Source organism: Actinoallomurus purpureus, from assembly GCF_024055795.1.
In the GTDB taxonomy this organism is placed as follows: Bacteria; Actinomycetota; Actinomycetes; order Streptosporangiales; family Streptosporangiaceae; genus Actinoallomurus; species Actinoallomurus purpureus.
In genome coordinates, this window is record NZ_JAMXMY010000001.1 from 1 (window position 1) to 919,106 (window position 919,106).

The window sequence follows — 919,106 nt, forward strand, 5'->3', positions numbered from 1 at the left end:
CAGGTCATGGTGCAGGCCTGCCTGGCGGCCGAACCGGTCCGAGAGCATTCCCAGCAGCGGCATCCCGGCGACGTAGCCGAGGAGGAAGGCCGTGACGACCAGGCTGGCGTGCTCGATGTGGTTGACCGGTACGCCGAGGTCGCCGACCATCGTCACCAGGACGGTGACGACGACGTACGCGTCGACGGCGGCGAGCAGGACGACCAGCCCGCCGGCGCCGAGGGCGATCCGCCGGGAGCCGCCCGGCCGGGGTTCCGTGGAGGTCACTGCGCCGGCGCGGTGATCGAGAACGGTTTGTTGAAGTCCGCGAAGGTGACCGTCGCCGTGCCGGGCTTGCCGCCGTTCTTCGACGGCACCTTCACGTCGGCCTTCAGCACGCGGTGGTCCGCCTTGGCGATCCACAGCTCCGCGGGCGTATCGGCCGAGACGCCCGGGACGAGCCGGGACAACGGCGCCTGGGCGAGCGTCGCGTCGACCCGGTAGCAGTCCTGCCCGGCGACCTTCTGCCGGCCCTTCGTGCTCGGGTTCTTCGCCGTCGTCAGCAGCTGCACGAGCCCTCGGTCCGGATCCAGGACGGCGGAGGGGTCGTAGATCCCCGCCACCCGGGACAGCGGCTGCTGCTGCCACCCCCCGGTCAGCCCCTTCAGGTGCACCGTCTTGCCGAGGACGACGAAGTCCAGCTGGATCGGCAGGCCGAGCTCGGTGATCTGGACCGAGCCCTGGGCGTTGCCGCCCCGCAGCAGCTTCGCGTCCGCGCTCTTGGCCTTGACCTGCGGATCACCGGAGGTGCGGAGCGAGAAGGCGAGGCTGGTCACGGCCCGTGTCGCGGTGGCCGCCTGCTGGAGCAGCGTCCCGCCGGGCGGGTACTTCTCCGATCCGCCTCCGCCGCAGCCGGTGGCCAGGGCGAACGTGAGCGCGACGAGGCAGGCGAGCTGCGCCCGGAATGATGACATAAGGGAAAACATAGCGATCCCGGGGGTGGGGGAGTAGGCGCCTGGTCGCTTCCCGGCGCGGACGATGTCCCGTACGGCGACGCCTCCGTGCCGCAGGCGGTGATGACGGCGGTCCATGACCGAGTCGGGCGAAACGCCCGCCTCTCGGGTGGTTCGTCCTTACACTCCCGACCGTGGAGAACCACGCCGAGGTGCTGGTCGTCGACGACGACCCGATGGTGGCCGAAGTGGTCACCGCATACCTGACCCGCGCCGGCCTGCGGGTCCGCCGCGCGGCCGACGGTCCGTCGGCGGTGGCGTCGGCCGAGGCGCACCTCCCGGACCTCGTGGTGCTCGACCTGATGCTGCCTGGTCTGGACGGTTTCGAGGTGTACCGGCGGATCCGCGAACTCGGGCCGGTCCCGGTCATCATGCTCACCGCGCGCGGCACGGAGGGCGACCGGGTACGCGGGCTGGAGCTCGGGGCGGACGACTACGTGACCAAGCCGTTCAGCCCCCGAGAGCTCGTGCTTCGGGCCCGGTCGGTGCTGCGCCGCGCGTATCCCGCCCCGGCGGAGGCGCCCGAGGCGCCGCCGGCCCCCGAGAGCCGGACCATCGGGGACCTCACCCTCGACGCCGCCGGACGCCGCGCCGTCAAGGCCGGGGAGCCGCTGACGCTGACGGGCCGGGAGTTCGACCTGCTGGGCTTCTTCGCCGACCACCCCGGGCAGGTCTTCACCCGGACCGAGCTGCTCCAGCACGGCTGGGGCTGGGAGTTCGGCGACGAGTCGACCGTCACGGTGCACGTCCGGCGGCTCCGCGAGAAGATCGAGGACGACCCCCACCAGCCCCGGCTCATCGTCACGGTCTGGGGGGTCGGTTACCGCTTCGACCCGGGACCGGGTGCCGCCGGGACGGGGACGTCCGATGAGTGACGACGTCTGCGTCGTCGTCATCGGCGGGGGCTCCGCCGCCGCGGTCGGGATCGTCGGTCTGGCCATCATGCGAGCGCTGCGCGGCCGGTCCCTGCGGCTCGCGCTCTTCGTCCTGGCGGTCGCCAGCGTGCTGGCGATGGTGGCCGGCACGGTGGTCGCCGCCGAGGAGATGTTCATCTCCCCGGAGGACTTCGGCGTCGTCCTCACCGTCTGTGCCGCCTCCGGGGTGGTCGCCTCGGCCATGGCCCTGCTGCTGTCGCGCGCCATGGTCGCCGACAGCCGCACGCTGCGCCGCGCCGTACGGGCCCTGGGGCACGGGGCCGCACCGGGCGGCGGAACGATGCTGTCGACGGCGGAGATGGGCGAGCTCAGCAGGGAGCTCAGCCTCACCAGTGCGCGGCTCGCCCGGTCCCGCGAGCGCGAGCGTAGCCTCGAACGCTCCCGCCGGGAGCTCGTCGCGTGGGTCTCCCACGATCTGCGGACGCCGCTCGCCGGGCTCCGGGCGATGGTGGAGGCGCTGGAGGACGGCGTGGCCCCCCAGCCCGCCCGCTATCACACGCAGATGCGCCTCGCGGTCGACCGCCTGTCCGGCATGGTCGACGACCTGTTCATGCTGTCGCGCATCCACGCGGGGGCGCTGGCCCTCTCCCCGGAATGGGTAACCCTCGCCGACCTGGTCGATCAGGCGGTGGCCGGCACCAACCCGCTGGCCCGCGCGCAGGGCGTCCTGCTCGGTGCCGAGATCAGCGACCCGGTCGTCGTACGGGCCGACGTCCGAGAGCTCTCCCGGGTCCTGACCAACCTGGTGGTCAACGCGATCCGGCACACGCCGTCCGCCGGTTCCGTGCTCGTCGAGGCGGGCCGACGCGACCAGCACGCCGTACTCGCGGTGTCCGACGCGTGCGGCGGCATCCCGCCCGACGACCTGGGTCGTGTCTTCGACGTCGCGTGGCGCGGCACGGCGGCGCGCACGCCCGAACCCGCCACCGGGGCGGGCCTGGGCCTGGCGATCGTACGCGGTATCGTCGAGGCGCACTCCGGCGCGGTCGAGGTACGCAACACCGACCACGGCTGCCGGTTCGAGGTCCGGCTCCCCCTGTCCACGGCCGCGTACGGCGCGTGACGACTGGCCCTCGTTTCCGCACGTCACAGCCGGAGGCGACGCCGTGGTCCACACCGCGGCGAAATATTACGAGATTCGAACACGGCCCCCGATGAGCCCTGCGGGCCACGGCCGCTCCCTACATTCCTCAGCGGCACCACCGGTGCGCGATCGCGAAGTTCACGGGGGGCGACGCGCACGGCGGTCCATCGGGCGGCCCCACAGCGGGGCCGCGTACGACGGACGAAGGAGCGACCCCGTGAAGACATCGACGAAGCTCAGCGGCGTCACCCTGGCGGGGCTCACCACCGCCGGCGTGGCGATCGCCGCGATCGGATCCGGCCCGTCCACCACGGTGGCCCGGAACGTCGGCCAGAGCCGTCACTTCACCGCGGCCGGCGACGCCGGTCAGGTTGCCGTCCGGCCCTCGGATACCGCCCCGCACCGGTCGAGACCCGCGCGCGTGGCGCTGACCTCACGCTACGCCGTCACGAACGTGCGGGCGGGACACTCCGTCGCGGTCCTGCGCAAGATCGGTCGCCGGTGGCGCGCCGTGGGCACGCTGCGCTCGACCGACCGGCGGGTGTGGGGCGCCACCGTCCCCGTCCGCCGCCCGACCACGGTGGTCGCCGTGGCGGGGCACCGCGCCGTGACCCTCATCGTGCCGCCGCGAGCCGTCGTGGTCGTCGCCGACAACGGCCGGATCGGCGTGGTCGGGTGGCGCTTCCTCAAGAGGGTCGTGGCCGTCACCCCGACCGCGCCGCCTACCACGGCCCCGACACCGACTCCGAGCGGTTCGCAGTCTCCCGTCGTCGGCGGTCTGCAGAACCGGGTCTCCACGAAATGGTGACGCGCCGCACCGCGTGACCTGAGCCAGGTCACCCAGCGACTCCCGCGGAAACGCCGCGCGCCCCCTCCACCGGTCACTCGAGAGGACACCGAATGTCGTTCATGGAAAGGTCGAACTGGCAGGACCCGAACCACCCGCGGCGGTTCCGGTTGTTCATCCCGCTCGCGGTGGCACTGGTCCTCGCCGTCGGCGCGGTCGTGGCCCTCACCACGAAGGTGGGGCTCACCGCGTTCGGCGGCGCACCCAACTGCGCGAGCGCGAGCGCCACACCGACCGCCCGAACACCCCGGACCGGCGCCGGCCGGCGCCGGATCCCGCAGAAGGGCGCCGAGGAGGTGAAGGTCGGTGCCACGCCGGCCGCCTCCCCGACCGACTCCCCCTCCGGCGGGGCGTCGGCGGCCCCCTCCACCGGGACCGGTACGGCGGACCCCGGCGGCGCACCGCCCAGCGGTGCGGCGAGCGCGGACCCGGGGACCGCCGCTCCCTCCCCGGCCGGCCGGGGAGCCAGGCCCCTCGCGGCCGCCCCGGCGGCGGCGCCGTCCACCGGCAGCGCCATGCCGGACGCGAGTGCCGCACCGTCGGCGGGGACCGCCATGCCGGACGCGGGGGCCGCCCCGTCCACCGGAACCGCCATGCCGGACACCGGAGCGATGCCGAGCGCGAGCGGCTCGGCGGGTACGGCCATGCCCGCTCCGAGCACGAGCGCGGGCTCCGGCAGTGCCGCTCCGGCCACCCGTAATCGGGGGAGCGCCACGCCGAGCTCGTGCCCGACCCCGACGGGCGGCGCCGCGGCGGCCGACCCCAACGCGAACTGCACGCTGATCGTTCCTGCCAACCCGCTGAGCGCCCGCGGCCTGGCCACGCCGTACCGGCTGACCGCCACCGACGCGGCGATGGGCCCCTGCAACGAGGCGAACGTCAACCAGTCGGCGTTCGTGCAGGCGACGATCATCGATCGGGCGACCGGCAAGTTGTCGGTCTACGACCCGCTCGTGATCGACCAGGGGACGCAACCCGCCGCCGCACCGGTGACGCCGGCCCTTCCGGCGGGCGCCGTCGTCGGCATCTGGTTCGGCTACAACGGCGACAACCTCACCCTGCGCGGCGCCGGAGGCGCACTGCAGCAGGGAAGGTGCGTGGGCGGCCTGAACGGCTCGGTCTTCGGGCAGTTCGCCTACTGCAACGCCTCGGCGTTCTTCACCGCCGCCAACGCCGCGATCAGGGCCGGAAGACTGACCGTGCCGGCGCTGGGAACGGCGAAGGACGGCATGCCCTGCATGTCGACGCGGGACTTCGCGCTCATCGACCAGGACCAGAGCGACAACGTCACGACGACGTACCTGGCGACCGGGAACGGAAGGACCGCGCAGAATACGGCGGCGAACAAGGGCCGGCTCGCAGGCGCCCAGACGCTCGCCAACCCGAGTGACAACGCGCTGCTCGACGTCTTCGTCGACCCGGCCCTCGGCTGCACACCGTGGACGGCTCCCGACCTCGCCAACCCCGGCACCGTGGCGACGTCGCTGGCGCTGGACGAGCTCCAGGCCGCCGCCCACCAGAAGGCACCGAGCGCGCTCGTGCCCCTGAACAACCCGATGACCATGGTGAACGACCAGATGAGCACGGCGAAGACGAACCTCTACCGCGCCGGGGTCGACCAGGCCGCCCTGCCCGCCGGGCAGACGCCGGCGGTCTACTGCCGCACCATGGACACCGTCCAGGCCGCCCGGCTGCAGAAGAACATGCAACTGCTGGCGGGGCAGGCCAGCCCGATGCCGGCGGCGGCCAACAGCCTGTTCACCTTCCTGGGGATGCGGCTCCAGCAGTCGTTCGGCAACCTCAACTGCCAGAACTTCGGCCTGACCAACCCCGTCGCGAAGCTCACGATGAACGGCGACGTCGTCACCGCCGTCACCTTCGCCGGCAACGGCAACCAGGGCGGCAACGGCGGCAACGGCAACGGCGGAGGCAAGGGCGGGAAGGGAGGCGGACGCCATCACGGGCCCGGACCGCAGAACTGACCGGCCGCCCACCGGTCCACCGCCCGGGCGCCGACAAGACGCCTGAGCAGTAATCGTCCGTCGTCCCGGCCGGCCCGCCCCGGCCGGGACGACGGCATGCAGGGGCCCGACACGTGAGCACCTCTCTGCCCGGCGCGTTCCCCCTGTGTATGAAGATCGAACAGGGCGTCTGCGGGCTCCTCCTCATCGGCGTCGCCGGGATCCTCAACGGCTGGCTGTAGTCACCGCACGGGGAGTTCCGCGATTCGGCCGGCGACGGACGCAGAGGGTCCCCTTATGGTGGTGTCCGGAGGCGGCGAGAGCCGTCCGTGAAGTGGGCCCTCGCACTTCCGCGGACGCGTCGTCGCGATTGAGGATCGGGGGATTCTCGTGAATGCGGTGGACCGTGCCGGGCCGTACGTCCTGTCGCTCTTCCGAATGATCGTTGCCTTCCTGTTCGCGTGTCATGGCGCCGCGTCGCTGTTCGGGGTGCTCGGCGGGGCGCCCGGCCGAGGCGGCGCGTTGCCGGCCGGCAGCTGGCCCGGGTGGTGGGCGGCCCTCATCGAGCTCGTCGGGGGAGTCCTCGTGCTGGTGGGTCTCGGCACCCGCGTCGCCGCCCTGATCTGCTCGGGGACGATGGCCTACGCCTACTTCACCGTCCACCAGTCACGGGCGCTCTTCCCGATCCAGAACGTCGGAGAGCTCGCCGTGCTCTTCTGCTGGGCGTTCCTCCTGCTCGCGGTCTACGGCCCCGGGCCCTGGGCCCTGGAACGGCTCGCCGCACCGGCCGTGCGCCGTCGCGTCTCCGGGTGACCGCCCTCACCGGCCGAGCCGGTGGCCGGTCGTGACGTCCACGTGGTCGGGCAGCGGGTCGTGCCGATCGCCGACCGAGAGCGTGGACGCCGGTTCGAACGTCCGCCCGAGCGGCGGACTCGTAGAGCATCTTCCAGAACGTCTTCTCCCGCAGGGAGACGTCCAGCCGACACAGGGCGCCGATCTGGCTCTCGGAGAGGGCCTTGGTGCGGTCCGGCGGGCTCGGCCCGCATCTCCGGCAGGACCGGGTCGTCGATTGCGGCGATGGGGAAGACGGGCGGCTTTGCGCCCCGCCGGGCCGATCCGGTTGGCGCGGTTTCGCCGGCGAACATCCATCCCCACGTCGTCAGCGAAATCCGGTAGATCCGTGCGGAGGACTTCGCGATCCCGGCACCGGTGAGGTACCGCTCGACCGCTGCGGTGTACGTGGCCGGAGGGGCAGACAGGGGCACCACCCGGGCGCGCGGCACACGTAGCGCGCCCCCGGCCCCAGGTTCGGTCATTCGTTCGATCGTCACGCTCGTCCCGCCTCCCAGTGCCGCCGCAGTAGATGCGTACACCTCGCCCTGGCGGCCGGGACGCCCTGCCGCAGGTCGTGAAGATCACCGTAGAGGCTCCGTCGCAGTAAATCCGATATTTACTGCGGTAGTTCTTCCGAGCCCTGTTGGGCGGCCGCGGTGAGCCGGTCGGCGAGGTTCTTAAGGGCCCCTCGTAGTTCGTCGGGGTGGTGGATGGTGAAGGGCCATTCCAGGGAGGCGAGCATGTGTGCCATGCCGTCCAGGCGTTCTGCCCGTGCGTGCACGAGGACACCGGTGGGCTCGGCGGTGAGGGTCACAGCTGAGCGAGGCAGCCGACGGGCGATCGCATCGAGGGGGCCGTGGATCGTCACCTCGACCTGCCAGCGGTAGGACCCCTGGGCCAGGTTCGAGGTCAGGTGGGCGACGGGGTCGAAGCCGTCGGGGGCGGTGAAGCGGCCGGTCCGGGGGGTGACGGAAGTGATGCGGTCGATGCGGAAGGTCCGCAGGCTGTCGCGGAGGTGGTCGTGGCCGACGACGTACCAGCGCCCGGTGTGGAAGATCACGCCGTAGGGGTCGATGTCGCGTTCGGTGTGTTCCTGGCGCCAGGACTGGTGGCTAATGCCGACGGTCGTGCGGGCGCGGGAGGCCTGGGCCAGGGCCAGCAGGACGCCGGGTTCGGGTGCCTGCCCGATCACGGCGTTGGCGGTGAACGAGAGGGTCTCTCGCATCGCGGCGAGCGGTTCGCGCAGGGCGTGCGGGAGCATCCGCTCGATCTTGACCAGGGCACCGGCACTGGCCGGCGCGGCCGTGCCCATGCCCAGACGTTCTGCTGCGAGCAGGCCAAGGACGACGGCGAGAGCCTCGTCGTTGGTGAGGACCAGTGGTGGCATCCGGTAACCGCGGGCCAGGCGGTAGCCGCCGTAGCGGCCGCGTTCCGCCTCCACAGGGATGCCCAGTTCCCGCAGATGGGCGGCGTACCGGCGCACCGTGCGGACGTCGGTGTCCAGGCGGCCTGCCAGCTCCGCCCCGGTGAGCTGGGCATTCGACTGGAGGAGTTCCAGCAGGGTCAGCACACGGGTGAGGGGATGTGTCATGGATCACTCGACATTTCAGGGCGGGATCTGTCCTGTATTTACTTTACGCTCCCCGCAGCACACCTCACTTCTGGGAGATCACATGGCCACCTTCGTACTCGTTCCCGGTGCCTGCCTCGGGGCGTGGGCCTGGGAAGACACCGTCCGCGCTCTGCGGAAGCAGGGCCACACTGCGCTGTCACTGACGCTGACGGGCCTGGCCGAGCACGCCGACCAGGGCGGACCGCAGACGGACCTGGATACGCACATCGCGGATATCACCGGATTCGTTGAGCGCAACGATCTACGCGACGTCACGCTGGTCGCCCACAGCTATGCGGCTGCCCCGGTGACCGGCGCAGCCGGACGTCTCGGTAACCGGCTGGAGCGCGTGGTCTACGTGGACAGCGCTCCGTTCGCCGCGGGCATGTGCATGCTGGACCTCATGCCACCGCAGGCAGCAGACCAGCTGCGCCAGCAGGTCGCCGCTTCCGGTGATGGGTGGCGGCTGTCCTTTGAGGCGATCCTGGGCTTGTCCAGCAGCCTTGACGGGCTCAACGAGGACCAGCTGGACGTTCTGCGCGCACGTGCCACCCCTCAGCCGTTCGGCACCTACACCCGGCACCTAGCCGGCCCGGCCGAGCCTGGTGCCGATGTGGACCGTGTCCTGATCGCTTGCCATGACTTCACGGGCCTGCTGGATGCCGGAATGCCGATGCTGGCCTTCCTGAACCAGCCGCCGTGGCGACGCTTCGACCTGCCCACGGGACACTGGCCGATGCTGTCGGCGCCCACTGAACTTGCCGACATCCTCGACACGGCCGTCTCCTGACCGCGCCGGACCACGAGATACACAGCCCGATGCTTGACTGTGAGAGCGTCCGCCGGCTGCGGGCCCGTGCGCAGGCCCTGGCCGGCGGTACACGGGAGGCCTCGGCCGAGGCCGTCGTCCGACGGGTCTTCGCCATCCAGGCCCAGGACGCCGCGGCCGCCGACCTGGGCATTCGGGTACGCGGGCGGGACATCACTCCCCGAGCCGTCCGCGCAGCGTACGAGGAAGAGCAGAGCATTGTCCGCGGCTGGTACATGCGCGGCACCCTGCATACCATCCCCAGCGACGACGCCCGCTGGGTCCTGCGGCTGCTCGCCCCCAGAATCCTCGCCGCAACCAGCCGCCGCTACCAGCAGCTGGGCCTGAACGACGATCTGCGCCAGCGCGCCGACCATCTCCTTCGGCGCGTCCTCACCACGCACGGCCCACTTACCCGGGCCGAGCTGACCGAGCACCTCTCCACCCTCGGTATCCCGCCGGACGGGCAGGCGCCTTTCCACCTGATCCGCCACGCCGCGCTCACCGGCATCCTCTGTCACGGCCCGCAACGTGCCGGTGAGGCCACGTATGTGCTGCTCGACGACTGGCTGCCCATCACCAGGGGCGCCCAGTGGGAAGGAGACGCTGCTCTTGCCGAGCTGGCCCGCCGCTACTTGGCCGCGCACGCCCCCGCCGCCTTGGAAGATTTCGCCGTCTGGTCCGGGCTGCCGGTCACCTGGGCCCGCAGGGCATGGAAAATGCTGGCGGAATCCGGCGTGATTACCGAGTACGGCGCGTTGACCATGCGCGCCGGGCGTGTGGAGGAACCCACGGGCCCGTCTGACACCCCAGACGTTCGCATGCTGCCCGCCTACGACAACTACCTGGTCGGCTACCGCACCCGCGACGTATCCGTCCCCGCTCTCCACCAGGCCGGAGTGTGGCCGGGAGGCGGCATCATCCGGCCCACCGTCATTGCCGACGGGCTGGCCATCGCCACCTGGACCCGTGGTTCCGGCGCGCGCTGCATCCAGGTGGATGCGTTCGGGTCTGTCCCGCCTCAGATCGAGCTGGGAATCGACATGGAGAAGGCGTCCGTCGTTCGCTTCCTGAAGCCCACCGCATAACCGAACCGCAGCCCAATCCAAAGGAACGGGGCCTACGCCAGACTCATGCGCGCTCGTGCCGAGGACCGGGCACGAGGCACGGTCACGGGCCGTGTGAGGTCGAGCCGCTTGTCCATGTCGAGTCGGAAAGTTCCGTAGGGGTTGATGTTCGACCAGAACAGTGCCGTCAGCCCCCGCCGGTCCTCCTCCGACAACTTCTCCGCCCAGGCTGGCTCGGCGAGAACCTGCTGGAGGAGCAGGGTGTTGACATGCACGAGCGCGGACTGGAGCAGGTGCAGGGCGAGCATGGTGGCGGCCGGAGCGCTCGACGGCCGCCGCGCCACGACGCACTGGCAGTGGGCCGACCTGTTCACCGCCCGTCACCCGGACGTCCGGCTCATCCCGGACGTCCTCTTCGTCGACGACGGTGACGTTCTCACCGCCGCCGGGAGCGCGGCGGCCCTGGACCTCGGCCTGTACCTGGTCCGCCGTGACAACGGAGCCGAGATCGCCAACGCGGTGAGCCGCCGCCTGGTGTTCGCGGCGCATCGCGACGGCGGCCAGCGGCAGTTCATCGAGCAGCCCGTCCCGCACGTGCCGGACGCGTCCCTGGCGCCGGTACTGGCCTGGGCGCGAGAGAACCTGGACCGGCCGCTCACGGTGGCGGACCTCGCGACGCGGGCGGCGGTCAGCCCCGCCACCCTGCACCGGCGCTTCCAACGCGAGCTCGGCACCACGCCGTTGGCGTGGCTCACCGCCGAGCGGGTGGCGCTGGCCTGCCGGCTGATCGAACGCGGCGAACCACGGCTGGAGGCCGTCGCCCGCGCCACCGGGCTGGGGACCGGGGCGAACCTGCGGATCCAGCTGCGCCGGCACACGGGCCTGAGCCCGTCGGCCTACCGTCGCCGGTTCGGGTCGGACGAGGGTACGGTCCCGGCGGCCGGCCGCCTCGTCAGCGCCCCGTCCAGTCGAGGCAGACGATGACGGCGTCGTCGGTCGGTTGCGTGCCCCGGTGGCGCTCGACGAACCATCGACGGGCTCGCCAGACTGAACACCTGAGCGCGGGGCGTGCTCGGGTGGGTGGCACCCGAGCACGCGCCCGGCGATCACCAGGTGAGCGGCAGGCGGTGCACTCCGTAGATGACCATGTCGTGCCGCAACGGGACCTCCTCGGGCGGCACGGCCAGGCGCAGTTCGGGGAAGCGCGCGAAGAGGGCCGGGTAGGCGACCTTCATCTCCGCGCGGGCCAGTTGCTGGCCCAGACACTGGTGGAAGCCGTGTCCGAACGCGACGTGCTGCGCCGGCGGCCGGGTGATGTCGAGCCGGTCGGGGTCGGGATAGTGTTCCGGATCCCGGTTCGCGGCGGCGAGCGACGCCACCACTGTCTCGCCCGCGTTGATCAGCCGCCCGCCGATCACCACGTCCTCCCGGGCGACGCGCACGATCCCGAACTGCACGATGCTGAGATAGCGCAGCAGTTCCTCCACCGCGCCGTCGATCAGTTCCGGCCGCTCGCGCAGCGCCCGCAGCTGGTCCGGCCGCGTCAGCAGGGTGAGCGTCCCCAGGGCCAGCATGTTGGCCGTCGTCTCGTGCCCGGCCACGAGCAGCAGCAGCCCGACGCCGGTCAGCTCGTCGGTGGTGAAAGAGCTGTCCGGGTCGTGGACGAGACTGCCGAGCAGCGCGTCGTCGGGCTCCTGGCGCTTGCGCTCGACGAGGCCGCGGATGTAGGCCCAGAGCGCGTCCCGGGCCGCGAACACCGACTCCTCGTCCCCGCCGATCCGCAGCAGCGTGGCGGTCCAGTCCTGGAAGGCGGCGCGATCCTCGTACGGGACGCCGAGCAGCTCACAGATGACGAGAGAGGGGATCGGCAGCGCGAACGCCGGGACGAGGTCGACCGGCGGCCCGGTGCGCTCCATCGCGTCGAGGTGCTCGGCGACGATCCGCTCGATCCGCGGGGTCAGCTCGCGCATCCGCCGTGTCGTGAACCAGTGGGTGAGGATCCGGCGATAGCGGGTGTGCTCGGGAGCGTCCATGCCGATGAAGGACCCGGCGCGGAAGACGGGCTCGCCGGGGCGGACGGGGAACGACCGGACGGGCGACGAGGCCCGCAGCCGGTTCGAGCTGAACCGCTGGTCCGAGAGCAGCGCCCGGACGTCCTCGTGCCGGGTCAGCAGCCAGCCGACCTTCCCGTCCGGGAAGGCGAGCCGGCTGACGGGATCCTCCTCCCGTAGCAGGCGGTACTCGTCGGGCGGGTCGAACGGGCGTTCACGGCGGGTCGGCAGCGATGGCGGCGTTGTCACGGACATGCGGGCACCTCCTGCGCTCGAAGCCCGGCCCGCGGATGCGGCACCGGAGGTGCGCCGGTCGGTGGTACGGCCGGTGTCCCCAGCGCCGGCCGCCCGCAGCCATGTGGGCCCGGACGGCAGGCCGAGCGACCATTTCCCAGCTTATGTCGATATGTGTGCTTTACATAGACCGGACCGGACCACGGGGCGCATCGGCTCCGGCGCCACCCTGCCAGGCGTCCCGGATCCGCTCGGCGGCGTCGGCGGCCTGGCGGGTTCCAGCCTCGTACGACGCCTGCCAGGCCGCACGGTCGTGCAGGTCGGGACCGAATACCTCGATCGTCGCGCGGTCGGGGACGATCCGCAGGACGTCACGGGAGACCTCGGCCGCGACATCCGCCGGGAACAGGTGCGCCAGCGGCTCGACGAGGACCAGGACGCCTGCGCCGTCGGCGAGGTCGGTGTTGCTCCCACCGGCGAGCGCGCCGTCCATGTAACGCCGGCCGTTGACGGTGATCGGCGGGTAGACGCCCGGCATGGCGCAGCTCGCCGCCACGGCGGCCACCAGCGGGGCGCCGTCGGCGCGGGCCCAGACCCGGCGCTCACCGGTCTCCACGTCCACCGTCGTGATCAGCAGCTCCCGCTCCGGCCAGTCACCAACGCCGGTGAGCGCGGCCATCCGGGACCGGTGTGCCTCCTCGTCGCCGACCTCGGAGGCGAGGGCGATCCGGCCGACCCGCCGCCGGGCGTCCGCGGGGTCCAGGCTTCGATCACCGAGCACCGCGAACACCTCGTTGAGCCGTGCGGGGTCCACTGCCGGGGCGGAGGCCTGCGAATCGGCCGGGCTCGGGAGGGAACCGAGCCGTTCCAGGTCCCGTCCGGTCGCGAGCATCGCGCCGACGATCGCGCCGGCCGAGGTGCCGACGATCAGGTCGGCCTCGGTCAGGTCCACGCCCGCACGCCGCAGGCCGACGGACAGGCCGGCCGTCCAGGCCGTGCCGACGACGCCTCCAGGGCCGAGGACCAGTGCCTTCGTCTTCGTCATGATCATCATCCTTTCAGGGCTTCGAGTGGTGACGCGGCAGGAAGAAGGCCGGTAGCAGGGCCAGCACCATCAGGACCACGGCCCAGACGTAGGTGTGCTGGAAGGCGTCGGCCAGACGGGGGGCGATGGCGTGTCTCGCCGGTGTCGCGAGAGCGCGGACAGCCCCGGTGCCCCGGTCGGCGGCGTCCGGCAGCCGGTCGCGCATCGCGGCGGCGAGGAGGACCGAGATGAGGGCGGTCCCGAGCGCGGCGGAGACCTGCTGGGTGATGTTCAGCGCCGTGCTGGCGCCGGGGACCTGCTCGCTCGGGACGTTACGGGTCGCCGCCGTCATCGCCGGCATGATCGTCATCCCCACCCCGACACCGGTCACGACGAGCGGGGCGATGAGGTGCCAGTACGGCGTGTCGGCGTGGACCTGGGTGGTGAAGACGAGGAACCCGCTGCTCGCCAGCGCGATTCCTACGGGCACCAGCCGTCCGGGGGAGACCCGGTCGCTCAACCGGCCGGTGATCTGCATGGTGATGCCGGTGGCCAGGACCTGCGGGATGCCGAGCAGCCCGGAGGCGGTCGCGCTCTGCCCGCGCACCACCTGGTAGTACAGCGGCAGCAGCAGCATCGACCCGAAGTACGCGCAGGTGAAGAACACCAGTGTTCCGGCGGCCGTCGCGAACGACCGCCGGCTGAACAGCCGCAGGTCGATCAGCGGGTGCCGGGCCGTCAGGCCGCGGACCACGAAGCCGGCGACCAGCGCCGCGCCGACCACGGTGGGAACGAGGACCTGGGCGGAGCCGAAGTCGCCGTGCCGGCCTCCGGTGGCCAGCCCGTAAATCGTGGCGGCCAGCCCGGGGGAGAGCATGAGCAGGCCGGGGACGTCGAGGCGGTGCCCGGGCTGAGGGGTGTCGGCCGGGAAGATCCGGCCGGCCAGCAGGAGCACCAGCGCCCCGATCGGGATGTTGATGAAGAAGATCCAGCGCCAGGACGCGCTGTCGACCAGCCAGCCGCCGAGGATCGGTCCGGCCAGCGGCCCGATGAGCACCGGGATGCCCATCACGCTCATCATCCGGCCCATGCGCGCGGGGTCGGCGGCCCGGATGATGATCGTCATTGCCAGTGGCGTGATCATCCCGCCGCCGAGGCCCTGCAGCGCACGGAAGCCGATGAGCGAGCCGGTATCCCAGGCGAGCCCCGCCAACGCCGAACCGAGGGTGAAGAGCGCGATCGATGCCAAGTACGCGCGTTTGGCGCCGAACCTGCCGACCGTCCAGGCGGTGGCGGGGATCACCGTGGCCAGGGCGAGGGTGTATCCGGTGGCCACCCACTGGATGGTCGCGACCGGAGCGTGGAAGTCCTGGGAGAGCCGGCCGAGGGCGACGTTGACGATCGTCATGTCGATGACCGTCATGATCGATCCCAGCACGATGACCACGGCGATCGCCATGGGGCGGGGGCCGCCGTGCGGTGGCCGGGTTCCGGGGCGGGTGCGCGGGTGCGGTGCGGGTGCGGTCGCCATTATGAAGTCCTGTTCCTCATGGGGCGCGGCGTCAGGCGGCGTACGGGCGGGCGGCGCGCGCCTCGCGCAGCGCGTGGGCCCACCACAGGAGCTGGTCGAGCAGGGTCTTGGCGGCCGCGTTGCACCCGGCCGGATCGACGGGCCGTCCCTCCGCGTCGAATCGCTCCCAGGCGCCGTGGAAGCTCACCGTCTCGCGGACGGTGACCGCGTGCAGCTCGGCGAAGACCGGGCGCAGGTGCTCGACCGCCCGAAGGCCGCCGGACAGCCCGCCGTACGACACGAAGCCGACGGGCTTGGCGTGCCATTCGGCGTTGTGCCAGTCGATGACGTTCTTGAGCGAGGCGGGGAAGCTGTGGTTGTACTCCGGTGTCACGACGACGAACGCGTCGGCCGCGGCGAGGCGGGGCGTCACCTTCTCCAGTGCTCGTGCCGTCTCGGGCGCCGGCGCCGACCCGAACGCCGGGAACGTCAGCGGCAGCCCGACCTCGGCGAGGTCGATGACGTCGACGTCGACGTCCGCGCGCTGCCGGGTCTGGCCGGCGAACCAGTCGGCGACGGTCGTGCCGAACCGTCCCTCGCGGACGCTCCCGACGATGACGGCGACTCTGAACCGCTCGGCGATCTCTGACATGGCGAAACCTCTGTTCGTCCGACGGTGATGTCACGGCCGCCGACGGAGCGGCCGCAGGGACAACCATCGGACTTAAACAGAGGTTTAAGTCAAGTTGCGCTGTCCGGCATGCCGGAACGTACGGAGCCCAAGCGTCCGAAGATCACCAAGGAACTCACGATCGGCGAGGTGTCGGAACGCAGCGGCGTCTGCCATTCACCCCGAAGTACGCCGTTATCAAACGCGCAGACAATATTGTGGTCAGTTCTGACCGTGCGGGCTTTGATGGGCGAAATGGTGGGAGCGCCGATGGACGCGCAAGACGTCTCCGCGAGGATCGGCGAGGCCGTCCGGGGGGAGCGCCTCGGTGGTCACCGGGCGACCTATCCGGCGGTACTGGTGTCCACGACCGGGTTGCGGGTGGGCGGCGTGGTGGCGGCGGTGGCGGCAGTGCTGGCGTTGATCGGCCTGGCCACCGGTGTCATCGTCCTCGTGGTCTTGGGGGCGATCTTCGCGGTGGTCCTCGGCTACAGGATCGTGCGGCTGGCACTACTGAACCGGCAGAAAGAGGGCCAGCAACTTCACTTCTTCGAGCACGGGCTGGTCTGCGTCGGCGTCGGCGGGCGGATCACGGTCCGGCGGTGGGATTCCACTACAGTCTTTCAGAACACGGTTCGGCACTATCGCAACGGCGCTTATACCGGCACCACGTACTCCTACCGGCTGATCGGCCCCGCCGGCGACACTCTCGGGCTCGCCGGCGGATTCGAGAGACCCGCCGAATGGGGCCAGGCCATCCAGCAGGCCGTGACGGACGCTCAGCTCCCCGGCGCGGCCGCCACGATCCAGGCCGGAGGGACACTGACGTTCGGCGACATCTCCATCAACCGGGAGACGGTGGGGGCTTCGGGGAAGTCCGTCCCGTGGTCGCAGATCCAGGAGATCAGGGTCAAGGACGGTCTTGTTTCCCTGCGAGTCCAAGGCAGGTGGCTGTCGCTGACCACCACCATGGTGCGATCGATCCCCAACTTCTTCGTCTTCTACGCTCTGGCCGAGCGGCTGCGTCTGTCCGCCGCCGGTCCGTACTAATGCCGCGCCCCGTCACGGACCCCGGCCGCCTACTCGGACTTAAACAAAGGTTTAAGTCAAGCTAGGGTGATCGGCATGCCGGAACAGGAACGCCCGAGGATCGCCAAGGAACTCACCATCGGCGAGCTGTCGGAGCGCAGCGGCGTGTCCGCCTCGGCGCTGCGCTTCTACGAGCGGCAGGGCCTCATCCACAGCCGCCGCACCAGCGGCAACCAGCGGCGCTATCACCGCACGACACTGCGGCGGGTCGCCTTCATCCGCGCCACGCAGAGCGTGGGCATGCCGCTGGAGTGCGTCGGCCACGTCCTGAACATGCTTCCGCCGGACACCGAGCTGACCCGGGAGTTCTGGGTCGGGGCCTCCGAACACTGGAGACAGCAGGTCAACGACCGCATCGCGAAGATGGAGCGGATGCGCGACCGGTTCACCGAGTGCATCGGCTGCGGCTGCCTGTCCTTCGAGCAGTGCACGCTCGTCAACCCCGGCGACGTGCTCGGGCAGCAGGGGCCCGGCCCGCGCCGTTTGCTCGCCCCGTGACCCGCCCCGCCGCACCCGGTCTCCGGCTGCGGCGGGCACCTGCGTACGGCCCGCACTGCGGCGGGCTCCCCGGTCACGGCCACGGGTGGCGTCGTCGGCGTACGGCCGGTCCGGCAGCCGGTTCATCGGTCACGTCACGCCACCCACCGGAGGCGCTATCGGTCCGACGCGAGCCGGCGCAGCGCCAGCAGCCCGCCGACACCGGGAACGAACGCGAGGAACCGCGTCCCTGCGGAGGCGCGACGCTCAGACCCGCGAGGTCGCCGACGCCACCGCCCCGCCGCGCATCCCCACGCCGACCCGCTGACCACACACCACCGCCCGCTCGGCCTCGGACCGCACCATCACCGCCCGCCCGGCCGCACCACCACCGTCCGCCCGGCCGCGGACCGCGCCCGCCGGTGCTCTCTTCACCGCTGGGCCCGGCGCGGGAAAGCCGCGTGCGCCGGGCCGACCGGCACGCCTACGCTCGTCGCCATGCGGGCACACGATGACGACGCCTTCGTCTCCCACGTCACGAGTCGGCTCGCGAGCTTGCCGGGCGTACGCGCCGTCGCGCTGGGCGGCTCGCGTGCCACCGGCGCCCACCGGCCGGACAGCGACTGGGACTTCGCGATCTACTACCGAGACGCGTTCGCGCCCGACGACCTGCGTGCCCTCGGCTGGTCCGGGCAGGTCTCCGAGATCGGCGAATGGGGCGGCGGCGTGTTCAACGGCGGTGCCTGGTTGACCGTCGACGACCGGAAGGTCGACGTCCACTACCGGGACCTCGACGACGTGGAGCACCGCCTCGCCGAGGCACGCGAGGGCCGTTTCGCGATCGAGCGGCTGATGTTCCACCTCGCGGGCATCCCGACCTACCTCGTCGTGGCCGAGCTTGCCGTCAACCGGGTCCTGCACGGCACCCTGCCACGACCGCGCTATCCCGAGGCGCTCCGGCGGCGAGCCGCCGACCGGTGGTGGGGCGACGCCCGGCTCACCCTCGGCTACGCCCGCGCCGCCCACGCCCCGCACGGACACGTCGCCGGCTGCGCGGGGGCGATCGCGACCGCCGCCTGTCAGGCGGCGCACGCGGTGCTGGCCGCGCGAGGCCAGTGGGTGACCAACGAGAAGACCCTGCTCGACCGCGCCGGCCTGCGCGGCGTCGACCGCCTCCTCGGCGCGCTCACTCCGGATCCCGCCGCCCTGACCACCACGGTCGATGAGACATCCGCCCTACTGGAGACCGCGGTCACGACCGCCTGAGAACGGTTCATGCCGTCCCGACGTCGTGAGCGGTGCCCTCGGCGATGAGCTGACGGAAGAATCCGCCGGCACGGGCGCGGCGTGAAGGCCCGTCCGGGGCCGGCGGGGTGAGGTGTTGAAACGATCGACTTTCGACGCGGGCCGCCAAGAATTCCGTTGCTCCGGGTGCTGCTCACGCTGGGAGGATCGCCGGGGTGAGCACACGTCGATCGTTCCTGTTGCCGCCGCGCGCGACCACGACGGGTCGGCTTCTGGCTGAGGCGGCCGCGTGGCGGGGCATGGACGTGCGCACAGTGCCCGCAGAACCGATTCCGGCCGACCTGAGGGGACGCGCCCATCTTTACGGCGGCGAACGCTTCGCCGACGCGATGGCGTCCGCGCTGGACGTGGCGCTGCTGGAGCCGCCCCTCGATCTGCTGCCGGCCCTGCCCGCGTACTTCACCGGTCGGCATGTCGAGCTGATCACCCTGGGGCAGGCTCGGCGGCACCGGGTCCCCCGCTTCGTCAAGCCGGCCGCCGGAAAGCTTTTTTCGGCCGGAGTTCGTCCAGACGGCACCGGCCTGCCGACGCACCTTCCCGCCGAACTCCCCGTGCTGTCCGCCGAGCCGGTCGCGTTCGCCGAGGAGTACCGCCTCCACGTCCTGGACGGCGAGGTGCGCGCCGCGAGCCGCTACGCGCTTTCCGGGGTTCTCGACAGCGCGCCGCTGCCGCCGAGGCATCCCGCGCTCGGCTTCGGCGCCGAGCTGATGGATCACCTGGTCGGCGGGCTGCCGGGCGCTGTCGTCGTCGACATCGGAATCCTTTCCGACAGCGGCCGGTTCGCCGTCGTCGAGGCCAATGAGGCATGGTTCAGCAACTCCTACGCCGCGGACGCCGACCGAGTCCTGGACGTCGTCCTGCGGGCCGCGGGACCCGGGCACGACGTACGGGACACCGATCGGCGCTTCGTACGGAGGACGGCGGGCTGCGTCACGACGGCATGACCCCATTCGGCCTCCCGCCGAGCGGCTCCGAGCATGAAGCGTGAGGTTAGCCGGCTTCTGGGCATTGGGACTGAAATGGGAAGGCGCGGTCCGTGCCGTCGGACGCCGTGAGCGTCGATCACACGAACCGCGCCGGGTTGGTCAGCGGCCGGTGTCGTCAGTCGTGACTTGTGCCATCAAGCCGGCGACCTCCTGCCAGATAACCGGCGTGACCTCGACGCAGGCCTCATCGTTGACAGCTCCGCTGCGGGAGTTCTTGCGCCAATGCATCGCCACTCCATCGCCTCCAATCGCCGTTCGATTAGCACGCGCGAGGCGTCGTCGGACGCTGCTTTCTGTCCGATCAGGTCGAAGTCCAATCGAAACTCTCCGACCTCGCCGCACATCTCGATCAGCCGGCCACCTCGCGCTGCTCCAGCGTAGGCGATATCGCGCGAATCGAGGCTGATGATGCGGAACGGACCGTCCTTGCCGATATGGGCACCTGTCGAGCGTGGGATGACGCGGATGGAGATGTGTGGCCGCTGCATCAGTTCGAGCAGGTGGCGGAGCTGTGTCTGCATGCCTCGACGCCGCCGATGCGGTCGTCGAGCACGTTCTCGTCCAGCAATGCCCAGACGTAGGGCGGATCCGGCCTCTCCAAGATCGCGGCCTGCCGCTCCATCCTGGCTTTGAGAATCTTTTTCAGGTCCTTGGCGTTGCTACTGGCCAGCAGCAAGGCGCGTGCGTAGTCCTCTGTTTGGAACGGGGGCGGGATGTACTGCCCTTGATAGATCCTGATCAGCCGGGCGATGGCTTCGTACGCGGTGACCGACTGGGCCCAGTCGGGGTTGTGGTCCTTTGTGCCGCCGAGGTCGCCGCCGGCCTCTACGACAAGAAGACTAAGAAGGCCGCCCGCTCACCGAGAAGTCGTCCCACATGGGATGAGCAAGACACCATCTTCTGAGCGGCTGGGCGAGCGCCCTCTTGATGAGGGAACGATCTGTGGTACATGGTGACAGTAAAGAAAGGTAGCCGCGAGGGCGTGTGCCATCGAGAGGACCGCCGTAACGATCGAAGTGAGCGAGCCGCAGACACCGTTGGACGAGTGCGCTCCCGTGGCGGCCTGCCGCTATTGCCCGACCGGCTGACAGAGTAATCGTGGGTATCGATAGGTCCGCCAGCACCGACGCGGGCGTCGAGCAGATCGAAGAGAAGAAGCCAGCCGGCCGCCCCGCTTCCCCACCCGATCGCCCTGGCCAGGAACCCGAAGGCGTCCCGTCTCGGCGAGAGTCCCGCAGGACAGTGGCTGCCCTGAACGAGCAGGCTGCCAAGAAACCCGCCGAAGTCGCCGACAAGGGCACACCCAAGGCGACGAGCGAGCAGGGCTCCGTGGTCGCAGAGAAGGAACCAGGGTCGTCCGCCACATCACAGGCGGCCGAGACGAGCGGGACCGCCGGCAAGGACCGTCTGTCCTTTGGACCATACGACGACGACCGCGACCAAAGTGACGATGCTTCCGGCGGGAAGCTGAGGAGTCCGGAGTCCGTATCCCCGGCACAGGAAGATCCCGGCGAGGTTGCGAACGGTCGCCGCGACGATCCCGCCGACGCGGGCGGTGATGGCGAGGCGCAAGAGGACCACCAGCAAGCAGCCAGTACGCCGGAGGCCGCGACCGAACAGCCGCCCTTGGAGCGCACTGACAAGGCGCACGAGGTCAAGCCTCCGCAGATCGTCGGCGACTATTACCCGAGCATCCCGCCGACCGCGCAAGATCGATATCTCGTCCGCGACAAGTCCAACCCGGTGCCCATCTTCGACGGCCCACCGACCCGCGACCAGGTCGCCCAGAACGACGTTGGTGACTGCGGCATCGTCGCTACCCTCGGCTCGGTGGCTGAGCATCGCCCAGAAGCGATCAAGAACGCCATCAAGCAGGTCGGCGACGGTGAGTATGAGATCACTCTGCATGAGGTCACCGAAGCCACCCCAGCCGACCCTGTCGCCCGGCCCACGGGAGATGTGAAGACCTATCGCGTGAATGACGAACTCCCTGTCCGGACTGACGACCCCACGCGGCCGCTCGTCGGTATTGGTGCGGAATCCTGTGGGTGGGCCGCGATCATGGAGAAGGCGATCGCCGCCGAAGATCAGACCTGGGATACGAGCAAGAATGCCAACTGGGACCAGGAGTGGACGACCTGGCATAAGCCGGCGGTCGACCGGGACCGTGCGAGCGCCGGACTCGGGGCGTCTCCCAACGACGCGCCGAGGGGGTATAACCGGCTCGACATCGGCTCCACCGCGTACCAGCGGGCTGACCTACTCGCCAAGCTGACCGGAGAGGACGCCGAAGTGCGCCGCATCCCCGACGAGCAACAGGGCGAGCAAGCGCTACTCGACACCTTCCGAGACCAACTCAACGCAGGAAAACCTGTGCTCGTCGGCACCCGCGGTACCCGCGTGGCCGGTGAGCAATTCCCCAATAGGCTTGTGGCTGGGCATGCGTACGAAGTGACGAAGATAGAGAACGATGAACTTTATCTCCGTAACCCGTGGGGAAGGCGCCACCCAGATCCAATGGACGCAAAAACATTCTGGGAGTATTATCGCCGCTACAATTATGACGGCACCCGTGGCGGCCACTTCACTACGCTAAAATGAGGTTACGATGACCGATTATCTTCCAGGAACGATCGATCTTTACGGCGGCATACCTCGTCGGCTCGGAGGTGGAGAATTCATTGCAGGTGACAGCTATCTGGATGATCAGGATCGTTTGGAGGTCAGTCTGACCGTCGATGATGATGCTGGAGAGCGTGACATCAAGTGTCACGAAGGGGATGTCTTTGACTTCGCTGGTGCTACCTGGCGGGTTACGACGATCTTCGAGGTATCTATGAGCGCGCGACGGCGTATTGCAACTCTCTCGAAGGATCAATAGCCGGGTTGGGTCTTTCTGCGGCAACCGACCCACAGCCGCACTTCCAACGCGGTCCTATGCGCAAGCGCTGGTCACAAAGCTGGTGACGTCGACGCATCCCTGGTCGTAGACACCTCCACTGCGGGAGCTCTTGCGCCACTGCATCGCGACGGTGGCCTCTAATCGCGTTAGTTGAGAACGCGCGGGGCATCCTCGGACGCCCCTCGCGTCGCCTGTGTGAACCGTGAGTGATGGTCAGCAGCCAGTGCCGTCGGTCATGAGTTGCGTCAGCACACTGGCGGCTTCGTGTGAGGTCAGTGGCGCCACCTCGACGCACGCCTCGTCGTTGACCCCACCGCTAACTGAGCTTTCTTCCTTCGTTCGATGAACGCGACGAACTCCTGTGGTCCCGCCATGTCGAACCACTCCAGCGCGACGTCGAGGAAGACCAGCTGATCTCTGTCGGTGGCCGCGACCCAGACCGGCTCCGACGTACGCCGCCACAACGGCACGCCGTCGATCGTGCCTGCACTGATCCAACCGGGAGGTGCCGGATCTGTCATCGTTTCTCTCCTTCGTCTACGGTCCGACCCTCGCCCAGACCACCTTTCCGCAGGCCGTCGTCGACCGGTACCAGCCAAGCCGCTGGTCGGACAGCTCGTAGGCCAGCGCGAGTCCGCGGCCGGACTCGCCGTACTCGGTCGGCGGAAGGATCTTGGGAAGGTTGTCGGGGTCGGGATCCCAGACGGCCAGCTCCAGAAGGTTCCGGCCGGCTTGGCTGGAGACCCACACGTGTATTTCCTTGCCCTCGTAGAGCCGTACCGCGTTGGTGGCCAGCTCTGTGAGGATGAGCTGTCCGGTGAATCTGGCGTTCTCGGACAGGCCCCAGGTGTCAACGGCTTGATCAACCAGATTACGGACGAGATAGACGTTCTCCGCGTAAGCGAACATCTTAAGATCGAATCTGTGGGGAATCTCGTACAGTCGCGTGATGTCCATGCACGTCACGTCCTTCGGATCGGCCTGCCGAAAGACTGATCCGGCGCGCCGATGCCTGCCACAATTCCGGAGCCTCTGAAAAGCCGGGCATCGCTGTGGCAGCGTCAAACAAGACCGGTTCGGGCGCTGCGCCGTGGAATCGGCCAGCCGGTGACCTGCGGCGCTGATGCGCTCATCACGGTATGTCCCAACAGCGGATCGGCTGGTCGAACGATGATCCTTGGTGAAGGTTTCCAACAGACGCTTGAGGCACTCGCGACATCTGGTCTGACTACACGGAGTCGTGAGCGGGCACGCAATACGACCAGGTCGACGCGTTTTAACCCACTTACGCGACAAAGCGCACATATAGTGCGATAGGTGGGTCGATGAAGGTCAGATTCGTGTCATATGTTGTCCATACCCGGAGGAGAGTCGATTTCGATCATGTTAGACGAAGCAATCAATCCGAGACTCGATCGGGAACCATGTGACGGATCGCGTTGTCTGAGAGGAATGCAGGTGCGAACCCATCTTTTCGGCGCTCTGACCGTGCTCCTCTGTTCGGCCTCCGCTCTCGCGGCCTGCGGTGACCAACCCAGTCCTTGTCCGAGTCCGGCGGGGTCTACTCAGGACGCCGATCGCGCGCCACGCATGCGGCCGCCCCGTGAGGGCGCCTCTTACTCTCGCCGGTTCGGCCCAAAGGGCCTCGGGCGCCCCGGAGCGCCTGTTGTCGGGACCCCGCAATGCTTGCACCAACTGGACATAGCCGTCACGCGCGGGACGGTGGCAGCTCCCTTCCCAACTGATCCGTAGCAAGATCGACGGTGTCCACAGCCGTCCAGAATTGTCCCCTGACCTGTCTTGCGCCGATACGTCGTCCAGATCGGTCCACGGCTACCGAGGCCGTTGTTAGGAGAAGCGTTAGCAAGCTCGCCTACGTTGCCGCCGCGGTTCGTGGGCAACCCGACCCGTACCGCGGTCCGCAGGTCACTGTTGCCTGGAATCAATAAGAATTTCAGTGATCTCGGCAGTTGTTTTCGGGACTATTGGCCTTGCCTGTACATTCCACACTGCGGCGCCGTTTATACCTGATGTATGCGCACTATTAGAGTAGCTAATCTTTCGATACAGGGTCGTATCGCGCGAGAGTTCTGCTACGCCTCCAGCATCTGGAGTGTCGACCAGTTGTTTATATTCTGCCGCAAGGCGGGCGCTAGGCATCTCGACCCAGGAGATGGCAACCACCATTTCCGAATAGCCTACCTGCACGTATGCGCGGGCTAGCCACTTGCATGGATTCGACTTGAAAAATTTGTGAACCTGCCCGTATGAATGAGCTGCACAATCAGTGTCGAACCTCATTGCGAGGCTGGCCTTATGCCCGCTGGCCACTAGCGTAGCCTCGGCCCGTTTGAAGCCTGCTTGAGCCACAGCAGGTATTGCATTATTAGATAGTCGAGCACGGCTTGCCGGTCGCGGCTTCAGGGCGCCGGAACCTCCTCCCGATCCTGTCATCGTAATGGTAAAAGCTCCAACGGTGACAGTGGCAGCAATACCTACTCCCGCAGCAGGATGCCTCCAATGCGCCCTAACCCGCGTACCGTCCTTCCTGTAATACTCCGGTATATGAGGCATATTCCCGCCTATGGTATCGACGTCGGGAGGTGATAATATCTGACAGCTTCATCAGTGTCGGTGCGGTTTGACACACTTCCGCATGATCGTCGAATAGATCTTCACAACCCAATGACTTCTTCGCCGCAGCAAGATCGAGAACAAGGTGAACCGGGCCGCAGTGCCGACTGCGGCCCGAGGACCGGAGGCGCCGCGTTTGCCGATCGGCCCAACCCCGTGGTGTGTGCAACCACCCACAGCGATCGTCACGGCCTCACTCGGGTTTACGTGGCCTTGGATCGACGAAAAAGGAGCCAGCAAGGTCGATTGACGTCAATCCAAGTTCCTCGCGCGCCCTACTTAGAAACATCCCATGTGCATCGTAAATGAGCGTGAGATGCTTCTGTATCCGGAAAACTGCGCCGGGATTTCCGACACCAAATGCATATAGCGCCTCGAGCCCCCGATAAAGCTGTTCATGGACCGTAGATGCCGCAGAGAGCGTAGCGGGTTCTTCGCAGACGAGACAGACCTCGTGGTAGAGGTGATGGAGTTCGTTGGCCGCCTTCTCCCAGTCGTCCATTGCGATGCTTTCGCGCTCCTTGTTTCCTGCACCCTCCCAGACCTCATGAAGCGCAAGGCGGAAGTCTTCCGAAGCGCGAAGGTAACGTGCGTATAGGCCGCGCTTATCTGCCGTGCGCTCGCTACGCTTTTTTCGTTCGTACTCTTGCCCATCGCGCACGAGCTGCCACCGATGGCTTGCGTAGGCGATTCCCCCCTGTGCGACGGAAGTGAGACCGACGCCGGCAAGAGCCGCTATCGCTGCGTTCACGGCTCAAATTTTAATAGCGACACGTTCACCTCGTCTTCTCATGGCCAATATTGTCCTACTCCACGATTGCTTAGACGCTGCAGCAGGCAGCAGGCAGCAGGCAGCAGGCAGCAGGCAGCAGGCGACCAATGTCGACCTGGATCACGACCAGCGCGGCAACACTGGCGACCTGTCGTACGACCACGTCACAGGCGACCTCCAGCCCGCCAACGGCGCCCGCATCTCCCGGCTGGCGCGGTATCGGGAGAAAGACGACTGGAGCGGCACGGGGATCAAGCTGGGTGACAAGGTTCCCGGGGAGTACGAGTGCCTTCAGACGCCGGCCAAGGAGTGGCGGCAGCGATTCACCAGAGATGATCTGGCGGCAGACACGATCGTCGCGTGCGTCAAGACCGCCGAGGGGGAGCTTGGCTACCTGGTGATCGGCCGTAACCCTCACCACAAGCCGGTGGCGTACCACGTATATTCCTACGTCTGGGTTCGCTGACGTCCGCCCTTCGCTCGCCGGGGAACGCGGTGAGCGGCGTTCTGGCGTCGATGGCTTCCGCGCGGTCGGGCGGGGAGCCTCGGAAGCCCGTTGTGCGGGACTGTCAGAAGCCCGGCAACGAATCCACGAAGCCGTACATCTCCTCATGCAGGTGACGCTTGCGTTCGTCCGGGAAGCGGATGTTGTGCCGGTGATACCGGTGGAAGGCGATGATCAGGGCGGCGTGTTCGACCTCGGTCGGGAGCGTTGCGACCTCTTCGTCTGACAGCGGCCGTACCTTGGTGTAACCGGTGACGATCTGGTGCGCTCGGTCGTGGTCCAGACGGCCGGCGACGTTGGCCAGGCCGAGGAGCGTCATGCCGAGGTCGAGCAGGGCACTGTCCAGAGACACCGTCTCCCAGTCGATGACGGCGAGCTTGTCGTCGGGCCGCAGGATGAGGTTGTCGGCGAACAGGTCGCCGTGGCTGACGACGTCCGGGACGGAAGGCAGGGCTCCCTCCTCCCGCCGAACGGCGTCCAGCCGTTCCGACAGCCATTCTGCGAAGCGCCGGTCCGGGAATTCCTCGATCAGCTTCAGATGTTCAGGTGACAGGCGCCGGGTTCTCGCGGGAAGGTCTGGGACATCCTGCGGAAGATCGTGCAGGTGGGCGAGGAGTTCGCCGGCCGCCGGGAGCAGGCGACTCGGAAGCGGATCGACGACCTGACCCTCGATCCAGCGCTTGACCATGACGGGCCGCCCGCTGATCACGGAGATACTGCGTCCGCCCACGTCATGGATGACTTCGGTGGTTGGTACGCCGAGGCGGAACAGTGCCTCGGTCCGGGCGGTGAGGGCCTCGGCACCGGCCAGGTCGTGGTTGTCCAGGATCGTCAGGACGAAATCGCCCTGCTCGGCGGTGGCCTTGAAACTCGAATTCGCGGCGCCGCCGTGCAGCGCCTCAAGGTGCAGATCGTCCCAGCCGTACCGGGCGGCGATCTGGCTGAGATCGAGGTCGTCTATTGAGGTGTAGGTGGCCACCGGGTCATTCTCCAGTCAAGGACGTGAGCTCGCGCTGCCGATCGGCGACCAATCGCGCCCAGCGGTCGGCGGTGGCGGCGACTCCGTCGATCCAGCGGGCGCGGGGGAGATCGGCCGGCGGCTCATCGTCCAGCATCAGATACGTCAGTTCCAGCAGGTATCCGAACTCCTCGCCGTGGACGCTCTCACGCAGCCTGTCGCGGCTCGCCGCGATCAGTTCCGGGTCCTCCCGGATGGCCGCGTGGTAGCAGGCGGCGAAACGTGCGTACGCCACCGAGGACGACAATCCGTTCTCTGCGGCGAGCGCGGCCACCGCCTCGGCCTGCTCCGGAAGGCTGTCCGCCCGGCCGCAGGCCTGGAGGAGCCGCGCGTTGCGGACCTGAAGTTCGGCAAAGCGTGCATTCGTTCCGGCCAGCATCCGCTCCGCTCGGTCGATCTGCTCACGGGCACGGGCCGGGTCCTGGAACGCGGCGGCGAAGGCCAGGCACGCCTGGCTGAGGGCGGCCTCTCCGTGGTGCGCCTGGTCGAGCGCGTCGTCGCGACCACGCGCGTACTCCGAGCAGGCCAGGCCGATGGCGCCCTGGGTCCACCACAGGTCGCCCAGAGTGCGGTGCTCCCTGCCCTGCGGACCGACCTCGTCGATCGCTGCGAGGACGTCGGGGAAGCGCCCCAGCCGTCGAGCCAGATGGAGCAGGCCCCGGGATGCGTCGGCGGCCAGCCGACCACCGCCGTCCGCGACCCGACGCATCCCTTCGAGCGAGGCGGTCAGGTTTCCGAGGTCACGGTCGCATTCGGCGAGGAAGTAGCGAGGGAGTTCGTCCAGCCCCAACGGCAAGGACCCCGTGGCGAGGATCGTACGGAGCCGGTCCGCGGTGATGGCACGATGCTCACGCTGCCGGCGGGCGATCGTCGTCAAGGTCTCCGCCAGCGCGACGGCCGGACCGTCGGCCGCGGGAAAGGCGGGTTCCCGCGGGGTTCCCCCTGCCGAGGACGCCGCCGCCCGGACGTCGATGTGCTCCCAGACGAAGTCCCCGACGTAGGTGAAGGCCGCGTCCACGAGCCAGCCGAGTTCGAGGTCGAAGTCGCGCGCCAGGGTCAGTCCCTGGCGCAGGCACCCGATGAGGCGCCGGCGGTCCGATCCGGCGCCGTGATCCGCGAACTCGCGGCCGAGGGCATCGAACGCCCGTTGCGCGGCGCGCCGCCAGTCGGCGTCGCTCCACCGATCCTCGCTCGATGAGTCGGCGTCCCGTACGGCCGCGCGCACCACGTCGTGGAGGTGGTACGGCCACGGAGCGCCGGGATCGGCGTCGACGAAGGGACGTTCCGTCAGCTGAAGGGCCGGTGCGTCCCGGTCCATCCCAGCCGCTGCCGTGGCCAATTCCACCGAGAATGCATCGAGTAGGCTCGCCGCCCGCAGCACCTGACGTTCTTCGTCGGTGAGGTCACGGAATGTACGGGCCACAAGGGCGGGAAAGTCATGGCTGAACTCGCTCACATCCGGAGCATGCCCGAGCCGTTCGTGCAGATCCAGGAAGCGCATCACCGCGAGATCCAGATACAACGGCAGACCCTGCGAATGAGCGATGATGACGCGTCGCGTCCGGTCGTCCATCAGCGGCCGGTCGCCGATCGTGAGGCGGCGTTGAAGGTAGTCCTGGGCGTCATCTTCGGCCAGGTAGCCGACGCGGTACTGCTGCGGATCCTCGGCGCCGCCAGGTACTAACTGAGGCCAGCAATGCTCACCGACCCAGTCGAGTTGCCCTTCCAGCCGCGTGTCGTCCCATTGCAGCCGATTACGACCGGTGATGACGAACAGTGCGTTCGGCATCAGCCAGGCCATCCGCTGGATCAGCCGTTCGAAATCCCGGTGTGTACGGTCCCCGACGTCCTCGAACGTGTCCAGGAGGATCACCGGCGTCGCCGTCCGCTCCTCCGGGAGTTGTGCCAGGTCCCAGGCGAGGAGGTGCGGGTAGTAGCTCAGCGCGTCGGTGTCCGGGTCGGCTTCAAGGATGTCCGGCAGACGCCGGCAGCCGGCGAGAGCCCTGGCCTTCTGCCTGCGGTCGCGCAGCGCCCGTACGACGAGGCGAAGCCCTTGGCCCGCCAGCGAGCCGATCGTGCCGGGCAGGGTCAGCGCCTGAGCGATGTCCGCCAGCCCCGCCTCCATCTGGCCGCGCAGCGAATCGCGGGAGGAGAAGCGGCGGAAGAAGGTGTGACGCCGGAGATAATCCTCCAGCGCCTCGCCAGGATGGTTGTGTTCCCAGTACCGGTAGAACGCCAGGTCGAAGGCGCGCATCGGACGTCCGAGGTTCGCCACCGCCAGCCGTACGGCCAGCACCACGGTTTCGAGGTTCGCGCCGAATTGGCGGGACAGATCAATCCGGATGGGGATGACACGTCCTAATTGCGAATCCGGTGCGAGCCAATGGGCCGGCCCGTCCTCCGGGGCGCTCAGACGCTCTGAGATCCGCTGCGACAGCGTCGTCTTCCCGATGCCGCCGACTCCGTAGAAGACCAGGACGTTGCGGCGAGGCGTCTGTACGTCCTCCACGTCGAACGTCGGATTTTGCCGCGCGGCGACGACACGCGCCAGGCCGCGCGAGACGGCCGACCATTCCTCTTCCCGATTGGCGAACACGTCGACCGAGGCCAGGGAACGATTGTTCGTGCGGAAGACCCCACGCAGATCAGGGCGCGACAAGGACGGCCACCTCCCAGCTCCATCACTCGCCCCCCGACGAAGAGACAAGGGCCCCGACCGATGAACGACGGCGACCAAGGAAGCGGACGCCTGGTGGCGGGAACCCCATCCCGACAGCGACTCGATCGTACCTTGGTGGCTGAGCGCATCCCATGAGTGGTGTTCGCCATGCCGACCATCTTGCCCTGCTCGGCGGCTCTTGGTACTGACCTCAAGGATCAGAAGAGGAATGGGTGAAGGGGGGCGGGTGAAGCGCTGGGGAACGACTGTTCGAGTGGATGTGCGATTGGCTTCGCCGTCATCAGGCATACAGGTGATATCAGGGACAAACCGGTATTCGAGCCATGGTCGCCCAGTGGATGCCACAAATGCCTCGGTGTGTGTCGCGAGGTCGTTGACGGCAGCAGGCGCACCATTGATACTGGTGGCGAGTGACAGTCAGCCCGAAAGCTAGGTTCCGGCTAGCCTTAATCAGTAGATTCTGCTCGACTACTCGCACTCTTCAATGCGTGTGAGACAATCCCGCAGGGTTGATGTCCACCTTTGTGTTTTCGGTCTCGCGTTTTGTTGACTAATGCTTCCTGTCTCGCTTCGGAGTGCACGGTGACCCGCATACAGTTCGCACAGAAAGCTGTAATAACGGACGGGAGAAAATTCCTCCTCGTGCGGAAATCGTGCGAAGATCCCTACAATCCCGGGAAGTGGGAGTTTCCTGGTGGGCGGATGGAGAGCGCGGAAGGCCTCGACCAGCATGTCCGCCGTGAGGTGTTGGAGGAGACCGGGCTGCAGGTAGAGCCGGGCCGCATCATCGACATGTGGTCGTGGGAGATGTTCTGGGACGGGGAGCAGGTCAGAGTGATCGCCGTCTCCAGATACTGCCACTTGGTCCATGCGAACGCGTCGGCGCCCCGGCGTCTAAGTGATGACTACATTGACGCTCAGGCCTGGTATTCACGGGGTGAACTCCTCGATCTTGACGTGATCGACTCGCAGCGGACGACGTTGAAGCTGGTAGCCGAGGATTAACACTGAGGTCATATGGCCCCTCCCCGGATCGTCATAGTCTCTGGATTCACGGCAGCGGGAAAGACCACGCACTGTCGTCTGCTGGCAGCGGCGCTCGGCTGGCGCTACATCGGAATGTCCTCGATCCGAAAGTCGTGTGTCGTCGGGTCCTCATCGCAGCGGCAAGAGTGGCTGCCTGGAGGCGACCGGTTGCGATCGGCGGATACCGGGCTGGACCTGGAGATGGACCGTCTGCTCACGCAATCGATCGAGAGCTTGGATGAGCCTGTCGTGGTCGACGCCTGGCTGCAGCCGTGGCTATGCCCGCTGAGCGGGGCGGTACGCGTCTGGTTGCACTCCGACTTCGACTCCAGGGCGGCCAAGGCGCAGGTCAGCAGGCTTCGCTCTGGGCTTGCCCCGTCGTCCACCCTGGAGGCGACGATCGCGGAGAAGGACAGGTTCTCCGTAGATCATTTTCGTCGGTTGTACGGGATCGAATTCGGCGCCGACCCGGATGTCTTCGACCTCCGATTGGACAACTCGCATCTGATCGATGAGCCGACGATCCAGGCGAGCGATAAGGGGATAGCCCGATTCGCGCCGATCTTCAACGCGAGTGTCGGCGCGCTGTTGCAGGAAGGAAGAAATGGTGTCTGATCTGGAACCCGCATGCTTCCTTTGCCGGGCCGCGGCCGGTGCCACCGACATTCCCTGGACAGACCGGCCTCTGTGGCTCGATCCCCGCTACGGGGTGCTCGTCCCAGGGCTGGGCGGGTTATCGGCGGGCTATGTGCTGTTGGCACCCGTCGACCACCACCACAATCTGGCGTCGGCCTCGCTGGATACCGGCGGCGGAGCCGACGGTTTCACAGACTTCGTTCATGCGCTCCTCACCTACCTGCGGGCGAAGATGGGGAGCCTCACCTACTGGGAGCACGGCGGTGGCTACCGTCCGGGCGTGCGCAGCTCCGCCTGCGTAGAGCATGCGCACCTGCACATCGTGCCGGGTACGCTGGACCTCCCGCTACCCCCCGGCCACAGGAGCTACCCGAGCATCGGGAGGGCCCTGGCTGCGCTGGTCGGTCGCTCCGAGGTGAAGGACGGTTACCTGTTGATGGGACACTCGCCTGGCCACTGCTTCGTCGGTCGTGATGTCGGAATCTCGCAGTACTACCGGCGCGAGTGGGCTCGTCTCCTTGGCAGAGCCGATGAGTGGGATTACCTCCTCAGTGAAGACCCGGAGCTCACGAGGAAGACCATCGCGGCCTTCTTCGACCGCCAGATCTGAGCAGGTCGATGCCGGCCGTCCGCCTCCCTGCGGAGACCTACTTCGTCTCCGTCGATACCCCTGTCCTGCGCGGTGCCATGGAGAGGATCGAAGAGCACTTCCGCGATCTCCTGGAGAACGGTGCGCAGGCGGCGGGGTTGCCCGAGGGTTGCTATGCCGCTGGGCAGTACCTCATCCCGCACAGCATCAATCAGCGGGGGCTGTACGGCACGTCTGCGGCTGTCCTGGCGCTTGCGAGAAGCGCGCGCAGCCCGGACCGGATAAGACTGATCGAGGGAATTCTCCGTTACATCGCCGATCGTCGTAGCATCGAGATCTCTCTGGCCCAGTCCGGAGAGGAGATGTCGGCGCTGACCACCCGCCTGGCCCAGGAATGGCGTACGGCGTTCAAGTGCGCCGACCTGCTCTACGCACTCTCGGCGGCGCCCGCCGTGGTGAACGGCCGGGAACATCTGCTGAACAAGGTCCTGGCAAGGATCCAGCAGGCCAGGTCGGCGACCGGCGGATGGGCCGCTGATCTGGATTCATGCGGAGAGGTCGATCCGCTCGCCACGGCGAGTATCGTCCGGGGGCTCAGCGCGGCAGGGGCTCCCGTTGACGACACCGACCTCGAACTTGTCCGAAGGTACGCTCATGACGAGCGTAATGGCTCTATCTACGTGCGCGTCTTCTGCCTTTTTGCCCTGCTCGAGACCGGAGACAGAGGCGAGGAACTGTACGCACTCTGGAAAGAATTGCTGGAGAAGCTGACCCCGAGACTTCGCGACCGCGCCGAGGCGAATTATGAGTTCACCCTAGGCAACCACTATCATTACGTTCGCGTGCCCTGGCAGTTGTATCTACTGTCGTGCACTTCGCTCCTCAGCCCGTTGCGGATCGTCTTCAACCGGCACATTCGTACGGTGCTTCTGGACAGCATCGCCGCAGTCAACTCGGCCGAAGGCTACGTCTACGCGTCTTCGGGTCATATGCGATCAACGCGTACCTACAGCATTTTGATGGACACACTGTGGGGGCTCGAGCACACGCTGGCAGCATCCCGATATCTTGCGTCCGTCTCCGCACTAGCGAACCTGAGCGTCCGCATCGTCTACTCCCGCACCACGACATGGCTCGTCCTGCTCGTCGCGGCGGCTGTCGGCGGACTCTCCCTCTGGTCATGGATCTTCGCGCAGAAATTCGCGCTCAGCGCTGTCGGTCCCGAACTCTTCTCCACCGGAATGCTGGCCGCCGTGGGATTGATGCTGCGGCGGCTGCGGCGCCGGTGAGCGGGTACATCAGTAGGACATCGCGCCGGGGATGACACCCCGCACCCCGCCGCGCGGGTCAGGCGTATCACCGAATCGGCGCGGGATGACGTGAATGTGGGCATGGAAGATGGTCTGGCCGGCGGCCTGGCCGCAGTTCATCCCTATGTTGAAGCCCGCGATGGTCGGATCGTCGTTCTGCAGGCCTTCGCATAGCTCCCGAAGCGCGAGATGCGACTGCCAGACTTCCGATTGGTTCATCTCGAAGTAGTCCGTGACGTGCCTGACCGGTACGACAAGGTGATGACCCTGGGTGACCGGGCTCGTGTCCGCGATCACGATGATCAGCCGGTCGGCGGATGTTCCAACCGCGTTGTGGGCCACGATCTCGCAGAACGAGCACTGATCTCTCACCGCCTCTGGCGACATTCCGCACCCCCATCCCATGCTGCTCCGCCTGGGCGCTGCCGCCGGCGATCAGCGTTCGCCCATCCCGGCCGTAGGGGAGCATCGCCCGGTGATATCAGATCGGGTCGCTGTGTGAGGGCGGAAACGCTCTGCCACTCCGTACGGAGACCAGGGCAGACCGACTCGACTCGCGGCTCGCCGGCTACGAGACGTGGCGGGCGGACACATCGGTCGGGTACGACACCGCTCTGCATGACATCCCTCCCTTAGCTTGATCTTTAACCCGTCCGGCGTGGGCGTGGGGTCGTGGATTTTCTCCTTCGTCGTCTCTGGGTGTCCGTTTTGCCGATGATGTGCACGTCGTGGCGGGGGGTCGGGTGGGTGTTGGCGCGGCCTGCGGGCCGTCCTGGGCCGGGCCGGGCTCGCCTATATGGCTCCAGAGCAGTTCCACAACGAGGTCGAGGCTCGGAGCGACCTCTATTCGCTCGGATGCGTGCTGTACCGGATGTTGACCGGAGAACTACCGTTCGACGGCCCGACCGATGCGTCCGTGATGCACGGTCAGCTTTATGAGAGGCCGGTCCCGGTCCGTAGCCTGCGTCCGGATGTGCCCGCGGAGCTGGAAACGGTCGTATTAAGCCTGCTGGCCAAGCGGTCCGAGGAACGAACCGGATCGGCGGAGGAGGTGTACCGACTTCTCGAACCGCGCCGATCCGGTCGCGTTCGCTGAGGAGTATCGCCTCCACGTCCTGGACGGTGAGGTGCGCACCGCGAGCCGCTACGCGCTTTTCGGGGTTCTCGACAGCGCACCGCTGCCGCCGACGCATCCCGCGCTCGGCTTCGGCGCCGAGCTGGTGGACAACCTGGCCGGTGGGCTGCCGGGCGCTGTCGTCGTCGACATCGGAGTCCTCTCTGACAGCGGCCGGTTCGCTGTCGTCGAGGCAAATGAAGCCTGGTTCAGTAACTCGTACGCCGCGGACGCCGACCGTGTCCTGGACGTCGTCCTGCGGGCAGCGGGACCCGGGCGTGAAGTACGGGACACCGATCGGCGCTTCGTACGAAGGACGGGGGGGACGCGTGACGACGACATGACCGATGGCGTGGGATGAGCCGGGTGTTGATGATCGTGTCGTCGGCGCCGGCGGGTCCCGCTCAGGGTCTCCGCGTCCTGACTTCGTGAGCGGTGCCCTCGGCGATGGCCTGGAGCTTGTCCGGGTTGGCCACGTTGTGGATGGCGGTGATGCGGCCGTCCGCGTCGAAGTCGAAGGTGACCGTGGCGATCACGCGGCTCGATCCGCTGAACACGATGCCCGGCCCGCCGTTGATCTCGACGAGTTCGGTGTTCATGTCGGCGGGCTCGACGCCCTGGTAGGTGACGGTGCCGATGGCCGCGAACCAGGCGGCCACCGTCTGCGCGCCCACGACCGGACGAAGGGCCTGGCGGACCTTGCCGCCGCCGTCGGTCCACAGGGTGACGTCCGGGGACAGCAGTTCCATCAGGGTGTTGATGTCGCCGCCGGTCGCGGCGGCGAAGAAGCGCTCGGTGGCCTCGCGCTGCCGCGACCGGTCCGCGGTGAAGCGTGGCCGCCGGGCCTGCACGTGCTCACGAGCACGGTGCGCGGCCTGGCGCACCGCGGCCTCGGAACGCTCCACCGCCTCCGCGATCTCGGCGTGGCTGAAGTCGAAGACCTCCTTCAGTACGAACACCGCGCGCTCGAGCGGGCTCAGCGTCTCCAGCACCACCAGCATCGCCATCGACACCGACTCGGCGTCCGTGACGGACTCGGCGGCGTCGCCGCCGGTGAGAATGGGCTCCGGAAGCCACGGCCCCACATAGGTCTCCCGCTTGTGCCGGGTCGAGCGCAGCCGTTCCAGCGCCAGGTTCGACACGATCCGCGTCAGGTACGCCTTGGGGTCGGCCACCTGGGAGCGGTCGGCGGCCGACCACTTGATCCAAGCGTCCTGGACCGCGTCCTCGGCGTCGGCCGCGGTGCCGAGGAGGCGATAAGCCACCGAGAACAGCAGGTTGCGGTGCTGGTGGAACACCTGCTGATCGGGGTCCGGGGAGGGGTGGGTCACCGGGTCCCCCGGATGCGGGTGAAGCGGCCACCGCGGGGCCAGAACGCGCCCGAGGCGGGCATCTTCTTCATACGGCCGTAGGTCGGCCAGGGGGAAGCGGTCACCGTCTCCTTGTACCAGGCCGCCGTGCGGCCGGTGAGATGAATGCGCCGCGGGCTGTCGTCGGGGTGGGTGAACTGCACGACCGCGTCGCGGCGGCCCAGGCTCACCGGCGTGTGGTAGTAGCCGAAGCGGAACGGCTTGGGCCGCCTGCCGTTCAGCGCACGGACGATCGACACCGCCGCGTGCACACCGGTCGGCATGCCGCCCTGGCAGGTGCCGTGCATGACGCCGTAGCCCTGGCGGATCGCGGCCGCGTCGCCCACGGCGTACACCTCCGGGTGCGAGACCGACCGCAGCGCGGCGTCGGTGACGATGCGGCCACGCTCGTCGACGCTCAGCCCGGCGGCGGCCGCCAGCGGTGACACCCGTGTACCGCTGGTCCACAGGACCGCATCGGCGGCGATGCTCTCCCCGCCTGCCAACGCGACCGCATCGGGCAGCACCTTCACGACCTCGACCCCGCTGCGCACCTGGACGCCCAGACGGTCGAGAGCGGACCGCAGATACGCCCTGGCCTTCGGGTTCATGGCCGCACCGGGTTCCTGCCGGCCCAGCAGCACGACATGCAGTTCCGGGTGCCGTTCGGCGATCTCCGCGGCCGACTCGACGCCGGTCAGCCCGTTGCCGCCGACGACCACCGTTCCGCTGCCGAGCCGCGCCAGGCGGTCGGCCAGCAACGCGGCGTCCTGGGCGCTGTTCAGGGTGTAGGCGTGGTCCTCGACACCCGGAACCGCCGCCGTGTCGGCCACGCCGCCCAGCCCGTACACCAGCGTGTCGTAGTGCAGGACCCGATCGTCGTCGATCCGCACGGTCTTCGCGTCAGCGTCCACCGCCGTCACCCAGCCGCGCACGAACCGCGTGCCCGTGCCCTCCAGGAGCTCCGGGATGTTCATCTCCGCGAGCTGCTGCCCGGTCGCCGTCATGTGCAGCCGCAGCCGCTCCGTGAACCGCTCCTGCGCGTTCACCAGCGTCACCCGCACGTCCTCGCGCCGCCTGACCCGACTCGCGAGCTGGATGGCCGCGGCCATGCCCGCGTAACCCGCTCCCAGGATCAGAACGTGGTGGGTGGTCGCCGTGCCGGCCTGTGCGCTCATCGTTCGGCCTTTCTTCGCTTGCCGCTGACGACCACCAGATGCAAGCTGTCCGCCCGTACGTGACATGCGGCCGATGTGATGCACGCCACAGCCAAGGCCGGTCGACCTACATCGGAACCGGCGGGGGGTCGGTCGCGACGCGGGCCCACACCCACTTGCCGGGGGAGCGGCCGGTCCTCGGGTCGACGGGGTCGGGCCGGTACCCCCACTCCTGGGCGAGGGCGTCGATGATGTGCAGCCCCCGGCCGCCGTTCTCATCGAACCCGTCCTCGGACAGGTCGAGGTCGTCCAGGGTCGACTCGACGTCGCGCGTCGGTGCGGGCCGCCCGGGGCTCGAGTCCCAGACCGCGACGTAGACCGCGCCGTCCTCCCAGCGGCAGAGAAAACGGATGACCCGGCCGGGGGTGGCCTTCATTGCGTTCGTCACCATTTCAGTGGCCACCAGAGTGGCGTCATATGAAATGTGTGAGTATCCCCATTTTTTGAGGCGTCGCTCCATCAGCGTACGCGTGAAGCCGGGGGCTGCCGCAGATGCGGGCATGCATATCCGGATATCTTCGGTCATGGCCGCCGCCGTTTCCTTGATCTTGCTGTGATTCTAAATTCTTCTGCTAAGAATGGCTCTTTCGGCCTACAGTCGGGCGTGTCCGGAACGATCGAAAACAAGGGGGCGTCATGCCGATCGTGCGAGCACCACTGGACCCGAAACTCTCCCTCTGGCATTTCCTCGCGTACGAGCTGCGCTATGAACGCGAACGGCACGGGCTCTCGTTGACCCAGATGGGGAAGGTCATCAGCGCGGCGCGGTCGACTGTTTCCAACATCGAGGCGGGCCGCCGCAAGATCGACGACGACCAGGCGAAGAGCATCGACACCGCGTGGGGGACCGGCCGCCTGTTCGAGCTGCTCCTCTGGTACGCCCAGACCTCCCACGGCCCCGACTGGGGGCGCACGTACGTTCGGTACGAGGCGACGGCGGGGACGATCAAGATCTACCACGGCCAGGCGATCCCCGGAGTCCTGCAGACCGACGACTACACGCGCGCTCTCCTGCAGGTGGGAAGCGCCACGGACATCGATGCGGAGCTCGCCGAACGAGTGTCCAGGAGACGCGCGATTCTGGACCGTCCGGATCCGCCGTTCATCTGGGTCCTGATGGACGAGAGCGTCCTCGCGTGCCCCGTCGGGGGCGTCGAAGTCATGCGGGAGCAGCTTCGTCACCTACGAGAACTGGCCGACCGCCCTCACCTGATCATTCGCATCATCCCCACGTCGGCGGGGGCTCACCTCGGCTTGGACGGATCATTCCAGGTGCTCAGTCTCGATGTGCGGGACGTCGCCTATTCGGGGGCCCAGAACGGTGGCCGTCTGATCGAAGACACGGGCGAGGTCAAGCGGTTGGGCGTAAAATTCGATCGAATCGGCGCAAAAGCCGCATCCGAGGACGCCTCGCGTCTCCTCATCGAGCAACACCTGGAGAGATACACATGATCGCCGATTGGCGGAAGAGCTCCCGTAGCGGTGGCGTGGACGACAAGTACTGCGTCGAAGTCGCCCAGGTGACGTCGTCGGACGACGTCGCCGGTCGGGGAGAGAAGACGTGAGGGCCCGCCGGCGGTAGCCGATGAGCCCTCGTGGCAAGGAAGGCGAGGGAACTAGTTTCATCCGAGGTGAGAAGGAAGCTCCCTCATGGCCTCGCCGTACCGGGACGGTAGTCGACCGCTACTCGGGGATCAACTCGTTAAGCCGGTCGAGGGCGTACACCTCGGACCCGGCAGGCAGGCCCTCCGGCCGTTCGAGTCCGATGAACGCCACCGGGCCGTCCAACTCCATGCCCGCCTCGTACGGCGTCGTCGCGCCGGCCTTTGCCGCGAGCAGGTCCACGAGGTACGACATCGGCAGGTAGCGGCGCTCCAGGACGCCGCGGGCCAGGAGCGTGGTCGAGACCCGGTTGGTCTCCACCCGGTTCGCCCAGTCCGTGCCGCGCAGGTACAGATGCATCCAGTGCGCCGACCAGCGGCCGTCGTCGTCCCGCGCGAAGACCGCCGGCAGCGCGACCCGGCCGGAGCCGCGCAGGTCGGACTTCATGCGCACCGTACGCGGCTCGAATGGCCGGCCCGCCTGGTCGGGGCCGCGCAGCATGAACCCGAAGAACGACTCGGCGACCTTCCCGAAGCCCTCGCCCGAGTAGACGTGCACCTGCGGTAGCACGTACCTGGCCCGAACCCGGCCGAGGTCGAGGTCGATGAACTCCGACGCGCCAGTCTCGGCATCGGTGATGTCGCCCGAGTGCACCCCGCCGTACGCCTGCAGGTTCGTCCACGACACGTGACCGGTGGGGACGAACTCGTCGTCGAGCAGCAGGACGGACAGGTCGAAGTCGGTCGACTCGTGGGCCTGCCGCCAGTACACGAAGAATCGCAGCGCCTCGCCGTCGACCGGCACGACCGACCCGCGCGGCACCACGCCGAAGCCGTTCGGCGCGGTCCTGCCGGTCAAGGGCACGGTCAGGTCCAGCACGGCGGGGTCGACCACGACCCGGTCCCATGACGGCAGGCGGCGGGCCAGTTCCGCGTCGAGGATCTCGGTGAGGCGACGTACGACAGGCTCGGCCAGCGGCGGCCGGTCGTCCACGCGCGCCCACGCCCGGGCCTCGCGGTTGACGAAGATCCGCCAGGCGTCCGGCGTGGTCCGGTCGGCCAGGTGCTCGCGTACTCCCAGGATCACCCGTCCCGACACCCGGCCGATCACCTCACGCGCGGCGCCGAGCGTCCGGTCGACCTCGTCCGGCGTCGCGGCCCGCAGGACCCGGTCCAGCGACCGGAAGAGCATGCCCGGCGCCGTGGCCAGCAGGGAGACCGCGTCGCTCACCTGCCCGCCGGAGAACGCCAGCTCAACGCGGGCGGCGAGCGACCGTACGGTCTTGTCGCCATGGGCGACGGCGAAGACGTCGAGTGCGTGCGGCAGGTGCGGGTACTCGTGCGGATGCAGCCGTTCGCCCAGGCGCTTCCACATCTCCCGATGCCGGGCGGCGTCGGCCGCCTTGGCCGGGGCGTCACATACGACCGCGTCCAGTGCGGTCAGGAGCGTGCGGCGCCGCGCACGCGGGAACGACCGGAACCGGGTGGGCGTGGTCAGCGAGACGTCGCCGTCGGACAGCGCGCACGCCAGCCGCAGCACATCGGTGACCGTGTCGACCAGCAGCAGCCTGTCCGCGAGCAACCGCGCCCGGTTGATCACCGCGCGGTTCTCCCTGCTCGGGATCGTCGCCGGCTGCTCGCCGTCCACGCACTCGGTGGCCAGCTCGCCGAGCAGGGCCAGGTCGGCGTCGCCCAGGGGAGCCGGGCTGCCCGCCAGCGAGAGATAAAGGTGCCGGATCTCCTCGGAGAGCGGTCGGCCCAGATGGATGACGGTGAGCCGGTCCTTCACCGAGGGGATCAGCTCGTCGTGCGCGGCGAGCAGTTCGGCGTACGTGTGCTGGTACCGGCCGTACGACGGCAGGGCCAGCAGGTTCACCTGACCGGTGCTCAGTACGGCTCGGAGCACGGCGTCGCCGTGCGCTTCGTCGCCGGGGCCGCCGCTGCGGACGATCGCCTCGCGCAGGCACCGGACCCAGAACTCGACCGTGTCCGGCACGTTGGCCGGGAAGTCGCGGAAGTAGACGTTGTGCTGGAGATGGTCCCCGACGATCTCCCGTACCGCGGCCAGGACCCGCACACCCGTGTCCATGACGACGCCGGCGTCCAGGCGCGACAGGTGGTCCAGCAGTTCCCCTGACGCCTTGAACCCGGCATTGAGCAGCGCCGCGTCAAGCTGGCGGGCCACCGCGCGGCCGTCGCCTTCAGGCGCGGCCGTCTCCGGCACCCGCAGCGTCTTTTGGATGATCCGTATATCGAGCATGATTCTTCCGCGGTCGGGAGTATGCGGCGGTGCACAGCATGACAGCTCCGACATACGGGGGCGTAAGGGTTAATCTCGCCCGCCTCGCGGAGGACGTCGGACCCGGTCCGTCTGGGCAGCCGGCTCGGTGAATACCGGGGTCGGATGGCAGTCTGCGGCGTTGGACCTTTTTGTGCCTCCGGTCGCCGAGCCTTCTGCGGACGCCTGCCGGTCTATGTGGGAGAGAGGGAATAGCGGCGTAGCATAGATGTTACGCTACTGTGTGGAGGTGACGGCGATGGCTGGGCTGTTCTGGGAAGATCTCGCGGCCGACCTGGAGGATCCAGCGTTCCTGCGGGAGTATGTCCGTGAGTCGATCCGCATCGCCACGGTGGACGCTCTCATGAACGCGCTGGACGACGCGCGTCTGGCCGAAGGGTTGTCGAAGGTCGAGTTGGCCAGAGCGATCGGTGCGGACCCCGCAGCGGTTCGCCGTCTGTTCGCGGCCGGCAACGCGAACCCCAATCCGACCCTGGGCACGCTCGTCGATGTGGCGGCCGCCCTCGGCATGCGCATCACGCTCGAACCTCTACCGGCCGGTGAGAGGGAAATGGTCACCGAGCCGCTGAGGACCGGCAGAGTCGCCAGGAGCGTGATCGATAAGCTGTCTGCACTACGTCGGTCCACCCGGCGGCAATCGGCGCAGCCCGCCTAACTGGTGGAGTCGCCAAGGGAGCGCGGATTGCGCTTCAACCGGCTTCTAGCGAGGAATCCTGGTCCTTCAGGACTCCGTTGGGAAATGTGTATAGGGGGCATGTTGGTCGAATCATGCGGCCGGGTCGAGGTTGGCCAGGTGGGAGGTTCTGGTCTTGCCGAGCGGGGTTTCGGTGAGCCATGCGTCGAATCTGATGATGTTGATCGCGGTGGCGGCCAGAACGTGGCCGAGGTGGGTCTTGGGCAGTCCGATGTAGCGGGTGTGGCGGATTGCGGTGCGGCGAACCGCCTGGGAGATGGTGCCTTCCACCCCCGCCCGGATGTGATAGCGCTGCTGCCACTCATCGGTCAGCTGCTCCTGCCGTCGGGTGTCGAGGGCTTGTTGCTGGTCGCGTGGCAGCAAGGTCAGGCTACGGCCCCATTTGCCGTTGTCGGCGTTGGTGCAGTGGGATCGCAGGGGACACTGCCGACAGTCCTGCGCGGCGAAATGCACCCGGCCGATCGGGGTTCCGCTGCTTTTGTGCTGGTCGGACCAGCTGACGCTGGCCACGCCCTGGGGGCAGGTGACCGTGCGGGTCTGCCAGTCGATGGCGAAGGCGCTTTGGGCGAAGTGATCCTCGCCGTGCTGTTGGTGGCAGGTATCAAGCCCCGCCGGGCCCAGCAACTCGATGCCGTGTTCGGTGCGGGCGGTGACGATGTGCGCGGCGGTGACGTAGCCGGCGTCCACGGCGTGTTCACCAGGGGTCAGCTCTCGTTCGGCCAGGGCCTGATGGATCTCCTGGGTCATCTCGGTGTCGGTGACCGTGGCGTCGGTGGTCGCGACGTGGGTGATCACATGAGGCGAGCCCGCCTCACAGGTCTCGCTCAGGTGGATCTTGTAGCCTGTCCAGCCGGCCCCGCGTTTGACTCCGTAACGTGCATCAGGATCATAGGGCGAGGCTAGGCGGTCTCTACCTGGCGGGAGGTCTTTGCCCTCCCGCCAGCGCACCCCCTGTCTGTCGCGGTGGTACTGCTGGCCCCAGGCCTCGTGCAGGACGTTTCTGCTGGTCGATGTACTCCTTGATGATCGATAGTGGGGCGCCGCCGCAGGAGGCGGCGAAATAGGACGGGGACCAGAAGTGATCGCCCCACAGGTACTTGCGGATGTGGGCGGGGAACTCCTGGCGGAGGCGGCGGGCGGAGACGCCCTTCAGCGAGTTGACCAGGTTGGACAGGGCGACCTTGGGCGGGTAGTGCACGAGCAGGTGGACATGGTCGGTCTCGCCGTTGAATCCGGGAGTTCGACGCCGATGTCGGTACGCAGTTATAGAGTCGCTGACTGTGAAGCTGGTGGTGCAGGTGAAGCTGCTGCCGACGCCTGAGCAGGCGACGGCGCTGGCGGCGACGCTGCACGCCTGCAACGCGGCCGCGAATCGGGTGTCGGCCGAGGCGTACGAGCAGAGGGTGTTCTCCCGGGCCCGGCTGCAAAAACTCCTCTACGCCGAGCTGAAGGCCTCGGGGTTGTCTGCGCAGCCGGCGTTGCATGTGATCCGTAAGACCGCCGACGCCTACACCACGCTGCACGCCCTGATCGAGGCCGGGCTGCTCGGCCCGGAAGGGTCCAAGCGGCGACGCAAGGCCACCTCCAAGCCGATCGCGTTCCGCCCGGACGCCGCCCACCCATTCGACGACCGCTGCGTCAGTTGGCAATACGACGCCCGGACGGTGTCGATCTGGACCACGGCGGGCCGGTTACAGGGCATCTGCTTCACCGGCAAGCCGTCCCACCTGAAGACCCTGGCCGCCCGCCGCAAAGGCGAAACCGACCTGGTGCTGCGGGACGGTACGTGGTTCCTGTACGCCACCTGCGAGATCGCAGAGGCCGAGCGGTACGAACCGGCCGATTGGATCGGCGTGGACCGGGGGATCGAGAACCTGGCCACCACCAGTGATGGGGACAACCATCAGGGCCAGGCGCTGAAGCGGTACCGGCGGGCGCAGGCGCGTCGGCGGGCCGAGTTGCAGGCCAAGAAGGCGGCCGGATCGAGGTCGGCCGCGCGGCGGCTGGCCAAACGCAAACAGCGGGAGACCCGGCACGCCACCAACGAGAACCACAAGATCAGCAAGCAGATCGTGGCCGATGCCCAACGCACCGGACGCGGCATCGCCGTCGAGCAACTCGACGGGATCCGCGACCGGGTCCGGCTCAAGCGGCACCAGCGGGCCACGCTCTCGTCTTGGCCGTTCCACCAGCTCGGCACCTTCCTGCACTACAAGGCCCGCCGGGCCGGGGTGCCGTTCCTGGAGGTGGACGCGCACTACACCTCGCAGATGTGCCCTAACCCGTGGTGCGGGCACGTCTCCCGCAAAAACCGCCCCACCCGGGGCCGGTTCCTGTGCGTCGCGTGCGGGCTCGCTGGCCTGGCCGACGACATCGCCGCCGTGAACGTCCGCCAGCGGGCGCGCACGGCGTGGGCATTTGTCACCATGCCCGACCCCGATCCCGAGCCTTCCAGCAGGGACCGGGGTGATGCGCCCCCGGCACGACAGCCAGCCGCGACGGGGAGCGCGACGAGGCGTGATCACCGGGCCTCCAAGCTCGGTCGTTTACGGCCGAGACGGTGACATATTCCTCGCCGACCCACCTGGGTCCGGAATGCCTTGTCGAGCCCTGCCACGATGACGAGCAGGGGCTTGTCGACGTCCTTGGCGTCGTAATCCAGTAAGCAGTAGAGCCGGTAGTGGTGTCGGCCTTTGCCGCCGGCCGGCTTCGGTCCATCGACTCGGACCTCGAACCAGCCCGCCATGTCGCCGTGCATCGCCTCTCAGTACCCGCCTCCAGCGAACCGATAAGGCGGGGCGGCGGCGACGGCCGATACGACGGCGGCTAATTTCGCCCGTACCGTCGGTGGGCAGGAGCGGAGGAACTCCCTACCGGGAATCGCTTCGCCAGGGTCGTCATCGGGTGGCGTTTGAAGTACACGACCTCGTGAGGATCCTCACGGCGAGGGCGGATGCGAACGACCGAAGTGACCACGAACGGTGATCATATCGACACATTCAGTGATCGGCGTGCCGTTCGCGAAGTCTGTGATGTTCGGTGTTCCCGACGAGTGCTGTTCGACTTCTGGCTGTCCAAGCGGCACCGCTACCTGCTCATCGCGGGTCGGTTCGCTGAGGGTCAGAGGGTTGACATGCGCTGGGTCAGGCGGTGGACGCAGGGGGCGACGTTGAGCAGCCGGGGGCGGGCCGGGACCCTGGGGCCGGGGCCGACGAGGACGCGCCAGCCGGAGACGTCGATGAAGCGGAGCCCGGTGGTGTCGACCATCACCTGGCCCCATCGCGCCGTGACCTGGGCGAGCGCGTCGGCGAGGGCCGGGCTGTTGGTGATGTCGATGTCGCCCTTGAGCAGCACCGTGTCCGGTGGGGTCGCCTGGACGATGCTGAGCTGAGCGTCCTCATAGAGCACGAGGGTCGCCTGTGGCGAGACGGCTTCCTCCGCCGGGCCGTTACGTTCTGTCATGACGGCCACTAGCATCACGTGGGTGCACTCGGGCGGGCCGCCGCTCAATCCACATGGTTCGAGAATGCCTGGGGGGCCGAAATACGTCAACCAATACCAGAAACGAACTTCATAATAAGCTCACGGGAGCACCATTATGACCGGTCTACACGCAGATCGGATGAGCGCAACGATGGGCACGCCCGAGCATGGAGGGGGAGGCCACGCGGCACTGGACGTTCCTGACGAACCACGCCCGTGTCCTCCTGGGGATCGCCCGGAATCCCCAGGCGAGGCTGCGTGATATGGCGGCCACCGCCGGCATCACCGAGCACGCCGCCCAGACGATCGTGACCGATCTCGAGGCCGCGGGTTACCTCACCCGGACCCGCGTCGGCCGCCGGAACCACTACACCGTCGACCCCAGCCGGCGTTTCCGCCATCCCGCCGAGGCGGATCACCGGATCGAGGGCCTGTTCTCCCTGTTCACGCACCGGGAGGAGAGCCGGGACCCGGAGTAGACGTCGCCTCGGGGCATGCGCGAGCCGGCGACCGGGCACCAGAACCGAGCGGGCCGGACGTCCCGGAGCGGGCCGGACCGCCGCGAACCGGGCGTTGCCGACGTGGCCCGGAGTCCGAGTGGCCTCCGCTTTACCGAAGCCGGGCCGACCTGGGCATTGACGGAACGGTTTTCTGAGCGCACCGTCGAAAGTGGAGTTGCGCCTTCACTTTCTGAGGTGATTCCGCACGATGCGTGGTCCGGTCCCGCCGCCTGGCGAGTCCATGAGGCCGAGAGGGAGAGTCCGCGGCGACGCCGTCGCGGTTCTGGCCGGCCGGGTGTTCGCCCACACGCGCCCGTCCGACGCCTCCGACCTCGTCGCGCTGATCGGTGCGGATGACGGCGGGCTCGTGCTGACGGGCGCCAACCCGGTGCGGGCGGCCCGGCGATGCCGGGATGAGCAGGCGTTCGGCGGCCCCATCCTGTTCGACCTCGCGGCGGCGGAGGGGAAGATCGCCACCCGGGAACGGCCCTTCGACGAGAACGGCGACCGGCTGGTGGAGACGACCCTGGAAGAGCGCGTCCAGGGACAGATCGACGCGGGTGCCGACGCGGCGCTCACTCCCACCCTGTACCTGCGGGCGGGGGAGTTCGGCGCCGTGGAGGCGGCGGTCGAGGGCGCCGTCGGGCTGGGCCGCGACGACGTGATCCTGTCGCTTCCGATGGACGCCGGATGGCTGGCGCGGGGCCTGATCGACAAGGTGATCGGCCTCCTCGCCGGGGTGCCGATCCCGAAAGCGATCATGCTGGGCGGCCAGTTCAATCCGCCGCAGCGGGTGATGGACGGCGTGCTGGGCCTGCGCCGCCTCGTCACCGAGGTGCCGAACGTCGCGCTCTTCCGTACGGACCTGGCGGGGCTGGACGCGATGGCGCAGGGCTCCCTGGCCGCCTCGATCGGGACGAGCAGCGCCCTGCGGCACGTCGTTCCGCCGGGCGAGGCCGCGGTGTACGGGCGGGCGAACGGCGGGCGGGACGACCGGTCGCCGAGCGTTCTGGTCCCGGACCTGCTGTCGTACGTGCGGGGCAGCGTGCTCGCCGACCGGTTCGGCGACCGGCCCGCACCGCTGTGCCGCTGCGCCCGGTGCGGGGGCCGGAGCATCGTGAGCTTCCTCCGGCAGGAGGACTGGAGGGACGCCCGCCTGCACGGCGTGGCGGTGTGGACCCAGTGGGCGCGCAACCTCCTCTATCCGGACTCCCTGGCCGGTCGCCGCCGCTACTGGCGGCAGTTGTGCCGGGAGGCGATCGCCGCGCACGCCCGTTACAACACGCTCGTACGGGCCCGCGAGCCGGTGTTCACGCCGCCGGAGTCCCTGTGGATCTGGGCCGGCGAGGACACCGCCCCTACGACCGCCGGGGCGGCTGTTCCGGTACGGCCGCGGTGAGCGTCCGCAGGTGGAGCTCCTCGCCGAACGCCCATCCGGCGGGCGTGTGCGCCCGGCCCCGGAACGGCTCGGGCGGCACGATGACCTCGGTGCCGGCGACGAGCCCGACCCCCCAGTAGTCGGCCTCCGCCCGCGCCTCGCCGAGGTCCGCGGGCACGCCCGGCAGGGCGACCAGCCGTGCGCAGTAGGCGCCGAACCGACCGGCGTGGTCGAGGCCGGTCCGCCAGGACGCCGCCCGTACGATGGCGAGCTCGGCACGCAGGGGCCGTCGCAACAGCCGGACGACCCCCGCCGGTGAGAGGTCGGCGCATCCGGGCGGCAGTTCGCGGACGGCGTGCAGTTCCCTGGCCGACAGCGCCCTCCAGGGGACCGTCGCGTCGGCCGGCAGCCCGAGCAGGACGTCCAGCAGATCGACGCGGGTGACGCCGGTCAGGCCGGCGGCCGCCCGGCGCCGCTGCTCGGCCTCGTCGGGAACGTAGGCCATCGTGACCTCGACGCCGCGCATCCGTACGCGTGCCAGCCGCCGCTCGGGCTCCGAGAGAATGGGGGCTGCGGGGATGGCCGCGCGGGACCCGGTCGCCGTCATAGCGGACCAGCCTCCCACGAGTGCTCCCGCGTCCGCGCGCCGGCTCACCTGCGCCGGATCAGGAGCATGGCCGCGTCGTCGGCGATGGGGCCGCCGACATGGCGGAGCACGTCGGCGCGCAGGTCGGCGAGCGCGCGTTCGGGATCGTTGGCCGTGAGCAGGTGCGCGCGCCCGGTCAGCGGGTAGAAGGCGCCCTCACCGTCGCGGGCCTCGATGACCCCGTCGGTGTACAGCAGCATCTGGTCCGAGGGCGCGAACTTGATGGTGTACGGGCGGGGCGCGACGTCGACGATGTCGGACAGCCCGAACGGCGGTGCGACGTCGTCGGGCTCGGCGAAGGCGCCGTCGCCACCACCGCGTAGGACGAACGGAGACGGGTGGCCGTAGTTGAGCAGCGTGACGTTCTCGCCTTCACCGAACTCGGCCAGGACGGCGGTGACGAACTTCTCGCCGGAGTCCTCGTCGGACGGTCCCTCGGATCGCTGCGCGCCCGGACGTCGCCGCAACGCGGCCTCGATGCGCGCGGCGACGCCGGTGAGATCGGATTCGTCGTAGGCGGCCTCCCGGAAGGCGCCGAGAACGTCGGCGGCCGTCTCCACCGCCTCGAGCCCCTTGCCCTGGACGTCCCCGACGATGACGCGGACGCCGGAGGGGGTCAGGGTGACCTCGTAGAGGTCACCTCCGATGCGGGCCTCGGCCGTCGCGGAGGTGTAGCCGACGGCGACGTGCATGGGTCCGACGCGCCGGGGGACGGGGCGGAGCAGCACCCGTTGTGCCACCTCGGCGATGGACTGGACGTCGGCGAGAAGGCGTTCGCGTCTCTGCCGGTCGGCGCCGGCGAACACGCTCGCCGCCGCCACGCCCGCCAGGGTCACGAGGGTGAGGGTGTTCTGTTTCCGGCCCAGCATGTGGTGGTGATAGCTGAGGGCGATGCACAGGGTCAAGGCGGCGAGTCCCACCACCGTGGTGCGCCGGATGCCACACCACAGACTCGCGAACGCGGGGCCGAGTACGAACATGGGCCGGATTATGATGTCCGGGCTCGCCCAGAGGTCGACCAGGGCCACGATTCCGAGCATGCCGAACGGCAGGCTCCGCAGCAGCGGGCCAGGCCTCGGGCCCAGTGTCTCGCTTATGGCGCACCCCCAGCCGATGAGTCCGTTCGTGGGGAGAATAGCGCCGTCGCGCGGTCGGCTCCGCACTTTCTGGTAGTCGTCCCTGGCGGAGGATATGCCGTCCGTCGCCCAGGGTCACTTCGCGCGGCGGATACTGACTACGATATTATTGAATAACGGCTCAAAGAGGAAGAATAATCAAAAATGGCCAGGTGAATGCCGGACGCCCCAGGCGGATTCCGGGCGCGTCCGCGGAGCCGCGTCGGAGAGTGGGGTTCACCAGGCATGATGCCGTGCGGGCCTGGTGGCGCTCCGGTGCGCGTCACCGACTGTCGTACGCTCGTATTATCCTATCCCCGACAAAGCAAGCTGAGAAAGGAACACCTCGTGGCGACGAAAGTCGTAATGGTGGATGATTTGGATGGGCATGACGGTGAAGACGTCGCCAAGCGGGATTTCGAGGTTTCTGGCGTAACGTACACCATCGATCTCGGCGATGAGAACTTCAAGCGCCTCGAAGAGCTCCTCGAGACGCTGGCGCCGTATATCGAGAGGGCGGTCAAGGTCCGCCCGGCGGGCCGGGCGCGTAAGAGCGCCGGTGACACGGCGCCGCGCCTGCGCGGCCACTCCAACAGCGACGTTCGCGAGTGGGCCGTCGCCGAGGGCATCGAGGTCAGCGAGCGCGGGAAGATCGCCGACGAGGTCTACGAGAAGTTCATCGCCGTACACCCGGACGCCAAGCCGGAGGAGTGACGCCCCGCCGGCGGCCCGCGAGGGTCGCTCGTAGCGGGCCGCATCCCGAGGGCCGCTCTCACGGCGTCCCTCTCAGAGAGTCGCCGGCAGACCGAGGTTGCCGGCGTCGTCGACGGCCTGGATGACGATCTTCTGTGCGCCGGCCGGGACGGTGAGACTCTGCCGGCCGCCCGCGTCGACCGTCGCCGCGACGGTCGACACCTGACCGTCGGCGTCGACGCGGTAGGTCGCCGCGCGGCCGGCGTACCAGTCGTCGCCCGGCGCGACGAAGCTCACGGTCGTGCCGTCGCGCCGGATGTCGCGTGGAGCGCCGGGCGGGCGGGTATCCGTCCCGTACCGCCCGGTGCGCCACTCGTCGTGGTGATAGGCCCACGACTCGGCGTCCGGCCGTCCGTCGGTCCGCCAGGCGAACAGATACCCCTCGCGGGTGGTCGTCACCAGGTCCGTGCGCCCGTCACCGTCCAGGTCGCCGGCGGACGGGGAGAACAACGTCCAGCCGCCGGTGAACTTCGGGAAGCCGGCGGCCTGGCCGGACCCGGTGAACGCGTGCACCGTCGAGGTGTCGCCGCCGTCGACGACCTCGGCCCGGCCGTCCCCGGTGACGTCCGCGACCAGCGGAGCGCCGAGGAAGTCCAGGCCGGCCCGCGCGCGTGGGTACCCCGTCACGGGCAGGGTCGTGGCGGCGTCGTAGCCGCGCTCGTAGTTGCCGATGGCGGTGCCGCTGCCGGGGTACAGCAGCGCGGCGACCAGCGACACAGCGCCCGACCCGGACTCGGCGTAGCCGAGCCGCCCGTCGCCGCCGAACCGCCCGAACGCCCCGCTGGTGGTGAAGGAGGCCGGCAGGTCGAGCGCCGCCGAGGGCGATGACCCGGTCAGCAGCGTGCGTACGGCGGTCGCGTCGCGGCTCAGCAGAGCGGACGCCGGATTGTTCAACGGCCCGTACGCGCCCCGGATCGTGCCGTCGCCCCCGACCAGGAACGTCGCTGAGAACGACGGGCCGGTGGCGACCTCGTCCTTGCCGTCCCCGTCGACGTCGGCGACCGCCGGACTGTTGGCGGCCTCGGTGATGAACTCCTGCGCGCTGCCGTAGTAGGTGACGATCGACGGCAGGCGTACCGGCCATCCCTTCACCGGCGAGCCGTCGGCGTGGTACGCGTACACGTAGTTCGCGCCGAGCGCCTGGATGCCCGCGCCGTGGCTCTCGGAGTGCTGGGAGCGCACGACGATCTCCGGCCGGTGGTCCCCGTCGAGATCGGCGACGGCGGGGGTGGCGTCGAGCTTCGCGTCGTCGATCGCGGTCAGCCCGGACGCCGGCTTGGGCGGGTCCGCCACGGTCACCGGCCAGCCGGGCACGTCGGAGCCGTCCGCGTGCCAGGCGTGCAGCCGCCCGTCCCATCCGGCCTGCACGATCTCCAGGCCGGGCCGTCCGTCCAGGTCGGTGAGGACCGGAGACGCCGTCGCGCCCTGGTGGGGGAGCCGCGTGTAGGCCAGCGCGGGCCGGGGGATCGCGGGCCTGGTCACGCCGGTGTCGAGGGTCTTCGGCCAGCCGGGCAGGAGCCGGCCCTGGGCGTCGAACACGTACGTCCGTCCGGTCGTGCTGGTCGCCACCACCTCCTGATGGCCGTCGTGGAACAGGTCGCCGACGGCGACCGGGGCGATGACCGGCTCATGGCCCGCGTCGAAGCCCGGGATCCGGGTCCGGCTCGCGCTCGTGGTCGCCGGCCAGCCGGAGAGCTCCTGGCCGCTCACCCCGTCGACGGCGTGCACCCGGCCGTCGGCGTCGCCGAACACGATCACCTCGTGGCCGGTGCCCCGCAGGTCGGCGAGCGCGGGCTGGCTCTCCCCGCCGATCCCGAAGCGCAGCGGGAAACCGGTCCGCAGCGTGGCGTCGTGGTGCACCGCGATCGCGCGGCGCTCCTCGCCCATCCGGCCCGCGTCGTCCCAGACGCGCAGGCGCAGGGTGACGGTGTACTGCTCGCTCGCCGACAGCTCCTTGTCGTCGGGCGTCGTGTACGCCTTGTCCCAGAACGACGTCGGCAGTCGTGTCAGATCCAGCGTGCCCACCTTGCCGGCGTACGTCCCGGTGCCCTGCCCGTCGCCGGCCTTGATGAACGCCGAGTCGGCCGGTTCGATCCCCGGCGCGAAGCCCAGCTCGTAGCGGAAGCTCTTGGCGCGGCGGGCCTCGACGTGCCCGGTGACCGGCACGGAGGACGTCGTCGCCGGGTCGTACAGGGTGTACCAGTCCGGGCCGTCGATCCAGGTCGCGGGCGGAATGTCGCCCTTGGCGACTGCGGCCAGGGCCTTCGCCGCGTTCGGCCGGCCGTAGCCGTACTGCCGGTCCCACCCCGGCCGGCCCGGCCAGCCCAGGCTCGCGTCGTCGACGTCGCTCGAGGTCGCGCGCAGCACCTGCACGGCCTCGGCGTTGGTCAGCGGCCCGTCGATCTTCTTTTCCTCGGCGGCCTGCGCACCGTAGGACAGCAGCAGGCCGAACAGCCCGCCGGTGGTCGGCGTCGACTCCGAGGTCGAGCCGCCCGTGGTGGCCACCGAGAACATCGCCTTCGCGCCGAACGACGTGAGGTTCGAGCGCTCGCGGTAGGTCGAGGTCAGCGCGTTGGCCAGCGCCCCAGGCGCGCCCGCCGTGTTGGCGACCAGGCCGTTGCCGGGGATGACATGCGGCCAGAACATCCCGCCCTGATGATCGGTGGAATCGAAGTCGTTGCTGGACTCCACCATGAGCACGCCGTCGTTCCAGAGCTTGTCGACGGCGCGGCGCATCGCGGAGGAGTACCCGAGGTCGGCCGTCGTGCTGACGATCACCTTGGCTCCGGCCCGGCCCGCGTACAGCCACGCCGCCGCGAGGTCGTCCGTACGGTCCAGCGCCTCGTCACCGGCGCGGATCGGCAGCAGCCGGCACTTGGGGCAGATCCCGGCGCCGAACCTGCCATTGTCGGTCCGCGCGGCCGCCACTCGCTGCTGGTTGTTGGCGTGGTCGTACGTGGAGTCGGGCGTGGCGGGGTCGTTCTGGTCGTCGTAGAAGTCCCAGCCGGAGATGTCGTCGGTGAAGCCGTTTCCGTCGTCGTCCCTGCCGTCGGAGAACGCGGCGATGAGGTCCTCCGGGTCGATGACGCCGTTGCCGTTCGCGTCGTGCACGCGGGGGTCCTCGGCGTAGTCGGCCGCGGTGACCGTGCCGTCCCCGTCCCGGTCGTACGCCGCCGATCCGGCGGGTTTCGGCAGCTCGCCGGTGTTGAGGAAGACCTTGTCGGCGAGGTCGGCGACGTCCCCGGCGTGCCAGTTGATGCCTGCCTCGACGTAGGCGATCACCGTGTCCGGCGATCCGGTGGTGTAGTCCCGCCAGGCCGTGTCCACAGACATCCCGGCGGCGCCCTCCGGGTCCTTCGCGCCGGGCGTGCAGCGGGGAATGAAGGAGTAGAGGTTGTGCTGCTCCCCGCCCGGCGCGGACGTGGTCAGGCAACTCACCGGCGCGCCGTTCTCCACGGGGGCGTAACCCGGGTCGTCGGGCGGTCCCGCCGGGAAGCCGCCCGCCGCGGCACCCGGCCGGGCGAGCAGGATGAGCAGGGCGGGGACGACGGCGAACACGACGGCCGGGAGACGCCTCATGGAACCACCTCGATCAGTTGACCGCGTGGCTCACTGTCCGCCAACCCCCGGATGATGAGTAGTCCTCTGGCCGGATGAGGACATGAGTCTTTCTCGCGTTCGGCCGTCAGCCGGTACGGGAGAAGCGGCGGGCGGCGACGCCCAGCGAGACCAGGGTGAAGGCGCCGACGACCGCGAGCTCCAGGAGCGGTGGTGGACGCAGGCCGCCCCAGGCCACCGGCGCGAACAGCGTCGAGGACGGATGCGCGGCGGTCCGCGCGACGACCGTCTGCCGCATCGCGTCGACCGCGTACGTCAGCGGGTCGGCCAGCGCCGCCCACGCCATCCAGCCCGGCATCGCGCTGATCGGGAACATCAGCCCGGACAGGAAGATCAACGGGGTCATCAGCACGCCGAGGACCGTGCTGAAGGTCCGGGGCCGGGTGATGGTCACCGCCACCACCGCGCCCAGCACGGTCATCGCGAGCGCGGTCAGCGCCAGCTCCGCGAGCAACGGCACGAACAGGCCGAGCCGATAGGGCACGTGGACCAGGCCCGCGCCGAGCAGCACGACCGTGCTCTGACACGTCGCCACCGTCGCACCGCCGAGGCACTTGCCGGCCAGGAGAGTGCCGCGCCGCACCGGGCTGACCAGCATCTCGCGCAGGAAACCGCTCTGCCGGTCCCAGATGATCGACGCCCCGGCGGAGATGGCGGCGGGCTGCGCGGCCATCACCAGGACGCCCGGGAACAGGAACATGAGGTAGTCGGAGGCCGGGCCGCCACCGGAGCCGGCGAACAGCCGGGCCAGCCCGACGCCGAGGACGAACAGGAACAGCAGCGGCTGCAACAGCGCGACGAGGCTCGCCGTGCCGTCGCGGAGGAAGTGCAGCATCTCGCGGCGCCACACCATGCGCGCGGCACGGAGCTCGGCGGCGAACCGCGGCGGGAGGGCGAGCGTCATCCGGCGTCCCCGTTCCGGTCGACGCGGATGCGGTGCCCCGTGTGGTGGAGGAAGACGTCGTCGAGGCTCGGCCGGGTGACCGTCACCTCGTACACCGGGACGCCGAGGCCCGCGCACAGCCGGGGGACGAGAGCGGCTCCATTCTCCGCGTGCACGCGCAGGCCGTGCGGTCCGGCGACGGCCTCGATGCCGAAGCGTTCGAGCAGGGTCACGGCCGCCTCGCGGTCATCGCCGGTGCGCAGGTCGATCCGGTCGGCGCCGAGAACGGACTTGAGCTCGGCGGGCGAGCCCTGTGCCACGATCCGGCCGTCGTCGATGATGGCGACGCGGTCGCAGCGCTCGGCCTCCTCCAGGTAGTGCGTGGTCAGGAACAGGGTCGTGCCCTCGCGTTCGCGGACCTCCCCGAGCTGGTCCCACAGCTGCGTGCGCGCCTGCGGGTCCAGGCCGACCGTCGGTTCGTCCAGGAACAGGACGCGTGGGCCGTGCAGCAGTCCGCGGGCGATCTCCAGGCGTCGCCGCATGCCGCCGGAGAAGGTGCGCACGAGACGGTCGCGCCACGCGGTCAGCCCCGCCAGCTCCAGCATGGCCTCCACCCGCGCGGGCAGCGTCGCGCGCGGCATGGCGTACAGGTCGGCGTGGAACCGGAGGTTCTCGGCGGCCGTCAGGTCCCCGTCGAGTGTCGTCTCCTGGAAGACGAGTCCGAGGTTGCGGCGCACGAGCCCCGGCGCGGTCCGCGTGTCATGGCCCGCCACCTCGATGCGCCCGGCCGTCGGGGCGACCAGCGTGCAGAGCATGGCGATGGTGGTCGTCTTCCCGGCGCCGTTCGGACCGAGGAACCCGAACGTCTCGCCCTGGGCGACGGTGAGGTCGATACCGCGCACGGCGTCCACGCCCGGGTACGACTTGCGCACCCCGGTCGCGCGGATCGCCGGGACGCCCTCGGTCGGGGCCGCGGCCGCCGAGTCCAGCGCCCGCGGCCGTGGCGATCGCAGCACGGGACCCCCTCAGACCCACCGGGCCAGCCGGGCCGGCCAGTCGTCGGGGACGACGAAGCCGAAACTCCACCGGTGCCGCGCCGTGGGGTTGACGATGCAGTGCCAGAACAACCGGGCCGGGTCCTGCTCGGCCTTGAAGAACCGGACCATCCCCGGTCGCTCGCGCAGGGTGACGATCTCTTCCGTGCGCGGATTCATGTACCGGAAGAACGAGGTACGGGACGGGTCCGTGAACGGCCCGTCGAGGTCGACGATGTACATCCGCCAGCCCGGCTGCGTCTCGTTGGTGTGCCACAGCCGGTAACTCGACGGCGGGTACCAGAGGCTGCCCGAGAACCGCACCTCCGTGTCGAAGACCGCCTCGAGCGCGTCGATCGTCCGCCGCTTGGCCGCGAAATAGGCCTCGTAGCCCGGATGGTCGACGTGCTCGTCCAGGTTGACCAGATGGAAGTCGCGCCGGGGGCCGTCCGGTCCCGTGGCCGGATCACGCCATCCGGTCCGGGCGAGGGCATCGTGCCAGGCGCGGTACTCCGGGTCCGCCGGGGAGCGGTCCGTGGACCTGAGGTCCTCCTCCCGGAATGTCCGCTGGAACCAGCCGATGTCGACCGACTGCGGCCTGACCTTCAGGTGCGGCAACTGCTCGATGACGTCTTCGAAACCCGGCAGGTCGGTCAGCCGGTACTCGTGGTGGAGGAGACCGGCCGGCGTGTCCCGCGCACGGGAGCCGGCGCGCGTGCCCGACGCGGTGTCGTCCGGGCGCGTGCGGGCAAGCCCGTCCGGCGTGGCGCCGGCAGGTCCGTCCGGCGTGGTGACGACCGGTCCGTCCGGCGCGGCGCCGGCGGGTCCGTCCGGCGTGGTGACGATCGGTCCGTCCGGCGCGGCGCCGGCGGGTCCGTCTTGTGTGCTGCCGCCCGGCGCGGTCGGCGCGCCCGGCCGCGCCCCCGAGGACGACGCCTCCATGAGCTCGGGAACGGTGAAGGTGTACCCGTGACGGGTTCCGAGCCGGACGATCTCCCGGACTCCGGTCACCGCCCTGAGCTCCCGCGCGATTTCGGGAGAGTCATAGGCGACCCGCAGGAACGCCTGGCTGGATTCGACGGACATCGTCGGCCTACCTTCCGAGTTCGATCTGTGGCGTCATGACCGGCCGGGGGCCGGCGGTGGGTCGAGGAGCAGCACCGAGGGGACGCGGCCGGGAGCGGCGAGGCGGAGGAAGTGCATCCCGAATCCGGACATCCCGACCATCAGCCCGGGAAAGAATCCGGCGGTGTTCTCGACGAGCCCGGTGTCGGCGTCGTCGACGTTGCGCCACTGGCCGCGTACCTGGACGTTGGCCTCGAGCTGGAACGCGGGTTCGTCCCGCAGCCGGGCGAACCGCAGGAACAGCTCGGCGTTCCCGGAGCGCCCGTGGCACAGCGTGTCGTTCATCAGCCGGGGGAAGTTGCGCATCGTGGCGGCGAGCGCCTGATGCGCCTCACGCAGCAGGGCCTCGTCGGTTCCGCCGAGCGTCGCCCAGCTCGCGATGCGGCTCAGGCCGATGCCGGCGGCTCCGTTGCACCACGCGTTGGCGTAGTGCCGGCCCTGCCGTACGGGGCCGCCGGCGTTCGTGCGCAGGTCGTACCAGTCGTGCTCGGTGTCGTCGTAGTGCCGGGCCTCGTAGGCGAACGCTCGGCGGCCCGCGTCGACGTAGGACGGCCGGCCGGCCAGCGCGCCCAGCTGGATCAGCGCCCATCCGATGCCGCCCGCCCCGTGGGCGAAGCCGGTGAGGTTCGCCGACGCCTCGCCGGGATCCGTCAGCGGCCAGCTCAGGACGTCACCGTCCGCGACGGCGTGACGGAGGAGCCGGTCGGCGCAGCGGCGGGCGTCGTCCAGGCCCTGGCCGTCGGTCATGCGCGTGAGCCCGAGCACGACCGGGATCACCCCGGCGCCGCCGCCGAGCACGTCGAACCGCGTGTCTGCGTCGATCCGGCCGGACAGGTCACGGCTGAGCCGTACGGCGAGTTCGAGCAGGCCGCGGTCGTCCCACAGATGATGCAGGTGCGTGAGCACGTAGACGAGCCCGCCGAGTCCGTCGAACGCGCCGATACGCGTGCGGTCGGTGGCCGACACCGCGTGCGACACGGCCCGCTCGGCGGCCCGGCGGAACTCCGGGCGGGGGACGAGCGCGTCCAGGTAGGCCAGGAACAGCGCGATCCCGCCCGAGCCGTGGTACAGGTCGCCGTCGACGTCGACCTCGGTCAGCGTGCCGCCGGCCAGGTCGTAGGAGGTCCACGGTGCGGGCGCCGAGGGCTCGCGCAGCATCGCGCACAGGCGTTCGCCGATGCGGGTCGCGTAGTCGAGGGAGGTGGTGACGAAGGCCGGGCTGCTGACCTCGCCGACGGCCAGCCCGGCGGCGATGTACTGGCCTTGCTGGACGCGGTTCCGCGCCGACAGCCGCCGGATGCGCCGGGCGGCGTAGTCGACGGGGGACAGGTCGAGCGAGGCCGGCAGCTCGGTGGTGTGGTCGTGCACGAGGTGGTCACCGTGGACGTCCGTGGTGAAGATCGGGACGTCGAGTCGCCACATGGAGGCGATCTCGCGGTCGGCGAGCACCCCTTCGTCGTCCCACGTGCGCGGGAACGTGCGCACGGTGTTGACGAGCAGGTCGACCTCCAGCGGGTCGACCAGGCACCTCGGATGCCGCGCGGAGACGAGCAGCTGGGAGTAGATCTGGGTGCCCCAGTTGATGAACCGCGCCGACGCTCCGCCGAAGGCGTCCGACAGTAGCCGGATCGCCGCGTCCGGCCGCTGCTCGAACCATGCGTAGACGCGGTCGAAGCCGGCCATGATGGCGTCGGCGAAGTCCTCCGGCCGGGTCAGCCGGTCGCCGAGGAAGACGCGGTTGGCCGCCTCCGGCTCGACGTGGACGCCCGCCCGGTGGGTCACCGACGCCGCGAAGCTCAGGCGGTGCTCGTTGACGCTCGGCACCGGAACGGGCATGTCGTACGCCTCGCCGCCGGAGTAACCGCTGACGCGCATCTCGGCGGCGGACGTCCTGGCCCGCGGCCATTCGAGCAACCCGGTCTTGAAGACCGAGTCGAGCAGCGTGCCCAGCGGGCGGGCCTGGCCGCGCGGCAGAACGCCCAGGGCGGTCTCGCAGTCACAGACGTGGGCGTGGCCGTCGGCGACGATGATGTTCTCGAAATGCAGGTCGCCGCCGCCGAGCACGTAGAAGATCGCCAGATGGCCGCCGAGCTCCCGGTAGACCTGCTCGGCCTCCTCCGGTGAGTCCACGCGGTTGCGCCCCGCCGGGATCAGTGCCTCGTAGCCGTAGCCCTGCCGGGGCAGCACCGGGCGGGACGCGAAGCCGAGCACCCCGTCGCTGCGCAGGCGTTCCAGCAGGCCCTGCACCGCCGCCTCGGCCCTGATGCAGCGCGGCTTGTACACGAACGAGGCCGTACGGCCGGAGGCCAGCTCGACCTCCACGAACGCGACGGTCCGCGCGCCGGCGTGGGGGTCGGACCGGCCCTGGCGCACGGAGCGGAAGGCCGCGATCTCCTCGTCGAAGAACGCCGCCGCGATGGCGGACGTGTCGGCCGCGAGACGGTGCACCAGCCGCTCGCCGAAGTCGGCCAGCAGCGCCGTGACGTGGGCGAGCCACCGGCCGAGGACGGGGAAGCGGAGATAGAAGCGGTGGTACGCGGCGGCGTCGGCGAACGTGGCGTCGACGTAGGCGAGGTAGTCCTCGCGCGTGGCGCCGGCCCTGTCGACGTGGTGTTCGGCGCAGTGGACGTTCGCGTGTGCCTCGACCGCCCAGGCGAGGGACAGCTCGAAGCGGTCGAGGAGATGGGCCTGGAAGTCGTCGATCAGCCGCGGGTCGAACCGGCCCGGGTGACGCGCGCAGGCGTCCTCCAGCCGCCGCCCGAGCTCGATCAGGAACGGCTCGCAGGCCTTCGCGAGCCGGCCGTAGTACACGTCGAAGGCGCGCCAGCTCGGCCCCGCCGCGCCCGACGCGGTCCCGGTGTCGGTCTGGGAACCCGCCCGGTCACCCCGCACGCGATCGTCCGCCGCACCGGATTCGGACGGGCGGTCGTCCGTGGCCTCGAGGTCGCCCGGGCGCTCGTCCGTGATCCAGGCGTGCGCTGCGCGATCGGCCGTGCCGGGCCGCGTGGGCGCCTGAGCCGCGCCGCGTGACGCGGCCGTGGGGCCGCCGAAGCGGTCCAGGGCCGCCTGGTAGGTGGGCAGCCAGCACTCGTGCGTCGCGGCCAGAATCGCCCTGGTCTCCGGGCCGGCGTCGTCCAGGCCCAGCTCGTGGAGGCGATAGGCGGTCAGGGCCGCGGCGAGCCCGTCCTTGTCGTGGCGGGCGGACGCCGAGCGGTTCAGCGCCTCCTTGGCGAACTTCGCGGCGAGGCGACCGGCCAGCCGGTCGATCTTCCAGGCGTCGAACGGGGCGAGCGGGCCGGCCGGCGGTCGTCGGCCGGCCGCCTCCAGCGCGGCGACGATGCGCGTCCGCTCGTCCAGGTTGCCGGCGAGTGCCGCGAGATCGAGATAGGGGTGGTCACGCATGAGGGCTGGCTCCCGAGGGCGTGGGCGAGGTGAGGTGCCGGGCGCCGCGGCGAGGCGCGCAGAGGCGGGTGGGAAGGTCCGGGATGTAACGGGTGGGGTGGGAAGAGGGCGGGCTGGGAAAAGCGGGGGGCCGTGGCGGGGCGTGGCGCGAAAGGCGAAGCGCGGACGGCGGAGCGGCGACCGGCCGGCCCGCCGTCCGGCGGACGGTCGGCGGAAGGCGTCATCCGGCGAACCGGACGACGCTCCCGCCTCCCGCCTTGGGCGAACGGAGTGCGGGATCCGAACGCCTACTTGGTCATGCCGTCGCAGATCGCCGTGATCGGACCCCAGCTGCAGCTGGTCTGGCAGGCGTAGATCTCCATGGCCGCGACGCCCTCGGTCCAGAAGTCCAGCGACTCCTGGTCCGGCTGCTCGACCGGGGCGGGAAGCGAGGAGGAGGACATGCCGAACGCGCCGGGGTCGGCCAGCACCTCGGTGCGGAACTCGCTGTCGACGACGGCCTGAAGGGCCATTGCTGAGGACATGGAATACCTCCTGAAAGTGTGGTGATGAGCCATTGAGGCGGTGTTACGCGGTTTTCTCGGCGGTCAGCCTGATGCCGATCTGCTGTTCGACGTTCATCAGCTCGTGAATGGCGGCCGCCATGTTGTCGCTGTTGTTCTGCCAGTCGACCAGCTCCTTCTCCTCCGGGGTCAGGCCGTCGTGCAGCCAGATGGCCTCGAGCCACGCCTTCATGGCGTGGGGATGGAGATCCGCGACGGGATTGATCCGGGACAGAACAGGCTCTTCGTGGACGGCGAGGGCGAGCTGGAGGGCCTCGCGAAGCCTTCCGTCCGGGGGCAGCAGCGAACACACGATCATGAGCTCCTGGATTCGCCGGATGACATCCACGCCCGGGTAGATGGTGGGGCCCTTTGCGCTCATCTTCGACCTTCCTCGCTCGGTGAGAACCACGGTAGAAAGGGCCTCTTTCAGTTCGCTTACACTCTGCTTTCGCCCTGTCTGACCGCGGCCGGCTCACCGCGGAGAATGGCGGCGTGGAGGTCGCGCATCTCGCGGCCGGGAGGCACGCCCAGCCGGTCGCGGAGACAGGCGCTCGCCCGGCCGTACGCCTCAAGGGCCTCGGCCGGCCGGCCGCAGCGGTAGAGCGCGAGCATCAGGTGCCGCCAGAACCCCTCGTGCAGGGGATGCCGGGCCGTCAGCGCGCGCAGCTCGCCGACCAGCCGGTCATGCCTGCCCAGCGCGAGGTCGACCTCGTGCCGGCGGTCGAGGGCCCGCAGCCGCTCCTCGGTGAGGCTCGGAACGACGTCGCGGTGCAGCGAGTCCGAGCGCACGTCGGGCAGGACGGGGCCGCGCCACAGGGACAGCGCCTCGGCGAGGCCGGCCGACTCGGCGGCGAGGTCGCCGCGCCGGCCCGCCGCCTTGGCCTCGGCGACCAGCGCCCGGAAGCGGACGAGGTCGAGGTCGGTCCGCCCGATCTCGATGAGGTACCCGGCGGCCGACGTGCGGATGAGGCCGCCGGCCTGACGTCCGTGCCGCTCCAGGGTCTGCCGGAGCCGCGTCACGTAGGTGTGCAGGGCCGCGCGCGGGCGGCGGGGCGGGGCGTCGTCCCAGAGGCGCTCGGTGAGCTCGTCGAGGGACACGACCTCGTTCGCGCCGAGCAACAGGGTGGCGAGCAGGATGCGCTGCTTTCCCGCCGGGACGGCGACCCGGCACCCGTTGACGCTGGCCTGGAGAGGGCCGAGAACTCCGAAGACGGGACCGTGCACGCTGAACTCCCGCTGGGGTGTCGCAGGCGATTCGGCTGGATGGTGCGTCGGCGCAGGGGTGGGGGACGATTCGCGGAGGAGGCCCCTCCACTCACGCTAACGTAGCGTAGCAGATGCTTTACGAAGAGTAGCATTATTGGCTCGGTGGATCACCCGGAGATCATGCATAGGTGACCGACATGAAGACTCACGCCTACTGGAACCACAACACCCATTACCACCCGCTGGTACTCGACGCGATGCCCGATCCCTGCGGCGAGGCACTGGACGTCGGGTGCGGTGAGGGCCTGCTCGTCCGCAGGCTCGCCGGCCGGGCGCGCCGCGTCACCGGTGTGGATCGGTCCGCGGAGATGATCGAACGGGCGCGCGAGCTCGCCGCCGGCGCAGGCGCCCCGGGCGCCATGGAGTTCGTCCAGGCCGACTTCCTCCGGCATCCATTGCCCGAGGGCGCGTACGACCTCATCTGCTCGGTCGCGGTCATCCACCACATGGACTTCACGAGCGCGCTCACCAGGATGGCGGAGCTGCTGCGCCCGGGCGGACGACTGGTGATCGTCGGCCTCGCCCGCGAGCGCACGCCCTGGGATCGGGCGTGCAGCGGTGCCGCGCTGCCCGCCGTCATGGTCCTCGACCGCCTGTACGGCAAGACGGACCCGCCGGGCATGCCGATGGTGGAGCCGGAGATGAGCTGGGGGCAGGTCCGCCGGGACGCGCTGCGGCTGCTGCCCGGCGCGCGGTTCCGGCGGCACCTGCTGTGGCGCTATTCGGTGTGCTGGCGCAAACCCTGACCGACGTGGCGTCGTGGTCTCCGTGCGCGAGGTGTCGGCCGACCGGACTAGGGTCGTGCCTCGGACGACAGGGGGTGACGATGACCGGGCAGATGCGCTTCGAGCACGACGACGTCATCGCCGTGCGCGAGGCGTTCCACCGCCGGCTCAAGGCGTTCGCCGCGCCGGTCGCCGGCGACCGCGCGGCGGTCACCGAGGACCTCGACCAGCTCGAGGTGGCGCGCGCGATCCACGCCGCGTTCGGCGACCACGAGGCGTACGGCGGCCTCACCCGCGCCGAGCTGGCCCAGTCATGCGCCCACATCTGCGGCCGGTCGCAGTTCGACCGCTACTTCGAGCTGTTCCTGAAGATGGAGCTGGTCGAGCCGTTCACCCAGCGCGATTACGAATGGCGGTACGTCCTCAACCCGGCGTCGTCGGCGGCGCTGCTGGTGTTCGGCCGGCTCGAGGCCAGCGGCGGGCTGCAGGAGCTGGTCACGCTGCTCGACGCCACCTATCGCGAGCTGGAGCGTGGCGGGGCGACGAGCCGTTCGGTGGCCGAGGCGCTCGTGCAGGCGCGGCGGGAGTTCACGATCCGGTCCGGGCACCTGCGCCGGCTCGTGCGCCACCGGCCGCTGGAGGAGCTGATCGCCGAGCAGCGTCACCACGGCGACGCCAAGCGGCTGTTCACCCAGGCGGACCGCATCGTCGAGCGGGTCAACCGCGACTTCGGCGAGCATCGCCGGGCCGCTGAACGCATGGCCGAGGCCGCCCTCCAGTACGTCAACGCCGTGCAGGAGTACATGGCGCGCCTCCTCGACCAGGCCGCGCAGCGCCGCGACTTCACCCTCCTGGACGCCGAGGCCTACCGCACGGCCGCGATCACCGGCAGCCCCGAGGCCCTCGCCGCCGTCTTCGACGGCATCGTCTTCGACCCGCCCCGGCTGCACCTGTCACCGCACGAGGTCCTGCGAACGATCGAGACGCACCAGCCGCGGCCGCGTCCCCGGCAGCGCCGGCCGCGGCGTGAGGACCCGCTGCCCGAGGGCGACCCGGTCGAGGAGGCAGCCGAGCGCCTTCGCGAATACCAGGCGTCCCGGCGGGCGGCCATCGAGGCGCACCTCGGCTCGGAGGACGACGTCGACCTCACCGAGCGGCTGCGCGGCACGCCGTGGCGGCGGTCGGTGCGCATCATCGCCGACGTCCTCGTCTCCGCGACCGACCCCGACCTGCCCTTCGAGCCGGTGCTGGGCGACCGGCTGCACGTCACGGCCGACCAGCCGACGACGTACGTCAGTGAGCTCGGCGTGCGGGCGGTCAAGGCGGAGCGTGCCACGACCCGGGGCGACCGCGATGACTGAGCCGGAGCCGTCCGCCCTGACGCTGGCCCGGCTGCGCGCCCTCGGCGGTGCACCGGCACGGACGTCGGCGGCCGCGTCGGCCGCGGCCCGCGCGGCCGGGCGGGAGATCGCCCTGGCCTCCGTCGCCGGGGACCAGGTCGCGCTGCTGACCTGGCCGGCCGACCTCGACCTGGCCGAGCAGTCCGAGCACGCGCTGTGGACGCCGCCGCCCACCGCCCTTCAACTGACCTTCGCCGCCTGCGTACGGCTGTGCTGGGAGGACCCCCACCTGCACCCCCACCCGGGCCGGGCGGTCGCACCGGAACGCGTCTTCGCGCTGCTCGCCCGCGTGAACGCCCGCCCGGCGGCGGACGAGGCGATCCCCATCTTCGACAACGCGCCCAAGCGCTCCCTGTCCTGGCTGCGGCGCACGGCATGGGTCGACCAGGACGACGCGGGCGTCCGGTTCGGCACGCGGCTGGCGACGCTGCCCGACGACGAGGTGGCCGCGCTGCGCCGCGTGTACGAGGCGATGCCGGATCCTGAGGAGACGGAGGCGGCGGATGACTGACGGCGTCCCGGCGCTGGAGACGCTGCCGCACGACCTGCGCCTCGCCGTACGCCGGGCGGTGGCGGTGGTCGAGGAGGCGGACCAGCCGGTGCCCATGCCCCTGTACCGAGGGCTCGCGCCCGATCTGCGGCCGTACGTCGAGGCGATGCTGGGCGCGGCCGGCCGGGTCCTCATCGAGCTGCGCGAGGGCTTCATCTCCGGGTACGACGACGCGGTCGCGCGCGAGCTGACCCGGGAGGGCATCGGCGCCCTCGAGCCCATCGACGCGGCCGTCCTCGCGCTGGTCCTGCTGCACGGGTTCGTCATCCCGAAGGCCCAGGGGGAGCTGCCGCGCACGGCACGGGCGTACCAGGCCCGCCGGGTGAGCTTCGAGACGCTCGTCAACTCGCGCATCCGCTCCCGCGAGCAGATCCGGCAGTCGCTGCAGCGGCTGCGCGACCGGGGGCTCCTCCAGCCCGGCGACAGCGCGCCGATCCGTCCGGGCCCGCAGTTCCTGCGCCTGACCCCGCAGGCCTCGAACCTCATCGAGGAGAACCTCATCCTGCTGGCGGACCCCGACGGCGCGCTCGCCGACGCCATCCGCCGCCGGCGGGCCCAGGCGCGATCCCAGGCCATCGAGGGAGAGAAACGGTGACGAGCGAGATCGACATCGAGGCGGCGGGCCTCGGCGGCGTGGTCGGCCGGCGTGACCTGATCGCGCTGCAGACCCTGGAGATCGGCACGCTCACGTCGCATCCGATCCCGATCATCCCCGGACAGTTCATCACCGTCGCCGGGCGCGGACCGGTGGACAGCAACGGCTCGGGCAAGACGACCTTCCTGTCCGCCATCACGCTGATCCTCGCCGACCCGCAGTGGCGGCTGCACGAGAGCGGGAAGTACGCCGCGCGGCTGCTGTTCCGCCCCGAGCCGGTGGGCCTGTCCGCCAAGGAACACGGGCCGGCGACCGCCGGCTACATCGTCGGGGTGTTCGGCGAGCGCGGCGCGGACGAGCGGTCGGCCCTGTCGGTGTGGATCCGCCTGCAGTCCGGCGGCAGCCCGTACGCCGAGGTCCGCTGGAGCGACGGCCTGGTCCTCGCGCGCGGCGCGGACGACGCCGAGCGGCTCGAGACCGCGCACCGCACCTGGGCCACGCTGCGCAACCGGGTGCCGGTGACGCGGATCGGCGACGTCCTGTACGGCTCGTCGCCGCGCTGCATGTCCTACCTCCACACCGACGGCACCCGCCCGGAGGCGCCGTCGCTGGTGTCGGAGGAGCTGTCCCACCTCAAACCCGAGGAGATCGGCGACTCCCTCATCGCCCTCGCCGGGCTCACCGATCTCGTCGACAAGGAGAGCGACGCGCGCGCCGGGCGCGTCGAGATCGAGTCCCGGTACGCCGAGGAGCGCAGCCGCGACGAGCAGCGCCGCCTCGAGGAGGAGAGCGACCTTGCGGCCGTGGCCGACCGCGACCGCGCGCGGGAGCACGTCGCGCGGGTCGCCGTGCTGCGGCGGCTGCACGCCGCCCGGCGCTACCTCGACGTCCACGCCGACGACGCCGCCCTGGCCGAGCAGATCGACGAGCTCGGCGCGCGGGTCGACGAACGCCGCGAGGCCCTCCGCATGGCCCAGGCGGAACTGGACGAGCTCGCCGTTCCCGAGGAGCTGCAACAGCGCGTCGCCGAGCTCGACGGCGTCCACCAGTCACTCCAGGAGGACCTGAGCGGCCTGATCGGCGAGGAGGGACGGCACGAGGGCGAGCTCGAACGCCTGGGCGGGTCACGGCCGGCGCTCACCCGGCTCGCCGAGCTGTGGGACGGCACCCCGGCCGAGACGCTGCGCACCGACCTCGAGGCGTCGGCCCCCGAGCTGATGGAGGCCGAGTGGGCCCTGAGGCAGGCCACCGGGCAGGTCGACGAGGCGCGTACGGCACTGGAGCGGATCCAGGCCGGCCACGACCCCGACACCGCCGCGATCCTCGCGCGGCTCGACGCGGCGGGCCTGCCCGCCGCCGGTCTCCTCGACGCCGTGACGCTCGACGACGGTGTCCGCGCCGCGTGGGAACCGCGCCTGTGGCCCTACCGGCACGCCGTGGTGGTGGCCCCCGGCGACCATGACGCCGCCGTGGACGCGCTGCGATCTCTGCCCGGTTCCGTTCTCGTGGCCGCCGACGGCCCGCTCGACGCCGCGCCCGACGCCCCGCCGCCCGCCGGGGTGACCGGCCGGATCCCGCTCCGGCGGTTCCTCGCCTCCCTGGAACGGCGGGTCGCGGCGGTGGCCGGCCCGGCGAGCGCCCACGACGCCGATCCGGGCGTCACCGTGATCGGCGGCTTCGCCGAGCCGATCGCCGGCCGCGACGCCCGCATCCGGCAGGCGCAGACCCGGCTGGCGGAGGCGGAGGAGCGCGCCGAGGCCGCCCGGGACTCCCGCGCGGCCGTCGCGAGCCGCCGGGCCCACCTGGAGAACGCCCTGAGGCATGCCACGGCGGCCGGTCAGCTCGCCGAGCTGGACGAGAGGCTCGCCGAGCTGAAGGATCGCCTCGCCGACGTGCGCCACCGCCGTACGAACCTGAAAGCACGGGTCGCCGAGGCGAGCACCGCCTGGATGCGCGCCCGGAGCAAGGTCGACACTCTGGAGCAGCAGCGGCGGTTCCTCGGCCAGAAGGTGACCCAGGCGCGGCAGCACCTCACCGACGCCGAACGCGAGGTCGCCAAGCTCACCTCCCGGCGCGCGGACCTGCCCCTGCGGTACTGGACCGGTCAGTGGGGCGGCGACGCCGCCGCGGCGGAAGAGCTCCTCGGCGCGCAGGAGCCGAAGCTGCGGGCCGCCGGGCCGGACGCCCTGCTGAACCACGCCCGCGACGCGCTGAACGAGGCGGTGCACGCCCTGTACGCCCGGACGCCGGCACCCTCCGACCTCCAGGACCTCATCGACCGGTTCCGTGACTCACTGTCCACCGAGTCGCTCGCCGACCGGCTCCGACGGCTCCAGACGCTGACCGAGGCCCTCGACGACGTGCTCACCGGCCTCGCCGAACACGACCGGCGCACCCGCGCGCAGATCGAGGAGGAACGCCGGCGACGGCAGCTGGCGCTCGGCGAGCTCGACACCGTACGCGAGGAGCGCGAGGAGGAGCTGCAGACGGTGCAGAAGCTGGTGAAGGAGGTCGTCAAGGGCCGTCTCGACGCGGTCAGCGCGACCTACGACCGGCTCGACCGCGCCCGCGGCGGGTTCGGCGCCCGGCTCATCATCCAGGCCCGCGAGCCCGCCAAACCCGAGCAGCCCCGCCGGTGGGCCGTCACCCCGGCCTGGGTCCGCGACCTGGGCGGGGAGGCCATCCCGTACAAGGAGACCGGGAACAGCGCGCAGAAGAAGATCCAGGCGATCCAGCTGGTGCTCGCGGCACTGCTCAGCGACGAGAACGCCGAGGGACGCGTCCTCGTCCTCGACGAGCTCGGCAACAGCCTCGGCGACCAGAACCGCTCTGACATCCTCGCCGCGCTGCAACGCGCCGCCAACTCCCAGCGCGTCACGGTGTTCGGCACGTGCCAGGACGCCGTCTTCCCGCACGCGGCGAGCTACACGGGCGAGATCCTGTGGTTCAGCAGGCACGCCGTCACCTCGCCGTTCAACGACCCGACCCGGGTCTGGGGGTTCGACGACAACGGCGACCGCGTCGAGCTGACCCAGGACTGGATCACCCGCGGCGCCCCCGGCTGACCGGACACGGAGTGTCGACTCAAGGCGGACGCCGCGTCCACGGACGACGTTGCCCTGGATCAAGGCGGCACCCGGCCCCGGAGCATGATCTCTGACGGACGCCGCGCGCCGGGCGCGGCGTCCGCTGGGCGGCACTCAGCGGTGCCCGCCACGGATCACTCGGTGTGGTCTGCCGTGCAGGGCTTGGCGGGGACGCGGGCGGCGCGGAGGGCGGAACGCCGGATCTTGCCGGCGTCGTCGCGCAGCGGCTCGGTGACGAACTCGAACGTCTTCGGGATCTTGTAGGCCGCCAGCCGCTCGCGCAGGTGGGCCAGCACGGCCGCCTCGTCGACGTCGGCGTCGCCGTCGGCCTGGACGATCGCGTGCGGTGCCGAGCCGAGGTCGTCGTCGGGCAGCCCGATGACGGCGGACGAGCGCACGGCCGGGTGCTCTTCCAGAGCACTCTCGATCTCGGCCGGGTACACGTTCGAGCCGCCCACGAGGATCATGTCGGTGTCGCGGTCGGTCAGGTAGAGGTAGCCGTCGGCGTCGGTGTAGCCGAGGTCGCCCAGCCAGTCCCAGCGGCCGTCGCTGCGCGCCTCGGCGCCGATGTAGGTGTAGGTCGGCCCGGCGTCCGGGCGCATCCACACCTGGCCCACCTGGCCCGGCCCGAGCGGCCGGCCGGACTCATCGCGCACCTGGATGTCACCGGCCAACGGGCGGCCGACCGAGCCGCGGTGGGCGAGCCATTCGGTGCCGCTGATGCGAGTGGCGGCCTGAGCCTCCGTCCCGGCGTACAGCTCCCAGATCCGCTCCGGGCCGAGCCAGTCGATCCACGCCTGTTTGAGCCACGGCGCGATCGGCGCGCCGAGGTGGAACACCACGCGTAGCGACGACAGGTCCGTGGCCGTGCGGTCGGCCTCCGGCAGCCGCCAGATCCGATGCATCATCGTCGGCACGGCGTACATCCAGTCCACATGGTGCCGCTCGGCCAGCCGGAGCGTCTCCGCCGCGTCGAAGCGCTCCATCAGGACCACGTGCTTGCCGAACAGCAGCGCCGCGGTGAGGGACACGAAGGGGCCGTTGTGCGTCAGCGGCGCCGTGACCAGCGCCGCCCCTCTCTCTGACATCTGCGCGGCGAGACCGAACAGGCCCGCGCGCTCGGCGACGCCGGGCTCGACCGTGGCGATCAGCTTCGGGCGTCCGGTGCTGCCGCCGGACGTGAGGATCTTCCACGGCTGCGGGACGATGCCCGGCGGAGCGGACTCCGGCTGGTTCGCTCCCGCGGAGGGCGGGAGAGTGCCGGGGCCGGTGGCGGCGACCACGACCCTGGGCCGGGCCAGTTCGAGGACCGGCTCGCGCTCGGCGGCGGGCATCCGGTCGGAGACCGGGACCGGCGTGCCGCCGGCCTTCCAGGCGGCCAGCAGCGCGACGACGAAGTCGACGCCGTTCGGCAGGACGATCGCGACGCGGTCGCCGACGCGGACGCCGCGGTCCCGCAGTTCCCAGGCGAGGCGGTTGGCGCGCTCGTCCAGCTCTCGCCGGGACAGGGTGACCGTGCCGCAGGTCAATGCCGGCGTCTCGGGATCCGCCGCCACGAGCCGCGTCAGGGCGACGCCGAGCGGGGTTCCGGTGACTGCGGACATGAGGCTTCTCTTCCTTGCGGCTCTGGGCGGGGCCCACGTGCGGTGGGCTCACCGAGTGATGATCGCCGGGGGCGGGATGAATGGTGGCCCGTATGTTACTTCACGTAACATACGGTTCTCTTGTACGACGCTGTCAAGCGGTTCCGTGCACTTCCGTCGGGAATCGAGGCCGGTCAGCCCGTTGTCCAGTCGGCGTCCCGGAAGCCGTTCCACAGCAGGTCCGTCAGCTGATCGACGAGCTTATCCCGGCTGACGTGGCGCCGGTCGAGCCACAGGTCCGCGCTGCTGCGCACGAGCCCGACCATGGCGTGGCCCCAGGTCAGCAGGAGGACCTGCCGCTCGGGGCTCTTGTCCTTGTTCACCGATGACATGAAGCCCGCCAGGTCGTCGCCGATCAGGCGCATGAATGCGTCCAGGGCGTCACCGAGGGCCGGCGCGCCCTCGGCGCTGCCCCGGGTGAGGAAACGGTAGGTCTGCGGAGCATGGTCGATCCGCCGCAGGAACACCTCGATGGTGGCTCGGGTGCGTTCGCGCGGGTCCGCGTGGGCGCCCAGCGTCGCGTGCAACTCGGTGAGCAACGCGACGGCGAAGCGCTCGCCGACCGCGTGAGCCAGGCCGTTCTTGTCGCCGAAGTGACGGTAGACGATCGGTTTCGACACGCCGGCCTCGGCGGCGACGGCGTCCATCGAGACCTGGGGACCGTCGCGGGCGATGACCCGCTCGGCCGCGGCGAGCAGCTGGTCGCGCCGCTGGGCCCAGGGCAGGCGCTTGGTGGCAGGGGGGCCGTCGCCGACCGTCGCCGGTTCCACCGCGTCACCCCCTTCGGGTCGGTGCCCAAGAGTACGCAGGGGAGGGGGACGCGCGCGTACGGCCGCCAGGGCGGAAGGCCATCGCCGTTGTCGAGTCGGGCACCCTGACGCGGTTCGATGACGACTGCCGGCCGCACGTGTACCCGGCCGGCAATGCCCTGGTGGAGCCGAGCGGCCCTTGGGAGGTGCATCTCGGGCGCAACCTCGGCCGGACGCCGGTCGTGCTCTACGCCACCTACCTGAATCCGGTCGGCGAGCCGCTCGCGGTCCCCGCCGCGAACCCCGCATGCCCCGTGTCGTGACCGTGGCGGCCGGAGCCGCGCTCCGGCCGCCCTCCTCGTCCCACCGCCCGTCTCGTCGGGGACGCCGGCTCCGTCCGGCCCGCTCCCCTCGTCAAGGACCTCGGCTCCGTCGGGCCGCTCGTCTCGTCGGGGACGCGGGCTTCGTCAGGGCCGGGCGATCGGCTCCCAGACCGCGGCCAGCTGCCACGAGCCGTGGTCGCGGCGCAACTCGTACGTTGCCGGCGTCTGGCTGCCGGCGGCGCGGGCGCGCACCTGCCACAGCTGGGTGTCGACGTCATCTCGGGGGCGCTGGAGCCCGAGCATCTTGACAAACGTGATCACTTCGTAGCCGCGGCCGTCCCAGGTGAAGTGGGCCGGGCGATCGGCGAGGACCTCTACCTGAACCGGTTCGTCGTACACGCGCCGTCTCATGACCCCATTCTATTCGAACTGGTGTTCGAATAGCGAGTCCTGTGGTCACCTCCTCCGGCCGGCGCCCGGCGGGCGGAGGAGGTGACCCGGATTCAGGCGCTGATCACCGCACGGGCCTTCGCCGCCCGCACCGCCGCCGTGAGCGTCTCGATGTCGTACGCGCCGTGGTGCCGGCGGCCGTTGATGAAGAAGGTGGGAGTGCCGGAGACGCCGCTGAGATCGGCCGACTCCAGGTCGTCGGCGACACGGCCGGCGCCGGCGTGTTCGCGCAGATCCCGGCGGAAGCGCTCCACGTCCAGCTTGAGCTCCTCGGCGTACCGGATCAGGTCACGGACGCGCAGGTCGCCCTGGTGGTCCATCAGGATGTCGTGCATCTCCCAGAACGCGTCCTGCACGGCGGCGGCCTCGCTCGCCTCGGCGGCGAACTGCGCGTTGGGATGCACGTCGTGCAGCGGGAGATGCCGCCAGACGTAGCGCACGTCGCCGTACCCCGCCAGCAACTGGCGGACGACCGGCTCGGCCTGGCCGCAGTACGGGCACTCGAAGTCGCCGTATTCGACCACGGTCACGAGGGCGTCCTCCACGGGTCCCCGGATGTGGTCGCGTTCGGGGTCGACCGGCACCGCGAGGTCGACGATGCTCTCGGCGGTGCCGAACAGGGCCCGCAGGCGGATTCGCGACGGGAGCAGTCCGGCGATGCGGAACAGCAGCCAGGTCAGGATCGACGCGGCGAGCGCGGACGCGAGGATGCCGAGTTTCGCCTCCTCCAGTTCGGTGCCGGTGAAGGCCAGTGTCGCGATCAGCAGGGACACCGTGAAGCCGATGCCCGCGATCGTCCCGCCGCCCAGCACCGCGACCCAGCCGACCGGAGGCCGGACACGGCCGCGGCTCAGCCGGGTGACCAGCCACGTCGAGCCGGTGATGCCGAGCGGCTTGCCGACCACATACGCGAACAGGATTCCGAGGGTGATGGGGGAGGTGAACGCGCGGGTCAGCAGGTCGCCGCTGATGGTGATGCCCGCGTTGGCGAGCGCGAACAAGGGAACGATCAGATAGCTCGTCCAGGGGTGGTAGAGCAGCTGCAGGCGTTCGTTGGGGGAGATCGCCGAGGCCAGGCCGGTCCTCGCGGTCCGTGCCAGCTCGGCCGTCGGCTGCTCCCGGAACAACCGGAACAGGTCGCTGGCCCGCTCCAGATCCGTCCGCGCGGCCGGCGACGCGTAGGTGATCAGGCCCAACGCCAGGCCGATGACGACGGGCTCCACACCGGACTCGAGCATCGCCACCCACGCCGCCACGCCCAGCAGCGCGTACACGAGGCCGTATCGCACCCCCAGCGCGCGGGCGATCAGGATCACGGCGAAGATGGCGATCGCGACCAGCAGCGGCATGAACGCGACGTTCTTGCTGTAGAACACGCCGATGACCGCCAGGGCGACGAAGTCGTCGACGACCGTGACCGTGAGGAGGTAGGCGTGCATGCGCACGGGGAGCTTGGCGGCGGCCAGGCTGAGCATCCCCAGGGCGAACGCCGTGTCGGTCGACATCGCGATGCCCCAGCCGTGCGCGGCCGGGCCGCCGCCGTTCGCCACCAGGTAGATGGCGATCGGGACGATCATGCCGCCGACGCCCGCGATCACCGGCAGCACCAGCCGCCGGCGGTCGCGCAGCTCGCCCAGGTCGAACTCCCGGCGCGCCTCCAGGCCGACGACGAAGAAGAAGAACGTCATCAGACCGCTGTTCACCCACGTCCGCAGGTCCAGCGACACACCAGAACCGCCGACGTGGACGGACAGCACCGTGCGCCAGGCGCGGTCGTACGAGGAAGCGTCGACGTTCGCCCACACCAGCGCGGCGATCGTGGCGGACAGCAGCACGAACGCGCTGCCGGTCTCGGTCCGCAGGAATTCGCGCAGCGGAGTGTTGTTCCACGTCCAGACGGTCCGTCCCGAGAACGGGGCGGCCTCCCGAGATTCGGTCATACACGAATTCTCACGCAGGGCCGGAGCGGCCGGGCACGGCGGTGGGGTGGCGGGGCCGCGCCGACGGGCTCATTTCTGCAGCGGCGGCTGCGACAGGTCCTGCCAGCAGGTGGGCTCGACGGGCCACCGGTCGCCGCCCTGCGGGGTGGGCACGTGGGGGAGCGCGGCCCGAGCACGGCCGTCGTTCGCCTCCGTCGCGGCGGCGTGAAGCTTGTCCACCACCAGGCTCCGGTCGAAGACGTCCAGGTCGGGGTAGGGCCAGGCGTCCGCGCCCTTCTCAGCGGCCGGGATGAGGAAGTCGATCGCCTTCGGGATGCTGCCGCCGTTCGGAGCGGTGTAGGACCACAGGTCGACACCGACGCGCCGGGCCGTGTCGGCCAGGCGGCAGAAGGCCTGCGCGTTGAAGTTGGCGTAGTGCCAGGGCCGGGTGCGGCTCAGCTCACCCGGCTGGCTCCCGTCCGCGGCGATCTGCGGGTCGATCCGCTTGGCCTCCGCGCCGACGATCAGCTGCTTGGCGAGGTCGGTCCGCCCGATGTAGAGCGCGATCGCGGCGTCCTGCAGGTCCTTGAAGGTGCCGTGGTTGTTCTTGGTGGCGCTCTCGGCCTGACCGAACGGACTGGTCTGCATCCAGTCGAGGAAGCGGCCGAGCCAGTCGCGGATGCCCGCACGGTCGCGGGCCTTCCAGCCGGGCGCCCCGGAGTCGAGGATCGCCAGCGCGTCGATCACCTGCGTGATCGCCTGCGCGGACTCGATGATGCCGTAGTTGCGCCCCTGTGGGTTCGCGCCGCACGGGATCGCCTGGGCGTAGTCCATGTTCGGATTCATCCGCGTCGCTGGATCGAGGAACCACGTGCGGATGTCGAGCGCGGCGCGGCGGGCGTACGCGGGCCGGCGGGTGTAGAACCAGGCGAGGGACAGGTCGGAGATGGCGGTCCACGACTTGTGCAGGGTCGGCAGGTCGCCCGTGGTGGCCACGTCCGGCGCCCAGTGTCCGTCATGCTGCACGAACGGGCAGCCGTACGGGTTGTCGGGTGTCTTCGGCTCGCTGGGCCACCAGTAGGTGGCCAGACTGTAGTAGTCGTGCTCGTCGGCGCTGACGGTGGTGGCCTTGTCCATCACCGACCAGGGGCCGGCCCTCAGCTCGGCGTCGGCGGCGCGCGTCAGCGCCCCGAGCGCCGTCCGGAGCCGCCGGTCGGGCCGGGTGGCGAGCCGCTGCCGGATCCGCATGAGCCGCGCGCCGTCCAGCACGACGGTGCCCGGCGCACGGCCGTGGCCCGTGCGCGCGGCGACGGCGCCGTCCGACCGGGACGCCGAGGCGACGGTCGGCGTGGCGGCGAGCGCCGATGCCGCGATGGCGCTGAGAGCGACCAGCCGGCGCGTCCAGAGGCGTCGCATCGGACCTCCCGGGGTGAGGGGTGAACGTCCGCACACGAGGTTGACTCACCGCAGGGTCGATGGTCAAGCCATACATCGGATGTATCTTCGCCAAGTCGGGGCGCTGATGACCTCGGATCGCCCTTGGTTCGCTATAAAGAGAGGATGTCTGGATCGTCGGCCGACGGTCTCTCGTCCTCCTCGCGGAGGATGCGGCGGGCCGTTTCGGGGTGGCGGCGGATCAGCTCGGTGAGCTGATCGACCTCGGACCAGTGCGCGACGCCGACGACCGGGACGCTCGCCAGCGTCGCCCGGAAGTCGTCCAGTGCCGCCTGGATCCGATGGAGCCGGTCGGTGTCCTCGTCGCCCATAAACCCCGCCTGTCATCCCCCCTGAGGCGGTGGCGCGGTTCCCCGCCGCGCCACCGCCCCCCGAGCGCTCGCTCCGTACCCCGCGAACCCGCCGAACACGTGGCCGCCGGAGGGCGCCCGGCATCTGCGTGAGTAGCGTATCAGCTTCATAGAGCGGTGTAGCGCGGCAGACCGCTACCTGTGGGTTTGTGCTGCTGAAGGCTGCTCTAATGTGATTCTCGTGAGCGACGAGAAGCCGGTTTTCGACGGATCTGACCCGGAATACCGCTACAAGCAGGTCGCGGACCACATCGCGAAGCGCATCGACGAAGGCGAGCTGCGGGCCGCCACACGGCTGCCCGGGGAGCGCGACCTCGCGGTGGAGTACGGCGTGGCGCTCGGCACCGCGCGGCGCGCCATCCGGGACCTGCGGGAGCGCAAGCTGGTCATCACCCTTCCGGCGAAGGGCACCTACATCCGCGCGCCGAAGAAGGAGGAGGACGGCGACGCCGGGTGAGGACTACCCGGCGGGGACCGCGATCTGGATCTCGGTGGCGGACGCGTACCCGCCACCGGCCCGTTACGCCGAGCAGCTGCGCGGGCGAGTAGAGCGCACAAAGACCGCGTCCTGCAACGGCGCTGCCGGCCAGCAGTTCACGTTCCACGGCGCGTTCCTGGTGATCAACGACCTGTGTGCGGCCAACTCCGGCGGCAAGATCGCGCTCAAGGCACGCACCGGCGGACCGTCGCAACAATGGTCGATCAATCCGAACGGCACGATCTCGGATATCCAGACAGGACAGAAGTGCTTCCGTGCGTCGGGCGGCAACGTGGTCGCGGGCGGCTGCTCGGGTTCGGTGAGCCAGTGGACGTTCACCCCGTCGGCGACGACCGGAGAGGGAACGACCCCGGCGACGCGGCCCACACCGGTTCCGACGACGCGACGGTGAGCTGATCGACCGGCTCGGTCGGGGCGGAAGGGAGACAGCCGCCCCGGGACTCCGGGCACGTCTGGACCAGGAGGTCTCTTCGCGCTCTCGCCGCAGCGACGAGGGCCGTGGCCGTTGCGCGACAGAGGCCGTCGGGGTCACCCGCCGGCGGAGTAGACGACGTTCTCGGCCGGTATGCGCACCGTGATGCGCCGTTCGGTGGGCGTGCGGTACGGGTAGGTGTCGACGCCGAGGTACTTCTTGGCGAGGCCGTCGATGACCCCGTCGGCGCCCTCCTCCTCCAGCCGGGCCTTACCGGAGACGCTGACGGCGTGGAAGCCGTCGTTCGGGTCGAGCACGCTGATCGAGACGCGGGGGTCCCGGCGCAGGTGCCGCTCCTTCGCCCGCCCGATCGCGGTGTTGAAGATGACGTCGTCCCCGTCGACGTCGACCCAGACGACGGTGCTGTGCAGGGACCCGTCGGGGCGGACGGTCGTCGCCCACGCGTAGTAGGGCTTACGGAGCAGTTCCTTGGCGTCGTCGCTCAGTCCGGACATGTCCGTCTCCAGTCTGTCGTCGATGGCATGACGGAGGCCGCGGTCCGGAGGGCTTTCCGGCCACCCGGATCACTCCCACCAGAACGACCATATCGGGCTGCCGCAGATCTGCTCCGCGTGCCCCTCCAGGGTTCCCGGCCCCTGCAAAATGATCTCCGGACAGAACGTCCAGTGCTCGGCCGCCACGTGCAGGGCGTGCCGGAAGGTGGTCGGCGGCGCGGAGACGCTCAGTTCCAGCGTGTTGAAGCCGACGCCGATGAGCCGTGCTCCGAACCGGTCCTCCCAACTGCGCACCACCGCCGACAGCGGTGCGGTCCAGGGATTGTGGTGACGGGCACCCTGCCAGCCCATGACGGTGAGCGCGTCGGCACCGCGGGCGACGGGCACCAGCCCCAGGGGACGTCCGCCGAGGAGTTCCACGCACTGGTCGGCGAGGGCGTCCGGATCATCCCGCCGTTCAACCGATGGGGCAGGGCCGGGGGAGTAGCGGCCGAAGGGGGCGATGTCCGCGGCGGGGTCCTCCCACTCGGCCCAGATCTCGGCCATGAACGCGGCCGCGTCATAGTTGTCGATCTCATCGACGGGTTCCGGCGCGATCTGTCCGGTCGACCACGGCTGTGTGGCGTCCTCCAGCATCACCGGCCACAGGCCCGAGGTGTGGTGTTCGGCGCGCAGCCGCGACCACAGGGCGCACGGCACCGGTTCGTCGCTGACCCAGAAGGCGGGCCCCTTGGCCGGCTGGTGCTGGGGGTATCCCGGATCCGGCCACACCACGTATCCGGACGGGAGTGTTACGGACAGTGTCCGGCTGGTACCGCCATCAGGGAAGAGTTCAGCCACTTCTGGCGGCAGCCGTTCGTGATAATCCATCGCAGTCGCTCCGGCACCGAGCGGATCCCGGCGCTGCGGAGATCGTAGTGCGGCCGGGCGCCCGGCGTGCGGGCGGCCCGGCCGCTCAGTGCCCGTGGACGGATCCGGCCGGACGGGACGCCGACCGGCCGGATCCGTCCGGCGAGGTCAAGCGAGGCGTTCCCCGGCCGGCCGCGTTGGACCACGGCCGTTCTCGGCCGAGGATGAGCCGGCTCGGCGTCTCAGCCGGCCTTGGCCGCGGCGGCCGCCGTGCTGGCGCTGAACACCGGCAGGTATCCACTCGAGTGGCCGGTCGCCGTCGGGTGGTACGAGTCGCCGATCGGGATGGTGACCGAGTGGAGCCAGCCGTCGCCCGAGCACAGCTCGTGTCCCGAGAACTGACCGCGCACGTCGGCGAAGCCGAACCCGGCGTCGGCCGCGGCCTTGCCGATCACGGTGTCGAGCTCGGTGGCGGCGGCGTTGAGGGCGACGTGCTTGGTGTGGCTCATCCCGACGCAGTACGTGTCGTTGGTGATGTACAGGCGCGGGTAGTCGAGTACGACGAAGTGGGAGTTCGGCGCCTTGGACCGCATCGTGGAGTACAGGGTGCTCAGGCGGCCCGGGAGTTGGGTGTCGACGAAGTTCTTCGCGTTGTTGACCGCGGTCGTGCAGCTGGAGTCGGAGCCCAGGACGCAGGTCTGCATGACGCTGCTGAAGCCGGCGTCGTTACCGCCGATGGTGATGCTCACCAGCGAGGTGCTCGAGCTGAGCGATCCGAGCTGCTTGTTGAGCACGTCGGTGGTCGTGGCGCCGGAGCAGGCGGCGAATTTGAACGAGGCGGGCGAGTGCGCGGCGGCCCACTTGGCGGGGTAGGCCTTGCTGCTGCGCTGACAGGCGCTGTCCAGGTCGTAGGAACCGGTGCCGGTGCCCGACGAGTAGGAATCGCCGAGCGCGACGTAGTTGACGGTGGCGGCCGAGGCGGAGGCGGCGGCAGCGCCGATCACGGCGGCCGAGAGGGTCACAGCGCATCCTGCGGAGACGACAAGGCGGGGGAGTTTCATCGACTCTCCTGATTGGGGGACGGAGGCTCGACCTACTCAAGCACCGAAATCCCCGTTTGAGGAGGAGCCGAAATCGGCCATTTTCATGACCGATTCAGTCGTTGACATCTAACGAAACGACTGTCAGATTTGTTGCCTATTGTCCCAGGGGCGTGGCTCAGGCGAGGGCGACCTGAGAGCCGCGGCCGAGTGCTATCAGCGCGAGATTCCGCAGCGACACGGAGCCGGGCCGCAGGTAGTCGCTGTGCTCGGCGGCCCCCGCCGCGAAGACCCGCGCGCCGAACTGCGGCGACACCGGGTCGGTGCCGAATCCCAGGCCGAACATCCGCACGTGCGGGACGAGTCGCATCCAGTCGTTCGCGCCGCGCGCCGCCCACACGCGCGCCCGCGTGCCCAGCCCGGCGGCACTGGACGTCGACATCCCCGGGCTGCCGAAGGCCACCACGTCGCTCACCGGCAGGCCCCTGACGGCCTCCCCGCACACGACGGATCCGTAGCTGTGGCAGACCAGGGTCGTACGGGCCGAAGGGTTCAGACGGTGGACGTCGGCGACGAAGCGGCGCAGCCGCGCCGCCCCGGTGTCGGCGCGGAAGTCGGTGATGACCCCGGCGCTTGTGACCTTGGGCGGGCTGTAGCCCAGCCAGGCGATCACGGCCAGGTCCGTGCCCGGCTCGATCCGCCGCGCCTGGTCCAGCAGCGCCCGCGCACCGCCGCCGGGCGTGGCATAGGGACGGTGCCCGCGGACGTCGAACGTCGTCAGGGTCGTGTCGGCGCCCGGCACCAGGATGGCCACCCGGCGAGCGTGGGCCAGGTCGCCGAGGACCTCGACGCCGCGGCCGGTGCCGCGCGCGTCGAAGGACAGGAACTGCCGTCCGGGCGCCAGCAGGTGGCTCAGCGACCCGGCCATGGCGAAGTCCTGGATCCGGCGGGCCGTCTTCAGCGCCTGCCCGATCGCCCGGCGGTTCACCTTGTAGCGGGCGGCGAGGGTCGACACCGACAGGGCCGGCAACGCGCCCGGCCTGGCGTACATGTTGACGCGTCCCGCGCCCAGCGTCGTCACCCAGACCGCGATGACCACCGCGACGGCCGCCAGGCACCTGCTCAGTCCGCGGGTACGAGGCAGACGAGGCGTGATCATACGGGGGACCCTCCAGGGAGAAGCATGAACGGCGGAGCGGGGAACCGGATCCTGGCGGAGCCGGGTTCACACCCCGCCGGCCGGTCTCTGGGAGAGAGCCCCCACGCGGCACCGGGCCACAGCATAGGTCACGTGAAAAAGTGACGAATACCGTGGTCGGAGCCACCGGAAGGTGAGACGGGCGGCGGGGGTGCGTTGTTCGCCCGGCCGCCCGACCGATCTTATTGGACCAGCGTCCAGGAGGTGGGGGACGTGTCCGGGGCGGCCGACGAGCTGCCGCGCGTCGCCCGGTAGATCTCACCCTGGTGGTCCACCAGGGCGCCCGCCGGGTACGCCGTGCCCGCCTGCCACACCGGCAGGCCGACCGTCGAGATCCGGCTGGTCCGCCCGTCGGCGGCGCGGGTGCGCAGCAGCACGGTCGGTCCGGCCTTCACCGGGCCGCCGTACCGCTTCCAGGAGACGCCGTCGGCGGAGTACTCGATCGCCAGGCCCGGGTTCCGGACGTTCGCGGTGAGCGTCCCGCCCTGCACCTGCCCGCCCGGCAGCGGGATCCGGTAGTTCACGCCGACACCCGGCAGCCCGACCGGCTTGTAGAACGACAGCAGCGGGAACGTCACCTGCCCGAGCGTGTTGTCGAACACGTTCCACGCCGCCGGCATCTGGGCGGTGTTCGGCGTGTCGCGGTTCCAGGCGCGCTCGGCGACACCGAGGAGCTTAGGGAACGCCTGGTACTCCCGTATCTCCTGCGACTTGCCGTTCTCGGCCCACAGCTGGGCCTCCATCCCGAGGATGTTCTTGCGGCCCTCGGGCGTGAGCTTCTCCCAGCTCGGATCCGGCGTGAACGGGTTGCCCCACCGGTCCTGGGTGGCGCTCGCGTACACGTCGTACGGCTGGTACGTGAAGGTGTTCTTCTCGTCGACGTAGTTGGCCCAGTAGTAGCCGGGCTCGTCCGGGTCCTTGTTGTAGGGCATGTCCATGTACAGGTTGGTCGCGTGCGCGAGGATCACCGGCTGCCCGTTGTTGGCGAAGTGGTACGCCCAGGCCTCCCGGCCCCAGCCCCAGACGTTCTGCCAGGGCAGCGCGATGAAGTGGTCGAGCTTCAGCGTCCGTGGGTCGTCACGGACGACGTCCTCCCACCCGGCGGTCGTCGGCGCGGCCGTCAGCGCGATCTGGTTCCACTTCGTGAAGAAGTAGTTCATCAGCGCGGCGTCGTCCTTGCCGGCGGTCTGCGGGTTGCTCTTGCACGCGGGCGAGCCCTGCCAGCGGTTGGGCCCTGGCGGCTCGTCGCCGCCCAGGTTGAACGTGCCCAGCGGCGCGCCCGCCTTGGCGTACAGGCCCTTCACCTCGGTCACGACCTTGGAGAGGAACGCGTACGTGCTCGGCAGGCACGGGTTGGCCAGGTTGTCGGTGTAGCCCTGGACGCTGGTGTGCTGGGAGGTGTCCTTCGGGTCCAGCAGGCGGTACGTCGCGTCCCCGGTCGACTGGTACCGGTGCTCCATCGACTGCACCGCCGCCCGCGCGTGCGCCGGGAAGTCGAACTCCGGGACGACCTCGATGTGCCGCCGGGTCGCGTACTTCAGGAGCTCGCCGAAGTCCGCGGTCGTGTAGTAGCCGCTGCCCTTCCCGACGAAGTTCAGCGTGTCCTGCTCGAAGCCCTGGTACGCGGGCTTGCGTCCCAGGTTGGCCTCCGTCTCGCTGCGGGCCTTGCCGGTCACGCCGTCGCCGGCCCCCAGGTCGTTGCCCGATCCCATGCCCTGGTGCAGCTGCTTCGTCTGGCCGGTGTCCAGCCCGCGGTGCGCGCCGAAGCCGGTCAGCTCCGGCAGGCCCGGGATCTGCAGCCGCCAGCCCTCGTCGTCGCTGAGGTGGAAGTGCAGCCGGTTCAACTTCAGGTACGACATCAGATCGAGGAACTTCTCGATCGTCTGCTTGGTCTCGAAGTGGCGCGCCACGTCGATGCCCAGTCCGCGGTAGCCGAACAGCGGGGCGTCGGCGATCGTCGCCGACGGAAGGGCGATCTTCGACGGCCTGGCCCCGCGGGCCGCCGCCTCGTACGCCGACACGGGGATGAGCTGTCGCAGCGTCTGCACGCCGTACAGCACGCCGGCCGCGTCCGTGCCGACGATGTCCACCCCGGTGGCGGCCGAGCGCAGGGTGTAGCCCTCGGCGTCCGCCTTGCCGTCATGGTCGACGTCCAGCTTCGGGTCGACCGACAGCCGGATGACGGCCCCGCCCTTGCCTCCGCGGCCCTTGATCACGTCGCCGAGCGCCGAGCGCAGGTAGCCGGCCTCTCCGGACAGCGCGGCCGGGTTGCGGATCGTCGTCCGCCCGTCGATCGTCACCGTGCCCTGGCCGGCGGTCGCCGACAGCGGCTGCGGCAGCAGCCGCTGCTTGAGGGCCAGGTTCGCCCGCTGCGCGGTGTTGTCGGCGAACCGGATCGCCGCGGTCTGTACGGGGCGGTTGTCGCCGGAGAACGCCTTGGTCTGCTTCGGGTCGGCCGGATCGAGCAGCGTCTTGGCGGGCACCCACTCGGCGGGCCCGCCGTCGAAGGAGATGCTCCATCCCGCGGGCGCGTCGGTCTTCTGGACCGCCCACAGCTCGATGTTGATGTCGATCTGGCGGCGCTCGCCCGGCCCGAGGGGCTTGAATCCGCTGGTGGGCTTCAGGACGTACAGGTCACCGCTCTGCGCGTTGTCGGCGTGGGCCACGGACAGGCCCTGGCCGGCCAGCTGCGCACGCGCCGTGTCGCCCGCCGTGCCCGGCAGGACGGCGGCGGGCCTGCGTACGGAGTTGAAGTACAACGCCCAGTTCCCGCCGAGGGAGCACCGGCCGCCCCGGTTGGCCAGTGTGAGACGGGCGAGGAAGTACTGCGCGTCGGTGACGGTGTGGTCGATCGGCTGGAAGGTGACGGACAGGTCCCGCCCGCGGGGGTGACAGGCACTGGTCACCGCGTGCGCGGGAGCCGTGGTCAGGACGAAGGATGAGGCCAGCGCCGTCGCCGCAAGCAGGCGGAGCGCTGCCGATCTGATCGGGGTGCTCATAGGGAAAAGGTCGCTCTCCTGGGAGTTCGGTGGGAGCCATCGTCGCCGGATGGCAGGACGTGCGGAAGGACTTAGCGGGGCGGGGAGACGGGGTCAGGGACCGTCGCGAGGCCAGGGTTCAGACACAAATAGGAAACTAACCTGTTTATTTCTCTGGGCGCAATGAGTCCGCTGACCTCGTTCGGCCATGAAGGTTGAGGTCAGGACCTCTGACCGGTGGGGTCAGCCGTGCCCCCACACTAGGCTCGGAGGCGTGATCAACGGCGCACGAGACGAGGGGACCGCTCCGCGCGGTGACGACCACCCGCCTGCGGCGCGGGAGAGCGCCGGCCGTAGTGCGACGGCGGGGAACCACGCCTCCCCGCGACGGCCGGACGCGGCGTCGAGTGTCCGGGCGGGCCGTGATCCGCGCCGCCGCAGGGCCCTGCTGGAGGCCGCCGACCGGATCATCCTCCGCGAGGGACCGGAGGCGTCGATGGCCGCGATCGCCTCCGAGGCCGGCATCAGCAAGCCAATCCTCTACCGGCACTTCGGCGACAAGTCCGGTCTCTACCAGGCCCTCGCCGAGCGGCACACGCGGGCGCTGATGGACGCCGTCCGCACCGCCTTCCTACGGCCCGGCGACATTCGCACACGCTCCCGTGCGGCGATCGACACCTACCTCGCCGCCATCGCCGCCAACCGGCACCTCTACCGATTCCTCGTGCACCGGGCCAGCGCCGAGGACACCGCCACGCACAGCGCGATGGGCACGGTCATCCGCGGCCTCGGCGGCGAGATCGCCGAGATCCTCCTTCGGGAGGGCCTGCTGCCCGACCCGGTCCGCGTGCACATCTGGAGCCACGCCACGGTCGGCATGGTCCAGGCGGCGGGGGAGTGGTGGCTGGACCACCCCGAGGTCCCCCGCGAGACCGTCACCGACGGCATCGTCGACCTCCTCCTCGACGGCCTCCCCGAGGCCACCCGCCGCTGAGAGACCCCGACCGCCTCACGGCTCGTCGGTGGACGCGGCAGGCAGGTCGAGCCCGGCGAACGCCCACTCGGCGTACGTCACCAACTGCGGATCCGATCTGATGTAGTCCGGGTGGAAAGTCCGGATCGTCGGATTGAACCCGTCAACAGCGGCGGCAACGTCCGTACATCCCGGCGGTGGCGTGCAGAAGGCTCGGTCAGCGGGACGCAGTCCATGCCGCGAATGGGATGAAGTATGGCAACCACGGCCTCTATGGGGCCGGTTGTCGAGACTTCTGCACGCGTCAGCGGCGGCCGTTCCCGGGATCCTCGATCTGAATGGCGACGGCCGCCCCGTGAGGGACGGCCGCCGCGGTGTCGGGGGCGACAGGGTTAGGCGAGCTCCGCCTCGATCTCACGGGTGCCCGTCGTGACCTTCGGATCGCCCTCGTCGGCGTAGTAGTCGTCCGGGCGGGTGGCGTCGACGCCGTCGGCGGCCTTGACCGCCTTGAGGACGAGCGTCGCGATGACGCCGACGACCAGGTTCACGAGCAGCGCGAGAATGCCCGTGTACACCGTCACCTTCGTGTCGAACCCGAGGTCGCTCAGCGGGTATGCCGAGCCGCCGAAGTGCGCCTTGTGCGTTGTCGGGTTCGGGATGCGGTACAGCATCCACAGGCCCGCCGCCAGGCCCGCGGCCCAGCCGGCCATCAGCCCGCCCCGGTGGAACCACCGGGTGACCAGGCCGAGCCCGACCGACGGTAGCGTCTGCAGGATGATGACGCCGCCGATCAGCTGCAGGTCGATGGAGAACTGCGGGTCGAGCAGCAGGATGCACGCGACCGCGCCGACCTTGACGACCAGCGAGACCAGCTTGCTGACCTTCGCCTCCTCGGCCTCGCTCGCGTCCCGGCGGAAGTACTCCCGGTAGATGTTGCGGGTGAAGAGGTTGGCCGCGGCGATGGACATGATCGCCGCCGGGACGAGCGCGCCGATGCCGATGGCCGCGTACGCCACGCCGGTGAACCAGCTCGGGAACATGTGGTCGAACAGCAGCGGGACGATCGTGTTGCCGTCGGCCTTGCCCTTGGCGGTGATCGGCTTGATGCCCGCCGCGATGGCCATGAAGCCGAGCAGCGCGATGAGCCCGAGCACGAAGCTGTACGCCGGCAGCGCGGCCATGTTCCGCTTGATGACGTTGCGGTTCTTGCTGGCCAGCACGCCGGTGACGCTGTGCGGGTACAGGAACAGTGCCAGCGCCGAGCCCAGCGCGAGCATCGCGTAGTTGAGCTGGTTGTTCGCGTTGAGCAGGGTGCCGTCCGCCGGGGCGGGCGTCTTGTCGAACTTCGCCTGCGCCGCGCCGAAGACGTGTCCCCAGCCGCCCAGCTTGTGTGGGATGTACAGCACGGCCACGATGATCACGAGGTAGATCAGCGCGTCCTTGATGAACGCGATCAGCGCCGGCGCCCGCAGCCCCGACTGGTAGGTGTAGGCCGCCAGGATCGCGAACGCGATGATGATCGGCAGGTGGCCGGTCACGCCCATGGCCTTCAGCGTCGCCTCGATGCCGACGAGCTGCAGGGCGATGTACGGCATGGTCGCGACGATGCCGGTGATGGCGATCAACAGGGCGAGCAGCGGCGAGCCGAACCGCGCGCGGACGAAGTCGGCGGGCGTGACGAAGCCGTGCACGTGCGACACCGACCACAGGCGGATCAGCACGAGGAAGACCAGCGGGTAGACGACGACCGTGTACGGCACGGCGTAGAAACCCGCCGCGCCCGCGCCGAAGACCAGCGCGGGAACCGCGACGAACGTGTATGCGGTGTAGAGGTCGCCGCCGATGAGGAACCAGGTGATCCACGAGCCGAAGCTGCGGCCGCCCAGGCCCCACTCGTCGAGGCTGTGCATGGTGTCCGGGCGGCGCCAGCGGGCGGCGACGAAGCCCAGCGCGCTGACGAGGACGAAGAGGACACCGAAGACGATGATCTCGGTGAGGTGTCGGCCGGTCATCGTGTCAGCCCTCCTTCTTGCCGGAGCCGCGCCGCGTCATCAGGTACACCACGGTCGTGCAGCTGACGCCGAGGATGATGAACGCGAACTGGGCCCAGTAGAAGAACGGGAATCCGGCCAGCCGTGGCTTGTCCTTGTTGAATAGGAATGTCAGGAGCGGCACGACGACCGGAAGGACGAGCAGCCAGTTCCAGGGGCTGCGGTCGCCGCGGCGCGGCCTGGTGTTGGTCTCGGCCAACGGTCCTCCTCATTGGGGCGAAAGCACGCGACAAGGCCGTCCTTGGGGCATTCTGGACGGCCTTAATGGGATTTCTTAACACAAATTTCACCAGAGCCGGGTCTCGGTTCGGTCTCGGCACCGTACGGCTTCGGACTCCGCGCGCCGCCGAGCCGTACACTCCGCGCCGCCCCGGGCTACGGTGGTGCGACGCTCCATCCGTGCGTCGGGCGGCGACGAGGCGCGTACGCGGCGCCGTGCCCGTCGAGGCGGGTGCTCGCCGCCCAGCCGCGTCGGTGGCGTGGCCCGTCACGACCGGGTAGCCTTCGACCTATGCGAACCCAGCCGATCCAGTGGTGGTGGCGCCGCTAGGCGGCGCGGGTTACGCATTCTCTGACACCGCAACGACCGCCTTCGTCCGGCGGTCGTGTCACATATCCGCCGGAGAAGGCCCGATATCGAGGGGCCGATCGTGCAGACGACGACCGAGTATGTGACGGCCGGCGGCGTACATGTCACACGTACCGCCACGCCGGTGGACTCCGCGCGCAAGACCGACGCGCTCGACGCGCTCGTCCAGGCAGTGGGGGAGCGCCGAGGCGGCGTGCTCAGTTCGGGCATGGAGTATCCCGGCCGGTACAGCCGGTGGCACATGGCCTACGTCGACCCGTGCCTGGAGATCGTCGCGCGGGGCCGCCGGCTCGCGGTCCGCGCGCTGAACGACCGGGGTCGCGTGCTCCTGCCCGCCGTGTCCGAGGCGGTCGCCGCCACCGGCGAGCCCGCGGACATCCCGGACGGCATCGAGGTCTTCGTGCCCTCCACCGACGAGGTGTTCACCGAGGAGGAGCGCAGCCGCCGGCCCACCGTCTTCACCGCGCTGCGGGCCGTCACCGACCTGTTCCGCGGCGAGGACCCGCACCTCGGCCTGTACGGTGCCTTCGGCTACGACCTGGCGTTCCAGTTCGAGCCCATCCGGTTGAACATCGACCGTCCGTCCGACCAGCGTGACCTCGTCCTCCACCTCGCCGACGAGATGATCGTGGTGGACCGCAAGCGCGAGACCTCGGCCCGCATGGTGTACGACTTCGAGATCGGCGGCGTCAGCACGCGCGGCATGCCGAGGCTGACGAAGCCGACCCCCGTCCCGCGGGCCGGCGAGCTGCCCCCGCAGCCGACGCCGGGTGCCTACGCCGAGGTCGTCCGCGAGGCGAAGGAGAAATTCGTCCGCGGCGACCTGTTCGAGGTCGTCCCTGGCCACGTCATGTACGGGCCGTGCGACTCCCCGGCGGCGTTCTTCGAGCGGCTCCGGGTCACGAACCCGGCCCCGTACGAGTTCTTCTTCAACCTCGGAGAGGGGGAGTACCTCGTCGGCGCGTCCCCGGAGATGTTCGTGCGCGTCACCGGCGACCGCGTCGAGACCTGCCCGATCTCCGGGACGATCCGGCGCGGCGGCGACCCCCTCGAGGACGCCGACAACATCCGCGAGCTGCTGAACTCGGCCAAGGACGAGTCCGAGCTGACCATGTGCACCGACGTCGACCGCAACGACAAGTCGCGCGTCTGCGTCCCCGGCAGCGTCAAGGTGATCGGCCGGCGGCAGATCGAGATGTACTCCCGGCTGATCCACACCGTCGACCACATCGAGGGCCGGCTGCGCCCGGGCTACGACGCGCTCGACGCGTTCCTCACCCACATGTGGGCGGTCACCGTGACCGGCGCGCCGAAGACCTGGGCGATGCAGTTCATCGAGGACCACGAGGAGACGCCGCGCCGCTGGTACGGCGGCGCCGTCGGCTGCATCGCCTTCGACGGCTCGATGAACACCGGCCTGACGCTGCGCACCGCGCAGATCCGCGACGGGGTCGCCGCCGTACGGGCCGGGGCGACCCTGCTGTACGACTCCGACCCCGACGCCGAGGAGCGCGAGACCTATCTCAAGGCCCGCGCGCTGCTCGAGGCCCTGTCCCCGTCCGGCGCGGATCAGGCCGCCGCCGGCGCAGCGGCGCGAGAGCACGCCGGCGAGGGGCTGACCGTCCTGCTCGTCGACCACCAGGACTCCTTCGTCAACACCCTCGCCGACTACTTCCGGCAGCAGGGCGCGGACGTGACCACGCTGCGGTTCGGCTTCCCCGACAAGATGCTGGACGAGATCCGGCCCGACCTGGTGGTGCTGTCGCCCGGCCCCGGCCGGCCGTCGGACTTCGACACCGCGGCCCTGCTCGACGCCGTCTACGCCCGCGACATCCCGGCGTTCGGCGTCTGCCTCGGCCTGCAGGCCATGGTCGAGCACGCCGGCGGCGAGCTCGCCCTGCTCCCCGAACCGGCGCACGGCAAACCGGGCCGCGTGGCGGTCGGCGGTGGCGACCTGTTCACAGGGTTGCCCGCCGAGTTCACGGCGGCCCGCTACCACTCGCTGCACGCCAAGGCGGATCAGGTCCGCGGCGAATTCGTGGCCACCGCGATGCTCGACGACGTCGTCATGGCCATCGAGGACCCGGTCAAGCGGCGGTGGGCGGTGCAGTTCCACCCGGAGTCCATCCTCACCGCGACCGGGGAGACCGGGCACCGGATCGTCAGCAACGTGCTGCGCCTGTGCCGCAAGGCCCCACGCTGACGACCGCGACGTGAGGAGGGCGGTCGGCAGCCGAGCAACGCCCTCTGGCGTGCCTCTGGCACGACGAAGGCCGCCTGCGGAGGGAGCGAGGACGGGCGAGCGGCTCAGGGGCGGCTCCCGCCTGGCGGTGCCCGGGGCCGGCCGTGCGGCATGGGCGGCCCCGGGCCCGGGAATTGATCAGGCGTGAAGGCCGGTGACGCGTTCGACGAGGCCCTGGCGATGCCGCTCGTCGACCAGCACTGCCACGGCGTACGCCGCGACGAGCTCACCCGCGCCGCCTTCGAGGGACTCATCACCGAAGGCGGTCCGTCGCCGGCTGGGACCACGCACTTCGACAGCCCGGTCGGCCTGGCGGTCCGCCGCTGGTGCGCGCCCGTCCTCGGCCTCGAACCGTACGCCGCTCCCGACATCTACCTCGACCGGCGGGCGGAGCTGGGGGCCGAGGAGGCGAACCGGCGGCTGCTCCGCGTCGCCGGCATCGCCGACTTCTGCGTCGACACCGGCCTGGCCGGCGAGGATTTGCTGACTCCCGCGGAGATGGGACGCCTCGGCGAAGCCAGGGCGCACGAGATCGTGCGGATCGAGGCGGTGGCCGAGGAGGTGGCCGTCCGCAGCCCTCCGGCGACGGCGTACGCCGCCGAGCTCACCGACGCGCTCGCGCGCCGTGCGGACCGGGCCGTCGGGTTCAAGACGGTCATCGCCTACCGGATCGGCCTGGACTTCGACCCGCGCCCGCCCGGGCCACGGGAGGTCACGGCGGCCGCGGCGCGGTGGCTCGGCGGGTCCGGACGGCTCACCGACCCGGTGCTGCTGCGGCACGCCCTGTGGGCCGGAGCCGAGATCGCCGGCGACCGCGGGCTGCCGCTGCAGGTCCACACCGGGCTCGGCGACACGGACCTGTCACTGGCCCGGGCGAACCCCGCGCTGCTGACCGACTTCATCCGGGCGGTGCCCGCGTCGATCGTGCTCCTGCACTGCTACCCGTACGTCCGGGAGGCCGCCTATCTGGCCGCGGTGTTCCCGCACGTGCACGCCGACATCGGGCTGACCGTCACCTACACCGCCGCGTCGTCGGCGCGGGTGATCGCCGAGGTCCTGGAGCTGGCGCCCTTCCACAAGATCCTCTTTAGCACCGACTGCTACGGCCTGGCGGAGCTGTGCCACCTCGGCGCCCACTACCACCGGCAGGGCCTGGCCACGGTCCTCACCGAGCGCTCGGGGGAGTGGTCGCCGGCCGACGCCGTCCGCATCACACGCCTGATCGGTGCCGACAACGCACGCCGCCTGTATCCGCTGAACGGATAGCGCGAAGTGATCGGGGTGTTCGTCCTGCAGGTTTGTGGGCTCAGTCGAACATCGCATCGATCGAGTTGATCGTGGCGGCGCGCTCCACCCAGGTTTCGAGCACGGCGAGATCGGTGCACCCGGTGATGCGCTCACGTACCTCGTCGGAGACCGGAATGCCCCGCGCCCCGAGCACCTTGAGGATCGCCGTCGACTCCCCCTCGGCCTTGCCCTCGGCCTTGCCCTCCGCCTTGCCCTCCGCCTTGCCTTGGGCGACGTACCTGCGTGCGAAGTCGCTTTTGTACTCGTATGTTTCGCTCAACATCATTTTCTCCAGCTCCTTCTTCGCGATCTGCGGAAGGACCGCGCACACGATGTCAATGTACAGTTTGGCGCGCTCGTCATCGATGGAGGCCGCTCCCGCGAGCAGCGCGTCGAACACCTCGTGCCGCTGTGGCCCCATGCCGTGTGTCATGGCCGACAGCGTCGCGAGCTCGGGGGAGCGCACGGCATCCTGCCGGTCGGTCACGACAGGGATGGCGCTTGGCCCGAGCACCAGCGGCGTCAGCGTCCAGCCGGGATGCCCGAGGTCGATGGGTTGCGCGCACCAGTCGCCCACCCTCGAACTGAGGCATATGACCAGCAGGATCACCGGGCAGCGCTTCCGCGCGCGCAGACCGGCAAGGTAGACCGGCCAGCTCCAACGTTTGTCCGGGTCGCGCTTGCGCTGTACCTCGACCACCACGGTCAGCACCGGATCGCCGGACTCGTAGGTGACGACCTTGTCGGCGCGGAATTCGGCCGGATGCCACTCGGTGAGGTCTCCCGACTCGATGCGCGCCTTGTCGTAGGCGGGAACCGGGACATTTAATGCGTTTTGGAGGACTTCTGCTGCGAGGTCGGGGCGATTTTCGAAAAGCATCGTGAGCGCTTCGTGTTCCAGGGATGGCATGGCCGGAACTTTAAACATGTATTGCCATCTCCGCGAATTGATCAGTTGCCAATCACCATAATTTCCGGTTCGGTATTTTATGTGGCGTTATAGCGGGCTTATTTCGACGCGGTTGTCGTGGAAGACGGCGCCGCCGCCCATGTCGGAGTCGCGCTCGTCGACGGTGGCGTTCACGGTCGCGCCGCCGTTGAACTTCGCCCAGTGCCCCTTCGACGTCGCCGCCACGCCCGGCCGTACGCGGTCGGACACCTGCGCGACGGCCTCGAACGATCCTCGGTCGTTCGACACCCGGATGGGCGCCCCGTCGGTGATGCCGCGCGTGGCGGCGTCGTCCGGGTGCACGGTGACCGTCGGCGCTCCCGAGCGCCGGCGCAGCTCCGGGTTGTTGCCGAACGTCGTGTTGAGGAAGTGGTGCGACGCCGCCGAGATGAGAACGAGCCCGTCACCGGGGTCGGCCGGCGGCGTGTAGCCGGGCAGCGGGTCGTGTCCGGCCCGCGTCGCCCGCTTCGAGAAGAACTCCAGCCGGCCCGACGTCGTGGGGAACCCGTCGGCGAAGGGCAGGAACGGCCGGGCGACGTTCAACCGGGCGAACCCCTCCTTCCGCAGCGCCTCCACGGTGATCCCGGCGAGCGACGGGTGCGGGAAGTCGATCAGCTGCCGGGCCAGGTCCTCGTCGGAGTCGTACAGGCTCGGCTCGGTCAGGCCCATCCGGCGCGCCAGGCGGCGGAACGTCTCCGACGTGGACAGGCACTCGCCCGGCGGCGCGACCGCCGGTTCGTTCCACACGAGGTACAGGTGTCCGTACCCGGCGATGACGTCCAGGTGCTCGGTCTGCATCGTCGCGGGCAGCACGATGTCGGCGTAGTCGGTCGTGTCGGTCGGGAAGTGTTCGAGGACCACGGTGAACAGGTCTTCGCGCGTCAGGCCCCGGCGCACCTTCGTCTGGTGCGGGTTGCTGCCCACCGGATTCGCGGCGATGACGAACAGCGCCTTGACCGGCGGGCCGTCCACGTCGAGCAGACCCTCGCCGAGCCGCGTCATCGACAGTGTGCGCACCGGGTGCGGTAGCAGGTCGATCCGCACCAGACCCGGCAGGTTCAGCTTGAAGTGCCCGCTCGTCGAGTAGCACAGCCCGCCGCCGGGCAGTGCCCAGTCGCCGGTCACACCCGGCAGGCAGGCGAGCGTGCGCAGCGCCATGCCGCCGCCCGCGTGGCGCTGCATGCCCTGCGTGGCGCGGATCGCGGTCGGCCGGGTCCGGGCGATCCGCTCGCCGAGCGCGACGATGTGCTCCTCCGGCAGACCGGTGATCTCCGCGACGCGGGCGGGCGGGAACTCCTCGATCCGGGCCCGGAACTCCTCCCAGCCCAGGGTGTGCCGGTCGATGAACTCCTGGTCGTGCGCGCCCAGCCGCACGATCACGTGCATCAGCCCGAGGGCCAGCGCCGCGTCCGTGCCGGGCAGCGGGGCCAGGTGCTCGTCGGCCTGCGCCGCCGTGCGGGTGCGTACCGGATCGATCGCGACGACGTACGCGCCGTCGCGCCGGGCGTCCTGGATGAACTTCCACACGTGGTGACCGCTGGTCAGCGGGTTCGTGCCCCACAGCACGATCAGCTTCGAGCGGGCGAAGTCCTCCGGGTCCATGCCGCCGGCCGTGCCGAGGGTGTACTTCAGCCCCCTGCTGCCGGCGATGGAGCAGATCGTCGGATCGTGGATCGACGCGCCGAGCACGTTGAAGAAGCGGCGGCCGGCGAAGCCCTCCAGGCCCTGGATGTAGCCGAGGGACCCGGTGCCGTGGAACGGCCAGATCGCCGGCCCGCCGTACGTCTGCCGGATCTCACCGAGCCGGGAGGCGATCTCGTCGAGGGCCTCGTCCCAGCTGATCCGCTCGAACCGGCCCTCGCCCTTGCGGCCGACGCGACGCATCGGATGCAGGATCCGGTCGGTGGCCCTGGTCTGCTCGAGGTACCGGTTGACCTTGACGCACAGCGCCCCGCGGGTCACCGGGTGGGCCGGGTTGCCCCGCATGCCCACCGCCTCGCCGTCCTCGACGCTCACCACCCAGGAGCACGCGTCCGGGCAGTCCAGCGGGCACGCGCCCCAGACCTTGTTCAAACCTCTCCCTCGAAGTGTTCGGCCAGATAGGCCTCGATGTCGGCGCCGTCGGGAGCGGCGAGCACATGCCGCACCCAGGCACGCCGCTCGAAGTCGGTGACGGCGAGCTCCCGCGCGGACCCGATGGCGGGGGTCGGGTGCGGCCGCATGGCGCCGAGCCGGTTCGGCAGCGCGGAGAAGATGCGCTGATGGATCTCGTTCTCCCCGGCCCACCAGTCGTACAGCACGAAGGCGTAGCCGGCGGCCTCGTGGACGACGACGAAGCCGACGCCGTACCGGTCGATGTCGTACGGATCGTCGCCGCCAGTGTGCGCCGCCGGGTGCGGCAGCGCCGTGGGGACCAGCAGCTCGGCGGTCCTCACCAGCTCGGGCCGGGGACCCTCGCCGTCCGCGGCGATGCCGTAGAACTTCAGCCGCCAGCCGGCCGACTCGTGCAGCTTGAGGAAGCTGATCGGCCGGGGCCGATAGGCGCCGGTCCTGGTGATCGTGGTCTCGGTCACGGCTCCTCCTGGGACAGGGGCTCCCCATAGTTATACCCGTCATCACCGTCGCGATAAGACGGCCCTTACAGGCCGATCGCCGGCGGTCGGCGGGTGGTACCCGCCGTGGAGGCGGCGCATCCCCTCTAGGCTTAGATCCCATGAAGAGCGTTGAACCCGAGGTCTACCTGGTCGCACGTCCCGAGCTCGACTACGACGAGGTGGCGCGCTACCTCGCCGAGGTGGGGGGCGAGGGCTGGCTGGAGCGACTCGACCGCGGCGATCTCGACGCGGAGCTGAACGACCCGGAGAACCTCGCGGAGTTCGCCGGACGGCTGTGCTACCGCTCCTGGGAACCGGGCCTGAACCCGAACGTGACGAGGGTCCGCACCGACCATGCGGCCTACCTGGAGAACATCCTCCGTAGTCTGCACGGCTCGGTGCTCGAACACGTCAGCTTCTCCTTCGTCCTGCACAACACCAGTCGTGTCCTGACTCACGAACTGGCTCGGCACCGGCCCGGCGTTGCGATCTCGCAGGAGTCGCTGCGCTTCGTAAGGCTCCAGGAGATCCCGTTCTGGTTCCCCGAGTGGGCGCAGGCGGACGCCGAACTGATGAAGCGGGCCACGGCCGTCCTCAGCCAGCTGGAGGAGTTCCAGGGGTGGATGGCCGAGCACTTCGGCCTCGACGACGAGGGCGTGCCGTTCGCCGAGAAGAAGCACAAGACCAGCTTCATGCGCCGGTTCGCGCCGGAGGGCGTCGCCACCGGCCTGGTCTGGACGGCGAACGTCCGCACGCTCCGGCACGTCATCGAAGCCCGTACGGCGGCGGGCGCCGAAGAGGAGATCCGCCTGCTCTTCGGCAAGGTGGCCGAGCTCATGCGCAAGGAGGCCCCGTCCCTGTTCGGCGACTACGCCGTCGAGGACGGCGCCTGGACCCCGAAGTGGCGCAAGGTCTGACACCGGTGTGCTCGCGTGATCATTGATCTTCTCGCGCGAAGGCAGGGCCCGTGAGTCGTCTCCCCCGCCGCCTTGCGGTGGTCTCCGCGTCGGTGCAGGCCCCCTGGACCATCACCGCGTGAGCACCGCCTGGGTCTGGGTGGTCTGGGCGACCCGGCGACCGTCGGCGTCGTAGAGGTCGGTCTGCACGACGATGGTCGTCCGGCCCGTGTGCAGGGGACGGGCCACCGCCCGCACCTCTCCGTCCCGTACGCCGCGGAAGAATCGCGTGCTCGTCTCGACCGTGGTGGTGTTCGCGCCCGGCGGCAGGTTCAGGAAGGCACAGGCCGCGCCGACGCTGTCGGCGAGCGTGATGAGGGCACCGCCGTGCATGACGCCGCCGGCGGTGCAGCGCTCCGGCGTCCAGGGAAGCCGGCCGGTGACCTCCTCGGCGGACGCCGAGTCGATCACCACGCCGGTGGCCTGCGCGAAGGGCATGGCGGACAGGAGGTCGTCGGGAGAGATCATGACGACAGTCTGCCGACGACGGGCGCGATGTCCATTACCTGCCAGGTCATCGCCCTTAGCGGCAGGCGAGGTCGAGGGCGACCGCGGCGCTCCAGGACTGGGGCCTGCTGCCGAGCGGATGCGCGGTGAACGGCTGGTAGTACTCGGCGAACACCCCGTCGGTGAGCTGGTAGAGGGCGGCCTCGCGCAGCCGTTCGGCGGCGTCGTGTTCCCCGGACCGCTCCAGGCCCCAGATGATCAGCAGGTTCATCGGCGGCCACTGCGGGCCGCGCCAGTACCTCGCGACGTCGAACTCCGGTGCCTCCGGGCTGGTGCTGGGCGGCAGCGGATAGGCGAACTCCGGATTCCCGCACCAGGCGGGGGAGTGCAGCAGGCCGACCAGGCGGCGCTGGCGCTCCGCGTCCAGCCCGCCGGACAGGAGAGGCGCGAACCCGGCGATGGTCTTCGTGCGCAGGGTCGTGTCCGTGCGCAGGTCCACGTCGGCGGCGAACCCGTCGTCGTCGGCTGTGCCGAGCACGCCGTGGCGGAAGCGCCCGGCGTATCCGAGCAGTTCGTCGACGGCGCCCAGGCCGAGCTCGTCGCCGACGCGGGCCAGATCCTCGTTCGCGGCCGCGAAGACGGCGCTGGCGAAGACGTCGGCGACGCGGAAGCTGAGCGACTTGCGGGCGAGTTCGTCGTCGTACCGCGCCTGCCGGAGCTCCTCGATCAGCCACTGGTACTTCACGTAGTCCGCGTCGGTCGGGCGCTGCGACTGCTCGCCCAGGGCCTCCAGGTCGGACCGGCGGAACGGCCGGAAGTCGGCATCGGGGACGACGTCGGCGTAGGGGGCGTCCCAGCGGGGGGAGTTGTCCATCCCGCTCTCCCAGCCGTGATAGATCATCAGCAGGCCCCGGCCGTCGGCGTCACGGTGGTCCGCCAGGTAGCGGTGCCAGGTGAGCAGCTTGGGCCACAGCGCGCGGATCCGCGCGACGACGTCGCGCCGCTCGGCGGCGTCCGCGCCGCGCGTCGCGTCGAGGATCCGCAGCAGGGCGAGCCCGTGCACGGGCGGCTGGATCAGTCCGCTGGTCGCGGCGTGGTCCGGTGCGTGGGGCGAGGTCTCCTTCGACGCCCACCGGTCCGGCCCCGGCTCGTACAGCGGAGCGTTCGCGGAGAAGACGATGTGCGGGACCATGCCGTTGCCCCACTGCGCCGCGAACAGCGTCTCCAGCTCGGTCAGCGCCCGGCTCGCCGACATGCGCGCCAGCCCGATCGCGATGAACGCCGCGTCCCAGCTCCACATGTGCGGGTAGAGGCGGGGAGCCGCCACCGTGAGGGAGCCCCGATCGTTGCCGCGCAGGACCTCCGCGGCCCGCTCGGCGACCTCCGCCCGGCTCAGTCGGTTCACCACCCAAAGCCGATGGCGATCGGGTCTCGGTCTGTCGCTGTCCGTCATCTCGATTTCTCCGCACCAGTGGACTTTGTCCGGCATGGTGGCAACTTCGTCCATGATCATAGACATAGTCGCCCACACCGATCCTGCGCCGTCGCTCCGGGCGTGACAAGTGACGTGCCTGTAACCGCTGTGTAACTTTCGTAACCCATGTGAAACGGCGGCGGGAATCCGGTTCGCAGCGCCCTCGCGCGGGACGACCGACGCATGCGCGCGGCCCGCGGGCACCGATCCGGCGGCGCTTCGCGACGGCCTCGGAACCCAGTGCTCGGCGGCTCTCCGGTACGGGCCCAGAACCCGGTCCGCAGCGGTTCGGAGGGTCCTCCGGCACGGGCTCAGGGTCCGGTGCGCAGCGGCTCGGCGGCGGCGATCCGGGCGTCGACGACCTCGGGGGAGAAGACCCGGTCGATGACCATGGACGCGGCGCCGACCACGCCGGCGCGCGGGCCCAGGCGCCCCTCGCCGATCTGCAGCCCGCGGGTGGAACGGTACTGCACGCCCCGGAAGACGACCTCGCGGATCTCCCCGACCAGGTGCTCGCCCGCACCCGCCAGCGACCCGGAGATGATGAGGGAGCCGGGGTTGACCACGCTCACGACCACCGCCAGGACCTCGCCGAGCGTGCGCCCGGCCTCCCGGGTCAGGCGGACCGCCTCGGGATGGCCGGCCAGCGCGAGACGGGCGACGTCGGACGCGTCGCGGATCGACGGGTCGACCGCCGCGAGCTCGCGTGCCAGCGCGGCGCCGCCCGCCACCGCGGCGAGACAGCCGCGCGACCCGCACGAGCACACCGCGTCGTCGCGGCCCGGAACCCGCACGTGGCCGATCTCGCCCGCCGCTCCGCCGACCCCGCGCAGCACCTGCCCGCCCTCCACGATGCCGGCGCCGATGCCGGTCGCCACCTTGACGAGCAGGACCGGCGGCCCCTCGGGGCCGGCGGCGGTGTACTCGCCGAGCGCCATGACGTTCGCGTCGTTGTCGAGCATGATCGGGCCGGGGAACTCCGCGGCGAGCGCGGCGGGGATGTCGTACCGCTCCCATCCCGGGGCGATCGGGGTCTGGACCGTACGGCCCGTGCGCACGTCCACCGGGCACGGCAGGCCGATGCCCACACCGCACACCTCGGCGACCGACCGGCCGCAGTCGGCGAGGAGATCACGGAACCGGGCCGTCACCCAGGCGATGGCCTTCTCCGGTCCCTCGGAGCTGAGCGTCCGGCCGGTCGTCTCGCCGAGCGCCCGGCCCGCGAGATCCGTCACCGCGACCCGGCCGTGCGTCGCCCCCAGGTCGGCGGCGAGCACCACGGCGGACCCTTCGTCGATCTCCAGGAGGCTGGGGCGGCGGCCTCCGGTCGAGGCGTCGACGCCTCCCTCGCGTACGTAACCGGCGCCGACCAGCTGATCCACGCGCTGCGCGACCGTCGACCGGGCCAGCCCGGTGAGCTCCATCAGATCGCGGCGGGTGCGCGCCGCCCCGGCCCGGATGAACTGCAGGAGGTGCCCGGCCGAGGGCGCGCTGACGTTCGGCATGCCGTCGACCCCCTCTCCTCGGCGGCGCGCGGCGGGGCCCGGGCGAGCGCGTCACCGCGGGCGGAATGCGCCGTCAGGAGGAATTTTCCCATGAGACGCCAGTGCGCCGCGCCGACCGGGTTCCCGGCCCGCCCCGGCGGGCGAACGGCGTCATCGCGTCGACTACCTCACAGGTAATCGCCGCGGACCACGGTGCCCGATAACGTCTGGTCGTCATGGTCACCACAACGACTTCCACGCGCCCCGTCGGCGACCTGCTGCGCGACTGGCGTCACCGCCGGCGGCTCAGCCAGCTGGAGCTGGCACTCGACGCCGACGTCTCCACCCGTCACCTCAGTTTCGTCGAGACGGGCCGTTCCCACCCGAGCCGCGAGATGGTCCTCCGGCTGGCCGAGCGGCTCGACGTGCCCCTGCGCGAGCGCAACGATCTCCTGATCGCGGCGGGGTACGCGCCGGTGTACTCGCAGCGCTCGATCGACGCGCCGGAGATGGGCCCGGCGCGCCAGGCACTCGTCCGGGTCCTGGACGGGCACGAGCCGTATCCCGCGCTCGTCGTCGACCGGTTCTGGAACCTCGTCATGGCCAACAACGCCGCCATGCTCTTCCTGGAGGACGTGCCCGACGAACTGGTCCGTCCTCCGGTGAACGTCCACCGGCTCGCCCTGCACCCGAAGGGACTGGCGTCCCGCGTCGTCAACCTCCCGGAGGTGCGGGCGCATCTCGTCGCCCGGATGGCGCGCCAGGTGTCGCTCACCGGAGATCCGGAGCTCGCCGCGCTGCACGAGGAGACGAAGGCGTACGGTCCCGACGTCAACGAGGACCCGGCCCATGGGTCGACCTACGACATCGCGCTGCCCACCAGCCTGCGGTACGGCGACCGGGTGCTGAGCTTCTTCAGCACGGTGACGACGTTCGGCGCGGCCGCGGACATCACGCTCGCCGAGCTCGCCATCGAGGCATTCTTCCCGGCGGACGACGAGACGGCGGCGGTGCTCCGCGAGCGCGCGGAGTCAGGACACTAGGGCGGGTAGGTCGCCGGAGCGCCCGGCCGTGCGGGCGTCAGCGGTCGGGTGCGTCGTAGTGGATCCGTGCGGCCGGAACGCCCAGCTCCTGGAGGTTCGTGACGGTTCGCGAGACCATCCCGGGCGGCCCGGCGACGTACACGTCGTGACCGGACCAGTCCTGGAAGCGGTCGAGGACGTCGGGCACGAGCCCCCGTACGCCGTCGAAGGCCGGATCCTCCGAGACGACGGGCACCGCGTGGAACCGCGGCCGGCCGGACGCGAGCGCCTGGAGGGCCGGCAGGTCGTACAGGTCCGCGGTGGTGCGCGCGCCGAACAGTAGATGGACGTCGCGGTCCTCCCAGGTCCGGAGGGCCTCCTCCGCCAGCGCCTTCACGGGGCCGAGCCCGGTGCCGCCCGCCACGCACAGGACGTCGCGGTCGGATTCGGCGTCGAGGACCATGCCGCCCGACGCGCGCCCGAGCAGGAGCGCGTCGCCGACCGCGGTATGGCGGACGAGCGCCCCGCTCACCCACCCCGCCGGCACCGCTCGTACGTGGAAGCGCAGTAGCCCGTCGTCGCCCGGCGCGTTCGCGATCGAGTACGGCCGCCACACTCGGGGCCAGCGGGAGGTCTGGACGGTGACGTACTGCCCGGCCTGGTATGACAGGGCCTCGCTCGGCCGTACGGTCAGCACCGCGATGTCCGGAGTGCGGCGGTCGTGCTCGACGACCTCCCCGATCCACCAGGGAGGTGCCTGCGCGGCGTCCTCTTCGGCGGCCTGGACCATGATCGCGGTCGCCGTGGCGTACATCGTGGTCCAGGCCGACTCCATCTCGGCGGTCCAGGCCTCGCCGGCGTACGCGCGGAGCGTCGCCAGCATCGCCCGGCCCATCGCGTCGTAGTGGTCCGGAGCGATCCCGAACTTGCGGTGGTCCCGCCCGAGCCGGGCGAGGAGGCCGGTGAAGGTCTCTGGATTGTCCAGGCTTCCGGTCATCTGGGAGAGGGCGTGGAACATCCGATCGCGCGGCGCGGTCATGCTCGAGGGGAAAAGTGCGCGAAGGCGTGGGTTCTCCGCGAAGAGGCGCCCGTAGAAATAGGCGATGCACTTTTCCGCGTGTGGCTCGATGAGTGCGTAGATTTCCTTGATCACCCGAGGTTTCAGTGATTCCACTGATTCCACTGCCCGTTCCCGTCGCTCGTTCCCGCCTGCCCCCGTGGAGCGAGTTTCGCATCTCACCAGGCAGAACATCAACCTCTTGGAGAGCGCTAATCCCGAGATGTACGAAGCGTAATCAAATGCGGATTATATGTGATCAGAGAGTAATTGCGGCTGATTGTCGGATACCGATCGGTATGAAATTGCTGAGGGCGTGCGCCTGGCTGCATACTGAGAACGATAGAAGAAATATCTACGAGTTTGAAGAAATCTCTACTTGGGATCTCCCTCGCGTACGGAAGGATGTTCCCGCGAAACTCGGGTCCTCGGGTCGTACGTGAGGGGGGCCTCAGGTGCAGGGCGGCCCGGACGTGCGACGCGTCACGGACGAGCGTCCACCGGCTCCGTCATGCGCCATGATGGCCCAGACCAACGAGACACCGCCGCAGGCGTTCGGGAGGAGGCTCTGGATGACAGGGTCGACGTACGGCACCGGGCCCGCACTCATCGGAATCACCACCGACCTGGAGCCCGCGCGCTGGAGCGACTGGGTACGCGAGGCGGCCCTGCTGCCCGCGTCGTACCTCCGTGCCCTCGAGCGCGCGCGAGCCGTGCCCGTGCTCGTCCCGCCGTCGCTCCGCGCAGCCGTCCCGGCACACGTCGAACGCCTCGACGGACTCGTCTTCGCGGGCGGCGCCGACCTGGACCCCAATCTCTACGGCGAGTCCCCGCACGAACGGACCGGTCCGCCGCAGCCGCACCGTGACCGCTTCGAGCTGACCCTGCTGCGCGCCGCGATCGAGACCGACCTGCCCTTCCTGGCGATCGGACGCGGCATGCAGGCGCTCAACGTCGTCCGGGAAGGCAGCCTGATCCAGCACCTGCCCGACGTCGTCGGCGGGGACGTCCACGCGCCGGCCTCCGGCCGGACGGGCACCCACCGGGTGCAGATCAGCGGCTCCAGCGCCCTGGGCCGGATCCTCGGCGAGCAGGCGGAGGTGGCCACCCGTCACCACCAGGCCGTCAAGCGCCTGGGCAAGGGGCTCGTCGCGGTCGCCTGGGCCGAAGACCAGGTCGTCGAGGCGGTCGAGCTGCAGGGCCACCGGTTCGGCATCGGCGTGCAGTGGCACCCCGAGGAGAGCGACGACCCGCGCCTGTTCGAGGCGTTCGTGCGAGCGGCGTCCGAAGGCCGTTTCTGAGCGGCCGGCCCGGCCGCGGTCGGAACGGGACGGCTTCGCGATCTTCGGGATAGGCTCAGGCCAGCCCAGCGCGGAGGTCGGACCGGTGAGCTATGAATCGTACGAGCGGCTGCGGATCGACTGGGCTCGCGAGGGCGTCCTCCGCGTGACGATCAGCGCCCCCGAACGCCTCAACGCCGTCGACGCGACCGGCCACCGGGAGCTCGCGCAGATCTGGCGGGACGCCGACGCGGACGAGGACGTACGCGCCGTGGTCGTGCGCGGAGCGGGCACCGCGTTCTCCGCCGGCGGCGACCTGGCCATGATCGAGGAGATGATGGCGGACTACGAGGTCCGCTCCCGGGTCCTGCGCGAGGCCCGCGACATCGTCTACAACGTTCTCAACTGCGGCAAGCCGGTCGTGAGTGCGATCCAGGGACCGGCCGTCGGCGCGGGCCTGGCCGTGGCTCTGCTCGCCGACATCTCGGTCGCGGGCCGCACCGCGAGGATCATCGACGGCCACACACGGCTCGGCGTCGCCGCCGGCGACCACGCCGCCGTCATCTGGCCACTGCTGTGCGGCATGGCCAAGGCGAAGTACCACCTCTTGCTCTGCGAACCGCTCACCGGTGAGGAGGCCGAGCGGATCGGTCTCGTCAGCGTCTGCGTCGACGACGACGCCGTGCACGACAAGGCCCTGGAGATCGCCGGCCGCCTGGCCGACGGCGCCGCCCAGGCGATCACGTTCACGAAGTACGCCCTCAACAACTGGCTGCGGATGGCCGGACCCGCCTTCGACGCGTCGCTGGCCCTGGAGTTCTACGGCTTCGGCGGCCCGGACCTGCGCGAGGGCGTCCAGGCGCTCCGCGAGAAGCGCCCACCGCGCTTCTGACCTAAAGCGAACCAGGGGACGCGGACCCGCCCGCCTCGCTCCGTATCGGCGCCCGCAGGTAGCGCGCGACCAGCCGGGCCAGGCGTTCGGCCACGACCTCGACCGGGTCCGTCGGCAGCATCACGTGACTCATCGTCAGGCGGATGACCACGTCGGCGATCTCGGCGACCTCCGCCGCGTCGAGCTCCGGCCACTGGCGCACGGCATGGCTGACGATGCGCTCCCGCGCGGCGAACAACACCGGCTCGGCGCGCGTCGTCATCAGGGGGAGCAGATCCCCGCTGCCCTCCCCGGTCAGCGTCGCCTTCTTCAACGGGTCGTCCGCGGCGGTCCGCAGGGTGTACGACACGGCGGCCGCGACCGCGGAGTACAGGTCGGCGTGGTCGGACAGCGCGGCGTCCACGCCATCGAGATACCGCTCGTTCTCCCGGAGGTTCAGCGCCTGCGCCAGGCCCCACTTGTCCCCGAACTCGTTGTACACCGTCTGCCGGCTGACCCCGACCGCATCGGCGACGTCCTGCATCCGGACCCCCCGGAACCCGCGCTCGATGATCAGGCCGGCGGCGGCGTCGAGCAGGTCTTCGTGGAGCCGACGACGTTGGTGCATGCTCTCAGACTCCCAGAGAGACGGCGGTGCGGGAACATCCCTGTCATCCGCGCGGCGGCGTGACGCGTCCTTACTCATGTGAGCAGGACGAGGAGAGATGTCATGAAGGTGTGGCCTCCGGGCAAGCGCCACCGCTCGGCTCCCGGCGCGCTCACCCGGCCCGCGTCGCGTCGAAACGGATCCGACCTCGCGGGCTGGGCGATCCGCGACGAGAAATTGCTGGTGGCGACCAGATTCGGTGGCGACGTAGAGCTCTATCACGCCTGGCGTGACCGTCTGTGGAGGGAGATGCACGATGCCGTGCACGATTCCCGCCCGGTGCGGAAGACCGCCGATGATGAGGAATATGTCGTAATGAAAGCCTTCGGCGGCGACTGGGCACAGTACCGTGTCTGTCGTGACCGGCTCCGCGAGGAGCTGTGGCAGATAATGAAGGTCACCGACGGGCGCTGAGCGCCCCATTTGACCGCCGCGTGGCCGGGGTCATCCCCCCGATCCCCGGCCGCGCGGCCCTGACTAGCAAAAACACCGGAACAGGACAAAACCCAGATCCCCGGTGACACGGTCTCCCTCTTGTTAAGAAGCGATCAGCGCAGGTCAGAGCCACTAGGTACGTCTGCAGAAGCTCGACTTCTGGGTGCGCAATCCGGACTACCTCGCCTTCGAGCTGATGAATGAGTACGAGGCAACGCCCGACGTACGTCGCCTGCTGGATTTGGCGTCCGAAATTCTGGAGTCCGAGGAGCCAGACCTGTGGCGCTTTGCGATGCTGCGCTACAAGTACGGGGCCTTCGAGGAACTCGATGACGCCCTAGCCCCGCTGGTCGAGCGCGAGCCGCTGCGTAAGACGCAGATCCTGGGTCAAGATCGGGTCGTGGAGCACATCTACTTCCTGCTCGAAGAGGGTCGGCGGGCGGCCCGGTCGATCGTGGCCGAGCCCTCCGTGTCAGGCTCAAGCGAGACAAGTGGGGATGGAGTTCCCAGAGTGGCATGAGCAGGGCGAGATTTGGTGTTGCAGACTGTGACGATGACGAAGCGCGACCTGGAGGCCGAGGGGCCTCGGGGTGATCGGCCGAAGCGCCGGCATTTCTCGGCTGAGTACAAGCTCCGCCCTCCATGGTTCGCCCGTTTGTTGGCGAGGTTGGATGCGGGGGACCAGCCGCTTTCCGGGTCGACGATCGGTCTGTATCGGAGGATCAGCGTGAGCGGATCTTCGAGAGGTTCGTACGCCTCGATGCCACGCGGGCCGCGGACGACGGCGGCGCCGGGCTCGGTCTCGCCATCGCGCGCGATGTGGTGGCGCGACACGGCGGATCGCTCGTCGTACGCGCCCGGCCGGGCGGCGGTGCCCTGTTCGAAGCCGCATTGCCGTTGAACCGACCCACGTACGTGGACACACCGTATCCGCTGCGCGTCCGGGGACGCCCGGAAGCACCGATAGCCCCGGGACAGCGCCGCCGGGGCCCAAGGGAGTGGGAGCAGGGTCAGATCGTCGCGGTATCGATCACGAATCGGTAACGGACATCACTGTTGATCACCCGCTCGTACGCCTCGTTGATCTGGTCGGCGTGGATCAGCTCGATTTCGGCACCGAGGCCGTGCTCGGCGCAGAAGTCGAGCATCTCCTGGGTCTCGGGAATGCCGCCGATGCTCGAGCTGGTCAGGCTGCGCCGGTTGCCGAACACCGAGGAGAGCTGGATCTGGACCGGCTCCTCGGGAAGGCCGACGTTCACCATCGCGCCGTCCGTGCGCAGCAGTGACAGGAAGGCGCCGAAGTCGAGCGGTGCCGAGACCGTGTTGAGGATCACGTCGAAGGTGCCCTGAAGCTTGTCGAAGGTCGCCGGGTCGCCGGTGGCGTAGTAGTGGTCGGCGCCAAGCCGCACGCCGTCGTCCTTCTTGCGCAGGGACTGCGACAGGACGCTCACCTCGGCACCCAGCGCGTGCGCGATCTTGACGCCCATGTGGCCGAGCCCGCCGAAGCCCACCACGGCGACCTTCTTGCCGGGGCCGACGTTCCAGTGTTTGAGCGGAGAGTACGTGGTGATGCCAGCGCACAGCAGCGGGGCAGCCACGTCCAGGGACAGGCCGTCGGGGATGCGCAGGACGTAGTTCTCGTCGACCACGATCTTCTGCGAGTAGCCGCCGTAGGTCGGCTCGCCGTCCTTGCCGACGGCGTTGTAGGTCCAGGTCGGACGCCGGATGCAGTACTGCTCCAGGCCCGCCGTGCAGTTCTCGCACTCGCGGCAGGAGTCGACCATGCAGCCGACGCCCACACGGTCGCCGACCTTGAACCGGGTCGCGCCGGGGCCGACCTCCGAGACGACACCGGCGATCTCGTGGCCGGGGACCATCGGGAAGATCGCCTCGCCCCAGCCCTCCCGGGCCTGGTGGATGTCGGAGTGGCAGATACCGGCGAACTTGATGTCGATCAGCACATCGAGCTCGCCGGCCCCGCGCCGCTCGATCGTGGTGCGCTCCAGCGGAGCCTTGGCGGCGGGTGCGGCGTATGCGGTAACAGTCGTCATGCCGGGGTTCTCCCTCGATCCTCTATCAGGCCCACAAATGGTCTTGCTCAACGGAAAGCGAAGACGGTGAAAGCCGCGAGCTCGGCGTTGGAAGGCGCGCTCGCCTCGAAGCCGTAGTACTGGCCGTACTTCGGTCGTAGCAGGTCCACCGCATCCTTGGCAACGGCTGCGAGCTGCGACGGGAACCAGGCGGAATGGGCTCCCTGTGAGGGGTCGATGAAGTCGGTGATGGGATGAGCCTTGAAGGCTTGCGTCACTGCATCCCGGATGTCCGTGTAATATCCGAGTTCGAACTGAACGTCGGCGCGAGAACCGACGTTTCCGTGGCCCGCTGAGAGGAAATCCCACTCCATCTCTTGGACTTCGTTCAGGTTGCGTTCCGCGAACAGGAATCTCTCGTTGGCGGTGAAGCGCCAGAAGGGCGGTTGGTCCGGACCCATCAGGTCGGGGCAGTGCACGATGTTCTCGGTGGCCAGCAGCCATGCCGAGTGGTCGTCCGTGTGCGCTGCCCACTCGAAACCATGCATCTGGACCCTGAGATCTTCGAAGGTGAAACTCCCCTTTGGCCAGGCGACCGTCTCGGTCGGGCGCGGCAACACACTGTTAACGGCCTCAAGCTTCCTGGCCGTCATCTCGCTGGCGACGATGCGAAGCGCGCGGCGGTCCTGACGTGCTAGCTCGACGTACCTATCCGCATCGCCGATGTGATCCGCATGGAAATGCGTGTAGACGATGGTCGAGATGGGTTTGGGCGTCACCGATTCGATCGCCGCGACTACGCCGTCGTAACAGTGCTCGATGGGATCCATGAGGAGGACGGAATCTTCTCCCACGTAGAAGAGAGTGGCGAAGACTCCGACCTCGACCCAATATGAGCGATCCGACAGTCTCTGCAGAACGAAAGGCTCAGTCATTGTGCGCCGGAAGAGTTGATCGATATGGGCTCCTACTGGAAGAATAAGGTCCTTCGAAGGGGCAACGAACTCACCGCCGATGGTCGATGGAAAAGTGGGAGTCTCGGTCATAATCTTGCCCTTTGGTGTTGACTTTGGACACTCGCATCATCGTCAGGCGACGGAAACCTCGGTGAGGTCGATGGCGATAAGGATCGGTTCCGGCAAAACGTGGCCATCTTGCTGAACGGGCACGATGTACCGGTGGGTGGGGAAGACCAATCCCGACGCTGTTACGTGGTTGTCGGTGAAGTGCGCAGCCGGGATGCCGCCGAGAACGTCGGGAGCGTAGTCATGGCGTCGCAGTAGGCCAGCGCTGTTGTAGTAGAAGACCTGTTCCGTGGCGTGCGTGGCCATGTCCTTGGGGAATCTGGCCCGCAGCCGTCGCCGGTCTTCACCGGCCTCCCGCCACGGTTCCAGCTCCTCCACCACGACGCCGGGGCGCGTCAGCAGGTAGGGGGCGGTGAGGTAATTCCACATTGCGTAGCCCGCGAAGTACAGCACGTGGAGCTGGTCCCACGGGGTGTCGGGGCCGTGGCCGGCGAAGGCTTCGCGTGGAGCGGTCCGCTCGGCGACGACTTCGCCGTCCTGCTGCTCTATCGCGACGCGGTCAGGCGTGAACAGACCGCGCAGTTCCGGGCTGGTGAAGCCCTCGTAAACCAGCCGCTGCCGCTGCACGTCGACGGTCATGTCGGCAGTGGCGAGGATTCCCTCCTGACCGCGAAGGGTCCACAGGTGCCCGCCCAGGGACCCCTTGGCGTGGATGGTTCTTGCTTCTTGCCACCGCTGGAGGCCACCATGGGCCTCGAGAACGAGATCCAGTAGGTCACTCATGCGGCGTTCTCCATTCCTGGTACGAGGATCCGAGCTGCTCGAGCGAAGTAGCAGCCAGGCGGCGATGACGTTCTGTCACGGGTCGCCGCCCTCGCACGCGAGGTAGCGGGCTCGTGTGCCGGCCCGCAGAGTCGTCGTACCCGATGGCGGTGTCGGTGGACATGGTTTCTCCATCGGAGTGTGCCCGCTAGCGCGACCGGTCGAGGAATCGTGCGACGTCACTCGCGAACTGTTCGTGGTGCTGGAAAAGGAAGCCGTGTGCCGCATCCGGGTAGATCTTGATCTCCGCGCTGGGGATGAGGCCGGCCAGCAGGTGGGAGTAACGCGGGAGGATCATCGGGTCACTGTCGCCGTTGGCGACGAACACCGGTGCCTGGATCGCGGCCGCGCGCTCCAGAAGTGAGAAGTTGGGGATCCCCCAGGTGCAGACTGCGTCGTATTGTGCCTGGCGGGTCTGCCATGTCGTCGCCGTGTCCAGCTCACTCCTGGAGAACATGCGGCCGAGCGCCTTTTCGCCCGCTGTCCGGCTCTCGGGAGACTGGGTGTAGAAGACGTCGAGGAGCTTGGCCGGGATGATCCCCGGCTCGCCTACCGAATCGATGACCCACTTCGCCCACCCGTGCATGCCGGGCGCGCCCTGGGGTGCTGACGAGGCGAGCACGACACGCCGGACGAGCGCGGGCCGGATCAGCGCGATGTCCTGGGCGACGAAGGACCCCAGCGAGAACCCTAGGATGTCGACCTGCTCCAGGTCGATTGCCTCGATGAAGGCGATGGCGTCCAGCGCCATCTGCGCGACCGCGCTGGGTGTGGTGCCGCTGGATCCGCCGACGCCGGTGTTGTCGAAAGCGATGACGCGCCGGCTGCCGGCCAGGGCGTCCACCAGCGCCGGGTCCCAGTTGTCGAGGTTGCCCCTGAAGTGGATCAAGAGCACCAGCGGCACCCCACCCTCACCGACCTCGCGATACGCGTACTCGATTCCGGTGGCGGCGGTCACCTTCCTGATCGGCGCCTGGGAGTAGTTCAGCACCATCGGCGTTGTCCCTTCCATCGAATCCACCTCTCACTGGAGCGTGCTCCGGTCCCCGGCGCGGGGTACCGGAGGCGCGCGGTCAATCCCCCATAAGCCATGAGGCTCGGGACCGCTGCAACTGGATCCCGGACGGTGTCCGCGGAGTTCCCTGGTCACACAGTGCACTCTCTCCGTGCCCACACCCGTCGGCTGGTCGAGGGGACGTGCTCCTCGTTCGATCTGGAACCAGGCTCGATGAACAGTCGGCGGCTTGTCTCTCACATGAATAGGTGGGGAAGCGCGGTCCGGCGGCATGATCCAGGGCATGTCCCATCGAGTGAACATCACCTGTTTGCCGGCTCATCGCGCAGTTCGCGATGAGCTGAGAAGCCACGGAGGTCGCAAGACCCCCGTGTCGGTGCGAAACCGGCGTATCATCGGTGAGCCGTTTCCGCTGCTCACAGGCCCTGAGAGGCATCGGAGCGCCGGTCGGGTCGGTCGCTCAGAAATTTCGGAACCAGAGGTGGTCAGGTGGGTTCGGGACCCCTGCGAGGTCGTAGCGAGCCGAAACAGCGCGCACTGTCAGCGCTGCGCGGTGCGCGTCGACACGGATCGAGTGGCGTGGTGCTGATCTCCGGGCCATCGGGCATCGGAAAGACGGCTCTACTGTCGGAGATCTGTCAACAGGCCGCCACAATGAAAATCCGGGTCGCCACTAGCAAATGCGACCAGATCGAACAGGTCTGGCCGGGTGCTCCGGTGATCGCGATGCTGCGAGCGGGGCGCGACCCGTTGACCACCGCTTCGGAGTACGAGCAGATCACGCGCATGGTCAACGAACCAATGGTGCTTGTTGATAAGATCGCATCTTATTTGGAGAGCGTCGCGATGGCAGGGCCGTTGCTCATCGCGATCGACGACGTCCAATGGGCTGATCGGACCAGTCGGTTCCTGGTGCGCACATTGGTTTCTCGCCTGATCGGTCTGCCTGTGGTGTGGCTGTTGGCGAGCCGCGAGGACAACCTCGGTCTCGAGTTGATCGGCCACGACCCGATCCGCGTCGAACACATCCAACTCGCGCCACTGAGCGCATCGGAACTTGCGGCCATCGCGCAGGATCGCCTCGGGCGAGTACCGGACGAGCGGACGCGGCGGTTCCTTGAAGCCGCCGACGGAAACCCGTTTCTCGCGACCCAGATCATCGACAGCCTTGCCCGCTCAGCTGTTCGGGGAGAGCCCGATACAGTCCCCGCCGAGTTCACTGCCGCGGTCGCGCACCGGCTCGCCGAACTGACTGACGCGCCACGTGATCTGGTGCAACTGATGGCTGTAGCGGGTCGCCCATTGCCGATGCGCGACGTAACGGCGCTGATGCCCAGCATGCGCGATGTGGGCAGTGAGCGAGCCGTGGCCGACGCGATCGAGTCCGGGTTGATCACCGCAGCCGACGGCGCCTTGACATTCCGTCACGACCTGGTCCGCGAGGCGGTTTACGCGGCTGTCCCCGGCAACCTCGCACGCCGACTCCACCAGATGTTCGCCGACTACTACCTCACGGTGGCCGAGGCACCACTTGTCGCCGCATCGCACGCGCGAGCCGCAGCCACTCCTGGTGACCTCGCCAGCGCGCTGACCCTCATCTCGGCGGCAGAGGCGCTGGCCGAGATCAGCGCCGACGACGCGGGCGAACTGGCGGCGCTCGCCTTTCATACAGTGCGTCCGGCTCAGGCGGAATGGCTCGAGTTGAGCCTACGCTGCCTGTCGGTTCTGCGCCGGACACAGCGCCCGGCCGAGGCCATCGCGGTCGCCGACCTGATCCTTGCCCGCGTCGACGACGGTAACCTGACCGCACAGGTCGAGGTCGACGCCGCTCGCGCGCTGTGGCTGGGCGGGCGAATCAACGAGTTGCTGTCGCGTACCGAGCGGACCCTTCAATTCACCACACTGGACCCCGCGGTCAACGCACGGTTGCGCGCGGTACACGCGCTGGCCAACACCAGGGTGGCCACCGGCGACGCAGCCGCACGCGAGGCCACGGCGGCGGTCGAGCACGCGCGGGCGGCCGACGATCGAGAGGCGCTCACGCTTGCCTTGCAGGCGGCCGGCGAGGCCGCCAGGAACGAAGGGCGCCACCCAACGTCCTTGCGGCACTTTCGTGAACTGCGCTCCCTCTTCGAGACGTCCTACCTCGCCGAAGAGATTACGGCGCTGCAATTCCTGGATCGGTACGACCACGCCCAAACTCTGCTGAATCAAGCCAGGGCGGACAGTCGTAATGTCACCGAAACGATTCTGCCGTCCGTGCACTGCGCCCAGGTGTGGCAGGACTTCTACCTCGGCCGCCTCGACGATGCCGAGGCCGGTGGCCGGACGCTGACCGAACTCGGACAACAGCTCGGCAACGGCGTCTACACCCTGGACGCGATCATCGTCCGCATCGCCGTCTCGCTCCTGCGCGGCGACATCGAGGCCGCTGCGGCTCAGCTGCGGCGCGCCGATGACCTCACCGACATTGACGACGCCGTACGCCGGCCCGGGCTCACGGTCGTACGCGGTTGGCTCGCCGGAGCCCGCGGCGACCTCCAGTCGGCACTCGATTCGCTTCGGGCGGTGCTGGCAGGAGCGGACAAGTCATGCAGCTACTGGCCATTGTGGCCCTGTTGGGTGGGACTGTTTTTTGATCTCGGCACCATGGCCGTGGATGACGACTTCGCCGCCGCAGTCGTCGACGTCGCCGAGGTCGCGGCGGCCCGCAATCCGGGCGTCGCCAGCTCCGAAGGGGTCGCCCTCAACCTACGCGGGCGGAGCAGCGACGATCTGAAGCTGATCGCCCAGTCTGCGGATATCCTTGCCCGCAGCCCACGCCCGATATTGCGAGGTTACGGGGCCGAATCCTATGGACGTGCACTTCTCGCCGCTGGAAGCCGATCCACCGGTTTGGCCCAGCTCGATCGAGCCTGGAACGAATACCACCAGATGGACGCTCGAGTCTACCGCGCTGAGGTGGAACGCACGATGCGCGAAGCCGGAGCTCGCCGCGCCAAATGGTCCGCGGTCGCCTCGAGACCGACGACCGGCTGGTCGTCACTGACCGACGCCGAGCGACGCGTCGCCAGGCTCATCGCGGCCGGTCACACCAACAAATCCGCCGCCTCCGCCCTGGACGTGTCGATCAACACCGTCGGCACCCACCTTCGCTCCGTCTTCGCGAAACTCAACATCCAATCGCGAGTGCAACTGGCCAACGCGCTGCACGAGGAGATGGCGCGCTGAGCATCGACCTGCCCGCCGAACGGCTGTTCAGGGGCTGGCTCTTCGAAGCGTTCGCACCGCCCCGGCGCCGGTCGGGGCCGGCAGCCTCAGGTTCGTACGTGTTCGCGTAGCCAGGACGCGGCCAGCGTCGTCCAGACCGCCGTGTCTCCGGCGCCTTCCGCCAGGCCGAGGCTGTGCGGCCCGTGGGCGAACACATGGAGCGCATGCGGGACGCCGTTGGCGGCGAGCGCTGCCGCGAAGCGGTAGCTGTGCTCTGGAGGGACGTAGATGTCCTCAGCGGTGTGCCAAACGAAGAACGGCGGTGACTGAGGCGTCACCAGCTTGTCCAGCGACGTCGACCGGCGCGCCTCCGAGCTCGCGTCCTCGCCGAGCAGGATCAGTCGGGAGGGACGGTAGGTCTCCGTCTCCATCGATGTGATCGCGTAGCCGAGAACCGCGAACTGTACGGCGTCGGCCGGCTCGGCGCCGGGCGCGAGAGCCGCGAGGCCGGCCAGGTGACCGCCGGCCGAGAAGCCGATCAGGCCGATGTTGTCGGCTCCGCTCGCGCGACGGCGCCGGATCTCGGCGCGGAGCGCGACGAGGGGCGCCGGGTGACGGACGTTGAGTGGGTAACGGAAAACGCTGGCCTGAATCCCAAGCCCGCTGAGCCAATCGGCGATCGGCTCAGCCTCGTGCTGGGCATGCGCTGCGTACCCTCCGCCCGGCAGGACGATCATGTGCGTACGTGTCACTTACGGTTCCTCGTTCTAGCGGATTGTGTCTGCCGCTCCTGGGCGCCCACCTGCGCGGCATGTGCTCGGGGCGGTTCCTGCCGTCCGGGTAGGGCGCGCCCGCACGGTGTCCGTGGTGATTCTCGGCTTTGCTGGACCGGTCGAGTCCGCGCGGACGTGTGATCCGTTCGGTTCAGGAGATCACGCCACCTGAAATGGGCTGTATCACCCAAACAGGTGACGCCGGATCGGCGCCTGTGCGCTGGGGCCTTGGGGCTTGAGTCGCTAAAGGCCGGCCGCCGCACCCATCGAAGAATCGATCCGACGTCCTGCCTGGCGAAGCGAGCGGCCTCACATTGACCTGACGCAGCCACCTGCATGGGGCGCCGCCAGGTCAACGGCCCCCACCTACTACGTTCGTGTGATTTCTCTGCACTGGTCGGCTCGGCATTGTTACGTAAGCAGGGCGTCGCGGTCTCGGGCTTTCCTGGGGCGCGACGGCGCCCTATTGGACGGTCCTGTGGTCGATGGCTCGGGCTGTGTTCGGCATTCGCGAGCACCCTGGAGAGGACCCTGTCCAGTTCATCGCCGGGGGCTGGCTTTAGCGTCATCCCGGCCGTGCGCGGCAGCGGCGACCACCGTTGCCGCCACCTCCGCGTAATGCGAGCCGCGGCCCACGGGAAGGTCGGCGGCGAAGCCATCGCCGGCTCGATCGCGGGCGGCTACGGACGTGGGCGGTCCGGCTGGTCCTGAGCGCAGGACGACCGCTGGTGCGCGAACGAGGTCGTCCTGGGGCCGCCCGTAGGTCGCGAGTTCGGTCGGCCTGGACACGCAAAGAGGTGTCCTGCTCGTGCATGATCTTGCTGAGCTGAACGCGGGAGCGTACGCCGAGCCAGCGAACACCGATCGCACGTGCGTACCGACCGCGCAGCCCGCGAATACCAACGGTGACAGCAGCGAAACCGCCTCGTCGACGTTGCCTTCGGCCGCGGTGACCCAGCCTCGGACACGTAGCAGCGACGGCACGCGGCGCTCGTTCCTCCGTACCGGCTGGGCCGAATCAGCTCGTCAGTCTCCGGCGCGCCTCGGCGACGTCGCCGCGCTGAAGCGCCACCAGGCTCAGCAGCGATGCTGCTTCGATCCCGCAGCTGTAGCCGCCCGTTCGAGGGCGATCGCCGGCAGGGTCTGAGCGCCGGCCTTCGCGCCGTGATCAGACGCCGGAACGCAGCTACGGCGACCACGACGATCCGCGGGCCGTCGGCTCGCGAGAGCGGCTGTGCTTCCTGGGAGTCCGCTGTGTTCCCTGGGCTGGGCGGTCGAAGATCAGCCGGAGATGGGCATCCGGCGCGGTGCGTGGTGCGGAGCCGGCCCGACGGTTGAAGCGCTCGGGCGTCGTCGCCAGGAGATCTGAGGCTCGGCAGTGTCGGACGCAGACTGAATCGATGAGCGTTCGGATAGCCGTCGGCGCCCCCACCACCAGCCGATAAAGGGGGGATCCGGTCAGTTCGGGTGCCGGCGGGTCACCTCAGCCCGTGGTGTGGGCGGTCAGCCGCAGGATTTCCCGGCCGTCGGTGAGCGAAGCGACGCGGTTCCGCGAGCGGCATGGGCCCGGACTTTGGATGTACAGCTACGTTGTGACACACTTTGATGTTAACTGATGTCTATTGAAAATATGGGGCGTGGTATGAATCGTGGCGGGCGCGAGGGCTTCAGCGCGTTGATCGACCCGTCCGCACCCGCGGACAAGCCGGAGACCGCGCAGATGAAGGTCATCCACAAGGCCCTGCGCCGGGAGTTTCGGCTGCTGCCCGATCTCGTGGCCGGGGTGGCGGCCGGCGACACCGGGCGGGCCGGTCGGATCGCCGGCCACGCGTCACTGATCCTCGGGATGCTCCACGAGCACCACGAGAGCGAAGACGAACTGCTGTGGCCGCTCCTGCGCGCCCGGGTCCCGCTCGAGGAGTCGCTGCTTCAGGCCATGGAGGTCCAGCACCAGACCGTCGCGGCCCTCGTCGGGATGATCCAGCCGGATCTCCCTGCCTGGTCGCGGACCGCCGACCTGTCGACCCGCGACCGGCTGACCGGCCACCTGCGGCAACTCCATACGGCTCTGGAGGAACACCTCGCGCTTGAGGAGACCGCCGTCCTGCCGCTCATCCACGAGCACCTGACGGTGCCCGAATGGCTCGCACCCCAGCACGCCGCCATGAAGAAAGGACCGTCCGGACTGGCCGCCAAGCTGATCCTCGCGGGTGCCGTCTTGGAAGACGCCACCCCAGGCGAGCAGGCATGGTTTTTGTCCACGATGCCGCCACCGGCGCGCGTGTTGTGGCGAGTGTTCGGCACCCGGCTCTACAGCCGCATCAACAGCGTCCGCGGGGCCGCCGACGCAGGCGTCTAGATTCAGGCGGTTCCGCAGAAGCCGCGACGAGTGGTCGCCGGTGGGCCGGGCAGTCTGGGCGCGGACGCGCGCCGTCAGGCCGTCGGAGGCCGTGGTCCTGATCCAGGGCCCGGTGGGCGCACTGGCGACATGGCATGAGGCCGTCACCCATCCGGTCAGGCAGATCCCGGCATGAAGATGGACTTGCACATCGTGAACGACCCGGATCTGCGCCATGGCGCGCAAGGCGTCAAGCGTGTACGTCGCCGGACGATCGACCAGGCCGCCGACGGTCAGCCGGTAATTCGAGGCATCCTTATGGGGTACCGACCCGACGACGCTGTAGTAGCGGAGCCCGCCGGGGCCGGGCACCAGACCGGACAGTCCAGTGGGAACACGGGAGGAAGGCGGTCGTAGCGGCGACATCGGACGTGGGCACAAGATGGGGTCCGTGAACGTTCGACCGCGCACCGTGGCGAACGCCATGCCGTGTCCCGTCGCGTGGTCATGATTCGACCGGTCGGGGGTTGGCCGCTGTACCTGCTCGGTATCGGCGGTCCGCGCCGGCCGGCCGATCCGGCGCTCGACGCTGCTGTTGAACGCGGCCGCTCCCATGAGGGCCGGCTTGAGAGGGAAAGGCGTAACGCGTATTGCTCTGGACCCGTGCCGATCTCCCAGCGCGATGCACACGTGCGACGGCAGGGGAGAACGCCGTGAAGGCTGGGCCGTCAGGAAGCGTGATCGTCGGCCTCACCCAGACCGCGAGATCAATACCTGAGTCAGTGTCGAGATGCCGCAGACAGTGCACCCATGCAGACCATGACTCCCCGTTGTCCGCGCACCCCGGTGATCGAGGGTGGCCGATCGGTCACGTCGTCGGCGAGGTGAGCACGGCGAGCGCGTTGGCGTACAGCCGGTCCTCGGTTTCGTCCCAGCTCCAGCCGCAGTCCTCGACCAGCACTCGCCAGGACTCCGGCCCGAACCACAGCCACAGCAGGTCGGCCACCCGGTCGGTGCTTTCGGGGAGCGAGGTGAGGGACGACATGTGTTCGGCTACGGCGTGCAGCTGGGAGCGATAGGCGGCGAAGGCTCGGTCCGACAGCGCGGCGGCGCCCTCGTGCACGCCGAGAGCGTTGCGCACGATGGTGAGCACCTCGCGGCCGTTCTCGTTGCCGGTGCGGGTTCCGTGCGCCAGTTCCCTGGTGACCGCGGCCATGGTCCGCTTCGTGCGTACGCGGGCAATGGTGGCCTCATGTTCCGAGGCGGCCACGGCCGCGTCGACGATCGCGTCGAGAAGGTCGCTTTTGGAGCCGGCGCTGGCATAGACGGTCTTGACCGCGACGCCGGCGTCGGCGGCGATGTCGGCGACCGTCACGCGGGCATAGCCGTCGCGCAGGAACAGGCGGTGCGCGGACCCCAGGATCGCCGCGCGGGTCTGGGCGGCGGCGCGGGCGCGGTGGGGCGAGTGGTACGGGCGCGAGGACGTCACTTGATCGACTTTATCCAAGACATTGGGCCAGGCCGACGGGTACGGCGCGGTGACCACCGGTTCGCCGGCCTCGGTCTGTCGCCGCCGATCGATGCCGCTCGCACGCTTCGACGCGCGATCCGCAAGCCAGGCCGTCTGACAGGCCGGCGACACCAGGATCCGGCCCTGAGGGCAAGCGGCGGCGGAGATCGATTGATGGGCGGGATTTCCCATCGACGGCGAGTGGGCGCTCGTCGGGTCGTCCGGCCCACGGTGACGGACGCGGCAGCGAGGAGAGGAGGGCGGAGGCCTGCGGACCGGCCGTCCTTGTCGAACGTGTCGAAGCTCGCCGTACCGCGACTGGGGAGGGCCGTAGCGGAAGCCGCGCCGCGGCTTCCGCTACGGCCTCCTCGATGTCGCGCTCGGCAGTAACCGGTGCGCGGCAGAGGCGGTGTGGCAGGAATCCGAGGCGTCATTGCCACATCGATCTCGGCACTGTCGGCGGTTGAGCGTCCGGGTCGCTCGTTACCGGCCGTCGAGTTGGGCGCTCAGCAGCGCGGCTCGGGCGATGCGCTGGGCCGCGAGGGCGTCCTGCCGGGCTTGGGCGTCGGCGAGGGCGTCGGTGTCGAGGATCTGCAGGGCGTGCCAGATGGTGCGTATGACCTCGATGCCGGCGCGGGCGGCCTCCACGGCGTTCTCCCGGAAGGGGAACTGGTCGAGCTGCCAGACGCCCTGCCAGTTCGCCTGGGCGAGCGTATGGAAGAACTCGAAGGTTTCCACGAGGTGGATCGAGCCGACGACCATGTCATCGTCCCAGCCCCGGAAGTTGTCATTGACGTCGATCGCGTACAGTTTGTCCCTGGCCATGATCATCTGAGCCGCGTCGGCGGGTGATTCCAGGCCGTACAGCGAGTGCCCGAAGTCCAGCAGGATGCCGACGTTGGGGACGTCCATCTCCTCGATGGCCAGCAGCGTGCGGGCGGCGGAGGAGAAGGTCATGCGGTTGCGGGGTTCGCGGGGTTTGTACTCGATGGCGAAGCGCAGGTCGGGGTGGCGCTGGGCGAGCTCGCGGACCGCCTCGATCGACATCGTCCACAGGGCTTTGTAGTCGGCCTGGAAGGGATAGTCCCAGCCGTCCTGGCCCGGCCACAGTTTGACGTAATCGCCGCCGAGCCGGCGGGTGAGGTCGGCGGCCTGGCTGACCAGTTCGATGGCCTCGCGTCGGATGGGTGTGTCCAGTTAACGGGTCTGCTTGAGCCGGATGAATAGAAATGTTCAAGTCCGGTTCTGAGGGGAGGGCGGCGCGGCAACGCGCCGTCCTTACCCGACTCTTGTCTCCGCTGCTGGCCAATATCGCCCTGTCGGTGCTCGATGAGCACCTGCACGGGCCATGGAAACCCGGCGGGGCGATGTCGACCGAAAGCCGACGCGCCACCCGCCGCCGCAAGTACCTGCCGAACTGGCGGATTGTTCGCTATGCGGACGACTTCGTCGTCATGGTGCACGGCACCCGGCAGGACACCGAGGCGGTGCGCGAAGAGGGTGAGCGCCGGTGCGGCGGTCGGTGGCCGAGCCTTCCGGCGGCCTCTAGCACCACCTCACGGGTGCGCGGGGCGACATTGTTCTGGCCGTTGAGCACGCGGGAGACGGTGGCGATCGACAGCCCGGTCTCCTCGGCGACCTGCCGGACGGTTGCTCGCTGTCGCACAGGCTGATGCTCTTTCATCGCCGTTACATACGGCCTCCTTTCACGAGGGTGGTCGACGAACCCATGCCACCTCGAACCCATCATCCGGGGACGCAAGAGCTCTGTCCAGAAGGAGAGCACTACTTTCTTCACGCCGAGAAAAAAGATGCGTCATCTGATTGACACCTTGATACGTTCGGTGTTTCCTTCCAGTTGCCACCGCTGCGACGTCCGGGTCGGTAGTCGGCGTTGGCACCGCACGCATCGGACCTTCGAGGACCGTCATGCTCTCCGGAGTAACGGGGTCTGGCCCCGACCGTCCCCGCCGACGCCGGCGTCCGCCGGGCGCGACGGGCTCGTCTCGAACAGGGAGCTCCGGCATGCCTTGACCAGATCACCCGTTGCCGCCCCGCAGGCGGAGCCTCCCCGCCTGACCCACCCCTGAGCCCCGCCGCGCCTCGACGGCGGCAACGGGCGGACCGAACCGGAACCGGACCGTCCCGACCGGGACCCGCACGTGCCCGCCAGCGCGCGCCGGGCCCCACGAAATGCGCCATGCCTCCGCTGCGATCCACAGCGATCCTGCCCCGAAGCGAAGGAACCCCCATGCGACATCTGTCCGGTAGGCGCGCGCTCGCACTGAGTTCGGCGACCGCGCTGGCGGCCGCCGCGCTCTGCGCCCTTACCGCAGCGCCCGCGTCCGCAGCCCTCGCGGTCAACACGCCTTACACCTTCGTCAGCGCCAACAGCGGCAAGTGCGTCGACGCCGCCGCGGCCGGAACCGCCAACGGCACCGCCGTGCAGCAGTACACCTGCAACGCCACCACCGCCCAGCAGTGGCAGCTGAAGACCGCCGCCGACGCCGGCTATTACGTGATCGTCAACTCCAACGGATCGCAGCCCGCGATCGACGTCGACGGCCCCTCGACCGCCGACGGCGCCAAGATCCACCTGTGGTCGAACGGCGGCTGGACCAGTCAGGAGTGGCAGCCGGTGCAGGAGTCCGGCGGCAACTACCACTTCGTCAATCGCTACAGCGGGAAATGCCTGGACGTCCCTGGGGCGTCGACCGCCGACGGCGTCCAGCTCCAGCAGTACACCTGCAACGGCTCGGGCGCCCAGTCGTTCACCCTCACTCCCGTAGGCGGGAGCACGCCGCCGACCAACCCGAACAACCCCGATCTCGGACCGAACGTCAAGATCTTCGACCCGTCGATGTCGGCGTCGAGCATCCAGTCCACGATCAACTCGGTCTACAGCTCCCAGCAGACCAACCAGTTTGGGACGAACCGGTACGCGCTGCTGTTCATGCCCGGCAGCTACAACGTCGACGTCCCCGTCGGCTTCTACACCCAGGTGGCCGGGCTCGGCGCCCAGCCCACCGACGTCTCGCTGACCGGCGGCGGCGTGCACGTGGACGCGGCCTGGTCCGGCGGCAACGCCACGCAGAACTTCTGGCGCGGAGTCGAGAATCTCTCTGACACGCCCAGCTCCGGCACCCTGGAATGGGCGGTCTCGCAGGCCGACCCGTTCCGGCGCGTCGACGTCCACGGCAACATGACGCTGGACGACTACACCTCGGGCAACAACTCCAGCAACTGGTCGTCCGGCGGATACATCGGCGACAGCCGTGTCTCGGGCCAGATCAACTCCGGTACCCAGCAGCAGTTCCTCACCCGCAACACCGCGATGGGCAGCTGGACCGGCTCGAACTGGAACATGGTGTTCGTCGGCGACACCGGCGCCCCCGGGCAGTCGTTCCCGACGTACACCAACGTGTCCGCCACACCGACCTTGCGTGAGAAGCCGTACCTCTACGTCGACTCCACCGGCCTCTACAACGTGCGTGTCCCCGCCCAGCGCACCAACTCCGTCGGGCCCGACTGGACCTCCGGTGGCACGGCCGGCACCACCATTCCCATCACCCAGTTCTACGTCGTCAAGTCCGGCGACACCGCGGCGACCATCAACGCCGCCCTCGCGTCCGGCAAGAACCTGCTGGTGACCCCGGGGGTCTACCACCTGAACGCGCCGCTGAACATCACGCGGCCCGACACCGTCGTCCTCGGGCTCGGCCTGGCCACGTTCGTACCGGACAACGGCGTCACCGCCATCACCACCGCCGACGTCGACGGCATCGACGTCTCCGGGCTGATGATCAGCGCCGGCACCACCAACAGCGAGACGCTCATGCAGGTCGGTCCCGCGGGCTCCTCCGCGAGCCACTCCGCCGACCCCATCACCCTGCACGACGTGTTCTTCCGCGTCGGCGGCGACGTCGCCGGCAAGGCCACCCAGTCGCTGGTGATCAATAGCAACGACACGATCATCGACCATTCGTGGCTCTGGCGCGCCGACCACGGCAGCGGCGTCGGCTGGAACACCAACACCGCCGCCAACGGCTTGGTCGTCAACGGCGCCAACGTCACGGCGTACGGGCTCTTCGCCGAGCACTATCAGCAGTATCAGGTGCTGTGGAACGGCAACGGCGGCCGCACGTACTTCTACCAATCTGAGATGCCGTACGACGTCCCCAACAACGCGAGCTGGACGCCGGGCGGCGGCACCAACGGCTACGCCTCCTACAAGGTCGCCGCAGGCGTCACCTCCCACCAGGCCTGGGGGCTCGGCGTCTACTGCTACTTCAGTACGAACTCGGGCGTGGTCGCCGACCGGGCCATCGAGGTCCCCTCCACCGGCTCGGCCTTCCACGACATGGTCACCGTCTCCCTCGGCGGCACCGGCACCATCAGCCACATCATCAACAACTCCGGCAGCGCCGTCCGCTCAGGTAGCACCGTCGCCTACCTGACCAGCGGCCCCTGATTCGAGAGCCGCGGGAGTGAGGGCTCCGCCCCAGCCCTCACTCCTCCTGGTGGGAGTTCGGCGATGTCCGGGTGCTGCTCCATGTCGAGCATCGAGCGGGCTGCCAAGGGTGCCGGGCCAGGTCGGGCAGCGCGGTATCGGGTGTCGCCGTCGACAACAAGCCGCCGGGCGGCGGCACCGGAACCCAGCACGGCACTTCCTATGGCTATTCGCTCTGGGAGCTCCAGGTGTACGGGTCCTGAGCGGCGGCGGGCGGCGGCCACGGCCTCGCGCGCCTGCCGCCGCCCCACGGCTACGCCGACTCGCGGACGACCAGCTCGGTGGGCAGCGTGACGACCGGCTCGATCTCCTCGCCGGCCACCAGCCTCAGCACCTGACGGGCCATCCGGCGGCCGATCCCGTCGATCGGCTGCCGGACGGTCGTGAGCGGTGGTTCGGTGTCCCGGGCGAGGTCGATGTCGTCGAAACCGACGACCGCGACGTCGTCTGGTACCCGCCGCCCGGCGCGGCGCAACGTCTGGAGTGCGCCGCTCGCCATCAGGTCCGACGCGGCGAACACCGCGTCGAGGTCCGGTTCGTCCGCCAGGAGCCGCCGCATCGCCTCGGCACCGGAACTGGTCGTGAAGTCGCCGACCTCGACGATGGGCCGCCGCCGCTTCTCCCGCAGGGCCGCTCGGTAGCCGCCCAGCCGGTCGATGCCGGCGACCATGTCCGGCGGGCCGGCGATCGTGGCGATCCGGCGGCGCCCCGTACGGAGGAGGTGGCGGATCGCAGCGACCGCGCCGCCGTGGTTGTCGACCCCGACGTACGGGACGGAGACGGGCCCCAGCGGCCGCTCGTTGCACACCACGGGGATCCCGATCCGGGTCAGCGCCGCGGGCAGCGGATCGGCGTCGTGCAGGGAGGCGAGCAGCACGCCGTCGACGTGGTGCGCGGCCGCCGACCGTTCAATGCGAGCGCGGCTCGCGGCCGACCCGGCCAGCATGAGCACGAGTTGCTTGTCGGCGGCCTCCAGCTCCTGACCGACTCCGTGGACGAGACCGGCGAAGAAGCGGTCGGCGGAGAACACCCGGGTCGTCGGCTCGGGCACCACCAACGCGATCAGGTCGGTGCGCCGGGTCACCAGGGTCCGCGCCGCCGGATTCGGCACGTAGCCCAGCTCCTCGATGGCCCGCCGTACCGACTCCTCACTCGCGGTCCGCACCGGCAGGCCGTTGACGACCCGGGACACCGTCGCCCGCGACACACCGGCCCGTGCCGCGACGCTCTCCAGCGTCGGCCGTTCGCCCTCTGGCCGCCCCATCCGGGATCCCTTCTCTCCGTCGCCGGGCGCACACCGGCGCGCGAACCTCCGGTCATCGTCGTGACCGCCACCGACGACCGTCAACCCGCGTCATGGAGCAGGCGTGCCGCGGCCACCCCGAGGTGCGCGGAGTGGCCGAGAGCGATTGGCAGTCGTTGTTTTTCTGGTATCTGGGAAAAAAATTCAGTAATTTGTTTGGTTATTGTGCTGAAGTGTCAAGAGGGTTACCGTCCTTATAACACGCTGCACTCCGCCCCCTGACCCCGCCCCTTCACGGCCCTCCATCCGGACCACCTCGCGTGCCGGGCGACCGCGCCGGCCCGTGCGGCGAGGTCCGATGCCGGGTCCCGCTCCGGCGTGCCGTCTCGCCGCCTACGCCCCGTCACGTCGGCGAGACGAGCGGACCCCTCCAGGTCCGTGACCTCATGGGGCCTCACGGGAGTGAGCAGCCATGTCCCACAAACCCGCCAGAAGACGCAGGGCCCGTCTCGGTGCCCTCCTCAGCAGCGCGCTCGTCGCCATCGGCCTCGTCATGCTGTCGGCGAGTCCGGCCGGCGCGGCCGCCAAGGGCGGTGTCGGTGCGACACTGCCGTACGTCGAGGCGCAGGCGGAGAACTCCGCCACCAACGGCACGATCATCGGCCCGAGCGCCGCCTACAACACGCTTCCCGCCGAGGCCTCCTACCGCAAGGCCGTGACCCTGCAAGGAAGCGGCAAGTACGTCGAGTTCACCACCCCGGTCGCCACCAACTCGATCGTCTTCCGCTACAGCATCCCGGACAGCTCGAACGGCTCGGTCTACACCGCGCCGCTGTCCTTCTACGTCAACGGGACGAAGCAGACCGACTTCACGCTGACCAACGCGTACAGCTGGTACTACGGCGGCTACCCGTTCACCAACACGCCGGGGAGCAACCCCCACCACTTCTACGACGAGGTGCACCGGCTGTTCTCGACGACGTACCCGGCGGGCACGAAGTTCCGGCTGCAGGTCGACGCGGGGAACACCGCCTCCTCGTACACGATCGACTTCGCCGACTTCGAGAACGTCGCGGGCGCCCTGTCCCAGCCGTCCGGCTCGGTCTCAGTGACCGGCAAGGGCGCCGACCCGACCGGTAACGCGGACTCCACCGCCGCGTTCAATGCGGCGATCTCCGAGGCCGGGTCCGGCGGCACGGTCTGGATCCCCGAGGGAACCTTCAAGATCCCGGGCCACCTGGTCCTCAACAACGTCACGATCAAGGGCGCGGGCATGTGGCGCTCGACGATCGTCGGCGCGGCGCCCGGCTTCTACGGCAATTACTCGCCGAACGGCAGCAGCGGCGTCCATCTCGCGGACTTCGCCATCTTCGGCGACGTCCAGGAGCGCAACGACGGTGCCCAGGTGAACGGCATCGGCGGCGCGCTGAGCAACTCCACCGTCGACCGCGTCTGGATCGAGCACGAGAAGGTCGGCGCCTGGATGGACGGGCCGCTGTCCAACCTCACCTTCAGCGGCATGCGGATCCGCAACGTGACGGCAGACGGCATCAACTTCCACAACGGCGTTACCGGATCGAAGGTGACCAACAGCGACCTGCGCAACCTCGGTGACGACGGTCTGGCGACCTGGTCCGACACAAACGCCGACGCGAACGACTCCTTCGACCACGACACGGTGCAGTATCCGATCCTCGCCAACGGCATCGCCATCTACGGCGGCCACGACAACACCGTCGCCGACAACCGGGTCATCGACGCCGGCCTCACCCAGGGCGGCGGCATCCACGTCGCCCAGCGCTTCGCCTCGACGACACTCGGCCGCACCGACGTCCTGCGCAACACGGTCATCCGATCGGGCAGCCTCGACCCGAACTGGAACTTCGGCGTCGGCGCGCTGTGGTTCGACGCACGGGACGCGGCGATGAGCGGCCAGGTCAACGTCGACGACATCCTCATTCAGCAGAGCCCGTTCGAGGCGATCCAGTTCGTCTCGGGATCCAGCATCACGAACGTGTCCATCAACAACGCGGCGATCCAGAACACCGGAACCTGGGCCGTCCAGGAGCAGGTCGGCGGCTCGGCCAAGATCACGAACAGCACCGCCACCGGGACGCAGGCGCCCGCGCCGATCTACAACTGCGGCGTCGGGTTCACGCTGACCGACGGCGGCGGCAACTCCGGCGTCTTCGGCTCGACGGCGTGCCAGAACATCACCGACCCGACCTTCCCGCCGTACCTGCCGGACAACGGCTCCCAGATCTCGATCAGCCCGACCTCGGTCGGCTTCGGTTCGGTGGCCACCGGCTCGTCCAGCGCCGCGCAGAAGGTGACCGTCACCAACAGCGGCACCGCCGCGGCCCCGGTCGGCTCGATCAGTACGAGCGGTGACTTCAGCCAGACCAATGACTGCGGCGGTTCGATCGCCGCCGGCGCGTCCTGCACGGTCAGCGTCACGTTCACTCCGACGGCCACGGGGTCGCGCACGGGCAATCTCACCATCACGGCGTCCGGCGTCACCAACACCGTCCCGCTGTCCGGCACGGGCGTGGCACCCGGGCCGATCCTCAGCCCCGCCCCGGCCGCCCTCTCCTTCGCTGGAACGCTCGTCGGCAGTTCCGCGCCGACGCAGGCCGTGACGGTCACCAACTCGGGCACCACCTCGGCCACGATCTCCGGCGTCGCCGCGAGCGGTGACTTCAGCCAGACCAACAACTGTTCGACGCTCGCGGTCGGCGCCTCCTGCACCGTGACCGTCAAATTCACCCCAAGCGCGTCCGGCACCCGTACCGGCAACGTCACGATCACGAGCAACGCCAACAACAGCCCGACGACGGTCGCCCTCACCGGCAGCGGCATCGGGACCGACACCAACATCGCCCGCGGCAAGTCGGCCTCGGCGAGCAGCGAGGCGAACAGCAGCTTCACGGCGGCGAACGCCACCGACGGCGACGCCAACACCTACTGGGAAAGCGCGAACGGCTCCTTCCCGCAATGGCTGCAGGTCGACCTGGGCGCCCAATACACCATCGGCAAGGTGACCCTGAAGCTCCCGCCGTCCAGTGCCTGGGGCACGCGTACACAGACCCTCTCGGTGCTCACCAGCACGAACGGCTCCAGTTTCAGCACCGCCGTGGGTTCCGCGACGTACACCTTCACCTCGCCGGCCAACGTGGTGAACATTCCGACGCCGGCCACCAACGCCCGCTACGTCCGCGTCAACCTCACCGCCAACTCGGGCTGGCCCGCGGGACAGGCATCCGAACTCGAGGTCTACCCCAGCGGCGGCTCGTCCGGCCCGGCGACGCTGAGCGCGAGCCCCACCTCGCTGAGCTTCGGGAGCCAGGCCGTCAACACGACCAGCGCGGCGAAGGCCGTGACGATCACCAACTCCGGCACGGCGGCGGCGTCGCTGTCCTCCATCGTGGCCTCCGGTGACTACTCCATGACCACCGACTGCGGCAGCTCGCTGTCCGCCGGCGCGTCCTGCACCGCCAACGTGAGCTTCGGGCCCACGGCGACCGGTACGCGGACCGGCACGCTCACCGTCCACAGCGACGCGACCAACAGCCCGACCACCGTCGCGCTCACCGGGACCGGTACGGGCTCCTCCTCCACCGACCTCGCGGCCGGCAAGCCGACCAGCGAGTCCAGCCACACCGACGTCTACCCGTCGAGCAACGTCACCGACAACGACCAGAACACCTACTGGGAGAGCTCCAACAACGCCTTCCCGCAATGGGTCCAGGTCGACCTCGGCTCCGCGCAGAGCGCGAGCCGGATCGTCCTGCAACTGCCGGCGTCCTGGGGCGCGCGCACCCAGACGCTGTCCATCCTCGGCAGCACCGACGGCACGAACTTCACCACGGTCAAGTCGTCGGCGAACTACACCTTCGACCCGTTGAACAACAACACGGTCACCGTCCCCATCACCGCGACGACCCAGCGCTACTGGCGGCTGAACATCACGGCGAACACCGGATGGCCCGCCGGCCAGATCTCCGGCTTCCAGGTCTGGAACGGCTGACCCGAGGAGGAGGCGCGGTTTCGGGGTGGCCCCTGGAGGGGGCACCCCGAAACCCGCCGCGCGTACGCCCCCTCCCCGGGCGGCGACCAGTTCCAGGTGCTGAGGTACGCTCGCCGGCGATGGAGAGCGCACCTCGGAGACGTCCTCGGCCCCCGCTGGTTCGAGGACGTCTATCGCGAGGGCGCCGATCTCCCGGCAACGCCATCCTGCCGACGATGTCGAACACCGATGGCGGCCCCCTCCCCGGAACCGCCATGGCGGATCAGTCCAGCCACACGGCGGTGTCCGGAGGGAGCGCGCCCTGCTCCAGCGGTCCGCTGGCCAGCAGCGGTGACCGGCCCTCCGGAAGCCGTACGGGCCGGGCGCCGAGGTTGACGGCGCAGGTGACACCCGAGTCCCGGTCGAAGGCCAGGACGTCCTCGCCCATCGACCGCCAGGCGAGGACGCCGTCGCCGAGCCGCTCCCGTCGCAGCCGCAGCGCCCTCCGGTAGAGGGTGAGCGTCGAGGACGGGTCCGCGGTCTGGGCCTCGACGGTGAGGTCACGCCAGGACGGAGGCTGCGGCAGCCACGGCTCACCGCCGCCGAAGCCGAAGGGCGGCGCGTCGCCGGACCACGGGAGCGGGACCCGGCAGCCGTCCCGGCCACGGTCGCGGCGGCCCGAACGGAACCAGATGGGGTCCTCGAGCCGGTCCTCCGGCAGGTCCTCGACCTCCGGAAGGCCGAGCTCCTCTCCCTGGTACACGTAGACGCAGCCGGGCAGCGCCATGGCGAGCAGGGCGGCCGCCCGGGCCCGGCGCAGGCCCAGCCGCAGGTCTGCGGGCGCCCCGTGCCGGCGGTCGCCCAGGTCGAAGGAGGTGTCCTCCCGGCCGAACCTCGTGACCGGGCGGGTCACGTCGTGGTTGGACAGCACCCAGGTCGGCGGCGCGCCCAGCGGAGTGTGCGTGGCCAGTGTCATGTCGATCACCCGGCGTAGCGCCCGGGCCTCCCACGGGCAGCTCAGGAAGTCGAAGTTGAAGGCCGTGTGCAGCTCGTCCGGGGCCAGGTAGGCGGCGAACCGGTCCTGGTCGGGCAGCCAGACCTCACCGATCAGCGCACGGTCGCCATAGTCGTCGGCGGTCCGCCGCCAGGCGCGGTAGATCTCGTGCACGCCGTCCCGGTCGGTGTAGGGGTCCAGACCGTCCGGCTCGGCGTCGGGGTCCTTGACCAGGACCGCGGCGGAGTCGATGCGGATGCCGTCCGCGCCGCGGTCGAACCAGAACCGCAGGACGTCGAGGAACTCCTCCCGTACCTCGGGGTTGCTCCAGTTGAAGTCGGGCTGCTCCGGCGCGAACAGGTGGAGGTACCACTCGCCGTCCGGAACGCGGGTCCACGCCGGACCGCCGAAGATGGACCGCCAGTCGTTCGGCGGCCCGTCGCCGAGCCCGGGCCGGAACCAGAACCGCGCCCGGGCCGCCGAGCCCGGCCCGGACCGCAGCGCCTCCTGGAACCAGGCGTGCCGGTCGGAACAGTGGTTGGGGACGATGTCGACGATCGCTTTGATCCTGAGCCCGCGCGCCTCCTCGATGAGCTTCTCGGCCTCGGCGAGCGAGCCGAAGACCGGGTCGATGCCGCGGAAGTCGGCCACGTCGTAGCCGCCGTCGACCATCGGCGAGGGGTACCAGGGGGTCACCCAGATCGCATCGACGCCCAGGTCGGCGAGGTGGCGGAGGCGCCCGCGCAGGCCGGCCAGGTCACCGACGCCGTCGCCGTTGCCGTCCGCGAAGCTGCGCAGGTAGACCTGGTAGATCGCGGCACTCCGCCACCAGCCCTCCGGCTCCGGTGACCTGCTGGGGGGAACGAGTTCGGCCATGCCGGATCATCTCCTCGAACGGTTCGGTCGAGGCGGTGCCGCGGCTTCCGGGTCCGCACGCCCTCACCCCTTCAATCCTCCGGCGGTCAGGCCCGCCATGATGTGGCGCTGGAAGAGCAGGAAGACGGCGACGGCCGGGACGCTCGCGATCACGAGCGCGGCGATGAGGATGTTCTCCGGTGTCTGGTTCGACAGGGAGGAGATGGCCACGCTCACCGTCATCCGGTCGCCGTCGGGCAGCACCAGCAGCGGCCAGACGAAGTCCTTCCACACGTTGACCACCGCGAAGATGGACACGACGGCGAGGATCGGCCGGGAGATCGGCAGGACGATCGACCGCAGGATGCGCCAGGACGAGGCGCCGTCGATCGCCGCCGCCTCGAGCAGTTCCCCGGGGATGGAGTCGAAGAACCGCTTGAGCAGGAACACGCAGAAGGCGTTCGCCGCCGCCGGGAACCAGATCGCGAACGGCGTGTTCAACAGGTTGACGTGCAGGAACGGTACGTCGCGCACGGTCAGGTACAGCGGGATCAGCAGGACGGTCGGCGGGATCATCAGGGTGGCCAGCATCATGCCGAGGATCGCCCGGCCGAGCACGGGCCGCAGCTTCGACAGGGCGTACGCCGCCGGTACGCACACGGCGAGCTGTAGCAGCCAGGCCCCGGCGGCGTACACGATCGTGTTCAGGAGGTACCGTCCCAGGCTCAGCCGCTGCCACGCCTCGCGGTAGACGCCGGGGTGCGGGTGCCGGGGGAAGAGCGTCGGGGGTGTCTGGGCGAGCTCGCCGGACGACTTGAGCGCGCCGGTCGCCATCCAGTAGAGCGGGAACACGAATACCGCGGTGAACAGCACGATCACCGCGACGAGGACGGACCAGTAGATCACCCGGCCGCGCGGCGTGGTCAGCGCGCGGGCGGAGATGAGCGTTCGCGGGGCGGGCGCCTGCATCGTCGGGTTCCTCACCTCATCTCCCCTCGTCCCGGGTGAGCCGCAGGTACGCCGCGGAGAACACCATCAGGACGAGCATCAGCATCAGCCCGAGGGCGCTGCCGCCGCCGTAGCTGTTGAAGTTGAAGGCGTACTGGTACATCAGGTAGACGACGCTGACCGTGGCGTCCTGCGGTCCGCCGCCGGTGAGCAGGTACGGCTCGATGAACACCTGCATCGTGGCGATGACCTGGAGCAGGAGCATCACCAGCAGGATCAGCCTGGTCTGGGGGATGGTGACGTGCCAGACGCGCCGCAGCAGTCCCGCGCCGTCCAGCTCCGCCGCCTCGTACAGCTCGCCCTCGACGCTCTGCAGGGCGGCCAGGTAGATGAGCGTGCCGCTGCCCATGTTCATCCAGGTGGATACGATCACCAGGGACAGCAGCGCGGTGCTCGTGGAGTCCAGCCAGCTCAGCCCCGGGAGGTGGGCCAGGCGCAGCAACTGGTTGAACAGACCGGGGCCAGGGTCGTAGAACCACTTGAACAGCAGCACCGCGACCGCCGGCGGGAGCAGGACCGGCAGGTACACGACGAACCTGAGGTAGGCGCGCGCGTGGCGCAGCTCATTGAGCACCAGCGCGGTCACGAACGGCAGGACGTAACCGCACAGCAGCGCCAGCCCGGTGAACTCCAGGGTGTTCAGCCAGGCCTTGCCGAAGGCCGGGTCGGCGCCGACGCGGTGGAAATTGTCGAGACCGACCCACTCGGACCGGCCGACGAAGTTCGTCCGCTGGAAGCCGAGCAGGGCCTCCCGAACGATCGGATACCAGGAGAACAGGGCGAAGCAGATCAGCGCCCCGCAGAGGAACCCGTACGCGGACACGGTGCGCCGGACGCCGTACCGCGACGCCGCCCGGCGCGGCCCGGCCGGGCGCGACGGCGAACGCCGGGACGCCGCCTTGCGCAGGGCCGTCGTGGTCACCGGTCCCTCCTTCGCGTGTCGTGGCCCGAGAGGCCGTCGGCCGTGCTCAGCTGGACCGTGCTCAGTTGGACCGGGCGAGGATGCCGTCGACCTTCCGCTGGGCGGTCGCGAGGAGCCGGCCGGGGTCGGCGTTCCGGTCGGTGAGGACCGCCGACATCACGGAGTCGAGGACGGCGTAGACCTGCTGGGCGTTCGGCGGCTCGAGCTTGCCCGGGATGCGTCCGGAGGCGTCCTCGTACGGCTTGTAGTTCGCGACCGGCACGTTGGCCGACGCCCCGCGCAGCGCGTGGTCGCTGCTCGCCGTCGACCCGGTGTAGAAGTCCGGTTGGGGGAGGCCGACCGCGCGCCCGTACCGCGCTTCGCGCTGGTAGTTCAGCTGGCCCTGTCCGGGCGTGAGGACGTAGTACTCCAGCCAGAGCATTCCGGCCTTGATCTTGGCGGGCGACGCCTTGACGTTCACCATGTAGCCGTCCCCGCCGATGAGCGTGGCCTTCGCCTCAGGGATCGGCGCCAGGCCGTAGTCCTTGTACGAACCTTGGAACTGGTCGACCAGCGCGGTCACGTTGTCCGGCGCGGACAGGTACATCCCGAGCCGGCCGGCGGCCATCATCTGCTGCACGTCGGCGAGCTGGAGCAGCTGCTTGGAACCCATCGAGTCGTCGACCCAGCGCATCTGCCGGAGGTTCTCCAGCACGGCCTGGCCCTGCGGGCTGTTGAACGCGGCCTTCTTCCCATCGGGAGTGACGACGTCGCCGCCCTGGCCGTACAGCTCGGTGGTGAAGTGCCAGCCGCCCTGGTTGCCGGCGCTGTAGTCGGCGTATCCGACGATGCCCTTGCCCAGTGCGGCGATCTTCTTAGCGTCGGCGCGCAGCTCCGCCCAGGTCGCGGGCGGCGTGTCGGGGTCGAGCCCGGCCTGCTTGAACAGCTTGCGGCTGTAGAGCAGGCCCATCGAGTAGTTCTGCCGGGGCAGGCCGTAGATCCTGCCGTCGGGGCCGGTGAAGACGCGCTTGACGGAGGGCTGGAGGTCGGGGACCTGCTTGACGCTTCCGAGGTACTTGGTGAGGTCGGCGGCCTGACCGGACTTGATCACGTTCTGGACGTCGGTGAAGTAGGTGTAGAAGACGTCCTCCATCTGGCCGCCCGCGAGCTTGGCCGTGAACGTCTTGGGGTCCGCGCAGGGGAAGGCGTCCTTGCCGACGACGGTGATGTCCGGGTGCAGCCGGTGAAAGGCGGCGACGTCCTCGTTCCACTCGCGGCGCTGGGTCGGCTGGCTTTTCGCGGGCATGCAGCCGACCGTGATGGAGACCTTCTTGCCCGAGGCGTCCTGGGATCCGTCACCGCCTCCGCACGCCGTACTGGTCAGGGCGAGCCCTGTCGCCAATAGGACCATGAGCCGTTGGGGTCTCATCATCAGTTCCCTCCTGGACTGGCCTCCGGCGCCCAGAGGCCACGGGCCGAGGACCGGGATGCAGGATCCGGTGCGAGAACGATATAGAGACCAACATCACACTGCAATAGTCGAACTGAAGATAGAAAAAAATCGACAGTCCCTCGGGCCGTGTCGTCAGGCGGGGCCCGTGGAGCCGCGGACGACGAGCTCCGGCTCGAACAGCAGCTCTTCGGGGGCAGCCTGCGAGCCGTCGATCTGGGCGCTGAGAAGGGTCACCACCGCGCGCCCCATCGCGTCGATGGGCTGACGCACCGTGGTCAGCGGCGGGTCGACGCAGCTCATGAACGCCGAGTCGTCGAAGCCGACCACCGAGACGTCCTCGGGCACCCGCCGCCCCTGCCGGCGGGCCGCCTTGATCGCGCCCAGCGCCAGCGGGTCACTGCCGCAGATCACCCCCGTGACCCCCCGCCGCAGCAGGCGGGTCGTCGCCGCCTGGCCCCCTTCCAGGGAGAACAGGGTCTGCTCGACGAACTCCTCTCCACCGAGGCAGGCCGCCTGGGCGAGCCGCTCGAAGGTCTCCACCTTCCGGCGGGACGGCATGTGGTCCGCCGGGCCGACGACCAGGCCGATCCGCTCGTGCCCCAGCGCGCGCAGATGCCCGTACGCCTGCTCGACGGCGACGACGTCGTCGGTCGCCACCGCCGGGAAGCCGAGGTCGGCGACGGACGCGTTCACGAGCACCACCGGCATGCCGCGCCTGCGAAGCAGGTGGTAGTGCTCATGTGCGGCGTCCGCCTCCGCGAACATCCCGCCAGCGAAGATCACTCCGGAGGCCTGCTGGTCGAGCAGCAGGTTCACGTACTCCGGCTCTGAGAGGCCGCCCGCCGTGCGCGTGCACAGGACGGGCGTGAAACCGAGTTGCACCAGGGCGCCGCTGACCACCTCGGCCAGGGCGGGGAAGATCGGATTCTGCAACTCCGGCAGTACCAGGCCGACCAGCCGGGCCCGGTCGCCCCGCAGCTGCGTCGGCCGCTCGTAGCCCAGCACGTCCAGCGCGGTCAGCACGTTGTCGCGGGTCGCCGCCGAGACCCCCGGTTTGCCGTTGAGCACCCGGCTGACGGTGGCCTCGCTGACCCCGGCCTTCTTGGCGACATCAGCAAGTCGTCGTGACATGCCGCAAGAATATCGCAAATACTGCAAGTCGCTTACATGAGTTGCGGGAAGCGCTGCCGGGTCGCGGGAGTCCGTCGGCGACGACACGCGCACGGCGGCGGGCGGTCGCCGCCGCGTGCTGGTGCCGGGGCCCGGTTCAGTGGGCGAGGTCGGCGGCGAGAATGCGGGGGGCGTCGGTGAGTACCATGCCGGCGGCACCGCGGACCTCGGCATGGTCACCGAGCTCTCCGCCGACGACCCGGACGGATTCGGCGGCGGGTGCGAGCGCGTAGCGGCGGATGGCCCGGCTGATCGGTTCGAAGAGGCGGTCGCCGGCGGACGCGAGGTCGCCGCCGACGACGATGAGCTCCGGGTTGAGCATGGTGACGAGGTTGGCGAGGACGCGGCCGACATCCTCGGCCGCGTCCTCCAGCGCGCGAATGGTGCCCCGGTCGCCGACCTTGACGAGGGACAGCAGGTCGGAGATGGGGACGGGGCATCCCCAACTGGTCTCCAGGAGCCGGGCGATGGCGACCGGGCTGGCGACGGTCTCCAGGCAGCCGCGGTTACCGCAGCGGCAGACACGCCCGTCCGGGACCGATCGGATGTGGCCGATCTCGCCGGCGAGGCCGCCGGAACCGTACAGGTGCCGGCCACCGGAGATGATGCCGGCGCCGATCCCGGCCGAGAGCCGCACGTAGATCATGTCGTCGACGTTGCGACCGGCGCCGTACTTGCGCTCGGCGAGGGCTCCCGCGTTGGCGTCGTTGGCCAGTCGGGTGGGCAGGCCGGTGCGCCGCTCGAGTTCGGCACCGGGCTGGACTCCGACCCAGCCGGGCATGATCCCGTGTGCTTCCAGGATGCCGCCGGGTGTGCGCACCGGGGCGGCGATGTCCACGCCGAGGCCGAGCACGTGCCGTTGCCCGACGTTCCTTTCCCGCAGTGCACGCCGGATCAGGTCGGCGGCCAGGTCGAGGGTCTCGTCGGGGGCCCGGTCGACGTCCGTGGCCACGGCGTCGTTCCAGATGGGTGTGCCGCTCAGGTCGCACAGTGCCACCCGGATGTGCTGATGGCCGATATCGGTGCCGATGGCGTATGCCGCCGAAGCGCGCATGGTCAGGGACTGCGCCGGGCGGCCGGTGGACCGTGCCTGGTTGTCCGGCTCGCTCTCCTCGACCAGATCGGCTGCCAGTAGATCCGCGACGAGCGAGGAGACGGTGGCCCGGGACAGACCGGTGATCTGGACGAGCTCGGAGCGGCTCGTGCTGTCGGCGTCGAACAACGCCTGCAGGACCCGGAGCCGCCCCACCTCGCGCAGGTTCAGTGGTGTGTCGATCGCTGACTCCTCGTACTTCGTTCGGATTCAGCCTAACTAGGCTGTCCTTAGCCGGACATGGCGTTGACTTTCGCTTAATATCATCGTAACTATGTCCCCTGTCAGGTAACCACCCCGCAATGTACGCCTAAACCTGGCATGGAGGATTACCCCTGCGCGTACGTGGGAGCGAACCGGTCCGATCGGGGGCTTGTCCGCGAAGGGAGGACGGTGGCGCCGTCGGCAACGGCGCAGATTTCACCTCCGTCAACTCCATGACCAGGAGTCACCTGATGGCACAACGCAAGTCATCGTGGCGGCGCGCCCTGCTGGCCGCCACATGTTCGTTCGCCTGCGCGATCGGTCTGGCCGGTGTCTCGGCGCCGGCGGCGCGTGCGGACACCAAACCGATCTACCTGGACCCCCGCTACTCCTTCGAGGAGCGCGCCGCGGACCTGGTGTCGCGGATGACGCTGGACGAGAAGGCCGCCCAGCTGCACACCAACGATGCGCCGGCCATCCCGCGGCTGGGGGTGCAGCGGTACACCTACTGGAACGAGGGCCAGCATGGGGTGAACACGCTGGGTGCCAACACCGACCACGGCTCGGCCTCGGGTGGGGTGCACGCCACGAGTTTCCCGACCAACTTCGCCTCGTCGATGTCGTGGGACCCGCAGTTGATCTACGCTGAGACGACGGCGATCTCCGATGAGGCGCGTGGCTTCTTGGACAAGTCGCTGTGGGGCGTCGGGCAGAACAACCTCGGGCCGGACAAGAACGACTACGGTTCGCTGACCTACTGGGCGCCGACGGTGAACCTGGATCGGGACCCGCGGTGGGGCCGGACCGATGAGGCGTTCGGGGAGGACCCCTACTTCGCCGGGCAGTTGGCCGGCGCGTTCGTCAACGGTTACCAGGGTCAGAGCCAGAGCGGGAAGTCCACGACCGGCTATTTGAAGGTCGCCGCGACGGCCAAGCACTACGCGCTGAACAACACCGAGGACAATCGCACGGGGATCAGTTCGGACACCGACGACCGGACGCTGCGGGAGTACTACACCGCCCAGTTCCGTGATCTGATTGAGAAGGATCACGTTTCGGGGCTGATGACCTCCTACAACGCCATCAACGGCACTCCGGCGGTCGCGAACACCTACACTGTCAGCCAGCTCGCCCAGCGGACGTACGGGTTCAACGGCTACATCACCTCCGACTGCGGCGCGGTGGGCACGACCTGGCGGCTGCCGTACGGCGGCCACGACTGGGCGCCGCCGGGCTGGACCACGGACCACAAGGACAGCCCGACCTGGACTAACACCGCGACCGGGACCACGCTGTCCGGTCAGGCGGGCGGGCAGGCGTACGCGCTGCGTGCCGGCACCGACGTCAACTGCACCGGTGACGAGGCCACCGCGCAGAACATCCGCGACGCGATCGACGCCGGCGCGCTGAGCGAGGGTGTCGTGGACACCGCGCTGGTGCACCTGTTCACCGTCCGGATGCGGACCGGTGAGTTCGACTCGCCGGACCGGGTCAAGTACACCAAGATCACCAAAGATGTCATCCAGAGCCCCGAGCACCAGGCCCTGGCCACCAAGGTCGCCGCCAACTCGCTCGTCCTGCTCAAGAACGATGACGTGCCGGGCACGAAGAACCCCCTCCTGCCGCTGCACGCCTCGAAGCTGAACAAGGTCGTGATCCTCGGCGACCAGGCGAACACGGTGAACCTGGGCAACTACTCGGGCGAGCCGACGCTGCAGGTCAGCGCGGTCAAGGGCATCACCGAAGCGGTCAAGGCCGCGAGCCCCGGCGCCTCGATCGTCTTCGACGACGCCAAGACCTCGACCACGGGGACCACCCCGGCGGTGCTCAGCGACCAGACCAAGGCCGACATCAAGAGCGCCGACCTGGTCATCGTGTTCGTGGGCACCGACCACGGCGTGGCCGATGAGGGCAAGGACCGGACCACGCTCGCGATCCCGGGCAACTACCGCTCACTGATCGATCAGGCCACCGCGCTGGGCAACGACAAGATGGCGCTGGTGATGCAGGCGGGCGGCCCGGTCAAGATCGACGATGTCGCCGCGAAGTTCCCCGCAATCGTCTTCAGCGGGTTCAACGGCGAGAGCCAGGGCACCGCGCTGGCCGACGTGCTGACGGGCAGGCAGAACCCGAGCGGGCACCTGAACTTCACCTGGTACAAGGACGACTCCCAGCTGCCGGCCATGTCCAACTACAACATCACGCCGGCGGGCACCGGCGGGATCGGCCGTACCTACCGGTACTTCACCGGCACACCCACCTACCCCTTCGGCTACGGCAAGAGCTACACCGGCTTCGCCAACTCCCGCATCCGGGCGAACACCGGCTCGGTGAGCGCGAACGGCAAGGTCACCGTGCGGTTCGACGTCAAGAACACCGGCCACGTCGCCGGCGCCACGGTCGCTCAGCTGTACGCCGCGACCCCCTTCAGCGTCTCGGGCATCGAGATGCCCAAGAAGCGGCTGGTGGGCTTCAAGAAGACCGCGGTGCTGCGGCCCGGTGCCACCGAGCACGTCTCCCTCACCGTCAACGTCGCCGACCTGGCGGTGTGGGACGCCAAGGCGATGCGTTCGTTCGTGCCGAATGGCACCTACCAGTTCCAGGTCGGGGCCGACTCGGCCGACACCGCCGCCTCTCCGTCGGTGAAGGTCACCGGGCAGATCACTCCGAAGATCCAGTACGTCACCGTCCAGCCCGAGGCGGTCCAGTACAAGGTCGGCGACACCCTCGACCTGGCCGGCAAGAACCAGTGGATCAAGGACGACACCGACCACTCGAAGGAGCAGCGCAACCTGGCCGTGACCGCCGACAACATCGTCGAGGCCGTCAACAACGACCAGTCCTTCGTCGACCTCACTCACGCGAAGGTCCACTACGGCAGCAGCGACCCGCACGTGGCCACGGTCGACTCCAACGGACACGTCAAGGTGGTCGGCTCCGGCGTCACGACGCTCACCGCGAAGGTGGGCGGGGTCACCGGCTCGGCCGTCATCACCGCCAAGTACCCCTACTCGGTCACCGCACCCTCGACCGTCGAACCCGGCGACACCCTCACCGCCACGACGACGTTCACCAACTCCGGCCCGAACACGCTGAGCGACGTGACGATGTCGCTCACCACGCCGAACGGCTGGACCGCGGAGGCCACCTCCCCGGCCACGTTCGCCCAGGTCGCCGCCGGTCAGACGGCGAAGACCACGTGGGCGGTCAAGGTCCCGGCCGACGCCGCCCGCAACGGCTACGACCTGCAGGCCAAGGTCACCTACACCGACAAGGGCGGCGAGCGGAGCGGCGACGCGGCCACCAACGTCGGAATCCCCTACGCGTCCCTGGCCGCCGCCTACAACAACACCGCCATCAGCGATGACGCCCGGCCGTCGGAGGGCAATCTCGACGGTGGCGGCCTCAGCCTGTCGGCCCAGGCACTCGCCGCGGCGGGCATCACACCGGGCGGCAAGGTCACCCATGGCGGGTTCACCTTCACCTGGCCGGACGTCCCGGCGGGCAAGCCGGGCAACGTCCTCGGAAGCGGGCAGGCGTTCGACTTCTCGGGGTCGGGGTCCCAGCTCGCGTTCCTGGGGCTGGCGAACAACGGCACCGCCTCGGGCAGCGGGCTGATCACCTACACCGACGGCACCACCCAGCCGTATTCGATCAGCTTCCCCGACTGGTGGGCGAGCGGCGGAGACACCGTCGCCACCTTCCCCTACATCAATAACCAGTCGGGGAAGCAGAACCAGACCGTCCACCTCTACATGTCCACCATCAAGCTGCAGGCGGGCAAGAAGGTGCAGTTCATCACCCTGCCCAACGTCAGCACGGGCGGAAGCGGCGCCAACGCGATGCACGTCTTCGACGTCGCTACTGACGGATAGCGGCCATGCGGTCCGGGCGGTCGGCGACGCCACCGCCGACCGCCCGGCCCGTACCGTTCCCGTCGCGGTCACCGCGGTCTCAGCGAACCCGCGGATGACAACGCTGTCATCTCACCCCGCCCGCGCACTCCGCCCGGCGAGTGACGCGGCCGAAGACCAGGAGGCTCGTGGTGCGTCCACGAAGCAGCAGATGGAAAGGCCTCGGAATCGCAGCGATGGGACTGGCGGCGTGCGTTCTGACCGCCCCGTCCGCAGTCGCCGCCATACCCGCGCGACCGGCACCGGCAACGCTGGTGTCCGATCCGACCGACTACGTCGATCCGTTCATCGGCACCAAGAAGGGCGTCGACTGGGAGAACACCTTCCCCGGCGCGACCGCGCCGTTCGGGATGGTGCAGTTCAGCCCGGACACGCCCTCGGGACCGACCGGCTACTCGTACACCGACGACGCCATCAAGGGATTCAGCCTCACGCACTTCTCAGGTGGCTGCTCGTCGTTCGGCGACATCCCGATCCTGCCGGTGACCGGCACGATCGGGACCGACCCGGCCCGGCACACCGAGCACTTCTCGCACGACGATGAGCACGCCGCGCCCGGGTCGTACTCCGTGCGGCTCACGGACTCGAACGTCCAGGTCGATCTGGGAGCCACCGAGCGGACGGGGATCGCGTCTTTCCGCTATCCGGCCGGCAGCCAGGCCCAGGTGCTGGTCAAGTCGGGCACCAGCCTCGGCGGTGACCTGGCCGCCGACGTCAAGGTGGTGAACGACCACGAACTGGCCGGCACCGCCACGGCGCACGGCCTGTGCAACAACCACCAGTACACGGTGTACTTCCACATCGCGTTCGACCGGCCGTTCACCGCGCACGGCACCTGGCAGGGCGGCACGGTCACGCCCGGCTCGTCGAGCGCCACCGGCCCGGGGTCGGGCACGTACCTGACCTTCGACACCTCCGCAGACAGCGCCGTGACCGCCAAGATCGGCCTGTCGTACGTGAGCACCGACGGCGCGGCGAAGAACGCGGCGGCCGAGATACCCGGCTGGAACGCCGGGCAGGTGCAGGCCGCCACGCGCAAGGCATGGCGCACTCTGCTGCGCAAGGCCGCCGTCGGCGGCGCGTCCGCCGACGACCTCACACTCTTCTACACCTCGCTGTACCGGTGCTTCCAGGCGCCGAGCGTGTTCAACGACGTGGACGGCCGCTACATCGGCTTCGACGGCGTCGTCCACCGGGTGCCCGCCGGGCACGCGCAGTACGAGATGTTCTCCGACTGGGACATCTACCGGTCGCTGGCGCCGCTGCAGGCGATGCTGTACCCCGACCGCGCCGGAGACATGGCGAACTCCCTGCTGCGCGACGCACAGCAACAGGGCGGCTGGTGGCCGAAGTGGCCGGCGCAGAACATGACCGGCAACGTGATGAACGGCGACAACGGCGTGCCGCTGTTCGCCCAGTACGTCGCGTTCGGCGCCCGCGGCGTGGACATCGCCGGCGCGCTCCCCATCATGAAGAAGGGCGCGACCCGGTCGCAGAAGGTCGGCTGGGGCTGGGTGGAACGGCCGGGAATTGAGGACTACGTCCGGCTCGGGTACGCGCCCAACAACGCCACCTCGCAGGGCGACCACGGGTTGCAGGGCGCTTCGGAGACCCTCGAGTGGGCGATCGACGACTTCGCCATCTCCCGGCTCGCCGAGGCGGTCGGCGACCGTACGACCGCGGCCGAATACGCCAAGCGCGGCCAGAACTGGCAGAACATCTTCGACCCGAGCACCGGCTACCTGCGGCCGCGTGACGACTACGGCTCCTTCCCTGCCGGCCCGGGCTTCCAGAAACCGCCGGCGGGGGTCTTCGGTCAGGACGGCTACGACGAAGGCAACGCGGCGCAGTACAACTGGCTCGTCCCGCAGGACCTCGCCGGCCTCGTCACCGCGATGGGCGGCAAGGACAAGGTGATCCCGCGGCTGGACGACTTCTTCAGCAAGCTGAACGTCGGCGGCAACGACCCGTACGACTGGGCGGGCAACGAGATCGACACCGCCGCGCCGTGGGTGTACGACTACGTCGGGCAACCGTGGAAGACCCAGGAGGTCACCCGGCGCTTCGAGACCGAGCTCTTCACGACCGCGCCGGACGGACTCCCCGGCAACGACGACCTCGGCGCGCTGTCCTCCGAATACGTGTGGGCGGCGCTCGGCATGATGCCGGCCACCCCCGGCACCCCGGCCCTGGCGCTGAACAGCCCGCTGGTGAAACGCGCCGTGATCAGCCTGGGCACCGGCCGGAAGATCACCATCAACGCGCCGCGGGCCGCCGACGACGCGCCGTACGTCACCGGCATGCGGCTGAACGGCCGGCCGCACGAGTCCACCGGCCTGCCCGCGTCGTTCGCCACGAGTGGCGGCGCGCTGGACATCGACCTGTCCACCCGGCCCGACACCCACTGGGCCACCGGCGACAAGGCCGCGCCCCCGTCCTACCGGGCCCATGAGGTACCGGCGGTCGGCTACATCACCCCGACAGGAACCCAGGTGACCCGCGGCGGCACGAACCTGCCGGCCACGGTCGGCGTCTCCACGCTCGCCGGGCACGCCGGCAAGGTCACTTGGACGGCCGCCTCCGACGTCGCTGGGGTGAGCGTGACCCCGTCGTCGGGCACCTTGGACCTCACCCACGCCGGCACCGCCCACGTGCCCGTCACGATCGCCGTCGCCCAGGGCACGGCGTCCGGCTACCACCCGGTCAAGGTCACCTTCCACACCGCCGACGGGACGACGCTGCCCGGCGGCGCGGTCGTGCTGACCGTACCGGCGGCCGACGGCGCCGCGACCGCCTGCGACACGCTCGGCACCACCGACACCGAGTGCGGGCTGCGGCTGCGCGACAACGGCGACGGTCACACCACGCCCGTCACCGTCGGCGGCCGCTCCGGACGCTCCACGACCGACGGTTCCCCGTACGAGTACTTCGACGTCGACAACACCATCGTCCCCGGCGGCCGCTACACGGCGACGGTGACGATCGACTACTACGACCACGGCACCGGCAACTGGAGCCTGCAGTACGACTCCACCGACGGCGCCTACAAGCAGAGTGCCCCCGTCGCCAAGACCGGCACCGACACGTGGAAGACCGCGACGTTCACCGTCGACGACGCGGCCTTCGGCAACCGGGAGAACGCCGGGAGTGACTTCCGCCTGGCCAACGGCGGCGACACCGGCACCATCGGGCGGGTCCACGTCACCGCCACCGGAGACAACGTCCTCGCCCTCCACCTCTGCCCCGACGACAAGTGACCTGAACGGAGCCACCATGGAACTGTCACGCCGCACCTTCATCCGCGGCTTCGCCGCCGGCGGGTCGGCCGCTCTCGGCCTGGCCGCGCTCGGCCTCGAGGCGAGACCTGCCTCCGCCGCCAGCGCGCCCGGCGACGTGGTCGGCAAGATCACCGTCGGCTATCAGGGATGGTTCGCCTGCGCGGGCGACGGGGCCCCGATCAACGGCTGGTGGCACTGGAGCCAGAACTGGGGTCAGGCGCCCTCACCGACCAACAACGCCATCAAGGCGTGGCCCGACATGCGGGAGTACGCCAAGGCGTACCCGACCGCGTACGCCGACATGAACGGCGGCGGGGCCGCCACCCTCTTCTCCTCCTACGACCAGCAGACCGTCGACACGCACTTCGCGTGGATGAAGCAGTACGGCTGCGACACCGCCGCCCTGCAGCGGTTCAACCCCAACGGCGGCGAGGGCGCCACGCGCGACGCGATGGCGCAGAAGGTGCGCAGCGCCGCCGAGTCGCAGGGCGTGAAGTTCTACATCATGTACGACGTCACCGGCTGGACGAACATGCAGTCGGAGATCAAGACCGACTGGACCAACAAGATGTCCGCCTACACGGCCTCGTCCGCGTACGCGCGCCAGAACGGCAAGCCGGTCGTGTGCATCTGGGGCTTCGGCCTGAACGATGGCAACCATCCCTGGAGCGCGTCGGCCTGCCTCGACGTCGTCAACTGGTTCAAGGGCCAAGGCTGTTACGTCATCGGCGGGGTGGCGCGCGAATGGCACGTCGGCGGGATCGGTGCCCGCTCGGGGTACGACAGCGTCTACCTGGCGATGAACATGGTCAGCCCGTGGATGGTCGGCGCGATCGGCAGCGCAGCCGAATCCGACAACGCCTACACCACCTACACCGTGCCCGACCAGGCGTACTGCAACGCTCACGGCATCGACTACCAGCCGTGCGTGCTGCCCGGGGACGTGTCGGCGCCGCAGCAGCGCGCGCACGGCGACTTCATGTGGCGGCAGTTCTACAACATGGTCCGGGCCGGGGTGCAGGGCATCTACATCTCCATGTTCGACGAGTACGGCGAGGGCAACCAGATCGCCAAGACCGGCGAGAACGCCGCCATGGTCCCGTCCGGATCCGGCCTGTACGCACTGGACGAGGACGGCACGGCCTGCTCGTCGGACTACTACCTGCGGCTCACCGGCGACGGCGGCCGGATGCTCAAGGGCCAGATCGCCCTGACCGCCACCCGGCCCACCCAGCCCGTCGTCACCGGCGGCACCCTCAAGGTGGTCAGCCTGCGCGCTCGCGCCAACAGTGACTACGTCACCGCCGACAACGCGGGTGCCTCCGCGCTGATCGCCAACCGCACGTCGATCGGCCAGTGGGAGCAGTTCGACATGGTCGACGCGGGCGGCGGCAACATCGCGCTGCGCGCCCACGCCAACAGCCAGTACGTCTGCGCCGACAACGCGGGTGCCTCCGCGCTGATCGCCAACCGCACGTCGATCGGCCAGTGGGAGACGTTCCGCCTGATCCGCAACGCGGGCGGCACCGTCAGCCTGCTCGCACTGGCCAACAACATGTACGTCACGGCGGAGAACGCAGGGACCTCCGCACTGATCGCGAACCGTACGGCGATCGGCCCGTGGGAGCAGTTCGACCTCGTCGTGTCATAACGGCCGACGCGGCACGGTCGCGGCCCACCGGCCGGCCGACATCCCCGTACCCCGCCGGGATACGGGAACCGACCTACCGGGTCGCCGGGCACGCCGCACGGGCGGCCGGCGACCCGCGTAGGTCAGGGGATGGTGACGAGAACCGTGCCGGTCTTTCCCGGCCGCACCGCGTGCTCAACGGCCTGCGCGATCTCATCGATGCCGTACTGGGCCGCCACGTCGAATGCCTCGGCTGCCCCATGGGCGATGAGCTGGGCGGCGGTGGCCATGTCGTGGGCGCGCTGCTCGGCGGCGACGGTCTCCGCCCAGCGGGTGACGGTCAGGCCCCGCAGGCCGAGGCTCGTGCCAAGGAGGTCCCGGGCGTGGAGAGGGATGTTCTCCTTGGCGAGGACGCCGTAGGTGATCAGGGTTCCGCCGGGCGAGAGCAACCGCAGGAGGTCTGTGGCCAGCGTGCCGCCCACGGGGTCGACCGCGGCAGGGACAGGCCGTGCTCCGATGTGCTCGCGGATTTCTTCCTTCCAGGTGGGCTGGGCGGTGGAGACTACGGGAACGCGCGGGTAGCGCTCTCGCAGCGTCTCGGCGCCTGCGTCACTGCGGACGATATTGATGTGCTGGATCGCGTGGTACTGGGCGACAGCGGACAGCAGACGGCCGACGTTGGAGCCGGCGGCGCTCTGCAGGAAGACGCCGTTGTAGCCGACCGCGGCGTGCTTTTCGAGTTCACGCCGCAACATGATCACGGTGATGGGATTGATCAGCATTTGAGCGGCGATGCTGTCGGGAACGTCGTCGCTTACAGGGACGACGAACTCCGCCGGGACGAGGACGTATTCGCTCCAGGCACCAGGGTGGGGGAAGAAGGACACGCGCACTCCAGGGGTGACCCCGGGAGCCACGGGAGTGTCGGATCCCAGCGCTTCGACGATGCCGGTGGCCTCGGCGCCGGGAGTGAGGTACGCGGTCTGGGAGGGATAGGGGCCCTGGATGGCGAGTAGGTCGCCGATGTGGATCGGGAAGGTGTGCACCCGCACCAGTACCTGGCCTGCTCCAGGCGGTCCGGGGGCGTCGACCTCCGCGACGGTGAGAACATCGGCGGGGTTTCCGGACTGCCTGTAGATCACCTTGCGCGCCATGCCCATCACTCCTCGTTGTACGTGACGGCCGAGCCGTGCCTCAGCGGTCCGATCGCCGCTCGTGGGCCTGGTGGGTGGGAAGCAGAATCCGGCTGGTCCCGGCGTCCACCTGGGCCGGATGATTTCAGCCTGCCCCCGGTGGAACGAGCTACGCAGCCCCGCGACCGCCGACACGAACGCGCCCCCGGCCGGGTCTCGGCCGGAGGCGCGATTCCGCTTCTGCTACGGCTGGACGTCGATGGTGAAGGTGGACGTCGTGTTCCTGATGTCGACGGCGTTGTCGTTCATCTTGAGGTTGTGGAAGGTCACCGAGCCGACCGCCGGGCCCTGGCCGGCCTCGGGCAACTCATTCGCCCAGAGACCGAACCCCGACTTGGCGTCGTAGGCGTCGCCGCTCTTGTGCGCACCCGTGATGGTGATGTTGGTGAGCACGGTGTCGGCGACCGGGTTCAGCGGCGCACCGTTGACGTAGTCGGTCTGGAACATGATGCCTGAGTACGTCGGGTCGATGATGTCGACGTCACTGACCCGGATCGCCCGGAACTGCTTCGAGGCCGAGAACATCCAGATCCCGGGGAAGGTCTGCGCGCCCCAGAAGTGGCCGCCGGCCCGCACGATCGAGATGTTGCTGAAGGTCGTCTGGTCCGGTCCGAAGTCCTCCATCGGGTAGCCGAAGTCCAGCGAGCTGATCGTGATGCCGGAGTAGGTCAACGTGTCGGCGATGTAGACGTTCTTGACGGTGTTGTCCTGCCCGCCGTACACCGCGACGCCCGCCGCACGCCACGGCAGGATCGCCGTGAGGTTCTGGAAGACGTTGTTCTTCTCGCCGGTGGCGCCGGAGTCGGTCGCGGCGAACAGCGCGAAGCTGTCGTCGCCAGTCGCGCGGGCCTCGTCGTTGGACACCAGGTTGTCCGAGCTGCCGTTGGTCATGTTGATGCCGTCGGCGAACGTGTCCCGGATCCGCGAGTTGGTGATCGTCATGTGGTCGGTGTTGTTGCCCCAGTACATGCAGACCATGTGCTCGACCCAGGTGTTGTCGATCGTGTCGTTCGCGACGTTCTGGAGGTCGAACACCTTGCCCGGCCCGTCGATCCGCGAGGTGTAGTTGCCGAAGTAGGCGAAGCCGGAGAAGGTCGAGCCGTTCGCCGTCGCGTCCGCCCGGATCCCGATGTCGGTGTTCTCCTGCCCCGTAGGCGCCTGGAACTGGGTGTACCAGGGGCCGGCGCCGATCAACTTGATCGCCTTGCCGTACACCTGGAGCTTGCCGGATGTCTCGTACGTGCCCGCGGGCAGGTACACGCCGACCAGGGTGGAGTCCTGCCGCACCTTGTCCAGCGCGTTCTGCACGTCCTGCTGGGTGAAGCCGGCCGGCACCGCGTACTTGGCCGGGTCGGGGTTGGCGATGGGGGAGACCTGCTCGGTGTTGATGAAGTCGATCGAGTAGTAGGCCGCCGTGTTGGCCGTGTCCTTCTGCAGCCTGATCTTGTGCCCGGCCGGTACGGTCGTGCCGAGCATGGCGTGCGCCTCGTCGTAGATGTGCCGAGGCGAGGAGTCCGGCGAGTTGCCCGGGCTCGTCTCGCTGCCGTAGAGCCACGCGAAGTGCGAGGTCAGGTCGATGGCCTTGAGGAACGTCCCGTCGACGTAGACGTCGAGCGTCGCGTTGATCCCGCCGCCGCCCGGCGCGTCCGGGATGGCGAACCGGGTCACGAGCGTGTTGGTGCTCGCCTTCGTCGTCCACTCCACGCTGCTGCCGGTGGCGGTGAGCTTCACCGCGCGGCGGCCGGACGCCTCACCGGCCAGGTCGCCGATCGTACGGTTCGGTCCGACGGTCGTCGCTCCGCCGGCCAGGACGCCGTCCTCGGCCTCGTACACGTCGTACGGCATGTTCGCGCCGCGTCCGACGAAGAACGGCGTGCTGCTGGTGTTGTTGGCCTGTTTGACAGGCAGCTCGTTCGTGTCATTGGCCAGCACGACCTTGACGGTGTACTTGCCGTTCACCGCCGTCCACGATCCGAGGTTCACGGGGGCCGCGGTGGCGCCCGCGGCGATGGTCCCGCTGACCGAGCCGGTGAACGTCTTCACGGTCGCGTTGTTCGCGTCGAGGAGCGTGAGCGTGATGCCGTGCGACCCGGACCCGGAGGCCACGGTGCCCTGGTTCTTCACCGCGACGCTGAACGTCACATTGTTGCCGCTCGCGGGGTTGCCGGGTGTCCAGGTCACCGACGATGCGATCAGGTCGGAGCTGGCGACCGGCGCCACCGTCAGTGACGTCGGGTTGGTGTAGGAGTTGTTGTCCTCGTTCAGCTCCAGGATGTCGTCGGCCTCGTCGACCTTGGCGCTGAGCTGGTAGGTCCCCGCGTCACGGGTCCCGGCGGACGCGGTCACCGTGGTGGAGGCTCCGGCCGCGAGGGCGCCCACGGCCGCGGTGCCGACCTTCTGTCCGGCCAGGTAGAAGTTGACGTTGGTCGGGTCGGAGGCCGCCGTCCCGGTGTTCTTCACCGTCGCCGTGAGCGAGACGGCGTCGGTCTCGGTCGGCGACGCCGGGCTCCAGGACATGCCGCCGATCGTCAGGTCGGGCGCGGGGGCCGGGGTGCCGATGACCTGGAGTTCGGCGACCTGACCACCGGTGGCGCCGGAGTTGGCGGTGAACTTCAGCTGCACCTCGGCGGCCGTGGTGGTCACCGGGATCGTCACCGTGTTGCCGGACGCCGGATCGAAGGTGTACGTCGTGGCCGCGATGACGCTGGTGAAGTCGCCGGAGTGCTTCGGCCGGGCGAGTACCTCGATGGTCTGGGTGCGCCGGCCCCAAGAGGCGTCCGGGTTGAGCTTGACGACGACCGAGCTGATGTCGGCCTTCACCCGAAGGTTCACCGTGAGGGTGTCCGGGTAGCTGTTCGTGGCCGCCTCCCAGTACGTGCCCACGTTGTCGTCGTTCGCGTTCGTCTCCACGAAGTCGTAGATGTGCGACGAGGCCGTGATCGGCTTACCGGCCGCGAGGTTGGTGCCGGTGCCGCCGCTGCCCGTACGGGTGACCGAGCCGCTGTCGGGTGACTGGTTGCCGGCGGCGTCCTTCGCCCGGACGAAGTAGGTGACGGTCACGGTGGCCGGCTGGGTGTCGGTGTAGGTCAGCACGTTCCCCGCGACGCTGCCGCGCAGTGCGCCGTTGGCGTACACGTCATAACCGGTCACGCCCACGTTGTCCGTGGCGGCGTTCCAGGTCAGCTTGATCTGACCCGTGCTGGGCTCGGTGTAGGCCAGGTTCGTCGGCGCGGTCGGCGGCTGCTGGTCGCCGGTGCTCGGCCCGTACACCTCGAACTCCGACACCTGCCCGGCCGGCCAGCCGGTGTTGGCGGTGATGTTCAGGCGCAGGTACCGCGTGACGACGGTGTTGAACCCGATGGTCACCGTGTTGTTGCTCGCGGGGTCGAACGTGTGCCCCGCCGAGCCGACGATGTCGGTGTAGTTCGCGCCGTTGGTGCTGCCCTGGACCGCGAAGGTCTCGGTCCGGGCGCCCCAGTTGGCGGTCGGCAGCTTCAGCACGACCTTGTCGGTGCTGACCGCCGCGCCGAGGTCCACCTGGATCCACTGCGGGAAGGCGTTGTTGGCGCTCTCCCAGTACGTCGACTGGTTTCCGTCGTTGGCGTTGGCAGGGGTGTACACGTCGGTGTAGCTGCTGGCGGAGACGGTCTTTCCCGCCGCCAGGTTGGGGCCGTCCGCGGCGGACGCGGGCGATACCAACCCGAGGACGGCGGCCGTGGAGGTGAGGAGGCTGATGACAGCGCTTCCAGCGAGGAACCGCAGCCATGCGTGCTTCGGTCTCATTGCGCCTCTCGTTTCGAACAGCGCCGACCCGAATCGCGGGCGGGCGCTTGGGCGGGGCCACACGCCAGGCGAGGCCTGTGGGGGACACAACACCGAGGCTAAATTTCTTGACAATTCATTGCAAGAACAGAACAGAAAGATGGCATCGTGCTCAGGCGGAGGCGTCGAGGCCCGGGCCACCGCTCAGCCGGCAGGCGTCACCAGGCAGAGCGCGGTATTGATCGATATCGGACGAAGTGCGGGGACGGTGGGGGTGGAAGAGGGGCCCGTGGCACGAATTTCTCCGATTTTGCGCCTTAAATCAAGTCAAAGCACAGAATCGGTAGGCAATTTCGCCGATGATGCTTGCTAGCCTGACAGGAACGCATCGAAGCCGAGGAGCCTGTGATCGATACCCCACTGAATCTTCGCGAGGTGGGGCGGCTCCGGGTCCTCGAGGCGCTGCACCACGTGGGCCGGTCGAGTCGTTCGCAGCTCACGAGGCTCACCGGCCTGTCCCGCGCGACCGTCTCCTCGATCGTCGCCGACCTGCTGTCCGCCGGTCTGATCGAAGAGGCTCCGGACACCTCGGAGCCGGAGGGCAGGCCGACCGGCCGGCCGGCGCAGCCCCTGACGCTGATTCCCTCCGCCGCCTACGCGGTCGGGGCGGACATCGGCCATCAGCAGGTCCGTGTCGCCGTATGTGATCTCAACGGAGACCCGATCTGGGACACCGTTGTGGCAGGCGACACCGACCGGGCACCGCGCGAGACCCTCGACCTCACCGCGGACCTGATCCAGCAGGCGATCCGCGAGAAGGACATCGCCCTCGGCGACGTCCTGGGGCTGGGCGTCGACATCGCCACTCCGGTCCGCACCGCCGACGGCGCCCTGGAGGCGCACGGCATCATGCCCGGCTGGGTCGGGGTGCGGCCGGGCCGTGAACTGGAGGAGAGGACCGGGTTGACGGCCCAGGTCGCCAACGACGCCGATGCCGGCGCCCTCGCCGAGCGTCTGTACGGCGCCGGGCGCGGCACGTCCGACATGATCTACATCAGGCTCTCCACCGGCATCGGCGCGGGAATCGTGAGCGGCGGCCGGCCGCTGACCGGCGTGGGCGGTCTCGCCGGCGAAATCGGTCACGTCGTGTCCGACCCCCGTGGCGGCATCTGCCGATGTGGAAACCGCGGTTGCTTGGGGACCGTGGCCGGCCCGGCCGCCATCGCCCGGCTCCTGGAGCAGAGCTGGGGCCGCCGCGTCACCGTCCCCGATCTCCTGCGGTTGATCGATGAGGGCGACAGGGGTGCCGTCCGCGCCCTGGAGGACGCCGCCGAGCACATCGGCATCGTCCTGGCCGACCTCGTCACCCTGCTGAATCCGGAATTGATCGTCGTCGGCGGTGATCTCGCGGCCGCCGGACCGCTGCTCTTCGCGCCGCTGGAACGCGCGATCCGGCGCTACGCCCTGGCTCCCGCCGCGGAGGCCGTCACCGTCGTGCCGGGTGAACTCCGCGACCAGGCCGAGGTGCGCGGTGCCGCCGGCATGGTCCTCGCGCACGCGCCCCGGATACTGGCCGACCGACTCGCCGCCGCCGAACGCGGCGGAGACCATCACCCGGTCACCACCGAATAGCGGCGCCCGCGTCCGGCCGAGGCCGCGGAGGCTCGAGGCCGCCGTCGCCGCGCCGGACCCGCGCCGCCCATCTCTCGCGCAGAAACCTCTGGTCGGCGGCTATTGTGCGAGCGAAATCGTGGTGTTACATTCTCGCGTAGTCGAATCAATTCGACAGCGAGGAGCTTGCACGATGGCGGTGACGATCGCGGACGTGGCCCGCCGCGCGGGCGTGGCCCGCAGCACGGTGTCATATGTCCTTAGTGGCGCGCGATCGATCTCCCCGGAGACCAAGCGGCGTGTCGAGCAGGCCATCGAGGAGCTGCAGTTCCGGCCGCATGTCGGCGCGCGGTCGATTCGTACCCGCCGCAACGGGGTCATCGCGATGGCCCTGCCGATGGTGCACGGACCCGACGCCCAGGTGCAGATGCCCTATGTGTGGGCGGCCCTGACGGCGGCACAGGATGCGGGGCTGAAGCTCCTGATGCTCACGGATGACGACGGCGAAGCGGCGATCCGTGACGCGGTGTTGGGGTCGCTCGTCGACGGTGTGATGCTGATGGAGGTTCAGCGGCACGACCCCCGGGTCGGGCTGCTCGGCTCGCTCAAATGCCCAGCCGTGATCGTCGGCACGCCCGAGGAGAAGGCTCACCTGCCGTGTGTGGACTTCGACCTCGGGCTCGCAGGACGGTTGTGCGCGGAGCACCTGCTGGAGCTGGGACACACCCGCGTCGGTTATCTCGGGGGGGCTGAGGAGACGTTCCGCAGGGGCGTCGCGTACGCGATCCACGCTCGTGACAGTGCGCTGTACTCGTTGCGTGCCGGCCGGGCCGAGGCATCGTGGACGCCGTGCGACGGCTCACCCGCCGATGTCGACGTGGCCGTTGACACGCTGCTCTCGCAGACTCCCGGCCTGTCCGCGCTGATCGTGTACAACGAGCGCGCGCTGCCACTGGTCATCGACTGCCTGTCCGCACGCGGGCTCCATGCCCCCGAGGACATCTCGGTCATGGCCATATGCCCGGAGGCGCAACGCTCCCAGCTCCGGTTCACCGCCGTGTCGCTACCGGTCGAGGAACTCGCCCGTACGGCGGTCCGCCTGCTGGCCGGCGTCCTCAATGGCGATCCCCAACCGCCCGCCACGATCCTCGCCCCAGCGCTGAAGATCGGTGACACCACCGCCCCCAGGAGATAGACGTACGCCGCGACCATGCGCCGTCGCGCAGGTTGTCGAATCAATTCGAAAGGCACGGACATGAACCTTCTCCCCCCGCGGCTTCGCGGCATGACCGCCGGCCGGTGCGCGCTCGCGCTCGCCGTCGCATCGTCGTTGGCGCTGTCGGCATGTGGCTCCGGCGATGGCGGCGGGAGCGGATCAGAGGCGGGGTCGCTGACCGAGACCGACTACTACGACTCCGCGCCGCAGAACACGCAGTTGCCCAAGGTGCTCGACGAGTGCGGCGACCAGGTCGGCGTGAAAATCGTCCACCAGGAGGTTCCGCGCGCGCAGTTCATGCCCAAGCTGTTGCAGCAGGCGTCGTCCCGTTCTCTTCCGGACCTCGCACTGGTCGACAATCCGGACCTGCAGCAGCTCGCAGCCACCGGCGGCCTCGTACCGCTGTCCCAGGCGGGCCTGTCCACGGGCGTCCTCTATCCGTCGATCGTCGCCGCCGGCCGATACCAGGGTGAGACGTACGGGATCGCGCCGGGGGTCAACGGCCTGGCGCTGTTCTACAACAAGGACATGTTCGCTTCGGCCGGTCTTACGCCGCCGACCACGTGGGACCAGTTGACCGCCGACGCGAAGAAGCTGACCCAGGGCAAGCGGTACGGCATGGCGTTCTCCGCCGTCGGCACGGAGGAGGGCAGCTTCCAGTTCGAGCCCTTCTTCTGGACCGCCGGGGCGAGCCTGAAGAACCTGAACTCACCGCAGGCGGTCCAGGCCCTCACGCTGTGGAAGACCTTGGTCGACCAGGGCTCTGCGTCGAAGTCGGTGGTGACGTGGACACAGACGGACATCAACGACCAGTTCGCCGCCGGCAACGTCGCGATGATGATCAACGGTCCCTGGCAGTTGCCCAAACTGAACGCGAAGAAGGATCTGCACTTCGGCATCGCGCCGATCCCGGTGCCCTCGTCCTCGGCCAAGCCGGTCACCCCGCTCGGCGGTGAGGTGTGGACGGTCGGGCACAGTGACCGGGCCCGCGAACGCAAGGCCGTCGCGGTCGTGAAGTGCCTGCTCGATCCGGAGCACAGCCTGGAATGGTCGAAGGCCGCCGGCTACATCCCGAGCGACCGAGCCGCCGCGGCACGGCTCGCGGCGAGCGACCCCCAGCTGGCGGCGTTCGTCACCGAGGTGGGTACGGCGCAGGCGCGTACCGCCGAGCTGGGCACGGGCTACCCCAAGGTCAGCGAGGCGCTGTGGACGGCGCTGCAGGCCTGCCTGGTCGGCGGTAAGACACCGCAGGCGGCGCTTGCCGAGGCCCAGTCGAAGACGACGAAGTCCTGATCGGCGGATGCGGATGTCCACGAGTGTCTCGCCGAGGGCGCGCTTCGCGGTGAGGTCGGCCGGCCGCCGTGCCGAACGCGGACGGCCACGGTCGTCGCGGTCACGCTGGAGCGCGGTCGGGTTCATCGTGCCCGCTTGGGCGTACGTCGCCTGCTTCTACCTCTATCCGCTGGTCAGCAACGTGCGGATGGGATTTCAGAACTACACGGTGGCGTCGTTCTACACCGGGAGGGCGCCGTACGTCGGCCTGGCGAACTACCGTGCGGTCCTGCATGGTTCGGAGTTCTGGCCGACCGTGGCGAACACCGTCGTCTTCACCGTCGCGTCGCTGGTGGTCCAGTTCTCGATCGGTCTCGCGCTGGCGATGTTCTTCCGCCGGGCGTTCCCGCTGAACGGCACGTTGCGCTCGCTGCTGTTGGTGCCGTGGCTGCTTCCGCTGGTCGTGTCCGGCACGGTCTGGCGGTGGATGCTCGACAACGACTCGGGCGTCCTCAATCAGGCGCTACTGCAGCTGCACGTGGTCGGCCATCCGGTGCCGTGGCTGGTCAGCACGAAGATGTCGCTGATCGCGGTCACGCTCGTCAACATCTGGGTCGGCATTCCGTTCAACATGGTGATCTTGTACGGCGGGCTGCAGGCCATCCCCGAACAGGTCCACGAGGCCGCGGCGATCGACGGCGCCGGAGCGTGGCAGCGGTTCCGGCACGTCACCCTGCCGCTGCTGCGCCCGGTGGCGCTCGTCGTGCTGACGTTGGGTCTCATCTACACCATCAAGGTCTTCGACATCATCATGATCGTCACGCAGGGCGGCCCGGTGCACTCCTCGCAGACCCTCACCACGTACGCCTACGACCTGTCGTTCCAGGAGCTCACCTTCGGTCGTGGCGCCGCCGTCGGCAACGTTCTGATCCTCGTCGCGATCGTGTTCGCCGCGGTCTACCTGCGCTCCACCCGCGAGACGGAAGGAGGGACCCGATGACGCCCCGCACCGTCGCGCCGGTCCGGCGACACCGGGGAAGAGGGGGACGCCGAGCCGCCGCCACGGCCGTCGGCGTACTCATCCTCGCCGTGATGCTGTTCCCGCTGTACTGGATGCTGAACGCCTCATTGCTGCGGCCTGAGGACCTGGTCAGCGGCTCGCCGACGTGGCTTCCGCTGCACGGCACGCTCTCCGGCTACCGTGCCGCTCTGTCCAGCCAGGGCGGGCATCTGCTCGTCAGCCTGGGGATCTCACTCGGCACGGTCGCGGTCACGTTGCTGGTCGCGGCGCCGGCGGCGTACGGCATGGCGAAGCTGCGCGCGCCGAGCCGGCGTGCGCTGCTGTTCGCCCTGCTCATCGCGCAGATGGTGCCGGGGATCGTGATGGCGAACGCCCTCTATACGGCCGCCGACCGGCTCGGACTGATCAATTCGCCGTTCGCCCTGATCCTCGCTGACTCGACGCTGTCCGTCCCGTTCGCGACGCTGATCCTGCAGTCGTTCCTGCGCGGCGTGCCCGACGAGCTCAGCGAGGCGGCCCAGATCGACGGCGCGTCCCGGCTGCGGACCTTCGTCTCGGTGATCCTGCCCGTCAGCCGCAACGCCCTGATCACCGCCGGGCTGTTCTCGTTCCTGTTCGCGTGGGGCGACTTCCTGTTCGGCGTCACCTTGACCTCACGAGACGAGCACGCCCCGGTCACCGTCGGCATCTACCGCTTCATCGGCGCCCACCTGACCGACTGGAACAGCGTCATGGCCACCGGCGTCATCGCGTCGATCCCGGCCGCGATTCTTCTCGTGGTCGCGCAACGGTACGTCGCCGCGGGCATCGGCAGTGGCGCGGTCAAGGACTGAACGCCGGGTCGTTCCCCTTCCCACTTTCCCTGAAGGAGACAGATTGTTCAGCCCGTTCACTGTGACCGACCGGAACCTGACCTGGAGGGGTGGCCATCACGTCCTCACCGTCGAGCCGTGGGGGCAAGACGGGGTCCGGGTACGGGCCGGCGCGCACCGGATCCACCCTGGTCTGCCGGGTGCCCTGGACGCCGACGCCCCCACCGTGCCCGGTGCCGTGATGGAGGTCGACGCCGACGACGGCCGTGCCACGGTGACGAACGGCCGGATCCGGGTCACCGTCGATGCCGGCGGGTTGCTGTCCGCGCACCACGCGGTGACCGGCGCGGAGATCCTGCGTGAGGAGCCTGCGCACTTCTGGTGGCCGGGCTCCCGGCATTTCGAGGCCCTCGGCGGCGGCTTCCACCGCATCGAGCAGCGGTTCGCGGCCTACCCCGGCGAGCGGATCTACGGTCTCGGGCAACACGGCCACGGTCGGCTCGACCAGAAGGGGATGGTGCTCGAGCTGGCGCAGCGCAACGGCGAGGTGTCGATCCCCTTCGCCGTGTCCAGTCGCGGTTATGGGCTGCTGTGGAACACCCCCGCGGTCGGACGCGTCGAGTTCGCCGAGAACGGTACGCGGTGGGTGGCCGACCGCGCGCGGCAGCTCGACTACTGGCTGACCGTCGGGGACACGCCCGCCGACATCCTGGGACGCTACGCGCAGGCGACCGGGCACCCGCCGGCCCTGCCGTCATGGGCGTCCGGGTTCTGGCAGAGCAAACTCCGCTACCGCGACCAGGACGAGCTGATGGGCGTCGCACGAGAGTACGCGCGCCGGGGGCTGCCATTGTCGGTCATCGTCGTCGACTACCTGCACTGGCGTCGCCTCGGTGATTGGGACTTCGACCGCGAGGCATGGCCGGACCCACGCGCCATGCTCGACGAGCTCCGCGACCTCGGCGTCGAGCCGGCGGTGTCGGTCTGGCCGTCGGTGAGCCCGTTGTCGGAGAACTACGCGCCGATGCGCGCGGCCGGCATGCTCGTGTCCGCCGAGAACGGGACCGACCTCCACGCCGAGTGGCCGGACTCAGGCTCCGCGGCCCCGATCGGTGTCGCCTTCTACGACGCGACCGACGAACGGGCCCGTGAATACCTCTGGGAGAAGATCCAGGCCAACTACTACAAGCTCGGGATCCGCGTGTTCTGGCTGGACGCGTGCGAGCCGGAGATGCGACTGCCACACAACCTGAGCTACGCCGCCGGTCCGGGGTGCGAGGTCGCCAACATGTACCCGCGGGAACACGCGCGCGGTGTCTTCGAGCACCTGAGCGCCGCGGGGGAGCCGGAGGTGCTCTCTCTCACGCGGTCGGCGTGGGCCGGTTCGCAGCGCTACGGCGTTGCGCTGTGGTCGGGGGACATCCCGGCCACTTTCCCGGCCCTGGCCATGTCCGTACGCGCGGGCCTCAACGTCGCGATGAGCGGTATCCCGTGGTGGACGACGGACATCGGCGGATTTCACGGCGGTGACCCGGACGATGAGGACTATCGGGAGCTGATCGTGCGCTGGTTCCAGTTCGGCGCGTTCTGCCCGATCTTCCGCCTCCACGGTCACCGTGAACCGCGCACGTCCCATGGCGCGATCGGCGACGGGGGCGGCCCGAACGAGGTGTGGTCCTACGGCGCGTCCGCCTACGAGGCGATCACCTCGGTGATGCGGATGCGCGAGCGGATGCGGCCGTACATCCACGCCCATCTCCGTGACGGGCAGCGCACCGGAATGCCGCTGATGCGACCACTCTTCGTGGAGTTCCCCGGCGACGCCGCCGCCTGGGACGTCGACGACGCGTTCATGTTCGGACCGGACCTGCTCGTCGCACCGGTCACCGAGCTCGGTGCCCGGCAGCGCCGCGTCCACCTGCCGGCCGGGGCGACGTGGACGCACGTCGACACCGGACGCCGATACACCGGAGGTGCCCCGATCACCGTGGCGGCCCCGCTGGACCGCATCCCCCTCTTCACGCGTGACGACGCCGACCTGCCCCTGCGTTCGGAGGAGTAATGACCCGTTCCAAGCCCCGCTCTTCGCTCCCACGGAGCCCGTCCCGCCCCCTTACCGCGGCCGCCGCCGTGGCGGTCCTCGCCACGGCGGGAGCGCTGCTTCCCGCAGTACGGGCCGTGGCGAACGTCCCCGACACGACGGTCACCATCGACGTGTCCAAGCAGGGCAAGACGCCCACACACGCCGGAGCCGGTTTCCTCTACGGCCTGACCCAGGACGGCTCCGGCCCGTCCGGCGACCTGCTCCAGCCCCTGGCCCCGACGCTGTTCCGCGGCGGGGGCGCCCGTATCGCCGGTGGTGGCTGGATCGGCGACGGCTACACGGCCGGCTCCGGCTACCGCGTCCGCATCGACTCCGCGCTGTCGCAGGCCCGGCGCGTGACCGCCGCCCCGTACCACGCGAGCTACCACCTGCTGGTCTCGGACCTGTACGGCGCGGACACGACGCAGCCGGCAGGCACCGTCTACCCGTGTGACAACGGCGACTGCGGCAACTGGAAGACGTTCATCGACCGGGTCGTCGCCGACGTCTCGGCGTCCGGCGTGCCCGTCGACTACGACATCTGGAACGAGCCGGACGGCACCGGGTTCTGGCAGCGCGGCGTCAACAGCGCCCAGTACTACCGGATGTGGGACACCGCGGTCAGCGAGATCCGGCGGCTCAGCCCGTCGGCGACGATCGTCGGGCCGTCCTACAGCGGCTACAACCATTCGTGGCTCGACGGTTTCCTCGGACAGACCAAGGCCGACGGCACGGTTCCGAACGTGCTGAACTGGCACTTCGGTAACGATCCCGCGAGCGACTCCGCGGACGCCGCGAGCCTGGTCAGCGCGCACGGCCTCGCGCCGATCCGGCAGTCGATCAACGAGTATCTCTTCTCCGGCCAGCAGACGTCGGCCTACACCGCGTGGTTCCTCGACCGGCTCGCCGTCTCCGGTGTCACCGACGCGGCGCATGCGATCTGGAGCGACTGCTGCGGAGCCGGCACGCTCGACTCCGTACTCGCCGGCACCGGCGCCCTCCAAGCGCCGACCGGGCAGTGGTGGGTCTACCGCGCCTACGCGAGTCTGAGCGGCTCCATGGTCGATGCGACCAGCGGCAACTCCGGTATCGTCGTGGCCGCCGCCGCCGACCGGACTCGCGGACAGGCAGGCGCGCTCATCGGCAACAACAGCGGCCAGACGGGGACCACGACGATCACCGTCAAGGGACTGTCGTCCACGCCGTGGCTCACCGCCGGCGGCGCCGGGCATCGGCTGCACGCGACGCTGCGCCGCATCCCGGACCAGATCCCGCTGGGAACCCCGCTCACCGCCTACGACGGTGACGTGTCCATCAGCAATGGCGGTATCAGCCTTCCGGCGACGTTCCAGTCCGGCACCGACGCGTTCTGGCTCACGCTCTCCCCCCAGGGCACGGGCCTCGGCACCACCGCCATCGTGGACGGGAACGAGACCGGTACCGGCACGAACCAGTTCCAGTACGGGGCCAACTGGGGCCTGACCACCGGCGTGCCGGACATGTACGCGGGAACCGCGAACTGGAGTTACGTGGGCGGCGCCACGGCGACGTTCCGCTTCACCGGTAGCCGGGTGGCGCTGCACGCGGTTCGCGACGTCGACCAGGGCATCATGTCGGTCGCGATCGACGGCGGGACGGCGCAGAGCGTCGACGACTACGCGCCTGCCCGAAACGCTTCGGGAGTCGTGTGGACCAGCCCAGCACTCACCTCGGGCACGCACACATTGACGATCACGAACACCGGAGGGCGAAACGGGTCGAGCAGCGGTGACAACATCGCGATCGACCGGGCGGACGTCGAGCCCTGACCGCCCTCGCGTGCGGGCAGAGGCCTCTGCCCGCACGCCTTCGTCATCGGCGATGGAGGGGATGGGCACCCCGGCAGGGGCTGTAGAACGTTCGGTGTTCGCCTGGGTGCGACGGACGCCGGTCCGCAGCGACGCCGGCACCGGCAGGGCGGCCGTTTCATCGACCGCCTCACTGTTGGAGCGGCTGCGGCTGCGGCTGCGGCTGCGGCCACGGTCACGCGGCCACGGTCACGCGGCGACGATCACGCGACCACGGTCACGCGGCGACGATCATGCGGCCTAGGTTGCCGCCCGCCTGCAGGGCGCTGAACGCCTCCGGGACGCGGTCGAAGCCGTTCAGGACGGTGTGGATGCTGTGCAGGCGGCCGTCGCGGACGAGCTGGGTCGCCTCGCGTTCGAAGGCCGGGCGCAGATCCTCATGCTCGGTGACGATGAACCCGTACAGGGTGAGTTCCTGGTAAATCATGCGGAGGTAGTTCCTCGGGCCTGTGCCTTCGCGCCCGTACTGGGAGACCGCTCCGCACAGGACCGCGCGGCCCCGGAAGCGGAGCGTGTCGAGGGCTGCTTCGAGATGGTCGCCACCCACGTTGTCGAAGAACAGGTCGATGCCGTCCGGCGCCGCGGCGCGGAGCAGCTCGACGGCCGGCCCATCGTGGTAGTCGACGGCCGCGTCTGCGCCCAGCTCCTTGAGCAGGGCGACCTTCTGCGGGGAGCCCGCGCTGCCGATTACCCGGGCTCCGTGCGCCGCGGCGAACTGCACGGCGCAGCTGCCCACGCCGCCGGCGGCGCCGGATACGTAGACCGTGTCCGTCTCGCGGACCCGTCCCACGCTCACCATACCGACCCATGCGGTGAAGCCGACGTGGCCGAGCACCGTCAGGTGGTCCTCCAGCGGCAAGTCGGCGCGCTCGGCCGGGATGCGGCGCAGCTCGCCCGCGTCGACGATGTCCGCTTCCCGCCACGGAGACCAGGAGCGGACGGCCAGATCACCGGGGGCGAATTCGTCGCTGCGGGATTCCACGACCTCCAGTACGGCGTCGCTGCGGGGCACCTGGCCCAGCGCCATGCCGGGACGGCCGGAGTTGGTGTGTTCGCGCATTCCGTCGGCCATGCCGGCGTTCATTCCCAGGAGCCGCAGCGCAACCCGCACCTGGCCGTCGCTGAGCTGCGGCAGCGGGGCGGCCTCCGCAAGGTCGAAGTCCTCGGGCCGCACAACGCCTTGCGGGCGGCGCGCGACACGGACCTCTCGGATGACTGTTTGATCGTTCACTCCGGCAATCGTACTCGCCGCTCCCGCCGCAGCCGGGTCTGCCGGGGCCGCTCATCAGGCGAAACAGCACCATCCGCGGGCTAGCGGAGCGGTACCCATGGCGGCCGGGAGCGTCCTGTCGATGGTGTCCAGCGCCCCGGCACGGTGCGGCCTTAGAGCCCGCGCTCTTACACTCGCGTTGACGGCCGGGAGCGGACGCCCTACTTGGCCGGTGGTGGACGCAGCGTCGTGAGTCCTCCGTCGATGGTGATGGCGGAACCGGTGAGGGACGCGGCGCCGGGGAGGGCGAGGAAGGCGATCGTCGCCGCCACCTCCTCGGGTCGTACGAGACGTCCGTGCGGCTGGCGGGCGTTGAGGGCGGCGCGCTCGGCTCCGGGGTCGTCGGCGGCGTCGAGCAGGCGCCCGACCCAGGGCGTGTCGGTGGTGCCGGGCAGGACCGCGTTGACTCGGATGTCCTCGGCGAGGAGGTCGGCGGACATGGCGAGCGTCAGGGACAGCACCGCGCCTTTGGTCGCGCTGTAGAGGGCCCTGTTGGGCAGGCCGGTCGTCGCGACGACGGAGGAGGTGTTGACGATCGCCGCCGACGGGGAGCGGCGCAACGCCGGCAGGGCGGCGCGGGTGACGCGGACGAGCCCGACGACGTTGACGTCGAACACGCGGTGCCATTCGTCGTCGGGATTGGTCTCGATGGTGCCGGTGGCACCGATGCCGGCGTTGTTGACGAGGATGTCGAGCCCGTCGAGCTCACTGATCAAGGTCGCGGTCGCGCGGCGAACGGCGGCGTCGTCGGTGAGGTCGGCGAGGGCGAACGGCGTGCCGCCGCCCGGCGGTGCGTTGACGTCCAATACGGCGACCCGCACGCCGTGCTCGGTGAGCTCGGCGACGGTGGCCGCGCCGATGCCGGACGCGCCGCCGGTCACGATCGCCTTGAGTGGTGCAGCCACGTGCCCTCCTGGATTGTCAGACGTGTAATCATGTCGTCATGTCTCGATCGGGTCTTTCGACGGTCACGGTGGTCGACGCGCTGGTCGAGGCACTGCGGGGGCAGATCCTCGACGGGCAGTGGCCTCCGGCGGCGCCGGTCGCCGAGGTGGAGGTGGCGCGGCGTTTCCAGGTGTCGCGGCCGACGGCGAAAGCAGCGGTGCGCACGCTGGTGTTCGAGGGCCTGCTTCGGCAGGACTCGCACCATGCGGCCGTTGTTCCATCCCTCTCCGCGCAGGACATCGAGGATCTGTACTTCGTCCGCATTCCGCTGGAGCTGGCGATGGTCGAGCGCCTCAGCCAGGCGACCGGTGTCCGACTGGACGACGCCGAGAACGCGATCGGTGCATTGGAGAGGTTGCCCGATGACGCGGTGACCAGCTCGTTCGTGGCCGCGGACCTGGGGTTCCACCGTGCGTTGGCCGCGGCGACCGGCAGCTGGCGCCTCGAACGCTCCTACAACGCGCTGGCGGGGGAGGTTCACCTGTGCATGATGCAGACGCGGCAGGCCCTCGGTCGTACGCGGATCGCCAGCGAGCATCGCCAGATCCTCCAGGCGATCCGTCGTGGGGACGGGCCCGGCGCGGTGGAGGCCGCCCGGCGGCACCTGGCCGGAGCACGGGATGCGCTGCTGACGATGGCGGACCGGACGGCCTGAGGAAGCACTCGACTCCGGCGGCGCGGCGGGGTGCACGTGTCCGGTCAGCGTCGCATGCTGCGTTCGGAGCATCAGGCCTGCCGAAAGTGCTGGCGCTGCCGGCCGAGACCGTCGATCTCCAGTTCGACGACGTCGTCCGCCTTCAGGTAGTCGGCGGTGGCCGATCCCATCGCGACGCCGGCCGGCGTTCCGGTGTTGATGAGGTCGCCCGGCCGCAGGACCATGAACTGGCTGAGGTACCAGACGAGATGGTCGACCCCGAAGATCATGTCGGCGGTGGTGCCGTCCTGGCGCAGTTCGCCGTTCACCCACAGCCTGAGACCGAGATCCTGCGGATCGGCGACCTCGTCCGCGCTGAGTATCCATGGGCCCAGCGGATTGAAGGTCTCGCAGTTCTTACCCTTGTCCCACTGGCCACCGCGTTCGAGCTGGAATTCCCGCTCCGACACGTCGTTGCTGATCGCGTACCCGGCGATGCAGGCGCGGGCCTGCTCGACCGAGTCGAGGTAGCGCGCGGTGGTGCCGATGACGACCGCGAGCTCCACCTCCCAGTCGGTCTTCTTCGAACCGCGAGGAATCAGCACTTCATCGTCGGGACCGACGACGGTGTCCGCCGTCTTGAGGAAGACGATCGGCTCCTCGGGTGGGGTGGCGCCGGTCTCGCGCGCGTGGTCGGCGTAGTTGAGCCCGATGCAGATGATCTTCCCGATCCGACCGAGCGGAGGGCCGAACCGCCCCGGCTCGACGACCGGCAGTGCGTCGACGTCGAGCCGTTCCGCGGAGCTGATGAGCTCGAGGTCGATGGTGTCGGTGAGCGGCGTCAGATCGCGCCAGCGGCCGTCGGATCCGGACACGATGGGCCGCTCGGCTCCCGGCGCACCGGTACGCGCGAATCTCATGATGAGTGTGGTCCTTTCGTCGAGAGGGCGAGGAACTCGGTCAGGTGCACCGCGCGGACACGCGAACGGTGCCGGCGCAGCGCCTGGCGAAGCTGGCGCAGGCAACCGGGGTTGACCGCGACCACCATGTCGACGCCGGCGGCCTCGATCTCGGCCACCTTGGCCTTCGCCAGGGTCCGCGATTCGCGTGGGCGGACCAGTGAGTACGTGCCGGCGGCGCCGCAGCAGGTGGCCGCCGAGGGCAGCTCGACATAGTCGGCGACGCTCTGCAGCAGTCGTCGCGGTTCGCGCCACACGCCGAGGCCGTTGCGAAGGTGACAGGAGTCCTGCAACGTCACCCGGGCGGGCCGGCCGTCGATCAGGACCGGCTGGAACCGCTGGTCCTGGACGTATTCGGAGAACTCCCGTACCCGCTCCCGCCCGATCACCGAGGCGAGATGGGCGGCGCATCCGCCCGAGGTGGTGACGATGGTGCCGGGCAGGTCGTCGCCGAGGCGGCGGGCCATCGCCGCGCCCCGTTCGGGTTCTCCGTTGTGCGCGTGCAGCGCGCCGCAGCAGCCCTGGTCCGGATCGGCCGCGAGGCCCGGTGCCAAGGTCAGCGCGGCACGGCTGACCCGCGGGAACATCGTCCGCTCCACGCAGCCGAGCATCAGCTGATCGGCATCGTCGGCCTTCCGGCGGCCGGCGCGCCGGAGGATCCCGGCGAGCCGGTGGGCCGGGCGCAGCGTCACCAGCAGGACGAGGGCGCGCACGATCAGCGGACGGCGGCGTCCCTGCCATTGCGCGCCGCGCCACTCTTCGAGCAGTTGGCCGTACTCGACACCGGCGGGACAGACCGGCTCACAGGCGCGGCAGCCGAGGCAGAGGGACGCCTGCTCGGCCAGGGTGGGATCGTCGAGCTCGAGCCGCCCGGCGTCGAGCGCTCGCATGAGGGTGATCCGGCCGCGGGGTGAGGAGGCCTCGTCACCGGTCATGGCGTAGGTGGGGCACGCCGGGAGGCAGAACCCGCAGGAGATGCAGCGGCTGAGCCGGTCGGGGTCGAAGAGATCGGCCACTTATGATCCCAGCTTTCCGGGGTTGAGGATGCCCGCCGGATCGAAGGCGGACTTGATCCGGCGCAGCAGGGCCGTCTGCGCCGGTCCGAGCCGTTCGGCCAGATAGGGCAGCTTTGCCGCGCCGACGCCGTGCTCGCCGGTGATCGTCCCGCCCAGGGCGATCGCGGTTCGGAAGATCTCTCCGAAGGCGCGTTCGGCGCGGGCGATGGCCTCGGTGTCCTCGGCGGAGGGCAGTACGCACGTCGGGTGCAGGTTGCCGTCACCAGCATGCCCGAACGTCGCGATCACGACGTCGTGCCGGCGCGCGATGTCGTCGATGCGGGCGACCATCTCGGCGAGATGGGGCCGGGGCACGCTCGCGTCCTCGAGGATCGTCAGGGAGCCGAGCCGGGACAGCGCCGGAAGGGTGCAGCGGCGGGCGGCCAGCAGCGACTCGGCCTCGGAGACGCCACCGATCTCGACGGACAGGGCACCGCTGTCGAGACACGCCTGTCGCATCCGCGCGAGGCTCGCGGCCACCTGATCGTCCTCGCCGTCGTCGCCGAAGAGCAGCATCGCGCCGGCCGTCGCGTGCAGCCCGAGGTGGGCGTAGGCGTCGACGGCGTCCATGCACCGTCGGTCGAGGAACTCCAGCGTGGCGGGCACGACGCCGCGCGCGATGATCTCGGCGACGGCACGCCCCGCCGCCTCGAGGTCGGCGAAGTAGGCCAGTCCGGTTCCCGTCGTCGCGGGCGCGGGCAGCAGGGCGACGGTGGCCTCGGTGATGATGCCGAGGGTTCCCTCCGAGCCCGTGAGCAGCCGGGTCAGGTCGTATCCCGCGACGTCCTTCCACAACCGGCCACCGGTGGCGACGATCTCACCGGTTCCGAGCACCGCGGTCAGACCGAGGACGTAATTCCGGGTGACGCCGTACTTCAGCCCGCGCAGTCCGCCGGCGCAGGTGGCGATGTTGCCGCCGATCGTCGAGACGGTGTGGCTGCCCGGATCGGGTGGATAGAACAGCCCGTGCTCGCCTGCCGCCTTCGCCAGCGCGGCGGTCGTCACGCCGGGCTGGACCCGGGCCAGTAGCTCCGCCGGGGCGATCTCGTCGATGCGCCGCATCCGGGCCGTGGTCAGGACGATGCCGCCCTGCTGGGCCGAGGTGGCGGCGCACAGGTTCGACCCGGAGCCTCGCGGAATGATCGGGAGGCGATGCTCGACGGCGATGCGAACGATCTCGGCGATCTGCTGCGCGTCGTCGGGCTCGACGATCGCCTGTGGGTAGGCGTGGAACAGCGGCGTCGCATCCCGCGCGTACGCCTCGAGCACCCCGGGGTCGGTGCGCACATTTTCGTTGCCGACGACCGAGCGGAGCTTCCGCAGGACATTGGTGGAGAGAGACCGATCGCTGAACATTGTCTGACATGTAACCATGGCAGCAGGGCGTCGTCCAGGCCAGGATCGATCGACGCGGACGCGGACCCCGTCGTCCTCCCACCCGCGATTAGGGTGAACAGCAGTGGAGGTGCCCATGACCGACCTGGAGCTCGCCTGGCTGCGCTCCTGGCTGGAGGTCGTCGACTCCGGCGGCTTCGCCCGAGCGGCTGTGCGCGTCCACCTGTCGCAACCCCGCATCTCGGCGCATGTCGCGAGCCTGGAGAAGGCACTGGGATGCCCGCTGATCGATCGGCGTACCCGTCCGCTGACCTTGACCGACGAGGGCAAGCGGCTGCTTCCCCGGGCGCGGTCGATCATCGCTGCCGTCGATGACACGGTGTCGGACATGCGGTCGACGACGACGGTCGCGGGCCGGCTGACGATCGCGAGTTTCGCGAGCGCGAGCTCGGAGTTCCTGGCGCCGGTACTGAAGCGGTTGCGTGAGGAGAACCCGCTGATCGAGGTGGGAGTTCTCGACGGCGACGTGCAGCTGATCGAGTCGACGCTGTCGGTACGGCAGGCCGCGGTCGCGATCCGGCCGTACCGGCCGGAACCCGCGGATCACGCTCTGGTCCGGCGGCCGCTGTGGCGGGAGCCGTTCGTGGTCCTGGCTCCCCTCGGCCATCCCGTCCTGGCGCAGGAGTCCGTCGGCCTCGAAGAGATCGCCCAGTACCCCGTCATCACGATCGGTGATCCGCTGGACACGCCCATCCTGGGGTACGAGGCGTCGCTGGCCATGCACTCCAGCCGGCTGGAGCCCAAGGTCGGGATCGTCTCGCACCAGCCGACCACGCTGACCGCGATGGTGCGCGCAGGGCTCGGCCTCGGGCTGGTCAACCTGCTCGCGGCGACCATGGCTCGCCGTGACGGGCTCGAGACACGCCTGGTCGGCGACCCCCACCTGTACCGCGACGTGGGCCTGTGGTGGCACTCCGAACGGCCGGTGAGCCGGGTCGCGCAGGCGTTCATCGATCTCGCCCTGGCCGGCGAGCTCCCTCCCGGCACGCTTCCCATCCCCGACTGAGCGTGCCGAGTTCTGCCCCTGCCTGAGGCGGCGTCGGCCACCGCCGCCCGGCGTTATTCGTGTTCCGAATTCCCTGTATCCACAAGTCGTCGTTGTTACGGGCGCGTTTCCGGTGGCTGAATGTGTGCCGAACTCGAACTCTCAGGTCGGCGTTCGCCGCAGTTCAGGAAGGATACGGAATGGGACTAGACGACTCTGCCGACGCGTTCGGGGTGCTCTCGCCGCCGTTGGTGGACCTGCCGCGCGGTGACGCCGGCGCGGTCATCACGTCCGTGGAGACCTATGCGCTGGCCGTGCCCCTCAAACAGCCGATCGCCGATTCCACGGCGTCGCTACGGTCCTGGATCGTCCCCGTGGTCGAGATCCGCACGGCCGACGGACGTGTCGGAACGGGCATCTCCGGGGTGCACTGCGCTCCAGAGTTGCTGTGCGATGTCATCAGCCGCTACTACGCGCCCTCGTTGCTGGGAGCCGCCTCCGAGGACATTCTCGGGACCTGGAAGCGGTTGTACTGGCTGCCCACCCACTGGCTCGGCCGGGCCGGCGCGGTGCACATGGCACTGGCGATGGTCGACATCGCGCTGTGGGATCTCGCGGCGCAACGGGCCGGGGTACCGCTGTGGCGGCTGCTGGGTGGCAGCGCCGAGGCGATCGAGACCTACAACACCGACGGAGGCTGGCTGAACTACCCGGTCGACACACTGGTGCGGGATCTGACCTCGCTGATCGACCGCGGCTGGCGTCGGGTGAAGATCAAGGTCGGCAAGCCCGACTGGCGGGAGGACGCCCATCGGGTACGGGCGGTCCGCCGGGCGATCGGCGACGGCATCACCCTGATGTGCGACGCCAACCAGCGCTGGGATCTGTCGACGGCCGGCCGGCTCCTGCCGGCCCTGGAAGAGGTCGGCATGGACTGGATCGAAGAACCCCTGCACGCCGACGCGCTGGACGGGCACGCCCGGCTGCAACGGGCCACGCGTGTCGACATCGCCGCCGGGGAGAGCCTGTACTCCTATCACCACTTCGCCAGTTTCATCGCGGCCGACGCGATTCGCGTGGTGCAGGTGGATGTGACCCGCGTCGGCGGTGTCACCGAATGGCTTCAGGTCGCCCACCACGCGGCCGCGCACGGGCTGCGGATCGCCCCGCATGCCGGCGACATGATGCAGGTGCACCAGCATCTCGTCGGTACGGCGCTGAGCGACGTGCCGCCGCTGGTCGAGTTCATCCCGTGGACCCAGGACGCGTTCGAGCAACGCAGCGTGGTCAACGAGGGCTACCTGGAACGTCCGCAACTTCCCGGCGCGTCGACGGCCGTCCATCGTGACGCCCGCCGCGACTGGCAGATCCGCGGTGTCGGCCACGTCACCGATCAGGGCGGGACCGTTGCCAAGCCGCGTCGGTCACGGACCACCGAAACCCGTAACGAAGGAGAAGACCAGTGAAGCGCAGGACCGGTATCGCTTTTCTGGCCGCGGCACTGGCCACCTCCCTGCTCGCCGGCGCGTGCGGCGGCAGCGGGGGCTCCACGGGCGGCGGGTCCGGTGGTGGCAAGAAGCTGGTGATCGGCGACATCCTCTTCAACACCGACGCCTACCAGATCGCCCAGCAGAAGCAGATGCAGAAGTACGCCGACGGTCTGGGCGTCAAGATCATCTTCGAGAATCAGCAGGGGCAGGGCACCAAGGGGCCGGATCTGATGCAGAACCTGCTCACCCGCGGCGTCGACGGCATCATCATGCAGCCGGCCGACGCGAACGTCGCCGTTCCGCTCGTCAGGCAGGCGCAGGCCCAGAAGGTTCCGGTACTCGGCTGGGCGATCCCGTTCGGGGCCGGAGTGACCGCCCCGTACGTCGGGCTGGCGGAGAAGGCGGAGACCGAGGCCGCGGGCAAGGCCGCTGCCCAATACGTCAAGCGGAACTTCCCGGGACGGCCCGTCAAGGTGTTGATCGTCACGATCACCGGCGTCTCCGTTTGCTCGAACGACCGCATGGGGCCCTTCGAGAAGGGGGTCAAGTCCGTCGCGCCGGACGCCCAGATCACGACCGTCAACGGCGCGGGCAACCGGAACACGGCGGTGACCGTCACCGAGGACGCCCTGCAGCGCGACAAGGGCTACACCATCGCCACCGGCTGCAACTCCGACATGGCGATGGGGGCCCTGCAAGCCTTCAAATCCGCGGGGCTGGGCGGCGCGACCGGCAAGAAGCCCGACCACACGTACTTCTACAGCATCAACGGAACCGACGAGGAACTGCGCGCACTCACCGATCCGACGTCACCGCTGATGGCCGACCTCGGGCTGACTCCCAAAGAGGTGGCCCAGACCTTGATCGACACCCTGCGCCAGATGATCAGCGGCAAGATCCCGCCGCGCGGCGGCTACACCGCGAACGTGCCCGACAAGCCGCTCGGACCCGACTGCACCGCCGCGAACGACTTCAACAGGTCCGAGTACTTCGCGACGGCGAACCTGCCTTGCGCGGGCAAATGAGCCGGCACGGAGCACCCCGGGCGACGACGCGCCCACAGGCGCATGAGCAACAGGGAGGAGCCACGATGGACACGGCGAGCGGCACCGACCTGCTCGTGATCGACGAGCTGACCAAGAGCTACGACGGCGTGCAGGCACTGCGAGGTGCGAACCTCGTGGTCGGCCGCGGCGAGATCCACGCGCTCCTGGGCGAGAACGGAGCCGGTAAGTCCACCCTGATCAAGACCCTCGCCGGCGCCGTCAGGCCGGACTCGGGAACGATCACGTTCGACGGAGCGGCCGTCGAGTTCGGCTCGCGCGCCGACTCGATGAACCGCGGCATCAGCGTCATCTTCCAGCACGCCAACCTGGTCCCGCAGCTGACCGTCGCGGAGAACGTCGTACTCGGCAACGAGCAACGGCTGTTCGGCTATCTGCGCGACGGCCGGCAGCGAGAGGCGACCCACGAGGTCCTGGCTCGTCTGGGCATGCGCATCGACCTGAACCGGACCGCCGCGAGCCTGCGCGCCGGCGAACGGCAGCTCGTCGAGATCGCCCGAGCGCTGCTGCAGGAGACGAAGCTGCTGATCCTCGACGAGCCCACCGCCTCGCTGGGAACCGAAGAGGTGGAGCACCTGCATCAGGTACTGCTCGAGCTACGCGACAGCGGCATCGGCATCATCTACGTCTCGCACCGGCTGGAAGAGGTGCTCTCCGTCAGCGACCGGCTGACCGTCCTGCGCGACGGCCGAACCGTCGGCACCAGAATCGCCGCCGAGACCAGCACCGCCGACGTCATCCAGCTGATGATCGGCCGCGACGCCTCTCACGTCTTCCGCAAGACCTCCGACGCACGCGAGGAGGTCGTGCTCAGGGTACGGGACCTGACCACCCCGACCGGGCTCCAGGGAGTCGGCTTCGACCTGCACGCCGGCGAGATCCTCGGCGTCTACGGACTGCTCGGCTCCGGCCGTACCGAACTCGCCCGCGCCGTCTACGGGGCCGACCCGATCGGCAGCGGCCTGATCGAGACACCCACCGCGCCCACCGGCCGCAAGCGGAATCCCTATCGAGCCGCCCGCGCGGGCATCGGCCTCGTGCCGGAGGAACGCACCACCCAGGCGATGTTCCCGCTGCTGTCGATCACGGACAACATGAGCTCGGGGCGGCCGTGGCTCTACACCAGGTGGGGGGTCATCCGTAACCGGCGGCGCCGGCACCTCGTCGAGGAGATGGCCCGGCGGGTTCGGCTCAAGGCGGCATCGGCGGGCCAGAGCATCGCGGCGCTCTCCGGCGGAAACCAGCAGAAGGTCGTTCTCGGCCGATGGATGCTCGGCAACTCCAGGCTGCTGATCCTCGACGATCCCACCGTCGGAGTCGACATCGGCGCCAAGGAGGAGATCTACCGTCTCATCTCGGAGCTCACCGCCGATGGCACGGCGGTCCTGCTGCTGTCCTCCGAAGTGCCCGAGGTACTCGGCCTGTCCGATCGCGTCATCGTCCTCTTCCACGGTGCGGTCGCGGCCACCTACACCAGCGATGACGTGTCCGAACAAGCGTTGCTACGCGCCGCGCACGGGGAGGCGGCATGACCGGTCTGGAACGCACCGCCGCCGACGTCGTCCCGGCGCGAAGGTCCTCGATCGGGTCCGGGCTGGGGATCTGGTTCGCCCGGCCGACGAGCAAGACGCTGGTCATGAACCTCGGTATCCTCATCGCCCTGAGCGTGTGGCTGTCGTTCGCGACCAGCCAGTTCACGACGTCCCAGAACATCACCAACGTCCTCGGCCAGGTCTCCTTCATCGGCATATCCGCGTGCCTGGTCACTCCCGTCATGGTCGCCGGCGGCCTGGACCTGTCCGTCGGCTCCATCATCGCCGTCGCCGGCGTCACCGCCGCCAAGTTCGTCGCCGATGCCCACTGGCCCCTCGGATGGGCGTTCCTCATGGGTGCCCTGGCCGGCGGCGTCATCGGAGCCCTCAACGCCTTCCTCATCGTCGGGATGAAGATCAACCCAGTGATCACGACTCTCGGCACCATGTACATCGGCCGCGGCTTGGCGAACGTCGTCGCCGGCGGGTCCCCGGTCACCGGCGTGCCGTTCTCCTTCAACGACCTGGCGACCTCGGACGTGGGACCGATCCCGGTCCCCGTCGTGATCTTCGCTGTGATCGCCCTCGTCATGATCTTCGTCGAGCGCAAGACCATCCTCGGCCGGTGGACCGTCGCCAGCGGCGGCAATCAGGAGGCCGCACGCCTCTCGGGCATCCCGATCAACCGCACCCGAGTCACCCTCTACATCCTTTCCGGCCTCGCCGCAGGTGTCGCGGGCATCCTCTTGAACTCCCGCATCGCCACCGGCGACCCCAACTCCGGCACCGGCTTCGAGTTCGACGTCATCGTCGCCGTGGTCCTCGGCGGTACCGCCATCACCGGAGGACAGGGAAAGATCATCGGTTCGATCGTCGGCGTCCTGATCGTGGGCGTCCTGAACAACGGCCTCAACCTGCTGGGCGTGTCGACGTTCTATCAGTACATCGTCCAAGGCGGCGTGCTCATCTTCGCCGTCGGCGTCGACGAGGTGTTCCGGCATACCTGGGGCAACATCCTGAGACGGCAGCGTTTCGAAAGGCGCTCCCAGCGCCAAGCCCACGGCAGCAACTAGCGAAGGAGGAACTCGCCCATGCCCGCCACCCCACGACAAGTGTCCGAGTCCTACTGGCGCGCCGAAGAAAGCCGGGACATCGCGCGTATCCTGTCCCACTTCCATGAGGACGCCGTCTTCCATCCCGTATCCGGTCCGCTCAACGGCCACACCGAGATCCGCACCTTCTACGACGCGATGGGCGACACCTTCCCCGGCCTGGAAGTCACCATCACCCACGAGATCGGCTCCGGCGACGAGGCGTGCCTCGAATGGGAAGCGGTCCTCATCGACCACGACGGCGCGCGGATCCCGATCCGAGGCGTCAATGTCGTGCGCGTACGCGACGGCAGATTCGACTCGGTCCGCGCCTACTTCGACCCCACGCAGTTCCCGACGCCAGGAGGCCGCCGATGATCGACCCGCACACGACCGTACAGATCGGCGATACCGGGCTGCGCATTCCACGGATCGGCCTCGGAACCGCCGCACTCGGCAACTTCCTGCGCCCCATCAGCGACGAAGACGCCACGGCGGTCATCGCACAGGCGCTGGAACGCGGCATCCGTTACCTCGACACCGCCCCGCTGTACGGACACGGCCTCGCCGAACAGCGCGTCCGAGCGGCGATCGCCGACAATCCTCGAGACGAGCTCGTGATCTCCACCAAGGTCGGCAGGCTCCTGCGCGAAGGCGCTCCCCGTGATGAGAGCCAATACTTCGACGGGGAGCCCTTCTACAAGGACGTCCCGTCCGCCGCCCCCGTATGGGACTTCAGCGAGAACGGCATCCGCCAGTCCGTAGAAGAGAGCATGCGGCGGGTCGGGGTGGATCGGTTCGACATCCTCCACCTGCACGACCCCGACGAGCACTTCGAGCAGGCGAGCACCACCGCGTACAAGGCGCTGAGCGAGCTCCGGGCCGACGGCAGGGTTCAGGCGATCGGCGCGGGCATGAACCGCACCCCGGTCCTGACGGAACTCGTCCGCGAGTGCGACCTCGACGTCATCCTCCTCGCCGGCCGATACACGTTGCTCGACCAGAGCGGGATGGACGAGCTTCTTCCCATGTGCGCCCGGCGCACCACCTCGGTCGTCGTCGGGGGAGTCTTCAACAGCGGCATACTCATCGACCCGGAGCCGGGCACGACCTTCGACTACGTCCCCGCATCCCCGGAGGTCATCGACCGCGCGCGCCGCATCCGCGGCATCTGCGACCGTCACGACGTCCCGATGGCCGCCGCCGCCGTGCAGTTCCCGCTTGCCCACCCGCAGGTGTGCAGCGTGCTCCTCGGGCCCAGATCACTCGACGAACTCGACATGGATCTCGGGCTGCTGTCCGTCGACATCCCCTCGGCCCTCTGGGCCGACCTTCGCGCGGCGGACCTGATCCGACCCGACGCACCCTGCCCAGAGTAGAGAGGCTCACCCGATGGACGATCGCACCGAGCGTATCGACGCCCACCACCACTTCTGGGATCCGCGCCGCTACACCTACCCGTGGATGGCCGGCCCGGAGCTGGACCCCGTACGGAGAGCGTTCGGGCCGAGTGACATGCAGCCCCTGGTCGATGCCGCCGACATCACCGGCACCATTCTCGTCCAGACCGTGTCGGACGAGAACGAGACCCGGGAGTTCCTCCAGATCGCGGCCTCGACGCCGTTCGTCCGCGGAGTCGTCGGCTGGGTCGACCTCACCTCGCCGGCCGTGGGAGACGCCCTGGACGCCCTCCTCACCGGCGATGACGGCCGGTTCCTCGTCGGGATCCGCCATCAAGTACATGACGAGCCCGATCCGAACTGGTTGTGCCGTGACGACGTGCGCCGGGGCCTGCGAGCCGTGGCCGATCGTGGTCTCGGCTACGACCTTCTGGTACGTGCGCGGGAACTACCGGCGGCGGTCGAGACGGTCAGGGCGTTGCCGGAGCTGAACGTCGTCGTCGACCACATCGCCAAACCGACGATCGCCGCGGGCACTGACGAGCTGTGGGCCGAGTCGATGCCAGTTCTCGCGCAATGCCCCAACGTGATGGTGAAGCTCTCCGGCATGATCACTGAGGCGGATTGGAGCGCCTGGACCCCTGACGATCTCCGGCCGTTCGTCACTCGTATTCACCAGTGGTTCGGCGCGGACCGCCTCATGTTCGGATCCGACTGGCCCGTCTGCCTGCTCGCCGGTACGTACCAGTCCGTCATCGAGGGGCTGACCGCCGCCATCGGCACGTTGAGCGCGGCCGAGACCGCGGCGCTCTTCGGCGGCACGGCTCACGCCTTCTACCGTCTGGGGGACCGCCCCAAGGGCTGAAGGTCCGCTCACCGGTCCGGAATGTCAGCGACCTCGTGGTCGGGGATGCTGCGAGGCTGTGGCGCTTCGGCGCCTCTGCGTCCGGGCCGGTCACCTGCAAGGACGTCTGCGCGGAGGTCGGGTTGGGCAGCGAGGCGAAACATGTGGAGGGGTGTGGGTAAAGCTCAAGCGGCTGGTGCGCGCGACCGGCTGATCGAGCCATCGCCTGGGCATCACCCGCCGCCGCACCTATGGCGATCGAATCAGGGCCGTGACGTAGCGTCCTCGGCGGCCGTCGAGCTTGAGAGCATCCTCAGGGCACCGGTAGTCGCCCGCGCCGAATCCGCTTCCGGCCGAACCATAAACAGTCCTGTCCGTCATCCAACGGAGAGTTCCTGCGTAACTGTCAGGGACGGAGAGAAAGCACAAGGACATCCAGCGCCGCGACGTCGGGAGCCGGTTGTAGGCGCTGCACTGCCCGCCAACCCCAACGATCGTAGATTGATCGGGCATGTCCGCTCTGGTCGGCAAGCAGCATGGCATATGGCTCTGAGCGCCCTTCGAATACACAACGCATAAGTTGTGTCGCCAAACCCCGCCCCCGAAAGGCGGGAGCCACTACTAGCTCAATCACCGCCAATTTCTCGGCAGCCAGGATGTCAGCCGGGGGCAACGTATGCGATTCGCCGCGCCACCAACGCCCGGGGGAGAAGGGCAACCCAAAGCTAAACCCTGCAATCTCATCGTTGGCATATGCCGCAACAAGTTTGAACCCTGGCGACCCGGCTTGCCGGTGAGTCCGCTCGATAAAGGAGTCTCGGGCATAGATCGAATGACCGATTTCCGGATCGTCGGCATAGGCAACGAGATAGACGTCTGCCAGTTCACCGAGGAGAGGGACGGTTTGTTCACCGTTCATTTGGCGCACTGAGACGTTAGTCATGGTCGTCACCTAGCCTTAAGCCAACAGGTCATCAAAAATAGCGTCACATTCGGCGACCTCTTGATTGCTCGTTATAAACGGTCGCCAGCCGCTCCGGACTTTATTCAAGTTGTCGAACGTACGCGCCGACGTTACCTCGGTAAAGGTTGGGAGTGATTCTCGCAGCGTCAAAGCTGCCCCTTCGGGCTCGCCGGCACCAATGAGGGCATCTGCCAGCATGACCGCGTAGTACGCCTTATTGCGGAGATAGGTTCTCTGCTGGGCGACGACTGCGCCAAGGATATCTACAGCCTCCGTGTAACGCCCGAATTGCATCAGCCCCAAAGCCTCTAGACCCATCAACTCCCGTTCATCGAAGAAATTAAACCACGCCGGTTGATCCTCCTTGCGAGACTTCTCAAGTAGACGCCAGGCGTTCGCTCGTGCATCTTTGAATTCCGCGTGATTGCCGAGCGATGCCGCAGCGAGCGCCTTCCGCAGATGGCCGCAAATCTAACCAACCGTCGCGCCACCGTAACGACGGCTATCGGATACGCGGACGATACAGGTGTTCAGGTCTTCACCGGCATCCTGAATGGAACACTGACCTCCGAGCTACGCGGCAATGGCGGGTTCGGCTACGACCCCATATTCATCCCTGACGGCCACAATCGAACCTTCGCCGAGATGTCGAGCGAGGAGAAGAACGCGGTATCGCATCGGCGACTAGCTGTTGATGCGCTACGAAAGGCCCTGAACTTCTTTAACTGATCGGTCTATCCTCGCGTCGCGGTAGCTCGGACGGCGGGTGACAGGCCCCACCTGGTCACTGCCTCCGCCGTGTGGCCGCTGTGCGGGGCATGCTCCCGACGCAGTGTCAGCCCGAGAATCCCCAGGTTATCCCTGAAGGAACAGGGCCGGTCAAGTGGCCAAGAGCGGGCGTTTTTGTTCGTTGTGACGGTTTCTCGAGCGACCTCCTCGGACCGCGACGCCACGGCGCCCTCCTCACGTCGAGGCGTGTACCTCGATCAGCATGGCCTGTTCGGGGTTGAGCGTGGGCAGGGGAACGCCGGTCCGGGCGAGGACCGCGCCGGGAAGGGCGACCCACTCGCCGATCGCCTGGGCGACCCACGCGGGCGGCGCCGCCTGGTGTGCGTCGGGGTGCCCGACGTCGGTCCGGATCCGTACGCGGTAGTCGGCGGCCTCGTCCAGCCCTGGCAGCCGCACCCGGCCCGACTGCCCCTCGGGGGACGTGGCCAGGCGGGCCCAGCAGTACAGCGCGCTCGTCCGGTCGCGCGCGACCACGCCGTGCAGGATCGTCGCGTCGTCACCGGTGTCCGCGCGGACCACCCGGCCATGGTGCAGCAGCGGACGGAACTCCCGGTACAGCGCCGCCCACGACGCCAGCCGCTCCAGCTCCTCCGGGGAGCACCGCGTGAGGTCCGCCTCGATGCCGGCGTGCCCGAACAGCGCGGTGATCAGGCGGAACGAGTCCGAGGTCACCCGCCGTGTGGTGTGCGCCTCCGCAGCGCCGACATGCGCGCCGACGAGCTCGGGAGGCAGCAACTGACCGGTCCAGCGCTGGATCGCCTGGCGTTCGACCGGGTCATTGCAGTCGGAGGCCCAGACGCGGTCGGTACGCGCGAGGATCCCCAGGTCGACGCGCCCGCCACCGCCCGCACACGACTCGACCTCCAGTGCCGGATGCCTCTCCTTCAGGGCGTCGAGCAGGCGGTACAGCGCCACGGTCTGCGCGTGCACCGCAGGCCGGTCGGCGCCGGTGGCGTCACGGAACACCGCCTCGTGCAGGTCGCGGTTGTGGTCCCACTTCAGGTAGTCGATCGCGTACCGGCCGACGAGCGCGTCGACGCGTTCCAGGATGTAGGACCACGCCCGCTCGTCGGCGAGGTTCAGCACGTACTGGTGCCGGGCCGACGGGCCGAGACCGGCGGACGGGCCGAGGACCCAGTCGGGGTGCTCGCGGGCCAGCCGGGACTCGAGGTTGATCATCTCGGGTTCGAACCAGAGGCCGAACTGCATGCCGAGCCCGTGGACGTGGTCGACCAGCGGCGCCAGCCCGTGCGGCCAGACCTTCTCGTCCACGAACCAGTCCCCGAGACCGGCGGTGTCGTCGCGCCGGCCGCGGAACCAGCCGTCGTCGAGCACGAGCCGCTCGACCCCGATCTCGGCGGCACGGTCCGCCAGTGCGGTCAGCCGATTCAGGTCGTGGTCGAAGTAGACCGCCTCCCAGGTGTTCAACGTCAGGGGCCGGGGGTCGGTCGGATGGGCCGGCCGGGCCCGGAGCATGTCGTGGAAGCGGTCGGCGAGCCCGTCCAGGCCGGCGTCGGACCAGGCGAAGTAGCAGACGGGCGTCCGGTAGGTCTCCCCGGGGCCCAGCGCGATCTCGCCCGGTTTGAGCAGCTCACCGCCGCCGAGAACGGCCGCGTGCACGCCCGCGCCCTCCGGCAGCTGCTCGACCAGATACCGCTGGTTCCCGCTCCACCCCACGTGCACGCCCCAGACCTCGCCGTACCGGAAGCCGAAGCCGGGCACGCCGGCGACCATCAGGTACGGGGAGTCGTGGCCCGGCTTCCCCCGCCGGACCTCCCGGACGTGGCCGCCGAAGGAGAGCGGCCGGCGCTGCGGCGCCCGCTCCCGGCACCACTTGCCGGTGAAGTCGAGGATCTCGCCGGCCCGCCGGGGCAATGGCAGGAGAGTGGACACGCCTCCGAGCTGGTAGCGCCCCTCGCTCCGCGCCGTGGCACGGCGGGTCACGGCCGCGTCGACGGCCAGGACGCCTGAGGCACCGAGCCGGTAGCCGACCACGATGTCGACATCGGAGATGTCGTCGGCGAGCGTCATGACGAGCTCGGCGCTGCCGTCCGGAAGCGGCCGGTGCCGCGCCTCGGTGAGGCGCGGGCGCGGGGCGGTCGCCGTTCCGTCGAGATGTCCCTCGTGCGCCGGCGTGCCCGACCATCCCTCGGCCTCCGTCGGCCAGATGGACAGGTGTCTCGGCACGTCGGGAGAGTTGTTCAGGACCGCGGGCTCGGCCGTCAGCCGCAGCGCGGCACGCGCGTCGTCGGACAGCTCGCCGAGGTCCTCACCCCAGTGGAGCACCCTGGGAACCGGTTCGGCCAGCTCCACGACGACGCTGGTGCCGCCCGCGCGCAGCTGGACGATGTTCGGGACATGCATGGTCACGCCTCTCCCCGATGTGAAGCCGGATGTGGACTCATGCGGCGGACGGCCGCAGGGCGGCGCCCGGCGCGGTACGGCGCCTGTGGGGACGATGGCACCGTGCCGGGCGCCGTTGCGCTACTTCTTTGCCAGGAGCTGCTGGCTCTTCTGCGCCAACCCCGGGAAGACGTCGTCATTGCGCTGGTGGGAGAAGTACGCCTCGAGCTGCGGTTTGATCGCGGCCTCGATCGCGGCGCCGTTCGTGTGCACGACGTTCGGGTACAGCTCACCGCGCTTCATCATCTGGATGAACACCGACAGGTCCACGCCCTGGCCGGCGAGCGCCTGGGCCGAGGCGTCCATCGAGGCGGGGATCGACGGGAAGAACGTGCCGCTCTTGCCCGCCATCGTCTGGCAGGCATCCGAACCCATGTAGGAGACCCACTTCCACGTCAGGTCGGGGTTCTTGGTGCCGGCCCAGATGTTGTTGCCGTTGGAGTTGCTCAGCACCTTCCGGGTCTTGCCATCGGGGCCGAGCACGGTCGGCGCGATGCCCACCTTGACCTTGGGCAGTTTGGCGAAGCTCGCCACGTTCCACGAGCCGGACGTCTCCATCGCGACCTTGCCGGAGCCGAGCAGGTCGATGTCGCTGATGATGGCCTGGCCGTTCCCCGAGGTGAACTGGCCGAACTTCGGCTCGAAGCCGCGGTCCGCGAGGCTGCGGAAGTAGCCCATGCTCTTGACGAACCGGGGGTCGTCATAGTTGAACCGCGTGGGCCAGTTGTCCTTGTCACTCATCTTCCAGCCGAGTGTGGAGACGAAGGAGCTCCAGGTCGTCTGCCCGATGTAGTCGCCGGTGTTCAGCAGGCCCGTCCCGTACGTGGCGATGCGCGACTTGTCGAAGCCGGGCTGGTCGCCGCGCCTGCCCTTCGTGTCGACCGTCAGGTGCGCGGCCATCTTGTCGAACGCCCCGCCGTTGTCGGGGTTCCAGGTCAGCGATTCGACGTCTTTGGCGGTGTAGCCGGCCTTGGCCAGCATGTCCTTGTTGTAGTAGATGGCGGTCGCGGCCCAGTCCAGCGGGAGACCGTACTGTTTGCCGTCCGTGTACTTCCACGAGTTGACGCCGACCGAGAACCGGGACAGGTCGAAACGGTTCTTGGCGATGAAGTCGTCGAGCGGTTTCAGCTGTCCCTGGCTCGCGTACGTCGGGAAGTACTGCACGCTGTTCTGGAAGGCGTCGGGGGCGTTCCCGGAGACGAATCCAGAGGTCAGTTTCGTGAAGTAGTCCTGGACGTCATATTGGGAGATCTTCACCGTGACGCCGGGATTCGCCTTTTCGAACGTCGTGGCGCACGTCTGATACGCCTGGGCCTGCTTGTCGTCCCATGTCCACCAGTTGATGGTCTTCGCCCCGGAGGCGCCGCCACCACCGCTGCCGCAGCCGGCCGTCGCCAGCGCCACCGCCGCGGCGATCGCGAACAGATTCCGTATCCTCATTGTTCCTCGCTTCCCGCACGACCTGCGTGCGCGGTCATCTCCCCCGACGTATCTGGGTCCCCGAGATCGGCGATCACCGATATGCCGCCCTGTCGGCCTCCTCCAGCGCTGGTCCGAGCCGGACCTCCTCGTGTCCCGCCAGCGTGAGCTCGGCCGCCGCCCGGCCGTGGCGAATCCGTACGGTGCGCGCGCCGCCGGGCACCGTGTTGCGGACGGCGCAGGAGACCAGCGCGCCGCGACGCCAGGTGAGGTCGACCGCCCATCCGCCGCGGCAGCGCAGGCCCCGCGCCGATCCGTCGGGCCACTCGCCGGGGACGGCCGGAAGCAGCTGGATGGCGCCGCCGTGGCTCTGCACGACCATTTCCGCGAGCGCCGCCATGAGGCCGTAGTTGCCGTCGATCTGGAACGGCGGATGGGTGCTGAAGAGATTCGGCAGCAGGCCGCCCCACTCCGAGCCTTCGGGCGGCGCGAGTACCGCCGGGTCACCGGGGAACGGGCGGGTCGCCTCCAGGAACAGGCTCCGGGCCGTCGCGGCGTCGCCGAGCCGGGCGCGCAGCGCGATCTTCCATGACCAGGACCAGCCCATCGCGCCGGGCCCGCGCACGTCCAGCACGCGTGCCGCCGCCGCGAGGTCGGGCGTCGTCTCCAAGTCGATCTGCCCGAGCGGATGGACACCGACCAGGTGCGATACGTGCCGGTGGGCCGGATCCTCGTCGGGGTGGTCCGCACCCCATTCCCGCAGCCGTCCGTCCGGCGTGAGCCGCGGCGGGCGCAGCCGTGGCAGCGCGGCCCTGATCTCCGCGCAGACCGGGTCGTCGTCCAGGCCCGCGATCCGGGCGGCCTCCAGGCACCGCGTGAACAGCGCGCGGATGAGCGCCATGTCCATCGTCGTCGAGACCGACAGCGCCTCCGGAGTGCCGTGGCGGGAGATGAAGTGGTTCTCCGGTGACGTGGAGGGCACGGTGTCCAGGCCGCCGTCCTCGGCCTCGACCAGCCAGTCGAGGCAGAACTCCGCGCAGGCGCGCAGTGTCGGCCAGGCCCGTTCGCGGAGGAAGGCGGTGTCGCGGGTGAAGTCGAAGCGGTCCCACAGGTGCTGGGCCAGCCAGACGCCGCCCATCATCCAGATCGCCCAGGACGGGTCGCTGTGTCCCATGCCCACGGGCAGCGCCCAGCCCCACATGTCGGTGTTGTGGTGCGCCACCCAGCCGCGGCAGTCGTACAGCTCGCGGGCGACGCGGCTCCCGTTCGCGCGGAGCCGCTCGATGAGGGCGAAGAGCGGCTCGTGGCACTCGCTGAGACCGGCGGTCTCGGCGCCCCAGTAGTTCATCTCCGTGTTGATGTTGATCGTGTAGTTCGACGACCAGGGCGGGCGCAGCTCGGCGTTCCACATGCCCTGAAGGTTGGCCGGCGGCCCGCCGCCCGGCCGGGACGCCGACGCGAGCAGGTACCGGCCCAGCTGGAAGATCACCGTCGCGACGAGCCCCTCGTCGTGACCGGAGAGCACGTCGGACCGTACGTCGAACGTTCCGGCGCGGCGGGCGCCGACCGTGAGGCTCGTCGTGCCCAGCAGCTCGCGCAGGTCCGCACTGTGGGCGCGGAGCAACGCGTCGGCGCCCGTCGCGCGGGCCGACCTCGCGGTGCGCGCGGCACGCTCGTGGTGCCGCTCCCGCGTGACCGCCGGATTCCCCGTCCAGACGTCGGCCGGGCTCGTCGAACTGGCCAGGGTGATGAGGGCACGCGACATCCCACGTACCGACCAGACGTCTCTCTCGACGGCCACCGTGCCGTCCGTGTCGATCCGGACGGCGACCGCGCCGAACGGGTCGTACCCGTCGGGCGGCGTGTCGGCGTAGCGCAATGGCTCGGCGACGCTCGGCTCGTGGAGCGGCGCGCCGTCGACGGGGATCTCGACGCCCAGGTCGAACCCGGAGGCGTCCGCCGTCCGGCGCACCACCCGGAGCAGAGACGACAGCTCCAGACTCATGTCGACCACGCCGCCCTCGACGGCGACGGCCACGCAGATCGCCTGGGCCGGCCGGCTCGCCCAGGTGGACCGCCGGACCGTACGGGCGCCGAAGCGCATGGTCTCGCCGACGACGCCGTCGTCCAGGTTCAGCGTCCGGCCCAGGTACTCGGCGTCACCGTCCGCGGCCAGCGACATGCACAGGTCGACGTACGGCAGGTACTCCTGGGTGTAGCGGCCCTCGAATGACATCAGCAGGGCCTCGGCCCGCCGGTAGTCCTCCGCGCGGACGGCCTGGCGGACCTCGTCCAGCCGTTTTGGACCGGCGCCGGCGGCGAGGACCTCGGCGAGCCCCGCGTCGGGGCCGTCCGGTGTCCCCGACCAGACCGTCGAGTCGTTGACCTGGAACCTGGCACGATGGAGGCCGCCGAACACCATGGCGCCGAGCCGTCCGTTGCCGACCGGTGCCGCCTCGAAGAAGCCGGCGGCCGGCCGCGGCCACGACAGGAGCAGGTCGCCGGAGTGACGGTCATCCCGTGGTTCGTTGCTCATTTGATTCCCGTGAAGCTGATGGAGTTGACAAGGCGCCGGCCGAAGACGATGAACAGCAGGAGCATCGGCAGCGCGGCGATCAGGGTGGCCGCCATCAGTCCCGCCCAGTCCGGTGCGGTCTGCGGCGAGGACTGCCTGAAGACGGCGAGCGCGAGGGTCAGCGGCCGCACGCTGTCGTCGTTGGTGACGAGCAGCGGCCAGAGGTAGTCGTTCCAGGTGGTGATGAAGGTCAGGAGCGACAGGGTCGCGATCGGCGCGGCGGTCATCGGCAGGATGATCCTGAAGAAGACGCGGACCGGACCGGCGCCGTCGATGAGCGCCGCCTCCTCGACCTCGGTGCTGAGGCCCAGCATGAACTGCCGCAGGAAGAAGATGTTGAACGCGGAGAAGAACGCGCCCGGCAGGATCATCCCGGCGAACGTGTTGGTCAGCCCGAGATTCTTGACGAGCACGAAGTTCGGCAGCAGCAGGAAGATGCCCGGGACCATCAGCGCGGACAGCAGCACTGCGAAGACGACGTTGCGTCCCTTCCAGCGCAGCCGCGCGAACGCGTACGCCGCGAGCGCCGAGCAGAAGACGACGCAGACGGTCAGCAGCGAGGCGTAGATCACCGAGTTGCGCAGGTAGAGCGCCGTGTCGAGGGAGGCGCCGGAACCGCCTTGCGTGACCGCCTCGGCAGGGCTTGCGATCCCGAGCGCCCGTTTGAACGCGCCGAGCGTGAACCCCACCGGCAGCGGCGACGACGGGTCGGTCGGCAGCGCGTGGTTGTTCGACAGCGCCGTCCGCAGGATCCAGTAGAACGGAAATATCGTGAGGACGATGATGGCGGCGATGTAGACCCACGCCGCCAGGCGGCCGACGGACCACCGTGTGCGCCGCACCGTACGGGCTGTTGTCACGGGCATACCGGCCTCCTCAGCTCAGATCCGACTCATTGGCGCGGGCGATGCGCAGCTGCAGGAATGTGATCGCCATGAGCATCACGAACAGGGCCAGCGACATCGTCGCCGCGTACCCGAAGTCGAGCTCCCCGAAGGCCTTCCGGTAGATGTACATCTGCAGCACGTTGGAGGCGTTGGCCGGGCCGCCCTGGGTCGTCACCTGGACGAGGTCGAAGACCTGGAAAGAACTGATCATCTGCAGGACCACGACCATGACGAGGATCGGGCGCAGCAGCGGTACCGTGAGGCGCCGGAACATCTGCGTCTCGCTGGCGCCGTCCAGCCGGCCGGCCTCGTAAACCTGTTCGGGAATGGTCTGCAGACCGGCGAAGATGAGCACCGCGTTGTACCCCATCGACTTCCAGATGCTGATCATCGCGATCGAGGGGATGGCCCAGCCGCCCGCGCCGAGGAACAGGATCCGGTGGCCGGTCAGCTGGTAGATGACGATGTTGACGATGCCGAGCTGCGGGTCGAGCATCCACGCCCACACGAGCGCCGCCACGACACCGGAGATGAGGAACGGCAGCAGGATCAGGCCCCTGATCACCGTCGATCTGGTGAGGCGGTGGAGGATCACCGCGGTGACCAGCGAGACGAGGATCCCGAAGACCACCGACAGCAGCACGAAATAGGCGGTCACGCCGAGCGAGTGCCAGAAGGTTCCGTCGGAGACCAGCTCCCGGAAGTTGGCCAGGCCCACCCACTTCGGCGGCGTGAGGACGTGGAAGTCGGTGAAGCTGAGGTAGACCCCGCGCAGCGTCGGATAGGCGACGAAGACCAGGAAGCCGACCAGGGCAGGGAGGATGAACAGCCAGGCCACCGGGGCGTCCCGGCGGCGAGCGGCGGCCGGTCCCGCCCGTCGGCCGGCCCCGCGCCCGCCTGGTCGGCGTCGCGGGGCGCCGAGGCCACCGGCGGTGCCGGTACCCGTGGCGAGCAGCTTCGCCGGCGCGTGCGCGTCCTGCTCTGGAATCGCCGCCATCGCGCTCTCCTTTCGCGTGAACGTGTCGATGAATGAGGGGGCCGAACGGCCCGGCGCAGCCGGAGAAGGGGCGCACCCGACCTTTGGGCATGCGCGAGCTGAGGCTCAGGACGGAAATTCGTAAAACGGCGGATTTGCTCGAAGACGGCGACGACGTGGGCCTGGGTCGCTCACGCCACGGCCATCGGGGATGCCCCCGGTCGGGGTGCTGGGTAGGAGCAGATTAGAAGTCGTTTGCTTCCAGTGTCAACATATTGTTTCCAGCAGATGGCGCTACTGGGGCGATCGCATTACAAGATGAACCCACCCGTTAGCTTCCGCTGGAAGGCTATGATCGACGGGTGGAGCTTCCGAACCAGGCCCCGGCCGCCACGCTGGTCTTCCGGACCCTGCTCGCCCACGGTCCCCTTACGCGGGCCGAGATCGGTCGCCGTACGGGCCTGTCCTCCGGTGCTGTCACCAAGGCCGCGACGCCGTCGCCGCCGGTGGACGATCTGATCCGCTATGGAATCGTGTTGTTCGAGGCATTGGTGGACATGGCATCGGGTACGCCGAGCAAGTCCGAGGCGCTCGGATTCGGCACCGAGGAGATCGTGCCGTGGCGGATGGGAGCCGTAGTTTGACATCAGTGTTCTGGAATGGCCGGGCGACGCTGGGTGAGGGCCCGCTGTGGGACTCGCGGATCGACACCCTGTACTGGGTGGACATCGTCGCCGGAATCGTTTTCGCCCAGGCCTCCGGCGCCGACCGGCCGACGCGGATCGAGGTCGAGGCACAGGTCGGCTGCCTCGGTCTCACCGACGATCCACAGGTTCTCGTCGCCGGTATGCGCACCGGCTGGCACCTGCTCGACGTCCGCACGGGCGACCGGACCTTCCTTGCCGACCCTGAGGCGGATCGCCCGGCCTGCCGTTTCAACGACGGATCGGTCGACCCGGCGGGACGGTTCTGGACCGGTTCGCTGGAGGACGGTGAGACCCGCGCTGTGGGCCGGCTCTACCGGCTGGACGGCAGCGGCGCGTACACCGTGGTCGACCAGGGCTTCTACTGCTCCAACGGCATCGACTGGTCGCCGGACGGGCGCTGGATGTACTTCGTGGACTCCCGCGCCGACGTGATCTACCGGTACGCCTTCGACGTCGAGTCCGGGGCGGCCGCGGGCCGTCAGGCCTTCGCCGATACGTCGTCGATCTCGGGCATTCCCGATGGGCTGCGGGTGGATGCGAAGGGTGACGTGTGGTGCGCCTTCTGGGACGGCGCCCACGTGACCCGCTTCACCCCTGACGGCACCGTGGCCGAGCAGGTGCCAGTGCCGGTCCTGCGCCCGACGAGCGTCGTCTTCGGCGGGCCCGACCTTCGCACGATGTACATCACCTCGGCGTCGATCGGGCTCAGCGAGGTCCAGTTGGCCGAGTGGCCGCTGTCGGGGTCGGTGCTGCAGCGCGTCGCCGACACCCCGGGACGGCCGTCGGCCCTTTTTCGCTCAGCACGAGAGGTCACAGCATGAGATTCAGCGGGAAGGTCGCCGTGGTCACCGGCGCCGACTCCGGCATCGGCCGGGCGACGGCGATCCGGCTGCTGGAGGAAGGGGCCGCGGTCGTCGCCGTCGACCTGAAGCACGTCCAGCCGTGGCCGGACCAGCCCGAGGGGCGTTTGCACCTGGTCGACCTGGATGTCGCCGACCCGGATGCGGGACAGCGGCTGGAGGCATACCTGCGGGAGGAGTTCCAACGGGTCGACGTGCTGGCCAACGTCGCCGGAATTCTGCACATCGCGCCGTTTCTCAAGGTCACCCGGGCTGACTGGGATCGCGTCGTCGCGGTGAACCTGACCGGCGCGTTCTTCCTGAGTCAGGCCGCCGCCCGCATCATGGTGGACAACGGTACGCCGGGCCGCATCGTCAACGTCTCGTCGGTCCACGCCGTGGTATCCGAGCCGAATGCGGCGCCCTACACGGCGACCAAGGGCGGGCTCGAGGCGATGACCCGCACGATGGCCTCAGAACTGGCCCCCTACGGCGTCACCGTGAACTGCGTACGCCCAGGTGCCACTCGGACCAAGATGAGCGAACCCATCTACACGCCGGAGATCGTCCGCTCGTTGCTGGCGAAGATCCCGCTGCGGGAGATCGCGCCGCCGGAGTGGGTGGCGTCGGCCATCTGCTACCTCGCGTCCGAGGAGGCACGCTACACCACCGGTGCCTGCCTCGACGTCGACGGCGGATACGCCATGGACGGCTCGCTGCCCGGCACGGCGTACTCATGAACCACCGTCGCCGTGGTGACCGGCGCCGCCTTCGGCATCGGCGTCATCAACCGCCTCGCACCGCGGACCACCAGCACGGAAGGGCCGGCCATCCGCACCATTGACTCTCCCGCCCCCCGCCGGGAAGTCACGGCGTCGATGAGGGAGTTAGACAAGCAACTTGGCAAAGTTGCTTGTCTATCTGTAACGTGAGGCCCATGGAGGGAAATTTCGGGTCAAAGCGGTCAGTGGCGACGGCGCAGCGTCTCGACTTCGCGATCAGGCGCCTGCGGGGACGCCTGCGTACCGAGTCGGGGATGTACTCCATCGGGCTGACCATCACCCAGCTCTCGGTGCTGCGCAGCGTGGTGGACAAGGGCCCGATCACCGCGGCCCGTCTCGCCACGCTGGAACACGTCAGCCCGCAGTCCATCGCGCAGAGCCTGGCGGTCCTCAAGGCTGCCAGGCTGGTCCGCGGCGAGCCGGACCCGCAGGACCGCCGCAAGACTCTGATCAGCGCCGATTCATCCGCTGCCGAGCTCATCACCTCGCTGCTGGCCGGCCGCGAGTCCTTCCTGGCGCGAGCCATCGACCACGTCGTCGCCCCCGAGGAGCGCAAGGACTTGGAGAAGGCCATCGAACTGCTGGAACGTCTCGCCGCGGTGGATCTGAGCGGCGGAGTATGAACACCGACCTCGCTCAGGCGGACTCGCCGGCGCGCGACAGCAAACGCAATCCCTTCGCCTGGACGTTCACCGCGCCGCTGTACGTGGGCTCCAGCCTCAACCCGATCAACAGCTCCATCATCGCGACCGCGCTGGTGCCCATCGCCACCGGCCTGCACGTCTCGGTGGGGAGCACCTCCGTGCTGGTCACCTCGCTGTACCTGACCAGCGCCATCGCGCAGCCCACGGCGGGCAAGCTGGCGGAGGTGCTGGGCCCGCGCCGGGTCTTCCTCGGCGGCATCCTCCTGGTGCTGCTCGGCGGCCTGGTCGGCGGCTTCGGGCAGAACCTGGCGATGCTGACCGTTGCCCGCGTGCTCGTCGGCGTCGGCACCTCGGCCGGGTTCCCGTCGGCGATGGTGCTGATCCGGCGCCGCGCGGTGGACGCCGGGCTGAAGTCGCCGCCGGGCGGCGTGCTCGGTGGCATCGCGGTCACCGGCATGGCCACAGTGGCCATCGGCCCGCCGATCGGTGGCCTGCTGGTTGGCACCGCGGGCTGGCGCTGGGCCTTCCTCATCAACATTCCGGTCACCGCGCTCGCGATGGCGATGGCCGTGCGTTGGGTGCCGAGGGACCCGGTGCGCGAGGGCGGACCGCGTGGCTTCCGCGAGGTCGCCGACCGGATCGACCTGCCCGGGATCCTCGGCTTCGCCGCGGCGATGACCTCGCTGATCATCTTCCTGATGAGCCTGCCGCACGCCGACTGGTACGCGCTCGCCGCCTTCGTGGTGGTCGCCGTGCCGACGGTGTGGTGGGAACTGCGTACGACCGGGCCGTTCTTCGACCTCCGCGGGCTCGCCGCCAACGGCGCCCTCGGCCGGACCTACCTGCGGCAGGCGTTCACCCTGCTCGGCATCTACACCGTGATGTACGGGATGACCCAGTGGATGGAGGCGGCACGCGGGATCTCCGCCCAGGATGCCGGACTGCTGCTGCTGCCGATGGGCGCGGTCTCCGCGCTGCTGTCACGCCCGCTCGCCAGCCGCAACCTGGTGCGCGGCCCGCTGATCGCCTCGGCGGCGACCATGCTGGCCGGGTCCATCGGCATCGTGCTGCTCACCTCGCACAGCCCGGTGGTCGCGATCGTACTGGTGTCACTGATCTTCGGCGTCACCTCCGCCGTCACCACGGTCGGCAATCAGACCGCCCTCTACCTCTCGGCGTCGCCGGAGCAGATCGGCACCGCCTCCGGATTGTTCCGGACCTTCGGGTACCTCGGAACCATCGTCTCGGCCGTCGCCACCAGCATCGTCTTCCGCGACGGGGTCAAAGACCACGGCCTGCACACCCTCGGCGTCGTGCTGGTCGCTGCGGGGGTCGTGGTCCTGCTGCTGACGGTCCTGGACCGCCGGCTGATGGGCCGCCCCGACAGGAACCAGCACACCGTCACCGAGAAGAACGCAACCAGGAACACCAGCAAAGGAGAACAGCGCGTGAGCACCACTGCGGCCCCGACGATCGATCCCAAGCGGACCGCCCTGCTGGCGATGGACTTCCAGAACGGGATCGTCGCCCACGTCCCCGACCCCGAGGCGCTGATCGAGCGGGTCAACGGCGCCATCACCAAGGTCCGCGCCGCCGGCTGCACCATCGGGTATGTCCGCGTCGCCTTCACCGAGGACGACTGGGCAGCCGTCCCGGAGACCAACAAGACCTTCGCGGCGGCCGCCGCGGCCAAGATGCTGCACCACGAGGACACCACCACCCAGATCAACGAGCGGATCACCCCCCAGGAGGGCGACATCGTGGTGCGCAAGGTCCGCTTCGGCGGGATCTCCACCACCGATCTCGACCAGCAACTACGCGACCGCGGCATCGACACCCTGGTGCTCTCCGGCATCAGCACCAGCGGCGTCGTCCTCTCCACCCTCATCGACGCCGCCGACCGCGACTATCGCGTCTACGTCCTGTCAGACGGCGTCGCCGACCCCGACACCGAAGCCCACGAGGTGCTGATGAACAACGTGTTTCCGTCCCGGGCCCACGTCATCGACACCACCCAGCTTCACGAACTGCTGCGGTCCGCCTGACGCAGCCTCTGCCTGACGCAGCGCCTGCGTGACGGTGCTGCTGCGCCAGGAGGACTGGATCGGGTCTTCTCACGCGGCCGTGGGCCCGCAGCGCGCGTCCGCTCGGCGGAGCGGCGGCTCCCGGAGCACCCGAACCCTGTGCCGGGCCGGGATACGACCCCGACGACGTATCCCGGCCCGGCGCTCTCCCACGCGTCGCGTCGCACACATCGAACCGATCATCGGGCCAGGCGACCTGATCAGGATCGGGAGTCCTCAATGCGCGGCGATCCAGTCGTTGATCTTGTTGAACGACACGTTCGCCGACGGGTGCAGGGGAAGGTCGTGGGCGGTGCCGGGAACGGTCGCGACGCTGAGGCTGGCGGCGTGGTCGTAGTAGGGCGCCTCGTTGTTCTGGATGCTGCCGGCGGAGTGGCAGTCGACCGTGAGGTTGCAGAAGATGTCGTCTTCCTCACCCATCACCACCAGTACCGGTGCGGTGATCTGCCGGGTGGTGTTGAGCAGGGCCGGTGTCTGCAGTTCCGTGATGGACCCACTGACCTCACCCACGGTGGCGACGTCTTTGTGGGTCTCGTCGTACGCGATCACATTCGGGTCGGCGGTGCTGGGGTCGTAGAAATCGGGGCCGCGTCGACCTGGCAGGGTCGTGAGGTAGTTGATGTCGTAGCCGCCTGATGCGAACGCCGGGTCGAGTGCCGCAGGGTAGACGCTGGTGGCGAAACCGGTCGAGTTCAGGCCGATGCCCGGTATATGCAGGATGCCGGTCGCGACGACCCGCTGTACGTCCTGGTACAGCGCGGCCTCCTTCGTCTGGGTGATGGACCCCATCGAGTGCCCGATCCCGTTCACCTGCGCGTACCCTCGGGCGTGCGCCCAGCCGATCACCTGGTGCAGGACGTACGCATCGTTCGTGATGTTGAGCTGGGAGCCGTCCGGGCGGCTGCTGCTGCCGGTGCCCAGCCGGTCGTAGTTCAACGTGGCGCGGTGTTCCTGCAGGGTTTTGTCGACGTAGGAGTACGTGTCCGGACTCTGCGGCCAGTCCCAATACGTGTGGTTGTAGGTGGCTCCTGCCACCAGCACGTCGATTTCGTGTGGTCCGCTCGTCCAGGTCGCGGGGGTGCAGTACGTCGCCGCCACCGTCTGGTCGGCCGGCTGCCCAGCAGTGAGTGCGACCGGTATCGAGACGTCCTGACACGAGCCGTATGGATTCGCGGCGTTCGCGGGCTCGGCCGCGAGGATCGCACATGGACCCGATACCAGCGCACTCGTCAGAGCGATTCTCGTCATCAGTCTGGTGAGCGTCACGTCACACCCCTCTGATCGACCGCAACGTCGAGCTCACACGATGCGGGATTGTCAAGCGTCAAGCCCACCCCCGCACCCCGCTCGGCATAGAGTCCGTCGCCCGTAAGGCGTCGGTGGCTGGTCAGCGGCGCACGTGGATCTTGGAATGGCCAACTTAAAGTGAACACCTTGGCTCGGTCAATAAAAACGCCAGGCCGAGTCGCCGCCCGGCAGCGGTCGCCTCTCTCCGCAGTGGCCGTTCCCGCTCTTTCGGCGAACCTGGTGGGTCCCCGGTGCCAAGGGCCCGCCTGCTCAGAGTGCGAGGAGTTCGAAGGGCATCGCGTGGCGGACCCCCGCCGTCGTACCGGTGGCCTCGGCGATTCCGGTCAGGAACGCGGCCGGATCGAAGTCACTGCCGAGATTGTCCAGGTAGACCTTGTGCGCCCGAAGCGAGGCGATCCCGGCGTCGAGGTGACCGGTGACGTCCACGTAGTGCGCGGCGTTCGGAGAGTTGCTGAACAGCGCGAACCGCACGCCCTTCCACGGCTCCTCGGCCAGTTCGGTGAAGACCCACGGATTGGCCGCGTCTCGTACGGCGTCGGCCAGGGCCAGGCCGAACACCCGATGATCCGCCATGTTGAAGCCGTGCCCGCCGGACCACGTCTCGCGGAAGTTCAGCGACACGACGACCTCGGGCCGGTGACGGCGGATCGCGCGGGCGAGGTCACGGCGAAGAGGCAACCCGTACTCCAGTATCCCGTCGGGATGACCGAGGAACTCGACGACCTCGACCCCGACCTCGCGCGCGGCCGCCACCTGCTCCTCCGAACGGAGTCGCCCCGTCGTGGCCGGGTCCATCGACTCGATGCCGGCCTCACCCCGGGTGCCGAGCACCTCGATCACGGTCTTGCCCTGCGCCGTCCACCGGGCGATCGCCGAGGCCGCACCGTACTCCAGGTCATCGGGGTGGGCCACGACGGCGAGCGCCCGCCGCCAGTCCTCCGGTACCGCTTCCATGACGCGCACCTTAGCGCGGTGTCACTCTCCGCCGCTCATGGGCTGACCCGCGGGTTCACTCCCTACTCTCCGGGATCTTGATCCATGGTCTTGACTATTGCTCACCGGCGTCGTTGTAGCTCAGCCGAGGTGGAAGGCGAGCAGCGTGTTCTTGCTCGTGGCGGCGAGGATGGGGCCGCGGGTGCGGAGTCCCCATTGGTCGGTGGGGTCGGCGGCTGTGGGGTAGTTCCAGACGAGTCTTCCTGTCTCGGCGTTCCAACCGTAGAGTCCCGTGCCCACGCCGGTGCAGATCAGCCCGCCGGCGGCGACCAGTCCGGCGGTGCGGGCCGCGGGGGTGTTGACGGACCAGAGGCGTCGGCCGGTGCGAGCGTCGAGGGCGACGAGTTGTGGATTGTCCAGGATGTAGGCGTATCTCCCGTTGATTAGGAAAGTTCGCTCCTGTTCGCCGGGTGAGGTTGGCGTGTAGGTCCACCGGATCCGGCCGGTGGCCGCGTCCAGGGCGTAGATGGTCGGCCCGCCCGTGTAGACCAGCCCGTTGGCCACGGTGATCTGGAGCGAGAGCTCGCCGTCGTCGCCGGGGTTCGCCACGGCGTTGGGGAGGTCGGCGCTCCAGATCTTCTGGCCGGTGTCGATCGACAGCGCGTCGAGCGTGGTGTGTGAGGGGTTGCTGAAGCACAGGTTCCCGCTGCCCGCCAGCACGGTCCGTGTCGAGTGCGGACTGGACCACCGGACCGCACCCGTCGTGGTGTCGAGCGCGAGGACTTGGGTGCCGCCCCCATCCTGGACTCTTGCCGCGGCGAGGACGGTGCGGCCCTGGATACCGGAGAGGCCGACATAGGACGTCTCCGCCGGCCCCCGGTAAATCCAGAGTTGGCTGCCGGTGGCGGGGTTCAGGCCAACGATCGTTTTCGTTTGGTCGGTGAGGGCCAGCACGCCGTCGGTCGGACCCACCAGGTAGGGGTATTCCACCCTTTCCGGCAGGTTGTAGGTCCACTTGACCGTGCGGGATTCGTCCATGGCGGTGAGCGTGCCGCCGGAGCGTGCCAGGGCGTAGATCAGCGTTGGTCCGGTGGTCGCGTAGCCGAACTCGCTGGACCAGAGCTGCTGCCCGGTGGCCAGCGAGTAACAGCGGAAGACGGTGTCTCGGTCGGCGGAGCAGATGATCGCCCGGGAGAGGACATGAAAATTGGAGACCTCCTCGCCTTTGATCGCGGTTCGCCACAGGAGCTTCGGAAGGACGAGTTGGTGCCCCTTTCCGCCTCGGGTCGTGGCCAGTGCCGCTGCGGTTCCGCCGCCGATGACGGCGAGTCCTGTGGCGGCGGCTCCGCCGGTCAGCAGCCGCCGCCGGGTGCGGGCTCTGGCGAGGGCTCGCAGGTCCAAGACGAGGGTGTCCTCCCGCTGCTGCAACTCGTGGCCAATGGCGTCGGGGAGCCAGCCGGGGGCGACCGGTGGGGCGGCCAGCAGCTTTGGCAGTAGCCCTGCGAGTGGGCGCCGGTCGGGATCCCGGCTGAGGCAGGCGGTCACCATCTGCGCCAGGGACGCCGGTACGCCGTGAAGGTCGGGCGCCTCGTGCAGGGTCCGATGGATGATCGTGGGGACCGTGCCCTTGCCGTACGGGGGGCGGCCGGTGGCGGCGAAGGCCAGCACGGCACCGAAGGCGAACACGTCGGCGGCCGTGGTGAGCTGCCCGCCGCGGATCTGTTCGGGGGACATGTAGCCCGGCGAGCCGATGATCTGGCCTTCGGAGGTGAGACTGGCGCCGTCGGTGGCTTTGCTGATGCCGAAGTCGATGACCCGGGGGCCGTCTTTGGCCAGCAGGATGTTGGCCGGTTTGAGGTCGCGGTGCAGGAGACCTGCCTCGTGGATCGCGACCAGGGCCTCGCCCAGTCCTGCGCCGAGCGTGCGCAGCAGCGGCTCGGGCATGGGCCCGTGGCGTTCGATCGTCTCCTTCAGGTTGAGGCCGTTGACGTAGGCGGTAGCCAGCCATGGGACCGGCCCGTCGGGGTCGGCGTCGACCACCGGGCTGGTGAACGCGCCGCTGACCTTCTGGGCGGCCTCGACCTCGGCCCGGAACCTGGCACGAAACTCCCGGTCTCCGGCGAGTTCGGGCCGTACGACCTTGATGGCCACCGCCCGGCCCGCCGGGGACGCGCCCAGGTAGACCCGTCCCATGCCGCCCTCACCCAGGCGCCGAAGCAGGCCGTACCGGCCGATGTGGTGGGGATCGTCGGGCTCCAGCGCGGCCATCACGAACCTGCCCGGAAGCAGTAGAGCCGTTGATGGTCGGTCGCGAACACCGACGAGCCGGACATGGTTACGTCCCAATCCTCGTTGCCGGAGGCTGGGCCCCAGTGCGCCCACAGCGCCCTGCCGTCGGTCTTGGCGACGAAGATGCCTTGGGTCGATCCTGAGGAGCCGTTGAACGCGGCCGTGAGGAGACCGCCGGACACGGCGCTGTGCCCCGACGAGCTGCTGAGGGTTTCCGGGCCCGCCAGCGTCCACCTGGCGGCCCCGGTTGCCTGGTCATAGGCGTGAAGAACATCATTCCTGAAGATCACGTTTGCGCCTGAGGGGAGGACGGTGTTGAAAACCTTGTCGGTGTGCTGCGACCACACGGGCTTCCCGTCGGCGGTGTCGACCGCCTGGAGGGTGTCGGCGAAGTTGGCGAACACCCTGCCGCTGGCGACCGCGATGTCCAGCGTTTCCCAGTCCCGGGTGCCACCACCCTTGAGCCAGGTGTAGACCCAGCGCTTGCGGCCCGTGGCGGCGTCGAGGGCGGTGAGGGTGGGTTTGGTGTTGAGGTACAGGCTGGTCCGGTCGACGGCTCCGGAGACGTCCGAGCCGGTGATGGGGAGCCGCCACCGGATCTTGCCGCTGGCCAGGTCCACGGCCCAGACGGTTGGGTCGGCGCTGCCATCCGAGATCCTCTTCGATTCCAGGAGGATCGTGTCGCCGACCACGCCGTAGACGGACATGGGAAGGACGTCGTGGGGCATCGGAAAGTTCGTGGTCCTGCCGGTCGGAATGTCGATCAGGGTGAGCGACCGGTCCTCATCGTCGTTGCCCTTGCCGTCGGTGATGAGCGTCGATCCATGGACGGCATCGCCCGAAGACAGGGCGATGTTCGGCGCCCACAGCCGCCGCCCCGAGCGGGCATCCAGCCCGTACGTCCCCTCCTCACCGCCCCACAGAACGACACCGCCCGCCACCAGCAGGCGCGACTCGCTGGTCGTGACGGGCGCGGGCGGGGTGAAGGTCCACGTGGGCGGGGGTGCCGCGGCGAGGGCGGTCCCACGGGGGGCGGGCTTGGCGGGCTTGGCGGCCTTGGAGTTCCCGCGGGTGAGCGCCCTGGCCGTCGCACCCGCGCCGATACCGGCCACAGCGACCGCGACGGCCAGGCCCAGGACCCGGCGCCGCCCGGGATTGCCCGCGTCCGTGTCGTCGATCCGCGGCAGCGGTGGGGGTGTCATGGCCGGCTCGGACGACACCCTGTTCGCCTCGGCCTCCCTGGCCGCCACCTCCCGGCGCAGCGCGGGAGAGATCAGCGCCTGCGGATCGGCGGGGGTCAGGGCCGCTAGTACGGCCTGCAGCGGGGGGCGCCCGGCCGGTTCCTTGTCCAGGCAGGCGGCCAGCAACTCGCGCAGCGACGCAGGCACCCCGTCGAGCCATGGCTCGCCGTACATGACCTCATAGAGCAGTGCGGCCGAGTCCCGCTCGCCGAACGGTTTCGCACCCGTGGCCGCATAGATCAGCACACCCGCCAGCGAGAACACATCCGCCGCCGGCCCGGCGTCCTTGCTTCCCGCGATCTGCTCGGGTGCCATGAACGCCAGCGTGCCGACCATGCCGCCGGTGCCGGTGAGCTGCGTGGCGTCGGTGACCTTGGCGACTCCGAAGTCGATGATCTTGGGGCCGTCCTCGGCCAGCAGGATGTTGCCGGGCTTGAGGTCGCGGTGTACCAGCCCGGCCCCATGGATGGCCTGCAGCGCCTCGGTCAGTCCCGCGCCCAGGGCACGGACGGCGGGCTCGGGCATCGCCCCGATTGTCGTGAGGGCCTCGTCCAGCGCGGGCGCGGGGACGTAGCCGGCGGCGAACCAAGGATGTGGCGCGTCGGCGTCGGCGTCCAGCACCGGAGCCGTATAAAGACCGCTGACCTTGCCCGCAGCGGCGATCTCGCGGCGGAACCGCTCCCGGAAACCCGGGTCAGCGGCGAACTCCCCCCGGATGAGCTTGAGAGCCGCCAACCGGGCGCCTGGTGACCGGGCGAGATAGACGATCCCCATCCCGCCCGCGCCGAGGCGGGCGAGGAGTTGGTACTGGCCGACGCACGCAGGGTCCCCCGGTTGGAGCGACTGCACACCGACCTCCGATCAAAAGAACACGCGTGTATGCAGAGTTTAGTGAAAACCTGATTGCCTCGGTGACCTGTGGGTGCCCGTAATTCGGCCGCCTCCATGCGACCTGGGCGTATTCGTGGAGGAGGCCACCGAGTCTGTCTCGTCGGGTGATCTTCATATCGGCGTGCCAGCGCAGCAGCGTGCCAGGCGTGACCAGCAACCCGACCCGGCGCGGTTTCGGGAGCAGCCGGGCCAGCGCCGTGATCAGAGCCCGGTCGGCCCAGGTCGGCTTGGGCCGGGCGACCTGACGGCGTAACGCCGACAGCTGGTGGCGAAGCACCAGGATCTCGGCTTCCTTGGAGACGTCCGAGCGGAGGAGCAGAGCAAGGGCGCCGAGGAGCCGGATGAAGATCGGATAGACCAGTCGCAAAGCCACGAATCCGTATCCTGCCGCGCCCCGCCCGTGTCTGTGCGCCGATCGAGAAACCCCAGGTCATACCCGGTGGCCCAATGCTGGGCACCCGCACGGCTCGGCGGCCTCCTCCACGAATACGCCCAGGTCGCATGAGGTGACACAGGATTCGGGACCTACAGGCGGTGGCGGGGGCGACCAGCAGGTAGGTCGAGGGTGCGACGCCGATTTCACCGATGGTGGTCCAGGCGGTGACGCGGCTTTGTAGCGGTTTGGGGACGTGCTGCTGGATGAGGCTGCGCCAAGTTGGCCAGGTCGGCTGCGGCTAGGGCCACGCCGACACCACCGTCCGGGCCGCGTAAAAGCGCGTCCCCGCGCCCGTCAATCCAGTTCACTCAACCGCCGCCGGAGCTCATGCGCCTGGCGATCCTTGAGAACCTCGAACAGCGCCAGAGCCTCGCTCCACAGACTTCGGCAGATCTACCACGTTGACGCTGCGAGCATCATCGGAGTAGCCATCGAAGGCCGCATAATAGCTCCAGTCGCCCGGCTCGATCGCACGTAGTCTCACGAGCCTGCCAGACCAGACCGATGAACTCTTCATTGAATTCTACCCAAGCCGTTCACGTCGATACGACGGCTCTGGTTCCTCATCCGGCCCGCAGTCGAGACATCGCCCGACATGCCGAGGGTTAAATACCCTCGGTCAGGTGCGAGTGCAGGGAATCGGCCCGCTATCTGCCATTCATTCGCGGATACCATGCTCTGTACAGATCGAATTTCATGGCGTGGCGCCAAGCGATGTCCCACGAATTCAGATGCCGGGCAACCTCTTCAGGAACTTCGGTCCGCTCGAAACCCAAGAAACGGTTGGACTTGTCGAAACGCAGGAACACCAGCAGCCGGTCGTCGAATATCCAGTAATCATATGGCGGCAAGTCCAACCGCTGGGAGGCGTCGCGTAACAGGTAGCGGATATCCTCGCCAGCGGCCAGATTGAGAGGCGTATGGGCAATCTCGAACCGGAGGTAGTCGCTTGGCGGGTCGTCGACGACACGCACTCTCTCAACCCTTTTTCCGGAACCCGTCTGCCTGGACATGAGATCGAGCCATGGGCGAAACCATGCGGTATCCGGATCCGCACCGGCGAGAAATATCTGGAACGGCTCGTCCTCTTCGGCGACACCATACGAACGTCTTACCTCCAGGCGGCGAGCCGCGCTCGTGAAGGACGAGAAGAGATCGAGAAAGGCGTCACCGTCGGCGATCAGGGTCCCCATATCACGCCTGGGGGTCGAAGTCGGCGAGGAGGCGCCTGGGGACTATCACGAAGTTTTCGCCAGGAAGTACATCGCGCAGCTGCGCCAAGGCCTCTTCGTCGGTGAGCTGATAGCCCTGTACGACTATGTCCCCGGTGTCTGTTTCATAGAGAGACGGGCATGACCCGGCGTTGCTCGTGCTGCTGAGGAAGCGGAGTTTCACGATGTCCTCCCGTCGATTGGGTGGCATGCTGAGGTTAGTCTCTCGCACTGACCTTCGCCAGCCATACTTAGCTGACGATGCTGCTACAGTTGCCGCCCCATACGCCAATACAACGTCGACCAAAACTGCGAGCGACGCCATATCGGACACCAGAGCGCGGTAGGACCATCGTTTTTTCGGGTTGGAAGCGAATCAGGCGCTTTTTCCCAATCGGCACCCGATAGCGCACTTCAAGCGCGCCCGAGCATCGGCGCCGGGCCGAGTGACCGGCCTCCTCCGGCATTGCCGCCGGTATGTTGCCGTGCTGGTCAGAATGCGTCCGGCTGGCAGCCGACCCGGCACGCGGCCCGTCGATCCGTCTGCATCGCCAAGCGGGGACGGCTGCCCGCCGACGACACTGCGGGGATCGCCGCCGCGCTGCTGGACGCCTTGGCCGCCGCCCACGACGCCGGGATCACCCACCGCGACGCGATGGCCGTCTCAGTTCACGACGCCACGCCTGTCACCAGCGGAAACTCGTACACCACCTCCGTGGACGCAACCCCTTTACCCGCCTCGTCCCTTCGGGCACCACATCCGTGGACGTAACCGCCGCGAGAGGTTCAGTTGGGACGGATCGATAGCGCGTGGTGGAACACGTTGCGCGGATCCCAGCGGCGTTTGACCTGCTGAAGCCGTGCGTAGTTGTCCTTGTAGTAGAGGGTGTGCCATGGAGTGCCCGACGTGTTGTACCGAGGATCGGCCAGGTCCGCGTCGGGATAGTTGATGAATGCGCCGTCGTCGTCCTCGCCGGCCGGAACGCCGCCGCCACCGGCGTAGAAGTCGCGGTAGAACTCCCGGATCCATGTCAGGTGCCGGGAGTCCTCGGCCGGATCCTGCCAGCCGGCGAGGAAGCCGATCAGGAAGATCGAGTCACGGTGCGGCATCGCGGTCGTGCCGGGGGAGACGGCGTTGACGCGCCCGCCGTAGGTGTTGATGAACAGGCCACCGGACGGATCGTTGTCGCCGGCCCGGGTGAGGTGCCGGTAGGCGGTGGCGATCTGCTGGTCGGTGCAGCGGCGGCGTCGATACCCCGACTTCAGCTTGAGGCGGCGGTCGAAGGTTGTGGGGTCGTTGATCGCCTGCGTCGCCGAGGCGAGCCAGGGCATGGTGGACGACTGCCGCAACGGCCGTACGCCGACGCCGCGGCCGAGCGTGGTCACCAGGTCATCGAGTAGCCGGTCCGCACCGCTGCCGGCGGTTACTTGACCGGAGATGCCAATGGTCTCGCTGGGCTTGCTGGCGAGGACGAACTCGCCGTAGAAGGCGGCCGCGGGGGAGCCGGGTGCCGAGTTTCGCTCGCCCCATTCCCCATAGTTGCGCATCAGCCTGACGAACGAGTCCCGGTCGAGTTCCGACCATGGCCAATCCAAGGAGTAGCTCAGGACTGTGGAAGGCGGCCTGGGCAGAAGCCGGCCGGGGTCGGTGCCCTGGGCGTCTGGGGAGCGGAACCAGTAGCGGGTGACGATCCCGAAGTTGCCGCCCCCGCCTCCGGTGTGCGCCCACCACAAGTCCCGGTTGGGATCTGACGGTTCCCGGGTGGCCACCACGCTTCTGGCCTTGCCCGACCGGTCGACCACGACCACTTCGACCGCGAACAGGTGGTCGACGGTCAGGCCGTACATACGGCACAGCGCCCCGTATCCGCCGCCGCAGACGTGTCCACCTGCCCCGACGCCCGGACAGGTTCCGCCGGGGATGGTCACGCCCCAGCCGAGGAACAGCTTCCGGTACACCTCGCCCAGCGTCGCTCCCGCCTCGACCATGAAGGCGTTGCGGCGCCTGTCGTAGTCGACCTGCGTCATCGCGACCATGTCGATGAGAATGCGTACGTCCGGGTCGTCCACGAAGTTCTCAAAGCAGTGGCCGCCGCTGCGCACGGCGATCCGCCGCTTCGTTCGCACCGCTTCGTCGACCGCGCGTACGACGTCCTCTGTCGAGCCGACCACTCGGATCTGCTCGGGCTTGCCCTGAAAGCGATGGTTGTAACCCCTGAGCGCCAGCGAGCGGTAACGCGGGTCATCCGGGCCCACCGTGACCGAACCGAACGCAGAGACGCCTCCGAGCTGCGGAGCGGCCTGTACTGTCGCATGCCAGGAAGCCACGAGCGCGGCTGCAGGACCCGACACGGCAGCTGCCGCGCCTGCACGCAGAAGGGTGCGTCGGGTGGACTCGACCATGGTCGTCCTCCTTGAGGCGATCACGTGCGATCGAGCAACTGCCTCGCCTTCCACCGCCGCATCGCCCGACCGCGATCTATGTACGGATCTTTGAAGGCTAAGAACCTGCCGTCCGGCCGGAAAGGGAGCCATCACCCCTTCCTGCAGGTGGAGCCACCCCCAAAGGATCCGGGGGCTGGCCCGCTTCTCTCCACCGCGGCGATTTGGTAATGGGCCCCTCGCCGCGCATTAGGGCTCGTGACGTCCACACGTTCGCCGCCCTGGCCGGCGGCGAACGGGTCCTGGAAGGACGGAACCGATAGGGGATGGCGGGATGCTGTCGGCATCCTGTCCGAAGGCGTGCCCTACGCCTCGTACGCTGCCGCGCAGAACAACACCGGCATCAATGACGACTCGGCACCGAGCGCCGCGAGCTTTGATGGCGGCTCGCTGAGTTTCTCGGCGCAGGCGCTGGCCGATAATGGCCTGGTCTCCGGCGAGCAGAAGACGATCAACGGTGTCACCTTCACCTGGCCGGCTACCGCGGTTCCGGACAACATCGTCGCCAGCGGCCAGGCCGTCCCGGTCAGCGGATCGGGCAGCACGCTGGGCTTCCTCGGGGCGTCGAACAACGGAACCGGCTCCGGGTCGGGCACGGTCGTCTACTCCGACGGCACGACCCAGAGCTTCGCGCTCGGGTTCGCCGACTGGTGGTCCGGCAGTGCCATCCCGGGGACGTCGATCGCGGCCACGATCCCGTACCTCAACAACGGAAGCGGAAAGCAGAACCAGACCGTCCATGTCTACTACGCGAGCGTGCCGTTGAACCCGGCGAAGACCGTGCAGTACGTCGTGCTCCCGCACGTGACCGACGACGGGAAGGTCGCGCAGATCACCGCGTTGCACGTGTTCGCCATAGGAATCGGAGGCTGACAGGCTGACCATCCCGCGGTCGCGCCGCGCCGGGACCGGTGCGGCGCGACCGCGGGAGCCATGGTCGCCGCCTGTGCTGCTCGAAAACTCAGCTGAGGCCTTGACCTGGAGATTTGGCTGCGGGTGGTTGCTCCTGCTGGGATCCTCGCGAGATGTCTCTCGCTCTTGCTTACATGATCGTCAGGTTGATGGAGCCGCTGCGGTTCTTGGTCCGCGACCGGGACACCAAGTTCATCGCCGCCTTCGATGAGGTCTTCCGCGCCGCCGGCACCCGGATCATCAAGACTCCACCGCAAGCCCCGCGGGCGAATGCGATCTGCGAGCGGATCGTCGGAACGCTCCGCCGGGAGGTACTCGACCAGATGCTGATCTTCAACCACAGGCATCTGTCCAAGATCCTCACCGAATACGCCGAGCACTACCACGAGCATCGTCCGCACCAGTCCCGACGCCGGCGACCGCCCATCAGCAGCCTGGCTGACCTCCGCTCCATCCAGCGACGACCGATCCTCGACGGCCTGATCAACCAGTACCACCGCGCTGCGTGAAACCTGCAGGTCAACGACCGAACCCAATTTTCGAGCGGCACAGGCTACGAGCGGGCTGCCTCATCTGGCGAGACGGGCTTCCGTCCGGTCCGAGGCTGGGAAGAAGTGAGTGACCGGCCGCTCGAGCAGCCGGCCGTCGAGATGGATATCGACCTTCTCGTTGTAGAAGCTGACCAGCCCGGCGATCGGCAGCAGGCTACGGGTCGGGAAATCATAGGACCAGGCCAGATCCGGATGGGTGGTCCCGCCCACCTCGACCGACCAGTAGCCGGTTGTCCTGCCCTTGTACGGGCAGGCGGTCACCGTGTTCGTCGGCCGCAGGTACCCGAAGTCGATCTCGGTGCGGTTGAGGTAGTAGCGGGTCGGCAGGCCCGTCTCGAACACCATCACCGGTGCAGTGGACTCCGCCAGGACCGTCCCGTCGAGTTCGACCCGTACAGGCCGGGTCGAGCGCAGTGCGTCCACCCGGACGTAGGGGTTACGCGGGTGGACGAAGACCTCCTCGTCCTCCTCGAACCAGGCATCCAGCTTGTCCCATTCGAAGCGGACCATCCCCGACAGGCCCTCCAAGGAGTCGTCGGTGTAGACCCGACCGGCGGCCGGGCGGCTGATGTCGTCGACCTTCAGGCCCAGACTGCGGGCGGTGCCGCGGCTCAGCTTGTGCGGACGCTGCTCGTCGACGAGCGCGGACGGGTCGACGTCGCCGATCGGGATGTAGTACTGGGGGTAATAGGGCCACTCCCACAGGTACACCGCGCGGGTCGTGTCCAGCACGACACGGCCGCCCAGCATGGCACGGATCCGGCGTGGCACCGGCTCGATGTGATCGACCGGCGCGATCATTCTCGGAACGTTGGACACGGGCACCCCCTTCGCATTCGCCGGCCCGCTCGTCCCAAGCCGGCACGTCCGCGCACGAACCCGGCCCACGTCGGCCGCATGCGCCCCATATCGTCGGGCGATCTCACCTGGTTGGAAGCCGCTGACGCTCTGTAGCCGAGCATACGTCGCCGTCTGCGCTGGGGCGCTGGATCGAACCCGGCCTTCTTCAAGATCGCCCACGCCCGTTCGGGACGGTTCAGGAATGCTGCGTGTTCCCAGCGCTACGTGCTCCCGGAGAGAGCATGGGAGCACGAAATCGGGGGAGCAGCCGGGAAGACCTGCCGCGAGCGTCTGTGGCAGCGCGGGGACAGGAGCATGCCCAAGAGTGCACAGGAGCCGGGCATTGTCGGGATCCAGAGTCAGCCCGTGTTCTACGTCTCGGCGGGCCTCGCCGAAGTCACCGCGGTCGTAGCGGATGCCGGCGCGGTTGACCAGCGTGTCCACATGGTCCGGGTCGAGGTCCAAGACGGTGTCGTAGTCGGCCAGCGCCGCCTCATCCCGGCCGAGTTCGGAGAGTAGCCCGGCCCGGTTGTAGTACGCCTCGGGCGGGGGATTGCGGGCGATCGAGCGGTCGTAGTCCGCGAGGGCCTCCTCGGTGCGGCCGGCGCGGCGGTGCGCGTTGCCTCGCTCCAGGTATCCGTCGCTCTCCTCGGGAACAGGTCGATGGCTGAGGTCAGGTCCGCGACGGCCTGCGACCTCACGCTCAGTGTCAACAGGCCCGAAAACACCACATCGACAAGCTGGTTGATCTCGAACGCGCCTCAGGGTGGCAGGACGACACCCTCCGTTATCATCGCAAGAGCGACAGAGCCGGAAACCGTACAGTCCCGAGCTCCGCGCCTCTTGAGCTACTGTTGTTCGTAGGCGCCAGGACGCCTCGTGTTTCTACCGAGGTCTGATCGAAAAACGTGGCGCGGCGAGCGCCGGTGAACCGAAGACGTGCCACCACAGGCCTACTCCAGGACGTATCGCGGTTTCCCTGAGTGAACAGGCTTCCGCGGCGTCTCGAAACGGAGGCCTCCATGAAAGTCGTCGTGGACCTCACCCGATGTCAGGGATACGCGCAGTGTGTGTTCGCCGCCCCGGATGTGTTCACCATCCGGGGAGACGAGGCGCTGCTGTACGACTCGGATCCGGACGAGCGGCAGAGGGAGAGGGTCGAGCGGGCCGCGGCGGCCTGCCCGGTGCAGGCCATCGTCCTTGAACGGCAGGACGGCCGGCGCGGACAGCGGCACTCGCCGCAGCCGGCCATCGGAGACTTCGAGGAGGCGTTCATGCGCAACGGGCATGTCGTCATCGTCGGGGCCTCGCTGGCCGGGGTGCGGGCTGCTCTCGTGATGCGCAGGCAGGGCTTCACGGGCCCACTGACCGTCATCGGGGACGAACCCCATCTGCCGTACGACCGGCCGCCGCTGTCCAAACAGGTCCTCATCGGCCAGGCCCGGGCGCTGGGGACCGAGCTGCCGCGCCGCGACGAGTTCGACGTGACGTGGCGGTTGGGTGTCCCGGCCGCAGGTCTGGACCTGATCGGCAAGCAGGTCGAGCTGGCCGACGGCCAGAAGGTGGGATTCGACCGGTTGCTCATTGCGACGGGGTTGCGGGCCCGCCCGTGGCCGAACGAGGCCGAGGCCGCGCTCGACGGGGTGTGCACGGTCCGTACTCCGGAGGACGCGGCGGCGCTACGGCGCCTGCTGACCGCGAAACCGGACCGGGTGCTGGTCATCGGTGCGGGGTTCACCGGCTCCGAGGTCGCCTCCGCCTGCCGTGATCTGGACGTGCCGGTGACCGTCGTCGACCGGGGACCGGTCCCGCTGGCGGGGGCCCTGGGCGCGCTGATCGGCCGTGTCGCGGCGCGGATGCAGCGTGAGCACGGTGTCGATCTGCGGTGCGGCGTTCAGGTCGAGGCGCTGGAGGGCGACGGGAGCGGGCGGCTGCGGCGGGCCCGGTTGTCCGACGGCAGCGTGCTGGACGTCGACGTGGCGGTGGCCGCGCTGGGCAGCATTCGCAACGTGGAATGGCTGGAAGGCTCGGGGCTGGCGGCGGGGGCCTGGGGGGTGACCTGCGATGCCGGCTGCCGCGCCATGGACGTCAACGGCGTCGTCGCCGACGATGTGTTCGTCGCCGGCGACATCGCGCGCTTCCCTCACCCCGTCTACAACTACCAGTACCTGGCTCTCGAACATTGGGGCAACGCCATCGCCCAGGCGGAGGTCGCCGCTCACAACATGATCAGCGCTGGGAGCCGGCGCTGGCCGCACCTGAGGCTGCCGGAGTTCTGGTCCACCCAGTTCGACACCGAGATCAAGTCTGTGGGCGTCCCTACCTATGCCGACCAGGTGGTCATCGCCCAGGGGTCGGTGGCCGGGCGCCGCTTCGTCGCCGCCTACGGCTACCAGGGGCGCATCACCGCTGCGGTCGCCTTCAACCAGTCCAGATGGCTGGAGTTCTATGCGGAACTGATCGACCGGGCGGCTCCGTTCCCGCCCTCGTTCCCTACCGTCGACCCGCCCAGCGATGGCCACCCGGTCGCGGCCGAGGTCCCTGACCGGCCGACTCCGACCGGTCAGGCCACCGTCGTGGTCACCGGGCACAAGCCCAGCGAACGGCGGGCCAGGTTGGTGAGCAGACCGTACCTGTGACCCGGCGCTCCAGCCGTCTCACGACAGGAGGTGCTGACCATGGCCGGAAACGGCGTCTGGCGGCAGATCCTCGACTACTCCCACCGCGCTGACCCCTATCCGCTCTTCGCCCAGTTGCGCGAAACGCCGGTGCTGCGGCTCGAGGATGGCAGCTACGTGGTGAGCACCTACCGGGAGATCGTCGCCCTGCTGCACGACCCACGGCTGAGCTCCGATGTGCGCAACCTCCCCGACGTGGCCGCGACCGTCGGCTCCACCTCGGACGACGCCCCTCCCGGACTGCCACCGAACTTCATCCGAACCGATCCGCCGGAACACGACCGGATGCGGCGTCTGCTGACGTGGAATTTCGGGCCGCCCCACCGTCCCGGTCGCATCGACGGCATGTTGCCGGAGCTGTTGGAGATCGTCACCGGCCTGATCGACGACTTCGCGGGCATGGGTACGACCCGGGTGGACCTCGTCGATCGGTTCGCCTATCCGTTCCCCGTCACGGTGATCTGCCGCCTGCTGGACGTCCCACGCGAGGACGAGCCGCGGTTCCACGCATTGTCCGGGGCCGTCATCGAGGCCAACAATCCTGCCACCGCAGGGATCGCGGAGCGGCAGCGCCGACGGGAGAAGGCCATGGCCGACCTCGGGCAGTACTTCGCGACGTTGCTCGACGCCCGGCGCGACCGGCCCGCCGGCGACGACCTGCTCTCCGGGCTGCTGCGCGGCGACGGCGCTGAAGAGCCGATGACGCGTGAGCAGGTGCTGAGCAACGCGGCGCTGTTGCTCGTCGCCGGGCACGAGACCACTGTCAATCTCATCGCCAACGGCATTCTCACGCTCCTGCGGCACCCCGAGGTCCTCGACCGGCTGCGCCGCGGGAACGAACCAGACCTGGCCGCCCGGGTGGTCGAGGAACTCCTGCGCTACGAACCACCGGTACAGATACTGTCCACCCCGCGCAACGCCGTCGCCGACATCGAGATCGCGGGCACCATCATCCCCAAGGGCTCACCGGTCATCCTCGCGCTCGCCGCCGGTAGCCGCGATCCGGCCGTCGTCCCCGACCCGGATCGGTTCGATCCCGACCGCGAGCACAACGAACACCTCGGCTTCGGCGGCGGCATCCACTACTGCTTCGGCGCCCCGCTCGCCCGGCCCGAGGCCCGGATCGCCCTCACCGAACTCGCGTATCGGCTGGAGAACCCCCGGCTCGTCGACGACCCGCCACCGTACCGGGCGAGTCCGAGCCTGCGCGGTCCCCGCCACCTCCTCGTCGACATCGACGGCGTCGAACCGGCGCGACCGCCGTCAGAGCATCCCATCGCCCACTTGCGACGGCTACCGTGAGTCAGCCGAAGCAGCCTAGTGGCCTCAGGTTGGACGAATTCCTGGAGGGCAAGAACTCGCATTACGTCAAGACCGGACAGATCTGCCCCGATGAAATAGCTGATCTGGTGGATATTTCGTGGAGTATCCAGGTCCATGCGGCCCTAGGGTTGGCCGTCACCGAAGTGGCGGAACAAGACGGACTGACGCCATTCGGCGTTTCCAAAGGATTGTCATGATCAAACCCTATGGCCCCTACGATTTCATGCCGCCGATCAGGACCTTCTCGTTGACCTCGGAGTCCGTGGCCAACGGCGAGCAACTGGCCCGCGAGCAGGTGAGTGGCATCCTGGGGGCGGGCGGATTGGACATCTCACCGCAGCTGAGCTGGTCCGGCTTTCCCGAGAAGACGCGAAGTTTCACGGTGGTGATGTTTGACCCCGATGTGCCTACTGCCTCGGGCTTCTGGCATTGGGCTGTGGCGAATCTGCCCGCCTCCGTGACCGAGCTTCCGGCCGGGGCGGGCGACGGCAGGGATCTGCCTGGCGGTGCGGTGACGCTGGCCAACGACGCCGGCTACAGAAGGTATCTCGGTCCGGCGACGCCTCCAGGCAACGGCCCGGACCGCTACTTCCTCGTGGTGCATGCCGTCGACGTGGAAGAACTGGAAGTGTCCGAGACATCGACCCCTGCCTATCTGGACTTCCTTCTGTTCAGCCACGCGATCGCGAGGGCAACGATGTACGGCACCTTTGAGCGGGCCTAGACGGCGGGACAAGCCGACAGCACATACCCTCCCATGTGCGTGTGTGGACATGCGAGGCGTGCGGGACCGTCCTCGATCGAGACATCAACGCGGCCGGGCCGGACTGGCGGTGCCAGCCTGTGGAGCGCAGGTAGGGCTCAACCACCCGATACGAACGGAATCCCCGCAACGCAAGCCTTCCTCGGCCATAGCAGCCCTGTGCTAAATGATGTCGAGGCAGTCGAGGAATGGTGTCGCGGCGGATGCGTCCCCCGTGATGCGGCAGTGGTCGCGCCAGGGTTTGCGGGTGGTGGCCCACGCGATGAAGTCGAGTGCCGTGCTGTGGACCCGGGTGGTGGCATCCGCACCGGGTGCCACGGTCAGCTGCCCGTCCGGCCCGGTCGTGGGGAGGATGGTGACGGTGGTGGCGCCCGGCCCGGTCAGGTCGAGGACGAGGGGCCGGCGGACGGTGGCGGTGAGTTCGGGCCCCTGCATCTGGGGGAGGCCGGCGAGCATGAATTCGACGGCGGGGGCGACCAGGCCGTCGGTCGGTTCCGGCAGGGTGAACGGGAGCGGGCCGTCCGGGGAGAGCATGTCGTTGCGCAGGTGGCAGAAGACGTTGAACGCCATGGTGTTCGCCAGGAGGTGGCGCGGATACGTCCCGAGCCCGGGCACCTCGACGGGCTCGTCGGCCCCGGACGGTTCCTGGGCCGCTTCCAGGAGGTCCAGCTGCCGGGGGGTGCTGCGCCGCCACTCGTCGAGGACTTCGGCGTGGCTCCAGCCACGGCGTTCGTCGACGCGCAGGTCGTGGTAGCGCTCGCGGTTCTTCGGCAGTGAGGGGTCGGGCGGTGGCGGGTCCACCGCCTCGGAGGCGAGGGCCGCGAGGTGGGCCACCACGTCGATGACGCGCCAGCCGTCGCACGCAGACGGCAGGTCCCATTGCTCGTCGTCCACCTGGGGGATGATCTCCGCCAGTTGCGTCGTGCTCGAACGCGCGGCGGCGATGCCGGCACGGGTCATCGTTCCTCCCTTGCCTCGAAAGGACGGCCCGGTCAGGATGCGGCCTGGCGGGACATGCGGTAGGTCGCGGCGACGTCCGCGCGGCCGAGTCCGTCGTCGGCCGCGAGGTGGAGGCGTTCGCGTACGACTTCCGCGATGCCCAGGTGCAGGCCGGCGGCACGGGCGGTGTCGGTGATCAGGTCGGCGTCCTTGGCCGCCGCTTCGAGGGGGAAGGAGGGGGTGTCGAGGTCGTCGTCGATCATCTTCGGCCCCTTGCTCTGGACGTACTGGCCACGGGCCTTCCCTGCCCGGACGACGGGGTCCGGTTCGCTCCGCTCATCGTCGTGCCTCCATACGATCGACGGGCCGCGCGCCGTGACGGCCGGCGCGCATGGCCGGTGGTGTCGGCTGCCGCCCGGTACCGGGGGTTCAGGCGTCCTGGCCGATCCAGACGGTCTTGGCGTTCATGAACTCCCGCATGCCGAGGTCGGACAGCTCGCGTCCGTAGCCACTGCGTTTGACGCCGCCGAAGGGGATCTCGGGGTAGCTGGTCGTGTTGCCGTTGATGAAGGCCATGCCCGACTGCACGTCGCGGACGAAGAGTTCGCGTTCGGCCTCGTCCTCGCTCCACAGGTTCGACCCGAGACCGTAGGGGTGGCCGTTGGCTTCCCGCAGGGCCCCCTCCAGGGAGGGCACCGTCCACACCTGCGCCACAGGGCCGAAGACCTCTTCGTGGTACATCCGCATCTCCGGCGTGATGCCGGTCAGCACGGTGGGCGGGTAGAACCAGCCGGGCCCGTCCGGGCGTTCGCCGCCCAGCAGCACCGTTGCGCCCTTGCCGACGGCGTCGTCGACGTAGGACTCCACATCCCGCCGGCCGGACTCGGTGGCCAGCGGACCGATGTCGGTGCCCTCGTCCATCGGGTCGCCCACCACCAGCGCGCCCATCTTCGCCACGAACATCTCTATGAACGCGTCGCCGATGTCCTGGTGGACGAAGAACCGCTTGCCGTTGATGCAGGACTGCCCGTTGTTCAGGCACCGCGCCTTGACCGCGACATCGGTGGCCCGCTCCAGGTTCGTGGAGGGCATGACGATGAACGGGTCGGAGCCGCCGAGTTCGAGGACCACCTTCTTGATCTCGTTGCCGGCGATGGTGGCCACCGACCGCCCCGCCGGCTCACTGCCCGTCAGCGTCGCGGCCGCCACCCGCGGGTCGCGCAGCACCTGCTCCACCCTCCCCGCGGAGATCAGCAGGGTCTGGAACACGTCGTCCGGGAAGCCCGCGTCGCGGAAGAGCTGTTCCAGGTACAAGGCGCACTGCGGCACGTTCGAGGCGTGCTTGAGCAGGCCCACGTTCCCTGCCATCAAGGCAGGCGCGGCGAACCGCATGGCCTGCCACAACGGCAGGTTCCACGGCATCACCGCGAGCACCACACCGATCGGCTGGTACGTCACGAACGTCTGCTTCGCGCCCACGCGCCCGCCGTCACCGCCCAGGTCCCGCAGGAACGCGGGGCCCTCGGCGGCGTAGAAACGCAGCCCGCGCACGCACTTGACCACTTCCTCCTCCGCCGCGCGGAAGGTCTTGCCCATCTCCGTGGTGATCATCCCGCTGACGCTCTGGACCTCCTTCTCCAGACGGTCGGCCGCATGCTGCAGCCACCTCGCCCGCTCCTCGACGCTCGTCAGCCGGTACGAGGCGGCCGCTGCCGCCGCCCGGGCGAGCTTGTCCTCGAGGTCCTCAGGAGTCAGTTCGTCGAACCTCCTGAGGACCTCACCTGTCACCGGACTCGTTGTTGCGATGGCCATGAATTCATGGTAAGACTCCGTGATTTGCGCCCCGTGTTCGACCCGCGAAGCGGCGCGCTCGTCGTCGGGAGCCGTTCCTTCCACGTCGGCCAGAACCCCTCTGTCCAACAGCGAGCGACCCGCCATGCGGCCACCACACCCGCTGCCGATCGCCCAGCACCGGATGCGCAAGCGCAGGCCCGCTAACATGGTGATATCCGAAGCGGCGGCCGGGGGCCGACGCCAGAATCCGATTCTTGCCCACGCTGCACGGCCCGAGCCGCTCTCCGTCTTCCGCTTGTCAGCGAAAGCGAGGCTCACGTGATGCAGATGCGAGCAGCCCGGATGTACGGATACCAGGAGCCCCTTCGAATCGAAGAGGTACCCGTCCCCGAGCCCGCGCCGGACGAGATTCTCCTGAAGGTCGCCGCGACGGGCATGTGCCGAAGCGACTACCAGCTCCTCGACGGCTACTTCAAGGGCCCGTTCCCAGTGGACCTCCCCTACATCCCCGGTCATGAGGTCACAGGCCGAGTGGCGGGACTGGGCGGCGGCGTACCGAAGACGGTGGGCTACTCAGAGGGCGACATGGTCGTGGTCAATCCCAGCTGGGGAGACGGCACGTGCCGGCAGTGCCGCGAAGGCAACGAGCAGCTGTGCAGCGGAAACGGCCGGTGGGTGGGCTTCGGCCCTCCCGGAGGCTTCGCCGAGTACATGGCAGTGGAGTACCGCCATGCGATCCCGGTCTCAAAGGACGCCGCGAGAGCACCTGAGCTCCTCGCCCCCATGACCGACGCGGGCATGACCCCGTACCGAGGGATGAGGAAGCTCCGGGACGCAGGCAAGCTCGGCCCCGGCCGCACCGTCGCAGTCACGGGCATCGGCGGGCTGGGAAGCTACGCGGTCCAATACGCAAAGCTGCTCGGAGGCGGCGCGACCGTGGTGGCGCTCGCGCGTACGGACAGCAAACTGACCGTAGCGGAGGAGAACGGCGCGGACCACGGGATCAACGTCAGGGACAAGTCCACCGATGCCATCCAGGACGAACTGGAGCGGCTGACCGGCCGGAGAACAATCGATGCCATCCTGGACTGCGTCGGCAGCCAGGCATCTGTCTCAATGGGGTTCGACCTGCTGGGCCCCGAAGGCGCACTGGCAGCCGTCGGCCTCATGAGCAACCGCGTCGAGCACCGTCAGTTCCCCTTCGTGGGCACGGAGCTGTCCTACCTCGGTTCCTTCTGGGGCAACCACTTGGACCTCGTCGAGGTGCTCTCCCTCGCCGAAGCCGGCCTCATCAAACACAACGTCACCAAAGTCAAGCTCGAGGACATCAACGAGAACCTGGAAGCCCTGGGCCGCGGCGACATCGTCGGACGCCAGGTCATCGTCTTCGCGTGAAGCCCGCGGCGGGCAAAGCACTCCCTGCCAGACTGGTGTGACACACGGGACAAACAAGTCCTAAGTGGTCCCGTTCGTAAGTCCTTCGGGGGTTCTCAGGCTGCGACTGGTGGTTCGCCTACATCGAAGGCGAACTGGCCACCGGAGACCGGCTTCCCCTCATCCGGCTCCGCTACGGCGGATCAGCCTCCATCTGGGGATTCGGCCTCTACCTCGCCAGCAGCGGCAAATACGAGAACCAGATCCTGCCCACCGGCATGACCGCCGGCACCCCCCCAGAAGCACTCGACTGCGCGTGCGGCCTCTACCTCGGCCACTGACCACTCAACCCCCGAAGAACTTACGGCTCAGACCACTTAGCGATAACCGACCCCGTGTCCCCTTTGGCGTGACACGTACCGTTTCTCCGGCGATGGCGCCCCCGAGACTGCATCACCGTGACGCATCCACCGGCCTGCTGCTCAACGGGACTATTGCCGGATTAGCGGTCCAGAGGTTATGGTCCAGAAATTCGCCGCTTTCAGCGTCGACCGAAACGGAGGGTCCCCACCATGGACGACAAGCTGAAGGGCCTGGTCCTGGATGAGGCAGCCGCGGAGAAATTCGCCGCCCGGCTGCCGGACGAGGGCATCATGCGGGCAGGTTCCGTTGCTCAGCTGGATACCAGCAGCCCGGCGGACAGCGAGGTCAACCAGACGCATTAGCCGTCACTCGGTGGCGGTCTCCCAGTGACGACACGTCGGCGAGGATCGGCGGGCTGTACGAATACGCCGCGGTCCTCGCCGGTGATCCTGGTTCTTGGGTGAGTTCCATGCAGCGCATGAATTCCAGCGTCCGGACGGTCCCGCTCGAAGAGACGCTCAGGAAGGCCAAGGTCATGGCGGTCGCTCTCGGTATCACCAGAGTGACGGATACGACCTGGCTTGATTGCGTCGGGATACCGGTCTTCGCGGGCATTCGCCCTAATGCCATGCCCGGATCCCTCTGTGTCAACGCGGGAAAGGGCGTGCTGGCCGACGAGGCCCGCGTCGGTGCCTACATGGAGGCCATCGAGTTCACCTTCGCCGAGTACCGGAACCGCACCGTCGATGTCATCACGTCGACGCCCAGACATGTGTCCACCCAGGAAGACGCCGACTTCGAGTTCGTCGACCTGTGCCCGATCATCGGACGGAAGGTCGCCGCCGACGGCCCCTTGGCTTGTGTCGAGGCCGAAGACATAGTGACGGGCGGGCGACTCCTGGTACCCGCCGAACTCGTCTTCTCCCCTTATCCGGAAAACCCCGGACAACAGGTCTTCGGAACGAGCACGAACGGTCTCGCCTCCGGCAACACCGTCGAGGAGGCGACGGTCCACGGCCTCGCCGAACTGATCGAGCGCGATGTCCAAGCCCATAACTTCATCCACGACAGGTCGCGGTATGTGGAGTTCGACACGCTCCCACCCGAGGTCGACCTGTTGCTGCGACGGATCGACGACGCGGGCTTGACCCGGGTGGTCCGATACACGCCGAATGCCTTCGGGCTTCCCTTCTTCCAGGGGTTCATGCTCGAGCCCACCGACGAAGCCCCAATCGCGATAGCGGTCGGATCGGGCCTGCACCCGTTCAAGGACATCGCGGCGGTCCGAGCACTGGCCGAGGCCGCACAATCACGGCTGACGTACATCCACGGCGGTCGCGACGACATCATCGATCGGCATCGGTATTTCGCCCGCTTCGACGGAGAATTCGAACGGCGGACCATTGGGCGGGCGAGGCAGCGGATCCAGGCCGACGGTGACACCGTCCGCTATTCCAGCGTCCCGGACGGGGCGGGGGGCGTGGCGAGCATTGAAGACGCGCTGACATGCCTCATCGACATCCTCAACAAGAACCGGATCCGCCAGATACTGCGTGTCGTCCTCACCGGCAAGGATTCGCCGCTGTCAGTCGTGAGAGTCATCGCCCCGAAACTGGAGTCGTTCCAGCCGGAACTGAAGCGGGTCGGTCCCAGGCTTCTCAACGTCATGGATCTCGTCGAGGACACGCGTGACGCCCCCTGAACTCATCCTGTTCGCCGGGCCCACGGCCTATGGCGTCGACCGGCGACTTATCTTCCGTATGGACGTGTCGGTACGCCCACCCGTGCGACGTGGAGACGTCGAAGCCCTGGTGCGGGACGCAGGCGGCGTGCACACGATCGCCATCGTCGATGGGACCTTCCACAGCTATCCGTCCGTGGGTCACGCAGAGATCCGCGAGGCAGTCGAGGCAGGTTGGACGGTATGGGGGCTCTCCTCCATGGGAGCACTGCGCGCCGCGGAAATGCGTCACCTAGGTGTCCGTGGGTTCGGCGACGTATATGCCAGATATGCCGCCGACCCAGAGTTCGACGATGATGAGGTCGCCGTACTCCATGCTTCGGAGGCTCCCTACCGGCCATTGTCAGAGCCGATGATCCACATACGCGGCTTCCTGGAGGACCTCGCCGAACGAGGCATCATCTCCCAGGAAGCATGCCGATCGGTCGCCTTGGACCTCAAGCAGAGGTGGTATGCCGAACGAACTCTGCGTACCGTCCACGACAGTCTCAAGAGAGTCGACGTACGGGAGTGGGACGTTGTCCGATCAGGACTCGCCGACTTCGGCTCCTTCCGCAGTAAGACTTCGGACCTCGTGCGCTTCATGACGGAGCAGCCGTGGAAGACGGGATCGCGATGCGAACGGAATTGACCGCGCGGGACCTGCTGGATGAGATCGGCGGGCTGCCCTTCGTGGACTCGGCATTCCGGCCGCCGACGCTTCTGGCGCTGGCGGCCGCGAGACGACGTGCGGCCGAACCCGAGGCGTTTTCCCGGCTCGTCGACTACCTCGATCCGGCTAACGCGGCGGGGATCTTCGCACGCAACGCACGCAGCACGCTTGAAGATTTCGCCTGGACGCCGCTCCCGGAGGATCGGGTGTCCGTGGTTTTCGAAGCGACCGCCGCGATCACCACCTTCCTGCCCGAATGGAAGCCGCTGTTCGACATACCGGTCCGCTACCGGAAGGTCGAGGGAGACTACGCAAGCGGCTCCTACGCGTTGATCCCGCAGACGATCTACTTGGGGGAAGCCGCCTTCTCGTCGCCTCGATCGCTCAAGGAAGCCCTGATCCACGAGCACGCACACGTCTGGCTGACCTTCATCGCGGAGATATCGGATCTACAGCGTGATGGCGCGCCGTCACGGTTCGTACTTCCATCTGGAACTTCAGGCCGATCCCTGCGAGCCGTTCTGCTGGCCGGGCATTTCGCGGCGGCGGTGGCCCGCTTCTACCTGGACTCAGGCGCGGAGGACCCTGTTTCCCTGAGCCGTGCCGCCTACATGATGGAATACCTCGATGGCTGTGTCAGGACGGCGATGGGCGATCCGTTCTTGACTCCGCTCGGCGAAGCGGTGCGTGGGAGATTGGCGTCGTTCTCCGCGTCGCTGCGGACGGCCCGCCGCGCGCGGTGAAGACCGCGCGAACAGTCCTGATTATCACGTGCACACTTACCCGCGGTGGCCGCGCCCGCCCGGAGCCGGTTTCAGGCACCGTTGCCAGGGCGCTCCACGGCGAAAAGCGGCGAGCCCGAACAGGGCAGCGGTCCGCGTCACCGTCGTCGCGACGCTTCTGAATTCCCCGCTCCGGCACGGCGCACCTACGCGCGACCCGCGCTGGAACGACGCGCACGCGGCGGTGACCCGCCTTCCGTTCCCCACCGACCACCTGCACGTGACGATCCTCTACGCGAACCCCGATCGCCGACGAACCGCCCAGGGTGCCCATCGTTGACGCTCACGACGGTTGGGAAGTGAGATCGAAGAGGCTCTCCTGGCCGACGATGTCGTGCTCATAAGCCTTGGGCGCGCCTCCCAGCGCGTCTTGGTGTGTTTCAGGTCAGGGCTGGACCTGCCGCTGCGTCACCCGTGTGGCGAGGCGCGTGACGGCCACGGTCGCGATCCAGCAGAGGTACGCCCAGTCGCCGGCGAACGCGACGGGGATCGACACGGCGAAGCAGGCGGCGATGGCGCCGCTGCGCAGCATCGCGTCGGTGAAGCGTTCCGGCGGAGTGCCTTGGGCGGCCAGTCCGGCCCGTCGTACGTGCCAAGCCATCAGGAGAAACAGCAGGCTGGTCACCGTCTCGATCAGCGCGTAGAAACCGAAGCGCAGCTGGAACGCCCCGTCGCCGGCGAGTATCTTCGTGGCGAACGGGATGAGCACGACCATCAACAGCCACAACCCGTTGAGCGCGCTGAGGATCCGGTCGAGGCAGCGCAGGCCACGGAACACCTTGCGGTGCGCGGACCAGTGGGCCCAGATGACCACGAAGCTGATCAGGAACGCCTTGTACTCGGGTCGCGCCTCGAGCGCCGCGTGCCACAGTTCGGCGTTGGTCCCCCCCTTGGGAACGGGCAACTCCAGAGCTAGCAGGGTGATCGCGATGGCCACGACGGCGTCGGTGAACAGCATCATGCGTTCGACGACGGGACCCTCGTGCTCACTCTCGGGCTTCTCCACGGATGACTCGATCGCCGTCACAGCGGTCACCGTAGCAGCGCGACGCCACCGGCAGTGCCCTGTGGGGTGCCAGAACCCGTGCAGGGCATCTGAACACGGCTTCTATCCTCAGCGCTCGTGTTCTTTCGCCTCCTGTGCCTGCTCGTGGTCCGGTTGTTCGGCTGGCTGGCGCTCCTTGTACGAAGTGATGCTTCGAAAGAGGCGGAGAGGGAGCAAGCCGCAGAGCCGCAGGCGGTGGTCCGGTACGCGGGACCATCCCCGCGTGCGCGGGGAGCACGCGAGGAAGCAGGCGCGCGGGAACGGCGGCCGCGGGCGCCGTACCCCGGCACGGCGACCCCAGCATCACGACGGCATCGTCACGCCGCCCGGTGCGGAACGCCTCGGACACCGGGGACGGCATGCCGTGCCTCGGCCTGTCGGGCGCGACGCTCGGCCGCCGTGCTGCGGGCTGCGGCCAAGCTTGCGCGAACCTGGGCGGCACCGCTGCGGGCGGTCGCCGGATCGATGGCCCGGCCCGCGTACTCGGCCAGCACCTCATGCACCGGCGGCGGGTACGGCGGATCCCGGAGAGCCAGACCCGGCGGGGGGCCGCCGCCGGTGGCGGCGAGCACGAGGGACGCGTGACAGCTCGGGCACCTCAACGCGGACCGGTCGTCCTTGCACATGCCGCCGATGATTCCCCGTACCGCCGACAAAACCAGCACCATGCGGTCGGGACCTTCTCTGCTCGGAGATGTGCCAAGCGTTACGAAACTCGCAGAGTCGCAGCTAATGCGGCATCCAGGATGCGAACGGGCAATACGTGTTTGATTACGGATCGTGGGGTGGCGGGGTTGGGGAGTTCTCCGCGTTCGTAGGCGATGTCTCCGTTGCGCTCGGCCCTCCGCGCCGTCAGGCCGGCGATCACCGGGGCCATCGCCGACCGCCTGCCCAGCAAACCGGTGTTGATGACCTCCCAGACCATCCAGGCATCATTCCAACCCACCGAGGCCATCTTGATCCTGTCCGGCTGGGCGACGGTGTGGTCGCTGTCTGGGGCAGTACTCAGCCGCGCGAATGCGCTCACCCAGGCGACCATTACCGGCACGGTATTTTCGCGGGAACGAACGATGTGGTCCAGGCGGTGGGCAAGCAGACTCCGATGACGGTCGAAGAATTCGTCTCTCGCAACAAGGCGCTTTTCGAGCGAGAAGCAGAGTGAGTGGCAGCTTCTGCACCTGCGCCGCTGTCGGCGCCGACGTCAGCCGAGCGTGCGGTCGAGGTTGAACGCGGCGCTGATCAGAGCCAGGTGGGTGAAGGCCTGCGGGAAGTTGCCCTGCTGTTCTCCCGTGTGGCCGATCTCTTCGGCGTACAGGCCGAGGTGGTTGGCGTAGGTGAGCATCTTCTCGAAGGCCAGCCGGGCCTCCTCCAGTCGCCCGGCGCGGGTGAGCGCCTCGACGTACCAGAAGGAGCAGATGGAGAAGGTGCCCTCCTCGCCTTCCACACCGTCGGGGCTGGCCTGCGGGTCGTAGCGGTAGACCAGCGAGTCGGACACCAGGTCTTCGCTGAGCGCCTCCAGGGTCGACAGCCACTTGGGATCGGTGGGGGAGACGAACTTGGCCAGCGGCATCATCAGGACGGCGGCGTCCAGGACCTCGCAGCCCTCGTACTGGACGAACGCCCGCCGCGTGGTGGACCAGCCGCGGTGCATGATCTGCCGGTAGATCGCGTCGCGGCACTGCCGCCAGCGCGGCAGGTCGGCGGGCAGGCCGCGGTGGTTGGCGATCCGGATGGCCCGCTCGATCGCCACCCAGCACATCAGCCGGGAGTACAGGAAGTTCTTGCGCCCGCCGCGCGTCTCCCACACGCCTTCGTCGGGCTGGTTCCAGTGGCCGCAGACCCAGTCCACCAGGGTGCACACCGCGTCCCAGTGGTCGCTGGAGATGGGTTTTCCCCATTTGTCGTAGAGGTAGATGGAGTCGATCAGGGCGCCGTAGATGTCGAGCTGGAGCTGGGTGGCGGCGGCGTTGCCGACGCGTACGGGCGCCGAACCCTGGTGACCCTCCAGGTGGGGCAGTTCGCGTTCGGGCAGGTCGGTGCGCCCGTCGATGCCGTACATGATCTGCAGCGGCCCGGTCGGCCCGTCGGGGCGCAGGTCGATGCGCCGGGTCAGGAAGGTCATGAACGCCTCGGCCTCCTGGGTGAAGCCGAGCCTCAGCAGGGCGTAGACGGCGAACGCGGCGTCGCGGACCCACAGGTACCGGTAATCCCAGTTGCGCGTACCGCCGATACGCTCGGGCAGGCTGGTCGTCGGCGCGGCGACGATCGCGCCCGTGGGCGCGTAGGTGAGCAGCTTGAGAGTCAGGGCGGAGCGGTGGACCATCTCCCGCCACCGGCCGCGGTAGCGCGACGCGGACAGCCATCGCCGCCAGAACGCCACCGTCGCGGTGAACTCCCGCTCGGCCTCGGCGTGCGGGCAGCCGCGCGGTGCGACCGTGTCGCCGACCCGGTCGAGAGCGAAAACCGCGGATTCGCCCTGTGAAAGCTTGAAGTCCGCCCGCGCGTCCAGTCCGTCGCACTCCAGCGGCACCGTGGAGGTCAGCGCGAGTGACAGCACGTCGGACTCGAAGAGCGCCACGCCGTCGGCCATCCGGGTGGTGTGCGGCCGAGCGCCGTAGTCGAACCGGGGAGCCACCCGGGTCCGGAACGGGATCGATCCGCGCACGCACATCACCCGCCGGATCAGCCGGTGCCGGTCGACTTCGCAGGCGTCGTGAGCCTCGCTGACGGGCATGAAGTCCTGGATCTCGCCCACACCGTCCTCGGTGAAGAACCGGGTGATCAGCACGTTGGTGTCAGGGAAGTAGAACTGCTTGGTCTTGGCCGGCGCGATCGCGGCGAGCTCGAACGATCCGCCCCGGTCGGCGTCGAGGATCGCGGCGAAGACGCTGGGCGCGTCGAACCTCGGACAGCAGTACCAGTCGATGGTGCCGCAGGTGCCCACCAAGGCCACCGTACGGAGGTCACCGATCAGTCCGTGCTCGGCGATCGGCACGTAGCGAGAGGACCCGCCCGGGCCATGGTGCGTCGACGCTTCGGCCATCGCAGCAGCCCCTTTCCCCGAGGACCACGCCGTGGTTCAGGTCGCTGACCTGCTATTTCTCAGACTAGACGGCTACCTGTCGCTCCATCCGGCGGGCACCGCCAAGGCTGGCCCCGGGCCGTCAGGCGTCGGCGCGAAGTCCACGACATCCTGACTTCTGCGGGTTCCGTCTCGATGGCCCGCTCCCCTCACGACCGCCTCGGTTCCGCCCCGCCGGCGGGAGTGCCCGGCCGTCACCGCCGGGCCATGCGGGCGATCCGGGGAGGAACGCCCGCATCGCGGCGGGTGCGGAGATCTCGCTCGTGGACGCGGTCATCGCGTCGTCCGGCGGCTCGGCGGGGCTGAGCGTACCGGCCGCTACGTGTGGGCGAGCAGGATCGCGGGGTTCTCCACGCAGTCGGCCACGTGGCGCAGGAAGCCGCCGGCGGTGCCGCCGTCGCAGACCCGGTGGTCGAAGGTGAGGGACAGCTGAGCGACCTTGCGCGCCATGACCGTGCCGTCGACCACCCAGGACCGGTCGATGATGCGGCCGACGCCCAGGAGCGCCGCCTCGGGATGATTGATGATCGGGGTGGATCCGTCCACGCCGAAGACCCCGTAGTTGTTGAGCGTGAACGTCCCTCCGGTCAGTGCTCGGGGAGGCAGCTTGCCCGAGCGGGCCAGGCCGGTGAGCCGGGTCAGCTCCGCGGCGATCTGCGCGGTCGTCATCAGGTGCGCGTCCCGGACCACCGGCACGACGAGACCGCGGTCGGTCTGCGCGGCGAAGCCGAGGTTGACGTGTCCGTACCGGACGATCTCAGAGCGGTCGGTGTCGACCGAGGAGTTCAGTTCGGGGAATCGCCGCAGGCCGTCCACACAGATGCGGGCGAGCATGGCGAGGAGTCCGATGCCGAGATCGGGACGAACGCGTTGGAGCGCGTTCTTCGCGTCGAGTAGACCGGTGGCGTCGACGTCCACCCAGGTCGTGGCGTCGGGAATCTCGCTGCGGCTGCGGGTCAGCTTGTCGGCCACCGCCCGGCGCAGCCCGCGCAGGGGGATGCGCTCGGTCGCGAGTGCCTTCGTGGTTCCGGCGACGAAGAGCGGTGCCGCGGACTCTTCGGGTGCTCTGCGGGCGTCGGCGATGGCCTGCTCGACGTCGCGGCGGAGGATCACTCCGCGAGGCCCGGTCGGGCCGACGGCGGCGAGATCCACTCCGTGCTCGCGGGCGAACCTGCGGACGAGCGGAGAGATCACGCGAGGTGCGCGCCGCGGCTCAGGGCCGGGTGCCTGCGACGCGGCGCCGACGGATGCCTGTGATGCCGCCTCGGCAGGCGCCTGTGGTGCCGTTTCGGCGGGTGCCGGCGGCGCGGCTTCGGCGGGTGCCTGTGGCGTGGCTTCGGCGGCCTTCCCGACGGCGAGCCGGGAGCCGCCACGGCGCCGCCTGCGCGTGCCGGACGCATGGCCGGTGCCGTAGCCGATCAGGACATTGCCGGAGCCGGCCTGTTCCTCCTCCCGGTGGCGTGCCGCTGCGGGGTGCACGTCCGGACCCGTGTCCTGGCCTGCGGCGGGCGCCGTCGCGTGCACGGCGTCCGCCGGGCCGACTTCGATGAGAGGTTCGCCGACGGCCAGGACCGTGCCCGTCTCCGCGTGCAGTTCCAGCACGGTTCCGGCGTAGGGGACCGGTACCTCCACGGCCGCCTTGGCGGTCTCGACCTCGACCACGATCTGGTCGATCGCGACAGTGTCGCCGACGGCGACCTTCCACTCGATGATCTCGGCCTCGGTCAGGCCCTCGCCGAGGTCGGGCAGGCTGAACACCTGCCGCGCGCGAGTGGTCGTCATGATGCCTCCCGGGCCAGGTGGAGGACGTCGGGCGCGTCGTCGAACTGCAGCCGGTCGACCGCGTCGAGGATCCGGTCGGCGTCCGGCAGATGCGAGCGCTCGAGCTTCGGGGGCGGGTAGGGGATGTCGAAACCCGTGACGCGCAGCACGGGGGCGGCCAGCGAATGGAAGCAGCGTTCCTGGACGCGTGCCGCGATCTCCGCGCCCACCCCGGCGAACCCCTGGGCCTCCTGGACGACCACGCAGCGGCCCGTCTTGCGCACCGAGGACACGACGGTCTCATCGTCGAACGGGACGAGCGTGCGCAGGTCCACCACCTCGAGGTCGATGCCGTCCCCGGCTGCCGCCTCGGCCGCCTGGAGCGCCACCGGGACGCCGGGTCCGTAGGTGACCAGCGTCGCGTCGAGTCCCTCGCGCCGTACCGCCGCCCGCCCGAACCCTGCGGCACGCCGATCGCCGGGAGCGGTCTCGTCCTTTGACCAGTACAGTCGCTTGGGCTCCATGAAGATCACCGGATCGGGATCGGTGATGGCGTCGCGCAGCAGCCAGTACGCGTCGTCCGGGGTCGCCGGCGTGACCACCTTCAGGCCCGGCGTGTGGACGTAGTAGGCCTCGCTGGAGTCGCAGTGGTGCTCGACGCCGCCGATGCCACCCGCGTACGGGATGCGGATCACCATCGGCAGCGACAGCCGGCCGCGGGTGCGGTTGCGCATCTTGGCCACGTGCGAGGCGATCTGCTCGAAGGCCGGGTAGGCGAACGCGTCGAACTGCATCTCCACCACGGGGCGGAAGCCGCCCATCGCCATGCCCACGGCGAGGCCCACGATCCCCGCCTCGGCCAGCGGGGTGTCGAAGCACCGATTCTCGCCGAACTCCGTGGTCAGCCCGTCGGTGATGCGGAAGACGCCGCCCAGCGGGCCCACGTCCTCGCCGAAGACGAGAACCCGCTCGTCCTCGCGCAGCGCGTCCCGGAGCGCGGTGTTCAGCGCCTGCGCCATCGTCATCGCGGTCATGTCAGTCCTCCGGGGCGGTCAGCTCGGACGCGAGCAGGGCCCGCTGCTCGCGCAACTGGGGCGTGGGGTCGGCGAAGACGTGGTCGAACAGCTCGTACGGGTCCGTTTCCGGCTCGGCGTTCATCGCGTCACGGAGACGGGAGGCGAACTCCTCGGCGGCCTCGTGCGCCGAGGCGATGCCCTCCGCGTCGAGCAATCCCCGGTCGCGCAGATGGGTCTCCAGACGGGCGAGGGGATCGGCCGACTCCCACCGCTCGACCTCTTCCGGCTCCCGGTAGCGCGTGGCGTCGTCGGCGTTGGTGTGCGCGTCCATGCGGTACGTGTGCGCCTCCACCAGGAACGGGCCCTCGCCCGCCCGTGCGTGCTCCACGGCCGTGGTCAGGACGGACAGCGTCGCGACGAGGTCGTTGCCGTCCACCTGCTCGGACCGGATGCCGTAGCCGATCCCCTTGTACGCGAGCGCGGGAGCCGCGGTCTGCCTGGCCAGCGGTACCGAGATCGCGTACTTGTTGTTCTGCACGAAGAACACGACGGGGGCGTGGAGGACAGCGGCGTAGTTGAGCGCCTCGTGGAAGTCGCCCTCGCTCGTGCCGCCGTCACCGATGAAGGCCATCACGACGCCGTCCTCCCCCTTGCGGCGGAGAGCCTCGGCCAAGCCCACGGCGTGGATGGTCTGGGTGGCCAGCGGCGTGCACTGAGGCGCGACACGCGTGGCCGCGGGGTCGTACCCGCAGTGCCAGTCGCCCCGCAGCAGGGTGAGCACCTCGACGGGGTCGATGCCACGGGAGACCAGGGCCACCGAGTCGCGGTAGGTCGGGAACAGCCAGTCGTCCTCGCGGAGGGCGAGCACGCCGGCGATCTGGCAGGCCTCCTGACCGCGGCTCGACGGGTAGACGGCGAGCCTGCCCTGCTTGGTCAGCGCGGTCGCCTGACGGTCGAAGCGGCGGCCCAGGACCATTCGGCGGTACGCCTCCAACAACTGTCCGTCCCCTGGCGCCGGGTAACCGGTGGGCGGTTCGACGGCGGTGCCGTCCTCGGCGACGAAGCGCACCGGAACGGGGGAGGGAAGAAGGCCGTCGACCACCTGGCGATCTGTCCGCACGGACATGGCGACGCTCACTTTCGCTGGACGTTTGACAAGAGAAGGGTCGGCCTCCGGCGTCATGTGTTCAAGACATCGAGCGCAATGAGCGACAAATGAGTCTTTATCGGGCTCGCCGTGGGCCAAACGTCGACCGAAGAACGCATGGACGGGGGCCGGCGGGACGTTCTGCCGATCGGCTGGACGCGGTGGATGGCGCGATCACAAGACGGGACAGGGCTTCTACCCATGGTGAAGCAGGCGCCGGGGACGAGATCGCTCGGCCTGGAGACGATGCCCGGCCAGGCCGCCGCGGCCCGGTCGTGTGGGTTCAGAGTTCGTGCCGGGCCAAGCCGTCGAAGGCGATGGCGGTGATCGCGTCGGCGACCGTCACCGGATCGTACGCCCCGCCCGGGCGATACCACTCGACCAGCGAGTTCACCATGCCGAACAGCAGCCGGCTCACCAGCATCGGCGGCACATCGTCGCGCAGAGCGCCCTCCGCGACCGCGTCCGCGACGAGCGCGGCGAGGCGGTCATCGAGCCAGCGGCGGCGTTCCAGGGCGGCCAGCTCGACCTCGCTGTTGCCCCGCACACGCAGGAGGAGCGTGACGGAGGGCTGGTGCGCCACGAGGACCTCGACGCTGCGCCGCACCACGTCGCGCAGGCGCCCATAGGCGGTCGCCCCGGCGCTCTCGCGGGAGGCCTCCGTCACGACGGCGGTGAGCTCGTCGAGAGCGTCGTCCAGGGCCTGGCCGAGCAACTGCTCCTTGCTCGTGACGTGGTGGTAGATGGCCGGCTTGGTCAGCCCCAGTTCCTTGGCCAGGTCGCCCACGCTCGTGGCGTCATAGCCCTTGCGATTGAACAGCCCCACCGCGGCGCGCAGGATCGCCGACTGGTCGTATCCGGGACGGCCACGCCGGCGGCGCGGCGTCGGTTCGGCAGGCCCGGTCGTCGTCACGAGTGCAGCATCTCACGCGAGCCCAGGTGGCCTTTATGCCGAAGCCACGACCTTTCCGGCCATGACCTGAGGAGGGTTGGGGAGCAGGGGCGCGAGGCTCTCCCGCACGAAGTCCGCCGCCCTCGAGACCGATTCCTCGGCACCGGCCTGGTCCTGGAAGACGCTGGTCGAGACCATGACTCCATTGCCGGCATCGACCCAGTAGTAGGCCACGAAGCCGGGGACCTGGCGCATGAGCGGCACGAACCCTTCGTTCACCAGGCGTCCCGCCTCGGTCGGATCGGTCACTCCTTCATACCGCCGGACTGCTGCGTACATGGCTGATCTCCTCGCGGGTTCCGGGTTCGTCCTCTGCTGAGACGCCGTACCCCGTACGACGCTCTACAGTCGCGTAGTGAAGCCGACGACAGTGAAGGGTGTGACATGGGGGGACTGCAGTCCGGGGGTGGAACGAGTGCGGTCGCCGCGTCGGCGCACGCCGGGTGCGAGCGATTCCGGCTGACCGATCCATTCATCACCCTCAGAACACGCAAGGCTCTGGCCGCCCGCATCGGCCACCCTGACACCAGCGCCGGGATTCCCGAGGCTCGGTGGACGCGGGCGATGACCTTCGAGAGCCTCGTGCACTCCGAACGTTTCGTCTCCGAGCTGCTCACCAAGACGGTCGGACAGCTCGACCTCGCTCGCCCGAAGGCCGTCCGCCGGCGCGACTGCCACGGCAGCGTCGCCGGCACGGTCACCGAACTCACTCTGGCCCACCTCGAGGCGGAGTCCTCCGGTGAGGCGACCATGGTGACCGCGCTCGCCGTCCCGTACCTCGACCTCGAGAACGTCCCCGATGTGACCCCCGTCCAGCCTGACTTCGCGATCGTCTGTCCCCGGGAGGAGGACGGCCGGACCGTCGGCTCCTGGCTGATCATGGGCGACGCCAAGGACTACGAACGGATCCGCTCGCGCATCGACGACGGCCGGATGCTCAAGGGCTTTCTGCAGGTCGCGCTGGGCGCCGAGTCCGTCGCCGCCTGGAGCAGACTGCCGATCGGCATGCGCGTGCACCGCTATGGAGCGCTGGCCGTACCGCGCAATGCCTTCTTGCAGCCCGAGGCCGTCGTGGAGTTGCTGGACGACCACCGGATCGAAGTCCACGCGAAGGCCGATGAACGGTTGAAGGCCAAGGCCGAACTCGGCGAGGGTTTCCCGGCGGAAGAGGAACTCGTCCCGTACGTCGCCCATCTGACCGCGAACTTCGACCCGCGCAGCTGCGTGACCTGCAACCTCTTCTCGTATTGCCGGGCGGAGCTGCGGAACTGCGACGACCCGCTCGCCGTCCTCACCGAGATCGGGATCGACCGTCTCAGACGTCCTGCCGTGGCGCGGCTCGTGTCCGGTGAGAGCGCCGACGGGCCTGCGCCGCGAAGCATCGTGAATCAGGTGCGCGCCACCGTCAGGGGCCTGCCGTCGTGGACCGGGCGCCTGCGCATCGACCCGTGCGGATTGCCGGGCACCGTCGATCTCGTCCTCGTGAAGTCGGACGCATCGGCTCTCGGAGTGCACGGCGTGGCCGTGCGGAAGGTAGGGACGGACGGGCGGACCGCCTGGGTTCGGCGGGTGTTCTCCGACCCGCAGTCCCCGCTCGCCCGCCGGGCGGTGATGCGGATCCTCGGCGCGGCCATCCGCGAGATCCGGGAGGCGGGCCTCGGACCGGTTCACCTGGTCATTCCGGACCGGCCGACCGCCGACCTGCTGGCCACCGCCGCGGACTCCCTGGCCGGGGTCGAACTCAGCCGTCTGCGCTGGCAGCATGACCTGGACAGCGGCCGCCCGGCCCTGACCTTCGACGGGGAGCCGGCCACGCTGTCGGAGCCGCTGCACGACGACGAGCGGCTCGCGGTCAGCTTCCTCCTGGAGGAGGACAGGGCCCGGGCCATGAGCCTGCGCACGCCCATCGTCGACGTGCGGGCCGTGCTCGCCACCCATGTGACGCCCGGCGGCCCGGCCGCCGACGCCGGCCGCCTGGACTACCTCCTCACCTGGGCCGAGGCCACCGACCCGCTGGACCATCGCAAGGTCTCCGACGTCATCGCCCGGCAATCGGAGACCCCCGGCTCCCGGCTGTCCAACGTCGCCTCCGACGCGATCGACAAGGCGCGCCGCGAGGAGGACACGGCGGCGTACGAGGCGCTCGTCGACGCGGCCCTGGACTACCGCATCGAGGTGCTCGAAAGGGCGCAGCGGGTCCTCGACGGACTGGGGATCTCCCGGCTGCGCGACGTGCACCGTGTCCTGGAAGCCGACGCGCAGGAGATCTGGGGCCGCCGTGTCGCACTGCAGGCCTCCGACCTCGTCCGCTTCTCTCGGATGTACTCGCACTGGCGCAACGCCCATGTCGACCTGCTGGACGCCGACCGCAAGTGCTTCGACCAGCTCACCTGCCTGGCCGACACCTCGGTCGCACGCGACAGGGCGACCGACGCCGGGATCCGCGAACTGGCCCTCGCGACCGTGATCGACCTTGACCCCATCCGGCTCGACGTGAAGTCACGGCGCCTGGTCGACGCGTCGGAGGTCGTCGCGCTGCACGTGGGCGACCGGGCTCTCGTCGAGCAGCCGAACACGACCTTCAAGATCCAGAAAGGCTCCTTCAAACTCGGGCAGATGCCGATCGGGACGCTCAGGCGTCACGACGGCGTCGAGGGACTCGGCTGGGACCCCGCGGTCGTCCCCGACCTGGCGGTCGGCGACACTCTGATCCTGGCCGACGCCACCTGGTTCACGCAGTTCAAGACAGGTCATGAGATCGCTGTGAAGCGGCCGTCCCCGGACGACCGGTCCGCCCCGAAGGCCACCTGCACCCCGGACACCTACTCCGAGAACCCAGAAGAACACCAATGGTGCTGCCGGCCGCACACGGTCGTCGAGGCCGAATGGGCGGACACGCTCGCGGAGCGCCGATCCCGCGGTGAGCTCAACCCGGAGGTCTGGCCGCCGCTGGTCGACGAAGAGCGGTTCGACGTCAGACCGCATGAGATGGAACCGCTGCTCGCGCCCACGCCCACCCCCGGCGATCTGACCATCGACGACCTGGACTGAACGGCAATGACGATCACCTTCTCGGCCCCCGCCGCACCGCCTGAGGACGCGCTCCACCACGAGTCCGCGGCCGAAGGGAACATCGAGGCCGCGCAGCGAGCCATCTCCGCACTCTTGTCGGCCCTCGAGGGCGCCGCCGGCTACGACAGGATCCTGCTGCGCGCCGCCGCCGGCGCCGGAAAGTCCTACGCGCTCGTGCGCATGGTCCGAGAAGCCCTGGCCCATGAGAACTGCACCCGGGTGGGCGTCACCGCCTTCGCGAACAAGCAGGTGTTCCCGCTCGCCGGCGAGCTGGGAAAAGAGCTGGGCGCCTCCCAAGTCTGCCTGTTCGTGGCCAAGGACCGGCTGCCCGAGGTGCCGCAGGACGTGCTCGACCACGTCTCCGTCGCGGCCTCCGCCGGTGGCATCCCCGACACGTGCGCCGTCGTCCTGGGAACCTCGCACAAGATGGGCGCGTGGGGGGAGCCACAGCGGTTGCTCGACCGCCTCGGTCCTGCGGCCAACGCCACGCTGCCGTTCGACGTCCTGTTCGTCGACGAGGCGTGGCAGCTCCCCCTCCACCGCTATGCGACGGTCCAAGGGCTGGCTCCGCTGTCCGTCGGCGTCGGCGACGTCGGCCAGCTGCCCCCGATCGATCCCGGCCAGAACCCCTGGCGCGGCGACCCCGGCTACAACCCCTACCGCGCCTGGCCGACCGCCTACGAGAACGACGAGAGGACCTTCGCCGTCGACCTCCCCGCGGTATGGCGCCCGACGGCCGCTCAGCTTCCCCTCTGGCGGGCCTTCTACGGCGACTGGGACCGGCTGGACTGCGTGGCAGCCCCGGGCGACCGGGCCATCGAGCTGCCGGCCCTGACCGGATCCGCCGCCGAGGTCTGGACGTCCGTCGCCACTGGTACTCCGACCCTGCTCGAGGTCGACGGCCTCCCCGACCCCGAGGCGCCGGACATCGACCCGGACCTGCTCGGCGTGGTCGAGGATCTGCTCGTACCCCTCCTCGAGAGCGAGTTCGCGATCACCCGCCGACGGTACGACGGCGTCGGCAGGCCCCTGAATGAGGAACGGATCACCTCCAACGCACCGTCCGGGGACCCCCTGATCGTCGTCCTCGCCACGCGCAACCAAGCCGTGGACGACGCGACCGCGATGGTCGAACGCCTTACGGACAAGTACGACCTACCGGCGGGCGTGATCCTCGCGTCGACCGTCGACTCCTGGCAGGGCCAGACCAACGCCATCACGGTCGCCGTCCACCCGCTCTCCGGAGCCGACCAGCTCGACGAGTTCAACTCGGCTTTCGGTCGACTCGCCGTCACCTGCACCCGTGCCACCCATGGACTGCTGATGGTGGCCCGAGCCGGCCTCGACGACCTGCTGGGCGAGGCTCCGGCAAGAGCTGGAACGCCTCTCGGCGAGCCCGGAAGCCGATCGCTTCCCCGCCAGACCCACCAACGGATCCTCACGACATTCAGCCGCGCGACGTTGAAGCTCGGCCCTGCGTCACCCTGAATACGGAACGGTCACATCATCGCCGACGACGGGTTCCATCGGCCGGAGGGCCCACGCGCTGACGAGCAGCGGATGGGAGCGTATGGCATGCCAGGTCCCTGGTAGGGAGCGTTCCGGTCTCCAGATAGGCGTTCACCCTCGCGTCGACGCAGGCGTTGCCGTACTCGCCGTAAATTCCGTGGGCGATGACTTCGCGCAGGGTGAGCAGGCGGGTGCCGGTCATCAGGCGGTGCAGTGCCTGGGCACCTCGGTAGGTGGTGGCGGTGTCGCCAGTGGCGGAGACGATCAGCGCCGTGGCCCGATTGGCGATCCTGGTCGGTTGCTCGCGTGGCGGTTCGGGCCAGAAGGCACAAGGGCCGATGTTGTTGGTGATCGGCCCGAAGAGGGGGTGGCGCCGCCGGCTGCGCTGGATGTCGTCCCAGTAGACCTCGGCGTCGTGTGGGGCGGCACGGTCGCCACAGATGATCGCGGCCGCCGGGCTGACGAGGTGCGAGTTCGCGCCGCTCAGGATGAACTGCAGAGACGCCTCCAGCTCCGGGGTCGGGGCGACAGTGGCCCCGCTCATCGCCTTGTCCAGCACTTTCACGGTCGACGCGAACGCGGCGCGCGCCTGGTCATGGTCGTTGCCGACGCCGCCGTAGACCAGGTAGGGGACCACGTGCTCGTCGAGCGTGTACGAGCCGACGCGCAGCGGACGCGCCGATGACGCCTGAACGATCCGCCATACGGTGGCGAGCACCGCGCGCCGGGTACGACCCAGGCCGTAGTCGTGGTGCCGTGCCGCGGTCCAGGAGGCCCAGGCGCGCAGGGCTCGTTCCAAGGCGGGTTCGCTGCCGATCAGCCGGGGGCCCAATCGGCGTGGATCACCGGCGCTGTCGAGCACCATCCGATCCGTCCGCCCAGGGAACATCTGCGCATAAACGGCACCGAGGTAGGCGCCGTAGGAATAGCCGAGATAGGAGATTCGGCGCTCGCCCAGCACGGCGCGGACGATGTCCATGTCCCGGGCGGTGTTACGGGTGGTGGCGTACGGCAGCACATCGCCGTTCCGATGCCTGGTCAGCCGATCCAGATCCGGTAAGCCCCGGGCGCCTCGGCGGCCGCTCCGAGGACGATCGCGGCGGCGAGTACGGTCAAGACGGCAGCAGTGATCGTACGGCTCAGCCTGCCCTGGGCGGCGGGGTGGGGTTCGGTGTCCTCTGGCGTGCGGCGGCGCCGGAGTAGCGCACCGGCGCAAGCGCCGACGAGTGCGGCTGCCATCGCGGCCACCGTGCCCTTGACGAGGATGATGTGCAGGGTGTCGGCGGCGAATCCGGGTTCGGGCCACCGGAGGCACGCCCGTGCCGGGGTGCCGTACAGGCCGGTGCACCGGGCGAGCGGATACAGGCCCAGCTCGATGACGGTCTCCGCGAGCAGACCGGTGATGAGGACCGAGAGCGGTATCAGCACCGGCCGGTGCCGGCGGGCGCGCCCGGCGACGGCTGCGGCGACCGCGGCCTGGGCCAGGACGGCCACGGCGATGAAGCTGTTGTAGAGGGAGTACTTGAAGCCGGAGGTGCCGCGCACCTCGACGGGAACCTGTGCCTTCAGTGCGTGCACGAGGAGGGCGCCGGCCGGCGCGACCCCGACGGCGCCGAGGAGCCCGGCCAGGACCGTGTACCGGATGCGGTAGGGGTGTGCGCCGGCCGGTGGGGGAGACGTTCGCCGGCGTGCCGCGACGAGCGGCACGAGCCACAGCACGGCCAGGGCGGGCAGCGTCAACGCGTTGTAGATCAGATAGACGAAGGGCACGTACTGCAGTTCGGCCCAGTGGAGCAGGCTCGCATACCACGCCGGCGAGCTCGGCTGTCCCGGTTGGAGTTCGTCGCCGAAGAGCCACTGCAGCAGCCCGCCGTTGTCGTGGAAGGCGTTCCATACTCCGAACCACGGTGTGCTCGCGGCGGTGGCGGCGGTGACCACGGCGGGCAGCGTCCATCGGCCGGTGTGCCCGGCCGAGTCCAGCACCGAACGAGCCACCGACGCCGCCCAGGCGGCGATCACGAGGGTGCCGATGAGCAGGAGCAGCGCCTCGACGAGCGGCTGCCACACGCCGGCCGAGGCCAGTTGTGTCCACTGGGTGTAGACCGACAGCCAGGCCAGTTGCTCACCGAGCAGGAACCCCCCGACCAGCACGACCGGCATGGGCACCAGCGCGCGCAGGGCCAGACGAGAGTCCAGGCGGGCGGTGGTCCGCCATATCGCCACCACCAGCGGCCCGGTCAGACCGGGCACGCACACCATCCCGGTCGCCACGAAACCCGTGACGGCCGGCGTGGGTACCGCCAGGCTGACGACATAGCGCAGGTTCACGGCGATCATCGCGGTGGCCATGCCGGCGACGAACAACGGCCACGACTTCGGCGTGAGCGTGTCCCCGGGGTCCGTCAACGCCCGGAGGCGCCGTTCACGGGTCGGGTGGGTCCCGGTCAGCGCCGACCACCGCGCCGTCGGTCGCAGCGCCTGCACGACGTCGCGCAGCGCACCGCCGTGGCGCGCGCCGGCGTCCGCCGCGACGCGGGCATCCGCGTGGATCTCCCTGACCCGCAGGATCGCGTTGCGGGTCAGGTAGCCCAGGCCGGTGAGCAGCAGCAGCGCCACCGCGAGGGTGATCGGCGAGGCGATGCCGGGGTCGCGCCATCGAAGCGGTGAGCGCAGCAGCCAGGGGTCGAGTGTGACCGCGACCATCGGCACCAGCGCGACGGCGACGAACGACCACCAGATCGACATCGTCAGGTACGTGATGTCCACGTCACGGTTGCGCAGATGGGCCAGCTCGTGCATCACCACGGCCCCGAACTTCGCCCGGTCTCGGCCGAACGTGGTGACCAGACCGGCGTTCAACTGCACGTGGCGCCGCCCGTACCGGCCGAAGGCCAGCCCGCTGGACGTCCGTGCGTACGGTGCGATCAGGAACGACGGCCTGAAGTCCAGCTCCGCCTGCCGGGTCAGGTCCTCCAGGTAGGCCGCCAGTTCGGGCGCGTCATCAGCGCTGATCGGGCTCAGTCTGCGCCGGCGGATGAACCAGTGCGGATAGACCCAGTAGATCAGCGCGGCGAGACCGAACACCAGCACGGTGCCATAGACGGCCCACGACACCTGCTCACGGTAGACGGGCTGAAGGCACCGCCCGAGCCGAACCGATGCGTCACCGAGCCGGCCGAGGTCGGCGGCCGTGACGGGACGGCGCCCCAGCAGCGACTCCCTGGCCAGGCAGGTCCTCATGGCCTTCGCCATCCGGTCGCCGTGCGGGGGCACGACGGACCACAGGGACATGAAGATGATTGATCCGGTGACCAGGACGGTCACCACCAGGAGCGCGAACAGGACCGTCGTGCCGGCGGGCCTGCGACGCGAGTCCCTTGCTAATCCGGCGTGCGACCCGGATCCGGCGACCGTGGCGGTCACCGCGGTTCCGGGGTCTTCGGCCGTTGCCCGGCACCGACGACCGCGTCCGCCATGATCTGCGCCGTGTCCGCATCCCCACCGCAGCGCGACACCACGTCGACGACGATCTCGCGAACCCGCGCCCACTGCTCGGCGGTCAGCTCCACCGGCCGCTCCTCCGGATGGTCGGCCGCGCCACGTGCACCGAACAGCCGCCGGACCGCCGAACCGCTCTTCACCACCGCGGGCCGGATCGCCTCTTCGAACAGATACCGCGTCACCTCGGTCGCCACCGCGAGGGCCACAGGGGTGACCAGTACGACGACCTCGGCCTCGCCGATCTGCAGCGGCCCCCGGTCACGGTCACCGGCCAGGGAACGGGCGGGATCAGCGAAGTACGCCTCGCTCACCGCCCGGAATGTCGGCAGCTCCGCCGGCGCCACCTCCGCGACGACGACCCTGGCGATATCGGTGACCAGCGTCCGATCAATGCCAGCACTCAACCCCGGCCTCCCCGTATTCACGGCACTCTTCCCCCGATGCCATGCCCATAGTGGTCAGATCGTCGCGGTCCCGCCAGCGATACCGCAGAAAAGCATGACCGCACCGCGCCCGAAGCCGATGAGCACCGCGTCGCCGTCACCGCCGGCCGCCAGGTGCACTGAGTACGGGCGACACGGGCCGGACGGGGTCGGGCTGCGGCAGGCGGCCCGGAAGCTGCCAGTCGAAAAGGCGGCGACAGTGGCATGGATGCGTCCGAAGCGGCCGCTCGAGATCCCTTGTAAACCCGAAACACGGACTTTTGACGTCAGAAGACGGCCGTTTCACCATCGTCGAATGACGTCCACCGCCGGCCTGATTGCGGTCGTAGAGGTTAACGAGGAATGCGCTAAAAGTCCAGAATATACAGGCGTGGGACTCGCGTGCTATTTCTGTACCAACGGCGGGGAATCTTTGGAGATGCGATGGCGGATCTTCTCGTGGTCCCGGTAAGGCTGGATGCGCTCTGTATCGACATCGACACGGATGTCGCGGGTCCGATGGCCGACTTCAGTCAATTGCCATATGTCGACCCCAAATCGCGGCGTGACGACAATCCAGATACTCCCTATCTCAGCGAAGCGCTGCTTCCGCTCCCATTCCAAGATCAGAATTTCCGGCTCAAGGCCGGTGTGCATCTGCATTGGGCGCTTCCCGACGCGTTGACCCGGATGGGGCAGGACGGCGGTGACACGGCGGTTCCCGCGGTGCCGGACCGCTGGCTCGTCACGCGCTCCCGGGACGGTGTGATCGAGGGCCAGTGGGTCATCGAGAGCGACTTCCTGGCCGGCCCGGACGATGTCGGCGGCGGGGTCACCTTTCCCGTACCGGACGCCGTGCCGTACCGCCGCCTCGGCCGCACGTTGCCGCTGGCCGCCTGGAGCCCGGACGGCGCCGGCGAGCGGCTTGCGAAGGTCACCGCCGTCGGCTACGGCGAACCGTCCTTCGCGGCCTTCTATCCGAACTGTCACAGCGTGTTCGGCTTCCACGACGGGGCCTTCACGGGCGCGCCGCCGGCCGGTGTGGCGTACGACCTGGTCGGCTGGCACTCCGATCCCGCCCAGGACGTCCTCGCCCAGATCACCGGCGACGACTGGCGGCAGCGGATCGGCGACCTCGGCTGGTCGGTGCCGGACGGGGCACCCCGGCCGACCCGGATCGTCTGCTACGCCCGGCTGGCCTTCGCCCCCGGCGCGCGGATCGCCAACCCGCTGCTGCTCGCCTCCCGGACGAGCGACGTCGGCGTGTACGTCGGCAGCACCGCCACCGAGGCGCTGGCCGCGCACCTGGGCGCCGTGCTGCAGGGCATGGATCCCGACACGGCGGAGAACCTCCTGGAGGCGATCTCCTTCGCCGATGAACTGGAGGCCAGCCCGCTGGACGTCGGCGCCAAGCTGGCCGAGGCCCGGCACGCCTCCACCTTCCGGCCGCTCCCTTCGGGCCTGCTGTGGACCGTACGGCGCCAGGACGCCGCGGACGCCACCGCCGAGCAGCGGCAGGCCCGTGCCGCGCTCGCGCTGACGCACGAGATGGGCGACCTGCTGAACCTGCTCAACACCGCGCAGGAGCGGTACGACCAGGCGGAGCGGGAGCTGCTCAACCTGCGCGAGCAGTTGTTCGCCGACTGGTACAAGTACCTGCTCTGCGCGTATCCGTACGAGACCCGCCGGGACACCTATCCCGACCCCGACGAGGTCCGGCACTACCTCGAACGGCAGATGGCCCGGCTCGCGGACCTGACCACCCGTACGGAGGACCCCGGCACCGGCATCGCCGCCGAGCTGGCCGCGGCCAAGGCGGCGCTCGAGTCCGCGCTCGCGGCGTTCAACGCCGCCACCGCGCGGCCCGCCGGCGCCGAATACGTCCTCGACCGGGTCGCCGCCCCGCAGTTCTACCTGCCGTCCGAACCCGTCGTCCTGCTCACCGGCGGCATCGCCACCCCGTCGGATCGCTACGGGCACGATGGAGCGGACGAACCCGGCGGCCGCCTGGCCTGCCAGGTCGTCTCGGTCGGCGACCCGGCCAACCCGGCCGAACTCCTCGGCCGCGTCCAGCCGCTCGGCCTGGGCGTGGCCGGGTGGAACCACAACCCCTGGCATCCCGTGCTGATGCAGTGGGAGGTGGAGTTCTTCCCGGCCGCGCAGGGCAACAACCTCGATCCCGAGGTCCACGGCTACACGAGCACCTACATCACCGCCAACTACGACCTGACGCCCGAGGACGTGGAACTGCGGGCCAGACCGGGACGCGACATCCCGGACAAGGGCGCGAACGTCTACACCGGGACCGTCGTGCTCTCGTCCAGCGCCCGGCCGGTCCTGTCGGCCCGCATCCTGCGTTATCTCGCGAGCTGGATCGTCGCGCCGTACAACACCGCCAACACCACCGAGGTGAGCCCGGAGGAGTTCCAGAAGGCGCCCGACGCGGTGCTGGACTGGTACGCCGCGAACGGGACCGACGACCGCATACAGATGCTCGTCACCCTCTACCAGCACCTGGCGGCCGACGAGGGCGACGGCCTCTCGCAGGTGCTGGGCGGCCTCAACGACGCGCTGCTCATGCGCCGGCTCACCCGGCAGCTGCCCGTCGCCGACCCGCTCGGCTTCCCCGACTACCGGCGGTTCGCCGACCAGGTCGCGGCCGCCGTCGGCCAGGAGACCAGGCACGCGCCGCATCCGCTCAGCGACTTCAACCCGATCCGGGCGGGCGCGATGCGGCTCCGGCGGCTCCGCGTCATCGACAACTTCGGCATCGCCTTCCCGATCGACGTCAGCGACCCGATGACCACCACGCAGCTGTCGGTCCCGGGTCGTTCCGACTGGGTGGCGATGCTGCCCCGGCTCACGCAGCCCGCGCAGCTCGCCGCCCGGTGGCTGGACTCCGATCACGAGATCCGGCAGATGAACGACGTGCCGACCACCTCGCCGGTCTGCGGCTGGATCGCTCCCGACGACCTCGACGGCGGGCTCGCCTTCTACGACGCGGGCGGCGCGTCGCTGGGGCAGCTCCTCGCCCTGCCGGATCCGCTGGAGGCCGGCAAGGCCCGCTGGCGGGCCGCGCCCGGCACCGGTGCGGAGGCCGTGACGGGCATCCCCAACCCCTACCTCCGGGAGCTGGCCGGCCGGCTGCGGGACCTCGGCCCGGACGCGCTCGGCGAGTTCGTCACGCGGCTCGACACCGACCTGGCCGGGATCGAGCCGGCGGACTACGCGGATGGCGCGCTGACCCTGCGCCCGCTCGCCGTCGTGCGCGCGGAGGTCGACCTGCGCCTGATGGGGCTGCCAGCGGTCCACCAGGACTGGAACGTCTTCCGCCAGGACATGCGACGCTCCAGCAGGGACACCGACGACGCACCGCTGGTGCGCTTTCCGGTGCGGGTCGGCGCGGCCGCCCAGCTCGACGACGGCCTGGTCGCCTACTGGGACGAGGGCTGGACGCCGCACTGGTCGACCGACCATCCGCTGCTCGAGGTGGCCGTCGGCCTGCCGGCCCGGCGCCTGACCATGCTGGTCGACCCGCGTGCCCCGGTCCACCTCACCTCCGGGATCCTGCCGGCCAAGGCGATCGGGATCCCGCCCGAGCAGTATCGCGACGCCATGGCGGCCCTGCGGCCCGCCTACTTCGTCGCGCCGATCCTGACCGACGGCGACCACCTGGCCGTGCCCGTACCGGACGAGCCGGGCCATGAGTGGATCTGGCGGGCGCGCGAGCCGGACCCGGCCGGCTGGATCGAGACCCCGATCGACGACCCCCGCCCCGACGCCGGGTTCCCGGTCGCGCCCGCCCTCCGGGAGGGCTACCTGATCCCGCGCCCCATCCCCGAGAGAGGCACGCCGTGACACCGCCCAAGATAAGGCTCGAGCTGACGATCCCCGAGGTCAACCAGATCCTGGAAGCCCTCGGACGGTTGCCCTACGCCGAGGTGTACGAGCTGATCGGCGGCCTTCAGCAGCAGGCGCAGCCGCAGATCGGCCTGGGCCCGGTGCCGGCACAGGCCGAGGCGTCGGCATGAGCGCCGCGCTCGTCCTGCACTGGCCGCTCGACGCGCTCACCCCCGAGAGCCGGGCGCTGGACACCTCGGCGAACCGCCTCAACGGAGACGTGGAGGGCGACCCGACGAACGTACCGGACCCGAAGTTCGGCAGCTGCCTGCGGTTCGCCACGGCGAATGACCGGGTCGACCTCGCGGACGCCCCGCAGCTGCGCGTCACCGCGTACACCGTGGAGCTCTGGGTGAACCCGGCGTCCACGCCGCGGCCCGTCGGGCTGCTCGGCAAGGGCGCCGATCTCGGCCTGGTCCTCGCCGCGGATGGCTCGCTCACCCACCGGTTCGCCACCTCGGCCGATCCGTCCGACGCCCACGGGACCGGCCCGAACGCGCTCCCCGCCGGGACGTGGCGGCACGTCGCGATCACCAACGACGGGCAGACCGCCCGGATCTACCTGGACGGTGTCCAGGCCGCCGAGTACGCCTTCAGCGGCGGCCGCACGCCCGACCAGTCCGCCCTGGTGGTGGCCGCGTCCGCACCCGGCGTCTTCGCCGGCCGCATGGCGCACCTGCGGATCTACGACGACGCGCTGTCCCCTGTCGAGATCGCGCGGGACATGGCCGACGACCAGGCCGCCCTGGACTCCTTCGTCCGAACGCATCCGCTCGACTTCGAGTTCGTCAACGTCGACGACCAGCCGGTGCTGTTCATCGACGACGGCCCCGGTGGCCAGCCGATGACGCTGCGGTTCACCAACACGTCGCGGACCGCGATCACGGTGCTGCCGCTGGCCGGCCTGTCGGCGAGCACGTACCACTTCGCGCTGCGGTTCCGCACCGGGACCCTCCCCATCGGGCTCGTCCTCCAGACGGCGGAGGCGGGCTGGGAACTGCTCCCCGCGGCCGACGGCACCGCGCTGTACCTGCTGTGGAAGACCCCGGCCCCCATCGCGCCGGGCGCGTCGGTGAGCCTGCGGATCGACGGCTTCAACGCCGACGGCGCGACGGGCACCCACGGCACCCGGGTCGAGCTGGACTACCAGAAGCTCCAGTACGCCGATGAGAACGCCGAGCTCACCGGCGCCCGGATGCAGTTCCTCGACGTCGTCAACCACCGCGGCCGCCGGGACATCCCGCTGGACCTGCGGCTGGTCGGCGGCGACCGGGTGCTCAGCGACGGGCATACCGCGTCCTCGTTGCGGATGCACCTCACCAACGTGCTCCGGGACGGCCCCGGCATCACGCTGCGCGCCGCGACCCCGGCCTCCTCGTTCGTCGTGTCGTTCGACGTGCAGGAGGAGAACGAGGACCGCCCGTGGGCGCTGACCGACGCGGGCGAGGCGTCGGCCGTGGTGCTCAAGGTCACCCAGCCCGGCTGGAACGTCGTCTCGCAGTCGCTCGGACAGCGGGTGCAGTGGACGCTCACCCCGACCGCCGACACGGTCCTGGGGCCGGACAGATTCCTCGAAGTGACGCTGGATGAGGTGTTCGGGCTGCCGACGCCCGGCCAGGCGCCCATCGCGGTGGACTACCAGAACATCCCCGGCTACTCCGACGGCACCCTGACCGTCTCGGCGGAGCGCACGCCGCTGCTCTATACGGACGCCTACGTCGGGGTGAACACCACCACGCCCGAAGCCCGGCTCCAGGTGGTCGACGTCAACCAGGACGCCAACGGGGGAGCGCTCGTCCTCGGTCCCAAGGCGCAGTCGAACCTGCGGCTGGGCTACCACCAGGACTACTCGTGGATCCAGTCGCACGGCGGCAAACCGCTCCTGATCAACTCCATCGGCAACAACGTCGGCATCAATTCCACGGCGACCGGCTACGGCACGCTCACCGTCGGCGGGACCGGTGCGCCGGTCAACGCCGGTGCGTCGCACGTGCAGCTGCGGCGCGAGACCGCGGCCGGCGCCGTCGGGAAGGTGATGTACCTGGAGCTGTACCAGGACGCCACGTCGGGCCCCGCCTACACCTTCCCGAGCATCCGGTTCCACCACAGCCAGAAGTACTGGCACCGCATCGAGGCCCGGCCCGAGGGGTTCCTGTTCAAGACCGGCGACCTGGGCAGTGACGTGGTCGTCGACGTGTACGCCGGCACCGCGGTGGTGACGGCGCTGAAGATCGGCAATACCGTCATCGGCGAGGGCGAGCTGAAGATCCTGCGGAAACTGGTCCTCGGGCAGCTTCAGTTCGACCTCTACAACGTCGCGCACGACGAGTACGCCTACGGCGCGGACATCTCGTATGACGGGAGCCGCGGCTATGTCTTCACCAACCGGAACAAGGGCCGGGTCCCTTACGGCCGCTGGCGGATCGACTTCCCGTCATGAACCGGACGAAATCGAAAGTACGGGGTGAGTGATGCCCGCCAGGAAGCGCACCCGCTTGCAGCGAGAGATCGACGACCTCAGCTCGATGAGCGGTGGACTGCCCAAGGAATACGCCAAGATGTCCCGGAGGCAGACCCTTCAGGCGGAGCGGGCGCGCAAGCAGAAGGCCGCGGCGGACGCGGCGGCCAAGGCCGAGGCGATCCGCGCGACGTTCATGGCTCAGCGCAAACCCACGGGAGCGGCCCTCGGCGAGCGCGGTGACGGCTCCTTCCACATCTCATTCGTCCAGATGGGCCAGGGCGACTGCACGATCATGAGTACCCCGGACGGGAAGGTGATCCTCGTCGACTGCGGCACCAACAGCCAGGACGAGGAGAAGACCGAGGACTACAACCCCCGCGTGCGCGACGAGCTGACGGCGCTTCCCTTTCTGCGCAACACGATGAGCATCGACATAGTGATCCTCAGCCATCCGGACAAGGATCACTACAACCGGCTCGACACCATGCTGCCGAAGGGCTACACGGCGCATACCGTCTACCACAGCGGGACCATCGGCCATTATCACGCCGGTTCGAAATGGGCACGCAACCGGATAACGGACGAGACGCTGATCAAGAAGGTCGTCCTTACCCAGGACGGGAACAAGGGCGAGAGCACCCTCGCGGGCAAGCCAATCGAACCGGCCTTCGGCGCCGAGCAGTTGGAGAGGCTCGACGGGACGAACGGGCTCCGCATCGTGATCGAGGACAACTGCCTCATAACGCTGCTGGCCGCGAGCGTGGCCACGGACTACGTAGGCGATGACGACACCGCCGACCACCGGAACCGGGGCAGCATCGTCACGCTGATCGAGCTCTTCGACCGGACGGTGACGCCGACGAAGACGAGAAAGATCCTGCTCTGCGCGGACGCCACCCGCAGCACCGAGGCATTCGTCCTCGGCGACGCCGGCCGCGCGGCCCGGCTCGCGGGCGTCGAGATCGTCCAGGCCGGTCACCACGGCAGTAACGTGACCTCCTCCGGCCGGCTCTGGGTGGATCAGCTCAAGCCCACCGGCTGCGTGATCGTCAGCGCCGGGAAGGTCGGGATGCCCAACCATCACCTTCCGGGCTGGGCGGTGATCAATCGCTGGGTGCAGCGATTCGAGGACAGCAAACGGGTCAAAGACGCCACCGCCCACCTCGTGTCCGGCTGGGACGACAACACGATTCCGCCCTCCCTGGAGGCGAGGGACGTCTACCAGCCCGTCTACGCCACCGGCTCCAACGGCACCAGGACCTTCACGATCAAGGTGGCGCCATGACGCTCACCCTCGACCAGCTGAGGATTGCCGTCCAGGTCGTCGACGGGCGGCTCGACCTGCCGCTGGCGGCGCTGGACTCCGCCGCGATCACCGCGGCCTTCGGTCCCTTCCTGCCCTCGGGCACGCTCACGCTCAGCGACGTCACCGACCGTCACGAGACACCGGCCGGGGTCCAGGTGACCGGCACGGGGGACACCGCCCCGTTCACCGGCATGACCGTCGTCGCCGACTTCGCCGTGACCGCCGACGCCGCGACCCTCACGGTCACCGCCACCGGCGACTCCACCTGGACGTTCGTCACCGCCTTCCCCCTGCTGAGCCCCACGCTCTGGAAGGACCTGACGTACGACACTCCACGCCTGCGCCTGGACTCCACCACCGCCCCCGACCTGGACGACCCGCTAGGCCAGGTCCCGATGACCTTCACCGGAACCCTGATCGTCGGCACCCGCCTGGCCCCGCTCGACCTGTTGTTCGCCGGCGTCGAGCACACGCTGACCGGTGAGGTCACGATGCTCCCGCCGCCGGCCGGGCCGGCCATCCCGTTCGCGCAGGTGCCCTCGATCGTGCTGCACGGCCCGGACGCGCCCGCGCTGGACCTCGGTCCGCTCAGCATCACCGCGCGGCGATACGAGCTGTACGCGATCCCGCGCTTCGACTACTCCAGCGGCGACTACGGGGTGGCCGGGCGGCTGCTGCTGCTGGCCGGGGTCCCGATCACGATCGGCGGCTCCCAGACCGTGGTCGGCCTGCTGGCGGAACTGGCGAGCTGGAACGACGACATCACCCTGGAGGCCGACCTCGGCGGGCTCGGCGACCTGGCCTTCGCCGAGGTCGCCGCGTTCGCCGGGCAGCAGGGCGGCACGCTGGGCAACCCGTTCGGCATCAACGTCACCAGTCCGGTCCGGCTGAGCAAGGTGAGCGTGCTGGTGACCCGGGGACCCAAGGTCGGCCACATCGTGCTGACGCTGGAGACCCAGGAGGAATGGGACCTCGGCGCCGGAATCGTCCTGCAGGAGATCGACCTGCTGCTCCGGCTCGACGACCCGTTCGGCGCGGGCCGCAGGCTCACCGGCGTCGTCAGCGGTCTGCTCGGCCTCGGCCAGTACGGAACCCTCGAGGTGTCCGCGGATTTCGGGGAGCGCTCGCTCGGCGGAATGCTGCGCACCGGGGACGGGCCGCTGAGCATGCGCGAGGTGTTCGCCGACCTCACGGGCCAGGACGCCGGGCACTTCCCGGACCTGGCGGTGAAGAACTTCGAGATCTTCGGTTCGGTTCCCAGCGGCGGCCCGCCCACCTTCCAGGCGGCACTCGGCCTGGAGGGCGTCTGGGCCGTCTCGAACCAGGTGTCGCTCAGCCGGGTCGGGTTCGACCTGCAGTACGGCGCCGAGGCGGTCTTCAACGCGTGGGCCGACCTGCTCGTCGGCGGCGTGCTGGTCGCGATCGCGGCGGGCTACGACGCCACGCGGGGCTGGAGCTTCACCGGCGAGACCGGGCCGGGCCAGCAGATCCCGATCGGCGCGTTCGTCGACGAACTCGCGCGCACGTACGACGGGCTCGCGCTGCCCGCCCCGCTCGCCCGGCTGACCATCGAGAACCTGGCGATCGCCCTCGAGACCACCGGCCCGCGGCTCGCGCTGTCCGCCGAGACGCGGTTCCCGATCGACACCACCGAGGTCGACCTGACGGTGGCCATCGACACGGCCGCCAAGTCCTTCGGCGGCCGGATCGCGGTCACGACCGCCGGCGGCGTCGAGCTGGACTTCGACGTGCACCTGTCGAAGGCGGCGGAGGCCACCCGCTACGCCGTGACCTACAGCCACGGCACGGCCGACCCGATCCCGCCGCTCAAGGACCTGGTCGCGGCGCTGTCCCCGACGGCGGCCGCCGCCATTCCAGACGGCATCGCGATCAGTGTCAAGGACGCCGTGCTCGCGGCCGACGGCGGCACGTACGTGTTCGGGGTGGACCTGACCGCCACGATCGACCTGTCCAGGCTGCCGGTGATCGGGCCGCGGCTGGTCGGCGACCAGGCGGTCGGCTTCGACCCGCTGCGGGTCGTCGCCGCGTCCGCCGCGCTCCCCGCCGCCGAGGTCAAGGCCGTGAACGGGCTGCTGCCCTCGAACGTCGCAGCGCTGCCCGAGGAGGACGTCGCGGCGGGCTTCACGGTCGGCGGCCGGCTGCGACTCGGTCCGCTGGAGGCGCCGGTCTCGCTGCCGGTCACCCCCGGGCAGACCACGCCCACCACGCCGCAGAAGGCGCAGACCGACGACAACGTGCTCTGGTACAAAGTGCAGACGGCGTACGGCCCGGTGCAGGTGAACCGGGTCGGGGTCGCCTACCGGCACGAGCCGGGAAAGCCGGCGCGGCTGGCGGTTCTGCTGGACGCCGCGATCTCCATCGGCGGGCTCACGCTGTCGTGCGACGGGCTGTCGGCGGGGATCTCGCTGTCCGATCTCGCCGCCGGGCCGACGTTCGACCTGGCCGGGCTCGGGCTGTCCTACTCCGAGGGACCCGTGGAGATCAGCGGGGCCTTCCTGAAGAGCACGCTGAAGTTCAAGGGACGCGACGTCACGGCCTACGGCGGCAAGGCCGTCATCCGGACCAAGGCGTTCTCCGTCGGCGCGATCGGCTCGTACGCCCAGCTCGACGAGGGCCCGTCGATGTTCGTCTACGCCTTCCTCGACTACCCCATCGGCGGGCCGGCGTTCTTCTTCGTCCGCGGCCTGGCGGCCGGGTTCGGCTACAACCGGCGGCTGATCGCGCCGGACGTCGGCGCGATCGTCGACTTCCCGCTGGTCGCCGAGGCCGTCGGCGCGGTCCAGCCGAGCGGGCTGGCCGGGGAACTGTCGCGGCTGGAGACCGCCATCCCCCCGTCGCCGGGCGACTACTTCCTGGCGATCGGGGTGCACTTCACCTCGTTCGAGATGATCGACTCGTTCCTGCTGGTCACCCTCGGGTTCGGGCATCGGGTCGAGTTGAACGTGCTGGGGCTGTCCACCGTGATCCTGCCCGCGGCGGACGCGCAGAACGTCGGCGTGACCCCGATCGCGGAGATCCAGCTCGCGCTCAAGGCCACGTTCGCGCCCGACGACGGCTACTTCTCCCTGCTCGCACAGCTCACCGCCAACTCGTTCCTCCTCGACCGGGCCTGCAGGCTGACCGGCGGGTTCGCCTTCGTGATCTGGTTCGGCCCCGACCACCCGGGCGACTTCGTGCTCACCGCCGGCGGCTACCACCCGCAGTTCGTCGTGCCGAAGCACTACCCCGCCGTGCCCCGGCTCGGCTTCAACTGGAAGGTCTCCGACCAGCTCGCACTGAAGGGAACGGGGTACTTCGCGCTCACGCCCGGCGCCCTGATGGCGGGCGGCTCGCTCAGCGCGACCTTTGAGGACGGGTCGCTCCGCGCCTGGTTCGACACCACGCTGGACTTCCTGGTCGCCTGGCAGCCGTTCCACTACCAGGCCGCGTTCCACCTGAACGTCGGCGCGTCGTACACCTTCTCGTTCTTCGGCACGCACACGATCACCGTGCAGGTCGGCACCGACGTACGGTTCTGGGGGCCGGAGTTCGGCGGCACGGCCTTCATCGACCTCGACGTCATCTCCTTCACGATCGGCTTCGGCGCGGCCGAGGGCGGCACGGCGAAGCCGGTCGAGTGGAGCCGGTTCCGCGCCGCCCAGCTTCCTCCGGCCGACAAGGTCGTCACGGTCGCGCTGCGGGGTGGCGGCCAGCACTCCGGTGACGGCACCGACCTCGGCCAGGTGGACCCGCTCCGTCTCGAGCTGGTCACCGATTCCGCCATCCCCAGCACGCACGGCGCCGCGGGGACCACGGACATCGGAACGGGCGCGGCGTTCGGCATCGCACCGGTCGGGCTGCACGGCGGGTTCACGTCCCGGCACGAGCTGACCATCACCCGCGACGGGGTGGCCGCCGAGTCGTACTTCAGGTTCGAGCCGGTCACCAAGAGCCTGCCCGCGTCGCTGTGGGGTGACGAGCTCGTGCCCACGCTGAAGAAACCGGCCCTCGTCGACGGCCTGCTCAGCGGGTACGCGATCCGGCCGGTGCCGCCGGGGGAGCCCGCCGACCCGCCGTCGGTGCCCCTGGCGGACCTGCGGGCCGGCACGCCGCTGTTCACCGAGCAGGACGCCTTCGACTGGCAGCCGCTCGCGCCGTACCTGCACACCGACCAGCCGCTCGACCTGGGCGCGGGCGCCGACGCCCGCGCCGCGATCACCGGGAAGCTGCTGCCCGGCATCGTGGTCGACCTGAACGGCCTGACCCCCGCCGACTTCCTTCTGACGCCGCAGGTGGCCGCCCATGTCTGAGACGACCGTGCCCGACCGGTTGACGTTCGTCGCCTACCAGAGGCCGAGCCTGCCGAACGGCGACTACTCGATCACCGCGACGCAGCGGGTGTCGCTCGAGCCGTCTCCGTCTCCGTCTCCGTCGCCGTACACCGTGAACCGCACGTTCACCATCGGTGGAGAGCGGTTCGCGCTGCCGCCGATGGAGATCCGCGCGGTGTTCCCGCCCGAGGGCAGCCTCGGCGACCACACCGACGTGCTGTCGCACATCGTCCTGGAGCGGTCCTCCCTGCCCTGGGAGCGGCGGCCCGGCGGCCCCGACGACGTCGCCCGGCCCTGGCTGGTACTGCTCCTGTTCAGCGACGCGGAGCCCGTGAAGGCCGGCACCGTGACGCTCGACGAGCTCGCCGCCGGCCCGGCGTACATCCCGGCGCCGCACCTGGAGAAACACGACGCGACCACCGACGAGGTCAACGTCATCGACGTGCCGCGCGCACTGCTCGCCGACCTGATGCCGAGCCTCGCCGACCTCCGCTACCTGGCCCACGTACGGCGGGCCGACGCCGACACCGCCGTCATCGTCGGCACCCGGCTGCCGCCGGCCGGCACCTCCAGCACCGTCCACCTCGTCTCCGTCGAGGGCCGGTACGGTCCCGGCGGATTCGACCTCGGCCCCGACACCCCCGACGCGCAGGTCCGCCTGGTCACCCTCGCCAACTGGCGGTTCGCCTGCGTGACGGAGGACCAGACCTTCGCCCACCTGGCGCGGGCGCTCGCCGACCAGGGACATCCGTACCGGCTCCCCGACAGCGGCGAGCCGCGCGCGGACGCGTTCCTGCGCCAGGGCTACGTGCCGGTCCGGCACGACCTGCGGCAGGGCGGCCGTACGGTCTCCTGGTACCGGGGCCCGTTCGTGACCGGCTCGGCTCCGGCACCCGCGCCGAGGGTGCTGCGCACCTCCGACCAGCTCCTGCGCTTCTACACCGACGCCGGGATGTTCGACACGGGGTACGCGGCGGCCTGGCAGCTCGGGCGGCTCATCGCGCTGCAGCACACCGCCGCCGCCACCGCCCTGTACGGCTGGAAGCGGCGCCGCGCCCAGGAGATCAAGCGGGCCGACCCGTCGCAGGTCCCGCTGGTCGTGCCGCACATCGACACCGACATCCCGCCGAGCGTCCAGGCACTCTTCGACGACCTGGCCCGCCTGCGCGGCGTCCCCCTCCGCTACCTGGTCCCCGACGACCGTCTCCTGCCGGTCGAGACGGTCCGGTTCCTGCAACTCGATCCCGCCTGGGTCGCGGCCCTGGTGGACGGCGCGTACAGCATCGGCCGGATCACTCGGCTCGACGCCGAAGAGGACCTCCGGCACCCGCCGGCGGTCGATCTTCCGCAGATCGGCGGTGCGCTCATTCGCTCGGACCTGGTCTCCGGCTATCCCGACCTGCTCGCCGACGCCTACGCCGACACGGCCGGGACCATCCGGCTCACATCGATTCCTACCGAGCGTCTGTCCGAGACCGTTCTCCTCTGTCTCTTCGAGGGGGAGCCGGCCCGCCTGGACCTGCACCAGCGCCCGGAGGCACTCCACTTCGCCGTCGAACCGGTCGCCGGGGGCATCACCAAGACCCTGCGTACCGGAACGACCGTCGGCACGCTTCCGCTGAACCCTCACGGCACTGTGCCGGTCTCCGCGCTGGCGGGCGAGATGGCCGGTGCCCTGAGAACCGCCGTCGACTCCGGCGCCTTCGCCGCTCAGATGATCGAGACGGCCGAACGCGTCAGCTTTCTCCGCACCCGACCGTGACCACCGCGATGCGGCGCAGCACGCCCGCCGGCTCCTCGACGGGCCTTCCGCGGAGTTCGTGGAAGCAGCGTTCGGCGGTGTCGCGGTAGCCGACCCGTGAAATGCTCCGGCGGAGCATCGGCTCCGCCGGAGCACGTCCCCGCACCGGAATGGTGCGGTTCAGGGCCGGGACGGCCGTACGGATGTGCGGGTGGCGCGTGCCTACGGGTCGCCGATGGTGCGGCGCGTGGGCGGGCGGCTGGTGGATCGAGCGTGGTCGGCCAGGACCTCATCGATGACGCGGCGGTCGTTGGCGGTCCGCTCGTCGTGGGTGTCGATGGTGCCGGCGAGGCCGAGGAGTGCTTTCCACAGGGCCCAGCCGCGGGCGCGCGCCCAGGTGGCGGGGTCCTGGCCGACGGTGTCGCGGAAGGCTTCCCGGCTGCCGCCGGTGAGCAGGGTCCATGCGATGACCAGGTCGCAGGCGGGGTCGCCGACGCCTGACGTGCCGAAGTCGATGACGGCGGCCAGCCGTCCGTCGTCGACCAGGAGGTTCCCACCGGCGATGTCGCCGTGGAACCACACCGGCGGCCCTGTCCAGGCCGCATCGAGCGCGGCGTCCCATACGGCCGAGGCTCGGTCGGTGTCGATGCGGCCGTCGAGTGCGGTGAGGCAGCGGCGGGTCTCGTCGTCGTAGTGGGCCAGGGCCGCGCCCCGGTAGAAGCTGTGCGCGCCGGCCGGCGGTCCGCCGCTGGCGTCGATGCGCTGGAGGGCGCGGATGAACTCGGCGAGAGCGATCGCGAATGCGGATGGGTCGTCGATGCGGTCGAGGGTCGCGGTCCGGCCGTCCAGCCAGCGGCGGATGGACCAGTTGAACGGGTACCCCTCGCCTGGAGCGCCCTTGGCCAGGGGTGTCGGGATCGCGAGGGGGAGTGATGGCGCGAGGACCGGCAGCCATCGGTGTTCCTTGTCGACCGCCGGCGCGTAGCCAGCGGCGGTCGGCAGGCGCACGGTCATCTCCTCGCCGAGCCGGTAGGTGCGGTTGTCCCACCCATCGATCTCCACCGGTGCGACGGGGAGATCGCTCCATTGCGGGAACTGGGCCGCGATCAGTCGTCGTACCAGCCCCGCGTCGATCCCCGCGCGACCGTCGATGTTCCGGCTGCCGACCACCGGAAGATCATGACGGTCCTTCCTCCCACCGCGCAAAGGGTTTTGGTGCCGCCGAGTGTGGGCGCCATCGCGCGAGCCGTTCGGGCGCTCGGGGCGATCGGGAACCTGGCCGGCCTCCATCCGGAGGCCGGCCAGGATCGGGCCCTGGTTCGAGGGAGAGACGTCACTTGCTGGGTTCGGGCGCCTTGCAGGAGATCTTGGGGTTCACGCCCGTGTAGTTGAGGGGGCCCGCGATGATCGTGACGACGAGGGTGCCTGCCTGGGAGCAGTTCTTCGGGCCGCTGCTGTAGTAGTGACGTTGCCCGGCGGCGATGGCTCCGATGATGAGCCACAAGAGGATCACGGCTGTGGTGATTCTCATCGTTTCTCCAATGACTACGTCGACCGGCGATCGGCACCGATGGAACGTCGGGGCCGGCCGCGGATCGACGTGTGGGGGCATGGACGCCGGGCTTGTACCCAAATATTGGTCAAATAGGGCTCGTCGCGGAGGCCGAGTCGTTTCGATCGATCCTCGATCACGACCGGTGTGCGGCACGGCGTACGCTCGTGCGGGGGCATCGCCGACCTCCGGGCCTCGTGGCGGTGCCGCCGTCAGGCCGTTCGACGCGGACGTGCGCTGGGCTGTTCCGGGCTCACCCGGGCCGGTGCCGCACCCGTCGAGAACGGTTCGGGCCATGTCCTATATTGGAATGAACATTCCATGCGGGATCCTGGACCCGGCACGGTGCCCCCGCCGACCTTGGCAACCCCCCGAGAGTCCGGTGCCCCTGCGGGGCCCGGCAGCAAGGAGTACGAGGTAATGGAACTCGACGACAAGTCCGCCGCGACCACGGGAAACGCCGGAGCCGAGAGTGCGCCCTCGTGTGACATCATCTACACGTACACGGATGAGGCTCCGGCCCTGGCGACGTTCTCGTTCCTGCCCGTGATCCAGGCGTACGCGTCGACGGCCGGGGTGAGCGTTGAGACGCGTGACATCTCGCTGGCCGGGCGGATCCTCTCGGGTTTCCCGGAGTACCTCACGGAGGACCAGCGCGTGCCGGACGCGCTCGCGGAGTTGGGTGAGCTGGTCGAAGCCCCAGGTGCGAACATCATCAAGCTGCCGAACATCTCGGCCTCGGTCCCGCAGTTGAAGGCCGCGATCGCCGAGCTGCGGGAGAAGGGGTACGCGCTGCCGGACTACCCCGACGACCCGAAGACCGCCGAGGAGCGTGAGATCCGCGGCCGGTACGACAAGGTCAAGGGCAGTGCGGTGAACCCGGTGCTGCGTGAGGGCAACTCCGATCGCCGTGCCCACGCCGCTGTGAAGAACCACGCGAGGAAGTACCCGCACCGTCTGGGCGCCTGGACGTCGGAGTCGAAGACGAACGTCGCCCACATGACGGCCGACGACTTCCGGTCCACGGAGAGGTCGGCGGTGATCTCCGAGGACGGCGCCCTGCGCATCGAGCTGGCGGGAGACGACGGCTCGACCACGGTCCTCCACGAGTCGGTGCCGGTCCTGGCGGCCGAGGTGGTCGACACGGCGGTCATGCGGGTGGCGGCGTTGCGCGAGTTCTTCACCGCGCAGATCACGCGGGCCAAGGCCGAGGACGTGCTGTTCTCGGTGCATCTGAAGGCCACGATGATGAAGGTGTCGGACCCGATCGTCTTCGGGCACGTCGTACGCGCCTTCTTCCCCACGACGTTCGCCACCTACGGCGAGGCGCTGGCGGCGGCCGGCCTGAGCCCCAACGACGGGCTCGGCGGCATCCTCAAGGGACTGGGGTCACTGCCGGAGGGTGAGGAGATCAAGGCGTCGTTCGAGGCCGAGCTGGCCAAGGGCCCGGCGCTGGCGATGGTCGACTCGGACCGCGGGATCACCAACCTGCACGTCCCCAGCGACGTCATCGTCGACGCCTCCATGCCGGCCATGATCCGTACCTCCGGCCACATGTGGGGTCCGGACGGCCAGGAGCACGACACCCTCGCCGTCATCCCGGACAGCAGCTACGCGGGCGTCTATCAGGCCGTCATCGACGACTGCCGCGCCAACGGCGCCTACGACCCGGCCACGATGGGCTCGGTCCCGAACGTCGGCCTGATGGCGCAGAAGGCCGAGGAGTACGGCAGCCACGACAAGACCTTCGAGATCCCGGCTCCCGGCACCGTACGCGTCGTCGACGAGGCCGGCGACGTCGTCATGGAGCAGCCCGTGGCCGCGGGCGACATCTTCCGGATGTGCCAGACCAAGGACGCCGCGATCAAGGACTGGGTCAAGCTCGCGGTCACCCGCGCCCGAGCCACCGGCGACCCGGCCGTGTTCTGGCTCGACCAGGACCGCGCGCACGACGCCAATCTGATCGCCAAGGTCAAGCAGTACCTGCCCGAACATGACACCGAGGGACTGCAGATCGAGATCATGTCTCCGGTTGAGGCGACCGTCTTCTCCCTGGAGAGGATCCGCCGGGGCCAGAACACCATCTCGGTCACCGGCAACGTCCTGCGTGACTACCTGACCGATCTGTTCCCGATCCTCGAGCTGGGCACCAGCGCGAAGATGCTCTCGATCGTGCCGCTCATGAACGGCGGCGGCCTGTTCGAGACCGGCGCCGGCGGGTCCGCGCCCAAGCACGTTCAGCAGCTCGTGAAGGAGAACTACCTGCGCTGGGACAGCCTTGGCGAGTTCCTTGCGCTCGCGGTCAGCTTCGAACACCTCGCGCAGACCACGGGCAACGCCCGCGCCCGGATCCTCGCCGACACGCTCGACCGTGCCATCGAGACCTTCCTCGACCGGGACAAGTCACCCACCCGCCGCCTCGGCGGCATCGACAACCGCGGCAGCCACTTCTACCTGGCCCTGTACTGGGCGCAGGAGCTGGCCGGGCAGACCGACGACGCGATGCTCGCCAAGGCATTCGCCTCGCTCGCCGAGACGCTGGCCTCCCATGAGCAGACGATCGTCGACGAGCTGATCGCGGTCCAGGGCTCCCCGGCCGACATCGGCGGCTACTACCAGCCCGACCCGGCCGCGGCCTCGGCCGTCATGCGCCCGTCGGCGACGCTGAACGAGGCCCTCACCGCTCTGACCGCGTAGGTCGCCGGCGCCCCAGAGCAGTGTTCGTCAGCCACCCCAGGTCCCGGCCGTCGCCGTGGACCTGGGGGTTCGCGGTCTCGGGCCGGCTGGCCGGTGGCGGCGACACGATCATTGGAATGTCAATTCCAGTCGAACTAAAGTGGGGACATGACCAAGAGCGGCTCACCGGCCTCCGCGAGTGCCGAGCACAAGCTCACCGCGCCCGGTCGCCGCACGCGTGAGCGCATCGTCCAGGCCGCCGCCGACCTGATGTTCCGCCAAGGCGTGGCCGGTACGAGCATCCCCGAGATCCAGCAGGCCGCCGGGGTCAGCGCCTCGCAGATCTACCACTACTTCGGCGACAAGCGAGGGCTCGTCCGGGCGGTCATCGACCATCAGACCGAGGCGTCCCTCGACGGCCAGCGGCCGATCCTGGACCACCTCGACAGCTTCGAGGCCCTGCGCGCGTGGTGCGACGCGGCCGTCGCGAACCAGGAACGCCGTCAGTGCGAGGGAGGCTGCGAGATCGGGTCGCTCGCCAGCGAACTGGTCGAAACCGACGACGCCACCCGCGCCGACCTCGTCGAGGCGTTCGAGCGCTGGGAGAGGCCGATCCGTGAGGGCCTGGCCCGGATGCAGAAGCGGGGGGAACTGTCGGCGGACGCCGACGTCCACGACCTGGCCACCATGATGCTCGCCGCCATCCAGGGCGGCCTTCTGCTCACCCAGATTCGCCGCAGCACCCACCCCTTCAAGACTGCGACGGACGCCGCGCTCGCCCACATCGAGACCTTCGCCGGCAGGTAGCGGCCGGCCTGGAACCGCGCCGCACGGGAAACGGTCCGTCGGCGTCCGTGCACGAGTGGGCAGCGGCAAGCCCGCCCGCGCTTCCAGGGGAAACGCGGGCGGTGAGCTCGGCCGGGGTGGCGAACCGCGTCAGTGTGAACGCCATCGCCGGGGGCACGGTGAGTGATGAGGAGGCCACGGGTCTCTTGGGCCCAGGCCGCTCTGTTCCTTGCCGGGGTGACCGGTCCGGCTTCATCGTCGGCGCCACCATCGGCGCCGACGGAGGCCGCATGGTGGTGTTGCCGCCAGGAGCACATCAAAGAGAGAGGGCAGGCACATGGGCAGGCTCACGGGCCGAGTAGCGGTGGTCACCGGTGCCTCCAAGGGCATCGGAGCGGCCATCGCCAAGTCGCTCGCAGCGGAAGGCGCCTCAGTGGTCGTCAACTACGCTTCCAGTAAGGCGGGCGGCGACGCCACCGTCTCCGCTATCACCGCCGCCGGCGGCAAGGCGGTCGCCGTGGGCGGCGACGTCTCCAAGGCCGCCGACGCGCAGCGCATCGTCGACGCGGCGATCGAGCACTACGGCCGCCTGGACATCCTCGTCAACAACTCCGGCGTGTGGGAATACGCCCCGATCGGGGCGATCACCGAAGACCAGTTCCACAGGATGTTCGACGTCAACGTGCTCGGCACCCTGCTGGTCACGCGGGCGGCCGTCAAGCACCTCGGCGAGGGCGGCAGCATCATCAACGTCGGCTCCGGCGCCAGCCGCACCACGCCCCCGAAGACGGTGATCTACACCGCCACCAAGGGCGCCGTGGACGCGATCACCGGTGTGCTCTCCAGGGAACTCGGCCCAAGGAAGATCCGCGTCAACTCCCTCAATCCCGGCCTCGTCGACACCGAAGGCGCGCACAACACCGGCACCATGGGCTCCGACCTGGAGGCGTTCCTCGTCGGCCAGACGCCGTTCGGTCGGGCGGGCCGGCCCGACGACATCACCGGCATCGCCGTCTTCCTCGCCTCGGACGACTCGGCCTGGCTGACCGGCGAGCATCTCATCGCATCGGGCGGCCTTCGCTGACCCGAGCCCACCCCCGCCGACCGCAGCGGCGGGGGTCCGCTGCCGCGCGCCAGTCGAGGCCATGGTTTTCCGATCAGCCGCTCTGCTCGTTCCGCTCCAGACGCGGCCGGACCTCTCGCGCGATGACCTCGTACGTTTCCACCATCGCCGCGGTCGACGAGCCGTGCGGGCACTTGACCAGGAAATGCTCGACGCCGGCCTGCTGATAACGACGGAGCTTCTCAGCGCAGGCGTCCGCGTCGCCGACGAGATCCCAATCGGCGGCATGCCCGCCGGGGTCGCTCCCGGACGGGTGGGCCACCACGTTCACGGCGACGGTGACATCTTCCCGGCGGCGGCCGTACAGCGCGAGCTGTTCCCGCAGATAGGCGAGATGTTTCGTCAACTCGTCGACCGGCAGGCGAAACGGCAGCCAGCCATCCCCGAGTTCGGCGGCACGTCGGATGGAGCGTTTCCCGTGCCCGCCGATCCAGATCGGCAGGCCACCCGGCCGCGCGGGCTTCGGCTCCATCAGCATCGGCTCGAATCGGTATACGTCACCCTCGAACCCGACGGCGGTGCTCGTGGTCCAGACGGACCGGAGAATTCTGATCGCCTCATCCGTCGCAAGGCCGCGCCTGTCGAACAGGGCGTCGTACCCGAGGGCGTCGAACTCCTCGCGCAGCCAGCCCGAAAGGGTACGCCGACGCCGGTCGCCAGGTGGGAAGGGCCCCGCGCGGAGGACGCGCGGGGCCCCGATGGATCACGGTCAGGATGCGTTGATGGCGACGTCGTCGATCACGAAGCTGGTCTGCAGGCCCGAGTCCTCGGTGCCGCTGAACGATAGCGTCACCGTCTGTCCTGCGTAGGACGACACGTCGAAGGTCTTCTGGACGTATCCGGTGGCGGCGTTGACGTTGCTGTAGGTGGCGAGGGTGGTGGTGCCGGTCTTGACCGTGAGCTTGTCGTAGACGGTGCTGCCGGTCTCGCTGGTGTCGATGTGGAGCCAGAAGCTGAGTGAGGCCTTGCATCCGGCGGGGATGGTCACCGACTGGGTGGCGCTGTCGGTGTGGGTGGAGCCGTATCCGTCGAGCCAGGCGAGGTAGCTGCCGGTGTGGGCGGTCTCACCGCTGCCGCTGGCCGACACGACGCCGGAGGTCGTCGTCCAGGGCGTGGTGCCGCTCTCGAAGCCGCCGTTGGTGACCTTGTTGCCGGGCGAGGAGCACCCGCCGCCGACCGCGTTCACCGTCCACGTGAAGGACGCCGACCCGGACGCACCGGTGGAGTCCTTGACGGTGACGGTGACACTCGAGGTGCCCGCGGCGGTGGGCGTACCGGAGATCAGGCCGGTGGAGGCGTTGATCGACAGGCCGGCGGGCAGTCCCGTCGCGCTGTAGGTCAGCGTCTGACCAGAGGCGGAATCCGTCGCGTGGATCTGCAGGCTGACGGCCGTGCCGACGGTGCTGGTCTGGCTGCCGGGGTTGGTCACCGTGACGGTGTTACCGCCGCTGGAACCGCTTCCGAAGGCCGTCACACCGTTCGGGGTACCGAGGCCGGTCGGGCCGTCGTACCCGGAACCGGCAGTGCACAGGTAGGACGGGCTGCACGACCCGTTGCTGCCGGAGGTGACGTCGTTGAGCGCGCTGCTGTGAGCGTACGGGTAGGACGACGGGTAGGCCCCGGACGCGGGCGGGCCCGCCAGGGCGTACACACCGGCGATGATCGGCGCCGATGCGCTGGTGCCACCGACGACCAGCCATCCGCCCGTCTGGTAGGTGTCGTAGACGGCGAGCCCGGTGTTCGGGTCGGCGACGGCGGAGACATCGGCCACGGACCGTCTGGAGCAGCCCGAGTCCGTCTGCCACGACGGCTTCGGGTCATACGAGGAGCAGCCGGATCCCGCACCGGACCAGGCGGACTCACTCCAGCCGCGCGAGTTCGATGCCTGGGACAGCGAGGTCCCGCCGACCGCGGTGACGTACTGCGACGCCGCCGGGTACTCGACCCCGTACCCGTCGTCGCCCGAGGACACGGTGATGGCCACGCCCGGGTGGTTGAAGTAGGAGGAGTCGGTGCTCGTGTCGCTGGAGTCCTCCGACCCGCCGTAGCTGTTCGACACGTACTTGGCGCCGAGGCTGACCGCGGTGTTGACCGCCGTGCCGAGGTCGTCCGTGGACGGCTGCGTGGCCTCGACGAGCAGGATGTGGCAGTTCGGGCAGACCGCCGACACCATGTCGAGGTCGAGCGACTCCTCCTCGGCCCAGCCGGAGTCGGCGGAGGGCAGGCTGCTGCCGCCGTTCTCGTTGACCTTCTTGAAGCAGCCGCTCGCGCTCGTGCAGGCGGCCAGGCCGTACTGGGAGCGGTAGGTGGCCAGGTCGGATTCGGCATTGGGATCGTCGTAGGCGTCGACGACGGCGACCGTCTGGCTCGATCCGGCGGATGAGGACGGCAGGGCGTACGCGCTCTGCAGCTGGGTTGGGCCGAACCCGGAGGGCGCGAGGTTCGGCTGGATTCCCCGGCGTGCGGTCACGTCGGTACGTACGAGCGAGAGACAGGCCATCTGGCCGGGGCGGGTCGGGGTCGCACACGCCCGCTTGATGGGCGCGGACAGGTGGGGTGCGGCGGCACTGAGCCGGGCGGCCGTGGAAGCGTGGGCCGGTGCAGTGGTGGTCAATGCGGCAGCGGGCAGGGCGAGCGCGGCCATGAGGGTGAGGCCGATGCGACGCAGGCGACGAGCGCGGGTGGATGGGGGTGACATCCTTGCTCCCTTTTTGGCGGGAGGCCGGATGTAGCGGGGTCGACCGCTCTCCGGCCTTGACACCACGGCTAGTGGTGTTGCGCGCAACGTAGGCATTCGCCCTAAGGCGGTCAATGAGCCTTTACTCTCTCTTGACCAAAGGTGTCCGGTTCCGGACTCGGTCGAACTGAACGGGATGGGCCGGGCACGGCCGGTAGCGTGGAGGCGTGGCGGATCTGGAGAATCTGCCCCAGCAGTTCGTCGACCTGGGGCTGACGGGATACGAGGCGCGCGCCTACCTCGCCCTTCTCGCCCGGGACCGCTACACGGCGGCGCAGCTCGCGCGCGAATCGGGAGTGCCGCGTCAGCGCATCTACGACGTCTTGGCGGCACTGACCGAGCGCGGCCTGGTCCGGCTGCTGCCGGGAGGCACCACCCGATACACCGCGGTCGATCCGGCCGCGGCGGTCGAACGTCTCATGGCCGCCCGCCGGGCGGAGCTCGACCGGCTGGAGGAGGCCACGGCACGGCTCGTCGAGTCGCTGGCGCCCGTCTGGTCCTGCGGCAGGCAGGAGAGCGATCCCCTGGACTACGTCGAGGTGCTTCGAGGCCACGAGGTGCTGGCCGAACGGATCGAGGAGATCCAGGCCGGCGCGCGACGGGAGATCCTCGCGGTCGCCAAGCTCCCGTATCTGATCGACGACGACACCACCGGTACGACCACGATCCGGCGACTGACGAGATCAGGCGGGCGCGTGCGGTGTGTTTACGAACGAGCTGCCCTCGACGATCCGGGCCTGGTCGCCGACATCCGGCGGTACACCGCCGCGGGGGAGGAGGCGCGGGTGGCCGCCGGCGTGCCCATGCGAATGTGGATCGTGGACGGCGTCCGAGTGGTGATGTCGCTGCGTGACCCGGTGGCGGGGTCCGATTCCACGACCAACGTTCTGATCGAACATCCCTCCCTGGCGCAGTGCCTCGGTTACGCCTTCGAGACCATCTGGGCCGGTGCCGACCCGGTCGAGTGAGCACCGTTCGGAAAAACCTGTTGAGTCTGAGGGGCGAATCCTTAAGATGGATATCACAGGGCAAACAGAAATGACTTCAACAGTGACATGCGCGCTTTTCCCGCGTCTCGCAGTGTCATAGCTTGGAAGGTTGGCAGAGTCGGTATTGCGCCCGTTTCGAAAACGGCGGCCAGGGTCACACCTGCGGGGGTTCGAATCCCTCACCTTCCGCTAAAAGGCTTGAACTTCGCACGCGGTACTCCTTCCGGCGGCACCCCCGACCTGGGTGACGCCGCCAGGAAGGCCGAGGCCCCTTCGACCATGGGTAGGTCGCGACACCTTCAACGTCGCAGAGCGGGTTCGAGTCCCGCAGGGGCTACGACGGCTCGCCGGCGAGGCGAGCCGGCCCGGCTGCACCTTCGGTGGTGCGCCGAACGAAGCGCGGTAGAGGAGTTCGGTCGTCCTCGTCGGCCTCATAAGCCGAAGACCGCCGGTTCGAATCCGGCCCGCGCCACGACGCTCGACCACCCGGTCGTGCACCTCACGCGCCGAGCGTGAGGCCCTGCTTGTGTAGCTCAGCGGCCAGAGCACTCCGTTGTCAGCGGAGGAGGCGCCGGTTCGAGTCCGGTCACAAGCGCCATTCGCGATATCACCTCGCGTGCACCGCAAGGTGCACGCGAACGGCCTGTAGCTCAATTGGTAGAGCAGCGGTTTCACACACCGTGTGTAACAGGTTCAAAACCTGTCAGGCCGACCATGGCGTTCGTGGTGTAGTGGTCTGCACACCTGGTTGTGAGCCAGATGGTCCCGGTTCGATTCCGGGCGATCGCCCCAAGCGCGAGCTGGGCACGTGGGGAGCCCGCCCGGCTGTAAACCGGACGCTTCGGCTGTGCAGGTTCAAATCCTGCCTCGCGCACCATGGTGCGGCCCGGCCGCTCCGTCGGCTGCTCCGTGGCCGGCGGGTCAGTGTGCGTAACCCCGAGAAGCTTCGGCCTCGGACGATGGGCCGACGCGCTGACACCTTCGCCCGGTGGGAGCGGCCTCGGCCTGGTCGGAGTCCGGCCGGGGCCGACGGGTGTCTTCCACTGTGGAGCGATGGCGTGAATCCATGGTTCAGGCCGGCGGCGTGAGGTGCCCGGCGATCGTGGACAGGCGGTCCAGCGCGGTATCGACCTGGTCGAGTGGACTGCCGGGCGTCGGTCGAGCCCACGTCCACGTCAGGATGGACGTACCCGCGATACGCCACGCTCGGGCGGGTCCGTCCAGCAGAATCGGGGACAGGTCGCGCCGCGCCCTGGCCGCCCACGCGGGATCGTCGGTCTGGACGTGGAACCGCTAGTCCACGCGCGGCTCGCCGATCGTGACACCCGGCTGCGCGGGGGCCACCCGTGTTCGAGGCGTCACCTGCAGACGCGGCACCGGAGCAGGCAGGTCCAGCAGGGCGGCGATCCAGTGGCACGAGTTCTCCCGGCCACGGCGGCCGAAGCCGTCATCGAGGATCTCCTGCTCGCGCGTGTACGCGAAGACGACCGCGGACCGGTCGCGGTACGCGCCGCGCATCACGTCCGACAGTCGGTGCCGGTGGCGGCCGAGCACCGGGTACGGGAAGGCGTCCGGGGCCCGCTCGGGCGGGTGGAACGGCTCGCCACGCAGTTGCTCGAGGAGCGCACCTTGCCCCTTGCCCGCGACGGCGAAGGTCCAGCCGCGCTCGGTGGCGAACGCCCGTGTCGCGCGGAGTCTCCTGCCGAACCCGTTCATGAATCCCCTCCGTCGCCGCCGAAGGCCGCCCTCACGGCGGGCCGGCCACTCCAGGCCGGGTCCTGTGCACCGATCGCAGGACGCCGAGCACGCTGGCCGTGCCGAGTATCCCGGCTCCGCAGATCACCACAGAGGGCATCAAGAGCAAGCGATGGCCGAACATGACGACTGGTAGTAGTGGAGAGGAGAAGCTGGGGGGTCATGAACACTTCTGCCGATGACGTTTCACCGGGACGAGCGGGCTATCGGCGGTCGGTGGGGTCGCCGCGCGGCGAGGCCAGGCGCCGGGAACTGCTCGAGCGCGTCACCGACGACCTCGCCGTCAACGGCCTCGTCGACTTCTCTCTCCGGCGTGCCGCGCGGGCGGCCGGTACAACGCACAAAGTGCTGCTGTACCACTTCGACGGCGTCGAAGACCTGCTCGGGCAGGCGGTCCGCGCGCTGCGTGAAAGGCGGATCGGTAGTGCACTGGCCGCCACCGGAGACCCTGCCGGCCGGACGCTGGCGGATCGGGTGCGCGCCATCTGGCCCACGCTCAGGGAAGAGGAGCTGGGTCTGCGGCGGGTGCTCGATCAGGCCATCGGACTGGCGATGTACGACCCCGGCCGTTATGCCGATCTCGCCCGGGAGGCCTCGCGGCAGTATCTGCCGGTGCTTCGGTCTCTGTGTCCGGCGGACTGGTCGGAACAGCGCAAGCTCGAGGTGTCGGAGATGATCCTTGCGACGCTCCGGGGCTTCCTGCTGGAGCGGCTGACCACCGGGGACACCGCGGGGGTCGCCGCGGGGTTCGATGCCTTGATTCGTGCGCTGGAGCGGGAGGAGGCCGCCGACGGATAGCCGCGTCCCCCGAGAGTCGCGGGCGATGGTGCTGCAAGCCGCGCGCCAGGGACCGCAGGGCAGCTCCGGATGGCATATTATACGATTTCCATATAATATGTCAGTGAACTCCGGCGCTCGGGCGGTGGAGAAACACAGGAGGCCATGACCGATGAAGCTCACGATCTTCGCGGCGACGGGCGGTATCGGCCGCCACGTCTTCGACCAGGCCGTCGCCGCAGGACACGACGTCACCGCGGTCGTACGCAACCCCGCGAGCTTGGCCGGGGAGGCACGGATCGTCACCGCCGACCTCGCGACGGCGGAGCCGGCCGTGCTCGCCTCCGCGGTCACCGGAAGCGACGCCGTCCTGTCCGGACTCGGGCCGCGCAATCCGAGATCCGAGGCGGGCATCACCTCCCAGGGCACGAGGGCGATCGTGGCCGCGATGCAGGATGCCGGCGTGCGGCGACTCGTCGTCGTCAGCGCCGCGCCGATCGGCACCGTTCCGTCGCCCGGCCGCCCGAATCCACCGGCCCACGATCCCGGCGACGGGTTCTTCATGCGGCATCTGGGCAGTCGGTTCGCGGGAGCCATGTTCCGCGCGCACTACGCCGACCTTGCGCTAATGGAGGACATCGTTCGCGAGAGCGGCCTGGACTGGACCATCAGCCGACCGCCGCGACTCACCGACAAGCCGCTGACCGGTGCGTACCGGACCGCGCGCGGACAGAACGTGCGAGGCGGGGTGACCGTCTCACGTGCCAACGTCGCCCATCACATGCTCGCCATGCTCGAGCAGCCGGGGACGATCCACCAGGTCTTCGGCATCGCCGACTAAGTGATCGTCGACGCGACCGGCAGCTCAGAGGTCGCGGAGTGCCCGGAGTGACACGCGCACCCCGGTGGGTGCCACCCGGTCAGCGTAGATCGCGGAAGAACGCCCGTACGTCGCCGGCGAAGAGATCGGGCGACTCCAGGGCGGCGAAGTGGCCGCCGCGGTCGAACTCCGTCCAGCGGGTGATCGCGTACGCGCGGTCGACGAGGGCGCGCACCCGCAGGACGACGTCGTGCGGGAAGACGGCCACCCCCAGGGGCGGCGAACAGGGTGGGGGAGGGCCGGCGTTTTCGCGGTGGAGACGTGCCGAGAAGCCCGCGGTGCCGGTGAGCCAGTGGATCGCGACGTTGGTGAGCAGGCGGTCGATGCCGATCTCGGATCGCGGTCGGGGGCGGCACGATCGGAAGTGAGCCGGGCGGAGCCGACTGTCGTGGTCATCACACACCTCAAGGAATTCATTGATGGCGCGTGGCGCGTGGCGCGTGGCGCGTGGCGCGTGGCGCGTGGCGCGTGGCGCGTGGCGCCGGAAAACTAGAACATCCCGTTCTCGTTTTCGGCTTCTTCCGGGATGTCCTGCATGACGTCCCAGTGCTCGACCAGCTTGCCGTCCTCGTCGAGCCGGAAGATATCGACGATGGCCGTGCCGCGTTGCCCCGGCACGCGTACCCCATGCACGTGCCCGATGACGAAATCGCCCTCTGCGAAGATGTTCTTGACCTCTGCGCGCAGATCCGGGAACGTCCGTTTGATGAATTCGACGCGGCGTTCGAAGCCTTCGGCGCCGTCGGCGATCAGAGGATTGTGCTGCACATAACGATCGCCAATGAGCTTCGACGCAGTTTCGAAGTCCTTGTTGTTGATGCCGGCCTCGTAGAAGGCCAGGACGTTGCGCTTGTTCCTTTCAAGCTTCGGATCCGTCGAACCGTCGGTGCTCGCCTCGGTCTGAGAACGGGAGACCACGATGCTCCTCCATGAGTGAACGACTGTTGCGCTATGACCGTAGCGCAACAGCCGTTCACATACAACGGACACCCGTGACCTCGGCCTCTGGGGGTGTGGCGTGTGGGCGACGCGCCTTACGGGCCTGGGGAGCTTCCGCGTCCATGTGGCGCGGGCCTTCGGTGCCGGCGCCACGCTCGACGAGGTGCACGCCGTCGTACGGTTCTCGGCGCAGTTCGGCATGGCGGAGGCATGGCGCGCCCTCCGGGTGCTCAGCGCACTCCTCACCGAGACCGGTACCGTCTTCGCCTGGCCCCGGGGGTGTGCGCGACCACGAGGAGCCGACGCCTGTGCGCTATTATGGTTCGCAAACCATAGAATACGACTACCGTATTACGCGTGATAGGAGGATGCTGACCCATGGCGTCCACAACGGGCGAGGACGCCGAGGCGGCGCGGCGTCGACGGCGAGCGACCGCCACGATCAAGGATTCACTGCGTGAGTTGAGCATTCAGCTTTCACTGCTCAACCATCAGATCTGCGCCCATATCGACCTCAAAGACGTCGACCTCCACTGCCTTGATCTGATCAATCGCCACGGGCCCATGAGCCCGAGTGCGCTGGCCCGACGCGCGGGTCTGCACCCGGCCACGATGACCGGCATCCTCGACCGCCTGCAACGGGGCGGCTGGGTCGTCCGTCAACGTGACCCGGACGCCGCCGACCGCCGCGCCGTCGCCGTACACCCCCTGCGTGATCGCATCCCCGAGCTCTTCGAGCTTTATTCCGGGATGAGCACCTCGATGGACCGCATCTGCGCGGACTACACCGACGGCGAGCTGGATACACTCGCCGACTTCCTGCGGCGGGCCACGGACGCCGGCCAGGACGCGACCGAGCAGCTGACGAACGACTGAAGCGGCGCCCCGCCTCAGTGTCCGGACGAGGGGGAGCCGGCGGACGTCCTGCTCATCGCCGCCGCTCCGAGGAGTCCGAAGGCGAGCACGGCCGCGCCGGTCCGTACCGCGTGCCAGAGCTGCCAGCGATCACGGATGCTCGCCCAGTCCGCGGGAGGTGCCGTGACGTCCCAACCGGCCTGGTCGCCGTTGATGGGGAGATTGAAGATCAGCGTGGTGACGAAGACGGTCACCAGAAGGACCAGCGCCGCCAGGGTGAGCCGGAACACCCGATCTCTCGCCCTGACCGCGGAGATCACCAGGAGTGCGGTGGTGATCAGTGCGGGGATGAGGGTGGCGGAGGCGAGGGTGTCCAGTCGGTCGAGTTCCACCTTCCGGACCTGCGCGTATACGAAGCGGTCATAGTGCCGCAGAGACGACTCCAGGACGAGGACGCCGACGAGGAATCCCGCGAACAGCCCGACGAAGGTCAGGCTCAAGAAGCGTGCGGCTCTGAGAAGCGGTTCTTTGCTCATGGCTGGTTCCTTGATGTGAGCGAATGCGATCGTCTTCGGCTTCGGACGGGCGGACGTTCTCCCCGGCTCTCGGGTCGCCCGTGCCTCGTCAGACCTGGAAGGCGGCGGCATGGTCGGCGACCCATCGGTCGTAGCTCCGCGCGGGACGGCCGAGGATCCTCTCCACCTCGTCGGTGACGGCCTCCGCCGGGCCGGTACCCCGGGCGTACCTGGCCATCAGGGCCGCGACGAACGGCTTCGGGAGGCCGCGCTGGATCAGCCCCTGCGCGAACGCCTCGGGAGGGATCTCCTCATAGCGCAGCGGCCTGCCGATCACGTCACCGATGACGGCCACGAGCTCCGCGTGGGACGGCGACCGCGGGCCGGTGAGCCTTAGCCGGCGACCGGACAGGCCATCGTCCAGCAGCGCGCGGGCACCGACCTCCGCAACGTCCCCCTCATGGATCAGCGGTTCGGCGAAGCTCGCGTACGGACCGCGCACGACGTCGCCGACGCGGATTTGGGGAGCCCACGTGCGGAGGGTGTTGACGGCGAGGGAGGCGGGCCGCAGGCTCACCCACTCCAGACCGCTCGCGACGGCGGCGTCCTCGGCCTCCTTGTTCCTGTCCCCCTGGAACCGGGACGGCTGCTCGGCGGGGTCGTCGTCGATGTTGATGGCCGAGAGGGCCACGACTCGCTGGACGCCTCGCTCACGGGCGAGCGCCAGCAGGGCACCTGCGGCCTCCCCGGCGGCCCGCGGGTGCAGGAAGACGGCGGTGACGCCCTCCAGGTACGAGGCGATCGTGTCGGGCCGCGACGGGTCGCCCGCCACGGTCTCGACGGCTTCGGGGAGGCCGGAGGTCCCTGGATCGCGGGTGACGGCGCGCACCTTGGCGCCCTCCTCGGCGAGCAGATCGATCAGGGGACGTCCGATGGTGCCGGTCGCTCCGGTCACAAGAATCACGACGAACCTTCCTGGTGAAGACGACTCCGGTGGAGGCGTGGCGGGGGAGTGGGTGTCAGGTCGTCGCGGTGTACCACCGCGGCCCGTGGAGAGCCCGACCTGCCCGCACGTATTTCATATCATATGAATCCCGTACTATACTGAAAGAGTGACACCGACGGTCGATGGCGGCATGTGAACCATTTGGTTCACTTACGGGAGTGATTCATCCATCCGGAGGTCGGAGTGCAACAGTCCGTGGAGCGGGAGAAGGTTCATTTCACGAGCGGCGGCATCACGTGCGCCGCCTGGCACTATCGGGGGACCAACGGCGCCTTGGTGATCATGGCGGGCGGCTTCGCGGTGACCAAGGAGCCGGGCACGGACCTGTTCGCGCGCCGATTCCACGAGGCCGGGTTCGGAGTGCTGGCCTTCGACTATCGCCGGCTCGGGGAGAGCGGAGGACGGCCGCGTCTGGTCCTGCCCGTCAAGGACCAGCTCGCCGACTGGCAGGCCGCGATCGACTTCGCCGCGACCCTGCCCGGAGTCGACCCGACCCGGATCGCCGCCTGGGGTTTCTCCGCGACCGGCGGCCATCTCTTCCGTGTAGGGGCGCGCAATCCCGGGCTCGCCGCGGTGATCGCGCACACGCCGAACGCCGACGGTCTGGCCGTCACGCGCAACGCATCACGCCACCAGAAGCCGCTTGCCATGCTGCGTTTCACCGCCAAGGCCGTTCTCGACCTTCTAGGCGGTGTCGTCGGCCGTGATCCGCTGCTGGTGCCGCTCACCGGCGAGCCGGGCACCGTAGCGGCCCTCACCACTCCGGACAGCCTCGACACCGGCCGGGCGCTCAACCCCGGAAGCCGGTACCCGGACTGGCAACAGGCGGTCGCCGCCCGGTCGGCCTTGCGCCTCGCCTTCTACCGGCCAGGCCGTTACGCGTCTCGGGTGCGAAGCCCGTTGCTCGTCCTGGTGTGCGACCAGGACCGGACGGCGCTCGCCGAGCCGGCCGTCGTCGCGGCGCGGCGAGCGCCCCGCGCCGAGCTGGTCCGCCTGCCCGGCGGGCACTATGCGCCGTTCCTGGAGGCGCACGAGCAGGCCGCCGAGGTCGAGCTGTCCTTCCTGCGCCGGCACATGCTGGATCACCCGACGGGCGAGCGCGTCACCGCGGTCACCCCGGATCCCGCGCGGCGCTGAGGCGGAACGCGATGAAGACCATCGAGCTGTCCGCCGGGACGATCGAGTACGAGGACACCGGCGGAGACGGTCCCACGGTCGTGCCGGTGCACGGCCTGTTGATGGACGCCTCCCTGTGGGACGGGGTGATCGCCGAGCTGTCCGCCGACCACCGTTGCCTGGTGCCGACGTTGCCGCTCGGGGCGCACCGCCACGCGATGCGTGACGACGCCGACCTGTCACCGCAAGGGCTCGCCGGGCTGATCGCGGAGTTCCTCGACCGCCTCGACCTGCGTGACGTCACCCTCGTCGGCAACGACACCGGTGGCGCGCTCGTCCAGCTGCTCATGGCCCGGGGCGTCGAACGCGTGGCACGAGCCGTCCTGGTCTCGTGTGACGCGTTCGACAACTTCCCGCCGGGGCTGACGGGCAGGACGCTCGTCCTCAGCGGCAGACTTCCGCCCGCGTTGTTCGGCCTGTTCATGCAGCAGATGCGGCTCCGGCCGGTCCGGCGGCTCCCGATCGCGTTCGGGTGGCTGACCAAACGGGGAGACGCCGCGACCGCCCGATGGATGGAGCCGGTGCTGACGCGGCCCGAGATCCGCCGCGACACCGTACGGGTCCTGCGGGCGGCGGCCGAGGACACCGGCTTCCTGCTCACCGCGGCCGACCGCCTGTCGGGCTTCGACCGCCCCGCCCTCGTGGTCTGGGCGGACGAGGACCGCGTGATGCCACCCGAACACGGCCGGCGCCTCGCCGAACTCCTTCCGCAGGGCCGGCTGGTGGGGGTCGAGGACAGCTACACCCTCGTCCCTCTCGACCAGCCCGCCAGGCTCGCCGGAATAATCCGGGAGTTCACCCGCGCCTCTCTCATCCCTTGACCGGGCGTTCAGGGACGGAAGCGGTCGGTGGCGTCGACCAGGTGATGACGGGTCCCGGGTTCGGCGCCGCCGTGGCCCGCGTCCTCGACGATGTGGAACTCGGCCTCGGGCCATGCCCGATGGAGATCCCATGCCTGAGCGGGCGGGGTCTTGATGTCGTAGCGGCCGTTGACGATCACGGCGGGAATGTGCCGGATGCGATCGATGCGCGCCAGGAGGCCCTCCTCGGGGAGGAAACCGCCGTTGCTGATGTAGTGATGGGTGATCCGGGCGAAGGTGAGGATGGTGGCGTCGTCGACTTCCGGCGGCTCGACAGGGAGCAGGGTGTTGGCCGAGAATTCCCAGGCCATCCAGGCACGGGCCGCGGGGATGTGGACCCTGGGATCCGGGTCGCCGATGCGGCGGCCGTAGGCGGCCATCAGGTCGTGCCGCTCGGTGCTGGGGATCGCGTCGCTGAAGGCGGCCCACTCGGCCGGGAAGAGGTGGGCGGCGCCGGTGGGGGTGAACGACCAGGGCTCGTCGGCCGGGCGGACGAGGTAGACACCGCGCAACACCAGTTCGGTGACGCGGTCGGGGTGGGCCTGGGCGTACGCGAGAGCAAGAGTGCTGCCCCAGCTTCCGCCGAAGACCAGCCAGCGGTCGACGGACAGACGCTCGCGGAGCCGCTCAATGTCGGCGATCAGGTGTGCGGTGGTGTTGTGCTCCAGCGAGACTCGCGGGTCCCCGGCGCTCGGCCTGCTGGCGCCGCAGTTGCGCTGGTCGAACAGCACGATCCGGTACGCGGCCGGATCGAAGAAGCGGCGAAAGCCGGGCAGCAGACCGCCGCCAGGGCCGCCGTGCAGGAAGACCGCGGGCTTGCCGGTGGGATTCCCGCAGATCTCCCAGTAGATCTCGTTACCGTCGCCGACATCGAGCAGACCAGACTCATGCGGCTCTATCGGCGGATAGAACTCCTTCAGCGCCATACGACCCAGTAATACCCGATCGACGATCATGAACCGACCGTGCTCCGCCACCCCACCTTCGCTCGGGCGCTCGGTGATCGCCTATCGCACTGAGCCGAAGTCCTGCGTCCAGTACGGTGTGCCGCCGCGGAACGCGACGCCGATGCCGATCGCGCGGTAGGCGCAGTTGAGGATGTTGGCCCGGTGCCCCGGGCTGTTCATCCAGGAGTTCATCACCGCGGCCGGGGTCTGCTGGCCGGAGGCGATGTTCTCCCCCCAGGCCGCTTGGGGGTATCCGACGGCGGCGAGCCGTTCCCCTGGGCCCTTGCCGTCGGGGTTGGTGTGGTCGAAGAAGTGGCGGGCGACCATGTCGGCGGAGTGTCCCTGCGCGGCTCTGGCCAGTTTCGCGTTGATCGTAAGGGCGCTGCAGCCGTGCTGGGCGCGTTCGGAGTTGGTGAGGCTCAGGACCTGGGCGGCGTACTGGGCGGCCTTCCCAGTCGGGCCACCGGCCACGGGCGCTGCGGGAGACGTGTGGTGAGAAGGTTCGCTGCTCTTGGACGGAGTGGGCTTGTGGGCCGTCGGGCGTGACTTGTGCGGAGTCGGCTTGAGAGTCTTCTTGGGGGACTTGCGCGCGGGCTTGGGCGTGGACCGCGCAGGGACGTCAGCGGCGGGCATGGACTCCGGCGAGGTCGTCACGCCGGCGGCGCGCGGCCGGGTTCCGCCCGAGGCTCCCGAACCACCGGTCGCCGCGTAGGCGACGCCGGCGACGGCGCCGAGCCCGACGGTGCCCGCGATTGCGATCGTCGCCCATCGGCGGGCGCGAGAACGCTCCCGGCCACCATGACGGCCCTTGTTCGCGCCGGGTCCCGGCGTACCCCAGAAGGCTTCCGTCTCGGAGTTGTTGTTCACGTTGGTCCCCCCTTTGCGGGTGCGGTGTCTGGTCCGACACCTGGCAGACCCGCCGGGTTGTATCCGTACATAACGGGAAATATCGGTCTCTTGTGGTGGCCGAGTCTAGGGGGAGTGGAGGGGTGACGTATACCGGACGTCACCAACGTGGAGCCGGCGCCCCTAGGGACGAGCGGCCGGGTGAGGCCTCAACACCGGGTTCCGGGAATCCGCTCGGTACGGCGGGTGCGTGTTCTCCCTGCCGCGGTGAGCAGGAGAATCCCGATGGCGTAGACGGCGAGAACGGTGAGGGGGAGCCGGCCGCTCGGGGCGAATCCCTGTCCCGCGATCCTGGCCAAGGCGAAGCAGGCCATACCGACTCCGGCTGCGAGCAGGGGCCACGCAGCCTGGGGAAGTAGGCGGACGCCGCTGCGACCGGGCGCCAGGCGCTCCACGGACCGCAGCGCCATGGCCATCGGCAGGAAGAGGATCGTGAGTGTGGCCACCCAGACCAGACGCTGAACCAGCCAGGCCGATGATCCGATGGGCGCCGACGGGAGGATGCCGGTGGGGTACAGGACGAGCGCTGCGAGGATCACCGGGGCCATGTGCCACAGGTACAGCGTCATGACCATACGGTTCGCCCGCGCTATCGCCCGCCCCAGACGCGGCCCGCGCAGGAGGCGCGTCATGGTGGGTTCGGCGGCGAGCAGCAGCCCCACCTGGGCGATGGCGAACGCGAGAAGGGCGACCGATGGCGGTGCGGAGTTCTTGATCCGCGCACCGGGAACTCCGACCATGCTGACCGGGAATGGCCCCGGCCACAGCAGGCCCACGAGGACGGTGATCCCTACGGCGGCCAGTGCCAGTGGCCGCCGCCTGGTGCGCGTGAGCGCACCGTCGTGCCAGGCGAAGCCCAACTGGTGGATCGACCCCCACGCCAGCAGGTAGTCCATCCAGTCCAGCAGCGGCGGACGGAAGCACAGGACCGCCGTGTTCACCCCGGCGGCACAGGCGGCGAGCAGGACCGGTACCCGAGGGCCCCAGCGCCGGTGGGCGGCGTGCAGCGCGGGTGTCACGGCCAGCAGGCAGAGGTAGACCGGCAGGAACCACAGGTGGAGGGCCACCGCCCATGCCGCCCGTTCGAGCAGGGCCCGGTCGACGCCGGCGGCGCGGCAGACGGCCACGACGGCGACGGACACGAGAACGTACACCGTGGTGGGTGCGAGGAGCCGTACGGACCGGCCGTACAGCCAGCGCCCCCAGCCCCCGCCGCGCGCACGATGAGATGTCCACGACGCGGCATTGGCGAAACCGCCCACCAGGAAGAAGACCGGCATCACCTGGAAGCCCAGGCTGAGCCATCGGGTCCAGGGCAGCGCTCCCAGCACTTCCTGACCTCCGAGGTGGCCGCCGTGGTAGGTGATCGAGATCGCCAGCCAGTGACCGAGCACCACCAGACCCACCGCGATGACCCGCAGGAGGTCGACGTACCGGTTGCGGGGCCTCACCGAGCCACGGTCCCCCTGCGCGCGTCCACCTCGGTGAACACTTCGGGGCACGAACACCACGTTCGACGCTGGAGGCGCGGTGGGGAAGGGCCGAAGGTCCGCTCGTCGAGACCGGCATCGGGCCGGCCGGCCTCGACCTGGATCCGCCGACGCCGAGCGTCCCGCGGATGTACGACTGGCTAACCCTCAAAACCCAGCTCAACCAGTCCCCGAGAACGAACCGCACCCATACCAAAATGTGGCCCATTTGGTAGTCATGCAACTACTGGGAGTATTCCATGCTTGGTGGCGACGGGCAGACGCCATGAACATGCCACGGACACGCCAGGGAGACGTCATGCACACCACCCCCCGGACCGGCGCCTTGTGGAGCCGGTCTTGTTGCCGATCAGCCCTCGTTTTTATGGCTTCTGCCCCGACAGGATCGTGATCGACATGGTCAAGCAGGTGCATCCCGAGGGTCGGCATGTGGACCTGGCTGTGAATCCGCTGTACAGCGGGCTGGTGCCGGCCGGCGGGGTTCCGCGCTACCGGCTGGCGCCCGGTCCGATGGCACCGGACTCGGCCGCCGCGCTGGTCCGGGACGAGATCATGCTGGACTCCAACGCCCGCCTCAACCTCGCCACCTTCTGCACCACCTGGATGGAACCCCAGGCCAAGGAGCTGATCGCCGATTCTCTGGACCGCAACCTGGTGGACCACGACCAGTACGCGCAGACGGCGGAGCTGGAGACACGGTGCGTGAACATGCTGGCCAACCTCTGGAACGATCAGGGCACCAACGGTGTCGGGTGCTCGACCGGCGGCTCCAGCGAGGCCACGATGCTGGCCGGGCTGGCGATGAAGTTCAACTGGCGTGCGCGGCGACGAGCCCAGGGCCTGCCGGCGGACAGGCCCAACCTGGTGATGCCCAGCGCGGTGCACACCTGTTGGCCGAAATTCTGTCGCTACTGGGATGTCGAGCCGCGCTACGTGCCGATCCGGGAACCCGGCTTCACCGTCGACCCGTCCGAGGTGGCGAGCCTCTGCGACGAGAACACCATCGGTGCGGTGGCCATTCTCGGGTCCAGCGCGCTGGGAATCTACGACCCGGTGGCCGAGATGGCGTCCGCATTGGATCGGCTCCAGGCCGAACGGGGAGTGGACGTGCCGCTGCACGTCGACGCCGCGGTGGGCGGCTTCATCGCTCCGTTCCTCGAGCCCGACCTGGTGTGGGACTTCCGGGTGCCTCGGGTGCTTTCCATCAACACCTCGGGCCACAAATTCGGGCTGGTCTACCCAGGCATCGGGTGGATCGTCTGGCGCGACAAGAAGGCGCTGCCAAAGGAGCTGATCTTCGATTGCGAGCTGCTCGGCGGCAGCGTGCCCACCTTCACGCTCAACTTCTCCCGATCGGGCGCCCCGGTGGTGGCGCAGTACTACGCCTTCCTGCGCCTCGGGTTCGAGGGCTACCGCGCGGTGCAACAAGCCTGCCGTGACGTGGCGTCCTATCTGGCCGAACAGATCGCGCAGATGCCCGCGCTGGAGGTCATCTCCAATGGAGCCCATCTGCCGGTCGTGGCGTTGCGGATGCGGCCCGACACAACCGTGACCGTGTTCGACATACACGACCGGATGCGCAAACACGGGTGGCAGATACCCGTCTACCACCTGCCCGACGCCCTCGACGACGTAGTCGTGATGCGCATGGTGATCCGCAACGGCTTCAGCCGCGACACCGCGGACATACTGCTGAACGCGCTGCGCGCCGAGCTGGCCGAGCTGTTTCCCGCGCCCATGGCGAAGGCCGACAAGCCCGCCATGCCGACGCCGCGACGTCGTGGCCCGGTCTACCACTGAAAGGAAACGCCACGTCGAATGGTCAATGCACCTTTATAGAAAGGCGTTCTTCTGGGGAAGGTGTTCGGAGATGGGCGAGTTCGCGGAGAGCATCACGATCGATCAGTTGAATAACGACCCGTATCTGATTTATGCGCGGTTGCGGGAGGTGGAGCCCGTTGCCTATGTTCCGGCGCTTGATCAGTGGATGGTCACGCGGAATCAGGATGTCCGGACGGTGATCAGCCTTTCGGAGACGTTCATTTCCTATTTCTCGAAGTCTTTGATTCTCAAGGTCTGCGGCGAGGGGAACATGCTTGCGACCGATGGGGACCCGCACAGCGACCTCCGTGGGTGTACCGATGATGACTACGCACGGGAGACGCTGTCGGCGGGCCTTCGGGATCATGTGCGGATGTTGGCGAACAAGTATGCCGATGAGTTGGAGCGCTCTGGGTCACCGGCTGATCTGAGGGAGCAGTACTTCGCGCCGGTCGCCGTTTTGTCGGAGGCGCACATCCTGGGTCTCGATCATATCGATCCGGAAGTCTTCATCAGGTGGGCCGACGGCATGAACAGCGCCATCACCAACTTCGAGAAGGATCCGGCCAGGACCTGGCTCGGCGAAGAGACCCGGGCCGATATCGACCGGGTCCTCATTCCTTACCTTGAGGAACTCAAAAAGAACCCGATCCACTCGACGCTGTCCAATCTTCTGCACTCCGGACGTCATGCAGGCCGGCCTCGTCCCATCCAGGAGATCCTGCCCACGGTCCGGTTGATCTTGACCGCGACCGAGGAACCCGGCAACGGCGCCAGTTCGACGATGCTTGGTCTTCTCGACAACCCCGACCAGCTCGAAGCCGTGAAGGCCGATCCGTCCCTGCTGGAACATGCGGCACATGAGGGCCTGCGCTGGCGACCCCCCGTGGGTGCCCTCATGCGGTCCGCCGCCCGCGATTTCGAGCTGGGCGGCGCCACCATCCCGGCGGGCGCCGGTGTGGCGGCCATTGCCGCCTCGGCCAACCGCGACGAGAGGGTTTACGAAAACCCCGACGCCTTCGACATCCACCGACCGATGCAACCGCACGCCTCGCTTGGCTACGGCAGTCACCGCTGCCTGGCCTGGGAACAAGTCCCGGAGATCATCCGCATCAGTATCGAAGTGCTGCTGGAGCGTTTTCCAACGATCCGGCTGGATACCGACAAGCCGCCGGTGCGCTACTACGGCTGGCGTTACCGCGGGCCGAGCGGTCTCCCTGTTCGCTGGTGACCAGAGGTCCACATCTCGGGCGGCGGGGTCGGGTGCCTCTCCGATCGGGGTCGTGACGGTGCCGCGGTGGGGTTGCCGGCGGGGGCGGCGAAGGTCGAGGGGCTGCGGTCGAAGTTGAAGCGGCTGGTGGAGCGGGGCTGGCTGAGTGAGGACTCCCCGGGGTTGTTCGCGGTGAGTGAGCGGGTGGCCGGGCAGATCGCCCGGTAGGCGGGGTGTCGCCGCCTCGTCACCGCCATGCTCGCCCACGCCTTCCTGACCGCGGTGGCGGCTGTCCGCACAGGCCCGCCGGCATGCCGGGCCGGACCTGATCCCGCTCACCCTCGCCGAGGTCCAGCGCCTGATGGCCCGGCTGACCAGCCGCCCGCCGGTAGCCACCGAGCACTACCGCCGCTGGCGCCATCAAGCCCGCGCCCGCACCTGCCATTACCAGTGGCAACACACCCGAGAACCTTAAAGATCACTACTTACCACTGGAGTACTAATAGCGCAATAGGGCCACAGACCCCTGCCGCCGCCCTCGAAGATAGCCCTCCGGGCCCTTCCTTCAGCCCTGAGCGAGCGCGGATAGTAGCGCCTTGACGCGCCTCATCCGCCTTCAGCAGACCGGAGAAAGGGACGGGAATTTGAAGTACCTCAAACCCGCCTTCGTGGTCGCCACCGGCGGCGTCCTCGTGGACCGCACTGACAGCGGTGCCCGCATCGGCCGCCGCCGTTCCGGCCGAGCCGCGGCTCCAAGCCGCAGCCGTGCGGAACTTGAACTGGGGCAAGCTCCACCCGGCTCCGTTCGCCAAGAGCGAGGCGGACAACGTCTACCAGGCCACCAAGACCGGGAAGGTCCAGCTCGTGCTGCTGGCCAGGCACGGCACGGGCAGCCTCGGCCTGCGCCTGGTCACCTGCAAGAGCAAGAAGGATCTGACCGGCTGGAAGCAGATGAAAAAGACGAAGATGCGCTACACCCTCGACAAGAAGGTCAAGAAGCGCACCTGCTTCAGGGTTCAGTCCGGCCGTTCCTGGGTCAACAGCGCCCCCGGCCATGTCCGCGGCAACGTGAAGTGGCTGAAAATCCCCTGACCGGCGAATGGCCCCATGGCGTCGGTTCGGCCAATTCGAATTGGCACCCAGGAGCCACCGACGACAAAAATATACAGGTCCTCATATCGGGAGACAAAATGCGCCTGCGTTCTGGTGTCGCCGCTCTGGCCGTCCTCGTGCTCACCGCCGGTGGCATACTCGCCACGGCAACGGCCGCCTCGGCGGCACCCGCGCCCACCACCGCCCTAGCGACCGCACCCGCCGCGCAGTCGGGTGGGTATCAGGCGCAAGGGCGATACCAGAAGTGCAGCAATAAGTACACGGACAAGTACACGAAATTTACCATCAAGGTCTGCATCACGAATATCGACAACAAGTACGCCGATCCGAGCTACCACGTCTACACCAAGAAGAAGTACAAGAAGCCGTGCATGACGGTAAGACTCAAGAGGAATGGAAAGGTAATCCGCAGCGTGCCCTACGCCTGCGCACCTGGTGAATACGCCTTCGGCGGCGCCTACACGAAGGGGACGTACCAGCTCATCATTTCCTCGGAGCGTTTCATAGTAGCGAAGAACAGCGTGAGCAGTCCCAAAGTCAAGGTTAATTGATAGCCGCGCGGTAGTCTGCCACCCCACGCCGCACGGGCCGCGCTGGAGGCCCCCGTTTGTCAGATTCTGTCGGTAGCTTCGGAGTGTGAGCGACCGATGGGTGCGGGAGCGGGTGCTCGGGCCGGCGCCCGATGCCGCTTCCGCCAAGGCGGCGGGGGGCGGGGCGAGGCCCGCGAAGTGGGGCGGCACGGGGGTGCGACGCGCAGCTTGTCTGGGGTGAATGCCAGGGCAGCGGCAAGAGCGCCTATCAGGCCTGCGTCGAGCTGACCGAGCCCGCCTTCCGCTGCTCCTGCCCCAGCCGCGAGATCCCCTGTAAGCACACGCTGGGCCTGCTCCTGCTGTGGAGCGAGAACGTGGTCAAGCCAGGGGATCGTCCCGGCTGGGTGTGGGAGTGGCTGGCGCAGCGGCAGGAGCAGGCCGAGGCCGCCGAGCGGCGCAAGGCCGCCGCCGGTCCCAAGGTCAAGGACCCGAAGACCGCCGAGCGCCGCGAGCAGCGCGTCGAGGACGGCGTGGCCGACCTGGACCAATGGCTCCGCGACCAGGTCACGCACCGGCTCGCGCAGGCGGAGAAGGCACCGTACCGCCTCTGGGACGACGTGGGCCGCCGCCTGGTGGACGCCCAGGCGCCCGGGCAGGTCAAGGGGACCCGCAGGAGGTCGACGTACCGGTTGCGGGGCCTCACCGCGCCACGGTCCCCCTGCGCGCGTCCACTTCGGTGAACACTTCGTGGCACGAACACCACGTTCGACGCTGGAGGCGCGGTGGGGAAGGGCCGAAGGTCCGCTCGTCGAGACCGGCACCGGGCCCGCCGAATGGGGATTTCGACCCGCCGAGGCATTACGATCTTCACCCATGATCCGCTGTGATCGGTCCGGTGGCCGCGGCCGGTGAGCGACTGGATGAGCAACCGCGCCGAGGCCGGGCCGGCCGGCCTCGACCTGGATCCCATGACGCCGAGCGTCGCGCGGATGTACGACCATTTCCTCGGCGGCAAGGACAACTTCGCCGCCGACCGTGAGGCCGCCGCGAAGGTCACCGAGGCCCTGCCGAATGTCGCCGCGGTCGCCCGGACGAACCGGGAGTTCCTCCAGCGGGCCGTACGGCACGTCGCGGAGTGCGGCGTCGACCAGTTCGTGGATCTCGGTTCGGGCCTGCCGACGCAGGGCAACGTGCACGAGATCGCCCAGTCCGTCCAGCCGAACGCCCGCGTCGTCTACGTGGATCACGACCCGGTGGTCATCTCCCACGCGCGGGCGCTGCTGTCCTCGAACGAGCGCGCCGCCGTCGTCCGCGCCGACATGCGCGATCCGGACGCGGTCCTGGACGACCCGGACACCCGGCGGCTCATCGACTTCAGCCGTCCGGTCGGGCTGCTGTTCGTGGCCGTGCTCCACTTCGTCGCCGACAAGGAGGACCCGGCCGACCTCGTACGGCGATACCGGGACGTGCTGGCGCCCGGCAGCCACGTCATCCTCTCCCATGCCGCGGTGGAGGAACGGCGCAACCTCGGCGTGGCGAACGCCTACCGGGGCGCGAACGCCCCCTTCATCGCGCGGACCCGCGACGAGGTCACCGCCTACCTCGACGGCCTGGACATCCTCGAGCCCGGCGTGGTCCACCTGTGCGAGTGGCGGCCCACCCGCTTGGAGAAGCCGCTGGCCGCCGGCTGGACGGCGGTCGCACGTAAGCGCTGACCGGCGCCGGCCCGGTCCTCTCGGGCCGGTGATCGAGATGTCGTGGCCGGCCGACTCTCGCGCCGGGTGCACCGTCGGCCCGCGTCGTGGCTACGATCAGGGAAACGGATGTCTTCGCCTTCAGGGGGGACCGTGAGCGACGTCCCAGGGCCGTCGGACGGTCGCAGGCCGGTTTTCGCCGCGGAGCGGCGTAAGCGCATCCTCGAACTGCTCCGGGCGAACGGCACGCTGTCGCTGCGCCAGCTGGCAGAGGCGGTCCAGTCGTCGGAGGTGACGGTGCGCCGTGACGTTCGCGCGCTGGAGGCCGACGGCCTGCTGGACCGCCACCACGGTGGCGCGTCCCTGCCCGGTGAGCTGTCCAGTGAACCGACGTACCTGCCGAAGGCGCAGGTCGCCGGCGACGAGAAGGCCGCGATCGCCGATCTGGCGGCGGCGCTGGTCGAGGACGGTGACGCGATCGCCATCGGCCCCGGCACCACGACGTACGCCCTGGCGCAACGCCTGACCGGTCATACCGACCTCACGGTGGTCACCAACTCGCTTCTGGTCGCGCAGACGCTGACGGCCTCGCCGCGCATCGAGGTGGTGGTGACCGGTGGCACGCTGCGCGGTCCGGTGCAGGCCCTGATCGGCAGTGCGGCGGAGCGGTCGCTGGCCGGGCTGCGGATGAGGCGGGTGTTCATCTCCGGCGACGGGCTGACCGCCGAGCGGGGGCTGTCGACGCCGAACATGCAGGTCGCCGGGACCGACCGGGCGCTGGCCGAGGCGGCCGAGGAGGTCGTGGTGCTCGCCGACCACACCAAGATCGGGGTCGACGCGATGGTGCAGACCGTGCCGCCCGAGCGCATCGACCATCTCGTCACCGGCGAGGAGGCGTCGCCGGAGGAGCTGCACGAGCTGAGCGCGCGGGGCGTGCGGATCCACGTCGCCCGTCTGTAGCACCGCTGGTGGGGGGCGGCCGTCACGTGGTATCACGGGCGGTGAACCGGCGCGTTACCGGGAGGTGCGTCGTGACGGACAGAGCCCTTGAGGCGGCCGGGATCCTCAAGACGTTTCCGGGCACGGTCGCCCTCGACCATGTCTCGCTCACGCTGGCGCGCGGTGAGGTGCACGCGCTGACCGGGGAGAACGGCGTGGGCAAGTCCACGCTCGTCAAGGTCCTGTCGGGTGTCCACCGGCCGGACGCCGGACGGCTACGGCGGGACGGCGAACGGGTTCGGTTCGGCGGCCCGTTGGACGCCCGACGCGCGGGCATCATGGCGGTCCATCAGGACGACGCGCTCATCCCTTCGATGAGCATCGCGCGCAACCTGTTCGCCGGCGCGGAGCCGAGGGGCCGGTTCGGCCTCATCGACCTCGTGCGGATGAACGAACAGGCCGCCGGCCTCCTGGCGGGCTACGGCCTGCGGGTGGACGTACGCCGGCCGCTGGCCGCACTGGACCCGGGCGCGCGCACGCTCGTCGCGCTGGCCCGCGTGGTCATGGCGGGCGCCGAGGTGATCATTCTCGACGAGCCGACCGCCGAGATGGAGCCGCCGCAGGTCGAGACGCTTTTCCGGGTCGTTTCCGAGCAGCGCGAGCAGGGCCGGGCGGTGCTGTACGTCAGCCATCGGCTGGACGAGCTGTACCGGCTCGGCGACCGGCTGACCGTGCTGCGCGCCGGCCGCGTCGTCCACAGTGGGCCGTTCGGGGCCCTCGACCGGCGCACGCTGGTCTCGATCATGCTCGGTCGGCCGCTCCGGCGGGTGCCGACCACCGCGCCCGGGGCGGCCGTCGAGGTCCCGGCCGATCCGCCGTACCTCCGGGCCACCGGGTTGACGCGCCGCCACGCGCTGGCCGACGTCTCGCTGGAGCTTCGGGAGGGTGAGGTGCTCGGGCTGGGCGGCCTGCTGGGGGCGGGACGTTCGGAGACCGCCAAGGCGATCGCGGGAGCGCTGACGCTGGACGCCGGCCAGGTCACGGTGGCAGGCGCGCCGTTGCGGCGGCGCTCGATCGTCGGCGCGATCCGCGCGGGCGTCGGTCTCCTGCCGGAGAACCGCGCCACCGAGGGGATCATCCCGTCGCTGTCGGTCCGCGACAACATCGCGCTGGCCGCGCTGCCACGCCTCTCGCGTTTCGGCATCGTCTCGGGTGCGCGCATCGACCGGGTGGTGGCGACCTTCATGCGCCGTCTGAACATCAAGGCGACGTCACCGCTGCAGAAGGTCGCCGAGCTGTCCAGCGGCAACCAGCAGAAGGTGCTGCTGGCCCGCTGGCTCGCGATGCAGCCCAAGGTGCTCCTGCTGGACGAGCCGACCCGCGGCATCGACGTCGGCGCCAAGGCCCAGCTACGCGACCTACTGGACGAGCTCGCCGTGGCCGGCCTGGCCATCCTGTTGATCTCCTCCGACCTCGAAGAGCTGGTGTCCGGCTGCGATCGCGTGGTCGTGCTGCGCGACGGCATGGTCGCCGCCGAGCTGACTGGCCTGGAAGTGACCGAGGACCGCATCATCGCCGCCATGGCCACCGGTGCCGAGCCACCGGCTCGCTGACCAGGCCCGCACTCGCCGGAGTGCTCCGTACCGAATACTCGGTGAAAGCGCTGCCGGTCGGGGATGAACGCCGTGAATCCGCGTCGCCGGCGCGCGCTCACCGAGCATTCCGTACCGGATGGACGAGGGCCGCCGCCGTCAGCCCCCACGTCCAAGCCACCGGACCACTGAGGTGGATACCGGTCGCCGGTCCTCAGGAATGATCCAGGGTCCACTCGAGGATGCCGCCCGACACGCCGTCGGCCAGGTGTGCCTCCAGCCGGAACGCGGCGGCCCGTACGGGAGTGAACGTCGTGCGGTTGTAGGTGTCGCGCGCGGTGCCGTACGCGGAGGGGTTCTCGACCGGCCGCCAGGTGTCACCGTCGCGGTACATCAGCCGCCATGACGCCGGGACGCGGCACTGCCCGTGTCCGGTGATGGTGAGGCCACGAGTGAGGAACGTCCGTCGTTCCATCGGCTCTCTCCTCTCCAAGGGAGGCGGGAGGGGCCCTGGCGGCCCCTCCCGCACCGTGTCACTTGCCGGACTGGTACAGCTTGGCGACGTCGTCGGCGGACAGGGCCCGGTCGAATACGTGCACCTGGTCGAGGACGCCCGGCCAGAAGTCGACCTGGTTCCCGCCGTACCTGCCGCGGCCGATGACCGTGTGGCCGGTCGAGGAGTCGCCGAGGCACGCCGACGCGGTCCCGGCCCTCTGCCCGTCGACGTACAGGGTCAGCGATCCGGTCGCGGCGTCGCGGACGCCGGTGAGGTGGTACCACCGCCCGGTCTCCGGGGCGCCCGGCGCGAGCGCCCGCACTCCGGCGAAGCTGAACGCGAACCGGTCGTCCGCGCCGGAGTACTGCAGGTAGAAGGCGCTGTTGGTGTCGCCGTCCTGGCTGACCGCCGTGGCGAACGAACCCCGCCGGTCGAGTTTCACCCAGGCGGACACGCTGTAGTTCCCGGTCGTGTCCAGGATGGCCGCGCCGGTGTCGGCGAACTGGTTCGAGCCGTTGAACTGCAGCGCGGACCCGGAGTGACCGCCGGCCCACGTCGGCCCGTTCACGAGCGTCGCGTCGTGCGTGCCGGCCGCGTCCTTGGCGACCGTGCCGGATCCCTCGTCGAGCGGGTAGAAGCTCACGCCGTCGAGCCCGGGTGTGCCGGGCGGGAAGGTCTCGCCGCCGCCCTTGCCGACCGAGCCGGACGCCTTGATGAGGGCCTGGTTGGCCGCGCGGACCTCGTTCGCGCCGGGCTTGAGCACCTGCCGGTCGTAGGTGTAGATGCCGTTGAGCTCGTTCTCGACGTCGGTGATCTGGGTGTAGACCGACGCCGAGACCCCGCACCGCTTCTCGACCTGCAGCAGGCGGTTCTGCAGCTCGGTGTAGCGCCGGGTCAGCGTGGCCTGGTCGGGCTCCATCTCGTACGCGAAGCCGTGCGCGGGGTCGTACATGTGGCCGTCGACCTTGAGGCCGAGACCGCCGTACTCCCCGTCCACCGCGGCCCGCGCGCCCTGCTGGACCGGTGTGCCGGGGCCGACGTAGTCGTGGTTGTCGTAGATGTCGCCCGCGCCGGTGTCGGGTAGGGAGTCGCAGCAGTTGATGCCACTGTCGGGGTTCACGAGCCGGCTCGGGTCCCAGCTCTTGACCTGGGCGGCGATGCGCTCCGGCTCGTACTCGCCCCAGCCCTCGTTGAAGGGCACCCACACGACGATGGACGGGTGGCTGCGGTGCTGGTCGACGAGCGCGCGCAGCTCGGTCTCGAACTGCGTCTTGACCGCCGCGGACGGCGAGTGCCCGGCGTACATCGCGGGCATGTCCTGCCAGACGAGCAGGCCGAGCCGGTCGGCCCAGTAGTACCAGCGGTCGGGTTCGACCTTGACGTGCTTGCGGACCATGTTGAAGCCGAGGCGCTTGTGCGCCTGCAGGTCGAACCGCAGGGCGGCGTCGGTCGGGGCGGTGTAGATGCCGTCCGGCCAGAATCCCTGGTCCAGGGTGCCGACCTGCATGACGAACTTTCCGTTGAGCAGCATCCGCACCTTGCCGTCGGGACCCTTGCCGAGCCCGATCGAGCGCATCCCGAAGTACGAGCCGACCTCGTCGACGACCTTCCGGCCGTCCCGGATCCGTACCTTCAGCGTGTAGAGGTACGGGTGGTCCGGCGTCCACAGGCGCGGCCTGCGGACGGGAACGCGCAGCTCGGCGCCTGCCGCACCGACGGCCCGGCCCACCTCATGGTGCCCGGCGTACGCGACGGCCTCGACCGTCCGCGCCGAGGTCCCGGCGACGTGGGTCGTCAGCCGGAGCGCCTTGGCGGACAGGTCCGGGGTGGCGTCGAGACGCGAGACGTACGCCTCGGACACCGGCTCCATCCACACGGTCTGCCAGATCCCGGAGGACGGGGTGTAAAAGATGCCGTCACCCGGCTTGCGCTGCTTGCCGAGCGCCTGACCGCCGATGTCGGTGGGGTCGTCCACGCCGACCAGCAGCTCCTGCGGTCCGGTGCCCCGGACGGCGCCGGTCACGTCGGCGGAGAAGCCGTCGTAGCCACCGGTGTGGGCGGCGACCTGTGTGCCGTTCACATAGACGGTGGCGTGGTAGTCGACGGCCTGGAAGTGCAGGAGGAGCCGCTGACCGTGCCAGGAGCGCGGGACGGTGAACGTCCGGCGGTACCACATGTGGTCGACGTGCCGCTTGATCCCGGACAGTGCCGACTCGACCGGGTACGGGACGAGGATCCGTTCGCCCAGCGTCTTGCCGGTCGGCGGTGCCTCGCCGGCGGACGCCTCGGCGAACTGCCATTCGCCGTTGAGGTTCTGCCACCGGGACCTGGTCAGCTGGGGCCGCGGGTAATCCGGCAGCGCGTTGCGCGGCGACACCTGGGCAGTCCACGGGGTGGTCAGCGGAGGGGTCTGGGCCTTCCATGACGTGGACGCGCGCGCCGACGCCGGCGCCGGGGCGACGAGCGCGGCCAGCAGCGCGACCGCGAGGCCGATGACGACGGCCGGACCACGGGGTCGGGCGAGGCTGGATGATCGGAGGGCGGGCACGGCAGACTCCCATCTGCTCGACAGGGCGATGAGCGGAGGGGGCGGGGCGATGGGGGACGCGCCCCGCCGGGACATACGGAGGCCGAGAGGAGGCGGACGCTGGAACAGCCGGTACCGGGTGCCCACAGCATGAACGGCCCTGATCGATAGTGCAAGATTTGGATCGAAACATCCGATCTGGCTGATCGCTATTGACAGAACCCGATCGCGGTAGGTCCAATTACCGGCATCTCGCCTTCGCCTGGGAAGGACCTGCCATGACCGTCCCCCCGTACCGCCGCCCGCGCCCGGCCCTGCTCAGCACCACGATCATCGCGATCACCGCCGCCCTCGTCGCCGGCTGCGCCAAGTCCGAGAAGGACCAGCCGACGGGAGGCGGGGGCGCCCAGGCCGGACAGGTGGTGCAGAGTCCGTCCGGCTCCGCGCCGTCCTGCACGCTGAGCAAGTTCGGCGGAACGAAGTTCGATCCGAAGACCGCGGTCGTGGGGTTCTCGCAGTCCGAGAAGGAGGCCAACCCCTTCCGCATCGCGGAGACGCAGTCGATCAAGGCGGAGGCGAAGCAGGAGGGCATCGCCGGCCTGCGCGTCACCAACGGCCAGTCCCAGTTCAGCAAGCAGATCAGCGACGTGCAGCAGCTCATCGCACAGGGGGCGAAGGCCCTGGTCATCGCGCCGCTCAACTCGGACGGGTGGGAACCGGTCCTGCAGCAGGCGACCGCGAAGCACATCCCGATCATCACGGTCGACCGGAAGATCAACGCCACCGCCTGCAAGGACTACGTGACCTTCATCGGGTCCGACTTCTACCAGCAGGGCAAGCGGGCCGCCGACCAGATGATCAAAGCGCTGAACGGCAAGGGCAAGGTCGCGATCCTCCTCGGCTCGTCCGGCAACAACGTGACGACCGAGCGCACCAACGGCTTCAAGGAAGAGATCGCCAAGCAGGCGCCCGGCATCCAGATCACCTTCGAGCAGACGGGCGACTTCGCCCGCGAGAAGGGCCAGCAGGTCACCGAGCAGATGATCCAGAGTCATCCGGACGTGGGCGCCATCTACGCCGAGAACGACGAGATGGCGCTGGGCGCGGTGACCGCACTGAAGGGCGCCGGCAAGAAGGCCGGCGATGTCAAGATCGTCTCCGTGGACGGCACCCGGAACGCCGTGACGCAGATCGTCAGCGGCTGGATCTACGCGGTCGTGGAGTCGAACCCGCGCTTCGGCCCCCTGGCGTTCCAGACCCTCACCAAGTTCGTGAACGGCGAGCCGATCCCAGACAAGGTCATCATCTCCGACCGGGAGTACGACTCCTCCAACGCCGAGCAGTCCGTCGCGTCCGCCTACTGATCGATGCTCCGACACGACCGGGGGTGCCCGTGACCACGTCCGAGGACCGGCCGCGACAGGACGCGCGACAGGACCCGCCGCGAGAGGACGCGCCGGTGCTGGACGCCCGCGACATCGTCAAGCGCTTCACCGGGGTGCTGGCCCTGGACCGGGTGTCCCTGAGCCTGCGTCCCGGTGAGGTCCACGCGCTGGTCGGTGAGAACGGCGCGGGAAAGTCGACCCTCATCAAGGTGATCACCGGCGTGTACCGGCCCGACGACGGCGAGGTGCGCCTGGCCGGTCGGCCCGCCCGCTTCACCGGACCGCTCGACGCGGGGCGCGCCGGTGTCCAGGCCGTGCACCAGGAGATCGGGCTGGTGCCGGACCTCAGCGTCGCCCGCAACCTGCTGCTCGGTCGAGAGCCGCGCCGCGCGTTCGGGCTGCTCGACGCGCGCCGCATGCACGAGACGGCAGCCCGGACGCTCGCGGCGTACGGCGTGCGGGTGGACGTCCGGCTGCCGCTCCGCTCGCTCGGCGTCGGCGCGCAGCAGATGGTCGCGCTGGCGCGGGCCGTCTCGGTCGACGCCCGCGTCGTCATCATGGACGAACCGACGTCCTCGCTCGAACCGCGTGAAGTCGATACGTTGTTCGGCGTCATCGACCGGCTCCGCGACCAGGGGATCGCCGTCGTCTACGTCAGCCACCGCCTGGACGAGCTGTACCGGATCTGCGACGGCGTGACGGTCCTGCGCGACGGCAGGGTCGTCCACCAGGGGACGCTCGCGGACCTCAACCGGATTCACCTCGTCTCGCTCATGCTGGGCCGCGACGTCGCGCAGGTCCGCGCCGAAGGCGTCACCCGGTTCTCGGGGGCGCACGAGGCATCCGCGGGGCCGCCGGTCCTGGAGGCGTACGGACTGTCGAGCCGGCACCTGCTCGACGGCGTGTCGCTGACCGTCCGGCCCCGCGAGGTCGTCGGGCTGGGCGGCCTGCTGGGCGCGGGCCGTACGGAGACGGCGAAGGCGATCGCCGGCGTCCTGCCGCTCGACGCGGGCCGCGTCACCGTGGCAGGTCTGCGCGTACGTCGCGGGTCGGCCACGGCCGCCGTACGGGCGGGCATCGCGCTGCTGCCCGAGGACCGCAAGGCGGAGGGCATCGTGCCGACCCTGTCGGTCCGCGACAACATCGCGCTGGCCGCCCTCCCGCGTCTGGCCCGCGGCGGTCTCGTCTCCGACGCGCGCATCGACCGGATCGTGGACACCTTCATGAAGCGCCTGCGGATCAAGGCGACCGGACCGCACCAGCCGGTGGCCGAGCTGTCGGGCGGCAACCAGCAGAAGGTGCTGCTGGCCCGCTGGATGGCCACCGAACCGAAGGTGCTCCTGCTGGACGAGCCGACGCGCGGCATCGACGTCGGCGCCAAGGCGGAGGTCCAGGCGCTGGTCGACGAACTCGCCGAGGCGGGCCTCGCCGTCCTGCTGATCTCCTCGGACCTCGAAGAGCTGGTCGAGGGATCGGATCGCGTCGTGGTCTTGAAGAACGGCGCCGTCGTCGGTGAGCTGATCGGAGACGAACTCACCGAGGAGGGCGTGATGACCACGATCGCCGCGGAGGTCCAATGAACGAGACGGCCGTCGCACTGCCCCGGCCGACCGGCGGGCGGATACTGGCCTGGCTGCAGAACTACGGCGTGTACGCGGCGATCGCCGCGCTCGTCGTCGTGAACATCGCGATCACCCCGCACTTCCTCACCGTGGAGAACCTGCGGACCCAGCTCGTCCAGGTCGCACCGGTCGTCATCGTCTCCCTCGGCATGGCCCTGGTGATCGGTACGGAGGGCGTCGACCTGTCCGTCGGATCGGTGATGGCCCTCGCGACCGCGCTGCTCCCGCTCTACCTCGGGTACGGCGCCGGCCCGGCGATCCTCGTGGCGCTGCTGGGCGGTGTCGCCGTCGGCCTGGTCAACGGCTCGCTCGTGGCGTTCGTGAACGTCCAGCCGATCGTCGCCACGCTCTGCCTGTTCGTCGGCGGCCGTGGGCTGGCATTGGTGCTGGCCGGCGGCCGGCTCAAGGACGTGCACGACGTCACCCTGCTGAACCTCGGCTCGTCGAGCGTCGCCGGAGTACCCCTCCCGGTGGTGGTCGCGGGCGCGCTGACCCTGGTGGTGACGGGCGTCGTCCGGCGTACGACCTTCGGCAGGCAACTCGTCGCGATCGGCGGCAACCGTACGGCCAGCGTCCTGTCCGGGCTGCCGGTCCGGCGGGTCCTCCTGCTGGTGTACGTCCTGTCCGGCGTGCTCGCCGCCGTCGCGGGCGTGCTCGCCACCGCGCGGTTGCAGGCCAGCGACCCGTCCTCGCTCGGCCTGCTCATGGAGTTGTCGGCGATCACCGCGGTCGTGGTCGGCGGCACCCCGCTCACCGGTGGCCGCGTACGAGTGCTGGGCACCGTGGCCGGCGCGCTGCTGATCCAGCTCGTACGGGCGACGCTGATCAAACACAATCTGCCCGACTCGGTCGCCCAGATGGTACAGGCAGTGATCATCCTTGCCGCCGTGTACGCGGCGAGGGGAGGGTCGGGACGATGACGACCGAACAGGCGGCGACCGACGCGCCCGTCACCCACGACACCTATGCCCTCGGCCGGCGCGACCGCGTCTTCGGCCTGATCCAGCGCCACGGCGCGACCGCGGTGCTCGTCCTCCTGCTCGCCGTCGGCTCGCTCTCCTTCAGCCGCTTCCCGACCACCGAGAACCTCGGCGACATCGCGATCACGTCATCGTTTCCCGCGATGGTGGCGCTGGGCATGACCTTCGTCATCATCACCGGCGGCATCGACCTGTCGGTCGGCTCGGTGTTCGCGCTCGGCGGGGTCCTCGCCGCGTACGCGGTGCGGTGGGGGACCGCGGCCGGACTCCTGGTGCCGCTCGCGGTGTGCGGCGCGATCGGCCTGGTGCAGGGCCTCCTGATCGCCCGCGTGCGGCTCGCGCCCTTCATCGTCACGCTGGCCGGCCTGCTCGGCGCACGGGGCCTCCTGCTGTCGATCTCGCACGAGGGCGCGACGACGTACCTGATCCCGCACGGCTCGTTGCTCGCCCGGCTCGGCCAGGGACGCCTGTTCGGTCTGGGCCAGCCCGTCTACCTGACCCTCGCCCTCTTCGTCATCGGGGCCGTGCTGTTGCAGCGGACCGGATTCGGCCAGGCGGTGTACGCCATCGGCGGCGCCGAGGACGCCGCCGCCCTCATGGGCGTACGGGTCGCCCGCACGAAGATCATCGTGTACGTGCTGTCCGGCACTCTGGCCGGGCTCTCCGGGGCGTTGAACGCCGCCCGCCTGTCATCGGGCGTCACCATCCTCGGCACCGGCATGGAACTCGACGTGATCGCCGCGGTCGTCATCGGCGGCACGCTGCTGACCGGCGGCGCGGGCTCGGTCAGCGGCACGATCGCGGGAGTGCTGCTCCTCGGCGTGATCCAGAACCTGATCAACCAGATCGGCGACCTGTCCTCCTCCTACCAGCAGGTCGTCAGCGGCGCGTTCCTGGCCGTCGTCGTGGTGGTGCAGACCTACCTCAGCCGAGCGCGCCGACTCTGACCGACCGGCCGGCGCGCGGCAACCCCGATGGCCGTAACCGGAACAAAATGATCGCTGATGCGAGGAGACCCAGTTTGTCTGACGTATCAAGCCGGATCAGCGCTTACGGGGCGATTCTGCGCACGCCCGGAGTTCTGGTTCCGGCGGCCGGCACCGTGCTGTCATCTCTGCCGATAGGAATGCTGGGGCTGGCGCTGCTGCTCCACGTGCGGGCCGGCAGTGGCGGCTTCGCGACGGCGGGCATGGTGGTGGCGGTCTTCGGAGTCGGGACCGGGCTTGGGATCGCTTCTCAGGGGCGGCTCATTGATCGGTCCGGTCCGAAGAGGGTGCTGCTGGTCGCCGCAGTGTGTCAGTCGACGGCGCTCGCCCTGATCGTGGTGCTTCCCGGGGTGGCAAGCGCCCCCTGGCAGATCGGTGCGTTGGCGTTCGTCGCGGGCCTGGCCGAGCCGCAGACAGGCGGCGCGCTCCGGTCAATGTGGCCCGCTCTGGTCGGCCCGGAACATCGAGCCGCGGCCTCCGCTCTGTCATCGATACTCTTCGAACTGGCGGTGGTGACCGGGCCGTTGCTCCTCACCGCGTTGCTCCAGGTCGCGACCGCTCGAGTATGTCTCCTCGTTGCGGCAGGTCTGTCGGCGGTCGGCACCACGATGGTCGCGCGCAGCCGTGCGGCTCTGGCCTGGCACGCCGTTGGCGATTGCGGGCGCAGTGTCCTGGGCCCTCTCGCCGTCCCGAGAATGCGCGTGATCGCGGGAGTCGTGGCGGCGCAGGGGATGGCGGTAGGCCTGCTGCAGGTGTCCTGTGCGGCCGTCCTCACGAAGCATTCCTGGCCGGGTGGTACGGGTCTTCTGTATTCGTTTCTGTCACTGGGCAGTCTGGCCGGCACCACCGTGTATGGAGTCTGGTCCCGGCCTACCGCCCATTGGTGGCAGCTTCCACTGCTGCTGCTCGCGCTGTCCGGCGCACTGACCGGTGCGGCCTTCGCGCCTGGGATCGTGCTCCTCTGCGGGTGGGTTCTCGTCGCGGGGCTACTCGTCGGCCCCGTGTCCGTCCGCTGCTTCATCGACGCCGAGCGGGAAACCCCGCCTGGCTCGCTGGCGGCCGCCGCCACGACGCTGACCGCCACGGGGCTGGCCGCGACATCATCCGGGACGGCCATGGCTGGAAAGCTCACGGATGTCGCCGGAACAACCGCTGCCTTGATGACTGCGGCGGCGTGCACGTTCGTGGCGGCGTTCGCCATGACGATCGGCGTTCGAGTGCGGAAGTTCCGGACACGAACTGCAATTCAATCGGATTCTGGTTGAGCTCCTTAACCATTTCGCCCAAGACTCTCCACGGTCGCAACCGCCGCTCGATGCGGCGACCACGAAGGGTGCTCCGCCGGCTCGGTCAGCGGCACGATGGCGAGCGTGCGCGACCTGTCCTCGAACAGGTCGTCAGCGGCGCGTTCCTGGCCGTCGTCGTGGTGTGCAGACCTACCTCAGCCGAGCCCGCAGACTCTGACCGACCGGTCGGCACGCGGCAACCCCGATGGCCGTAACCGGCCGGTGTAATTGTGGTCAGGGCGACCTGTTGATGCGCGTAGTCATGACTGTAAGACTCGCGATCATCGGATATCGGCGATCGGTCCTTGCGCGCTCCGCCGAGTCCGGTGTGATCGGCTCTCATCTCCCGGAATAGAGGCAATGATGAAACTGCAGGCTGCCCTTCTCACCGCACTCCTCACGTCCGCCGCACTGGCCCCACAGGCGATGTCCGCCCAGGTCCCCGCCGCGTCGCAGACCGTCTGCATGACCTCACCGACGCCGACGGGCTGGGTGGTGACCGGATACAGCGACTGGTACGCCTGTGGCACACCGTCCAATCCGTATTACAACTCCAAGGCCATCATGGACGCGACGGGAACGCCGTCCGGCGGTTCGGTGACCGCCTGCATGGCCCCCGGGCCGGCCGGGTTCTACGCGACCGCCTATTCGTACTCGTTCTCGTGCGAGATAACGAAGACGCCGAGCGGGACGTTCAACAACCAGGAGCAGCTGACGAACCTCAACGGGCGGCCGTCCGGCACCACCGTGACGATCTGCGGCATCCAGTCCGCACCCTCCGGATGGGTACAGGTCGCCATCGCCCAGAGCTACCTCTGCGTCTACGCGCGTTCGGGCGGCGTCGGCAACAACGCCGTGACCATCCGCAAATCCTGACTCCACATGGTCCAGCCGACCCGCTGACGCGCCCGGTGCAGCGTCGGCGGGTCAGCTGACGCTCACGCACGCCCACCGGTGTCAGTGCCGCGGCCTGATCACGGGGCCCGCGAGGGTGGCGGGCGGGACCGCCGTGGGCCGGCCGTCAGGCCGATGAGACGTATACCTGGACGACGCCGCCCGCCTCCCGTACGGCCAGCCGGGGCAGGGCCGGAATCGGCGCCGGAAGCCGGTGGTGGACAACGGCGCCGTCGAGCGCGAAGAGCGCCTGATGGCAGGGGCAGCGCAGCCGTGCGCCGCCCTCCACATGCAGGCGGCATCCCTGGTGCGTGCACACGCCCGAGACCGCGCGCAGCCGGCCGCTGTCGCGGGTCACGAAACCGGTGACACTGCCGGCGTCGAAGCTGCGCACCGCGCCGTCCGGCAGGTCGGCGGCATCTGCCACCGGATGCCACCTGCCCCTGTTGGGGCTCAGCGTGCCGTCACCCGGCGGCGTCGCGCCACGGGTGAGCGCATGATCGATCGACGCTCCCGCCACGGCACCGGTGGCGGCGAACGCGCCCCCGAGGACCAGTCGGCGTCCGACCGGCATCGGTGCTCGCGCGATGTCCGGCTCCGCCAGGCGACGGTGCAGGTCGGCGACGAACTCCTCGCGCGGCGCGTCCGATCCCGGCCGCGCGGCACGCAGCTCGATGGCGAGACGGAGCGCGTCGGCGTCCGCCTCCTCGACAGGGAAGGAGCGCGGGCGGCGGCCCTTCAGCAGATCCTCGACGTAACGCCGCAGACCCTTCATGGTCACCTCCCCATCCTGTCGTCCGGGCCATCGTCCCGGACGACCTCGGCCGCGAGTCTGAGCGCCCGGTGCTGCAGCACCTTCGCGTTGCCGATGCTGATTCCCAGTTCGCCGGCCGCCTCACGGATCGAGTACGACCGGAGGAACCGCAGCTCCAGGATGCGCCGGTACCGGTCGGGCAACGCCGCGAGGATCCTGGCCACGCGTTCGGGCGAACGACCGGTCTCGGGCGGCCGGCCGAAGTCGGCCGCCACACGTTCGATGTCGATGGCGGTGATCTCGTGCCCGAGCGTCCGGCGCCAGTGCGAGGCCAGCACGGAACGGGCGGTCGCCAGCAGGTAGGCGCGGACCTCGCCCACACTGGCAGAGGTCCGCAGCGGGCGCAGCGCGGCGAGGAAGACCTCGGCGGTGAGGTCCTCCGCGTCCGGCCGGTTGCCGACCTTGGAGAACATCAACCGGTAGATGCGGTTGACGTTGTCCAGGTAGATGGCCTCCCAGCCGGTGTAGGCCTCACCATCCACCAGGCGGAGCGGCGTCCGGGGCTCAGAAGAAGTCTCGGCATCCGGCCCCGGGCGCTCGCGCCTGCCCGGGATCCAGCGGTTCATGACCAGTCCCCCTCACCATCTTCACATGGCGGTCCGACCGGGGACTTATCCGAGCCTCTCGTCGCGGATCGCCAGGGCGTGGCCGCCTCGTACGTAGCCGACCTCCCGGATGCCGAGGGCGTGCCGCAGCCTGCCGGCCGGCAGGGTGACGGGGACGGGCCCCGGCCCGTCCCCGGGACGCGGCAGCGGGTAGGCGGTGGTCGTGGCGCTGTGAAAGGTGACGTTGCCCTCCGTCTTCGTGAACAGTTGGTGGATGTGGCCGTTGAGGCACGTCACCGACGCGAAGCGGCGCAGGAGGCTCAGCGCCTGCACGGAGTCGTCGGTCGCCCAGCCCCAGCTCGGGTAGAGCGCGAACATCGGGATGTGGCTGAACACGACGATCGGCGTGTCGCTGGACAGCCCGGCCACGTCCTTGCGGATGAAGTCGAGCTGCTCGGTTCCGAGATGCCCGAGCTTGCTCATGTGCAGCGTGTTCACCAGCGCGATGAAGTGCACGCCCCGAATGTCGAAGCTGTACCAGCCGTCGCCGCGGGTGCCGGTGCCGAAGGCCCGGCGGTACTTCTGGCCCGCGTCGTCGATGGAGTCGTGCTCGCCCGGCACCGTGAAGACGTGACCCGTCCTCATGCCGGTCATCATCTGCTTGACCTGGTCGAACTGGCCCGGCGTGGCCAGGTGGGTCAGGTCCCCGGTGTGGATGACGAAGTCCGGCCGGTGCTCCAGCGCGTCGATCCGGTGGAGCGCGTCGGAGAACGAGTCGGTGACGTCGGTGTTGGCCGTCCCGTGAAAGCCGATGTGGCTGTCGCTGATCTGGGCGAACCGCAGCGTGGCGTTCGAGGGCAGGGTGTCGCTCGATCCGGCGACACGGCTGACCACCTCACCGGCGGCGACCGCCAGGACGACCGCGCCGCCGAACCACGCGCTGTGCCTGAGCAGCTGGCGTCGCGTCATGCCCGCCGGGTCGTCGTTGGTGTCGGGAGGAGGGATGTCCGGCGCGTTCATGGCGTCACCACCACCGATCCGCGCATGAACGGGTGGATCGTGCAGGAGTACGGATAGCGACCGGGCTTCGTGAAGGTGTACCGGTATGTTTTTCCGGGCGTCAGCGGCGAGGAGCGGAACGAGCCGCCGTCGGCCGCCACCGTGTGCGGCTCCTCATCCTTGTTCGTCCAGGTCACCGTCGTACCGACCTTGACGGAGACCGACGCGGGTGCGAACGCGAAGCTCTTGATGGACACCGCGTTGGCGGCGACGGGCGCCCCTCGCGGTGCGGTTCCGGAGCCACCGGCCATCTTCATCCCGGGCATTTTCATCCCGGGCATCGCCTGGGCGGGCGCGCTCGCCCGCGGGGCGGATCGAGATGCCCCGGCCGAGGCGCCCTGCCCCCAGCCGCAGCCGGCCTGCAGGGCCAGCCCGCCGATCGCCAGGAGCGCCACGGGTCGGCGCCCGTGTGCGAGGTATGCGTAGAGGTTCATCTGTCGTCCCATCCGTTCCGCCTGGGCGGACGTTGTCGCGTATCCGCTGCTCGCGGACCTTCGATTACAGATAGGACCGGGGGTTACACCGCGTCCTCCGCCCGTAACCTCCGCGCCTATCTCTTGTCGAAGGCGGTCGGTACCGGTCGCCGCCTCGCGCCACCGACCAGTCCGCCGCTGCCGCTTCGGCCAGGGCCCTGACGGCGGCACGTACTCGACAGATCACCTTCACGCCGCGGATCGCCTCCGTGGCCCCGTTGACGATCTTTGGAGGTATGCCATGTGCTCCCACCGACCGCACTGCCCACCGGCCGACGCCGTCGACCGGGATGCCGCGCACACCGTCGCCTCCCATCCCGAACAGGGATGGAGCCTGCTCTGCAACGGCGTCGTCCTCTTCGACGACACGGGAGAGCTCCTGCCGGACGGCGGTGTCGTCCCGCCGCACCGCCCGACCGACGTCCATCGCGGACCCGTACCCGGGCCGCGGGTTTCGCGCCCTCGTCCGAGGCCGAACCCGGCAGGATACGTCTGCGTGTGCGGAGACGCAGCGTGAGCATCCGCTCGATCGGCGACCACGGGAGAAGACCGAACGCTACCCGAGTAACAGAGTGGCGCCAGCTCATCCGACTCGCCGTCGAGCCAGGGTTGAGTGATGCGCGGCCGGCAGCAGTGTGGCGCGGCGGCCAAAGGCCGTCGCGCCACAGGTGCGGTGTTTCGGGTGTTCGGGGCCACGGCGCGGCCGGTTTGCGGGGAGATCATGCCGGCGCACAGGCCGCGGCCGGCCAGTCCCTGTGCGATGCGTGGGATCGCGGCGAGGGTGTTGGCGGGCCACTCATGCATGAGGATGACCTGGCCGTTGACTTTGGGACTATCGCCCTTCCGAACCGCCGGGAAGAGGCGATAACCCCAAAGTCAACGGCATCTCATCCGGCTCGGTCTCAAGCCGGGGTTGACTGATGCGCGGCCAGCCGTGTCGCTGCGGAAGGGCTGAGCCGCCGGAAGATATGGGTGGAGACCGGCCGAATCGTCGCGCTGGGTCGTCGTTGATTTCGTATATGACGACCATCGAACAGCGTGCCCAACCCCGTCCGGCGTCGCGACTTTGTCAACCAATGGGGTGGTGGAGACGTCTGATTCCTGACGGCCGGCTGGGTGCTGGGCCGTGTGCAGGAGGGGTCACAAGCTATGGGTGCCATAATCAGCCTGACGGTGACGCTCGTCTCGGCGATGATCGCTATCACCATGATGGTGATCAAGTTCGGCATTAGGCTTACACTCATGCTCTTCAATGTCACGGCAAACGTGATCAAGGCTTCCGCGCGGCAATAATGCTCCGTGCTGGCGGCAGCCTTAAGATCGGTTGCCGTCGCTGTCGTCACCGCTGTAGTCGGAACTACATGTGCGGGCGCAGGTTTGACCCGGGGTGACGAGGCTGCGCGAGGGCTACTCGGGTGTACTGGGCTGGATGGATCGCACGGGTCGGCCGGTGGCCGAGGTGAGCTTGAGACGGCAGATCTGGATCTCCTGCTCGGCTCGCGTGATCTCTTTGCCTATGTCCCGCTGTTGTGGATAGGCGAGTCTCAGGACACCGTCAGATTGTGTTTATTCACCTCTGCAAGGGCACTTTTCTGTACGTCGGCCACCGTCGAGACCCAGATACTCCAGTCCGGCACCTGCTTGTATCCGAGTGTGGCCCAGAATTTATCGGCATTTGCCACCTCGGCCAACATTAACTGAACACCCGCCTTGAGGGCCATTCCCGTCGCGAGATACGCGGCCCCCGAACCATATCCTCTCAGTCGCTTGTCCTTATCAACCCTAGGATTCGCAAACCTGGCGACCGGTGTGTTCGCGGTCACCTGCAGGCCGGTTATCCTATCCACTTCACCGTAAGAGCTATCGGCAAGCGGCAATTCTCCCAACGGAAGAACATAAAAGGAGAAGTAGCCCACCTTCTCGCCATCGACGTACAGGGTGTACTCGTGCTCGTCCTTGGAGTTATGCGCCAGAGCGCATGTGACTGTCGCCACCATTCTCCGATCTTCTGCCATCGTTCTTGATCGCGGTGAGGCTCCCGTTATCCGGCGCAGGTCCTAGAGGGTACGGTAACGTGGAGAGTCCCGCCCCCAGTCCTCGGCACACTCATTTCCCGTGCCCGGTCAGGACGCCACGTAGAACCTCTCCGCTTCGCAGGCTCGGGGGCGTGGCGTCACCGTGATGACCGACCCCTGCTGGATGCTCGCGTTATACGCATAACATCCTGGCTGGCAACCGCAGTCAAGGGTCTGCGGCATTGAATTGTCCCCCGCAAATGAAGCGCGAGCGCAGGACACTAGGTACAGGAGTGCGCCGATCACGAAGTTCTGTTCATAGAGCGGCTCCGGCGTGGGGAGTCTGTGTACAAGAGCCCTGGCCAGAAGCGCCGCGTCGCGATGCTGTCCGAAGTGAGCGAGGGCGAAAGCCCGCGGCGAGCCTCGGCGGCCGGGCCAGGCCGTCGAGTTCCTGGCCGCAGGCTGATCTCCTCGACGCGCGGGGCAACCGGCCGGCAGCAGTGGTGGCGCGGCGGCCATGGGCCCCGCGCCGCGACTGCTGCGGTGTCTCTGGAGGTTCGGGGGTCAGCTCGGGGCCACGGCGCGGCCGGTCTGCGGGGAGATCATGCCGGCGCACAGGCCGCGGCCGGCCAGTCCCTGTGCGATGCGTGGGATCGCGGCGAGGGTGTTGGCGGGCCACTCATGCATGAGGATGATCTGGCCGTTGGTGAGCCGGGCGTTGGCCTGCACGATCGCGTCGGTGCTCGCGCCGTTCCAGTCCTGCGAGTCGACGTCCCAGATGATCTGGGTCAGGCCGTACTTGGCCTCGACCGACCGTAGCGTCGCATTGGTCTCACCGTACGGCGGGCGGAACAGCTTCGGCGTGCCGCCGCCCGCGTTGGCGATGGCCTGCTGGGTCCGGGAGATCTCCGAGTCGATTTGCGACTGGCTCTCCTGGATCAAGTGCGGGTGGGTGTAGCTGTGGTTGCCGATCCACATGCCGGCGCTGACCTCGGCCCGGACCTGGGACGAGTAGGCGGCGGCGTACTGGCCCTCGTTGAACATCGTGGCCCGCAGCCCGTTCTGCTTGAGTGCGTTGAGCAGGCTCGGGGTGTGAGCGTTCGACGGGCCGTCGTCGAAGGTGAGCCCGACGTATCCGTTGCAGGTGGCGGCGTGTGACGGGGTGGCGTTGACGGTGAAGGGGACGTTGCTCGCCACGGCCATCGCGGCGACGGCCAGTCCCGTGGCCAAGGAGCGGTTCGGCAGATGTGGTCTGATTCGCATGGCGGGGGTCCTCCTCTTGCTGGCGGCGCGACCGCAGTCGGTCTCGGGGGACGGGACGTTTATCAGCTCACCGTTATGTTGGAGTTGCCGCTGCTTTGATATCCTTCTGTCGCGAGGATCATGTAGTATTTAAAACTGCCCAGATTCATGCCATAGCGGGCCCACGCGTCGAAGTGGTTGCCGGTGGTTATGGTTCCGCCCGTCCTCTTCGACTGTCGGACGCTCCAGTACTGATTGAACGTTCGAGTGCCTTCAACGGAGGGGGCGTTGTATCGCGTGGTCTCGTAGATGTCGTACGTACCGCCGTCGCTGGTCGCGGTGCCCTTATACGTTCCCGTGGGCCGATAGGTGCCCCAGTTGTCGACGATGTAATACTCGACGAGTGGGTTCGACGTCCACCCATAGAGGGACAGATAGCCGTTGCCGGACGGATTGAAGCTGCCTGAGTAGTTCACGCTCCTGCGCCCGCCGTTAGCCCAGCCCTTGCCGGCGACGAAATTCCCGCTGTTGGTCCACGAGGTGCGGTAATTCCCTCCGGACCCTAGAGTCATGGAGACCGAGCCGCCGCCATCGGTCCAGAATGAATAGAAGTAGCCGTTATTGGTGCCGGTCTGATTTGTGGTTATGGTCGTGTCGGCGTTGGCGGTGCCGGGCAGCATCATCGCGGACGCGACCAGCGCTACGGCGCCGGCATGGCCGAGGAGGTTTCGGCGGCCGATCGGGTGGGCGGGGGTGTCGTTCATGTACATGCTTCCTCCTCGTGAACGCTGGCGGGGCCAGGCCGTGAACCCGCCACGAGAACCGTCGGCGGGCGACGACTCTGGCAGCGATCGATGGAGCGAGCATGCGTCTGATTCGAGATCGCGTCAACGATAGACTCCGAAATGTTTCGAACGTCTCATCGGTCGTGCGTTGTTATATCTGGCCACTGACGTGCACGTTCGGTGGCTTTGTTGGCGAAGTGCTCACTTGAAAACTGGTGAAAGAACGATCAATCATGCAGAGGATGCGAAAGATTTCGAAAGTGGATCGCCGCGACGCGGGACCGCGCGAACAGGGGGAACCCCCTGGTGCTCGGGTCATTGGTGGGTGCTTGGCTCTGTGGGGATGAGGATGGGGCTGAGCAGGTAGGGCTTGCGGTCGAGGTTGGCCTGATTGCCTCGCACTGCGGTGATCGCGGCGATCAGGTGGTCGATCAGGTCGGCGCGTTCCTGGTCGGTGAGCCAGAGTGCGAACTGCGTGTAGCCGAGTGAGTCGTTGACCGGGTCGGCGTCGGGTCGGTCGAGGTAGGCGTTGGCCTCGGAGAGCAGGACACTCATGGCGAGCGTGAAGGTGCGCCGGTGGTCTTGGAGGGTCATGGCCGCGGCTGCCCTGCGGTCGATGACGGGCCGGTCCCCGCGCAGGAGGTAGCCGCGTTCGATGATGCCGTTGACCCTCCGCTCGTCGGCCACCTCCAGGACGCCCGCCTCGGCCAGCAGCCCGACATGCCGGTAGACGGTGGTACGCGGCACATCCGCCAGATCCGCGCACAACTCGTTGGTGGTGCGCAGGCGTCCGCCCGACATCGCGTGCACGATACGCAGCCGGATCGGGTGCAGTAGAAGGTCGAGAGCATCCACAAGAGCGATGATCCCACATATGGTACTGTTCCCAAAAATGGGATCGTTGAGGAGGGCGCGATGCCGGCTGTAAAACCGCCACAGGGACGCCTCTACCGGGTCGAGGGCCACGACCTGCTGCTGCACACCGCCGGAGCGGGCACTCCAACGGCGGTGTTCCTGGCCGGAGCCGGAGCGGTCGGCCTGGACTACTGGCCCTGCCAGCAGCAGATCGCCGAGTTCACCACGAGCGTGGTCTACGACCGGGCGGGTACCGGCTGGAGCGACCGAAGCGCGAGCCCGGCGCGCACCGCCGCGGCGGTGGCCGACGAACTCGCCGCCCTGCTCACCGCGGCCGCCGTGCCCGGGCCGTACATCCTGGTGGGCCACTCCCTCGGAGCCGACTACGCACGCGTCTTCACCTCGCGCTTCCCCGCCCAGGTCACCGGCCTGGTCCTGGTCGAGCCCCACCACGAGGACTACAACACCTTCCTGCCGCCCGAACTCGCCGCCATCCACCAGTCCTTCGACCCCGGCCAGGCGCTCGCCGGCGAGATCCCCGCCGAGGTCATCGAGCTCTACCGGTCCCTGTTCAACCAAGAGATGGCCGCATGGCCGGACGAGATCCGCAAGCCCCTGGTCGAATGCCACCTCAGCCGCGAATGGCTGCAGACTGGGCTGGTCGAGGCCATGGCCGCCCGCACGCTGTATGAGGAACTCCGTGCGGCCGGGCCGCTGCCGGAGCTGCCGCTGATCGTCTTGACCGCCACCGGCATCGACCCATTCAAGACAGCGGTCTCCGGCGCGATTCCCCAAGCCCTGCTCCTGGGCGAGATCGAGGGCAAAACGCGGCTGTACGACCAGATCGCCGCCTCGGTCCCACGCGGGGAGAACCGCCTCATCGACGGCGTCGGCCACACCACCCTTTCCATGCGCCGCCCCGACGCCATCACCCAAGCAGTACACGACGTCATCGACCGTCGATGACGGCCGGCAGCGGCGGCCTTCGCAGGGGCTGGAGCTTCCTCAACCGACGCCAGCAGATGATGGCGCAGGCGAGGGTGAGGAAGGCTTGGTGGATGTCGTCGCGGATCTCCCAGCGGATGCGCAGGCGGCGGAACCAGTGCAGGAGCGCGAAAGTCTGTTCCACCACCCACCGGTGAACGCCGAGGCCGGAGCCGTGCTCGGCGCCGCGCCGGGCGATGTGCGGGGTGATCCCGACCGAGCGGACCTGGCGGCGGTAGGAGGAGTTCTAAGGATCGCTTAGCTAATCAGAGACGCTATGAGGCTTGCTGGGTGACGCGAGCGCGAACTGCCTCGCGCAGGGCTGTGGCCTCGGCTCCCAGCGCGGTCAGGACTTGGGTCGCGATGCCTTCGCCGTCTGCGAGCAAGCCGAGCAGCAGGTGCTCGGTGTCGATGCGCTGGTGCCCGAGGGCCTGTGCCTCGCGCAACGTCAGTTCGACGAGTACCTTCTTGGCGCGCGGGGTGAAGGGCGGCCGAGGGAAGCGGAAGGCACCAGGGCCGAAGGTGTCGTCGGCGTGGCGCTGGATCTCGACAACGTCGATGCCGATCGAGGACAGGGCGTCCTTGGCCTCCTGGCCTCCGGTCGCGGCGACCCCGGCCTCCGCTAGCAGCCGGACCGTCTCCTCGCGTGCCCGCTGCAGCTCAATGCCGTGCCCTCGAAGCACCTCGCTGGCCGTGCCTGCAGTACTGGCCAGCCCGAGCAGCAGGTGCTCGGTGCCGATGAAGTCGTGGCCCAGCGCAACGGCCGCGTCCTGGGATGCCGTCACGGCCCGCTTGGCGAGCTCGGTGAATCGTTCGAACACCACTTCAGTCCTCCTTGCCGGTGAGTTTGCGTCGGGTCGCATGCTTCTCGTGCACCGACTGCCTGCTGACCTGCAGTGCTGCCGCAATGCTCTGCCATGTCCAGCCCTGCTCACGGGCACTGTCTACGTGCAGACGCTCCAGTTCCTCCAGCAGACGCCGCAGCGCGACGACGGCTTGCAGTCCGATGGCGGGGTCCTTGTTGGTCACCTGTCTGGCCAGCGCGGCGGCCGGCGAGTCGTCAGCACCCATGCTGTCAGGGTGTCCTGACAGTCGCTTCGTGTCAAGACACCCTGACAAGGGGCTTCGGTCAAGCCGCCCGAACGACCGCCACGTGGGCGAACATTGCCTGACACGGCACTTCGGGCTGCTCAGCGCGGGGATTCGTAATCCCTGCTCCCATCGCTGTTGCCGCTGCTGTACGGGCGCCAGGCGTCGGCGGCCTTAGGAGACCTTGACGGAGTGGGGACCCACGCTCACGGTGATGTCCACGTGTCCACCCAGAGCTGTCGCGTAGGCACGGAGTGTTTCAAGCTCCATGACTTCGATCTTCCCGTTCTCGATCTGCGAGATCCGGGACTGCGATACGCCGAGGGCCCGAGCCAACTCGACCTGAGTCTTCCCGACGGCCTTGCGTAGTTCCTTGAGGTGATGTCCGGCCACATAGGCGTCGAGTTCAGCCCGCGCCTTGGCCTGGCGTTCGGGGTCGGCCAGTTCAGGATGCCGCCGATGGGCCTAGGCCTTGACGTCCTGCCAGTTGCGTCCGACGCTCATCGGCCGCCCTCCTTGTCCTTCTGTGCCCGATAGTCGCCACCCCGGGCCCCGTCCGCGGTCACGATGATCTTCGGATGGGTAGTTGTAGCCTGCATCCGGAAAGCGACTCCTCGATCAAGCAGACATCGCCGACCCATTCAAACGGAACGACAGACAAGCAGGGAAGGCGGAGCAGCATGCCCTCGCACGTTGACATCGATCTCGTCGTGTTCGACATCCTGGGGACCCTCGTCAACGAGCCCGGCGGACTCCACAACAGCATCCGCGAGCTGGCTCCGACCGGCAGCTCGATCCCTGGCCCGACACCATCGAATCCCTCGAACGACTCGCGCAACATTTCCCTCTCGTAGGCCTTTCCAACGCGAGCCGAGCAACGCTGACCCGCCTCAATGCCCAGGCCGGACTGCGATGGCACTGCCTGCTCTCGGCGGAGGACGCTCAAAGCTACAAACCTGCCCCTGACGTCTACCGGCTCGCTGTCGAAATCGCCGGCGGTGGTGCACCCGAACGCATTCTCATGGTCGCCGCCCACGCATGGGACCTCCGGGGCGCACAAGCACTGGGACTGCGCACGGCCTATGTCCAACGGCCGGTCGGAGACCCACCTCTCGCCACCGACTCATTCGACTACCACACCGCCGGCCTCGCTGATCTTGTGGCTGTGATTCTCGACCGTTAGCCCCGGTGATTCACGAATGCCGGAGTGGGCTGGCGATGCGCCACCTGTCGCTTATTCGGCCCACCCAATGACCTGGTCGACCTGGACATTGCGAAGGAGCGCGTTAGTGAAGTCGGCACCGGTGACATCGGTCCGGCCATGGGGGTGGATACCGGTGTTGACGTATCCGAGGCGGCTTCCGGTGAGGTCGGCGTCACGCAGATCAGCGTCACGCAGATCGCAGCCGGAGAATGCCGCGCCTCTCAACGATGCCCCCCGCAGGTCGGCGCCTTGCAGGTCACACATCTTGAACGAGCATCTGTCGAGGGTCGCGTGGCGAAGGTCGGCTCCGACAAATGAGCAGCGATCGAACCACAGCTGCTGCGTCCGCACCGACGTAAGATCCTGGCCGTCGAAGTTCTGCCGGTTGACGGCCGCCCTATAAAGAAGGGATCCCAGCGCCTGCCTCGGTGCCTCCGCGCGAGTCATGACCGCCATCATGTCCGCTCATCTGGGGCAATTTCTCGTACCGCTGAGCCGGTGACACGTCGAACGCCGCTGCGGGCGGGTCAGGATTTGTCGCGGTTCCGGTGAAGCCGGATGATGTCGGCGCCGAATGACCAGATGAGCGACGCCAGGGCGAGTCCGGTCGCGGTCGTCTCGACCGCTCGGGGGAGCAGGTCGGCGGCGACGATCGTCAGGATGATTCCCTGCAGTCCGGCGACGACACTGCGGGACCGGCGGGGCGTCAGTCGGGCGAGCAGCCAGTGTAGCCGCAGGCCCGCCGCCACGAACGCGTACCGCATGGCGCCGATCGCCAGCACCCAGACGCCGAGTGAGCCGGCGACGAAGACGCTGAGCACGAGGATCAGGAACGCGTCGACCTCCATGTCGAACCGGGCGCCCAGCGGGGAGGCCGTCCCGGTACGCCGGGCCACTTTCCCGTCGACGACGTCCAGTGTGAGTGCGACGGCGCTGATGCAGACCAGCAGCCCGGCCGGCGCCGGGTTGCGTACGGTGTCCGCGACGAGCGCGGTGACGCATCCGACGAGCGCCGTCCGCACCAGCGTCACGTGGTCGGCCGGGGCGAGCGAGCGTCGGCCGCGGCGGTGGAGGGCGAGGCCGAGAAGGGTGGCCGCCGTCGCGGCGTACACGACGCCGGCCAGCCAGCCGACGGCGCCGAGGCCGGTGGTCGCGGTCAGCAGGGCGAGCAGTGCCACCTGCGCGATCGCCCCGATGATGGGCGCCGGCGGGAACCGCCACCGGGAAGCAGGCCGGGTCTCGCTATAGGCTGGATCGTGATGTTCGGGGGACATCCGGTCGGTCGCGACAAGCGTGTCTATACGTCGCATCTTCGACCTCTCCGCAGGAAAACGCCTCAATCGTGGCGTGGGTGCGGGGGAGCCTACCCCTGACGCGGGCCGCCCGTCAGCGCCGAGCCGAGTGAACGACGAGCGCTCGGGTCGGTGTCGGAAGGACGATTGAGACGGCATTGAACCGATCACTCCGAATGCTCGTGTAGGAGGGCATGGCTCTCGAATCGGGAAGGTGCGCCGCGTGAGCGGGGCCGCGGTCAGCGGGTACGCCGTCGAATGGCTGGAGCTGCGTGAGGGCGCGGACGCGGCCGCCCGCGCGACCGAGTTGGTCCCTCTGCTCCGCCCGTTTCTGAGCGACGCGCCGCTGGTCATCCGGGACCTCGGGTGCGGCATCGGCTCCATGGGCCGCTGGCTCGCCGGTCGGCTGCCCGGTCGCCAGCACTGGATCCTGTGCGACCGCGATTCGGCACTGCTCGCCCAGGCCGTGACCCGGCCACCGCAGGCGGCCGCCGACGGCGGCCCGGTCACGGTCGAGGTCGAAGCGGGGGACGTCACCGAGCTGCGCGCTGCGGATCTCGCCGGTACGTCGCTGGTGACCGCCTCCGCGCTGCTGGACCTGCTCACCGCCGATGAGGTGGCCGGGCTGGCCGCTGCCTGCGCCGCGGCCGATTGTCCCGCGCTGCTGGCGCTCACCGTGGTCGGGAGGGTCGCGTTCGCTCCGGTCGACCCCCTGGATGAGGAACTCGGCGCTGCCTTCAATGACCACCAGCGCCGTACCGTCGACGGCGGCCCCCCGCATGATTCCGCCCCTGACGGCGCGTCCCGGCCGGCCTCCCGGCGGCTCCTCGGCCCGGACGCGGCCGACGTCGCCGCCGCTGCCTTCGAACGGGCGGGCATGACGGTCCACCGCCGCCCCAGCCCCTGGCAGCTCGGCCCGGCGCAGGGGAAGCTGACCGCGCAGTGGCTGGAGGGCTGGGTCGAGGCCGCCGTCGAGCAGCGGCCGGACCTAGCCCCCTCGGCGGAGTCCTACCTGCACCGGCGGCTCGCCGCCGGTGCGGCCGGCGCGCTGTCGGTCGTGATCGGCCACGAGGACCTCCTCGCGCTGCCTGCGGGGGACCGGTCGTGAAGCGGACGGTCTGGGTCTGGGTCCGTACGCTCATCGCCCTCGGCGTGATGGGTGTGCTCGTGCGGCGGCTCGGCACGCGGGCGGTCCTGGACGGGCTGCGGGTGATCGATCTGCGGGCGGTGTCCGCCGCGCTCGTGATCGGCCTGATGACGACGGTGCTCAGCGCCTGGCGCTGGTGCCTCGTCGCGTGGCGACTCGGTCTCCGGCTGCCCCTGCGGAACGCCGTCGCGGACTACTACCGCGCCCAGTTCCTCAACGCGGTCCTGCCCGCGGGCGTCCTCGGCGACGTCCACCGGGCCGTACGGCACGGGCGGCAGGAAGGCGACGTGGGCCGCGGCGTCCGGGCGGTCGTGCTGGAGCGGGTCGCCGGTCAGGTGGTGGTGGTCGCGGTCGTCGCCGTCGCACTGGCCGCGTGGCCCACGGCGCTTCCGCCGCGGTTCCACGACCTCGTCACGATCTCCGGGATGGCCGTCGGGGGGCTCGTGGTCGTCGTGTCGACCCTCGCCATCGTCGCCGGGGAGCGCTGGCGGGGGAGCGGCTCGCGATGGCGGCGCGCGTCGGCCGTCTCCCTCGGCGATCTGCGGCGCGGCCTGCTCGCCCGGGACGCCTGGCCGGGCATCGTCCTGCTGTCGGTGCTGTCGTTCGCCGGGTACCTCGCCCTTTTCCTCGTCGCCGCCCGAGCGGCGGGATCGACCGCCCCGCCGACCCGGCTGCTGCCGCTGATGATGCTGACCCTCCTCGCGATGGGCCTGCCGGTGAATGTCGCCGGCTGGGGGCCGCGCGAGGGAATGGCGGCGCTGGCGTTCGGTGCGGCCGGGCTGGGTGCGGCGCAGGGCCTCACCGTCGCGGTGGTGTACGGGGTGCTCGCCCTGGTCGCGAGCCTGCCCGGTGCCGGCGTGCTGCTGTGGCCGGCCCTGGTCAGGGCGTGGCCGACGCCCGTACGCGCACCGGTCGCCCGCCCGCTGCCGCGCCGCATCGGCGATGCCGGGATCGACGCATGAACCTTCGCGGGACGCCGCCCGTGTCTATAGTCGGCGCCGCCGCTCGTCCGGTAGGGACGGGGATGGGCGGCGGCATCCGACATCGCAGGGATCCGTACGGAGGGGTTAAGTGTCGTTCTTCGCGCGCTTTGACCGGTTGAGGGCTCGAGGCCGGGTGGTCGCGGACGAGCACCCGGAGGTCACGGAACCCGGCGACGGTCCCGAGGTTCCGGCGGACGCCCGCCGGGACGCTGACGGCGCGGACGGTGGTGGGGCCGACGAGAGCTCGGGGGATCCGGCAGACGGTCGTGGGGACGGCGACAGCGCGGACGGCCGTCGCGTGAGGCACCCGGTCGCCGCGCGGGTGACCACCGCGCTCGCCGCCGCGTTCGTGGTGGCGGCTCTCATCGCTCCGGACGACGCCACCCGGCTCACGCTCCTGGCGTTCGTTCGCATCCCGGTCGAGGGACTGATCGGCGTCGTACTCGTCCTCTTCCTGCCGGGGCGGGCCCGGCGGGTGGTGGCGGCGCTCATCGGGGCGGCCCTCGGCGTGCTCGCCATCGTCAAGCTGCTGGACCTGGGTTTCTCCGTCGTGCTCGCCCGGCCGTTCAACCCGGACTACGACTGGCCGCTGTTCTCGGCCGGCCTGGAGTTCCTCAGGACGTCGGCCGGTGAGGCCGGGGCGATCGGCGCCGTGGTGGTGGTCGCGCTCCTCGCCGTCGGGCTGCTGGTGCTCGCGGCGCGGTCGGTTCTGCGGCTCACCCGTGTCCTGGCCCGGCACAAGATCGCGACGACCCGAACCGTCGCGGCCCTCGCGGTCGCCTGGGTGGCGTTCGCCGTGTTCGGCGTGCAGATCACGCCCGGCGTGCCGGTCGCCGGGCACACGTACGACCACTCCCATCAGGTGCTGGTCGGCCTGCGGGACCGGAAGGAGTTCGCGAAGGAGGCCGCGGCCGTCGACGCGTTCCGTGGGACTCCGGCGCAGAACCTGCTGACCGGGTTGCACGGCAAGGACGTCATGCTGGTGTTCGTCGAGAGCTACGGGCGCGACGCCATCGAGGATCCGAAGTTCGGGCCCCAGGCCGACGCGGTGCTCGACGCCGGGACCCGCCGGCTGGCCGCGGCCGGATTCGGTGCCCGGAGCGCGTTCCTCACCTCGCCGACGGCGGGCGGCGGCAGCTGGCTGGCCCACTCCACGCTGCTGTCCGGGCTGTGGATCGACAACCAGCAGCGCCACGACACGCTGATGAAAAGCGACCGTTTCACCCTGAGCCAGGCGTTCCGGCGCGGGGGCTGGCGGACCGTCGCGGTGGAGCCGGGTAACACCCGGCCCTGGCCGGAGGGATCGTCGTTCTACGGGTACGAACGGATCTACGACCGCTGGAACAACGGGTACCACGGGCCGCTGGTCGACTGGGGCACTGCGCCGGACCAGTACACCCTGTCGGCCTTCCACCGCGCCGAGCTCACGGCGCCCCACCGCCCGCCCGTGATGGCGGAGATCCCGCTCACCTCCAGCCACGCGCCCTGGGTGCCCACACCCCGGCTCATCGACTGGAAGGCCGTCGGTGACGGATCGTCCTTCGGCCCCCTGGCCGCCGCCGGTGACCAGCGTGAGGCCGTCTGGCGGAGCCTGACCCGGATCCGCGCGGCGTACTGGGGGACGATCGAGTACTCGCTGAACACCCTCATCTCGTACGTGGAGACCTACGGCGACAAGAATCTCGTCATGGTGTTCCTCGGTGACCACCAGCCCACCCCGCTCGTCACCGGGCCGGGCGCCGACCGCGACGTGCCGATCACGATCGTCGCCCGCGACAAGGCCGTGCTGGACCGGATCTCCGGGTGGGGCTGGCAGGACGGCCTGCGGCCCGACCCGCATGCCCCGGTCTGGCGGATGAACGCCTTCCGCGACCGGTTCCTCACCGCCTTCGGCCCGCAGCCACAGCCGACCCGGACGTCCGCCCTACCGGCGCATTGACGCCCGTTCCGCAGGTCGCCAGGCCTCCGTGGCGCCCGTCGGAGCGACCGCGGGCCGCCGGTGGTCCGGAGCACCTCGCAGCGGCCGGCCGTCAGCCGGCGGACCGCCGCCGGTCCGCGGAGGAGAGCGAAGCGCCGTTCAGGAACCGCTCGATGGGGAGGGTCGCCGCGCCGAGCGCCACGGCCTCGGGTCCGAGCCTGCCCAGCTCGATGGACGTCTCGGAGAACGCGTGCGCCAGCGAGTGCCGGCGGGCCGCGTCGCGGATGGCCGGCAGCAACCGCTCGCCGAGCAGTAGGCCGGCCCAACCGCCCAGGATGATCCGCTCCGGGTTGAAGAGGTTGATCAGATCGGCGAGGCCGGCTCCCAGGTAGAGCGCGGTCTCCTCCAGGACCCGCCCCGCCTCCTCCTCGCCGGCCGTGGCCGCGTCGAGCAGGGCGGCCAGCGCGGACTCTTCGTCCTGGCCGGGCAGGGCCCGCCCGTAACGGTCGAGGACGGCCTCGGCCCCGACATAGGCCTCGAGGCACCCCTTGGCCCCGCACCGGCACTCGCGGCCACCGACCATGATCGTCGTGTGGCCCCACTCTCCGGCGCTGGACGTCGAGCCCCGGTGCGTCCTGCCGTGCGCGATGATGGTCGCGCCGACACCGGAGCCGATCAGGCACACCACCGCGTGCTGGGCGCCGCGCCCCGCGCCGAACCACATCTCGGCGCGGCCCATCGTCTTGGCGCCGTTGTCGATGTGCAGCGGGAGGTCGGTGCCGGCGCGGAGCAGGCGCTCGAGGGGAACCGCCTCCCAGCCGTACGTCTGGCCGTGCACGAGCACCTCGTCACCCTGCTCGACCACTCCGGGAACCCCGACGCCAACCCCGAGGACGGCCGAGGAGTCCACGCCGGCGTCCGCCAGCACCGCGGACAGCCCGGCCAGGATCCGGTCGACGATCACCGTGACGCCGTGCTCGCGGGGATCGAGCGGGTAGTCGGCCCGGGCCCGTTCCTCCATCGCCAGGTCGAACAGCTCGACGCGGACACGGGTTTCGCCGACGTCCACGCCGATGACGTATCCGTGGTCGCGGTTCATCCGCAGCAGGACGCGGGGACGGCCTCCGTCGGAGTCGATCGCCCCGGCCTCGGCCACGAGGCCCTCCTCGATCAACTCGCGGATCACGTTGCTGACCGAGGCGGGGGACAGGCCCGTCGCCTGGCTCAGCTCCTGGCGCGTGCAGGGCTGGTCGAAGTAGAGCGACCAGAGCAGCACCGACCGGTTGTCACGCCGGAGATCCCGGACCGTGCCTCGCCGCCGCTCTGGTGTGACGTGCTCCCGCATACCGACCTCCCCGATTAGTTCAGATCTTATAACAAGGAGTCGAAAAGCTGCGCTGCCGGGCGTTACGACCTCTTGACGGCCGATGACCGCCGGGGTTAAATCACGTCATTAATTAAGTCCTGTGTAAAGACGGCTGCCTCGCGCGTCGACGTCGCCGCGCTCCCATCCCGCCTCCGCTCCCCGCCACCCACCGGGAGACGTCATGAAACCCGTCCTCACCCCAGGCCTTCGTACCGGGCCGCGGTCCCATCGCCCCTTCCCGTCGGTCGTCGCGGTCATCGCACTCCTCGCCGGTCTCCTCGTCGGCCTCGCACCGGCCGCGAAGGCCGCGTCCTGCGGCACCTCCGACGCGGCGCAGGGGCGGCCCGCCACCGCGTCCTCCACCGAGAACGCCGGACTCCCAGCCGCGAACGCCGTCGACGGCGACGGCGGCACCCGCTGGTCCAGCGCCTTCAGCGACCCCCAGTGGATCCAGGTGGACCTCGGATCGTCCCAGGACATCTGCCAGGTGGTGCTCCAGTGGGAGACCGCCGCCGGCAAGGCCTACCAGATCCAGACCTCGCCCGACGGATCCACCTGGACCACCGTCTACTCCACGACGACCGGCCAGGGCGGCACCGAGACCCTGAACGTCACGGGCACCGGTCGCTACGTCCGCATGTACGGCACCGCCCGCACCACCGGCTACGGCTACTCCCTCTGGGAATTCGCCGTCCACACCACCTCCGGTGGCGGCGGCACGCTGCCCGGAGGCGGCGACCTCGGGTCGAACGTCATCGTGTTCGACCCGTCGATGTCGTCCGCGACCATCCAGAGCCGGCTCGACACCGTCTTCAAGCAGCAGGAGAGCAACCAGTTCGGCAGCGAGCGGTACGCGCTGCTCTTCAAGCCCGGCAGCTACAACGTCAACGCGAACATCGGCTTCTACACCTCGATCGCCGGGCTGGGCGCCTCGCCCGACGACGTCACCATCAACGGCGGCGTCACCGTCGACGCCGGGTGGTTCAACGGGAACGCCACCCAGAACTTCTGGCGGTCCGCGGAGAACATGGCCGTGCAGCCGACCGGCGGATTCGACCGATGGGCGGTGTCCCAGGCCGCGCCGTTCCGCCGCATGCACATCAAGGGCGACCTGAACCTCGCGCCGACCGGCTACGGCTGGGCCAGCGGCGGCTACATCGCCGACACCAAGGTCGACGGCCAGGTGCAGCCGTACTCGCAGCAGCAGTGGTTCACCCGCGACAGCCAGATCGGCGGCTGGCTGAACGGCGTGTGGAACATGGTGTTCACCGGCGTGGCGGGCGCGCCCGCGCAGAGCTTCCCGAACCCGCCCTACACCACCGTGGCCAACTCGCCGGTGACGCGGGAGAAGCCGTTCCTGTACGTCGACTCCTCCGGCGCGTACCGGGTGTTCGTACCCGCGCTGCGGAAGAACTCCCAGGGCACCACGTGGAGCGGTGGCAGCGCCGCCGGCTCGTCGCTCCCGCTGAGCCAGTTCTACGTCGCCAAGCCCTCCGACAGCGCGGCGACCCTCAACCAGGCGCTGGCCCAGGGCCTGAACCTGCTGTTCACCCCGGGCGTCTACAAGATCGACCAGACCCTCAACGTGACCCGTGCGGACACGGTCGTCCTCGGCCTCGGGTACGCCACGCTGGTGCCCCAGAACGGCGTCACGCCGATGTCCGTCGCCGACGTGAACGGCATCAAGATCGCCGGGCTGCTCTTCGACGCCGGCTCGGTGAACTCGCCGAACCTGCTCCAGATCGGCCCGAGCGGATCCACCGCCGACCACTCCGCCGACCCGACCTCGATCCAGGACGTGTTCTTCCGGATCGGCGGCGCCGGCGTCGGTAAGGCCACCAACAGCCTGGCCGTCAACAGCAACAACGCGATCATCGACCACATCTGGGCGTGGCGGGCCGACCACGGCTCCGGCGTCGGCTGGACGAGCAACACCGCCGACACCGGTCTCATCGTCAACGGCAACGACGTCACGGCGTACGGCCTGTTCGTCGAGCACTACCAGAAGTACGAGGTCGTCTGGAACGGCGAGCGCGGCCGGACCTACTTCTTCCAGAATGAGATGCCGTACGACCCGCCGAACCAGGCCGCCTGGATGAACGGCTCGACCAACGGCTACGCGGCCTACAAGGTGGGCGCGAACGTCACGACGCACGAAGGGTGGGGCCTCGGCAGCTACTGTTACTTCAACGTCGATCCTTCGATCCACGCGGCGCACGCCTTCGAGGTGCCGAACGCCTCCGGCGTGAAGTTCCACGACCTGCTGACGGTGTCCCTCGGCGGCAACGGCACGATCGACCACGTCATCAACGACACCGGCGGTGCCGCCCAGGGCACCGCGACCACCCCGGTCAACGTCGTCAGCTACCCGTGACCCGCTGATCAGCACCTCATGTGATCTCTCCCGGCCCGCGCGGCACGCGGCCGCGCGGGCCGTTTCACCCAGCCGAAGGGACCCGCCCCCTCACCGAGGAGAGCCATGCACTCCGCCCTCTCCGGCCGGAGGCACGCGCCGGCGCGCCGTTCCTCCGTACTCGCCCTCGCGCTGTTCCTGCTGATCGCCGTGTCACCCGCCGCACGCGCCGCGACCTCGCCGTCCACCCACGCGCGTACCGCGGCGCCCGCGCCGCCGCCTCCTGCGGCACCGATGACGCCGCCAAGGGCCGACCCGCCACCGCGTCCTCAGCCGAGGGCGCCGGGTTCGCCGCGGCCGACGCCGTCGACGGCGACACTTCGACCCGCTGGGCCACCGAGATCGCGGCGACGATCGACGCGGACAGCATGCGGATGCTGCGTAAAGAACGCCGGGCGGCACTGCTCGTCGACGTTGCGCGAGCGTATGGCCAGGTCGGCGACCGAGATCGGGCAGTACGGGCGCTGCTCGAAGCCGAGACCACGGCGTCCCGGGAGGTACGCTGCCGACCTGTGGCACAAGCGACGATTGCCGATCTGCTCCGCCGTTCGCGGAACGCGCCGCCGTTCGAACTCGCCCGGCTCGCCGAGCGGGCCAGGGTTCGGGTATGACCGCCCGGGTGCTGTACGTCATCGTGTGCGCGGCGCCGCCGGCGCGTGAGGTCGCCACGTTGGTGCGCCCGGCGCAGGAACGGGGCTGGAACGTGTGCGTGCTCACGACGCCGTCAGCCCGGCGCTTTGTGGACGTGGCCGCGCTCCAGGGGCTCACCGGGTATCCGGTGCGCAGCGAGTACAGGGAGCCGGGGACTCCGGATGTCCTGCCACCGCCGGACGCCGTCATTGTGGCACCTGCCACGGTCAACACCATCAATAAGTGGGGTGCGGGCATCTGCGACACCCTGGCCCTGGGCATCCTGGTGGAGGGCATCGGCAAGCGATTGCCGATCGTGGCGCTGCCGTTCACGAACCGCGCGCACGCCGCCCACCCGGCCTTCGCCGAGAACGTCGGGCGGCTGCGGTCGTGGGGAGTGACCGTCCTGTTCGGCCCGGACGTCTACCCGCTGCACGCCCCTGGCATGGGCAGCGACCACCTCGATCAGTACCCTTGGACGATGGCACTCGACGCGATGGAGGACAGACCCGCCGGATGGGATTGACCCGGCTCACGGCAGGGGCCCGCGAGACGGGCCCGTCATCGCGGCCGGACAGCGCGGAATCCCTTGCACTATTCCGGACAAGGCCGGCCAGGCCCGCAACCGCAAGAAACTCGGCTCCAGCGGCGGCCGTCCACCAAAGTTCGACAAGACCGACTACGAGGAGCGCCACGCGGTTGAGCGCGGGATCAACCGCCTCAAGCGCCACCGCGCGGTCGCCACCCGCTATGAGAAACCCGCCGTCCGCTACGAAGCGACCGCAGCCGTCAATGAGTGGTTGTGACCCCTTCATCTCGCCTGCACGGGGCGTTGGTGGCGAGCAGTTGCTGCAGGAGTTCAACGATGAGATCGGGCTGTCCTACGAACGGGGAGTGGCCCGTCTGCCACTCGCGCACGTTGGTGCAGCGCGAGGCCATCGTCCGCTGCAGGCCTGGGTCGATGGCCCGGTCCTGCGCGCAGACGACGTAGGTGGAGGGAGTGTGCTTCCAGCTGTGGCGCTCTGGGGCTCCTCGCCCACAGCCGGGGGCTTGCGCACGCAGTAGGCCAACCGCCCAGGCGGCGAGGGGTTTGGGACAGTCGCCATAGAGGGTGGCAGCAGCCCGGTCGGGGTGCAGGCTGGTCGAGCCGTCGGGCTCAGGGTTGATCGCGTCCTGGAGCTGCGGGGACGCCCCACCCAGACCGGCCGCGCTCTCGCCGACGTCCAGCACGAAGGCCGCCAGATAGACCAAGTGTCCCGCTCCACGCACCCCGGTGATCACCGACCCACCGTAGGAGTGACCGAGCACAATCGGAGGCTCCTGTAGCGCGTCGATGGCAGCCTGGACCACAGCTGTATCAGCGAGCAACGAGCCCCGGTGGAGCTCGGGAACGACAACCTCGGTTCCTGCGGTCCGCAAACGCTCTGCCACCACGGCGAAGTGCTCGGGACGGTGATACAGGCCGTGAACGAGTACCACGGCGGCCAATTCGCCCGCCTCCTCATGTCGGCGTCCGGCCAGTGATCTTAGCTCCGGACCATGGCTGGCCATGACTCACCACCTTGATCTACTTCCGATACACGCCGTAACAGAGTCTGCCGTCGGCTGGTCAGCTGCATGATCCGATGACGGAGCGTGGTTCGGCAGTTGTGAGCAACTCGGCCTGGGCGCCTCCGGGGCGGGATAACGCCACAGTCGGGTATCGGAACTGTCGGAATGCCTGTCCTTCACGGCTTCTTGCGGGCGATCAGTACTTCCAGGGCGACCGGTTCGATGAACCGGCCTCCTTGATCGAGTCCGTGCAGCGCCTCGGTGACTGCTCCTTCGAAGGCGGTCTGCCGGTCTCCGAGGAGGCGCCGGATCGGCAGTGATGTCGAGGAGAGGTAACCGATGACCTGTTCAGGTGTCCACGCCCGTTCGAAGGCGTGAACGATGCGGTCGAGGTGGCGGAACGACGAGCGGGCCAGGATCATCTCGTGTGGCTCGTGAGCACCGGCGACGTTCTCACGACGAATATCGGGGACTGGCCCTAGGAAGCGGTGCTGCACTTCTTCGACGGCTTGCTGCCATGCGGTCGTCGGCCGCACCAGGCAACTGTCGTTAGCTATCACGAGGCCGCCGCCGTCATCGACCATCTCGGCCAGAACGGACAGGACCTGCCGGCGGTCCATCCAGTGAAACGATCGGCCCATGGTCACTAGCCGGAACCGTCCGAGCCGGCTCGAAAGGTCCGTCGAGGCGCCGAGGGACCAGGTCACATTGGTGGCCCGGGCTATCTGTGCTTGCCTGGCGGCTTCAGCGAGCATCTCGGGTTCGGGATCCATACCCACTGCCTCGGCGACGTGCCAGGACAGGGGGATGGTCAACTGGCCGGTTCCGCAGCCGAGATCGAGGAGCCGTCCGGTTCCATCAAGGTGGAACCGTTCGATTACATCGTCGAAGAAGATTCTCGGGTAGCCCGGGCGGTAGCGCGCGTAATACGCAGCGGTGCCCGCGAATAGGCTCCGATTGGGCGAGTCATCTGAGTTCGTCACCATTCACCGTTGTATCTCATACGGTTTCCGGCGGCTGACATTGGCGGCGTAGGTCATCCAGTCGCCGGAGGAGGTGCGTTGCCGCTGGATGGCGAGTCCCCTTCGACATGTTCGTCGCTCACGGAGATGGTCAGAATGCCAGCGTGGACCAATCGATGGTGATGGGGATGGGGTTGTCGACCGACGGCGTGTCGCCGGCCTCGTCCCGCATGAACGTCCCTACGTGCTTGTAGAGCATCGTCGCGCGGTCCAGCCGGTAGCGCTCGATGACGGACACGCCGGTGTTGTCGAGACGGACGATCCAGTAATGCGGGACACCGGCTTTGGCGTACTCTCCTGGCTTGTCGGTGGTGTCCTGGGTCTCCGAGCCAGGGGAGACGATCTCGACCACGAGCAGGGCGTGCTCTGCGCGGAGGCGCTCGCCGCGCTCGCGGTCCAGACAGCGGTACAGCACCACGTCGGGCCGCCGGTTCAGCAATGGTACGTCCCGCAGCCGCAGGTCGACGTCGTTATTGACGGTGACGCAGCCGTGACCCCGGTCCATCGCGGTGCGCGCGTGCGCTTCGATGACGTTCGCCAGGCGCCTTCCGGCGGTCTGATGGTCGGGGGTCGGCGCTTCGCAGTAGACGATGTAGCCGTCCACGATCTCGATCGCCTTGGCGATCTCTTCGGGCAGTGCCTCGTACTCCTCCGCGGTCACGCGGGAGGGCTGCGGGCGGATGCCGCGGAGCCAGCTGTCGTCCGGCAGGACGTGCATCCGGCCTCCCACGGTCTCGTACTCAACGCGCTCAGCTTACCGAGCGATCGAGTGCGGCGGGCCGTGGCGGGCCCGAGGGGCTGGGCTGGCGCGGCCTGTGGCACAGCGCGGCCCTCGCCGGGAGGCGACACCGGCGAGGGCCGCGGTCTATGGCCGGGCACGGGAGCAGCCCGGCAGGTCTTCGTCAGACGTCCGCCCGCTCCCGGTGGGAACGGATTAGATCGGCGTAGCGGAGCCCGCTGTCCTTGACCGTCCGCTCCTGTGTCGCGAAGTCGACGTGGACCAGGCCGAAGCGGGGGGCGTAGCCGGCCGCCCATTCGAAGTTGTCCAGCAGCGACCAGGCGAAGTATCCGGCCAGCGGTGCGCCGCGCCGTACCGCCGACGCGCACGCCGCGAGATGCTCTTCCAGGTAATCGGCGCGCTCGGGGTCGTGCACCCGCCCGCCGCCGACGGTGTCGGTCCACGCCGAGCCGTTCTCGGTGACGTACATCCGGGGCGGCCGGTACTCCTCGGCGACCCGGGTCAGGATGCTCTCCAGCCCGTCCGGTTCGATCACCCAGTCCAGCCCGGTGAGCCGGCGGCCGGCCGGGGTGGTCTCCCGGACGTACGGCGGCGCCCCCTCGGGGTCGTCCGCGACGACGGCCGGCCGGTAGTAGTTCACCCCGAGCCAGTCCAGCGGTGCCCCGATGACCTCCAGGTCGCCGGGCTGTTCGGGAAGGTCGACTCCGTACACCTCGAGCATGTCGGCGGGGAAGCCCCGCCCGAAGACCGGGTCGAGCCACCAGCGGTTGGTGTGCCCGTCGAAGCGGGCGGCCGCTGCCGCGTCGGTGGCCGAGTCACCGGCGGGCTCCACCGGGTTCAGCAGGTGCACGATGCCGACCTGCGCGCCGGGCACGGTGGCCCGCAGGGCCTGCGCCGCCAGCCCGTGGCCGAGGAGCAGGTGGTACGACGCGGGTACGGCCGCCTTGACGTCCGTGAGGCCCGGCGCGTGGCGGCCTTCGAGGTGGCCGATCCAGGCGGCGCACATCGGCTCGTTCAGAGTGGCCCAGGCGGTGACGCGGTCGCCGAGCCGTTCGGCGACGCACGCGGTGTAGTCGGCGAAGCGCCGGGCGGTGTCGCGGTCGGTCCAGCCCCCGGCGTCCTGCAACACCTGCGGCAGGTCCCAGTGGTAGAGCGTGGGGAACGGCGTGATGCCCGCGTCGAGCAGGGTGTCGACGAGACGGTCGTAGAAGGCCAGCCCGGGAGGGTTCACGGGACCGGCCCCGCCGGGCATGACGCGCGGCCAGGCGATGGAGAATCGGTAGGCGGTCACGCCCAGCCGCTTCATGATCTCGATGTCCTCCGGCCAGCGGTGATAGTGGTCGCACGCCACATCGCCGTGGTCGCCGCCGTCCACCTTCCCCGGGGTGTGGCTGAAGGTGTCCCAGATCGACGGGGACCGGCCGTCCTCGTCGACCGCGCCTTCGATCTGGTAGGAGGAGGTCGCCACGCCCCATGCGAAGTCCACGGGGAGCGGGCTGAGGTGATCCACGGAGTGCCTTTCTGCGGTGGTGGGAGGGCGTTCACTTGACGGCGCCGGCGGTGAGACCGGCGACCAGGTAGCGCTGCAGGAGAAGGAATCCGGCGACCACTGGCACGCTGACGACCAGCGAGGCGGCCATCACCTGGTTCCAGTACACGTCGGTCTCGGTCGCGTAGGCGCGCAGGCCGATGGCGAGGGTGCGGGTCGTGTCGTTGGTCATGACGGACGCGAACAGCACCTCACTCCACGCGGTCATGAAGGCGTAGATCGCCACGGCGACGATGCCGGGGAGCGACGCCGGGACGATGACGCGGAACAGCGCGCGGAGCGGGCCGCACCCGTCCACGAGCGCGGCCTCGTCGAGTCCCCGGGGGATCGAGTCGAAGTAGCCGACGAGCATCCAGATGGAGAAGGGGAGCGAGAAGGTGAGGTAGGTGAGGATCAGCCCGCCGCGCGATCCGTACAGGGCGATCCCGGTCGCGTTCCCGATGCCGACGTAGAGCAGGAAGAGCGGTAGCAGGAACAGGATTCCCGGGAACATCTGGGTGGACAGGACGGTGATCGTGAACACGCGCTTGCCGCGGAAGCGGTACCGGCTCACGGCGTACGCCGCGAAGATCGCCACCACAACGGACAGCCCGGTCGCCGCGCTCGCCACGACGATCGAGTTGACGAAGTAACGGCCGAGCGGGATGGTCCGCCAGATGTCGACGTACGGGCGGACGGTGAGGTGCTCCGGGATCCAGCGGAACGCACCGGTGACGTCCCGCAGCGGCTTGAGCGAACTGCTCAGCATCACGTAGACCGGGAGCAGCGAGAAGACGGTCAGCAGCGTGAGGACGATCCGCCGGGTCCAGACGAAGGACGGCGGCGGCGCCGTCGGCGAGCGCTCAGGCACGGTTCCTCCTCGTTCGGTTCGTGACCAGCAGGTACCCGGCCGTCACCAGGGACAGGAACAGGAGCATGAGCACGGACATCGCCGAGCCCGCGCCGAAGTTCCAGGTGACGAACGAGGCCGAGTAGATGTGCACGGAGATCAGGTCCCCGGCGGCCGGCGCCGACCGGCCGAACAGCACGTACGGCGTCGCGAAGTCGTTGAACGTCCACAGGAACAGCACCAGCACGAGCACCTGGTTGATGGACCGCAGCGACGGCATCGTGATCAGCCGGATCTGCTGCCAGATCCCGGCACCGTCGATCGCCGAGGCCTCGTACAGCTCACGCGGGACGTTCTGCAGGCCGGCCATCACGCACAGGAACGCGAAGGGCCAGTTACGCCAGACGGAGACCACCAGCAGGGAGAAGAAGCTGTTGTCGCCGATCAGCCAGAACGACGGCTTGCCGGTGACGCCCAACTGGTCGTGCAGGACGTGGTTCACCAGCCCGTTGTCGTGCTGGAACATGAACGCCCAGACGATCACCGAGGCGTACAACGGCAGCGCGTACGGCGTGAGGAACACCGCGCGCAGCACGCCGCGGCCGCGGAAGCGGTCCTGCATCAGGATGGCCGCCGTCGTTCCGAGCAGCCAGCACAGGCCCACGGCCAGCACGGTGAAGGCGCAGGTGACCAGGAAGGAGTCGAGCAACGCCCGGCCGATCGGCGCGTCGAACCTCACGGCCACCCGGTAGTTGCCCGCGCCCGTCCAGGGCGCCCCCCACCAGTGGCGGATGTAGAGCTGCGTGAGCTCCTTGAAGCTCATCACCACGCCGAGGACCATCGGGATGACGTGGACGATGAGCTCGAAGAACAGCGCGGGCAGCAGGAGGAGGTAGGGCAGGCCGCCTCGGCGGACCCGCTCGGGAATGTGGAACAGGCCTCTCCGGCCGCGCCCGGGACCAGAGTCCCGGCCGGCCGGAGGCGCCTGACGGTCTACGGTCGTCGTCATCGGTGGTGGCACGCCTACATCTGCTGCTGGGCCTTGGCCAGCCTGGCCTGGACGGACTGCGTCGTCACCGGGCGGCCGGCCGCGGCGTCGGCGAGCAGGTCCTTCACCGCGCCGCCGACGAGCTCTTCGAACTGCGACTCCTTGGGCACCTGCGGGAGCGGAGCGGCGCTGGTCGCGATGACGTTGCGCAGGACGGTCAGCTCGGGCGTGGAGAAGGCCGGGTCCTGCGACGCGGTCTTGACCGGCGGGATCGATCCGTACTCGCCGTTGAGCTTCTTCTGCTCGGCGTCGCTCGTCATGAACTTCACGAACTTGAGCGCGCCGTCGAGGTTGCCGGAGTTCTTGAAGACGGCCATGTTGATGCCCGCGACCATCGAGTCGATGTTCTGGCCCGGTCCGGGCGTGCCGGACTGGACGGGCACCGGCGCCACGGCGTACTGGTCGGGCTTCATGCCGTGTTTTTGGAGGTTGGGCCCGGCGGCCTGCCACAGCAGCATGGCGGCCTTGCCACTCGCGAAGTCCCCGATCGACTCGTTCTGGGCGTACTCGGCGTTGCCCGGCGCGGCGATCTTGTCGCGTGCGATGAAGTCGACGTACTGCTTGACGCCTTCGACGGCACCCGGCGAGGTGAACGTCGGCTGGCCCGACGCGTCGAAGAAGTCGGCGCCGTGCTGCTTGGCGAAGACGAACGCGTGGTGGATGTTCTCCGAGACGTTGCCGCCCTCGACGGCCAGTCCGTACTTGCCGCCGCCGGTCAGCCGCCTGCCGTCCTGGACCAGCTCGTCCCAGGTCGCCGGTGGCTTGGAGATGCCCGCGTCCGCGAACAGCTTCTTGTTGTAGTACAGGCCGTACGCCAGTGAGTACAGCGGGACCGCGGTCGGCGCCTTCCCCGGCGCTCCGGTCGAGGCGAGGGCCGACTCCTGGAAGCGGTCCTTACCGCCGATCTTCGCGAACGTGGCGTCGTCGAAGGGCAGCAGCGCCCCTGTCGTCTGAAGCGAGGCCGACCACGTGTTGCCGATGTTCAGGACGTCGGGGCCCTGGCCGGAGGAGGTGGCCCCGAGGATGCGGTTGAGTAGATCGCTCCAGGGGACGACCTCGAGCTTCACCTTGATCCCGGACTGCCGTTCGAACTCCTGCAGCTCGGGGGTGAGCTTGGCCTTGTCGTCCTCCAGGCTGGCGCCCTGGTTGCTCGCCCAGTAGGTGAGGGTCTTGGGATGGCTGTTGCCACCGGAATCGCCGGTCGACGTCCCGCCCCCGCAGCCGGGAAGCACGGCGAGGAGGGTCGCGCCGACGACGGCGCCGAAGGCGGTACGGGCACGCACGCTCATAGTGCCACTTCCTCACATGAGGCTAATTTTAAGTCATGATTTAAGAGCTGAGAGAAGCATGTCAAGGCCGCGGCGATCGAGCTCTGATCACGAATACGCATACGGGCGGCCATCCGGTCACCTGGCCGGACGGCCGCCCTGGCTGAGCAGGGGAATCCGCGATACCTACGGCATTTCGACCGGAGGGGTGCCGTGGGTGTGGAAGGACTCGATGGTCTTCAGCCCCCAGGCCTGGCCCTTGGCGCGTTCGGCCTCGGTCCAGGTGATGGTCCGCCAGTCGGGGGCCAGCACGAGGCGGGCGCAGGGGTTGCACAGCTCGATGCGGTTGCCCCCCGGCTCGTAGACGTAGAGGAAGAACGTCTGCTGGATGGCGTGCTTGTGCGGCCCCGTCTCGATGAACACCCCCTTGTCCAGGAAGATGTCGGCGGAGCGGAGGATGTCCTCGCGGGTGTCGGTGGCGAACGCGATGTGGTGCAGCCGCCCGTGGCTGCCCGTCCGGTCGCGGGTGTACACCAGGTCGTAGGACTTGTTGGTGAAGGTCAGCCAGCGGCCGGCGATCGTCCCGGTGTCCAGCAGGATCTGCTCGGTGGGATGCCCGCCCAGCACGTCCTTGACGAAGTCGGTGCTGCCCTCCACCTCGGCGGCCAGGAAGTTGACGTGGTCCAGGCGGCGGACGCAGACGCCGCGCGCCGGGTACGCCTGGGCCTGGTTCTTCAGCGACGGCGCGAGCTCTGGGGGAGCGTCGTACCACTCGCTCTCCCAGTAGATCTCCATCTCGTGCCCGTCGGGGTCGCGGAACACGTACGTGGGGCCGAGACCGGGGTCGCCGTCCCGCCAGCCGATGCCGTACCCGGCCTCCTCGATCGCCTTCACCCGCCGGTCGAGGGCCTCCTGGCCGGAGGCGCGCAGCCCGGTACGGCGGATGCCGGACGTGGTGTGCGCGGTGAGCTTGAGGGTGTGGTGCTCGTAGTCGTCCCACGTGCGCAGGTAGACGGAGTCGCCTTCGGCGCCGTTCTCGGTGAGGCCCATGACCTCGGTGAAGAACCACAGGCTCTTCTCGGGTTCGGGCGTCAGGAGCTCGACGTGGGCGACGTGGGCGATCTCATGCAGGGGTGCCATGGGTGCCTCCAGGGCGGGGGAAGACGGTGCCGTCGAAGAGCTTGCGGGCCGTACGCACGATGCTCGACCTGCGGACCGTGGGATGGGCGGCCGTGTCGTCGAGTTCGACCATGACGTCGAGGCGGCCGGTGGGGTGCTCGATGCTCATGGGGGAGCCGGGCGCCGGGAGTTCGGCGAGGTCGTGCCCCACGGCCCCGTCCATGAGCAGCGCGGTCGCCACGGTCACGGCTCCGAGGACGCCGATCGAGGCGTGGACGCGCAGGGGGATGAAGGTGCGCGTCGCGATCATTCCGCCCTCGCGCGGCGGAGCGACGAGCGTGGTCTTGGGAACGGAGGCGCCGGTGACGTCTCCGAGGCCCATGAGCGTGCCGGCCTGGAGCCGGAGCGACTGGATCCGGTCGCGAATCCGGTCGTCGGCGGCGAGCTCGGCCGGCGTCTCGTGGCCGGTGATGCCGAGTGCGGTCGCGGCGGCGACCACGACCGGCATCCCGTTGTCGACGCACGTGACCTCGACACCGTCGATCACATCGCGGACCCGGCCGGTGGGCAGCAGCGCCCCGCAGGACGATCCCTCGGTGCCGGCGAAGTCCAGCACGACCGGGGCGGCGGTGCCGGGCACGCCGGAGATCGCGGTGTCTCCGGCGTACTCCACGTTCCCGGACGGGGTGGGGAACGTGGCCGTCGCGATGCTGCCGGAGTTCACCATCCTGACGCGGACGCCGGTTTCGGGGTCGCCGGCCGTGACCAGGCCGCGCTCGACCGCGAAGGGCCCGACGCCCGCGAGGAGGTTGCCGCAGTTCTGCCGGTCGGAGACGGTGGGCTCGTCCACGCCGAGCTGGAGGAACAGGTAGTCGACGTCGGCCCCGGAGCCGCTCGAACGAGAGACGACGGCGACCTTGCTGGTGAGGGGGTGGGCGCCGCCGAGCCCGTCGATCTGGCGCGGGTCGGGGGTGCCCATGACGCGCAGGAGCAGGTCGTCGCGTTCGGCCGGATCGGACGGCAGGTCCTCAGCGAGGAAGTAGGCGCCCTTGGACGTGCCGCCGCGCATCAGCATGCAGCGCAACCCGGTCATGACCACGTTACGTACTCGATGCCCATCGCGGGGAGCCGGTCGCGCAGCCCGTAGCGGTCGAGCCCCAGCTCGCCCCGGCGGAAGGCGGCGCGGGTCGCCGCCTCCTTGGCGGCGCGCGCCTCGGCGGCCTCCAGGACCGCGGGCACGTCCTCGCGCGGGACGCACACGACACCGTCGTCGTCGGCCAGGATCGCGTCGCCCGGGTGGATCGGCTGCCCGGCGATGCTCACCGGGACGTTCACCGCACCCGGGGTCGCCTTCACCGTTCCCTGGGCGCTGACGGCCGCCGACCACACCGGGAAGCCCATCGCGTGGAGTTCGGCGACGTCGCGTACGCCGGCGTTGATGACGAGACCGCGCACGCCGCGGTGTTGCAGCGCGGTCGCGAACAGCTCGCCGAACATCCCGTCCGTGGACGGCGACGTCGTCGTGACGACCAGGACGTCGCCCGGACGGCACTGCTCGACCGCGATGTGGATCATCAGGTTGTCGCCGGGCCACGACAGCACCGTCACGGCGGTGCCGCCGATGCGGGAGCCGAGGTGGACCGGGCGGATGCCCGGACCGAGGTACCCCGTCCGGCCCATCGCCTCGTGGACGGTCGCGACCCCGTGGGCCGCCAGGGCGTCGACCGTCTCGGCGTCGGCGCGCGGCGGGTCGGTGACGACCACCGTCCTCATACGAGAATCCCCGTCGTCTGCGGGTACAGCCGGACGTACGCCTCGGCCATCGTGTCGTGCGCCAGGCCCAGGTTCGGGCCGGCGTTGCGCTTGAGCTGCACGCCCCGGCGCTTGGCCAGATCGAGGTAGTAATCCCACATGTGCTGCTGCGCGGGCAGGCACTCCATCGCCGTGCGCTTGCGTTCGAACACCGGCGTGATGTCCAGGAGTACGTCCGGCTTGAAATCGCACTGTTCGGGCTGGTGCGGTTCGAAGAAGAACACCGGCGGGGCCGCGAGCGGCTCACCCGGCGCGTCGTAGCCGATCGCCTGCGCCAGGACGCGCGCCTGCAGGGCCATCCGGGCGGCGGCGGGGTGGTCGCCGTTGTACGGGTCGGTGAGGGTGTGCGTCAGGACGACGGCGGGCTTGAACGCGCGGTGGACGCGGACGAGCCGGTCCACCAGCTCGGGGGTCTCCTGCAGCGGATAGTCGCCGGCGTCCAGGAACTCGATCTCGGCGCCCAGCACGGCGGCGGCAGCCTCGGCCTCCGCCCGGCGGATCTCCTTGATCTCCTTGAGGTTCCTGCCCTCGCGCCAGGCGCGGGCGGACTCGCCGCGTTCGCCGAAGCTCAGGCACACCACCTTGGCGCGATCCCCGCGCTCGGCGGCCAGCGCGATCGCACCGCCGGCGCGCCAGACGAAGTCGCCGGCGTGCGCGCTCACCACCAGCAGGGGGCTGGCCGCGCTGGACCTGGTCTCAGTACCCATCGGAACCTTTCTCGGCGTTGATGCTGCGTAACGGTGCGGCGGCGCGACCGCTCGCCGCACCCATGCTGAGCCTCGCGCAGATGGATTGTCAACAATCTTGGTGTAGGTCTTGTAGTAGAGAAGTGCCGCAATTACTCTCAGCGCACCAGGCGTGCGGACCTGCTCCTGGGCGGGACGACATCGACGCCGCGCCGCACCGGACCCGCCTCCGGCCGAAAGCGAGAGACGACATGCCCACGAAACGACCAGACCCCTCAACCGCCACCCGGTCCGGCAACCCGGCCGTCGTCGTCGTGCTCCTGTGCTGGGTGTTCGTCCTGCTCGACGGCACCGACCTCTTCGTCTACGGTGCGGTCCTGCCGCGGATCCTGAAGAGTCACGCCCTCGGCATCACGGCCGGCCAAGCGGGCGACATCGGCAGCTACACCACGTTCGGCATGCTCGTCGGCGCCCTGTGCGCGGGAACGGTCAGTGACTGGATCGGCCGCAAGAAGTCGGTCATCGCGAACGTGACGTTGTTCTCGCTGGCCTCCGTGGCGACCGCGGCCGCCCCGTCCGCCGCCGTCTTCGGAGGCGCGCGGCTGATCGCGGGCCTGGGGCTCGGCGGCCTGCTGCCCACCGCCATCGCGTACGTCATGGACTACGCCACGCCCAGCAGGCGGAACCTGATGGTGGGCGTGCTGATGACCGCCCACCAGACGGGCGGCATCGTCGCCGCCACACTCGGCCTGTGGGTCGTCCCGTCGCTGGGGTGGCGATCGGTGTTCTGGCTGGGTGCCGTGCCGGCGATCGTCGTCGTACCACTGGCGGTCAGACTCCTGCCGGAGTCGGTGAGCTTCCTGGTCGCCAAGGGCCGCCGGGGAGAGGCCGAGGCGCTGGCCGGGCGGTACGGTCTCGCCCTCGACGCACCGGCCGCCGGCACGACGGCGACCAGGCCCGACACCTGGCAGAACCTCCGGGCCCTGTTCGTCCGATCGCAGTGGCCGACCACGCTCAGCTTCTGGGCCGCCTCGTTCGCCGGCCTCCTGCTGGTCTACGGGGTGAGCACCTGGCTTCCCACGATGATGCGCGCCAGCGGGTACGAGCTGGGCTCGGCCGTCAGCTTCCTTCTCGTCATCAACCTCGGCGGAATCGTGGGCCTGCTGACCGCCGGCCGCCTGTCGGACCGGGTCGGCCCCCTGCGCGTGACCATCGTCTGGTTCGCTCTCACCGCCGTCGGCACCGGCCTGTTCGCCGTGCACATGCCGCTCGCCCTCACCTACCTCGTCGTGTTCCTCACGGGCGCGCTGCTGTTCAGCGCCCAGACGATGGTGTACGCGAGCGTCGGCAGCCACCACGCGCCCGACAGCCGCGCCACCGCCGTCGGGTGGGTCGCCGGTATGGGCCGGTTCGGCGCGGTCTTCGGGCCCTGGCTCGGTGGCAGGCTCGTCGCGGCCGACGCCTCGACGTGGGGCTTCGTCGCCTTCTCGATCGCCGGTGTGGTCGGCGCGGTCATGATGGCGGCCGCGTACGTGAGCATCCGGCACCGGCCCGCGCCGATGCCGAGCGCCGCCGTCGACGGAGCGGTGCGGGGCCAGGCCTGACGGCTCTCTCCGGCTCACGTCCTGACGATCCGCGACCGTCGGCCGCGTGCGGGATCCGCACGCGGCCGACGTCGTCCAGGCCGGGATCGCCGGACTCCGCAGGCCCCGTCCGCTCGCGGTCCGTACGATCGGCCGGCCATGACGAGGCGCCACAGGACCCGGCCCCGGCGTCCTCGGCCAGGCACGGCGGCATAGAATCGATCAGCGGATCGTCAACGATCCTTACGACAAGGTGACGGGGCGCGTCGCGTGTACGAGCCCGCGAGCGAGGGATCATGCCAGCGCAGGAACAGACCGCGACCGGCCCGGAGGCCGCCGCACAACAGGACGTCGCCGCCGCGATCCGCGAGGCGATCGTCCGGGGCGACTTCGCGCCCAACCAGCGTCTCGTCGAAGCGGACCTGTCCCGGCAGTTCGGGGCCAGCCGCAGCGGCGTGCGCACGGCACTGTTCGAGCTGGCCAACGAGGGGCTCGTCGAGCGCGTCCAGCACCGCGGGGCCCGCGTCCGCGCGGTGACGCTCGAGGAGGCGATCGAGATCTCCGAGGTCCGTATGGTGGTCGAGGGGCTCTGTGCGGCCAAGGCCGCCGAGCGGGCCACCGATGAGGAGCTCTCCGAGCTGCGGTCCATCGGCGACGCCATGCGCACCGCGGTCGCCGACGGGCACGTTATGAAGTACTCCGAGCTGAACCAGCTGCTGCACCGGCGGATCATCGAGATCAGCGGCCAGGCGACGGCCGCCGGCGTCGTGGAGCGGCTGCGGGCGCAGAACGTCCGGCACCAGTTCCGGCTCGCTCTGCTCCCCGGCCGGCCGAACGTCTCGCTGGCCGAGCACCTGGCGATCATCGACGAGATCGGCGCGCACGCCCCCGACGCCGCCGAGCGCGCCGCGCGCCGGCATCTGGCCAGCGTCATCGAGGCGCTCAAGACGGCCTGAACCCGCGAACGCCCCGGCCGGCGGTTTCCGGCCGGTGACCTGCGGGAACCGCTGCCGGGAGCAGCGGGCTATCCTCTGCAGGATGGGTGCCCTGCCGGTCGCGGGAACACGTTTCGTCGGGCGCGGGGATGAGCTGTCCGCCGTCAGAGCCGCCCTGCGCCGAGGGAGACTGCTCACCTTGACCGGCGGTCCCGGGGTGGGCAAGACCCGCCTGGCGCTGCGGATGGCGGCAGGGGCAGGGCGCTCGTTCCCGGACGGCATGTGGTTCATCGAACTGGCCCCGCTTCGGGACGGGGAACTGGTCCCCGGCGCGGTCGCCGAGGCCCTGGGCGTGGGCGAGACGACCCTCGGGACGCAGGCCTCCCCGTCGCGCAGCCTGGTCGACGCCCTGGTCGATCATCTGTCCGACGGCAGGACTCTTCTGGTCCTCGACAACTGTGAGCACGTGCTGGACGCCACGGCGCGGCTCGTTCACACGCTGTTGGGCCGGTGCGGGCGGCTGCGGATCCTGGCCACCAGCCGGCAGACCCTGCGTGTCGGCGGAGAGCAGGTGCTGACCGTGGCACCGCTGCCCGTTCCGGACCCGGACGACATCCCATCGGCGGGTTCCGTGGTCCGGTTCGACGCGGTCCGTCTCTTCGCCGATCGCGCCGCGTGTGCCTCTCGACGGTTCCACGTGACCGACGACAACCACCTCGCGGTCGCCCGGCTGTGCCATCGCCTGGAGGGCAACCCGTTGGCGATCGAGCTGGCCGCCGTGCACGTACGCGCGATGCCGGTGGAACTGATCCTCGAGCGGCTGGACGGTTACCTCGCCCTGCTCACCGAAGGCAGTCGCGCCGGCGCCCCCTCCCTGCCGAGTCCGCGCCCGGCCATCGACTGGAGCCACCGGCTGTGCACCCCGCCGCAGCAGACGCTGTGGCGACGGTTGGCCGTCTTCCAGTGCGGGTTCGACCTCGAGGACGCCGAGGCGGTCTGCTCGGGTCGCGGAATCGACCGGCACGAGGTCGGCCCGCTTCTCGCCGATCTCGTGGGGATGTCGATCGTCGTCAGGGAGCCGCAGCCGCATGCCTTCCTGCGCTACCGGCTACCGGAGATGATCCGTGAGTTCGGCATCGAGGCGCTGTCGCGGTCGTCCGACGAAGGCTGGTTGCGCGGCCGCCACGGTGAGCACTATCGGCGGTTGATCGAACTCGTCGACGCGGACTCCATGAACCGGCATCAGGCCGTGTGGCTCGCGTGGCTGCGCCTGGAGCGCGCCAACCTGCGAGCCGCCGCCGACCACTACCTGACCGATACCGGCGAGGCCACGCAGGGGCTGCAGATCGTCACCGTCCTGGCCCGCTACCACCTCGCCATCGGATTGATCAGCAAGGGGCGTTACCAGCTGAGCCGGGCCCTTGACCAGAGTCCCGAGCCCGGCCCGACGCGGGCGAAGGCCCTGTGGATCGCCGGATGGCTGAACCTCCTGCAGGGGCGCACCACCGAGGGCCTCGACCTCCTGCGGCAGTGCCGCGTCCTCGCCCAGGCGATCGGCGACGCGTCGGCGCTCCGGCGCGTGGTGCAGTTCACCGGTCTGGCGGAGATCTTCCAGGGCCGGTACGACCGCGCGGGCACGCTCCTCCGTCAGGCGCTGGCGGAGCATCACGCCGCGGGCGATGACGACGGCGAGTGGCTCGCCCTGTTCCAGCTGGCGCTCGTCAGCAGCAACCTTGGAGATCACGAACAGGCCATCGCCTACGGCGAACGATCACTGGCGATCTGCCGGGCGCGAGACGCAGCCTGGGCGGAGGCTCACGCGCTGTTGGTGACCGGGCTCGCCACCCTGTGGTGCGGCGAGACCGAACGAGCGGGCCCGCTCCTTCGCGAAGCGCTCCGCGGCATGCACGCCCTGGGTGACCGCTGGGGCATGACCCGGTGCCTGGAGGCGCTCGCCTGGGCCCTCGCGCCCCGTCGGCCCGCGGACGCCACCCGGCTTCTCGGGGCAGCCTACCGGCTGTGGCGATCGATCGGGTCACCGCCAGAGCAGTGGCGGATGCTGGCGGACTCCTGTGAGCACTGGCGGACGTACCTCGAACACGTCCTCGGGCCCGACCGTTTCGCCGAGGATTTCCGCGGCGGCCACGATCTCCTGCTCGATGAGGTGGTCGGCCAGGCCCTCGGCGAGCCCGCCCACGCGCGGTGATCGCGGGGGGAAGCATTACGGGCGGGGTGCCGGGAGCACCCCGCCCGTAAAAAGGGGGAAGGGGCAAGCTTGTTTGCGAGACGCTAGGGGGCCCATCGGGCCGCGTCAACGAGTTGCTGCCGACATTGTCGAACACGAAGAGCCCGTCATCGCTCCCCGGGAATCCTCCGGAGCGCCGGTCGACCAGGCGGTCGAACGCCGGGCCCATCGCCCCTCCTCGTCCGGACCGCACGGGGAGACACCGACCGGGGTGGCTCCTACGGGGATTCACGAACCGTTTGCCCGCAGCCACCTCTCGCGATGACGCGCCGCCTGCCGGCGAGCCCGTGCCAGAGCCGGCCGGGGGACCTTCTCCTCCCGCCACCGGTCGAGGGTGGCGCGCATCTCGGAGACGAACAGCCGCCCCGCCTCGGTCAGGCGGCCGCTGCGCAGCAGCGCCTCCGCGGCCTCGTAGGCGGCCTGACGCCATCGCGCGAACTCCGTGTGCGCGTGGAACGCCAGGACGGGGTCGGTCTCGCGCGACCGCTGGCGCCGCCAGTATCCGGCGACGCCCAGGTGGGCGTACGCACCGTGGAGCAGCCCGACGAGGGGGCGGGGATCGTCCCGCCACGGCGCGTAGAACCGGTCCCGCCCGGGGCCGTCCACCAGCGGGAACAGGTCCATGAGCGCGTTGAGCTTGGCGTGCTGCACCTCATGGGCGAAGGTGACCGGGATCAGGCGGTCGTCCGGGGGGAGGGACATTGCCACACAGCCGAACGCCTCGCGGGACGTGGCGCTCGCCAGCGATCCGGCCGGAGAGTCCAGGGGGACCAGGGCGACGATCGTCTCCCTCACCTCCGCGACGACGCCGGGATGGTCGCGGTCGAGACTCCGCCAGCCCCGTCCTATCCGCGCTCGCCACTCCTCCACCGCCGCCTCCGTCAGACGCCTGTGCCGGGTCGTACGGGACGAGAAGTGGTAGCCGTCCATGTCGTCCAGAACGAATCTGACACCGCGCCCCGAGATGACGCTGAGCCCGCGCCAGCCGGGCGCCGCGCGGTGCGGGTCGGCGGGCACCTCGACGGCGTCGCGGCCGTGAACGATCTCCGCGCCGTCCGGATGCACGCGGACGGAGGCGGGCCCCGGAAGCGATGCCGCGCCCAGCGACGGCAGCTCGACGCCCGTACCGGGGATCTCGATGCGGGCCGGTACGCGGCCACGGATCGCGGCTGCGGCGGCGATCGTGGCGAGACGCTCGGGATGGACCACGTCGGCCGGGCGGCGCCGGAGACCCAGCACCGTGCGCAACGCCCAGGCGCCCACGGCGGGATAGGCGAGTACGTCCGACACCGCTTCCGGCGCGGCGTGCTGGATGGCTCCGAGAGCCTCGTAGGCCGCGCAGACGGCACGGGCCTGCGGATGGCCGGTGGTCTCGGACAGGCCGACGAGCGTCCTGATCAGGGCGACGTGCTTGCTCCGTTCGGCACGGGCGAGTCGTCGTACCGCGGTGAGGTCGGCGTTCCCGCCGGCGAGGTTCCGGAAGGACACCTCCGGCATGTCGTGCGGGTCGGTCACGCCGGCTCGCCGGATGAGGTGAGATGGGTGACGAGCCGGGCACGGACATGGGAGATGAGCCGGTACAGGTCGGGGCAGTAGACGGAGGGGTTGGCGAAACCCTCACCGGCGCGGTAGCGGTGCGGGTAGAGCCCGCCCCCGCACTGGTCCCGCAGGTCGCAGGAGCGGCAGGTCGGCGACAGGGCGTCGACGCCGATCTGCCGGGCGGCGATCCCGGGTGTGAGCAGCGCCGAGTCGAAGGGATCACGCGCGACGCATAAGCCGGTGGCCGCCGCTCCTTCGTACGCGGAGGCGAGCATGTCGGACTGTTCGATGGCCCCGTCCGTCTCCACCACGACGAAGCCGACCGCGCCGGTGCCGAGACCCTCGACGCGCGATCGGCCGTCGACCAGCGTTCTGAGGATCTCCTCGAACAGGCGGATCCTGGTCCGGTGACCGAGTCCTTCGCTCCACCGGTCGAAGATCGCGATGAGCCAGTCGGCGTAGGGCGTCTCGGCGGAGTCGGCGTCCCGTCGTGGTGGCGGAGCCGACCAGTTCCCGTGGGGGAGCAGGAAGTCGATGACCGGTGGATCGAACTCCAGCAGCGCCTCGTAGGTGCGCTCTGGTGGATTGCGGAGGTCAACGGTGCACAGGAGACCGCCGAACAACCGCCGGTAGGGCTCACGGGACAGGAGGCGCACCCCCCGGACGACGTCGGCGTGGCTGCCCCGTCCGCCGGGGCGGCGCCGGTTCCGGTCGTGCGCGGTGCGGTCGCCGTCGACGCTGACGCTGACCTCGACGTCCAGTGCGTCGAAGAGACGCAGGAAGTCCCGGTCGAGCCGGAGCCCGTTGGTCTGAACGGCGAAGTGCGAACGGACCGCCGTCCCGAGGGCGGCGCGGATCCGCCCGACGACGTACTGGATGAGTTCGCCGCCGGCGAGCAACGGCTCACCGCCGTGGAGAACGATGTCGACGGCGGTCAGCCCGTGTGACGCCACGTGCTCGGCGATCCGGTCGGTGACGTGGTCGACGGTCTCACGCGACATGACCCGGGGCCGCGAACGCCACCGCCCGTCGGCCATCGTGTAGACGTAGCAGTAGCGACACGCGAGATCACACCGACTATGCAGCTTTATCACGAACTGCCGGAAAGGGGACGGTTTCCAGCCGTTCTTGATCAGTGTGTCGATGTTCAATGAGGCGGGCCATTCCGAGTCCCGCGCGGGGTATCGACTCATGGACTCGTCGTTCTTCCGACGCTATGGCTGTGACGACTGTATATAGCAGATCATGGCGCTTGCGAACTTTCAAGTCTCCTGCTCGCTCCTGTCCGCTGTCGTGCAGGCCGAGGCATTATCATGGGTTAGGAGGGGATGAGGGAACGGATGGTGATGAACCATGGATGACTCCGATCCGGTCTTTCGGTCAGGCCTCATCGATATTTCCGGAATAGACCTCGACCGGCTGCGCGATCTTCCCGATTCGATGTTCAGTGCCACGTTGCGCCGGATCCTTGAGGAAAGCGAGGACGGAGACGGGCTCTTTGTGGGTTTTCAAAACATCCACGGCGGCCGTTTGTGGCACATGCCGTCGGATACGGGTGACGTGTGATACAAGAGGGGGCATGGCCGTCGGTCGCGCCTCGGTGGAGTGCTCATGAACACTGTCGAACGCGAGATGACGCCCGGCGTAATCGTCAGCTTCCTCGCCTCGGCCAGCGGGGTCGGGCGGACCGGCGCGATCGCCAACGTCGCCTGGATTCTGGCCGCCGCCGGGAAACGCGTGCTCATCGTTGACTGGGGCACGGAAGAGGCGGATACGGATCAGTACCTCGCCCCGTTCCACAGTGACTGGATCGCTCTCTCGCGAGAGGTCACCACCGGGCTTTCCCGTCTAATGGTCAACGAGGCCAGGCCGGAGCGGCGACGGCAGTTGGCTCAGTTGATACCCGCCCAGGTTCGCCGTTACCTTCTGCCCGGCGCCGACGGCCGGATCGAGTCGATCTCCGGTGCCCCGGGAAAGGGCTCCACGCTACCGCCGGATGACGACCTCATCGCCAAACTTCGAAACCTCCTTCGCGCCAGTGGCTACGATTATGTGCTCATTGACGCTCCAACCGATATGTCGGAGTCCGTCGTCCGTGGAGCGGCGCGTTTCTCCGATGTGGTGGTGATGTGCTTCACGATTCGCCGGCAGGCGGTGGAGACGGCCGCCAGGCACACACGGCGGCTGCGGGAGCAGTCCATCCTCCCGCTTCGCGTCATGGCGATGCCCACCCAGGTCGACGACAGCGACCCCGAACGCATCGCCGAGAGCAGAGGCCTGCTGCGCGACGAGTTCGAGCAGGTCCTCGCCGACTTCGACGCGGACGTGGTCGAGATCCCCTACTTCCCGCTCGACGCCTACGATCGCCGGCTCGCGGCGCTGATGGACGTGCCGGAGACACCGGGCTCGCCCTGCGCGGCCTATCACCACCTGGCCAGGGCGGTGACGGGCGGTGAGGTCGGCGCGCCGCCCGCGGTGACCGCGGAGGTGCGCACCCGCTATCGCCGCGCGCTCGGCCTGCCGGTCGGCGGCGACAAGGACACGATCTCCATCGCGTACGCTCCGCCCGACCGGCCGTGGGCCGACTGGATCGCCGCGCAGTTCCGGCTCGCCGGCATGAACGTCGAGCGTTTCACCGGAGCGGACCCGGCACGCGGTCCACTGATCGTGGTGCTGTCGTCCCGGTCCGCCGAACCGGCCGGCCCGGTCGGCGGCGAGGTCGTGAACGTCCGCGTCGGCGGCCCGCGCGCCACCACCGACGCGGTCGACCTGCGAGACCAGACGGACGAGTCGACGGCCCGCGCGTTACTTCTCAGCCACTTTCACCTGATCCCCGATCCCCGGCGGTCCGCACCGGCCACGCCCGCGTACCCGGGAGGCCGTGAGCCGGCCCGGCTCGCCTACCGCCTTCCGGCGCGCAGTCTCGCCTTCGTCGGCCGCGATGACGAACTCGAAGCACTGCGCGACCGCCTGCGCCGCGGCGACGGAACTCCGTGGGTGCTCAGCGGGGCGGCCGGCGTCGGCAAGAGTGAGATCGTCCGCGAATACGCGCACCGCTTCTCCCACGACTACAGCGTGATCTGGTGGATCTCGGCACAGGGCCGCGAGCGCGTGCGGCACGGGCTGCGCGCCTTGGCGGAGCGTCTGCCCGTGCAGGAGAGCGGAGACCCGATCCAGGCCGCGCTCACGGCGCTTCGCACGGTCCCGGAGCTCGGACGATGGCTGTTGGTCTATGACAACGCCGACGATCCGGAGGACCTCGACGGCCTGCTTCCCCGGGGCGGCACCGGCGACGTGCTGATCACCACTCGCCGCGACGTACGCAACTCCACTCCGGTCTCGGCGCTCGCGGCGGACGAGGGCGTCGCGCTGCTCGGGGCGCAGGTGCGCGGCATCCTCCCGGAGGAGGCGCGGAGCGTCGCCGCCGCCGTGGAGCATCTTCCCCTCTCACTACGGCTGGCGGCCGCATGGCTGCGCGAGACCGTGGGCCGGCTGAGGGCCTGTGGCTTCTCCGCCGGGGAGGCGACCGCGTGGGCGGTCGCGGAGTTCCACGCCCAGCTGGACCGGCCGGCCGTGCCGGCCGGCGACGACCACCCGCCGTCCGCCAGGGTCTGCCTGGAGCTGTCGCTGCGTGCGTTAGGCGAGGAAGAGCTCGGCGCCCTGACCGTACGACTGATCCAGCTGTGCGCGTTCCTCTCGCCGGAGGAGGTCGGGCTGACCCTCCTCTGCTCTTCGGCGATGCTCGACGAGCTGTCGGCCGCGGAGGGGGGAGAGGCGCTCCGCGAGGACCGGAAGGTCGCGCACCAGGTGATCTGGCTGGCCGTGCGGTACGGCCTCGCCGAGGTCGACTGGGCGCGTCGGCCCGCCCTGCGCACGCATCGACTGCTGCACTCCCTGGTCCGTGCCGGGCTCGATGCCCGGGAGGTCGCCGAACGCCGGGAACAGGTGCTCCGGGCGCTGGCCGCGTACGCGCCCAACGACGCGGACGGCGGGATCGACGATCACATCGACGCCTATCGCGAACTGCAGCAACACGTCGTGGCCTCCGGTGCGCTGCGGAGCGATGATCGAGGCGTCCGGCGCTGGATCATCGCCCAGCTCGGCTACCTGGCGGTGACCGGCGATGCCGAGACCATCTCCGCCGCACTGGAGATGGCCGAGACGGCACGCGCCCGCTGGGAGCGGACGTGCGATCCGGACGACCCGCTGCTGGCGCGGCTCCTGTCCCGCATCGCCGACCTGCGCCGGGATCTCGGCGACAACGCCGGAGCGCTCGTCCTCGACGACGCCGCGCTGGAGCACCAGCGTACGAACCTCGGCGTGACCCATCCGCGCACCCTGATCAGTGGCCGTGGCCGCGGCGGCACGCTGCGGGGGATGGGACGGTTCGCCGAGGCGCTGGCCGAAGACCAGACGACGTGGACGGGCTTCCGGAAGACGTTCGGCGACGAACACCCCGAGACGCTGATGGCGGCGCACGACCTCGCCGTCTCCACCTACCTCATGGGCGACCATCGCAAGGCCTTGTTGCTCGGGCAGGACACGTACCGGCGCCGAGCGCGCCTCCTGGGCCCGGGTGATCACCGCACGTTGGGCGAGGCGCCCAACCTCGGCGCCTACCTGCGCGCCATGGGGCGTCTCGACGATTCCGACGGGCTCCTGAGGGAGGCCCTGACACGCGCCAAGGAGCTCAGCCCGCATCGGCCCCGGCTGGAGCTCCGCATCGCCAAGGAGCTGGCGATCACCATGCGGTGCAACGACGAGGTGGAGAGCGCGTACGAGCGCAGCCACGAGGCGTACCTCCGTTACGACGAGCTCTTCGGCGACGGCCACCCTCAGACGCTGGCCTGCGGGCTCAGCCTGGCGATCGCTTACCACGCGATCGGGGAGACGTCCGCGGCGGTCGAGCTGGGCACCCGGTGCGCGGAGGCCTACGACCGTGTCATGGGCGAAGACCATCCGTTCCGCCACGTGTGCCGGCTGGACCTCGGCCTCTTCCTCCTGGGCGCCGGCGACCTCGACGGATCGCTGGAGTACACCGCCTCGGCCCACACCGGCCTGACGGCCGAGCTCGGTGAGCAGCACCCGTGGGCGGTGGCCGCCGCCATCGGGCATGCCTGCAGCCTGGCCCCCACCGACCCCGAGCGTGCCATGGAGCTCGAGGAGACCGTGCTGGCCGACACGGGCGACTTCCTGGGCCCGGACCATCCGTACGCCCAGATCCTCGTACGGAATCTGCGGATCGGCCGTACCGGTGCGCGCGGCGACCGCGGATACGCCGCCATCGATGTGCCGTCGACGTGACAAGGAGTGCTCAGGATGCGACCCGAAGGCGCCGATCCGTCGGACCCGGCCGGGAGCGGCCTGGTCCGCACCGTCGCGCCCTACGCCGGCCCGGCGTTCGAGGAGAGGATGGCCCTGTGCGAGGACGTCATGGTCACGAGCCCGGACCTGTGCCACCTCTCCTACTACAGCGCGGGCGTGTTCCACTACGGCTTCGACCGGCCTCCGGGAGTGGCGGTGGCGCGCGACGTGCGGATGAGCGATTACCTCAACGCCGGGCGCCGGCTGACCTTCGCGGTGGACGGGCTCGACGAGCGGCTGGAGGCGGTCGCCACCGGCCGCCTCATCCGTACGGTGCTGCATGCGGAGGAGGCGGTGATCTACTGTCACTCGGTCGTCCCGCACGAGCACCTGGTCGCGGTGGCCCGTGAGCGGAGCGGGCCCGAGTCGGTGTTGCCCGAGCTGCCACGAGTGCGTGCCGCCGACCGCACGGTCTCCGAGCTGGCCACCGCCCTGCGGGCGCATGTCAGTCTCTCCACCCAGAATCCCGGCGGCTGGCTCACCGAGGGGCCTCCCGACAGGCCGCGCGTGGCGGCGCCCTCCCGGCGCGGGGACCGGACGCTGCGGGGAGAGACCGACGACGCCCAGGTCGAATTGCTCTCGCGGGTCGTCGATCCCTCGATCCTTCACTATCTCGCCTACCACCACGGCGCGAAGGAGTTCGCCGTCGACTACTTCGACCACGCGACGACGGCCCGTTTCTTCGGCCACATCACCTCTCAGGAGCGCCGCCGGTTCTATCTGAAGTGGGGGAGGCGGTTCCCGCAGCTGGCGGCCGAGCTCGCGCAGGTGATGCGGACGGTCGCGGGCGGTCGGTTGCTCCGCGTGGTGCTGGACGTGGAGCAGGGGGCGATCTACTACGTCCGACTGAGCGCTGGGCGGCACCTCATCGGCGTGACTCTCGATCAGTCCAAGGTCGTCGCGGCCGATGACCGGGTGGGCCGCCTCGCGGTGGACCTGGCCTAATTTAGTTGTTAAGTGTCATTTGACGGATAGCGACAACCTTCCGCGGAGTAGCTTTCTCTTCCGTCTTCTGCCGGGCGCACCGCTGTGAAAGAATGCGCTTCGGTTGCCCGCATACGGGGAGCGGGTGAACGAGAGGCGACTCATGCGCTCTTTCGCGGGTACGGTCGCGAAGCGGCTCGGTGTCATCGTGGCCGTGGCCCTGCTGGGTTGGCTGTTCGCCCACTCCGTGTCTTTAGGTGACCTCGTGCACTCGCGTGGTTATCTGTATGTGGCGACCACATTACTCGCAATCGGATTGTACAGCAGCACCTATGGCATCGACCGTGACGAGATCAAGGCGGACGCGCGTACCGTTCTGCTCGCCGTCACGTTCGGTGTATTGGTCAAGGCGACCCTGATCGCGGTGGTCATGTACGCCGTATTCCGGCGACCGGAATACCTGGTGCTCGGCGTGGCGGTCGCCCAGATCGACCCGCTTTCCGTCGCGGCGATGCAGAAGCGGTCCCGAATGTCGCCACGGGCCAAGGCCGTGCTGCTCGCCTGGGCCTCCTTCGACGATCCCGTGACCATGCTCCTCACCATCTACATATCCGCGTTCACCCTGTCGATCCTCGGCGCTCACGGCCGGAGCGGCCCGATCGCCGACGGCACGCTCTCGGCGTTCGTCACCGACCTCGCCGCGAATCTGCTGTTCGCCGGAGTCGCGTCGGTCATCTGGTGGCTCGCCGGCCGTTGGATGAACGGCCGGGTGAAGCAGGGGGTCCAGATGGCCGTGCTGCTGATGCTGGCGGCGTTCGCGGTGTGGCAGTTCCTCATGTTGGGGCTGGCCATCGTGGGCCTGTTCTTCCGGCCGAGGATGGGCCGGCATCTGGGCATCGTCACGCAGGCGGCGTTCGTGTGCGCGGTCTTCGCGTTGGGGATGCTCCTGCCCGGAATCGATATCGTCCCCGGGCTGGTCCTCGCGGCGGGGGCATTCGGCGCCCAGGCGCTCGTCGCCCTGCTGCTCGCGCGCCGGCACACGGCGAACGATCGTGGCTATCTGGCCTTCGGTCAGCAGAACGGCATCACGGCCATCATCCTGGCGCTGCTGCTCCAGCCCGCGTTCCCGCGCACGATCGGCATCGTGGCTCCCGCCATCATCCTGGTCAACATGCTGCACATCGCCTGCAACGCCTATTGGGACGCGCGAGTGACCGCCGCGTCGCATCGCGAGACGGAGTCGGCGGACCGGCTTTCTACGCCGTCTCGAAAGACTCAAGCATCGCCTTCTTGACGCGGATGCCCAGCCGTTCGAAGGCCTTTCTCACCTCGCGGTTTCCGGAGCGGCCAGGGCCGAGACCCGGGGCCGGTGCCGCAGGGCGCGCCGTGTCGTCGAGCTGAAACGTCGGCACTTGCTCATAGAGCGCATCGTAGGTGTCACAAAGCGCCGCCAGCCGGTTCAATTCCGCCCTGTCCGGGTGTACGGATCGAAGTGCCTGATACCAGCCCGCCACCTGCCCCTGGAACACGGTCACCAGATGCCGCATCAGCGTCGCCACGCCGATCGGCTGGTAGCCCCTTCGGAGGCGTTGCAGCAGCACGCGTCGCGCGACACGGCCATCGTCCCGGTCCGCGGTGAACGCTCTCGCGATGAGACCTTCGATGTCATCGAACTCCTCCAGGCCGGCCTGCGCCTCGTCGAAGAGTCTGCGCACCTGCGGTGGCATCTCCAGCCCCGCCACGGGGACCGTCTGGGCGATCCCCTCGATCTCCTGACGGAGCACGCGCAACTGCTGTTCGTACGACGAGCGCATCGCGTCCAGCGAATCGGCGAACTGCTCGAGATGGTCCTGGGTGTGGGACTGCATCTGGTACATCCGGTCCATCCGCTCACGGACCAGCGCGAACGCGTCTCCGCCGAGACGCGACTCGAGCCGCCCGACGGCGCCGATCAGGGCGGCGTCGAAGTCCTCGGCGAACCGATTCGGCTGGTACACCAGGGGTTCTTCCTCCATCGGCACCGCGAGGTCGGGAGCGAGGCCGTTGACGATCAGCAGGATCCGGCTTCCGGGGCAGGCTTCCTGGACGGCGCGGAGCCGGTGCTCGAGCCGGTCGCGTCCGGCCGGTTCCAGCACCGAGTCGGTCAGTAACAGGGCGATGCCGGTGTCGTCCCCCCCGACGGGCACCCAGTAGTCGACACGCGGCATCGACGGGTCTCCGTACACGTGATCACGCATGAAGGGCCACCCCCGCGTGTTCAGCAGCCGCCGGACCTCCGCCCTCATGTCATCGACCGTCAACGACTCGAAATTCTCCCGGACGGCCTCACGCACCATCGGCTCGGTCACCGCGCTCACCCCGGCCGCCCGCTCGTACAGCGTGCCGCACAGCTGCACCACCTGACGCGGGTTGCCGCCGGTCAGATGGGTCAGGTAGGAGATCGTCTCCGGGGTGAACGGCGCGATCGTGCGTTCGCCCAGGACCTCACGCAACGACTCCTCGATGAACCGGCGGACGTCCGTCGAGCTGAGTGCGGACATGCGCACCGGCGGGCCGATCCGATCGAGCGTGTCACCGCCGAGCGGCTTGAGGAAGTCGCGAACCCCGGACAGCACAAGGAACGCTCCGGCATCGCGGGACACCTCGAGCAGTTTCTTGAACGCCTGAGCCGTCGACGTCTCGGGGCGGCTGTCCGCCGAAAGGATCTTCTCTAACTCGTCGAACATCAGGATGAAGCGGTGGTCCTGCCCGCCGTACAGCAGAGCGAAGACCCCGATCGACTCCAGCGCGGCGGCGTCCGTGGCGATGGCGGTCGTGACGCCTCGCTCGACGAGGAGCTGGTGGGGTGGACTGCCGCCCAGCCATTCCCAGGCCGCGCTCTCGAATCCCGGCCGTAGGAGGAGCGACAGGGCGGTGCCGTAGGCGTCGTTCTTGGTGACGGCGCGCAGCCTCGCCTGGAGGTTGCGCAGGAGGAGGTCGGAGCTCAGCCCGAGGCGGGCCGCGATGGTCTGGGGATCCAGCGAACCGTCGCGGAACCCTTCCTGGACGTCGACCCTCAGGTCCAGCCCGTCCAGTGAGCGCGCGACGATCTCGGCGTAGTAGTCACGGACCCGGGCGCTGACGTCCTCGCTCTTCATTCTGCCGATGAAACGCTCGAGGTAGAGCGCCAGAAAAGTGTCCGCGGGAGAGTCGACGTACCGCCAGTTGATGTCGCGGAGCCCGCTGAGGTCGGCCCGGCGCAGCAGGTGGTGGAGCAGGTGGGTCTTGCCCGTGCCGAACTCGCCGACGACCGCCAGCACGTTGCCGTTGGACGTGGTCCGGTGCGCGAGGTAGTCGTCCAGGCGCCGGTCGGCCTCACGGATCGCCGGCGTCTCGACCGTGACGAGCGCCGAATCGGGGTCGCGGATACTCGCGACCGCGCTGCTCGGAAAGGGATTGCGCTGGGCCCATGGTGACGGATGGTCGTTGCTGGCGCTCATGATTGCACCTGGCTGGCGATGTAGTCGGCGATCTTATTGTAATTCACGGCCCCTATCGACGAGGCGGGCTTCTCGCCGATCTCCTTATAGACACCGTACAGATATCGCTGCAGCTGTCCGATGGTTAGTGAGTTGTTCTTTTCGCGCCGCCGCCTCAGCAGTCGTTCGGCGGCCTCGAGCCGCAGGGGCGGCACGCATGCGGCACCGTCGTCGCCCGCCCGTTTCATGCTGAAGCGTCGGCCGTCTCCCGGCTGGAGCGAGCCGACGGACAGGTGGGCCACGCGTGTCTCCGGCGGTGGTTGGAGCGAGCCCGCCGCGGCGGCGACCACGGGGTCGGAGCTCTCGACGAAGAAGACGAGACGTTGGTGGACCACTTCGGCGTAGCGCCTCACCTCCTGGAGGAGCTCGGAGACGGGAAGCAGGATCAGCAGCAGGCGCTGTGGCCCCAGGGCATCGCCGACCCCGAGGTAGCCGCGCCACAGGTCGTCGTAACATTCTTCAAGGCTTTTAAGCACCTCCTGGGAGAACGTCCTGTTCTGGTCTCGCAGCAGCATTTCGTACACCGCACGCATGCGCTTTTCGATCACGAAGTTCCTGGGGACCCTCCGGCTCAGATCGACGATATGCGGTGACATCTCCGCGGCCGTGGACTCGGTGTGCAGCCAGTGCGCGCATCGGTTGATCAGGGAGGTCTTCCCGCAGCCGGGGGGCCCGGTGACGAGCACCAGGCCACCGGCGTTCCGCAGGGCGGCCGTATCGTGGAAGACGCGCTGGAACTCCTTGAACGCGGTTTCGCAGCTGTCGACGTCGACGTAGTAGTCGATGTGGGCCGGGTTCTTCCAGGGGGTCAGTGGCGCGTTGTGGGAGTCGGCCGCACCGGGGATCTCGAACGGGTTCACGACGTGCCTCCCGGCCTGCGCATGGTGCGGTGCCGCTGCAGCGGGTGCTCCAGCGCCTCGGCGACCCGCTCGACGTTGTTCTCCAGATCACTCACCCGTTGCCGCATCCGTGTGACATGCCGGTCCAGGTCGGGGCCCGGCTCGCCCAAGAGGTCCCCGGTCACCTTCCGGAGTTCGTCGCGCAGGTGCCGGACCAGGGTCCAGCCGGGCCGTACGGACTGACACTTCCGCAGCTCGGCGTCGAGGTCGTCACGGCGTTCGGTCACGTCGCGCCCGGCGGGCCGGCCACGGCCGCCCGGCTCGACCCACGCGTCGAGGTACGCCCGGCCGGCGCGACCGTACTCGTGAGCGGCCGACCGCAGATTCTCCGCGCGTTGCCGGGACTCCGTGCGCCTGGACTGGACGATCCCGCCCGCCAGCGTCAGCAGGCCCCCGACGACCAGGGAAACGATGTTGGCCGCGATCGAGATCAGAGGATTCGCGGAGTCCGTGGCGTGCCCGCCCGCGGGAGACCGCACGAGAGCCGTGCAGGCCTGGTCGAAGTCCTCGCGGTGACCTTCGCGCCAGCGTTCGGGGGTCACCTCCTGACCCTTCACGCGTAACAGGCCGGGGGCGCTCGCCGGAGCGGCTAAGCCGAGAGTGACGGCGGCATTGGCCAACTCCGGACGCTCGGCGGGCGACAGGCAGAAGACGCGCCAGGCGTCCTGCTCGGCCGGGCTCGCGGAGGAGCAGCCGGACAGTCCCGCCACTGAGCCGCCCAGCAGCAGGAAGAACACCGTCCAGGTCGACTGCCGCATGGTTCAGGCCTCCCGCTTCTCAGCCGGGAATCGCCAGGACCGGACGCTCAGTTACACGCGCGACACGCGGGACCGCGCCGGCGTGGCGTGCGGAGGGATCGCGTCACCGCACATGATGCCGCCGCCGTAGTGACAACGATTACACCCGGATCGGGCCGGAATCCGTCCCGGACTACTTCGAGAAGGCCGCCGACCTGGAATTCACTCATTCGGCGAGTGGCGGAAAGGCCCATGTGCTGAACCGGAACATCCTCGTCAACGGGCATCGGGCGTACGCGCTCTACCGGTCGACTCCCGCGTCCCAGTGGTCCGGCGGCCGCCGGTACTTCGAGGTGTTCGCCATGAGCTTCGGTCCGGCGTCCTGAGGGAGGCGGGGCCGCCGGACGTGGTGGTCGGCCCGCTCGTCGGAGAGATGCGAACGTCCGCGAGCGTGCCCCTTCCCCCAAAGGTGCGTGCTCGCGGACGTTCGCCATCATCGGCCCGGATGCGACTCCGGGCGTCTGGATTATCGGCCCTCGTACCGTCCCCGATGAATCCCCCAATCCAGTGGAGACTTCGAGGGCCGTTCTGGTGGTCCGTGTTCCTTGTCGAAGTAAAAACTACGTTCTCTGGACCCCTGATTTCATCCACCTGCCGGTGACATTCGCCGTACAACTCAGGTTGACTCGCATATTCGTGTCGCCGGGAATTCATCCTCCGTTAACCGAATGTCGAGGACTCCGGCGCGGAGCGGGCGCCGTCTGGCGAGCAGGCGGTAGTCGCCCGGCGACCAGGCCGGGAGGGCATCGATCTGCACCATCGCCGACTGCTCCGGCAGCGTGACCTGGTTCCCCCGGTGGAACTGAACGGGCCTGGCGCGACGTGACCCGCGCCGACCGCCGAGCGGTCTTGACAGAGGGTCGTCTCCGAGTAAGAATCCGGGCAAATAGTAAACTTTACTATTAATTGACCTCGGTCACGCCCCGGAGACCGTCATGGCGGCTCGCGCCCCGCCCGGCTCGTTCCGAGCCCACGAACGTCCCCGCAGTGGCCCCTCGGGGCCATCGACCCACGAGATCTGGAGCTCTCACATGAACAAAAGGCTGCTCGCCGCCGTCTCGGGTGCGGCCCTGACCCCCGCCCTCATCGTGGCCCTGGCCGGCACGGCCAGCGCGCACGGCTACATCAACTCTCCGCCGAGCCGTCAGGCCCAGTGCGCCCAGGGCACCGTCCAGTGCGGCGACATCAAGTACGAACCGCAGAGCGTCGAGGGCCCCAAGGGCCTGCGTAGCTGCAGCGGCGGAGTCGCCCGGTTCGCCGAACTCGACGACGACAGCAAGGGCTGGCACGCCACGCAGGTCGGCAGAACGGTGACCTTCACCTGGACCTTCACCGCGCGCCACCGCACCACCAACTGGGAGTACTACATCGGCGGTACCCGCGTCGGAGTGGTCAGCGGCAACGACACCCAGCCGCCGAGCACCGTCTCCCACACCATCAACCTCGGCAACGTGTCCGGACGCCAGAAGCTGCTGGCGATCTGGAACATCGCCGACACCGCCAACGCCTTCTACTCCTGCGTGGACCTGCAGGTCGGCTGACCGTCGGTCGCCGTCGACCGGCGCGGGAGCGGGACCGGCCATGACCTCCGCGTCGCCCGCCCGCTCCCGGTGCGCCGTAGGCGACAGGGACATTGACGACGTTAGCCTCTTTTTCCTACCGTTTTAGTAGATAATGGGTGCACCTCGCGGCGCACTTCCCCGGCGTCAACAACACCACCGTCTGGTCCGACCCTCGGCCGAAGAGCCAGATCGACTTCGGCTCCTTCGTCCACCTCGCCCGTACGGCGGAGCGCGGAAAGTTCGACTTCTTCTTCTTCTTCCTCGCCGAAGGGCTCGGGCTCACGGGTTTGCTTAGTGATCTCCAGCGTTACCCCACGTTACGCAGGTACGCCATGGGACCTTGAGTTACCGCTTTTCGGAGGCGGCGAAGTGTTTGGGGTGCATCCGATGATGCTCCGCCGGTGGGCGGTCGACGCCCTGACGGGCTGATCTCGCTCGGATTTTCGAATCATCGAGCGGAACGCCGACACGGATCGTTACTGTGCGTATATGTTTCGTCGCGTACCGGCTCGCGGGGTGGGCGGCTCTCTTCCGGAGGGCTACCTGGGCCTGCTCAACGACATCGAGCGCGAGATCACTGCGGTGCTGCCCACGGAGGATCGGTCGGCGCAGGGGCTGAGGCGGCTGTCGGCCGAGAGTGGGCGGTTTCGCTCTGGTCGTGTCGCATGAGCCGGAAACGTCCGTTGGCCGCTGGTCAGGTGGCTCGGACCGCGTCCGCTCGGGTGCTGCTGCGTGGTGGGGTGGATGAGAAGACCGGTGAGGCTCTGACGGCGCGGGTGGTGGCCGGGCGGGTGGGCTGGGCCGCTGATTTGGTCGCTGGGATGGTCGCCGGTCTGCTGGCCGGGCGTTGGAACGCCGGTGACGTGGCCAGGCTGGCCGCCGGGGTGGACGAGGCGGGCCGCGTTTTGCCGTCGAACGCGTGGATGGCGTTGCGGAGGCTGGGCTGGGACGTGAGGGTCCCTGAGGGGTTCAAGGTCAATGACCGGATCGTGCGGATGGCGCAGGAGCAGGCCGGGCGGACCCTGCGGTCGGCTCAGCACCGGGCGGAAGTGACCGGCGGGGTCCTCAAAACCTGGCCTACCGACCCGGACAAGCGCACGCCGGCCGAGTGGGACGCCGTCCGGGAGGCGATCCCCGACGGCGGGTCCCTGCCCGGCAGCGTGATCAAGGCGCGCACACGGCAGATCACCGCCTTCCTCGACCGTCATGGGCGGTTTCCGGTCGATGTGTTCGACCTGGAAGAGCCGCCGCGCGTGGCGCGGATGCTGGTGCTGGCCGCGGTGGACCGCCAGCAGGCCACCCTGGAACGCGCCGACGACGACCCAGCGAGGGTGTTGCTGCGGCTGCAGCTGCCGACCCGCCCGGATCCGCGCTCCTACGCCGACTGGTCCTGGGTGGCCTGCCCGCTCACGCTGCCGCCCACCGTCCCGCCCGGCGCGGTGCTGCACCTGCCCACGCTGCGCCCGCACGGCCAGAGAGCACGCGCGGACCTGGCGTTCTCCCACCCCGTCCCCAGGACCGAACGCAACGGTCACGCGAGGGCGCTGGGGGTCGATTGGGGTCTGAACACCCTGCTCAGTGCGGGGGCCTGCCGTTTGTATCCCGACGGCCGCATCACTGCGCTGGGGGCTGGGGCGATGTTCCGGGCCGCCGGGGTGATGGCCCGTCAGCACCGGCTGCGCCGTCACGGCGAACGCCTGCACGCCAAAACCGACGGCTACGAACGTCTGATCGGTGGCCAGGAAGATCACCACCTGGCCGCCAAACACACCGTCCTGACGGCCGAACGGCAATATGTGGCCGATCGCCGGTCGGGACTGAACGACGCACTGGCATGGTCAGCCGCGCGGTGGGCGGTGGACCAGGCGATCGCCGCGGGCGCGACGGTGATCTATGTGGAGGACCTGCGGTCGATGGAGGCCAAGGGCATGGGCCGCACCCTCAACACCCGCCTGTCCCAGACCGTACGCGGGCGGATCATCGGCAACATGCGGCACCTGGCCGCCGAGGTCGGTATCGCCGTGGTCACCGTCCCGGCCCGCAACACCTCCAAGCACTGCCCACAGTGTCTGGTCCCTTTGCGGCACTGCAAGGCCCCCGACCGCCGCACCACACCCGGATGGAAATGGGCGTACTGCCCGCACCCTGACTGTGGCTGGCAAGGCGACCGTGACCACGGCGCGTGGCGGCGTATCGCCGCCCGCGGCCTGACCCACCAAAACAACACCACCGTCGACCGCGCCACCGGCCAGATGACCATCGGCCGCATCATCGATAAGGTCGAGACCGGCGCGGTCATCACCCCGACTCCAGCACCTCCAGCCAGCGGGGGTGACCGGTCCAAGACCGGACCCACCCCGCGCCGAACCCCACGCCCCGCGCCCAGGCGACGCAGGGCACCCTCCACCCCCGGCCCCTGCGGGCCGGCGGGTCAGCGTCCGGAGGGACACGCTCACACGGACCACAGACCGCCTCGGGCGGCCTGCCGGTACCAGGGCGTGCGCACACCCGTGCATACGATCAGCTCAAACACCCCCACCACCCGGGACCGGCCACCACACCGGCCCAAAGGAGCGGCACTGGGCGCAGGCTTCCACCAGCACGCCCACGCCACCCCACCCCGGTGGGCAGATCCACCAGTCACAAATACCCAATACGACTACGGATCCCTAAGCTGATCAGAGACGCTGCGCGAGCTCAAGGGCCGCTTCCACGACCTGGACGTCGTCGGGCGTCCCGAATCGCTCACCGTCCTGTCCGCCTTCGCTCCTCGCACCTGGGCCTGGCCGCCACGGTCAACTCCACGTTCAACGAGCCGTACGAGATGGCCAGACGGCTCGCGACGCTCGACCATCTGAGCGGGGGACGGGCGGCCTGGAACGTCGTCAGCAGCTTCGACGACTTCACCGGGGAGAACCTCCGGCGCGGCGGCTACCTCGAGGAGGCCGACCGGTACACGCGCGCCGCCGAGTTCCTCCAGACGGCCCGTGAGCTGTGGCACTCCTGGCGGCCCGACGCGTCGTGGCCGACCCCGTACGGGGCGAGTTCGTCCGGCCCGACGGCATCGGCGCGTTCCAGCACCAAGGACGGCACATCGCCATCTCAGGGCACTTCAACGTGCCGCGCGGGCCGCAGGGCCAACCGGTGATAATCCAGGTGGAGGACTCGGAGGAGGGCCGGGAGTTCGCCGCCTCCGACGCCGACGTCATCTTCAGTCGGCACAGCCGACTGGAGGAGGGGTCCGACGGCGATCGCACGGGCGCGGCGTCGGGGATCGGCCGGGCGGTCGCCGAGCCGCCATCGGGCCCTCCGCGCGGTCTTCTACTGCGGACGCAGTAGGGCCGGGCTACTCCCTGGGGACAACGGAGGCACGTCCGGCTGCGGCTACCGTGGGCGGGTGAGTCCGTTGACCGAGGTCAGACGCGTCGCCGGCTGCCATCCGTTCCTGTGGGACGGGCTCCTGGCGGCGACGGTGTACGCGCTGGCCCTGTGGGTGCCGCCGGAGCCGCATGACGTCGGGCCAGGCCCGTCGACCTGGCAGGTGGTGGTCTTCGGCGCGCTGGCCGCGGGCCCGCTGACGGTGCGGCGACGGTGGCCGACCGCCGCGCTGGCGTGCACGCTCGCCGGGATGGCGTGCTACCTGGTCCTGGGAGGCAGACAGGGGCCGCTCATGCTGGCGCCCATGGTCGCCGTCTACACCGTGGCCCTGAAGAGCTCACGCCGGACGACGGTGGCCGCCGCGGTGGTGGCCGAGCTGGCGCTGGTCCTCGGCAAGCTGGTCGCTTTCGTGCGCGACGTCAGGGCGCACGAGCTCGTCATGTTCGATCCCCGTCTGGTGAGCATCGTCGCCGAGATCGCCCTCGCCGCCGCGGTGGGCGACGCGGTGCGCAATCGCCGCGCCTACGTGGCGGCGGTCGAGGAACGCGCGCGCCGCGCGGAGCGGACCCGGGAGGAGGAGGCCGAGCGGCGGGTCATCGAGGAGCGGCTGCGGATCGCCCGCGAGCTCCATGACGTGCTCGCCCACCACGTCGCGTTGATCAACGTTCAGGCCGAGGTCGCGGTGTACGTCATGGACACCGACCCGGGCCAGGCGCGCGAGGCCCTGTCCCACGTCCGCCGTGCGGGCCAGGCGGTACTGGAGGAGCTCGGCGCGACGGTCAGTCTGCTGCGGCGGCCGAACGCGCAGCTCGAGTCGGCCCCGGAACCCGCTCCGGGGCTGGACCGGCTGCCGGGCCTGCTCGAGGCGTTCGCGGCCGGCGGGCTGACCGTCGACCAGCGGGTGGTGGGGGAGCGGCGCGAGCTGCCCGCCACCGTCGACCTGGCCGCCTATCGCATCGTCCAGGAGGCGCTGACCAACGTGCACAAGCACGGAGGCGGTGCTCCGGCCACGCTGCGCATCGCCTACGCGCCTGGTGAGCTCCGGGTGGAGATCACCGACTCCGGGCCCGGCGGATCGCCTCCGGGGGAGGGGACCGGCCATGGCCTGCTCGGCATGCGGGAGCGCGCGCACTCGGTCGGCGGCACGTTCGAGGCGGGCCCCCGGCCGGAGGGCGGCTTCCGCGTCCGCGCGGTGCTGCTCTCGGCCGACCATTCGCCCGGGCCGGTGCCGCTCGTCGCCCGAGCGTGCGGGATGGGATTCTCTTGACGATTCGTGTGGTGCTGGCCGACGACCAGTTGCTGGTGCGGGCGGGCTTCAAGGTGCTGGTGCAGGCCGCGCCCGACCTCGAGGTGGTGGGCGAGGCCGCGAATGGCGACGAGGCGGTGGCCCTGGCCAGGGCGACGCGGCCGGACGTCGTGCTCATGGACATCCGGATGCCCGAGACCGACGGGCTGGTCGCGACCCGGCGGATCACCGCCGACGAGACCCTGGCCGCCGTACGCGTGCTGGTGCTCACGACCTTCGAGATCGACGCGTACGTGTTCGCGGCTCTGCGCGCCGGCGCCAGCGGGTTCGTCGGCAAGGGCGTTCACGCCGGGGACCTGCACGAGGCCATCCGCACCGTCGCCCGGGGAGACGCGCTGCTTTCCCCGGCGGCCACGCAGGCGCTGATCGCGCGTTTCCTCAGCGGCCCGGGGGACGTTGCCGACGGCGCGGCGGAACGCCTCTCCGACCTGACCGAACGCGAACGCGAGGTGGTCGTCATGGTGGCGCGCGGGCTGTCGAACGGCCAGATCGCCGAGCGGTTGCACATCCGGCCGCTGACGGCGAAGACCCACGCGAACCGGGCGATGATGAAGCTCGGGGCGCACGACCGCGCGCAGCTGGTGATGATCGCCTACGAGACGGGCCTCGTACGCCCGGCCGCTCCGTCGCAGTAGCCGCCCCGGTCACCCTCCACCGCGACGTACTCCGTGGCCGTCCGGCCCGCTACTCGGCCTCGTAACCGCACGGCCACCTCGCCGCAGTAGCCGCACCCACCGGCTACTGCGGACGCGGTATGCCGAAGACCGTTCCCCAGGTGGACGGGAACGGTCGTTCACCGGCACCAGGATTGGTCCTGGCATTCGATGACAACCCGGGGGTTTTCTTTTATGTCCGCTCTCGCGCGATGGTGCCACCGCCATCGCCTCGCCGTGGTCCTGCTGTGGCTGGCCGCGCTCGCCGGTCTGGGTGTGCTGTCGCAGACGGTCGGCTCCGCCTACAAGGACAGCTTCTCCCTGCCCGGCACCGAGTCCACCAAGGCCCTGCAGCTGCTGCAGAAATCCGCGCCGGCGCAGTCGGGGGACTCGGCGACCGTCGTCTGGCGCGCGCCCGCGGGCGGCACCGTCCGTGACGACGCCGTACGGCGGAAGATGACCGCCACCCTCGCAACGATCTCCAAGCTGCCCTCCGTGACCTCGGTGACCGGCCCGTACGACGGCCCGCGGGGCGCCCGCCAGATCAGCCGGGACGGTACGACGGCCTACGCCCAGGTCGGCTTCGGCAAGCAGGCGAACGAGCTGGCGAAGCCGGACGTGCAGCGCGTGATCGATGCCGCCGAGGCCGCCCGGGGCGACGGCCTGCGCGTCGAACTCGGCGGCAACCCGATCAGCCAGGTCGAGCGGACCCCACCCGGCAACGCCGAGCTGATCGGGGTGGCGGCCGCCGCGCTCGTCCTGCTCATCGCCTTCGGGTCGCTGTTCGCGATGCTGCTGCCGATCCTCACCGCCATCGCCGGGGTCGGGAGCGGCCTGATGGCCGTCACTCTGCTCACCCACGTCGTGACCGTCGGCCAGATCGGGCCCACACTGGGCGCGCTGATCGGGCTCGGCGTCGGCATCGACTACGCGCTGTTCATCGTCACCCGGCACCGTGCCGGCCTGAAGAACGGATTGAGCGTCGAGGAGTCGGTGGTCAAGGCCATCGACACGTCCGGCCGCGCCGTGCTGTTCGCCGGGGGCACCGTGGTGATCGCCCTGCTCGGTCTGTTCGTCCTGGGCATGAGCTTCCTCAACGGCATGGCCATCGCCTCGGCGGTCACCGTGGTGTGCACCGTGTTCGCCGCGATCACGCTGCTGCCGGCGCTGCTCGGCCTGCTCAAGACGCGGGTGCTCAGCCGCCGCGAACGCCGCCGCCTCGGCGCGGAGGGCTCGGGCGGCGCGGCCCGGCAGGACGTCTGGACCCGCTGGGCGGGCGTGGTCGAGCGCCGGCCTCGCACGCTGTCCGCGGTGGCCCTCGTGGCCATCGCGGTCCTGTGCGTGCCGGTGTTCTCCCTGCGCCTGGGCTCCTCCGACGCGGGGAACAACCCGACCTCCACGACCACGCGCCAGGCGTACGACCTGCTGGCCGAGGGCTTCGGCCCCGGATTCAACGGCCCGCTGCAGCTGATCGCCGAGACGCACGGCGCGGCCGACCGGCAGGCCTTCACCCGCCTGGTCGGCGAGGTGTCCCGTACACGCGGGGTGGCGGCGGCCGTCGCGCTGCCCGCACGGCCGGGTGCGACGATCGCCATGGCGCAGGTGGTCCCGACGACCTCGCCCCAGTCCGAACAGACCTCCGACCTGATCGACCGGCTCCGCCATGACGTCGTCCCGGCCGCCGAGCGCGGCACGTCGCTGCGGGTCTACGTCGGCGGTCAGACGGCGATCTTCGACGACTTCGCGGGCGTGCTGACGGGCAAGCTCCCGCTGTTCCTCGGTGTGATCATCACACTCGGGTTCCTGCTGCTCCTGATCGCCTTCCGCAGCCTGCTCGTGCCGGCCGTCGCCGCCGTGATGAACGTGCTGTCCGCCGGCGCGTCCTTCGGCGTGGTCGTCGCCTTCTTCCAGTGGGGATGGGGCTCGGAGCCGCTCGGCGTGGGCGCCGCGGGGCCGATCGAGGCGTTCCTCCCCGTGATCATGCTGTCGATCCTGTTCGGCCTGTCAATGGACTACCAGGTGTTCCTGGTCAGCCGGATGCACGAGGAGTGGGTGCACAGCGGCGACAACCGCCGCGCGGTCACCGTCGGCCAGGCCCACACGGGCCGGGTCATCACCGCCGCCGCGACCATCATGATCGCGGTGTTCGTCGCCTTCGTCTTCGGGGGCCAGCGGGTCATCGCCGAGTTCGGCATCGGCCTGAGCGCCGCCGTCGCCCTGGACGCCTTCATCCTGCGGACGATCCTCGTCCCGGCGGCGATGCACCTGTTCGGCCGGGCGAACTGGTGGCTGCCGTCCTGGCTGGACCGCCGCCTGCCACACCTGTCGGTCGAGCCGCCGGAGGAACGGCCGATCGAGGGCGCGGTCGGCACTCCGCTGGAGCCCGCCTCCCGCTGAGGTCCATGGCGGGGCGGTCGGTGGCGACCGCCCCGCTTCTCCTCTTCGTCCGCCGGGCCCCAAAGATTCCCTACGCAGCGGTTTCCCATCCCTTGCCGTTGATGCGGGCAGGTTCAGGAACAGGTCTGGCCGTGCCGACGACGATCGGGGGATCTCGTGGTGGATGAGGACGCTGTTTTCGATGTGATCGTGATCGGGGCCGGGCCAGTCGGTGAGAACGCCGCCGCGCGTGTCGTACGGGGCGGGCTCACGGCCGCCGTCGTCGAGAAGCGCCTGGTGGGCGGTGAGTGCAACTACTACGCGTGCGTCCCGAGCAAGGCGCTGCTCTGGCCGATGGAGCTGGCGGACGCGGTGAGCCGGATGCCGGGCCTTGAGCTGCGCGGCCCGATCGACACGCCCGCGGTGCTGGCCCGGCGCGACGAGGTCGTGTCCCACTTCGATGACACCGGTTATGTGGACTGGGTGGAGGAGCTGCCGGCGACGTTCTTCCGCGGACATGGGCGCCTGGCCGGACCACGGCGAGTGGAGGTGACGACGCCGGGCGGTCAGGTCCGGGGGCTACGGGCCCGGCACGCCGTCGTCGTCGCCACCGGCAGCAACCCGGACATCCCCGACGTACCCGGGCTGCGCGAGGCGCGCCCGTGGACGAACCAGGAGGCGACCAGCGTCCAGCAGGTGCCCAAGCGGCTCGTCGTGATCGGCGGCGGGCCCGTCGCGTGTGAGATGTCGCAGGCCCTGCACGCGCTCGGTGCCCTGGGGACCACCGTCGTCGTCCGTGACGACCGCCTGCTCACCAGGACCGAGCCGTTCGCCGGGGAGCTGCTGGCCCGGTCGTTCGCCGACGCCGGCATCGACGTGCGCCTCGGCCGCCATCCGGTCCGCGTCGAGCGCCTCGAGCCGGGCGGCCCGGTGACCGTCCACACCGACGACGGCGTGCGGATCGAGGCCGACGAGATCCTGGTCGGCACCGGCCGCCGTCTCGCCGTGACCGACATCGGCCTGGAGACGATCGATCTGGCGGCGAACGGCCCGATCGAGGTCGACGCGAGCATGCGGGCGACGGGGGTGCCCGACGGCTGGTTGTACGCCGCCGGGGACGTCAACGGGCGCAACCTGCTCACCCACATGGGCAAGTACCAGGCACGCATCTGCGGCGACGTGATCGTCGCCCGCGCCGGCGGCCGGCCCGACGACCTGCCATCGCTGCGCGACACCGCCGACGACCGGGGCGCGCCACAGGTCATCTTCACCGACCCCCAGGTGTGCGCCGTCGGGCGCACCGAGTCCGAGGCGCGCGCCGCCGGTCTTCCGGTTCGCGCCGTGGAGGTCGACATGGGCGCGGTGATCGGCGCCGAGCTACAGACGCCGGGCTACACCGGCCGGGCGAAGCTGGTCGTCGACGAGGATCGCCGCGTGCTCCTCGGCGCCACGTTCGTCGGCCCGGCGGCGGTCGATCTCCTCCACGGAGCCACCATCGCGGTGACCGCCGAGGTCGCCCTCGATCGGCTCTGGCACGCCGTTCCATCCTTCCCGACCACGAGCGAGATCTGGCTGAACCTCCTGCTCGAGTACGGCATGTGAGGTCGGATCAGCGGTAACCACCGAGCTTCCTCAACACTCGGCCAAAAGACGGCAATAGGGCCAAGAATGGGCGAATAACGGGGAATGGCTGTGCCATGGAGGCCGGTCCGCGGAGGTGGTCATGGCGACCTATGAGTACGCGTGTCCGGGCTGCGGCTCCTTCGACGCACGGCTGCCGCTGGGCACTGCGCCCGCGACGCGGGAGTGTCCCGTCTGCGGGCGCGAGTGTCGGCGCGTGTACTCCGCACCGGCGCTGACGCGCACGTCCGCGACCGTACGGGCGAGCCGGGAACGTGAAGAACAGAGCCGGGAGGCGCCGGCGATCGTGTCGGAGGTGCCGCCGTCGCGGCGGCCCTCCCGGCGCCCGCACCCGGCGCTCGCGCACCTGCCACGGCCGTGAGCGCGGCCTGTGGTGCGGGTCCGTGATGCGGGCCCGTGGCGCGAGGTCGCGGGCGGGAACGACATGACGGCGCCCTGGGCCCGGCGGCCGAGGGGTGAGGCTTGATGGCGAACGTAGGGCTTCTCTATGTGGGAGCGGTGCTGTTCCTCAACGGGATGATGCTGCTCGGCAAGGTCGATCCCAAGGCCACGGCGCTGCTGAACCTGTTCGTCGGCGCCATGCAGGTGGTCTTCCCGACCGTGTTGATCGCGACGGCCGGACGCGACACCCACCTGATCCTGGCGGCATCCGGGCTGTACCTGTTCGGGTTCACCTACCTGTATGTCGGGATCGGGTTGCTGACCGGGCTCGACACCAGCGGCGTCGGATACTTCTCGCTGTTCGTGGCCGTGATGGCGCTCGGCTACGCCGTCGTCAACTTCCGCATCCTGCGCGACCCGCCGTTCGGCGTCATCTGGCTGTACTGGGCGTTCCTGTGGTTCCTGTTCTTCGTCCTGCTCGGACTGAAGGTCGAGGGGATCACCGTCTACACGGGCTGGGTGACGGCGATCGAAGGCTGGGTCACCGGGGCTATCCCGGCGATCCTTCTGCTGTGCGGCTACTGGGGCAGGCACGGGCAGGTCGCGGTCCTGCTGGCGGTGTTCGCCGTAGTGGTCTTCGGCGCCCTGTGGCTCCTGGTCGGCCCGGGACACCGTCTCGGCCACCGGCCCGGCGGCGTGGCGGCGGCGGGACGTCCCTGAGGACCGGCCTCCCGATTCGAGTTCGTGAATTCGGCAGGGGAGTGAGTGATCATGCCAGACGTCGTATTCCACGTTGACCAGTCACGGTCAATGCGTGATCAGAAGGTACCCGGCCACAACAGGTGGCATCCGGCCGTGCCGGCCGCCGATTCCGTCCGGCCGGGCGATGAGTTCCGGATGGAATGCCGGGAGTGGACCGACTGTCAGATCGGCAACAACGACTCCGCCAACGACGTACGCGACGTCGATCTGACGTTGTGCCACATGCTGAGCGGCCCGATCCGGATCGAAGGGGCCGAGCCCGGCGATCTGCTGATCGTCGACATCCTCGACCTCGGGCCCGTACCCCAGCACGTCGGAGACGCGGCGGGCGAGGGTTGGGGCTACACCGGGGTGTTCGCCAAGTCCAACGGCGGATCGTTCCTGACGGACTACTACCCGGACGCCGTCAAGGCGATCTGGGACTTCCACGGCCAGCAGGCCTCTTCTCGGCACCTGCCCGGCGTGCGGTACACCGGCATCACCCACCCGGGGCTGTTCGGCACCGCGCCGTCGCAGGAGCTGCTGGAGCGGTGGAACCGCCGGGAGCAGGCCCTGATCGACACCAACCCCGATCGGGTGCCACCCCTGGCGCTGCCGCCGGAGCCCACCGGCGCGCTGGTCGGCCACGCCCACGGCGGTGACGCCGACCGGGTCGCCCGGGAGGGCGCCCGCACGGTGCCGGCCCGTGAGCACGGCGGTAATCAGGACATCAAGAACTTCAGCCGCGGATCCCGCGTGTTCGTGCCCGTCTTCGTCGACGGCGCGAACCTCTCCGTGGGCGACCTGCACTTCAGCCAGGGCGACGGAGAGATCACCTTCTGCGGCGCGATCGAGATGGGAGGTTTCATCGACTTCCACGTCGACCTGATCAAGGGCGGCATGGAGAAGTACGGCATCACCACCAACCCGGTCTTCATGCCGGGCAACGTCGAGCCGAGGTACTCGGAGTTCATGAGCTTCGTCGGCATCTCCGTCGATCCCGACGACGACACGAACCTCTACATGGACGCGACGCTGGCCTACAAGTGCGCCTGCCTCAACGCCATCGAGTACCTCAAGAGGTGGGGCTACAGCGGCGAACAGGCGTACCTGATCCTCGGGTCCGCGCCGGTCGAGGGGCGGATCAGCGGGATCGTCGACATCCCGAACGCCTGCTGCACGCTGTACCTGCCCACGGCGATCTTCGATTTCGACATCCGTCCCACCATGGACGGTCCCCGGAGCGCCGATCGCGGGAAGTGCGCCGTCACCTCATGACACCATCGTGGCGCCGGAGCCGGAGGTCTCCGGCGCCACGCCGTACCCCGCCGGGAGCGTCACCGGCTGGCGCCGAGCGCGTCGGGGGAGAGGTGGCGTCTCTCGACGTCGTCCAGGGCGCTCCGGGTCGCGCCGAGGGCCACCGCGGTGTCGCCGAGCGAGGACAGCGCGAGCCGCGGGCGCACCAGGGTGCGGCGGCGGAGGTGCCGCTCGACGACCGTCAGCAGCCGCGCTCCGGCGCGGGACACGCCCCCGCCGATCACGATCAGCTCCGGGTCGAGGAGCAGACAGGCGGCGGCGAGGCCGCGGGCGAAACGGGCGGCGATCTGGTCGACGATCGATTCGGCGAGTGCGCTCCCGGCCGACGCGGCGTCGAAGAGCGCGGCCACGTCGTCGTGCGGCCGTGCCCGCAGCATCAGCTCACGCAGCCGCGCGTCGCCCTGACGCTCCGCCTCCGCGAGGGCGAGCTCGATGATCGCGGAGGCGCCGACCTGGCGTTCGAAGGGGCCCATCGTGTCGCGGGTGACGATGTGGGGGCCGTCGGGACCGCGGTGTTCGGCGAGGTCGAGGAAGCCGATCTCCCCGGCCGCGGCGTTCGTCCCCCGGAGCAGCCGGCCGTCGATCATGATGCCGGCGCCGACGCGGGCGCCCCACTGCACGAAGACCAGGTCGTCCGCCTCGGTCGCGGTGCCGCGCCAGCGTTCGGCGAGGACGGCGAGGTTGACGTCGTTGTGGACGCTGAGCGGGCACGCGAGCAGCGAGCGGAGCTCGGCGGCGACGGGGATGGAGGCCCAGCCGGGGATGCTCGGCGCCAGCGTCACCGTTCCCGTCTTGGTGTCGACGAGTCCGGGGCTGCCGATCGCGGCGGACAGCACATCCCCGGCCGGGACGCCGGCCTCGGCCAGGACGTCCGTGGTGATCCGCAGCAGCGCCCGGAGGACCTCCTCGCCGCCGCGCAGCCGGTGGGTGTCCTCGCGCCGCTCGGCGATCACGTTGCCGGCCAGGTCGGAGACCATGGCGAGGATCTTGTGGGGTCCGACGTCGGCGCCGAGGACGTGGCCCGCCTCGGACCGGAACCGGATCACCGCCGCGGGGCGGCCGACCCTGATCTCCCCGCCGGCTCCGGACCGCTGATCCGCGTCCTCGGCCCAGCCTTCCGCCCGCAGCGTATCGATGGCCCGGCTCACGGCGGGCCGGGACAGGCCCGTGGCCGTGACCAGGTCGGCGACCCGCTGCGGGCCGCCCTCCCGCAGCGCGGTCAGCACCGTCACGACGTTGATCCGGCGCAGCACGTGCGGCCCCGTACCGGCCGGCATCGGCTCCCTCGTCACGGAATCCCCTCTTGACCCGCACAGTGACAGAAGTTATTAGTTACGAACGATACGTTACTAAATATCCGCCGAGTGGCCACGGTGTCTGGAGAACACCGGCCGTTTCCGCCTCCGCCGTTCCGCGTCTTCCGCCCCAGAAGGCAGGTTCGCCATGCGATCGTTCCTCCGCCACGCCCTCGCACTCGCCACCCCCCTGATCCTCACGCTCGGCCTCGCCCCGCCCGGCCGGGCGGCCACCCCGCGCCCCGCCGCTCCCTCCCGGCCCGCGATCGTCCACGCGACGACCGGAGCCTCCGGCTACGGCAACGCCTACAACGACTACCGGCGCGCCCCGTACGGGGTGCTGGAGACACCGGCGCAGCAGCAGACCCTGCCGCCGGTCAGGGACGACCCGAACGAGGCGTTCGACTGGTACCGGTACCCCCGTGCCGCCATCGGTGTGTACGGCGGCCCGGAACGATCGATCATCACGCCCGAGGGCTACCTGCAGACCGGGTACGCCGCGCTGACGTTCGCCACCGGCTCGTCGCGGACCCCCGTGAACCAGCGGGTCAAGACCTGGGTGGACGGGTACCTGCCGATCCTGTCGGAACAGTTCGACTCCGGCGGTGTCCAGCACGCGATCCGGTTCTTCGCCGCCAAGGTGCCCGGCGTCGCCAAGGTCCCCTTCACCCAGTCGTACGGTCTGCCGGCCAAGAAGGTGACGGCCGACGTCGACAACATGGTGAACTTCGTCAAGGTCAGCCTCACCAACCCGGGCTCCTCGCCGGTCACGCACCGGTTCTCGGCCACCCTCGACCTCACCAAGGGCATCGGCGCGCTGAACGGCAACTCCGGCCCGAGCAAACCCGCGAATCCGGGCTGGGACGACGACCAGCGCGTCTACGGCGGCGACGGGAAGCTCCTCCTGGTCTCCGGGCAGACGCCGAGCGGCGTCGACGGCGGCACCCAGGACTACGACGTCACGCTGGAACCCCACCAGACCCGGACGCTCACCTTCGCGATGCCCTACTTCGTCGGGCAGGACTCCGACACCGCGCCGATCAAGGGCACGGACTACGACCGGTACGAGCAGCAGACCGCGCAGTTCTGGCACCGTACGCTCGACCAGGCCGGGACGGTCCTCCAGGTCCCCGGCAGCGGCGCCGAGACGAAGGTGCTGGACGCCTACAAGGCCAACCTGGCGTTCTCCCTCATCCTGATGAACGTCGTCGACGGCCGGTACTACTGGAACGCCAACCCGACCGTCTACGCCCACTACTGGCTGCGCGACACGGCCTTCGACATCGACGGCATCCTGAACGCCGGCTTCACCGCCGTCGCCAAGCAGGTCACGCTCGAGATGCTCGACTGGCAGTCCGACACCGGGCAGTTCATCTCCCAGTCGGGGCAGTACGACGGCAACGGGGAGGCCCTGTGGGCGTTCGCCAACTACTACCAACGCACCCATGACACCGAATTCGCCCGCCAGGTCTGGCCCGCCGTCCAGCGGGCGATGGACTGGGAGTGGCAGATCCGCCGGCAGTACTGGCAGTCCGACGACGGCCTGTTCCCCGCCTCCACGATGAAGGACGACGAAGGCGTCCGCGGGCACGTGCTCACCTACGACCTGTGGAACATCGCCGGCGAGGAGGGGGCCGCGAAGATCGCCGAGGCGGTCGGCGACGGCGCGACCGCCGCGACGTGGAAACAGCGCCGCACCCAGTACATCGGCATCCTGCGGTCCAAGCTCGCCCCGCAGGTGAAGAAGCTGGGCGTCATCCCGCCCACGACCGAGGGCATGGCTGCGCCGGGCGTCCGCGACGGCTGGTACGGCGGCGTGTACGGGATCGACTGGGGCAACCTCGAGGCCGTCTGGCCCGCGAACGCCTTCCGCCCGGACGACCCGTGGATCACCAAGAGCCTGGCCGTCTGGCGGCGCAAGATGTTCGAGGGCATCTTCGGCTACCCGTCCGGCGGCGTGGAGAGCACCCTGCACTCCTACACGCCGATGTCGCTGTCGATCACCGACATCCTTCGCGGGGACCAGGACGCGGCACTGTCGTCGCTGTACTCCCTGCTGACGCACACCTCCGCCACGCACATGGCCTCGGAGGGCATGGCCTCGGCCCAGCGCTGGGGGTGGTCGTCGACCGACCAGACCCAGCCGCACGCCGAGTTCGCCGGCAAGTACCTGACCTTCCTGCGCGACATGCTCGCCAATGAGGCGTCGGACGGGTCCCTGCACCTGGCGAACGTCTGGTCGCCGCAGTGGAGCAGGCCCGGCCAGACCCTGGGCTTCACCGGGGACACCGACTTCGGGCCGATGTCCTACACCGCGACCGTCGACGGGAAGGGCGCCACGATGCGCCTCACGCCGCCGACCCGCGGCACCCCGGACAACGTCGTGATCTCGGCGCCGGACGGGACCGCCCTCACCTCGGTGACCGTGGACGGCCACCGCGCCGGCCGGATTTCCGGGCACCAGGTCACCCTGACGTCGCCCCGGCAGGCGAGCGTGATCCGGCTCAACTGGACGAGGACACGATCCGTGCCGCAGCTCGGCGTCGCCCACGCGGCCGCGGACTACGAGGCGAACTACCAGCGGATGACGTCGCCGATCGACGCCACGGTCACCGCCGTCAAGGCCGATCACCGCGCCATCGAGGCGGGTGCGCCGCTGTCGGTCACCGGGACGGTGGTCAACGACGGGGGAGCCGGCTACCTCGCCGACCCCCGTGTCGTGCTCTACGTGAACGGCCAGGCGACCCAGACCGACACGACGACGTTCGCCCGGGGGATCGGGTTCACCACCCCCGCGCGGATCGTCTCCTTCGGCCACCACGACGAGGGCACCGTGCCCGTGGCGTTCTCCCCTCAGCTGTGCGCCCCAGGGCACTACACGATCGGCATCGGGCTCGGGTCGGCGGCGCCCACGCACACGGTCGAGGTCGACGTCCGCGCCCCGTCGAAGGCCACGCCGCCGACCGCGACACTCGAGCTGTCACCCGGTTCGCCGTACGTCGACGGCGGCGGTAAGGCCGCCGTCACCGGCAAGGTGACCAACACCGGCTGTCTCGCGGTGACGGGAACGAAGGTGACCCTCGCCGCGCCGGACGGCTGGACGGCGACGCCGCAGGACCCGGCCGTTCTCGGCACCATCGAGCCGGGCGCCTCGGCGACCGCCTCCTGGACGCTCACCCCGCCCGCGACGCTTCCCGACCCCGACCCGACCGTGAGCGTCGGCGCCTCAGCGACCTTCGCGGACGGCGCGGGCGGCACCGGGAAGGCGAGCGGCTCGGCGACCCTCACCGCCTTCGCGGCGCCGTCGGCCGAATACCGGTCCGTCGCGAGCACCGCCGCCCACGTCGGGCAGCTCGGCGACCGGTACGCCGTCTTCGCCGACGGCAAGGATCAGTGGGGACGCACGGATCAGTTCGGCGCCCTCTACCGCAAGGGCGCGGGCAAGGAGGCCATGACGGTGACGACCAAGGTCACACGGCAGGACCCGACGGGTGTCTGGGCCAAGGCCGGCATCGTCGTCCGCAACGACCTGTCCGCCAAGAGCCCCGGGTACGTGATCCTGGCCGCCACACCCGCCAACGGCGTCGTCATGCAGTGGGACGCCAACGGCGACGGCTACCTGGACACCACGCTGAACACCGGTTTCTCCGGCTACCCCGTGCAGCTCAAACTAGTACGGTCCGGCGCGACGTTCACCGGATCGTTCAGCCTCGACGGCAAGACCTGGCAGCAGGTCGCCACCGCCCAGGTGCCGAGCGCGGCGGCCACACAGGACGTCGGCCTCTCGGCGGCGGCCGTCACCGGGGACGCCTCAGGCCGGATCTCCGGCGCGGAGTTCACCGGCTTCGGAATCGAGTAACCGAGAGTCGAACAGGCGCCCGCTCTTCCCACGCTCCGGGAGGGGCGGGCACCCCGTCCGGCTACGGAAGTGCCCGGTCCATGATGTCGAGGGCGTCCTCCTTGATCCTCGTGGTGGACTCCTTCGACACCACCGGGAACGCCTGCCGCAGTTCACGCCGCCCGGCCACCGCCAGCGCGCCCCCGGCGGAGATCAACCCACCGCCGACCACGATGGCGGAGGCCCACGGCGGAAGCCTCCGGTGCAGCGCGGCGACCGTTCCGGCCACCACCGCGCCCGTTCCGTACGCCATCAGCGCGCCGCCGCCACCGAGCAGCATCATCCCGCTCTTCGCCCTCGCGGCGCTGTCGACCATCTCCTGCTGGACGACCGCCAGCTCCTTGCGGACCAGGCGTACGGTCTGCTCCCTCACGTCGTCGAGCGCGTCGGTCATCGACTCGCCTTTGTCCTTCGCCATGGCCGTCTCCTCACCTGCCTTTTCCCCGAGCGCTACCCGGTGCGGGGCCGGAGTAACGCGTCCGGGCTCGTACCCCGTCGCCCGGCGGGTATGGCTCTGAGCAGGGACTACCGTGGAGGAGGCTGTGATATGACGCTGTTCCTGGCCCTCATCATCGTGGCGATCGGACTCGGCATCGCCGGATTCGTGGTGAAAGGCCTCTTCTTCCTACTGATCATCGGCATCCTGGTCTTCCTGGTCGACCTGGTACTGGGCGGGATCCGGATCGGCCACCGTCGCGGCACCCGCGCCGCACGCTGACCAACACGGCGGTCATCCGCCGAGCACGCGCCGGTCATCCCGTCTCAGGAGCGGCTTCATCAAAAGGAGTCGATCTCAGGCAGAGCCCTACAACGAACGAAGCCCCCGCCGAAGCGGGGGCCGTGAATGCGGGAGTGTCAGGCTTGCTCGAACTCGTCGCGCTCACCGGCCGCGACCTCGACGCAGTCGCCGCCCTGCGTCCCGCTGTATGTGCTCTTGCGGAAGTCGATCATGTCATGCGCTCCATGGCCTGTGTGATGAGAGCCCGCGACGGACCTTGGGGAAGGGCATCGGCCCCGATCGTTTCGAACCATACCTTGAACACATCCACCTCCGTGCCGGGAGATACGAGCCGACCTCCGCCGTTGGCTTCCGTGAAGGCGAAGTCCTGGCGGTCCGCCGTTATGATCTTGAAGCTGCCGTCGAGGCCGACGTGCGCCCCGGCGGTGCGTGGCACCACGCGAAGCATGACATTGGGCGACTCGCTGAGCTCCAGGAGCCTTGCGAGTTGGGCGCGCATCACATCCCGTCCGCCCACGGGACGGTCGATCACTCCTTCGTCAAGAAGTACGGAAAGTACCGGCGGGTCTACGCGCGTCAGAACCTTCTGACGGGCTATCCGCTGGTTGACCATGTCATCGAGTCCGCGCGTGCCCCCGGCTATCAGTACGGCGCGAGCGTACTCAGGCGTCTGGAACAGACCGGGTACGAGAAGCGCCTCGTACAGCTTGATCATGGCCGCGCGGACTTCGAGTTGCGTGTACGCCTTGAACCAGTCGGGATCATGCCCGGAGCGGGCGAAGTGGTGTAGACGGTGAAAATGGCCCCCCGTGTCCCATATCTCGTCTAGCTGTGCCGCCTGGCCATCGTTGATCTTGCTAATACCTGACTCGTATCCGTTGATTGTTTGCTTGCGTACGCCGAGTATTTCCCCGAGCTCCGGGAGTGTCATGCTCCGCCGGGTGCGATATAGCCGCAGGTCAAAGGCCATCCAATCCCACAGTGAGTCGTACGGGTTGATTGCGTTCTTGTCGACCACGGGGATCTCCTCGGGTAAGAAATGTCGACCTCGTACGCCATAGGGTAACTCTTTCCCGCCATTATTAGGGGGCAAGTTACGGAGGCCCATCAGGAGATCGGGCGAAACATGGACGTTCTGGACCTGGAGAAGCCGGGGGCGTGGGTTCCCCCGACTGACACCGGAGAACTACGGATCTACCGCGCCGAGCCATCGGCCGCGCGGCTGGCACGGGTATTCGTACGCGAATGCCTCACCGCCTGTGACCGCAAGGACCTCATCGAGAACGCTGAAGAGGTGATCTCGGAGCTTGCAACCAACGCGATACGGCACGGCACCTCCGCGGGAGGCTACTTCGCGGTGCGTTTCGAGTGTCACCGAAAGGGCTGCATCTTCGACGTGATCGACAGATGCCCCAAGGCTATGCCCGTGCTCCGCGACGCCGACGACCTGGACGAGGGCGGCCGGGGGCTGCACCTCGTTGAAGCCCTCACCGACTCATGGGGGTACTTCCGTCGCCCTCTGAAGCAGAACAGGGTTTTCGTGAAGGTGGTGAGAGTCGCCTTCATCTAGAGCAGGAGATGGCGGGGCGATGTGCGTCCGTGACGGGGGATCTGTTCGGCCTCGGTTGCGGAGTGAAGGTCAGGGACTGGTGTGAGCCCTACCTGCCGCCCATAGATTCGGCATCTCCTAGGGCCCCGGTTCGAGGGCGCAAGGCCGTGGCCGAACCGGGGTCACCAAGGGTGCGTAACGCGGAAGATCGCGGACGAAATCCGGTGACCTCAAAAACGTAGAGTCATCGACCGATCGCGGTCTGGGGTTCGACTCCTCCCGCGCCTACAATGGCACGTTAAACCAGTTGGTAGGTAGCAGTTCACCGGCACTACGTACGTCCATACGACGTCTCGTCGTTCACAGCCGGTGGTCGGCTGCTAATCCTGGGAGTTCGAGTCTCCCCGTGCCCCCTGCCCACGCCCCTGCGTTGCCACGCCGATGGTGGCCGTTCACGTCGATCACCGTCACGAGGTGATGGCTATCTCGGCTCCCGGCCGGCTCCGCTCATCCTGGACCTGGGGTGGGCGAATCGGCCGCGGCGTCAAGGTCGCCGACGAGCGTGTCCGGCGTACGCATGCGCCAGGCGTCGGTGACGAGTTCTTCCAGATGGTCGAGGTCCACTTTTTCCAGCCACAGCATGACCAGAGGCATTCCGTCGTAGGCGGGCGTGGTGAAGAAGCGTTCCGGCTCGCCGAGCAGCAACGCCTGCTTCTCCGCCTCGTCGCCGACGTACAGTACGGCGATGTCGGTCCGGATGACGCGCGGCTTACCCGGTCTGCGCTCGGGGTAGGACCAGACGAACCCTTTGCCGGCGACCCGGAAATCGAAGCCGTCGCTGTCGATCTCGACCACGTGAGGTAGCGCAAGCGCCAACCGGCGGACGTCATCGTCGTCAGCCATCGTGGTCGCTCCCGGACGCCGCCTTCTGCACATGTGCAGGCTATCGGCCCAGATACCGCGAACGGGGGCCGAGTTGGGTGGACCTGTCGTAGCCGGACGCCTCCAAGGTACTCGTAGTCGTGATCGACGCTCTGGTCTCGCACGGCCCGAAGTCACTCTCATGCCGCGATGAGTGTGTTTCGCGGAGCTGAGCTGGACAGATACCGCCGTACCGGACTATGCCCGGAACGGCCAGGAATGCCCAGGTTGGCCGTCGCGTGTCCGGACCGGTTTCGCGAAAATGATCACGGTATGTGCAGATCCAGGTGATCATGGAGGGGTGAGCGACGGCAGCGTCATCGACGTGAACACCCCGAGCACTGCACGCATTTACGACTTCCTGCTGGACGGCAAGGACAACTTCGCGGCGGACCGGGAGGCGGCGGCGCGGCTGCTGGAGGCGTCGCCGGGCGCCAAGGCCATGGCGCAGGGGAACCGTCGCTTCATGGTCCGGGCGGTCCGCGTCTTGGCGGAGGCGGGGGTCCGGCAGTTCATCGACCTCGGCACCGGCATCCCCACCTCTCCCAATACGCACGAGGTGGCGCGGCGGATCCACCCGGACGCCCGCGTGGTGTACGTCGACCACGACCCGATCGTGATGGCGCACAACCGGGCGCTGCGGGCCAGGCCCGAGGGCGTCGTTGCGATCGAGGGCGACATCCGCCGGCCGCATGAGATCCTGGACCATCCCGAGGTGCGGGAGCTCATCGACTTCGACCGGCCGGTCGGCGTGCTGTGCCTGGCGGTGCTGCACTTCGTCTCCGACGCGGAGAACCCGGACGGTGTCCTCGCGGCGCTGCGTGCCCGGATGTCGCCCGGCAGCCACCTGGTCATCAGCACGACCTCCTCGGAGGGGTTCTCCGCCGAGGAGGTCGAAGTGATCACAGGGAGCTACACGGGTGTCTCCTCCGGGCTGACTCTGCACTCCCGGGAGCGGGTCGAGCGTTTTTTCGACGGACTGGAACTGCTGGAGCCCGGCGTGGTCGACATCTTCACGTGGCGAGCCGACGAGCCGCTCGTCGCTGGCGGGAAACTGCTGGCCGGCGTCGCCCGCAAGAACGCCTGACCGTCGGCGATCATCCTGCGGGCTCGGATCCGAGGAGACGGGACAGCGCCCCCAGCACGACCGGCCAGGCGTCCGTCAGCGGGTCGATCACCGCGAAGTGGCCGACGCCGGGCAGCTCGGTGAGAGTGCAGTCGTCTCCCGCCGTCTGAGCCGCCCGCGCGTACGACCGCGACTGATCGACCGGGACGGCGTCGTCCGCCGACCCGTGGACCAGCACGGACGGGATCGAGGAGGGCAGCAGCGCCGACGGGTCGGCGAGCGCGGTGCGTTCGGGGAGCCCGGCCGCCGGGCCGCCCAGCAGACCGTCGGCGGCGCCGTTGCTCAGGCCCAGCTCCGACGCCGCGGCGAGGGCGGCCACGGGAGCGAGCGCGACGACGCCGCGCACGGCCGGAGGCTCGGGGAGACGCCAGGTGGCCGACGCGGGCAGGCCTGCGCGAGATGCCGCCCACAGCGCGAGGTGCCCTCCCGCAGAGTGGCCGAGGAGCACGACGTCGCCGATCCCGCCCGGGACGGCCTCGGCCGCGAGCGCCGGCACGGTGTCGACGGCGCGGGCGACGTCGTCGAAGGTGCCCGGCCAGCCGCCCCCGTCCTGCCCGACACGCCGGTACTCGATCGCGGCCGTAGCGAATCCGCGGGAGGCCAGGTCGTCGGCCATCGGGCCGGTGTGCGCCCGGTCGAACCGGGAACGCCAGAAGCCGCCGTGCACGATGACCACGAGCGGAGTCCGCGCCGCGCGGTCGCCCCGGGGGAACCGCAGGTCGGCGACCTGGTCCGGCAGGCGTCCGTAGGCCACCGTGGCGTCCGGAGCGGGCGCCGAGCGGGTCAGGACGTCGGGAGAAGGCCGCATGGTGTGCGAACTCAGAAGCCCGGGAAGACCCGGCGCAGGTCGTCGAGCGTGATCGTGTCCGAGTCGAGCGTGACCGAGTCCGGCGTGTGCGCGGGGGCGTGCCGGCCGGTGACGAGACGGAGCCACCACTCGGCAGGGGCGGTGAGGACCCCGTCGGGCCGGGCGGGGGATTCCGCGAGCGCCACCGCGTCGCGTACGCCGAGGCCGAACGATCGCTCCGGGGCGGTCGTCCGGATCTGGGCGGTCACCTGGCGGCCACCGAGGGCGTCGGGCCTGCCGAGGAAGCCGATCAGCATGCCGGCCTGGTCGATCAGCAGGTCGGTGGCCTCCGGCGCCAGGGTCGCAGCCGGGTCGAACGCGACCTCGATGTCCCAGGCGTGGTGCGTGAACTCGGTGAGGCGCAGGCCCGTCACGGTGGCGAGGTCCACCGGGGCGGGCAGGAACCCCAGATCGACGCGCAACCCTTCCCTGGTCGCAGCGTCGAACTCCTCGCAGCGGGTGACCAGCGTGTCGTTCGAGCGCAGGAACCCCTCGGCCCGTTCGGCCGGCGACATCGCGTCCCACCGAGCCCAGACGGTCTGGTTGAACTCCGCGCCGGGATGGCCCTTGCCGCTCAGCGCGCCGTCGAGAGCGGCGAGGAAGATCTCGGCGCCGCTGCCCAGGTGGCTCAGCACCTGGGAGACGTCCCACTCGGACGCTCCCGACGGGCGGGCGAGGTCGGCGTCGCCGAACCCGCGCACGCGGGCGGCCAGCCGGTCGTAGCCGGTGCGCAGCGCCTTGATGTTCCGGTCGGCCCGCTCTGTCATCCTCGGTCTCCCAACGGTGTCGTGATCGTACGGGGCATAACGAGAGCCATCATGTCACCGAGGCCTCCCCCGAGATTGAGATCCCCGGCCCGACGTCCCTTTGGCGGCCCTTGAGGGTGGGCATTCCGTGAGACCCGGGCATAGTCTCTCCCTCATCGCCTTGTGAACTGGTGAAGGAGCAGGTCGGCGGCGTGAGCGAGCAGACACCGACACCGGCCGTCCGGCAGGCGGAGACCACGGCCGCCCGGCTCACGGTCCGTGACGTGCTGGGCCTGGACCTGGTGGTGACGTGGGGGCCGGAGGTCGTGGCGGGCGCCGCGCACCTCGACCGTCCGGTGCGCTGGCTGCACGTCGCCGAGGCGACGGACGTCGCCGTCATGCTGGCCGGCGGGGAGATGGTGCTGACCACCGGCCTGCTGCTGGCCGGGGACGACCAGGCACAGGTCGACTACATCGAGTCCATGCGGCGCGCGGAGGTCGCCGCGGTCGTGCTCGGCCTCGGCCGCGCGTTCCGGACCACGCCCGAATCCATGCGCCGGGCGGCGGAGCGATGCGGGGTGCCGCTGATCGTCCTGCACCGGCCGGCGCCGTTCGTCCGGCTGACTGAGGAGGTCCACTCGCGGCTGCTGTACGGCAGGTTCGCGGCCCTCAACCTGTCCGACAACATCCGGTCCTCGCTCACCGCGCTGAACCTGTCCGGAGCCACGCTGCAGCAGCTGCTCGACGAGATCGCCTGTTACGGCGGCTGCCCGGTCGTGCTGGTCAACCTGGCCCAGCGGGTTCTCGCCTCGGCCGGTGACCGGGCGTCGCTGAGCGAGCTGCTGCGCGACTGGGACCGCGTGTCCCGGCAGGTCGCCGAGCTGGCGGGAAGCGGACCCGTCACCGTCGAACCCGACGGGTGGATCGTCGTCGACCTGGAGGCGCGCGGCCGGCGGTGGGGCCGTCTGGTGTTCTTCGGGTACGCCGGTTCGGAGGAGTTCGGGCAGCTCCTGGCTGCTCGGGCGGCCGAGGCACTCGCGATGCACCGCCTGCTGGGCGACCGTGACCACGGCTGGGAGGAACAGGCCGCAGAGGCGTTGCTGCTGGACCTGGCCTCCGGCGCCGCCCGGCCCGAGCAGCTGTTCACCCGCGTACGCGCCGCCGGGTTGCCCGTGAACCGCCGCACGTTCGTGCCCCTGGTGGTCCGCCTCCTCGACGACGGCTCCGTGGAGACCGAGCGGGACGACACCCCGGAGGTGATCGACCGGGCGGTGTCGGAGACCCCGGAGGTCGCGGGGCTCGTGGCCCGGATCGGCCCGGAGGGCACGGCCGCGCTGCTGAGCATCCCGTACGGAGAGGACTCCGACGCCGCCGTGTGCCGCGTCGCGGTGCGCGTCCGGGAGTCGCTGGCCCTGCGCGGGCGGCAGGCGGTGATCGGTGCCGGATTCGCCTGCTCGGTGCTGGACGAGGTGCGCCGCTCCTTCGTCGAGGCGGTGCACGTCGCCGACGCGGCGGTGGCGGCGCCGCACGGCGGGCCGGTCGCCCGGCTGGGCGACGTGCGGCTGCGGGGGCTGGTGCGGCTCCTGCGGGACGACCCGGAGCTGCAGGGCTTCATCGAACGCGAGCTCGGCCCGCTGCTGGAGAACCCCTCACTGCTCGGCGTGCTCCGCACGTACATGGAGGCGGGCCGCAACAAGTCCCTCGCCGCCCAGGCGCTCCATATCAGCCGCCCGACCCTCTACCGCCGACTGCAGCGCATCGAGGTGCTGCTCGGCATCGACCTGGAGGACTGGGAACGCCTCACCTCCCTGTACGTCGCCCTCCTCGCCCACGAGGGCCAGCGCGCGACCGGTCTCGCGCCCCTCCCGCCGCGCTCTGACACGCGCCCGCTGTAGTGCCGCGTTGGTCGCGTTTCGCGACGGTGTGGTTGATCCCCGCCTGGCTTCCACGGTCGGCGGCTGATCCCCTGTGCGTGCGGAATGCTCGGTGATCGCGGGAGCGAACCGGGGCGAACATGTCGCGACCGTCTCCTGGCTTCGGCCTTCACCGAGCATTCCGTCCGGGCGCGAGGCCCGGGGTGCCGCACCCCGCGAGCTAGGCCGGAGCGCCCTCGACAGGGGCGGGGGTCACGGCGCGGCCGGTGGCCGGGAACAGGCGGGTCAGCAGGACGTACAGCAGGAGCGCCGACGCCAGGCCCACGGCCCAGCCGTAGTCGGCCAGTGGTTTGAGCGGCGGGATCAGTCCGTCGGCCGGGAACGGGCCGGTGCCGGGCGCCGAGTACGAGCCGCCGATGGCCAGGACGCCGCCGACGGCGAACGCCGCGACGGCGCGCCAGTTCCAGCCGCCGCTGTACCAGTAGCGGCCCTCGGACCGGTACAGGTCGGGGAGGTCCAGGCGGGTGCGGCGCAGCACCCAGTAGTCGGCGATGAGGATCCCGGCGACGGTGCCGAGCAGGCCGCCGACCGTGCCGAGCCAGGTGAAGATGTACGCCTGCGGGCTGGCCAGCAGCCTCCACGGGAAGATCACCACACCGATGACCGCCGTGATCAGGGCGCCGGTGCGGAAGGTGACGTGACGTGGCGCGATGTTGGACAGGTCGAACGCGGGCGAGACGACGTTGGCTGCGATGTTGACCGAGAGGGTCGCGATGAGCACGGTCACCAGGGCGTAGAGGATGCCGGCCCAGTTGTCGAGCTTCGCGGTGAGCTCGATCGGGTCCCAGATGGCCTTGCCGTACACCGCCTGCGAGCCCGAGGTCACCAGCACCGACAGGAGCGCGAACGCGGTCATCGTGGTGGGCAGGCCGAGGGCCTGGCCCCAGAACTGCGCGCGCTGGTTCGCGCCGTACCGCGTGAAGTCGGGGATGTTCAGCGACAGCGTGGACCAGAAGCCGATCATGCCCATGAGGGCCGGGAAGAAGACCTTCCAGAAGCCCGCGCCCCACCCGAGTTTCGACGGCTGGTCCACGATCGGGCCGAACCCGCCCGCCTTGACGCTCATCCAGATCAGTAGCGCGATCGCCCCGACGATGACGAACGGCGCCGCCCAGTTCTCGAAGCGGCGCAGCGTCTCCATGCCGCGCATGATGATGCCGATCTGCAGCGCCCAGAACAGCGCGAAGGACAGCCACTGCGTCCAGGGATAGCCGCCGACGTGGGCGGAGCCGGTCCACCAGTCGCCCAGGAGCTTGCCGGCCAGCAGGAAGATGCCGGACCCGCCGATCCAGGTCTGGATGCCGAACCAGGCGCAGGCGACGGCGGCGCGGACCAGCGCGGGGAGGTTCGCCCCGCGGATCCCGAAGGAGGCGCGCGCGAACACGGGGAACGGGATGCCGTAGCGCGGCCCGGCGTGGCCGGTGAGCAGCATCGGAACGAGGACGATGAGGTTGGCCAGGGCGATGGTGAACACCGCCTGCTTCCAGTCCATGCCGAGCGCGACCAGGCTGGAGGCGAGCGTCCATGAGGCGAGGTTGTGGGCCATGCCGACCCATAGCGCGGTGAAGTTGTAAGTCGTCCACTTCCGCTTGGCGATCGGGACGGGCAGCAGGTCCTCGTTGGCGTACGGGCCGGTGGGGGCGGCCACGCCGGCGGGGAGCTCGACGCGGCCGCCGGAGAAAGCGGGATCGGCGGGCGGTGGCGAGGTGGCGGTCATGGGCGGCTCCTCGGGGAGGGGCAGGGACAAGGGCAATGCCTGTGGAGTGGTCGCCGGCCGCGCCGGGGTCAGCCGGTCAGGGCGGGAATGATCGTCTTGCCGTAGGCGTCGATGGTCGTCTCCTTGGCGTCGTGCATGGCGTAGACGGCGAACTGGTCGACGCCCAGCGCCCGCAGCGCCGCGAGCTTGTCGAGGTGCGCCTCGGCCGGGCCGATCAGGCAGAACCGGTCGACGATCTCGTCCGGGACGAACGCGGTGTCCGGGTTTCCCGAACGGCCGTGATGGGCGTAGTCGTATCCCTGGCGGGCCTTGATGTAGGTGGTGAGCTCGACGGGCACGAGTGAGGACGACTCGCCGTACCTGCTCACCAGGTCGGCGACGTGGTTGCCGACCATGCCGCCGAACCAGCGGCACTGGTCGCGGGCGTGGGCGAGGGCCTCGGGTGAGTCGTCGGCGGTGACGTACGCCGGGGCGGCGACGCAGATGGTGACGTCGGCCGGGTCGCGGCCGGCGGCGGCCGCCGCGTCCCTGACGGCCTTGACCATCCACTCGGTGAGGTACACGTCGGCGAGCTGCAGGATGAAGCCGTCGGCCTTCGCGCCGGTGAGGGCGAGGGCCTTCGGCCCGTACGCCGCCATCCAGACCGGCAGCCGGGCGCCCTCCTGCACCCAGGGGATGCGGATCGAGGTGCCGTCGACCTCGGCCGCACGCCCCTCCGCGAGCTCGCGGATCACGTGCATGGCCTCCTCGACCACGGCCAGGGTGTTCGGCCGCCGGCCCGCCACCCGCATCGCGGAGTCGCCCCGGCCGATGCCGCACACCGTGCGGTCACCGAACATGGAGTTCAGGGTCGCGAACGTCGAGGCGGTGACCTCCCACGTCCGGGTGCCGGGGTTCGTGACCATCGGGCCGACGATCAGCCGCTCGGTCTGCGCCAGGATCTGGCTGTAGATCACGAACGGCTCCTGCCACAGCACGGCGGAGTCGAAGGTCCACCCGTAGGTGAAGCCGCCTCGCTCGGCGCGGCGCATCAGCTCGATCACGGCCGAGGCGGGCGGATCGGTCTGCAGGACGAGTCCGAACTCCATGAGGCGCGCCTTTCTCAGCCGAGGTACTGGCAGGTCTCGCGGGCGATGTACCGGCCGTGACCGGCCCGGCCGGTGTAGGACCGGTCGTCGACGACGACCTCGCCGCGCGACAGGACGGTCTGGACCCGGCCGGTGACGGTCCGCCCCTCGTACGCCGAGTAGTCGACGTTCATGTGGTGGGTCTCGGCCGACAGGACCTGGGCGGCGTCCGGGTCGTAGATCACGATGTCGGCGTCCGCGCCGGGCGCGATCGTGCCCTTGCGGGGATACAGGCCGAACATCCGGGCCGGCGTGGCGCAGGCGATCTCGATCCAGCGGCGCCGGGAGATGTGACCGTCGACGACCGCCTGGTGGAGCAGGTCCATGCGGTTCTCCACGCCCGGCAGACCGTTCGGGATCTTGGAGAAGTCGCCGAGGCCGAGTTCCTTCTGGCCCTTGAAGCAGAAGGGGCAGTGGTCGGTGGAGACCACCTGCAGGTCGTTGGTCCGCAGGCCCCGCCACAGGTACGCCTGGTGCTCCCTGGGCCGCAGCGGCGTCGAGCAGACGTACTTCGCACCCTCGAAGTCCGGCTCGGCGAGGTTGTCGGTGGACAGGAAGAGGTACTGCGGGCAGGTCTCGCCAAAGACGTTCAGGCCCATGTCGCGGGCCTGCGCGAGCTCGGCGACGGCCTCCTGGGCCGACACGTGCACGACGTACAGCGGCGCTCCGGCGACGCGGGCCAGCTGGATCGCGCGGTGCGTGGCCTCGGCCTCCAGCAGCGTGTGGCGGACCTCACCGTGGTAGCGCGGGTCGGTACGACCGGCGGCCAGGGCCTGCTCGACCAGCACGTCGATGGCGATGCCGTTCTCGGCGTGCATCATGATCAGGCCGCCGTTGCCGGCAGAGCGCTGCATGGCACGCAGGATCTTGCCGTCGTCGCTGTAGAAGACGCCGGGGTAGGCCATGAACAGCTTGAAACTGGTGACGCCCTCGTCGACCAGGCCGTCCATCTCCTTCAGCGTGTCCTCGTTCACGTCGGAGAGGATCATGTGGAAGGCGTAGTCGACGGCGCACCGCCCGTCGGCCTTGGCGTGCCAGGCGTCGAGTCCGCTGCGCAACGACTCCCCGACGGTCTGCACGGCGAAGTCCACGATCGTGGTGGTGCCGCCCCACGCGGCGGCGCGCGTGCCCGTCTCGAACGTGTCGGAGGCGAAGGTGCCGCCGAACGGGAGCTCCATGTGGGTGTGCGCGTCCACGCCCCCCGGGATGACGTACCTGCCGGTGGCGTCGATGACGCGGTCGGCGGACTCCGCCCAGGCGCGCGCGACCTCGCTGTCACGCGCGGCGAGCGCGGTGACCCGGCCCGCCTCGATGAGGATGTCGGCGTTCGTCTCGTCGGCGGCGGTGATGACCAGCCCGCCGCGGATCACGGTGGTCCCCATGCGGCTGCCTCCTTCTTCTTCGGCTCGGCCGGTCACTGCGCGATGAGCGGGCCATAGGCGTCCGGGCGGCGGTCCCGGTAGAACGCCCACTGCTGTCGGACCTCGTCGATCAGGCCGAAGTCCAGGTCGCGGACGACCAGTTCCTCCTCCTTGCCGGAGGCGACGTCCCCGACGAACTGGCCGCGCGGATCGACGAAGTAGCTCGTGCCGTAGAAGTCGTTGTCGCCGTACTCCTCCACCCCGACCCGGTTGATCGCGGCGACGAAGTATTCGTTGGCGACGGCCGCTGCGGGCTGCTCCAGCTTCCACAGGTACGACGACAGGCCCCGGTGGGTCGCCGACGGGTTGTACACGAGCTGGGCACCGGCCAGGCCGAGGGCACGCCAGCCCTCCGGGAAGTGCCGGTCGTAACAGATGTAGACGCCGACGCGGCCGACGGCCGTGTCGAACACCGGCCAGCCGAGGTTGCCGGGCCGGAAGTAGAACTTCTCCCAGAAGCCCTTCACCTGCGGGATGTGGTGCTTGCGGTACTTGCCGAGGTAGGTGCCGTCGGCGTCGATGACGGCGGCGGTGTTGTAGTAGAACCCCGACTGCTCGACCTCGAAGACGGGCACGACCATGACCATGCCGGTCTCGCGGGCGAGCGCACTCATTCGCTGCACGGTCGGGCCGTCCGGCACCGGCTCGGCCCACCGATAGTGCTCGGGGTCCTGCACCTGGCAGAAGTACGGAGCGTTGAAGACCTCCTGGAAACCGATGACCTTCGCGCCCTGCGCGGCGGCCGCGCGGGCGTGCTCCTCATGCTTGGCGATCATCGTTTCGGTGTCCCCGGTCCAGGTCGCCTGGACAAGGGCTGCGCGCACTGTCGGGCTCATCGGGTCTTCCCTTCGGAAACGGAAATCCATGCCCCTATGACGCAGACGCTACGAGCCCGTCGATACGACGTACAGTGCCACGCTGTAACGCGATCAGCCTACGGTGTTCCATCGCGTCACCTGCGGAGACGCGGTCCAGGTGAGTGTTGCGAACGACGGCCTGCCCGGTGAATTCCACGTTTCTCAGTCGATGAGAACGACCCGCCGTACGCGGGCTGCCGGTGCAGGGTTCACGCGAGCCCGGACGAGGGGCGCGGTCGTGTCACGCGGGGGCAGGGGTCTCCGCCGCCGAGGGGCTGTCGCCGGCCTCGGCCCGCCGTTCCCCGCCGCGCAGGGCGAGGAGCGCCAGCAGGCAGGAGACCAGCGCCGCCGCCCCGCAGACGACGAAGCCGATCGCATAGCCGTGTCCCAGGGCGTCCAGCGCGATGGGCGACGCGCCGCCGGGCGGCGACGAGGGCGGGACGGAGTTGACCGCCAGCGGGCCGCCCTCGGCGGCGACATGCCCGGCGGCGGCCTTGACCTGCGGGCTCAGCGCCGACGACGCCAGGCCGGTGGTGAACTGCGACGCGGCCCGGCTCAGCGCGATCGCGCCGATCACCGCGGGCCCCAGGGTGAACCCGAAGTCGCGCAGCAGGCTCGTCGCGGCGCTGGCCATGCCGGCGTAGTGGATCGGCACCGTGTTGACCGCGGTGACGGTGATGGAGGAGACGGTCAGCGCGAAACCGACGCCGACCAGGCCCAGCGGCAGCACGAGAGAGGTCAGGGCCCGGTCGGAGACGGGCAGTGTCGCGGCGGCGAAGTCGCCGGCCGCCATGAGCGCCAGGCCGATCGTGAGGATCCAGCGGCCGGCCATCCGTTCGAGCAGCCGGGAGGTCACGGGCAGCAGCACCAGCGCCAGGCCGTTGAGCAGCAGGAACGCGACCGAGGAGCGCAGCGGGCTCTGGTGCTGGATCGGGCCGAGCCGGATGCTCGTCGCGTATGCCGTGCCGAGGAAGCTGAACATGCCGACCACCGCGACGAACGACGCGATCGCGAACGCGCGGTTGGCGAACAGGTCGAGCCGCAGCAGAGGGGAGCGGGCCCGGCGCTCGGCGACGATGAACAGCACCACGAAGGCCGCCGCGACGACGAACGCGGTGATCACCGGAGCGGAGCCCCAGCCGTCGGTCGGTCCCTGGATCACCGCGTACAGCAGCGCGAACAGGCCGATGCCGATGGTGACCTGGCCGCCCAGGTCCAGCGAGCGCCCTTCGGGCGCGCTGGAATCCACGGCCAGCAGCAGGCTCACCAGGGTGCTGACGGCGGCGATCAGCGTCACCACGACGAAGGCCCACCGCCAGGACCCGTAGTTGCCGGTGATGCCGCCGAGCACCGGCGCGATGAAGCCGCCGGTGGACAGCGACGCCGCCCACGTCGCGATGGCGCGGGACCGGGACTGGTGGGTGCGGGTCCCGGCGGCCACCATGGCCAGCGAGGTCGGGAAGAGCGCGGCCGCGCCCAGGCCGGCGATCGCCTGCCCGGCCCACAGCAGGTGGACGCCGTGGCCGGCGGCGGCGACGATCTCCCCGACGACGATCAGGGACGATCCGCCGACCAGCAGCCGTTTGCGGCCGAAGAGGTCGCCGAGCACGCCGAAGGTCAGTTCGAGTACGGTCACCGGCAGCAGGAAGGCGTCGGAGATCCAGGTGAGCTGTGACCCGATCGGGTGAAGGTCCTCCTGGAACAGGCCGTTGAGGGTGGCGGGGATGGCGAGGGCGATCTGGGCGAGGCAGACGGCGAGGCAGCCCGCGATGAGCGTGCCGAGCGGGAGTCTGGCCGGCCCCGGGTCGGGGTGTTCGCGCAGCGACATGGGTGTTCCCGGTGTGGAGAAGGGTCAGGAGCTGCGGACGCCGACGAGGCGGCCGGGCCGGTAGGGGACGAAGGCGGCGCCGCCGAGATCGAGCGACAGCGCGGCGCGCTGCAGGGCGGCGGGTTCGGTGACCCCGTCCCAGCGGCGGGTCGTGACGCGATGGTCGATCGCGTGCACGGCCGCCACCGTTTCGGCGGTGGTGAAGGCGCAGTGGCCCTGACGGGCGACGTACGCCTGCCGGAGCAGCGCGCCGTCGCCCGCCGCGCGGACCCGGGCGGCGAAGGCGGTCTCCTGCTGGACGGGGACGAGCTGGTCGGAGGTGGTGTGCAGGTCGAGCAGCGGCACCGCGAGGCGCTGTCCCGCCGTGGAGGTCGCCGTCAGCGTGCGACGCGCCCGCGGATCGGCGTACAGGTGCGCGCCCCGGGTCAGCGTGGTCAGGTCGGCGCGCAGATCCAGGCCCGCCTCGCGGTACAGGGCCCGCACCTCGGCGGCGTGCTCGGACCCGCGCAGCAGCTCGGCGTAGTCGAGGCCGGCGTTCCAGGACGTGTTGCCGCCCGCGGACTGTTCGATGGACCAGCGGCCGTTCTCGATGAAGGCGAGCAGCCCCTGGCTCAGCCAGGCGTACTGCTGCGCCTCCTGTCCCTCGGCGTCGCCCACGGCGGGCGGGTTCTGGCCCGGAGCCCAGTCGGCCAGGTTGAGGTACGCGGCGGCGAGCCCGATCCTGGCCCGACCCTGCGGAGTGACCTGCGCGGCGGTGACGGCGCCGGTCAGCCGCAGTGCGGTCGCGGCGGCCGCGAGGCCGTCGGTGAATCCGGTGAGCCGTACGTCCTGGCCGGGCAGCAGCAGGGAGGCGATGGCGTACTCGGCGTCGTACTGGTAGTCGTCCAGGTCGACCCCGCCGGCCACCAGTCCGCACAGCCCGAGGGCGCCGTCCACGCGGCCCGCCCCGTCGCGGGCGATGCGAGCGTTGACCAGCCCGCCCATGGACTGCCCGACCGACAGGGTGCGGGCCGGCCGGGCGACGGTACGGGTGAAGGCGTCCAGGGTGGCGAACTGGTCGCGTTCGGCGCTGCTCAGCGCCCACCAGGAGCCGTGCGGGTCGTACGAGGAGCCGGCGAGCGCGTATCCCTCGGCGAGGAGGGCGGTGCGCGCGTCGTCGGAGGGGGCGTCCTGCGCCACGGTCGGGCCGTAACCGTGGCTGAACAGCAGGAGCGTGCCGTTCCAGCGGGCCGGAAGGTCCGCGACCCAGGTGGCGCCGTCGGCGAGGGTGCCGGTGGGGTGGGACGGGGTGGTGGCCGTGGCGGCGGACGCGCCTCCGGTCAGGGCGGCGGCGCCGAGGGCGAGAGCGGCGCCGAGGGCGGTGGGGATGCGAAGGAGGCGTCGAGGCACGGAAGTGCTCCGTTCTCGGGCGGGGTGTGTCGTGGGACACATGGAGGAACGGCCTCGAATGTAGGGCTGTTTTTTTACTGCAGTCAAGAGTATGCCGAACGTCGTCTCTCGGTGGTCCGCCCCGGTCCCGGCGCGCGATCCCCGGCGCGTCGCGGGGTGAGCCTCACAGATCGAGGACCAGACGGCATGCCGGGCGCCGTCAGGTGTAGAAGCGGTAGACCGCCTGGGCGACGCAGGCGGGCCGGTCGGCCCCGTCGATCTCGACCGTGAGGTCCACGACCACCTCGACGCCGTCGCCCTTGACCTCGGTGACCGAGGCGATCGCGCCGTGCGCCCGGATCTTGGAGCCGACGCGGACGGGGGAGGGGAAGCGGACCCGGTTCAGGCCGAGGTTCACGGCCATCCTCACGCCGGTGACCTCCAGCAGCTCGCTCCAGAGGGGGATGAGCAGCGACAGAGTGAGGTGACCGTGCGCGATGGTGCCGCCGAACGGCCCGTCCTTGGCCCGCTCCTCGTCGACGTGGATCCACTGGTGGTCGTCGGTGGCGTCGGCGAAGGTGTTCACCCGGTCCTGGGTGATCTCCATCCACCGGCTGTATCCCAGGTCGGCGCCGGCCTGCGCCATGATCTCCTCGAGGCCGTTGACGGTGATGGTCACGCTGTCTCCTTGGCTGTCCCGTTGGTGCATCAGGGGTCGACGGCCTGTTCGCCGGCGCCGCCGTGGGCGGAGCGGATGGCGGGCTTGAGCAGCTTGCCGCTGGGAGTGCGCGGCAGCTCATCGGCGAAGACGACCGACTTGGGGATCTTGTACCGGGCCAGCCGGTCCTCCAGGTGCGCGATGAGGTCCTTCTCGCCGGGGGCGGTGCCCGGCTCCGGGACGACGACGGCACGGCCGACCTCGCCCCATCGGGGATCCGGCACGCCGATGACCGCGCAGTCGCGCACCGCGGGGTGCTCGAGCAGGGCGTCCTCGACCTCGGCGGGGTAGATGTTCTCCCCGCCCGAGATGATCACGTCCTTGAGCCGGTCGACGATTCTGATGTGGCCGTCCTCGTCGGCCGCCGCCACGTCGCCCGTGTGGAACCAGCCGTCGCTGATCGACTCGGCGGTGGCCTGCGGCAGGCCCCAGTACCCCGGCGTGACGTTGGGTCCCTGGACCAGCACCTCGCCGCGCTCGCCGGGCGCCGCGTCCCCGCCGAGCGGGTCCACGATGCGCACGTCGGTGAAGAAGTGGGGGACGCCCGCCGAGCCCGCCTTGGTGAGGGAGTCGGACCGGTCGAGGAGCAGCACGCCGGGGGACGCCTCGGTCATCCCGTAGCCCTGGACGAAGGCGAGCCCCCGGTCGAGGTAGACGCGGATCGTGCGGGCCGGCACCGGGGCGCCCCCGCACAGCAGCGACCGCACGCTGGACAGGTCCGCGCTGGGAAAGCCGGGGTCGGCGGCGATCTGGTCGTACATCGCGGGCACCCCGAACAGGCAGGTGACGCGGTGCCGGGCGATCAGCTCCAGGGTCCGCGCGGCGGCGAAGGACCGCTCGAGCACCACGGTGCCGCCCTTCAGCAGGGTCGGCAGGCAGGTCATGTTGAGCGCGGCGGTGTGGAAGAGGGGAGCGCTGACCAGCATGACCTCGTCGCCGGACAGGTCCACGTCGACCAGCACGTTCACGCTGTTCCAGGTGATGTTGCCGTGGGTGAGCACGGCCCCCTTGGGGCGGCCGGTCGTCCCCGAGGTGTACATGATCAGGCAGGGGTCCCCCGGTCCGACCTCCTCGTCGACGGGGTCGGCGGAGGCGCCCTCGATCAGCGCGTCGTACGGCAGGTCCGCCGGGTGCACTGGGTCGCCGACCGCCAGGCTCGCGCGCGGGGAGGCCCCGGTGTGGACGGCCCGCAGGGTCTCGGGGCCGCGCCCGGCGTGGACGAGGACCGAGCTGCCGCAGTCGGTGAGCTGGTACACCAGCTCGGCGTCGGCCAAGCGGCTGTTCAGCGGCACGAAGACGGCCCCGAGGACGCCCGCGGCGAAGAGCGTCTCCAGGTACGCCGGGTGGTTCGGGCCGAGGTAGGCGACCCGGTCCCCGCGCCGTACGCCCCGCTCGCGCAGGACGTGCGCGAGGCGCGTGGCGCGGTCGTGCAGTGCGGCGTAGCTGAGGCGGTGCTCGCCGAAGACCACGGCCGTCCGCTTCGGGGTCTTACGGGCCCGGCGCGCGGTCCACGAGCCGATGCCTTGGTTGCGCATGGGGAGGGCTCCTCTCGCCCGGCGTGGATCGGGGGCGTTCGCCCTGGGTCAGTCCTTGACCAGGCCCAGCAGCCGGGCGGCGTTCTCCTTGAGGATCTTGGGGCGGACCTCGTCCTTGATCGGCAGCTTGGCGAAGTCCGCCAGCCAGCGATCAGGGCTGATCATCGGGTGGTCGGAGCCGAAGAGGACCTTGTCCTTCAGCAGCGTGTTGGCGTACTGCACCAGCTGGGGCGGGAAGTACTTCGGCGACCAGCCGGACAGGTCGATGTAGACCTTCGGCTTGTGGGTGGCGACGGCGAGCGCCTCGTCCTGCCACGGGAACGACGGGTGCGCGAGGATGATTGTGAGCCCGGGGAAGTCGACGGCCACGTCGTCCACCTCCATCGGGTTGGAGTACTTCAGCCGGATGCCGCCCCCGCCCGGCGCGCCCGCGCCGATGCCCGTCTGCCCGGTGTGGAAGACGGCCGGGACTCTCAGCTCCTCGATCGCCTCGTACAGGACGTACGCCCTGCGGTCGTTCGGATGGAACGCCTGCACGTTGGGGTGGAACTTGAACCCCCGCACGCCGTGCTCCTCGACCAGCCGCCGCACCTGGCGCGCGCCGGCCTTCCCCCGGGCGGGGTCCACGCTCGCGAACGGGATGAGGACGTCCGGGTTCGCGCGGGCGGCCTCGGCGACCTCCTCGTTCGGCACCGGCGGGTGGCCGGTGGCCGACTCGGCGTCCACGGTGAACACGACGGCCGCCATCCGCCGCTCGCGGTAGTAGGCGGCGATCTCGGTCAGCGTCGGACGGCGGTGCTCGGTCTTGAAGTACGCGCCGGCCGCGGCGTCCAGCTCGGCCGCCAGCGAGTGCTCGCCGCGCTCGGAGACCTCCGCGTGCGTGTGCATGTCGATCGCCGTCACGGCGTCCAGGTCGATCATCGTCGTCTCCCGTCCGGTCACAGCTTCGGCGCCGGGATGCCGTACGTCTCGGGGTCCTGTCCGACGGACACGGGCCAGGCGGCCGCGACCGAGTCGCCGCTCCAGCCGCCGTCGCGGTAGGCGGCGGTGATCTCCTGCGGGTGGGACCACAGCGAGAGCTTGTCACCGCCGATGCCGATGCACTGCCCGGTGACGTCCGTGGACGCGTCCGAGGCGAGGTAGACGACCAGGCCCGCGCAGTCCTCGGGAGTGCCGAACGCGTACCCCTTGCGCAGTGTGTCCGGCAGGGGAGTGCCGTCCTTCTCGTACGCCTCGACGTACGGCGCGAACGCCGGGATCGTCCGGGTCATGGCGGTGGCCGCGTTGGGGATCACCGCGTTGGCGGTGATGCCGGCCCGGGCCAGCTCCATCGCCCACGTGCGCACCATCGCGGCGATGCCGGCCTTGGCGGCCGCGTAGTTGGTCTGGCCGAAGTTCCCGCGCTGGCCGGCGGGGGAGCCGGCGACGATGATGCGCCCGCCCTCACCCTGCTCCCGCAGGCGTACGGCCGCGGCGCGGACGCACGTGAACGTGCCGCGCAGGTGCACCCCGATCACGGTGTCGAAGTCCTCGTCCGACATCTTCCACAGCACCCGGTCGCGCAGCACGCCGGCGTTGGTGATCATCGCGTCCAGCCGGCCGAACCCGTCCACGGCCCGCGCGACCAGCGCCTCGGCGGTCTCGATGCTGCCGACCGGGCGTACCTCGGCGACGGCCCGGCCGCCGGCCCCGGTGATCTGCTTGACCGCCGTCTCGGCGGCGTCGGCGTCCACGTCGTTCACCACCACCGCCGCGCCGGCGGAGGCGAGGGCGGAGGCGTAGGCGAGGCCGAGGCCGCGGCCGGCGCCGGTGACGACGGCGACCTTGCCCGTGAGATCCATCAGACGGGTTCCCTTCAGCGCGGAGCCGGGAGAGGAACCTCCGGCAACGACAAAATTAGGCAGATTCGATACTGTCGTCAATATCTTGCCCAATGATTGCCCGTACGGTCGCGTGACCGGCGTGTCCAGCGCCTACGCTGTCCTGGTGACCCGAATCGATCAGGTCGAGGCCGACATGTCGTCGGTCGCCGCCCCCGACGGGGGCGACGCGGTGGAGAGCGCACCGCGCCCCCAGTCGCTGATGCTCAGCTTCTTCGGCATCCACGTGCTGGGGCGCCAGGTCGCGCTGTCGTCCGCCAGCATCATCGACGTCCTGGCGCGCGCCGGGGTCGGAGAGGACGCCGTACGCTCGACGCTCACCCGGATGGTCCGCCGGGACCTCCTGGAGCGCCACCGGCGCGGCCGCAAGATGTACTTCGGGCTCACGCCCCGCGCCGTCGAGGTGCTGCGGGACGGGCACCGGCGCGTGTGGCAGACCGGTGCCGTCAACCGCGCGTGGGACGGCACCTGGACCATCGTGGGATTCTCCCTGCCCGACTCCTGGCGCCGGGAGCGGCACGACCTGCGCTCCCGCCTGCTGTGGGGCGGGTTCGGGCCACTACAGAGCGGCATGTGGGCCGCGCCCGGCCGGGTCGACATCGCCGCGCTGGTCGACGGGCTCGGCCTGGAGGCACACCTCAAGGCGTTCCAGGGCGCGGCCGTCGAGCCCACCGACGCCGCGCGGTTGATCGACGCGGCCTTCGACGTCGCCGGCATCGCCCGGCGTTACCAGGCGTTCCTGGCCCGCTGGGACCGCCCGGAGCCCGTCGCCGAGACCGACGACCTCGCCCGCCAGCTGCTGCTGCACACCGACTGGCTCGACCTCGTACGCCGCGACCCCCACCTGCCCGCCGAGCACCTGCCCGGCGACTGGCCCGCGGTTCGCGCCGAGAAGGTCTTCCACTCCCTCGCCCACCGCTACGAGGAGCCGGCCCGCGCCGGAGCCGCCGCGATCCTCGACGGCATCGCCCTGGACTGATCCGGACGCCGGGAGCGGGCGGACCAGGCGTCCGATCCGAGGCGGCGTCGCGGGAGAGCTCGGCGTCCGGTACGGGGCGTCAGCGCGCGGCGTCCTGGGACGGCTCGGCGTCCGTGATCCGCATGATCGAGGGCTTCTCGGTGGCGCGCAGCCCGTCGGCCACGGCTTCGGCGTCGCGCAGCACGCGCACCGCGTTCTTCCACGTCAGCTTGGCGAGATCGGCCTCGCTCCAGCCGCGGCCGAGCAGTTCGGCGATGAGGTTCGGATAGCCGGAGACGTCCTCCAGCCCGGCGGGCGTGAACGCGGTGCCGTCGTAGTCGCCGCCGATGCCGATGTGGTCGATCCCCGCCACCTCGCGCATGTGGTCCAGGTGGTCGGCGACGGTCGCGGGCGTCGCCACCGGCCGCGGGTGCGACGTCTCGTACTCCCGCTGCACCTTCATCGCCTCCGGCGTGGTGTCCAGCGGATCCAGGCCGTGGGCGCGCATGTTCTCGTCGGCCGCCCGCGTCCACGCGATGGCGTCGGGAAGCACGAACTTCGGCACGAACGTGGCCATCGCGACTCCGCCGTTGGCGGACAGCCTCTCCAGTACGTCGTCGGGGATGTTGCGCGGATGGTCGCACACCGCCCGCGAGGAGGAGTGCGAGAAGACCACCGGCGCCCGGCTGACCCGCAACGCGTCCCGCATCGTGTCGGCGGACACGTGGGACAGGTCCACGAGCATGCCCAGCCGGTTCATCTCCCGCACGACCTCCTCGCCGAAGGCGGTGAGGCCCCGGGCGACCGGCTCGTCCGTGGCGGAGTCCGCCCACGGCACGTTGTCGTTGTGCGTGAGCGTCATGTAGCGGACGCCCAGCGCGTACAGCGCGCGCAGAGTGGCGAGCGAGCACGCGATGGAGTGCCCGCCCTCCGCCCCCAGCAGTGAGGCGATCCGTCCTTCGGCACGGGCCGCCTCCACGTCGCCGGCGGTGAGGGCGAGCCGCAGCCGGTCCGGATAGCGCTCGACCAGCGCCCGTACGCAGTCGATCTGTTCCAGCGTGGCACTGACCGCCGCGTCGCCCGCAAGATCCGACGGCACGTACACCGACCAGAACTGCGCGCCCACCCCGCCGGCGCGCAGCCGGGGCAGGTCGGTGTGGAGGAAGGCCGACTGGTCGACCGCGACGTCACGGCGGTCCAGGTCGTAGCCGACCTGCTCACGCAGCGCCCACGGAAGATCGTTGTGGCCGTCCACCACCGGGTGTTCGGCCAGCAGCGCGCGGGCGCGCTCCAGCATGACCGGATCTGCGACATATGCCATTGCCGACCTGCGTCCCCACTGTGCTCGGCTGATCGTTTCGGGTCGATCCCAGCCTAGGCGGGCGACCGGTCGGGAGGTAGAGGCCGGGGCCATCCGCCACCGGCCGGGACGACGGGAGGGCTCCGTCGCGCGCGAGGAGCCCAGACCGGGTCCTGGCCGGTCGCCCCACAACCGGACCTGCGACCCGGGCGGTGCCACCATCTGCGCCTGGCAGTTCCAGGTGAACAAGACCTATCCGAAGGGCACCGTCATCGCCGGCGGTGGCAAGTGGAACGGCAAGTGGCTCGGTATTCCCACGCTCATCCTGTGAACCCTCCTTCGGCTCAGCGGGGCGGGCGCATGACGGCCTCCAGTTCGCCGAGACTCCGGCCTCTGTGTTCGCGCCAGTCCTCCCGACTCGATCGCTCGGCGCCCGACGGCGTTCCCGGTCCAGCACGGTCCGGGCGGCCGTCGGGCGCCGAGCATGTGCGGGCGGGCCGTCGCGGAGGGGCGTCGCCGATATGAGGAAACGTTTCCTCATATCTCGCGCTAACGGGTACGTTTGCGCCGATATTACGGTCTCCTGGTATAGCGGGACGATTGCCGAGAGATACTGCTGCCATGACACCCTGAAGTCTCACGGTAAAGGGTGAAATTCGTCGAGCTTTTTCCTGTCTGCTCGAGAGGTGATCTGGCATGCTGAGAAAAGCGATGGCGGCCTGTGGCCTGGTGGCGGCCGCGGCGACGGCTTCCCTGATCGGGACGTCACCCGCGCTCGCCGATGACGGCGACGGTGTGTACGGCAGCACGATCGTCTACACGCCATCGACGGTCTATTCACCGTCGACCGCATACGTACCTTCCACGGTGTACTCGCCTTCCACCGCCTACACGCCGTCTGTCGTGTATTCGCCGTCCACCGTGTACTCGCCCTCGACGGTCTACACGCCGTCCACCGTCTATTCACCGTCGACCGTTTACACGCCTTCGACGGTTTATGCGCCATCAGGCGTGTACACGCGGACCGTTATCCAAACGCCGGTTCGGTACATCGATTGATCTCGGGGGCGCCGCGCCTCTCGGAGTGGTCCGATCGGCGTTCGCGCGCGTGGGCGGCGAATCGCCCACCTCAGGCACGCTCCGCCCGCTGCCGTCCTGGACGGTCAGCCGCCCGGGCAGTCACATCCGCCGCTGTAGCAGGGGCAGTAGCCCGACGGGAGCGGCGCGGGGCGGCGGAGCTCGTGCTGGTGGATGTCATGTGCGGCGCCCACGCCACAGATCGCGCCGTAGGCGATTCCCGGTAGCACCCCCACGACGATCAAGACGGCGGTCGCGACCCACCGTCGGGTGACCACGCAGACGAACACGGCCGCCAGGGGCAGCACGAGTGCGCAGCCGACCGAGGTGATCAGGAGCCGGTCGGACCGAAGAGTCTGCCGTTCGGTGAGCTGACAGCCTTCGAAGCAGATCATGGGTTCGATCGCCTTGAAGAAGAACGCGAGCGTGCCACCGATCCAGCCGACGGTGAGGAGCAGCAGCGCCACGCCGGTGACGGTCCGCACCGTCGTTCGCGGTGGGAGCCTCGTGTCGATCATGTACGCAGCATGACAACGCCCACCGTGCGCCGACGAGAGTACAAGTACTCAAACCACGCCCCCGGACGAGCAAGTGTGCCGTCGCGCGCCCGGAATCGGCCATTGCGATCCGGGCCACGCAGCGTTCATGGGACGTCTATGCGCACTAAATGATCAAGAGGGCAGGCGTTGGTCCGCTCTCGCAAGGCTCCCGGGCCATGAAGATCATCTTGCCGCGTACGCGTCTGGCGCTGACCGCCGGTCTCGCCGCCTCGTTCCTCACCATCTCCGGCTCGTTCACCTCGGCATCGGCCGCCACCTACTGGACCTTCAAGAGCCGACAGAACGGTAGGTGCCTCACCGGATCGACGAGCGGAAAGGCCTGGGTCGCCGGTTGCACCGGCGGCAGCACCCAGCAGTGGGACTGGGTCGGTAGCGGCAGCCGTTACAACCAGCTGAAGAACCGGGCCACCGGCACCTGCCTCACGACGGATTTCAAGACGTACAACAACGCGCTCTGGCTGAGCACGTGCTCCTCGTCCCGCCCCCCGGGCCAGCTGTTCGGCTACGAGGACGGATACATCGGTGCCTGGGACTTCTCGGCGTACCGCCTGCGTACGTCCCCGTCCGGGAGCGACGCCGTCTACTCGTCCGACATCACGTACGCGGGCATCGCCGACGGCTACTACCAGTGGGCCGTCGGCACCCTCACCTGACGGTCCGCGTACCGCAGCGGCGAGCTGCCCTCCTCGTCCGGACGTGATGAGACCATCGGGCACCGGCGTGTCACACCGGCCGGGAACGCGATGAGGAAGGCGGCAGGATGCGGATCGGACTTCTGGGGACGGGCCCGTGGGCGGAGCTCGCGTACGCCCCGGCCCTGCACGGCCACCCCGAGGTGGACTTCACCGGGATCTGGGGTCGGCGGCCCGAGGCGGCGAGCGCGCTCGCCGATCGCTTCGGCACACGCCCTTACGCGGACGTGGACGCCCTGTTCGCCGATACCGACGCGATCGCGATCGCCCTCCCGCCGGCCGCCCAGGCGCCGCTGGCCGTACGCGCCGCGCGGGCCGGCCGCCACCTGCTGCTGGACAAACCGCTGGCGGTCGACGTGCCCGGCGCACGGGCGGTCGTGGACGCGGTGAAGGGAGCGGGTGTCGCCTCGGCGGTCTTCTTCACCTCCCGTTTCGCTGATGGGCCACGGGCCTGGATCGCCGAGCAGGCCCGGCGCGGCGGCTGGTTCACGGCGCACGCCGCGTGGATCGGCGCGATCGACGGCGGGCCGTTCGCGAACTCGCCGTGGCGGCATGAGAAGGGAGCGCTGTGGGACGTCGGCCCGCACGCCCTGTCCGTGCTGCTTCCCGTGCTCGGCGACGTACGCGAGGTGGCGTCCGCCACGCCCGGGCCGGGCGACACGGTGCACCTCGTCCTGCGGCACGACGCCGGCGCGTCGAGCACCGTGACGCTCACCCTCACCGCGCCGGGGTCGGCCGCGGGCTCGGCGGTCGAACTGCGCGGCGACCACGGCGTCACCGCCATGCCGCCGAGCGAGGACACCCCGGTCACCGCGCTGAACCGGATGATCGACACTCTGGCCGACTCGGCACGCACCGGCCGCCCTCACGACTGCGACGCCGTCTTCGGCCTGCGTGTCGTGGAGATCCTGGACGAGGCCGCCCGGTCGCTTCCGCCCGGCAGGGCGCACGGGGACGATACGCAGAGATCTTCTTGACAGTTCTGATCCATCGGTCAGTGTGGTGGCTGTGATCCGTCGCGCGATGACCGGGGTGCTGCTCGCCGCCGTCTCTGTCGTTCCGGCCACCGGAGCCCGGGCGGAGGCGTCCTGGGGTACACCGGTGGTGAACCTGGCCGTGGCGAGTTCGGTGAGCGCGGACACCGCCGCGGAGGGACACGGCGCGGCGTCGGCCGTCGACGGGAACGCGGCGACGGCATGGTGCCCGGCGGGCCCGTCAGGGACGATCACCGTCGATCTGAGGCGCGCCCGGGAGACCAGCGGGTTCGGGGTCACCCTGCTGGGCGGTGTTCCGGCGGACGTGTCGATCGCGACCGCGACGGCTCCGGGCCGATTCCACGTCGTACGCGGCAGGACGTCGGTCGAGACGGGGACGCCGGTCTGGCTCCCCGGGGCCGGAAGGGCGAGATGGATCCGGCTGTCGGTGACCGGTGAGAGCGGGGGCACGCCCTGCGTGGGCGAGCTGCGGGCGCTGGGGCGCGGACCTTCGATGATCGTCGGAGACGACCTGTCGTTCGCCGTGCAGGAGGCGGAGGCCGGAGCCACCTACACCGACCGCGGCCGGGTCGCTCCGCCCGAGCGGATCCTCGCCGACCACGGCGCGAATTATGTGCGCCTGCGCCTGTGGGTGGATCCACCCGCCGGATACAGCGATCTACGGTCCGTGCTGACGATGGCGCGGCGGGCCAAGGCGGCGGGCATGCGGCTGCTGCTCGACCCGCACTACAGCGACTTCTGGGCCGACCCGCAGAAACAGTCCACCCCGCACGCATGGGCGGACCAGGACCTGCCCGCCCTCGCCCGCACCGTGCGCGGCTACACCCGCGATGTCCTCGACCGGCTGCGCGCACAGGGGACACCGGCGGACATGCTGCAGCTCGGCAACGAGATCCGCAACGGGATGCTCTGGCCGACCGGTCAGGTCGACTGGACGACGGGCACCGGCTGGGACGCCTTGGGCACCCTGTTGCGCGCGGCCGCCGCCGGCGCCCGCGACGCCCAGGGCCCCACTCCGAAGCTCGTGGTCCACTTCGACCAGGGCGGCGACAACGCCTGGAGCCGCTCCTTCTTCGACCACATCGTGGCGCAGCGAGTGCCGTTCGACGTCATCGGGCTCTCCTACTACCCGTTCTGGCACGGCACGCTCTCCGACCTGCGCGCCAACCTGAACGACCTGGCCACGCGATACGACCGTGACGTGGCGGTCGTCGAGACCCAGTACGGCTGGACCCTGGCCAACGGCGATCGGCTCGGCAACTTCCTGTGGCAGGCATCCCAGCTTCTCCCCGGCTACCCGGCCACCCCCGACGGCCAGCTCTCCTTCCTCTCGGACCTGCTCTCGATCGTCGCGGCGGTCCCGGACCGCCACGGCGCCGGCATCTTCTACTGGCAGCCGGAATGGATCCCAGGCGTCGGCTGGGCCCCAGGGGAGGGCACTCCCAACGACAACCTCACCCTCTTCGACTTCCACGGCCACGCCCTGCCCTCGATCGATTTCCCCGATCCGCCGCGCGCGGCGGCTGTGCGGCCTCGTTCCTGAGGGGGCGTGTCGCGTCACCAAAGGCGTACGGCGTGAGCGCGACGCACGCCGATCACGCCGAACTTCTGGTGCTCATCGACGGGTATTTCGGGGCAATGGCCCGGAGTAAGGGCAGTTTGTTCTGATCGCGATCTGCCGCGTCGGCTTCACCGTCACTTTGGTGTTTCCTGTGCGGCCATGGCTGGCGAACCAATGGACCGCGCGATAGCTTGCATTCTGCCTATCCGGATGAGTGATGCACGGCGGAATATTTTATCGCCATACCCGTCACTCTGTCCTGAAGGTGACTCATATCCGGCTACATTCATTGCGAGACGGCATGGGAATCGCCGCGCGGTGGGAAATGGAGACGAGAATGAAGATCCGTGTTGCCGTAGGTGTGGTGGCCCTGTTGTGCTGCGGGACGATCGGGTTCGCGCGAGGTGGCGACGCGGCGACGGCGGACGGGAACGACAACCCGTCGACCGCCGTCGCGCCGCCGGACGCCCAGCGTTCGGACAGGCCCGTCCGTCCGGCCGAAGCCCTGCGGGCGCCGGCCACGAGCTCGGAGCTCGCCCAGCAGCCGACCTATCTAGGCCGGTTCCGGATTCACAGTTCCTACAACAACAGGTGTCTCGACGCGGATTTGGGCACAATCAACGGAAACGGCACGAGGGTGCAGTTGTGGGACTGCATCGCCGCCAACAGGAACCAGTGGTGGTACGCCTACGGCTACGGAAGCTACATCCGGTTCCAGAATGTCTTCAGCGGACGCTATCTGGACGCGGACCTGGGGACGATCAACGGGAACGGCACCAGGGTGCAGCTGTGGGACTTCATCAGCGGTAACAGGAACCAGTGGTGGCCGGTCGTCAACTACGGTTCCTACTCGCGGATCTTCAATTCATACAGCGGCCGGTACCTCGACGCGGACCTGGGCACGATCAACGCGAACGGCACCAGGGTGCAGCTGTGGGACTTCATCAGCGGTAACAGGAACCAGTGGTGGTATTTCGAGAGGGTCTAATCGCCCTCGGAGGGCGGCGCGCCGCCTGACGATACGACCGCGCGGGCTCACCGTCCACCCGCGCGGTCTTCCGGCCGTCACCCGAGGCGGCGAGTGGTGATCTCGGTGGCCGTCTCCGCGACGAGACGGCCCAGTTCGGGCAGCCGATCCGGTTCGTAGCGCGAGTCGGGCATCGAGACGGCGAGGGCGGCGAGCGGGGTGTCGTCGGCGTCGAGGATGGGGGCCGCGATCGCGGCGACGTCAGGGCGGTACTGATTGCGGTTGAGCGCGTATCCCTCCCGCCGGACGCGCTGAAGCTCGGCGCGCAGCTCCGCCGGGTCGGTGATGGTCGCCTCGCCGTAGCTCTCCAGGCCGGCGGCGATGAACTCCTCCACCTCCGCGGTCGTCAGGTGGGCGAGCACGACCTGTCCGGTCGCGGTGGCGTGGAGCGGTGACGTGTCACCGATCTGGTGGAAGGTGCGAACCGTTCGATCGCAGTCGACGCGATCGACGACGACCATGCAGTCGAGTCCGTCCGGGACGGACAGGTGGATCGTCTCGTTGAGCGCGTCCCGGAGCCGGACCATGGGTTCGCGTGCGGCGGCGAACAGGCTGGCTCCCTGCAGCGCGGCCGGCCGTACGGTGAGCACCCGGGCGCCGATCTCCCAGCGGGTGGTGTCGCCCCGGCTCGCTCGCAGCCACCCCGCCTCGTGCAGCGTTACGAGGGTGCGCTGGACCGTCGACTTGGGGATGTCGTAGAGCTTGGCGAGCTCTCCCACGGTCACCGGCTGGTGCTGAGCGACCGCTTCCAAGATCCGCAGACTGCGGATCACGCTCTTCATTTCCATGAGGTTTCCCCAGTTAAATCCCGGTCTCCACCGGGGAGACCCCTTGACTTCATCTCTGGCAACCCTCAAGCTTGTGCCAAATAATAGCACGCCATTCCACAATGTGGCACGGAGTTCGTGACAGACCCCGATCCCGGGCTCCCTCCTCGCGGTCACCCCGCGTGAATCCCTTCTGAATACGCCATCCCCTCTCCTCTTGGGCAGAGCCCTTCCACCTACTGAGACGACGAGGAGCCTTTCGTGGTAGCCAGAAAGCGCGTCGCCGTGGTCGGCGTCGGGACGATGGGCAGCCAGGCCGCCTGGCGGCTGGCCGCCCGCGGGGCCGAGGTCGTCGGCTTCGACCGCTTCGCCCCCGGCCACGACCGCAGCGCCGCCGGCGGCGAGACGAGGATCTTCCGCAGCGCCCATTTCGAGGACTCGCGGTACGTCCCCCTGCTGAAGCACGCCGACGCGCTGTGGCGCCGGCTGCAGCGGGAGACCGGCCGTGAGCTGCGGCGCCTCAGCGGCTGCCTGCTGATGGGGCCCGCCGGGCACCATCAGATGCGCACCGTGCTGGAGTCGATCGCCGAGCACGGGCTCGACCACGAGATCCTGGACGCCGAGGCACTCGCCGCACGGTTTCCCCAGTTCCGCATCGAGGACGGCGACGTCGCCGTCCTCGACCGCAACGCCGGGTACATCCGTCCCGAGCTCACCGTGCTCACCGCCGCCCGCGAGGCGGAGCGGCTCGGCGCGCGCATCCACCGCTACAGCCCGGTCCGCGAGATCACGCCCGCGGGCAACGGTGTCGCCATCCGTACGGACGCGGGCACCGAGCACGTCGACGCCGCGGTGGTCACCGTCGGCCCGTGGGTCAACGAACTGCTCCCCGGCCTGCCGTGGGAGGTGGACGTCCGCCGGTTGATCAACGCCTGGTACGTGCCGGCCTCCGACGCCTGGTTCGGCGCCGAGCGACCGGCCTTCATCCGGACCGCACCGACCCATTGCTACGGGCTGCCCTCACCCGACGGGGTGTCGGTGAAGCTCGGCCTGTCCCGGGCGCTGCACCGTCCGGTGGACGACCCGAACCAGGTGGACCGGACGGTGCGTCCGGAGGAGCTGGAGGTGTTCACCGAACTGCTCCGCCGCCACCTGCCCGACCTGAACCCCGATCCGATCCGGCTGTCGGTCTTCATGGAGGGATACACCGAGAGCAGCCGGCCGCTGGTGGGCCCGCTGCCCGGCGCCCCGAACGTCGTGCTGCTGGCCGGTTTCTCCGGCCACGGGTTCAAGCTGTCGCCCGCGATGGGCGACATCGCCGCGGACCTCGCGCTCGACGGGACCACGGCCCGGCCGATCGACTTCCTGTCCACCGTCGACCGCGCGGCCGCCTGACCGGCCCGCCGCGAAAGCCAACGAGGAGCGAGATGACGACGTCAGCACACGCCGGCGGCGACCCGGACATGATTCTCGGGCCGCTGCGCGCCGGGCCCGGGACGAAGCTTCGGGGGAGCGTACGGGTCGACCTCGGCACCACGGCCGTGCACGTCCCGGTCACCCTGGTGAACGGAGCACATCCCGGCCCGACCGTGGTCGTCACCGCCGGTGTGCACGGCGGCGAGTTCACGGGCGTGGACGCCGCCACCCGGCTCGGAGCCCTGCTGGAGCCCGACGAGGTCCACGGCCGGCTGGTGGTGTGCCCGGTGGTCAACCCCCCGGCGGTCTACCAGGGACGCCTCGGCGTGTCCCCGCTCGACGGCATCAACATCAACCGGGTCTTCCCCGGGAATCCGGACGGAACACCGACCGAGCGGCTGGCCGCCTGGATCTTCGAGACGCTGATCGCCGAGGCCGACGCCTACGTCGACCTGCACAGCGGAGGCATCGACGAGACGCTGCGCGACTTCGTCGGCTACCGGCTCACCGGTCGCGCCGACGTCGACGGCCGGGCCCAGGGCATGGCACGCGCGCTCGGCATCGAGGACGTCATCCTGGGCCTGAACGCCGAGGGGGGCAACAGCCACGCGGCCGCCGCCCGTCAGGGTGTGCCCGCCGTCCTCGTCGAGACCGGGCAGCTCGGCGAGCGCGATCCGGCCGCGGCGCGATCCCTGATCGAGTCTCTCCACCGGCTGCTGCACCACCTGGGCGTGCTGCGGCGGAACGCCGGACCGGAGACGCCCCAGGTCCGCGAATGGGTGTGGGCCGGAGCCGTGACCGCCGAGGTCACCGGGCTGTGGTACCCGGAGTTCGGCACGGGAGACGACGTGACCGCCGGCCAGATCATCGGCCGCGTCATCGACCCCGCCGACGGTCGCGAGCACAAGGTCACCGCGACGGCGACCGGCCGGATCTTCTACGGCATGCGCGGTCTGACCGTCGCACCCGGTGCCGAGCTCGCGGCGATCGCCGCGCCGTACGAGGGCGCGTGATGGCGGGCGCTCGCCGCTCGGCGGACGGTCCGTGGTCGCCTCCCGGCTTATTACTCCATTCGCACGTCGCAGCTCATCACGGCAGGGACCACGTCAGGACCGGATCGAGACAGACGCTCGGCATGACCAGGAGGTATCGGCGATGAAGGAACCCCGGATCGACCGGAGAATTTTCCTGCGCGGAGTCGGCGGAGTCGCGGCGGGCATCACCGCGACATCGTTGACGGGATGCGGAACCGGAACGAGCCGTTCGGCCGGCGCCGCCGCCGGCGGCGGTGGCGGTAAGAAGACGATCGTCGTCCGCAACAGCGGCGGCACCTACGGGGATGCCAACCTCAAGGCGATCTACGAGCCGTTCACCAAGGAGACCGGCATCACGGTCAAGGTGGTGAACATCGAGTACGCGCAGATGCTCGCCCAGATCAAGCAGGGCAGGCCGCAGTTCGACGTCATCGACGACTCGATGGCCGACTTCGTGCTCTTCGGCAAGGAGAACGCCCTTCAGAAGCTCGATCAGGATCGGCTGAAGAACTTCAAGGGCGCCGGCATCGCGAACAACCTCGTCACCCCGTACGCCATCGGCAAGAACTACTGGGCCAGCGTGATGGCCTACCGTACGGACGCCTTCGGCGGAAAGACGCCGCAGTCCTGGGCGGACTTCTGGGACACCAAGACCTTTTCCGGCAACCGGTCGCTGCAGAGCCAGGACGCCGACCTGCCCGAGCTGGAGTTCGCGCTGCTCGCCGACGGTGTACCGATGGACAAGCTGTACCCCATCGACGTGGACCGCGCCTTCAAGTCGCTCGATCGGATCAAGGGGTCGGTCAAGAAGTACTGGGACACCGGAGCGCTCCCCGGAGTACTGCTGGGCCGCAAGGAGGTCGTCGCGTCGAGCGTCTGGCACGGCCGGCTCGACGCTCTGATCAAGCAGGGCCAGCCGCTCGCGTACCAGTGGAACGGCGCACGGCGGCAGAGCAACGGGTGGGGGATCCCGAACGGGGCCGCCAACACCGACGCCGCCTACCAGCTCATCGACTTCTCGCTGCGCCCCAGCGTGCAGGCGCACTTCGCCACGCTCTACCCGATGGGGCCGGTCGTCCCGGCGGCGTACAAGCAGCTGCCCGCCTCCGTGAGCGCCAACCTCGCCAGTTCCCCGGAGCACCTGAAGAGCGGATTCGACCTGGACGTCGACTGGTGGATCAAGAACCAGGACGCGGTCATCAAGCGCTGGCGGGGGTGGGCACGTGGCTGAGACCCGAGTGAGGTCCCAGCGCGGGTCCGGCCCCGGCGCCGGCGCGCTGGCGGGGAGCGGCAAGTCGCTGTCCGTAAGCGGGCTGCGCAAGACGTACGCGGGCGTCGTCGCGGTCGACGAGGTGTCGATGGAGATCGAGGCGGGGGAGTTCGTCACCTTCCTCGGCTCCTCCGGCTCGGGCAAGACCACCACCCTGATGATGATCGCCGGGTTCGTCGAGCCGGACTCCGGTGTGATCAAGGTGGGCCGCCGCGACGTCACCCGGCTGGCGCCGCAGAAGCGGGGCCTCGGCTTCGTCTTCCAGCAGTACCTGCTGTTCCCGCACATGACCGTCGCGGAGAACATCGCCTTCCCGCTGCAACTGCGCGGCCTTTCGAAGGCGGAGGTCCGCCGCCAGGTCGGCCAGGTCCTCGAGATGGCCGGGCTCGAAGGGTACGGCCGCCGGCGCCCGCGCGAACTGTCCGGTGGGCAGCAGCAGCGCGTGGCCCTGTGCCGGGCGCTGGTGTACCGGCCGCCGGTCATCCTCATGGACGAACCGCTCGGCGCCCTCGACAAGAAGCTGCGCGACCAGCTCCAGACCGAGATCAAGAAGATCCAGCGCGAACTCGGCCTGACCGTCATCTACGTGACCCACGACCAGGAGGAGGCCCTGGTGCTCTCCGACCGGATCGCGGTGATGCGCGACGGCCTCATCGACCAGTTCGACACCCCCCGCGAGCTGTTCGAGCGGCCACGGACCGCGTTCGTCGCGGACTTCCTCGGCGCGGCCAACTTCCTGCCCGGCAGGCTGGAGAACCACACCGACGAGCACTCCCTGGTCCGCCTCGACCACGGCGCGCTCGTACGGGCACGGCCGCATCCGCTCGCGCCCGGGCACCGCGTCCGGGCCGCGGTCCAACCCGGCCGGCTGGGCCTGTGCGCGCCGGCCGATGGGTTCTGTACGGGAACGGTCGAGACGGTCACCTACGTGGGCACCCTGGTCCGGGTCGGCGTCCGGCCCGCCGGCGCCGAGAGTCCGATCCGGCTGGAGCTTCCGGCGGGCCGCGCCCCGGTCACCGGCGAGCAGGTCGGCCTGACGGCCGACCCGGGTGACGTGACGCTCTTCGGCGACGAAGAGGGCAGGTGAGCAGTGGCCGGATCCGTCCTCGCCCCCGTGCCCGCCTCCACCGCACCCGCCGCCAAGAGCCGCGTGCGGCGCTCCCTGCGCAGCCGCCGCACCCGTTCGGGTCTGCTCAACGGCGCGCCCATCGTCGTCTACATGCTGGTCCTGTTCGTCTATCCGATCCTCAGCACGCTGTTCCTGAGCGTCAAGGGCGTGCACGGCGGCCTCACCCTGCACTGGTACGCCGACGCCCTCAGCGGCGCGAACCTGGCCGTCCTGCTCACCACGCTGCGGATCTCCGCCGAGACCTCGCTGATCAGCGTGGTCATCGGCTTCCTGCTCGCCTACGCGGTGTCCCGGCTCCGCCCCCTCTGGGCCGGCCTGGTGATGCTGATCATCGTCGTGCCGCACTTCATCAGCGCGCTCGTGCGCACGTACGGCTGGATCATCCTGCTCGGTGACCACGGGGTGGTGAACAGTGTGCTCGTCGACCTGCACGTCCCCGGCGCGCCGTTCCAGCTGCTCTACAACGAGATCGGTGTGATCATCGGCACGACCTCCGTCATGCTGCCGTACACGGTGCTGCTGCTCTACGCCGTGATGCGCGGCGTGGACCGGCGGCTGCTCGCCGCGGCGGCCAGCATGGGCGCCGGCCGGCTGGTGATGTTCCGCCGCGTCTACCTGCCGCTGGTCGCGCCCGGCCTGGTCAACGCGACCGTCCTCAGCTTCATCCTCTGTCTGGGCTACTACCTGACCCCCGCGCTGATGGGCGGTGCCCGGCAGACCGTCGTCGCCGCCCTCATCGACGACGAGGTCATGAAGCAGAACCAGTGGAACGGCGCGGCGGCGCTCGGCGTCATCCTGCTGGTCCTCACCTTCGCCGGGCTGTCGCTGCTCCGGCTGGCCCGGGCGATCGGCGCGAGCGCCAGGCAGCGAGGTGCGGCGTGATCGGCCTGCGCAGCACCTGGGCCGGGCGGATCTGCCTCGCCGTCGCCTCCACCGTCATCCTGCTGTTCCTGGTGATGCCGATCGTGGTGATCGTCGTCACCTCCTTCGGCAAGGACGCGCTGGGCTCCTTCCCCCCGCACTCCTGGACGCTCGGCTGGTACCACCAGCTGTTCGCCCCCGGCAGCAAGTGGCCCGGTGCGCTGTCCCTCAGCGTGCTGGTCGCCGCGCTCACCACGGTGTTCTCGCTGCTGCTGGGCGTCACCGCCGCGACCGCGCTGGTCCGCAGGGACCTGCCGCTGCGCTCGGCGGTCTACGGGCTCGTGCTGGCGCCGATGGTCATTCCCCAGGTCGTCATCGCGCTCGGGCTGTTCCTGTTGTTCGATCCGGCGGCGATGCTGGGCAGCCCCATCGCGATCGCCCTCGGGCACACCGTGCTGGCGGCGCCGATCGCGGTGCTCATCCTGATGGCGACGCTGCGCGGCATCGACGAGCGGCTGGAGGACGCGGCGGCCAGCATGGGCGCCGGGCGGCTCACGATCTTCCGGCGCATCACCTTCCCGCTCGCCGCACCCGGGATGGTGGCGGCCGCGGTGTTCTCCTTCATCACCAGCTTCGACGAGTTCTTCATCTCCCAGTTCCTGTCCTCGGTCGACACCACGACCCTGCCGGTGCAGGTGTTCAACGTGCTGCAGTACGACGTGGATCCGACGGTCACCGCGATCAGCGCGGTGCTCATCGCCGTCGCCGTCCTCGCCCTCGCGCTGGTCGGCGTCGTTCGCAGGCTCGGCTCCGGCCGGGAGAGCGGCCTGCTGCCCGTCGACTCGACCGCGGCCCTCCCCGGAAACGAGGTTCCATGACCGGCACCACCACCGAATGGCCGGCCCTGGCCGCCAGGCACCTCTTGCTGAACATGACGCCGAACGGCTCGCTCGGTCCCGGCGGCACGGAGGTGTTCGTCCTGCGCCGCGGCGAGGGGGCCCACGTCGAGGACGCCGACGGCAGGCGCTACATCGACGGACTGTCCGGGCTCTACTGCTGCCAGGTCGGTTACTCCTACGCCGACGAGTTCGCCGACGCGGCGAGCCGGCAGCTCCGCGAGCTGTGCTACAGCCCGCTGTGGTCCGCCTCGGCGCATCCGGCCGCCATCGAGCTGGCGGAACGGCTCGCCTCCCTGGCCCCCGACGGCATCGACCACGTCTTCTTCAGCGGCGGCGGCGCGGAGGCGGTGGAGACCGCCTGGAAGATGGCGCGCAGATACCACGCGCTGCGCGGCGAGCCGGGCCGTACGAAGGCGATCGCCCGGCGCGGCGCCTACCACGGGCTGACGCTCGGCGCGCTCGCCCTGACCGACGATCCGGGGCTGCGCGAGCCGTACGGCGCCCCGGCGATCGAGACCCGGTTCGTGGCCAACACGAACCGCCACGGGCTGACCGACCTGGCCGACGACGCGGCCTTCACCGCGTACCTGCTCGCCGACGCCGAGGCCGCGATCCTGGCGGAGGGCCCGGAGACGATCGCGATGCTGATCGCCGAGCCCGTCCAGAACCGCGGTGGGTGCATCACCCCGCCCGACGGCTACTGGCAGGGGCTACGGCGCCTGGCCGACCGGTACGGCTTCCTGCTGGTCGCGGACGAGGTGATCACCGCGTTCGGCCGGCTCGGCGAGTGGTTCGGCGGCGACCGGTACGGCGCCCGGCCCGACATCGTCACCGTCGCCAAGGGGCTCACCGCCGGGTACGCCCCCATGGGCGCCACCCTCGTCGGGGGCCGGGTCGTGGAGGTCCTCAACCGCCCCGGCGCGGTGTTCAACCACGGCTACACCTTCGGCGGTCATCCCCTGAGCGCGGCGATCGCGCTGCGGGCGATCGAGATCATGACGCGCGAGCGGGTCCTGGAGAACGTCCGGGACCTGCAGGGCCACCTGGCCGAGCGGATGACGGCCCTGGGCGCGCTGCCGATCGTCGCCGACGTGCGCGGCGCCGGTTTCTTCTACGCCGTCGAGCTGGCCGGCGACCGGGAGGACGGCGGCTTCAGCGACGCCTCCCGCGCCGAGCTGGTCGGCGACCTGATCCCGCGCGCCCTCCGCGAGTCCGGGCTGCTGGCCCGCGTCTACAACCGCGCCGCGCCGCTGGTGCAGATCGCCCCGCCGCTGGTCGCCGACCGTGACCTGCTCGACCGGATCGTCGACGTCATCGCGGACGCCCTGGAGCGGGCGTCCGCGCGGCTGGCGACCCCGGCCATCCCCATCCACTGACACGAGATCGAGGAACGGAACATGACGGTGGCAGACACCACGACCGCCTACACCATCGGCCCGCTGACCTGCGCGCCGGGAGAGCGCGCCGAGGGACTGATCCCGGTCGGCGTGAGCTCGTACGGCGTCGAGCTCGGCCTGCCGGTCATCGTGGTCAACGGCACGGCGCCCGGGCCGGTGCTGTGCGTGGACGGCGGTGTGCACGGCGACGAGTACGACGGGATGGAGGCGGTCCGCCGCGTCCTCGCCGAGACCGACCCGGCCACCCTGCGCGGCACCCTGGTCGGCATCCCCTGCGTGAACACGCCCGCCTTCGAGGCGGCCGCCCGGACGAGCGGCCTGGACCACGCCAACCTGAACCGGATCTTTCCCGGCGACTCCGACGGGTCCTTCTCGCTCCGGCTCGCCGCGACCTTCGTCGAGCAGGTGATCCCGGCGATCGACGCGCTGGTCGACCTGCACACCGGCGGAACCTTCGGGGAGATCGCCCCGCTCACGATCGTGCAGGGCGGATTCGAGGACCTGGCGGGGCCGATCGGCCTCGCCGCCGGCCACGAGCTGGTCTGGAAGGGCGGATCCTGGGGCGGCACGGCGCGCCTGTCGACGCTGCAGGCGGGCAAACCGGCTATCACGATCGAGGCCGGCGGCGGCACCTACCGGGAGGAGACAGTCGACCTGCACGTCGGCAGCGTCCGCAACATCATGCGCCGGCTCGGCATGGTCGACGGACAGGTCGAACTGCGGGACCGCTACACCGAGGTCACCGGGACGTTCGCCCGCTCGTCGGCCGGGGGCTTCTTCCTCGGGCACGCCGGGCCGGGCGACGAGTGCAAGGCCGGTGACCTGCTCGGCCGCATCGTCGACCACTACGGGCGCGTCCTGGAGGAGGTCCGGGCTCCCGAGGACGGCATCGTGCTCTGGCAGCGCCGGATCCGCACCGTACGCCCCGGCGACGAAGTGATCATCTTCGGCGCGGTGCGCGGGGAGATCCGGCCGTGACCGGCGGCACGGCGGCCCGGGTGCCGGACCTCGCCCACGACCCGGCGCCCGCACCTCGGGACGCGGCCGACGTGCGGGGCCTGCTCATCGGCGGAGAGCGCGTCCCGGCCGCGGACGGCCGCACGTTCACGGTCGTCGATCCCTCCCGCGGCGTCCCGATCGCGGAGGTCGCCCGGGCCGCCCCCGCCGACGTGGACCGTGCGGTGGCCGCCGCACGGGCCGCGCTCGTCTCCCCGGAGTGGGCCCGGATGCGCGCCGCCGACCGGGGCCGCCTGCTGGCCCGCATCGCGGGCGAGATCCGCGCCCAGGGAGAAGCGCTGGCCCGGCTGGAGAGCCTGGACGTCGGCAAGCCGCTGCGCGAGGCACGGGCCGACGTCGAGGCCGCGGCCCGCTACTTCGAGTTCTACGCGGGCGCCGCCGACAAGCCCGCCGGCACCACCATCCCGCTCGGCCCCGGCCTGCTGGACTACACCGTCCGCGAGCCGATCGGCGTCTCCGGGCAGATCATCCCGTTCAACTATCCACTGCAGAACACCGCGCGCGGAGCGGCTCCCGCGCTCGCCGCCGGATGCACCGTCGTCATCAAGCCGTCGCCGGAGGCGCCGCTGAGCCCGCTCGAGATCGGCCGGATCGCGGTCGAGTGCGGGCTGCCGTGGGGCGTGCTCAACGTGCTCCCCGGCTACGGCGAGGACGCGGGCGCGGCCCTGGCCGGCCACCCCGGCGTCGACCAGATCACCTTCACCGGCTCGGTGGCCACGGGCGTCAAGGTCGCCCAGGCGGCCGCGGCGAACGTCGTGCCCTCGGTGGTCGAACTCGGGGGCAAGTCCCCGGTCGTCGTCTTCGCCGACGCGGACTTCGACCGGGCCCTCACGGCGGTCGCGGGCTCGGCGTTCGGCAACGCCGGGCAGACCTGCTCGGCGGGCACCCGGCTGCTGCTGCAGCGCGGCGCCGAGGAGTTCCTGGACCGGCTGGTCGAGCACGCCGCGTCGATGCGCCTCGGCCCCGGCCCGGCGGACCCCGACATGGGCCCGCTCGTGTCCGCGCGGCAGCGCGACCGGGTCGAGGAGTACCTCGCCCTGGCCCGCGCGGAGGGCGCGGTGACGCGGACCGGCGGCGGCCGGCCCGCGGACGCGGCCCTGGCGGACGGGTACTTCATCGAACCGACGGTGCTGACCGGGCTCACCAACGACGCGCGCGTCGCCCGCGAGGAGATCTTCGGCCCCGTCATCACCGTGATCGAGTTCGACGACGCCGACGAGGCCCTCGCCATCGCCAACGACACCCCGTTCGGCCTGTCGTCGTACGTGTGGACCCGTGACGTCGACCGGGCGATGCGCCTGGCCGGCGGGATACGGGCCGGGCAGGTGTACGTCAACGCGACCGGCGTCGGCACCGGCGTCGAGCTGCCGTTCGGCGGCTACAAGCACAGCGGCTGGGGCCGGGAGAAGGGCGTGGAGGCGCTGGCGAGCTACACGCAGGTCAAGAACGTCTGCGTGGGCTTCGGGGAGCGGGGGTGACCATGCGCTACCGGCGGCTCGGAGGCGACGGCCCGGTCGTCTCGGTGGTCGCCCTGGGCGGCAACAACTTCGGCTCCCGGCTCGACGAGGACGGCACGCGGGCCGTCGTGCACGCCGCGCACGACGCCGGGATCACCCTGTTCGACACCGCCGACATCTACGGCGCGTACGGCGGGGCGGCGGCCGGCGACGGCGAACGCCTGCTCGGCGCCGCGCTGAAGGGCCACCGCGACGAGGTCGTGCTCGCCACGAAGTTCGGCATGAGCATGGGGGAGGAGGCCGACCGGCACGGCCCGCGCGGCGCGCCGCGGTACGTGCGGTACGCCGTGGAGCAGTCGCTGCGCCGGCTGGGCACCGACCGCATCGACCTGTACCAGTACCACGAGCCGGACGGCGTCACCCCGATCGAGGAGACGCTCGGCGTCCTAGGAGAGCTGGTGGCCGAGGGCAAGGTCCGGCACATCGGCTGCTCCAACGTGCCCGCCTGGATGCTGGCCGACGCGGCCTGGCACGCCCGCACGGCCGGGCTGCCGTCGTTCGCCGGCGCCCAGGCCCGGTACCACCTGCTGGACCGTAGCGCCGAGACGGAGCTGGTGCCGGCCTGCCGGCGGTTCGGCGTGGGCCTGCTCCCGTACTACCCACTGGCCAACGGCCTGCTCAGCGGCAAGTACCGGCGGGGCGAGGCGCCGCCGCCCGGCAGCAGGCTGTCCTGGCGGGAGGGCTGGCTGACCGACGCGGCGCTCGACCGGGTCGAGGCGCTGCGGGACTTCGGCACCGAACGCGGCCTGACGTTGCTGCAGGTCGCCGTGGGCGGCCTCGCCGCCCTGCCCGCCGTCGGCTCGGTGATCTGCGGCGCCATGACCCCCGAGCAGGTCACCGCCAACGCGGCGGCGGCCGACTGGACACCCGACGCGGCCGACCTGACCGCACTCGACGACATCGTGACCCCCGGCGAGCGGGTGGTCTGAAACCATGAGGTTGGAGAACATGCGACAGATCGTCACCTTCGACGCCTACGGCACCCTGATCGACTTCCAGCTCGGCCCGACCACCCTGAAGGTCCTCGCCGACCGGCTCGACCTGGACGGCCTCAACGTCGAGGAGTTCCTCGACGACTTCCGCGTCATGCGGTTCCAGGCCGTCCTGGAGGACTACCGTCCCTACGACGAGGTGCTGCACTCCAGCATGGAGAAGGCGATGCGCCTGCACGGCCTGGAGTACCACCCCTCCGACGGCGAGGCCCTCGTCGAGGCCGTCCCGACGTTCGGGCCGTTCCCCGAGGTGCCGGACGCGCTGCGGGCGCTGAAGACGCGATACGAGATCGCGATCATCTCGAACACCGACGACGACCTGATCAAGCACAACGTCGCCAACATCGGCGTCGAGTTCGACCACGTCATCACCGCGCAGCAGGCCAAGGCCTACAAGCCCTCGCGCGAAACGTTCGAGCACGCCTACCAGGCCATGGGCGTCGAGCCGTCCTCGGTCATCCACGTCGCCCAGGGCTGGGAGTACGACCTGATCCCCACCCGCGACCTCGGGCTGAGCCGCAGGGTGTGGATCAACCGCTACGGGCGCCGGGGCAGCACCGACTACCGGCCCTACGACGAACTTCCCGACCTGTCCGGCGTGCCGGCCCTGCTCGGCTGCTGACCCGGAGGACCCCGCATGAAGCAGATCCCGTACTGGCTCGACACCGCCCCGCCGTTCCCCGACCGGTCCGGCCGGGACCTGCCCGACGACGCGGACGTCGTGGTGATCGGCGGCGGCCTCACCGGCCTGTCCACCGCGCTGCACACCGCCCGCAAGGGCGCCGACGTCGTGCTCGTCGAGAAGGACAAGATCGGATCGGGTGCCTCCGGGCGCAACGGCAGCATGTGCACCCAGGGCATCACCATCGGCGTCGGCGAGGCCCGCAAACGCTACGGGCAGGAGCGTGCCCGCGAGCTGTACGACGCCTTCCGCGAGGCGGTCGACGTCGTCGAGAAGCTGACGGTCGACGAGGGCATCGACTGCGACTTCAAACGCTCCGGCCGGCTCGGCGTCGCGTTCAAGCCCGAGCACTTCGCGGCGATGGAGGCGCAGCAGCGCGTCCTCGCCGACGACTTCGACCACGAGACCGTCCTGCTCGACAAGGCGGCCCTGCGGTCGGAGCTGGGCTCGGACTACTACCACGGTGCCCTGCTCGACCCGCTCAGCGCCGGGCTGCACGTCGGCAAGTACGTCCACGGCATGGCCGAGGCCGCCGAACGTGCCGGAGCCCTGATCTGCGAACGCAACGCGGCCACCGCCGTGACCCGCGACGCGGACGGCCGATTCCTCGTGGAGACCCTGCACGGCACCATCCGGGCCCGGCAGGTCATGGCCGCCACCGATGCTTACACCGACCGCTCCATGCCGTGGTTCCGGCAGCGGCTGATCTGCGTGGGCAGCTTCATCATCGTGACCCAGCCGCTGGGCGATGATCTCGCCCGCGAGATCATTCCCCGGGCGCGCCTGGTCGTCGATTCCAAGAACATCGGGCACTACATCCGGCTGACCCCGGACAACCGCCTGGCGTTCGGCGGGCGCGCACGCTTCGCCCCGTCCGACCCGGCCTCCGACCGCAAGAGCGGTCAGGTGCTCAAGCGGGAGATGACCGAGATCTTCCCCCAGTTGGCGAACGCGCGGATCGACTATGTCTGGGGCGGCAGCGTCGGGTTCAGCTACGACCGGATCCCGCACGCGGGTGAGGCCGACGGCGTGTACTACTCGATGGGCTACTGCGGCCACGGCGTCCAGATGGCGACGTACATGGGCCGGGCGATGGCCGAGGTCATGGACGGCCACCCGGAGGCCAACCCGCTGCGCGATCTCGGCTTCCCGAAGGTCCCCGTGCCCTTCTACAACGGCACCGCCTGGTTCCTGCCCTTCGCCGGCGCCTACTACCGCCTCAAGGACCGGATCCGCTGAGCGTCCGAGCGGCCGGCCGCCCCGCCAGGGCGGCCGGCCCGCCACGGTGCCGTCGACCGACCCGACGTCGCACGGCCTGCCGGGACACCGTGAACGCGCCGGTGATCACGGCCTGGGAAGTGATCACCGTGGCCGCCTGCGGTCCCGGCGGTCTGCTCGCGCGGGCAGACCGCCGCGTCGCGGCCGTGGGCCGGCCGGAGTCTCAGGCGACCGGCGTCCCGGCGCCCGGGGTGCCACTGACGTAGCCGCTGTGCTTGTCGACGACGTTGAGCAGCGGGCCGCCGTCGAGTCTGCGGCGCAGGTTGTCCAGGAACAGCGCGGCCACCTCGTCCTGCCACCCGTGCACGTCGCCCGCGATGTGCGGGGAGACGATGACGCCGGGAAGGTCCCACAGGGGAGAGGCGGCGGGCAGCGGCTCCACGGCGAAGACGTCGAGCGCGGCCCCGGCCAGGCGCCCGTCGGTGAGCGCGCCGATCAGCGCGTCCTCGTCGACGAGCGGTCCCCGGCCCACGTTGACCAGCCGCGACCCAGGCTTCATCGCCGCGAGTACCGAGGCGTCGACCATGCCCCGGGTCGCCGGGACGAGCGGCGCGGCGAGCACCACGTAGTCCGCGCCGCCGAGCGCGGCGGTGAGGGTGGCCGGGCCGTGCACGGTGCCGAAGTCCGGATCGCCGGTACGGCCCGTCCGCCCGGCTCCGGAGACCTCCATCCCGGTCGCGCGCAGCAACCGGGCGATGGCCCGGCCGATCGGCCCAGTGCCCCAGACCAGGGCCGTACCGCCGCCGATCCGCTCGCCGTCGCGTGGCCGCCACTCGCGTCGCCGCTGGTGTTCGACCATCCCGGGCAGGTCCTTGGCCATCGCCAGGATGAGGCCGAGGACGTACTCGGCGATCGGCTGGTCGTAGACGCCACGGGAGTTGGTGAGCACCACGTCCGGGTCGTTCACCAGGGCGGGGAACAGCAGGTTGTCCACGCCCGTCGCGCCGACGTGCACCCAGCGCGGCGCGGCGCGCCGGTCGGCGGGCCAGGCGCCCGCGACCGTCGTGGACAGCGTTCGCCAGGTGAACAGCGCGTCGGCGCCGGGCAGCGCGCGGGCGAGGTCGTCCCCGGTGACGTAGACCGTGTCGGCGAGCCGCTCGATCCGCTCCGCGTTGGGAGGCGGGGCGTTCTCGTACAGCACGACGAGGCGCTTGACCGTCATGTCCGGTTCCGCACGGGGATCGCGACGTACTTGTATTCGAGGAACTCCTCGATGCCGACACGCCCGCCCTCGCGTCCCAGGCCGGACTGCTTGACCCCGCCGAACGGGGCCGCCGGGTTGGACACCAGCCCGGTGTTGAGCCCGACCATGCCGACCTCGAGCCGCTCGCTGATCCGGAGGGCCCGGTCCACGTCGCGGGTGAACAGGTAGCCGACGAGGCCCCACTCGGTGTCGTTCGCGGCACGGACCACCTCGTCTTCGTCCTCGAAGGTGGTGATGGCGGCGACCGGTCCGAAGATCTCCGTCCGCATCAGCGCGGCGTCGCGGGAGACGTCCGTCAGGACGGTCGGCGGGTAGAAGTAGCCGGGGCCGTCCGGCGCGGTGCCGCCGGTCACGACCTTCGCGTCGCGCCGCAGCGCGTCCTCGACCAGCTCCTCGACCTTGCCGCGCCCGGCGGCGTCGATCAGCGGGCCGACGTCGCTGCCGGGATCGGTCCCCGGGCCGACCGTGAGCGCGGCCATCCGCTCGGCGAAGCGGGCGGCGAACGCGTCGGCGACGGTACGGTGCACGAACATCCGGTTGGCGGCGGTGCACGCCTCGCCCATGTTCCGCATCTTCGCGGTCATCGCGCCGTCGACCGCGACGTCCAGGTCGGCGTCGTCGAAGACGATGAAGGGGGCGTTGCCGCCCAGCTCCATCGAGGTGCGCACCACCGTGTCGGCGCACTGGGCGAGCAGGATCCGGCCGACCTGGGTGGAGCCGGTGAACGACAGCTTGCGCACCTCGCCGCCGCGTAGCAGCGGCTCGACGACGGCGCCCGCGTCGGTGGTGGTCACGACGTTGAGCACGCCCGGCGGCAGGCCCGCCTCGGTAAGGATCCCGGCGAGCGCGAGCGTGGACAGCGGCGTCTGGGGTGCGGGCTTGAGCACCATGGTGCAACCGGCCGCCACGGCCGGGCCGATCTTGCGGGTGCCCATGGCGAGGGGGAAGTTCCACGGGGTGATCAGCAAGCAGGGGCCGACCGGCCGGCGCATGACGAGGATGCGGTTCGCGCCGTCCGGCGTCGTGCTGAAGCCGCCGTCGATGCGCACGGCCTCCTCGGAGAACCAGCGGAAGAACTCGGCCGCGTAGGCGACCTCGCCGCGCGCCTCCTTCAGCGGCTTGCCCATCTCCAGGGTCATCAGCAGCGCCAGCTCGTCGGTGCGGGCGAGAATGATCTCGTACGCCCGGCGCAGGATCTCGCTGCGGGCCCGGGGCGCCGTCGCGGCCCATTCCTCCTGGACGGCGACCGCCGCTTTCAGGGCCCGCCGCCCGTCGGCAGGGGCGGCGTCGGCGATCTCGCACAGCACGTCGCCGGTGGCCGGGTCGTCCACGGCGAACGTCCGGCCGCCGGTCGCGTCGGTCCACGCGCCGCCGATGAACAGCTGCTTGGGCACGTCGGTCACGACGTCGGGCCGGGTGACGTCCACGGTCATGAGCTTCCTCCTGGCGGATTCGGGTCGAGGAGTTCGGCGAGGTGCCGGGCCCGGGGGCCGGCGACGCCGGTGAGGTGGTCGATCTGGGTGCGGCAGCTGAAGCCGTCGGCGAGCACGGCCCCGGCCTCGTCCGCGCGGCGGAGCTTCGGCGCGAGCGACAGTTCGGCGACGGCCATCGAGGTGTCGTAATGGTCGGCCTCGAAACCGAAGTTGCCGGCCAGGCCGCAGCAGACCGCCGACTCGTCGATCGTCTCGACGCCGAGGCGCCGGAGCAGCGCCGACTGCGTCGCGGCGCCGAACACCGCCCGCTCGTGGCAGTGCGGCTGCAGCGTCACCTGGCGGGGAACGTTCGGAGGCCGCCAGTCCGCGTCCGCGAGCTCGCTCAGGGCACCGGCGAACGTCCGGATCCGCGCGGCGACGCGGCGGGCGGCCTCGGTGCCGAGCAACGCGGGCGCGTCGTGCCGGAGCGCGGCGGCGCAGCTGGGCTCGGGCAGCACGATCGGCAGGTCGGCGTCCGGGCCCTCGTCGAGGGCGCGGACCGTGCGGGCCATCACCCGGCGGGCGATGCCGAGCTGTCCGGTGCTCACCCACGTCAGCCCGCAGCACAGTCCGCTGCGTACGGCGGCGGGCGCGCCGGCGTCGGCGAGCACCCGCGCCGCCGCACCGGCGACCTCGGGCCGGAACGCGCGGGTGAAGGAGTCGACCATGAGCAGCGCGGCGGGCCGGTCGTCCCGTGCGCCGGTCACCGGCCGCCCGTCCGGGCGTCCAGTGGCGGGCCCCCGCAGAGCCTCGCGCAGCGCCCGGCGGGGCGCGAAGCGCGGCAGGGACCGCTCCGGCGTCACCCCGCCCAGACGCGCCACCAGCCGCCCGGCGGGGCTCGTCAGGACGGCGTTGACCGGGGCCGCGGCGAACCCGGCGGCAGCAGCCCACCACGGCAGCCAGCCCAGCGTGTAGTGGCTGCGCGGGCGCAGCCGCCTCCGGTAGTGGTGGTGCAGGAACTCGGCCTTGTAGGTGGCCATGTCGACGCCGACCGGGCAGTCGGACGCGCAGGCCTTGCAGGACAGGCACAGGTCCAGCGCGTCGTGCGCGTCGGCGGACCGCCAGCCGTCGGTGAGCGTGCCGTCGGGGCCGCCGCGCAGCATCTCCTGCAGCACGCGGGCGCGCCCGCGGGTCGAGTCGCGTTCGTCGCGGGTGACCTGGTAGCTGGGGCACATGGCGCTGCCGTCGCTCCGGCACCGGCCGACGCCGATGCAGCGCCGGGCGGCTCCGGCCCGCCCGTCGGGGTCGTCCGGGAACGTGAACCCGGTGCGCGAGGGCGCGGGCCGCGCCGACGCCACGTCGTGCAGCGCCAGATCGGCGTCGATCGCCGCGGGATCCACGACCACGCCGGGGTTGAGCAGGCCGTCCGGGTCGAAGATCCGTTTGTACGCGGCGAACGCGGCGAGCATCCGGGGGCCGTACATGGTGGCGAGCAGTTCGCTGCGGGCCCGGCCGTCGCCGTGCTCGCCGGACAGCGTGCCCCCGTGCCGGACGACGAGGGCGGCGGCGTCCCGCAGGAACGCCCGCATCACCGCGATGCCCGCCGACGTGGTCATGTCGAAGTCGATGCGCACGTGGACGCACCCGGCGCCGAAGTGTCCGTACAGCACACCGGTCAGGGAGTGTTCGGCCAGCAGGGCGCGGAAGTCGTTCAGATAGCCGGCGAGGTCCTCCGGGGCGACGGCGGCGTCCTCCCATCCGGGCCAGGACTCACCGCCGCCGACGAGCCGCGCGGCCAGGCCCGCGCCGTCCTCCCGGACGCGCCACAGGGAGCGGCGCTCGGCGAGGTCGTCGCCGACCTGGCCGGCGGTCATCCGGCCGGTGGAGCGCAGTTCGGCGAGCAGGGCGGCCGCGCGGCGACCCGCCGCTCCGACGTCGTCGCCGTCCAACTCCACGTAGAGCCATGCCTTGCCCTCCGGGAGGCCGGTCACCGCGTCCGGGCCGCGCCGGTGGCGCATCGTGGCGACGATCGCCTCGTCCATGCCCTCGACCGCCGTCGGCCGGTGCCGGAGGATCGCCGGGACGTCGGCCGCCGCGTCGACGACGTCGGCATAGCCGATCGCCAGCAGCGTCGTCGCCACGGGCCTCGGCTGCAGGCGAACGGTGGCGCGCACGACGATCGCGCAGCCGCCCTCGGTCCCGACCAGTGCACGGGCGGCGTGCCGGCCCCGCTCCGGCAGCAGGTGGTGCAGCTGGTAACCGGAGACCTGACGAGGGATGCGGCCCAGTTCGGTGCGGATCGCGGCGAGGTTGCCGTCGACGAGGCGGCCGACGGCGGTGTCGATGCCGGTGACGCGCCGTACGGCCTCCGCGTCGGACGGATCGGCGGGCCGCAGCCCGCCGGCCTCGGCGATCGCGTGGACGCCGTCGGCCGTCACGATCTCGAGCGCCTCGACGTGCTCGACCGTACGGCCGTAGCGCACCGAGTGGTTGCCGCAGGCGTCGTTGCCGATCATCCCGCCGAGGGTGCAGCGGCTGTGCGAGGACGGATCCGGGCCGAAGAACAGGCCGTGCGGCGCGGCGGCGCGCTGCAGCTCGTCGAGGACGACGCCGGGCTCGACCACCGCCGTGCGGGTCTCCGGATCGACGTGCAGGACCCGGTTCATGTGCCGGGAGAGGTCGAGCACGAGTCCCGGCCCGACCGCGTTGCCCGCCATGCTGGTGCCCCCGCCCCGGGCGACGATCGGCACGCCCAGAGAACCGCAGATCCGCACGACGGCGGCCACCTGCGCCGCGTCCGCCGGGAAGGCCACCGCCAGCGGCGGCACCCGGTAGTTGGAGGCGTCGTAGGCGTACTGGGCGCGCCGCCCGGCTCCCGCGTCGACCTCCAGCCCGGGGACGCCGTCGCGGAGCGCGGCCACGAGCTCCTCCTCCGGGCCGCGCGGGGAGGGGAGGCGTGCGGGAAGGCGGTCCCGCGGGCTCACGACGTGCCGGCGCGGACGGCCGCCGCCCAGGCGCGCAGTGCCGCGTCGATCTGGTCCTGGTCGACGACCAGCGCGGGGATCATCCGGACCACGTTGTTCCAGGGCCCGCAGGTCAGCAGCAGGAGACCCTCGTCGACGGCGGCCCGGTGCACGCGGGAGGCCGTCTCCGGGTCGGGTTCGCCGTCGGCGGTGACGAACTCGCCGGCGAGCATCAGCCCGAGTCCCCGTACGTCGCCGATCCCCAGGTGCTCCGCCGCGACCTTCTCCAGACCGGCGCGCAGCCGCGCGCCCATCGCGGCCGCGTTGGCGACCAGGCCCTCCTCGCGTACCACCTCGAGGGTGGCGAGGGCCGCCGCGCAGGCCACGGCGTTCCCGCCGTAGGTGCCGCCCTGGGAGCCGGGCCGGGCCCTGCGCATCAGCTCTTCGGAGGCGGCGATGCCGGACAGCGGGAAGCCGCTGGCCAGGCCCTTGGCGGTGATGAGGATGTCGGGCCGGACCCCGAAGTGGTCGTGTCCCCAGAAGCGGCCGGTACGCCCGACGCCGGTCTGGATCTCGTCGAGGATCAGCAGGATGCCGTGCCGGTCGGCGCGTTCGCGCAGGCCCTTGAGGAAGCCCTCGGTGGCCGGGACGTAGCCGCCCTCGCCGAGCACCGGCTCGACGATGATCGCGGCCGTGTCCTCCGGGTCGGACACCGTCTGCAGGAGGTAGTCGAACTCCCGCAGCGCGAAGCGGGTCGCGGTCTCCTCGTCCCAGCCGTAGTGGAAGGCGTTCGGGAACGGAGTGATGACGACGCCGCCCATCAGCGGGCCGAACCCCGTCCGCACCTTGGTGTTGGAGGTGGTCATCGAGGCCGCGGCGACCGTACGGCCGTGGAACCCGCCGTGACAGACGACGATGTTCGGGCGCTTCGTCGCCTGACGGGCGAGCCGCATCGCGGCCTCCACCGCCTCACTGCCGGAGTTGACGAAGAACAGGCTGTCCAGGCCCTCCGGAAGGACCTCACCGAGCTCGCGCGTCAGCCGGCCGAGCGGCTCGTGCAGCACGGTCGTGTACTGCCCGTGGATCAGCTTCGCCGTCTGTTCCTGCGCGGCGGCCACCACCCGCGGGTGGCAGTGCCCGGTGCTCGTGACGCCGATGCCCGCCGTGAAATCGAGGTAACGACGGCCGTCCGTGCCGTACAGGTAGACGCCCTCGCCGCGTTCGGCGACGACCGGAGTGGCCTGGCGCAGGTGCGGGGACAGGTCGGTCATGATGCGATCTCCTGTGAGGTGCGAACCGGTGCGTACTGCCTGGTGACCGGGGTACACGGCCACCCTGTCCACCCTGTGGTGAGGCGTCAACGGGCATACTGTGCGGTCGTCGGCCATGATGTGGACGGTCTGTCCATCGCCCGGGGGCGCCCCGGTGCCGGCCGCCGGAGGAACGCGGCTGACCAGCCGTTACGGCGCTTGCGGCCGTGGCGGCCGGTTTGCCAGAGTGGCAGGGATGCGGCACATGTCAGAACCAGGGGAGACGTCACCGGGATCGGCCTCCACCAGGTTCATCACGATTGCCGATGTGCTGCGGTTGCCGGTCCTCGTCGCGGGACTCCCGGAGGTCGTGGCCGGGGAAAGCCACCTGTCGCGCCCGGTGCGCTGGGTGCACGTCACCGAACTCCTCGACCCGGCGTCGTTCCTCGAGGGCGGTGAACTGATCCTCACCACCGGGATGCCGCACCCGGAGGATCCGACGCTGCTGCGCGCCTACGTCGACCAGCTCGCCGACATCGGCGCCGCCGGGCTCGTCATCGAACTCGGCCGTCGCTACCACCAGGTGCCGGCCGACCTCGTGCACGCCTGCCGGAGCCGGGACCTCCCGCTCATCGTCCTGCACCGCGAGGTCCGGTTCATCGACGTCACCCAGACCGTGCACGCGCTGCTCCTCGACGCCCAGGGCGAACTACTCCGCCGGGCGCAGCGCATCCAGGACACCTTCCGGACGCTGACGCTCCGCGGCGCCGAACCCGGAGAGATCGTCACGTCGGCGGCCGAGATCACCGACTGCCCCGTCGTCCTGGAGAACCTCGTCCATCACGCCGTGCACTGCGCACCGGCCGGCCGGCCGGTCGGGCAGGTGCTCTCGGCGTGGCCACGGCGTTCGTACGGGACGCCGACGCCCGACCGGACCGCGCTGAGCGGACCGGAGGAATGGCTGGTCACGCCGCTGGAACACCGAGGGAGCCGCTGGGGGCGGCTGGTGCTGCTGCCCGACGAGAACGATCCGGCGATCGGTCCGGAGCATGTCATGGTGCTGGACCACGCCGCGACCGCGCTGACCCTCGCGCGGTTGTCCGGGCACGCGCGCTGGGACCGGGCGGCCCACGAGACGGCGCTCCGCGACCTGATCGAGCGGCGTCACCGGACGGCGACCGAGGCGCGTACGCGGGCCGAGTCCCTCGGCCTGCCGGTCACCGGGCACCGGCTCATCGCGGTGCTGGTCCGGGTGGGGCGGCGGGAGGGCTTCGGCGACGACCTGGCGGCCCGGCTCGCCGGCGCCGGCGTCCGTGCCCTGGTCGGCGGGCTGCGTCCCGGCGTGGTCGGCGCGCTGATCGCGATGGCCCGGGCGAGCGCGTGGCAGCCGATCGCCGAACGCATCGGCCGATTCGCCCGGGAGGAACTGGGCGAGGACACGGTCGTCGCGGTCGGGCCCGGTGTCGCCGACCTCGACCAGATCGCTCGCTCGTTCGCGGAGGCGGAGCAGGTGCTGGAGGCGATCCCGCCCGGCTCCTCCGACCGGCCGTTCCACGTGACGTCCGACATCGGGCTCGCGGAGCTGCTGTACGCGCTGCGTGACGACGTCCGTGTCCAGCGGTACGTCACCCACCGGCTCGGCCGGCTGATCGAGCACGACGAACGGCACGACGGCGATCTCGTGGCCACGCTCCAGCAGTACCTCGCCGAGGCGGGCAACAAGTCGGCGGCCGCCAAGCGCGGCGGCCTGTCGCGCCAGGCGTTCTACCACCGGCTGCGGACGATCGAACGCCTGCTGGGCCGCGATCTGGAATCAGGCGTGCAGCGTACGGAGCTCCACGTGGCCATCACGGCGCTGGACGTCCTGGGCGGTCTCCCGCCGGCCGGCCGCGTCACCGACCCCCCGGGCCGGAACGACTAGCGGGCGCACCGGCGAAGGCGGCCTCGGTGAGGGTCGTCGCCGTCCGTACCGCGCTCGTGATCGCCTCGTCGACGGAGAGACCGCACAGGTCGGTCAGCGTGAACAGCGCCTCGGCGCTGACGACGATCGCGAGGTCCTGCTTCAGACGGACCATCGCCTCGGCGCCGAGGGACGCCGGTCCGTCGGCGTCCTGGAAGGGTGCCAGGGCGTGGTCGATCAGGCCGAAGCGATAGCCCGGGCGGAACGGTGAGCTCGCGGGCGCCGTGATCGTGTGGGAGATCATCGCGCGCACTGAGCCCTGGTAGGCGTGCACGCCGCGCAGCAGGAACTCGCACGCGAACGCGACGCGCTCGACCGGGTCGGTCGATCCGGCGACCGGCGCGAGAGCCTCCGCGGGGTCCGGCCAGAGACCCACCAGAGATTCCTGGAGGAGCGAGGCGAGGTCGGGGAAGTAGCGGTACGCGGTGGCCTCGGAGACCAGGGCCGCCCGCGCGACCCGCGGCATCGTGATCTCGGCGCCCGAGCGGGTGAGCTCGCGGCAGGCGTCGATGATCGCCTTGCGGGTCCGCGCCTTCTGATTCGTGCGTCCCCTGGTGCCGGTGTCGGCCACGGCCTGCTCCCTCTCATCCTGATGGTGATGGCTCTTCATGAGAGTACGCTTGCATGAGCAGTGCGAGTTGTCTATCGTCATGATAGTTAGCTCTCATAAAGGCAAAGGGGACTCCAATGATCAAGGCCGCGTTCGTCGACCCCGCAGGAGGAGAGGTCGTGCCTCTGGGGCCCATCACCCTGCGGATCCTGGAGGACGGCAGCACCACCGGCCACCGCCTTGGAATCGGCGAGATCACCATCCCCCCGCACACCGAGGGGCCGCCGCAGCACCGGCACGCCCGGCACGACGAGGGCTTCTATGTCGTCTCGGGCACCGCCCGGTTCACGGTCGGCACCACGACGTACGACGCGCCGGCCGGCAGCCTCGCGATGATCCCGCCGGGCGCCCCGCACACCTTCGCCAATCCCTTCGACGAGCCGCTGGTACTGCTGAACACCTTCACGCCCGACCTGTACGTGCAGTACTTCCGCGACCTCCGAGAGATGATCGCGCGGGGCGAGAACCTGACCCCCGAGGTCACCGAGCAGGTCATGAGCCGATACGCCACGCAGGCGGCCACCGACTACGCCGACTGACCCGCGGAACCGGCACCGGCGAGCCCGATCACCCTTCGCTCTTCAACCCCTTCAGGAGATCCTGTGTCCACGACGTACACGCTCCCCACCTCCTTCGGCGACACACCCGTCACCGTCCTCGAACGCGGGCAGGGCCGGCCCGTCCTGCTGCTCCACGGCGGCGCCGGGCCCGACTCGGTCACCGGGTTCGCCGACCTCATGGCCTCGCGATCCCCGTTCCGGGTGCTGACCCCGATCCACCCGGGCTTCGGCGGTACGCCGCGCCCCGACCGGCTCGATTCGATCCGCGCACTCGCCGAGGTCTACCACCGCCTGCTCGATCACCTCGATCTGACCGACGTGACCGTCGTGGGCAGTTCGATCGGAGGCTGGATCGCGGCGGAACTCGCGGTCCGCGCGGGCGAGCGCGTCGCCAGGGTCGTCCTCATCGACGCCGTCGGCCTGGAGAGCGCCGAGCACCCGGTCGCGGACTTCTTCTCGCTGACACTCGATCAGGTCGTCGACATCAGCTACGCGGATCCCGACGCGCACCGGATCGACATGTCCACCTTCACCGACGCGCAGAAGGCCATCGCCGCGGGCAACCGGGCGGCCCTGCAGACGTACGGCGGCCGGTCGATGGCCGACCCGGGCCTGGCCCCGCGCCTGACCGGCATCACCGCGCCCACGCTCGTGGTCTGGGGCGAGGCGGACGGAATGGTGACGCCGGCCTACGGCAAGGAGTACGCCGCGGCCATCCCCGGCGCCACCTTCTGCCTCCTGCCGGACGCCGGGCACCTCCCGCAGTTGGAGACCCCTGACGCGCTGCTGACCCTGATCGGCCGGCTCGTCGACGATCCGCAGGCGGATCGCGAGGGCTGACCCTGGATTCGGCGAGGCGAGGTGGCGGTGACGCGGAGGACAGGGCGATGTATCGCGGCACTGAACGATCTATCGTTCTCGCGGATGGCGGACGTAGTGTGTGCCACGTCACTGTCGCCGATCCGGGAAGCCGAGCGTCCCTGCCGCGATGGCACGACGGGTCGTCCGCAGGGCGGCCTCCGGCGTCGACGTCCCAAGCACGGGTGTTCAGCCGCCCGTCCGACCGCTCTCGAAACGGAGTGTGACCGGCATGGTCGAGCATGCGGTCGTCATCGGTGCCGGTGTCTACGGCGCGGCGGTGGCCGCCTCGCTGGCCCGACGGGGAGCCCGCGTCACGGTCGTGGACGCCGGTGCGCCGGCCGGCGGCACCTCGTATGCGACGTTCTCGTGGATCAACTCTTGCGGCAAGGAGCCACGCTCCTACCACGACCTCAGCGTCGCGAGCATGGACGCCCACCGGAGACTGGCGGCCGAAGCATCACGCAACGACTGGTTCCACGAGGGCGGCAATCTGGAGTGGGCCGAGGACGACGTCCAACGCGACGCGCTGCGCGACAAGGTCGCCCGCGTCCTCGACTACGGATACGAGGCGCGTTGGCTCGACCGAGCGGAGACGCTGCGCTTGGAACCGGGCATCGACCCCGCCCGGTTGCCGGCGGACGAGATCGCCTACTTCCCACGCGAGGGCTGGATCGAGCCCGCACGCCTGATCGACCACCTGCTGTCGAGCGCGGTCTCCCGCGGCGCCGAACTGGTGCCCGACGATGCGGTCACCGGCCTGGACGTGACCGGGGGCGTGGTGCGCGCTGTCCGGCTCGCCTCGGGACGGTCACTTCCCGCGGACGCGGTCGTCAACTGTGCCGGGCCGCAGGCCGCCAGGATCGCCCGGTTCGCCGGGCTGATCCTGCCGATGCGCAACACCTACGGCGTACTCATCCACACCGCGCCGGTCGCGGTCCCGGTGTCGCGGGTCGTCCACGCCCCGCACGTCCACCTGCGCCCGAACGGTGCCGGACGGCTGTTGCTGCACTCCCCAGAGATCGACGGTGCGGTCCAGGTGTCTGACACCGGTGAGATGAGCATTGGGCCGTCGGCGGTCGACACAGTGCTGAAGGCGGCCCATACGCTCTATCCGGGTACCCGGGCCGCGACCGTCGAAAGCGTACGGGTCGGTGAACGCCCCATCCCCGGCGACGGCCTCCCGGTCCTGGGCCGGGTGGCCGAGTTGCCCAACTTCCACTTCGCCGTGTCGCACAGCGGCGCGACCCTGAGCGTGCACGCCGGCGACCTGGTCGCGGCAGAGGTCCTCGGTGAAGATCAAGGCGACACCCTGGCCGCGTTCCGGTTCGAGCGGCTGTGACCGGTTGCCCGGCGCAGATTCGCAGTGGGGCGAACGCGCAATCGAAGCGCTACCGGTCCAGCGTTGGGGGCTGTCGCCACCCTCGTGCAGCCCGGTAGGTGGGGCTGGCCTGGGAGTTCGTGCGGATGGGATGGGCGAAAGCGTGGCCATGGCCCGCGAACATGGCGCATACTGGTAGGTAATGAAAAGCTCTCGCGCTGTCACCCGGCGTCACCTGCCCACCAGTCCCTTCAAACCTCCGGTCGCTGCGCCCGTCGAGCACTTCGCCTTGCAGGACAAGGTGAGCCACGACAGGTACGGCCTCGGCGTGGTCACCGATGTCGAGGAAGGCATCGCCGTGATCGTGGATTTCGGTTCCCAGACGGAACGAATCCCGGCGCCCTACGCCAAGCTCGTCAAGCTGTGAGACGGCCGGCGCTACGAGCCGTAGCGCCGCGCTGACGCTCCTGCTGCCGCCGCGGGCATGCCCGCGGCGGCGTCGTTCTCACGCCTACCGGCTGGTTCTCGGGCCGCGATCATTGTCGCGGCGTTCCGGTTCTGCGGCTGTAGGCGGTCATCGTGCTGTGGGTGTGCCGCCACGTGATGTGGTGGCTGCTGGAACCGATCGGCGTCCATGCTCGGGCGAGAAGCCGAAAGAAGTCGTCGTCGGCACAGAGGCCGCCCGCACCTTGCCCAATGTAGATCAGTAGGTCGCCCGTGTAGGCGTGGAGGGCCTTGCTCGCCCACGGGTCGTCATGAGATGGCCAGCACAGCAACAGCGCCCGGTCGGGATGGTGCCGGGCGGCGGTTGGGCCGCCTCGCCGGATGGCGGAATATTCGGTGCCGTCGGTGTAGGTGTTGGCGGAGGAACTGACGGGCTCGTAGGCGATGGCGTCGATGCCGGCTTGGGCCGCCTGCCACGCCCAGTAGCCCGAGCCTGCGCCGATCTCGACCAGGCCGCGCCCGTGGAGGATCCGGGTGAGCCAGGCGATGTCACCGGGTGAGGGGATCGCCCAGGAGTAGCGCTTGGTCAGCAGGTGATGCCCGACGGGAAGTCCGCGGACGAAACCATCGGGACAGACGCCCTGCCCGGCTTCGCGCACCGACGGTAGCTGCCGAACGATCTTCCAGTATGGGTTGTCGACACCGGCGGGGGTGACCTGGTCGTAGGCGCTGCCCGCGATCCGGAAGGCCGTCGCATCACCCGTGAGGCCGGATCGCTGCGCCCACCACTGGTGGATCTCGGCGAGCTCCGCTGACACGGTCACCCTGGCCTCCTAGGCAGACTTCTCGGACGATATCCGCCCGACTGCGAACGAAGGAACGGGGATGCCCCGTCAGGGTGCCCCGGATACAGCCGCCAGGGTGTCGGTGACACGCAAAACGGCACCCCTCTCGGCCCGGTGCAACCGCAGGCCCACTCAGTGGAGGTACCAAGCAGAGTGGGCGGCCGACTCTCGGCGTTTTAGGGTGACGCCATGGTGAAGGCATGATCGTATAGCCGCCTTCCGGGTCAGGCGACACATGACGCAGACTGCAATAGCCCGAGAGGCGCATATTTCCGTCAGTTTGAAGACCGCTGGGAAGCAGTGAGGCGTGGCAACCAGTTTCGGGTTTCCCTGCGGCTGGGCCCGTGATGAGAGGTAACAGCGTGCGAGCCTGATCAAGGCCGACGGCCTCGTGAATATGTGTCCGTCAACTCTCTCTCGATGGTGATCGCCGGAGCCGACGAAGACGCAGGAGGGTGTTCAGCGCGATCACCGTGGCCAGGATGGACAGCGTGAACTGAGCGGCGATCCCGGCCGGGACCGGCAGCGGTCCAATGTGGCTCACTCCGGTGCTGTGCAGTGCCTGGACGAACAATTTGCCGCCGAGGAACGTAAGGATCATGGCGGCGCCCCTCCCAAGGATCAGCGCCTGAAGCAGCGAGGCATGGCCTACGACGAGGAAGTAGACCTGCCGAAGGATCAACAGGGCGAACACGTTCGCCATGAAGACCAGGTACGGCGTACCGGAGTCGGGGACGAACAGCACGTCGGTGACGGCGACGGTCGCGATGACGGCCGCCATCGGGGTCAGCATGCGCCGCCCGTCCATGCGGACGCTGAGCCGCGATCCGTGGTACTCGCTGACCAGGAGTCGGCGGAACCGGCTCGGCAGGTGCTCCTCGTCATTCTCGTGCTCATCCGCGTGGGGGGATTCGCGGAGCACGATGATCGCCCTCCAGACGAACATCGCGCCGCCGAGGTAGAGGAGCCAGCTGTAGCGGTTGGCGGCGGACACACCAATGGCTATAAATCCACCGCGGATCACGATCGCGGCTCCGACTCCGGTGATCAGAACCCGAGCCTGGTAGGTCCGCGGCACGGCAAACCGGCTCATGGCCAGCGCGAACAGGAGCACCAGGTCCACACTCAGGCTGTACTCGGTGAGGTATTCGGTAACGAACTCCACACTGCGCCGGCCGCCGCCCACGGCACCGAGGCCGGCACCAAAGGCGACCGCGATCACCACATAGCCGATCAGCCAGGCGATATCGTGCGCACCCCGCCCTCCGCGGCGCTCTTGGCGGGCGGCGATCGCGACTTCGACCAGCACCGCGACCACGATGCCCGCCCCAGTGATGCCCCACACGTACAGCGGCACCCGCACGTCTCTCACCCACTGTCGCCAGAAGAGCCGAGTTCCTGTTGAGACGATGGAGCATTCAGAACTGGTTCCGGGTCTGTCTGGCTTCCGACCGATGGTGCTGCGTCGGATCCCGCCGCGCAAGTACACCGTCACGCTCGGCTCGACGTCCTCTTGACGCGGACGATCAGGAGGGCCAGCCCCAGGATCGGCATTACGTTGGCCAGGATCGAGCCGGCGATCACCTCGTAGGGCCTGCTCGTCAGATTGCCCAGCGCGCTCTTCACCATCCCAGTGGCCCGGGGGTACACGGCCGGTCACCGAGCCCATCCGTGCTCCGCCCGACCAGGCGGGCCGGCAGCGCCAGAGCCTGGGCGGAGCGGACGAGCGGCGGGACGGTGCCGGCGATGCCTGCGCAAAACAGTAGCCGCAAGTCGGGTCGGGTGAAGATCATGCGGTAGCCCCGGCTGCACGTGCGATTTACTCGATGATTAATTGAGAATTCGCTGCGGCGGACGGAAGCACGGGTGCTCGGCCGGTCGAGCTCAGGTGGTGGGGGTGGTTGCGCCGGTGTCGGCGTCGAGTTCGCTGTCGGTCGGCTCGGCGTCGCCGCTGTGCGCGACGACGAAGTCCTCGCCCAGCACGTCCTTGGCCACCCGCAGGTGATCCAGCTCGACCTCTCCATGCTCGGCGACATGGCCATCGAGGGCCTTCATGATGCGCTCCACCGTGTCGTGGTCGTTGCCCAAGCGCTGCTCGGCGTAGACAGCCACACCCAGTTTGAGCAGCAGCCTCTGCGCGTGCCGGTGCTCGTTCCACTCCTCGACGGCCTCGACGCTGGAATCGAAGCCCTTTTCGGTGATCTCAAATGCCTTGGTTATGAAGCTCATGTCGCACCTTCTCTGCGCTCGAGGTCTGTACCGCCGGACAGATGATCAGATATACGCAGGTGAGATCATAGAGCTCCCGAGCCATCGTTCGATGCTTGACGGGTAACGCGATTTCCTCGACTCCGCGCCGTACCGGGGTCGGCCCGCGTCTGCCACGTCCGCTCATGCCGCTGACGGATCGATCGCGTCATGGCCAGATCGCGCAGAGCACCCACGTCGTCACAGGCGCCATCGGCAGCGCTTCTCCAATCGGTCGACGGGCAGGGCGCGATGCCGGTGCCCGGCCGCTATCGCTCGGGGTGAACGCCAGGCGACGCGGACACGGCAGGCGATCAGAGAGTGATGGCGACTTTGCCTCGGGCGTGGCCGCGCTCGATGTAGCGCAGCGCCTCGGGGATCTCGGCGAAGGGGTAGGTCCGGTCGATGACGGGTGCGATCTGTTCCTTCTCCATGAGCTCCGCCAGGAACCGCAGGTCCGTGGAGTTGGGCTTCCAGCTGACGGTGACGATGCGCTGGCTGACGAAGGGGGAGACCAGGGCCCCGCGGAGCACCTGCGCTGCCGGGCCGAGCAACCCGCCGCGGGCCGAGGCGATGCCGCCCACGATCACGAGCGTCCCACGGGAGGTCAGGGGGCGCCGCAGTTCCGCTAGCGACCGGTCGCCCACGATGTCCATGAGCAGGTCGTATCTCCCCTCCCGTTCGGTGAAATCCTCGCGGGTGTAGTCCACGACGTCGTCCGCGCCCAGGGAACGGACCAGTTCGACGTTGCGGGTGCTGCACACGCCGGTGACCTCGGCTCCGAACGTCTTGGCGAGCTGGACGGCGAACGTGCCAATGCCGCCGGAGGCCCCGTTGACGAGGACCCGCTGCCCGGCAGAGATCCGCCCTGCGTCCCGCAGCCCTTGCAGCGCGGTGTGCGCGGCCATCGATACCGACGCCGCCTGTTCGAAGGTGAGGCGGGCGGGCTTGACGGCCAGCCTGTTCTGCGGGATGGCGACGGTCTCGGCGAACGAGCCCAGCCGGACCTCCCCGAAGACTTCGTCGCCGGGATGGAGTCCGGTCACCTCGTCGCCTACCCGCTCGACCACGCCGGCGAGGTCGGCGCCGAGGATCAGGCCCGGTTTCGGCCGTCGCAGGCCGATGCCCAGCCGTACCAGCTTCGGGTCGGCCCGCACGTGGCGCCAGTCGTAGGGGTTGACGGACGCCGCCCGCACCCCCACGAGCACTTCGTCCCGGGCGATGTCGGGTTCGTCGACGTCCTTGAGAGTCAGCACGTCGGGCGGGCCGTAGCGGTCCCAGCTCCAGGCTTTCATGGCGTCTTCCTTTCGGTGGGTGTTCACACCCGGGGTGAGAGAGGGTCGGGACAACCTGAACGGACTCAGGATCCAGTTCCGGTTCTTACGGGCGCTCGCTGGCCCCGGGCCCGGTGTGACCGGTGTCCGCATACCACTCCCATTCGGCCCCACCGTCGTACGGCGTAAGGTCGTCATACGTCGTAAGGTTATCGTACGACGTAAGGGAGTCAAGGGTTGCAGCGGAAAGGGGCTCAGTCGGTAACCAAAGGTGACGGGACGTCCGGCGCGCTCAGTCGCATTCGGAAGGAGTCACGAGCCGGAGGCGCGGCGCCGTTCCAGCCCTTCGAGGATCAGGTCGAGCGCGAATTCGAACTCGAACTGGTCGTCGCAGAAGCCCAGGGTGCCGTCCGGATCGTCGTGGATGGCGTCCGCCAGCATCCCGACGATGTTCGGGAACCGGTCGGCCATCTGCCCCATCATCGCGGCGGCCTGGGCGTTCGCGGTCTGGGCGCCGTCGGGCTGGAACAACTCTTGAGCAAACCCGAGGGCGCGGCTGCCCAGGACGTGCAGCGCACGGTGGGCCAGATCGAAGGAGAACCCGCCCGCCCGGAGGATGGCGACGACGTGGTCGTAGTAAGCGATGACGACCGGGCTCGTGGTGGTGCGGGTTTCGAGTACCTGCGGGGCCCAGCGGTGGCGCAGGAAGACCTCCCGGGCGGCGAGGATCCGCGCGCGCAGCGCCGCCTGCCAGTCCTCTTCCGGAGACGGAGCCTCGACCTTGTCCACCGCCGCCATGATCTCCTCGAGGATCACCTCGACGACGCCGTCGAAGACGGCCTCCTTGTTGGCGACGTGGTGGTACAGCGACATCGCCTCGACCCCGACCTCCTGTGCGAGCCGGCGCATGGTGAGCGAGTCGAGGCCGTCACGGTCGGCGAGCCCCACGGCCGCACGCAGCACCCGCCTCCGGCTCAGCGGAATACGGGGCTGCTCGGTCAACTCGTCGGCGTCGGTCCGTGGGGTCATGGATCTTCCTCCCGACGCACTCTACCCGTACACGGTAAGTCTGCCGGCGTCGGCCATCAGCACGAGGCTCTATCCACCCGCCGAAGCCCCACCGACGAGCCTTACCTGCGCCAACACCGGACTTCCCCCGTTCGAGCTTGACGTTTCTTCCGCCCGGATGGTCGAAGAGACGGACGCCGTCGCCGAGGGTCGCCGAGTAGAGCGTCGTGCCCATGAGGCACCTCCGTGCGGATCGATGTGGTCGCCTCTGATGGACCGCACAGCGCGCGGAAAGTCATCGGATCCCGCTTCGCCGAGCGTACGTACGCCGACCCCTGGGGATGGCCGTGCCACTTCCGGCGGGAACCGCCAGAGGAGCGGGTCAGGTGGCCTGCCAGACGTGGAGCAGGCCGTCGTGGCTGGTCAGGACCGCGTGCCAGGTGGACGGGATACCGGGGAGCGCCGCCTTCGCGGCGTCGCCGCAGCGGGGGCAGGCGTCACTGCCGACGCTGTAGGCGACGACGTAGTCGCCCGCTGCCGGGCGCGCGGCGTCGACCAGCGGCCGGAGGTGGCCGCGCCACACCCTGCGGCCCGTGGGGCTCACGAAGTAGATCGGGAGGATGCGGAACAGCTTCGCGTCCGCCCAGACGGTACGGGCGCCGGAGCGGGCCAGCCAGGAGCGGAACTCCGGGAGCGCGTCCGACGACACGCGGGGCGAGCCGGCCCATCCGGGCCTGCCCGGGCGGCCGAGCACGGCCAGTCCGGTCACGGCCAGCGCGACGCAGCACACGATCACCGTGGGGACGGCCGAGCGCACGCGTGCCGGCAGCCGTACCACGCGGGCGAGCAGCCACAGCACCGCGACGCCGCCCAGAACGAAGGCGGGGAACACCGGGTACCAGTACCGCAGGAGCTGCAGGCGTAGCTTGGGATGCGCAGGGTCGAGCACGCCGCCGAGCAGGGTCAGCGGCACCCACAGCAGCAGGATCCACAGCGCGAACACCCCGGCCCGCCGCACGTACGGCCCCTCGTCCCCCGTTCCCTCGTCGGACGATCCGTCATCCCCCCTCCACGCCCGTACGAGCCGGACGGCGCAGAGCGCGCCGGCGCCGAGCGTCACGGCGAGGAGGAACAGCAGGCCGGGACCCTCGGGGAGGGCGGCGAGCTGCTGCGGCAGCCGCCACAGGTACACCCACAACGGCAGGTCGTGGAAGGTCCTGGCGACCTCCGGGCGGGACGGCAGGTTCCCCAGGCCCGAACCGGCGTGCAGACGGGCCAGCGGATCGCCGTACAGCCACGCGTTGAACGCCGTCTCGCCCACGCCCGTCAGCGCGACCGGGACCAACGCCCACAACGCGTCCCAGCGCCCGATCCGCCGCCACAGCAGTACGGGGACGAGCGGCCAGACGAACACGATGAACTCGCGGACGAGGTAGCTCCAGCCCAGCAGCACGCCGATCATGGCGAGCCAGATCCGGCGGTGCGCGAGCAGTCCCCGGCGGAGCGCGACGGTCAGGGCGACGGCGGCGGTGAACAGGGCGGTGGCGGGCAGGTCCGGCAGCAGCTCGGTGCCCGCGACGACCACGAGCCCGACGCAGCCGAGGACCACCGCCGACACCGCGCCGACGAGACGGCCGAACATCATGCGGCCGATCGCGTACACGGACCCGAACAGCAGCAGCGCCGCCGCGACCGGGAACGCGTGGTAGGCCACCTCCGAGTACCCGAACATCTTCATCGCCAGCGCGGTCGGCGCGGTCAGGCCGATCCGCAGGTACTGGTGATCGAAGATGGGGTCCGGCGGCCGGGACGGGAACGACCGGGCGGCGTCCATGTAGCGGCTGTGGTCTACCGGCTGCGGCACCGACAGGTTCCACAGCAGCAGCACGGCGTACGCCACCAGCAGCGCGGCGGGCAGCAGCAGCTCGCCGCGGCGCGGCCGGGGGGCCGCCGCCGCGACGGCCGGCTCGGAGGCGGTGTCGAGCATCAGAAGACGACGTGCTCCTCGGCGGGACCGTGGAACGCGACCCGGCCGTGCCGCATCAGCTCCTCGTCGCTGACCTTCCATGTGTGCGCCTCGCGGTCGCCGCGTACGGAGACGAAGTTGAAGCGGTCGGCGGAGTAGATCCCGACGCCCTCGGCCTGGGCGCGGCGCAGCAGGTCGCTGTCGACGGCGCGGGGCAGGTCGGAGAAGCGCAACCTGCGCATGACGTCGCCGTCGGCGAGGATCGTGCCGCCCTGGACGAGCTCCGCCTCGGTGTGCTCCAGGTGCGGGAAGCGCAGCAGGGTGACCCCGTGCGTGCGCATCTCGCAGTAGTGCGCGCCCTTCCCGACGAGGCCGGCCGTCGTGTGGTCGAAGGAGTACGCCAGGTCGCTCAGGTAGTGCGGGCCGTACAGGTTGTCGTCGTCCATCTTGGCGAGGTACGCGCCGTCGGCCGCGTCGATGCCGAGGTTGAGCACGGCGCCGAGCGTCAGACCCGCGTCGGCCGACAGCACCACGACGTTCTCCAGCCCGGCGGCCCGCGCCTTGGCCTCGGCCCGGTCGGAGGAGAAGCCGTGCGTGACGAGCACGAGCTGCAGCGGCCGGTGGACCTGCCGTGCGACCTGCTCGATGGCGTGGTCGATCTGCTCGGGCCGGTTGGTCGGCAGGATCACCGAGATCGAGCGTTCCCGGCGGGGCGCGGACACGCCCGCCGCCGACAGGATCGCGTCCGCGCGGTGCCCGTACAGGTGCTTGGCGAACACCTCCCGCATGGCCAGATGCCCGGTCCGGTCGCGCAGGTCCGCGCTCTTCATCAGCTCGACGAGCGCCTCGGTGGTCTGCTCCGGGGTGGTCGACAGCCGTACGAGGTCGCCGAAGACCTCCTCCAGCGCCCGGGAGTGCCCGGAGACGACCGGTGTGCCGCACGCCGACAGCTCGAACACGCGGCGCGCGCACATCGTCGGCGACTTCGTCACCGAGTTGACGTTGAGGAAGATCTTGTACGCCTTGTAGGCGGCCAGCATCCGCTCGTACGGCAGGGAACCGACGATGAAGTCGGTGTACTCCGGCGGGAACGCGAAGTCCGGGTCGTCGGAGATGCGGCTGTAGATGTGCAGGTCGAACTCGCGGGCCGGGGCGAGGATCGTGTCCATCTGCGCGGCCCGCTCCGGGTACTTCTTGGAGTGGTACGTGCCGGCGAACGCCACCTCGTACTTGCGGCCGCCCGGCACGGCGACCGGGTTGTGGATGCGCGGCTGCGCGCCGAAGGGCAGCAGCGCGACCCGGTCGTGGCCCAGCGCCTCGACGTAGCGCGGGATGCAGTCGGCGTCGACGGTGAAGACCCGGTCGAACAGCTTGGCGGTCTCGATGAACCGGTCGAAGTTCGGCGGGTCCTCCTTGTTCCAGAAGACCGTCGGGATGCCCTGGGCGCGGCACCACGCGACGAGGTCGCGCACGGGCTGCTTCGGCGCGCCGGCCGCGCTCATCATCGTCGCCCAGCGCCCGTCGTTGCCGTGCCAGGCCGACTCGACGAACAGCAGCGCGGGCCGCTCGCGTTCGAGGACCTCGCGCCAGTCGTCGGGGCCGAACTTGACCTGCTGCCACTCGTACCGGAACGCGGTCGAGGAGAACACGTCGAGGATGACCGCGACCTTCAGGTCGCGCGCGACCGGGCCGTCCGGGACGACGACCTCGGGGATGGTGACCGCGGAGTAGTGCCCGGTCTGGTCGGGCGAGCCCGTCGTCGTGTCCGGCTTCGGCTCAGTCAGGCGCGGCGGCGTCTTCAGGGCGCTCGCCAGGTTCTTGGGCAGCTTGAGCGCTTCGGTGGGGCGCTTGGCGCTCCACAGCGCCTCGCCCAGCCGCCACCACTTGCGGTTCTTGGCCGACTTCAGCTGCCAGGTGACGTACTCGGTGCGGTACGCCTGGTGGGCCAGGCGCGCCTCGAGGCTCTTCATCCGGGCGTTGACCTGCTCATAGCGGGCGATCGCGATGTCGTAGCGCCGCATCCGCTCCTTCTCGTCCTGCGCCGACCCCTGGAGCGCCACGAGGGCCCGCTCCATCATCGGCTGGGAGTAGAGGACGAGCCGGTCCGGGTCGGCCATCGCGCCGGGGCGCGCCCGCACCCGCAGGTACTTGTCGACGATCTCGAGGCTCTCGATCGAGACGTACGGGGCGAGCAGCCGCACCAGGGAGTCCACGTAGAAGGTGGCGTGGTGGTCGTGGTGCCGGCTCAGGCCGAACGGTGTCGTCAGGGCCAGGAGCCCCTCCGGGCGCAGCACCCGCGCGGCCTCCTTCAGCAGCGGGGAGGCGTCCTCGGAGTGCTCGACGATCTCGCCCATGATGACGGTGTCGAACGAGCCGTCGGGCAGGTCCAGGGCGCTCGCGTCCGCGACCCGGAAGTCGAGGCGCGCACGCACGTCCTCCGGCTCGCCTTCGCTCTCCTTCTTCGCGTACTCGATACGGTCGGCCTGGATGTCCACACCGAGCACGGTCAGCCCGCGCCGCGCGCACAGGATCGAGGCGATGCCCTGCGAGCACCCGATGTCCAGCACCTCTCCGGTGGCTTGGGCGACGAGCCAGTGGATACGATCACGAGCGACCCGCTGCGTGCTTTCGGCCCAGATCTCGCCCTTGTAGACCTCGGAGATGCGATCGGAGTTAGCCATTGAGCCTCTTGTCGTCGGGAGCGGCGCAGCGACGCTAGCCGCGTCCGGCGAACGGACGGTGTCGGGCAGGCGACGCCGGGGTAATCGACGGAGAATTAAGGTGGTCACCGTGGCTGAGATCGGTTCCACCCGGTAGATGGCATCTCCGCATCCGCCGGAGACGGTCCTGGCGTGGGTCCGTGACGTCGTTGGCGGCCGGCTCACCTCGATCCGCTCGATGGGCGTCGGCTCGACCACCCTGCACGCCATCGACGCCGGGACCGATCCCGTACGCCGTCTGATGGTCCGCCGGTTCCACGACACCGCGCGGCTGCGCACCGATCCCTGGTACGTCCCGGCCAACGAGGCGGCCGTCCTGGAGCTCCTCGACGACACCGAGGTGCCCGCTCCGCGCCTGCTCGCCGCCGATCCGTACGGCCGCATCTGTGACGTCCCCGCGCTCCTCGTGACGCGGGTGCCCGGCCGGCCCGCGGCCCCGCCCTGGGACATGGACGCCTATCTCACCCACCTGGTCCAGGCCCTCGTGCGCGTCCACGAGGTGACGCCGGAGGCGGACCTGCGGGCCTACGCGCCGTACCACGACCCCGCCGTCTACGGCGAGCGGTGCCCGCCCGCCTGGTCGGGCAGTCCCGAACTGTGGCAACGCGCCTTCGAGGTGATCGCCGGCCCCGCTCCGGAGACGCCCACCGGGTTCATCCACCGCGACTTCCATCCGGGGCAGACCCTGTGGACCGGCGAGCGGTTGACCGGGATCGTCGACTGGACCACCGGGTGCCGGGGCCCGTACGGCGTCGACCTTGCCCGGATGCGGATCAACCTGGCCATCGAGTTCGGCGTCGAGGTCGCCGAGCGCTTCCTGGCCATCTACCAGGGAACGGCCCGGGACGACCGCCGCCACCCCTACTGGGACCTGCTGGACGCCGCCGACATGATCCTGGACATGCCCGTGCCGGAGACCCAGGCCGCCGCCGACGGATACTCCCGCTTCGAGCACTGGACCGCGATCGCCCTGGCGAGCCTGTGACGCGGTCGGGTACGCTCTCCACTCAGTAAGGAACCTTAATTAATTAATGCTCGTCGGGGTCCCCGGCCGCCGCGCCGGGAGCGGGCGTGACCGGCCGCGGCCCGCCCGGCCGCCGATCTCACCGGAGGCCGACCTTGATATCGCTGCCGACCCCGCCGTCGCGTGCCCCCCGTCGGCACCGGCCCTCCACGGTGCAGCGGGCCCTGACGACCTCCGCGGCGGCCGCCGCCCTGGCCGCCGTGCCGGGCGCGCCCGCCGTCGCCGGCCTACCGCTCCACGCTGCGGCCCCCGCCGTCGCCACGCCGCGCGTGGTCCCGGCGCCGGCGTCCCTTCGCGCGCTCTCCGGTGTTTCGTTCACGCTCACCCGGCGCACGCGCATCGTCGTACGGCCCGGTGCGGACCGGGCGGGGACGTACCTCGCCGCGATCCTGCGCCGCTCCACGGGCTACCCCCTGCCGATCTCGCGCACGGGTGGGACCGCCGGCGCCATCGCCCTGTCCCTCACCGGCGGGGGAGGGGGCGAGGCCTACCGGCTGAGCGTGCGGCGCGACGCGGTGCGGCTGTCCTCCGGGACGCCGACCGGGCTCTTCCGGGGCCTGCAGACCCTCCGCCAGCTGCTGCCGCCCGCGGTCGAGTCCGCCACCGTACGGCCGGGGCCGTGGAGCGTGCCCGGGGTCGAGGTCGACGACGCCCCGCGCTTCGCCTGGCGCGGCACCATGCTCGACGTGGCCCGCCACTTCTTCACGGTGGCCCAGGTGAAGCGCTACATCGACACCGCCGCGCTGTACAAGATCAACGTGCTCCACCTGCATCTCAGCGACGACCAGGGCTGGCGGATCGCGATCCCCGGCTGGCCGCGCCTCGCCTCGTACGGCGGCAGCACCGCCGTCGGAGGCGGCCCCGGAGGCCACTACACCGAACGCGACTTCGCCGAGATCGTCCGGTACGCCGCCCAGCACTACATGACGGTCGTGCCGGAGATCGACGGCCCCGGCCACACCAACGCGGCGCTCGCCTCGTACGCGAAGCTGAACTGCGACGGTCACGCCCCGCCGCTCTACACCGGCACCGACGTCGGGTTCAGCTCTCTGTGCATCGGCAAGCCGGTGACGTACGAGTTCCTCGACGCCGTCCTCGGCCGGCTCGCCAAGCTCACCCCCGGCCCGTACCTCCACATCGGCGGCGACGAGGCGATGAGCACCAAGCCGGCGGACTACGCCGAGTACCTGCGGCGCGTGGCGGCGATCGTGCGGCGGCACGGCAAGACGCTGAGCGGCTGGGCCGACATCGGGGCGGCCACCGTCCCCCGCGGATCGATCGCGCAGTACTGGCAGCCGGCCAAGGGCTCGGAGAAGGGCACCGAGACCGCGCGCGCCGCGGTGCGCAAGGGCGCCCGGCTCGTCATGTCGCCCGCCGACCACGCCTACCTCGACATGAAGTACACCGCGAGCACGCCGCTCGGCCAGGACTGGGCCGGCCTCGTCGAGGTCCGCGACGCCTACGCGTGGGATCCGGGGACGCTCCTCGACGGCGTGACGGACAAGGACGTCGCCGGGGTCGAGGCACCGCTGTGGACCGAGACCATCGTCACCGACCGGAACATCGACTACATGACGCTGCCGCGCCTGCCCGCCGTCGCCGAGATCGGCTGGACGCCGCAAACCGGGCGGTCGTGGAACGACTTCCGCGTGCGGCTGGCCGCGCAGGGGCCCCGGTGGACGGCGTTGGGCCGGGCGTTCTACCGGTCGCCTCAGGTTCCGTGGCCCGCGCGGTGAGCGATCGCCGGCCGGTGCCGCGCGGACCGCGGCCGGGTTTTCGGTCCGCTTCCCGTAGTCGGCTCTTCACGACCGAAATCAGACAGACGTTGTGATTTTCCGTAAAGTAAAGAATTCTTCCCTGTGCTCACCTGCGGGGATACGTTCGGAATGTTCCGGTAGTAGGCGGGTGTGCCGATCCTGAGTGGATCTTCCCAAATGAATCGCACCGCCCAGCCCGCCGTACCGGAACCTGAGATGGAGAGGCGCGTCGATCCGCCCCAGTAGATCCAGCCTCTCCACAGCCCGGCCTCTCGCGCATCCGGGGCCGGTGATACGGGCGCTGGACGCCGTGGGTGACGAGACACCGGCGTCCAGCGCCCCATCACGTCACGGCGATAATGGCCTGTCATGGAGGAACGTCTCATCGACAGGATCGACCGGAGCGTGTCGGTCATCGGGCTCGGCACCTGGCAGTTGGGGGCCGACTGGGGGCAGGTGGAGGAGAAGGACGCCGTCGCCGTCCTCGAGGCGGCGGTCGAGTCCGGGGTCACGTTCCTCGACACGGCCGACGTGTACGGCGACGGGCGGAGCGAGCAGATCATCGGCCGCTTCCTGCGCGGCCATCCCGGATTGTTCGTCGCGACGAAGATGGGGCGCCGCGCCCCGCTCGACCCCGCCGAGTACACCCTGGACAACTTCCGCGCCTGGACCGACCGGTCGCGGGCCAACCTCGGGGTCGACACGCTCGACCTGGTCCAGCTGCACTGCCCGCCGACGCCCGTCTACTCGCGCGACGAGGTGTTCGACGCCCTGGACACCCTCGTCGACGAGGGACGCGTCGCCGCGTACGGCGTCAGCGTCGAGACGTGCGACGAGGCGCTGACCGCGATCGCGCGGCCCGGCACGGCCGGCGTCCAGATCATTCTCAACGCCTTCCGGCAGAAGCCCCTGGAGCGGGTCCTGCCCGCCGCCGCCGAGGCCGGCGTGGGGATCATCGCCCGCGTGCCGCTGGCGTCCGGTCTGCTGTCCGGCCGCTACCGCCACGACACCGAGTTCGGCCCCGCCGACCACCGGACGTTCAACCGGCGCGGGGAGGCGTTCGACGTCGGCGAGACGTTCTCCGGCGTGGACTACGACACCGGCGTCGAGGCGGCGGGGGAGTTCTCGGCGCTGGCCGCGCCGGGGGCCACGCCGGCCCAGACCGCGCTGCGGTGGATCATCCAGCAGCCCGGCGTCACGACGGTCATCCCGGGTGCCCGTAACGCCGACCAGGTCCGCGCCAACTCCGCCGCCGGCCGGCTGCCCCCGCTGCCGGAGGCGACGCTCGACGCCGTCCGCGATCTGTACGACCGCCGGATCCGCCCGCAGGTCCACGATCGCTGGTGACGCCGGCGCCGGACCGGCCCCGCGTATCCCGGCATGTGCAGAATGCACATGCCGGGATATGATGCCGATCACATCGGGTGCCGGCCGCGTCCCCGGCGCGGATCGGCGCGTTGATCCGTGGGCCCCTCGAGGGACGGATCCGCGCGGGCGGTGCCCTGGAGGGGGTCACATGCGGCGAACAGACCCGGGCGTCCCATCTTCGGGGTGGCGCAAGAGCCGGTACAGCAATCCCAGCGGCTGCTGCGTGGAGCTCGCGTGGGCCTCGCCGCCCACGTCCGCCGGCACGGACGAGCAGACCCCGGAGCCGCCGGAATAACACGCCGCCCGGGTCGCGGCCACCCCTCGCCCCGCCGATGGCCGGACCCGGACGAGCCGGTCCCCGCGCGCCCTTCCGTCCACCCGTCCGCGAATCCGCCGATCAACGCGCCCGGCCTGCGCGGCCCGTCCACGGCGTGGCCGCGCCGTGGACACGGACCGGCCACGCCGGGCGGCGGTACCGACAGGTAAGGTCATGACCAGCGTGGGGGAGCGGGAGGTGGGGCGTTGAACGACCGTCTGTGGACGTGGCCGAACGCGTTGAGTCTGGCACGTCTGATCGGCGTTCCCGTCTTCTTGTGGCTGATCCTCATCCACCAGGACTGGTGGGCCTTCGGCATCCTGGTGTTCGCAGGGCTGTCCGACTGGCTCGACGGCAAGCTGGCGCGGATGCTCGACCAGATGAGCGAGCTCGGCACGATGCTCGACCCGGCGGCCGACCGGCTGTACATCTTCGCGACGCTCATCGGGCTCGTCGTCCGCGACGTCGTCCCCCTCTGGGTGGCGCTCGTCCTCGTCGGCCGTGAGGTGTACATGGCCCTGCCCCTCACCGTTCTGCGGCGGCACGACTACGCCGCGCTCCCGGTGCACTTCGTGGGCAAGACGGCGACGCTCTGTCTGCTCTACGCCTTCCCCCTGCTCTTCCTCGGGGCGCACTCGGGGACCTATGCCACCTTTGCGAAGGTCTTCGGCTGGTCGTTCACGATCTGGGGAACGGGTCTGTACTGGTGGGCCGCCGTTCTCTACACCGTCCAGGTCCGCCGGCTGGTGCTGGCCGACCGCAGCTCCGGCGAGCTGAAGGGAGCGGAACCCCGACCATGATCGGCGTACCCGTGAAGGAGTGGCTCCAGTGAAGGCCGTGGTGATGGCGGGCGGCGAAGGCACCCGCCTGCGCCCGATGACCGCCAACCAGCCCAAGCCGCTTCTGCCGGTGGTCAACAAGCCGATCATGGAACACGTTCTGCGCCTGCTCAAACGGCACGGCTTCGCCGAGACGGTCGTCACCGTCCAGTTCCTCGCCGCGCTCGTCCGCAACTACTTCGGCGACGGTGAAGAGATCGGCATGGCGCTGAGCTACGCGACCGAGGAGATGCCCCTCGGCACCGCCGGCAGCGTCAAGAACGCCCAGGACGCCCTGCGCGACGACCGCTTCCTGGTCATCTCCGGCGACGCGCTCACCGACATCGACCTGACCGACATGGTGCGCTCCCACCGGGAGAACGGCGCCCTTGTCACCATCGGCCTCAAGCGCGTGCCCAACCCGCTGGAGTTCGGCATCATCATCGCCGATGACGACGGCCGCATCCAGCGGTTCCTGGAGAAGCCGACGTGGGGGCAGGTGTTCTCCGACACCGTCAACACCGGCATCTACGTCATGGAGCCCGAGGTGCTCGACCACGTCGCGGCGGGCGAGTCCGTCGACTGGTCCGGCGACGTCTTCCCCAAGCTGCTGGCCGAGGGCGCCCCGCTGTACGGCTACGTCGCCGACGGCTACTGGGAGGACGTCGGCACCCACGAGAGCTACCTCAAGGCGCAGGCCGACATGCTGTCCGGCAAGATCCAGGTCGAGCTGAACGGGTTCGAGATGTCACCGGGCGTCTGGGTCGGCGAGGGCGCGGAGGTCGACCCCGAGGCGATCCTCAAGGGCCCGCTCTACATCGGCGACTACGCCAAGGTCGAGGCGGGCGCGGAGCTGCGGGAGTTCACCGTGCTCGGCAGCAACGTCGTCGTCAAGGAGGGCGCGTTCCTGCACCGCGCCATCGTCCACGACAACGTCTTCGTCGGCCCCCTGACCAACCTGCGCGGCTGCGTCGTGGGCAAGAACACGGACATCATGGCCGCCGCCCGGATCGAGGAGGGCGCGATCGTCGGCGACGAGTGCGTGATCGAGGCCGAGGCGTACATCTCCAGCGACGTCAAGGTCTACCCGTTCAAGACGATCGAGGCCGGCGCGGTCGTCAACACCAGCGTCATCTGGGAGTCCCGCGGCCAGCGCACCCTGTTCGGGCCCCGCGGCGTGTCCGGGCTGGTCAACGTCGAGATCACCCCCGAGCTCGCGGTGCGCCTGGCCAGCGCGTACGCCACCACGTTGAAAAAGGGGGCGGGCGTCACGGCCTCCCGCGACGCCTCCCGCGCCGCCCGCACGCTCAAGCGCGCCGTACAGAGCGCGCTCACCGCCAGCGCGATCAACGTCCAGGACCTCGAGGCCTGCCCGATCCCCGTCGCCCGTTACGAGACCGCACGGGAGGACTGCTCCGGCGGCATCGTCATCCGTACGACGCCGGGCGACCCGCAGGGCGTCGACATCCTCTTCCTCGACGAGAACGGCGCGGACCTTTCCCAGGCGGCGCAGCGCAAGCTGGAGCGCGTGTTCAGCCGGCAGGAGTACCGGCGGGCGTTCCCCGGTGAGATCGCCGAGCTGACCTACCCCGCCCGTGTCTTCGAGAGCTACGCCCGCGACATTCAGCGCTGCATCGACACGCGCGGGGTCCGCGAGGCCGAGCTGAAGATCGTGATCGACTGTGCGGGAGGCACCGCCTCCCTCGTGCTGCCGCAGCTGCTCGGCCGCATCGGGGTCGAGGTCCTCACGATCAACAACCGTCTCGACGAGGTGTCGCCGACCGAGACCCTCGCCGAGCGCATGCGCGATCTGCAGCGGCTGGGCGACCTCGTGTCCTCCTCGCGGGCCGCGTTCGGCGTGCGCTTCGACACCGTCGCCGAGCGCATCACCCTCGTCAACGAGAACGGCGAGCTGATCAGCGACGACCGCGGGCTCCTCGTGGTCCTGGACCTCGTCGCCGCCGAGCGGCGCGGCGGCCGGGTCGCGCTGCCGGTCACGACCACGCGGGTGGCCGAGCAGGTGTGCCGCTTCCACGGCGTGCAGGTCGAGTGGACCTCCACCTCCCAGGACGTGCTGACCAAGGCCACGACCGCGGACGACATCATCTTCGCCGGCGACGGCAGGGGCGGGTTCGTGATCCCGGAGTTCAGCCCCACGGTGGACGGCATCGCCGCGTTCATGCGACTGCTCGGCCTGGTGGCGCGCACGCGCCTGACCCTGTCCCAGATCGACCAGCGGATCCCCGAGGCGCACCTGCTCAAGCGGTCGGTGCCCACCCCCTGGGCGGCCAAGGGCAGCGTCATGCGGCACGTCGTCGAGGCGGCGGGCGACCGCCCCATCGACACGACCGACGGCGTCCGCGTCATCGAGGACGATGCCGGCTGGGTCCTCGTCCTGCCCGACCCGGCCGAGGCGGTCACCCACCTGTGGGCCGAGGGCGCCGACCCCGACTCCGCGCAGGCGCTCCTGGAGAACTGGGCCGGCGTCGTGGAGGCGGCCGGCTCGTGATCGACCAGAACGACGGCGGGGCCCCGGGCGGGCCGCGCCCCACCGATGAACGGGACGCGGCCCGTGCCACCGCCGAGCAGGATCCGGCCGGCGCGGCGGAGAAGGGGGAGGGAACGGCCGAACGCGCCCGCGCGGACCGGCCGAGGCGCCCGTGGTGGCGGAGGTGGGCACGGCGGCTGGGCCTGACCGCCCTCGTCCTCGCCGTCGCCGTGACGCTCTCGTCCGTCGTCTACAACGCGGCCACCGCCGGCCGTTCCCGCGTGCCCGCCGGACTCACCTATGTACGGACCGGCGACCTCATGACCCGGTACCGCGCGTGGGGCGGTGGCGGCTCGCCGATCGTCCTCGTGCACGGGGCCGCCGAGTCGGCCGACACCTGGGAAGCGGTCGCCGGCATCCTCGCCCGCGACCATCGCGTGTACGCCCTGGACCTCAACGGCGCCGGGTACACCTCCCGGCGCGCCCCGTACGACCTGGACCACCAGGCACGGCAGCTGCTGGCCTTCCTCGACGCCCTGCACCTGCGGCGGCCCGTACTGGTCGGGCACTCGTCCGGCGCGGCGGCCGTCGCGGAGGCCGCGCTGCGCGCCCCGGACCGCGCCGGCGGGCTGATGTTCCTCGACGGCGACGCCCTCAGCGGCGGCGCCGGACCGCCCTCCGCCGTCCGCCACCTCATCATCCCGCCCTATCGGACCTCCGTCCTGCGCCTGGTCGTGCGCTCCGACTGGCTCATCCGCACGATCTACTCCACCCAGTGCGGCCCGAGCTGTCCCCGGCTCGACGCGGCCGGGCTGGACCGGTGGCGCAGGCCCTACGAGGTGGCCGGCGCGGAGTCGGGGGTCTGGGGCATGCTGCGGTACGGCGTCCTCGGCCTGACCGAGGACCGGCTGGGGCTCCTCCGGTCGGTCGGCGTGCCCAAGGCGGTCGTGTACGGCGCCGAGGACCACGTGTTCGCCAAGGACTCCGCGGCCGAGACCGCCCGCCGGATCGGCGCGCCGAACCCGACGCTGATCGCCGGCGCCCGGCATCTGACGCTGATCTCCGCGCCGTCGCGCGTCGCCCGCGCCGTCGAGGACCTAGGGGCTGTTTCATGAGCCCGCTGTCCGGCTGCGCGGCGCCCAGACGACGCCTCGCCGCGTTGTCGTCGGTCGCCGGCGGCCTGGAGAACGGCGGAGCCGCGTGCCCTGACGCTCGCGTCAGCGGCCGCGTGAACGGCGGAGGCGCCCGGAGACGAGCGCCGGTCCGGCGTGCACGGTGACGCCGGCGAAGTCCCCGGCGACCTCCGCAACCCAGTAGGTCCGTTCGATGATCACAGCGGGGACGCGGCTGATGACGGGGGTGCGGCCCGATCCGGTGAACTCCGTGGTCACCGCCGAAACCCCGGCGGGCAGCTGACCCCAGGCCAGCGCCCACCCGGCCCCTCCCCGGGGATTGCGCCAGGCGCCGCGGAGGACCGACACCGAGACCGGCGTGGCGACGCAGACATCGGCCAGGCGGAGGCCCTCGTACACCTCCAGAGCAGCGCGGTCGGCGGCGGCCCGGCCGATCCGGACCGTCCAGCCGCTGATCGGCAGCCGCATGAGCGGTACCGCGCCGGCCTGTTCCCCCATCGTTCCCCCATGTGCCCTGCTGCGCATGGAGACAAGTTCACCGTGCCATTCTGCGAAGGCCGTGACCGTTTCCTAAGAGTTCGCTGTGAAACGCCGCTGATCCGGCCTGGCACCGGGTCCGGCCGGTGCCGCGCTCTTGGGAGAATGTCCGGATGAGCGAACGGGGAGAGGGAGCGCGCTGGAACCGGCCCGACGCGTCGATGTCGCTGCTCGCCGACCTGCTCGCCGGGAAGGGACTCGACCCGGGCTACGAAGAGGCCGCCGCCCGCCGGGCCGCCACGGGCGACCGGCGGGGCCGTTCGCGCCGGTCGGCGAGCCTGCTCGCCGGCACCCTCGTCCTCGGCCTCCTCGGATCCGTCGCGGTCGTCCAGGTACGCCGGGGCGAGCCAGTCGCGCAGCGGCAGCGCAGGGCCCTGCTGAGCCAGATCGGGCAGCGGACGGACGAGAGCGACGGGCTGCAGCGGCAGGCCGACCGGCTGCGCGGGCAGACCGACCGCCTGCGGCGGACCGTCCTGGCCCGCAGCGACGCGGGCCGGGCCGCGCGCCGGGAGCTGGACCGGCTGGCCGCCGCGGCGGCGGCCGGTCCCGTTCGCGGAGCGGGGCTGACCGTCCTCCTGGACGACTCGCACACCCGGGGGGATCCCCAGGGCGGCCGCGTCTCCGACCGGGACATGCAGCGGCTCGTCAACGGGCTGTGGGCCGCCGGAGCGACCGCGATCGCCGTGAACGGGCAGCGGATGACCGCCACCACCGCGATCCGCTTCGCCGGCGACGCCATCCTCGTCGACTACCGGCCGCTGTCCCGGCCGTACACCGTGACCGCCGTCGGCGATCCGCGCGGCATGGACGGGTCGTTCGCCGCTTCCTCGGCCGCCCGATCGTTCCGTACTCTCAAAGCCGCATTCGGCATCCGCTTCGACATCCGCCAGGAGGACAGCGTGCGACTCCCCGCCGCACCGGCCCCCAGTCTCCGCTACGCGGGGGAGGTGCCGTCGAAGTGATCGCTCTGGCCGGCCTGGTGGCCGGGGTGGTCCTGGGCCTGTTCTTCCACCCCGCGGTGCCGTTGTGGCTGCAGCCGTACCTGCCCATCGCGATCGTGGCGGCGCTCGACGCCATGTTCGGCGGCCTGCGCGCCCGTCTCGACGGCGTCTTCGACGAGAAGGTGTTCGTCGTCTCCTTCCTCAGCAACACGATCATCGCCGTGCTGATCGTGTTCTTCGGCGACCAGCTCGGCGTGGGATCGCAGCTGTCCACCGGCGTGGTGGTCGTCCTCGGGATCCGGATCTTCTCCAACGTCGCCGCCATCCGCCGCAAGCTCTTCCAGGCATGACCGCCCGCGAACCGCGCTCGCGCAGCGAGCGCAAGCAAGCGTGGGGGCGGGTGCTCATCGGCGTACTGTGCGCGGTCCTGGGGTTCGCCGTCACGGCCGAGGTACGGTCCAACGACCGGAGCACCAAGTTCGCGACCGCGCGGCAGGACGAGCTGGTGGGCATCCTGGGCGACCTGTCCCAGCGTTCGGAGCGGTTGCGCGGCGACATCCGGGACCTGGAGAACACCAAGGCCGGGCTCGAGCGCGACACCCAGGGCGAGACCGCGGTCGAGGACGCCCGGCGGCGCGCCGCGACGTACGGCATGCTGGCCGGGACCCTTCCCGCGGCCGGTCCCGGCATCCGGTTCACCGTCGACGACCCCCGCGGCCGCCTGCGGGCCGAGGACCTCCTCGACGCGCTGGAGGAGTTGCGTGACGCGGGCGCCGAGGTCATTCAGGTCGACGACGTGCGTGTCGGCGTCAGCACCTACTTCGCCGACGCGGCGTCCGGCGGCGTCGTCGCCGACGGGCGGCTCCTGACACGGCCCTACCTTTTCCTCGTGATCGGCGATCCGCACACGCTCGCCACCGCGCTCGGCATTCCGGGCGGGGTCCTGCAGACGCTGCGCAACGACGGCGCGCAGGCGAGCGTGGCCCAGGAGCAGAGGATCATCGTCCGTGCGATACGGTCGCCGTAGACCGTGGACGGCGCCGTGGCGGGCCGCGCGCCGGGGCTTCACCCGCGCGGCGGCGTGGACCGACGATCACTGTCGAAGGTAGCTTGAGGGGTCAGGACTCTTGTCATGGTTGACCCCTCGGCCATTGCCGCGTAAGTTGCGGCAACCGTCGTGATGGCGGACGAGGGAATGACAGCGCCATTACCGACGGTGCTTGGAGGGGGGATCGTGTGCTGGGGGCCGACCGGAGGTACGGTGCCGATGGTGCCATCCCTGCCCGACGTCCGTGCCGTACGGTGCCAGAGGCACACCCGAGGCCATAGGTAGGAGGCCGAGCCGATATATGCCGAGCGTCTACTGCACGCAGTGTGGTCACGCCAACCCGGAGGATGCACGTTTCTGCTCGCAGTGCGGAACTCCGGTCACCCGTAGTGCCGCGCCGCCGCCGGTTCCGGGCGAGCCGGGCGAGTCGACGTCGACGATCTCGCTCGGTGCGATTCCCGACGTGGAGCCGGGCGACGAACTGTCTCCCGACCAGATGGCGGTCGAAGCGCTGCCGCCGGACACGGCTCTGCTCGTCGTGAAGCGGGGGCCGAACGCCGGGAGCAGGTTCCTGCTCGACAGCGACCGGACCACGGCGGGCCGCCACCCTGAGAGCGACATCTTCCTCGACGACGTCACCGTGTCCCGCCGCCATGCCGAGTTCTACCGCAGGGGCGCGCAGTTCTCCGTGCGCGACGTCGGGAGCCTGAACGGCACCTACGTCAACCGGGAGCGGATCGACGAGGCCGGGTTGTCCGGCGGCGACGAGGTCCAGATCGGCAAGTTCCGGTTGGTGTTCCTCACCAACCCGCAGTTCGCCGCCGATGGAAGGGGCGATGGCCGGCCTGCTGGAGGGCCGTGACGAAGCCGGAGGCGCGGTGTGGTCGACGCTGAGGGGGCGCGCGCTGGCCGTGTGCCCGGGGACGCCGTGAGCGACGGGCGCCACGCGGGCGCGTGGACGCCGGATGACGGCGCGCGGGTCCGCGCGCCGTCGGACCGGGGGTGGGGATGAGCGCATCCGCGGCCCGTGCGTACATGACGATCGGGGAGGTGCTCGGCCTCCTGTCCGCCGAGTTCCCGGACATCACGATCTCCAAGATCCGGTTCCTGGAGGCGGAGGGGCTGATCGAGCCGGAGCGCAGCCCGTCCGGATATCGCAAGTTCGCTCCGTCGGACGCCGAGCGGCTGAAGTTCATCCTGGTCGCTCAGCGTGACCACTACCTCCCGCTGCGGGTCATCAAGGAGCATCTGGACGCCGTCGATCGGGGGCTGGACCCGCCCCCGCTCGCCGGGCGCCGCCGGGCGCCGCGGGGCCTCGTCGCGACCGACAGCACGGCCGACGAGAACGCCGAGGTCCGGCTGACACGCCGGCAGCTCGCCGACGCGGCCGGGATCGACGCCGACGCGCTCGCCGAGCTGGAGGAGTTCGGGCTGGTGCGCCGCACCGGCGGCCACTACGACCGCGACGCGCTCACGATCGCCCGCGCGGCGGCGGCGTTGCGGTCCTTCGGATTCGAGGCGCGTCACCTGCGGGCGGTGAAGGCCGCGGCGGAGCGGGAGATCGGCCTGATCGAGGCGGCCGTCGCACCGGCCATGCGGCGGCGCAACCCGGGTGCGCGCGCCCGTGCCACCGAGACCGCGCGCGAGATCGCGGCGCTGTCGCTGAAGCTCCACGCCGCTCTGGTCTCGACCGGGTTGCGGGAAGGCCTCGATCCTTGAGAGATCACGGTTCGGACCCGTCCTCCGCTCCCCGGCTCAGCGCGCCTCGGGTGTACGTTGGCTACAAGGGTTTCGGGTAGCCGTCTCAGCAGGGAGCCGCTGTGAAGCAGATGGAGGTCGTCGGCGTCCGGGTCGAGATGCCCTCCAACCAGCCCATCGTCCTGCTGAAGGAGACCGACGGCGATCGGTATCTGCCGATCTGGATCGGCGCGGTCGAGGCGACCGCGATCGCCTTCGCCCAGCAGGGCGTGCTGCCGGCGCGCCCGCTCACTCATGATCTGTTCCGGGACGTGCTCGAGGCCTTCGACGTCCAGTTGCGGACGGTGAACATCACCGCCCTGCGGGAGGGCATCTTCTTCGCCGATCTGGTGTTCTCCAACGGCGCCGAGGTGAGCGCCCGTCCCTCGGACTCCATCGCCCTGGCCCTGCGCACCGGCGCGTCGATCTTCGCGAGTGAGGACGTGCTCGAAGAGGCGGGCGTGGCGATCCCCGACGAGCAGGAGGACGAGGTCGAGAAGTTCCGCGAGTTCCTGGACACGATCTCGCCGGAGGACTTCGGCCGCGCCACCTGAGCACCCTCCCGGAAGACTCCGCTGAGTAGCAGGATCGTAATCCCGGGGGAAAAGTTCCTCCCGGCTTCGCGGGAACTTTCAGGGCGCGAAGAGCGTCACCTACATGGGCAGGTGCCGTCGATAGCGCCGATTATGGGGTTTAGGAGATGTCGTAACGGTTTGTGTTGGCTGCGACGCGCCGACGGCGAACGTTGACCCTGCAGAGGCCGCGACCTACCGTGCTGCTTGAACACCCGCGGCGTAATTCCGTCAAACCCCCTTGGTGGATCGCTGCGGATGATAGAGCCGGAGGTCCGCGTGGCGGCAAGCAGCGGCGAGGGCAAGGCGACCCGCGAAAGGCATGATGCGTCTCAACGCGCCGGGGAGCAGGGGCTCCTGTTCGGCGGGAGCGTGTCGCCCCTGCCCGACGACGTCGGGTTCCGCGGCCCAACGGCATGCGCCGCGGCGGGCATCAGCTACCGCCAGCTTGACTACTGGGCGCGCACGGAGCTGGTGGTGCCCAGCGTGCGTTCCGCCCAGGGGTCGGGATCACAACGCCTGTACAGCTTCCGCGACATCCTCGTGCTGAAGGTCGTCAAGCGCCTGCTCGACACGGGGGTGTCCCTGCAGCAGATACGCATCGCCGTCGAGCACCTGCGAGACCGCGGGGTCCACGATCTCGCACGGATCACCTTGATGAGCGACGGCGTGAGCGTCTACGAGTGCACGTCCCCTGACGAGGTCGTCGATCTCCTCCAGGGCGGCCAGGGGGTGTTCGGCATCGCGCTGGGGCGGGTCTGGCAGGAGGTCGAGGGCAGCCTCGCCGAGATGCCCGCCGAACGCGTGGACACGGGCGGGGACAGCCCGCACGACGAGTTGGCCAGTCGCCGCCGGGTGCGCAAGACCGGTTGACCCGCAGATCTTCTCGAGAGCGGATGGAATTGAGCGTCACGCAGCAGGGCGACAAGGAGTTCACTCGGTCGCCGAGCCACTTCACCGACCGCATCACCGCCGACGGCTCCTCGCCCTGGCCGGTCGAGGCCGGCCGGTACCGCCTGGTGGTCAGCCGCGCCTGCCCGTGGGCGAGCCGGGTCGTGATCGTACGGCGGCTGCTCGGCCTGGAGAAGGCGATCTCGATGGCGATCGTCGACCCGATCCAGGACGAGCGCAGCTGGCGGTTCACGCTCGACCCGGACGGCCGTGACCCCGTCCTGGGCATCCGCTACCTCTCCGAGGCGTACCAGGCGGCCGAGCCGGGCTACGACGGCGGCGTGAGCGTCCCGGCGATCGTGGACGTGCCCAGCGGGCGGCTGGTGACCAACGACTACCCGCAGATCACCCTGGACCTGTCCACCGAGTGGACGGCCCATCGCCGGCCGGGCGCGCCGGACCTGTACCCGGAGCGGCTGCGCGACGAGATCGACGCCGTCAATGAGGACGTCTTCCGCGACGTGAACAACGGTGTGTACATGTGCGGCTTCACCCGGGACCAGGCGGCGTACGAGCGGCGCTTCCGCCGCCTGTTCGAGCGGCTCGACGTCCTGTCCGAACGGCTGGAGCGCCGCCGCTACCTCGTCGGCGACTCGATCACCGAGGCCGACATCCGGCTGTTCGTCACCCTGGTCCGCTTCGACGCCGTCTACCACGGCCACTTTAAGTGCAACCGCAGCAAGATCGCCGAGATGCCTGTCTTGTGGGCCTACGTCCGTGACCTATTTCAGACGCCGGGTTTCGGGGACACGGTCGACTTCGACCACGTTAAGCGGCACTACTACTACGTCCACCACGAGATCAACCCGACCAGGATCGTCCCGCTCGGCCCAGACCTGAGCGGCTGGACCATCCCGCACGGCCGCGAGGAGCTGGGCGGCCGGCCCTTCGGCGACGGCACTCCGCCCGGCCCCGTCTCCGCGGCGGAACGCGTGCCCGACCTGCCCTGATCACCGGCGATCCGTGACGCGTCGGGCGCCGGGGACGGTCAGATCGCGCCTTTGCGCTGGAGGTAGGACAGGGACGCCCAGCCGGGCAGGACGGGCAGCCAGAACGTGTGCAGCCGGAACAGCAGCACCGCCGACGTCGCCGTCCCCGCTGGCAGTCCGGCGAGGGTCAGCCCCAGTGACAGGGCGCCCTCCACGGCGCCGAGCCCGCCCGGCGTCGGAGCGGCCGAGCCCAGGGCGTTACCGGTGAGGAACACCACCGCGACCGTCGTCAGGCTCAGCGAGCCCCCGAACGCGCGGATCGACGCGTCCAGGCAGACCACGAAGGCGATCGTGAGCAGGATCGTGCCGCCCAGGCCCGTCGCGAGCTTCTTGGGCGACTGCAGCACGTCCAGCAGGCGGGGGAGCACCCCGGAGAACATCGACCGCATCCGCGAGGCGACGAGCCGCCGCAACGGCCCGATCGACAGGACGAGGATCGCCAGCACGGCCGCCGCGAGCAGCGAGACGATGATGATCCGCGACGGCGGCAGCGACGGCCCGCTGTTGCTGCCGGTGATGTAGCCGAACAACGCCAGCATGAGGATGTGGAAGACCATCCCCGTCAGCTGTGACGCGCCGACGCTCGCGGCCGCCTGGCCGGCCGGCACGCCGGCCCGCTGGAGGTAGCGCGTGTTCACCGCGATGCCTCCGACGGCGGCGGGCGCCACGAGCTTGACGAAGGACGCGACGAGCTGCACCAGGATCGTACGGCCGAGCGGCAGCCGCTCCGGCACGAACCCGATCAGCATGAGGGCCGCCGCCAGGTAGCTGATCGCCGAGGCCAGCCCGCCGACGGCGAACCAGCGCCAATCGGCGTGGGCCACCAGATCGGGCAGGTTGACGTTGCCGAGCTGGGACAGGAGCAGGTACGCCCCGACGGTCCCGGCGATCACGCTCAGCAGCGTGCGCGGCCGGAAACGGTCGAGCCGCAGCGGCTCGGAGGCCGTCACGAGCTCCGGCCGCAGGACGCGGATCTGTTCCCGGATCCGGCTGAGCAGCTTCCTGTCCCTGCGCAGCGCGTTCCTCGTCGATCGGGCGAGCACGACGTTCTGCAGCAGCGGCACGGCGCCGCCGAGGGCGTCGGCGCCGAGCACATCGGCGGCCGTGCGCACCGCCCGCTCGGCGCCGACGCGCAGGGCCAGCTCGGTCAGGAGCTGCGCCAGATCGATCCGGAGGACGAGGTCGCCGGCCGCGGTCTCACCGGCGCGCAGGTCCACGAGGTACGGCCGCCCGGCCTCGTCGACGAGGATGCTCTCGCCGCCCAGGCGGCGGTGCGCGAGACGCCGGTCCTGCAGGTGCTTCAGCTGGGTCCAGACCGCGGCGAGCAGTTCGTCGGTCAGCTCCTCGTCGGGAAGGTCGGCGAGGCGCCTGCCGGGAACGCGCTCGTAGGCGAGCAGCGCGGCCTCGCTGCCCACCTCCGACGTCGCCAGCAACCGCGGGGTGGAGGCGCCCGCCGCCGCGACGGCGTAGGCCATCAGCGACTCCTGCTCCAGCGAGTGCCGCAGCGACCGGATCGTACGGGGCGGCATCCCGCCGCGCAGCCGCGCCCGCCGCCACAGGCGGTAGAGCAGCCCCGCCGTCTGCTGGTCGCGGTCGAGCACGGCGACGTCGACGGTCCGGCCATCAGTGAGCGCGGCCGTATAGCGACGGGTGTCCTCGGGACCGTCGCCCGCGCGCGCGGCGCGGACCGGGACCAGGCCGACGCGACGGAGAGCGGCCATCACCGCGCCACCGGGCGGGCGGATGTTGGGGGAGCCGACCGCGTAGAGGGTGCCGTAGCCGACGGCGCGGCCGATGAGGTACGTGGTCAGCACCGCCAGCGGCGTGATGGCGCCGGTCGCCAGCGACGCGACGGCGTCCAGGCCGATCACGCCCCAGGTGACGAGCTGCCAGCGGGTGCGCCCGCCCAGCCCCACGGCGGTGACGTAGGCGATGACGGGCGTGATGTCGATGTGCGCGGGCCCGGGGAACCACCCGCCGTGCCGCTTCCACGTCAGATACCAGGCGAGGTCGCGCATGCCCGCCGCGGTGATCCACGAGTCGAGGGCGAGGGAGACGCCGAGCGCGACCACGGCGGCCAGCACACCGATGGCCACCCGCAGGCCGTTGCGGCGGATCACGCGGTCCACGCCGAAGGCGACCGGGACGGCCAGAACGCCGATTCCGGAGGCGAGGTTGGCGAGTGTGAGGAGCAGGTGCGGTGCCCGCTCGGTGCCGTGGGCGATGTCGGAGGCCAGGCCGCTGGTCGTGTGCCGCGCCACGTGGGCCAGCGCCAGGATGAGCACGATGACGCCCACCGACAGCAGGAAGCGGATGGCGTCCGCGGGCCGCCGGATGCGCCGGGGCAGCGACGGCTCGTCGACCGGCACCTCTGCCGTTGGGGCGGGCGGGGTGTGCGCGGGCGGAGAGGCAGGGCGGCCGCGGGCCGGTTCCGTGGCCCCATTCGCCGCCGGGTCCACCTGGACGGCGGGCGGTGGGGGAGGATTTCCCTGAACGGCGCGGTCGGTGCCGGGTGGCCGGCCGGAGGATTCGTTCACGGACACGCTGAGAATCCTCCCAGCCCATCGTCCGGAGCGCGCCGGGGGCGTCCGTTGTGTCGTCCGATCGATGCCGTGGCGGAGGCGCGGGTCAGATCCCGAGCCGGGTGCCGATCCCGTCCAGGACGCATTCCAGGCCGAATTCGAACTGCCACTGCGCGTCGTCCTCGTTGGAGCCCTCGATGATGTAACGGGTGAGCGTGGGGTACCGGTCGAGCCCCATCAGCCACCGTACATACGGCAGGTGGGCGAGCTTCGTCTCCTCCTCCGATTCCCGGCCTTCCTTCCGTGCGGCCTCGCGCTGAACGACCTCGCCGGCCGTCGCCCCGCGTACGAACGCGTTGACGGTGCCGAACACGGCCATCATCGCGTCGACATCGAGGGCGAGGCCGTCGAGCGAGTGGAGTATGTCCTCGACCCGCGCGATCAGGTTGGGCGTGAGCGCGTGGGGGACGCGCGCGAACGCCGCGGTCAGCCAGGGATGCCGCAGGCCCACCGCGCGGAGCTGGTGGGCGAAGCTCCGTGCGAGGTCCCTCCAGCCCGCGTCCGGCGGGAGCTCGATCTCGGCGGACACCGCGTCGATCATGAGCTCGAGCAGGTCGTCCTTGCTCGAGACGTAGCGATAGAGCGCCATGGTGGCGACACCCAGGCGCTCGGCCAGGCGCCGCATGGAGACGGCGTCGAGCCCCTGCTCGTCGGCGATCTCCACCCCGGCTCGCGCGATCTGGTCGTGGGTCAGCGTGGGCCGGGGGCCGCGGCCGGGGCGGTCGAGGCGTTCCCAGATGGTGACGCGCTGCTCCGGCGCTGTGGCGTCGTCGCGGTCGTCCGGCGTCATCGGGTCCCTTTCCGCAGCTGAACGCGTACATCGTATCAGCGCTTGTACGGCGTACGCAGATGCGCGTACTCTGTACACAGTCGCGTGTACGACGTACGCTGTTTTCTTGAGGGGTGGCCATGGATGATCCAGAGATCGCGGTGTGGGCCGAGGGCCTGCGCAAGCGGTTCGGCCGGACGGAGGCTCTGCGCGGGCTCGACCTGGAGGTGGTGCGGGGCACGGTCTGCGGGCTCCTCGGGCCGAACGGCGCGGGAAAGAGCACGGCGGTGCGCGTGCTGACCACCCTCGCCCTGCCGGACGCGGGGCGGGCACGGGTGGCCGGGTACGACGTCGTACGCGACGCCGACGAGGTGCGTTTCCGCATCGGTCTGGCGGGCCAGCACGCGTCGATGGACGACAGGCTCAGCGGCCGCGACAACCTGCGGATGTTCGGCCGCCTCTACCACCTGCCCGAGCGCGTCGCCCGGGCGAGGGCGGACGAGCTCCTCGAGAGGTTCGGCCTGGCGCACGCCGCCGACCGCATCGTGAAGACCTACTCCGGCGGCATGCGGCGGCGCGTCGACCTGATCGCCAGCCTGATCATCGCGCCGCCGGTGCTCTTCCTCGACGAGCCGACCACGGGGCTGGACCCACGCAGCCGCGGCGAGATCTGGGACACCATCCGTGAGCTCGTCGCGGGCGGGACAACGGTCGTGCTCACGACGCAGTACCTGGACGAGGCCGACCAACTCGCCGACCGCATCGCGGTGGTCGACCACGGACGGGTGATCGCCTCCGGCACCCCCGACGAGCTGAAGGCCACGATCGGCACCCGGGTCGACGTCGTCGTCCGGGACGTGGCGACGCTGGAGACGGCGGCGATGGTGCTGAAGAGCACCACCGGCGCCGAACCCGAGATCGACCGCGCCAACCGGAGGGTCGGGGTCCCGGTCAAGGGCTCGGTGTCCTTCACCGACATGGTGCGCGAACTCGACCAGGCGGGTGTCACGGCCGAGGACGTCGCCATGCGCCGCCCGACGCTCGACGAGGTGTTCCTCCGCCTCACCGGCGAGCCCACGGCCGAGGAGGCGGCGGCATGAGTCTCACGACCACCGACACAGGGATGGTGCTCCGGTGAGCGTCCTGCAGATCCCGACGCGTCCCGTCTCCGTCGCCGGACGACTCCGATGGGCGCTGGCCGACGGGTGGACGGTCGTACGGCGAAATCTCGCCCACCTGAAGTCGCAGCCGGGACAGCTGATCGCCGAGCTGGTCTTCCCGGCGGTCATGGTGCTGATGTTCGGCTACGTCTTCGGCAGTGCCATCCCGATACCGGGCGGGGGAAACTACCGCGAGTATCTGATGCCCGGCCTGTTCGGGATGACCGCGTTCACCGGCGTGCTGGCCACCGCGACGGTGGTCGCGCAGGACGCCGGCCGCGGTGTCATGGACCGGTTCCGGTCGATGCCGATGGCGCGGTCGGCGGTGCCGTTCGGGCAGACCGGAGCGGACATCATCACCGGTGCCCTGGCCATGGCGGGCATGGTCGTGTGCGGCTTCGCCATCGGCTGGCGTCCCCATGAGGGGCCGGCCCGGACCATGGCGGCCTTCGGTCTCCTCGTCCTGCTGCGCTACGCGATCAGCTGGGGCGGGGTCCTGCTCGGGCTGATGATCAAAGAGGAGACGCTCGACAAGCTCGTTCCGCTGATCTTCCCGATCACGATGGTGTCCAACTCCTTCGTGCCGACCGGGGGCATGCCCACGTGGCTGCGCGTCATCGCCGACTGGAATCCCGTGAGCGCGATCGTCGCGGCGTGCCGGGACCTGTTCGGCAGCCCCGGCACCACGGGGAGCGCGCACCTCGTGTGGCCGCTCGCGCATCCCGTGGTCGCGACGCTGCTGTGGTCGATCGTCCTCCTGGTGCTCTTCGTCCCGGCCTCGGTGCACCGCTACCGGACGGTCGACCACTGACAGGTCGACGCTCCGGCCGCCGGGCCGACCGGGCGGCGACCGGATCAGGTGGCCGGGAGCATGTGCCGGGGATCAGAGCCGGGGGCGGGGAGCGGTGAGCGGGAGTCCGGGACGGGCGGCGCGGGATCAGAAGGCGGCCCCGCCGGCGTCCCGGCCGACGGTCCGGGGCATGGCCATAGCGTTGGGGAAAGGGATGGCACCGGCCTCGATGATTCGCTCCGCGAGCGGGCGGAGCAGGTCGGTCAGCCGGGCCGCGCCGTCCGGGCCGAGGGCCTCCAGAGGCGGGCGGGCGAGCCGGTCGGTGGCGTCCTCGATCGCCTGCCGCTCCGCCCGCCCTTCGGAGGTCAGGGCGCCGTCCGCGTCGAGGATGCCCCGGACGCGCAACCGGTCGGCGGCGGCCGCCCACTCCTGCCCGGTCCAGCCCCGGAGGTCGCGCTGCTCGGGCGGGGTGAGGCCCATCGCCCCCGTGACGACGTTCGCCTCACAGCCGTCGATCCCGGCCGTGAGCAGAACGGCGACGTGCCCGTCCCCGCGGAACTCCCGGAGCGCGGTGACGGCGTGCCACAGCGCCAGGTGCGGCTCGGCGGGCCGGGGCAGGGCGGCATGCGCCGCGAACAGGACGCGACCCGCTGCCGGCGACGCCTCCACCGCCCGCATCGCCAGGGCCGCGGCCTCCGCGACGTCGGCCGAGTCCACCAGGTCGCCGAGCAGACGGCGCAGGGACCGGTCGGCGACGGCCGTCCGGGCGGCCAGCACGGTCTCGGGTGAGGAGTACCTCCAGGCGTCCGGGATCGCGCGGGCCACCATGCGCGGCGCGAAGTTGGAGAACGCCGCCGTGACCACCTCGGGTGACGGCGCGCCGAGGGCCGCCGACCGGGAGGCGAAGTAGCCCATCCAGAAACCCTTGAGACCCGCGTCGGCGTACAGCGCTCGGGTCTCCGGTGCGAAGTAGACGAACGCGTGACACGACTCGATCAGACGCCAGGTCTCGTCCACCGGACCTCCTCGTCTCCGTGGCCCGGCCCATCGTCGCACGATCACCTGTGCGGACGGATCGCTCGGTGAAGGGGACACGCGAGAGTGGCCATGGACCCCCGGACCGTGGGGGAGGGCGGCCGGGGCCGTGGGGGAGGGCGGGGCCTCCGGTAGGGTGGAAGCGCCGTCGACCTCGTACGGGAGAGCCCTCGCACAGTGTGGTGCGGGGCGCCGAAGGAGCAACCCTCCCCGGAACCTCTCAGGCAAAAGGACCGTACGAGTGAGGCACCTCTGGAAAGCAGGGCCGGTGATCCACGTGGTCGCCGGGCCTCACCGAAGGTGCAAACCGCGTTCCGGCGCGGTGAAGCTCTCAGGTCCACCTGACAGAGGGGGAGACCGGCCACCGGCCTGCCCGGTGGTGGTTGCGCATCCATCGCACCAGGAGGCTCCCCAATGACCGAGGTCCCCTTCGCCGACCGGCACATCGGGCCGTCCCGCACCGACCGCGCCGAGATGGCCAAGGCCGTCGGCTTTCCGAGTGTCCAGGCCCTCGTCGACGCCGCGGTTCCCACGGCGATCCGCACCGACCGGCCGCTCGACCTGCCTCCCGCGCTGACCGAGGTGCAGGCGCTGGCCCGGCTGCGCGAGCTGGCCTCGGAGAACCAGGTGCTCACCTCCATGATCGGCCTGGGCTACCACGGCACGGTCACCCCCGGAGTGATCCTCCGCAACGTCCTGGAGAACCCCGGCTGGTACACCGCCTACACCCCGTACCAGCCGGAGATCTCCCAGGGGCGCCTGGAGGCACTGCTGAACTTCCAGACCGTCGTGAGCGACCTGACGGGGCTGCCGGTCGCGAACGCCTCCCTGCTCGACGAGGGCACCGCGGCGGCCGAGGCGATGACCCTCGCGCACCGGGCCGCCAAGGCCGGGGACACCTTCCTGATCGACGCCGACGCGTTGCCCCAGACGATCGAGGTGATCCGCACCCGCGCGCTGCCGCTGGGCCTCGACGTGGTCGTCGCCGACCTGTCCGCGGGCCTGCCGGACGGTGAGTTCTTCGGCGTCCTGCTGCAGTACCCGGGCGCGAGCGGCGCCGTGCGCGACCTGTCGGCCGTGACGGACGCCGCGCACGAGCGCGGCGCACAGGTCGTCGTGGCCGCCGACCTGCTGGCCCTGACGCTGCTCACGCCGCCGGGGGAGTTCGGCGCGGACATCGCGGTCGGCACGTCGCAGCGGTTCGGCGTGCCGTACGGTTTCGGCGGTCCGCACGCCGGCTACATGGCGGTGCGCGAGGGCCTGCAGCGGCAGCTGCCCGGCCGTCTCGTCGGCGTGTCCGTCGACGTCGACGGCGACCCGGCGTACCGCCTGGCGCTGCAGACGCGTGAGCAGCACATCCGCCGGGAGAAGGCCACGAGCAACATCTGCACCGCCCAGGTGCTGCTGGCCGTCATGGCGAGCATGTACGCCGTCTACCACGGCCCGGAGGGTCTGCGGGGCATCGCCGAGCGGGTGCACGCGCACGCGGTGCGCCTCGCGGGCGGGCTCGCCGCGCTCGGCGCCGAGATCGTTCACGAGACGTTCTTCGACACGGTCCTCGCCCGCGTCCCCGGCCGGGCCGAGGAGGTCGTGCGCCGGGCGCGCGAGCGCGGCGTCAACCTGCGCCTCGTGGACGCCGACCACGTGGGCGTCGCCTGCGACGAGACGACGACGGACGAGCACGTCACCGAGGTGTGGCGGGCGTTCGGCCTGGCCGAGGACGAGTCCCTGTCCGTCATCCCGGGCGCCGCGCTGCCCGCGGAGGTCCGCCGGCAGAGCGACTACCTGACGCACCCGGTGTTCCACGCGCACCGCTCGGAGACGGCGATGCTGCGCTACCTCCGCCGCCTGCAGGACAAGGACATCGCGCTGGACCGCTCGATGATCCCGTTGGGCTCCTGCACGATGAAGCTGAACGCGACGACCGAGATGGAGCCGATCACCTGGCCGGAGTTCGCGCAGATCCACCCGTTCGCGCCGCTGGAGCAGGCGCGCGGCTACCTCCGGCTGATCGGGGAGCTGGAGGCGTGGCTGGCCGAGATCACCGGGTACGCGAAGGTGTCGGTACAGCCCAACGCCGGCTCCCAGGGCGAGCTGGCCGGCCTTCTCGCCGTGCACGGTTACCACGCCGCCCGCGGTGAGGGTCACCGCGACGTCTGCCTCATCCCGTCATCCGCGCACGGCACCAACGCCGCCAGCGCGGTCATGGCCGGCATGCGCGTGGTCGTCGTCAAGAGCACCGACCACGGCGACATCGACCTCGACGACCTGCACGCCAAGATCGACAAGCACCGTGACCGGCTCGCCGCGATCATGGTGACGTACCCCTCGACGCACGGCATCTACGAGGAGACGATCACCGAGGTCTGCAAGAGCGTGCACGACGCGGGCGGCCAGGTGTACGTCGACGGCGCCAACCTCAACGCCCTCGTCGGGCTGGCCCGGCTCGGGGAGTTCGGCGCGGACGTCTCACACCTGAACCTGCACAAGACCTTCTGCATCCCGCACGGCGGGGGCGGCCCCGGCGTCGGCCCGGTGGGGGTGCGCGAGCACCTGGTGCCGTTCCTGCCCAACCACCCGCTGCGGCCCGAGGCCGGCCCGGAGACGGGCAGCGGCCCGATCTCCGCCGCGCCCTGGGGTTCGGCGGGCATCCTGCCGATCTCGTGGACCTACATCGCGATGATGGGCGCCGACGGGCTGCGCGCGGCCACGGAGACGGCGGTGCTGGCCGCCAACTACGTCGCGAAGCGGCTGTCGGAGCACTACCCGGTGCTCTACACCGGCCGGGGCGGTCTGGTCGCGCACGAGTGCATCATCGACCTCCGCAAGATCGCCAAGGACACGAAGATCACGGCGGAGGACGTCGCCAAGCGGCTCGTCGACTACGGCCTGCACGCGCCGACCCTGGCGTTCCCGGTCGCGGGCACTCTGATGATCGAGCCCACCGAGAGCGAGGACCTGGCCGAGCTCGACCGCTTCTGCGACGCGATGATCGAGATCCGCCGGGAGATCGAGCGGGTGGTGGCCGGGGAGTACGACGCCGACGACAACCCGCTGAAGAACGCCCCGCACACCGCCGCGTCGCTGCTCACCACCGACTGGAAGCACTCCTACGGCCGGGAGGACGCGGCGTACCCGCTGCCGGCCCTGCGGGAGAACAAGTACTGGCCGCCGGTGCGCCGCATCGACCAGGCGCACGGCGACCGCAACCTGATCTGCTCCTGCCCGCCTCCGGAGGCCTTCGAGTCCTAAGGCCGGGCCCGCGAAAGACGGCGGGACCGCGGGTCGCCCCGCGGTCCCGCCGTCTCATGGTGCCGTCAGATCCGCTTTTTGGCGGTGCAATAGTGTGTTCCGCCGCGCTCCTCGGGGTGACGACCGTCGCCGGTCGCGGCGAGCGATGAGTTCTCCGGCTCCCGGTGGTCTACCGTGAGTGGCCTGCGAATCCGCAGGTCAGGGGATCACTTGTCGGGCGCGACCGCGTCGCCGGGTGTCAGGACGCCCGGGCACGGAGAGGAGTGAGCATGAGCGGGGTACGCGTACTGGTCGGCACGCGCAAGGGCGCGTTCATCCTGACCTCGGACGGCCGGCGGGAGGACTGGGAGATCAGTGGCCCGCACTTCGGCGGCTGGGAGATCTACCACCTCACGGGGTCCCCGGCCGACCCGTCACGGCTGTACGCCTCCCAGTCCACCGGCTGGTTCGGGCAGCTGATCCAGCGGTCCGACGACGGCGGCCGGACGTGGGAGGCGGTGGGCAACCGGTTCGAGTACGACGGCGTCCCCGGCACCCATCAGTGGTTCGACGGCACGCCGCACCCCTGGGAGTTCGCACGCGTCTGGCACCTCGAGCCGTCGCCGGCCGACCCGGACACCGTGTACGCCGGGGTCGAGGACGCCGCGCTGTTCCGGACGAAGGACGGCGGGCAGACCTGGCAGGAGCTGCCCGGCCTGCGCCGCCACCGCTCGGGACCGTCCTGGCAGCCGGGCGCGGGCGGGATGTGCCTGCACACGATCATCTTCGACCCGTCCGACGCGCGGCGGATGTTCGTGGCGATCTCGGCCGCGGGCGCGTTCCGGACCGACGACGGAGGCGAGACCTGGCGCCCGATCAACCGCGGCCTGCACACCGAGGGCATCCCGGACCCCGACGCCGAGGTCGGCCACTGCGTCCATCGCCTCGCGATGCACCCGTCGCGGCCGGAGGTCCTCTTTATGCAGAAGCACTGGGATGTCATGCGGACCGACGACGCCGGCGAGTCGTGGCACGAGATCAGCGAAGGCCTGCCGTCGGACTTCGGCTTCCCGATCGCGGTGCACGCCCACGAGCCGGACACCGTGTACGTCGTGCCGATCAAGAGCGACTCCGAGCACTACCCGCCGGACGGCCGCCTGCGGGTGTACCGGAGCCGTACGGGCGGGGGCGACTGGGAGCCGCTCACGAAGGGCCTCCCGCAGCACGACTGCTACGTCAACGTGCTGCGGGACGCGATGGCCGTCGACTCGCTCGACTCCTGCGGCGTCTACTTCGGCACGACCGGCGGGCAGGTGTACGTCTCGGCCGACGCCGGGGACACCTGGGCGCCCATCGTCCGCGACCTCCCGGCCGTCCTGTCCGTCGAAGTCCAGACGCTGCCGTGATCCGCGTCGTGCTGCCGGCGCACCTGAAGGCGCTGGCGAAGGTCCAGGGTGAGGTGGAGCTCGACGTGGCCGCACCGGTGACGCCGGGCTCCGTCCTCGATGCCCTGGAGGCCCGCTATCCGGTGCTGCGCGGGACCATCCGCGACCACGGCACGCACCGGCGCCGGGCGTTCGTCCGCTACTACGCCTGCGAACGGGACCTCTCCCACGACCCGCCGGACATGCCGCTCCCCGAGCCGGTCGCGGCGGGCACCGAACCGTTCATGATCGTCGGCGCCATGGCAGGCGGCTGACCTGCTTGCCGCCGCTGTTGACGGATGGACGTCTGCTTTGTCTGGTTGGTGACGTCAACAACGGCGCCAGAGTCGTCGCCTGTCCGTAGGCGGAGACGACACGCCATCGCGTGGCTGCGGCGTCAGGCCATGCCCGCCAGCTTGTAGAGCACCAGCGACCCGGCGACGGCGACGTTCAGGCTCGCGCCCGTGCCGATCATCGGGATCTCGACCACCTCGTTCAGCAGGTCGAGCGCCTCGGGCGGGATCCCGGTCTGCTCGTGGCCCAGCACCAGCACCGTACGGCCGCGGGCCATCGGCAGGTCGGCCAGCCGTACGGCGTCCTCGGCGAGTTCGATCCCGAGGATCCGGGTGCCGTCGTCGCGCCGGTCGGCCAGCCACCGGCACGGGTCGTTGACCCAGTGCACGCACCCGCCGGTCCGCAGAGTGTTGCCGCGCCGGAGCGCCTCGGGCACCCAGGGCCATCGTGGGACCGCCAGGCAGGCCCCCACGGCGTCGCACGTACGCAGCAGCGTGCCGAGATTCGCGCCGTGCAGCGGCCACAACGGAGCCGCGATCAGATGGTCCCAGCAGCTGTGGGCGCGTCGACGCCGGCCGGTGCGCAGGTCACGGCGGGAGCGGACCCGGATCGCCCGGCCTGCGGGCGTCTCCGTGCTCACCTCGTACGGGCGCGGGCGCCCTTCCGGAGAATCGTCATGTGCGGCGTCCTTGGCGGCGGACGCGGGCCATCGACATGCCCGTGATCGACCGGGCGGTTGACGCCGATCGTACTCCGCACCCGACGGGAACGGGCACCAACGGAGGATCGAGGACATCGGCCACGGTGAATTGGCCCAGCGAGCATGCCCACCACAAGTGCCGTATGCGAATTGCGACGAACTGCTTGCGGAGAGTCACATTCAGTCGGACGATGTGACCTCCAGGCTCCCCCTCTCGGCGGGGCCGTTCCCCCGAGGAGTCATCATGGCGATCAAAGACAGCCCGACCTTCCGGCGGCGTCGCGTGGCGATGGAGCTGCGGCGGCTCCGCGAAGGCGCCGCCCTCACGCTGGAGCAGGCGTCGGAGCACCTGGAGTGCTCCCCGACCAAGCTCAGCCGGATGGAGACCGCCCGCACGCCGCTGCACCCGCGCGACGTGCGCGACCTCCTCGACCTGTACGGCGTCACGGACGAGAAGGTCCGCGAGACGCTCACGGGCCTCGCGCGCGACTCGCGCAAGAAGGGCTGGTGGCAGGGGTACGACGACGTCCTGCCCGCCAAGTTCTCGATTTTCCTGGGGCTGGAGACGGCCGCCTTCTCGATCGAGGCGTACCGCTCCCAGCTCCTCTACGGTCTCTTCCAGACCCCCGATTACGCCCGCGCCCTGATGAGCGTGGACGTCCTCCGCCTCTCGCCCGAGGAGGTCGACCGCCGCGTCGAGCTGCGCATGGCCCGGCAGGAGCTCCTCACCAAGGAGGACCCGCTGCGCGTCTGGGCGATACTCGACGAGTCGGTCCTCCACCGCGTCGTCGGCAGCCGCCAGGTCATGCGCGCCCAGCTCCAGCACCTGCTCAGACTGGCTGAACGGCCCAACGTCGTCATCCAGCTCCTCCCGTACGAGGCGGGCCCGGTGCTGATCACGGCGGAGTCGTTCGAGTTCCTCCGGTTCCCCGAGCCGACCGATTCCCCGATCGTCTACATCGAGCACTCCACCGGCGGCCTCTATCTGGAACGTGAGGAGGAAGTCCGGGAGTATAGGAACAGGGTCGATCATCTGATCGCGAACGGCGTGAGCGTCGAGAAGTCGCTCGCGATGATCGCAGCGGTGGCGGCCGAGCTGTAGCCCATGCCCGGAAGGGGCCATCGTGACCGCACCGGATCTGGTCGGCGCCGTCTGGCGCAAGAGCGTACGCAGCAACGCCCAAGGTGGCTCCTGCGTGGAGATCACGGCGGCGTCTTGGCGCAAGAGCAGCCGGAGCAACCCCGAAGGCGGAGACTGCGTGGAGGTCATGGCGGTACCGTGGCGCAAGAGCGCGCGCAGCAATGCCGAAGGTGGCTCCTGCGTCGAGGTGACAGTGGTCGTCCGCTGACGCTGACGCTGAGGCGGGTCCTGCCGGGTCAGGGGTGCCGCGCGAGGGCGGCGTCGAAGAGGGGCCAGCCGTCGAGGCGTGCGTGCGTGGCGGGGTTCCAGTCTCGGGTGAGGGCCTCGTCGAGGAGGGCTCGTACGACGTCGGGCCGGTTCAGTCCATCGGGCGGGACGGGAGGCTCGGTGAAGGGCCGATCTGGTGGGCGATTCGGCGCGATCCGGCCCCGTACGCGCTCGCGGTCACCGAGCGTTCGGCGCGACTCCTGCTCGTCGGTGCCCGAGCCGGCGACATCGGCGGTACAGAAGGGGACGAGGCGGGCCCGGCCCCGTTAGGCTCATCCCACACGGCGGCGCCTACCCCCAAGGGCACGGAGAATGAGTGCGAGTGACGAGGCATCACCACGGACCCCGGCCGACGGGTTGTCGTGCGATCGGAGGGAGCGATGAGCACGCCCCCCGGAGAGGCGACGGCCGATCCGTCGACCCATCTCGAAGAGGCTCGTAACCACGCGGAGAACGGCGATCTGGACCGCGCCGCCGAGTTGTTCCGCAGGGTCCTGGAGACCGGCGACACGGCGGAGCGGGCGCAGGCGGCCCTGGGCCTGGCGGTGGTGCTGGAAGGACGCGGCGATCACGAGGGTGCCCGGGAGGCCGACCGGCTCGCGATCGCGACCGAGGACCCCGAGTACGGCGCGCGCGCCGCGTACCACCTGGCGTTGTCCTGGGAGCGGGCCGGCGGGCGCGACCAGGCACGCGACGCCTGGCGGACCCTCGTCGACTTCGGCAACCGCGCCTACCTCCCGCCCGCGTACCTCGCGCTGGCCCAGATCGCCGACGAGGAGGGCGACACCCGCCGGGCGTGCGAGTGGTGGGAACAGGCCATCGCCACCGGCGACGAGGAGTACGCCCCGGTCGCCGCCCATGACCTGGCGCTGCGCCTGATCGACTGGGGCGAGCCCGCGCGCGCCCAGCGCGTGCTGGCCGGCGCCCTGGATCTCGTCGACCGGAACCGCGACCCGCAGGCGCACGCCCGGCTCGCGGTCAGCCTCGGCATCGCCCACCTGGAGCAGGCGATCAACGCGTTCGGCAGCGTGACGCCGGGAGAGGACGCCGACCCGGAGGTCGTCCCCCTGGCCATCGAACTGCTCGCCCGGACGCTTCCGCTGCGAGGCCGGGACGAGGCCGCCCAGGAGATCTGGCGGCGCGGCCTCGACGACCCGGCGCTCGGCGAGGACGTACGGGCCCGCCTGCGCCGTACGTTCGCCGCCGACGGGGAGGACGTCTGGTGGGAGGACGAGGTGGAGGCCGCCGTGCGCGCCAACTCACTACCGTTGCTCACCAGCGAGGCGTTCGGGGCGCTCGACCACATCTACGCGCTGATCGCCACGCGTTACACCAAGGGCGGGGAAGGCCTGTCCGCCGAGGCGTACGACGTGCTCGGGGAGGCCGTCCGGGTGCCCGCCGACTATCCGTGGGGGCGCGCGCTGCAGGAGAGCTTCGCCGAGCGCCTGCGGCAGGCGATGGGGTCGGACGTTCCCGTGCTGCCCCCGAACTGGCCCGACGCCGACTGATCACCCCGCGGGCCGAGACGCGAGAGAGGCCGGCCACCGCCGCGTGCGGGGCGGGCTCGGCCGCCACCGACGCCGTCGGTGGCGGCCTCTCTCGCGTGCGTCAGCCCTCCGAGTGTCGCTGGAGCCTGGCGAGCGTCAGGGCGTCATCTCCGTTGATCCCCGGAGACCTCTCCCATCGCGCATCCGAGACCGGTTCCGGTCAGGCCAGCGCTCGGAATGAGTAGTTGTGCTCATGCCGCGCACAGGGCTTTCCGGCGGTGATCGAGACCATGCTGATCTCACATCGAGGCCTGCTGCGCGGTGCCTGGGTCGCCGTGGCCGGCCTTCTCCTCGTCGGCTGCGGGACGGTGAGGGCCGGCTCTCCGGTCCGACCGCCGCCAGCCGGTCAGGGCACGCCGACAGGCACGCCGCCACCCTCCAGGACCGCCCCCCTCTCGGTTCCTCAGGAGACACCGCGGCAGGGCGACGGCGCCCCGCACTACTCCGAGAACAACGGCTGGAAGTACCGCGCGCCCCTGTCGGACGAGGACACGCGCCTCGCCCGGGCGGCCGCGGATCGGATACGGCCTGTACTCCAGCGTCTGCTCCGGGAAAACGACCTCTCCGTCGACTCCGTCGAGCGGGAACTGCCCCGTCTCGGTCATCCGCGCGAGCGCGTCGACGTGCAGCCGATCGTCTCGCACCTGATGTCCACCGCGTCGCCGGTGCCCGGCGCGGCCTACGCGGTCCTCGTCGGCCGGCGCGCCTGCGTCGACGGAGGCGTCAGACCGGGCAGTTTCCATCTCCAGATCGAAGGGACCATCGCGGACGGAGGGTGCCTCGAGCCCTTCGCGCACTGAGCGCGGTGGAGCTGGCGCCGTCGACCGGCCCGTCCACCGGCGAGGACCGGAGAGTGCGATCAGTCGGCGACGTCGCGCTGGGCGACGACCTTGGTGATCCGGACGCGGACGAGGTACTCGCCGGGCACGCCGTTGCGTTTGCCGTACTCCTCGGCGCGGTCCGCGCCCATGTAGCGGGCGCCGATCTCGGTCGCCCACCGGCGTACCTCGTCGACATCCTCGGACAGCGACGCCTCGCCCCACAGGGAGACGAAGGAGAACGGCGGGGTCTGGTCGTCGGCGCTGATGGCGATGCGCTGGTCGCGGCGGAGCGCCTTGCCCTTGACCCCCGACTCGTGCGTCGTGAACACCAGATCCGGCCCGTCGAGGAGGAACCAGATCGGTGTGACGTGCGGCGCGCCGTCGGCCTTGACGATGGCCGCCTTGCCCGTACGGGTGCCGGTCATCAGGAAGTCGCGCCACTCTTTTTCGGTCATGGTTTCGGCCATGGGTCGATTGTCCCCGGGCGGCGCGACGACCGAACACCCGGTCAGGACACGGCGGTGCCGATGAGGTGACCCACGAGGAAGGTGACACCGGCGGCGAGACCGCCGGCGACGACCTGGCGGAGGCCCGAGCGCAGGGGCGGCCGCCCGTTGAGGACGCCGATGCCCGCACCGACGCCGAACAGCGCGGCGACCGCCAGCCCGATCGCGGTCAGCAGCGCCGCGGCGCCGCCCCCGATCAGGTACGGCAGGACGACGACGAACGCGCCCAGCGCGAACGCGAGCAGACTCGACCCCGCCGCGCCCCACGGAGAGCCGAGCTCGTCCGGGTCCAGGCCGAGCTCCTCGCGCGCGAGCGTGTCGAGCGCGACCCTCTTGTCGCTCATGATGCGGTCGGCGAGGCGTTCGGCGTCGACGCGGTCCAGCCCCTTGGCGCGGTAGATCAGGACCAGCTCCGCGTGCTCCTCGTCCGGGGTCTCCTCCAGCTCCTGCGCCTCGAGCTCGATCTCCCGCTTGAACATCTCCCGCTGGCCGGACATGGAGACGTACTCTCCGGCCGCCATGGAGAACGCTCCGGCCAGCAGCCCGGCGACGCCCGCCAGCAGGATCGCGGTCCGGGAGGATCCCGATCCGGCGAAGCCCATGACGAGGGCGGTGTTCGACACCAGGCCGTCGCTCACCCCGAACACGCCGGCCCGCAGCGCCCCGGAGCGGTCCGTACGGTGCCAGCCCTCCCGGCGCGAGATCTGCACTCGAGGGTCGGGCTTCCCGCCGTCGATGAGCTTGGCGAGAGTGCGAGCGTGGCCGCGCTCGTCCTCGGCCATCCCCGGCGTGGCGTCCGGGTCACGGTCGTAGACCCCCGCGTCCGAGCGCTCGGCGCGCTCGATCATCGGCAGGACCGCGCTGGTGGACAGCCGCCGCGCCGCCGTCGCGAGCAGCCGGGTACGCATGCTGGGCGGCCCGGGTGGTGGCACCTCCGCCCCGGCGGCGCGGAGCTTGCCCTCCCAGTGCGCCGCGTGCCTGAGCTCGACGCCCGCCAGCTCTTCCAGGATCTCGCGCCGTTCGCCGCTCTCGGCGACCGCGAGGCTGGAGTAGAGCGCGGCGGCGTCGCGCTCACTGGCGAGAAGCTCCCGCCAGCGCTTGACGTTCTGTCGATCAGCGGCCTTCCCCATGGCGCTCCTCAGAGTCGTCATCCCCATCCGTAATCAACAACTTGCCAGGACCGAAAAGTCATCCCCGTGGCTCCGGACCGCGGACTCGCGGATCCCGTTCCCCGTCAGACGATGTTCTCGCAGGCCGGCTCTTCTCGCATGTCGAGGGCGACGTGCGGCATTGTTGCCGACCGTAATTAAACTGAAGGTGTGGGCAACCTGCCGGCCGGGGGGACCCGCTTCGTGGGCCGCGAGAGGGAGTCACGCGAGGCGACGGCCGCGCTACGCCGCGGCCGGTTGCTGACGCTCACCGGGGACCCCGGGGTGGGCAAGACGCGTTTGGCTCTGCGGGTAGCCGAGCGTGCCCGGCGCTCCTACCCGGACGGGGTGTGGTTCGTCGAGCTGGGCCCGTTGCGAGACGGGGAGCTGCTCACCTCGGCCGTCGCGGACACGCTCGGGATCTGTGAGATGGCCCTCGGTGTCCGGGACCACGCGTCCCGGAGCCTGATCGACGTGCTCATCGACCAGCTGGCGGACAAACGAATGCTGCTGGTCCTGGACAACTGCGAGCACCTGCTGGACTCCTGCGCCCGGCTGACCCACACTCTCCTGCGCGCCGGCCGGGACCTTCGCATCCTGACGACCAGCCGCCAGACGCTCGGCGTCACCGGAGAACAGGTGCTGCCCGTTCGGCCGCTGCCGGTGCCCGATCCCGAGCAGATGCCGTCGCTGGAGGCCGTGTCCGGCTGTGACGCGGTCCGCCTCTTCACCGACCGCGCGGCGTCGGCGTCCCGCCGGTTCCGCGTGACGGAGGACAACAGCACGGCCATTCTGCGGCTGTGTCATCGGCTCGACGGCAATCCGCTCGCCATCGAGCTCGCCGCGGTCCGGGTCCGGGCGATGCCCGTGGATCGGGTCCTGCAGCGGCTGGACGACTACTTCGGGCTGCTGTCGGAGGGCAGCCACGTGCACTTCCCTCGGCTGCAGGCGCCCCGTACGGCGATCGACTGGAGCTTCGGGCTCTGCTCTCCGGCACAGCGAACGCTGTGGCGGAGGCTGGCGGTCTTCCGGGGCGGGTTCGACCTGGAGGACGCCGAGGCGGTCTGCGCTGGTGACGGCATCGCGGCCGAGGAGGTGCTCGACCTGCTCACCGACCTGATCGACATGTCGATCGTCGTCCGGGAGCCGTCGGAACCCGTCGTCCGGTACCGGCTGCCCGAGATGATCCGCGAGTACGGCCAGGAGATGCTGGCCCGTTCGGAGGAGGGAGTCCGGGTACGGGAGCGGCACTGCGATCACTACCTGTCCCTGGCCGAGCACGCCATGGCGGAGTTCATGAGCCCCCGGCAGGCGCTCTGGCTCTCCCGCCTGCGCCTGGCGCACCCGGACCTGCGCGCCGCGGCGGACCACTCGCTGACCGCCCCCGGCGACGGGACGATCGCCCCGCGGATCGCGGCCCCCCTGGGCCGCTACTGCATGACGCGCGGGCTGCTCAGCGAAGGCCGTCACTGGCTGCGCGAGGCCCTGGACCACGGCCCGGTCTGGGCTCCTGCCCGGGCGGACGCGCTGTGGATCGCCGGCTGGCTCGCTCTCCTCCAGGGGGACACGGTGGCGGGCACGCGCCTGCTGCGTGAGTGCCAGGACCATGCCGGGCGGATCGGCCATGCGCGGGCGCAGAGACGCGCGGTGCACCTCCTGGGGCTCGCGGCGCTGGTCGAGGGCAGGTTCGAGCGTGCCCGCACGCTGCTGGACCAGGCATTCGAGAGCGACCTGGCCGCCGGTGACCCCGACGGTCAGTCACTCACCCTGTTCCACCTCACCCTCGCCCACACCGGCCTGGGCGACGACGAGAGCGCCGTCGCCGCCGCCGAGCGCTCCCTGGCGATCTGCCGCGAGCACGGTGCCACCTGGTCCGAGTCGCACGCGCTCTGGGCGGCGGGGGTCGCCGGCTGGCGGCACGGGGATTCGGCCCGAGCCGGTCTGCTGCTGCGGGATGCCCTCGGCCTCAAGCACACGCTGTGTGATCGCTGGGGGCTCGCCCTCTGCCTGGAGGCCCTCGCCTGGACCATGACGGACGCCGACGCGGAGGTCGCCGCCCGCCTCCTCGGCGCCGCGAACGGTGTGTGGCGTTCGATCGGGTCGTCCCCGGACCGCATCCAGGCGCTGACCGAATTCCACCGTGGGTGCGAGGCGCGGCTGCGCGAGGTGCTCGGCCCTGACCGGTTCGGGCGGGCCTTCCACGCGGGGGCGGCCCTCCCGCTGGACGACGCGGTCGCGTTCGGGCTCGGCCGGCCGTCACCCGCATGTTCCTGAGCGGGCACCTCGGACGAAGGCGCGCCGGGGCCACGGAGTACGGTTTCGGAATGGACATCGCGACCCCGCAGGGGCCGGCCGAGGTCACCCTGGACGAGCCGGCGGATCCGGCGTTCCTCCTGGTCATGACCCACGGATCCAACGGCGGAGTCGACGCTCCCGACCTGCTGGCCGTCCGCGAGGAGGCGCTACGGCTCGGCGGGGCCGTGGCACGGGTGCTGCAGCCGTTCCGCCGTGCCGGGCGACGTGCGCCCGGTTCCGCCCCTCGGCAGGACGAGGCCTGGCTCGCGGTGATCGCCGAGCTCCGGGAAAGGTTCCGCGACGTGCCGCTGATTCAGTGCGGGCGGAGCAACGGCGCGCGCGTCGCCTGCCGCACGGCGCTGAAGGCCGGCGCGCGCGGAGTGATCGCACTGGCGTTCCCGCTGCACCCGCCCGGGAGACCCGAACGTTCCCGCGCGCATGAGCTTCGAGCGGCGGGCGTGGAGGTCGTGGTCGTCAACGGCGACCGTGATCCGTTCGGTGTCCCGGACCCGGCGGACGCGACTCTCGTCCAGGTCCTGCCGGGAGAACGGCACGATCTGGCCAGGAAGCCCGCCGCGGTGGGGGCGGTGGTGGGGGAGTGGTTGCGCCGGTGGAGCGCCGGCTCGAGCTGAGTCCCCGGAATCGATGGTCTTTACGGACTGGTCCCCCGAAGAGAACGCGTCACGCCGCCGTGTGAGCCGGAAGGTCGGTCGGGCGGTGCGGAGCGATGATCCCCCCGTCGGGAAGCAGCTCGCCGGTGTCCTCGAACAGCACGACCCCGTTGCAGAGCAGACTCCATCCCTGCTCGGGGTGGCAGGTGATGGTGCGAGCGGCCTCACGGTCGGGTGCGGTCGCCGAGGGGCAGGGCGGCTCGTGCGGGCACATGTGCGTGCCTCCGGTCTCGACTACTCGTAGGTGCGGTTGCCTCATGTCACTAAGACGTCTTCGAGTGTGCTGCGGTTCGCCCCCATGCCGACATAGCCCGGCCGGGCGGTTTTCCCGATGGCCCCAGTGACTCCTCGTGACAGAGATCACTTTACGGCTTAACGGCCCGTACCCGCATCCAAATCGGCCAAAGAACAACTCTCGGTACAGACAACGATCTGTCGCCGTGTGCTTACGGGGCCCGGGTCCGGCGGTGTTTCGCCCGCCCGTCGCCGGGTTCACGGGGTGCGTGCGCGACACGCCTTTCCCCGCGCCGCCACAGGCGAGGGTCACGACGCCGGAAGGACTCGGTCAGTGCGCCGGCGCCCCGAGGCGCGATCCCGCAGGAGGAGGGTCTCCCCGCGGAGTCGCTTCCTCAGGCCGTCCGCCGGCCCAGGTCGTTGACCCACGAAGGGCCGATCTCCTCCAGGGCGTAGCCGTCGGGGTAGGAGCGGGTGTAGGGCTTTTTCGGACGGGTCGACGGGCGCGGCGGCAGCAGACGGACCGCGAGCGCCCGCGCCTTCAGCGCCCGGTGCGCGCCGATCTCCAGGATCCGGGGCGCGCGGGGCAGACCGAGCGCCTGACGCAGCGGCGTGTCGGTCAGCGCCAGCACGCCCCGCCGGGCGAGCGGGCGCAGGAACCGCGGGAACCAGCCCTCGAAGATCGCGATCGTCGCCTCCGCGACGCGACGGTTCGCCTCCGCGTAGGCGTAGTTCTCGCGCTCGTACCGGTCGAGGAAGTCCGCGAACGCCTCGTACGTCTCCGGGATCTCCTTGAGCCCCATGAGCCGGCCGATGTGGCGGAACGTCTTGGCCGTGGCCCGCACCTCGTGACTGCTGTACGGACGCCAGCCGTACTCGGCCACCCAGCGGACCGGGATCACCACGAACGTCGACAGGACGTAGAGGAAGTCGTCGTTCGAGATGGCGTACCGGCCGTGGATGCGGTTCATGCGGCGGAGGGCGGCCAGGCCGCGTTCGGAGTCCAGGCCGCCGTCCTGCGTCATCTCGTACAGGAGCGCGACGGTGTCGTCGTAGCGTTTCTGGCCGCGCCGGGCGAACTCCCCGGTCCGGTCGAGCAGCCCGCCGATCGACGGCACCGCGTACGTACGGAACAGCGCCAGCTCCAGGGACCGCTGCAGGTCCCACGGGAACTCGTACTCGGCGCTGATCCGGTAGATGTCCTGGTAGTCGCGCTCGGGGTCGAGGGCCTGGATCTGCCGTAGGCGGGTGTAGCGGGCCATCCAGATTCTCCGCGTAAGGGGGTAATTACCGGATTTGACGCCATGATCGTACGGGAGATGACCGCACGGCGCAGTGGCGGACCCCACAGCGGGAGGCGCCCGCTCCCTCGAGCGGGCGCTGTCGGAGGACGCGCGTCAGAGGAGGCCGGCGAGCACGCGGTCGAGGCCCGCGAGGAAGCGTCCGTCCCAGTCCACGTCGTCGGGCGTCGTCCCGGCGGAGCGTTCGCGGGCCTCCAGGGCCACGGTGCCCAGCAGGTAACCGAGAAGGACGTGCGCGCCGACGGCCGCCTCCGACTCCGGCAGGCCGGCCGCACGCAGCAGGTCCCGCACGGAGATGGTGGTCGTCACGAGCGCGCCCGGGTTGCGGCGGGTGACGATGAGCGGCATCACCCCGACATGTTCGAGCAGCCGGTCGCGGTAGGTGCGGGCCCAGGCGCGCAGCCGGTCGCGGGGGTCGCCGTCGCCCGGGGGCACGGGCAGCGCGGCGACGTGCGCGATGAGCTGCTCGAGGAGCTGCTCCTTGCCGTGCGGGAGGTGATGGTAGATCGCCATCGCCTCCACCTGCAGCGAGTCGCCGAGGCGGCGCATCGTCAACCGGCTCAGGCCCTGACCGTCGATGAGGTGGAGCGCGGTCTCGATGATGCGCTCACGCGTGAGCGGTTCCCGCTGCGACATGATCGCACCTTACTGCGTAAAGGCGGTCGCGTGAAGGCGGCCCGGCCGCGTGTCACGGTGCCGTACCCTCTACCCTTGGCCGAGAGCATCGAGAGAAGGGGAGCCGCCATGGTCCTGGGTCGCAAGGTGAGCCCGGAGGTCGCTGAGCGCCACGCCGCGGACAAGGAGCTCGCAGCCGAGCTTCGCGACCGGCTCACCGCCGCGCAGGACGCCGAGCGGGAGTTCCATGCCGCTCAGGTCGAGAGTCGTCCCCTCGACGAGCTGCGCAGGCTCGCGGTCGCCTACGACGGTGCGCTGTACGCCGCCCTCCTCGCCGCCGAGGCGGCCCAGCGGGTGGCCATGGGCCCGAAGACGTACGAGCACGGTGACGCCGAGCAGCGCCGCGCCGCGCAGATCGCCGCGCGCAAGACCCGGGCCAAGCCGAGCGTCCGCCCGTACATCGACGAGGTCGACCGGCTGCGCACGCTGCGCGAGGCCCACAAGCTGGCCGTGCGCACCACCCCGCCCGCCCACATCTGAGGCGGCCGCCGCCACGCGTGAACGGCCGTGTGGGACGCTCCGCCGGCCGGGGAACCGGCGGGGCCGGCCGGCGGGACGCCGCCGAGGGGACACCTCGCGGACCCGGCGGGCGTCCCGGGGCGCCATCGTTGCCGGGGCCGGACCGGTCACCGCGCGATCGCGCCACCGCCGAGAGCGGCCCGGTGACCTGGCCGATGGAGGGCCTTGACCCTCGGCGCGCTTCGCTCGCGCCGTCGCCACTTGTCCATGAAATCGCCGCTGGTTTTCGTCCAAGGGGTACAAGACAGTGCCCCACCAGCGTGAACACGGCCAGGTCGGAGTGGCACGGGCCGATGAACTCTGAGACTCTACCGACTCAGGTGTCGTCGTGGGCAGCAGCGGCCGTCCCGGCCACGGCGATGTGGGTCAGCAGGAAGTGCTCTGTCCGGGGGGATCACTTGGAGCGCACGCCGCCTGATCGGCGAGACCTTCTCGGCGCATGCCGAGAAGGCGTCATCGCCATCTGCGAGCTGGCCGCGCACTTCTCCGACTGGTCCGTCCCGACGCCGTGCAGGGAGTGGGAGGCCATCGACCTGGCCGGTCACCTGCGCTGCGTCGCGGAGAACTTCCACGAATACCTCAACGACGCGCCGAACAGCCGGCTCTCCCGGTTGTTCGCCCAGGACGCCCCGGCCGCCCTCCTGGTACGCCAGCTGTCCCGGCAGAACGCCGCCGAACTCGCTGTGCTGCCGCCCGCCACGGGCCGGGAGCACATCGTCGCGTTCGCCGTCTCCGCCGAGGCGTATTCTGACCGGCTGCTCGACGTGTGGGACGAGCCGTACCTCTCCTACCGGGGTACCAAGCTGACCGCAGGGGACTACGCGGCGGCGGTGTGCGTCGAGTGGCACCTGCACGCCTGGGACCTGGCCCGTGCCCTGGACAAGGATCACCGCCCCAGCCGGCCCGACGTCATCGCGGCGGCCTGGCGCACCGGAGTGCCGCACCTTCCGGCCCCGGGCAGGGGGGACGAGTGGGAGGCGGTGCTGCGCGCGTCCGGACGGTCGCCGGACTGGCATCCCGAGTGACGGCCGCCCCTCAGGTTCGTTCAACGAACCGAGTGCGAGCGGTCGGTCCATGTACGTCAAGTGAGGGCGCGGTACAAGAACCGTAAGCTGTTTCTTGTTAACCGGGCGCAACGACGCACCGCAGCGGAGGCGTCAGACTGTCGGGCACTCGTCGGTGGAAGGGTGGCCGTGTTCTTCTCACTCCTCAAGCACGTGTTGCTGGGACCGCTCCTGAGGATCGTGTTCCGGCCGAAGGTGACCGGCACGGTCCCCGGCGGCGCCGCGATCCTGGCCGCCAACCACCTGTCGTTCTGCGACTCGCTGTTCCTGCCGCTGATGGCACCGCGCAAGGTGGTCTTCATCGGCAAGGAGGAGTACTTCGTCGGCACCGGGCTCAAGGGCCGGCTGATGGCGGCCTTCTTCCGGGCGGTCGGCACCATCCCGGTCGACCGCAGCGGCGGTTCGGAGGCGGCCGACGCCCTCGACACGGCCCTGCGCGTGCTCGGGCAGGGCCGGCTGTTCGGCATCTACCCGGAGGGCACCCGTTCTCCGGACGGCCGGCTCTACCGGGGCAAGACCGGCGTGGCCCGGCTGGCCCTCGCGTCGGGCGCGCCGGTGGTGCCGTGCGCGCTGATCGGCACCGACCAGGTCCAGCCCACGGGGCACCGGCTGCCGAAGAAGATCATGCGGGTCGAGGTCCGCTTCGGAGAGCCCCTGCGGTTCGCCGAGGACGCCGACCCGCGCGCCGTCACCGACGAGATCGTCGCCGCGATCCAGAAACTGTCCGGCCAGGAGTACGTCGACGTCTACGCCGCCTCCGTCAAGAACCGCTGACCGGGAACGGAACCGCGCCTCCGCCCGGAGCCGCCGACGGGAGCAGCCCCGCGTCTCCGTGACCACGGCGCTCACCAGATCCGCGCCCACCGGGGTTGTACGCGGCGACGGGTTCACGTGGGGCGGACGAAGCCGGACTCGTACGCCGCGATCACCGCTTGGGTGCGGTCTCGCGCCCCGAGTTTGGCCAGCAGGTTCCCGACATGGGTCTTGATGGTCTCCACGCTCACGACCAGGTCGGCGGCGATCTCCGCGTTGGACAGGCCCTGGGCCATCAGGGTGAGGACCTGCTCCTCGCGTTCGGTGAGCCGCGCCCGCCGTATCCGGTCGGTCTCGCGGCCCGCCGCGTGCCGGGCCGCCAGCCCGCGGATCGCGGCCGGGAACAGCAGTGAGTCGCTGAGCGTGACGGTGCGGATCGCCTGCAGGATCTCGGGCGGGCGGGCCCGCTTGAGCATGAAGCCGCTCGCCCCGGCGCGTAGCGCCTCGTACACGTAGTCGTCGTTCTCGAACGTCGTGATGACGAGGATCCGCGGCGGCTCGGGGATCGTGCCGAGGATGGTGCGGGTCGCCTGGATGCCGTCGACCGCGGGCATGCGGACATCCATCAGGACGAGGTCGGGCCGCAGCGTGCGCACCATCGGGAGCACCTCGGCGCCGTCGGTGGCCTCGCCGACGACCGTGAGGTCCGCCTCGGCGTCGATGATCGCGCGCAGGCCGGTCCGGATCAGCGGCTCGTCGTCCGCGATGAGGATGTGGGTCACTGTTCTTCGAGCTCCATCATGGGGACGACCGGGATCGTGACGTGCACCCGCCACCGCGTGCCGTCGGGACCGGCGGTGAACCGCCCGCCCAGGACGGTGACGCGTTCGCGGAGGCCGCTCAGGCCGCTGCCGCCGCCGGCCCGGGGCGCGGTGCCGGCCTCGACCGGGTTGGTCACCTCCAGTTCGAGGTGGTCGGCGCGCACCCCCAGCCGCACGCCGACGGGGACCTTCCCGGCGTGCCGGAGGACGTTCGTGAGCGCTTCCTGCAGGATGCGGTACGCCTCCCGGGACACCACCGCCGGGACGCCTCCGGTCCGGCCGACCTCGGCGCGGACGTCGGCGCCGGCGGACCGGGTCTGTTCGAAGAGCGTCTCGACGTCGGCGAGCGTACGCTGCGGGGTCCGGGCGCCCGGGTCCTCGCGCAGCAGGCCGAGCACGTGATCGAGGTCCTCCAGGGCCGTCCGCCCGGTCTCCTCGATGGCCGACAGCGCGCGGCGGGTGAAGTCCGGATCGGCGTCCAGCAGACGGAGGGCGGCCCCGGCCTGAAGCGTGGTGACGGTCAGCGCGTGCCCGATGGAGTCGTGCAGCTCCCGTGCCAGCCGGTTGCGCTCGATGAGCTGTTCCGCGCGGCGCTCCAGCTGGGCCAGCCGGTCCGCCGGTGACGGGCCGAGCAGGGCCGGCGCCAGCCGTGCCAGCACCGCTCCGACGCCCGCCCCGAGGTAGAGGACCAGCGGCAGGAGGACCAGCCCGAGGACGACCGTCGCCCCGGTGAGCAGCACCGAGGATCCGCCGAGCAGCTCACGGCCGGCCTTCTCCCCGGTGGACGGCGTCTGGAGCAGGATCAGGGCCATCGGCGGCGCGAAGACGCCGATCAGGCCCGTCCCGCCGCCCACGCCGATGTGCAGGACCCACCAGACGGCGGTGCGCCGGCGGGACCGCCACGAGCGCATGCCCTCCGCCGTCTCGGCGGGCAGTCGTACGCCGAGGAGCGTCTCGGCGGCGGTCCGGGACAGGACCCGCACGGCCGGGATGAAGGCCACGGCGCTCGAGACGGCGATGTAGAGGATCAGCGTGATCAGGTCCTGCAGGACCTGATCACCGGTCATCCGCCCGGGGTGGCCGATGATCTGCAGCAGCGTCGCGTAGATCAGGAGGTACGGCACCAGGATGGCCGTGCCGCCGAGGATGAACGTCCACCGGCGGTACGTCGTCACGCTGAGGAGCGGGCGGACCAGGGACTGCACGCTGAGATCCTGACAGAACGACGCCGCGCCGCGCCTCCCCCGAGCGAGCGAGGTTGCGCGGGCCGGGAAATCGCGACTGGTGTCCTGGACGCCGTGTGATATACCTTGGGCGCAGCAACGGGGTTTCCCGCTCGATCGGATGAGGCGCTTTCCCCCGCCCCCTGCTCCACCGCCGCCGTTGATTTCTCCGGCAGGCGACGATTACCCCCCGAAAGTCATCTTTTCCATCGCTGTACCGCTTTCGCGTGTACGCGTTCACCGGCGGCCCGACGCGCCGCCCGTCTTCTCACGCGCCGTCATCGATGACGGCGCCGCATTCCGAAGGGATTTTCCATGACCATCACTCTCGAACCCACTGCCGCCCCGCCCCGCGCACCGCGCGAGCGGGAGAACCCGGCCACCCCCGTCTCGGGCGTCCTGGAGGTCGGCGACAAGCACGCGTTCGTCCGGGCCTCCGGCTATCTCCCCGGCCCCGCCGACGCGTACGTGTCCCTCGCGCAGGTCGGCAAGTACGGACTGCGCCCCGGCGACATCGTCGAAGGGACGGCTCGCCGCCCGCGGCCGGACGACAAGCGCGCGAAATTCAACGCGCTCGTCCGCGTCGACAGCGTGAACGGACTGCCGCCGGAGAACGCCGCCGCGCGCCCGGAATTCACCGACCTGACCCCGCTGTATCCCCGGGAACGGCTCCATCTGGAGACCGGCGGAAACGCCATGGCGGGCCGGATCGTCGACCTGATCGCGCCGATCGGAAAAGGCCAGCGCGGCCTCATCGTCGCACCGCCGAAAGCCGGCAAGACGATGATGCTGAAGGCCCTCGCCACGGCCATCCGCGCGAACCATCCCGAATGCCACCTGATGATCGTACTCGTCGACGAGCGGCCCGAAGAGGTCACCGACATGCAGCGATCCGTCGACGCGGAGATCGTCCATTCCACGTTCGACCGTCCCGCCGCCGAGCACATCGCCGTCGCCGAACTCGCGATCGAGCGCGCCAAGCGCCTCGTCGAACTCGGCCGCGACGTGGTCGTCATCCTCGACTCGATCACCCGGCTCGGGCGGGCCTACAACCTGGCGGCGCCTTCGAGCAGCCGGATCCTCGCCGGAGGGGTGGCCGCGACGGCGATCCATCCGCCGCGCCGGTTCCTCGGCGCCGCCCGCAACATCGAGGAGGGCGGCTCGCTGACCATGCTCGCGTCCGTGCTCGTCGAGACCGGATCCCGCATGGACGACGTCTTCTTCGAGGAGTTCAAGGGGACCGGCAACATGGAGCTGCGGCTGAGCCGTGAGCTCGCCGACAAGAGGGTCTTCCCGGCCGTCGAGGTCACCGGTTCGAGCACGCGCCGCGACGACCTGCTCATGTCGACGGCGGAGCTGGACGTCGTGGCCCGGCTGCGCCGGGTGCTGCACGCGCTCGGCCCGCAGGAGGCCGCCGAACTCCTCCTCGGCAAGCTGCGCGACACGCCGTCCAACGCCGAGTTCCTGCTCCAGGTCCTGCGGGAAACGGCCCGATGAACCACCAGGCCCGCCCAGGGGACCGCCGGGTCTGGCCGGTAAATCGGCGGATAACACCTCCAACGCCCCGCACCGGCGACTACGGTTTGATCATCGACGTAAGTGAACCGGTACGGAGGACGTGTGTCGGCATTGGAGGAACAGGACCAGGCCCCCCCGGGCATCGACGTCACCAAGCCCAGCATCGCGCGGGCCTATGACGTCGTCCTCGGTGGGAAGGACAATTTCGCCATCGACCGCGCGATCGTCGGTGAAATGCTAAAGATCGTCCCGCAGCTTCCCGAGGTGGCCGCCTACAATCGGCAGGCCCTCATCCGCGGTGTCCGCTACCTCACCGAGGTCGTCGGCATTCGCCAGTTCCTCGACCTCGGCTCCGGACTGCCGACGCGCGAGAACACCCACCGGGTGGCGCAGCGGTACGCGCCCGACGCGCGCGTCGTCTACGTCGACAATGACCCCATCGTCCTGGCGCACGGGCGGGCGCTCCTCGCCGAGAACGACAACACGACGGTCGTGACCGCAGACCTCCGGGATCCCGCGTCCGTCATCGAGCACCCTGACGTCACCCGGCTCATCGACTTCTCCCAGCCGGTAGGCGTCATGCTCGTCGGCATCCTCCATCACCTGCACGACGACGAGGACCCCGAGGGCGTCGCGAAGGCGTACATGGCGGCGGTGCCCTCCGGCAGCCACCTGTTCATGACGGCGTTCTGCGCGTCCTTCCCCGAGGCCGCCGAGCTGGAGGAGACCTACCTGAGGGTGCTGGGCACCGGCAGATTCCGGACGACGGACGAGTTGCAGCGGTTCTTCGGCGACCTGGAGATGGTGGAGCCGGGTCTGGTCTACCTCCCCGAGTGGCGGCCTGACGAGCCGATCGCCGGGGACCTGACGGTGGCCGAGCGGCTCATGGCCGGCGGGATCGCCCGCAAACCGTGACCCGCCCGGGGACCATGGTGAGCAGCGCCGCGACCCCGGCGAACGTCAGCAGCGCCATCACTCCACAGTCACGCTCTTGGCGAGGTTGCGGGGCTTGTCGACGTCATGGCCCAGCGCCACCGCCGCGTGGTAGGCCAGCAACTGCAGGGGGATCGGCAGCAGGATCGGGTCCAGCTCCGGTTCGTTCTTCGGGATGACGATGGAGTCGTCGCCGAGCTCGCGGTGCCCCACCGTCAGCACCCGGCCGCGCCGGGCGCGGATCTCGCCCAGGGTCGACAGGTTCTTGTCCAGCAGCTCGTCGTCCGGGACCACCGCGACGGCCGGCAGGTCCGGGCTCACCAACGCCAGCGGGCCGTGCTTCAGCTCGCTCGCCGGGTACGCCTCCGCGTGCACGTAGGAGACCTCCTTGAGCTTCTGCGCGCCCTCCCGGGCGACCGGCCAGCCGCGCACCCGCCCGATGAACAGCATGCTGCGGTAGGCGGCGAACTCCCGCGCGACCTCGGCGATCCGGTCCTCCTGCTTCAGGATCTCCTCGATCTGCGCGGGCAGTGCCCGCAGGCCCTCCGCGATCCGGCGGCCGTCGGCGGGGGACAGGTCGTGGATGCGCCCCAGGTGCAGCGCGAGGAGGGCGAAGACCACGGCGGTCGAGGTGTACGCCTTGGTGGACGCCACCGCGATCTCCGGGCCGGCGTGCAGGTAGACGCCGCCGTCGCACTCACGGGCGATCGCGCTGCCGACGGCGTTGACGACGCCGAGGACCCGCCCGCCCTTGCGCTTCAGCTCCTGCACGGCCGCGAGCGTGTCGTACGTCTCGCCGGACTGGCTCACCGCGACGTAGAGGGTGTCCGCCTCGACCACGGGGTTGCGGTAGCGGAACTCCGAGGCAGGCTCGGCGTCGGCCGGGATGCGGGCGAGCTCCTCGATGAGCTGCGCGCCGACCTGCCCGGCGTAGTACGCCGAGCCGCAGCCGAGGATCTTGACCCGGCGGATCTCCCGCGCCTCCCGGGGGTCGAGGTTGAGGCCGCCCAGGTGGGCGGTGTGGAACCGCAGGTCCACCCGGCCGCGCAGCGCGCGCTCCACGGCGGCGGGTTGCTCGTGGATCTCCTTGCGCATGAAGTGCGCGTAGCCCTCGGCGTCGTACGCGGCCTCCTCGGCCTCGATGACGGACGGCTCCTTGCGGGTCGTCCGCCGGTCGAGCGTCGAGGTGCGGAACCCGTCGGCCCGTACGGTCGCCAGCTCACCGTCGTCCAGGTGCACCACCTGCCGGGTGTAGCGGACCAGCGCGGCGACGTCGGAGGCCGCGAACATCTCCTTCTCCCCGATGCCGAGCACGATCGGGCTGCCGTTGCGGGCCACGACCACGAGGCCGGGGTGACGGCTGTCGACGACCGCGACCCCGTACGTGCCGACGACACGGGACAGCGCCTCCCGTACGGCCTCCTCCAGGTCCGCCGCCCCGGACCGGGCGATCAGGTGCGGTAGCACCTCGCTGTCGGTCTCGGAGGTGAGGACGACGCCCTCGGCGGCCAGCTCGGCGCGCAGCTCGTCGGCGTTCTCGATGATGCCGTTGTGCACGACGGCGACGGTCCCGGCGACGTGCGGGTGGGCGTTGAGGTCGCTCGGCTCGCCGTGGGTGGCCCAGCGGGTGTGTCCGATCCCCGGAGTGCCCTTGAACCTGGCGGGCAGCTCGGCCGCCAGCTCGCCGACGCGCACCTTGGCCTTGCGGACCCGCAGGTCACCCGACCGGCCGACCACGGCGAGGCCCGCCGAGTCGTAGCCCCGGTACTCCAGGCGGGCCAGGCCCTCGGTCAGGATCGGCACGGCGTCCCTGGGGCCGACATAGGCCACGATTCCGCACATTCAGCTCTCCTTCATCCGTAGACGATGCGGCGGAGCTGGCGCAGCGAGAGCTCGGGGGGAGCGACTCGGCGCGACGACAGCTCGGCGGCGATGCGTTCGAAGATCCGGTCGTTGGTCAGCCCGCGTGCCTTCAGCTCGGCGTGCCGCCGGCGGACGAAGTCCTCGGCGGGCTCGGCGAAGTAGGCGAGCACGTCGGCGACGACGCGCGCCGCCTCGCCGGGGCTCAGCGGCGACGTGCGGCTGAGGTGGGCGACGAGCTCGTCATGGGGATGTCCGGACACGAGGGTCGATGCTGCCGGTACGAGAGCGACAAAATCAAGAATCCTGCCCGGAATCGGGCAGGATTCTCGGTGATGCGAGGTCAGCCTTCGAGGATCTTGTTGTACCGGTACGGCCGGTAGTGGTTGTAGGTGATGGGGTGGACGCGGTGGTGGGTGCCGCCGTCGCCGGCCTGCTCGTAGACCGAGTACGCGGTGTGTCCGGGGTTCGCCCACTGCTCGAAGAGCATCACGTGCCCGGCGTCGCCGATGCTGCCCGCGCCGAGGAAACCGATCGCGTCGGCCGGCCGCAGATCGCCCCACCCGATCGGGTGCACGACCGGTCCGGGCGTGCCGTACCCGCCGCGCAGCATGCTGTCGGTGTTGTGGTTGAGAGGCGTGCCGTTCGCGTTCTGGAGGTTCCAGGCCATGGAGACGTAACCCGAGCAGTCGGTGCGCCAGCCGTTCAGGAAGCGCGTCTGGCTGTACGGGACCGGGCCGCCATGCCAGGCGGTGAGCCAGGTCCGGGCGCGGGCGATGGCGACGCTCCGCTTGGTCGGGATCATCGCCGCGGCCGGTGTCGCCGCCGCGGCGTCCTGCCGGTGGGCGACGCCCGCGGGGCTGGGGAGCGGGCCGACCGCGACGGCGGACGTCGTGGGCGCCACGGCGGTCGCCAGGGCCGCCATGGCGCCGAGCGCGACGAGGTTGCTGTGCCTCATGTGCATCCTTTCCTCGGGAGCTTCCCTTTAGGAATTGAGGTCGCGGTGAATGACGCGGGCGACGCCCTCGATGGTCTCGTGGCCGTACGCCTCGGTCGGGTTCCCTTGGGTGAGCACGACGATCTGGTAGTCCTTGCCGTGGCCGTCGAACGCGCCGAGGCTGTTGACCCGCCATCCGGCGCCGTCGGACCGATCGACCCAGCCGTTCTTGACGTGGACGTTCACCCCCGCCGGGGCGCCGGTCGGCGTCCCCCAGCGCTGGCCCGGCACGACCGCGGCCATCAGCCGGAGGACGTACGCCCGTGAGGCGGCGCCGAGCGTCGTTGTGCCGCTGAACGTCAGGAGTTTGAGGAGGATGAGCTGGTCGCCGGCGGTGATCTGCGTCTTACCCCAGTAGCCCGACTCGTCGATCCGGGTTTCGTCCATCCCGGCGAGGGCCAGGAAATGCCGGATGCCCGCTTGCCCGACCTCGTTCCACAGCGCGGTCGCGGACGCGTTGTCCGACCGTGTGATCATGCTCTCGGCCAGCCGCTGCTCCTGGGCCGTCAGCCCGCGACGGGCCTCCTCGGCCCGGCGCAGCAGCGCCGCCAGGATCGTGACCTTGACGACGCTGGCCGACTGGAAGTGCGTCGTGGCGGCGAGCCCGCAGCGGGTGTGCGTCGGCCGGTCGAAGACGCCGACCGCGACGGGCCCGTGGCGGCCCCGGAGCGCCGCGGGGATATCGGCGGACAGCCGTGCGGCGAGGGCGGGGGAGCGGTCCGACGAGCAGACGGGGACGGCGGCGCCGGCCGGGAGAGGCGACGCCGTCGCCGCGCACGCGGCGGTGAGCGCGGACGTGACGGCGGTGATCGTTCGTCGCGTTCTCATGACCCTCGCTCGTGTGACGGATTGCATTGGGAGGATAACAGGCAGTAGTTGCCTGGTCTCGATGTCACCTGCGGCGGGTCGTCCGAATGGGCTTCTCTCGACCGGCGGGCATCGGACCACCCGCCGTCAAGTGGGTGGTCTCTCCGTCAGTCGAGAGCGGCCAGGGCCTGCTCGGCCGCGTCGCGGAGCCGCGCCGGATCGGGGTGGGCCCGGCCGAGCACCCGCATCCCCTGCAGGAGCACGAGCAGGAAGCGGGCCAGCGCCCGCGGGTCCTTGTCCGCCGACAGCTCACCCTGGGCCCGAGCCCTGGTCAGCGCGGAGGTGAGGGCGGTCTCCACGATGTCCCAGCTCGCCTCGACCCGGCGGGCCGCCTGCGGGTCACGGCCCCCGAGCTCGACCGCGGTGTTCACGACCATGCAGCCACGCCGATGCGGGTCGGTCGCCGACTCGTCGGCGTAGGCGCGCACCAGCGCCCGTACCGCGGGCAGGGCGGGACCCGGCTGGGACAGGGTCTCGACGACGCCACGGTCGCGGCTCTGCACGTAGCGTTCGTACGCCTTGAGGTAGAGGTCGTGCTTGCCGCCGAAGGTGGCGTAGATGCTCGCCCGCGCGATGCCGAGATGGTCGACGAGGTCGGCCATTGACGTCGCCTCGTACCCGCGCTCCCAGAACAGCTCCATCGCCTTCTGCAGCACGGCGTCCGGATCGAACTCCTTCGTCCTCGCCACGTAGGGACGCTAGCGATTGCAGATCGGTCGGTCAAATATCACGCTCTCATCAGGGTGATCAACCGCGGGGTCGCACCAGCGGAAGGAAGATGTCATCGACGATCTCCGTGATCGTCTCCTCGGGCACCGGTTGCAGCGTCATGAGCAGTTCGTGCCGGAGGAGGTCGGTCGCCAGCTCCGCGATCCGCGGCGTCAGCCGGGCGGGGTCGATCTCACCGCGGACGAGCACGACACCTTCGCTGTCCGGGCATCGATCGTCGGCGACGACGCCCTCGTGGACCTACGGCTGTTCCGCGTCACTTCATTCAGCGCTGCCGGAGGTCTGCTCTTCCTGTCGGGGTTCGTGCTGTACGGCGCCATGCTGCTCGTCCCGCTGTACTTCCAGCAGGTGCGCGGGCAGGACGCGTTCACCGCGGGCCTGCTGATCGCCGCCCAGGGCGTCGGCGCGCTCGTCAGCCGGGGGCCGGCTGGCATCCTCACCGACCGGATAGGCCCACGATGGGTGGCGTTCGCCGGACTCGTCGTTGTCGCGGCGGCCACCGTGCCGTTCGCCTTCGTCACCACCGATACCCGCGAATGGTGGCTGGTCACGGCGCTCGTCGTCCGCGGGGTGGGACTGAGCGCGGTGACGGGCCCCGTCATGGCCGGCGCCTACCTGGGGCTCGACCGCGCGGCGGTACCCCACGCGAGCATCATCACCCGTACGGCGCAGCAGGTCGGGGAATCCTTCGGCACGGCCGTCCTGGCGGTGGTCCTGCAACGCTCCATCGCGGCCCACGCCGACACAGGCCCGGCGGGCCGGGCGAGGGCGTTCGACGTCGCGTTCTGGTGGTCGATCGGATTCACCGCCGTGGCGATCGTGCTCGCATTGTGGCTCCCCACCGGCTCTGAGGACTGAGTCATGCGGATATCGCCTCGCCGATCGGACGATCTTGGGACACTGGGGCACGTCCCGCCGAGAGTCCGGTAACGGAGGAGCACCTAATGCCTACCCGTAAGAACCTGTTCGACGACATCGACTCCATGGACCCCGACCGGTACGCCTCCCACCTGGCCGAGGACGTCGTCATGCGGTTCGGCAACGCGGAGCCCGTCCACGGTCGCCAGGCCGTCCGCGACACGTGGGCGTCGTTCTGCACCGGCATCGCGGGGGTGTCGCATGACCTCGTCGAGCAGTGGGACGCCGGTCCCGCGACGATCGCCGAGTCGAACGTGACGTACACCCGCAAGGACGGCAGCACCGTCACCGTCCCGGTCGTGACGATCTACCGCTCCAGCCGCGACGACGGCCTGATCGAGGATTACCGGATCTTCATCGACCTGGCACCGCTCTTCGCCGAAGGGTGATCCCGGCGAAACGGAAGAACAGCGTCAGCTCCCGGTCGGATGATGCCCGGACCAAGATGTCCGAGGCGTTTCCGGCACCTGCAGAGTGCCGCAGACGCAGGCCGGGTGGACGCTCAGGCGCTGGTAGGGCAGCCGCAGATGGTGATCTTGCTGGTTGGGTGTTGGAGAACGTGCGGACAACCGCAGAGTGAGGTTGATGGTTCAAGTGCGCAGCGTCATCGTTGGCGAGTTGCGGGGCCCGAGGCGCAGGTGGTCGAGCCTTCGAGTTGGGTGAGTTTCCTTGGCCCGGCCTCGTCGGGCAGCGGTGTGAGTCCGGCCGGGAGCGCGGTGCCGATGGCGACCGGGCGAGTAGCACTCACGGGCTCATGATTTTGCTTCGTCCTGCCAGCTCCACCGGTTCACCGCCGAACAGCAGGCCCTGAACGGTTAGGAACTCCGCGCTTGCCATCCCTACTGAGGCGCGCCCGGTCACGCCCTGTTCGAGCAGGGCACGAGCCACCATGGCGGCTCCTCGATGTCGCGGTGGCCGCCAGCCTCGGCCGCGTACCGTCCAGATGCCCGATCTGCCGAACACGCCCTTTTCCAGGGACCGTAGCCACGCGGGCAGGTCTGCTGGTGCGCAGGGCGTGTACAGCTGTGGGCACAGCAGCAGCGTGATTCTCTCCCGCAGCGAGTGGGCCGGGTGGTCGGCTTCGATGAGCAGTTCCTCCGCAGTGACCTGGAGGGGCGGTTCCGCGCCGGGCGTCCTGGTGACGGCGAGGCGGGCGTCGGGTGGCAGGCGGACGTCGCCGGGTCTTGGCAGCGGCTCGGCCCATCGAATCGCCCACCCGCGGCCGAGTTCGACCATCAGCGTTTCGTACACGTGGGCGAGGTCGCCGAGCGATCGGAGCGGGAGCGGCGTCGTGTCCCGTGGATGGAACAGGCGGACCAGGTCGTCCACGAGCTGTACGGTCTCCCCGCGGAGGTTGAGCGTCTCGTGTCCCCACCCGGTGACCCACAGCAAGTACTCGTCCGAGCGGACATGTCTCTTGATCTCGACCGGCTGGGGGTACCGCGCGCGCACGCTTCCCGGGTCGTAGTCGGGCGGTGCCGTACCGAGCATCCCGGCGAGCGCGAAGAGTAACCGGCGAAGATCACGGCCGTCCCGCAGCGTTGCGGGCAGCGGCCAGTTCGACACGCGCGTGCCGGGCATGGTCACCTTGATCCAGTCGGTCTTGACGCGGTCGAGTGGGGTCGCCCACAGCCACCACGAATCCGGCGAGTGGACCGTAAAGCCCACCTCCAGCACGTTGTCGCCGGCGAGATCGGACACCAGGGTGTCGATCGTGCGGGGGTAGGTGTAGCTGATCTTCTGATCGTAGGGGCGGCCGTTCGGCGGTCCGCCAAAGCGCGGTGTCTTTTCTCCGCCGCGCTGCACCGAGAATCTCTCGGGTGATATGGCGAAGCGGTCGAAGATCTCGGCCAGCCAATCCTCAAGGGCTCCGGATCCAGCCCGCCAGCTCAACCGATCCACTCGGCATCCCACCTGTCCGCGATCACCGTACATCCTCGCGGTCAGAGCAGCCAGCGGCCCAGAGTCGGGCAGCCGCCGGTAGGGATCTCTTTTCGGTACTGGACACACCCGCTCTGGAGGATATGGACAACCCTGCTGCTGCACTTCATTACTTCACGATGGCGGTCGACGCGGGAATTCCGGCCGGTCGGCAGGGTCTGGGTCAGATGGTGGCCAAAGGTATACGAACAACGGAATTGGGAGAGCGTTCTCAGGGCTAGTCATTCTCGCTCCGGCCCCGGCAGCGAGGCGTGATCCGGGCGTAGTCAGCGACGCGGAATGTCGGCCAGTATGTCTTGTGCGGGACCGCTCTCGCCAACATCTCGAGAAGGTCCGCACCGTGTAGCACCCGGATGGTTCCCTTGCCGTCCGCCTCGACGTTGTCCACGACGTACAGGTAGTAGTGCTCGGGGTCGGCGAGAGCAGCCGTAAGCTGTGAATGCTTTATCGGAATAGGAATGCCGCGCGCCGAGCCACTGACTGCTTTCACCTTGATGGGCCGAACCGACACCTAGGCAGACGACATGAAAAGTAGGCGCTTCCCTGTCGCTGGAAAATGTGTTCCTACGACGAGAGCCACTCAGCAAGTTGTTTTATCTGTTCGAATAGCTCGTTTCCTGCGACCCCGACGAACAGGCCCTCTCCGACGCGAACGACGACGTTCAGTGCTTGACGCACCTTGGAAATAGGCAAGTCGGGTTGATTTACTGCCTCGTGGATTACTTGCACCGCAGTGCTCAGTGCTTGCGGATCCGACGTCTTATAGAAGTGGGCACTCTGCGCTTCTAGGAGCTGACTAACCTTGGCCAGGAGGTTGCGCACCTCCAGACGTTCATCGCCACTTGGCGAGTTATTGAACACATTGCTCCCGACATTCGAGCGATGAAAATGGGACTCGCCGATGAAGTAGTTGTAGTTGTGGTTTGTCACGGTGTCGCCTTCCGCTGGTGGGTCCATTTCTTTGCGGTCTGCGTGAACGGCGATCGCGGCGGCCGCCTGCCCCAGCGTCGGCACCAGCACGGCCGGGCCGAGGTCCTCCAGGACCATGCCGAGGCTGTCCCCGCCAGAGCCGAGCCTCGGGTCGTACACAGTGGCGGATGCCAGCAGGCCCGGCACGGGCAGGCCGTGCGCGGCCGCATGGGGCAGCACCAGATGTTCATCCGTGAACGGGCCCCGCGCGTGCTTGAAGATCAGCGTACGGTCGCCGTCGAGCCGCAGGCGTTCGACTCCGGACATCTCCCAGACCCGGATCGACTCGCGTCGTACGTCGCCGAGGCGGAGCTCGGTGCACAGCTCGGCGAGCAGCGTCTCCACGTGGGCAGGATCCACGTCTCATCCTCTCGGTGAGTGGGGCGGCGAGGGTCACTTCCACTCGTCGCCGTGGTGAATTCGTCGGGCTATCTCAGAAATGCGAGGTCACGACGGATGCGTAAACACCTCCGTTCGGTTGGCCACGGCTTGAGTCGGTCGCGGCTGCGGAGAGTTCCCGGACACGAGGCACCGGGGGAAGTGGCCTCGCCTGCGCCACGGGGAAGACGCCGCCGGTTCGATCCGCAGCCGCGAGATCAGGGCGGCGCGGCCTGCAAGCCGGCCAGGACCTCAACCAGCACGGCCGGGCCAGGTGCGCTGGCTTGCCGTGACAGCGTGACGAGCCACCCCTCCGGATCGCCGAGGAAGTCCAGCGCGTTCGCCGCGCGACGGGCGTACGGACAGACGCCCGCCACACCACAGACGCGGCACCCGCCGTCGACGAGCGCGTGAGCGGCCAGCGTCGTGATCGCCGTCCGGCGCAGCAGCTCAGGGTCGGTCAACATGAGCCCTCCATCTCGCTGCGGCGGCGCGCCAGCTCGGTCTGGGCGAGGATTTGCTCGGCGACATCGACTACGTCCGCGACAGCGACGCGGACTCGCCCCGCAGCGCCCTGCCAGGAGTAGGTCCCACGGCCGAACCACACGGTCAAGCCGGACAGGGACAACACGGCCTCGTGCTCGCAGGCTCGGGTGATCAGGTCACCGACCCCGCGGGCTTGCAGCAGTTCGGCCAACCGGCGAATCGCCTTAGCCGGGCTCACCTCCACCAGAGCTGGAGCCCGCACAGGTTCCGGTACTGGCAACGCGACCCAGACTGCTGTCCCTTTAAGCCGCTGCTCGCCGAGACGGGATCGGCTCGGGTGCAGCCCCCACCCGCCGCCCGCCTCCTCCGCCAGCGCGGCGATGATCTGCAGGCCACGGCCGTCCACGCCGGCCACGTCCAAGCCGTTCGCCGGGACCGAGACTGGTTGCACCCAGAAGTCACCGGTGTCGAACACCGTCACCACCAGCTCAGGCCGCCTGCTCCCACGTACATACAGCCAAAGCTCTGGAAGTCCCGCCACCGGATGGCCCGCGTGGTGCACCATGCGGCCACCACCGTGCGTAAGAGCGTTGGTCGTCAATTCCGCGGTGACCACCACAAGATCGTCGACGCGTTCGGGCGTCAAGCCGAGTCCCCTGGCCACCGTACGAACCCGCAGCCGAGCATGGCTCACCGACTCCGCGCTTACCGGCAGGGCTGTTGCGAGGCAGGCACCGGACCGCACGGCGGCCGATACATCAGGTGCCACCCCCATGCCGCTCATTGCCTGCTCCGGGGCGGCGGCGTCCGGCAATACGGACGTGATGGAGACACCACCCGTGCGATGGTCTCGGCGGTCTGAGCGGCTCTGGTGGCCAGGCAGATCTTTGCGCCCCACGACCAGAGGAAGTAGATACCCTCGCTACATGCCCTGCAGGAGACCAGTTCGGCGAAACACTCCAAACCGGGCTCCCATGCCTTGACCTGCGCCGGGTCACGTCGAATGCTGGTTGCCAGGTCGATGGCATCGCAGGACGTAGCCAATTTCTGGCAGTAGCCATCAAACGAGTTCGGCGTCATCGAAGGTCCCTGCAGCCATCGAAATCGAAGATGCCCCGGCAACGCCCGCCGGGGGATTCGTGGAGTCGTGAGTCAGTAGCCTTCCAGCGAGCGCGAGCTACCCTCGACATCGAGGTCCCTCCATTCAGAGACGTCGCAGTTGGCGCGGCGTTATCGGCAAGCTGAGTTGTGGTCGGTCGCTTCCTGCAAGCGCGATCGGGTGGTGGTCCGGGCGGAACTGAGGAGGCCGGCTCCAAGGATCGAACCTCTGTCGGGGAGGCTGCGCCCTACACCATCCCAGTCGCCCTGATGTCAGTGAGCATGCCGCCCCCTGGCTGACCTGCAAACATGAGAGATTCACCTCATGGGGTGAGGGCTATTCGCCGTCCCTGAGGGGTGATCAGTCACCGCGCCCAGGCTCCAACGCCAACCGCGCAAGGCCGCCGGCTCTCCCTGTGAGCCGTTCTCCATCAGGGGAGAGAAACTCTCCCCTGATTATTCGTCGCTTGATGATGCCATCACGCTCTTGCCTGGTTACCGTGGTCTTATGTCGGAGAAGTCAGCCGCGGCCCAGGCGACGGTCAGTGAGACGCACGACCTGCCTTGCGCCGAGCGCCTGCGCATGCAGGTTCTTATCACGGAGAATCACGATACTTCGACTCCAATCCCCTCAACCCTGCGTGGGCGTATCGCGCATGCGATCCATCAGTGCTGCGGCCATTCGCTACTAAAATGCCATCGTCTGGCAAATGGGTGGACTGCTCTTAAAGCCGTTGATGAGTTCAATGCGATGTGCGAACGCAATAAATTAAAGCGTCGCGGCCTCACCGAACGATCTTGGCGGCAGTGGGAGGCAGGCGATAGGCCAGACCGTGACTATGAAGACCGACTGTGCAGGCTGTTCGAAACAGGACCTGTTCAGCTTGGGTTCGCCAGAGACTATTCTCGAGAAGAGAATCAATCGACGCTCTTTGCAGGCACCCAAGTATTGTCCGACCCCGCGAAAGTGCTCTGGCACTCCACGGGAGATGGGCTCGATGGACGAGTCATGTACGGTCTGGTAGCAGGCCGCTCAGAAGAGGAATTTATAATGGCAGCAGCGCGCGATTCGGCGCAATTCGGCCAGAAGGCAGAGCGAACAAACGTCGGGCCGCACACGCTCAATCAGTTCGAGGCAGACATTCGGCGAATCGTAACCACCTATCCTAATCGTCCGGTATCCCCGACCTTCCTTGAGGTGCTGGAGCTACGCAACCGCGCGTTTGAACTGATTGAGGGTCGGCAATTCCCGAATCAAAGCCGAGATCTTTACCTCATCGCCGGAACGCTATGCGGCATCCTCGCCAACGCTTCATTCGATCTCGGTTATCTAGACGCAGCAGAGACGCAGGCGAGGACGGCCTATCTTTGCGCGGAGCTGGCCGCGAGCAACTGGTTGCGCGTGTGGATCCGCGGCATGCAGTGCCTCATCGCCTACTGGGACGATCGCTTTGCCGATGCGATCGATCTTGCCAGTTCGGTGCGCGACCTCACTCCTGAGTCGGGTAGTGCTGCTATACGCCTGGCATGCATCGAGGCACGGGCGCATGCGCGGTTGCAGAATGCCGAAGGCACGGACGCTGCTCTGCAGCGAGCGGAGGCAACGCGTGACGAGGTGCGTCGAGACGACGAGTTCGGGGGGATGCTGGCCTTCCCCTTGGCCAAGCAGTTGTTGTATGTCTCGACCTGTAGCGTATGGCTGGCAGATGAGCACCGTTACCGTGGTGCGCGTGAGCGTGCGGCGGAAGCCATCGCCCTCTATGAGCAGGCGCCGTCGCAGGAACGCTGGCTCGGGGAGCTCTGTCTGGCGCGACTCGATCTCGCCTCCGCTCGGCTGGGGCTAGACGAGCTCGATGGTGCCGTGGAAGAGCTACGAACCGTGATGTCCACTGCGGCTAGGCGTCGAACGGACAGCGTAAGAAGGCGGATGCGGCAAGTGAGTTTTCAACTGGAGCGGCCTAGATTTCAGACCACAGCGCTGGCACAGAGCGTGCGGGAGGAGATCACCCAATTCTGCGCGGCGTCGACGACGCCGACGCTCCCCGGCGGGGCCACGTCATGACGCCCCAAGTAACGGTAGGGCTTTTGCATCCTGGTCGGATGGGTGCCGCCGTGGGCCGTCAGCTGTCCGAAGCGGGCTCGCGTATCCTGTGGTGTCCGGTCGGCCGAACTGCGGCAACAGCCGAGCGAGCGGCAGAGGCTGGCCTGGAGCCGGTCGGTGACCTAGCCGACCTGGCAGCCTTCAGCGATGTGCTGATTTCGCTGTGCCCGCCGGCAGCAGCCGTTGAGGTGGCGAAGGCCGCAGTCGAAACCGGGTTCGACGGGATATTCGTTGAGGCCAATGCGGTCAGCCCGGCGCGCATCCGTCATATCGCGGGTCTGTTCACGTCCGGTCGTGTGCTCGACGGCTGCGTGATCGGGCCTCCTCCACCGAAGAAGAGCGGGACACGTCTGTATCTATCAGGAGCCTCCAGGGAGATTGACGAGATCGCGGGCTTGTTCGCTGGAACCGCAGTGGAAGCCTTCACCATCGAAGGAGACGTCGGCCAAGCGTCGGCTCTCAAGATGGCGTACGCGTCCTACAACAAGGCCGTCGGCGCGTTGGCTGCGGTTTCTCATGCTCTGGCGGACGCCTATGGTGTCGGCGATCACCTCCTGACCGAGGCGCGACGACTCGCACGGGATCAACTGTCCGATCCGGGTTACCTCCCCAGCGTCGCTGCTCGGGCGTGGAGGTGGGCACCGGAGATGGAAGAGGCCGCCGCGGCGATGGCCGAGGTAAGTCTTCCCAACGAACTCGCCATGGGCGCCGCAGCGGTCTTCGAACGCTGGAATCCTGACCGGGACAACTTCGAAATCGCACTACCCGATGTCCTTGACCACCTGCGAACCAAGGACGAGTGAATGGCCCCGATCGTCAAGCGCTCAGCGCGCGCCATCCTGATCGACGACAAAGACCGCCTCGTGCTCATCAAACGCACGCGCCCAGGCCAGCCGGTCTACTGGACAACACCTGGTGGTGGAATCGAGCCGGATGATCCCTCGCCTGAGGAGGCGTTGCGACGAGAGCTTCACGAAGAGCTCGGAGCGACCGCTGGTCCCTGCCAGCAAGTTTTCCTGTTCAGCTCACCGAAAGACGACGGCGTAGCGGTCCAACACGTCTTCGTGGCGCGGCTCATCGAACTTGACCTCGCACGACGGGACGGCCCCGAGTTCGACGATCCCTCGCGCGGAGGATACGACATCGACTTCATCGAGCTCTGCGATGAAGCGGTGGCTGCTACGGACCTGAAACCCGAAGGGCTGAAAGAGTTCATTCTGGCGAACCGGGACGCCCTGCTGGACGCCGCCAGCGCATGAACACCGGCCCGGGGAAACCAGGCAGCGTCTCCAACCGCGTGCTGGTCGAGCCAAGCACCTCGCGCAGCGCGATGGTCTCTCCGGGCCACTTGGCGTGCCCGACTTGGTCGAAGGCGAGCACGCTGCCCTCAGTCAGGTATGGCTGAAGCATCATCAACACATCGCGCGTCGGTTCGTACAGGTCCAGGTCGAAGTAGGCCATGGCGACGATCGTCTGCGGGTTCGCCTCAAGATATTGGGGCAGTGCTTGTCGTACGTCCCCGGCGCAGGTGTATGTCCGACGAACGTGACTCAGCGGTTCCGTCGACTCATGGGCGGCCAAGACCTGGTCAAGGTGCTCCTCGTAGCCAGGGGTGACGCTCAGTCCGCCGACCGTGGCGTGGCGACTTCCCTGATCCAGCTCGGAAGTGTTCGGGAAGCCGGCGAACGTGTCGAAGCCGATGATTCGCCGGTGCACGTTGTAGGGCTCGTACAGAGCGCGCAACGCCGTCAGCACGCCCAAGTGCCTGCCCCAGCGAGGACCGAATTCCACGATCACTCCCGGGGCGTCCTTGATCATCCGGTAGAGCGAGTCCATCGCCAGCAGGTCCATGAGCTGTTTCCGGCCGAGGTACAGGCCGAGGTTGTCGATCAGTTCCGCTCGTGGGATCGGGGTTTCGTGCAACAGCTCGGCCAACGTTCGGCGAGCGTGCGCCTCATGTGGACTCTCGTGAGGCAGGCGGCTTCGAGGTTCCGTGGGGTCCATGCCCCTTATCTTGATCTACTGGGAAATTCGGTAGATCGGTTAGCCTCCACGATCCGGCGGGCTCGATCGTGAACCTGCGCGCGAACGTGAACATATCGGCCGGATCGTCGATTCCCGCGCTTCGTGCCGCGATGCAACCGATGAACACCCGATGGGATACGACCACGATCAAACCGATCCGTTCAGCCAGAGTCAGTACGTGCACGCGGGCGCTTTCGGCCCGGTCGGCCAACGCGCGTAGGCTCTCCCCACCGGGCAGAGCGTCGTCAGGCTCGGTGAGCCGACGTCGTTGCCAGGCCCTGTACGGCGGGGGATATTCGGTAGGTTCCCGGCCGAGAACACAGCTGGGAGCCCGCCACTCGGCCAGGCGCTCATCCGGTGGGGCCACGGGTACCTGCCAGCGGTCACTGAGGATCGCTGCACTGGCGACGGCTCGCCGGAGGGGACTTGTGAGAATCAGCGTGACCGCCTCACTGTGGCTCATGGCTGCGGCGATTACTTCCCGTTCGCCCTGTTCGGTGAGGGCACTGTCCGGGCGAGCGTGAGCACGGGGCCGTCGCAGCCCGTCCTCGCAAGTCCCGTGCCGGAGCCAGATGCTGGTCACGCGAGGAACCAGCCGCCGTCGACGGTCAGGCTCTGCCCGGTGATGAAGCCCGCTTCTCTCGAGGTCAAGAAGGCAACGGCGGCGGCGACATCGTCCGGGTGACCACGACGTTTGACGCATTGTCGGGCCAGCTGCCGTTCGACCATGGCATCGTGGTCGGGAACGACCGCCCGCTCGGCCTCAACTTCGATCGAGCCGGGCCGGACAGTGTTCACGGTCACGCCGTACGCGCCCACTTCGCGGGCCAGTGCACGTACAAGGCCTTCCATTCCGCTCTTGGCCGTGATGTACGGAGCGAGGTCGACTCTGCCGATCTGTGTCAGGACAGAGGATACGGCGACCACGCGCCCATAACGGACTTGGATCATTGATGGCATGACCATCTGGATACAGGCGACGTGGGCCAAGAGATTGAGCTCGAGGGAGTGTCGGAACACCGTAAGGGCGGCGTCGATCCATCGGACCCGCGGGTAGGCGCCAGCGCAACAGACGAGTGTGTCGATCGGGCGATCGGCGATCGTGCTTCGCAGCCTGTCTCGCGCGGCTTCGCCCGTGAGATCCCCGTCGACCATGATCACATCAGATCCAGCTCCTCGGGCTCGTGCGGCGACGCATCGGAGATCATCATCGTCGTTGAGGTGAGTGATGACTAGGTCGTGGGTTACGGCGAGCCGCACGGCGACGGCGGCTCCGATGCCGGAACCGCCTCCGGTGACCACGGCTATAGGGCGCTCATTCACTGGGTTTCCTTCTCCCGGCTGGCGATGTCAGCGAACAACTCGTCCACGCTTAGGCCGGGCGAGAGGACCTGAGCCAGGTACGCGAGCGAAAGGGCCGCGTCGGCCGTGTTGAGGTCCGCGAGGTTGTAGACCCCGAGGATGCGCATTACCAGGTAGGGCCGGAGCCATTTCATGACACAGCTAATGCCGATCTCAGCAGCAATCGGCCTGACCAGCTCGTTCAGATACCGCGCGATTACGTGTCGGCGAGCCATCGAGGCGCGATGGTGGTAGTCAATGGCGAGAGAGCTCCCAGACAGCCGGAACTGAACGGCGGGTTTATTGAACACCATGCACGCGAACGTCGCCGGGTGGTCGGCAAAGGCGGAGGTGTTGTATGCCGGAACCAGCCAGCCGCCTTGGATCAGCTGATACCAGAGGAAGCCAGCGAATTCTCCAGCGAGGGCGTTGATACCGCCGGTGTCGTAGTCGAACCAGATGGGGCCCGGCCCGAGGTTGACGTCGGTGGGGTCGCCTTGCGTGAGCCCGGCCCAAACAGTGTGTTCGGAGCAGTGCGTACGCCGGAGCCACCGGATCGTCGCGGAAAAGTCGATGCGATGGGGCTCCCCATTGACGACGAGGCGCAGTGCCCGAAGCTGCGATGGTCGAACAGAGTCACCGCCCGGAACGATGAGGAGGTCCGGGTCATGCCTGTAGTAGCGATCGAGCCGGCCTCCTTCGGCAGCGCGGTCGGCGTACAGCTTCGTGACGGTGTCCTGCGGGCGTGCACGCCGCAACGTCTGGTGGATGACCGTTTCGTATCGGCTGAGGAGAGCAGTCACCGTCTGATCGAGGTGACCGACGTGGCCGGTCAGATCGGCGATATTGATGTCGTCGAGAAGCAGTCCGCTATCACCCCGGTCATCACCGATGCGCTCGTATGCGTGGATGGCGTAGCGCCTGAACGTACGGTGGCCGACAAGACGGGGCACCTCATAGCGGTCGCGCAGCCGCCGATGGCCAGCGATCTCCGCTGCTGCCTCCTGCAGGTTCGGCAAGATCTTGACAAACAGCCGACGATCACGCCAGTCGGCATGAAACGTGTGGTTTGCCGTAAATTTGCGATGGTGGCCGATGTGCAAGGAGCTTCACCACCATCCGGCACAGCGACCAGCGAGCCATGCGACGCCGTCAGCTGGGAGACGATGAATATCACTGGCGGTGCCCCACAGCGAGTCGTCGAGGTGGTCGCGCACGGGGCAGGCGTCGGCGACGGCCATCATCTGTGAAAAAGCAGTCGCAGCGGCATGATGCCGAGCAGACCCGGTCGTCCACTTGGCGTAGGAGTGCCGTCCGTATAGTCCGATGACCTCGGGACCCCGGCCATCTGGCCCCTCGCAAAGCGCGGCAAGATGCGTCAACCCCGTGTCATTGCCGACGACAACGGCCGCGCTGCCGAACAGGTCGAGGCAGTCGACAGCGGGGAGCCCACCGTGCACTTCATGATCAATCGTCCCGAACTCGGGCAGACGGTGCGGGCTCGCCGTGTCAGCGGTGATGACGCTGAAACGCCATGGCGCGGCACGGCGTCGGACCAGCTCGACCGCGATCTCGGAGAAGCTCGCCGCGCCGTAGTCCTTCCGGTCCGGCCAGCTCGTGGTAGCGATGAAGACGACGTGGAACGGGTCCCTGGTGCCGCCCTGCGAGGTAAAAGCGGGGAGGCAAGCCCGCTGTTCCGGAAGCGGTAGGCCGAGCGCCTGCTCCAGATTCAGGTAGTAGCGCATGGGTAGGGCGGCGTGCACTTCGACCCTGCCGTCACCGAGATCATCGAGCCATGTGGCAGGACTCTCGGGTACGGCTTCGAAACCGACTGGTCGGGCGCCAGGTGTGCTGATCACGTGGCCATGGGGTTGAGAACTCACGTCCATGGGGATCCGGCATCGTTGGAACAAGGCCGCTCGTTGCCCTTGATAGTGCGGTTCAGGACCGCACTGCGTATCGATAAGCGCTTTGATGAGTCCAAGGCCGAGCAGTAGGTCTCCGAGTCCGCGGCCGCCCAGGTCCACTCGCCAACCCTGGCGTGCAAGCTGATCGGGCAGTTGCGTTGGGCTAGCTGGCCGTCCGCCGGCGCTGCGCCGATAGGGCAGGAGGCGCCCCAGCGGCGCTTGTTCTTTCGAAACAATGACCTGCTCGGCCCGGTGAAGCAAGACCGGGAGCGGTCGCCATGGCGTCACAGCGTCGTGAGGCTGCACAGCGTGAGCCCCTGCTCAGCCAGTCCGTTCCTGGCCATCCCCTCGGCGACCTCTACGAGGCAGAGCACGCCGACTACCGAGGCTCCCGCGCCATGAAGGGCGCCGACCAGGTTGGAGATCGTGTGGCCACTGGTGACTTCGTCATCGACGATGAGTACCCGTCGGCCGTGCAATGGCCCGTAGACGTATACATCGGTCCGGCGGGCGTGTGGCTCCTGAAAAGCGAACTTATGCGGAAGGTCGAGGTCTACCTTCCAGGCGAGCCGGTAGGGCGTGCCGCTCACCAAAGCGACCGCCAAGGCCGGCACGATCCCTCCGGCATCCAGGCCGAGTATGACGTCATGTGGTCCGTATGCGTGGTGTGCCCGCCAGCAGTGCCACAGCGCCGAGCCCACGTCGAGAAGATGTTCGGGAGGCACGTCGCCCCCAATACCGTCGAGAGCGTGGACAATGCGCACTCGCCGCATGGTCTCCGAATCTCCAAGACGGCGAACCCGGCGTGCCGGATAGGTCGATAGCGGCGTCATCGCCACGGACGGCTCCTTAGGCAGTGGTGATTTGCGAGGTGAACTTGACGGCTCCAGCCAAGGTGTCGTGGTAGCGCAGGATCCTGTCGGCAGCGTCGAGGATGCGATCGGCCAACTGGGCGTTGACCCGCCAATTGCCGGCCGCCATCTCGGTCAGACCTGGCAACACGACACGTGCACGAGGGTGAGCGACGCTGAACTGGTGGATCACGTCGTCGCTGTCGTCAGCGTTGATCTCATCAGCGCGCAGCAGGATCTTCATGACCAGGACGACGTGCTTGTACATGGACCGAACGTCCAGTCGAGTGGCCGCGACCAGGCGGCGCAGGGTCATGACAACCAACGGCAATTCTTCTCGGGACGCTCTGTCGTCCATCGCGGCACCGTGATCGGGCAGGCTGAAACCACGCCGGAGGTGCAGAATCCCCCGCCCGTCGCGGATCGCGAGTCGCAGTGCATGGATGACTCGCGGCGGAATTTGACCGGTCACTACCTCGCGGCTCGTGAACAAGCTGATGCCAAGCTTGACATCCGCAGGGCCGGGCATTCGCGTGATATGCCGCCTAATCCATGTAACGGGCAGTGTGTCTCGAATGACTAGCAGATCGATGTCGCTCCAACCAGGCTTCCAGTGTTCCCGCATCGTGCTACCGGTGGCGATGACCGCTGCTACCTCAGAGTCGGTCAGGTTCGCGGTAGCTTGACGGACCCATGATTGGACTACTGAATTATCGTCTCCATCGCTGACTACGTCCGGGTCGTAGACCTCAGGCTCGGCGGCCATGCTTTTGATGGCGAGCTTTAGTGCCGCGAGGCTGTAGTTATTGTCGATTATGAAGTCTGCGATATTGGCGATCCGATGTGCGCCGCGTTCAGCCTTCTCTCGGTCGCGGTCGCCGATGTCCTGGATGGATCGATCCTGCCTGATCTGAGGGTCGGCTTCGACAAATACCGTGCGACACGCGGCACCAAAAATATTCTTCAGGTGAAGCGTCGCTTCGTATCGATGTGCACTCTCCACACTGACCATGTCTGCTTTATTCGCGTGACAGAACCGGATAATTTCCTCTGCCAATGCCTGGGCTTGTGTTTGTTCGCCCCATTCGGTGTACGGGTCGGTGATGCCGGCGCGTGTGGCTGTGACGTCCAGTAGGTAGCCAATTTTCAATCGAGTTGTGGCATGCTCTGCCTTCAGTAATTCCCCAACGGTGCTCTTCCCGGATTCCGACATGCCGGCCAGTACCCAGAGTCGCTGCGGTTTATTCGCGGGAAACTGCTCAACTGAAACGTTGCAGTGGGCGAGACGCTGTCGAATTTCGTCTTGGATGGAAAGGATTGAACGATCGCCGCGGTCGACGATGAAGGAATACTCCCCCTGGCGTGCTTGGATGTTAAGGATACGTGCGAGGTTTCGCTGATAGTCTGCATACCAAGGAGAGCTTGGCGCCCCTTCGCGTGCCAGGGCTAGCGCGGCCTCTTCAAGCGGGTCGCTGGCATGTCGTAGCAGGACGTGCAACTCGAGCCTCTGAGCTTGCCTGGTATCAGGTAGCAACTCGACGACCCGATGCAAAGCCGACTCCGGGGAGAGTCGCTCCTTCACAGCTGCTGTAGCGGCGCACACGGCAATGAGCATCGGGTGACCGCGGTCCTCGAGTGCCAGCGTTCCGCTCGCTGTACGACGCGCCGTGTGACTTTCGAAGATTAGCCGAACATGCTCGGGCGTACTACTGTCCAGAAACCACCATCGAGCGAAATCACCTTCGGCTACCGTCTTCCACTCAGGGTTCCAGCGGTCGACCGTCCCAACATTGGTGGCCGCAGGAATCGCACGAGCGAGCCACCTCAAGTGTGTAGTCTTTCCTACGTTGTCCGCACCGTTGAGTGAGACGGTAAGCTCACCGTCGCTCATGATGACGTCCCATAGCTCTTAAGCAGCTTCCACCGCGGAACGCGTCTTCGTCCGTGGCGCAAATCACGGACCAGACAGTCATACGCCTCAGCTAGCTCTACCAGCTGCTTCAGCGCCTGGCGCGCAACCACATGGTCTGGAAATTGTTGATCCCCGCTGAGACGTCGGGAGCGTACCCAGGCGATACCCAGCCGGTCCACTACCGAGCCGAACGTCTCCGTGTGCAGCGGCGCATCCGGCACAGAAATGAATGATTTTTCGAACCATTGATTGATTTCCTCAATCATGGTGGCGCGCCTGGCGTTCATCGCATCGATCGCTTGCTTGGACGCCGCGACAGCCGTGATATCTGCCTTCGGCGTTCGACACATGTCCTCTGCGATCCACTGCTCGATATGCTGGTGAGCGAGCCGGCTAGCTAGGTGAAGGATCCCATCTCCTTGGAGATATCCCTCTTTCTCGAAGGAAGCTATGAGGTCTGCGGCCAGCGGCAGCCCAACGCGATCTACTCCAAGCTGACGTGCCATGGTCCCCTATCCCGCAGAAGATCCGACGGTTGTCTTAGGAGACTCCATTGAAAATTTGGTTTCTACTAGTGAGAGCTCTTCACTGCCACGTGAGAGACGCACACACCATCTAGCTAACCAGCCGCCGGATCGCCTGTGGATTCCTAAACCGCTGGAGCTGGTTCCCGAGCTGAGGGAACTGACGGGGGCGCTGTTCAAGATCACCGGCAACGATTCGGTTCCCAGGCCACGATCGGCCTGATCTAGCTTCGCGCCGGCCAGATCGTAGGCAACACCTACCTGACCGTTCTGCACACCGGCACCCTGCGCAGAGCATGGGAGTCGGAGGAGCGGATCACCGCGGTGGCGTCCTGGCGGGAAGCGCCGTACTTCACCGAGGCCGAGCGCGTGGCGCTGGTGGAGGCCGTGCTCCAGGCGTCGACACACGGCGAGCGGGTCACCGACGAGTTGTACGCCGAGGCGGCCGAGCACTACGACGCCAAGGCGCTGGCCACGCTGGCACTGGCGATCGGCCAGGTCAATTTCTACGTTCCGCTGGCGGTCATCGGCAAGCCGCTGCCCGGCAAGTCGCCCGCCGAGCAGTGGACGCCGATCTCCGCCGCCTGACACTTCGATGACCAGGTTCAGGGGTGCGACTGCGCGTTGCCCCCTGAACCTGGTCCCCGAGGTCCAACGGCCCTCGCGTGAGCAGCCGCTATTTGATCTGGGCGGCCGCCCACTCGGCCCACTCGCGGCGCATGGCGTTGAACCGCAGGCCGTACTCCAGGGCGATCCGGCCGTAGACGGAGAGATCGTCGTCGTCCCAGTCGATGGACTCGTCCAGCCGGCGCAGGTCCTGCTCGCCCTGCTCCGACAGCTCGATCAGTTCGGTGAGATAGCCCCGCGCCTGCTCGGGCGTCAGCACCCCGAGAAAGAACACCCGCAGGAGAATGTCGCTGCGGGTGTTGCGCTGTGGCTTGGTCTCGGTGAGCCAGCGCCGCAGCTCGACCAGCCCCTCGTCGGTGAGGGTGTACTCCTTGCGGCCGCGCGGACCCTCCGCCGCCACGCTGATCATCCCGGTATCGGCGAGCTTGGACAGCTCCGCGTACATCTGGCTCTGGGTGGCGGGCCAGACGTTGGCCAGCGAGGTGTCGAAGCGCTTGAGCAGGTCGTAACCGCTGGCCGGGTGCTCGGCCAGGAGCCCCAGGAGGGCGTGTCGAAGGCTCATGCCCAGCACTCTACCTTCCATTGTTGACATGTCGTCGCCGGACATTATAGTTTCGACATGTCAGAATAGGAATGTCGAAGCGAGTGGAGTCTCACCGATGTCGTACGTGCGCACCTTCCTCCCGTGGATCATCTTCGCGGTGCTGCCGTCCAGCCAGCGGCAGTGGGCCGCGCTGGCCGGCCTGGTCGTGGCGGTGGCGGTGATCGCCCAGCAGCGCAGGGCCGGGGCCGGCTTCGACGCACTGATCATCGAGCTGGGTTCGGCGGCCTTCTTCGCCGCCCTGGCCGTGATCGCCTTCGCCGATCCGCACTCGGGTGTGCACGACTACTCGGCGGCCCTGTCCTCGGCCACCCTGGCGGTCATCGCCGGGGTCTCGCTGCTCATCGGCAAGCCGTTCACGTTGGGCATCGCCAAGCGCACCACGCCCCGCGAGGTCTGGGGGCTGGGGCCGTTCATCCGGACCAATGTCATCATCACCGCCGTGTGGACCGCGGCCTTCGCCGTGACGGCCGCCGTGCTCGCGGTCATCGCCCACGCCGGGAACGCCCACTCGACGCCGGCCATGCTCATCCAGATCGCCGGGTTCGTCGTCCCGATGGTGTTCACCATCCGCTACGTCGCCGCCGTGCAGGCCAGGGCCGGTGCCCGATGACCGCCCTCGGAATCTCGTCGGTTACCACGCCCCGGTGAGGGTTTTTCATCGCAGCACCGATGAGTTGTCGCGCCGGGTGTCGTTACATGGTTCGGAACGTCGGTGACCGACCGACCCGATCCGAGAGGCCGCACCATGGAGATGAAACTCGAACTCATCGTCGTCCCCGTCGCCGACGTCGATCGCGCCAAGGCCTTCTATGCCGAGAAGGCCGGTTTCACGGTGGACGTCGACTTCAGCGCCGGTGAGGACTTCCGGGTCGTCCAGCTGACGCCGCCCGGTTCGGCGTGCTCGGTCGCGCTGATGAAGAACAAGGAGACGGCCGGCTCGCTGCAGGGCCTGCACCTGGTGGTGACCGACATCGACGCCGCGCGCGCCGAGCTCGCCGGGCGGGGTCTGGAGGTCGGCGACGTCTTCCACTTCGGCGCCGGGGGCCAGGCGCCGGGCCACGACCCCGAGCGCCGCGACTACGGCTCGTTCGCCTCCTTCAGCGATCCCGACGGCAACGGCTGGCTGCTTCAGGAGGTCCGGCGCGACGGAAGCGCGGCATGACCGCCTCCGAGGTCGCGCGCACGACGGGCCGGGCCGGCGAGATCGCGGCCGCCGTTGCGGGCGACGAACCGGCGTTCGCAGCCCTGACCGAGCGGCATCGGCGCGAACTGCACGTCCACTGTTACCGGATGCTGGCCTCCTTCGACGAGGCGGAGGACGCCGTGCAGGAGACGTTCCTGCGGGCGTGGCGGGGCCGGGACGGGTTCGACGGAAGCCTGTTGTTCCGCGCCTGGCTGTACCGGATCGCGACCAACGTCTGCCTCGACCAACTCCGGCGCACGTCGCGTCGTACGGTGGCACACTCCTTCGCCGAGGTGCCGTGGCTGCAGCCGTACCCGGACGGTCTGCTCGACGAGGCCGCACCCGCCGACGAGGGTCCGGACGCGGTCGTCGTCGAGAGGGAGACGATCGAGTTGGCGTTCGTCGCGGCGCTGCAGGCGCTGCCGCCGAAACAGCGCGCGGCGTTCATCGCGCGCGACGTGCTCGGAAGGTCGGCCGCGGAGACGGCGGGGCTGCTGGACACGAGCGTCGCGGCGGCCAACAGCGCGGTGCAGCGGGCACGGACCACCATGCAGCAGCGGCTGCCGGCGCGCCGCGCCGACTGGTCCACCGGGGAGCTGAGCGCTGCGGAACGCACGTTGCTCGACCGGTTCATCGACGCGCACGAGCGGTGTGACGCCTCGGCCGCCGTCGCGATCGCGGCCGAGGATCTGCGCATCACGATGCCGCCGTACCCCGCCTGCTACGAGGGCCTGGCGGCGTTCGCGCCGCTGCTCGAGCGGGCGTTCGGGGAGGATCGTGACGGCGACTGGCGGCTGGTCCCGACGTCGGCCAACCGGATGCCGACCGCAGCCAGCTACCTGCGCCGACCGGGCGACTCGGAGTTCCGGGCGTTCAAGTTCGACGTCCTGCGCGTCGAGGACGGCCGGATCAAGGAGATCACGACGTTCGGCCCGGCGCTCTTCCCGGCGTTCGGCCTTCCGCCGACGCTCTGACGGCGACGGGTGCCCCCGGCCATCGGCCGGGAGGCACCGTGCGGGCGCGGATCAGATTCCCTCGAGCCTTCGCGGGGACCGGCGGAGGTAGACCGCCCAGGTCACCGCGGAGCAGAGGGCGTAGTACGCGATGAAGGCGACGTAGGCGCCGTTGCCCGTCTTGTACGTCAGGAACGACTCCCGGAAGGCCAGATTGACCAGGACGCCGCCGAACGCGCCGATCGCGCCGGCGACGCCGATGAGGGCGCTGGACAGCCGCCGGGCCTCGTCCGGCGTCGGGGCCTTGGCGCGGAAGATGGCGGGGATCATCTTGTAGGTCGAACCGTTCCCGATGCCGCTGAAGACGAACAGCAGCACGAACCCGGTGATGAACAGCGGCAGCGACTTCTCGACGGAGGCGATCAGGACGATCGAGGCGCCGATCGCCATCGCCACGAAGTTCCAGAAGGTGACCTTGGCACCGCCGAGCCGGTCCGCCGCCCAGCCGCCGACGGGCCGGATCAGCGACCCCAGCAGCGGGCCGAGGAACGTCAGGTACGCCGCCTTGATCGGCGTGTCGAAGTCGGCCTTGAACTGCACCTGCAGCACCTGGCCGAAGGCGAAGCCGAACCCGATGAACGACCCGAACGTCCCGATGTACAGCAGCGACATGATCCAGCTGTGCGGATCCTTGATGACCTCGCGCATGGCCCGCTTGTCGTTGCGCATCCCGGTGAGGTTGTCCATCCACAGTGCGGCGCCGAGCGCGGCCAGCACGATGAGGGGAACGTAGATGCCGGCCACCAGCCGCGGGTGCTCCTTGCCCGCCGTCGCCAGCACCGCGAGGCCGACCAGTTGGACGACGGCCACGCCGATGTTGCCGCCTCCGGCGTTGATGCCGAGCGCCCAGCCCTTGAGGCGCTGCGGGTAGAAGGCGTTGATGTTGGCCATCGAGGAGGCGAAGTTGCCGCCGCCGACACCGGCCACCGCCGCGAGGATGAGCAGGGTGCCGAAGGACACGCCCGGCTTGACCAGGATCGCGACCGACACCGCGGGGACCAGCAGCAGCGCCGCGCTGAACATCGTCCAGTTGCGTCCGCCGAACCTGGCCACCGCGAAGGTGTACGGCAGGCGCAGGACCGCGCCCAGGGCCGTCGGGACCGTCGTCAGCAGGAACTTCCCGGCGGGGTCGATGTGGTACTCCGGGCCGAGGAACAGCACCAGCACGGACCACAGGCTCCACACGGAGAACCCGATGTGCTCGGAGAAGATGGACAGGACGAGGTTGCGCCGCGCGACCTTCGCCCCGGCCTCCTCCCAGAAGTCGTGCTCTTCCGGTCGCCAGTCCGCGATCCACCGGCGCCCGGCCGTGCCGGTGCCGGGAAGGCGTTCTTCGATGGTGGTCATTCGGTTCCTCCTGGCTGGGGTGCTGCGCCGAAGCTAGGAGGCGCCGGTTTCCTCGGTGTGTGTCGCGTAATGCGGCAGTGATAACTTCCCTGCACCCGTTGCGGGGCGTGCTGTGAGGACATGTTCATCGCACCGCAGGTCAGAGGCCCCGGTGATGTGCTTGTTGCGGGCCGGTAACACGCGGGACCTCGCGGCGAAACGCCTGAACCGCACGATCGACGCATGTCGCCCACGCCTACCCACTGCCCGTACTGCGCGCTGCAGTGCGGCATGCTCGTCGGCCCCGGCACGATCGCGCCGCGCGATGACATCCCGGCGAACGGCGGTGGAGGCGATGTTTCCGGGGGTGGGGCACTCTGCCAGAAGGGATGGACCGCGGGGGAGCTGCTGGCCACCCCGGACCGGTTGACCGTCCCGCTCATGCGGGCGCACCGGGACGCGCCCCTCCAACCGGTGACCTGGGACGCCGCGCTGGACCGGATCGCGGGCGAGATCCGCCGGATCCAGCGCGCGTACGGGAACGAGGCCGTCGCGGTGTTCGGCGGCGGCGGCCTGACCAATGAGAAGGCCTACCAGCTCGGCAAGTTCGCCCGGGTGGCGCTGCGCACCCCGAACATCGACTACAACGGCCGCTTCTGCATGTCCTCGGCGGCCGCCGCGCAGAACCGCGCGTTCGGCATGGACCGGGGACTGCCCGTGCCGATCACCGACATCGCCGCCGCCGACACGATCCTGCTGGCCGGCGGCAACGTCGCCGAGACGATGCCGCCGTTCGTCCGGCACCTCACCGCGCAGCGCGAACGCGGCGGCAGGCTGATCGTCATCGACCCGCGAGAGACTCCGACCGCCCGCCGCGCCGACCTGCACCTGCAGGTCACGCCGGGGACGGACCTGGCGCTGGCCAACGGGCTGCTGCATCTGGCGATCACGGAGGGCCTGATCGACAAGGCCTACCTCGACGAGCGCACCACCGGGTTCGGGGCGATCCGCACCGTCATCAACGGGTACTGGCCCGAGCGCGTCGAGCGGATCACCGGCGTGCCGGTGCCGAAGATGCGCGAGGCCGTGCGCCTGCTCGGTGACGCGGCGAACGCGCTGATCCTGACCGCGCGCGGCGCCGAACAGCACGCCACGGGGACCGACACGGTCACCGCCTTCATCAACCTGGCGCTGGCGCTGGGCCTGCCGGGACGTCCCGGTTCCGGGTTCGGCTGCCTGACCGGGCAGGGCAACGGGCAGGGCGGCCGGGAGCACGGACAGAAGGCCGACCAGCTGCCCGGCTACCGGAAGATCGACGATCCGGCGGCGCGCGAGCACGTCGCCCGCGTCTGGGGGATCGACGCCGGCGACCTGCCGGGGCCGGGGCTGTCGGCCACCGAGCTTCTGAACGCCCTCGGCATGCCCGGCGGGCCCCGTGCCCTGCTGATCTTCGGCTCCAACCCGGTGGTGTCCGCGCCGGACGCCGCCACGATCGAGGAACGCCTCGCGGCACTCGACCTTCTCGTGGTGGCCGACTTCGTGCCCTCCGAGACCGCCGCGCGCGCCGACGTGGTGCTGCCGACGGCGCAGTGGGCGGAGGAGACCGGCACGATCACCAACCTGGAGGGCCGCGTGCTGCTGCGCCGCGCGGCCGTGCCGAGGCCGCCGCAGGTGCGCGGCGACCTGGAGATCCTGGCCGGGCTCGCCGGGCGGCTGGAGGCGCCCGGCCGGTTCAGCGCAGAACCGGCGGAGGTGTTCGACGAGCTGCGGGCCGCCAGCGCCGGCGGGCTCGCCGACTACTCCGGGATCACGTACGAGCGGATCGTCGCCGAGACCGGGGTCTTCTGGCCATGCCCGGGTGAGGGCCACCCCGGGACACCGCGCGTCTTCCTCGATCGGTTCGCCACGCCGGACGGCCGCGCCCGGGTCGTTCCCGTCGAGCACCGGGGCCCCGCCGAGGACATCGACGCCGACTATCCGATCTACCTCACGACCGGGCGCGTGCTCGCCCACTACCAGAGCGGCGCGCAGACCCGGCGGGTACGGGCGCTGCTGGACGCGTCCCCCGAGGCGTTCGTGGAGATCCATCCCGACCTGGCCGAGCGGCTGGAGATCGAGGAGGGGAGTGACGTGCGCGTCACGAGCCGGCGGGGCGGCGCCGTCGCCAAGGCGCGGTTCAGTACGGCGATCCGGCACGACACCGTGTTCATGCCGTTCCACTGGGCCGGGGCCGCGCGCGCCAACCTGCTCACCAACCCGGCCCTCGATCCGACATCCCGGATGCCGGAGTTCAAGGTCTGCGCCGTCCGACTGGAGAAATCGTGAATGAGAAGTGGCCCAAGAGCCTCGTGGTCGTCGGCAACGGGATGGCAGGCTCGCGGCTCGTCTCCGAGCTGCGGGCCCGTGACCGTGAGATGCGGATCACCGTGTTCGGCGCCGAGGCCGCGCAGCCGTACAACCGGGTCCTGCTGTCGAACGTCCTGGCCGGGATCACCGCGCCCGGCGACATCGGCCTGACCGATCCGGGCTGGTACGCCGCGAACGACGTCGACGCACGCCTCGGGGCGGAGGTCGTCGCGATCGACCGGGAGCACAGGACGGTGACCTCCGCAGACGGGAGGGCCACGCCGTACGACACGCTCGTGCTCGCCACCGGCAGCGCGCCGGTCGTGCCGCCGCTTCCCGGGCTGGACGCCGAGGGCGTCGTCGCGTTCCGCACGCTCGACGACTGCCGGTCCATCATGGACCTCGCGGACGGCGCCGAGTCGGCGGTCGTGGTCGGAGGCGGGCTGCTCGGCCTGGAGGCGGCCCGCGGGCTGGCCGGGCGGGGGCTGCGGGTCACCGTCATCCACCTCGCGGGGCACCTGATGGAGCGGCAGCTGGACGCCGAGGCCGGCGGCGTGCTGCAACGGACCATCGGGGACCTCGGGGTCCGTACGCTCGTCGGCGCGCGGCTGACCGGAGCACGAGCCGAGAACGGGCGTGTCACCGGGGTCGAGCTCGACGACGGCACGGTGCTGCCCGCCGACCTGGTGGTGCTGGCCTGCGGCATCCGCCCTCAGACGGGACTCGCGCGCGCCGCGGGCCTCACCGTGGACCGCGGCGTCGTCGTCGACGACCGGCTCCGCTCGGTCGACGACCCCGACGTCCACGCGATCGGGGAGTGCGCCCAGCATCAGGGCACCGTGTACGGGCTGGTCGCGCCCGCGTGGGAGCAGGCCAGGATCCTCGCCGACCTACTCACCGGCGGCGACTCCCGGTACGAGGGCTCGCGGCAGGTCACCCGGCTGAAGGCGGCCGGGATCGAGCTGGCCGCGATGGGGGAGACCGCGCTCGGCGACGACGAGGCGGAGGTGGTCCGCTTCGCCGACCCGACCCGCGGCACGTACAAGAAGGTCGTCATCAGGGACGACCGGCTGATCGGCGCGATCCTGATCGGCGAGACCACCACGGCGGGGCTGCTGACCCAGCTGTACGACCGCGCGGCGCCGGTGCCGTCCGACCGCCTGGGGCTGCTGTTCCACGGGCTGAGCCCGGCCACCCCCGCCGAGACGCCCGTCCGGATCCCGGACGCCGCGACGGTCTGCGCGTGCAACAACGTCAGCAAGGGGCGGATCCGCGCCTGCTGGGAGGCGGGCGCGCGCGACGTCGCCGACGTCGCCGCCGAGACCCGTGCCACCACGGGCTGCGGCGGCTGCCGCGACACGGTCGAGGGCATCCTCGAGTGGCTCGGCACCCAGGAGGTGACGTCTCCCCCCAGGTCAGGCCGTACGTGAGCGCCTTGTAGCACAGCGGTAACAAGCGGGACGCAGACGCGAAACGCCTGATCGTCAAGATCGAGGTCAAGCGGCGTCGGGGAGGACTGAATCGGATGACTGGCCGTCTTGTCGTCGTGGGGCATGGCCCGGCGGCGCATCGCCTCGTCGACGCGCTGCGGGAGCGGGACTCCGCCGACCGGTGGCAGATCACGGTGGTGGGGGAGGAGACCCGCACGGCGTACGACCGGGTGGCGTTGACGTCCTACCTCACCGAGGGCGCCGACCTCGGCTACCCCGCCCACGACGAGAGCGTGACCGTACGGACCGGGGAGCGGGTCACCGCGATCGACCGGGCCGCGCGCACGGTCACCACGGACGCGGGGGAGGCCCTGCCGTACGACGCGCTGGTGCTGGCCACCGGGTCGGTGCCGTTCGTGCCCCCGGTGCCCGGCGCCGAGCACGCCTTCGTCTACCGGACCATCGAGGACCTGGACGCGCTCCGGGTCGCGGCCGGGAGCGGCGACCTTACTATGTCAAGGCCGCGGGCCGGTGTGGTGGTCGGCGGGGGACTGCTCGGCCTGGAGGCCGCCCGCGCGCTGCAGGGACTCGACATGGACACCCACGTCGTCGAGGTGGCGCCCTGGCTGATGCCGCGCCAGCTCGACGAGGGCGGCGGCGCCATGCTGCGGCGCCACATCGAGGCCCTGGGCATGTCCGTGCACACCGGGGTCGGCCTAGAGCGGGTCGAGCCCGGGGCCGTGCGGCTCGCCGGGGACGTCGTGCTGGACGCCGACGTCGTCGTCTTCTCCGCGGGTATCCGCCCGCGCGACGACCTCGCCCGTGCGGCCGGCCTCGCGGTCGGGCAGCGCGGCGGCATCGTCGTCGACGACACCTGCCGCACCGACGACCCCCACGTCTTCGCCATCGGCGAGTGCGCCCTGATCGGCGGAATGGTGTACGGCCTGGTCGGGCCGTGCTTCACCATGGCCGAGGTGGTCGCGGACCGGCTGCTGGACGGAGAGGCGCGGTTCACCGGCGCGGACCTGTCGACCCAGCTGAAACTGATGGGCGTCGACGTCGCCAGCTTCGGCGACCCGTCCGCCGACGCCCTCGACGTCATCTACACCGACCCGGTCGCCGGGATCTACAAGCGCCTCGTCGTCAGCGACGACGCGCAGACCCTCCTCGGCGGCGTGCTGGTCGGCGACGCCTCGTCCTACCCGACCCTCCGCGCGTACGTCGGCGCGAAACTGCCCGGCACCCCCGAGCAGGCGCTGTTCGGGGGCACCGAGGCGGCGGGCGCCGCGCTGCCCGAGTCGACGATCATCTGCAGCTGCAACAACGTGACCGCCGGGACCATCCGCTGTGCGATCGCCGAGGACGAGCTCACCGACGTCCCCGCCGTGAAGGCCTGCACCAAGGCCGGCACGGGCTGCGGCAGCTGCGTGCCGCTGGTGAAGAAGATTTTCGACGCGGAGCTGACCGCCGCGGGCATCGAGGTCAGCAAGGCCCTGTGTGAGCACTTCGACCACAGTCGCGCGGAGCTGTTCGACATCATCCGGGTGCGCGGCGTCACGACCTTCTCCCAGCTCATCACCGAGCACGGGCGCGGCCGGGGCTGCGACATCTGCAAGCCGGCGGTCGCCTCGATCCTGGCGAGCCTCGGCAACGGGCACATTCTCGACGGCGAGCAGGCCGGCCTGCAGGACACCAACGACCGGTTCCTCGCCAACATGCAGAAGAACGGCACCTACTCGGTGGTGCCGCGCATCCCCGGCGGCGAGATCACGCCGGAGAGGCTCATCGTCATCGGCGAGGTCGCGCAGGAGTTCGGGCTCTACACCAAGATCACCGGCGGCCAGCGGATCGACCTGTTCGGGGCTCGTGTCGAGCAGCTGCCGCAGATCTGGAAGAGGCTGATCGACGCCGGGTTCGAGTCCGGGCACGCGTACGGCAAGGCCCTGCGCACGGTCAAGTCCTGCGTCGGCTCGACCTGGTGCCGCTACGGCGTCCAGGACTCGGTGGGCCTGGCCATCCGTCTCGAACTGCGCTACCGGGGCCTGCGTGCCCCGCACAAGATCAAATCGGCGGTGTCGGGGTGCGCGCGGGAGTGCGCGGAGGCCCAGAGCAAGGACTTCGGCATCATCGCCACCGAGAAGGGCTGGAATCTCTACGTCGCCGGAAACGGCGGGATGCGACCGCGCCACGCGGACCTGTTCGCCGGCGACCTGGACGAGGAGACGCTGGTCCGCTACATCGACCGGTTCCTGATGTTCTACATCCGCACCGCCGACCGGCTGCAGCGCACCGCGTCCTGGCTGGAGAGCCTTGACGGCGGCCTCGACTACCTGCGCGAAGTGGTCATCGAGGACAGCCTCGGCATCTGCGACGAGCTGGACGCCGCGATGGAGCGGCACGTGGCGGGCTACTCCGACGAGTGGCGCGCGATCCTCGACGACCCCGAGAAGATGCGCCGCTTCGTCTCCTTCGTCAACGCGCCCGAGACGCCCGACCCGAGCATCGCCTTCGAACCCGAGCGGGACCAGATCAAACCGGTGACGGTGGAGGTGACCCCGTGACCGAGACGGGGGCACCCCGTGAGATCGCCCCGGCCGGTGCCAAGCGGCCGGGCCGGCGGACTGAATGGAGCACACGATGACCGAGATCTGTGAGGCGCCGGCGCCTGCGGGCACCGGCACGCTGACCGCGACACGCTGGACCCCGGTGTGCGACTACGACGACCTGCAGCCGGAACGCGGCGTGTGCGCGCTGGTCGACGGCCGTCAGGTCGCGATCTTCCGCACCTACGACGGTGATCTGTACGCGCTGTCCAGCCATGACCCGTTCAGCGGGGCGAACGTCCTGGCGTGGGGGATCGTCGGCAGCCGGGGCGGGATGCCGACCGTGGCCTCCCCGATGTACAAGCAGGTGTTCGACCTCACCACGGGCCGCTGCCTGGACGATCCGACGGTGTCCGTGCCGACCTTCCGAATACGGCGCATCGGGGGCCGCGTGGAGGTGGCCGCGTCGTGAAGGACGAGCCACTGGCCGGATTCACCGTGGGCGTCACGGCGGCACGGCGTCATGAGGAGCTGTCGGCGCTGCTGGAGCGCAAGGGCGCCCGTGTCGTGTACGCCCCCGCGATCCGGCTGGTGCCGCTCGCCGACGACGCCGAACTGCTGGAGGCGACCCGCGAGATCCTGGCGGACCCGGTCGACGATGTGATCGTCACGACCGGCATCGGGTTCCGCGCGTGGCTGGAGACCGCGGACGGCTGGGGTCTGCGCGACGACCTGATCAAGCGTCTGGGCGACGTGCGCATCCTGGCGCGGGGGCCGAAGGCCCGCGGCGCCGTGCGGGCCGCCGGGATGGCCGAGGCGTGGTCGCCGGAATCGGAGAACTGCGAGGAGGTCCTGCGCCATCTGCTGGCGGAGGATCTCCGGGGCCGGCGGATCGCCGTCCAGCTGTACGGCGAGCCGACGCCGCAGCTGACCGGCACGCTGCGGCGCGCGGGCGCCGACGTGGTGGAGATCCCGGTGTACCGCTGGGCCCGCACGGACGACCCGACGCCGCTGCGCCGGCTGGTCGGGCAGGCCGTGGCCGGCACGGTCGACGCGATCACCTTCACCAGCGCGCCGGCGGTGTCCGCCACCCTGGCCGTCGCCGCCGAGGACAACCTCGAGGACCTGTTGCTGGAGGCGCTGCGCACCCAGGTGGTCGCCGCGTGCGTCGGACCGGTGACCGCCGCGCCGCTGGAGGAGCGGGGCGTGGTGACGGTCCGCCCCGAGCGGGCCCGCCTCGGCGCGCTGGTCCGGGCGCTCGCCGCCGAGCTTCCCGTCCTCCGGTCGAGCCGGATCGCCGTGGGCGGTCAGGTCCTGGAGCTGCGCGGCCACGCCGTGGTCATCGATGGGCAGCTGCGACCGATCGCGCCGGCGCCGATGGCGATTCTCCGGGCCCTCGCGCGCCGCCCCGGGCACGTGGTCTCGCGTGCCGAACTGTGCACCGTGCTGCCCAGCCGGACCCTGCCCGGCGGAGCGAGCCAGGGGCGCCCGCACCCGGACGAGCACGCCGTGGAGATGGCCGTGGCGCGGCTGCGCCGTGGCCTGGGGCGGAACGGCCTCGTCGAGACCGTGGTCAAACGCGGCTACCGGCTGGCCTGCGACCCCGTCCGCACCGAACCGGTCCCGCTCAGCGGCGCACCGGAGGCGGTGTGACGCTGAGCGGGACCGGAACTGACGGAGGTCGTCCGCGGGCTGCGCGCCCAGGGCGCACGCCGGATCGCGGTCGCGTCGTACCGGCTGGCGCCGGGCCACTTCCACGATCGCCTGGCGGCCGCCGGCGCCGACGTGGTCGCGCCTCCTCTGGGCGTGCACGACGCGCTGGCGCGGGTCATCCTCCGCCGCTACGACGAGGCGGTCACGGCCGCCGTCGCCGGGGAGACGAGCCGGGACCGTCGGGCGGTGAGCCGCGCAGGATGACGTGCGGCGGCCGCCCCAGGTCGAGGAACATCTTCACGTCGTCATAGCGCTCGTCGCCGACCTCGATGACGTTGGGCAGGCGGCCCCATTCGCGGAAGCCGAGGCGCTCGTAGAGCTCGATGGCACCGTGGTTGTTGCCCCGCGCTCCGAGGGTCAGCACCTCGATGCCGTTCGTGCGGGCGTGATCGATGAGGGCCTCCAGGACGCGCCGGCCCAGCCCGAGTCCGCGGGCCGTGGGGTGCGCCATGACCTTCTGCAGCTCCGCCTGATGGCGGAAGACGTCGGTGGCGCCGCGACGCCACAGGCCGCCGGCGGCCACCTCGCCGTCGAGGAGGGCGAGCGCCAGGGCGGCGTCGCCGGCCCGGGCCCGGTCGAGCACCTCGTTCAGCCACCGATCGGTCTCCGCCCGGTCGGGCGGGGTCAGCCAGCCGACGGCCCCGCCGAGCTCGACGACGGAGTGGATCAGCCGGTGCACGCCGGCGCGCAGACGCTCGTCGGCCGCGGCCGGCCAGTGGATCTCGATCTGGGTGCTCACGGTCGGTCATTCTCCCGCGTGCCCCCGGATCTCTCTGTGGCGGGGACCGGCCCCCGGCACGACGAAGGCCCGCCGGGAGCGGGTGCTCCCGGCGGGCCTTCGTGTGGTCGGCTCGGTCGGCTCAGCTGGCGAAGTCGAGCAGCGGCTGGGCATTGCTCGGGTGCCGCAGCTTGGACAGCGACTCCTTCTCGAGCTGGCGGATCCGCTCACGGGTCAGCCCGAGGTGCTTGCCGATCTCGTCCAGCGTCCGCGGCGTGCCGTCGTACAGCCCGAACCGCATCGCCATGATCTTCTCCTCGCGCGGGGAGAGCACGGACAGCGCGCGGCGCAGCTGGTCGGCCATCAGCTGCCGGTCGACCAGCTCGGATGCCTCCGGGCTGTCGGTGTCCTCGATGAGGTCGCCGATGCGCGTCTCGCCGTCCTCGCCGATCGTCGAGTCGAGGCTGATCGGCTGGCGGCTGGTCCGCAGTAGCTCCTGGACCTGGGCGGGGCTCTTGTCGAGCTCCACGGCCAGCTCCTCCGGAGTGGGCTCGCGGCCGAGACGCTGGTGCATGTCCCGCTCGATGCGGCTGAGCTTGCTCAGCATCTCCAGGACGTGGACGGGCAGCCGGATGGTCCGTGCCGAGTCGGCGAAGCCACGCTGTATGGCCTGCCGGATCCACCACATCGCGTACGTGGAGAACTTGTAGCCCTTGGTGTAGTCGAACTTCTCCACCGCGCGGATCAGGCCGAGGTTGCCCTCCTGCACCACGTCGAGCAGTGACAGGCCGCGATCGGCGTACTTTTTCGCCACCGAGACCACGAGCCGCAGGTTCGCCTCGAGCATGTGGGACTTGGCCCGGCGTCCGTCCTCGGCGACGAGCTCGAGGCCCTCGCGGTCGCTCGCGGACAGCTCGGTCTCGGTCTCCAGCTTGTGCTCGGCGTACAGGCCGGCCTCGATGCGCTTGGCGAGCTCGACCTCCTGCGCCGCAGTGAGCAGCTGCCGGCGGCCGATCGCCTTGAGGTAGGTGTGCACCGAGTCGCCCATGACCGAGGACTGGTCGTCCAGGTCGGTCGGGGCGTCCATTTCGAAGTCGTCGGACTCCGGCTCGGTGACGGGGGCGTCCACCACGTCGGCGGACTCGGCCGGGGTCTCCTCGGCGGGTGCCTCGGGCTCGGCCGAGGTCGCCGTGGTCTTGTTTCCGGCGGCCTTCGTCCTGGCGCCGGTGGTCTTCGCCGGGCTCTTGGCGCGAGAGGGCTTGGCCTTCTTGACAGTGGCCGTACCCTTCTTGGTGGACGTGGCCTCGGCCTGGTCCTCACTGGCCAGCCGGACTCCGGCGTCGGTCAGCTCGCGAATGATGGAGCGGCCCTGGGTGGGGGTGATACCGGCTTCCTGGAAGGCGTTCCGCACCTCGTCCAGCGAGAGGTGCCCCAGAGAACGGCCACGGTCGAGAAGCTCCTCGAGGGGCGTAGGCCCTGCGGACATGGTCGCAGTAGCGTTTCGCGGCATGAGGACACCTCCCTCCCTTCATGTCCTAGCGGTACGAGACGTATTGTCTGCCTTGCGTCGTGCTCTATCCTGAAACGCGCGGTTGCGTCCGGGTTGTTCCCGCAGAGCGAAAACTTTCACGCGGGCACGGACAGACGGACCGTAAAGTCCTGGTCTTCCGCAACCCCATAGGCTATCAGCCCACCGTCCGACCTGCGCAGCAGCGGGTCCGACAGGTCCTCCCCGGGTGTGACGAACACCACCCGGCCGCGAGCGGCTTCATTCCTCGGCTCCCACGTCAGGGACGGGTCCGGATCGTCGCGGCAACCGAGGTGCAGGTGGTCGCCGTCCCCCGGGTGCCGCAGGTCCAGTGGTCGATGACCACGAGGCCCGCCGTCCCCTCCGCCGGGGTGTCGGGGTCGTTGTACTTCTCGAAGATCCGCATCGCCTCGACGCACGTCGTCCGCCCGCGCACGACCTGAACCCTCGCGTGCCTCCCGGTCACGGTGGTGACCTGCCCGCACTCCGTCCCGGCCCGGGCCGGCTTCGGCTTGCCGGTGGGGGAGGGCGTCGGAGTCGGGATCACCAGGGACTGGCTCGGCCGCGCCTGCGGATGGTGCTCACTCGAGCAACCCGCGACGGCGATCAACAGCAACAGGATGAATGCAGGGCGTACCACCACGACCACGGATTCTTTCAGAGTCGCGGGCCCGTGGTGTCGCGGAGTCGTACGTCGGGGGCTCCTTCGCCCGATCAGGCTTCCACCGCGAGGCCGGGGAAGAGTTGACAGAAAATTCCACAATCTTCTGACAATCTAGGTCTTTATCGGCACGGCGTGAGCAATGATCATGACGAGTGTCCGTCTCCCTCGCATCCTCGCAAGGAGGCTCCGTGCACACCCGCCAACGCCCCCGCTCCTCCTGGCCGCCCCGGCTCGCCGTCACGCTCGCGGCCACCGCGTCCCTGGCCGGCGTGGTCGGCATCACCCCCGCCGACGCGTCGGTCTACGGCTCCTGCACGATCTCGCGGTGCGCCGACGCGCGCTCCGCCGACGCGACCTGGGCCTCCAAGGGCTATCCCACGACCAGCGGCTGGTACTCCTGGCCGGACGGAAAGTACAACTACACCGGCGGACAGTTCTACAACCGCGAGGGCGAACTGCCCAGCGGCGCCACCTACTACGAGTACGACGTGTACTCCCGGGCGAAGGGCGCCTCGCGCGACGCCTACCGGATCGTCGTCAACCGCAGCAGCGGCGTGACCTGGTTCTCGCCGAACCACTACACCGACTTCTACCAGCTGTAGCCCTGCCGGAATCCCCTGCGGATCACGCCTGGCGCAGACGCTCCAGGTCGGGTTTGCCGGAGGGGAGCAGCGGCAGCTCCTCGACGAGTTCGAGCTGACGTGGTGCGGCGTACGCGGGGAGCTCCGCGCGAACCCAGGCGCGGAGCTCCTCGAGGTCGGGCGGGTCGTCGCCGGGGACCACCACGGCCGTCACGCGTTCGCCCCACTCGGGGTCGCCGCGACCGACCACGGCGACGTCCCGTACGGCGTGATGGCGGGCCAGCACCGCCGCGACCTCGCCCGCCACGACCTTCTCGCCGCCGGTGACGATGACGTCGTCGGCCCGGCCCCGCACGCGCAGCCGCCCGTCCTCGATCGCGCCGAGATCCTGGGTGACGAACCACGCGCCGTCGCGTACGGCGGCGGTCGTCTCCGGCCGCAGCCGGTAGCCGGTGAACAGCACCGGGCCGGCCAGCCGGATGCGCCCGTCGGCGCCGATGTCGACGGACACGCCGTCGAGGGGGGTGCCGTCGTAGACGCAGCCGCCGCACGTCTCGCTCATGCCGTACGTCGTGAAGATCCGGCCGCCGCGCGAGCGCGCCGTCTCCACCAGATCGGGCGACGCAGCCGCCCCGCCGAGCAGGATCGAACGGAAGGCGCGCAGGTCGACGTCCGCGTCGATGAGCCGGCGCAGCTGGGTGGGCACCACCGAGATGTGTGCCGCGCCGGATCCGGCGACCCGCGCGACGTCGAAGCGCGGATGGATCACCGGGTCCGTGGCGGCGACCAGGGATCGTACGAGCACCTGGACACCGGCGATGTGACTGGTCGGCAGGCAGCACAGCCAGCGTTCGCCCGGCCGGGCGGTCACCCGCGACAGGGTCGCCGAGGCGGAGTGCCGGAGTGCGGTCGCCGACAACTCGACGGCCTTCGGGGTCCCGGTCGACCCGGACGTGGCGATCAGCAGCGCCGTGTCGTCGGCCACCGCGGGGCCCGGCGCGCACCCGGCGCCGCAGTCGTACCGGTGTCGCCCGTCGGCGGTCTCCACCCAGGAGGGGCGCAGCGCGTCGAGCAGCCTGCCCAGGGCGGGGGCGGGCAGCTCGGGGGAGATGGGGCAGATCGCCGGGCCGCTGCCGTCGAGGGCCGCCTCGAGGCGGCGAAGCAGCGGGGGACCGGGCGGCAGGACTACGGCGTGCAGGTTTCGGCTCATGACGTCGATCAGGTTAGTCCAGATCGGGCGACCGACCGTTGAGAGTTAAATTACTATGTAAAGGCGCCGGGCATGACGCCGCCCTCGGCCACGGGCCGGGAACCGGATGCGAGACCACCTCACCGACCCGATTGAATAGAGCGGGCACCCGCATGCAGCGGGCCGCCGACGGGCTGGAAGGGAACACCGCATGGTCTCCGAGCTGTTCGACCCGGACGCGTGGAAGGCGGTCGAGGGCTTCGACTTCACCGACATCACCTATCACCGAGCGGTCGACCAGGGCACGGTGCGCATCGCGTTCGACCGGCCCGAGGTCCGCAACGCGTTCCGGCCGCGGACCGTCGACGAGCTCTACCGCGCGCTCGACCACGCCCGGATGTCCAGCGACGTGGGATGCGTGCTGCTGACCGGCAACGGCCCGTCCCCGAAGGACGGCGGGTGGGCGTTCTGCTCGGGCGGTGACCAGCGGATCCGGGGCCGGGACGGCTACCGGTACGCCGAAGGCGAGACGGCCGACACCATCGACCCCGCGCGCGCCGGCCGGCTGCACATCCTGGAGGTGCAGCGACTGATCCGGTTCATGCCCAAGGTGGTCATCTGCGTCGTCCCCGGCTGGGCGGCCGGCGGTGGGCACAGCCTGCACGTCGTCGCGGACCTGACGCTCGCCGGCCGCGAGCACGCGCGGTTCAAGCAGACCGACGCGGACGTCGCCAGCTTCGACGGGGGCTTCGGCTCGGCGTACCTCGCCCGGCAGGTGGGGCAGAAGTTCGCCCGGGAGATCTTCTTCCTGGGCGAGACGTACAACGCCGAGGCGGCGCACCGCATGGGCATGGTCAACGCCGTCGTGCCGCACGCCGACCTCGAGCGGACGGCGCTGGAGTGGGCGCGGAAGGTCAACGGCAAGAGCCCGACGGCGCAGCGGATGCTGAAGTACTCCTTCAACCTCATCGACGACGGTCTCGTCGGCCAGCAGGTCTTCGCCGGTGAGGCGACCCGCCTGGCGTACATGACCGACGAGGCAGCCGAGGGCCGCGATTCCTTCCTGGAGAAGCGCGCACCGGACTGGTCCCGTTTCCCCTGGTACTACTGACCATCCGGTGCACGAGCGGGGGACATGCGGCCCTAAGGTAAGGCGGGAAAGAGCGTCTCCGGACAGGGGGTCAGCGTTGCGCGTGTTCGCCATCCCGATGCGCACACGGTTTCGCGGGGTGACACGGCGAGAGGGGATGCTGGTGCGGGGCCCGGCCGGATGGGGGGAGTTCTCCCCTTTTCCGGAGTACGGCCCGAAGGAGTGCGCCCGCTGGCTCGCCGCGGCCCGTGAGGCGGCGCATGACGGATGGCCCGCGCCGCTGCGGTCCCGCATCCCGGTCAATGTCACCGTCCCGGCGGTCGACGCCGAGACGGCCCACCGCATCACCCGCGTGTCCGGCTGCCGCACCGCCAAGGTGAAGGTCGCCGAGCCCGGCCAGAGCGAGGCGGACGATCTGGCGCGGGTCGAGGCGGTCCGTGACGCGCTCGGGCCCGGCGGGAAGGTCCGGGTGGACGCGAACGGCGCCTGGGACCCCGACACCGCCGTCCGCAGGCTGACGCTCCTGGGCGAGCTGGAGTACGCCGAGCAGCCCTGCGCGACGCTGGACGAGCTGGCCCTCGTACGCCGCCGGGTGGACACGCCGATCGCCGCCGACGAGTCGATCCGGCGCGCCGAGGACCCGTTGCGGGTCCGCGCGGCCGAGGCCGCCGACATCGTCGTGCTCAAGGTGCAGCCCCTGGGCGGGGTGCGCGCCGCGCTGCGGGTGGCCGAGGCGTGCGGGCTGCCGGTGGTGGTCTCGAGCGCGGTGGAGACCTCGGTGGGGCTCGCGGCGGGGGCGGCGCTGGCCGCCGCGCTGCCCGAATTGCCCTACGCGTGCGGGCTCGGGACCCTGTCGCTCCTGGAGGGCGACGTCACGTCCGACCCGCTGACGGTGACCGACGGCGCGATCGACGTACGCCGCCCCGAGGTCGCCGAGGACGCTTTGCGCCGGTACGAGATCGACGACGCCGCGTGGCGACGGCGGGCGGTCCAGGCGCAGGAGGAGCTGGGTGGAGCGCCGCTGGTGACGGACGCGGGGGCGGTGCGATGAACCCGGCGACCGCGCTGGCGACCGTGCTGGTCGACGAGCTGACGCGCTGCGGCCTGACCGACGTGGTGCTGGCACCCGGCTCGCGGTCGGCGCCGCTGGCCCTCGCGCTGTACCAGCAGTCGAAGATCCGGCTGCACGTGCGGTTCGACGAGCGGTCGGCGTCGTTCCTGGCGCTCGGCCTCGCCAAGCGCAGCGGCCGCCCGGTGGCGGTGGTGTGCACGTCGGGGACGGCCGCCGCGAACTTCCACCCGGCCGTGGTGGAGGCCCACGAGGCCGGGGTGCCGCTGCTGGTGCTGACCGCCGACCGGCCGCCGGAGCTGCGCTACACGGGCGCGAACCAGACCATCGACCAGGTGAAGTTGTACGGCTCGGCCGTGCGCTGGAGCTGTGAGGTCGGCACGCCGGAGGAGCGCCCCGGCATGGTGGCGTACTGGCGGTCGCTGGCCAGCCGCGCCTGGCATGTTGCGCTGGAGCCCGACCCGGGGCCGGTCCACCTGAACCTCGCGTTCCGCGAGCCGTTGATCCCCGACGGAGACGAGGACTGGTGCGAGCCGCTGGAGGGCGACGTCACCGGCCCCTGGACCAAGGTGCGGGCGGCGACGCCGGGTTCGGTGCTGCACGTGCCCCCGACCCGGCGTGGGGTCCTCGTGGTGGGCGACGGCGCCGTGAACGTCAAGCGTTACGTCGCGGCGGCGTCGATGGCGGGCTGGCCGGTGCTGGCCGAGCCGAACGGCAACGCCCGCTACGGCGACCACGCCCTGTCGGCGCACCATTTCCTGCTGGGCGTTCCGGAGTTCGTCGACCGGCACCACCCGGACGTCGTGGTGACGCTGGGCAAGCCGGGGCTGTCCCGGCCGCTGCTGTCGTTCCTGCGCCGCGCCGAGCAGCACGTCGTCGTCTCACCGTCGCTGGCGCGCTGGCCGGACCCGGTCCGGTCGGCCACGCAGGTGGCGCAGGAGGCGGAGATCCCCGTCGTGTCGGGCGACGACTCGTGGCTGAAGTCGTGGCGGACGGCGGACCTCATCGCGCGCAACGCGGTGGACTCGGTCCTGGACGCCACGGACGACCTGACCGAGCCCAGGCTCGCACGGGACCTCGTCGCGACGATCCCGGGCGGTTCGCTGCTCCTGGCCGCGGCGAGCATGCCGATCCGCGACCTGGACCAGACGATGCATCCGCGCCGGGGCATCCGCATCCTCGCCAACCGGGGGGCGAGCGGCATCGACGGGCTGGTGTCGACGGCGATGGGGGCGGCGCTGGCGCACGGCAACCGCTCCTACGCCCTGCTGGGCGACCTCGCCTTCCTCCACGACCAGAACGGCCTGATCCTCGGCCCGGAGGATCTCCGTCCCGACCTGGCCCTCATCGTGATCAACAACGCCGGCGGCGGGATCTTCTCGCTGCTGCCGCAGGCGGGGTTCCCCGAGCCGTTCGAGCGGGTGTTCGCCACGCCGCACCAGGTCGACATCGGCTCGATCGCGGCGGCGCACGGCATTCCGTACGCCCGGCTGGAGTCCCTGAGCGACCTGCCGAAGGTCGTGGCCAAGGAGGGCCTGCGGATCGTGGAGGCGCGGACCGACCGGGTGGCGAACGCCGAGTTCCACGCCCGGATACGGGAGGCGGCGCAGGACGCGATCCGGGCGCTCCTCGGCGTCTGAGCGGACCGCTCAGCCGGTCTCGTACGCCCGGGCCTGCAGGGTGAACAGCTGAGCGTAGCCGCCTTCCCGGGCGAGCAGCGTCTCGTGGTCGCCCACCTCCGTGATGCGGCCGCCCTCCAGCACGATGATCAGGTCGGCCGTCCGTACGGTGGAGAAGCGGTGCGAGACGAGCAGGGTCACGCCGCCGGCCCGGTGCCCGGACCGCGACAGTGCGGCGAACCGGGTGAACAGTTCGGCCTCGGCGGCGGGGTCCAGTGCCGCGGTCGGCTCGTCCAGGACGGTCAGCAACGGATCGGAGCGCATGAGCCCGCGGGCGAGCGCGATCCGCTGCCACTGGCCGCCGGACAGCTGCTCGCCGCCGGTGAACCAGCGGCCGAGGGGAGTGGCGAGCCCGTCGGGCAGCCCGGCCACCAGATCGTCGGCGCCGGCGGCCGCGAGCGCGGAGCCCACCGCCTCCTCGTCCTCGATCCGGGGCAGGTCGCCGATGCCGACGGCCTCGCGGGCCAGGAGGCTGGGGCGGACGAAGTCCTGGAACACCGCCGTGGTGCGGGCGCGCCAGCGGGCGGGGGAGGCGGCGGCCAGGTCGGCGCCGTCGACCAGGATCCGCCCGGTGGACGGCCGGTACATCCCGGTGAGCAGCTTGGCCAGCGTCGTCTTGCCCGCGCCGTTCTCACCGACGATCGCGACCGTTGCCCCGGCGGGCAGGTCCACGGTGAGGTCGTGCAGGACGTCCTCGCCCTCCCCCGGATAGCGGAACCCCACGCCCTCCAGGCGGATGCCCGCGCGGAGGCGGTCGGGGACCCGGGCGGGGGCGGGCGCGCGGTTCTCCCGCGCGACGTAGTCCTCGAGCCAGAGCAGCCGCCGGGCGGTCCGCAGGGCCGTCGCCAGGGAGCCCGCGGTGTCGGAGGCTCCGGCGACCTGGCTCTGGGCGCGGCGCATCAGGCTCACCGCCATGACGACCTGGCCGGGGGAGGTGTGCCCGTGGGCGGCGCGCAGGACCAGCACGATGATGACGCCGACGAAGGCGGCGGCGTACCCGGTCCAGCCCAGCGCCTCCCACGCCGCACCGCGGATCGCTCCGCGCACGCCGCGCCGGAGCGCGTCCTCGGTGAGGGAGGCGTGTCGGGCGGCCAGGGCGTCGGTGACGCCGTACGTGCGCAGCTCTTTGGCGGTGCCGGCCGTGGTCGCGAGGGTGAACAGGTCGCCGATCAGCCGCCGGACCGGGGTGAGTTCGTCGCCGGTCCGCGCCTGGACGCGCGCGGCCCGACGGTCGGCGAGCGCGGGGATCAGCCCGAACAGCGGCATCAGCATGACCGGCGGGTACACGGTCGCCAGCAGGACCATGATCGCACTGCCCCTGATCACGACCTGCCAGGCCCGGAGGAGCTGCCGGGGCGCGGAGGCCAGCGCGCGCCGGTCGTCGCGGAGCTGGTCGATCTCCGACAGCAGGTCCTGGCGCTCGAAGTGCTCCAGCCGCGGCGCGGTGCTCAGCAAGAGCGCGATGCGCTCGGAGACGAAGAGGTTGAGGCGGTCGGTGAGCGTCCAGTTGCCGGTGACGGACAGCGTGCCGAGCGTCGCCGCCAGGCTGAACAGCAGCGTCACGATGACCACGCCGACGGTGATCTCGTCGGAGCGGTGGGCGAGCGTCCCGTCGACCATGTAGTGGAAGCCGAGGGGGAAGGTGGCCGAGGCGGCGGCCGCGAGGGTGGCCGCCGCGAACGACCACAGCAGCGTCGCGGGAGCCGCCCGCCACGCGGTGACGATCATCGCCGTGATCGGGCGGATGCCTTTCATCGGCGTGTCTCCCGGGTCGGTGCGAAGCGGGCGGCCTGGACCGAGAACATCTCGGCGTAGGTGCCGCCGGCGCGGAGCAGCTCGTCATGGCCGCCGAGTTCGGTGACGCGGCCACCGTCGAGGACGGCGATCCGGTCGGCCCTGCGGACGGTCGAGAAGCGGTGCGAGATGATCAGGCCGGTGACGCCCTCGGTGATGGTCAGGAAGCGGTCGTAGAAGCGCGCCTCGGCCCGGACGTCGAGCTGGGCGGTCGGCTCGTCGAGGACGAGGACGCCCGCACCGCGCTCGACGGCGTACAGGGCGCGGGCGAGCGCGATCCGCTGCCACTGTCCGCCGGACAGGTCCCGTCCGCCGTCGTACTGCGCGGACAGGACGGTGTCCCAGCCGTCCGGAAGCTCCTGGACCAGGGACGCGGCGCCGGCGCGGCGCGCCACCGCCTCCAGGACGTCCGGGTCGTCCCGGTCGCCGTGCAGGCCCATCGTGACGTTCTCGCGGGCGGTGAGCGGCAGACGGGTGAAGTCCTGGAACACCGCCGCGACGTGCCGTTGCCACTCCCGTACGGGGAACTCCTCGAGGGGGACGCCGTCGAGGAGGATGCGGCCTTCGGTGGGCGTGCGCAGCCCGGCCAGCAGGGTGATGAGCGTGCTCTTCCCGGCTCCGTTGACCCCGACGATCGCGGTGGACCGGCCGGCCTCCAGAACGAGGTCCAGGCCGTGGAGCACGTCGTGGTCGGTGCCGGGATAGCGGAACGAGACACCCTCGAAACGGATCTCGTGGTGCGGTCGTCCGGTCACGGATCGTCCGCCGCCGGAGGGGAGGGGCGGGGGCCGCAGGTCGGAGGTCAGCACGTCCAGATCGGGGACCGACGACAGCATGGTCTCCAAGGCGATGTCGGCCGCCGTCAGCCCGCCGACCTGCAGGGTGGCGGGCAGCATCGTCAGCATCGTGACGAGAGTGCCGAGGGGCAGCGCGTGCCGGGCCGCGGCCGTCCCCAGCGTCGCCACGGCGGTTCCGTACCCGGCCAGGACCAGCACGCCGGACAGGGCGACCCGCCGGTTGAGCAGCCGCACCTCCTCCACGGCGGGCCGCATCGCCTCGGTGTCGCGATCGCGGTAGTTGCCGACGAGCCAGCGGCCGAGGCCGAAGACCCGCACCTCCTTGGCGGCGGAGGGGCGGAAGGCCAGGTGGAGGTAGTACCAGCTGCGCCGCAGCGGTTCGGTGGCCTTCCGGAAGGTGGCGATCCGCGCTCGGACCAGCGCCCGCAGCGGCCGCCGGACCAGCAGCCACATCGCGAACAGGCCCAGCCCCAGCCACCATCGGAACCCGGCCAGGACGAGGCAGGCGAGCGCCCCCGACAGCCGGTCGCCGAGCTGCCCGATCAGGGTCATCGCCGCTCCAGCGGGTTCGTAGGCGGACAGTTCGCCGCGGGCGGACGCCAGCCGGTCGAGCACCGCCGGGTCCTCCAGGTGCGCGATCCCGGCGGGCGCGCAGACTGCCTCGATGAGCCGCCGTTGCTGCACCGCGGCCATCTTCGCCTGGACCATCGCGGTCAGGACGTCCTCGGCGGGGCCCCGCAGCAGCGACAGGGCGTACAGCAGGCCCGCCACGGTCAGCCGGGTCAGGAGCACGTCCCCGTCCTGGGAGCCGAGCCCGGAGCGGACCGCGGCCGGGATCGCGCCGACCGTACGGCCCATGGTGATCAGGACGAGGTTCGGGATCAGGCCTTCGGCGAGCATGAAGACGAGTGCGCCGGCCAGCAGGCCGGGGGAGCCGGCGGCCAGCGCCTTGAGCACGCGGTAGCGGGGCGAGGCACGGAGCACGGCCGGCGGCCTCACGGGGCGACCACCGGGTCGTCCCACGAGACCAGGGACTCCATCAGCGTGCCGGCCAGCCGCAGCAGCTCACGCTCGGTCGGGGTCAGCCGTTCCATGGCCTGGGCCAGCCAGTCGAACCTCGGCCGCAGATGCTCGGCCAGGCGCCGCCGCCCCGCGTCGGTGAGTCCGATCCGCATCCGTCTGCGGTCGATCTCGTCGGGGACGCGGTCGATCAGGCCCTCCGCCTCCAGCCGGGACAGCGTCCGCGTCATCGTCTGCGGCTCGACCTTCTGCAGCTCGGCCAGTGCTCCGGGCGTCAGGGGCCCCGCCCGGTCGAGGTGGGAGAGCACACTGACCATCGACAGGGTGAGCCCGTCGCGCGGTCGTTCGGCCCGCATCCGCTGCACCAGGCCGGTCGCCGCACGGCCCACCACATCCGCCGTATCGTCCATGACTGGCAAATATAGTTCGCACCTGCGTACGGAACAACCTAATTTATAGGTAATAACCGCCGGATAAGTTCGCCTTGGCGAACTGAATCCGGAATGCGGGCAGACCCGTCAGTCGATGATCCGGATGTCGTGGGCGGCGCCGCCGGCGGCGAAGGCCAGCAGCCGGGCGCCCTCCTCGGCCAGTGCCGTACGGTCCCGGGCGGCCAGCGGTGCGTACGGTTCCACGGTGAGGACGGCGCGGTCGCGCCCGCGGGAGATCCGCCAGGTGCCGTGGACGAAACCGTCGATGAGGAAGGTCGGTCGCGGGGAGTCGTTCGGCGTGGCGAGCCGGCCGCGGTGCTCGTCGGGAAGGACGCGGGTGCGGTCGGCGTGCGAGCGCAGCAGGTTGTCGTACTCGGGCAGGAACCGCGGCGGAGCCGGGACGTCCGGATCGGGCCGCGGCGCGTCGGGCAGGTCGAACAGCTCGATGCCCTTCTCGTCGCGGAAGGACAGCAGGCGGGGACGGAGCCGCTCGATGACCTCGCGCTGCCGGGTGAGGCCCGACCAGACCTGCAGGTCCTTGACGCTCGCCGGGCCGTACGCGGCGAGATGGCGCAGCACCATGTCCTCCGGCGAGGGTTCCGGGGACCGCGGCTGGCCCAGCCAGGCTTCGGCCGACGTGTGCACCGCCCGCCCGCCCCGGCCCCAGATGCCCCGTGGCGGCAGCTGCACGAGGGGAACCCGGGTCCGCACGACCGCGGTGAGCGCACCCCGGTCACGGTCCGGCCAGCGCTCGCCGAGTGACTCGCCCAGCTCGGCGAACGTCCGGGGCTGCTCCTCCATCAGGGCCCGGCCGACGGTCTCGACCTCCCCCACGTCCAGGCCGGTCAGGTGCCGGCCGTACCCGGACTTGAGGGCGCGGTCGAGCATGGGCTGGAGCAGCGGGCGCAGTTCGAGGCAGTCGGCGGCGCTGACGAGATGGATCGTGCCGCGCATCAGCGCGATGCGGACGAGGTCTCGGCCGTTGATCCGGTCGGCGAGGTCGTCGGCCTGGAAGCCCTCCAGCCGGGTCCACAGCCCGACGTACGGCGCGAGCGGCGCCTGCGCCTGCATGCCCACCAGACGGTCCACCGCCCGCACGGCCGGAAGCGCCTCGCGGGCGAGCAGCGTCTGGCGGGCCAACAGTGCCCGGTTCAAGGCGCGGCGACCGATGACCTCCCCCGAGATCGACGACCGCGGGGAGGAGCCCGCCGCTGCGGTGGGGGACGGCGCCGGTTCGGACGAGCGAAGCATCTCCATGGCCAGCACACTACGGGCGAAAGCGGTCAGTTTCCTTCCGCAATCGCAAGAGAGGACGCGTAGACGGCGATCACCCGCGTCCGGGCGGTCGGCTGTTCCTCAGTGATGGACCGTGCCCAGATCAAGATTCAGATCGACGTCGAATCCGATGTTCGTGCGCACGCGGCCGTGGTGGACGCCGGTGGGCACGTAGGCCCGGATGGAAGGGTCCAGCTCGTAGGTGTAGACCACGGGTCGGCGTCCGTCACGCTCGATCCGCCAGAGATATCGGATGCCGGCCTCCGAGTACTTGATCGGCTTGGTGAACCGGTCTCGGTCCTCGGATTCCGGGGAGACCACCTCGACGACAAGGCGTACCTCTTCGGGAAGGTAGTAGGTGCGGTCGAGATCGTCGGGACGCTGATCCGCGACGAGCATCACGTCGGGCTCTGGACGCTGCCGCAGGCCGAGCTTGACGGTCATCTCCCGGACGACGGTGAGACCCTCGGGTGGACGGATGCCGAACTGCGCGTCGGTGAGCAGGTTGACCACCAGCATGTGGAACTTGGTCTGCGGCGACATCAAGACGAGGGCTCCGTCGATCAGCTCGACATGCTTGGGTGCGTCGGGCGGAAGGGCGTCCAGATGGTCCGACGTCCAGCCGCCCTCCGGCCCGGGGTAGAGCCATTCGGGCAGTGAGGTCATAACAGACATGATTCCCCAATGCTCGGCTTCAGCGGCCTGGCCAGAAGCCTAACACTAAATGCGACTGCGCCATCACAGAAAGTCATCGACCTCCGGTGCGCGATTAGCCGCGCAGGGTGGTGCGGAGGGCGGTGGTGTCGTCGTCGGTCCAGCCGTGGCGTTCGAGCCAGCCGAGCGGGTCGCCGAAGCGCTCGTCGATGACGGCGAGGAACTTCTCCATCGTGTGGGAGTGCGGCCTGTGGGTGTCGGCGGGCCGTGAGTCGAGGTCCTGGGCGTAGACGGGGCTGGCCCGCAGGCGGGCGAGGATGGCCTCCAGGCGCTCCCCGGTCGCCGCGTAGTCGGCGACGATCTCCTCGCGCGGCACGCCCGCGACGTGGAGGGCGAAGGCGATGACGACGCCGGTGCGGTCCTTCCCTGCGGCGCAGTGCACGATCGAGGTGCCGCCGGGGACGACGCGCAGCGCGTTCACGACGGAGTCGGGGCGGTCGGCGAGGTAGCCGAGGTAGTGCCCGACGGAGCGGTCGCTTTCGGGGCCGGCCTCCTGGCGGCTCTGCCAGGGCAGGATCTTGTCGGTGTCGAGGGTGTCGGCCTCGACGTCCGTGAACCGGCCGCCCTCGGTGAACAGGGACAGGTGGTGGATCGTGACCGTGGGCTCGCGGGTGAGCGGGCCGGGGCCCATGAGGTTCACCTCGGCCTCGCTGCGCAGGTCGATGACGTTGCGCAGTCCGTGGTCCGCGATCAGGCGGTGGACGTCGGTCCCGGTGAGGTCCTGCAGGTTGTCCGAGCGCAGCAGCACGCCGGGGCGGATCAGGCCGCCGTCGGCCGTGGGCAGGCCGCCCAGGTCCCGGACGTTGACCGCGCCCTCCAGTTCGATCCATCTAGTCATGACTCGGACCCTATCCGGCCGGAATGTCCGTCCCACGTCATGAGGGGGCGCGATGATCGGCGGGACGGTGACGGTGCGGGGTGCGGGACGCCTCAGCCTTCGATGGCGTACTGCATGGCGCGCAGCTTGGTCTGGGTCTCGGCGAGTTCGGCGGCCGGGTCGGACCCGGCGACGATGCCACCGCCGGCGTACAGGCGGGCGCGCGGGCCCTCGACCCGCGCGCAGCGCAGCGCGATGCCCCACTCGCCGTCGCCGCGGGCGTCGATCCAGCCGACCGGCCCCGCGTAGCGTCCGCGGTCCATCGCCTCCAGCTCACGGACCAGGTCCAGGGCGGCGTCGGTGGGCGTGCCGCCGACGGCCGGCGTCGGGTGCAGCGCGCCGACGACGTCCAGCACCGAGCGCTCTTCGTCGAGGCGCCCGCGCACCGGCGTGGCAAGGTGGATGAGGTTCGACAGCCGCAGAATCCGCGGCTCCGCGGGCACCGTCAGGTCGCGGCAGAGGGGGGCGAGGGCGGCGCGGACCATGTCGGCGGCGTAGGAGTGCTCCTCGCGGTCCTTGGCCGAGGTGAACAGGGTCGCGGCGCTGGAGTCCTCGTCCGGGCCGCGGGCGATCGTCCCGGCCAGCACCAGCGACTCGACCTGGCCGCCCATGCGCCGGACGAGCAGCTCGGGCGTCGCGCCCACCAGCCCGGCGCAGGCGAAGGTGTAGCACGAGGGGAAACGGTCGGCCAGGCGCCGGAGCAGGATCCGGCTGTCGATGGGCTCCTCGGCCACCGCCAGCAGGTCGCGGGCGAGGACGACCTTCGACAGGTGCCCGGCGCGGATGCGTTCGACGGCGGCGGCCACGGCCCGCATGTGTCTCGGCGCGGTGACGTGGCCGTCGGCCCAGCGGACGCCTGAGGGGGGCGCCGGAGGGCGGAGGAGGGTCAGCGGGTCGGCGTGCTCGCCGATGGTGGTGTACCAGGCGCGGCCGTCGCGGCGGCCCAGGACGGTGCGCGGCACGATGAGCACCGACTCCCCGGAGCGGTGATCGAAAGAGAAGCTGCCGAAGGCGACCGGCCCGGAGCCGGGCACCTGCAGGGGATCGTCGACCGTGGCGGCGTCGAAGAGCGCCGCGAGCCACTCGCGCGCCCAGGTGAAGCGGTCCTCGCCTGGCGGGACGGCGACACGTGCGGCCTCGCCCCAGCCGACGAGCCCGTCGCCGTGGCGCACCCAGGCCAGCGCCTCGGAGTGGGGGAGCCGTGCCAGCAGGTCCTCGGGCGCGCGCACGGGGACGGTGCGTACGGCGAGCCGCTCCGGGACTCCAACAGCGAGGTTCACGAGAACCCACTGTACGGGAAAGTTGAACCCGTTCAAACAGTGGGGTCCGCTGCGATGGCGGGGGTCCGAGAGCAGTCGCCACCTCGACGAATGTCCGGATTGGAGGGTAGCCGCCGGATCGGAGGCTAAACATCGCGGTATGTCGGTTGTTCGGGGAACATTCTAGATATATCGTTAACGTATCTAGATGATCGCGAGGAGAATGTATGCGACACCAACCGCCTCACGGGGCCGATGCGTACGGTCCGGCCGCTCACCCCGTGATGAACGCCGCCGGCGGAATGCCGCCGCATCCCGGGGGAGGCCTGCCGTTCCCGCCCGGCCCCCCGGGCCTGTCGCCGATGCCGCCCCTGCCGCCGCGTCCCCCCGGCCCGCCGGGGCCGGCCGGGTTCGGGTTCGGCGGTCCGATGCCGCACGGCCCGGCGCCGAAGGTCAAGAAGGGGGATGTCCGCGCGGCCGCGCTGGCCCTGCTCGCCGAGGGGCCGCGCAACGGCTACCAGATCATCCAGGAGATCGCCGAGCGCAGTAACGGGATCTGGCGGCCCAGCCCGGGCTCGGTCTACCCGGCCCTCCAGCAGTTGGAGGACGAGGGGCTGGTCCGGTCGGAGGAGGACGGCGGTCGGCGCACCTACCACCTCACCGAGGCGGGGTTCGCCCATCTCAAGGAGCGCCGGGACGGCGCGGAGCCCTGGGAGGAGGTCGCTGACTCGGTCAGCGAGGAGATGGTCGGCCTGCACCACCTGCTCGACCAGGTAGGCATGGCCATGCGGCAGGTGATGATCGCCGGCACCCCCGACCAGCGCGGCGACGCCCGCGAGATCCTCGCCGGCACCCGCCGTGCCCTCTACCGGCTGCTCGCCGAAGATCCCCGGGAGGACGCGTGACCTCGGCCGACGGAAGGGGCCCCGCCGTCGCGGTGGAGGGCCTGGCGAAGAAGTACGGCGACCTCGAGGCCGTCAAGGGCATCGACTTCGAGGTCGCGCCGGGGGAGGTCTTCGGCTTCCTCGGTCCCAACGGCGCGGGCAAGACGACGACGATCAGCATGCTGTGCACGCTGGTCCGGCCCAGCGGGGGCACCGCGCGGGTGGCCGGCCACGACGTCGTCGCCGAGCGCGACGAGGTCCGCCGCAACATCGGCCTCGTGTTCCAGGACCCCACGCTCGACGCCTACCTGACCGCGGAGCAGAACCTGCGCTTCCACGGCGAGCTGTACGGCGTGCCGAAGGACGTCATGGACGACCGCATCACCCAGGTCCTCACGATGGTCGACCTGCTCGACCGCAGGGACGGCAAGGTCGAGACGTTCTCCGGCGGCATGAAACGGCGGCTTGAGATCGCCCGCGGCCTCCTCCATTCACCCCGCGTCCTCTTCCTCGACGAGCCGACGGTCGGCCTGGACCCCCAGACCCGGGCGGCGATCTGGGGCTACATCGACCAGCTCCGGAAGACCGAGGACATCACGATCTTCCTCACCACGCACTACATGGAGGAGGCCGAGTTCTGCGACCGCATCGCGATCATCGATCACGGTGAGATCGTCGTCCTCGACACCCCGGAGAACCTCAAAGCCAGCGTCGGCAAGGACCGCGTGCAGATCGCCACGGCCGACGACGAGGCGGCGATCGTCGCCCTCAAGGAGCGGTTCGCCATCGACGCCGGTATCCACGAGCGCGCCGTCACCTTCGCGGTGCCCTCCGGCGAGGAGTTCGTGCCGCGCCTGTTCGCCGAGCTGGGGGTGCCGATCCGATCGGTGCACGTCGCCCGGCCCTCACTCGACGACGTGTTCCTCAGCTACACCGGCAGTACGATCCGCGACGCCGAGGCCGGGGCGAACGACTGGATGCGGATGATGGGGAGGAGATGACAGATGGCCACTGACGTCCATCCGGTCGCCGAGGTCGCCCGGGTACGGGTCGCGCGGCGCAGCCTGCGTCACGACCTGCGCGCGGTGAAGATCGTGCTGCACCGGGAGCTGCTCCGCTTCCTCTACGACCGCACCCGCATGATCTCCCAGCTGGTCCAGCCGGTGCTGTGGCTGCTGATCATGGGGACGGGCCTGTCGTCGCTCGTGGCGAGCGGCGGGGGCGTGAACCTCAAGACGTTCATCTTCCCCGGTGTCATCGCCATGTCGGTGATGTTCACGGCGATGTTCTCGGCCGCCTCGATCGTGTGGGACCGGGAGTTCGGCTTCCTGCGCGAGATGCTCGTCGCCCCCGTCAGCCGCGCCGCCATCGTCGTCGGCAAGGTCCTCGGCGGGGCGATCGTCGCCACCTTCCAGGGAATCGTCATCCTCGCCCTCGCCGGCCTGGTCGGCGTCCCGTACGACCCGGTGATGCTGGTCCTGCTCGTCCTCGTCATGTTCATCGGGGCGTTCACGATCACAGCGTTCGGCGTCGTGCTCGCCGCGAGGATCAAGAAGATGCAGTCCTTCTTCGGCATCATGCAGATGGCGATGATGCCGATGCTGTTCCTGTCCGGCGCGTTGTTCCCCCTGTCCGGGCTGCCGGGCTGGCTCAATCTGCTCACCCGGATCAACCCGCTGACCTACGCCGTCGACCCGCTGCGGCACGTGGTGTTCGCCCACATCAAGGCGAGCCCGGCGCTGCTGCGCCGGTTCAACCCCGGAGTCACGTGGTTCGGCTGGCACGTGCCGCCCGCGCTGGAGGTCGTCCTCGTCCTGGTGCTGGGCGTGGTGCTCCTGGGAGCGGCGGTCGCGCAGTTCCGCCGCACCGACTGACCGACCCGGAAACCGCCGCCGGCCGTAGGATGCGCACGGCCGGCGGCGCGCCGTCCCCGGTCGTACGGATGACACTCCCGGAAAGGGCCCCCGTGCCAGGAACGCCAGAGACAGGATCCCGGCCCGCCGTCGTGGAGATCGGCTACGCCTGGCGAGGTCTGCGCGATTCGGCCGCCTTCGCGTTGATCGCGATCTTCGTGACCACCTTCCTGGCGTTCAGGGCGAAGGACGAGGGGCGGATCGAACCGGTCGCCGTGGTGCTGTGCGTCGTCTGTGGGGTGGGGACCGTATGGCTGGGCGGGTTCGTCGCGCGGGCGGTGTGGCGCACCGTGCGGCGGCTCCCTCTCCTCACCCTGGGCTCCGAACGGGTCGTGCTGCACTCGGCGCGGGTGGCGCTGCCGTGGTCCGACATCGCCGAGGTCCGGATCGTGAGCCGGTCGCCGGATGATCGGACCGCGAAGATCATCGTCTTCGTCCCCGTCGACGCCGACCGGGTCCTCGCGGGCCTGCGCGGCATGCCACGCCGATTCGCCCGCAGCGGCATCAAGCGCGTGGGCGGCCCGATCTTCGTGCGGCCCCATGACCTGGCGATGCCGTTCGCGGAGGTGCTGGCCGCCGTCCGGCGAGTGACCGCCGTTCCCGTCCGCCCCGCGATCGATCCGCGGTCGGTCGGCGGCATGCGGCGCTGACGACCTCTAGTAAGACTGGGGTTCCAGCAGGTTACCGTCCGGGTCGCGGAGCCCTGGCCGACCTGACGGCCGAGGCGTCGGCCGTGCAGGAGGACGTTCTGGCACCCCTCGACGACGACGAACGCGCCGTGCTCCATGACCTGCTACGCCGGGTGTTCGCCCATCTGCAGGAGGGGGCGATCAGGGCACGATGACCGTGGCGCCCGCGGACGGGGCGGTCCCCATCGCCGCCAGGGCGGCAGGGGCGTCGGCCAGGCCGATCATCCGGGTGATGAGCAGGTCCGGCCGCAGCACGCCGGCCGCGACCATGGCCATCATCGGGCCGTAGGCGTGCGCGGCCATGCCGTGGCTGCCCAGGACCTCCAGCTCCAGCGCGATCACCCGGTGCATCGGCACCACGGCCGGCCCGGCCGCCGGCGGCAGCAGGCCCACTTGGACGTGACGCCCCCGGCGGCGCAGGCTCTCGACGGACGCCGCGCAGGTCGCCGGGCTGCCGAGCGCGTCCAGGGACACGTGCGCGCCGCCCCCGGTGATCTCCCGCACGGCCTCGGCCACACCCTCCGGGCCTTCGACGCACGCGGCGGCGCCGAAGCGGCGGGCCAGTTCCAGCGCGCCGGGGGAGACGTCGACCGCGACGACCCGTGCCCCGCACGCGGCGGCGATCATCACCGCGGACAGGCCGACGCCGCCGCACCCGTGTACGGCGACCCATTCGCCCGGTGCGACGCGCCCCCGCGCGGTGACGGCGCGGAACGCCGTGGCGAACCGGCAGCCCAGCGCGGCCGCCGTCGCGAACGGCAGGTCATCCGGCAGGGCCACGAGGTTGACGTCGGCGTCGTCGATCGCGACGTACTCCGCGAAGGAGCCCCAGTGAGTGAAACCGGGCTGGGTCTGCCGCTCGCACACCTGCTGGTCGCCGGCCGCGCACGCCGGGCATCGGCCGCACGCGCACACGAACGGCACCGTCACCCGGTCGCCGGACCGCCACCCGCGCACGTCCGGACCCGTGGCCGCGACGACCCCGGCGAGCTCGTGCCCCGGTACGTGCGGGAACGTCGTGATGTCGGGGTCGTGGCCCATCCAGCCGTGCCAGTCGCTGCGGCACAGCCCGGTCGCCTCGACCCGGATGACCACCCCGGCGCGCGGCGGCTCAGGGTCGGGCACCTCCCGCACCTCCGGCGTCCACCCGAACCCGTCGTACACCACCGCCCGCACCGGCCCGCCCCTTTCTCGATCCCCGGCACACCGTATCCACCGGCGAGCGAGGCCGTCCGTCCAGGCCTCGGCGACCGGGTCACGCCCGGGGACCGCACCACTGCGGTCCCGGCGCTCTCCGATCTGCGACCGGCACCGTCCCGTTGATCCTGACAGGGCCGTCCGTTTCGCGCGCTCCCGGCGCGAGACGGACGGCGAAGCTCCGGCCGGTCCTGCCGCTCATGAGAGGGCGACGACCTGACCGCTCGTGGCGCTGGCGCGGGCGGCGTCCAGGACGGTGGCGGTCGCGACCGCGTCCCAGGGGTCGACGGGGAGCGGGCCGGTCCCGCGCACCGCCGCGGCGAACGCCGGGTAGAACAGGTCCCACCTGCCGCGTTCGGACGGGACGGGCTCGGCCTCATCGCCGCGCCGCACGCTTCCCCAGCGCTCCTCCGGCTCCACGCCCCAGCGCTCGCCCTCGGAGGCCGGTGACGCGCCGGCTGCGGCCAGTTCGGAGAGCGAGGCGTACGCCGGCCGGTCCAGGTCGGCGGCGACCTGTTCCCGGCGTTCGGGGGAGGTCGTGACGACCCCGAGGAACTCGTACTCCGTGGCCGAGGCGAGCAGCGGGGCGTGGAAGTATCTGCCGCCGAAGCCGTAGCCGGCGAGGCCGATGCGTACCGGTGTGGTCATCGAGTCGGTTCCTTTCCTGGTCAGGCGGGTCACTGGAAGCGGCCGGGGCGGAACGCCTCCAGCAGCGGGCTGCGCTCCCCGGTGACGATCTCGTCGGCGAGGAGTTCACCGGCGATGAGTCCCAGGGTCGCACCACTGTGGGTGAAGGCCACGTGCCGACCCGTCACCTGGTCCAGCGCGTCGCTTTTTCGGGCGTTGACCAGTGCACAAGCGACCGGCCCCTCGCCCGGACGGGGAGAGGGCCGGTCAAGGCGTGCGTCGTCTCAGTCGGCGGAGCGGAGCAGCGCGACGCCGCGGGGCGGGAGGTGCACCGTGTCGGCGGCGTCCGCCCCGTCCAGGAGGCCGCGCATCGGGGCGGGCAGGTGCACCGTCACGGGGGTGGCCCGGTGGTTGAGGACGATGTAGCAGGGGCCGTCGCCGGTCACCCTGGCCCGTGCCTGCACCCCGCCGGGCAGGCCGGGCAGGACGGGGCGGACACCGGCCCCCTCGCGGACCCGGTCGACGAGACCGCGCATGGTCACCGGGTCGGGGCGGGTGGCCAGATACCAGGCCGTGCCCCGGCCGTACCGGTGGCGCGTGACCGCCGGCCGGCCGGCCAGGTCGCCCGTCGTGAAGTGCTCGACGGCCTCGGCGCCCTCCAGGATCACCTCCTCCGACCACACGGTGCCGGTGCCCTGGGACAGCCCGATCCGCCCCGACTCCGGCAGCGGCCAGAACTCCTCCACCCGCAGCCCCAGCATCCGCCGGAACGGCCCGGGATACCCGCCCAGGTGGACCCGGTCATGCGGGTCGACGATGCCGGAGAAGAACGACATCACCAGCGTGCCGCCGCCCTCGACGTACCGTTCCAGATTGCGGGCGGCCTCTTCGGCGACCAGGTAGAGGTTGGGGACGACGACGAGCCGGTACGGCGACAGGTCGGCGTCCGGGCCGACGACGTCGCACGCGACGCTCGCGTCGTACAGCGGGCCGTGGTGCGCCCAGGCGGCGTCCAGGAAGCGCACGTCCGCGCTCGGGTGGGCGTCCTGTTCGAGCGCCCACCAGCTCGGCCAGTCCAGGACCATCGCGACGTCCGCGCGCGGTGCCCGCGCCCCCGCCAGCGCCGGCTGGGCGGCCAGTTCCCGGCCGAGCTCGCGGACCTCCTCGAACACTCGGCCCGTGGGCCCGCCGTGCGGGACCATCGCCGAGTGGAACTTCTCGGCGCCGCCCCGGGACTGCCGCCACTGGAAGAACATCACCGCGTCCGCCCCGTGCGCGACGGCCTGCCAGCTCCACAGCCGCATCGCGCCCGCGGGCTTGGGAGCGTTGCGGGCACGCCAGTTCACCGCGCTCGGCGCCTGCTCCATCAGCAGCCAGGGCTGCCCACCGCGCAGCGAGCGCATGACGTCGTACGAGAAGGCGACCTTGGCGTCGGCCGCCGGGTCGTGCGGATCGGGGTAGGCGTCGTAGGCGACGACGTCCAGGTGCGGCGCCCACGTCCACAGGTCGGCGGGCCGCAGCGAGGGCGGGAAGTTCGTGGTCACCGGGACGTCCGGGGTGACCCGCCGCAGGACCTCCTTCTCGAGGAGATAGCAGGCCAGCAGCTCGTCGGAGGAGAACCTCGCGTAGTCGACCGCGTGGGCGGGGTTGGCGAACGGCGCCGGGCTGCGCGGCGGCAGCACCTCGTCGAAGGAGGAGTACCGCTGGGACCAGAACGTCGTCGACCAGGCGTCGCCCAGGGCGTCGACCGAGTCGTACCGCTCCCGCAGCCAGTGCCGGAACGCGTCGGCGGAGACGTCGCAGTGGCACGGCGCCACGTTGCCGTACTCATTGCCGACGTGCCACAGCGCCAGGGCCGGGTGACCGGCGTAGCGGTCGGCGATCCGCTCGGCCAGGCGGACGGCGTGCTCCCGGTAGACCGGGCTGGACGGGCAGTAGTGCTGCCGCCCGCCCGGCCACATCCGTGCGCCGTCGGCGCCGGTCGGCAGGATCTCGGGGTGGCGCGCGGTGAGCCAGGGCGGCGGGGAGGCCGTCATCGTGGCCAGGCACGCGGCGACTCCGCCGTCGGCCAGCAGGTCCAGGACCCGGTCCAGCGTGCCGAACGTGTACGTCCCCGGCTCGGGCTCCACGGTCGCCCAGGAGAAGATCCCGACGCTGACCAGGTCGACGCCGGCCTCCTTCATGAGCCGGAGATCCTCCTCCCAGACCGGCTCGGGCCACTGCTCGGGGTTGTAGTCGCCGCCGTAGGCGATGCGCCCCAGGCGGTCCCGGAGCCTGCCGATCCTGTTCACGTTCCCGCCGCTCCCTGTCGTGGTTCCCGGCCCGGCGGCCGCATCCAGACATAGGACGTCCTATGTCCGGCGTAACATAACCGCCTTCCGAAATGGCGGTCAAGGGCGGGCCTCAGGGGCGGGCGTCGCCGGCGGGCCGGTCGCGGCGGGCGGCCTTCTCCACGCGGGTGTCGATGTTACGGAAATGCCTGCTCAATGCCTGTTCGGCAGCCTCGACGTCTCGTCGCCGCAGCGCGGTGACGATCGCGCGGTGGCGCCGGACGGTGCCGATGGGGGAGGGGTCGTGGTTCCAGCCGCGGATGCCGGACACGCGGTCGAAGACCTTCCAGAACACCTCGAGGAACTGCGGGACGAGGGCGTTGCCGAGCGAGCGGTACAGCAGTTCGTGGAACTGCCGGTCCTCCTCCGCGAAGGTCTCCCCGGCCCGTGCCCGCGTCTCCATCCGGCGGACGACGGCGTCGAGCGCGGCGATGTCCTCCTCCGGGATGGTGGTGGCCACGCGCCGGATCAGCCCCGCCTCCAGGATCTCCCGCACCTGGAGGATCTCGCTGAGCGCGCGGACGTCACTGCCCAGCTCGTGCAGCGTGCGGAAGGTCAGGCCGTCGGCGAGCGGGGTGAGCGACAGCTGCCCGACGTAGGTGCCGTAGCCGTGGCGGACCTCGACGATGTCCAGGGCCTGCAGGCCCTTCAGGGCCTCCCGGATGGAGTTGCGGCTGACCCCGAGCTCCTCCATGAGCTCCGTCTCGGTGGGGAGGGGGTCGCCGGACCGCAGGCGCCGGTCGAGGATCAGCTGCATGATCTCGTGCTGGACCTGACCGCCGACCCGTCGCGCCAGGCCGCGCGGGGCCCGCCTCTCCGTCACTCCAACCTCCGGGCGACGCGCGGGGTCATCGGCTATCACCCTACGCCCGGATGTGCTCGTCGCCGCGCCGTCGGGAGCATCGTACGCGTCCTGACGTCGTTACATCCCACGTCCGACGTTCACAGCGCGGCGTGGCGGCCGGTCACAGGCGGGCGACGCCGCCGAGCACCCGCAGCGGCCCCGGCGTCCGGTGCCGCGCGGTCCGCCAGCAGGCGACGTCGACCAGGCCCGGAGACAGGAGGTCCCGGCCGTGAAACGCCGCCTCGATCTCCTCCGGCGTCCGCGTGATCAGCGGGGCCGGCGCGTCGGCGTAGGTCCGGCTCAAGATCATCAAGTAGGCATCTACGATTGGACGTAACTACGTTTCTTCGTAATAATCGGCGCCATGAGCGATGAACCGCCCGACGCGGCGTTCCTGGCCGAGCGGCTGGCGCGGCTGGAGGAGCGCGTGGGCCGCCTGGAGGCGGACCGGTCCGTAGAGCCCGCCGCCGGACCCCCCGAAGCCGGTGCCTTCTGGGCGCTCGACGCGTTGAAAGAGCGCGTGGCGGCCCCGGGCGCGGTGCTGTTCACGGGCACGGTCGACCTGCCGACGGGGGAGCACTACGAGTGGCAGGAGGGCCGGACCACCGAGGACCTGACGGGCGCCGACTGGGCGCAGGGCGCCGCGGCGCTCGCGGCGCTGGCGCACCCGGTCCGGCTGCTGCTCCTGCGCGAGATCCTCCTCGGCACCCGCACGACCGCCGCGCTGGGCGAGCACGAGCAGTTGGGCACGAGCGGGCAGCTGTACCACCACCTGCGGCAACTGGTCGCCGCGGGATGGCTGCGCGCCGAGGGGCGGGGTGAGTACGCCGTCCCCGCCGAACGCGTCGTGCCGTTGCTCGCCCTGCTGCTGGCCGCACGCCGCTGACACCCGAAACGAGGTCGTAGGCGCCGTCGACCGGGTCCGCGGCGGCGCCGGGGCGTCAGCGCACGCCGTGGGCCAGCAGCGCGTGCGCGGGCACGCGCACCCGCCCGTTCCCGGTCGCGTACGGTGCCAGGATCCGGTCGTAGGCCTCCTTGACCCGGGCGACGGTCGCCGGATCCTGCCGCGCCAGCACGACGCCGTTCGAGCCGACCCTGGCCATCGCCCCCGTCCGCCACCACTCCTCCGGTTCGAACTCGAAATCCCAGTCGAGCTCGTCCACCGTGACCTCACGGAACATCCGGCCCACCAGGTCGCCGAACGCCTCCCGCCGGCCGTACTCCATGAACGGGCTCGCCGGCACGTCCTCCGGCCAGGGGACGCCGACCGCCTCCATGGCGTGGTGGACGACGGCGAGCACCCCGCTGCCCGGCATCGTCCAGCAGGTCAGCGCCAGGCGCCCACCGGGCCGCAGCACCCGCCGCAGCTCCTCCAGCGCCGCCGCCGGTTCACCGACATGGTTGATGACGAAGTTTCCGGCCACCGCGTCGAACGACGCTTCAGCGAAGGGCAGCGAGGGAAGGACGGCGACGTGCACCTTCGCCTCGGGCACGTTGCGCGCCGCGGCCTCGGCCATCTCCGGGTCGGCGTCCACGGCGGACACCTGGGCGCCCCGGCGCACCGCCGCGGCCGCCACCGGGCCGGGGCCCGTCCCCACGTCGAGCACCCGGTCGCCCGCCCGCACCCCGGCGGCGTCCAGCAGCCGCTCGACCGTGCACCCGCTCAACCGCGCGAAGCCCCGTTCGTACGCCTCGGCCCGCCCTGCCCACAGCTCACGCTCGTACGCGTCGAAGGACGTCATGCCCGGCAGCGTACGCACGGCCGGCGCCGTACGGCGCGCCGTCGGCGGATGCGGGATCTTCCCAGTTCGCGCCAGCTATATTCCTTGACAGTAATATAGCCATGCCATTATGTTGAAGCGATGACCGCGACCTTCGACGTACTGGCCGAACCGGCCCGCCGCCGCATCCTGGACCTGCTGCTGGAGCGTCCCCGCCTGGTCGGTGAGCTGACCGAACAGCTCGGCCTGACCCAGCCCGGCACTTCCAAGCACCTGCGGGTCCTGCGCGAGGCGGGCCTCGTCCGGGCCCGCCCCGAGGCGCAGCGGAGGTGGTACGAGCTCCGCCCGGAGCCGCTCGCCGAGGTCGACGCGTGGCTGGCCCCCTACCGGCGGCTGTGGGCCGACTCGCTCGACGCGCTGGAACGTCACCTGGACACGATGGAGACCGACGAGACATGAACCCGTCCCTGCACACCTCCGGCGGCCGCAGCGTCCTGCGGTTCGAGCGCCGGCTCGCACATCCGGTGGAGAAGGTCTGGCGCGCCCTCACCGACCCCGCCCATCTCACTCACTGGTTCCCCTCGACGGTGGAGGAGCTCGACCTCCGTCCCGGCGGGAAGATCAGGTTCCGCCAGGAGCACGAACAGCTACCCCTGGGCGCGGGCGAGATCACCGAGCTCGACCCGCCGCACGTGCTGGCCTTCACCTGGTACGACGATCCGCTGCGCTGGGAGCTGCGCCCCGACGGCCAGGGGTGCATCCTCGTCTTCACCCACACCTTCACCGACCGGCCGATGGCCGGCAGCTTCGCCGCCGGATGGGAGAGCTGCCTGTCCGCGCTGGAGTCGTCCCTGTCCGGGAACCCCACGGGGCTCGCGGCGGTGCCGGACGACTACGCCGGGCGGCACGACGCCTACGCCGAGGCGTTCGGCCTGGACGAGGGCGACCTGAGCGAGGACGCCGGCGGCTGGACGATCCGGTTCGAGCGCAACGTGCCGCACCCGATCGAGAAGGTCTGGCCGGCGCTCGCCGGGCCCGGAGCACCCGTCGCCGGCGGCACCCCGTCGCCGGAGGCCTCCGTCGACCCGGTGCCGCCGGGCGAGGTCACCGCAGTGGCCGCTCCGGAACTCCTGGAGTACGCCTGGCCGCCGGGAGACGAGCCCCTCGGGCGGGTGCGGTGGGAGCTGACCGGCGGCCATCCGGCGGGCACCCGGGTGGTGCTCACCCAGACCGGCCCGGCGAAGGAACGCGGGCGGCGCGCCGCGGCCCTCGCCGCCTGGCACCTGCGGCTGGACCTGCTGGCCGATCGGCTGCGGGGCGTCGAACGTCCCCGGCCCGGCGACCGGGCCGAAGAGCTGGAGCGTCGCTACGCGGCGCGGGCCGAGGCCAGGTAGACGACGTCCGGTTCGCCGCGCGCGACCTCGACCGGACGTGCGGACACGCCGGTGAACCGCTCCCGGAGCCGTTCCTCGAACGCCGGGACGGCGGCGGCGCTCCACACCGCCAGGACCCCGCCGGGCCGCAGGCGACGTGCCAGCAGATCCAGGCCCTCGGGGCCGTACAGCGCGGCGTTGCCCTCGGTGACCGTCCACTCCGGCCCGTTGTCGATGTCCAGGCACATCGCGTCGTACGGATCTCCCGGCGCGCGCAGCCAGGCCAGGAGATCGGCGCACTCCACGCGCACGCGCGGGTCGTCGACGGCGCCTTCGGAGTAGGGCCGCAGCGGCCCGGCGTGCCAGCCGATCACCGCTGCCTCGCGCTCGACGACGGTCACGCGCTGGGCGTACGGCGAGCGCAGGGCCTCGGCGAGGGAGAAGCCGACGCCGAGGCCGCCGATGAGCACGTCGGCCGGGCGGCCGAGGAGGTCGAGCGCGGCGCGGACGAGGAGACGCTCCGACGCGCCGGCCCGCGTGTCCATGAGGAACACGCCATTGCTGATGATCTCGAAGTGCTCGCCGTCGCCGCGCAGCACCAGCTCGCCGTGCGGGCCCCGCCGCCGGTCGTGGACCTCCATGAGCCGCCATCCTACCGCCGTTCAAGATCACCACAGGGTTTCGGTGATCCTCGTCCGGGGCGGCGAGTGCCGTGTGAGGTTGGTCGCGTCACCGGTTTTGCCCGCGTTCACCGAGGAGGAGCGCGGAGCTCGGCCTCACCGCCCGGTCCGCGCGCGGTAGGGACCGGCCGGGCGGCCGGGGATTCTGTGAACGCGAGGTGACGGAGAGTTGTCCAGTGAGGTCGCGGTGGCCGAATAGGTCGTCAACGAAAGGGAATGACCAGCCCGTACAGCTTCGTACGGAAGGGGGAGCCGATGGGTCTCCTGGACAAGCTGAAGAACAGCATGCAGAAGGCGAAGGGCCGCGGCAAGGAGGCGGCGGGCCGGACCGCCGACGACCCGTACCTCGAGTCCGAGGGGCGCAGGGACCGCACGGCGGGCGGCGCCAAGCAGGTCGGCGAGCAGGCCAAGGACACCGCGAAGGAAGTCCGTCGCACCTTCGAGCGGTAACACCTGAGCAGGAAGGCCGCCGGCAGTAGCAGTGCCGGCGGCCTTTGCTGCGAGACACTCTTCGGCCGTCCGGCTGGAGTGGGCTGCGCCGTGCATACCGCGATGTCAAGCCCTCGATCTGCTCGGAGAACGTCCTGACCCGGCAGCCAGTGTGATCGCAGAAGAACCGGCGGGCCCGCAGCCGGATCGCCACCCGCCGTCCGCCGAGGGCTGCGTCCGCCAGCCGCCGGTCATACCGACTATGCACTCGCTCCGACCAGCCGCCACACGAGGAACACATCGCCCCATCGGCGCGAGGGCTGACCCCGATCGACACGTACGCCTCGGCCAACTCCACGCGGTCGACGAGGACCCCGGACAGATGCGGCAGAAGTACTTCAAGACTTTGATGATCACACCCCGAGCATGATCACAGAACGCACCCGCCACCGGGGCTGAAACGATCACGAGATGTGGGCCAGATCCAGATCCAGTTTTCACGTGTCGGTGGATTAGGGCTTCCGGCGGTGCGGGGCCGGGTCTGGCCATCGTCTGGGCGGTCGCCGAAGCCTACGGAGGGTGGGCCGAGGCAGCGAACCGGCAGGCGGACACAAGGGCAGCGATGTGGATCGTCCTGCTGCGATTCGCGCCGGTGCCGCTCCGGTGGCAGAACATCGGGTCGTCTACCGAGCGTTATTACTATCCATGTAGTAGCTTATCTGAGAGTTAGGTGGGCGATGCGGAAGGGCACGAGTGCCTCCGCGTCGGTGCGACCGCTGACCCGGTAGTTCGAATCGGGAGAAGCGTTCGCCGTTTCCTGCGTGCCGGGCCGGTCATGGGGGCCTGATCCGGCCCAAATCAACCACACAGTCATCGGCCGACAGCCGTTGTCGGCCAAGCCGTACACGTGCGCCGAACCTGTCACCAACTCCGGGGGAGAGATGACGAGGCCGGAAGCCTTGACCGACGCCGACATCGCCGGCGCCGGCAGATACGTGATGAAGAAGTTGCCAGAGGTCACTCTGGCTTTCTGGATAATGAAGATCGCTGCGACAACGCTCGGCGAGACGGCGGGCGACCTGTTCGCCCAGACGCTGAAGCTGGGCTACTTCCTCACGACGATCGCACTGTTCCTGATCTTCCTTGTCACGCTGGTGATCCAGCTTGCTTCAAAGCGGTACAACCCGTTCTTCTACTGGACGGTGATCATGTCCACGAGCACGGTCGGCACCACCACGTCGGACTTCATGAACCGCGAAGCGAGCGCCAAATACCTCCCCGAAGGGGCGAAATCGCTCGGCTGGGGACCGCAAGGTCTCGGCCTGGGTTACCCGGCCGGAGCCGCGATCTTGATCTCGATCCTGATCGCCATCTTCGTCGTCTGGAAGTTCACCGGGCTGACCTTCGCGATCCGCGATATCGACACTTTCCGCGGCGAAACGTTGTTCTGGTCGGCGATCCTCGTCTCCAACACGCTGGGCACCTCGATGGGCGACTTTCTGTCCGACAGCTCAGGTCTCGGATACAGCGGCGGCGTCCTGCTCATCACCGGACTGCTCGCCGCACTCCTCGCGCTCAGATACGTGCCCGCCGTGCCGAACGTGCTGCTGTTCTGGCTCGCCTTCGTCCTGACCCGCCCATTCGGCGCCACGGCCGGCGACCTCCTCACCAAGCCGACCGCGAAAGGCGGCCTCGACGTCGGCACCGCCGGCTCGTCCGCTGTTCTCCTCGCGGTCCTGTTCGCCCTGATGGGCTGGGCCCACATCCGGAACAATCGTCAGCCGGCCACGCGCATCTCCTGAGCCGCCGGCCGCAGGCAGGCGAAGACTCACTCCCGGCCGTACCCCGCTCAGTCCCGGGCCGTGGGGAGCAGGAGGGTGAAGGTCACGGGTGCGGGCCGGGTCAGGAGCAGGCGACCGCCTTCGGCCTCGGCGAGGCTGCGGGCCATGGCCAGGCCGATGCCGTGTCCGGAGGCGCCGGCCGCGCGGCGGCGGAAGAGCTCGTCCGGTGACTGCGTGATGCCGGGGCCCTCGTCGGCGACGTCGACGGCGAGGGCGTCCCCGGCGTCGCGGACGCTGACCGCGACCGGGCCCGCGCCGTGTCGTGCGGCGTTGTCGATCAGGACGTCGAGGATCTGGCGGACGGCCGCGCTGGAGGCGTGGGCCGGGGGCAGGTCCGGTTCGATGGTCAGGCGCAGCGGGCGGCCGCGGGCGGCCAGGCCGGCGTGCCAGTTCTGACGAATCTCATCGATGAGGACCTTGGCATCGAGGGTCCCGCTGCGGTCGGGGACGTCGCGCGCCAGGGTGAGCAGGTCGTCGATGATCGTCTGGAGGCGGTTGGTCGCGGCGATGGCCGTCGTGATCTCCTTCTCGGAGGCCGCCGCCGGGGTGTCCCTCATGGCCTCCAGGGTGAGCCGCAGGCCGGTCAGCGGGGTGCGCAGCTGGTGGGAGGCATCGGCGGTGAAGGCGCGTTCGCGGGCGAGCAGGGTGCCGAGGCGTTCGGCGGTGGCGTTGAGGCTGGCGGCGAGCGAGTCGATCTCGGGGATTCCGCTGGGCCCGGTTCGTACGCTCAGGTCGCCGTCGCTGAGCCGCTGGGCGTTGGCCGACATCTCCTCCAGCGGCCGGGCCAGGCGCCGGGCCTGACGCCGGGCGAGGATCGCGGTGAGCCCGATCGCCAGCAGCGCGACCCCCAGCATGACGAGCCAGGTCCGCGCGATGCGCCGGTGGACGACCTCCTTCCCGGTGGCCGCGCGGATCGCGCCGGTCACGCGTTCGTTGTCCGAGATCGGCACGGCGACGACGATGTCGGGCCCCGTGGATTCGTTGGCCGCGCTGCCGCGCAGCGCATCACGGACCGCTCCGTCGGCGTGGACCGGTCCGCGACCGGTGATCCTGCGCCCGGCGGCGTCGTAGACGCCGAGTGTCATGTCGGGTTCGGTCCGGGGCAGTTCGATGGGGTCGCCTCCGGTCAGCTGCGCGGGTGCGACCGCGACGGTGGTGCCGGTGGCCAACCGGGACAGTTCGGCTCGCTCATCGGCCGTGTAGGAGCGCGCCGTACCGATGGCGAACGGCACGCCGAACAGGCTGATCGCCAGGACGGCGGCCAGCACCGCCAAGGTCACGATGCGTCTGCGCATGCCCGTCCCCCTCGAGCGACTGCCGATTGCGGGCCTGCTGCCAGTCTGCCGTCACGGTCGCCGATCGGACGGTTCCGACCACCTATTTTGCCGTCGTCTAGCCATTGGGGCCGGGTCGGCTAACCGGCGGGTTCCTAGCGTCAGGTGAGTTGGAGGGATTTCTCCGGAGATCGGGGGCCGCTCATGAGAACTCGTCGAAGCGTGATCCACGCCGGGAGCGCGATCGTGCTCATGGCCGCGCTGGCCGCGTGCGGCGGCGGAAACGGCCGGTCGGTCGCCGCGTCGGGCCAGACCGCCGCCGGCGCGCCCCCGCCGCCGCCCACGCCGAAGGAGTCCAACCCTCCCGGCGACATCCCCGACAGCCAGGTCTTCGTGCCGTTCACCGCGGCGGGCGGTCTGTTCACCGTCAAGGTCCCCGAAGGCTGGGCGCGGAGCCAGAGCGGGTCCGCGACGGTGTTCACCGACAAGTTGAACATCGTCCGTGTCGAGGCGCGCCCGGCGGCCAGCGCACCGACCGTGGCCTCGGCGCGGGCGACGGAACTGACGCAGATCCGGTCCTCCACCCCTGGGTTCAGGCAGGGCGATGTCACCGTGGTGCAGCGGAAGGCGGGCCCCGCCGTGCGGATCACCTACCGGGCCCAGTCTCCTGCCAACCCGGTGACCGGCAAGACCATCCAGGACGAGGTCGAACGCTATGAGTTCTGGAAGGCCGGCAACGAGGCGATCCTCACCCTGTCGGGCCCGGTGGGCGCCGACAACGTCGACCCGTGGCGGCTCGTCACCGACTCCCTGCGGTGGCAGCGATGAGCCCAGGCGCCGGCGTTTCCACGACCGGCGAGGACCTGGACGAGGACGTCGCGCTGTCGGCCCGTACGCTCTACCGCTTCTTCCGCGCCGGGGAGGAGGAGACGCTGGCGCTGCGCGGCGTGTCCTTGTCGCTGCGCGCGGGGGAGCTGGTGGCGGTCGTAGGCCCCTCCGGGTCGGGCAAGTCGACTCTGCTGGCGTGCCTGGCCGGGCTGGACGAGCCCGACGGCGGCACCGTCATGGTCGGCGGGCGGCGCATCAGCCATCAGCCCGAGACCGTACGGACCCGGCTGCGCGCCCGCATGATCGGACTGGTGTTCCAATCCGGGAACCTCCTGGAACACCTGACCGTCCGGCAGAACATCCGGCTGGCCCAGCGGCTCGCCGCCCGCGGTCGGCGCGACGACGCCGACGTGCTGCTGGAGCTGGTGGGGCTCTCGGCACGCGGCGAGGCGTACCCGAGCCGGTTGTCCGGCGGTGAGGCGACGCGCGCCGGCCTGGCGGTCGCCCTGGCAGGCGACCCCGCCGTGGTGCTGGCCGACGAACCGACCGGCGAGCTCGACTCGGCCACCGAACGGCAGATCCTCGATCTCCTGGCCGAGCGCGCGCGCTCCGGGGTGGCGGTGCTGGTGGCCGGTCACAGTCCGGCCGTAGCCGCCGCCGCCGACCGCGTCATCCGGCTCCGTGACGGGCAGATGGTCTGATGAGCCTGCGCGACGGCGCCACCACGCGGGCGGACGGCGCGCCGGCCGGGCCCGCCGACGGCGCACTGGTGCGGTGCGTGAACGTGGCGCGCACCTTCGGTACCGGTCCGACGGCCGTCGTCGCCGTGCACGACGTGTCCTGCACGGTGCCGTCCGGGGCGCGCGTGGCGCTGATGGGGCCGTCTGGATCAGGCAAGTCCACCCTGTTGCACCTGATCGCGGGCCTGGAAGCCCCGACCGGCGGGACGATCGCCTGGCCGGGCCTCGGCGCCGGCCCGAACGGCAGACCCGGCCCGATCGGCGTGATCTTCCAGGGGCCCAGCCTTATCCCCACGCTGGACGTCACCGAGAACGTCGCCCTGCCGCTGCTGTTCGCCGGCGTGCCCGCCGAGGCCGCCACCGTAAGCGCGACGGCGGCCCTGGACCGGGTCGGGATCGCCGACCTGGGGCCGAAGCTCCCCGAAGAGCTGTCCGGCGGACAGGCCCAGCGCGCCGCCGCCGCGCGCGTGATCGCAGGCCGTCCGAGGCTCATCCTGGCCGACGAGCCCACCGGCCAGCTCGACCACGAGACCGGCGGCCACGTCATCTCCGTGCTGCTGGAGGCAGCCGAGGAACTCGAGGCCGCGCTGATCGTCGCCACGCACGACGCCCAGATCGCCGCCCGGCTGCCCCACCGGTGGACCATGCGCGACGGCGGCCTCACCACGCGCGGCGCCGGCCCCGGCGACGACAGGAGGCCATGATGATCTGGATCTGGCTCCACGGCCTGGTCCGCAGGCGCACCGCCCGGATGGCCGCCGCGGCGGCAGGGGTCGCGGTCGCGGTGGCGCTGCTCGCCTGCCTCGGCGCGTTCCTCGCCGCTTCGAAGGCGACCATGACCGCGCGGGCCGCCTCCGGCGTCGCGGCCGACTGGCAGGTGCAGGTGACCGGCGGCACCGATGCGGGCTCGGTCCTCGGCGCCGTACGGGCCGACCCGGCGACCCGGCAGGCCCTCCCGGTCGGCTTCGCGCAGACCAGCGGCTTCACCTACACCGGGCCGACGACCCAGACCACCGGATCCGGAGTCGTGCTGGGCCTGCCTGACGACTATGCCCGGGCCTTCCCCGGCGAGCTCCGCACGCTCACCGGATCCGGAACCGGCGTGCTGCTGGCCCAGCAGACCGCCGCCAACCTGCACGCCGGACCCGGCGACACGATCAGCGTCGGCCGCGCGGGCATGGCTTCGGCACGCGTGCGCGTCGACGGAGTGGTGGACCTGCCACAGGCCGACTCGCTGTTCCAGAAGGTCGGCGCTCCCCCGGGCTCCCAGCCGTCGGCGCCGCCGGACAACGTGCTCCTGCTGCCCCAGGCCCTGTGGCACCAGGTGTTCGACCCGCAGGCCAGGACCCGCCCGGACCTGGTCACCACGCAGATCCACGTCAGCCGCTCCCACGCGCTGCCGTCGGACCCGGCTGCGGCCTACACGGCCATCACGGCGGCCGCCCGGAATCTCGAGGCCCGGACCGCGGGCGGTGCCGTCGTGGGGAACAACCTGGGGGCGGCGCTGGACTCCGCGCGCCAGGACGCGGCGTACGCGCAGATCCTGTTCCTGTTCCTCGGCCTGCCCGGGGCGGTCCTGGCCGGGCTGCTGACCGCCGCGATCGCGGGCGCCGGGGCGACCCGGCGGCGTCGCGAACAGGCGCTGCTGCGCTCCCGCGGCGCCTCCGTTCGCCAGGTGACGCGGCTGGCAGCCGTCGAGGCCGCCGTCGTGGGGGTCGCCGGCAGCGTCGTGGGTCTCGCCGGCGCGGCCCTGGTCGGCAGGCTGGCGTTCGGCTCGGCGCGGTTCGGCGCCACGACCGTGACCGCCGTCGCCTGGACCGCGGGTGCCGCCGTGGCCGGTCTCGTGATCGCCGCGCTCACCATCCTGGTGCCCGCGCATCGGGACGCTCGGGCGATGACCGTGAGCGCCGGACGCCTCACCGTCGGCCGTACCCGGGCACCCGGCTGGAGTCGCTACGGACTGGACTTCGTGCTGCTGGCCGCCGCCGGGGCGGTGTTCGCCGTGACCGGCCGCAACGGCTACCAGCTCGTCCTGGCACCGGAAGGGCAGCCCACCATCTCGGTGTCGTACTGGGCGTTCGCCGGACCCGCACTGCTGTGGCTCGGCACCGGGCTGCTCGTCTGGCGGCTGTACGACCTGCTGCTCGGCCGGGGACGGCGGCTCGTCGGTGCCGGGTTGCGTCCGCTGGCCCGTGGGCTGTCGGGCACGGTCGCCGGGAGTATGGCGCGCCAGCGCCGGCTGCTGGCCCGATCCATCGTGCTGCTCGCCCTGGCCGTGGCCTTCGCCGCCTCCACCGCGACCTTCAACTCCACCTATCGTCGGCAGGCCGAGGTCGACGCCCAGCTGACCAACGGCGCCGACGTCACCGTGACCGAATCGCCCGGCGCGTCCGTCGGCCCCGACCAGGCCCGGAGACTGGCCGCCGTGGCCGGGGTCGAGAGCGTCGAGCCGCTGCAGCACCGCTTCGCCTACGTCGGCTCGGACCTGCAGGACCTGTACGGCGTACGGCCCGGCACCATCAGACGCGCCACCGCCCTGCAGGACGCCTACTTCACCGGCGGCACCGCGAAGCAGCTGACCCGCACCCTGGCGGCCGAGCCGGACTCGATCCTGGTGTCGGCCGAGACGGTGAAGGACTTTCAGCTACGCCCCGGCGACCTGCTCAACCTCCGTTTGCAGGACGGCCGGACCAAGCGGTTCACCACCGTGCCGTTCCACTACGTCGGCATCGTCAAGGAGTTCCCGACCGCGCCGAAGGACAGCTTCCTGGTCGCCAACGCCTCGTACGTGACGCAGAAGACCGGCAGCGCCACGATCGGCGCGTTCCTGGTCGACACGGGCGGGCGCCACATCGCCTCGGTCGCCCACCGGGTCCGCGCCCTGCTCGGCCCCACCGCCACGGTGACGGATCTGGCCACCACCCGCCGGGTGGTCGGCTCGAGCCTGACCGCCGTCGACCTGGCCGGGCTGACGCGCGTCGAGCTTACGTTCGCGCTGCTGCTCGCTGCGGCCTCCGGAGGGCTGGTGCTCGCGCTCGGCCTGGCCGAAAGACGCCGCACGTTCGCGATCGCGATCGCGCTCGGTGCGAACCAGCGGCAGCTGCGCGGCTTCGTGTCCGGGGAGGCCGCGACCCTGGCGGTCGGCGGGCTGGTCGCCGGCACGGTGATCGGCGCGCTGCTGTCGCAGATGCTGGTCAAGGTCCTGACCGGCGTCTTCGATCCGCCGCCGTCGGCACCGACGGTGCCCTGGCCCTATCTCACGGCCCTCGGGTCGATCACCGTCGCGGCGCTGGCCGCGGTGGCCGCCGTAGCCGTACGACTGGCGCGCCGTCCCGCCGTGCAGGTCCTGCGGGAGCTATGAGGGTCAACCGGGGGTATCGAGCCGGTAGCCGTGGCCGCGCAGGGTGACGATGCGCGGGATGACGACAGTCTCGTCGGCCGCCTCCGCCAGCTTGCGGCGCAGCGCCGCAACGTGCACGTCCAGGGTCTTGGTCGATCCGAACCAGTTCTCGTCCCACACGTCGGCCATCAGGTCCTCCCGGCTGACGGCCACCCCGGGCTCACCCGCGAGCCTGGCCAGCAGGTCGAACTCCTTGGCCCGCAAGGTCACCTCGCGATCCGCGGCGAAGCACCGGCGAGCCGCCGTGTCCACCACGAGATCGCCGATCGCGAACCGCGACGGCCGCGCGGCCGACGGCGCACCGCGCCGCAAGTGCGCCCGTATCCGGGCGAGCAGCTCCGCGAACCCGAACGGCTTGGTCACATAGTCGTCCGCGCCCGCCTCCAGCCCCACCACGACGTCCATCTCCGCATCGCGCGCGGTCACGATGACCAGCACGCATCCTGCCTGGACGGCTCGGATCCGGCCGCACACCTCGATCCCGTCCAGATCCGGCAGGCCCAGGTCCAGCAGCACGAGGTCGAACGGCATCAGCGTCGCCTCACGGATCGCCCCGCGCCCCGAACGCCGCCAGACCACCTCGTGATCGTGCAGGCGAAGCCGGGACTCCAGGTGACTCCCGATCGTCTCGTCGTCCTCGACGATGAGCAGACGCGCCACTCGCTCATTCTAGAAAATCCCTGGGGCCATCTACTATCGTAATAGTAGAAATCTTCTAAGATGAGTGGAAACGATGCTGGTCAACCTCCTGTTCGGCAGCGCCAGCCTGGTGTTCATCTGGCCGGTGTCTCCCGAACGGAACGGTGCGGAGCGGCAATGCTGGAAGGCCGGGCACCGCGAAGATCCACGCTCCGAAGAGAGCCTCGAGACCCGCACCTCCGGCGCCCAGACCAACACGCGCCGCGGCGGCCCGGCCATCCGGTCGGCGGCGAGCACGAGCGCCGGCGCGATCCACACCCAGTGGTGCGACCAGCAGACCGGTCATCGCGCAGGTCACGACAGCGGCCGCCGCGACTCTGCCCGGTCGAGCTTGGGAACCACCAGGGTGCCAAACGGGACGCCACCACCGTGATCCCACCCCGATCACCCCTCGCCACTTGGCGGCTGGGGACACGTTCGGGTCCGGCCGCACCCGAGGATCAGCGGAGAGCCCTAACCGGGATCAGGGTGATCAACCGCGGGGCAGGGAAATGACGAACCGTCCGGCCGCAGTGCTGTCGTTCTGGCTCGCCTACGTCCTCACCCGGCCGCTCGGCGCCAACATTGGCGACTATCTCGGGTCCTCACACAGCGACGGCGGTCTGGGTCTGGGCACCCTCGGCACCAGCGTGCTGTTCCTGGGCGCCATCCTCGTCGTCGTCAGCTACCTCACCGTGACCCACAAGGACCAGACCGAACGCGCCTATCACCGCGCACACTGAACGCTCGCTGTACTGAGCGTGAAGGTGGACCGCCGTGGCGGGTCTTTACGGTGTGTTCAGACCGTTGCGAGCCGCCAAGCTCTGCGCCCCGGCAAACGGGTCCGATCGGTACTGGTCGTTAGGCTGCTCGGGAATGGTTACGTTCCCGGGCGCCCAAAACGCGCCGTCCGAGCGGGGTGAGCCGTCTGCCGCGGTGACAGGCCGCTGACGGCGGAACCGCGCCCCGGCGTCCGGCCTCAGGACCAGCGAACGCCGACCGGGCCGAACATTCCCGAGCGCCGCTGGCCCGGGAAGACGAAGTGGGTGGGGCCGGCCGCGTCGACGTACGGCGCGAGCGTGCCGAAGACGTCGATCTCGATCGTGTTCTCACCGTCGCGCAGGCTCTCGGTGACGTCGAAGACGTACGGGGAGCACACGCGTACGCCGCCGGCGCGGCCGTTCAGGGTCACCTCGGCGGTTCCTCGCACGCGGCCCAGGTCGAGCACGGCGCGTGTGCGCCCGTGGCCGGCCTCCGGGGGAGGGACGAATCGGCATCGGTACCGGACGCCGCCGGAGTACTCGGCGAGCCCGTTGTCCTCCCAGTCGCCGAGTCCGACGCGGCCGGTGCCGGCCGTGAACCGGATCGGCCCGCCGAGGGCCGCCCCGCCCTCGAAGCCGGGCTCCGTGCGGATCCGCAGGGCGCCCGCCCGTACGCCGGACCGTCCGTCAGGGGAGAGGCCGACGGTGACCCGGACGGGAGCGCCGCGCGGGTCGGGCCGCGTGGTGGCGCGTTCCACTCCGTCCACGAAGACCGTGGCCGCGCCGTGCACGTCGGCCTCGATGCGGACGGCGCCGGGCGGGATGGCGAACCGGAACCATTCCACCGGTGATGCCCCTCGGCCCGGCACCGCCGGCACCACCGCCGGGATCCGATCCCGGCGGGCGTTCGCGTCGGTGTTCTCCAGCCAGGCGGCTCCGGGGAGAGGATGGGGCCGCCGCCACAGATGCAGTGCGGCCGGGTCGCCGTGCTGGCGCCGGCAGGCGACGGTCGGGACCGGCACGCCGTCTCGTACGGCGCGCCACGACGGTCCGGTCGCGACGCCGAAGTCGGTATCGGCGAGCACGGCGGCCGGTTCTCCGCGTTCGGCCGGTTCCAGCGAGATCTCGTTGTCGCCGAGGTGCAGGGCGTCGGCGATCTCGTAGCGGCGCACGCGCGGGGCGTCGTGTTCGGCATAGGGATCGAAGCCGCCCTGACGCCCGACCTGGACGCCGTTCACCCGGACGGCGCAGGGCCGGACCGCCGCCACCTGCAGGACCGCTCGCGCGGGGAGGGCGTCCAGCGTGACGGTCGCGGCGAGCGCGACGCTCGTGTCCGGATGCGACGGCCCGGCGGCGGCGATCCACTCCGGCCGCCGGCACATCTCGGTGGACTCCGCGAACGTGACGTAGGCCCGTAGCCGGAGATCCTCCGTCGGCGTGAGGCGCAGGTCGAGCGGGTGGGTCCCGGGGCTGAGGCTTATCGGTGCCGTGGCGAGGTATCCGTGGTCCTCGATGGGGAGTTCCACGCCGTCCACCCGGACCGACTTGGCCGCCGCCGCGCCCACGGCGAGCGTCGCCTCGACGGGCTCGCGCACCACCAGATCCGCACGGAGGCAAACGGTCCGTCCGCCGCGGACCTCGCCGAAGTCGAGGAACTCCTCCGGGACGTGTCCCTTGGGACCCAGGGTCTCCCGGTGCACGGGGTCCTTACGGATCCCCCGGGTCGCCGAGTAGACCGCCGGGCGCCAGGGCGGTCCGGGGGCGGCGTCATCACCGGCACCGGCGCTTGTGGTCCAGACGCCGTGCGGCCCGAAGGTCGCGTGCGCGGCCGCCCATCCGGGCTCCTCGCCGGACGCCGTGGCCCATTCCTCGCGCCGGCCGTCCTCCCCGTCCTGTTCGAGCCGGTGGCGGAGCTCCCATCGCTGGACGGGGGCCAGGTCGCCGGCGGGGCGGGCGAAGTCGCCCCAGGTGTCGTCGAGGGTCGGGATGAGCTCCATCTCCCAGGTGGTCCCCAGGTCGAGCCACGCCGTGGGCCGGCCGGCGACCGCCGGGTCCGGGACCGCCGCCCCCGGGCCGTCGTCGCCGCCCGCGTGGTTTGCATCGCCCGGGCGACCCGCCTCACCCATGCTGTCCGCGTCGTCCGGTTCGTCGGCGCCGGCGTGACCGGCGGGGAAGACGAGCAGGACGGCGGGCCCGCGGTCGAAGGGCACCACGACCTCGGTCACGTCGCCGCGCGTCTCGGCGGCGAGCCGCCGCGGCGGGCCGCCGAAGGGGTCGACCAGCAGGGCGGGGCCGCGCGCGCCGCGCACCCGCACGCGCATCTCGCGGTGGTACCGGTCCGGGTCGAAGTCGCAGGAGACGTCGAGCCAGCCCAGCTCGATTCCCCGCTCGTCCGGCCGGCCGACCGACACGTCGCTCGCGCGCGGGAAGGCGGCGGTCAGGAACACGACGGTGGCGCCCTCGACCTCCCGGACCAGCGCCGGCACCGGGGCGTCCACCGGCCCCGGATCGCCGAGCACCGAGCCGAGGTCGCCGGCCGAGCCGACCACTCCTGAGCCCGGCAGGTCCTCCAGCCGCGCCCGCAGGCGGGCGACCGCGCGGTCGGCGTCCGCGTCTCCCACCCCGCGTTCGGGGAGCGCGCCGACGGCGACCAGCCGTCCGCCTCCGGCGGCGAACTCCTCGAGTCGGCGGGCGGTCTCGCCCTCCAGCACCGTGCAGGCCGGCAGGACGATCGCCGCGTAGGCCTCGTCGGCGACCCGCAACCGGCCCCCGGAGACGGTGGCGCGCCGGACCGAGTCGTCGTCGATCACGTCGGCGTCGAGCCGCAGCCGGTCGAGAGCGCCGGGAACGGTGTGGAACCAGGCCATGTCGCCGACCAGCTCCCGGTAGACGCGGTCGGCTCGGGCGGCGTCGTCGTCCATCCCGTCCAGCCGGGCGCCCGCCTGCGCGGTCGCGGTCGGCAGCAGCACCGCCACGTCGCAGAGGTGGTGGCCGAGGGAGAGCGCCGCGCACAGGCGGGTGACCGCGTCGGCGAAGACCCTGTGGTGCCGCCAGTACGGCTGGCGCCAGTCGGTGGACGGCGGCGCCCATTCCCACCAGCCGCCCTTGGTCGTGTAGTAGACCGCGTGGGGGTTGTACAGGGTCGCGCCGGAACGCAGCCAGGGCAGCAGCCAGTCGAAGGTCTCCTCCAGCGTGCCGCCCCAGCCGCTGGAGTGGAACGCCTCGATCCAGGTGCGCGGCCGCCCGTACAGGTGCGCCAGCGACGAGTGGATCCGCGCGTCGCCGTGGTGGTCCGAGCCGGGCGCGCCGAACCAGCGGTGCGTGCGCGCGTAGTCGGCGTAGAGGCGGACACCCTCCACCGGGTCGCCGGCGCGGGCGGGATCCTGCTGGTCACAGCCGTGCAGGAGACCGTGTCGCTCGTGCCATTCGGAGAGCGGCCGGAAGAACGCCTCTTCGGCCAGCTCCGCGCGGGTGCGGTGGTAGTCGCGGCGGAACCGCGAACCATCGGCGCCCGTCTCGCCCGCCCACAGCGCCGGCAGGTACGGGGCCGGGTCGTAGCCGCGCCGCCGCTCGAACTCCCCGGCGAACGCCGGGGACCAGGTGGGCAGGGCGGGCAGTTCGTCCTGGAAGGAGCCGACGATGACGGTGCCGAGCCGGTGGGGCAGGCGTCGTTCGAACTCCCCGTGCACGCGGTCGATGAGGGCGGCGCACGCGTCGGCCGAGAGGTAGTCGAAGCCCCGGGTGGTGACCGTGACGCCGCCGTCCCGCCGATCCAGCCACTGCCCGGCGTACGACGGCGTCTCCTGGACGAGGCGGGCCTGGATGTCGGCGCCGGAGAAACCGAGCTGGTCGTAGAACCACAGGAAGGCGCCCAGCTCCTCGGCGTCGGCGCAGACGCCGTCGAGCAGCTCCCACCACGCCTCGGAGAAGAACGCCGGCTCGTCGGCGTCGGAGCCGAACATCGGCCCCGACGGTGCGAGGTTCAGAATGATCAGGTTCCGTACGCCGCCGGCGACGAACCGTTCCAGCTGCCAGCGCAGCCGGGCGCGGTCGAGCGGCTCGCCGCTCCACCACCAGATCGCCGCCGGGGAGAACCCGGCCGGCGGACGGTCCAGGACCTCCGCCAGCCGGGGTGGGAGCACGGTCATCCCTTGAGCCCGCTGGCGAACCCGCGGATGACGTAGCGCTGCAGCAGGAGGAACACCACGAGGATCGGCAGCGCGGCAAGGACGAGGCCGGCGAAGACCAGGCCGTAGTCGGAGACGTACTGCCCGACGAAGGAGAACACGCGCACCGGCACCGTCTCCCGCGCCGACCCGCCGAGGTACAGCAGCGGGGTGAAGAAGTCGTTCCAGATGAACACCGCGTTGAGGATCAGCACGGTGCCGGTGATCGGCCGCAGCAGGGGGAACACCACACGGGTGAACGCCTGCAGGTGCGTCGCACCGTCGATCAGTGCCGCGTTCGCGTAGTCGCGGGGGAGCGCCCGGATGAAGCCCGTGTACAGGAAGATCGTGAACGGCAGCTGGATGCCGGTGTAGAAGACGATCATCCCCTGGTACGTCCCCAGCAGCCCGAGCTGGTCGACCAGTTTGAACAGCGGGATCATGCCGAGCTGGAACGGCAGCACGATGCCGAGCAGGAACAGCACGTACAGCCCGAACCCGAGCCGGGAGGCGCAGCGGGCCAGGAAGTACGCCGCGAACGCCCCCAGCGCGATCAGGCAGACGAGGCTCGCCACCGTGATCATCGTGCTGTTCAGCAGGGCCGAGCCGAGGCCCGCCGCCGACCACGCCCGGGAGAAGTTCGCCATCGTGGGTGAGGTGGGCGGCGACAGCGGCGCGCTCGCGATCTGCCGACCGCTCTTTAGCGACAGCGTGATCAGCGCGTAGACCGGGAACAGGAACGCGATCCCGGCCGCGACCATCACCAACTCGAGCAGGAACGTACGTACGCCGTACCGCAGGTGAGTCATGCCTGGACCTCCCTGCCGCGCAGGTACGCGATCTGCAGCAGCGATACGGCCGCGACGAACAGTGCGAGCACGAGCGCGATCGCGGTGCTGTAACCGAACTTCCCGTAGACGAACGCCTGCTTGTACAGCACGGTCGACAGCGTCTCGCTGGCGTAGCCGGGACCGCCGCCCGTCGCGGCGTACACCTGGTCGAACAGCTTGAGGCCGCCGATGGTGGACAGCATCACGTTGATCGTCAGCGCCGGAGCCAGCAGCGGCCAGGTGATGTACCGGAACCGCTGGAAGCGACCGGCGCCGTCGATCATCGCGGCCTCGTGCAGGTCGGCCGGGACGCCCTCCAGCCCGGCCAGGAAGATGACCATGGAGTAGCCGGCGTACTGCCACACGACCATTCCGGCGACCGACCACACGGCCAGCGAGGGGTCGCCCAGCCAGTCCTGCCGCAGGCCGCCGAGCCCGATCGCGCCGAGGAGGCCGTTCAGGCCCGCGTGCGGGTCCGGGTTGTAGACGTACTTCCAGAGGAAGGCGACCATCACCGGGCTGACCACCGCGGGCGCGAAGAAGATCACCCGCAGGACCGTGCGGGACCTGATGCGGGCGTGCACGCCGAGCGCGAGCAGCAGCCCGATGCCGTTCTGCACGACCACGATCGCGACGGTGAGCAGCAACGTGTTCTTCAGCGCTCCGACGGCCCGCTCGTCGTGGAAGAGGGCACGGAAGTTCGCCAGGCCGTTGAACGACTTGCCGCCGATGCCGCTCCAGTCGGTGAAGGCGTACATCACGCCCGACAGGCTCGGGTAGAGCACCACCGCGGCGTAGACGAGCAGCGCGGGCGCGACGAACCACCAGGGCGGGGTGAGGAAGCCCGTCCGGCGACCCTTCACGGGAGGTGAGGGCGTGGTCGCCGGACGGGCCGTTCGGCGGGTGGTCACCGTCATGGCCTCAGGACTTCTTCCGGTAGACCTGGTCCATCTTCGCCAGGCCCTTGTCGATCGTGGTCTTGCCGGCCAGGAGTTCCTGGACGACGGCGAAGTGGGTCGGCTGGACCTCGGCGTTGGGCCACGCCTGATCCATGAAGGGCACCGCCTTGTTCCCCTCGATGAAGGGCAGGAAGGGCTCCAGCACCGGGTCGATCGTGGAGGACGCGTCGCGGTGGAGGGGGATGCAGGCGACGGCCGCGGCCCAGCGGTTGATGTTCTCCTGCTTGCCGAGGAACTCGATGAACGCCTTGGCGGCGTCGGCGTTGCGGCTGCGGGCGCTCACGCCGAGCCCGACGACGACGCCCGCGGGGATCCACACGCCGTCCGCGCTGTCCGCGCCCGGGAACGGGAACATCCCCAGGTCGTCGGGGCTGGAGGCGGCCTTGCGGAAGTCCGGCAGCACGGCCGACACCTGCACGGCCATCGCGGCCTTGCCGGTCGCGACCATCGAGGTCTGCTGCTCGAACGTCGTTCCGTTGGGATTGTCGTTGAAGAAGCCGCGCTTCTGCAGGTCGAGGTACATCGTGAAGGCGTCGCGCCAGCCCGACTGGGCGAAGCTCGCGGACCCCGCCTGCATCTGGCTGTCGAACTGCGGGTTCTTCGCGTACACCGTGGAGGGCACCAGCGCGTACGTGATGAGCTGGGTGATCCAGGCCGTCTGCGCGCCGAGCGCGATCGGCACGACGCCCGCCTTCTTCAGCTTTGCGCACACGTCGAGCAGCTCGGTCCAGGTCTTCGGCGGCTGCACGCCCGCCTTCTGGAAGACCTTCTTGTTGTAGATCGCGCCGATGACGCTGGACCCGGCCGAGTAGATGAGGGTCTTGCCCTGAACCTGGAACGCGGACTTGAAGTTGGCCGGGATCAGCTGCGTCCACGACTGGGAGCTCAGGTCGGCGAGCAGGCCCGCCTGAGCGATCTGCGCCATCGACATGGCGCTGCCGTTGCCCGGGTAGACGACGTGCACGTCCGGCGCGTTACCGGCGCCGAGCTGGGTGCGCAGCGACGTCTCCACCTGGTCGGTCGGCGCGTACGACGTGGTGAACTTCGCCTGCGTGTAGAGCTTCGTCAGCTCGTCCAGCGCCTTCTGCTGGTCCGAGACGCCGACGAGACGCAGCGTCTTGGAACCACCGCCGCCCGCGCCGGACGACCCGCCGCACGCGACCAGTGCCGCGGGCATCGCCGCCACGGCCGCGAGGCCTCCCGCCGCACGCAGGAAGCCTCTGCGGTCCGGCTCGAATCGTGATGTCACCCTGTCCTCCTTGCTGAGAATCGGTAGTCCCCCGATCCCACGCGGCACACGAGCGCGCTCCCGCCGGTGACGGCCGGCTCGGTACCGACGATCTCGATTCCGGGGCTCTCGCCGACCGGAAGTCCGTTCTCCCGCACCGCGGATCCCGAGGCGACGGGGATGTGCACCGTCGCCGTCGCGCCCGGTGGGACGCTCACCGCCAGCCGGAGCCCGTCGTCGTCCTGCTCCCAGCGGACCGCGATCCGGCCGCGCGCCGACTCATGCGACGCCTCCGCCCAGTGGGACTCGCCGGGACGCCGGAACGGCCGGGGACGGATGAGCGGCTCACGGTAGGCGACGGAGCCCGGCGCCTGGTCGAGGCCGGCCAGCCCGCGGTACAGCCACTCGCCGACCGACCCGAGCGCGTAGTGGTTGAACGAGTTCATCGCCGGCGCCTGGAAGCCGCGCTCGTCGGTGTAGCCGTCCCAGCGCTCCCAGATGGTGGTGGCGCCGTGGCGCAGCGGATACAGCCAGGACGGCGGTTCCGTGCGGCGCAGCAGCGCGTGCGCGAGATCGGCCCGGCCCCAGCGGTCGAGGACCGGTGCGATCAACCCGACGCCGAGGAAACCCGTCGTGAGGCCCGGACCGGCCTCCTCGACGAGCTCCGCCAGCCGGTCGGCCGCGCCCGCGGCCGGGCCGTCGGGGAGCAGTTCGAAGTGGAGCGCCAGCGCGTAGGCGGTCTGTGTGTCGCCCTCGATCCGGCCGTCCGGGGTGGCGAACCGGTCCGTGAACGTCGCGCGGATGTCGCGCGCCAGCGCGGCGTACCGGCCGGCCCTCTCGTCTCCCAGCACGCCCGCCGCACGCGCGGTCAGCTCGGCGCTGTGGGCGAAGTAGGCGGTGGCGACCACCTCGCGGGGCGTCGGCCGGCCGATCGCGAGCCAGTCCGCGAAGTGCGGGCCCACCCTGTGCCGCCAGACCAGGTCGGGATTGTGGCGGTGGACGAGGTCGACCCACGCGTACATCGAGTCCAGCGACCGGGCCAGGAACCGTTCGTCGCCGTAGACGCGGTACAGGTGCCAGGGGATCAGCACCCCGGCGTCCGCCCAGCCCGGCGCGCCCTCGTCCGCGACGCCCGCGAGGAGCGGTGCCACGTTGGAGAAGCCGCCGTCGGGGCCCTGGGCGTCCCGTACGTCCTGCGTCCACTTGGCGAAGAAGGCCGCGACGTCGGCGCCCAGGCAGGCGGTGGGCAGGAACACCTGCGCGTCGGCGAGCCAGCCGAGACGCTCGTCGCGCTGCGGGCAGTCGGTGGGCACGCTCACGAAGTTCGAGCGCTGCCCCCAGGTGATGTTGTGGTGCAACCGCCGGATGCCCGGGTCCGAGCAGTCGAACGTGCCCGCCCATGGAGTGTCGCTGTGCAGCACGACGCCGGTGACGTCACCGGCGTCGAGGTCCGCGAGGCCGGTCACCTCGGCGTACCTGAAGCCGTGGTAGGTGAAGCGCGGCTCGAACACGACCGCGTCGCCGCCTCCGCGATCGCCGCCGATCAGGACGTCGGTCGCGGCGGCGGTGCGCAGGTTCGCGGTGTAGAGGCCACCGCCGTCGTCGAGGGTCTCGGCGTGGCGGAGCACCACCCGCTGCCCGTCGCGCAGTCCGCGCGCGGTCAGCCGGAGACGACCGGCGAAGTTCTGCCCGAAGTCGACGATGTGCGCGTCCGGGCCGACGCGGGTCACCGCGACCGGGCCGAGCTCACCCAGCGCGCGGACGGGCTCGTCGACCGAGGGGACGAGCCGCGCGGTGTCGTCGTCGGCCACGCGGGCGGACCGCCACGCGTCGTCGTCGAACTCCGGGCAATCCCAGCCGGGGATCGCGTGCCGCAGGTCGTGGCATTCGCCCATGAGCAGGTCGGCGTACCGGATGGGCCCGTCGGCCGTCCGCCAGCTCTCGTCGGTGGCGACGACCTGCCGGGACTCGTCCGCGTGGTCGAGGTGGAGCTGTGCGATCAGCTGGGGGAAGCCCCCGTAGTGGCAGCCCGGCCGGCGCGGGTCGAAGCCCACGTAGCCGCTCCACCAGCCGTCGGCGATCGTGGCCGCCAGGACGTTCTCACCCGGCGTGATCAGGCCGGTGACGTCGTAGGTCTGGTACTGCACGCGGTGGCGGTAGTCGGTCCAGCCGGGGGCCAGTTCCGCGTCGCCGACACGCTCCCCGTTGATCCGCGCCTCGTACAGGCCGCGGGCGCTGACGTACAGCCGGGCGCGCACCGGGGCCGCCGGTGCCGTGAACGCGCGCCGCAGCAGTGGGCACGGCCGCAGCCCGTGGGAGTCGAGGGCGCGCTCGCCCTCCACCGGCGGGTCGACGACCTCGACGGCCGTCCAGTCCGGCGCGATCCAGGACGCCGTCCAGTCGTCCGGGCCCAGCCCGGTCTCGAACCACGACTCGGCGTTCCTCGACGCCCCCTCGGTCTCCCATACCGTGACGCGCCAGTGGTACCGGGTCCGCGGCGCCAGTGCCGGGCCCGCGTAGACCACGCCGATCCCGTCCGGATCGGCGACCCGCCCGGTGTCCCACACCGGCGGCCCTTCCGGAGCCGACCGGACCTCGACACGGTGGGCGACGCAGGCGGCGCCGCGCGGCGCACCGGGCTCGGCGGCCAGGCGCCAGGACAGCAGCGGAGCGGGCTCACCGATCCCGAGCGGCGTCGTCCGATGGTCGCAGCGCAGCGCGTACGGCCGGACCCCGCCGCCGCTCACGCGTTCCTCCGGCGCTGTCGGGCGTTCACGGGGCGACCACCTCGTACGCGACCTTCTGCTCGTCGAGCTCCCGGAGCGCCTCCGATGACGCGCCGTCGTCGACGATCACGCGGTCGAAGGCGGTCAGTGGCGCGAGCCGGTGGAGGGCGGTCCGGCCGAGCTTGGTGTGGTCGAGCAGGAGCACGCTGCGGGCGGCGCTGGCGAGCATGGCGCGCTTGACCGAGACGATGTGCTGCTCCTGGTGGTAGGCGTACGCGCCGGAGACGGCGGAGGTCGACACGAAGCACAGGTCGACCTGCAACGACTCGATCGCCTCCTGGCAGGACACCCCGAGGAAGGAGTTGTGCAGCGCGTCGTAGTCGCCGCCGAGGGCCATGAGCCGGATGCCGCGGAACCGGGACAGCAGGTGAAGCCCCTCGAGGAAATTGGTCACCACGGTGAGCGGGGTGATCCCCTCCAGCCTCCGGGCGAGGGCGAGGGTCGTCGTCGAGTCGTCCAGCATCACCGCCATGCCGGGCTCGATCAGCTCCGCCGCGCGTGCGGCGATCGCATCCTTCTCCGCCAGCGTCGCCTTCATCCGGTAGGTGACGTTGCTCTCGAACACCGCCGAGGGCTGGGCGGTGACCCCGCCGTGGAACTTGCGGACGACGCCTTGGCGCTCCAGCTCGTCGAGGTCGCGGTGGATCGTCATGAGGCTGACCTCGAACCGCTCGGCCAGTTCGGCGGCCGTGGCCGAGCCATGCGTCAGAACATGGTCCGCGATCATCTCTTGCCGCCCGGCCGGGCCACGTCTGCTGTGGCGGGCTCCGCTTCCGTCCATCAGGTCCCTCTCCGCATCACCACGACATAACACTGAAAGCCGAGGTCTTCTCATCTCGAACTGAGGTGGAGAGATCCTGTTACATCCGCGTTGCCGACGTCAAGACCTTGACGCGTCATTGATGGACTCGCACTTCAGACGGGTTTGAGTGGTTACTTCGGCATCCAGTGGACGGGACCTTGCGCCGCCGATAACGTTTTGTCGCTATAACTTCACATCAAAAGGTGTGTCTTTTGGGAGGTGCTCGCGCAGGCGCCCGCCATTGTCGCTCGACGCCCGGACGGCGCTCAGGGGCCCGAGGTGTCATTCTTGACCCGGACGGGCGCCTACCCGGGAACAGGAGAACAGCGATGCCCTGGCGCAGCCCTGCGGACGACGATGCCGACGACACGCGGATGGAGGTCACGCCACCGGAGCGCGCGGCTGCCGGCCTCCCGGGCGTACGCGCCGGGCTCGGCGCCTCGCTTCGCGAGATGGGGCCGCGTCGTACCGCGCTGACGCTGCTCCGGGTCAACCAGAAGGACGGGTTCGACTGTCCCGGCTGCGCCTGGCCGGAAGGCGACCACCGGCATGTCGCGGAGTTCTGCGAGAACGGTGCCAAGGCCGTCGCGGAGGAGGCGACGACCCGGCGGGTGACGCGGGAGTTCTTCGCCGCCCATCCGGCGTCGGAGCTGGCGGGGCGGAGCGACCACTGGCTTGGGCGCCAGGGCCGGCTCACCGAGCCGATGCTCAAGCGCGCGGGCCGCGACCACTACGAGCCCGTGTCCTGGGACGAGGCGCTCGGGCTGGTGGCGGCCGAGCTGACCGCGCTGTCCGCGCCGGACGAGGCCGTCTTCTACACCTCGGGCCGTACGAGCAATGAAGCCGCGTTCCTCTACCAGCTCTTCGTCCGCGCGTTCGGCACCAACAACCTGCCGGACTGCTCCAACATGTGCCACGAGTCGTCCGGGTCGGCGCTGACCGAGACGATCGGCGTCGGCAAGGGCTCGGTGCTCTTGGAGGACCTGCACCGCGCCGACCTCATCTTCGTGGTCGGGCAGAACCCGGGGACGAACCATCCGCGGATGCTGACCGCCCTGGAGCACGCCAAGAAGGCCGGCGCCCGGATCGTGGCGGTCAATCCGCTGCCGGAGGCGGGACTGATCCGCTTCAAGAACCCGCAGAAGGCGTCGGGGCTGGTGGGGTCGGGCACACCGCTGGCCGACCTGTTCCTGCAGATCCGGGTGAATGGCGACCTGGCGCTCTTCCAGGCCCTGAACCGGCTGCTGGTGGAGCGCGACGCGGTCGACCACGAGTTCCTGGCCGCCTGCACGAGCGGCTTCGACGAGCTCGCGGCCCACCTGCGCACGCTGGACTGGGAGCAGGTCCTGGAGGCGACCGGGCTGTCGCGGGAGCGGATCGACGAGACGCTCGCCGAGGTGCTGAGGGCCGACCGGATCGTCGTGTGCTGGGCGATGGGGCTGACCCAGCACAAGAACTCGGTGCCGACGATCCGCGAGGTCGTGAACTTCCTGCTGCTGCGCGGCAACATCGGCCGTACCGGCGCCGGAGTGTGCCCGGTGCGCGGCCACTCCAACGTCCAGGGCGACCGCACGATGGGCATCAACGAGAAGCCCGCCCCGGCGTTCCTGGACGCGCTCGCCGCCGAGTTCGGATTCGAGCCGCCTCGTGAGCACGGCGTCGACACGGTCGAAGCGATCCGGGCGATGCGGGAGGGCCGGATCAGGGTGTTCTTCGGCATGGGCGGCAACTTCGTCCGGGCGGCCCCGGACTCGGCGGTGACCGAGGCGGCGATGCGCGCCTGCCGGCTCACCGTGCAGGTCTCGACCAAGCTCAACCGCTCGCACGCGGTCGTGGGGGAGCAGGCGCTGATCCTGCCGACGCTGGGACGCACGGAGCAGGACGTGCGGGGAAGCGGCCCGCAGTTCGTCTCCGTCGAGGACTCGATGGGGATGGTGCACGCCTCGCGGGGCCGGTTGCGGCCCGCGTCGCCGCACCTGCTGTCGGAGGTGGCGATCGTGTGCCGCCTGGCCCGGGCGGTCCTGCCCGGATCGGGGATCGACTGGGCTGCTCTGGAGGACGACTACGACCTGATCCGGGACCGCATCGCGCGCGTCGTCCCGGGTTTCGCCGACTTCAACGCCCGCGTCCGGCGGCCGGGCGGGTTCACGCTGCCGCACGCCCCGCGCGACGAGCGGCGGTTCCCCACCGCGTCGGGGAAGGCGCGGCTGACGGTGAACCCCCTGGAGGTGCTTCGGGTGCCCGAGGGGCGCCTGCTGTTGCAGACGCTCCGCAGTCACGACCAGTACAACACGACAATCTACGGCTTGGACGATCGCTACCGCGGCGTCCGCGCGGGGCGCCGGGTGGTGTTCGTCCACCCGGCCGACCTGGAGGCGTTCGGGATCGCCGACGGCGCCTTGGTGGACCTGGTCGGTGAGTGGGCCGACGGCGTGGAACGCCGGGCGCCGCGCTTCCGCGTCATCGGGTACCCGACGGCACGGGGCTGCGCGGCGGCCTACTTCCCCGAGACGAACGTCCTGGTCCCGCTGGACAGCACGGCCGACGTCAGCAACACCCCCACGTCGAAGTCGGTGATCGTCCGGCTGGAGCCGGTGGGGTGACGCGTACGGGCCCGGGGCCCTCCGCAGCCCGCTCCTGAAATGCCGCGAAGATCCCTCGCGCCGTGGTTTTGCCGACAATGCCGAGGGTAGGGCGAGGCGTGTTAGGCGTATGAATTGATCGTATTTGCGCTTGATATCGACGATATCGGCGGTCGGGGGACGGCCGATATCGGCGGGTCGGCAGGGGCGGATGGGGGCACGGCACCCGCTCCGGCTGCGGGCGCTAAAGGGGGACACGATCATGAAGGACGGACTGCGGATCGCCATCGCCGTCGGCGCGGGCTATCTGATGGGCCGCAGACGCAAGATGAAGCTCGCGTTGACGCTCGCAGCGGCAGGGGCCTCAGGACGCATCGGCAAGAACCCGGCGGGTCTGGTCAAGCAGGGCACCAAGCTGCTCAGCGCCTCTCCCGAGGTCAAGGCCCTGACCGACACCGTTCGCGGCCGCCTCGTCGAGGCCGGCAAGGCCGCGGCCGTCACCGCGGCCAGCAGCCAGATCGACGCGCTCAGCGATCGCCTCCAGCGGCGGACCGACGCCCTCCTCAAGCCGCAGGTGCCCGGTGGCACGCGGGGCGAGGAAGAAGAGGACTACGAGGACGAGCGCCGCGACGAAGAGCCCGAGGAACGGCCGAGGCGCCGGCCCGCCGCCGACCGTCGGCCGCGTGCCCCGCGGGAGGACTCCGAGGACGAGGACGCCGACCGGCCGCGCGCCGTACGGCGCTCGCGCGGGGCGGAACCCGATGAGGAGCCCGACGAGGAGACCGACCGGCCGCGCCGGGGCTCCCGGCTCGGCGTGCCGGGACGGTCGCCCGTCCGGCGGACCCGGAGGTGAGCGCCATGACACAGGCGACAAGGTCGGTGACCAAGCCGCTCGAGGAGGTCACCGAGCGACTCCCCGGCGGCGACCTGCTGAAGGACCTGCACGCCGACCGGTTGGTGGGTGAGCTGCAGAGCCTGCTCACCGCGATGGGCACGCGGGCCGCGCTGTCCCTGGTCGACAGGATCGAGGGAGCCGCGGACCGGCTCGGTGACTACTCCGAGCACGGCGAGGGCGGCCTTCTGTCCGCCGTGACGGGAGGGGCCGGCGGGGGCCTGCTGTCCGCCGTGACCAAAGGCAGGGGCGGTGGTCTGCTGTCGGCCGTGACCAAGGGCGGGGGCGGCCGTCTGCTGTCCGCGCTGGCCGGAGGCGGTGGGGGCGATGGCAAGGCGTCGCTCAAGGACAGGCTCGCCCCCGGTTTCAACGCTCTGAAGGCGTTCACCAAGACCAAGCTGGAGCAGAAGTTCCGCGGGAAGGGCGGCAAGGGTAAGAAGCTCAAGGTCATCAACATCGTCGAGACGCTCGACGTGGGCGTGCCCGTGCGGCTGGCGTACAACCAGTGGACCCAGTTCGAGGACTTCCCGTCGTTCACCAAGAAGGTCGAGGACGTCCACCAGGAGGCCGACGAGAAGGTCCGCTGGAAGGCGCAGATCTTCTGGTCGCACCGAAACTGGGAGTCGACGATCACCGAGCAGATCCCCGACCAGCGGATCGTCTGGCGCTCCCGGGGGCCCAAGGGCTACGTGGACGGTGCCGTGGCGTTCAGCGAGATCGGCCCGGCGATGACCCGCATCGCGCTCGTACTGGAGTACCACCCCCAGGGCCTCTTCGAGCATACGGGCAACCTGTGGCGCGCCCAGGGACGCCGCGCGCGGCTGGAGTTCAAGCACTTCCGGCGGCACGTCATGACGCAGGCGGTCCTGCGCCCGGACGAGATCGAGGGATGGCGCGGCGAGATCAGGGACGGTGAGGTCGTCAAGGACCACGAGACCGCGCTGCGGGAGGAGAAGGAGGCCGGGGGCCGGCCAGAGGAGCGCGAACGCGAGGAGACCGGCGAGTACGAGGGCGAGGAAGAGCCGGAACGCGAGCGCGAAGGCGAAGCCGAACTCGAGGGCGAGGAGGAGCCCGAGTACGAGGACGAGTACGAAGAGGATGAGGGAGAGGAAGAGGAGGGAGAGCCCGGTGAGGAAGAGGAGCCCAGACGCCGCGAGACCGTGAGTTCCGGGCGGCGGAGGGGCGAGGCCGGGCGAGGGGACCGGCCCGACCGCTCGGCACGCCGCGAGCGCCGTGGCTGACCGACGGAACCATTGGGGGGACGATGACCACGGCAGTACAACCGGCGGGCGGGGGTGGCATGGGGCGCTCTTCAGGGGGCGGCCTGGCCGACGTCATCGACACGATCCTGGACAAGGGTCTGGTCATCGACGCCTACGTCCGGGTGTCGCTCGTCGGCATCGAGGTGCTGGCCATCGACGCGCGCATCGTCATCGCCAGCGTCGAGACCTACCTGCAGTTCGCCGAGGCGGCCAACCGCCTGGACCTGACCCAGACCGAGGAGCAGGGGATCCCCGGGCTGGTCAAGGACATGCAGGAGGGCGGCGCCAAGCACAAGACCCGGGGTGCCATCGAGGGCGTCGGCGAGAAGCTCCGCGATTTCGTGGGCGACGACGACGCCGAACGGGCCGTGCGCCGGCGCCGCCGGCAGGAGGAGGAGTGAGATGGCGGCTGAGCAGACCCACGAGGCCCGCGCCCAGGAGGAGCGCGACGTCGGCTGCTACGTGTACGGCATCCTTCCAGGAGACGTCGAGCTGACCCCCGACGCCCACGGCATCCAGGAACGCGACGTCGACCTGGTGCGCCACGGGGAGATCGCCGCCCTCGTCAGCGAGATCGAGCTCGGCACCCCGATCGGTCGGCCGGAGGAGCTCACCGCGCATCAGCGGCTCCTGGACGACGCCGCCGTGGAGGTGCCGGTGCTCCCGCTGCGCTTCGGCGCGGTGCTCACGAGCCGGGAGGCGGTCGAGGAGGAGCTTCTGGCCGCCAACCACGATCAGTTCCTCGCCGCGCTCAATGAGATCGAGGGACGTGTCGAGTACATCCTGAAGGGCCGTTATGAGGAGCGCGTCCTCCTCCGGGAGATCATCGAGGAGAACCCCGAGGCCGCCCGCCTCCGCGAGGAGATCCGCGACCGGCCCGAAGAGCTGACCCACGACGCCCGGATCCGGCTCGGCGAGCTCATCAACCAGGCGATCGCCGCCAAGCGCGAGGCCGACACCCAACGGGCCGTCCAGGCGCTGGCCGGCCACGCCGTGGCGAACGCCCTGCGGGAGCCGACGCACCAGGAGGACGCCGTCCAGGCGGCCTTCCTCGTCGAGACCGCGCAGCGGTCGGAGTTCGAGAAGGCGGTGGAGGAGCTCGCCCAGGAGTGGCAGGGCCGCGTGAACCTTCGCCTGCTCGGTCCCATGGCGCCGTACGACTTCGTCATCACCCCCAGAGCGGGAGCCTGAGCCGTGGGCCTGATCTCGTCGATCCTCACGTTGCCGTTCCTTCCCGTGCGGGGCGTGGTCACGTTGGGTGAGCTGATCCAGCGGCAGGTCGAGCAGGAGCTCACGAGCCCGATGGCGATCCGTGCCCAGCTGGAGGAGATCGAGCGGCAGCGGCAGTCCGGTCTCATCTCCGAGGAGGAAGAGGCCGAGGCGCAGCAGGAGGTCCTCGGCCGTCTGATCGGCGGCCAGGCCACCGGCGCCCCGTAGGGGGGTTCCGGCAGGCCGCTCCGCCGGAAGGGAGAAATCGTGTCCGCCAGCCGCAGAGACCGGCCGGAACGTGCGCGTGGGCGGCTCGAAGACGACCTCGACGAGGACTATGAGGCCGAGTACGAGGACGCCGAATACGAAGAGGACGAATCGGAGCCGAGGCGCCGGCGCGCGGGCGCGTCCAGGCGGCTTTCCGCGGCGGAGGCGGCCGCGGCCGCGCTCCGGGAGATCACCGCGCTCACCGCCAAGAGCGCGGAGGGCGTGACGTCCGTACGGCCGGCGGATGGAGGCTGGGTCGCCGGCGTGGAACTGCTCGAGGCCCGCCGCATCCCCTCCTCCTCGGACACGCTCGCACTGTACGAGGTCGAGATCGACGACGAGGGGAACCTCACCTCGTACCGCAGGGTCCAGCGGTACCCGCGGGGCCGCAGCGAGGCGTCATGACACCGGGCGAACCACGGGGCGGGTACGTCTCCCCGTACGGCGCGGGGCAGAGCGGCGGCCGCGAGCCCGCCAACCTCGGCGACATCCTCGAGCGCGTCCTCGACAAGGGCATCGTGATCGCCGGCGACATCCAGGTGAACCTCCTCGACATCGAGCTGCTCACCATCAAGCTGCGGTTGCTGATCGTGTCGGTGGAGACCGCGCGGGAGCTGGGGATCGACTGGTGGGAGCACGACCCGTGGCTGACGGGCGACCGGCGCGGCCTGGAGGAGGAGAACCGCCGGCTGCGGGAACGGGTCGCCGACCTGGAGGAGGGGCGGCGCGGCCGGCGGGCCGTCGAGGCACCGCGTGAGGAGCCGTCCGGCCGTTCGGACCCGGAGCGCCGGCGCACCGACCCGGAGCGGCGACGTGACTGACACGGGAACGTACCTGTACGCCATCGCCCGGGACATCGGGGCCGAACTGCCGCCGGGTCTGACGGGGCTGCTCGGCGCGCCGGTGCGGACGATCGCGGAGGCGGGGCTCGTCGCGTACGTCGGGACGGTGCCGCTCGCGCAGTTCGGTGAGGACGCCCTGAAGCGGAACCTGGAGGACCTGGCGTGGCTGGAGGCCACCGCGCGCGCCCACCACCAGGTGGTGGAGGCGGTGGCGGAGACGGGCCCGGTCGCGCCCGTACGGCTCGTGACCGTCTACCGGGGCGACGAGCAGATACGCCGTCTCCTGCGCGAACGCGCCGAGGAGTTCGCCGAGGTGCTCGCCCGGGTGACCGGACGCCGGGAGTGGGGCGTGAAGATCTACGCGGCCGCCCAGCGCGGCTCGCCCGACGACGCCGGGACGGCCGACCCGCCGGACAGCGCCGCGGGGCGCCCCGGGACCGCGTATCTGAAGCGGCGCCGGACGAACCTGCGCACGCGCGAGGAGGCGTGGCGCCGGGCGGTCTCGCGCGCCGAGCGGATCGACTCCGTCCTGGCCGGGATCGCGGTGGCGCGCCGGCACCACCGGGCGCAGGACCCCCAGCTGTCCGGCCGCGACGACTGGATGGTGCTGAACGGCGCGTACCTCGTCGACGACGAGCGGGGTGAGGAGTTCGCCGCAGCCGTCGCCGCGCTGCGCGAACCCGAGCTGGAGGTGCAGCTCACCGGGCCGTGGGCGCCGTACTCCTTCACGATCAGCGAATCCGGAGCGGGAGGGACCGCGTGACGGTCGACCGCTCCACCGGGCGTCCGCCGGCCGCACGAAGCGGCGTCCCGGCACAGCGCGTGGCGCTCGTCGACCTCCTGGACCGCCTGCTGGCCGGCGGCGTCGTCATCAGCGGCGACCTGACCCTGTCCATCGCCGACGTCGACCTCGTACGGATCTCGCTCCGGGTGCTGATCGGCTCGGTCGGCGGCGACGACATCATCGCGCCGCGGCGGCCGGAAGGCCCGGGGACGGTGACACCGTGAACGAGCCCATCCACGTCCGCCCGCACGACCCGGACGCCGCCCGCCCCGAGCGCGCCGGGGGCCGGCGCATCGAGGCAGACTCCGAGACCGTCCAGCACGACCTGGCGCAACTGGTCCTCACCGTCGTCGAACTCGTGCGGCAGCTGGTCGAGCGCCAGTGCATCCGCCGGGTCGACCAGGGCGACCTGTCCGACGAACAGGTCGAGGAGATCGGCGTGACGCTGATGCGCCTGGAGGAGGCCATGGAGGAGCTGTGCGACCGGTTCGGCCTGTCGATGTCCGACCTCAACCTCGACCTCGGGCCCCTCGGCACCCTCCTGCCCACGGACGGCGACTGACGGGCGAGATCGCCGGGGCCGCGCAGATGGGGAAATCGCGTGACGCGGCGTTCGAAGATCATGTAGACAGAGGGCCGGATTCCTCGCGAGCCCGGGCTCATGCCGGTCGTGGGCCGAATCGACGGCAGGGAGACCTCTTGGCGGCGCAGGACGCTGAGGACGACGCGTTTCCGGATCCGAGCGAAGCCTGGACGGCGCAGGACTTCACCGCGCGGTTACGGCGACTGCGAGTCTGGTCCGGGCTGACCTACCGGCAGGTGGAGAAGCGCAGCGGGTTGCAGGGGATGCCCCTCCCGTACAGCACGATCGCCACGGCGCTCCAGCGTGACACCCTGCCTCGCGAGGAGTTCGTGGCGGTGTTCGTGCGCGCGTGCGGCGTCGACCCGGCCCCCTGGCTGACCGCCCGCAGGCGGCTCGCGGTCGCGGAGGCCGAGGCGGTCGCTCCGGCCTGGCCCGCCGAAGCGCCCCCCGCGTATGGGGCGCCACCCCGGCCGGCCCAGCTTCCGCCCGACGCCGGTGACTTCTCCGGCCGCGAGGTCCCCGTGCGGGAGCTGACCCGGCTGCTGGTCCGCGGGGAGGCCAGGACGATCGCCATCTCGGCGATCGCCGGCATGGCCGGCGTCGGCAAGACGACGCTGGCCGTGCACGTGGGGCACGCGGTCGAGGACGCGTTCCCCGACGGACGGCTCTACGTCGACCTCCGCGGTTACGACGCTCCGCTCGACCCGGCCGACGTCCTGGCCCGCTTCCTCCGCGCACTCGGCGTGGACGGCCAGAAGATCCCCGACACGGTGGACGAACGTGCCGCCGTGTACCGCAGCCTGCTGGCGGCGCGGCGCCTTCTCGTCGTGCTCGACAACGCGGCCGACGAGACCCAGGTGCGGCCGCTGCTGCCCGGAACGCCGAGCTGCGCCGTGCTGCTGACGAGCCGGCGGCGCCTGGCCGGGCTGGAGGGCGTCTACCAGCTCGACCTCGACGTCTTCGACGCCGAACCGGCGGTCGAGCTCCTCGCCCGCATCGCCGGAGCCGATCGGGTCGCGGCCGAGCCGGAGGCGGCCCTGGAGATCGCGGTGCTGTGCGGCGGGCTGCCGCTCGCGGTCCGGATCTGCGGAGCCAGGCTGCGGACCCGGCCGCACTGGCGGCTGACGGATCTGACGCGGCGGCTGCGCGACGAACGGTCCCGCTTGGACGAACTCGCCGTCGGCGACCTCGCCGTACGAGCCGGCCTGTCCTTGAGCCACGCGGGACTGGACGCGGACGCGCAGCGGTTGTTCCGCCTCCTCGGCCTGCTCGACGCGCCGGACTTCGCCTCGTGGACCGCGGACGCCCTTCTCGACCTCGCGCCCGGACGGGCGGAGCGCCATCTCGACCAGCTGCTGGACGCGCGGCTGCTCGACGTGCTGAGCGGCGAAGGCTCCGCCGTGCGCTACCGGTTCCACGACCTCGTCCGGGTGTACGCCCGCGAGCTCGCCGAGGGCCAGGACGATGAGCCCGATCGGCGGGCCGCGCTCACGCGGGCGTTCGGAGGCTGGCTGGCGCTGGCCGAACAGGCGCACATCCGGCTGTTCGGCGGCGACTACGCCGTCCTTCATGGCTCCGCCCCTCGCCGGCCGCCCCCTCTGGAGCTCTGCGACGATCCGCTGACCTGGTACGAGAGCGAACGACTCAGCCTGCTCGCCACGATCGGCCAGGCGGCCCGGCTGGAGATGGACGAACTCTGCTGGGACCTGGCGTGCAGTCTCTGGGCCGTCTTCGAGACGCTCGCCCACCACGACGAATGGCGCACCACGGCGGAGACAGCCCTGACCGTGACCCGCCGCGCCGGGAACCGCCGGGGGGAGGCGTTCGTCCTGACCGGCCTCGCCCACCTCGACGTGGCCCGCCAGCGCTACGCGCACGCCGAGGAGATCCTGGGCTCGGCGATCAGGATCTTCGAGGAGGTCGACGAGGAGCACGGCCGCGCTCTGTGCCTCACCATGACGGCGTACATCGACCACATGCACGGTCGCTACGACCGGGCGCTGCCCCGCTACGAGGAGGCCCTCGCCGGGCTACGGCGCGCGGGGGACCACGGCGCCGTGATCATCTGCCTGCGCTGCATCAGCCAGATCCACCTCGAGCTCGCCCGCCCGGACCTCGCCCGGCCGTACCTCGACGCCGCGCGGGAACTCCTCGGCGGAGCCGCCGGAGACCGTAGTCACCCGCAGCTCCTCTACCAGCTCGGCCAGTTTCACCTCGCCCGGCGGGAGTTGGAGGAGGCCGAGCAGGTGTTCACCCGGCTCGCCGAGATCGCCGATGAGATCCGCGACCCGCAGGGCGGGGCCGCCGCGCTGTGCGGCCTCGGCGAGATCCTGCTCCACCGAGGCGAGTTCGCGCGGGCCCGTGCGCTGCTGGACGAGTCCCTGACGGCCGCCCGGGGGGCGGGCGAGCGTCTGCTCGGTGCCCGGATCTTGACCGTCCTGGGCAGGTGCCACGCCGGCGAGGGCGACCATGAGCGGGCGGCGGCCGTCCTCGACGAGGCCGCCGAGATCTGCGCGGAGATCCGTACCCCGCTCTGGCAGGGCCGGGCGCTGGACGCGCTGGGAACGGTCCTGCGCGCCGGTGGTGACATCGACGCCGCCAGGGACGCGTGGACCCGCGCCCGGGCGCTGTTCGCCGCCGCGGGCTCGCCCGAGGCCGCCGACGTCACCGCCCGCCTCGACGACCTGCCCGGCCGTACGTAGGGACGACGGGCACTGAGCCGTACGGTCGGTCCCTTCCAGGACCGACTCGCCACGGCGGTGAAAATCCCGGAGACCGCACTTCGCTACGATTCGTGTAGTAGTAACTATCGCGCTAGTAGTTGATCGCCGAGTCGTAGGGGTGCGGGTGTCTCATCTGACGTATACCGAGGCCATCGTGGTCGGGTTGTTCCAGGGCGTGGCGGAGTTGTTCCCGGTGTCCAGCCTCGGGCACAGCGTCCTGATCCCGGCCCTGGTCGGCGGCCGGTGGGCGCGGGATCTGAACGTCTCGACCCCCGAATCGCCCTACCTGGCCTTCATCGTCGGCCTGCACGTGGCGACCGCGATCGCGCTGCTGGCCTTCTTCTGGCGAGACTGGATCCGCATCATCGGAGGCTTCCTGACCTCGCTGCGCGATCGCCGCATCGAGACCCCGGACCAGAGGCTGGCCTGGCTGATCATCGTCGCGACCATCCCGGTCGGCATCGTGGGACTCCTGGTGGAGCACGCGTTCCGGACCGTTCTCGGCAAACCGGTCCCCGCCGCGATCTTCCTCATCCTCAACGGAGGGGTCCTGTACGCGGGGGAGCGGCTGCGCCGCCGTGAGTCGCGCGCCGCGGACCGGGCCGTCGCGGCATCGGTGGGGAGCACGGCGACCGATCTGGCCCTCGCGTCGGACCAGCGCCTGGCCCGGCTGAGCTTCGGCCGGGGCATGAGCATCGGCGCGGCGGAGATCCTCGCGCTGCTGCCCGGCATCAGCCGGTCGGGTGTCACGATGGTCGCGGGCCTGCTGCGGGGGCTGTCGCACGAAGACGCCGCCCGGTTCTCGTTCCTGCTGGCCACCCCGGTGATCCTCGCCGCGGGGCTCCTGAAGATCCCCGACCTGACCGGCCCGCTCGGCAACGGCATCCACGGCCAGGTCCTGGTCGGCAGCGTGCTGTCGGGCACCGGCGCCTACCTGTCGGTGCGTTTCCTCACGCGGTACTTCGAGACCCGGACGCTGACGCCCTTCGCCGTCTACTGCGCCGTGGCCGGGCTCGCCAGTCTGGTCTGGCTCGGGGTTCGCTGAGACGCCCGCGCTTCCAGACGCCGCGGGCGGTGAGCGCGCCGATGGCCTTCGTGCGCGTGGTGGGTCTCCACGGCCTCCAGGCTCCCGTGCAGATCGGTGGCGGCGTCCAGCGCCCCCGCGCCGGACAGTGTCAGGCAGGCGGCCAGAGCCGCCGCCACGCCGGGGAGCAGCCGAGAGCGCCTCGGCGGCGCCTCCAACAGCGCCGCCACGCGCCGGGGGACGGGACCGGCGGTCGCGGACAGCACCGCCCCGCCCGCAGGGGCGGGGGAGCCCGCGCGTTTCCGCGCCAGCGCGGCCCGCGCGATCGCGCGGGCCACGAGGCGCCGGTCCCCGCACCTGCACGCCGCCGACTCGTCGGCCCAGCGCTCGAGGTGATAGCGCAGGGGCGTACGGAGCGCGAGCAGCGCCGGATGCAGGACGGCCGCCACGTCCATCGCCAGGGTGAACCAGTGGTGGCGGCCGGACAGATGTGCGCGTTCGTGGGCGAGCAGCGCCTCCCGTTCGCGTGCGTCCAGGGCCCGGAGCATGCCGGTGGTGACCACCACGCTGCCCGGGCGGCCGGGTACGGCGTAGGCGTCCGGGAGATCGTCCGGGAGGACGGCCAGAGTGCCGGGCCGGGCACGGGCGGTCTTCCTGGCCAGTCTGAGGGCGCCGAGCCGCCGGTGGAGCGTCCCGATGGCGAGGGCGAGCGTCACGGCCAGGGCCAGGCCGGCCGCGCACGCCAGTGGTACGGGGATCGGTGACATCCGCCGCAGTAGGAGAGGGGACAGATGCTCGGCGGCCGCCACGAACCGAAGCCGGACGAGGCCCGCGCCGACCAGCAGGCAGAGGGCGAGCGTGGTGCAGCCGGACAGCACGGCGCCGGTGGCGGCGAGCAGCCATGAGGCCGGCCGGGGTGGAAGCCGATCCACCAGGAGGCGGACGAGGGGCACCGCGAGCAGGGGAACCAGCAGCGGCATCCATACGTCGACGACCATGCCGTTCATTATGGGCGGGCGCGCGGGGCCTCCGAGCGGTGGGCCGCCGTATCCGTCTCATCTACTATCGAGGTAATACCTTGGGTGCATGGAGCAGGACGTGAGCAACGAGAGTGAGCCGGGGCGGCGGCCCGCCGGCATGCTGGAGGACGCCGTGCTGGCCGCCCTCTGGCACGGCGGCCGGCCGATGAGCCCCGCCGACGTGCAGGCCGTGCTTCCCGACAACCCGGCCTACACCACGGTGATGACGACCCTCGCCCGGCTGCACCGTAAAGGCCTGGCGACCCGCACGCGCGCGGGACGCGGATTCGTGTACTCGCCGAACGTCGACGAGGCGGCCCACACGGCCACCGCAATGCACGACCTGCTGCGCCGCCGCCGCGACCGGGCGGCCGTGCTGGCCCGCTTCGTCTCCGACCTGGCCCCCGAGGACGAAGTGCTGCTTCAACGACTGCTGCGTCAGGAGAACGCCGAGTGAGGCACCGGACGATGACTACTATCTGAGTAGTAGGAGCGTCCCCCCGCATCGGAGGCCCGTCGTGAAGGTTCGGAGTGTCCGCTCCACCCTGCTCCTCGCGGTGGTGACCCTCGCCGCGTACCTGACGGGCGGCTGCGGCGGGGGCGGGACCACCCAGGCGGCGGCCCCGCGCCCGACGGCCGACCCGGTGCCGCGATTCGCGCACGTGGTCGTGGTCGTGCTGGAGAACAAGTCCGACAGTCAGGTGATCGGCGCCCGTGAAGCGCCGTACCTGACGTCGCTGGCCCGCTCCGGCGCGCTGTTCACGAGCTCCTACGCGGTCCGTCACCCCAGCCAGCCGAACTACCTGGCGCTGTTCTCCGGGTCGACGCAAGGTCTGACCGACGACTCGTGCCCGCACTCCTACTCGGGCGTTAACCTCGCCTCGGAGCTGGCCACGGCCAGGCTGACCTTCGCCGGCTTCGCCGAGGGACTGCCGGCGTTCGACCGGTCCGCCTGCACCAGTGGCCGGTATGCCCGCAAGCACGCGCCGTGGGCGAACTTCCCCGACCTGCCGGACACGGTGAGCCGGTCGTTCGCCGACTTCCCCGCTGATTACTCCGCGCTGCCCACAGTGTCCTTCGTCATCCCCGACATGTGCGATGACATGCACAACTGCTCCGTGAAGACGGGAGACTCCTGGGTCCGGGCGAATCTGGACGGGTATGTCCGGTGGGCGGGAACCCACGACAGCATGCTCATCGTGACCTTCGACGAGAATGACGGCTCACCCGGCAACAAGATCGCCACCATGTTCGCCGGAGCGTCCGTCAAGCCCGGGGTGTACCCCGAGAAGATCGATCACTACAGCGTGCTGCGGACCATCGAGGACGCCTACGGACTGTCCCATGCCGGCATGAGCGCCTCGCGGAGTCCCATCACCGACGTGTGGACGACCGCCCGGAAGTGAAACCGAAGGCGGAGGTCTTCCGACGGTACTTCCGGGTAGGGAGGTGTTGCCCTCCCATCTCTCCGACGGGCGACGTGCGCCGGATGGTGAGGCGACCGTGATGAGAGGCCGGCGACCGGTGTCGCAGGCCGGCTGCCGGTGGTGGCTGGTCGCGTGCACTCTGGCGCTGCTGCCTCCGTGCGCCTGCACGGTGCCCCGTGACACGGCGATGACCCGTCACCACGCCCGCGGCGCGCCCTCGTCCGCGACGATCCGCCGTACCGTTCCGCTCGGCGGTTCGGTCCGTGGTCGCCCGATCGTCGCGGTGGAGTCCGGCGATCCGTCGAGCCCGCGGAAGGTGCTGGTGGTGGGCTGCGTCCACGGGAACGAACCGGCGGGGGTGGCGGTCGCACGTGCGCTCATCGACGGTCCCCCTCCCGCCCACACCGACCTGTGGGTGGTGCCGGTGCTCAACCCGGACGGGGCCGCCGCCCGTACGCGCGGCAACGCCCACGGGGTCGACCTCAACCGGAACTTCCCCCTGCGCTGGCGGTCTCTCGGGCCGACGGGCTCGGAGTACTTCGCCGGCCCCCGGCCCCTGTCGGAGCCGGAGTCGAAGATCGCCGCCGCCCTGATCCACCGGATCAGGCCGACCGTGGGAATCTGGTTCCACCAGCACATGGCCGTGGTCGACATCTCAGAGGGTCCGAAGGCGATCGAGCGGCGCTTCGCCGGCCAGGTGGGGCTCCCGGTGCGGGTACTGACCGACTACCCGGGCAGTGCCACCGGCTGGGAGAACACCGTGGTCCCCGACAGCGCGTTCGTCGTCGAGCTGCCGGCCGGATCACTGTCCCCGTCGGCGGTGCGCCGCTACGTCGCGGCCATCCGGGCGATCACGGGACCCTGACCAGGGATACCACGTCGCCGACGTCGTTTTGCCGTCATTTGGCCGCCGGCATCGGTCCGCTTGCCGCGGAGTTCCCTGCGTAGGGATGAGAGTCTCGCCGGATCGCCGGCCGGCAACCGGATGCCGGCGTCATGAGGGCCGGATCAGCCCGGTCTGGTAGGCCAGCACGACGGCTTGGACGCGGTCGCGGAGGCCGAGCTTGGGCAGGATGCGGCTCACGTGCGTCTTGACGGTCGCTTCGGACAGGCCGAGTTCCGTCGCGATCTCCGCGTTGGAACGGCCCTTGGCGATCTCGATCAGTACTTCGCGCTCGCGGTCGGTGAGCCGGTCGAGCCGGGGGTCGTCGGCCGGGCCCGGTCGTGCTGCGTGCCGGCGGGTGAAGGTCTCGATGAGCAGCCGGGTCAGGCGCGGTGCCACGACGCTGTCACCCGCCGCGACCGTGCGGATGCCCGCGATCAGTTCGGCGGGCTGGACGTTCTTGAGCAGGAAACCGGCCGCACCGGCGTGCAGCGCGGCGAAGGCGTACTCGTCCATCTCGAACGTCGTGAGGATGAGGACCCGTGAACCCGCGTGGTCGCGCGCGATCCGTTCGGTGGCCTCGATGCCGTCCATGCCCGGCATCCGCACGTCCATCAGCACCACGTCCGGGGCCGACGAGGCCACCTGGGCGAGAGCCTCGGCGCCGTCGCCGGCCTCTCCGACGACGGTGATGTCGGGATGGGCCTCCAGCACCAGCCGGAAGCCCATGCGCAGCAGAGGCTGGTCGTCGACGAGGAGAACCTTGATCATTGGGTGCTTTCCAGCTGGGCCGGCTCGAAGCGAGCGTAGACCCGCCAGCCACCGCCCTGCAGTGGACCGGCCTCGAACCGGCCGCCGTACACCGCGACGCGCTCGCGCATCCCGGCGATGCCGTGTCCGGTGCGCTGTGGTCCCGAGGGCACGCCGACGGCGGGCCGTCCGTTGTCGGTGATCTCGACCTCCACGTCGGCGGTGGTGTACCCGACTCGTACCCGTGCCGTCGTTCCCGGCGGAGTGTGCTTCCGCACGTTGGTGAGCGCCTCCTGGACGAGACGGTAGATGGCGAGTTCGGCGCCGGAGGCCATGTCCGGCGGCTGCCCGGTGACCACGAACTCCACTGGGAGGCCGGCGGCGCGGACCTCGGTGAGCAACCCGTCCAGCTGAGCGAGTCCGGGCTGCGGGCGCCTCAGCCGGGCGGAAGACGGCGCGTCCTGGCGGAGCACGTCCAGGACGCGCTGCATCTCGGAGATGGCCTGGCGGCCGATCTCCGACGCCTTGGACACGGCGTCGGCGGCCCGTTCGGGTGACGTGGGCAGGGTGTAGGCGGCGCCGTCAGTGAGGGCGACCATGACCGAGAGGCTGTGGGTGACGATGTCGTGGACGTCGCGGGCGATCCTCGCACGTTCCTCGGCGGCGACGATCCGGGACTGCTGGTCCCGTTCTTTCTCGAGGCGGGCGGCACGGTCCTCCAGCGACGCGAGGTAGGCACGGCGGGTCCGTATGTTCAGCCCGATGACGGCGGCGGCCGTGGTCATGCCGGACAACAGTACGAAGGCCTTTAGTAGGTGGACCCGGGGCACCCACTGGTCGGTGGCCAGCGCGACCCCGACCTCCACGACGCCCGCCGCCACGAGCAGCCGGCGCACCGTCGAGTGGGCGGCGACCGAGTACAGCGCGATGAGCACGGCGAGGTCACCGGTCGACAGGAGCACTCCGCCGAGCCACTGCGCGAACGCCAGCGCGGCGACCACCGTGAAGGCGGCGAACGGGGCGCGGCGTCGCCAGATCAGCGGCACGAGGAGCGCGATCTGCAGCGCCCAGCCGAGGAGGAGGTGGTTCGGCGGTTCCTTGATCAGATGAGGCACCCCGATGAGGAGCAGGGCGAGCGCGAACGCGCCGTCGACGGCGGCGGGATGCCGGCGGGCGAACGCGTACGCGCGGGAGCCCCGGCGCGCGATGGGCGCGCCGGGGCCGGCCTCAGGCGATTCGGCCATGAGGGTCAGGCGTCCCTCCGCTTGAGCAGATACGCCGCCACGGCCATCGCGATGGCGGTGTAGAGGACGAAGACCCCGAACCCGGTCCACGGACCGAGGGAACCGGGGTCGGGGGCGTTGGTGAGCAGGTCACCGCCGGCGTTGCTCGGCAGGTAGGGCGTGATGTGCTTGCCCCACGAGGTGAGGTTGAGCACTTCGCCGAGGACCGGCAGCACCAGCAGGATGCCGAACAGCGCGGCGATGGCCCCGGCGGTGCTCCGGATGATGGTGCCGAGCGCGGTGCCCAGCAGGCCGACGACCGTGAGGTAGAGCCCGACACCGGTGACGATGCGCAGCGCCTGGGGCGAGGAGAGCGTGGCCTGCACGTGCTGGGAGGACAGGATCGCCTCGCCGCCGAAGAAGGTCAGGAAGGACACGATCTCCATGAGCACCAGGACGACCACACTGAACACCGCGGCCTTGGCCCACAGCACGGGCAGCCTGCCGGGGACGGCGGACAGCGTGGCGCGGATCATGCCGGTGGAGTACTCACCGGTGATCACCATGACGCCGAGCACTCCCACGGCGAGCTGGGCGATGACGTACGGCCGCAGCGGCACGGTCACCGCCATCGTCGCGGCGTCCCCGATCGGGTGGGAATGGTCGCTGAGCCGGCTGGCGAAGCCCCAGCTGAAGAGCATGCCGAGGCCGATGGTGGCGACGACCGCGCCGAACAGCGTCCAGAAGGTGGAGCGAAGGGTCCGGAGTTTGATCCACTCGGAGTTCAGCACCCGCGTCTGGGTGACCTTGCCGGTCCGGACGGCGGTGGTGGCGGTGGTCATGCCGCTCGCCTTTCTGCGCTGAGGGCGGGGGCCCGGTACTCCACGGAGTCGCCGGTCAGCTCCATGAACGCCTCTTCCAGTGAGGCCTGCTGCGGAGCGAGTTCGAAGAGGGTGACGCCGTTGTCCGAGGCGATCTGGCCGATCTGGTCGCTGGTCAGCCCGCTGACGACCAGAGTGCCCTCCTCGGTGTTCGCGACCGTGACGTCAGGCCCCGCCAGCAGCTCGCGCAGCCGGGACGCCTGGGGCGAACGGACCTTGACCCGCCCCGTCGAGGCCCGCTCGATGAACTCGGTGACCGACGTGTCGGCGATGAGCCTGCCCCGGCCGATGACGATGAGGTGCTCGGCGGTCAGGGCCATCTCGCTCATCAGATGGGAGGAGACGAAGATCGCCCGGCCCTCGGCGGCCAGGTCCTTGAGCAGGTTGCGGATCCACAGGATGCCCTCGGGGTCCAGGCCGTTGACCGGCTCGTCGAGGATCAGCGTCTTGGGGTCGCCCAGCAGCGCGGACGCGATCCCGAGCCGCTGTCCCATGCCGAGGGAGAAGCCGCCGGCGCGCTTGCGGGCGACGTCCCGCAGCCCCACGAGGTCGATGACCTCGTCGACCCGGCCGCGCGGGATGCCGGTCGTGGCGGCCAGCGCCAGCAGGTGGTTGTAGGCGGTCCGGCCCGTGTGGATGGCCTTCGCCTCCAGCAGGGCGCCGACCTCGTGCAGCGGAGCCGGGTGGCCGGCGTACGGGCGGCCGTTGACGGTCACCGACCCGGACGAGGGCCGGTCCAGGCCGAGGATCATGCGCATCGTCGTGGACTTGCCCGCGCCGTTCGGGCCCAGGAACCCGGTGACGACCCCGGGTCTGACGGTGAACGACAGGTCGTGCACCGCCGTCTTGTCGCCGTAACGTTTCGTCAGGCCCCTGGCCTCGATCATGTTCGTCCCTTGGAGTTCGTCGGTTTTCGCAGTCAGAACGCTACGGTGCGCCTCCTGGTGCGGTCGTCGCCCCAGGGGAGGAACCTCGCAGGTCACGGCCGTCCATCGGCCGATGTACGGCTACATCGCGGGATGGACATGAGCGAGTCGGCCGCGAGTGCGGCCGGATCCGGGCCGCGCAGCCAGGGTCCGTACTGGTCATGCTGACCGCTCGCGAGACGGAGATGGACGTCGTGGTGGGGCTGGAGGCCGGCGCCGACGACTATGTGCACATGCCATCAACCGGTGAGCGGCGCAGTCAGGAGGGCCGAGCAAATACATCGGACATTTAACCAGCAGCCGTACGCCGTCTGTCAATCACGGAATGCTGCCCGATCCTGCGGCTGCATCGGGCGTCGTGGCTTGGTCAGCGCTTCTCGGGTCCACGATAGAGGGCATATTCATCCGATCTCTGGATCCGACGAGCCTGACTTAGTTATGACGATATAATAGTTATGTGTCTATAATTGAAGGTGTTGCCGCTCGCGGTGGTGCCGCCAGGGCGCCGGGCCCTCGCTGGCGGTTGCTCGTCCTGGCGATCTGCTGCATGAGCCTGTTCATCGTCGGCCTGGACAACACGATCGTGAACATCGCCCTGCCGTCCATGCGCCGCGATCTCCACGCCTCCCTCTCCGACCTGCAGTGGATCATCGACGCCTACACGGTCGTGCTCGCCGGCCTGCTGATGCTCTCCGGTTCCACGGCGGATCGGATCGGCCGGCGCCGCACCTTCCAGGCGGGCCTCATGCTGTTCACGCTCGGTTCCCTGCTGTGCTCGCTGTCGCCGAGCCTTGGCTGGCTGGTCGGTGCGCGGGCCCTCCAGGCGGTCGGCGGCTCCATGCTGAACCCGGTCGCGATGTCCATCATCACCAACACGTTCACCGACCCCCGGGAACGGGCGCGCGCCATCGGAGTGTGGGGCGGCGTGGTCGGGCTCAGCATGGCGCTGGGGCCGCTGATCGGCGGTGTGCTGGTCGCCTCGGTCGGCTGGCAGGCGATCTTCTGGATCAACATCCCGATGGGCCTGATCGCCTTCGTCCTGTGTGCGCTGTTCGTGCCCGAGTCCCGTGCTCCGCGGCCACGTCCGGTGGACCCGGTCGGTCAAATCCTGATCATCGCGCTGCTCGCCGGCCTGACGTACGGAATCATCGAGGCGCCGTCGGCCGGATGGAGCTCCGCGCAGACCGTGGGCTGCTTCACGGGAGCCGCGCTGGCACTGGCCTGCCTCGTGCCGTACGAGCTGCGGCGCGCCGAACCGCTGATCAACCCGCGCTTCTTCCGCAGCATCCCCTTCGCGGGGGCGACGCTCATCGCCATCTGCGGCTTCGCCGCACTCGGCGGCTTCCTGTTCCTCAACACCCTCTACCTGCAGGACGCCCTCGGCCACACGGCGCTCCACGCCGGCCTGCTGACCCTGCCGATGGCCGGTCTGACGGCGGTCTGCGCGCCGCTGTCCGGGCGGATCGTGGGCAGCGCGGGTCCGCGCCTGCCGCTGCTCATCGCCGGTACGGCCATGGGTCTCAGCGCGCTGATGCTGACAGACCTCACCGCCCACACCCCGCTCTGGCGGCTCATGGCCTCGTACGTGCTGTTCGGCCTCGGCTTCGGCATGCTCAACGCCCCGATCACCAACACCGCCGTCTCCGGCATGCCGCGGACCCAGGCGGGAGTCGCCGCCGCCGTCGCCTCCACCAGCCGGCAGATCGGCCAGTCGCTCGGCGTCGCCGTCGTGGGCTCCCTGGTCATCTCCGCCGTGCACGGACCACTTCGCACCGGGCTGCCGCCCGCCAGCCACGTCGGCTGGTGGATCGTCGCGGCGTGCGGTGTCGCCGTACTTCTGCTCGGTATCCTCACCACCGGGCGCTGGGCCGGGCGGACCGCCGAGCGTACGGCCGAGCGGCTCATTCACGGCTCGACGGAAACGGCGGAGACCGCATGAACGACGAGACGAACGGCGCGGTCGGCAGCACCGCCCATGGCGACACGGTCTCCGGCTCCACGGTCCTCCGCGACGCGGAGACCTCGGCCGGAACCGATCCGGACGCGGTCGCCCGCGTCTGGGCGGCGATGTGCTCACTCGTCCTGAAACAGGAGGACCGGCGCAAGGAGGTCGCCGAAACGCTCGGCATGAGTTTCTTCCGCGCGAAGGCGCTGCGCCGCCTGCTGCCCGGCCCGCTGACCATGCGAGAGCTGACCGCCCGCCTGGCCACCGAGAAGCCGTACACCACCCTGATCGTCGACGACCTGGAGCGGCGCGGCTACGTCGAACGCAGCGTCCACCCGGACGACCGCCGCTCCAAGATCGTCACTCTCACTCCGGCCGGAGTGGCAGCCGCCGAACAGGCCGAACGCATCCTGGCCCGGCCACCGCGCTCCCTGCTCGCCCTGCCACCAGAGGACCTGGCGGTCCTCGACCGGATCATGGCCGGACTCCGGTCGCCGGACGCCGGACGGCCGCGCGACCGGCCCGCGTGATCAAGGCCGGGGATCACTCGGCCGCGTGCGCCGGGGCGTTGTCGCGTCCTCCCGGATGGCGGCGGCGCCAGGTCCAGAAGACGGCGGACGACAGCAGGGACCAGGCCGCCAGGACGAGGAACGGGAAGGCGTGCTGGTGGTGGGGAAAGTAGATGGCGGTGTGCTGGGCGTTGACCGAGGCACCCGGAGGGAGCCACCGGCCGATGGTCCCCAGGGGGGAGGGGAGAAGGGCCCAGGAGACCGCACCCCCCGACGAGGGGTTGCCGAGCAGGACCATCAGGCTCCACGTGGGGATCATCGCCCAACGCCCGAACAGGGTGTTGAACATCGTGAACACCATGCCCGAGGTGAACATGGTGAACGTCAGGATCAGCCAGGACTCGACGAAGGGCAGGCGCAGGGCGCCGAGCAACCAGTCCACCACCGCGGCGATCGAGAACCCGCCGAGCACCGCGTACGCCACTGTGAACACGATCCGCTCGATCGGGTCGAGCCCCTTCGCGTGGACGCTGAGCTGGATCGCCCCGACGAACCCGATGATCGCGGCGGCGAGCGAGATGTAGAAGACGGCCAGCCCCCGCGGATCGCCGCGCTGTAGCGGTTTGATGTCCCGGACCGTGACCGCGACGCCCGTCGCCTTCCCGACGCGGGGCGTCGTCTCCGAGAGCAGTTGGGCCACCGAGGCGCCCGAGGCTCCAGCCACCTCGACGGTCACCGCCCGGCCGGAGTCGTCGAACTCGAGGATGGCGAACACCTGCTGGTCGTCCACCGCCTCCACGGCCGCCGCCCGGCCGCCGAACGGGTAGATCCGCACCGAGGCGTTCAGCGCCTTCTCCAGCCTGCTGATGAAGGCCTCGCCGCGCGCCGTGTGATGGTTCCCGACGACCGCCGCAGGGATCGCGTGCGGAGTGGGTTTGGCCATGGAATACGTGTACGAGCCCGCGAAGAGCCCGGCGGCGGCCGCGATGATCAGGGTCAGCACGGTCGCGGGCAGGAAGGGTGACCGCGCGAACGCCGCCCACCGTTGTCTGGCGGTGGGCGGCCTGCCGTGGGCGCCATGAGGCGACGTCTCGGACATGCCACCACGCTAAGCACCCGGGTCCGCGAAGGAACGCCTGCCCCGTTCCCTGCGGTGGACACCGGCGTCCGGCAGCTGTAAGTTAGCCAACTAACTGAGGTCGATGAAACGACCTCGCTCCCGCAATGAAAGAGGCCCTGCCATGCCCACCCAGCGCGTTCTCGACTCCACGATCTTCTACCGCGAGGTCGGAACCGGGGTCCCGATGGTCTTCCTGCACGGCAACCCCACGTCGTCGTATCTCTGGCGGAACATCCTGCCCGCGGTCGGCGACCCGGGCCGGCGGCTGGCGCCGGACCTGATCGGCATGGGTGACTCGGGTAAGCCGGACATCGAGTACACCTTCGACGATCACGCGCGATACCTGGACGCGTGGTTCGACGCGCTCGGTCTCGAGAGCGTCGTCCTGGTCGGCCATGACTGGGGCGGTGCCCTGGCCTTCGACTGGGCCGCCCGCCATCCCGACCGCGTACGGGGCGTCGCGTTCGCCGAGACGATCCTCAAGCCGATGTACGGACAGGAGTTCCCCGAGGCCGGTCGCGCGCTGTTCGAAACGATCAAGGCTCCGGGTGTGGGGGAGGCCCTGATCCTCGAGCAGAACGCGTTCATCGACCAGGTGCTGCCCAAGACCGTCGTCAATCCCCTCGGCGAGGAGGAGTTCGAGACCTACCGAAAGCCCTACCCCACTCCGGAGAGCCGCCGGCCGCTGCTGCAGTGGGCGCGGGCGATGCCGCTGGACGGGCAGCCCGCCGACGTGGTGGCCAGGGTCGAGAGGTACGACGAGTGGCTGGCGGCGAGCACCGACGTTCCCAAGCTTCTCCTCGCCTTCGAACCCGGTCCCGGAGCGATGACCGGCCCGGAGGCCATCGACTGGTGCGCCGCCAACATCGCGAACCTGGAGATCTCCCGGAATGGGGCTGCCGGTCACCACGTCCAGGAGGACCAGCCCGCGGCGATCGCCGCGGCCATCGCCGCCTGGGCGGACAAGCACGCCCTGCGGTGAGACGCCCGGCCCGGACCGGGCGGGAGGGCGGCGCCGACGCCGGGCGGTGCTGGGGTGCCCGGGCCGGTCAGGGGAGGGCGGGTTGTTCTCCGTCCCTCCCGTCTGCCGGAGCGATGGAGGGGAGGCACGGCGTCGATCACCGCTCGGCGGCGCCGGTCAACCCACGGTGACGAACCGGGTAAGCTGGGCGTTAATAACTTACATGTCATCACCTGTTGATGTTGCTGCCTTGCGCGCCCGGACCTTCCCCTGTTCCGACGGCGCCGCCGAGCAGGCGGGCGGCCGTTCGTAGGAGCTTCCCCCATGGAGATTCACGCCGATGCCCTGGTGGTGGGCGGAGGTCTGGGCGGTGTCGCCGCCGCGCTGGCGCTACTGAAGGCGGGCCGCTCGGTGGTGCTGACCGAGGAGCACGACTGGCTGGGCGGACAGCTCACCAGCCAAGCGGTGCCACCGGACGAGCACACGTGGGTCGAGCGCTTCGGCGTCACGGCCGGCTACCGCGCGCTGCGCGACGGGATCCGGGACTACTACCGCGGTCACTACCCCCTGACCGGGCGAGCCCGCGCCTGGCGCGAGCTGAACCCCGGCGCGGGCTGGGTGAGCCGGCTCTGCCACGAGCCCCGCGTCGCCGTCGCGGTCATCGACGCCATGCTCGCCCCGTACCGCGGCTCCGGCCGGCTGCGCGTGCTTCAGCCGTACCGGCCGGCCGAGGCGGACGTCGACGGCGACCGCGTGACCGCCGTCACCCTGGCGCACCGGGACACGGGTGCACGGACGACCGTGCACGCCCCGTTCGTGCTGGACGCCACCGAGACCGGCGAACTGCTGCCGCTGACGGGTACCGAGTACGTCACCGGCTTCGAGTCGCAGGCGGACACCGGGGAGCCGAGCGCCCCCGCGCAGGCCCAGCCGCAGAACATGCAGGCCATCTCGGTGTGCTTCGCCATCGACCACGTGGACGGCGACCACACCATCGAGCGGCCGAGGACCTACGGCTACTGGCGGGAGTACCAGCCGGAGTTCTGGGGGGATCGCCTGCTGTCGTGGCGGGCTCCGGTGCCGCGCACGCTCGAGACGGTCGAGCGGGCGTTCACCCCGAACCCCGACGACGACCCGATGGACGTGCTGGGCGACCAGCAGCGTGTCGGCGGCGACATGAACCTGTGGACCTTCCGCCGGATCGCCGCGCGGCGCAACTTCGAGGACGGCGCCTACGCCAGCGACATCACGCTGGTGAACTGGCCGATGATCGACTACCTCGACGGTTCGATCATCGACGTGCCGGACGCCGATCGGCACCTGGAGGCCGCACGCGAGCTGTCGCGATCGGTGCTGTACTGGATGCAGACCGAGGCGCCACGGCCGGACGGCGGAACCGGATACCCGGGTCTGCGGCTGCGCGGCGACGTCACCGGCGGCGCCGACGGCCTCGCTCAGGCGCCGTACATCCGGGAGTCGCGACGCATCCGCGCCCTCTCCACCATCCCCGAGCAGGACCTGTCCCTCGCCGTACGCGGCGACAGGGGTGCCGTCCGCTACCCGGACTCGGTCGGCATCGGCATGTACCGGATCGACCTGCACCCGTCGACCGGCGGCGACAACTACATCGACGTGGCCTGCTCGCCGTTCGAGATCCCGCTCGGCGCCCTGATTCCCCGCCGCATGGACAACCTGCTGGCGGCGGCCAAGAACATCGGCACGACGCACATCAGCAACGGCGCCTACCGACTGCACCCCGTCGAGTGGAACATCGGCGAAGCGGCGGGGACCCTCGCGGCGTTCTGCCTGGACACGTCCACGACGCCCCACACCGTCCGCGACAAGGAGGAGCTGCTGACCGACTACCAGGACCGGCTCGTCCGTTCCGGCGTGGAGCTCCACTGGCCCCAGGTGATCGGCTACTGAGACGACCGCCGCTCACATGGTCGTGAGCATGAGGGTCCGGGGAACGGGTAGGTCCTGGTCACGGCGATGCTGAGCCGAAGGTGCCGTGCCATGGTGGAGTCGGCGATCGAGAAGGTCGAAATGCGTCTCGGCAGGCCTGTGCGGCTGCCGATGCTGGGGCAGGTGACGCTGCCTCCGCCCGAGAGACTGGTCTATTACGCCGGGCTCGGGCTCCTCGCCGTCTTCGAGGTGGTGGAGTGGCCCGTCGCACTGGTCGTCGGCACCGGACACCTGCTGGCCGACCAGCAGCATCGGAAGCTGGTCCGGGGCTTGGGCGAGGCGCTCGAGGAAGCCTGAACGACCGGCTCGGCTGAGGGCGACCGCGACGCGTGGCTCGGAGGCCGGGAAGATTAGGGTGGTGCATGTCGGCTCGCCTCGGCCGATGGCGAGCGTCGGCCCGAGCCGATCAGAGGCGGCCATGACCACTGCCATGTCGATCACCTCGGGGCGAGGGCGTGATCTCGGACTCCCCGCCGAGGCGACCAGTTTCATCGGACGCCGGCACGAGATCGCCGAGGTCAAGCGTCTCGTGTCCGTCTCTCGCATGGTGACCCTCACCGGTCCGGGTGGTGTCGGGAAGACCCGGCTGGCCCTGCGGGTCGCCAACGACCTGCGGCGTGCCTTCCCCGAAGGCGTGTGGCTGGTCGAACTCGCGGAGCTGGACAACCCGGCGTTGCTGCCCCAGGCCGTGGTCGCCGCGCTGCGCATCGAGGACCGCACGGCCCACAGGCCCATCGAGGCACTGGTGGAGCATCTGGCCGGCGACCGGATGCTGGTGATCCTGGACAATTGCGAGCATCTGCTCCAGGAGACCGCCGTGCTGGCAGAGGCGCTGCTGCGCCGCGTTCCGGAGCTGCGGATCCTGGCCACCAGCCGCCAGCCGTTGGGGATCTTCAGCGAGCAGATGTTCACCGTGCCGATGCTGTCCCTGCCGGACGGCGGATCCCGGCCCGGCAGGCCCGGCACGTCGCCCGACGCCGTCCGGCTCTTCGCCGAGCGGGCCGGGGCGGTCCTTCCGGGATTCGCCGTCACGGAGCGGAACCGGGACGTCGTCGAACGGATCTGCCGTCGCCTGGACGGGCTGCCGCTCGGCATCGAGCTCGCCGCCGTGCGGCTGCGGGCACTGTCCCTTGAGCAGTTGCTCGACCGGCTGGACGACCGTTTCGGGCTGTTGTCCGCGGGATCGAGAGCCGTGGCGCCCCGGCACCAGACACTCCGCGCCCTGATCGACTGGAGCTACGCCCTGTGCACCGAGGAGGAGCGTCTGATGTGGGCGCGTGTCTCGGTGTTCACCGGCAGCCTGGACCTGGAGGCGGCCGAGGAGGTCTGTTCCGGAGACGGCATCGCCCGCGATGAGGTCGTCGGCCTGGCGATCGGCCTGGTCGAGAAGTCCGTCCTCGTCCGGGAGGAGTATCCGAGCGGCGTCCGGTACCGACTGCTCGACACCATCCGACAGTACGGCCGAGAGCGGCTGGCCGCCTCCGGGCAGGAGGCGACGATGAAACGGCGGTTCCGCGACTACTACCGGAACCTGTCGCGGGAGACGAAGGCGCGGCTGTTCGGCCCGGCGCAGGTCGAGCTGCTCACCCGGCTGCGAGTGGAGCATCCCAATCTTCGCACCGCCCTGGAGTACTGCCACGCCGAACACGCCGGACTGTGCATCGACATGGCCAGCGACCTGCTGTACCACTGGATCACCAGCTGTCACACCGGTGAGGGACGTGACTGGCTCGAACAGGGCCTCGCGGCCAGCGGCGGCCGCTCCGAGGTCAGGGCCCGGGCGCTCTGGGCGTGCAGCTGGCTCGCCATCATCCAGGGAGATCAGGGCTCGGCCAGGACGATGCTCGCGGAGAGCAAGGCCCTCGGCGAGCGACTCGGGCTGGAGCCGGTCCTCGGCTATGTCGCCCTCTACTCCGGGATGGTCGCCCTGAACCAGGGGGACGGCGCGGCGGCGGTCACGTGTCTCGAGGAGGCGGTGGCCCGTCATCGTGCCGCCCCGGACCCCCTTGGCGAGGCGCTGGCACTGAACCGGCTCTCCCTCGCCTACTCCTTCCTGGGGGATTCGAACCGTGCCATCGCCGCCGCCGAGGAGAGCCTGTCCGTCTGTGACGCCCATGAGGAACGCTGGCACAAGGCGTACACGATGGCGGCCCTCGGCATCGAGGCCTGGCGCCAGGGTGACACCCGGCGGGCCGCCACCCTGGAGCGGGAGAGTCTGCGGTTCAACCGTTCGCTGGACGACTCACTCGGGGCGGGACTGAGCCTCGAGGTGCTGGCATGGATCGCCGGCACCGAACATGAGTACACACGCGCCGGGGAGATGTTGGGCATCCTGCGGACCGTCTGGGAGGCGGTCGGCGCGCCACTGCCGGGATACTCCCATCTCGCGCGCTACCACGATGAATGCGAGGCACGTACGCTCCAGGCGCTCGGTGAGTCGGCCCTGCGCGCGGCCGTCGATCGAGGCGGGAGCCTCTCCTACGACGAAGCGCTCGCCTACGCTCTCGAGGAGCGCCGGCCCACGCCCGGCCGATCCGGCGGCGCGGACCGGTGGTCGCCTCTGACGCGACGTGAGACGGAGATCGCCCGGCTCGTCGCTCAGGGAATGAGCAACAAGGAGATCGCGGCGTCACTCGTGATCGCCCAGCGCACCGCCGAAGGTCACATCGAACACATCCTCCGGAAACTCGACTTCAGCTCCCGTGCCCAGATCGCCACCTGGGTCACCGAGCAGGCCCCGACTGGGGACTGACGGATAGGCCGGGAATAAGGTCCGACCGAAATATGGGCGAGATTGTGATGCGTGGAAGGCGGTCATCATCCATGGTTGGGCGCTATTTCGCGATGCGAGCATATCGATCATAATTGCCGTACGCGCGACGCCGCGCGCTCAACGCACTGGGGGCTGATCGACGTGGCAGACCGCACGGATGCGCTCGAATGGCCGATGAACCTCGACGTCGAGGCGTTGCTCCGCGACGGCTGGCACCCCACGCCGTTCCGGCAATTCATTGTTAAGATCCACAGCCGTTGCAATCTCGCTTGTGACTACTGTTACGTCTACGAAATGGCCGATCAGGGCTGGCGTGATCGGCCGCGCCGTATGACGCCGGCCACCATCGCCCTCATCGCGTCCCGGATCGCCGAGCATGTCCGTGCGCACCGCATTCCAGAGGTCGATCTCATCTTTCACGGCGGTGAGCCGCTATTGGCCGGTATCGAGCTCATCCGGCACGCCGTCACCACGGTGAGGTCCGCCGTCGGTCCCGAGGCGTCGGTGAACGTCCGCGTGCAGAGCAACGGTCTGCTGCTCGACTCCGCCTTCCTTCGCACCTTCGACGAGCTCGGCGTGCGGGTGGGGATCAGCCTCGACGGCGACGCGCGGGGCAACGACCGGCACCGTCGCCACGCCGACGGGCGCGGCAGCCACGACGAGGTACGGGCCGCTCTCGAGCGGCTGACCGCAGGACGGTACCGGCACCTGTTCGGCGGGCTGCTGGCAACGGTCGACCTGCGCAACGACCCGGTCGCCACCTATGAGGCACTGCTGGAGTTCGCGCCGGCGGAGGTCGACTTCCTGCTGCCGCACGGCAACTGGAACTCACCGCCGCCCGGACTGTCGCCCGGCGAGCACGCGACCCCCTACGGAGACTGGCTCATCGCCGCGTTCGACCGCTGGTACGGCGCTCCGGTCAGGGAGACCCGCGTACGGCTGTTCGGCGAGATCATCCGATTGCTGCTCGGCGGGGCCTCCCGCATCGAGTCGGTCGGTCTCTCCCCGGTGGCCATGGTCGTCCTGGAGACCGACGGGAGCATCGAGCAGGTCGACACTCTCAAGTCGGTCTACGAGGGCGCCTCCGCCACCGGCCTGCACGTCGCGCGGGACTCGTTCGACGCGGTGCTGCGGCTGCCGTCGGTCGCGGCTCGTCAGATCGGCGACCGGGCCCTGTCGGCGCAGTGCCGCGGCTGCGCCATCCGGCGGGTCTGCGGTGGGGGTCTGTACACGCATCGGTACCGCGCGGGCAGCGGGTTCGCCAATCCATCGGTGTACTGCGCCGACCTCGTACGCCTGATCACCCACGTGCACCAGGTGATCGCCGGTGACCTGAGGGAAGGGACCGCATGAGACGACACCACGTACCCGCGAAGGTCTTCTACGCCCTGGCGGCCGGTGGCGGCGGCGCCCACGCCGTGGGTCATCTGCAGGCGGCGCAGTACAGCAAGCGTCTGCTCCTCCTGCGTGCCGTACGGGACGCCGCGAGGGGGGAGGATCCCGTGCGGGCCCGGCGCGCGCGCCAGGCGTTCGCACTGCTGGCGGAGATCCAGCGGCAGGCTCCCGAGGCCGTGGACGCCGTCGTGCGGCACCCGGCCGTCGGAGCATGGGCGCGGGACGCGCTGCTCGGGTCGGGCGACACCGGCGGGCTGGCGGAACTGGCCGCCGCGGCGGCGGTGCGGGCCGGTTTCCCGCGGCCGGTGCAGGTGGTGGTGCGTGACGGTGCCGTCGTGCTGCCGTCCCTCGGCCGTGCGGTGCTCTCCGGCGACTCGGCCGCGGCGGCGGCTCGGCACGCGCCGGCCGATCGCGTTCGGCCACCCGGTCCGCTGACCGCGGCCGGCCGGGACATGCCGTCCGGGCCGGCCACGGCGACCGTGCGGCCCGGCCCCGGCCCCGGCCGGGCCGAGGTGATCGGGCCCGGCGGTCGGGTCCGGATTCCCGCCGACCCGCATCGGGACGCGCCGGGCTGGCAGGGGATACGGCGTCTGGAGGCCGAGTACCAGGGCATGGCGATCCGGCTGCTGCTGGACGACGTCGATCCGTACCGGCTGCCCGGCGCCGGGATCAGGGCCTCACGGCCGGACGCGGAGGAACTGGACCTGTGGCGTTCCATGCTGAAGAGGGCCTGGCGGCTGCTGGTCCGCCGGCACTGGACGACGGCGGAGGAGGTCGCCGCCACCACGACCGTGCTGACCCCGCTCACCGCGCCCGATGAGGGGCTGAGCAGTGCGACGGCGACCGAGACCTTCGGGGCGATCGGCGTGTCCGTCCCACCGGACGACCATTCTCTGGCGGTCAGCCTGGCGCACGAGGTGCAGCACGCCAAACTCGGCGCGCTGCTCGACCTCGTCGAGCTGACCGGGCCGGACGACGGCAGGCGCTTCTACGCACCCTGGCGGGACGATCCTCGGCCGGCCTGGGGCTTGATCCAGGGCGTCTACGCGCACGTCGGGGTCGCCGGATACTGGCGCCGTCAGCGTGCGCACGAACAGGGCGATGTGGCGATGCGAGCGCACACCGAGTTCGCCCGCTGGCGGGACGCGTCGGTGCTGGTCGCTCGTACCCTGCAGTCGGGCGGTCTGCTCACGCCGGAGGGTGAGCTGTTCATGGCCGAGCTCACTCGCACGCTGCGCGTCTGGTGCCGCGAGCCGGTCCCGGCCGACGCGCTGGAGCGGGCCCACGCCGCCGCCGAGCAGCACCGGGAGCGGTGGCGGCGGCGTAACGGCGAGCCGGTCGGACCGACGTCTCCCTGAGCGTGCGAACGCGCCTCCACGCCCACATGCCGGCGTTCCGCGTCGCCGGTGGCTCCGGCCGGAGGACCTGGCATGCGCACGGCCGCCCTCCCGACGGCCGCCTGTCCGGCCGGGCACGCCGGGAAACGGGATCAGATCGGCGGAGGGTCGAAGTCGCAGTCCAGATGCCGTCCCTCGAGGGCCACGACCGCGTCGGGGTGATCGGGGCCCAGGACCCGGGCGTATCGATCGATCGTGTCCTCGAAGAGCCGCGTTCCCTCGTCCTCCGCGCCGTCCGCCCGTAGGTCGGCCGACAGGTTCGCGGCGCAGGCGAGCGTCATCGGATGATCCTCGCCCAGCAGGGCGCGTAGGCGGCGCAGAGTGCCGCGCCCGAGCCGGCACGCCGACTCCAGGTCGCCCAGGGCCGCCAGGTCGCTGGCGAGGTTGGTGGCGATCGTGAGGGAGTAGTGGTGGTCGCGGCCGAGCTTGGCCTCCAGACCGAGGAGGGACTTCTCGTTGAGCTCCCGTGCGCGTCGTACCTCTCCGGCGACCCGCAGCAGCAGCGCCAGGTTGCACGCGCAGCCGTGATAGTACGGGTGATCGATGCCGTAGACCTTCGGGTAGAGGTCCAGCGTCTCGGAGACCAGTTCGAAGGCCTTCTCGGTCTCTCCGATGCTGCGCAGGACGTTGGCCAGGCAGGTGGCGGAGGCCAGGGAGTCGGGGTGATCGAGGCCGAAGAGCCGCAGGTAACGTGCGTGGACGTCATCGGCCACCTCGATGGACGCGTCGAGCAGCCCGGCGCGGCGGCGGGCGATGGCGAGGTCCTTGGCCGTCCTCAACGTCCACGGGTGCTCGGCCCCCAGCTCCTCCGAGCCGTACGCGTGGGCGTCCTCGCCGAGGTCGCAGGACTCACGGTAGCCGCCCGCGAGGCGGACGGCGCGGGCCAGCCCGCTCCATGAGCTGAGGATGTCCGCCCTGCCGATGCCGGGCGGCCCGGCCCACATCTCCAGGTAACACTTCTCGTGCGTCCCGCGGGCGGCCAGGTAGTCGCTCGCCAGACCGTGGTCCAGCGCCAGGTTGTTCATCACGCGCAGGGTGTTCGGGTGCTGCGGCCCGAACGCGTCCAGGTGCCGGCCAAGGGACTCCTGGTCATGGTCCCGCGCGGCGAAGAAGTCGCCGGCGGCCCGCAGGTCCGCGCCGATGCTGTTGAGCAGCAGCAGCAACGAGGCCTGCCGGCCGGGATCGTCGACTGCACTCGGCTCCATCCGGGCGAGCGTCTCCTGATTGAGCTCATAAGCCTCGGTGAAGCGCCCGAGTTCGCGGACGATGATGCCGCGCTGCCGCCGGGCGTCGACCACGTCGGCATCGTCGTCTCCGGAGTCGGCGCTCCAGCGTTCCTCGAAGCGCCGCACGAAGATCTCGGCCGACCGGTAGTCACCGGAGAGGTAGAGGTAGTCGACGAAGTTGAGGGCGAGCCGGCGTACCGCGCCGTCACGGCTCTCGGCCACCCCCGACGGCTCGACGTGAGCCAGGAGTTCGAAGTAGCGGTTCCAGGTGGTGGTGTCCTCCGGCGCCGTGGGGGTCGCCGTGACCAGGAGACGGTGCACCTCCTGACGAATGCGCCCCTGCTCGTCCTGTGGCATCCCGTCGCGTACGAGTGCCTGGATCAGCCGGTGGACCTGAATCGTGCGCCCGGGAGTGTCGACCCGAGCGAGGGCGTACCGCCCCAGCTCCCCGATCGTGCGGCTGAGCCGGATCGGATCGCCGAGCAGGTCGGCCAGTTGCTCGTCGAGGCCCGGCGGGACCCGGCTGAACACCGCACGCGGGATCGGCTCGGGGCCGAACATCGCGCAACAGCGCAGCAGCTCGACCGCCTCGGGTAGCTTCTCGCTCAGCTTGGCCACCGACAGCGCCCAGGCGGCCGTCATCGAGACGGGGTACTCCGTCGGCTTGCCCTCGGCCAGCAGCTGGCTGGTCCGTCCCGAGAGCAGCCGGAGATACTCCTCGACCGTCATTCCCGTCTCGGCCTGCAGCGCCGCGGCCTGCTCCAGCGCCAAGGGCAGGTCGCCCAGCGCCTCCGCCAGGCGGTCGGCGTCGCCGGGGCTCATGGCGCGGGGGACCCGCTTGTTCAGGAACTCGATGCTCTCCTCGCGGGTGAAAACGTCGACGGCGACCGTGTCGACGACGCCCTTCCACCGGTGGTTGCGCGAGGTGATGATCGCGTGGCCCGGCCCGTGCGGTATGACGTCGCTGATGTCCTCCGGCTGGTCGGCGTTGTCGAAGATGAGCAGCCACCTGGAGTAGGGATCGCCGCGACGCAACCGGTCCAGCACGGCGTTGGCGGCGTCCTCGATGCCGGTGGTCGTGGCGGGCGGCAGCCCGAGGAAGGGCGCGAGGCCGGCCAGTGACGAGCGTACGAGCACGGGCTGGTCGCAGGGGATCCACCACACCAGGTCGTATTCGGAGCGGTAGCGGTACGCGTACTCCACCGTCATCTGCGTCTTACCGACACCGCCGAGGCCGTGGAGGGCATGCGGCACCACCGCGGTGACGTCACCGGCGATGCCCGCTCGGAGCTTGGCGAGGAGTTCCTCGCGTCCGGTGAAATTCATGTTGCGCGGTGGGATCCGTCCCCAGATCTCCGGCGTGCGTCCCGCCGGCCGTCCTGTGTACGCCGAACCTGCCACGGATTTCGCCTCCGCGTCGCTATTCATCCGCTTTTGGTGTGCCATCCTATGCCCCGGCCTCAACGGCCATCCAGGGTGAAGCGGGCGTGTCCTTGATGCCGGCTGAACGAGGTGTCGGCGGACTCGCGGGATGTGGCCTGAATTCCTTAATTCGGTCGACAATAAATTGGTATTCGGAAAGTCCGAAATCTGCTCCTTGGTCGCGGATCGAGACAATCGCCGCTCAGGGTATTAAACGATTCGCCGACGTGCTTGAATCGTAGACAAGGGCCGCCGGTGCGTCCCTGGCGAGGCGGCCGACGCGTTCCGGCCGGCCCTCCGGCGCGGGCCGCGGAAGACCCCGGCGGCGAGCAGAAGGAGTGCGCATGCGCGAAGAGACCGACTTCGGCGGCGGAATCATCGATCTTTCCGGCTTCTCGCTGAAGGACCTCGACGACCTTGCCGACTCGGCCCTCGCGGCGGAGCTGCGCGAGGTGCTCGACTCCTCGCGGTGCGACGCGGGCGTCGTGGCCGGATTCAACTCCACGGTATAGGCGGCCGGCCGGCCGGTAACCCGCCGGAAAGGCCATCGTCATGGGGTCACTGACCTCTCCACCGGACGACCCGGATACCTTTCCGTATCCGGGGCTGCGCCCTTTCGTGGAAAAAGATCGTGGACGGTTCTTCGGGCGAGACGAGGAAGTCCGCGAGCTCGCGCGAATGTGGCGGCGAACCCGCATCACCGTCCTGTACGGCGAGAGCGGTGTGGGCAAGACCTCTCTCATCCGCGCGGGTGTGCTGCCCTGGCTGGCGCGGGAGGCGGCCAACGTGCTCCCCGTCGGAGCCGTCTCACGCGCTTTCACCTTCCCCGCGGCGGCCCTTCCGGAGCACAACCCCTACACGCTCGCCCTGCTGTCATCCTGGTCGCCGACCGAATCGCCGACCATGCTGTCCGGCATGTCGATCGGCGCGTTCCTGCGTCGGCAACGGCGCACCGGCCGGTTCGGCGAGCCGCTGCCGACCCTGGTCGCGATCGACCGGGCCGAACGACTGTTCCGCAACGCCGATCCGGATCTCATCGGTCCATTCTTCGACGAACTCATCGAGGCCCTGAAGCACCGTCCGGACACCCACCTGCTCCTGTCCGTACGCGAGGACCATCTCGAGGACGCCCTGCAGATCGTCAAGCTGCTCGGGAGCGAGTTCTGCGCCCAGTTCCCGCTACCGCCGCTCGATCGGCGACGGGCGCTGGGGGCCATCGTCCGGCCGCTGGAAGACGTCGGCCGTCGTCTCGATCCGGAACTCGCGGCGCAGGTCATCGACGCGTTGGTCCTTCCGTCCGCCGACGGCTCCGCCGAGGTCGTCGAACCGGTGCTGCTCCAGGTGGTCTGCCGGAGCCTGTGGGAACGGCTGCCCGCCGATGCGCGGGTCCTGACCGATCGGATGCTTCCGGACCTGACCGAGGCGCTCGAATCGCTGTGCGCGCACGTCGTGACGGCCGTCGCGGCGAATCACGGCACGCGCCCGGGAAACCTCGTCTCGTGGTTGCGCGACACCTTCCTCAGACCGTCCGGGCGGGTGGCGGTGCACGAGGGATCCACTCATACCTCCGGCATGGCCAACTCCGTCGTGCACTCGATCGAGGACGGATACCTCGTCAAGGGGCGGTGGCGCGACGGAGCCCGGTGGTATGAATTGCGGCACCCCCTGCTCATCGCGCCGATCCGGCGGCTGGTGACCGCGCAGTGGCCGATCCCGCCCTCGGACCCGGCGGGTCGACTGACCGCGGCGAAGGCGGCCCTGTCCGACGGCGATATCACGCTCGCCCGGCGGCACGCCGAAGGGGCGGTGGCGGCCTGCGACCGCGGCGACATGCGGATCCGTGGTGAGGCCGAATCCCTGCTGGGAAACATCGCCAATGAGGAAGGCGACGTCAAAGGTGCGATCGAGCACTATCGCACGGCGGCGAGCCTCTTCGAGGCACTGCAGGACACCCCGTCCGTCGGACGCCTGCTGGCGGCGGTGGGGCGGCTCCGGCTGACTCAGGGGAAACGCGGCGAGGCGGTCGAAGACCTCGAGGCCGCCGTCGGGCGGATGCCGAACGATCCGACGGTGCAGGCCGGGCTCGGCCGCGCCCTGTGGTACGCCGGGCAGCCCAAGGCGGCGCTGGCCGTGCTGGACGGCGTGCTACGGCGCGACGGTGACGCGCCTGAGGCACTGCGGGCACGCGGGGAGATCCTCGCCGACCTCGGTGAGGCGGCATCGGCGCTTCGCGACCTCGACCGGATCGACCGGCGCGCCTCTCCGTCCGCGCGCGCGGCGCGTGCGCTGGCCCTGGCCACCCTCTCGAAGGTGGAGGCGGCTCGGCGCGAGCTCGACGACATCCTCGCCGAGGCCGCCGGCAGCGGGCCGGTGCTGTTGCGCGCGGCCCGGACCGAGCGCCTGTGCGGGGACATCCGAGCCGCCGCACGGCTGGCCGCCCGCGCCCTCGATGCGGACGATCCGCCGCTGCCGCCGCACCAGCGGGCAGAGGCGGTCCAGGTATCCCGCCTTGTTGCATTCGGCACCTCTCCGGCCCCCCGCTCCACTCATCCTTGAACCATGCCGGACACCGCATTGGTCGCGTTGTTCACCGGGGCGTCCACCGCCATCGCGGCACTGGTCGGAGTCGGCTCGCAGCTGCTCGGGGAGAGCCGGCGGGCGCGGCACGAGCTCGAGCGGGTGCGCGACGCCCGCGACGCGGAACGCGCGGCGGAACGCGAGCAGCGGCTCCGGCGCGGTACCGACCGGGTGCGGGCCGCCGTGCTCAGGCTCGCGGTGACCGTGCGCGTCTGCGCGGACATCCGCCGCGACCAGCACGCGCGCCTGCACGAGCGCGACCTGATCGACATGTTGGGTCAGGCACGCGATCACTATTACCGGGCGAACGTACGGATCGAGGCACTGCGTGCGCTCGTCGGCGGTAGTGCCGAGGCGGTGGCCGCGATCGAGGGGCTGCTGTCGGCGGTCACGGAAGCCTACGAGCACGTTCGCTCGGCGAGCAGCGAGCAGGCTGATCCAGAGCTGGTGGAGAAGCGGATCCGTTCCGAGCTGCGGAGGGTGTCCGAGGCCGTACTCGCCGAGTGAACTGCCCGGAGGCGACCGGCCCGGGCGCCGGGCCGGAGCCTGCCAGGTCGTCCACGTGGGCCGGGCCCTGTGCCGCCGGCGGGTCATGGGAGGCAGCCAAGTCCTGCCCGGCCTCCGGGCCGTACGCACCGGCCGGATCGTGCATGGCGCGGGGCAGGTCAGGCGGGTCCAGGGCGCCGGTCTGGACGGCCGTCACGGTCGGCAGGAGCGACCGGCGGACCGTGAGGACCACCGCGGTCGCGCCGATGACGCCCACGGCGCCGATCAGTGTGCCCTCGGTGCCGACCGTCGCGATGACGTAACCACCGCAGAGGGTGCCGAGCGGGACGGCGCCCAGGGACAGGAAGCGGTTGGCTCCGGCCACGCGGCCCAGCAACCTCGGTGGTATTCGCGACGCCTGGTAGGTGTCCAGGGCGACGTTCATGTGCGCGCCCATGAAGCCGACCCCGCCCCACGCGAACAGCCACACCCACGGGTGCGATGAGGCGGCGATGACCGCGATGAGAGCGGTCCAGACCCACGCGCAGGCGACGATCACCACGGTCGAACCTCTGCTCCGCAGGACCGCCGGGGCGAAGACGGTGCCGACGATGCCGCCGAGACCCGGCGCCGCCAGCATCGCGCCGATCATGATCGACGGGAGACCGTGCTCCTTGCCGAGGATGACCAGGAGCACGACGACGGCCTGGAAGACGAAATTGGTGATCGTGCAGACGGTGAGGGCGGTGCGCAGGAAGAGGTCCGTCCAAAGCCGGGCGAGCCCCTCGATGAGGTCCCGCACGAGCGCGCGCACGCCTCGCCGCCGCGCCGCGACGTCGGTGATCAGGAACCGGTCGGCCCGGATGGACCCGAGCGCCCCCGCGGAAACGAAACAGCAGACCGCGTCGACGAGGAACGGGATCGTACGACCCAGGCTGTACAGCAGTCCCCCGAGCGGTGATCCGAGGAGCAGAGCGACATGGCTCCGGGCCTCATTGGTCGCCATGGCCTCGGACAACCGCTCACGCGGCACGATCTGTGCGACGGCGCTGACCTCGGCCACGCTGTAGAACGTCAGGCAGATTCCACTGATGGCCGCCGCGCACGTGAGCAGGGACATCGACCGCTCGCCGGCCAGCAGGAACACGGTCAGGGTCGCCGCCACCGCTCCCCGGAGCAACTGACTCACCAGCATGATGCGCCGGCGGTCCAGCCGGTCGGCCAGGACTCCCGCCGGCAGGTGCAGCAGCAGGTTGGGCAACGTCCCGGCGGCCGCGACCCAGCCGGCGGCCACCGGCGATCGCATCATCGACAGGGCGAGCAGCGGCCCGGCGACGCTGGCGCTCATGCTTCCGAGCAGCGACACCGCCGAGCCGCTCCAGAGCAGCAGGAAGTCGTGCCGCCATCGGACGTGGCCTACGGCGGCGGGCGGATCACCGGGCGGCATCGATGACCGGAGCCGTGGAAGCGGTCATCGGCTCTGCGCCTCCCCCCGTGACGGCCGTAGTGATCCCCTGTGAACGACGAGAAGCCGTACCGGGGGAGTCCCGGGTACGGAGTTCGGTTCAGCGGAGTGGCGATGAGCGCCGCCTAACGCGGCACGAGCGGCGATCGCCGTGGTGAAACTACCCCCACGGAACCGCGCCACGCAGGGAAACCGCCAATAATGATCACGCCTTGACGAGCCGGGGCCCGGCAAGAGGGAGAGCCGTACCAAAAGACTCGATGATCCGGTGCTCGTATGCCGAGAATCCCGGCCGGTCGGCGCCTCTCCGGCCTTTTCCCGGAGCCTGTTTCATGGCTGCGGGCGTGCGAACCCGGTGGTCGGTCTGGGGCGCGACCGCATGCCGCGATCGGTCGGGTCGGTCAGAGGATGGTGAGTTGCTCGGGGGCGGGGGATCGCTCCGGTGGGGCTTCTTCAACCGTGTGATCGACACGCTGGAACTCCTCGCCACACGCTGACCGGTCCCCGAGGCGCCCTCGTTTTGCGAGGGCGGCTGTTGAGCGCGGCGGCTGCGGCGTCCAGCTCGTCCTGGCAGTGTCGGCTTAGGTCGGTTCCCTTGGGGAAGTATTGGCGCAGCAGCCGGGTGGAAACCCAGACCACCTCGTGGCCGGCGAGTAGCAGTCCGTCGGCCAGGCGGCGGGCGAACCCTGGGCCATCCTCGATGGCCCAGGTGACAGGTGTGCCGTCGGTGATCGACCGAGCGGCTCATCGACTACATCCGGACGTCCGTCGCGCACGCGGGCGGCATCTCCCACGTACGCCGGATCATGGACCTGGCCGACCTGTACGGCGTCCGCTCCGGCTCACACGGCCTGCAGCGGGCATGGGCGAGACCCGTCCTGCCTGCTGCACCGCTCGGCTTACGGTGCGGTCTCGGTGGGAACTTCCCGGACCCCGACTGCACGATCGCCGACTACCTGAACAGCGGCTTCAGCGGGCGGGCCGGGCCGGGCGGTACCGGCTACGGAAGGTGGCTGGTGTGGTGCCGGTGCGCTGTGTGAGGTATTTGACGAAGTTGCTGGTGTCGAGGAAGCCGAGGCGGGTCCCGATGGCCGCGACGGGTTCGTCGCCGTGGGCGAGGAGGCGTTTGGCCTCCAGCACGACGCGACGGTCGATGAACTCCTTGGCGCCGACGCCGGCCGCGGCGAGCGCAGCCCGGGTCAAGGTGCGCGGCGAGTATCCGAGGACGCGTGCGTAGTGTCCGACGTCTCGGGCCCGGGTGAAGTCGGTTTCGACGGCGGCGCGGAAGCGCTGGAAGGTTTCCGCGTGCTCGGCGGGCAGGGTGCCCACGGGTGCGGTCAGGTGGGTCAGGCGCAGCAGGAGCACGGCGAGCAGCCGCTGGAGGATGGCAGAGCGCGTGGGAGCCGGCATGCGGGTGGTGCCGTATTCGTGGGCGAGGTGTTCAAGGGCCTGGCGCAGGGCGGGGGTGTCCTCTCCGGCGATCTGCCACAGGGTGCGTCCGAAGGGGTCGTCGAGGCGGACGTCGGTGACGGTGGCGGGGTCGAGGAAGTCGGGCTGGAACAGCACCAGAGTGCCGGTCGCCGCGCTGAGGTCGCCGAAGCGCTGTACCTGGCCGGGGCGGACCCACAGCCAGGTGCTGTCGGTGACGGCGTAGTCGGCGAAGTCGACCATGTGCCACAGCAGCCCCTGTTCTACCGTGAGGAGCAGGTGGAAGTCCGGGCGCTGTGCGCGGCCGGCTCCCTCGGCGTCTCGGGTGCCTTCCGGCCCGCCGTGGCGATGCATGCGGCGGCGCAGTTCGGCGATCGGCATCACCTCGATACCGACCGCGCTGGCGGCCGACGGGACGTACTGGATCTCCGGGATCGCTTCGTGTCGGTTTTTCACCACGACGAGACCTCACCGTACCTGGGCGGAACCTTTCGCGGCTCCTACCTTTGAAGTCAGTCGAGAGCATATGCGGCGGCAAGGACGTCGCAGCTCCCGGCCGATATCGATGACTGACTTCTACCAATGTCAGGAGGCCCAGAATTACCGACCGTATCCGTCTGACCTACGCGTTCGACGCCTACTGCGGCTGGTGCTACGGCTTCGAGACAGCGTTGCGGCAGTTCGCGGACGGCAACGCGGACCGTATCGAGCTGCGGGTGTTGTCCGGGGGGCTGTTCTCCGGCCCGCGTGCCCTGCCCGTGGCGGCGTACCCGCACATCCCGGCCGCCGACCAGCGCATCGCCATCGCCACCGGGGTCGCCTTCGGTGACGGCTACCAGCAGGTCCTGGCCGAGGGCACCGCGGTGATGGACTCCACCGACGCCGCCACCGGCCTGGTCGCACTGCGCCGCCAGGCTCCCGGACGCACTCTGGAACTGGCGGGCGCCCTGCAGCGTGCCTGGTACGTCGACGGCCGCAGTCTCTCCGACGTCGACGTGCACCGGTCCATCGCCGCCGGGCACGGCCTCGACGCCGACGCCGTCGCCGAAGCCTTCCTCGACCCGGCCACTCGCACCGAAGCCGAAGGCGAATTCAGGGAACTGCGCCGGCTCGGTGTCGACGCCTACCCGACCCTGCTCCTGCACACCCCCACCGGTACCCACCGGCTCGGCGGACCGGTCTCCAGCGCCCTCCAGCTCACCGAGGCGCTCGATCGGTATCCGGCCGCCTCGGCCTGAGCTCCCACCGAACCACCACGACAGATCACGAAGGAAAGCACTGCCATGACGAACATCGCTGTTTTCGGCGCCAACGGCACCATCGGCTCCGCCATCGTCCGCGAGGCCCTTGACCGTGGCCACACCGTCACCGCCGTCGTCCGCGACCCCGCCAAGGCCACCGAACGCCACGCGAACCTGGCCGTCACCACCGGCGACGTCCTCGACGCCCAGTCGGTCGCCGCCGCCGCGAAGGGTCACGACGTCGTCGTCAGCGCTGTCGGCGGCGGTGACGGCCCGGGCCACATCGCCACCATCAAGCCTGCCGCCGTCGCCCTCACCGAAGGAGTGCGGACCCTCGGCGGGCAGGCCCCCCGCCTGATCGCCGTCGGCGGCGCCGGTTCCCTGAGCACCCCCGACGGCAAGCAGGTGTGGGACGCCCCGGGCCTGCCCGACTTCCTGCTGCAGATCATGCACGCCCACGGCGACGCCCTCGACTACTACCGGACCGTCACCGACGTCGACTGGACCAACATCAGCCCCGCGGCCAGCATCGAGCCCGGCACCCGCAGCGGCAGTTACCGCACCGCCCTGGACGACCTCATCACCGATGACGATGGCAACAGCGCCATCACGGTGGAGGACTACGCGGTCGCCCTCCTCGACGAGATCGAGCAGCCCCGCCACCGCCGGCAGCGCTTCACCGTCGGCTACTGACCGACAGGCACAGGCTCACTTCTTTTCTTAGTCACTCTTGGCAATGTCGTGGCGCATACCCGACATCCAGTCGGACGACTGGACTGTACGGTTTTCGGTGTAACTCCTGATCAAGGAGTTACCTCCGATGACGACAACTAGACGACGCAGCGGTGCGGGCGATGTATGAGACCAACGTGTTCGGTGTCCTTGCCGTACAGCGTGCCGTGCTGCCTGTGCTGCGACGCCAGCGTTCTGGGCACGTGATCAACGTCAGTTCCATCGTGGGTTTTGCGACGGCGCCGGGCTGGGGTGTTTACGCGTCGTCGAAGTTCGCCGTCGAGGGGTTCACCGAGACTCTCGCGACCGAGCTGGCGCCTTTGGGTGTGCATGTGACGCTCGTGGAGCCGGGCTTCTTCCGCACCGACTTCCTCGACCCGGCCAGCCTGAACACCGACGTCGAGGTGATCGATGACTACGCGGCCACGGCCGGCGCGATGCGTGATGCCGCTGCGGGCCTCAACCACGCCCAGCCCGGCGACCCGGCCAAGGCGGCCCGGGCCATCGTCGAGATCGCCTCCGCTTCCCAGCCGCCACTGCGACTCCAACTCGGAGCCGACACCCTGCAGGCGTTCGAAGCCAAGCTGGACAGCTTCCACAAGGAACTGGACGCCTGGCGGCACGTCGCCCTCTCCACCGACCACGACTAAAACCAACAAGGCTCTACCCGTGGCCAATATGGATGGCACGGATTCGATGAACGGACCCGACTCATGCCAGGGAGCAGCGACGGCCGGCCCTCTTCAGCGCCTTAGGGTTTGTCCAGTGGACGAGCTGTTCGGGCGGGACGAGGAATGTGGTCGGCTGGCGGCAGCGCTCGAGGATGCCCGGCAGGGGATGAGTGCGGTCGTCGTACTGCGGGGCGGGCCCGGGACCGGCAAGAGCGCACTGCTCGATCACGTTCGGTCCACGGCGGCCGCCGACTTCGAGATCATGCGTTTCGACGCCGTGGAATCTGAGACCGAGCTCGGTTTCGCCGCGCTGCACCAGCTGCTCAGGCCGCATTTGGCTCAGCTGTCCACGTTGCCCGATCCGCAGCGTGACGCACTGTGCCAGGTGTTCGGGCTTCAGGAGCGGACCAGTCCGCCGGACCGTTTCCTCGTCGGGCTGGCCTCGCTCGGGCTGCTGGCCGCGCGCGCCGAGAACGGCCCGTTGCTGTGCCTGGTGGATGACGCCCACTGGCTCGATGAGGAGTCCGCGGCGGTGCTCGCCTTCGTGGCTCGCCGGCTGTACGCGGACTCCGTCGCGATGGTGTTCGCCGTCCGGGATCAGACGGATCGCGTCGACCATCTGGCGGGGCTGCCTGAGCTGGCCGTGACCAGTCTGGGTGCGGAAGCGGCCGGGCGGCTGCTGGAATCGGCGGTGTCCGGTGTCCTGGATCCAGACGTCCGCAGCCGGGTGGTCGTCTCTACCGGAGGCAATCCTCTCGCCTTGATCGAGGCGGCCCGGGAACTGAGTTCCGATCAGCTCAGCGGTGAGGCGCCGTTGCCGGAGCCCATCCCGCTCGGCCGGGCCCTGGAACGGAAGTACCTGCGCGAAGCGCTGGCGCTGCCACCGCAGACGCGGACTCTGCTGCTGGCCTCCGCGGCCGACCCCACGAGTGATCCGAACGTGCTGTGGCGGGCCGGTCCGGAACTGGGCTTCGATGCGACCGCCGCCGCGGCCGCCGAGGAGCGGCACCTCCTTTCGATCCGGGAGACCGTCAAGTTCCGCCATCCTCTGATCCGCTCGGCCGTCTATTACGGCGCCCCGCTGTCGCAGCGTGCGAGGGTCCACGCCGCTCTGGCCGAGGTCGCGGGAGACCTCGGCGAAGTCGACCTGCGCGCCTGGCACTTGGCGGCGGCGGCAACCGACCCGGACGACGTCGTGGCGACGGAGCTCGAACGCGCCGCGGAGCGCATCCGCGATCGCGGCGGCTGGACCGGCAGTTCGACGCTTCTGGCGCGAGCCGCATCCTTGACGCCGGACCTGCCCACCCGTGCCCGCCGCCTCCTGGCGGCGGCGGAGGCCAGCGCCGTGGCCGGCTCACCCGGACGAGCCCAGGCCCTGCTCGACGAGGCGGCCGCCCACCGCGAGGACCGGCGCTACACCGGCGTGCTGCAGCGCGTTCAAGCGCGGATCCACCGTCTTATGGGCGCGCCGGCGGCGGCGACCTACTCCCTGTTGGCGGCGGCCCGGGAGCTGGGATCCGTCGACATCCGGCTTGCTCGCGACATCCTCGTGGAAGCGCTCGTCCAGGCGCAGATCAGCGGCTCGCTCGCGCCGCAGGGTGCATCACGCCTCAGCGTGGCCGAGACGGTCCGTTCCCTGCCGCTTCCTGCCGGGACACCGGCTACGACGGGCGACGCGGTGCTCGAAGCCGACACGGCGGTCCATCTCGAAGGACTCGGCGGCGCAGGCCCGCGGCTTCAGCAGGCCATTGAGGCGGTACGGCGTGAGGAGTCGACGGATCCTGAACTGTTCCAGTGGCTGGCCGCAGCCTGCTCGCACGCGACCATCCTCGGCGACGACATCGCCCTGCACGAACTCGCCTGGCGGCTGGAGGCTGAAGCCCGGCGGCAAGGTGCCGTCATCCCGATGGCCCTGGCCCTCAGCCACACGGCGCTGTCCGAGCTGATCGCCGGCCGCATCGCGGAATCGGAGCGCCTGTTCGACCAGTCTGCGGCGCTGGAAGAAGCCCGGGGTTCACAGCTGTACCTGGGCGCCCTGCTCGTCGCCGCGTGGCGCGGACGGTTCGAGGAGGCCCGTGCACTGACGGAAGCCGTCCAGGAGCACGCCGCCCGCACCGGCCAGGGGTATCAGCTGATCTTCTACGACTACGCACGCAGCGTGATCGAGCTGAGCCAGGGCCGGTACCACGAGGCGTACCTCAGTCTGGAGGACAAGATCGGGGACACCTGCCAGGTCAAGTTCGCCCTTGTCGACATGGTCGAGGCAGCGGCCCGTTGCGGCAAGGACGACGAGGCGACGCGTCTGCTGGAACGCCTGTCCCATCTCGCCGACAGGAGCCCCGTTCCGGGCCTGCTCGGTGACCTTGCCCGCGCGCAGGCACTGACCACCGCCGACCCCTCGGCTGCGGAAGAGCTGTACCTGCGGGCCATCCGGCATCATGAGAACACTCGGGGCCCGTCGCGCAGGGCGCGGAGCCATCAGCTCTACGGGGAATGGCTACGGCGAGAGCGCAGAACCAAGGAGGCGCGTTACGAACTGCGGATCGCCTATGAGCTCTTCGACGGAATGGGCGCTCAAGGCTACGCGGCCCGTACGGCACAGGAGCTTTACGCGGCCGGCGATCCGGTTCAGTCCCGTGGGGACGCGCACGGCGGTGGCAGTCGGCTGACTCCCCAGGAGGCGCGTGTCGCCCGCTTGGCGGCCGGCGGGGCCACGAACGCGGAGATCGCGGCCCAGCTGTACCTCAGCGTGCATACCGTGGACTACCACTTGCGGAAGGTGTTCCGGAAACTCGACGTCCATTCCCGGCGCGAGCTGGCCGACCGGCGAGATCGCATCACCTCGGCGTAGGGCTGCGGCGCCGGTCGGCGACTGCCAAGCGGGGCATCAGCCCTTGCCGAGGAGTTCGCGCACGTGCGTCACGATTTCGTCGTTGGTGTAGGCGTGTCCGCCGATGCCCCAGCCCCCGGGAACCGCCTCGGTCAGGGCGACCCAGGTTCGTTCCGCCAGTGAGGGGTCTCCGGATGCCTTGGCCACCAGTTCGGAGATCTCCTTGACCAGGCCGAGTTGCTGCTCCCGGTCGAGGGCGCCGGCGTTGGTGGTCACGGTGACGCGCACATGGTCGTTGCTGCCACCCGCGGTGGAAAAGGCGTCCCCGTCCAGCTCGTGGATGAAAGCGGCCGTGTTGTCGGTAAAGAACGGGATGACGGGAACCTTCTCCCATCGCATGATCGCTTGAGCGAGCTCCTGCGCCAAACCCTTGCGGTCCTTGATGACTCCCCGGGCGGCGTACACGTCGATCATTGGCATGAGGGATCCCTGCTGTGCTGAGTGGGCGCCGTTTCGGCTCCCAGTACGGGCTTTCGTGCGACCCTGCCGGTCCTCGGCAGGCGTGGACATCACGCGACGCACGTAGTCCCGTCGTAGCGGCTCGTAGGCGAGCGCCCCAGCACGGTACGGCGCAGCGCCCGTGCACACGCAACCTGAAACGGCGGCGGGGCAGGCCATTGACCGGCACGTCCCCGGGTACGCCTTCAAGGTCTCGGCGTAGCCGCATTGCCGTTGTACGGCAGTTCAGCCTCGAACAGTGCGCCTCCGCCCGGCCGGGCGCGTACGACGAGTGATCCGCCGTGTCGCACCGTCACATCGCGCGCGATGGCGAGACCGAGCCCGGCGCCGCCGTCGTCGTCCGCGCGGCGCGCGGCATCGAGGCGTACGAACCTCTCGAAGATCCGCTCACGCTGATTCTCCGGTACGCCGTCCCCGTCGTCGGCGACCTGCAGGACGGCCATGCCGTCGCGGGCTCGTACCGACACCACCACCTCGGAGGCGGCGTGGCGTTGCGCGTTGTCGACCAGATTTCCCAGCACTCGGGCCAGTTGGCTTCGCGCCCCCTCCACGTTCAGATCCGCCAACGGCTCCAGCCTGACGGGGATCCGGTCGCCGACCCGCTGAGCGAGTTCCTCCTCCACCAGGTCGGCGAGGCTGATCTCCGACCTGGAGAGCGGTTGTTCTCCCGCGTCCAGCCTCGCCAGCAGGAGAAGGTCGGTCGTCAGCCGCTGCAGGCGCGCCACGTCCTCGGCGGCGGCCCCGACATCGAGCAGCGCTGGGTGGGAGGCGCCCACCTCGAGTTGCGTCCGCAGTGACGCGATGGGGTTTCTGAGCTCGTGGGAGGCGTCCGCCACGAATCGGCGCTGTCGTTCCACCGCCCCCTCCAGCGTCGCGAGCGTGGCGTTGGTCGTACGTGCCAACCGGGCGATCTCATCGCGTGACGCGGGTACTGGTACCCGGCGCGACAGGTCGGAGCTCGCGGTGATGGCGGCCATCTCCCGCCGAATGTTCTCGACCGGCCGCAGCGCCCGTCCGGTCACCAGCCATGTCGCGACGCCGACCACCGCCAGCAGCAATGGCAGCCCGATCAGCAACGACCCCTTTACCGCCCGCATCACACTGCGCTCGGTGGCCACCGGGGAGCCGACATTCACGATGATCGGTTCGCCGCCGGCGCCGGTGACCTCGTGCGCGGCCCAGCGATAATCTCCCGTCACCCCGTCGGCCCGGACGGTCTTCGGCGGGGCCGGTCGGCCCTGGGGTTCTGGCGTAAGGGACGGCGGATCGATGGTGACCGAGGGCAGCGGTACGGGCGTCGCCGTCGCCGCCGTCGCTGTGGGGAGCGCATCCTGGCCGACCGTGCCGACCGGTGTCAGATGGACGTTGGACGCCAGCACCCTGCCTCGCGAGTCCGTGATCTCAGTAGGGGTCGCCTCGTCCAGCCGAACCGCATCGGGAGGCGTCCCAGACGCGAGCGTCGTCGCGATGGAATGCGCCTCGATCCTTGCCTGCTCGTCGGCTTTCTTCCGCAGATCGGCCCGCAGCACCAGCAGCACGGCCATCCCGGTGATCACCAAAGCGACCGCCACGACCGCGGTCGCTCCGGCGGCCGCCCGTAGCCGAACCGATCCCCGCGGTCTACGCATCGGTGATCACCCGGTAGCCCGCTCCGCGGACCGTCTCGATCACGCCGGCTCCCAGCTTGCGGCGCAGTCCGCTCACGTACACCTCGACGATGTTGGGATCGCCGTCGTACGAGAAGTCCCAGACATGCTCCATGATCTCCACTTTCGAGACGACGTTTCCCGCGCTGAGCGCGAGTTGTTCCAGTACGGAGAACTGCTTGGTGGACAGCCGGACCTCATCCTCGCCCAGCCGTACCTTGCGGGCGCTGCGGTCGATGATCAGATTCCCGACCCGCACGACCGGCGATGCGCTCTGCCCGGCCCGGCGCAGCAGAGCCCGTATCCGCGCCAGCAGCACCATGTAGGAAAACGGCTTGGTCAGATAGTCGTCCGCACCGCTGTCCAGGCCCTCGGCCTCGTCGTACTCTCCGTCTTTCGCCGTGAGCATCAAGACCGGCACATCGTTGCCTGAGCGCCGCAAGGCCTCGCACAGGTGATAGCCGTTCATCCCGGGAAGGTTGATGTCGAGGATGATCAGGTCGTAGGGCACTTCGCCCGCGAGGTGCAGGCCATCCCTGCCGTCATGCGCGACATCAACGGCGAAGCCCTCAGCTCTGAGTCCCCTCGCCAGCGAAACCGCAAGCCGCCTTTCGTCCTCCACGATCAGCAAGCGCATTGCCACAGTCTCACCTATGTCACCTGAAGAGTTCTTCAGGTGACTTCAGCCTGCCTTCAGCCGCGTTCTGCGAGCTTCTGTCCCGAAGCGACCACGCGACAGAAGGGAAACGCAGTGAAGCGCACTCTCATCCTCGGTGGCTTGACGGCCATCACCTCGGCGGCTCTGATCGGCGGCACGGCCTCGGCCTTCGCCGACACCGGCAACGCCGGTCGGGCGCACACGACGACTTGCGACGGCGGCTCGTGGCTGATTCCGGCCGGTCCGGGGAAGACCACGACGCCTCCGGGGAAGACCACGACGCCTCCGGGCCGCCCGGGGAAGACCACGACGGGTTCGGGGCTGACTCCGTTCGGTCCGGGGAAGACCGTGACGGGTCCGGTGACGGTCGTGGACGGTTCGGGGCTGACTCCGTGCTGCCTGGTGCTGACCCCGGCCGACCCGGTGCTGACTCCCGCGAAGGGGAAGCCCTCCCACGTTCGCTGGGGCCACGCGCACCCTGTCGCGAAGCCGGTGCCGGGCGACAACTGCGGAAACACCCGCTGAGTGGTTCGAACCGCCGGGGCCGCGCGTCTGCGCGGCCCCGGCGGGCCCTTCTCGGCACCTCCAGCTCTGGGGCTAAGGGCTATCAGGGTGTCGGGTTGTCGATCTCAAAGCCGTCGAAGGTGGCGTACTGTCCGGAGAGCTTGGTCACGACGATCTTGTGGACGCCCGCCGAGAGCGTGGGGCTGGTGTAGACGGCGACGTCGGCGTGACGTGTGCCGTCAGCGGGCACCGTGTTGACGACGGTCGGGGTTTCCCCGTCGATGGACACGCTGATCTCGCCTTGGTCGGTGTACTGCTCGCCGAACACCTTGATTCCGGTTCCGATGAACGTGAACGTGAGGTTGCTGCCGTTGGTCACCGCGTAGTGGAGGTCGTCGTTGTGGTCCCCGAGGCCTCGGCCGCCCGAGTAGTCCCAGGCGCTGTAGGTGATCGATGGGTCGGTGTCGTCGATCCGTGATGCGGCCGGCGGTGTTCCGATGTAGACAGTGACGCCTGCTGACGGTTTTGATGTGGCTCCGTCCTTGCCGGACTGCGTGGCGGTCAGCGTGTGCTGGCCCTCTGAGGAACTGGTGAGAGCGCAGGCCCACGTGCCGTCAGCGCCGGTCACTGCAGTACAGCCGGTCTTGTCCACGTTGTCGCCGGCCGCGACGGTGTCGCCGGGCACTCCGGTTCCGCTCACCGTGTAGGTGTGGGGCAAGCCGGTGGTGCCGTTCTTGGGGGCGGTGATCACCGGCCTGGGCACGTACGTGCCGACGCTGACGTCGGTGCCGTCCGCTCCCGACGGCACTGTCGCGATCAGGAACCCGGAGGAGACCGACCGCACATCGGTCGCGCGCTGGTCACCGAAGAACACCGGGGTGCTCGGCGAGAAGTTCGCGCCGGCGATGAGCACATGCTCGGTCGTGGATCCAGTGGTGACCGGGGCGGGCGCGGAGACATAGCTCGCTTCGGCTCGCCCGCCTGCCAGTGACTGGTACTGGCTGGTCAGTCCCGCGTTGGCGAGCATCGATTCCGGGATGTCGCCCGGGCGCGGCGATGCGGGGACCGTGGTGTTGTCGCTGATGTGTGAGTCGACTGGCGAATTGCAGAAGTAGCTGCCTGGATTGTCGGAGAAGAAGTTGCCGGTGACCCAGAAGTGGCCGGTGGCCGAGCAGCCGCCCTGCGCGCCCAGGGAGGTCAGCGGGTGGAACTCCACGTTGCCGCTGAAGGAGATCCATTCCGAACCCGCGTCGTCGTAGAACGCGTTGAATCTGGAGCCATCGTTGTACACGACATTGCCGGTGACGTGCAGGCCGTGGGCGAGCGTCGCCTCCGCGTCGATCGTGCCGTCGGTCTTGTAGACGTACTGCGCCTGGTGGCCTTCCATGTAGACCGCCCCGCCGTCGTCGAGTACCTGCATGACGTTGAAGATCAGGTTGTTGCTGATCGTGTTGTCGGCGTTGACGTTGGTCGAGTTCTGTGGGTGGTCGGCGTCATCGACGTGGCCCTGGATGACGCCCGCGGTGATGCCGGTGTACGGCAGGTCGTAGAGGTCGTTGTGGGTGATCGTGGTGTGCTGGCTGAACAGCAGTGTGATTCCACAGGCCGAGCGGTAGTCGGTGCCGACGTCATGAATCACGTTGTTCGCGACCGTGGTGTGGTTCAGGATCTCGTTCTGCCCGACCGGGTCCGCCGCGACCGCCTTCGGGTCGGGGGTGCAGCCGGCCTTGATCACCGAAGCCGGCGTGGTCGTGGGAGTCGGATCGTAGGTGCAGCCGAGCAGCAGCGCGGTTGAGGCGATCTGGGTGAACTCGTTTCCTTCGATGAGGTTGTCCGAGCCGCCGTACATGAAGCTCAGGCCGGCACCGCCGAGGTCGACGAATCGGTTGCCGGTGATCGTGACGTGGCTGGACGCGGTGAAGGCGACGTTGGCCCTGGGTTGAGTGAGCGCGCCCCACGGGCAACTGCCGGGGGGTGTGGAGAAGGTGCACAGACCCTGGTTGTTCGCGCCGGTCCTGTGCAGGTTGCTCTGTACGTCGGCGAATCCCGCGGTGGAGGACGGATCGTTCCAGGTGGCACCGGAGAATTGGAGGCCCGCGAAGGTGATGTCGTGCAAGGGCTTGGTGAGGCTCCCGGCGCCTTGCAGCAGTGTTTCCAACCGAGGCAGCTCGACGTCCAGGCTCGCCATCTGCTGACCGCTCTTGGGCGCGTAGTAGAGCATGTTCTCGGCACTGTCGAGGAACCACTGTCCGGTCCGGAGCAGCCCGTGGGCGTTCTGGATCGTCGAGGGCATCTGCGAGGTGGACATCGACGGCAGGCCGCCGGTGCCCTGGCTGAACGGGGCGCTATCAGTGACGTTGGTCCAGCAGGGCTGATCCATGATCAGCGTGCTGCCGGACATACGTGCGACCCCGCACTTCGAGTCCGTCCACGCCCCGTTGCCACCGGGGTAGTCGAACTCGACCTGTGCCAGCTGCGCGGGTGTGAGCTCGGCGAACCAGCCCCGTGCCGCGGCGTCCTTCGACAGGTCGTACCCGGCGGCCGAGCCGACCCAGCCGTCGGCGAAGTGCAGGGCCGCCGGCGTGGCCTGCGCGATGGGCGCTTCCGCGCCGTCGACGTAGAGCTGCCGGCTGAAGCTGTGAGGGGGCACCCTCGCCGACCACACGCCGGTGCTGCCGACCTGGGCCCAGCCGGTGACCCCGGTGGCGCCGGAGATCACCGGGTGCGCGCCCGGCGCTGCCTGCCATACGACCGGGTGACCGGCGCTGCCGGAGTCGGCCGTACCGAACTCCCACGGTTCGCTCAACCGGTATGTGCCATCGCGGAGCTCGACCGTGACGTCCGCCGGCTCAGCGCCCTGCTCGATCTTGCGCACCGCAGCCTGCGCCGTGGCCGGCGAGCACGGATTACTCGACGTACACGCCGCGCCGTGGCCATCGGGTGCCGCCCACAGCACCGATCGCGTCGCCGCCTGTGCGGGACCCGCCGACCAGGCGAACACCCCCGCACCGGCCAAGCCGAGCACGATGGAGACGAAAACCTTGCACGCTGACACCAACCACTTCATGACCGCTCCGGAACCGTTGCCGACGGGTCCCACCCGCAGGGCAATACATCGGATGAATGTGACATCACTGTTCTCGGTCATCTGCGTGTTGGGATCACGAACGGCACGTGGTCGCACGACAGAAATCACGCGGCAGGCCATCCCGTGAGGCGCGTGGTCTTTGTGCGCAGCGCGTAGTCTGCCTCGCCAGTTCGATCGATAAGGGGACCGAACCTGGCATCTCCTTCGTCACGGATGGTTGTTGATCGGCGAAGACGGCGTGACGAATGGTCGGTGGTCTGCACATCGGTGCCGCCTTTGTCTACCTCTCTGGCCGGTTTAGGACGCCCGGTATGTCATTAAGTGCACCGGGTTGACCTTCTTCTGGGTGAGGGTTCACGATGCCTTGGATGACAACGTTGTCAGTTGTCAACGATCTCCCGAGAGGAGACGCGATGAGGAGACCGGCGGCGCTCCTGGCGACTGCCGTGGCACTGGTCACGGTGGCGTCCATCGGCAGCGGCCCTCCCGCCATGGCGCAGGTCCCGCACCCTTCGCCCAGTCTTGGATCCCAGCTCGGCAACGCTCGTACGGCCACCTGCGTCAAGGGGCCCGGCGGACGTCTGACCAACTGTCCGAAACCCCTCGCGGCCAAGGCACTGCCGAAGGCCGCCCGTGACACCTCCACCCTCGCGTCCGTGAGCGACCCCGCCTCACTCGTCGACACGCGTACCTGGACGACCGGCGGCGGCAACACCTTCCCTGGCGCCGACGTGCCGTATGGCATGGTCCAGTGGAGCCCCGACACGATGCCGCACCGGAACGCGGGCGGCGGCTACAACTACGGTGACGAGCAGCTCACCGGCTACAGCCTGACGCACGTCAGCGGCCCTGGTTGCGGCGCGGCTGGGGACATGCCGATCCTGCCGATCACCGGCGACCTGCCCAGCGGCAATGTGAACGACGCCACGACGTCGTTCACCAACGCCGGCGAGGTCGCCCAGGCGGGCTACTACTCGGCGCAGAGCAACCTTCCCGACACCATCACCTCGCAGTTCACCGAGACCCCGCACAGCGCGATGGGCCGGTTCACCTTCCCCTCCACCAACCAGGCGGGCTTCCTCGTCAAACTGAAGGACAGCCAGAACGGCGACTCCGCCTCCAGCGCCCAGATCGTTGGGAACAACGAGATCAAGGGCTCGGACACGAGCGGTGGCTTCTGCGGCGACTCCGCCCAGTACACCCTCTACTACGACATCATCTTCGACCGGCCCTTCACCGCGTCCAAGGTCATCACCGGGTCGGACTCGAGCCTCGACGCCGTGTCGGTCACCTTCGACACGACGGAGAACGCGACCGTACAGGCGAAGGTCGGCATCTCGTACGTGAGCACCGACAACGCGAACCTCAACTGGCGCACCGAGAACCCGGGCTGGAACTTCGACCAGGTCAAGAGGGCCGCCCAGGCGTCGTGGAACAGCCTGCTCGGCCGGATCAACGTCTCCGGCGGCACGTACGCCACGACGCAGGAGTTCTACAGCCTGCTCTACAAGGACTTCATCCAGCCGAACATCACGAGCGACGTGAACGGCCAGTTCATGGGCTCGGACGTCAAGGTGCACTCGGTCACCGGCAAGCAGAAACAGCAGTACGGCATGTACTCGGGCTGGGACACGTATCACTCGCTCGCTCAGTTGCAGGCGATGTTGACGCCCAAGGAGGCCGGCGACCAGGCGCAGTCCCAGGTCAACTACTACGCCGAGAACGGCATCATCCAGCAGTGGGGCTACCTGCACCTGGACAACTGGGTGATGGCGGGCGACCCGGGCACCGCGATCGTCGCCGACTACTACGCGTTCGGGGCCAAGGACTTCGACACGAAGACCGCGCTGGCCTCGATGCTGAAGCAGGCGACGACGGTCAACGACGTACGCCCGGGTACGGCGCTGGAGGAGAAGTACGGCTACCTGCCCGAGGACGGCAAGTACGGCTGCTGCAACCCGCACAGCCAGGTCTCCTCGCTGCTGGAGTACGACAACGCCGACTTCGCGCTGTCGCGCTTCGCCGCGGCCCTCGGCGACTCGGCGAACGCCAAGAAGCTGGAGGACCGGGCGAACAACTGGGTGAACGTCTTCAACACCTCCACCGGACTCCTGACGCCTCGTCTGCAGAGCGGCGCGTTCCTCTCCGGCATCGCGCCGTCGACGGGCAGCCACTACATCGAGGGGACCGCGGAGGAGTACCTGTGGGACGTCCCGAACAACTACGCGGGTCTGTTCTCGCTGCTCGGCGGCAATGCCAAGGTCAAGCCGGCGCTGCGGAAGTTCCTGTCCCGCCCGGACGGCTATGGCGAGTACGCCCAGCTGTCGAATGAGTTCGGCTCGGGCGAGGAATACGCGCCGGACTACGCCGGCGACCCGGCCGGTACCCAGCAGGCCGTCAACACCCTGCGGTACGGGCTCTACCTGCCCGGCCCGTCGGGCCTGCCCGACAACGACGACCTCGGGGCCAACAGCTCCGCGTTCGTCTGGGCGATGCTTGGAATGTTCCCGGAGAACCCGGGCAGCGACACACTGGTCTTCGGCAGCCCTGGCTTCCCACACGCGACGATCACGCTGCCGAGCGGCAAGACCATCAAGATCAACGCTCCGGGAGCTTCGGCGTCCACGTACTACGTGAAGTCCCAGAAGATCAACGGCCGGCCCAACAGCAAGCTGTCCGTGCCGTTCTCGACCCTCGCCAAGGGCTCGACGGTGGACTGGACGATGAGCTCCTCAGAGACCTCGTGGGGCACGGGCGCGGAGAACGCCCCGCCGTCGTACGGCCCGACGTTCCCCGCCACCGGCGCGGCGAGCCCATCGTCGCTGATCATGCAACCGGGCGAGTCCGGGAAGACCACGTTGACGGTGCGGTCCTCGGGCCCGTCGGACCAGGCGGTGACGTGGCAGGCCACGGCCTCGCCGGGGATCACGGTCACTCCGTCCTCGGGAACCTTGAACGTCCCGGCCGGCGGCAGCGCCTCGGTGGACATCACGGTCAAGGCGGGTGACACGGACGGGAACTACCCGGTGCAGTTCTCCTTGACCAGTCCGCAGGGCCGCATCCTGCCGGCGGCGCTGTCGGTAATCGTCGCTAAGCCGGGCGATCTGGCGCCGTTCGCCGACAACACCGGCATCAGCGACGACAGTGCCCCGTCTTCGGCGAACTACGACGGAGGGGGCTGGAGCTACTCTGAGCAGGCGCTGACGGCGGCGGGCCTGGCACCGGGCGCGTCGGTGTCGTCGGGCGGGATCACCTACACCTGGCCCAACGTCCCGGCCGGACAGCCGGACAACGTCACGGCCGGGGGCCAGACCATCCCGATCACGGCCCCAGCGGGTGCCACGAAACTGGGCTTCCTGGGCAGCGCGTACAACGCGGGCGAGGAAGGCTCGTCGGGCACGGCCACGATCACCTACACGGACGGGTCGACGTCGACGGCCTCACTCGGGTTCAGCGACTGGACCCTGGCCGGTGGCGGAGGCACGCCCCAGTTCGGCAACGTGATTGCGGCCGCCACTCCGTACCGCAACCACACGAGTGGAAAGGACAACGTGAAGACGTACGTCTTCTCCCAGACCCTGCCCATCTCCAGCGGCAAGACGGTTCAGAGCGTGACATTGCCGTCGTCGCTCAGCCGAGGCTCGATCGGCATCTTCGCCATCGCAGGCGGCTGACACAGTGATCGCAGAGGCCGGGGTCGTCACGGCCCCGGCCTCTCGCCGTCGTGCGCCCAGGCGCGGCCCAGCGCGCGGAGCGCGAGCATGCCGCCGATGCCGGGGATGACGGCTCGCACCGCGATCCCGGCGGTCCGGCTCGGGTCGCGCCAGGTGGCGAAGATTGCGAAGAGCCAGGCGATGCCATGGACTGGGCCGAAGAGCGCGGCGATCCCGTGCACGTCCGCGGTCGCCATGTTGACGAGCAGGACGGCGAGGCTGACCAGTTCGACGGTCGCGGAGACGCGCAGCGGCCGGCGCGTGGGCCGTGGTGCCGGGTTGATGGTCGCGGCGATGGGGTCACACTCCAGTGGTGGAGCCGGGGCGGACGATCATCAGGACGGTGACCGTGGCCCACAGCAGGTTGAAACAGCCGGTCACCATGGCCAGCCGTCGGATCTGGGCGCCATCGAGCCGTGCCGCCGCCGTCGCGGTGCCGGAGTTGCTACCGCCCGAGCCATCGCCGGAGCCGCTGCCGCTCAGACCGGCGATGGCGGTCTCCTGAGCCGGAAGGACCAGCAGCGCGAGTACGAGGGCGGCGACACCGGTCAGAGCGATCGAGACGATCAGCCAGGGGCTGCCCAGGACGTGCATGCTGCTGGCGGTCGCGAAGCCGAAGACGGGGACGGCCAGGCCGACGACGGCGTAGACGCGGCAGATGTGGTGCAGCAGCCGCACGGCGACGACCGCTTCATGCCTGTCGGGTGCCCCGGCGGCCCTGCGGAGCGAGGCGGGGAACATGCTGCCCGCGACGGCGACCGGGCCTACGGCGACGACCGCCGCGAGTACGTGGATGATGAGGAGGATCTTGCTCATCGCTGAGTGTGTGCTTTCGTCGGAGGGCGGCTGCCGCGCCCACGTTAGGAGACGCGGCGAGCACGGGCCATGGGCTGAATCGACACACTACGACGGATTCTCGCCAACTGGCTGAGCTGGGCAGTCGTCTCTACTGCCGGTATGGCACACGGCTATGCGCTGGCTGGAACTCGTCGTACGCTGCGTTCGTGCACACAGTGGCGATCCTGGCGCTGGACCAGACGGTGGTCTTCGACATGGCCGTTCCGATCGAGGTGTTCGGCCGGGTCCGCCTGCCGGACGGGCGCCGTCCGTACCGGGTGCAGACGTGCGGCACGCGCCCGGAGGTGCCGACCCAGACCTTCACCATCCACACCCAGTGGGGGCTGGAAGCTCTCGCGGACGCCGACACGATCATCGTGCCGGGTCGCGAGGAGACCGCCGGCCCGCCGCCGGTCGAGGCCCTGGAGGCGCTGCGGGACGCGGCCGCGCACGGCACGCGCATCGCCTCGATCTGCGGCGGTGCCTTCATCCTGGCCGCCACCGGCCTCCTGGACGGTTTGGCCGCGACCACGCACTGGATCGCCGCGCAGCGATTCGCCGAGATGTTCCCGAAGGTCGACGTGCGGCCCGACGTGCTGTACGTGGACAACGGGCAGTTGCTCACCTCGGCCGGCGCGTCCGCGGGACTCGACCTGTGCCTGCACATGGTCCGCCGCGACCTGGGCTCGGCCGTCGCGGCCGATGCCGCACGGCTGGCCGTAGCCCCCCTGGAGCGCGAGGGCGGCCAGGCCCAGTACATCGCCCACGAGCAACCGCCGGTGCCGCGCGGCTCCCTGCTGGAGCCGACGCTGACCTGGATCGAGGACCACCTGAAGGACGACCTCACCCTCGAGGCCATGGCCGCCCACTGCGGCATGAGCACACGCACCTTCAGCCGCCGCTTCCGCGAGCACACCGGCACCACACCCCTGCAGTGGCTGCTGCGCGCCCGGGTCAGACGGGCACAGTACCTGCTCGAGTACACCGACCACTCCGTGGAACGGATCGCCACCCAGGCCGGCTTCGGATCCGCGACGGCCTTCCGCGAACGCTTCAAGCGCGTCGCCGGCACGACCCCGCACGCCTACCGAGCCGCTTTCCGCAGTTCCCGCTGAACGACCACGCCCGGACGCCGTGAGAGCGAAGGCGATCCGCCTCGGGGCTTCGGCGATCAGCTATCCGAGCCGCAGGAGCCACTTGAGGATGGACGGTGGCTGCAGTTCGCGGGCGAGGGCCAGGGGAGTGACCGCGCTGCCCGCCGTCACGGCGCCGAGTACATGGGCCACGCCAAGCGGACGCTCGGGCTCCCCGACTTCGTTCCCGCGGGCTTCCTCGTCGGCGAGGTAGAACCATACGATTGCGACGAAGTCGGCGGCCGCACCGCTGGCTCGGCGCAGGACAGCATCCTCCGCTGCCCGGCTGGCTTGCTCCAGGTCGGCTATGGCTTGCAGGGCACTGGTAGCGGCCATGGACGAGGAGATGGTCAGTTCCTCGGCCGTCGGGGCCAGATCAGCGAAGTCGGCGTCAGAGGGGTCGGCTGCTCGGACGAGCACGATCCATCCTTCGATCTCCTTGCCCGCCCGGCCGGCGCGCCACGGCGTTGACCATCCGTGGGCCTTGCAGCCTGGCGTCTTCGGGCATGCCGTCGTAGTTCTCGTCGTAGATGACGACGGTGTGGACGGGGAGGTCGACGCCGTCGGTGAGGGTGGAGGTGTGAGGTGACGGTGACGCCTGGCCAAGGCGGCGCCCGCCGGGCGGAATGCAATGACGGCACGGCCGTCGTCCTCACCACCTGGCCTGCTTGGACTGCTGCACCCATGACTGGGCTGACGCGGACTTGGCTGCGCTGCTCGCCGGCGGAGAATGCTCGGGCACAACAGTGACGCAGAGTCGCGGGCAGGTATTCGGTGTGGGGTCTGTCCTTCGTCAGGGAGTTCTCGGGGGTGTTCAGAGCAGGGTGAGTTGTTCGGGCTCGGGAGGCTGTGTTGGAGAGGTGGGCATGCGGCGGACGTTGCGGCGACCGGCGATGCCGTACTTGTCGGCGAGATCCTTGACGCGTTGGGCGATGCGGTGCTGGTAGTCCTTGGGCGCGTACGCGCCCTGGCCGTAGAGGCGGGCGTAGGGAGCGATGAGTTCGGGGTGGTGCTCGCGGAGCCAGTGGGTGAACCACTCGCGGGCGCCCGGGCGCAGGTGCAGGACGATGGCCGAGAGGGAGGTGGCGCCGGTCTCGGCGATCCGGCGCACGGCCGCATCGAGCTGGCGCGGGCCGTCGGTGAGGTAGGGGACGATCGGGCCCATCAGGACGCCGCACGCGATGCCGTGTTCGTTCAGCGTCGCGCAGACCTCGAGGCGCTTGAGGGGGCTGGGCGTGCCCGGCTCGAGCAGGCGCCACAGCTCCTTGTCGACGAAGCCAACCGACACGGCCGCGCTGACGTCGGTGCGCTCGGCGGCCTCTTCCAGCAGCGGCAGGTCGCGGAGGATCAGTGACCCCTTGGTCAGGATCGAGAACGGGTTGGCGGCGTCCCGCAGCGCCTCGATGATGCCGGGCATCAACTGGTAACGGCCCTCGGCCCGCTGGTAGCAGTCGACGTTGGTGCCCATCGCGATGGGCTCACCGGCCCACTTCGGCGCGGCGAGCTCCCGGCGCACGAGCTCCGGAGCATTCACCTTCACGACGATCTGAGAGTCGAAATCCCGCCCCGAATCGAAGTCCAGGTATTCATGTGTGCGGCGGGCGAAGCAGTTGTGTGAAACGACGCCGTTGGCGATGAAGTCTCCGGTCCCGGTGGTGATGTCGTACATCGGCAGCTCCAGGCCGATAGCTTCGATGGACGTCACACCCAGCCGGGCGCTCGTCTTGATCGCGAGACCTTCGATGTTCTGCTTCCGCGTGATCGCCGGATCCACGGTATGGAAGAAGCGGAGACGCTCAGCGATGCCGCCCAGGAGCCGGATCACGATGACCGGCAGGCCCACAGGCTTCTTCGGCTGCTCAATCCTGTATTCGAACCTCAGATATTCGAGGCTTTCCTTGATGTGCTTGATGATTTCCTGGTCGGTATTCGATATTCGGAGAATGCCGTAGGAGCAGCTTCCTTCTGCGTCGAATATCCCAGCAAGAAAACCTTTGTACCAATCCGTCGTTGCTTCGATGGGCCATGCGATCATCTGCCGAATGGCTGCGTTACCTGCCTTGCTCTGATTGCGGATGGCGGGAATTTGCCGACGGCCGAGCTCGGTGTTCTGGAATGTGAACTCGATCGTCGGAACGCCGAGGTCGTCAAGGTAGGTGCGTGAGCGGTCCAAAGCCTCTCGGTCCACCAGTGCGAGCCGAAAGCGGTGAACATCGCCGCTGGGATATGAATACGACCCGAGTTGTCCGTCTCCCCGAATCATCCCGCACAGGTAACCGGCTCGATAGTCGGCGTCCTTCTTTGGCGGTTCGGTGAATTGTCCGGTCCCCACCAGCTTGTTGTTGCAGGTCAGGTGTGGCCGGCGAGCGGCGCCGCACTCGGTGCCGGTAACGTACTTCCAGCCGCGATCGCTCAGGAATCTATGATCGCCGCTCGCGACCAACTCCGTCCCGTCCTCTAGGCGGATCCTGTATGCGGGCTTGACGGTGCTCCAGTGCGCGAGGACCTTCGTGACGACATACCGGCGGTAACTTCCGACCACCTCGGTGCCGTACACCGCATCGCCGACTCGAACGTCACGCAGTGGCTTGGTGCGTCCATCCGCCATGAGGATCGGCGTGTCCCCGGACAGGCAGTAAACACATGCATGACTGCAGCCCCTATAGGGGTTGATCGTCCATTGGAAGGGCACGCGGGAGGCGGCGGGGACCCGGTTGATGATCGACTTGGCTCGGATCTCGTGGAAGGTGATCCCGCGGAACTCCGGGGTGTCGACAGTCACGGGGCGGCCGAACGGCCCCGGATCCTCACCGTCCAGTGACAACGCATCCCAACGCATGAACCCACCTTAGAACATGCGTTCGATGATCGCCTATGTAAGCGGATCGGGCCCGCCGGGCGTGTAGTGGGTGTGAAGCAGCTGGAGTTCCAGGAGTTCTACCTGTCCAGCCGGGACGTGTGCCTGCGGGCCGTCCTGGCCGGTGTCGGTGATCGGCAGCTGGCCGAGGATCTGGTCGCCGAGGCGTTCACCCGGGCCTGGACGTCGTGGCACAGGGTCAGCCGACATCCCGCGCCGTCCGCGTGGATCGTGCGCACGGCGCTCAACACCCGGGTCTCGTGGTGGCGCCGCCGGCGGCGGGAGGTCGCCCTGGAGGGCGATCACGAGGTCGCAGACACCTCGGCCGGCGACGCCGGCCTGGATCCCGCGCTGCTCGCCGTGCTGCGGCGGCTGCCGCAGCGACAACGGGAGGTGATCGCGTTCCGGATCTTCCTCGACCTGGACACCCGGACCACGGCAGAGATCCTCGGCATCGCCCCGGGGACCGTCACCGCCCACCTGTCGCGCGCCGTCACGGCGCTTCGCGACCATCTCGTCACCGCCGACAACCCGGAGGCCGGATCATGAGCACCCACGAGACGGACACACCAGCGGTACTGCACGCGTTGAAGGGCTCTTTCGACCGCGTCACCATGCACACCCCGGTCGAGCAGGTCGTGACCGCGGGCCGCGTCCGGCGCCGCCGGCGCCGCCTCATCGGGGCGGCGGCGGGCGTCGCGGCGATGACCGGGCTCGCGCTCGGCGTGCCCGCCCTCCGTCACCCGTCGACCGCGCCGCCCGAGGCGGGTCTCGACACCGGGGCAGGCTCGGTTCACATCCGCACCGCCGCGTTCACCGTGGACAGCCACAGCGACGGCACCGTCCACGTGACCTGGGACAAGGGGCGATACTTCCAGGACCACGAGGGCCTGCAACGGGCCTTGCGCCAGGCCGGGTTCCCCGTGCTCATCAAGGAAGGCGTCTTCTGCAAGGGGCCACAGGACGACGGATCCCTGGATCCGAGCGGCGTCGGGCGCGGGGTCGAGCACGTCATGAAGGGGGAGCGGAGAGCCGACGGCACCGTCGTGTTCGTCTTCAAGCCCTCGGCGGTGCCCGCCGGGAGGCAGTTGTTCATCGGCTACCTGTCGCCGTCCCAGCTGGCCGTCACGCACGGGCGGCCCGGATCCGTCGAACGCCTGGTCCCCACCGGAGGTCCGCTGACGTGCACCACCCAGGCGCCTCCGCCGGGGCACCAGGGGAACGGGCCCGTCAAGCATCGCGGCTGAGCCGCACACGCCGGATCCGAACAGGGGAAGGTGAGGGGCGGCCGCGACGACGGCCGCCCCTCACCCGCGATCAGGCGAACTCGGCCTCATCCGCGGGCCGGCGGTTCGATGGCGACGGCGCCGAAGCGGTCGTCGGCCGGTGCCTCCCGGTAGAGGAGCAGCCCGGCGTCGGGCACGTGGACGGCGGCGGCGCGGTCGATGGGGTCCAGGCCGACTTCGCCGAGCAGCCACAGGACGTCGCCGGCGGTCTCGCCGAGCAGGTCGATGCCGTCGAGATCGGCGCGCAGGGTGGGAGAGCCGCCCCACTTCGGTGGCCTCCCGGCGTAGATCTGGCCGACCCGCTCCGTACCGTCGTCAAGGCGGCGGGTGCAGATCGACAACTGCCCGCGGCCGATCCGTACGCTCCGCTGGTCCGCCCAACCGCACATGAACGACGCGTGGGGCGGCTCTCCGCCCAGACGGTGCGCGACATCCGTCAGCACGGACCAGGCGCGCATCGCGGGTGTGGCGAAGGGCAGATCCGTGCCGTCGATGTCCGCGCCCTGGCCTGGCAGGAGCCGCACGACGAATGGGGGGACGTGTCCGGGGAAACGGCCCGGATCCGGTGGGGCCAGCGTGATGGTGCCCTCCCAGGGGCCGGCGTCGCCGCCGGCGGATCGCCAGTCGACGGCGGCGTCCATCTGGAAGGTGTCGAAGCATCGGTCGGTGAGGAGCAGGCCGAGGTACTCCCTCAGGTCGGCGGCGACCTGCCCGGCCGAAGCATCCCACCATTCCGGGTCGTGACCGCGGCGGGTGGCGGGCGGCCATCGGCTCGCCGCCATGGCCCCGAGGTCGACGTGCTCCTCGGCGCCGGACCGATTGATGATCGTGTACTGCCAGCCGTCCGGTCCGCCTCGCAGGACGACGCGGGCCGGGAGATGATCGGGCCGGGCTGCCATCCGCCAAAGGTTACGCGGCGTCCCCGCGCCGGGGCGGTATCGGTGCCCGGGCCAGGGTGCCTCGCTGAGCGGATCAATGACGAACCCCTTCTGTACCTACTAGTCTGTACGGACAGACGATCTGAAGGACGGCTCATGTACGCGATGCAGTACGCATTCCCCCTGCCTGCCGGCTATGACATGCCGGGTCTCCGCGACCGGATCGGACTCGCCATGCGCAGCCTCGACGACCGGGCCGGACTAGGTCTCAAGGCATATCTCTTCCGGGAGCGGGGGGCCGGCGGCTCGCCGGTCGACGAGTACGCCTGTTTCTACCTGTGGAACGACACCGGCTCGATGGCCGACTTTCTGGTCACCGGCAGCGGCCGGTTTCAGAACATCATCCGCTTTTTCGGCCGCCCCGCCGTCGACCACTGGACCGGCATCGCCACCGTCGCCGGTCCGGCCCGTGGCGCGGTGCCGAAGGCCGCTTCACGCCGCCTCACCGTGGTCCCGCCGGCTGCCGACGCGGACGAGACCGGCCTCGACCTCGCCGCCCGCATCGAGCACGAGGTCGCCGAACTCCACGCCCTCGCGAAGCGCGACGCGGTGCACACCGCCGCTCTCGGTCTCGATCCGCGAGACTGGCGGCTGGTCAGATTCGTCCTGTGGCAGGACACCGTGCCCTCCGACGAGGACGCCACTGAGCGGTACGAGGTGTTGCACATGTCCGGGCCCGGTCTGGCCGACCTGCCGGAGGGCCCTCGCTTTTAGGGCGCGACGGCGGCGGTCGCGGCGACGAGGGCGGTGGCGGCAGGGTGCCATGGCCGGTCGGCCGGTCCGCCTCGCCGGGAGCAGGGCCCGGCCGTCAGCGCGCCGGGAAGCCGGGGACCTCGCGGGCGAGGTGTTCGAGTTCGCGGGTGAGGTCGTGGGGCGTCACGATGCCGACGAGCCGGTCCCCGTCGAAGACGAGGAGGCGTTCGCGGGTCAGCCGGGCGAGCAGTTCGGTCAGCGGCGTCTCGGTCGTCGTCCGCTCCGCGTCCTCCACGAGGGCGCCGACGGGCGTGTCGGGCGGCTCACTGCGGATGCGCTCGGTGGTGACGACGCCGTGGACGACGCCATCGTCGACCACCGGATAGGCGGAGTGCCGGTGCCGGGGCAGCATCTCGTGCAGGAACTCCGCGACCGGCATGGAACTCGGCACCGTGAACGGGTCGGGCGTCATGATCCGGCGGATCGGGATGCCATCGAGGCGCGCGCGGGCCCGGGCCTGTCCCGCCTCCAGGCCGGCGGCCGTGATCAGGAACCAGCCGACGAGCGTCAGCCACAGGCCGTCCGCGCTCCACATCGAGAGGTAGAAGCCGGTGAGCATGGTCACCCAGCCGAAGGCGCGGCCGACCTGGGTGGTGTGCAGGGTCGCCTTCAGCCGGTCGCCCGACAGACGCCACAGCAGGGCGTGCACGAGCCGCCCGCCGTCCAGGGGAGCGGCGGGGATCACGTTGAAGGCCGCCAGCAGCGCGTTGATCACGGCCAGCCAGGTGACACAGCCGCTCACCAGGCCGTCCACCCCCGCGAGGAGCATGCCTGCCGAAGCGGTCCCGAACGTGATCGCCAGCAGCAGGCTGACCAGCGGTCCCGAACCGGCGATGCGCAGTTCGGCGGCCGGAGTGGGCGGCTCGCCCTCGTAGCGGGCGACGCCGCCCAGCAGCCACAGGGTGATCCCCGTGACCGTGAGGCCGTTGCGGCGGGCCACGATGGCGTGCGCGAGTTCGTGGGCCAGCAGTGAGACCAGGAACACCGTGGCGGTGAGCAGCCCGGCGAGCGCGTAGAACAGGGGATGCAGCCCCTTGTACGTCCGGGGCAACTGCTCGCCGGCCAGGCCGTACGTGATGAGCGCGAAGATCACCAGGACGGTCCAGTTGACGCCGACGCGCACGCCGCCGATCCGGCCCAGCCGGAGGGTGTCGTTCATAGCCGCCGCCTTATTGTCGTCCCGTTATAAGGGATACCCGCCAAAGCACTTGGAAGTCTCCGGCAGAATGCCCTCTCGTGGGTTCATCCATCGCCAAGAGGAGCATCGCGGCCCTCGCGGCCGTGGCCGTCGCGGCAGGATGCGGGGGCCACGGCGATCCGTCCGCGCCCTCAGGGGCCAAGGCGGCCGAATGCGGCCAGGTCACGATGGCCCGTGCGGACGCGCAGCGACAGACCCGTGCGATGTGGATCGTCTCGGTGGGCAACGGCGACTGGCCGACCAGGCCGGGGCTGTCGGCGGCCCGGCAGCAGGCCGAGTACCGCTCACTCCTCGACATGGCCGTACGACGGAACCTCAATACCGTCTACGTGCAGATCCGGCCGGCCGCCGACGCGTTCTACCCCTCCCCGTACGAACCGTGGTCGAAGTACCTCACCGGCAAGCAGGGCCGGAGCCCGGGCTATGACCCGCTGCGGTTCCTGGTCGACGAGGCCCACAAGCGCGGGCTGGAGTTCCACGCCTGGTTCAACCCCTACCGCGTGAGCACCGGGCCCCACCGCGACAGCCTGGCGCCGGGCAACCCGGCCCGGCGGCATCCGGACTGGGTGCACCGCTACGGCGACGCCCTGTGGTACGACCCCGGTCTGCCCCAGGTTCGCGACTTGGTGGAGAAGGTGGTCCTCGACGTGGTCGGCAGGTACGACATCGACGGCGTCCACTTCGACGACTACTTCTATCCCTACCCCCTGCCGGGGGAGGAGTTCCCCGACAAGGCGACGTTCAAGAAGTACGGCACGGGTTTCAAGAGCGTCGCCGACTGGCGCCGGCACAACGTCGACGTGCTCGTGCAGACACTGTCGGGCCGGATCCACCAGGCCAAACCGTGGGTCAGGTTCGGCATCAGTCCGTTCGGGGTGTGGCGGAACAGGTCCGAGGACCCGAACGGCTCGGCGACCCACGCGCTGCAGAGCTACGACGAGATCTACGCTGACACCCGCAAATGGATCAAGAACGACTGGATCGACTATGTCGCGCCCCAGTTGTACTGGCCGATCGGGTTCGGCGCCGCCGACTACCGGACGCTGGTCGCGTGGTGGGCCAGACAGGTGGCGGGCACCCGCGTGCAGCTGATCATCGGGCAGGCCGGATACCAGGTCGGGCACGGTGGGCCGTGGAACGCGACCGCCGAACTGTCCCGGCATCTGACGCTCGACGCGAAGTACCCCCAAGTCACCGGGGAGGCGTTGTTCAGCGCGACCGATATGAAGCAGGATCGCCGCGGCTTCGCCTCCCGGCTCGTCCGCGACCACTTCGGCCGTCCGGCGGTCGCTCCCGCGAGCCCGCGCACGGCCGGCACACGGCCTTCGGCGCCCACCCGCCTGGAGGCCAAGGACCGCCGGGTGAGCTGGCAGGGTTCCGGCGCCGCGGCGTACGCCGTCTACCGTTCTCCGGCGAAGGGCCCGGCGTGCGCCGCCCCGGATCCCCGGGATCTCCTCACGGTGGTGCCGGGGCCGACGACGCAGATCACCGACCACACCGCGAAATCGGGTCAGGTCTACACGTACTACGTGACCGCGCTGGACCAGCGGCGCCGGGAGAGCCCGCCGACCCGGGGCGCCCACATGACCGCCCGGGGCGGCTGATCAGCGTTTCCGCCGCGGGGATGCCACATGTGGCCGTAAAAGCCGGTGCTCGCTGGCTTTTTGAGGTTTCCCGTGCGTAACAAACAGGGGATGATTCCTGGAAATCTGTGACCCCCTGGAGGTGCGGTATGGCGCTCTCGATGGAGGAGGAGCGAATCCTCACCGAGATCGCATCTCAACTCGGCCAGGAAGACCCCCGCCTGGCCGACCGGCTGTCCAACTTCGGGCGCCTGCGCCGCCGGCGGCGCATTCGGGCCGTCCTGGCGATCGTGGTCGCCGTGCTCGTGATCGCCTCGTTGTTGGCCGCGGCGCTCGTCACCGTGCCCGGGTGACGAACGGAGACGCCCCCGCGGGAGATTTCCGCGGGGGCGCCGCACGCCTGGGCCGGTGTGGTGGTCGCCTCTCGGCGAAAGGCACAACGCGGCTCCTGCTCCGACCGTGCGGCCGGACGGTATTCCGCGAAGGCGGTAGGTGCGGCCCGGGGACACATGCCACACCGGCCCCACCAGCCTAACCGATCGCAGCGGTGACGTGGCATATCTCCGGTGGCCGTTCTCAGCGCAGCATAATGATCTACAATGTAAGGGCGGCATCCTGGTGACTAACACGTCAAGATGAAGGTGATGCTCCGCAACCCCATGACCCCGGCCGGTGTTCTACGAGCGTGACCGAGACCGACATCCGCCTTCCGATCGTCGCCGCGCTCACGGAGGACCTCGACACCGGCTTCGTCGCGTTGTTCGACGGCTACCGCAACGTCGTGTTCTCCGCCGCGCTGCGGCTCTGCGGGCGGTGGGCCGACGCGGAGGACCTCACGGCGGAGGCGTTCCTGCGCGCCTACCGCGCGCTCGCCGGTTATGAGCCGCAGCGCATCGCGACCCTGCAGCCGCGTCCGTGGCTCATGACGATCCTGGCGAATCTCTGGCGCAACACCGCGCGCTCGGCCGCCCGGCATCCACCACCGGCGCCGCTCGAACAGGCACCGGAGGCGGTCGATCCGGCCGAACCGACCGAGCAGGTCGCCGAGCGGTCCGAGACGGGCCGTGAGCTGGCCGCGCTGCTCGGCGAGCTGACGGAGGACCAGCGGCTCGCGGTCGTGCTGCGGCACGTCGCCGATCTGCCGATCGCGGAGATCGCCACGGCTCTCGGCGTGCCCGAAGGCACGGTCAAGTCCCACATCTCGCGGGGCCTCAAGCGGCTCCGCCTGCTCTACCCGGGGAGGCACGATGAGCGCCTTTGAGCCCACCGACCCACAGGCCTCCGGCCGGCACGATCCGCTGGTCGCCGGTCTCGCCGCGCTGGCCACCGACGCGCCGGCGGGCCTGCTCGACCGGGTGGCGGCGCGCTGGGTGCGCGTCGACGCCTCGATCGGCGGCGTCTACGTCGCGATGACCGACCAGGGCATCGCCTATCTGCGCACCGGACAGGACGAGGAGCAGTTCGTCGCGTCGTACCGGAGCCGGTTCGCGCGGCCGCTGCTGCCGGGCGGCAGCCCGCCCTCGGCCCTGGAGCGGGCGCTGCGGACGGGCCGGGCCGCCGGTGTCCGCCTGGATCTGCGGGGGCTGCGGCCCTTCGAGGAGGCGGTGCTGCGCGCGGCCGCGGCCATTCCGCGGGGGGAGATGCGGCCGTACGCCTGGATCGCCGAGCGGATCGGCCGGCCCAAGGCCGTCCGCGCGGTCGGCACCGCGCTCGGTCACAACCCGGTGCCGTTGCTGATCCCCTGTCACCGGGTGATCCGGTCCGATGGGCGGATCGGGCAGTACGTCTTCGGCGAGCGGGCCAAAGAACGGCTGCTGCGCATGGAGGAGGTCAACCTCGACGAGGTCAACACACTGGCGGCGAAGAACGTCCATTTCGTCGGCAGTGACACCACCGGCGTCGTCTGCTTCCCCAGCTGCCGCGACGCGCGGCGCATCACACCGGCGCACTGGCACGGCTTTCGTACCCTGGCACAGGCCGAGAGCGCCGGCTACCGATCGTGCCGGCACTGCCGGCCGGGGGCGGCCGTCGTCCCCTGAGCCCCCGTGTCACCGGAGCGCGGGTGTTCAGGCCGTTTTGAGCATCTGTTCAGACACACCGTGTTGACTGATCCGGTAACTCGCCGTCTCCGACCAGGGTTCTGCCGTTTTGAGCATCCGCACCGACCTCGTCCGCACCGACCTCGTCCGCACCGACCCTGTCCGCACCGATCACCCGCGTACCGATCGAGACCCCTACTTCGACAACGCCAAGTTCCTCGCCGTGGTCCTCGTGGTCATCGGCCACGCCTGGGAGCCCCTGCGGGGGGCCGACGTCGGCGGGCGGCTGCTGGAGGCCGCGCAGACGTTCATCTACGTCTTCCACCTGCCGGCCTTCATCGTGATGTGCGGGTACTTCTCCCGCGGCTTCCCGACCGCACGCGCTCGCACCCGCAAGCTCGTCGCCACGATCGTGGTGCCCTACGTGCTGTTCAGCGTGGCGTATCCGCTGTGGGCCGGATTCCTGTCCGGGAGCCACGTCGGCTGGGATCCGCTGGAGCCGTACTACCTGACCTGGTTCCTGCCCGCCCTGCTGCTGTGGCGGCTGTCCACGCCGTTGTGGCAGCAGATCCGTCACCCCGTCGTCATCGCGGTGCTGATCTCGATGCTCGCCGGGTTCGTCACCCTGCCGAGCACGCTCAACGCCGCGCAGGTGCTGTCGTTCCTGCCCTTCTTCGTGCTCGGGCTGACCCTGCGGCCGCACCACTTCGCCGTCCTGCACCGTCGTGCGGTCCGCATCGCGGGCGCGGTCGTGCTCGTCCTCGGCGGTCTCGCCGCGTACCTGCTCGCGCTCAGCGTCGATCCCGAGTGGGTGCACTGGCGGCGCAGCTTCGGACAGCTCGGCGTCGGCGCCCCGGCGGGCGTCGGATTCCGGGTGGTGGCGATGGCCGCGGCGGTGATCCTGACGGTGGCGTTCCTGGCCGTCGTGCCCGCCCGGCGCACGTGGTTCACCCGGCTGGGCGCGGCCACGATGTACGCCTACCTGCTCCACGGCTTCGTCACGCTCTTCCTGGGCTACCAGGGCTGGTACTTCGGCCTCTCCGGCTGGCAGGTCGTGCTGGTGACGGTCGGCTGCGTGATCCTGGCGGTCGTTCTGTCCGGCGATATGACGCGCAGGGTCTTCCGGTGGGCGGTGGAGCCCAGCCTGGACTGGCTCTTCCGCGCGGCTCCCCACGGAATGAGGGGGATGGACGGGCGGGCGCGGTCCCCCGAGTGACCTGCCCGCCCGCGCCGGGCTCAGCGTACGACGATCGCCTGCCGGCTGATCGGCAGCCGATGCGCCGCGTCGGCGATGGTCGCCACCTCCTCGGGGGAGAAGCGGTTGCGCTGGCGCCGGATCCAGCCGGGAAGGCGGTGGGCGCGGATGAGCGTGACGCCGTCGGCCTCGACGAGGGCCCGGGCGAGGTGACCGCCGTGGATGACGGCCACGGCCTCGACGGCGACCTCGCCGCCGAGCCGCTCGGCGAGCAGCGCGGCGGTGGCGTCGGCCCGTTCGCGCAGCGCGGCGGCCATCTTGGCGCCGGAACGCTCGTCGACGAACAGCGTCCCCTTGTAGGCGGCGATGTCCGTGTCGGGCGCGATCGCCTGATTATCGATCATCAGCACGCCGGTCGGGCCGATCACCAGGTGATCGATCTGTCCCTGGCCTGGAACGTTCCTGCCCTGCAGGACGCGGTATCCCCGCCAGTCGAGAGTGAGGCGGAGGAGGGCGGACGTGCGTCGTTCGCCGCGTTGGCCCTTACGCCAGGCGCTGGACGCGATCCGCTGGCGCAGGTAGTAGAGCGTGTCCACCAGGGCGATCACCGCGGCGGCCAGCAGCCCGAACCAGAAGTCGACGAGTACCGTGCCGATCACCAGGCCGAGGGCGGCGAGCGCGCCGCGCACCTGAAGCCGACGGCGCTTTCCCTGCGCCCACAGCTGCTCGTGCACCGCTTGGGGGGACCCGCCGGTCAGCGCCGGGTTGTCCGGAACATAGATCGACCCACCGAACATCACGCGACCCTTTCGCTCGTGGAAATTCATTGTCTCTTAATAACCGCGAGAGGGCCGCTCGGGTAACACGGTTAGTACATAAAAGTAACATAGAGAAATTGCCGGGTATCGTGTGCGGGAACTTCACGTGCAACCTGCAGCTCAAGTTTCACGTGCTGGTGAGGAGTGCGCGAGGCCGATCCGCGAGATGGTCGCCACGGGGCGTTCCCGGCGATGAAGACGTCAGCCTATCGCCATCCGCCCGACTATTGTCGTGGTTCTGTGATTGGCGGCGATTCGATTTATTTCAGCCGTGCTCCGAGCCATGGGCGCCCGTCGGCCGGTCACGGGTGCCCGGATCGCGCGATGATGCCCATCGCCTGAAGGCCGACGATGGCCAGATCCACCCCGACGGCCGCGAGCAGCAGGCCCAGCAGGCGCCCGCCGACCTCGATCCAGGTCCGCGGCACCCAGTGCAGGACGTACGTCAGCGCCAGCATGGTGACCAGGTTGGCCGCGACGACGGCCAGGTAGGCCAGGGCGACGAGGGCGGGCCACCACCATCCGTTCCGGGTCACCGCCAGCACGATGACCGATGTCATCGCGAGCGGGCTGGCGACGTAGGGCAGCAGCAGCGCCATGAACCCCTCGTCCGGGGCTCCGGCGGGAGCGTCGGCGTGCCCGTCCAGAACGAGGCGCAGGGCGTACACGAAGAAGATGCCGCCGCCGGCGATCATGACGTCGGCGTCCCCGATGTGGAACAGGTGCAGCAGCGGCTCGGCCGTCATCGCCACGACCACACCGCACACCGTCGCGGCGGCGGCGGTCCGCAGGGCCAGGCGCCGCAACTCCCGCGCTTCGCGTCCCTCGGCGAGTCGTGCGAAACTCAGGATCACCTTGGGCGGCCCGGCCACCGCGATGAGCACGACGAAGACGTCCCACAGGTTCAGGTGCGCCACTCCGGCGTCATGCCTTGGCGCGGGCGGGGGCAAACCTCCAGGCCGGGGCCCGGCCGATGCGGACCGGCAGGCCGTCGCGGGCCAGTACGGCGATACTCGCTGGACGGTTCACCCGCGACCGCCAGCCGTTCGGTGAGCGCTCGCGCCCGCGACGGTGCCGGAGCCGCGCCCGTCTCTCGCGCGGAAGGCCGCGTGAGAACGGGTCACGCCTTCATCGTCACTCGCCGGAGCCTGGATGGGAAGGCCTCCCGGCGTCTCGCCGCGGTCGCACGTCCGACCGCACCCTGCCGACCTCGGCGACGGCATCGTCCCGCGCCGCCTCGACGAAGGTCGGCAGCGAGCGCAGCCGGTCCTCGTCGAAGGTGGCCAGGACGTCGTGGGTGCGGTCGGTCAGTCCGGCGTAATAGTCGGCGACGCGCTTCAGGCCCTCCGGGGTCGGCTCGATGAGCACCTTGCGCCGGTCGTCCGGGTCGGGGCGACGCCGGACGCAGCCGGCGGCGTCCAGCCGGTCGATCATGCGGGACACCGAGCCCGGTGTCAGGCCGACCCGTGCGGCCCGGGCGGCGGCGGTGGTGGGGCCGCCTCGGTTGCTGCCGAAGGCCCGCAGTCTCGCCCGCAACGACGCCGTCGTGATCCGTACGGCGGAGGACGGCCGTCTCGACGCGGAGGTGACCGTACGCGGGGCCGTCCACCGGGTCTCGGTCGGGCTGCCGTGCTGGAGTGGCGCCGCGCGGACCGAGGCCGCGGGTCTCGTCACCGCGGCGCTCGCCGATCCGGGCCTGCCTCCGGGTGACCTGCCCGACGCCCTCGCGGCGGATCTGACCGGACGCGGCGCCGACCTCGCCGTTCCTGACGGCGAGCGGGTCACCGACTGCACCTGCCGGGCGCGGGAGGACGGCTGCGTCCACGTCCGGGCCGTCCTTTACGCCCTCGTCCAGCGCGTCGACGAGCGGCCGCTCCTCGCCGTCGAGCTGCGAGGGATCAGGGCCGAGGCGTCCGATCCCGACTGGATCCCGCTGGGCGACGTCCCCGTCGCGGGCTTCTACGGGATCTGACCGCCGAGCCCGGCGCCGTCCCGGGACACGGCGCCCGGCCGCGGTCGGTCCGCGCTGCCCTCCAGGAGGACGCGGGCCACGAGGTGCGGGTCGTCGGCCATGGGGACGTGCCCACAGTCCTGAAGCCAGACGAAACGTGCGTGCGGCAGCGCCTGCTGCGCGCGGATCGCCTGACGGGATCGCAGGAGGCGGTCGTGGGTGCCCCAGGCGATCGTGACCGGGACGTCCTGGACGCTGCCGCGGAACGTCGTCTCGCGACCCGCCCGCAGGGTCGGCTCGAACCCGGCCGCGCCGCGCAGCGCGGCCGCGTCGTCCAGGAGCGTGTCGATGGCGATCAGATCCGGCCGTCCGTAGATCATCCCGAACATCAGGGCGCGCATCCGCGGCGAGCGCGCCAGTCGGCGCATGGTGGAGGCGGGTACCCCGGCGCCGAGGCGGCACGCGCGCAGAGCGAGCGCCGCGTACCGCAGTTCGACCGGCGTGTAGAACCCGGCGGGGGACAAGGCGGTCACCGAGCGCGCGAGCCCGCGGTCGGCGGCCTCCAGCGCGAACAGTCCGCCGAGTGAGTTGCCGGCGACGTTCGGGCGGTCGAGGCCGAGCCGGTCGATGAACTCGCTCAGCAGGCTCACCACGGTGTCGAGGTCGTACGGGGTCCCGGGCGGCAGGGGAGGTGAGGCGCCGAAGCCGGGCAGGTCGACCGCGATGACGTCGCGTTCCTCGGCGAGCAGGTCGATGACCGGCTCCCAGGCCTGCCAGCGGTGGCCGATGCCGTGCATGAGCAGCAGAGGCGGGCCGTCACCCCGCCGTTCGAAGACGATGTCCACCCGCCGAGCGTAAGTCGAAGTTACCGCTCGGTCACTATGACGGCGCTCACAGGCCGACGTTCAGCCGGACTCCGGGATCCAGACGGCGACGAGGTCCAGCAAGCCCGGAAAACGGGTGTCGAGGTCCTCGACGCGGACGTGGCTGCGGCGCTCGAGGCCGTACTGGCGCTGCCTGATGACGCCCGCCTCGCGCAGCGCCCGGAAGTGATGGGTGAGAGAGGACTTCGGACGGTCCAGGCCGAACCAGCCGCACGGGTGGTCGAACTCCTCGCGGTCGAGCAGGAGCTTGCGCACGATGCGCAGCCGCAAGGGGTCGCTCAGCGCCCCCAGTACCGTCTCCAGGCGCAGCTCCCCGGCGGCCGGTTCGGGCAGCGGGGGCGGCGCACCGGGCGGCTCGGGCAGCACCGTGACGACCGGTCTCGCCTGTGTCGCCGGCATCGGCGGTCCTCCCTCTCTTCGTCTCCGCTTATACGACTTGAATCGTACTACGTGTGTTAAGTTCGAGTCTGTTCGTACCAGTACGAGTTATGTCGTACTTGTGCTCGACGAGAGGGTGAGGAGATTCCATGGCGAACATCCGGACAGGGCGTGCCGGCGCGGCCCCCGCTCGGCCACGGATCCGGAGGGAGGACGTCACCGGCGCCGCGCCCACCTGGTGGGTGTGGCTGGCGGCGTGGCCGGTGACGGCGGTCTTCGTCCTGTCGAACGCGGCCACGCCGCTGTACGTCCTGTGGCAGCACGACATCGGTTTCTCCAAGGGCACGCTGACCGTCATCTTCGCCTGCTACATCGCCGGGCTGCTCGGATCGCTGCTGGTCTCCGGCGTGCTGTCCGACCGCGTCGGCCGCAAGCCGGTCCTCCTGCCGGCGCTGGTCCTCGCGATGGCGGCATGTGTGATGTTCGCGACCGCGTCGACGGTGGCGGCGCTGATCACGGCCCGGCTGTTCACCGGCATCGCCGTCGGCGCGGTCGTCTCCGCCGGCATGGCGGCGGTGACGGACGTGGCGGGACCGCACCGTAAGCGGCTCGCGGCGCTGCTCGCGTCGTGCGCGATGGTCTTCGGCGCCGGCCTCGGACCCTTCCTCGCCGGCGTGCTGTCCGAGAGCCTGCCGGCTCCGACCGTCACCGTCTTCCTGGTCGAGGCGGCCCTGCTGGCGACGGCGGTGCTCACCACGCTGCGGATGCCGGTCCGTCGCTCCGCCGCTCCGGCACCGGCCGCCCGCTCCTTGATACGCGTTCCCGGGGTACCGCGAGGCAGCGGCATTCGGCTCGTGCTCGGGATCGCCGTGTTCGCCCCCGGCATCACCGCGACGTCCTTCGTCCTGTCCCTCGGCCCGTCACTGCTCGCCGGGCTGCTGAACACCACCGACCGCGCGCTCGCCGGGGGCATGGCCTTCGTCATGTTCCTCGCCGCCACCGGGGTGCAGTTCGCGGTGCAGCGCCTGCGCAGGCCGACGGTCCTCCTCATCGGGGCGGTGAGCACGACGGCCGCGATGGCCGCTCTCGTCGCGGCGGTGCACACCTCGTCGGTCCCGTCTCTCATCGCCGCGGCCGTGCTCGCGGGCGCGGGCCAGGGAGCGGGTCAGCTCGGCGGCCTGTCCCTGCTCAACGCGAGCGTCCCGCCGCAGCGCCTGGCCGAGGCCAACGCGGCGCTCAACGTGGGCGGCTACGTGCCCGCGGGCGTCCTGCCGGTGATCGCCGGGTACCTCAGCGACGCCATCGGGCTGACGGTCGGCGCGACGCTGTTCGGCGCGCTCCTCGCCACCTTGGCGACCACCGGAGGTCTGATCGTCCTCGGCGCGCGCCGAAGGCTCCGGTGACCGGCCGATAGCGTGCTCCGGACCGCCGGGGAACGTTCAGGACCCGAGTTCGGCGGCGACGCCCCGGAAGTCCTCCATGGAGAGGGTCAGGGTGTTCTGGCCCTGGAACATCTGGGTCTCGCCCGCCTGGCCGAGGTGGTGGTTGCAGGCCCGGTCGAGGTAGGCCTCGACGAGCCGGGCGTTGGTGAGCCGGCCGCGTCCCCGGAGCGCCGCGAGGTCGCGCCGTGCCACCTGCCAGGCCTCCGGCGCCAGCTTGAGGCGGCGTTCCCCCGCCAGCAGCGCCGCCAGGTGCACGCGGAGCCCCGGGTCGGACAGGTCCGGCAGCCGTACGGTGCGCAAGTCCGTGACCAGCTCAGGGATGGCGTCGGTCAGCTCCCGCAGCCGGCCGGGCGCGCAGGTGGCCGCGATGACGGTCTCACTGACGCCCTCCACCCGCGCGCGGTACAGCGCCGAGGCGTACGCCGCGCCGCGATCGTCGTCGAGGACCACCGTGTCGAGGCCGTCGATCAACAGCGTGTGACCGCGGTACGCGGCGATGCGTTCGCGCAGCTGCCGGGGGTCGATCTCGGCGAGCTCGTCGGCGAGCAGCGTGTGGACCTCGCCGCTGCCCACGCCGACCTCCGCCAGCGCGCGGGCGATCATGCGGCTGAGGCGGCGCTGGCCGCAGGACAACTCCCCGACCAGCAGCACCGCCGGTGCAGAGGCGCTGGAGACCTCCTGCCCACGCAGGCTGAGCGCCCAGGTCCCGCGCCGGCGCAGCTCCGTCAGCAGCCGCTCGATGTCATCGGGGCCGGGCAGGAACGTGATGCCGTGCGCCTCCACCAGCCGGGGTCCGGGATCGGGCCGGTACGCCGCCGGATCGGGGAACGGCGGCGGGGTCCGCCCGCCGGCCGGCGGATCGTCGGGTGAGACGGAGGTGGGCGGCACCGCGGGGTCCGGGGTGACCGCGGTCGGCGGAGCGGTGGAGAACGGGGACGCGGGGTCGGGGCCGACCGCGGTGGGGGCCGAACCCTCATGCGAGGGGAGAGCCGGTGACGCGGCACCGGGGTCGGACGAAGGTCCGGGGCCGCCGGCGTTCGAGGCGTGCGCCGCTGGGTCGGACGAGGGGCCCGCCTCCGCCGGGGAGCCGGGGATGGACGTCGGGGCGGAACCCGCCGGGGAGCCGGGATTCGAGGTGGGCGCGGAGTTCGGCGTCGGGGCGGGGCCCGGGTTCGAGGAGGGGCCGGGCAGGGGCTCGGAGGCGGGCCAGGCCGTCGTCGCCGGCTGCGGCGGGGGAGGGGAGTCCGCCTTGCGCTGCTCGGCGAGGTGGGCACGGGCGGCCTCGATGATCTCCCACGGGGTGAGTGCCTCACCGGCACCCGGGTCGGGTGCAGCGACGATCGCCTTCATCAGCGCCGCCGGGATGGTGAATCCGGGCCGGGGCGGCGCCAGTCCGGCGAGCCGGCACCAGGAGAGCGCGGTCGCGTACGAGGCGGCCAGCAGGCCGCGCAGGATCTGGGGGTCGGCGCCGGCCACCGCGTCGGGCAGCGTGCCGTCGACCGGCCACAGCTCCCGGAGCGGGTGGGCCGGCTGTGCGAGCGACTGCAGGGTGCGGACGCCTTCGGGGTCCAGCCAGGGCAGCGCCGCCGCCGCCGCGCCGGGGGCGGCGTCCAGGTCGGCCGCGAGCAGGGTGAACGCGACCCGCCGGGCCTCGGCCGGTCCGCCCGCGGCGGCGGGCAGCGCGGCCGCCGCCGCGGCCAGGTCGTAGCAGGCGAGGCGGAACTGGTCGCCCGGCGCCGTCTCGCGCAGCAGCGTCACCCGCAGCTCCGGAGGGCAGCGGCGCAGCCATTCCTGGACGATCGCCGCATCGCCGTACCGCGCGCCGGCGTGATCATTCGGGACCATCCGCAGGGTCGTGCCGGCCATCGCGGCGAGTGCGTCGGCGCGGGGCCGGAAGGCGGGCTCGCCGCGCAGCGTCTCGGCGGTCTCCCACAGGGCACGGGCGACATAGGAGGCGCCCATCGGGTCGCCGGCACGCAGGCGCTCGGTGTAGGCGCCGATGATCAGCGGGAGCGCGGGGGGCAGGAACCAGCGCGGGCCCGGTCCGGCGGGGGCCAGGTGGCGAGCGAACAGCCCGAGGATCGGGTGGTCGGCGTCGGCGACCGGCGCGCCCGCGCACCACAGGACCCCGAAGAAGGACACCGCGACGGGGCTGGGGGTGCCGGGCACGAAGTGGGGGTCGCGCACCGGGAACTGCGCGGGGTTGGCGGAGGCCGCCGCGGCCACGGTCTGCTGGAGCCGGGTGAGCACCGCGGGGGCCGGGGGCGCGCCGAACAGGCCGTCGGCGGCCAGCGGGCCCGGGGTGAGGTCCGGTCCGGTGGTCAGCAGAGAGGGCGGCACCGGTGGGCGCCCTGCGCCCGGTGGCGCCGGCATCACCGCCTGGCGTGCGGCGGGGTCGAACGGGGGCGGGCACAGGTGCCAGTTGCCGTCCAGGCCGCAGCGGTACCAGCGGCCCCAGGCCCCGAACAGCCACCACTCGCCGGCCCCCGCGAGCATCCGCGAGGTGATCGCCTCGGCACGCGCATGCGGCGGCGCGCCCATCCACCAGGGGGAGGACGTCATTCCACGCACGTCTGTCTCGATGGCCGCGAACGGGTCGCTCGGGGGTGCGGCCGGGGCCTGCCAAGTCACGATGCGCATCGTAGTGCGTTCACTAGGACGCCTTTGCGCCCGTAATGACCGTAATGTAGTTTTACTCCTTAAATGGAAGGGGGGTGGGGCGTTTGAACGCCGCGCGGCTCAAGGCGTCGGGACTGGCCTTCGGGATCGTGTCGTCGATCGCCTTCGGCACGTCGGGGCCTTTCGGCAAGGCACTGATCAACGCAGGCTATTCGCCGTTGCAGGCGTCATGGACGCGCGTGGCCGGCGCGGCGCTGGTCCTGGTGCCGCTCGCCCTGCTGCTGCGCGGGCGTGCCGCCGGGCGCGCGGTACGGCGCCGGTGGCCGCTCCTCCTCCTGTACGGGCTGATGGGCGTGGCGGGCTGCCAGTCGCTGTACTTCTTCGCGGCGTCGCGCCTGCCGGTCGGGGTGGCCATCCTCCTGGAGTTCACCGGTCCGGTGCTCGTCGTCGCGTGGCTGCGGTTCGTGCAGGGCAGGCAGGTGCCCCGGACCGCGTCGATCGGCGTGGGCATCGCCCTGGTCGGTCTCGCCTGCGTCGTCGAGGTGTGGTCCGGTCTCAGCATCGACCTTCTCGGGCTGCTCGCCGGTCTCGGGGCGGCCGCCTGCCAGGCCGCCTACTTCCTGATCATCGACCGGGTCGGAGACGAGGTCGACCCCCTCGTCATGACCGCCGCGGGCTCCACCGTCGGCGCGGTGGCGCTGGCGGTGGCCGCACCGCCGTGGGGCATCCCGTGGCACGTCCTCACGACCGGGGTGCCGCTCGGTGAGCGGCTCGCCCCGGGTTGGCTCCTGGCCCTCTGGATCATCCTGATCAGCACGGTCACCGCGTACCTCACCGGCGTCGCCGCCGTCCACCGCCTGTCCGCCCCGGTGGCGGGCGCCGTCGCGTACGTCGAGGCGGTGTCGGCGGGTCTGTTCGCCTGGATGGCGCTGGGCGAGCGGCTGAGCCGCGCGCAGCTCGTCGGAGGGGCGATCGTGCTGGTCGGCGCGTTCGTCGCCCAGCGGTCGGTCGCCCCCGACGAGCCCGTGATGGAGCCGGTGCCCTCCCTGGAGGGCGCCGGCGTCAGGAGTGCTGACGGGTGAAGGTCCGGGTGCCGAACGCCAGCGCGGCCACGGCGAACGCCATGGAGACGGCCACGCCGGTCACCAGCGTCCCCGACGCGTAGTGTCCGGCGAACGCCGCGCGCAGCGCCTCCACGCCGTACCGGAAGGGCGTCGCGCGGGACACGGCGTCGAGCCAGGCGGGCGCCGCGGACATCGGCAACAGCGCCCCGGACAGCAGGAGCATCGGAACGACGAACGTGCTGGACAGCGGCGCGAACAGCTCCTGGCGCCGGAGCGTCAGCGCGAACGCGTAGGACAGCGCGGCCAGGCCGGCGGCCAGCGGCACGAGCAGCGCCAGGCCGAGCAGCAGCCCGGCGACCGGTGCGCGGAACCCGAACGCCATCCCGACCACGATCACCAGCAGCGCCTGTCCGAGGAGGACGACGGTGTTGGTCAGCACCCGGCCAAGGAGCAGGGCCAGACGGGAGGCGGGGGTGACGCGGAGCCGTTCGAGGACGCCGAACCTGGCGTCGAAGACGATGCCGAATCCGGCCAGCCCCGCGCTGAGCAGCGAGAGTTGGACCAGCACGCCCGGCACGAAGATCTGCCAGCTGTCGTGGCCGAGGTAGGTTCCGAGCAGCGGCCCGAACAGGACGAGGTTGAGGACGGGCTGCAGCACGCCGAAGATCAGCCCGATGGGGCCTCCCAGGGTGAGGCGCAGCTGATGGCGGAAGATCAGCCAGGTGTCACGCGGCACGGGCGGCGGCCTTTCGCTCGGTGAGGGCCAGGAAGACGTCGTCGAGGGTCGGTCGGGAGTGCCGGATCGACAGGGGCTCGACGCCGGCCGCGTCCAAGGCCCGGGTGAGCTCGATGAGCTCGCCTACGACCGGGACGCCGGACGCGTGCAGAGTTCGATCGCCGGGCGCGTACGCCAGGCGCGGGAGAGACTCCGGCAACTGCGGGACCATCCGGTGCCCAAGCCGCCTGAGCCGCTGCGCTTCGAGGGGCTGTTCCGCGGGAGAGGGCAGGACGGGACGCTCGCCGAGCTGCACGAGGTGACCGTCGGCGACCGGCTGCGCGCGGTCTCCCTCACGGTGGCGACCGGTGACCACCTGCTGGTCCACGGCCCGAACGGCGCGGGCAAGTCCACCTTGCGGCGGGTCCTCGCCGGCGAGGAGCCCGACTCCGGGGTGGTGCGCCGGCGAGGCCGCGTCGGGTACCTGCCCCAGGAGGTCGACTTCCCCGATCCACGGCGGTCCGTACTGGCGGTGTTCGCCGACGGCCGGCCCGCGCACCCCGACGAGCAGCGTTCGCGGCTGATCTCGTACGGGCTGTTCCACCCGGACGCGCTCGAGACGCCCGTCGGCGCGCTGTCGGTCGGTCAGCGACGGCGGCTGGCCCTGGCCCGGCTGCTGGCGTCAGAGCACGACCTGCTGCTGCTCGACGAGCCGACCAACCACCTGTCGCTCGTCCTGGTCGAGGAGCTGGAACAGGCGCTCGGCACCTACTGCGGCGCGCTGGTCGTCGTATCCCACGACCGGACGCTGCGACGGCGGTTCCCGGGCGCGCGGCTGGAGCTGCGCGCCGGGCGTCTCACCGGCTGACCGCCCGCCTCAGGACCCGACGACTCGACTCCTCGACGATCGCCGCCAGTCGGCGAACTGTCACAGGTGCTGAAAACATAGAAGACGGAGGGCGCTTTGTGAGCACAATGCTGGAGATCATGATCAAGGACGAGCGCGACTCGATATCGCTCGCCCACGAGATCGCTCGCACGCTCGGAGCTGGCGGGTTTTTCGCCGGACGGGACGGCAACGTGCTCTCGATCAAGGCCCAGCCCTGGATCGGCACCGACGGTTACGGCACCCTCGACCTGAAGTCCGTAGAGGCCGCCGAAGACGGCGAGCCGGGGATGTACGACGACACCGCCTACGCCCCGTACGACCACGAACTCACGATCGAGTTCAGAGGGGGACCCGGAAGGACGCAGCAGGAACGCGGCGAACGCTTTGGCCGCGCGTTGTTCGACCGGCTGACCGTGCTCGACCGGCCGTTGGCGTATGGAGAGGTCGGCGGAGACCTGTTCGCCGACTACCTTCCGGGCAAGGGTGTACGCGAATTTCCGCCGGGAACCGATTACGACGAGCCGGACCCTGACATCTGGGCCGAACCCCGCCTGCACGACGCGTCCTATCTCGCACGGCCAGCCGACGATCCGAAGCGGTTGCGTGGGGAAGGCGTGGTCTTCGAGCGCGAGGACCTGCTCCAGATCGTCCCGCAGGTGCTGGCCCCGGAGGGCGAGATCCGCTTCGGCGCGCCGGTCGTGGCTATCCGGACCAACGCCGACCCCGTCCGCATCGGCCGCTCGCTTGTACGGGCACTCGGCCGTCCCAGCCCGGCCACCATGGAGTACGGCGACCCGGCCGCATGGATCACAGGCTCGACGCGGCGGTCCGCGGACAGCTTCTCCCGTGAAGCCATCTCGATCGACGTGCGGAGTGACGGGGACGCCCTCACCGCGGTTCCCCATCTGCCGTACAGGGGCGCACCGGTTGAAACGCCCGTCCAGGGCGAAGCGGGCGAGATACCCGTTCGTCAAAGCAAGACACCTTGCGACGAGGCCGCCCTGGGGCGGCTGCTCCTCCGGCTTACCTCCGCAGCCCGCGATGACACCAGTGCAGCTGTCCCTTGAGCCGGGTCCCCGGTCGGTGTGCCGGCTGGTGTCGGAACTGTTGGACTTCGAGGAGGTGAACGTGCCCGCTGTGCTGCTGTGGCCGGACGGCCATGTGGCGTGGGTCGGTGGCGATCAGCATGATCTGCTCGACCAGCTGCCGCGGTGGTTCGGCGCCGCCGTCAGCTGAGCGCGCAGGTGTGGCTCGAAAGGGCGGGTGCTTCCCGGGATGTTCGACGCCGTCCATCAGCAGCTCGGCGGGTCACTGGTGGTGGTCTGGGACAACCTCGGGTTGGCGGGGCGGGGTACTGGCTCCGCACCCACCTGCGGTGTTTCACAAGAAGCGGCGTGCGAGGTTTGCGCTCGAGTTCTCGTTGATGTTCCGTACGCGGCCATGAACATGTCCAGCAGTCCGTCGACCGCGTTCTCGTCGATGGGGCGGGTTGACAGCAGGCTGCGGTAGTACAGAGTGCCGCACAGCACCTCGGCGGCGAATTCCAGGTTCGCTTCCGCGGTCAGTTCACCGGTGCGCTGGGCGCGGGTGATCCGGTCGAGGGTTCTCTGCTCGACGGTGGCCAGGAATCGTTCGTGCAGGGTCGCCCGCAGCGTGGAATCTGCCTGCGCCTCGGCGATGACTGCGCGGTAGACGGGGCCGATCGGCGGGCTGGAGAGGGCGAGGCCTGAGCGTAGGAACTGTTCACGCAGATCCGCGCGGACGTCCCCGGTGTCGCGGTAGTCCAGGTCGCTGGCCCACACACGACTGAGCGCGTCGAGGAGCAGCGCCGACATGGACGGCCAGCGCCGGTAGATCGTGTGTTTTCCGACCCCGGCCCGTCTGGCGACCGCCTCGATGCCCAGGCCCGCGTAACCGACCTCCGCAGCCAGATCGAGGGTTACTCGCAGCAGCTCTTCAGTGCGCGCAGCGCCTCGGCGCCGTGGCGTGGCAGGCGTGTCGGTCATGTTGCCATCCTATCGGCACGTGGCGTGCCGTTGACAGTGCCGAGGACTGCGTGCAACATTAGGTCCCGATCGGCACGATGCGTGTCGATGGGAGTTGGGGTGGCATGCCGCCACCCACGCGCCCAAGATTGCGCCACATCAGATCCGCAAGGGGAGATCTGCCATGAGTAGCACCGAAAGCAGCAAGCACGAGGGGTTCACGGCCGAGGAGCGGGCCGCGATGAAGGACCACGCTCAGGAGCTGAAGGCGGCTGCGCGCCGCAGCTCGCGCGCGGAGAAGGCGGCGGAGGCGGAGCGGGACGTGCTCACCAAGATCGCCGAGATGCAGGACTCGGACCGGATCATGGCCGAGCGCGTCCATGCCGTCATCACAGTCAGTGCCCCCGTCCTAGCGCCGAAGCTCTGGTATGGGATGCCCGCCTACGCGCTGGACGGCAAGATCGTCTGCTTCTTCCAGAGCGCGGAGAAGTTCAAGGCGCGCTACGCGACGCTCGGGTTCAGCGACCAGGCGAAGCTGGACGAGGGCACGATGTGGGCGGCCGGTTTCGCCCTGACCGAGGTGACCGCCGAGGTGGAGGCGCGGATCGGTGCGCTCGTGAAGCAAGCGGTGAGCTGAGGAGCGCACCCGGCGAAACCGGCAGCCCTGACACCGGGTCGGCTTCGCGGATCATCTCAGCGCCCGTCCGCCGGCACCACTTCGACTGGACTGTAAAACTTACTATGTAAAGGCTGCGGGTTTTGGATTTAAATCTGAAAAACAACACCCCAAAACCAACAGCGAATCGCACCCAGCCAGTAACACTTCGTCGTACGTCGAAACGTTCACGCTCTACCGTGGCAGCCGTGACGATGATGGCTGTGATCGCATGACCGTGGACCGCTGCGCCGAGTTCCGTGCCCTCCACCATGGCGCCGCTCCACTGCTGCTGCCGAACGCCTGGGATCATGCGTCGGCCGCCGCGCTCGGCGACGCCGGGTTCGCGGCGATCGGAACCACGAGCCTGGGCGTTGCGGCGGCCGCCGGTCGGCCCGACGCCGAGGGCGCCACCCTGCCCGAGACGCTCCGGCTGGCGCGTTCGGCGTCACGGTTGCCGTGCCCTCTCAGCGTCGACATCGAGGGAGGTTTCAGCGCCGACCCTGCCGGTATCGCCACCGTCGTCGAGGAACTGGCCGGTCTGGGAGTCGCCGGCATCAACGTGGAGGACGGCAGGCCGGACGGAACACTGGCGGATCTGTCGACGCAGACGGAGGTGATCAGGGCGATCAGAGCCCAGGTCCCCGAGATCTTCGTCAACGCGCGCACCGACGCGTTCTGGCTGCGCACCGAGGATCCTCTGCGGGAGGCGTTGCGCCGGTCGTCGGCCTTCACCGAGGCCGGCGCTGACGGGGTGTTCGTGCCGGGGATCGCCACCGACGAGGACATCTCTCCTCTGGTCGCCCACAGTACGGCTCCGGTGAACGTCCTCTTCCTGCCGGGACGTCACACTGTCGCCGGCCTGGCCGCCCTGGGCGTCCGCCGGATCAGCCTGGGATCGCTGTTGTTCCGGGCGGCCCTGCACGCGACGGTGGAGACGGCGAGGGCGATTCGGGCCGGTGAACCGGTCGGCGCGGGTCTGCCCGGTTACGCCGACGTCGTCGCCTTGATCAGCCGGTTCTGACGGGTTTCGCGCGCCGCGATCACGAGGAGCCGGGGGACGCCTCGCTCAGGACGGCCTTTGTCGGCGGTCTCCGCGGCGGCGCTCGGTTCAGGGGTTGGCGTACCTGGATTTTCCGCGATTGCTACCGGGACCCGTAACGGGGTGCCGGTAAGAAACGCGTCATGAGCCCCAAACGGGCGAATCCCGAACGCGGGTGGGCGCAGATAGGCCCGCGATGCTGGCAGGAGTCGTTGATCCAGTGATCTGTATTCGGTCGCGCTGGCGGTCCCGGTCCGCGGGCCAGATCACGGTGCTGGTGCTCGCGGTGCTGCGCCACGATCAGCGCGCCGCCGACCTGGACGGCGGCAACCAGGTCTCGGCCACGACCATCCGCCGCTGGACCGATGAGGTGATCGCCCTGCTGGCGGCGAAAGCTCCGTGCCTGGACCGCGCCCTGAAGAAGATCGCCCGCCGGGGTGCAGCGAGCGAGGTCAAGACCGCCCGCCATGACAAGCTCTGCGCACCGCCGGCCTGGGCGCCCTGGCGGACCTCGGCTTCGTTGGCCTGGACGACGACCCCGACGACCCCGGTGGTCATCACCGGGGTCAAGCGGACCCGGAAAGAGAAGCTCACCGCCGGGCAGAAGTAGGCCAAGCAGCTCATCGCCGCCACCCGCGCCCCCGTCGAGCACGGCTTCGCCGCCTTGAGAAACTGGCGCGTCCTTACCCGGCTGCGACTGAACCCGGCACGGGCCACGGCGCCGCTGCGCGCCCTGACCGCTCTCGAAGTCGCACGCTGAAGACAGACGATCAACCCCGCGGACCACCGCCCACCAACAGTTCTGCGCGGACCCTGGTCAGCCGGGGTAGCGGGCCTCGTTGTCCAGGCGCTTGACGAACATCCGGGCCGCACGCATCGGGCCGACTGTGTGTGAACTCTACGGGCCGATGCCGATCGAGAACAGGTCGAAAACGCTGACCGCCATGCTGGGTGCCTCTCACGCCTTTGTGTTGAGGGAGAAACGCCGGAATGCCGACCTCCCGAGGGGATCAACCGGGGGAGGTCGGCATTCTGTTCTTGCCGCCGTGCAGTGCCCAGCACCGCTGTTGCTGCGGCGACCGGCGGCTCCTACTCGGTCCGCAGCGCGGTGGCGGTCCGGGAGCGTGCCGCCCAGCTGGCCGGCAGCAGCGCCCCGAGCAGGGCGATCACGATCCCGCCGGCCAGCAGGGGGAGGAGCATCCCGGCTGTGTAGGTGTGGGTCACGCTCGGCGGCAGGTGGCGGCCGATCGCGTTCCCCATCGGGGTCAGTGTCGCCTTCTCCACCGCGACCCCGATCGGTACCCCGATCAGCCCGGCGATCAGGCCGGTGAATGTCACCGAGGTCAGAACCATCGCGATGGTCTGCTTGGGTGTCATCCCGAGGGCCTTGAAGATCCCCAGGTCATGGACCCGCTCCCGGGTGTCCTGCACCACGGTGTTCAGCACTCCGAGCGCGGCGACCGCGATCAGCATCAGCGTGAGCGTGGCCACCAGGGCGCCCATGGTGATCACCACGAGGTTGTTCCCGCCCGAGCTCGGCTGGACCGAGGCGTTCAGCGGGGTCAGCGCGGCGGCGGCCGAGGTGGACCAGTCCGATCCCTTGACGTTCGAGGCCAGCTCGACGTTGAACATGTCGATGCGCGGAGTCAGACCGGCGGCGCTGAAAGTATCCGCGTCCGTCATGACCGTGTAGTCGCCCAAATTGGTGTCGAACTCGATGCCGACGACCTTCAGTGACGTTCGCTTGTTCCGCTGCATCACGGTGACGTCGTCACCGACGTGGATCCCCGCCGCCGTGGCCAGCTTGTCGCCGACGACGGCCTCGCCGGGCGCCGAGTACCAGCGGCCCGACAGCAGCTCCAGGTTCGTCCAGGAGAAGTCGCCGCTGACCGTGAACACCTTCGGCGTTTCGCCGCCGGGCGGCGCGCCGACCATGGTCGCGCCGCTGTCGCCCCAGCCGAACGCGGCCTTCGTGCCCGGGGTCTTGGCGAGCGCGGCGGCCACCTTGGGGGCGTCCAGGTACTGGTGGCGCGGGTCGTTGGGGCCGTAGAGACCCCAGGGCTTGCCTACGTCGGCTGTGGGTATCACGTACGCCGACGCGTGGTTGAAGCCTGAGGTGGTGGCTTGCAGGTACTTGCTGAACCCGGCCTTCAGCCCCACCGCGAAGGTGAGGCTCACCGCGCCGAGCAGCACCGCCGCACCGACCAGTACGGCCCGGGCCGGCTTCGCGAAGGGCTGTGCCAGTCCCAGCGACATGGCCCGGGGCAGCGGCAGCCGCGAGGCCAGACGTTGCACCGTCCGACCGCGCCCGGCCTTGGGGGCGCGGCCGGCCAGCAGGGCCTGGACCGCCGGCATGCGGCCGGCCCGCAGTGCCGGGATCGAAGCCGTGACGCCGACGACCAGCAGGGTGCCCAGCGCCACCACGGCGCTGACCCACAACGGAATCGTGGCACTGGCCGCGCCGAACTGCTTGGTGGCCTCGTCCAGGATCGGCACGGCCAGGAGGTTGCCGAAAACCGTGCCGAGCACCACGCCGAGTGTCGCCGGGATCATGGCCTGCGCGGTGTAGGCGCGGGCCACCTGCGAAGGGGTGAAGCCCAACGACTTCAGAATCCCGATGCGCCGGATTCCCGAGGCCACAGCCCCGCTGACCACGATCGAGATGATCAGTACCGACAGGATCAGCCCGAAGATCCCGAAGGCGACCAGGAACGGCACGTAGGCCTTGGCGTTGCCGGTCACCTGCCATTCCGCGGTCAGGTACGACTGTCCGGCCTCGACCGTGCCGGGTGGCGCGGCGGCGGCCACCGCCCGCTTGTCGGTGGCGATGTCGGCGTCGGTCCCGGCCTTGGCGAACCGGTAAAGCATCTGCTCGTCGGCCTTGGCACCGGCGGCGGTGAGCCGCGCGAAACCGTCGGCGGTGGCGAAGGCGGTCGCGCTGCTGGTCACCGAGTCGGCGAAGCCGACGACCTTGAACGACGGCCTGCCCGGCAGAGAGGAGAACACCACCGAACCGCCGAAGCAGTCGATGGCATAGTGCTGCCACGGCAGGGCGATCTCGCCCGGGCCGGTCGGCCAGCGCCCCCGGGTCAGCGCCAACTGATCCATCCCGGAGGTGCTCCCCAGGTCGGGCCGGGTGGTGACGGTGATCGGACCGTTGTCGTGACCGGCCCAAGCCTTCTTGGGGCAGTCGGTTCCGATGGTCGTGTCCAGGGCGGCGGCGATCGGGTACGGGCCGGACGCCTCGGTGACGCCGGCGGCGTGCGCGGTGGCGGCGGCCTGCGCGGCCGTGACCTTCGAGCCGTCGAACTGGACCGCCAGGTGAGCCCCGTTCCGAGCACTGAAAGCGTGCTCGAACGGGGCCTGCACGACGGTCAGCAGGCCGAGGGAGAGTACTGAGGACGTCACCGCGGCGAACGTCGTCAGGGCCATGACGAGGGACTGGACCCGACGCCGGCCCACGCCGGAGCGTACGACCTTGCCAAGGGCACTCACCGGCTCACCGCCGGCAGCAGGCGGGCCATGGCCCGGAAACCGACCTCGAAGAGGCGCCGGGGCATCGGCGGCTTGCGCAGCGTCATTCGACCGCTCCCGCCGGACGGGTCAGCGACGAGTAGGCGGCCAGGCCGGCACCCCTGCCGCTGTTGACGACGTCCCGCTCGACCGCGCCGTCCACCAACTCGATCGTGCGACGCGCGGTGCTCGCGGCCAGCTGCACGTCGTGGGTCACCAGCAGGATGGTCTGACCCTCGCTGTTCAGGTCCAGTAGCAGTTGGCGCACGTCGGCGGCCGAGCTCGAGTCGAGCGCGCCGGTGGGCTCGTCGGCCAGCAGCAGCGCCGGCTTGTTCATCAGGGCCCTGGCCACCGCCACCCGCTGCCGTTGCCCGCCGGACAGCCGCTGCGGGTAGGCGTTGGCATGCCGGTCGATGCCCAGCGAGCCGAGCAGCTCGATGGCCCGGCGCTTCGCTTCGCCCTTGCCCATCCCGGCCAGCTGCGCCGGGACCATGACGTTGTCCAAGACGGTCAGGTCGTCGAGCAGGTTGAAGAACTGGAAGATCATGCCGATGGACGCCCGGCGGTACTTCGCCGAGCCGGCCTCACCGAGCTGGTCGACGCGCGTGCCGTTGACCGTCACGGTGCCGCTGGAGGGCTTGTCCAGACCGGCGATCAGGTTCAGCAGGGTGGACTTGCCGCTGCCGGAATGGCCGAGGATCGCCGCGCATTCACCGGACGCCACGGACAAGGTCACACCGGCTAGCGCGGGTGGGCCGTCGTCGTATTTCTTTGTCGTATCGACAAGATCGATCAAGGGTGCATTCGTCATGGCCCTGAACCTAGGAACGGAACGCTGTCCGTCGCGTCGGCCGGGGGATGTCACCGTTCCCCAGGCCATCGGCCCGGCGGTGTACCCGCGTACATCCCCGGGGCGACGCGCGGAGCCGACGCCGCTGAATACGATCTCCGTATGGAAGGGCTTCTCCAGCGTCTCTCAACATCGAGACCCGTGATCTGGCTGATGTCATCACAGGCCGTGGTGCTGGCCACCACCTGCCTCTACGCGCTGGCGCTCTACAAGTCGATGGTTGCGCACTACGACGACCAGTACCAGTTTTCCAGCCTCGGGGTCTTCCCGACGATGGGGCTGTGCGTCGTGCTCGCCCTGCCGGTTCTGCTGGTGCGCCGTCTGCCGACGGCGGTCTTCGCGACGATCCTGGGCGAATCGGTCCTCGGCGACATCCTCGGCGCACGGCCCTCGATCGTGTTCTTCCTGATCATCGCCTTGGGCGGGTACCTCGCCGTCCGGCGCCCGAAGGCCGCCGCCGTCGGCTCCGTCGCGGCCGTCGCGGCCGCGTTCGTCAACGACATGCACGTCCCCGGGCAGTCCGTCGGCGACGCGGCCCAGTGGGCCGGGCAGTACCCGTTGTGGGTCGCGGTCGCGTGGGTCTTCGGAAGGGTGAACCGCAAACGCCGTGAATACCTCGGAGCCCTGCGCGAGCAGAGGGCGGCCCGCGCCGTCGTGACCGAGCGGCTGCGGATCGCCCGCGAACTGCACGACAGCGTCGCCCACAGCATCGGGATCATCACGGTGCTGTCGGGAGCGGCGGCGCGGGTCGTGGACACCAAGCCCGAGCAGACGCGGCAGGCGTTGACCGGCATCGAGACCACCAGCCGCCAGACGCTGCTCGAGCTGCAGCGCATGCTCGGGGCGCTCCGCCGCGCCGAGCCGGACGACGCCATGCCGCAGGCCGCTCCGCTGGCGCCGGCCGGCAGCCTGGCCGACGTCCCGCAGCTCGCCGAACGCACGGCCGACGCCGGGGTGCGGGTCCACGTGACCTGGCGGGGCGAGCAGCGTCCGCTGCCGCCGGAGATCGAACTGTCGGCGTTCCGGATCATCCAGGAGTCGGTGACGAACGTGGTGCGGCATTCCGGGGCGCGGACGTGCCGGGTCGCGGTCGGTTACGAGCCGGAAGGAGTGACGATCGAGGTGGTGGACGACGGGGACGACGGTCTCGGCGGGCCAGGCCGTCCCAGGCACTCGACGGCCGGCGGGAGCGGCTTCGGCCTGCTCGGCATGCGCGAGCGAGTGACGTTGCTGTCCGGCCAGTTCAGCGCGGGCCGGCGTCCGGAGGGCGGATTCCGGGTGGCGGCGAGGCTCCCGGCATGAGCGTGCGGGTGCTGCTGGTCGATGACCAGCCGCTGATGCTGGTCGGGCTCGGGATCCTGATCGGCGACACCGACGACCTGGAGGTGGCCGGGGAGGCCGGCGACGGCCGCGAGGCGGTGCGCCTGGTGCGTGAGCTGCGGCCGGACGTCGTGGTGATGGACATCCGGATGCCGGGCGTGGACGGGATCGAGGCGACCCGGCAGGCGACCGCCGAACCGGACCCGCCCAAGGTGCTGGTGCTGACGACCTTCGACGACGACGAGTACGTCTACGGCGCACTGCGCGCCGGGGCCAGCGGATTCCTGCTCAAGAGCATGGCCCTGAACGCGATCCTGGACGCGATCCGCGTGGTGGCGGCCGGCGACGCGTTGATCGCGCCGAGCGTCACCCGACGGCTGATCGCCGACTTCGCCGGAACCTCCGCCACCCCCGCGGCCCCCGCACCGGACACCGAGCCCGCCCAGGGCTCACGTCTCATCGCAGAGATCACCGACCGGGAGCGCGAGGTGCTGGCACTGGTCGGACAGGGACTGTCGAACACTGAGATAGCCGAGCGGCTGGTGATCAGCGCGGCGACGGCGAAGACCCATGTCGCGCGTCTGTTCGCCAAGCTCGAGGCTCGGGACCGCGTCCACCTGGCGATCATCGCCTTCGAGACCGGACTCGTGCCCCGTAGACGGTAGGGCAGGATGAGGGGTGGCGTCCAGAAACTAGTGCAGCGCCGCGTTGATCCTTCGGGGGTTGCCGGTCAGCTGGCGGGGTCGCCGAGGTAGAGGCCGACGGCGCAGTCGAGGGCGTCTTCGGGGCTTCCGAAGGACAGGCCCGTGGGCAGGATGTTGTCCTCGTAGCGTTCGTTGCTGTAGGTGAACAGAGCGAAGCCCCACATCTCGGGGTGGCCGGTGTCCTTGAGCCTGCACAGTTGCAAGTCGTCTTCGTCGTCGCTGTTGATGAGGGCGTCGATGTAGGCGTATCCGGCCCGCCAACGGACCTTGATCTCGGTGATCTGTGGCCAGCGGGCGGCATGGGCGGTCAGACGCTGCTGCAAGGCTGCGGCCTTGACGGTGTTCGAGCTGGCCATGCCGCCCATCTTGCCTGATCCGCCTCCGGCGACGGCACGCACCACCCTGACCACGCAATGATCAGCGGATCAATAAGCTGATCTCGGGGTGGGGCGATGCGGCTGACCAGTCCGTTCACGATCGAACTGACCCGGGCCGAGCGTGAGGTGCTTGAACGCCTGGCAGACTCGCGCACCGCGCCGTTCGGGCAGGTGCAGCGGGCTTCGGTGATCCTGGCACTGGCCGAGGGAATGTCGAACGCCGCCACGGCCCGCGCGGCCGGGCGGCATGTGGACACCGTCCGCTCCTGGCGCAAGCGGTTCACCGCCGAGCGGCTGGCTGCGCTCGTCGACCGGCCCCGGCCGCTGGGGCGGCCCCGGTTGTCCGCCGAGGACAAGCTGCAGGTCATCGCCGCCGCGACCGCCCAACCGCCGACCGCCGACTCCGTGTGGACCCACCGACTGCTATCCGATCACCTGCGCCGTTCGGGCCTGGCGGTCTCCGCCTCCCAGGTCGGACGGATCCTGGCCTGCGTCGATCTCAAGCCGCACCTGGTGCGCGGCTGGCTGACCCGACCAGCCGACCCGGAGTTCTTCACCCGTGCCGCTGACGTGTGCGCGCTCTACGGCACCTGCCCTGCGAACGCGGTGGTGATCAGCGTGGATGAGAAGACCGGGATCACCGCACGCTCCCGCAAACACCCCGACCAGCCCGGCCGCCCCGGGCAGCGCACCCGCCGGGAGTTCGAGTACATCCGCCACGGCACCGTCTCAATCATCGCCGCCCTGAACGTCCACACCGGCCAAGTCCTCACCGAGCGCATCGACCGCAACAACGCCGACACCTTCATCGGCTTCCTACGCCAACTCAACGAGTCCATCACCGCCGGCACCAGCATCCACCTGGTCATAACAACGGCTCATCCCACATCGCGAAGAAGACGAAGGCCTGGCTGGCCACCCGTCCCCGCTTCAAATCCACCACACCCCCGAACACGCCAGCTGGCTCAACCAAGTCGAGCTGTTCTTCTCCACCCTGACCCGACGTCTACTACGCCGCGGCCAGTTCGCCTCCCGCGACGAACTGGCCGCGGCCATCGACACCTTCGTCTTGGCCTACGACGAACACGACGCCAAGCCCTACCGCTGGACCTACGACGGCAGCCCACTCAAAGCCGCATGAACCCCCGAAGGATCAACGCGGCGCTGCACTAGTACTGGAAGAGCACTTCCGGATTGTTCGGCGAGGGGCCGTCCAGCAGCGGACTGTGGATCCCCTTCAGCGTCTGGTCGAAGAACGCTGTCACGTACTCGCGGGTGATCACCACCCCGCGTTCCGGGGCCAGGGGCGGCGTCGGGAACCCGGCCTCCTCCAGAAGCAGGTCCAGGTCGGTGAAGCTGAAGTGGTCGGCGCCGGCGACCGTCAGCCACTTCTTGTAGCCGCCGAGGGCGGCCCAGGCCTGCCCCCACGTGGTGTCGTGGCCGCCGACCGGGTGGTTGGCGGCCGCACCCAGCATGAGGAACGGCCGGTTGATCTGGCCGGGCCTCGGGGCCGGGTGGAAGGCGCCGTCCATGTTCACTCCGGCCCGTACTCGCGGGTCGGCGATCATCGTGGCGGCGGCCGCCGCTCCGCCGAGGGAGTGTCCGGCCATGCCGATCTCGTGCTTGTCGATGAGGTGTGCCAGGCGCCACGCGGTATTGCCATGCGTCAACTGGTCGATCACGAAGGACACGTCCAGCGCGCGGCTGGCGGCGACGGAGTCGAAGTCGAGCCGCGCCGGGTCATCGCAGATCGCGCACGGCGGCGTCTGGCCGTTCGCCAGCGTCTCACCGCTGTCCTCGTAGGTGTGGCCGACGAGCGCGACGACGTAGCCGTGACTGGCCAGGTCGGTCGCGAGCGAGGTGAGCACCATGCGCGGGTCCTCGTACGCGGGTGAGAGGACCACCAGCGGATACTTGCCCCTCTGCGGCCGCGCGCCGTCGAAGGCGTGAGTGGTGACGCTGGAAAGGTTCTGCGGGGTGACGCCGGAGCTCGCCGGCAGGTGCTGGATGGATCCGGCTGCCTCGGCGAGGGTCATATAAGGGGCCGGAGTCCCGGTCCCGGAGACGGCCGGGTAGACCATCGTGACGGTCAGTTGGCGGGGGCCGGATGACGGCACCCACGGGTCGGGACGGCTCGCGTCGGTGAGGTGGATGACGTCCTCGCCGGCGGCGTAGGGGCCGGTCGGCGCGGGGAGCGTGCCTTGGAAGGACCGCGTGGGCGCGGTGGCCGTGGCCGGTGCGGTGTCGAACGCGTGCGTGGCCACCGGTGTGGCCGACGGTGTGGTCGTGGCGGCGAACCCGGCGCCGGTTCCGGTGACGAGGGCGGCGAGCGCCAGCACCGCGACAGCGCTGATACGGCGATTGCGTTTCATGGGGATCGACGCTAGGTTCCGCAGCTCCGTATCGAATCAGCCCATAGATGTAAACATTCTTGTGTCGTAGCTCGCGCGAGGTACCGGAGTCATCCGCCGGGACTATGTCGTGCGGCGCGGGGTTCCCTTCGCCGGCATCGTCGAGCGCCACCTTCGTCTTGGCCTACGACGAACACGACGCCAAGCCCTACCGCTGGACCTACGACGGCAGCCCACTCAAAGCCGCATGAACCCCCGAAGGATCAACGCGGCGCTGCACTAGCGGTAGCCCCTCGGACTCCCGGTCGCTCCTGAACGTGACCTGATCCCCCGAGTGGACCCGTCTTTCTGGACGGAGTTTTCTGGACGGCATCGTCCCTGGTTGTCGTTTTCCGGAGTCCTCTGCACTGATTCCCGAAGTCCTGTGCACTGACGGCGGGATCGCGCGTTCGCTGTGCTCGCGTCTGATCCTGGACGTTAGCGGGTGAGATTGAGTTCGATCCTGCGTCGCATCGTGTCGATCCGGGCGATCTTGACGGTGAGCGTGTAGCCGACCTGGAGCGGGATATCTGCGAGTTCAGCGCTGTGCACGAGTCCTTCGAAGCTGTCGGTTCGGTCTTCGACGCGGACGAAGGCGCCGAACGGGACGAGTTTGGTGACCGGTCCGGTGAAGGTCTTGCCGATGCGCTGTTGGAGCTGGACCAGCGGATCGTTCTGGAGCGCTTTGAGGGAGAGGGCGACGCGCCGGCGTTCAGGATCGACGTCCAGGATCTCAGCGGTGACTTCCTTGCCCACGGTGACGATGTCGGAGGGGTGGTTGATAGGTCGCCACGACAGTTCGGGAATGTTGATCACCGCGGTGAGGCCGCCGATGTCCACGAAGGTCACGCCGAAGCTGGCGATCTCGATGACGGTTCCGGTGACGATCTGGCCGCGGTGAAGGGTCCGCAGAACCGGATGCGCTGGATCTTCATGGGGTGGCTCGGTCATTACGGCCGGCCGGTCGTGTCGTTGGCTGCCGAACCGGGCGCGACCGTCGCGGGTTCGTCCAGCTCGGCGAGTGCTTCGGTGTAGTAGAAGCGGCGAGCGGCGATGAGGTGCTCGACGTGCTCGTCGGTAGCGTCGGCCAACTTGCGGAGATCTTCGGCGAGAAGGTCTCGTTGAGGGTGGTCACTATTGGCGACGTACTGCCTGGTGGCTTCGACGCCGGCGGCGAACAGGAACTGGTGGGGCATGACGCCCCAGGTGTCGAAGCTCCGTAGACCGCATCCCAAAGAAGCCAGACGTCCTGGACCTGGCGATGCTCGGCAACCAGGATCGCGGCGATTTCGATGCCGTGCCGAAAGCCCCAGGAGTGCCCGTGTGAGTGGGTCTCCTGAACGGTTGGAGAGTGATCACCTGGGTACTGACAGCTGCCGCGCTCGCTGTGACCCTGATAGCAGCGCTTTCAGGGTCGGCGCCCTACATGTTCGTTCTGCTGCTGTCGATTCCGCTGGCGTTCATCTAGGGGTGGGAACCGAATACACCAGAAAGGGGCCGCGGTGAGGTTCCGGTGCTGGTCAGGGCCGGTCTGTGGTGAGGGCGGCGGGGGTGGCTAAGGTTTTGCTGTCCGGGTTGTGATCTTGCTGGGGTGGCGGGTGTGGCGTCGATCGATCGGACTGCCTACCCGCGGTCCAAGCGGATGGTGTCCGGGCGGGAGCTGGTCGAGGCGTTCAGCCCGACGGCGGATGAGGTCGCGTGGGCACGCGGCAAGACCCAGAACGATCAGCACCTGCTGGCCCTGGTGGTGCGGCTGAAGTCGTATCAGCGGCTCGGCTACTTCCCGAAGCTGACGGACGTGCCCGCTGTGGTCGTCGACCAGGTCCGCAGCGTGTTGGGGCTGCCGGACGAGCTGGCGGCGGAGACCGACGCGGATCGGACCGCGAAGCGGCATCGGCAGTTCGTGCGTGAGCACCTGGGCGTGAAGGCTGGCGGGCCTTGGCCAGGCCAGCACGCGCGGGTCGTCGAGCGGGATCTGCGGCAGCATGGCGTGATCCTCAGGGGCCACCCGTAGCTTCCAGCGAAAAAACAACGCTAAGGCCCATCGACCGGTGTGCGCGTCGCGTAACAGCACCGCCACGTCGCCACCGGCGCCAAGCCCTGCGAGTGGCGCGCCCCGGATCCCGAACTGGAGAAGAGGTACCACCCGTCATGAACGGGGACGTGCATCTGCTGGATCCGCTGGCCCCGACTGTACGTCGTGATCGAAGGCGTCCGGTACGAGGTCGAACCGGCCGTAGCCGACAGTCCGGTCAGCGCGCTGTCCCGCGCCTGGTGCGCTGGCTGTGGGGGCCGAATACATGTACCCCTTCCGGCGCGTCACGGTGCAGAACCGTGCTGTAGGACGTGCGGGGTTCGCTGGCTGTGTGAGATATCCCTCTCCCGTCGTCGTGGCGCTGGTGGTCTGGGGAGGTGACCATGTCGTGATGACCTCCTCGCCCCGCCCGCCGCACGTCGGTGGCCGACCGGATCCGATAGGCGGGACTACCGCGCTCGGTGGAGAGTCCGCTCCCGCCAGCGGGTACCTGCTGGACAACGCGCGCGCCGAGGCGGGCGAGCGATTCGTTTGGCTGGCCGACCTGTTCGACGGTGTGACGCGGGGGCACTTCGATCGACTGGGGGTCAGGGTTGGCTCGCGCTGCTGGGAGGTGGGGGCCGGTGGCCGCAGTATCCCGGAGGCGCTCGCGGCGGCCGTCGGTCCGACCGGGCACGTGCTGGCCACGGACATCGACCCGTCGTGGCTGAAGGCAGGCGGCGGGTACGAGGTGCGCCGGCACGACGTCGCCGCTGATCCGCCCCCGGAGCCGGGGACGTTCGATCTGGTGCACGCCCGGCTCGTGCTGGTCCATGTACCCGACCGGGCTCGGGCGTTGGCCACGATGGCCGCGGCGCTGCGGCCCGGCGGCTGGCTGCTGGTCGAGGACGCCGATACCGCTCTGCAGCCACTGGCATGCCTGGACGACAGCGGCCCGGCGCAGCGGCGGGCCAACCGGCTGCGCGACGCGGTCCGGGAGCTGCTGACGCGCCGCGGCGCGGACCTGCGCTACGGCCGGACACTGCCGCGGGCATTGCGTGAGGCCGGCTTGGTAGATGTCGCCGCGGCGGGCTCTTTCCCGGTCGGCGGGCTGGCCTGCGACCGGCTGGAGGCGGCGACCATCCGGCACGTGCGCGGCGAGCTGCTCGCGGCCGGCCTGGCCGACGACGCCGAGATCGACGCGCACTTGGCCGCCATCCACGCGGGCAAACTCGACCTGACACTCGCGCCGCTGATCTCGGCCTGGGGACGCCGTCCAGCCGAGCACCCGCCGGCACTCGGTTAGGTGCGGATCCAGGCGTTGTCCGACCTGCCCACAGCGCTGTTCGTCGAGGAGATTTTCGGGCCGCAGGAGTAGCCCTTACTTCTTAATGGGGCCGCCCGTAGCTTCCAGCGAAACAACGCTAAGGAGTTGATCTAGGGCTGGTGTGGCTCGTGGGCGCGTCCCGGAACTAGGGCTCCATCATTGAGTTCCGGGACGGGTTGCGGGACGATCGTGGCCATGCGACCCGCCACCCCGGCCAACGGCGTCGGCTACACCAACACCGTCCGCATCGGCTACGCCCGCATCAGCACCCGAGCACAGGATCACCAGTCGCAGCTCGACGCCCTGGACGCAGCCGACTGCCGGGAGGTGGTCATCGAGACCGCCAGCACCCGCGGCGACCGCCCCAAGCTCCGCGCCGTCCTGAACACGCTCAGGCCCGGCGACACCTTGGTCGTCTACAAGCCGGACCGGATCGCCCGGTCGATGAAGGAACTCCTCATCCTCTTGGAGGACGAGTTGCACGCCCGCGAGATCAATCTGGAGATCCTCACCGGCATCTGCGCCGGCGTGCACCGGCCCAACGGGCAGACCATCGCGGACAAAATGCTGTTCATGGTCGCCGCCATGGCCGCCGAGATGGAACGCGAACTCATCAAGGAACGCACGCTCGACGGCCTGGCCGCCGCCGAGGCCCAAGGCCGCAAGGGCGGCCGACCGGCCGCCGGCGACTCCGACACCCTGGCCATCGCGCTCGCCCGCCGGGCCCGCGGCGAATCGGTCACCACCATCGCCAGGCACCTGGGCATCGGCCGGTCCACCCTCTACCGAGCCCTTGAGCCGGACTCCGCTGAAGTGCCCACCCCGACACACAGCCAGGTCAGCGACCCGCCGAAGGCTTCAAGATCATCCCAATGTGGGTTTTGAGCTTATGTGGGCTGGACCCCGGAGAGGGACATGACGAGTATTGAGACGTCCATCCCGTTGCGCGAAGCGGCATTTCATGGCCTGTTCCAGAGGTCGGTACGGTCGGATTCATGGAGTGGAATTTTCAGACGGCCGAAAATCTCGCGGCCGCGTTGCGTGCCGGTGAAGTTACCTCGGCGGAACTGACCGATGAGGCGATTGCCCGTATCGAGCGCGACGACAAGGTGATCAACGCGATCTGTGTGCCGGACTTCGACCGTGCACGGGCCGCCGCGCGCGGTGCCGACCAGGCGCTCGCCCGCGGCGAGGACCGGCCGCTGCTGGGTATTCCGGTGACGGTCAAGGAGTCCTACAACATGGCCGGGCTGCCCACGACCTGGGGCATGCCGCCGCAGGCGAACTTTATGCCGGCCGAGGACGCGGTCCAGGTGTCGCGACTCAAGGCCGCCGGGGCGGTGGTGCTCGGTAAGACCAATGTGCCGGTGGGGCTGCAAGATATCCAGAGCTTCAACGAGATCTACGGCACCACCAACAACCCGTGGGATCACGGTCGCACGTCGGGTGGGTCCTCGGGCGGATCAGCGGCGGCTCTGGCGTCCGGGTTCGGCGCCCTGTCCATCGGCTCCGACCTCGCCGGCTCGCTGCGCACCCCCGCGCATTTCTGCGGCGTCTACGCGCACAAGCCGACACTCGGACTGGCGGCAACCCGCGGCATGGTCGCGCCGCCGGCACCGCCGTTGCCGGTCGACCTCGACCTCGCCGTCGTCGGTCCGATGGCGCGCACCGCCCGCGACCTCACGCTCCTGCTCGACGTCATGGCCGGACCGGACCCGCTGACGCACGGTGTGGCGTACGACGTGACGCTGCCGCCCGCGCGCCACGAGCGGCTCTGCGACTTCCGGGTCTTGGTGCTCAAGGAGCATCCGCTCATTCCGACCGGGTCCGCTGTGCGGGCGGGCGTGAACCGGGTGGCCGACGCGCTTGTCGACGGCGGCGCCCGCGTCGAACGGCACAGTCCGCTGCTGCCCGATCTGACCGAAGCCGCGACGCTCTACACGCAGCTGCTGTTCTCGGGCTCCGTCGCCCGTTTTCCCGTCGAAGCGTACGAGCAGCTGCGGACCCGCGCCGCCGGACTGAGCGCGGACGACCAGAGCCTCGACGCGGCGCGGCTGCGCGCCATGGTGTTCAGCCACCGCGACTGGATCGAGGCGAACAACCGTCGCGAACTCCACCGCCGCAGCTGGCGGCAGCTGTTCGCCGAGTTCGACGCCGTGATCTGTCCGATCACGCCCACTCCCGCGTTCGGCCACGACCACAACCCCAATCCGCTGGAACGCCGACTCGACATCGACGGCGTCGGGTACCCGTACTTCGACCAGCTCGTCTGGGCCGGTCTGGCCACCATGCCCGGACTACCCGCCACCGCCATACCAGCGGGCCGGTCCCCCGAGGGCCTGCCGATCGGAGTGCAGCTCATCGGTCCGATGTTCGAAGACCGCACCCCGCTGCGACTGGCCGAACTGCTCGAGCAGAAGATCGGCGGCTTCCAGGTACCGAAGTAGGGCGTACTACCGGGTGTCCGTCGAGGACGAGGTGCGGATGACGAGCGAGGGCTGGGGCCTGGTCCTGACGCTCGCGGCCTGGCACGCGGGACCGGCCATGCCGGCTGTCCAGTCGCCTCGACAGCCGGATCGTGTTCGCATCAGACGCGAAGGCTTCGTGTCTGATGCGAACACCGAAGGTCCACCAAGGATGTTGTCTTTCCACTGACCAGCGGGAACACCGCCGCGGCCCCTTTCTGGTGTATTCGGTTCCCACCCCGACTGAAGCCGACGTCCAGGTGAGGGTCGTACGCATCGATCGAGGTCGCACCCCGCCCCAGACGAGATCCAACATCACCACCAACGACGCTGGGCCGAACGGGTGATGGGGCGAGGCGCTCAACGGCCCGAGATCATCGCGTGGCGGGTTTCTGGCGTATCCGGGTCGCGGCCCAGTCGGCCACGGTCGTGACGTCCGCCTGGCGGGGGAACACCTTGTCGACCAGTACCCGATGCACCTCGGGGTCGGCGTCGAGGCATCCGTCGGCCAGGACGGTGAGGCCGAAGTCGAGGTCGGCCGCTTGGCGCACGGTGGACAGCACGACGCCGCTCGTGGCGATGCCGGTGAGAACGAGGTGATCGATGTCGCCGGCCCGCAGGACCATGTCGAGGTCGCTGCCGGCGAAGGCGCTGACGCGCCGCTTGGTGATGACGATGTCGCCGGGTTCTGGGGCCACGTCCGGATGGATCTGGGTGGCGTGGTCGCTGCCGGCCGCTGCCGCGGTGCCCGCGAGCGCACCGAACATCTTGTTCCGAGTGCTGATCTCCGGATAGCCGGGCCGGAACCCGACGACCACGTAGATGACGGGAAGGCCGCCCGTCCGGGCGGCGCCGACCGCCTCGCGCAGGCGTGGCAGGTAGGTGGGATCGGGGTAACGGTCGACGACGACGCGTTGGACATCCATGACGAGGAGAGCGTGCTTGGCCACCGTCACCCTTCCGTACCGTGAAGGTAAGTCATCAGTTGATTACTTGGTAACGTAACCATGCCTCAGGGCTATGTCAACGGATGATTACCTGATGGCGTCGCAGAGCCGTGCCGCGGCGGCAGGTCGGAGTTCCGTACGGGACGACTCGCAGGGGAGGGCGCCGGTGGCGACGAGAAAGACCGGCGGGTCCGCGGACGACGCCGATCCGCGTACCGCCGGACAGCCCGCTGGGGGCCGCCGGCGGCGCGACGCGGCGGCGACCCGTCAAGCGCTCCTCGAGGCCGCGCGCAGCCGGTTCATCCGCCTTGGGTACGACCGTACGACACTCCGGGACGTCGCCGCGGACGTCGGGGTCAACCTCGCACTCATCAAGCGGTACTTCGACTCGAAGGAAGGCCTGTTCAAGGCGGCGCTGGCGGCCACGCCCCGATTCCTGGGCGGTGAAGGCGCGTTCCCCCCGGACCGTGCCGCCCTCGCCGAGGCCCTCAGCCGCCAACTGTCGGCCGGGGCGTGGCCGGAATTCGGCGAGCACCCGGTCCTGATGTTGTTGCGCGTCTCCGGCGACGAGCGGGTGGACGCCCTGCGCAGGCAGGCGCTGCAGGACTTCAGCCGGCAGGTGCTCGAGGCCTCGGGCACGGGGCCGGCGCGGGATGAGGGCGAACGGTTGCTGAGGGCGGAACTCCTGGTCGCGCTGGGCGTCGGCGTCGCCGTCGTACGATCGGCCGTTGGCCTGCAGCCCCTGCGCGACGCGACATCAGACGATCTGATCGGCCCGCTTCGCGATGTCGTCGACGTCCTGCTCGCGCCCCCGCGCTGATCGATCCCCGAACTCGTATAAACAGTAGTACTACCGCTTGTAGTTGATAGGGGGGTCGCCGGTGCGGGTGCTTGTCGTGGGGGCGGGGACCAGCGGGCTCGCGGCGGCGCGGGGACTGATCGCCGCAGGGCACGACGTGGTGGTGCTCGAGCAGGCGGCGGGGCTGCGTCTCGGCGGCGGGGCCATCACCCTGTGGTGCAACGGCACGGCGATCCTCGGCGATCTGGGCGTTGACCTGGAAGGGACGGGGCAGCGGCTGACGACGTTGTCCGCCCGGACCGCGCGTGGCCACCAGGTGCTGGAGGTCGACCTGGAGGCGCTGGCGGCACGGCTCGGTTCGGCCGCGCGGGTGATCCCGCGCCGGTCGCTCATCACCTGCCTGGCGAGCGGGCTGCCGGAGGGCACCGTACGCTTCGACTCGCGGGTCGACGAGCTGCGGGTCGACGACGACGGCGTACGGGTGCGGACGCCGTCGGGCCAGGAGTACGGCGGCGACTTCCTGGTCGGAGCCGACGGTGTGCACTCGCGGGTGCGTGCCGCGGTCCTGGGCGGTGGCCGGGCGGTCCCGACCGGGCTGGCGACCTGGCAGGGCCTGACGCCGGCTCCGTTCGATCCGGGGACGACCACGACGATGCTGGTCGGCCGGAGAGGCGACGTCGGGTTCATGGGCGCGGGCGACGGGCTCTTGCAGTGGTTCTTCGACGTGCCGTGGTCGCCGGGCGCGCCACCGGAGGCCAAGCCACTGGAGATGCTGCGCCGGCGCTTCGCGGGATGGGCCTCGCCGGTCCCGCGGATTCTGGCGTCGCTGCGGGATGAGGACCTCGAGGTGTTCCCGCACACCCGGCACAAGGTGCCGCGCCGCTGGGGTGACGGGCGGTGCGTACTGCTCGGGGACGCGGCGCACGGGATGCCACCCGTCCTGGCGCAGGGAACGAACCAGGCGCTCGAGGACGTGGCGGCGTTGGTGGACTGCCTGGGCGGCGCATCCGATCCGAGCGCGGTCGTGCGCGCGTACTCGTCCAGGCGAAGGCGGCGCGCGGCCCTGGCCTCCACGGTCGCCTCGCGCAGTCTCGCGGTGTCCGGTCCGATGACGTTGATGCAGGGCGAGCACCTCATGCGCCTGACCGGTGCCGTGCCACCGCGTCTGGCCACGTGGATGTTCGGACGTCTGCTGCGAACCCTCAGCGACCGGATCTGAAGCCGATTCTCGACACCGTCGTTCACTCGCGAGGGAGGAGCGTACGGCCGCGCGCCTTTGAAACAGACTCAGGTGTTCTGAATGGTGTTCACCAGTTCGGCGACGAGGTTCGCCCGCTCGGCCATGGCTTCGATCAGCAGGTACTCGTGGTCGGCGTGGGCGCCGCCCCCGACCGCTCCAAGGCCATCGAGTGTCGGCACCCCCAGTGCGGCCGTGAAGTTGCCGTCGCTTCCGCCGCCGACCGCCCTGCCCTCGAGGCCGGGAAGCAGCCGCTTCGCCACCGCGAAGAGCTCGGCCGACGCCGACTCGGGCATCGGGGGTCGGCCGATCGCTCCCCGAACCGTGATCTCCGCCTCTTCGAGATGGGGAGCCAGAGCCGCGAACGCGGATTCGATTCGTTCCTTCTCGCCGGCCGACTCGACCCGGACGTCGACGATGACGGTGGCCTCTGCGGGAACGACGTTGTCCAGGGTTCCTGCGGAGGCGACGGTCGGGGTGACGGTCGTGCCGATGTCGGGTCGGCCGAGCGCTGCGATGTCCAGTACTTGGTGTGACGCCTCGATCAGTGCGTTGACCCCGGCCGCGGGCTCGAGGCCCGCGTGCGACGCCCGGCCCGCGATGGAGACGCGGAACGTGCCGCAGCCTTTACGGCCGGTCTTCAGGGCTCCGCCGTCAGCGGCGCCCTCGAGCACGAGTACGGCGCCGCAGGCAAGGGCTCGTTCTTCGATGAGAGCTCGAGAGGATCGGGAGCCGACCTCTTCGTCGGCGGTCACCAGGATCTCGACGCCTGAGCGGTCATCGAGCGTCGCCAGGCCATGAACGGCCTGTACGAGACCGCCGAGCATGTCAAAGACCCCGGGACCGGTCGCACGCCCGTCGTCGACCATGAACGGGCGGCGTTCAAGGGTGCCGAGCGGAAACACCGTGTCATGGTGACCGAGGATCAGGACTTTGGGATCGCCGCCGGCCGACCAGTGGACGTGCGGCCCGGCTTCGCTCTCAACGAGGACGGCCTGCCCGCCAAGGCGGCTCTCGACGACAGCGGCGACGGCTCTGGCCGATGCCGTCAAGGCGTCGAGATCGCGCGATGGAGACTCGACTTCGACGAGTGTCCTGAGGTCCTCGATCATCGCGTCGACACGCACATCGACGGTCCTGCGCATCGTCACGTCGCAAGGGTAGTGGGTACGCCGTGACGGACCGGTTCGCAGCACGTGGTGGCGACGTGACGCGTCCGAGGGCGGCGTACATCGCCTGATCGTCCAGAGTCTTCGTCGTCACAGGTACGAATCGTCTGGATGATAACGAGGCGTCGGGCCCAACATCGCTTCGAGATTCGCCTGGTCTCTTCCCCAAGCCGGGGGCACGACGATCGTCACCGACGTCGTCGTACGGGTGGAGTGGGAGCGCCAAGAGGGGCTCCTGGACAGCGACGGGCGGCCGCCGGGCGCAGAGAGGCGTCGACGGCGCGGCCCCTGACCGGCGCGACGGCGGTCAGGGGCCGAAGGCGCTCAGTGTCACCAGCCACGTTCGGGCGGTCTCAGCCATGTGTCGGGCGGGCCCACCATCGCGCACGGGTGGTTTCGCCATCGCTTCGGGGGTGCCGGGTGGTCAGGTGGCGAGCCAGCTGACGGTGTCGACGGCGAGCCCGGTCGGGCCTGTCATCGCGCGCAGGGCGTCCTCCAGGTCGGCGAGGCGATCGGCGCCGAGGGCGGCCGCCCAATGTGAGCGCAGCCGGTCGAAGATCGCCGCGGATCGGGTGAGCGCGTCGACGCCGCGTGGGGTGAGGCGTACGAGTTTGCGCCGCCCATCCGCCGGGTCGTCCACGCGCTCGGCGTAGCCGATCTCCTCGAGCCGGTCGATGGTCTTGCCCGCGGCCTGTTTGGAGACCCCGAGTCGGCGGCCGACCTCGCTGGCCGAGGCGCCGCCGGGGCCGATGGCCTGCATCGCGAACCCGTGCACCGGCCGTGCGTGCGGATGGCCCTGGCGGGCGAGCTCGGCGTGGAGCTCGTCGATGAGGGCGCGGAAGCCCGCGAGCAGCAGCAGGGGCAGCTCGAAGCCCGGACGGTCGTCAGCCGTTGCGGACATCGTCAACCCGGTTTACTATTTCGACAACCACATTGCCGAGTTTAGGGGATGCTCCCTCATGACGTTCGTCGACCACACGATCGAGTCCGCCCCGCCCGCCGCCCGCCGCTCCATGGAGGCGGTCGTCAAGAACCTGGGATACCTGCCCACGGCCGTCGCCCGCCTCGCCGCCTCACCGCAACTGCTCGACGGCTTCCTGCGGATGAGCGGCCTTTTCGAGACGACCACGCTCAGCGAAGTCGCCCGGGAGGTGCTCATCATGACCATGGCCACCCGCAACGGCTGCCACGTCTGCGTCGCCATGCACTCGGCCAAGCTCGCCTCGCTCGACGCGGACCCCCGGCTGATCGCCGCCCTGCGCGAGGGCCGCCCCCTGGACGACGCGCCGCTGGAGGCGATGCGGCGGTTCGTCCTGGAGGTCCTCGCCACCTCCGGCGCGGTCTCCGCCGAGGCGATGGAGGAGTTCCTCGACCAGGGCTACACCAGGCAGAACGCCCTCGAGGTCGTTCTCGGCATCGGCGCCTACACCATGTCCACCCTGGCCAACCGGATGACCGCAGCGCCCCTGGACGAGGCGCTGCGCCCCTTCGCCTGGACCGAACACGCCGCCTGAATCGCGCGCACCCGGTCCTAGGGTCGCCCGGCGTCGGCCACGCGGACGGGCCGCGTCCCTACGGTGACAGAGTGAGGCGGTGCAGCCGGAGCGCGAGCTGGATCTCCAGCGCGCGCTCCGGGGACTGCCAGCCTTCGCCGAGCAGCTTGCCGACCCGGTCCAGGCGCTGGGTGACCGTGTTGACGTGGACGTGCAGGCGTTCGGCCGCCCGCGACAGGCTCCCGCCGGCCTCGAAGTAGGCCTCCAGCGTCGTCACCAGCTTGGTCCCGCGGCGTTCGTCGTAGTCCAGCACCGGGCCCAGCGCCGAGGTCAGGAAACCCCTCACGTCCCTGCCGTCGCCGACGAGCAGGCCGACAAAGCCCAGCTCGGCGGCGCCCGCGCCCTGCCCGGCGCGGCCGAGGGCGAGCAGCGCGTCCGCGCAGCGCCCCGCCTCCCGGTGGGCCACCGTGACCTCCGCCGCCTCATCGACCGGGCCCGCGGCCCCGGCGGTGGCCGGCGTGCCGAGCGACGCGCCGCACTCGCGGGCCACGCGGCGGGCGACCGCGCCCGGATTCAGGCCGGGCAGCAGCAGCACGATCTCCTCGCCGCGCGCGGCGGCCAGGCCTCCGGCGGACGAGGCGTAGGAGGCGGCCCAGAACGTGGCACGCGGCCGGTCGCCGCCGTGCCGGACGACCACGAGGACGTGGGGGGCTCCGAGATCGAACCCGACCAGGCGGGCCCGGGCGCGGAGCGCGTCGACGTCGGTGACGCGGCCGCTGAGCAGGTCGTCCAGCAGTTCACCGCGCACCCGGCCCTCGGCCTCGGCGACGCTGCGCCGGAACAACAGCAGCAGCGCGGTGACCAGTGCCCCGCGCTCGAGGATCCGCTGGTCGCTGCCGGACAGCTCCCCGGCTCCGGGCGCACCCAGGATCACGGTGCCGAGCACTTCGGCGCCGGCGGCGATCGAGGCGATCCACAGCCGCCCGCGCTGCACCGCGCGGCCCAGGGAACGCGACGCGCCCACCGCCTCGGCGACGGTGGCATCGTCGGATTCGCCGATCATGCCGACGGCGGCCAGCCGGCGGCCCTCGGCGTCCAGGACGAGCAGCGCGCCGCCGAGCACGTCGATGATGACCTCCGCGACGTCCTGCACCCCGCCGCCGCGTACGAGCAGCGTCGTCATCCGGTCGTGGGCCTGGGCCGCGCGTTCGACCGCCGCGCTGCGCGCCTTGATGAGCTCGTTGGCGGCGCTGAGCTCCTCCAGGGCCGCGCGGGTGTCGTCGAGCAGGCGGGCGTTGTCGATCGCGATGGCCGCGTGCGCGGCGAGGGAGCCGAGCAGGGCGACCTCTTCGGGGACGAACGGACGGGCGCTGCGGTTGGCGGCGAACAGGACGCCGATGACGCGTGAGCCCAGGCGCATCGGGACGCCCAGGATCGCCACCAGGTCCTCCTCCTGGACCGCGGCGTCGATGTAGGTGCGGTGGTGGAAGCGCTCGTCGGCGAAGTAGTCGGCGCTGCTGTAGGGCGTGCCGGTCTGGGCGACCAGGCCCGCCAGGCCCGAGCCGAACGGTATGCGCAGGGCACGGAAGGCGGCCGACACCGATCCGTCGGTCACCCGCATAGACGTGTCGCCGCGTTCGTCGTCGGTGAGGGTCATGTACGACACGTCGGCGCCCAGGAGCCGGCGGGCGCGGCGCACGATCGCCTCCAGGACCGCGTCGAGCCCGCGCAGCCCGGCCAGGTCGCTGGCCGTGTCGAACAGCGCGGCCAGCTCGGCCTCACGGCGGGCGCGGCGCGCCAGCAGCGAGCGCACCCGCAGGGCGGCGACCTTCGTCGTCTCCAGTTCCGCCAGCACGCGCGGGTCCGCACCGGCCACGCGCGCCTCCACCAGGGGCGCCTCGAACTCCGCTGCCGAGGCCTCTCGCGCCAGCAGGTCCAGGAAGACATCGCAGCTCATGAAGGCCATTTTCAGTGCGCGGTCCAGCCGCCGTCGATGGTGATGGACGAACCGGTGACCATCGCCGCCTGTGGGGAGCACAGGTACGCCACGAGGTCGGCGACCTCATCGGGTTCGATGAGGCGGCGGACCGCGGCCTTGGCGAGCATGATCTGGTCGATGACCTGTCCGGAGTCGAGGCCGTGCGCGGCGGCCTGGTCGGCGATCTGTTTCTCCACCAGCGCGGTGCGGACGTAGGCGGGGCTGACGCAGTTGGCGGTCACGCCGTAGGGGGCGGCCTCCAGGGCGATCACCTTCGACAGGCCCTCGAGGGCGTGTTTGGCGGTGACGTAGGCGGCCTTGTAGGGGGAGGCGCGGTGGCCGTGGACCGAGGAGATGTTCACGACGCGTCCCCAGCCGCGCTCGTACATGCCCGGCAGTGTCCGGCGGGCCAGCCGGAACGGCGCCTCGACCATGATCCGCTGGATGCGCGCGAAGATCTCCGGGGGGAATTCGGTGACCGGTGCGACGTGCTGCAGTCCGGCGTTGTTGACCAGGATGTCGACGCCGTCGCAGTCGACGCCCTCCACCGCGTCCGGGTCGGACAGGTCCACGGCGAGGGCGTGGCCGCCGAGCTCGGCGGCCACGGCCCGCGCGGCGTCCTCGCGTACGTCCACGACGATGAGTTCGGCTCCGGCGGCGGCGAGCCGCCGGGCGCAGGCCAGGCCGATGCCGCCGGCGGCGCCGGTCACCAGGGCGCGGTGCCCGGACAGGTCCGGACCGCCGGAGGGCCCGGGGGTCACGCTGGTGTCGGTGGTCACGGCCACGGTGAGGCTCCTTCGGGGTGCGGAACGGCCCACGGCATGGACGGGTCCGCGGATCGGGCGAGGGCAGGCGGGCGGGGTCGCCGGCCCTTACCGGGCTGGGCGGGTCGGCACCTCGTCCGCGGGCGCGGTCGGCGTGCCGGGGGTCTCGTCATGGGGCGTGCCGGGATCGGGGCCGGGGGCGGGTACGGCCCGGGCGGCGCGGGCCCGCAGGGCGTCGCGGACGGTGCCCCACACGCCCCGGCGGAACACGAGCACGATGATCACGAAGATGGTGCCGGTGACGAGCCCGATCTCCTGGAACCCGGCGGTGGCCAGGTAGTCGTTCAGCTCGACGATCAGTGCGGCGCCGAACGCCCCGCCCCACAGCGTGCCGATCCCGCCGAGGACGACCATCATCACGACCTGCCCGGAGGTGGTCCAGTACACCTCGTCCAGGGAGGCGAACCCGTGACCGATCGCGAACAGGCCGCCGGCGAGGCCGGACAGTCCGGCCGACAGCACGAACGCCAGCAGCTTGTAGCGGGCCACCGGGTAGCCCAGGGCCTGGGCGCGGGCGGGGTTGTCGCGGACGGCGACCAGCACCCGCCCGAACGGGGAGCGGACGACGCGCCAGGCCGCGAGCAGCCCGGCCAGCACGAACGGCAGTCCCGCGTAGTAGAAGAAGAACGGGTCGGACAGATCGATGCCGAACAGGTCGCGGGGGATGCCCTGCAGGCCGTTCTCCCCGCCGGTCAGGCCGCGCCACTGGTTGGCCACGAAGTACACCACCTGCGCGAACGCGAGGGTGACCATGGCGAAGTAGATGCCGCGCAGGCGGGCGGACAGGTATCCGATGGGCACCGCCAGGAGCGCGGCGGCGGCGGCCCCGCCGAGCACGGCGACCGGGAACGGCAGTCCGGCGTGCAGCGCGATCAGGCCGGTGACGTATGCCGAGCCGCCCCAGAAGGCCGCGTGGCCGAAGGGCAGCAGCCCGGTGAAGCCGAGCAGCAGGTCGACCGCGGCGGCGAACAGCGCCCAGCAGGCGATGTCCAACGCGACCGGCGGGTAGATCATCCAGGGCAGGATCAGGGCGATGAGCAGCCCGGTCAGGAGCGGGATCGGCCGGGCGGCGAGACGGGAGATGATCACAGTGCGGCCTCCTCGCGGCCGAACAGCCCGGCCGGGCGCCACAGCAGGACGGCGGCCATCACGATGAACACCAGCGTCTGGGACAGCGCGGGCACGTAGAGGTTGCCGAGCGCGGACACCAGCCCGATCCCGAACCCGGCCGCCACGGACCCGAAGATCGATCCGAGGCCGCCGATGACCACGACCGCGAACACGGTGATGATCAGGTCGGCGCCCATGAGCGGGTTGACGGCGCGCATCGGCGCGGCCAGCACCCCGGCCAGGCCCGCCAGCGCGATCCCGAAGCCGAACACCGGCGCGACCCAGCGGCCCACGTCGATGCCCAGCGCCCGGGTCAGCTCGGGGCGTTCGGTCGCGGCCCGTACGATCACCCCGATCCGGGTGCGCGTCAGCAGCAGCCAGGTCGCCGCGCAGACCAGCACCGACACCACCAGGACGAACACCTGGTAGGCCGGGTAGTCGAACAGGCCGAGGTCGAGGGAGCCGGACAGCGCCGGCGGCCGGGGATAGGGCTGGGACTGCACGCCGTACTCGTGTTTGACCGCGTCCTGCAGGATCAGCGCCAGTCCGAAGGTGAACAGGAAGCCGTACAGGGGGTCCAGTCCGGTGAGGCGCCGCACGAACAGCCGCTCGACCGCGACTCCGGCGACGCCCAGGACGAGGGGCACCGCGGCCAGCGCGACCCAGAAGTCGACGCCGAAGGAGTCCAGCAGGACGTACGCGCCGAAGGCGCCGAGCATGTAGAAGGAGCCGTGGGCGAAGTTGACGACGCCGAGCATGCCGAAGATGACCGACAGGCCGAGGGCGAGCAGCGCGTAGAACGCGCCGCCCACCAGGCCGTTGAAGGCCTGTTGCAACACGTTGACCTCCTGGGGGAGCGGGGTGCCTCCCGCGGTCGGCTCCGGGGCCGGCCTGCGGGAGGGGCGGTTCAGCCGAGCCGGCAGGTGGGGGACGCGGGCTGGAACGCCTGGGCGGCCGGGACGGTGGACAGGACCTTCTCGTAGTCCCACGGCTCGGTGACGTCCTTGCCCGGCTTGACCTGGGCCAGCGAGACGTCATGGGTCAGCAGGTGGTCGGCGGCCCGGATGGTCCCGCCGCGCGCGAACGCGTCGTCGACCTTCGCGCCCTCCAGCCGCGCGACCACCGCGTCGGACCTGTCGGTGCCCGCGCGCTGCAGGGCTTCGAGGTACTGCAGCGCCGCCGAGTAGTTCGCGGCGTTGGCGAAGGTCGGCCGCTTGCCCGCCGCGGCCTGGAACCTGTCGGCCCACGCCCGGTTCGTCGCGTCGGCGTTCCAGTACCAGGGGTCGGTGAACTTCGTGCCGGCCAGCGCGTCCGGGCCGAGGGAGTGGATGTCGGTGAGGAACATCAGCCCGACGGCGAGCCCGATGCCTTTGTCGCGCAGCTTGTACTCGTTGTACTGCTTGACGAGGTTGACCAGGTCGCCGCCGGCCTGCATGGCGCCCAGCACCTGCGGCTTGGGGTTCAGGGTCGGCGCCTTGAGCAGGAACGAGGAGAAGTTGTCGTTCGGGAACGGGGCCGGGTCGCTCTTGACGACGGTGCCGCCCGCGCCGCGTACGGCCGCGGTGAAGCTCTTGTTCATGTCCTGCCCGAACGCGTAGTCCGGGTAGACGATGTACCAGTTCCTGGCGCCGTCGTGGGTGACCGTGCTGCCGGTGCCGTTGGCGAGCATGTAGCTGTTGTAGCCGTAGTGGAAGGTGTACTTGTTGCACTGCGCGCCCTCGAGCGCGGTCGTCGCGGCGGACACGTCGAAGAACACCTTCTTGCGGGCCTTGGCGACGTTGGCCACGGCCAGCGCGGCCGAGGAGGTCGGCACGTCCAGGATGACGTCGGCCTGCCGCCGGTCGTACAGCTCCTGCGCCTTGCTGTTGGCGATGTCGGGTTTGTTCTGGTGGTCGGCGGAGACGACGTCGATCTTCTTGGCGACGGCCTTCGCGCCGTACTTCGCCTTGTAGTCCGCGACGGCCAGTTGCACCGCCTTGACGCTGCCCTGCCCGGACAGCTGGGAGTAGATGCCGGATTGGTCATTGAGGACGGCCAGCACGACCTTGCCGCCGCTGATCTTCCCCCCGCCCCCGCCGGGTCCGCCCGCGCATCCGGCGAGCATCGCTCCCGCGACCGTCACCGCGGCCGCGGCGCCTAGAGCCTTCATCGGTGTTCTCCTCATCGGTGGTCCCGGCTCAGATTCCGAGGTGTTCCAGCAGTTCGTGTTCGCGGGCGCGGACCTCGTCGTTGTCCAGCGACCGGACGATCCGGCCCTCGGCCAGCAGGTAGTGGCGGTCGGCGACCGTGGCGGCGAAGTGGACGTTCTGCTCGACGAGCAGGACGGTGACGCCCTGGCGCTTGACGTCGCGCAGGATCGCGCCGATCTGCTGGACGATCAGCGGCGACAGCCCTTCGGTCGGCTCGTCGCACAGCAGCAGACGGGCGCCCATCCGCAGCACCCGGGCCAGCGCGAGCATCTGCTGCTCACCGCCGGACAGCTTCGTCCCGGGGGAGCGGCGGCGTTCCCGCAGCCGCGGGAAGGTCTCATACACCTGGTCGAGCGACCACGGTCGCGGGCCCACGACCGGCGGGAGCGTGAGGTTCTCCTCGACGGTAAGGGTGGCGTAGACGCCCCGGTCGTCGGGCACGTAGCCGAGGCCCCGGCGCACCCGCCGGTGGACGGGCAGCCGGGCCACGTTCGCGCCGAGGAACCCGATCGTGCCCGCGGCGCGGGCGCCGCCGGCCCCGTGCAGGCCCATGACGCAGCGCAGCAGCGTCGTCTTTCCCGCGCCGTTGCGGCCGACCAGGGTGACGATCTCACCCTCGGCGATCTCCAGCGACACTCCGCGCAGTACCCGCGCCTCGCCGTACCAGGCCGACAGGTCCTCAATGCGCAGCATGGGCGTCTCCCAGGTAGGCGCTGATGACGCGGGGGTCGCGGCGGACCTCGGCGTAGCCGCCCTCTGCCAGTACGCGCCCGGCCTGCAGGACCGTGACGCGGTCGGCGAGGGTGGCGACGACGTTCATGTTGTGCTCGACCATGACGACGGTCCGGCCCGCCCGGACGCGCTGGATCAGCTCGACGGTCCGGTCGACGTCCTCGGCGCCCATCCCGGCGGTCGGCTCGTCCAGCAGCAGCACCCGCGGATCCAGCGCGAGGGCCAGCGCCAGCTCCAGCGCCCGCTTGCGCCCGTAGGCCAGCGCGCCCGCCGGGTCGTCGGCGTGCGCGGCGAGCCCGACCTGCTCCAGCAGCTCCAGGCTGCGGTCCGCGAAGCGCCGCAGCGCCCGGTCCGAACGCCAGAAGCGCCAGCCCAGCGTCGTGCCGGCCTGCAGCGCCAGCTCCAGGTGCTCGCGCGCGGTCATCTGGGCGAACAGGCTGGTGATCTGGAACGACCGCGCCACGCCGTGCCGGGCCACCCGCTCGGGACTCTTGCCGGTGAGGTCCCGGCCGCCGACGTGGATCCGGCCCGCACTGGGCCTGTGGAAGCCGGTCAGCAGGTGGAACAGTGTCGTCTTGCCGGCCCCGTTCGGGCCGACGAGCGCGTGCACCGCGCCCTCGGCGACGTCCAGGTCCACCCCGTCCACCGCACGAAAGCCCCGGAAGTCCTTCACCAGGCTCCGCGCGGTGAGAATCGGGGGCTCGGGGACGGGAGTGCCCATTCGCCCTCCTTGGAATGTGTCGTACCGGTCACCGGCGTGTTGACCGCCGGTTCACCGGACCAGGTGACGCGGAACACTAGGCAGCCGCTCGGCGCATATCCATGTGGCCGGGAACCACATTCACCGGCGCGTCCGTGGCGCGCCGCCACACCGGTCGCCGCGGGCGGCCGCCCGCCACACAGCGCGACATGCGGATATGTGCGCCGGCGACGTATCCGCCCGTGTCCTGGCCGCCTACGGTCTCGGTCCGACACGGAGGTGAAGCATGGACAAGCTGGTGAGCTCGCCAGCGCTGGCCGTGGCCGGCATCCCCGACGGGGCCTCGCTCGCCGTCGGGGGGTTCGGCCTGTGCGGCGTCCCCATGGAGCTGATCGGGGCGCTGCTGCGGCAGGGCACCACGGGCCTGCGCGTGGTCTCCAACAACTGCGGCGTCGACGACCACGGCCTGGGCGTGCTGCTCGGCGCCGGCCGCATCGCCCGGATGACCGCGTCCTACGTCGGGGAGAACAAGGAGTTCGCCCGCCGCTATCTGGCCGGTGAACTGGAGGTCGAGCTGGCGCCGCAGGGCACGCTCGCCGAGCGGCTGCGCGCCGGCGGCTGCGGGATTCCCGCGTTCTACACCCCCGCCGGGGTGGGCACCCAGGTCGCCGACGGTGGCCTGCCGTGGCGGTACGCCCCGGACGGGGCGGTCGCGGTGGCCTCGCCCGCCCGGGAGATCCGGGAGTTCGGCGGGCGAGCGTACGTGCTGGAGGAGGCGATCACCACCGACTTCGGGCTCGTCCACGCGGCCCGTGGCGACCGGTACGGCAACCTCTCCTTCCACGCCACGGCCCGCAATCTCAACCCGCTCGCCGCCATGGCCGGCCGGGTCACGATCGCGCAGGTGGAACGGCTGCATGACCGGCTCCCGCCCGACGAGGTCCACCTGCCCGGGATCTTCGTCGACCGGGTCGTGGTCGTCGGCGACACCCCCAAGCCGATCGAGCGGCGGACCACCCGCCCCGCCGGGCATCGCGCGGGAGCGGCGACCTGCGGGGCGACGGCGCCGGGGGAGGCGTCATGACAGGCCTGACGCGGCCGCAGATGGCCGAACGCGCGGCGCGGGAGCTGGCCGACGGCGCCTACGTCAACCTCGGCATCGGACTGCCGACGCTGATCCCGAACCATCTGCCCGACGGGATCGAGGTCGTGCTGCACAGCGAGAACGGAATCCTCGGCGTCGGCCCGTACCCGGACGAGGGGGAGGAGGACCCGGACCTGATCAACGCGGGAAAGGAGACGGTGACCGCGCTGCCCGGCACGTCGTTCTTCGACTCGGCGCTGTCGTTCGGGCTCATCCGGGGTGGGCGCCTGGACGCGGCCGTGTTGGGCGCGATGCAGGTCTCGGCCGCCGGTGACCTGGCGAACTGGGCCATCCCCGGCAAGATGATCAAGGGGATGGGCGGGGCGATGGACCTGGTCCACGGGGCACGCCGCGTCATCGCCTTGATGGAGCACCGCGCCCGCGACGGATCACCCAAGATCGTGCAGGAGTGCACGCTGCCGCTCACCGGACGCGGCGTGGTCGACCGGATCATCACCGACCTGGCCGTCATCGACGTCACGCCGGGCGGGCTGGTGCTGCGGGAGACCGCGCCCGGCGTGACCGCCGGGCAGGTCCGCGACGCGACGGCCGCGCCGCTACGCGTCGATCGCCCACCGGCCCGGATGAGCGTCCGGCCACCGGCATGAGCCCGGCATGGGGGCGGCGGACACATCCCGGCCGGTGATTGTGGCCGCCCGCGCCGTCGACCGGCCCGCCGCGGGCGGTCACCATGACGGCACGGTGCCCGACCCCGACGAACCGTTCCCGCCGACTGGCGGATTTTCTTGCTGGGCCACGTCAGGTCGCCGCCTTTCCGGTGAGGGAACCGAGCTGAGTCAGGATCGACGGGTCGCTGATCTTCTCGTCCTCGGCGAGCAGGAGCACCTTGCTCAGAATGATGCTCGTCATCTGGTCCTCGTCGGCGAACGGCAGGAACAGCCGTCGGTGCGCCGTGGCCCCGAACGAGGCGGGCACCACACAGAGGTGGCCGCCCGGGTCGACGTGGATGCTGCCGCTGGTCAGATGCACCCGGTAGGTCGCCCGGGTGCCGCATACCACGGCCGATCGCCCCTCGACGGTGACCCGGGCCAGCCCCAGGTCGGCGATGAGCGCCGCGAGCACCTGCGCCCGACTCGCCGCCTGCGCCGGCGACAGGTACGCCTCCGGCTCGGTGCCGGCGACCGACACCATGAGGTCCAGGTCTCGCATGACCTCGGAGAACACCACCGGCGGCACGTCGACCAGCGGCACTGGTGTGCCGCCGACGCTGCCCGAGCCGGTCGGGGCGCCGTAGCGGCCCGGGTCACGGTGGCCGCCGGTCAGGAAGCGGATCTCGCAGACCAGGACGTTCCCCATCCCGAAGTAGCCGTGGAAGTCGCAGCGCAGCGCCGCGATGAGGCCGTCTCCGACGGCGCGGGTCGCCTGGTGGTCGTCGTACTCGCCGTGGGTGAACCAGCCCCGACCGGACAGCAACCGGCCCGCCACCTTGCCGTTGACCGTCTGACCGGCGAACCGCCGCGACACGTCGCCCGCCTCGCGTTCCGCTGGAGTGAGCACATACAACTCCCGGAACGCCTGCTTGACCGGCTGCCGGAGCCGACGCCGCACGATCTCCGCCTGCCAGTCGGCGAGCACCCCCCGCTCGTGCAGTTCGACGGGGTGGACGGCGGTGACCGGGCCGGTGGTGTCGACCTCCTCGAGCAGGTCGATCACACCCGCGCGGTCCCGCCAGAGCAGCGCGGGCAGCATCGCCGCACCGGCGGGCAGCGACAACAGTCGAGCCAGCTCGTCCGGCGCCAGCGTCCCGGCGGTGGCGACCAGCCGCTCCACCAGCCCCGTCCGCATCCGGCGAGCCTGGTCCCGCAGTCGTTTCTGATGCTCCCGCAGCCCCTGGTAGCCGGGGTCGGCGCGGACGGCGGCCGGCACCGACTTCAGTGCCTTGCCCGCCCGGCTGACCGTCATCGTGGGGTCGGCGCCGTCGAACCGCAACGCGATCCGGTAGTGGCCGACGTCGGCCTCCGTGGGGGTCTCGGTGGCGATGCGCGCCTCGCAGTCCCATTCGAGGCGGCTCGCCTCCGGAACGCCGGCCACCTGCGCCAGGTGGTCGAGGGCGATCTCGATCGCGGCGGCGTGGCTGTGTCTGCGGTTGGGGCCGAGCCTGGCGCCTTTCTTCGCGGACTCGCGCAACGCCAGGTAGCGGTCGAGGGCCGTCTCGTCCGGAGCGAAGGGCAGCATCCCGAACGCGGCGATGCCCTGCAGCGCGTTGTGCCTGACGCGCTTCAGCACCTGGGCGCGGTTCCACCCCATGACCGCGGAGACCAGCTCATTCGGTTCGAGTTCCAGCAGGCGCCGGGCGGCATCCGCGCCCGCGTCCTCGATCGCGGCGAGGATGACGGCCCGGTCCTGGCGGGCGGCTTCGCCGACTGGCATCGCCCGGATCAGGCGCAGCAACGGCGCGGCGCGTTCCAGGTCGAACAGCGGTAGCAACGCGTCGGCGTCACCCGCGCGCAGCCGCCACCCGAACGCCCGGCGCTGCTCCTCCACCGGCAGATCCCGCAACAGGTCGAGCAGGTCAGCGCGTTCCTCATCGGTCAGTTCCGCCGCGCTGAGATGATCGGCGACGCGCTGGTCGCCGTGCCAGGCCAGCGCCGCCTGAACGAACCGCAGGCCGCGAGGCACCGGCATCTTAGGCAGCTCGTCCCAGTCGGGCGGGGCTGGTGCGGAGACGAGCCGCCAGGTCAGCGCGTCCACGTGTTTCCGTACGGCGCCCGCGCAGGCCAGCGGCGGGCTGGTCGTGTCGCCGTTCGGCGAGTGGCCGATGATGGCGTAGCCGAGGTAGCGGTCGTCGGTGAAGGCCCGTTCGACCACGGTGGCGTCCAGGGCACCGGCCCGGTGCAGCGTGTCGAGAATCTGCGCCACGGTCTCCCGGCGCAGGGTGCCCAGCGGGGTGAAGACGAGCACCCGCAGCAGGTGAGTGTCGGTGGTGGCGATGGCCCGCTCCGCCACCTCGTCCAGCAGCAGCCGGTGCCGGACGTCGCGCCCGAGGAACGCAGCGAGCAGGGCTTTGCGGTGAGCCGTCGGCCACGGCGCGGCCAGCAGGCCGGTGATGTCGTCCGGCCGGTCGACCGGGAAACCGGCGTCGTAGAGCTCGTCAAGCTCCCCGACGATGTCGCCCACGTGCGGTGCCAAGTTGCCGATCGTCTGGTCGTCGCCCTGCTCGATCCGGAGCCGGATCTCCTCGGCGGTGTCCCGCAGGACCGCCAGGTCGTCGGCCTTCGCCGCGACCCGCGCCTGGTCCACCAGCCGCCACAGCGCCTCGCGCTGTTCGTGGACGACGTCGACGTAGATCTCTGGTGGGGATGGCTCCACCGCGATCAGCCTCCCGCCAGCGCGACCAGCCGCAGGAACACGACCGGCTCACCGAGCCGAAGCGCGACCTCCTCGTCCAGGTCGATGACCTGCCGTCCGCCGACGAAGACCACGAACGTGCCCCGGGCGAAGGCCCGGTGCGCCCGGGCCACTTCCGCAGTCACGTCCGGGCCCGCCGGCGCCTGCGGCGGCATCTGGATCGCACCGGTGCCGGCCTGTGTCCGGAGATCGCCGTCGGACAGGTACTGGCGGTCGAGGATCCGCCGGCAGCGCGCCGCGTCGGCGCGCAGCTCCCGGATCTGCTCCTCGACCGTGCGCCGGATCAGCTCCCGCGCTGTCGTGCGATCGTCGGCCAGCTGCACCAGCACCGCCGGCAGGTCATCGCCGGACCTGCCGGGCATCCGGCTGCGCACCTCGATGTCGACCATGGCCGCCACCATAGAACAGCGGGCGGACAGTCCGGCCTGATCACGGCACCGCGGTGAACCGGCCTCACGAGCCTTCAAGGTCATCTCAATGTGGGGTTCGGGCTTATGTGAACTGGACCCCATCTGGGCCTGTGGAACACCTTCACGGTCACCACGCTCCGCCGGACCGGGCCCGGCTACTGGGTCCGATCCGGCGGCGGCTGCTGACCGGCCGCGCCGCCGGCTCGCGGCCGCCCGGGACCGGACGGCCGCGACCCCTCAGGCCGACGCGGCCAGGACCTACGGTCAGGTCATGCACTCCGGCCGCTGGTACGTCTCCGGCCTCGACCACCGGCGCGGCCAGGCGCGGACGTTCCGGGTCGACCGGGTGGTCTCGGCCCGGCCGCTGCCACAGACGTATGAGGTGCCGGGCGACTTCGACGCGGTCGCGCACCTGACGCGTTCGCTCGCGGCCGTCCCGTACGCCCACGAGGTCGAGGTGGTGGAGACGTCCCTGGAGGAGGCGCGCCGCCGGATCCCCGCGACCGTCGCCACGCTGTCCGGCACCGACGGTGCGGTGACGGTACGGCTCCGTGCCGAGCGGCTGGAGGGCGTGGCCCGGATGCTGGCCGGGCTGGGCGTGCCGTTCGTCATCCGCGGACCCGAGGAACCGCGCGCGGTCGTCCGGCGGCTGGGGCGGGACCTGCTCCGGTCCGCCGAAGCGGGGCAGGGCGCATGAGCATGTGCGCGTGTGCGTCGGTTCAGAAGGGGGACAGCCCCTCAGCTCAGTCTCAGTGGGGTTGTTTCCCGCCAGGGTCGGGATTGGTGAAGGCCTGCCTACTGTGCATGAGCAACTCACGTACCGCGGGGCTGTGCGTGCTCTTCCAGATCAGGGCGAGTAGGACAGGTGTTTCGACGTCGTCGATGGCGAGGGCGGTGAGCCGGTCGCGTTAGCGCGCCGCCATCGAGTCGCTGAGGATGGCGACGGCGAGACCGCGGGTGGCGAGGTCGGCGATGGCCTGTAGCGCGATCGCGGGTTGGAGGCTCTGTGCGGCGCAGGCCTGGTCGAATACTGTGCGAAGGCCGGTGCCAGGCGGCATGCACACGATCGGGTAGGCGCCCAAGTCGCGCAGTGTGACCCGCCGCTCTGGCATTTCCCGCCAGTCACATGCTCCCCCTCAGACCCTCCTTACACACCTGGAGAGATACCCCCCACTGGGGCCACCGGAAGCCGTCATGGCGGGGCCAATTCAGGCCGTCCTAGCCAGCGGCGGCCTTCGAGCCTCGCGCGGCGTGCTGGCTGTGGCGGTGGTGCGCGGTTCCTGCTAAGTGTCTATGGCACGATCGACGTTGACATGGGCCGCCGCCTGGACCTCGGCCTCGCCGCCTGAGCACCCACTGATAGGAACCTGCCACCAGTCGTTATGTGTGGTGTTGTCGCTGGTCAGTGGCGTTTACAACCTGCTCTGAGGGCTCGGAGAGGCGCGTGGTGGGACAGCGGTCCGCTGCGGTTGTTAATGCTGGTGCTCTCGCGCTCGCCGGTCAGGATGGCTGGACTTCGTCGAAGACGGCGAGGGCTTGGGTGGGGTCCGGGCTCACGAGGCGTTCCAGACCGGCTGTCGTGATTTTCGCCCATCTGCCGGCCCGTTCCCACATCTGCTCCTCGAAGGCGCGGACGGCCTCGTCCAGATCTCCGGGGCCGGGGGCGGCGGCGATGGACTCGGCGAGTTCTGCGCCTTCCAGCATCGCGAGGTTCGCACCCGCCCCCAATGGGGGCATCAGGTGGGCGGCGTCGCCCAGCAGCGTCACCCCGGGGACGTGGGCCCAGGTGTGGGACACGGGCAGGACGTAGAGGGGGCGGTGGACGAAAGCGGTGCCGTGGCGGAGGAGGTCGGGGACGGGAGCGGCCCAGCCGTCGAAGAGAGCCAGCAGGCTTGATCGCACTGCCTCGGCGTCGGCCAGGTCCAGTTCCGTGTGCCAGTCCAGCGGCGCGCGGAACTGGGCGCCCACCTTGACGTGGCCGCCGCTGTTGCGCTGGGCGACGAGGGCGCGGTTCACGCCGTACACAGCCACGGAACCGTCGCCGATCAACCGGGCGAGGTCAGGGTGGCGGGTGTCGATGTCGTCCAGGGAGGTCTCGACCCGGGTGACGCCGGTGTAGTGCGGCGTCGCGGACGAGATTGCCGGGCGGACTCTGGACCAGGCGCCGTCCGCGCCGATCACGAGGTCGAACGTCTCCTGTCGCCCGTCCGCGAAATGGACGAGCACGCCTGCATGGGTCTGCGGCACTACCTCCGTCACGCGCCGCCCCCATTGGACGTCGAGGGGGCCGAGCAGCAGGTCGCGGAGTTGCCCGCGGTCGATCTCGGGATTGGCCCGTTCACCCGGACGGGGTTTCCAGTCGCGAAGGACGGTCCCGTTCGTGTCCAGGATGCGCATGGCCTGCCCCTCGGGACGGGACAGCTCCTGGAACTCCGTCAGTAGCCCCGCCTTCTCCAGCGCGAGCTGGCCCATCCCTTCGTGCAGGTCCAGCGTGCCGCCCGGGGGACGGGCGTCGGGGGCAGGATCGCGTTCGAGGACGGTGACGGGGTGACCATGGTGGTGCAGGACGCGGGCGAAGGTAAGGCCGCCGGGGCCGCTCCCGATCACGGCGATACGGTGTCTCATGCCGATACACTGTATTTTGTTGTGACGATGTAACGCAACAGTACGATGTAGCCATGACCGTGTGGGACCGGCCGGAGCCGCCGACTCGCCCTCTGCCGCTCGACCGGGAGCGCATCGTCGTCGCCGCCATCGCGCTGGCCGACGAGGCCGGGCTGGCGGCGATGTCGTTGCGCAAGGTCGCCGCCCGGCTGGAGGTCGGCCCGATGCGGCTGTACGGATACATCTCCACCAAGGAAGAGCTGTTCGACCTCGTGGTGGACGAGGTCCACGCCGAGATCCTCCCCGAGGAGCAGCCCGGCGACTGGCGCGAGGCGCTGCGCGCTTACGCCCGCCGCACCAGGCAGGCCGCCCTTCGCCACGAATGGCTGGCCGACCTGCTCGGCGGCCGTCCGACCATGGGCCCGAACGCCCTCGCCGTGACCGAGGCCACGCTGGCCCCGCTCGACGGCCTCACCGACCTCGACACCGCCCTGCGCGCCGTGGAGACCGTCAGCGCCTACCTCACCGGCGCGATCAGGCGCGAGATCGCGAACCTGCGGGCCGAGCGCGCCACGGGCCTGTCCAAGCGCGACTGGCAGCGCGCCTTCGGCCCGTATCTGCGCAGGATGCTGGCCACGGGTCGCTTCCCGGCGCTGACCAAGGCCGTGTACGACGGCACGGAGGTGGACGCCGAGGCGTCCTTCGAGACCGGCCTGGACTGGGTCCTCGACGCCGTGGCCGCCAAACTCGCCCGGCCGCCGGCGTGACGCTCAAGATTTCCAGGTGACATCCGTAACACCGACGCCGCCAGACTGCGCACCTACCTGCTCGACTGGTTCAGCGGCAAGCTCTGACGCCGGACGACCTGTTCCAGGGCCTCATGGGCCGGAAGCGGTTTGGGGTCCCCGGAGCAATCAGCGACAGATGAACGAACCCGTCTTTGACCTGCAATTATCTGGGTTCAGGTGCGGAATCGATCGGTTGGTCGGGCAACAGCCCGGCCAGCGCAGTCCGCACCGCGGCCCGACTTACCCCCTGCGAGCGTGCGAGCGCTGCGATTGAGGCGCTCTGATCCTGGAACGCCGCCCCCTCTCTGCCAGACTGCTGTGAGACATGGGACGAATGAGTCCTCTTGATGCGAAGCAGGGCGAGACAGGACGATTGCGACAGTGACGATGACCCTCGCCGACCAGGCCACGATGACGGGGCAGGATGGTCGGGTGACCGATGAGCAGCCGGGCCGGCCCAAGCGGCGGACGTTCACCAAGGCTTACAAGGCGCGGATCCTGCGCGTGCGGTGACCAGCACCTCGAAGTTCGGGGCGGCCCTGCCGACCGCTGAGGCGGCGCCGAAGGCGATCAGACCGGTCATGAACATCACCCGCCGCCCGACCAGGTCCGAGATCCGGCCCGACAGCAGCAGGCTGCCGAACGCCAGCGAGTAGGCGGTGACGATCCACTGCCGGTCGCCCAGGGAGAAGCCGAGGTCCTTTTGCGCGTCGGGCAGCGCGATGTTCACGATCGTGACGTCGAGCACGTCCATCAGCTGGCCGAGGCAGATCACGGCCAGGATCCACCAGCGTCGCGCGTGCGACCGTGACGCGGCCGTGGCGGTGGCCGTCTGGGTCTCAGCCACGCGGGGCTCCGTCGGGGTGCACCTGGCCGTCGCGGAACAGCCCGCCGGTCGGGCCGTCTGCGTCGAGGGTGGCGGCCCACACGACGCCGCGCGCGCTTTCGGCGGCGGGGCGGTCCGTGTCGTCGTCACCGCGTTCGGGGTGGGTGGCGGTGTCGCCGGGGTCGACGGCGTTGACCAGGATCGGGGTGCCGGCGAAGGCGCGGGCTAGGACGGTGGTCAGGGCGTTGAGCATGTACTTGGCCATCGAGTGCGCCGGGGCGCGCAGGCTCGCGCCGAGATCGAGCCCGGCGGCGATCTGCAGGGCCGACAGGCTGGAAACGTTCACGATCCGCGCGGCGGGCGCGGCGGTCAGCAGCGGCGTCATGGACTGGACCAGCCCCCACGGGCCGATCACGTCGATCTCCATCGCCGAGCGGACCGCGTCCAGGTCGGCCCCCAGCGCGGAAAGGGTCCTGAAGTCGGGCATGTCGCTGGCGTTGTTGATCAGAGCGTCCAGGTGGCCGAAGGTGCGGGTGAGGTGGTCGGCGGCCTCATCCATGCTGGCCTGATCAGTCAGGTCCAGGCGCAGGGCGGTTGCCGCGTGCCCAGCCTGGCGCAGTTGCTCGGCCAGCGGCTCGGCGCGGGTGACGTCGCGGGCGGTCAGGACGACGTGGTAGCCGAGTTCGGCGAGTTGGCGGGCCACGGCGAAGCCGAGCCCGGCCGCGCGGCTGGTCCCGGTGATCAAAGCGGTCTTGGTGGTCATGGTGGTGTGCCCCTTTCGGGTAAGTTAACGAACTTTGTTCATTAGGTATGAACTTAGATCTATATAGCGAACTTAGTTCGTGTCAAGTTAGGGTGACCCTCATGGCTCCAGACCCCAAGCAGCGCCGGGCGGCCCGGCACGCCCAGCCCGGCGCAGCGACCGAGGCAGCGACCACACCTTCCGCGGCGCGCAAACCCCCCATCACGGTCGACCGGATCACCGACGCCGCCTTGCAGGTCGTGGCCACCCAGGGGTATGACGCGTTGACGATCCGCAGCGTCACCAGCGCGCTCGGCACCGCCCCGTCCTCGCTGTACGCCCACATCGTCAACAAGGCCGACATCGACGACCTGCTGATCGGGCGGTTGTGCTCGGAGCTGGTACTGCCCAAGCCCGATCCGGCGCGGTGGCGTGAGCAGATCCGAGACGTGTGCGCCCAGATCCGCGACCAGTACCTGAGGTACCCGGGCATCTCCCGGGCCGCGCTCGCGATGGTCCCGACCAACCTGGAAACCTTGCGGGTGAACGAGGGGATGCTCGCGATCCTGCTCGCCGGGGGCATCCAGCCGCAGACCGCGGCCTGGGCCATCGACGCCCTCTCGCTCTACGTCGCCGGCTACGCGCTGGAGACCTCCATGGTCCAACAGCGGCAGAAAGACCCGGACGCGACCTGGGTCCTGACCCAGGACCAACTGGTCGACCGCTTCAACGCCCTGCCCCAGGCCGCCTTCCCCAACACCAGGCGGTACGCGACCGAACTCACCTCCGGCACCGGACACCAGCGCTTCGACTTCGCCCTCGCGCTGCTCATCGACAACCTCGCCCGGCAGGCACCACCCGCCTGATCACGGTGAGCGGATCCACCCACCGGCTCCAGACGAGGAGATCAGACCCACCCCGCGCCCCCGGGCGTTCATCTAACGAACGTCTGATGAACGTCGGCGGGAGCGCGTCTGGGTGAGCCGCCGTGTCTCGTCAAAGCGTTCATCTTGCCGTTCATTTTCCGGTAGCGCTCAGCTACCCCTCACGGCACGTTTGATGAACGGAGGGCGCTCTTTCCATGGCGCTCATCGGCCTGGTCCGGGTCAGCACCGACAAGCAGAACACCCAACGGCAGCACGACGCCCTCGACCCCATCTGCTGGAAGGTCTTCGAGGAGAAGACCAGCGGCAAGCTCGCCACCGACGACCGGCCCGCGCTGCTGAACGCGCTGTCCCACACCCGCGACGGCGACCTGCTGACCGTCCAGGAGGTCGACCGCCTCGGCCGCAACCTCCTGGAAGGACTCATCGTCCTCAACGACCTGTTCCAGCGCGGCGTCGGCGTCAAGGTACTGGAAGGCATCGCCGCCGGCGAGCACACCGCCCTGCGCGGACCGGGCACGGGCTGGGACCTGCACGAGTACCGCCACTCCGCCCTGACCCATCTCGGCGAACAGGGCGCCTCGCTGTTGATGCTGATGGCGAAGTCCCACCACAAGAAGCCGGAGAACGTCCGCCGCTACTTCAAGCCGTCCCCCGAGGCGATTGCCGAGCTCACGAGCTTGCTCGCGCCCGGCGCCAGCGACCGCTGAGCCGTGTTCCTTGATCCTTCTCGGTGGCAACGGCGGAGGCGGACAGGAGCGTCGCAGCGGCGAGGCTGCCCCAAAGGGCGGCCGGGCCGTGGGGTGCGAGAGCGGTGATGACCGCCGGGGAGACGGCGAGGCCGAAGCCCGTGGAGAGCTGGAAGCGGGCGAGGGCGCGTCCCAGGACATGGGCCGGGGCGATGGCGGTGACGAGCGCGGTGGCGCTACCGGCATAGATGATCTCGCCGATGGTGCAGACCACGGACACCGTGGCGACGGCCGGGGTACCCCAGCCGTGTCCCAGTGAGGTGGCCGCGAGGAAGCCGAGGTAGGACGCGGTGACCACCACGCCGGCGATTGCCAGCACGGACCGGCGGGGGAAGCGGGACATCAGGACGGTGACCGGAACCTGCAGGGTGACCACCATCACCGTGTTGGTCACAAAGATGGCCGCCGGCCACATCGGGGAGGCGTGCATCTGCGTCACCAGGACCAGAGGGAGCGCGATTTCGGTGACGTTGAGGCAGAAGGCGTAGATCACGTTGGCGGCCAGCAGCGCGCGCATCCGGGGTGCGGGCTCGTCGTCGTTGTCCTTGGCCGCGGCAGCGGCTGGATGCGCGTGTAGGTGGACCGACCACGCCAAGGCCGCCGCGGCGAGGTAGGCGAGCCCGGTGACGGCTGCCAGCGCCTGCAATGCGGTGGTGCCGCCCGCCAGGCATGCGGTGGCGAGGAGTCCACCGGCACCTAGGCCGGCGTTGCGCAGGGCGCGGCCCCCTGCGAGGGCGGCGTCGCGTTCGCGGCCGTGGGCGACCGTGGCCACGAGGGCGGCGTGGGCGGCCGGCCATGCCTGGTTGCCGATGCCGAGGAAGAGCGCCGCCGTCGCGAACAGCCAGACGTGCCTCGCTGGGGTGGCCAGCAGCAGCGCCACGCCCAGCACCCGCACCAGCATCGACGCTGCCACGACCGTGCTGCGTGCGCCCCGGTCCAGCCATCGGCCCACCGCGGGCATGCATACCAGACCCATGACGGCGCCGACCGTCATGGCGATGCCGGTGACCGACGCGGACAGCCTCAGCACCGTCACCCCGTAGAGCAGCAGAAAGGGCCGCAGCAGGCCGGTGCCGAGCGCGTCCACGGCCAGGGCGACGGCATAGCGGGGGCCTCCGGAGGCACGGACGAGGGCGCGGGGCTGGATCTTGGTGGTGGTTGCCATGGCGTCAACGGTGCGTTCGGCCGCCGGGCCGACTATGTCGGTTGACGGACACCGTCAATCGACGCGGTCGTCGGCCATCCGACCAGCGATGATGAGCGGATGACGTTGAGGATCGACATCGGCGGCCTGCCGTCCGGGCGACTGCGGTTCGCTGCCTCCCCGCTGGCCGAGCTGACCGCGATGCTGCACGTGCTGGCCGAACCCGGGCATCACCCGCAGCTCGCCGGCTGGGCCGGGGATGTCTGGGCTGGGCTGCGGCCGGAGCTGGCCGAGCGGCTCAGGGAGGCGGAGTTCCTCTGGCGTTCCTCACGAGCCGACTTCCTGGTCCCCGCTCGTCCCCGGCAGACCCTCGCCGAGGAGTTGGACGACGTGGACCGGATCGACGATGAAACCTATGTGACCGCCGCGCTCGTCACCACGTGCGGCAGCAACCGGGTCCACTTCGCCGCGCCGTCGCCGCTCGCCGACGCGACGGCGCGCGAGCGGGCCCTGGACCTGGCCCAGGCCCGCGGCGCGCTCCAAGAGGCATTCGCGGAACGGCTGCTCGCGGACCCGGCCGTCGTGCGGGCGCGGGTGCGTCACACCCTCGAACTGTGCGCCGAGTCCTTCTTCGACGCCGCCTGGACGGGCGTCGCCGTGCAACTGGCCACCGACCTGCGCCTGAAGAACGACCTGCTGAAGCGCCAGGGCATCGGGGCGGCACTCGCATCGGTCTCCAGCGCGGTCACCCTGGCACCGGACGGCAACTGCATCATCGTGGACAAGCTGCAGGACAACGCGACCGCCGCCCACGGCACCGGGGTCACCTTCATCCCCAGCGTCTTCGGCCGCCCGCACCTGGTGGTGGTCCACGCACCCGGGTGGCATCCGGTGGTGCAGTACCCCGTCGCCGAGCCGAGTCCGGCGGAGCCGGTCTCTCTGGAGACGGTTACCCTCCGGCTGGAGGCGCTCTCGCATCCGGTACGGCTGCGGCTGCTGCGCACCCTGGCCCGCGGCCCGCACACCACCGGCGAGCTGGCCCACGCCTGGGAACTTTCACCCCCGGAGGTCTCCCGCCACCTCGCCGTCCTGCGCCGCGCGGGCCTGCTCACGGCCCAGCGGCACGGTCGTTACGTCCGCTACACCCTCAATCCGCCCAATCTGACGGCGCTGGGGGCCGACCTGCTGGCGGCCGTACTGCGCTGAGTAGCTTCGGTCTGCCAGAACGCGGGGTGACCGCCGCCTTCGCAACATCGTCCGACTCGGCAGGCCGCCGAGCAGTACCGGCGCGGCCGCCTGCTGACCTCGGGCAGCCAGCGGTCGCGCTGGCTGCACCGCCGAACGCTCCCCCCTGGCCAGACCCCGGGGGCTTCCTGTCCGGCCGTGCGGGCCAGGGCCTGTCACTTCTCGTCGGTCGCGTCAGGGTCGCGAAGCGGACGCAGGCCGCCGGGCACGTCGGGGAGCTGGAAGGAGTACCGGCCGAGCATGTTGATGTGGTGCCGGACGAACGGGGAGAGGCGGGCCACGTCCTCGTCACGAACGTCGAAGCCCTCCGCCCGCAGCTGGTTCACCGCGGCATCCATGTACCGCGTGTTGAAGAGCACGAGGGCATTGAGGACCAGGCCCAGGGCGCCGATCTGGTCTTCCATGCCGTCCTGGTAGCGCTGGTAGAGCTGCCCCGAGCGGCCGTGGAAGATCTTCCGGGCGAGGGCGTGGCGGCCCTCCTGGAGGTTCGCCTGGCTCTTGATCTGGCGGCGGTAGCCGGGTTCGTCGGCCAGGCGCAGGATGTGCAGGGTCTTGGCGATCCGCCCGTAGTGTGGGATCGCGTCGCCGAGCGGCGTGGGGCGGCCATCGCGGGACAGTATGCGGATGACGTCGTACGCGCGCACGGCGCCGGTGTGGATGGATCCGATGATCCGAAGGATGTCCTCCCAGTGCCGTTCGATCCTGGCGAGGTCGACCCGGCCGCGGGCCGCGTCCTGGAAGGCGCCGTAGTCGGCGGTGCGGTCGATGCGCCACATCTTCTGGTCAGGTAGGTCCGCCAGCTGCGGTGCGTACGCGAACCCGGCCAGGGTGAGCAGTCCGAAGACGACGTCGCTGTAAGAAGCGGTGTCGGTGACGATCATCTCGGGGCGTTTGCCCCCGTCGCGGTCGTAGAGGACGTCCAGCACGTACAGCGAGTCGCGCGGGGTGCCGGCCACGACCTTCCCGCCCAGCCCGGCGGCCTTTTCGTTGATCATGTTGAGCCAGGTGGCGCCGCCCCGGCGGCCGAAGTACTTCGGGTTCGGCCGCGCGTACACGCTCGGCACGGGTACCACGAACCGCATCCCGTCGACGGAGGCGACCAGGCCGCCGCCCCACGCCTGTGCGAGGCCGATGGACGCCTGGTGCTCGATCAGCGTGGCGTTCGCGGCCCGGTACGTCGCGAGCCGCAGATACGTCTGGTCGACGTGGGACAGCCGCCCGTACTTCAGCGCGTCGACCCCACCGATGACCGGCGTGTAGCCGACGTTGCAGCTGTGCGCGACCAGGAGCGCGGCGATCGTCACGTGCAGGTCCTTCAGCCGCGCCTCGCCGCCGGTGACTGAGGTGAACGCCTGGTCGGCACCGGTCCACGAGAACACCTCCAGCAACACCTCCGGCAGGTCCACGCGAGGCAGCATCGCGTTCACCGCGGCCCGCAGGTCCAGCAACGAGGCCGGTTCGGGCTCCGGCTCCAGCGCGGCGATCGCGGCGGCCAGCTCGTGCCCGGGGCACGACCGCCTCGATCCGCTCCCACATCGCCTCGAAGGTCTCCACCTGTGGCCCAGTCACCTCGCCGGTGTCGGTGTCGGTGTCGGTGTCGACCAGCTCGCTCGTGGTGTCGAACACGACCTGGAACGCGGTTGCCAGCTTCGCCGAGGCCCGCTCGACCCGCGGCAGCGTCTTCATCTTCTCCTTGACCGTCTCCCGCTCCGCCTTGGCCAGCAGCTTCGTCGCGATCAGTATCTCCAGCAGGTCCAGCGCGTCGTCCACGGCCCGGGTCGTCAGGTAGACGGTGGTGGCCAGCAGCGTCGCCAGACGGCGGGAATCGCCGTGTCGGCGCAGCAGCGACGCCTTGCCGTCCACGCCGTACCGGGACAGCTCCGCCAGCCGCCGTGGCGGGATCGCCGAGACGTCCAGGTCTCCCATCCCGAGGGCGGCTATCTCCTCCGCCCGCTGGAGCGACCACTTCATCTGCGGGCCCGATACCCGCACCGGACCGCGCCGCAGCCGATCCAGCTCCGAGACCCGCTCTCCGGGCGGCACGGTCAGCAGCGAGTCCAGCACCGCCCGCTGCCCGACATTCAGCAGCCCGTACAGGGTGTCCCACAGCCGCTGGTTCGCCGCCTCACGCACGGACGCGACCAGCCGGGTCAGCGTCGTCACTCCGGGCAGCAGCACGCGGCGCTCGCGCAGCCAGCCGACCGCCGCGTCGAACAGCGCCTTCGGCCCCTCGCCCGTCGTCCAGGCCCGCGCATCCACCCACGCCCGCAACTCGGTCTCCGCCTCGGCGAACTCCCGGTACTCCAGGACCCGCCGCAGCTCCCGCACGTGCTCCAGCCGGGTGTTCTCCCGCTCGCCGTACGCCTTCAGCACCGACGCGTCCGTGATGTCGAGCTGCTCGGCGAGGTAGTCCACCACCTCCACCGGCACGTCCGTCGGGTCGTCCAGGAACACCCCGAGATACCGCGCCGTCGTCAGCTGCACCGCGAAGCCCAGGCGGTTGTGCGCCCGCCGCTTGCCCTCGATCAGCTCCCGATCCGCGTCGTCCAGGAAGAAAAACCGCTCCAGCGCGGCACATGTCGCTCACGCCATCGCAGGCGGACAGACACCCGGCCTGCTGCATGCCGCCCCGTCAAGGGGGAGACAGTTCCTCAGCAACGCAGCACACGCCGCGGCAGTAACCGGCGTCCAAGCGACCTACGCCGTAGCCGGAGCCGTCGGCATCCTCGCCAGCCTGCTCGTGATCGTCCTCATGCGACCCCCCAGAACTCACGCCGCCCGCCAGGACGAGCGCCCGCCCATCCCACAGCCGACGCGGCGCTGACATTCCTCAGCCACCGCTCGGCCTTTGTGCCGAGCGGTGGGTTGGGGCCGTGGTCATATCCGGCCGAGAATTCCCGCTAAGCCGTGCTCTTGGGACCTGACGTGCGGCTGCGGGGCGGATTAGGGAGGTCTTGGCGTACGTTCCGGTTCCGTCGCCTGGGCGTGTGCGGGAGTCCAGACTACCTAAAGTTCCCTATCACTCCCTTAATCACATACATTAGGGAGCGATGGATGACAAAATGTATTCGGTCGAGGCGGTCGCGGACCTCCTCGGACTTCATGTGCGCACGGTGCGCGGCTACATCCGGTCCGGCCGGCTCAAGGCGGTCCGGATCGGCAAGCAGTACCGCATCGCCCGTGCGGACCTGGAGGAGCTGACCGGGAAGCCGGAGTCCGCGACCGAACGACCCGCCGCCGCGCTGGTCGAGGTGTCGAGCATCGTCCAGGTCGACGACGTCGACCGGCGCACGGCGGACCGGCTGAGCACGTTGGTTCTGAGCGCCGCGCAGAGCGGCTCCGACCCCGGCCAGCCGCTGCACATCCAGGTCGTCCACGAAGAGAAACGGCGCATGAAGATCGTGATTCTGGGCGGCGCGGCGGCGACGGCCGAGGTGCTGCAACTGATCGAGGCCGTGCTCGGCGAGGGCGGCCTGCTCGGGAGGGAGGCCGATGGTGACTGACGTGGTGCAGGAACGAGCCGGGGTTCCGGTGCTGGTGTGCGACCCGGACGGTCCGCTGATCGCCACCATGGACGACGCGCTGGATCTGATCGGCTCGAGCTGGACCGACCAAGGCGTCGAGGTGGTGGCGGTGCCCGCGGACCGCCTGGATGAACGGTTCTTCTCGCCGGGCACCCGTTTCGCGGGCGAGCTCATGCAGAAGTTCGTCAACTACCGGCTGAAGCTCGCGGTCGTCGGCGACATCTCCTCATATCTGGCGGCCAGTTCTGCTCTGCGCGGGCTCGTCCGCGAGTCGAACAGGTCCGCCCACGTGTGGTTCGTTACGGATCTCGACGCACTCGACGCGCGACTGGCGGTGCAGGCGTCATGACCATGATCTACAAGTCCGAGGTCGGTGGACGCGAGCTCCTCGACCACTACCGGCAGGTGCTGGACGCCTGGCCGGTTCCGGCCGAGCACGTACGGGTGCCGACTCGGGAGGGCGAGACCTTCGTCCTCGTCTCCGGCCCGCAGGACGCGCCGCCCCTGGTGCTGCTGCACGGCTCGGGCGCGAACGCGTCGATGTGGTGGGGAGATATCGCCACCTGGTCTCAGCACTTTCGCACGTACGCTGTCGACCTCGTCGGAGAGCCTGGTCTGAGCGCGCCCTCGCGTCCCGCCCTGGACTCCGACGCCGTGTCACTCTGGCTGGACGACGTACTGGAAGGGCTCGGGATCACCGACGCCGCGTTCGTCGCCATTTCCCTCGGCGGCTGGATGGCCCTGGACTACGCCATCCGCCGTCCAGAACGAGTGACTCGCCTGGCGTTGATGTGCCCCGGCGGCGTGGGGCGGCAGAAGGTCGGCTGGATCTTCAAAGCCCTGCTGACCCGTCCGTTCCGGCGCGGCGGACTGCGCGAGTCGGTGATGGCTGTTGCAGGCCTGGACGCGGAGAAGGACCGGCAGGCGCTCGACGCCGTCGTCCTGACGTTCACGCACTTCAACCCGCGCAGGGAAAAGCTCCCGGTGTTCCCCGACGACGCGTTGCGCGGCCTCGCCATGCCCATACTCGTCATCGTCGGCGGCCGTGACGTCATGTTCGACTCCCGCCAGACCGCGCGGCGCGTCCGTGAGTGCGTCTCGCACTCGACCGTGAACCTGCTCCCCGAGGTCGGTCACGCCATCTTCGGCCAGGCCGAGCCGATCGCCGAGTTCCTCCGGGCCTGACGTAAACCCTGTGGCACCCTCCGAGCAGAGGACGCCACAGGGTTTACCTCAACAGTTCCACCCGAACGTATTTCACGCGCCACCGTCACCGAGGCCGGCACCACCTTCATGCTTCACCCGTGACGCCGCGTACGCCGCGGCCGTGATGTGACCGGTGGCACCGCTTCCGGCAGCCGATACTCACCCCGTTGGTGGTGCGTGAGCAATTGAGTGAGCAGGCGGGTCAAGGTCTGCCTGTCCTCGGCCGGAAGCGGTCCGAGTAGGTCGTCCTGCACCTTGTCAAGTGCTCGGTCCATACGTCGCAGTTGCCGCTCACCCGCCGTGTTGAGGGTCACCATGTTGCGCCTTCGGTCATCCGGGTCCGGCGTCCGCTCGACGAGACCCTGCTCGGCCAGCTCGTTGATCGCCGCCACCACGTCGCTGCGGTCCATGCTGCACCGGCGGCCAAGCTCGGCCTGACTGGCCACCCCGAACTCGTCCAGCGCGGCCAGGATCCGGTAGTGGTACCCACGCGCACCCACCCCGCCGAAGCCGTCAGACGCCAACCGGTGGGCGTGCACTGCCAGCTGGCCGAGCAGCCAACTCGGCTTCGCGGTCAGGCGTGCGGGGGTCTGTTCCACGGCAGCCACCCTACATCGTTGGCGTAACCAATGAATCTGTGTATCGTTGGCGATGCCAATGTTGGAGACGCCAACGAAAGAGGATGTCATGTCCACGGATACCCTGATCGCCGACCGTCTCGAGATCGCCGACCTGTTCACCCGCTTCGCGCGCCTGCTGGACGAGGAGCGGGTGAAGGATCTAGACACCGTCTTCACCGACGATGTGGCGGTGCACTCGCCGCGCGGGGGCGAACTCCGCGGCATCGACAAGGTCCTCGGCTTTATGCGACAGGCTGAGGTCGAGGGGCAGCACACCCAGCACACGACCACTGACCTGCTGGTGGACGTCGACGGCGACCAGGCGACTGCCTCGGCGAACTCGATCGTGTACTACTACCGCGACGGCCAGGCACCCCACTTCACAGGCGGCCTGCGACAGTACTACACCGCAGTACGGACGCCGGCGGGCTGGCGAATCCGCGAGGTGCGGATCATGCCCGCCTGGACACGCGAGAACTGATCTCTCTCCGGGAAGCTGCCGACACCACGGGAGTGGGGCACGCCCCACCGGCAAGCACGTCGTCTGGGTAGCGGTCGGATGGCGCTTGGGGGCGTAATCGGTCAATTACGCCCCCGCAGCGGATGGGTACCGGAATCCATCTCGAACGGACGACCCGATGACGAAGCTGTTCGTCACCATGCTGGCGGGCGTGCTGGAGTTTCAGCGGGACATGATCTCGGAGAACACCCGCGAGGGCGTGGCCGCCGCGGCCGCGGCCGGCAAGACGCTGGGGCGACCGGCCGCCCTCGACGCGCGGGCCGCGGCGGCCGTGGTCACCGCGGCCCGCGCAGGGACCGCCATCAAGGTCCTCGCGCGGGAACACGGTGTCGACCCGCGCACCATCCGCCGGACCCTCGACGCCGCCGGTGCGCGCGAACTCTCCCACGACGTACAGCCAGACCCGCCCAAGCACGTGCCGGACAACCGGCCGACGACGCTCGACGTTCCCGGGCTGCTCGCCGAACACCTGCAGAACGCCCCGGACGACACGGTCCGCGACGCACTGCCGGATGGGTGGGTCATCCGCCGAGGGCAGGGCTACTCCCTGCGCCTCCCCGCCCCGCTCACCGTCCACCAGGCCGCACTCCAGTTGTGCGCGGCCCTTGCCGGGGACGGGGCCACCCCGGCCGGCCGCAAGGCGTACCGCACGTACGCCGACCGGGTCGAATCCGCCATGCGGACTGGTTGTCGCCGCTGACCAGGAGACACACGCCGCACTGCTGAAGATGATCAGCGATCCGATCTCATCTGGCCGGTAGACCGGTCCTCGCCGGACATCGTCGCAGGTCAGACATATATCCGAACGTACGCCAAGAGCCTCATGGGCCGAGAGCCATCAGCACTACCAGTGAGCTGCGAGAACGGACCTAGCGTACGTTTTCGTTCCGCCACACTCTGACCCCCGACGCCTTTCCATGAACGGTCATGGGCGGCGCGTCCCCGCCGCCGTGATCAAGTGTCCGCGCTCGTAGCGGCCGATCCACCGCGGGCACACTGATTTTCCGGGCCGCTGCCGCATCGGGGAAAGCGCGAGCCGGTTGCGGGTGATACCCATGTGACCGCCATCCACGCCATGGAAAGGCACCACATGACAGGGGACCCCCCGCCCGACCCGGCCGAGCGTTTCGACGAGGTCTTCGACGTCTACTTCGCCGAGATCCACCGGTACGCGGCCAAGCGGCTCGGTCCGGACGCCGCCGCCGACGTCGCGGCGCAGACGTTCCTGGAGGCGTTCCGGCACCGTCGGCGTTACGACCCGATACGCGCGGGCGTGCGCACCTGGCTGTACGGCATCGCGACCAAGGTGATCAGCAGACACCAGCGGACCGAGACGCGCGCGCTGCGGGCACGCGCCCGCCTCGGCCCGGGCCGCCACGCCGAGGAGCACACCGAACGGGTCGATTCGCGGGTCAGCGCCGAGGGACTTCGCGGCGAGCTCGCCGGGGCGATCGCGGCGCTGCCGCGCGGGCAGCGCGACGTGCTGCTGCTCGTGGCCCTGGCCGATCTCAGCCACGACGAGGTCGCGGCGGCGCTGGGGATCTCCTATGGCACGGTCGGCTCCCGGCTGAACCGTGCCCGAACCAAGCTGCGCAAGGCGCTGGGCGGAACCAATCCGATGCTCACTTTGGAGGAACAGCATGGATGAGGTGCGGATGGTCCGGGACTTCTATCCCGAGCCCGCCCCGCCCACCGCCCGGGAGGTCGCCCGGGCGAAGGCACTGCTGAACAAGCCGCCGCGCCGTTCACTGCCCCGGCTGCGGTGGGGGCTGGGCGGCGTGGTCGCGGCGGGCGCGGCGGCGACCGTGGCGATCACGCTCGTCGGGGGGAACACCTCCGGCGGGGGGAACACGCCCACGCCGCTGCGCACGGTGAACCTGGGCCCCAAGGGGGCGATCCTCGCGGCGGCGGAGAAGGCCGAACAACAGCCGACCGGCAACTACTGGTACACCGACATCGTCGCAGGCCAGTCCTACATCATGCGCCCGAAGACCGGGACCTACGCGATCACCGGTGCGGCCGACGAGTCGTTCCACTGGACCGGCGCGAAGCCCGGCATGGGGGAGGTGTACCACGGCCGCGACCTGCCGGCCCACCCGCTGACCAAGCAGGACGCGGCGCTGTGGCGCAAGGCCGGGTCGCCGTCGAGCTTCCGCGTCTGGTCGAACGACCACTACTACACCTATGCCGCCAAGGGAACGAAGTGGAGCGCGAACGGTCCGGAACGCGGCATCGACCCGCGTGGCGGCGGGGACTTCCTGGGCAAGTCGGTAAAGGACCTGCAGAACCTGCCGACCGACCACGCCAAGCTCGCCGCGATGTTCCTGAGCGAAACGGAGATGAGTAAGGCGCTGGGCCAAGCGGGGAAGAAGCTGTCGCCCGAAATGGAACAACGCCTCCGGCAGGCCGAGCCCTACTTGAAGATCTCAAGGGTGGCGGGGATCCTGGGGCAATCCCCGGTCCCGCCGAAGGTACGGGCCGGCCTGATGCGGGCGCTGGCCACCCAGCCGGGCATCCACGCCATCGGCCGCGACACCGACCCGCTGGGCCGCCCGGGCGTCGCACTGGCCTCCGACGAACGCACCGTGACGGTCACCGGCGAGTACGGCGGGCCAAAGGCCGAACAGGGGACCTACCGCTACCGCGCAGTGATCATCTTCGATGAACGAACCGGCGCGGTGCTGTCCCGGCAGAACGAGCTGACCAGGCCCGGCGGCCCGTACGCGGAGATGAAGCCTGGCTTCATCATCGAGTACCAGGCCGTCCGCTCGACGAACTGGACCGGCACCAAGCCGAAGCCCTCGGCCGAACTACCCTCCTTCGGCTAACCCTTCGGCCGCTCCATCAGCCGGGTCTCGACGCCGTCCAGGACGGCCTCCAGGCCCACGGTGGAAGGGCCATCCAGTGCCTCGTCGCTCTCGTTCGCCCAGACCTGGCGGGCGGGGGTGGCGAGGCGCGGCCGTTCAGCGGCCGGGCGCTCCGGCCGGTGACTCGCGCGACGCGTGACCGGCCCGTTCGCGCAGGCGGTCCATCTCACGCCATTCCGGCCGCAGTCCGGTCAGGTTCGTCGTGAGGAAGTACGCGGTGCCGCCGGCCAGCAGTACGGGCACCAGCCCGCACGCCGCCACCGCCGCCCCCGCGATCAGGCCGCCGAGAGGGATGCCCGCCCAGGCCAGTGAATCGCCCAGTGCCCTGACCCGGCCGAGAAGCCGGCGCGGGATTCGTTCGAAGGAGATCGCTCCCAGGATCGGGTTCAGGAAGCCCGCGCCGAACCCGCCGGTGGCGAACACCGCGAGAATCGCCCACATCGGTGCGTGGGAGGCGAGGATCAGGAATGGTGGTGCGCCGGCGATCAGGAACGCGGTGAAGAAGACCAGACGCCGGCGCATCCGGTGTGCGATCGCGGCGGCGACCAGGCTCCCGAGAAGCGCCGCCCCACCGTGGGCGCCGCTGTTCAGACCGATCGCGGCGGCTCCGTTGCCGGAGTCCTTGGCCCACACGGGCATGAGCACCGTGGTGAACGCCGCATCCAGCAGGTTGGTGATCCCCACCATGACGCTGATGGCGAGCAGCAGCGGCTCGCCGCGCAGGAAAGCGAATCCCTCACCGAAACGCCGCCAGTACCCCGGCTCCGTCTCCGCGTCGGCGGATCGGGCCTGTTCCGCCGCGTGTCCCACGCCGCGCGGCAGTACCAGGGCGGTGATCGCCGATCCGAGCGCGAAGCAGCCGGCGTTGAGCACGAGCCCGGTCAGCGGACCCAGCAGCGCCACCAGGGCACCTCCGGCCGCTGGGCCGAGCGTGGAGGCGAGCCGCGCGGTCGCTCCGGCCAGGCCCGTGGCCTTCTCCATCGGTATGCGGCTGCGCTCGGCCGCCGCCGGGACCATGATCTCCTTGGCCAGGTCGCCGGGGCCGCGTGCCGCGCCGATCAGCGCGACCAGGGCCAGCAGCACCGGAAAGGTGAGCCGGCCCCAGGAGTGGAGCAGGGGAATCGCGGCGGCGGCGCTCGCGCTGGCCAGGTCGGTGCTCCAGGAGACGACCCGCGGGCCCGCCCGGTCCACCAGCGGCCCGGTCAACGCCTTGACCAGCACGTACGGGGCCATCTCGCAGAACGACACCAACCCGGTCCGCGTGGCGCTACCGGTCGTGACGAGCACGAACCACGGTAGTGCGATGGCCGATACCCGGGTGCCGGTCAACGACACCGCCATCGCCGCGAGCAGCCCACCCAGCGGCCGCAACGGCCGCTTTCCCGATACGCCGTCGGCGCCCGTCACGATCTCCCCGTCGCCGCCGCTTCAGTCTTGGTGATCACCGTAGATCACTGCGGCAATGTCCCTCAATTGACCGGTTCCTGAACAAGGTGGCAGGGGATCGGCCGTCGACCAGGCAGATCGGCGAGGGTCTGCGAAGTCCGCCGGAGATCCGCCGGGACCAAGGGGCCACGGCCAGGAGCGCCCAGGCGTTGCCCTTGGCCCTCCACTCGGGTCCGTGCGACCAAGTGAAAAGTAGCTCTGCATAGTCGCGGTTACTGTGGGTCGTCGGTTGCGCCCAGCAGGTCGGCCACAGCTCGCATTAGGGGTCCAGCCAAGGTGCGTGCAAAAGGGGCCATGACGTGATCTTGGAGCGGTGACACACCAGTTCACGGCCGTTCTTGGGCCTGTAGTCGGTCGCGCTGGTCGCGGGTGAGAGGCTGGAGCACGCGGGCCGGGCGAGGGCGGGGGATCTCTTCGGTTTGGAGGACGCCGAAGTCGGCGTTGGCCTGGGCGACGGCTTCGGGGTATGCCTGGCGCTTCTCGTGTTCGGCGAGCGCCCGGTAGATGCTGGCGAGGCCCCGTTCTGACCCTTGCGCTTGCCGGTGGGAATGATCAGATCGGGGCGGATCTGCTCGACGGACTCGCCGTTCGCGCGGCGCCGCAGCACGGTGTAGAGCATGTCGTCAGTGATGACGGATGGTCGGCCGCCGTGCTTGCCCTTGCGGGCGGCGGCGTCGAGTCCTTCGAGGGTGGCTTCGCGGATGTTCTCGCTTCAGCGTTCCTGTGGGGGCGAAACATGGACGCCGAGGGCAAGATCGGCGTGTGTTCGGGCGTCGGCGGACCAGTGGGGGGCGTTCCACTGGTCGGCGATGGCGGCGGCCTGGGCGAAGTGGGCGGCGGCCTCGTCGTCGCGGCCGAGGAGGAGGGCGAGTTCGGCGAGCGTGTGGGCGACCGGACGCAGGGCCAGCGACAGGCTCTCCGTGCCGGCCGGGGGACCGTCGCGGTGGGGGAGCAGGTCCGCGTAGATCTCCGCGGCGGCGTCGCGGTCGTTCAGTGCGACGATCGCCATCGCGCGCAGGCTAGTCAGGAAGGTGAAGAAGAAGTCGGGCCGGATCGGGCTCGGTGACGTGCGGGCCCGGCGTGCCTCGTCGCTGCGGCCGGCGGCGTGGAGGGCGAGCGCGAGCAGGTCGGCGACCATCGGGCCGAGCGCCTCGTGGAGAGCGCGCACGTCGTCCAGGTGGTCGCCGAGCGTGCCGTCGTTCAGCCAGATCGCCGCCAGCGCGAGGCGGAGGAAGCCAGCGTGCACCGATCCGGCGCGTTCCATGTGTGCGGTGGCCTCGGTGTAGAGGCGCTGGGCGTCGGTGAACCGGCCCTCGATGAGCACCAGGGTCGCCAGCGCGATCTCGGTGGCGCTGATCGCCTCCGGCATCCGGTAGGCGCGGGCGAGGTCGAGCGCCTCCCCGGTCACGCGGCGCATGGTCGCGGGGTCGTTGGCCGCGGCGGCGTTCGCGGCCTGGTCGATCAGCCCGGTCACGTGGTAGACGGGCAGGTCGTGCTCGACGCCGATCTCCACCAGCTCGCGGGCGTACTCCTCCCGCCCGGGGTCGCTGGCCAGGACCAGGAGCGCTGCGGCCCGGAGGCGGGGATCGGTGGCGAGGTCGAGTGCTTCCCGCGCCGCCGCCATGACCGTCGGATCGTCCTCGCCCACCAGCTCGTTGGCGTACGCGATGAGCAGCCGGGACCGCACGTCGGGGGCGAGACCGGTCCGCTTGAGCAGGCGGCTGAGGCGGCCGACGATGGGACGGTCGACCGTGCCGTACGTGCGGGCCTGCCAGGGGGTGGGCTCGGTCCAGGCGGTGAACGCGGCGATCATCAGGTCGTCGCGGCCGATCGACTCGGCGTACTCCACGGCCTGCTCGCGTGTGTCCCTGGCCGCAGCGACGGCCCCGGCCCTGATCTGCGCGCGCAGCAGCCTGCCGAGCAGGCCGACGCGCTCGTCCGGTTCGCTGGAGTTGGTGACGGCGTCGGTGAGGAGTGCGGCCGCCACGTCGTGGGCGTAGCGCGCCTCGGCCAGTTCGGCGGCCCGTACGCAATAAGCGACGGCCTTCGGTGATCCCGCTCGCGCATAGTGATGGGCGAGCGCCGCGACGTCGCCGGTGCCCTCCAGGGCGGCGGCGATCCGGGCGTGCATCCTGGTGGCCCGCAACCGGGTGAGGTCGGTGACCAGCGTGTCCCTGACCAGCGCGTGAACGAACCGGACGCGCCCGGGCCCGGGTTCGTCGAGCAACCCGGCGATGACGCCCGCGTCCAGCGCGTCCAGCACGCCGTCCTCGTCGGAGTCGGCGGCCTGCACGAGCACGTCCACCGAACTCTCCCGGCCGGCCACCGCCGCCAGCCGCAGGACGGACACGCCGCTCTCGGGGAGCCGTGCCAGCCGGCGCCGCAGCACGTCCCGTACGCCCTCGGGGACCTCGGAGAGCGCGACCAGCGTGCCCTCGCCGGTCAGCAGCCGCGCGCTCTCCCGCACATAGAACGGGTTGCCGCCGGTCCGCTCGGCGATCCCGGCCACGGTCGCGTCGTCGGCCTCACACTCGGCACGTACGAGCTCCGCGACGGCGTCGCCTTTCAGTCCGGGCAAGTCCAGCCGGAGGGGCACGGTGCGGGCGAGGGACCCGAGCGTTTCGGTGAGGCGCTCGCTCTCGTCCGCGCGGTACGCCGCGACGACCAGGATCGGGGCCCGCGCGCCGACGCCGCCGCCGAGCAGTTCCAGCGTGGCGGCGTCCGCCCAGTGGAGGTCGTCCAGGACGACGGCGACCGGCCGGTCGGCGGCGGCCGCCGCGAGCCAGTTCCACACGGCCTGCCGGAGCCGGAACCGCCCGGCCGCCGCGTCATCGTCCACCGGCGCGGAGTCGGAGAGCAGCGGCGCCAGGTCGTCCGCGAACTCTCCCGGAGGAACGCTCACGGCCACCTTCCGCAGCGCCTCGACCCACGCCCACGCGGGCGGCGCGCCGTCCACCTCGGGACAGCGCCCGGCGGCCACGAGCCACCCGTCCTGTCCGAGTCGCGCGCCGAGGTGCTCCAGCAGCGTCGACTTGCCGAGCCCCGCCTCCCCGGTGACGAGCGCGACGCGCGCCCCATCGGCGGTGGCCTCCCCGGCGGCCGCCACCAGTGCCGCGAGCTCGCCCTCCCGCCCCACGAACGTTGTCGCGCGGGGCCCGTTGTTCGGAGGCGGCGGCGCGGTTGCCCAGGGCCGGGGCGTGTCCGCGGGGGGCGGAGGGACGGCCGCGCGGAGGACGTCCGTGCGCTGGGTGAGGATCGCCTCTTCCAGGGCCACCAGGTGCGGGCCGGGGTCGAGGCCCAGCTCGTCGGCGAAGGTGGCGCGGGCGCGGCGGAGCGCGGCCAGCGCGTCGGCCTGGCGGCCGCTGCTCCACAGCGCGAGAGCGTGCATGCGCCAGCCCTCCTCGCGCAGGGGAGCGTCGCGGGTGAGGCCCTCCGCCTCGGGTACCACCGCCCCGGGGTCGCCGAGCCGCAGTCCCGCGGCGATGTGCAGTTCGCGGGCGACCAGGCACAGCTCGTTCAGCCGGGCGGTCTCGGCGGCGGCCCACGGCTCGTCGGCGACCTCGGCGAACGCGGGTCCGCGCCACAGCGCCAGCGCCTCGTCCAGCCGGGCGCGGGTGTCACGGGGATCGGTGAGCGTACGGGCCTCGTCGAGCAGCTCCTCGAAGCGCCATGCGTCCACCGCCCCCGGCGGCAGCCGCAGTGCGTAGCCGGGCGACGCGCTCACCAGCAGGCGGGCCGGGGTCCGCGGCGGGCGGCCGGGTTCCAGCAGGCGGCGCAGGTTCGACACGTACGCCTGCAACGACGCCAGGGCGCGCGACGGCGGTTCGCCGCGCCACAGGTCCTCGACCATCCGGTCGACCGGCACGACTTGCCCGCGCGCCGCCACCAGCAGGGCCAGCACGCCGCGCTGCCGCGGTCCGCCGAGGGGAACGGGCTCGCCGCCGGCCTCGGCCGCGAACGAGCCCAACACCCTGATCAAGACCATGAGGTGACACATCGTACGCGCGGCCGCCGCACGCGTTCCAAGTCGGCTCCAAGTGCCTTCCAAACCCCCGGGAGCAGTCTTGAGCACGTCGAACAGAACAGATGAGGGGGCAGGAACAGATGAGCGTCAACACCCAGGACATGGAGATCGTCCACCGCGCCTTCCGCCGCGAGTCGCGGCTGCTGATGGAGCTCGTCGCGGCGGTCGCCCCGGGCGACACCGCTCGCGCCAAGGTGATCGCCGACCACTTCCGCGACTACCGGCTGGGACTGAAGAACCACCACGAGGGCGAGGACGAGTTGCTGTGGCCGCCGCTCCTGTCCCGGGTAGATCTGGAGGCGGACATCGTCCTGCGCATGGAGGCCCAGCACGAGCGCGTCGCGGCCACGCTGACCAGGCTGGACGCCGCAGTCCCGGCGTGGGAGGCCACCGCCGGAGCCGACGAGCGCGACACCCTCGTGGCGGTCCTCGCCGATCACCGGGCGGTCCTGCTCGAACACCTCGACGACGAGGAGGCCACTCTTCTTCCGCTCGCGGCCGAGCACATCACCGAGCAGGAGTGGGCCGCACAGGGCGACCACTTGGTGGCCAACACGCCCAAGCTCACCCTGCTCACGCTCTTCGGCCTCGTCCTGGAGGACGCGAACCCGGCCGAGCGCGCCACGCTCCTCTCCGCCCTCCCCGCGCCGGTGCGCGGCATCTGGCACGTCATCGGCCGCCCCCGCTACGCCCGCCACATCCGCCGCGTCCGCGCGGCCTGACCAGACCCCAAACCCCACGCACGACTCACCAAGCTCACCGAAGACTCGCAAGGAGAAGAACAATGTCGCTAAAGAAGATCAACACCGTCCTGGCCGCCGCCTTCATCCTCTTCATCCTCTGGTTCGGGATGGAGTTCATCCTGAGCCCGGAGACGACCGCGCCGGGCTTCGGCCTGCCGAGCTGGCCGTCCGGCGACGGCGACGGCTTCCTGATCATCAAGGGAATCCGCGACGTCGTCTTGGCCCTGGTCCTGGGCATCCTGCTGGTGACGGGCCACCGCCGGGCGCTGGGCTGGGTGCTGCTGGTGGAGGCCCTCGCCGCGTACGGCGACATGACCAACGTGCTGGCCCACCACGGCTCCGTGGCCACCGCGCTCGGCGTCCACGGCCTGACCGCGACGCTGATGGTGGTCAACGGCCTGCTGATGATGCGCGAGACCCGCAAGGTCGCGGCCGCTCCGGCGACGCCCGCCCCGCAGCCCGCCTGATTCCATCGCCCCGCAGAGGGCCAATAGGGGATTGAGGGGACAACTCATGCTCAGCAACATCGCCACTGTGCTCGCCGGACTGATCGGCGCCGTGGTGATGCTGGCGATCAGTGTGCTCCTGCTCGTCGCGTAAACCGCGCGGTCCGGCAGGTGCATTTCCGAGAACTTGAAGAGGGAGACGACTATGACGATCAACGATGTGCGCGGTGTCCTCAAGGGGCGCGTGCTCCTGCCTGATGACGACGGCTTTGGGCAGGCGGCCACTGCGTGGAACCTCACCGTCAGGCAGCCGGTCGCGGCTGTGGTGGAGGCCGCGGACGCCGATGACGTGGCGGCGCTCGTGCGATACGCACGGCGGGCGGGTATGACGGTGACCGCGCAGCCGAGCGGGCATGGCGCCTCCGGTGATGTGGAAGGCCTGATTCTGCTGCGTACCGGCCTGCTGAACGAGGTGGAGGTACGCGCGGAGGAGCGCGTGGCTCGGGTGGGCGCGGGCGTGAAGTGGGGGCAGGTACTGGCGGCGGCCGGACCGCTGGGTCTGACCGGCCTGTCCGGCAGCGCGCCGGGAGTCAGCGTGACCGGCTACACCCTGGGTGGTGGGGTCGGCTGGTTCAGCCGCAAGTACGGCTTCGCCTCCGACAGCGTGCGGGCCATCGACATCGTGGACGCCGATGGCGAGCCCGGCCGGGTGACCGCCGAGTCCGATCCCGAGCTGTTCTGGGCGCTGCGCGGCGGTGGCGGGGACTTCGCGGTGGTGACCGCCCTCGAACTCGAACTGTACCCCGTGCCCACCATGTACGGCGGGCGCGTCATCTGGCCGGACCACCTGACCAGAGAGGTGTACGACGCATTCCTGGAGATCACCGCCGAGGCGCCGCGTGAACTCAGTGTCTGGATCAACCGGCTCCAGCCACCTGGTGCGCCGCCGATGGTCACGCTGGATCTGGCCTACCTGGGTGAGGCGGCTCAGGGGGAGGACCTGCTGGCTCGCCTCGACAAGATCGAGGGCGCGATCTCCGACAGCCGCGGCGTCGTCCCGGTTGCCGACCTGGGTGACATCACCGCCGAGCCCACCGACCCGGCCCCCACCATCACTCGTGCCGAGCTGCTCACCGGCCTGGACACGGACGCGGTGGAGCTCCTGCTGGCCAAGCCGGTCGAACCACTCATCAGCATGCAGATCAGGCACCTGGGCGGAGCGCTCGCCGAGCCGGGCGGCGGGGCCGGTGCGAGCGGCGCGGTGGCTGAGCCGTACCTGCTCGGCCTGCTGGGCCTCGGCCTGCCGCACGCGGCCGATGCGACGCGCGCCAAGCAGGCCGAGGTCGTGGCCGACCTGGAGGCATACATCAGCGGCCGCAAGCCGTACACCCTGCTGTCCCCCGGTGACACGGCGGCGAAGTCCTTCTCCGGCAGCGCGCTCGCGCGGCTGCGGGAGATCAAGCGGGCCCGCGACCCGCACAACGTGTTCCGCGCCAACTACCCGGTGCTCGTCTAGACCGGCTCCGCCGTTGCGCCGTCGACGGCCAGGACGATCCACAAGCTCACCTGTCCTCAAGGGTGGTCAGGTGAGCTGTGACGTCGTCGGCGAAGCGGCCCAGCAGGCGGCCGAGGTCTGCACGGTCGGGGGCGGACCAGTGGGCGATTGCGCCGGTGAACCAGGGCGATGGAGCCCGCGCGGCCACCGACCGGATCTGGCAGAACCTCACCCAGCGCCCGGGCGGTGGAGCGGTCGTCGGCCGGTCCTGCTCCTCGGTACGCAGCCCGGTCGACGTCACGGGGTGCCTCCTCAGCTGGAAGAACAGGTGACGCCCGGACAGCGCCCGTGCAACGGGCTCGCCATACTCCAGCGGAAGGATCACGTCCCGGACGCCGGAGCCGTCCCGGTAGGTGAACCGGAAGGTCAGCGACGTGCCGTGCACCGGACAGGTGCCCGGCGAGGTGCCGGCCTGCCCGACGCCGCGCAGGAGGATCCGGAAACCCTGCCCGGGCGGCCGGTCGGGCATCGGCTCCGGGTCGATCCGCTCACCGTTCTCGGCGAACACCGCGCAGGTCAGCTCCAGGCATTCCTCGACGATGAGGGAGACACCACAGCCGTCCGGGAGCAGGCCGTCTCCGGGGGCAGTCCAGTGGCTCAGCCCGTAGAACCCCAGCCAGGCCCCGGCGTCGACCGGCAACGTGATCAGGTGCCGGTCCCGGTGACCGGCCGGCTCGGCCGGGTCGTGGTCGATCGCTTCGGCCGCCGACGGCAGGACCGGTTCCATGTCTTCTCCTCCCGCGGGATGCCATCTGAGGCACATCCTCGACGGGCGACCCCCCGCCCGACCATCCGGGAGAACACTGACAGCCGGTGAGCGAACCGCCCGGTAAGTCCTCGAGTCACCACGGCGACTCCGGGGAACACGCGAGCCGGCTCCGTTGAGCCGACGTCATGTCGGGGTCCCGGTAGTCCTACCGATCGCTACCGGGACCCCTTGAACGAACGCACCAGCCCCCGGCCGGCACCTCGCCACCAGGCCTATCCCCGAACACATTGCAATGCCCGCAATGCGCCGCCAGACCAACCAGCGGGGGCCCGCACTGCGTCTAGCCGCTCGCGGCCGATTTGTCCACCCTTGCAATAATCCATTTCATCATGCAAAGTCGCGATCATGGGCCCTGCGCGACGTATGCGGGGGATCGACACGGAGCCTAACTGGGAGAACCCAATGATGAAACTGCTGCGGCGGGTAAGCGTTATCGCACCTGTAGCAGGCGTGCTGGCTCTGGGCCTGGCGCTTCCTGCCCTCGCAGACAGCGGCGTCGTGTCCACCACCGGGGCGTATGCCGCCGCGAGCTGGGACTGGAGCGGAGACAACAAACTCATCAACGTGAGCTACTCCATCCAGGACACGGCCTGCGATGACAACCCGGTGTTCGCGCAGCTCCTGGTGCAGACGAACTCGGGGAGAGTCGGCACGACGAAACGTTACAACTACAACGGCTGTGGTAACTGGCAGGGCTATTCAGGACTGTCCTTCACTTCGAATAACGGCCCCATTCACGGGGTCTACGTCTATGTCTGCACGGACGGCTATCCGCACGGTCTAGGCGGCGGCGATGTATGTGCCGCAAGCGGCTACATCAACAACCCGAACGACTAACCCTGATCATTCACCCCCGGCTGACGGCTGAAGAGCGGCGGTTCACGGCCGCGCTCAAGCCCGTGCCGGAGTTCGGCGAGGGCTACCAGATGGCCGTATGGCCCGGCACCGGCCGCTACTACCTGGTGCAGGCCTGACGCCGTGAACGCGGGGTGGATCTGGGTCTTGACGGCCCCATTCTTGGGAGGGGCCGGCCTTCCTACTTTGGCGGATCGTCGACCTTGAGCTTGTCTCCCGTGTTGGAGATGAAGATGACCAGCAGCTTCGTCGATTTCGTCCGGCTGGTGTTCTCCGTGAGCAGGTGGTGGGCGCCGGGCTGCTCGACCCAGTTCTGTCCTTGGTGGTACGTACGAACGGGCCCGCCGGCGAGTTGGCTGCGCACAGTGCCCTGGAGTACGTAGGCGTAAACGAATGCCGAGCCGTGCCGATGCGGCACCGCGCGCGCGTTGGGCGGGAAGTCCACGATCGCCGAGGTGAACGTCTTGCCCTTGACATTCGGAAGCGCCTGTTCGAGCAGAGGCGTTAGCGTCTCGGACGGTTGTTTCGAAACCGTGGTATCAGCGGCCACACTGCCGGTCGCACGCTGTGCTGCTGGGGCGCATGCGGTGGCCGTAGCCACCATGTCGGCAGCCAGAAAGCCGCAGGCAAGCCGTATTCGGATCGTGATTACTCTCCTCCTCGGTCTTCGGTGACTTGGATGATCGTCTTGCCGGGGGTGCGCTGGTCGGGGGCGAACGCGGAGGGCGCTTCGCGGAGCGTCCGCACGGCCCCGACGATCGGCTTGAGCCGTCCGTCCCGGAGCCGTTGGGCGAGGTCCGCGAGCCGGGCGCGATCGGGTTCGACGACGAAGAAGATCGCCTGCCCGTTCTTGGGCTGGACCTTGGGTGGCGTGGCGATGGTGACGAGCGTGCCGCCGGCGCGCACCAGCGCGGCCGAGCGGTCGAGGATCTCGCCGCCGATCACGTCGAACACCACGTCGACCTCACCGGCATCTTCCAGTTGATCGGCCTGCAGGTCCAGGAAGAGATCCACGCCGAGACCGAGTGCGGTGTCCCGGTCGGCGGCACGGCCCGTGCCGATCACTCGGGCTCCCACCTCGCGCGCGAGCTGCGCCGCGATCGAACCCACACCGCCTGCGGCGCCGTGGATCAGGACGGTCTGGCCCGCTGCGAGGCGGCCGTGGTCGAACAGGCCCTGCCACGCGGTCAGCCCGGAGATCGGCAGTGCGGCGGCCACGGTGTGGTCGACGTCCGCCGGAAGCGGGGCAAGGTTGCGGGCCTCCACCGCGGCGTACTCGGCCAGGGAGCCGTTGCGCGTCCAGTCGGCCAGTCCGAACACCCGCTGGCCGACGCTAAGGCCGGTGGTTCCGTAACCCAGCGCGGCGACGACACCCGACAGCTCATGTCCGGGCACGCTCGGCGTCCGGTCACGGCCGGCGCGATCGGACCACGTACCCGGCCAGTCGAGCTCTCCGGGGGTGAACCCCGCGGCATGCACCCGCACGATGACGTCGTTCTCGGCGGCGTGAGGGTACGGCATTTCCGTCAGGGAGAGTCCGCCGATACCAGCGGCGCGGTCTCGGACGGTGATGGCTCGCATGGCAGTTCCTCTCGTGGTGGGGTTGTGGAGCTCACATCAACCCGTCATCGTGAGGCCGGCAGGTTGACTCCGCCGCCACGACCGCCGGGCCGTCGTCGCCCGGCCGGGCCATGGTGACGTCCCCTTTCGCCGGTCCCGCTCTGGGTCGTCATTAGGGAGACGAGGCAGGTGAAGGAGCGGACCGACAGCGCCGTCCGCGGCTCCGCGGGCGGAAAGCTCCCTTAAAGGACCTTGAGCAGTCGTTCGGCCAAGACGCCTGCCGAGGCAGGGTTCTGTCCGGTGAACAGGTTGCGGTCGACCACCGTGTAGGGCTTCCACATCTCGCCCTTGGTGAAGTCGACGCCCAGGTCGATGAGCTCGTCCTCCAGCAACCAGCGGGCCTTCGGGCCGAGCCCGACCGCGTTCTCCTCCTCGTTGGTGAACGCAGTGACCCGGTAGCCGGCGAAGGGCGATACGCCGTGGATCCTGGTCGCCAGCATCGCGGCCGGGGCGTGGCAGACGATGGCGAGGGGCTTGCCGGAGGCGAGCGCCGCGGTCAGCAACCGGCCGGCGTCCGCGTCGACGCACAGGTCTTCCATGGGGCCGTGGCCGCCCGGGAGGTAGACGGCGTCGTAATCCTCCAGGCGGGCGTTCGCCAGTTGGATCGGCCGCCGCATCACCTCCGCGGAACGGATGATCGCTTCCAGTTCGAGAGCGATCTGAGCGCTGCCGGCCATCTCGGGGCGCAGGCTCATCATGTCCACGTTCGGGACCACCCCGTTGGGGGTCGCGACCACGACCTGGTGGTCGGCCTCGGTGAGCGCCTTGTACGGGGCCGCGAACTCCTCGGCCCAGTAACCCGTCGCATGCCTGGTGCCGTCCTTCAGCGTCCAGTACGTCGCCCCGGTCATCACGAAAAGTAGCTTCGCCATCGGACAACCACCCCCCGGTCTGCATCTGATGCGGTTAGCGCACATCTGCTCCAAGAAGCATCTTATGTCCGAGTGTGATCGAGGCCACATGGCGGTGGTGCACACCGCACCGCCGGGCGCCCCGGACGCCGAGCCGGACAACCGAGGACGTCAGCCGCCGTCCGTGGCCGAGAACACGGCCACCTCGACACACTCGCCTTCGTCTCCGCCGCTACGGCTGCTCTTACGCCACACGGCGGCGGCCTCGACGCAGTTCCCTTCATAGCCGCCGCTGTAAGGGCTCTTGCGCCACAAAACGTCCGTCGACTCTGGGATGCTCATACCCGCGACGCTAGCCGTTCGATGAGCTTCAGAGAAGCGTCTTCGTCCAGCGATGCGTCCAGGAGCAGAGAAAAGATCTCTTCATTCAGCGCGATCTTCTTATCGTCATCGACGAACAGACTCTTGGTGAGTTGCTCGATGACCGACACGGTGAGGTTTCCGGGAGGCCGTAGGGATAGCAGGTGGAACGGTCCCGCCAGCCACAGGTAGGCGGCAGCGGAGTTCGGCAGCACGTGCAGCGCCACGTTCTCCAGCTCGGCCGTCTCGGAGAGCCGACGGAGCTGGGCGTACATGAGATCGGGGCCGCCGACCCGATGATGGAGCACCGACTCGCTGATCACAGCTACGTAGTGCGGCGGGTCGGGGCGTGCCAGCACCTTTTGGCGGGCCATCCGGAATGCGACCAGCACGCCGGTATTGCGGACTGGCCGGGCCGGTCCAACTCGCGTAAGGGCCCGAGCGTACTCCGGAGTCTGCAAGAGGCCCGGCACTACGCACGGCTCGAAATTGCGGATCAATTCTGCGTCCTCCTCAAGGCTGGCCAAGTCGAGGGCGGCGGCGGAGATGCGACCCTCATAAGCGCGCTCCCAGCTCTTTCCTGGCCTGTGGGCGGCCAGATGGAGCAGGGACTGACGGAGTGGGCCCTCGGGAACCTGGTAAAAGTCGAGGAGGTCGGCCAGTTCCTGGCAGTTGATCGAGTGCAGGCCGTTCTCCAGGGTGCTGAGCCAGCCCTTGGACCGGCCATAGCGGCGGCAGGCGGTGTCCATCGTCATCCCGCTGTCCTCGCGGGCCTTGCGCAGCGCCGAGCCGATCCGGCGCAAGCGGACCGACGGAATGTTCCGGGAGGGCATCCCTTCACAATGTCACTATCCGTGTCTCCGTGCGCACGGAACGAGGTTGGATGAACGTTCATCCGGCGAACATTCGGCCCAGGTCAGCGACTGTTGCGTCCTGCCGCGGTCGATGGCGAGGGTGGCTCCCGACACTGGGGAAGGGAGCCGTCGGGTGCAGATGTCCAAGACGCGGTACGCGCTGCTGGTCCGGCTGGCGTGGGAGCTGCGGGCCACACCCGTGACCTCACTGCTCGTCGTACCCGGCCACGGCGAGGCGGTGCTGTGGGTGCTGGGGCGGGGCGGCCGCAAGGAGGCCGTTCTGGCCGTACCGCGCCCGGACCGGTGGCGGCTGCTGTGGCGCGGCACCGAGCTGGACGCCTCGTCGGTGCCGGAGGCGGCCCGGCGGATCGCGGCGGCGGTCGCGGCGTGACCGTCCTGGACGGGGCGGCCGAGGAGCCGGTCGTTCTCGGCGAGATCACGCTGCCGGGCGGGCGGCGGTCGGTCGCGCACGCCCGTACGTTCCTGCGCGACCTGCTGCCGTGCGGTCATCCGATCCTCGCCGACCTGGTCACGGTGGGGAGCGAGACGGTCTGTAACGCCGTCACCCACACCGCGTCGGGACGTGCGGGCGGACAGGTGAGGGTCGTGCTCCTCGCCGAGCGCGGCGCGTACCGGCTGGAGGTCACCGACGACGGCGCCGGCGGCGCCCGCCCGCGCCTGAAGCCCGAGGACGGAGGCGAGAGCGGGCGCGGAATGCGGATCGTCGACGCGCTCGCCCGGCGATGGGGCTACCGGCAGGACGGCGCTCGTACGGTCGTCTGGGCCGAGTTCCCCTCCGAGCACGGCCCTGAGGTCGGCCGGGTCAGGTGGTGACCGGCGGCTGGAAGGCGGTGGCGTTGCGGGCGCACCAGTCGGCGAAGGTGCGGGGCGCGCGGCCGAGCAGTCGCCGTACCGTGTCGGTCCGGAATCCGGTCGTGTCGGCGCGCATGAGCGTGAACCCTTCGATGATGGCGTCGGCGAGAGCTGGGGGAGCACCGCCCGGGAAGCGGGCGCGTACGGCCTCGTCCGGTGCGGTCGCCTCACGGACCTCGATCGGCCGGCCGATCTCCTGAGAGAGGACCTGCACCTGCTCGGCGAAGGTGAACGTCTCCTCGCCGGTGAGGACGTACTCCTTGCCCTGGTGGCCGTCCTCGGTGAGGGCGAGAGCGGCGACGGCTGCGATGTCGGCGGGATCGATCGGCGCGTAGCGGCCGGGGCCGACCGGGTCCAGCACGAAGCCCTCCTCATGGATGGTGGGCAGCCAGTCGAGGGCGTTGGTCATGAAGCCGCCGGGCCGCAGGAACGTGGCGGGGATGCCGGAGGCGCGGATCATCTCCTCGCGCTCGTGGTGCCAGCGGCCCATGGCCGGCATCGGATCGCCCAGGACGTTGAACGAGGACAGGTGGACGATGCGGCCGACCCCGGTGGCCTGGGCGGCGGCGACCGCATGGGCGGTGTGGGCGGTGCCGATGCCGGGCGTGAGGAGGAAGAGCCGGTCGACGCCGTCGAAGGCGGGCGTCAGAGTCGCCGGATCGTCCAGGTCCGCGACGACGCGCTCGGCCCGGCCGGGCAGCGTGGCGGCGCGGGCGGGGTCACGGACGAGAACGCGGAACTCGGCGTCTTTCGCCGTGAGCTCGTGGACGAGCTCACGGCCGACGTTTCCGGTGGCACCGGTGACCAGTATCATCAGGATTCCCTAAGTCGTTTGCCGTCTAGCGATTACCTCGCGGAACGTTAGCCGGTAAATGATTAGCCGTCAATCGATCTCGCTGGAGGATCGGCCGGTCACCCGCATCGGCCGGTTCGGCCGCGTCACCGGAGGCCGCGATGCCCGAGTTCCTGGACCTTCACGGCAGGACGAACAAGGTGGTCCGGGCCGCGGCAGAGGCCGTCCTGAGACGCCACGGCCTGCGCCTCGGCCAGGACCATCTGCTCGCGGTGCTGTGGGAACACGACGGCAGCACCCCCGGGGAGGTCGCCGCCGCGCTCAACGTCACCACCCCCACGGTCGTCAAGATGGCCACCCGAATGACCGCGGCCGGGCTGCTCACCCGGCGCCGGGACGACCGGGACAGCCGCCTCGTACGGCTCTGGCTCACCGAGACGGGCCGCGCGCTGCGTGAGCCGATCGAAGCCGAACGACGGCTCCTGGAGGAGAAGATCACCGCGGACCTCACCGAGACCGAACGACGGCACCTGATGAGCGCGCTCGCGAAGATCCACCGATCGGCGAGCGACGTGCTGGGCGGCGCGCCCATCGACCCCGCCGACTGACATCTCGTTTGAGACGCCCACCATCCCCTGGCCCATCCGGCTACCGCCGAAGAGGAGAACGTCCCGACGTGCTGCTGTGCCTGTTCGATGCGGTGCCTGAAGAAATCACCCTTCGCGAGCCGGAGGAGGGCATCTTCTTCGGGTCCGATTCGAGTGAGGCCATCCGCTTGGGCTGACCGGTTCTGCGGTCTCGCCCCGGACCGGGCGAGACCGCGGCCATGCCCTTTCACTCTTCGAAAGCTGTGTCACGTCCCCTTGCGGTCACCGCTCCCCGGCACGGTGCGGGCCGGGGAGCGGTGACGGGAGTGGTACCCCTGGGTGAGGGCCGTCGAGGGCGGCTGCCGGGTCAGCCCAGTTGCTGGGCGTGCAGGCCTGTGAGGCGTTTGTAGGCGTGGTCCTGGTTGGGATAGAGGACCTGGACGTCGATGAGGAGGGCCGTTCCAGGTTCGACGCCGTGTCCTTCTTTGGAGCCGAGCAGGACGGCGCCGCTGGTGCCGTCCTTGATGATCTCGCCCCAGAAGACGTCGGTGAAGCCTTTGGCCAGCGAGGTTCCTTCGGGCAGACCGCCGAAGCCCACGGCCCACTTCATGACGCGGGTTTCCGCGGCGTGCATCGTGAGCCGGTAGGAGTAGATGTGCCCCTGGCCTTCCGACCAGTCGCTCCGGAATTCTTGTTCAATGCGGAGATTTCCCTCGAAGGGGGACGCCAGGGCGGACTGGGCCTGGTCGTTCCAGGAGCCGTTGGGGCTGCCGGCCATGGGGATGTGCCGCAGGTCGGCGATCGAGGTGCCCGCGTCCACCGGCAGCGAGTGGCCCTGCTGGTCGGCGGCGGAGAACAGCGTGTTGTCCTCGATGGTGTTGTTGACGACGGAGCTCACCCCGTCGCCGCTGTGGTCGAACCCGTACGCGGAGAAGTCGTTGATGTGCGCGCCCACCGGGATGGCCAGGATCTTGTCGCCGCGTCCCGGGGTCTGGCCGGCGTTGAAGCCGCTGCCCCGGTAGAGGCAGAAGGTGCCCTCGGGGCACGCGTCGGCCCCCTGGCCGTAGATCAGCTTCGGTTCGTTGTCGCTCACTGCACTCCCTTGACAGTTAACGGCTGGCACGGCTGCTCGGGTCCAGCAGACCCGGGCTGTCCCGTGCTGCTGGCAGGTGGAGCCCAGCGCATCACCGGGACCGAGGTGGCACAGGCATCCGACCGATACACTATGCGACCTATCGGCTACTCAGCGTAGCGACACGGCGCATGACGTGTCGCGCCTGATCGGTGGCGTCCCGATCACGCAGCGGCCGCAGGCGGTCCGAGAACCCTCATCCTTCACCTGGTTCTCCGTGGTCGGCCGCGGTGTGGTGAGACGTTGTATCGCCGCAGGTAGGGCTACGTTCTACCTCGCGTCTCTGAGGCTGTCGTGTTCGCAGCGGCATGTTGCATGACGAGATTCGGGGTGGGATGTGCGGGCGTTCCCTGTTCGGCTGCCGTCTGGAGTCGGGTACTGGACGGTGCTGGATGACGAGCTGGCCGTGGTGCCGGAGGCAGATGCCTCCCTGCGGCATGTCAGGTTCGGCCGGGGCCAGGCCGAGCTGACGACCCGGGCGTACGCCGGGCACGTCGCGCTGTTCCTGCGGTGGTGCGCCCGTACGGGGCGGGAGTGGCGGACGGCGGCCGCGGAGCTGGCGCTGTTCGTCACCTTTCTGAAGTACGGGTCGAAGGAGACGACGGGCATCGACTGGCCGTCGGGGGCGGGGCTGGTGCTGGCCGGTCCGAACGCTGAGCAGGCGCGTAAGGAGGCCCGGATCGAGAACGTGCTGACCGGGGTACGGCAATTCCTCTGCCACGGCATCACGGCCAAGACGGTCCCGCCGGAGGTACTGGCGCAGCTGTATGAGGTGGCGGCGGCGGGCTGGGAGCTGCCGCCGGAGGCCCGCGGCACGGGGATTGGGGTACCGGATGAAGGCCCGACACCGGGTCCGATCAGGCGCCGGATGCAGGTACAGGGTGCTGCAGGCGACCCGGGAGTGCCGCGCCGGCGCGTCCCGAATCCGCCCGGCGGTGAAGCGACGGACCATCGTATCCAGTGCGCCACCCCTAGGCGGGCCACATAATGGTATCGCATAGTAAATATGCAACTACGGACCGTAACGCACGTGCCCGTCCCCCGAGAAAAAGGAGAGTTGCATGCGCAGCCTCATCATCGGCGCGGGTGCGCTGGCCACCGCCGCGTTGGCGCTGACGGCGGTTCCCCTCCCCTCGCGCAGCAGTTGGAAGACGAGGTCGAGCTTCGGGCGGGACGCCTTCGCGCCGCTCGCCTTGTCGACGTGGATGTTGTCGCGGTCGACGCCGGCCCGCAACTAGGCGTCGATCTGATGATCGGGGTTCTGGCCGGCGGTCGAGACCCACGCGTAGCCGATAAGCATGTGTCGGAATCTATCGACCGGACCGTTCACCGACGTTGATTTCCGACGCGAGTTGCCGACGCTGCCCACCTGCGGGTTCGTGATCACGGGCCGAGTGTCGGCAGACGAGGGTTTGCCGACACTCATGCCGTGGTGGTGCCGCTACCTGCTGAGCTTGGGTGCTGGGTGAACGCGGCGCGGTAGGCGCTGGGGGTGAGTCCGGTCCGTCTCGAGAGGTGTTGGCGCAGTGAGTCGGTGGTGGCGAGGCCGCTGAGCCGGGCGACCTGGTCCATCGGCAGGTCGGTGGTTTCGAGTAGTTCCTGCGCGCGGAGCACTCGCTGGTGGAGAAGCCATTGGAGCGGGGTGAGGCCGGTCTCCGCGTGGAATCTGCGGGTCAGGGTGCGGACGCTGGTGCGGGCGTGGGCGGCGAGGTCGGCGCGGGTGAGCGGTTCGTGCAGGCGGTCCAGTGCCCAGGTGCGGGTCTCGGTGAGTGAGGTTCCGGTCTCGGGTGGTAGGGGCGTGTTGATGAACTGGGCCTGCCCGCCGGGTCGTACGGGTGCCGCTACGACCAGGCGGGCGACGGCGTTGGCCGTCGCGGCGCCGTAGTCGGTGCGTACCAGGTGCAGGCACAGGTCGATGCCGGCGGAGAGTCCGGCGGAGGTCAGGACGTTGCCGTCCTCGACGTACAGCACGTCCGGGCGCAGCTTGACGGCGGGGAAGCGGGTGGAAAACTCCTCGGACTTGGCCCAGTAGGTGGTGGCGCTGCGTCCGTCGAGCAGGCCGGCTTGGGCGAGGACGAAGGCGCCCGTACAGATTGAGGCGACACGTCTGCCTGCGGCTGACGCGCGGCGCAGGACTGAAAGGACGCGCGGGTCGACGTCTTCGCGGGCGCCGGTTCCGGTGACGATGACGGTGTCGGCGTCGTCGATGGCCTCCAGCCCGTGGGTGACGGTGATTTCCAGGCTGCTACTGGTGGCGACCGGCCCGGGACGGGCCGTGCAGACGCGTACCTGGTAGCCGGCGTGTCCGTCGATGGTCGTCTCCCCGAGTACCAGCTCGGGGATGGACAGGTCGAACGTGGTGGCAGGGGGGACGGCGATGACCGCGACCCGATGCATGGCCCGAACCTCCGGATGTTTGGCATTCGGGCCACTACCTTACCGACCATCTGGGGTGAAAGGTAGAGCCGTCGCCGCGGCAGTCGGGGCGACAGTCCCCTCTTTCCGATCAGGGAGTGCACGCGTGTCCTTGTACGTCATCGTTGGATCCGGAGCCACTGGATCGGCTACCGCGCGTCAACTGGCCGACGCCGGCGAGCAGGTTCGGCTCATCAGCCTCCAAGGCGCCGGGCCGGCGCACGAACGGATCGAACTCGTAGCTGCCGACGCGACCGACACCGCCCGGCTCATCGAGCTGACCACCGGAGCAGTGACCTTGTTCAACTGCGCCATGCCGCCGTACGACCGCTGGCCGTCCGAATTCCCGCCTCTGGCCGCCGCTTTGCTCACCACGGCAGAGCGCAGCGGCGCGGACTACGTCATGCTCAGCAACACCTACGGCTACGGTCCCGTCGACGGACCCATCACCGAAGACCTTCCCCTGGCACCCACCAGCGTCAAGGGCCGGGTACGAGCCCAGCTGTGGCACGACGCGCGCGCCGCTCATGAGGCCGGCCGGGTGCGGGTGACCGAAGTCCGGGCCTACGACTACCTCGGAGCGGGCGCGCTCTCGCCGTTCACCATCATGGTGGGGGCGCAGGTGTTGAGTGGCGAGCCCGTCTTCTATCCCGGCGATCTCGACGCGCCGCACAGTTGGACCTACACCGAAGACGCGGCCCGCACGCTGATCGCCGCAGCGCGCCACGCGGACTCCTGGGGCCGGGCCTGGCACGTGCCCTCCACCTCGGAGGCCCCGGTTCGCGAACTGGCCGAGCGCCTGGCTTCAGCCGCCTCCGCGCCCACCCCGAAGCTGGGCCACATGACGGTGGCCGAACTCGAGGAGATCGGGCGGACCAACTCGGTTATGGCGGAATTCCCGGAGATGCTGTACTTGTACGACCGGCCCAACATCCTCGACGCATCATTCACCGTGTCGGTCCTGAACATCGCCCCCACACCGATTGATGTGGTCCTCAGCGAAATGGCCACGGCGCACGGCCAGCCCCAAGCCTGACGAACCGCCGGTAGGCCGCGCCCGGGGTGCTGTGAAATACCTGGGGATCACTCGGGGTCATGCGGAGGTGGACACGAACGAGTCCGCGTCGTCCGCCGCTGGGCCTGTGCCCGGCGCACCCGTACTGAACCCCAGGTCCAGCCGCTTGTCCATGTCGAGCCGGAAGGTGCTGTACGGGTTGATGTTCGACCAGAACAGCGCAGTCAGCCCGCGACGATCTTCATCTGAGAGCTTCTTCACCCAGGCCGGCACGGCGAGGACTCGCTGCAACAGCAGGGTATTGACGTGCACGAGCGCGGACTGGAGCAGGTGCAAGGCGAGCAGGAGGCGGCGCTGGAGGACAGCCCGGTCGATGCGCTCGTATGCGGCCACGGAGACGAACTCGTCGGTGAAGCCGGTGAGGAAGTCGGCGTTCTGCAGGCGTCCAGCAGGTCGAGCACGCCCCAGCGGCGTACGACCTCGTCCTTGAGCGCCGCCAGGCCGGTGGGCTCATCCAGCTTGTCCAGCTTCGGAACGCTGATCCACGACTCGCCGTGGCGGCTGGTCACCCGCACCCCGCCCGCCGAGCCATCCGCCAATGCGGCCGTGATGCGGTCCAGGCCGGCGGTCATCCGCTGCTTCAGGTCGGCGATGAACGCCTCGGCATCCAGGGGCTGGCGGATTGCCGCGTAGTACACAGTGCGGGTGGCCTCGTGCGGGTGGCCTCGAAGTCGCCGGGCAGGTCGTCCTCCGGATTGCGCCACCGGGCTGCGCCCTCGATGTAGATCTCCCGGCGCCGGATCGCGTCCCGCAGCGCCACCAGCACGCACAGCTCGTACGGGATCCGCTCGACCTTGCCCTTGTCGTCCACGACGGCCTCGCGCCAGTCTTTCCGTACGACGCCGTCCATCGGCGCCGTGTCGGCCGGGTCGTAGAAACGGGTCTTGCCGTCAACCTCCGCGTATTTCTCCAGCAGCGCGAGCGTGTCCATCACCGGCCTGTAGGCGGTGTTGTTGCACTTGAAGCCAAGCGTGCGCAGCAGCGGCGGCAGCATCTGCCGGTAGTACGAGCTGTAGGAGGAGCGCAGTGTGGTGCGGACCTTGGCCTTGAACGCCTTTTCGTTCGCCTTCGCCTCCGCTACCAGGTCGTGCAGCGTCTTCTCCCCGACCACCGGTACAAGCACCGTGCGCACGGTCCCCTCGGGCTGGCCGATCGCCGCGTCAGCGAGCCGGAAGAGGATGCCCTCCTTGCCGCGGACCTTCTTCAGCTCCGCCGTCAGTTGCTTCTCCACCCGCCGCTCGGCGCGAGCGTTGATCTTCAGCACCAAGGCGATCAGCAGATCCACCAGGGCATCGGTGATCTCCGCCTGCCGGGAGGAGCACAGCGCCGCGAGCAACGTGATCCGAACGTTCTTGGCGGTGTCGCGAAAGTCCGAGGGGTACATCTTGATCGCCCGTGCCCGCCACGCGGCAACCAGCTTCTCCGAACAGTCCGCGAACGCCCTCCGCCAGCGTCCAACTCGCCAACAACTCTTCCGGAGACCACTCCTGTCGCAAGCCTCGCCCCTCCCGTGCCGATCCTCGAATCACTCGATCAGCCCAACGAAGCGGCCGAGGCGGAAACGGCCATCTGGCGACACAAAAACGACCCGCCGGTTACCTTGCGGCTGGTGTCTGAGCTAGGACTCCGGGGCCTACTTCGCCGTATGAAGGCCCCGCCGGGCCGCACGATGCACGGCGATTCCCCAGCCCGAGGTGCCTGCTCCACCGTTCAAGATCATCTCAATGTCTCGCGGGGGGGGCGCCAGTCGTCGGCGAGGCCAGCCGCTACACCTTCTGACCGTGACCAAGACGGCCCCGCCGACGTCCGCGTGTCTCGTCGGCACCGGCCTGCAGCGGACCGCACGGCCCGGCGACATGGCGGGCCGCGGCGCTCCCGCGCGGCTCGGGCAGCGGGGAGGGTTGCGGCCCTCGCCTCCCGGCGGCGATCGCGGCAGGCGAGGACCCGTGACGGCACCGCGAAGGATCAAGCTTCACGCGGCACGGTGATTCAAGGCCGGGACCAGCCCTTGATGCTGGCGCGTTTGCGTCCCGCGCGGTCCTCGGCCGGGTGCTGCGGCGTGATGATCAAGGACGTGAACGGTCGCGGACCCGGCGGCCGGTCAGTTCACAGCGCGTGCACCCAGAGCGCGCCCGCCTTCACCGGCTGGTCGTGATCGGGCACGTCGGCGTTTGGAACACCACACCGTCCACCAGGTTGCCGGTCGCCGGGCTGCCACCCGCGGCCGACACCGAGCGGAGCTCGAATCGGGTGAGGGTCTGCCCCGGCGGGACGACGTACGTTCCGGTGTAGTGCCGCCAGGCGGTGTTGCCGTCGGAGATGTTCGGAGAGGAGGCCCCGGCAGGGACTTGCGCCACGGTCGCGCCCGGTGCGCCGATGAGCACCTGCATCACGTCGGTGCCCAAGACGCCTCGGTGATATAGCGACCAGGTCATCACTGTTCCGGGAACGGTGGGCACCTTTTGGTAGAGCGTGGAGACCTCGTTGGCGTTGAGTTCGGCGAACTGCCGGCCGTCGGCTGCCGGGACTCCGTTAACGCCGCTCCGCCAGAACTCCAGCTTCTTGTCGGAGGCTTCGGTGTGCCAGCCGACGCTCGGATTGGAGGAGGCGTCGGGAAGGAGGTCCCAGCCGGCCGCCGTGGCCACGGGCGGCGTCTCGAAGCTGCCGTTGACCAGATTGACCGCTGGGGGACAGAGGACTGTGACGGTGACCGTGGCGGTGCTGGTCCCGCAGGCGGTGGTGATGGTGTAGGTGAAGGTGTCGGTACCGGCGAAGCCCGCGGCCGGCGTGTAGGTCACGTTGCCGCCGGAGATCGTCGCGGTGCCATGGCCGGGCGTGGTGACGTTGCTGATCGTCGGTGCGGTCGCGGTGTCGTTGGCCAGCACGGGCACGCTGACGGCGCTGCCCTGCCGGGTGGTGGCGGTGTCATCGACCGCCCGGGTGGGCGAGATGGACTGCCCGTTCACGATCTGGATCGGCGGGGCGGGTGTGTTGTTGCCGAGCTGGCCCGGAGCGGCGATGACGCTGCTGATCCCACTCGGCCGGATCGTCATGCTCCGCCCGATGGTGCCCTGCCTGACCCGGAAGGTGATGACCGTCGGGGGCGGGTCGGTCTTGCTGCCCACCGAGGGGATCGACAGGGTGGTGCCGTTGATGGTGCCGGTCCCCGACCGGCCGATGACGTCGGCGTTGGCCAGCAGGGACGACACGTCCCACATGGTGGTGTAGCTGCGAACCAGGAACGGCCACTGGGCCGTGCGGTGCGTCAGCGTGAGGGTGAAGGTGCCGCCCGGGGTGATCTGCCCGCCCCACAGCGACGGGGACGTGTTGACCGAGATCGACCCGCTGCCCAGCCTCATGCCGAGCGCGTTCTTCCAGTAGTACTCGACGGGGTAGGTCGCCTGCCCGTGCCGGACACAGGGCGGGTAGGCGGCTCGCGTGACGGCCCGCCGCGCGGTGGGACCGGCGTGCGCAGCGGCACCGGCGGCCACCTGCACCGCGAGCGCGGCCAGCAAGGCCAACACAGCGCAGGCCGGCGCCGTGAGCGCGGATCTGGATCGTTGTGACATCAGTACTGAACTCCCGCTCTGTCGTGAGGGACGCCCTCGTAGATCGACTTCACGGCGACGTTACTCTGCGCATTTGATCGGCAACGGTAAGTGCCGGACCATGCGATCTCCGTGTCGCGGTTCGATGGCAACGGAACGGCGGCGGGGATGTCGGTCGGGCGGAACAAGCGAGTGAGGGCGCGGCCGAGGCCGCTCCCCTCCTGAGCGCCGGTGGGCATTGCGGGCTTGGCAACTTAATGTAATCATTTGATTGCGAAGGGTAGTCAATGGTTTTCGCTCGACTCATCCCCAGGAGGCCCCCATGCCGTCCACCGCCACCACCATCACCATCACCGCCGCCGCGCTGGCCGCCGGGGCCGGACTGTCGGTCGCCGTCCCCGCCCTGGCCGGCATCGGCGGCGCCCACACCCCCGGCGCCCGCGCCGCCGCCAACGTCAACGCCGACGGCACCGTCGTACGCTCCACGGGCGTCACCAACGTCCGCAAGATCCACACCGGCGACTACTGCATCGACCTGGACCCCCACATCAACGCCGCCACCGCCGTGCCCGTCGCCACCGCACGCGGAGGCGCCCCCTGGGACACCATCGTCCTCGTCACCGACAACACCGGATGCGGCGACGCGAGCAGAACCTTCCGCGTCCTGACCGGCAAGACCTCCGGCGGATACAGGGACGCCCAGTTCCACGTCGTCGTCGACTGACCCCACCACCCCGACCTACGGCGAGTCGGGTACCGGCCGCACGCTCCTGCGAGGCCCTCACCGCCCGGCGGCGAGGGCCTCGCCCGTTCAGCCCGTCCGGTTCTCGGGCGTGCTACTCGCCCTGCCCACCCTGGTCGACGTCGCCGGGCCCGCCCAGCCGGTTGCCGAGCTGACTCCGGGCGCGCGGGGCCGGGTTCAGCACTCCAGCATGCGCATGCCGGCTTCGGTGTGGGTGTGCCGGTGGCCGGGGGAGGCAGTGTGCTTGGCGAGCTGCTCATCGGTCAGCTGTTCGATGTTCTGCCGTCGGTGTCCGCCTGGCGACAGACCGCATGGTTCGGGGGAATGGGGTTCGGGGGAGTGACAGGGCCCCTCACCTGCGATCGGGTCCCGTCACACCGGTGACACACTGGAGGACATGGCTTCCGACCAGCGCAGCAGCGATACCGAGCTGGGCCGATTCCTGCGCGCCCGCCGCACCCAGACCAGCCCCGACCGGGTCGGCCTTCCCATCGGGACCGGCCTGCGCCGCACGCCCGGACTGCGCCGCGAGGAGTTGGCCACCCTGTCCGGGATCAGCATCGACTATTACGTGCGGCTGGAGCGCGGCAAAGAGACCCGCCCCAGCCCCGCCGTGATCGACGCCCTCGCCCGCGCCCTGCGGCTGGACGACCGTGAGCACCAGCACCTGCGCGAACTCGCCGCCCGCGCCGCGCGGTACGCCCCCGAACCCCCGCCTCCGCCCAGCGGCACGGTGCGCCCCCACCTGAAACTGCTGCTGGAGACGATGCGCCCGAACCCGGCCTACATCATCAGCCGGAGCATGGACCTCCTCGCCTACAACCCTGGCGGGCTCGCCCTGTACGCGGGATTGGACGACTGGCCGGCAGAACACCGCAATGTCGCCCGGTACCTGTTCCTGCACCCCACGGCCCGCGACCTTTTCCCCGACTGGGACACCCAGGTCCGCGGCTGTGTCGCCCGCCTGCGCGCCCAGGCCGGCACCGCCCCCGACGCGCCCGACCTGACCGGCCTGGTGGGCGAACTGCTGCTCAAAAGCCCTGACTTCGCCAAACTCTGGGAACGCTACGAGGTGACCGGCCGCAAGCCCGACCGTAAGACCTTCCACCACCCCCGCGTCGGCGTCCTCACCCTCAGTCCCCAGTCCATGCAACTGGAGGGCACCCCCGGCCAGCGCCTGGGCGCCTACGTTGCCGAGCCCGGCACCCCCGACTACGACGCGATGCTCCTGCTGGACATGACCGCTCCTCAGCCCGCCACTCCGGCCCCCCAAGACCAGGGACGGCCACCCGCACGGCACTGATCGGCGGCCGGTCCCGCTCAGCCGGGCCGGTTGTCGATGGGCGACAAACGATCCCAACCTTGCCCCTCACCGGAGCTTCGGGAGTCCTGGGCACACGGCGGCGCTACCCGGGCTGCTCGTCGTACCGCGCACGCTACGAGTGGCCAGCTCGCCTTCGAGACAGACGATCTTCCTTAAGCAGTCTCGCGGATCCCGCGAGACCCAATCGAGGGAGAATCGGATGACCACGCAGGAGGAAAAGAACGACGCGATCGCCCGCTTCGTAGAGAGCGGGAAGCAGAAGCCGAGGGACACCCGCTCTGGCCCGTCCTCGAACCCGTCCTCGACGAGCCGGTCCTCACGGTCGGCTTCGGGTGGCTCGGCTCTGGGCGGTGTCGCCGCGAAGCTCCTGGATGTCGCCGGCGACCTCCTGCCCTGAGGGTCAGCTGGCGGTGATCCACTGCCATCCTGAACGCAGGGGCCCGGCCATCGCGCCGGGCCCCTTTGCTCTCGGACGGCAACGGCAGCCGACTCGTGATGATCACGAACCGCAACCGTGATCTAGCCCATCGCTACATGGCGGCTGGGGACACGTTCGGGAGAAGGAGGCCGAGATTTCCCAGAGTTCGCGCGAACTGATGGGTCTTCACGATGAACCGGAGGGTCGTCAGGCTCTATAGATGGTTCTGACCCTTGGGCTCGTCGGAACCGGCGGGGTCTTGTTCCTCGGCGGCGGTCGTCAGGAGCGCTCGGGCGTTCTCGGCGTAGCGGATGGCGGTCTTGGGGTCGATGCCGAAGACCGCGGCCGGGCCCGAGGGCGAGCGCTTCGTCGAGCTGGCGGTGCATGCGTAGGCGGGGACTGTACGGACTGGACAGACCCCTGATCGGCGGCCGGTCCCGCTCAGCCGGGCCGGTTGTCGATGGGCGACAACGGAGCCCTGCGACGTTGGCGGCGATGATCTGTGCGGCGGCGCGCGCCGTACTCAGACTTGACGCGGTGCCGTAGTGACGGCGGCGGTTCGTGAGGAGACGCGATGCCCGGCAGGAGATTCAGAGCCCTGATGATCTGCGCGGCGACGGCCGCGGCGTTGTCCGTTCCGGTGAGCCAGGCCGGTGCGGCCGGGCTGCGGGACGTGTTGTTGGTCGGCAACAGCCAGTCCGGCAGCGTCAGCTTCATCGACGGGCGCACGTACCAGAACCTCGGGTCGTTCAACGTGATCGGGGACCTGCAGCAGCGGCTCGACGAGATGGACCCGATCCAGCGGGCCGGGTACGAGACGGTCAAGCAGATCGAGGGCGGTGACCGGTTCGTCGACGACGTGCAGCTGTCCCCGGACGGGAGGGCGCTGTACGTCTCGCGCGGCAACATCGACGACGCGGCGGCGTTCGACCTGGTGTCGGGGCGGCAGCTGTGGCACACCCGGCTGGACGGCTTCCACGCCGACCACGCGGCGCTGTCCCCGGACGGCGGGAAGTACGTGATCTCGGCGACGACGGCGCAGGTCGCCGAGGTGCTGGACACCGCGACCGGGGCGGTGCTCGGGAAGTTCGGCACCGGCACCTATCCGCACCAGAACGACTACACCGCCGACGGGAAGTACATCTACAACTCCAGCATCGGGGTGACGTCGCTGCCGCAGGCGCTGGAGGGCCTCAAGGGCACGTTCCAGCTGACGAAGGTGGACGCGTCCACGCTCAAGGTCGTCAAGACCTGGCTGTTCCCGCACGGGGTCCGGCCGAACCTCATCGCGCCGGACGGCAACACCTTCTACGCCCAGCAGTCGTACCTGAACGGCTTCATCAAGTACGACCTGGCGCAGTCGAAGATCGTCGCGACGGTCACCATGCCGTACAGCGCACACGGCAAGGCGCTGAAGCCGGACGACTACCCGCAGAACTCCGCGCACCACGGCCTGGCGTTGTCCGGGGACGGCGCGAAGCTGTGCGACGTGGGGACGATCGACGACTACACGGCGATCGTGAACACGTCGGACCTGTCCACGAGGGGGATCTTCAACTATCCGACGGACAGCCTGCCGTACTGGGGGACCAGCAGCGTCGACGGCAACCGCTGCTTCGTCTCGCTCAGCAAGGCCAACGCCGTGTCGGTGATCGACTACGCGACGGCCACGGAGGTCGCCCGGATTCCGGTCGGGGTGTTCCCGCAGCGGGAACGGATCGGCCAGGCCGCCCCGGAGGCGATCGCGGCCCTCACGGGCTGATCCGGTTCACACTGGGCGTCGCGGGAGAGCCTTTCCGCGACGCCCATCGCCGTACCGGGAGACGACCATGACGGAACGCGCCGTCCTCCGCCGCCTCATGGAGAAGATGCGCGCCGACCCGCGGACCCTCGAAGCGGTGGTCGAGGCCGCCCGCGCCGAGTCCCCGCCGATCGCGGCACTGCCCGTGCAGGAGGTCCGGCGGCACATCGCGGCGCTCCTGGCGGTGGTGTCGGCGGCGTTCATCGACGAGTCGGGGCTGAACGAGGACGACGCGCGCGTCGCGGACCGGCTGGCCACCGACCGGGCGTTGCAGGGGGTTCCGCTGGCGGCGCTGCTGGACGGGTTCCAGGCGGCGCGCTCGCACATCATGAAACGGCTGCTGAACGAGGCCCGTTCGGCGGGGGTTTCCCTCGACGCGCTGATCGAGGAGATCATGGAGCTCGACGCGTACGCGAACGGGCTGCAGAACCGCCTCATCCACGCGTTCCGGGAGACCGAGCTGAGCCTGGCGCACTCCGCGCACGCCACCCGTCTGCAGGCGCTGCGGGACCTGCTCGCCGGGGGCCCGGTCGCGGGGGCCGCCGACGCCGGGCTGGACGTGCGGCGCCGCTACCACTGCCTGGTCACCGACATCGGCGATCCGCGGGAGGCGCGGCGGGCCGAGGCGGCGCTGGGCCTGCCGGACGGGGTGTCGGGGCTGGTCGACGGCCGGTTGTGCGCGGTGACGACCCGGCTTCCGGCCGAGAGCGCGACGCTGACGGTCGCCGGTCCGGCGGTGCGGCCAGGGGAGCTGGCCGAGGTGTACCGGCTGTGCCGGACCGCGCTGGCCTCGGCGCGGTGCCGGGGCCTGGACGGGTTGTGGGAGCTGACGGCGCTGGCGGTGCCGGTGGCGTTCGACGCGCATCCCCTGCTCGGTGAACTGCTGGCCCGCGACTACCTGGCGGGGCTGGAGGCGGCCGATGAGTTCCATCGGCTGCTGGCCGAGACGGCGCTCGCGTACCTGGACCACGGTGGCCGCGCGGACCACACCGCCGCGGCGCTGCATGTCCATCCGAACACGGTCAAGCACCGTCTGCGGCGGCTGGCCGCGCTGACGCCGTTCGGTGATCCGGTGCCGGCGGGGGAGGCCCTCGCGGGCGCGCTGCGGTGGCGGTGGGCGTTGCAGGCCTGGCTCGCCTCCCGCTGAGGGTCAGTGGACGGAGAACCCTCCGTCGACGAAGATCGACTGGCCGGTGACGTAGGCCGACGCGGGGCCCGCGAGGAACACGGCCGCGCCGGCGAAGTCGGCGGGCTCGCCGTTGCGCCCGATGAAGGTGCGCTCGGCCATCGCGGCGTGCCGTTCGGCGGGGATGTGGGCGGCCAGCGGGGTGATGACGTAGCCGGGGACGAGGGCGTTGGCGCACACGCCGCGGGAGGACCAGGCCTCGGCCTGGGAACGGGTCAGGGCGACGAGCCCGGCCTTGGAGGCGCCGTAGGCCCCGCTGTTGCTGAACGCCCGGAAGGACTGCTGTGAGGCGATGTTGATGATGCGGCCGTGACCGCGGCGGGCCATGCCCGGCCCGAACCGCCGGCCCAGCAGGTACGGGGCGTCGAGGTTGACCGCCATGGTCCGGTCCCAAGTGTCCTCGTCGAGCTCGTCCATCGGGGGGCGCAGGTTGATACCGGCGCAGTTGACGAGGATGTCCGGCTCGCCGAACGGGACGACCGCGTCCTCGGCCGCGCGGTGCACCTGGGCGCGGTCGGCCAGATCCGCCGAGACGTACGCGGCGGGGCGGCCATAAGATTCCAGCTCGGCGGCCGTCTCCCGCAGTTCGGGTTCGCGCCGGGCGATGAGCACCACCCGCGCGCCCGCCCGGGCCAGGGCGGTCGCGATGGCCCGGCCGATGCCGGAGCTGCCGCCGGTCACCACCGCGACCCGATCGTCGAGGGAGAAAAGACCGTCCAGGTAGCTGATCACGGGTGAAAACGGTACCGGGGGCCGGGCCGAACGCGGCGATGGGGGCGGTGCCGCCCGGCTGAGGGCGTCAGCGGTCCGCGGCGGCCTCTGCGTGGTCCGCGGGTTCGGCGGCGGCCGGCTCGGCGCGGGCGTCACGGCGGGCGCGGACGCCGCGTACGAGCAGGACGGCGGCGACCAGGCCGATCGAGGCCCACGTGCCGTAGCGGGAGATGGTCTTGGCGACGTCGACGGCGTCCTGGCCGAGGTAGTAGCCCAGGCCCGTCAGCATGCCGATCCACAGCAGCGCGCCGACGGCGTCGAGCAGCACGAACGTCACCAGGCGCATCCCCGTCCAGCCCGCGATGACGAACAGCAGCGCCGCCGGGACGGGAAGGTAGTAGGCGATGACGACGCCGACCCAGCCGAGCCGGTGACCGAGGCGCTCGGAACGGGCGATCAGCCGCTCACCGCGGGCGCCGCGACCGGCCACCATCGTGAGCATGCCCCGGCCCCACAGGCGTCCCGCCCACCAGAAGAACGGGTCGAACATGATCATTCCGGGGACGGCCGCGGCGACCGCCAGGACCAGGGACACCTGGCCGACCCGGGCGAACGCCCCGGCGGTGACGATCGAGGTCATGCTGCCCGTCAGCAGCTCCAGCAGCACGGGGTTCCGGCCGATGAGCAGCGGGCGCAGCGGGATGAGGGCCAGGGCGTACAGGCCGCTCAGCGCGATTCCGGCCCAGCAGATCAGGTCGGCGCGGCGCGGCCGGCCCGTCCAGGGCAGGCCGGGCTGTGATCCATCCCCCGTGACCGACATCCTCCGATGGTAGGCCGTCGGCGCCGGGGCCCGGCGCACCGACGGCCCGCCGGCGCCCAGGCATGGCCGCGGGCGAGGCCCGGCTCGGTGACCCGTGGCCGGGCGGGGACCGGGCAGGCCGGGGCGTGGCCGTGTTCCCTCGTGGGCGGCATCCTCAGGTGGTGACGGGGGGTCGGCTGAGCAGCCCCGCGCCGCCGGGCCCCCTGGCGGCCCACAGGATGATGTCGGATTTCCGCGAGCGTGACGCGGTGCGCACCGGCGATGCTTGTCGGTATGCATGAGGACGTGGAACGCTGCGTACGCGCCGTGCAGTCGAAGGACGCACGGTTCGACGGATGGTTCTTCACCGCGGTGCTGACCACCGGGATCTACTGCCGGCCCAGCTGCCCGGTGGTGCCGCCGAAGGCCGAGAACATGCGGTTCTTTCCCAGCGCCGCGGCGGCCCAGCAGGCCGGGTTCCGGGCGTGCAAGCGGTGCCGCCCGGACGCCAGCCCCGGCTCCCCGCAGTGGAACGAACGCGCGGACCTCGTCGCCCGCGCGATGCGGTTGATCGCCGACGGCGTGATCGACCGGGAGGGGGTGCCGGGCCTGGCCGCCCGGCTCGGCTACAGCACCCGCCAGATCGAACGCCAGTTGCGCGCCGAGCTCGGCGCCGGCCCGCTCGCGCTCGCCCGTGCGCAGCGCGCCCAGACCGCGCGGCTGCTGATCGAGACCAGTTCCCTGCCGATGAGCGACGTGGCGTTCGCCGCCGGGTTCGCCAGCGTGCGGGCGTTCAACGACACCGTGCGGCAGGTGTTCGCGCTGTCCCCGACCGAGCTGCGCGACCGGGTCGCCCGCGGGCACCCCGCAGCGACCTCCGGGGCCCTGTCGGTGCGGCTGCCCTTCCGCGCACCGCTGTGCCCGGACAACCTGTTCGGGCACCTGGCGGCGACCGGAGTGCCCGGCGTCGAGGAGTGGCGCGACGGCGCGTACCGGCGCACCCTGCGTCTGCCCCACGGGCACGGCGTCGTTTCGCTGCGGCCGGCACCCGACCACATCGCCTGCCGTCTGCACCTGACCGACCTGCGGGACCTGTCCATCGCGATCAGCCGCTGCCGGTGGCTGCTGGACCTGGACGCCGACCCGGTGGCCGTCGACGACCTGCTCGGCGCCGACCCGCTGCTGGCTCCGCACGTGGACAAGGACCGCGGCCGCCGCGTGCCGCGCACCGTCGACCCCGCCGAGTTCGCGGTGCGCGCCGTGCTCGGCCAGCAGGTGTCGACCGAGGCGGCCCGCACCCACGCGGCCCGCCTGGTCACCGCCCACGGCGAACCCGTCGATGATCCCGAAGGCGGCCTGACCCATCTGTTCCCCGGAATGGACGCCCTCGCGGCGCTGGACCCGGAGACACTGGCGTTTCCCCGGGCACGCCGTACGACCCTGACCACGCTGATCGGCGCACTGGCCGACGAGCAGGTCGACCTGGGCGCCGGCAGCGACTGGGGGCGGGCCCGGGAGCTGCTGACGGACCTGCCGGGGCTGGGACCCTGGACCGTCGAGATGATCGCGATGCGCGCGCTCGGCGACCCGGACGCGTTCGTCCCCGGCGACCTGGGAGTGCGCACCGCGGCGCGGGAACTCGGCCTGCCGGTCACCCCCGCCGCCCTCACCCGGCACGCCGCGGCCTGGCGCCCCTGGCGCGCGTACGCGGTGCAGTACCTGTGGGCGACCGGGCGGCACGCCATCAACCGGCTGCCCGCCTGACGAGAAGAAGGAGTACCTGATGCGGCATCGTACGCACACGGTGATGGACAGTCCCGTCGGCCCGCTCACCCTGGTCGCGGCGGACGGCGTCCTCACCGGCCTGTACATGGACCGGCAGCGCCACCGGCCCGAGGAGCACACCTTCGGTGAGCGTGATCACGCGCCGTTCGGTGCGGCGATCCGGCAGCTGGAGGAGTACTTCGCCGGTCGGCGGACCGTGTTCGACCTGCCGCTGGCGCTGACCGGCACGGCGTTCCAGGAGCGCGTCTGGGCGGCTCTGCGGGAGATTCCGTTCGGTGAGACCGTCTCCTATGGCGAGCTGGCCGAGCGGATCGGCCGGCCGACCGCAGCCCGCGCCGTCGGACTGGCCAACGGCAAGAACCCGGTCGGGATCATCGTGCCCTGCCATCGCGTCGTGGGCTCCACCGGCGACCTGACCGGGTACGGCGGCGGCCTGTCCTGCAAACGGCACCTGCTCGCCTTCGAGCGGCGCACCGGCGCGCATCCGATGGCGGCGCTGCCCCCGGAGGCTCCGGAGCCGGCTCAGCGCGGCGCGGAACCGCTGTTCACGATGGACCCCGCACGGTGAGGTCCTGGGTGCCGACGACCTTGAGCAGGCGCAGCGCCTCCTGCGAAGGGCTCCCCGGCGCGGCGGTGTAGAAGATCGTCCACTGGTCGCGGTGCGGGTCGTGCAACGCCTCGCAGTCCAGGTCGAGCCATCCGACGAGCGGGTGGCGCAGCCGCTTGCTCGCCGAGCGGCGGACCTGGACGTCGTGCTCGGCCCACAGGCCGCGGAACTCGGGGCTGGCCGCCCGGAGCCGCTCGACCAGGCGGCGGACGCCCGCGTCGTGGGGGTAGAGGGCCGCCGCCGCGCGCAGGTCGGCGACCGACTCACGGGCGAACCGCCGGGCGCCGTCGGCGTCGTGGCGGGCGCGGGCCTTGGAGTCGGTGAAGAACCGCAGGATCAGGTTGCGCTCGCCGGGCGGCAGGCGGGAGAAGTCCCCCAGCAGGGCGGCCGCCATCGCGTTCCACGCCAGGACCTCATACGTCGCGTCGCACACCATGGCGGGGGTGTCGTCGAGCCGGTCCAGTAGGTGCAGTACCCCGGGCCGTACGTCGCGGGCCGGTCCCGGCGGCGGCCCGGGCACCTCCCCGGCCAGGTGGTACAGGTGGTCGCGTTCGTCGTCGGACAGGCGCAACGCCCGGCCGATCGCGGAGAGCATCTGCCGGGACGGCCGTGGCCCCCGGCCCTGTTCCAGGCGGATGTAGTAGTCCACCGACATGCGGGCCAGCTGCGCGACCTCCTGCCGGCGCAGGCCGGGAGTGCGCCGCCGCGGCCCGGCCTCCAGCCCGACGTCGCCCGGGCGCACGCGGGCGCGGCTGCGTCGCAGGAAGGCGGCCAGCTCCTTCCGGTCGAGTTCGCTCACACGTGCCAGGGTGCCGGATCGATGCCGCCGTGACCACGGGACCGCCGGTACCAGGCTCCATGGGGCTCTCCCGGCCGCGCCGGATGACGGCCACGGTGAGGGCATGACGAACTCGAACCCCAGCAAGATCGTTCTGATCACCGGAGCGAACAAGGGCATCGGCTTCGCCGCCGCACGCGAGCTCGCCGTGGCCGGGCACACCGTCCTGCTCGGCGCCCGCGACCCCGGGCGCGGGACCGCGGCCGCGGCGGAGCTGGCCGCGCAGGGCCTGGCCGTACGCTTCGTGCACCTGGACGTGACCGAGCCGGACACGATCGAGGCGGCGGCCCGGCTGATCTCCGAGACCCACGGCCGGTTGGACATCCTGATCAACAACGCCGGCATCAGCCGCGACCGGCCCCACCCGCCGACCGAGCTGCCCGTCGCGGCGCTGCGCGAGGTGTATGAGACCAACGTGTTCGGCGTCGTGGCCGTCACGAACGCGATGCTGCCGCCGCTGCGCAGGTCACCGGCCGCGTACGTCGGCAACGTGTCCAGCGGGCTGGGCACCGTCGCGTTCCTCACCGACCCGGACGCGCCGTTCTGGCAGTACGCGAACCTGCTCGCCTACAACTCTTCCAAGGCCGCGATGAACGCGATCACCCTGATCTACGCGCACACACTGCGGGACAGCGGGATCATGGTCAACGCCCTGTCCCCGGGGTTCTGCGCGACCGACCTGAACAATCACACCGGTCACCTCAGTGCGGACGAGGGCGGGGCGCACATCGCCCGCCAGGTCACCCTGCCCGGCGACGGGCTCACCGGTGTGTTCCTCAACGAGAACGGCGGCACCCACCCGTGGTGAACGGCCCGTGGTCCGATCAGCTCGTGACAGGTGGCCGGGCGGCTGGGAGTGGGTGTCAGTGGGCGGGGGCGAGTTCGGCCAGCAGTTCGCGGACGCGCCGGTCGATCTCGTCCCGGATGGGGCGGACCTGCTCGGCGGCTTCGCCGGCCGGGTCGGGCAGCTCCCAGTCCAGGTAGCGCTTGCCGGGGAACACCGGGCAGACGTCCCCGCAGCCCATGGTGATGACCACGTCGGCGCCCTGGACGGCCTCGCCGGTCAGCGGCTTGGGGAACTCCTTGGACAGGTCGATGCCGAGCTCGTCCATCACGGCGACCACGGCGGGGTTGATCTCGTCGGCAGGTGCGGATCCGGCGGAGCGGACACGCACCTGCCCGGCGGCGTGGTGGTCGAGCAGGGCGGCGGCCATCTGCGAACGTCCGGCGTTGTGGACGCAGACGAACAGGACCTCCGGGACGTGGGTCACGCTCACTCCTCGGGTTCGAGCGGCTGCGGTGAGCCGTTCGGTTGCGGATCTCAGGGCCAGGACCTGTGGGTGGTCATCGATGCGGGCGGACTTATCGAGCAGGCGAGGGCGGGTTCACGCGGAGGCGGGCTGCTGAGCGCCGGCCGCCGGTTCCGCGTGCGGGACGACGACGTCATCGGCACCCGAGCCTGTCCCGGCGGCCGGGTACAGGACGAGCACGAGGGCGGCGCCGATGAGGGCGCCGGCGAGTTGTGCGGCGATGAAGGGGGCGACCGAGGCGGGGGCGATGCCGGCGAAGGTGTCGCTGAAGGCGCGGGCGATGGTGACGGCGGGGTTGGCGAAGGAGGTGGAGGAGGTGAACCAGTACGCGGCACCGATGTAGGCGCCGACCGCAGCCGGGGCGAGCCGGGCCCGATCGGTGCGGGCCAAGGCGAAGATGAGGGCGACCAGCCCCGCGGTGGCCACCACCTCACTCAGCCACAGGTGGCCGCTGGAGCGATCCTTGGACGCGGTGGATACCGCAGGCAGGGCGAACATCAGATTCGCCAGCATCGCCCCGCCGATCCCCCCGGCGATCTGGGCGGGCAGGTAGGCGAGCAGGTCTCGGCCGGGCAGACCTGAGGCGGCCTTGCGGCCGAGCGCCCAGTCCACGATCGAGACGACCGGGTTGAAGTGAGCGCCGGAAACCGGCCCGAACAACACGATGAGGACCGTCAGCCCGGCCGCGGTCGCCACGGCGTTCTCCAGCAGCTCCAGCCCGACATCGCGTGGGGACAGCTGCGCGGCCATGATGCCCGAGCCGACCACCACGGTCACCAGTAGACCCGTGCCGATGAACTCGGCGAGCGCCCGCCGCGCCAACGGCGGGGCGGTCACCGGGCCCCCACCAGCGCCTGGGCCTGCGGGCCCAGCAGGGCCGACAGTCGCGCCAGGACGCCCGGGTTGATCCAGTAGTACACCCATGTGCCCCGGCGCTCGGAGTCGATCAGCCCGGCCTGCTTGAGCACCTTCAGGTGGTGGGAGATCGTGGGCGCCGTCAGGTCGAAGGCCGCGGTCAGGTCGCACACGCACGCCTCGCCGCCCTCATGGCAAGCGATCAGCGACAGCAGCCGCAGCCGCACCGGATCGCCGATCGCCTTGAACAGCGGCGCCAGCTCCTCGGCCTCCGCGACGCCCAGCGGCTCACAGACCAGCGGCGCGCAGCACGCCCCGGCATCAACGGCTGCGTCGTCGACCAGCGGCAACACTTGCTTCGACATGTCTCTAATTTGACATCCATCTAGGCAAGGACGCAAGCTGAGTTCACACTACTTAGACATTCATCGAATCAGAGAGCCTTTGGTTCGGGCCCGTACCGCCGCCGTCGCGGCAAGCCTCGGCTACCGCCTTCGACCAACCCCGTCCGGCATCGTTCGATCGAGGAGGAAGTCATGTCACGTGTTCAGCTCGCCCTGCGCGTCGCCGACCTGGAAGGTTCCATCGCCTTCTACTCCAAGCTGTTCGGCACCGAGCCCACCAAGCGCCGCCCCGGCTACGCCAACTTCGCCATCACCGAACCGCCGCTCAAGCTCGTCCTGATCGAAGGCGAGGCCGGCGAGACGACCCGCCTGGACCACCTGGGTGTCGAGGTCGAAGACACCGGCCAGGTGAGCGCGGCGACCCAGCGGCTCAGGGACGCCGGCCTGGCCACCTTCGAGGAGAACGACACCTCCTGCTGCTACGCCCTCCAAGACAAGGTCTGGGTCCACGGCCCCGGCCAGGAGCCCTGGGAGGTCTACGTCGTGAAGGCCGACGCCGGCACCCTCGGCAAGAGCGCCGCCCCTGCCGCCGACGGCGCTTGCTGCGGCACGACCGCCTGCTGCACCCCCGACGAGAAGGCCCTTGACCCGGCCCAGACCACCGCTGAGGCCAAAGCCGCCGCCGGGTGCGGCTGCAGCAGCTGACCCGCACCGGCGGAGGGATCCTCAGGCCGGATGCCCCGCTGCGGTCTCGGCGGCGAAGCGGGCGGTGAAGGCCGCGCGGTTGGCCGATTCCGGTTTGCGGTCCCAGACCGCGAAGACCACGTGGTCGAAGACGGTGGAGAACTCCCCATCCGCCGTGAGGTGGGCGTGGAACGCCTCGGCGACCTGGCGCGGATCGTTGCGGAACACCCCGCACCCCCACGCGCCGAGGACCAGCCGATCTGCGCCATGGTGGGCGGCCACGGCCAGCACCCGCCGCGCCCGGTCCCGGAGCACTCCGGGGATCCGGTCCCGTACGGCCGGGTCCCGGCGCAGCGCCTCCCCGGTGTTGGGGGCGGGGCAGGTCAGGAACGACACCGGATACGGCTCGGCCAGCAGCTCCCCGTCATCGCCGCGGTGCACCGGGACGTCGGGGGACCAGATGACGCGGTCGCTGTAGAGCAGGTCGGGGGAGGCGCGGTGCGCCTCGTAGTAGTCACGGGCCCGCAGCAGGCACGGGTACAGGAAGGAGTGCCGGCACAGATCCTCCTCCTGCGCGCGGGCGCCGCCGACGTATCCGCCGCCGGGGTTGCGCGCCGAGGCGAAGTTCAGCACGGCGATCCGGCCGGTGCCGGTGAGGTGGAGCCTCCGGGCCGCGCGCAGGCTGCCCTCGGCGGTCACCTCGAAGCGCGTACGGTGACCGGGCCCGGCCGGGGGCGGCGCGATGGTCGCGTCCGGGGGATGGCTGACCGTGGCCGCCATCGCGGCGTCCAGCGCCGGACCGACGACAACGACGGTGCCGTCCGGAAGGGCGTACTCGCCGTCGGCGACGATCTGTGCGTTGTCGGCCGCGTACCGGCGCAATCGGGTACTCACGGGCATGGGATCGTACGGGGCTCGGGCAGGCCCGATCGAACGGTTTTACCGGCCGAGACCCGTAGGCCGGCGGGCTATCCGGCCTGGCGGGCCCGCCATTCGTCCTCGAGCATCGCGTAGACCACCTCGTCGGTCCACTCGCCCTTGACGAGCTCGTTCTGCACCAGGTGCGCCTCGCGGCGCATCCCGATGCGTTCGAGCACCCGTGCCGAGGCGGTGTTGCGGCCGTCGAGGCGCCCGACGACACGATGCAGGCCGAGCCCCTCGAACCCCAGGCGGAGCATCGCCTCGGAGGCCTCGGTCGCATAGCCGCGGCCGCCGTGGCCGGGGTGGAACACGTAGCCGATCTCGCCCTGGCGGTGTTCGCGGCTGGTCCAGATCAGCAAGGCGTCGCCGATGAGCGTGCTGGACTCCGGCAGGACCACCGCCAGCTGCAGGGAGCCGCCCTCATCGGCCAGCACCGAAGAGTGGATCTTCTTCTCCAGCGCCTCGCGGACCTCGTCGCGGTCGCGGGCCTCCCAGTACAGGTACTGGGTGACCTCCGGCCGCGACTGGATCTCGTGGAGGGCGTCGAGGTCGTCGGGAGTGTAAGGGCGCAGGTGAAGGCGTTCGGTGATGATCGGGTAATCGGGCTTCAGCACCGGTCGATCCTATGGGCCGCCATCCCCGCGCCGGATCGCGTCGCAGCGGACACAGGAGATCCCACGCGACCTGCTCGAGCCGTCAGCGGTAGAAGCCCTCGACCGGGACGCGTGCCTCCTCGAAGAGCGCCGGGCCCTCCTGGGGCACCACCGGCCAGCCGCCGCCCGGTTTGAGCGCGACGAGCTGCTCGTTGGACAGCGCGAACACCACGCGTCCCAGGCCGGAACGCTCGATGGCGCCCGAGCACATCGTGCACGGCTGGCAGCTGGTGTACATGGTGGTGGCCGCCGCCGTGGCGGAATCCAGCTCGCGGGCCGCCCACCGGGCCAGCTTCAGCTCCGGGTGGGCGGAGATGTCACGGTCACTGGTGACCGTGTTGTGCTCCTCGGCCAGCACGTCGCCGTCGGGGCCGACCAGCAGCGAGCCGAACGGGGCGTCCCCGCTCGCGCGTGCCTTGGCGGCCAGTTCGACGGCCCTGCGCAGGAATCGCTCGTCCTCAGGTGTCACTGTCGCTCCGTTCGTCGTGGTGTGTGTCCAGGTCCCAGCGATCGGCCACGGTCGCGAGCGCCCGCCAGGCCCTCTGGGGATGAGGGCGGGCGCGCGTGCCCTGGGGCCGGTCCGCCGTACTTCGGCTCGGCTCCAGGGCGCCCTCTGCGCTGTCGTCGACGAGCGAAGGACTTGATCTAGAGTCGGCTCTAGCTCCTAAGGTACGGCGCGTGGCCGGACCTTCCGCCGCCCGCGCCCGTGGCAGCACCGGCGCCGCGATCATCGGCCGACGAGCCGCGTGATCACCCCGTATTCACGAGAAGGAGCACGACCTTGCGCTACCGCGTTCTCGGCGGCACCGGCATCCAGGTGAGCGTCCACTGCCTGGGAGCCATGATGTTCGGCGCCGTGGGCAACCCCGACCACGACGAGTGCGTCCGCATCATCCACGCGGCCCTCGACCAGGGCATCAATTTCGTCGACACCGCCGACATGTACTCCGCCGGTGAGTCGGAGGAGATCGTGGGCAAGGCGCTGAAGGGCCGCCGCGACGACGTGGTGCTGGCCACCAAGGTGCACTTCCCGATGGGGGAGGGGCCCAACCGGGGCGGCAACTCGCGGCGCTGGATCATCAAGGAGGTCGAGGAGAGCCTGCGGCGCCTGCGGACCGACTGGATCGACCTGTACCAGATCCACCGCCCCGACCACACCACCGACATCGAGGAGACCCTCTCGGCGCTCAGCGACCTGGTGCAGCAGGGGAAGATCCGGGCCTTCGGCTGCTCCACGTTCCCCGCCGATGAGATCGTTGAGGCCTACCACGTCGCCGAGCGCTACGGCCTGCGGCGTTTTCGGACCGAGCAGCCGCCGTACTCGCTCCTCGCCCGTGGCATCGAGGGCTCGGCGCTCCCTGTCTGCCGGCGTCTCGGGATGGGCGTGCTGACGTGGAGCCCGCTCGCGTCCGGCTTCCTGACCGGCAGGTACCGCAAGGGCCGGCCCATCGACCTGTCCACCGGCCGCGCCTCGCTCACGCCGGCGCGCTTCGACCCCGCCCTCCCGCAGAACGCGAGGAAGTACGAGGCCGTCGAACAACTCATCGAGCTCGCCGCGGACCTCGGCTGCACCCTGCCCGAGCTCGCCGTCGCCTTCCCCATCGCCCACCCCGCGGTGACCTCGGTGATCATCGGTCCTCGGACGATGGAACAGCTGCAGAACAGCCTCAAGGGCGCCTCGCTCACCCTCGACGACGCGACCCTCGACCGGATCGACGAGATCGTGCCCCCGGGGACCGACCTGTACCGGGCGGACGGCGCCTGGCAGGCCCCTTCGCTGACCGACACCTCGGCGCGGCGCCGCCCGCTCACCGACCGCGCCGCCGGCTGAGCGCCGGAACCCAGGCGGCGTTCGGGCGGCCTGGCCGAACGCCGTCCGACGGGTCCATCGGGTGTGGAGGGCGTTTCGCTACGCTCAGCGCTATTTGATGATCCGGCTGGAGTTGACAACGCATGACGTCGGTCGACGATACGGTCCTCACCGCCATACGCTGCGCTGATACGGACCGGCTTTCAGCCAGCCTCGATCCATTGAAGTGTCCGCCAGCCGTCCTCCAGCTTCTTATCAGGCATGAGGATCCACGACTGCGGGGATTGGGCCTCGTATGCCTTGCCGAACGCCTTGATGCGAGACGAGATGAAGACCGATCCGAGCTGGCCGAATTCGCGGCGTCGTTGCCGGGCTCACTCAATGGTCCGCCGGAGGCAGCGCTGGCCCTGGCGCACCTTTATCTCCAGCTGCGGGCCTACGTCCGGCCCCGGCTGCCCTGGCCGCAGTGGCGTAAGGCGGATCTGCCGACCCGGGTCCAAATCGCGTGGCTGAGCGCCGAGATCGCTGACCGGCCTGAGACCCTGCGGGACGAGCCTGCGGGCGAACTGCTCTACCAGGCGGTCCGCGGGATCGGCGCCGCTAATGTAGACGAACCGGAAAGCTTCGCCCGGGAGTTGTCGGACCGGCTCGATCCTGTGTTGCGGGCAGAGGCTCTGCGGGTTACTCGCGAGGCCGTGCACGCCGGCCTGCTGGCACCGGAACGAGCCCGGACGCTCGTGGTGGGGCTCGCCGGATCGATCGCAGGGCAACCCGCCACGGACGCCTCCGCAGCCGACCTCGCCGCGGCGGCGCTGCGTGAGCTGTCAGAGCCCTGGGCCGCGTTGGATCCGCTGCCACAAGAGCACCTGTACCGGCTCCTCGAGACCGGGCCCGGCGCCACCGTCTGCGCAGTGGCCGCCGCAGCGATCGAAGCCGCAGCCCACCACGGGCATCAGGACGTGCTCCGCGACGTGGCCGCCGACCGAAATCGGCCCCCAGCGCTCCGACGACGCGCACTGGAGCTGCTGGGGGACTTTGCGAGCCGCGATGACGTCCACGACCTCGCGGGCATTGCCGCTACCGACCCCCTTTTGCTCGCTGGGCCGGTCATCCGGTGCCTACGTGGGCTACACCGGCGTGGGCACTTCCCATCGGGCGACGATGCCCCGGCGATCGTGCGCTTGGCCATCGCCGACCATTCGGTGCCCGCGGACGAGGTCGCCACCATCTTGTTCACGTGCCGGCGCGCGACGCTCCAGGAGCTGACGACGGCGGCTGCGAACGATCCGCACTGGCCGCGGCGGCTGGAACTTCTGGTCGCCCTGGCCGCTCAGGGCACAGGGGACCTACCGGTGGGTAAGAAGGTCACTGACCTGCTGCGCGCCGCGCCGGATCCGCGACCGTTCTTGCGAGCGATCCGCGCGCTGCGCCATACGGCCGCCGAGGAGGCCGTCATCGCCGCGCTACCACGGTCACCTGCGGCAGCGCTGGGCGCTCTTGAAGCCGTGGGCGGAGCCCGGACGGTCACGGCGCTGCGAGACGGGCTGGGCCTGGACGGGTCAGATGGCAGAGACGCTGCCGGCGCTGTGGCGTCCTACCTGCGGCCGGTTCGCCACCGGGCCCTGGAAGTGCTGTGGCATCTCACCGAGGACCCCGACCGGCGACAGTCGATCCTCGTTCGGCTCGACCCGCAGGATCTGCCTCGCCGGATCGCCGCCGATCTCGGCGGCCCGGACGAACGGGAACTGGCGTTGCTCCGCGCGGGCCTGGACCCGGATAAGCCCGTGGCTGCCCTGTGCAAGCTGGCGCGCAACGGCAGCTCCAGCACAGTGCCGGCCATCGCCGACCTTCTGCTGCGGGTCGTGTCCGACCTCGCGGCATCCTGGGCGCCGGGAGCGTCCGGCGGCACCAGCGAACCGACAGTGCCGCAGGAAGTCGTTGCGGCCATTCGTGACCTCGGCGGTCGCCTCCACGAAAGAGCGAAGATCCGGCCGAACTGTCTTTTGGACGCCGCAGACGCGCGAGAGGCCGGCGACGCGCTCGTCGCGAGCATCGCGCTCGATCTACTGGACCGCCCCACGCTCACGGCGGCCGAGCAAATGATCCTGCTCGACCTGCTCCTCCAGACTTCCCATCGCGAAATCCGGGCACGAGTACATCCGCTGCTTCGCCACCGTGACCGCCACGTCCGCAAGCACGTGATCGCGCTATTCGCCCGCGACGCCGACGGCGAGGACGCACAGGCATTGTCGGCAAGCCTGATCCCGCTCACCGCCGCCCCCGACGTGCAGACCGTACGCCAAGCGCTGCTCGCGCTCGGACACGCGCGCGCGTGCTGGGCCGCGGCTGCGGTCGCGGCCTGCCTCGACCATCCCAACATGAACGTCAAGAAGACCGCCGCGGCCGCGCTGATCCACGCCGGAACCGCGGTGGCTGTGCCGAAGCTGCTGTTGTGGCTCGGCAGGCACGACAACCCGGGCCTGCGCGCCGCGCTCATCGAGGCGTTGCGGACGATCCTCGGTGACGCGTACGCCGCCACCGTCGTCGCCGCGGCCGACCGCGCCGGCGACGACCGTACCCGTGCCCTGCTGCTGACCGGCCTCGATGGCTCACTGTCCGCCCGTGCCGTCGGCGCTCTGGCCGACCAGGGGTCACCGGCCGGATCCACCCTGTTCTCGCTCGTCGCCGCAGGCCGACTCACCCTTGGTTCGGGTACGGCTGCGGACCTGACGGACCAGATGGCGGCCCACGGCATCACGCCGCCAGCCGGTCAAGGACCGCCAGCCGCCCGGCCGGACGCCGAACTCGACGCCCTGGCGAGGCACGGCTGGAACACCGAGATCGCACGGTGCCTTGCGGAAAGGTTCGACCGGGATCCCGACGAGCTAACCGCCGAACGGCTAAGCCGGCTCCGGCCGATGCTGGCACGTTGGCTGGAACTGGCCGCCGAAGGTCCAGAACATCGCGGCCGGGTCCTGCGGTTCATGTTGCAGCTCTGCCCCCCGCCGTGGACAGCCGGTGAGACGGAGACCTTCGCCCGGTCGGTACGGACGCTGGTCGCAGGGCTGGCCGACGTCGGCGATGCTCATCGCGACCGTCTCCTCACACTGCTTGAGGACACGGTCGTACGGCTGCCCTCCACCGACATGTTCGACATCGCCGCCCGGATTCGCGCGCTGCCGCCGGAAGCCGCGGGGAGCCGGTCCGCGCTGGTGCTGCTGCGCCGATGCGGCGCAGTGCTGACCCGCACCGACCTCGGGCGGGCGCTGGCCGCCGCCCGCGCGGGCGCGAACCCGTGGCTGGCTGAGGAGGAAGTGTTGCGGGAGGCATTCGGGCTGCCAGGACCGGTCGCCGCCGCATCGAGCGGCAGCGCTGAGGCGCCCGAGCGCCCTGCCGTACGCCGATGGCGGGAGGCCATCGCTGCGGCCGTCCGCACACCCGACGCCCTCCGGCGATTCCGCGTCGCCGACCGGCCCGTAGACGGCCTCGACTCCCAAGACCCTGACGAGGCCGCCCACCGACACCTCGCCCATGCTGGTCGCGACGGACGCCCGACGGATTCACGGGACCGGCTCAACGCACTGATCGGCGTCTTCGGCAACGCCGACACCAAGGTGCGCGACGTCCTGCTGGACTGGATGATCGAGCTGCAGCCACTCGACGCACCATCGTGGACCATCGCGGAGGACGCCCGCCGATCCATGTCAACCGGCCGCGTACCTCGTCCCGGTGATCGGGACCAGCCCCGCTCAGCGGCCCTGCATGAGCGCCTGCTGAAGATGCTGGACGATCCCGTGCAGGATCAACGCGAAGCCGCGGCCCGCGCCTTGCTGAGCTGGCCCGAACCCCAGTTCCGGCTTACGGTGCTGCGTGCCTTCCTCGACGGCCGGGTCGACCTCGCCGTCACCGCGGATCTCGCGCATGTCCTGACCCTCATGAGCGAGACCGAACTGCGCGAGGCCGGCGAGCATGGCTCCGGCGGCGACGCGGCTTGCGAACGGATCGCCCGCGTCGCCGCCCATCTGCACCCACCGGACGTGGACCGATTCATCCCCCTGTTGTTGGCATGGTGGGAACACGGCGGACCCCCCCTTCACGCGTCAGCCGAGCGGGCGTTGCGCAAGGCGGCCCCCGATGTCCTGGCCGAGACCCTGTCCGGCCGCCTCGAAACCGGAGCCTGGGGCCTGCTCGATCTCATCTCCGACGTCGCGCTGCTGCGTACCCCCACGCTGGCGCGGGCGCATCGGCGACTACGCGACGAAGGACGCGACGACCTCGCGGACAAGATCGTGCTGGTGGAAGGGCCGCTGCGCCATCCCAACGCGGCCCAGCAGGACTCCGCCGCTCTCTCGGCGCTCCGCAGCCGAACCCGTGTCCCGGAAGCGGTCGCTCGGGAACAACGGGCGCCCCGGGCGGAACTGCTCCACCTGGCCCGTACCGGCGGCCCCGAGCAGATCCGCCGGGCGCTGACCCTGCTCGCCGAGCGTCACGACGACGACCCCGCCCGCGTGCGCCGACACGGCGCGGGCCGGCCGGCGGATCGCGATCCCGAGCTTAAGGAACTACTCGCCGAGTCGCTCGGCCATCCCGAGGCGAGAGTCCGGCTGCACGCCCATCGGATCTCCCGCAAGGTGATGAACCACGGGGACTACCTGGAACAGACCTTGCTACTCCTGGACGACCGGCAACCCGACATCGTGCGCTCGGCGGTCAAGACCTTGTGCCACGCGGCGTGGAAGCCAGCCATCCCAGCACTGGTCGACCTGCTCACGCACTCCCACGCCGCCGTCCGAAGGGCTACCTCCGACGGGCTCGTGCTCCTCGGTGCGCCGGCGTGCCCTGCACTCAGGCACGCCGCCGGCAGGGCACGCCCGGACAAACGACACCTCTACACCACCGTGCTCGAGGGGATCACATCCACGACTACCGCTGACCTGGAACCCAACGGCCGACCAGGGTGACCGAGTCCACGCCTTGGTCACCGCCGTGACCCGCCGCCGCAGCGCCGGGTCCGCAAGGCATCGAAGGAGCGCAACGGTGCGTACGGACCGGCCGGCCTCCCGGAATGCCTTGTAGATCTCGCCCTTGCGAGAGTGTGAACCCAGCCGGCGCAGCAGTACGGCGCACACTCCAGTACAGCGCAGATCGGCTCCACACCGAACTGCTCCCGGTGAGCATCGATGAACTCGACTAGTGCGGCAGTTTCGGGGTCGAGTTCCCGGGCGAAATAGGGGTGCCGGTAAGAAACGTGTCATGAGCCCCAAACGGCGTTGATCTTGTTGTGACTTGCCTGGTCAATGCTGGGCGGACATGACGCACCCCCCCGATGCATATCGACGAGTTGGTCGAGCACTGGACGATCCTGGACGAAGAGCGCGACCTCATCGTTGGCAAGCGCGGCGCCACGCGCCTCGCCTTCGCGATCTTGCTGATGTTCTACACCCAGTACGGCCGTTTCCGCGCGGACGCTCGGAGCTGCCCGACCAGGTCGTCGAACACGTGGCCAAGCAGGTCCAGGTCCCCGCCTCGGAGCTCGGCTTCTACGAGTGGTCCGGCTCCACCATCGAGTACCACCGCAATCAGATCCGCACGCACCTCGGTTTTCGTACCTGCACAACCGCTGACGCGACGAAGGTGACGGTGTGGCTGGCCGAGAACGTCGCACACGCTGAGCGACGGCCCGAGCGGGTACGGGAGGAACTCCTCAAGCACCTGCGGGAGGAGAGGATCGAGCCGCCCACTGATGCTGCAAGACGTCCTGGCCGATCCGGAGTGGGCCAGGCTGCTCAAGCCCGCCGACCGGCGCGGGCTGACGCCGCTGTTCTGGCAGCACGTCCAGCCCTACGGCGAGGTACGGCTGGACGTCGCCAAGCGACTGGCGCTGAGCGGGGATGTCGCGCAGCCGGGCAGCCCTGCACAATCCCTGCGGTCTGATCACGGCGGGAGGTCGCGCCAGCGTTCGGCCGACGCCAGACCATCCAGGCTGATCCGCTCCAGGAACGCACCGCCCCTGGTCAGGCGGCGTCCCACGGGCGTGTCGAGCCCGAGCGTCTGCCCCGCCGCCTTAGCGATTTCAGCCGCCGCGAGCGTCTGCCGCAAGCTGATCACCGTCGAGTGGTACCAGGCGTCGTCGTCGACCACGTAGATGTCGTGCCGCCGCTGCGGATCACGTTCGCGCCTGATCAGCCCCTGCTGGGTCAGGTAGCCCACCGCCATGGAGATCGAGGCGGGACTGACTTTCAGCCCGCGCGACAGCTCGGCCGCAGTGAGCCTGCCGTCCTCGCTCAGCCACAGGCCGATGAGCACGCGCGCCACCATTTTCGGCACGCCCATCCCGATCGCCATCTCGACGGCTCCCTCTTCCACCTCGAAGACCTTGCGGTCCTGGGGTTCGGCCTCGGGCGAACGTGCCGGGGTGCCGCGCCGCGCCCGCCGCGCTGTCGCCTGGTGCGCCCGCTCGGGGCGGTAGTCGCTGGGGCCGCCGTTGCGGCCGACCTCACGGCTGATCGTCGAGGTCGGCCGGTCCAGCCGCCTGGCGATCTGGGCGTAGGAGCGGCCTTCGGCGAGGCCGGTCGCGATGCGCTGGCGGTCCTGCAGGGTCAACCTTCCTTCTGACATGACACCACTATTGCGTTCGGCGCCACACAATGCAATGTTTCATTGCATTTAGCTTCAGCGTCAACGCATCAATTTATTGGTGTTGACCTGCACCTATGTGCATCGATTGATTGACGGAATTTCTGAAAGCAACGTAGCTTTCAATCGTGATGAACACGTTCTATCGCGATGAGCCGGTCACTCCGTCCCTCGACCGCGCACCCGCCTGCCCCTTCGATCCCGCCCCTTCACTCACCGCCCTGCGCGCAGAGCAGCCAATCGCCCGTGTGGCCGCGCCCGAGGGCGCCCCCGGCGTCTGGATGATCACCGGATACGACCTGGTCCGCCAGATCCTCGCCGACCCGCGGTTCAGCTCCCGCTACGAAACCCACTACCACCCCCTGGCGGGCGGGCACCTGCCGCCCGCCCCCGTCGGCGACCTGACCGGCATGGACGCACCCCAGCACACTCGCTTCCGCAAGCTGCTGGCGGGCAAGTTCACCGTCCGCAGGATGAACCTGCTCACCGAGCGGGTCACCGAGATCACCCGTGAGCGGCTCGACGCGATGCAGCGGCAGGGTCCGCCCGCCGACCTCGTCGAGGTCTTCGCGCAGCCGGTTCCAGCGCTGATGATCTGTGAGCTGCTCGGCGTGCCGCACGAGGACCGCGACCAGTTCCAGAGCTCCACCCGGGCCCTGCCGGAGGCCGGGACCGCTGAGGCGCAGTACGCCGCCTTCGTCGAGCTCGGCACGTACCTGCGGGAGCTCGCGCTCGTCAAGCGGGCCAAGCCGACCGACGACCTGCTCAGCGACCTGGCCACCGGCGGCGACCTGACCGACGAGGAGCTCGGCGGCGTGGCCGCGTTCCTGCTCGGCGCCGGTTTCGACACCACCGCCAACATGCTCGCGCTCGGCACCTTCGCCCTGCTGCGCAACCCGGCCCAGCTCACCGCCCTGCGCGGCGATCCCGACCTGGCCGTCGGCGCCGTGGAGCAGCTGCTGCGTTACCTGTCTGTCGCCGCCACCGGTATGCGCGGCGTGCTGGAGGACGTGGAGCTCGGCGGCAGGCAGCTCAAGGCGGGCGACACGGTCGTCATCGCGATCAACGCCGCCAACAGGGACCCGGCCAGGTTCTCCGACCCCGACGTGCTCGATCTGCGCCGCTCGGCCGCCGGGCATCTGGCCTTCGGTCACGGCGTCCATCAGTGCCTCGGTCAGCAGCTTGCCCGCATCGAGATGCGTGTCGCGTTTCCCGCGCTGCTCATCCGCTTCCCGACGCTGCGGCTCGCCGTACCGGCTGAAGAGCTGTCGCTGCGTACCGACCCCTCGCAGGTGTACGGCGTGCACAGCCTGCCCGTCACCTGGGATCGAGGGTGAACGCGATGCGAACCTTCGTCTCGGTGACGGGGCTGCGTAAGTCCTACGGCGCCCACCGCGTCCTGGACGGCATCGACCTCACGATCCCGCAGGGCACCGTCTTCTCGCTGCTCGGCCCCAACGGCGCGGGCAAGACCACCACAGTGCAGATCCTGTCCACCCTGATCAAGGCCGACGCGGGCGAGATCTGGGTCGCCGGGCACGACCTGGCCAAGGAACCCGACAAGGTGCGAGCCGCAATCGGCGTCACCGGCCAGTTCGCCGCGGTCGACAGCTTCCTCACCGGCGAGGAGAACCTGCGACTCATGGCCGACCTGCTCCACCTCGGCCGCGCCAAGGGCCGCAGGCGCGTCCGCGAACTGCTGGAGCGCTTCGACCTCACCGATGCCGCACGCAAGCCCGCGGTCACCTACTCGGGCGGCATGCGCCGCCGGCTCGACCTCGCCATGACCATGGTCGGCACGCCCAGGCTCATCTTCCTCGACGAACCGACCGCAGGCCTGGACCCGCGCAGCCGCCGCACGATGTGGCAGATCGTCCGGGACCTCGTCCAGCAGGACGGCGTGACCATCTTCCTGACCACCCAATACCTGGAGGAGGCCGACGTACTCGCCGACCGCATCGCGCTGCTCAGCCAGGGCCGGTTGGTGGCCGAGGGCACCCCTGAGGAGCTCAAGCGAATGGTGCCCGGCGGCCACATCGTCGTGCGCTTCGCCGACCCCGACGGGTACCGCAGGGCGGCCGGCCACGTCGGCGCCACCTCCAGCAACGACGCGGCGCTCACCGTCCAGATCCCCGACTCCGGCGGAGTCAGGACGCTGAGGAAGCTCCTGGAATGGCTGGACACGCATGCCATCGACGTCGCCGAGCTGTCGATGCACACCCCCGACCTGGACGACGTCTTCCTCACACTGACCCAGGAGCCCTCGACCAAGGAGCCCTCCCGATGAGAGCGATCACCGACTCGGCGACGATGCTGCGGCGCCAGGTCAAACACATCTGGCGCTACCCCACGCTGATCCTCACGTTCGCGTCCGTGCCCGTGGTGTTCCTGCTGCTGTTCGTCTACGTCTTCGGCGGCACCATGGGCGCGGGCATCGGCGCCGACCGCGCCGCCTACGTCGGTTACCTCACCCCCGGCATCATGATCACGACGATCGTCGGGGCAGCGCAGGGGACCGCGATCTCGGTGGCGACCGACATGACCGAGGGCATCATCGCCAGGTTCAAGACCATGGCCATCGCCCGCGTATCGGTGCTCACCGGTCACGTACTCGGGGCGATGGTGCAGACGTTCCTCGCGATTGCCATGGTGACCGTGGTGGCGTTGCTGATCGGGTTCCGCCCGTCCGCCTCGGTGCTGGACTGGCTCGGCGTGGTCGGTGTGCTGGCCATGTTCACCTTCGCGATCACCTGGCTGTCGGTCGCGCTCGCCATGGTCACCAAGAACGTGGCCACGGCCAGCAACCTGCCGATGCCGCTGATGCTGCTGCCGTTCCTCGGCAGCGGCTTCGTCCCGACCGAGTCGATGCCGGCTGGTTTGCGCTGGTTCGCCGAGCACCAGCCGGCCACCCCTGTCATCGAGACGCTGCGCGCGCTGCTGGCCGGGCGTCCGGCCGGGTCCAGCTTCCTGGAGGCGGCTGTGTGGAGCGCGGGCATCGCCCTGGTCAGTTATCTGTCGGCACGCCGGCTCTACAACCGGTGAGGTTCACTGGATTCGGTCCAGGATCGGACAGGTCACCGTAGGCCGCCTCCAGCTCGGCGCGTGAATGCGGTGTCAAGGCGCACACGCGGGTCAGGTCGGCGGGGCGCTCGCGCAGGACCTTCCAAAAGATCATCAGGTCACGGTCCAGGTCGTTGACCGTCTCCAGCCGGGACGGCTTCTTCGCCAGCAGCACGGACAGGGACCCGGCGAACGGTTCCACGTAGTGCGTGTGCTCGGGCAGCATGACGGCGATCTCGTCGGTCAGCTTGGCCTTGTCGCCGTAGTGGGTGACCGGGAGCAGCACCGTGCTTCTCCTACGCCGAGACCGGCTTGTCGGGATCGAGGTGGCGGTAGATCGTGGCGCGGCTGACGCCGAGCCGGTCGGCGATCTGCTGGACGGTGTAGCGGCGCTTGCCGTCATCGCCCTTCATCTCGTACAGCGCGCGGGCCATCTCCACCCCGTGAGCGTCCAGGGCCAACCCCAAATAAGCGCTTGCGGCCTTCAGGATCTCGTTCGCCCGCCGCAACTCGCGGTTCTCCCGCTCCAGCAAGCCTGACAGCACATGCCCCGGCCGGGGTACGGCCGGGGCCACAAACGGGGCGCAGATGGGCCTTTGGCGGCCCGCCCGCGCTCTCTCGTTCACAGACTGATGTATCACACAGCTACTTTGGGGCTGGGGTCAGCTTCGGGAGTATGACGCCGGTTCGACGAGGAACTCGACGTGCCTGTGCGGCGATCATCCGCCGCCTCAGTGCGAGGCGATGAGAAGGTTCAGGGCCAGGGCGGTGACGACGGTGCTGGAGACGATCGCGGTGACGAGCCGCCCACGGACGCCGGTCAGGGCGCGGCCGAGGAGCGCGCCGCCGCCCGCCAGCAGCAGCTGCCAGCTCGCGGACGCGGCGAAGGCGGCGAGGACGAACACGGTCTGCCGCGGGTGGTCCGGAGCCACCGTTCTCTGGCCGGCCAGCACGAGCGCCCCAAAGTAGACGACGGTGGTGGGGTTCAGCATCGTGATCGCCAGCAGACCCAGGTAGGCCCGTCCGGGACCGACCGGGGAGTCCTCGGCCAGGGTGGGCGTCTGGCGCCGGCGGTATCGGGCGATCGCCACCGTCGCACCGCGGACGGCCAGCGCGATCAGTACCAGGGCCGAGCACCATCGCAGGGGAAGCAGGACGGGCCGGATCACGGATGCCACGGCGGAACCGCCCACCATCGCGATCAGCGCGTACAGCCCGTCAGCGGTTGCGACACCGAACGCGGCGGAGACACCGGTCGTCAAGGACGTGCGGGCGGTCAGTGTGATGAGGTAGGTGGCGACCGCCCCCACCGGCACCGCGATGCCGTAGCCGGCGACCAGGCCCGCGACCAGCGCGGCGATCACGGTCGTGCGGCGGTCGGCCTCCGTGGTCGGCCCGGCTGCTGGTGGACCCGCACCGGTCGGACGGCGGTGGTCGGCGGCAGCACGGCGTTGATCGTGGTCATGGCCGGATCCTGCCTGCTGTCCGCAGAGCCCGGCAACCCTATTTCGGCCCGGCCCGGGGTAACGCATCGCTGAACGCCGTACTTCCTGCAGCGGTTCATATCGTGTTCCGGTGGAGTGGATGATCCGACCCGCCACTCGCACTACCCCCTGACCTGCGGCACCCGTGCGCAGGGACGGGATGGTGTCACAGGCGGTCGGGGTGCAGGGTGCCGACGCCGCGGAGCAGGGTGTCCACGACGAGCGTCGCGAGGGCGTCGGTGTCCTTCTCGTCCCTGCTCTGTGCGGCCTCGTGGATGAGGGCGTAGTAGACGCGGCGAGTCCATGGAATGTCGACGTCGGCGCGCAGGACGCCCGCCTCCCGGGCCCGGCGGAACAACCGTTCGCACGTGTCCCGTACATCGGTGTGGACGCGCGCCACCTCCGGGTTGGCCGAGGAGGCCCGGCTCATCGCGAATCCCCAGCTGACCTTGACGCCCAGGACGTTCGCGGTCGTCTGGTAGAGGGCGACCAGCGGCGGAGCCGTGTCCGGGTGGGCGGCATCCACCGCCGCGGCGAACTGCCGGGTGGCCCACACCGCCAAGGCGTCGATGAGTGCCTCGCGGGTGGCAAAGCGCCGGTGCACGGTGGTGCGGGCGACGCCGGCGGCTTCGGCGATCTGCTCCATCGTGGCCGCCGGATCGCGGCTGAGGGTGCGTTCGGCCGCCTCCAGGATCGTCGTCATCGTCCGCTCGGCGTCCGCACGCAGCGGCCGAGCGCCGAGATGCGTCGACTGCCGCTGTGTCGTCATGGGTAAAGCATACGGCAGCGTCGCGGTTCACCACAGACTTGCATCATCGATGTTGCAAGTTGTAGCTTCATCGCATCCTGATTGACGCGACTAGCGGCCCGGATCGGCTGACCGAGACGGCGCTGACCGGGTCGACACCCCTGACAGCCCTGAAAGGTTGGAACACGTGGAGTACACCCGCCTCGGCCGCAGCGGCCTGTCGGTGTCCCGGCTCGTCCTCGGCACCATGAACTTCGGGTCGCGAACGTCCGAAGAGGACAGTCACGCGATCATGGACCGTGCACACGAGCACGGCATCAACTTCTTCGACACGGCCAACGTGTACGGCGAGAAGGAGGGCGAAGGCGTCACCGAACAGATCCTCGGCCGGTGGTTCGCCCAGGGCGGGGGCCGGCGCGACAAGACCATCCTCGCCACCAAGGTCTACCTTCCGATGGGCGACCGGCCGAACGAGAGCGGGTTGTCCGCGCTGCACATCCGGCGCGCGTGTGACGCGTCGCTCAAGCGCTTGCAGACCGACCACATCGACCTGTACCAGATGCACCACATCGACCGCAGCACGCCGTGGGAGGAGATCTGGGAGGCGTTCAGCATCCTTCGCCAGCAGGGAAAGGTGCTCTACTATGGCTCGTCCAACTTCGCCGGCTGGCACATTGCGCAGGCGCAGGAGGCCGCGCGGTCCCGGCATTTCCTCGGACTGGTCAGCGAACAGTCGATCTACAACCTGATGTCGCGCTGGGTCGAACTGGAAGTGCTGCCCGCCGCGCGGCACTACGGGCTGGGCGTGATCCCGTGGTCGCCGCTGCACGGCGGAGTGCTCAGCGGCGTCCTGCGCAAGCAGCGTGAGGGTATCGCCGCCCGCAGCGGCTCGGGACTCTGGGCCGCCGCGTTCGCCGGACATCGGGAATCCGTTGAGGCGTATGAGAAGCTGTGCGCCGATATCGGCGAGGACCCGGCCCACGTCGGACTGGCGTGGCTGCTCGCGCAGGAGGGGGTGACCGGGCCGGTCATCGGGCCGCGGACGGTCGAGCAACTCGACGGCTCGCTGCGCGCACTGCAGATCACGCTCGACGACGGCACGCTCGCCAAGCTGGACGAGCTGTTCCCGCCGCCCGCGCCGAACGGGGCCAAGCCCGCGCCCGAGGCGTACGCCTGGTGATCACGCCCGGGTGCTGATCGCCAGAACACCCGGCGATCGGCGCCCGGCGCGCCGGCGGTCTTCTCGTTCCGCTGCTACATCGTCCCCGTGTCCGGCCCGCCGAGTCTGCCGAGCAGGTCCTGGATCGCTTGGAAAACGGCGTCGGGATGGCGGAAGACGACAGAGGCGTGTCCGGCATCGTCGATGACACGGTTCTCGCCGTGCGAAACCGATTCGGCCAGCGCGGTGTAGAGCCGCGCCTTGGCTTCGGCCTCCTCATGGAGGAGTGACGTGGGTATGCCCTGGGTCACCGCTTTTTTGAAGGGGTCGATCGCCGTGGCGGTGAGCACGATCAGCGGCACATCGGGCATCGGTCCCGCCTGGCGTACCTCGTCATGGAGCTGGTCGCGGTTGGCCGCCTCCCGGCCGCCGACCCTCAGCCAATCCAGGCTGACGTGCCGTTCGATCAGCGGCTCGCGGATCTCCTCCGGCCAGTCGGCCATCTCCCGCGCGAACAGATCGCGGTAGAACTGGATGACTTCATCGGGCAACTCGTCAGGCAACGCCTCGTCGGGGTCCCATGCCTGGTAGAGCTCGTTCAGTTTCTGAGGCATGTAGGAGTCGTAGTCCTCGTGTTCGGGCTCCACCAGGACCAGGCCCGCCACCTCGCCGGGGAAACGCTGCGCATAGTGGCGCGCGTAGAGGCCGCCGAGGGAATGGCCGACCAGCAGGTAGGGAGCGGGCACACCGGCGACCCGCAGCAGCTCGCGCAGTTCGTCGGTGACCTGGGCGGAGGTGCGCGGCAGTTCGCCCCGGTCACTCCACCCCGTTCCGGCCCGATCGTAGAGCACGCTGGTGGTGAGGACAGCGGCTCGCTGCTGAACGATGAAACCGTCCATGCCGGACGAGCCGGCCCCGGCCAGGAACACCACCGCCGGGCTCCCGCTGCCCGATCGGTGGAGGAACAACCTCCGGCCCCCGACCTCGTAGTGCCGTCCCACGGGCGGCGTCGCCTCGGCCGCTTGGTGTTGCATCGCTGACTCCTTCGCTGTTGGTGTTCGCCGACACGGCGTAGGCGGAGCTTGAGCATCCGGCCGCCACCCCACCGCGCCACCACCTGTGCATTCCTAAGTTTGGGAACAGTACCAAACATGGGAATATCGGGAGATGGACACCCTCGAGCTGCTCCTGCATCCGGTGCGGCTGCGCATCGTGCACGCCATGTCCGGCGGGCGCACCCGCACGACCTCCGACCTGTGCGCTCGCCTGCCCGACGTCCCCAAGACCACCGTGTACCGGCACGTCGGCCTGCTGGCCGAGGCGGGACTGCTGGAAGTCGCCGACGAGCAGCGCGTTCACGGCGCCGTCGAACGCCACTACCGGCTGAGCCGCGAGCGGGCGACGATCGACGCCGACGCGGCCGCGTCGATGTCGCTGGACGACCACCGTCAGGGCTTCACCGCGGCCATGGCCGCCCTGCACGCCGAGTTCAACACCTACCTCGACCGCGACGGAGCCGACCCCACCGCCGACTCCGTGGGTTACCGGCAGGGCACCATCTGGCTGAACCCCGACGAACTCACCGAGATGATCGGGGCGCTGAGTGACGTGTTCGCGTCAAGGGCGGCCAACGAACCCGCACCGGGCCGCAGCCCCCACCTGCTGAGCATGATCCTGTTCCCGACCGAGAAACCACCACGGCACGGGAGCGATCCGCAGGCCGACGCCCACCGATGAGTCCATACACGGCTTCGACGAGCTGATCGGACCCGCCGCCGCGCCTCATGGAACTCACCGCCGGCTCGCGTTCGACCGTCCTTGTCCCGTGCGATGCTGTCCGCCGTGGAAGGCCATGGAGGACACGACTCCGTCCGCCACGGCTACGACGCCGTGGCCGAGCACTACGCCGCCGGTTTCCGCGACGAGCTCGCCGGCAAGCCGCTGGACCGGGCGCTGCTGGCGTGTCTGATCGAGCAGACCGAGCCGGACGCCCCGATCGCCGACCTGGGGTGCGGTCCGGGGCATGTGGCGGGCTGGCTCGCCGAACGCGGCGTGCGTACGGTCGGCGTCGACCTGTCCGCCGCCATGGTCGCGGTCGGCCACCAGGACCATCCGGCCGTGGAGTTCCGCGAAGGGGACCTGCTGGCGCTGCCCGCCGCGGACGGTGAGTTCGGGTCGGCCGTGGCGTTCTATTCGATCATCCATCTGCACCCCTCCGAACTGCGTGGCGCCTTCCAGCAGGCCCATCGGGCGCTGTGCCCCTCCGGCCTGTTCCTCGTCTCCTTCCACATCGGCTCGGAGGTGAGGCACATGAACGAATGGTGGGGTCACGAGGTGAGCATCGACTTCCGGTTCCTCGAGCCCGCCCACGTGGTCGATGTCCTCGAGAAGACCGGATTCCGCGTGGAGATGCGAACCGAGCGCATGCCCTACGCCGGCGAGGTCGACACGCGCCGGGCCTATCTGCTGGCCCGCCGGACAGGGGCGTGAGGCGCGTCGTTCAATGTGAGCGGGCGAGCCGGAACCCCAGGTCATCGATGCGGAGGGTCGGATGGCTCTTACGCCGGGAGGAGGCCCGGCATCCCCAGGAACGGTCGTGCGCGCCTCCTCCGCGGAAGACGCGGTAGGGGCCGTAGACATCCGGATCGTAGACGTCCCAGCACCACTCCCACACATTGCCGATCATGTCGTAGAGGCCCCACGCGTTCGGCTTCCTGGTCGCGACCTCGTGCACCTTGCCGCCGGAGTTCTTCCGATACCAGGCGATCTCGTCCAGCTCGCCGTAGCGGACGCCCGAGCTCCCGGCCCGGCAGGCGTACTCCCACTCCGCCTCGGTCGGCAGGCGATAACCGTCGGCGTCCCGGTCCCAGACGACGTCCTGCCCGTCGACGTCGTCGCCTCCCGAGTAGCACGGCCGAAGCCCGGTCGCCCGCGAGAGCCGATTGCAGAACCGGACGGCCTCGCGCCAGGAGACGTCGGTCACCGGCGCGCGCCGCTCGGCCGTCTCCCCGGATGTCTCGCCGACGACGTCGCGATACAGGGCGCGGGTGACGGCGCATGCGGCCAGCTGGAAGGCCGCCACCTCGACCTTCCAGCTTCGGTCCGTGCCCTCGTCCCGCAGCGCGACCTCTCCGCCGGGGATCTCCACCATGCCCTCGCCGACCACCGCTTCGAGATCCATATCTCGGCAATCGTGGCACAGGTCCTGACGCCTGCTGTCACCGTCCTCAGCGAGCCGGCATCCCTGGCCGGACCCCCGGTTTGGACTGCGTGTCCATCGGCTGGACTGATTATCTATATCTTCGCTAGCATGCAGGCCGACGAGCGTTCCGACGATCAGTGCGGAGAAGGGGCGGGGAATGGTCGTGGCGCAGCCGGCTGATCGGGCCGGGGAACAGGATGCGATCATCGCCGCGCTCGCACCGGTGGTCGACGGCATCGCCGCGACGCTGGGTTCGTTCTGCGAGGTGGTGATCCACGACTTCCGTCGTCCGGAGACGTCCGTGGCAGCGATCGCCGGATCGGTCACCGGGCGCAGCGCCGGCGGAGCGATGAGCGAGATCGGCATGGGCATCCTCGCCCGCGGCGACGAGGCGAGAGACGAGCTCAACTACATCACCCGCACCGGAACCGGGAAGATGGTCAAGTCGTCCACGATGGTGCTGCGCGATTCGGCCGGGACGGTCTTCGGGGCCCTGTGCCTCAACCTCGACATCACCGCCGTCAACCAGGCACACGCCCTGATCGGCGAGATCGCCGGCGTCACCGGCCCGGCCGCCGTGCCGACCACCACCTTCGGCGACGATATCGGCTCCGTGGTGGACGCCATCGTCGACGACCACCAGCTGCGGCAGAACAAGTCCTGGGCCGACCTCAGCCGGGCCGAGCGCCTGAAGCTGTTCCGCAACCTGAACGACCGGGGTGTCTTCGCCGTACGGGGCGCCGCCCGGCAGGTCGCGGCGCGGCTCGGCATCTCCCGCGCCTCCGCCTACAACTACCTCGCCGAAGCCCGGGCCGCGTCCTCACCCGACGGCACCACCTCCACAGAAGGGTGAAGCATGACGAACTCACCACCGGTCACGCTCGACGACGTCCGTGACGCCGCCGCGCAGATCAAAGGCGTCGCACACCGCACGCCGGTGCTGCGCTCACGCACCCTCGACGCGCTCGTCGGCGCCGAGGTGTTCCTCAAGTGCGAGAACTTCCAGCGCGTCGGAGCGTTCAAGTTCCGCGGGGCCTACAACACCGCCTCCCGCCTGGCGCCCGAGCAGGCGGTCAAGGGCATCGCCGCCTACTCCTCGGGCAATCACGCCCAGGCCGTCGCCCTCGCCGCGCGGGAACTCGGCACGACCGCGGTGATCCTCATGCCCCAGGACACCCCGCGATCCAAGATGGACGCCACCGCCGGGTATGGCGCTGAGATCGTCACGTACGACCGCTACAACGGCGATCGGGTCGCCATCGGCGAGGCCCTGGCCGCCGACCGCGGCCTGGCGCTCATCCCGCCGTACGAGCATCCGCACGTCATCGCGGGCCAGGGCACCGCCGCGCTCGAACTCATCGAGGAGGTGGGGCACCTCGACGCGCTCGTCGTTCCGGTCGGCGGCGGCGGGCTCATCGCCGGCAGCGCCACCGCCGCCAAGGCCCTGGACACGGGCATCCACGTGATCGGCGTGGAGCCGGAGGCGGGGGACGACACCAAGCGGTCCCTGGAGGCGGGCAGGCGTGTCTCCATACCCGTGCCCCGCACCATCGCCGACGGGCAGGCCGCGGGCATCCCCGGCGAGCTGACGTTCTCCATCAACCAGCGGCTGGTCGACGAGATCGCCCTGGTCACCGACGACCAGATCCGCGAAGCCATGCGGATGGCCTTCGAACGCCTGAAGATCGTCATCGAGCCCAGCGGCGCCACCGCGCTGGCCGCCCTGCTGTCCGGTCGCATCCACCGGATCCCTGCCCGCGTCGGAGTGATCATCTCGGGCGGCAACATCGACGCCCGGCGCTTCGCCGAGCTCTGCGGAACCTGACCGCCACGGCCGCCGCCCACATCTCACCAGGGGAGGGGGCCTTCGGCGTCGACGCCCGGCGAAGATCAACCACTCTCGGGAGGGATGGGAGCCGTCAGTCCCGGAAGATCCGGATGGTGGCGGAGCGCGTCAAGGACGACGTTGACCGCCGCCCGTGGAGGCGAGCCGCGCCGGATCGCCGCGGTGATGGTCCGGGTGACGGGGGCGGCGAGTTCGCGGATGGCGACGCGGTACCGGCGGTCGACGGCCAGGCCCGGCAGCAGCGCGATCGAAAGACCGGCTTCGACGTGTTGCAGGGTCATCATGTAGTTGCTGAAGCGGCACACCACCCGTGGCTCGAACCCGGCTTCGCGGCACAGGCGGGTCGCCAGGTTCGCCATGTACGACTGGGGCATGTCGAACGCCCACGGCTCGTCCGCGAGGGCGGCGAGGTCGGCCGGACCACGGGCCGAGGCGGGGTGGCCGGGCGGCACCACGAGCACGATCGGGTCGGTCGCCAGCGGCACGATGTCAAGGTCGGGGCCCAGCGGCTGCTCGACGAAGTCCGTGGTCGTGATGATGACATCGGCGTCGCCCACGCGCAGGGCGGGCATGCTCTCGTGCGGTTCCAGTTCCAGCAGTTCCACGTCGAGGTGCGGGTGCGCCTCGGCGAGCCGGATGACCGCCGGGACGGCTAGGCTGTGGATCGCGCTCTGGAACGCGCCCAGCCGGACCAGCCCGGACGGCTCCTCGCCGAGGCTCCGCAGCTCCGCCTCGACCGCGGCCATGTGATCGAGGATCGACCGCGCCCGGCGCGCGAGGATGAGCCCGGCCGGGGTGAGCCGCACCCGCCGCCCGGTGCGTTCGAGTAGCTGCGTGCGCGTCTCGGCTTCGAGCACGGAGAGCTGCTGCGACACACTCGACGCGCTCAGGTTCGCGGCCTGGGCGACCGCGCGCACGGTGCCCAGCGTGTCGAGCTGACTCAGCAGCCGTAGCCGCCACGGGTTGAGAGTCACGAGAGCATTGTTGTGCGGTTCAACCGAACAGGAAAGCCAGGATTGTGAGATGGACGTGTTGCTCGGCGGGCACTTACCGTCGTCGGCATGGCTATTCCGACCTCCGCCCCGCTGTCCGCCGACGTGTTCTGGGCCGATGCCGACCGGCACCTCGTGCGCTACGCCGGCGCCGGCGAGTTCACCCGCGAGATCATCGACCGCGCCGCCGGGAGCTTCCTGTACACGGAGGACGGCCGGAAGATCCTCGACTTCACCTCCGGCCAGATGAGCGCGATCCTCGGTCACTCGCACCCGGAGATCGTGAGCACCGTACGGGAGCAGGTGGCCAGGCTCGACCACCTCTTCAGCGGCATGCTGAGCCGCCCGGTCGTCGACCTCGCCCGGCGGCTGGCCGAGATGCTGCCGTCACCGTTGGAGAAGGCCCTGCTGCTGACCACCGGCGCGGAGTCGAACGAGGCCGCGATCCGGATGGCGAAGCTCGTCACCGGCAAGCATGAGATCGTGTCCTTCGCCCGCTCGTGGCACGGCATGACGCAGGCCGCCGCGTCCGCCACTTACAGCGCCGGCCGCAAGGGCTACGGCCCCGCTGCACCAGGCAACTTCGCCATCCCCGCACCCAACGCGTACCGGCCCGACTTCACCACCGCCGACGGTGAACACGACTGGCGGCGGCAGCTGGACTTCGGTTTCGAGCTGATCGACGCTCAGTCCGTTGGCAGCCTCGCCGCCTGCATCGTCGAGCCCATCCTCAGCTCGGGCGGGATCATCGAGCCGCCTGAGGGCTACTTCGCCGCACTGCGGGAGAAATGCCGCGAGCGTGGCATGCTGTTGATCCTCGACGAGGCCCAGACCGGGCTCTGCCGCACCGGCACCTGGTACGCGTTCCAGCGCGACGGCATCGTCCCGGACATCCTCACGCTGTCGAAGACGCTCGGGGCCGGGCTCCCGCTCGCGGCGGTGATCACCAGCGCCGAGATCGAGCAGGAGGCCCACGACCGCGGCTTCCTGTTCTTCACCACCCACGTTGCGGACCCACTGGTGGCCGCGGTCGGCAACACCGTCCTCGACGTGCTGACCCGGGACCGGCTGGACTCGCGCGCCACCGAGCTCGGCGCCTTCCTGCGTGACGGCCTCGAACAGATCGCGCAGCGGCAGCCGGTGGTAGGGGACATCCGTGGCCGCGGCCTGCTGGCCGGGCTGGAGCTGGTCGTGGACCGCGAGACGAAACGCAGCTCCGACGAGCTCGGCGCGCTGGTCACCCGGCGCTGCCTGGAACTCGGCCTGCACATGAACATCGTGCAGCTCCCGGGCATGGGCGGAGTGTTCCGGATCGCGCCGCCGCTGACGGCCACCGAAGCGGAGATCTCCCTCGGCCTGGCCATCCTCGACCAGGCCATCGGCGACGCGTCCGCCCTGATCTGACGAGGCGTGTTCCGGCACCCCGGGAATCGGCCCTCCGCTCGGGTCGTGCGATCAGGCCCGACGGTCTGGCGTGGCCGCGTCGTACCCGGGGGTCGGCGAACCCAGGAACACCGCCCGGCAACGGCTCGTCGGCCCGGACCGTACGGCATCGTCATGGACGCGGCCTGACTCCGCGCAGGAACACCCTCAGCCGAGAGGCGACCTGGGGCGCGAACGGCCGACCGGCGTCGGGGTAGTCGGTGGCCGGGTTCGGCACCCCAGCGACCACCTTGAACAGATGGTCGGCATCGGGGATATCGGCGCGTACGGCGGCATGGTCGGCGGACAGACCGCTCATGAGATGGCCGATGTCGGAGGCGTCCACCTGGACGTCTTTGGTCCCGCGCAGGACGAGTACCGGGAGGCCGGGCGTCAGGCGGTGTGCCAGCGCAGCCGGATCCTGACGGTCGGCCTGCGCCAGGAACGCCACGTTCACCGGACTGAACAGCGACGCCAGCGCCGGATCGGCGAAGTGCTTCGGCGCGGCCCCGGTCTTCCGGATCGTCGCGACGGCTGCCCGCATGTCGCGGATGTAGGCCGTCGCTGTCTGCGCGGTGAGCTTCCCCGACCTCTGCGCCTCGCGGTACTGCGCGGTGAGCTGCCGCGACAGTACGTCGAGGTAGCGACGGCCGAGCGGTGCGGCGAGGACCAGCCCGCAGACCGCCTCGCGCGAGCCCTTCAGCTTGACGGCCAACCAGAGCGCGAACAGCGCTCCCTCACTGTGACCCACCACGATGAGCCGACGCGGATCGACCCCGGGCTGGTCTGCGAGGGTCCGGTAGGCATCCAGCGCCTCCTGCGCGTACAGGTCGAAGTCGATCCCGCGTCCGCCCGGGTGGGCACCGAGGCCGGCGGCACCCGAGCCGATCTTGTCGTAACGGAGCGACGCGACACCGGCCCTGCCCAGTACGGTCGCGAAGTTGCGATTGGTGTCCAGGTGAGGGAACTGCGGATCATTGCCGTTACGGTCGGTCGGCCCGCTTCCTGACATGATCAGGGCGCCGGGGGCCTGGCCGCTGCTCTGGGAGGGCGACTCGAACGTCGCGGGCAGCGTGTCGGGACCGCTGCGGAAGCCGAGTTCCCGCGTGTCGGCGTCGACGGTACGGCTCACCTTCGTGACGCCTGTCCTGGCGACATCGCGGGGACCGGAGCAGGAGGCACAGGCGAGCACGGAGGCCGCCAGGAGCGCGATGGCGCTTCGGTGAACGGGTGAGGGGACCATCTGCGGCATCGGGTTCTCCTTGAACGGATGACGGGACATCGCTAACGCGCGTACGAGCCGAGCAGGGGCCCGAGGGCGACCGCCGCGACCGTGGCGGCGAGGAGCACCCATGCGAGCGGCCGGGCCATGTTGACGGTCCAGCCGACCCCGAACCGTTTGGGCACGAACAGAGCCGGGTCGTCGGGGTTGTAGTAGATCAAGCCCCACCGGTAGAGGTGGTCGTCGTCCCGGTTGACCACCCTGTCCCCGCCGCCCGCTCCGGTGGGGGTTCCGAGGCGCAGCCGGCTGCCGCCCTGGCCGGTGCGCAGAGCGACCGCGAGGACGACGGCCGTGCCGACCAGGACGGGCGCGACGGACGCCGCGACCAGGACGGATCCGGACACCGTGATCAGACCCCAGGTCACCAGCGCGGCGAACAGGAAGGTCACGTTCACGCAGACGGCCAGGACCAGCAGCGCCCGCGCGGTCGCCGAGACGAAACGGCGGTGCCGTACCGTCGCGCATGAACTCTCGGCGTCCAGTAGTGCCCTTCCGCGCAGGGCGACCTGCGGCAGGACGAGCAGCAGCGCCGTCACCAGGGCCTGCGTCAGGACGGGCCCGAACACCGAGCCGATCGACTTCGCCGCGTAGTGATCGGCGTGCCCGCCCTGCCCGAAGTGGGTCGCAAGCCGCGCGGGCATTCGCGGGTACTCCACGACCCCCGCCACGACCGTGCCCGCCAGGAGCAGGACCAAGGGCACGGCCCAGGACGTCGGATAGCGTTCCGGATCGGTCCGGAGCGAGGTGTCTGCCGCCACGACCTGTCGGTGTCCGCCGAACCAGTCCTCGGACCTCTTGACCGCGATGATGCGCCCGCGCGCGAGACGGTATAGCCCGACGCCCGCGACGACCTCGGCGCCGCCGGCGACCGCGCCCGACGCGGGGTGGCCGGCGGCGAGGATCACACCCGCGGCTGCGGCGGCGGTCACGATGGCCGTGCCGAGGCGGTATCGCCGCCGCTGCGCGGCGATGACCGGCGTGTCCGCCCGGTCGCCGGGGATACGGACGCCGAACGGCGTCGTGGCCGGGACGAGCGACGGCGTCAGCCACTGCAGAGCGCCGATCAGGAGAACGGGGAAGAGCGAGATGAGGATGGAAGTGATCATGAACGGCTCTCAGTGATCGGCCGATCCGGTGAGGCGGCGGGGAAACGCTCGAGAATGGCCTGCACGCGCTGCCGGATCTGCTCCTGGGACAGTCCCTTGGCGGCGGCCTCGGCGAGGAGGGTTCGCGTCCGGGCCTCCCAGTCCTCGGTGACGCCCGCCGCCGGCGGCCCGCCGTCCGCGTCGCGGATGACGACCGCGCCCGTACGACGGCCCAGCCGGACGAGGCCCTCCTGACGCAACAGGTCGTAGGCCTTGTTGACCGTGTGCATGTTGATGCCGAGATCGGCGGCGAGCTGACGCGTGGTGGGCAGCGAGTCGCCGGTCCGCAACCGACCCTCCGCGATCGCCTCGACGATGCGGTCGCGAAGCTGCTGGTAGAGCGGCGTCTCGCCGTCCACGTTCAGCGTCAAGATCATCCAAACCCCCGGCCGGAGCTAGTTGCATTGATATATAACAACTAGAACATTCACGAGCGCAAGTCGGGACCGACCGAACCGATCTGGCGGCGTACGCGGGCTGCCACTCGTTCCGATAGGCCATGCGTGCGGGTTCGGGCAGCGGGGCCGGCATGGTCGCGATGGTCTGCTCGCTTGCGCCGTCCAGCATCCGGTGATGGTGTCGGGCGAGGTGGTTCATTCACCGGGCGCCGGCGGCCCGTGGGGGCTGCGGGATCTCCGTCTCCTGCGGGGCTTGTACTGCTCGGGATATTGCGCCGCTGGGGCGGTCACCAGCTGTAGGGGCCGAATCGACCCCAGGCGACGAGCGCGGTGAGAACGAACAGGACGGCGGTGACCGCCACTCCGGACGGCTCTTTGCGGCGGATGTGCATGGCAGCGCCCAGGACCACAATGACCGCCAGCCCGGTCCAGGCGATCGGTGTCAAGACGGGTGCGATTCCGGTCGCGGCCGGCACGATCAGCCCGATCGCGCCGAGTAACTCCGTCACTCCGATGAACCGCACCGTCGACTGGGAGACGTCCTGCATCCACGGATACTTGCCGGCCAGCTTGTCCTTCGACTGGAGGACTTTCCCCAGGCCGGACATGGCGAACATGGCGGCCAGGATCGCCTGCACGATCCACACGGGCCGGGGCGGATGCCGGCTGCGCGGCGTGAGCCTGCATCGAGGTACGTCAACCTCTGGCTGCTGTGCGCTCGTGGGTGCTCCGGGCGGTTCTCACGGCCCGGAACACCCACGGCGCCAGAGCAGCAGCGGGCCTACCTGGCGAGTTCTGCCGGTTCATCCAGCCGCGTCAGTTTCCGCGGGTTCGCGATAGCGTGGATCCGGGTGACCCGCCCGTTCTCCACCACGAGGCTCACCGCGGCCACCCGGCCGTCGATCTCGATCCGGCCCGCAGGCGCGCCGTTGAGCCACACGGCCGACACCACCCGGTTCGGACGCGCGAGCAGCTTCGCCACCAGCTCGGCCCCGTGGACCGGAGCCGGAGCGGCGGCCGCAAGCCCGCCGCCATCGGCGATCAGGACCACGTCCGGTGCCATGACCTCCATCAGCTCCTGCACCTGCCCGGTTCGCAACGCGGTCAGGAACCGGTCCACCACGGCCTGCTGCTCCGACCGGCTCACCTGTATCCGCGGCTGCCGGGCCGCCACATGCCCGCGGGCCCGCCGCGCGATCTGCCGCACCGTGGCCGCTGACTTCCCGACGGCCTCGGCGATCTCGCCGTACGGCATCTCGAAGACCTCGCGGAGCACGAACACCGCCCGCTCCGCCGGCCCGAGCGTTTCCAGCACGGTCAGCATCGCGATCGAGACGCTCTCCGCGAGTTCGACGTCCTCGGCAACATCAGGGCTGGTCAGCAGCGGTTCCGGCAGCCACTCGCCAACGTATTCCTCGCGGCTGCGCGACAACGTTCGCAGGCGGTTGAGCGCTTGCCGTGTGACGGTTCGGACGAGGTAGGCCCGCGGGTCGTGCACCTGCGAGTGGTCGACGTCGGCCCACCGCAGCCAGGACTCCTGCAACACGTCCTCCGCGTCGGCCGCCGACCCGAGCATCTCGTAGGCGACCGTGAACAGCAGGCTGCGATGGGCCACGAACGGATCCTCGGTCATGCCGTCGCCGTTACGCCGGACTTCTCAGGACGCGCGGCCAGCGGAATCTCGCATGCATCGGAGAAGCCCTGCGACGTGACCCCGTTCGCATTGTTGTTCCTGGTCGCCATGTTGACAAAGGCGATGAACGCGGTGAGCTCGACCATCGCCGCCGGGCCGAGCCGCTCGAGCAGGCTTCCGTACAGCTCGTCGGTGACGGTCAGCGGGGTGTTCGTCATGGCCTCGGCGTACTCCAGCACGTCCCGCTCCAGCGGGGTGAACACCTCCGACTCCCGCCAGCGCGGCACCTGGCTCGCCTTGGCCAGGTCCAGGTCCTGGTTCTGCGCCTGGAAGTAGCCGACGTCGAGGCACCAGCTGCAGCCGACCTGTGCCGCGACGGCCATGTGCGCGAACGACTTGAGGCTCGCGTCGGCCGCATCCCACTCGCCCACCTTGGCCGAAAACTCCAGATTGGACGTGGCGACCTTGGGGCTGTGCCACACCACCTCGACGGGCTCGGGCACTTCGCCGAGCTGCTTGATCATGTTCTCCCTGAGCTCGGTGGGGAGCTCCGCCTTCGGGACGCGTAGCGCCATGATGTTCTCCTTGTACGTGCATACGTTGGCCTGTCCGACATGAAGACACCACCGGGCCCCCGCGCGTGACAACGGGGCCCGGATACCCGCGGTATCCGGGCCCTGACATCTCGCGCGTGGTGCGGGCGCGCCGCCGTGCTACGGCCTGTCGTTAACGACGGGGCAACTGGCCACCGCCGAGTACGTCGACTGGTACAACGCCCAGCGGATCCACACCGCCATCGGGGACGTTCCACCCGACGAATTCGAAGCCACCTACTACGCGCAGCACCAACCCCGCGAGGCGGTTGGAGCCAACCACTGAGGTCTCCATAGAACCCGGGGTGGCTCAGTTACGCGGTCGCCGGCGGGGTGGATTCTGCTGGATGTCCGCGCGCAGCCAATTCTTCGCGGGCGGCCTGGGCTTCTTCTCGAGCAGCCTGGGCGCGCAGTTCGGCCTGGACGGCGCGTTCGCGCTGGGTTGCGGCGTCGGCGCGGGCGGTATCCCGGTCGCTGCGCAGGGCCTCGATCTCGGCGGCCAGGCGATGGGCGTCGGCGCGCGCGTGTTCGGCCTCCCGCCGCAGCTCATCGACCTGCCGGGTGAGCTCTAGACCGGCCCGCTCGGCGCGGTCGGCCAGCGCCGTCATCGCCGCGGCGTTCTGCCGGGCCTCGGCGGCCTGACCTTCGGCGGTCTCGGACCGCTGCCATGCGGTGCGGGCGTCGGCCTGGGCGGCCTGTGCGGCGGCCTGCGCCGCGGCCAGCTCGGCGCGGCACTGGGCGAGCTGGGCGGTGAGTTGCTCGCGGGCCTGACGTTCCTTTTCCAGGTTCTGGGCGGTCTCCTCCAGGCGTGCTGCCAGGGACTGTTCGGCCTGGCGGGCCAGCGCTGCCGCGCGTTCGGCGTTCACCGCGGCCTGCCGGTGGACGGCTACAGTCTCGGCCGCCTGTTGTCTGGTCTGCTCGGCCTCGGCATGGGCCTGGGCGGCCGCGTCTTCGGCCTTGGCCCGCGCAGCCCGGTCCTGTTCGCTGCGGGCCGCCGCCTGGGCGGCCCGTTCCTCGGCTTCGTCGGTACGGCGGCGCGCCGCCTCCGCCTCCTCCCGGGCCACTGCCGCCTCGGCCTTGACCTCGGCGGCCTGCGCGGTGGTGACGCCGGTGATGGCCGCGAACCCCTCGATGGCCTTGGTCAGCACCGCCTGGGTCTCGGTCATGGCCGGGACAGCCTCCTCGGCCACGGCCGCCACCAGCCGCAACGGGTCACCGAGCGCCTCGGCCACCCGTGCATCCCGCAGGGCCTGGGCGCGTTCCTTGCAGTCCTTGGGCGGCGGGCAGTACAGCCGGCGCCGGCCGCCCTTGTAGCGGCCGTCGGCACGGCGCACCGGCTCGGGCAGCGGCGCCCGGCACACCTGGCAGCGCCCGTGCGGGGCCGGCTCCTCCCGCTCATGGCCAGCCGTGGCGTCGTCTGGTCCGCCGGCGGCGGTGAGCGCGGGAACGGAGGAGGCCTCGGCGACCTCGTCACGGTCGGGGGCGGGGTCCTCGGTGCTGGTGGAGGCGTCAGTCATGATCCAAACGCTAGCAGACATTCGTTTCACGATACTCGAAACTCGTTTCGCGATAGATGACTCTAAACTATCTGTGATCTAGAGAGTGAATGAGAATGACTGTTATCAACCACTCTCCGGCCGCGCCGGAACGGCCGCGGGTGTGAGTAGTTGTTCCGTTGTCCTGGTGTCCTGACTCAGTGAATCTGAGGCAGTCTCATCGAATCTGAGGCAGAGGAGTGGCTGTCTCGCTACAGTCGAGGCACGTGTGGCGGGAAGGGTTGGTGTCGGATCGCGCTGGACCTGGTCTTCTCAGGTGACCTGGCGGAGTGATGGTGGTTTCCCAGCTGGTCCAGCGCATCTGAAGTGATTCTTGGGGGTATTCCCGAGATTTGGAGGCGGAGTGTCGCCGTTGATCATCGAGCTGGATCCGCTGCGGGCTGCTGGCCCGGTGTCGCTGGGGATGTCGTTTGAGGAGGCGGGGCGGGCGCTGGCGGCGTGGGGAACGCCGCGGCCGTTTGCTCCGTATCCGGGGGCTGAGCCGCTGGATTGGCAGCTGTGGGATTCGGGTGTTAGTGCTCACGTGTTCTGCGGGTCCGCGGGCGTGGTGCAGACGGTCGAGATCTCCCGGGCCTTCGAGGACCCCGATGTGGAGCCGCAGGCGCGGGTGCTCCTGCTGGGCATGGACGTGTTCTCGGTGCCTGCCAGGCAGGTGATCGCGGAGCTGGGTGCCCGCTACGACGTGGATGACGACGTGGGTCACGGCGTGGTCGTGCGGGAGTTGTCGGTCGGGATGTCCCGCGATTTGGGGGAGCCGTTCCCGAGCGCTGACCGGTGGTGTTTCGACGGCGTTTTGATCGCGGGTCCGGGCTACTACGACCCGCCGCCTCGGGACGGCGGGTCATGAGCGCGGGTCTGCCAAGACCCGCACCTATCGTGGAAACCGCCACTTCAAATGAGAGACATGAACGGTAATAACGAACAAGGCACGTGGCGAACCGCAGTTCAGCCAGGGAGACGCCTCGCCAACTAAAACGAGAGGCGACGGTCGGGAAGGTGCCGATGGGTGGTTCGCTGTCGGTCGCGCAGCGGCTGCCGGGCACCGAGTATGAGGTCACGTTCGTTGATGAGGCTGGCCGCGAGCAGCGGGAGCCGTTGGAACGGGCGTGGTCGGTGCCGTTCGAGTATGGCCGGCCGGTGCGGGCGTTGCGGTCGTTTAAGGGGCAGAAGAACTTTACGGGGGTCTGGTTCGCTGCATCGGTGGGCCGTCACGTCGGGTTCGAGTCGTGGGTGGAACGCGATCAGGCGATGTGGCTGGACTTCGACCGCGAGGTCGCTTCGTTCGCATCGCAGCCGTTCGTGTTGAGCTGGGCCGCTGGTGGTCACAGGCGCCGGCATGTGCCGGATTACTTCGCGCGGTTAGTCGACGGCACCGGCGTGGTGATCGATGTGCGTCCGGATGAACTGGTGGACACCGCCTCCCAGGAGCAGTTCGCGGCGATGGCTGAGGCGTGTGAGGCGGTGGGCTGGGTGTTTCGCCGTGTCGGTGTGCTGGACCCGGTGATGGCGGCGAACCTGCGGTGGCTGGCCGGTTACCGGCATGAGCGCTGCTGCTCGCCGCGATTCGCTGGGGTCTGCCGGGAGGTGTTTGCCGAGCCACGGCCGTTGATGGCCGGCGCCGGGATGATCGGTGATCCGATCGCGGTGTTGCCGACGTTGTTCCACCTGCTGTGGCGGCAGGAGTTGACGACCGATGTCACCTCCCGGGTACTGGGACCGGGATCGGTGGTTCGCGCTGGTGATGGCTCGTGACCGCGAGGCGCCCGGCGGTGCTGCGGGTGGGCGACACAATCTGTTTCGACGGGGCGCATCACGTGGTGATGGGCTTGTCGGGCCAGGTGGTGCACCTGGTCGATGAGACCGGAGAACAGTCGGCGGTGTCGCTGCCCCATCTGCTGGGCGACCCTCAGTTCGAGGTCGTGACCTCGATCGAACGACGCGGCCGGGTGCCGCAAGAGGGGTTGCTGGAGGCGCTGCCTAAACGGGTGGTCGAACAGGCCCGCTGGTGGGAACGGCACCTGATCGAGGTGATCACGGGGCTGCCCCCGAATCCGGCCGAGGGTGCGCGGCCGCAGACGGAGTACGATCCGCAGGCCCGTTCACTGCGGCAACGCGAGGAAGCCAAGGTCGCCGAGCTGGCCGCTGGCGGGCACGCGGTCGGGTTGAGCACGCTTCAGCGGTTGCGGCTGCGTTATCAGCGGCAGGGCGTGTGGGGTCTGGTGGATCACCGCGCGGCCCGGCGCACTGCCGCCACGGGGCGGGTCGATGAGCGTGTCGTGGCCGCGCTGCGCACGGCGGTCGTCGAACAGACCGACCGCTCGACCGGCACCGCCGAGCGGCTGCGCCGCCGGATGGAACAGATCATCGCCGAAGAGCACGGGGCTGGTGTGGTCCCCTTGCCGTCCAAGGCGACGTTTTACCGCCTGCTGGCGGTGGTGAGCGCCGGTCGGCACACGTTGGGGTCGGCCCGCACTCGCCGATCGCTGGCCAACCGCCCGGAGGGGCCGTTCGGCACGCTGAGTGCGGCACGTCCCGGTGAGCTGGTGCAGATCGATTCGACGCCGCTGGATGTCGCGGTGGTGCTCGATGACGGCGTTGTCGGGCGGGTGGAGTTGACCGGCATGGTGGACGTGGCGACCCGCACCGTCGCCGCCGCGGTGCTGCGCCCGACGACCAAGGCGGTGGACGCCAGCTTGCTGCTGGCCAAGGCGATGACGCCCGAGCCGATGCGGCCGGGCTGGCCGGAGGCGCTGCGGATGTCACGATCGGTGCTGCCGCACCGGGCGCTGACGGAGATCGACCAGCGTCTGGCGGACGCGGCGGCCCGGCCGGTGATCGTGCCGGAGTCGATGGTGTGTGATCGCGGCAAGGTCTACCTCTCGCGGGCGTTCACCTCGGCATGCCGCACGCTGGGGATCAATGTCTATCCGGCGCACCCGGATACGCCGACGGACAAGCCGATCATCGAGCGCACGCTGCAGTCGGTGGGCACGCTGTTTTGCCAGTACGTCGCGGGTTACCTCGGCTCGTCGGTCGAGCGTCGCGGCAAGAACGCCGACGCGGAGGCGGCGTGGTCGCTGCTGGAACTGCAGGCCCTGCTGGATGAATGGATCGTGGCGTGCTGGCAGAACCGTCCGCACGATGGGCTGCGAGATGCGGCGATGCCGGCCAAGCCGCTCACGCCTAACGAGAAGTACGCCGCGCTGGTGGCCGCGGCCGGATATGTCGCGGTGCCGTTGGAGGCGGAGGACTACATCGAGCTGCTGCCGGTGAAGCGGCGGGCGATTAACGCCTGGGGCGTGAAGATCGATCACCGCGTCTATGACTCCGAAGACTTCAACGGCTACCGAGGACAATCATCAGGCGTCCAGGCTCATCAGGGGCGGTGGGAAGTGCACTACGACCCCTATGACGTCTCCCGGATCTGGGTGCGCAACCACCACGACGGCGGCTGGCTGGTCGGGACCTGGCGGCACCTGCGCACCGCTCCAGTGCCGTTCGGGGATCACGCATGGGACCGCGCCCGACAGCTTCTGGCCCACCGCGGCACGGACCCGGCCACCGAGGCCGAGATCGCCCAGGCGGTCAACGACCTGCTGGATCGGGCCGAACGCGGACCCACCCGGATGGACAAACGCGATCAGAGGGTCGCCGCACGCACCCGGGCCACCGCCGAACCGACCTGGCCCCGCCCCGAACCGCCCGACGACCTCACTGCCCCGGCCGAGCCGGTCGAAGCCATCGATGACGCCGATGACGAGCCCGGTGCCCAAGTCATCCCCCTTGGCGTCTACGACGCCCGCAAGGAAGCGGAGAACTGGTGGTGAACCTCACCGACCCGCCGATCGTGGGGGAGCGGCGGCCTCCCACGATCACCCTGGAAGGCTGGCGCCGCTTCGTCCAAGAAGACCCGGTCAACCTCGATCTGCTGCCCGATGACGCTCGCGCCTCGCTCACGCCCGAGCAGCGATTGGCCTACGACGACGCACGCATCCGCTACCACTCCGAACTGGTGGTTGTGAAGACCTCCACGGTCCGTGAGGTCACCCACCAAGGCCGGCTGCTGATGCTGCTCAACCAGCGGGAGATCGGCGCCCGCCGCGGACTGATCGTCTCCGGAGCATGGGCGACCGGCAAGAGCACCGCGATCAAACAGCTCGGCCGCACCCACGAACTCCGGGTCCGCACCCAGTATCCCGAGGACGACCGCATCCCCGTCGTCTACGTCACCACGCCACCGAAGGGCTCCCCGCGCAAGCTCGCCGCCGAATTCGCCCGCTTCCTCGGCCTGCCGGCCATCGTCAAGCCCCGCTACAACGTCACCGACATCGCCGATGTCGTCTGCCAAGTCCTCACCGACGCCCGCACCGACCTGGTCATCGTGGACGAGATCCACAACCTCAACCTGGGCACCAGCGCCGGCGAGGACATGTCCGACCATCTGAAGTACTTCACCGAACACCTGCCCGCCACGTTCGTCTATGCCGGCATCAACGTCGAACGCGAAGGACTGTTCACCGGAGTGCGCGGCAAGCAGATCGCGGCCCGCTGCGTGCTCACCCGCACCGGCTCCTTCCCCTACAAACAGGAATGGAAAGACCTCGTCGCGACCTTCGAACAAACGCTCCGGCTGCACGACCACACCACCGGCACCCTGGTCGGACTCAGTAAATACCTCCACCAGCGCACCAGTGGGGTGATCAGCAGCCTGTCGCACCTCGTCCGAGCCGCCGCAATCAAAGCGATCCTCGATGAGAGCGAACAGATCACCCGGCAGCTGCTGGATACCATCCAACTCGATCACGCCGCCGAAGAAGCCATGCCTGCACCTTCCCGGACGCGGACACGGTCAACGGGCTGACGATGGAGGTCTTCCCCGCCCGGCCCAGACGCCGCCTGCCCCGCGTCCTTCCCCCGATCCTCGACGAAACCCTCGACTCATACGCCTCCCGGCTCGCCCACGCCAACCGGCTGCACAACGACGACCTACACGCCCACCTCACCGGCAGCAAGAACCCAGCCGCACCGATCCAGGCCAGAGCGCTGGCCACCGTGACCGGATATCCGCTGGACTCCCTGCACTACGCCATGCTCGAACTCTGTGGCCCTACCGACCTGGTCGCCATGAGCATCACCGGACGTCCCATCCCCGGCGGCCTTCGACGTCCCGCCTGCTACCAGTGCACTCCTCCGGCATCACCACGCACCGATGAGCTGCGTATCGGGGAACACGCATGGCGCTGGAGCCGACACGAAGACCTCCTCTGCAGGCGGCACCAACGCTGGATCGGAGACGCCCTATCACCGGACACAGCCCAGCCGAGCCTGACCAAACAGCCCGAAATCCTCGCAGCCAACCGGCGACACCGCCGCCTCATCAAGCATCACGGACGCGACCAAGTACGCCTCGCCCTGGGCAGCGCCCACTTGATCTGCACCGAGTGGCACAGCCGCGGCGGCCAATTCGCCCGCGACTACCACCGACTGATGGCCACCTTCCATCGACACGGTGACATCTACTATCGCGACGGTCCCACGGCCGAAGCCTCCCGTTACCCGCAGATCATCGCGCTCACCCGGCTGCTGGCGTCGCCGACCTGGCGATCCCGGGCGCTGCACGACAACCTCAACGTCGAACCACCAACCGAGCCGTTCTCGCCCCTCGAAGATCTCGACCGCATGCCGGAACGGGCCAGACGGTACTACGCCGGAGTACTCCAAGACGGCCCTCAGCTCGACATCTTCCTCGCCGAGCTTCGCCGCACCGTCGCCCCCCGCTACCGCTGGGACCCCTACGCCTACCACCGCTACTACGACCCACTGGTCCGATGGATCAAAGACGAGCTCAAGCCGGACCCGGGATCACCACTGCCGCCGGAGGCCTACGAACCAGGTTGGATCCGACGACTTGCCTCAGATCTAATGAGACATCCGCGGCCCGACCGTCTCATCGAATCTGAGGCACCCAGGTAAGAAGGCATGCATGCCTCACATTGGATGCGAGAGGACACCTGGGGTGTCGGTAAGACTCGTGCCACCAGGTACACGCGATGGTGTCGGACCAGGCCAGCGGGGCCTTCTGTCACTGCTTGAGAATCTTTCGCTGATCCCGGCGTGTCTGATCAGATGCAGCCAGTATTGATCCGGGCACGTAGGGTTTGCGGCGGCCTGGATGCCGCCTGTTTGCAGGGGCCGGATAGCTTCGTGGCGCGTGTTCTGGACGATGACGAGCTGATCGGGCATTGGACGCTGGTCGGGGATGAGCTGGAGCAGTTGTCCGGCCGGCGGGGCGCGACGAAGCTCGGGTTCGCGCTGCTGCTCAGGTTCTATGCGGTGCACGGCCGCTTCCCGATGGGTCGCGGCGAGATCCCGGACCAGGCTGTCGCCTATGTCGCCCGGCTGGTGCCTGCGTCCGAGTTGGGGCCCTACGAATGGGATGGCCGGACGATCAAGGCTCATCGGGCTGACATTCGTAAGTTCTTCGGGTTCAGGGAGTGCTCGGTCCCGGACGCGGAGAAGGCGGCGGAGTGGCTAGCCATCAACGTGTGCGAGAAGGAAGCGCCAGGTCGACCGCGTGCGGCAGGAACTGCTGGCGCATTTGAAGGCGGAGGGCCTGCTGGGCGGGCGTGGCCTGGTCGGGGGTGAGCTGGGGACGGCGGCCCCGACCAGGCCGCGGGCACGCGCGGACAGGCGGGGTGCCCGCCCGCGCAACCTCCGGGGGGATCAGCCCGCGGACACCGCGGACCCGCTCCGGCCGATCTTGTCGAGCAGAAGCTTCGCGGCCAGCTCCGCCCCGTCGGTGCGGACCGTCTCGGCCACGACGGCCGCGCGGGCACCGGTCTCGGGGGCCAAGGCGATCTTGAGTGCGGCCGACAGCGACTCGGCGGTCGGCGTCGGACCGTCGTGTCCCGTGCCGATGCCCAGCTCGGTTACCCGGCCCGCCCAGTACGGCTGGTCCGCGACCTGGGGTACCAGCACCTGCGGCGCCCCGGCACGGGCCGCCGTCGTCGTGGTGCCCGCGCCGCCGTGGTGCACGACCGCGGCCACCCGGCGGAACAGCGCCTGCTGGTTGACCTCGCCGACGACGAAGCAGTCGTCCCGGTCGTCGATCAGGGCCAGGTCGGCCCAGCCGCTCCCGAGCAGGACGCGGCGACCCTGCGTCCGGACCGCTTCGATGATGGCCCGGGAGACGTCCTGCGCGTTCGCGCCCCGCATCGACATGCTGCCGAAGCCCACGTACACCGGCTCTGCACCGGTGGCCAGGAACGCCTCCAGGTCGGCCGGGAGCGAGCGCTCGTCCAGCCGGATCCATGCACCGGTCTGTGCCACGTCGAGCTCCGGCGTCTCCTGCCACGGCCCCAGGACCGGGTCAGCCGCCAGGAACGGGTGGTCAGTGAAGACATGGTCGCGGATGCCGTCCACCGGCGGCAGGCCGATCGAGGTCCGGTGGGTATTGATCGTGTCGCCGAACAGCGCGTTCTTGTGCTCGGCGTTGAGGTCCCACAGCCCCCGGTTGTCGGTCACCTCCGCGGGGATCACCTGGCCCGGCCAGGGGCGAGGCGGGTGGTGCGGCGACGGCAGGTAGCACGGGGAGAAGGACGTGAACGCATAGGGCACGCCCAGCTTCTCGGCCGCCGCCCGCGCACCGGCCACGGCCGGGAACGAGCCGGTGGCCACCACCGCGCCGCAACCCTCGGCCACCCCGGCGACCGCCTCGTAGGCCATGGCGGTCAGCTCGGCGGCGATGTCGGATAGGCGCGCCTGCGCCTTGCCGGGGACCGCCCCCGTCGCCAGCGCGCGGATCGGCCAGCCGACGGGAGTCAGTGGCACGTCGACACTGTCCAGCAGCTCCGCGAAGTCCGGCGGCGCGCACACCCGCACCTCAACGCCGAGAGCCTTTAGCTGCAGCGCCAGCCCCGTCATCGGCTCGACGTCCCCGCGCGACCCGTAGGTCACCAACACAACGCGCATTCCGCAGCCCCCACTTTCCGTACGTTCCGGCGTCGAGGGGTGATTGTGCGGTATGACCGGGGCCTTGTGGCAAGGCCCCCCATGCGCTATATGTTGGTAGTGGCAAGGAGCGGATATCCCCCTTGCCCTTTTTTATTGCTTCGCCGCCCAGTAGGTAGCCCCCTCCCGCCTCGGGAGACGACTCCAATACCCACTGTCCAGCATCTCGCCATGATCGTGCGGCAGCCCGTGGATGACCTGAAATCGCCCCAGCTCAGGGCGGGTTGGCGAAGCGTCAGAACTGGATGAGGGCCCTCAGGGTCGTACGCTCGTCCATGGCCTTATCGGCTGCCGGTCATTGCCGACCAGCGTCCACGACCCGATCAGATCCTCGGTCGACCACTCCTGACGCACCAACCGAACCCGTAAGGCCGCCAACAACCTACCGGCGCGTCACTTTGCACTTCATAACAGCTTCAGGAGTTCAGGGCCTGCAAAGACCCATCACCGTTCACCACCAGTAACCACAACTACGCACAGCTACTTTGGGGCTGGTCGCACGGACCCGAGCGGAGGGCCACTTAAGAACTCAACGGGCACAAACGCGCAAGCTACGACCGAACACCCAACGAGCGACGGGGACGTCCGGGCGCATCGGAACCGAAACGTACGCCAAGACCCTCGCCACGCCAGGCCTCAAGATCACCGCGGTTGCGTCCACGGGCGTGGTGTACGAGTTTCCGCTGGTGACAGGCGTGGCGTCGTGAACTGAGACGGCCACCGCGTGATCCTTTCGATTAGCCAGTTCAAGATCGAAAGGACACCAACGCGATGGCCGTCAGTGACAGTGTGGACCCTGCAAGCTGGTTCGCCGAGCAGATCGGGGCGTGTGAGCCGGATCTGCTGAGATCGATGGTCAAGACCATGGCCGAGGCGCTGATGAGCGCCGAAGCCGACGCGATCTGCCGCGTGGAGTACGGGCAGCGCTCGGGCGAGCGGGTCAACCGGCGCAACGGGTACCGAGAGCGGGACTGGGACACCCGGGCGGGCACGATCGAGCTGGCGATCCCGAAACTGCGGACCGGTTCCTACTTCCCCGAGTGGCTGCTGGAACGCCGCCGCCGCGCCGAGCAGGCGCTGGTCTCGGTGGTCGCCACCTCCTATGTGCTGGGGGTTTCGACCCGGCGGGTGGACAAGCTGGTCGACCAGCTCGGCATCAAGAACATCTCCAAAAGTCAGGTCAGCCAAAGTCCTGGATGAGCAGGTCACCGCGTTCCGGAACCGGGCCTTGGACGCGGGCCCGTACGTACGAGCACGAGCTGCGCGCCGAGCGCCAGGCCGAAGGGATCGCCGCGGCCAAGCGCCGCGAGGCCGAGGGGCGGATGCTGCCCGGCAAGAAACCCACTGGACGCCCCCGAACGGTCGGCCCGGCCGAGTTGGCCACGCTACGGCGCCTGGTCAACGACGGCGTGAGTGTCACCGAGGCCGCACGCACACTGAAGATCGGCCGGTCCACCGCCTACCAAGCTCTCGCAGAATGATCAGACGGCGGCCAGGCCTCGAGAAACAGCGCTGCGTGGTCCCCGGACAGCGGCCGGCCCCGCGCCGCAGGGCGGCGCGGGGCCGGTGCATGAGGGTGCGGGCCGGGTCAGCCTGCGGCGCGGGCCCGGTCCTGGGCGGCGTGCAGGTCAGAGTCGTACGAGCTCAGGAGCTCATCACGTCATTTGCCGAGCCACTGCCACGCAACGCAGTCGGTGGGAACCCAGCCCTTGATCGTTGGGCTGTTCTTCTTCTGCCGGTAGGTGATGTGGGACCAAACGTTCTTGTAGCCGCTCAATTCCGGCCTGTGCTTGCACTTGCCCGTGTACTTGTACTTTCCGCCGTGCAGGTCGTACTTGTCTTCGCAGACCCATCGCCCGTTGGCGAGGAACGTGCCGAGGATGGGGTTGCCCTTCTTCGACATGGTCGGCTTCTTGCGGATCCCGACGTTGTACCGCGCCTTGAGCTGGTAGCCCGTGCCGCAGTGCTTGGCGGCCGACACGGTGGGGGACTGGGGGGCTGGCGTGGCGGCGGACGCGGTGCCGGCCAGGCCGAGACCCGTGGCCGTGAACACGGCGGCGGCCGCGCTCGACAGCAGAACCTTCTTCATGGATGTCCTTATCTTTCCGAGCGGACGGATCGTTTGTGATGACACTCCCCCGCGAAAACGACGGGCCGGATGGCTTCTATACGGCACACGCGGTTCCTTCGGCGGGGAGGCCAGTTACATGATCACGGTTCGTCTCGTGGGCATGGGCGGGATAGGTCGCGATTGTGATCTTGTTCACTGGGGGGCCGGCGGAAGAGTCAACGGATTTGAGGCCCCGCGCCCTGGACGGTGTTCGTAAGAGGCTGTGAGCTGCGAGGAGAACTGCGAACGCGGCAGCGAGGTGTGGGGCGGCACCGGATACGTCAGCGCCGCGGGCCACGGCGGGGAGGATGTCCGCAGGATCGTGGCCCTGTACGCGGAGACTCTGACCGTTGACCTCCACATACGCCGCTGCAGGTCCACCGCCTACGCCGCGCTGGCCGCCGCTGCGGCGGCCAGCTGGTCACGCGGCGAGGCCGAGGTGGCGGTCCATGTCGATCTCGATGGTCCCCTACAGGTTGGCGTGTGACCAGAACAGCGGGCTCAGCCCGCGTTTGTCGGCGTCGGTGAGCCGCTCGGCCCACTCGGGTTCCTTGAGGATCGACTGGACCAGCAGGGTGTTGACGAAGACGAGGGCGGACCGGAGCAGGTGCAGCGCGAGCATCGACACCTCCTGGTTCTCCTTGTCCGATCCCGGGATGGTGCCGGCCTTGCCGTAGAACAGGTCGGAGTTGGCCGAGTTCCAGTTCTCCACCACCTGCAGTCCTTCGTGGATCTCCCGGCGCAGCTCTTCAGAGGCCATGTACTCGGCGATGAACACGCTCTTGGCCGCCCGGCCGAGCTCTTCGATCGCCCGGTAGGTGGGGTGCTTGGGGCCGCCGCGGGTGAAGCGGCGCAGCACATGCTCGGCCTCGGCGGTGCGCAGCTTCAGCGCGGTCGCGTACTTGACCATCTGGTCGTACTGCTGGGCGATCAGCTCCCAGTTGATGACCTTGTCCGACACCATCTCGGCCAGGCAGTCCGGCACCGGGTCGTCGGCGCCTGCGCGGGCCAGCTTCTGGTGGGCGACGTTCTTCATCCGGGACAGCAGCTTGAACCCCATCAGGTGCGCGAACGCGAACCCGACCAGGATCTGGCCGTGCGTGTCGGTGTACTGCCGGTCGATGCTCGCGTCGGTGCAGTGCCGCCGCGAAACCGAGGCCGTCGGCACGACCGCGACCGTTGACGCCATCGCCCGCACGGCAGGAGTCTCGCGCCGCCGACCAGAGCAAGCTGAAACAATGATCATCTCGCACGCGTCACCTGGGGGATTCGTCGATGAAGGTCGGGCTCGCACGTTCCGCCGCGGTCCAGTGGGTTGCCGAGCATGCCCAATCCGATGCCGGCTTTCGGGGCGCTTACTTCAGCGGCTCGACCGTCGGGTTGCCGGACGATGCCGAACTGCCACCGTCCTCCGACATCGACATCTTCGTCGTCACCGCCGCCGACACCCCGCCGGCCAAGCCGGGGAAACTCCGCCACCAGGGCGCCCTGCTGGAAGTCAGCTACCTGCCCTGGGCACAGCTTGCCTCCGTGGACGACGTTCTCGCCTCCTACCACCTGGCCGGCAGCTTCCGTACCGACGCGATCATCAATGATCCCACCGGCCATCTGCGTAAGCTGCACGCGCACATCGCGCCCCGTTTCACCGCCCGGCCCTGGGTCCGCCGCAGGCGCCAGGACGCCCGCCACCGGATCGAAACCCGCCTCGGGGCGATCGACACCTCGGCACCGTTCCACGAACAGGTGAGCGCCTGGCTGTTCCCCACCGGCGTGACCTGCCACGTGCTCCTCGTCGCCGCCCTGCGCAACCCCACCGTCCGTTTGCGCTACCCGGCCGCACGCGAGGTCCTCGCCGACTACGGCCACCTCAGCCTCTACCCGGAGCTCCTCGCCCTCCTCGGCTGCCCGCACCTGCCACCGCAACGGGTCCAGCACCATCTGCGCGAACTCGCCGCAACCTTCGACGCCACCGTTCAGGTGGCGAAGACCCCGTTCTTCTTCAGCAGCGACATCACCCCCACCGCACGGCCTATCGCCATCGACGGAAGCCAGACCCTCATCGACCGCGGCGACCACCACGAGGCGGTCTTCTGGATCATCGCAACCTTCGCCCGCTGCCATACCATCCTGGCCACGGACGCTCCCCAGCTGCACGAGGCCCTCGCTCCGGCGTTCCAGGAAGCCGTCGCGGACCTCGGTCTCGCCTCCACCGCTGATCTTCTCGACCGCGCCGCAGAGGTCACCCGGTTCCTGCCCCGGCTCTGGCAGACCACCGAGGAGATCTTGGCCAGTAACCCCGACGTCACTGAATAGCAAAAGCACAGCATCGCTTCGGACCCTGAGTGGTGTCGGTTCGACGCTCGCGCGGCCACGATCGCCTGGCCTGGGCGCCGTCTGCGTTCACGGTCGGGTCTGGTCACGACGGGCGCGACCGCAGTACGCGGGCGTGGGCGAGGCGGATGTCACTTCGACCAGTTGCCGACCATCTCGACGTAATTCCAGCCGGTGACCTCCTTGCCCTCTTAGGTGCCGGTGGCCGTGCCGGTGCCTTCGAGGCGGGCCGGCCGGCCGCTGCCGAGCTCCGGGGCGTTGGTCCCGGTGATGCGGACGGTGAGGTCGGCCTTCAGCGAGGGGATGCTGAACGGCCGGACCAGCGGGCCGGTGTTCCTGGCCGACCGCCGCACCCCTGTCTCCGGACCATGCACCCCCGCGGCCACCGACGTCTGCCCGACCACCGGGCGGGCCCGGCTGTCGTATCCGCGCGCGGAGTACCTATTCAAGATCGCCTCCACAGCACTCGACCCCATGGGGACGGGTGGACGCCGCACCCGGTCAGCCGATGAAGGACGCGGGGCCCAAGCAGCCCCACGCCACGAAGGCGGCCAGGGCGAGATAGACCAGGTTCGCCCCGACGGCGATGGCCTCGTGACGGCGGAGGTGCGTGATCATCGCGCCGACCATCAGCAACACCGCACAGACAGCGGCCAGCGGCACCAGCATCGGTGCGATATCGAGCGCGGCGGGCAGGATCAGGCCTACCGCACCCAGGATCTCGAGGGCTCCGAGGGCCTTGACGAAGCCGACGCCGGCGTCTCCGGTCCATCCCCTGCCGGGGGCGGCGGCCAGCTTCTGTTTGGGCGCGACCAGCTTGGTGGTGCCACTGAACAGGAAGACGACGGCCAGCAGCCCGGCGGCGATCCACAGAGCGAGGTTCATGAGGTTCTCCAATGATGACCACGAGCGCGAACGTCTTGAGCGCGCCCAGAGTGCGGAAGGGGGGTGGAAGATCTCTGGTTATCCGAACTGGCCTCCGGGGAGGATCGGAACGGCCAGTAGCGGTAGCAGTCAGCTTGAGGTGAGCTGCCCGGGGATGCGGCCGGAGGCGCGGAGTTCCTGCAGGTCGGGGATGTGGTTGTAGAGAGTGCCGGGGCTGACGCCGAGGATCTTGGCGATCGAGGTGATCGAGTTCTCGGGGTTGGGGAGCATGTCGCGGGCGGCGCGGATGATCTCAGGGGTGGCGACGGTCGGGCGGCCGCCGACCCGGCCGCGGGCGCGTGCGGCGTCCAAGCCCTCGCGGGTGCCGGAAACGATCAGCTCGCGGATGAACTCGGCGAGCGCGGCGAAGACGTGGAAGACGAGCCGGCCGCCGGGGGTGGTGGTGTCCAGGCGCTCGTGCAGCGAGCAGAACCCGATCTCCCGGCGGCGCAGTTCACCGACCATGTTCACCAAGTCCTTGAGGGAGCGGCCGTAGCGGTCGAGCGCGGGGACCACCAGGGTGTCGCCGGCGGCGAGGAAGGCGTGGCAGGCCTTGAGCTCGGGCCGGAGGTCGTCCTTGCCGGACTTCTTGTCGGCGAAGATGCGTCGGCACCCGGCGGCGGTGAGTGCGTCGATCTGGCGGTCGAGCTTTTGCCCGCCGGTGGAGACCCGGGCGTAGCCGATGAGGATCTCGGTGCGGTGGGCGGGTTCGGCGACCAGGAGGTCGAAGACGTCGGGCTCGGAGGGGGTGCTCACGCCCGGGATTCTGTCAGAAAACGGTGTGCCGTACTTCTTGAACAAGCCTGGTTTTTGAAGGAGTTTTTGAAGGCCCTGAGGGGCCGTCGGGCGGTCCGGCTGCTGGTCTTCAGTAAACGATGGTTTATTGAAGCCTCTGTTCTATCGGCGCGCGCCTGAAGGTGTTGGGACGAGGACTTGATGGCCCCTGGGCATCAACGCAAGCCAGCGGGGTCGACCTCGGACTACCGGGTTTGCCGGATCCGATCTTGGAGTGCACACAGATTTCTTGCCATAACTGGTTTGTGATGCAAAGCTGACTGGGTGACAGACGCTTCGATGCCCTTGCAAGGCACGCCTCACGAAGTCCTCGCCGGTCTCGGTGAATTGACCCGCAAGGTCCGAGCCGCTCAGCGCGGCACCTGGTTTCCTCTCCTGCTGCTCGGCGTGCTCATGTTGGGGGGAATCCTGGTCAGCCGCTTCACGTTCCAGGTCCTGACCGTTCCCTGCCCGGCGACCGCCCCCGCCGCAGGCGTGGGCTGCACCGTCGTCAAGCAGGGGTCGCCGCTCTACTGGCCCATCGGGATTGCCCTCGCCTATGCGGCGACGGCGTTCTTCTACATCCGCCGCTCCCGCAACCGCGGCGTCGGCACCCCGGTCCGGCCCTACATCCTCACCGGCATCGCCCTGCTCGGTGTGGTGGCCGCCACCTCCTTCTGGAGCACCCGCCACGGGATCCCGCGGCCCGGTGAACCACTCGACTTCTGGGGCCTACACCTCGACCCCAGCTCCGAGATGACGAGGTTCCTCGAGCGACTCGTGGGGAACGCCACGGCCGTTGGGCTGCCGCTGCTGGTGCTGTCCTGGGTGGAACGCAGCCGGGTCCTGCTGCTGCTCACCGCGGTGTATGTGGCCATCGAATTGGTGCCGCTGCCCACCGGTTGGTCGGGGATCCCCTTCACCTCGCCTTGGTTCTTCCTGCCCCGCTACGCCGTCCCCGGCGTGCTCCTCCTGCTCGGCGCCCTCGGCTTTGGCCTGGCCGAGCTGCCCCGCAGGCGCAATGCGTCATGACCGATCAGCCCGAACAGCACCCCGTCACCGGTCTGGACGACGTGGTCCACCAGCGCGTCCGCCTCGGCATCCTCACCGTCGCCCACCAGGCGCGCCGGGTCGAGTTCGGCTTCCTGCGCACGGCACTCGGCCTCACCGCCGGAAACCTCAGCCAGCACCTCGCCATCCTGGAGAAGGCTGGACTGGTCGATATCGAGAAGGGCTACGAGGGTAAACGCGCCCGCACCTGGCTCTCCCCCACCCCCGCGGGCGACCGCGCCCTGCGGGACGAGGTCGCCCAGCTCAAGCGCCTCATCCACCAGATCGAGCACGGCAGCTCAGCCCCGGAGTCCTGATCCGGACCCCGGCGAACCGTGGTGAGCCGTGAGCGGCTCCCGCCGACGTCCGGCGGACCCGGGCAGCACGCCGAACACCGTCCAAGAAACCCAGGGAGGACACGTGACCATCACACCGGTCACCACGACGGACGTGACGCGCCGTCGCTTGCTCGCAGCCGCGCTGGTGACGGGGGTCGGGGCCGCCGTGCCGATCAGCGCAGCGCGCCAGGCGTGGGCGGCTCCGACCGCCCCCGGTCCGTCGCAGCTCACGCTGCCCAGGCCCACCGGGCCGCACCCGGTGGGCACGGTGCCGCTCCACCTCGTCGACACCTCGCGTCCGGATCCTGTGGCCGGCCCGGGGCATCACCGCGAGTTGATGGCCAGCGTCTGGTACCCCGCTTGCAAGACGAAGGCCCTGCCGCATGCTCCCTGGATGACCCAGGGTGCGCTGCGGGCGTTTCTGGCGGACGTCGGCTTCCCCCTCGATCCCGCCCTCGGCCCACTCACCGCCGCACACGTGGGCGCACCCGTGCACCAAACGGGCCACCGCCTGCCCGTCGTCGTGTACTCGCACGGCGCGGGCGGCCATCGTGGCGACCACACCATCATGGTCCAGGAACTCGCCAGCCACGGCTACGCCGTGGTCACCGTCGACCACACGTACGACGCGTTCAGCGAGTTCCCCGACGGCCGGCTCACCGTTCCGGCAGAGGTCCCGCCGTTCCTGGGGCCCCGGGACTTCGCCACGGACCTCCGGTTCGTGCTCGACGTCGTCGAGGGCCTTGCTGCCGGGCACAACCCCGACGTCGACGGCAGGCCACTGCCCCAGGGACTGCTCGGCGCCCTCGACCCGAGGTGCATCGGCGCGTTCGGCTGGTCGAAGGGTGGCACCGCCACTGCGCTCACTATGCTCGCCGACCAGCGCGTTGGCGCCGGGCTCAGTATCGACGGTCCGATGCAGCCGACCATCACCTCCGACCTGGACCGGCCGTTCATGATGATGACCGCTTCGTTTACCCGGGCCACCATGCCGGACGTCGCCGAGTTCTGGACACACCTTCGCGGTTGGCGGCTGAACATCCAGGCCGACGGGGCCATTCACAAGACGTACGGCGACGACGCGACACTGATCCCGCAAGCGGGCAAGGTCCTCGGCATGACCAACCAGCAGATTCAGGAGATGATCGGCGCCCTAGATCCGGCTCGGGCGGTCCGGATCCAGCAGGCCTACCCCCTCGCGTTCTTCGACCTGCACCTGCGACACCGCCGGGGACATCTGCTCGACGGTCCGAGCGTGGCCTTCCCAGAGGTGAAGTTCATCCCGTGAAGCGTCGGACCGCGCAATGCGCGGTCCGACCAAGCCCGCCAGGAATGCCGTCGCCATCCGGGCACGGCCTTCGCAAGTCCGCGCAGCCCTTCCATCGCGTGATCGGCGCTCCTACCGCTCGCCGTCGTCCTCCCCGCCGGTCGAGGGTTCGCGTAGCGGCCTGCGGCCGGCCTCCTGCGGGCGGAAGAACGCGTAGCGGCCGAGGAAGTTGATGTGGTCGAACTGCAGCGGTGACAGGCGAGCCAGCAGGTCGTCGGTGACGGGGAAGCCGTCAGCGGCGAGTTGCTTGGCCTCCCGGTCCAGGTAGAGGCTGTTCCACAGCACCACGGCGTTCAGGGCCAAGCCAAGGGCGCCGAGCTGGTCTTCCATGCCCTCGCGGTAGTTCTGCCGCAGCTCGCCGCGCTGACCGAAGAAGATCCTGCGGGCCAGACGATGGCGGGCCTCGGTGATGTTCAGCTGCTTGCCGATCATGCGGCGGTATCCGTCGTCGGAGATGAACTGCAGCAGGGTTGGGTCGGACCGGGGCGCGGTGCTGGCCTTGCAGCCAGTCCGTTTCCCCGGCCCGCCCGCCGCACCCGACGTGCGCGTCTCCGCGCATCGGGCGCTCCACGTGCCTTTCCCGCTGGTCAGCCGCCGATGGTGACGGCTCCCGGCTTCGGGGTCCATGGAGTCGGGATCTTGCTGCCGCGGTAGCGGTAGCGGGTCACTTTGACGCTGGATGTGCCAGTGAACTCGACTCCGTTGTGGGCGATGGTCCAGGTTCCCGGTCGGCAGAACCGGCGGCGCAGATCTTGCCATCTGAGCCGGGAGTGTTTGTGGTGGATCCACTTGGCGACGCGGTGCCACGCATGGTGGTCGATCGCGTGGAACACCTGCTTTGACACTCCGTATCTGAAGTAGTTCGCCCAGCCCCGCAACATCCTGTTCAAGCTGATCAGCAGCTCGCCCAGGTCCAGGTGCAGGGTTGACCTGTTCACTTTCTCCTTCACCTTGTCCTTGATCGACTGGATCGCCTTCTTGGACGGCTTGGTGTAGATGTAATGCTTCTGCGTTCCCCGCTTCCGCTGCCTGCGGATGTTGAAGCCGAGGAAGTCAAAGCCCTCGTCGATGTGGACCACGCGGGTCTTCTCCGGTGCCAGGCGCATCCCCAGCGGGGCGAGCACACCTGCCACCTCCTCACGCAGTGCCTCGGCATGGCGCCGGTCGCCCGACACCATCAGGACGAAGTCGTCCGCGAATCGGACGATCCTCCAATTGCCCAGGCCCTTCTTCTTGCGTGTGGCCCGCCGCTTGCAAGTGCTCATCGTCTCCTGCCATTGCCGGTCGAAGTGTTCGTCCAGCGCCGACAGGGCGATGTTGGCCAGCAGCGGTGACAAGATCCCGCCCTGGGGTGTTCCGGTCCAGGTGTCTTCCACCTCTCCGAAGGTCGTCATGACCCCGGATTTCAGGAACGCCTTCACCAGCGCACACATCCGCTTATCCTTGATCCTTGCTCGCAGACGACCCACCAGCGCCGTGTGATCGATCTCGTCAAAGCACGACTTGATGTCCGCCTCCAGCACCCATTGGTAGTTCCTGGGGTTGGACGCGAGGAAGTGGATCTCGGAAATGGCGTCGTGTGCGCGCCGGTTGGGGCGGAACCCATACGAGCACGGCAGAAAATCCGCCTCGAAAATTGGTTCGAGCACCGCCTTGAGGCTGGCCTGGACCACTCGGTCGGCGACGGTGGGGATCCCCAACTTGCGGAGCTTTCCGCTCCCCTTGGGAATCATCACCTGCCGCACTTCGACCGGCTCGAACGCACCAGACTTCAGCGAGTCCCGAATGTGCCCCAGGAACCTCTCCACCCCGATTCTGGTTTCGACACGGGCCACTGTGACCCCGTCAATCCCCGAGGTCCTCGCCCCGACGTTGGAGGCGACGCGTTCCCACGCATTCACCAAGAACGCCGGGTCATAGACGAGGTTGAACAGATCACCGAAGCGGCGGGACGAATCCTCTCCCGCCCAGCGGTGCAACTTGATCTGCATTCTCCGTACCGCGAAGTGCGCCGAATCTGGATCCGGCCACTCCACAGCGCTGGTATTCACCAACGCGTCTTCGGACATTGCACTCTTCTCCTTGACTGGCACGCTGCCGTCCTTCCCCACGTGCCGGGCTCTCCCCGGCTCCGAGTACTACGACGGCTCCGCCCCGTCCGCGCCTTCGGCCGGCGTCGCACCTATCCCCACCTTGGCCCTCTGGCCGAGGGCGGGTGGGGAACGTACGCGGACGGTTCCCACGTTCACTGCTGTTCGGTCGACGGGTTAGGCACCCGGCTCTGCCCCTGCGGCATCGCCACGGCTACGCCGTAGTCATTCACCGTGGCCTCCCAGCCCAGACCAACAATGCCCGACCAGGAGTTCCCCGCCCTTTGCAGGCGGTTGCGCACCGCGTCCCAGCCCAGATCCACCGGGTTGGAGCTGGTCCAAATTGAAGAGGCTTAATGACACCGGTTCCTCGCGTATACCTTCCCGTCTCGTTCACCGGGCCCGGCCCATCCGGTAGTGCTAGACCGACCCGACTTCGTCGAGGCTGCTCCCACCCTCCCCGGCGACCCCCGGATCAGGCTGCCTCCCACTTCACCCCGCCGCTACGACGGCAGAGCGACGGCGGTATCTCACCCCCGTCCGAACAGACCAGCGCCTCGTGGCGCACTGCAGGGTCTTGAAGATCCGCCCGTAGTGGGCGAACGCATCACCCAGACCGGTCGGGCGCCCGTCCCGGGACAGCATGCGGATCAGGTCGTGCCCGCGGACCTCACCGAGCGTCGGGGAGCCGGCCACCCGCAGCATGTCGCCCCAGTGCGCCCGGACCCGGTCCAAGCGCACCGTGTGCCGGGAGACCTCCTGCAGCGGCCCGTAGTCTGCGCTGGCGTGGGTGCGCCACAGCCGCGCGTCGGAGATGTCCGCGATCCGCGGGGAGAACTGGTAGCCACAGATCGCGAACAGCCCGAACACGATGTCGCTGTAGCTGGCGGTGTCGGTGACCACGGTTTCCGGCTTCGGTCCGCCGTCGCGGCCCAGCAGCGCGTCCAGGATGAACAGCGAGTCGCGCAGCGTGCCGGGCACCACCACTCCGCCCAGGCCCATGACCTGGTCATTGACCACGTTCAACCAGGTGGCGCCCTTCTTGCGAAGGCCGAAGTAGAGAGGGCTGTAGCCCGCGTGGATCGTCTGGACCGGCACGGTGAAGCGGACCCCGTCCGCAGAGGCGACCAGCCCGCCGCCCCAGGCCCGGACGATGTCCACCTTGGCCTGCGCGCCGATGAGCATCCCGTTGGCGGCGCTGATGGTCTCGGCCCGCAGGTAGCCCTGGTCGACCTGGACCAGCCGGGCGCGGGTGAGCGCCGGCACGTTCGGCTTGGCGACCGGGGTCAGGCCGACGTTGCAGGCCTCCGCGAGCAGCAGCGCGCACACGCTGACCTCGAAGTCGTCCATGTGCGGATCGGCGCCGGAGATGTGGGTGAACGCGGTCGTCATGCCGGTCAGCTCGGCGACCTCCAGCAGCAGCTCGGGGAAGTCGACCTTCGGCAGCATGCTGTTGGCCAGCTGCCGGAAGGCCGGCATCAGATTCGGCTCGAGGGCGGGGCCGAGGCGGTCCAGCTGCAGCTTGCCGTCCTTCACCGTCACCGCGCTGTTCGTCGGCAGCCCGGCGACGACCTGGTGGTAGGCGCCGTGCAGGGCCGAGGCGAGTTCGGCCAGGTGCGCGGCCGGCTCCGCCTCGAGCCCGAGTGCGGTCAACACGGTCGGCTCGGCCGTCTCCCAGCGGTCACCCGCCAGCAGTTTGGCCCGCGGGTCGCCCCACCGGTCCCCGTCCCTGGCGAACACGTCCCGGCGCCGAAGCGCCCGGTGCAGGTGCTCCAGCACGCAGAACGAGTACGCCGCCTTCTCCACGCAGCCCGGCTCGACATCCGGGTTGGCGAACACCAGGCGCCGCCACGAGCCGGTCACCAACTGCTGGTCGACCTCGGACGCGGCGACCTTGCGCCGGCCGACCAGGTGGGGCAGCTGCTTGAGCGCCTTCACCACCGGAGCCCCGGCCTCCACCGCGCCGAAGTCCACGGTGTCCACCAGCAGCCGGATGAAGCCGCGCACCGTGCCGTACCGGGAGGCCAGCGCTGCCCGCCACTCCGCGTCCTCGTCCCCGTCGCCGTCCGGCACGCACTCGGCGATCACGCTCAGCGCCTCCGCGAGCTTGGCGCGCGGCACTACCTTCTCGATCGCCTCCCAGGCGTCCAGCACCGATACCGCCTCGCCGTCTAGGGTGGCGGGCGCGGTGCCCAGCAGCACCTCCACCGCCTTGGCCACCCGTCCAGCCGCCTTCTTCAGCTTCGGCAGGCTCTTGAGCTTCTCCTCTCGTCCGATCCGCTCGGCCCGCGCCAGCAGCCGGCTGCCCATCAGGACGTCGAGCAGGTCCAGGGCGTCGTCCACCGAGGCGGTCTCCAGGTGCCGGACCGTGGCCAGCATCGTCGCGGTCTTCCGGGTCTCCTCCAGGTCCCGCAAGGTAGGCGCCTTCGAGCCCAGCCCGTACCGGGCCAGCGCCGCCATCCGCGCCGACGGCACCGCGCCCGTCTCCACCCGGCCGGCCCCGAGCGCCCGCACTTCCCGGGCGCGGTCCAGGGCTTCGCGCATTGCCGTGCCCGACACCCGCACCGGCCCGGTCCGCAGCCGCTCCAGCTCCGAGACCCGCTTCCCGGGCGGCACCTTCAGCAGCTCGCGCATCGCCTGCCGCAGCTCGCTCGGCACCGCCTCGTCCAGCGTCCGGTACAGCTCGGCCAGCTCCTGGGCCCGTGTCTCGGCCACCAGCCGGGTCAGCGTCGTGATCCCCGGCAGCAGCACCCGGTTGTCCACCAGCCACACCACCGCCCGGTCGAACAGCGCCCGCGGCCCCTCCACCGACGCCCACACCCGCGCCGCCAGGAAGGCGCGCACCTCCTGCTCCGCCTCGCCGAACTCGCGGTAGCCGAACGCGTCCCGGATCTCCCAGGCATGCTCGTAGCGGCTCTGCTTCCGCACCCCGTACCCGGCCCACTCGGACGCCTCGACGCCGAGCTGCTCGGCCGCGAACCGCACCACCACGGCCGGCACCACCGCCAGGTCCTCGGTCGGGAACACCCCAAGCATCCGCACCGAGCCCCACAGCACCGTGAAGCCGAGCCGGTTCGCCGGCGACCGCTTCGAGCGGGCAGCCTCCAGCCCCGGCACGTCAAGGCGGAAGAACTGCTCCAGCTCACCGGGCGTCGGCTCGGCCGCGAACCGGCCATAGCGGGAGACCTGATCGTCAGACAGGAAATCAACTGGCATGAGCCGGAACGTAGGGCCGCTGACCAGCGCAGATGGCCGGTTCACCGAACCGGAATCAAGATCGGTCCGTTGTCGCTACTGGCCGTTCCGATCCTCCTCAGAGGCCGAACTGGCCGGGCTGGTAGTCGCCGGCGGGCTGCTGGACGATGACGTTCAGGCGGTTGAAGGCGTTGATGAGGGCGATGGCGCACACCAGGGCGGCGAGCTGGTCCTCGTCGTAGTGCTTGGCGGCGTTCGCCCAGGCCTCGTCGGTGACGCCACCGGCCGCGTCGGCGATGCGGGTGCCCTGCTCGGTCAACTCCAGGGCGGCGCGCTCGGCGTCGGTGAACACCGTGGCCTCCCGCCAGGCCGCGACCAGGTTGATGCGGGTGGAGGTCTCCCCGGCGTGCGCGGCGTCCTTGGCGTGCATGTCGGTGCAGAAGCCGCAGCCATTGATCTGACTGGCGCGGAGCTTCACCAGTTCCTGCGTCGCGGCCGGCAGCGTCGAGTCCGCGAGCACCTTGCCCGCCGAGACGATGTGCTTCCCGAACTTGGCTGCGACCGGGCTGGCGAAGAGGTTCAAGCGAGCGTCCATGTCGGTCTCCTGTTGAGGGTGACTGGGCGAACATGAGATGCCGGCGACCCGATCCCTGTGACAGCGCACCTACGTGACGCGCGCCACAGACAGGCGCCGGCGCGGTCAGCCCCGTTCTGCTCTTTGCCGTCGTGGTGTCACAAGACGCCGGGGCCCGGCGTCTTATGGGTGGCACAGTCAGGAGTGAAGAGACAGGAGCACCCATGGCCAGAACGTTCCGGACCCCCGAGGCGTCGGCTGCGTCGCGGACCGCGCCGGAGGTCGAGGCGGGGGACATGAGCGGGGACGGTCGCCCGGACCCTGCCACCGAGGCGTTCGTCGCCCACCGCAACCTGCTGTTCACCGTCGCCTACGAGATGCTCGGCTCGGTCGCCGACGCCGAAGACGTCCTGCAGGAGACATGGCTGCGGTGGGCGGGCGTCGATCTGGCCACGGTGCGGGATCAGCGTGCGTACCTCGTCCGGATCACCACCCGCCAGGCACTCACCCGGCTGCGTACGCTCAGCCGCCGCAAGGAGTCCTACGTAGGGCCCTGGCTGCCCGAGCCGCTGCTTACCGCGCCCGACGTGGCCGAGGACGTCGAGCTCGCCGACAGCGTCTCAATGTCCATGCTGCTGGTACTGGAGACACTCGGGCCGACCGAGCGGGCGGTGTTCGTGCTGCGCGAGGTGTTCGATCTGGAGTACGACGAGATCGCCGAAGCCGTCGACAAGACCCCCGCCGCCGTCCGCCAGATCGCCCACCGGGCACGGGCCCATGTCGCCGCGCGCCGCCCGCGCGGCGTCGTGTCCCCGGCTGAGACCCGGGCTGCGCTCGGGGCCTTCCAACGGGCGGTCGAGACGGGCGACCTACAGAGCCTGCTCGACATCCTCGCGCCGGACGTCGTCGCCCTGAGCGACGGCGGCGGAGTCAAACAGGCCGTGCCGCGGCCCATCGTGGGGGCCGACAAGGTGGCTCGACTGTACGCCGCCGGTTTGAACACGGTCGGCGCCGAAATGTCGGTCGAGCCGGTAGAGGTCAATGGTGGCCCGGCGCTGCTCGTCCGACTCAACGGGGAGATCGACGGCGTGATGGCGATGCGGATCGAGGACGGCTACGTCACCGGCCTCTACTACGTGCGCAATCCCGAGAAGCTGTCGCGTGTGGAGCGGGAGACCGCTGTGAGCCGCTGAGGCCGGAACGACCTACAGCCGCTGCGCCCCGGAGATCACACGCGGCCACTGCCGCGGCCACCATGCCAAGGAACTCGCGACAGCGATCTCAGGCCCATCGGCCTACGGCGTCGCCGCTGTGCGTGCCATACCTGAACGCGGTACCTTTCCGGACGAGGCCGGGCATGCGATGCATGGGCGTCACCGAACGACGGTGACCCGACGAAGATGACGGTCGGCCGACCCGAAAATCTGGTGGTGATCGATGGCGGTGGGCGTGGAGGTGGTGGCCTCTGCGGCATCGGCTTCGGTGGAGCTACGCGGCGCCCCACCGGCCCGGACACCGCATGAGTTGGCGAGCCTGCTGCGGGTGGCGGGGATGCCGGAGGCAGGGCTGCGGGCGACCGCGATGTGGCTGGTCTCGGGCAGACGTGAGTCACCACATACGCGCATCGCCTATGTCCGCGACGTGAGCTGGTGGGTGTCGTGGTGCGCCGCGCGCGGCTGCGTGCCGGCGACGGCGACCACCGCGGCGGCGGATTTGTACATCGCGGCGTTGAAGGAATCAGGGCTGGCCCGCGCCAGCATCGGCCGCCGCATTGCGGCGGTCTCATCGTGGTACACCTACCTGGTCCGGGAGCAGTGCGCGGCGATCAACCCCTTCGAGGGCGCCGAGCGACCCCGGCTGGACACCCAGGCCTCCCGCACGCGGGGACTGTCGCGGGACCAGGTCACCGCGATCCTCCGCCATGCCGCCGATCACGAATCGGCGCGCACGTACGCGCTGTTGTGGTTGATGTTCGCCACGGCAGGGCGGATCAGCTCGATCCTGGACGCCCGGATCGAGCAGCTGAGCCAAGACCGCGGCCATCAGGTCCTGGACCTGGCCATCAAGGGCGGCCAGGTCAAACGGTTCGCGATTCCCCCGGCGGCGCTGGCGGCGGTGCAGCGCTACCTGGAGGAACGGGAGCACCCCCGCGACGGGCTGCTCTTCGTGTCCCGCACCGGCCGGCGGCTGGGGCAGTCGTATGCCTGGAAGCTGGTCAACCGAGTCGCCCGCGCGGCCGGGGTCACCCATGCGATCTCCCCGCACTCGTTCCGGCATTCGGCGATCACCATCGCGCTGGGGGACGGGCGGCCGTTGCACGTGGTGCAGGACTTCGCCGGCCACGCCGATCCGCGCACCACCCGGCGCTATGACCGGGCCCGTGACTCACTCGACCGCTCACCCGCCTACGAACTGGCCGCGATGGTCACCCCGGAGCAAGATCAAGAGCATCCACAGCGGCACTGATTCCGGGCTTGGAACACACTCCGGGGAGCAGCTGATCGTCGAAGCAGCCGCTGTTGTTCACACCCGCCAGTTCATCGCACTGGTCCTGGCCGCCAGCGAGCATCCGGGGCACCTCGGCAACTGGGCACTCGCCTTCGGAACCACCGGCCTCTGGCGGCCTCCGGTCCGCCCCAGCCAGAGCTTGCATGGGAGAGGGAACCACCGCACGACCATGAGGGGCAGACCAAGTAAGCCTGAAAGGGGCCAACGGGCTGGTCAGCGGTGGTGCGAACAGGTTGATGTGTGACCGTTCGCGTTGATTTGATCACGGTTCGGTGAACTGTGTGATATTGGATCGTTGCAGTCCGTTACGGTGCGCGGGTCCTGGTTCGAGGTGTTTCGGAAAGGGCTCCGCGAGTGACGTTGATCGAGCGCACCGCCTACTCGCAGTTCAAGAAGCTGACCTCGGCGCGGGTGCTGCACGTGTTCTTCACCCCGACGGCGGAGGAGATCGCCTGGTCGCGGGAGCGGACCAAGACGCCTGAGGCGTGGTTCGCGCAGGTGATGGATCTCAAGTGCTTCCAGAAGATGGCGCGGTTCTGCCCGCGGGAGGAGATACCGGAGGTGGTGGTCGACCACGTCCGGCGCTGTCTGGAGCTGGGAGCCGATGTCGAGCCGGATCACGGGGCGTCGCGGACGGCCAAGCTGCACCGCAAGCAGGTGCGGGCCCGGCAGGGGGTGAAGTACGACAAGGTCCGGGCGCGGGCGATCACCGCGGGCCGGGGCGCCAGAGCTGCTGCTGCGCGCCGCTACGAGCAGGCCAGCCCGGACTTCGCGGGGCTTGACGAGCATCGGAACGAAAATCCGCGCTAGCGAACCGTCGTGACTGACATTGGCGTGACTTTTCGTTCGGATGGTCCTGCTGACGACCGGTCCTCTGAGTCGTATCGCATCAGGCGCGTACACCTGCGAGGCCTGGAGGCCGCTATGAGGTGGTCGGCGTCCTGTGTTTCAGGGGCGTGCGTCGAATTGGGCGCGGGCTTCGAAGACGCGGTCCATGTGCGTCTCCGCCCAGTCCTTGATCGCGATCATGACCGGGAACAGTTCATGGCCGAGCGGGGTGAGCGCGTAGTCGACGCGGACGGGTACCGAGGCGGTGACCGTGCGGGTGACCAGTCCGTCGCGCTCCAGCGTCCGCAGGGTCTGGGTGAGCATCTTCTGGCTGACGCCGGCGATGCGGTGGGCGAGCTCGCCGTGCCGCTGCGGGCCGCTGGCGAGAGCCGGGATCACCAGCGCGACCCACTTGTCGGTGAGTCTGCTCAGCAGCTCACGGGTCGGACAGCCTTCCAGGAACGCGTCGTAGTCGCGTTTTGCCTGTTCACGGCGCTGTGCCGCGGTCGTCGTCGCCATCTTCCCCTCCTGTGGTGCCCTAGGCACTTCACGGTGCCTACTTTCTCACAGTTCCTTTGATTCGTACGGTCGTGGTGATCACGAGGTCCCACGAGGAGACGGCGATGCGCGCAGTCAGCTATTCACAGTTCGGAGGGCCGGAGGTCCTGCACGTGGCCGACGTGCCGGTGCACGAGCCCGGGCCGGGGCAGGTGCGGGTGCGGGTCGCCGCGTCCGTTGTGCACCCGGTCGACCTGATGGTCCGCTCTGGTCGGTTCCCGGCCCCGCTGCCGACCGGTTTGCCGTACACGCCCGGCTGGGACGTCGCCGGCACCGTCGACGCGGTCGGCCCATCGGTCGAGGAGTTCACGATCGGCGACGAGGTCATCGGCTTCTCGCCATGGCTGCAAACCACGGTCGGTGCCCACGCGGAGTACGTGCTGCTCGATGCCGCCTGGCTGACCTCCGCACCCACCGGCGTCCCCGCCACCGAGGCGGCGACCCTGCCGACCAACGGCCTCGCCGCCGCCCAGGCCCTCGACCTGCTGGCGCTCCCGGCGGGTTCGACCGTGCTCGTCACCGGCGCCGCCGGGCAGGTCGGCGGGTTCGTCCTGGCGCTGGCCCGGGCGACCGGCCTGCACGCCACAGGACTCGCCGGAGCCGACGACCGTGAGTTCGTCGAGTCGCTGGGCGCGGCTTTCCTGCCGCGCTCCGGCGATCCGACGGGGACGTTCGACGCGGTCATCGACCTGGCGGTGATCGGCCCGTCGCTGCTGGACCTCATCCGCGACGGCGGCGGCTACGTGGCCGCGTCACCCCCGCTTCGCCCGGAACCGGTGCGGGGAATCCGGACATTCGCGCTGGAGGTGCGACCCGACGGATCCCGGCTGGGCGAACTGGTCAAACTCGTCACCAGCGGCGACATCCCGCTCCGGGTCGCCGGCGTGTACCCCTTCGCCGACGCGGCGGCCGCCCACGACCGGCTGGCCCAAGGCGGCGTGCGCGGCGGCGTGGTGATCGTCCCCTGACCCGCAGCGAAGCCAGGCCGTCGCGATCATGCTCGCGGGCCGCCCGAGCACCTGAATACGACACAGTCCAATACGACAGGGCACCAGCCTGGGGTTGCGCAGGCCCGTCCGGACGGAGGCCGGCGGTGTGGTCGGCCTCGTCTTCGTTCACGAGGACTCTTCCTGTTCGGCGGCGGTCTCGGCAAGGTCGACCAGGGTCAGCGCCTGATCGAGCATGCGCCTGGTCTCGGCGGCCAGGGCGGCGCGGACGGGGTGGCCGGCGGGCAGGAACTCAAGCACCTCGTCCTCGATCCTTGCGGAGAGGCCGTTGAGCAGCCCGGCGGTGCCGCGTAGGGCGTCGGCGATGCGATTGTGGTCCAGGGCGTCTTCGGTCTGGTGGTAGACCGCCGCGGGCCGCAGTTCGTCCTTGGCGGGGACATGGTCGTGTGGGAGGCCTTCGGGCAGGAACACCGTCTGGAGTTCGAGGCCCGGCACGAATCCCTCCCACCCGTCGGGGTAGGCGGGCCCGGCGGGTTCGGGGTGCCGCTCGGTCAGCATGATCCGGCGGGCGATCACCGTGCTGACTCCCCACGGTGCGGGCCCGGCCGCCCACTCGATCGGGTCGAGGTGGACGCTCATGTCGCGGGGCAGCGCGGCCAGCAGGTCGGCGAGCTCGCCGGCTTCGGCGATCGACCGGCCGCCCTCGCCGACGATCGAGTCCACCAGCGCGACCTGCATCTCCAGGTCGTCGTGGTAGCCGGGCCACGGTTCCGCGCCGTCTGCGCGGCGCATCGCCAGCGGCAACGGTCTCTCCTCTGGGTAGGACGGACGGTCGTCGTCGCTGCTCACTGGGGTGTTCCCTGACCTTTTCGTCTGTGTCACCGATCGCCATCAGGTATTCATTAGACGATGCCGCGTGAGTCGAGTGCGGCTTCGACGATGTGCAGGTTCGCCAAGCCCGGCAGCTTCTGAAGGTGTGCATCGATTCCGTGGGCCGCCCGGCGGCCGTCGGGTCCGCTCATGAGGTGTCGCAGACTTTGTCGTACGGCTGCCTCGGGCATGACGCCTGATCCGACCGGAGCCCAGAATCTCCGCAGGGCGAACCGCGTCAGCCTCCGGGCCTTCTCGCTGCGTGCCAGCCGATCACGCGCCTGCGTCGCGTAGAAGGCGACATGGCGGCTCTCCTGCCGGACGATCCGCTCCAGCAGTGCCGACAGAACCGGGTGGTCCTCAAGTACGGCAAGGCGTTTGTATGCGGCGATCGCCGACCATTCATTGACCGCGCCCCACGCCATATGGACGGCTACGAAGTCGTCCCCGACGATATTGGCGAGAAGCGACTGCTTGATCGGGTCCAGCCGGTCGCGCCAGCCCCCGTCGCGGCGAACGGCCGCGAGGTGCTCATGGCCGACGTGGACGGCATGCATGCCGAGGACCGCGGCGAGGGCCTCACCGTGCCAGAATTCCTCGACATTCCACATGGTCATGAACGCCGTCACAACGGGATCCCGGTGTGACGGCGTGACGAGGATGTCGCGCATGTAACAGACCGTGTGGTACTCGATGTCGCACATGTACCGCAGGCTCACCACCGCCTGCGGTGACAGGGGACGATCGCGAAAATCACTCAGCGGAAGATCATCCCAGGTAATTCCCCGAGACGTGCGAGTGTAGTTCTCAATGTCAAAAGCCATGCGGTCGTCGCGGCTCGCCTGACGCGAGCCCCTGCCTCCCTACGTTCAGTCACCGTGGTGTAGGTCATCCATCAACATCGGCCATGCGCCGTGGCCTCTGATGAGCCGGAGCGCGACGTGGTGACCGTTGCCCTCCGGCTCATCAGCTAAGACAAAACGACATCGCGGTATGTGACAGCTCCGGGTGGCACATCCCATTGGTCGAGTGCCGCAGCGCCGCGCGAAGGAGGCCCGCATGAAACGCGGCAGCTCGCAGGTCGTGCCGCGCGAGCAGCTGGCTGCCGCGCTGGCCAGGATCGCCGGGCTCGTCCCGGATACGGACGGGGACGACATGGGGAGGGGCGGGCCGAGCTGGTCGCCTGCTACGGCACGGTGCACCGCTTCATCCGGCTCCTGGTCGACGTCATCGACTTCCGCGCGGTCCGAGGCCGGTGCCCCGGTTGTGCAGGCCCTCAAACGGCTGCCGGACCTGATCGGCAGGAAGAAGGTCTGCGGCGGATCTCATCATCGCCGTCCACCGGCACCAGGTTGAGGCCTGCGCCGAGGCCGGTCCAGCCCTGCTGGTGACCAGCGCAAATCCCTCACGCTGCACCAGGACGATGGATCAACCTCGGAGTGGACCGATAAGCGTGGTGGCATCAGCTGTGGTCCGTGTGCCGGCCCTGCTCGTGGAGATAGTGACCGGTCTCGGCGGACGCGTGGAGCATGGCGAGGGCGCGGGTGTGGAGGCGGTTGCGACGGTCGGCGATCGCGGACGCGGCCGAGGCGGGGGATGTGGCGTCGCGTAGTTCGCCCAGGAGCGGCGCGATCTGGGTGAGGAGGTATCCGCTGCGCCGTAGCTGGTGGACGATGTTGGCGTCTCGGATGTCGCTGGGGGTGTAGGTCCGGTACCCGGTGGCGGGATCTCGGTTCGGGTGTAGCAGGCCGGCTCCTTCCCACCGTCGCAGTGTGGCTGGGCGGAGGCCGAGCCGGTGGGCCAGGGCGCCGATCGTGGTGGGGCGGTGGGTCGGTCGCTCGTCGGGTGCGGGAGTCAGCTCCGTGAGTGCTTGCTCGATCGCGTCCAGAGTTTGCCGGTCGGTGAGCAGTTCGGCATGGCTGCGGTCGATGACGGTGAGTGCCTCGTCGGTTCGGCCGGTGTTGAGCAGCGTCATGATCGACCGGGCTGCGGCGTGGCCGTGGGCCGGGATCAGGGCGAGAAAGGTCCGCAACGCGGCGGCGTGCTCGCTGGTGTAGTGCCGATAGCCCGAGGGGGTGCGCTCGGCGGCGGGCAGGATGCCGGCCGCTTCGTAGTTGCGGACCGCCTGGCCGGACAGTCCGTGCGGCCGCGCCAAGTCCACGGGCCTCATGAGTTCTCCTCCAGGTATCGCCCCTGTTTAAGGTTGTTGCCACTGTTGCCCGCAGTTATTGAGTCAACCTTAAACTGGAACATGAACGTTACCATCGAAGCCATGGTGATTGATGAGTTGACGCACGCAGCCGTCGAGCAGTTCCTGAACGAGCGAGCACAGCAGCCTCGCCGGCGAACCGCGCGCTGGTGGAATGGATCAGGGAGCACAACCGCGTGCGGCCTCCGGCCGAGCAGCCGCGGGCGTGACGGTCGACAGGGACTACGGCAACAAGTACGCCGACTTTCGCCCGGCCCCTGGAACGTGCAGGTTCGGCCTGATGCCACCAGGTCCCCTCGCGAAGGATGCGGGCGTCAATGAGGACGGCGCCGGCCTCCGCGCGGCGGTCTTCAACCGCGGGGCCGAGTCCCGTGAAGAGGTCGACGCCCTCCTCAGCCTTGACCGCCCACCCCGGCCGACAGCGCCGATCAGGTAGACAGGGGACCGTTGCCGCGACCGCGCTGACGGGGGAGAACCGGTCGTACTGCTCAAGGCTGGTCAGATCGAGCCAGGCGACGCCGACGGAGCCGCGAAGGCGGCCCCGCCTAAAAGATGGAGACACGATGAGCATTGCCACGAGGACGGACATGCAGTCGCCTGCGCTGCACGTTGCCGACAGCCACGATTTGATCCGCGTGCACGGCGCACGCGTGAACAATCTCAAGGACGTCAGGATCGAGATCCCGAAGCGCCGGCTGACGGTGTTCACCGGCGTCTCCGGCTCGGGCAAGAGCTCCCTGGTGTTCGGCACGATCGCCGCGGAGTCGCAGCGGCTGATCAACGAGACCTACAGCGCCTTCGTGCAGGGCTTCATGCCGACGATGGCGCGGCCGGACGTCGACGTACTGGACGGCCTGACGACCGCGATCATCGTCGACCAGCAGCGGATGGGCGCCGACCCACGATCCACGGTCGGCACCGCCACCGACGCCAACGCGATGCTGCGCATCCTGTTCAGCAGGCTCGGGCAGCCGCACATCGGCTCGTCCCAGGCATTCTCCTTCAACGTCGCCTCGATCAGCGGAGCCGGCGCGGTCACCCTGGAGCGCGCCGGGCGGACCGTGAAGGAGCGGCGCGACTTCAGCATCACCGGCGGCATGTGCCTGCGCTGCGAAGGCCGGGGCATGGTCACCGACTTCGACCTGTCCGCGCTGTACGACGACACCAAGTCGATCAACGAGGGTGCGCTGACGATCCCCGGCTACAGCGTCGACGGCTGGTACGGCCGCATCTTCAGCGGCGCCGGCTTCTTCGACCCGGACAAGCCGATCCGCGAATACACCAAGACCGAGCTGCATGACCTGCTCTACAAGGAGCCGACCAAGATCAAGGTCGACAACGTCAACCTGACGTACGAGGGGCTGATCCCGAGAATCCAGAAGTCGTTCCTGTCCAAGGACCGGGAGGCGCTGCAGCCGCATATTCGGGCGTTCGTGGACCGGGCGGTCACCTTCACCACTTGCCCCGAGTGCGGTGGCACCCGGCTCAGTGAGGCGGCCCGGTCGTCGAAGATCAAGGGGATCAGCATCGCCGACGCGTGCGCGATGCAGATCAGCGACCTGGCCGCATGGGTGCGCGGCCTGGACGAACCGTCGGTGGGGCCGCTGCTGGAGGCGCTGGGGGAGACTCTCGACTCGTTCGTGGAGATCGGACTGGGCTACCTCTCGCTGGACCGGCCGTCGGGCACGCTGTCGGGCGGTGAGGCGCAGCGCGTCAAGATGATCCGCCACCTCGGCTCCTCACTCACCGACGTCACCTACGTGTTCGACGAGCCGACCATCGGCCTGCACCCCCATGACATCCAGCGGATGAACGACCTGCTGCTGCGGCTGCGGGACAAGGGCAACACGGTGCTCGTCGTAGAGCACAAGCCAGAGGCGATCGCGATCGCCGACCACGTCGTCGACCTGGGCCCCCGCGCCGGTACGGCGGGCGGCACCGTCTGCTTCGAGGGCACCGTCGAGGGGCTGCGGTCCAGCGGCACCATCACCGGCCGCCATCTCGACGACCGGGCCGCCCTCAAGGAGACGGTGCGCACACCCACCGGCACGCTGGAGATCCGCGGCGCCACCTCCCACAACCTCCAGGACGTCGACGTCGACATCCCGCTCGGGGTGCTCGTCGTCATCACCGGCGTCGCCGGCTCCGGCAAGAGCTCGCTCGTGCACGGGTCGATCCCGCCCGGCGCGGGTGTGGTGTCGATCGACCAGGGCGCGATCCGCGGCTCGCGGCGGAGCAACCCGGCGACGTACACCGGCCTGCTCGACCCGATCCGCAAGGCGTTCGCGAAGGCCAACGGCGTGAAGCCGGCGCTGTTCAGCGCCAACTCCGAGGGTGCCTGCCCCACCTGCAACGGCGCCGGCGTCATCTACACCGACCTGGCGATGATGGCCGGCGTCGCCACCACCTGCGAGGAGTGCGAGGGGAAGCGGTTCGAGGCTTCGGTGCTGGAATATCACCTCGGCGGCCGCGACATCAGCGAGGTGCTCGCGATGCCGGTGATCGAGGCCGAGGAGTTCTTCGGCGCCGGCGAGGCGCGGATCCCGGCGGCGCACAAGATCCTCCAGCGCCTCGCCGATGTCGGTCTCGGCTACCTCAGCCTCGGCCAGCCGCTCACGACACTGTCCGGCGGCGAGCGGCAGCGGCTCAAGCTGGCCACCCACATGTCCGAGAAGGGCGGCGTCTACGTCCTCGACGAGCCGACCACCGGCCTGCACCTCGCCGACGTCGAGCAGCTGCTCGGCCTGCTCGACCGGCTCGTCGACTCCGGCAAGTCGGTCATCGTCATCGAGCACCACCAGGCGGTCATGGCGCACGCCGACTGGATCATCGACCTCGGCCCCGGCGCCGGTCACGACGGTGGCCGGATCGTCTTCGAGGGCGCACCCGCCGACCTCGTCGCCGCCCGCTCCACCCTCACCGGCGAGCACCTCGCGGGCTACGTCGGCACAAGCGATTGAGGCGAGAGGAGCGAAAGCTCGCTTTCGCTCCCGAGCCGATTGAGCTTGTAAGAGGCGCCGCAGGCGCCGAACACCTGACCGAGGCCCTCGCGGACACCACAGAAAGCCCCAGCCGTACGACTGGGGGAGGTGCTCCGGACTTGCCAGGCGGCCATCGGAAGTGGGTGTCGCGGACGCGCAGGGGCGGGTAGCCGGTGGGGCCGAGCTGGGCGAGCTCTCCCTCGACGTCGACGTCGACGTCGACGTCGAGGGAGCCGAACATCGTCATTGAAACCGAGGGGAAGGGCGTTTCTCGCCCCCGGGCTGTGCGATGAGCCGCCAGGCGCAGAGCGCACCGATGAGATAGACGACGCCGACGAGCAGGAACGAGGCCGAGGCGCCCTGGTACCAGTCGTGTGCGACGTGCAGCACGGCACCGACCGCCGCGACGCCGACAAGCGAGCCGAGCTGGCGGTTGGCGTTCAGCATCGAACCGCCGATGTTGGCGTGTTCGCGTCCCGCCGCGTCCACCAGGGCCGCCGTCATGGCGGGAGCGATGACCCCGGCTCCGACGTTGGCGACCCCGATGACGACGGCCATCACCCAGTAGGGGGTGCCGGGTGACACCCCGATCATGGAGATGGACGCCACTCCGGCTACGAGAAGGAAGACCGTGAGCAGCGTGCCGTTCGTGAATCTCGCGGAGACCCGGGAGAACACGACGTTGGCCAGCGGAAAGGAGAAGGTCACCGGCAGCAGCTCCAGCCCGGCCCGGAACGGGCTGGCACCTCGCGCGTGCTGGAAGAACAGGCCGAGCATGAAGAGATTGCCGAACAGGGCGAGGTTGAAGAGAAAACCGACGGCGTTGGCCCCGGAGAAGCAGGGGTCTCGGAACAGCGCCCAGGGCATGATCGGGTTATCGGTACGGCGTTCGCGTGCCACCAGCAGTCCGGTGGCGATGACGCCCACGGCGAACGCCACAAGGACCGACGCGGCGTACCAGCCCAGATGAGGTCCTTCGATCAGCGCGTAGCTCAGCGCGGCGAGCGCGGTGATCCACACGATGTGCCCGGGCACGGCCAGTCTTGTGGAGCGGCCGGCGGCGGGGGCGATGTGGCGATGCGTCATCAGCATGCCGACAAGGCCGATCGGCAGGTTCAGCAGAAAGACACTTCGCCAGCCGAGCGCGTTGACCACGATGCCGCCGATCGTCGGCCCGAACCCGGCCGAAGCCGCCACGATGGCGGACCACAGACCCAGCATCCTCGTGCGCTCCCGCCGATCAGGGAAGGAGTACACGAGCAAGGCCAGGGAACTCGGCATGAACAGCGCGGCCCCGGCCCCCTGGACGAGCCGAGCGCCGATGAGCGCGCCACCGCTGGGAGCGAGCGCGCACGCCAGGGATGCGACGAAGAAGACCCCCATGCCTCTCATGTACGCGGTCTTCGCGCCCACGCGGTTGGCCACGCCACCCCCGAGGAGCAGCAGCGAGGCGAAGGTGAGGACGTAGCCGTCCACAACCCAGGTGAGCTCGGTGAGCGTGGTGTGCAGCCGTGCCTGGATCGTCGCTCCGGCGACGTTCACCACGGTGATGTCCAGGCTCGCCATGACGAATCCGGTGGCAAGTGCGGTGATCTTGATCTTGCCGGAGGTCGCCCGCCCGGCAGAGGCAATGTCGTCTGCTCCCCGCACGCTGCCAGCCCCGGCCTTCTCATTTAGTCGCGACATTACGCTCCTACCCAACTCAATGCATCGATATTTGTCAATGACAACGAGAGTGGATTGAGTCCTTCCTCGACCGATGGCCGGGATCGCCAACGCAGCCGACGTGCCGCGCTCAGGCCTTCGGGCCATCGGCCGATCCGAGGGCGTGAGACGGGCCGGCTCGCAGGCCGACTCAAACCCGTAACGGCAGCCCAAGTAGGCCGCTCGGTGGCGACATAGTCGTGATTCATCTACTTATCCGACTAGGGTCATTTCCAATACTATTACTATTTACACCAGTAAATCACTTGCGGGCTGGCACGTTCCACTCCGATCGCGACACCATGCTACAGAAGGACAAAAAGGGAGAATATCGCCCTAGATGCGACAGGGCTGGCATTACCGCCTCATACGTCACTGGCGAGAGCTTACATGCCTGCAAGAAGCAGTGTTTGTCACTGGTGGTTGAATTGCCATCACGGTATGTGATTCAAGAAAACCTTCTGTGAGTAATTGACATGACTATTGGGCTGATCTAGCTTCGGCGGCGTGACATCCGAACACTCAAGAGTGGATGGTCAAGGTACGAGACGAGAGGCGCTACGCCATTTTCTTCGGTCCCGCAGAGCTCGTATTTCTCCGGGCGATGTAGGGCTACCGGAGGCCGGCCGACGTCATACACCGGGTCTGCGTCGCGAGGAGGTCGCCGTGCTGGCCGGGGTGAGCGCCTCGTGGTACACGTGGCTCGAACAGGGTCGGGACATCCAAGTCTCCAATGGCGTTCTCGATGCAGTCGGCGGTGCCCTGCGACTGGACTCCACGGAGCGAGCACACCTGTACCGACTCGCCGGCAAACTGCCGCCACCAGCGATGACGGCGCCTACTGGAGTCACGCCCCATCTCCAGCGAGTCGTCGACGGATGGCTTCCGGCGCCCGCCTATGTCGTTGATCGCTACTGGAACACATTGGCCGCGAACGCGATCGCGCGTTCGGTTCTCGGCATCGACGACACGGACTACAACTACCTCTCGGCGTTCTTTACAGATCCGCTGACCGAAAGCCGGTATCCACAGTGGAACGAAATCGCGGTGCAGCTCGTCGGCCAGTTCCGTGTCCAGGCGGCACGTTTCCCAGACGATCCGAGCTTCGATCGAATGGCCAGGAAGCTTTCCTCGACCAGTCCACGCTTCGCCGAACTCTGGGCACGGCACGAGATAAGAGATTGCGAGATGAGTAACGTCGAGGTCCGGTGCCCCGACCAGAGGATCCTTTCTTTCGAGCACATCTCTCTCGGCTTCGTCGAACGCGTCGACTTCAGGATCATGCTCTACACGCCACGCACCGGGGCGAACGTGAGCCCTGAATTGCAGCAGCTGACCGGAACACTCTGACCTCGGCCATCACCCCTCGTATCACAATCCCTGCGTTTATCACGCCACCCACTGATCGGCGGACATCAGGTTGGCACCCAATGGGCGGTGCTCTCACGCATGCCTCTTCCCGCAAATAATTCCCGGGCTATCGGACGGTCACATCAAGGAGACATACCGAGATGACAGAAGCCAATGGAACTCGGCGGATCGGCCTCCTCGGCGCCGGCAACATCGGGCGACCGATCGGCCGGCACTGGCTGGCGGCCGGACACACCGTCACGTTCGGCTCGCGCTCCCCGCAACGACTGGCCTCGTTCATCGGGCCACTGGGGCCGGGCGCACGAGCGGCGTCGTACGCCGATGCGGCGACGGCCGGCGACGTCGTCATGCTCGCGGTCCCGTACCAGGCGCTGGACGAGCTGCTCGACACGGTCCGCGACCGGTTGGCCGGAAAGATAGTCATCGACGCGGCCAACCCGATGGGCCTGTCTCCGGACGGACGCATCATCTCCACGCTGGAGCCGGGCGTGACCCAGGGGCGCCGCACCGCCGACCTGCTGCCCGGCAGCACTGTCGTCAGGGCGTTCACCCATGTCATGGACGAGCTGCTGTGGTCGCGCGGAACACGGCAACGGCACTTCTGGGGCATGGCCCTCGCCGGCGACGACGCCGAGGCCAAGGACCTGGTCTCGAACCTGATCCTCGACGCGGGGTTCACCCCGGTAGACCTGGGCGGTTTGGAAAACTCCTCGGCACTGGACCCGGGTGGGCCGATCTTCCCGCACATGTTCACCCCGGCGGATCTGCGAGCCACGGTCACGCTCGTCGGCTGACGGTGACGCCCTGATGGCCCCACGGAACGGAAGGAAGGATCCTCATGGCGACCACCCCCGTCCTCTCCACCTCCACGGCCCCGCTGTTCACCACGTTCACGGTGGGCTCCCTGACGCTGGACAACCGGATCGTCATGGCCCCCATGACCAGAGAGCTCTCACCGGACGGCGTGCCTGGGCCCGATGCGGCCGCCTACTACGCCCGCCGGGCGGAGAACGGCGTCGGGCTGATCATCACCGAAGGCACGGTCATCGACCACCCGGCCTCGGCGAGCAGCGATGCGATTCCCCGATTCCACGGCGAGGACGCGCTCGCCGGATGGGCGGACGTCGTGCGGGCGGTGCACGCCGCGGGCAGCCGGATAGCGCCACAGCTCTGGCATGTCGGCCTGGACCCGCTGCTGTGGGGGGCCGCGCCGCGGACCCGGCGCGCGATGCCGGGCGATGTCCGCCCGATCAGCCCCTCCGGAGTCGATCCGGACGCAGTGGCGGACGACTCGAGCGCAGACCTCCAGACGGTAGGCCGCCCGATGAGCGAATCCGAGATCGCCGATGTCATCGACGCGTTCGCGCGGGCGGCCGCCGATGCTCGCCGCATCGGCTTCGACGGGATCGAGCTGCATGCGGCCCATGGCTACCTCATCGACCAGTTCTTCTGGGATGTGACGAACCGGCGTACCGATCGTTACAACGGCGGCGTGGCCGACCGCGCCCGCTTCGGCGCCGAGATCGTACAGGCCTGCCGGCGGGCGGTCGGCCCCGGTTTTCCGATCAGCCTCCGCTTCTCCCAATGGAAGGTCGGTCACTACAACACCCGGCTCGCGAACGATCCGGCGCAGCTGGAGGCGTTCCTTGCTCCGCTCGTGGACGCCGGCGTCGACCTGTTCCACTGCTCGACCCGCCGGTTCTGGCTCCCGGAGTTCGACGGGTCCGCTCTCAACCTGGCGGGCTGGGTGAAGAAGCTCACCGGGAAGCCGACGATCACTGTCGGATCGGTCGGTCTCAGGGACAGCGACTTCCTGACCTATCTGGACGGCAAGGGCGCCGAGACCGGCGATGTCAACGCGGTCACCGAACGGCTGGAGCGGGGGGAGTTCGACCTCGTCGCCGTCGGACGCTCGCTGATCGCCGACCCGGCGTGGCCGATCAAGATCCGTGAAGGCCGGCTGGACGACCTCATCGACTTCCGAGCCGACATGCTCAGGACGCTCGACTGAGGCAGAGCGTGCATTCCGTGGCCGATGCGCGGAGCGGCGATCGTGGTGGCCACACCACCACCCGGTCCGGTGCTACCAGAACCCGCCCCTGGAATCCACGATTTCATTTCTTGATACTCAAACTCACAGGCGCCTACCAGAAAAGGACTCTACGTGGACGACCAGTCACTCCGTGACCGCTTCGAGATCATAGAGATCTGCACGCGAATGGCGTGGCATCTAGATCATTGTGATTGGGAGCCGTTGCTCGAACTTTTCACTGACGACGTATCCCTCGACTACAGCAGCCTCAACGGCGGAGAGCCGCAGATCGTCTCACGCAAGGACATGGTCGAAAAATGGCGAGGCAATCGAGAAGGGCTCACGGCGACGCAGCACCTGGTGTCCAACCAGTTGGTGAGCGTCGACGGTAACACGGGAACGGCGACCGCCATGTTCCAGGCGACGCACCTTCTCCCCAACCCATACGGAGCGCCGACCTGGACTCTTGGGGGTGAGTACCGATACGGCCTGATCCGCACGGAAGGCGGTTGGCGGATCAACGCCCTGGCGATGACCATCATCTGGGCGGACGGCAATCGCAATATCAGAGACCTCGCCACCCAAGGAAGCTGAGGCCGTCCGTGCACACCGTCACCCTCGCCCGGGATCGTTGGCCGCCTCCGTGACGCCCTGTTCTCACGGCTCCGAAAGCGGCCCATGCCGACTGTCCTGGAGGGCGACATGACCACCAAAGATGCGGCGTCCACAGAGGTTGCCGGCGCCTCTATCGATGAGTTCCTCGGACCGAGAGAATGGCGCTTCTTCGGCGAAGGATTCAAACGGGCGCGGCATCGGATGAGCGCCGTTCGAATCACCATCGGCGCGGACGGCTCAGGACAGATCGAGTCTCGTGCCTCAGTGGCCTATCCGGCGGACTGGTCGCGCAAGGGCGACGTCGACCAGCGTCCGCATCTGAGTACGATCGATGTCATCGTCATCGGCGCGCAGCTGGGCGAGATGTATCTGGCCCACACTCGCCGGCTCGACCGCGAACAGCGCCGTCGGATGGCGGTACGGCGGATCAGGGTCAAGGCAGGGAGGCGGCCGGTCGAGGACGACCTGTCGGGCTTTCCGGCGACCGCCCACGTCTCAGGGCCCCTGGCGCGGTGCCGGAACGGCCATGACCTTCTCACCACCACCGTCGAGTGCACCGTCGCGACCATGCGGGTCCAGCTCGAGATCTGCCACGAGGCGGGGCGCCCCGATCCGGGGCCCGGCTCCTACGGGTCGCCGCAGGTACTTCTCGGCGATGCCGGGTCACGTCTGTTCGGCGCGGGCTACAAGGTCAGGCGGCAACTGGTCGAGAACGTCGATGTCGATCCGACAGCCCAGACGGCGCGAGCCGTCGTGCGAGTCCTACTCGATGCCGGAGCGACGGCCCCGGACGAGGGGCTGGAGGGCGAGCACCGGGCATCCGCAACAGTGATCGACTGTTTCGTGGCGGGGCTCCAACTCGGGCAGGTGCTGCTGTACGAACTGGACGGAGTCCCCCGGGCGCGGAGTAACACACTGTGGATGCGGCGCACCGTTCTGGAATGCGCGGCGCCGCGCCCGGCGCTCGAGAACCCGACGCCCGTCATCGCCTTCCTGGACGATGTCCGACTGCTGAAGAACAGCAAGGCAGAGACCTGGCGCTCCGCCGACATCGTCGCGGAGCTGAACGGAATCAGCATGCGCTGCTCCGTCGTCCATCTCCTTTCGTGACGGCGCACGCGGGAAGCTCAACCTCGACCGAGACTAATCCAACGGACGATCCGATGAGGGAGAAAGAAATTGAAACTGGCGATCTCTGGAACCTATTCGGTCGGAAAGACCATCACCACCATGGCGGTATCTCATCTCACCGGCATTCCGCGCAGTGCCGCCCTGACGATGCGCGAGCTGTTGCCGATCTCGGTTCCGGGAAAGACTCTCGAAGAGTGCACCGCGCCGGAGATAATCATGCTTATCATGCGCCGCAATCAGGTGCGTGCGGTGAACGAAAGCCACCTACCCGACGGCTTCGTCTCCGATGGGTCGTCACTGCACGAGTGGTGCTACGGCACCGTCCGCGTCCTGGTCGGCATCAATCCCAACGAATCCGCGCACGTCGACTCCGTGGAGATGACGGATGAGATCCGGTTCTACGCGGGTGTCCTGGAGCAGATGGGCATACCGGCCCGGCAACACGCCAAGGCCGCTTACGACGCGTTCGTCCACCTCCCCATCGAGTTCCCTCTCGTAAAAGACGGCCATCGTCCGGTGAATGAGCGGTTCCGTGCCCTGGCCGATGAAATGTTGCTCAAGGTTATCGACGACCTGCAGATACCGGTACAAATCGTCGGCGGATCCATTCCAGAGCGCTTGGAAAAGATCATGGATATCTTCGGCTTCACGGCCCGGATGAGCATCGATGAGGCCATCGAACGAGCCCAGCAGGACTACGCGAAGATCGACACGACCCCGGAAACCGCCCGCGTCCCGGCCACGGCGCAATGACCCGGGCGGCCGTCCTCTCCGGGTTGGGCACGGCGCTTCCACCTCGTCTGGTGACCAACGACGAACTGTCGCTTCGGCTGAACACATCCGACGAATGGATACGGTCCAGAACCGGAATCGGGCAGCGTTACTGGACGGACCGGATGGCGACGAGCGACCTCGCCGTGGATGCCGGTCGCCGCGCGCTGAAGGCCGCGGACACCGACCTGGTCGACCTCGTGGTGCTCGCCACCACCACTCCCGACCATCCGTGCCCGGCCACCGCACCGGACGTCGCCGCGCGTCTCGGGCTCGGCCCGGTGGCGGCCTTCGACGTCGCGGCCGTCTGCAGTGGTTTCGTATACGGCCTGGCCACCGCGGCCGCCCACGTCGAAGCGAGACTCGCGGAACGGGCGCTGGTGATCGGCGCCGAGACGTTCTCCACCATTCTCGACCCGGGCGACCGCAGCACCTCGATCATTTTCGGTGATGGCGCCGGCGCCGTGATCCTGCGGGCCGGCCACGACGACGAGCCCGGAGCGCTTCTCGAATCCGATCTCGGGAGCGACGGATCATTGAAGGAACTCATCCGCATTCCCGGCGGCGGTTCACGTCAGCGGACCACGTCGGCCGACTCGGACCTCGCGTCCGGCCATCTGACAATGGACGGCAGAGCCGTCTTTCGCCATGCGGTCATGCGGATGGCCGAATCGGCGCGGACCCTTCTCGCACGGACGGGCTGGGGCCCCGCATCGGTCGACTGCTTCGTGGCCCACCAGGCCAACGTCCGTATCCTGCACGCCGTGGCCGACCAGCTCGGAATCGACCGGGACCGCACTGTGGTCGACCTCGACCGGGTGGGCAACACCTCCGCGGCATCCATCCCCCTGGCACTGTCACGTGCAGCCGAGACCGGTCGGCTCATGCCCGGTCATCGTGTCCTGCTGAGCGCCTTCGGCGCCGGAGCGACGTGGGGTTCCATCGCGCTGACCTGGCCTGACATCACCGCAGACTGAGATCGAGAAACCGTCCGGCACCTTGAGGCGGAAACCGCGTACCGAAGGAGACACGTCATGGCCGACTCCGTTGCCGAGCGCATCATCGCCGTCATGGCCGAGAACCTTCAGATGGCCGCAGCTGGGATCACACCGGCCACCGTGTTCGACGACCTGGAATTCGACTCTCTCGTCCTTGTGGAACTCGCGGTGATCCTGCAGCGAGAATTCGGCGTTGAGGTCAGCGACGATGAACTGGCAGAGAGCAAGACCGTCGGGAAGGCGGCCGCCCTCGTGAACGAAAGGATCGCCGCGGCCTGAACCCACCGTCGCCCGACCCGGCTCGTCGACAACGCCGACGAGCCGGGTGTCGCCGATCCCGCGCTCGTAGAACATCCCAGAGCCGTCGTACGCCGCGGCCGGCTTCTTCGGAGCGGAACGAGGCGGCGATCAGGGCTGCGACGATCGGCGGCCGCGCCGTCAGGGCCGCCTGGCTTTCGTGGTTCAGGGCCGCCAGGTCGCCCTGGAGGGAGCCGGTGTCCTGGGGCTGCCAGTCATCGTCACTCGCCGCTTCCGGTCAGTCCTCGATCTGGATGGCCAGCGCCGGGCACACCACCGCGGCCTGCCGGACATCGGCGGCCAGTTCCGCCGGGGGATGCTCGTTGAGCAGCACCACGACGCCGTCCTCGTCACGCTGGTCGAACACGTCCGCGGCGCTGGTGACGCACTGACCGGACGCGACGCACTTCTCCTGGTCGATGGTGACGCGCATGGGATTCTCCTGTTCGTTCTTCTGGGATCACCAGGTGACGGGGAGTTCGTAGACCCCGTAGACGGATCCGTCGTGCTTGAACGGGATCTGGTCCAGATCGGTGGCGCGTTTCAGGGTGGGGATGCGCCTGTAGAGGGTGCTGTAGACGACCTGCAGCTCCATGCGGGCCAGTGTCTGGCCCAGGCACTGGTGGACGCCGAAGCCGAAGGCGACGTGGTGGCGGGCGTCGCGCCGGATGTCCAGCTGATCGGGTTCTTCGAAGGCGCCGGGGTCACGGTTGCCGATGTCGTTCGGCACGATCAGGCCCTCGCCGGCGCGGATGGTCTGGCCGGCGACCTCGATGTCCTCAAGCACCGCCCGCCGTCGCCCGTTGTGGGTGATGTGCAGGTAGCGGAGCAGTTCCTCCACGGCCGAGGCGACCAGTTTCGGGTCGTCGGTGTCGCGCAGCAGGGCCAGCTGGTCGGGGTGTTCCAGCAGGGCCAGGGTGCCCAGGGCGATCATGTTCGCGGTGGTCTCGTGGCCGGCGATCAGCAGCAGCACGCCCATCTGCGCCGCGTCCTGCCGGGTCAGCTCGCCGGCCTTGATGCGCTCGGTCAGTCCGGACAGCAGGTCCTCGGCAGGGCGGTCGAGCTTCTCATCCACCAGCCGGTCCAGGTAGCCGGTGAGGTTCTTGCTCGCCGTCATCCGCTGTTCGGGCGTCGCGGTCCGCCTGATGATGGTCTTGCTGTTGTCCTGGAAGAAGTCGTGGTCGGAGTACGGCACGCCGAGCAGGTCGCAGATGACCAGGGAGGGAACGGGCAGCGCGAACGACTCCACCAGGTCCACCGGCTTCGGACCGGCCAGCATGTCGTCGATCAACCCGTCCACGATCTTCTGCACCGCCGAGCGCATGGCCTCGATCCGCTTGACGGCGAACGGGGCGGTCACCATCCGGCGCAGCCGGGCGTGTTCGGGATCGTCCATCAGGATGAAACCGATCTTCGAGCCGCCCGGTTGGATCGGCGCCGGGCTCGGGTAGCCGGGGCGCTCGACATCGGAGCTGACCCGCCGGTCGGCCAGCACCGTCCGCTGGTCGGCATAGCGGGTCACCAGCCACGGGGTGCTGCCGTCCCACAACCGGACCTTGGTCAGCGGGCCCTTCCGCTGTTCGGCGAGCAGGTCGGGGGGCGGATCGAACGGGCAGCCGGCCGCCCTGGTCATCGGGTACTCCGGGATTTCGGCCGGCTCCGGGCCGGTCGGTGTGCTGGTCATCTGAACCCTCCGAGGAAACCCCGCCCTTCAGACTTCAGGGCGGGGAGGAATCGGACCCCTGCGGAGCAGGGCAGGGAGAGCCGAATCGCCGCCACGGCGATTCGGCGTCCACCGCCCGAACACCCGCAGACGATCACACACTGACGCTATAGTTTGCGGACTGTGATCACCCACGTGAAGCGTGCTTTCAAGTACCGCTTCTATCCCACCGATGCGCAGGCAGCGGAGCTGTCGCGCACGTTCGGGTGCGTGCGGAAGGTCTACAACATGGCGCTCACGGTCCGCACCGAGGCCTGGACGTTGCGCCAAGAACACGTCGGCTACAACGCCACCTCCGCGATGCTGACGGCATGGAAGAAGACCGAGGAACTGGCCTACCTCAACGAGGTGTCCTCGGTCCCGCTCCAGCAGGCGCTGCGGCACCTGCAAACCGCGTTCACGAACTTCTTCGCCAAGCGGGCCAGGTATCCGCGTTTTAAGGCGAAGAAGAAGTCCCGCAAGTCCGCCGAGTACACCACCAGCGCGTTCCGCTTCCGGGACGGAAAGCTGACGCTGGCGAAGATGACGCAGCCGCTCGACATCGTGTGGTCTCGTCCCCTTCCCGAGGGCGCAAAGCCCTCGACGGTGACCGTGTCCCAGGATGCGGCCGGACGCTGGTTCGTTTCCCTGCTGTGCCAAGACCCCGGCGTCAAGCCGTTGCTTGCGAACGGCAACGCCATCGGGGTCGATGCCGGGCTGGAGCATCTGCTGACGTTGTCCACCGGGGAGAAGATCGCCAATCCCCGGCACGAGCGCCGGGACCGTGCCCGGCTCGCCCGCGCTGCGCGGGAGCTGTCCCGAAAGGCCAAGGGGGATGGTTCCAAGGCCAAGGGGGATGGTTCCAACCGGGCCAAGGCCCGGCGTAAGGTCGCCCGGATCCACGCGCGGATCGCCGACCGGCGCCGTGATGCCCTGCACAAGCTCACCACTCGGCTCGTCCGCGAAAACCAAGTGGTCGTGATCGAGGATCTGACCGTTCGGAATCTGCTGAAGAATGGCCATCTGGCCCGTGCCATCTCCGATGCCGCGTGGTCGCAGTTCCGCAACATGGTGGAGTACAAAGCGCAGTGGTACGGCCGCGAAGTGATCGTGGTCGACCGCTGGTTCCCTTCCTCCAAGCTGTGCTCCGTCTGTGGCACCTTGGCGGACAAGATGCCCCTGAACGTCCGCACCTGGACGTGCGAGTGCGGCACGACCCACGATCGGGACGTGAACGCAGCCAAGAACATCCTGGCCGCCGGGCTGGCGGTGTCGGCCTGTGGAGCCGGTGTAAGACCTCAACGGAGTTCTCCGGATGGGGCTGTCGGCGCTGAAGCAGGAAGCCCTACGGCGCGAGCCGTAGGAATCCCCCTCGTTTACGAGGGGGAGGAAGTCAACGTTGATGCTCCTCCTCCGAGTCGTCGTCATGAGCCGGGGTGACCGGGGCCAGTAGCAGCCCGACGATCGCGTCGATCAGGCCGGTCGCCGCGTCATGCCAGCTGGCCCGGGTGGTGGGCGTGCCCTCGGCGAGAGCGCGTTCGCGCTCTGCGGTCACGTGCACCATCAGCTGGCGGATCATCTCGTCGCGTTCGGCACGCACTTCGACCGGCAGTTCGGGAAGGCACCGGTTCAGCCCGTCCAGGGCCCGCTGGAGCGACGGCGCGCCCAATGACTCCACGATCATGATCGTGCGCAGCTCGGGGTCGGTCATCACCTGCGCGCCGAACCGGGCGAACCAGCTGGGGCGGGTCAGCGAGGCCAGATGCTCGGTCGTCGGGCGCACCAGGCAGGTGACCCAGTCCCGCAGGTCCATCGAGCCGGCGGCCTCGGCCACCAGCCGCATGCGTATCCGCTCGATGTCCTCCGTGTGCCTGCGCACGATCGCGCGGACCAGATCGGTCTTGGTGCCGAAGTGGTAGCCGACCGCCGCAGTGTTGCCCTGGCCCGCGGCCTCGCTGATCTGGCGGTTGGACACCGCGAACACCCCGTGCTCGGCGAACAATCGCTCCGCCGCGGCCAGGATCGACTCACGTGTCGCCTGCACCCGCTCGGCCCGTGCCGTTCCACCAGGCATGATCATCTCCTCACCATCGCACCGGCAGGCTGCGCAGCCCGCCGACGACCAGTCCGTCAACGCGCTCTAGATTCTCCGCCGGGACGACGAGCGTCAGTGACGGGAGCCGGTCCAGCAGCACGCCGAGGACGGTCTGCAGTTCGGTGCGGGCCAGTGACTGCCCGAGGCAGGAGTGCGCCCCGGCACCGAAGGCCAGGTGCGGGTTCGGGTTGCGGGCCAGGTCCATCTCGTCGGCGCCGTCGAAGGCGGTCTCGTCCCGGTTGGCCGCGGCCATGTCGCACAGCACGGTGGTGCCGCCGGTGATCAGTGCGTCGCCGATCTCGACGTCCTGGTCGATGTAGCGGACCATGCCGAGCCCCAGATTGGTGTCGAAGCGCAGGGCCTCCTCCACCGCGGAACGGATCAGCGACCGGTCGGCCAGCAGCCGCTCCCAGCGCCGCCGGTCGGCCAGCAGCATGGCCACCATCTTCGCGATCATGTTCGCGGTGGTCTCGTGCCCCGCGACCAGCAGGCCCTGGCCGGTGGCCACGAGTTCCGCCTCGGACAGGCCCCGGCCCTCGGCGTCGGTCGCGACGATCAGTTCGCTCAGCAGGTCGTCGCTCGGCTCGGCCCGGCGGGCGGCGATGTGGCCCGCCATGTACGCGTTGAACTCCGCCTGGGCGGTGTCCACCTGCTCCTGGGTGTAACGGGTCAGGTTCAGCATGCTGTCCGACCAGTGGGCGAACCGGTCCCGGTCGGCCTCGGGGACGCCGAGCAGATCGCAGATCACCCACACGGGCAGCGGGAACGCCAGGCTCGCCTTGAGGTCCGCCGGCTTGCCGTCCTCCACCATCGTGTCGATGAGCCGGTGGGCCATGGCCTCGATCCGCGGTCGCAGCGCCGTCATCCGCCTGGCGGTGAACCACTTGCCCACCAGCCGCCGCCACCGCAGGTGAGCCTCGCCGGCCTGGGGGAGCACGGTGGCCATCTCGTTGTTGAACACGCCGCCGGATTCGGTGTCGGAGAGCCGGGCCGCGTCGGGCGCGTCGAGCCGTCGGCCGAACCGCGAATCGGACAGCACCTGCTTGACATCCGCGTAGCGGGTGACCATCGACACCTCGTCCCCGCTGGGCATCCTCACCCGCGCCACCGGGCACTGCCGGCGCAGCGCCGTCCATTCGGCCGGGGGCTCCAAGGCCGCCGGGCGGGGCAGCGGGTAGCTCAGCTTCTGCTCGTCGCCGTGGCTCATGGTGACCTCCTGCCGAACCGATGTCGCCGATGTGGCCAGTGAACCCCCTCCGATACACTAAGTCAATCAGTTGATTTAAATTTTTCGATTCGTGCACGTCACCGCCCCCGGAGGATCCGCCATGTCCCACGTCCCGACCGCCGCCAGAGCGTCCGGCCCGCCACAACCGAATCCCGTCGCCATCGTGTCGGTGCTGGCGCTGGCCGGGATCGTCGTATCGCTCATGCAGACCCTGGTGATCCCGCTGGTGCCCCAGCTGCCCCGGCTGCTGGGCTCGTCGGCCTCGGACACCACCTGGGCGATCACCGCCACGCTGCTGGCCGCCGCGGTGGCCACCCCGGTGGTGGGGCGGCTCGGCGACATGTACGGCAAGCGGCGCATGCTGCTCGCCAGCCTGGTGGTGCTGGTCGCCGGCTCAGTCGTGGCCGGCCTGTCCAGCTCCCTGACGCCCATGGTCGTCGGCCGCGCCCTGCAGGGCCTGGCGGCCGGTGTGATCCCGCTGGGAATCAGCATCATGCGCGACGAGCTGCCGGCCGAGCGACTCGGCGCGGCGACCGCGCTCATGAGCGCCTCACTCGGGGTGGGCGGCGCGCTCGGCCTGCCGACCGCGGCGTTCCTGGCCGAGCACGCCGACTGGCACGTGCTGTTCTGGACCTCGGCGGGCATGGGTGTGCTGGCCACCGTGCTCGTGCTGGCGATCGTGCCGGAATCGACCGTGCGCACGCCAGGACGCTTCGACGTCGTCGGCGGGGCCGGGCTGTCCGCCGGGCTCGTCTGCCTGCTGCTGGCCATCTCCAAGGGCGCCGACTGGGGCTGGACCAGCGGCCTGACCGGCGGCCTGTTCGCCGTGGCGGTCGTCGTGCTGGTGGCGTGGGGCTGGTGGGAACTGCGCATCGCGCAGCCGCTGGTGGACCTGCGGGCCACCGCCCGCCGTCAGGTGCTGCTGACGAACATCGCCTCCGCCGTGTTCGGCATCGCCATGTTCGCGATGTCCCTGGTGCTGCCGCAACTGCTGCAACTGCCCAAGGCGACCGGGTTCGGTCTGGGCCGGACCATGGTGGCGGCGGGTCTGGTGATGGCGCCGACCGGGCTGGTGATGATGGCCATGGCCCCGGTCTCCGCGCGCATCTCCGCCGGGCGGGGCCCGAAGGTGACGCTGATGCTCGGCGCGGTCGTGGTCGCCACGGGGTACGCGGTGGGCATCGTCGCGATGTCGGCGATCTGGCAGCTGGTGCTGGTCTCCTGCGTGATCGGCGCCGGTATCGGCCTGGCCTACGGCGCCATGCCCGCGCTGATCATGGGGGCGGTGCCGGTGTCGGAGACCGCCGCCGCCAACAGCCTGAACACCCTGATGCGCTCGATCGGCACCTCGGTCTCCAGCGCGGTCGCGGGCGTGGTGCTGGCCCATATGACCATCACCCTCGGCCCGGCGACCCTGCCCTCGCAGAACGCCTTCCGCGTGGTCCTGGCGATCTCCGCGGCCGGGGCCGTCATCGCCATGGTGGTCGCGGCCTTCCTGCCCGCCCGGCGCCCGAGCACCACGACGTCGCACGTGGCCGCGGCACCTGCCGGGACACGCTCGAGCGGCTGAACCCGCGGGCTCTGTCCCGACGCCCCGGCCTCCGCGAAGGCGTAAGCCCGCCATCCCCGGCTCCGGACGGTCGGCGGGCAATCTCCATACTCGCTTCCACGTAGAGGCCTGGTAGTTCGCCTCGCGAATTATATGGGCCCCGGGTGTTACCCTGGCCGGGTGGGTAAGAATGATGATGGTGGCATCGGGGTGGTGGCCGCACTGGTGCGGTCCACGTTCTTGGTGAATGCCGTGTACGCCGAGTCGGCTCGAGAGCATGGCCTGACCCCGCAGCAGGGACAGTTGCTGTGCGTGCTGATGGCGCAGCCGTACGGCATGAGTGAATTGGGCGCGATGCTGGGGCTGGCCAAGTCGAGCCTCACCGGCCTGGTCGACCGCACCGAGCGCAACGGCCTGGTCCGGCGCGAATCAGACCCGCGGGACACGCGTGCGGTGCGGGTCGCGCTCACTCCGCAAGGCGGCGGGCTGGCAGGGGAGTTCTACGCCGAGACCTGCCGGCGGGTCGAGAGGCTGTCAGCGGGGCTCGACATCGCCGAGCAAGGCGCGCTCGCCGACCTGCTCGGCCGCATCGTGCTGGACAACGAGGTTCCCGTGGTCTTCATGGAACCGGAGGAAGGTGCCCCCACCGCTCGCAGGCACTGAGACCGCGACGTTCCATCCGAGACGGGTTGCAGTTCGTATGACGAACTAATATCGTTCGCTCTACGAACTGCAACTCTTCTCTGTGGAGCGTGAAATCATGGGTCGTACGGTCGCGGTCATCGGCGGTGGTTATGGGGGTTCGGCGGTCGCCAAGGCACTGGACTCCGAGGCCGACGTCGTCCTCATCGATCCCCGGGACGCGTTCGTCAACGCGGCGGGGTCGCTGCGCGCGCTGGTCCAGCCCGACTGGGCGGACAACATCTTCTTCTCCTTCGACACGCTGCTCACGCGGGGCACGGTCATTCGCGACCGCGCGGTCTCGGTGGACCCCGGCGGCGTCACCCTGGCCTCAGGCCGGCGTGTCGCGGCGGACTATCTGGTCCTGGCCACCGGTTCCGGCTACGCCTATCCGGCCAAGCCCGACGCCGACTCCACCGGCGAGGCGCTGAACGACCTCCGCCGGACCCACAAGGAACTGCTCGGTGCCGAGCGGATACTGATCGTCGGCGCCGGGCCCGTCGGCCTGGAACTGGCCGGGGAGATCAAGGAGGTCTGGCCGCACAAGCACGTGACCATCGTCGACCCGGCCGAGCGGCTTCTGCCCGCCTTCCGGCCGGAGATGCGCCAGGATCTGCACCGTCAGCTCGACGAACTGGGCGTCCGGCTGCGGCTGGGCACCGGCCTGACAGCACCGCCAACGACCGAGCCCGGTCAGGCCGGGACCTTCACCGTCACCACCACCGGCGGTGACGAGGTCACCGCCGACATCTGGTTCCGCGCCCACGGCGTGCACGTCAACAGCGGCTATCTCGCCGACGGCCGGCTCACGACCCGCACGCCGCAGGGGCAGGTCCCCGTGACCGAGACCCTCAACGTCCACGGGCACGAGCGCGTCTACGCGATCGGCGACATCACCGATGTCGCCGAGGACAAGAGGGCGGGGTACGCGATGAAGCACGCCGAGGTGGTGGCGCAGAACATCATCGCCCAACTGCACGGCGAACAGCCCACGGCCGTCCACCGGCCCTCGCCCGACCCCATGATCCTGCTCCCGCTCGGACCGCGTGGCGGTGTCGGCCAGCTGCCCACACCCGACGGCCCGGCCGTCCTCCCGGCGACGGCGGTCGCCGAGTACAAGGGCGCCGACCTGTTCACCGGCCGCTTCGCCGAACTGTTCGGCACCGTCTGAAGGGTGGGAAAAGTGGAGTACACCCACAGAGGAACGGCATCGGCCGTCCACGACGTCGTCTTCGGTTTCGGGGCGCACAGCGGCGTCGACGAGGTGCCGGAGCTGCTGCGCATGACCCAACAGGCCGACCGTGACGGGCTTGACGTCTTCTCGCTGTCGGACCATCCCTACATCGGCGGGCGACTGGACGCCTACGCCTCCGTCGGCTTCATCCTCGGACGTACGCAGCACATCTCGGGCTTCGCCAACGTCACCAACCTGCCGACCCGGCCCGCTCCTATGCTGGCGCGAACGGTCACGTCACTGTCGGCGCTGTCCGGTGGCCGCATTGTGCTCGGCATGGGCGCGGGCGGACTGTGGGACCGGATCTCCGACATGGGGGTGGCGCGGCTGTCACCGGGCGATGCCGTGGACGCCTTCGAGGAGGCGATCGTACTGATCAAGTCGCTGTCGGGCGGCGGTCCGCCGGTCACCTACCAGGGCCGCCACTACCAGGTGGAGCAGATAGAGCCGGCTCCTGTGGCCGCGCCTGCCGTGTGGACCGGATCGGTCGGCCGGAAATCCCTGGCCGCCACCGGCCGGGTGGCCGACGGCTGGATCCCCGGCCACGCGGCGGACTGGCTCAGCGAGCGGTACCGGGCATCGCGGCCGGTCATCGACGAAGCGGCGGCGGCCGTCGGTCGCGATCCGCGCGAGATCCGCACGGTCTTCAACTTCCCCGGACACATCACCGACCGGCCGCTGCCCGCCACGCGCGACCGCGACGGCCGCTGGATCGGCGGCTCCGCCGGCCAGTGGATCGAGGAACTGAGCGGAGCCGTGCTGGAGCACGGCGCATCAGGGTTCATTGTCTTCTCACCCGAAGGCGGCACGCCGGACCTCGTCTCCCTCGGCCGCTGGGCCAAGGAGATCGTCCCAGCCGTACGCGAAGCGATCGCGACGGAGACCGGCCGACCCCATTCCGGCTGATCGCCGTCCCCCCGGAGGCGCAGGCCCCTTCGGGGGGACCCGGGGCACCATAAGAGGATTAAATAAGCCTCCGATATATTCGGCGTGTGGCCGACCATGACGACCTGGACGTGAACGCCTTCACCACGGCGATCGAGAACTTCAACCGCTTCTACATCCGGCTCCCCGCGCTGGAGAAGCTGTCGTTCACGACGCTGTCGGTACTGGACACCCTCGCGTTCGGCGGAGCGATGCGGCTGACCGACCTGACCCGGACCGAGCAGATCAGCCAGCCCGGCATCACCCAGCTGGTCACCCGGCTGGAGCGCGACGGCCTGGTCGAGCGCCGCCCCGACCCCAGCGACGGACGCGCAGTCCTCGTCCACATCACCGATGCCGGCCGGCAGATCGGCCGCTCGCGCCACGACGACCGGACACGCCACCTGGACCCTCTGATCGCCCAGCTGACCCCCGAAGAGCGCCAGGCGATCGCCGGCGCGCTACCCGCCCTCGCCCGCCTCGCGGAGCTCGGGCGCGCTCAGAACCGTTCTCACCGGTAACCGCCGTACGGCTGACGGCTGAGATCGACGACCTGTGTCCCGCGCTTGATCGACGCCGGCATCCTGCGGATCATCGCCGGCTATGCGGCGCAGAACTCATTGCCCTCCGGGTCCCGCATCACCCACCAGTGGCCGGCCGGTCCCTGGTCGACCTCGTGGACACACGTGGCGCCGAGGGATTCCAGCCGGGCCACCAGCTCGTCGACTCCGCCGGCTCCGGCGTGGACGTCGATGTGCAGGCGGTTCTTGGCGGACTTGCCCTCGGGTACCTCCTGGAAGAGCAGGCGGCGGCCGCGGCCGATTCCGCTGGTCTCGTCGAACGGATCGTCCGGATGCCGGATCGCGGCGAATCCGCGGAACATCCGCCGGCCGCGGTACTCGATCACCTTGTCCTCTCCGATGTGGCCGGCGGCCAGCAGGTGATCGATGAGCGCACCGGGATCCTCGACCTCGTACTCCAGCGCGGCGGCCCAGAAGTCCGCGAGTGCGGGAGCATCGTGGCTGTCGATGACCAGCTTCCAGTGCAAAGGCATGGGAGCGGTTATACCCGGCGCGCCTGACAGTCGGACCTCGCGCCAGGGGCGCTGCCCGCCGAGACCGCCGCGACCACCGGGAAACCAGGGTGCCGCGTGCGCGGCGGTTCTTTAGCATGGCCGGGTGACGACGCCCGCCGATGAGAGCATCCGCCCGTACCGCCTCGACATTCCCCAGGCCGACCTGGACGATCTGCACGCGCGCCTGGACCGCACCCGGTGGCCGGATGAACTGCCCGGGGTCGGCTGGGCCTACGGCGTCCCGCGTGACTACCTGCGAGAGCTCGTGCGGTACTGGCGGCACGAGTACGACTGGCGGGCCGCCGAAGCCCGGCTGAACACCTGGCCGCAGTTCACCACCACCATCGACGGAGCGAACCTCCACTTCGCCCACGTCCGCTCCCCGGAGCCGGACGCGACCCCGCTGATCATCACGCACGGCTGGCCCGGGTCGATCGTGGAGTTCACCGAGGTCGCCGGCCCGTTGTCGGACCCGCGAGCCCACGGCGGCGATCCAGCCGACGCGTTCCACCTGGTGATCCCCAGCATCCCCGGGTTCGGCCTGTCCGGGCCGACCCGCCAGACCGGCTGGGAGTTCCAGCGGATCGCCGCCGCGTTCGCCGAGCTGATGGAACGCCTCGGCTATCGGCGGTACGGCGCGCAGGGCGGCGACTGGGGCGCGGCCATCTCCCGCGAGCTCGGCCGGACCCGCCCCGACCAGATCATCGGCGTTCACCTGAACCTGATCCCCGGCTCGGCCGCGGCCGGCGAACCGGACGCGGATGAGCTCGCCGCGCTGTCCCCTGCCGAACGCGAGCGCGCCCTGGCGTCCTGGCGGCGCAACCGCGAGTGGGAGCGGGAGCGCACCGGCTACGCGGCGATCCAGGCCACGCGCCCGCAGACGCTCGCCTACGGCCTGACCGACTCCCCGGTCGGTCAGCTGGCCTGGATCGTGGAGAAGTTCAAGGAATGGACGGATTCGCGGGACCGGCCTGAGGACGCCGTCGACCGTGACCAGCTGCTCACCGACGTGATGCTGTACTGGCTGACCGGGACCGCCGGATCCTCCGCCCGCGTCTACTACGAGCGGGCGCACGCCGACTACCAGGACCAGCCGCCGGAGCCGTCGACCGCGCCCACCGCCCTGGCCGTCTTCCCCCGGGAGAACTTCATCCCGCTGCGGCACATCGCCGAGCGGACGAACACCATCGTGCGATGGACGGAGTACGACCGGGGCGGGCACTTCCCCGCGATGGAGGAGCCCGACCTGCTGGTCGCCGACGTCCGGGCGTTCTTCCGGACCCTGCGTCAGGGGCCCGTTCGCGCCGGACGATGAGTGCCCGGGCAGCGCAGTCGCTTGTAGAAGAAGCTGCAGTCGCGCGGCACGCCCGCCGGGTCGGCGGCGTAGTCGGGGACGATGCCGTAGCGGGTGGCGTCCTGGTCGCGGCGGGCTCCGCTCTCACGGTGGGGCCAAAGGCCGGGGCGAGGCGCTCCTGAATGCCTGATCCTTCATGAGGCGGGCAGCGAGATCATCGAACTGACTGTGGCGACACGGTGGGCCAGGTCGCCGGCGGGAATGTCGATGAGTTCGTAGCCGAACGCGCGGTAGCTCTGTTCGTGGATCTTCTCGAATACCAGCGACTCTTGGAAGCTGATCCGACGGGCACTGGTGGGCTCACAGAATCCCAGATTGCGGACGAAGAGCACCTGACGCTCGTAGATCTCCTCGGCAGTGATCCGCTCGATCTCCGCAGTCAGTGCCCGGGACACCGGCCGCTCCAGGTAGGTGGCGAGCGCGTGTGTGCAGACCGGCGACCGGTCGAACACCTGCACGGAGCCCGTGGTGGCGGCCTCCGACTGCCGTTGCCTCTGCAGGGCGACGATCTCGTCGATGAAGGACGCCCGTGTCCACGGTTCGTCCTCGCCCCGAGCCTGCGCTCGTGCGATGACTGCGGTCGCCGCCTCCTCGACGACCCCGTAGCCAAGCTCGGCCAAGCACCGCAGGATCGATGTCTTGCCCGCGCCCGGAGTACCGGTGAGAACGTACCGCCGCATGATCGGAGGCCTTTCGTACGTTGGAGACAGGCCCACTGCTTCCCGTCCTGGGCCGCGGCAGACCGAGACCCCCACGGCGGGGCACATGGGCACCGCCCTCGAGGTGGTCGCCGATCCGGCGGGGACCGGTCGGCCGCGCCGGGCGGTGACGTCCCCGCCCGGCCTCAGCGGCCCGGCGGGCCGGGGTCGCCGGACGCCACTTCATCGGCGGTGCCGGGTGCCAGGTGCGCCACCAGCACGGCCGCCTCGCTCCGCAGCCGCTCAGCGCGCTCCGGCCGGCCGGCCCGGTGATAGTCGCGGGCGGCGGCCTCCCGCTCGGCCACCTCGGCGCCCACGATGTCGGCCACCTGCGCCTCGGTCAGCACCCGGCGTTCGACCTCCGCCACGCCGACCCCCACAGGGATCCACTCGATGGCGAGCGACCCCTCGGCGGACGCCGGCCGGTCCACGGCCTCGGCATTGTCTCGCCGCGAGCGTGGAACGCAGCGCGGCGACGGCGGTCCGGTCACCTGTCTTCATCGCGGCCCGGAGCGCCTCGCCGAGCCGCCGCCTCAGCGGCGCACCCGAGTCGTCCCGAGGTCCGGCGGAGGGAATCGGCACGGCCGTGACCCTACTCGGCACCGGGCACACCGGTCGAGCGAAAAACCGGCTCCCGGCCCCCCTGCGAACCTCACGGACGCGCCGCCCCTCAACCGTCCAGCACCGTGAGGTCGAGCCCGCGAAGACGCTCGGGGTCGGCGAGGATGTCGATCGCCGCGATCATCCCGTTCGTGACCGTGAACCCCAGAACCGACACCGGCCGTCCGTCCACGAGACTCACGATCCCCGCGGCGCCGTTCACCAGAGCAGGTCGCGTGGAGAAGGCCGTGGCGAAGCGATTGAACGCGGCGGCCTGCCCGGAGACCGCCCGTGCGCCGCGCACCTCCGTCCACCCGCCCGGGACGGCGCCACGGTCGGAGCGCAGCACCACATCGGGGTGGAGCACGGCGACCAGCCCCTCGATGTCGCCGCCGCGCGAGGCCGCGAGGAAGGCGTCGACGACCTCACGCTGACGCATCAGATCGGGATCGGGAACCGGGGCCGCCCCCTGGACACGGCGGCGGGCACGGCTGGCCAACTGCCGGGCCGCCGCCGGGGAGCGGCCGACGATCGGGGCGATCTCCTCGAACGGCACCGCGAACATGTCGTGCAACACGAACGCCAGACGCTCGGCCGGCCCGAGCGACTGCAGCACCACCAGCAGCGCCAATCCGACCGAGTCGGCCACCAGCGCCTCGTGCTCGGGGTCGAGCCCGCCGACGCCGCCGACCACCGGATCGGGCAGGCGCGCCTCCAGCGGCTCCTCACGCCGGGCGGTGCGCGCACGGAGCATGTCCAGGCAGACCCGGCCGACGACGGTGGTCAGCCAGCCGCCGAGGTTCTCCACGTCACCGACGTCGGCGCGGTTCAGCTTCAACCACGCCTCCTGGACGGCGTCGTCGGCCTCCGCCAGAGAACCGAGCATCCGATAGGCGACCGCCCTCAGATGGTCACGGTGCGCCTCGAACCGGCCGGCCAGAAATTCGCGTTCGTCCATCCGTTCACATCCCTTTGTCGCATGTCGTCATACCGATGACGGACCGGATCCCGCCGGTGTGACAGACATCGTGCTGCGGCCCACGCCGGTCGGTGGCGGTGACCGGCCCCGCAGACCGTCAGGGACCCGGGTCCGGGTCCGGGGAGGTCAGCAGGAAGTCCGGCGGCGCGGCCTCCCAGCGCGGGGCCTCCAGCGCGTTGAGCGCGGACACCAGGCGCTTCTCCTCGTAACCGAAGTGGGACTCCAGCAGGGCGGCCAGGCCGTCCAGCTCCGCCCGTACGCGCCGCCGCCCGGCCGGATCCGGATCGACGGTCAGGCCGACGAGCAGGTCCTGGAGGGCGCGCATGATCCCGGCGACGATGTCATGGTCGCGTCGCAGCTCCGTCAGTACGGGACGTAGCTCGGGGAACCGCCCGGCCAGGTAGGGAAAGGCGAGGTCGTCCTCGCCAGTGTGGTGCCGGGTCACCAGTGGGCCGGGCGGGTGAGCGCCCGCGGCAGCCGTGTGGCGGCATCGCCTCGGGCGGCGTTGACCTGGGCCTGCGTCACGAAGATGGCGCCGGTCAGATCCGCCGCGCGCAGGTCGGCGTCGCGCAGGTCCGCCCCGATCAGGTCGGCCGCCCGCAGATCGGCGTTCCTCAGGTCGGCGGCGATGAGGTAGGCCCCGCGCAGATCGGCGCCCTTAAGATCGGCGCCCTTGAGACGGGCCCCGATCAGGTCGGCGCCCCGGCGGTTCTTCTTGCTGCCCGGCACCCCGGCTCGTACGAGTTCGCTGGTGCGCAGCAGGAGGGGGTTGACCCGGCCGCGGTGCGCGGCCACGTCGAGGCCGGCGAGCTCCCCGGCGTCGGCGCGGGTGAGGCGGTCGGTCGCCTCCAGGGCCTGCCGCAGCTCCCCGTGGATCGGGCGGGCCGGGGACAGCGCCAGCGCCTCGGCCAGGTACCAGAGGATCTCGTGCAGCTGCCGCATGACGGCGAACACCGCGAACATGCTCCGGGCGGTGTCCGGCCCCTCCCGCCAGTCCAGCCCGGCGAAGGTGACCTGGGAGACCTTCTGCCCGGCGCCGAAGCAGTCGAAGACGGTGCAGCCGGAGAAGCCCTTCTCGCGCAGGTCGGCGTGGATGCCGCAGCGGGAGTCGCCGCGCAGGTTCGGGCAGGGCCGCCCGGCCTCCTTGCCGATCGCGAAGTCGGCCGACGCCGTGAAGGGCAGCGCGACGCAGCACAGCCCCTGGCAGCGGCCGCAGTCGGCCCGCAGGTCCGAACGGCCCGGCGTGGCGGGAAGGGGCTGGCGGTCCTGCGGCAACGGCGCGCTCTCCTGCTCGGTTCGGCGCCTCACGTGGCGCCCGCAATGGACCTCCATTGTCCCGGATCGGGCGCCGTGCCCGGGTATGAGGCGGGGGCCGGGACGATGCCGGCCCCGGCACGTTCAGAGGCGCTCGATGATGGTCGCGTTGGCGAGGCCACCGGCCTCGCACATCGTCTGCAGCCCGTAACGCCCGCCGCGCTGTTCGAGGACCGACAGCAGGGTGGTCATCAACCGGGCGCCGCTGGCTCCGAGCGGGTGGCCGATGGCGGTGGCTCCGCCGTTGACGTTCACCTTGGCCGGATCGGCCCCGGTCTCGGCCAGCCAGGCGAGCACCACGCTGGTGAAGGCCTCGTTGACCTCGAACGCGTCGATGTCATCGAGCGACAGCCCCGCGCGGTCGAGGACCTTGCGCGTCGCGGGGATGATGCCGGTGAGCATGAGCAGGGGGTCGTCGCCCACGACGGCGAAGGTGTGCAGCCGGGCGCGGGGCCGGAGCCCGAGCCGCCGAGCGGTCTCGCCGCTGGTGATGAGCACGGCCGCGGCTCCGTCGTTGACGGGAGAGGAGTTGCCCGCGGTGATCCGCCAGTCGATCTGCGGGAACCGCTCCTCCCAGAGCTCGGCCCGGAACGCCGGCCGCAGGCCGGCCAGGATCTGCGGCGACGTGCTCGGCCGTACGGACTCGTCCTCGGTGATCTGCACGAAGGCGCCGTCGGCCGACGGCGCCTTCACCGGGGAGACCTCCGCGGCGAACCGGCCGTCCGCCCATGCCCGCGCGGCGCGGTGGTGGCTCTCGGCGGCGAAGTCGTCCAGGCGCTCGCGGGACAGGTCCCAGCGCTGAGCGATCAGCTCGGCGCTGATCCCCTGCGGTACGAGGCCGTTCGGATAGCGCTGGGCCACGCCCGTGCCGAGGAAGTCGCGTCCGGCCGTCTGGCTGCCGATCGGCACCCGGCTCATCGACTCGACCCCGGAGGCGATGACGACGTCGTACGCGCCGCTGATCACTCCCTGGGCCGCGAAGTGGATCGCCTGCTGGCTGCTGCCGCACTGGCGGTCCACGGTCACGGCGGGCACCGACTCCGGCAGCCCGGCCGCCAGCGCCGCCCACCGTGCGGTGTTGGCGCTCTGCTCACCGACCTGGCCGACCGCTCCGCTGATCACATCGTCCACGAGGGCCGGGTCGACGCCGGTCCGCTCGATGAGGGACCGGATCGCGTGCGCGTGCAGATCGACGGGGTGCATCCCCGACAGAGCGCCGCCCGGCTTGCCCTTGCCGATCGGCGTGCGGACCGCGTCGACGATGACCGCGTCGTTCATGGAGGCTTCCCTTCACTCGCTCCGGAACCTACTCACGGGTATAGCGTGCAAAGTTGGATTTCACAACCTACTGAGGGCGTGACGCGATAGGTTGGGGACCCCAGGACCGGGCGAGACCCGCGAGGCGCCTGCGACCGATCGAGGAGGGGAAGTCCCGTGGCCGTACGCGGCCGTGAGTGCTCCATCGCCAACGCGCTGGCCGTGATCGGCGAGCGGTGGAGCCTGCTCGCCCTGCGCGAGATCCTGCTCGGCGAGCGGCGCTTCGACCGGATCGCCCGTAACACCGGCGCCAGCCGCGACATCCTCGCCGCGCGGCTGCGCACGCTGGTCGAGGCCGGCGTGCTGGAGAAACGGCAGTACGAGCGGCATCCGCCCCGCTACGAATACGTGCCCACCGAGGCCGGCCGCGCCCTGACGCCGATCCTGCTCAACCTGATGGACTGGGGCGACCGCTACGTCACCGACGGCCCGCCGCCCACGGTCTGGCGGCACTCCTGTGGAGCCGACCTGCACCCCCGCACGGTGTGCGCGCACTGCGGGGAGCCCGTGACGGAGGATGAGACCAGCCCGGTCCGGATCGGCCCCGTCCACTGACGCCACGCCCCCTCCGCCGCCGGAGTCGCGCCGGGGCGGTCCGCCGCACGCCGGCCCCGCACCGTGCCGCGTCCGTGACCGGGGCGTCAACGGACGTACGCGGGCGCTCGAGCCGCATCACGGCCCTGACGTACGGGGGAATCGGCGACCGGGGGCTGCGCGTTGAAGCTATAGTTGAACTTTCAATCAGCAGGAGGGTCGTGTCATGCAGTTCGGGATCTTCACGGTCGGCGACGTCACGCCCGATCCGACCACCGGCAGGGCGCCGAGTGAGCACGAACGGATCAAGGCGATGGTGACGATCGCGTCGAAGGCCGAGGAGGTGGGCCTGGACGTGTTCGCGACCGGTGAGCACCACAACCCGCCGTTCGTGCCGTCGTCGCCCACGACGATGCTCGGGCACATCGCGGCGCGGACCGAGCGGCTGATCCTGTCGACCGCGACCACGCTGATCACCACGAACGACCCCGTGAAGATCGCCGAGGACTTCGCGATGCTGCAGCACCTGGCCGACGGGCGTGTCGACCTGATGCTGGGCCGGGGCAACACCGGCCCGGTCTACCCGTGGTTCGGTCAGGACATCCGCCAGGGCATCCCGCTGGCGATCGAGAACTACGCGCTGCTGCACCGACTGTGGCGCGAGGACGTGGTGGACTGGAAGGGCCGTTTCCGCACCGCGCTGCAGGGCTTCACCGCCACGCCCCGGCCGCTGGACGGCGTCCCGCCGTTCGTGTGGCACGGCTCGATCCGCAGCCCGGAGATCGCCGAACAGGCCGCCTACTACGGCGACGGTTTCTTCGCCAACAACATCTTCTGGCCCAAGGAGCACTTCCAGCGGCTGGTCGGCCTGTACCGGGAGCGGTACGCGCACTACGGCCACGGCACGCCCGAGCAGGCGATCGTCGGCCTGGGCGGGCAGGTGTTCATGCGCAAGAACTCCCAGGACGCGGTGCGGGAGTTCCGCCCGTACTTCGACAACGCCCCCGTGTACGGGCACGGCCCGTCGCTGGAGGAGTTCATGGACGAGACGCCGCTGACCGTCGGCAGCCCGCAGCAGGTCATCGACAAGACCCTGACCTTCCGTGAGCACTTCGGCGACTACCAGCGCCAGCTGTTCCTCCTCGACCACGCCGGGCTCCCGCTCAAGACGGTGCTGGAGCAGCTGGACCTGCTCGGCGAGGAGGTCATCCCGGTACTTCGTAAGGAGTTCACCGAGAACCGGCCCGCCCAGGTCCCCGACGCCCCCACCCACGTCTCCCTGCTCGCCGCCCGCGGCGCCGAGACCCTCACGGAGGTGGGGCAGTGAACCCGCTCCGCCTCGTGGCCGTCTCGGCCGGCCTGAGCACGCCCTCCTCCACCCGCCTGCTGGCCGACCGCCTCGCCGAGGCCACCCGCGATCACCTCGACGGGGACGGGCGCCCCGTCGAGGTCACCGTGATCGAACTGCGCGACCTGGCCACCGACATCGCGACCGGCCTGGTCACCGGGTTTCCCGGCGCCCGGCTGCGCGCGGCGATCGAGGCGGTCACCGGCGCGGACGGCCTGATCGTCGTCAGCCCGATCTTCTCGGCCTCCTACAGCGGCCTGTTCAAGTCGTTCTTCGACCTGCTGGACAACACCGTCCTCGCCGGAACGCCCGTGCTGATCGCCGCGACCGGCGGCACCGCCCGCCACTCGCTCGCCCTCGAGCACGCGCTACGGCCGCTGTTCGCGTACCTGCGCGCGATCGTCGTCCCGACGGCGGTGTACGCCGCGTCGCAGGACTGGGGCTCGGCCGGTGACGCGCGCACCGGTGACCTGGCTGGCAGGATCACGCGCGCGGCGGGCGAGCTGGCCGCCCTGATGCGCGACCGCCCGGCCGCCGCCGTTCCGGCCGAAACCGTGGTGCCCTTCGAGGAGCAGCTGGCCGCGCTGCGCCCCGAGTGAGTCACCGGGGGACGATCTGGTTCTTGCCCAGGACCCGCACCCCGCTCTCCGTGACCGTGAAGTGCTCCCGGTCGTAGGCCTCGTCGACGCCGATCCGGGCGCCGTCGGGGATGACGACGTTCTTGTCGATGATGGCGTTCCGCACGACGGCGCCGCGCCCGACCCGTACGCAGTCCATGAGGACCGAGTCGTGGACGGCGGCGCCGGCGTCCAGCTGAACGCCCGGTGACAGGATGGAGCCCTCGGCCATCCCGCCGGCGAGGATCGCGCCGGGAGAGACGATCGAGTCGACGGCGTGACCGCGACGGCCCTCCTCGTTGAAGACGAACTTGGCCGGCGGCAGCGGGTCGTGGCCCGTGTAGATCGGCCAGTCGCGGTTGTAGAGGTTGAAGACCGGGTGGACCGAGATCAGGTCCATGTGCGCCTCGTAGAACGCGTCCAGGGTCCCCACGTCGCGCCAGTAACCGCGGTCGCGGCCGGTCGAACCCGGCACGTCGTTGTCGGCGAAGTCGTACACCTGCGCGCGGCCGGCCTTGACCAGCTTGGGGATGAGGTTCCCACCGACGTCGTGCTTGCTGGACAGGTCGGCGGCGTCCTCCTTCACCACGTCGACGAGCACCTGGGTGTCGAAGACGTAGTTGCCCATGGAGGCGTAGACCTGGTCGGGCGCGTCCAGCAGGCCGACCGCGTCGGTGGGCTTCTCACGGAACGCCGAGACGCTCGCCCCGTCCGGCCCGGTCTCGATCACCCCGAACTGGTCGGCCAGGGCCAGCGGCTGGCGGATCGCGGCGATGGTGACTCCGGCACCGGACGCGATGTGCTGGTCCACCATCTGCCGCGGGTCCATGCGGTAGATGTGGTCGGCGCCGAAGACGATGACGTTGTCGGGCCTCTCGTCCTCGATGAGGTTGAAGTTCTGCAGGATCGCGTCGGCCGACCCCGCGAACCATCGCGGTCCGAGACGCTGCTGGGCCGGGACCGGGGTGACGTAGTTGCCCAGCAGGGTCGACAGCCGCCACGTGCGGGAGACGTGCCGGTCCAGGCTGTGGCTCTTGTACTGCGTGAGCACCACCATCTTGAGATAGCCGGCGTTCGCCAGGTTGGACAGCACGAAGTCGATCAGCCGGTACATTCCACCGAAGGGCACCGCCGGCTTGGCGCGGTCGGCCGTCAGCGGCATCAGCCGCTTACCCTCGCCGCCCGCCAGTACCATCGCCAGGACATGAGGTCTCGCCATGTCGAGGACCTTAGCCCCCCGACCAGCGTTGAAACAGGACGAGCGGGCAGATTTCGCATACGCTGCGGGACATGCGCGTCGACCTGCTCACCCGTGAATACCCACCGGACGTCTACGGGGGAGCTGGCGTCCACGTGGAATACCTGGCCCGGGAACTGCGCCGGCTCTGTGACCTGCGCGTCCATTGTTTCGGAGGCGACCGGACCGAACCGGGCGTGACGGGTTACCGCGTCCCGGCGGCGCTGGAGCCCGCCAATGCGGCGCTGCAGACGCTCGGCGTCGACCTGGAGATCGCCGCCGGCGCCGGGGGAGCGGACCTGGTGCACAGCCACACCTGGTACGCCAACCTCGCCGGTCACATCGCCAAACTGCTCCACGGCATCCCGCACGTGGTCACCACCCACAGCCTCGAGCCGCTGCGCCCCTGGAAGGCCGAGCAGCTCGGCGGCGGCTACGCGATCTCCTCCTGGGCCGAGCGCACCGCCGTCCTGGCCGCCGACGCGATCGTCGCCGTCTCCGAGGGCATGCGCCGCGACGTGCTCACCTGCTACCCCGAGGTCGACCCCGGCCGGGTCACGGTCCTGCACAACGGCATCGACACCGACCAGTACGCCCCCGACCACGGCACCGACGTGCTCACCCGCCACGGCATCGACCCCGGCCGCCCGTCCGTGGTGTTCGTCGGGCGCATCACCCGCCAGAAGGGGCTGCCCTACCTGCTGCGGGCCGCCCGGTCCTTCGACCCGGCCGCCCAGCTCGTGCTGTGCGCCGGCGCCCCCGACACCCCGGAGATCTCCGCGGAGGTCGAAGGGCTCGTCGACGCCCTGCGCGAGGAACGCGACGGGATCGTGTGGATCACCCGGATGCTGCCCCGGCCCGAGGTCGTGCAAATCCTCAGCCACGCGAGCGTGTTCGTCTGCCCGTCGGTGTACGAGCCGATGGGCATCGTCAACCTGGAGGCCATGGCCTGCGAGGCGGCGGTCGTCGCCACCGCCACCGGCGGCATCCCCGAAGTGGTCGCCGACGGCGAGACCGGACTGCTGGTACCGATCGAGCAGGCCGCCGACGGCACCGGCACCCCCGTCGACCCCGACCGCTTCGTCGCCGACCTCGCCGAACGCGTGAGCGCCCTGATCGCCGACCCCGAACGCGCGGCCACGATGGGCAAGGCGGGCCGCCGCCGGGCGGTCGAGCACTTCTCCTGGCCCCACATCGCCCAGCGCACCCACGCCCTCTACGCCACCCTCACCTGACGTGCGTCAGGCTCCTCACCGAGCGGGCGGGCGTCTGTCGGTGGCGTGCGGCAGGATGCCCGCATCGCCGGGACACGAGGACGGGGGCCGGCTTTGGCGGAGGCGTTGCCGCGCGCGGTGACGGCGCTGGTCGGCGTCCGGGTCCTCAACCAGCTGGGGGCCTTCGCCCTGCCCTTCCTGGCCGTGCTGGCGGGCCCGGAGCTCGCACCGGCCGCCCTCGCCGTCTTCGGCGTCGCCGCGCTGGTCTCCCGGTGGGCCGGAGGGCTGCTGCTGGACCGGCTCACGCCGCGAACGACGGCGGCGCTGGGCCTGACGGCCACCGGGGCCATGCTCTTCGTGCTGGCGGCCGCGCGCACGCCGACGCAGGTGGTGGTCGCCGGCGGCCTGGTCGGACTGGCCTTCGAGATCTACGAGCCGGCGACCCAGGAACTGCTGGCCCGGGCGACCTGCGGCGGGCAGCGCCGGAGGGCCTACGCACTGCTGGGCACCGCGTTGGTCGCGGCGGGCGCGATCGGCGGGCTGCTGGCCGCGGTCCTGCTTCCGCTGGGCGTGCGCCGGCTGATGGTCGCCGACGCGGTGACCTGCCTGCTGGCCGCGGCGCTCACGCTGTTCCTGCCCGGCGGCCCAGCGCCCCCCGCGGTGAACGGCCGGCGGCGCTGGCGACCACCGGCCCCCCTGGTGAGGTCGACGGTCGCGGGGACGGCCTTCGCCTACGGATACCTGGGCGTCCTGATGTTCGTGCCGCTGGTGCTGCTGCAGCGGGGCGCCCCGCGCTGGCTTCCCGGACTGGCCATCACCGGCGCGGCCCTGCTGGCGCCGCTCGCCGCCCGGCTGAGCCACCGGCGGCTGGAGACCCGCCCCCACGGCCCGGTGCTGGGAATCGGGTCGCTGCTGCTGGGCGTCCTCGCCCTGCTGATGGCGGCCGGGAACGACGTGCCGGGGACCGTTCCGGTGTACCTGGCGTGGATGGCGGTCAACGGCGTCGTGCTGGGACGCTGGCAGGCGATGATCGCCGAGGCCGCCCCGGAGGCCGACCGGACCCGCTGGTTCGCCTTCTTCGGCTCCTCCTGGGGCATCGCCCAGCCCACCGTCCCCACGGTCGTCGCGCTCGCCGCCGGACCGGCCGGAGGGACCGCGGCAGCGGCCCTGCTGACCGCCGGCGTCGCCTTCCTGGCCGTACCAGTCCTGCTGGCCGGCCCGCGCGCCCGCTGACCTGGGCTCCGACTACGCACGATGCGGATGCTCGCCGCGCACACCGGGTTGACCGACCGTTCGGTGAAGCTCGTCGTTACGCGTCTGGTCAACGCTGAGCTGCTGCAGTCCCCAGCCGCCGGACCGGCCCCGCGGCCCGCGGGATCACATAGTTCAAGGCGCGTCAGTGGTGGTGGCAGTGCCGGCCGAGGGACTCCACGGGCGTCGCGCCGGGGGCAGCGTCGTAGACGTCCTACGACGGTCACCAGAACAGACTCGCGACCCGGCCGGAACTCATCGCGGCGGGGGGCGCCCTCGACCGAGCCTGCACGGACCACGTCGGGCCGACAAGTTCAACTTAGTTACTCTTGGTGATCCAGTGGTGGCGTTCTGGTATCAGAATGCCCCGTGCCCAGGCGACGCGGGGCACCCCCCTTGTGGTCGACCACGGCACCACGTGCTGCTTTTGATCGAATGCTGAACCATTGATCAGGCGAAATGCCCCGTCACTCATGCATGGTTTCCTTCCGTGGCCACGCCGTTTCCTGTGGTGGACGTGACTCGGCCTCAGGGTTCGCGGGCGCAGAGATACGCGTCCAGGTCGGCGGCGCCCTTGAGTATGGCGCGGCCCCGGGCGGACAGGCGGGCCTGCCAGTCGCGCAGGGTCGACTCCAGCGGGGCGACGCCTCCGGCGGAGCGGACCTGAGCGATCAGCGGGGCGATCTGCTCCAGCAGGTAGCCGCCCCGCCTGAGCTGGTGGGCCAGCCGGACGTCCCGTACGTCGGCCGCGCTGTAGATCCGGTAGCCCGTCTGCGGATCGCGGCGCGGCCGGACCAGCCCGGCGTTCTCCCATTTGCGCAGGGTGGCAGGGCGGATGCCGAGCCTCCTGGCCAGGGGGCCGATGAACGTGTCGCGGCGCTCCTGCGGCACGGGCGCCAGGTCGCGGAGCGCGGCTTCGACGGCCTGGAGGGTGCGGCGGTCGTCGAGGAGTTGGCCGTGGCTCTCGTCGATGAGCCGCAGCGCGTCCTCGGTGGCACCCCGGTTGACCGCCTGCATGATCGACGTGGCCGTCTGGTGACCGTGCCCGGGCACGAGGGCGAGGAACGCGCGCAGGGCTTGCGCGTGCAGCGGCGTATAGGTGCGATAGCCGTGGACGGTGCGTTCGGCGGCGGGCAGGATGCCGGCGTCCTCGTAGTTCCTGATCGCCTGGGTGGACAGGCCGTGCTCGCGCGCCAGGTCCACTGGCCTCATAGATGCATCACCGATTGAAGGTCTATCGCGATGAGAGCGGGGATTTCCAGGGAAAAGTTTACACCGTTGGTTCAACGATACCGTTGAAGGTATGGATATCAAGGGCACAGCCCGGCCGCTCGATGGCTCGGGCGTCTCGGCGTTCCTCCGGTCGCTTCCCGCCAAGCCCCTGCTGCTCGGCCTGGGCGAGGCCAGGCACTTCGTGGGGGAGCTGGGCGAGTTGCGCAACGAGATCTTCCAGCATCTGGTCGAGCACGAGGGCTACCGGTCGTTCGCCATCGAGAGCGACTGCCTCATGGGACTCGTGGTCGACGACCACATCACGACGGGCGCGGGCACGCTCGACGACGTCATGGAACGCGGCTTCAGCCACGGCTTCGGCGCGTCACCGGCCAACCGCGACCTCGTGCGCTGGATGCGCGCGTACAACGAGGAGCATGACGAAAAGCTCCGGTTCTACGGCTTCGATGGGCCGCTGGAGTATTGGGCCGCGAGCCCGCGCCAGGCGCTCACCGGCCTCCACGGCCTCCTCGACGGCCCGCTCCCGTGCACGATGGAAACCCTCGACACGCTGCTCGGCCCGGACGACCGGTGGACGAACGAAGCCACGGTCATGGACCCGTCCCAGTCGATCGGCCAGTCCACCGAGGCCCAGCGGCTGCGGCTGCTCGCCGACGACCTGGTGGCGCTGCTCGACACGCAGGCGCCGCGGCTGAGCGCGGAGGACGGAGAGAGGGCGGCACTGTACGGGCGCACCGCCGTCGGCCTGCTCCGCTACCACCACTGGATGGCCGACACGTCCCCGGCCCGGATAGCCAGGCTGTCGGGCCTGCGGGACGCGATGATGGCCGCCAACCTGCGTGCCGTCGCCGAGCACGGTCCGGCCCTGGTCTTCGCCCACAACCTCCACCTGCAGCGGAACAAGAGCTTCATGCCGCTCGGCGACCAGCAGTTGGAGTGGTGGAGCGCGGGGGCGATCACCGGGACGCACCTGGGCGACCGGTACGCCTTCCTGGCCTCAGCCCTCGGCACGGCCGGCGACAACATCCCGCCCCCGGACACCCTCGAGGGCCTCCTGTCCACGCTCCCGTGGGACCACTCCCTCATCGACGCCCGCCGCCTGGCCAAGGCCATCACGCAGCCCGCCCCGCGCACCTCCCACGATCGCGCCTATTTCCCGCTGGACCCGGCCCAGCTCGACACGATCGACGGCGTCGTCTTCCTCAAGCAGGCTGTCAGGCTGGGTTGACAGGTGTGTGCATCAATCACACCATCCATGCCCGCCCCCTCACCGAAGGCGGCGCCCCCGATGGTCGTTCCACCGGTGCCCCTGCCGCGGGTGCGCGGGCAGCAGCGGGGCCGGCAGCTCCCACTCCTCGTCGGTTCCGGCTACACCTTGAAGATCACCCGGCTGGACCGGCTGTCGAGCTCAGTGCAGCACCTGATCAACCTCGGTGCGGACCTGCGCGCCACCCCGACCTGCGCCGCCCCTCCGGCCGCGTACGCGCGACCTCGAAGCGTGCACGAGTACGGGATTACCCCGATCCCCGGCCCGCGGCTCCGCGGGGAGACTTAGACCGCGTTCACGCGGAAGGCGGTCGATGATGAATGGCATCGGGGGAGTCGTTCTGGAGTGCCGGGAACCCAGGCCCCGCCCTCGGATGGTCACGGCGCGCCCCGGGCCCGTCCTGCGCACCCACGTCTCGGGGTACGCCGGTCTTCGCGTGGACGCTGCCCGGCCGCTCAAAGGACGCGCCGTGGCCACCTGCGGAGTCACGCTGTTCATCGACTTCGCCGCCTCGGTGCGGCTGGTCACCACGCCCGCGGCCGATCCGCCCCTGCGCGTCCAGACCTCCCACGTCACCGGCCTGCACGACGGTCCCGTCCTGTTCGAGCAGCACAGCCATCATCGCGGAATGGCCGTGGAGCTCACCCCGCTGGGCGCCCACGTCCTGTTCGGGGTGCCGATGCGAGAACTCGCCAACACCACCGTGGACCTGACCGACCTCCTCGGCCGCCGCACCGAACAGCTGACCGAACGGCTCCGGCAGGCACCGGACTGGGCCACCCGCTTCGCTCTCCTAGACCACCTGCTGCCCGCGTGGTTCGCCGACGGGCCCGAGCCGGCGCCGGCGGTGCTCCGCGCATGGCGGCGGCTACGGGAGACCTCCGGAGCCATCAGCGTCGGCGGACTCGCCGAGGAGGTCGGCGTGACCCGCCGCTACCTGGAGTTGCGCTTCGACGAACAGATCGGCCTGCCGCCCAAGACCATGGCCCGCATCGTACGGTTCGAGCGGGCCGCGCGCCTGCTCACCGGATCCGCGGGCCGGCCGCTGTCGCGGATAGCCGACACGTGCGGCTACGCGGACCAGGCGCATTTCAACCGGGACTTCCGGCGGCTGGCGGGCTGTACGCCCACCGCGTTCCGCGCAGAGCACGCCGCCGCGAACACCGCCACCGTCCACCCCGAAGCCGAGGCCGGCCACCCTTCGCATTCGTTCAATACCCGAGAGCGACGGAACCCATAACGTCGAGGTGGAAATTCCCCCGGACGAAAGGGGTCCGATCATGCGACTACGAAATATCACCGCGACGGCCGCCGTCGCCGGTGCACTGGTCACCGGCGGTCTCGCACTCGCGTCCCCCGCGAGTGCCGCCACGCCTGCGGCTCAGAGGACACTCGTCCTCAAGTGCACCCACCCCTGCAGCGACCCGCCCGGTCCCGGCTGGCGCTACATCGACAACTACTTCTGGGCCAGCAGCTGCATCGAGGTCGGCAACCGCGGGATCAACAACCGTTCCTGGTCCCGTTACCAGTGCTACGGCAGCACCTGGACCAATTACGACCTCTGGGTGATCTGACCGCCCCCGGTGACGGCGGGGCACTCGGCCTGTGCCCCGCCGTCACCCCCCTCGTCCCGGCGTACGCCTGCCTCATCGGAGCGAGGGCCCGCGAACCGGCACGGCGCCGCGCGTCCGCACCCTTTTCCGGCAGTGCCTCAGGCGTGATGACCGAGCCAGTCGGGGAGCGGTTCGCGGCGCCGCCGCCACAGGTCGGGCGCCCCGCCGGCACGCGCCTCGACGATGCCGCCCACGATCGCCGCCGTGGTGTCGATGTCGCCGCCGGCGACGGCGCAGGCGCGGACCGCGGTTTCGTAGTCGTCCAGGTACCGGGCGGCCAGCCACAGCGTGAACGGCACGGTGTCCGGCGCCGTGATCCGGGACCCGTTGCCGAGCCGCGCCGCCGCCTGCTCGACCGTGACGCCTCCCAACTCCCGGGCGGCTTCCACGCCTCGCCTGACATGGCCGGGCGCCAGGTGATCGAGCGCGGCGTCGAACAGGTCCGGTCGCTGTGGTTCGGCGGGGGTGGCGACGTGGGCGGCGGCCACCGCGACCGCCACCGCCCCCGCGACACCCTCGGGGTGGGCGTGGGTGACCTCCGCGGACGCGGCCGCCTCGCCGGCGGCACGCCTCAGGTCGCCGGCGAAGAAGGCGCCGAGCGGCGCGGCGCGCATGGCCGCGCCGTTGCCGTACGAGCCGTTCCCGCCGAAGCCCTCGACCGACGCGGTACGCCAGGGCACTCCATCGCGGACCTTCTCCAGCAGCTCGAGCGTGCCCGCGCCGTACCGGCGTCCGACGTCCATCCGCGCGGCGAAGGACGCGGCCAGCGCGTCCTGGTCGACCCGGCCGTGCCGGATGAGCGTGGCGACCACCGAGCAGGCCATCTCCGTGTCGTCGGACCACGCCCACGGCCCGGGCGGGGTCGCGGTCCACGGGTCCAGCCCGCGGCCGGCCAGGGGGAAGAACTGGTCTCCGAACGCGTCCCCGACCGACAACCCGGTCAGAGAGGCGAGGGCACGTCGCGGTGCGGTGACGGTCATGTCCCGATCCTCCCGGCCGGGACCGGCGGCGCAAGCGATTTGACGCTCACGCCGCCGCGCGCCGGTCAGCGGGGCGGCTCGCGGCGGGGCAGGGAGCGCCGCCGACCGCCGGCGGTGCCGACCGGCGCGTCCGGGAACGCACGGCCCCCGACAGCACCGCCGTCAGCGCCAGCGCGATGACGACCGCGCCGTACACGGTCGCGGTCGCACGCAGGCCCAGGGACGGGACGGCGAGCCCCGCCACGACGGCGGGCACGCTGAAGGCGAGGTAGCTGACCACGTACACCGAGGCGAACAGCTCCGCCCGCTCGGCCGGGCCCGCCAGCGCGGCGAGAGACCGGAACGCGCCGATGAAGGCCGTGCCGAATCCGCAGCCGGCGACGGCCGTGCCGAGGAAGAACAGCGAGGTGGAGGTCAGGCCCAGCGCCAGGAGCGTCAGACCGGTCCCGCCGGCGAGCACGGCCGCCCCGGCGATCATGACCCGCTGCGGCGCCCGGTCGCGTACCAGCGTGGAGGCCACGGCGCCCGCGCCGGTGAGGGCGCTCACCACCAGGCCACCGACCAGGTGGCTGCGCACGTGCAGGACACCCGCGCTCAGGGAGCCACCCAGGGACAGGTAGAGCCCGCCCATCGCCCAGGTCGCGATCAGGCAGGGCACGGCCGCCAGGAACGGCCCGCGGGCCACGGCCGGGACCGCCGCCCTCGGACGCAGCGAGGCCAGCGCGCCCGGACGCGGCGAGACCAGTTCCGGCAGGAACGCCACGGCCGCGGCCAGGACCGGGAACGCCCCCGTCAGCAGGGCGTACACCAGGGCGGTCGGCGCCGGAGCGTACTCGACCAGCGATCCGCTGCCCAGGGCTCCGGCGGCCAGGCCCAGGGTGGGCGAGACGCTGTTGACCAGCGGCCCCAGCCGCGCGCCGGGTTGCAGGTCGACCAGGCCGGCGCTGATGGCCCCGGTCGCGGCACCGGTCGCCAGGCCCTGCACGGTGCGCGCCGCCAGCAGCGTCCCGACGTCTCCGGCGGTCAGGAACAGGACCATGGCGAGGGTCTCGGCCAGCAGGGCGGCGATCAGGACGGGCCGGCGGCCGACGAAGTCCGACAGCCCGCCCACGGTCAGCAGGGCGACCAGCAGGGCGAGGGCGTAGACCGCGAAGACGGCGGTGAGGGTGGTCGCCGAGAACCCCCAACGGTGCTGGTAGACGACGTACAGCGGGGAAGGGGCGCTCGAGGCGGCCATGAAGACCAGCAAAGTGGTCCCCAGCAGCCAGAAGCCGGCCGTGCGCGGCAGGCGCCTGACCGCGCGGGCCGCCGGTGTGGCGCGGTCGTCTGTGGGCATTCCGGTGCTCCCAACAACAGTTCCAAAAAAATCGAACAACGGGAGGCTACCCCGGCATGCCAAACTGTTCAACTATTATCGAACCATGAGTGGATCCTCGCGCGAGCTTCCCCATCCCGACCCCGCGGACCTGGTCCTGACCGACGTGCTGTTCGCCCTCAGCGACCCGGCACGCCTGGAGATCACCCGCCGCCTCGCCGAGGGCCCCCTGGAGGTCGCGGCCTGCCAGCCCGTCGGCGGCGACATCCCTAAATCGACCCTGTCCCACCACCTGAAGACGCTGCGCGAGGCCGGCGTCGTCCGCAACGTCCCGCACGGCCGCCGGCGCTATGTCAGCCTGCGCCGCGACGACCTGGACGACCGGTTCCCCGGCCTGCTGGCCGCCGTCCTGACCCCGGCGCTCGCCGGAGAGCCGCAAGACCCGCTCCGTCTCGAGTAGGACAGCGGACGCCGCCGGCCGGTGACGCCGGCCTGCTCTGGAGGGCGGCTCCCGGCGGTGGGCGCTCACGTGTGGTGGCCGGTGCCGCCGCAGGGGTCCGTATCGGCGTGCGCGGTGGCGGCCGCGGATGAGAGCCACGCGCCCGCAGGACCGGCGACCCGTCAGCGCCTGCCGGCCGACGAGACGTTCCCCGACTCCTTCGTCGACGTGCTGCTCGACGGCTACGCCGCCATGCTCGCCGGGCCACCGCCGGTCCTGACCTCCACGGTCGAGGGCATCACCGGCGTCCCGCCGCGATCGCTGCGCCAGTGGGCCGCCGACCACGGGGTCCGAGTAGGAACGGAACAGAAAACCGGTGCAGCCGTCAAATCTTTTGACGGGCAGTGAACAGCGCTGCCAGGGTGCGCCCATGAGTGACGACCCGACGATCGGTTTCCTGAAGGCGGACGTGGCGCGGTTCTGCGCCGGGCTGGATGAGCTGGCCCCGGCGATCCGGCTGCGGCTGCTCGTGCGGCTGCGGGCCGCGCTGGACGAGGTGACGGACGCGGCCCTGGATGAGGGTATGGCCGCGGCGAAGGCGGAGGGCTGGGGGCTGCGGCAGATCGGTGGTCAGGTGGGCCTGTCGCACGAGAAGGTCCGCTACCGGCTCGCCCAGGCCGCGGGCAGGGACGAGCCGGCCGGAGAGCTGTCCTAGACCGTGGTGGTCGTCTTCTCGGGCTTGGCGGTGGAGCGGAGCTGTCCGCCCTGGACCTCGACTGGCAGGGCGAAGCTGTAGCGGCCGTGGAAGTTGATGTGAGCGAACTTCAGCGGTGAGAGCCGGGCGATGTCCTCGTCGCGGACGTGGATGCCCTCGGCCCGCATCTCGGCGATGATCTTCTGGAAGTACACCGTGTTCCACAGGACAACGATGTTGAGCATCAGTCCCAGTGCCCCCAACTGATCTTCCTGACCCTCTCTGTATGACTGCCTGAGTTCGCCCTTCTGTCCGTGGAAGATCTTGCGGGCGAGTTCGTGGCGGGATTCCTGCCGGTTGAGCTGGGTGTTGACGCGGCGCCGCAGGAGTTCGTCGGTGAAGTACGTGGACAGGTACGCGCTGCGGTCCAGCCGGCCGAGTTCCATGACGGCCTTGCCGGTGGGGGTGGGCTTGCCGCCGGGTGCGAGGACGCGCAGGACCTCGGAGGCTTTGATGGTGCCGGAGTGCAGGGAGCCCGCGAGGCGGAGCAGCTCGTCCCAGTGGGTGGTGATCTGCTTGACATTGATCTTGTCGCGGGTGACCGGGTTGAGCGGGCCGTAGTCGGCGTCCGGGTCGACGCGGTAGAGGGTGGCGCTGCCGACGTCCGCGAGGCGCGGGGAGAACTGGTAGCCCATGAGGCGGAAGAGCCCGAAGACGATCTCGCTGGCGCCGTGTGTGTCGGAGGTGATCTCGACCGGGCGCAGCGCGGTCTCCTGCTCGAGGAGGCCGTCGAGGATGTAGAAGGAGTCGCGCTGGGTGCCGGGGATCAGGATGCCGTGCAGGCCGCTGAACTGGTCCGAGAGGAAGTTGTAGAACGTCACTCCGCGCCGGCGGGTGCCGAAGTACTTCGGGTTCGGCCCGGAGTTGAGCGTGCGGATCGGGGTGACGAAGCGCAGTCCGTCGGCGGAGGCCAGCTCGCCGCCGCCCCATGCCTGCACCAGGGGCAGGCGCATGTGGTAGTCGACCAGGCGGGCGTTGGCCGTCGAGAGGGTCTGGGCGCGGATGTAGTTCTGCTCGACCCAGAACAGTCGGTCGCGGTTGAGGGCGTCGACGCCGTCGTGGACGATCGGCTCGATGCCGACGTTGGTGGCCTCCGAGGTGAGGACCGCGGCCACGGACAGCTGAAGGTCGTCCATGCGCGAGTTGGCCTCGGAGACGTGGGTGAAGTCGGACAGGTAGGGCACCCAGGAGTTGACCTCCAGCACGATCTCGGGGAGGTCGACGGCGGGGATGCGCGCTTCGATCTCCTTGTTCAGGTCGATCAGAGAGTCGGGTTCGGCGAGGCGGTCCAGGCTGGTGAGGATGATGCGGTCGCGGCCTCCCTGCTGCTCGATGCGCACGTTGGGGTTGGCTGCCAGGCCGTCGGCGAACTCCCGGTGGGCCTTGTCGAGCCGGTCGGTCCAGGCTTTGAGGATCTTGTCGGGCTTGGGGTCGAGGTCGAGTTCCTCGCAGACCCGGGTGCGGGCCGCCTCCCACGCCGCATCTTTCAGCAGGCGGGCGTTGGGGTCGCCCCACTTGCGCAGGCCCGGCACGAACACCTCGTGCCGGTGCAGCGCCGTGCGCAGGGCTTCGGCGGAGGCGACGATCAGGGCGCGCTTCTCGACGCTGCCCACGGGCATCGGCGGGGGTGGGAAGACCAGGCGCCGCCAGGCGGAGGTGAGGACCTTGGCGGGGACTTCCCATGCCTGGATGAGGCGGCGCCGGCCCTTGAGGGACTTCACGAAGTCGATCGCGTCCAGCACCGGTTCGCCCGCCGGGCTGGCCTCGAAGGTGAACGTCTTGAGCAGGCCGGGCAGGAAACGGGCGATGGTGTTGTAGCGGGCGGCGAGCATCTGCTCGGCGCCGTCGTCGGGCTGCTGCGCGAGGACCTTGACGGTGTCGGCCGCGGCGTGGACGGGGCCGACATCCATCGCGTCGAGCATCGCGCGTACGTCGCCCTCGGGGTCGGCGGCCGTCGCGCAGATCGCCAGCCAGGCTTTGCGCAGCTCGATCGCGGCGGCGTCCAGATCCTTCAGCGTCCGCAGCCTCTGCTTGGTCATCTTGGTGGCGGAGCTGCGGATGATGTCGCCCATCACCAGGTCAAAGACCTCGATCGCCTCGTCGGCGGCGAGCTGCGGCATGACCGCGGCGAACGCCACCAGGGTGGCCAGGCGCCGGTCCCCGGCGAGGTCGGAGACGGCCTGGGCGCGGGCGGCCTTGGCGAACCGCACCAGCGCCTGCAGCCGTCCCGGCGGTATCACGTCCAGGTCCCACGCACTGCCGCCGAAGGCGCGCAGGGATTCGTAGCGTTCCAGGGCCTTGCCGACCCCGCCGGCGGAGATGTCGCGCGGCGAGCGGCGCAGGCGGTCCAGCTCGGACAGGCGCTTGCCCGCAGGCACGACGACCAGCTGCTGCAGACGTGCGGCCTGCTCCGTGGTCGGAGCCGCGGCGAGGGTGGCCCACAGCCTCCTCTCGGCGCGCTCGCGGGTGCCGGAGACCAGGCGTTCCAGCACGGTCACCCCGGGCAGCACCACCTTCTTGTCCACCAGACGCTTGGTCGCGAGGTCGAACAGCAGGGTGGGGCGCTCGTTACCGATCCAGGCCCGCTGGTACATCCAGCGGGCGAGCGTGAACCACTGGTCGAACTCGAACTTCGTGTACCCGTACTCCTTGCGGATCTGCTCCTGGTGGTCCCAGCGGGCCTCACCGGCGCCATACCCCGTGAGCTCACCGGGGTCCAACCCGAGCTGCTCAGCGACATAGCCGACCACCACGGCGGGCACCTGCTCTGGGTTCTCCAGGAAGGTGCCCAGGTAGCGGATGGTGCCGAGCTGGACGGCCCAGCCGATCCGGTTCCGCGGGCCGCGGGCGGCCATTGCCCGGCGCCGCGCGGTCTGATCAAGCAGAAAGGACCCGGCGAGCTGTCCCTCGTCCGGGTCCACGGTGAAGTGACCGAAGCGCCTGCGCTGTTCGTCGCTCAGAAAGCTGGTGGGCACTGGCCCGCTCCTTGATCCGTCGGCGTGATTCGCGCGCGACGGTGCCAGGTGACCTGACGGTGTGTGAGGTGATCCCTGATTTCAGCCCAGAGCATCACCCCATGTGATGGGGTGATTGCGGCTACTTGGCGGGCGGCGGACTCCAGCCAGTGCAGACCAGCTGTCCGCGGGCCGCGCGAGCGTCGGCGAGCACGGCGTCGTACTCGGCACAGACCGGCGAGATCATCGAGACGGTCACGGTGAGCAGGACCTTTGCCCGGCCTTCGCGGACCTGGTCGATAGCGGCCTGCAGATGGGGCTTCTCCGCAGGTTCGTGGTCTACGACCGGCCCAACCGCGAGGCGCCGTTCAACCCGGACGACGGCTTCCGCTACACCGCCGAGGGGACTCCGGCCTGCGTCCACCCCTACAAGATCGGGCTGGAGCCGGACCGTACGGCACCGGCCTACGAGCCGGAGCCCCTCGACGACGAGCCGACTACACCGCGGGGGCGAAGTCGATGGCGACGGTTCGCCCGCGGTCGGTGACACCGATCGACTCGTACTTGGCACGTTGAGCAGGCGGTAGTACTCCGCGCTCGACTCCCAGCTCATGCCGCCGATCAGCCCGATGGTCAACATGTCGGTCCTTCCTTTCTCGTTTCTCCTGCGGGAACTGTGCCGTATCAGGGCCAGGGGGGACGTCAAGCCCACCGGGGACGAGCATGAACACGGTCCATGCAGACGCCAACTGAAGGCACGGATCACCGAGGTCGGGGAGCCGTTGGTGGCTGCATGTCATGGCCCGGGTCACGAAATCGGCGCACGATCAGCCGGGCCGGGCCGGGATCCGGTCGGCCGATCGTGCGCCGGCGAACGCGATGTACACGGAGCGGTGTGTCTGGTGTGCGTCTGGCTCTTGTGCGGTCAGCGGGCGGCGAGGGCCTCGGCGGTGACCGCAGGTGTTGTGTTCTTGGGGCCGCGGAAGACGATGTAGACGAGGAGGGCGCCCATGACGGCGGCGCCTGCCCACATGGATTGCTGCCAGCCGTCGACGAAGGACTGCTGGGCTGCGTGGAGCAGGTCCTGGGCGTGCGGGCCGGCGTTGCCGGCCGCTTCGACGGCGTTGGCAACGCCGTCGCGCGCGGTGTCCGCGGTTCCTTGGGGGATGCCGTGCAGCCGGTTGTCGATGGCGCTGCGGTAGCCGTTGGCCAGCAGCGCGCCGAGCAGAGCGACGCCGAGTGCGGTGCCGAACTCGCGGGTGACGTCGTTCAGGGCAGAGGCCACGCCTTGTTTGGCGCGCGGCAGGGACGCGGTGATGGCGGTGGTGGACGGGGTCATCGACAGGCCCATGCCCAGTCCCATGGCGAGCAGTCCGGGCAGGATGGACACGTAGCCATCCTTGACGGAGACGAGCAGGGCCATGAGCACGAGACCGAGTCCGGCCAGCGCGATGCCTGCCGCCATGGTGGAGCGGGAACCGATGCCCGCGGCGAGCTTGGGGGCCAAGCCGGAGGTGGCCATCATCATGGCGGCCATGGGCATCATGGCGGCCGTGGACAGCAGCCCGGACCAGCCGAGCACGGCCTGGAAGAACGGGAAGAGGACCACGCCGATGCCCGCCTGGACACCGAAGACCACCAGCAGTGTGATCGAGCCGCCGCTCAGGCCGTGCTTGCGGAACAGCCGCACGTCCAGCAGTGCGCTGTCGCGGCGGTGCAGCTCCCAGGCCACGAAGCCGATGGCCGCGAGGAGACCGACGGCGAGGCTGATCAGAGTGACGGGGGCGGTCCAGCCGCGTTCGGGACCTTCTTGCAGGACGAAGATGAGGCCGGTCACGGCGAGGGTGGAGAGCAGCGCGCCGGCGGTGTCGAAGCGGTGGGCCGAGGTCTCGCGGGAGTTGGGAACCGACTTCGCCGTCATGGCCAGGGCCGCGAGGATCAGGGCTACCGGCAGGGCGAACAGCCAGCGCCAGGTGGCGACGTCGACGAGGAGGGCGGAGAGGAACATACCCAGGATGCCGCCGCCGCCGGCGACGGTCCATACGCCGATCGCCTTGCCGCGCTGTTCCTCGGGGAAGGTGGAGGTGATGACGGCAAGGGTGATCGGCATGATCATCGCGGCGCCGATACCGCTGGCGACGCGTGCGGCGATCATCACCTCCGCCGTCGGGGCCAGGGCCGAGACGACGGTGGCGACGCCGAAGACGCCCAGTCCGGCGAGGAGCATGGGCTTGCGGCCCAGGCGGTCTCCGATTGCGCCGAGCGGCAGCAGCAGGGCGGCCAGGGCGAGGGTGTAGATGATGATCCACAGGATCGTGTTCTGCGAGGCGCCGAACTCCACGGCCATGTGGGTCTGCGCGACGTTCAGCCCGAACACCGAGGCGATGACCGACATCAGCGCGAGGGAGACGGCGATCAGGACCGTCCGCAGCTGACGCGCGTCCGGGCTGCCTTCGCCTCTGGCTGGCGTGGCTTGTGGGGGCTGGGGTGTGCTCATGGATTCCTCACAAAATGGGCATGCCGAGCTGACGCCGGGCAGGGCCGGTCGGCGGGTGAACGGGGTGGGGCGGGTTGGGCGGGCGGTCGGCCGGGGCCCTGAGGGGATGTCAGGGGGCGGGTGTCTCACCCTGTGCTGCGGCGAGCGCGGCGTCGGTGTCCGCGGTGGCCAGCACGGCGTTGATGTGGGCGCCGGCCAGGGCGCCGGCCGCGGCGGAGGCGCCGACCTGGGCGGCAAGGTCGGTGGCGTTGCCGGCCACCCACACGCCCGGCACCTCGGTGGTGCCGGCCATGCCGGAGGCGAAGCGGCGGCCCATGTTGTCGGGCAGGTCCTCCATGGGCAGCTTCAGCGCGTCCAGGCCCTCGGCGCGGGCCTGCATCTGTGTGGCGACCGCGAGGACGCGGCGGCCCACGACCTGGCCGCCGGTCAGGCGCAGCCCGGCGAGGGTGCCGTCCTCGTGGTTGACGACCTCCTGCACCGGGGTGTCGACGATGGGGATGTTGCGGGCGGCGAAGCGGGCGCGGGTGTCCTCGTCCAGGTGGGTGCCGTGGGTGAAGTAGGTCAGGTCCTCGGTCAGTTGGCGGAACAGGAGTGCGTGGTGGACGGAGGCCGGGCCGGTGGCGAGGACGCCGATGGGCTGGTCACGGACCTCCCAGCCGTGGCAGTACGGGCAGTGCACCACACTGGCTCCCCAGTGTTCGGCGAGGCCGGGCACCTCGGGCAGCACGTCGCGCAGACCCGTGGCCACCAGGAGGCGGCGCGCGGTGATGCTGTGGCCGTCGGCCAGCGCGAGGGAAAAACGCAAGTCCCCGTCTGCTGGGGCGGCAGAGGCCACCTCACCGAAGACGATGTGTCCGCCGTACTGGCGTACCTGCTCCCGGCCCCGCCGAAGGATCTCGCTGGGCGGGGTGCCGTCCAGCACGATGAAGCCGTGCATGGCCGCGGTCGGCGCGTTGCGCGGGGAGCCGCTGTCGATCAGACGACCGAGCGGCGGGAGCGGGCCAGCATCAACGCACCGTTCAGCCCCGCGGCGCCCCCGCCGATCACCACCGCGTCGACGGTCCCACCAGGCAGTGCGTCGCTCGCGTATGGAGAAGTCGTCACAGCCATGTCCTCCTACTCTTTCATCGTGCGTGGCCCCAGACGCTGCGGACCATCTGCACACGACGCTAACCCCACATTGCACCGAAGGCATACAATGTTGCCCATGACGCAAGAAAGGGGAGAGCTGGACAGCCTCGTACGCAAACGCATCCGCGCCCTGCGGGTGGCGCAGGGCTTGTCACTGGAAGAACTGGCCACCCGCTCCCACCTCAGTCAGTCCTCGCTGAGCCGTATCGAAAACGGCCAGCGCCGCCTCGCACTGGACCAGCTGGTCACCCTCGCCCGCGCCCTGGACACCACGCTGGACCAGCTCGTGGAGACCGCCACCGACGACGTCATCACCAGCCCGACGGTCGACAGCACCTACGGGCGGATGCGCTGGACCCTGAAGGCCGACCCCGGCATGAGCGTGGTGCGCCAGCGCCTGACCGACCCCCCGCCCGACAATCCCGCCCGCATGCGCGCCCACCCGGGGCGCGAGTGGCTCGTCGTACTGTCCGGCACCGCGATCCTCATGCTCGGCCAGCGCCGCTTCCGCATCGAGACCAACCAGGCCGCCGAGTTCCCCACGATGATGCCGCACGCGATCGGCACCGAGGGCGGACCCTGCGAGATCCTGGGCCTCTTCGACCACAACGCCCGCCGCGGCCACCAGCGCGACGACGGCGACGGCAGCGACGCTCAAGGCCCTCCCGAATGACGGCGCGAGCCACACGACGACCTCCGCAGCGGTGCCCTTTTGCGCGTCAGGCAGTACCTACGGCCATCGTCTTGCGCAAATAGGGAGACAGTACGCCTCTGACGCATGGTCGACCTAGGGTGAAGAGCATGAACCAAGCACACACGCACACCCCCCACCACGGCGTTTCGCACGGCCACCACCACGAGCAGGACACCAGCGGCCAGGCGGAGATCCTCGACCTGGACGCCGAGGTCCTCGCCGAGCACACCGCCTCCATCACCGCGTCGCTGCCACTGAAGACCGCCCCCGGCCACATCGTGGACCTCGGCTGCGGCACGGGCACGGGCACCTTCGCTCTCCTCGACCGCTTCCCCGACGCGCACGTCACCGCCGTCGACACGTCCGCCGAACACCTTCAGCGCCTGTGCACCAAGGCGTGCACCCGCGGCGTCGAGGAACGCGTACGCACCGTGCAGGCCGACCTCGACGACGACGCCTGGCCCGACCTCGGCTCGCCCGACCTGATCTGGGCATCGGCATCGATGCACCACATGGCCCACCCCGAGCGCGCGCTGCGCACCGTCCACGACACGCTCGCGCCCAACGGCCTGTTCGCCGTCGTCGAACTGGCCGGCCACCCCCGCTTCCTACCCGAGAATGCCCCCACGGACCGGCCCGGCCTGGAAGAGCGCGTCCACGCCGCAGCCGACCGCCGCCAAGCCGAGCACATGCCCCACCGCGGCGCCGACTGGGGCCCGATGCTGACCGCCGCCGGCTTCACCGTCGAGGATGAACGCACCATCGCCGTAGACATCGAGGGCGACCGCAGCGAAGCGATCGGCCGCTACGCCCTCGGCGTCCTGCAGCGCATCCGCAGCGTCATCGCCGACAGGCTCTCCCCCGAGGACCTCTCCGCGCTCGACCGACTCCTCGACACCACCAGCCCGCACAGCATCCTGCGCCGCGACGACCTGACGGTACGCACCGAACGCACCGTCTGGGCCGCCCGCCGCGCCTGACCCCCCAATACGGGGTGCCACGTCCGGCGCGGTCACGCGGAACCAGGCCGCCACGTCCGCATGACGCAAGGGCATTCTCAGAAATGACCAGATGCGAGAGTTCTGAGAACAGGCTCCGAGCGACCACGTTTCCGCAGGTCGCCATTCGCAAAACTCCTGTCAAAACCCGGGTGTTCTGCGAAGCACTTCTGAGAGCCTGATCTCATGCAGCTGACGCCCGATCAAGCCGCAAATGCGGTAGAACGCCACGACTGCCCCAAGTGCGAAGTCCCTGCCGGGAGTCCGTGCCGCACCCGCGGCGGCAAGACCGCCACCAAGTACCACACCGCCCGCTTCATCCTCGTGCCCGCGCTCCGCGAAGAACTCGAAGTTCTTGTTCCCGAAGACCGCGGCCCGGGACGAACGTGGAAGCCGGGGCCGCCGGTCGAGGAGATGCCCGCCGCTCCGCCGGCCAGGCCCATCCGGATCGGGTACGCCCGCTGCTCGACCGCAACGCAGGAACTGCAGAGCCAGCTCGACGCGCTCGCCCGCGCCGACTGCAAGAGCGTCTACTCCGAAAAGATCAGCACGAGGATCAAAACGCGGCCCGAGCTGGAGAAGGCGCTGAAGCTCGCGTACGACATCAAGGAGGCCGCCCCCGACCAGGAGGTCATCCTCACCGTCCATGAGCTCAAGCGCCTGGCGCGGAACGCAGCCGAGCTGATGACGCTCTCCGGCCAGCTCCAGGCCGCCGGCGTCCAGCTCGAACTCCTCACCGGACCGCTCACCGGCATCCACGACCCCAACGGCATGGGCGCCATGTTCTTCGCCGTACTCGCCGCCGCCGCACAGATCGAGCGCAACTACATCCGGGAGAAGACCCTGGAGGGCCAGGTGTCCGCCGCATCCAAGGGCAACCATGGCGGACGGCCCAAGGTTATCGACGACGACATGCTCACCTTCGCCCAGGCGCTCAAGGACAAGGGCGTCCCCGTCCCCGAGATCGCCAAGAAGCTCGCCATCAAAAGCGGCAAGAACAAGGACCAGCACCCCTCGGTCGCCTCGGTGTACCGGGCCCTCGCCGAAGCCGACGAGGGGACGAAAGCTGCCCTTCTCACTGCCCGTCAAAAGATTTGACGGCTGCACCGGTTTTCTGTTCCGTTCCTACTCGGACCCCACGCTGACGGCACGGGTTCGGCCGGTCCGGCGGCACGCCCTACGCTGGGCGGCATGCCGGAGACCTCATCGGACCTGACGATCGGGCAGGTCGCCGAGCGGACGGGCCTGAGTGTGCACGCGCTGCGCTTCTACGAGCGCGAGGGCGTCCTGGTCGATCCGGTCCGGCGCGACCCGGGCGGCCGCCGGGTCTACAGCGAGAACGACGTGGAGTGGCTGACCGTCTGCGTCATCCTGCGCGCCTCGGGGATGCCGCTGCCCGACATCCGCCGCTACACCGAGCTCGTCCGCGAAGGGGACGGCAACGAGGAGGAGCGCCTCACCCTCCTGCGCCGGCATCGAGAACGCGTGACCGCCCAGATCGGCGACCTCACCCGGTGCCTCGACCTGGTCGATTACAAGGCCGGCGTGTACGAGGACCTCCTCGCCGAGCGGACCGGTCCGTGCCGGCCCGCGGGCGCGGGACCGGCCGCCTAACCACGCGTCGCGATCGCCCAGCCGGCCGCCGGCAGGCTCACCCGCGACCCCTCGATCCGCCCGGCCCCCGCCGCGTGCCGCCACTCGCCCGCCGGCAGGTCGGCCTGGGCGGGCGCGTCGGCGGCGTTCAACGCGACCGCCACTCCCCGGTCCTGGTCCCCGGCCGTGTAGACCATCAGGGTGTTCGTCAGCGTCGTCACCGTCGTACGGGCGCGGACCAGCCACGGATGCCGCCGCCGGAACCCGATGAGGTCCTGGTGGAGCCGGTAGTGCGGGCGGCCGTGCCCGGCCAGCAGGCCCGGGTCGCCGGGAAACTCCGGGCGTATCGCGTCGTCACCGCCCTCCCGCTCCTCCTTGACCCCGCCGAACGCCTGCTCGTCACCCGAATAGACCGCCGGGATCCCCCCGACCGTGCACAAGATCACCAGGGCGTGTTCCAGATGACGCCGGTCCAGCAGGCGGCTGGCGATGCGGGTCACGTCGTGGTTGCCGACGAACGTGTGCGGCGCGAACGTCTCCAGCAGCGCGTTGTGCCGGTCCAGGGCCCAGGCCAGCTCGTACAGGTTCCGGTCGTTGAGCGAACTCCAGATCGCCTTCCACAGCTCGTACTGGGTGACCGAGTCCAGCCCGCCGGTGGTGACATAAGAGGCGTAGTCGCCGTGGATGACCTCGCCCACCAGCCACGCGCCGGGAAACCGGGCCCGCACCCGATCGGTCACCGTACGCCAGAACGACGGCGGCACGGCGTACGCGGCGTCCAGCCGCCAGCCGGCGATGCCGCGCTCGAGCCAGTGCGTCATCACGCCGGCCACGTAGTCGGCGACCTCGGGTTCGTCGTGGTCGAGCGCGACGAGACGATGGTGGCCCTCGAAGGTCCGGTAGTCGCCGTCGGGGGTGGCGCGGAACCAGGAGGCGTACCGCGAGTCCGCGCCGTGCGCGGCCACGTCGGCGAAGGCGGGGAACCCGCGGCCGACGTGGTTGAACACCCCGTCGAGCAGCACCTTCACCCCGCGTTGTGACGCCTGCGCGACCAGGCGGAGCAGGTCCTCCTCCTCGCCGAGCCGCGGATCGACGCGGAAGTGGTCGACGGTGTCGTAGCCGTGCGTCTGCGAGGCGAACACCGGGCCGAGCGCGAGCCCGTTGCAGCCCAGGGCGATGAGGTAGTCCAGCCAGTTCGCCAGGCGGGACAGCCGGGGCACGGGCGGCGCGGACGGAGGCAGGGCCTGGCGTTCGGCCCCGGTGAAGCCGAGGGGGTACACGTGCCACCAGACGGCGTGTTCGGACCAGTGCATGGAAGATCCCGTCAGTGAGCGGCAGGTCGGTCACCGGCGCCCGGCCGGGCCGGGTGCCGGGCGGGACGGGGCGGGTCGTCGGCGAGCCGGTCCATCAGCGCCCCGGCCAGCCGCAGCACCTGGCGCTCGGTGTCCGACAGCCCGGCCATGGCCGAGGCCAGCCACGCGTCGCGCTCGGCCATGTCGCGGGCCAGCGCGGTGGTCCCCGCCGGGGTGATGGCCAGCACCGACTGGCGGCGGTCGCGTTCGTCCCGGATCCGCGTCATCAGGCCCGCCTGCTCCAGCTCGGCGAAGACGCGGGTGAGGGACTGCGGCCGCTGGTGCTCGGCGGCGGCCAGCTCCCCGGCGGTGGCCGGGCCGTGCCGGTGCAGGTGGCTCAGGACACCGAGCTTGTTCACGCTGAGCGCCTCCGGGGAGCGCTCGGCGCGCAGCCGCCGTCCGAGGCGGATGACGCCCTGGCGGACCTGCGCGGCGCTCTGCACGAGCGCGGCGTCCTCGTAGCCCTTGGTCATATTGCTACGCTATCACTTACTATACTGGCGTGAGCGAGACGAGATTTCGCCGGTCCACGCCCTTCATATCGTACATATCGCGTAGCATTCTGTGCTGCGTCACCGCCGCGCGACGCTCGGACCCGGGTCTGGCGGCACTGCGGGCGGCGGCCGTCGCCATGACCGCGACGCCGGCGGCGTACGGGTCGGCGCTGCTCCTCGAACACGCCGCGCACCTGCACGTCGACGTCCTCGTCCAGGCAGTCGCGCTGACACTGACCCTGTCGCGCACCGGATCCACCGCCGACACGGCCGACCGGATCATCACCCTGGCGGTCCTGCCACCGGTGGCCGTCGCGGCGGCCGAGACCTCCTCCCTCATGTCCGGCCATCCCGCCGTCGGCGACACCGTCTTCACCGCACTGATCTGCGCCACGATCGCGGTCCGGCGGTTCGGGCCGCGAGCGACCCGCGCCGGGACCCTCGCGGTACTGCCGCTGATCGCGGTGCTCGTCGTGCAGACGCCCGGCGGTCCCCCCTCCGGCCACGACCGGGACCTGTGGGCGGCGCTCGTCGCGCTGATCGCCGCGTTCTGGGGACTCACCACCCGGTGGGCCGCGGACCGCACCGGGTTCACCCGCCCGGCCACGGCGTACACGCCACCGGCGCCGGCCCGCGCGAGCGGCGGGCTACGGCCGTCCGCGAGCACCCGGATGAGCCTGCAGATGGGCGGTGCCGTGGGCGCCGGATTCGCCGCCGGCCACCTGGCGTTCTCCGCGCACTGGACCTGGGTGGTCCTCACCGCGTTCGTCGTGTGCAGCGGGGCGAGGGGACGCGCGGACGTCCTCCACAAGGGCGTACTGCGCACCGTGGGCGCGGCGGCCGGCACCGCGGCCGCCACGGTGATCGCCGGCATGTTCGGCGCACACGACTCCCGCTCGATCATCGTCATCTTCGCGGTCCTCGCCGTGGCCACCTGGCTGCGGCCCTTCGGTTACGCCTACTGGGCCGGATGCGTCACCGCGGTACTGGCCCTGCTCTACGGCTACTTCGGCCAGTCGGCCCCCGACCTGCTGGCCACCCGCCTGGAGGCGATCGTCGTCGGCGCCGTGCTCGGGGTCGCGGCGTCCTGGCTGATCCTGCCGGTCCGGTCCATCGACGTGCTGCGTCGCCGCACCGCCGACGCGCTGGCCGCCCTGGGGGAGTTCCTGTCGGCCGCGCGCCGCGACCCGGGCCGGCTCTCCGACCACCAGGTCAGGTTCGACGCCGGCGTGCGGCGGCTCGAGCAGATCGCCGGACCGCTGCGCGCCCACCGCAGGCTCCGCCGCACCGGCCGTCCCCACCCCGCCGACGCGATCGACGCCGTACGACGGTGCGCCGGGCCGGTCCACACCATCGCGCGCTGCGCCGCCGAGCACGGCGACGTGCTGGCCGCCCCCGACATCCTCCGCCTGAACGCCGCCGTCGCCGCCGACCTGACCCAAGCCCGCTGCGCCGTCGGCCGCCGGGCCGACCCCGGCCACCGCCCGGCCGCGGTGGGGGAGGAGGCGGCACCCGCCTCGCCGGACGCCCCACCCGCCGACCGCGTCCGTACGGCGCTGATCGAGCTGGACACCGCCCTGCGGAGCCTGCCGGAGATCTTCACCCCGCCCGGTGGGTGAGGGCACCGGGCCGCGCACATCGGCATCTTCGCGTATGCCGGATACGAATCACCACTTCAGACACCGCGACGGACACCGGGTGTGAGTAGTTGAGGTACAGGAAATCCCAGTGAGATTGATCTTGCGTCGCTTTGCGGGCCGATGGCGACACGAAGTTCTGCCGGCTCAACCGTGCGTGCGAGGTGGACGGACTTGTCCTCTCGTACGAAGGGGTGCCCCATGACGGTCGCGGTGTGCCAGCCGCCGACCGGGGCGACACCAAGTCACCACGCCTCCAGCGCACATGTCGTCGCAGCTGAGTTTCCCCGCCGGCAACGCGTTTGCAGCTGGTCTTGACCCGCCTACTCACTGTGAGGCGACCGCTCTGGCCACAGGGGCGTGCCCAGTGCCGCGGGATAATCCGAGCGCGACCCGTCAGCGACATCGGCGGGCGTTGAGCCGGGCGGCCTGGCGCGTCAGGTGGTCGCGCTCGGCGAGGTTGGGTGCCTTGTGGGCCGCCTCGGCGTACAGCCGTGCCGCCGTCGCCAGGTCGCCGCCGCGCTCGTGAAGGTACGCCGCCACCGCGGCGTGGCGGGGCAGTGAGTCGTCCAGCGCCACGAGCGCCGCCAGGCCGGCGCGCGATCCGTCGGCCTCGCCGACGGCCACCGCGCGGTTGAGCCGGACGACCGGGCTGTCGGTCAGGCGCGCGAGCTCGTCGTACCACTCGACGATCTGCACCCAGTCAGTCTCCTCGGCGGTGGGCGCGTCAGCGTGGAGTGCCGCGATGGCGGCCTGGGCCTGGAACTCGCCCAGCCGGTCGCGTGCGAGGGCCGCCTGCAGGATCTCGACGCCCTCGGCGATCGACTCAGTGTCCCACCGGCCGCGGTCCTGCTCGGCGAGCGGCACCAGGCTGCCGTCGGGCGCGGTCCGGGCGGCGCGCCGGGCGTGGTGGAGCAGCATGAGGGCGAGCAGCCCCGCCACCTCGGGGTGGTCGATCGCGGCCGCGAGCTGCCGGGTGAGCCGGATGGCCTCGGCGGCGAGGTCGACGTCGCCGGAGTAGCCCTCGTTGAAGACCAAGTAGAGGACGCGCAGCACGGTGGCGACGTCGCCGGGCTGGTCGAACCGCACGCCGGAGACGGCGCGCTTGGCCCGGCTGATGCGCTGCGCCATGGTCGCCTCGGGCACCAGGTAGGCCTGGGCGATCTGGCGGGTGGTCAGCCCGCCGACGGCGCGCAGCGTGAGCGCGACCGCGGACGACGGCGTCAGCGACGGGTGGGCGCACAGGAAGTAGAGCTGGAGCGTGTCGTCCACCGCGGGCGAGGGCCCGGGCGCCGGCTCCTCGTCGACGAGGTCCTCACGCCGGCGGCGGGCGGCGTCCGCCCGGGTCGCGTCGAGGAACCGGCGCCAGGCCACGGTGACCAGCCAGCCCTTCGCATCCCGCGGCTGGTCGGCCGGCCAGCCGCGGACCGCCTCGACCAGCGCGTCCTGCACGGCGTCCTCGGCCGCCGCGAAGTCGGCTCCGCGGCGGACGAGGATCCCGAGCACGCTCGGCGTGAGGCTCCTCAGCAGGGCCTCGTTCATCGATGAGGTCATTCCGTGATGGTGGGCGGCGCGGCCAGGAACGGGCGCACCTCGAGCCACTCGTGGATCGGCTTCCCGCCCGCCCCAGGGGCGGCCGACAGTTCCCCGGCCAGCGAGATGGCGCGCTCGTAGCTGTCGACGTCGATGATCATCCAGCCGGCGATGAGGTCCTTGGTCTCCGCGAACGGTCCGTCGGTGACCGGCGGGCGCCCCTCACCGTCGTAGCGGACCCACGCTCCCTCGGGGGCGAGCGCCTGACCGTCAACGAACTCGCCTGTCTTCTCCAGCCGGGCCGCGAAGTCGTTCATGTACTGCACATGCGCCGAAATCTCCTCCGGGCTCCACTGGTCCATGGGCACGTCGTTGACCGAAGCCGGGGCGCCGCGGTAGTGCTTCAGCAGCAGGTACTTGGCCATCGTGGTTCTCCTCGGTGCTCGTGCGACCCATTGTGGTCGCGTTCACCCCGGGGACGGAGCCGGACGCGGGTTCTCGACATCGCCGTCCGATTTTTTTTGGGGCTCTCGTGGATGAGCCTGGGTGAGCCGTCTCGCGGTGCCCCAGCGGCGCCCCTGGCCGGTGTGCTGGCCGACCATGATCAATCTCACCGGGACTTCCTGTACCGCAACTACTCACGCCCGGACACGATGACGTTGCGGTGAAGCAGCACCGGCGGATCGGCACGGCGAGGCAGCGGCCGTTACCGTCCGTGGCGTCCATGCGGCCCCCGCAGGCGGCGCCCCCTCTACCGTGGGAGGCGATATGCGCACCATCAAGCACTCCGGCGTCCACGAACTGGAGATCCGCCGGTCCAGGTTCATCTGCGCCCTCGCCCGCGTAGTCACCGAGGACGACGCACACGCGTTCATCGCCGAGCGCCGCCGCACCCACCGCGACGCCACGCACAGCTGCACCGCCTATGTCCTGGGCGAGCACGGGGAGATCACGCGCAACAGCGACGACGGAGAACCGGCCGGCACCGCCGGCCTGCCGATGCTGGAGGTCCTGGCCCGCCGCGGCCTGACCGGCGTGACCGCAGTGGTGACCCGGTACTTCGGCGGCGTCAAGCTCGGCGCGGGCGGCCTGGTCCGCGCCTACGGCCAGGCGGTGGCCGAGACGATCGACGCGGTCGGGATGGTCGAGCGCCGCCCCGTCGTCACCGTCACCGTCACCGTCGGACACGAGCGGGCCGGCCGGCTCCAGCGGGACCTGCACGCCTCCCCGTACCCGCCCACCGGCGCCCGCTACGGTCCCCGCGCCGAGATGGACGTCGCCGTGCCGGAGGCGGAGCTGGCGGTGTTCGAGGCGTGGGTCGCGGCGGCCACCGGTGGACAGGCCTCCCTCCGCCGGGGCGCCCGGACCCTCGTCGACACGGACCTGTGACCGCGCCGGAAGACTGCCAGAAGATGTCAGGTATCTCCGGGATCATCGGACCATCACCGACGAACGAAAGGCGGTACCCATGACCGCGATCGCTTCTCTCGCCATGGTCAACCTCGACTGCGCCGATCCCGGGGCGCTCGCCGAGTTCTACCACCAGGTCCTCGGCATGCCGATCACCTACAGCGACGGCACGTACGCCATGATCGGCGACGGGGCGACCAACGTCGGCTTCGGCCGCGTGGACGGCTATCGGCCGCCGAACTGGCCCGACACGGACTCCTCCAAGCGTTACCACCTCGACCTGTACGCCGACGACCTGGACGAGGCCGAGGCCCGCTGCGTGAAACTGGGCGCCTCCCGGCCCGACTTCCAGCCGGGCGGCGACCGCTGGCGGGTGCTGCTCGACCCGGCCGGTCACCCATTCTGCGTCTGCCTCCGCCCCGACAACGACGCCTCCTGACCACCGCCGCTCGGAACGGCGCCCGGCCGGGCAGCGCCGGCCCGGCCGAGACTTCTCGGCGGACGGGCAAACCCACGCCCGACGCCGTACCCCGTTCCGTCCCACCGTGACCCTGACAAGCCCGTTGTGGGCGCCGTCCGCCCGCGCCCGCCGGGCCGTGCGGACGGCGCCCACCGTACGCGGCATCGAGCCGCGTACGACAGGCGCCGTCCGCGAACCCGAGCACCGGGCAGACCGGCAGGAAGCCACCGAGACCACCGCGGGCTTCGGATTCCGCGGGCCCTCACGGATCGCGGGTCGTCCGCCAGGCACCCAGGGCGAGGAAGACCACCAGATCGAGGGCCAGGTCCAGCCACGCGATCCCCATCGAGGGCAGCCGGGCGGCGTGCGGGCCGCCCGGTGGAGTGGCCCTGGTCAACACGTCCGCGGCGTTGGCCAGCAACAGGTGATCGGGCAGGTAGGACCAGCTCTCCAACGCACGGGCGACGGGCCAGGCCAAGAAGGTAAGCGCGAACATCGCCGCGTCCCGCCCGCCGCGTGCCGGAGCAGGCCACCCAGTCCCAGGCTCACCAGTGTCAGCACGCACAGGAACAGAACTGATCAACAGCACCCCGAAAGCGAGCTGGCCGAGCTGTCCGCCGTTGAACGTCTCGGAGACCGCGTCGAAGCCCGCCCTGTCGGCGGCGGTCATCGTCGCCCGGTGATGCGCGACCGAAAAGGTGTCCAGAACGCCTAACCCGATCGCCAGCAGCGCCGCGACGCCGAGCGCCGCATACGTCCAGCGGACCGACCGGAGCTTCATCCATTCGGCCCGCAGCAGACCCCGGATCATGACTCCGCCCGGACGGCCCCGTCGGTCAGCCTCAAATACGCCTCCTCCAGAGACGCGCCGTCTCCGTGAAGTCGGCCACGCTCATGTTGGCGATCACGCACCTCATGAGCGAGATGGCGCTGACCGCCGATCACCTCATCGTGATCGGCCGCGGCCGTTTTTGTCGCTCTGCGGCCGGGGTGCCGGACCGCCGTCAGAGGTGCGGGATGGGGACACCCGCGGAGCGGAGCTTGGTCTCGATAAGATCGGCCATCCGGGCCCCGGCTGGTGACTGATTGCCAAAGCGGCTGATGAGCCGGTACCGGGTCGCGGCCTCGGTGCGGGCTTGCAGGCCGGTCACGGTCTTCAGCTGTGCGGGGTTGGCGAGGTAGTGGTCGGCCATGGCGGTGGCGAGCTTGGCGATGCGCGGGTCGTCCGGTTCCCAGGCCGCGGCTTCGGCGCCGCGCTTGATCAAGGCGACGAACCGGGTGTCTTGCAGGGCGTGCTCGACATGGTTGAGGTAGTCGTCGAAACCTTCTGGGACCAGGGCCTTGGCCAGCACCCAGCCCTCCCTGGTGGCCGCCACCTCGTCCGCGGTGAAGCCGAGGCCGGCCATCCGCTCCAGCAGCGCCACAGCGCGGTCGGGCAGCAGAGCCCGGTCGCCATCGGCGAGCCGGTGCAGCGTGTCAAGCCGCGCGATCAACTTCTCGATCCGTTCGGTGAGCTGCCGCTCGACGTCGGCGAGCGCGGCGGCGAACAGCGCGGCGTCGGCGCCGAACAGGGGCCCGATCTCGGCCAGCGGCACCCCAGCGGCGGCCATCGTCCGGACCTGCACCAGCCGCAACAGGTCGGCCGATCCGTACCGCCGGTAACCGGAGCTGTCGCGTTCCGGCTCCTCGACCAGGCCGAGCTTGTGGTAGTGCCGCACCGTCTTCACCGTGACGCCGACGAATGCCGCCGCCTGCCCGATCGTGACTCCGTTCATCTGCAAATCCTGCCTTGTGCTCAAGCTCGGCGACTACGCAGACCACAGAGCATGTGGACGGGCCACGCCGAGCTCGCCCCGCTCGGCGTGGCCCGGTCGCCGAAACCGCGCCACCGCCAGGTCCGAGACATGAGGACGGAGACGCCCCCGCCACACGGCCGGGCACCACACCGGCGCTCACGCGTCCTGGCGGGTCTCACCCTCACAGACGATCACCTCGCACGGTGACGTCGACAGGACCGCCGGGACCGTATCACCACCGAGCGGGTCGCCGTTACGGGAGTTCAGCCGCGCACCGACCACCAGCACCTCGGCCCGCTCGGCCAGCCGCGCCAGCTCCTCGCCGGGCTCGCCGCGCGCGATCCGCAGCCGCGTCGTCACGTGCTGGGAGCGGGGGAGGAGCCGGGCGACCTGCTCGCGCAGCCGCAACCATGCCCGGCCCCACCGCCACAACCCCTCGGACGCCGGGACGACCTGGACCACGTCCAGACGGGCATGCCGGCGCTGGGCCTCCGCCGCCGCCCGATGCAGCGCCGCGACCGAGTTGGGGGAACCGTCGAAACCCGTGATCACATATCTGGGTCCCGGAACAACGTGCATGACGACCTCCTCGTGTCACCACCCACGATCGCCGCCGCCGGCCCCACAGGAGAGAGCCGAGCGGCCCCGGCCGGCGGGACCTTCGGCCCTTCTGAGCCCACACCGGCCCCACGGACGCTGAAAGAGCGGCGACGATCCCGCCCACGGGCACCCGCCCGCACCTTCAAAAGGAGATGAACGACCATGATGACGTTGCCGGGAACGGCCCTGGCGGGCCATGAGTTCTTCCGGGGAATGCCCGCACGGCACGTCGACAGGCTGGCCATGGCCGCCCACTACGCGGACCAGCCGGCCGGGCACCGCTTCTTCGAGGAAGGGGGCCGCGCCGACCGGTTCTGGCTCATCCAGGCCGGCCGCGTCACCCTCGACCTGCGCATCCCCGGCCGCGGCCTGGTCATCATCGAATCACTCGGCCGGGGCACCGTGCTGGGATGGTCCTGGCTGTTCCCGCCGTACGAATGGCGGTTCGGAGCGGTCGCCGCCGAACCCGTCCGCGCGATCGTGCTGGACGGCCGTACGGTACGGGCCCTGTGCGTCACCGACCCGGCCCTGGGCTTCGAGCTGACCCGCCGGTTCACCGCCATCCTGCTCGACCGCCTGCACAACACCCGGCTGCGGCTGCTCGACCGATGCGCCCACCCCTGACGGCCCGCAGCTCCCCGAAGTACCAGCCGGAGCAAGATCACCAGCCGATCACGAAACGCCTCCAGCCTCAGAGCACCGGCCACACCCACCCACCGGCCGACGCCCACCACGTTCCACCGATCACCGGAACACGCCGGCGTACCGCCACCAGAACCGCCCCCTGCGGATCCCGCCCCCGGCCTGTCACCACACCCGGCACAACAGGCGATGGCCGAAGGCCCTCCCGCTCGGGACCTTCGCCACTGCCACCCCAACCCACCGCCGGGAAACCTCGATGGGGGACGACCGCCACGGGACGGAGCCACAGATGCCCACCACCATCGACACGCCACCGGTCAGCACACCGCACCCTGGCGGCGCACCGACGAGGACATCCGCCAGGAGATCATGCGGGACGTCATCGAGGACACTCCCGCCCTCGGCCCCGACCCGTTCACCGTCACCGTCGCCCAGGGAACGGTGACCCTCCGCGGAACCGTGCGGCACCGCTCCACCGCCGAGGCCCTCCAGCAGGCCATCGAAGCCGTCGACGGCGTCATCGCCGTCGAGGACCACCTGCGATACCGCTGGGACGACACCCGCCCGACCCCACCGGCGTACCTGTGACCATCGGCCCCGCCCGAAACGAGGACCCATCATGGACACCACCACCGCCCTGCCCGACGACATCGCCCGGCACCTGGTCGACGCCGCCGTCTGGGCACCGCCGGTGCACAACGCCCAGCCCTGGTCGTTCGGCGTGCGCGACACGACCGTCACTTCGCCCGCGGCCAAGGCTGGGGCCTGCCAGTCACCGAACACCCGGGCGGCCCCGGCACGACCCCCGGCGTGACCGCCGTCGTGATGACCCGCGGTGACGGACGCGCGGACCGCCTGCGCGCCGGCCAGGCACTGCAACGGATTCTGCTGCGCGCCGCCGAAGACGGCGTCTCGGCCGCATTCCACACCCAGGCCCTGGAACTGCCCGAACTACGGGAACTCGTCCGCGCCCGCTTCTGCGGCGGCGACCACCCCCCGGCTGATCCTGCGCCTGGGCCACGCCGACGGCACCCCCGCGACCGTACGGCACCCGGCCGCCGACGTCACCCACGACCGGCCCTGACCGGCGCCGTGCGGCCCCCCGCCCGCGGAGGCCGCACGGCACTCCGGGAATCGGCCTGTCTGTAAGGCTCGTGACACCAGCCGCAAACGACGGCGTTTTCCCTGGTCAAGGGCATGCTCGTTGAGCTGAGGCTACCGACGAAGGTCCGTGAACCTGCGAGGATCTCGAGACGAAGCCGCAGAGGTTCCACGCTTAAGGGAGATCATTTTTCCGCCGTCCGGTAAGGCTGCTACTGCCGCCAGCTGTGAGTTCGTCTTGGGTAGGCGCGGTCGGTGGCGGTCGTTGGGGGAGCCCTAACGCCGGTGAGCAAGCTGCCACGGAGTACAAACGGTGGTGTTCTCCCAGGTAACCCTCTGCCGAGCTGGTGGTGGCGGTGTTCTGGAGCCGGGCCGCTGGCTGGGGCGTGGTTACGCCGAGTTCTGTTCTTCGTTCCGGGCGCCCGCTTGGTTGTGTCGGCGGTATCTGCCGGGTGCGGTGCCGTACTCCCGTTTGAAGGCGTTGGCGAAGGCGAACTCTGAGGTGTAGCCGATGTGGGCGGCCACCTCGCTGAGTGGGGCGTCGGATTCGTGGAGCAGCCGTGCCGCGGTGGTCATCCGCCACCAGGTCAGGTAGGTGAGGGGTGGTTGGCCGATCATGGCGGTGAACCGCTTGGAGAAGGCAGCGCGGGACAGTCTCGCGTGTGCGGCCAGTGTCTGGACCGTCCAGTGGTGTGCGGGGTCGCGGTGAATGGCGTGCAGCGCGGCGCTTATCGCCGGGTCGGCCAGTGCCGCGGCCCAGCCGGTGACGGTGCCCTGCTCGGGTTGCTCGTCGAACCAGGCTCGCAGGATGTAGAGGAGCAGCATGTCGAGCAGGGCGGGCACGATGGTGTCGGTGCCGAGGCGGGGATGGTCGAGTTCGCTGCCGAGCAGGTCGACGGCGGCGCGGAGTTCGGCGCGGTGCCCGAGGCGGGCGGGCAGGTGAACCATGTCGGGCAGGTCGTCCAGCAGCGGATGGGCGCGGGTCGGGTCGAGTTGGTATCCGCCGCAGAGTGTCATGGTGGGGGTGCCGTGCAGGGGTTGGCCGATGGACGCTGAGGCGTAGAGTTCGGCTTCTTCGAGCGGGTCGCAGTCGGGTTCGGCCAGCGGGGTGGCGGGGCTGTCGGCCAGACCGTATCCGTGCCCGTGGGGAAAGAACACGATGTCGCCGGCGCTCAGCGTGATGGGTGCGCCGCCGGCGGGCGGGGTGAGCCAGCATGTTCCCTGGAGGATCACCTGAAAGCCCGCGGAGCCGAGGGCGGCGGGGAAGCGCTGTCCCCAGGGGGCGTGCCATTGAACGCGCGCTGAACGGGGGTGTCCGGTGCGCATGATGGCGATCACATCGCTGAGCACATCCACAGGCGAAGTCTATCGCTGACATCCTGTGAAGACGGTCGCGTATAAATCGCAGATTTCTACGCATACGAAGTCTCCTGCTGTCCTCGTACGGTTGATCGCGAGCTGATCAATCCTCCGGTCGTGAGTCCGGGGGCCGAGGGCGACCTGGAAGAGGAACCGTTGATGGCACGGCTACGCAAGGTTCTGGTTACTGGGGCGACCGGCACGGTCGGCCGGCAGGTCGTAGCTGCGTTGGCGGACGCAGGAGCCGAGGTTCGGGCGCTAGCCCGCGACCCCGAAGCGGCGCGCCTGCCGGCCGGCGTCCAGGTCATGGGCGGTGATCTGTCCGAGCCGGACACCCTGCATGCGTCCCTGGCCGGAGTCGGGGTGGTGTTCCTGGTCTGGCCTTTTGCTACGGCGGAGGGCGTTACGGCGGTCCTGGATGTAGTCGCCGAGCACGCCCGCCGCGTGGTTTACCTGTCGTCGGCGGCCGTGCGTGAGCACGAGCAGCAGGTCGAGCAGTTGATCGAGGGGTCCGGGCTGGAGTGGACGTTCCTGCGACCACACGTCTTCGCGGCCAACACTCTCAGGTGGGCCGGGCAGATCCGCGTCGAGGGCGTCGTGCGCGCGCCGTACGGGGCGGCCGCCATGTCCCCGCTGCACGAGCGGGACATCGCAGCCGTCGCAGTGCACGCGCTCACCGGCCACGGTCACGCCGGCGCGATCTATGAGCTGACCGGCCCTGAATCACTGACCCAGGCCGAGCAGGTGCACATCATCGGAGAGGTGATCGGCCGCCCAGTGCGCTGGGCCGAGGTCTCGCCGGAGACCGCGCGGCAGCAGATGCTCGCCCGGGGCTGGCCGCCCGCGGCCGTGGACGGCATCCTCGGTGCCCAGGCGGAGATGGTGACCGAAGCGAGGCTGGCCACGTCCACGGTGGAAGAGGTCACCGGCGCGCCGGCGCGCACGTTCCGTACGTGGGTGACCGACCACGCCGGCGCTTTCGGTGACACCATGAAGGCTGCACGCATCCACGAGTACGGCGATGCCGGCGTCATCCGTCATGAGGAGGTGCCGCGGCCGGTGCCCGAGCCGGACGAGGTACTGATCCGAGTCGCCGCGGCCTCCTATAACCCCTCCGACGCCGCGCTCCGTTCCGGGTTCTTGCAGGCGGTACTGCCGGTAGACCTGCCCTACACCCTCGGCTTCGATGTCTCCGGCACGATCACGCAGGTCGGGAGCGACGTCGGCGCGTTCACCGTGGGCGACCGGGTGGTCGGCCGCCTCGACTATGGCGGGGCTGCGGCCGAGTATGTCGCCACCCCCGCCGACGCCCTGGTCAAGGCGCCCGCCACCATCTCGCTGGCTGACGCCGCTGCGATCCCGGTCGCCGCGCTCACCGCCTGGCAGGCGATACACGAGCATGCCCATCTCACCGTGGGACAGCGTGTCCTGATCAACGGCGCGGGCGGAGGCGTCGGCCTGTTCGCCGTTCAGCTCGCCAAGCACACCGGAGCAACGGTGGTCGCCACGGCAAGTGGCCGCAGCGCCGCGGCAGTCCGCACCTACGGCGCCGACCAGATCATCGACTACACCCGCACACCCATCGCTGACGCGCTGGACGGCAGGGTCGACGCCGTCATCAACCTCGCCGCGATCAGCCCCGAGGCAGCCGCGGAGCTTGTTCTGTTGGTCCGGCCTGGCGGCGTCATCGTCTCGATCGCCACGCCAGTCGAGACGCCCGCCGATGCGCAGGTCACCGCCGTCCACTTTGTCGCCCGCAACGACCTCAAACAACTGACCGAGATCGTCGAGCTCATCGACACGGGCGCGCTCATCGTCGATGTCAGCGAATCCCACCCGCTTGCCGACCTCGCGCTCGTCCACCGCAAGAGCGAGGCAGGCCAGACCCACGGCAAGATCACCATCATCCCCTGAGCACAGGACTCGTGCATGGCCCCCTTCCGTGCGCACGCCAGCGACCCGTGTGGCCATCCCCCGATAACGACGAGAGAGAAGCCGTCATGACCTCGATCCACCAGCTGTCCCGGGCCACCACCTCCAGCGCTCGGCGCCGGAGTTTCAGAGCCGCCGCCGTCGGTGGCGCGGGGCTCGCCACCAGCCTGCTCTGGCTCATCGCCCGCACGCTGGGAGCCGATCTGAGAGCCGATCAGCACAACGGACAGGGGCCACAGGTCATCGGTGTTCCCCTCATCCTCGGCTTCACTCTCGTGATCTCTTCGCTCGGCTGGTGTGCGCTTGCCCTGCTGGAGCATTACACCCGGCGGGCCACCATCATCTGGAGCGCGCTCGCCATCTCGATACTTCTGCTGTCCTTCGCGCCGATCCTCCTCGCCGGAGCCAGCACCGGCACCAAGACCACGCTGGCCCTGATCCACCTCACCGTCGCCGCCATCCTCATCCCAGCGCTGCAACGAGACTCACCGAAGGGGTCGTGACGCAACGACCTGAGACACCCAACGATCAGCCCTATGCGCTCTCGCTATGTGAACGCCGTGGGGTGAGGGTCGCGAGGGCTGTAGCGAAGTGCCGAGTTTCTATCGGGCATCGGCATTTCGCGGGTTTCCGGGACGTAGTGATGTGCCTACGCCCAGGATTGACCCGTCTTCGGGGGATCGAAGTGCCGCCACTGGTTCTTGTCGGCACTTTCTGCATGTCGTGCCGTACGCGGCCTTCCAAGGCCGCTTGTCCGCCCCCCAGCGTAGAGAGCGAACCCGTGGCGCGCACCGTCGACGAAGACGAGCTGACCGAGCACTGGACCCTGGTCGGTGAAGAGCTGACCTTGCTGACTGGGAAGCGAGGGCCGATCAAGACCCTGCTCTATACCGGAGTGCGGGTCGCCGAGCTGGTGAAGATCGCATCGAGGACGTCGACCTGGACGCCTGCCGGATCCGATCACCCAACGCAAAGGCGACAAAGACCGATACGTGCCCTTCCCCGCCGCGTTCAAGGAGACCCTCGCCCTGCACCTGGCCGCCACCCGGGACAAGGGCGCGGTCTTCCTGTTCGAATCCTCCTGGAAGAAGCCGAACTCCACCCGCGGCGTCCGCGCGATGCTCTCCCGATACGCCGCCAAGGCCGGCCTGGACCACAACATGCCTCCTCACAAGCTTCGGCATTTCCTGTTCACCTGGCTCAAGACCCAAGGCATCGACGACGCACTCATCCAGCCCTACTCAGGCCACGCCAGCCGCACCTCCCTGGAGATCTACTCAACGAGCATGCCCTTGACCAGGGAGAACGCCGTCGTTTGCGGCTGATGTCACGAGCCTTACAGACAGACCGAATCCCCGGCCCGGCGGCCCGGGGGACCGGACCTCAGGCCACCGACCCGGTCCGCGCCGGGAACCGCCGCCCCGACACCAGCTCAGGAGTGATCGCCAGGTAGCGGCCCCGGTCACCGGGCGCCCACACCCGCAACGCCAAGGCACGCAACCGCGCCAGCTCACCATCCCCCGACACCACGCGCGCCTGCCCGGTCACCACGACGGACCAACCAGCGCCCGACACCGGGTCGAAATCATCGACCTCGAACCCGACGACGGCGTCACGCGTGGCCGCGGCCACCTTGGACCCCTGCACGGTGCGAATGATGATGTCACCGCCGCTGAGCGCGAAGTTCACCGGCTGCACCGCCGGCAGCGCCCGGTCGGTGAACACGATCCGGCCGATCGGGGCCGCGCCCAGCAGCGCGAAACACTCCTCCCGCCCGAGGACCTCCAACCCACCGGAGTCCCGCACGACCTCATTCGGCACGGGACCCGCGGCCCTCCGACGCCTTCAGCTGGGCCACGAACGCGGCCGCCTGCGTACGCCGGCGCATGTCGAGCTTGGCGAACAGATTCGACACGTAGTTCTTCACCGTCTTCTCCGCCAGGAACAGGCGCTCGCCGATCTGCCGGTTCGTCAGGCCCTCACCGATGAGCTCCAGGATCTGACGCTCCTGCGCCGACAGGGCCGCCAGCGGATCCTTACGGGTCTGACGCTCCCGCAGCCGCTGCAGCATCTGCGCGGTACTGCGCGGATCCAGCAGCGACTGCCCGGAGGCCACCGTCCGCACCGCGCTCACCAGATCCGACCCGTGGATCTGCTTGAGCACATATCCCGCCGCACCCGCCATCACCGCGTCGAACAACGCCTCCTCATCGGAGAACGACGTCAGCATCAGGCACGCCACCTCCGGCATCCGCGAACGGATCTCCCGGCACACACTGACACCGTCACCATCGGGCAACCGCACGTCCAGCACCGCCACGTCCGGGCGCGCCGCCGGAATACGCGCCAGCGCCTGCTCGGCACTGCCGGCCTCACCGACGATCTCGATGTCGGACTCGGAGGACAGCAACGCCGCCACCCCCCGCCGGACCACCTCATGATCATCCAGCAAGAACACCCTGACGGTCATATCCGCCTCGCTTCCCATCCCGCGCGACGCTCACCCTAGGCACGATCCCCACCGCGCGACAGGGCGGCACGCCCCCTGCATCAGGGACCAAGGACCCTGTCACTCCGCGGAGACCGGCCCCACGCCGGCCACGACACCACAACCCGACAGTTCCCGCACCGGCATCGGCCAACCCGCGCACCGCACCACGGCGGCGGCCCTCGACCCCGATGCCGCGCCGACCCGGCCACGCCTTCCGCGCATGGCTCGGCGACCACGGGAACCCAGGCGCCGCACACCACGCCATACGGCGAGCCGGGGGAGGGGAGTCCCACACGCCAGCCCCTCCACCCGACCATGACCCGAGACGGCCCATCCAGCATCTGACATGCCTGATCTCCTGACCCACCCGCCCTCCGAAGAGAGCCGATGGCGGGCCATTCCGGGCCGATGGTCCCTGGCCGCGCTCGCCTACGCCTTCGACGACGCCGCCCTGCGAAACGCCGAACTGACCGCCGTCCACCGCGCCACCGACACCGAGGCGCCCGGCATCACCGACGCGATCGAACCGCAACGCGCGCGTTTCCCCGACCTGCCCGCCGAACGGGTCGCCGTAGCCGCCCACCCGGCCGAAGCGCTCATCAACGGCTCCACCCCCTCATCCCCGATGGCAGTGCCCCGCAGGGCGCGAGGCAGCGGGCCGGACGCGTGCGCCGCCGCCAGATCACGGCGCACCACGCGGGGGAGACCCGCCGTACGACGGCCGGCTCCTCCTCGAAGAGCCGCGCGAACCCCGCCGGCCACGGAGTCAGGAAGCGTGAGTCGATCCCCGGCCAGGGACATCAGCAGATCGGTGTCCAGCGCGCCGAGCCCGCGCACAACGGACCTGCGCCACGGCCAGGTACAACGCCGACAGGCCCGGATCGCGAAGCATCCGCGGGCCGAACACCGTCTCGGCCAAGGGGGACAGGTGACGCCTTGGCGACGTATGAACTGGCATGTTTTGTCAGCAGGGCGAAGTCTCGCGTAGGAGGCACGATTAACGGAGTCCGCGCGGTCAGTTCATGGCCAAGGCGCGTTCGAGCGCAGCTCGGCCTGCCGGTTCCCAGGTCGGTTTGCCCCCGGCGAGACCGAGCCTGCCGTTGCGTCCGATGCTGATCAGGTGCAGGGCGCGCAGGACGGCCCAGCCGCGAGCCCGCGCGATGGTGGCCTCGTCCGCGTCCTCGTAGGTGCCGAAGAACCGGCTCGCCGTGCCCGCGGGCAGCAGGATCCAGGCGGCTGACAGGTCGGTCGCGGGATCGCCTGCGCACATCTCGCCGAAGTCGATCACTCCGGAGAGCGTCCCTTCCTGCACGACCACGTTCGCGGGATGCAGATCGCCGTGCAGCCAAGTCGGCGCCCCGTGCCACGCGGGCGCCGCGACGGCCTCCTCCCAGGTCTCTCGGGCGGCATCAGCGCTCGCGTCGTCGGCTATGACCTCCAACGAGCTGTTGAACTCGTCCTGCATCCCGGCCAGCGGGATGCCGCGCGTGGGGTTGGCTGGGGCTTCCGCGGGTGCCTGCTGATGCAGGGCCTTAAGAAAACCCGCGAGGGTCTCGGCCGCGTCAGCGCAGGTGATCGGCGCGTAGTCCGCCGGCTCGCCCTCAACCCAGCGCGTGATCGTCCAGATGTGCTCGAACAGGTCCGAAGGTTTGCCGATGCGCACCGGGGTAGGCGTCGGCAACGGCAGGCGCTCAGCCAGAACGGGCAGCCACTTCTGCTCGGTGCGCAGCAGGGCCGGGGCGCGCTCGGTGCGCGGCAAGCGCACGGCCAGTTCCGCCCCGAGGCGCCACTGCTGGTTGTCCCAACCACCGGCGACATCTCGGAGTTCGAGGTCTGCGAGATCCGGATGCTGTTCCCGCAGCAGCGCTCGCACCAGGTCCTGCTCGAACCTGAACTCGTCCATGGATGAGCCTCCAATTCGTCCGCTGGCAAGCTAGTGCCGCGTCAACCAACGTTGGTCGTGTAAAGACCGTGTTGGTTGATCCTCGCCTTTCGGTCGAGCGACTCCCCACCGGGTGGTGGGGCGGGCCGCGGCCGGCCAATGGACCCTGCGATGGCGCCGTGATGGGGGCGTCGTCTTGGGTCACGCCGGGCCGGTCCGGCACCGGGGAGGTGCCGTCCGGCTCTCACAACGCCCTATTACACGACCAACGATCCTGGACACGGCACTAGCACCGGACGAACCTACGAGGCCGATCGCCGAGAAAACGCCAAACTGAACGCGACTCAGTGAGAATTCGCCAACTGCAGTGAGACGGACAGCGATCTTGTGTCAGGTCTACTGAGACCGAATGCCAGATCGATTGAGACTGCGTCAGCTCAGCTGAGACGGGACACAGGGGACCACCCAGACGTCACCCGAAGAGCATTACTGGTGAGCTCCAATATTCGATCTGCCGATATTCCTGGCTCAGAGCCGGGCGGCCCTCTGGGCGCCCGAACCAGGTGTCGCTGTTCGATCTCCTGCGGGAATTCGGATGGGTGCGGCTCCTTTGCAGGGACCCCTTCATCTGCATGGACGTGCGATTTCGCGGTCGGCGACTGATCGTTTGTGGCGAGCCCGGATGCGGGCCGGGGAGGACACGCCGGTCGATCTTGTTCCCCTGCTCGTGTGTCATCCTGCGGATTCATGGCGACGGTCTGCCCAGCGTGCCAGACCGACCTGGCATATCCCCACCTCAGCTCATCCCTGCAAAGGGAGCTACACCCGAGCTATTCGGGGCGCAGACACAGCACCAGCGGACGCCAGCCGCCGGAGGTCCCCTCGGTCGCATGGGCGACGTCGCCGTTCTGCCAGGCGGGGACGGTTCCGGGATTGCACTGGCTGGTGTCGGAGGTCCCGCTGATGCGTAGGAGCACCTTGTAGTGTCGGCCGAACGGCTGTGGCAGCCAGCACGGCTCTTTGGTCCAATCGCCGGCGGTTTGAACTACGCAGCCGCCCGTATGGGCCCAGTGGGTGTTGAGGCCCCACGCGGCGTAGGCGGCCGGGAGGCCTCCGAAAACGGCCAGGGCCAGGCCGGCACCTGCCCACGTCTTTATTTGTGTCGTGGTGGTGGTCGGCTGCGTGGGCCGGGTGCCAGAGGGCGGAGCCTCGGGCGGCGGTGCGGCCGTGCCCAGCGCAGGGGTGTGGAGGCCGCCGCCGTATTCGGCGACCATGATGGTGACCGAGTCGGGCAGCCAGCTCGTGGCCCCGGGTTCGGCGGAGTCGGCGAGCTGGTCGAGGACGGCGTTCAGGCTGGGCCGACTGTCGGGGTTCTTGGCCAGACAGGCTGTGATCAGGCCGGTGAGGTGGGCGGGCAGGTCGGTGAGGTCGGGCGGGTCGTGGCGGATCCTGTAGATGAGCGGCTCGTAGGGGCCTGCGCCGAATGGGCCGTGGCCGGTGGCCGCGTAGACCAGGACTGATCCGAGGGCGAACACGTCGCTGGCCGGGCCGATCTCCAGCCCACGGGTCTGTTCGGGGGACATGAAGGGCGGGGTGCCCATGATCGACCGGGTGTGGTGGGAGGCGTCCAGAGCGCGGGCGATACCGAAGTCGATGACCCGGGGCCCGTCCTCGGCCAGGATGACGTTGGCGGGTTTGAGGTCGCGGTGGACCAGGCCGCATGCGTGGATGGCGGCCAGGCCTTCGGCCAGCCCGGCCCCCAGCACGCCGATCGTCTCCGACGGCAGCGGCCCGTGCGCAGTGACGGCCTGGTCCAATGAGGGGCCGGGGACGTAGGCGGTGACCAGCCACGGCGGGTCCGCCTGCGGGTCAGCGTCGACCACCTGGGCGGTGTAGAAACCGCCCACCTTGCGAGCTGCGGCGACCTCGGCGGCGAACCGCTCACGAAAACGCGCGTCGTCGGCCAGTTCCGGGCGCACCAGCTTCACCGCCACCGGTCGGCCACCACGGGAGCGTCCCAGGAATACCTGGCCCATCCCGCCGCCGCCCAGCCGACCCAGCAGGCGGTACTGCCCCACCTGGCGCGGATCGCCCGCCAGCAATGGATCCATCAGCGCATCCTTACTTCAGAAGAACACCATCGTCTGTCCGGGATGAATCCTTCCAGGAAATGACCCTTCCGCGAAGAGGGCCTGTGAGGAGGAGACGTCCGGTGAGCCAGGGGTGATGTCACTGTCAAGCGCGCGCCGCGAGGCCGCGACGGTGAAGCCAGCAACGGCGACACCCATCTGGCTGAATTTCCAGTGCACTCGTCAGCGGGACACAACGATCGGACGCCGACCACGAAACCGCACGTCCACGCAGATGAGGAGGTCCCTGCAAAGGAGCCGCACCCAATTCGGATGCCTGGCCTGAGGCCGACGGGGGATCCTGCGTACTGTGACGATCTTCTATGTGGTGCAGCATGGCGAGAAGGAGCGGCTGCCTGGTGACCCAGGATTGACTGATCTTGGCCGCTGGCAGGCCGACCGTACCGCCGTTTGGCTGGGCCGGGCGGGGGTCATTGCGGTGTTCAGCAGCCCGATGCGGCGAGCTCGTGAGACTGCCGATGCGATCGCGTCGGTGATCAGCGCTCCGGTCCGCGAGGACCCGCGGTTGCGGAAGCGGATGAACTGGGACGGTTCACAATCGTTCGAGGACTTCTTGATTGAGTGGGCCGCCTCGGCCCGTGATCGGCATTTCGTGCCTCAGGCCGGCGACACGTCGTGGCAGGCCGGTGAGCGGTTCCGCTCCTTCCTCCGAGATGTTCCGGTGGAGCTTGGGGTCGTCGCCGTCTGTACTCATGGCGGCGTGACCGTGGACCTGCTGCGGTCTTTGGCCGGCGACCAGGCACTGGCGCCGCAGTTGCTCGAAGGCATCCCGCCCTGTGCGATCACGACGCTTCAAGATCAGGTGGTCCTGGATATCGCTTCGGTGAGTCACCTGCAGTGAGGAGTGGGGCAGTCCTTCGACCATCAAGCTTGGCTCTCAAGGAGGGCATGGGCGTAGGCAGCCCACGGCACCGCGGCGGCTTCAGCGTGCTTGTGGGTGACCTGATCGCTGTAGCCGAGCATGCGTGCGGCGATCGGCGCCGGAATCTCGCGAACGAGCTCTCGGAGCGCGGCGTTCCGAGCGGCCTGCAATTCGATGCCCATGTCCCGGATCCGACCCATGAGCGTCTGTGAGTGAAGATGCTGGCCAGCCCGGGTGCTAGGGAAGAGCCACGAGCTGCGGCCGCCGGAGGCGGTACGGAGGTTAGGCCGCCTGGCTAGGTGCATGCGGAGCATGGCGGCGAAGGGCTCCGGGACTGGGGCGAGATCCTCGCCGAGCCTGACGAACATGCCCTCTGCGCTCTCGGTGATGGCATCCACCTCGAGCCGGGCGATGCGGACCAGCGGCTGAGCATAGAGCAGCAGGAACATCACAGCGACCCGATCTGATGCATGATTCGACCGTCAGATGCAAGCATCGCAAGCAGACGCAGGTCAAGCGATATGACAGAAGTGATGCCACCAGCTCGGTCGGAAGCTGTCGGCGACATCTAAAGCGGCACTCTTCCCAGCTCAGGCCAGCGGCAGAGGGGATTCGAGGGCGGCCCGGCGGGGCAGGCGAGGGATTGCATCTGATACAATATCAGACACTTTACTTGACATAATGCTTATTATCGAGCATCTGGGAGAGGCTCCGCGAAGAGGGGCTCGGCCACAGGAAGATGTCACCGCCGGCCGGCATGCTGCCGCGCCATGACGCCGCGGACTCTCCTGGACATCGACCATGCGCTGCGCACCACAATTTCGGCGCAGGACACCAACAACAACTGGCACGACCTGTTCAATGAGAAATACGAGTACATATGCTTTGATGGTTTCAACGATTTCGAAATGTTTGCCAAACACTGAGCCTGTTCCATGTGGACGCCCTCGCCCCAATGGGACGTACCCTCCCCTTCAGGGCCTGGTCCTCGACACCACATCCGATACCGGACAGAAGTTGGATTCTGTCCGGTATCGACATTTATAGGTCGAATGTCCCAGAACGGTGTATGTCCCGTCTCGCCGAACTTGGCCCCCGTCTCACTAAAGTGGCCTCACCACCATCGGCTCATCGGCCGGCTGGGACGCCCAGCCGTCGCCCTCGCCTGCTCCGAGGCATGGATAATTCACCTGCGATGGGTAGCCCAAGGCCGATTCCAAAACGCGCGAACCGAACGATTCAACCGACTACTTAGCCCCGATTGGCGGGTAAACCGCGAAAGCTCGATTCTTCACGCAGCGCTCTATCCAGAGGTCACCGCACTTACCGGCATCCTGGCATCTACCTATTGGAGAAGTCTGGCCCTATCGGCGGACCACCACGACGCCGGACGCTTCTACCGTGAGGTCCGCGAACGTGTCTTCGCCGACTTTCAGGGACCGGCCGACGGTTACGATCCGATACGCCAATGGCGAGAGGAGCAAATGATGCCCTACCAATCCGGAGGGCCACCAGCACCACAGAACGTCACCGCAACGGCGAACCAACACAATTACTGCGACGCACATTGACGTCCCTGCTTGAACCTTTCGAGCATTAGGGGTACCGACGAAAGTCACCCCCTTAGAGTGTCAAAACAGCCCCCGAGCTTCCGGCTCGGGGGCTGTTTTCACTGCTAGTGAGCAACGGCTCGGCAGCGCTGTACAGGTCAGCGACCTCTCTGCCAGCCTCCGCGATCACCTGCGGATGGGCCCTTCGGTGGGGAAGCCCGTCGGCCCGGGAGTGTGGCCGCGCCGTAGGGTCACGCCGTGGTTGAGCGCGGCCCGTTCGGCGTTGTTCAGTTCGGCGGTGCGGAGGAAGTCGGCGACCATGCCCGGCATGTCGAGGGTGACCGGCAGCTCCGGGGCCGGGGTGTCCTCGTGACCGGCTGACGCCGTGCTCGCGGGCCAGGGCGGCGATGGATCGGCCGTTCAGGTAGGCGGTGCGGACGGCGGTGGTCTTGTCGGTCTTGATGGTCGGGCGGTGGCCGCCCAACGTCGTGAACGCGCCCGCGTCCGAAGCCAACGCCGGCAACGCGGGGGCCGATCACGACCCAGTCCGGCGTGGCGGGACCCGGTGGAACCTTCGTAATCACCGCATGAGTCATGTCCGGCTGCCGGCTGCGGCGGGGTTGTGATCGCACCGCGTGCCGATCGTCCCTTCCCGCGGACGGTGATGTGTGGCACCCGCGAATAAGCCGCGTGTGCCACGCAACCCAGACACCCACAATCAAGGAGCACGACATGCGTCGTCTTCTCAAGCAGCGCCTTCTGACCGTGCTGCCCGGCTACCTGCCCATCATCGATGGCGGAATCGCCCCGGTGACCATCGTCGCCGAGGACCGTACGGACGTTCAGGTCATCCTGGAGGGCGTCGGCCTCACGAGGATCCCCGAGCGAGCCATCCTGGACCCCACCCACAGCGAAAACGTCCTCTTCAGGTGTGATCGCTTGTGGAAGTGGGGCGGGCTCCTCAAGGCGGTCACCGTCCGTGTTCCGTGTGGCTTCGACTTCATCAAGGTGCACACGCGGGGCCGGATCACCGTGACCGGCCCGGTCGGGTACGCATACCTGGAGGCCACCAAGAGCATCGAGGTCGAGGAGATCCCTTCGAACTCCTCGGTTTCTTTGAGGACCACACGCCGCTACGGCCACCCCATCACGGTCGGGAAGACCAGCGGTGACCTCGCGGCGTGGACCAAGGGTGGGTCCGTGCAGATCGAGGCGGACAACCCCCACTCCCTCTTCATCAGCACCATTGGAGGCGACATCGATGTCCACGGCCGCTGGGACGACCAGGCCCTGGACATCCACGACGACAGCGGGCGCGTGACCCTTCGCAAGGACACCTGACCCGCCACGGGTGACGGCCGCCGGCCGTCATCTGCCACCAAGGCTTCGGCACCAGCCGAAGCCCCCCGAAACAGAGGCCCGGCACCAGCCGGGCCTTTCTGTTTACCCATCGGTGACGTCCACGAGGCCGCCAGTCTCCGAGCTGCGAGAGCAAAATACGGCCCCTGTCAGTTCTTCCCCAAGCTGGGGGAAGATCTTCAGCTTGCGCCGCGATGTCGCAGCCAAGGACCTCCTCGCGGTGAGGTGAGGTGAGGTCACCCAGGCCACCGAGTCGCCAAGCAGCCCTGCGCATACGAAGGTCATGGGGCTATGCCCACCGGCGGCCTCGACGAGTGGAAGATGATCTTCATTAGCGTGGAAACCGGTGCTCCCTCGTGCTGCTCCGCTGCTGGTCAGCGAGTTTCGTCGGTAGCCCCATTAGGGTCGTCGGCCGCCGATCCGGATCGACGCCGCTGTCTCAGCGCAGGCGCTTTCAGTCCACAGGGACCACCTTGCTGAGACGAACCCGATCGCAGGGCCACCCTAGTGAGACGACAGTCAGATCGCAGCTCGATCGCCCAGCGAAACCGCAGGTCGCGGGCGCGTCTCCGGGGGCCACCTTAATGAGACGAGGCCACTTTGCTTGAGACAGGACATGTACTCCGCTCATGGCCCGCCTCATGATCAACGAGACGGACGGGCAGGATGACTGACGCCAAGCACGCCTTCCGATCCGCTGCCCGCCTGGGTATCAAGGCCACCGCGGCCCGCCGTACCGAGCTGGAAAAAGACCGCAACGCGCTGGCCCGCAGACTGCTCGACAAGCACGATGACCACCTCCGCTTCACCACCGACGTGCGGGTCCCTTTCGACAACAACCCAGCCGAGCGCGAGATACGGATGATCAAAATCCGGCAGAAGATCTCCGGCTGCCTACGCACCCTGACCGGAGCCGAGCAGTTCTGCGCCATCCGCTCCTACCTGGCCACCACCGCCAAGCACGACATCGGCCTGCTCGACGCGCTCACCCGCCTCACCAACCGGCGTCCCTGGCTGCCCCCGGCCGTCTGAAATTGCGCTCGCCCAGCTCGCTCCGCGCAGGCCACGGATCCGGGACGGGGGGTTCGCAGCGGCTGCCTGACCGGAAGACCGCTTCCCCCCGGGAAAGCGATTCTTCTCGGGTCGGCCGATATGGTGATCCGGTGAAATTGACGAATTTCGGGCACGCCTGTGTGCGCGTCCAGGACGGCGATCGGGTGCTGGTGATCGATCCGGGTACCTTCTCCGACGCGGAGGCGGCGCTGTCCGAAGCTACAGCCGTGCTCGTCTCCCACGAGCACCCCGACCACATCGACGTCGAGACGCTCAAGGCCGCCTGGGCGGGCAACCCAACACTGACCATCCACACCCATGCGGCGCTGGCTGCCGAGCTCGGCCCGGGAGCGGTCACGGTTGCCGCCGGCGAGACCTTCACCGCCGCCGGCTTCACCGTGAAGGCCGTGGGCGGCGTTCACGCCGAGGTCATCGACGGACTGCCCGGCTGCCCGAACCTCGGGTTCATCGTGGACGGCCTCTACCACCCAGGAGACTCCCTCTTCGTCCCCACCGACGAGGTCGACACCCTACTGGTCCCGGCATCCGGCCCCTGGGTGAAGATCGGCGATGCCATCACCTTCGTCCGCGGCGTCCGGCCGGCCCGGGCGTTCCCGATCCACGACATCCAGCTCAGCACGATCGGTCTCGAGTACTTCGACGAGTGGCTCGAGGAGGAAACCGACTACGCCCGCATACCGGTGGGCGATTCAGCCGATCTCTAGTACGGCAGCGCATTTCCTTAAGCGAGCTGCGGGTATGCGTGCCGGGGTGGTCGGCGGAGGCGGTTCGTTAGTGGTGCCAGCGGGCTCGGGCGCGGTAGCGATCTCGCCAGTTCCGCCAGTGGATGGTGTGCTCGATGCCGTGGCGTGGTGGCGGGAAATGCAGGGCTCAGCCGAGGGCCTGGATGCAAGGAAGCTGACCAGTCACGTTCCTTGATCATGTCAAGGAGATTAATTTCACGGCTGCAGAAATCCCCGACGATCGATTGATGGAAATCATTGAGGCCTTGGGAATACCGCTGCCCACCTGAAGGGACCTGCCGGAAGTCATCGCTTGAGGTCGCCTACGTCGGGGATCGGCTCCACACCGATGCCATCGCGGTCACCAACGCCGGGCTGCACGGCATCTGGCTGAACCGCCGCAACGACTCCTCACCCGCAGAGCCACCGGTCAGCCAGACCCTCAACGACCTCCCCACCCTCCTGATCCATCAATCTGTCTCATGATCAATGAGACAGGACAACGACCCCTTGTCACTCGACCTGCTCGGCATCTCGCTGAAGCCGAGCAGATCCCGTCGTTCCTCCCGGTCGCCCTGATCTATGCCATTCGTCTCCCGTGTCGCATCCGTCCGGCGGGGAGGGCATGTGCGCTCCCCGATTACCAGCCGACGGCGACCAGCAGGTACTGCGGGTCGCCGTGGGAGATGAACGAGGACTGGCCGGCGACGTCGTCGTAGGGGAAGCCGTAGGCCAGGTGGTTGATCGCGTGGTCGTGCCAGAACTTGGCGTAGTAGTTGGCCGGAGCCGCCTTGTAATACTGGCTCGAGTCGGACCACTGCGACTGGGGCAGCTGCGCGACGTGCCGGTTCAGCGCTGCGCACATGTCGGGATTGCCCGCCAGGGAGCCCGCGCAGCCGGTGATGTTCGAGGTGCTCTCGGTGACGCCGACCGACTGGGCGTAGCTCGTGAAGTAGTTCGCGTACTGTCCGCCGGCGCGGAAATCGCTGTCACTGCCCGGCGCGGGGATGTAGTAGGGGGCCTGGACCGTGGCCAGGTGCTTGAACTCGGTCGGTACCTCGTTCTGGAACCGCTGGAAGGTCGTGGAGCGGTCCTCGGCGAAGGTGGCCTGGTCCTCCCCCACCTGAGCGTCGTACCCGTCCTTGGCGTGCAGCCGCATTGCCAGCTTCAGGCCGAACCCGTCGACCCGCGTCGTGTTGCCGTTGAACACCGCAGGCCCGATCGTGAACTCGATGAAGTCCCGGTACTGGCTGGTCGGCGAGCCGAGGTAAAAGTACATCCGGCCGGCGGAGTTCGCGGGCATGTCGATGTAGGGCTGCTCGGCGATGGAGTGCGTCTGGCCGCCCCAGCTCCAGTAGACCTGGCTGTCGGGGTACTTGCCGTTCGTCCGGTTGAGGATCTTGAACATCAGGACGTTGTTGGCGGCGGGGATGGTGCTCGTGTCACCCCAGAACGAATCCGGCGGTGGCGTCGTGGTCGTCCCGCTGTAGACCGCGAACTCCCAGAGCGAGTAGCCGTACTGGGTGGCGCGGGCCGTGCCGTACATCCGGATGTACCGCCCGGTGCCGGTGACGTTGAGCGTCTGCGTGCCGCCAGTGCCGATCGTGGTGCTGTAGATGGTGGTCCAGCCGCCGGTGCCGCTGTCCGACACCTGGATCTGGAAGGCCGTGGCGTACGCCGCCTCCCAGGTGAGCACCACCTGGCAGACGTGCTGCGACGACCCGAGGTCGACCTGCAGCCACTGCGGGTCGCTGAAGGCGCTGGACCAGCGCGTACCGGCGTTGCCGTCCACGGCGGCCGAGGCGGGCAGGCCGGAGTTCTCGGTGGAGGACGCGGTCGCGGGCCGGTTCAGCGCCACGTTGGAGCCGCCGCAGGCGTCGGCCGTGGGGGTCGTGGCTGCGGCATGGGGCGTGATCACGGCTAGCCGGCCGACGAGGACCGTGATCACGGCGAACGCGATCAGGAGGACATGTGCGGGTGTGCGGCTGTACGCCGCCGGGCGGGGACTCGGCTGCATGACAGCTCCCTTCTGGGGGTAGGGAGACACTTAATATAAGGCTTAAAATTTGCCGTGGCAATGTATTGACACGGCACTTGACCCCGAGCAGTCTTTCGGGGAAGCGCGCCTCTCCTTCAACTCTCGGCGCCCGTCAGAGCCCGATCCTCATCGCCGGGAGCTCTTCCGCCCACCCCGTTGCGCGACGGCGGTCCCCGTTGCGCTCGCGAGGAGAAGATGCCCCATGAAGCCCGGTATTCGGGTGGTACGTCCCACCGTGCCCGCGGCGCTGATCGCCGTACTGATCGTCCTCCTGGCATACATAGGGGTCGGCCTGTCGACTCCGGCGAGCGCCGCGCCCTCGCTGCTGTCGCAGGGCAAGCCGGTCACCGCCTCGTCGACCGAGAACGCGGGTACGCCCGCCTCGGCCACCGTGGACGGGGACCCCGCGACCCGCTGGTCGAGCGCGTTCAGCGACCCCCAGTGGATTCAGGTCGACCTCGGTGGCCCCGCCACCGTCTCCCAGGTGGTGTTCACGTGGGAGACGGCGTACGCGACGGCGTTTCAGATCCAGGTCTCCGATGACGCCGCCACCTGGACGACCGTCTACAGCACCACCACCGGTACCGGCGGGACGCAGACCCTGAACGTCTCCGGCACCGGGCGGTACATCCGGATGTACGGGACGGCCCGCGCCACCCAGTGGGGCTACTCACTGTGGGAGTTCCAGGTGTACGGCTCGATCGGGTCCTCGCCGGGCACGACACCGATCTCCGCTTTCAAGCCGGTGCGGGCCTCCTCCGTGGAGGGCGCGAACGCCCCTGCCGCGGCGGTGGACGGCCGTACGAGCACCCGCTGGTCCAGCCTCGCCACGGACAACGAGTGGCTGGAGGTCGATCTGGGCGGGCCGGCCACCATCACCGGCGCCACCCTCGTCTGGGAGAACGCCTACGCCACCGGTTATCGCGTCGAGGTGTCCGACAACGGGACAGCCTGGACCGACATCTACACCACGACGACGGGCAAGGGCGGCACCGAGAACCTCGGCATCTCCGGTAAGGGCCGCTACGTGCGCTTCCAGGGCACGGCGAGAGCCACGGGATACGGCTACTCACTGTGGGAGTTCCAGATCTTCGGCACGGTCGACACGTCGGGGAACACCCCGCCGCTGCTCTCGCCGCCGACCAAGGCGCCGACGGCCACCGGCCAGTTCGCGCTCTCGGCGCCCGCGGACCATGCCATGGTCACCGACACCCGCCGCCCGGCACTGTCCTGGACCGCCGTGTCCGGCGCCGCCCACTACGAAGTGTGGATCAACGTCAGCCGCACCGACTACGACTTCACCGCGTCCGGCAGGCTGCTCGACCTCTTCACGAAGGTCGCCGAGCCCACCGGCACCGGTTACACGCCGAGCTGGGACATCGGCGACCGCTGGACGTACAAGTGGTTCGTCGTCGCGGTGAGCGGTTCGGGCGCCAGAACCACGTCCGACATCCGCACCTTCAGCGTCTATCTCCCTGCCGTCGAGGCGGCCGATGACGGCGTCGGCATCGTGGGTGGCGCCCGTGATCTGAACAAGAACGGAACGATCGAGCCGTACGAGGACTGGCGGCGGCCGGTCGAGACGCGGGTGGCCGACCTTCTCGGCAGGATGACGCCTGAGGAGAAGGCGTATCAGATGTTCTACAACGCCCAGACCTATCCGCGGTCGGGCTGGCATTTCGGCCCGGCGCAGCCGGGCGACCTCGACAAGGTGCTTCGCTCGGCCGCGGGAACACGTCTCGGCATCCCCCCGGTCTCCGCGGGCGACACCATCTCCGGGTACGAGACCACCTATCCGCTGCAGAGCGCGCTGGCCGCCGCGAAGGATTACCCGCTCGATTACAAGCTCGGCGACATGCAACGCCGTGAGCAGTTGGAGGTCGGCACGCGCGGCGTCCTCGGGCCGCTCGCCGAGGTCGGCACCAAGGTGCTCTACCCGCGGATCCAGGAAGGCAACGGCGAGAACGCCGACGTCGCGGCGGCTCAGGTACGGGCCTTGCTCGCCGGTCTGCAGGGCGGCCCGGAGCTCAACCCCGCCTCCGTCCTCGCGACCGTCAAGCACTGGCCGGGAGAAGGTGCCGGCGGTGAGGCGGGCATCGTCTACGACGGGGTGACGATCAAGTACCACATGATTCCGTGGCGGGCCGCGATCGATGCCGGAGCCGTCAACATCATGCCCGGTTACGCGGGCAGCTCCTTCCTCGACCCAGGGGGGCCGGGCGCGGGCAACAGCAAGCCCATCCTCGACTACCTTCGCAACAACCTGGGCTATACCGGCCTCATCACGACCGACTGGCTGCCGTCCAGCGCGTGGATCAGCGCGGCGAACGCCGGTTCCGACGTGATGGGCGGGGCCGACCCGGGCGCGTCCGGATTCTCGATGCCGGACTTCCTCGCCAGTGTGCCGATCTCCAGGATCAACGACGCGGTGACCCGGATCCTCCGGCTGAAGTTCGAGCTCGGCATCTTCGATCGCCCATACGGCGATCCGGTCAATGGCCCCTACCGCTTCCACCAGCCGTCCTATGTCGCGCTCGCCGACCAGGCCGCGCGCGAATCCCTCACCCTGCTCAAGAACAACGGTGTCCTTCCGCTCAAGCTCAAGGCGGGTGACAACATCGTGGTGGCTGGTCCGCGCGCCACTGACGGCGCCGCGTGCTGCGTCTGGACGAGCTACTTCCACCAGGGCTACGGCTCGCTGGACATCCTGGATGCGATCAAGGCCCGGGCGGCGAAGGACGGCGTCAACGTCTACTCCGGCAGCGGGCCCTCGCCCAAACTGGCCATCGTGGCGGTGGGAGAGCCGAGTTACACGCACGCCACCGCGTGGGTGAAGGAAGAGCCCTACCTGCCGCCGGATCAGCTCTCCATCATCCAGGGCTTCCATGACCAAGGAATCCCGGTCGTGGTGGTCATGGATCTGCCCCGGCCAACGGTGATCTCGGACTGGAACGGCATCGCCGACGCCATCGTGATGACCTATCGCGGGGGCGAGGAGGTCGGCCCGGCCACGGCCTCCCTGCTCTTCGGCGACCATACGCCTCACGGGACGCTGCCCTGGCAGCTCCCGCGCGGTGTCGACCAGGTCCTGAAGCCGGGCGGCACGGACGTCCCCGCCGATGCCGTCGAGGATTGGAGCCTGCCGTACGACCTGGGCGCGACCGCCGCCGAGCGCTCCGACATCCGCGCCCACATCGACGCCGGTCAGTCACCGCCCACTACCTACGGAAATCCGCTCTACCCCTATGGTTTCGGCCTCCAAAGCTGGTAGCACGCCGCTGGGCCGGACCGGTTGCGATGTGCTGCGCTGAGCCCGTTCGGGAGCCGGCGAACGGGTTCTGTCGCAGGGCGGCGGTAGGGTCCGGCGGGTGCGTCCTGCCGAGGTTCAACGGATCACCGTGGAAGAAGCCGCCGATCGTTACGCGGAGCTGGTGCGGGCCAAGACGGTCACCGGCGCGCTGGCGCCCAGCACGGCGGAGATCTACACGCGTGACGTCCACACGTTCGTCGCCCTGGCCGGCACGGGCCGGGTGCTGGATGACCTGACCGGTGAGGACGTCGACGAGGTGCTGCTGCGGTTCGCGCGCAAGCCGGACGGGCGGCGCAGGGCGCCGGTGCCCGCCGACGGGTCCGCTCCCCTGCAGAGCGCGTTCTCCCAGGCGCGGTTCCGCCGGTCGGTGTCGGCGTTCTTCCGGCACGCGGCCGTGGCCGGGTGGGTCCAGCTGAACCCGATGCGGGCGGTGACGGTGACATCGCGGCAGCGGGGTGGTCTTCGGCCGGAGCGGCGGGCGCTGACCCGTGAGCAGGCCGAGGGGCTGCTGGGCTCGGCGCGTGCCCTGGCCGCGGCCGGGCCGGAGGAGGGCAGGCGGGCCGATCAGCGCACCGAACTGCGGGACGCCCTGATCGTGTTGCTGCTGGCGACGGTGGGTCCGCGGGTGTCGGAGCTGACCCGCGCGGACGTGGAGCATTTCTTCACCAATGACGGGGTGCGCTACTGGCGGATCTTCGGCAAGGGAGGCCGTACCCGTGACGTGCCTCTCCCCCGCGGTGTCGCGCAGGTCCTCGACGCGTACCTGGCGGAGCGGCGCGCCCGTGCGGTGGACACTCCGGCGCTGTTGTTGTCGTGGCGGGGGCGGCGGCTGGCGCGCGGTGACGTGCAGGCGGTGATCGATCGGGTGCTGGCGCGGGTCGATCCGGATCGGCGGCGTTCGGTGACTCCGCACGGGCTGCGGCACACGACCGCGACGCATCTGCTGGCCGCGGCGACCGACATGGACGCCGTGCGGCGGGTGCTGGGGCATTCGGACCTGTCGACGCTGGGCCGGTACCGCGACGAGCTGCCCGGGGAGCTGGAGGCGGCGATGCGCGCCCATCCCCTGCTCGGCGGTCCGGGGGCCGAGACCGGCGGCTCCCGGGAGGCGTAGCGGGCTCCGCAGCCGGTCCGCGCCGCATGTCCGGCCGGCTCGGCGCGCTGGGTCTATGCCCTCCGGGGGGTACGGCGCAGGGTGCCCAGGGCCGCCATGGCGCCGGCGATGACCGTGATGGCGGTGATGGCGGTGATGGCCAGGACGGCGTGGGTGTAGGGGCCGGCGGGATGGCCGCCGAGCGCGGCCTGGAAGCCGTGGACCGCCCAGTAGGCCGGCAGGGCGGGTGCGAGGTCGCCGATCCAGTGGGGCAGGCCGGTGAGCGGGACGAGGGCACCGCTGAGAGCCGTCATGATCATCGCGGTGATGTCGGCGATGGCGCCGAGGCGTCCGTGGCCGTCCAGCCAGGCTCCGAGGGCCAGGCCGAGGGCGGTGGCGCAGGACGCCCAGGCGAGCCAGAGCAGGGGCAGCCGCCATGTGCCGGCGGTCAGGTCGAGTCCGTACCACCAGCCGGCCTCGGTGAACAGCAGGGCCTGGAGGGTGACGAAGACGGTGATGAGCGGCAGGGCCTTGCCGGTGAGGACGGAGACACGGCGGGCGGGGGTGGCACGCAGCCGGTCCCAGGTGTGCCGGTCGCGTTCGGCGAGGAGTTACTCGCCGGCCACGTCCAGGGCCACGAGGGTGAACATGACGGCGGTGCCGGCGGCGGCGCCGATCGCGCCGGAGGTGCCGGGGGCGGCCATCCGTGCGTAGACCGGGTGCAGGACGGCCATCAGGGTCGAGGACATCACCGCGTAGGCGATGAGGGTGCCCGGGTCGCGGGCCAGCAGGACGCAGGTGTGGCGGGTGATGACGGCGGTGTCACGCAGCATGAGAGGACTCCCGGGAGGCGAGGCGGCGGTACAGGTCGTCGAGGGCGGGCGGGGTGATGTCGATGCCGCGCAGTCGTACGGCTTCGGGGCCGAGTCCGGTCAGGGCGCGTGCGGCGGCCTCGGCGGGCCGGGGTGAGGTGATGACGAGGGTGTCGCGGTGGGTGTGGCCGGGGGCGGGTCCGTCGAAGCGCAGGAGGGCGGTGCCGGGCAGGTCGTCGAGGAGGGTCTGGCGGGGGCCGCGGGCGATGACCCGGCCGTGGGCGGCGACGGCGAGGGTGGCGTCGAGTTCGACGAGCTCGGGCAGGTAGTGGGTGGTGTAGCAGATGGCGGCGCCGTCGTCGGCGCGGGCGCGGACGACGGCCAGGAGCGCCTGGCGGGTGGCGGGGTCGGCGCCGGTGGTGGGTTCGTCGAGCAGCAGGACCGTGGGGCGGTGCAGAAGGGCGGTGGCGGTCTGGACGCGGCGCTGCTGGCCGCCGGACAGCCGGCCGACGGGGCGGTCGAGCAGGTCCTGGAGTGCCATGGCGGCGGTGACCTGGTCGATCTCGGTGCGCAGTCGGTGGCGGCGGAGTCCGGCCAGGCCGCCGAAGAGGCGGAGGTTGTCGCGGACCGTGGCGGTGGGGTACAGGGCGGGTTCCTGGGGCGCCCAGCCGATGGCGCGGCGGGCGGTGCGGCGGGCCGGGTCGGTGCCGGCGATGAGGATGCGGCCGGAGTCGGGCCGGTCCAGGCCGCAGGCGATCCGCGCGAAGGTGGTCTTGCCGGCGCCGTTGTGGCCGATGAGGCCACAGATCTCCCCCGCCGTGATGGTGAGGTCGAAGCCGTCGAGGGCGGTGGTCCGTAGGAGGGAGGGCGGTCGATGGCCCGGAGAGGACTGACACGCGGCGAGATCATCGACGCGACGTGGGACCTGGCGGCGCAGCGGGGGCTCGCGGCGGTGACCATGCGCGCGGTCGCCGAGCAGCTGGACGTCACCCCCATGGCGCTGTACCGGCACGTCGGGGACAAGCAGGGCCTGCTCGACGGCCTGGTGGAGCGCCTGCTCGGGGAGATTCCCGAGCCGGACCCGGGGCTGCCGTGGCGGGAACGGCTGCGCGAGCTGGCCGCCGGGATCCGGGTGGTGGCCCGGGCGCACCCGGACCTGTTCCCCCTGCTGTTCCACCGCCCGGCGGTCACCGCGGCGGCGCGCCGCCCGCGTGACACGGTGTACGCCGCGTTGCGGGAGGCGGGGCTGGCCGGGGACGACGTCGTCCGGGCGGAGCGGTTCTTGTCGACGTTCATCCTGGGGTTCGCGGCCTCGGAGGCGGGCGGCCGGTTCGGTCACCTGGACGCCGACGCGGAGTTCGGCTACGCCGCCGACGCCATCGCCCGTCTGCTCGAGAAGGACTGACGGGTCCGGCGCGGCGGCGGGCGCGAGGGCATTGGCTTCCGTGCTACCCGCGGTGACGCTGGCACGCTTGGCCGCCCCCAGGTCCACCGAGCGTGGCGGCGCTGTCCGCGATCCACCGCCAGTCCTCGGGGGTCATGCCCGCGACGCGCTCGGCGTACTGCGCCCACTGAGTCGTATCGCTCCACCGATCGCGTGCGTCCGCGACCCATGACGGCTGCCAGTGCTGCCCGAGTCGTCCTCGACGATCACGGCGCCGTGGCGGGCGGCCCAGGCGAGCAGCGCGGTGCGGCGGGTCGCCGACATCGGGGTGCCCAGCGGGAACTGGTGGGAGGGCGTGACGTACACGAGCCGGGCGGCAGGCGGGAGCGCGGCGACGTCTAGGCCCTCGTCGTCGACGGGCACGCCGGTGACGCGGGCGCCGAGGGCGGTGAACAGCCGCCGCGCCGGCGGGGTCGTCGTAACCGGAGGCGCGGACCGTCGAGGCGCGCAGTTCCCCGGTGAGGAGACGGCGCCAGGTGGCCAGCGGGAACAGGGCGGCGTCGGGCATGCCGACTCCGAAGTCGTAGGGGGCGGGCGGGCCGGTGGTGTGGAGGGCGGTGACGAGGCCGCTGCTGAGCCTGGGATTGCCGTTGTGGGTCGTGCGGCGTACGGCTGCGCCGGCGCCGATGGGCGCGGTGCTGCTGGTGGGTGCGGCGCTGTTGCAGGTGTTCGGGGAGATATCGCAGGGCGCGGGTGGAGTGGGAACTGAGCTTCGCGCTGGCGCCGGAGGGCAGGCACGGTCGGTACCAGTCGAGGGGTGGACCCACCGGATCGCGTAGCCGTCACACCGCGAGCTCCGCCGAACCCTCCCGTTCGCGTTCTCTCCAGGCGGCCGTACGGCAGCGGAGCAAACCACCTGGTCGGAGCGGGTGAAGTATCCGGGGGCCAGGCGGCGGCCGCACTTCGGGCACGCCGGGCCGGCCCCGATCGTGTGGGTGGCCATCAGGTCGAGTCCGCGGCTGTAACGGCGGGATTGCCGGAACCATGCCGACTTGCATGCGGTCGAGCAGTACCGGCGCCGGGCCGCTGAGCGCGAAGGCAGCGGCTCGTGGCACATCGCGCAGGCTCGCTGGGTGCCATCCATATCTCCGGTCTGCGCCCATTGGTCCTCGCACGCCACTGGGTCGTCGCCGAGATCGACGCCGCCGGACGCGCCCGACCTGGACGAGGACGACGACGGCAGCGAGGATCCGTGGACTTCACCGATCTTCATCCATGCCGCTCAGGGCCGGGCGCGGATTCCCTCGTAAAGGAGGTCGAGCACCCGGCTCACCTGATCGCGGTCCTCGAGCACAGGCGCGACCATGGCGATACCGCTGAGGGACACCACCACATCGTCCGGTTCGACCTCGGGACGCGTGGCCCCCGCCGCCGCGGTTGCCGCCAGCAGCGTGCCGACGGCTTCATCGACCCGCCCGCGGCTCTGCGCGAACGGGTCCCTGCCCGCGGCCACGACGGCTTCGAGTGCCTCTGTCAGGCCGATCTTGGTGGCCCAGTAGTCGACGAACCGGTCCATCCAGATCCGCAGGGCGTCTTGGGGCGGCACCTGCTCCAGCAGTTCCGCGGCCCCGGCGCACACGGCATCCAGTTCCGAGCGGTAGGCCGCCTCGATGAGGTCTTCGCGTGCCGGGAAGTGGCGGTAGACGGTGCCGACACCGACGCCGGCCTGCTTGGCGATCTCGGTGAAGGGGACGTCGGGACCCCGCTCGACGAACAGGCGCAGCGCCGCCTCGAGGATGCGGGCGCGATTGCGCTGCCCGTCCGCGCGCGGTCTGCGCTGCGTCGTCTCGGTTCTGGTCACAGTCACCCCTAAGAAGCGGAATCCATTCCACTTTCATGGTACGCCCGGGGGCCTTGGTCCCAGGCCAGGGGTCGAACGGCCGGGGGTCGGCCCCGGAGCGCGGGGCATGTCCCGCACGTACCCGGGCTTCGCGTCCCGGCCGGTCGAACCCCACTTGCATCCGGAACGCATTCCGGTTAGCTTGGTCTTACCGGACCAGATTCCGGATAACGATTCGCCCCCGCGTCGACGGCCCGCAAACGCCTCCACGGGGAACGCCGACACCAACGGAGCCCCCCATGAACACCCACCAGCGCCTCACCATGCCCTTCGGCCCGCACCGCTGACTCTCGGACTCGCACTCGTCGCCCTCCCGGGCATCCCTTGGCTGTTCGCCGTGGTGCGCCGGCTGTCCACCGAAGCGGAGCCGGACCCCGAAAACAACCCTCTGACGCCCGACGGGCAAGGCTGAACCAACAGCCCTCCGGCGCGGGCACCACTCCACTGTGAAGGACTGAACGCAATGAGCACAGAAGACCTCTCATTCCCCGAAGACGAGAAGGTGCTGGTCACCGGCGGCAGCGGTTTCGTCGGCGCCCACACGGTCGCACGCCTGCTGCGCGAGGGGCATCGCATCCGGGTGGCGGTCCGGGGGCCCGCACAGGAGGCTCAGGTGCTGGCGGCGCTCCGGCAGGCCGGGGTCGATCGGGCGGACTTGCTGGAGTTCGCGGTCGCGGACCTCAGCGCCGACGACGGCTGGGCGCAGGCCATGGACGGGATCGCGCACGTCCTGCACCACGCGTCGCCCTTCCCGCCCACTCCTCCCGAGACGGAGGACGAGGTCATCCTCCCCGCCCGCGACGGCGCGCTGCGGGTGATCGCCGCCGCCCGCAGCGCCGGGATCCCTCGGGTCGTGATGACGTCCTCCTTCGCCGCGGTCGGGTACACCCTGACGCCCGACGACCACTACACGGAGGAGAACTGGACCGACCCGGACACCCCCGGGCTGCCCGCCTACCACAAGTCGAAGGTGCTGGCCGAGGCGGCGGCGTGGGACTACGTCAAGACCAACGGGGGCATCGAGTTGGTGGTCGTCAACCCCACCGGCATCTTCGGCCCCCAACTCGTGGACCGGCCCTCAGGCTCCATCGGACTGATCAAGGCCCTCATGGCCGGCGAGATGTCCGTGGTGCCGGTCTGGAACTTCGGCGTCGTCGACGTGCGTGACGTCGTGGACCTGCATCTGCGCGCGATGCTGCACCCGAACGCGGCGGGCGAGCGATTCCTCGCCAACAGCGGATCGTCGAGCCTGTTCAAGATCGCGAACATCCTTCGCGAGCAATTCCCCGCCGCGGCCGACCGGCTGCCCGCGACGGAACTGACCATCGAGCAGGTACGCAAGGCCGCGAAGACCGAGCCCACGCTGAAGGACGCCGCCGTTCTGGAGGGCCGGATCCCCGACATCAGCCACGAGAAGGCCAGTTCGGTCCTTGGCTGGGAGCCCCTGGACGTCAGGGACACCATCGTGGCAACCGCGGAGGCCCTGATCGAGCTGGGCGCGGTCGCCCTGCCGGAGTAGGGCAGCTCCACGTCGTGACCGACGACCAGCTCGGTCGTCAACCGTGAAGTAGCGAACAGGCCGTGGTGGTCGGGGCAATATGCCCTCTGTCGCCACGCTCAGGGCCGGGTGCGGATCCCCTCATGGAGGAGGTCGAGCACCCGGCTCACCTGATCGTCCGGATCGACCTCGGGACGCGTACCCGGGCTTCGCGACCGGATGGTGGCCTGCTGGTGCAGACCCTCGCCGCCGCCGGCGAACTCCAGCGCGACCTCCAGCGCGACCTCCAGCGGGAACTGACCTACGACGGGCTGCGGGCCGCCGAGGCCAAGGGCAGCAAGGGCGGCCGCCGCCCGGCCATCAAGACCGAGAAGACCGATGCCGTGCGCACCGCGTACCTGGAGGGCGGGTCTATTGCCGCCCTGTCCCGCGAACACGGCGTCAGCCGGGGCGCCGGCCGTACGGCCGGCGCCGACCTCATGCCCGAGCACACTCCCGCCGACCAGGACGCCCCGGCCCCGGAACTGCCGGTCGCCCTCCACATGCCGGGCAAGGTCGCCGACTTCCTCCGCGCCGCCGAGCTGGAGCCCGCCGAGTGGGCCGCCCTCGACCAGGGCGTGACCGTACGGCGCGGCCAGGGCTACACACTTCGCGGGGGCTCCCGTCTGACCAAGCCGGGGTCGGCGATGGGCCCGGTCGTGCGTCGCGCCCAGCGGGCCTGGCCGTGTATGTCGCCCACCGATGCGAGCCTGCGGGATGTGGCGAACGAAGCATGTCTCGGTAGCGGAGAGGACGCCGGAAGATGATCAACCGAGTCATCGAGGGCACGGAGTGGTCCGTGCCCTCGATGCGGCCAGATGGTGGAACCGCCGTAATCAATCGCCGTAGTCTTCCTCCTCGACGTTGCCGCTGCCCGACACCCGGCTGTTCCGTACGCCTCCGACGTTCCTCGAGCCGCCGGTGATGTTGCCGACGCCACCGGTACTGGTGGTGTCATCGTCGTCTCGCGGGATGAACCGGTGCCCGATCGGGAGGCCACTGACGCCGACGTTGCCCGGGGCCGCGGCCACGGTCCGGCCGTGAGCCGGCGCCGCGGCGGTGTTGTGGGCGGACGCAGGCGAAGTGATCATCAGGGCGCTCGCCACTGCCGCAGTCGCCAGGCAGGAAGCGGCATAAGCCTTTCGCATCATGCTGAGTCACCTCTTTACGGAAAATGGTATCGGGTGCCTAACATGTTGACCCTCACGGCATACGTCGAGGGGCATCACCATTGCCATTATTCCTTGATTATCTTGAAATAACACAATGGGTAGGTAACGTCTGGCCAAATTGGCGACTCAATAGGAATTTCCTATCATGCTCTCGTGTTTGCGATGGCCTGGCGCCGAGAACTCGGTTTCCCGCCGTTGACCGGCACGGACAAACTCTCGTCGGCAGAGAGGTCAGGTAACGACCGTCCTTTGCCGGGCGGAAGAGTCGAGAGGACCGGGGCGGCATGCGGCGCTCACGGACGTCATGGGCCGATGGCCAGGACGGCGTCACGCCCCGGGCATCACGACGGTGGCCGGGCCCTCTCGGCGGGGAAGGCTGCTCGCGATACGCGGGTCCTCCCCCACACGCCGGGCGGTCAGGCGGGCAGCCGTTCGCCGGTGGCCGTGGAGAAGACCCGCTCCTTGCCCGGCGTGATCCGCAGCCGGACCCGGTCGCCCTTGGCCGGCGGCGCGTTCGGGTCGACCCGTGCGATGACGGTGTTCTCGCGCAGTGCCGGATCGGTCGTGTCGGCGTACTGGCCGTAGAGGAAGGCGTCCGAGCCGAGTTCCTCGACGACGGTGACGGTGACGGGGAAGGTCATGGAGCCGGCGTCGCCTTCACCGACCATGGCGACGGCCTCGGGCCGGAAGCCGACGATGACGCGGTCGCTCCCCTCGTCGTTGAGCGCTTTGAGGGTCTCGTGGGCCAGCCGTATCCGCACTCCGGCCAAGACCGCGTCCTCTCCCTCGACGCGGTACTCCGCCAGGTTCATCGACGGGGAGCCGATGAAGCCGGCGACGAAGACGTTCGCCGGATGCTGGTAGAGCTGCAACGGCGTGGCGACCTGCTGGAGAAGACCGTCCTTGAGGACCGCGACCCGGTCGCCCATCGTCATGGCCTCGACCTGGTCGTGGGTCACGTAGACCGTCGTCACCCCGAGCCGGCGCTGCAGGGCGGCGATCTGCGCGCGGGTCTGCACGCGCAGCTTGGCGTCCAGGTTCGACAGCGGCTCGTCCAGGAGGTACACCTGCGGTTCCCGCACGATCGCCCGGCCCATGGCCACGCGTTGCCGCTGCCCGCCGGACAGCGCCTTGGGTTTGCGGTCCAGGAACTCCTCCAGGTCCAGCAGGCGGGCCGCCTCACGGACCCGGCGTTCGCGTTCGTCCTTGGAGACCTTCATGACCCGCAGGGCGAAGCCCATGTTGTCGGCGACGGACATGTGCGGGTACAGGGCGTAGTTCTGGAACACCATTGCGATGTCCCGGTCGCGTGGCGCCAGGTGGGTGACGTCCCGCTGCCCGATGGAGATGCGTCCGTGATCGACCCTTTCGAGCCCGGCGAGCATGCGCAGCGACGTGGACTTCCCACAACCGGAGGGACCGACGAGGACCAGGAACTCCCCGTCGGGGATGTCGAGGTCGAGGGTGTCCACCGCGGGTCGCTCGGATCCCGGGTACACGCGGGTCGCCTCTTCGTACATGACCTGAGCCATTGCTGTCTCCTTAGCCCCTCATTCCTGTGCCGCCCCTCACTCCTGTGGTCGTACGACGGCCTTGACCAGCGTCGGGTCGCGGGCGCCGGCGGTGAGCGCCTGCTCGACCTCGGCCAGGCCGTAGTGGCCGGTGACCAGGGCGTCCAGCCGGACGCGCCCGGAGGCGGCGAGCGCGATGGCCGCCGGCCAGGTATTGGCGTAGCGGAACGTGCCCGTCACCTGAAGTTCGCGTGTCTGCACATGCGCCAGCGGCAGCGGGATCTCCTCCCCGCCCATGCCGACGAGGACGACCCGCCCGGCCCGGCCCACCGCGCGGACGGCCTCGGCGATGGCGGCGGGATGACCGGAGCATTCGAGCAGCACGTCGGGGTCGAACGCCGCGTCGGTCAGGCCGCCCTCGCGTACGTCGAGGGCCACGCTCGCGCCGAGGTCACGGGCGAGCGCGAGCCGGACCGGGTTCACGTCGGTGACCATGACGTCGGTGGCGCCGAACGCCCGCGCGGCCTGCAGGCACAGCAGCCCGACCGGGCCCGCGCCGGTGACGAGCACGCGGCTGCCCGGTTCGACCCGCGCCTTGCGGCAGGCCCACACGCCCACCGACAGCGGCTCGATCAGGGCGGCGGCGTCGTCGGACAGGGAGTCCGGGACGGGATGGGCGAACTGCTCGTGCACGACGACGTACTCGCAGAACGCCCCGTCGATCGGGGGCGTGCCGAAGAACCGCATCGCCGGGCAGAGGTTGTACCGGCCGGCGCGGCACTGCGGGCAGGTGAAGTCGGGCACGCCGGGTTCCAGTGAGACGCGCTGCCCGAGGCGGTGACGGGCGGCCTCGGAGCCGGCGCCGGCCACGGTCCCGGACGGTTCGTGGCCGAGGACCAGGGGGGACTCGACCACGAAGTCGCCGATCCTGCCGTGCTCGTAGTAGTGCACGTCGGAACCGCACGTGCCGACCGATGCGACCTGGACGAGCACGTCGTGGGGGCCGGGCTCGGGCCGGGGCCGTTCCTCCAGCGTGATCTTGCCGACGTCGTGGAGTACGGCTGCGCGCATGGTGTGCTCGGCCATGGTCCTCGCTCCTACTCTCCGGTGACCGCCCCGAGGGTGAGCCCGGTGACCAGCCAGCGGCGGACGGCCAGCCCGGCGAGCATCATCGGCAGGACCACGATCGTGCCGATGGCGGTGAGCTGACCCCAGTCGATGCCCGTCTGCGTGACCAGCTGGGACGCGGCGATGGGCAGTGTCTGGGAGTTGGGCCCGGAGAAGACCACCGCGAACGCGTAGTCGTTCCAGGCGAAGACCAGGCACAGCACGAAGGTGGTGACCAGCCCGGACTTGGTGAGGGGAAGGATGACGGTGCGGAACGCCTGCCAGCGGGTGCAGCCGGCGACCAGCGCGGACTCCTCCAGGGACGGGGGCACGTCGGCGAAGAACGCGCTCATCAGCCAGATCGCGAACGGCAGGTTGAAGGTCAGGTAGGCCAGCACGAGGCCGGGGATCGAGTCGATCAGGCCGAGCCCGCGGAAGATGAGGAAGAGCGGGACCACGACCGCCGCGATGGGCGCCATGCGGGTGGAGATGATCCAGAAGGCCAGGTGCCGCTTCCCGCGCATCGGGGTGCGCGCCAGGCCGTATCCGGCGAGCGCGCCGAGGCAGACCGCGAGCGACGCGGAGATCCCGGCGGCGAGCACACTGTGCCAGATGTAGGGCGTGAGGTTGTTCGAGCCGGTGAACAGGTTGCGGTAGTTCTGCCCGGTCGGCGGGAACAGCACCTGGGGTGTGGCCGCGGTGACGTCCTTGCGGTTCTTGAACGACGACAGCAGCATCCACAGCAGGGGGACCAGCGTCCACGCCAGCGCCACGAGGAGGACGACCCGCACTCCCCACCGGGAGCGGCGGCTGCTGGCCTCCAGCGGTGACTGCGGCACGCCGGGCGGGGCGGCCGTGATCGCCTGCCCGTTCTTCAGCACGACCCGGCCGGGGCCGTCGCGCCGGTGTGTGAACGGATGTGGCGTGGTCGGAGTGCTCATCGGGTCAACCCCCTGGTGTCCAGGAGCCGGACGAACATGCGGGCGATGAAGATGGAGAACGCGAGCATCGCCAGGCCGATCGCGGCGGCGTAGCCGAGGTCGAAGAACCGGAACGCGGTCTCGTACAACCGGATAGGGACGATCTTGGTGGCGTCCGCCGGTCCGCCGTTGGTGGTGACCCAGATGATGTCGAAGTAGCGGATGGCGTCCATGGAGCGGATGAGCAGCGCCACGAGCAGAACGTTGGAGATCGCCGGGAGGATGATGTACCGGAACGTCATCCACCAGGACGCGCCGTCGACGGCGGCGGCCTCCCGCACCGTTTGCGGCACGCTGGACAGCCCGGCGAGGGTGATCAGGGCGATCAGCGGGGTCCACTCCCACACGTCCATCAGGACGACGGCGGCGAAGGCGCTGGTGGGGTCGCCGAGGACGTCGCCGCTGAACCCGAGGGAGCGCAGGATCCACGCGTACAGCCCGAAGGTCGAGTCGGTGAGGTAGCGGCCCAGCAGCCCGACGATCGAGGGCGCGGCGAACATCGGCAGCAGCACCAGGCTGAGCAGGATGTTGCGGCCGCGCAGCACACGCTGCAGGCACAGGGCGATAGCCACCCCCAGGATCATCTCCAGCCCGACGGTCAGGACGAAATAGACGACCGTGCGCAGCCAGGACATCCACATGTCGGTGTCGGTGAAGAACCGCGCCCAGTTCCTGAGGGCGGCCGGTTCGAGGCGTACCCCGCCCAGCAGCCGGACCCGGGAGAAGCTCATCGCGATCAGGGCGAGGAACGGAACGATCGACAGCGCGGCCAGCACGATCAGGCCGGGTGTCATCATCTTGCCCTCGAAGCCGATGTGCGGCCTCCGGGCGGCGGTCTCGGGCCGGGTGGGCCGGTGCAGGACCGGTGAGGTGTCCGCGACGTGCGCCATCTACGCCACCCACCCTCGCGCCACGATGCGGTCGATCCGTTTCTTGGTCGAACGCATGGCCTCCTCCGGTGACGCCTCCCCGGTCAGCATCCGGGACAGCTGGGTGAAGATCGCGGTGTCGCACTCGTTCCACATCGGGATCTTCGGCCGCAGGCCGATGCGGTCGGGCAGCCAGGCCTGCGTCACCGCAGAGGCGGTGAGCATGTTCGGCATCGACGACGGCCGTTTCTCCGCCGCGCGGACCTCCGGCAGCCGGTAGACGGACGTACGGGTGGGGGTGCCCCCGCCGGCCTTGCTCTTCAGGTCGGCGAGCTGGGTGGCGGGCGCGGTCGCCCACACGATGAACAGCCAGGCCGCGCCGCGCTCGTGCGGCCGGGTGTTGGCGTTGATGGCCACGCCCGTGCCGCCGTACATGTTGGCGGTGCCGGCCGGGCCCTTCGGCAGCGGCGCGTAGTCGACCTTGCCGGGGATGACCTGCTCGTTGGTGGCCGCGTACTCGTGCCAGTTCGGGCACATCGCCAGGCGGCCGGCGCGCATCGCGGCGCCCAGGCCGTCCCAGTCCCACGTCCGGGAGGCCGGGTCGGCGATACCGAGCAGACGGTCGTAGAAGCGTGCGGCGGCGATCGCGGCGGGCGAGTCCAGCCGGCACGGGCCGGGGTCCTGCGCGCCCAGGCGGCCGACCTTTTTGCCGTTGTCGAAGTAGTCGCCGCCGTAGGACCACAGCACGTTGCTGAAGTCGTTCATCAGGGAGTCGTGCTGGCGGGCCTGGTGCCCGGTGCCGTACGCGACGTCGGACCTGGCGTTCTTGTTGAACCACTCGGCGATCTTGAAGTACTCCTCCCACGTGCGGTCGCCGCCCGGCGTGGGGTCGAACCCGAGGTCGTGCGCCATGCGGCCGTGGTACTTGGCGAACAGGTCGCGCCGGTACTGCCAGATCATCGTCGGCGCGTCGTAGGGCAGGGTGTAGATCGCGTGCGGGTCGACGAACCGGCCGGCGGCGTCCAGCTGGGTGGGGATGAAGTCCCCGACTCCCCCGGGTACCTTCGGCAGGTTCGGGTCGGCCTGCATCGTGCGCAGGTCCACCAGCCCTTTCCGGTACGGCGCGAGGATCTGGTACGGGTCGGCGTAGATCACCTGGTACTCCGCGCCGCCGGAGGCCAGGTCCAGGGCGACCCGCTGGGCCACCGCGTTCAGCTCCAGCGTGACGATCTTGATGTTGATGCCGGTCAGGTCGGTGAACGGGCGGACGTTCGCGGCGATCGCCGCGGTGGGCGCGGTGTTCTCGGAGATGAAGTTCAACGTGGCGCCCGCGAACTGCCGCCACGGGTCGCCGCTCCGGGCCCGGCGGACGTCGCCCTGCGCGCCGCAGGCACTCAGGGCCGCGGCCGCGGTCAGCGAGGCTCCGGCGGCCAGGGCACCGCGAAGGACCTCACGCCTACTCGGCCGGGATGAATCGCCGTCCACTGCTCCTCCCGACGATGCAGAAAAAAGCAGACGGAATATCATCCATTAAACGTTGCCATAAACGTACGAGCTATATCTTCTAGTGAGATCTACACATTTTTGGCTTTGTCATTGCCCGGTGTTCCGCCTCGCCGATCTCCGGTTGTTCCCGCACGTCACGAGGGGTTAGCGTGGAAATCCACGCTTTAGGAGCCCGTCATGCGTGCGGCCGTCATTTCCACACCCGGTTCGCTGTCCGTGCAGACCGTGAAGGACCCGGAGCCCGGGCCCGGTCAGATCGTGGTCGCCCCGCGGGCCGTGGGGGTCTGCGGAACCGACCTGCACATCCTCGACGGAGAGTTCCCGCCGACGCCGTACCCGATCATCCCGGGACACGAGTTCTCCGGTGAGGTGGTCGCCCTCGGCCCCGGCGTGACCGGCGTGGCGGCGGGCGACCGGGTGGCCGTCGACCCGTCGCTGTTCTGCGGCCACTGCGTGTACTGCCGGCGGCAGCGCGGCAACCTGTGCCTCAACTGGAACGCGATCGGCGACACCGTGAACGGCGCGTTCGCCGAGTACGTCGCGGTACCGGCCGCCAACGCGTACCCGCTCCCCGGCGGGATGTCCTACGCGGCGGGCGCGCTGGTCGAGCCGCTCGCCTGCGTCGTGCACGGGCTGCGCCGGCTGGCCATCCCCCCGGGCGGCGAGGTGCTGATCATCGGGGCCGGCACCATCGGTCTCCTGCTCGCCCAGGCGGCCGCCCGCAGCGGCGCCGCCCGGGTGAGCATGGTCGACACCGACCCGGCCCGGCTGGAGCGGGCCGCCAAGCTCGGCGCGGACGTCGTGGCCACCGGCGTCGAGGAGGTGCTGGCCGGCCGCGGCATCGGCTTCGAGCACGTCATCGACGCGACCGGCGTACCGGCCGCGACCCAGGCCGCCCTGCCGGCCCTGTGCCGGGGCGGCACCCTGCTCGTGTTCGGCGTGAGCCCCGCGGAGGCACGGCTGCCGATCTCGCCGTTCCAGGTCTACAACGACGAGATCAGCGTGATCGGCTCCATGGCGGTGCTGCACACCTTCGAGCCGGCGCTGCGGCTGATGGCCTCCGGCGCCATCACCGCGGAAGACCTCATCACGCACCAGGTGCCGCTCGAACGCGCCACCGAGGCGTTCGGAGTGGTACGCGACCGGACCGGCCTCAAGGCACAGGTCACGCGCGGCTGACCTCAGAAGACCAGGCGGGCCACACCGGCCGCGGCCAGCGCGCCCAGGATCGGCCCGACCACGGGAATCCAGGAATACGCCCAGTCCGAGGAGCCCTTGTTCGGGATCGGCAGGAACGCGTGGGCGATCCGCGGCCCCAGATCCCGGGCCGGGTTGATGGCATAGCCGGTCGGCCCGCCCAGGGACAGGCCGATGCCGACGACGAGCAGGGACACCAGCAGCACGCCCAACCCCGTCGCGGCGATCTTCGCGACCGGGCCCTGCAGCAGGCCGGTCGCCAGGATGAAGAACACCAGCACGAACGTGGCGATGATCTCGGTCACGAGGTTCTGCAGGTAGTTGCGGATCTGCGGGATCGTCGAGAAGACCGCCAGGGTCGGTTCCTCCGCCTCCCTGAAGTGCCCCAGGTAGGACAGCCAGACCAGCACCGCGCCGACGATGGCGCCCAGGATCTGCGCCACGATCCGTACCGGCACCTCACCCCAGATCTGCCCCCCGTAGACGGCGATGCCGAGCGTGACCGCCGGGTTGATGTGACCACCGGACAGGTTCAGGGCGGAGTACGCGCCGGCCAGGACACCGAACCCCCATCCGAACGTGATGACGATCCAGCCGCCCGCGAACGCCTTGGAGCGGGGCAGCAGCACGGCGGCCACCACGCCGTCCCCCATCAGAATCAAGATCGCGGTGCCGATGAACTCCCCGGCGAAGATCGCCGCGTTCCCGTGCATAGCGAGGCTCCGTTCCGCGCACGCCGCCCATGTGGCGCGTCCGTCTCCGCCACGTCACCCCACCGGCGCACGCCCGCCCGACAAGAACAGCAATGCCCGCAATCACGCCGCTGAAGATCCGGCCCGCCGGACCCTTACCAGCGCTTTACCGGCCCTCGCCCCGCCCATCGCCCGCCCAGCCCGAGCCGCACCTGTGGAAAACCGCAGATCAACCCCGCCGGCAAAGAACCCCATCCCAGGACGTTCGGCACCGGAAGCTGGGGACAACCCTGTGGACGGCCACCCGTCACCGCGAATCCGTCACCAGCCGCACCCCCAGCCCGACCAGCACCACTCCGGGCACCTGCTCCAGCCGCCGGCCCCGCTCACCCGCCGCCGCGCGCGGAACCCAGCAGCCCCGCCGGATTACCGCTGTCCTGCCCACCGCCGGTGGGCGTCGGCTGCGGCGTCCGCGTCGAGGAGCGGCCCGGCGACGGCGACGGCCGCGACGACGTCATCGTCGGCGACGGCTCCGGACTGGCCGGCGTCGAACTCGGCGTCTCCATCGGTACCGGCGGTGTCGGCTGCGACGGCTCACACGAGAACAACAGGAACACCAGCAGGGCCAGCAACGCCAGCAGCGCCGCCAGCGACAGCACCGCCGCGGCCAGCCCCTTCGAATCACCCACCGCCGCACCGGAGACCGGCGGCCCCTCGACGCCCACCGCCGGGCCATCCGGACCCGACACCCAGTGCGCCTGGAACTGCGGGCCCCGCCGATACCGGCCCGTCCACCCCCGCTGCGGAAGCACCGGCTCCAAGAACCGCTCCGCGCCCGGACGCCCCTCCTCGTACGTCGTCGCCACCCACGGCGCGCCGCCCTCGGTCAGCGCCGCCACCACCGGCGCCGGCTCACCCGGACCGGGCTCCGGCAGCACCCGCGGCACCGGATCCGGCGGAGGCGTCTCCCGCGCGATCGCCGCACGGAACCGGTCCCGCGCCGCCGCGTCACCGGCCGCCGCCGTCGTCAGCAACGCCACCGTCACCGGCCGGCCCCCCGGATCGGTACCCAGATACACGATGCCGGCGACGGACTCGCGCAACCGGGCCTCCAGCCGGAACGGCCCCAGCTCACCGGGATCGCCGACCTGTAGCGGCTCGGGCATCCACACCCCTCCCCCCGGCTCCAGCCTGTCGCGCGCGACACCCTAACAGCTAGGGGATCAGACGACTTTTCCCCTGAATCGCATAGGGTCGTGCACGTCGGAGCACGACCCCTGACCCGAGGGACCAGATGACGATCGCCACAGGAGACATCGACGAGGCGGCCGCCCTGCTGCAGCAGAGCGTGACGGAGGTCAAAAAGGTCATCGTCGGCCAGGAGCACATGGTCGAGCGCATGGTCATCGCCCTGCTCGCCCGCGGCCACTGCCTCCTCGAGGGAGTCCCCGGCGTCGCCAAGACCCTCGCCGTCGGCACCCTCGCCACCGTCGTCGGAGGATCCTTCGCCCGCCTGCAGTTCACCCCCGACCTCGTCCCCTCCGACATCGTCGGCACCCGCATCTTCCACCCCTCCACCGAGCAGTTCGACGTCGAGCTCGGCCCCGTCTTCGTCAACTTCGTCCTCGCCGACGAGATCAACCGTGCCCCCGCCAAAGTCCAGTCCGCGCTGCTGGAGGTCATGGCCGAACGCCAGGTCTCCCTCGCCGGGCGCACCCACCCCCTGCCCAGGCCGTTCCTCGTCATCGCCACCCAGAACCCCATCGAGTCCGAAGGCGTCTACCCCCTCCCCGAAGCGCAGCGCGACCGGTTCCTGATGAAGGTCAACGTCGCCTACCCCGGCGCCAGCGAGGAGATGCAGATCCTTCAGCGGATGAGCGTCGACCCGCCCGACGCCACCCGGATCCTCGACCCCGACAGCCTCATCGCCCTGCAACGCGCCGCCGACGAGGTCGCCGTCCACGAACTCGTCGCCGACTACATCGTCCGGCTCGTCATGGCCACCCGCGAACCCGAGCAGTACCGCCTGCCCGACCTCAAAGGTGTCATCGAGATCGGCGCCAGCCCCCGCGCCACCCTCGGCCTCGTCGCCTCCGCGCGCGCCCTGGCCCTGCTGCGCGGCCGTGACTATGTCCTGCCCGACGACGTCCGCGCCGTCGCCGTCGACGTGATGTCCCACCGGATCCTGCTGTCGTTCGACCCGGTCGCCGACGGCGTCGACCCCGTCACCATCGTCGAGCGGATCCTGGCGACCGTCCCGCCCCCGCGGGTCGTCTGGAACCACCAGCACGCCTCATGACCCGATCGTCGAAACTCGCCCGGCTCGCCCCTGAGCGGTCCCTCAAGCGGCTGGAGCTGAAGGTCACCCGCCGCCTCGACGGGCTGCTGCACGGCGAGCACCTCGGCCTGCTACCCGGGCCCGGCAGCGACCTCGCCGAAGCCCGCCTCTACCAGCCCGGTGAGGACGACGTCCGCCACATGGACTGGTCCGTCACCGCCCGCACCACCGTCCCGCACGTCCGCGACCTGATCGCCGACCACGAGCTGGAGACCTGGGCGCTGGTCGACATGTCCCCCAGCATGGACTTCGGCACCGCGCGGATGGAGAAACGCGACCTGGCCGTCGCCGCCCTCGCCGCCGTCGGATTCCTCACCACCCGTCTCGGAGACCGCCTCGGCGCCTACGTCGTGCACGGCGGGCAAATACGCCGCTGGCCCGCCCGTACCGGCCGCGCCGCCACCTACGCGCTGCTGCAGGGGCTGCTGGACGTCCCCCGCGGCACCGGCGGCACCCGCGGCCCGTCCCTGGCCGACGCCATCTCCGGCCTGGCCCGCAGCCAGACCAAACGGGGCCTGCGCGTGGTCATCTCCGACTTCCTCGACGGGCGGGAGACCCCCGGCGGGGAACTGCCATGGGAACGCCCCCTGCGGCGCCTCGCCGTCCGCAACCAGGTGATCGCCGTCGAGATCATCGACCCCAGGGAACTCGACCTTCCCGACGTCGGGCCGGTGATGATGACCGACCCGGAGACCGGCGACACCCGCGAGATCATCCTGTCGGCGAAGGTCCGCGCCGCGTACGCCGCCGCCGCGGCAGCCCAGCGGGCCCGGACCCGCGAGGCGATCCGCGGCAGCGGGGTGCCCCACCTCGTGCTGCGCACCGACCGTGACTGGATCACCGACGTCGCCCGGTTCGCGTTGCAGCAGCGCCGCGTCGCCGGCCGTCCGCAGCCGCGAGGAGGCCGCCCATGACCTTCCTGTCTCCCGGCCGTCTGTGGCTGCTGGCCCTCGTCCCCCTGCTGATCGGCGCGTACCTGCTCATGCAGGCCCGCCGCCGGCAGGCCGCGGTGCGGTTCACGAACCTGGCGCTGCTGGCCCAGGTCGCCCCCCGCCGCCCCGGATGGCGCCGGCACCTGGCCGCGACCCTGTTCCTGCTGTCGATCATCTTGATGACCGTCGGTTTCGCCCGGCCCGCCAAGCCCGTCAAGGTGCCGCGCGAGCGCGCCACCATCATCGTGGCCATCGACGTGTCCCTGTCGATGAAGGCCACCGACGTGTCCCCCACCCGGCTGGACGCCGCGAAGACCGCCGCCAAGAAGTTCGTGCAGGACCTGCCGATCCGCTTCAACGTCGGCCTGGTCAGCTTCTCCGGCAGCGCCTCGGCCGTGGTCGCCCCCACCTTCGACCGTGAGGCGGTCGGCCACGCCATCGACGGGCTGCAGCTCGGCAAGGGCACCGCGATCGGGGAGGCGGTGTTCACCTCCCTGCAGTCGATCCGCTCCTTCGACGCCCGCGCCAACCAGGACCCGCCGCCCTCGCACATCGTCCTGTTGTCCGACGGCGACAACCAGAGCGGCCGGTCGGTCACCGAGGCCGCCAGCGCGGCCCGCGCCGCGAAGGTGCCGGTGTCGACGATCGCGTTCGGCACCCCGTACGGCACCGTCGACATCGACGGGGAGACGGTCCCGGTGCAGGTCAACAAGACCACGCTGAGGAACCTGGCGCACGACACCACCGGCAAGGCCTACGAGGCCCAGGCGGGCGGTGAGCTGTCGGAGGTGTACCGGCACATCGGCAGCTCGCTGGGGTTCCGCATCGAACGCCAGGAGGCGGCCTCGCAGTACATCTTCGTCGCGCTGCTGCTGGCCCTGGCGGCCGGTGGCCTGTCGCTGGTGTGGTTCCAGCGGCTCCCGTGACGCAGACCTCCCGGCGCGGGTTCAGCCGCGCCGGGAGGCCGGGCGCAGCCCGCGCGCGACGTACCCGATGATCCCCAGCAGGACCAGCACGCCGAAACCGTCCGACAGGCCCTCCCACAGGCTGCCGAACAGGCCCTGCGCGCTGAGGAACAGGTAGCTCGCGAACACCGTGACCGCCGTGCCCGCCGCCGGGACCCAGGCGTACGACCACGGGTGCTGCTGCGCCCACGCCCGCGCGCGATGATGGCCTCCGCGCAGCAGCGCGCCGCCGGCCCCGATCAGGAAGAACACCGACAGGCCGAGGGCCAGCGGGTCGGCCAGGCTGAGGTCCCATCCGAAGACGCGCATCGCGAAGTCGGCCAGGCCCACCGCCGCGCCCCCGGCGAGTGCGGCCACCCAGGGCCCCTCCGAGGCCGCCGACATGGCGATCCAGGTCGCCTCCGAACGGCGCGGTACATCCGGTTGATGCGTCATATCGCGATGATGCGCCGCGCCGGCGGGGAATGCCATCCGGGATCCCCCCGAGCCGCCCCTGAGGCGACCCCGAGCCGAACGCTGGTACGGTCAGCCGACGTGGGAGAGCACTATTTCGCGCGACAGCCGCAGACCGACAGCAGACCGGGCACCGTCGACCTCGTCCTGCCCGATCTTCACCTGCGGCTCGCCACCGACCGGGGGATGTTCTCCCCCGACCGCGTCGACCTGGGTACCCGTGTGCTGCTGGAGACCGTCCCCCCTCCCCCACCCGACGGGGACCTGCTCGACCTGGGCTGCGGGTACGGCCCCATCGCCCTGACGATGGCCAGCCGATCGCCGCAGGCGATCGTGTGGGGCGTGGACGTTAACGAGCGTGCCCTGACCGTCGCGGAGCGAAATGCCCAAACCGCCGGCCTTGACAATGTAAGGTTCGGTTTGGCGGACCGGATCGACCCCGCGCTGAGGTTCGCCGCGATCTGGTCCAATCCGCCGATCCGCATCGGCAAGCAGGCCCTGCACGCCCTCCTGCAGACGTGGCTGGCCCGGCTGGCCCCCGGCGGCCGCGCCCACCTGGTCGTGCAGAAGAACCTCGGCTCCGACTCCCTGCAACGCTGGCTGAACGACCAGGGCCACCCCGCCGAGCGCCTCGCCTCCCGCGCCGGATACCGCGTCCTGGCCGTAGACCCGAAGGACCCATCGTGAACACCGACGCGCGCAGGCAACTGCGCCCCACCGACGTCAAGCGCCTCAACCGGACCTGGCGGCGGCGCACCGAGGACCGCCTCGGGCTGCTCGTCGAGTCGGTGACCCAGCCGTTCAACATCGGCTCGATCACCCGGTCCGCGGCGGCGTTCGGCGTCGACCGGATGTGGCTGGCCGGCAACGCCACTCCCCTGACCCATCCCAACGCCCGCAAGACCGCGCTGGGCACCGAACGGCTCGTTCCCTGGGAGCCCGCCGTCCCGGTCGCCGACGCCGTACGCACCGCCCACGAGAACGGCTACCGGATCGTGGCGATCGAGCTGACCGGCGACGCGGTCCCCCTGCACGAGGCGCCGCTGGACGGCGACGTCTGCCTGGCGGTCGGCGGCGAGGACCACGGCTGCTCCCCCGCCCTGCTCGCCGCCGCGGACGCGGTCGCCTACATCCCCCAGATCGGGCGGGTCGGGTCCCTCAACGTCGCGGTCGCCACCGCCATCGCCCTGGCCGAGGTCCGCCGCCGCGAGTGGGCCCGCTGAGGGGCTCACGCCACGCGCGTGCGAGCACCGTCACCGAGGTGCCGGACCCTGCGGCCGGACGAGGTCATCGAGGGGCTGGACACGGCCCGGCCGACGGCGCGTCCAGGTGCCGCTGGAGGAAGCGGGCCTGATGCCACAAGAGGTTCTCGGTGACGGCCGCCGTCCCGATGGCCTTGTGGCCGGCACCGGGCAGGAGCAGAGAGACCGTCACCATGCCGACACGCTGCCATGGCACGCGGGTTCGCCGTCGCCAGGTGACCAAGGCCGGCCGTCAACGCCGACGGCTGTCCTGTTTCTCGCCGGCAGCCTCCAGCGCCCTGAGGAACCATCGGGCCGGCGGCACCGCATCGGGTTTCGGGGGCCCGTCGTTGATCACGGCCAGGAGCCTCCAGTACCGCGAGACCCGCGCGTCGGCGCCGACACGGACCCGCTCGGCCAGCCAGACACGGAACACCGCGTCGTCGTCACGGCGGTGAGCGTCGGCGAAGGCGGCGACGACCTGGTCGACGACGGCCCGCGCCCGCGCGCTCGTGGGACGGACGCCTTCGGCGAGTGCCGCGCCGGCCAGGTCGAGGACCGCCCGCTCGGCCCTCCGCCAGCTCTCCGGATCACCCTGGTCGGCACCGGAGACACGGTCGGCGGCGTGCCGTTCGAAAGCCGCGCGGACGCCGGCCCGGAAGTCCGGATCGCTGACGAGGTAGGCGAGCTCGACCCATGCCTCGACCTGCGCCACCGTCGGGTCGTCCGGCGGATCGGGCAGCGTCGAGCGCAGCTGCGCGGCGAAGACGGGATCCATCTCCAGCCCACGGGTGGCCTCGCCGATGAGGTCAGTGACCATCCGGCGACGCTGCCCGGCGGACAGGCCCGCGAGCCGGCCCGCCCGGGCGACCTCGGCGGGATCCGAGCCGCGGGAGGCGGCATGGCGCAGCACGGCCTGGCGCACGCGCAGCGCCTGGATCTGCGTCTCCAGCGCGGCGGCCTGCCGGTCCGCGACCTGCGCCAGGCTCTGCGCCCCGGTGAGCACGCGGGCGACCGTGGCGAGATCGACGCCGAGCTCGCGAAGGGTCCGGACGAGTTCGAGGCGGGACAGTGCCTCATCGTCATAGAGGCGATATCCGCCGGGCGACCGGCCGACCGGCGGCACCAGCCCCTCATCGGAGTAGTACCGGATCGTCGGCACCGGCAACCCGCTGAGCCTGGCCACCCGGCCGATCGTGTAGAGGCCCTCGTCGTCCATGCCGCCCAGCCTGACCGATCGCCCCGCTCCGCGTCACCAGCCCGCGGCGGGGCTGAGCCGCCGCAGGATCAGGTCGGCGACCGGACCGGGGGCCTCCAGCTGCACGTAATGGTCGGTCGCCACGTCCACCACCGACAGCAGCGGTGTCGTCGCGGCGACCTCCGCCAGCTCACGCGCGAATCCGCGCCGGTAGGCCTCGAACGCCTCCCTGACCTCTGGTGGCAGCATCTCCTCGGTGCCCAGGCCCGTCGACTGGACCACCACCAGCGGGCAGCGCGTCGCGCGGTAGGTGGCGAGCAGGTCCAGGGCGCCCAGCTCGGCCACCAGCCGGGCCAGCGCGGGATCGGCGGCCCGGCGCACCTCGGCGTCGAGGAATTCGCGCATCGTCTGCTCCGCGGCCTGCGTGGCGTCCGGGTCAAGGTCGAACGGGCCGGTGGGGTTGGTGTGCCCGTCCAGGTTCACCGCCAGCGGGCACTCCGGGTGCCGCGCCGCCCACACGGCCGCCACGATCCCGCCGAGGGAATGCCCCACCAGGGCAGGGCGATCCAGGCCGAGATGATCGATGACCGCGGCGAGGTCATCGATCGCGTCCTGCCAGGACCACAAGGCAGGCCCGGAGCGCCCGTGGCCGCGCAGATCGACGGTGACGGCCCGGACTCCGGCATCCGCGAGCAGCGGTGTCACCAGCCGCCAATCATCCATGGTCCGTCCGCCGCCGTGCAGCAGGACGACCGCGTCGCCGCCTCCCCCGTGATCCCGGACGGCGATGTCGACGCCGCCGCTGGACACGACGTGATCCGACCATGACGAGGTAACAGCGTCGGACATGAAGACTCCTCGATTCCCGGCATTGATGAACCGCGACCGACTATGGAGCCTCAAGTCCCTTGAGACTCAACCCGACGAGGCCTCGACCAGGCTCGCCGGCCTGTGGCACGGCCCATCCGCGCGCCGCCACGGGTGGTGCCCCCGACGCCGCCGCTGTCAGCGGGAAGGGCGGCGGGCATGTGGCTCCGGGGAGGCGGCGCGGCGTACGACGACGACCGCGCCCCGTCCGCCGGCCGGCGTGGAAAGGGCCGTGCGCACGTCGTGCGCACGGCCCGATGTCCTCACCGCTCACGCCTCCCGGCCCCGGCCGGCGGGCATCGCCGCTCACCCGTCCGTACGGTGCCGCCCGCCGGCCGGGCCGGGCGGATCGCCGGGAGCCGGTCAGGCCTGGGACATGTACGCGGAGAACTCCTCGAGCGAGATCTCTCCATCGCCGTCGGAGTCCATCCGGCGGACGACCTCGGCCGCCGTCTCGTCGGTGACCTCCTCCCCCAGGGCCTTCATCAGCTGCTTCAACTCCGGCGCGGAGACGCGCCCGTCCTTGTTCACATCGACGATCTCGAATGTCGCCGCGTAGGCGCTGGTGTCCGGCACGATCACGAGCCTTCCCGCTTGGAAGTACGACGGCTCCCCTGAGCCACGACCGGACACACAACTTAGTGGAAGAGATGCCCGACTTGTGGCGGATCGCCGGTCGACGGATTCCGTACCGGTGGATTCGCGTTCTGGTCTGGCGGATAGGTCATAATCGATCAAGCCCCCGCCTTTACGCAGTAAGGTAACTACTGTGGAAGGCGGAGCAGCTTCAGCCGCCCGACTCCGACAGGTGCATCCGTGTACGCATACCTCGACCACCCCGGCCCCATCCCCTTCGCCCACCGCGGCGGATCCGCCGACGGCCGCGAGAACTCCATGGCGGCCTTCGAACGCGCGGTCGGCCTGGGCTACCGCTACCTGGAGACCGACGTCCGCGCCACCGCCGACGGCGCCCTGGTCGCCTTCCACGACGCGACCCTCGACCGGGTCACCGACCGCACCGGCCAGGTCGCCCGGCTCACCTTCGCCGAGGTCGCCAAGGCGCGGATCGCCGGCCGGGAGCCGATCCCCCGTCTGGAGGAGATCCTCACCGCCTGGCCCGAGGTGCGCCTCAACATCGACGTCAAGGCCGAGAACGCCATCGGCCCGCTCACCGAGGTCCTGCACCAGGCCCGCGCCTGGGACCGGGTGTGCGTCACCTCCTTCTCCTACCGGCGGCTCAGGCACGTACGCGCCCGCATGCGCCTGCTGTCCGGCCGCGACGTGTGCACGGCCCTGAGCCCGCTGGGCGTGGCCACGCTGCGCGCCCGGTCCGTGGGCGGGCCGCTGGCCCGGCTGGTGCGCCTGGCCGAGCTCGGCGTGCCGTGTGCCCAGGTCCCCCAGCGCGTCGGGCGCACCCCGCTGGTGACCGAGGCGTTCCTGGGGACCGCGCACTCGCTCGGACTGCAGGTGCACGTCTGGACGGTCAACGAGCCCGCGGACATGGAACGCCTGCTCGACCTCGGCGTTGATGGCATCATCACCGATGACATCGAGGCCCTGCGCGACGTCATGACCGCCCGCGCGCTGTGGGCCGCGGCCACCGCGTGAGGCCGGACACCCCCCGGGCGGCCGAGGAGGACGCGTGGGTCTGGCGCCCGTCGGCACCCCCGCCGAGACGACCACCGAGAACCGCCGGCGTGAGCGGCGCGGCTGGTACTTCTACGACTGGGCGAACTCCGCCTTCGACACCACGGTGGTGTCGGTCTTCCTCGGCCCGTACCTGAGCAACGTGGCCAAGGCCGCCGCGGACGCGCACGGCTACGTGCACCCGCTCGGCATGGACCTGCGGGCCAAGGCGATCTTCCCGTTCGCGGTGACCGTCTCGGTGATCGCACAGGTGCTCGTGCTTCCCCTGGTCGGCGCGCTGGCCGACCACACGGGGCGCAAACGGGAACTGCTCGGGGCGTTCGCCTACCTCGGCGCGTTCGCGACCATGGGGCTGTACTTCGTCGCCGGCGGCCGCTACCTGCTCGGCGCCGGCCTGTTCATCGTGGCCAACATCGCGCTCGGTGCCTCGTTCGCCGTCTACAACTCGTTCCTGCCCGACATCGCCGCGCCGGATGAGCGCGACGCCGTGTCCTCGCGCGGCTGGGGTCTGGGATACCTCGGCGGTGGCCTCCTTCTCGTCCTGGACCTGACGCTGTTCCTCCTGCACGACCGCTTCGGGCTCACCGAGTCGACGGCCGTGCGCGTCAGCCTGGCCTCGGCCGGGATGTGGTGGGCGGCCTTCACCGTGATCCCGATGCGCGCACTGCGCAACCGGCACCGCGCGCGTTCGGGCGAGTCGGCCTTCGGCGCGGTCCGCGCCGGTTTCGGCCAGCTGTACGGCACGCTCCGCGACCTGCGCAACCGGCCCGTCACCCTGCTGTTCCTCTTCGCGTTCCTCGTCTACAACGACGGCGTCCAGACGGTCATCGCGATGTCGGCGACGTTCGCGACCGAAGAACTCGCGCTCGGCCAGACCGCGGTGATCGCGGCGGTGCTCCTGGTGCAGTTCGTCGCGTTCGGCGGCGCGCTGCTGCTCGGGCGGCTCGCCGAGCGGTACGGCACCAAACGGATCGTGCTGGCCTCGCTGGTCGTCTGGACCCTCATCGTGCTGGCCGCCTACGCGCTGCGGCGCGGCTCCGCCGCCGAGTTCTTCGTCATGGCCGCCGGCATCGGCATGGTGCTGGGCGGTATCCAGGCGCTGTCCCGGTCGCTGTTCTCCCATCTGATCCCCCGGGACCGCGAGGCGGAGTACTTCGGGTTCTATGGGATCAGCGACAAGGGGACGAGCTGGCTCGGCCCGTTCGTGTTCGCCCTGGCGTTGCAGTTGACCGACAGCTACCGCAGCGCGATCGCGTCACTGGTGATCTTCTTCGTCGTCGGTTTCGGACTGCTGCTCGCCGTGGACGTCCGCCGTGGCGTCCGTGAGGCCGGCAATCCCCTCCCCCACCGGCTCTGAGGGGCGTCGGAAGAACCCAGGTGCCACACGCGCCGCACGGGGGTCGGTGAACAGGCGCTGATCTGTTTCATCCCAGATGGCCGATAGCGGCGCGGCCACAAGCCGCATACGGCGATCAGCCCTACGTTACGATCGGCTCTCGCTCTTCGGCGCTGGGGGCAATGATGCAGGCCATCCACAAGCACTACACCCGCGAGTTGTACAAGCAGTTCCACTACTTCGCCACGTGGATGCCCCACCTTGTGCTGGCGCTCGGGGACGTGGGTGTGTTGCGGGAACACCGCTTCGACCGGATGACCTCGCTCGCCGAACTCGGAGTGGACTTCACCACGCTCGACCGCGGCGGGCGCGCCGAGTACAGCTACTCCTCCACCGGAAAGGTCGACATCTCGCTCGACGGTGAGATGTCGGTTCCGTTGCTGCCCGGCGGCGAGCCGCCGTTGATGCTCACGGTCACCTTCAGCGGCGCGCACGCGACCTACTTCCGGGCGGCACAGTGCCGATCCGAGGCGATCAGCGATCTTCCGTCGTTGGAGAAGGCGCTGATCGGGTTGCGGCAGGCGGGTGCGTGGCGGCTGGAGTACGTCGTGGTGACCGAGCTGGTGCGCACCGGCCCTGCGGTGATCCTGGTCGCTGATCAGGCCGGTGCACGGGCGAATCTCCGGGTCACGGCGGAGTCACTGCCGGTACCGGCTCCCGTGGGCGGTGCGGCGGCCCTGAATGGGTCCGTGACCTCGGGGCTCGCCGCCAGCGTGATCGCTGCGGAGGGCGACGTGACGCCGCTCTTCCGCGTTGCGAAGCTGCGCAGGACGCTCGGCGGCAGGCCCAGGATCAACGTGCGGCGGCCGAGGGGGGCTTCGTCGGCGCCGCGCGAGGTCTGGGATTTCGCGGCCGTCTCGTGGGAGGAATTCGCGGAGGGCTCGGAGGATCCCTGAACGGTCGGGTGAACGAAGCGCCGGCTCTCACCGACCTTGACAGGGGGTCTCGTGCCTCGGAGCATGCCGCCTCTCGGCGAGAACGCCCGCCGTCTTCTCGCCGTCGTCGACCGTATGCCCGTACGCGTGCCGGAGCGCGACCGCGTCGTGACGGCGCTGGAAATGGTCGCGACTGAGGAGTGGCTCCGGGTCAGGATCGCGCTCGTGGACGAGCAGGTGCGCGCGTTGAGCCGGCCGGCACTGTCCTTCACCCCCGATGACCTGGCGCACGTCCTGGAGGTCGCCGCCACCGTCGCGTACGTCTACGGGTTCGAATCCGTCGGTACCGGGCACGTGGCGGTCGCCCTGGCGGCGACCAGCCGGGGGGCGGCGGGGGCCATCGACATCATGGCTGAGGCGTTCGGGCTGGGCACCCTGGAGAACTCCACGGACATCGTTGCCCAGCACCTGGCGCTGAAGGAGACGGCCCGAACCGAATCACGCGAGGAGCCCGGCGAGGAGAGGACCGGCGCCGGGCAGGCGGGTGGCGAGCGAGCAGATGAGGAGCGTGAGGGCCAGCGGGCACGGGAGGAGGAACCGGGCGAGGAAGAGGTGATCTATGGCGAGAGCCTCACTGGCCGTCGCTGGCATCGGGCGGCCACGATCGCCCATCTGGGGCTGCGGGCCGCGGCCTTCTGCGTCCTGCTGGTGATCGCGGCGCGCGGCGGTGACGCTTGGATGTGGCCGGTGGCCTTTGCGGCGCTGATCTCGACGCGCGATTCGCGGGAGCCCGGACTTCCGCTGGGCGATGAAGTCTCTCCGCTCCAGCCGTCGGCGCGCTGGCCGTGGCTGGGCTGCCTTGCCGTGGTCGCCGGCGCGCTCGGGATGCGGGCGGCGGCTGCGGTGATCGTCGTGGAGTTCCTGCTGCTGGAGGCCGTGTCCTGCGTCGGCGTCCGCATGGTGTCCCGCTGGATATGGATACAGGGCGGCGCGGTGATCCGGGTGGGGCGGCATGTCTCCGGTCTGCTCTCCGTCGTGGACGCGTATGCGACGCGCAGGCGATGCCGCCATCTCGCCGCCGTCGTGTTTCTCGCGGTGGTCCCGGCGGCCGCCGTCGCCGTCGCGATGTCGCCTCTGTGGCCGCTGTACCTCATGGCCGGGGTCTTCGCCGCGCGCCGATGGACGGTGCTCGCCCTCGTCACGTCGGTCGTCGCGACCGTGTCGCCGGCCGGATCGGCATGGTCGCTGCTGTCGGCCTGGGCCGGTGGTCTGCTGGCGCGTGCGGTGATCGCCTGGTACGACAGGCCGCCGTCGGCCATCGTTCCGGTGCCCGCTCCTCGGCCGACCGCGGTATTGAGGCGGCTTGGGCGCGCGTACGCGCGTGCCCACCGGCTGGTACGGATCGGGCGTCCGGCGGCCGCTCTGCGGTGGCTCGACGGTGCCCGCGACGCGGCGGACCCCAGGCTCGTGACCCTGCGCGCCTGGGCCCTGTTGCAGTGCGGGCGCCCCGGAGAGGCCAAGAGCGTCATAGGGGGTGCGTCGGACGCCGACGACCGGATCCGCGCGATGATCACCTGTCTCGCCGAGCTGGAGCTGTCGAACGCCGACGCGGCCGACCGGGCTTTGACGGAGTTCGGCGGCGTGGATGAGGACATGCCCGAGATCCTGTACCAGGTCGCGCTCGTCGCCCGTATCCGGCTCACCCTGCTGAACGCCGGCTCCGACCAGCTCACCGAGGCCATCGCCAGTGGGGTGCCACGGCGGATCCGGCGTGCCGAACTGCTTTTCGCCGTGACGTTGCTGCGGCTGGCCGCCGAGAGCGCGCTACCGGCCGCGCCCGCGCTCTCCTCCCTGCTGGCCGGCGCCGGTGCGCTGCTGAGCGCGCCGGAGCTGCACCGGGCGCCGCAGGCCTTCTTCGATCCGCTCGACCGGCGACGGCCGCTGGCGCTGGAGAACACGCGCTGCCTCGCTCAGGGGGCCCTGGCCGAGTTGTACGAGAACGGCTCCGATACCGAGACGGTGGCCCGGCTCCACGCCGGAGAGGGCATCACCGGGTATCTGATGCGGATGGATCGCCCGGTCGAGGCCGCCGGCATCCTCAACGCCCTCGCCGACCGGTTGAGCGGCGAGCCCGGATACCGGCTCGCCGTCGTCCTCAGCCGGATCGAGGCTCTCGCGATGCTGAACGCGACCCGGCACCAGCTCAGCGAGGCCGAGGACCGGCGGCGCTGGTGGCGCGTCTACGGCCATACGATCGAACAGGCGATGCGGGACGCGGCGGCCGGGAGCGACTGGGAGACCCTCCTCGAACTGATCGAGTCGGCGCGGCTTCAGCTGGGCCCGCACAAGGACAGCAGCGCGTTCGACGCCTCGCGGGCCGTCGCGCCGTTCATCCAGGTACGCGGTGCCTCGCGCATGGAACAGGCGCACTGGTACCGGCCGGGCGAACGGCCGCCCGCCTATGCCTTGGAGGACATCGCCGGCGTCGTCCTGGGACCTGATACCTGGTGGTGGAGCACCTGGTCGACCGGTACCGAGCTGTTCTGGGCACTGATGCCGCCGGACGCGCCCGTCTCGGGTGGCGTACTGCCGATGGGCCACGGTAGCGAGTTGCACGGCGCGCTGTCCGACCTGCGGGACGCGCTGCCGGTCCCCCACCCCGGGGAGGACACGAATGCCTTTGAGGACCGCGTGCTGCGCAGTCCGCTCCTCGCCGGGCCGGCGGCGGCGGAGACCGCACTCGCCCGGCGGCTCGGGAGGCTGCTGCCGGCACCCCTGGTCGACGCCCTGCTGCGAACGCGTGAGCCGCTGCCGCTCGCCTTCGCCCCCGCGGCCGAACTCGCGAACGTGCCGTGGGCGTGCGTCGGTATTCCCACCGAGGCTCCGGGCGACCTACGTCTCGTCGAGCGGTGTGTCCCGGTGATCGCTCCCCCGGCGGGCCTGCTCGCCACGATCGCCGCCCGCCCGCGGAACGCCGGCGCCGCACCGCTGGCCCTCGCGGTGATCGACCCGGGCGGTGACCTGGGTGGGGCGGCCGCGGAGGAACCACTGTCCACTGCGCGTCGGCTACTCGACGTCCTGCCTCCCGCTGTGGAGATCATCAGCCCTGACGACGACGTCTCGGTGGCGGATTTCGCCGCTCGGCTGAGTGCGCTGGGCGACACGACCAGCGCCGTCTTCGCCTGCCACACCGAGGACGACGGCGATTCCCCGTCGAGCTGCGGTCTCGTGCTCAGGCCGAGGATTTTGGGCGGCAGGCCGTGCGCGGCCAGGCCCAGGCTGCTCACGGCCGACCTGCTCATCGGCGACCCTGGCCGCTTCGCGATGCCGAAACAGGTCCTGCTCCTCGCCTGTGAAACGGCCGACCTGCGCAACGCGGTGGCCGGCGAGTGGCTGGTCCTGGGACCGGCGATGCTGTGGGCCGGGGCCGATCGGGCGATCGTCACGAGCTTCCCCGTCATCGATACCGCCGAGGGCCATGACCGGGGCGATGTCATCGACCGCCACCTTGTGCGCCTGCTGGTCGAGCGGCGACCGCTCGCCGCGGGCCTGCGCGCCGTACAGCTGGAGCAACTGGCCCGCTGGCGTGACACGCGCCACCACGGGCATGACACGGGGCCGCCGGGCGCTCCGGTGCACTGGGGCGGGCATCTGGCCATGGGTGCGTTCGCCGACCCCCGGCCGTTGCCCGCACCACGACCGGCCCGCCGGCAACTCGTGCACCGCAGTGTTCCCGGGCTGCTCGATGACGCGGCACGACGCGCCGCCCAGGCCGGCCGTTCCGTCATCGCCTCCCGCGACCTGCTCCTCTGGCTCGCTCTTCACGGCTTCGAGGAGGACTTGCCGCCGTGGCGCCGGATGCTCATCCATGCCGTCGCCTATCCGTTCGCCGTGGTACCGGCGGTGTTCCGGCGCCGTCCGGGCTCCGCCGCACTCACCCGTGCCGCTCCCGGGCCGCAGGTCCAAGAGCTGCTCCGCTCCGCGTACGACGCCGCCCGCCTGGCACGGCACCGCGTCATCGACGTCGAGCACCTCCTGGTCGCGGTGCTCGGTGCGCGGGGGCCGGCGGGCCGGATCGCGCGGGCGCTGTGCGGGTGGGACGCCCGGCAGCCGGAGGTGATCAAGGCGATACTCGGCGACACGCAGCACGGCTACCAGCACACCGGCCTGCCTGCCCTTCGATACCTCGATCCGGCTGCCATCGCAGACGTCTACGCCGCCCTCGAAGCACCGGTGCCCGACGATGAGGACGACGAACTGCGCCTGCTGAGCGATCGGTGAGAGCCGGCGCGGATACGACACCTTCGCGGAAGGGGGTTCCCCGACAGCCGATGACGCCATCACGGGAACGGCCCGGCGATTCCGGCCGGACCAGGTGATGGCCCAGTCGGAATCCGACGGTATCGGTCCTGCACCGCGACATCGAGGCGACCGCCTCAACGATCCGGATCTTCGAGGCGGTGGTCATCCCTGGCTTGCTCCAGACACCGGAGTACACCCACGAGCGGCCTGCCACCCCACCCTCCGTCCCCGACACGAACCGCGACCGGTGGCCTTGACGCCCGCCCAGGGCCAGCGCTAGCGGGATTCGCGCCCTCACGGATCGACGCCTGACCGCGAACGACCAAGGGCAGAACCGCGCGCCCTACCGGGCGAACCTTCGGGCCGGTAGGGCGCTTCGGACGGTCAGGGCATCGGCTGGTCCCAAAGGATCTCCACCTTCTTGGGGTGGTCCCGATCGGCCAAGCAGGCATAACCGGTCCGGCCCACACCGATGCCTCCGGAGAGCGAAGACACCGCGCCGGTACTGTCAGACACGTAAGGGGCTTCACCAGGAATCCGCACCCGCACTCGGAAACGGTAGACGTGGGTGTCGTTGATCCGGGCGATCTCGCGCCCCCCGCCAATGATCTCGACGACGCAGTTCACCGCGCGGGCGCGGTCGACGTGGCTTGTGAGGTCATGGTCCACTGAAACGAGCAGCGAGATTATCCAGCCGCATCCCAGAGCGGCGAGCAGGAAGATCACACCGCCAACGACCACGCCGGGCTTGCGATCGCGCACCCCGCCCACGAGGCCGAACAGCCCGAAAGCGCCCAGCACGAGCACGACGAGGCCGATGACGACGATGATGACGATCACCAGGTCACACTAGTGCCGCGTCAACGAACGTTGGCCGTGTTTGACCGTCGTTGGTTGATCCTCGCCTGAGAGACGAGCGACTCCCCATGGGGGTGGGGCGGGCCGCGGCCGGCCAATGGACCCTGCGAGGGCGCCGTGATGGGGGCGTCGTCTGGGGTCACGCCGGGCCGGTCCGGTACCGGGGAGGTGCCGTCCGGCTCGACGGTGCGTGATCACCACCGGAAACAGGTTCTTGGTGGTGATGGGTCCGCCCGGCCTGCGCCGGGCGATGTTGGCGCCGCCGACGAGGTCGCGGTGCCCGCTGAAACCACAATGCATGCAAGTGAAGAGGCGGCCGGCGGGTTTGGGAACCCGCCGGCCGCAGGCCGGGCAGGTCGAGGAGGTCCCGCGCTCATCGACCAGCATGACGCGGATCCCGGCCTGTTCGGCCTTGTCTTTGAGGCAGCGGAGCAGGTAGCCGACCCGCCAGGCCCGGACGCGCTGGTTGTGCCGCCGCCCAGCCTTAAGATCCAGCACGCCGCGCGGGTCACCGACCACCAGCGTCCCGATCCGGCGCTTTACGGCCCAGCCGATGACGGTCTTGGCGGCCTCATGCTGGGCCTGCTTGACACGGCGCTTGTGCCGGGCTTCGATTTTGCGTTGCCGGGCCCGGTGTTTACGCCACCGCCGCGACCCGGCCTGACCCGGCTTCGGCGCCCGCTGAGCGACGGCACGGCGGCGGTGTTTGGTGTCTTTGAGGTGCAGATGCGTTTCGGCGCGTATCGCCCGCCCCGACACGATGAGCCCTTCCGCGCCCGGTCCGGCCACCGCGAACGGATGAATCACCCCCGGATCCACCCCCGCCACCCGGCCCGGATCCGGCTCACATCCCGGCTCATAGGTCGCGACGGGGACCTCGGCGGTCACCTCCACGAACAACCGACGACCCTCATTGAGGAGAGTAACCGACCGGACCTGTTCCACCGGGTAGGGCAGCTCCCGGTCCAGGCGCACCCACAACGGCGCGCACCCGCGCCCGACCGGGAGCCGTAACCGCTGACCATCAAGGACGAAAGTGCCGTGGTAGTACCGCACCGGCACCAAACCGCGCTTGCGCCGAGGGAACCGCGCCAAGGAATCACCGCCGGCGCGACGCTTCGCGGCGGCGAACCACGCATCGCTGTAGCGGCGCAGCACCGACCGCGCCCCGGTGGTGTCCAGCTCACCGAACGTGCCCGGCCCGGCCGCCGACAACTCCCGGCACAGCTCCTGATACGACGCCAGCGGCCGAAGGCCGCGGTGGCGCTGCCACCGGTTCATATCCAGCACGCACGCCCACACGTCCCCGGCCGAGGCCAGCAACCCGAAACACCGCTCCCGCTGGGCGGCTGTCACGCGCAAGCCGACCCGAGCGGTGCGCAGCACCACCAGGGGAGCATCCGGATCACTACGTCGAGGCACGAGGCGATTACAGCAGGTGCCTACGACAGAACAGACCCCCGCAGCCAGACCACGCTCTGAACCGCCCGGAACGGGTTTGCCGCCGAAGCCCGATTACACGGCCAACGTTAGTTGACGCAGCACTAGCGATCGCTCATCGCGGTTGATCTACTGCGCTCCCCGCCTGATTCATGCAGACTCAACAGAGGGAAGACCGCGCCCGGAAGGAACGGCCCGTGAGCCACGACCAGGACCACGCCGATCTCGTCTCCCAGTGGGCGGAGCAGCTTCGCCGTACCGGAGGCGTAGATGTCCGCTACACCGATGACGACGACCTCGCGCGTTACCGCCGTGCCGGTCGCGATGCGGGCAAGCTGCTGGACCGTCCCGTGCAGACCGTTGCCCGGCACGGCATCATCCACGTCAGCCTGACCGACTGGGGAGACAACCCGCTAGAGACCCGTCTCGAAGACGCGCGGACCCGTAACGCCATCGACAGACCGTTTCGCGCCTATCCCGAACGCTGATCAGAAGGTCAGACGCGAAGCCGATCCGAGAGCGCCGGTTGCGCGACCCGTGAGACGTCCCAAGCTCACGACCCAGCCGGGTGGCCCAAAGCGTCCGCCCTCCCCCACCAGCCCGCCCACCCACCCAGCGCCCACGCCGCTTGCCCTAGTCCGGCAGCACCCGGCCGTCACGGGTCAACACCCCCCGATGACGCGCGATGACCAGAGTGCCGCCCCGTCATCACCACATCATCCGAACGGGCCGGAACGCCCCCGAGCAGACCCGAACCCACCCGCACGCCAGGACCCCCAAAACGCAGACTGACCTGGGCAGACACCACCGCACCGGATTGCGCCGGAACGGCCAGGAATGCCCAGGCCAGCCGTAAGTCAGAACCTCACGAATCGTCCCGGCTGGATGCCGGGCATGTGCCGATCGTCTTCGTGCCCTGGTGTCGGCAGGCAAAGCCGCCGACCCGCGTGACACGTCCCTCCGGACGCTATCGGCCCAGCCTGCACGGCTATCGGACCGAGGAGGGTGCCCCGCGTCGCCAGGGCACGGGGCATGCTAACGACAGAGCGATACCGCTTCGGATGCCAGGCTGGGCAGGGGGCGGCGCCGTTCAGCCCTGCTCATGGTCGGCTGCGTCGAGGATGGCAGCGGCCACGGCGTCGGGCTGGGAGGAGGCGATCGCGTGCGAGGCACCGGCGACCTCGAGGGTCCCTCTCGAGGAGGCTCGTTCGGCCATGAATCGCAGCGCCGCGACCGGGATGTTGAGGTCCCGCTCGCCGAAGACGAACCACGACGGCTTGGTGCGCCATCCCGGCTCGCTCACGCTCAGCCCGTCGGTCAGTGCGCGCTCGGTCACCGGGCGTTGGGTCGCCGCCATCAGGGCGGCCTCGTCGGCGTTCAGGTCGCCGCAGAACTGGTGGTGGTACTTCTCCTCGCCGATCCGGAACTCGTTGCCACCGGAGGCGACCGGATAGGCGACCAGCGCACTGGCCAGGGTGCTGCCTTCGAACTTGCTGGACAGTTGCAGGGCGCTTTCACCGGATTCGGGGGTGAAGGCGCCGACGTAGACCAGGGAGCGGACGGCCGGGTTGCCGGCCGACGCCTGGCTGATCACCATGCCGGCGTAGGAGTGGCCGACGAGGATGACCGGCCGGCCGATTCCGTTGATCACGTCACGCAGGTAGGTGGCGTCGCCCGCCAGGTCACGCAGCGGGTTGGCCACGGCGACGGCGGGGAGTTCGCGGCTTCGCAGGCGCTGGATGACGCGGCTCCAACTCGCCGATTCGGCGAAGGCGCCGTGGACCAGGACGATGACGGGCTGTTCGGTGGTGCTCATGGGTTTACCTTTCCGGGGTGCAGGGCGGCCTTGAGGACCGCGATGGCCTGGGCGGTGGCGGCTCGTGCGGCCTGAGTGTCGCGGACGGGGTTGAGCATCATGAAGTCGTGGAGAGTGCCGTTGTAGCGGACGCTGGTGGTCGGGACTCCGGCCTGGGTGAGCTTGCGGGCGTAGGCCTCGCCCTCGTCGCGCAGCACGTCGTTCTCGTCGACGATGACGAACGCGGGCGGCAGGCCGGCCAGGTCGTCGAGGGCCGCGCGCAGGGGCGAGGCGGTGATTCGGGCGCGCTCGGTCGGGTCGGTGGTGTAGGCGTCCCAGAACCAGGCCATGGCCTTGGCCGTCAGGTGCGGACCGTCGGCGAACTCGCGGTAGCTGGCGGTGTCCTGCGCGGCGTCGGTGACCGGGTAGTACAGCGACTGGTGCACGAAGTGCACGTCGCCGCGCTGCTTGGCCATGATGGTCAGCGCGGCGGTCATGTTCCCGCCGACCGAGTCGCCGGCGACCGCCAGGCGGGACGGATCGAGCCCCTCGTCCGCGCCGTGCCGGGTGATCCATTGCGCCGTGGCGTAGGCCTGCTCGATCGCGACCGGGTAGCGGGCCTCGGGCGACCGGTCGTACTCGACGAAGACCACCGCGGCCCGCGCGCCGACGGCGAGTTCGCGGACGAGCCGGTCATGGGTGCCGGCGTTGCCGAGGACCCACCCGCCGCCGTGCACGTAGAGCACGACCGGCAGCACCGTCCCGGCCGTCCCGGTGGGCTTGACGATACGGACCCTGACCTCGCCGACCTGGGCCGGGACGGTGATCCACCTCTCGTCGATCTCGGGCATCGCGACCGGGCCGGCCTGGACGTCGTCGAGGACCTTGCGGGCGCCGGCGGGCCCCCGCTCGTAGAGGAGTGGCGGCTTGGCGGCCGCTTCGGCGAACTCCTGCGCCGCCGGCTCCAGGATGTGCGTGCTCATGCTGTCCCTCCTTTCTCCGTGGTGATCCCGTCATCGGCCGGGCCGGTTTCCGGGCCCGGCTCTTCCTCACGAAAGTCGATTTCTCGGTGGGTTCCGTCGCACAGCGGCTTGCCGGCCGAATGCCCGCAGCGGCACAACGTCATCCTGTTCCGGGTCTCCAGCGGCCGTCCGTCCGCGCGCTGGACGGGCACGCCGCCGGTGACCCACAGCGCGCTGGCCAGGCCGCCCTCTTCCTCGAGGACCGAGATGGCCTGCGGGAGGTCGGGCTCGACCGAATCGCCGCCGCGTCGCAGGGCGTAGCTGTACGACCCGGAGGGGCAGTCCTCGATCCTTCCCATGATGTTGGAGCGCACGTCGCTGTCCTCGGTGTCGGCGAGCATCTCGGCGATCGGCCTGGTGCGTCCGATGCAGAACGCGGCGTGAACGCAGAGTTCGCCGACACGCTGAGCCGAGATGCCCACGCCGTCGTGCACGTGCTGCAGTTCCTCGTACGGCCGGACGTCGGCGGACTCGGTGCCGTCGAAACCGACCCGGGCGTGCGTCCCGTCGCAGAACGGCTTGGCGGACGATTGGCCGCAGCGGCACAGCGCATAGGTGTCCTCAGTGGCCAACGTCTCGCCGGTCTGCCATGTCAGCGCGGCGTTGTTCTCAGCGGCGACGATCTTGCGTTTGCGCTTGAGCGGAACTCCGCCGGACACGAGGTAGGGGCCGTCGGGGAGTACGACGATCCGCTGCCGGTCGTCGGCGCTCCAGCCGCGGTGCTCGGGTGGGACGTACTCGAAGGTGGGGCCGGCCGTCGTGCCCTCCCCGTCGGGCATCCGCATCAGCGCCTGGGCCTGTGCCTTGAGCCTGTACATGGTGGTGGTGGCGACCGCGAGCAGCCTCGGGCTGCCGTTGAACGCCTGTTCCAGCAGATACAGGAGGGTGCAATAGGTGTGGTTGAACTCCTCTTGGGCCGTACGGATCGCGCTGCCCGGAGCGTGATCGGCGAGTCGCGGGTTGGGCCTCATCGGGAGGACTCCGAGGAGATCCACGGTGATCGTCTCGCCGGTGGGACCGGAGCGCGGGGTGTCGCCGCGCCGGTAGCGCCGGCCGGTTCTGAGTTCCTGGAAGCGGTAGTAGTGGGCGACCTCGTCCCGGTCGGGATGGTGGACGTCCGGGTCCCCGTCCCAGACCGCGCCGCGGGACGTGCCCTCGCCCTCCTCGACGATCTCCTCCAGCGCGGCCAGCGCCGAGGCCAGGTCGTTTACGGCGATCATCCGTCCGGCGGTGTGCCGGAATTGTCCGGCGTGCACCTGGCGAGCCGGATCGCCGCGGAAGACCTCCCGCTCGCCGAGCCGGTCGCACAGGTGGCGCAGCCCGTCCTCGATCGCGTCGTAGAACTGCCCGATCGTCTCGTAGCCGTCACCCTCAGCCGGGGCGCCGGGCGGTGCCGGCTGTTCGAGCCGGAGGAACATGTCGAGTGCCCCGGCGCCGAAGGGAAGCAGCGACAGTTCCAGGGAGGGGTCACCGTGCGGCAGCCGCCGGGGATGCGGCGGCAGCATCCGCGGCGAGTCCAGCCGCGGCCGCCCGCCGACGGCGTTGAGCAGGTTCGCGGCCAGCGTCAGGTGGAGCATCTCTTCAATGAAGACTCCGGCCACCGCCTCGACGGCTTCGGGATTGCGTTCCGGGTCGAGCGAGTAGAGCGCGCACAGGTACGGCGGCAGGGTCGCGTGTTCCAGCTCGATCGCCCACTGCAGGTGCTCACGGAGATCGTCGAGCGTGGCGATCCGCCCGGACGTGACGGGAGCAGCAGCATGCTGCCGCCGGGCTGAGTGATTCATGGGTGTCTCACTTCGGCTATCGAAAGGGGATTTCACCGGCGCGGTATCCGCCGGTCTGCACGGCTCAGGCGCCTCCACCGGGGCCGCGCCGCCGGGGCCGGGGGTCGCCTTCCAACTCCTCGATGGCGCCGAGAAGGGCGCGGAGTTCGACCTCTTCGCGCTGGATGTCGGCCGGGTCGAACAGCCACTCCGAAACCGGCAGGCCGGTGGCCTGCTGGGCGTCGCTCTCCGCCTCGTGGCCGTGGTCGCCGAGCTTCGTCACGAGCCTCGACCCGATCAGGCCGGTGCCGCCGATTACCACGATCTTCATGACAAGCCTTCCTGCCCGCCGGGGCTCTCCGTTCGCCATCCGGTCGCCAGCTAAGACAGGCCACTCGTCCGGGCTGTGACAACTCGGACGAGAAATCTTCACAGTCGCGGTTATTCGGTGCGAACTGTCACAGGAGAGGACGCTGCCCTGTCTCTGCCAGCGGGACGGACATCGAGGGGAGCAAGGCGTGCCGGCGACAGACACCAGGTACCGGATCCGGGTCCGGATGACCCCGCGCGCGATCGACGAGCCGCACCGCACCTCGAGCCCGCTCGAGCTACTGTTCCCGCGGCTGTACTGCTTCGCCGTGGTGGAGCACGCCACGCGGCGAGTCCACGTCCTGGGTGTCACGGCGAACCCGACCGCCGGCTGGGCCGCGCAGCAAGCCCGCAACCCGATGCTCGACTGGGCGATCGGGCCGGCGACTTCCGATTCTTGATCAGGGACCGGGACAGCAAGTTCGCCAGGCTCTTCGACGAGGTCTTCAAGGCCGAGGACATCCGCGTAGTGCTCACCGCACCGCAGGCCCCGCGGATGGACGCGATCATGGAACGGTGGGTTGGCAGCGTACGCCGCGAGATCCTCGACCAGATCCTCATCATGAACGAACGCCACCTGCGCAAGGTCCTCGCCGAGGATGGAATGAGGCTGATCGGCGACCACACTTGTAGGCATCGGCCGGCGCGGAAACGGGGGAGGCGCAAGGGTGCGACAGCATCAGGGACGATGGCTTGCCGTCTCGGTCGCGGTCGTGGCCGCGGCGGGATGGGTGCTGACGCACGGCGGGAAGGACTCCGGCAGCAGGGAACCATCCAGGGCCGGGACGTCCAGCGTCGCGTCCCCATCGAGTGACGGTTCAGCCGTCCGGCCCGATTCGACGTCGACCTCGAACGACCCTGCGCGCTTTGCCTCGCAAGTCATCAAGCACGCACGCGAGGCCGGTATCAGCCCGCGGCTGCTGATGGCGATCCTGTTCAACGAGTCGGACAAGCCGCACGACCCGGCCTTCGAACGAGCCTGGCAGAAGATCAAGCCGGATGCCGCGTTCGGCATAGCCGACATGCACAAGGCCGCGTTCGATGAGGTGAAACACGGCCGCAGCTTTGCCGACCGGCACTGGGAAGAGCTTCCTGACGACCCAGATCTCGCAATCACCGCTGCGGCCTGGTATCTGCACGATCTGGCGACCCGCTTGCCTGCCAAATGGTCCGGACCGTATACCCGAAATGAGCTGCTCGCCCTCGGTTACAACGCTGGGCCCGGCAATATGAGGGCATTCGCCCGAGGAGCCAGACCCGGCGACATCGCCCAGTCGTATCTGGAACGCCTGCGTCAGAACTGGGCTGCGGCTGAACAGGCCCTCCGCCGTTAGCGGTGTGAGTTTCCGTGCCGTGCGGCGTCGGTCGCCGGGGCGGTCAGTTCCTGCGGCCGGTCGGCCTGCCCTTCCAGTCGGGCGGCCTCGTCCCGAAGTCGGGCGGCCTCCTGGCGCATCTGCTGCGCGGACGTCGCCGACTGGTCGTCGTCAGTCATCAATCCCCTGGTCTCGGACTTGAAGATACGCATCGATCGCCCCAGTGATCGTGCGGCCTGGGGCAGCTTCGCCGAGCCGAACAACACAACGAATACCGCAATGACGATCAGCCAGTGCCATACTGAGAATTCACCCATCGCCTTCTCCTTCCTGGCCGACACGCCGTGTGCCCTGATTTCGATTCATATGTCGCCGCCAGATGGTGCGGGTCCGGTTGGCGAGACGGAAAGGAGCACGCGAGGAACCGGCGTTGTCACGCCTCTCCAACGTACACCGGCTCGAACCTGGTGGATCTGGGCCGGGGGCGGCGCCACGACCAGGCCCCGATTCACCATGCTGACCGCAACGCCCTGCGGCGGCCACGCCGTGTGGTCAACGTGATTCCATGTCCCATCGCCCCTGCCGGAACGACAACGTCCGAACGGCAGAGACCTAGGACGTTTCCTGTAGATCTTGATCTTTGGGTTCTGTAAACCATCCCGGGTGGATGTTGATGAACGGCTGAAGCGTCATGATCTGACCGATGAGGAGTGGGAGTTACTGGCCCCGCTTCTACCCGCGCAGGTATCGCCGCCCTCACCGGTCCATTCGGGCCGCGGTCGAGATGAGAGCCACTTCCACGCAGTCCACGCCGCTCCACGAGGACTTCTGCCACGCCCTGCCGTCGCCCGCCGCGGACTCGAACGGACCACTCGATTTACCGCTTTCATGGATCAAGAACTGCCCATCGGGCGAGCCGGACACTGCAGCCGAACCTGTCTCATCGGTATCCGGCGGCGACATGAGACCGCCATCGGCATCCCGCACCTCGGCCTTTGGAGAGGCGATCAACGCGTCGACCGCCCGGCTCAGCGAGAGGTCGACGTTCTCCCGCGAACTCAACCGGCGTTGCACGCCCTTGGCCAACCAGACCTGCGGAACCTTGCCCGCCTCCAGATATCCGGCGATCGGGCTCAACCCGCCTTCGCGCAGCAGCGAGACGAGGTCCATGTCCTCCCGAACCGGCTCCGGCTCCACGCCAAGGTGGACCGTCGGCTTCGGGGGGGTGTCGACGTCACGAGGCGGCCGTACGGGAGGCACGGATCCCTGCGGCGTGACCGTCTCCGCGAAAAGCCGTGAATCACCTTGCTCCCGCGTCGGTTCCTTCGGACGGAGGACGAGCTTAGGCGCACGGTTCTCGCCGGCGCCTTCGCCGGACCAGACGATGAGCTCACGCGCGCGCTTCTCGCCGGCGCCTTGCCCGGATCGGATGACCTCGGCGGCAACGTGCAGCCCCACTCGACCCAGGGGCGACCCGCCTTCAACGTCACGCAACGACAGCGCATGCCCGCTCAGATCCCCCACGGTCGCCCGCGCGGACTCCACCGCCCGCGCCAGCACTTCGCGGGCTGCGCTTTGCACGTCCGCCCAGGCCTCCTCCAAAGACGAAGCGTCAGCGACTGGATCGGTGAGACGGGGGGCAAGTTCCCTCGCAAGGTTCTTGCCGGCTTCTTCCCCAGACCGGATGACCTCGGCGGCGACTTTCAGCTCCACTGGGCCCAGGGGCGACTCGTCTTCAGAGTCACGTGCCGACGGCACATGGACACTCGTATTTCTCACGATCGCCCGCGCGTACTCCACCGCCCGCGCCCGCACCGTTCGGATCGCGCTTTGCACATCGTTAGTGGCCGCGACGGTCTCGGCGAAGCCGTTACCGACCCTGAAATCGGTACGACCGTCGCGGTAGTTCCGGGCGATCTCCGCCGCGATCAGACGCACCGGATCTTCATCGGAGATACCGTGTCGGCCGGCGGTCTCGGCCGCCGCTCTCATGTACTCGTCCTGCTGCTCAGGAGACCACAGCCCGAGCGAGACATCGGCACGCGCGGGATCGAACCGCGACTGTTTGAACAGCGCCCGCTCCTCCGGGCTGAACCGGGGCGTCCAGTCATGCGCACCGAAGTGCTTACGCGCCAGACGCAACGCGCCGTTGTGGCCACTCCAGGCGATCTCCGCCGCGACCAGCAGAACCAGTTTCGACCGCTCATCATCGTCTAGACGCTGAGCGCCCGGCACGGCCTGCAGGTGATCGACGATCACGGAGGCCTCTTGCATGATCTGGTCATGCGCCTCGGGCGAGAACCGCTTTATCAGCTGAAGCTTCTGCTTCGCGGCGCTCTCGGGGTCCGAGAGGATCTCGGCAAGTTCGTTACCGGCATCGGAACGACCGCCGAGGTAATTTCGGCCGATCTCCGCCGCGATCAGACGCACCTGGGTCTTATCGGCCGGCGAAAGTACCTTGGTGTCATCGTCCGACGAACCCGAACCCGCCTTGGTGCCATCCGCCGACGAACCCGCGTCCGGGTCGACGGGCTTCTTGGCGGCCCAAATCGTGCTGGCGTCTTCCATGAACTGGTCCTCGCGCATGGGGGACCACATGGAAAGGGTCACATCAGCGCGTGCGGGATCGAACCTGGACGAGTCGAACTTCTCCAGTAGCCCAGGCATCTCCTGACGGGGCACGCCGAAGTGGTCCTGGGCGAGACCTATCGCGGCATGGTGGCCCTTCCAGAGGATCTCGGTCCCGACCAACTGCCAGATCCCGGCCATACGCTGAGCGTCCACGTTGTGAGCGCCCGGGAGCACGCTCACCTCGCGAACGATCGCGGAGACCTCGTTGCCGATCTGGCCGTATTGATCCGGGGAACGCTGCTGAAGCATCTCGCGCACCGTGGCGGCGTCCCGCAGGCGATCCGCGCGAATCTCGGGCAGGGGCTGCGGCCCGGCTTGGGCCGGCGTGGCACTGGACGAACCCCCGGCTTCCGTGGCGTTCGCTCCTGATGCCGCCTGCGCCTGGAGCTCCGCTGTTTTCGCCGCGCGTCGTTCGGCCTGCTCCGCTCGAGCCTTTGCTCGTTCCGCTCGTTCCTTGGCTTCTCGAGCTTTTTGCTTCGCGGCCCGACGGGCCTCCTTCGCGTGGATCTCCTTGAGCGCCCGATCGGCATGCTCCTGCGGGGTCAATTTGCGCGGCGTCTGGCCCTTGGCTTTTTGTTCCTCATCGAACTCTGCCTGCCGCCTTGCTCGGTTCATCTCGTGCGCCTGCTGCCACGCCTGCCTGGCTGAGGCCCCGCCAGAACGAGACGATGCCGGAAGCCCGGCACCGGCGTCGGGTCCACCGCCGTGCATGTCAGCCGACGATGCGCCCGGGCCGGAAGTACGCGCGGCCTCACCTGATGAAGAGTCGTCAGACGTCCGCGGGCCGACAGCGGACGATTCCTCCGGCGCGTTGCCGGTGCCGTGGGCCGATGGGGCCACGGCACCGGAGCTCCGGGGGCCGGTACCGGCCTGCTCGGTCACCGTCCCGGAACCGCCATCAACCCCCGAACGCACGCCACCGGACGCCAGCGCTTCCCCGGCGCCCGTACGGGCGCCGGGCGTGGGCGAGCCCGCACCGGCCCCCGACCTCGAGTGACTGTTCACATCTGGCTCGAGCTTCGGCAGGACCCCGCCCACCGAGGTCCTGCCACCACCCGGCGCATAGGTATCCCACCCGTCGAACTCCCCAGCGACGACCTGCGGTTTGCCATCCGGACCAGGCCGCCGCACCCCGGCATGGTAAGCACCGGACTCCACTTGGGTGAACTCGTGGAACGGTGCGGTCACCGACTTTTGGAGCCTCTCCGCGAGCGCAGGCGCGAACGAACGCGCGTCCTTCGCCAGCAGAACCACACCATTACTCTCCCCGAAGTTCTCTTTCAGCCACTTGGCGAAATGCTCCGGACTCATCCCGCCATGGACAGGGTCGTGACCTTTGACGAAGATGTAATTATCGACAGGCAGAACCTGTCCTTCCACCACCAACCGACCGTCCGCCGACCGCCACACAACGGCACCCTGCACGGGCGTATGAGCGGGATCGGGCTCACCAAATTTCCAGGTGCCCTTCGCGTCCGGCCCTGAAGCCGCCTCCGACTCCTCCCGAGCCTTCCTCTGCGCCTCTACCCGAGCCGCTCGCTCTTTTTGCCTCCCGGCCTCACGCGCCTCCTTCGCGTGGATCTCCTTGAGCGCCCGATCGGCATGCTCCTGCGGGGTCAATTTGCGCGTCGGCTGGCCTTTGGCTTTTTGTTCCTCGTCGAACTTTGCCTGCCGCCTCGTTCGGTTCATCTCGTGCTCGTCCTGCTGCGCCTGCCTGGCCGAGCCCCCGCCAGAACGAGACGATGCCGGACGCCCGGCGCTGGCGTCGGGTCCACCGCCGTGCATGTCAGCCGACGATGCGCCCGGGCCGGAAGTACGCGTGGCCTCACCTGATGAAGGATCGTCAGAGGTCCGCGGGCCGACAGCAGGCGACTCCTCCGGCGCGTTGCCAGTGCCATGGGCCGGCGGGGCCACGTCATCGGAGCTCCGGGCACGGGCACCGGCACCAGCGCCGGGAGATTCGGAGTGTCCGGTGCCGGGCCTGGGCTGCTCGGTCACCGTCCCGGAACCTTCATTACTCCGCGAACGCATGCCGCCGGGTGCCGGCGCTTCCCCATCGCCCATACGGGAACCGGACGTGGGCGAGCCCGCACCGGCGTCCGAGCTCGAGTGAGTGTTCACGTGAGGCTCGAGCTTCGGCAGGACCCCACCCACCCGGGTTATGCCACCACCCGGCGTATAGGTATCCCACCCATCCCATTTCTCAGCGGCGGCCTGCTCTTTGCCATCCGGACCAGACCGCTGCACCCCGGCATGGTAATCACCGGACTTCGCCCGGAAGAACTCGTGGAACGGCGCGGTCACCGGCTTTTGGAGCTTCTCCGCAAGCGCCTGCGCGAACGAATGCGAGTTCTTCGCCAGCACAACAACACCGTTGCTATCCCCGAAGTTCCCCTTCAGCCACTTGGCGAAATGCTCCGGACTCATCCGGCCATAGACGGGGTCGTGACCATTAACAACGATGTCATGGTCACTAACCGAAGAATGCCCTTCCACCACCAACCGACCATCCGCCGACCGCCACACAGCAGCACCCTGCACCGGCGTATGAACAGGATCGGGCGCACCAAACTTCCCGGCATCCTTCGCATCCGGCCCTGAAGCCGCCCCCGACTCCTCCCGAGCCTTTAGCCGAGCATCCCGAGCCTTTCGATTCGCAACCTCACGAGCCTCATTCGCATAAGCCTTCTCAAGCGCCCGATCGGCACGCTCCCCCGGGACCGACGAACCCCCGCCAGAACGAGACGACCCCGGACGCCCGGCACCGGCACCGGGTTTGCCGCCATGCATGTCAGGCGGCGACGCCCCTGGCTCGGAGGAACGCTTGGTGGCGTCCTGCGATGAGCGACCGACATCGTCGGAGTTCCGCGGGCCGACAGCGGACGACCCCTCCGACGCCTTGCCAGTGCCGTGGGCCGACGGGGGCGCCTTATCGGAACTCCGGGCACCGGCACCAGCGCCGGGAGATCCGGAGGGCCCGGTGCCGAACCCTCCAGGCTTCTCGGTCACCGTCTCGGAGCCGTCACCGTTCCGCGTACGCGTGCCGCCCGTACGGGAACCGGACGTGGGCGAGCCGACGCCGGCGCCGTTACGGGCCGGGTCGTTCTTGGGCGAAGAGACCGGCCCGGCCGCCCGCTGAGGACCGTCGCCGCCGCCCGTCGGTGTGGGCCGGCGGGTCCCGGTTTTGTGGCCAAAGGGGTCCCTCGGCTCCTTGCCGAGGTTGGCGCCCTCGCCAGGGAAGCCCTTCTTGTCCGAGGCTTCGGGCGTACCTGTGCCTTCGTCGGCCGGTCTGGACGAGGTGGCGCCGCCGGTCGTCCTGCGGTCCTCAGTGAAGGTCCTGATGACGGTCTCGGTGTTTGTCCTGGAACCGCTGCTCTTGGACTGGTTAGAGGTGCCCTTCCCGCCGCCCGACGAGCCGGGGCCGGCGCCGGAGCCGCCACTGCCGGGTGCCGCAGGGGACTCCTGCTCTACGTGGATGATCTGGCCGGACTTCTCGTCGAACCGCAGTGCACTGGGCGATATCTTCTGCTGCGAGGCCGGGGTGAGCGTGCCGTCCTTGTTGACGAACGGCGTGGCCGTACCCTCGCCGGAAGGCGAGAAGCTGGTGCGCTCGACCTTTTGGCCGTCGGCGGACACCTTGACGACGTCGATCTTCTCGCCGTTGGCCCGTACGGGCTCCGGTCCGCCAGGTCCGCCGCGGAAATAGATTCCTGTTCCCGCCGCTGACGGGTCGGCCTTGGTGCCAGAAGAGACCGACGGAACCTTCTCGAACTTTCCGGTGTAATCGCTGCGGGCGAGTACGGTGGGCGGCTCCGAATCGGGAGTCGCCTTCTCACCGTCGCCGAGCCGGTAAGCCTTGGGCGCGGTGATGATCCGCTCGGCCTTCGCTGATCCGAGCGGATACGCGTCGTGCCAGCCGTCCGTGCCGTCCTTACCCAGGCTGTAGTAGGACTCGTAGTCGTTGTCGTCGCTTTTCACCCCGCCCGCCGGGCGCTGCTCGACGGTCACCAGGTCGATGTTGCCCTCGCTGTCCCGCGCGAGCACCTGCTTTGCGACTTCGCTCTCGGGCGTCTTGAGTGTTCGGTTCGGGGGAGCGAAGGCCCCGTACCTCCCACCGGAGCCGGTCGGCTTGGCGGTGACGGTGACGACGTCCCAACGGCCCTTGGCGGTGTCGAACTTGGCCAAACGTTCGCCGGGGTCGCCGACCGGAAACCGGTCGCCGTTCTTGTAACCGAACCGTGTGTGAACCGATCCGAGGGACTTGGCATTCACGACCCAGTCGTTGGCATCCAGGTGTTTCTCGGTTTTTTCTCCGGTGTACGGGTCGACCTCGTAGTAGCGGTTTGCGTCCGTACCACCGGTCGCTGTCTTGTCCTCCGAGGTCTCCGGTGCCGGGTCGGCTGAGGAGCGCGTTTTGCTTGGCGGTTTGGCTCCTGTAGACCCATCTGGCCGCTGTCCGTGGGAGACCTCGACCAGGTGCCATTCGCCGTTCGCCTTGTTCTCGGCGAAGAGCTGCGTGGTGTGCGCCGTAGGCGCCGGATCCGTCGACCCGGCCGGCCCGGAGTGAACTTCCGACTTGGATGCGCCCGCCTCACCCGGCTCGGCGGAACCCTTTGAGAGCTCGTTAGCGCGACGACCTTCAGCCGCCCTGGCGTGCGCTTCGCCCTCATCGTTCCTGAACTCAGGGCGGTCGACTGTTCGGGCGCCGACCGCTTTATTTTCGTCAGAATGCGCAGACCCTTTGCCGAGCCTCTCATCTTCGCCGGGGAAACGAGACTGGCTGGGGCCATTCTGCCGTGCGCCGTCATCGGCGGCCTTGGCCGAGGTTGCACCGTTCGTCTCGGAACCGCCCGGCTCAGCGGAACCCTTTGAGAGCTCGTTAGCGCGACGACTTTCAGCCGCCCTGGCGAGATCCTTCCCCATTCCCCTGGATGCGACTCTGCCGCCTTCTTGGGCGGCGACCGCTCTATTTCCGGCGTTATTTTCGCCAGAACCCTCGGGCCCGCTGCCGAGCCTCTCGCCTTCGCCGGGGAAGCGGAATTTGCTGGGGCTATTCTGCCGCGCGCCGTCGCCGGCGGCCTTGGCCGAGGTTGCACCGTTAGTCTCGGAACCGGTCGGCTCAGCGGAACCCTTTGAGGGCTCGTCACGACGACCTTCAGCCGCCTTGGCATGCCTTTCGCCCTCATTGTTCCTGAACTCGGGGCGGACGACTTTTTTGGCGCCGGCTGCCTGCTTATTGCCGGTGGGCTCAGACCCACTGCCGCCACGCTCACCCACGCCAGAAAGGGCAGACCCGCCGGCGCCATTCTGCCGCGCACCGTCCCCGGCCCCCTTGGCCGAGGTCGCACTGTCAGCCCTGGGTGCCTGCTCGGCAGGCTTAGGAGTACCGGGGCTCCTGTCGGGCCTATTGGTGCCGCCACCCTGCTCGCCGCCCCTCGACCCCGCCGACCCGCCAGGGTTCGCAGAATTCCGTCCGGGATCGGCCAGACCGGGGTCACCGGCCGCCGCGGGCTTCTCCGAACCTGGTCCGCCGTTACCGCCCGGTGCGTGGCGATTCGCCGGGTCCATGAAGCCGCTAGGACCAGAAGGTTCCGTCTTGCCGCTCGTCGTGACGATGTTCGCGGGCGGCCCGGAGTGGTCCCCGATCAAGGTGCCGTCGCCGCCTGGGCCGCTCCCGCCAGGCCGGTCCGCGTTCTCCTTCGGCCCATTGCCCTGGGCCGGACGCTCACTCCCCGGGGCGCCGGCGGGACGTCCGTTACCGACGGTGCCGGGGTGGTTGTTCCCACCTACGACGGGCCCCTCACCGTGTGAGGTAGGGGGCACACGGACGCCGTCCCCCTCGGGACTCAACACCGGGCTCGACCCGCCCCCGGCTTCGGCTCGCGTGTCTTTCGGCCCCGACCCGGACATGCCAGGCCCGTTGCCCGCCGACCGGCCGGGGTGCTCGCCGGGGCCTGGGGCGGCCGGGCTTCGTCCGTTCGCACCGCCACCGTCATTCCCACCGGGCCGGGCGGCGAAATCACCGGCCGGAGTTTGACCAGGCTTCGGGGGGCCGGCAAGGCCGCCAGAGCCGAAGGCCGGATCGTTGGGCGATTTTACGGGGACGGGGTCCGACGGGCCGCCCGGATGGCTGCCATTCCCGGTGAGAACCTCGTTGCCAGAACGCTGCGTACCGTTGGGTGGCGCCGCCCTGTCGTTGCCCGTGCGGACGAACGAGTCATTGAGCGCCGGTATGGTGGTCGGCTCGTTGTTGAGGCCAAGCCTCGGTGGGTTCGGTGGCAGGACTGCGCCGGGACCGTTCTTGCCACCCCCCGGATTGACGTGCGGCGCGTTCTCTGGGACCTCGACGTGGGGTGTGGCCTTGGGGCCATTGCCGATGCCCTTGGGAGGGGGACCACCCGGAACATCGGGAGCATGGAAGAGGCCGCCGTAAAGGGCACCTCCTCCCACGGTGATGCCCGCCGTAACCGGGTCAGGCGCCCAATGCTCCTTGAAGGCGGCGTGAACGATCTCTTCGGTGCTGAAAGTAAGAGCTGTTTCGACGATCGCACCCGTGATGCTCGCTGAGATGAAACCGTTAACGGTCTCACCGATTGTGCCGAGCCTGCTCAGCTGCGTGAGCACTCCGACAAGATTTTCCACTATCTCGTTAACAGCAGCGAGCGCCCTTCCCAAAAAGCCGAGGGGTAGAATGAAACTAACAGGGATTAGGACGAGTGCGACAATAAGTGCGATATCTTGCTCTTTATAGTACTTTTCAAGAGCGTCTACCATCTGGTCGGCGTAGTAATTGATCGCCCCGCCGATCTGATATGCATTATCACGGGCATCGGCCAGCAGCTTAGTGATGCCGCCGTCCGGGGAACCGTTCCCTCCGGGGTAGGCACCGGAGCCCCACAGCCACCTCATCGAACTAGCGGCCAAACCGCCCCAGTCCATGCCGGCGACCGCGCCGCTCATGGCAATCATGTGTTCATGCAGGGCATCGCCCAGGCCGATCCACATGTTTCCCAGATCGTATATCGCGTCGATGTCGACGCCGAAGGTAGGGTTCACCGCCATCGGAGATCAGGCCTCCTTGACGAAAACAGTCGCCATATTTATCTTCTGCTCCGGCATGACCGGCGCGATCTTCCGCGCCGGACGGCGGGAAGCGATCTCGCTCATGGGATGACGTCGGCAATCATCGGGCCCCAGCGAGCCGAGTGCGGGACGGTCGCCTCGTAGGTGACCTCGACAGACCTACCGGGTGCGGCCGCCCGCACGACGCATGGCCGGCCTCTGTCCCTCACCACTCCTCCGTGACGGCCGTCGTGGTCGGGTCGGTGATGCTCTGTGGCACCCCATCGGATCCGCCACCGTCACCACCACTGCCACCGCTCAGCGCCTGGTAGAACTTGCCGAAGTAGTCGGCGAGCGCGTGCTCGGTGGTACTGAAAAGGCCGGCGACGATCAGCACACCGGCCGCAATGTCATTGAGAACGCCTTTTTCAGGATGCTCCTTGGTGCCGAAGAGCTCCTCTGCCACCGCATTCCATCTGTCCCCGAAATCCTTGGCCTCATCAGAGGTCCTGCCTGCCCACCCCAGACGGAGGTCGCGGAGGGTGTTAATAATATTCGAAAGCGAGTCCGCGACAATCTGGTTATTGTGCTTGATGTTATTGCCATGCGTTACCAGTTCGTCCGGGTACACATAGAAGGAGTCAACGGCGTCGTAGTTTACGTCGGGCATGGCCCTTCAACTGCCCTTCAGGGTCGCGCGACCGGCAACAGGCCAGGATCGAATTTTCGGGTCCGGCCTGAACCGCGTCACATCTATGATGTGGGGACGCATCAACGAACCGGCGGAGTATCATCCGGAGCCCTCTTTAGGGTGGACCACCGGCACTGCGTCAGACCTCGGCCTTGGCGCCATGCCCCCGGCTCGCAGGCGCAATGCCGGATGATCGCTCTTATTGGTGTGACCGTGTCCGCCCGCCCCGTGGCCGCCCGGGTGATGCGCCGAGGCCGGACCCCCCTGCGCCGTCAAGTTCTTGGCGTTGGCCGCTTCCGAGTGCAGATAGTTGTTGTAGGCCGTCTGCAGACGGTTCGCCATGTCGTTAAGTAGATCTTCAAGATCGTTCGATACTCTCACGAACCAGGCCTGCATCTCGTCGTAGGTCGCCGCGGACGGCGTCCCCCACGCATCCTTGACCGCGCGGAACTCGCGACCGGTCGCGGACATGGCTTCGCTGATCGCAGCGTGCTCACGCCTGACGATGCCGATGGCGTTGTGCAACTGCGCCAGATCGACCTTGAATTCCTCGAAAGTCTGCGGTCCGTCCGCCACGAGGGCCCGCCTTCCATCTCGTGCCCTGATCACTCATCCTTCTGGTGTGCGCCCGTCGCTCCCAGGCCTCCGCAGCGACACCTGTCACAAGCATCCCACATCGTGTGGACTCGTGACATCCTTGCTGCTACACAATGTCCACACGGTGGTAGTAGTGGTAGACGCGCCGTCTGCCTCGGCCGGCAGGCCCCGCGAGGATGGGAGCGCAGCGTGGCTAGTTTGAATGACTCCTTGCAAAAAAACGGGAGGCAACCGAAATACGGTCCGCCGTACCAACCCTCGTCAGGCGACGGTCCGCCAGACCCTGACCCGGGCCCAGACGCTTGGTCGCACGTCCCGCAACTCGCGGTCCCGTCACCTTGGAACGGCACTCCCGGTCCCCCATCGTTCAACGACGATCCACCGGGCCAACCGTCGGGGGGCGGGGGCTCAGCCACCGACATACCCGAGTGCTGGCCTATCCGGCTGAGCATGGCGTCGATGCGTGCCTCTCTGTACACGATCATTTCCGAGCTCCAGAGCGCGGTGGCGTTGTACCAGGATGTGAGGGCCAAGGTCTGGGCCTCCAAGGACACCGTCTTCGGCCAGAACGCGACGATCAACCCGTACGCGGCCGGCCAGGGGACCGGATTGGAGTACGCGAACCTGCCGGAGGAGGAGGACAGCCCTATCAAGGCGTCGGCGCAGGCAAGCGCGGCCAGGCTCAACGTCTATCAGGAGAGGGTGCTCGAGCAGATCGCCGACGCCCTGGAAGTCGTCGGGCAGTTCACTGCGGGTGTGGACCGCGCCGGCCAGGCGTACGCTTCGGCGGACCGTAAGGCGAAGTTCCCCGCCCCACCGCCCAACCCGGTCAACAAGACCTGACGTCACAGCGGGCCCAGCGGAAGGCCTTGGACAGGACCACGGTCAGATCGTCCGGGCCGGCTACGGCGAACTCGACCACCCGCTGGGCCTGCTTTTCAGCATGATCTAGCGAGGAGCCCCACCCCTTCAGCTTCAGGGGCGGGAGGAATCGTTTCCCTCGTGTGCGGCGCGTTAGCGCCGCTTAGACCGGTCGTTTCTGGTTTTCCGGTGTAGTCCTTGACGACCTTGAGCGGTGCCCCGCCGCAGGATGCGGCCAAGCAGGACGGCGACCAGAAGTGCTCGCCCACTACTTGGGTGTCAACGGCCACGTGTACGTGCAGGGTGCAGGCGACGCTGCGGCCCGTGTGAATAGCGGGGCTCGGTTCCCGGCGTGGCGACGTAAAGCAATGATATGGTCACAGTCTGTGAAGGTCGTGGTGCAGGTCAAACTGACGCCGACGCCCAGCAGCTAGCTGGGGGCTACCTCCAAACCCGGTCCTTAAGGACCGGGTCAAGTTGACCCATGCGCTGGAACACCTGCCGCGCAGTGTGGCCGTTGCCGAACCGCTCACCGCGCGGCAAGGTCTCGAAATCTCGAACAACCGCTCCACGGTCTCGTCGGCCGGCCGGTCGTCGGACTTCTCCGCCCGGTCCGCCGGCGATCAGCGGTAGACGACGGCGACGGACACGCAGTACGCGGTGGTGCAGTGACTGCTCTCGCGCCAGGGATCTTCCTTCTTCTGCGTCCCAGGCTTGAGGTTCTCGTAGTGGCGGGGTTCCCACCGGGGGCCGGTGGCCGACCAGGTGTCCAGGCCCGTCAGGTCGGGAAGACCTGGCAGCTGCGTGCCGTACCTCAATGCCGGGGAAACCTGCGGGGCGAGCGCGGCCCACTGGACGTCACCGTGCTGGTCGGTGCCCGGGGCGATGGTGATCGGCCGGCCGATCCCGTGGCTGGTGTCGATGCCGCCCCTATCGATGACGTGCAGTTCGAAACCGAGGTAGGAACCGATCAGACCCCGGACGATGTCGTAGTCGGCCGGGCCGGTGAGGTTGATGGCGGAGTCAACGACCTCATCGTGGCCCACGCCTTCAGCATCGGCGATCCGGTGGATCTCCTGCCGCGTCTTCGAGTCCACCAGATCGGGGCGCTCGATCCACCACTTCGTCAGCGCCGCCCGGAGCTGTTCGTGAGTGCTGATGAACGTCTCACGGTCGAGCAGGAAACCGCCACCCATCGTCGCCAAGATCGCGGTGTAGAAGGAATCACCGCCCGGCCTGGTCGGTACGACGTCCAGCCCTGCGAGGGTGGCGGCCTGTTGCTGGGCGTCGTTGAGGACGGCGGCCACACCGGCAGAGTCGCGGGAGGTGAGCCGGGCGCTGCCGTCGATCCGCGCGGCGGCGAACGCCTCGTGCTCGTGTCCGGTTTCGGGCACCACCGCCGCCCACCCAGACGGCGTGGTGGCCCCCCCGCTGATGCGGGCGACCACGATCCGCCGGCCGGCCGGATCACCGTGCTGATGGACCTGCGCGTCGGCGTCGACGACCAGCAGGCTCGCACCGGCATCGTCGGCCAGCGCCTCTCCTAGCAGGTCCACGGCCAGCAGATCGACGATCTGTTCCCAATGCCCCGGCCTTTCCAAGGCGGTCGCGATGTACTTCCACGCCGCACCGGAGTTGACGTGGCGGCTGACCTGGGCGTTCACCCCCCGCAGATCCTCGACCGTGTCCGGGGCATAGCCGAGGTTCTCCTCGACGATCCGCTCAGCCGATTCGAACACGAACGCCGCATGGATCAGCGGCCAGTCCACCAAGGCCGACGCCGCCGCCATGCGCCGGATGCGTTCGGCCAGCTTCTTGCGTAGCTCGATCTCATCGGCCACGCCCAGCAACTCTCCACCGGCCGCCTCGATCGCCGCGCCGAAGAGAGAGCCGCCCCCCAGCGGGACGGCGCCCACCTGCGCCCGCTGCTGACCCGCCCACGCCTGCTGGGCCAGGCTCGGCTCATCGGAGAGCGCATGCCCGGCCGTGACCTCGGAGGTCCCTGCTGCCGGCCCATCGCTGCCGGCCACGCCGGGGGCGGCCAGATCGCCTGCGGTAGAGGGCACCCCCGTCGCCGATGCTCCTTCGGCATCCGCCAGGAGGTCGGCGGCCCCGATCGTGCCGGCGGCCGTTTGGAACGGGCTGCCGAGCGTCTCGGCGGGGATCGTGCGCCCGTCGGGACCGACGGCCAGGGCGAGCCCGTGCACCGGCGTGGCCAGCGAAGGGCCCGGCATCGGTGCCACCACCCGCGCCGGAGCCGAATCGTACGGGTCGAACTCGACGAGCCGAAGACCGCTCGTCGTGTTGACCAGCACCCGTATCCGCAGCCCGTCGATGAAGAAGGCCGTGCCCCGGGCCGGGACCACGCGGATCAGCTCAGACAGGGAAGGCACCGCGACCCATTCGGTGGCGGGTACTCCCCAGCCGTACGGGCCTGGCCGGGCCGCGCCGTCGTCGACGGCCTCGGCGGAGATCCCCGCGGGGCGGATGCCGCCACCAGAGCGCGGGTACAGGGCTTCGGCCAGTTCGGTGACGAAGGTCAGGCCCAGGCCCGTACGAACGCCGCGCCCGTCGGCCCAGGCCGGCGACAACGACTCGGCCAGCTCGCCGACCAGCGTCGTGAGCTGATCCGGTTCCCACTGCCCGGCGACGCCGGACGTGGCGGGTACGGGCGCCCCACCGGGGGTGGCGTGCGCCGCCCAGTGCGCCCAGGCTTTCCTGAGCCGGTCCAAGACGGGATCGGCCGCGTACGCCGCTGCGAGAGCGCCGGCGGGACCCGCCGGGTTCCGCATCGTGGTGTCCGTGGCGGTCTGCGCCGCGACCGTGTCCTCGATCGCCTTCTTACGGGCATCGATCGCCTGCGACAGCCGGACCAGCAGGGGGTCGGCAAGGTTCGGCCCGTTCAGAGCCGAACTCGCCGCGAAGGGC

At 69.9% G+C, this 919,106-nt stretch carries 833 protein-coding genes, 7 tRNA genes, 27 pseudogenes and 1 riboswitch (1 of these 868 running past the window's edge); of the genes and pseudogenes, 442 read left to right on the plus strand and 425 right to left on the minus strand.

What is annotated here, in order from left to right; all coding sequences use genetic code 11:
- Both NE236_RS00005 and NE236_RS00010 read right to left on the minus strand, forming a co-directional pair.
- A partial coding sequence (locus NE236_RS00005; protein WP_252839652.1) for an MFS transporter occupies positions 1–267 on the minus strand: 267 nt, incomplete at its 3' end.
- Positions 264–953 (minus strand): LppX_LprAFG lipoprotein, encoded by a 690-nt coding sequence (locus tag NE236_RS00010; protein ID WP_252839653.1) that lies wholly within the window; start codon positions 951–953, stop codon positions 264–266. The genes NE236_RS00005 and NE236_RS00010, both read right to left, overlap by 4 nt.
- A gap of 173 nt (positions 954–1,126) precedes the next feature.
- On the opposite strand from NE236_RS00010, the gene NE236_RS00015 reads away from it, so the two are divergent.
- From NE236_RS00015 to NE236_RS00035, 5 genes are all read left to right on the plus strand, one after another.
- Positions 1,127–1,867, plus strand: a complete 741-nt coding sequence (locus NE236_RS00015; RefSeq protein WP_308209028.1) for a response regulator transcription factor — start codon at positions 1,127–1,129, stop codon at positions 1,865–1,867.
- On the plus strand, positions 1,860–2,990 hold the full coding sequence (locus tag NE236_RS00020) for a sensor histidine kinase (RefSeq protein ID WP_252839654.1): 1,131 nt from the start codon (positions 1,860–1,862) through the stop codon (positions 2,988–2,990). The genes NE236_RS00015 and NE236_RS00020 overlap by 8 nt, the downstream gene beginning before the upstream one ends.
- A gap of 238 nt (positions 2,991–3,228) precedes the next feature.
- Complete coding sequence (locus NE236_RS00025; protein WP_252839655.1) at positions 3,229–3,819, plus strand: hypothetical protein; 591 nt, start codon at positions 3,229–3,231, stop codon at positions 3,817–3,819.
- Positions 3,820–3,911: 92 nt separating this feature from the next.
- Complete coding sequence (locus NE236_RS00030) at positions 3,912–5,840, plus strand: hypothetical protein (protein ID WP_252839656.1); 1,929 nt, start codon at positions 3,912–3,914, stop codon at positions 5,838–5,840.
- A 369-nt stretch (positions 5,841–6,209) separates the two neighbouring features.
- Entirely contained in the window at positions 6,210–6,632 is a 423-nt protein-coding gene (locus NE236_RS00035) for a DoxX family protein (protein WP_252839657.1), read from the plus strand.
- A gap of 637 nt (positions 6,633–7,269) precedes the next feature.
- Here NE236_RS00035 and NE236_RS00040 read toward each other — a convergent pair.
- Positions 7,270–8,244, minus strand: a complete 975-nt coding sequence (locus NE236_RS00040) for a helix-turn-helix transcriptional regulator (RefSeq protein ID WP_252839658.1) — start codon at positions 8,242–8,244, stop codon at positions 7,270–7,272.
- An 82-nt stretch (positions 8,245–8,326) separates the two neighbouring features.
- On the opposite strand from NE236_RS00040, the gene NE236_RS00045 reads away from it, so the two are divergent.
- Together NE236_RS00045 and NE236_RS00050 are read left to right on the plus strand one after the other, a co-directional pair.
- Entirely contained in the window at positions 8,327–9,055 is a 729-nt protein-coding gene (locus NE236_RS00045; protein WP_252839659.1) for an alpha/beta fold hydrolase, read from the plus strand.
- Between the two features lie 29 nt (positions 9,056–9,084).
- Positions 9,085–10,161, plus strand: a complete 1,077-nt coding sequence (locus NE236_RS00050; protein WP_252839660.1) for a winged helix DNA-binding domain-containing protein — start codon at positions 9,085–9,087, stop codon at positions 10,159–10,161.
- A 32-nt stretch (positions 10,162–10,193) separates the two neighbouring features.
- On the opposite strand, the pseudogene NE236_RS00055 reads toward NE236_RS00050, so the two are convergent.
- Positions 10,194–10,451 (minus strand): annotated as a pseudogene (locus tag NE236_RS00055) (Tn3 family transposase); the annotation flags it as partial.
- Here NE236_RS00055 and NE236_RS00060 point away from each other — a divergent pair.
- On the plus strand, positions 10,447–11,124 hold the full coding sequence (locus tag NE236_RS00060; RefSeq protein ID WP_252839662.1) for a helix-turn-helix domain-containing protein: 678 nt from the start codon (positions 10,447–10,449) through the stop codon (positions 11,122–11,124). The pseudogene NE236_RS00055 and the gene NE236_RS00060 sit on opposite strands and share 5 nt — an antisense overlap.
- A gap of 122 nt (positions 11,125–11,246) precedes the next feature.
- Here the strand turns inward: NE236_RS00060 and NE236_RS00065 are convergent, their stop codons facing one another.
- The 4 genes from NE236_RS00065 to NE236_RS00080 form a co-directional block, all read right to left on the minus strand.
- Positions 11,247–12,446 (minus strand): cytochrome P450, encoded by a 1,200-nt coding sequence (locus tag NE236_RS00065; RefSeq protein ID WP_252839663.1) that lies wholly within the window; start codon positions 12,444–12,446, stop codon positions 11,247–11,249.
- A gap of 160 nt (positions 12,447–12,606) precedes the next feature.
- A complete protein-coding gene (locus NE236_RS00070; protein WP_252839664.1) occupies positions 12,607–13,470 on the minus strand; it encodes a patatin-like phospholipase family protein in 864 nt (287 codons plus the stop codon).
- Positions 13,471–13,483: 13 nt separating this feature from the next.
- The gene (locus tag NE236_RS00075) at positions 13,484–14,980 is read right to left on the minus strand and encodes a DHA2 family efflux MFS transporter permease subunit (protein ID WP_252839665.1); all 1,497 of its coding nucleotides are present in this window, start codon (positions 14,978–14,980) and stop codon (positions 13,484–13,486) included.
- A gap of 31 nt (positions 14,981–15,011) precedes the next feature.
- Positions 15,012–15,611, minus strand: a complete 600-nt coding sequence (locus tag NE236_RS00080; protein ID WP_252839666.1) for an NADPH-dependent FMN reductase — start codon at positions 15,609–15,611, stop codon at positions 15,012–15,014.
- 108 nt (positions 15,612–15,719) lie between these two features.
- Here NE236_RS00080 and NE236_RS00085 point away from each other — a divergent pair, with 108 nt between their 5' ends.
- Together NE236_RS00085 and soxR are read left to right on the plus strand one after the other, a co-directional pair.
- The gene (locus NE236_RS00085; protein ID WP_252839667.1) at positions 15,720–16,679 is read left to right on the plus strand and encodes a DUF6585 family protein; all 960 of its coding nucleotides are present in this window, start codon (positions 15,720–15,722) and stop codon (positions 16,677–16,679) included.
- Positions 16,680–16,754: 75 nt separating this feature from the next.
- A complete protein-coding gene (soxR, locus tag NE236_RS00090; RefSeq protein WP_252839668.1) occupies positions 16,755–17,216 on the plus strand; it encodes a redox-sensitive transcriptional activator SoxR in 462 nt (153 codons plus the stop codon).
- A gap of 246 nt (positions 17,217–17,462) precedes the next feature.
- Here the strand turns inward: soxR and NE236_RS00095 are convergent, their stop codons facing one another.
- On the minus strand, positions 17,463–17,630 hold the full coding sequence (locus NE236_RS00095) for a hypothetical protein (RefSeq protein ID WP_252839669.1): 168 nt from the start codon (positions 17,628–17,630) through the stop codon (positions 17,463–17,465).
- A gap of 63 nt (positions 17,631–17,693) precedes the next feature.
- Between NE236_RS00095 and NE236_RS00100 the strand changes: the two genes are divergently transcribed.
- Entirely contained in the window at positions 17,694–18,461 is a 768-nt protein-coding gene (locus NE236_RS00100; protein ID WP_252839670.1) for a nucleotidyltransferase domain-containing protein, read from the plus strand.
- 194 nt (positions 18,462–18,655) lie between these two features.
- Complete coding sequence (locus NE236_RS00105) at positions 18,656–19,444, plus strand: ATP-grasp domain-containing protein (RefSeq protein ID WP_252839671.1); 789 nt, start codon at positions 18,656–18,658, stop codon at positions 19,442–19,444.
- A 141-nt stretch (positions 19,445–19,585) separates the two neighbouring features.
- Here the strand turns inward: NE236_RS00105 and NE236_RS00110 are convergent, their stop codons facing one another.
- Complete coding sequence (locus NE236_RS00110; protein ID WP_252839672.1) at positions 19,586–19,714, minus strand: DUF397 domain-containing protein; 129 nt, start codon at positions 19,712–19,714, stop codon at positions 19,586–19,588.
- A gap of 83 nt (positions 19,715–19,797) precedes the next feature.
- A pseudogene (locus tag NE236_RS44890) lies at positions 19,798–20,237 on the minus strand (DUF5753 domain-containing protein); the annotation flags it as partial.
- A gap of 491 nt (positions 20,238–20,728) precedes the next feature.
- Here NE236_RS44890 and NE236_RS00120 point away from each other — a divergent pair.
- A complete protein-coding gene (locus tag NE236_RS00120) occupies positions 20,729–22,087 on the plus strand; it encodes a hypothetical protein (RefSeq protein ID WP_252839673.1) in 1,359 nt (452 codons plus the stop codon).
- 7 nt (positions 22,088–22,094) lie between these two features.
- Positions 22,095–22,367, plus strand: a complete 273-nt coding sequence (locus tag NE236_RS00125; RefSeq protein WP_252839674.1) for a DUF6406 domain-containing protein — start codon at positions 22,095–22,097, stop codon at positions 22,365–22,367.
- A gap of 293 nt (positions 22,368–22,660) precedes the next feature.
- Here the strand turns inward: NE236_RS00125 and NE236_RS00130 are convergent, their stop codons facing one another.
- From NE236_RS00130 to NE236_RS00145, 4 genes are all read right to left on the minus strand, one after another.
- Complete coding sequence (locus NE236_RS00130) at positions 22,661–22,909, minus strand: hypothetical protein (RefSeq protein WP_252839675.1); 249 nt, start codon at positions 22,907–22,909, stop codon at positions 22,661–22,663.
- A gap of 16 nt (positions 22,910–22,925) precedes the next feature.
- Positions 22,926–23,345 carry an ATP-binding protein gene (locus tag NE236_RS00135; RefSeq protein WP_252839676.1) on the minus strand — a complete coding sequence of 140 codons (420 nt, stop codon included), beginning with the start codon at positions 23,343–23,345 and terminating at the stop codon, positions 22,926–22,928.
- 969 nt (positions 23,346–24,314) lie between these two features.
- Positions 24,315–24,575, minus strand: a complete 261-nt coding sequence (locus tag NE236_RS00140; RefSeq protein ID WP_252839677.1) for a hypothetical protein — start codon at positions 24,573–24,575, stop codon at positions 24,315–24,317.
- Between the two features lie 640 nt (positions 24,576–25,215).
- Complete coding sequence (locus NE236_RS00145) at positions 25,216–25,773, minus strand: hypothetical protein (protein ID WP_252839678.1); 558 nt, start codon at positions 25,771–25,773, stop codon at positions 25,216–25,218.
- A 40-nt stretch (positions 25,774–25,813) separates the two neighbouring features.
- Between NE236_RS00145 and NE236_RS00150 the strand changes: the two genes are divergently transcribed.
- On the plus strand, positions 25,814–26,260 hold the full coding sequence (locus NE236_RS00150) for a hypothetical protein (protein ID WP_252839679.1): 447 nt from the start codon (positions 25,814–25,816) through the stop codon (positions 26,258–26,260).
- A 103-nt stretch (positions 26,261–26,363) separates the two neighbouring features.
- Here the strand turns inward: NE236_RS00150 and NE236_RS00155 are convergent, their stop codons facing one another.
- Together NE236_RS00155 and NE236_RS00160 are read right to left on the minus strand one after the other, a co-directional pair.
- Positions 26,364–27,278 carry a phosphotransferase gene (locus tag NE236_RS00155; protein ID WP_252839680.1) on the minus strand — a complete coding sequence of 305 codons (915 nt, stop codon included), beginning with the start codon at positions 27,276–27,278 and terminating at the stop codon, positions 26,364–26,366.
- A 4-nt stretch (positions 27,279–27,282) separates the two neighbouring features.
- Positions 27,283–29,976, minus strand: coding sequence for a hypothetical protein (locus NE236_RS00160; RefSeq protein ID WP_252839681.1), 2,694 nt, complete (start codon positions 29,974–29,976; stop codon positions 27,283–27,285).
- 603 nt (positions 29,977–30,579) lie between these two features.
- On the opposite strand from NE236_RS00160, the gene NE236_RS00165 reads away from it, so the two are divergent.
- Genes NE236_RS00165 through NE236_RS00180 form a run of 4 tightly spaced genes read left to right on the plus strand, consistent with a single transcriptional unit; the run spans position 30,580 to position 33,537 of the window.
- Entirely contained in the window at positions 30,580–31,002 is a 423-nt protein-coding gene (locus tag NE236_RS00165; RefSeq protein WP_252839682.1) for an NUDIX domain-containing protein, read from the plus strand.
- Between the two features lie 12 nt (positions 31,003–31,014).
- Positions 31,015–31,638: a cytidylate kinase family protein gene (locus NE236_RS00170; RefSeq protein ID WP_252839683.1), complete on the plus strand. Its 624-nt coding sequence runs from the start codon at positions 31,015–31,017 to the stop codon at positions 31,636–31,638.
- The gene (locus NE236_RS00175) at positions 31,631–32,269 is read left to right on the plus strand and encodes an HIT family protein (RefSeq protein WP_252839684.1); all 639 of its coding nucleotides are present in this window, start codon (positions 31,631–31,633) and stop codon (positions 32,267–32,269) included. Before NE236_RS00170 ends, NE236_RS00175 begins: the two co-directional genes overlap by 8 nt.
- 8 nt (positions 32,270–32,277) lie before the next feature.
- The gene (locus NE236_RS00180) at positions 32,278–33,537 is read left to right on the plus strand and encodes a hypothetical protein (RefSeq protein WP_252839685.1); all 1,260 of its coding nucleotides are present in this window, start codon (positions 32,278–32,280) and stop codon (positions 33,535–33,537) included.
- A 9-nt stretch (positions 33,538–33,546) separates the two neighbouring features.
- On the opposite strand, the gene NE236_RS00185 is transcribed toward NE236_RS00180, so the two are convergent.
- Positions 33,547–33,945: an HIT family protein gene (locus NE236_RS00185; RefSeq protein ID WP_252839686.1), complete on the minus strand. Its 399-nt coding sequence runs from the start codon at positions 33,943–33,945 to the stop codon at positions 33,547–33,549.
- Positions 33,946–34,354: 409 nt separating this feature from the next.
- On the opposite strand from NE236_RS00185, the gene NE236_RS00190 reads away from it, so the two are divergent.
- A complete protein-coding gene (locus NE236_RS00190; RefSeq protein WP_289849574.1) occupies positions 34,355–34,654 on the plus strand; it encodes a protein kinase domain-containing protein in 300 nt (99 codons plus the stop codon).
- A 31-nt stretch (positions 34,655–34,685) separates the two neighbouring features.
- The gene (locus NE236_RS00195) at positions 34,686–35,033 is read left to right on the plus strand and encodes an ATP-grasp domain-containing protein (RefSeq protein WP_252839687.1); all 348 of its coding nucleotides are present in this window, start codon (positions 34,686–34,688) and stop codon (positions 35,031–35,033) included.
- A gap of 43 nt (positions 35,034–35,076) precedes the next feature.
- Here NE236_RS00195 and NE236_RS00200 read toward each other — a convergent pair whose 3' ends face one another.
- From NE236_RS00200 to NE236_RS00210, 3 genes are all read right to left on the minus strand, one after another.
- Entirely contained in the window at positions 35,077–36,003 is a 927-nt protein-coding gene (locus NE236_RS00200; protein WP_252839688.1) for an RNA polymerase sigma-70 factor, read from the minus strand.
- The gene (locus NE236_RS00205) at positions 36,000–37,199 is read right to left on the minus strand and encodes an NAD(P)/FAD-dependent oxidoreductase (RefSeq protein WP_252839689.1); all 1,200 of its coding nucleotides are present in this window, start codon (positions 37,197–37,199) and stop codon (positions 36,000–36,002) included. Before NE236_RS00205 ends, NE236_RS00200 begins: the two co-directional genes overlap by 4 nt.
- 106 nt (positions 37,200–37,305) lie before the next feature.
- Positions 37,306–37,764 (minus strand): ATP-binding protein, encoded by a 459-nt coding sequence (locus NE236_RS00210; protein WP_308209029.1) that lies wholly within the window; start codon positions 37,762–37,764, stop codon positions 37,306–37,308.
- Positions 37,765–37,874: 110 nt separating this feature from the next.
- Between NE236_RS00210 and NE236_RS00215 the strand changes: the two genes are divergently transcribed.
- Both NE236_RS00215 and NE236_RS00220 read left to right on the plus strand, forming a co-directional pair.
- Positions 37,875–38,690 (plus strand): helix-turn-helix domain-containing protein, encoded by an 816-nt coding sequence (locus NE236_RS00215; RefSeq protein ID WP_252839691.1) that lies wholly within the window; start codon positions 37,875–37,877, stop codon positions 38,688–38,690.
- On the plus strand, positions 38,687–38,803 hold the full coding sequence (locus tag NE236_RS00220; RefSeq protein WP_252839692.1) for a DUF397 domain-containing protein: 117 nt from the start codon (positions 38,687–38,689) through the stop codon (positions 38,801–38,803). The genes NE236_RS00215 and NE236_RS00220 overlap by 4 nt, the downstream gene beginning before the upstream one ends.
- Positions 38,804–38,921: 118 nt before the next feature.
- Here NE236_RS00220 and NE236_RS00225 read toward each other — a convergent pair whose 3' ends face one another.
- A complete protein-coding gene (locus tag NE236_RS00225) occupies positions 38,922–41,099 on the minus strand; it encodes a TerD family protein (protein ID WP_252839693.1) in 2,178 nt (725 codons plus the stop codon).
- A gap of 277 nt (positions 41,100–41,376) precedes the next feature.
- Between NE236_RS00225 and NE236_RS00230 the strand changes: the two genes are divergently transcribed.
- Complete coding sequence (locus NE236_RS00230; RefSeq protein ID WP_252839694.1) at positions 41,377–41,793, plus strand: helix-turn-helix domain-containing protein; 417 nt, start codon at positions 41,377–41,379, stop codon at positions 41,791–41,793.
- A gap of 111 nt (positions 41,794–41,904) precedes the next feature.
- Here the strand turns inward: NE236_RS00230 and NE236_RS00235 are convergent, their stop codons facing one another.
- A complete protein-coding gene (locus NE236_RS00235) occupies positions 41,905–42,627 on the minus strand; it encodes a transposase (RefSeq protein ID WP_372494201.1) in 723 nt (240 codons plus the stop codon).
- Positions 42,628–42,742: 115 nt separating this feature from the next.
- A pseudogene (gene tnpA / locus NE236_RS00240) lies at positions 42,743–43,063 on the minus strand (IS200/IS605 family transposase); the annotation flags it as partial.
- A 49-nt stretch (positions 43,064–43,112) separates the two neighbouring features.
- Here tnpA and NE236_RS00245 point away from each other — a divergent pair.
- The gene (locus NE236_RS00245; protein ID WP_252839696.1) at positions 43,113–44,396 is read left to right on the plus strand and encodes an RNA-guided endonuclease InsQ/TnpB family protein; all 1,284 of its coding nucleotides are present in this window, start codon (positions 43,113–43,115) and stop codon (positions 44,394–44,396) included.
- 556 nt (positions 44,397–44,952) lie between these two features.
- Here NE236_RS00245 and NE236_RS00250 read toward each other — a convergent pair.
- Positions 44,953–45,294 (minus strand): STAS domain-containing protein, encoded by a 342-nt coding sequence (locus NE236_RS00250; protein ID WP_252839697.1) that lies wholly within the window; start codon positions 45,292–45,294, stop codon positions 44,953–44,955.
- 188 nt (positions 45,295–45,482) lie between these two features.
- Here NE236_RS00250 and NE236_RS00255 point away from each other — a divergent pair, with 188 nt between their 5' ends.
- A complete protein-coding gene (locus tag NE236_RS00255; RefSeq protein WP_252839698.1) occupies positions 45,483–45,794 on the plus strand; it encodes a MarR family transcriptional regulator in 312 nt (103 codons plus the stop codon).
- A gap of 262 nt (positions 45,795–46,056) precedes the next feature.
- The gene (locus NE236_RS00260; RefSeq protein ID WP_252839699.1) at positions 46,057–47,214 is read left to right on the plus strand and encodes a hypothetical protein; all 1,158 of its coding nucleotides are present in this window, start codon (positions 46,057–46,059) and stop codon (positions 47,212–47,214) included.
- Here NE236_RS00260 and NE236_RS00265 read toward each other — a convergent pair.
- Both NE236_RS00265 and NE236_RS00270 read right to left on the minus strand, forming a co-directional pair.
- Complete coding sequence (locus NE236_RS00265; RefSeq protein WP_252839700.1) at positions 47,174–47,800, minus strand: hypothetical protein; 627 nt, start codon at positions 47,798–47,800, stop codon at positions 47,174–47,176. The two genes, NE236_RS00260 and NE236_RS00265, sit on opposite strands and share 41 nt — an antisense overlap.
- A gap of 44 nt (positions 47,801–47,844) precedes the next feature.
- Complete coding sequence (locus NE236_RS00270; RefSeq protein WP_252839701.1) at positions 47,845–48,819, minus strand: PP2C family protein-serine/threonine phosphatase; 975 nt, start codon at positions 48,817–48,819, stop codon at positions 47,845–47,847.
- 411 nt (positions 48,820–49,230) lie between these two features.
- On the opposite strand from NE236_RS00270, the gene NE236_RS00275 reads away from it, so the two are divergent.
- Positions 49,231–49,668, plus strand: coding sequence for a histone-like nucleoid-structuring protein Lsr2 (locus tag NE236_RS00275; protein WP_252839702.1), 438 nt, complete (start codon positions 49,231–49,233; stop codon positions 49,666–49,668).
- Positions 49,669–49,740: 72 nt separating this feature from the next.
- On the opposite strand, the gene NE236_RS00280 is transcribed toward NE236_RS00275, so the two are convergent.
- From NE236_RS00280 to NE236_RS00315, 8 genes are all read right to left on the minus strand, one after another.
- A complete protein-coding gene (locus NE236_RS00280; RefSeq protein WP_252839703.1) occupies positions 49,741–53,286 on the minus strand; it encodes an FG-GAP-like repeat-containing protein in 3,546 nt (1,181 codons plus the stop codon).
- Between the two features lie 106 nt (positions 53,287–53,392).
- Positions 53,393–54,229 (minus strand): ABC transporter permease, encoded by an 837-nt coding sequence (locus NE236_RS00285; RefSeq protein WP_252839704.1) that lies wholly within the window; start codon positions 54,227–54,229, stop codon positions 53,393–53,395.
- Entirely contained in the window at positions 54,226–55,224 is a 999-nt protein-coding gene (locus tag NE236_RS00290) for an ABC transporter ATP-binding protein (protein WP_308209030.1), read from the minus strand. The genes NE236_RS00285 and NE236_RS00290 overlap by 4 nt, the downstream gene beginning before the upstream one ends.
- 9 nt (positions 55,225–55,233) lie before the next feature.
- Positions 55,234–56,328, minus strand: a complete 1,095-nt coding sequence (locus NE236_RS43150) for a Nif11-like leader peptide family natural product precursor (protein ID WP_289849576.1) — start codon at positions 56,326–56,328, stop codon at positions 55,234–55,236.
- A 33-nt stretch (positions 56,329–56,361) separates the two neighbouring features.
- A complete protein-coding gene (locus tag NE236_RS00300) occupies positions 56,362–59,769 on the minus strand; it encodes a type 2 lanthipeptide synthetase LanM family protein (protein WP_252839705.1) in 3,408 nt (1,135 codons plus the stop codon).
- 287 nt (positions 59,770–60,056) lie between these two features.
- A complete protein-coding gene (locus NE236_RS00305; RefSeq protein ID WP_252839706.1) occupies positions 60,057–60,293 on the minus strand; it encodes a cinnamycin family lantibiotic in 237 nt (78 codons plus the stop codon).
- A 43-nt stretch (positions 60,294–60,336) separates the two neighbouring features.
- Positions 60,337–60,693 carry a DurN family substrate-assisted peptide maturase gene (locus tag NE236_RS00310; RefSeq protein WP_252839707.1) on the minus strand — a complete coding sequence of 119 codons (357 nt, stop codon included), beginning with the start codon at positions 60,691–60,693 and terminating at the stop codon, positions 60,337–60,339.
- Positions 60,694–60,749: 56 nt separating this feature from the next.
- A complete protein-coding gene (locus NE236_RS00315; RefSeq protein WP_252839708.1) occupies positions 60,750–61,538 on the minus strand; it encodes an AfsR/SARP family transcriptional regulator in 789 nt (262 codons plus the stop codon).
- Positions 61,539–61,717: 179 nt separating this feature from the next.
- Between NE236_RS00315 and NE236_RS00320 the strand changes: the two genes are divergently transcribed.
- The 5 genes from NE236_RS00320 (at position 61,718) to NE236_RS00340 (ending at position 67,915) form a co-directional block, all read left to right on the plus strand.
- Positions 61,718–62,326 (plus strand): class I SAM-dependent methyltransferase, encoded by a 609-nt coding sequence (locus tag NE236_RS00320; RefSeq protein WP_252839709.1) that lies wholly within the window; start codon positions 61,718–61,720, stop codon positions 62,324–62,326.
- Positions 62,327–62,406: 80 nt separating this feature from the next.
- Positions 62,407–63,666 carry a hypothetical protein gene (locus tag NE236_RS00325; protein ID WP_252839710.1) on the plus strand — a complete coding sequence of 420 codons (1,260 nt, stop codon included), beginning with the start codon at positions 62,407–62,409 and terminating at the stop codon, positions 63,664–63,666.
- A complete protein-coding gene (locus NE236_RS00330; protein WP_252839711.1) occupies positions 63,659–64,216 on the plus strand; it encodes a hypothetical protein in 558 nt (185 codons plus the stop codon). The genes NE236_RS00325 and NE236_RS00330 overlap by 8 nt, the downstream gene beginning before the upstream one ends.
- Positions 64,209–64,850 (plus strand): hypothetical protein, encoded by a 642-nt coding sequence (locus tag NE236_RS00335; RefSeq protein ID WP_252839712.1) that lies wholly within the window; start codon positions 64,209–64,211, stop codon positions 64,848–64,850. Before NE236_RS00330 ends, NE236_RS00335 begins: the two co-directional genes overlap by 8 nt.
- Complete coding sequence (locus NE236_RS00340; RefSeq protein ID WP_252839713.1) at positions 64,847–67,915, plus strand: coiled-coil domain-containing protein; 3,069 nt, start codon at positions 64,847–64,849, stop codon at positions 67,913–67,915. The genes NE236_RS00335 and NE236_RS00340 overlap by 4 nt, the downstream gene beginning before the upstream one ends.
- 155 nt (positions 67,916–68,070) lie before the next feature.
- On the opposite strand, the gene NE236_RS00345 is transcribed toward NE236_RS00340, so the two are convergent.
- The 6 genes from NE236_RS00345 to NE236_RS00370 form a co-directional block, all read right to left on the minus strand.
- Complete coding sequence (locus NE236_RS00345) at positions 68,071–69,540, minus strand: AMP-binding protein (protein ID WP_252839714.1); 1,470 nt, start codon at positions 69,538–69,540, stop codon at positions 68,071–68,073.
- 173 nt (positions 69,541–69,713) lie between these two features.
- Positions 69,714–70,349: a TetR family transcriptional regulator gene (locus tag NE236_RS00350; protein ID WP_252839715.1), complete on the minus strand. Its 636-nt coding sequence runs from the start codon at positions 70,347–70,349 to the stop codon at positions 69,714–69,716.
- A 446-nt stretch (positions 70,350–70,795) separates the two neighbouring features.
- On the minus strand, positions 70,796–71,062 hold the full coding sequence (locus NE236_RS00355; RefSeq protein WP_252839716.1) for a hypothetical protein: 267 nt from the start codon (positions 71,060–71,062) through the stop codon (positions 70,796–70,798).
- Positions 71,063–71,154: 92 nt separating this feature from the next.
- Entirely contained in the window at positions 71,155–73,041 is a 1,887-nt protein-coding gene (nhaA, locus tag NE236_RS00360) for a Na+/H+ antiporter NhaA (protein WP_252839717.1), read from the minus strand.
- Positions 73,042–73,110: 69 nt separating this feature from the next.
- Positions 73,111–74,436, minus strand: a complete 1,326-nt coding sequence (locus NE236_RS00365) for an alginate lyase family protein (protein WP_252839718.1) — start codon at positions 74,434–74,436, stop codon at positions 73,111–73,113.
- Between the two features lie 131 nt (positions 74,437–74,567).
- Positions 74,568–74,786: a hypothetical protein gene (locus NE236_RS00370; RefSeq protein WP_252839719.1), complete on the minus strand. Its 219-nt coding sequence runs from the start codon at positions 74,784–74,786 to the stop codon at positions 74,568–74,570.
- A gap of 220 nt (positions 74,787–75,006) precedes the next feature.
- On the opposite strand from NE236_RS00370, the gene NE236_RS00375 reads away from it, so the two are divergent.
- Both NE236_RS00375 and NE236_RS00380 read left to right on the plus strand, forming a co-directional pair.
- Positions 75,007–75,282, plus strand: a complete 276-nt coding sequence (locus tag NE236_RS00375; protein WP_252839720.1) for a GntR family transcriptional regulator — start codon at positions 75,007–75,009, stop codon at positions 75,280–75,282.
- 34 nt (positions 75,283–75,316) lie between these two features.
- Positions 75,317–75,715 carry a ricin-type beta-trefoil lectin domain protein gene (locus NE236_RS00380; protein ID WP_252839721.1) on the plus strand — a complete coding sequence of 133 codons (399 nt, stop codon included), beginning with the start codon at positions 75,317–75,319 and terminating at the stop codon, positions 75,713–75,715.
- A gap of 137 nt (positions 75,716–75,852) precedes the next feature.
- On the opposite strand, the gene NE236_RS00385 is transcribed toward NE236_RS00380, so the two are convergent.
- The 5 genes from NE236_RS00385 to NE236_RS00405 all read right to left on the minus strand — a co-directional run bounded on the left by NE236_RS00385 (position 75,853) and on the right by NE236_RS00405 (position 82,337).
- The gene (locus NE236_RS00385) at positions 75,853–76,251 is read right to left on the minus strand and encodes a TIGR03618 family F420-dependent PPOX class oxidoreductase (RefSeq protein ID WP_252839722.1); all 399 of its coding nucleotides are present in this window, start codon (positions 76,249–76,251) and stop codon (positions 75,853–75,855) included.
- 69 nt (positions 76,252–76,320) lie between these two features.
- Positions 76,321–77,025 carry a DUF4253 domain-containing protein gene (locus NE236_RS00390; protein WP_252839723.1) on the minus strand — a complete coding sequence of 235 codons (705 nt, stop codon included), beginning with the start codon at positions 77,023–77,025 and terminating at the stop codon, positions 76,321–76,323.
- Positions 77,026–77,342: 317 nt separating this feature from the next.
- Positions 77,343–78,122 carry an SGNH/GDSL hydrolase family protein gene (locus tag NE236_RS00395; protein ID WP_308209031.1) on the minus strand — a complete coding sequence of 260 codons (780 nt, stop codon included), beginning with the start codon at positions 78,120–78,122 and terminating at the stop codon, positions 77,343–77,345.
- A gap of 196 nt (positions 78,123–78,318) precedes the next feature.
- Positions 78,319–79,299: an alpha/beta hydrolase gene (locus tag NE236_RS00400; RefSeq protein ID WP_252839725.1), complete on the minus strand. Its 981-nt coding sequence runs from the start codon at positions 79,297–79,299 to the stop codon at positions 78,319–78,321.
- A gap of 221 nt (positions 79,300–79,520) precedes the next feature.
- A complete protein-coding gene (locus NE236_RS00405) occupies positions 79,521–82,337 on the minus strand; it encodes a family 20 glycosylhydrolase (RefSeq protein ID WP_252839726.1) in 2,817 nt (938 codons plus the stop codon).
- Positions 82,338–82,590: 253 nt separating this feature from the next.
- Between NE236_RS00405 and NE236_RS00410 the strand changes: the two genes are divergently transcribed.
- On the plus strand, positions 82,591–83,310 hold the full coding sequence (locus tag NE236_RS00410; RefSeq protein ID WP_308209032.1) for a TetR family transcriptional regulator: 720 nt from the start codon (positions 82,591–82,593) through the stop codon (positions 83,308–83,310).
- Between the two features lie 371 nt (positions 83,311–83,681).
- On the opposite strand, the gene mctP is transcribed toward NE236_RS00410, so the two are convergent.
- Positions 83,682–85,301, minus strand: coding sequence for a monocarboxylate uptake permease MctP (mctP, locus tag NE236_RS00415; protein WP_252839727.1), 1,620 nt, complete (start codon positions 85,299–85,301; stop codon positions 83,682–83,684).
- Between the two features lie 4 nt (positions 85,302–85,305).
- On the minus strand, positions 85,306–85,539 hold the full coding sequence (locus NE236_RS00420) for a DUF3311 domain-containing protein (RefSeq protein WP_252839728.1): 234 nt from the start codon (positions 85,537–85,539) through the stop codon (positions 85,306–85,308).
- A gap of 451 nt (positions 85,540–85,990) precedes the next feature.
- Here NE236_RS00420 and NE236_RS00425 point away from each other — a divergent pair, with 451 nt between their 5' ends.
- A complete protein-coding gene (locus NE236_RS00425; RefSeq protein WP_372494202.1) occupies positions 85,991–88,132 on the plus strand; it encodes an anthranilate synthase component I in 2,142 nt (713 codons plus the stop codon).
- Between the two features lie 183 nt (positions 88,133–88,315).
- Entirely contained in the window at positions 88,316–89,437 is a 1,122-nt protein-coding gene (locus NE236_RS00430) for an amidohydrolase family protein (RefSeq protein ID WP_252839729.1), read from the plus strand.
- A 40-nt stretch (positions 89,438–89,477) separates the two neighbouring features.
- On the opposite strand, the gene NE236_RS00435 is transcribed toward NE236_RS00430, so the two are convergent.
- The 3 genes from NE236_RS00435 to NE236_RS00445 form a co-directional block, all read right to left on the minus strand.
- Complete coding sequence (locus NE236_RS00435) at positions 89,478–90,368, minus strand: RpnC/YadD family protein (RefSeq protein WP_252839730.1); 891 nt, start codon at positions 90,366–90,368, stop codon at positions 89,478–89,480.
- An 87-nt stretch (positions 90,369–90,455) separates the two neighbouring features.
- Positions 90,456–92,480 (minus strand): molybdopterin-containing oxidoreductase family protein, encoded by a 2,025-nt coding sequence (locus NE236_RS00440; protein WP_252839731.1) that lies wholly within the window; start codon positions 92,478–92,480, stop codon positions 90,456–90,458.
- Positions 92,477–92,980, minus strand: a complete 504-nt coding sequence (locus NE236_RS00445; RefSeq protein WP_252839732.1) for a hypothetical protein — start codon at positions 92,978–92,980, stop codon at positions 92,477–92,479. Before NE236_RS00445 ends, NE236_RS00440 begins: the two co-directional genes overlap by 4 nt.
- Positions 92,981–93,120: 140 nt before the next feature.
- Between NE236_RS00445 and thyX the strand changes: the two genes are divergently transcribed.
- Entirely contained in the window at positions 93,121–93,918 is a 798-nt protein-coding gene (thyX, locus tag NE236_RS00450; RefSeq protein ID WP_252839733.1) for an FAD-dependent thymidylate synthase, read from the plus strand.
- Between the two features lie 111 nt (positions 93,919–94,029).
- On the opposite strand, the gene NE236_RS00455 is transcribed toward thyX, so the two are convergent.
- The 3 genes from NE236_RS00455 to NE236_RS00465 form a co-directional block, all read right to left on the minus strand.
- Positions 94,030–94,425: a PaaI family thioesterase gene (locus NE236_RS00455; RefSeq protein WP_252839734.1), complete on the minus strand. Its 396-nt coding sequence runs from the start codon at positions 94,423–94,425 to the stop codon at positions 94,030–94,032.
- Between the two features lie 55 nt (positions 94,426–94,480).
- Positions 94,481–95,809: a glucosylglycerate hydrolase gene (ggh, locus tag NE236_RS00460; protein WP_252839735.1), complete on the minus strand. Its 1,329-nt coding sequence runs from the start codon at positions 95,807–95,809 to the stop codon at positions 94,481–94,483.
- A gap of 380 nt (positions 95,810–96,189) precedes the next feature.
- Positions 96,190–97,383: an ROK family transcriptional regulator gene (locus NE236_RS00465; RefSeq protein ID WP_252839736.1), complete on the minus strand. Its 1,194-nt coding sequence runs from the start codon at positions 97,381–97,383 to the stop codon at positions 96,190–96,192.
- A gap of 215 nt (positions 97,384–97,598) precedes the next feature.
- On the opposite strand from NE236_RS00465, the gene NE236_RS00470 reads away from it, so the two are divergent.
- Complete coding sequence (locus tag NE236_RS00470; RefSeq protein WP_252839737.1) at positions 97,599–98,405, plus strand: helix-turn-helix domain-containing protein; 807 nt, start codon at positions 97,599–97,601, stop codon at positions 98,403–98,405.
- A gap of 37 nt (positions 98,406–98,442) precedes the next feature.
- Here NE236_RS00470 and NE236_RS00475 read toward each other — a convergent pair whose 3' ends face one another.
- Entirely contained in the window at positions 98,443–99,567 is a 1,125-nt protein-coding gene (locus NE236_RS00475; RefSeq protein WP_308209033.1) for a globin domain-containing protein, read from the minus strand.
- Between the two features lie 446 nt (positions 99,568–100,013).
- Here NE236_RS00475 and NE236_RS00480 point away from each other — a divergent pair, with 446 nt between their 5' ends.
- Positions 100,014–100,742: a gamma-glutamyl-gamma-aminobutyrate hydrolase family protein gene (locus tag NE236_RS00480; protein ID WP_252839739.1), complete on the plus strand. Its 729-nt coding sequence runs from the start codon at positions 100,014–100,016 to the stop codon at positions 100,740–100,742.
- Between the two features lie 85 nt (positions 100,743–100,827).
- Complete coding sequence (locus NE236_RS00485) at positions 100,828–101,613, plus strand: enoyl-CoA hydratase/isomerase family protein (protein WP_252839740.1); 786 nt, start codon at positions 100,828–100,830, stop codon at positions 101,611–101,613.
- Position 101,614: 1 nt separating this feature from the next.
- Here the strand turns inward: NE236_RS00485 and NE236_RS00490 are convergent, their stop codons facing one another.
- Entirely contained in the window at positions 101,615–102,220 is a 606-nt protein-coding gene (locus tag NE236_RS00490) for a TetR/AcrR family transcriptional regulator (RefSeq protein WP_252839741.1), read from the minus strand.
- Between the two features lie 102 nt (positions 102,221–102,322).
- Between NE236_RS00490 and NE236_RS00495 the strand changes: the two genes are divergently transcribed.
- The 3 genes from NE236_RS00495 (at position 102,323) to NE236_RS00505 (ending at position 103,738) form a co-directional block, all read left to right on the plus strand.
- Positions 102,323–102,673 (plus strand): hypothetical protein, encoded by a 351-nt coding sequence (locus NE236_RS00495; RefSeq protein ID WP_252839742.1) that lies wholly within the window; start codon positions 102,323–102,325, stop codon positions 102,671–102,673.
- Between the two features lie 184 nt (positions 102,674–102,857).
- Positions 102,858–103,214 carry a hypothetical protein gene (locus tag NE236_RS00500; protein ID WP_252839743.1) on the plus strand — a complete coding sequence of 119 codons (357 nt, stop codon included), beginning with the start codon at positions 102,858–102,860 and terminating at the stop codon, positions 103,212–103,214.
- 122 nt (positions 103,215–103,336) lie between these two features.
- Positions 103,337–103,738, plus strand: coding sequence for an ATP-binding protein (locus tag NE236_RS00505; RefSeq protein WP_252839744.1), 402 nt, complete (start codon positions 103,337–103,339; stop codon positions 103,736–103,738).
- Here the strand turns inward: NE236_RS00505 and NE236_RS00510 are convergent.
- The 4 genes from NE236_RS00510 to NE236_RS00525 all read right to left on the minus strand — a co-directional run bounded on the left by NE236_RS00510 (position 103,705) and on the right by NE236_RS00525 (position 107,583).
- Positions 103,705–104,745: an NAD(P)-dependent alcohol dehydrogenase gene (locus tag NE236_RS00510; RefSeq protein ID WP_252839745.1), complete on the minus strand. Its 1,041-nt coding sequence runs from the start codon at positions 104,743–104,745 to the stop codon at positions 103,705–103,707. The genes NE236_RS00505 and NE236_RS00510 overlap by 34 nt on opposite strands.
- Before the next feature lie 47 nt (positions 104,746–104,792).
- Entirely contained in the window at positions 104,793–105,770 is a 978-nt protein-coding gene (locus NE236_RS00515; RefSeq protein WP_308209034.1) for an MBL fold metallo-hydrolase, read from the minus strand.
- A 42-nt stretch (positions 105,771–105,812) separates the two neighbouring features.
- Positions 105,813–106,532 carry a hypothetical protein gene (locus NE236_RS00520; protein ID WP_252839747.1) on the minus strand — a complete coding sequence of 240 codons (720 nt, stop codon included), beginning with the start codon at positions 106,530–106,532 and terminating at the stop codon, positions 105,813–105,815.
- 187 nt (positions 106,533–106,719) lie between these two features.
- Complete coding sequence (locus NE236_RS00525) at positions 106,720–107,583, minus strand: alpha/beta fold hydrolase (protein WP_252839748.1); 864 nt, start codon at positions 107,581–107,583, stop codon at positions 106,720–106,722.
- 492 nt (positions 107,584–108,075) lie between these two features.
- Between NE236_RS00525 and NE236_RS00530 the strand changes: the two genes are divergently transcribed.
- A complete protein-coding gene (locus NE236_RS00530) occupies positions 108,076–110,817 on the plus strand; it encodes a helix-turn-helix transcriptional regulator (RefSeq protein ID WP_252839749.1) in 2,742 nt (913 codons plus the stop codon).
- Between the two features lie 86 nt (positions 110,818–110,903).
- Here the strand turns inward: NE236_RS00530 and NE236_RS00535 are convergent, their stop codons facing one another.
- On the minus strand, positions 110,904–111,548 hold the full coding sequence (locus NE236_RS00535; RefSeq protein ID WP_252839750.1) for an alpha/beta hydrolase: 645 nt from the start codon (positions 111,546–111,548) through the stop codon (positions 110,904–110,906).
- Between the two features lie 1,663 nt (positions 111,549–113,211).
- On the opposite strand from NE236_RS00535, the gene NE236_RS00540 reads away from it, so the two are divergent.
- A complete protein-coding gene (locus NE236_RS00540; RefSeq protein WP_252839751.1) occupies positions 113,212–113,928 on the plus strand; it encodes a hemerythrin domain-containing protein in 717 nt (238 codons plus the stop codon).
- Between the two features lie 195 nt (positions 113,929–114,123).
- Here the strand turns inward: NE236_RS00540 and NE236_RS44895 are convergent.
- The 4 genes and pseudogenes from NE236_RS44895 to NE236_RS44900 form a co-directional block, all read right to left on the minus strand.
- Positions 114,124–114,522 (minus strand): annotated as a pseudogene (locus NE236_RS44895) (molybdopterin-dependent oxidoreductase); the annotation flags it as partial.
- Between the two features lie 253 nt (positions 114,523–114,775).
- Positions 114,776–115,396: a TetR/AcrR family transcriptional regulator gene (locus NE236_RS00545; protein WP_252839752.1), complete on the minus strand. Its 621-nt coding sequence runs from the start codon at positions 115,394–115,396 to the stop codon at positions 114,776–114,778.
- Between the two features lie 504 nt (positions 115,397–115,900).
- Entirely contained in the window at positions 115,901–116,614 is a 714-nt protein-coding gene (locus NE236_RS00550; RefSeq protein WP_289849759.1) for a sugar phosphate isomerase/epimerase family protein, read from the minus strand.
- Between the two features lie 235 nt (positions 116,615–116,849).
- The gene (locus NE236_RS44900) at positions 116,850–117,167 is read right to left on the minus strand and encodes a LacI family DNA-binding transcriptional regulator (RefSeq protein ID WP_372494205.1); all 318 of its coding nucleotides are present in this window, start codon (positions 117,165–117,167) and stop codon (positions 116,850–116,852) included.
- 501 nt (positions 117,168–117,668) lie between these two features.
- Between NE236_RS44900 and NE236_RS00560 the strand changes: the two genes are divergently transcribed.
- Positions 117,669–119,888, plus strand: a complete 2,220-nt coding sequence (locus NE236_RS00560) for an RICIN domain-containing protein (protein WP_252839754.1) — start codon at positions 117,669–117,671, stop codon at positions 119,886–119,888.
- Positions 119,889–120,180: 292 nt separating this feature from the next.
- On the opposite strand, the gene NE236_RS00565 is transcribed toward NE236_RS00560, so the two are convergent.
- On the minus strand, positions 120,181–121,191 hold the full coding sequence (locus NE236_RS00565; RefSeq protein ID WP_252839755.1) for a LacI family DNA-binding transcriptional regulator: 1,011 nt from the start codon (positions 121,189–121,191) through the stop codon (positions 120,181–120,183).
- A gap of 451 nt (positions 121,192–121,642) precedes the next feature.
- Between NE236_RS00565 and NE236_RS00570 the strand changes: the two genes are divergently transcribed.
- On the plus strand, positions 121,643–125,197 hold the full coding sequence (locus NE236_RS00570; protein WP_252839756.1) for a choice-of-anchor D domain-containing protein: 3,555 nt from the start codon (positions 121,643–121,645) through the stop codon (positions 125,195–125,197).
- Positions 125,198–125,459: 262 nt separating this feature from the next.
- Here NE236_RS00570 and NE236_RS00575 read toward each other — a convergent pair whose 3' ends face one another.
- The 6 genes from NE236_RS00575 to NE236_RS00600 form a co-directional block, all read right to left on the minus strand.
- Positions 125,460–127,046: a glycoside hydrolase family 13 protein gene (locus tag NE236_RS00575; RefSeq protein ID WP_252839757.1), complete on the minus strand. Its 1,587-nt coding sequence runs from the start codon at positions 127,044–127,046 to the stop codon at positions 125,460–125,462.
- Positions 127,047–127,109: 63 nt separating this feature from the next.
- The gene (locus tag NE236_RS00580) at positions 127,110–128,009 is read right to left on the minus strand and encodes a carbohydrate ABC transporter permease (RefSeq protein ID WP_252839758.1); all 900 of its coding nucleotides are present in this window, start codon (positions 128,007–128,009) and stop codon (positions 127,110–127,112) included.
- 1 nt (position 128,010) lies between these two features.
- Positions 128,011–128,955 carry a carbohydrate ABC transporter permease gene (locus tag NE236_RS00585; RefSeq protein WP_252839759.1) on the minus strand — a complete coding sequence of 315 codons (945 nt, stop codon included), beginning with the start codon at positions 128,953–128,955 and terminating at the stop codon, positions 128,011–128,013.
- A gap of 61 nt (positions 128,956–129,016) precedes the next feature.
- On the minus strand, positions 129,017–130,366 hold the full coding sequence (locus NE236_RS00590) for an ABC transporter substrate-binding protein (protein WP_252839760.1): 1,350 nt from the start codon (positions 130,364–130,366) through the stop codon (positions 129,017–129,019).
- Between the two features lie 153 nt (positions 130,367–130,519).
- The gene (locus NE236_RS00595) at positions 130,520–131,518 is read right to left on the minus strand and encodes a LacI family DNA-binding transcriptional regulator (RefSeq protein ID WP_252839761.1); all 999 of its coding nucleotides are present in this window, start codon (positions 131,516–131,518) and stop codon (positions 130,520–130,522) included.
- Between the two features lie 136 nt (positions 131,519–131,654).
- Positions 131,655–132,806 carry an ROK family transcriptional regulator gene (locus tag NE236_RS00600; protein WP_252839762.1) on the minus strand — a complete coding sequence of 384 codons (1,152 nt, stop codon included), beginning with the start codon at positions 132,804–132,806 and terminating at the stop codon, positions 131,655–131,657.
- A gap of 299 nt (positions 132,807–133,105) precedes the next feature.
- Here NE236_RS00600 and NE236_RS00605 point away from each other — a divergent pair, with 299 nt between their 5' ends.
- The 3 genes from NE236_RS00605 to NE236_RS00615 all read left to right on the plus strand — a co-directional run bounded on the left by NE236_RS00605 (position 133,106) and on the right by NE236_RS00615 (position 141,697).
- The gene (locus tag NE236_RS00605) at positions 133,106–136,729 is read left to right on the plus strand and encodes a glycoside hydrolase family 3 C-terminal domain-containing protein (protein ID WP_252839763.1); all 3,624 of its coding nucleotides are present in this window, start codon (positions 133,106–133,108) and stop codon (positions 136,727–136,729) included.
- Between the two features lie 293 nt (positions 136,730–137,022).
- Positions 137,023–140,025, plus strand: coding sequence for a GH92 family glycosyl hydrolase (locus NE236_RS00610; RefSeq protein ID WP_252839764.1), 3,003 nt, complete (start codon positions 137,023–137,025; stop codon positions 140,023–140,025).
- 16 nt (positions 140,026–140,041) lie between these two features.
- A complete protein-coding gene (locus NE236_RS00615; protein WP_252839765.1) occupies positions 140,042–141,697 on the plus strand; it encodes a hypothetical protein in 1,656 nt (551 codons plus the stop codon).
- A gap of 122 nt (positions 141,698–141,819) precedes the next feature.
- Here the strand turns inward: NE236_RS00615 and NE236_RS00620 are convergent, their stop codons facing one another.
- Positions 141,820–142,830, minus strand: a complete 1,011-nt coding sequence (locus NE236_RS00620; RefSeq protein ID WP_252839766.1) for an alcohol dehydrogenase catalytic domain-containing protein — start codon at positions 142,828–142,830, stop codon at positions 141,820–141,822.
- A 222-nt stretch (positions 142,831–143,052) separates the two neighbouring features.
- On the minus strand, positions 143,053–146,652 hold the full coding sequence (locus NE236_RS00625) for a discoidin domain-containing protein (RefSeq protein WP_252839767.1): 3,600 nt from the start codon (positions 146,650–146,652) through the stop codon (positions 143,053–143,055).
- 384 nt (positions 146,653–147,036) lie between these two features.
- Between NE236_RS00625 and NE236_RS00630 the strand changes: the two genes are divergently transcribed.
- From NE236_RS00630 to NE236_RS00660, 7 genes are all read left to right on the plus strand, one after another.
- The gene (locus NE236_RS00630; RefSeq protein ID WP_252839768.1) at positions 147,037–148,263 is read left to right on the plus strand and encodes an ROK family transcriptional regulator; all 1,227 of its coding nucleotides are present in this window, start codon (positions 147,037–147,039) and stop codon (positions 148,261–148,263) included.
- A 172-nt stretch (positions 148,264–148,435) separates the two neighbouring features.
- Positions 148,436–149,437 (plus strand): LacI family DNA-binding transcriptional regulator, encoded by a 1,002-nt coding sequence (locus NE236_RS00635; protein WP_252839769.1) that lies wholly within the window; start codon positions 148,436–148,438, stop codon positions 149,435–149,437.
- Between the two features lie 60 nt (positions 149,438–149,497).
- Positions 149,498–150,751, plus strand: a complete 1,254-nt coding sequence (locus NE236_RS00640) for an ABC transporter substrate-binding protein (RefSeq protein WP_252839770.1) — start codon at positions 149,498–149,500, stop codon at positions 150,749–150,751.
- Positions 150,752–150,764: 13 nt separating this feature from the next.
- Positions 150,765–151,730: a carbohydrate ABC transporter permease gene (locus NE236_RS00645; RefSeq protein WP_252839771.1), complete on the plus strand. Its 966-nt coding sequence runs from the start codon at positions 150,765–150,767 to the stop codon at positions 151,728–151,730.
- The gene (locus NE236_RS00650) at positions 151,727–152,584 is read left to right on the plus strand and encodes a carbohydrate ABC transporter permease (RefSeq protein ID WP_252839772.1); all 858 of its coding nucleotides are present in this window, start codon (positions 151,727–151,729) and stop codon (positions 152,582–152,584) included. The genes NE236_RS00645 and NE236_RS00650 overlap by 4 nt, the downstream gene beginning before the upstream one ends.
- Before the next feature lie 43 nt (positions 152,585–152,627).
- Positions 152,628–154,625, plus strand: a complete 1,998-nt coding sequence (locus NE236_RS00655; protein WP_252839773.1) for a glycoside hydrolase family 31 protein — start codon at positions 152,628–152,630, stop codon at positions 154,623–154,625.
- On the plus strand, positions 154,625–156,454 hold the full coding sequence (locus NE236_RS00660; RefSeq protein WP_252839774.1) for a hypothetical protein: 1,830 nt from the start codon (positions 154,625–154,627) through the stop codon (positions 156,452–156,454). Before NE236_RS00655 ends, NE236_RS00660 begins: the two co-directional genes overlap by 1 nt.
- Before the next feature lie 256 nt (positions 156,455–156,710).
- On the opposite strand, the gene NE236_RS44235 is transcribed toward NE236_RS00660, so the two are convergent.
- Both NE236_RS44235 and NE236_RS00670 read right to left on the minus strand, forming a co-directional pair.
- Positions 156,711–157,724, minus strand: a complete 1,014-nt coding sequence (locus NE236_RS44235) for a zinc-binding dehydrogenase (protein ID WP_252839775.1) — start codon at positions 157,722–157,724, stop codon at positions 156,711–156,713.
- Positions 157,725–157,924: 200 nt separating this feature from the next.
- Positions 157,925–158,668: an SDR family NAD(P)-dependent oxidoreductase gene (locus NE236_RS00670; protein WP_252839776.1), complete on the minus strand. Its 744-nt coding sequence runs from the start codon at positions 158,666–158,668 to the stop codon at positions 157,925–157,927.
- A gap of 38 nt (positions 158,669–158,706) precedes the next feature.
- On the opposite strand from NE236_RS00670, the gene NE236_RS00675 reads away from it, so the two are divergent.
- The gene (locus tag NE236_RS00675) at positions 158,707–159,363 is read left to right on the plus strand and encodes a GntR family transcriptional regulator (protein ID WP_252839777.1); all 657 of its coding nucleotides are present in this window, start codon (positions 158,707–158,709) and stop codon (positions 159,361–159,363) included.
- A gap of 71 nt (positions 159,364–159,434) precedes the next feature.
- Here NE236_RS00675 and NE236_RS00680 read toward each other — a convergent pair whose 3' ends face one another.
- The 3 genes from NE236_RS00680 to NE236_RS00690 are packed head-to-tail and all read right to left on the minus strand — an operon-like array spanning position 159,435 to position 162,712.
- Positions 159,435–160,262: a fumarylacetoacetate hydrolase family protein gene (locus tag NE236_RS00680; RefSeq protein WP_252839778.1), complete on the minus strand. Its 828-nt coding sequence runs from the start codon at positions 160,260–160,262 to the stop codon at positions 159,435–159,437.
- On the minus strand, positions 160,259–161,317 hold the full coding sequence (locus tag NE236_RS44240) for a (Fe-S)-binding protein (protein WP_252839779.1): 1,059 nt from the start codon (positions 161,315–161,317) through the stop codon (positions 160,259–160,261). The genes NE236_RS00680 and NE236_RS44240 overlap by 4 nt, the downstream gene beginning before the upstream one ends.
- Complete coding sequence (locus tag NE236_RS00690; protein WP_252839780.1) at positions 161,318–162,712, minus strand: FAD-binding oxidoreductase; 1,395 nt, start codon at positions 162,710–162,712, stop codon at positions 161,318–161,320. It lies immediately after the preceding gene.
- A gap of 115 nt (positions 162,713–162,827) precedes the next feature.
- Here NE236_RS00690 and NE236_RS00695 point away from each other — a divergent pair, with 115 nt between their 5' ends.
- From NE236_RS00695 to NE236_RS00730, 8 genes are all read left to right on the plus strand, one after another.
- Positions 162,828–163,757 (plus strand): LysR family transcriptional regulator, encoded by a 930-nt coding sequence (locus NE236_RS00695; protein WP_252839781.1) that lies wholly within the window; start codon positions 162,828–162,830, stop codon positions 163,755–163,757.
- A 179-nt stretch (positions 163,758–163,936) separates the two neighbouring features.
- Positions 163,937–165,202, plus strand: a complete 1,266-nt coding sequence (locus NE236_RS00700) for a mandelate racemase/muconate lactonizing enzyme family protein (protein ID WP_252839782.1) — start codon at positions 163,937–163,939, stop codon at positions 165,200–165,202.
- Positions 165,199–166,251 carry a sugar ABC transporter substrate-binding protein gene (locus NE236_RS00705; RefSeq protein WP_252839783.1) on the plus strand — a complete coding sequence of 351 codons (1,053 nt, stop codon included), beginning with the start codon at positions 165,199–165,201 and terminating at the stop codon, positions 166,249–166,251. The genes NE236_RS00700 and NE236_RS00705 overlap by 4 nt, the downstream gene beginning before the upstream one ends.
- A gap of 65 nt (positions 166,252–166,316) precedes the next feature.
- Positions 166,317–167,822 carry a sugar ABC transporter ATP-binding protein gene (locus tag NE236_RS00710; protein ID WP_252839784.1) on the plus strand — a complete coding sequence of 502 codons (1,506 nt, stop codon included), beginning with the start codon at positions 166,317–166,319 and terminating at the stop codon, positions 167,820–167,822.
- A complete protein-coding gene (locus NE236_RS00715) occupies positions 167,819–168,895 on the plus strand; it encodes an ABC transporter permease (protein WP_252839785.1) in 1,077 nt (358 codons plus the stop codon). The genes NE236_RS00710 and NE236_RS00715 overlap by 4 nt, the downstream gene beginning before the upstream one ends.
- Before the next feature lie 18 nt (positions 168,896–168,913).
- Complete coding sequence (locus NE236_RS00720; protein WP_252839786.1) at positions 168,914–169,291, plus strand: nuclear transport factor 2 family protein; 378 nt, start codon at positions 168,914–168,916, stop codon at positions 169,289–169,291.
- Positions 169,288–170,292 carry an aldo/keto reductase gene (locus NE236_RS00725; RefSeq protein WP_252839787.1) on the plus strand — a complete coding sequence of 335 codons (1,005 nt, stop codon included), beginning with the start codon at positions 169,288–169,290 and terminating at the stop codon, positions 170,290–170,292. Before NE236_RS00720 ends, NE236_RS00725 begins: the two co-directional genes overlap by 4 nt.
- 13 nt (positions 170,293–170,305) lie before the next feature.
- Entirely contained in the window at positions 170,306–171,178 is an 873-nt protein-coding gene (locus NE236_RS00730; RefSeq protein WP_252839788.1) for an amidohydrolase family protein, read from the plus strand.
- A 385-nt stretch (positions 171,179–171,563) separates the two neighbouring features.
- On the opposite strand, the gene NE236_RS00735 is transcribed toward NE236_RS00730, so the two are convergent.
- Both NE236_RS00735 and NE236_RS00740 read right to left on the minus strand, forming a co-directional pair.
- Positions 171,564–172,100 (minus strand): GNAT family N-acetyltransferase, encoded by a 537-nt coding sequence (locus NE236_RS00735; protein ID WP_252839789.1) that lies wholly within the window; start codon positions 172,098–172,100, stop codon positions 171,564–171,566.
- A 15-nt stretch (positions 172,101–172,115) separates the two neighbouring features.
- Entirely contained in the window at positions 172,116–172,592 is a 477-nt protein-coding gene (locus NE236_RS00740) for an NsdA family TPR-like regulatory protein (protein WP_504915072.1), read from the minus strand.
- Between NE236_RS00740 and NE236_RS00745 the strand changes: the two are divergent.
- Positions 172,521–172,850 (plus strand): annotated as a pseudogene (locus NE236_RS00745) (non-canonical purine NTP pyrophosphatase); the annotation flags it as partial. The gene NE236_RS00740 and the pseudogene NE236_RS00745 overlap by 72 nt on opposite strands.
- A gap of 234 nt (positions 172,851–173,084) precedes the next feature.
- Here NE236_RS00745 and NE236_RS00750 read toward each other — a convergent pair.
- The 5 genes from NE236_RS00750 to NE236_RS00770 all read right to left on the minus strand — a co-directional run bounded on the left by NE236_RS00750 (position 173,085) and on the right by NE236_RS00770 (position 181,191).
- Positions 173,085–175,274, minus strand: a complete 2,190-nt coding sequence (locus NE236_RS00750; protein WP_252840507.1) for an alpha-galactosidase — start codon at positions 175,272–175,274, stop codon at positions 173,085–173,087.
- 120 nt (positions 175,275–175,394) lie between these two features.
- Complete coding sequence (locus tag NE236_RS00755) at positions 175,395–176,753, minus strand: ABC transporter substrate-binding protein (RefSeq protein WP_252839792.1); 1,359 nt, start codon at positions 176,751–176,753, stop codon at positions 175,395–175,397.
- A 73-nt stretch (positions 176,754–176,826) separates the two neighbouring features.
- Entirely contained in the window at positions 176,827–179,268 is a 2,442-nt protein-coding gene (locus NE236_RS00760; RefSeq protein WP_252839793.1) for a glycosyl hydrolase family 95 catalytic domain-containing protein, read from the minus strand.
- Complete coding sequence (locus NE236_RS00765; protein WP_252839794.1) at positions 179,265–180,173, minus strand: carbohydrate ABC transporter permease; 909 nt, start codon at positions 180,171–180,173, stop codon at positions 179,265–179,267. Before NE236_RS00765 ends, NE236_RS00760 begins: the two co-directional genes overlap by 4 nt.
- Before the next feature lie 10 nt (positions 180,174–180,183).
- Positions 180,184–181,191 carry a carbohydrate ABC transporter permease gene (locus NE236_RS00770; RefSeq protein WP_252839795.1) on the minus strand — a complete coding sequence of 336 codons (1,008 nt, stop codon included), beginning with the start codon at positions 181,189–181,191 and terminating at the stop codon, positions 180,184–180,186.
- Positions 181,192–181,532: 341 nt separating this feature from the next.
- Here NE236_RS00770 and NE236_RS00775 point away from each other — a divergent pair, with 341 nt between their 5' ends.
- The 5 genes from NE236_RS00775 to NE236_RS00795 all read left to right on the plus strand — a co-directional run bounded on the left by NE236_RS00775 (position 181,533) and on the right by NE236_RS00795 (position 186,187).
- Complete coding sequence (locus tag NE236_RS00775; RefSeq protein ID WP_252839796.1) at positions 181,533–181,814, plus strand: MarR family transcriptional regulator; 282 nt, start codon at positions 181,533–181,535, stop codon at positions 181,812–181,814.
- Positions 181,815–181,819: 5 nt separating this feature from the next.
- A complete protein-coding gene (locus NE236_RS00780) occupies positions 181,820–182,698 on the plus strand; it encodes an SMP-30/gluconolactonase/LRE family protein (RefSeq protein ID WP_252839797.1) in 879 nt (292 codons plus the stop codon).
- Complete coding sequence (locus NE236_RS00785; protein WP_252839798.1) at positions 182,695–183,456, plus strand: SDR family NAD(P)-dependent oxidoreductase; 762 nt, start codon at positions 182,695–182,697, stop codon at positions 183,454–183,456. The genes NE236_RS00780 and NE236_RS00785 overlap by 4 nt, the downstream gene beginning before the upstream one ends.
- A gap of 197 nt (positions 183,457–183,653) precedes the next feature.
- Positions 183,654–184,121, plus strand: a complete 468-nt coding sequence (locus NE236_RS00790; protein ID WP_252839799.1) for a MarR family winged helix-turn-helix transcriptional regulator — start codon at positions 183,654–183,656, stop codon at positions 184,119–184,121.
- Positions 184,118–186,187: an MFS transporter gene (locus NE236_RS00795; protein WP_252839800.1), complete on the plus strand. Its 2,070-nt coding sequence runs from the start codon at positions 184,118–184,120 to the stop codon at positions 186,185–186,187. Before NE236_RS00790 ends, NE236_RS00795 begins: the two co-directional genes overlap by 4 nt.
- Before the next feature lie 255 nt (positions 186,188–186,442).
- Here NE236_RS00795 and NE236_RS00800 read toward each other — a convergent pair whose 3' ends face one another.
- The 6 genes from NE236_RS00800 to NE236_RS00830 form a co-directional block, all read right to left on the minus strand.
- On the minus strand, positions 186,443–187,492 hold the full coding sequence (locus tag NE236_RS00800) for an alpha/beta fold hydrolase (protein ID WP_252839801.1): 1,050 nt from the start codon (positions 187,490–187,492) through the stop codon (positions 186,443–186,445).
- A gap of 291 nt (positions 187,493–187,783) precedes the next feature.
- Positions 187,784–188,488, minus strand: coding sequence for a PIG-L deacetylase family protein (locus tag NE236_RS00805; RefSeq protein ID WP_252839802.1), 705 nt, complete (start codon positions 188,486–188,488; stop codon positions 187,784–187,786).
- A 120-nt stretch (positions 188,489–188,608) separates the two neighbouring features.
- The gene (locus NE236_RS00810) at positions 188,609–190,735 is read right to left on the minus strand and encodes a protein kinase domain-containing protein (RefSeq protein WP_252839803.1); all 2,127 of its coding nucleotides are present in this window, start codon (positions 190,733–190,735) and stop codon (positions 188,609–188,611) included.
- On the minus strand, positions 190,735–192,846 hold the full coding sequence (locus tag NE236_RS44245; protein ID WP_252839804.1) for a serine/threonine-protein kinase: 2,112 nt from the start codon (positions 192,844–192,846) through the stop codon (positions 190,735–190,737). The genes NE236_RS00810 and NE236_RS44245 overlap by 1 nt, the downstream gene beginning before the upstream one ends.
- A gap of 1,125 nt (positions 192,847–193,971) precedes the next feature.
- Entirely contained in the window at positions 193,972–194,517 is a 546-nt protein-coding gene (locus tag NE236_RS00820) for a DUF6879 family protein (protein ID WP_252839805.1), read from the minus strand.
- An 804-nt stretch (positions 194,518–195,321) separates the two neighbouring features.
- Positions 195,322–196,938 (minus strand): FAD-binding oxidoreductase, encoded by a 1,617-nt coding sequence (locus NE236_RS00830; protein WP_252839807.1) that lies wholly within the window; start codon positions 196,936–196,938, stop codon positions 195,322–195,324.
- Between the two features lie 237 nt (positions 196,939–197,175).
- Here NE236_RS00830 and NE236_RS00835 point away from each other — a divergent pair, with 237 nt between their 5' ends.
- Both NE236_RS00835 and NE236_RS00840 read left to right on the plus strand, forming a co-directional pair.
- The gene (locus tag NE236_RS00835; RefSeq protein ID WP_252839808.1) at positions 197,176–197,850 is read left to right on the plus strand and encodes a hypothetical protein; all 675 of its coding nucleotides are present in this window, start codon (positions 197,176–197,178) and stop codon (positions 197,848–197,850) included.
- A 173-nt stretch (positions 197,851–198,023) separates the two neighbouring features.
- Complete coding sequence (locus tag NE236_RS00840) at positions 198,024–198,398, plus strand: integrase core domain-containing protein (RefSeq protein WP_252839809.1); 375 nt, start codon at positions 198,024–198,026, stop codon at positions 198,396–198,398.
- Between the two features lie 60 nt (positions 198,399–198,458).
- Here NE236_RS00840 and NE236_RS00845 read toward each other — a convergent pair whose 3' ends face one another.
- Complete coding sequence (locus tag NE236_RS00845; protein WP_252839810.1) at positions 198,459–199,259, minus strand: DUF427 domain-containing protein; 801 nt, start codon at positions 199,257–199,259, stop codon at positions 198,459–198,461.
- A 336-nt stretch (positions 199,260–199,595) separates the two neighbouring features.
- Between NE236_RS00845 and NE236_RS00850 the strand changes: the two genes are divergently transcribed.
- Positions 199,596–199,799: a hypothetical protein gene (locus NE236_RS00850; RefSeq protein WP_252839811.1), complete on the plus strand. Its 204-nt coding sequence runs from the start codon at positions 199,596–199,598 to the stop codon at positions 199,797–199,799.
- Here NE236_RS00850 and NE236_RS44905 read toward each other — a convergent pair.
- Positions 199,770–200,105, minus strand: a pseudogene (locus tag NE236_RS44905) (tetratricopeptide repeat protein); the annotation flags it as partial. The gene NE236_RS00850 and the pseudogene NE236_RS44905 sit on opposite strands and share 30 nt — an antisense overlap.
- A gap of 197 nt (positions 200,106–200,302) precedes the next feature.
- Here NE236_RS44905 and NE236_RS00855 point away from each other — a divergent pair.
- The 5 genes from NE236_RS00855 to NE236_RS44910 are packed head-to-tail and all read left to right on the plus strand — an operon-like array spanning position 200,303 to position 204,139.
- Positions 200,303–201,919, plus strand: coding sequence for an FAD-dependent oxidoreductase (locus tag NE236_RS00855; protein WP_252839812.1), 1,617 nt, complete (start codon positions 200,303–200,305; stop codon positions 201,917–201,919).
- Between the two features lie 39 nt (positions 201,920–201,958).
- Complete coding sequence (locus tag NE236_RS00860; protein ID WP_252839813.1) at positions 201,959–203,260, plus strand: cytochrome P450; 1,302 nt, start codon at positions 201,959–201,961, stop codon at positions 203,258–203,260.
- Between the two features lie 29 nt (positions 203,261–203,289).
- On the plus strand, positions 203,290–203,478 hold the full coding sequence (locus NE236_RS00865) for a hypothetical protein (protein ID WP_252839814.1): 189 nt from the start codon (positions 203,290–203,292) through the stop codon (positions 203,476–203,478).
- A complete protein-coding gene (locus NE236_RS00870) occupies positions 203,475–204,005 on the plus strand; it encodes a YbhB/YbcL family Raf kinase inhibitor-like protein (RefSeq protein WP_252839815.1) in 531 nt (176 codons plus the stop codon). Before NE236_RS00865 ends, NE236_RS00870 begins: the two co-directional genes overlap by 4 nt.
- A gap of 41 nt (positions 204,006–204,046) precedes the next feature.
- On the plus strand, positions 204,047–204,139 hold the full coding sequence (locus NE236_RS44910; RefSeq protein WP_372494209.1) for a hypothetical protein: 93 nt from the start codon (positions 204,047–204,049) through the stop codon (positions 204,137–204,139).
- A 67-nt stretch (positions 204,140–204,206) separates the two neighbouring features.
- Here the strand turns inward: NE236_RS44910 and NE236_RS00875 are convergent, their stop codons facing one another.
- The 3 genes from NE236_RS00875 to NE236_RS00885 all read right to left on the minus strand — a co-directional run bounded on the left by NE236_RS00875 (position 204,207) and on the right by NE236_RS00885 (position 206,795).
- The gene (locus NE236_RS00875; RefSeq protein WP_252839816.1) at positions 204,207–205,004 is read right to left on the minus strand and encodes a maleylpyruvate isomerase family mycothiol-dependent enzyme; all 798 of its coding nucleotides are present in this window, start codon (positions 205,002–205,004) and stop codon (positions 204,207–204,209) included.
- A gap of 32 nt (positions 205,005–205,036) precedes the next feature.
- Positions 205,037–205,342, minus strand: coding sequence for an NAD-binding protein (locus NE236_RS00880; RefSeq protein ID WP_308209041.1), 306 nt, complete (start codon positions 205,340–205,342; stop codon positions 205,037–205,039).
- A gap of 70 nt (positions 205,343–205,412) precedes the next feature.
- Positions 205,413–206,795 (minus strand): NADP-dependent succinic semialdehyde dehydrogenase, encoded by a 1,383-nt coding sequence (locus tag NE236_RS00885; protein ID WP_252839818.1) that lies wholly within the window; start codon positions 206,793–206,795, stop codon positions 205,413–205,415.
- Positions 206,796–207,098: 303 nt separating this feature from the next.
- On the opposite strand from NE236_RS00885, the gene NE236_RS00890 reads away from it, so the two are divergent.
- The 5 genes from NE236_RS00890 to NE236_RS00910 all read left to right on the plus strand — a co-directional run bounded on the left by NE236_RS00890 (position 207,099) and on the right by NE236_RS00910 (position 211,650).
- Positions 207,099–208,172: an NAD(P)-dependent alcohol dehydrogenase gene (locus NE236_RS00890; RefSeq protein WP_252839819.1), complete on the plus strand. Its 1,074-nt coding sequence runs from the start codon at positions 207,099–207,101 to the stop codon at positions 208,170–208,172.
- 551 nt (positions 208,173–208,723) lie between these two features.
- Positions 208,724–208,876, plus strand: coding sequence for a hypothetical protein (locus tag NE236_RS00895; protein ID WP_252839820.1), 153 nt, complete (start codon positions 208,724–208,726; stop codon positions 208,874–208,876).
- Positions 208,877–208,992: 116 nt separating this feature from the next.
- The gene (locus NE236_RS00900; RefSeq protein WP_252839821.1) at positions 208,993–210,216 is read left to right on the plus strand and encodes a YcaO-like family protein; all 1,224 of its coding nucleotides are present in this window, start codon (positions 208,993–208,995) and stop codon (positions 210,214–210,216) included.
- Positions 210,203–210,886, plus strand: a complete 684-nt coding sequence (locus tag NE236_RS00905) for a TfuA-like protein (RefSeq protein ID WP_252839822.1) — start codon at positions 210,203–210,205, stop codon at positions 210,884–210,886. Before NE236_RS00900 ends, NE236_RS00905 begins: the two co-directional genes overlap by 14 nt.
- Positions 210,853–211,650, plus strand: coding sequence for an aKG-HExxH-type peptide beta-hydroxylase (locus tag NE236_RS00910; protein ID WP_252839823.1), 798 nt, complete (start codon positions 210,853–210,855; stop codon positions 211,648–211,650). The genes NE236_RS00905 and NE236_RS00910 overlap by 34 nt, the downstream gene beginning before the upstream one ends.
- A gap of 424 nt (positions 211,651–212,074) precedes the next feature.
- Here NE236_RS00910 and NE236_RS00915 read toward each other — a convergent pair whose 3' ends face one another.
- The 9 genes from NE236_RS00915 to NE236_RS00955 form a co-directional block, all read right to left on the minus strand.
- Positions 212,075–212,716 (minus strand): TMEM175 family protein, encoded by a 642-nt coding sequence (locus NE236_RS00915; RefSeq protein ID WP_252839824.1) that lies wholly within the window; start codon positions 212,714–212,716, stop codon positions 212,075–212,077.
- Between the two features lie 335 nt (positions 212,717–213,051).
- On the minus strand, positions 213,052–213,402 hold the full coding sequence (locus tag NE236_RS00920) for a hypothetical protein (protein WP_252839825.1): 351 nt from the start codon (positions 213,400–213,402) through the stop codon (positions 213,052–213,054).
- A 38-nt stretch (positions 213,403–213,440) separates the two neighbouring features.
- Positions 213,441–213,773, minus strand: a complete 333-nt coding sequence (locus tag NE236_RS00925; protein WP_252839826.1) for a hypothetical protein — start codon at positions 213,771–213,773, stop codon at positions 213,441–213,443.
- 162 nt (positions 213,774–213,935) lie between these two features.
- Positions 213,936–215,777 (minus strand): glycoside hydrolase family 15 protein, encoded by a 1,842-nt coding sequence (locus tag NE236_RS00930; RefSeq protein ID WP_252839827.1) that lies wholly within the window; start codon positions 215,775–215,777, stop codon positions 213,936–213,938.
- 357 nt (positions 215,778–216,134) lie between these two features.
- Positions 216,135–217,598 carry a dihydrolipoamide acetyltransferase family protein gene (locus NE236_RS00935; RefSeq protein ID WP_252839828.1) on the minus strand — a complete coding sequence of 488 codons (1,464 nt, stop codon included), beginning with the start codon at positions 217,596–217,598 and terminating at the stop codon, positions 216,135–216,137.
- Positions 217,595–218,611, minus strand: coding sequence for an alpha-ketoacid dehydrogenase subunit beta (locus tag NE236_RS00940; RefSeq protein WP_252839829.1), 1,017 nt, complete (start codon positions 218,609–218,611; stop codon positions 217,595–217,597). The genes NE236_RS00935 and NE236_RS00940 overlap by 4 nt, the downstream gene beginning before the upstream one ends.
- 1 nt (position 218,612) lies before the next feature.
- Positions 218,613–219,719 carry a pyruvate dehydrogenase (acetyl-transferring) E1 component subunit alpha gene (gene pdhA, locus NE236_RS00945; protein ID WP_252839830.1) on the minus strand — a complete coding sequence of 369 codons (1,107 nt, stop codon included), beginning with the start codon at positions 219,717–219,719 and terminating at the stop codon, positions 218,613–218,615.
- Positions 219,720–220,023: 304 nt separating this feature from the next.
- Complete coding sequence (locus tag NE236_RS00950; protein ID WP_252839831.1) at positions 220,024–220,653, minus strand: TetR/AcrR family transcriptional regulator; 630 nt, start codon at positions 220,651–220,653, stop codon at positions 220,024–220,026.
- A 33-nt stretch (positions 220,654–220,686) separates the two neighbouring features.
- Entirely contained in the window at positions 220,687–220,971 is a 285-nt protein-coding gene (locus NE236_RS00955; RefSeq protein WP_252839832.1) for a hypothetical protein, read from the minus strand.
- A gap of 105 nt (positions 220,972–221,076) precedes the next feature.
- Here NE236_RS00955 and NE236_RS00960 point away from each other — a divergent pair, with 105 nt between their 5' ends.
- Both NE236_RS00960 and NE236_RS00965 read left to right on the plus strand, forming a co-directional pair.
- Positions 221,077–223,743 carry a hypothetical protein gene (locus NE236_RS00960; protein WP_252839833.1) on the plus strand — a complete coding sequence of 889 codons (2,667 nt, stop codon included), beginning with the start codon at positions 221,077–221,079 and terminating at the stop codon, positions 223,741–223,743.
- Positions 223,744–223,749: 6 nt separating this feature from the next.
- Complete coding sequence (locus tag NE236_RS00965; RefSeq protein ID WP_252839834.1) at positions 223,750–225,252, plus strand: hypothetical protein; 1,503 nt, start codon at positions 223,750–223,752, stop codon at positions 225,250–225,252.
- Positions 225,253–225,268: 16 nt separating this feature from the next.
- Here NE236_RS00965 and NE236_RS00970 read toward each other — a convergent pair whose 3' ends face one another.
- The 4 genes from NE236_RS00970 to NE236_RS00985 all read right to left on the minus strand — a co-directional run bounded on the left by NE236_RS00970 (position 225,269) and on the right by NE236_RS00985 (position 229,859).
- The gene (locus tag NE236_RS00970; RefSeq protein ID WP_252839835.1) at positions 225,269–226,291 is read right to left on the minus strand and encodes an alpha/beta hydrolase; all 1,023 of its coding nucleotides are present in this window, start codon (positions 226,289–226,291) and stop codon (positions 225,269–225,271) included.
- A gap of 20 nt (positions 226,292–226,311) precedes the next feature.
- Entirely contained in the window at positions 226,312–228,696 is a 2,385-nt protein-coding gene (locus tag NE236_RS00975; RefSeq protein WP_252839836.1) for a M48 family metalloprotease, read from the minus strand.
- Entirely contained in the window at positions 228,693–229,178 is a 486-nt protein-coding gene (locus NE236_RS00980; protein WP_252839837.1) for a hypothetical protein, read from the minus strand. The genes NE236_RS00975 and NE236_RS00980 overlap by 4 nt, the downstream gene beginning before the upstream one ends.
- 423 nt (positions 229,179–229,601) lie before the next feature.
- Complete coding sequence (locus NE236_RS00985; RefSeq protein ID WP_252839838.1) at positions 229,602–229,859, minus strand: hypothetical protein; 258 nt, start codon at positions 229,857–229,859, stop codon at positions 229,602–229,604.
- Between NE236_RS00985 and NE236_RS00990 the strand changes: the two genes are divergently transcribed.
- Genes NE236_RS00990 through NE236_RS01015 form a run of 6 tightly spaced genes read left to right on the plus strand, consistent with a single transcriptional unit; the run spans position 229,848 to position 242,956 of the window.
- Positions 229,848–233,054, plus strand: a complete 3,207-nt coding sequence (locus NE236_RS00990) for a hypothetical protein (protein ID WP_252839839.1) — start codon at positions 229,848–229,850, stop codon at positions 233,052–233,054. The genes NE236_RS00985 and NE236_RS00990 overlap by 12 nt on opposite strands.
- The gene (locus NE236_RS00995; RefSeq protein ID WP_252839840.1) at positions 233,051–233,227 is read left to right on the plus strand and encodes a hypothetical protein; all 177 of its coding nucleotides are present in this window, start codon (positions 233,051–233,053) and stop codon (positions 233,225–233,227) included. Before NE236_RS00990 ends, NE236_RS00995 begins: the two co-directional genes overlap by 4 nt.
- Positions 233,224–235,536 (plus strand): LamG domain-containing protein, encoded by a 2,313-nt coding sequence (locus NE236_RS01000; protein ID WP_252839841.1) that lies wholly within the window; start codon positions 233,224–233,226, stop codon positions 235,534–235,536. The genes NE236_RS00995 and NE236_RS01000 overlap by 4 nt, the downstream gene beginning before the upstream one ends.
- A 31-nt stretch (positions 235,537–235,567) precedes the next feature.
- Entirely contained in the window at positions 235,568–236,842 is a 1,275-nt protein-coding gene (locus NE236_RS01005) for a ComEC/Rec2 family competence protein (RefSeq protein ID WP_252839842.1), read from the plus strand.
- Entirely contained in the window at positions 236,839–241,173 is a 4,335-nt protein-coding gene (locus tag NE236_RS01010; protein WP_252839843.1) for a DUF6603 domain-containing protein, read from the plus strand. Before NE236_RS01005 ends, NE236_RS01010 begins: the two co-directional genes overlap by 4 nt.
- Positions 241,166–242,956: a hypothetical protein gene (locus NE236_RS01015; protein WP_252839844.1), complete on the plus strand. Its 1,791-nt coding sequence runs from the start codon at positions 241,166–241,168 to the stop codon at positions 242,954–242,956. The genes NE236_RS01010 and NE236_RS01015 overlap by 8 nt, the downstream gene beginning before the upstream one ends.
- Positions 242,957–243,157: 201 nt before the next feature.
- Here NE236_RS01015 and NE236_RS01020 read toward each other — a convergent pair whose 3' ends face one another.
- Together NE236_RS01020 and NE236_RS01025 are read right to left on the minus strand one after the other, a co-directional pair.
- Positions 243,158–244,105 (minus strand): aminoglycoside phosphotransferase family protein, encoded by a 948-nt coding sequence (locus NE236_RS01020; protein ID WP_252839845.1) that lies wholly within the window; start codon positions 244,103–244,105, stop codon positions 243,158–243,160.
- 163 nt (positions 244,106–244,268) lie between these two features.
- Positions 244,269–244,466: a hypothetical protein gene (locus tag NE236_RS01025; RefSeq protein ID WP_252839846.1), complete on the minus strand. Its 198-nt coding sequence runs from the start codon at positions 244,464–244,466 to the stop codon at positions 244,269–244,271.
- A gap of 441 nt (positions 244,467–244,907) precedes the next feature.
- Between NE236_RS01025 and NE236_RS01030 the strand changes: the two genes are divergently transcribed.
- The 3 genes from NE236_RS01030 (at position 244,908) to NE236_RS01040 (ending at position 249,033) form a co-directional block, all read left to right on the plus strand.
- Entirely contained in the window at positions 244,908–247,184 is a 2,277-nt protein-coding gene (locus NE236_RS01030) for an NADP-dependent isocitrate dehydrogenase (protein WP_252839847.1), read from the plus strand.
- 147 nt (positions 247,185–247,331) lie between these two features.
- Positions 247,332–247,970, plus strand: coding sequence for a TetR/AcrR family transcriptional regulator (locus NE236_RS01035; protein ID WP_252839848.1), 639 nt, complete (start codon positions 247,332–247,334; stop codon positions 247,968–247,970).
- Positions 247,971–248,286: 316 nt separating this feature from the next.
- Positions 248,287–249,033 carry an SDR family NAD(P)-dependent oxidoreductase gene (locus tag NE236_RS01040; protein ID WP_252839849.1) on the plus strand — a complete coding sequence of 249 codons (747 nt, stop codon included), beginning with the start codon at positions 248,287–248,289 and terminating at the stop codon, positions 249,031–249,033.
- Positions 249,034–249,106: 73 nt separating this feature from the next.
- On the opposite strand, the gene NE236_RS01045 is transcribed toward NE236_RS01040, so the two are convergent.
- Positions 249,107–249,772, minus strand: a complete 666-nt coding sequence (locus tag NE236_RS01045; RefSeq protein WP_308209042.1) for an LLM class flavin-dependent oxidoreductase — start codon at positions 249,770–249,772, stop codon at positions 249,107–249,109.
- Between the two features lie 9 nt (positions 249,773–249,781).
- Positions 249,782–251,770 (minus strand): putative Ig domain-containing protein, encoded by a 1,989-nt coding sequence (locus NE236_RS01050; RefSeq protein WP_252839850.1) that lies wholly within the window; start codon positions 251,768–251,770, stop codon positions 249,782–249,784.
- A gap of 206 nt (positions 251,771–251,976) precedes the next feature.
- Between NE236_RS01050 and NE236_RS01055 the strand changes: the two genes are divergently transcribed.
- The 8 genes from NE236_RS01055 to NE236_RS01090 all read left to right on the plus strand — a co-directional run bounded on the left by NE236_RS01055 (position 251,977) and on the right by NE236_RS01090 (position 253,675).
- Positions 251,977–252,777, plus strand: a complete 801-nt coding sequence (locus NE236_RS01055; protein WP_252839851.1) for a TrmB family transcriptional regulator — start codon at positions 251,977–251,979, stop codon at positions 252,775–252,777.
- Positions 252,778–252,901: 124 nt separating this feature from the next.
- Positions 252,902–252,987 (plus strand) — tRNA-Ser (locus NE236_RS01060).
- Between the two features lie 77 nt (positions 252,988–253,064).
- Positions 253,065–253,135, plus strand: a tRNA-Glu gene (locus NE236_RS01065).
- Between the two features lie 59 nt (positions 253,136–253,194).
- A tRNA-Met gene (locus tag NE236_RS01070) sits at positions 253,195–253,270 on the plus strand.
- Between the two features lie 50 nt (positions 253,271–253,320).
- A tRNA-Asp gene (locus NE236_RS01075) sits at positions 253,321–253,396 on the plus strand.
- Positions 253,397–253,437: 41 nt separating this feature from the next.
- Positions 253,438–253,513 (plus strand) — tRNA-Val (locus tag NE236_RS01080).
- A 2-nt stretch (positions 253,514–253,515) separates the two neighbouring features.
- Positions 253,516–253,590, plus strand: a tRNA-His gene (locus NE236_RS01085).
- Position 253,591: 1 nt separating this feature from the next.
- Positions 253,592–253,675, plus strand: a tRNA-Tyr gene (locus NE236_RS01090).
- Positions 253,676–254,091: 416 nt separating this feature from the next.
- On the opposite strand, the gene NE236_RS01095 is transcribed toward NE236_RS01090, so the two are convergent.
- Entirely contained in the window at positions 254,092–254,514 is a 423-nt protein-coding gene (locus NE236_RS01095; RefSeq protein ID WP_252839852.1) for a hypothetical protein, read from the minus strand.
- Between the two features lie 255 nt (positions 254,515–254,769).
- Here NE236_RS01095 and NE236_RS01100 point away from each other — a divergent pair, with 255 nt between their 5' ends.
- Together NE236_RS01100 and NE236_RS01105 are read left to right on the plus strand one after the other, a co-directional pair.
- A complete protein-coding gene (locus tag NE236_RS01100) occupies positions 254,770–255,351 on the plus strand; it encodes a TetR/AcrR family transcriptional regulator (protein WP_252839853.1) in 582 nt (193 codons plus the stop codon).
- A gap of 151 nt (positions 255,352–255,502) precedes the next feature.
- On the plus strand, positions 255,503–256,171 hold the full coding sequence (locus tag NE236_RS01105; RefSeq protein WP_252839854.1) for an NAD(P)-dependent oxidoreductase: 669 nt from the start codon (positions 255,503–255,505) through the stop codon (positions 256,169–256,171).
- Positions 256,172–256,250: 79 nt separating this feature from the next.
- On the opposite strand, the gene NE236_RS01110 is transcribed toward NE236_RS01105, so the two are convergent.
- Together NE236_RS01110 and NE236_RS01115 are read right to left on the minus strand one after the other, a co-directional pair.
- On the minus strand, positions 256,251–256,613 hold the full coding sequence (locus tag NE236_RS01110) for an alpha/beta fold hydrolase family protein (protein ID WP_252839855.1): 363 nt from the start codon (positions 256,611–256,613) through the stop codon (positions 256,251–256,253).
- 86 nt (positions 256,614–256,699) lie between these two features.
- The gene (locus NE236_RS01115) at positions 256,700–257,128 is read right to left on the minus strand and encodes a nuclear transport factor 2 family protein (protein ID WP_252839856.1); all 429 of its coding nucleotides are present in this window, start codon (positions 257,126–257,128) and stop codon (positions 256,700–256,702) included.
- Positions 257,129–257,527: 399 nt separating this feature from the next.
- Between NE236_RS01115 and NE236_RS01120 the strand changes: the two genes are divergently transcribed.
- Positions 257,528–258,025: a MarR family winged helix-turn-helix transcriptional regulator gene (locus NE236_RS01120; protein WP_252839857.1), complete on the plus strand. Its 498-nt coding sequence runs from the start codon at positions 257,528–257,530 to the stop codon at positions 258,023–258,025.
- A gap of 14 nt (positions 258,026–258,039) precedes the next feature.
- Here the strand turns inward: NE236_RS01120 and NE236_RS01125 are convergent, their stop codons facing one another.
- Both NE236_RS01125 and NE236_RS01130 read right to left on the minus strand, forming a co-directional pair.
- On the minus strand, positions 258,040–258,540 hold the full coding sequence (locus tag NE236_RS01125; RefSeq protein WP_252839858.1) for an anthrone oxygenase family protein: 501 nt from the start codon (positions 258,538–258,540) through the stop codon (positions 258,040–258,042).
- An 88-nt stretch (positions 258,541–258,628) separates the two neighbouring features.
- Positions 258,629–259,483: an NAD(P)H-binding protein gene (locus tag NE236_RS01130; protein WP_252839859.1), complete on the minus strand. Its 855-nt coding sequence runs from the start codon at positions 259,481–259,483 to the stop codon at positions 258,629–258,631.
- A gap of 225 nt (positions 259,484–259,708) precedes the next feature.
- Between NE236_RS01130 and NE236_RS01135 the strand changes: the two genes are divergently transcribed.
- A complete protein-coding gene (locus tag NE236_RS01135; protein WP_252839860.1) occupies positions 259,709–260,662 on the plus strand; it encodes an alpha/beta hydrolase in 954 nt (317 codons plus the stop codon).
- Between the two features lie 11 nt (positions 260,663–260,673).
- Positions 260,674–261,522, plus strand: coding sequence for an alpha/beta fold hydrolase (locus NE236_RS01140; protein WP_252839861.1), 849 nt, complete (start codon positions 260,674–260,676; stop codon positions 261,520–261,522).
- An 8-nt stretch (positions 261,523–261,530) separates the two neighbouring features.
- Here the strand turns inward: NE236_RS01140 and pip are convergent, their stop codons facing one another.
- The 3 genes from pip to NE236_RS01155 form a co-directional block, all read right to left on the minus strand.
- On the minus strand, positions 261,531–262,481 hold the full coding sequence (pip, locus tag NE236_RS01145; protein WP_252840509.1) for a prolyl aminopeptidase: 951 nt from the start codon (positions 262,479–262,481) through the stop codon (positions 261,531–261,533).
- Between the two features lie 87 nt (positions 262,482–262,568).
- Positions 262,569–263,375: a CAP domain-containing protein gene (locus NE236_RS01150; RefSeq protein ID WP_252839862.1), complete on the minus strand. Its 807-nt coding sequence runs from the start codon at positions 263,373–263,375 to the stop codon at positions 262,569–262,571.
- 188 nt (positions 263,376–263,563) lie between these two features.
- The gene (locus NE236_RS01155; protein WP_252839863.1) at positions 263,564–264,865 is read right to left on the minus strand and encodes an acyltransferase family protein; all 1,302 of its coding nucleotides are present in this window, start codon (positions 264,863–264,865) and stop codon (positions 263,564–263,566) included.
- Positions 264,866–265,243: 378 nt separating this feature from the next.
- On the opposite strand from NE236_RS01155, the gene gad reads away from it, so the two are divergent.
- The 9 genes from gad to NE236_RS01200 all read left to right on the plus strand — a co-directional run bounded on the left by gad (position 265,244) and on the right by NE236_RS01200 (position 273,824).
- On the plus strand, positions 265,244–266,704 hold the full coding sequence (gene gad, locus NE236_RS01160; RefSeq protein WP_252839864.1) for a glutamate decarboxylase: 1,461 nt from the start codon (positions 265,244–265,246) through the stop codon (positions 266,702–266,704).
- 70 nt (positions 266,705–266,774) lie between these two features.
- On the plus strand, positions 266,775–267,956 hold the full coding sequence (locus tag NE236_RS01165; protein ID WP_252839865.1) for a cytochrome P450: 1,182 nt from the start codon (positions 266,775–266,777) through the stop codon (positions 267,954–267,956).
- A gap of 66 nt (positions 267,957–268,022) precedes the next feature.
- Positions 268,023–268,163, plus strand: coding sequence for a hypothetical protein (locus tag NE236_RS01170; RefSeq protein WP_252839866.1), 141 nt, complete (start codon positions 268,023–268,025; stop codon positions 268,161–268,163).
- A gap of 537 nt (positions 268,164–268,700) precedes the next feature.
- Positions 268,701–269,027 (plus strand): hypothetical protein, encoded by a 327-nt coding sequence (locus tag NE236_RS01175; RefSeq protein ID WP_252839867.1) that lies wholly within the window; start codon positions 268,701–268,703, stop codon positions 269,025–269,027.
- Entirely contained in the window at positions 269,009–269,599 is a 591-nt protein-coding gene (locus NE236_RS01180) for a hypothetical protein (RefSeq protein WP_252839868.1), read from the plus strand. Before NE236_RS01175 ends, NE236_RS01180 begins: the two co-directional genes overlap by 19 nt.
- Positions 269,600–269,730: 131 nt before the next feature.
- Entirely contained in the window at positions 269,731–270,318 is a 588-nt protein-coding gene (locus NE236_RS01185; RefSeq protein ID WP_252839869.1) for an SWIM zinc finger family protein, read from the plus strand.
- 180 nt (positions 270,319–270,498) lie between these two features.
- Positions 270,499–271,293, plus strand: a complete 795-nt coding sequence (locus NE236_RS01190; RefSeq protein ID WP_252839870.1) for an SAM-dependent methyltransferase — start codon at positions 270,499–270,501, stop codon at positions 271,291–271,293.
- A 132-nt stretch (positions 271,294–271,425) separates the two neighbouring features.
- A complete protein-coding gene (locus NE236_RS01195; protein WP_252839871.1) occupies positions 271,426–272,232 on the plus strand; it encodes a DeoR/GlpR family DNA-binding transcription regulator in 807 nt (268 codons plus the stop codon).
- Between the two features lie 71 nt (positions 272,233–272,303).
- On the plus strand, positions 272,304–273,824 hold the full coding sequence (locus NE236_RS01200) for a sugar ABC transporter ATP-binding protein (protein WP_252839872.1): 1,521 nt from the start codon (positions 272,304–272,306) through the stop codon (positions 273,822–273,824).
- A gap of 193 nt (positions 273,825–274,017) precedes the next feature.
- On the opposite strand, the gene NE236_RS01205 is transcribed toward NE236_RS01200, so the two are convergent.
- Both NE236_RS01205 and NE236_RS01210 read right to left on the minus strand, forming a co-directional pair.
- Positions 274,018–274,278 carry a hypothetical protein gene (locus NE236_RS01205; protein WP_252839873.1) on the minus strand — a complete coding sequence of 87 codons (261 nt, stop codon included), beginning with the start codon at positions 274,276–274,278 and terminating at the stop codon, positions 274,018–274,020.
- A gap of 58 nt (positions 274,279–274,336) precedes the next feature.
- Positions 274,337–276,847 carry a LamG-like jellyroll fold domain-containing protein gene (locus tag NE236_RS01210; RefSeq protein ID WP_252839874.1) on the minus strand — a complete coding sequence of 837 codons (2,511 nt, stop codon included), beginning with the start codon at positions 276,845–276,847 and terminating at the stop codon, positions 274,337–274,339.
- A gap of 257 nt (positions 276,848–277,104) precedes the next feature.
- Between NE236_RS01210 and NE236_RS01215 the strand changes: the two genes are divergently transcribed.
- The 6 genes from NE236_RS01215 to NE236_RS01240 all read left to right on the plus strand — a co-directional run bounded on the left by NE236_RS01215 (position 277,105) and on the right by NE236_RS01240 (position 283,961).
- Complete coding sequence (locus NE236_RS01215; protein WP_252839875.1) at positions 277,105–278,190, plus strand: ABC transporter substrate-binding protein; 1,086 nt, start codon at positions 277,105–277,107, stop codon at positions 278,188–278,190.
- Between the two features lie 29 nt (positions 278,191–278,219).
- Complete coding sequence (locus NE236_RS01220; protein ID WP_252839876.1) at positions 278,220–279,791, plus strand: sugar ABC transporter ATP-binding protein; 1,572 nt, start codon at positions 278,220–278,222, stop codon at positions 279,789–279,791.
- Entirely contained in the window at positions 279,788–280,753 is a 966-nt protein-coding gene (locus NE236_RS01225; protein WP_252839877.1) for an ABC transporter permease, read from the plus strand. Before NE236_RS01220 ends, NE236_RS01225 begins: the two co-directional genes overlap by 4 nt.
- Positions 280,750–281,760 carry an ABC transporter permease gene (locus tag NE236_RS01230; RefSeq protein ID WP_252839878.1) on the plus strand — a complete coding sequence of 337 codons (1,011 nt, stop codon included), beginning with the start codon at positions 280,750–280,752 and terminating at the stop codon, positions 281,758–281,760. Before NE236_RS01225 ends, NE236_RS01230 begins: the two co-directional genes overlap by 4 nt.
- 74 nt (positions 281,761–281,834) lie before the next feature.
- Complete coding sequence (locus NE236_RS01235; protein ID WP_252839879.1) at positions 281,835–283,064, plus strand: MFS transporter; 1,230 nt, start codon at positions 281,835–281,837, stop codon at positions 283,062–283,064.
- A gap of 384 nt (positions 283,065–283,448) precedes the next feature.
- Positions 283,449–283,961: a hypothetical protein gene (locus tag NE236_RS01240; protein ID WP_252839880.1), complete on the plus strand. Its 513-nt coding sequence runs from the start codon at positions 283,449–283,451 to the stop codon at positions 283,959–283,961.
- 145 nt (positions 283,962–284,106) lie between these two features.
- On the opposite strand, the gene NE236_RS01245 is transcribed toward NE236_RS01240, so the two are convergent.
- The 4 genes from NE236_RS01245 to NE236_RS01260 are packed head-to-tail and all read right to left on the minus strand — an operon-like array spanning position 284,107 to position 286,843.
- Complete coding sequence (locus tag NE236_RS01245; protein WP_252839881.1) at positions 284,107–284,754, minus strand: Rieske (2Fe-2S) protein; 648 nt, start codon at positions 284,752–284,754, stop codon at positions 284,107–284,109.
- A gap of 2 nt (positions 284,755–284,756) precedes the next feature.
- Positions 284,757–285,359, minus strand: coding sequence for an RNA polymerase sigma factor (locus NE236_RS01250; RefSeq protein ID WP_252839882.1), 603 nt, complete (start codon positions 285,357–285,359; stop codon positions 284,757–284,759).
- 45 nt (positions 285,360–285,404) lie between these two features.
- Positions 285,405–286,358 (minus strand): metallophosphoesterase family protein, encoded by a 954-nt coding sequence (locus tag NE236_RS01255; RefSeq protein ID WP_252839883.1) that lies wholly within the window; start codon positions 286,356–286,358, stop codon positions 285,405–285,407.
- Positions 286,355–286,843: a cupredoxin domain-containing protein gene (locus NE236_RS01260; RefSeq protein WP_252839884.1), complete on the minus strand. Its 489-nt coding sequence runs from the start codon at positions 286,841–286,843 to the stop codon at positions 286,355–286,357. The genes NE236_RS01255 and NE236_RS01260 overlap by 4 nt, the downstream gene beginning before the upstream one ends.
- 268 nt (positions 286,844–287,111) lie before the next feature.
- Between NE236_RS01260 and NE236_RS01265 the strand changes: the two are divergent.
- Positions 287,112–287,285: pseudogene (locus NE236_RS01265) on the plus strand (DUF5999 family protein); the annotation flags it as partial.
- 734 nt (positions 287,286–288,019) lie between these two features.
- The gene (locus tag NE236_RS01270) at positions 288,020–288,163 is read left to right on the plus strand and encodes a hypothetical protein (RefSeq protein WP_252839885.1); all 144 of its coding nucleotides are present in this window, start codon (positions 288,020–288,022) and stop codon (positions 288,161–288,163) included.
- Between the two features lie 251 nt (positions 288,164–288,414).
- On the opposite strand, the gene NE236_RS01275 is transcribed toward NE236_RS01270, so the two are convergent.
- The 5 genes from NE236_RS01275 to NE236_RS01290 all read right to left on the minus strand — a co-directional run bounded on the left by NE236_RS01275 (position 288,415) and on the right by NE236_RS01290 (position 291,767).
- Positions 288,415–288,867 carry a hypothetical protein gene (locus tag NE236_RS01275; RefSeq protein ID WP_252839886.1) on the minus strand — a complete coding sequence of 151 codons (453 nt, stop codon included), beginning with the start codon at positions 288,865–288,867 and terminating at the stop codon, positions 288,415–288,417.
- Positions 288,868–288,993: 126 nt separating this feature from the next.
- Positions 288,994–289,404, minus strand: coding sequence for a DUF6000 family protein (locus NE236_RS44915; protein ID WP_372494210.1), 411 nt, complete (start codon positions 289,402–289,404; stop codon positions 288,994–288,996).
- A gap of 45 nt (positions 289,405–289,449) precedes the next feature.
- Positions 289,450–290,148, minus strand: a complete 699-nt coding sequence (locus NE236_RS01280; RefSeq protein WP_252839887.1) for a polysaccharide deacetylase family protein — start codon at positions 290,146–290,148, stop codon at positions 289,450–289,452.
- Between the two features lie 62 nt (positions 290,149–290,210).
- Positions 290,211–290,897, minus strand: coding sequence for an endo-1,4-beta-xylanase XynA (xynA, locus tag NE236_RS01285; RefSeq protein WP_289849615.1), 687 nt, complete (start codon positions 290,895–290,897; stop codon positions 290,211–290,213).
- Positions 290,898–291,227: 330 nt separating this feature from the next.
- On the minus strand, positions 291,228–291,767 hold the full coding sequence (locus tag NE236_RS01290) for a helix-turn-helix domain-containing protein (protein WP_252839888.1): 540 nt from the start codon (positions 291,765–291,767) through the stop codon (positions 291,228–291,230).
- Positions 291,768–291,827: 60 nt separating this feature from the next.
- Between NE236_RS01290 and NE236_RS01295 the strand changes: the two genes are divergently transcribed.
- Entirely contained in the window at positions 291,828–292,733 is a 906-nt protein-coding gene (locus NE236_RS01295) for an alpha/beta fold hydrolase (RefSeq protein ID WP_252839889.1), read from the plus strand.
- Here the strand turns inward: NE236_RS01295 and NE236_RS01300 are convergent.
- From NE236_RS01300 to NE236_RS01320, 5 genes and pseudogenes are all read right to left on the minus strand, one after another.
- Positions 292,717–292,989: pseudogene (locus tag NE236_RS01300) on the minus strand (transposase); the annotation flags it as partial. The gene NE236_RS01295 and the pseudogene NE236_RS01300 sit on opposite strands and share 17 nt — an antisense overlap.
- A gap of 37 nt (positions 292,990–293,026) precedes the next feature.
- Positions 293,027–293,245 (minus strand): annotated as a pseudogene (locus NE236_RS44920) (Clp protease N-terminal domain-containing protein); the annotation flags it as partial.
- Between the two features lie 120 nt (positions 293,246–293,365).
- Positions 293,366–293,614 (minus strand): annotated as a pseudogene (locus NE236_RS44925) (Clp protease N-terminal domain-containing protein); the annotation flags it as partial.
- Positions 293,577–293,822: an RNA polymerase subunit sigma-70 gene (locus NE236_RS01315; protein ID WP_252839890.1), complete on the minus strand. Its 246-nt coding sequence runs from the start codon at positions 293,820–293,822 to the stop codon at positions 293,577–293,579. The gene NE236_RS01315 and the pseudogene NE236_RS44925, both read right to left, overlap by 38 nt.
- Before the next feature lie 192 nt (positions 293,823–294,014).
- Positions 294,015–294,284, minus strand: a complete 270-nt coding sequence (locus NE236_RS01320) for a helix-turn-helix domain-containing protein (protein WP_289849791.1) — start codon at positions 294,282–294,284, stop codon at positions 294,015–294,017.
- A 236-nt stretch (positions 294,285–294,520) separates the two neighbouring features.
- On the opposite strand from NE236_RS01320, the gene NE236_RS44930 reads away from it, so the two are divergent.
- A complete protein-coding gene (locus NE236_RS44930; RefSeq protein WP_372494211.1) occupies positions 294,521–294,694 on the plus strand; it encodes a hypothetical protein in 174 nt (57 codons plus the stop codon).
- A complete protein-coding gene (locus NE236_RS01325; RefSeq protein ID WP_372494232.1) occupies positions 294,652–295,023 on the plus strand; it encodes an HAD-IA family hydrolase in 372 nt (123 codons plus the stop codon). Before NE236_RS44930 ends, NE236_RS01325 begins: the two co-directional genes overlap by 43 nt.
- Before the next feature lie 51 nt (positions 295,024–295,074).
- Here the strand turns inward: NE236_RS01325 and NE236_RS01330 are convergent, their stop codons facing one another.
- A complete protein-coding gene (locus tag NE236_RS01330; protein ID WP_252839892.1) occupies positions 295,075–295,503 on the minus strand; it encodes a pentapeptide repeat-containing protein in 429 nt (142 codons plus the stop codon).
- Between the two features lie 68 nt (positions 295,504–295,571).
- Positions 295,572–296,354 (minus strand): CDP-alcohol phosphatidyltransferase family protein, encoded by a 783-nt coding sequence (locus NE236_RS01335; RefSeq protein ID WP_252839893.1) that lies wholly within the window; start codon positions 296,352–296,354, stop codon positions 295,572–295,574.
- Positions 296,355–296,559: 205 nt separating this feature from the next.
- Here NE236_RS01335 and NE236_RS01340 point away from each other — a divergent pair, with 205 nt between their 5' ends.
- The 3 genes from NE236_RS01340 to NE236_RS01350 all read left to right on the plus strand — a co-directional run bounded on the left by NE236_RS01340 (position 296,560) and on the right by NE236_RS01350 (position 300,405).
- A complete protein-coding gene (locus NE236_RS01340) occupies positions 296,560–297,444 on the plus strand; it encodes a methyltransferase domain-containing protein (protein WP_252839894.1) in 885 nt (294 codons plus the stop codon).
- The gene (locus tag NE236_RS01345; RefSeq protein ID WP_252839895.1) at positions 297,441–298,445 is read left to right on the plus strand and encodes a lysylphosphatidylglycerol synthase transmembrane domain-containing protein; all 1,005 of its coding nucleotides are present in this window, start codon (positions 297,441–297,443) and stop codon (positions 298,443–298,445) included. The genes NE236_RS01340 and NE236_RS01345 overlap by 4 nt, the downstream gene beginning before the upstream one ends.
- Positions 298,446–298,554: 109 nt before the next feature.
- Positions 298,555–300,405, plus strand: a complete 1,851-nt coding sequence (locus tag NE236_RS01350; protein ID WP_252839896.1) for a sulfatase-like hydrolase/transferase — start codon at positions 298,555–298,557, stop codon at positions 300,403–300,405.
- A 91-nt stretch (positions 300,406–300,496) separates the two neighbouring features.
- Here NE236_RS01350 and NE236_RS01355 read toward each other — a convergent pair whose 3' ends face one another.
- Positions 300,497–301,729 (minus strand): ROK family transcriptional regulator, encoded by a 1,233-nt coding sequence (locus NE236_RS01355; protein ID WP_252839897.1) that lies wholly within the window; start codon positions 301,727–301,729, stop codon positions 300,497–300,499.
- A 202-nt stretch (positions 301,730–301,931) separates the two neighbouring features.
- On the opposite strand from NE236_RS01355, the gene NE236_RS01360 reads away from it, so the two are divergent.
- Genes NE236_RS01360 through NE236_RS01370 form a run of 3 tightly spaced genes read left to right on the plus strand, consistent with a single transcriptional unit; the run spans position 301,932 to position 305,319 of the window.
- Positions 301,932–304,124, plus strand: coding sequence for a discoidin domain-containing protein (locus NE236_RS01360; protein ID WP_252839898.1), 2,193 nt, complete (start codon positions 301,932–301,934; stop codon positions 304,122–304,124).
- Positions 304,125–304,144: 20 nt separating this feature from the next.
- Positions 304,145–304,774, plus strand: coding sequence for a discoidin/SUN/FTP domain-containing protein (locus NE236_RS01365; RefSeq protein WP_252839899.1), 630 nt, complete (start codon positions 304,145–304,147; stop codon positions 304,772–304,774).
- On the plus strand, positions 304,771–305,319 hold the full coding sequence (locus NE236_RS01370; protein WP_252839900.1) for a flavoprotein: 549 nt from the start codon (positions 304,771–304,773) through the stop codon (positions 305,317–305,319). The genes NE236_RS01365 and NE236_RS01370 overlap by 4 nt, the downstream gene beginning before the upstream one ends.
- A 263-nt stretch (positions 305,320–305,582) precedes the next feature.
- Here the strand turns inward: NE236_RS01370 and NE236_RS01380 are convergent, their stop codons facing one another.
- From NE236_RS01380 to NE236_RS01430, 11 genes are all read right to left on the minus strand, one after another.
- On the minus strand, positions 305,583–306,344 hold the full coding sequence (locus NE236_RS01380; protein ID WP_252839901.1) for an alpha/beta hydrolase: 762 nt from the start codon (positions 306,342–306,344) through the stop codon (positions 305,583–305,585).
- A gap of 176 nt (positions 306,345–306,520) precedes the next feature.
- A complete protein-coding gene (locus tag NE236_RS01385) occupies positions 306,521–307,330 on the minus strand; it encodes a class I SAM-dependent methyltransferase (RefSeq protein ID WP_252839902.1) in 810 nt (269 codons plus the stop codon).
- Between the two features lie 127 nt (positions 307,331–307,457).
- Positions 307,458–308,084, minus strand: a complete 627-nt coding sequence (locus NE236_RS01390) for a Uma2 family endonuclease (RefSeq protein WP_252839903.1) — start codon at positions 308,082–308,084, stop codon at positions 307,458–307,460.
- 184 nt (positions 308,085–308,268) lie between these two features.
- Positions 308,269–309,591, minus strand: a complete 1,323-nt coding sequence (locus NE236_RS01395; protein WP_252839904.1) for a GH1 family beta-glucosidase — start codon at positions 309,589–309,591, stop codon at positions 308,269–308,271.
- Positions 309,592–309,646: 55 nt separating this feature from the next.
- Entirely contained in the window at positions 309,647–310,504 is an 858-nt protein-coding gene (locus NE236_RS01400) for a carbohydrate ABC transporter permease (protein WP_252839905.1), read from the minus strand.
- A complete protein-coding gene (locus NE236_RS01405) occupies positions 310,497–311,492 on the minus strand; it encodes a carbohydrate ABC transporter permease (RefSeq protein ID WP_252839906.1) in 996 nt (331 codons plus the stop codon). The genes NE236_RS01400 and NE236_RS01405 overlap by 8 nt, the downstream gene beginning before the upstream one ends.
- A gap of 14 nt (positions 311,493–311,506) precedes the next feature.
- Complete coding sequence (locus NE236_RS01410; protein WP_252839907.1) at positions 311,507–312,820, minus strand: ABC transporter substrate-binding protein; 1,314 nt, start codon at positions 312,818–312,820, stop codon at positions 311,507–311,509.
- Positions 312,821–312,985: 165 nt separating this feature from the next.
- On the minus strand, positions 312,986–313,939 hold the full coding sequence (locus tag NE236_RS01415) for a catechol 2,3-dioxygenase (protein ID WP_252839908.1): 954 nt from the start codon (positions 313,937–313,939) through the stop codon (positions 312,986–312,988).
- Positions 313,923–315,011, minus strand: a complete 1,089-nt coding sequence (locus NE236_RS01420; protein WP_252839909.1) for a 4-oxalomesaconate tautomerase — start codon at positions 315,009–315,011, stop codon at positions 313,923–313,925. The genes NE236_RS01415 and NE236_RS01420 overlap by 17 nt, the downstream gene beginning before the upstream one ends.
- Complete coding sequence (locus NE236_RS01425; protein ID WP_252839910.1) at positions 315,008–315,691, minus strand: 4-carboxy-4-hydroxy-2-oxoadipate aldolase/oxaloacetate decarboxylase; 684 nt, start codon at positions 315,689–315,691, stop codon at positions 315,008–315,010. Before NE236_RS01425 ends, NE236_RS01420 begins: the two co-directional genes overlap by 4 nt.
- Positions 315,688–316,437, minus strand: a complete 750-nt coding sequence (locus NE236_RS01430) for a PIG-L deacetylase family protein (protein WP_252839911.1) — start codon at positions 316,435–316,437, stop codon at positions 315,688–315,690. The genes NE236_RS01425 and NE236_RS01430 overlap by 4 nt, the downstream gene beginning before the upstream one ends.
- 230 nt (positions 316,438–316,667) lie before the next feature.
- Between NE236_RS01430 and NE236_RS01435 the strand changes: the two genes are divergently transcribed.
- The 3 genes from NE236_RS01435 to NE236_RS01445 all read left to right on the plus strand — a co-directional run bounded on the left by NE236_RS01435 (position 316,668) and on the right by NE236_RS01445 (position 321,140).
- Positions 316,668–318,020 (plus strand): MFS transporter, encoded by a 1,353-nt coding sequence (locus tag NE236_RS01435; protein WP_252839912.1) that lies wholly within the window; start codon positions 316,668–316,670, stop codon positions 318,018–318,020.
- Positions 318,021–318,295: 275 nt separating this feature from the next.
- Positions 318,296–318,955, plus strand: coding sequence for a GntR family transcriptional regulator (locus tag NE236_RS01440; RefSeq protein WP_252839913.1), 660 nt, complete (start codon positions 318,296–318,298; stop codon positions 318,953–318,955).
- 82 nt (positions 318,956–319,037) lie between these two features.
- Entirely contained in the window at positions 319,038–321,140 is a 2,103-nt protein-coding gene (locus NE236_RS01445; RefSeq protein WP_252839914.1) for an ATP-binding protein, read from the plus strand.
- 267 nt (positions 321,141–321,407) lie between these two features.
- Here NE236_RS01445 and NE236_RS44250 read toward each other — a convergent pair whose 3' ends face one another.
- Complete coding sequence (locus tag NE236_RS44250; RefSeq protein ID WP_252839915.1) at positions 321,408–322,694, minus strand: HEXXH motif domain-containing protein; 1,287 nt, start codon at positions 322,692–322,694, stop codon at positions 321,408–321,410.
- Complete coding sequence (locus tag NE236_RS01455; RefSeq protein ID WP_252839916.1) at positions 322,691–323,911, minus strand: FxsB family cyclophane-forming radical SAM/SPASM peptide maturase; 1,221 nt, start codon at positions 323,909–323,911, stop codon at positions 322,691–322,693. The genes NE236_RS44250 and NE236_RS01455 overlap by 4 nt, the downstream gene beginning before the upstream one ends.
- Positions 323,912–324,071: 160 nt before the next feature.
- Between NE236_RS01455 and fxsA (NE236_RS01460) the strand changes: the two genes are divergently transcribed.
- The 4 genes from fxsA (NE236_RS01460) (at position 324,072) to NE236_RS01475 (ending at position 330,300) form a co-directional block, all read left to right on the plus strand.
- The gene (gene fxsA, locus NE236_RS01460; protein WP_252839917.1) at positions 324,072–324,284 is read left to right on the plus strand and encodes an FxSxx-COOH cyclophane-containing RiPP peptide; all 213 of its coding nucleotides are present in this window, start codon (positions 324,072–324,074) and stop codon (positions 324,282–324,284) included.
- A gap of 45 nt (positions 324,285–324,329) precedes the next feature.
- Positions 324,330–328,022, plus strand: a complete 3,693-nt coding sequence (gene fxsT, locus NE236_RS01465; RefSeq protein WP_252839918.1) for an FxSxx-COOH system tetratricopeptide repeat protein — start codon at positions 324,330–324,332, stop codon at positions 328,020–328,022.
- A 15-nt stretch (positions 328,023–328,037) separates the two neighbouring features.
- A complete protein-coding gene (locus NE236_RS01470; RefSeq protein WP_252839919.1) occupies positions 328,038–329,027 on the plus strand; it encodes a hypothetical protein in 990 nt (329 codons plus the stop codon).
- A 142-nt stretch (positions 329,028–329,169) separates the two neighbouring features.
- Positions 329,170–330,300, plus strand: coding sequence for a cation:proton antiporter (locus NE236_RS01475; protein WP_252839920.1), 1,131 nt, complete (start codon positions 329,170–329,172; stop codon positions 330,298–330,300).
- Here the strand turns inward: NE236_RS01475 and NE236_RS01480 are convergent.
- From NE236_RS01480 to NE236_RS01490, 3 genes are read right to left on the minus strand one after another with little or no spacing between them, the layout of a single operon-like run.
- Complete coding sequence (locus NE236_RS01480; protein WP_252839921.1) at positions 330,263–332,485, minus strand: ATP-binding protein; 2,223 nt, start codon at positions 332,483–332,485, stop codon at positions 330,263–330,265. The genes NE236_RS01475 and NE236_RS01480 overlap by 38 nt on opposite strands.
- On the minus strand, positions 332,482–333,384 hold the full coding sequence (locus tag NE236_RS01485; RefSeq protein ID WP_252839922.1) for an ATP-binding protein: 903 nt from the start codon (positions 333,382–333,384) through the stop codon (positions 332,482–332,484). Before NE236_RS01485 ends, NE236_RS01480 begins: the two co-directional genes overlap by 4 nt.
- Positions 333,381–334,181: a hypothetical protein gene (locus NE236_RS01490; RefSeq protein WP_252839923.1), complete on the minus strand. Its 801-nt coding sequence runs from the start codon at positions 334,179–334,181 to the stop codon at positions 333,381–333,383. The genes NE236_RS01485 and NE236_RS01490 overlap by 4 nt, the downstream gene beginning before the upstream one ends.
- 140 nt (positions 334,182–334,321) lie before the next feature.
- On the opposite strand from NE236_RS01490, the pseudogene NE236_RS45515 reads away from it, so the two are divergent.
- The 13 genes and pseudogenes from NE236_RS45515 to fmdA form a co-directional block, all read left to right on the plus strand.
- Positions 334,322–334,546, plus strand: a pseudogene (locus NE236_RS45515) (serine/threonine kinase C-terminal domain-containing protein); the annotation flags it as partial.
- 705 nt (positions 334,547–335,251) lie between these two features.
- On the plus strand, positions 335,252–335,761 hold the full coding sequence (locus tag NE236_RS01495) for a lytic polysaccharide monooxygenase auxiliary activity family 9 protein (RefSeq protein ID WP_252839924.1): 510 nt from the start codon (positions 335,252–335,254) through the stop codon (positions 335,759–335,761).
- Positions 335,762–335,898: 137 nt separating this feature from the next.
- A complete protein-coding gene (locus tag NE236_RS01500; protein ID WP_252839925.1) occupies positions 335,899–336,126 on the plus strand; it encodes a hypothetical protein in 228 nt (75 codons plus the stop codon).
- Positions 336,127–336,447: 321 nt separating this feature from the next.
- Entirely contained in the window at positions 336,448–338,460 is a 2,013-nt protein-coding gene (locus NE236_RS01505) for a zinc ribbon domain-containing protein (RefSeq protein ID WP_252839926.1), read from the plus strand.
- Between the two features lie 146 nt (positions 338,461–338,606).
- A complete protein-coding gene (locus tag NE236_RS01510; RefSeq protein ID WP_252839927.1) occupies positions 338,607–338,930 on the plus strand; it encodes an LLM class flavin-dependent oxidoreductase in 324 nt (107 codons plus the stop codon).
- 8 nt (positions 338,931–338,938) lie between these two features.
- A complete protein-coding gene (locus tag NE236_RS01515; protein WP_252839928.1) occupies positions 338,939–339,121 on the plus strand; it encodes a hypothetical protein in 183 nt (60 codons plus the stop codon).
- A gap of 58 nt (positions 339,122–339,179) precedes the next feature.
- Positions 339,180–340,427 (plus strand): sensor histidine kinase, encoded by a 1,248-nt coding sequence (locus NE236_RS01520; protein WP_252839929.1) that lies wholly within the window; start codon positions 339,180–339,182, stop codon positions 340,425–340,427.
- On the plus strand, positions 340,424–341,101 hold the full coding sequence (locus tag NE236_RS01525; RefSeq protein WP_252839930.1) for a response regulator transcription factor: 678 nt from the start codon (positions 340,424–340,426) through the stop codon (positions 341,099–341,101). The genes NE236_RS01520 and NE236_RS01525 overlap by 4 nt, the downstream gene beginning before the upstream one ends.
- A 213-nt stretch (positions 341,102–341,314) precedes the next feature.
- Complete coding sequence (locus tag NE236_RS01530; protein ID WP_252839931.1) at positions 341,315–343,516, plus strand: MMPL family transporter; 2,202 nt, start codon at positions 341,315–341,317, stop codon at positions 343,514–343,516.
- A gap of 159 nt (positions 343,517–343,675) precedes the next feature.
- Positions 343,676–345,097: a dihydrolipoyl dehydrogenase family protein gene (locus NE236_RS44255; RefSeq protein ID WP_252839932.1), complete on the plus strand. Its 1,422-nt coding sequence runs from the start codon at positions 343,676–343,678 to the stop codon at positions 345,095–345,097.
- Between the two features lie 121 nt (positions 345,098–345,218).
- A complete protein-coding gene (locus NE236_RS01540; protein ID WP_252839933.1) occupies positions 345,219–345,497 on the plus strand; it encodes an FmdB family zinc ribbon protein in 279 nt (92 codons plus the stop codon).
- Positions 345,498–345,601: 104 nt separating this feature from the next.
- A complete protein-coding gene (locus tag NE236_RS01545) occupies positions 345,602–346,237 on the plus strand; it encodes an AmiS/UreI family transporter (RefSeq protein ID WP_252839934.1) in 636 nt (211 codons plus the stop codon).
- 51 nt (positions 346,238–346,288) lie between these two features.
- Entirely contained in the window at positions 346,289–347,536 is a 1,248-nt protein-coding gene (fmdA, locus tag NE236_RS01550; RefSeq protein WP_252839935.1) for a formamidase, read from the plus strand.
- A 59-nt stretch (positions 347,537–347,595) separates the two neighbouring features.
- Here the strand turns inward: fmdA and NE236_RS01555 are convergent, their stop codons facing one another.
- On the minus strand, positions 347,596–348,867 hold the full coding sequence (locus tag NE236_RS01555) for an ROK family transcriptional regulator (RefSeq protein WP_252839936.1): 1,272 nt from the start codon (positions 348,865–348,867) through the stop codon (positions 347,596–347,598).
- Between the two features lie 151 nt (positions 348,868–349,018).
- Here NE236_RS01555 and NE236_RS01560 point away from each other — a divergent pair, with 151 nt between their 5' ends.
- Entirely contained in the window at positions 349,019–352,729 is a 3,711-nt protein-coding gene (locus NE236_RS01560) for an NEW3 domain-containing protein (protein WP_252839937.1), read from the plus strand.
- A 61-nt stretch (positions 352,730–352,790) separates the two neighbouring features.
- Here the strand turns inward: NE236_RS01560 and NE236_RS01565 are convergent, their stop codons facing one another.
- A complete protein-coding gene (locus NE236_RS01565) occupies positions 352,791–353,186 on the minus strand; it encodes a phage holin family protein (RefSeq protein ID WP_252839938.1) in 396 nt (131 codons plus the stop codon).
- A gap of 129 nt (positions 353,187–353,315) precedes the next feature.
- On the opposite strand from NE236_RS01565, the gene NE236_RS01570 reads away from it, so the two are divergent.
- Positions 353,316–353,486, plus strand: coding sequence for a hypothetical protein (locus NE236_RS01570; RefSeq protein WP_252839939.1), 171 nt, complete (start codon positions 353,316–353,318; stop codon positions 353,484–353,486).
- A 137-nt stretch (positions 353,487–353,623) separates the two neighbouring features.
- Here NE236_RS01570 and NE236_RS01575 read toward each other — a convergent pair whose 3' ends face one another.
- Both NE236_RS01575 and NE236_RS01580 read right to left on the minus strand, forming a co-directional pair.
- Positions 353,624–353,719 (minus strand): DUF397 domain-containing protein, encoded by a 96-nt coding sequence (locus NE236_RS01575; RefSeq protein WP_252839940.1) that lies wholly within the window; start codon positions 353,717–353,719, stop codon positions 353,624–353,626.
- The gene (locus tag NE236_RS01580) at positions 353,716–354,525 is read right to left on the minus strand and encodes a helix-turn-helix domain-containing protein (protein ID WP_252839941.1); all 810 of its coding nucleotides are present in this window, start codon (positions 354,523–354,525) and stop codon (positions 353,716–353,718) included. The genes NE236_RS01575 and NE236_RS01580 overlap by 4 nt, the downstream gene beginning before the upstream one ends.
- A 108-nt stretch (positions 354,526–354,633) precedes the next feature.
- Here NE236_RS01580 and NE236_RS01585 point away from each other — a divergent pair, with 108 nt between their 5' ends.
- Positions 354,634–355,077, plus strand: a complete 444-nt coding sequence (locus tag NE236_RS01585; RefSeq protein WP_252839942.1) for an ATP-binding protein — start codon at positions 354,634–354,636, stop codon at positions 355,075–355,077.
- A 486-nt stretch (positions 355,078–355,563) separates the two neighbouring features.
- On the opposite strand, the gene NE236_RS01590 is transcribed toward NE236_RS01585, so the two are convergent.
- Complete coding sequence (locus NE236_RS01590; protein ID WP_252839943.1) at positions 355,564–355,959, minus strand: MmcQ/YjbR family DNA-binding protein; 396 nt, start codon at positions 355,957–355,959, stop codon at positions 355,564–355,566.
- Between the two features lie 319 nt (positions 355,960–356,278).
- On the opposite strand from NE236_RS01590, the gene NE236_RS01595 reads away from it, so the two are divergent.
- Complete coding sequence (locus NE236_RS01595; protein WP_252839944.1) at positions 356,279–357,064, plus strand: SAM-dependent methyltransferase; 786 nt, start codon at positions 356,279–356,281, stop codon at positions 357,062–357,064.
- A 10-nt stretch (positions 357,065–357,074) separates the two neighbouring features.
- On the opposite strand, the gene NE236_RS01600 is transcribed toward NE236_RS01595, so the two are convergent.
- Positions 357,075–357,911, minus strand: a complete 837-nt coding sequence (locus NE236_RS01600; RefSeq protein ID WP_252839945.1) for an alpha/beta hydrolase — start codon at positions 357,909–357,911, stop codon at positions 357,075–357,077.
- 11 nt (positions 357,912–357,922) lie between these two features.
- Positions 357,923–358,717, minus strand: a complete 795-nt coding sequence (locus tag NE236_RS01605) for a maleylpyruvate isomerase family mycothiol-dependent enzyme (protein WP_252839946.1) — start codon at positions 358,715–358,717, stop codon at positions 357,923–357,925.
- Positions 358,718–358,908: 191 nt separating this feature from the next.
- Here NE236_RS01605 and NE236_RS01610 point away from each other — a divergent pair, with 191 nt between their 5' ends.
- On the plus strand, positions 358,909–360,591 hold the full coding sequence (locus NE236_RS01610; protein WP_252839947.1) for a PucR family transcriptional regulator: 1,683 nt from the start codon (positions 358,909–358,911) through the stop codon (positions 360,589–360,591).
- Between the two features lie 199 nt (positions 360,592–360,790).
- Here the strand turns inward: NE236_RS01610 and NE236_RS01615 are convergent, their stop codons facing one another.
- From NE236_RS01615 to NE236_RS01660, 10 genes are all read right to left on the minus strand, one after another.
- A complete protein-coding gene (locus NE236_RS01615) occupies positions 360,791–362,347 on the minus strand; it encodes an NCS1 family nucleobase:cation symporter-1 (RefSeq protein WP_252839948.1) in 1,557 nt (518 codons plus the stop codon).
- Positions 362,348–362,415: 68 nt separating this feature from the next.
- On the minus strand, positions 362,416–363,435 hold the full coding sequence (locus tag NE236_RS01620) for a TIGR03842 family LLM class F420-dependent oxidoreductase (RefSeq protein WP_252839949.1): 1,020 nt from the start codon (positions 363,433–363,435) through the stop codon (positions 362,416–362,418).
- Between the two features lie 14 nt (positions 363,436–363,449).
- Positions 363,450–364,856, minus strand: a complete 1,407-nt coding sequence (hydA, locus tag NE236_RS01625; protein ID WP_252839950.1) for a dihydropyrimidinase — start codon at positions 364,854–364,856, stop codon at positions 363,450–363,452.
- 32 nt (positions 364,857–364,888) lie between these two features.
- The gene (locus NE236_RS01630; protein WP_252839951.1) at positions 364,889–365,731 is read right to left on the minus strand and encodes a nitrilase-related carbon-nitrogen hydrolase; all 843 of its coding nucleotides are present in this window, start codon (positions 365,729–365,731) and stop codon (positions 364,889–364,891) included.
- Positions 365,732–365,993: 262 nt separating this feature from the next.
- A complete protein-coding gene (locus tag NE236_RS01635) occupies positions 365,994–367,580 on the minus strand; it encodes an MFS transporter (protein ID WP_252839952.1) in 1,587 nt (528 codons plus the stop codon).
- A 24-nt stretch (positions 367,581–367,604) separates the two neighbouring features.
- Entirely contained in the window at positions 367,605–368,969 is a 1,365-nt protein-coding gene (locus NE236_RS01640) for a hypothetical protein (protein ID WP_252839953.1), read from the minus strand.
- A 199-nt stretch (positions 368,970–369,168) separates the two neighbouring features.
- A complete protein-coding gene (locus tag NE236_RS01645; protein WP_308209036.1) occupies positions 369,169–369,627 on the minus strand; it encodes a MaoC family dehydratase in 459 nt (152 codons plus the stop codon).
- Between the two features lie 29 nt (positions 369,628–369,656).
- Positions 369,657–371,201 carry an acyl-CoA synthetase gene (locus NE236_RS01650; protein ID WP_252839954.1) on the minus strand — a complete coding sequence of 515 codons (1,545 nt, stop codon included), beginning with the start codon at positions 371,199–371,201 and terminating at the stop codon, positions 369,657–369,659.
- 48 nt (positions 371,202–371,249) lie between these two features.
- Positions 371,250–372,122 carry an amidohydrolase family protein gene (locus NE236_RS01655; RefSeq protein ID WP_252839955.1) on the minus strand — a complete coding sequence of 291 codons (873 nt, stop codon included), beginning with the start codon at positions 372,120–372,122 and terminating at the stop codon, positions 371,250–371,252.
- Positions 372,123–372,139: 17 nt separating this feature from the next.
- A complete protein-coding gene (locus tag NE236_RS01660; RefSeq protein ID WP_289849629.1) occupies positions 372,140–373,042 on the minus strand; it encodes an SDR family NAD(P)-dependent oxidoreductase in 903 nt (300 codons plus the stop codon).
- A 145-nt stretch (positions 373,043–373,187) separates the two neighbouring features.
- On the opposite strand from NE236_RS01660, the gene NE236_RS01665 reads away from it, so the two are divergent.
- Positions 373,188–374,060 carry a PaaX family transcriptional regulator gene (locus tag NE236_RS01665; protein WP_252839956.1) on the plus strand — a complete coding sequence of 291 codons (873 nt, stop codon included), beginning with the start codon at positions 373,188–373,190 and terminating at the stop codon, positions 374,058–374,060.
- 79 nt (positions 374,061–374,139) lie between these two features.
- Here NE236_RS01665 and NE236_RS01670 read toward each other — a convergent pair whose 3' ends face one another.
- On the minus strand, positions 374,140–375,360 hold the full coding sequence (locus tag NE236_RS01670; RefSeq protein ID WP_252839957.1) for a dipeptidase: 1,221 nt from the start codon (positions 375,358–375,360) through the stop codon (positions 374,140–374,142).
- A 675-nt stretch (positions 375,361–376,035) separates the two neighbouring features.
- Between NE236_RS01670 and NE236_RS01675 the strand changes: the two genes are divergently transcribed.
- Complete coding sequence (locus NE236_RS01675) at positions 376,036–376,398, plus strand: hypothetical protein (protein WP_252839958.1); 363 nt, start codon at positions 376,036–376,038, stop codon at positions 376,396–376,398.
- A gap of 104 nt (positions 376,399–376,502) precedes the next feature.
- Here the strand turns inward: NE236_RS01675 and NE236_RS01680 are convergent, their stop codons facing one another.
- Positions 376,503–376,934 carry a DUF6234 family protein gene (locus NE236_RS01680; protein ID WP_252839959.1) on the minus strand — a complete coding sequence of 144 codons (432 nt, stop codon included), beginning with the start codon at positions 376,932–376,934 and terminating at the stop codon, positions 376,503–376,505.
- A gap of 197 nt (positions 376,935–377,131) precedes the next feature.
- Between NE236_RS01680 and NE236_RS01685 the strand changes: the two genes are divergently transcribed.
- The 4 genes from NE236_RS01685 to NE236_RS01700 all read left to right on the plus strand — a co-directional run bounded on the left by NE236_RS01685 (position 377,132) and on the right by NE236_RS01700 (position 381,212).
- Positions 377,132–377,629, plus strand: coding sequence for an RICIN domain-containing protein (locus NE236_RS01685; protein WP_252839960.1), 498 nt, complete (start codon positions 377,132–377,134; stop codon positions 377,627–377,629).
- A gap of 107 nt (positions 377,630–377,736) precedes the next feature.
- Positions 377,737–378,645 (plus strand): Gfo/Idh/MocA family protein, encoded by a 909-nt coding sequence (locus NE236_RS01690; protein WP_252839961.1) that lies wholly within the window; start codon positions 377,737–377,739, stop codon positions 378,643–378,645.
- Positions 378,646–378,676: 31 nt separating this feature from the next.
- Positions 378,677–380,206 carry a glycosyl hydrolase 53 family protein gene (locus NE236_RS01695; protein WP_252839962.1) on the plus strand — a complete coding sequence of 510 codons (1,530 nt, stop codon included), beginning with the start codon at positions 378,677–378,679 and terminating at the stop codon, positions 380,204–380,206.
- Between the two features lie 355 nt (positions 380,207–380,561).
- Entirely contained in the window at positions 380,562–381,212 is a 651-nt protein-coding gene (locus NE236_RS01700; protein WP_252839963.1) for an RICIN domain-containing protein, read from the plus strand.
- 77 nt (positions 381,213–381,289) lie between these two features.
- Here the strand turns inward: NE236_RS01700 and NE236_RS01705 are convergent, their stop codons facing one another.
- Positions 381,290–382,039: an IclR family transcriptional regulator gene (locus tag NE236_RS01705; RefSeq protein ID WP_252839964.1), complete on the minus strand. Its 750-nt coding sequence runs from the start codon at positions 382,037–382,039 to the stop codon at positions 381,290–381,292.
- 240 nt (positions 382,040–382,279) lie between these two features.
- Here NE236_RS01705 and solA point away from each other — a divergent pair, with 240 nt between their 5' ends.
- The 12 genes from solA (at position 382,280) to NE236_RS01765 (ending at position 395,471) form a co-directional block, all read left to right on the plus strand.
- Complete coding sequence (gene solA, locus NE236_RS01710; RefSeq protein ID WP_252839965.1) at positions 382,280–383,413, plus strand: N-methyl-L-tryptophan oxidase; 1,134 nt, start codon at positions 382,280–382,282, stop codon at positions 383,411–383,413.
- A gap of 32 nt (positions 383,414–383,445) precedes the next feature.
- A complete protein-coding gene (locus tag NE236_RS01715) occupies positions 383,446–384,447 on the plus strand; it encodes a succinylglutamate desuccinylase/aspartoacylase family protein (RefSeq protein ID WP_252839966.1) in 1,002 nt (333 codons plus the stop codon).
- 142 nt (positions 384,448–384,589) lie between these two features.
- The gene (locus tag NE236_RS01720; protein ID WP_252839967.1) at positions 384,590–385,699 is read left to right on the plus strand and encodes an ABC transporter substrate-binding protein; all 1,110 of its coding nucleotides are present in this window, start codon (positions 384,590–384,592) and stop codon (positions 385,697–385,699) included.
- Positions 385,692–386,825, plus strand: a complete 1,134-nt coding sequence (locus NE236_RS01725) for an ABC transporter ATP-binding protein (protein ID WP_252839968.1) — start codon at positions 385,692–385,694, stop codon at positions 386,823–386,825. Before NE236_RS01720 ends, NE236_RS01725 begins: the two co-directional genes overlap by 8 nt.
- A gap of 3 nt (positions 386,826–386,828) precedes the next feature.
- The gene (locus tag NE236_RS01730) at positions 386,829–387,749 is read left to right on the plus strand and encodes an ABC transporter permease (protein ID WP_252839969.1); all 921 of its coding nucleotides are present in this window, start codon (positions 386,829–386,831) and stop codon (positions 387,747–387,749) included.
- Positions 387,746–388,606, plus strand: a complete 861-nt coding sequence (locus NE236_RS01735) for an ABC transporter permease (protein WP_252839970.1) — start codon at positions 387,746–387,748, stop codon at positions 388,604–388,606. Before NE236_RS01730 ends, NE236_RS01735 begins: the two co-directional genes overlap by 4 nt.
- On the plus strand, positions 388,603–390,003 hold the full coding sequence (locus tag NE236_RS01740; RefSeq protein WP_252839971.1) for an aminotransferase class III-fold pyridoxal phosphate-dependent enzyme: 1,401 nt from the start codon (positions 388,603–388,605) through the stop codon (positions 390,001–390,003). The genes NE236_RS01735 and NE236_RS01740 overlap by 4 nt, the downstream gene beginning before the upstream one ends.
- A 21-nt stretch (positions 390,004–390,024) precedes the next feature.
- Positions 390,025–391,002, plus strand: coding sequence for a succinylglutamate desuccinylase/aspartoacylase family protein (locus NE236_RS01745; protein ID WP_252839972.1), 978 nt, complete (start codon positions 390,025–390,027; stop codon positions 391,000–391,002).
- Complete coding sequence (locus NE236_RS01750) at positions 390,999–392,519, plus strand: aldehyde dehydrogenase family protein (protein ID WP_252839973.1); 1,521 nt, start codon at positions 390,999–391,001, stop codon at positions 392,517–392,519. Before NE236_RS01745 ends, NE236_RS01750 begins: the two co-directional genes overlap by 4 nt.
- A 2-nt stretch (positions 392,520–392,521) precedes the next feature.
- Positions 392,522–393,487 (plus strand): aldo/keto reductase, encoded by a 966-nt coding sequence (locus NE236_RS01755; protein ID WP_252840512.1) that lies wholly within the window; start codon positions 392,522–392,524, stop codon positions 393,485–393,487.
- Between the two features lie 19 nt (positions 393,488–393,506).
- Positions 393,507–394,172, plus strand: a complete 666-nt coding sequence (locus NE236_RS01760; protein WP_252839974.1) for a haloacid dehalogenase type II — start codon at positions 393,507–393,509, stop codon at positions 394,170–394,172.
- 15 nt (positions 394,173–394,187) lie between these two features.
- Positions 394,188–395,471: an NAD(P)/FAD-dependent oxidoreductase gene (locus tag NE236_RS01765; RefSeq protein ID WP_252839975.1), complete on the plus strand. Its 1,284-nt coding sequence runs from the start codon at positions 394,188–394,190 to the stop codon at positions 395,469–395,471.
- A gap of 202 nt (positions 395,472–395,673) precedes the next feature.
- Here the strand turns inward: NE236_RS01765 and NE236_RS01770 are convergent, their stop codons facing one another.
- From NE236_RS01770 to NE236_RS01785, 4 genes are read right to left on the minus strand one after another with little or no spacing between them, the layout of a single operon-like run.
- Positions 395,674–396,672 carry a D-2-hydroxyacid dehydrogenase gene (locus NE236_RS01770; protein ID WP_252839976.1) on the minus strand — a complete coding sequence of 333 codons (999 nt, stop codon included), beginning with the start codon at positions 396,670–396,672 and terminating at the stop codon, positions 395,674–395,676.
- The gene (locus NE236_RS01775; protein ID WP_252839977.1) at positions 396,669–398,147 is read right to left on the minus strand and encodes an NAD-dependent succinate-semialdehyde dehydrogenase; all 1,479 of its coding nucleotides are present in this window, start codon (positions 398,145–398,147) and stop codon (positions 396,669–396,671) included. Before NE236_RS01775 ends, NE236_RS01770 begins: the two co-directional genes overlap by 4 nt.
- Positions 398,144–401,047: an FAD-binding and (Fe-S)-binding domain-containing protein gene (locus NE236_RS01780; protein ID WP_252839978.1), complete on the minus strand. Its 2,904-nt coding sequence runs from the start codon at positions 401,045–401,047 to the stop codon at positions 398,144–398,146. The genes NE236_RS01775 and NE236_RS01780 overlap by 4 nt, the downstream gene beginning before the upstream one ends.
- A gap of 59 nt (positions 401,048–401,106) precedes the next feature.
- Positions 401,107–402,360 carry an aspartate aminotransferase family protein gene (locus NE236_RS01785; protein WP_252839979.1) on the minus strand — a complete coding sequence of 418 codons (1,254 nt, stop codon included), beginning with the start codon at positions 402,358–402,360 and terminating at the stop codon, positions 401,107–401,109.
- Between the two features lie 307 nt (positions 402,361–402,667).
- On the opposite strand from NE236_RS01785, the gene NE236_RS01790 reads away from it, so the two are divergent.
- Positions 402,668–404,260: a PucR family transcriptional regulator gene (locus NE236_RS01790; RefSeq protein WP_252839980.1), complete on the plus strand. Its 1,593-nt coding sequence runs from the start codon at positions 402,668–402,670 to the stop codon at positions 404,258–404,260.
- On the opposite strand, the gene NE236_RS01795 is transcribed toward NE236_RS01790, so the two are convergent.
- Positions 404,232–404,870 (minus strand): TetR/AcrR family transcriptional regulator, encoded by a 639-nt coding sequence (locus NE236_RS01795; RefSeq protein ID WP_252839981.1) that lies wholly within the window; start codon positions 404,868–404,870, stop codon positions 404,232–404,234. The two genes, NE236_RS01790 and NE236_RS01795, sit on opposite strands and share 29 nt — an antisense overlap.
- A 116-nt stretch (positions 404,871–404,986) precedes the next feature.
- Between NE236_RS01795 and NE236_RS01800 the strand changes: the two genes are divergently transcribed.
- The 4 genes from NE236_RS01800 to NE236_RS01815 all read left to right on the plus strand — a co-directional run bounded on the left by NE236_RS01800 (position 404,987) and on the right by NE236_RS01815 (position 408,075).
- On the plus strand, positions 404,987–405,448 hold the full coding sequence (locus NE236_RS01800; protein WP_252839982.1) for a cupin domain-containing protein: 462 nt from the start codon (positions 404,987–404,989) through the stop codon (positions 405,446–405,448).
- A gap of 63 nt (positions 405,449–405,511) precedes the next feature.
- Positions 405,512–406,309 carry an alpha/beta fold hydrolase gene (locus NE236_RS01805; protein WP_252839983.1) on the plus strand — a complete coding sequence of 266 codons (798 nt, stop codon included), beginning with the start codon at positions 405,512–405,514 and terminating at the stop codon, positions 406,307–406,309.
- A gap of 250 nt (positions 406,310–406,559) precedes the next feature.
- Complete coding sequence (locus tag NE236_RS01810; protein ID WP_252839984.1) at positions 406,560–407,669, plus strand: NAD(P)/FAD-dependent oxidoreductase; 1,110 nt, start codon at positions 406,560–406,562, stop codon at positions 407,667–407,669.
- A gap of 181 nt (positions 407,670–407,850) precedes the next feature.
- Entirely contained in the window at positions 407,851–408,075 is a 225-nt protein-coding gene (locus NE236_RS01815; RefSeq protein ID WP_252839985.1) for a hypothetical protein, read from the plus strand.
- Between the two features lie 109 nt (positions 408,076–408,184).
- Here the strand turns inward: NE236_RS01815 and NE236_RS01820 are convergent, their stop codons facing one another.
- From NE236_RS01820 to NE236_RS01850, 7 genes are all read right to left on the minus strand, one after another.
- Complete coding sequence (locus tag NE236_RS01820; protein ID WP_252839986.1) at positions 408,185–408,916, minus strand: hypothetical protein; 732 nt, start codon at positions 408,914–408,916, stop codon at positions 408,185–408,187.
- A 427-nt stretch (positions 408,917–409,343) separates the two neighbouring features.
- Positions 409,344–410,606: a TerC family protein gene (locus NE236_RS01825; RefSeq protein ID WP_252839987.1), complete on the minus strand. Its 1,263-nt coding sequence runs from the start codon at positions 410,604–410,606 to the stop codon at positions 409,344–409,346.
- 215 nt (positions 410,607–410,821) lie between these two features.
- Positions 410,822–411,166, minus strand: a complete 345-nt coding sequence (locus tag NE236_RS01830; protein ID WP_252839988.1) for a hypothetical protein — start codon at positions 411,164–411,166, stop codon at positions 410,822–410,824.
- Positions 411,167–411,498: 332 nt separating this feature from the next.
- Positions 411,499–412,479, minus strand: a complete 981-nt coding sequence (locus NE236_RS01835) for an NAD(P)-dependent alcohol dehydrogenase (RefSeq protein WP_252839989.1) — start codon at positions 412,477–412,479, stop codon at positions 411,499–411,501.
- Positions 412,480–412,770: 291 nt separating this feature from the next.
- On the minus strand, positions 412,771–413,487 hold the full coding sequence (locus NE236_RS01840; protein ID WP_252839990.1) for a TetR/AcrR family transcriptional regulator: 717 nt from the start codon (positions 413,485–413,487) through the stop codon (positions 412,771–412,773).
- A gap of 361 nt (positions 413,488–413,848) precedes the next feature.
- Entirely contained in the window at positions 413,849–415,453 is a 1,605-nt protein-coding gene (locus NE236_RS01845) for an ArnT family glycosyltransferase (RefSeq protein WP_252839991.1), read from the minus strand.
- Positions 415,453–418,113, minus strand: coding sequence for a methyltransferase domain-containing protein (locus tag NE236_RS01850; RefSeq protein ID WP_252839992.1), 2,661 nt, complete (start codon positions 418,111–418,113; stop codon positions 415,453–415,455). The genes NE236_RS01845 and NE236_RS01850 overlap by 1 nt, the downstream gene beginning before the upstream one ends.
- Before the next feature lie 136 nt (positions 418,114–418,249).
- Here NE236_RS01850 and NE236_RS01855 point away from each other — a divergent pair, with 136 nt between their 5' ends.
- From NE236_RS01855 to NE236_RS01880, 6 genes are all read left to right on the plus strand, one after another.
- Positions 418,250–419,137 carry a phosphotransferase family protein gene (locus NE236_RS01855; RefSeq protein WP_252839993.1) on the plus strand — a complete coding sequence of 296 codons (888 nt, stop codon included), beginning with the start codon at positions 418,250–418,252 and terminating at the stop codon, positions 419,135–419,137.
- Positions 419,138–419,271: 134 nt separating this feature from the next.
- Positions 419,272–420,912 (plus strand): beta-N-acetylhexosaminidase, encoded by a 1,641-nt coding sequence (locus NE236_RS01860; protein WP_252839994.1) that lies wholly within the window; start codon positions 419,272–419,274, stop codon positions 420,910–420,912.
- 390 nt (positions 420,913–421,302) lie between these two features.
- Positions 421,303–422,280 carry an aldo/keto reductase gene (locus tag NE236_RS01865; RefSeq protein WP_252839995.1) on the plus strand — a complete coding sequence of 326 codons (978 nt, stop codon included), beginning with the start codon at positions 421,303–421,305 and terminating at the stop codon, positions 422,278–422,280.
- A gap of 543 nt (positions 422,281–422,823) precedes the next feature.
- A complete protein-coding gene (clsA, locus tag NE236_RS01870; RefSeq protein ID WP_252839996.1) occupies positions 422,824–423,417 on the plus strand; it encodes a cardiolipin synthase ClsA in 594 nt (197 codons plus the stop codon).
- A gap of 28 nt (positions 423,418–423,445) precedes the next feature.
- Positions 423,446–425,944 (plus strand): sugar phosphate nucleotidyltransferase, encoded by a 2,499-nt coding sequence (locus tag NE236_RS01875; RefSeq protein WP_252839997.1) that lies wholly within the window; start codon positions 423,446–423,448, stop codon positions 425,942–425,944.
- Complete coding sequence (locus NE236_RS01880) at positions 425,941–427,038, plus strand: alpha/beta fold hydrolase (RefSeq protein ID WP_252839998.1); 1,098 nt, start codon at positions 425,941–425,943, stop codon at positions 427,036–427,038. The genes NE236_RS01875 and NE236_RS01880 overlap by 4 nt, the downstream gene beginning before the upstream one ends.
- A 102-nt stretch (positions 427,039–427,140) precedes the next feature.
- Here the strand turns inward: NE236_RS01880 and NE236_RS01885 are convergent, their stop codons facing one another.
- Positions 427,141–427,554: a hypothetical protein gene (locus NE236_RS01885; protein ID WP_252839999.1), complete on the minus strand. Its 414-nt coding sequence runs from the start codon at positions 427,552–427,554 to the stop codon at positions 427,141–427,143.
- A gap of 152 nt (positions 427,555–427,706) precedes the next feature.
- Between NE236_RS01885 and NE236_RS01890 the strand changes: the two genes are divergently transcribed.
- The 8 genes from NE236_RS01890 (at position 427,707) to NE236_RS01925 (ending at position 433,792) form a co-directional block, all read left to right on the plus strand.
- Complete coding sequence (locus NE236_RS01890) at positions 427,707–428,555, plus strand: DUF881 domain-containing protein (protein WP_252840000.1); 849 nt, start codon at positions 427,707–427,709, stop codon at positions 428,553–428,555.
- The gene (locus tag NE236_RS01895) at positions 428,552–428,884 is read left to right on the plus strand and encodes a small basic family protein (protein ID WP_252840001.1); all 333 of its coding nucleotides are present in this window, start codon (positions 428,552–428,554) and stop codon (positions 428,882–428,884) included. The genes NE236_RS01890 and NE236_RS01895 overlap by 4 nt, the downstream gene beginning before the upstream one ends.
- Positions 428,881–429,561: a DUF881 domain-containing protein gene (locus NE236_RS01900; protein WP_252840002.1), complete on the plus strand. Its 681-nt coding sequence runs from the start codon at positions 428,881–428,883 to the stop codon at positions 429,559–429,561. Before NE236_RS01895 ends, NE236_RS01900 begins: the two co-directional genes overlap by 4 nt.
- A gap of 322 nt (positions 429,562–429,883) precedes the next feature.
- Positions 429,884–430,444, plus strand: coding sequence for an FHA domain-containing protein (locus NE236_RS01905; protein ID WP_252840003.1), 561 nt, complete (start codon positions 429,884–429,886; stop codon positions 430,442–430,444).
- Between the two features lie 146 nt (positions 430,445–430,590).
- On the plus strand, positions 430,591–431,301 hold the full coding sequence (gene ftsR, locus NE236_RS01910; protein WP_252840004.1) for a transcriptional regulator FtsR: 711 nt from the start codon (positions 430,591–430,593) through the stop codon (positions 431,299–431,301).
- Positions 431,302–431,402: 101 nt separating this feature from the next.
- A complete protein-coding gene (locus tag NE236_RS01915; RefSeq protein ID WP_252840005.1) occupies positions 431,403–431,873 on the plus strand; it encodes a bifunctional nuclease family protein in 471 nt (156 codons plus the stop codon).
- Positions 431,874–432,170: 297 nt separating this feature from the next.
- Entirely contained in the window at positions 432,171–432,764 is a 594-nt protein-coding gene (locus NE236_RS01920; protein ID WP_252840006.1) for a MerR family transcriptional regulator, read from the plus strand.
- Between the two features lie 23 nt (positions 432,765–432,787).
- Entirely contained in the window at positions 432,788–433,792 is a 1,005-nt protein-coding gene (locus NE236_RS01925) for a glutathione S-transferase family protein (RefSeq protein ID WP_252840007.1), read from the plus strand.
- 38 nt (positions 433,793–433,830) lie between these two features.
- Here the strand turns inward: NE236_RS01925 and NE236_RS01930 are convergent, their stop codons facing one another.
- Positions 433,831–436,374, minus strand: coding sequence for a lysylphosphatidylglycerol synthase transmembrane domain-containing protein (locus tag NE236_RS01930; RefSeq protein ID WP_252840008.1), 2,544 nt, complete (start codon positions 436,372–436,374; stop codon positions 433,831–433,833).
- An 85-nt stretch (positions 436,375–436,459) separates the two neighbouring features.
- Positions 436,460–437,203 (minus strand): TetR/AcrR family transcriptional regulator, encoded by a 744-nt coding sequence (locus NE236_RS01935; protein ID WP_252840009.1) that lies wholly within the window; start codon positions 437,201–437,203, stop codon positions 436,460–436,462.
- A 119-nt stretch (positions 437,204–437,322) separates the two neighbouring features.
- Here NE236_RS01935 and NE236_RS01940 point away from each other — a divergent pair, with 119 nt between their 5' ends.
- Positions 437,323–438,282, plus strand: a complete 960-nt coding sequence (locus tag NE236_RS01940; RefSeq protein WP_252840010.1) for an ATP-binding cassette domain-containing protein — start codon at positions 437,323–437,325, stop codon at positions 438,280–438,282.
- Between the two features lie 34 nt (positions 438,283–438,316).
- On the plus strand, positions 438,317–439,153 hold the full coding sequence (locus NE236_RS01945; RefSeq protein ID WP_252840011.1) for an ABC transporter permease: 837 nt from the start codon (positions 438,317–438,319) through the stop codon (positions 439,151–439,153).
- A gap of 126 nt (positions 439,154–439,279) precedes the next feature.
- On the opposite strand, the gene NE236_RS01950 is transcribed toward NE236_RS01945, so the two are convergent.
- Entirely contained in the window at positions 439,280–440,149 is an 870-nt protein-coding gene (locus NE236_RS01950; RefSeq protein ID WP_252840012.1) for an SCO6745 family protein, read from the minus strand.
- Between the two features lie 167 nt (positions 440,150–440,316).
- A riboswitch (glycine riboswitch) is annotated at positions 440,317–440,413 on the plus strand.
- Between the two features lie 168 nt (positions 440,414–440,581).
- Here NE236_RS01950 and gcvP point away from each other — a divergent pair.
- The 3 genes from gcvP to NE236_RS01965 all read left to right on the plus strand — a co-directional run bounded on the left by gcvP (position 440,582) and on the right by NE236_RS01965 (position 445,097).
- Entirely contained in the window at positions 440,582–443,419 is a 2,838-nt protein-coding gene (gene gcvP, locus NE236_RS01955; protein WP_252840013.1) for an aminomethyl-transferring glycine dehydrogenase, read from the plus strand.
- Between the two features lie 269 nt (positions 443,420–443,688).
- Positions 443,689–444,804 carry a WD40/YVTN/BNR-like repeat-containing protein gene (locus NE236_RS01960; protein ID WP_252840014.1) on the plus strand — a complete coding sequence of 372 codons (1,116 nt, stop codon included), beginning with the start codon at positions 443,689–443,691 and terminating at the stop codon, positions 444,802–444,804.
- A complete protein-coding gene (locus NE236_RS01965; protein WP_252840015.1) occupies positions 444,801–445,097 on the plus strand; it encodes a MoaD/ThiS family protein in 297 nt (98 codons plus the stop codon). Before NE236_RS01960 ends, NE236_RS01965 begins: the two co-directional genes overlap by 4 nt.
- Before the next feature lie 122 nt (positions 445,098–445,219).
- Here NE236_RS01965 and NE236_RS01970 read toward each other — a convergent pair whose 3' ends face one another.
- Entirely contained in the window at positions 445,220–445,756 is a 537-nt protein-coding gene (locus NE236_RS01970; protein ID WP_252840016.1) for a TrmH family RNA methyltransferase, read from the minus strand.
- A gap of 304 nt (positions 445,757–446,060) precedes the next feature.
- On the opposite strand from NE236_RS01970, the gene NE236_RS01975 reads away from it, so the two are divergent.
- From NE236_RS01975 to NE236_RS01990, 4 genes are all read left to right on the plus strand, one after another.
- Complete coding sequence (locus tag NE236_RS01975; RefSeq protein ID WP_252840017.1) at positions 446,061–446,918, plus strand: helix-turn-helix domain-containing protein; 858 nt, start codon at positions 446,061–446,063, stop codon at positions 446,916–446,918.
- A 22-nt stretch (positions 446,919–446,940) separates the two neighbouring features.
- Positions 446,941–447,165 carry a DUF397 domain-containing protein gene (locus tag NE236_RS01980; RefSeq protein ID WP_252840018.1) on the plus strand — a complete coding sequence of 75 codons (225 nt, stop codon included), beginning with the start codon at positions 446,941–446,943 and terminating at the stop codon, positions 447,163–447,165.
- A gap of 439 nt (positions 447,166–447,604) precedes the next feature.
- On the plus strand, positions 447,605–448,732 hold the full coding sequence (locus NE236_RS01985) for a tetratricopeptide repeat protein (protein ID WP_252840019.1): 1,128 nt from the start codon (positions 447,605–447,607) through the stop codon (positions 448,730–448,732).
- A gap of 269 nt (positions 448,733–449,001) precedes the next feature.
- Entirely contained in the window at positions 449,002–449,571 is a 570-nt protein-coding gene (locus tag NE236_RS01990) for a hypothetical protein (protein ID WP_252840020.1), read from the plus strand.
- 59 nt (positions 449,572–449,630) lie between these two features.
- Here NE236_RS01990 and NE236_RS01995 read toward each other — a convergent pair whose 3' ends face one another.
- Positions 449,631–450,059, minus strand: a complete 429-nt coding sequence (locus tag NE236_RS01995; protein WP_252840021.1) for a PPOX class F420-dependent oxidoreductase — start codon at positions 450,057–450,059, stop codon at positions 449,631–449,633.
- Positions 450,060–450,100: 41 nt separating this feature from the next.
- The gene (locus tag NE236_RS02000) at positions 450,101–451,228 is read right to left on the minus strand and encodes a VIT1/CCC1 transporter family protein (RefSeq protein ID WP_252840022.1); all 1,128 of its coding nucleotides are present in this window, start codon (positions 451,226–451,228) and stop codon (positions 450,101–450,103) included.
- A 189-nt stretch (positions 451,229–451,417) separates the two neighbouring features.
- Between NE236_RS02000 and NE236_RS02005 the strand changes: the two genes are divergently transcribed.
- The gene (locus NE236_RS02005) at positions 451,418–453,520 is read left to right on the plus strand and encodes an ATP-binding protein (protein ID WP_252840023.1); all 2,103 of its coding nucleotides are present in this window, start codon (positions 451,418–451,420) and stop codon (positions 453,518–453,520) included.
- A gap of 50 nt (positions 453,521–453,570) precedes the next feature.
- The gene (locus NE236_RS02010) at positions 453,571–454,173 is read left to right on the plus strand and encodes an alpha/beta hydrolase family protein (RefSeq protein WP_252840024.1); all 603 of its coding nucleotides are present in this window, start codon (positions 453,571–453,573) and stop codon (positions 454,171–454,173) included.
- A 49-nt stretch (positions 454,174–454,222) separates the two neighbouring features.
- Here the strand turns inward: NE236_RS02010 and NE236_RS02015 are convergent, their stop codons facing one another.
- The 3 genes from NE236_RS02015 to NE236_RS02025 form a co-directional block, all read right to left on the minus strand.
- On the minus strand, positions 454,223–454,426 hold the full coding sequence (locus NE236_RS02015) for a DUF5999 family protein (protein ID WP_252840513.1): 204 nt from the start codon (positions 454,424–454,426) through the stop codon (positions 454,223–454,225).
- A gap of 415 nt (positions 454,427–454,841) precedes the next feature.
- Positions 454,842–455,708 carry an oxygenase MpaB family protein gene (locus NE236_RS02020; RefSeq protein WP_252840025.1) on the minus strand — a complete coding sequence of 289 codons (867 nt, stop codon included), beginning with the start codon at positions 455,706–455,708 and terminating at the stop codon, positions 454,842–454,844.
- Positions 455,709–455,843: 135 nt separating this feature from the next.
- Positions 455,844–456,383 carry a TetR/AcrR family transcriptional regulator gene (locus tag NE236_RS02025; protein WP_252840026.1) on the minus strand — a complete coding sequence of 180 codons (540 nt, stop codon included), beginning with the start codon at positions 456,381–456,383 and terminating at the stop codon, positions 455,844–455,846.
- Between the two features lie 75 nt (positions 456,384–456,458).
- Between NE236_RS02025 and NE236_RS02030 the strand changes: the two genes are divergently transcribed.
- The 3 genes from NE236_RS02030 (at position 456,459) to NE236_RS02040 (ending at position 458,779) form a co-directional block, all read left to right on the plus strand.
- Positions 456,459–456,902: a plectin gene (locus NE236_RS02030; RefSeq protein ID WP_252840027.1), complete on the plus strand. Its 444-nt coding sequence runs from the start codon at positions 456,459–456,461 to the stop codon at positions 456,900–456,902.
- 437 nt (positions 456,903–457,339) lie between these two features.
- Complete coding sequence (locus NE236_RS02035) at positions 457,340–457,966, plus strand: maleylpyruvate isomerase N-terminal domain-containing protein (RefSeq protein WP_252840028.1); 627 nt, start codon at positions 457,340–457,342, stop codon at positions 457,964–457,966.
- A 168-nt stretch (positions 457,967–458,134) separates the two neighbouring features.
- Positions 458,135–458,779 (plus strand): lysophospholipid acyltransferase family protein, encoded by a 645-nt coding sequence (locus NE236_RS02040; RefSeq protein ID WP_252840029.1) that lies wholly within the window; start codon positions 458,135–458,137, stop codon positions 458,777–458,779.
- 113 nt (positions 458,780–458,892) lie between these two features.
- Here the strand turns inward: NE236_RS02040 and NE236_RS02045 are convergent, their stop codons facing one another.
- Both NE236_RS02045 and NE236_RS02050 read right to left on the minus strand, forming a co-directional pair.
- Complete coding sequence (locus tag NE236_RS02045; protein WP_252840030.1) at positions 458,893–459,540, minus strand: response regulator; 648 nt, start codon at positions 459,538–459,540, stop codon at positions 458,893–458,895.
- Entirely contained in the window at positions 459,537–460,784 is a 1,248-nt protein-coding gene (locus tag NE236_RS02050; protein ID WP_252840031.1) for a sensor histidine kinase, read from the minus strand. The genes NE236_RS02045 and NE236_RS02050 overlap by 4 nt, the downstream gene beginning before the upstream one ends.
- A 369-nt stretch (positions 460,785–461,153) precedes the next feature.
- Here NE236_RS02050 and rho point away from each other — a divergent pair.
- Positions 461,154–462,299: pseudogene (gene rho, locus NE236_RS02055) on the plus strand (transcription termination factor Rho); the annotation flags it as partial.
- A 123-nt stretch (positions 462,300–462,422) separates the two neighbouring features.
- On the plus strand, positions 462,423–463,235 hold the full coding sequence (locus NE236_RS02060) for an SAM-dependent methyltransferase (protein ID WP_252840032.1): 813 nt from the start codon (positions 462,423–462,425) through the stop codon (positions 463,233–463,235).
- A 57-nt stretch (positions 463,236–463,292) separates the two neighbouring features.
- Here NE236_RS02060 and glmS read toward each other — a convergent pair whose 3' ends face one another.
- The 6 genes from glmS to NE236_RS02090 all read right to left on the minus strand — a co-directional run bounded on the left by glmS (position 463,293) and on the right by NE236_RS02090 (position 467,895).
- Positions 463,293–465,095, minus strand: coding sequence for a glutamine--fructose-6-phosphate transaminase (isomerizing) (glmS, locus tag NE236_RS02065; RefSeq protein WP_252840033.1), 1,803 nt, complete (start codon positions 465,093–465,095; stop codon positions 463,293–463,295).
- A gap of 11 nt (positions 465,096–465,106) precedes the next feature.
- Positions 465,107–465,376, minus strand: a complete 270-nt coding sequence (locus tag NE236_RS02070) for a hypothetical protein (RefSeq protein ID WP_252840034.1) — start codon at positions 465,374–465,376, stop codon at positions 465,107–465,109.
- An 80-nt stretch (positions 465,377–465,456) separates the two neighbouring features.
- Positions 465,457–466,071, minus strand: coding sequence for an NlpC/P60 family protein (locus NE236_RS02075; protein ID WP_252840035.1), 615 nt, complete (start codon positions 466,069–466,071; stop codon positions 465,457–465,459).
- 27 nt (positions 466,072–466,098) lie between these two features.
- Positions 466,099–466,938: a serine hydrolase gene (locus NE236_RS02080; protein WP_252840036.1), complete on the minus strand. Its 840-nt coding sequence runs from the start codon at positions 466,936–466,938 to the stop codon at positions 466,099–466,101.
- A 146-nt stretch (positions 466,939–467,084) separates the two neighbouring features.
- Positions 467,085–467,666 (minus strand): TetR/AcrR family transcriptional regulator, encoded by a 582-nt coding sequence (locus NE236_RS02085; protein WP_252840037.1) that lies wholly within the window; start codon positions 467,664–467,666, stop codon positions 467,085–467,087.
- A 58-nt stretch (positions 467,667–467,724) separates the two neighbouring features.
- On the minus strand, positions 467,725–467,895 hold the full coding sequence (locus NE236_RS02090; protein WP_252840038.1) for a TetR family transcriptional regulator C-terminal domain-containing protein: 171 nt from the start codon (positions 467,893–467,895) through the stop codon (positions 467,725–467,727).
- Positions 467,896–467,940: 45 nt separating this feature from the next.
- On the opposite strand from NE236_RS02090, the gene NE236_RS02095 reads away from it, so the two are divergent.
- Both NE236_RS02095 and NE236_RS02100 read left to right on the plus strand, forming a co-directional pair.
- Positions 467,941–468,564 (plus strand): MFS transporter, encoded by a 624-nt coding sequence (locus NE236_RS02095; protein ID WP_252840039.1) that lies wholly within the window; start codon positions 467,941–467,943, stop codon positions 468,562–468,564.
- An 86-nt stretch (positions 468,565–468,650) separates the two neighbouring features.
- Positions 468,651–469,013: a nuclear transport factor 2 family protein gene (locus NE236_RS02100; RefSeq protein WP_252840040.1), complete on the plus strand. Its 363-nt coding sequence runs from the start codon at positions 468,651–468,653 to the stop codon at positions 469,011–469,013.
- Positions 469,014–469,368: 355 nt separating this feature from the next.
- Here the strand turns inward: NE236_RS02100 and NE236_RS02105 are convergent, their stop codons facing one another.
- The 4 genes from NE236_RS02105 to NE236_RS02120 form a co-directional block, all read right to left on the minus strand.
- Positions 469,369–470,526 carry a hypothetical protein gene (locus tag NE236_RS02105; protein ID WP_252840041.1) on the minus strand — a complete coding sequence of 386 codons (1,158 nt, stop codon included), beginning with the start codon at positions 470,524–470,526 and terminating at the stop codon, positions 469,369–469,371.
- Positions 470,527–471,129: 603 nt separating this feature from the next.
- A complete protein-coding gene (locus NE236_RS02110; protein WP_252840042.1) occupies positions 471,130–471,879 on the minus strand; it encodes a hypothetical protein in 750 nt (249 codons plus the stop codon).
- 251 nt (positions 471,880–472,130) lie between these two features.
- Positions 472,131–472,379: a hypothetical protein gene (locus NE236_RS02115; RefSeq protein WP_252840043.1), complete on the minus strand. Its 249-nt coding sequence runs from the start codon at positions 472,377–472,379 to the stop codon at positions 472,131–472,133.
- Complete coding sequence (locus tag NE236_RS02120; protein WP_308209037.1) at positions 472,373–473,182, minus strand: ATP-binding protein; 810 nt, start codon at positions 473,180–473,182, stop codon at positions 472,373–472,375. Before NE236_RS02120 ends, NE236_RS02115 begins: the two co-directional genes overlap by 7 nt.
- 822 nt (positions 473,183–474,004) lie before the next feature.
- On the opposite strand from NE236_RS02120, the gene NE236_RS02125 reads away from it, so the two are divergent.
- Genes NE236_RS02125 through NE236_RS02135 form a run of 3 tightly spaced genes read left to right on the plus strand, consistent with a single transcriptional unit; the run spans position 474,005 to position 476,856 of the window.
- Positions 474,005–475,558, plus strand: a complete 1,554-nt coding sequence (locus NE236_RS02125) for an NsdA family TPR-like regulatory protein (protein ID WP_252840044.1) — start codon at positions 474,005–474,007, stop codon at positions 475,556–475,558.
- Positions 475,559–475,596: 38 nt separating this feature from the next.
- Positions 475,597–476,400, plus strand: coding sequence for a DUF1932 domain-containing protein (locus NE236_RS02130; RefSeq protein ID WP_252840045.1), 804 nt, complete (start codon positions 475,597–475,599; stop codon positions 476,398–476,400).
- The gene (locus tag NE236_RS02135; RefSeq protein ID WP_252840046.1) at positions 476,401–476,856 is read left to right on the plus strand and encodes an NUDIX domain-containing protein; all 456 of its coding nucleotides are present in this window, start codon (positions 476,401–476,403) and stop codon (positions 476,854–476,856) included.
- Here the strand turns inward: NE236_RS02135 and NE236_RS02140 are convergent.
- The 8 genes from NE236_RS02140 to NE236_RS02170 form a co-directional block, all read right to left on the minus strand.
- A complete protein-coding gene (locus NE236_RS02140; protein WP_252840047.1) occupies positions 476,810–477,532 on the minus strand; it encodes a class I SAM-dependent methyltransferase in 723 nt (240 codons plus the stop codon). The two genes, NE236_RS02135 and NE236_RS02140, sit on opposite strands and share 47 nt — an antisense overlap.
- A gap of 19 nt (positions 477,533–477,551) precedes the next feature.
- Positions 477,552–478,205, minus strand: a complete 654-nt coding sequence (locus NE236_RS44935) for a histidine phosphatase family protein (RefSeq protein ID WP_372494215.1) — start codon at positions 478,203–478,205, stop codon at positions 477,552–477,554.
- Positions 478,202–478,945, minus strand: coding sequence for an SDR family NAD(P)-dependent oxidoreductase (locus NE236_RS02145; protein WP_252840048.1), 744 nt, complete (start codon positions 478,943–478,945; stop codon positions 478,202–478,204). Before NE236_RS02145 ends, NE236_RS44935 begins: the two co-directional genes overlap by 4 nt.
- On the minus strand, positions 478,942–480,066 hold the full coding sequence (locus NE236_RS02150) for a hypothetical protein (protein ID WP_252840049.1): 1,125 nt from the start codon (positions 480,064–480,066) through the stop codon (positions 478,942–478,944). The genes NE236_RS02145 and NE236_RS02150 overlap by 4 nt, the downstream gene beginning before the upstream one ends.
- A 6-nt stretch (positions 480,067–480,072) precedes the next feature.
- The gene (locus NE236_RS02155; RefSeq protein ID WP_252840050.1) at positions 480,073–480,822 is read right to left on the minus strand and encodes a glycosyltransferase family 9 protein; all 750 of its coding nucleotides are present in this window, start codon (positions 480,820–480,822) and stop codon (positions 480,073–480,075) included.
- Positions 480,823–481,154: 332 nt separating this feature from the next.
- On the minus strand, positions 481,155–481,703 hold the full coding sequence (locus NE236_RS02160; protein WP_252840515.1) for a phosphoribosyltransferase: 549 nt from the start codon (positions 481,701–481,703) through the stop codon (positions 481,155–481,157).
- Positions 481,704–481,719: 16 nt separating this feature from the next.
- On the minus strand, positions 481,720–483,612 hold the full coding sequence (locus NE236_RS02165; RefSeq protein ID WP_252840051.1) for a hypothetical protein: 1,893 nt from the start codon (positions 483,610–483,612) through the stop codon (positions 481,720–481,722).
- Entirely contained in the window at positions 483,609–484,139 is a 531-nt protein-coding gene (locus tag NE236_RS02170; protein WP_252840052.1) for a DUF4254 domain-containing protein, read from the minus strand. The genes NE236_RS02165 and NE236_RS02170 overlap by 4 nt, the downstream gene beginning before the upstream one ends.
- 342 nt (positions 484,140–484,481) lie before the next feature.
- Between NE236_RS02170 and NE236_RS02175 the strand changes: the two genes are divergently transcribed.
- On the plus strand, positions 484,482–484,745 hold the full coding sequence (locus tag NE236_RS02175) for a carboxymuconolactone decarboxylase family protein (RefSeq protein WP_252840053.1): 264 nt from the start codon (positions 484,482–484,484) through the stop codon (positions 484,743–484,745).
- A gap of 88 nt (positions 484,746–484,833) precedes the next feature.
- Here the strand turns inward: NE236_RS02175 and NE236_RS02180 are convergent, their stop codons facing one another.
- Positions 484,834–485,346 (minus strand): PadR family transcriptional regulator, encoded by a 513-nt coding sequence (locus NE236_RS02180; protein ID WP_252840054.1) that lies wholly within the window; start codon positions 485,344–485,346, stop codon positions 484,834–484,836.
- Positions 485,347–485,443: 97 nt separating this feature from the next.
- On the opposite strand from NE236_RS02180, the gene NE236_RS02185 reads away from it, so the two are divergent.
- The 3 genes from NE236_RS02185 to NE236_RS02195 all read left to right on the plus strand — a co-directional run bounded on the left by NE236_RS02185 (position 485,444) and on the right by NE236_RS02195 (position 487,545).
- Positions 485,444–485,998, plus strand: coding sequence for a hypothetical protein (locus NE236_RS02185; protein WP_252840055.1), 555 nt, complete (start codon positions 485,444–485,446; stop codon positions 485,996–485,998).
- Positions 485,999–486,139: 141 nt separating this feature from the next.
- Positions 486,140–486,550 (plus strand): VOC family protein, encoded by a 411-nt coding sequence (locus NE236_RS02190; protein ID WP_252840056.1) that lies wholly within the window; start codon positions 486,140–486,142, stop codon positions 486,548–486,550.
- Positions 486,547–487,545 (plus strand): RNA polymerase subunit sigma-70, encoded by a 999-nt coding sequence (locus tag NE236_RS02195; protein ID WP_252840057.1) that lies wholly within the window; start codon positions 486,547–486,549, stop codon positions 487,543–487,545. Before NE236_RS02190 ends, NE236_RS02195 begins: the two co-directional genes overlap by 4 nt.
- A gap of 51 nt (positions 487,546–487,596) precedes the next feature.
- Here the strand turns inward: NE236_RS02195 and NE236_RS02200 are convergent, their stop codons facing one another.
- On the minus strand, positions 487,597–488,931 hold the full coding sequence (locus NE236_RS02200; RefSeq protein WP_252840058.1) for a nitrate/nitrite transporter: 1,335 nt from the start codon (positions 488,929–488,931) through the stop codon (positions 487,597–487,599).
- Positions 488,932–489,153: 222 nt separating this feature from the next.
- Between NE236_RS02200 and NE236_RS02205 the strand changes: the two genes are divergently transcribed.
- The 6 genes from NE236_RS02205 to NE236_RS45520 all read left to right on the plus strand — a co-directional run bounded on the left by NE236_RS02205 (position 489,154) and on the right by NE236_RS45520 (position 497,146).
- Complete coding sequence (locus NE236_RS02205; RefSeq protein ID WP_252840059.1) at positions 489,154–491,235, plus strand: molybdopterin oxidoreductase family protein; 2,082 nt, start codon at positions 489,154–489,156, stop codon at positions 491,233–491,235.
- On the plus strand, positions 491,232–492,686 hold the full coding sequence (locus NE236_RS02210; RefSeq protein ID WP_252840060.1) for an FAD-dependent oxidoreductase: 1,455 nt from the start codon (positions 491,232–491,234) through the stop codon (positions 492,684–492,686). Before NE236_RS02205 ends, NE236_RS02210 begins: the two co-directional genes overlap by 4 nt.
- A 95-nt stretch (positions 492,687–492,781) precedes the next feature.
- Positions 492,782–495,247 (plus strand): nitrite reductase large subunit NirB, encoded by a 2,466-nt coding sequence (nirB, locus tag NE236_RS02215; protein WP_252840061.1) that lies wholly within the window; start codon positions 492,782–492,784, stop codon positions 495,245–495,247.
- Between the two features lie 76 nt (positions 495,248–495,323).
- Complete coding sequence (gene nirD / locus NE236_RS02220) at positions 495,324–495,701, plus strand: nitrite reductase small subunit NirD (RefSeq protein ID WP_252840062.1); 378 nt, start codon at positions 495,324–495,326, stop codon at positions 495,699–495,701.
- Positions 495,698–496,882, plus strand: a complete 1,185-nt coding sequence (locus NE236_RS02225; protein ID WP_252840063.1) for a uroporphyrinogen-III synthase — start codon at positions 495,698–495,700, stop codon at positions 496,880–496,882. Before nirD ends, NE236_RS02225 begins: the two co-directional genes overlap by 4 nt.
- An 18-nt stretch (positions 496,883–496,900) precedes the next feature.
- Positions 496,901–497,146 carry a hypothetical protein gene (locus tag NE236_RS45520; RefSeq protein WP_504915073.1) on the plus strand — a complete coding sequence of 82 codons (246 nt, stop codon included), beginning with the start codon at positions 496,901–496,903 and terminating at the stop codon, positions 497,144–497,146.
- Here NE236_RS45520 and NE236_RS02230 read toward each other — a convergent pair.
- The 3 genes from NE236_RS02230 to NE236_RS02240 form a co-directional block, all read right to left on the minus strand.
- Positions 497,085–497,681 carry a GNAT family N-acetyltransferase gene (locus tag NE236_RS02230; RefSeq protein ID WP_252840064.1) on the minus strand — a complete coding sequence of 199 codons (597 nt, stop codon included), beginning with the start codon at positions 497,679–497,681 and terminating at the stop codon, positions 497,085–497,087. The two genes, NE236_RS45520 and NE236_RS02230, sit on opposite strands and share 62 nt — an antisense overlap.
- A gap of 121 nt (positions 497,682–497,802) precedes the next feature.
- Positions 497,803–499,170, minus strand: coding sequence for an RNA polymerase sigma factor (locus NE236_RS02235; RefSeq protein WP_252840065.1), 1,368 nt, complete (start codon positions 499,168–499,170; stop codon positions 497,803–497,805).
- 277 nt (positions 499,171–499,447) lie between these two features.
- On the minus strand, positions 499,448–499,831 hold the full coding sequence (locus NE236_RS02240; protein ID WP_252840066.1) for a hypothetical protein: 384 nt from the start codon (positions 499,829–499,831) through the stop codon (positions 499,448–499,450).
- 209 nt (positions 499,832–500,040) lie between these two features.
- On the opposite strand from NE236_RS02240, the gene NE236_RS02245 reads away from it, so the two are divergent.
- A complete protein-coding gene (locus tag NE236_RS02245) occupies positions 500,041–500,454 on the plus strand; it encodes a ribonuclease domain-containing protein (RefSeq protein ID WP_252840067.1) in 414 nt (137 codons plus the stop codon).
- 22 nt (positions 500,455–500,476) lie between these two features.
- Here NE236_RS02245 and NE236_RS02250 read toward each other — a convergent pair whose 3' ends face one another.
- Complete coding sequence (locus NE236_RS02250; RefSeq protein ID WP_252840068.1) at positions 500,477–501,643, minus strand: AMP-binding protein; 1,167 nt, start codon at positions 501,641–501,643, stop codon at positions 500,477–500,479.
- Positions 501,644–501,833: 190 nt separating this feature from the next.
- Between NE236_RS02250 and NE236_RS02255 the strand changes: the two genes are divergently transcribed.
- The 3 genes from NE236_RS02255 to menD all read left to right on the plus strand — a co-directional run bounded on the left by NE236_RS02255 (position 501,834) and on the right by menD (position 505,421).
- The gene (locus tag NE236_RS02255) at positions 501,834–502,733 is read left to right on the plus strand and encodes a 1,4-dihydroxy-2-naphthoyl-CoA synthase (protein WP_252840069.1); all 900 of its coding nucleotides are present in this window, start codon (positions 501,834–501,836) and stop codon (positions 502,731–502,733) included.
- A gap of 97 nt (positions 502,734–502,830) precedes the next feature.
- Positions 502,831–503,763, plus strand: a complete 933-nt coding sequence (locus tag NE236_RS02260) for an o-succinylbenzoate synthase (RefSeq protein ID WP_252840070.1) — start codon at positions 502,831–502,833, stop codon at positions 503,761–503,763.
- Positions 503,760–505,421: a 2-succinyl-5-enolpyruvyl-6-hydroxy-3-cyclohexene-1-carboxylic-acid synthase gene (menD, locus tag NE236_RS02265; RefSeq protein ID WP_252840071.1), complete on the plus strand. Its 1,662-nt coding sequence runs from the start codon at positions 503,760–503,762 to the stop codon at positions 505,419–505,421. The genes NE236_RS02260 and menD overlap by 4 nt, the downstream gene beginning before the upstream one ends.
- Positions 505,422–505,430: 9 nt before the next feature.
- Here the strand turns inward: menD and NE236_RS43210 are convergent, their stop codons facing one another.
- The 7 genes from NE236_RS43210 to NE236_RS02305 form a co-directional block, all read right to left on the minus strand.
- Positions 505,431–507,215 carry an ABC transporter ATP-binding protein gene (locus NE236_RS43210; protein ID WP_289849648.1) on the minus strand — a complete coding sequence of 595 codons (1,785 nt, stop codon included), beginning with the start codon at positions 507,213–507,215 and terminating at the stop codon, positions 505,431–505,433.
- Positions 507,212–509,050, minus strand: coding sequence for an ABC transporter ATP-binding protein (locus tag NE236_RS44260; RefSeq protein ID WP_252840074.1), 1,839 nt, complete (start codon positions 509,048–509,050; stop codon positions 507,212–507,214). The genes NE236_RS43210 and NE236_RS44260 overlap by 4 nt, the downstream gene beginning before the upstream one ends.
- A complete protein-coding gene (locus NE236_RS02285; RefSeq protein ID WP_252840075.1) occupies positions 509,047–509,481 on the minus strand; it encodes a MarR family winged helix-turn-helix transcriptional regulator in 435 nt (144 codons plus the stop codon). The genes NE236_RS44260 and NE236_RS02285 overlap by 4 nt, the downstream gene beginning before the upstream one ends.
- A gap of 108 nt (positions 509,482–509,589) precedes the next feature.
- Positions 509,590–510,759: a winged helix DNA-binding domain-containing protein gene (locus NE236_RS02290; protein ID WP_252840076.1), complete on the minus strand. Its 1,170-nt coding sequence runs from the start codon at positions 510,757–510,759 to the stop codon at positions 509,590–509,592.
- Positions 510,760–510,858: 99 nt separating this feature from the next.
- Positions 510,859–511,443, minus strand: a complete 585-nt coding sequence (locus NE236_RS02295) for a Uma2 family endonuclease (RefSeq protein ID WP_252840077.1) — start codon at positions 511,441–511,443, stop codon at positions 510,859–510,861.
- A 103-nt stretch (positions 511,444–511,546) separates the two neighbouring features.
- Entirely contained in the window at positions 511,547–512,329 is a 783-nt protein-coding gene (locus tag NE236_RS02300; protein WP_252840078.1) for a tyrosine-protein phosphatase, read from the minus strand.
- Between the two features lie 92 nt (positions 512,330–512,421).
- Entirely contained in the window at positions 512,422–513,648 is a 1,227-nt protein-coding gene (locus NE236_RS02305) for an isochorismate synthase (protein ID WP_252840079.1), read from the minus strand.
- Between the two features lie 206 nt (positions 513,649–513,854).
- Between NE236_RS02305 and NE236_RS02310 the strand changes: the two genes are divergently transcribed.
- The 4 genes from NE236_RS02310 to NE236_RS02325 all read left to right on the plus strand — a co-directional run bounded on the left by NE236_RS02310 (position 513,855) and on the right by NE236_RS02325 (position 517,074).
- Positions 513,855–514,532 carry a PadR family transcriptional regulator gene (locus NE236_RS02310; RefSeq protein WP_252840080.1) on the plus strand — a complete coding sequence of 226 codons (678 nt, stop codon included), beginning with the start codon at positions 513,855–513,857 and terminating at the stop codon, positions 514,530–514,532.
- On the plus strand, positions 514,529–515,512 hold the full coding sequence (locus tag NE236_RS02315) for an ATP-binding cassette domain-containing protein (RefSeq protein ID WP_252840081.1): 984 nt from the start codon (positions 514,529–514,531) through the stop codon (positions 515,510–515,512). Before NE236_RS02310 ends, NE236_RS02315 begins: the two co-directional genes overlap by 4 nt.
- A gap of 3 nt (positions 515,513–515,515) precedes the next feature.
- Positions 515,516–516,385, plus strand: a complete 870-nt coding sequence (locus NE236_RS02320; RefSeq protein WP_252840082.1) for an ABC transporter permease — start codon at positions 515,516–515,518, stop codon at positions 516,383–516,385.
- Positions 516,386–516,477: 92 nt separating this feature from the next.
- Entirely contained in the window at positions 516,478–517,074 is a 597-nt protein-coding gene (locus tag NE236_RS02325; protein ID WP_252840083.1) for an STM3941 family protein, read from the plus strand.
- A 180-nt stretch (positions 517,075–517,254) separates the two neighbouring features.
- On the opposite strand, the gene NE236_RS02330 is transcribed toward NE236_RS02325, so the two are convergent.
- The 6 genes from NE236_RS02330 to NE236_RS02355 all read right to left on the minus strand — a co-directional run bounded on the left by NE236_RS02330 (position 517,255) and on the right by NE236_RS02355 (position 522,421).
- Positions 517,255–518,289 carry a zinc-dependent alcohol dehydrogenase family protein gene (locus NE236_RS02330; RefSeq protein ID WP_252840084.1) on the minus strand — a complete coding sequence of 345 codons (1,035 nt, stop codon included), beginning with the start codon at positions 518,287–518,289 and terminating at the stop codon, positions 517,255–517,257.
- Between the two features lie 219 nt (positions 518,290–518,508).
- A complete protein-coding gene (locus NE236_RS02335; RefSeq protein WP_252840085.1) occupies positions 518,509–518,958 on the minus strand; it encodes a Gfo/Idh/MocA family oxidoreductase in 450 nt (149 codons plus the stop codon).
- A 29-nt stretch (positions 518,959–518,987) separates the two neighbouring features.
- On the minus strand, positions 518,988–519,125 hold the full coding sequence (locus NE236_RS02340) for a hypothetical protein (RefSeq protein ID WP_252840086.1): 138 nt from the start codon (positions 519,123–519,125) through the stop codon (positions 518,988–518,990).
- A 96-nt stretch (positions 519,126–519,221) separates the two neighbouring features.
- Positions 519,222–521,228: a beta-galactosidase gene (locus NE236_RS02345; RefSeq protein ID WP_252840087.1), complete on the minus strand. Its 2,007-nt coding sequence runs from the start codon at positions 521,226–521,228 to the stop codon at positions 519,222–519,224.
- A gap of 112 nt (positions 521,229–521,340) precedes the next feature.
- Positions 521,341–522,090: a FadR/GntR family transcriptional regulator gene (locus NE236_RS02350; RefSeq protein WP_252840088.1), complete on the minus strand. Its 750-nt coding sequence runs from the start codon at positions 522,088–522,090 to the stop codon at positions 521,341–521,343.
- 142 nt (positions 522,091–522,232) lie between these two features.
- Positions 522,233–522,421 carry an SAM-dependent methyltransferase gene (locus NE236_RS02355; protein ID WP_252840089.1) on the minus strand — a complete coding sequence of 63 codons (189 nt, stop codon included), beginning with the start codon at positions 522,419–522,421 and terminating at the stop codon, positions 522,233–522,235.
- Between the two features lie 54 nt (positions 522,422–522,475).
- On the opposite strand from NE236_RS02355, the gene NE236_RS02360 reads away from it, so the two are divergent.
- On the plus strand, positions 522,476–522,997 hold the full coding sequence (locus tag NE236_RS02360; RefSeq protein ID WP_252840090.1) for an ArsR family transcriptional regulator: 522 nt from the start codon (positions 522,476–522,478) through the stop codon (positions 522,995–522,997).
- A 55-nt stretch (positions 522,998–523,052) separates the two neighbouring features.
- Here the strand turns inward: NE236_RS02360 and NE236_RS02365 are convergent, their stop codons facing one another.
- Complete coding sequence (locus NE236_RS02365; protein ID WP_252840091.1) at positions 523,053–523,853, minus strand: class I SAM-dependent methyltransferase; 801 nt, start codon at positions 523,851–523,853, stop codon at positions 523,053–523,055.
- A gap of 120 nt (positions 523,854–523,973) precedes the next feature.
- Between NE236_RS02365 and NE236_RS02370 the strand changes: the two genes are divergently transcribed.
- Entirely contained in the window at positions 523,974–524,291 is a 318-nt protein-coding gene (locus NE236_RS02370; RefSeq protein WP_252840092.1) for an ArsR/SmtB family transcription factor, read from the plus strand.
- On the plus strand, positions 524,288–525,226 hold the full coding sequence (locus NE236_RS02375) for an SRPBCC family protein (protein WP_252840093.1): 939 nt from the start codon (positions 524,288–524,290) through the stop codon (positions 525,224–525,226). Before NE236_RS02370 ends, NE236_RS02375 begins: the two co-directional genes overlap by 4 nt.
- Here NE236_RS02375 and NE236_RS02380 read toward each other — a convergent pair.
- On the minus strand, positions 525,199–525,846 hold the full coding sequence (locus NE236_RS02380; protein ID WP_252840094.1) for a spermine/spermidine synthase domain-containing protein: 648 nt from the start codon (positions 525,844–525,846) through the stop codon (positions 525,199–525,201). The two genes, NE236_RS02375 and NE236_RS02380, sit on opposite strands and share 28 nt — an antisense overlap.
- 255 nt (positions 525,847–526,101) lie before the next feature.
- On the opposite strand from NE236_RS02380, the gene NE236_RS02385 reads away from it, so the two are divergent.
- The gene (locus NE236_RS02385) at positions 526,102–526,335 is read left to right on the plus strand and encodes a CsbD family protein (protein WP_252840095.1); all 234 of its coding nucleotides are present in this window, start codon (positions 526,102–526,104) and stop codon (positions 526,333–526,335) included.
- Positions 526,336–526,498: 163 nt separating this feature from the next.
- Here NE236_RS02385 and NE236_RS44940 read toward each other — a convergent pair.
- Positions 526,499–526,615: pseudogene (locus tag NE236_RS44940) on the minus strand (transposase family protein); the annotation flags it as partial.
- Positions 526,616–527,273: 658 nt separating this feature from the next.
- On the opposite strand from NE236_RS44940, the gene NE236_RS02390 reads away from it, so the two are divergent.
- Positions 527,274–528,116, plus strand: a complete 843-nt coding sequence (locus tag NE236_RS02390) for a COG4705 family protein (protein WP_252840096.1) — start codon at positions 527,274–527,276, stop codon at positions 528,114–528,116.
- A 47-nt stretch (positions 528,117–528,163) separates the two neighbouring features.
- On the opposite strand, the gene NE236_RS02395 is transcribed toward NE236_RS02390, so the two are convergent.
- Positions 528,164–529,450 carry a HAMP domain-containing sensor histidine kinase gene (locus NE236_RS02395; protein ID WP_252840097.1) on the minus strand — a complete coding sequence of 429 codons (1,287 nt, stop codon included), beginning with the start codon at positions 529,448–529,450 and terminating at the stop codon, positions 528,164–528,166.
- Positions 529,451–529,633: 183 nt separating this feature from the next.
- Here NE236_RS02395 and NE236_RS02400 point away from each other — a divergent pair, with 183 nt between their 5' ends.
- From NE236_RS02400 to NE236_RS02415, 4 genes are read left to right on the plus strand one after another with little or no spacing between them, the layout of a single operon-like run.
- Complete coding sequence (locus NE236_RS02400; protein ID WP_252840098.1) at positions 529,634–530,257, plus strand: hypothetical protein; 624 nt, start codon at positions 529,634–529,636, stop codon at positions 530,255–530,257.
- Positions 530,254–530,958 (plus strand): ABC transporter ATP-binding protein, encoded by a 705-nt coding sequence (locus NE236_RS02405; RefSeq protein ID WP_252840099.1) that lies wholly within the window; start codon positions 530,254–530,256, stop codon positions 530,956–530,958. The genes NE236_RS02400 and NE236_RS02405 overlap by 4 nt, the downstream gene beginning before the upstream one ends.
- Entirely contained in the window at positions 530,958–531,701 is a 744-nt protein-coding gene (locus tag NE236_RS02410; RefSeq protein WP_252840100.1) for an ABC transporter ATP-binding protein, read from the plus strand. The genes NE236_RS02405 and NE236_RS02410 overlap by 1 nt, the downstream gene beginning before the upstream one ends.
- Positions 531,701–534,358 (plus strand): ABC transporter permease, encoded by a 2,658-nt coding sequence (locus NE236_RS02415; protein WP_252840101.1) that lies wholly within the window; start codon positions 531,701–531,703, stop codon positions 534,356–534,358. The genes NE236_RS02410 and NE236_RS02415 overlap by 1 nt, the downstream gene beginning before the upstream one ends.
- 3 nt (positions 534,359–534,361) lie before the next feature.
- Here the strand turns inward: NE236_RS02415 and NE236_RS02420 are convergent, their stop codons facing one another.
- A complete protein-coding gene (locus NE236_RS02420; protein ID WP_252840102.1) occupies positions 534,362–535,057 on the minus strand; it encodes a response regulator transcription factor in 696 nt (231 codons plus the stop codon).
- 73 nt (positions 535,058–535,130) lie between these two features.
- Between NE236_RS02420 and NE236_RS02425 the strand changes: the two genes are divergently transcribed.
- Positions 535,131–535,469 carry a hypothetical protein gene (locus tag NE236_RS02425; RefSeq protein WP_252840103.1) on the plus strand — a complete coding sequence of 113 codons (339 nt, stop codon included), beginning with the start codon at positions 535,131–535,133 and terminating at the stop codon, positions 535,467–535,469.
- 118 nt (positions 535,470–535,587) lie between these two features.
- The gene (locus tag NE236_RS02430; RefSeq protein WP_252840104.1) at positions 535,588–535,818 is read left to right on the plus strand and encodes a COG4705 family protein; all 231 of its coding nucleotides are present in this window, start codon (positions 535,588–535,590) and stop codon (positions 535,816–535,818) included.
- A 236-nt stretch (positions 535,819–536,054) separates the two neighbouring features.
- Here NE236_RS02430 and NE236_RS02435 read toward each other — a convergent pair whose 3' ends face one another.
- Genes NE236_RS02435 through NE236_RS02460 form a run of 6 tightly spaced genes read right to left on the minus strand, consistent with a single transcriptional unit; the run spans position 536,055 to position 546,586 of the window.
- Positions 536,055–539,984 (minus strand): glycosyl hydrolase, encoded by a 3,930-nt coding sequence (locus tag NE236_RS02435; RefSeq protein WP_252840105.1) that lies wholly within the window; start codon positions 539,982–539,984, stop codon positions 536,055–536,057.
- On the minus strand, positions 539,981–540,811 hold the full coding sequence (locus tag NE236_RS02440) for a carbohydrate ABC transporter permease (protein ID WP_252840106.1): 831 nt from the start codon (positions 540,809–540,811) through the stop codon (positions 539,981–539,983). Before NE236_RS02440 ends, NE236_RS02435 begins: the two co-directional genes overlap by 4 nt.
- Positions 540,808–541,749: a carbohydrate ABC transporter permease gene (locus NE236_RS02445; RefSeq protein WP_252840107.1), complete on the minus strand. Its 942-nt coding sequence runs from the start codon at positions 541,747–541,749 to the stop codon at positions 540,808–540,810. Before NE236_RS02445 ends, NE236_RS02440 begins: the two co-directional genes overlap by 4 nt.
- Positions 541,750–541,753: 4 nt before the next feature.
- Complete coding sequence (locus NE236_RS02450; protein ID WP_252840108.1) at positions 541,754–543,040, minus strand: ABC transporter substrate-binding protein; 1,287 nt, start codon at positions 543,038–543,040, stop codon at positions 541,754–541,756.
- Positions 543,037–545,766, minus strand: a complete 2,730-nt coding sequence (locus NE236_RS02455; RefSeq protein ID WP_252840109.1) for an alpha-L-rhamnosidase — start codon at positions 545,764–545,766, stop codon at positions 543,037–543,039. The genes NE236_RS02450 and NE236_RS02455 overlap by 4 nt, the downstream gene beginning before the upstream one ends.
- 25 nt (positions 545,767–545,791) lie before the next feature.
- Positions 545,792–546,586 (minus strand): DeoR/GlpR family DNA-binding transcription regulator, encoded by a 795-nt coding sequence (locus NE236_RS02460; RefSeq protein ID WP_252840110.1) that lies wholly within the window; start codon positions 546,584–546,586, stop codon positions 545,792–545,794.
- Between the two features lie 350 nt (positions 546,587–546,936).
- Between NE236_RS02460 and NE236_RS02465 the strand changes: the two genes are divergently transcribed.
- From NE236_RS02465 to NE236_RS02525, 13 genes are all read left to right on the plus strand, one after another.
- Positions 546,937–549,210, plus strand: a complete 2,274-nt coding sequence (locus NE236_RS02465; protein WP_252840111.1) for an FdhF/YdeP family oxidoreductase — start codon at positions 546,937–546,939, stop codon at positions 549,208–549,210.
- Between the two features lie 241 nt (positions 549,211–549,451).
- A complete protein-coding gene (locus NE236_RS02470; RefSeq protein WP_252840112.1) occupies positions 549,452–550,042 on the plus strand; it encodes a hypothetical protein in 591 nt (196 codons plus the stop codon).
- A 5-nt stretch (positions 550,043–550,047) separates the two neighbouring features.
- Complete coding sequence (locus tag NE236_RS43220) at positions 550,048–551,322, plus strand: SRPBCC family protein (protein ID WP_289849656.1); 1,275 nt, start codon at positions 550,048–550,050, stop codon at positions 551,320–551,322.
- A gap of 59 nt (positions 551,323–551,381) precedes the next feature.
- Entirely contained in the window at positions 551,382–551,744 is a 363-nt protein-coding gene (gvpJ, locus tag NE236_RS02480) for a gas vesicle protein GvpJ (protein ID WP_252840113.1), read from the plus strand.
- A gap of 1 nt (position 551,745) precedes the next feature.
- On the plus strand, positions 551,746–552,534 hold the full coding sequence (locus tag NE236_RS02485; RefSeq protein WP_252840114.1) for a GvpL/GvpF family gas vesicle protein: 789 nt from the start codon (positions 551,746–551,748) through the stop codon (positions 552,532–552,534).
- Between the two features lie 3 nt (positions 552,535–552,537).
- Entirely contained in the window at positions 552,538–552,780 is a 243-nt protein-coding gene (locus NE236_RS02490; RefSeq protein ID WP_252840115.1) for a gas vesicle protein GvpG, read from the plus strand.
- 39 nt (positions 552,781–552,819) lie between these two features.
- Positions 552,820–553,224 carry a gas vesicle protein GvpO gene (gene gvpO / locus NE236_RS44265; RefSeq protein ID WP_252840116.1) on the plus strand — a complete coding sequence of 135 codons (405 nt, stop codon included), beginning with the start codon at positions 552,820–552,822 and terminating at the stop codon, positions 553,222–553,224.
- Positions 553,221–553,640, plus strand: coding sequence for a gas vesicle protein (locus tag NE236_RS02500; RefSeq protein ID WP_252840117.1), 420 nt, complete (start codon positions 553,221–553,223; stop codon positions 553,638–553,640). Before gvpO ends, NE236_RS02500 begins: the two co-directional genes overlap by 4 nt.
- Positions 553,633–554,424, plus strand: a complete 792-nt coding sequence (locus NE236_RS02505) for a GvpL/GvpF family gas vesicle protein (RefSeq protein ID WP_252840118.1) — start codon at positions 553,633–553,635, stop codon at positions 554,422–554,424. The genes NE236_RS02500 and NE236_RS02505 overlap by 8 nt, the downstream gene beginning before the upstream one ends.
- The gene (locus NE236_RS44270; protein WP_252840119.1) at positions 554,421–554,669 is read left to right on the plus strand and encodes a gas vesicle protein; all 249 of its coding nucleotides are present in this window, start codon (positions 554,421–554,423) and stop codon (positions 554,667–554,669) included. Before NE236_RS02505 ends, NE236_RS44270 begins: the two co-directional genes overlap by 4 nt.
- Positions 554,666–555,007: a gas vesicle protein K gene (locus NE236_RS02515; RefSeq protein WP_252840120.1), complete on the plus strand. Its 342-nt coding sequence runs from the start codon at positions 554,666–554,668 to the stop codon at positions 555,005–555,007. Before NE236_RS44270 ends, NE236_RS02515 begins: the two co-directional genes overlap by 4 nt.
- Positions 555,008–555,144: 137 nt before the next feature.
- On the plus strand, positions 555,145–557,730 hold the full coding sequence (locus NE236_RS02520) for an ATP-binding protein (RefSeq protein ID WP_252840121.1): 2,586 nt from the start codon (positions 555,145–555,147) through the stop codon (positions 557,728–557,730).
- A 145-nt stretch (positions 557,731–557,875) separates the two neighbouring features.
- The gene (locus tag NE236_RS02525) at positions 557,876–558,796 is read left to right on the plus strand and encodes an undecaprenyl-diphosphate phosphatase (RefSeq protein ID WP_252840122.1); all 921 of its coding nucleotides are present in this window, start codon (positions 557,876–557,878) and stop codon (positions 558,794–558,796) included.
- Here NE236_RS02525 and NE236_RS02530 read toward each other — a convergent pair.
- A complete protein-coding gene (locus NE236_RS02530) occupies positions 558,745–559,773 on the minus strand; it encodes a M56 family metallopeptidase (protein WP_252840123.1) in 1,029 nt (342 codons plus the stop codon). The two genes, NE236_RS02525 and NE236_RS02530, sit on opposite strands and share 52 nt — an antisense overlap.
- Before the next feature lie 100 nt (positions 559,774–559,873).
- On the opposite strand from NE236_RS02530, the gene NE236_RS02535 reads away from it, so the two are divergent.
- From NE236_RS02535 to NE236_RS02545, 3 genes are all read left to right on the plus strand, one after another.
- Complete coding sequence (locus NE236_RS02535) at positions 559,874–560,251, plus strand: BlaI/MecI/CopY family transcriptional regulator (protein WP_252840124.1); 378 nt, start codon at positions 559,874–559,876, stop codon at positions 560,249–560,251.
- Positions 560,252–560,312: 61 nt separating this feature from the next.
- Complete coding sequence (locus tag NE236_RS02540) at positions 560,313–561,200, plus strand: alkaline phosphatase family protein (RefSeq protein WP_252840125.1); 888 nt, start codon at positions 560,313–560,315, stop codon at positions 561,198–561,200.
- 100 nt (positions 561,201–561,300) lie between these two features.
- A complete protein-coding gene (locus NE236_RS02545) occupies positions 561,301–562,086 on the plus strand; it encodes a M14 family zinc carboxypeptidase (protein WP_252840126.1) in 786 nt (261 codons plus the stop codon).
- 129 nt (positions 562,087–562,215) lie between these two features.
- Here the strand turns inward: NE236_RS02545 and NE236_RS02550 are convergent, their stop codons facing one another.
- From NE236_RS02550 to NE236_RS02565, 4 genes are read right to left on the minus strand one after another with little or no spacing between them, the layout of a single operon-like run.
- Positions 562,216–562,875, minus strand: coding sequence for a response regulator (locus NE236_RS02550; RefSeq protein ID WP_252840127.1), 660 nt, complete (start codon positions 562,873–562,875; stop codon positions 562,216–562,218).
- Entirely contained in the window at positions 562,872–564,098 is a 1,227-nt protein-coding gene (locus NE236_RS02555) for a sensor histidine kinase (protein WP_252840128.1), read from the minus strand. The genes NE236_RS02550 and NE236_RS02555 overlap by 4 nt, the downstream gene beginning before the upstream one ends.
- Before the next feature lie 5 nt (positions 564,099–564,103).
- Positions 564,104–564,919, minus strand: coding sequence for an ABC transporter permease subunit (locus NE236_RS02560; protein WP_252840129.1), 816 nt, complete (start codon positions 564,917–564,919; stop codon positions 564,104–564,106).
- The gene (locus NE236_RS02565; RefSeq protein ID WP_252840130.1) at positions 564,916–565,845 is read right to left on the minus strand and encodes an ABC transporter ATP-binding protein; all 930 of its coding nucleotides are present in this window, start codon (positions 565,843–565,845) and stop codon (positions 564,916–564,918) included. Before NE236_RS02565 ends, NE236_RS02560 begins: the two co-directional genes overlap by 4 nt.
- A 496-nt stretch (positions 565,846–566,341) precedes the next feature.
- Here NE236_RS02565 and NE236_RS02575 point away from each other — a divergent pair, with 496 nt between their 5' ends.
- Positions 566,342–567,823, plus strand: coding sequence for an MFS transporter (locus tag NE236_RS02575; RefSeq protein WP_252840131.1), 1,482 nt, complete (start codon positions 566,342–566,344; stop codon positions 567,821–567,823).
- Complete coding sequence (locus NE236_RS02580) at positions 567,820–568,359, plus strand: MarR family winged helix-turn-helix transcriptional regulator (RefSeq protein ID WP_252840132.1); 540 nt, start codon at positions 567,820–567,822, stop codon at positions 568,357–568,359. The genes NE236_RS02575 and NE236_RS02580 overlap by 4 nt, the downstream gene beginning before the upstream one ends.
- Positions 568,360–568,372: 13 nt before the next feature.
- Here NE236_RS02580 and NE236_RS02585 read toward each other — a convergent pair whose 3' ends face one another.
- Positions 568,373–569,437 (minus strand): ABC-2 transporter permease, encoded by a 1,065-nt coding sequence (locus NE236_RS02585; RefSeq protein ID WP_252840133.1) that lies wholly within the window; start codon positions 569,435–569,437, stop codon positions 568,373–568,375.
- 142 nt (positions 569,438–569,579) lie between these two features.
- On the opposite strand from NE236_RS02585, the gene NE236_RS02590 reads away from it, so the two are divergent.
- The 6 genes from NE236_RS02590 (at position 569,580) to NE236_RS02615 (ending at position 577,910) form a co-directional block, all read left to right on the plus strand.
- Entirely contained in the window at positions 569,580–570,440 is an 861-nt protein-coding gene (locus tag NE236_RS02590) for a haloalkane dehalogenase (RefSeq protein WP_252840134.1), read from the plus strand.
- A 303-nt stretch (positions 570,441–570,743) separates the two neighbouring features.
- Positions 570,744–572,345 (plus strand): FAD-dependent oxidoreductase, encoded by a 1,602-nt coding sequence (locus tag NE236_RS02595; protein WP_252840135.1) that lies wholly within the window; start codon positions 570,744–570,746, stop codon positions 572,343–572,345.
- Between the two features lie 90 nt (positions 572,346–572,435).
- Positions 572,436–572,681 carry a hypothetical protein gene (locus tag NE236_RS02600; RefSeq protein ID WP_252840136.1) on the plus strand — a complete coding sequence of 82 codons (246 nt, stop codon included), beginning with the start codon at positions 572,436–572,438 and terminating at the stop codon, positions 572,679–572,681.
- A gap of 121 nt (positions 572,682–572,802) precedes the next feature.
- The gene (locus NE236_RS02605; RefSeq protein ID WP_252840137.1) at positions 572,803–575,136 is read left to right on the plus strand and encodes an ATP-binding protein; all 2,334 of its coding nucleotides are present in this window, start codon (positions 572,803–572,805) and stop codon (positions 575,134–575,136) included.
- A gap of 162 nt (positions 575,137–575,298) precedes the next feature.
- Positions 575,299–576,510, plus strand: a complete 1,212-nt coding sequence (locus NE236_RS02610; RefSeq protein WP_252840138.1) for an FxsB family cyclophane-forming radical SAM/SPASM peptide maturase — start codon at positions 575,299–575,301, stop codon at positions 576,508–576,510.
- Entirely contained in the window at positions 576,507–577,910 is a 1,404-nt protein-coding gene (locus NE236_RS02615) for an HEXXH motif domain-containing protein (RefSeq protein WP_252840139.1), read from the plus strand. Before NE236_RS02610 ends, NE236_RS02615 begins: the two co-directional genes overlap by 4 nt.
- A 131-nt stretch (positions 577,911–578,041) precedes the next feature.
- On the opposite strand, the gene fxsT (NE236_RS02620) is transcribed toward NE236_RS02615, so the two are convergent.
- Positions 578,042–580,621 carry an FxSxx-COOH system tetratricopeptide repeat protein gene (gene fxsT / locus NE236_RS02620; protein ID WP_372494223.1) on the minus strand — a complete coding sequence of 860 codons (2,580 nt, stop codon included), beginning with the start codon at positions 580,619–580,621 and terminating at the stop codon, positions 578,042–578,044.
- Between the two features lie 320 nt (positions 580,622–580,941).
- Here fxsT (NE236_RS02620) and fxsA (NE236_RS02625) point away from each other — a divergent pair, with 320 nt between their 5' ends.
- Genes fxsA (NE236_RS02625) through NE236_RS02635 form a run of 3 tightly spaced genes read left to right on the plus strand, consistent with a single transcriptional unit; the run spans position 580,942 to position 583,681 of the window.
- Positions 580,942–581,109: an FxSxx-COOH cyclophane-containing RiPP peptide gene (fxsA, locus tag NE236_RS02625; RefSeq protein WP_252840141.1), complete on the plus strand. Its 168-nt coding sequence runs from the start codon at positions 580,942–580,944 to the stop codon at positions 581,107–581,109.
- Positions 581,110–581,149: 40 nt separating this feature from the next.
- Positions 581,150–583,153, plus strand: coding sequence for an nSTAND1 domain-containing NTPase (locus tag NE236_RS02630; RefSeq protein WP_289849667.1), 2,004 nt, complete (start codon positions 581,150–581,152; stop codon positions 583,151–583,153).
- Positions 583,154–583,156: 3 nt separating this feature from the next.
- Positions 583,157–583,681, plus strand: a complete 525-nt coding sequence (locus tag NE236_RS02635) for a hypothetical protein (RefSeq protein WP_252840143.1) — start codon at positions 583,157–583,159, stop codon at positions 583,679–583,681.
- Here the strand turns inward: NE236_RS02635 and NE236_RS02640 are convergent.
- The 3 genes and pseudogenes from NE236_RS02640 to NE236_RS02650 all read right to left on the minus strand — a co-directional run bounded on the left by NE236_RS02640 (position 583,563) and on the right by NE236_RS02650 (position 587,012).
- On the minus strand, positions 583,563–585,107 hold the full coding sequence (locus tag NE236_RS02640) for an MFS transporter (protein WP_252840144.1): 1,545 nt from the start codon (positions 585,105–585,107) through the stop codon (positions 583,563–583,565). The two genes, NE236_RS02635 and NE236_RS02640, sit on opposite strands and share 119 nt — an antisense overlap.
- Before the next feature lie 471 nt (positions 585,108–585,578).
- Positions 585,579–585,743: pseudogene (locus NE236_RS02645) on the minus strand (IS30 family transposase); the annotation flags it as partial.
- A gap of 351 nt (positions 585,744–586,094) precedes the next feature.
- A complete protein-coding gene (locus NE236_RS02650; RefSeq protein ID WP_252840145.1) occupies positions 586,095–587,012 on the minus strand; it encodes a helix-turn-helix domain-containing protein in 918 nt (305 codons plus the stop codon).
- Positions 587,013–587,170: 158 nt separating this feature from the next.
- Here NE236_RS02650 and NE236_RS02655 point away from each other — a divergent pair, with 158 nt between their 5' ends.
- From NE236_RS02655 to NE236_RS02670, 4 genes and pseudogenes are all read left to right on the plus strand, one after another.
- Positions 587,171–587,791: a DsbA family protein gene (locus tag NE236_RS02655; protein ID WP_289849873.1), complete on the plus strand. Its 621-nt coding sequence runs from the start codon at positions 587,171–587,173 to the stop codon at positions 587,789–587,791.
- A 45-nt stretch (positions 587,792–587,836) separates the two neighbouring features.
- Positions 587,837–588,487: an NAD(P)-dependent oxidoreductase gene (locus tag NE236_RS02660; protein ID WP_252840147.1), complete on the plus strand. Its 651-nt coding sequence runs from the start codon at positions 587,837–587,839 to the stop codon at positions 588,485–588,487.
- Between the two features lie 146 nt (positions 588,488–588,633).
- A pseudogene (locus NE236_RS02665) lies at positions 588,634–589,176 on the plus strand (SDR family NAD(P)-dependent oxidoreductase); the annotation flags it as partial.
- A gap of 115 nt (positions 589,177–589,291) precedes the next feature.
- Entirely contained in the window at positions 589,292–592,048 is a 2,757-nt protein-coding gene (locus NE236_RS02670) for an ATP-binding protein (RefSeq protein WP_252840149.1), read from the plus strand.
- Between the two features lie 36 nt (positions 592,049–592,084).
- Here the strand turns inward: NE236_RS02670 and NE236_RS02675 are convergent, their stop codons facing one another.
- From NE236_RS02675 to NE236_RS02685, 3 genes are all read right to left on the minus strand, one after another.
- Positions 592,085–592,507, minus strand: coding sequence for a tautomerase family protein (locus NE236_RS02675; protein WP_252840150.1), 423 nt, complete (start codon positions 592,505–592,507; stop codon positions 592,085–592,087).
- A gap of 224 nt (positions 592,508–592,731) precedes the next feature.
- Entirely contained in the window at positions 592,732–594,174 is a 1,443-nt protein-coding gene (locus tag NE236_RS02680) for a sensor histidine kinase (protein WP_252840151.1), read from the minus strand.
- Complete coding sequence (locus tag NE236_RS02685) at positions 594,167–594,829, minus strand: response regulator transcription factor (RefSeq protein WP_252840152.1); 663 nt, start codon at positions 594,827–594,829, stop codon at positions 594,167–594,169. The genes NE236_RS02680 and NE236_RS02685 overlap by 8 nt, the downstream gene beginning before the upstream one ends.
- 114 nt (positions 594,830–594,943) lie before the next feature.
- Here NE236_RS02685 and NE236_RS02690 point away from each other — a divergent pair, with 114 nt between their 5' ends.
- Positions 594,944–595,375: a hypothetical protein gene (locus NE236_RS02690; RefSeq protein ID WP_252840153.1), complete on the plus strand. Its 432-nt coding sequence runs from the start codon at positions 594,944–594,946 to the stop codon at positions 595,373–595,375.
- 82 nt (positions 595,376–595,457) lie between these two features.
- On the opposite strand, the gene NE236_RS02695 is transcribed toward NE236_RS02690, so the two are convergent.
- Positions 595,458–598,421 (minus strand): IPT/TIG domain-containing protein, encoded by a 2,964-nt coding sequence (locus NE236_RS02695; protein ID WP_252840154.1) that lies wholly within the window; start codon positions 598,419–598,421, stop codon positions 595,458–595,460.
- A 434-nt stretch (positions 598,422–598,855) separates the two neighbouring features.
- Between NE236_RS02695 and NE236_RS02700 the strand changes: the two genes are divergently transcribed.
- Positions 598,856–602,116 carry a GH92 family glycosyl hydrolase gene (locus NE236_RS02700; RefSeq protein WP_252840155.1) on the plus strand — a complete coding sequence of 1,087 codons (3,261 nt, stop codon included), beginning with the start codon at positions 598,856–598,858 and terminating at the stop codon, positions 602,114–602,116.
- Between the two features lie 26 nt (positions 602,117–602,142).
- Here NE236_RS02700 and NE236_RS02705 read toward each other — a convergent pair whose 3' ends face one another.
- Positions 602,143–602,352 carry a hypothetical protein gene (locus NE236_RS02705; RefSeq protein WP_252840156.1) on the minus strand — a complete coding sequence of 70 codons (210 nt, stop codon included), beginning with the start codon at positions 602,350–602,352 and terminating at the stop codon, positions 602,143–602,145.
- A 103-nt stretch (positions 602,353–602,455) separates the two neighbouring features.
- A complete protein-coding gene (locus NE236_RS02710; RefSeq protein WP_252840157.1) occupies positions 602,456–602,971 on the minus strand; it encodes a hypothetical protein in 516 nt (171 codons plus the stop codon).
- Between the two features lie 188 nt (positions 602,972–603,159).
- Between NE236_RS02710 and NE236_RS02715 the strand changes: the two genes are divergently transcribed.
- Entirely contained in the window at positions 603,160–604,107 is a 948-nt protein-coding gene (locus NE236_RS02715) for a GlxA family transcriptional regulator (RefSeq protein WP_252840158.1), read from the plus strand.
- Positions 604,108–604,167: 60 nt separating this feature from the next.
- Here the strand turns inward: NE236_RS02715 and NE236_RS02720 are convergent, their stop codons facing one another.
- Both NE236_RS02720 and NE236_RS02725 read right to left on the minus strand, forming a co-directional pair.
- Positions 604,168–604,545, minus strand: coding sequence for a hypothetical protein (locus NE236_RS02720; RefSeq protein ID WP_252840159.1), 378 nt, complete (start codon positions 604,543–604,545; stop codon positions 604,168–604,170).
- A 394-nt stretch (positions 604,546–604,939) separates the two neighbouring features.
- Complete coding sequence (locus NE236_RS02725) at positions 604,940–606,964, minus strand: intein-containing Rv2578c family radical SAM protein (RefSeq protein WP_252840160.1); 2,025 nt, start codon at positions 606,962–606,964, stop codon at positions 604,940–604,942.
- Positions 606,965–607,036: 72 nt separating this feature from the next.
- Between NE236_RS02725 and NE236_RS02730 the strand changes: the two genes are divergently transcribed.
- On the plus strand, positions 607,037–607,531 hold the full coding sequence (locus NE236_RS02730) for a sigma-70 family RNA polymerase sigma factor (RefSeq protein ID WP_252840161.1): 495 nt from the start codon (positions 607,037–607,039) through the stop codon (positions 607,529–607,531).
- Positions 607,528–608,229: a hypothetical protein gene (locus tag NE236_RS02735; RefSeq protein WP_252840162.1), complete on the plus strand. Its 702-nt coding sequence runs from the start codon at positions 607,528–607,530 to the stop codon at positions 608,227–608,229. Before NE236_RS02730 ends, NE236_RS02735 begins: the two co-directional genes overlap by 4 nt.
- Positions 608,230–608,315: 86 nt before the next feature.
- On the opposite strand, the gene NE236_RS02740 is transcribed toward NE236_RS02735, so the two are convergent.
- On the minus strand, positions 608,316–609,167 hold the full coding sequence (locus NE236_RS02740; RefSeq protein ID WP_252840163.1) for a hypothetical protein: 852 nt from the start codon (positions 609,165–609,167) through the stop codon (positions 608,316–608,318).
- A 135-nt stretch (positions 609,168–609,302) separates the two neighbouring features.
- Here NE236_RS02740 and NE236_RS02745 point away from each other — a divergent pair, with 135 nt between their 5' ends.
- Positions 609,303–609,920 (plus strand): DUF4865 family protein, encoded by a 618-nt coding sequence (locus NE236_RS02745; protein WP_252840164.1) that lies wholly within the window; start codon positions 609,303–609,305, stop codon positions 609,918–609,920.
- Positions 609,921–610,014: 94 nt separating this feature from the next.
- On the opposite strand, the gene NE236_RS02750 is transcribed toward NE236_RS02745, so the two are convergent.
- Positions 610,015–611,118: a site-2 protease family protein gene (locus tag NE236_RS02750; RefSeq protein WP_252840165.1), complete on the minus strand. Its 1,104-nt coding sequence runs from the start codon at positions 611,116–611,118 to the stop codon at positions 610,015–610,017.
- A gap of 77 nt (positions 611,119–611,195) precedes the next feature.
- On the opposite strand from NE236_RS02750, the gene NE236_RS02755 reads away from it, so the two are divergent.
- The 5 genes from NE236_RS02755 (at position 611,196) to NE236_RS02775 (ending at position 615,995) form a co-directional block, all read left to right on the plus strand.
- Complete coding sequence (locus tag NE236_RS02755; RefSeq protein WP_252840166.1) at positions 611,196–612,761, plus strand: glycoside hydrolase family 10-like protein; 1,566 nt, start codon at positions 611,196–611,198, stop codon at positions 612,759–612,761.
- A gap of 128 nt (positions 612,762–612,889) precedes the next feature.
- Positions 612,890–613,093 (plus strand): DUF3040 domain-containing protein, encoded by a 204-nt coding sequence (locus NE236_RS02760; RefSeq protein ID WP_252840167.1) that lies wholly within the window; start codon positions 612,890–612,892, stop codon positions 613,091–613,093.
- 332 nt (positions 613,094–613,425) lie between these two features.
- Positions 613,426–614,001 carry an RNA polymerase sigma factor gene (locus NE236_RS02765; protein ID WP_252840168.1) on the plus strand — a complete coding sequence of 192 codons (576 nt, stop codon included), beginning with the start codon at positions 613,426–613,428 and terminating at the stop codon, positions 613,999–614,001.
- Positions 613,988–614,779, plus strand: coding sequence for a methylated-DNA--[protein]-cysteine S-methyltransferase (locus NE236_RS02770; RefSeq protein WP_252840169.1), 792 nt, complete (start codon positions 613,988–613,990; stop codon positions 614,777–614,779). The genes NE236_RS02765 and NE236_RS02770 overlap by 14 nt, the downstream gene beginning before the upstream one ends.
- Before the next feature lie 109 nt (positions 614,780–614,888).
- Positions 614,889–615,995 (plus strand): acyltransferase family protein, encoded by a 1,107-nt coding sequence (locus NE236_RS02775; RefSeq protein WP_252840170.1) that lies wholly within the window; start codon positions 614,889–614,891, stop codon positions 615,993–615,995.
- A 20-nt stretch (positions 615,996–616,015) separates the two neighbouring features.
- On the opposite strand, the gene NE236_RS02780 is transcribed toward NE236_RS02775, so the two are convergent.
- The 3 genes from NE236_RS02780 to NE236_RS02790 form a co-directional block, all read right to left on the minus strand.
- Positions 616,016–616,771, minus strand: a complete 756-nt coding sequence (locus NE236_RS02780) for a nuclease-related domain-containing protein (protein ID WP_252840171.1) — start codon at positions 616,769–616,771, stop codon at positions 616,016–616,018.
- Positions 616,772–617,094: 323 nt separating this feature from the next.
- On the minus strand, positions 617,095–617,709 hold the full coding sequence (locus NE236_RS02785; RefSeq protein WP_252840172.1) for a MarC family protein: 615 nt from the start codon (positions 617,707–617,709) through the stop codon (positions 617,095–617,097).
- 217 nt (positions 617,710–617,926) lie between these two features.
- A complete protein-coding gene (locus NE236_RS02790) occupies positions 617,927–618,235 on the minus strand; it encodes a MarR family winged helix-turn-helix transcriptional regulator (RefSeq protein ID WP_252840173.1) in 309 nt (102 codons plus the stop codon).
- Between NE236_RS02790 and NE236_RS02795 the strand changes: the two genes are divergently transcribed.
- Positions 618,225–618,764, plus strand: a complete 540-nt coding sequence (locus tag NE236_RS02795; protein ID WP_252840174.1) for a hypothetical protein — start codon at positions 618,225–618,227, stop codon at positions 618,762–618,764. The two genes, NE236_RS02790 and NE236_RS02795, sit on opposite strands and share 11 nt — an antisense overlap.
- On the opposite strand, the gene NE236_RS02800 is transcribed toward NE236_RS02795, so the two are convergent.
- On the minus strand, positions 618,752–619,588 hold the full coding sequence (locus NE236_RS02800) for an alpha/beta fold hydrolase (protein WP_252840175.1): 837 nt from the start codon (positions 619,586–619,588) through the stop codon (positions 618,752–618,754). The genes NE236_RS02795 and NE236_RS02800 overlap by 13 nt on opposite strands.
- 60 nt (positions 619,589–619,648) lie before the next feature.
- On the minus strand, positions 619,649–620,026 hold the full coding sequence (locus tag NE236_RS02805; protein WP_252840176.1) for an ArsR/SmtB family transcription factor: 378 nt from the start codon (positions 620,024–620,026) through the stop codon (positions 619,649–619,651).
- A gap of 128 nt (positions 620,027–620,154) precedes the next feature.
- On the opposite strand from NE236_RS02805, the gene NE236_RS02810 reads away from it, so the two are divergent.
- The gene (locus NE236_RS02810) at positions 620,155–621,408 is read left to right on the plus strand and encodes an MFS transporter (protein WP_252840177.1); all 1,254 of its coding nucleotides are present in this window, start codon (positions 620,155–620,157) and stop codon (positions 621,406–621,408) included.
- A gap of 36 nt (positions 621,409–621,444) precedes the next feature.
- Here the strand turns inward: NE236_RS02810 and NE236_RS02815 are convergent, their stop codons facing one another.
- Positions 621,445–624,078 (minus strand): hypothetical protein, encoded by a 2,634-nt coding sequence (locus NE236_RS02815; RefSeq protein ID WP_252840178.1) that lies wholly within the window; start codon positions 624,076–624,078, stop codon positions 621,445–621,447.
- An 83-nt stretch (positions 624,079–624,161) separates the two neighbouring features.
- Between NE236_RS02815 and NE236_RS02820 the strand changes: the two genes are divergently transcribed.
- Entirely contained in the window at positions 624,162–625,148 is a 987-nt protein-coding gene (locus tag NE236_RS02820) for an EamA family transporter (RefSeq protein ID WP_252840179.1), read from the plus strand.
- Here NE236_RS02820 and NE236_RS02825 read toward each other — a convergent pair.
- A complete protein-coding gene (locus NE236_RS02825; protein ID WP_252840180.1) occupies positions 625,129–625,866 on the minus strand; it encodes an ABC transporter permease in 738 nt (245 codons plus the stop codon). The two genes, NE236_RS02820 and NE236_RS02825, sit on opposite strands and share 20 nt — an antisense overlap.
- Positions 625,856–626,065, minus strand: coding sequence for a hypothetical protein (locus tag NE236_RS02830; protein ID WP_252840181.1), 210 nt, complete (start codon positions 626,063–626,065; stop codon positions 625,856–625,858). The genes NE236_RS02825 and NE236_RS02830 overlap by 11 nt, the downstream gene beginning before the upstream one ends.
- A 15-nt stretch (positions 626,066–626,080) precedes the next feature.
- On the opposite strand from NE236_RS02830, the gene NE236_RS02835 reads away from it, so the two are divergent.
- The 3 genes and pseudogenes from NE236_RS02835 to NE236_RS02845 all read left to right on the plus strand — a co-directional run.
- Positions 626,081–626,713 carry an ATP-binding cassette domain-containing protein gene (locus tag NE236_RS02835; RefSeq protein WP_252840182.1) on the plus strand — a complete coding sequence of 211 codons (633 nt, stop codon included), beginning with the start codon at positions 626,081–626,083 and terminating at the stop codon, positions 626,711–626,713.
- Positions 626,714–626,832: 119 nt separating this feature from the next.
- Positions 626,833–627,801: a hypothetical protein gene (locus NE236_RS02840; protein ID WP_252840183.1), complete on the plus strand. Its 969-nt coding sequence runs from the start codon at positions 626,833–626,835 to the stop codon at positions 627,799–627,801.
- Between the two features lie 52 nt (positions 627,802–627,853).
- A pseudogene (locus tag NE236_RS02845) lies at positions 627,854–627,970 on the plus strand (aromatic-ring hydroxylase C-terminal domain-containing protein); the annotation flags it as partial.
- 56 nt (positions 627,971–628,026) lie between these two features.
- Here NE236_RS02845 and NE236_RS02850 read toward each other — a convergent pair.
- On the minus strand, positions 628,027–628,740 hold the full coding sequence (locus NE236_RS02850; RefSeq protein ID WP_252840184.1) for a TetR/AcrR family transcriptional regulator: 714 nt from the start codon (positions 628,738–628,740) through the stop codon (positions 628,027–628,029).
- Positions 628,741–628,903: 163 nt separating this feature from the next.
- Between NE236_RS02850 and NE236_RS02855 the strand changes: the two genes are divergently transcribed.
- From NE236_RS02855 to NE236_RS02865, 3 genes are all read left to right on the plus strand, one after another.
- Positions 628,904–629,356: an iron chaperone gene (locus tag NE236_RS02855; protein WP_252840185.1), complete on the plus strand. Its 453-nt coding sequence runs from the start codon at positions 628,904–628,906 to the stop codon at positions 629,354–629,356.
- Between the two features lie 250 nt (positions 629,357–629,606).
- Complete coding sequence (locus tag NE236_RS02860; RefSeq protein WP_252840186.1) at positions 629,607–630,398, plus strand: isocitrate lyase/PEP mutase family protein; 792 nt, start codon at positions 629,607–629,609, stop codon at positions 630,396–630,398.
- A 238-nt stretch (positions 630,399–630,636) separates the two neighbouring features.
- Positions 630,637–631,026, plus strand: a complete 390-nt coding sequence (locus NE236_RS02865; RefSeq protein WP_252840187.1) for a hypothetical protein — start codon at positions 630,637–630,639, stop codon at positions 631,024–631,026.
- A 207-nt stretch (positions 631,027–631,233) separates the two neighbouring features.
- Here the strand turns inward: NE236_RS02865 and NE236_RS43235 are convergent.
- The 3 genes and pseudogenes from NE236_RS43235 to NE236_RS02875 form a co-directional block, all read right to left on the minus strand.
- Positions 631,234–631,308: pseudogene (locus tag NE236_RS43235) on the minus strand (hypothetical protein); the annotation flags it as partial.
- Positions 631,309–631,505: 197 nt separating this feature from the next.
- Positions 631,506–633,911 (minus strand): ABC transporter permease, encoded by a 2,406-nt coding sequence (locus tag NE236_RS02870; RefSeq protein WP_252840188.1) that lies wholly within the window; start codon positions 633,909–633,911, stop codon positions 631,506–631,508.
- Positions 633,912–633,993: 82 nt separating this feature from the next.
- Positions 633,994–634,740 (minus strand): ABC transporter ATP-binding protein, encoded by a 747-nt coding sequence (locus tag NE236_RS02875; RefSeq protein WP_252840189.1) that lies wholly within the window; start codon positions 634,738–634,740, stop codon positions 633,994–633,996.
- A 180-nt stretch (positions 634,741–634,920) separates the two neighbouring features.
- Between NE236_RS02875 and NE236_RS02880 the strand changes: the two genes are divergently transcribed.
- Both NE236_RS02880 and NE236_RS02885 read left to right on the plus strand, forming a co-directional pair.
- A complete protein-coding gene (locus tag NE236_RS02880; RefSeq protein WP_252840190.1) occupies positions 634,921–636,081 on the plus strand; it encodes a sensor histidine kinase in 1,161 nt (386 codons plus the stop codon).
- Entirely contained in the window at positions 636,078–636,764 is a 687-nt protein-coding gene (locus NE236_RS02885; protein WP_252840191.1) for a response regulator, read from the plus strand. Before NE236_RS02880 ends, NE236_RS02885 begins: the two co-directional genes overlap by 4 nt.
- A 65-nt stretch (positions 636,765–636,829) precedes the next feature.
- Here the strand turns inward: NE236_RS02885 and NE236_RS02890 are convergent, their stop codons facing one another.
- Positions 636,830–637,159, minus strand: coding sequence for a hypothetical protein (locus NE236_RS02890; RefSeq protein WP_252840192.1), 330 nt, complete (start codon positions 637,157–637,159; stop codon positions 636,830–636,832).
- Between the two features lie 96 nt (positions 637,160–637,255).
- Here NE236_RS02890 and NE236_RS02895 point away from each other — a divergent pair, with 96 nt between their 5' ends.
- Positions 637,256–638,353 (plus strand): IS630 family transposase, encoded by a 1,098-nt coding sequence (locus NE236_RS02895; protein WP_252840193.1) that lies wholly within the window; start codon positions 637,256–637,258, stop codon positions 638,351–638,353.
- Here NE236_RS02895 and NE236_RS02900 read toward each other — a convergent pair.
- From NE236_RS02900 to NE236_RS02910, 3 genes are all read right to left on the minus strand, one after another.
- Complete coding sequence (locus NE236_RS02900) at positions 638,350–639,552, minus strand: alpha/beta hydrolase family protein (protein ID WP_252840194.1); 1,203 nt, start codon at positions 639,550–639,552, stop codon at positions 638,350–638,352. The two genes, NE236_RS02895 and NE236_RS02900, sit on opposite strands and share 4 nt — an antisense overlap.
- A gap of 456 nt (positions 639,553–640,008) precedes the next feature.
- Positions 640,009–640,521: a S1 RNA-binding domain-containing protein gene (locus tag NE236_RS02905; RefSeq protein ID WP_252840195.1), complete on the minus strand. Its 513-nt coding sequence runs from the start codon at positions 640,519–640,521 to the stop codon at positions 640,009–640,011.
- On the minus strand, positions 640,521–640,766 hold the full coding sequence (locus NE236_RS02910; RefSeq protein ID WP_252840196.1) for a hypothetical protein: 246 nt from the start codon (positions 640,764–640,766) through the stop codon (positions 640,521–640,523). The genes NE236_RS02905 and NE236_RS02910 overlap by 1 nt, the downstream gene beginning before the upstream one ends.
- Positions 640,767–641,170: 404 nt before the next feature.
- Here NE236_RS02910 and NE236_RS02915 point away from each other — a divergent pair, with 404 nt between their 5' ends.
- The 4 genes from NE236_RS02915 to NE236_RS02930 all read left to right on the plus strand — a co-directional run bounded on the left by NE236_RS02915 (position 641,171) and on the right by NE236_RS02930 (position 645,358).
- Positions 641,171–641,584 (plus strand): DUF4158 domain-containing protein, encoded by a 414-nt coding sequence (locus NE236_RS02915; protein WP_252840197.1) that lies wholly within the window; start codon positions 641,171–641,173, stop codon positions 641,582–641,584.
- A 352-nt stretch (positions 641,585–641,936) separates the two neighbouring features.
- The gene (locus NE236_RS02920) at positions 641,937–642,890 is read left to right on the plus strand and encodes a methyltransferase domain-containing protein (RefSeq protein ID WP_252840198.1); all 954 of its coding nucleotides are present in this window, start codon (positions 641,937–641,939) and stop codon (positions 642,888–642,890) included.
- A gap of 216 nt (positions 642,891–643,106) precedes the next feature.
- The gene (locus NE236_RS02925; RefSeq protein ID WP_252840199.1) at positions 643,107–643,796 is read left to right on the plus strand and encodes a recombinase family protein; all 690 of its coding nucleotides are present in this window, start codon (positions 643,107–643,109) and stop codon (positions 643,794–643,796) included.
- Positions 643,797–643,906: 110 nt separating this feature from the next.
- Positions 643,907–645,358, plus strand: coding sequence for an amidase (locus NE236_RS02930; protein WP_252840200.1), 1,452 nt, complete (start codon positions 643,907–643,909; stop codon positions 645,356–645,358).
- A gap of 392 nt (positions 645,359–645,750) precedes the next feature.
- On the opposite strand, the gene NE236_RS02935 is transcribed toward NE236_RS02930, so the two are convergent.
- Entirely contained in the window at positions 645,751–646,326 is a 576-nt protein-coding gene (locus NE236_RS02935; protein ID WP_252840201.1) for a cysteine hydrolase family protein, read from the minus strand.
- Positions 646,327–646,489: 163 nt separating this feature from the next.
- Here NE236_RS02935 and NE236_RS02940 point away from each other — a divergent pair, with 163 nt between their 5' ends.
- Together NE236_RS02940 and NE236_RS02945 are read left to right on the plus strand one after the other, a co-directional pair.
- Positions 646,490–647,143 carry a TetR/AcrR family transcriptional regulator gene (locus NE236_RS02940; RefSeq protein ID WP_252840202.1) on the plus strand — a complete coding sequence of 218 codons (654 nt, stop codon included), beginning with the start codon at positions 646,490–646,492 and terminating at the stop codon, positions 647,141–647,143.
- Between the two features lie 61 nt (positions 647,144–647,204).
- Positions 647,205–648,341, plus strand: a complete 1,137-nt coding sequence (locus NE236_RS02945; RefSeq protein WP_252840203.1) for an FAD-dependent oxidoreductase — start codon at positions 647,205–647,207, stop codon at positions 648,339–648,341.
- Between the two features lie 68 nt (positions 648,342–648,409).
- Here the strand turns inward: NE236_RS02945 and NE236_RS02950 are convergent, their stop codons facing one another.
- Positions 648,410–649,504, minus strand: coding sequence for a M20 family metallopeptidase (locus NE236_RS02950; RefSeq protein WP_252840517.1), 1,095 nt, complete (start codon positions 649,502–649,504; stop codon positions 648,410–648,412).
- 448 nt (positions 649,505–649,952) lie between these two features.
- A complete protein-coding gene (locus NE236_RS02955) occupies positions 649,953–650,429 on the minus strand; it encodes a MarR family winged helix-turn-helix transcriptional regulator (RefSeq protein WP_252840204.1) in 477 nt (158 codons plus the stop codon).
- 58 nt (positions 650,430–650,487) lie between these two features.
- Between NE236_RS02955 and NE236_RS02960 the strand changes: the two genes are divergently transcribed.
- Positions 650,488–651,042 carry a carboxymuconolactone decarboxylase family protein gene (locus NE236_RS02960; protein WP_252840205.1) on the plus strand — a complete coding sequence of 185 codons (555 nt, stop codon included), beginning with the start codon at positions 650,488–650,490 and terminating at the stop codon, positions 651,040–651,042.
- 58 nt (positions 651,043–651,100) lie between these two features.
- On the opposite strand, the gene NE236_RS02965 is transcribed toward NE236_RS02960, so the two are convergent.
- From NE236_RS02965 to NE236_RS02995, 7 genes are all read right to left on the minus strand, one after another.
- Positions 651,101–652,978, minus strand: a complete 1,878-nt coding sequence (locus NE236_RS02965; protein ID WP_252840206.1) for a helix-turn-helix domain-containing protein — start codon at positions 652,976–652,978, stop codon at positions 651,101–651,103.
- 11 nt (positions 652,979–652,989) lie between these two features.
- Positions 652,990–653,784 carry a 3-hydroxybutyrate dehydrogenase gene (locus NE236_RS02970; RefSeq protein ID WP_252840207.1) on the minus strand — a complete coding sequence of 265 codons (795 nt, stop codon included), beginning with the start codon at positions 653,782–653,784 and terminating at the stop codon, positions 652,990–652,992.
- Positions 653,785–653,871: 87 nt separating this feature from the next.
- Positions 653,872–654,912 carry a branched-chain amino acid ABC transporter permease gene (locus NE236_RS02975; RefSeq protein WP_252840208.1) on the minus strand — a complete coding sequence of 347 codons (1,041 nt, stop codon included), beginning with the start codon at positions 654,910–654,912 and terminating at the stop codon, positions 653,872–653,874.
- The gene (locus NE236_RS02980; protein ID WP_252840209.1) at positions 654,909–655,772 is read right to left on the minus strand and encodes a branched-chain amino acid ABC transporter permease; all 864 of its coding nucleotides are present in this window, start codon (positions 655,770–655,772) and stop codon (positions 654,909–654,911) included. The genes NE236_RS02975 and NE236_RS02980 overlap by 4 nt, the downstream gene beginning before the upstream one ends.
- A 68-nt stretch (positions 655,773–655,840) precedes the next feature.
- Entirely contained in the window at positions 655,841–657,082 is a 1,242-nt protein-coding gene (locus NE236_RS02985) for an ABC transporter substrate-binding protein (protein WP_252840210.1), read from the minus strand.
- 28 nt (positions 657,083–657,110) lie between these two features.
- On the minus strand, positions 657,111–657,815 hold the full coding sequence (locus NE236_RS02990; protein WP_252840211.1) for an ABC transporter ATP-binding protein: 705 nt from the start codon (positions 657,813–657,815) through the stop codon (positions 657,111–657,113).
- Positions 657,802–658,575: an ABC transporter ATP-binding protein gene (locus NE236_RS02995; RefSeq protein ID WP_252840212.1), complete on the minus strand. Its 774-nt coding sequence runs from the start codon at positions 658,573–658,575 to the stop codon at positions 657,802–657,804. The genes NE236_RS02990 and NE236_RS02995 overlap by 14 nt, the downstream gene beginning before the upstream one ends.
- A gap of 265 nt (positions 658,576–658,840) precedes the next feature.
- Here NE236_RS02995 and NE236_RS03000 point away from each other — a divergent pair, with 265 nt between their 5' ends.
- Both NE236_RS03000 and NE236_RS03005 read left to right on the plus strand, forming a co-directional pair.
- A complete protein-coding gene (locus NE236_RS03000; protein WP_252840213.1) occupies positions 658,841–659,638 on the plus strand; it encodes a CoA transferase subunit A in 798 nt (265 codons plus the stop codon).
- Positions 659,635–660,306, plus strand: a complete 672-nt coding sequence (locus NE236_RS03005; protein ID WP_252840214.1) for a CoA transferase subunit B — start codon at positions 659,635–659,637, stop codon at positions 660,304–660,306. The genes NE236_RS03000 and NE236_RS03005 overlap by 4 nt, the downstream gene beginning before the upstream one ends.
- Before the next feature lie 151 nt (positions 660,307–660,457).
- On the opposite strand, the gene NE236_RS44280 is transcribed toward NE236_RS03005, so the two are convergent.
- Both NE236_RS44280 and NE236_RS03015 read right to left on the minus strand, forming a co-directional pair.
- Positions 660,458–663,028: a DUF7737 domain-containing protein gene (locus NE236_RS44280; protein ID WP_252840215.1), complete on the minus strand. Its 2,571-nt coding sequence runs from the start codon at positions 663,026–663,028 to the stop codon at positions 660,458–660,460.
- 5 nt (positions 663,029–663,033) lie between these two features.
- Entirely contained in the window at positions 663,034–663,456 is a 423-nt protein-coding gene (locus tag NE236_RS03015) for a hypothetical protein (protein WP_252840216.1), read from the minus strand.
- A gap of 292 nt (positions 663,457–663,748) precedes the next feature.
- Here NE236_RS03015 and NE236_RS03020 point away from each other — a divergent pair, with 292 nt between their 5' ends.
- On the plus strand, positions 663,749–664,174 hold the full coding sequence (locus NE236_RS03020; RefSeq protein WP_252840217.1) for a helix-turn-helix transcriptional regulator: 426 nt from the start codon (positions 663,749–663,751) through the stop codon (positions 664,172–664,174).
- 211 nt (positions 664,175–664,385) lie between these two features.
- Here the strand turns inward: NE236_RS03020 and NE236_RS03025 are convergent, their stop codons facing one another.
- Both NE236_RS03025 and NE236_RS03030 read right to left on the minus strand, forming a co-directional pair.
- Positions 664,386–664,589, minus strand: a complete 204-nt coding sequence (locus NE236_RS03025; protein ID WP_289849684.1) for a LysR substrate-binding domain-containing protein — start codon at positions 664,587–664,589, stop codon at positions 664,386–664,388.
- A gap of 388 nt (positions 664,590–664,977) precedes the next feature.
- Entirely contained in the window at positions 664,978–666,102 is a 1,125-nt protein-coding gene (locus NE236_RS03030) for an FAD-dependent oxidoreductase (RefSeq protein WP_252840219.1), read from the minus strand.
- Between the two features lie 53 nt (positions 666,103–666,155).
- On the opposite strand from NE236_RS03030, the gene NE236_RS03035 reads away from it, so the two are divergent.
- The gene (locus NE236_RS03035; protein ID WP_252840220.1) at positions 666,156–666,848 is read left to right on the plus strand and encodes a TetR/AcrR family transcriptional regulator; all 693 of its coding nucleotides are present in this window, start codon (positions 666,156–666,158) and stop codon (positions 666,846–666,848) included.
- A 493-nt stretch (positions 666,849–667,341) separates the two neighbouring features.
- Here the strand turns inward: NE236_RS03035 and NE236_RS03040 are convergent, their stop codons facing one another.
- Both NE236_RS03040 and NE236_RS03045 read right to left on the minus strand, forming a co-directional pair.
- Positions 667,342–667,716, minus strand: coding sequence for an MFS transporter (locus tag NE236_RS03040; protein WP_252840221.1), 375 nt, complete (start codon positions 667,714–667,716; stop codon positions 667,342–667,344).
- Positions 667,709–668,458: an SDR family NAD(P)-dependent oxidoreductase gene (locus tag NE236_RS03045; protein ID WP_252840222.1), complete on the minus strand. Its 750-nt coding sequence runs from the start codon at positions 668,456–668,458 to the stop codon at positions 667,709–667,711. Before NE236_RS03045 ends, NE236_RS03040 begins: the two co-directional genes overlap by 8 nt.
- A gap of 101 nt (positions 668,459–668,559) precedes the next feature.
- Here NE236_RS03045 and NE236_RS03050 point away from each other — a divergent pair, with 101 nt between their 5' ends.
- Together NE236_RS03050 and NE236_RS03055 are read left to right on the plus strand one after the other, a co-directional pair.
- Entirely contained in the window at positions 668,560–669,303 is a 744-nt protein-coding gene (locus tag NE236_RS03050) for a TetR/AcrR family transcriptional regulator (protein ID WP_252840223.1), read from the plus strand.
- A gap of 215 nt (positions 669,304–669,518) precedes the next feature.
- Positions 669,519–670,031, plus strand: a complete 513-nt coding sequence (locus NE236_RS03055; protein WP_252840224.1) for a recombinase family protein — start codon at positions 669,519–669,521, stop codon at positions 670,029–670,031.
- Here NE236_RS03055 and NE236_RS03060 read toward each other — a convergent pair.
- Positions 669,994–671,235 carry an MFS transporter gene (locus NE236_RS03060; RefSeq protein WP_252840225.1) on the minus strand — a complete coding sequence of 414 codons (1,242 nt, stop codon included), beginning with the start codon at positions 671,233–671,235 and terminating at the stop codon, positions 669,994–669,996. The genes NE236_RS03055 and NE236_RS03060 overlap by 38 nt on opposite strands.
- A gap of 99 nt (positions 671,236–671,334) precedes the next feature.
- Between NE236_RS03060 and NE236_RS03065 the strand changes: the two genes are divergently transcribed.
- Positions 671,335–672,420, plus strand: coding sequence for a helix-turn-helix domain-containing protein (locus NE236_RS03065; protein ID WP_252840226.1), 1,086 nt, complete (start codon positions 671,335–671,337; stop codon positions 672,418–672,420).
- A gap of 194 nt (positions 672,421–672,614) precedes the next feature.
- On the opposite strand, the gene NE236_RS03070 is transcribed toward NE236_RS03065, so the two are convergent.
- Positions 672,615–673,877, minus strand: coding sequence for a Tn3 family transposase (locus tag NE236_RS03070; RefSeq protein ID WP_252840227.1), 1,263 nt, complete (start codon positions 673,875–673,877; stop codon positions 672,615–672,617).
- Positions 673,878–674,053: 176 nt separating this feature from the next.
- Here NE236_RS03070 and NE236_RS03075 point away from each other — a divergent pair, with 176 nt between their 5' ends.
- Positions 674,054–674,248 (plus strand): hypothetical protein, encoded by a 195-nt coding sequence (locus tag NE236_RS03075; RefSeq protein ID WP_252840228.1) that lies wholly within the window; start codon positions 674,054–674,056, stop codon positions 674,246–674,248.
- Between the two features lie 401 nt (positions 674,249–674,649).
- Here the strand turns inward: NE236_RS03075 and NE236_RS03080 are convergent.
- Positions 674,650–675,027: pseudogene (locus tag NE236_RS03080) on the minus strand (DUF4158 domain-containing protein); the annotation flags it as partial.
- A 482-nt stretch (positions 675,028–675,509) separates the two neighbouring features.
- On the opposite strand from NE236_RS03080, the gene NE236_RS03085 reads away from it, so the two are divergent.
- Genes NE236_RS03085 through NE236_RS03095 form a run of 3 tightly spaced genes read left to right on the plus strand, consistent with a single transcriptional unit; the run spans position 675,510 to position 677,168 of the window.
- Positions 675,510–675,962 (plus strand): helix-turn-helix domain-containing protein, encoded by a 453-nt coding sequence (locus tag NE236_RS03085; RefSeq protein WP_252840229.1) that lies wholly within the window; start codon positions 675,510–675,512, stop codon positions 675,960–675,962.
- The gene (locus NE236_RS03090) at positions 675,952–676,332 is read left to right on the plus strand and encodes a DUF4180 domain-containing protein (RefSeq protein WP_289849686.1); all 381 of its coding nucleotides are present in this window, start codon (positions 675,952–675,954) and stop codon (positions 676,330–676,332) included. The genes NE236_RS03085 and NE236_RS03090 overlap by 11 nt, the downstream gene beginning before the upstream one ends.
- Positions 676,329–677,168, plus strand: a complete 840-nt coding sequence (locus NE236_RS03095) for an alpha/beta fold hydrolase (RefSeq protein WP_252840230.1) — start codon at positions 676,329–676,331, stop codon at positions 677,166–677,168. The genes NE236_RS03090 and NE236_RS03095 overlap by 4 nt, the downstream gene beginning before the upstream one ends.
- 113 nt (positions 677,169–677,281) lie before the next feature.
- Here NE236_RS03095 and NE236_RS03100 read toward each other — a convergent pair whose 3' ends face one another.
- A complete protein-coding gene (locus tag NE236_RS03100) occupies positions 677,282–677,788 on the minus strand; it encodes a MarR family winged helix-turn-helix transcriptional regulator (RefSeq protein ID WP_252840231.1) in 507 nt (168 codons plus the stop codon).
- 88 nt (positions 677,789–677,876) lie between these two features.
- Between NE236_RS03100 and NE236_RS03105 the strand changes: the two genes are divergently transcribed.
- The 4 genes and pseudogenes from NE236_RS03105 (at position 677,877) to NE236_RS03120 (ending at position 681,157) form a co-directional block, all read left to right on the plus strand.
- Complete coding sequence (locus NE236_RS03105) at positions 677,877–678,290, plus strand: nuclear transport factor 2 family protein (protein ID WP_252840232.1); 414 nt, start codon at positions 677,877–677,879, stop codon at positions 678,288–678,290.
- 154 nt (positions 678,291–678,444) lie between these two features.
- Positions 678,445–679,029: pseudogene (locus NE236_RS03110) on the plus strand (recombinase family protein); the annotation flags it as partial.
- Between the two features lie 390 nt (positions 679,030–679,419).
- Positions 679,420–679,977, plus strand: coding sequence for an RNA polymerase sigma factor (locus NE236_RS03115; protein WP_252840234.1), 558 nt, complete (start codon positions 679,420–679,422; stop codon positions 679,975–679,977).
- Positions 679,970–681,157: a CU044_5270 family protein gene (locus NE236_RS03120; RefSeq protein ID WP_252840235.1), complete on the plus strand. Its 1,188-nt coding sequence runs from the start codon at positions 679,970–679,972 to the stop codon at positions 681,155–681,157. Before NE236_RS03115 ends, NE236_RS03120 begins: the two co-directional genes overlap by 8 nt.
- Before the next feature lie 135 nt (positions 681,158–681,292).
- Here the strand turns inward: NE236_RS03120 and NE236_RS03125 are convergent, their stop codons facing one another.
- Both NE236_RS03125 and NE236_RS03130 read right to left on the minus strand, forming a co-directional pair.
- Positions 681,293–682,603, minus strand: coding sequence for an MFS transporter (locus tag NE236_RS03125; RefSeq protein WP_252840236.1), 1,311 nt, complete (start codon positions 682,601–682,603; stop codon positions 681,293–681,295).
- A gap of 751 nt (positions 682,604–683,354) precedes the next feature.
- A complete protein-coding gene (locus tag NE236_RS03130) occupies positions 683,355–686,627 on the minus strand; it encodes an ATP-binding protein (RefSeq protein WP_252840237.1) in 3,273 nt (1,090 codons plus the stop codon).
- 119 nt (positions 686,628–686,746) lie between these two features.
- Here NE236_RS03130 and NE236_RS03135 point away from each other — a divergent pair, with 119 nt between their 5' ends.
- The 3 genes from NE236_RS03135 (at position 686,747) to NE236_RS03145 (ending at position 689,371) form a co-directional block, all read left to right on the plus strand.
- Positions 686,747–687,388, plus strand: coding sequence for a hemerythrin domain-containing protein (locus NE236_RS03135; protein WP_252840238.1), 642 nt, complete (start codon positions 686,747–686,749; stop codon positions 687,386–687,388).
- Positions 687,389–687,450: 62 nt separating this feature from the next.
- A complete protein-coding gene (locus NE236_RS03140) occupies positions 687,451–687,876 on the plus strand; it encodes a DUF4267 domain-containing protein (protein WP_252840239.1) in 426 nt (141 codons plus the stop codon).
- Positions 687,877–688,060: 184 nt separating this feature from the next.
- Positions 688,061–689,371, plus strand: a complete 1,311-nt coding sequence (locus tag NE236_RS03145; RefSeq protein WP_252840240.1) for an FAD-binding oxidoreductase — start codon at positions 688,061–688,063, stop codon at positions 689,369–689,371.
- Between the two features lie 46 nt (positions 689,372–689,417).
- Here NE236_RS03145 and NE236_RS03150 read toward each other — a convergent pair whose 3' ends face one another.
- Positions 689,418–690,137: a hypothetical protein gene (locus tag NE236_RS03150; protein WP_252840241.1), complete on the minus strand. Its 720-nt coding sequence runs from the start codon at positions 690,135–690,137 to the stop codon at positions 689,418–689,420.
- 444 nt (positions 690,138–690,581) lie between these two features.
- On the opposite strand from NE236_RS03150, the gene NE236_RS03155 reads away from it, so the two are divergent.
- Positions 690,582–691,016, plus strand: a complete 435-nt coding sequence (locus NE236_RS03155) for a hypothetical protein (protein WP_252840242.1) — start codon at positions 690,582–690,584, stop codon at positions 691,014–691,016.
- Positions 691,017–691,215: 199 nt separating this feature from the next.
- Here NE236_RS03155 and NE236_RS03160 read toward each other — a convergent pair whose 3' ends face one another.
- From NE236_RS03160 to NE236_RS03180, 5 genes are all read right to left on the minus strand, one after another.
- Complete coding sequence (locus tag NE236_RS03160) at positions 691,216–691,584, minus strand: cupin domain-containing protein (protein WP_252840243.1); 369 nt, start codon at positions 691,582–691,584, stop codon at positions 691,216–691,218.
- Between the two features lie 98 nt (positions 691,585–691,682).
- Positions 691,683–692,615 carry an NADP-dependent oxidoreductase gene (locus tag NE236_RS03165; RefSeq protein ID WP_252840244.1) on the minus strand — a complete coding sequence of 311 codons (933 nt, stop codon included), beginning with the start codon at positions 692,613–692,615 and terminating at the stop codon, positions 691,683–691,685.
- Positions 692,616–692,836: 221 nt separating this feature from the next.
- The gene (locus NE236_RS03170; protein ID WP_252840245.1) at positions 692,837–693,526 is read right to left on the minus strand and encodes a type 1 glutamine amidotransferase domain-containing protein; all 690 of its coding nucleotides are present in this window, start codon (positions 693,524–693,526) and stop codon (positions 692,837–692,839) included.
- 150 nt (positions 693,527–693,676) lie between these two features.
- Positions 693,677–693,847, minus strand: a complete 171-nt coding sequence (locus NE236_RS03175; protein ID WP_252840246.1) for a DUF397 domain-containing protein — start codon at positions 693,845–693,847, stop codon at positions 693,677–693,679.
- Positions 693,844–694,698, minus strand: a complete 855-nt coding sequence (locus NE236_RS03180; protein ID WP_252840247.1) for a helix-turn-helix domain-containing protein — start codon at positions 694,696–694,698, stop codon at positions 693,844–693,846. Before NE236_RS03180 ends, NE236_RS03175 begins: the two co-directional genes overlap by 4 nt.
- Before the next feature lie 160 nt (positions 694,699–694,858).
- Between NE236_RS03180 and NE236_RS03185 the strand changes: the two genes are divergently transcribed.
- Together NE236_RS03185 and NE236_RS03190 are read left to right on the plus strand one after the other, a co-directional pair.
- Entirely contained in the window at positions 694,859–695,110 is a 252-nt protein-coding gene (locus NE236_RS03185) for a hypothetical protein (protein ID WP_252840248.1), read from the plus strand.
- Positions 695,107–695,553, plus strand: coding sequence for an ATP-binding protein (locus NE236_RS03190; RefSeq protein ID WP_252840249.1), 447 nt, complete (start codon positions 695,107–695,109; stop codon positions 695,551–695,553). Before NE236_RS03185 ends, NE236_RS03190 begins: the two co-directional genes overlap by 4 nt.
- On the opposite strand, the gene NE236_RS03195 is transcribed toward NE236_RS03190, so the two are convergent.
- The gene (locus NE236_RS03195; RefSeq protein WP_252840250.1) at positions 695,543–696,406 is read right to left on the minus strand and encodes an NAD(P)H-binding protein; all 864 of its coding nucleotides are present in this window, start codon (positions 696,404–696,406) and stop codon (positions 695,543–695,545) included. The genes NE236_RS03190 and NE236_RS03195 overlap by 11 nt on opposite strands.
- A 140-nt stretch (positions 696,407–696,546) precedes the next feature.
- Here NE236_RS03195 and NE236_RS03200 point away from each other — a divergent pair, with 140 nt between their 5' ends.
- Positions 696,547–696,993, plus strand: coding sequence for a MarR family winged helix-turn-helix transcriptional regulator (locus tag NE236_RS03200; protein ID WP_252840251.1), 447 nt, complete (start codon positions 696,547–696,549; stop codon positions 696,991–696,993).
- A 346-nt stretch (positions 696,994–697,339) separates the two neighbouring features.
- On the opposite strand, the gene NE236_RS03205 is transcribed toward NE236_RS03200, so the two are convergent.
- On the minus strand, positions 697,340–698,065 hold the full coding sequence (locus NE236_RS03205; RefSeq protein WP_252840252.1) for a peptidase inhibitor family I36 protein: 726 nt from the start codon (positions 698,063–698,065) through the stop codon (positions 697,340–697,342).
- 424 nt (positions 698,066–698,489) lie between these two features.
- Between NE236_RS03205 and NE236_RS03210 the strand changes: the two genes are divergently transcribed.
- Both NE236_RS03210 and NE236_RS03215 read left to right on the plus strand, forming a co-directional pair.
- The gene (locus NE236_RS03210) at positions 698,490–699,092 is read left to right on the plus strand and encodes a hypothetical protein (protein WP_252840253.1); all 603 of its coding nucleotides are present in this window, start codon (positions 698,490–698,492) and stop codon (positions 699,090–699,092) included.
- A gap of 73 nt (positions 699,093–699,165) precedes the next feature.
- Positions 699,166–699,342 carry a hypothetical protein gene (locus NE236_RS03215; protein ID WP_252840254.1) on the plus strand — a complete coding sequence of 59 codons (177 nt, stop codon included), beginning with the start codon at positions 699,166–699,168 and terminating at the stop codon, positions 699,340–699,342.
- Positions 699,343–699,526: 184 nt separating this feature from the next.
- On the opposite strand, the gene NE236_RS03220 is transcribed toward NE236_RS03215, so the two are convergent.
- Positions 699,527–700,501: a GlxA family transcriptional regulator gene (locus tag NE236_RS03220; RefSeq protein WP_252840255.1), complete on the minus strand. Its 975-nt coding sequence runs from the start codon at positions 700,499–700,501 to the stop codon at positions 699,527–699,529.
- Positions 700,502–700,631: 130 nt separating this feature from the next.
- Between NE236_RS03220 and NE236_RS03225 the strand changes: the two genes are divergently transcribed.
- Positions 700,632–701,555 carry an NAD-dependent epimerase/dehydratase family protein gene (locus tag NE236_RS03225; protein ID WP_252840256.1) on the plus strand — a complete coding sequence of 308 codons (924 nt, stop codon included), beginning with the start codon at positions 700,632–700,634 and terminating at the stop codon, positions 701,553–701,555.
- 57 nt (positions 701,556–701,612) lie between these two features.
- On the opposite strand, the gene NE236_RS03230 is transcribed toward NE236_RS03225, so the two are convergent.
- From NE236_RS03230 to NE236_RS03240, 3 genes are all read right to left on the minus strand, one after another.
- Complete coding sequence (locus NE236_RS03230) at positions 701,613–701,927, minus strand: Tn3 family transposase (RefSeq protein ID WP_252840257.1); 315 nt, start codon at positions 701,925–701,927, stop codon at positions 701,613–701,615.
- 247 nt (positions 701,928–702,174) lie between these two features.
- Complete coding sequence (locus NE236_RS03235) at positions 702,175–702,978, minus strand: hypothetical protein (RefSeq protein WP_252840258.1); 804 nt, start codon at positions 702,976–702,978, stop codon at positions 702,175–702,177.
- 754 nt (positions 702,979–703,732) lie between these two features.
- Entirely contained in the window at positions 703,733–705,115 is a 1,383-nt protein-coding gene (locus NE236_RS03240) for an Ig-like domain-containing protein (protein ID WP_252840259.1), read from the minus strand.
- Positions 705,116–705,464: 349 nt separating this feature from the next.
- On the opposite strand from NE236_RS03240, the gene NE236_RS03245 reads away from it, so the two are divergent.
- The 5 genes from NE236_RS03245 (at position 705,465) to NE236_RS03265 (ending at position 710,574) form a co-directional block, all read left to right on the plus strand.
- On the plus strand, positions 705,465–705,866 hold the full coding sequence (locus NE236_RS03245; protein WP_252840260.1) for a hypothetical protein: 402 nt from the start codon (positions 705,465–705,467) through the stop codon (positions 705,864–705,866).
- Positions 705,867–706,281: 415 nt separating this feature from the next.
- Positions 706,282–707,187 carry a helix-turn-helix transcriptional regulator gene (locus NE236_RS03250; protein ID WP_252840261.1) on the plus strand — a complete coding sequence of 302 codons (906 nt, stop codon included), beginning with the start codon at positions 706,282–706,284 and terminating at the stop codon, positions 707,185–707,187.
- A 220-nt stretch (positions 707,188–707,407) separates the two neighbouring features.
- Positions 707,408–707,605 (plus strand): hypothetical protein, encoded by a 198-nt coding sequence (locus tag NE236_RS03255; RefSeq protein WP_252840262.1) that lies wholly within the window; start codon positions 707,408–707,410, stop codon positions 707,603–707,605.
- A 595-nt stretch (positions 707,606–708,200) separates the two neighbouring features.
- Positions 708,201–709,388, plus strand: coding sequence for a YncE family protein (locus tag NE236_RS03260; protein ID WP_252840263.1), 1,188 nt, complete (start codon positions 708,201–708,203; stop codon positions 709,386–709,388).
- A 67-nt stretch (positions 709,389–709,455) separates the two neighbouring features.
- Positions 709,456–710,574 (plus strand): RsbRD N-terminal domain-containing protein, encoded by a 1,119-nt coding sequence (locus NE236_RS03265; protein ID WP_252840264.1) that lies wholly within the window; start codon positions 709,456–709,458, stop codon positions 710,572–710,574.
- Positions 710,575–710,577: 3 nt separating this feature from the next.
- Here the strand turns inward: NE236_RS03265 and NE236_RS03270 are convergent, their stop codons facing one another.
- Positions 710,578–711,345 (minus strand): SDR family NAD(P)-dependent oxidoreductase, encoded by a 768-nt coding sequence (locus NE236_RS03270; protein ID WP_252840265.1) that lies wholly within the window; start codon positions 711,343–711,345, stop codon positions 710,578–710,580.
- A 67-nt stretch (positions 711,346–711,412) separates the two neighbouring features.
- On the minus strand, positions 711,413–712,144 hold the full coding sequence (locus tag NE236_RS03275) for a DedA family protein (protein WP_252840266.1): 732 nt from the start codon (positions 712,142–712,144) through the stop codon (positions 711,413–711,415).
- Between the two features lie 273 nt (positions 712,145–712,417).
- Here NE236_RS03275 and NE236_RS03280 point away from each other — a divergent pair, with 273 nt between their 5' ends.
- Positions 712,418–713,887 carry a DNA-3-methyladenine glycosylase 2 family protein gene (locus tag NE236_RS03280; RefSeq protein WP_252840267.1) on the plus strand — a complete coding sequence of 490 codons (1,470 nt, stop codon included), beginning with the start codon at positions 712,418–712,420 and terminating at the stop codon, positions 713,885–713,887.
- Between the two features lie 19 nt (positions 713,888–713,906).
- Positions 713,907–714,476, plus strand: a complete 570-nt coding sequence (locus NE236_RS03285) for a methylated-DNA--[protein]-cysteine S-methyltransferase (RefSeq protein ID WP_289849695.1) — start codon at positions 713,907–713,909, stop codon at positions 714,474–714,476.
- Here NE236_RS03285 and NE236_RS03290 read toward each other — a convergent pair.
- Positions 714,454–715,314 (minus strand): helix-turn-helix transcriptional regulator, encoded by an 861-nt coding sequence (locus NE236_RS03290; protein ID WP_252840268.1) that lies wholly within the window; start codon positions 715,312–715,314, stop codon positions 714,454–714,456. The two genes, NE236_RS03285 and NE236_RS03290, sit on opposite strands and share 23 nt — an antisense overlap.
- A gap of 103 nt (positions 715,315–715,417) precedes the next feature.
- On the opposite strand from NE236_RS03290, the gene NE236_RS03295 reads away from it, so the two are divergent.
- Positions 715,418–716,161, plus strand: coding sequence for an SDR family NAD(P)-dependent oxidoreductase (locus tag NE236_RS03295; protein WP_252840269.1), 744 nt, complete (start codon positions 715,418–715,420; stop codon positions 716,159–716,161).
- Positions 716,162–716,216: 55 nt separating this feature from the next.
- On the opposite strand, the gene NE236_RS03300 is transcribed toward NE236_RS03295, so the two are convergent.
- From NE236_RS03300 to NE236_RS03310, 3 genes are all read right to left on the minus strand, one after another.
- A complete protein-coding gene (locus NE236_RS03300; protein ID WP_252840270.1) occupies positions 716,217–716,630 on the minus strand; it encodes an arsenate reductase ArsC in 414 nt (137 codons plus the stop codon).
- Between the two features lie 108 nt (positions 716,631–716,738).
- On the minus strand, positions 716,739–717,500 hold the full coding sequence (locus NE236_RS03305; protein ID WP_252840271.1) for an aquaporin: 762 nt from the start codon (positions 717,498–717,500) through the stop codon (positions 716,739–716,741).
- On the minus strand, positions 717,497–717,883 hold the full coding sequence (locus NE236_RS03310) for an ArsR/SmtB family transcription factor (RefSeq protein ID WP_252840272.1): 387 nt from the start codon (positions 717,881–717,883) through the stop codon (positions 717,497–717,499). Before NE236_RS03310 ends, NE236_RS03305 begins: the two co-directional genes overlap by 4 nt.
- Positions 717,884–718,054: 171 nt before the next feature.
- Here NE236_RS03310 and NE236_RS03315 point away from each other — a divergent pair, with 171 nt between their 5' ends.
- Entirely contained in the window at positions 718,055–718,567 is a 513-nt protein-coding gene (locus NE236_RS03315) for an ArsI/CadI family heavy metal resistance metalloenzyme (RefSeq protein ID WP_252840273.1), read from the plus strand.
- Between the two features lie 21 nt (positions 718,568–718,588).
- Here NE236_RS03315 and NE236_RS03320 read toward each other — a convergent pair whose 3' ends face one another.
- From NE236_RS03320 to NE236_RS03330, 3 genes are all read right to left on the minus strand, one after another.
- The gene (locus tag NE236_RS03320; protein WP_252840274.1) at positions 718,589–719,440 is read right to left on the minus strand and encodes a TIGR02452 family protein; all 852 of its coding nucleotides are present in this window, start codon (positions 719,438–719,440) and stop codon (positions 718,589–718,591) included.
- A gap of 74 nt (positions 719,441–719,514) precedes the next feature.
- The gene (locus NE236_RS03325) at positions 719,515–720,081 is read right to left on the minus strand and encodes a GNAT family N-acetyltransferase (protein ID WP_252840275.1); all 567 of its coding nucleotides are present in this window, start codon (positions 720,079–720,081) and stop codon (positions 719,515–719,517) included.
- Between the two features lie 82 nt (positions 720,082–720,163).
- Complete coding sequence (locus tag NE236_RS03330; protein WP_252840276.1) at positions 720,164–720,589, minus strand: nucleoside deaminase; 426 nt, start codon at positions 720,587–720,589, stop codon at positions 720,164–720,166.
- 312 nt (positions 720,590–720,901) lie between these two features.
- Between NE236_RS03330 and NE236_RS03335 the strand changes: the two genes are divergently transcribed.
- Positions 720,902–721,951 (plus strand): aldo/keto reductase, encoded by a 1,050-nt coding sequence (locus NE236_RS03335; RefSeq protein WP_252840277.1) that lies wholly within the window; start codon positions 720,902–720,904, stop codon positions 721,949–721,951.
- A gap of 344 nt (positions 721,952–722,295) precedes the next feature.
- Positions 722,296–726,891: a hypothetical protein gene (locus NE236_RS03340; RefSeq protein WP_252840278.1), complete on the plus strand. Its 4,596-nt coding sequence runs from the start codon at positions 722,296–722,298 to the stop codon at positions 726,889–726,891.
- A gap of 15 nt (positions 726,892–726,906) precedes the next feature.
- On the opposite strand, the pseudogene NE236_RS45465 reads toward NE236_RS03340, so the two are convergent.
- Positions 726,907–727,053: pseudogene (locus NE236_RS45465) on the minus strand (Tn3 family transposase); the annotation flags it as partial.
- Positions 727,054–727,240: 187 nt separating this feature from the next.
- Here NE236_RS45465 and NE236_RS44945 point away from each other — a divergent pair.
- Positions 727,241–727,864: a DUF4158 domain-containing protein gene (locus NE236_RS44945; RefSeq protein ID WP_372494227.1), complete on the plus strand. Its 624-nt coding sequence runs from the start codon at positions 727,241–727,243 to the stop codon at positions 727,862–727,864.
- Here the strand turns inward: NE236_RS44945 and NE236_RS03350 are convergent, their stop codons facing one another.
- The gene (locus NE236_RS03350) at positions 727,865–728,533 is read right to left on the minus strand and encodes a GbsR/MarR family transcriptional regulator (protein ID WP_252840279.1); all 669 of its coding nucleotides are present in this window, start codon (positions 728,531–728,533) and stop codon (positions 727,865–727,867) included.
- 164 nt (positions 728,534–728,697) lie between these two features.
- Here NE236_RS03350 and NE236_RS03355 point away from each other — a divergent pair, with 164 nt between their 5' ends.
- Genes NE236_RS03355 through NE236_RS03365 form a run of 3 tightly spaced genes read left to right on the plus strand, consistent with a single transcriptional unit; the run spans position 728,698 to position 731,608 of the window.
- Positions 728,698–729,903: a cytochrome P450 gene (locus tag NE236_RS03355; protein ID WP_252840280.1), complete on the plus strand. Its 1,206-nt coding sequence runs from the start codon at positions 728,698–728,700 to the stop codon at positions 729,901–729,903.
- Between the two features lie 5 nt (positions 729,904–729,908).
- The gene (locus NE236_RS03360) at positions 729,909–730,853 is read left to right on the plus strand and encodes an ATP-binding cassette domain-containing protein (RefSeq protein WP_252840281.1); all 945 of its coding nucleotides are present in this window, start codon (positions 729,909–729,911) and stop codon (positions 730,851–730,853) included.
- Positions 730,850–731,608 (plus strand): ABC transporter permease, encoded by a 759-nt coding sequence (locus NE236_RS03365; RefSeq protein WP_252840282.1) that lies wholly within the window; start codon positions 730,850–730,852, stop codon positions 731,606–731,608. Before NE236_RS03360 ends, NE236_RS03365 begins: the two co-directional genes overlap by 4 nt.
- Here NE236_RS03365 and NE236_RS03370 read toward each other — a convergent pair.
- The 4 genes from NE236_RS03370 to NE236_RS03385 form a co-directional block, all read right to left on the minus strand.
- Positions 731,571–731,912, minus strand: coding sequence for a DNA adenine methylase (locus NE236_RS03370; protein ID WP_252840283.1), 342 nt, complete (start codon positions 731,910–731,912; stop codon positions 731,571–731,573). The genes NE236_RS03365 and NE236_RS03370 overlap by 38 nt on opposite strands.
- A gap of 10 nt (positions 731,913–731,922) precedes the next feature.
- Positions 731,923–732,159, minus strand: a complete 237-nt coding sequence (locus NE236_RS03375; protein WP_252840284.1) for a helix-turn-helix domain-containing protein — start codon at positions 732,157–732,159, stop codon at positions 731,923–731,925.
- Between the two features lie 198 nt (positions 732,160–732,357).
- Positions 732,358–732,990: a LysE family transporter gene (locus NE236_RS03380; RefSeq protein WP_252840285.1), complete on the minus strand. Its 633-nt coding sequence runs from the start codon at positions 732,988–732,990 to the stop codon at positions 732,358–732,360.
- Between the two features lie 286 nt (positions 732,991–733,276).
- Complete coding sequence (locus tag NE236_RS03385) at positions 733,277–733,879, minus strand: TetR/AcrR family transcriptional regulator (protein ID WP_252840286.1); 603 nt, start codon at positions 733,877–733,879, stop codon at positions 733,277–733,279.
- Positions 733,880–734,045: 166 nt separating this feature from the next.
- Here NE236_RS03385 and NE236_RS03390 point away from each other — a divergent pair, with 166 nt between their 5' ends.
- Entirely contained in the window at positions 734,046–735,038 is a 993-nt protein-coding gene (locus NE236_RS03390) for an aldo/keto reductase (RefSeq protein WP_252840287.1), read from the plus strand.
- Positions 735,039–735,112: 74 nt separating this feature from the next.
- Here the strand turns inward: NE236_RS03390 and NE236_RS03395 are convergent, their stop codons facing one another.
- Entirely contained in the window at positions 735,113–735,949 is an 837-nt protein-coding gene (locus NE236_RS03395) for an alpha/beta fold hydrolase (protein WP_252840288.1), read from the minus strand.
- A 235-nt stretch (positions 735,950–736,184) separates the two neighbouring features.
- Between NE236_RS03395 and NE236_RS03400 the strand changes: the two genes are divergently transcribed.
- Together NE236_RS03400 and NE236_RS03405 are read left to right on the plus strand one after the other, a co-directional pair.
- Positions 736,185–736,754 carry a helix-turn-helix domain-containing protein gene (locus tag NE236_RS03400; RefSeq protein ID WP_252840289.1) on the plus strand — a complete coding sequence of 190 codons (570 nt, stop codon included), beginning with the start codon at positions 736,185–736,187 and terminating at the stop codon, positions 736,752–736,754.
- Between the two features lie 105 nt (positions 736,755–736,859).
- On the plus strand, positions 736,860–737,507 hold the full coding sequence (locus NE236_RS03405) for a class I SAM-dependent DNA methyltransferase (protein WP_252840290.1): 648 nt from the start codon (positions 736,860–736,862) through the stop codon (positions 737,505–737,507).
- 10 nt (positions 737,508–737,517) lie between these two features.
- Here NE236_RS03405 and NE236_RS03410 read toward each other — a convergent pair whose 3' ends face one another.
- Positions 737,518–738,168: a formylglycine-generating enzyme family protein gene (locus NE236_RS03410; protein WP_252840520.1), complete on the minus strand. Its 651-nt coding sequence runs from the start codon at positions 738,166–738,168 to the stop codon at positions 737,518–737,520.
- 208 nt (positions 738,169–738,376) lie between these two features.
- Here NE236_RS03410 and NE236_RS03415 point away from each other — a divergent pair, with 208 nt between their 5' ends.
- Both NE236_RS03415 and NE236_RS03420 read left to right on the plus strand, forming a co-directional pair.
- Complete coding sequence (locus NE236_RS03415; protein WP_252840291.1) at positions 738,377–739,072, plus strand: helix-turn-helix transcriptional regulator; 696 nt, start codon at positions 738,377–738,379, stop codon at positions 739,070–739,072.
- 3 nt (positions 739,073–739,075) lie between these two features.
- On the plus strand, positions 739,076–740,044 hold the full coding sequence (locus NE236_RS03420; RefSeq protein WP_252840292.1) for a pyridoxal-phosphate dependent enzyme: 969 nt from the start codon (positions 739,076–739,078) through the stop codon (positions 740,042–740,044).
- 65 nt (positions 740,045–740,109) lie between these two features.
- Here NE236_RS03420 and NE236_RS03425 read toward each other — a convergent pair whose 3' ends face one another.
- Positions 740,110–741,039 (minus strand): LysR family transcriptional regulator, encoded by a 930-nt coding sequence (locus NE236_RS03425; protein WP_252840293.1) that lies wholly within the window; start codon positions 741,037–741,039, stop codon positions 740,110–740,112.
- An 87-nt stretch (positions 741,040–741,126) separates the two neighbouring features.
- On the opposite strand from NE236_RS03425, the gene NE236_RS03430 reads away from it, so the two are divergent.
- Positions 741,127–742,461, plus strand: coding sequence for an aspartate aminotransferase family protein (locus tag NE236_RS03430; RefSeq protein ID WP_252840294.1), 1,335 nt, complete (start codon positions 741,127–741,129; stop codon positions 742,459–742,461).
- Positions 742,462–742,612: 151 nt separating this feature from the next.
- On the opposite strand, the gene NE236_RS03435 is transcribed toward NE236_RS03430, so the two are convergent.
- The 7 genes from NE236_RS03435 to NE236_RS03470 all read right to left on the minus strand — a co-directional run bounded on the left by NE236_RS03435 (position 742,613) and on the right by NE236_RS03470 (position 749,047).
- Positions 742,613–743,731, minus strand: coding sequence for an alpha/beta hydrolase (locus NE236_RS03435; protein ID WP_252840295.1), 1,119 nt, complete (start codon positions 743,729–743,731; stop codon positions 742,613–742,615).
- Between the two features lie 32 nt (positions 743,732–743,763).
- On the minus strand, positions 743,764–744,867 hold the full coding sequence (locus NE236_RS03440) for a DUF1648 domain-containing protein (RefSeq protein ID WP_252840296.1): 1,104 nt from the start codon (positions 744,865–744,867) through the stop codon (positions 743,764–743,766).
- Entirely contained in the window at positions 744,864–745,283 is a 420-nt protein-coding gene (locus tag NE236_RS03445) for a GntR family transcriptional regulator (protein ID WP_252840297.1), read from the minus strand. The genes NE236_RS03440 and NE236_RS03445 overlap by 4 nt, the downstream gene beginning before the upstream one ends.
- A 308-nt stretch (positions 745,284–745,591) precedes the next feature.
- Entirely contained in the window at positions 745,592–745,951 is a 360-nt protein-coding gene (locus NE236_RS03450) for a DoxX family protein (RefSeq protein ID WP_252840298.1), read from the minus strand.
- A gap of 134 nt (positions 745,952–746,085) precedes the next feature.
- Positions 746,086–746,937: an RNA polymerase sigma factor SigJ gene (sigJ, locus tag NE236_RS03455; protein WP_252840299.1), complete on the minus strand. Its 852-nt coding sequence runs from the start codon at positions 746,935–746,937 to the stop codon at positions 746,086–746,088.
- Positions 746,934–747,512, minus strand: coding sequence for a carboxymuconolactone decarboxylase family protein (locus NE236_RS03460; protein WP_252840300.1), 579 nt, complete (start codon positions 747,510–747,512; stop codon positions 746,934–746,936). Before NE236_RS03460 ends, sigJ begins: the two co-directional genes overlap by 4 nt.
- A gap of 332 nt (positions 747,513–747,844) precedes the next feature.
- On the minus strand, positions 747,845–749,047 hold the full coding sequence (locus tag NE236_RS03470; protein WP_252840301.1) for a hypothetical protein: 1,203 nt from the start codon (positions 749,045–749,047) through the stop codon (positions 747,845–747,847).
- A gap of 391 nt (positions 749,048–749,438) precedes the next feature.
- Here NE236_RS03470 and NE236_RS03475 point away from each other — a divergent pair, with 391 nt between their 5' ends.
- The 6 genes from NE236_RS03475 to NE236_RS03500 all read left to right on the plus strand — a co-directional run bounded on the left by NE236_RS03475 (position 749,439) and on the right by NE236_RS03500 (position 755,731).
- Entirely contained in the window at positions 749,439–749,933 is a 495-nt protein-coding gene (locus NE236_RS03475; protein ID WP_252840302.1) for a hypothetical protein, read from the plus strand.
- Positions 749,934–750,088: 155 nt separating this feature from the next.
- Positions 750,089–750,838: a TnsA-like heteromeric transposase endonuclease subunit gene (locus NE236_RS03480; RefSeq protein WP_252840303.1), complete on the plus strand. Its 750-nt coding sequence runs from the start codon at positions 750,089–750,091 to the stop codon at positions 750,836–750,838.
- 26 nt (positions 750,839–750,864) lie between these two features.
- Positions 750,865–752,913, plus strand: coding sequence for a Mu transposase C-terminal domain-containing protein (locus NE236_RS03485; protein ID WP_252840304.1), 2,049 nt, complete (start codon positions 750,865–750,867; stop codon positions 752,911–752,913).
- Positions 752,907–753,947 (plus strand): TniB family NTP-binding protein, encoded by a 1,041-nt coding sequence (locus NE236_RS03490; RefSeq protein ID WP_252840305.1) that lies wholly within the window; start codon positions 752,907–752,909, stop codon positions 753,945–753,947. The genes NE236_RS03485 and NE236_RS03490 overlap by 7 nt, the downstream gene beginning before the upstream one ends.
- Before the next feature lie 2 nt (positions 753,948–753,949).
- A complete protein-coding gene (locus NE236_RS03495; RefSeq protein WP_252840306.1) occupies positions 753,950–755,059 on the plus strand; it encodes a TniQ family protein in 1,110 nt (369 codons plus the stop codon).
- A gap of 141 nt (positions 755,060–755,200) precedes the next feature.
- Positions 755,201–755,731 carry a DUF4158 domain-containing protein gene (locus tag NE236_RS03500; RefSeq protein WP_252840307.1) on the plus strand — a complete coding sequence of 177 codons (531 nt, stop codon included), beginning with the start codon at positions 755,201–755,203 and terminating at the stop codon, positions 755,729–755,731.
- A gap of 78 nt (positions 755,732–755,809) precedes the next feature.
- On the opposite strand, the gene NE236_RS03505 is transcribed toward NE236_RS03500, so the two are convergent.
- Positions 755,810–757,057: a glycosyltransferase gene (locus NE236_RS03505; protein WP_252840308.1), complete on the minus strand. Its 1,248-nt coding sequence runs from the start codon at positions 757,055–757,057 to the stop codon at positions 755,810–755,812.
- An 810-nt stretch (positions 757,058–757,867) separates the two neighbouring features.
- On the opposite strand from NE236_RS03505, the pseudogene NE236_RS03510 reads away from it, so the two are divergent.
- A pseudogene (locus NE236_RS03510) lies at positions 757,868–758,342 on the plus strand (transposase); the annotation flags it as partial.
- Positions 758,343–758,418: 76 nt separating this feature from the next.
- Complete coding sequence (locus tag NE236_RS03515) at positions 758,419–758,577, plus strand: helix-turn-helix domain-containing protein (protein WP_252840521.1); 159 nt, start codon at positions 758,419–758,421, stop codon at positions 758,575–758,577.
- Positions 758,578–758,756: 179 nt separating this feature from the next.
- Here NE236_RS03515 and NE236_RS03520 read toward each other — a convergent pair whose 3' ends face one another.
- A complete protein-coding gene (locus NE236_RS03520; RefSeq protein WP_252840309.1) occupies positions 758,757–759,185 on the minus strand; it encodes a hypothetical protein in 429 nt (142 codons plus the stop codon).
- Positions 759,186–759,429: 244 nt separating this feature from the next.
- On the opposite strand from NE236_RS03520, the gene NE236_RS03525 reads away from it, so the two are divergent.
- The gene (locus tag NE236_RS03525) at positions 759,430–759,693 is read left to right on the plus strand and encodes a hypothetical protein (RefSeq protein WP_252840310.1); all 264 of its coding nucleotides are present in this window, start codon (positions 759,430–759,432) and stop codon (positions 759,691–759,693) included.
- Here the strand turns inward: NE236_RS03525 and NE236_RS03530 are convergent.
- A complete protein-coding gene (locus NE236_RS03530; protein ID WP_252840311.1) occupies positions 759,676–760,395 on the minus strand; it encodes a Tn3 family transposase in 720 nt (239 codons plus the stop codon). The two genes, NE236_RS03525 and NE236_RS03530, sit on opposite strands and share 18 nt — an antisense overlap.
- 86 nt (positions 760,396–760,481) lie before the next feature.
- Between NE236_RS03530 and NE236_RS03535 the strand changes: the two genes are divergently transcribed.
- Positions 760,482–761,519: a hypothetical protein gene (locus tag NE236_RS03535; protein WP_252840312.1), complete on the plus strand. Its 1,038-nt coding sequence runs from the start codon at positions 760,482–760,484 to the stop codon at positions 761,517–761,519.
- A 209-nt stretch (positions 761,520–761,728) separates the two neighbouring features.
- Here the strand turns inward: NE236_RS03535 and NE236_RS03540 are convergent, their stop codons facing one another.
- The 3 genes from NE236_RS03540 to NE236_RS03550 form a co-directional block, all read right to left on the minus strand.
- Entirely contained in the window at positions 761,729–761,986 is a 258-nt protein-coding gene (locus tag NE236_RS03540; RefSeq protein WP_252840313.1) for a hypothetical protein, read from the minus strand.
- Positions 761,987–762,038: 52 nt separating this feature from the next.
- Complete coding sequence (locus NE236_RS03545) at positions 762,039–762,422, minus strand: DoxX family protein (RefSeq protein WP_252840314.1); 384 nt, start codon at positions 762,420–762,422, stop codon at positions 762,039–762,041.
- 129 nt (positions 762,423–762,551) lie between these two features.
- Positions 762,552–763,217 (minus strand): recombinase family protein, encoded by a 666-nt coding sequence (locus tag NE236_RS03550; protein WP_345429661.1) that lies wholly within the window; start codon positions 763,215–763,217, stop codon positions 762,552–762,554.
- Between the two features lie 318 nt (positions 763,218–763,535).
- Here NE236_RS03550 and NE236_RS03555 point away from each other — a divergent pair, with 318 nt between their 5' ends.
- The 3 genes from NE236_RS03555 (at position 763,536) to NE236_RS03565 (ending at position 765,911) form a co-directional block, all read left to right on the plus strand.
- Positions 763,536–764,267 carry a hypothetical protein gene (locus tag NE236_RS03555; protein WP_252840315.1) on the plus strand — a complete coding sequence of 244 codons (732 nt, stop codon included), beginning with the start codon at positions 763,536–763,538 and terminating at the stop codon, positions 764,265–764,267.
- A complete protein-coding gene (locus tag NE236_RS03560; RefSeq protein WP_252840316.1) occupies positions 764,264–764,602 on the plus strand; it encodes a transcriptional regulator in 339 nt (112 codons plus the stop codon). Before NE236_RS03555 ends, NE236_RS03560 begins: the two co-directional genes overlap by 4 nt.
- A gap of 103 nt (positions 764,603–764,705) precedes the next feature.
- A complete protein-coding gene (locus NE236_RS03565) occupies positions 764,706–765,911 on the plus strand; it encodes an alpha/beta hydrolase family protein (protein WP_252840317.1) in 1,206 nt (401 codons plus the stop codon).
- A gap of 111 nt (positions 765,912–766,022) precedes the next feature.
- Here NE236_RS03565 and NE236_RS03570 read toward each other — a convergent pair whose 3' ends face one another.
- The 5 genes from NE236_RS03570 to NE236_RS03590 form a co-directional block, all read right to left on the minus strand.
- Positions 766,023–766,577, minus strand: coding sequence for a Tn3 family transposase (locus NE236_RS03570; RefSeq protein WP_252840318.1), 555 nt, complete (start codon positions 766,575–766,577; stop codon positions 766,023–766,025).
- The gene (ltrA, locus tag NE236_RS03575) at positions 766,538–768,019 is read right to left on the minus strand and encodes a group II intron reverse transcriptase/maturase (RefSeq protein ID WP_252840319.1); all 1,482 of its coding nucleotides are present in this window, start codon (positions 768,017–768,019) and stop codon (positions 766,538–766,540) included. Before ltrA ends, NE236_RS03570 begins: the two co-directional genes overlap by 40 nt.
- 176 nt (positions 768,020–768,195) lie before the next feature.
- A complete protein-coding gene (locus NE236_RS03580) occupies positions 768,196–768,363 on the minus strand; it encodes a hypothetical protein (RefSeq protein ID WP_252840320.1) in 168 nt (55 codons plus the stop codon).
- A 169-nt stretch (positions 768,364–768,532) separates the two neighbouring features.
- A complete protein-coding gene (locus NE236_RS03585; protein WP_252840321.1) occupies positions 768,533–771,256 on the minus strand; it encodes a Tn3 family transposase in 2,724 nt (907 codons plus the stop codon).
- 97 nt (positions 771,257–771,353) lie between these two features.
- The gene (locus NE236_RS03590) at positions 771,354–771,830 is read right to left on the minus strand and encodes a carboxymuconolactone decarboxylase family protein (RefSeq protein WP_252840322.1); all 477 of its coding nucleotides are present in this window, start codon (positions 771,828–771,830) and stop codon (positions 771,354–771,356) included.
- A 275-nt stretch (positions 771,831–772,105) separates the two neighbouring features.
- Between NE236_RS03590 and NE236_RS03595 the strand changes: the two genes are divergently transcribed.
- The 3 genes and pseudogenes from NE236_RS03595 to NE236_RS03605 all read left to right on the plus strand — a co-directional run.
- Positions 772,106–773,002, plus strand: a complete 897-nt coding sequence (locus NE236_RS03595) for an RNA polymerase sigma-70 factor (RefSeq protein ID WP_252840523.1) — start codon at positions 772,106–772,108, stop codon at positions 773,000–773,002.
- 244 nt (positions 773,003–773,246) lie between these two features.
- Complete coding sequence (locus NE236_RS03600) at positions 773,247–774,275, plus strand: tyrosine-type recombinase/integrase (protein WP_252840323.1); 1,029 nt, start codon at positions 773,247–773,249, stop codon at positions 774,273–774,275.
- A 396-nt stretch (positions 774,276–774,671) separates the two neighbouring features.
- A pseudogene (locus tag NE236_RS03605) lies at positions 774,672–775,061 on the plus strand (DUF4158 domain-containing protein); the annotation flags it as partial.
- A 204-nt stretch (positions 775,062–775,265) separates the two neighbouring features.
- On the opposite strand, the gene NE236_RS03610 reads toward NE236_RS03605, so the two are convergent.
- On the minus strand, positions 775,266–775,664 hold the full coding sequence (locus NE236_RS03610) for a winged helix-turn-helix transcriptional regulator (protein WP_132600282.1): 399 nt from the start codon (positions 775,662–775,664) through the stop codon (positions 775,266–775,268).
- A gap of 104 nt (positions 775,665–775,768) precedes the next feature.
- Between NE236_RS03610 and NE236_RS03615 the strand changes: the two genes are divergently transcribed.
- The gene (locus tag NE236_RS03615) at positions 775,769–776,671 is read left to right on the plus strand and encodes an NADP-dependent oxidoreductase (RefSeq protein WP_252840325.1); all 903 of its coding nucleotides are present in this window, start codon (positions 775,769–775,771) and stop codon (positions 776,669–776,671) included.
- Positions 776,672–776,818: 147 nt separating this feature from the next.
- Here NE236_RS03615 and NE236_RS03620 read toward each other — a convergent pair whose 3' ends face one another.
- The 3 genes from NE236_RS03620 to NE236_RS03630 all read right to left on the minus strand — a co-directional run bounded on the left by NE236_RS03620 (position 776,819) and on the right by NE236_RS03630 (position 779,690).
- Complete coding sequence (locus NE236_RS03620; protein WP_252840326.1) at positions 776,819–777,499, minus strand: hypothetical protein; 681 nt, start codon at positions 777,497–777,499, stop codon at positions 776,819–776,821.
- 53 nt (positions 777,500–777,552) lie between these two features.
- Positions 777,553–778,224, minus strand: a complete 672-nt coding sequence (locus NE236_RS03625; RefSeq protein ID WP_252840327.1) for a ferritin family protein — start codon at positions 778,222–778,224, stop codon at positions 777,553–777,555.
- A 758-nt stretch (positions 778,225–778,982) separates the two neighbouring features.
- Entirely contained in the window at positions 778,983–779,690 is a 708-nt protein-coding gene (locus tag NE236_RS03630; RefSeq protein ID WP_252840328.1) for a MerR family transcriptional regulator, read from the minus strand.
- A gap of 602 nt (positions 779,691–780,292) precedes the next feature.
- Here NE236_RS03630 and NE236_RS03635 point away from each other — a divergent pair.
- Positions 780,293–782,689, plus strand: a complete 2,397-nt coding sequence (locus NE236_RS03635) for an ATP-binding cassette domain-containing protein (protein WP_252840329.1) — start codon at positions 780,293–780,295, stop codon at positions 782,687–782,689.
- 264 nt (positions 782,690–782,953) lie between these two features.
- Here NE236_RS03635 and NE236_RS03640 read toward each other — a convergent pair whose 3' ends face one another.
- On the minus strand, positions 782,954–784,396 hold the full coding sequence (locus NE236_RS03640; protein WP_252840330.1) for an MFS transporter: 1,443 nt from the start codon (positions 784,394–784,396) through the stop codon (positions 782,954–782,956).
- 546 nt (positions 784,397–784,942) lie between these two features.
- Between NE236_RS03640 and NE236_RS44285 the strand changes: the two genes are divergently transcribed.
- The 8 genes from NE236_RS44285 to NE236_RS03680 all read left to right on the plus strand — a co-directional run bounded on the left by NE236_RS44285 (position 784,943) and on the right by NE236_RS03680 (position 791,611).
- Positions 784,943–785,764: a helix-turn-helix transcriptional regulator gene (locus NE236_RS44285; RefSeq protein WP_252840524.1), complete on the plus strand. Its 822-nt coding sequence runs from the start codon at positions 784,943–784,945 to the stop codon at positions 785,762–785,764.
- A 161-nt stretch (positions 785,765–785,925) separates the two neighbouring features.
- On the plus strand, positions 785,926–786,579 hold the full coding sequence (locus NE236_RS03650; protein ID WP_252840331.1) for an NADPH-dependent F420 reductase: 654 nt from the start codon (positions 785,926–785,928) through the stop codon (positions 786,577–786,579).
- 44 nt (positions 786,580–786,623) lie between these two features.
- Positions 786,624–787,796 carry an NADH:flavin oxidoreductase gene (locus NE236_RS03655; protein WP_252840332.1) on the plus strand — a complete coding sequence of 391 codons (1,173 nt, stop codon included), beginning with the start codon at positions 786,624–786,626 and terminating at the stop codon, positions 787,794–787,796.
- A gap of 153 nt (positions 787,797–787,949) precedes the next feature.
- Positions 787,950–788,411 carry a nuclear transport factor 2 family protein gene (locus NE236_RS03660; RefSeq protein WP_252840333.1) on the plus strand — a complete coding sequence of 154 codons (462 nt, stop codon included), beginning with the start codon at positions 787,950–787,952 and terminating at the stop codon, positions 788,409–788,411.
- A 108-nt stretch (positions 788,412–788,519) separates the two neighbouring features.
- Entirely contained in the window at positions 788,520–789,542 is a 1,023-nt protein-coding gene (locus NE236_RS03665; RefSeq protein WP_252840334.1) for an AvrD family protein, read from the plus strand.
- Between the two features lie 69 nt (positions 789,543–789,611).
- The gene (locus NE236_RS03670; RefSeq protein ID WP_252840335.1) at positions 789,612–790,316 is read left to right on the plus strand and encodes an AAA family ATPase; all 705 of its coding nucleotides are present in this window, start codon (positions 789,612–789,614) and stop codon (positions 790,314–790,316) included.
- Entirely contained in the window at positions 790,313–791,311 is a 999-nt protein-coding gene (locus NE236_RS03675) for a beta-ketoacyl-ACP synthase III (RefSeq protein ID WP_289849711.1), read from the plus strand. Before NE236_RS03670 ends, NE236_RS03675 begins: the two co-directional genes overlap by 4 nt.
- A 57-nt stretch (positions 791,312–791,368) precedes the next feature.
- A complete protein-coding gene (locus NE236_RS03680) occupies positions 791,369–791,611 on the plus strand; it encodes an acyl carrier protein (RefSeq protein WP_252840337.1) in 243 nt (80 codons plus the stop codon).
- Here the strand turns inward: NE236_RS03680 and NE236_RS03685 are convergent.
- The 3 genes and pseudogenes from NE236_RS03685 to NE236_RS03695 form a co-directional block, all read right to left on the minus strand.
- A pseudogene (locus NE236_RS03685) lies at positions 791,532–791,825 on the minus strand (hypothetical protein); the annotation flags it as partial. The gene NE236_RS03680 and the pseudogene NE236_RS03685 overlap by 80 nt on opposite strands.
- A gap of 42 nt (positions 791,826–791,867) precedes the next feature.
- Positions 791,868–792,062: a ferredoxin gene (locus NE236_RS03690; RefSeq protein WP_252840338.1), complete on the minus strand. Its 195-nt coding sequence runs from the start codon at positions 792,060–792,062 to the stop codon at positions 791,868–791,870.
- 27 nt (positions 792,063–792,089) lie between these two features.
- Complete coding sequence (locus NE236_RS03695) at positions 792,090–793,313, minus strand: cytochrome P450 (protein ID WP_252840339.1); 1,224 nt, start codon at positions 793,311–793,313, stop codon at positions 792,090–792,092.
- A 174-nt stretch (positions 793,314–793,487) separates the two neighbouring features.
- Between NE236_RS03695 and NE236_RS03700 the strand changes: the two are divergent.
- A pseudogene (locus NE236_RS03700) lies at positions 793,488–794,694 on the plus strand (RNA-guided endonuclease InsQ/TnpB family protein).
- Between the two features lie 30 nt (positions 794,695–794,724).
- On the opposite strand, the gene NE236_RS03705 reads toward NE236_RS03700, so the two are convergent.
- On the minus strand, positions 794,725–795,405 hold the full coding sequence (locus NE236_RS03705) for a TetR/AcrR family transcriptional regulator (RefSeq protein WP_252840341.1): 681 nt from the start codon (positions 795,403–795,405) through the stop codon (positions 794,725–794,727).
- Between the two features lie 10 nt (positions 795,406–795,415).
- A complete protein-coding gene (locus NE236_RS03710) occupies positions 795,416–796,633 on the minus strand; it encodes a cytochrome P450 (RefSeq protein WP_252840342.1) in 1,218 nt (405 codons plus the stop codon).
- 121 nt (positions 796,634–796,754) lie between these two features.
- Here NE236_RS03710 and NE236_RS03715 point away from each other — a divergent pair, with 121 nt between their 5' ends.
- The 5 genes from NE236_RS03715 (at position 796,755) to NE236_RS03735 (ending at position 801,563) form a co-directional block, all read left to right on the plus strand.
- On the plus strand, positions 796,755–798,224 hold the full coding sequence (locus tag NE236_RS03715) for an MFS transporter (RefSeq protein ID WP_252840343.1): 1,470 nt from the start codon (positions 796,755–796,757) through the stop codon (positions 798,222–798,224).
- A gap of 159 nt (positions 798,225–798,383) precedes the next feature.
- Positions 798,384–798,866, plus strand: a complete 483-nt coding sequence (locus tag NE236_RS03720; protein ID WP_252840344.1) for a MarR family winged helix-turn-helix transcriptional regulator — start codon at positions 798,384–798,386, stop codon at positions 798,864–798,866.
- A gap of 97 nt (positions 798,867–798,963) precedes the next feature.
- Entirely contained in the window at positions 798,964–800,055 is a 1,092-nt protein-coding gene (locus tag NE236_RS03725) for an NAD(P)/FAD-dependent oxidoreductase (protein ID WP_252840345.1), read from the plus strand.
- A gap of 3 nt (positions 800,056–800,058) precedes the next feature.
- Positions 800,059–801,024, plus strand: a complete 966-nt coding sequence (locus tag NE236_RS03730; protein ID WP_252840346.1) for an LLM class flavin-dependent oxidoreductase — start codon at positions 800,059–800,061, stop codon at positions 801,022–801,024.
- Positions 801,025–801,110: 86 nt separating this feature from the next.
- On the plus strand, positions 801,111–801,563 hold the full coding sequence (locus NE236_RS03735) for a MarR family winged helix-turn-helix transcriptional regulator (RefSeq protein ID WP_252840347.1): 453 nt from the start codon (positions 801,111–801,113) through the stop codon (positions 801,561–801,563).
- A gap of 80 nt (positions 801,564–801,643) precedes the next feature.
- Here the strand turns inward: NE236_RS03735 and NE236_RS03740 are convergent, their stop codons facing one another.
- On the minus strand, positions 801,644–802,096 hold the full coding sequence (locus NE236_RS03740; protein WP_252840348.1) for a VOC family protein: 453 nt from the start codon (positions 802,094–802,096) through the stop codon (positions 801,644–801,646).
- A gap of 124 nt (positions 802,097–802,220) precedes the next feature.
- On the opposite strand from NE236_RS03740, the gene NE236_RS03745 reads away from it, so the two are divergent.
- Positions 802,221–803,432: an epoxide hydrolase family protein gene (locus tag NE236_RS03745; RefSeq protein WP_252840349.1), complete on the plus strand. Its 1,212-nt coding sequence runs from the start codon at positions 802,221–802,223 to the stop codon at positions 803,430–803,432.
- A 173-nt stretch (positions 803,433–803,605) separates the two neighbouring features.
- Here NE236_RS03745 and NE236_RS03750 read toward each other — a convergent pair whose 3' ends face one another.
- From NE236_RS03750 to NE236_RS03775, 6 genes are all read right to left on the minus strand, one after another.
- A complete protein-coding gene (locus tag NE236_RS03750) occupies positions 803,606–804,238 on the minus strand; it encodes an ATP/GTP-binding protein (protein WP_308209038.1) in 633 nt (210 codons plus the stop codon).
- A 77-nt stretch (positions 804,239–804,315) separates the two neighbouring features.
- Positions 804,316–804,600, minus strand: a complete 285-nt coding sequence (locus NE236_RS03755) for a GatB/YqeY domain-containing protein (RefSeq protein ID WP_252840351.1) — start codon at positions 804,598–804,600, stop codon at positions 804,316–804,318.
- Between the two features lie 239 nt (positions 804,601–804,839).
- Entirely contained in the window at positions 804,840–805,727 is an 888-nt protein-coding gene (locus NE236_RS03760) for a sigma-70 family RNA polymerase sigma factor (RefSeq protein WP_252840352.1), read from the minus strand.
- 118 nt (positions 805,728–805,845) lie between these two features.
- Positions 805,846–806,193 carry a hemerythrin domain-containing protein gene (locus tag NE236_RS03765; RefSeq protein ID WP_252840353.1) on the minus strand — a complete coding sequence of 116 codons (348 nt, stop codon included), beginning with the start codon at positions 806,191–806,193 and terminating at the stop codon, positions 805,846–805,848.
- The gene (locus NE236_RS03770) at positions 806,190–807,023 is read right to left on the minus strand and encodes a pentapeptide repeat-containing protein (protein ID WP_252840526.1); all 834 of its coding nucleotides are present in this window, start codon (positions 807,021–807,023) and stop codon (positions 806,190–806,192) included. The genes NE236_RS03765 and NE236_RS03770 overlap by 4 nt, the downstream gene beginning before the upstream one ends.
- A 123-nt stretch (positions 807,024–807,146) precedes the next feature.
- Positions 807,147–808,340, minus strand: a complete 1,194-nt coding sequence (locus tag NE236_RS03775) for a thiolase family protein (protein ID WP_252840354.1) — start codon at positions 808,338–808,340, stop codon at positions 807,147–807,149.
- Between the two features lie 156 nt (positions 808,341–808,496).
- On the opposite strand from NE236_RS03775, the gene NE236_RS03780 reads away from it, so the two are divergent.
- From NE236_RS03780 to NE236_RS03790, 3 genes are all read left to right on the plus strand, one after another.
- On the plus strand, positions 808,497–808,934 hold the full coding sequence (locus tag NE236_RS03780) for a winged helix-turn-helix transcriptional regulator (RefSeq protein ID WP_252840355.1): 438 nt from the start codon (positions 808,497–808,499) through the stop codon (positions 808,932–808,934).
- A 205-nt stretch (positions 808,935–809,139) separates the two neighbouring features.
- Entirely contained in the window at positions 809,140–810,240 is a 1,101-nt protein-coding gene (locus tag NE236_RS03785) for an LLM class flavin-dependent oxidoreductase (protein WP_252840356.1), read from the plus strand.
- On the plus strand, positions 810,237–810,860 hold the full coding sequence (locus NE236_RS03790) for an FMN reductase (RefSeq protein ID WP_252840357.1): 624 nt from the start codon (positions 810,237–810,239) through the stop codon (positions 810,858–810,860). Before NE236_RS03785 ends, NE236_RS03790 begins: the two co-directional genes overlap by 4 nt.
- A gap of 1 nt (position 810,861) precedes the next feature.
- Here NE236_RS03790 and glgC read toward each other — a convergent pair whose 3' ends face one another.
- Positions 810,862–812,097, minus strand: coding sequence for a glucose-1-phosphate adenylyltransferase (gene glgC / locus NE236_RS03795; protein ID WP_252840358.1), 1,236 nt, complete (start codon positions 812,095–812,097; stop codon positions 810,862–810,864).
- A 71-nt stretch (positions 812,098–812,168) separates the two neighbouring features.
- Between glgC and glgA the strand changes: the two genes are divergently transcribed.
- Together glgA and NE236_RS03805 are read left to right on the plus strand one after the other, a co-directional pair.
- Positions 812,169–813,350 carry a glycogen synthase gene (gene glgA / locus NE236_RS03800; protein ID WP_252840359.1) on the plus strand — a complete coding sequence of 394 codons (1,182 nt, stop codon included), beginning with the start codon at positions 812,169–812,171 and terminating at the stop codon, positions 813,348–813,350.
- Between the two features lie 93 nt (positions 813,351–813,443).
- Positions 813,444–814,562 (plus strand): MFS transporter, encoded by a 1,119-nt coding sequence (locus tag NE236_RS03805; RefSeq protein WP_252840360.1) that lies wholly within the window; start codon positions 813,444–813,446, stop codon positions 814,560–814,562.
- Between the two features lie 546 nt (positions 814,563–815,108).
- Here NE236_RS03805 and NE236_RS03810 read toward each other — a convergent pair.
- Complete coding sequence (locus NE236_RS03810) at positions 815,109–815,792, minus strand: TioE family transcriptional regulator (protein ID WP_252840361.1); 684 nt, start codon at positions 815,790–815,792, stop codon at positions 815,109–815,111.
- A gap of 91 nt (positions 815,793–815,883) precedes the next feature.
- On the opposite strand from NE236_RS03810, the gene NE236_RS03815 reads away from it, so the two are divergent.
- From NE236_RS03815 to NE236_RS03830, 4 genes are all read left to right on the plus strand, one after another.
- Positions 815,884–817,041, plus strand: a complete 1,158-nt coding sequence (locus tag NE236_RS03815; RefSeq protein ID WP_252840362.1) for an erythromycin esterase family protein — start codon at positions 815,884–815,886, stop codon at positions 817,039–817,041.
- Between the two features lie 60 nt (positions 817,042–817,101).
- Complete coding sequence (locus NE236_RS03820) at positions 817,102–817,368, plus strand: hypothetical protein (protein ID WP_252840363.1); 267 nt, start codon at positions 817,102–817,104, stop codon at positions 817,366–817,368.
- 85 nt (positions 817,369–817,453) lie between these two features.
- Positions 817,454–818,320 (plus strand): helix-turn-helix domain-containing protein, encoded by an 867-nt coding sequence (locus NE236_RS44290; protein ID WP_308209039.1) that lies wholly within the window; start codon positions 817,454–817,456, stop codon positions 818,318–818,320.
- 40 nt (positions 818,321–818,360) lie between these two features.
- A complete protein-coding gene (locus tag NE236_RS03830) occupies positions 818,361–818,654 on the plus strand; it encodes a hypothetical protein (RefSeq protein WP_252840365.1) in 294 nt (97 codons plus the stop codon).
- A 137-nt stretch (positions 818,655–818,791) separates the two neighbouring features.
- Here the strand turns inward: NE236_RS03830 and NE236_RS03835 are convergent, their stop codons facing one another.
- Positions 818,792–819,673, minus strand: a complete 882-nt coding sequence (locus NE236_RS03835) for an ADP-ribosylglycohydrolase family protein (protein WP_252840366.1) — start codon at positions 819,671–819,673, stop codon at positions 818,792–818,794.
- A gap of 46 nt (positions 819,674–819,719) precedes the next feature.
- Positions 819,720–821,009, minus strand: a complete 1,290-nt coding sequence (locus tag NE236_RS03840; protein WP_252840367.1) for an MFS transporter — start codon at positions 821,007–821,009, stop codon at positions 819,720–819,722.
- Positions 821,010–821,094: 85 nt separating this feature from the next.
- Between NE236_RS03840 and NE236_RS03845 the strand changes: the two genes are divergently transcribed.
- Genes NE236_RS03845 through NE236_RS03855 form a run of 3 tightly spaced genes read left to right on the plus strand, consistent with a single transcriptional unit; the run spans position 821,095 to position 822,142 of the window.
- Positions 821,095–821,448, plus strand: coding sequence for an ArsR/SmtB family transcription factor (locus NE236_RS03845; RefSeq protein WP_252840368.1), 354 nt, complete (start codon positions 821,095–821,097; stop codon positions 821,446–821,448).
- 57 nt (positions 821,449–821,505) lie between these two features.
- A complete protein-coding gene (locus NE236_RS03850) occupies positions 821,506–821,835 on the plus strand; it encodes a hypothetical protein (RefSeq protein ID WP_252840369.1) in 330 nt (109 codons plus the stop codon).
- 22 nt (positions 821,836–821,857) lie between these two features.
- The gene (locus NE236_RS03855) at positions 821,858–822,142 is read left to right on the plus strand and encodes a hypothetical protein (protein ID WP_252840370.1); all 285 of its coding nucleotides are present in this window, start codon (positions 821,858–821,860) and stop codon (positions 822,140–822,142) included.
- Here the strand turns inward: NE236_RS03855 and NE236_RS03860 are convergent.
- Positions 822,139–825,156 (minus strand): Tn3 family transposase, encoded by a 3,018-nt coding sequence (locus tag NE236_RS03860; RefSeq protein WP_252840371.1) that lies wholly within the window; start codon positions 825,154–825,156, stop codon positions 822,139–822,141. The two genes, NE236_RS03855 and NE236_RS03860, sit on opposite strands and share 4 nt — an antisense overlap.
- Positions 825,157–825,448: 292 nt before the next feature.
- Here NE236_RS03860 and NE236_RS03865 point away from each other — a divergent pair, with 292 nt between their 5' ends.
- Entirely contained in the window at positions 825,449–825,682 is a 234-nt protein-coding gene (locus tag NE236_RS03865; RefSeq protein ID WP_252840372.1) for a hypothetical protein, read from the plus strand.
- 378 nt (positions 825,683–826,060) lie between these two features.
- On the opposite strand, the gene NE236_RS03870 is transcribed toward NE236_RS03865, so the two are convergent.
- The 3 genes from NE236_RS03870 to NE236_RS43255 form a co-directional block, all read right to left on the minus strand.
- Positions 826,061–827,632 (minus strand): MFS transporter, encoded by a 1,572-nt coding sequence (locus tag NE236_RS03870; RefSeq protein ID WP_252840373.1) that lies wholly within the window; start codon positions 827,630–827,632, stop codon positions 826,061–826,063.
- 109 nt (positions 827,633–827,741) lie between these two features.
- Complete coding sequence (locus NE236_RS03875) at positions 827,742–828,569, minus strand: NAD(P)/FAD-dependent oxidoreductase (protein WP_252840374.1); 828 nt, start codon at positions 828,567–828,569, stop codon at positions 827,742–827,744.
- Positions 828,570–828,607: 38 nt separating this feature from the next.
- Positions 828,608–828,736, minus strand: coding sequence for a hypothetical protein (locus NE236_RS43255; RefSeq protein ID WP_289849717.1), 129 nt, complete (start codon positions 828,734–828,736; stop codon positions 828,608–828,610).
- A gap of 103 nt (positions 828,737–828,839) precedes the next feature.
- Between NE236_RS43255 and NE236_RS03880 the strand changes: the two genes are divergently transcribed.
- The 4 genes from NE236_RS03880 (at position 828,840) to NE236_RS03895 (ending at position 832,069) form a co-directional block, all read left to right on the plus strand.
- Positions 828,840–829,436 (plus strand): XRE family transcriptional regulator, encoded by a 597-nt coding sequence (locus NE236_RS03880; RefSeq protein ID WP_252840375.1) that lies wholly within the window; start codon positions 828,840–828,842, stop codon positions 829,434–829,436.
- Between the two features lie 128 nt (positions 829,437–829,564).
- Positions 829,565–830,437: a class I SAM-dependent methyltransferase gene (locus NE236_RS03885; protein ID WP_252840376.1), complete on the plus strand. Its 873-nt coding sequence runs from the start codon at positions 829,565–829,567 to the stop codon at positions 830,435–830,437.
- Between the two features lie 204 nt (positions 830,438–830,641).
- The gene (locus tag NE236_RS03890; RefSeq protein WP_252840377.1) at positions 830,642–831,553 is read left to right on the plus strand and encodes a recombinase family protein; all 912 of its coding nucleotides are present in this window, start codon (positions 830,642–830,644) and stop codon (positions 831,551–831,553) included.
- Between the two features lie 93 nt (positions 831,554–831,646).
- A complete protein-coding gene (locus NE236_RS03895) occupies positions 831,647–832,069 on the plus strand; it encodes a MerR family transcriptional regulator (protein WP_252840378.1) in 423 nt (140 codons plus the stop codon).
- Here the strand turns inward: NE236_RS03895 and NE236_RS03900 are convergent.
- Positions 832,066–833,361 carry an alpha-amylase family protein gene (locus NE236_RS03900; RefSeq protein WP_252840379.1) on the minus strand — a complete coding sequence of 432 codons (1,296 nt, stop codon included), beginning with the start codon at positions 833,359–833,361 and terminating at the stop codon, positions 832,066–832,068. The genes NE236_RS03895 and NE236_RS03900 overlap by 4 nt on opposite strands.
- Before the next feature lie 11 nt (positions 833,362–833,372).
- Complete coding sequence (locus tag NE236_RS03905; protein ID WP_252840380.1) at positions 833,373–833,873, minus strand: MarR family winged helix-turn-helix transcriptional regulator; 501 nt, start codon at positions 833,871–833,873, stop codon at positions 833,373–833,375.
- Between the two features lie 29 nt (positions 833,874–833,902).
- Between NE236_RS03905 and NE236_RS44295 the strand changes: the two genes are divergently transcribed.
- A complete protein-coding gene (locus NE236_RS44295; RefSeq protein ID WP_252840381.1) occupies positions 833,903–835,513 on the plus strand; it encodes an FUSC family protein in 1,611 nt (536 codons plus the stop codon).
- Positions 835,514–835,927: 414 nt separating this feature from the next.
- Here the strand turns inward: NE236_RS44295 and NE236_RS03915 are convergent, their stop codons facing one another.
- A complete protein-coding gene (locus NE236_RS03915; RefSeq protein ID WP_252840527.1) occupies positions 835,928–837,073 on the minus strand; it encodes an RNA polymerase sigma factor in 1,146 nt (381 codons plus the stop codon).
- A gap of 8 nt (positions 837,074–837,081) precedes the next feature.
- Positions 837,082–837,489: a YciI family protein gene (locus NE236_RS03920; RefSeq protein ID WP_252840382.1), complete on the minus strand. Its 408-nt coding sequence runs from the start codon at positions 837,487–837,489 to the stop codon at positions 837,082–837,084.
- 343 nt (positions 837,490–837,832) lie between these two features.
- On the opposite strand from NE236_RS03920, the gene NE236_RS03925 reads away from it, so the two are divergent.
- Entirely contained in the window at positions 837,833–838,453 is a 621-nt protein-coding gene (locus tag NE236_RS03925) for a YigZ family protein (RefSeq protein ID WP_252840383.1), read from the plus strand.
- 79 nt (positions 838,454–838,532) lie between these two features.
- Positions 838,533–838,913: a VOC family protein gene (locus tag NE236_RS03930; protein ID WP_252840384.1), complete on the plus strand. Its 381-nt coding sequence runs from the start codon at positions 838,533–838,535 to the stop codon at positions 838,911–838,913.
- A 283-nt stretch (positions 838,914–839,196) separates the two neighbouring features.
- Here NE236_RS03930 and NE236_RS03935 read toward each other — a convergent pair whose 3' ends face one another.
- The 3 genes from NE236_RS03935 to NE236_RS03945 all read right to left on the minus strand — a co-directional run bounded on the left by NE236_RS03935 (position 839,197) and on the right by NE236_RS03945 (position 841,309).
- Positions 839,197–839,745 (minus strand): hypothetical protein, encoded by a 549-nt coding sequence (locus NE236_RS03935; RefSeq protein WP_252840385.1) that lies wholly within the window; start codon positions 839,743–839,745, stop codon positions 839,197–839,199.
- 193 nt (positions 839,746–839,938) lie between these two features.
- The gene (locus NE236_RS03940; protein ID WP_252840386.1) at positions 839,939–840,709 is read right to left on the minus strand and encodes a MerR family transcriptional regulator; all 771 of its coding nucleotides are present in this window, start codon (positions 840,707–840,709) and stop codon (positions 839,939–839,941) included.
- 177 nt (positions 840,710–840,886) lie between these two features.
- Positions 840,887–841,309: a universal stress protein gene (locus NE236_RS03945; protein ID WP_252840387.1), complete on the minus strand. Its 423-nt coding sequence runs from the start codon at positions 841,307–841,309 to the stop codon at positions 840,887–840,889.
- A 183-nt stretch (positions 841,310–841,492) separates the two neighbouring features.
- Here NE236_RS03945 and NE236_RS03950 point away from each other — a divergent pair, with 183 nt between their 5' ends.
- The 4 genes from NE236_RS03950 (at position 841,493) to NE236_RS03965 (ending at position 843,056) form a co-directional block, all read left to right on the plus strand.
- On the plus strand, positions 841,493–841,954 hold the full coding sequence (locus NE236_RS03950) for a cyclic nucleotide-binding domain-containing protein (RefSeq protein ID WP_252840388.1): 462 nt from the start codon (positions 841,493–841,495) through the stop codon (positions 841,952–841,954).
- A 207-nt stretch (positions 841,955–842,161) separates the two neighbouring features.
- A complete protein-coding gene (locus NE236_RS43265; protein ID WP_289849724.1) occupies positions 842,162–842,560 on the plus strand; it encodes a BON domain-containing protein in 399 nt (132 codons plus the stop codon).
- 31 nt (positions 842,561–842,591) lie between these two features.
- Positions 842,592–842,786 (plus strand): nitroreductase family protein, encoded by a 195-nt coding sequence (locus tag NE236_RS03960; RefSeq protein ID WP_252840390.1) that lies wholly within the window; start codon positions 842,592–842,594, stop codon positions 842,784–842,786.
- Positions 842,787–842,807: 21 nt separating this feature from the next.
- Positions 842,808–843,056, plus strand: a complete 249-nt coding sequence (locus NE236_RS03965) for a hypothetical protein (protein WP_252840391.1) — start codon at positions 842,808–842,810, stop codon at positions 843,054–843,056.
- Positions 843,057–843,463: 407 nt separating this feature from the next.
- Here NE236_RS03965 and NE236_RS03970 read toward each other — a convergent pair whose 3' ends face one another.
- Positions 843,464–844,429: an AraC family transcriptional regulator gene (locus tag NE236_RS03970; RefSeq protein ID WP_252840392.1), complete on the minus strand. Its 966-nt coding sequence runs from the start codon at positions 844,427–844,429 to the stop codon at positions 843,464–843,466.
- A gap of 162 nt (positions 844,430–844,591) precedes the next feature.
- Between NE236_RS03970 and NE236_RS44300 the strand changes: the two genes are divergently transcribed.
- The 3 genes from NE236_RS44300 to NE236_RS03990 all read left to right on the plus strand — a co-directional run bounded on the left by NE236_RS44300 (position 844,592) and on the right by NE236_RS03990 (position 847,689).
- Positions 844,592–846,346, plus strand: a complete 1,755-nt coding sequence (locus tag NE236_RS44300) for a zinc-binding dehydrogenase (protein ID WP_308209043.1) — start codon at positions 844,592–844,594, stop codon at positions 846,344–846,346.
- Positions 846,347–846,432: 86 nt separating this feature from the next.
- Entirely contained in the window at positions 846,433–846,867 is a 435-nt protein-coding gene (locus NE236_RS03985; RefSeq protein WP_252840393.1) for a DUF6069 family protein, read from the plus strand.
- 456 nt (positions 846,868–847,323) lie between these two features.
- Positions 847,324–847,689: a tyrosine-type recombinase/integrase gene (locus tag NE236_RS03990; RefSeq protein ID WP_308209044.1), complete on the plus strand. Its 366-nt coding sequence runs from the start codon at positions 847,324–847,326 to the stop codon at positions 847,687–847,689.
- Between the two features lie 58 nt (positions 847,690–847,747).
- Here NE236_RS03990 and NE236_RS03995 read toward each other — a convergent pair whose 3' ends face one another.
- The 4 genes from NE236_RS03995 to NE236_RS04010 all read right to left on the minus strand — a co-directional run bounded on the left by NE236_RS03995 (position 847,748) and on the right by NE236_RS04010 (position 852,848).
- Positions 847,748–848,185 (minus strand): pyridoxamine 5'-phosphate oxidase family protein, encoded by a 438-nt coding sequence (locus NE236_RS03995; protein ID WP_252840395.1) that lies wholly within the window; start codon positions 848,183–848,185, stop codon positions 847,748–847,750.
- Positions 848,175–848,852: a response regulator gene (locus NE236_RS04000; protein WP_252840396.1), complete on the minus strand. Its 678-nt coding sequence runs from the start codon at positions 848,850–848,852 to the stop codon at positions 848,175–848,177. Before NE236_RS04000 ends, NE236_RS03995 begins: the two co-directional genes overlap by 11 nt.
- A gap of 1,018 nt (positions 848,853–849,870) precedes the next feature.
- Positions 849,871–850,758, minus strand: coding sequence for an aminoglycoside phosphotransferase family protein (locus NE236_RS04005; protein WP_252840397.1), 888 nt, complete (start codon positions 850,756–850,758; stop codon positions 849,871–849,873).
- 809 nt (positions 850,759–851,567) lie between these two features.
- A complete protein-coding gene (locus NE236_RS04010) occupies positions 851,568–852,848 on the minus strand; it encodes a serine/threonine-protein kinase (RefSeq protein ID WP_252840398.1) in 1,281 nt (426 codons plus the stop codon).
- A gap of 328 nt (positions 852,849–853,176) precedes the next feature.
- On the opposite strand from NE236_RS04010, the gene NE236_RS04015 reads away from it, so the two are divergent.
- Entirely contained in the window at positions 853,177–853,728 is a 552-nt protein-coding gene (locus tag NE236_RS04015; RefSeq protein WP_252840399.1) for a histidine phosphatase family protein, read from the plus strand.
- Between the two features lie 23 nt (positions 853,729–853,751).
- Here NE236_RS04015 and NE236_RS04020 read toward each other — a convergent pair whose 3' ends face one another.
- Entirely contained in the window at positions 853,752–854,198 is a 447-nt protein-coding gene (locus NE236_RS04020) for a hypothetical protein (protein ID WP_252840400.1), read from the minus strand.
- Between the two features lie 321 nt (positions 854,199–854,519).
- Between NE236_RS04020 and NE236_RS04025 the strand changes: the two genes are divergently transcribed.
- On the plus strand, positions 854,520–854,675 hold the full coding sequence (locus NE236_RS04025) for a hypothetical protein (protein ID WP_252840401.1): 156 nt from the start codon (positions 854,520–854,522) through the stop codon (positions 854,673–854,675).
- A gap of 810 nt (positions 854,676–855,485) precedes the next feature.
- On the opposite strand, the gene NE236_RS43270 is transcribed toward NE236_RS04025, so the two are convergent.
- Positions 855,486–855,620, minus strand: a complete 135-nt coding sequence (locus NE236_RS43270) for a hypothetical protein (protein ID WP_289849726.1) — start codon at positions 855,618–855,620, stop codon at positions 855,486–855,488.
- A gap of 411 nt (positions 855,621–856,031) precedes the next feature.
- On the opposite strand from NE236_RS43270, the gene NE236_RS04030 reads away from it, so the two are divergent.
- The 3 genes from NE236_RS04030 (at position 856,032) to NE236_RS04040 (ending at position 858,436) form a co-directional block, all read left to right on the plus strand.
- Positions 856,032–856,640, plus strand: coding sequence for a hypothetical protein (locus NE236_RS04030; RefSeq protein ID WP_252840402.1), 609 nt, complete (start codon positions 856,032–856,034; stop codon positions 856,638–856,640).
- Between the two features lie 684 nt (positions 856,641–857,324).
- Positions 857,325–857,690, plus strand: a complete 366-nt coding sequence (locus NE236_RS04035; RefSeq protein ID WP_252840403.1) for an IS66 family transposase — start codon at positions 857,325–857,327, stop codon at positions 857,688–857,690.
- A 131-nt stretch (positions 857,691–857,821) separates the two neighbouring features.
- Complete coding sequence (locus NE236_RS04040; RefSeq protein WP_252840404.1) at positions 857,822–858,436, plus strand: MBL fold metallo-hydrolase; 615 nt, start codon at positions 857,822–857,824, stop codon at positions 858,434–858,436.
- Between the two features lie 17 nt (positions 858,437–858,453).
- Here NE236_RS04040 and NE236_RS45470 read toward each other — a convergent pair.
- Both NE236_RS45470 and NE236_RS04045 read right to left on the minus strand, forming a co-directional pair.
- Positions 858,454–858,602 (minus strand): annotated as a pseudogene (locus tag NE236_RS45470) (IS701 family transposase); the annotation flags it as partial.
- 492 nt (positions 858,603–859,094) lie between these two features.
- On the minus strand, positions 859,095–860,471 hold the full coding sequence (locus tag NE236_RS04045) for a beta-1,3-glucanase family protein (protein ID WP_252840405.1): 1,377 nt from the start codon (positions 860,469–860,471) through the stop codon (positions 859,095–859,097).
- A gap of 223 nt (positions 860,472–860,694) precedes the next feature.
- Between NE236_RS04045 and NE236_RS04050 the strand changes: the two genes are divergently transcribed.
- Together NE236_RS04050 and NE236_RS04055 are read left to right on the plus strand one after the other, a co-directional pair.
- On the plus strand, positions 860,695–863,763 hold the full coding sequence (locus tag NE236_RS04050) for a discoidin domain-containing protein (protein WP_252840406.1): 3,069 nt from the start codon (positions 860,695–860,697) through the stop codon (positions 863,761–863,763).
- A gap of 97 nt (positions 863,764–863,860) precedes the next feature.
- Positions 863,861–864,916, plus strand: a complete 1,056-nt coding sequence (locus NE236_RS04055) for a tyrosine-type recombinase/integrase (protein ID WP_252840407.1) — start codon at positions 863,861–863,863, stop codon at positions 864,914–864,916.
- Positions 864,917–864,969: 53 nt separating this feature from the next.
- Here the strand turns inward: NE236_RS04055 and NE236_RS04060 are convergent.
- The 3 genes and pseudogenes from NE236_RS04060 to NE236_RS04070 all read right to left on the minus strand — a co-directional run.
- Positions 864,970–865,488 (minus strand): annotated as a pseudogene (locus tag NE236_RS04060) (ABC transporter permease); the annotation flags it as partial.
- A gap of 18 nt (positions 865,489–865,506) precedes the next feature.
- The gene (locus NE236_RS04065; protein WP_252840408.1) at positions 865,507–865,728 is read right to left on the minus strand and encodes a hypothetical protein; all 222 of its coding nucleotides are present in this window, start codon (positions 865,726–865,728) and stop codon (positions 865,507–865,509) included.
- Positions 865,718–866,719: an ABC transporter ATP-binding protein gene (locus NE236_RS04070; protein ID WP_252840409.1), complete on the minus strand. Its 1,002-nt coding sequence runs from the start codon at positions 866,717–866,719 to the stop codon at positions 865,718–865,720. Before NE236_RS04070 ends, NE236_RS04065 begins: the two co-directional genes overlap by 11 nt.
- Between NE236_RS04070 and NE236_RS04075 the strand changes: the two genes are divergently transcribed.
- Positions 866,666–867,112, plus strand: coding sequence for a TetR/AcrR family transcriptional regulator C-terminal domain-containing protein (locus NE236_RS04075; protein WP_252840410.1), 447 nt, complete (start codon positions 866,666–866,668; stop codon positions 867,110–867,112). The genes NE236_RS04070 and NE236_RS04075 overlap by 54 nt on opposite strands.
- A gap of 132 nt (positions 867,113–867,244) precedes the next feature.
- Here the strand turns inward: NE236_RS04075 and NE236_RS04080 are convergent, their stop codons facing one another.
- Both NE236_RS04080 and NE236_RS04085 read right to left on the minus strand, forming a co-directional pair.
- Entirely contained in the window at positions 867,245–867,514 is a 270-nt protein-coding gene (locus tag NE236_RS04080; RefSeq protein ID WP_252840411.1) for a hypothetical protein, read from the minus strand.
- An 859-nt stretch (positions 867,515–868,373) separates the two neighbouring features.
- Positions 868,374–868,952, minus strand: a complete 579-nt coding sequence (locus tag NE236_RS04085; RefSeq protein WP_252840412.1) for a TetR/AcrR family transcriptional regulator — start codon at positions 868,950–868,952, stop codon at positions 868,374–868,376.
- A 502-nt stretch (positions 868,953–869,454) separates the two neighbouring features.
- Between NE236_RS04085 and NE236_RS04090 the strand changes: the two genes are divergently transcribed.
- Together NE236_RS04090 and NE236_RS04095 are read left to right on the plus strand one after the other, a co-directional pair.
- A complete protein-coding gene (locus NE236_RS04090) occupies positions 869,455–870,510 on the plus strand; it encodes an NAD-dependent epimerase/dehydratase family protein (protein ID WP_252840413.1) in 1,056 nt (351 codons plus the stop codon).
- A 122-nt stretch (positions 870,511–870,632) separates the two neighbouring features.
- The gene (locus NE236_RS04095; protein WP_252840414.1) at positions 870,633–871,295 is read left to right on the plus strand and encodes a hypothetical protein; all 663 of its coding nucleotides are present in this window, start codon (positions 870,633–870,635) and stop codon (positions 871,293–871,295) included.
- A gap of 69 nt (positions 871,296–871,364) precedes the next feature.
- Here NE236_RS04095 and NE236_RS04100 read toward each other — a convergent pair whose 3' ends face one another.
- From NE236_RS04100 to NE236_RS04125, 6 genes are all read right to left on the minus strand, one after another.
- The gene (locus tag NE236_RS04100; RefSeq protein WP_252840415.1) at positions 871,365–871,619 is read right to left on the minus strand and encodes a hypothetical protein; all 255 of its coding nucleotides are present in this window, start codon (positions 871,617–871,619) and stop codon (positions 871,365–871,367) included.
- A 497-nt stretch (positions 871,620–872,116) separates the two neighbouring features.
- A complete protein-coding gene (locus NE236_RS04105; protein WP_252840416.1) occupies positions 872,117–873,232 on the minus strand; it encodes an ABC transporter ATP-binding protein in 1,116 nt (371 codons plus the stop codon).
- 36 nt (positions 873,233–873,268) lie between these two features.
- Positions 873,269–874,297: an NAD(P)-dependent alcohol dehydrogenase gene (locus tag NE236_RS04110; RefSeq protein WP_252840417.1), complete on the minus strand. Its 1,029-nt coding sequence runs from the start codon at positions 874,295–874,297 to the stop codon at positions 873,269–873,271.
- A gap of 11 nt (positions 874,298–874,308) precedes the next feature.
- The gene (locus NE236_RS04115) at positions 874,309–875,259 is read right to left on the minus strand and encodes a carbohydrate ABC transporter permease (protein WP_252840418.1); all 951 of its coding nucleotides are present in this window, start codon (positions 875,257–875,259) and stop codon (positions 874,309–874,311) included.
- On the minus strand, positions 875,256–876,188 hold the full coding sequence (locus NE236_RS04120) for a carbohydrate ABC transporter permease (RefSeq protein WP_252840419.1): 933 nt from the start codon (positions 876,186–876,188) through the stop codon (positions 875,256–875,258). Before NE236_RS04120 ends, NE236_RS04115 begins: the two co-directional genes overlap by 4 nt.
- Positions 876,189–877,652: an extracellular solute-binding protein gene (locus NE236_RS04125; protein WP_252840420.1), complete on the minus strand. Its 1,464-nt coding sequence runs from the start codon at positions 877,650–877,652 to the stop codon at positions 876,189–876,191. It abuts the gene before it with no gap.
- Between the two features lie 198 nt (positions 877,653–877,850).
- Between NE236_RS04125 and NE236_RS04130 the strand changes: the two genes are divergently transcribed.
- Complete coding sequence (locus NE236_RS04130; RefSeq protein WP_252840421.1) at positions 877,851–878,852, plus strand: zinc-dependent alcohol dehydrogenase family protein; 1,002 nt, start codon at positions 877,851–877,853, stop codon at positions 878,850–878,852.
- Positions 878,853–878,854: 2 nt separating this feature from the next.
- On the opposite strand, the gene NE236_RS04135 is transcribed toward NE236_RS04130, so the two are convergent.
- Positions 878,855–879,583, minus strand: coding sequence for an MIP/aquaporin family protein (locus tag NE236_RS04135; protein ID WP_252840422.1), 729 nt, complete (start codon positions 879,581–879,583; stop codon positions 878,855–878,857).
- Positions 879,584–879,948: 365 nt separating this feature from the next.
- A complete protein-coding gene (locus tag NE236_RS04140; RefSeq protein ID WP_252840423.1) occupies positions 879,949–880,728 on the minus strand; it encodes a hypothetical protein in 780 nt (259 codons plus the stop codon).
- A gap of 128 nt (positions 880,729–880,856) precedes the next feature.
- On the opposite strand from NE236_RS04140, the gene NE236_RS04145 reads away from it, so the two are divergent.
- From NE236_RS04145 to NE236_RS04155, 3 genes are read left to right on the plus strand one after another with little or no spacing between them, the layout of a single operon-like run.
- Positions 880,857–881,861 (plus strand): AAA family ATPase, encoded by a 1,005-nt coding sequence (locus NE236_RS04145; RefSeq protein ID WP_252840424.1) that lies wholly within the window; start codon positions 880,857–880,859, stop codon positions 881,859–881,861.
- Entirely contained in the window at positions 881,858–882,814 is a 957-nt protein-coding gene (locus NE236_RS04150; RefSeq protein ID WP_252840425.1) for a DUF58 domain-containing protein, read from the plus strand. The genes NE236_RS04145 and NE236_RS04150 overlap by 4 nt, the downstream gene beginning before the upstream one ends.
- Entirely contained in the window at positions 882,811–883,758 is a 948-nt protein-coding gene (locus NE236_RS04155) for a VWA domain-containing protein (RefSeq protein ID WP_252840426.1), read from the plus strand. Before NE236_RS04150 ends, NE236_RS04155 begins: the two co-directional genes overlap by 4 nt.
- A gap of 21 nt (positions 883,759–883,779) precedes the next feature.
- Here the strand turns inward: NE236_RS04155 and NE236_RS04160 are convergent, their stop codons facing one another.
- A complete protein-coding gene (locus NE236_RS04160) occupies positions 883,780–884,232 on the minus strand; it encodes a hypothetical protein (RefSeq protein WP_252840427.1) in 453 nt (150 codons plus the stop codon).
- 99 nt (positions 884,233–884,331) lie between these two features.
- On the opposite strand from NE236_RS04160, the gene NE236_RS04165 reads away from it, so the two are divergent.
- Positions 884,332–884,937 carry a class I SAM-dependent methyltransferase gene (locus tag NE236_RS04165; RefSeq protein WP_252840428.1) on the plus strand — a complete coding sequence of 202 codons (606 nt, stop codon included), beginning with the start codon at positions 884,332–884,334 and terminating at the stop codon, positions 884,935–884,937.
- Positions 884,934–885,473 (plus strand): TrmH family RNA methyltransferase, encoded by a 540-nt coding sequence (locus tag NE236_RS04170; RefSeq protein ID WP_372494229.1) that lies wholly within the window; start codon positions 884,934–884,936, stop codon positions 885,471–885,473. The genes NE236_RS04165 and NE236_RS04170 overlap by 4 nt, the downstream gene beginning before the upstream one ends.
- Before the next feature lie 64 nt (positions 885,474–885,537).
- Here the strand turns inward: NE236_RS04170 and NE236_RS04175 are convergent, their stop codons facing one another.
- From NE236_RS04175 to NE236_RS04190, 4 genes are all read right to left on the minus strand, one after another.
- Positions 885,538–885,687 carry a hypothetical protein gene (locus NE236_RS04175; protein WP_252840429.1) on the minus strand — a complete coding sequence of 50 codons (150 nt, stop codon included), beginning with the start codon at positions 885,685–885,687 and terminating at the stop codon, positions 885,538–885,540.
- 57 nt (positions 885,688–885,744) lie between these two features.
- A complete protein-coding gene (locus tag NE236_RS04180; RefSeq protein WP_252840430.1) occupies positions 885,745–886,710 on the minus strand; it encodes a MerR family transcriptional regulator in 966 nt (321 codons plus the stop codon).
- A gap of 33 nt (positions 886,711–886,743) precedes the next feature.
- Positions 886,744–887,538, minus strand: a complete 795-nt coding sequence (locus NE236_RS04185) for an alpha/beta fold hydrolase (protein ID WP_252840431.1) — start codon at positions 887,536–887,538, stop codon at positions 886,744–886,746.
- A gap of 381 nt (positions 887,539–887,919) precedes the next feature.
- Positions 887,920–888,132: an EF-hand domain-containing protein gene (locus tag NE236_RS04190; protein WP_252840432.1), complete on the minus strand. Its 213-nt coding sequence runs from the start codon at positions 888,130–888,132 to the stop codon at positions 887,920–887,922.
- 240 nt (positions 888,133–888,372) lie between these two features.
- On the opposite strand from NE236_RS04190, the gene NE236_RS04195 reads away from it, so the two are divergent.
- The 5 genes and pseudogenes from NE236_RS04195 to NE236_RS44950 all read left to right on the plus strand — a co-directional run.
- Positions 888,373–889,164, plus strand: coding sequence for a glycerophosphodiester phosphodiesterase family protein (locus NE236_RS04195; RefSeq protein ID WP_252840433.1), 792 nt, complete (start codon positions 888,373–888,375; stop codon positions 889,162–889,164).
- A gap of 34 nt (positions 889,165–889,198) precedes the next feature.
- The gene (locus tag NE236_RS04200) at positions 889,199–890,560 is read left to right on the plus strand and encodes an MFS transporter (RefSeq protein ID WP_252840434.1); all 1,362 of its coding nucleotides are present in this window, start codon (positions 889,199–889,201) and stop codon (positions 890,558–890,560) included.
- Between the two features lie 161 nt (positions 890,561–890,721).
- The gene (locus tag NE236_RS04205) at positions 890,722–891,495 is read left to right on the plus strand and encodes a hypothetical protein (RefSeq protein WP_252840435.1); all 774 of its coding nucleotides are present in this window, start codon (positions 890,722–890,724) and stop codon (positions 891,493–891,495) included.
- Positions 891,496–891,546: 51 nt separating this feature from the next.
- Positions 891,547–895,755: a CHAT domain-containing protein gene (locus NE236_RS44305; protein WP_252840436.1), complete on the plus strand. Its 4,209-nt coding sequence runs from the start codon at positions 891,547–891,549 to the stop codon at positions 895,753–895,755.
- A 137-nt stretch (positions 895,756–895,892) separates the two neighbouring features.
- A pseudogene (locus tag NE236_RS44950) lies at positions 895,893–896,033 on the plus strand (Scr1 family TA system antitoxin-like transcriptional regulator); the annotation flags it as partial.
- Between the two features lie 127 nt (positions 896,034–896,160).
- On the opposite strand, the gene NE236_RS04220 reads toward NE236_RS44950, so the two are convergent.
- Together NE236_RS04220 and NE236_RS04225 are read right to left on the minus strand one after the other, a co-directional pair.
- Positions 896,161–896,616, minus strand: coding sequence for a hypothetical protein (locus NE236_RS04220; protein WP_252840437.1), 456 nt, complete (start codon positions 896,614–896,616; stop codon positions 896,161–896,163).
- A 9-nt stretch (positions 896,617–896,625) separates the two neighbouring features.
- A complete protein-coding gene (locus tag NE236_RS04225) occupies positions 896,626–898,056 on the minus strand; it encodes an RNA-guided endonuclease InsQ/TnpB family protein (protein ID WP_252840438.1) in 1,431 nt (476 codons plus the stop codon).
- 215 nt (positions 898,057–898,271) lie between these two features.
- On the opposite strand from NE236_RS04225, the gene NE236_RS04230 reads away from it, so the two are divergent.
- Complete coding sequence (locus tag NE236_RS04230) at positions 898,272–898,562, plus strand: hypothetical protein (RefSeq protein ID WP_252840439.1); 291 nt, start codon at positions 898,272–898,274, stop codon at positions 898,560–898,562.
- A 602-nt stretch (positions 898,563–899,164) separates the two neighbouring features.
- On the opposite strand, the gene NE236_RS04235 is transcribed toward NE236_RS04230, so the two are convergent.
- The 4 genes from NE236_RS04235 to NE236_RS04250 all read right to left on the minus strand — a co-directional run bounded on the left by NE236_RS04235 (position 899,165) and on the right by NE236_RS04250 (position 902,985).
- Complete coding sequence (locus tag NE236_RS04235; RefSeq protein ID WP_252840440.1) at positions 899,165–899,890, minus strand: alpha/beta fold hydrolase; 726 nt, start codon at positions 899,888–899,890, stop codon at positions 899,165–899,167.
- Positions 899,887–900,852 carry an alpha/beta hydrolase gene (locus NE236_RS04240; protein ID WP_252840441.1) on the minus strand — a complete coding sequence of 322 codons (966 nt, stop codon included), beginning with the start codon at positions 900,850–900,852 and terminating at the stop codon, positions 899,887–899,889. Before NE236_RS04240 ends, NE236_RS04235 begins: the two co-directional genes overlap by 4 nt.
- Entirely contained in the window at positions 900,849–902,675 is a 1,827-nt protein-coding gene (locus NE236_RS04245) for a ferritin-like domain-containing protein (RefSeq protein WP_252840442.1), read from the minus strand. The genes NE236_RS04240 and NE236_RS04245 overlap by 4 nt, the downstream gene beginning before the upstream one ends.
- Positions 902,676–902,739: 64 nt before the next feature.
- Complete coding sequence (locus NE236_RS04250) at positions 902,740–902,985, minus strand: hypothetical protein (RefSeq protein ID WP_252840443.1); 246 nt, start codon at positions 902,983–902,985, stop codon at positions 902,740–902,742.
- A 187-nt stretch (positions 902,986–903,172) separates the two neighbouring features.
- Between NE236_RS04250 and NE236_RS04255 the strand changes: the two genes are divergently transcribed.
- Positions 903,173–903,424, plus strand: a complete 252-nt coding sequence (locus NE236_RS04255; protein WP_252840444.1) for a hypothetical protein — start codon at positions 903,173–903,175, stop codon at positions 903,422–903,424.
- Positions 903,425–903,691: 267 nt separating this feature from the next.
- Positions 903,692–904,357 (plus strand): transglycosylase SLT domain-containing protein, encoded by a 666-nt coding sequence (locus tag NE236_RS04260; RefSeq protein ID WP_252840445.1) that lies wholly within the window; start codon positions 903,692–903,694, stop codon positions 904,355–904,357.
- Here the strand turns inward: NE236_RS04260 and tatA are convergent.
- The 4 genes from tatA to NE236_RS04280 form a co-directional block, all read right to left on the minus strand.
- Positions 904,354–904,653, minus strand: a complete 300-nt coding sequence (tatA, locus tag NE236_RS04265) for a Sec-independent protein translocase subunit TatA (RefSeq protein ID WP_252840446.1) — start codon at positions 904,651–904,653, stop codon at positions 904,354–904,356. The two genes, NE236_RS04260 and tatA, sit on opposite strands and share 4 nt — an antisense overlap.
- A gap of 439 nt (positions 904,654–905,092) precedes the next feature.
- Positions 905,093–914,029 (minus strand): hypothetical protein, encoded by an 8,937-nt coding sequence (locus tag NE236_RS04270; RefSeq protein WP_252840447.1) that lies wholly within the window; start codon positions 914,027–914,029, stop codon positions 905,093–905,095.
- Between the two features lie 226 nt (positions 914,030–914,255).
- On the minus strand, positions 914,256–914,699 hold the full coding sequence (locus NE236_RS04275; RefSeq protein WP_252840448.1) for a WXG100 family type VII secretion target: 444 nt from the start codon (positions 914,697–914,699) through the stop codon (positions 914,256–914,258).
- Between the two features lie 120 nt (positions 914,700–914,819).
- Positions 914,820–915,296 (minus strand): WXG100 family type VII secretion target, encoded by a 477-nt coding sequence (locus NE236_RS04280; protein WP_252840449.1) that lies wholly within the window; start codon positions 915,294–915,296, stop codon positions 914,820–914,822.
- A 480-nt stretch (positions 915,297–915,776) separates the two neighbouring features.
- On the opposite strand from NE236_RS04280, the gene NE236_RS04285 reads away from it, so the two are divergent.
- On the plus strand, positions 915,777–916,160 hold the full coding sequence (locus NE236_RS04285; RefSeq protein ID WP_252840450.1) for a hypothetical protein: 384 nt from the start codon (positions 915,777–915,779) through the stop codon (positions 916,158–916,160).
- A 495-nt stretch (positions 916,161–916,655) separates the two neighbouring features.
- Positions 916,656–916,811, plus strand: coding sequence for a hypothetical protein (locus NE236_RS04290; protein WP_252840451.1), 156 nt, complete (start codon positions 916,656–916,658; stop codon positions 916,809–916,811).
- Here the strand turns inward: NE236_RS04290 and NE236_RS04295 are convergent.
- A protein-coding gene (locus NE236_RS04295) for a toxin glutamine deamidase domain-containing protein (protein ID WP_252840452.1) crosses the window boundary here: on the minus strand, positions 916,802–919,106 show its end. The gene runs 26,366 nt beyond the window's last position; 2,305 of the gene's 28,671 nt are visible here — the last part of the coding sequence; its start codon lies beyond the right edge, outside the window; it ends in the stop codon at positions 916,802–916,804. The genes NE236_RS04290 and NE236_RS04295 overlap by 10 nt on opposite strands.

Excerpts from the sequence above, each read along its gene's own strand:
- NE236_RS02530 (WP_252840123.1), bottom strand. The coding sequence starts at position 559,773 with ATGGTCGTCGACGTATGGATGCCGCTGCTGGTTCCCCTGCTCGCGGTG.
- NE236_RS00080 (WP_252839666.1), bottom strand. The coding sequence starts at position 15,611 with ATGTCAGAGATCGCCGAGCGGTTCAGAGTCGCCGTCATCGTCGGGAGC.
- NE236_RS00205 (WP_252839689.1), bottom strand. The coding sequence starts at position 37,199 with ATGAGCGCACAGGCCGGCACGGCGACCACCCACCACGTTCTGATCCTG.
- NE236_RS00470 (WP_252839737.1), top strand. The coding sequence starts at position 97,599 with ATGGTCACCACAACGACTTCCACGCGCCCCGTCGGCGACCTGCTGCGC.
- NE236_RS03155 (WP_252840242.1), top strand. The coding sequence starts at position 690,582 with ATGATGAAACTGCTGCGGCGGGTAAGCGTTATCGCACCTGTAGCAGGC.
- NE236_RS00060 (WP_252839662.1), top strand. The coding sequence starts at position 10,447 with ATGGTGGCGGCCGGAGCGCTCGACGGCCGCCGCGCCACGACGCACTGG.
- NE236_RS44900 (WP_372494205.1), bottom strand. The coding sequence starts at position 117,167 with ATGATGGGTTCGAGGTGGCATGGGTTCGTCGACCACCCTCGTGAAAGG.
- NE236_RS00540 (WP_252839751.1), top strand. The coding sequence starts at position 113,212 with ATGAATCGTGGCGGGCGCGAGGGCTTCAGCGCGTTGATCGACCCGTCC.
- NE236_RS03855 (WP_252840370.1), top strand. The coding sequence starts at position 821,858 with ATGAGTGACGACCCGACGATCGGTTTCCTGAAGGCGGACGTGGCGCGG.
- NE236_RS00320 (WP_252839709.1), top strand. The coding sequence starts at position 61,718 with ATGAAGACTCACGCCTACTGGAACCACAACACCCATTACCACCCGCTG.
- NE236_RS00890 (WP_252839819.1), top strand. The coding sequence starts at position 207,099 with ATGCAGATGCGAGCAGCCCGGATGTACGGATACCAGGAGCCCCTTCGA.
- NE236_RS01855 (WP_252839993.1), top strand. The coding sequence starts at position 418,250 with ATGGCATCTCCGCATCCGCCGGAGACGGTCCTGGCGTGGGTCCGTGAC.
- NE236_RS03415 (WP_252840291.1), top strand. The coding sequence starts at position 738,377 with ATGGTCGTGGCGCAGCCGGCTGATCGGGCCGGGGAACAGGATGCGATC.
- NE236_RS02990 (WP_252840211.1), bottom strand. The coding sequence starts at position 657,815 with ATGCTGCGCATTGAGGACCTGTCGGCCTGGTACGGCGAGGCGCGGGTA.
- NE236_RS03195 (WP_252840250.1), bottom strand. The coding sequence starts at position 696,406 with ATGATACTGGTCACCGGTGCCACCGGAAACGTCGGCCGTGAGCTCGTC.
- NE236_RS03495 (WP_252840306.1), top strand. The coding sequence starts at position 753,950 with ATGGAGGTCTTCCCCGCCCGGCCCAGACGCCGCCTGCCCCGCGTCCTT.
- NE236_RS01420 (WP_252839909.1), bottom strand. The coding sequence starts at position 315,011 with ATGACCGGGTTGCGCTGCATGCTGATGCGCGGCGGCACGTCCAAGGGC.
- NE236_RS02615 (WP_252840139.1), top strand. The coding sequence starts at position 576,507 with ATGAGACGACACCACGTACCCGCGAAGGTCTTCTACGCCCTGGCGGCC.
- NE236_RS04275 (WP_252840448.1), bottom strand. The coding sequence starts at position 914,699 with ATGCCCGACGTAAACTACGACGCCGTTGACTCCTTCTATGTGTACCCG.
- NE236_RS00795 (WP_252839800.1), top strand. The coding sequence starts at position 184,118 with ATGAACACCGACCTCGCTCAGGCGGACTCGCCGGCGCGCGACAGCAAA.
- NE236_RS03625 (WP_252840327.1), bottom strand. The coding sequence starts at position 778,224 with ATGTGCGACATCGAGTACCACACGGTCTGTTACATGCGCGACATCCTC.
- NE236_RS02735 (WP_252840162.1), top strand. The coding sequence starts at position 607,528 with ATGAGCACCCACGAGACGGACACACCAGCGGTACTGCACGCGTTGAAG.
- NE236_RS00490 (WP_252839741.1), bottom strand. The coding sequence starts at position 102,220 with ATGCACCAACGTCGTCGGCTCCACGAAGACCTGCTCGACGCCGCCGCC.
- NE236_RS00590 (WP_252839760.1), bottom strand. The coding sequence starts at position 130,366 with ATGATGAGACCCCAACGGCTCATGGTCCTATTGGCGACAGGGCTCGCC.
- ltrA (WP_252840319.1), bottom strand. The coding sequence starts at position 768,019 with ATGTCCGAAGACGCGTTGGTGAATACCAGCGCTGTGGAGTGGCCGGAT.
- NE236_RS00715 (WP_252839785.1), top strand. The coding sequence starts at position 167,819 with ATGACCGGTCTGGAACGCACCGCCGCCGACGTCGTCCCGGCGCGAAGG.
- NE236_RS01540 (WP_252839933.1), top strand. The coding sequence starts at position 345,219 with ATGGCGACCTATGAGTACGCGTGTCCGGGCTGCGGCTCCTTCGACGCA.
- NE236_RS03930 (WP_252840384.1), top strand. The coding sequence starts at position 838,533 with ATGACCGCGATCGCTTCTCTCGCCATGGTCAACCTCGACTGCGCCGAT.
- NE236_RS00690 (WP_252839780.1), bottom strand. The coding sequence starts at position 162,712 with ATGTTCAGCGATCGGTCTCTCTCCACCAATGTCCTGCGGAAGCTCCGC.
- NE236_RS04005 (WP_252840397.1), bottom strand. The coding sequence starts at position 850,758 with ATGGACGAGTTCAGGTTCGAGCAGGACCTGGTGCGAGCGCTGCTGCGG.
- NE236_RS02360 (WP_252840090.1), top strand. The coding sequence starts at position 522,476 with ATGAGCGATGAACCGCCCGACGCGGCGTTCCTGGCCGAGCGGCTGGCG.
- NE236_RS01545 (WP_252839934.1), top strand. The coding sequence starts at position 345,602 with ATGGCGAACGTAGGGCTTCTCTATGTGGGAGCGGTGCTGTTCCTCAAC.
- NE236_RS03120 (WP_252840235.1), top strand. The coding sequence starts at position 679,970 with ATGGATGAGGTGCGGATGGTCCGGGACTTCTATCCCGAGCCCGCCCCG.
- NE236_RS04025 (WP_252840401.1), top strand. The coding sequence starts at position 854,520 with ATGACGCCGCGGACTCTCCTGGACATCGACCATGCGCTGCGCACCACA.
- NE236_RS03530 (WP_252840311.1), bottom strand. The coding sequence starts at position 760,395 with ATGGCGTCAACGGTCGCGGTCGTGCCGACGGCCTCGGTTTCGCGGCGG.
- NE236_RS02545 (WP_252840126.1), top strand. The coding sequence starts at position 561,301 with ATGAGAGGCCGGCGACCGGTGTCGCAGGCCGGCTGCCGGTGGTGGCTG.
- NE236_RS03400 (WP_252840289.1), top strand. The coding sequence starts at position 736,185 with ATGGACACCCTCGAGCTGCTCCTGCATCCGGTGCGGCTGCGCATCGTG.
- NE236_RS01845 (WP_252839991.1), bottom strand. The coding sequence starts at position 415,453 with ATGCTCGACACCGCCTCCGAGCCGGCCGTCGCGGCGGCGGCCCCCCGG.
- NE236_RS04045 (WP_252840405.1), bottom strand. The coding sequence starts at position 860,471 with ATGCAGCCGAGTCCCCGCCCGGCGGCGTACAGCCGCACACCCGCACAT.
- NE236_RS00525 (WP_252839748.1), bottom strand. The coding sequence starts at position 107,583 with ATGGAAGGGACAACGCCGATGGTGCTGAACTACTCCCAGGCGCCGATC.
- NE236_RS43220 (WP_289849656.1), top strand. The coding sequence starts at position 550,048 with ATGACACAGGCGACAAGGTCGGTGACCAAGCCGCTCGAGGAGGTCACC.
- NE236_RS00310 (WP_252839707.1), bottom strand. The coding sequence starts at position 60,693 with ATGAGCGCAAAGGGCCCCACCATCTACCCGGGCGTGGATGTCATCCGG.
- NE236_RS02680 (WP_252840151.1), bottom strand. The coding sequence starts at position 594,174 with ATGCGTAGACCGCGGGGATCGGTTCGGCTACGGGCGGCCGCCGGAGCG.
- NE236_RS03775 (WP_252840354.1), bottom strand. The coding sequence starts at position 808,340 with ATGAACGACGCGGTCATCGTCGACGCGGTCCGCACGCCGATCGGCAAG.
- NE236_RS00940 (WP_252839829.1), bottom strand. The coding sequence starts at position 218,611 with ATGACCGCGATGACGATGGCGCAGGCGCTGAACACCGCGCTCCGGGAC.
- NE236_RS01440 (WP_252839913.1), top strand. The coding sequence starts at position 318,296 with ATGCCAGCGCAGGAACAGACCGCGACCGGCCCGGAGGCCGCCGCACAA.
- NE236_RS02335 (WP_252840085.1), bottom strand. The coding sequence starts at position 518,958 with ATGACCACACCGGTACGCATCGGCCTCGCCGGCTACGGCTTCGGCGGC.
- NE236_RS00210 (WP_308209029.1), bottom strand. The coding sequence starts at position 37,764 with ATGACCGAAGATATCCGGATATGCATGCCCGCATCTGCGGCAGCCCCC.
- NE236_RS01560 (WP_252839937.1), top strand. The coding sequence starts at position 349,019 with ATGCGATCGTTCCTCCGCCACGCCCTCGCACTCGCCACCCCCCTGATC.
- NE236_RS00680 (WP_252839778.1), bottom strand. The coding sequence starts at position 160,262 with ATGAGATTCGCGCGTACCGGTGCGCCGGGAGCCGAGCGGCCCATCGTG.
- NE236_RS01635 (WP_252839952.1), bottom strand. The coding sequence starts at position 367,580 with ATGTCGCTGCGCGAACACCCCGACCCGGGGCCGGCCAGACTCCCGCTC.
- NE236_RS02700 (WP_252840155.1), top strand. The coding sequence starts at position 598,856 with ATGAGGAGACCGGCGGCGCTCCTGGCGACTGCCGTGGCACTGGTCACG.
- NE236_RS02400 (WP_252840098.1), top strand. The coding sequence starts at position 529,634 with ATGAGAACTCGTCGAAGCGTGATCCACGCCGGGAGCGCGATCGTGCTC.
- NE236_RS03610 (WP_132600282.1), bottom strand. The coding sequence starts at position 775,664 with ATGGCGACGACGACCGCGGCACAGCGCCGTGAACAGGCAAAACGCGAC.
- NE236_RS02725 (WP_252840160.1), bottom strand. The coding sequence starts at position 606,964 with ATGCGTTGGGATGCGTTGTCACTGGACGGTGAGGATCCGGGGCCGTTC.
- NE236_RS00220 (WP_252839692.1), top strand. The coding sequence starts at position 38,687 with ATGATCGCCGATTGGCGGAAGAGCTCCCGTAGCGGTGGCGTGGACGAC.
- NE236_RS00885 (WP_252839818.1), bottom strand. The coding sequence starts at position 206,795 with ATGGCCATCGCAACAACGAGTCCGGTGACAGGTGAGGTCCTCAGGAGG.
- NE236_RS02905 (WP_252840195.1), bottom strand. The coding sequence starts at position 640,521 with ATGACCGAGCCACCCCATGAAGATCCAGCGCATCCGGTTCTGCGGACC.
- NE236_RS00895 (WP_252839820.1), top strand. The coding sequence starts at position 208,724 with ATGGACGACAAGCTGAAGGGCCTGGTCCTGGATGAGGCAGCCGCGGAG.
- NE236_RS01475 (WP_252839920.1), top strand. The coding sequence starts at position 329,170 with ATGCGCTCTTTCGCGGGTACGGTCGCGAAGCGGCTCGGTGTCATCGTG.
- NE236_RS01565 (WP_252839938.1), bottom strand. The coding sequence starts at position 353,186 with ATGGCGAAGGACAAAGGCGAGTCGATGACCGACGCGCTCGACGACGTG.
- NE236_RS00140 (WP_252839677.1), bottom strand. The coding sequence starts at position 24,575 with ATGGTGGTTGCCATCTCCTGGGTCGAGATGCCTAGCGCCCGCCTTGCG.
- NE236_RS01620 (WP_252839949.1), bottom strand. The coding sequence starts at position 363,435 with ATGGAGTTCGGACTCGTCCTGCAGACCGATCCGCCCGCCTCGGCCGTG.
- NE236_RS02170 (WP_252840052.1), bottom strand. The coding sequence starts at position 484,139 with ATGGCACGTCAGCTTGGAGTAGATCGCGTTGGGCTGCCGCTGGCCGCA.
- NE236_RS04235 (WP_252840440.1), bottom strand. The coding sequence starts at position 899,890 with ATGAGCACCACCGAACAGCCCGTCATCGTCCTGGTCCACGGCGCCTTC.
- NE236_RS03635 (WP_252840329.1), top strand. The coding sequence starts at position 780,293 with ATGAGCATTGCCACGAGGACGGACATGCAGTCGCCTGCGCTGCACGTT.
- NE236_RS01270 (WP_252839885.1), top strand. The coding sequence starts at position 288,020 with ATGGGTGCCATAATCAGCCTGACGGTGACGCTCGTCTCGGCGATGATC.
- NE236_RS02485 (WP_252840114.1), top strand. The coding sequence starts at position 551,746 with ATGGCGGCTGAGCAGACCCACGAGGCCCGCGCCCAGGAGGAGCGCGAC.
- NE236_RS01040 (WP_252839849.1), top strand. The coding sequence starts at position 248,287 with ATGGGCAGGCTCACGGGCCGAGTAGCGGTGGTCACCGGTGCCTCCAAG.
- NE236_RS03665 (WP_252840334.1), top strand. The coding sequence starts at position 788,520 with ATGACCACCAAAGATGCGGCGTCCACAGAGGTTGCCGGCGCCTCTATC.
- NE236_RS04240 (WP_252840441.1), bottom strand. The coding sequence starts at position 900,852 with ATGAGCACGCACATCCTGGAGCCGGCGGCGCAGGAGTTCGCCGAAGCG.
- NE236_RS02500 (WP_252840117.1), top strand. The coding sequence starts at position 553,221 with ATGACACCGGGCGAACCACGGGGCGGGTACGTCTCCCCGTACGGCGCG.
- NE236_RS02000 (WP_252840022.1), bottom strand. The coding sequence starts at position 451,228 with ATGGGGAAGGCCGCTGATCGACAGAACGTCAAGCGCTGGCGGGAGCTT.
- NE236_RS00285 (WP_252839704.1), bottom strand. The coding sequence starts at position 54,229 with ATGACGCTCGCCCTCCCGCCGCGGTTCGCCGCCGAGCTCCGTGCCGCG.
- NE236_RS02080 (WP_252840036.1), bottom strand. The coding sequence starts at position 466,938 with ATGAGAACGCGACGAACGATCACCGCCGTCACGTCCGCGCTCACCGCC.
- NE236_RS04065 (WP_252840408.1), bottom strand. The coding sequence starts at position 865,728 with ATGCTGCGTGACACCGCCGTCATCACCCGCCACACCTGCGTCCTGCTG.
- NE236_RS03820 (WP_252840363.1), top strand. The coding sequence starts at position 817,102 with ATGGTCGTTCCACCGGTGCCCCTGCCGCGGGTGCGCGGGCAGCAGCGG.
- NE236_RS03870 (WP_252840373.1), bottom strand. The coding sequence starts at position 827,632 with ATGAGCACACCCCAGCCCCCACAAGCCACGCCAGCCAGAGGCGAAGGC.
- NE236_RS01250 (WP_252839882.1), bottom strand. The coding sequence starts at position 285,359 with ATGAACCGCTGGATCCCGGGCAGGCGCGAGCGCCCGGGGCCGGATGCC.
- NE236_RS01850 (WP_252839992.1), bottom strand. The coding sequence starts at position 418,113 with ATGGCTAACTCCGATCGCATCTCCGAGGTCTACAAGGGCGAGATCTGG.
- NE236_RS02135 (WP_252840046.1), top strand. The coding sequence starts at position 476,401 with ATGGCCCCGATCGTCAAGCGCTCAGCGCGCGCCATCCTGATCGACGAC.
- NE236_RS00455 (WP_252839734.1), bottom strand. The coding sequence starts at position 94,425 with ATGATCTCTCCCGACGACCTCCTGTCCGCCATGCCCTTCGCGCAGGCC.
- NE236_RS03185 (WP_252840248.1), top strand. The coding sequence starts at position 694,859 with ATGTCCAAGACGCGGTACGCGCTGCTGGTCCGGCTGGCGTGGGAGCTG.
- NE236_RS03935 (WP_252840385.1), bottom strand. The coding sequence starts at position 839,745 with ATGATCCGGGGTCTGCTGCGGGCCGAATGGATGAAGCTCCGGTCGGTC.
- NE236_RS00650 (WP_252839772.1), top strand. The coding sequence starts at position 151,727 with ATGACGCCCCGCACCGTCGCGCCGGTCCGGCGACACCGGGGAAGAGGG.
- NE236_RS03435 (WP_252840295.1), bottom strand. The coding sequence starts at position 743,731 with ATGCCGCAGATGGTCCCCTCACCCGTTCACCGAAGCGCCATCGCGCTC.
- NE236_RS00100 (WP_252839670.1), top strand. The coding sequence starts at position 17,694 with ATGCGGGCACACGATGACGACGCCTTCGTCTCCCACGTCACGAGTCGG.
- NE236_RS00010 (WP_252839653.1), bottom strand. The coding sequence starts at position 953 with ATGTCATCATTCCGGGCGCAGCTCGCCTGCCTCGTCGCGCTCACGTTC.
- NE236_RS01185 (WP_252839869.1), top strand. The coding sequence starts at position 269,731 with ATGCCGCTTCCGCCAAGGCGGCGGGGGGCGGGGCGAGGCCCGCGAAGT.
- NE236_RS02770 (WP_252840169.1), top strand. The coding sequence starts at position 613,988 with ATGAGCGCCTTTGAGCCCACCGACCCACAGGCCTCCGGCCGGCACGAT.
- NE236_RS01455 (WP_252839916.1), bottom strand. The coding sequence starts at position 323,911 with ATGAGTCGATACCCCGCGCGGGACTCGGAATGGCCCGCCTCATTGAAC.
- NE236_RS00260 (WP_252839699.1), top strand. The coding sequence starts at position 46,057 with ATGAGGCCGAGAGGGAGAGTCCGCGGCGACGCCGTCGCGGTTCTGGCC.
- NE236_RS01005 (WP_252839842.1), top strand. The coding sequence starts at position 235,568 with ATGCCCGCCAGGAAGCGCACCCGCTTGCAGCGAGAGATCGACGACCTC.
- NE236_RS03065 (WP_252840226.1), top strand. The coding sequence starts at position 671,335 with ATGACGTTGAGGATCGACATCGGCGGCCTGCCGTCCGGGCGACTGCGG.
- NE236_RS04150 (WP_252840425.1), top strand. The coding sequence starts at position 881,858 with ATGACCCGATCGTCGAAACTCGCCCGGCTCGCCCCTGAGCGGTCCCTC.
- NE236_RS04090 (WP_252840413.1), top strand. The coding sequence starts at position 869,455 with ATGAGCACAGAAGACCTCTCATTCCCCGAAGACGAGAAGGTGCTGGTC.
- NE236_RS01425 (WP_252839910.1), bottom strand. The coding sequence starts at position 315,691 with ATGAGGACGGTGGTCGTCACCGACCCGCCGCGCGCCGACGCCGAGACG.
- NE236_RS02895 (WP_252840193.1), top strand. The coding sequence starts at position 637,256 with ATGCGGCTGACCAGTCCGTTCACGATCGAACTGACCCGGGCCGAGCGT.
- NE236_RS03900 (WP_252840379.1), bottom strand. The coding sequence starts at position 833,361 with ATGCACTGGTCCGAACACGCCGTCTGGTGGCACGTGTACCCCCTCGGC.
- NE236_RS00770 (WP_252839795.1), bottom strand. The coding sequence starts at position 181,191 with ATGGCGGCGATTCCAGAGCAGGACGCGCACGCGCCGGCGAAGCTGCTC.
- NE236_RS03310 (WP_252840272.1), bottom strand. The coding sequence starts at position 717,883 with ATGTCGAAGCAAGTGTTGCCGCTGGTCGACGACGCAGCCGTTGATGCC.
- NE236_RS03560 (WP_252840316.1), top strand. The coding sequence starts at position 764,264 with ATGACCGATCAGCCCGAACAGCACCCCGTCACCGGTCTGGACGACGTG.
- NE236_RS00170 (WP_252839683.1), top strand. The coding sequence starts at position 31,015 with ATGGCCCCTCCCCGGATCGTCATAGTCTCTGGATTCACGGCAGCGGGA.
- NE236_RS00790 (WP_252839799.1), top strand. The coding sequence starts at position 183,654 with ATGGAGGGAAATTTCGGGTCAAAGCGGTCAGTGGCGACGGCGCAGCGT.
- NE236_RS02205 (WP_252840059.1), top strand. The coding sequence starts at position 489,154 with ATGTCGCCCACGCCTACCCACTGCCCGTACTGCGCGCTGCAGTGCGGC.
- NE236_RS00710 (WP_252839784.1), top strand. The coding sequence starts at position 166,317 with ATGGACACGGCGAGCGGCACCGACCTGCTCGTGATCGACGAGCTGACC.
- NE236_RS03410 (WP_252840520.1), bottom strand. The coding sequence starts at position 738,168 with ATGGTGGAGATCCCCGGCGGAGAGGTCGCGCTGCGGGACGAGGGCACG.
- NE236_RS02125 (WP_252840044.1), top strand. The coding sequence starts at position 474,005 with ATGTCGGAGAAGTCAGCCGCGGCCCAGGCGACGGTCAGTGAGACGCAC.
- ftsR (WP_252840004.1), top strand. The coding sequence starts at position 430,591 with ATGAGCGCATCCGCGGCCCGTGCGTACATGACGATCGGGGAGGTGCTC.
- NE236_RS04270 (WP_252840447.1), bottom strand. The coding sequence starts at position 914,029 with ATGGCGGTGAACCCTACCTTCGGCGTCGACATCGACGCGATATACGAT.
- NE236_RS01575 (WP_252839940.1), bottom strand. The coding sequence starts at position 353,719 with ATGATCGACTTCCGCAAGAGCACATACAGCGGGACGCAGGGCGGCGAC.
- NE236_RS01605 (WP_252839946.1), bottom strand. The coding sequence starts at position 358,717 with ATGACAGAGCGGGCCGACCGGAACATCAAGGCGCTGCGCACCGGCTAC.
- NE236_RS01125 (WP_252839858.1), bottom strand. The coding sequence starts at position 258,540 with ATGAGCAAAGAACCGCTTCTCAGAGCCGCACGCTTCTTGAGCCTGACC.
- NE236_RS00615 (WP_252839765.1), top strand. The coding sequence starts at position 140,042 with ATGGAACTGTCACGCCGCACCTTCATCCGCGGCTTCGCCGCCGGCGGG.
- NE236_RS03025 (WP_289849684.1), bottom strand. The coding sequence starts at position 664,589 with ATGCCAGAGCGGCGGGTCACACTGCGCGACTTGGGCGCCTACCCGATC.
- NE236_RS01205 (WP_252839873.1), bottom strand. The coding sequence starts at position 274,278 with ATGGAACGACGGACGTTCCTCACTCGTGGCCTCACCATCACCGGACAC.
- NE236_RS02740 (WP_252840163.1), bottom strand. The coding sequence starts at position 609,167 with ATGGCAGCCCGGCCCGATCATCTCCCGGCCCGCGTCGTCCTGCGAGGC.
- NE236_RS01905 (WP_252840003.1), top strand. The coding sequence starts at position 429,884 with ATGCCGAGCGTCTACTGCACGCAGTGTGGTCACGCCAACCCGGAGGAT.
- NE236_RS01385 (WP_252839902.1), bottom strand. The coding sequence starts at position 307,330 with ATGGTGACGAACTCAGATGACTCGCCCAATCGGAGCCTATTCGCGGGC.
- NE236_RS03215 (WP_252840254.1), top strand. The coding sequence starts at position 699,166 with ATGCGCAGCCTCATCATCGGCGCGGGTGCGCTGGCCACCGCCGCGTTG.
- NE236_RS01010 (WP_252839843.1), top strand. The coding sequence starts at position 236,839 with ATGACGCTCACCCTCGACCAGCTGAGGATTGCCGTCCAGGTCGTCGAC.
- NE236_RS01815 (WP_252839985.1), top strand. The coding sequence starts at position 407,851 with ATGAAAAGCTCTCGCGCTGTCACCCGGCGTCACCTGCCCACCAGTCCC.
- NE236_RS03555 (WP_252840315.1), top strand. The coding sequence starts at position 763,536 with ATGCCCTTGCAAGGCACGCCTCACGAAGTCCTCGCCGGTCTCGGTGAA.
- NE236_RS02930 (WP_252840200.1), top strand. The coding sequence starts at position 643,907 with ATGGAGTGGAATTTTCAGACGGCCGAAAATCTCGCGGCCGCGTTGCGT.
- NE236_RS02750 (WP_252840165.1), bottom strand. The coding sequence starts at position 611,118 with ATGAACGACACCCTCCGGCTGGGCCGGATCGGCGGCGTGCGCGTCGGC.
- NE236_RS03815 (WP_252840362.1), top strand. The coding sequence starts at position 815,884 with ATGGATATCAAGGGCACAGCCCGGCCGCTCGATGGCTCGGGCGTCTCG.
- NE236_RS03460 (WP_252840300.1), bottom strand. The coding sequence starts at position 747,512 with ATGGCGCTACGCGTCCCGAAGGCGGAGCTCCCCACCGAGCTCAGGGAG.
- NE236_RS00065 (WP_252839663.1), bottom strand. The coding sequence starts at position 12,446 with ATGTCCGTGACAACGCCGCCATCGCTGCCGACCCGCCGTGAACGCCCG.
- NE236_RS03220 (WP_252840255.1), bottom strand. The coding sequence starts at position 700,501 with ATGCATCGGGTCGCGGTCATCGCCGTCCCCCCTGCCACCACGTTCGAC.
- NE236_RS02550 (WP_252840127.1), bottom strand. The coding sequence starts at position 562,875 with ATGATCAAGGTTCTCCTCGTCGACGACCAGCCTCTGCTGCGCATGGGC.
- NE236_RS03585 (WP_252840321.1), bottom strand. The coding sequence starts at position 771,256 with ATGCCAGTTGATTTCCTGTCTGACGATCAGGTCTCCCGCTATGGCCGG.
- NE236_RS00805 (WP_252839802.1), bottom strand. The coding sequence starts at position 188,488 with ATGGAAGCGGTACCGGAGGACTGGCGGCGGGCGCTCGCCGTCGTGGCC.
- NE236_RS01050 (WP_252839850.1), bottom strand. The coding sequence starts at position 251,770 with ATGTCACCCCCATCCACCCGCGCTCGTCGCCTGCGTCGCATCGGCCTC.
- NE236_RS03915 (WP_252840527.1), bottom strand. The coding sequence starts at position 837,073 with ATGAACGAGGCCCTGCTGAGGAGCCTCACGCCGAGCGTGCTCGGGATC.
- NE236_RS03740 (WP_252840348.1), bottom strand. The coding sequence starts at position 802,096 with ATGCCTTTGCACTGGAAGCTGGTCATCGACAGCCACGATGCTCCCGCA.
- NE236_RS00305 (WP_252839706.1), bottom strand. The coding sequence starts at position 60,293 with ATGTCCTCAGCAATGGCCCTTCAGGCCGTCGTCGACAGCGAGTTCCGC.
- NE236_RS01225 (WP_252839877.1), top strand. The coding sequence starts at position 279,788 with ATGAACGAGACGGCCGTCGCACTGCCCCGGCCGACCGGCGGGCGGATA.
- NE236_RS00510 (WP_252839745.1), bottom strand. The coding sequence starts at position 104,745 with ATGACGACTGTTACCGCATACGCCGCACCCGCCGCCAAGGCTCCGCTG.
- NE236_RS00935 (WP_252839828.1), bottom strand. The coding sequence starts at position 217,598 with ATGACGACCACTCGCGCGCGGCAGGTGTTCAGCCTGCCCGACCTCGGC.
- NE236_RS01865 (WP_252839995.1), top strand. The coding sequence starts at position 421,303 with ATGGAGGAACGTCTCATCGACAGGATCGACCGGAGCGTGTCGGTCATC.
- hydA (WP_252839950.1), bottom strand. The coding sequence starts at position 364,856 with ATGGGGACCACCGTGATCCGCGGCGGGCTGGTCATCACCGCCGCCGAC.
- NE236_RS01890 (WP_252840000.1), top strand. The coding sequence starts at position 427,707 with ATGAGCGAACGGGGAGAGGGAGCGCGCTGGAACCGGCCCGACGCGTCG.
- NE236_RS03470 (WP_252840301.1), bottom strand. The coding sequence starts at position 749,047 with ATGACTGACGCCTCCACCAGCACCGAGGACCCCGCCCCCGACCGTGAC.
- NE236_RS03750 (WP_308209038.1), bottom strand. The coding sequence starts at position 804,238 with ATGTGCCCCGCCGTGGGGGTCTCGGTCTGCCGCGGCCCAGGACGGGAA.
- NE236_RS04000 (WP_252840396.1), bottom strand. The coding sequence starts at position 848,852 with ATGGGAAGCGAGGCGGATATGACCGTCAGGGTGTTCTTGCTGGATGAT.
- NE236_RS00270 (WP_252839701.1), bottom strand. The coding sequence starts at position 48,819 with ATGTTCGTACTCGGCCCCGCGTTCGCGAGTCTGTGGTGTGGCATCCGG.
- NE236_RS03165 (WP_252840244.1), bottom strand. The coding sequence starts at position 692,615 with ATGCGAGCCATCACCGTCCGAGACCGCGCCGCTGGTATCGGCGGACTC.
- NE236_RS02635 (WP_252840143.1), top strand. The coding sequence starts at position 583,157 with ATGCCGGACACCGCATTGGTCGCGTTGTTCACCGGGGCGTCCACCGCC.
- NE236_RS00985 (WP_252839838.1), bottom strand. The coding sequence starts at position 229,859 with ATGCAGATGCACACCGGCCTTGAGCCGGAAATTCTGATCTTGGAATGG.
- NE236_RS01760 (WP_252839974.1), top strand. The coding sequence starts at position 393,507 with ATGCGACAGATCGTCACCTTCGACGCCTACGGCACCCTGATCGACTTC.
- NE236_RS04050 (WP_252840406.1), top strand. The coding sequence starts at position 860,695 with ATGAAGCCCGGTATTCGGGTGGTACGTCCCACCGTGCCCGCGGCGCTG.
- NE236_RS03810 (WP_252840361.1), bottom strand. The coding sequence starts at position 815,792 with ATGAGGCCAGTGGACCTGGCGCGCGAGCACGGCCTGTCCACCCAGGCG.
- NE236_RS00125 (WP_252839674.1), top strand. The coding sequence starts at position 22,095 with ATGACCGATTATCTTCCAGGAACGATCGATCTTTACGGCGGCATACCT.
- NE236_RS00075 (WP_252839665.1), bottom strand. The coding sequence starts at position 14,980 with ATGGCGACCGCACCCGCACCGCACCCGCGCACCCGCCCCGGAACCCGG.
- NE236_RS00330 (WP_252839711.1), top strand. The coding sequence starts at position 63,659 with ATGACTGAGCCGGAGCCGTCCGCCCTGACGCTGGCCCGGCTGCGCGCC.
- NE236_RS02425 (WP_252840103.1), top strand. The coding sequence starts at position 535,131 with ATGCTGGTCAACCTCCTGTTCGGCAGCGCCAGCCTGGTGTTCATCTGG.
- NE236_RS03630 (WP_252840328.1), bottom strand. The coding sequence starts at position 779,690 with ATGAGGCCCGTGGACTTGGCGCGGCCGCACGGACTGTCCGGCCAGGCG.
- NE236_RS02995 (WP_252840212.1), bottom strand. The coding sequence starts at position 658,575 with ATGGGCACTCCCGTCCCCGAGCCCCCGATTCTCACCGCGCGGAGCCTG.
- NE236_RS03840 (WP_252840367.1), bottom strand. The coding sequence starts at position 821,009 with ATGCCCACAGACGACCGCGCCACACCGGCGGCCCGCGCGGTCAGGCGC.
- NE236_RS01885 (WP_252839999.1), bottom strand. The coding sequence starts at position 427,554 with ATGGGGGAACAGGCCGGCGCGGTACCGCTCATGCGGCTGCCGATCAGC.
- glmS (WP_252840033.1), bottom strand. The coding sequence starts at position 465,095 with ATGTGCGGAATCGTGGCCTATGTCGGCCCCAGGGACGCCGTGCCGATC.
- NE236_RS03430 (WP_252840294.1), top strand. The coding sequence starts at position 741,127 with ATGGCTATTCCGACCTCCGCCCCGCTGTCCGCCGACGTGTTCTGGGCC.
- NE236_RS02255 (WP_252840069.1), top strand. The coding sequence starts at position 501,834 with ATGGTCTCCGAGCTGTTCGACCCGGACGCGTGGAAGGCGGTCGAGGGC.
- NE236_RS01985 (WP_252840019.1), top strand. The coding sequence starts at position 447,605 with ATGAGCACGCCCCCCGGAGAGGCGACGGCCGATCCGTCGACCCATCTC.
- NE236_RS02675 (WP_252840150.1), bottom strand. The coding sequence starts at position 592,507 with ATGCCAATGATCGACGTGTACGCCGCCCGGGGAGTCATCAAGGACCGC.
- fxsA (WP_252839917.1), top strand. The coding sequence starts at position 324,072 with ATGGATGACTCCGATCCGGTCTTTCGGTCAGGCCTCATCGATATTTCC.
- NE236_RS01585 (WP_252839942.1), top strand. The coding sequence starts at position 354,634 with ATGGACGTTCTGGACCTGGAGAAGCCGGGGGCGTGGGTTCCCCCGACT.
- NE236_RS02580 (WP_252840132.1), top strand. The coding sequence starts at position 567,820 with ATGAACGACGAGACGAACGGCGCGGTCGGCAGCACCGCCCATGGCGAC.
- NE236_RS04185 (WP_252840431.1), bottom strand. The coding sequence starts at position 887,538 with ATGTCCGACGCTGTTACCTCGTCATGGTCGGATCACGTCGTGTCCAGC.
- NE236_RS04135 (WP_252840422.1), bottom strand. The coding sequence starts at position 879,583 with ATGCACGGGAACGCGGCGATCTTCGCCGGGGAGTTCATCGGCACCGCG.
- NE236_RS00135 (WP_252839676.1), bottom strand. The coding sequence starts at position 23,345 with ATGGACATCACGCGACTGTACGAGATTCCCCACAGATTCGATCTTAAG.
- NE236_RS01700 (WP_252839963.1), top strand. The coding sequence starts at position 380,562 with ATGAAGATCCGTGTTGCCGTAGGTGTGGTGGCCCTGTTGTGCTGCGGG.
- NE236_RS03985 (WP_252840393.1), top strand. The coding sequence starts at position 846,433 with ATGACCTCGATCCACCAGCTGTCCCGGGCCACCACCTCCAGCGCTCGG.
- NE236_RS02900 (WP_252840194.1), bottom strand. The coding sequence starts at position 639,552 with ATGAAACGCAATCGCCGTATCAGCGCTGTCGCGGTGCTGGCGCTCGCC.
- NE236_RS03250 (WP_252840261.1), top strand. The coding sequence starts at position 706,282 with ATGGCTTCCGACCAGCGCAGCAGCGATACCGAGCTGGGCCGATTCCTG.
- NE236_RS02320 (WP_252840082.1), top strand. The coding sequence starts at position 515,516 with ATGGCCACTGACGTCCATCCGGTCGCCGAGGTCGCCCGGGTACGGGTC.
- NE236_RS02565 (WP_252840130.1), bottom strand. The coding sequence starts at position 565,845 with ATGATCGAGGCCAGGGGCCTGACGAAACGTTACGGCGACAAGACGGCG.
- NE236_RS03200 (WP_252840251.1), top strand. The coding sequence starts at position 696,547 with ATGCCCGAGTTCCTGGACCTTCACGGCAGGACGAACAAGGTGGTCCGG.
- glgC (WP_252840358.1), bottom strand. The coding sequence starts at position 812,097 with ATGGCGAGACCTCATGTCCTGGCGATGGTACTGGCGGGCGGCGAGGGT.
- NE236_RS02195 (WP_252840057.1), top strand. The coding sequence starts at position 486,547 with ATGACCGCCTCCGAGGTCGCGCGCACGACGGGCCGGGCCGGCGAGATC.
- NE236_RS01240 (WP_252839880.1), top strand. The coding sequence starts at position 283,449 with ATGAAACTGCAGGCTGCCCTTCTCACCGCACTCCTCACGTCCGCCGCA.
- NE236_RS02395 (WP_252840097.1), bottom strand. The coding sequence starts at position 529,450 with ATGCGCAGACGCATCGTGACCTTGGCGGTGCTGGCCGCCGTCCTGGCG.
- NE236_RS02780 (WP_252840171.1), bottom strand. The coding sequence starts at position 616,771 with ATGTTCGGTGGGTCGATCTATGTTCCGGACAACCCGGCGCTGACCGGC.
- NE236_RS44915 (WP_372494210.1), bottom strand. The coding sequence starts at position 289,404 with ATGGCCGCCGCGCCACCACTGCTGCCGGCCGGTTGCCCCGCGCGTCGA.
- NE236_RS03650 (WP_252840331.1), top strand. The coding sequence starts at position 785,926 with ATGACAGAAGCCAATGGAACTCGGCGGATCGGCCTCCTCGGCGCCGGC.
- NE236_RS04030 (WP_252840402.1), top strand. The coding sequence starts at position 856,032 with ATGCGTCGTCTTCTCAAGCAGCGCCTTCTGACCGTGCTGCCCGGCTAC.
- NE236_RS02875 (WP_252840189.1), bottom strand. The coding sequence starts at position 634,740 with ATGACGAATGCACCCTTGATCGATCTTGTCGATACGACAAAGAAATAC.
- NE236_RS00230 (WP_252839694.1), top strand. The coding sequence starts at position 41,377 with ATGGCTGGGCTGTTCTGGGAAGATCTCGCGGCCGACCTGGAGGATCCA.
- NE236_RS00435 (WP_252839730.1), bottom strand. The coding sequence starts at position 90,368 with ATGCCATCCCTGGAACACGAAGCGCTCACGATGCTTTTCGAAAATCGC.
- NE236_RS00150 (WP_252839679.1), top strand. The coding sequence starts at position 25,814 with ATGGCCAATATTGTCCTACTCCACGATTGCTTAGACGCTGCAGCAGGC.
- NE236_RS02120 (WP_308209037.1), bottom strand. The coding sequence starts at position 473,182 with ATGAGCGGCATGGGGGTGGCACCTGATGTATCGGCCGCCGTGCGGTCC.
- NE236_RS02840 (WP_252840183.1), top strand. The coding sequence starts at position 626,833 with ATGATCAAGGACGAGCGCGACTCGATATCGCTCGCCCACGAGATCGCT.
- NE236_RS02590 (WP_252840134.1), top strand. The coding sequence starts at position 569,580 with ATGCCCACCCAGCGCGTTCTCGACTCCACGATCTTCTACCGCGAGGTC.
- NE236_RS01825 (WP_252839987.1), bottom strand. The coding sequence starts at position 410,606 with ATGGGCTCGGTGACCGGCCGTGTACCCCCGGGCCACTGGGATGGTGAA.
- pdhA (WP_252839830.1), bottom strand. The coding sequence starts at position 219,719 with ATGTCCGTGCGGACAGATCGCCAGGTGGTCGACGGCCTTCTTCCCTCC.
- fxsT (WP_372494223.1), bottom strand. The coding sequence starts at position 580,621 with ATGGCACACCAAAAGCGGATGAATAGCGACGCGGAGGCGAAATCCGTG.
- NE236_RS00180 (WP_252839685.1), top strand. The coding sequence starts at position 32,278 with ATGCCGGCCGTCCGCCTCCCTGCGGAGACCTACTTCGTCTCCGTCGAT.
- NE236_RS02100 (WP_252840040.1), top strand. The coding sequence starts at position 468,651 with ATGCCTACCCGTAAGAACCTGTTCGACGACATCGACTCCATGGACCCC.
- NE236_RS03360 (WP_252840281.1), top strand. The coding sequence starts at position 729,909 with ATGCGAACCTTCGTCTCGGTGACGGGGCTGCGTAAGTCCTACGGCGCC.
- NE236_RS00385 (WP_252839722.1), bottom strand. The coding sequence starts at position 76,251 with ATGTCCGGACTGAGCGACGACGCCAAGGAACTGCTCCGTAAGCCCTAC.
- NE236_RS00875 (WP_252839816.1), bottom strand. The coding sequence starts at position 205,004 with ATGACCCGTGCCGGCATCGCCGCCGCGCGTTCGAGCACGACGCAACTG.
- NE236_RS02805 (WP_252840176.1), bottom strand. The coding sequence starts at position 620,026 with ATGCCGGCGACACAGGCGAGACCGGTCGTCACGGTGCTGCCCGAGCCG.
- NE236_RS01275 (WP_252839886.1), bottom strand. The coding sequence starts at position 288,867 with ATGGTGGCGACAGTCACATGCGCTCTGGCGCATAACTCCAAGGACGAG.
- NE236_RS01960 (WP_252840014.1), top strand. The coding sequence starts at position 443,689 with ATGAGCGGGGTACGCGTACTGGTCGGCACGCGCAAGGGCGCGTTCATC.
- NE236_RS00355 (WP_252839716.1), bottom strand. The coding sequence starts at position 71,062 with ATGAGACGGCGCGTGTACGACGAACCGGTTCAGGTAGAGGTCCTCGCC.
- NE236_RS03035 (WP_252840220.1), top strand. The coding sequence starts at position 666,156 with ATGACCGTGTGGGACCGGCCGGAGCCGCCGACTCGCCCTCTGCCGCTC.
- NE236_RS01670 (WP_252839957.1), bottom strand. The coding sequence starts at position 375,360 with ATGGCATATGTCGCAGATCCGGTCATGCTGGAGCGCGCCCGCGCGCTG.
- NE236_RS03020 (WP_252840217.1), top strand. The coding sequence starts at position 663,749 with ATGCACTCCGGCCGCTGGTACGTCTCCGGCCTCGACCACCGGCGCGGC.
- NE236_RS03680 (WP_252840337.1), top strand. The coding sequence starts at position 791,369 with ATGGCCGACTCCGTTGCCGAGCGCATCATCGCCGTCATGGCCGAGAAC.
- NE236_RS03295 (WP_252840269.1), top strand. The coding sequence starts at position 715,418 with ATGACGAACTCGAACCCCAGCAAGATCGTTCTGATCACCGGAGCGAAC.
- NE236_RS00345 (WP_252839714.1), bottom strand. The coding sequence starts at position 69,540 with ATGTCCGCAGTCACCGGAACCCCGCTCGGCGTCGCCCTGACGCGGCTC.
- NE236_RS00185 (WP_252839686.1), bottom strand. The coding sequence starts at position 33,945 with ATGTCGCCAGAGGCGGTGAGAGATCAGTGCTCGTTCTGCGAGATCGTG.
- NE236_RS01490 (WP_252839923.1), bottom strand. The coding sequence starts at position 334,181 with ATGCGGCAGTCGACCTGGACGGTGTTCTTCCTGCTGCTGGGCGGCTCA.
- NE236_RS01315 (WP_252839890.1), bottom strand. The coding sequence starts at position 293,822 with ATGGGTGCTGACGACTCGCCGGCCGCCGCGCTGGCCAGACAGGTGACC.
- NE236_RS01215 (WP_252839875.1), top strand. The coding sequence starts at position 277,105 with ATGACCGTCCCCCCGTACCGCCGCCCGCGCCCGGCCCTGCTCAGCACC.
- NE236_RS00570 (WP_252839756.1), top strand. The coding sequence starts at position 121,643 with ATGTCCCACAAACCCGCCAGAAGACGCAGGGCCCGTCTCGGTGCCCTC.
- NE236_RS00070 (WP_252839664.1), bottom strand. The coding sequence starts at position 13,470 with ATGACGAAGACGAAGGCACTGGTCCTCGGCCCTGGAGGCGTCGTCGGC.
- NE236_RS00515 (WP_308209034.1), bottom strand. The coding sequence starts at position 105,770 with ATGACCGAGACTCCCACTTTTCCATCGACCATCGGCGGTGAGTTCGTT.
- NE236_RS00085 (WP_252839667.1), top strand. The coding sequence starts at position 15,720 with ATGCCGGAACGTACGGAGCCCAAGCGTCCGAAGATCACCAAGGAACTC.
- NE236_RS01990 (WP_252840020.1), top strand. The coding sequence starts at position 449,002 with ATGCTGATCTCACATCGAGGCCTGCTGCGCGGTGCCTGGGTCGCCGTG.
- NE236_RS02290 (WP_252840076.1), bottom strand. The coding sequence starts at position 510,759 with ATGGAGATGCTTCGCTCGTCCGAACCGGCGCCGTCCCCCACCGCAGCG.
- NE236_RS01105 (WP_252839854.1), top strand. The coding sequence starts at position 255,503 with ATGAAGCTCACGATCTTCGCGGCGACGGGCGGTATCGGCCGCCACGTC.
- NE236_RS00215 (WP_252839691.1), top strand. The coding sequence starts at position 37,875 with ATGCCGATCGTGCGAGCACCACTGGACCCGAAACTCTCCCTCTGGCAT.
- NE236_RS01390 (WP_252839903.1), bottom strand. The coding sequence starts at position 308,084 with ATGCACGTCCTGCCGGACGACAGCTGGCTCCGCGGCATCCGCCCGCAG.
- NE236_RS02685 (WP_252840152.1), bottom strand. The coding sequence starts at position 594,829 with ATGCGCTTGCTGATCGTGGAGGACGAAAGGCGGCTTGCGGTTTCGCTG.
- NE236_RS04120 (WP_252840419.1), bottom strand. The coding sequence starts at position 876,188 with ATGGCGCACGTCGCGGACACCTCACCGGTCCTGCACCGGCCCACCCGG.
- NE236_RS04020 (WP_252840400.1), bottom strand. The coding sequence starts at position 854,198 with ATGTTCCTGCTGCTCTATGCTCAGCCGCTGGTCCGCATCGCCCGGCTC.
- NE236_RS03710 (WP_252840342.1), bottom strand. The coding sequence starts at position 796,633 with ATGAGCCACGGCGACGAGCAGAAGCTGAGCTACCCGCTGCCCCGCCCG.
- NE236_RS00250 (WP_252839697.1), bottom strand. The coding sequence starts at position 45,294 with ATGACAGAACGTAACGGCCCGGCGGAGGAAGCCGTCTCGCCACAGGCG.
- NE236_RS03785 (WP_252840356.1), top strand. The coding sequence starts at position 809,140 with ATGCAGTTCGGGATCTTCACGGTCGGCGACGTCACGCCCGATCCGACC.
- soxR (WP_252839668.1), top strand. The coding sequence starts at position 16,755 with ATGCCGGAACAGGAACGCCCGAGGATCGCCAAGGAACTCACCATCGGC.
- NE236_RS04035 (WP_252840403.1), top strand. The coding sequence starts at position 857,325 with ATGACTGACGCCAAGCACGCCTTCCGATCCGCTGCCCGCCTGGGTATC.
- NE236_RS01470 (WP_252839919.1), top strand. The coding sequence starts at position 328,038 with ATGCGACCCGAAGGCGCCGATCCGTCGGACCCGGCCGGGAGCGGCCTG.
- NE236_RS02250 (WP_252840068.1), bottom strand. The coding sequence starts at position 501,643 with ATGAGCCGAAACCTGCACGCCGTAGTCCTGCCGCCCGGTCCCCCGCTG.
- NE236_RS02470 (WP_252840112.1), top strand. The coding sequence starts at position 549,452 with ATGAAGGACGGACTGCGGATCGCCATCGCCGTCGGCGCGGGCTATCTG.
- NE236_RS00675 (WP_252839777.1), top strand. The coding sequence starts at position 158,707 with ATGTCTCGATCGGGTCTTTCGACGGTCACGGTGGTCGACGCGCTGGTC.
- NE236_RS00730 (WP_252839788.1), top strand. The coding sequence starts at position 170,306 with ATGGACGATCGCACCGAGCGTATCGACGCCCACCACCACTTCTGGGAT.
- NE236_RS01720 (WP_252839967.1), top strand. The coding sequence starts at position 384,590 with ATGAAGGAACCCCGGATCGACCGGAGAATTTTCCTGCGCGGAGTCGGC.
- NE236_RS03245 (WP_252840260.1), top strand. The coding sequence starts at position 705,465 with ATGCCGTCCACCGCCACCACCATCACCATCACCGCCGCCGCGCTGGCC.
- NE236_RS01335 (WP_252839893.1), bottom strand. The coding sequence starts at position 296,354 with ATGCGACGTATAGACACGCTTGTCGCGACCGACCGGATGTCCCCCGAA.
- NE236_RS03875 (WP_252840374.1), bottom strand. The coding sequence starts at position 828,569 with ATGCACGGCTTCATCGTGCTGGACGGCACCCCGCCCAGCGAGATCCTT.
- NE236_RS02260 (WP_252840070.1), top strand. The coding sequence starts at position 502,831 with ATGCGCACACGGTTTCGCGGGGTGACACGGCGAGAGGGGATGCTGGTG.
- NE236_RS02380 (WP_252840094.1), bottom strand. The coding sequence starts at position 525,846 with ATGGAGGTCCACGACCGGCGGCGGGGCCCGCACGGCGAGCTGGTGCTG.
- NE236_RS03285 (WP_289849695.1), top strand. The coding sequence starts at position 713,907 with ATGCGGCATCGTACGCACACGGTGATGGACAGTCCCGTCGGCCCGCTC.
- NE236_RS00955 (WP_252839832.1), bottom strand. The coding sequence starts at position 220,971 with ATGTACGCAGCAGTCCGGCGGTATGAAGGAGTGACCGATCCGACCGAG.
- NE236_RS01940 (WP_252840010.1), top strand. The coding sequence starts at position 437,323 with ATGGATGATCCAGAGATCGCGGTGTGGGCCGAGGGCCTGCGCAAGCGG.
- NE236_RS04245 (WP_252840442.1), bottom strand. The coding sequence starts at position 902,675 with ATGAATCACTCAGCCCGGCGGCAGCATGCTGCTGCTCCCGTCACGTCC.
- NE236_RS01370 (WP_252839900.1), top strand. The coding sequence starts at position 304,771 with ATGACCGCCCGGGTGCTGTACGTCATCGTGTGCGCGGCGCCGCCGGCG.
- NE236_RS01530 (WP_252839931.1), top strand. The coding sequence starts at position 341,315 with ATGTCCGCTCTCGCGCGATGGTGCCACCGCCATCGCCTCGCCGTGGTC.
- NE236_RS01435 (WP_252839912.1), top strand. The coding sequence starts at position 316,668 with ATGCCCACGAAACGACCAGACCCCTCAACCGCCACCCGGTCCGGCAAC.
- NE236_RS02180 (WP_252840054.1), bottom strand. The coding sequence starts at position 485,346 with ATGAGCCTTCGACACGCCCTCCTGGGGCTCCTGGCCGAGCACCCGGCC.
- NE236_RS03175 (WP_252840246.1), bottom strand. The coding sequence starts at position 693,847 with ATGAGCATCCCAGAGTCGACGGACGTTTTGTGGCGCAAGAGCCCTTAC.
- NE236_RS02965 (WP_252840206.1), bottom strand. The coding sequence starts at position 652,978 with ATGAGCTGCGATGTCTTCCTGGACCTGCTGGCGCGAGAGGCCTCGGCA.
- NE236_RS00190 (WP_289849574.1), top strand. The coding sequence starts at position 34,355 with ATGGCTCCAGAGCAGTTCCACAACGAGGTCGAGGCTCGGAGCGACCTC.
- NE236_RS03920 (WP_252840382.1), bottom strand. The coding sequence starts at position 837,489 with ATGGCCAAGTACCTGCTGCTGAAGCACTACCGCGGCGCCCCGGCTTCG.
- NE236_RS02640 (WP_252840144.1), bottom strand. The coding sequence starts at position 585,107 with ATGCCGCCCGGTGATCCGCCCGCCGCCGTAGGCCACGTCCGATGGCGG.
- NE236_RS02115 (WP_252840043.1), bottom strand. The coding sequence starts at position 472,379 with ATGTTGACCGACCCTGAGCTGCTGCGCCGGACGGCGATCACGACGCTG.
- NE236_RS00130 (WP_252839675.1), bottom strand. The coding sequence starts at position 22,909 with ATGACAGATCCGGCACCTCCCGGTTGGATCAGTGCAGGCACGATCGAC.
- NE236_RS03060 (WP_252840225.1), bottom strand. The coding sequence starts at position 671,235 with ATGGCAACCACCACCAAGATCCAGCCCCGCGCCCTCGTCCGTGCCTCC.
- NE236_RS02295 (WP_252840077.1), bottom strand. The coding sequence starts at position 511,443 with ATGACCTCACTGCCCGAATGGCTCTACCCCGGGCCGGAGGGCGGCTGG.
- NE236_RS03480 (WP_252840303.1), top strand. The coding sequence starts at position 750,089 with ATGGGTGGTTCGCTGTCGGTCGCGCAGCGGCTGCCGGGCACCGAGTAT.
- nirB (WP_252840061.1), top strand. The coding sequence starts at position 492,782 with ATGACTGGCCGTCTTGTCGTCGTGGGGCATGGCCCGGCGGCGCATCGC.
- NE236_RS03905 (WP_252840380.1), bottom strand. The coding sequence starts at position 833,873 with ATGACCAAGGGCTACGAGGACGCCGCGCTCGTGCAGAGCGCCGCGCAG.
- NE236_RS00960 (WP_252839833.1), top strand. The coding sequence starts at position 221,077 with ATGGGGGGACTGCAGTCCGGGGGTGGAACGAGTGCGGTCGCCGCGTCG.
- NE236_RS02300 (WP_252840078.1), bottom strand. The coding sequence starts at position 512,329 with ATGACTAGATGGATCGAACTGGAGGGCGCGGTCAACGTCCGGGACCTG.
- NE236_RS01330 (WP_252839892.1), bottom strand. The coding sequence starts at position 295,503 with ATGATGGCGGTCATGACTCGCGCGGAGGCACCGAGGCAGGCGCTGGGA.
- NE236_RS01030 (WP_252839847.1), top strand. The coding sequence starts at position 244,908 with ATGGAACTCGACGACAAGTCCGCCGCGACCACGGGAAACGCCGGAGCC.
- NE236_RS00030 (WP_252839656.1), top strand. The coding sequence starts at position 3,912 with ATGTCGTTCATGGAAAGGTCGAACTGGCAGGACCCGAACCACCCGCGG.
- NE236_RS04010 (WP_252840398.1), bottom strand. The coding sequence starts at position 852,848 with ATGGATCCATTGCTGGCGGGCGATCCGCGCCAGGTGGGGCAGTACCGC.
- NE236_RS03005 (WP_252840214.1), top strand. The coding sequence starts at position 659,635 with ATGACAGGCCTGACGCGGCCGCAGATGGCCGAACGCGCGGCGCGGGAG.
- NE236_RS04175 (WP_252840429.1), bottom strand. The coding sequence starts at position 885,687 with ATGGTGACGGTCTCTCTGCTCCTGCCCGGTGCCGGCCACAAGGCCATC.
- NE236_RS02985 (WP_252840210.1), bottom strand. The coding sequence starts at position 657,082 with ATGAAGGCTCTAGGCGCCGCGGCCGCGGTGACGGTCGCGGGAGCGATG.
- NE236_RS02375 (WP_252840093.1), top strand. The coding sequence starts at position 524,288 with ATGAACCCGTCCCTGCACACCTCCGGCGGCCGCAGCGTCCTGCGGTTC.
- NE236_RS01415 (WP_252839908.1), bottom strand. The coding sequence starts at position 313,939 with ATGGCACCCCTGCATGAGATCGCCCACGTCGCCCACGTCGAGCTCCTG.
- NE236_RS00645 (WP_252839771.1), top strand. The coding sequence starts at position 150,765 with ATGTCCACGAGTGTCTCGCCGAGGGCGCGCTTCGCGGTGAGGTCGGCC.
- NE236_RS02185 (WP_252840055.1), top strand. The coding sequence starts at position 485,444 with ATGTCGTACGTGCGCACCTTCCTCCCGTGGATCATCTTCGCGGTGCTG.
- NE236_RS00635 (WP_252839769.1), top strand. The coding sequence starts at position 148,436 with ATGGCGGTGACGATCGCGGACGTGGCCCGCCGCGCGGGCGTGGCCCGC.
- NE236_RS01925 (WP_252840007.1), top strand. The coding sequence starts at position 432,788 with ATGGAATTGAGCGTCACGCAGCAGGGCGACAAGGAGTTCACTCGGTCG.
- NE236_RS01095 (WP_252839852.1), bottom strand. The coding sequence starts at position 254,514 with ATGAACGGGTTCGGCAGGAGACTCCGCGCGACACGGGCGTTCGCCACC.
- NE236_RS43150 (WP_289849576.1), bottom strand. The coding sequence starts at position 56,328 with ATGTCCGTCGAATCCAGCCAGGCGTTCCTGCGGGTCGCCTATGACTCT.
- NE236_RS00565 (WP_252839755.1), bottom strand. The coding sequence starts at position 121,191 with ATGGGGCGGCCAGAGGGCGAACGGCCGACGCTGGAGAGCGTCGCGGCA.
- menD (WP_252840071.1), top strand. The coding sequence starts at position 503,760 with ATGAACCCGGCGACCGCGCTGGCGACCGTGCTGGTCGACGAGCTGACG.
- NE236_RS01630 (WP_252839951.1), bottom strand. The coding sequence starts at position 365,731 with ATGAGCCCGACAGTGCGCGCAGCCCTTGTCCAGGCGACCTGGACCGGG.
- NE236_RS00575 (WP_252839757.1), bottom strand. The coding sequence starts at position 127,046 with ATGGCCGAACTCGTTCCCCCCAGCAGGTCACCGGAGCCGGAGGGCTGG.
- NE236_RS02370 (WP_252840092.1), top strand. The coding sequence starts at position 523,974 with ATGACCGCGACCTTCGACGTACTGGCCGAACCGGCCCGCCGCCGCATC.
- NE236_RS01360 (WP_252839898.1), top strand. The coding sequence starts at position 301,932 with ATGAAACCCGTCCTCACCCCAGGCCTTCGTACCGGGCCGCGGTCCCAT.
- NE236_RS03140 (WP_252840239.1), top strand. The coding sequence starts at position 687,451 with ATGTCGCTAAAGAAGATCAACACCGTCCTGGCCGCCGCCTTCATCCTC.
- NE236_RS04205 (WP_252840435.1), top strand. The coding sequence starts at position 890,722 with ATGATGCAGGCCATCCACAAGCACTACACCCGCGAGTTGTACAAGCAG.
- NE236_RS01380 (WP_252839901.1), bottom strand. The coding sequence starts at position 306,344 with ATGGCCAGCCATGGTCCGGAGCTAAGATCACTGGCCGGACGCCGACAT.
- NE236_RS01590 (WP_252839943.1), bottom strand. The coding sequence starts at position 355,959 with ATGGCTGACGACGATGACGTCCGCCGGTTGGCGCTTGCGCTACCTCAC.
- NE236_RS02710 (WP_252840157.1), bottom strand. The coding sequence starts at position 602,971 with ATGAGCAAGATCCTCCTCATCATCCACGTACTCGCGGCGGTCGTCGCC.
- NE236_RS03015 (WP_252840216.1), bottom strand. The coding sequence starts at position 663,456 with ATGGTCGACATCGAGGTGCGCAGCCGGATGCCCGGCAGGTCCGGCGAT.
- NE236_RS03030 (WP_252840219.1), bottom strand. The coding sequence starts at position 666,102 with ATGAGACACCGTATCGCCGTGATCGGGAGCGGCCCCGGCGGCCTTACC.
- gvpJ (WP_252840113.1), top strand. The coding sequence starts at position 551,382 with ATGGGGCGCTCTTCAGGGGGCGGCCTGGCCGACGTCATCGACACGATC.
- NE236_RS02415 (WP_252840101.1), top strand. The coding sequence starts at position 531,701 with ATGATCTGGATCTGGCTCCACGGCCTGGTCCGCAGGCGCACCGCCCGG.
- NE236_RS01690 (WP_252839961.1), top strand. The coding sequence starts at position 377,737 with ATGCGGATCGGACTTCTGGGGACGGGCCCGTGGGCGGAGCTCGCGTAC.
- NE236_RS01785 (WP_252839979.1), bottom strand. The coding sequence starts at position 402,360 with ATGACCGACCTGTCCCCGCACCTGCGCCAGGCCACTCCGGTCGTCGCC.
- NE236_RS43210 (WP_289849648.1), bottom strand. The coding sequence starts at position 507,215 with ATGAAAGGCATCCGCCCGATCACGGCGATGATCGTCACCGCGTGGCGG.
- NE236_RS04180 (WP_252840430.1), bottom strand. The coding sequence starts at position 886,710 with ATGGACGACGAGGGCCTCTACACGATCGGCCGGGTGGCCAGGCTCAGC.
- NE236_RS02660 (WP_252840147.1), top strand. The coding sequence starts at position 587,837 with ATGACGAACATCGCTGTTTTCGGCGCCAACGGCACCATCGGCTCCGCC.
- NE236_RS00855 (WP_252839812.1), top strand. The coding sequence starts at position 200,303 with ATGAAAGTCGTCGTGGACCTCACCCGATGTCAGGGATACGCGCAGTGT.
- NE236_RS00020 (WP_252839654.1), top strand. The coding sequence starts at position 1,860 with ATGAGTGACGACGTCTGCGTCGTCGTCATCGGCGGGGGCTCCGCCGCC.
- NE236_RS02695 (WP_252840154.1), bottom strand. The coding sequence starts at position 598,421 with ATGAAGTGGTTGGTGTCAGCGTGCAAGGTTTTCGTCTCCATCGTGCTC.
- NE236_RS02355 (WP_252840089.1), bottom strand. The coding sequence starts at position 522,421 with ATGATCTTGAGCCGGACCTACGCCGACGCGCCGGCCCCGCTGATCACG.
- NE236_RS03890 (WP_252840377.1), top strand. The coding sequence starts at position 830,642 with ATGCAGCTGACGCCCGATCAAGCCGCAAATGCGGTAGAACGCCACGAC.
- NE236_RS02560 (WP_252840129.1), bottom strand. The coding sequence starts at position 564,919 with ATGACCACCGCCACCACCGCCGTCCGGACCGGCAAGGTCACCCAGACG.
- NE236_RS02760 (WP_252840167.1), top strand. The coding sequence starts at position 612,890 with ATGGCGCTCTCGATGGAGGAGGAGCGAATCCTCACCGAGATCGCATCT.
- fxsA (WP_252840141.1), top strand. The coding sequence starts at position 580,942 with ATGCGCGAAGAGACCGACTTCGGCGGCGGAATCATCGATCTTTCCGGC.
- NE236_RS00625 (WP_252839767.1), bottom strand. The coding sequence starts at position 146,652 with ATGAGACCGAAGCACGCATGGCTGCGGTTCCTCGCTGGAAGCGCTGTC.
- NE236_RS03615 (WP_252840325.1), top strand. The coding sequence starts at position 775,769 with ATGCGCGCAGTCAGCTATTCACAGTTCGGAGGGCCGGAGGTCCTGCAC.
- NE236_RS03180 (WP_252840247.1), bottom strand. The coding sequence starts at position 694,698 with ATGCCCTCCCGGAACATTCCGTCGGTCCGCTTGCGCCGGATCGGCTCG.
- NE236_RS00520 (WP_252839747.1), bottom strand. The coding sequence starts at position 106,532 with ATGAGTGACCTACTGGATCTCGTTCTCGAGGCCCATGGTGGCCTCCAG.
- NE236_RS00400 (WP_252839725.1), bottom strand. The coding sequence starts at position 79,299 with ATGATCACGCCTCGTCTGCCTCGTACCCGCGGACTGAGCAGGTGCCTG.
- NE236_RS01935 (WP_252840009.1), bottom strand. The coding sequence starts at position 437,203 with ATGACGCCGGACGACCGCGACGACGCCACAGCGCCGGAGCAGCGCGTC.
- NE236_RS00830 (WP_252839807.1), bottom strand. The coding sequence starts at position 196,938 with ATGGTCGAGTCCACCCGACGCACCCTTCTGCGTGCAGGCGCGGCAGCT.
- NE236_RS00725 (WP_252839787.1), top strand. The coding sequence starts at position 169,288 with ATGATCGACCCGCACACGACCGTACAGATCGGCGATACCGGGCTGCGC.
- NE236_RS03505 (WP_252840308.1), bottom strand. The coding sequence starts at position 757,057 with ATGCGCGTTGTGTTGGTGACCTACGGGTCGCGCGGGGACGTCGAGCCG.
- NE236_RS03145 (WP_252840240.1), top strand. The coding sequence starts at position 688,061 with ATGACGATCAACGATGTGCGCGGTGTCCTCAAGGGGCGCGTGCTCCTG.
- NE236_RS03365 (WP_252840282.1), top strand. The coding sequence starts at position 730,850 with ATGAGAGCGATCACCGACTCGGCGACGATGCTGCGGCGCCAGGTCAAA.
- NE236_RS00695 (WP_252839781.1), top strand. The coding sequence starts at position 162,828 with ATGACCGACCTGGAGCTCGCCTGGCTGCGCTCCTGGCTGGAGGTCGTC.
- mctP (WP_252839727.1), bottom strand. The coding sequence starts at position 85,301 with ATGACCGGCCGACACCTCACCGAGATCATCGTCTTCGGTGTCCTCTTC.
- NE236_RS02130 (WP_252840045.1), top strand. The coding sequence starts at position 475,597 with ATGGGTGCCGCCGTGGGCCGTCAGCTGTCCGAAGCGGGCTCGCGTATC.
- NE236_RS03170 (WP_252840245.1), bottom strand. The coding sequence starts at position 693,526 with ATGGCGAAGCTACTTTTCGTGATGACCGGGGCGACGTACTGGACGCTG.
- NE236_RS02075 (WP_252840035.1), bottom strand. The coding sequence starts at position 466,071 with ATGAGGCACAGCAACCTCGTCGCGCTCGGCGCCATGGCGGCCCTGGCG.
- NE236_RS02850 (WP_252840184.1), bottom strand. The coding sequence starts at position 628,740 with ATGACCGACACGCCTGCCACGCCACGGCGCCGAGGCGCTGCGCGCACT.
- NE236_RS00480 (WP_252839739.1), top strand. The coding sequence starts at position 100,014 with ATGACAGGGTCGACGTACGGCACCGGGCCCGCACTCATCGGAATCACC.
- NE236_RS00965 (WP_252839834.1), top strand. The coding sequence starts at position 223,750 with ATGACGATCACCTTCTCGGCCCCCGCCGCACCGCCTGAGGACGCGCTC.
- NE236_RS02910 (WP_252840196.1), bottom strand. The coding sequence starts at position 640,766 with ATGCCCCACCAGTTCCTGTTCGCCGCCGGCGTCGAAGCCACCAGGCAG.
- NE236_RS01675 (WP_252839958.1), top strand. The coding sequence starts at position 376,036 with ATGCTGAGAAAAGCGATGGCGGCCTGTGGCCTGGTGGCGGCCGCGGCG.
- NE236_RS00900 (WP_252839821.1), top strand. The coding sequence starts at position 208,993 with ATGAATTCCAGCGTCCGGACGGTCCCGCTCGAAGAGACGCTCAGGAAG.
- NE236_RS01495 (WP_252839924.1), top strand. The coding sequence starts at position 335,252 with ATGAACAAAAGGCTGCTCGCCGCCGTCTCGGGTGCGGCCCTGACCCCC.
- NE236_RS03385 (WP_252840286.1), bottom strand. The coding sequence starts at position 733,879 with ATGACGACACAGCGGCAGTCGACGCATCTCGGCGCTCGGCCGCTGCGT.
- NE236_RS00760 (WP_252839793.1), bottom strand. The coding sequence starts at position 179,268 with ATGAGCAACGAACCACGGGATGACCGTCACTCCGGCGACCTGCTCCTG.
- NE236_RS01430 (WP_252839911.1), bottom strand. The coding sequence starts at position 316,437 with ATGGGTACTGAGACCAGGTCCAGCGCGGCCAGCCCCCTGCTGGTGGTG.
- NE236_RS04145 (WP_252840424.1), top strand. The coding sequence starts at position 880,857 with ATGACGATCGCCACAGGAGACATCGACGAGGCGGCCGCCCTGCTGCAG.
- NE236_RS02440 (WP_252840106.1), bottom strand. The coding sequence starts at position 540,811 with ATGACTCACCTGCGGTACGGCGTACGTACGTTCCTGCTCGAGTTGGTG.
- NE236_RS01975 (WP_252840017.1), top strand. The coding sequence starts at position 446,061 with ATGGCGATCAAAGACAGCCCGACCTTCCGGCGGCGTCGCGTGGCGATG.
- NE236_RS02235 (WP_252840065.1), bottom strand. The coding sequence starts at position 499,170 with ATGCCGCGAAACGCTACTGCGACCATGTCCGCAGGGCCTACGCCCCTC.
- NE236_RS02555 (WP_252840128.1), bottom strand. The coding sequence starts at position 564,098 with ATGGCCGAATCGCCTGAGGCCGGCCCCGGCGCGCCCATCGCGCGCCGG.
- NE236_RS03885 (WP_252840376.1), top strand. The coding sequence starts at position 829,565 with ATGAACCAAGCACACACGCACACCCCCCACCACGGCGTTTCGCACGGC.
- NE236_RS01480 (WP_252839921.1), bottom strand. The coding sequence starts at position 332,485 with ATGAGCGCCAGCAACGACCATCCGTCACCATGGGCCCAGCGCAATCCC.
- NE236_RS03590 (WP_252840322.1), bottom strand. The coding sequence starts at position 771,830 with ATGGACGCTCGCTTGAACCTCTTCGCCAGCCCGGTCGCAGCCAAGTTC.
- NE236_RS03085 (WP_252840229.1), top strand. The coding sequence starts at position 675,510 with ATGGATGACAAAATGTATTCGGTCGAGGCGGTCGCGGACCTCCTCGGA.
- NE236_RS02410 (WP_252840100.1), top strand. The coding sequence starts at position 530,958 with ATGAGCCTGCGCGACGGCGCCACCACGCGGGCGGACGGCGCGCCGGCC.
- NE236_RS02890 (WP_252840192.1), bottom strand. The coding sequence starts at position 637,159 with ATGGCCAGCTCGAACACCGTCAAGGCCGCAGCCTTGCAGCAGCGTCTG.
- NE236_RS02285 (WP_252840075.1), bottom strand. The coding sequence starts at position 509,481 with ATGGACGATACGGCGGATGTGGTGGGCCGTGCGGCGACCGGCCTGGTG.
- NE236_RS01840 (WP_252839990.1), bottom strand. The coding sequence starts at position 413,487 with ATGACCCCACGGACCGACGCCGACGAGTTGACCGAGCAGCCCCGTATT.
- NE236_RS01255 (WP_252839883.1), bottom strand. The coding sequence starts at position 286,358 with ATGAACGCGCCGGACATCCCTCCTCCCGACACCAACGACGACCCGGCG.
- NE236_RS44300 (WP_308209043.1), top strand. The coding sequence starts at position 844,592 with ATGGCACGGCTACGCAAGGTTCTGGTTACTGGGGCGACCGGCACGGTC.
- NE236_RS04250 (WP_252840443.1), bottom strand. The coding sequence starts at position 902,985 with ATGAAGATCGTGGTAATCGGCGGCACCGGCCTGATCGGGTCGAGGCTC.
- NE236_RS00660 (WP_252839774.1), top strand. The coding sequence starts at position 154,625 with ATGACCCGTTCCAAGCCCCGCTCTTCGCTCCCACGGAGCCCGTCCCGC.
- NE236_RS01650 (WP_252839954.1), bottom strand. The coding sequence starts at position 371,201 with ATGCGCAACCAAGGCATCGGCTCGTGGACCGCGCGCCGGGCCCGTAAG.
- NE236_RS01800 (WP_252839982.1), top strand. The coding sequence starts at position 404,987 with ATGATCAAGGCCGCGTTCGTCGACCCCGCAGGAGGAGAGGTCGTGCCT.
- NE236_RS02430 (WP_252840104.1), top strand. The coding sequence starts at position 535,588 with ATGACGAACCGTCCGGCCGCAGTGCTGTCGTTCTGGCTCGCCTACGTC.
- NE236_RS01745 (WP_252839972.1), top strand. The coding sequence starts at position 390,025 with ATGACGGTGGCAGACACCACGACCGCCTACACCATCGGCCCGCTGACC.
- NE236_RS03420 (WP_252840292.1), top strand. The coding sequence starts at position 739,076 with ATGACGAACTCACCACCGGTCACGCTCGACGACGTCCGTGACGCCGCC.
- NE236_RS01680 (WP_252839959.1), bottom strand. The coding sequence starts at position 376,934 with ATGATCGACACGAGGCTCCCACCGCGAACGACGGTGCGGACCGTCACC.
- NE236_RS00265 (WP_252839700.1), bottom strand. The coding sequence starts at position 47,800 with ATGACGGCGACCGGGTCCCGCGCGGCCATCCCCGCAGCCCCCATTCTC.
- NE236_RS00840 (WP_252839809.1), top strand. The coding sequence starts at position 198,024 with ATGATCGTCAGGTTGATGGAGCCGCTGCGGTTCTTGGTCCGCGACCGG.
- NE236_RS01295 (WP_252839889.1), top strand. The coding sequence starts at position 291,828 with ATGCCGGCTGTAAAACCGCCACAGGGACGCCTCTACCGGGTCGAGGGC.
- NE236_RS03695 (WP_252840339.1), bottom strand. The coding sequence starts at position 793,313 with ATGACCAGCACACCGACCGGCCCGGAGCCGGCCGAAATCCCGGAGTAC.
- NE236_RS00755 (WP_252839792.1), bottom strand. The coding sequence starts at position 176,753 with ATGAGGATACGGAATCTGTTCGCGATCGCCGCGGCGGTGGCGCTGGCG.
- NE236_RS00595 (WP_252839761.1), bottom strand. The coding sequence starts at position 131,518 with ATGTCACGACGACTTGCTGATGTCGCCAAGAAGGCCGGGGTCAGCGAG.
- NE236_RS01280 (WP_252839887.1), bottom strand. The coding sequence starts at position 290,148 with ATGCGAATCAGACCACATCTGCCGAACCGCTCCTTGGCCACGGGACTG.
- NE236_RS03520 (WP_252840309.1), bottom strand. The coding sequence starts at position 759,185 with ATGAAGAAGGTTCTGCTGTCGAGCGCGGCCGCCGCCGTGTTCACGGCC.
- NE236_RS00365 (WP_252839718.1), bottom strand. The coding sequence starts at position 74,436 with ATGCGACGCCTCTGGACGCGCCGGCTGGTCGCTCTCAGCGCCATCGCG.
- nirD (WP_252840062.1), top strand. The coding sequence starts at position 495,324 with ATGACCGAGATCTGTGAGGCGCCGGCGCCTGCGGGCACCGGCACGCTG.
- NE236_RS03655 (WP_252840332.1), top strand. The coding sequence starts at position 786,624 with ATGGCGACCACCCCCGTCCTCTCCACCTCCACGGCCCCGCTGTTCACC.
- NE236_RS02810 (WP_252840177.1), top strand. The coding sequence starts at position 620,155 with ATGGCGAACATCCGGACAGGGCGTGCCGGCGCGGCCCCCGCTCGGCCA.
- NE236_RS03000 (WP_252840213.1), top strand. The coding sequence starts at position 658,841 with ATGGACAAGCTGGTGAGCTCGCCAGCGCTGGCCGTGGCCGGCATCCCC.
- NE236_RS01755 (WP_252840512.1), top strand. The coding sequence starts at position 392,522 with ATGCGCTACCGGCGGCTCGGAGGCGACGGCCCGGTCGTCTCGGTGGTC.
- NE236_RS00405 (WP_252839726.1), bottom strand. The coding sequence starts at position 82,337 with ATGAGCACCCCGATCAGATCGGCAGCGCTCCGCCTGCTTGCGGCGACG.
- NE236_RS04100 (WP_252840415.1), bottom strand. The coding sequence starts at position 871,619 with ATGATCACTTCGCCTGCGTCCGCCCACAACACCGCCGCGGCGCCGGCT.
- thyX (WP_252839733.1), top strand. The coding sequence starts at position 93,121 with ATGAAGAGCGTTGAACCCGAGGTCTACCTGGTCGCACGTCCCGAGCTC.
- NE236_RS03895 (WP_252840378.1), top strand. The coding sequence starts at position 831,647 with ATGCCGGAGACCTCATCGGACCTGACGATCGGGCAGGTCGCCGAGCGG.
- NE236_RS01015 (WP_252839844.1), top strand. The coding sequence starts at position 241,166 with ATGTCTGAGACGACCGTGCCCGACCGGTTGACGTTCGTCGCCTACCAG.
- NE236_RS01705 (WP_252839964.1), bottom strand. The coding sequence starts at position 382,039 with ATGGAAATGAAGAGCGTGATCCGCAGTCTGCGGATCTTGGAAGCGGTC.
- NE236_RS01740 (WP_252839971.1), top strand. The coding sequence starts at position 388,603 with ATGACCGGCACCACCACCGAATGGCCGGCCCTGGCCGCCAGGCACCTC.
- NE236_RS03675 (WP_289849711.1), top strand. The coding sequence starts at position 790,313 with ATGACCCGGGCGGCCGTCCTCTCCGGGTTGGGCACGGCGCTTCCACCT.
- NE236_RS02025 (WP_252840026.1), bottom strand. The coding sequence starts at position 456,383 with ATGTCGCAGCGGGAACCGCTCACGCGTGAGCGCATCATCGAGACCGCG.
- NE236_RS01245 (WP_252839881.1), bottom strand. The coding sequence starts at position 284,754 with ATGAAGGGTCTGCGGCGTTACGTCGAGGATCTGCTGAAGGGCCGCCGC.
- NE236_RS00370 (WP_252839719.1), bottom strand. The coding sequence starts at position 74,786 with ATGGGCGACGAGGACACCGACCGGCTCCATCGGATCCAGGCGGCACTG.
- NE236_RS02010 (WP_252840024.1), top strand. The coding sequence starts at position 453,571 with ATGGACATCGCGACCCCGCAGGGGCCGGCCGAGGTCACCCTGGACGAG.
- NE236_RS00050 (WP_252839660.1), top strand. The coding sequence starts at position 9,085 with ATGCTTGACTGTGAGAGCGTCCGCCGGCTGCGGGCCCGTGCGCAGGCC.
- NE236_RS00335 (WP_252839712.1), top strand. The coding sequence starts at position 64,209 with ATGACTGACGGCGTCCCGGCGCTGGAGACGCTGCCGCACGACCTGCGC.
- NE236_RS43270 (WP_289849726.1), bottom strand. The coding sequence starts at position 855,620 with ATGGTCGCCGACTTCCTCCGCACCGCCGAACTGAACAACGCCGAACGG.
- NE236_RS02950 (WP_252840517.1), bottom strand. The coding sequence starts at position 649,504 with ATGCGCAGGACCGTCGATGTGCGTGTCGACGCGATGATCGAGGACCTC.
- NE236_RS00860 (WP_252839813.1), top strand. The coding sequence starts at position 201,959 with ATGGCCGGAAACGGCGTCTGGCGGCAGATCCTCGACTACTCCCACCGC.
- NE236_RS00810 (WP_252839803.1), bottom strand. The coding sequence starts at position 190,735 with ATGGCCGCGCTGGAGCCCGACGATCCCCACCACATCGGCCGGTACGGC.
- NE236_RS00640 (WP_252839770.1), top strand. The coding sequence starts at position 149,498 with ATGAACCTTCTCCCCCCGCGGCTTCGCGGCATGACCGCCGGCCGGTGC.
- NE236_RS03315 (WP_252840273.1), top strand. The coding sequence starts at position 718,055 with ATGTCACGTGTTCAGCTCGCCCTGCGCGTCGCCGACCTGGAAGGTTCC.
- NE236_RS03830 (WP_252840365.1), top strand. The coding sequence starts at position 818,361 with ATGCGACTACGAAATATCACCGCGACGGCCGCCGTCGCCGGTGCACTG.
- NE236_RS02745 (WP_252840164.1), top strand. The coding sequence starts at position 609,303 with ATGTACGCGATGCAGTACGCATTCCCCCTGCCTGCCGGCTATGACATG.
- NE236_RS01615 (WP_252839948.1), bottom strand. The coding sequence starts at position 362,347 with ATGACCGCCACCTCGCCACCGCCCGCCGATCCCGCTTTCTCCGGCGGC.
- NE236_RS03265 (WP_252840264.1), top strand. The coding sequence starts at position 709,456 with ATGACGGAACGCGCCGTCCTCCGCCGCCTCATGGAGAAGATGCGCGCC.
- NE236_RS03535 (WP_252840312.1), top strand. The coding sequence starts at position 760,482 with ATGAAGGTCGGGCTCGCACGTTCCGCCGCGGTCCAGTGGGTTGCCGAG.
- nhaA (WP_252839717.1), bottom strand. The coding sequence starts at position 73,041 with ATGACCGAATCTCGGGAGGCCGCCCCGTTCTCGGGACGGACCGTCTGG.
- NE236_RS01600 (WP_252839945.1), bottom strand. The coding sequence starts at position 357,911 with ATGCGGCCTTCTCCCGACGTCCTGACCCGCTCGGCGCCCGCTCCGGAC.
- fmdA (WP_252839935.1), top strand. The coding sequence starts at position 346,289 with ATGCCAGACGTCGTATTCCACGTTGACCAGTCACGGTCAATGCGTGAT.
- NE236_RS02855 (WP_252840185.1), top strand. The coding sequence starts at position 628,904 with ATGAGTAGCACCGAAAGCAGCAAGCACGAGGGGTTCACGGCCGAGGAG.
- NE236_RS01770 (WP_252839976.1), bottom strand. The coding sequence starts at position 396,672 with ATGACGGTCAAGCGCCTCGTCGTGCTGTACGAGAACGCCCCGCCTCCC.
- NE236_RS03570 (WP_252840318.1), bottom strand. The coding sequence starts at position 766,577 with ATGGACCCCGAAGCCGGGAGCCGTCACCATCGGCGGCTGACCAGCGGG.
- NE236_RS03135 (WP_252840238.1), top strand. The coding sequence starts at position 686,747 with ATGAGCGTCAACACCCAGGACATGGAGATCGTCCACCGCGCCTTCCGC.
- NE236_RS03725 (WP_252840345.1), top strand. The coding sequence starts at position 798,964 with ATGGGTCGTACGGTCGCGGTCATCGGCGGTGGTTATGGGGGTTCGGCG.
- NE236_RS04155 (WP_252840426.1), top strand. The coding sequence starts at position 882,811 with ATGACCTTCCTGTCTCCCGGCCGTCTGTGGCTGCTGGCCCTCGTCCCC.
- NE236_RS01505 (WP_252839926.1), top strand. The coding sequence starts at position 336,448 with ATGAGCCGGAAACGTCCGTTGGCCGCTGGTCAGGTGGCTCGGACCGCG.
- NE236_RS01685 (WP_252839960.1), top strand. The coding sequence starts at position 377,132 with ATGAAGATCATCTTGCCGCGTACGCGTCTGGCGCTGACCGCCGGTCTC.
- NE236_RS00505 (WP_252839744.1), top strand. The coding sequence starts at position 103,337 with ATGGTTCGCCCGTTTGTTGGCGAGGTTGGATGCGGGGGACCAGCCGCT.
- NE236_RS01655 (WP_252839955.1), bottom strand. The coding sequence starts at position 372,122 with ATGATCGACCTGGACGCCGTGACGGCGATCGACATGCACACGCACGCG.
- NE236_RS03945 (WP_252840387.1), bottom strand. The coding sequence starts at position 841,309 with ATGCACGTTGTTCCGGGACCCAGATATGTGATCACGGGTTTCGACGGT.
- NE236_RS02600 (WP_252840136.1), top strand. The coding sequence starts at position 572,436 with ATGGTGGAGTCGGCGATCGAGAAGGTCGAAATGCGTCTCGGCAGGCCT.
- NE236_RS03640 (WP_252840330.1), bottom strand. The coding sequence starts at position 784,396 with ATGTCGCGACTAAATGAGAAGGCCGGGGCTGGCAGCGTGCGGGGAGCA.
- NE236_RS00620 (WP_252839766.1), bottom strand. The coding sequence starts at position 142,830 with ATGGCGCGCAAGGTGATCTACAGGCAGTCCGGAAACCCCGCCGATGTT.
- NE236_RS02465 (WP_252840111.1), top strand. The coding sequence starts at position 546,937 with ATGCCCTGGCGCAGCCCTGCGGACGACGATGCCGACGACACGCGGATG.
- NE236_RS03960 (WP_252840390.1), top strand. The coding sequence starts at position 842,592 with ATGGACACCACCACCGCCCTGCCCGACGACATCGCCCGGCACCTGGTC.
- NE236_RS01000 (WP_252839841.1), top strand. The coding sequence starts at position 233,224 with ATGAGCGCCGCGCTCGTCCTGCACTGGCCGCTCGACGCGCTCACCCCC.
- NE236_RS02310 (WP_252840080.1), top strand. The coding sequence starts at position 513,855 with ATGCGACACCAACCGCCTCACGGGGCCGATGCGTACGGTCCGGCCGCT.
- NE236_RS00925 (WP_252839826.1), bottom strand. The coding sequence starts at position 213,773 with ATGGTCGCCTGGGTGAGCGCATTCGCGCGGCTGAGTACTGCCCCAGAC.
- NE236_RS00850 (WP_252839811.1), top strand. The coding sequence starts at position 199,596 with ATGCCCAAGAGTGCACAGGAGCCGGGCATTGTCGGGATCCAGAGTCAG.
- NE236_RS00300 (WP_252839705.1), bottom strand. The coding sequence starts at position 59,769 with ATGCGTGACCACCCCTATCTCGATCTCGCGGCACTCGCCGGCAACCTG.
- glgA (WP_252840359.1), top strand. The coding sequence starts at position 812,169 with ATGCGCGTCGACCTGCTCACCCGTGAATACCCACCGGACGTCTACGGG.
- NE236_RS01230 (WP_252839878.1), top strand. The coding sequence starts at position 280,750 with ATGACGACCGAACAGGCGGCGACCGACGCGCCCGTCACCCACGACACC.
- NE236_RS01900 (WP_252840002.1), top strand. The coding sequence starts at position 428,881 with ATGACCGCCCGCGAACCGCGCTCGCGCAGCGAGCGCAAGCAAGCGTGG.
- NE236_RS01510 (WP_252839927.1), top strand. The coding sequence starts at position 338,607 with ATGGCCAGACGGCTCGCGACGCTCGACCATCTGAGCGGGGGACGGGCG.
- NE236_RS00930 (WP_252839827.1), bottom strand. The coding sequence starts at position 215,777 with ATGGCCGAAGCGTCGACGCACCATGGCCCGGGCGGGTCCTCTCGCTAC.
- NE236_RS01835 (WP_252839989.1), bottom strand. The coding sequence starts at position 412,479 with ATGAAAGCCTGGAGCTGGGACCGCTACGGCCCGCCCGACGTGCTGACT.
- NE236_RS44930 (WP_372494211.1), top strand. The coding sequence starts at position 294,521 with ATGCCCTCGCACGTTGACATCGATCTCGTCGTGTTCGACATCCTGGGG.
- NE236_RS00700 (WP_252839782.1), top strand. The coding sequence starts at position 163,937 with ATGGGACTAGACGACTCTGCCGACGCGTTCGGGGTGCTCTCGCCGCCG.
- NE236_RS01660 (WP_289849629.1), bottom strand. The coding sequence starts at position 373,042 with ATGGATCTCACGGGCAAGGTCGCCGTCGTCACCGGCGCCGGCCGCGGC.
- NE236_RS03950 (WP_252840388.1), top strand. The coding sequence starts at position 841,493 with ATGATGACGTTGCCGGGAACGGCCCTGGCGGGCCATGAGTTCTTCCGG.
- NE236_RS02960 (WP_252840205.1), top strand. The coding sequence starts at position 650,488 with ATGACGTTCGTCGACCACACGATCGAGTCCGCCCCGCCCGCCGCCCGC.
- NE236_RS01405 (WP_252839906.1), bottom strand. The coding sequence starts at position 311,492 with ATGACGACGACCGTAGACCGTCAGGCGCCTCCGGCCGGCCGGGACTCT.
- NE236_RS01570 (WP_252839939.1), top strand. The coding sequence starts at position 353,316 with ATGACGCTGTTCCTGGCCCTCATCATCGTGGCGATCGGACTCGGCATC.
- fxsT (WP_252839918.1), top strand. The coding sequence starts at position 324,330 with ATGAACACTGTCGAACGCGAGATGACGCCCGGCGTAATCGTCAGCTTC.
- NE236_RS02165 (WP_252840051.1), bottom strand. The coding sequence starts at position 483,612 with ATGAGCGACGGTGAGCTTACCGTCTCACTCAACGGTGCGGACAACGTA.
- NE236_RS03690 (WP_252840338.1), bottom strand. The coding sequence starts at position 792,062 with ATGCGCGTCACCATCGACCAGGAGAAGTGCGTCGCGTCCGGTCAGTGC.
- NE236_RS03760 (WP_252840352.1), bottom strand. The coding sequence starts at position 805,727 with ATGGACGAACGCGAATTTCTGGCCGGCCGGTTCGAGGCGCACCGTGAC.
- NE236_RS04110 (WP_252840417.1), bottom strand. The coding sequence starts at position 874,297 with ATGGCCGAGCACACCATGCGCGCAGCCGTACTCCACGACGTCGGCAAG.
- NE236_RS03235 (WP_252840258.1), bottom strand. The coding sequence starts at position 702,978 with ATGTACCCCTCGGACTTTCGCGACACCGCCAAGAACGTTCGGATCACG.
- xynA (WP_289849615.1), bottom strand. The coding sequence starts at position 290,897 with ATGTACATGAACGACACCCCCGCCCACCCGATCGGCCGCCGAAACCTC.
- NE236_RS01355 (WP_252839897.1), bottom strand. The coding sequence starts at position 301,729 with ATGCGGGAGCACGTCACACCAGAGCGGCGGCGAGGCACGGTCCGGGAT.
- NE236_RS01810 (WP_252839984.1), top strand. The coding sequence starts at position 406,560 with ATGGTCGAGCATGCGGTCGTCATCGGTGCCGGTGTCTACGGCGCGGCG.
- NE236_RS02630 (WP_289849667.1), top strand. The coding sequence starts at position 581,150 with ATGGGGTCACTGACCTCTCCACCGGACGACCCGGATACCTTTCCGTAT.
- NE236_RS02795 (WP_252840174.1), top strand. The coding sequence starts at position 618,225 with ATGCGGGACACCGAGCCCGGTGTCAGGCCGACCCGTGCGGCCCGGGCG.
- NE236_RS00920 (WP_252839825.1), bottom strand. The coding sequence starts at position 213,402 with ATGGTGCTGGTTTTGTCGGCGGTACGGGGAATCATCGGCGGCATGTGC.
- NE236_RS01775 (WP_252839977.1), bottom strand. The coding sequence starts at position 398,147 with ATGACCGTGGACGTCACCCGGCCCGACGTCGTGACCGACGTGCCCAAG.
- NE236_RS04285 (WP_252840450.1), top strand. The coding sequence starts at position 915,777 with ATGCGTGCCTCTCTGTACACGATCATTTCCGAGCTCCAGAGCGCGGTG.
- NE236_RS02445 (WP_252840107.1), bottom strand. The coding sequence starts at position 541,749 with ATGACGGTGACCACCCGCCGAACGGCCCGTCCGGCGACCACGCCCTCA.
- NE236_RS00720 (WP_252839786.1), top strand. The coding sequence starts at position 168,914 with ATGCCCGCCACCCCACGACAAGTGTCCGAGTCCTACTGGCGCGCCGAA.
- NE236_RS03545 (WP_252840314.1), bottom strand. The coding sequence starts at position 762,422 with ATGAACCTCGCTCTGTGGATCGCCGCCGGGCTGCTGGCCGTCGTCTTC.
- NE236_RS01995 (WP_252840021.1), bottom strand. The coding sequence starts at position 450,059 with ATGGCCGAAACCATGACCGAAAAAGAGTGGCGCGACTTCCTGATGACC.
- NE236_RS00495 (WP_252839742.1), top strand. The coding sequence starts at position 102,323 with ATGAAGGTGTGGCCTCCGGGCAAGCGCCACCGCTCGGCTCCCGGCGCG.
- NE236_RS00765 (WP_252839794.1), bottom strand. The coding sequence starts at position 180,173 with ATGCCCGTGACAACAGCCCGTACGGTGCGGCGCACACGGTGGTCCGTC.
- NE236_RS01140 (WP_252839861.1), top strand. The coding sequence starts at position 260,674 with ATGAAGACCATCGAGCTGTCCGCCGGGACGATCGAGTACGAGGACACC.
- NE236_RS01765 (WP_252839975.1), top strand. The coding sequence starts at position 394,188 with ATGAAGCAGATCCCGTACTGGCTCGACACCGCCCCGCCGTTCCCCGAC.
- NE236_RS03865 (WP_252840372.1), top strand. The coding sequence starts at position 825,449 with ATGGGGCTTCTCCGCAGGTTCGTGGTCTACGACCGGCCCAACCGCGAG.
- NE236_RS02160 (WP_252840515.1), bottom strand. The coding sequence starts at position 481,703 with ATGACGCCGCTATCGACCTATCCGGCACGCCGGGTTCGCCGTCTTGGA.
- NE236_RS03275 (WP_252840266.1), bottom strand. The coding sequence starts at position 712,144 with ATGTCGGTCACGGGGGATGGATCACAGCCCGGCCTGCCCTGGACGGGC.
- NE236_RS03925 (WP_252840383.1), top strand. The coding sequence starts at position 837,833 with ATGCGCACCATCAAGCACTCCGGCGTCCACGAACTGGAGATCCGCCGG.
- NE236_RS44945 (WP_372494227.1), top strand. The coding sequence starts at position 727,241 with ATGACGCACCCCCCCGATGCATATCGACGAGTTGGTCGAGCACTGGAC.
- NE236_RS03940 (WP_252840386.1), bottom strand. The coding sequence starts at position 840,709 with ATGAACGGAGTCACGATCGGGCAGGCGGCGGCATTCGTCGGCGTCACG.
- NE236_RS02925 (WP_252840199.1), top strand. The coding sequence starts at position 643,107 with ATGCGACCCGCCACCCCGGCCAACGGCGTCGGCTACACCAACACCGTC.
- NE236_RS03280 (WP_252840267.1), top strand. The coding sequence starts at position 712,418 with ATGCATGAGGACGTGGAACGCTGCGTACGCGCCGTGCAGTCGAAGGAC.
- NE236_RS03255 (WP_252840262.1), top strand. The coding sequence starts at position 707,408 with ATGACCACGCAGGAGGAAAAGAACGACGCGATCGCCCGCTTCGTAGAG.
- NE236_RS02705 (WP_252840156.1), bottom strand. The coding sequence starts at position 602,352 with ATGGCGACCGCGGACGTGCACGGGATCGCCGCGCTCTTCGGCCCAGTC.
- NE236_RS04160 (WP_252840427.1), bottom strand. The coding sequence starts at position 884,232 with ATGACGCATCAACCGGATGTACCGCGCCGTTCGGAGGCGACCTGGATC.
- gcvP (WP_252840013.1), top strand. The coding sequence starts at position 440,582 with ATGACCGAGGTCCCCTTCGCCGACCGGCACATCGGGCCGTCCCGCACC.
- NE236_RS00870 (WP_252839815.1), top strand. The coding sequence starts at position 203,475 with ATGATCAAACCCTATGGCCCCTACGATTTCATGCCGCCGATCAGGACC.
- NE236_RS03045 (WP_252840222.1), bottom strand. The coding sequence starts at position 668,458 with ATGACCACCAAGACCGCTTTGATCACCGGGACCAGCCGCGCGGCCGGG.
- NE236_RS00225 (WP_252839693.1), bottom strand. The coding sequence starts at position 41,099 with ATGCTCGATATACGGATCATCCAAAAGACGCTGCGGGTGCCGGAGACG.
- NE236_RS03150 (WP_252840241.1), bottom strand. The coding sequence starts at position 690,137 with ATGGAACCGGTCCTGCCGTCGGCGGCCGAAGCGATCGACCACGACCCG.
- NE236_RS03260 (WP_252840263.1), top strand. The coding sequence starts at position 708,201 with ATGCCCGGCAGGAGATTCAGAGCCCTGATGATCTGCGCGGCGACGGCC.
- NE236_RS01715 (WP_252839966.1), top strand. The coding sequence starts at position 383,446 with ATGACGACGTCAGCACACGCCGGCGGCGACCCGGACATGATTCTCGGG.
- NE236_RS00750 (WP_252840507.1), bottom strand. The coding sequence starts at position 175,274 with ATGCATGTCCCGAACATCGTCCAGCTGCGCGCGGGCGGCACCAGCGTC.
- NE236_RS00560 (WP_252839754.1), top strand. The coding sequence starts at position 117,669 with ATGCGACATCTGTCCGGTAGGCGCGCGCTCGCACTGAGTTCGGCGACC.
- NE236_RS03105 (WP_252840232.1), top strand. The coding sequence starts at position 677,877 with ATGTCCACGGATACCCTGATCGCCGACCGTCTCGAGATCGCCGACCTG.
- NE236_RS01120 (WP_252839857.1), top strand. The coding sequence starts at position 257,528 with ATGGCGTCCACAACGGGCGAGGACGCCGAGGCGGCGCGGCGTCGACGG.
- NE236_RS02860 (WP_252840186.1), top strand. The coding sequence starts at position 629,607 with ATGACCGTGGACCGCTGCGCCGAGTTCCGTGCCCTCCACCATGGCGCC.
- NE236_RS00280 (WP_252839703.1), bottom strand. The coding sequence starts at position 53,286 with ATGAGGCGTCTCCCGGCCGTCGTGTTCGCCGTCGTCCCCGCCCTGCTC.
- NE236_RS02190 (WP_252840056.1), top strand. The coding sequence starts at position 486,140 with ATGAAACTCGAACTCATCGTCGTCCCCGTCGCCGACGTCGATCGCGCC.
- NE236_RS00605 (WP_252839763.1), top strand. The coding sequence starts at position 133,106 with ATGGCACAACGCAAGTCATCGTGGCGGCGCGCCCTGCTGGCCGCCACA.
- NE236_RS00040 (WP_252839658.1), bottom strand. The coding sequence starts at position 8,244 with ATGACACATCCCCTCACCCGTGTGCTGACCCTGCTGGAACTCCTCCAG.
- NE236_RS00465 (WP_252839736.1), bottom strand. The coding sequence starts at position 97,383 with ATGCCGAACGTCAGCGCGCCCTCGGCCGGGCACCTCCTGCAGTTCATC.
- tatA (WP_252840446.1), bottom strand. The coding sequence starts at position 904,653 with ATGGGTGAATTCTCAGTATGGCACTGGCTGATCGTCATTGCGGTATTC.
- NE236_RS03705 (WP_252840341.1), bottom strand. The coding sequence starts at position 795,405 with ATGCCTGGTGGAACGGCACGGGCCGAGCGGGTGCAGGCGACACGTGAG.
- NE236_RS01445 (WP_252839914.1), top strand. The coding sequence starts at position 319,038 with ATGGGTGCCCTGCCGGTCGCGGGAACACGTTTCGTCGGGCGCGGGGAT.
- NE236_RS03115 (WP_252840234.1), top strand. The coding sequence starts at position 679,420 with ATGACAGGGGACCCCCCGCCCGACCCGGCCGAGCGTTTCGACGAGGTC.
- NE236_RS04130 (WP_252840421.1), top strand. The coding sequence starts at position 877,851 with ATGCGTGCGGCCGTCATTTCCACACCCGGTTCGCTGTCCGTGCAGACC.
- NE236_RS03055 (WP_252840224.1), top strand. The coding sequence starts at position 669,519 with ATGGCGCTCATCGGCCTGGTCCGGGTCAGCACCGACAAGCAGAACACC.
- NE236_RS01260 (WP_252839884.1), bottom strand. The coding sequence starts at position 286,843 with ATGGGACGACAGATGAACCTCTACGCATACCTCGCACACGGGCGCCGA.
- NE236_RS02595 (WP_252840135.1), top strand. The coding sequence starts at position 570,744 with ATGGAGATTCACGCCGATGCCCTGGTGGTGGGCGGAGGTCTGGGCGGT.
- NE236_RS03095 (WP_252840230.1), top strand. The coding sequence starts at position 676,329 with ATGACCATGATCTACAAGTCCGAGGTCGGTGGACGCGAGCTCCTCGAC.
- NE236_RS02955 (WP_252840204.1), bottom strand. The coding sequence starts at position 650,429 with ATGTCCGCAACGGCTGACGACCGTCCGGGCTTCGAGCTGCCCCTGCTG.
- NE236_RS03845 (WP_252840368.1), top strand. The coding sequence starts at position 821,095 with ATGAGTGGATCCTCGCGCGAGCTTCCCCATCCCGACCCCGCGGACCTG.
- NE236_RS04140 (WP_252840423.1), bottom strand. The coding sequence starts at position 880,728 with ATGCCCGAGCCGCTACAGGTCGGCGATCCCGGTGAGCTGGGGCCGTTC.
- NE236_RS01025 (WP_252839846.1), bottom strand. The coding sequence starts at position 244,466 with ATGAGAATCACCACAGCCGTGATCCTCTTGTGGCTCATCATCGGAGCC.
- NE236_RS03070 (WP_252840227.1), bottom strand. The coding sequence starts at position 673,877 with ATGCTGCCTCGCGTGGACCTGCCGGAGGTGTTGCTGGAGGTGTTCTCG.
- NE236_RS01190 (WP_252839870.1), top strand. The coding sequence starts at position 270,499 with ATGAGCAACCGCGCCGAGGCCGGGCCGGCCGGCCTCGACCTGGATCCC.
- NE236_RS00045 (WP_252839659.1), top strand. The coding sequence starts at position 8,327 with ATGGCCACCTTCGTACTCGTTCCCGGTGCCTGCCTCGGGGCGTGGGCC.
- NE236_RS03050 (WP_252840223.1), top strand. The coding sequence starts at position 668,560 with ATGGCTCCAGACCCCAAGCAGCGCCGGGCGGCCCGGCACGCCCAGCCC.
- NE236_RS02885 (WP_252840191.1), top strand. The coding sequence starts at position 636,078 with ATGAGCGTGCGGGTGCTGCTGGTCGATGACCAGCCGCTGATGCTGGTC.
- NE236_RS02020 (WP_252840025.1), bottom strand. The coding sequence starts at position 455,708 with ATGGCCCGCTACACCCGCCTACGGCAGATCCAGGCCCTCGACCCCGAG.
- NE236_RS02460 (WP_252840110.1), bottom strand. The coding sequence starts at position 546,586 with ATGGACGGAAGCGGAGCCCGCCACAGCAGACGTGGCCCGGCCGGGCGG.
- NE236_RS01830 (WP_252839988.1), bottom strand. The coding sequence starts at position 411,166 with ATGAGCTTCATAACCAAGGCATTTGAGATCACCGAAAAGGGCTTCGAT.
- NE236_RS00325 (WP_252839710.1), top strand. The coding sequence starts at position 62,407 with ATGACCGGGCAGATGCGCTTCGAGCACGACGACGTCATCGCCGTGCGC.
- NE236_RS02585 (WP_252840133.1), bottom strand. The coding sequence starts at position 569,437 with ATGTCCGAGACGTCGCCTCATGGCGCCCACGGCAGGCCGCCCACCGCC.
- NE236_RS02405 (WP_252840099.1), top strand. The coding sequence starts at position 530,254 with ATGAGCCCAGGCGCCGGCGTTTCCACGACCGGCGAGGACCTGGACGAG.
- NE236_RS03715 (WP_252840343.1), top strand. The coding sequence starts at position 796,755 with ATGTCCCACGTCCCGACCGCCGCCAGAGCGTCCGGCCCGCCACAACCG.
- NE236_RS00110 (WP_252839672.1), bottom strand. The coding sequence starts at position 19,714 with ATGCATTGGCGCAAGAACTCCCGCAGCGGAGCTGTCAACGATGAGGCC.
- NE236_RS02365 (WP_252840091.1), bottom strand. The coding sequence starts at position 523,853 with ATGACGTCCTTCGACGCGTACGAGCGTGAGCTGTGGGCAGGGCGGGCC.
- NE236_RS02385 (WP_252840095.1), top strand. The coding sequence starts at position 526,102 with ATGACCAGCCCGTACAGCTTCGTACGGAAGGGGGAGCCGATGGGTCTC.
- NE236_RS03355 (WP_252840280.1), top strand. The coding sequence starts at position 728,698 with ATGAACACGTTCTATCGCGATGAGCCGGTCACTCCGTCCCTCGACCGC.
- NE236_RS02015 (WP_252840513.1), bottom strand. The coding sequence starts at position 454,426 with ATGTGCCCGCACGAGCCGCCCTGCCCCTCGGCGACCGCACCCGACCGT.
- NE236_RS02200 (WP_252840058.1), bottom strand. The coding sequence starts at position 488,931 with ATGACCACCATCGAAGAACGCCTTCCCGGCACCGGCACGGCCGGGCGC.
- sigJ (WP_252840299.1), bottom strand. The coding sequence starts at position 746,937 with ATGACCGAGGATCCGTTCGTGGCCCATCGCAGCCTGCTGTTCACGGTC.
- NE236_RS44290 (WP_308209039.1), top strand. The coding sequence starts at position 817,454 with ATGGTCACGGCGCGCCCCGGGCCCGTCCTGCGCACCCACGTCTCGGGG.
- NE236_RS02605 (WP_252840137.1), top strand. The coding sequence starts at position 572,803 with ATGACCACTGCCATGTCGATCACCTCGGGGCGAGGGCGTGATCTCGGA.
- NE236_RS00255 (WP_252839698.1), top strand. The coding sequence starts at position 45,483 with ATGGAGGGGGAGGCCACGCGGCACTGGACGTTCCTGACGAACCACGCC.
- NE236_RS04075 (WP_252840410.1), top strand. The coding sequence starts at position 866,666 with ATGCGCGCGGTCGCCGAGCAGCTGGACGTCACCCCCATGGCGCTGTAC.
- NE236_RS02435 (WP_252840105.1), bottom strand. The coding sequence starts at position 539,984 with ATGACCGTGCTCCCACCCCGGCTGGCGGAGGTCCTGGACCGTCCGCCG.
- NE236_RS03595 (WP_252840523.1), top strand. The coding sequence starts at position 772,106 with ATGAGCGGGGACGGTCGCCCGGACCCTGCCACCGAGGCGTTCGTCGCC.
- NE236_RS03445 (WP_252840297.1), bottom strand. The coding sequence starts at position 745,283 with ATGATCTTGACGCTGAACGTGGACGGCGAGACGCCGCTCTACCAGCAG.
- NE236_RS03130 (WP_252840237.1), bottom strand. The coding sequence starts at position 686,627 with ATGGTCTTGATCAGGGTGTTGGGCTCGTTCGCGGCCGAGGCCGGCGGC.
- NE236_RS03600 (WP_252840323.1), top strand. The coding sequence starts at position 773,247 with ATGGCGGTGGGCGTGGAGGTGGTGGCCTCTGCGGCATCGGCTTCGGTG.
- NE236_RS43265 (WP_289849724.1), top strand. The coding sequence starts at position 842,162 with ATGGCCGAAGGCCCTCCCGCTCGGGACCTTCGCCACTGCCACCCCAAC.
- NE236_RS04105 (WP_252840416.1), bottom strand. The coding sequence starts at position 873,232 with ATGGCTCAGGTCATGTACGAAGAGGCGACCCGCGTGTACCCGGGATCC.
- NE236_RS03835 (WP_252840366.1), bottom strand. The coding sequence starts at position 819,673 with ATGACCGTCACCGCACCGCGACGTGCCCTCGCCTCTCTGACCGGGTTG.
- NE236_RS00785 (WP_252839798.1), top strand. The coding sequence starts at position 182,695 with ATGAGATTCAGCGGGAAGGTCGCCGTGGTCACCGGCGCCGACTCCGGC.
- NE236_RS00735 (WP_252839789.1), bottom strand. The coding sequence starts at position 172,100 with ATGACTAACGTCTCAGTGCGCCAAATGAACGGTGAACAAACCGTCCCT.
- NE236_RS01165 (WP_252839865.1), top strand. The coding sequence starts at position 266,775 with ATGGGCGAGTTCGCGGAGAGCATCACGATCGATCAGTTGAATAACGAC.
- NE236_RS04095 (WP_252840414.1), top strand. The coding sequence starts at position 870,633 with ATGGAGGAGGTCGAGCACCCGGCTCACCTGATCGTCCGGATCGACCTC.
- NE236_RS00820 (WP_252839805.1), bottom strand. The coding sequence starts at position 194,517 with ATGGGGACCCTGATCGCCGACGGTGACGCCTTTCTCGATCTCTTCTCG.
- NE236_RS01035 (WP_252839848.1), top strand. The coding sequence starts at position 247,332 with ATGACCAAGAGCGGCTCACCGGCCTCCGCGAGTGCCGAGCACAAGCTC.
- NE236_RS03090 (WP_289849686.1), top strand. The coding sequence starts at position 675,952 with ATGGTGACTGACGTGGTGCAGGAACGAGCCGGGGTTCCGGTGCTGGTG.
- NE236_RS04115 (WP_252840418.1), bottom strand. The coding sequence starts at position 875,259 with ATGAGCACTCCGACCACGCCACATCCGTTCACACACCGGCGCGACGGC.
- NE236_RS01410 (WP_252839907.1), bottom strand. The coding sequence starts at position 312,820 with ATGAGCGTGCGTGCCCGTACCGCCTTCGGCGCCGTCGTCGGCGCGACC.
- NE236_RS03515 (WP_252840521.1), top strand. The coding sequence starts at position 758,419 with ATGCTGCCCGGCAAGAAACCCACTGGACGCCCCCGAACGGTCGGCCCG.
- NE236_RS03880 (WP_252840375.1), top strand. The coding sequence starts at position 828,840 with ATGACGCAAGAAAGGGGAGAGCTGGACAGCCTCGTACGCAAACGCATC.
- NE236_RS03440 (WP_252840296.1), bottom strand. The coding sequence starts at position 744,867 with ATGATCACTTCCATCCTCATCTCGCTCTTCCCCGTTCTCCTGATCGGC.